The organism is Clostridium sp. CS1-1, from assembly GCF_056135525.1.
Genome location: NZ_CM148680.1, coordinates 3,633,305 through 4,556,050 on the forward strand (window position 1 = coordinate 3,633,305; position 922,746 = coordinate 4,556,050).

The 922,746-nt window shown below is 31.4% G+C and carries 866 protein-coding genes, 30 tRNA genes, 3 other RNA genes, 10 pseudogenes, 5 riboswitches and 5 other annotated features (2 of these 919 only partly in view); of the genes and pseudogenes, 134 read left to right on the forward strand and 775 right to left on the reverse strand.

Going from position 1 to position 922,746, the window contains the following annotated elements; translation table 11 throughout:
- From smc to pta, 10 genes are all read right to left on the reverse strand, one after another.
- Positions 1–3,365: the 5' portion of a chromosome segregation protein SMC gene (gene smc / locus AC0N0V_RS17085; protein WP_474459583.1), read on the reverse strand. Its footprint begins 202 nt before the window's first position; the window shows 3,365 of its 3,567 coding nt (coding positions 1–3,365); its start codon is at positions 3,363–3,365; its stop codon lies off the left edge, out of view.
- 313 nt (positions 3,366–3,678) lie between these two features.
- On the reverse strand, positions 3,679–3,939 hold the full coding sequence (locus AC0N0V_RS17090; protein WP_474459585.1) for a stage V sporulation protein S: 261 nt from the start codon (positions 3,937–3,939) through the stop codon (positions 3,679–3,681).
- Positions 3,940–3,986: 47 nt separating this feature from the next.
- The gene (locus AC0N0V_RS17095; protein ID WP_474459587.1) at positions 3,987–5,075 is read right to left on the reverse strand and encodes an elongator complex protein 3; all 1,089 of its coding nucleotides are present in this window, start codon (positions 5,073–5,075) and stop codon (positions 3,987–3,989) included.
- Entirely contained in the window at positions 5,068–5,772 is a 705-nt protein-coding gene (gene rnc, locus AC0N0V_RS17100; protein WP_474459589.1) for a ribonuclease III, read from the reverse strand. Before rnc ends, AC0N0V_RS17095 begins: the two co-directional genes overlap by 8 nt.
- A gap of 122 nt (positions 5,773–5,894) precedes the next feature.
- Positions 5,895–6,128, reverse strand: coding sequence for an acyl carrier protein (acpP, locus tag AC0N0V_RS17105; protein ID WP_474459591.1), 234 nt, complete (start codon positions 6,126–6,128; stop codon positions 5,895–5,897).
- Between the two features lie 108 nt (positions 6,129–6,236).
- Complete coding sequence (gene plsX, locus AC0N0V_RS17110; RefSeq protein ID WP_474459593.1) at positions 6,237–7,235, reverse strand: phosphate acyltransferase PlsX; 999 nt, start codon at positions 7,233–7,235, stop codon at positions 6,237–6,239.
- A 240-nt stretch (positions 7,236–7,475) separates the two neighbouring features.
- Positions 7,476–7,658 carry a 50S ribosomal protein L32 gene (gene rpmF, locus AC0N0V_RS17115; RefSeq protein WP_261671566.1) on the reverse strand — a complete coding sequence of 61 codons (183 nt, stop codon included), beginning with the start codon at positions 7,656–7,658 and terminating at the stop codon, positions 7,476–7,478.
- Positions 7,659–7,672: 14 nt separating this feature from the next.
- Positions 7,673–8,176 carry a YceD family protein gene (locus AC0N0V_RS17120; RefSeq protein ID WP_474459595.1) on the reverse strand — a complete coding sequence of 168 codons (504 nt, stop codon included), beginning with the start codon at positions 8,174–8,176 and terminating at the stop codon, positions 7,673–7,675.
- Positions 8,177–8,273: 97 nt separating this feature from the next.
- The gene (locus AC0N0V_RS17125; protein WP_474459597.1) at positions 8,274–9,473 is read right to left on the reverse strand and encodes an acetate kinase; all 1,200 of its coding nucleotides are present in this window, start codon (positions 9,471–9,473) and stop codon (positions 8,274–8,276) included.
- 45 nt (positions 9,474–9,518) lie between these two features.
- Positions 9,519–10,520, reverse strand: coding sequence for a phosphate acetyltransferase (gene pta, locus AC0N0V_RS17130; protein ID WP_474459599.1), 1,002 nt, complete (start codon positions 10,518–10,520; stop codon positions 9,519–9,521).
- 284 nt (positions 10,521–10,804) lie between these two features.
- Here pta and AC0N0V_RS17135 point away from each other — a divergent pair, with 284 nt between their 5' ends.
- Entirely contained in the window at positions 10,805–12,034 is a 1,230-nt protein-coding gene (locus AC0N0V_RS17135) for a nucleotidyltransferase (protein WP_474459601.1), read from the forward strand.
- Positions 12,035–12,204: 170 nt separating this feature from the next.
- The gene (gene ylbJ / locus AC0N0V_RS17140; protein ID WP_474459604.1) at positions 12,205–13,374 is read left to right on the forward strand and encodes a sporulation integral membrane protein YlbJ; all 1,170 of its coding nucleotides are present in this window, start codon (positions 12,205–12,207) and stop codon (positions 13,372–13,374) included.
- 215 nt (positions 13,375–13,589) lie between these two features.
- On the opposite strand, the gene AC0N0V_RS17145 is transcribed toward ylbJ, so the two are convergent.
- The 6 genes from AC0N0V_RS17145 to AC0N0V_RS17170 form a co-directional block, all read right to left on the reverse strand.
- Positions 13,590–14,114 carry an ATPase gene (locus AC0N0V_RS17145; RefSeq protein ID WP_474459606.1) on the reverse strand — a complete coding sequence of 175 codons (525 nt, stop codon included), beginning with the start codon at positions 14,112–14,114 and terminating at the stop codon, positions 13,590–13,592.
- A gap of 11 nt (positions 14,115–14,125) precedes the next feature.
- Positions 14,126–14,608, reverse strand: coding sequence for a pantetheine-phosphate adenylyltransferase (coaD, locus tag AC0N0V_RS17150; protein WP_474459608.1), 483 nt, complete (start codon positions 14,606–14,608; stop codon positions 14,126–14,128).
- 5 nt (positions 14,609–14,613) lie between these two features.
- Positions 14,614–15,174 (reverse strand): 16S rRNA (guanine(966)-N(2))-methyltransferase RsmD, encoded by a 561-nt coding sequence (gene rsmD, locus AC0N0V_RS17155; RefSeq protein ID WP_474459610.1) that lies wholly within the window; start codon positions 15,172–15,174, stop codon positions 14,614–14,616.
- 256 nt (positions 15,175–15,430) lie between these two features.
- Complete coding sequence (gene recG / locus AC0N0V_RS17160; RefSeq protein ID WP_474459612.1) at positions 15,431–17,473, reverse strand: ATP-dependent DNA helicase RecG; 2,043 nt, start codon at positions 17,471–17,473, stop codon at positions 15,431–15,433.
- 109 nt (positions 17,474–17,582) lie between these two features.
- Complete coding sequence (locus tag AC0N0V_RS17165) at positions 17,583–19,247, reverse strand: DAK2 domain-containing protein (protein ID WP_474459614.1); 1,665 nt, start codon at positions 19,245–19,247, stop codon at positions 17,583–17,585.
- A gap of 17 nt (positions 19,248–19,264) precedes the next feature.
- Positions 19,265–19,615: an Asp23/Gls24 family envelope stress response protein gene (locus tag AC0N0V_RS17170; protein WP_474459616.1), complete on the reverse strand. Its 351-nt coding sequence runs from the start codon at positions 19,613–19,615 to the stop codon at positions 19,265–19,267.
- Between the two features lie 204 nt (positions 19,616–19,819).
- Between AC0N0V_RS17170 and rpmB the strand changes: the two genes are divergently transcribed.
- On the forward strand, positions 19,820–20,011 hold the full coding sequence (gene rpmB / locus AC0N0V_RS17175; protein ID WP_474459618.1) for a 50S ribosomal protein L28: 192 nt from the start codon (positions 19,820–19,822) through the stop codon (positions 20,009–20,011).
- A 196-nt stretch (positions 20,012–20,207) separates the two neighbouring features.
- Here rpmB and AC0N0V_RS17180 read toward each other — a convergent pair whose 3' ends face one another.
- From AC0N0V_RS17180 to AC0N0V_RS17395, 44 genes are all read right to left on the reverse strand, one after another.
- Entirely contained in the window at positions 20,208–20,375 is a 168-nt protein-coding gene (locus AC0N0V_RS17180) for a hypothetical protein (protein WP_474464630.1), read from the reverse strand.
- Positions 20,376–20,643: 268 nt separating this feature from the next.
- On the reverse strand, positions 20,644–21,621 hold the full coding sequence (locus tag AC0N0V_RS17185) for an N-acetylmuramoyl-L-alanine amidase (RefSeq protein ID WP_474459620.1): 978 nt from the start codon (positions 21,619–21,621) through the stop codon (positions 20,644–20,646).
- Between the two features lie 159 nt (positions 21,622–21,780).
- Positions 21,781–21,909, reverse strand: a complete 129-nt coding sequence (locus AC0N0V_RS17190; RefSeq protein ID WP_474459622.1) for a hypothetical protein — start codon at positions 21,907–21,909, stop codon at positions 21,781–21,783.
- Between the two features lie 161 nt (positions 21,910–22,070).
- Entirely contained in the window at positions 22,071–22,286 is a 216-nt protein-coding gene (locus AC0N0V_RS17195; protein ID WP_474459625.1) for a hypothetical protein, read from the reverse strand.
- A 368-nt stretch (positions 22,287–22,654) separates the two neighbouring features.
- On the reverse strand, positions 22,655–23,293 hold the full coding sequence (locus tag AC0N0V_RS17200; protein WP_474459627.1) for a thiamine diphosphokinase: 639 nt from the start codon (positions 23,291–23,293) through the stop codon (positions 22,655–22,657).
- Between the two features lies 1 nt (position 23,294).
- A complete protein-coding gene (gene rpe, locus AC0N0V_RS17205; protein ID WP_474459629.1) occupies positions 23,295–23,945 on the reverse strand; it encodes a ribulose-phosphate 3-epimerase in 651 nt (216 codons plus the stop codon).
- A gap of 190 nt (positions 23,946–24,135) precedes the next feature.
- Positions 24,136–25,008: a ribosome small subunit-dependent GTPase A gene (rsgA, locus tag AC0N0V_RS17210; RefSeq protein ID WP_474459631.1), complete on the reverse strand. Its 873-nt coding sequence runs from the start codon at positions 25,006–25,008 to the stop codon at positions 24,136–24,138.
- A gap of 174 nt (positions 25,009–25,182) precedes the next feature.
- On the reverse strand, positions 25,183–27,090 hold the full coding sequence (gene pknB / locus AC0N0V_RS17215) for a Stk1 family PASTA domain-containing Ser/Thr kinase (RefSeq protein WP_474464562.1): 1,908 nt from the start codon (positions 27,088–27,090) through the stop codon (positions 25,183–25,185).
- The gene (locus AC0N0V_RS17220) at positions 27,065–27,808 is read right to left on the reverse strand and encodes a Stp1/IreP family PP2C-type Ser/Thr phosphatase (RefSeq protein ID WP_474459633.1); all 744 of its coding nucleotides are present in this window, start codon (positions 27,806–27,808) and stop codon (positions 27,065–27,067) included. The genes pknB and AC0N0V_RS17220 overlap by 26 nt, the downstream gene beginning before the upstream one ends.
- A 3-nt stretch (positions 27,809–27,811) precedes the next feature.
- Complete coding sequence (gene rlmN / locus AC0N0V_RS17225) at positions 27,812–28,861, reverse strand: dual-specificity RNA methyltransferase RlmN (protein WP_474459636.1); 1,050 nt, start codon at positions 28,859–28,861, stop codon at positions 27,812–27,814.
- Between the two features lie 9 nt (positions 28,862–28,870).
- Entirely contained in the window at positions 28,871–30,199 is a 1,329-nt protein-coding gene (rsmB, locus tag AC0N0V_RS17230) for a 16S rRNA (cytosine(967)-C(5))-methyltransferase RsmB (protein WP_474459638.1), read from the reverse strand.
- A gap of 80 nt (positions 30,200–30,279) precedes the next feature.
- A complete protein-coding gene (locus tag AC0N0V_RS17235) occupies positions 30,280–30,960 on the reverse strand; it encodes a zinc metallopeptidase (protein WP_474459640.1) in 681 nt (226 codons plus the stop codon).
- Positions 30,961–30,998: 38 nt separating this feature from the next.
- Positions 30,999–31,931, reverse strand: coding sequence for a methionyl-tRNA formyltransferase (fmt, locus tag AC0N0V_RS17240; protein ID WP_474459642.1), 933 nt, complete (start codon positions 31,929–31,931; stop codon positions 30,999–31,001).
- Between the two features lie 3 nt (positions 31,932–31,934).
- Positions 31,935–32,390 (reverse strand): peptide deformylase, encoded by a 456-nt coding sequence (gene def / locus AC0N0V_RS17245; protein WP_474459644.1) that lies wholly within the window; start codon positions 32,388–32,390, stop codon positions 31,935–31,937.
- A 166-nt stretch (positions 32,391–32,556) separates the two neighbouring features.
- Entirely contained in the window at positions 32,557–34,758 is a 2,202-nt protein-coding gene (gene priA, locus AC0N0V_RS17250; RefSeq protein ID WP_474459646.1) for a primosomal protein N', read from the reverse strand.
- Between the two features lie 363 nt (positions 34,759–35,121).
- Positions 35,122–36,309, reverse strand: a complete 1,188-nt coding sequence (coaBC, locus tag AC0N0V_RS17255) for a bifunctional phosphopantothenoylcysteine decarboxylase/phosphopantothenate--cysteine ligase CoaBC (protein ID WP_474459648.1) — start codon at positions 36,307–36,309, stop codon at positions 35,122–35,124.
- Between the two features lie 2 nt (positions 36,310–36,311).
- Positions 36,312–36,530, reverse strand: a complete 219-nt coding sequence (rpoZ, locus tag AC0N0V_RS17260) for a DNA-directed RNA polymerase subunit omega (RefSeq protein ID WP_474459649.1) — start codon at positions 36,528–36,530, stop codon at positions 36,312–36,314.
- Positions 36,511–37,140: a guanylate kinase gene (gene gmk, locus AC0N0V_RS17265; protein ID WP_474459651.1), complete on the reverse strand. Its 630-nt coding sequence runs from the start codon at positions 37,138–37,140 to the stop codon at positions 36,511–36,513. The genes rpoZ and gmk overlap by 20 nt, the downstream gene beginning before the upstream one ends.
- Positions 37,140–37,412, reverse strand: coding sequence for an extracellular matrix/biofilm regulator RemA (gene remA, locus AC0N0V_RS17270; RefSeq protein WP_474459653.1), 273 nt, complete (start codon positions 37,410–37,412; stop codon positions 37,140–37,142). Before remA ends, gmk begins: the two co-directional genes overlap by 1 nt.
- A gap of 17 nt (positions 37,413–37,429) precedes the next feature.
- Positions 37,430–38,308: a YicC/YloC family endoribonuclease gene (locus tag AC0N0V_RS17275; protein ID WP_474459655.1), complete on the reverse strand. Its 879-nt coding sequence runs from the start codon at positions 38,306–38,308 to the stop codon at positions 37,430–37,432.
- A 225-nt stretch (positions 38,309–38,533) separates the two neighbouring features.
- Positions 38,534–39,523: an asparaginase gene (locus AC0N0V_RS17280; protein ID WP_474459657.1), complete on the reverse strand. Its 990-nt coding sequence runs from the start codon at positions 39,521–39,523 to the stop codon at positions 38,534–38,536.
- 186 nt (positions 39,524–39,709) lie between these two features.
- Complete coding sequence (gene spoIVA / locus AC0N0V_RS17285) at positions 39,710–41,188, reverse strand: stage IV sporulation protein A (RefSeq protein WP_474459659.1); 1,479 nt, start codon at positions 41,186–41,188, stop codon at positions 39,710–39,712.
- A 146-nt stretch (positions 41,189–41,334) separates the two neighbouring features.
- On the reverse strand, positions 41,335–42,333 hold the full coding sequence (locus AC0N0V_RS17290; RefSeq protein ID WP_474459661.1) for an NAD(P)H-dependent glycerol-3-phosphate dehydrogenase: 999 nt from the start codon (positions 42,331–42,333) through the stop codon (positions 41,335–41,337).
- Between the two features lie 2 nt (positions 42,334–42,335).
- Positions 42,336–43,652, reverse strand: a complete 1,317-nt coding sequence (gene der, locus AC0N0V_RS17295; RefSeq protein WP_474459663.1) for a ribosome biogenesis GTPase Der — start codon at positions 43,650–43,652, stop codon at positions 42,336–42,338.
- A gap of 3 nt (positions 43,653–43,655) precedes the next feature.
- Positions 43,656–44,990, reverse strand: coding sequence for a DUF512 domain-containing protein (locus AC0N0V_RS17300; protein ID WP_474459665.1), 1,335 nt, complete (start codon positions 44,988–44,990; stop codon positions 43,656–43,658).
- 186 nt (positions 44,991–45,176) lie between these two features.
- Positions 45,177–46,175, reverse strand: coding sequence for an inorganic phosphate transporter (locus AC0N0V_RS17305; RefSeq protein ID WP_474459667.1), 999 nt, complete (start codon positions 46,173–46,175; stop codon positions 45,177–45,179).
- Complete coding sequence (locus AC0N0V_RS17310) at positions 46,168–46,791, reverse strand: DUF47 domain-containing protein (protein ID WP_474459669.1); 624 nt, start codon at positions 46,789–46,791, stop codon at positions 46,168–46,170. The genes AC0N0V_RS17305 and AC0N0V_RS17310 overlap by 8 nt, the downstream gene beginning before the upstream one ends.
- A gap of 436 nt (positions 46,792–47,227) precedes the next feature.
- Positions 47,228–47,884 carry a phosphate signaling complex protein PhoU gene (gene phoU / locus AC0N0V_RS17315; protein WP_474459671.1) on the reverse strand — a complete coding sequence of 219 codons (657 nt, stop codon included), beginning with the start codon at positions 47,882–47,884 and terminating at the stop codon, positions 47,228–47,230.
- A 179-nt stretch (positions 47,885–48,063) separates the two neighbouring features.
- Positions 48,064–48,813 (reverse strand): phosphate ABC transporter ATP-binding protein PstB, encoded by a 750-nt coding sequence (pstB, locus tag AC0N0V_RS17320; RefSeq protein WP_474459673.1) that lies wholly within the window; start codon positions 48,811–48,813, stop codon positions 48,064–48,066.
- Positions 48,814–48,825: 12 nt separating this feature from the next.
- Positions 48,826–49,713, reverse strand: a complete 888-nt coding sequence (gene pstA / locus AC0N0V_RS17325) for a phosphate ABC transporter permease PstA (protein WP_474459675.1) — start codon at positions 49,711–49,713, stop codon at positions 48,826–48,828.
- On the reverse strand, positions 49,713–50,603 hold the full coding sequence (pstC, locus tag AC0N0V_RS17330; RefSeq protein WP_474459678.1) for a phosphate ABC transporter permease subunit PstC: 891 nt from the start codon (positions 50,601–50,603) through the stop codon (positions 49,713–49,715). The genes pstA and pstC overlap by 1 nt, the downstream gene beginning before the upstream one ends.
- Positions 50,604–50,784: 181 nt before the next feature.
- Positions 50,785–51,678, reverse strand: coding sequence for a phosphate ABC transporter substrate-binding protein (locus AC0N0V_RS17335; RefSeq protein ID WP_474459680.1), 894 nt, complete (start codon positions 51,676–51,678; stop codon positions 50,785–50,787).
- 265 nt (positions 51,679–51,943) lie between these two features.
- A complete protein-coding gene (pnpS, locus tag AC0N0V_RS17340) occupies positions 51,944–53,656 on the reverse strand; it encodes a two-component system histidine kinase PnpS (RefSeq protein WP_474459682.1) in 1,713 nt (570 codons plus the stop codon).
- 12 nt (positions 53,657–53,668) lie between these two features.
- Entirely contained in the window at positions 53,669–54,364 is a 696-nt protein-coding gene (locus AC0N0V_RS17345; RefSeq protein ID WP_474459684.1) for a response regulator transcription factor, read from the reverse strand.
- Between the two features lie 50 nt (positions 54,365–54,414).
- The gene (pgeF, locus tag AC0N0V_RS17350; RefSeq protein WP_474459686.1) at positions 54,415–55,125 is read right to left on the reverse strand and encodes a peptidoglycan editing factor PgeF; all 711 of its coding nucleotides are present in this window, start codon (positions 55,123–55,125) and stop codon (positions 54,415–54,417) included.
- A 289-nt stretch (positions 55,126–55,414) separates the two neighbouring features.
- Positions 55,415–57,553: a methyl-accepting chemotaxis protein gene (locus AC0N0V_RS17355; RefSeq protein ID WP_474459688.1), complete on the reverse strand. Its 2,139-nt coding sequence runs from the start codon at positions 57,551–57,553 to the stop codon at positions 55,415–55,417.
- A gap of 505 nt (positions 57,554–58,058) precedes the next feature.
- Positions 58,059–58,514, reverse strand: coding sequence for a transcriptional regulator NrdR (gene nrdR / locus AC0N0V_RS17360; protein ID WP_474459690.1), 456 nt, complete (start codon positions 58,512–58,514; stop codon positions 58,059–58,061).
- Positions 58,515–58,739: 225 nt separating this feature from the next.
- Positions 58,740–59,003, reverse strand: a complete 264-nt coding sequence (locus tag AC0N0V_RS17365; protein ID WP_474459692.1) for a YlmC/YmxH family sporulation protein — start codon at positions 59,001–59,003, stop codon at positions 58,740–58,742.
- Between the two features lie 181 nt (positions 59,004–59,184).
- Entirely contained in the window at positions 59,185–59,958 is a 774-nt protein-coding gene (gene sigG / locus AC0N0V_RS17370; protein WP_474459694.1) for an RNA polymerase sporulation sigma factor SigG, read from the reverse strand.
- A gap of 76 nt (positions 59,959–60,034) precedes the next feature.
- Positions 60,035–60,742 (reverse strand): RNA polymerase sporulation sigma factor SigE, encoded by a 708-nt coding sequence (gene sigE, locus AC0N0V_RS17375; RefSeq protein ID WP_474459696.1) that lies wholly within the window; start codon positions 60,740–60,742, stop codon positions 60,035–60,037.
- A gap of 111 nt (positions 60,743–60,853) precedes the next feature.
- Entirely contained in the window at positions 60,854–61,651 is a 798-nt protein-coding gene (gene spoIIGA / locus AC0N0V_RS17380) for a sigma-E processing peptidase SpoIIGA (protein WP_474459698.1), read from the reverse strand.
- A gap of 443 nt (positions 61,652–62,094) precedes the next feature.
- Positions 62,095–63,225 (reverse strand): cell division protein FtsZ, encoded by a 1,131-nt coding sequence (gene ftsZ / locus AC0N0V_RS17385; RefSeq protein WP_474459700.1) that lies wholly within the window; start codon positions 63,223–63,225, stop codon positions 62,095–62,097.
- 16 nt (positions 63,226–63,241) lie between these two features.
- On the reverse strand, positions 63,242–64,513 hold the full coding sequence (ftsA, locus tag AC0N0V_RS17390; RefSeq protein WP_474459702.1) for a cell division protein FtsA: 1,272 nt from the start codon (positions 64,511–64,513) through the stop codon (positions 63,242–63,244).
- 176 nt (positions 64,514–64,689) lie between these two features.
- Positions 64,690–65,964 (reverse strand): glycosyltransferase family 2 protein, encoded by a 1,275-nt coding sequence (locus AC0N0V_RS17395; RefSeq protein ID WP_474459704.1) that lies wholly within the window; start codon positions 65,962–65,964, stop codon positions 64,690–64,692.
- Positions 65,965–66,385: 421 nt separating this feature from the next.
- On the opposite strand from AC0N0V_RS17395, the gene AC0N0V_RS17400 reads away from it, so the two are divergent.
- Positions 66,386–66,526 (forward strand): hypothetical protein, encoded by a 141-nt coding sequence (locus AC0N0V_RS17400; RefSeq protein WP_474459706.1) that lies wholly within the window; start codon positions 66,386–66,388, stop codon positions 66,524–66,526.
- A 122-nt stretch (positions 66,527–66,648) separates the two neighbouring features.
- Here the strand turns inward: AC0N0V_RS17400 and AC0N0V_RS17405 are convergent, their stop codons facing one another.
- The 24 genes from AC0N0V_RS17405 to AC0N0V_RS17520 all read right to left on the reverse strand — a co-directional run bounded on the left by AC0N0V_RS17405 (position 66,649) and on the right by AC0N0V_RS17520 (position 91,403).
- Positions 66,649–67,704, reverse strand: a complete 1,056-nt coding sequence (locus tag AC0N0V_RS17405; protein WP_474459708.1) for a type IV pilus twitching motility protein PilT — start codon at positions 67,702–67,704, stop codon at positions 66,649–66,651.
- A gap of 255 nt (positions 67,705–67,959) precedes the next feature.
- The gene (sigK, locus tag AC0N0V_RS17410) at positions 67,960–68,664 is read right to left on the reverse strand and encodes an RNA polymerase sporulation sigma factor SigK (RefSeq protein ID WP_474459711.1); all 705 of its coding nucleotides are present in this window, start codon (positions 68,662–68,664) and stop codon (positions 67,960–67,962) included.
- A 72-nt stretch (positions 68,665–68,736) separates the two neighbouring features.
- Positions 68,737–70,404 (reverse strand): penicillin-binding transpeptidase domain-containing protein, encoded by a 1,668-nt coding sequence (locus AC0N0V_RS17415; protein WP_474459713.1) that lies wholly within the window; start codon positions 70,402–70,404, stop codon positions 68,737–68,739.
- A gap of 61 nt (positions 70,405–70,465) precedes the next feature.
- Complete coding sequence (gene udk / locus AC0N0V_RS17420; protein WP_474459715.1) at positions 70,466–71,089, reverse strand: uridine kinase; 624 nt, start codon at positions 71,087–71,089, stop codon at positions 70,466–70,468.
- 195 nt (positions 71,090–71,284) lie between these two features.
- Positions 71,285–72,508: a peptidase U32 family protein gene (locus AC0N0V_RS17425; RefSeq protein WP_474459717.1), complete on the reverse strand. Its 1,224-nt coding sequence runs from the start codon at positions 72,506–72,508 to the stop codon at positions 71,285–71,287.
- Between the two features lies 1 nt (position 72,509).
- Positions 72,510–73,157, reverse strand: coding sequence for an O-methyltransferase (locus AC0N0V_RS17430; RefSeq protein WP_474459719.1), 648 nt, complete (start codon positions 73,155–73,157; stop codon positions 72,510–72,512).
- 347 nt (positions 73,158–73,504) lie between these two features.
- Positions 73,505–75,328 (reverse strand): translational GTPase TypA, encoded by a 1,824-nt coding sequence (typA, locus tag AC0N0V_RS17435; protein WP_474459721.1) that lies wholly within the window; start codon positions 75,326–75,328, stop codon positions 73,505–73,507.
- Between the two features lie 353 nt (positions 75,329–75,681).
- Complete coding sequence (locus AC0N0V_RS17440) at positions 75,682–76,032, reverse strand: YlbF/YmcA family competence regulator (RefSeq protein WP_474459723.1); 351 nt, start codon at positions 76,030–76,032, stop codon at positions 75,682–75,684.
- A gap of 152 nt (positions 76,033–76,184) precedes the next feature.
- Positions 76,185–77,852, reverse strand: a complete 1,668-nt coding sequence (locus AC0N0V_RS17445) for a ribonuclease J (RefSeq protein ID WP_474459725.1) — start codon at positions 77,850–77,852, stop codon at positions 76,185–76,187.
- Between the two features lie 40 nt (positions 77,853–77,892).
- Entirely contained in the window at positions 77,893–78,354 is a 462-nt protein-coding gene (locus AC0N0V_RS17450; protein WP_474459727.1) for a Fur family transcriptional regulator, read from the reverse strand.
- Positions 78,355–78,488: 134 nt separating this feature from the next.
- Positions 78,489–78,758, reverse strand: coding sequence for a DUF1292 domain-containing protein (locus AC0N0V_RS17455; RefSeq protein ID WP_474459730.1), 270 nt, complete (start codon positions 78,756–78,758; stop codon positions 78,489–78,491).
- Between the two features lie 20 nt (positions 78,759–78,778).
- Entirely contained in the window at positions 78,779–79,192 is a 414-nt protein-coding gene (ruvX, locus tag AC0N0V_RS17460; protein WP_474459732.1) for a Holliday junction resolvase RuvX, read from the reverse strand.
- A 58-nt stretch (positions 79,193–79,250) separates the two neighbouring features.
- Positions 79,251–79,502, reverse strand: coding sequence for an IreB family regulatory phosphoprotein (locus AC0N0V_RS17465; RefSeq protein ID WP_474459734.1), 252 nt, complete (start codon positions 79,500–79,502; stop codon positions 79,251–79,253).
- A 63-nt stretch (positions 79,503–79,565) separates the two neighbouring features.
- A complete protein-coding gene (alaS, locus tag AC0N0V_RS17470; RefSeq protein WP_474459736.1) occupies positions 79,566–82,205 on the reverse strand; it encodes an alanine--tRNA ligase in 2,640 nt (879 codons plus the stop codon).
- A 50-nt stretch (positions 82,206–82,255) separates the two neighbouring features.
- Positions 82,256–82,531, reverse strand: a binding site (T-box leader).
- 53 nt (positions 82,532–82,584) lie between these two features.
- Entirely contained in the window at positions 82,585–83,613 is a 1,029-nt protein-coding gene (locus AC0N0V_RS17475) for an AI-2E family transporter (RefSeq protein WP_474459738.1), read from the reverse strand.
- Complete coding sequence (locus AC0N0V_RS17480; protein ID WP_474459741.1) at positions 83,582–84,106, reverse strand: PRC-barrel domain-containing protein; 525 nt, start codon at positions 84,104–84,106, stop codon at positions 83,582–83,584. Before AC0N0V_RS17480 ends, AC0N0V_RS17475 begins: the two co-directional genes overlap by 32 nt.
- A 292-nt stretch (positions 84,107–84,398) precedes the next feature.
- Complete coding sequence (nifU, locus tag AC0N0V_RS17485) at positions 84,399–84,833, reverse strand: Fe-S cluster assembly scaffold protein NifU (RefSeq protein WP_474464564.1); 435 nt, start codon at positions 84,831–84,833, stop codon at positions 84,399–84,401.
- 5 nt (positions 84,834–84,838) lie between these two features.
- Complete coding sequence (gene nifS / locus AC0N0V_RS17490; protein WP_474459743.1) at positions 84,839–86,041, reverse strand: cysteine desulfurase NifS; 1,203 nt, start codon at positions 86,039–86,041, stop codon at positions 84,839–84,841.
- Complete coding sequence (locus AC0N0V_RS17495; protein ID WP_474459746.1) at positions 86,034–86,489, reverse strand: RrF2 family transcriptional regulator; 456 nt, start codon at positions 86,487–86,489, stop codon at positions 86,034–86,036. The genes nifS and AC0N0V_RS17495 overlap by 8 nt, the downstream gene beginning before the upstream one ends.
- A gap of 233 nt (positions 86,490–86,722) precedes the next feature.
- The gene (locus AC0N0V_RS17500; RefSeq protein WP_474459748.1) at positions 86,723–87,997 is read right to left on the reverse strand and encodes a replication-associated recombination protein A; all 1,275 of its coding nucleotides are present in this window, start codon (positions 87,995–87,997) and stop codon (positions 86,723–86,725) included.
- 108 nt (positions 87,998–88,105) lie between these two features.
- Positions 88,106–88,900: a hypothetical protein gene (locus AC0N0V_RS17505; RefSeq protein ID WP_474459750.1), complete on the reverse strand. Its 795-nt coding sequence runs from the start codon at positions 88,898–88,900 to the stop codon at positions 88,106–88,108.
- 189 nt (positions 88,901–89,089) lie between these two features.
- On the reverse strand, positions 89,090–89,584 hold the full coding sequence (locus tag AC0N0V_RS17510) for a flavin reductase family protein (RefSeq protein ID WP_474459752.1): 495 nt from the start codon (positions 89,582–89,584) through the stop codon (positions 89,090–89,092).
- 130 nt (positions 89,585–89,714) lie between these two features.
- Positions 89,715–90,485: a histidinol phosphate phosphatase gene (locus tag AC0N0V_RS17515; RefSeq protein ID WP_474459754.1), complete on the reverse strand. Its 771-nt coding sequence runs from the start codon at positions 90,483–90,485 to the stop codon at positions 89,715–89,717.
- 12 nt (positions 90,486–90,497) lie between these two features.
- A complete protein-coding gene (locus AC0N0V_RS17520; RefSeq protein ID WP_474459756.1) occupies positions 90,498–91,403 on the reverse strand; it encodes an AEC family transporter in 906 nt (301 codons plus the stop codon).
- A gap of 256 nt (positions 91,404–91,659) precedes the next feature.
- Here AC0N0V_RS17520 and AC0N0V_RS17525 point away from each other — a divergent pair, with 256 nt between their 5' ends.
- Complete coding sequence (locus AC0N0V_RS17525; protein WP_474459758.1) at positions 91,660–92,124, forward strand: cytochrome b5 domain-containing protein; 465 nt, start codon at positions 91,660–91,662, stop codon at positions 92,122–92,124.
- Positions 92,125–92,267: 143 nt separating this feature from the next.
- Here the strand turns inward: AC0N0V_RS17525 and AC0N0V_RS17530 are convergent, their stop codons facing one another.
- The 6 genes from AC0N0V_RS17530 to AC0N0V_RS17555 all read right to left on the reverse strand — a co-directional run bounded on the left by AC0N0V_RS17530 (position 92,268) and on the right by AC0N0V_RS17555 (position 98,773).
- On the reverse strand, positions 92,268–93,605 hold the full coding sequence (locus AC0N0V_RS17530; RefSeq protein ID WP_474459760.1) for a D-glucuronyl C5-epimerase family protein: 1,338 nt from the start codon (positions 93,603–93,605) through the stop codon (positions 92,268–92,270).
- Positions 93,606–93,793: 188 nt separating this feature from the next.
- Positions 93,794–94,402, reverse strand: a complete 609-nt coding sequence (locus AC0N0V_RS17535; RefSeq protein WP_474459762.1) for a hypothetical protein — start codon at positions 94,400–94,402, stop codon at positions 93,794–93,796.
- A 178-nt stretch (positions 94,403–94,580) separates the two neighbouring features.
- Positions 94,581–95,981, reverse strand: coding sequence for a sensor histidine kinase (locus AC0N0V_RS17540; protein ID WP_474464566.1), 1,401 nt, complete (start codon positions 95,979–95,981; stop codon positions 94,581–94,583).
- Positions 95,982–96,081: 100 nt separating this feature from the next.
- Complete coding sequence (locus AC0N0V_RS17545; RefSeq protein ID WP_474459764.1) at positions 96,082–96,783, reverse strand: response regulator transcription factor; 702 nt, start codon at positions 96,781–96,783, stop codon at positions 96,082–96,084.
- A 45-nt stretch (positions 96,784–96,828) separates the two neighbouring features.
- On the reverse strand, positions 96,829–97,557 hold the full coding sequence (locus AC0N0V_RS17550; RefSeq protein ID WP_474459767.1) for a phosphatase PAP2 family protein: 729 nt from the start codon (positions 97,555–97,557) through the stop codon (positions 96,829–96,831).
- A 22-nt stretch (positions 97,558–97,579) separates the two neighbouring features.
- The gene (locus AC0N0V_RS17555; RefSeq protein WP_474459769.1) at positions 97,580–98,773 is read right to left on the reverse strand and encodes a glycosyltransferase family 4 protein; all 1,194 of its coding nucleotides are present in this window, start codon (positions 98,771–98,773) and stop codon (positions 97,580–97,582) included.
- Between the two features lie 439 nt (positions 98,774–99,212).
- Between AC0N0V_RS17555 and AC0N0V_RS17560 the strand changes: the two genes are divergently transcribed.
- Entirely contained in the window at positions 99,213–100,412 is a 1,200-nt protein-coding gene (locus AC0N0V_RS17560) for a nucleotidyl transferase AbiEii/AbiGii toxin family protein (protein WP_474459771.1), read from the forward strand.
- A 189-nt stretch (positions 100,413–100,601) separates the two neighbouring features.
- On the opposite strand, the gene hisE is transcribed toward AC0N0V_RS17560, so the two are convergent.
- The 10 genes from hisE to AC0N0V_RS17610 form a co-directional block, all read right to left on the reverse strand.
- The gene (gene hisE / locus AC0N0V_RS17565; protein ID WP_474459773.1) at positions 100,602–100,937 is read right to left on the reverse strand and encodes a phosphoribosyl-ATP diphosphatase; all 336 of its coding nucleotides are present in this window, start codon (positions 100,935–100,937) and stop codon (positions 100,602–100,604) included.
- Positions 100,938–101,083: 146 nt separating this feature from the next.
- Positions 101,084–101,440, reverse strand: coding sequence for a phosphoribosyl-AMP cyclohydrolase (hisI, locus tag AC0N0V_RS17570; RefSeq protein ID WP_474459776.1), 357 nt, complete (start codon positions 101,438–101,440; stop codon positions 101,084–101,086).
- A gap of 138 nt (positions 101,441–101,578) precedes the next feature.
- Entirely contained in the window at positions 101,579–102,340 is a 762-nt protein-coding gene (gene hisF, locus AC0N0V_RS17575; RefSeq protein WP_474459779.1) for an imidazole glycerol phosphate synthase subunit HisF, read from the reverse strand.
- A 2-nt stretch (positions 102,341–102,342) separates the two neighbouring features.
- On the reverse strand, positions 102,343–103,059 hold the full coding sequence (hisA, locus tag AC0N0V_RS17580; protein ID WP_474459781.1) for a 1-(5-phosphoribosyl)-5-[(5-phosphoribosylamino)methylideneamino]imidazole-4-carboxamide isomerase: 717 nt from the start codon (positions 103,057–103,059) through the stop codon (positions 102,343–102,345).
- A gap of 277 nt (positions 103,060–103,336) precedes the next feature.
- The gene (gene hisH / locus AC0N0V_RS17585) at positions 103,337–103,942 is read right to left on the reverse strand and encodes an imidazole glycerol phosphate synthase subunit HisH (RefSeq protein WP_474464568.1); all 606 of its coding nucleotides are present in this window, start codon (positions 103,940–103,942) and stop codon (positions 103,337–103,339) included.
- A gap of 18 nt (positions 103,943–103,960) precedes the next feature.
- Entirely contained in the window at positions 103,961–104,554 is a 594-nt protein-coding gene (hisB, locus tag AC0N0V_RS17590) for an imidazoleglycerol-phosphate dehydratase HisB (RefSeq protein WP_474464570.1), read from the reverse strand.
- A gap of 111 nt (positions 104,555–104,665) precedes the next feature.
- Positions 104,666–105,721: a histidinol-phosphate transaminase gene (gene hisC, locus AC0N0V_RS17595; protein WP_474459783.1), complete on the reverse strand. Its 1,056-nt coding sequence runs from the start codon at positions 105,719–105,721 to the stop codon at positions 104,666–104,668.
- Positions 105,722–105,851: 130 nt separating this feature from the next.
- On the reverse strand, positions 105,852–107,162 hold the full coding sequence (hisD, locus tag AC0N0V_RS17600) for a histidinol dehydrogenase (protein ID WP_474459786.1): 1,311 nt from the start codon (positions 107,160–107,162) through the stop codon (positions 105,852–105,854).
- Between the two features lie 63 nt (positions 107,163–107,225).
- Positions 107,226–107,879, reverse strand: a complete 654-nt coding sequence (gene hisG / locus AC0N0V_RS17605) for an ATP phosphoribosyltransferase (RefSeq protein WP_474459788.1) — start codon at positions 107,877–107,879, stop codon at positions 107,226–107,228.
- A 24-nt stretch (positions 107,880–107,903) separates the two neighbouring features.
- Positions 107,904–109,085 carry an ATP phosphoribosyltransferase regulatory subunit gene (locus tag AC0N0V_RS17610; protein ID WP_474459790.1) on the reverse strand — a complete coding sequence of 394 codons (1,182 nt, stop codon included), beginning with the start codon at positions 109,083–109,085 and terminating at the stop codon, positions 107,904–107,906.
- 189 nt (positions 109,086–109,274) lie between these two features.
- Between AC0N0V_RS17610 and AC0N0V_RS17615 the strand changes: the two genes are divergently transcribed.
- Positions 109,275–109,730, forward strand: coding sequence for a hypothetical protein (locus AC0N0V_RS17615; protein ID WP_474459792.1), 456 nt, complete (start codon positions 109,275–109,277; stop codon positions 109,728–109,730).
- A gap of 116 nt (positions 109,731–109,846) precedes the next feature.
- Here AC0N0V_RS17615 and AC0N0V_RS17620 read toward each other — a convergent pair whose 3' ends face one another.
- Positions 109,847–110,014, reverse strand: coding sequence for a hypothetical protein (locus tag AC0N0V_RS17620; RefSeq protein ID WP_474459794.1), 168 nt, complete (start codon positions 110,012–110,014; stop codon positions 109,847–109,849).
- 150 nt (positions 110,015–110,164) lie between these two features.
- Between AC0N0V_RS17620 and AC0N0V_RS17625 the strand changes: the two genes are divergently transcribed.
- Positions 110,165–110,638 (forward strand): ferritin family protein, encoded by a 474-nt coding sequence (locus AC0N0V_RS17625; protein WP_474459796.1) that lies wholly within the window; start codon positions 110,165–110,167, stop codon positions 110,636–110,638.
- 77 nt (positions 110,639–110,715) lie between these two features.
- Here AC0N0V_RS17625 and AC0N0V_RS17630 read toward each other — a convergent pair.
- From AC0N0V_RS17630 to glyA, 13 genes and pseudogenes are all read right to left on the reverse strand, one after another.
- Positions 110,716–110,820: pseudogene (locus AC0N0V_RS17630) on the reverse strand (sulfide/dihydroorotate dehydrogenase-like FAD/NAD-binding protein); the annotation flags it as partial.
- Positions 110,821–110,881: 61 nt separating this feature from the next.
- Entirely contained in the window at positions 110,882–112,048 is a 1,167-nt protein-coding gene (locus AC0N0V_RS17635; protein ID WP_474459799.1) for an iron-containing alcohol dehydrogenase, read from the reverse strand.
- A gap of 187 nt (positions 112,049–112,235) precedes the next feature.
- Complete coding sequence (locus AC0N0V_RS17640; RefSeq protein WP_474459801.1) at positions 112,236–114,164, reverse strand: sigma-54-dependent Fis family transcriptional regulator; 1,929 nt, start codon at positions 114,162–114,164, stop codon at positions 112,236–112,238.
- A 535-nt stretch (positions 114,165–114,699) separates the two neighbouring features.
- On the reverse strand, positions 114,700–116,097 hold the full coding sequence (locus AC0N0V_RS17645; protein ID WP_474459804.1) for an amino acid permease: 1,398 nt from the start codon (positions 116,095–116,097) through the stop codon (positions 114,700–114,702).
- A 725-nt stretch (positions 116,098–116,822) separates the two neighbouring features.
- Positions 116,823–118,190: a SpoVR family protein gene (locus AC0N0V_RS17650; RefSeq protein ID WP_474459806.1), complete on the reverse strand. Its 1,368-nt coding sequence runs from the start codon at positions 118,188–118,190 to the stop codon at positions 116,823–116,825.
- A 17-nt stretch (positions 118,191–118,207) separates the two neighbouring features.
- Entirely contained in the window at positions 118,208–119,428 is a 1,221-nt protein-coding gene (gene yhbH, locus AC0N0V_RS17655; protein WP_474459808.1) for a sporulation protein YhbH, read from the reverse strand.
- 4 nt (positions 119,429–119,432) lie between these two features.
- Positions 119,433–121,355, reverse strand: coding sequence for a serine protein kinase (locus AC0N0V_RS17660; protein WP_474459810.1), 1,923 nt, complete (start codon positions 121,353–121,355; stop codon positions 119,433–119,435).
- A 403-nt stretch (positions 121,356–121,758) separates the two neighbouring features.
- Positions 121,759–122,745: an ornithine cyclodeaminase family protein gene (locus AC0N0V_RS17665; protein WP_474459812.1), complete on the reverse strand. Its 987-nt coding sequence runs from the start codon at positions 122,743–122,745 to the stop codon at positions 121,759–121,761.
- Positions 122,746–122,917: 172 nt separating this feature from the next.
- Positions 122,918–123,415: a preQ(1) synthase gene (gene queF / locus AC0N0V_RS17670; protein ID WP_474459814.1), complete on the reverse strand. Its 498-nt coding sequence runs from the start codon at positions 123,413–123,415 to the stop codon at positions 122,918–122,920.
- A 450-nt stretch (positions 123,416–123,865) separates the two neighbouring features.
- Positions 123,866–125,656: an ATP-binding protein gene (locus AC0N0V_RS17675; protein WP_474459816.1), complete on the reverse strand. Its 1,791-nt coding sequence runs from the start codon at positions 125,654–125,656 to the stop codon at positions 123,866–123,868.
- A gap of 351 nt (positions 125,657–126,007) precedes the next feature.
- Entirely contained in the window at positions 126,008–129,826 is a 3,819-nt protein-coding gene (locus tag AC0N0V_RS17680; protein WP_474459818.1) for a phosphoribosylformylglycinamidine synthase, read from the reverse strand.
- Between the two features lie 278 nt (positions 129,827–130,104).
- Complete coding sequence (locus AC0N0V_RS17685; RefSeq protein ID WP_474459821.1) at positions 130,105–130,353, reverse strand: hypothetical protein; 249 nt, start codon at positions 130,351–130,353, stop codon at positions 130,105–130,107.
- Between the two features lie 191 nt (positions 130,354–130,544).
- On the reverse strand, positions 130,545–131,780 hold the full coding sequence (glyA, locus tag AC0N0V_RS17690) for a serine hydroxymethyltransferase (protein ID WP_474459823.1): 1,236 nt from the start codon (positions 131,778–131,780) through the stop codon (positions 130,545–130,547).
- A 407-nt stretch (positions 131,781–132,187) separates the two neighbouring features.
- On the opposite strand from glyA, the gene AC0N0V_RS17695 reads away from it, so the two are divergent.
- The 4 genes from AC0N0V_RS17695 (at position 132,188) to AC0N0V_RS17710 (ending at position 136,973) form a co-directional block, all read left to right on the forward strand.
- A complete protein-coding gene (locus AC0N0V_RS17695; RefSeq protein ID WP_474459825.1) occupies positions 132,188–132,952 on the forward strand; it encodes a threonine/serine exporter family protein in 765 nt (254 codons plus the stop codon).
- A gap of 3 nt (positions 132,953–132,955) precedes the next feature.
- Positions 132,956–133,420, forward strand: coding sequence for a threonine/serine exporter family protein (locus tag AC0N0V_RS17700; protein ID WP_474459827.1), 465 nt, complete (start codon positions 132,956–132,958; stop codon positions 133,418–133,420).
- Positions 133,421–133,761: 341 nt separating this feature from the next.
- Positions 133,762–135,561: an aminopeptidase P family protein gene (locus AC0N0V_RS17705; protein WP_474459829.1), complete on the forward strand. Its 1,800-nt coding sequence runs from the start codon at positions 133,762–133,764 to the stop codon at positions 135,559–135,561.
- Positions 135,562–135,593: 32 nt separating this feature from the next.
- Entirely contained in the window at positions 135,594–136,973 is a 1,380-nt protein-coding gene (locus tag AC0N0V_RS17710) for a peptide MFS transporter (RefSeq protein ID WP_474464573.1), read from the forward strand.
- Between the two features lie 177 nt (positions 136,974–137,150).
- Here AC0N0V_RS17710 and AC0N0V_RS17715 read toward each other — a convergent pair whose 3' ends face one another.
- Together AC0N0V_RS17715 and AC0N0V_RS17720 are read right to left on the reverse strand one after the other, a co-directional pair.
- Positions 137,151–137,426 carry a metal-sensitive transcriptional regulator gene (locus tag AC0N0V_RS17715; protein ID WP_474459831.1) on the reverse strand — a complete coding sequence of 92 codons (276 nt, stop codon included), beginning with the start codon at positions 137,424–137,426 and terminating at the stop codon, positions 137,151–137,153.
- A 180-nt stretch (positions 137,427–137,606) separates the two neighbouring features.
- The gene (locus AC0N0V_RS17720; protein WP_474459833.1) at positions 137,607–138,443 is read right to left on the reverse strand and encodes a Cof-type HAD-IIB family hydrolase; all 837 of its coding nucleotides are present in this window, start codon (positions 138,441–138,443) and stop codon (positions 137,607–137,609) included.
- 154 nt (positions 138,444–138,597) lie between these two features.
- On the opposite strand from AC0N0V_RS17720, the gene AC0N0V_RS17725 reads away from it, so the two are divergent.
- Both AC0N0V_RS17725 and AC0N0V_RS17730 read left to right on the forward strand, forming a co-directional pair.
- Positions 138,598–139,077 (forward strand): DUF4883 family protein, encoded by a 480-nt coding sequence (locus AC0N0V_RS17725; protein WP_474464575.1) that lies wholly within the window; start codon positions 138,598–138,600, stop codon positions 139,075–139,077.
- 125 nt (positions 139,078–139,202) lie between these two features.
- Positions 139,203–139,868 (forward strand): DUF4397 domain-containing protein, encoded by a 666-nt coding sequence (locus AC0N0V_RS17730; protein WP_474459835.1) that lies wholly within the window; start codon positions 139,203–139,205, stop codon positions 139,866–139,868.
- A gap of 82 nt (positions 139,869–139,950) precedes the next feature.
- Here the strand turns inward: AC0N0V_RS17730 and AC0N0V_RS17735 are convergent, their stop codons facing one another.
- The 3 genes from AC0N0V_RS17735 to cax form a co-directional block, all read right to left on the reverse strand.
- On the reverse strand, positions 139,951–140,592 hold the full coding sequence (locus AC0N0V_RS17735) for a lactate utilization protein (protein ID WP_474459837.1): 642 nt from the start codon (positions 140,590–140,592) through the stop codon (positions 139,951–139,953).
- A 302-nt stretch (positions 140,593–140,894) separates the two neighbouring features.
- Positions 140,895–141,098 (reverse strand): cold-shock protein, encoded by a 204-nt coding sequence (locus AC0N0V_RS17740; RefSeq protein ID WP_474459839.1) that lies wholly within the window; start codon positions 141,096–141,098, stop codon positions 140,895–140,897.
- Between the two features lie 124 nt (positions 141,099–141,222).
- Positions 141,223–142,263, reverse strand: coding sequence for a calcium/proton exchanger (cax, locus tag AC0N0V_RS17745; RefSeq protein WP_474459841.1), 1,041 nt, complete (start codon positions 142,261–142,263; stop codon positions 141,223–141,225).
- 394 nt (positions 142,264–142,657) lie between these two features.
- Between cax and AC0N0V_RS17750 the strand changes: the two genes are divergently transcribed.
- From AC0N0V_RS17750 to AC0N0V_RS17770, 5 genes are all read left to right on the forward strand, one after another.
- On the forward strand, positions 142,658–143,473 hold the full coding sequence (locus tag AC0N0V_RS17750; protein WP_474459844.1) for a class I SAM-dependent methyltransferase: 816 nt from the start codon (positions 142,658–142,660) through the stop codon (positions 143,471–143,473).
- A gap of 134 nt (positions 143,474–143,607) precedes the next feature.
- On the forward strand, positions 143,608–143,991 hold the full coding sequence (locus AC0N0V_RS17755) for a NusG domain II-containing protein (RefSeq protein WP_474459846.1): 384 nt from the start codon (positions 143,608–143,610) through the stop codon (positions 143,989–143,991).
- A 142-nt stretch (positions 143,992–144,133) separates the two neighbouring features.
- Positions 144,134–144,652 (forward strand): Gx transporter family protein, encoded by a 519-nt coding sequence (locus AC0N0V_RS17760; RefSeq protein WP_474459848.1) that lies wholly within the window; start codon positions 144,134–144,136, stop codon positions 144,650–144,652.
- 501 nt (positions 144,653–145,153) lie between these two features.
- Positions 145,154–147,019 (forward strand): APC family permease, encoded by a 1,866-nt coding sequence (locus tag AC0N0V_RS17765; protein WP_474459850.1) that lies wholly within the window; start codon positions 145,154–145,156, stop codon positions 147,017–147,019.
- 674 nt (positions 147,020–147,693) lie between these two features.
- Positions 147,694–148,215, forward strand: coding sequence for a GNAT family N-acetyltransferase (locus AC0N0V_RS17770; protein ID WP_474459852.1), 522 nt, complete (start codon positions 147,694–147,696; stop codon positions 148,213–148,215).
- Between the two features lie 482 nt (positions 148,216–148,697).
- Here AC0N0V_RS17770 and AC0N0V_RS17775 read toward each other — a convergent pair whose 3' ends face one another.
- From AC0N0V_RS17775 to AC0N0V_RS17840, 14 genes are all read right to left on the reverse strand, one after another.
- Positions 148,698–149,936 carry a cation:proton antiporter gene (locus AC0N0V_RS17775; protein ID WP_474459855.1) on the reverse strand — a complete coding sequence of 413 codons (1,239 nt, stop codon included), beginning with the start codon at positions 149,934–149,936 and terminating at the stop codon, positions 148,698–148,700.
- A 318-nt stretch (positions 149,937–150,254) separates the two neighbouring features.
- Entirely contained in the window at positions 150,255–151,076 is an 822-nt protein-coding gene (locus tag AC0N0V_RS17780; RefSeq protein ID WP_474464578.1) for an RnfABCDGE type electron transport complex subunit B, read from the reverse strand.
- Positions 151,077–151,094: 18 nt separating this feature from the next.
- Positions 151,095–151,673, reverse strand: coding sequence for an electron transport complex subunit RsxA (gene rsxA / locus AC0N0V_RS17785; RefSeq protein WP_474459857.1), 579 nt, complete (start codon positions 151,671–151,673; stop codon positions 151,095–151,097).
- 48 nt (positions 151,674–151,721) lie between these two features.
- Positions 151,722–152,342, reverse strand: a complete 621-nt coding sequence (locus AC0N0V_RS17790) for an RnfABCDGE type electron transport complex subunit E (RefSeq protein ID WP_474464579.1) — start codon at positions 152,340–152,342, stop codon at positions 151,722–151,724.
- On the reverse strand, positions 152,339–152,902 hold the full coding sequence (locus AC0N0V_RS17795) for an RnfABCDGE type electron transport complex subunit G (protein WP_474459859.1): 564 nt from the start codon (positions 152,900–152,902) through the stop codon (positions 152,339–152,341). Before AC0N0V_RS17795 ends, AC0N0V_RS17790 begins: the two co-directional genes overlap by 4 nt.
- Positions 152,902–153,903 carry an RnfABCDGE type electron transport complex subunit D gene (locus AC0N0V_RS17800; protein WP_474459861.1) on the reverse strand — a complete coding sequence of 334 codons (1,002 nt, stop codon included), beginning with the start codon at positions 153,901–153,903 and terminating at the stop codon, positions 152,902–152,904. Before AC0N0V_RS17800 ends, AC0N0V_RS17795 begins: the two co-directional genes overlap by 1 nt.
- 16 nt (positions 153,904–153,919) lie before the next feature.
- Entirely contained in the window at positions 153,920–155,245 is a 1,326-nt protein-coding gene (gene rsxC / locus AC0N0V_RS17805) for an electron transport complex subunit RsxC (RefSeq protein WP_474459863.1), read from the reverse strand.
- A 784-nt stretch (positions 155,246–156,029) separates the two neighbouring features.
- Positions 156,030–156,890, reverse strand: coding sequence for an RnfABCDGE type electron transport complex subunit B (gene rnfB / locus AC0N0V_RS17810; RefSeq protein WP_474459865.1), 861 nt, complete (start codon positions 156,888–156,890; stop codon positions 156,030–156,032).
- A gap of 15 nt (positions 156,891–156,905) precedes the next feature.
- Positions 156,906–157,487: an electron transport complex protein RnfA gene (locus AC0N0V_RS17815; protein ID WP_474459867.1), complete on the reverse strand. Its 582-nt coding sequence runs from the start codon at positions 157,485–157,487 to the stop codon at positions 156,906–156,908.
- On the reverse strand, positions 157,487–158,110 hold the full coding sequence (gene rsxE / locus AC0N0V_RS17820; RefSeq protein WP_474459869.1) for an electron transport complex subunit RsxE: 624 nt from the start codon (positions 158,108–158,110) through the stop codon (positions 157,487–157,489). Before rsxE ends, AC0N0V_RS17815 begins: the two co-directional genes overlap by 1 nt.
- Position 158,111: 1 nt before the next feature.
- Positions 158,112–158,675, reverse strand: coding sequence for an RnfABCDGE type electron transport complex subunit G (locus AC0N0V_RS17825; RefSeq protein ID WP_474459871.1), 564 nt, complete (start codon positions 158,673–158,675; stop codon positions 158,112–158,114).
- Positions 158,676–158,681: 6 nt separating this feature from the next.
- Positions 158,682–159,671 carry an RnfABCDGE type electron transport complex subunit D gene (locus AC0N0V_RS17830; RefSeq protein WP_474459874.1) on the reverse strand — a complete coding sequence of 330 codons (990 nt, stop codon included), beginning with the start codon at positions 159,669–159,671 and terminating at the stop codon, positions 158,682–158,684.
- A 14-nt stretch (positions 159,672–159,685) separates the two neighbouring features.
- Positions 159,686–161,008 carry an electron transport complex subunit RsxC gene (gene rsxC / locus AC0N0V_RS17835; RefSeq protein WP_474459876.1) on the reverse strand — a complete coding sequence of 441 codons (1,323 nt, stop codon included), beginning with the start codon at positions 161,006–161,008 and terminating at the stop codon, positions 159,686–159,688.
- 65 nt (positions 161,009–161,073) lie between these two features.
- Positions 161,074–161,487, reverse strand: coding sequence for a SoxR reducing system RseC family protein (locus AC0N0V_RS17840; protein WP_474459878.1), 414 nt, complete (start codon positions 161,485–161,487; stop codon positions 161,074–161,076).
- A gap of 1,494 nt (positions 161,488–162,981) precedes the next feature.
- Between AC0N0V_RS17840 and AC0N0V_RS17845 the strand changes: the two are divergent.
- Positions 162,982–164,585: pseudogene (locus tag AC0N0V_RS17845) on the forward strand (sodium/proton-translocating pyrophosphatase).
- 202 nt (positions 164,586–164,787) lie between these two features.
- On the opposite strand, the gene AC0N0V_RS17850 reads toward AC0N0V_RS17845, so the two are convergent.
- The gene (locus AC0N0V_RS17850) at positions 164,788–165,921 is read right to left on the reverse strand and encodes a D-alanyl-D-alanine carboxypeptidase family protein (protein WP_474459880.1); all 1,134 of its coding nucleotides are present in this window, start codon (positions 165,919–165,921) and stop codon (positions 164,788–164,790) included.
- 145 nt (positions 165,922–166,066) lie between these two features.
- Here AC0N0V_RS17850 and AC0N0V_RS17855 point away from each other — a divergent pair, with 145 nt between their 5' ends.
- Both AC0N0V_RS17855 and ytfJ read left to right on the forward strand, forming a co-directional pair.
- Positions 166,067–166,603 carry a DUF2953 domain-containing protein gene (locus tag AC0N0V_RS17855; protein WP_474459882.1) on the forward strand — a complete coding sequence of 179 codons (537 nt, stop codon included), beginning with the start codon at positions 166,067–166,069 and terminating at the stop codon, positions 166,601–166,603.
- Positions 166,604–166,621: 18 nt separating this feature from the next.
- Entirely contained in the window at positions 166,622–167,095 is a 474-nt protein-coding gene (ytfJ, locus tag AC0N0V_RS17860; RefSeq protein WP_474459884.1) for a GerW family sporulation protein, read from the forward strand.
- A 121-nt stretch (positions 167,096–167,216) separates the two neighbouring features.
- Here ytfJ and scpB read toward each other — a convergent pair whose 3' ends face one another.
- The 57 genes from scpB to dapF form a co-directional block, all read right to left on the reverse strand.
- Positions 167,217–167,810, reverse strand: a complete 594-nt coding sequence (gene scpB, locus AC0N0V_RS17865) for an SMC-Scp complex subunit ScpB (RefSeq protein WP_474459886.1) — start codon at positions 167,808–167,810, stop codon at positions 167,217–167,219.
- On the reverse strand, positions 167,791–168,558 hold the full coding sequence (locus AC0N0V_RS17870) for a segregation/condensation protein A (protein WP_474459888.1): 768 nt from the start codon (positions 168,556–168,558) through the stop codon (positions 167,791–167,793). Before AC0N0V_RS17870 ends, scpB begins: the two co-directional genes overlap by 20 nt.
- A gap of 311 nt (positions 168,559–168,869) precedes the next feature.
- Positions 168,870–170,060: a D-alanyl-D-alanine carboxypeptidase family protein gene (locus AC0N0V_RS17875; RefSeq protein ID WP_474459890.1), complete on the reverse strand. Its 1,191-nt coding sequence runs from the start codon at positions 170,058–170,060 to the stop codon at positions 168,870–168,872.
- A gap of 434 nt (positions 170,061–170,494) precedes the next feature.
- Positions 170,495–171,667 carry a phosphopentomutase gene (locus AC0N0V_RS17880; protein ID WP_474459892.1) on the reverse strand — a complete coding sequence of 391 codons (1,173 nt, stop codon included), beginning with the start codon at positions 171,665–171,667 and terminating at the stop codon, positions 170,495–170,497.
- A gap of 123 nt (positions 171,668–171,790) precedes the next feature.
- The gene (xerD, locus tag AC0N0V_RS17885) at positions 171,791–172,669 is read right to left on the reverse strand and encodes a site-specific tyrosine recombinase XerD (protein WP_474459894.1); all 879 of its coding nucleotides are present in this window, start codon (positions 172,667–172,669) and stop codon (positions 171,791–171,793) included.
- Positions 172,670–172,695: 26 nt separating this feature from the next.
- The gene (locus tag AC0N0V_RS17890) at positions 172,696–172,926 is read right to left on the reverse strand and encodes an endonuclease III (protein WP_474459897.1); all 231 of its coding nucleotides are present in this window, start codon (positions 172,924–172,926) and stop codon (positions 172,696–172,698) included.
- Positions 172,923–173,573 (reverse strand): stage II sporulation protein M, encoded by a 651-nt coding sequence (spoIIM, locus tag AC0N0V_RS17895; RefSeq protein WP_474459898.1) that lies wholly within the window; start codon positions 173,571–173,573, stop codon positions 172,923–172,925. Before spoIIM ends, AC0N0V_RS17890 begins: the two co-directional genes overlap by 4 nt.
- A 120-nt stretch (positions 173,574–173,693) precedes the next feature.
- Complete coding sequence (locus AC0N0V_RS17900; RefSeq protein WP_474459900.1) at positions 173,694–174,215, reverse strand: NUDIX hydrolase; 522 nt, start codon at positions 174,213–174,215, stop codon at positions 173,694–173,696.
- 362 nt (positions 174,216–174,577) lie between these two features.
- Positions 174,578–174,769: a hypothetical protein gene (locus AC0N0V_RS17905; protein ID WP_474459902.1), complete on the reverse strand. Its 192-nt coding sequence runs from the start codon at positions 174,767–174,769 to the stop codon at positions 174,578–174,580.
- Between the two features lie 276 nt (positions 174,770–175,045).
- A complete protein-coding gene (spo0A, locus tag AC0N0V_RS17910; RefSeq protein WP_474459904.1) occupies positions 175,046–175,861 on the reverse strand; it encodes a sporulation transcription factor Spo0A in 816 nt (271 codons plus the stop codon).
- 241 nt (positions 175,862–176,102) lie between these two features.
- Positions 176,103–177,317 carry a SpoIVB peptidase gene (spoIVB, locus tag AC0N0V_RS17915; protein WP_474459906.1) on the reverse strand — a complete coding sequence of 405 codons (1,215 nt, stop codon included), beginning with the start codon at positions 177,315–177,317 and terminating at the stop codon, positions 176,103–176,105.
- Between the two features lie 192 nt (positions 177,318–177,509).
- Positions 177,510–179,216, reverse strand: a complete 1,707-nt coding sequence (gene recN / locus AC0N0V_RS17920) for a DNA repair protein RecN (RefSeq protein WP_474459908.1) — start codon at positions 179,214–179,216, stop codon at positions 177,510–177,512.
- A 16-nt stretch (positions 179,217–179,232) separates the two neighbouring features.
- Positions 179,233–179,682: an arginine repressor gene (locus tag AC0N0V_RS17925; protein WP_474459910.1), complete on the reverse strand. Its 450-nt coding sequence runs from the start codon at positions 179,680–179,682 to the stop codon at positions 179,233–179,235.
- Positions 179,669–180,532, reverse strand: a complete 864-nt coding sequence (locus AC0N0V_RS17930) for an NAD(+)/NADH kinase (RefSeq protein ID WP_474459912.1) — start codon at positions 180,530–180,532, stop codon at positions 179,669–179,671. The genes AC0N0V_RS17925 and AC0N0V_RS17930 overlap by 14 nt, the downstream gene beginning before the upstream one ends.
- The gene (locus AC0N0V_RS17935; RefSeq protein WP_474459914.1) at positions 180,529–181,368 is read right to left on the reverse strand and encodes a TlyA family RNA methyltransferase; all 840 of its coding nucleotides are present in this window, start codon (positions 181,366–181,368) and stop codon (positions 180,529–180,531) included. The genes AC0N0V_RS17930 and AC0N0V_RS17935 overlap by 4 nt, the downstream gene beginning before the upstream one ends.
- 2 nt (positions 181,369–181,370) lie before the next feature.
- Positions 181,371–183,233: a 1-deoxy-D-xylulose-5-phosphate synthase gene (gene dxs, locus AC0N0V_RS17940; RefSeq protein WP_474459917.1), complete on the reverse strand. Its 1,863-nt coding sequence runs from the start codon at positions 183,231–183,233 to the stop codon at positions 181,371–181,373.
- A gap of 111 nt (positions 183,234–183,344) precedes the next feature.
- A complete protein-coding gene (locus AC0N0V_RS17945; RefSeq protein WP_474459919.1) occupies positions 183,345–184,232 on the reverse strand; it encodes a polyprenyl synthetase family protein in 888 nt (295 codons plus the stop codon).
- A gap of 104 nt (positions 184,233–184,336) precedes the next feature.
- On the reverse strand, positions 184,337–184,555 hold the full coding sequence (locus AC0N0V_RS17950) for an exodeoxyribonuclease VII small subunit (protein WP_474459921.1): 219 nt from the start codon (positions 184,553–184,555) through the stop codon (positions 184,337–184,339).
- Positions 184,556–184,666: 111 nt separating this feature from the next.
- Positions 184,667–185,887: an exodeoxyribonuclease VII large subunit gene (gene xseA, locus AC0N0V_RS17955; RefSeq protein ID WP_474459923.1), complete on the reverse strand. Its 1,221-nt coding sequence runs from the start codon at positions 185,885–185,887 to the stop codon at positions 184,667–184,669.
- Positions 185,888–185,993: 106 nt separating this feature from the next.
- Positions 185,994–186,464, reverse strand: coding sequence for a transcription antitermination factor NusB (gene nusB, locus AC0N0V_RS17960; protein ID WP_474459926.1), 471 nt, complete (start codon positions 186,462–186,464; stop codon positions 185,994–185,996).
- A gap of 139 nt (positions 186,465–186,603) precedes the next feature.
- Complete coding sequence (locus AC0N0V_RS17965) at positions 186,604–186,996, reverse strand: Asp23/Gls24 family envelope stress response protein (RefSeq protein WP_474459929.1); 393 nt, start codon at positions 186,994–186,996, stop codon at positions 186,604–186,606.
- Between the two features lie 258 nt (positions 186,997–187,254).
- On the reverse strand, positions 187,255–187,764 hold the full coding sequence (locus AC0N0V_RS17970) for a SpoIIIAH-like family protein (RefSeq protein ID WP_474459931.1): 510 nt from the start codon (positions 187,762–187,764) through the stop codon (positions 187,255–187,257).
- Positions 187,765–187,823: 59 nt separating this feature from the next.
- Complete coding sequence (spoIIIAG, locus tag AC0N0V_RS17975) at positions 187,824–188,456, reverse strand: stage III sporulation protein AG (RefSeq protein ID WP_474459934.1); 633 nt, start codon at positions 188,454–188,456, stop codon at positions 187,824–187,826.
- Positions 188,457–188,628: 172 nt separating this feature from the next.
- The gene (gene spoIIIAF, locus AC0N0V_RS17980; RefSeq protein ID WP_474459936.1) at positions 188,629–189,216 is read right to left on the reverse strand and encodes a stage III sporulation protein AF; all 588 of its coding nucleotides are present in this window, start codon (positions 189,214–189,216) and stop codon (positions 188,629–188,631) included.
- Positions 189,217–189,605: 389 nt separating this feature from the next.
- Positions 189,606–190,787 carry a stage III sporulation protein AE gene (gene spoIIIAE / locus AC0N0V_RS17985; protein WP_474459938.1) on the reverse strand — a complete coding sequence of 394 codons (1,182 nt, stop codon included), beginning with the start codon at positions 190,785–190,787 and terminating at the stop codon, positions 189,606–189,608.
- Between the two features lie 8 nt (positions 190,788–190,795).
- Positions 190,796–191,179, reverse strand: a complete 384-nt coding sequence (gene spoIIIAD, locus AC0N0V_RS17990) for a stage III sporulation protein AD (protein WP_474459940.1) — start codon at positions 191,177–191,179, stop codon at positions 190,796–190,798.
- 9 nt (positions 191,180–191,188) lie between these two features.
- Positions 191,189–191,386 (reverse strand): stage III sporulation protein AC, encoded by a 198-nt coding sequence (gene spoIIIAC / locus AC0N0V_RS17995; RefSeq protein WP_474459943.1) that lies wholly within the window; start codon positions 191,384–191,386, stop codon positions 191,189–191,191.
- 100 nt (positions 191,387–191,486) lie between these two features.
- Entirely contained in the window at positions 191,487–192,005 is a 519-nt protein-coding gene (spoIIIAB, locus tag AC0N0V_RS18000) for a stage III sporulation protein SpoIIIAB (protein ID WP_474459945.1), read from the reverse strand.
- A gap of 1 nt (position 192,006) precedes the next feature.
- Positions 192,007–192,933: a stage III sporulation protein AA gene (gene spoIIIAA / locus AC0N0V_RS18005; RefSeq protein WP_474459947.1), complete on the reverse strand. Its 927-nt coding sequence runs from the start codon at positions 192,931–192,933 to the stop codon at positions 192,007–192,009.
- A gap of 227 nt (positions 192,934–193,160) precedes the next feature.
- Entirely contained in the window at positions 193,161–193,559 is a 399-nt protein-coding gene (locus AC0N0V_RS18010; RefSeq protein ID WP_474459949.1) for a CD1247 N-terminal domain-containing protein, read from the reverse strand.
- Positions 193,560–193,598: 39 nt separating this feature from the next.
- On the reverse strand, positions 193,599–194,156 hold the full coding sequence (gene efp / locus AC0N0V_RS18015) for an elongation factor P (protein WP_474459951.1): 558 nt from the start codon (positions 194,154–194,156) through the stop codon (positions 193,599–193,601).
- Between the two features lie 226 nt (positions 194,157–194,382).
- Positions 194,383–195,462: a M24 family metallopeptidase gene (locus tag AC0N0V_RS18020; protein WP_474459953.1), complete on the reverse strand. Its 1,080-nt coding sequence runs from the start codon at positions 195,460–195,462 to the stop codon at positions 194,383–194,385.
- 181 nt (positions 195,463–195,643) lie between these two features.
- Complete coding sequence (locus AC0N0V_RS18025) at positions 195,644–196,054, reverse strand: hypothetical protein (RefSeq protein ID WP_474459956.1); 411 nt, start codon at positions 196,052–196,054, stop codon at positions 195,644–195,646.
- 12 nt (positions 196,055–196,066) lie between these two features.
- Entirely contained in the window at positions 196,067–196,528 is a 462-nt protein-coding gene (locus AC0N0V_RS18030) for a hypothetical protein (protein ID WP_474459958.1), read from the reverse strand.
- A gap of 73 nt (positions 196,529–196,601) precedes the next feature.
- Complete coding sequence (locus AC0N0V_RS18035) at positions 196,602–197,375, reverse strand: hypothetical protein (RefSeq protein WP_474459960.1); 774 nt, start codon at positions 197,373–197,375, stop codon at positions 196,602–196,604.
- Positions 197,372–197,725, reverse strand: a complete 354-nt coding sequence (locus tag AC0N0V_RS18040; RefSeq protein WP_474459962.1) for a hypothetical protein — start codon at positions 197,723–197,725, stop codon at positions 197,372–197,374. Before AC0N0V_RS18040 ends, AC0N0V_RS18035 begins: the two co-directional genes overlap by 4 nt.
- Positions 197,726–197,781: 56 nt before the next feature.
- Complete coding sequence (locus AC0N0V_RS18045) at positions 197,782–198,276, reverse strand: competence type IV pilus minor pilin ComGF (protein WP_474459964.1); 495 nt, start codon at positions 198,274–198,276, stop codon at positions 197,782–197,784.
- Positions 198,245–198,688 (reverse strand): type IV pilus modification PilV family protein, encoded by a 444-nt coding sequence (locus tag AC0N0V_RS18050; protein WP_474459966.1) that lies wholly within the window; start codon positions 198,686–198,688, stop codon positions 198,245–198,247. The genes AC0N0V_RS18045 and AC0N0V_RS18050 overlap by 32 nt, the downstream gene beginning before the upstream one ends.
- Positions 198,672–199,124, reverse strand: coding sequence for a prepilin-type N-terminal cleavage/methylation domain-containing protein (locus AC0N0V_RS18055; RefSeq protein ID WP_474459968.1), 453 nt, complete (start codon positions 199,122–199,124; stop codon positions 198,672–198,674). The genes AC0N0V_RS18050 and AC0N0V_RS18055 overlap by 17 nt, the downstream gene beginning before the upstream one ends.
- Positions 199,125–199,236: 112 nt before the next feature.
- Positions 199,237–199,647 carry a type II secretion system protein gene (locus tag AC0N0V_RS18060; protein ID WP_474459970.1) on the reverse strand — a complete coding sequence of 137 codons (411 nt, stop codon included), beginning with the start codon at positions 199,645–199,647 and terminating at the stop codon, positions 199,237–199,239.
- Positions 199,648–199,796: 149 nt separating this feature from the next.
- Entirely contained in the window at positions 199,797–200,003 is a 207-nt protein-coding gene (locus AC0N0V_RS18065) for a type II secretion system F family protein (RefSeq protein WP_474464580.1), read from the reverse strand.
- Positions 200,004–200,198: 195 nt separating this feature from the next.
- Positions 200,199–200,621 (reverse strand): hypothetical protein, encoded by a 423-nt coding sequence (locus tag AC0N0V_RS18070; protein WP_474459972.1) that lies wholly within the window; start codon positions 200,619–200,621, stop codon positions 200,199–200,201.
- Positions 200,608–201,054, reverse strand: coding sequence for a YbjN domain-containing protein (locus AC0N0V_RS18075; RefSeq protein ID WP_474459974.1), 447 nt, complete (start codon positions 201,052–201,054; stop codon positions 200,608–200,610). The genes AC0N0V_RS18070 and AC0N0V_RS18075 overlap by 14 nt, the downstream gene beginning before the upstream one ends.
- 30 nt (positions 201,055–201,084) lie before the next feature.
- The gene (locus AC0N0V_RS18080; protein ID WP_474459976.1) at positions 201,085–201,321 is read right to left on the reverse strand and encodes a hypothetical protein; all 237 of its coding nucleotides are present in this window, start codon (positions 201,319–201,321) and stop codon (positions 201,085–201,087) included.
- Positions 201,322–201,325: 4 nt separating this feature from the next.
- The gene (locus tag AC0N0V_RS18085) at positions 201,326–201,649 is read right to left on the reverse strand and encodes a hypothetical protein (protein WP_474459979.1); all 324 of its coding nucleotides are present in this window, start codon (positions 201,647–201,649) and stop codon (positions 201,326–201,328) included.
- 1,076 nt (positions 201,650–202,725) lie between these two features.
- Positions 202,726–203,343 carry a hypothetical protein gene (locus AC0N0V_RS18090; RefSeq protein WP_474459981.1) on the reverse strand — a complete coding sequence of 206 codons (618 nt, stop codon included), beginning with the start codon at positions 203,341–203,343 and terminating at the stop codon, positions 202,726–202,728.
- A 418-nt stretch (positions 203,344–203,761) separates the two neighbouring features.
- A complete protein-coding gene (locus AC0N0V_RS18095; RefSeq protein ID WP_474459983.1) occupies positions 203,762–204,610 on the reverse strand; it encodes a DUF3800 domain-containing protein in 849 nt (282 codons plus the stop codon).
- A gap of 229 nt (positions 204,611–204,839) precedes the next feature.
- Positions 204,840–205,691 (reverse strand): P63C domain-containing protein, encoded by an 852-nt coding sequence (locus AC0N0V_RS18100; RefSeq protein ID WP_474459985.1) that lies wholly within the window; start codon positions 205,689–205,691, stop codon positions 204,840–204,842.
- A gap of 109 nt (positions 205,692–205,800) precedes the next feature.
- Positions 205,801–206,757, reverse strand: coding sequence for a restriction endonuclease subunit S (locus AC0N0V_RS18105; RefSeq protein WP_474459987.1), 957 nt, complete (start codon positions 206,755–206,757; stop codon positions 205,801–205,803).
- On the reverse strand, positions 206,747–208,630 hold the full coding sequence (locus AC0N0V_RS18110; protein WP_474459989.1) for an N-6 DNA methylase: 1,884 nt from the start codon (positions 208,628–208,630) through the stop codon (positions 206,747–206,749). Before AC0N0V_RS18110 ends, AC0N0V_RS18105 begins: the two co-directional genes overlap by 11 nt.
- 199 nt (positions 208,631–208,829) lie before the next feature.
- The gene (locus AC0N0V_RS18115) at positions 208,830–209,204 is read right to left on the reverse strand and encodes a DUF6262 family protein (RefSeq protein WP_474459991.1); all 375 of its coding nucleotides are present in this window, start codon (positions 209,202–209,204) and stop codon (positions 208,830–208,832) included.
- Positions 209,204–211,174, reverse strand: coding sequence for a tyrosine-type recombinase/integrase (locus AC0N0V_RS18120; protein ID WP_474459993.1), 1,971 nt, complete (start codon positions 211,172–211,174; stop codon positions 209,204–209,206). The genes AC0N0V_RS18115 and AC0N0V_RS18120 overlap by 1 nt, the downstream gene beginning before the upstream one ends.
- On the reverse strand, positions 211,171–212,301 hold the full coding sequence (locus tag AC0N0V_RS18125; protein WP_474459995.1) for a tyrosine-type recombinase/integrase: 1,131 nt from the start codon (positions 212,299–212,301) through the stop codon (positions 211,171–211,173). The genes AC0N0V_RS18120 and AC0N0V_RS18125 overlap by 4 nt, the downstream gene beginning before the upstream one ends.
- Positions 212,302–212,460: 159 nt before the next feature.
- Positions 212,461–213,390, reverse strand: a complete 930-nt coding sequence (locus AC0N0V_RS18130; RefSeq protein WP_474459997.1) for a type II secretion system F family protein — start codon at positions 213,388–213,390, stop codon at positions 212,461–212,463.
- An 87-nt stretch (positions 213,391–213,477) separates the two neighbouring features.
- Positions 213,478–214,986, reverse strand: coding sequence for a GspE/PulE family protein (locus AC0N0V_RS18135; protein ID WP_474464581.1), 1,509 nt, complete (start codon positions 214,984–214,986; stop codon positions 213,478–213,480).
- A 427-nt stretch (positions 214,987–215,413) separates the two neighbouring features.
- Entirely contained in the window at positions 215,414–216,496 is a 1,083-nt protein-coding gene (locus AC0N0V_RS18140) for a hypothetical protein (protein WP_474459999.1), read from the reverse strand.
- A 19-nt stretch (positions 216,497–216,515) separates the two neighbouring features.
- Positions 216,516–217,337: a diaminopimelate epimerase gene (dapF, locus tag AC0N0V_RS18145; protein WP_474460001.1), complete on the reverse strand. Its 822-nt coding sequence runs from the start codon at positions 217,335–217,337 to the stop codon at positions 216,516–216,518.
- A 472-nt stretch (positions 217,338–217,809) separates the two neighbouring features.
- Here dapF and AC0N0V_RS18150 point away from each other — a divergent pair, with 472 nt between their 5' ends.
- A complete protein-coding gene (locus tag AC0N0V_RS18150) occupies positions 217,810–219,543 on the forward strand; it encodes an Rqc2 family fibronectin-binding protein (RefSeq protein ID WP_474460003.1) in 1,734 nt (577 codons plus the stop codon).
- Between the two features lie 576 nt (positions 219,544–220,119).
- Positions 220,120–221,433, forward strand: a complete 1,314-nt coding sequence (gene brnQ, locus AC0N0V_RS18155) for a branched-chain amino acid transport system II carrier protein (protein WP_474460005.1) — start codon at positions 220,120–220,122, stop codon at positions 221,431–221,433.
- A 173-nt stretch (positions 221,434–221,606) separates the two neighbouring features.
- Here the strand turns inward: brnQ and AC0N0V_RS18160 are convergent, their stop codons facing one another.
- The 25 genes from AC0N0V_RS18160 to mraZ all read right to left on the reverse strand — a co-directional run bounded on the left by AC0N0V_RS18160 (position 221,607) and on the right by mraZ (position 244,956).
- On the reverse strand, positions 221,607–222,749 hold the full coding sequence (locus tag AC0N0V_RS18160) for a THUMP domain-containing class I SAM-dependent RNA methyltransferase (RefSeq protein WP_474460007.1): 1,143 nt from the start codon (positions 222,747–222,749) through the stop codon (positions 221,607–221,609).
- A 151-nt stretch (positions 222,750–222,900) separates the two neighbouring features.
- Positions 222,901–224,235 (reverse strand): uracil permease, encoded by a 1,335-nt coding sequence (gene uraA, locus AC0N0V_RS18165; protein WP_474460010.1) that lies wholly within the window; start codon positions 224,233–224,235, stop codon positions 222,901–222,903.
- Positions 224,236–224,328: 93 nt separating this feature from the next.
- Positions 224,329–224,865, reverse strand: coding sequence for a bifunctional pyr operon transcriptional regulator/uracil phosphoribosyltransferase PyrR (gene pyrR / locus AC0N0V_RS18170; protein WP_474460012.1), 537 nt, complete (start codon positions 224,863–224,865; stop codon positions 224,329–224,331).
- Positions 224,866–225,081: 216 nt separating this feature from the next.
- Positions 225,082–225,999 carry an RluA family pseudouridine synthase gene (locus AC0N0V_RS18175; RefSeq protein WP_474460014.1) on the reverse strand — a complete coding sequence of 306 codons (918 nt, stop codon included), beginning with the start codon at positions 225,997–225,999 and terminating at the stop codon, positions 225,082–225,084.
- The gene (lspA, locus tag AC0N0V_RS18180; protein WP_474460017.1) at positions 225,989–226,444 is read right to left on the reverse strand and encodes a signal peptidase II; all 456 of its coding nucleotides are present in this window, start codon (positions 226,442–226,444) and stop codon (positions 225,989–225,991) included. The genes AC0N0V_RS18175 and lspA overlap by 11 nt, the downstream gene beginning before the upstream one ends.
- A gap of 307 nt (positions 226,445–226,751) precedes the next feature.
- A complete protein-coding gene (locus tag AC0N0V_RS18185) occupies positions 226,752–227,366 on the reverse strand; it encodes a TraR/DksA C4-type zinc finger protein (RefSeq protein ID WP_474460019.1) in 615 nt (204 codons plus the stop codon).
- 314 nt (positions 227,367–227,680) lie between these two features.
- Positions 227,681–228,481 carry a 3-deoxy-7-phosphoheptulonate synthase gene (gene aroF / locus AC0N0V_RS18190; protein WP_474460021.1) on the reverse strand — a complete coding sequence of 267 codons (801 nt, stop codon included), beginning with the start codon at positions 228,479–228,481 and terminating at the stop codon, positions 227,681–227,683.
- A gap of 277 nt (positions 228,482–228,758) precedes the next feature.
- Positions 228,759–229,451, reverse strand: coding sequence for a 5'-methylthioadenosine/adenosylhomocysteine nucleosidase (locus tag AC0N0V_RS18195; protein ID WP_474460023.1), 693 nt, complete (start codon positions 229,449–229,451; stop codon positions 228,759–228,761).
- A 354-nt stretch (positions 229,452–229,805) separates the two neighbouring features.
- Positions 229,806–230,465, reverse strand: a complete 660-nt coding sequence (locus tag AC0N0V_RS18200; RefSeq protein ID WP_474460025.1) for a DivIVA domain-containing protein — start codon at positions 230,463–230,465, stop codon at positions 229,806–229,808.
- A gap of 15 nt (positions 230,466–230,480) precedes the next feature.
- Positions 230,481–231,251, reverse strand: a complete 771-nt coding sequence (locus AC0N0V_RS18205; protein ID WP_474460027.1) for a YlmH family RNA-binding protein — start codon at positions 231,249–231,251, stop codon at positions 230,481–230,483.
- Positions 231,252–231,259: 8 nt separating this feature from the next.
- Positions 231,260–231,526, reverse strand: coding sequence for a YggT family protein (locus AC0N0V_RS18210; protein ID WP_474460029.1), 267 nt, complete (start codon positions 231,524–231,526; stop codon positions 231,260–231,262).
- Between the two features lie 15 nt (positions 231,527–231,541).
- Complete coding sequence (locus tag AC0N0V_RS18215) at positions 231,542–232,000, reverse strand: cell division protein SepF (RefSeq protein WP_474460031.1); 459 nt, start codon at positions 231,998–232,000, stop codon at positions 231,542–231,544.
- A gap of 12 nt (positions 232,001–232,012) precedes the next feature.
- Entirely contained in the window at positions 232,013–232,678 is a 666-nt protein-coding gene (locus AC0N0V_RS18220; RefSeq protein ID WP_474460034.1) for a YggS family pyridoxal phosphate-dependent enzyme, read from the reverse strand.
- Between the two features lie 169 nt (positions 232,679–232,847).
- Positions 232,848–233,564 carry a DUF881 domain-containing protein gene (locus tag AC0N0V_RS18225; RefSeq protein WP_474460037.1) on the reverse strand — a complete coding sequence of 239 codons (717 nt, stop codon included), beginning with the start codon at positions 233,562–233,564 and terminating at the stop codon, positions 232,848–232,850.
- 13 nt (positions 233,565–233,577) lie between these two features.
- A complete protein-coding gene (locus AC0N0V_RS18230; protein WP_474460039.1) occupies positions 233,578–233,916 on the reverse strand; it encodes a small basic family protein in 339 nt (112 codons plus the stop codon).
- Positions 233,917–233,944: 28 nt separating this feature from the next.
- Entirely contained in the window at positions 233,945–234,655 is a 711-nt protein-coding gene (locus AC0N0V_RS18235) for a DUF881 domain-containing protein (RefSeq protein ID WP_474464582.1), read from the reverse strand.
- Between the two features lie 22 nt (positions 234,656–234,677).
- Positions 234,678–235,445, reverse strand: a complete 768-nt coding sequence (locus AC0N0V_RS18240; RefSeq protein WP_474460042.1) for a cell division protein FtsQ/DivIB — start codon at positions 235,443–235,445, stop codon at positions 234,678–234,680.
- A gap of 163 nt (positions 235,446–235,608) precedes the next feature.
- Complete coding sequence (gene spoVE, locus AC0N0V_RS18245) at positions 235,609–236,712, reverse strand: stage V sporulation protein E (RefSeq protein WP_474464584.1); 1,104 nt, start codon at positions 236,710–236,712, stop codon at positions 235,609–235,611.
- A 37-nt stretch (positions 236,713–236,749) separates the two neighbouring features.
- On the reverse strand, positions 236,750–237,703 hold the full coding sequence (gene mraY, locus AC0N0V_RS18250) for a phospho-N-acetylmuramoyl-pentapeptide-transferase (protein WP_474460045.1): 954 nt from the start codon (positions 237,701–237,703) through the stop codon (positions 236,750–236,752).
- Positions 237,704–237,744: 41 nt separating this feature from the next.
- Positions 237,745–239,139, reverse strand: coding sequence for a UDP-N-acetylmuramoyl-tripeptide--D-alanyl-D-alanine ligase (locus tag AC0N0V_RS18255; protein ID WP_474460047.1), 1,395 nt, complete (start codon positions 239,137–239,139; stop codon positions 237,745–237,747).
- A gap of 6 nt (positions 239,140–239,145) precedes the next feature.
- The gene (locus AC0N0V_RS18260; protein ID WP_474460050.1) at positions 239,146–240,603 is read right to left on the reverse strand and encodes a UDP-N-acetylmuramoyl-L-alanyl-D-glutamate--2,6-diaminopimelate ligase; all 1,458 of its coding nucleotides are present in this window, start codon (positions 240,601–240,603) and stop codon (positions 239,146–239,148) included.
- A gap of 123 nt (positions 240,604–240,726) precedes the next feature.
- Entirely contained in the window at positions 240,727–242,871 is a 2,145-nt protein-coding gene (locus AC0N0V_RS18265; protein ID WP_474464585.1) for a stage V sporulation protein D, read from the reverse strand.
- 144 nt (positions 242,872–243,015) lie between these two features.
- The gene (locus AC0N0V_RS18270) at positions 243,016–243,516 is read right to left on the reverse strand and encodes a hypothetical protein (RefSeq protein WP_474460053.1); all 501 of its coding nucleotides are present in this window, start codon (positions 243,514–243,516) and stop codon (positions 243,016–243,018) included.
- A gap of 18 nt (positions 243,517–243,534) precedes the next feature.
- Entirely contained in the window at positions 243,535–244,464 is a 930-nt protein-coding gene (rsmH, locus tag AC0N0V_RS18275; RefSeq protein WP_474460055.1) for a 16S rRNA (cytosine(1402)-N(4))-methyltransferase RsmH, read from the reverse strand.
- 63 nt (positions 244,465–244,527) lie between these two features.
- Positions 244,528–244,956 carry a division/cell wall cluster transcriptional repressor MraZ gene (gene mraZ, locus AC0N0V_RS18280; protein ID WP_474460057.1) on the reverse strand — a complete coding sequence of 143 codons (429 nt, stop codon included), beginning with the start codon at positions 244,954–244,956 and terminating at the stop codon, positions 244,528–244,530.
- Between the two features lie 427 nt (positions 244,957–245,383).
- Here mraZ and AC0N0V_RS18285 point away from each other — a divergent pair, with 427 nt between their 5' ends.
- From AC0N0V_RS18285 to ychF, 3 genes are all read left to right on the forward strand, one after another.
- The gene (locus AC0N0V_RS18285; RefSeq protein ID WP_474460059.1) at positions 245,384–245,527 is read left to right on the forward strand and encodes a hypothetical protein; all 144 of its coding nucleotides are present in this window, start codon (positions 245,384–245,386) and stop codon (positions 245,525–245,527) included.
- A 224-nt stretch (positions 245,528–245,751) separates the two neighbouring features.
- The gene (locus AC0N0V_RS18290) at positions 245,752–246,177 is read left to right on the forward strand and encodes a YgaP family membrane protein (RefSeq protein ID WP_474460062.1); all 426 of its coding nucleotides are present in this window, start codon (positions 245,752–245,754) and stop codon (positions 246,175–246,177) included.
- A gap of 274 nt (positions 246,178–246,451) precedes the next feature.
- Positions 246,452–247,549 carry a redox-regulated ATPase YchF gene (gene ychF / locus AC0N0V_RS18295; protein WP_474460064.1) on the forward strand — a complete coding sequence of 366 codons (1,098 nt, stop codon included), beginning with the start codon at positions 246,452–246,454 and terminating at the stop codon, positions 247,547–247,549.
- A 22-nt stretch (positions 247,550–247,571) separates the two neighbouring features.
- On the opposite strand, the gene AC0N0V_RS18300 is transcribed toward ychF, so the two are convergent.
- From AC0N0V_RS18300 to AC0N0V_RS18325, 6 genes are all read right to left on the reverse strand, one after another.
- On the reverse strand, positions 247,572–249,920 hold the full coding sequence (locus AC0N0V_RS18300) for an AAA family ATPase (protein ID WP_474460066.1): 2,349 nt from the start codon (positions 249,918–249,920) through the stop codon (positions 247,572–247,574).
- A 228-nt stretch (positions 249,921–250,148) separates the two neighbouring features.
- Positions 250,149–250,802, reverse strand: a complete 654-nt coding sequence (hypB, locus tag AC0N0V_RS18305; RefSeq protein ID WP_474460068.1) for a hydrogenase nickel incorporation protein HypB — start codon at positions 250,800–250,802, stop codon at positions 250,149–250,151.
- A 1-nt stretch (position 250,803) separates the two neighbouring features.
- On the reverse strand, positions 250,804–251,145 hold the full coding sequence (gene hypA, locus AC0N0V_RS18310) for a hydrogenase maturation nickel metallochaperone HypA (protein ID WP_474460070.1): 342 nt from the start codon (positions 251,143–251,145) through the stop codon (positions 250,804–250,806).
- 122 nt (positions 251,146–251,267) lie between these two features.
- Complete coding sequence (hypE, locus tag AC0N0V_RS18315; protein WP_474460072.1) at positions 251,268–252,269, reverse strand: hydrogenase expression/formation protein HypE; 1,002 nt, start codon at positions 252,267–252,269, stop codon at positions 251,268–251,270.
- Between the two features lie 19 nt (positions 252,270–252,288).
- The gene (gene hypD, locus AC0N0V_RS18320; RefSeq protein WP_474460075.1) at positions 252,289–253,359 is read right to left on the reverse strand and encodes a hydrogenase formation protein HypD; all 1,071 of its coding nucleotides are present in this window, start codon (positions 253,357–253,359) and stop codon (positions 252,289–252,291) included.
- Between the two features lie 94 nt (positions 253,360–253,453).
- The gene (locus AC0N0V_RS18325; protein ID WP_474460077.1) at positions 253,454–253,672 is read right to left on the reverse strand and encodes a HypC/HybG/HupF family hydrogenase formation chaperone; all 219 of its coding nucleotides are present in this window, start codon (positions 253,670–253,672) and stop codon (positions 253,454–253,456) included.
- Between the two features lie 292 nt (positions 253,673–253,964).
- Here AC0N0V_RS18325 and AC0N0V_RS18330 point away from each other — a divergent pair, with 292 nt between their 5' ends.
- On the forward strand, positions 253,965–254,369 hold the full coding sequence (locus AC0N0V_RS18330; protein ID WP_474460079.1) for a hypothetical protein: 405 nt from the start codon (positions 253,965–253,967) through the stop codon (positions 254,367–254,369).
- A gap of 173 nt (positions 254,370–254,542) precedes the next feature.
- Positions 254,543–256,384 carry an asparagine synthase (glutamine-hydrolyzing) gene (asnB, locus tag AC0N0V_RS18335; protein ID WP_474460082.1) on the forward strand — a complete coding sequence of 614 codons (1,842 nt, stop codon included), beginning with the start codon at positions 254,543–254,545 and terminating at the stop codon, positions 256,382–256,384.
- Positions 256,385–256,499: 115 nt separating this feature from the next.
- Here asnB and AC0N0V_RS18340 read toward each other — a convergent pair whose 3' ends face one another.
- On the reverse strand, positions 256,500–257,141 hold the full coding sequence (locus AC0N0V_RS18340) for a TetR/AcrR family transcriptional regulator (protein ID WP_474460084.1): 642 nt from the start codon (positions 257,139–257,141) through the stop codon (positions 256,500–256,502).
- A gap of 139 nt (positions 257,142–257,280) precedes the next feature.
- On the opposite strand from AC0N0V_RS18340, the gene AC0N0V_RS18345 reads away from it, so the two are divergent.
- A complete protein-coding gene (locus AC0N0V_RS18345; RefSeq protein ID WP_474460087.1) occupies positions 257,281–259,203 on the forward strand; it encodes an oxidoreductase in 1,923 nt (640 codons plus the stop codon).
- Between the two features lie 147 nt (positions 259,204–259,350).
- Positions 259,351–259,722: a pyridoxamine 5'-phosphate oxidase family protein gene (locus AC0N0V_RS18350; protein ID WP_474460089.1), complete on the forward strand. Its 372-nt coding sequence runs from the start codon at positions 259,351–259,353 to the stop codon at positions 259,720–259,722.
- Positions 259,723–259,988: 266 nt separating this feature from the next.
- Here the strand turns inward: AC0N0V_RS18350 and AC0N0V_RS18355 are convergent, their stop codons facing one another.
- Complete coding sequence (locus AC0N0V_RS18355; protein ID WP_474464472.1) at positions 259,989–261,215, reverse strand: IS256 family transposase; 1,227 nt, start codon at positions 261,213–261,215, stop codon at positions 259,989–259,991.
- Positions 261,216–261,371: 156 nt separating this feature from the next.
- Here AC0N0V_RS18355 and AC0N0V_RS18360 point away from each other — a divergent pair, with 156 nt between their 5' ends.
- A complete protein-coding gene (locus tag AC0N0V_RS18360) occupies positions 261,372–261,626 on the forward strand; it encodes a hypothetical protein (protein ID WP_474460091.1) in 255 nt (84 codons plus the stop codon).
- Positions 261,627–261,823: 197 nt separating this feature from the next.
- On the opposite strand, the gene AC0N0V_RS18365 is transcribed toward AC0N0V_RS18360, so the two are convergent.
- The 4 genes from AC0N0V_RS18365 to AC0N0V_RS18380 all read right to left on the reverse strand — a co-directional run bounded on the left by AC0N0V_RS18365 (position 261,824) and on the right by AC0N0V_RS18380 (position 268,032).
- Entirely contained in the window at positions 261,824–262,171 is a 348-nt protein-coding gene (locus tag AC0N0V_RS18365; protein WP_474460093.1) for a hypothetical protein, read from the reverse strand.
- A gap of 28 nt (positions 262,172–262,199) precedes the next feature.
- Positions 262,200–263,201, reverse strand: coding sequence for a 3-oxoacyl-[acyl-carrier-protein] synthase III C-terminal domain-containing protein (locus AC0N0V_RS18370; RefSeq protein WP_474460095.1), 1,002 nt, complete (start codon positions 263,199–263,201; stop codon positions 262,200–262,202).
- A gap of 319 nt (positions 263,202–263,520) precedes the next feature.
- A complete protein-coding gene (locus AC0N0V_RS18375; protein ID WP_474460097.1) occupies positions 263,521–266,079 on the reverse strand; it encodes a calcium-translocating P-type ATPase, PMCA-type in 2,559 nt (852 codons plus the stop codon).
- 636 nt (positions 266,080–266,715) lie between these two features.
- Positions 266,716–268,032: a cell wall-binding repeat-containing protein gene (locus AC0N0V_RS18380; RefSeq protein WP_474460099.1), complete on the reverse strand. Its 1,317-nt coding sequence runs from the start codon at positions 268,030–268,032 to the stop codon at positions 266,716–266,718.
- A gap of 483 nt (positions 268,033–268,515) precedes the next feature.
- Here AC0N0V_RS18380 and AC0N0V_RS18385 point away from each other — a divergent pair, with 483 nt between their 5' ends.
- The gene (locus tag AC0N0V_RS18385) at positions 268,516–270,156 is read left to right on the forward strand and encodes a putative manganese-dependent inorganic diphosphatase (RefSeq protein WP_474460101.1); all 1,641 of its coding nucleotides are present in this window, start codon (positions 268,516–268,518) and stop codon (positions 270,154–270,156) included.
- Between the two features lie 211 nt (positions 270,157–270,367).
- Here the strand turns inward: AC0N0V_RS18385 and AC0N0V_RS18390 are convergent, their stop codons facing one another.
- From AC0N0V_RS18390 to AC0N0V_RS18580, 39 genes are all read right to left on the reverse strand, one after another.
- Positions 270,368–272,080, reverse strand: coding sequence for a methyl-accepting chemotaxis protein (locus AC0N0V_RS18390; RefSeq protein ID WP_474460103.1), 1,713 nt, complete (start codon positions 272,078–272,080; stop codon positions 270,368–270,370).
- A gap of 787 nt (positions 272,081–272,867) precedes the next feature.
- A complete protein-coding gene (locus AC0N0V_RS18395) occupies positions 272,868–273,761 on the reverse strand; it encodes a hypothetical protein (RefSeq protein WP_474460105.1) in 894 nt (297 codons plus the stop codon).
- A gap of 90 nt (positions 273,762–273,851) precedes the next feature.
- Complete coding sequence (locus AC0N0V_RS18400) at positions 273,852–274,655, reverse strand: flagellar basal-body rod protein FlgG (protein ID WP_474460108.1); 804 nt, start codon at positions 274,653–274,655, stop codon at positions 273,852–273,854.
- A gap of 17 nt (positions 274,656–274,672) precedes the next feature.
- Positions 274,673–275,452: a flagellar basal-body rod protein FlgG gene (locus AC0N0V_RS18405; RefSeq protein WP_474460111.1), complete on the reverse strand. Its 780-nt coding sequence runs from the start codon at positions 275,450–275,452 to the stop codon at positions 274,673–274,675.
- Positions 275,449–275,586, reverse strand: a complete 138-nt coding sequence (locus tag AC0N0V_RS18410) for a hypothetical protein (RefSeq protein WP_474464632.1) — start codon at positions 275,584–275,586, stop codon at positions 275,449–275,451. Before AC0N0V_RS18410 ends, AC0N0V_RS18405 begins: the two co-directional genes overlap by 4 nt.
- Before the next feature lie 62 nt (positions 275,587–275,648).
- Positions 275,649–276,371, reverse strand: a complete 723-nt coding sequence (locus AC0N0V_RS18415; RefSeq protein WP_474460114.1) for a DUF6115 domain-containing protein — start codon at positions 276,369–276,371, stop codon at positions 275,649–275,651.
- A 47-nt stretch (positions 276,372–276,418) separates the two neighbouring features.
- Positions 276,419–277,153, reverse strand: a complete 735-nt coding sequence (locus AC0N0V_RS18420; RefSeq protein ID WP_474460117.1) for a FliA/WhiG family RNA polymerase sigma factor — start codon at positions 277,151–277,153, stop codon at positions 276,419–276,421.
- Between the two features lie 3 nt (positions 277,154–277,156).
- The gene (locus AC0N0V_RS18425) at positions 277,157–277,831 is read right to left on the reverse strand and encodes a flagellar brake protein (protein WP_474460120.1); all 675 of its coding nucleotides are present in this window, start codon (positions 277,829–277,831) and stop codon (positions 277,157–277,159) included.
- Between the two features lie 13 nt (positions 277,832–277,844).
- The gene (locus tag AC0N0V_RS18430; RefSeq protein WP_474460122.1) at positions 277,845–278,723 is read right to left on the reverse strand and encodes a MinD/ParA family protein; all 879 of its coding nucleotides are present in this window, start codon (positions 278,721–278,723) and stop codon (positions 277,845–277,847) included.
- Positions 278,717–279,928: a flagellar biosynthesis protein FlhF gene (gene flhF / locus AC0N0V_RS18435; RefSeq protein ID WP_474460125.1), complete on the reverse strand. Its 1,212-nt coding sequence runs from the start codon at positions 279,926–279,928 to the stop codon at positions 278,717–278,719. Before flhF ends, AC0N0V_RS18430 begins: the two co-directional genes overlap by 7 nt.
- The gene (gene flhA / locus AC0N0V_RS18440) at positions 279,928–281,967 is read right to left on the reverse strand and encodes a flagellar biosynthesis protein FlhA (protein ID WP_474460127.1); all 2,040 of its coding nucleotides are present in this window, start codon (positions 281,965–281,967) and stop codon (positions 279,928–279,930) included. The genes flhF and flhA overlap by 1 nt, the downstream gene beginning before the upstream one ends.
- 124 nt (positions 281,968–282,091) lie before the next feature.
- Positions 282,092–283,918 carry a fused FliR family export protein/FlhB family type III secretion system protein gene (locus AC0N0V_RS18445; protein WP_474460130.1) on the reverse strand — a complete coding sequence of 609 codons (1,827 nt, stop codon included), beginning with the start codon at positions 283,916–283,918 and terminating at the stop codon, positions 282,092–282,094.
- Positions 283,919–283,983: 65 nt separating this feature from the next.
- Positions 283,984–284,253 carry a flagellar biosynthesis protein FliQ gene (fliQ, locus tag AC0N0V_RS18450; RefSeq protein ID WP_474460132.1) on the reverse strand — a complete coding sequence of 90 codons (270 nt, stop codon included), beginning with the start codon at positions 284,251–284,253 and terminating at the stop codon, positions 283,984–283,986.
- Between the two features lie 10 nt (positions 284,254–284,263).
- A complete protein-coding gene (fliP, locus tag AC0N0V_RS18455; protein WP_474464587.1) occupies positions 284,264–284,995 on the reverse strand; it encodes a flagellar type III secretion system pore protein FliP in 732 nt (243 codons plus the stop codon).
- A 37-nt stretch (positions 284,996–285,032) separates the two neighbouring features.
- Positions 285,033–285,443: a flagellar biosynthetic protein FliO gene (gene fliO / locus AC0N0V_RS18460; protein ID WP_474460134.1), complete on the reverse strand. Its 411-nt coding sequence runs from the start codon at positions 285,441–285,443 to the stop codon at positions 285,033–285,035.
- A 28-nt stretch (positions 285,444–285,471) separates the two neighbouring features.
- A complete protein-coding gene (locus tag AC0N0V_RS18465; RefSeq protein ID WP_474460136.1) occupies positions 285,472–285,993 on the reverse strand; it encodes a flagellar basal body-associated FliL family protein in 522 nt (173 codons plus the stop codon).
- Between the two features lie 289 nt (positions 285,994–286,282).
- Positions 286,283–286,471 carry a flagellar FlbD family protein gene (locus tag AC0N0V_RS18470; RefSeq protein WP_474460138.1) on the reverse strand — a complete coding sequence of 63 codons (189 nt, stop codon included), beginning with the start codon at positions 286,469–286,471 and terminating at the stop codon, positions 286,283–286,285.
- 97 nt (positions 286,472–286,568) lie between these two features.
- Entirely contained in the window at positions 286,569–287,582 is a 1,014-nt protein-coding gene (locus AC0N0V_RS18475) for a flagellar hook-basal body complex protein (protein WP_474460140.1), read from the reverse strand.
- 95 nt (positions 287,583–287,677) lie between these two features.
- A complete protein-coding gene (locus tag AC0N0V_RS18480; RefSeq protein WP_474460142.1) occupies positions 287,678–288,067 on the reverse strand; it encodes a TIGR02530 family flagellar biosynthesis protein in 390 nt (129 codons plus the stop codon).
- Positions 288,068–288,098: 31 nt separating this feature from the next.
- Positions 288,099–288,641: a flagellar hook capping FlgD N-terminal domain-containing protein gene (locus tag AC0N0V_RS18485; RefSeq protein WP_474460145.1), complete on the reverse strand. Its 543-nt coding sequence runs from the start codon at positions 288,639–288,641 to the stop codon at positions 288,099–288,101.
- A 102-nt stretch (positions 288,642–288,743) separates the two neighbouring features.
- On the reverse strand, positions 288,744–290,093 hold the full coding sequence (locus tag AC0N0V_RS18490; RefSeq protein WP_474460148.1) for a flagellar hook-length control protein FliK: 1,350 nt from the start codon (positions 290,091–290,093) through the stop codon (positions 288,744–288,746).
- Between the two features lie 23 nt (positions 290,094–290,116).
- The gene (gene fliJ / locus AC0N0V_RS18495; protein ID WP_474460150.1) at positions 290,117–290,554 is read right to left on the reverse strand and encodes a flagellar export protein FliJ; all 438 of its coding nucleotides are present in this window, start codon (positions 290,552–290,554) and stop codon (positions 290,117–290,119) included.
- Between the two features lie 65 nt (positions 290,555–290,619).
- A complete protein-coding gene (fliI, locus tag AC0N0V_RS18500) occupies positions 290,620–291,927 on the reverse strand; it encodes a flagellar protein export ATPase FliI (RefSeq protein ID WP_474460152.1) in 1,308 nt (435 codons plus the stop codon).
- Positions 291,928–292,512: 585 nt separating this feature from the next.
- Complete coding sequence (locus AC0N0V_RS18505) at positions 292,513–293,292, reverse strand: FliH/SctL family protein (RefSeq protein ID WP_474460154.1); 780 nt, start codon at positions 293,290–293,292, stop codon at positions 292,513–292,515.
- Positions 293,276–294,292: a flagellar motor switch protein FliG gene (gene fliG, locus AC0N0V_RS18510; RefSeq protein ID WP_474460156.1), complete on the reverse strand. Its 1,017-nt coding sequence runs from the start codon at positions 294,290–294,292 to the stop codon at positions 293,276–293,278. The genes AC0N0V_RS18505 and fliG overlap by 17 nt, the downstream gene beginning before the upstream one ends.
- 6 nt (positions 294,293–294,298) lie before the next feature.
- Positions 294,299–295,897: a flagellar basal-body MS-ring/collar protein FliF gene (gene fliF / locus AC0N0V_RS18515; protein ID WP_474460158.1), complete on the reverse strand. Its 1,599-nt coding sequence runs from the start codon at positions 295,895–295,897 to the stop codon at positions 294,299–294,301.
- Between the two features lie 18 nt (positions 295,898–295,915).
- Positions 295,916–296,221 (reverse strand): flagellar hook-basal body complex protein FliE, encoded by a 306-nt coding sequence (fliE, locus tag AC0N0V_RS18520; protein ID WP_474460160.1) that lies wholly within the window; start codon positions 296,219–296,221, stop codon positions 295,916–295,918.
- Between the two features lie 13 nt (positions 296,222–296,234).
- Positions 296,235–296,669 (reverse strand): flagellar basal body rod protein FlgC, encoded by a 435-nt coding sequence (gene flgC / locus AC0N0V_RS18525; RefSeq protein ID WP_474460162.1) that lies wholly within the window; start codon positions 296,667–296,669, stop codon positions 296,235–296,237.
- Positions 296,670–296,692: 23 nt separating this feature from the next.
- Positions 296,693–297,094: a flagellar basal body rod protein FlgB gene (flgB, locus tag AC0N0V_RS18530; protein WP_474460164.1), complete on the reverse strand. Its 402-nt coding sequence runs from the start codon at positions 297,092–297,094 to the stop codon at positions 296,693–296,695.
- A 754-nt stretch (positions 297,095–297,848) separates the two neighbouring features.
- A complete protein-coding gene (locus AC0N0V_RS18535) occupies positions 297,849–298,697 on the reverse strand; it encodes a flagellin N-terminal helical domain-containing protein (protein ID WP_474460166.1) in 849 nt (282 codons plus the stop codon).
- Between the two features lie 386 nt (positions 298,698–299,083).
- Positions 299,084–299,761: a hypothetical protein gene (locus AC0N0V_RS18540; RefSeq protein WP_474460168.1), complete on the reverse strand. Its 678-nt coding sequence runs from the start codon at positions 299,759–299,761 to the stop codon at positions 299,084–299,086.
- Positions 299,762–299,838: 77 nt separating this feature from the next.
- Positions 299,839–303,708 (reverse strand): DUF5050 domain-containing protein, encoded by a 3,870-nt coding sequence (locus AC0N0V_RS18545; protein ID WP_474460170.1) that lies wholly within the window; start codon positions 303,706–303,708, stop codon positions 299,839–299,841.
- A 251-nt stretch (positions 303,709–303,959) separates the two neighbouring features.
- Positions 303,960–304,640, reverse strand: a complete 681-nt coding sequence (locus AC0N0V_RS18550) for a hypothetical protein (RefSeq protein ID WP_474460172.1) — start codon at positions 304,638–304,640, stop codon at positions 303,960–303,962.
- A 73-nt stretch (positions 304,641–304,713) separates the two neighbouring features.
- Positions 304,714–308,280 carry a DUF5050 domain-containing protein gene (locus AC0N0V_RS18555; protein ID WP_474460175.1) on the reverse strand — a complete coding sequence of 1,189 codons (3,567 nt, stop codon included), beginning with the start codon at positions 308,278–308,280 and terminating at the stop codon, positions 304,714–304,716.
- 27 nt (positions 308,281–308,307) lie between these two features.
- Positions 308,308–310,512, reverse strand: coding sequence for an Ig-like domain-containing protein (locus AC0N0V_RS18560; protein WP_474460177.1), 2,205 nt, complete (start codon positions 310,510–310,512; stop codon positions 308,308–308,310).
- A 34-nt stretch (positions 310,513–310,546) separates the two neighbouring features.
- Positions 310,547–313,222, reverse strand: a complete 2,676-nt coding sequence (locus AC0N0V_RS18565; RefSeq protein WP_474460179.1) for a cell wall-binding repeat-containing protein — start codon at positions 313,220–313,222, stop codon at positions 310,547–310,549.
- A gap of 884 nt (positions 313,223–314,106) precedes the next feature.
- Positions 314,107–314,442, reverse strand: a complete 336-nt coding sequence (locus AC0N0V_RS18570; protein WP_474460181.1) for a hypothetical protein — start codon at positions 314,440–314,442, stop codon at positions 314,107–314,109.
- Positions 314,443–314,643: 201 nt separating this feature from the next.
- Positions 314,644–314,979: a single-stranded DNA-binding protein gene (locus tag AC0N0V_RS18575; RefSeq protein WP_474460183.1), complete on the reverse strand. Its 336-nt coding sequence runs from the start codon at positions 314,977–314,979 to the stop codon at positions 314,644–314,646.
- Positions 314,980–315,036: 57 nt separating this feature from the next.
- Positions 315,037–315,411, reverse strand: a complete 375-nt coding sequence (locus AC0N0V_RS18580; protein WP_474460186.1) for a zinc ribbon domain-containing protein — start codon at positions 315,409–315,411, stop codon at positions 315,037–315,039.
- 399 nt (positions 315,412–315,810) lie between these two features.
- Between AC0N0V_RS18580 and AC0N0V_RS18585 the strand changes: the two genes are divergently transcribed.
- Positions 315,811–316,437 (forward strand): hypothetical protein, encoded by a 627-nt coding sequence (locus AC0N0V_RS18585; RefSeq protein ID WP_474460188.1) that lies wholly within the window; start codon positions 315,811–315,813, stop codon positions 316,435–316,437.
- A gap of 151 nt (positions 316,438–316,588) precedes the next feature.
- On the opposite strand, the gene AC0N0V_RS18590 is transcribed toward AC0N0V_RS18585, so the two are convergent.
- The gene (locus AC0N0V_RS18590; protein ID WP_474460190.1) at positions 316,589–316,966 is read right to left on the reverse strand and encodes a VOC family protein; all 378 of its coding nucleotides are present in this window, start codon (positions 316,964–316,966) and stop codon (positions 316,589–316,591) included.
- 352 nt (positions 316,967–317,318) lie between these two features.
- Between AC0N0V_RS18590 and AC0N0V_RS18595 the strand changes: the two genes are divergently transcribed.
- The gene (locus tag AC0N0V_RS18595) at positions 317,319–318,074 is read left to right on the forward strand and encodes an MBL fold metallo-hydrolase (RefSeq protein ID WP_474460192.1); all 756 of its coding nucleotides are present in this window, start codon (positions 317,319–317,321) and stop codon (positions 318,072–318,074) included.
- A 67-nt stretch (positions 318,075–318,141) separates the two neighbouring features.
- Here AC0N0V_RS18595 and AC0N0V_RS18600 read toward each other — a convergent pair whose 3' ends face one another.
- The 3 genes and pseudogenes from AC0N0V_RS18600 to AC0N0V_RS18610 form a co-directional block, all read right to left on the reverse strand.
- The gene (locus AC0N0V_RS18600; RefSeq protein WP_474460194.1) at positions 318,142–319,206 is read right to left on the reverse strand and encodes an HD-GYP domain-containing protein; all 1,065 of its coding nucleotides are present in this window, start codon (positions 319,204–319,206) and stop codon (positions 318,142–318,144) included.
- Positions 319,207–319,705: 499 nt separating this feature from the next.
- A pseudogene (locus AC0N0V_RS18605) lies at positions 319,706–319,975 on the reverse strand (flagellin); the annotation flags it as partial.
- Between the two features lie 2,159 nt (positions 319,976–322,134).
- Positions 322,135–322,555: pseudogene (locus AC0N0V_RS18610) on the reverse strand (flagellin N-terminal helical domain-containing protein); the annotation flags it as partial.
- 320 nt (positions 322,556–322,875) lie between these two features.
- Between AC0N0V_RS18610 and AC0N0V_RS18615 the strand changes: the two are divergent.
- Together AC0N0V_RS18615 and AC0N0V_RS18620 are read left to right on the forward strand one after the other, a co-directional pair.
- Positions 322,876–323,199: a nucleotidyltransferase domain-containing protein gene (locus tag AC0N0V_RS18615; RefSeq protein WP_474460196.1), complete on the forward strand. Its 324-nt coding sequence runs from the start codon at positions 322,876–322,878 to the stop codon at positions 323,197–323,199.
- Positions 323,180–323,575 (forward strand): nucleotidyltransferase substrate binding protein, encoded by a 396-nt coding sequence (locus AC0N0V_RS18620; protein ID WP_474460198.1) that lies wholly within the window; start codon positions 323,180–323,182, stop codon positions 323,573–323,575. The genes AC0N0V_RS18615 and AC0N0V_RS18620 overlap by 20 nt, the downstream gene beginning before the upstream one ends.
- A gap of 84 nt (positions 323,576–323,659) precedes the next feature.
- On the opposite strand, the gene AC0N0V_RS18625 is transcribed toward AC0N0V_RS18620, so the two are convergent.
- From AC0N0V_RS18625 to AC0N0V_RS18645, 5 genes are all read right to left on the reverse strand, one after another.
- Positions 323,660–324,568 (reverse strand): hypothetical protein, encoded by a 909-nt coding sequence (locus AC0N0V_RS18625; RefSeq protein WP_474460201.1) that lies wholly within the window; start codon positions 324,566–324,568, stop codon positions 323,660–323,662.
- Between the two features lie 197 nt (positions 324,569–324,765).
- A complete protein-coding gene (locus AC0N0V_RS18630) occupies positions 324,766–325,623 on the reverse strand; it encodes a tyrosine-type recombinase/integrase (RefSeq protein ID WP_474460203.1) in 858 nt (285 codons plus the stop codon).
- Between the two features lie 557 nt (positions 325,624–326,180).
- The gene (locus AC0N0V_RS18635; protein ID WP_474460205.1) at positions 326,181–326,519 is read right to left on the reverse strand and encodes a hypothetical protein; all 339 of its coding nucleotides are present in this window, start codon (positions 326,517–326,519) and stop codon (positions 326,181–326,183) included.
- A gap of 97 nt (positions 326,520–326,616) precedes the next feature.
- Positions 326,617–330,084, reverse strand: a complete 3,468-nt coding sequence (locus AC0N0V_RS18640; RefSeq protein ID WP_474460207.1) for an SNF2 helicase associated domain-containing protein — start codon at positions 330,082–330,084, stop codon at positions 326,617–326,619.
- A gap of 395 nt (positions 330,085–330,479) precedes the next feature.
- Positions 330,480–331,097 (reverse strand): acetate uptake transporter, encoded by a 618-nt coding sequence (locus AC0N0V_RS18645; RefSeq protein WP_474460209.1) that lies wholly within the window; start codon positions 331,095–331,097, stop codon positions 330,480–330,482.
- 281 nt (positions 331,098–331,378) lie between these two features.
- Between AC0N0V_RS18645 and pdxS the strand changes: the two genes are divergently transcribed.
- Together pdxS and pdxT are read left to right on the forward strand one after the other, a co-directional pair.
- Entirely contained in the window at positions 331,379–332,248 is an 870-nt protein-coding gene (gene pdxS, locus AC0N0V_RS18650) for a pyridoxal 5'-phosphate synthase lyase subunit PdxS (RefSeq protein WP_474460211.1), read from the forward strand.
- Between the two features lies 1 nt (position 332,249).
- Entirely contained in the window at positions 332,250–332,834 is a 585-nt protein-coding gene (gene pdxT, locus AC0N0V_RS18655; protein WP_474460213.1) for a pyridoxal 5'-phosphate synthase glutaminase subunit PdxT, read from the forward strand.
- 149 nt (positions 332,835–332,983) lie between these two features.
- Here pdxT and AC0N0V_RS18660 read toward each other — a convergent pair whose 3' ends face one another.
- From AC0N0V_RS18660 to AC0N0V_RS19030, 75 genes and pseudogenes are all read right to left on the reverse strand, one after another.
- A complete protein-coding gene (locus tag AC0N0V_RS18660) occupies positions 332,984–333,193 on the reverse strand; it encodes a hypothetical protein (protein ID WP_474460216.1) in 210 nt (69 codons plus the stop codon).
- Between the two features lie 332 nt (positions 333,194–333,525).
- Complete coding sequence (locus AC0N0V_RS18665) at positions 333,526–333,708, reverse strand: hypothetical protein (RefSeq protein ID WP_474460219.1); 183 nt, start codon at positions 333,706–333,708, stop codon at positions 333,526–333,528.
- Positions 333,709–333,907: 199 nt separating this feature from the next.
- On the reverse strand, positions 333,908–334,585 hold the full coding sequence (locus AC0N0V_RS18670; RefSeq protein ID WP_474460221.1) for an MBL fold metallo-hydrolase RNA specificity domain-containing protein: 678 nt from the start codon (positions 334,583–334,585) through the stop codon (positions 333,908–333,910).
- 122 nt (positions 334,586–334,707) lie between these two features.
- Positions 334,708–335,283 (reverse strand): MBL fold metallo-hydrolase, encoded by a 576-nt coding sequence (locus AC0N0V_RS18675; protein WP_474460223.1) that lies wholly within the window; start codon positions 335,281–335,283, stop codon positions 334,708–334,710.
- Positions 335,280–335,417, reverse strand: a complete 138-nt coding sequence (locus AC0N0V_RS18680; RefSeq protein ID WP_474460225.1) for a hypothetical protein — start codon at positions 335,415–335,417, stop codon at positions 335,280–335,282. The genes AC0N0V_RS18675 and AC0N0V_RS18680 overlap by 4 nt, the downstream gene beginning before the upstream one ends.
- The gene (locus AC0N0V_RS18685) at positions 335,401–335,625 is read right to left on the reverse strand and encodes a nucleotidyltransferase family protein (RefSeq protein ID WP_474460228.1); all 225 of its coding nucleotides are present in this window, start codon (positions 335,623–335,625) and stop codon (positions 335,401–335,403) included. Before AC0N0V_RS18685 ends, AC0N0V_RS18680 begins: the two co-directional genes overlap by 17 nt.
- 247 nt (positions 335,626–335,872) lie before the next feature.
- Positions 335,873–336,013, reverse strand: a complete 141-nt coding sequence (locus tag AC0N0V_RS18690) for a nucleotidyltransferase domain-containing protein (protein WP_474460230.1) — start codon at positions 336,011–336,013, stop codon at positions 335,873–335,875.
- Positions 336,014–336,256: 243 nt separating this feature from the next.
- On the reverse strand, positions 336,257–337,276 hold the full coding sequence (locus tag AC0N0V_RS18695; RefSeq protein ID WP_474460232.1) for a dTDP-glucose 4,6-dehydratase: 1,020 nt from the start codon (positions 337,274–337,276) through the stop codon (positions 336,257–336,259).
- A 114-nt stretch (positions 337,277–337,390) separates the two neighbouring features.
- The gene (pseG, locus tag AC0N0V_RS18700) at positions 337,391–338,491 is read right to left on the reverse strand and encodes a UDP-2,4-diacetamido-2,4,6-trideoxy-beta-L-altropyranose hydrolase (RefSeq protein WP_474460234.1); all 1,101 of its coding nucleotides are present in this window, start codon (positions 338,489–338,491) and stop codon (positions 337,391–337,393) included.
- A 147-nt stretch (positions 338,492–338,638) separates the two neighbouring features.
- Positions 338,639–339,886, reverse strand: a complete 1,248-nt coding sequence (locus AC0N0V_RS18705) for a motility associated factor glycosyltransferase family protein (RefSeq protein WP_474460236.1) — start codon at positions 339,884–339,886, stop codon at positions 338,639–338,641.
- Between the two features lie 12 nt (positions 339,887–339,898).
- Entirely contained in the window at positions 339,899–340,897 is a 999-nt protein-coding gene (locus tag AC0N0V_RS18710; protein ID WP_474460238.1) for an SGNH/GDSL hydrolase family protein, read from the reverse strand.
- Between the two features lie 87 nt (positions 340,898–340,984).
- Positions 340,985–342,085, reverse strand: coding sequence for a chemotaxis protein (locus tag AC0N0V_RS18715; RefSeq protein ID WP_474460240.1), 1,101 nt, complete (start codon positions 342,083–342,085; stop codon positions 340,985–340,987).
- 101 nt (positions 342,086–342,186) lie between these two features.
- A complete protein-coding gene (locus tag AC0N0V_RS18720; protein ID WP_474460243.1) occupies positions 342,187–343,236 on the reverse strand; it encodes an alcohol dehydrogenase catalytic domain-containing protein in 1,050 nt (349 codons plus the stop codon).
- Entirely contained in the window at positions 343,236–343,946 is a 711-nt protein-coding gene (ispD, locus tag AC0N0V_RS18725) for a 2-C-methyl-D-erythritol 4-phosphate cytidylyltransferase (protein ID WP_474460246.1), read from the reverse strand. The genes AC0N0V_RS18720 and ispD overlap by 1 nt, the downstream gene beginning before the upstream one ends.
- Positions 343,947–343,962: 16 nt before the next feature.
- Positions 343,963–344,625 (reverse strand): CDP-alcohol phosphatidyltransferase family protein, encoded by a 663-nt coding sequence (locus AC0N0V_RS18730; protein ID WP_474460248.1) that lies wholly within the window; start codon positions 344,623–344,625, stop codon positions 343,963–343,965.
- Positions 344,626–344,642: 17 nt separating this feature from the next.
- Positions 344,643–347,024, reverse strand: a complete 2,382-nt coding sequence (locus tag AC0N0V_RS18735; RefSeq protein WP_474460250.1) for an HAD family hydrolase — start codon at positions 347,022–347,024, stop codon at positions 344,643–344,645.
- Between the two features lie 184 nt (positions 347,025–347,208).
- The gene (locus AC0N0V_RS18740; RefSeq protein WP_474460252.1) at positions 347,209–348,903 is read right to left on the reverse strand and encodes a glycosyltransferase; all 1,695 of its coding nucleotides are present in this window, start codon (positions 348,901–348,903) and stop codon (positions 347,209–347,211) included.
- A 154-nt stretch (positions 348,904–349,057) separates the two neighbouring features.
- On the reverse strand, positions 349,058–350,389 hold the full coding sequence (locus AC0N0V_RS18745) for a glycosyltransferase (RefSeq protein WP_474460254.1): 1,332 nt from the start codon (positions 350,387–350,389) through the stop codon (positions 349,058–349,060).
- Between the two features lie 42 nt (positions 350,390–350,431).
- A complete protein-coding gene (locus tag AC0N0V_RS18750) occupies positions 350,432–350,947 on the reverse strand; it encodes a hypothetical protein (RefSeq protein ID WP_474460256.1) in 516 nt (171 codons plus the stop codon).
- A 12-nt stretch (positions 350,948–350,959) separates the two neighbouring features.
- Positions 350,960–352,393 carry a polysaccharide deacetylase family protein gene (locus AC0N0V_RS18755; protein ID WP_474460258.1) on the reverse strand — a complete coding sequence of 478 codons (1,434 nt, stop codon included), beginning with the start codon at positions 352,391–352,393 and terminating at the stop codon, positions 350,960–350,962.
- Positions 352,394–352,407: 14 nt separating this feature from the next.
- On the reverse strand, positions 352,408–353,277 hold the full coding sequence (locus AC0N0V_RS18760; RefSeq protein WP_474460260.1) for a nucleoside-diphosphate sugar epimerase/dehydratase: 870 nt from the start codon (positions 353,275–353,277) through the stop codon (positions 352,408–352,410).
- Positions 353,278–353,594: 317 nt separating this feature from the next.
- A pseudogene (locus AC0N0V_RS18765) lies at positions 353,595–353,733 on the reverse strand (IS982 family transposase); the annotation flags it as partial.
- 167 nt (positions 353,734–353,900) lie between these two features.
- A complete protein-coding gene (locus AC0N0V_RS18770) occupies positions 353,901–355,220 on the reverse strand; it encodes a GNAT family N-acetyltransferase (RefSeq protein WP_474460263.1) in 1,320 nt (439 codons plus the stop codon).
- Positions 355,221–355,261: 41 nt separating this feature from the next.
- Positions 355,262–356,440 (reverse strand): glycosyltransferase family 4 protein, encoded by a 1,179-nt coding sequence (locus AC0N0V_RS18775; RefSeq protein WP_474460266.1) that lies wholly within the window; start codon positions 356,438–356,440, stop codon positions 355,262–355,264.
- Positions 356,441–356,480: 40 nt separating this feature from the next.
- Entirely contained in the window at positions 356,481–357,494 is a 1,014-nt protein-coding gene (locus tag AC0N0V_RS18780; RefSeq protein ID WP_474460269.1) for a class I SAM-dependent methyltransferase, read from the reverse strand.
- Between the two features lie 215 nt (positions 357,495–357,709).
- Positions 357,710–359,749: an asparagine synthase-related protein gene (locus tag AC0N0V_RS18785; RefSeq protein ID WP_474460271.1), complete on the reverse strand. Its 2,040-nt coding sequence runs from the start codon at positions 359,747–359,749 to the stop codon at positions 357,710–357,712.
- 35 nt (positions 359,750–359,784) lie between these two features.
- Positions 359,785–360,996, reverse strand: a complete 1,212-nt coding sequence (locus AC0N0V_RS18790) for a class I SAM-dependent methyltransferase (protein WP_474460273.1) — start codon at positions 360,994–360,996, stop codon at positions 359,785–359,787.
- Positions 360,997–361,127: 131 nt separating this feature from the next.
- Positions 361,128–362,429 (reverse strand): nucleotide sugar dehydrogenase, encoded by a 1,302-nt coding sequence (locus AC0N0V_RS18795; protein WP_474460275.1) that lies wholly within the window; start codon positions 362,427–362,429, stop codon positions 361,128–361,130.
- Positions 362,430–362,600: 171 nt separating this feature from the next.
- Positions 362,601–363,656 carry a pseudaminic acid synthase gene (gene pseI / locus AC0N0V_RS18800; RefSeq protein WP_474460277.1) on the reverse strand — a complete coding sequence of 352 codons (1,056 nt, stop codon included), beginning with the start codon at positions 363,654–363,656 and terminating at the stop codon, positions 362,601–362,603.
- A gap of 88 nt (positions 363,657–363,744) precedes the next feature.
- Entirely contained in the window at positions 363,745–364,515 is a 771-nt protein-coding gene (locus AC0N0V_RS18805) for a cytidylyltransferase domain-containing protein (RefSeq protein WP_474460279.1), read from the reverse strand.
- 142 nt (positions 364,516–364,657) lie between these two features.
- Positions 364,658–365,326 carry an HAD family hydrolase gene (locus AC0N0V_RS18810; protein WP_474460281.1) on the reverse strand — a complete coding sequence of 223 codons (669 nt, stop codon included), beginning with the start codon at positions 365,324–365,326 and terminating at the stop codon, positions 364,658–364,660.
- Positions 365,327–365,401: 75 nt separating this feature from the next.
- Positions 365,402–366,379, reverse strand: a complete 978-nt coding sequence (locus tag AC0N0V_RS18815) for an ATP-grasp domain-containing protein (RefSeq protein ID WP_474460283.1) — start codon at positions 366,377–366,379, stop codon at positions 365,402–365,404.
- A gap of 76 nt (positions 366,380–366,455) precedes the next feature.
- A complete protein-coding gene (locus tag AC0N0V_RS18820) occupies positions 366,456–366,812 on the reverse strand; it encodes a DUF8042 domain-containing protein (RefSeq protein ID WP_474460285.1) in 357 nt (118 codons plus the stop codon).
- Between the two features lie 14 nt (positions 366,813–366,826).
- Complete coding sequence (locus AC0N0V_RS18825; RefSeq protein ID WP_474460287.1) at positions 366,827–367,852, reverse strand: SDR family NAD(P)-dependent oxidoreductase; 1,026 nt, start codon at positions 367,850–367,852, stop codon at positions 366,827–366,829.
- Positions 367,853–367,866: 14 nt separating this feature from the next.
- Entirely contained in the window at positions 367,867–369,636 is a 1,770-nt protein-coding gene (locus AC0N0V_RS18830) for a motility associated factor glycosyltransferase family protein (RefSeq protein WP_474460289.1), read from the reverse strand.
- A 127-nt stretch (positions 369,637–369,763) separates the two neighbouring features.
- Entirely contained in the window at positions 369,764–370,588 is an 825-nt protein-coding gene (locus AC0N0V_RS18835; protein ID WP_474460291.1) for a flagellin N-terminal helical domain-containing protein, read from the reverse strand.
- 204 nt (positions 370,589–370,792) lie between these two features.
- Positions 370,793–370,969 (reverse strand): carbon storage regulator, encoded by a 177-nt coding sequence (locus tag AC0N0V_RS18840; RefSeq protein ID WP_474460293.1) that lies wholly within the window; start codon positions 370,967–370,969, stop codon positions 370,793–370,795.
- Positions 370,970–371,240: 271 nt separating this feature from the next.
- Positions 371,241–371,411: a carbon storage regulator gene (locus tag AC0N0V_RS18845; RefSeq protein ID WP_474460295.1), complete on the reverse strand. Its 171-nt coding sequence runs from the start codon at positions 371,409–371,411 to the stop codon at positions 371,241–371,243.
- Between the two features lie 81 nt (positions 371,412–371,492).
- A riboswitch (cyclic di-GMP riboswitch) is annotated at positions 371,493–371,576 on the reverse strand.
- 114 nt (positions 371,577–371,690) lie between these two features.
- Entirely contained in the window at positions 371,691–372,215 is a 525-nt protein-coding gene (locus AC0N0V_RS18850) for an acyltransferase (RefSeq protein ID WP_474460297.1), read from the reverse strand.
- 17 nt (positions 372,216–372,232) lie between these two features.
- Entirely contained in the window at positions 372,233–373,351 is a 1,119-nt protein-coding gene (locus AC0N0V_RS18855) for a DegT/DnrJ/EryC1/StrS family aminotransferase (RefSeq protein ID WP_474460299.1), read from the reverse strand.
- A complete protein-coding gene (locus AC0N0V_RS18860; protein WP_474460302.1) occupies positions 373,344–374,312 on the reverse strand; it encodes an NAD-dependent epimerase/dehydratase family protein in 969 nt (322 codons plus the stop codon). The genes AC0N0V_RS18855 and AC0N0V_RS18860 overlap by 8 nt, the downstream gene beginning before the upstream one ends.
- A 23-nt stretch (positions 374,313–374,335) precedes the next feature.
- On the reverse strand, positions 374,336–377,647 hold the full coding sequence (locus AC0N0V_RS18865; RefSeq protein ID WP_474460305.1) for a glycosyltransferase: 3,312 nt from the start codon (positions 377,645–377,647) through the stop codon (positions 374,336–374,338).
- A gap of 81 nt (positions 377,648–377,728) precedes the next feature.
- On the reverse strand, positions 377,729–378,562 hold the full coding sequence (locus AC0N0V_RS18870) for a flagellin N-terminal helical domain-containing protein (protein WP_474460307.1): 834 nt from the start codon (positions 378,560–378,562) through the stop codon (positions 377,729–377,731).
- A gap of 944 nt (positions 378,563–379,506) precedes the next feature.
- Complete coding sequence (gene fliT / locus AC0N0V_RS18875) at positions 379,507–379,851, reverse strand: flagellar protein FliT (protein WP_474460309.1); 345 nt, start codon at positions 379,849–379,851, stop codon at positions 379,507–379,509.
- A 17-nt stretch (positions 379,852–379,868) separates the two neighbouring features.
- The gene (fliD, locus tag AC0N0V_RS18880) at positions 379,869–381,785 is read right to left on the reverse strand and encodes a flagellar filament capping protein FliD (RefSeq protein ID WP_474460311.1); all 1,917 of its coding nucleotides are present in this window, start codon (positions 381,783–381,785) and stop codon (positions 379,869–379,871) included.
- Between the two features lie 85 nt (positions 381,786–381,870).
- Positions 381,871–382,257, reverse strand: coding sequence for a flagellar export chaperone FliS (fliS, locus tag AC0N0V_RS18885; RefSeq protein ID WP_474460313.1), 387 nt, complete (start codon positions 382,255–382,257; stop codon positions 381,871–381,873).
- A gap of 380 nt (positions 382,258–382,637) precedes the next feature.
- The gene (locus tag AC0N0V_RS18890; protein WP_474460315.1) at positions 382,638–382,940 is read right to left on the reverse strand and encodes a hypothetical protein; all 303 of its coding nucleotides are present in this window, start codon (positions 382,938–382,940) and stop codon (positions 382,638–382,640) included.
- A 20-nt stretch (positions 382,941–382,960) separates the two neighbouring features.
- Positions 382,961–383,362 carry a flagellar protein FlaG gene (locus tag AC0N0V_RS18895; RefSeq protein WP_474460316.1) on the reverse strand — a complete coding sequence of 134 codons (402 nt, stop codon included), beginning with the start codon at positions 383,360–383,362 and terminating at the stop codon, positions 382,961–382,963.
- A 319-nt stretch (positions 383,363–383,681) separates the two neighbouring features.
- A complete protein-coding gene (gene csrA / locus AC0N0V_RS18900) occupies positions 383,682–383,894 on the reverse strand; it encodes a carbon storage regulator CsrA (RefSeq protein WP_474460317.1) in 213 nt (70 codons plus the stop codon).
- A 102-nt stretch (positions 383,895–383,996) separates the two neighbouring features.
- On the reverse strand, positions 383,997–384,419 hold the full coding sequence (fliW, locus tag AC0N0V_RS18905; protein ID WP_474464588.1) for a flagellar assembly protein FliW: 423 nt from the start codon (positions 384,417–384,419) through the stop codon (positions 383,997–383,999).
- A gap of 127 nt (positions 384,420–384,546) precedes the next feature.
- Entirely contained in the window at positions 384,547–385,872 is a 1,326-nt protein-coding gene (gene flgL, locus AC0N0V_RS18910) for a flagellar hook-associated protein FlgL (RefSeq protein WP_474460318.1), read from the reverse strand.
- A gap of 15 nt (positions 385,873–385,887) precedes the next feature.
- A complete protein-coding gene (flgK, locus tag AC0N0V_RS18915) occupies positions 385,888–387,795 on the reverse strand; it encodes a flagellar hook-associated protein FlgK (RefSeq protein WP_474460319.1) in 1,908 nt (635 codons plus the stop codon).
- A 94-nt stretch (positions 387,796–387,889) separates the two neighbouring features.
- A complete protein-coding gene (locus tag AC0N0V_RS18920) occupies positions 387,890–388,297 on the reverse strand; it encodes a flagellar protein FlgN (protein WP_474460320.1) in 408 nt (135 codons plus the stop codon).
- Positions 388,298–388,310: 13 nt separating this feature from the next.
- Positions 388,311–388,580, reverse strand: coding sequence for a flagellar biosynthesis anti-sigma factor FlgM (gene flgM / locus AC0N0V_RS18925; protein ID WP_474460321.1), 270 nt, complete (start codon positions 388,578–388,580; stop codon positions 388,311–388,313).
- A gap of 169 nt (positions 388,581–388,749) precedes the next feature.
- Positions 388,750–389,937 carry a flagellar motor switch phosphatase FliY gene (fliY, locus tag AC0N0V_RS18930; RefSeq protein WP_474460323.1) on the reverse strand — a complete coding sequence of 396 codons (1,188 nt, stop codon included), beginning with the start codon at positions 389,935–389,937 and terminating at the stop codon, positions 388,750–388,752.
- Entirely contained in the window at positions 389,930–390,925 is a 996-nt protein-coding gene (fliM, locus tag AC0N0V_RS18935; RefSeq protein ID WP_474460325.1) for a flagellar motor switch protein FliM, read from the reverse strand. Before fliM ends, fliY begins: the two co-directional genes overlap by 8 nt.
- Before the next feature lie 66 nt (positions 390,926–390,991).
- A complete protein-coding gene (locus AC0N0V_RS18940) occupies positions 390,992–391,393 on the reverse strand; it encodes a chemotaxis protein CheW (RefSeq protein ID WP_474460326.1) in 402 nt (133 codons plus the stop codon).
- 1,021 nt (positions 391,394–392,414) lie between these two features.
- The gene (locus tag AC0N0V_RS18945; RefSeq protein WP_474460328.1) at positions 392,415–392,774 is read right to left on the reverse strand and encodes a response regulator; all 360 of its coding nucleotides are present in this window, start codon (positions 392,772–392,774) and stop codon (positions 392,415–392,417) included.
- A gap of 35 nt (positions 392,775–392,809) precedes the next feature.
- Positions 392,810–393,409 (reverse strand): chemotaxis protein CheC, encoded by a 600-nt coding sequence (locus AC0N0V_RS18950; protein WP_474460329.1) that lies wholly within the window; start codon positions 393,407–393,409, stop codon positions 392,810–392,812.
- A gap of 17 nt (positions 393,410–393,426) precedes the next feature.
- Positions 393,427–395,469 carry a chemotaxis protein CheW gene (locus tag AC0N0V_RS18955; protein ID WP_474460330.1) on the reverse strand — a complete coding sequence of 681 codons (2,043 nt, stop codon included), beginning with the start codon at positions 395,467–395,469 and terminating at the stop codon, positions 393,427–393,429.
- A gap of 64 nt (positions 395,470–395,533) precedes the next feature.
- Entirely contained in the window at positions 395,534–396,301 is a 768-nt protein-coding gene (locus AC0N0V_RS18960) for a CheR family methyltransferase (protein WP_474460331.1), read from the reverse strand.
- A gap of 5 nt (positions 396,302–396,306) precedes the next feature.
- A complete protein-coding gene (locus AC0N0V_RS18965; protein WP_474460332.1) occupies positions 396,307–397,371 on the reverse strand; it encodes a protein-glutamate methylesterase/protein-glutamine glutaminase in 1,065 nt (354 codons plus the stop codon).
- A gap of 51 nt (positions 397,372–397,422) precedes the next feature.
- Positions 397,423–397,911 carry a chemotaxis protein CheD gene (locus AC0N0V_RS18970; RefSeq protein WP_474460333.1) on the reverse strand — a complete coding sequence of 163 codons (489 nt, stop codon included), beginning with the start codon at positions 397,909–397,911 and terminating at the stop codon, positions 397,423–397,425.
- 23 nt (positions 397,912–397,934) lie between these two features.
- Positions 397,935–398,381 (reverse strand): chemotaxis protein CheW, encoded by a 447-nt coding sequence (locus AC0N0V_RS18975; RefSeq protein ID WP_474460334.1) that lies wholly within the window; start codon positions 398,379–398,381, stop codon positions 397,935–397,937.
- 146 nt (positions 398,382–398,527) lie between these two features.
- A complete protein-coding gene (locus tag AC0N0V_RS18980; RefSeq protein ID WP_474460336.1) occupies positions 398,528–400,552 on the reverse strand; it encodes a flagellar assembly protein A in 2,025 nt (674 codons plus the stop codon).
- Between the two features lie 187 nt (positions 400,553–400,739).
- On the reverse strand, positions 400,740–402,674 hold the full coding sequence (locus AC0N0V_RS18985; protein ID WP_474460337.1) for a glucose PTS transporter subunit IIA: 1,935 nt from the start codon (positions 402,672–402,674) through the stop codon (positions 400,740–400,742).
- Between the two features lie 13 nt (positions 402,675–402,687).
- Complete coding sequence (locus AC0N0V_RS18990; protein ID WP_474460338.1) at positions 402,688–403,512, reverse strand: PRD domain-containing protein; 825 nt, start codon at positions 403,510–403,512, stop codon at positions 402,688–402,690.
- A 413-nt stretch (positions 403,513–403,925) separates the two neighbouring features.
- The gene (locus AC0N0V_RS18995; protein WP_474460339.1) at positions 403,926–404,741 is read right to left on the reverse strand and encodes an aminotransferase class IV; all 816 of its coding nucleotides are present in this window, start codon (positions 404,739–404,741) and stop codon (positions 403,926–403,928) included.
- A 15-nt stretch (positions 404,742–404,756) separates the two neighbouring features.
- Positions 404,757–405,398: an HAD family hydrolase gene (locus AC0N0V_RS19000; protein ID WP_474460340.1), complete on the reverse strand. Its 642-nt coding sequence runs from the start codon at positions 405,396–405,398 to the stop codon at positions 404,757–404,759.
- A gap of 103 nt (positions 405,399–405,501) precedes the next feature.
- Positions 405,502–405,876, reverse strand: coding sequence for a DUF1292 domain-containing protein (locus tag AC0N0V_RS19005; protein WP_474460341.1), 375 nt, complete (start codon positions 405,874–405,876; stop codon positions 405,502–405,504).
- Positions 405,877–406,271: 395 nt separating this feature from the next.
- Positions 406,272–406,604 (reverse strand): GNAT family N-acetyltransferase, encoded by a 333-nt coding sequence (locus AC0N0V_RS19010; protein WP_474460342.1) that lies wholly within the window; start codon positions 406,602–406,604, stop codon positions 406,272–406,274.
- A gap of 466 nt (positions 406,605–407,070) precedes the next feature.
- Positions 407,071–407,322 carry a winged helix-turn-helix domain-containing protein gene (locus AC0N0V_RS19015; RefSeq protein WP_474460343.1) on the reverse strand — a complete coding sequence of 84 codons (252 nt, stop codon included), beginning with the start codon at positions 407,320–407,322 and terminating at the stop codon, positions 407,071–407,073.
- Between the two features lie 18 nt (positions 407,323–407,340).
- The gene (locus AC0N0V_RS19020) at positions 407,341–407,802 is read right to left on the reverse strand and encodes a hypothetical protein (RefSeq protein ID WP_474460344.1); all 462 of its coding nucleotides are present in this window, start codon (positions 407,800–407,802) and stop codon (positions 407,341–407,343) included.
- Between the two features lie 701 nt (positions 407,803–408,503).
- On the reverse strand, positions 408,504–412,007 hold the full coding sequence (gene nifJ / locus AC0N0V_RS19025; protein ID WP_474460345.1) for a pyruvate:ferredoxin (flavodoxin) oxidoreductase: 3,504 nt from the start codon (positions 412,005–412,007) through the stop codon (positions 408,504–408,506).
- Between the two features lie 1,421 nt (positions 412,008–413,428).
- Positions 413,429–414,493 (reverse strand): undecaprenyldiphospho-muramoylpentapeptide beta-N-acetylglucosaminyltransferase, encoded by a 1,065-nt coding sequence (locus AC0N0V_RS19030; RefSeq protein ID WP_474460346.1) that lies wholly within the window; start codon positions 414,491–414,493, stop codon positions 413,429–413,431.
- 269 nt (positions 414,494–414,762) lie between these two features.
- Between AC0N0V_RS19030 and AC0N0V_RS19035 the strand changes: the two genes are divergently transcribed.
- Complete coding sequence (locus AC0N0V_RS19035; RefSeq protein ID WP_474460347.1) at positions 414,763–414,945, forward strand: small, acid-soluble spore protein, alpha/beta type; 183 nt, start codon at positions 414,763–414,765, stop codon at positions 414,943–414,945.
- Positions 414,946–415,020: 75 nt separating this feature from the next.
- On the opposite strand, the gene AC0N0V_RS19040 is transcribed toward AC0N0V_RS19035, so the two are convergent.
- The 8 genes from AC0N0V_RS19040 to AC0N0V_RS19075 form a co-directional block, all read right to left on the reverse strand.
- Entirely contained in the window at positions 415,021–417,069 is a 2,049-nt protein-coding gene (locus AC0N0V_RS19040) for a PAS domain-containing sensor histidine kinase (protein WP_474460348.1), read from the reverse strand.
- 179 nt (positions 417,070–417,248) lie between these two features.
- Positions 417,249–418,919 carry a ribonuclease J gene (locus AC0N0V_RS19045; RefSeq protein ID WP_474460350.1) on the reverse strand — a complete coding sequence of 557 codons (1,671 nt, stop codon included), beginning with the start codon at positions 418,917–418,919 and terminating at the stop codon, positions 417,249–417,251.
- 537 nt (positions 418,920–419,456) lie between these two features.
- Positions 419,457–421,232 carry a single-stranded-DNA-specific exonuclease RecJ gene (gene recJ, locus AC0N0V_RS19050; protein WP_474460351.1) on the reverse strand — a complete coding sequence of 592 codons (1,776 nt, stop codon included), beginning with the start codon at positions 421,230–421,232 and terminating at the stop codon, positions 419,457–419,459.
- Between the two features lie 130 nt (positions 421,233–421,362).
- Positions 421,363–421,581: a heavy-metal-associated domain-containing protein gene (locus tag AC0N0V_RS19055; protein WP_474460352.1), complete on the reverse strand. Its 219-nt coding sequence runs from the start codon at positions 421,579–421,581 to the stop codon at positions 421,363–421,365.
- A 169-nt stretch (positions 421,582–421,750) separates the two neighbouring features.
- The gene (locus tag AC0N0V_RS19060; RefSeq protein ID WP_474460354.1) at positions 421,751–423,070 is read right to left on the reverse strand and encodes a M16 family metallopeptidase; all 1,320 of its coding nucleotides are present in this window, start codon (positions 423,068–423,070) and stop codon (positions 421,751–421,753) included.
- 313 nt (positions 423,071–423,383) lie between these two features.
- Positions 423,384–425,222: an APC family permease gene (locus AC0N0V_RS19065; RefSeq protein ID WP_474460355.1), complete on the reverse strand. Its 1,839-nt coding sequence runs from the start codon at positions 425,220–425,222 to the stop codon at positions 423,384–423,386.
- A gap of 410 nt (positions 425,223–425,632) precedes the next feature.
- Positions 425,633–426,202: a DJ-1 family glyoxalase III gene (locus tag AC0N0V_RS19070; RefSeq protein WP_474460357.1), complete on the reverse strand. Its 570-nt coding sequence runs from the start codon at positions 426,200–426,202 to the stop codon at positions 425,633–425,635.
- Between the two features lie 15 nt (positions 426,203–426,217).
- Complete coding sequence (locus AC0N0V_RS19075) at positions 426,218–426,394, reverse strand: hypothetical protein (protein ID WP_474460358.1); 177 nt, start codon at positions 426,392–426,394, stop codon at positions 426,218–426,220.
- 199 nt (positions 426,395–426,593) lie between these two features.
- On the opposite strand from AC0N0V_RS19075, the gene AC0N0V_RS19080 reads away from it, so the two are divergent.
- Entirely contained in the window at positions 426,594–427,913 is a 1,320-nt protein-coding gene (locus tag AC0N0V_RS19080; protein WP_474460359.1) for a transglutaminase domain-containing protein, read from the forward strand.
- A gap of 262 nt (positions 427,914–428,175) precedes the next feature.
- On the opposite strand, the gene AC0N0V_RS19085 is transcribed toward AC0N0V_RS19080, so the two are convergent.
- Positions 428,176–428,391 carry a hypothetical protein gene (locus AC0N0V_RS19085; protein WP_474460361.1) on the reverse strand — a complete coding sequence of 72 codons (216 nt, stop codon included), beginning with the start codon at positions 428,389–428,391 and terminating at the stop codon, positions 428,176–428,178.
- Positions 428,392–428,695: 304 nt separating this feature from the next.
- On the opposite strand from AC0N0V_RS19085, the gene AC0N0V_RS19090 reads away from it, so the two are divergent.
- A complete protein-coding gene (locus AC0N0V_RS19090; protein WP_474460362.1) occupies positions 428,696–429,190 on the forward strand; it encodes a hypothetical protein in 495 nt (164 codons plus the stop codon).
- 293 nt (positions 429,191–429,483) lie between these two features.
- Here AC0N0V_RS19090 and AC0N0V_RS19095 read toward each other — a convergent pair whose 3' ends face one another.
- Complete coding sequence (locus AC0N0V_RS19095; RefSeq protein ID WP_474460363.1) at positions 429,484–430,386, reverse strand: DMT family transporter; 903 nt, start codon at positions 430,384–430,386, stop codon at positions 429,484–429,486.
- A gap of 170 nt (positions 430,387–430,556) precedes the next feature.
- On the opposite strand from AC0N0V_RS19095, the gene AC0N0V_RS19100 reads away from it, so the two are divergent.
- The gene (locus tag AC0N0V_RS19100) at positions 430,557–431,114 is read left to right on the forward strand and encodes a cupin domain-containing protein (RefSeq protein WP_474460364.1); all 558 of its coding nucleotides are present in this window, start codon (positions 430,557–430,559) and stop codon (positions 431,112–431,114) included.
- A 558-nt stretch (positions 431,115–431,672) separates the two neighbouring features.
- Here the strand turns inward: AC0N0V_RS19100 and AC0N0V_RS19105 are convergent.
- The 19 genes and pseudogenes from AC0N0V_RS19105 to AC0N0V_RS19195 form a co-directional block, all read right to left on the reverse strand.
- Positions 431,673–431,927: a DUF3781 domain-containing protein gene (locus AC0N0V_RS19105; protein ID WP_474464589.1), complete on the reverse strand. Its 255-nt coding sequence runs from the start codon at positions 431,925–431,927 to the stop codon at positions 431,673–431,675.
- A 64-nt stretch (positions 431,928–431,991) separates the two neighbouring features.
- Complete coding sequence (locus AC0N0V_RS19110) at positions 431,992–432,372, reverse strand: hypothetical protein (protein WP_474460365.1); 381 nt, start codon at positions 432,370–432,372, stop codon at positions 431,992–431,994.
- A 51-nt stretch (positions 432,373–432,423) separates the two neighbouring features.
- The gene (locus AC0N0V_RS19115) at positions 432,424–432,666 is read right to left on the reverse strand and encodes a hypothetical protein (protein ID WP_474460366.1); all 243 of its coding nucleotides are present in this window, start codon (positions 432,664–432,666) and stop codon (positions 432,424–432,426) included.
- Positions 432,667–433,415: 749 nt separating this feature from the next.
- Positions 433,416–434,906, reverse strand: a complete 1,491-nt coding sequence (gene glpK, locus AC0N0V_RS19120; protein ID WP_474460368.1) for a glycerol kinase GlpK — start codon at positions 434,904–434,906, stop codon at positions 433,416–433,418.
- A gap of 123 nt (positions 434,907–435,029) precedes the next feature.
- Complete coding sequence (locus tag AC0N0V_RS19125; RefSeq protein WP_474460369.1) at positions 435,030–435,593, reverse strand: glycerol-3-phosphate responsive antiterminator; 564 nt, start codon at positions 435,591–435,593, stop codon at positions 435,030–435,032.
- A 235-nt stretch (positions 435,594–435,828) separates the two neighbouring features.
- Positions 435,829–436,533, reverse strand: coding sequence for an MIP/aquaporin family protein (locus AC0N0V_RS19130; protein ID WP_474460370.1), 705 nt, complete (start codon positions 436,531–436,533; stop codon positions 435,829–435,831).
- A 345-nt stretch (positions 436,534–436,878) separates the two neighbouring features.
- Complete coding sequence (locus AC0N0V_RS19135) at positions 436,879–439,761, reverse strand: DNA topoisomerase IV subunit A (protein WP_474460371.1); 2,883 nt, start codon at positions 439,759–439,761, stop codon at positions 436,879–436,881.
- A 17-nt stretch (positions 439,762–439,778) separates the two neighbouring features.
- Positions 439,779–440,174 (reverse strand): annotated as a pseudogene (locus tag AC0N0V_RS19140) (DNA topoisomerase IV subunit B); the annotation flags it as partial.
- An 11-nt stretch (positions 440,175–440,185) separates the two neighbouring features.
- A complete protein-coding gene (locus AC0N0V_RS19145) occupies positions 440,186–441,019 on the reverse strand; it encodes a hypothetical protein (RefSeq protein WP_474460372.1) in 834 nt (277 codons plus the stop codon).
- A 347-nt stretch (positions 441,020–441,366) separates the two neighbouring features.
- Positions 441,367–442,926, reverse strand: a pseudogene (locus AC0N0V_RS19150) (DNA gyrase/topoisomerase IV subunit B); the annotation flags it as partial.
- 442 nt (positions 442,927–443,368) lie between these two features.
- The gene (locus AC0N0V_RS19155; protein WP_474460373.1) at positions 443,369–443,749 is read right to left on the reverse strand and encodes a hypothetical protein; all 381 of its coding nucleotides are present in this window, start codon (positions 443,747–443,749) and stop codon (positions 443,369–443,371) included.
- 277 nt (positions 443,750–444,026) lie between these two features.
- Complete coding sequence (gene mnmH / locus AC0N0V_RS19160) at positions 444,027–445,097, reverse strand: tRNA 2-selenouridine(34) synthase MnmH (RefSeq protein WP_474460374.1); 1,071 nt, start codon at positions 445,095–445,097, stop codon at positions 444,027–444,029.
- 172 nt (positions 445,098–445,269) lie between these two features.
- On the reverse strand, positions 445,270–446,622 hold the full coding sequence (locus tag AC0N0V_RS19165; protein WP_474460375.1) for an APC family permease: 1,353 nt from the start codon (positions 446,620–446,622) through the stop codon (positions 445,270–445,272).
- Positions 446,623–446,802: 180 nt separating this feature from the next.
- Positions 446,803–448,164 (reverse strand): sigma-54-dependent transcriptional regulator, encoded by a 1,362-nt coding sequence (locus tag AC0N0V_RS19170; RefSeq protein WP_474460377.1) that lies wholly within the window; start codon positions 448,162–448,164, stop codon positions 446,803–446,805.
- A gap of 234 nt (positions 448,165–448,398) precedes the next feature.
- On the reverse strand, positions 448,399–449,247 hold the full coding sequence (locus AC0N0V_RS19175) for an APC family permease (RefSeq protein ID WP_474460378.1): 849 nt from the start codon (positions 449,245–449,247) through the stop codon (positions 448,399–448,401).
- A 215-nt stretch (positions 449,248–449,462) separates the two neighbouring features.
- The gene (locus AC0N0V_RS19180; protein ID WP_474460379.1) at positions 449,463–451,664 is read right to left on the reverse strand and encodes a diguanylate cyclase; all 2,202 of its coding nucleotides are present in this window, start codon (positions 451,662–451,664) and stop codon (positions 449,463–449,465) included.
- A 471-nt stretch (positions 451,665–452,135) separates the two neighbouring features.
- Positions 452,136–452,774: a helix-turn-helix domain-containing protein gene (locus AC0N0V_RS19185; protein WP_474460380.1), complete on the reverse strand. Its 639-nt coding sequence runs from the start codon at positions 452,772–452,774 to the stop codon at positions 452,136–452,138.
- A complete protein-coding gene (locus tag AC0N0V_RS19190) occupies positions 452,746–453,006 on the reverse strand; it encodes a MerR family transcriptional regulator (protein ID WP_474460381.1) in 261 nt (86 codons plus the stop codon). The genes AC0N0V_RS19185 and AC0N0V_RS19190 overlap by 29 nt, the downstream gene beginning before the upstream one ends.
- Before the next feature lie 297 nt (positions 453,007–453,303).
- Complete coding sequence (locus tag AC0N0V_RS19195) at positions 453,304–453,474, reverse strand: hypothetical protein (protein ID WP_474460383.1); 171 nt, start codon at positions 453,472–453,474, stop codon at positions 453,304–453,306.
- Positions 453,475–453,636: 162 nt separating this feature from the next.
- On the opposite strand from AC0N0V_RS19195, the gene AC0N0V_RS19200 reads away from it, so the two are divergent.
- Entirely contained in the window at positions 453,637–454,011 is a 375-nt protein-coding gene (locus tag AC0N0V_RS19200) for a hypothetical protein (protein ID WP_474460384.1), read from the forward strand.
- A gap of 276 nt (positions 454,012–454,287) precedes the next feature.
- Here the strand turns inward: AC0N0V_RS19200 and AC0N0V_RS19205 are convergent, their stop codons facing one another.
- The 4 genes from AC0N0V_RS19205 to AC0N0V_RS19220 form a co-directional block, all read right to left on the reverse strand.
- The gene (locus tag AC0N0V_RS19205) at positions 454,288–454,809 is read right to left on the reverse strand and encodes a PadR family transcriptional regulator (RefSeq protein ID WP_474460385.1); all 522 of its coding nucleotides are present in this window, start codon (positions 454,807–454,809) and stop codon (positions 454,288–454,290) included.
- A 78-nt stretch (positions 454,810–454,887) separates the two neighbouring features.
- The gene (locus tag AC0N0V_RS19210) at positions 454,888–455,721 is read right to left on the reverse strand and encodes a sialate O-acetylesterase (RefSeq protein WP_474464591.1); all 834 of its coding nucleotides are present in this window, start codon (positions 455,719–455,721) and stop codon (positions 454,888–454,890) included.
- A gap of 527 nt (positions 455,722–456,248) precedes the next feature.
- The gene (gene rlmD, locus AC0N0V_RS19215; protein ID WP_474460386.1) at positions 456,249–457,604 is read right to left on the reverse strand and encodes a 23S rRNA (uracil(1939)-C(5))-methyltransferase RlmD; all 1,356 of its coding nucleotides are present in this window, start codon (positions 457,602–457,604) and stop codon (positions 456,249–456,251) included.
- A gap of 24 nt (positions 457,605–457,628) precedes the next feature.
- Positions 457,629–458,078: a hypothetical protein gene (locus AC0N0V_RS19220; protein WP_474460387.1), complete on the reverse strand. Its 450-nt coding sequence runs from the start codon at positions 458,076–458,078 to the stop codon at positions 457,629–457,631.
- Between the two features lie 458 nt (positions 458,079–458,536).
- Here AC0N0V_RS19220 and AC0N0V_RS19225 point away from each other — a divergent pair, with 458 nt between their 5' ends.
- The 6 genes from AC0N0V_RS19225 to AC0N0V_RS19250 all read left to right on the forward strand — a co-directional run bounded on the left by AC0N0V_RS19225 (position 458,537) and on the right by AC0N0V_RS19250 (position 463,600).
- Positions 458,537–460,462 (forward strand): LTA synthase family protein, encoded by a 1,926-nt coding sequence (locus tag AC0N0V_RS19225; protein WP_474460388.1) that lies wholly within the window; start codon positions 458,537–458,539, stop codon positions 460,460–460,462.
- A gap of 146 nt (positions 460,463–460,608) precedes the next feature.
- Positions 460,609–461,364 (forward strand): TSUP family transporter, encoded by a 756-nt coding sequence (locus tag AC0N0V_RS19230; RefSeq protein ID WP_474460389.1) that lies wholly within the window; start codon positions 460,609–460,611, stop codon positions 461,362–461,364.
- Positions 461,365–461,450: 86 nt separating this feature from the next.
- Complete coding sequence (locus tag AC0N0V_RS19235; RefSeq protein WP_474460390.1) at positions 461,451–461,984, forward strand: TDE2712 family protein; 534 nt, start codon at positions 461,451–461,453, stop codon at positions 461,982–461,984.
- 91 nt (positions 461,985–462,075) lie between these two features.
- Complete coding sequence (locus tag AC0N0V_RS19240) at positions 462,076–462,711, forward strand: 5-methyltetrahydrofolate--homocysteine methyltransferase (RefSeq protein WP_474460391.1); 636 nt, start codon at positions 462,076–462,078, stop codon at positions 462,709–462,711.
- Between the two features lie 15 nt (positions 462,712–462,726).
- Positions 462,727–463,011: an aspartate-alanine antiporter-like transporter gene (locus AC0N0V_RS19245; RefSeq protein WP_474460392.1), complete on the forward strand. Its 285-nt coding sequence runs from the start codon at positions 462,727–462,729 to the stop codon at positions 463,009–463,011.
- Positions 463,004–463,600, forward strand: coding sequence for a LysO family transporter (locus tag AC0N0V_RS19250; protein ID WP_474460393.1), 597 nt, complete (start codon positions 463,004–463,006; stop codon positions 463,598–463,600). The genes AC0N0V_RS19245 and AC0N0V_RS19250 overlap by 8 nt, the downstream gene beginning before the upstream one ends.
- A gap of 322 nt (positions 463,601–463,922) precedes the next feature.
- Here AC0N0V_RS19250 and yjeM read toward each other — a convergent pair whose 3' ends face one another.
- On the reverse strand, positions 463,923–465,437 hold the full coding sequence (yjeM, locus tag AC0N0V_RS19255) for a glutamate/gamma-aminobutyrate family transporter YjeM (protein ID WP_474460394.1): 1,515 nt from the start codon (positions 465,435–465,437) through the stop codon (positions 463,923–463,925).
- 212 nt (positions 465,438–465,649) lie between these two features.
- The gene (locus AC0N0V_RS19260) at positions 465,650–465,985 is read right to left on the reverse strand and encodes a hypothetical protein (RefSeq protein ID WP_474460395.1); all 336 of its coding nucleotides are present in this window, start codon (positions 465,983–465,985) and stop codon (positions 465,650–465,652) included.
- 227 nt (positions 465,986–466,212) lie between these two features.
- Here AC0N0V_RS19260 and AC0N0V_RS19265 point away from each other — a divergent pair, with 227 nt between their 5' ends.
- Complete coding sequence (locus AC0N0V_RS19265) at positions 466,213–467,109, forward strand: MBL fold metallo-hydrolase (protein WP_474460396.1); 897 nt, start codon at positions 466,213–466,215, stop codon at positions 467,107–467,109.
- 125 nt (positions 467,110–467,234) lie between these two features.
- On the opposite strand, the gene AC0N0V_RS19270 is transcribed toward AC0N0V_RS19265, so the two are convergent.
- From AC0N0V_RS19270 to purE, 10 genes are all read right to left on the reverse strand, one after another.
- Positions 467,235–468,659: an amino acid permease gene (locus tag AC0N0V_RS19270; protein WP_474460397.1), complete on the reverse strand. Its 1,425-nt coding sequence runs from the start codon at positions 468,657–468,659 to the stop codon at positions 467,235–467,237.
- Positions 468,660–469,175: 516 nt separating this feature from the next.
- On the reverse strand, positions 469,176–470,225 hold the full coding sequence (locus tag AC0N0V_RS19275) for a hypothetical protein (RefSeq protein ID WP_474460398.1): 1,050 nt from the start codon (positions 470,223–470,225) through the stop codon (positions 469,176–469,178).
- A gap of 13 nt (positions 470,226–470,238) precedes the next feature.
- Complete coding sequence (locus AC0N0V_RS19280; RefSeq protein WP_474460399.1) at positions 470,239–471,258, reverse strand: phosphodiester glycosidase family protein; 1,020 nt, start codon at positions 471,256–471,258, stop codon at positions 470,239–470,241.
- Between the two features lie 520 nt (positions 471,259–471,778).
- Positions 471,779–473,026 (reverse strand): phosphoribosylamine--glycine ligase, encoded by a 1,248-nt coding sequence (gene purD, locus AC0N0V_RS19285; protein ID WP_474460400.1) that lies wholly within the window; start codon positions 473,024–473,026, stop codon positions 471,779–471,781.
- Between the two features lie 44 nt (positions 473,027–473,070).
- Complete coding sequence (purH, locus tag AC0N0V_RS19290; RefSeq protein WP_474460401.1) at positions 473,071–474,570, reverse strand: bifunctional phosphoribosylaminoimidazolecarboxamide formyltransferase/IMP cyclohydrolase; 1,500 nt, start codon at positions 474,568–474,570, stop codon at positions 473,071–473,073.
- A gap of 75 nt (positions 474,571–474,645) precedes the next feature.
- Positions 474,646–475,257 (reverse strand): phosphoribosylglycinamide formyltransferase, encoded by a 612-nt coding sequence (purN, locus tag AC0N0V_RS19295; RefSeq protein ID WP_474460402.1) that lies wholly within the window; start codon positions 475,255–475,257, stop codon positions 474,646–474,648.
- Positions 475,258–475,405: 148 nt separating this feature from the next.
- Positions 475,406–476,401, reverse strand: a complete 996-nt coding sequence (purM, locus tag AC0N0V_RS19300; protein WP_474460404.1) for a phosphoribosylformylglycinamidine cyclo-ligase — start codon at positions 476,399–476,401, stop codon at positions 475,406–475,408.
- Positions 476,402–476,436: 35 nt separating this feature from the next.
- On the reverse strand, positions 476,437–477,864 hold the full coding sequence (gene purF / locus AC0N0V_RS19305) for an amidophosphoribosyltransferase (protein WP_474460405.1): 1,428 nt from the start codon (positions 477,862–477,864) through the stop codon (positions 476,437–476,439).
- Between the two features lie 36 nt (positions 477,865–477,900).
- Entirely contained in the window at positions 477,901–478,602 is a 702-nt protein-coding gene (gene purC, locus AC0N0V_RS19310) for a phosphoribosylaminoimidazolesuccinocarboxamide synthase (protein WP_474460406.1), read from the reverse strand.
- Position 478,603: 1 nt separating this feature from the next.
- Entirely contained in the window at positions 478,604–479,083 is a 480-nt protein-coding gene (gene purE / locus AC0N0V_RS19315) for a 5-(carboxyamino)imidazole ribonucleotide mutase (protein ID WP_474460407.1), read from the reverse strand.
- A gap of 129 nt (positions 479,084–479,212) precedes the next feature.
- A riboswitch (purine riboswitch) is annotated at positions 479,213–479,314 on the reverse strand.
- A 250-nt stretch (positions 479,315–479,564) separates the two neighbouring features.
- Between purE and AC0N0V_RS19320 the strand changes: the two genes are divergently transcribed.
- The 3 genes from AC0N0V_RS19320 to AC0N0V_RS19330 all read left to right on the forward strand — a co-directional run bounded on the left by AC0N0V_RS19320 (position 479,565) and on the right by AC0N0V_RS19330 (position 481,148).
- Complete coding sequence (locus tag AC0N0V_RS19320; protein ID WP_474460408.1) at positions 479,565–479,879, forward strand: hypothetical protein; 315 nt, start codon at positions 479,565–479,567, stop codon at positions 479,877–479,879.
- Between the two features lie 119 nt (positions 479,880–479,998).
- The gene (locus AC0N0V_RS19325) at positions 479,999–480,589 is read left to right on the forward strand and encodes a GDSL-type esterase/lipase family protein (RefSeq protein ID WP_474460410.1); all 591 of its coding nucleotides are present in this window, start codon (positions 479,999–480,001) and stop codon (positions 480,587–480,589) included.
- Between the two features lie 373 nt (positions 480,590–480,962).
- Complete coding sequence (locus AC0N0V_RS19330; protein ID WP_474460411.1) at positions 480,963–481,148, forward strand: hydrolase; 186 nt, start codon at positions 480,963–480,965, stop codon at positions 481,146–481,148.
- A gap of 63 nt (positions 481,149–481,211) precedes the next feature.
- Here AC0N0V_RS19330 and AC0N0V_RS19335 read toward each other — a convergent pair whose 3' ends face one another.
- From AC0N0V_RS19335 to AC0N0V_RS19370, 8 genes are all read right to left on the reverse strand, one after another.
- Positions 481,212–481,457, reverse strand: coding sequence for a hypothetical protein (locus AC0N0V_RS19335; protein ID WP_474460412.1), 246 nt, complete (start codon positions 481,455–481,457; stop codon positions 481,212–481,214).
- Positions 481,458–481,706: 249 nt separating this feature from the next.
- Entirely contained in the window at positions 481,707–482,300 is a 594-nt protein-coding gene (locus AC0N0V_RS19340) for a YdcF family protein (protein WP_474460413.1), read from the reverse strand.
- A gap of 193 nt (positions 482,301–482,493) precedes the next feature.
- Positions 482,494–483,183 carry a radical SAM protein gene (locus tag AC0N0V_RS19345; protein WP_474460414.1) on the reverse strand — a complete coding sequence of 230 codons (690 nt, stop codon included), beginning with the start codon at positions 483,181–483,183 and terminating at the stop codon, positions 482,494–482,496.
- 18 nt (positions 483,184–483,201) lie between these two features.
- A complete protein-coding gene (locus tag AC0N0V_RS19350) occupies positions 483,202–483,909 on the reverse strand; it encodes a B3/B4 domain-containing protein (protein WP_474460415.1) in 708 nt (235 codons plus the stop codon).
- A 107-nt stretch (positions 483,910–484,016) separates the two neighbouring features.
- Entirely contained in the window at positions 484,017–484,340 is a 324-nt protein-coding gene (locus tag AC0N0V_RS19355) for a DMT family transporter (RefSeq protein WP_474460417.1), read from the reverse strand.
- Positions 484,341–484,446: 106 nt separating this feature from the next.
- Positions 484,447–484,542, reverse strand: a riboswitch (guanidine-I (ykkC/yxkD leader).
- Positions 484,543–485,236: 694 nt separating this feature from the next.
- The gene (locus AC0N0V_RS19360; protein ID WP_474460418.1) at positions 485,237–486,676 is read right to left on the reverse strand and encodes an NCS2 family permease; all 1,440 of its coding nucleotides are present in this window, start codon (positions 486,674–486,676) and stop codon (positions 485,237–485,239) included.
- 81 nt (positions 486,677–486,757) lie between these two features.
- Positions 486,758–486,858, reverse strand: a riboswitch (purine riboswitch).
- 171 nt (positions 486,859–487,029) lie between these two features.
- Positions 487,030–488,814 carry a TaqI-like C-terminal specificity domain-containing protein gene (locus AC0N0V_RS19365; protein WP_474460419.1) on the reverse strand — a complete coding sequence of 595 codons (1,785 nt, stop codon included), beginning with the start codon at positions 488,812–488,814 and terminating at the stop codon, positions 487,030–487,032.
- A 58-nt stretch (positions 488,815–488,872) separates the two neighbouring features.
- The gene (locus AC0N0V_RS19370) at positions 488,873–490,024 is read right to left on the reverse strand and encodes a metallophosphoesterase (RefSeq protein WP_474460420.1); all 1,152 of its coding nucleotides are present in this window, start codon (positions 490,022–490,024) and stop codon (positions 488,873–488,875) included.
- A gap of 183 nt (positions 490,025–490,207) precedes the next feature.
- Between AC0N0V_RS19370 and AC0N0V_RS19375 the strand changes: the two genes are divergently transcribed.
- Positions 490,208–490,348 carry a hypothetical protein gene (locus AC0N0V_RS19375; RefSeq protein ID WP_474460421.1) on the forward strand — a complete coding sequence of 47 codons (141 nt, stop codon included), beginning with the start codon at positions 490,208–490,210 and terminating at the stop codon, positions 490,346–490,348.
- A 52-nt stretch (positions 490,349–490,400) separates the two neighbouring features.
- Here the strand turns inward: AC0N0V_RS19375 and AC0N0V_RS19380 are convergent, their stop codons facing one another.
- Complete coding sequence (locus AC0N0V_RS19380) at positions 490,401–491,786, reverse strand: MATE family efflux transporter (RefSeq protein WP_474460422.1); 1,386 nt, start codon at positions 491,784–491,786, stop codon at positions 490,401–490,403.
- Between the two features lie 279 nt (positions 491,787–492,065).
- Between AC0N0V_RS19380 and AC0N0V_RS19385 the strand changes: the two genes are divergently transcribed.
- Positions 492,066–493,313 (forward strand): S1C family serine protease, encoded by a 1,248-nt coding sequence (locus AC0N0V_RS19385; protein ID WP_474460423.1) that lies wholly within the window; start codon positions 492,066–492,068, stop codon positions 493,311–493,313.
- 162 nt (positions 493,314–493,475) lie between these two features.
- On the opposite strand, the gene AC0N0V_RS19390 is transcribed toward AC0N0V_RS19385, so the two are convergent.
- The 10 genes from AC0N0V_RS19390 to AC0N0V_RS19435 all read right to left on the reverse strand — a co-directional run bounded on the left by AC0N0V_RS19390 (position 493,476) and on the right by AC0N0V_RS19435 (position 504,876).
- On the reverse strand, positions 493,476–495,758 hold the full coding sequence (locus AC0N0V_RS19390) for an N-6 DNA methylase family protein (protein ID WP_474460424.1): 2,283 nt from the start codon (positions 495,756–495,758) through the stop codon (positions 493,476–493,478).
- A gap of 28 nt (positions 495,759–495,786) precedes the next feature.
- On the reverse strand, positions 495,787–496,557 hold the full coding sequence (lgt, locus tag AC0N0V_RS19395; RefSeq protein ID WP_474460425.1) for a prolipoprotein diacylglyceryl transferase: 771 nt from the start codon (positions 496,555–496,557) through the stop codon (positions 495,787–495,789).
- 122 nt (positions 496,558–496,679) lie between these two features.
- The gene (locus AC0N0V_RS19400; RefSeq protein WP_474460426.1) at positions 496,680–497,573 is read right to left on the reverse strand and encodes a TSUP family transporter; all 894 of its coding nucleotides are present in this window, start codon (positions 497,571–497,573) and stop codon (positions 496,680–496,682) included.
- A gap of 220 nt (positions 497,574–497,793) precedes the next feature.
- An RNA gene (gene rnpB / locus AC0N0V_RS19405) (RNase P RNA component class A) lies at positions 497,794–498,137 on the reverse strand.
- A gap of 61 nt (positions 498,138–498,198) precedes the next feature.
- A complete protein-coding gene (locus AC0N0V_RS19410) occupies positions 498,199–499,014 on the reverse strand; it encodes a Nif3-like dinuclear metal center hexameric protein (protein ID WP_474460427.1) in 816 nt (271 codons plus the stop codon).
- On the reverse strand, positions 499,005–499,694 hold the full coding sequence (locus tag AC0N0V_RS19415) for a tRNA (adenine(22)-N(1))-methyltransferase (RefSeq protein WP_474460428.1): 690 nt from the start codon (positions 499,692–499,694) through the stop codon (positions 499,005–499,007). The genes AC0N0V_RS19410 and AC0N0V_RS19415 overlap by 10 nt, the downstream gene beginning before the upstream one ends.
- 22 nt (positions 499,695–499,716) lie before the next feature.
- Positions 499,717–500,604: a PH domain-containing protein gene (locus AC0N0V_RS19420; RefSeq protein WP_474460429.1), complete on the reverse strand. Its 888-nt coding sequence runs from the start codon at positions 500,602–500,604 to the stop codon at positions 499,717–499,719.
- Between the two features lie 108 nt (positions 500,605–500,712).
- Positions 500,713–501,801 (reverse strand): RNA polymerase sigma factor RpoD, encoded by a 1,089-nt coding sequence (rpoD, locus tag AC0N0V_RS19425; RefSeq protein WP_474460430.1) that lies wholly within the window; start codon positions 501,799–501,801, stop codon positions 500,713–500,715.
- Positions 501,801–503,573, reverse strand: a complete 1,773-nt coding sequence (gene dnaG, locus AC0N0V_RS19430; protein ID WP_474460431.1) for a DNA primase — start codon at positions 503,571–503,573, stop codon at positions 501,801–501,803. The genes rpoD and dnaG overlap by 1 nt, the downstream gene beginning before the upstream one ends.
- A gap of 274 nt (positions 503,574–503,847) precedes the next feature.
- Positions 503,848–504,876: a deoxyguanosinetriphosphate triphosphohydrolase gene (locus AC0N0V_RS19435; protein ID WP_474460432.1), complete on the reverse strand. Its 1,029-nt coding sequence runs from the start codon at positions 504,874–504,876 to the stop codon at positions 503,848–503,850.
- A 123-nt stretch (positions 504,877–504,999) separates the two neighbouring features.
- Here AC0N0V_RS19435 and AC0N0V_RS19440 point away from each other — a divergent pair, with 123 nt between their 5' ends.
- Positions 505,000–506,067: a CotS family spore coat protein gene (locus AC0N0V_RS19440; protein WP_474460433.1), complete on the forward strand. Its 1,068-nt coding sequence runs from the start codon at positions 505,000–505,002 to the stop codon at positions 506,065–506,067.
- 190 nt (positions 506,068–506,257) lie between these two features.
- Here AC0N0V_RS19440 and ppdK read toward each other — a convergent pair whose 3' ends face one another.
- The 26 genes and pseudogenes from ppdK to gpr all read right to left on the reverse strand — a co-directional run bounded on the left by ppdK (position 506,258) and on the right by gpr (position 534,190).
- Positions 506,258–508,891, reverse strand: a complete 2,634-nt coding sequence (gene ppdK, locus AC0N0V_RS19445) for a pyruvate, phosphate dikinase (RefSeq protein ID WP_474460434.1) — start codon at positions 508,889–508,891, stop codon at positions 506,258–506,260.
- Positions 508,892–508,950: 59 nt separating this feature from the next.
- Positions 508,951–509,601 carry a transcriptional regulator CcpN gene (gene ccpN, locus AC0N0V_RS19450; protein ID WP_474460435.1) on the reverse strand — a complete coding sequence of 217 codons (651 nt, stop codon included), beginning with the start codon at positions 509,599–509,601 and terminating at the stop codon, positions 508,951–508,953.
- A 471-nt stretch (positions 509,602–510,072) separates the two neighbouring features.
- Positions 510,073–510,696 carry a DUF4342 domain-containing protein gene (locus AC0N0V_RS19455; protein ID WP_474460436.1) on the reverse strand — a complete coding sequence of 208 codons (624 nt, stop codon included), beginning with the start codon at positions 510,694–510,696 and terminating at the stop codon, positions 510,073–510,075.
- A 60-nt stretch (positions 510,697–510,756) separates the two neighbouring features.
- Positions 510,757–511,530, reverse strand: coding sequence for a DNA repair protein RecO (gene recO, locus AC0N0V_RS19460; RefSeq protein WP_474460438.1), 774 nt, complete (start codon positions 511,528–511,530; stop codon positions 510,757–510,759).
- A gap of 189 nt (positions 511,531–511,719) precedes the next feature.
- Entirely contained in the window at positions 511,720–512,601 is an 882-nt protein-coding gene (gene era, locus AC0N0V_RS19465; protein ID WP_474460440.1) for a GTPase Era, read from the reverse strand.
- An 11-nt stretch (positions 512,602–512,612) separates the two neighbouring features.
- Entirely contained in the window at positions 512,613–513,011 is a 399-nt protein-coding gene (locus tag AC0N0V_RS19470) for a cytidine deaminase (protein ID WP_474460442.1), read from the reverse strand.
- 103 nt (positions 513,012–513,114) lie between these two features.
- Positions 513,115–513,813, reverse strand: coding sequence for a diacylglycerol kinase (locus tag AC0N0V_RS19475; RefSeq protein ID WP_474460444.1), 699 nt, complete (start codon positions 513,811–513,813; stop codon positions 513,115–513,117).
- A gap of 72 nt (positions 513,814–513,885) precedes the next feature.
- Positions 513,886–514,386 (reverse strand): rRNA maturation RNase YbeY, encoded by a 501-nt coding sequence (gene ybeY / locus AC0N0V_RS19480; RefSeq protein ID WP_474460446.1) that lies wholly within the window; start codon positions 514,384–514,386, stop codon positions 513,886–513,888.
- A 24-nt stretch (positions 514,387–514,410) separates the two neighbouring features.
- Positions 514,411–516,495 carry an HD family phosphohydrolase gene (locus AC0N0V_RS19485; RefSeq protein WP_474460448.1) on the reverse strand — a complete coding sequence of 695 codons (2,085 nt, stop codon included), beginning with the start codon at positions 516,493–516,495 and terminating at the stop codon, positions 514,411–514,413.
- A gap of 38 nt (positions 516,496–516,533) precedes the next feature.
- Positions 516,534–517,718: a sporulation protein YqfD gene (gene yqfD / locus AC0N0V_RS19490; protein WP_474460449.1), complete on the reverse strand. Its 1,185-nt coding sequence runs from the start codon at positions 517,716–517,718 to the stop codon at positions 516,534–516,536.
- Positions 517,711–517,995: a sporulation protein YqfC gene (gene yqfC, locus AC0N0V_RS19495; protein ID WP_474460450.1), complete on the reverse strand. Its 285-nt coding sequence runs from the start codon at positions 517,993–517,995 to the stop codon at positions 517,711–517,713. Before yqfC ends, yqfD begins: the two co-directional genes overlap by 8 nt.
- 91 nt (positions 517,996–518,086) lie before the next feature.
- Positions 518,087–518,533 (reverse strand): annotated as a pseudogene (locus AC0N0V_RS19500) (GatB/YqeY domain-containing protein).
- Between the two features lie 26 nt (positions 518,534–518,559).
- Positions 518,560–518,736: a 30S ribosomal protein S21 gene (gene rpsU / locus AC0N0V_RS19505; RefSeq protein ID WP_021801013.1), complete on the reverse strand. Its 177-nt coding sequence runs from the start codon at positions 518,734–518,736 to the stop codon at positions 518,560–518,562.
- A gap of 127 nt (positions 518,737–518,863) precedes the next feature.
- Complete coding sequence (locus tag AC0N0V_RS19510; RefSeq protein ID WP_474460452.1) at positions 518,864–519,208, reverse strand: histidine triad nucleotide-binding protein; 345 nt, start codon at positions 519,206–519,208, stop codon at positions 518,864–518,866.
- A 112-nt stretch (positions 519,209–519,320) separates the two neighbouring features.
- A complete protein-coding gene (gene mtaB / locus AC0N0V_RS19515) occupies positions 519,321–520,622 on the reverse strand; it encodes a tRNA (N(6)-L-threonylcarbamoyladenosine(37)-C(2))-methylthiotransferase MtaB (RefSeq protein WP_474460453.1) in 1,302 nt (433 codons plus the stop codon).
- Complete coding sequence (locus AC0N0V_RS19520; protein ID WP_474460454.1) at positions 520,622–521,374, reverse strand: 16S rRNA (uracil(1498)-N(3))-methyltransferase; 753 nt, start codon at positions 521,372–521,374, stop codon at positions 520,622–520,624. The genes mtaB and AC0N0V_RS19520 overlap by 1 nt, the downstream gene beginning before the upstream one ends.
- 305 nt (positions 521,375–521,679) lie before the next feature.
- Entirely contained in the window at positions 521,680–522,621 is a 942-nt protein-coding gene (prmA, locus tag AC0N0V_RS19525) for a 50S ribosomal protein L11 methyltransferase (protein WP_474460456.1), read from the reverse strand.
- Between the two features lie 123 nt (positions 522,622–522,744).
- Positions 522,745–523,911, reverse strand: a complete 1,167-nt coding sequence (gene dnaJ / locus AC0N0V_RS19530; RefSeq protein ID WP_474460457.1) for a molecular chaperone DnaJ — start codon at positions 523,909–523,911, stop codon at positions 522,745–522,747.
- A gap of 301 nt (positions 523,912–524,212) precedes the next feature.
- A complete protein-coding gene (gene dnaK, locus AC0N0V_RS19535; RefSeq protein WP_474460458.1) occupies positions 524,213–526,066 on the reverse strand; it encodes a molecular chaperone DnaK in 1,854 nt (617 codons plus the stop codon).
- 171 nt (positions 526,067–526,237) lie between these two features.
- Positions 526,238–526,879 (reverse strand): nucleotide exchange factor GrpE, encoded by a 642-nt coding sequence (gene grpE, locus AC0N0V_RS19540; RefSeq protein WP_474460459.1) that lies wholly within the window; start codon positions 526,877–526,879, stop codon positions 526,238–526,240.
- 57 nt (positions 526,880–526,936) lie between these two features.
- Entirely contained in the window at positions 526,937–527,974 is a 1,038-nt protein-coding gene (gene hrcA / locus AC0N0V_RS19545; RefSeq protein ID WP_474460460.1) for a heat-inducible transcriptional repressor HrcA, read from the reverse strand.
- A gap of 193 nt (positions 527,975–528,167) precedes the next feature.
- Positions 528,168–529,325 (reverse strand): radical SAM family heme chaperone HemW, encoded by a 1,158-nt coding sequence (gene hemW / locus AC0N0V_RS19550; RefSeq protein WP_474460461.1) that lies wholly within the window; start codon positions 529,323–529,325, stop codon positions 528,168–528,170.
- Between the two features lie 114 nt (positions 529,326–529,439).
- The gene (gene lepA, locus AC0N0V_RS19555; RefSeq protein WP_474460462.1) at positions 529,440–531,248 is read right to left on the reverse strand and encodes a translation elongation factor 4; all 1,809 of its coding nucleotides are present in this window, start codon (positions 531,246–531,248) and stop codon (positions 529,440–529,442) included.
- Positions 531,249–531,397: 149 nt separating this feature from the next.
- Positions 531,398–531,742, reverse strand: a complete 345-nt coding sequence (locus tag AC0N0V_RS19560; protein WP_474460463.1) for a hypothetical protein — start codon at positions 531,740–531,742, stop codon at positions 531,398–531,400.
- Between the two features lie 284 nt (positions 531,743–532,026).
- Complete coding sequence (locus AC0N0V_RS19565; RefSeq protein WP_474460464.1) at positions 532,027–533,106, reverse strand: stage II sporulation protein P; 1,080 nt, start codon at positions 533,104–533,106, stop codon at positions 532,027–532,029.
- A 112-nt stretch (positions 533,107–533,218) separates the two neighbouring features.
- On the reverse strand, positions 533,219–534,190 hold the full coding sequence (gene gpr, locus AC0N0V_RS19570) for a GPR endopeptidase (protein WP_474460465.1): 972 nt from the start codon (positions 534,188–534,190) through the stop codon (positions 533,219–533,221).
- Positions 534,191–534,446: 256 nt separating this feature from the next.
- Between gpr and rpsT the strand changes: the two genes are divergently transcribed.
- Positions 534,447–534,713, forward strand: a complete 267-nt coding sequence (rpsT, locus tag AC0N0V_RS19575) for a 30S ribosomal protein S20 (RefSeq protein ID WP_474460466.1) — start codon at positions 534,447–534,449, stop codon at positions 534,711–534,713.
- 39 nt (positions 534,714–534,752) lie between these two features.
- Here rpsT and holA read toward each other — a convergent pair whose 3' ends face one another.
- The 4 genes from holA to AC0N0V_RS19595 form a co-directional block, all read right to left on the reverse strand.
- The gene (holA, locus tag AC0N0V_RS19580; RefSeq protein ID WP_474460467.1) at positions 534,753–535,796 is read right to left on the reverse strand and encodes a DNA polymerase III subunit delta; all 1,044 of its coding nucleotides are present in this window, start codon (positions 535,794–535,796) and stop codon (positions 534,753–534,755) included.
- Positions 535,797–535,909: 113 nt separating this feature from the next.
- The gene (locus AC0N0V_RS19585; protein ID WP_474460468.1) at positions 535,910–537,691 is read right to left on the reverse strand and encodes a ComEC/Rec2 family competence protein; all 1,782 of its coding nucleotides are present in this window, start codon (positions 537,689–537,691) and stop codon (positions 535,910–535,912) included.
- A 24-nt stretch (positions 537,692–537,715) separates the two neighbouring features.
- Positions 537,716–537,949 carry a hypothetical protein gene (locus AC0N0V_RS19590; RefSeq protein WP_474460469.1) on the reverse strand — a complete coding sequence of 78 codons (234 nt, stop codon included), beginning with the start codon at positions 537,947–537,949 and terminating at the stop codon, positions 537,716–537,718.
- Between the two features lie 45 nt (positions 537,950–537,994).
- Entirely contained in the window at positions 537,995–540,592 is a 2,598-nt protein-coding gene (locus tag AC0N0V_RS19595) for an HAD-IC family P-type ATPase (protein WP_474460470.1), read from the reverse strand.
- A 494-nt stretch (positions 540,593–541,086) separates the two neighbouring features.
- On the opposite strand from AC0N0V_RS19595, the gene AC0N0V_RS19600 reads away from it, so the two are divergent.
- From AC0N0V_RS19600 to AC0N0V_RS19620, 5 genes are all read left to right on the forward strand, one after another.
- Positions 541,087–542,010, forward strand: a complete 924-nt coding sequence (locus AC0N0V_RS19600; protein ID WP_474460471.1) for an ABC transporter permease — start codon at positions 541,087–541,089, stop codon at positions 542,008–542,010.
- Between the two features lie 12 nt (positions 542,011–542,022).
- Positions 542,023–542,979, forward strand: a complete 957-nt coding sequence (locus AC0N0V_RS19605; protein WP_474460472.1) for an ABC transporter permease — start codon at positions 542,023–542,025, stop codon at positions 542,977–542,979.
- Between the two features lie 14 nt (positions 542,980–542,993).
- Entirely contained in the window at positions 542,994–544,004 is a 1,011-nt protein-coding gene (locus AC0N0V_RS19610; protein ID WP_474460474.1) for an ABC transporter ATP-binding protein, read from the forward strand.
- Positions 544,004–544,984, forward strand: a complete 981-nt coding sequence (locus AC0N0V_RS19615; protein WP_474460475.1) for an ABC transporter ATP-binding protein — start codon at positions 544,004–544,006, stop codon at positions 544,982–544,984. Before AC0N0V_RS19610 ends, AC0N0V_RS19615 begins: the two co-directional genes overlap by 1 nt.
- A gap of 92 nt (positions 544,985–545,076) precedes the next feature.
- A complete protein-coding gene (locus tag AC0N0V_RS19620) occupies positions 545,077–546,753 on the forward strand; it encodes a peptide ABC transporter substrate-binding protein (RefSeq protein ID WP_474460476.1) in 1,677 nt (558 codons plus the stop codon).
- A 90-nt stretch (positions 546,754–546,843) separates the two neighbouring features.
- Here AC0N0V_RS19620 and AC0N0V_RS19625 read toward each other — a convergent pair whose 3' ends face one another.
- The 8 genes from AC0N0V_RS19625 to AC0N0V_RS19660 all read right to left on the reverse strand — a co-directional run bounded on the left by AC0N0V_RS19625 (position 546,844) and on the right by AC0N0V_RS19660 (position 554,631).
- A complete protein-coding gene (locus AC0N0V_RS19625) occupies positions 546,844–547,155 on the reverse strand; it encodes a hypothetical protein (RefSeq protein ID WP_474460478.1) in 312 nt (103 codons plus the stop codon).
- 41 nt (positions 547,156–547,196) lie between these two features.
- Positions 547,197–547,391 carry an asparagine synthase gene (locus tag AC0N0V_RS19630; protein WP_474460480.1) on the reverse strand — a complete coding sequence of 65 codons (195 nt, stop codon included), beginning with the start codon at positions 547,389–547,391 and terminating at the stop codon, positions 547,197–547,199.
- A gap of 161 nt (positions 547,392–547,552) precedes the next feature.
- On the reverse strand, positions 547,553–548,899 hold the full coding sequence (locus AC0N0V_RS19635; protein ID WP_474460481.1) for an MFS transporter: 1,347 nt from the start codon (positions 548,897–548,899) through the stop codon (positions 547,553–547,555).
- Positions 548,900–549,104: 205 nt separating this feature from the next.
- A tRNA-Sec gene (locus AC0N0V_RS19640) sits at positions 549,105–549,201 on the reverse strand.
- A 143-nt stretch (positions 549,202–549,344) separates the two neighbouring features.
- Positions 549,345–551,252 (reverse strand): selenocysteine-specific translation elongation factor, encoded by a 1,908-nt coding sequence (selB, locus tag AC0N0V_RS19645; protein WP_474460482.1) that lies wholly within the window; start codon positions 551,250–551,252, stop codon positions 549,345–549,347.
- Between the two features lie 131 nt (positions 551,253–551,383).
- A complete protein-coding gene (gene selA / locus AC0N0V_RS19650) occupies positions 551,384–552,775 on the reverse strand; it encodes an L-seryl-tRNA(Sec) selenium transferase (protein ID WP_474460484.1) in 1,392 nt (463 codons plus the stop codon).
- Positions 552,776–552,932: 157 nt separating this feature from the next.
- Positions 552,933–553,967: a selenide, water dikinase SelD gene (gene selD / locus AC0N0V_RS19655; protein ID WP_474460485.1), complete on the reverse strand. Its 1,035-nt coding sequence runs from the start codon at positions 553,965–553,967 to the stop codon at positions 552,933–552,935.
- A gap of 70 nt (positions 553,968–554,037) precedes the next feature.
- Entirely contained in the window at positions 554,038–554,631 is a 594-nt protein-coding gene (locus AC0N0V_RS19660; protein WP_474460486.1) for a helix-hairpin-helix domain-containing protein, read from the reverse strand.
- A gap of 126 nt (positions 554,632–554,757) precedes the next feature.
- Here AC0N0V_RS19660 and AC0N0V_RS19665 point away from each other — a divergent pair, with 126 nt between their 5' ends.
- Complete coding sequence (locus AC0N0V_RS19665; RefSeq protein ID WP_474460487.1) at positions 554,758–555,984, forward strand: serine hydrolase; 1,227 nt, start codon at positions 554,758–554,760, stop codon at positions 555,982–555,984.
- An 88-nt stretch (positions 555,985–556,072) separates the two neighbouring features.
- Here AC0N0V_RS19665 and AC0N0V_RS19670 read toward each other — a convergent pair whose 3' ends face one another.
- From AC0N0V_RS19670 to AC0N0V_RS19815, 30 genes are all read right to left on the reverse strand, one after another.
- Positions 556,073–556,975 carry an RluA family pseudouridine synthase gene (locus AC0N0V_RS19670; RefSeq protein WP_474460488.1) on the reverse strand — a complete coding sequence of 301 codons (903 nt, stop codon included), beginning with the start codon at positions 556,973–556,975 and terminating at the stop codon, positions 556,073–556,075.
- Positions 556,976–557,275: 300 nt separating this feature from the next.
- A complete protein-coding gene (locus AC0N0V_RS19675) occupies positions 557,276–557,653 on the reverse strand; it encodes a RidA family protein (protein WP_474460489.1) in 378 nt (125 codons plus the stop codon).
- Positions 557,654–557,864: 211 nt separating this feature from the next.
- Positions 557,865–558,836, reverse strand: a complete 972-nt coding sequence (locus AC0N0V_RS19680) for an LCP family protein (protein WP_474460491.1) — start codon at positions 558,834–558,836, stop codon at positions 557,865–557,867.
- A gap of 7 nt (positions 558,837–558,843) precedes the next feature.
- Positions 558,844–559,416, reverse strand: a complete 573-nt coding sequence (gene yqeK, locus AC0N0V_RS19685) for a bis(5'-nucleosyl)-tetraphosphatase (symmetrical) YqeK (protein WP_474460492.1) — start codon at positions 559,414–559,416, stop codon at positions 558,844–558,846.
- 35 nt (positions 559,417–559,451) lie between these two features.
- The gene (gene nadD, locus AC0N0V_RS19690; protein ID WP_474460493.1) at positions 559,452–560,054 is read right to left on the reverse strand and encodes a nicotinate-nucleotide adenylyltransferase; all 603 of its coding nucleotides are present in this window, start codon (positions 560,052–560,054) and stop codon (positions 559,452–559,454) included.
- A gap of 239 nt (positions 560,055–560,293) precedes the next feature.
- Positions 560,294–560,587: a ribosome assembly RNA-binding protein YhbY gene (yhbY, locus tag AC0N0V_RS19695; RefSeq protein WP_474460494.1), complete on the reverse strand. Its 294-nt coding sequence runs from the start codon at positions 560,585–560,587 to the stop codon at positions 560,294–560,296.
- A gap of 17 nt (positions 560,588–560,604) precedes the next feature.
- Entirely contained in the window at positions 560,605–561,879 is a 1,275-nt protein-coding gene (gene obgE / locus AC0N0V_RS19700) for a GTPase ObgE (protein WP_474460495.1), read from the reverse strand.
- Positions 561,880–561,961: 82 nt separating this feature from the next.
- Positions 561,962–562,264: a 50S ribosomal protein L27 gene (gene rpmA / locus AC0N0V_RS19705; protein ID WP_474460496.1), complete on the reverse strand. Its 303-nt coding sequence runs from the start codon at positions 562,262–562,264 to the stop codon at positions 561,962–561,964.
- A 4-nt stretch (positions 562,265–562,268) separates the two neighbouring features.
- Positions 562,269–562,595 (reverse strand): ribosomal-processing cysteine protease Prp, encoded by a 327-nt coding sequence (locus AC0N0V_RS19710; RefSeq protein ID WP_474460498.1) that lies wholly within the window; start codon positions 562,593–562,595, stop codon positions 562,269–562,271.
- 2 nt (positions 562,596–562,597) lie between these two features.
- The gene (gene rplU / locus AC0N0V_RS19715) at positions 562,598–562,912 is read right to left on the reverse strand and encodes a 50S ribosomal protein L21 (RefSeq protein ID WP_474460499.1); all 315 of its coding nucleotides are present in this window, start codon (positions 562,910–562,912) and stop codon (positions 562,598–562,600) included.
- 149 nt (positions 562,913–563,061) lie between these two features.
- The gene (locus tag AC0N0V_RS19720; protein WP_474460500.1) at positions 563,062–564,516 is read right to left on the reverse strand and encodes an Rne/Rng family ribonuclease; all 1,455 of its coding nucleotides are present in this window, start codon (positions 564,514–564,516) and stop codon (positions 563,062–563,064) included.
- 212 nt (positions 564,517–564,728) lie between these two features.
- Positions 564,729–565,442: a TIGR03936 family radical SAM-associated protein gene (locus AC0N0V_RS19725; protein ID WP_474460502.1), complete on the reverse strand. Its 714-nt coding sequence runs from the start codon at positions 565,440–565,442 to the stop codon at positions 564,729–564,731.
- Entirely contained in the window at positions 565,411–567,270 is a 1,860-nt protein-coding gene (locus tag AC0N0V_RS19730) for a TIGR03960 family B12-binding radical SAM protein (protein WP_474460504.1), read from the reverse strand. Before AC0N0V_RS19730 ends, AC0N0V_RS19725 begins: the two co-directional genes overlap by 32 nt.
- A 230-nt stretch (positions 567,271–567,500) precedes the next feature.
- Positions 567,501–568,355: a M50 family metallopeptidase gene (locus tag AC0N0V_RS19735; protein WP_474460505.1), complete on the reverse strand. Its 855-nt coding sequence runs from the start codon at positions 568,353–568,355 to the stop codon at positions 567,501–567,503.
- Between the two features lie 17 nt (positions 568,356–568,372).
- Positions 568,373–569,161 carry a M23 family metallopeptidase gene (locus AC0N0V_RS19740; RefSeq protein ID WP_474460507.1) on the reverse strand — a complete coding sequence of 263 codons (789 nt, stop codon included), beginning with the start codon at positions 569,159–569,161 and terminating at the stop codon, positions 568,373–568,375.
- A gap of 166 nt (positions 569,162–569,327) precedes the next feature.
- The gene (mgsA, locus tag AC0N0V_RS19745) at positions 569,328–569,711 is read right to left on the reverse strand and encodes a methylglyoxal synthase (RefSeq protein ID WP_474460508.1); all 384 of its coding nucleotides are present in this window, start codon (positions 569,709–569,711) and stop codon (positions 569,328–569,330) included.
- Positions 569,712–569,723: 12 nt separating this feature from the next.
- Entirely contained in the window at positions 569,724–570,842 is a 1,119-nt protein-coding gene (gene rodA / locus AC0N0V_RS19750; RefSeq protein WP_474460509.1) for a rod shape-determining protein RodA, read from the reverse strand.
- A 135-nt stretch (positions 570,843–570,977) separates the two neighbouring features.
- A complete protein-coding gene (minE, locus tag AC0N0V_RS19755) occupies positions 570,978–571,247 on the reverse strand; it encodes a cell division topological specificity factor MinE (protein WP_474460510.1) in 270 nt (89 codons plus the stop codon).
- 12 nt (positions 571,248–571,259) lie between these two features.
- Positions 571,260–572,060 carry a septum site-determining protein MinD gene (gene minD / locus AC0N0V_RS19760; RefSeq protein WP_474460511.1) on the reverse strand — a complete coding sequence of 267 codons (801 nt, stop codon included), beginning with the start codon at positions 572,058–572,060 and terminating at the stop codon, positions 571,260–571,262.
- Positions 572,061–572,074: 14 nt separating this feature from the next.
- Positions 572,075–572,707, reverse strand: coding sequence for a septum site-determining protein MinC (minC, locus tag AC0N0V_RS19765; protein WP_474460512.1), 633 nt, complete (start codon positions 572,705–572,707; stop codon positions 572,075–572,077).
- Positions 572,708–572,903: 196 nt separating this feature from the next.
- Positions 572,904–575,633 (reverse strand): penicillin-binding transpeptidase domain-containing protein, encoded by a 2,730-nt coding sequence (locus AC0N0V_RS19770; RefSeq protein WP_474460513.1) that lies wholly within the window; start codon positions 575,631–575,633, stop codon positions 572,904–572,906.
- 15 nt (positions 575,634–575,648) lie between these two features.
- Entirely contained in the window at positions 575,649–576,140 is a 492-nt protein-coding gene (gene mreD / locus AC0N0V_RS19775; RefSeq protein WP_474460514.1) for a rod shape-determining protein MreD, read from the reverse strand.
- An 11-nt stretch (positions 576,141–576,151) separates the two neighbouring features.
- Complete coding sequence (mreC, locus tag AC0N0V_RS19780; RefSeq protein ID WP_474460515.1) at positions 576,152–576,997, reverse strand: rod shape-determining protein MreC; 846 nt, start codon at positions 576,995–576,997, stop codon at positions 576,152–576,154.
- A 9-nt stretch (positions 576,998–577,006) separates the two neighbouring features.
- Positions 577,007–578,017, reverse strand: a complete 1,011-nt coding sequence (locus AC0N0V_RS19785; protein WP_474460516.1) for a rod shape-determining protein — start codon at positions 578,015–578,017, stop codon at positions 577,007–577,009.
- A 24-nt stretch (positions 578,018–578,041) separates the two neighbouring features.
- Positions 578,042–578,728 (reverse strand): RadC family protein, encoded by a 687-nt coding sequence (radC, locus tag AC0N0V_RS19790; protein WP_474460518.1) that lies wholly within the window; start codon positions 578,726–578,728, stop codon positions 578,042–578,044.
- Between the two features lie 14 nt (positions 578,729–578,742).
- On the reverse strand, positions 578,743–579,318 hold the full coding sequence (locus tag AC0N0V_RS19795) for a Maf-like protein (protein WP_474460519.1): 576 nt from the start codon (positions 579,316–579,318) through the stop codon (positions 578,743–578,745).
- Between the two features lie 11 nt (positions 579,319–579,329).
- A complete protein-coding gene (locus tag AC0N0V_RS19800; RefSeq protein WP_474460520.1) occupies positions 579,330–579,590 on the reverse strand; it encodes a DUF4321 domain-containing protein in 261 nt (86 codons plus the stop codon).
- 190 nt (positions 579,591–579,780) lie between these two features.
- Positions 579,781–580,503: a hypothetical protein gene (locus tag AC0N0V_RS19805; protein ID WP_474460521.1), complete on the reverse strand. Its 723-nt coding sequence runs from the start codon at positions 580,501–580,503 to the stop codon at positions 579,781–579,783.
- A 64-nt stretch (positions 580,504–580,567) separates the two neighbouring features.
- On the reverse strand, positions 580,568–581,083 hold the full coding sequence (locus tag AC0N0V_RS19810) for a GNAT family N-acetyltransferase (RefSeq protein ID WP_474460523.1): 516 nt from the start codon (positions 581,081–581,083) through the stop codon (positions 580,568–580,570).
- A 295-nt stretch (positions 581,084–581,378) separates the two neighbouring features.
- On the reverse strand, positions 581,379–581,846 hold the full coding sequence (locus AC0N0V_RS19815; RefSeq protein ID WP_474460525.1) for a chemotaxis protein CheX: 468 nt from the start codon (positions 581,844–581,846) through the stop codon (positions 581,379–581,381).
- A gap of 389 nt (positions 581,847–582,235) precedes the next feature.
- On the opposite strand from AC0N0V_RS19815, the gene AC0N0V_RS19820 reads away from it, so the two are divergent.
- The gene (locus AC0N0V_RS19820) at positions 582,236–583,678 is read left to right on the forward strand and encodes a sigma-54 interaction domain-containing protein (RefSeq protein WP_474460526.1); all 1,443 of its coding nucleotides are present in this window, start codon (positions 582,236–582,238) and stop codon (positions 583,676–583,678) included.
- 82 nt (positions 583,679–583,760) lie between these two features.
- Here the strand turns inward: AC0N0V_RS19820 and AC0N0V_RS19825 are convergent, their stop codons facing one another.
- The 7 genes from AC0N0V_RS19825 to fdhF form a co-directional block, all read right to left on the reverse strand.
- Positions 583,761–585,143 (reverse strand): [FeFe] hydrogenase, group A, encoded by a 1,383-nt coding sequence (locus AC0N0V_RS19825; RefSeq protein WP_474460527.1) that lies wholly within the window; start codon positions 585,141–585,143, stop codon positions 583,761–583,763.
- Positions 585,144–585,170: 27 nt separating this feature from the next.
- Positions 585,171–585,725: a 4Fe-4S dicluster domain-containing protein gene (locus AC0N0V_RS19830; RefSeq protein WP_474460528.1), complete on the reverse strand. Its 555-nt coding sequence runs from the start codon at positions 585,723–585,725 to the stop codon at positions 585,171–585,173.
- A gap of 46 nt (positions 585,726–585,771) precedes the next feature.
- The gene (locus AC0N0V_RS19835; RefSeq protein ID WP_474460530.1) at positions 585,772–586,530 is read right to left on the reverse strand and encodes a 2Fe-2S iron-sulfur cluster-binding protein; all 759 of its coding nucleotides are present in this window, start codon (positions 586,528–586,530) and stop codon (positions 585,772–585,774) included.
- A gap of 12 nt (positions 586,531–586,542) precedes the next feature.
- Complete coding sequence (locus AC0N0V_RS19840; protein ID WP_474460531.1) at positions 586,543–588,348, reverse strand: NADH-ubiquinone oxidoreductase-F iron-sulfur binding region domain-containing protein; 1,806 nt, start codon at positions 588,346–588,348, stop codon at positions 586,543–586,545.
- A 1-nt stretch (position 588,349) separates the two neighbouring features.
- On the reverse strand, positions 588,350–588,838 hold the full coding sequence (gene nuoE, locus AC0N0V_RS19845; protein WP_474460532.1) for an NADH-quinone oxidoreductase subunit NuoE: 489 nt from the start codon (positions 588,836–588,838) through the stop codon (positions 588,350–588,352).
- A 189-nt stretch (positions 588,839–589,027) separates the two neighbouring features.
- Entirely contained in the window at positions 589,028–590,239 is a 1,212-nt protein-coding gene (locus AC0N0V_RS19850) for a molybdopterin molybdotransferase MoeA (RefSeq protein WP_474460533.1), read from the reverse strand.
- Positions 590,240–590,336: 97 nt separating this feature from the next.
- Positions 590,337–592,472, reverse strand: coding sequence for a formate dehydrogenase subunit alpha (gene fdhF, locus AC0N0V_RS19855; protein ID WP_474460534.1), 2,136 nt, complete (start codon positions 592,470–592,472; stop codon positions 590,337–590,339).
- A 486-nt stretch (positions 592,473–592,958) separates the two neighbouring features.
- Between fdhF and AC0N0V_RS19860 the strand changes: the two genes are divergently transcribed.
- Complete coding sequence (locus AC0N0V_RS19860; RefSeq protein ID WP_474460536.1) at positions 592,959–593,345, forward strand: hypothetical protein; 387 nt, start codon at positions 592,959–592,961, stop codon at positions 593,343–593,345.
- A gap of 282 nt (positions 593,346–593,627) precedes the next feature.
- On the opposite strand, the gene AC0N0V_RS19865 is transcribed toward AC0N0V_RS19860, so the two are convergent.
- A complete protein-coding gene (locus AC0N0V_RS19865) occupies positions 593,628–594,788 on the reverse strand; it encodes an amidohydrolase (RefSeq protein ID WP_474460537.1) in 1,161 nt (386 codons plus the stop codon).
- A gap of 195 nt (positions 594,789–594,983) precedes the next feature.
- Here AC0N0V_RS19865 and AC0N0V_RS19870 point away from each other — a divergent pair, with 195 nt between their 5' ends.
- On the forward strand, positions 594,984–595,241 hold the full coding sequence (locus AC0N0V_RS19870; protein ID WP_474460538.1) for a hypothetical protein: 258 nt from the start codon (positions 594,984–594,986) through the stop codon (positions 595,239–595,241).
- A gap of 68 nt (positions 595,242–595,309) precedes the next feature.
- Here AC0N0V_RS19870 and ssrS (AC0N0V_RS19875) read toward each other — a convergent pair.
- From ssrS (AC0N0V_RS19875) to AC0N0V_RS19920, 10 genes are all read right to left on the reverse strand, one after another.
- A non-coding RNA gene (gene ssrS / locus AC0N0V_RS19875) (6S RNA) lies at positions 595,310–595,488 on the reverse strand.
- Between the two features lie 10 nt (positions 595,489–595,498).
- A tRNA-Leu gene (locus tag AC0N0V_RS19880) sits at positions 595,499–595,580 on the reverse strand.
- A gap of 92 nt (positions 595,581–595,672) precedes the next feature.
- Positions 595,673–596,257: a lytic transglycosylase domain-containing protein gene (locus AC0N0V_RS19885; RefSeq protein ID WP_474460539.1), complete on the reverse strand. Its 585-nt coding sequence runs from the start codon at positions 596,255–596,257 to the stop codon at positions 595,673–595,675.
- Between the two features lie 21 nt (positions 596,258–596,278).
- A complete protein-coding gene (coaE, locus tag AC0N0V_RS19890; protein ID WP_474460541.1) occupies positions 596,279–596,902 on the reverse strand; it encodes a dephospho-CoA kinase in 624 nt (207 codons plus the stop codon).
- Positions 596,903–597,125: 223 nt separating this feature from the next.
- Positions 597,126–599,780: a DNA polymerase I gene (polA, locus tag AC0N0V_RS19895; protein WP_474460542.1), complete on the reverse strand. Its 2,655-nt coding sequence runs from the start codon at positions 599,778–599,780 to the stop codon at positions 597,126–597,128.
- Positions 599,781–600,392: 612 nt separating this feature from the next.
- Positions 600,393–601,310, reverse strand: coding sequence for a glutaminase A (glsA, locus tag AC0N0V_RS19900; RefSeq protein WP_474460543.1), 918 nt, complete (start codon positions 601,308–601,310; stop codon positions 600,393–600,395).
- Between the two features lie 212 nt (positions 601,311–601,522).
- Complete coding sequence (locus tag AC0N0V_RS19905; protein WP_474460544.1) at positions 601,523–601,651, reverse strand: hypothetical protein; 129 nt, start codon at positions 601,649–601,651, stop codon at positions 601,523–601,525.
- A 215-nt stretch (positions 601,652–601,866) separates the two neighbouring features.
- Entirely contained in the window at positions 601,867–602,868 is a 1,002-nt protein-coding gene (locus AC0N0V_RS19910; protein WP_474460546.1) for a GGGtGRT protein, read from the reverse strand.
- A 21-nt stretch (positions 602,869–602,889) separates the two neighbouring features.
- Positions 602,890–603,582: an iron-sulfur cluster assembly scaffold protein gene (locus AC0N0V_RS19915; RefSeq protein WP_474460547.1), complete on the reverse strand. Its 693-nt coding sequence runs from the start codon at positions 603,580–603,582 to the stop codon at positions 602,890–602,892.
- A gap of 366 nt (positions 603,583–603,948) precedes the next feature.
- Positions 603,949–604,239, reverse strand: coding sequence for a hypothetical protein (locus AC0N0V_RS19920; protein ID WP_474460548.1), 291 nt, complete (start codon positions 604,237–604,239; stop codon positions 603,949–603,951).
- Positions 604,240–604,359: 120 nt separating this feature from the next.
- Here AC0N0V_RS19920 and AC0N0V_RS19925 point away from each other — a divergent pair.
- A tRNA-Leu gene (locus tag AC0N0V_RS19925) sits at positions 604,360–604,446 on the forward strand.
- A gap of 221 nt (positions 604,447–604,667) precedes the next feature.
- Here the strand turns inward: AC0N0V_RS19925 and AC0N0V_RS19930 are convergent.
- The 5 genes from AC0N0V_RS19930 to AC0N0V_RS19950 form a co-directional block, all read right to left on the reverse strand.
- Positions 604,668–607,073 carry a type IV secretory system conjugative DNA transfer family protein gene (locus tag AC0N0V_RS19930; RefSeq protein ID WP_474460550.1) on the reverse strand — a complete coding sequence of 802 codons (2,406 nt, stop codon included), beginning with the start codon at positions 607,071–607,073 and terminating at the stop codon, positions 604,668–604,670.
- The gene (locus tag AC0N0V_RS19935) at positions 607,064–607,294 is read right to left on the reverse strand and encodes a hypothetical protein (protein WP_474460551.1); all 231 of its coding nucleotides are present in this window, start codon (positions 607,292–607,294) and stop codon (positions 607,064–607,066) included. The genes AC0N0V_RS19930 and AC0N0V_RS19935 overlap by 10 nt, the downstream gene beginning before the upstream one ends.
- A gap of 11 nt (positions 607,295–607,305) precedes the next feature.
- The gene (locus AC0N0V_RS19940; RefSeq protein WP_474460552.1) at positions 607,306–607,656 is read right to left on the reverse strand and encodes a hypothetical protein; all 351 of its coding nucleotides are present in this window, start codon (positions 607,654–607,656) and stop codon (positions 607,306–607,308) included.
- A 334-nt stretch (positions 607,657–607,990) separates the two neighbouring features.
- Positions 607,991–608,161: a hypothetical protein gene (locus tag AC0N0V_RS19945; RefSeq protein WP_474460553.1), complete on the reverse strand. Its 171-nt coding sequence runs from the start codon at positions 608,159–608,161 to the stop codon at positions 607,991–607,993.
- A gap of 125 nt (positions 608,162–608,286) precedes the next feature.
- Complete coding sequence (locus tag AC0N0V_RS19950) at positions 608,287–608,490, reverse strand: helix-turn-helix transcriptional regulator (RefSeq protein WP_474460554.1); 204 nt, start codon at positions 608,488–608,490, stop codon at positions 608,287–608,289.
- A gap of 293 nt (positions 608,491–608,783) precedes the next feature.
- Here AC0N0V_RS19950 and AC0N0V_RS19955 point away from each other — a divergent pair, with 293 nt between their 5' ends.
- The gene (locus AC0N0V_RS19955; RefSeq protein WP_474460555.1) at positions 608,784–609,608 is read left to right on the forward strand and encodes an FxLYD domain-containing protein; all 825 of its coding nucleotides are present in this window, start codon (positions 608,784–608,786) and stop codon (positions 609,606–609,608) included.
- A gap of 147 nt (positions 609,609–609,755) precedes the next feature.
- On the opposite strand, the gene AC0N0V_RS19960 is transcribed toward AC0N0V_RS19955, so the two are convergent.
- From AC0N0V_RS19960 to AC0N0V_RS20220, 53 genes are all read right to left on the reverse strand, one after another.
- Positions 609,756–609,992 carry a hypothetical protein gene (locus AC0N0V_RS19960; RefSeq protein ID WP_474460557.1) on the reverse strand — a complete coding sequence of 79 codons (237 nt, stop codon included), beginning with the start codon at positions 609,990–609,992 and terminating at the stop codon, positions 609,756–609,758.
- 11 nt (positions 609,993–610,003) lie between these two features.
- Positions 610,004–610,663, reverse strand: a complete 660-nt coding sequence (locus AC0N0V_RS19965; protein WP_474460558.1) for an N-acetylmuramoyl-L-alanine amidase — start codon at positions 610,661–610,663, stop codon at positions 610,004–610,006.
- Between the two features lie 13 nt (positions 610,664–610,676).
- Positions 610,677–611,099, reverse strand: a complete 423-nt coding sequence (locus tag AC0N0V_RS19970) for a hypothetical protein (RefSeq protein WP_474460559.1) — start codon at positions 611,097–611,099, stop codon at positions 610,677–610,679.
- Positions 611,100–611,270: 171 nt separating this feature from the next.
- Positions 611,271–612,089 (reverse strand): hypothetical protein, encoded by an 819-nt coding sequence (locus AC0N0V_RS19975; protein ID WP_474460560.1) that lies wholly within the window; start codon positions 612,087–612,089, stop codon positions 611,271–611,273.
- A gap of 86 nt (positions 612,090–612,175) precedes the next feature.
- Positions 612,176–612,313 carry a hypothetical protein gene (locus AC0N0V_RS19980; protein ID WP_474460561.1) on the reverse strand — a complete coding sequence of 46 codons (138 nt, stop codon included), beginning with the start codon at positions 612,311–612,313 and terminating at the stop codon, positions 612,176–612,178.
- A 3-nt stretch (positions 612,314–612,316) separates the two neighbouring features.
- Positions 612,317–612,613, reverse strand: a complete 297-nt coding sequence (locus AC0N0V_RS19985; RefSeq protein ID WP_474460562.1) for a hypothetical protein — start codon at positions 612,611–612,613, stop codon at positions 612,317–612,319.
- 2 nt (positions 612,614–612,615) lie between these two features.
- A complete protein-coding gene (locus AC0N0V_RS19990) occupies positions 612,616–613,593 on the reverse strand; it encodes a hypothetical protein (RefSeq protein ID WP_474460564.1) in 978 nt (325 codons plus the stop codon).
- Positions 613,593–613,910 carry a hypothetical protein gene (locus AC0N0V_RS19995; RefSeq protein WP_474460565.1) on the reverse strand — a complete coding sequence of 106 codons (318 nt, stop codon included), beginning with the start codon at positions 613,908–613,910 and terminating at the stop codon, positions 613,593–613,595. Before AC0N0V_RS19995 ends, AC0N0V_RS19990 begins: the two co-directional genes overlap by 1 nt.
- Positions 613,903–614,103 (reverse strand): hypothetical protein, encoded by a 201-nt coding sequence (locus tag AC0N0V_RS20000; protein ID WP_474460566.1) that lies wholly within the window; start codon positions 614,101–614,103, stop codon positions 613,903–613,905. Before AC0N0V_RS20000 ends, AC0N0V_RS19995 begins: the two co-directional genes overlap by 8 nt.
- 15 nt (positions 614,104–614,118) lie before the next feature.
- Complete coding sequence (locus tag AC0N0V_RS20005; RefSeq protein ID WP_474460567.1) at positions 614,119–614,670, reverse strand: putative phage tail protein; 552 nt, start codon at positions 614,668–614,670, stop codon at positions 614,119–614,121.
- Complete coding sequence (locus tag AC0N0V_RS20010; protein ID WP_474460568.1) at positions 614,663–615,727, reverse strand: baseplate J/gp47 family protein; 1,065 nt, start codon at positions 615,725–615,727, stop codon at positions 614,663–614,665. Before AC0N0V_RS20010 ends, AC0N0V_RS20005 begins: the two co-directional genes overlap by 8 nt.
- Entirely contained in the window at positions 615,728–616,168 is a 441-nt protein-coding gene (locus tag AC0N0V_RS20015) for a DUF2634 domain-containing protein (RefSeq protein ID WP_474460569.1), read from the reverse strand.
- Position 616,169: 1 nt separating this feature from the next.
- On the reverse strand, positions 616,170–616,472 hold the full coding sequence (locus AC0N0V_RS20020) for a DUF2577 family protein (protein ID WP_474460570.1): 303 nt from the start codon (positions 616,470–616,472) through the stop codon (positions 616,170–616,172).
- A gap of 15 nt (positions 616,473–616,487) precedes the next feature.
- A complete protein-coding gene (locus AC0N0V_RS20025) occupies positions 616,488–617,417 on the reverse strand; it encodes an XkdQ/YqbQ family protein (protein WP_474460572.1) in 930 nt (309 codons plus the stop codon).
- Positions 617,414–617,860, reverse strand: coding sequence for a hypothetical protein (locus tag AC0N0V_RS20030; protein WP_474460573.1), 447 nt, complete (start codon positions 617,858–617,860; stop codon positions 617,414–617,416). Before AC0N0V_RS20030 ends, AC0N0V_RS20025 begins: the two co-directional genes overlap by 4 nt.
- Positions 617,861–617,879: 19 nt before the next feature.
- Positions 617,880–619,586, reverse strand: coding sequence for a phage tail tape measure protein (locus AC0N0V_RS20035; RefSeq protein ID WP_474460575.1), 1,707 nt, complete (start codon positions 619,584–619,586; stop codon positions 617,880–617,882).
- 201 nt (positions 619,587–619,787) lie between these two features.
- Positions 619,788–620,228 carry a hypothetical protein gene (locus tag AC0N0V_RS20040; protein ID WP_474460577.1) on the reverse strand — a complete coding sequence of 147 codons (441 nt, stop codon included), beginning with the start codon at positions 620,226–620,228 and terminating at the stop codon, positions 619,788–619,790.
- An 11-nt stretch (positions 620,229–620,239) separates the two neighbouring features.
- Complete coding sequence (locus tag AC0N0V_RS20045) at positions 620,240–620,674, reverse strand: phage tail tube protein (protein ID WP_474460578.1); 435 nt, start codon at positions 620,672–620,674, stop codon at positions 620,240–620,242.
- Positions 620,675–620,687: 13 nt separating this feature from the next.
- Positions 620,688–621,770 (reverse strand): phage tail sheath C-terminal domain-containing protein, encoded by a 1,083-nt coding sequence (locus AC0N0V_RS20050; RefSeq protein ID WP_474460579.1) that lies wholly within the window; start codon positions 621,768–621,770, stop codon positions 620,688–620,690.
- Positions 621,771–621,810: 40 nt separating this feature from the next.
- Positions 621,811–622,302 (reverse strand): phage tail terminator family protein, encoded by a 492-nt coding sequence (locus AC0N0V_RS20055; RefSeq protein ID WP_474460580.1) that lies wholly within the window; start codon positions 622,300–622,302, stop codon positions 621,811–621,813.
- Between the two features lie 49 nt (positions 622,303–622,351).
- Positions 622,352–622,774 carry an HK97 gp10 family phage protein gene (locus AC0N0V_RS20060; RefSeq protein ID WP_474460581.1) on the reverse strand — a complete coding sequence of 141 codons (423 nt, stop codon included), beginning with the start codon at positions 622,772–622,774 and terminating at the stop codon, positions 622,352–622,354.
- Between the two features lie 8 nt (positions 622,775–622,782).
- A complete protein-coding gene (locus tag AC0N0V_RS20065) occupies positions 622,783–623,112 on the reverse strand; it encodes a head-tail adaptor protein (protein ID WP_474460582.1) in 330 nt (109 codons plus the stop codon).
- An 8-nt stretch (positions 623,113–623,120) separates the two neighbouring features.
- Positions 623,121–623,405 carry a head-tail connector protein gene (locus tag AC0N0V_RS20070; protein ID WP_474460583.1) on the reverse strand — a complete coding sequence of 95 codons (285 nt, stop codon included), beginning with the start codon at positions 623,403–623,405 and terminating at the stop codon, positions 623,121–623,123.
- Positions 623,406–623,449: 44 nt separating this feature from the next.
- Positions 623,450–624,610, reverse strand: coding sequence for a phage major capsid protein (locus AC0N0V_RS20075; protein WP_474460585.1), 1,161 nt, complete (start codon positions 624,608–624,610; stop codon positions 623,450–623,452).
- A 34-nt stretch (positions 624,611–624,644) separates the two neighbouring features.
- Positions 624,645–625,265, reverse strand: a complete 621-nt coding sequence (locus AC0N0V_RS20080; protein WP_474460586.1) for an HK97 family phage prohead protease — start codon at positions 625,263–625,265, stop codon at positions 624,645–624,647.
- A complete protein-coding gene (locus tag AC0N0V_RS20085; protein ID WP_474460587.1) occupies positions 625,249–626,475 on the reverse strand; it encodes a phage portal protein in 1,227 nt (408 codons plus the stop codon). The genes AC0N0V_RS20080 and AC0N0V_RS20085 overlap by 17 nt, the downstream gene beginning before the upstream one ends.
- A 16-nt stretch (positions 626,476–626,491) precedes the next feature.
- Positions 626,492–628,159: a terminase TerL endonuclease subunit gene (locus AC0N0V_RS20090; RefSeq protein ID WP_474460588.1), complete on the reverse strand. Its 1,668-nt coding sequence runs from the start codon at positions 628,157–628,159 to the stop codon at positions 626,492–626,494.
- The gene (locus AC0N0V_RS20095) at positions 628,159–628,620 is read right to left on the reverse strand and encodes a phage terminase small subunit P27 family (protein WP_474460589.1); all 462 of its coding nucleotides are present in this window, start codon (positions 628,618–628,620) and stop codon (positions 628,159–628,161) included. The genes AC0N0V_RS20090 and AC0N0V_RS20095 overlap by 1 nt, the downstream gene beginning before the upstream one ends.
- 119 nt (positions 628,621–628,739) lie before the next feature.
- Entirely contained in the window at positions 628,740–629,153 is a 414-nt protein-coding gene (locus tag AC0N0V_RS20100; protein WP_474460590.1) for a hypothetical protein, read from the reverse strand.
- On the reverse strand, positions 629,150–629,629 hold the full coding sequence (locus AC0N0V_RS20105) for a Xaa-His dipeptidase (protein WP_474460591.1): 480 nt from the start codon (positions 629,627–629,629) through the stop codon (positions 629,150–629,152). Before AC0N0V_RS20105 ends, AC0N0V_RS20100 begins: the two co-directional genes overlap by 4 nt.
- A gap of 264 nt (positions 629,630–629,893) precedes the next feature.
- Positions 629,894–630,544 (reverse strand): tyrosine-type recombinase/integrase, encoded by a 651-nt coding sequence (locus tag AC0N0V_RS20110; protein ID WP_474464592.1) that lies wholly within the window; start codon positions 630,542–630,544, stop codon positions 629,894–629,896.
- Entirely contained in the window at positions 630,544–630,762 is a 219-nt protein-coding gene (locus AC0N0V_RS20115; RefSeq protein ID WP_474460592.1) for a hypothetical protein, read from the reverse strand. Before AC0N0V_RS20115 ends, AC0N0V_RS20110 begins: the two co-directional genes overlap by 1 nt.
- A gap of 149 nt (positions 630,763–630,911) precedes the next feature.
- A complete protein-coding gene (locus AC0N0V_RS20120; protein WP_474460594.1) occupies positions 630,912–631,373 on the reverse strand; it encodes a hypothetical protein in 462 nt (153 codons plus the stop codon).
- A 2-nt stretch (positions 631,374–631,375) separates the two neighbouring features.
- A complete protein-coding gene (locus AC0N0V_RS20125) occupies positions 631,376–631,519 on the reverse strand; it encodes a hypothetical protein (RefSeq protein ID WP_474460595.1) in 144 nt (47 codons plus the stop codon).
- The gene (locus AC0N0V_RS20130; protein WP_474460596.1) at positions 631,513–631,653 is read right to left on the reverse strand and encodes a hypothetical protein; all 141 of its coding nucleotides are present in this window, start codon (positions 631,651–631,653) and stop codon (positions 631,513–631,515) included. Before AC0N0V_RS20130 ends, AC0N0V_RS20125 begins: the two co-directional genes overlap by 7 nt.
- Before the next feature lie 73 nt (positions 631,654–631,726).
- The gene (dut, locus tag AC0N0V_RS20135) at positions 631,727–632,152 is read right to left on the reverse strand and encodes a dUTP diphosphatase (protein ID WP_474460597.1); all 426 of its coding nucleotides are present in this window, start codon (positions 632,150–632,152) and stop codon (positions 631,727–631,729) included.
- Positions 632,142–632,270, reverse strand: a complete 129-nt coding sequence (locus AC0N0V_RS20140; RefSeq protein ID WP_474460598.1) for a hypothetical protein — start codon at positions 632,268–632,270, stop codon at positions 632,142–632,144. Before AC0N0V_RS20140 ends, dut begins: the two co-directional genes overlap by 11 nt.
- Complete coding sequence (locus AC0N0V_RS20145) at positions 632,267–632,701, reverse strand: hypothetical protein (RefSeq protein ID WP_474460599.1); 435 nt, start codon at positions 632,699–632,701, stop codon at positions 632,267–632,269. Before AC0N0V_RS20145 ends, AC0N0V_RS20140 begins: the two co-directional genes overlap by 4 nt.
- Positions 632,702–632,713: 12 nt before the next feature.
- Entirely contained in the window at positions 632,714–632,878 is a 165-nt protein-coding gene (locus AC0N0V_RS20150; protein ID WP_474460600.1) for a hypothetical protein, read from the reverse strand.
- An 11-nt stretch (positions 632,879–632,889) separates the two neighbouring features.
- Positions 632,890–633,087 (reverse strand): hypothetical protein, encoded by a 198-nt coding sequence (locus AC0N0V_RS20155; protein ID WP_474460601.1) that lies wholly within the window; start codon positions 633,085–633,087, stop codon positions 632,890–632,892.
- Positions 633,088–633,120: 33 nt separating this feature from the next.
- The gene (locus AC0N0V_RS20160) at positions 633,121–634,116 is read right to left on the reverse strand and encodes a tyrosine-type recombinase/integrase (RefSeq protein WP_474460602.1); all 996 of its coding nucleotides are present in this window, start codon (positions 634,114–634,116) and stop codon (positions 633,121–633,123) included.
- A 145-nt stretch (positions 634,117–634,261) separates the two neighbouring features.
- On the reverse strand, positions 634,262–634,546 hold the full coding sequence (locus tag AC0N0V_RS20165; protein WP_474460603.1) for a DUF4406 domain-containing protein: 285 nt from the start codon (positions 634,544–634,546) through the stop codon (positions 634,262–634,264).
- A 61-nt stretch (positions 634,547–634,607) separates the two neighbouring features.
- Positions 634,608–634,853: a hypothetical protein gene (locus AC0N0V_RS20170; RefSeq protein ID WP_474460604.1), complete on the reverse strand. Its 246-nt coding sequence runs from the start codon at positions 634,851–634,853 to the stop codon at positions 634,608–634,610.
- A 154-nt stretch (positions 634,854–635,007) separates the two neighbouring features.
- Complete coding sequence (locus tag AC0N0V_RS20175) at positions 635,008–635,505, reverse strand: hypothetical protein (RefSeq protein ID WP_474460605.1); 498 nt, start codon at positions 635,503–635,505, stop codon at positions 635,008–635,010.
- A 100-nt stretch (positions 635,506–635,605) separates the two neighbouring features.
- Positions 635,606–635,770, reverse strand: coding sequence for a hypothetical protein (locus AC0N0V_RS20180; RefSeq protein ID WP_474460606.1), 165 nt, complete (start codon positions 635,768–635,770; stop codon positions 635,606–635,608).
- A 218-nt stretch (positions 635,771–635,988) separates the two neighbouring features.
- Complete coding sequence (locus AC0N0V_RS20185) at positions 635,989–636,321, reverse strand: hypothetical protein (protein WP_474460607.1); 333 nt, start codon at positions 636,319–636,321, stop codon at positions 635,989–635,991.
- Positions 636,322–636,338: 17 nt separating this feature from the next.
- Positions 636,339–637,160 (reverse strand): ATP-binding protein, encoded by an 822-nt coding sequence (locus AC0N0V_RS20190; protein WP_474460608.1) that lies wholly within the window; start codon positions 637,158–637,160, stop codon positions 636,339–636,341.
- The gene (locus AC0N0V_RS20195; protein ID WP_474460609.1) at positions 637,102–637,995 is read right to left on the reverse strand and encodes a phage replisome organizer N-terminal domain-containing protein; all 894 of its coding nucleotides are present in this window, start codon (positions 637,993–637,995) and stop codon (positions 637,102–637,104) included. The genes AC0N0V_RS20190 and AC0N0V_RS20195 overlap by 59 nt, the downstream gene beginning before the upstream one ends.
- A 418-nt stretch (positions 637,996–638,413) precedes the next feature.
- Entirely contained in the window at positions 638,414–638,680 is a 267-nt protein-coding gene (locus AC0N0V_RS20200; RefSeq protein WP_474460610.1) for a hypothetical protein, read from the reverse strand.
- 11 nt (positions 638,681–638,691) lie between these two features.
- Entirely contained in the window at positions 638,692–638,901 is a 210-nt protein-coding gene (locus AC0N0V_RS20205) for a helix-turn-helix domain-containing protein (protein ID WP_474460611.1), read from the reverse strand.
- A complete protein-coding gene (locus AC0N0V_RS20210; protein ID WP_474460612.1) occupies positions 638,901–639,113 on the reverse strand; it encodes a helix-turn-helix domain-containing protein in 213 nt (70 codons plus the stop codon). Before AC0N0V_RS20210 ends, AC0N0V_RS20205 begins: the two co-directional genes overlap by 1 nt.
- Positions 639,114–639,152: 39 nt before the next feature.
- Entirely contained in the window at positions 639,153–639,866 is a 714-nt protein-coding gene (locus AC0N0V_RS20215) for a Rha family transcriptional regulator (protein WP_474460613.1), read from the reverse strand.
- Positions 639,867–639,919: 53 nt separating this feature from the next.
- Positions 639,920–640,144 carry a helix-turn-helix transcriptional regulator gene (locus AC0N0V_RS20220; protein ID WP_474460614.1) on the reverse strand — a complete coding sequence of 75 codons (225 nt, stop codon included), beginning with the start codon at positions 640,142–640,144 and terminating at the stop codon, positions 639,920–639,922.
- Positions 640,145–640,318: 174 nt separating this feature from the next.
- Here AC0N0V_RS20220 and AC0N0V_RS20225 point away from each other — a divergent pair, with 174 nt between their 5' ends.
- From AC0N0V_RS20225 to AC0N0V_RS20235, 3 genes are all read left to right on the forward strand, one after another.
- Entirely contained in the window at positions 640,319–640,699 is a 381-nt protein-coding gene (locus AC0N0V_RS20225; protein WP_474460615.1) for a helix-turn-helix domain-containing protein, read from the forward strand.
- A gap of 390 nt (positions 640,700–641,089) precedes the next feature.
- On the forward strand, positions 641,090–641,275 hold the full coding sequence (locus AC0N0V_RS20230; RefSeq protein WP_474460616.1) for a hypothetical protein: 186 nt from the start codon (positions 641,090–641,092) through the stop codon (positions 641,273–641,275).
- Positions 641,244–642,362 (forward strand): site-specific integrase, encoded by a 1,119-nt coding sequence (locus AC0N0V_RS20235; protein WP_474460617.1) that lies wholly within the window; start codon positions 641,244–641,246, stop codon positions 642,360–642,362. Before AC0N0V_RS20230 ends, AC0N0V_RS20235 begins: the two co-directional genes overlap by 32 nt.
- A gap of 1,170 nt (positions 642,363–643,532) precedes the next feature.
- Here AC0N0V_RS20235 and AC0N0V_RS20240 read toward each other — a convergent pair.
- Both AC0N0V_RS20240 and AC0N0V_RS20245 read right to left on the reverse strand, forming a co-directional pair.
- A complete protein-coding gene (locus AC0N0V_RS20240) occupies positions 643,533–643,685 on the reverse strand; it encodes an aspartyl-phosphate phosphatase Spo0E family protein (protein ID WP_474460619.1) in 153 nt (50 codons plus the stop codon).
- A gap of 802 nt (positions 643,686–644,487) precedes the next feature.
- Entirely contained in the window at positions 644,488–644,664 is a 177-nt protein-coding gene (locus tag AC0N0V_RS20245; protein WP_474460620.1) for an H-type small acid-soluble spore protein, read from the reverse strand.
- Positions 644,665–644,812: 148 nt separating this feature from the next.
- Here AC0N0V_RS20245 and AC0N0V_RS20250 point away from each other — a divergent pair, with 148 nt between their 5' ends.
- The gene (locus AC0N0V_RS20250; RefSeq protein ID WP_474460621.1) at positions 644,813–645,244 is read left to right on the forward strand and encodes a hypothetical protein; all 432 of its coding nucleotides are present in this window, start codon (positions 644,813–644,815) and stop codon (positions 645,242–645,244) included.
- A 133-nt stretch (positions 645,245–645,377) separates the two neighbouring features.
- Entirely contained in the window at positions 645,378–645,731 is a 354-nt protein-coding gene (locus AC0N0V_RS20255; RefSeq protein ID WP_474460622.1) for a DUF2512 family protein, read from the forward strand.
- 47 nt (positions 645,732–645,778) lie between these two features.
- Here AC0N0V_RS20255 and AC0N0V_RS20260 read toward each other — a convergent pair whose 3' ends face one another.
- The 6 genes from AC0N0V_RS20260 to AC0N0V_RS20285 form a co-directional block, all read right to left on the reverse strand.
- On the reverse strand, positions 645,779–646,060 hold the full coding sequence (locus tag AC0N0V_RS20260; protein ID WP_474460623.1) for a hypothetical protein: 282 nt from the start codon (positions 646,058–646,060) through the stop codon (positions 645,779–645,781).
- A 168-nt stretch (positions 646,061–646,228) separates the two neighbouring features.
- On the reverse strand, positions 646,229–646,363 hold the full coding sequence (locus tag AC0N0V_RS20265) for a hypothetical protein (protein ID WP_474460624.1): 135 nt from the start codon (positions 646,361–646,363) through the stop codon (positions 646,229–646,231).
- Positions 646,364–646,403: 40 nt separating this feature from the next.
- Positions 646,404–646,547 (reverse strand): hypothetical protein, encoded by a 144-nt coding sequence (locus AC0N0V_RS20270; protein WP_474460625.1) that lies wholly within the window; start codon positions 646,545–646,547, stop codon positions 646,404–646,406.
- Between the two features lie 14 nt (positions 646,548–646,561).
- Entirely contained in the window at positions 646,562–646,720 is a 159-nt protein-coding gene (locus tag AC0N0V_RS20275) for a hypothetical protein (protein WP_474460626.1), read from the reverse strand.
- 131 nt (positions 646,721–646,851) lie between these two features.
- Entirely contained in the window at positions 646,852–646,983 is a 132-nt protein-coding gene (locus tag AC0N0V_RS20280) for a hypothetical protein (protein WP_474460627.1), read from the reverse strand.
- A gap of 89 nt (positions 646,984–647,072) precedes the next feature.
- Positions 647,073–647,210 carry a CPC_1213 family protein gene (locus AC0N0V_RS20285; RefSeq protein WP_474460628.1) on the reverse strand — a complete coding sequence of 46 codons (138 nt, stop codon included), beginning with the start codon at positions 647,208–647,210 and terminating at the stop codon, positions 647,073–647,075.
- 276 nt (positions 647,211–647,486) lie between these two features.
- Here AC0N0V_RS20285 and AC0N0V_RS20290 point away from each other — a divergent pair, with 276 nt between their 5' ends.
- From AC0N0V_RS20290 to AC0N0V_RS20300, 3 genes and pseudogenes are all read left to right on the forward strand, one after another.
- Entirely contained in the window at positions 647,487–648,575 is a 1,089-nt protein-coding gene (locus AC0N0V_RS20290) for a putative NPN-dependent ornithine cyclodeaminase (protein WP_474460629.1), read from the forward strand.
- Positions 648,576–648,731: 156 nt separating this feature from the next.
- Positions 648,732–649,391: a DUF6483 family protein gene (locus tag AC0N0V_RS20295; protein WP_474460630.1), complete on the forward strand. Its 660-nt coding sequence runs from the start codon at positions 648,732–648,734 to the stop codon at positions 649,389–649,391.
- A gap of 115 nt (positions 649,392–649,506) precedes the next feature.
- Positions 649,507–649,839, forward strand: a pseudogene (locus tag AC0N0V_RS20300) (SoxR reducing system RseC family protein); the annotation flags it as partial.
- Positions 649,840–649,940: 101 nt separating this feature from the next.
- Here the strand turns inward: AC0N0V_RS20300 and AC0N0V_RS20305 are convergent.
- From AC0N0V_RS20305 to hflX, 29 genes are all read right to left on the reverse strand, one after another.
- Complete coding sequence (locus AC0N0V_RS20305; RefSeq protein WP_474460631.1) at positions 649,941–650,903, reverse strand: DMT family transporter; 963 nt, start codon at positions 650,901–650,903, stop codon at positions 649,941–649,943.
- 100 nt (positions 650,904–651,003) lie between these two features.
- Positions 651,004–651,184: non-coding RNA, 6S RNA (ssrS, locus tag AC0N0V_RS20310), on the reverse strand.
- A 171-nt stretch (positions 651,185–651,355) separates the two neighbouring features.
- The gene (gene aspS, locus AC0N0V_RS20315) at positions 651,356–653,137 is read right to left on the reverse strand and encodes an aspartate--tRNA ligase (RefSeq protein ID WP_474460633.1); all 1,782 of its coding nucleotides are present in this window, start codon (positions 653,135–653,137) and stop codon (positions 651,356–651,358) included.
- Between the two features lie 163 nt (positions 653,138–653,300).
- Positions 653,301–654,554, reverse strand: coding sequence for a histidine--tRNA ligase (hisS, locus tag AC0N0V_RS20320; protein WP_474460634.1), 1,254 nt, complete (start codon positions 654,552–654,554; stop codon positions 653,301–653,303).
- A 158-nt stretch (positions 654,555–654,712) separates the two neighbouring features.
- Entirely contained in the window at positions 654,713–656,143 is a 1,431-nt protein-coding gene (locus AC0N0V_RS20325; protein WP_474460635.1) for a coproporphyrinogen III oxidase, read from the reverse strand.
- 114 nt (positions 656,144–656,257) lie between these two features.
- Positions 656,258–656,857 (reverse strand): MBL fold metallo-hydrolase, encoded by a 600-nt coding sequence (locus AC0N0V_RS20330; protein ID WP_474460636.1) that lies wholly within the window; start codon positions 656,855–656,857, stop codon positions 656,258–656,260.
- 85 nt (positions 656,858–656,942) lie between these two features.
- Complete coding sequence (gene dtd / locus AC0N0V_RS20335; protein ID WP_474460638.1) at positions 656,943–657,392, reverse strand: D-aminoacyl-tRNA deacylase; 450 nt, start codon at positions 657,390–657,392, stop codon at positions 656,943–656,945.
- A gap of 97 nt (positions 657,393–657,489) precedes the next feature.
- A complete protein-coding gene (locus AC0N0V_RS20340; RefSeq protein ID WP_474460639.1) occupies positions 657,490–659,673 on the reverse strand; it encodes a RelA/SpoT family protein in 2,184 nt (727 codons plus the stop codon).
- 101 nt (positions 659,674–659,774) lie between these two features.
- A complete protein-coding gene (locus tag AC0N0V_RS20345; protein ID WP_474460641.1) occupies positions 659,775–660,293 on the reverse strand; it encodes an adenine phosphoribosyltransferase in 519 nt (172 codons plus the stop codon).
- Between the two features lie 110 nt (positions 660,294–660,403).
- Positions 660,404–661,276 (reverse strand): DHH family phosphoesterase, encoded by an 873-nt coding sequence (locus AC0N0V_RS20350; protein ID WP_474460643.1) that lies wholly within the window; start codon positions 661,274–661,276, stop codon positions 660,404–660,406.
- A gap of 162 nt (positions 661,277–661,438) precedes the next feature.
- The gene (gene secF, locus AC0N0V_RS20355; protein WP_474460644.1) at positions 661,439–662,308 is read right to left on the reverse strand and encodes a protein translocase subunit SecF; all 870 of its coding nucleotides are present in this window, start codon (positions 662,306–662,308) and stop codon (positions 661,439–661,441) included.
- Between the two features lies 1 nt (position 662,309).
- Entirely contained in the window at positions 662,310–663,578 is a 1,269-nt protein-coding gene (gene secD / locus AC0N0V_RS20360) for a protein translocase subunit SecD (protein ID WP_474460645.1), read from the reverse strand.
- Positions 663,579–663,716: 138 nt separating this feature from the next.
- Positions 663,717–665,084 carry a thioether cross-link-forming SCIFF peptide maturase gene (scfB, locus tag AC0N0V_RS20365; RefSeq protein ID WP_474460646.1) on the reverse strand — a complete coding sequence of 456 codons (1,368 nt, stop codon included), beginning with the start codon at positions 665,082–665,084 and terminating at the stop codon, positions 663,717–663,719.
- A 250-nt stretch (positions 665,085–665,334) separates the two neighbouring features.
- Positions 665,335–665,472, reverse strand: a complete 138-nt coding sequence (gene scfA / locus AC0N0V_RS20370; protein WP_261671890.1) for a six-cysteine ranthipeptide SCIFF — start codon at positions 665,470–665,472, stop codon at positions 665,335–665,337.
- 106 nt (positions 665,473–665,578) lie between these two features.
- On the reverse strand, positions 665,579–665,947 hold the full coding sequence (locus tag AC0N0V_RS20375) for a TIGR04086 family membrane protein (RefSeq protein ID WP_474464594.1): 369 nt from the start codon (positions 665,945–665,947) through the stop codon (positions 665,579–665,581).
- A 110-nt stretch (positions 665,948–666,057) separates the two neighbouring features.
- Entirely contained in the window at positions 666,058–666,375 is a 318-nt protein-coding gene (gene yajC, locus AC0N0V_RS20380) for a preprotein translocase subunit YajC (protein WP_474460647.1), read from the reverse strand.
- Between the two features lie 212 nt (positions 666,376–666,587).
- The gene (gene tgt, locus AC0N0V_RS20385; protein WP_474460648.1) at positions 666,588–667,718 is read right to left on the reverse strand and encodes a tRNA guanosine(34) transglycosylase Tgt; all 1,131 of its coding nucleotides are present in this window, start codon (positions 667,716–667,718) and stop codon (positions 666,588–666,590) included.
- Positions 667,719–667,990: 272 nt separating this feature from the next.
- Positions 667,991–669,016, reverse strand: a complete 1,026-nt coding sequence (queA, locus tag AC0N0V_RS20390) for a tRNA preQ1(34) S-adenosylmethionine ribosyltransferase-isomerase QueA (protein ID WP_474460649.1) — start codon at positions 669,014–669,016, stop codon at positions 667,991–667,993.
- A 44-nt stretch (positions 669,017–669,060) separates the two neighbouring features.
- A complete protein-coding gene (ruvB, locus tag AC0N0V_RS20395) occupies positions 669,061–670,092 on the reverse strand; it encodes a Holliday junction branch migration DNA helicase RuvB (protein ID WP_474460650.1) in 1,032 nt (343 codons plus the stop codon).
- A gap of 18 nt (positions 670,093–670,110) precedes the next feature.
- Positions 670,111–670,704 carry a Holliday junction branch migration protein RuvA gene (gene ruvA, locus AC0N0V_RS20400; RefSeq protein ID WP_474464597.1) on the reverse strand — a complete coding sequence of 198 codons (594 nt, stop codon included), beginning with the start codon at positions 670,702–670,704 and terminating at the stop codon, positions 670,111–670,113.
- A 271-nt stretch (positions 670,705–670,975) separates the two neighbouring features.
- Positions 670,976–671,584 carry a hypothetical protein gene (locus tag AC0N0V_RS20405; RefSeq protein WP_474460651.1) on the reverse strand — a complete coding sequence of 203 codons (609 nt, stop codon included), beginning with the start codon at positions 671,582–671,584 and terminating at the stop codon, positions 670,976–670,978.
- Between the two features lie 132 nt (positions 671,585–671,716).
- Positions 671,717–672,457 carry a YebC/PmpR family DNA-binding transcriptional regulator gene (locus AC0N0V_RS20410; RefSeq protein ID WP_474460653.1) on the reverse strand — a complete coding sequence of 247 codons (741 nt, stop codon included), beginning with the start codon at positions 672,455–672,457 and terminating at the stop codon, positions 671,717–671,719.
- A gap of 174 nt (positions 672,458–672,631) precedes the next feature.
- Positions 672,632–673,294 (reverse strand): YigZ family protein, encoded by a 663-nt coding sequence (locus AC0N0V_RS20415; protein WP_474460654.1) that lies wholly within the window; start codon positions 673,292–673,294, stop codon positions 672,632–672,634.
- Positions 673,295–673,508: 214 nt separating this feature from the next.
- A complete protein-coding gene (locus AC0N0V_RS20420; protein ID WP_474460656.1) occupies positions 673,509–674,183 on the reverse strand; it encodes a HEAT repeat domain-containing protein in 675 nt (224 codons plus the stop codon).
- A 7-nt stretch (positions 674,184–674,190) separates the two neighbouring features.
- Positions 674,191–675,600: a MocR-like pyridoxine biosynthesis transcription factor PdxR gene (gene pdxR / locus AC0N0V_RS20425; protein ID WP_474460657.1), complete on the reverse strand. Its 1,410-nt coding sequence runs from the start codon at positions 675,598–675,600 to the stop codon at positions 674,191–674,193.
- A 103-nt stretch (positions 675,601–675,703) separates the two neighbouring features.
- Complete coding sequence (locus AC0N0V_RS20430) at positions 675,704–676,600, reverse strand: nucleotidyltransferase domain-containing protein (RefSeq protein ID WP_474460658.1); 897 nt, start codon at positions 676,598–676,600, stop codon at positions 675,704–675,706.
- 126 nt (positions 676,601–676,726) lie between these two features.
- Positions 676,727–676,948, reverse strand: a complete 222-nt coding sequence (locus tag AC0N0V_RS20435) for a hypothetical protein (RefSeq protein WP_474460660.1) — start codon at positions 676,946–676,948, stop codon at positions 676,727–676,729.
- Positions 676,949–677,323: 375 nt separating this feature from the next.
- On the reverse strand, positions 677,324–677,485 hold the full coding sequence (gene rd, locus AC0N0V_RS20440) for a rubredoxin (RefSeq protein WP_474460661.1): 162 nt from the start codon (positions 677,483–677,485) through the stop codon (positions 677,324–677,326).
- A 104-nt stretch (positions 677,486–677,589) separates the two neighbouring features.
- Positions 677,590–679,371, reverse strand: coding sequence for a GTPase HflX (gene hflX, locus AC0N0V_RS20445; protein ID WP_474460662.1), 1,782 nt, complete (start codon positions 679,369–679,371; stop codon positions 677,590–677,592).
- Positions 679,372–679,556: 185 nt separating this feature from the next.
- Here hflX and hpt point away from each other — a divergent pair, with 185 nt between their 5' ends.
- On the forward strand, positions 679,557–680,084 hold the full coding sequence (gene hpt, locus AC0N0V_RS20450; RefSeq protein WP_474460664.1) for a hypoxanthine phosphoribosyltransferase: 528 nt from the start codon (positions 679,557–679,559) through the stop codon (positions 680,082–680,084).
- A 48-nt stretch (positions 680,085–680,132) separates the two neighbouring features.
- On the opposite strand, the gene yunB is transcribed toward hpt, so the two are convergent.
- A complete protein-coding gene (gene yunB / locus AC0N0V_RS20455; protein WP_474460665.1) occupies positions 680,133–680,810 on the reverse strand; it encodes a sporulation protein YunB in 678 nt (225 codons plus the stop codon).
- 144 nt (positions 680,811–680,954) lie between these two features.
- Between yunB and AC0N0V_RS20460 the strand changes: the two genes are divergently transcribed.
- Entirely contained in the window at positions 680,955–683,336 is a 2,382-nt protein-coding gene (locus tag AC0N0V_RS20460; protein WP_474460666.1) for a transglycosylase domain-containing protein, read from the forward strand.
- Positions 683,337–683,411: 75 nt separating this feature from the next.
- Here the strand turns inward: AC0N0V_RS20460 and spoVAE are convergent, their stop codons facing one another.
- From spoVAE to spoIIAA, 6 genes are all read right to left on the reverse strand, one after another.
- A complete protein-coding gene (gene spoVAE / locus AC0N0V_RS20465; RefSeq protein WP_474460667.1) occupies positions 683,412–683,771 on the reverse strand; it encodes a stage V sporulation protein AE in 360 nt (119 codons plus the stop codon).
- Between the two features lie 2 nt (positions 683,772–683,773).
- On the reverse strand, positions 683,774–684,796 hold the full coding sequence (spoVAD, locus tag AC0N0V_RS20470) for a stage V sporulation protein AD (RefSeq protein WP_474460669.1): 1,023 nt from the start codon (positions 684,794–684,796) through the stop codon (positions 683,774–683,776).
- Between the two features lie 124 nt (positions 684,797–684,920).
- The gene (gene spoVAC / locus AC0N0V_RS20475; protein ID WP_474460670.1) at positions 684,921–685,376 is read right to left on the reverse strand and encodes a stage V sporulation protein AC; all 456 of its coding nucleotides are present in this window, start codon (positions 685,374–685,376) and stop codon (positions 684,921–684,923) included.
- A 96-nt stretch (positions 685,377–685,472) separates the two neighbouring features.
- Entirely contained in the window at positions 685,473–686,228 is a 756-nt protein-coding gene (sigF, locus tag AC0N0V_RS20480; RefSeq protein WP_474460672.1) for an RNA polymerase sporulation sigma factor SigF, read from the reverse strand.
- Between the two features lie 9 nt (positions 686,229–686,237).
- Complete coding sequence (spoIIAB, locus tag AC0N0V_RS20485; protein ID WP_474460673.1) at positions 686,238–686,669, reverse strand: anti-sigma F factor; 432 nt, start codon at positions 686,667–686,669, stop codon at positions 686,238–686,240.
- Between the two features lie 14 nt (positions 686,670–686,683).
- Positions 686,684–687,019, reverse strand: a complete 336-nt coding sequence (spoIIAA, locus tag AC0N0V_RS20490) for an anti-sigma F factor antagonist (RefSeq protein ID WP_474460675.1) — start codon at positions 687,017–687,019, stop codon at positions 686,684–686,686.
- 579 nt (positions 687,020–687,598) lie between these two features.
- On the opposite strand from spoIIAA, the gene speE reads away from it, so the two are divergent.
- On the forward strand, positions 687,599–688,426 hold the full coding sequence (speE, locus tag AC0N0V_RS20495; protein WP_474460676.1) for a polyamine aminopropyltransferase: 828 nt from the start codon (positions 687,599–687,601) through the stop codon (positions 688,424–688,426).
- Positions 688,427–688,520: 94 nt separating this feature from the next.
- Here the strand turns inward: speE and AC0N0V_RS20500 are convergent, their stop codons facing one another.
- Together AC0N0V_RS20500 and AC0N0V_RS20505 are read right to left on the reverse strand one after the other, a co-directional pair.
- Positions 688,521–690,602: a two-component system response regulator gene (locus tag AC0N0V_RS20500; RefSeq protein WP_474460677.1), complete on the reverse strand. Its 2,082-nt coding sequence runs from the start codon at positions 690,600–690,602 to the stop codon at positions 688,521–688,523.
- Between the two features lie 43 nt (positions 690,603–690,645).
- Positions 690,646–692,400 carry an Eco57I restriction-modification methylase domain-containing protein gene (locus tag AC0N0V_RS20505; RefSeq protein ID WP_474460679.1) on the reverse strand — a complete coding sequence of 585 codons (1,755 nt, stop codon included), beginning with the start codon at positions 692,398–692,400 and terminating at the stop codon, positions 690,646–690,648.
- A gap of 142 nt (positions 692,401–692,542) precedes the next feature.
- Here AC0N0V_RS20505 and pdaA point away from each other — a divergent pair, with 142 nt between their 5' ends.
- From pdaA to cooS, 3 genes are all read left to right on the forward strand, one after another.
- A complete protein-coding gene (pdaA, locus tag AC0N0V_RS20510) occupies positions 692,543–693,487 on the forward strand; it encodes a delta-lactam-biosynthetic de-N-acetylase (protein ID WP_474460680.1) in 945 nt (314 codons plus the stop codon).
- 176 nt (positions 693,488–693,663) lie between these two features.
- Positions 693,664–694,077: an RrF2 family transcriptional regulator gene (locus AC0N0V_RS20515; protein ID WP_474460681.1), complete on the forward strand. Its 414-nt coding sequence runs from the start codon at positions 693,664–693,666 to the stop codon at positions 694,075–694,077.
- Positions 694,078–694,162: 85 nt separating this feature from the next.
- Positions 694,163–696,049 (forward strand): anaerobic carbon-monoxide dehydrogenase catalytic subunit, encoded by a 1,887-nt coding sequence (gene cooS, locus AC0N0V_RS20520; RefSeq protein WP_474460683.1) that lies wholly within the window; start codon positions 694,163–694,165, stop codon positions 696,047–696,049.
- A gap of 191 nt (positions 696,050–696,240) precedes the next feature.
- Here cooS and AC0N0V_RS20525 read toward each other — a convergent pair whose 3' ends face one another.
- The 4 genes from AC0N0V_RS20525 to AC0N0V_RS20540 form a co-directional block, all read right to left on the reverse strand.
- Positions 696,241–696,966, reverse strand: coding sequence for a WecB/TagA/CpsF family glycosyltransferase (locus tag AC0N0V_RS20525; protein ID WP_474460684.1), 726 nt, complete (start codon positions 696,964–696,966; stop codon positions 696,241–696,243).
- A 72-nt stretch (positions 696,967–697,038) separates the two neighbouring features.
- Positions 697,039–697,692, reverse strand: coding sequence for a sugar transferase (locus tag AC0N0V_RS20530; RefSeq protein ID WP_474460685.1), 654 nt, complete (start codon positions 697,690–697,692; stop codon positions 697,039–697,041).
- 189 nt (positions 697,693–697,881) lie between these two features.
- Entirely contained in the window at positions 697,882–698,925 is a 1,044-nt protein-coding gene (locus AC0N0V_RS20535; protein ID WP_474460686.1) for a DNA polymerase IV, read from the reverse strand.
- Between the two features lie 327 nt (positions 698,926–699,252).
- Positions 699,253–699,675, reverse strand: a complete 423-nt coding sequence (locus AC0N0V_RS20540) for a pyridoxamine 5'-phosphate oxidase family protein (protein ID WP_474460687.1) — start codon at positions 699,673–699,675, stop codon at positions 699,253–699,255.
- A gap of 142 nt (positions 699,676–699,817) precedes the next feature.
- Here AC0N0V_RS20540 and AC0N0V_RS20545 point away from each other — a divergent pair, with 142 nt between their 5' ends.
- Complete coding sequence (locus AC0N0V_RS20545; protein WP_474460688.1) at positions 699,818–700,747, forward strand: helix-turn-helix transcriptional regulator; 930 nt, start codon at positions 699,818–699,820, stop codon at positions 700,745–700,747.
- A 46-nt stretch (positions 700,748–700,793) separates the two neighbouring features.
- Here AC0N0V_RS20545 and AC0N0V_RS20550 read toward each other — a convergent pair whose 3' ends face one another.
- From AC0N0V_RS20550 to AC0N0V_RS20655, 22 genes are all read right to left on the reverse strand, one after another.
- The gene (locus AC0N0V_RS20550) at positions 700,794–701,768 is read right to left on the reverse strand and encodes an acyltransferase (protein ID WP_474460689.1); all 975 of its coding nucleotides are present in this window, start codon (positions 701,766–701,768) and stop codon (positions 700,794–700,796) included.
- A gap of 55 nt (positions 701,769–701,823) precedes the next feature.
- Positions 701,824–703,377, reverse strand: coding sequence for a murein biosynthesis integral membrane protein MurJ (gene murJ / locus AC0N0V_RS20555; RefSeq protein WP_474460690.1), 1,554 nt, complete (start codon positions 703,375–703,377; stop codon positions 701,824–701,826).
- A 14-nt stretch (positions 703,378–703,391) separates the two neighbouring features.
- Positions 703,392–704,504: a glycosyltransferase family 4 protein gene (locus tag AC0N0V_RS20560; protein WP_474464598.1), complete on the reverse strand. Its 1,113-nt coding sequence runs from the start codon at positions 704,502–704,504 to the stop codon at positions 703,392–703,394.
- Positions 704,491–705,744, reverse strand: a complete 1,254-nt coding sequence (locus AC0N0V_RS20565; protein ID WP_474460691.1) for an O-antigen ligase family protein — start codon at positions 705,742–705,744, stop codon at positions 704,491–704,493. The genes AC0N0V_RS20560 and AC0N0V_RS20565 overlap by 14 nt, the downstream gene beginning before the upstream one ends.
- A 193-nt stretch (positions 705,745–705,937) precedes the next feature.
- Entirely contained in the window at positions 705,938–706,996 is a 1,059-nt protein-coding gene (wecB, locus tag AC0N0V_RS20570) for a non-hydrolyzing UDP-N-acetylglucosamine 2-epimerase (RefSeq protein WP_474460692.1), read from the reverse strand.
- Positions 706,997–707,093: 97 nt separating this feature from the next.
- A complete protein-coding gene (locus AC0N0V_RS20575) occupies positions 707,094–707,840 on the reverse strand; it encodes an acyltransferase (RefSeq protein WP_474460693.1) in 747 nt (248 codons plus the stop codon).
- 40 nt (positions 707,841–707,880) lie between these two features.
- Positions 707,881–708,984: a Gfo/Idh/MocA family protein gene (locus tag AC0N0V_RS20580; protein ID WP_474460694.1), complete on the reverse strand. Its 1,104-nt coding sequence runs from the start codon at positions 708,982–708,984 to the stop codon at positions 707,881–707,883.
- A gap of 338 nt (positions 708,985–709,322) precedes the next feature.
- Positions 709,323–710,639, reverse strand: a complete 1,317-nt coding sequence (locus AC0N0V_RS20585) for a nucleotide sugar dehydrogenase (RefSeq protein WP_474460695.1) — start codon at positions 710,637–710,639, stop codon at positions 709,323–709,325.
- A 117-nt stretch (positions 710,640–710,756) separates the two neighbouring features.
- Positions 710,757–711,959 carry a sugar ABC transporter substrate-binding protein gene (locus AC0N0V_RS20590; protein WP_474460696.1) on the reverse strand — a complete coding sequence of 401 codons (1,203 nt, stop codon included), beginning with the start codon at positions 711,957–711,959 and terminating at the stop codon, positions 710,757–710,759.
- Positions 711,960–712,037: 78 nt separating this feature from the next.
- Positions 712,038–713,579 (reverse strand): murein biosynthesis integral membrane protein MurJ, encoded by a 1,542-nt coding sequence (murJ, locus tag AC0N0V_RS20595; RefSeq protein ID WP_474460697.1) that lies wholly within the window; start codon positions 713,577–713,579, stop codon positions 712,038–712,040.
- Positions 713,580–713,609: 30 nt separating this feature from the next.
- On the reverse strand, positions 713,610–714,590 hold the full coding sequence (locus tag AC0N0V_RS20600; RefSeq protein WP_474460698.1) for an acyltransferase family protein: 981 nt from the start codon (positions 714,588–714,590) through the stop codon (positions 713,610–713,612).
- Positions 714,591–714,697: 107 nt separating this feature from the next.
- Complete coding sequence (locus AC0N0V_RS20605) at positions 714,698–715,978, reverse strand: O-antigen polymerase (RefSeq protein ID WP_474460699.1); 1,281 nt, start codon at positions 715,976–715,978, stop codon at positions 714,698–714,700.
- Between the two features lie 82 nt (positions 715,979–716,060).
- Complete coding sequence (locus AC0N0V_RS20610) at positions 716,061–717,071, reverse strand: glycosyltransferase family 2 protein (RefSeq protein WP_474460701.1); 1,011 nt, start codon at positions 717,069–717,071, stop codon at positions 716,061–716,063.
- 148 nt (positions 717,072–717,219) lie between these two features.
- Positions 717,220–718,332, reverse strand: a complete 1,113-nt coding sequence (locus AC0N0V_RS20615; RefSeq protein ID WP_474460702.1) for a glycosyltransferase — start codon at positions 718,330–718,332, stop codon at positions 717,220–717,222.
- A gap of 24 nt (positions 718,333–718,356) precedes the next feature.
- Positions 718,357–719,547: a glycosyltransferase gene (locus AC0N0V_RS20620; RefSeq protein ID WP_474460703.1), complete on the reverse strand. Its 1,191-nt coding sequence runs from the start codon at positions 719,545–719,547 to the stop codon at positions 718,357–718,359.
- Positions 719,548–719,583: 36 nt separating this feature from the next.
- Complete coding sequence (locus AC0N0V_RS20625; protein ID WP_474460704.1) at positions 719,584–721,422, reverse strand: polysaccharide biosynthesis protein; 1,839 nt, start codon at positions 721,420–721,422, stop codon at positions 719,584–719,586.
- 163 nt (positions 721,423–721,585) lie between these two features.
- Positions 721,586–722,503: a UTP--glucose-1-phosphate uridylyltransferase GalU gene (gene galU, locus AC0N0V_RS20630; protein WP_474460705.1), complete on the reverse strand. Its 918-nt coding sequence runs from the start codon at positions 722,501–722,503 to the stop codon at positions 721,586–721,588.
- Between the two features lie 182 nt (positions 722,504–722,685).
- Positions 722,686–723,759 carry a tetratricopeptide repeat protein gene (locus AC0N0V_RS20635; protein WP_474460706.1) on the reverse strand — a complete coding sequence of 358 codons (1,074 nt, stop codon included), beginning with the start codon at positions 723,757–723,759 and terminating at the stop codon, positions 722,686–722,688.
- Between the two features lie 141 nt (positions 723,760–723,900).
- A complete protein-coding gene (locus tag AC0N0V_RS20640; RefSeq protein WP_474464600.1) occupies positions 723,901–725,631 on the reverse strand; it encodes a phospho-sugar mutase in 1,731 nt (576 codons plus the stop codon).
- Positions 725,632–725,770: 139 nt separating this feature from the next.
- Positions 725,771–726,751, reverse strand: a complete 981-nt coding sequence (gene galE, locus AC0N0V_RS20645) for a UDP-glucose 4-epimerase GalE (protein WP_474460707.1) — start codon at positions 726,749–726,751, stop codon at positions 725,771–725,773.
- Between the two features lie 38 nt (positions 726,752–726,789).
- Entirely contained in the window at positions 726,790–727,950 is a 1,161-nt protein-coding gene (locus AC0N0V_RS20650; RefSeq protein ID WP_474460708.1) for a galactokinase, read from the reverse strand.
- Positions 727,951–728,303: 353 nt separating this feature from the next.
- A complete protein-coding gene (locus AC0N0V_RS20655; RefSeq protein WP_474460709.1) occupies positions 728,304–728,888 on the reverse strand; it encodes a 50S ribosomal protein L25 in 585 nt (194 codons plus the stop codon).
- Between the two features lie 230 nt (positions 728,889–729,118).
- Here AC0N0V_RS20655 and AC0N0V_RS20660 point away from each other — a divergent pair, with 230 nt between their 5' ends.
- Complete coding sequence (locus tag AC0N0V_RS20660) at positions 729,119–730,579, forward strand: aminotransferase class I/II-fold pyridoxal phosphate-dependent enzyme (protein ID WP_474460711.1); 1,461 nt, start codon at positions 729,119–729,121, stop codon at positions 730,577–730,579.
- A gap of 56 nt (positions 730,580–730,635) precedes the next feature.
- Here AC0N0V_RS20660 and AC0N0V_RS20665 read toward each other — a convergent pair whose 3' ends face one another.
- Complete coding sequence (locus tag AC0N0V_RS20665) at positions 730,636–731,532, reverse strand: phosphate butyryltransferase (RefSeq protein WP_474460712.1); 897 nt, start codon at positions 731,530–731,532, stop codon at positions 730,636–730,638.
- 224 nt (positions 731,533–731,756) lie between these two features.
- On the reverse strand, positions 731,757–732,770 hold the full coding sequence (locus AC0N0V_RS20670) for an alpha-hydroxy-acid oxidizing protein (protein ID WP_474460713.1): 1,014 nt from the start codon (positions 732,768–732,770) through the stop codon (positions 731,757–731,759).
- 311 nt (positions 732,771–733,081) lie between these two features.
- Between AC0N0V_RS20670 and AC0N0V_RS20675 the strand changes: the two genes are divergently transcribed.
- The 9 genes from AC0N0V_RS20675 (at position 733,082) to AC0N0V_RS20715 (ending at position 743,027) form a co-directional block, all read left to right on the forward strand.
- Complete coding sequence (locus tag AC0N0V_RS20675) at positions 733,082–733,630, forward strand: glycosyltransferase family 32 protein (RefSeq protein WP_474460714.1); 549 nt, start codon at positions 733,082–733,084, stop codon at positions 733,628–733,630.
- Between the two features lie 161 nt (positions 733,631–733,791).
- Positions 733,792–734,634: a hypothetical protein gene (locus AC0N0V_RS20680; protein WP_474460716.1), complete on the forward strand. Its 843-nt coding sequence runs from the start codon at positions 733,792–733,794 to the stop codon at positions 734,632–734,634.
- A 2-nt stretch (positions 734,635–734,636) separates the two neighbouring features.
- Positions 734,637–735,368, forward strand: coding sequence for a hypothetical protein (locus AC0N0V_RS20685; protein ID WP_474460718.1), 732 nt, complete (start codon positions 734,637–734,639; stop codon positions 735,366–735,368).
- A gap of 229 nt (positions 735,369–735,597) precedes the next feature.
- Complete coding sequence (locus AC0N0V_RS20690; protein WP_474460719.1) at positions 735,598–736,638, forward strand: hypothetical protein; 1,041 nt, start codon at positions 735,598–735,600, stop codon at positions 736,636–736,638.
- A gap of 161 nt (positions 736,639–736,799) precedes the next feature.
- Positions 736,800–737,321, forward strand: a complete 522-nt coding sequence (locus tag AC0N0V_RS20695) for a hypothetical protein (RefSeq protein WP_474460721.1) — start codon at positions 736,800–736,802, stop codon at positions 737,319–737,321.
- 117 nt (positions 737,322–737,438) lie between these two features.
- Positions 737,439–738,428, forward strand: a complete 990-nt coding sequence (locus AC0N0V_RS20700) for a glycosyltransferase family 2 protein (protein ID WP_474460723.1) — start codon at positions 737,439–737,441, stop codon at positions 738,426–738,428.
- Between the two features lie 130 nt (positions 738,429–738,558).
- Positions 738,559–739,530: a glycosyltransferase family 2 protein gene (locus AC0N0V_RS20705; RefSeq protein WP_474460725.1), complete on the forward strand. Its 972-nt coding sequence runs from the start codon at positions 738,559–738,561 to the stop codon at positions 739,528–739,530.
- A 166-nt stretch (positions 739,531–739,696) separates the two neighbouring features.
- Positions 739,697–740,293, forward strand: a complete 597-nt coding sequence (locus AC0N0V_RS20710) for a hypothetical protein (protein ID WP_474460726.1) — start codon at positions 739,697–739,699, stop codon at positions 740,291–740,293.
- Between the two features lie 361 nt (positions 740,294–740,654).
- Positions 740,655–743,027, forward strand: a complete 2,373-nt coding sequence (locus AC0N0V_RS20715) for a sialidase family protein (RefSeq protein WP_474460728.1) — start codon at positions 740,655–740,657, stop codon at positions 743,025–743,027.
- 612 nt (positions 743,028–743,639) lie between these two features.
- Here AC0N0V_RS20715 and AC0N0V_RS20720 read toward each other — a convergent pair.
- Together AC0N0V_RS20720 and AC0N0V_RS20725 are read right to left on the reverse strand one after the other, a co-directional pair.
- Complete coding sequence (locus tag AC0N0V_RS20720) at positions 743,640–744,374, reverse strand: hypothetical protein (protein ID WP_474460729.1); 735 nt, start codon at positions 744,372–744,374, stop codon at positions 743,640–743,642.
- Positions 744,375–744,449: 75 nt separating this feature from the next.
- Positions 744,450–744,593: a hypothetical protein gene (locus AC0N0V_RS20725; protein ID WP_474460731.1), complete on the reverse strand. Its 144-nt coding sequence runs from the start codon at positions 744,591–744,593 to the stop codon at positions 744,450–744,452.
- Positions 744,594–744,774: 181 nt separating this feature from the next.
- On the opposite strand from AC0N0V_RS20725, the gene AC0N0V_RS20730 reads away from it, so the two are divergent.
- The gene (locus tag AC0N0V_RS20730) at positions 744,775–745,578 is read left to right on the forward strand and encodes a DUF6492 family protein (RefSeq protein WP_474460733.1); all 804 of its coding nucleotides are present in this window, start codon (positions 744,775–744,777) and stop codon (positions 745,576–745,578) included.
- 441 nt (positions 745,579–746,019) lie between these two features.
- Here the strand turns inward: AC0N0V_RS20730 and AC0N0V_RS20735 are convergent, their stop codons facing one another.
- The 19 genes from AC0N0V_RS20735 to ytxC all read right to left on the reverse strand — a co-directional run bounded on the left by AC0N0V_RS20735 (position 746,020) and on the right by ytxC (position 769,619).
- Complete coding sequence (locus tag AC0N0V_RS20735) at positions 746,020–746,475, reverse strand: 2-thiouracil desulfurase family protein (RefSeq protein ID WP_474460735.1); 456 nt, start codon at positions 746,473–746,475, stop codon at positions 746,020–746,022.
- Between the two features lie 54 nt (positions 746,476–746,529).
- Positions 746,530–748,890 (reverse strand): endonuclease MutS2, encoded by a 2,361-nt coding sequence (locus AC0N0V_RS20740; protein WP_474460737.1) that lies wholly within the window; start codon positions 748,888–748,890, stop codon positions 746,530–746,532.
- The gene (locus AC0N0V_RS20745; RefSeq protein ID WP_474460740.1) at positions 748,891–751,383 is read right to left on the reverse strand and encodes a U32 family peptidase; all 2,493 of its coding nucleotides are present in this window, start codon (positions 751,381–751,383) and stop codon (positions 748,891–748,893) included.
- A gap of 393 nt (positions 751,384–751,776) precedes the next feature.
- A complete protein-coding gene (locus AC0N0V_RS20750) occupies positions 751,777–752,769 on the reverse strand; it encodes a glycosyltransferase (protein WP_474460742.1) in 993 nt (330 codons plus the stop codon).
- Between the two features lie 169 nt (positions 752,770–752,938).
- On the reverse strand, positions 752,939–753,592 hold the full coding sequence (locus AC0N0V_RS20755; RefSeq protein ID WP_474460744.1) for a glycosyltransferase family 2 protein: 654 nt from the start codon (positions 753,590–753,592) through the stop codon (positions 752,939–752,941).
- Positions 753,593–753,726: 134 nt separating this feature from the next.
- Positions 753,727–754,587, reverse strand: coding sequence for an alpha-1,2-fucosyltransferase (locus tag AC0N0V_RS20760; protein WP_474460746.1), 861 nt, complete (start codon positions 754,585–754,587; stop codon positions 753,727–753,729).
- On the reverse strand, positions 754,562–755,488 hold the full coding sequence (fcl, locus tag AC0N0V_RS20765) for a GDP-L-fucose synthase (protein WP_474460747.1): 927 nt from the start codon (positions 755,486–755,488) through the stop codon (positions 754,562–754,564). The genes AC0N0V_RS20760 and fcl overlap by 26 nt, the downstream gene beginning before the upstream one ends.
- Positions 755,489–755,627: 139 nt before the next feature.
- On the reverse strand, positions 755,628–756,692 hold the full coding sequence (gmd, locus tag AC0N0V_RS20770) for a GDP-mannose 4,6-dehydratase (RefSeq protein WP_474460749.1): 1,065 nt from the start codon (positions 756,690–756,692) through the stop codon (positions 755,628–755,630).
- 294 nt (positions 756,693–756,986) lie between these two features.
- Positions 756,987–757,586, reverse strand: coding sequence for a cell division protein ZapA (locus tag AC0N0V_RS20775; RefSeq protein ID WP_474460751.1), 600 nt, complete (start codon positions 757,584–757,586; stop codon positions 756,987–756,989).
- Positions 757,587–758,044: 458 nt separating this feature from the next.
- On the reverse strand, positions 758,045–760,423 hold the full coding sequence (gene pheT, locus AC0N0V_RS20780; RefSeq protein ID WP_474460753.1) for a phenylalanine--tRNA ligase subunit beta: 2,379 nt from the start codon (positions 760,421–760,423) through the stop codon (positions 758,045–758,047).
- Between the two features lie 26 nt (positions 760,424–760,449).
- A complete protein-coding gene (pheS, locus tag AC0N0V_RS20785) occupies positions 760,450–761,469 on the reverse strand; it encodes a phenylalanine--tRNA ligase subunit alpha (RefSeq protein ID WP_474460754.1) in 1,020 nt (339 codons plus the stop codon).
- A 59-nt stretch (positions 761,470–761,528) separates the two neighbouring features.
- Positions 761,529–761,748 (reverse strand) — a binding site (T-box leader).
- A gap of 300 nt (positions 761,749–762,048) precedes the next feature.
- Positions 762,049–762,831: a TrmH family RNA methyltransferase gene (locus AC0N0V_RS20790; protein ID WP_474460756.1), complete on the reverse strand. Its 783-nt coding sequence runs from the start codon at positions 762,829–762,831 to the stop codon at positions 762,049–762,051.
- Positions 762,832–762,844: 13 nt separating this feature from the next.
- Complete coding sequence (locus AC0N0V_RS20795; RefSeq protein ID WP_474460758.1) at positions 762,845–763,504, reverse strand: potassium channel family protein; 660 nt, start codon at positions 763,502–763,504, stop codon at positions 762,845–762,847.
- Between the two features lie 11 nt (positions 763,505–763,515).
- On the reverse strand, positions 763,516–764,859 hold the full coding sequence (locus AC0N0V_RS20800; RefSeq protein ID WP_474460760.1) for a TrkH family potassium uptake protein: 1,344 nt from the start codon (positions 764,857–764,859) through the stop codon (positions 763,516–763,518).
- Between the two features lie 140 nt (positions 764,860–764,999).
- Positions 765,000–765,359 carry a 50S ribosomal protein L20 gene (rplT, locus tag AC0N0V_RS20805; RefSeq protein ID WP_474460762.1) on the reverse strand — a complete coding sequence of 120 codons (360 nt, stop codon included), beginning with the start codon at positions 765,357–765,359 and terminating at the stop codon, positions 765,000–765,002.
- A gap of 28 nt (positions 765,360–765,387) precedes the next feature.
- Positions 765,388–765,585 (reverse strand): 50S ribosomal protein L35, encoded by a 198-nt coding sequence (rpmI, locus tag AC0N0V_RS20810; protein ID WP_474460765.1) that lies wholly within the window; start codon positions 765,583–765,585, stop codon positions 765,388–765,390.
- A 19-nt stretch (positions 765,586–765,604) separates the two neighbouring features.
- Positions 765,605–766,126 carry a translation initiation factor IF-3 gene (gene infC / locus AC0N0V_RS20815; protein ID WP_474460767.1) on the reverse strand — a complete coding sequence of 174 codons (522 nt, stop codon included), beginning with the start codon at positions 766,124–766,126 and terminating at the stop codon, positions 765,605–765,607.
- A 33-nt stretch (positions 766,127–766,159) separates the two neighbouring features.
- Positions 766,160–766,272, reverse strand: a sequence feature (ribosomal protein L20 leader region).
- A gap of 49 nt (positions 766,273–766,321) precedes the next feature.
- Positions 766,322–768,238 (reverse strand): threonine--tRNA ligase, encoded by a 1,917-nt coding sequence (gene thrS / locus AC0N0V_RS20820; RefSeq protein ID WP_474460770.1) that lies wholly within the window; start codon positions 768,236–768,238, stop codon positions 766,322–766,324.
- 69 nt (positions 768,239–768,307) lie between these two features.
- Positions 768,308–768,584, reverse strand: a binding site (T-box leader).
- Positions 768,585–768,719: 135 nt separating this feature from the next.
- On the reverse strand, positions 768,720–769,619 hold the full coding sequence (gene ytxC / locus AC0N0V_RS20825) for a putative sporulation protein YtxC (RefSeq protein WP_474460772.1): 900 nt from the start codon (positions 769,617–769,619) through the stop codon (positions 768,720–768,722).
- Between the two features lie 204 nt (positions 769,620–769,823).
- Here ytxC and AC0N0V_RS20830 point away from each other — a divergent pair, with 204 nt between their 5' ends.
- The gene (locus AC0N0V_RS20830; RefSeq protein ID WP_474460773.1) at positions 769,824–770,528 is read left to right on the forward strand and encodes a DUF6873 family GME fold protein; all 705 of its coding nucleotides are present in this window, start codon (positions 769,824–769,826) and stop codon (positions 770,526–770,528) included.
- A gap of 262 nt (positions 770,529–770,790) precedes the next feature.
- Here the strand turns inward: AC0N0V_RS20830 and AC0N0V_RS20835 are convergent.
- From AC0N0V_RS20835 to AC0N0V_RS20875, 9 genes are all read right to left on the reverse strand, one after another.
- Positions 770,791–770,865 (reverse strand) — tRNA-Cys (locus tag AC0N0V_RS20835).
- Positions 770,866–770,869: 4 nt separating this feature from the next.
- A tRNA-Gly gene (locus tag AC0N0V_RS20840) sits at positions 770,870–770,944 on the reverse strand.
- Positions 770,945–770,948: 4 nt separating this feature from the next.
- A tRNA-Phe gene (locus tag AC0N0V_RS20845) sits at positions 770,949–771,024 on the reverse strand.
- Between the two features lie 5 nt (positions 771,025–771,029).
- Positions 771,030–771,106, reverse strand: a tRNA-Asp gene (locus tag AC0N0V_RS20850).
- A 5-nt stretch (positions 771,107–771,111) separates the two neighbouring features.
- Positions 771,112–771,187 (reverse strand) — tRNA-Val (locus tag AC0N0V_RS20855).
- Between the two features lie 746 nt (positions 771,188–771,933).
- Positions 771,934–772,818 carry an Hsp33 family molecular chaperone HslO gene (gene hslO / locus AC0N0V_RS20860; RefSeq protein WP_474460774.1) on the reverse strand — a complete coding sequence of 295 codons (885 nt, stop codon included), beginning with the start codon at positions 772,816–772,818 and terminating at the stop codon, positions 771,934–771,936.
- A gap of 43 nt (positions 772,819–772,861) precedes the next feature.
- Positions 772,862–773,605, reverse strand: a complete 744-nt coding sequence (locus AC0N0V_RS20865; RefSeq protein ID WP_474460775.1) for a class I SAM-dependent DNA methyltransferase — start codon at positions 773,603–773,605, stop codon at positions 772,862–772,864.
- A 161-nt stretch (positions 773,606–773,766) separates the two neighbouring features.
- On the reverse strand, positions 773,767–774,030 hold the full coding sequence (locus tag AC0N0V_RS20870) for a small, acid-soluble spore protein, alpha/beta type (RefSeq protein WP_474460776.1): 264 nt from the start codon (positions 774,028–774,030) through the stop codon (positions 773,767–773,769).
- A gap of 74 nt (positions 774,031–774,104) precedes the next feature.
- Positions 774,105–775,808 (reverse strand): peptide ABC transporter substrate-binding protein, encoded by a 1,704-nt coding sequence (locus AC0N0V_RS20875; protein WP_474460777.1) that lies wholly within the window; start codon positions 775,806–775,808, stop codon positions 774,105–774,107.
- A gap of 628 nt (positions 775,809–776,436) precedes the next feature.
- Here AC0N0V_RS20875 and AC0N0V_RS20880 point away from each other — a divergent pair.
- From AC0N0V_RS20880 to dapB, 3 genes are all read left to right on the forward strand, one after another.
- A complete protein-coding gene (locus AC0N0V_RS20880; protein WP_474460778.1) occupies positions 776,437–777,432 on the forward strand; it encodes an aspartate-semialdehyde dehydrogenase in 996 nt (331 codons plus the stop codon).
- A 64-nt stretch (positions 777,433–777,496) separates the two neighbouring features.
- Entirely contained in the window at positions 777,497–778,378 is an 882-nt protein-coding gene (dapA, locus tag AC0N0V_RS20885) for a 4-hydroxy-tetrahydrodipicolinate synthase (protein ID WP_474460780.1), read from the forward strand.
- 101 nt (positions 778,379–778,479) lie between these two features.
- Entirely contained in the window at positions 778,480–779,226 is a 747-nt protein-coding gene (dapB, locus tag AC0N0V_RS20890) for a 4-hydroxy-tetrahydrodipicolinate reductase (RefSeq protein WP_474460783.1), read from the forward strand.
- Positions 779,227–779,242: 16 nt separating this feature from the next.
- Here the strand turns inward: dapB and AC0N0V_RS20895 are convergent, their stop codons facing one another.
- The 3 genes from AC0N0V_RS20895 to AC0N0V_RS20905 form a co-directional block, all read right to left on the reverse strand.
- Positions 779,243–780,397: a pyridoxal phosphate-dependent aminotransferase gene (locus AC0N0V_RS20895; RefSeq protein WP_474464602.1), complete on the reverse strand. Its 1,155-nt coding sequence runs from the start codon at positions 780,395–780,397 to the stop codon at positions 779,243–779,245.
- A gap of 164 nt (positions 780,398–780,561) precedes the next feature.
- Positions 780,562–781,839: an FAD-dependent oxidoreductase gene (locus AC0N0V_RS20900; protein ID WP_474460784.1), complete on the reverse strand. Its 1,278-nt coding sequence runs from the start codon at positions 781,837–781,839 to the stop codon at positions 780,562–780,564.
- A gap of 157 nt (positions 781,840–781,996) precedes the next feature.
- Positions 781,997–782,980 carry a sulfide/dihydroorotate dehydrogenase-like FAD/NAD-binding protein gene (locus tag AC0N0V_RS20905; RefSeq protein WP_474460785.1) on the reverse strand — a complete coding sequence of 328 codons (984 nt, stop codon included), beginning with the start codon at positions 782,978–782,980 and terminating at the stop codon, positions 781,997–781,999.
- A 149-nt stretch (positions 782,981–783,129) separates the two neighbouring features.
- On the opposite strand from AC0N0V_RS20905, the gene dapD reads away from it, so the two are divergent.
- Positions 783,130–783,840 (forward strand): 2,3,4,5-tetrahydropyridine-2,6-dicarboxylate N-acetyltransferase, encoded by a 711-nt coding sequence (gene dapD / locus AC0N0V_RS20910; RefSeq protein ID WP_474460787.1) that lies wholly within the window; start codon positions 783,130–783,132, stop codon positions 783,838–783,840.
- Positions 783,841–784,016: 176 nt separating this feature from the next.
- Here dapD and AC0N0V_RS20915 read toward each other — a convergent pair whose 3' ends face one another.
- From AC0N0V_RS20915 to pdaB, 3 genes are all read right to left on the reverse strand, one after another.
- The gene (locus AC0N0V_RS20915) at positions 784,017–784,748 is read right to left on the reverse strand and encodes a single-stranded DNA-binding protein (RefSeq protein ID WP_474460788.1); all 732 of its coding nucleotides are present in this window, start codon (positions 784,746–784,748) and stop codon (positions 784,017–784,019) included.
- Positions 784,749–784,844: 96 nt separating this feature from the next.
- Entirely contained in the window at positions 784,845–785,351 is a 507-nt protein-coding gene (locus AC0N0V_RS20920) for a hypothetical protein (RefSeq protein ID WP_474460790.1), read from the reverse strand.
- Between the two features lie 237 nt (positions 785,352–785,588).
- Positions 785,589–786,341 carry a polysaccharide deacetylase family sporulation protein PdaB gene (pdaB, locus tag AC0N0V_RS20925; protein ID WP_474460791.1) on the reverse strand — a complete coding sequence of 251 codons (753 nt, stop codon included), beginning with the start codon at positions 786,339–786,341 and terminating at the stop codon, positions 785,589–785,591.
- A gap of 399 nt (positions 786,342–786,740) precedes the next feature.
- Between pdaB and AC0N0V_RS20930 the strand changes: the two genes are divergently transcribed.
- Positions 786,741–787,268 (forward strand): DUF4364 family protein, encoded by a 528-nt coding sequence (locus AC0N0V_RS20930; RefSeq protein WP_474460792.1) that lies wholly within the window; start codon positions 786,741–786,743, stop codon positions 787,266–787,268.
- 1 nt (position 787,269) lies between these two features.
- On the opposite strand, the gene AC0N0V_RS20935 is transcribed toward AC0N0V_RS20930, so the two are convergent.
- The gene (locus AC0N0V_RS20935) at positions 787,270–788,157 is read right to left on the reverse strand and encodes a YncE family protein (RefSeq protein ID WP_474464603.1); all 888 of its coding nucleotides are present in this window, start codon (positions 788,155–788,157) and stop codon (positions 787,270–787,272) included.
- A gap of 266 nt (positions 788,158–788,423) precedes the next feature.
- On the opposite strand from AC0N0V_RS20935, the gene AC0N0V_RS20940 reads away from it, so the two are divergent.
- A complete protein-coding gene (locus AC0N0V_RS20940) occupies positions 788,424–788,675 on the forward strand; it encodes a TIGR03905 family TSCPD domain-containing protein (RefSeq protein WP_474460793.1) in 252 nt (83 codons plus the stop codon).
- A 97-nt stretch (positions 788,676–788,772) separates the two neighbouring features.
- Here the strand turns inward: AC0N0V_RS20940 and AC0N0V_RS20945 are convergent, their stop codons facing one another.
- The 3 genes from AC0N0V_RS20945 to AC0N0V_RS20955 form a co-directional block, all read right to left on the reverse strand.
- Complete coding sequence (locus tag AC0N0V_RS20945) at positions 788,773–790,113, reverse strand: bifunctional folylpolyglutamate synthase/dihydrofolate synthase (RefSeq protein WP_474460794.1); 1,341 nt, start codon at positions 790,111–790,113, stop codon at positions 788,773–788,775.
- A 116-nt stretch (positions 790,114–790,229) separates the two neighbouring features.
- Positions 790,230–792,878 carry a valine--tRNA ligase gene (locus AC0N0V_RS20950; protein ID WP_474460795.1) on the reverse strand — a complete coding sequence of 883 codons (2,649 nt, stop codon included), beginning with the start codon at positions 792,876–792,878 and terminating at the stop codon, positions 790,230–790,232.
- 22 nt (positions 792,879–792,900) lie between these two features.
- Positions 792,901–793,407 carry a GNAT family N-acetyltransferase gene (locus AC0N0V_RS20955; protein ID WP_474460796.1) on the reverse strand — a complete coding sequence of 169 codons (507 nt, stop codon included), beginning with the start codon at positions 793,405–793,407 and terminating at the stop codon, positions 792,901–792,903.
- Between the two features lie 53 nt (positions 793,408–793,460).
- Positions 793,461–793,677: a binding site (T-box leader), on the reverse strand.
- Between the two features lie 1,413 nt (positions 793,678–795,090).
- On the opposite strand from AC0N0V_RS20955, the gene AC0N0V_RS20960 reads away from it, so the two are divergent.
- The 3 genes from AC0N0V_RS20960 to AC0N0V_RS20970 all read left to right on the forward strand — a co-directional run bounded on the left by AC0N0V_RS20960 (position 795,091) and on the right by AC0N0V_RS20970 (position 798,400).
- Positions 795,091–795,768, forward strand: coding sequence for a hypothetical protein (locus tag AC0N0V_RS20960; protein ID WP_474460797.1), 678 nt, complete (start codon positions 795,091–795,093; stop codon positions 795,766–795,768).
- A gap of 121 nt (positions 795,769–795,889) precedes the next feature.
- Positions 795,890–797,029, forward strand: a complete 1,140-nt coding sequence (locus AC0N0V_RS20965; RefSeq protein ID WP_474460798.1) for a S53 family peptidase — start codon at positions 795,890–795,892, stop codon at positions 797,027–797,029.
- 345 nt (positions 797,030–797,374) lie between these two features.
- Positions 797,375–798,400 (forward strand): ABC transporter substrate-binding protein, encoded by a 1,026-nt coding sequence (locus AC0N0V_RS20970; protein ID WP_474460799.1) that lies wholly within the window; start codon positions 797,375–797,377, stop codon positions 798,398–798,400.
- Between the two features lie 268 nt (positions 798,401–798,668).
- Here the strand turns inward: AC0N0V_RS20970 and AC0N0V_RS20975 are convergent, their stop codons facing one another.
- Together AC0N0V_RS20975 and AC0N0V_RS20980 are read right to left on the reverse strand one after the other, a co-directional pair.
- The gene (locus AC0N0V_RS20975; protein WP_474460800.1) at positions 798,669–799,487 is read right to left on the reverse strand and encodes a TIM barrel protein; all 819 of its coding nucleotides are present in this window, start codon (positions 799,485–799,487) and stop codon (positions 798,669–798,671) included.
- Between the two features lie 346 nt (positions 799,488–799,833).
- Complete coding sequence (locus AC0N0V_RS20980) at positions 799,834–800,889, reverse strand: FtsZ/tubulin family protein (RefSeq protein ID WP_474460801.1); 1,056 nt, start codon at positions 800,887–800,889, stop codon at positions 799,834–799,836.
- Between the two features lie 150 nt (positions 800,890–801,039).
- Here AC0N0V_RS20980 and AC0N0V_RS20985 point away from each other — a divergent pair, with 150 nt between their 5' ends.
- The gene (locus tag AC0N0V_RS20985; protein ID WP_474460802.1) at positions 801,040–801,876 is read left to right on the forward strand and encodes a MerR family transcriptional regulator; all 837 of its coding nucleotides are present in this window, start codon (positions 801,040–801,042) and stop codon (positions 801,874–801,876) included.
- A 202-nt stretch (positions 801,877–802,078) separates the two neighbouring features.
- Here the strand turns inward: AC0N0V_RS20985 and AC0N0V_RS20990 are convergent, their stop codons facing one another.
- Positions 802,079–802,813, reverse strand: coding sequence for a class I SAM-dependent methyltransferase (locus AC0N0V_RS20990; protein WP_474460803.1), 735 nt, complete (start codon positions 802,811–802,813; stop codon positions 802,079–802,081).
- A 392-nt stretch (positions 802,814–803,205) separates the two neighbouring features.
- Positions 803,206–807,492, reverse strand: coding sequence for an acyl-CoA dehydratase activase-related protein (locus tag AC0N0V_RS20995; protein ID WP_474460804.1), 4,287 nt, complete (start codon positions 807,490–807,492; stop codon positions 803,206–803,208).
- Between the two features lie 613 nt (positions 807,493–808,105).
- Between AC0N0V_RS20995 and AC0N0V_RS21000 the strand changes: the two genes are divergently transcribed.
- From AC0N0V_RS21000 to AC0N0V_RS21010, 3 genes are all read left to right on the forward strand, one after another.
- Positions 808,106–808,864 (forward strand): ABC transporter ATP-binding protein, encoded by a 759-nt coding sequence (locus AC0N0V_RS21000; protein ID WP_474460805.1) that lies wholly within the window; start codon positions 808,106–808,108, stop codon positions 808,862–808,864.
- Complete coding sequence (locus tag AC0N0V_RS21005) at positions 808,864–809,667, forward strand: ABC transporter permease (RefSeq protein WP_474460807.1); 804 nt, start codon at positions 808,864–808,866, stop codon at positions 809,665–809,667. The genes AC0N0V_RS21000 and AC0N0V_RS21005 overlap by 1 nt, the downstream gene beginning before the upstream one ends.
- A 155-nt stretch (positions 809,668–809,822) precedes the next feature.
- Complete coding sequence (locus AC0N0V_RS21010) at positions 809,823–810,179, forward strand: tetratricopeptide repeat protein (RefSeq protein WP_474460808.1); 357 nt, start codon at positions 809,823–809,825, stop codon at positions 810,177–810,179.
- A gap of 48 nt (positions 810,180–810,227) precedes the next feature.
- On the opposite strand, the gene AC0N0V_RS21015 is transcribed toward AC0N0V_RS21010, so the two are convergent.
- From AC0N0V_RS21015 to AC0N0V_RS21025, 3 genes are all read right to left on the reverse strand, one after another.
- The gene (locus tag AC0N0V_RS21015) at positions 810,228–811,424 is read right to left on the reverse strand and encodes a transglutaminase-like domain-containing protein (protein ID WP_474460809.1); all 1,197 of its coding nucleotides are present in this window, start codon (positions 811,422–811,424) and stop codon (positions 810,228–810,230) included.
- A 71-nt stretch (positions 811,425–811,495) separates the two neighbouring features.
- On the reverse strand, positions 811,496–812,359 hold the full coding sequence (gene recX / locus AC0N0V_RS21020; RefSeq protein ID WP_474460810.1) for a recombination regulator RecX: 864 nt from the start codon (positions 812,357–812,359) through the stop codon (positions 811,496–811,498).
- A gap of 138 nt (positions 812,360–812,497) precedes the next feature.
- Positions 812,498–813,730, reverse strand: coding sequence for a M16 family metallopeptidase (locus AC0N0V_RS21025; protein WP_474460812.1), 1,233 nt, complete (start codon positions 813,728–813,730; stop codon positions 812,498–812,500).
- A gap of 298 nt (positions 813,731–814,028) precedes the next feature.
- Here AC0N0V_RS21025 and AC0N0V_RS21030 point away from each other — a divergent pair, with 298 nt between their 5' ends.
- Positions 814,029–815,594 carry a DEAD/DEAH box helicase gene (locus tag AC0N0V_RS21030; RefSeq protein ID WP_474460813.1) on the forward strand — a complete coding sequence of 522 codons (1,566 nt, stop codon included), beginning with the start codon at positions 814,029–814,031 and terminating at the stop codon, positions 815,592–815,594.
- A 151-nt stretch (positions 815,595–815,745) separates the two neighbouring features.
- On the opposite strand, the gene AC0N0V_RS21035 is transcribed toward AC0N0V_RS21030, so the two are convergent.
- Together AC0N0V_RS21035 and AC0N0V_RS21040 are read right to left on the reverse strand one after the other, a co-directional pair.
- Complete coding sequence (locus AC0N0V_RS21035; RefSeq protein WP_474460815.1) at positions 815,746–817,335, reverse strand: glycoside hydrolase family 57 protein; 1,590 nt, start codon at positions 817,333–817,335, stop codon at positions 815,746–815,748.
- A gap of 157 nt (positions 817,336–817,492) precedes the next feature.
- On the reverse strand, positions 817,493–818,002 hold the full coding sequence (locus AC0N0V_RS21040) for a DUF4912 domain-containing protein (protein WP_474460817.1): 510 nt from the start codon (positions 818,000–818,002) through the stop codon (positions 817,493–817,495).
- A 274-nt stretch (positions 818,003–818,276) separates the two neighbouring features.
- On the opposite strand from AC0N0V_RS21040, the gene AC0N0V_RS21045 reads away from it, so the two are divergent.
- The 3 genes from AC0N0V_RS21045 to greA all read left to right on the forward strand — a co-directional run bounded on the left by AC0N0V_RS21045 (position 818,277) and on the right by greA (position 821,507).
- A complete protein-coding gene (locus AC0N0V_RS21045) occupies positions 818,277–818,870 on the forward strand; it encodes a flavin reductase family protein (protein ID WP_474460818.1) in 594 nt (197 codons plus the stop codon).
- 622 nt (positions 818,871–819,492) lie between these two features.
- A complete protein-coding gene (locus AC0N0V_RS21050; protein WP_474464604.1) occupies positions 819,493–820,599 on the forward strand; it encodes a PLL family lectin in 1,107 nt (368 codons plus the stop codon).
- A 440-nt stretch (positions 820,600–821,039) separates the two neighbouring features.
- The gene (gene greA, locus AC0N0V_RS21055; RefSeq protein WP_474460819.1) at positions 821,040–821,507 is read left to right on the forward strand and encodes a transcription elongation factor GreA; all 468 of its coding nucleotides are present in this window, start codon (positions 821,040–821,042) and stop codon (positions 821,505–821,507) included.
- Between the two features lie 133 nt (positions 821,508–821,640).
- Here greA and AC0N0V_RS21060 read toward each other — a convergent pair whose 3' ends face one another.
- The 4 genes from AC0N0V_RS21060 to AC0N0V_RS21075 form a co-directional block, all read right to left on the reverse strand.
- Positions 821,641–822,774, reverse strand: a complete 1,134-nt coding sequence (locus tag AC0N0V_RS21060) for an ABC transporter permease (protein ID WP_474460821.1) — start codon at positions 822,772–822,774, stop codon at positions 821,641–821,643.
- A 12-nt stretch (positions 822,775–822,786) separates the two neighbouring features.
- Positions 822,787–823,563, reverse strand: coding sequence for an ABC transporter ATP-binding protein (locus AC0N0V_RS21065; RefSeq protein ID WP_474460822.1), 777 nt, complete (start codon positions 823,561–823,563; stop codon positions 822,787–822,789).
- Between the two features lie 12 nt (positions 823,564–823,575).
- Positions 823,576–824,691 (reverse strand): HlyD family secretion protein, encoded by a 1,116-nt coding sequence (locus AC0N0V_RS21070; RefSeq protein ID WP_474460824.1) that lies wholly within the window; start codon positions 824,689–824,691, stop codon positions 823,576–823,578.
- 90 nt (positions 824,692–824,781) lie between these two features.
- Positions 824,782–825,495: a TetR/AcrR family transcriptional regulator gene (locus tag AC0N0V_RS21075; RefSeq protein ID WP_474460825.1), complete on the reverse strand. Its 714-nt coding sequence runs from the start codon at positions 825,493–825,495 to the stop codon at positions 824,782–824,784.
- A gap of 450 nt (positions 825,496–825,945) precedes the next feature.
- Here AC0N0V_RS21075 and AC0N0V_RS21080 point away from each other — a divergent pair, with 450 nt between their 5' ends.
- Positions 825,946–826,794, forward strand: coding sequence for a YitT family protein (locus AC0N0V_RS21080; RefSeq protein WP_474460826.1), 849 nt, complete (start codon positions 825,946–825,948; stop codon positions 826,792–826,794).
- Positions 826,795–827,005: 211 nt separating this feature from the next.
- On the opposite strand, the pseudogene AC0N0V_RS21085 reads toward AC0N0V_RS21080, so the two are convergent.
- Together AC0N0V_RS21085 and AC0N0V_RS21090 are read right to left on the reverse strand one after the other, a co-directional pair.
- Positions 827,006–827,216 (reverse strand): annotated as a pseudogene (locus tag AC0N0V_RS21085) (hydroxylamine reductase); the annotation flags it as partial.
- A 33-nt stretch (positions 827,217–827,249) separates the two neighbouring features.
- The gene (locus tag AC0N0V_RS21090) at positions 827,250–827,456 is read right to left on the reverse strand and encodes a DUF1858 domain-containing protein (protein ID WP_474460828.1); all 207 of its coding nucleotides are present in this window, start codon (positions 827,454–827,456) and stop codon (positions 827,250–827,252) included.
- A gap of 320 nt (positions 827,457–827,776) precedes the next feature.
- Between AC0N0V_RS21090 and AC0N0V_RS21095 the strand changes: the two genes are divergently transcribed.
- A complete protein-coding gene (locus AC0N0V_RS21095) occupies positions 827,777–828,421 on the forward strand; it encodes a hypothetical protein (RefSeq protein ID WP_474460830.1) in 645 nt (214 codons plus the stop codon).
- 90 nt (positions 828,422–828,511) lie between these two features.
- Here AC0N0V_RS21095 and AC0N0V_RS21100 read toward each other — a convergent pair whose 3' ends face one another.
- Positions 828,512–829,066: a hemerythrin domain-containing protein gene (locus AC0N0V_RS21100; RefSeq protein ID WP_474460831.1), complete on the reverse strand. Its 555-nt coding sequence runs from the start codon at positions 829,064–829,066 to the stop codon at positions 828,512–828,514.
- Between the two features lie 179 nt (positions 829,067–829,245).
- Here AC0N0V_RS21100 and AC0N0V_RS21105 point away from each other — a divergent pair, with 179 nt between their 5' ends.
- Positions 829,246–830,166, forward strand: coding sequence for an alpha/beta fold hydrolase (locus AC0N0V_RS21105; protein WP_474460833.1), 921 nt, complete (start codon positions 829,246–829,248; stop codon positions 830,164–830,166).
- A gap of 185 nt (positions 830,167–830,351) precedes the next feature.
- On the opposite strand, the gene rd (AC0N0V_RS21110) is transcribed toward AC0N0V_RS21105, so the two are convergent.
- A complete protein-coding gene (gene rd / locus AC0N0V_RS21110) occupies positions 830,352–830,513 on the reverse strand; it encodes a rubredoxin (protein ID WP_474460835.1) in 162 nt (53 codons plus the stop codon).
- A gap of 310 nt (positions 830,514–830,823) precedes the next feature.
- On the reverse strand, positions 830,824–831,942 hold the full coding sequence (locus AC0N0V_RS21115) for a cell wall-binding repeat-containing protein (protein ID WP_474460836.1): 1,119 nt from the start codon (positions 831,940–831,942) through the stop codon (positions 830,824–830,826).
- A 391-nt stretch (positions 831,943–832,333) separates the two neighbouring features.
- Here AC0N0V_RS21115 and AC0N0V_RS21120 point away from each other — a divergent pair, with 391 nt between their 5' ends.
- Complete coding sequence (locus tag AC0N0V_RS21120) at positions 832,334–832,978, forward strand: undecaprenyl diphosphate synthase family protein (protein WP_474460838.1); 645 nt, start codon at positions 832,334–832,336, stop codon at positions 832,976–832,978.
- Between the two features lie 113 nt (positions 832,979–833,091).
- Here the strand turns inward: AC0N0V_RS21120 and AC0N0V_RS21125 are convergent, their stop codons facing one another.
- Together AC0N0V_RS21125 and AC0N0V_RS21130 are read right to left on the reverse strand one after the other, a co-directional pair.
- A complete protein-coding gene (locus AC0N0V_RS21125; protein ID WP_474460840.1) occupies positions 833,092–833,445 on the reverse strand; it encodes a cupin domain-containing protein in 354 nt (117 codons plus the stop codon).
- 19 nt (positions 833,446–833,464) lie between these two features.
- On the reverse strand, positions 833,465–833,941 hold the full coding sequence (locus AC0N0V_RS21130; RefSeq protein ID WP_474460842.1) for a DUF3189 family protein: 477 nt from the start codon (positions 833,939–833,941) through the stop codon (positions 833,465–833,467).
- A gap of 270 nt (positions 833,942–834,211) precedes the next feature.
- Here AC0N0V_RS21130 and AC0N0V_RS21135 point away from each other — a divergent pair, with 270 nt between their 5' ends.
- Positions 834,212–834,379 carry a CDIF630_02480 family spore surface protein gene (locus AC0N0V_RS21135; RefSeq protein WP_474460843.1) on the forward strand — a complete coding sequence of 56 codons (168 nt, stop codon included), beginning with the start codon at positions 834,212–834,214 and terminating at the stop codon, positions 834,377–834,379.
- Positions 834,380–834,486: 107 nt separating this feature from the next.
- Here the strand turns inward: AC0N0V_RS21135 and nifJ (AC0N0V_RS21140) are convergent, their stop codons facing one another.
- Positions 834,487–838,020: a pyruvate:ferredoxin (flavodoxin) oxidoreductase gene (nifJ, locus tag AC0N0V_RS21140; RefSeq protein ID WP_474460846.1), complete on the reverse strand. Its 3,534-nt coding sequence runs from the start codon at positions 838,018–838,020 to the stop codon at positions 834,487–834,489.
- A gap of 321 nt (positions 838,021–838,341) precedes the next feature.
- Between nifJ (AC0N0V_RS21140) and AC0N0V_RS21145 the strand changes: the two genes are divergently transcribed.
- Entirely contained in the window at positions 838,342–839,250 is a 909-nt protein-coding gene (locus AC0N0V_RS21145; RefSeq protein WP_474460848.1) for a cation diffusion facilitator family transporter, read from the forward strand.
- Between the two features lie 50 nt (positions 839,251–839,300).
- On the opposite strand, the gene AC0N0V_RS21150 is transcribed toward AC0N0V_RS21145, so the two are convergent.
- Complete coding sequence (locus tag AC0N0V_RS21150) at positions 839,301–839,492, reverse strand: DUF1858 domain-containing protein (RefSeq protein ID WP_474460850.1); 192 nt, start codon at positions 839,490–839,492, stop codon at positions 839,301–839,303.
- A 188-nt stretch (positions 839,493–839,680) separates the two neighbouring features.
- Complete coding sequence (locus AC0N0V_RS21155) at positions 839,681–839,872, reverse strand: DUF1858 domain-containing protein (protein WP_474460851.1); 192 nt, start codon at positions 839,870–839,872, stop codon at positions 839,681–839,683.
- Between the two features lie 377 nt (positions 839,873–840,249).
- Positions 840,250–840,431, forward strand: a riboswitch (cobalamin riboswitch).
- 112 nt (positions 840,432–840,543) lie between these two features.
- Here AC0N0V_RS21155 and AC0N0V_RS21160 point away from each other — a divergent pair.
- Genes AC0N0V_RS21160 through AC0N0V_RS21170 form a run of 3 tightly spaced genes read left to right on the forward strand, consistent with a single transcriptional unit; the run spans position 840,544 to position 843,388 of the window.
- On the forward strand, positions 840,544–841,485 hold the full coding sequence (locus AC0N0V_RS21160) for an ABC transporter substrate-binding protein (RefSeq protein ID WP_474460853.1): 942 nt from the start codon (positions 840,544–840,546) through the stop codon (positions 841,483–841,485).
- 22 nt (positions 841,486–841,507) lie between these two features.
- Positions 841,508–842,554 carry a FecCD family ABC transporter permease gene (locus AC0N0V_RS21165; protein ID WP_474460854.1) on the forward strand — a complete coding sequence of 349 codons (1,047 nt, stop codon included), beginning with the start codon at positions 841,508–841,510 and terminating at the stop codon, positions 842,552–842,554.
- Positions 842,555–842,557: 3 nt separating this feature from the next.
- Complete coding sequence (locus tag AC0N0V_RS21170; RefSeq protein ID WP_474460856.1) at positions 842,558–843,388, forward strand: ABC transporter ATP-binding protein; 831 nt, start codon at positions 842,558–842,560, stop codon at positions 843,386–843,388.
- Positions 843,389–843,405: 17 nt separating this feature from the next.
- Here AC0N0V_RS21170 and cobU read toward each other — a convergent pair whose 3' ends face one another.
- The 16 genes from cobU to AC0N0V_RS21250 form a co-directional block, all read right to left on the reverse strand.
- Positions 843,406–843,954 carry a bifunctional adenosylcobinamide kinase/adenosylcobinamide-phosphate guanylyltransferase gene (cobU, locus tag AC0N0V_RS21175; RefSeq protein WP_474460858.1) on the reverse strand — a complete coding sequence of 183 codons (549 nt, stop codon included), beginning with the start codon at positions 843,952–843,954 and terminating at the stop codon, positions 843,406–843,408.
- A gap of 115 nt (positions 843,955–844,069) precedes the next feature.
- Positions 844,070–844,819, reverse strand: coding sequence for an adenosylcobinamide-GDP ribazoletransferase (gene cobS, locus AC0N0V_RS21180; RefSeq protein WP_474460861.1), 750 nt, complete (start codon positions 844,817–844,819; stop codon positions 844,070–844,072).
- Between the two features lie 53 nt (positions 844,820–844,872).
- On the reverse strand, positions 844,873–845,460 hold the full coding sequence (cobC, locus tag AC0N0V_RS21185; RefSeq protein ID WP_474460863.1) for an alpha-ribazole phosphatase: 588 nt from the start codon (positions 845,458–845,460) through the stop codon (positions 844,873–844,875).
- A gap of 233 nt (positions 845,461–845,693) precedes the next feature.
- Positions 845,694–846,941, reverse strand: a complete 1,248-nt coding sequence (gene larAH6, locus AC0N0V_RS21190; protein ID WP_474460864.1) for a nickel-dependent malate racemase, LarAH6 family — start codon at positions 846,939–846,941, stop codon at positions 845,694–845,696.
- 96 nt (positions 846,942–847,037) lie between these two features.
- Complete coding sequence (gene iolG, locus AC0N0V_RS21195) at positions 847,038–848,048, reverse strand: inositol 2-dehydrogenase (RefSeq protein ID WP_474460866.1); 1,011 nt, start codon at positions 848,046–848,048, stop codon at positions 847,038–847,040.
- Positions 848,049–848,089: 41 nt separating this feature from the next.
- On the reverse strand, positions 848,090–848,986 hold the full coding sequence (gene iolE / locus AC0N0V_RS21200; RefSeq protein WP_474460868.1) for a myo-inosose-2 dehydratase: 897 nt from the start codon (positions 848,984–848,986) through the stop codon (positions 848,090–848,092).
- Between the two features lie 97 nt (positions 848,987–849,083).
- On the reverse strand, positions 849,084–851,018 hold the full coding sequence (gene iolD / locus AC0N0V_RS21205) for a 3D-(3,5/4)-trihydroxycyclohexane-1,2-dione acylhydrolase (decyclizing) (RefSeq protein WP_474460870.1): 1,935 nt from the start codon (positions 851,016–851,018) through the stop codon (positions 849,084–849,086).
- Positions 851,019–851,047: 29 nt separating this feature from the next.
- Entirely contained in the window at positions 851,048–851,842 is a 795-nt protein-coding gene (locus AC0N0V_RS21210) for a 5-deoxy-glucuronate isomerase (RefSeq protein ID WP_474460871.1), read from the reverse strand.
- A gap of 177 nt (positions 851,843–852,019) precedes the next feature.
- A complete protein-coding gene (locus tag AC0N0V_RS21215) occupies positions 852,020–852,991 on the reverse strand; it encodes a transketolase family protein (RefSeq protein ID WP_474460873.1) in 972 nt (323 codons plus the stop codon).
- Complete coding sequence (locus AC0N0V_RS21220) at positions 852,991–853,836, reverse strand: transketolase (RefSeq protein WP_474460874.1); 846 nt, start codon at positions 853,834–853,836, stop codon at positions 852,991–852,993. The genes AC0N0V_RS21215 and AC0N0V_RS21220 overlap by 1 nt, the downstream gene beginning before the upstream one ends.
- Positions 853,837–854,166: 330 nt before the next feature.
- Positions 854,167–855,426, reverse strand: coding sequence for a phosphoglycerate kinase (locus AC0N0V_RS21225; RefSeq protein WP_474460876.1), 1,260 nt, complete (start codon positions 855,424–855,426; stop codon positions 854,167–854,169).
- Positions 855,411–856,439 carry a type II glyceraldehyde-3-phosphate dehydrogenase gene (locus AC0N0V_RS21230; protein ID WP_474460877.1) on the reverse strand — a complete coding sequence of 343 codons (1,029 nt, stop codon included), beginning with the start codon at positions 856,437–856,439 and terminating at the stop codon, positions 855,411–855,413. Before AC0N0V_RS21230 ends, AC0N0V_RS21225 begins: the two co-directional genes overlap by 16 nt.
- 209 nt (positions 856,440–856,648) lie before the next feature.
- On the reverse strand, positions 856,649–857,875 hold the full coding sequence (locus tag AC0N0V_RS21235) for an NAD(P)-dependent malic enzyme (protein WP_474460879.1): 1,227 nt from the start codon (positions 857,873–857,875) through the stop codon (positions 856,649–856,651).
- Positions 857,876–857,965: 90 nt separating this feature from the next.
- Entirely contained in the window at positions 857,966–859,033 is a 1,068-nt protein-coding gene (locus AC0N0V_RS21240) for an ABC transporter permease (RefSeq protein WP_474460880.1), read from the reverse strand.
- Entirely contained in the window at positions 859,034–860,530 is a 1,497-nt protein-coding gene (locus AC0N0V_RS21245) for a sugar ABC transporter ATP-binding protein (RefSeq protein ID WP_474460881.1), read from the reverse strand.
- Positions 860,531–860,731: 201 nt separating this feature from the next.
- Positions 860,732–861,721, reverse strand: coding sequence for a sugar ABC transporter substrate-binding protein (locus tag AC0N0V_RS21250; RefSeq protein ID WP_474460882.1), 990 nt, complete (start codon positions 861,719–861,721; stop codon positions 860,732–860,734).
- Positions 861,722–862,266: 545 nt separating this feature from the next.
- Here AC0N0V_RS21250 and AC0N0V_RS21255 point away from each other — a divergent pair.
- Together AC0N0V_RS21255 and pfkA are read left to right on the forward strand one after the other, a co-directional pair.
- A complete protein-coding gene (locus AC0N0V_RS21255; RefSeq protein ID WP_474460884.1) occupies positions 862,267–864,615 on the forward strand; it encodes a helix-turn-helix domain-containing protein in 2,349 nt (782 codons plus the stop codon).
- Between the two features lie 120 nt (positions 864,616–864,735).
- On the forward strand, positions 864,736–865,698 hold the full coding sequence (pfkA, locus tag AC0N0V_RS21260) for a 6-phosphofructokinase (protein ID WP_474460886.1): 963 nt from the start codon (positions 864,736–864,738) through the stop codon (positions 865,696–865,698).
- Positions 865,699–865,784: 86 nt separating this feature from the next.
- Here the strand turns inward: pfkA and AC0N0V_RS21265 are convergent, their stop codons facing one another.
- Positions 865,785–867,122, reverse strand: a complete 1,338-nt coding sequence (locus AC0N0V_RS21265) for an APC family permease (protein ID WP_474460888.1) — start codon at positions 867,120–867,122, stop codon at positions 865,785–865,787.
- Positions 867,123–867,840: 718 nt separating this feature from the next.
- Positions 867,841–868,800: a YbgA family protein gene (locus AC0N0V_RS21270; RefSeq protein ID WP_474460890.1), complete on the reverse strand. Its 960-nt coding sequence runs from the start codon at positions 868,798–868,800 to the stop codon at positions 867,841–867,843.
- A gap of 194 nt (positions 868,801–868,994) precedes the next feature.
- Between AC0N0V_RS21270 and perR the strand changes: the two genes are divergently transcribed.
- On the forward strand, positions 868,995–869,420 hold the full coding sequence (perR, locus tag AC0N0V_RS21275) for a transcriptional regulator PerR (protein ID WP_474460892.1): 426 nt from the start codon (positions 868,995–868,997) through the stop codon (positions 869,418–869,420).
- Between the two features lie 136 nt (positions 869,421–869,556).
- Here perR and AC0N0V_RS21280 read toward each other — a convergent pair whose 3' ends face one another.
- Entirely contained in the window at positions 869,557–870,786 is a 1,230-nt protein-coding gene (locus tag AC0N0V_RS21280) for an ABC transporter substrate-binding protein (RefSeq protein WP_474460894.1), read from the reverse strand.
- Positions 870,787–870,923: 137 nt separating this feature from the next.
- Between AC0N0V_RS21280 and AC0N0V_RS21285 the strand changes: the two genes are divergently transcribed.
- The gene (locus tag AC0N0V_RS21285) at positions 870,924–871,862 is read left to right on the forward strand and encodes an FG-GAP repeat domain-containing protein (protein ID WP_474460895.1); all 939 of its coding nucleotides are present in this window, start codon (positions 870,924–870,926) and stop codon (positions 871,860–871,862) included.
- 159 nt (positions 871,863–872,021) lie between these two features.
- On the opposite strand, the gene AC0N0V_RS21290 is transcribed toward AC0N0V_RS21285, so the two are convergent.
- Positions 872,022–872,975, reverse strand: coding sequence for a helix-turn-helix transcriptional regulator (locus AC0N0V_RS21290; protein ID WP_474460896.1), 954 nt, complete (start codon positions 872,973–872,975; stop codon positions 872,022–872,024).
- A gap of 412 nt (positions 872,976–873,387) precedes the next feature.
- Here AC0N0V_RS21290 and AC0N0V_RS21295 point away from each other — a divergent pair, with 412 nt between their 5' ends.
- From AC0N0V_RS21295 to AC0N0V_RS21305, 3 genes are all read left to right on the forward strand, one after another.
- Positions 873,388–873,531 carry a hypothetical protein gene (locus AC0N0V_RS21295; RefSeq protein WP_474460898.1) on the forward strand — a complete coding sequence of 48 codons (144 nt, stop codon included), beginning with the start codon at positions 873,388–873,390 and terminating at the stop codon, positions 873,529–873,531.
- Between the two features lie 210 nt (positions 873,532–873,741).
- Positions 873,742–873,900, forward strand: a complete 159-nt coding sequence (locus AC0N0V_RS21300; RefSeq protein WP_474460900.1) for a hypothetical protein — start codon at positions 873,742–873,744, stop codon at positions 873,898–873,900.
- Positions 873,901–873,962: 62 nt separating this feature from the next.
- A complete protein-coding gene (locus AC0N0V_RS21305; RefSeq protein WP_474460902.1) occupies positions 873,963–874,382 on the forward strand; it encodes a hypothetical protein in 420 nt (139 codons plus the stop codon).
- Positions 874,383–874,454: 72 nt separating this feature from the next.
- On the opposite strand, the gene AC0N0V_RS21310 is transcribed toward AC0N0V_RS21305, so the two are convergent.
- From AC0N0V_RS21310 to AC0N0V_RS21540, 47 genes are all read right to left on the reverse strand, one after another.
- Complete coding sequence (locus tag AC0N0V_RS21310; protein ID WP_474460903.1) at positions 874,455–875,255, reverse strand: lysostaphin resistance A-like protein; 801 nt, start codon at positions 875,253–875,255, stop codon at positions 874,455–874,457.
- 60 nt (positions 875,256–875,315) lie between these two features.
- Positions 875,316–875,924 (reverse strand): ribosome biogenesis GTP-binding protein YihA/YsxC, encoded by a 609-nt coding sequence (yihA, locus tag AC0N0V_RS21315; RefSeq protein WP_474460904.1) that lies wholly within the window; start codon positions 875,922–875,924, stop codon positions 875,316–875,318.
- 58 nt (positions 875,925–875,982) lie between these two features.
- Positions 875,983–878,304 carry an endopeptidase La gene (gene lon / locus AC0N0V_RS21320; protein ID WP_474460906.1) on the reverse strand — a complete coding sequence of 774 codons (2,322 nt, stop codon included), beginning with the start codon at positions 878,302–878,304 and terminating at the stop codon, positions 875,983–875,985.
- A 155-nt stretch (positions 878,305–878,459) separates the two neighbouring features.
- A complete protein-coding gene (gene lonB / locus AC0N0V_RS21325; RefSeq protein ID WP_474460909.1) occupies positions 878,460–880,133 on the reverse strand; it encodes an ATP-dependent protease LonB in 1,674 nt (557 codons plus the stop codon).
- A gap of 247 nt (positions 880,134–880,380) precedes the next feature.
- The gene (gene clpX, locus AC0N0V_RS21330) at positions 880,381–881,670 is read right to left on the reverse strand and encodes an ATP-dependent Clp protease ATP-binding subunit ClpX (RefSeq protein ID WP_474460910.1); all 1,290 of its coding nucleotides are present in this window, start codon (positions 881,668–881,670) and stop codon (positions 880,381–880,383) included.
- 20 nt (positions 881,671–881,690) lie between these two features.
- Positions 881,691–882,275, reverse strand: coding sequence for an ATP-dependent Clp endopeptidase proteolytic subunit ClpP (clpP, locus tag AC0N0V_RS21335; RefSeq protein WP_474460911.1), 585 nt, complete (start codon positions 882,273–882,275; stop codon positions 881,691–881,693).
- A gap of 150 nt (positions 882,276–882,425) precedes the next feature.
- Entirely contained in the window at positions 882,426–883,718 is a 1,293-nt protein-coding gene (gene tig / locus AC0N0V_RS21340) for a trigger factor (RefSeq protein WP_474460913.1), read from the reverse strand.
- Positions 883,719–883,905: 187 nt separating this feature from the next.
- Positions 883,906–884,694 (reverse strand): sugar phosphate isomerase/epimerase family protein, encoded by a 789-nt coding sequence (locus AC0N0V_RS21345; protein ID WP_474460914.1) that lies wholly within the window; start codon positions 884,692–884,694, stop codon positions 883,906–883,908.
- A 32-nt stretch (positions 884,695–884,726) separates the two neighbouring features.
- Positions 884,727–885,527: a hypothetical protein gene (locus AC0N0V_RS21350; protein ID WP_474460915.1), complete on the reverse strand. Its 801-nt coding sequence runs from the start codon at positions 885,525–885,527 to the stop codon at positions 884,727–884,729.
- A gap of 356 nt (positions 885,528–885,883) precedes the next feature.
- The gene (gene pyrE / locus AC0N0V_RS21355) at positions 885,884–886,465 is read right to left on the reverse strand and encodes an orotate phosphoribosyltransferase (RefSeq protein ID WP_474460916.1); all 582 of its coding nucleotides are present in this window, start codon (positions 886,463–886,465) and stop codon (positions 885,884–885,886) included.
- 50 nt (positions 886,466–886,515) lie between these two features.
- Positions 886,516–887,412 carry a dihydroorotate dehydrogenase gene (locus AC0N0V_RS21360; protein WP_474460917.1) on the reverse strand — a complete coding sequence of 299 codons (897 nt, stop codon included), beginning with the start codon at positions 887,410–887,412 and terminating at the stop codon, positions 886,516–886,518.
- A gap of 75 nt (positions 887,413–887,487) precedes the next feature.
- On the reverse strand, positions 887,488–888,225 hold the full coding sequence (locus AC0N0V_RS21365; RefSeq protein WP_474464606.1) for a dihydroorotate dehydrogenase electron transfer subunit: 738 nt from the start codon (positions 888,223–888,225) through the stop codon (positions 887,488–887,490).
- 223 nt (positions 888,226–888,448) lie between these two features.
- On the reverse strand, positions 888,449–889,318 hold the full coding sequence (gene pyrF, locus AC0N0V_RS21370) for an orotidine-5'-phosphate decarboxylase (protein WP_474464607.1): 870 nt from the start codon (positions 889,316–889,318) through the stop codon (positions 888,449–888,451).
- 24 nt (positions 889,319–889,342) lie between these two features.
- Positions 889,343–890,521, reverse strand: coding sequence for a dihydroorotase (locus tag AC0N0V_RS21375; RefSeq protein WP_474460919.1), 1,179 nt, complete (start codon positions 890,519–890,521; stop codon positions 889,343–889,345).
- 54 nt (positions 890,522–890,575) lie between these two features.
- Positions 890,576–891,019, reverse strand: coding sequence for an aspartate carbamoyltransferase regulatory subunit (locus AC0N0V_RS21380; RefSeq protein ID WP_474460920.1), 444 nt, complete (start codon positions 891,017–891,019; stop codon positions 890,576–890,578).
- A 24-nt stretch (positions 891,020–891,043) separates the two neighbouring features.
- The gene (gene pyrB / locus AC0N0V_RS21385; protein ID WP_474460921.1) at positions 891,044–891,964 is read right to left on the reverse strand and encodes an aspartate carbamoyltransferase; all 921 of its coding nucleotides are present in this window, start codon (positions 891,962–891,964) and stop codon (positions 891,044–891,046) included.
- A gap of 218 nt (positions 891,965–892,182) precedes the next feature.
- A complete protein-coding gene (locus tag AC0N0V_RS21390) occupies positions 892,183–892,941 on the reverse strand; it encodes an acyl-CoA dehydratase activase (protein ID WP_474460922.1) in 759 nt (252 codons plus the stop codon).
- Between the two features lie 13 nt (positions 892,942–892,954).
- Complete coding sequence (locus tag AC0N0V_RS21395) at positions 892,955–893,212, reverse strand: putative Se/S carrier protein (RefSeq protein ID WP_474460923.1); 258 nt, start codon at positions 893,210–893,212, stop codon at positions 892,955–892,957.
- Between the two features lie 274 nt (positions 893,213–893,486).
- Positions 893,487–894,746 (reverse strand): double-cubane-cluster-containing anaerobic reductase, encoded by a 1,260-nt coding sequence (locus tag AC0N0V_RS21400; RefSeq protein ID WP_474460924.1) that lies wholly within the window; start codon positions 894,744–894,746, stop codon positions 893,487–893,489.
- A 207-nt stretch (positions 894,747–894,953) separates the two neighbouring features.
- Positions 894,954–896,168 (reverse strand): threonine ammonia-lyase, encoded by a 1,215-nt coding sequence (gene ilvA, locus AC0N0V_RS21405; protein ID WP_474460925.1) that lies wholly within the window; start codon positions 896,166–896,168, stop codon positions 894,954–894,956.
- Between the two features lie 470 nt (positions 896,169–896,638).
- Positions 896,639–897,586: a flavodoxin domain-containing protein gene (locus AC0N0V_RS21410; RefSeq protein ID WP_474460926.1), complete on the reverse strand. Its 948-nt coding sequence runs from the start codon at positions 897,584–897,586 to the stop codon at positions 896,639–896,641.
- 230 nt (positions 897,587–897,816) lie between these two features.
- Positions 897,817–897,893 (reverse strand) — tRNA-Arg (locus tag AC0N0V_RS21415).
- A gap of 76 nt (positions 897,894–897,969) precedes the next feature.
- Positions 897,970–898,043 (reverse strand) — tRNA-Gly (locus AC0N0V_RS21420).
- A gap of 72 nt (positions 898,044–898,115) precedes the next feature.
- Positions 898,116–898,190, reverse strand: a tRNA-Gly gene (locus AC0N0V_RS21425).
- A 75-nt stretch (positions 898,191–898,265) separates the two neighbouring features.
- Positions 898,266–898,349 (reverse strand) — tRNA-Leu (locus tag AC0N0V_RS21430).
- A gap of 8 nt (positions 898,350–898,357) precedes the next feature.
- Positions 898,358–898,433: transfer RNA gene (locus AC0N0V_RS21435), tRNA-Lys, on the reverse strand.
- A 17-nt stretch (positions 898,434–898,450) separates the two neighbouring features.
- Positions 898,451–898,526 (reverse strand) — tRNA-His (locus AC0N0V_RS21440).
- 5 nt (positions 898,527–898,531) lie between these two features.
- Positions 898,532–898,607 (reverse strand) — tRNA-Lys (locus AC0N0V_RS21445).
- Between the two features lie 11 nt (positions 898,608–898,618).
- A tRNA-Arg gene (locus AC0N0V_RS21450) sits at positions 898,619–898,695 on the reverse strand.
- A 6-nt stretch (positions 898,696–898,701) separates the two neighbouring features.
- A tRNA-Gly gene (locus AC0N0V_RS21455) sits at positions 898,702–898,775 on the reverse strand.
- A gap of 8 nt (positions 898,776–898,783) precedes the next feature.
- Positions 898,784–898,859: transfer RNA gene (locus tag AC0N0V_RS21460), tRNA-Pro, on the reverse strand.
- A 5-nt stretch (positions 898,860–898,864) separates the two neighbouring features.
- Positions 898,865–898,940, reverse strand: a tRNA-Lys gene (locus tag AC0N0V_RS21465).
- A gap of 10 nt (positions 898,941–898,950) precedes the next feature.
- Positions 898,951–899,027: transfer RNA gene (locus AC0N0V_RS21470), tRNA-Arg, on the reverse strand.
- 6 nt (positions 899,028–899,033) lie between these two features.
- Positions 899,034–899,107: transfer RNA gene (locus AC0N0V_RS21475), tRNA-Gly, on the reverse strand.
- 7 nt (positions 899,108–899,114) lie between these two features.
- Positions 899,115–899,189: transfer RNA gene (locus AC0N0V_RS21480), tRNA-Gly, on the reverse strand.
- A 75-nt stretch (positions 899,190–899,264) separates the two neighbouring features.
- Positions 899,265–899,348, reverse strand: a tRNA-Leu gene (locus AC0N0V_RS21485).
- 8 nt (positions 899,349–899,356) lie between these two features.
- Positions 899,357–899,432: transfer RNA gene (locus AC0N0V_RS21490), tRNA-Lys, on the reverse strand.
- Between the two features lie 4 nt (positions 899,433–899,436).
- Positions 899,437–899,511 (reverse strand) — tRNA-Gln (locus tag AC0N0V_RS21495).
- 5 nt (positions 899,512–899,516) lie between these two features.
- A tRNA-His gene (locus AC0N0V_RS21500) sits at positions 899,517–899,592 on the reverse strand.
- A 6-nt stretch (positions 899,593–899,598) separates the two neighbouring features.
- Positions 899,599–899,675, reverse strand: a tRNA-Arg gene (locus AC0N0V_RS21505).
- 6 nt (positions 899,676–899,681) lie between these two features.
- Positions 899,682–899,755 (reverse strand) — tRNA-Gly (locus AC0N0V_RS21510).
- A gap of 8 nt (positions 899,756–899,763) precedes the next feature.
- Positions 899,764–899,839 (reverse strand) — tRNA-Pro (locus AC0N0V_RS21515).
- Positions 899,840–899,873: 34 nt separating this feature from the next.
- A tRNA-Pro gene (locus AC0N0V_RS21520) sits at positions 899,874–899,949 on the reverse strand.
- A gap of 122 nt (positions 899,950–900,071) precedes the next feature.
- Entirely contained in the window at positions 900,072–900,542 is a 471-nt protein-coding gene (locus AC0N0V_RS21525) for a metallophosphoesterase (protein WP_474460927.1), read from the reverse strand.
- 45 nt (positions 900,543–900,587) lie between these two features.
- Entirely contained in the window at positions 900,588–901,187 is a 600-nt protein-coding gene (locus tag AC0N0V_RS21530) for an XTP/dITP diphosphatase (protein ID WP_474460928.1), read from the reverse strand.
- Positions 901,184–901,933, reverse strand: a complete 750-nt coding sequence (rph, locus tag AC0N0V_RS21535) for a ribonuclease PH (RefSeq protein WP_474460930.1) — start codon at positions 901,931–901,933, stop codon at positions 901,184–901,186. The genes AC0N0V_RS21530 and rph overlap by 4 nt, the downstream gene beginning before the upstream one ends.
- 83 nt (positions 901,934–902,016) lie before the next feature.
- Positions 902,017–903,018: an AIR synthase family protein gene (locus AC0N0V_RS21540; RefSeq protein ID WP_474460931.1), complete on the reverse strand. Its 1,002-nt coding sequence runs from the start codon at positions 903,016–903,018 to the stop codon at positions 902,017–902,019.
- 93 nt (positions 903,019–903,111) lie between these two features.
- On the opposite strand from AC0N0V_RS21540, the gene AC0N0V_RS21545 reads away from it, so the two are divergent.
- Positions 903,112–904,533, forward strand: coding sequence for a hypothetical protein (locus AC0N0V_RS21545; protein ID WP_474460932.1), 1,422 nt, complete (start codon positions 903,112–903,114; stop codon positions 904,531–904,533).
- A 102-nt stretch (positions 904,534–904,635) separates the two neighbouring features.
- Positions 904,636–904,794, forward strand: a complete 159-nt coding sequence (locus tag AC0N0V_RS21550; protein WP_474460933.1) for a hydroxymyristoyl-ACP dehydratase — start codon at positions 904,636–904,638, stop codon at positions 904,792–904,794.
- A 13-nt stretch (positions 904,795–904,807) separates the two neighbouring features.
- Here the strand turns inward: AC0N0V_RS21550 and AC0N0V_RS21555 are convergent, their stop codons facing one another.
- Both AC0N0V_RS21555 and AC0N0V_RS21560 read right to left on the reverse strand, forming a co-directional pair.
- Entirely contained in the window at positions 904,808–906,409 is a 1,602-nt protein-coding gene (locus tag AC0N0V_RS21555) for a peptide ABC transporter substrate-binding protein (RefSeq protein ID WP_474460935.1), read from the reverse strand.
- A gap of 143 nt (positions 906,410–906,552) precedes the next feature.
- Positions 906,553–906,993: a hypothetical protein gene (locus AC0N0V_RS21560; protein WP_474460936.1), complete on the reverse strand. Its 441-nt coding sequence runs from the start codon at positions 906,991–906,993 to the stop codon at positions 906,553–906,555.
- A gap of 179 nt (positions 906,994–907,172) precedes the next feature.
- Between AC0N0V_RS21560 and AC0N0V_RS21565 the strand changes: the two genes are divergently transcribed.
- Positions 907,173–907,370: a hypothetical protein gene (locus tag AC0N0V_RS21565; RefSeq protein ID WP_474460937.1), complete on the forward strand. Its 198-nt coding sequence runs from the start codon at positions 907,173–907,175 to the stop codon at positions 907,368–907,370.
- A gap of 107 nt (positions 907,371–907,477) precedes the next feature.
- Here the strand turns inward: AC0N0V_RS21565 and AC0N0V_RS21570 are convergent, their stop codons facing one another.
- The 7 genes from AC0N0V_RS21570 to AC0N0V_RS21600 all read right to left on the reverse strand — a co-directional run bounded on the left by AC0N0V_RS21570 (position 907,478) and on the right by AC0N0V_RS21600 (position 916,608).
- A complete protein-coding gene (locus tag AC0N0V_RS21570) occupies positions 907,478–907,747 on the reverse strand; it encodes a hypothetical protein (RefSeq protein WP_474460938.1) in 270 nt (89 codons plus the stop codon).
- 114 nt (positions 907,748–907,861) lie between these two features.
- On the reverse strand, positions 907,862–909,871 hold the full coding sequence (ligA, locus tag AC0N0V_RS21575; protein ID WP_474460939.1) for an NAD-dependent DNA ligase LigA: 2,010 nt from the start codon (positions 909,869–909,871) through the stop codon (positions 907,862–907,864).
- Between the two features lie 11 nt (positions 909,872–909,882).
- Positions 909,883–912,171 carry a DNA helicase PcrA gene (pcrA, locus tag AC0N0V_RS21580; RefSeq protein WP_474460940.1) on the reverse strand — a complete coding sequence of 763 codons (2,289 nt, stop codon included), beginning with the start codon at positions 912,169–912,171 and terminating at the stop codon, positions 909,883–909,885.
- A 190-nt stretch (positions 912,172–912,361) separates the two neighbouring features.
- Positions 912,362–912,661: a YerC/YecD family TrpR-related protein gene (locus tag AC0N0V_RS21585; protein ID WP_474460941.1), complete on the reverse strand. Its 300-nt coding sequence runs from the start codon at positions 912,659–912,661 to the stop codon at positions 912,362–912,364.
- A gap of 404 nt (positions 912,662–913,065) precedes the next feature.
- Positions 913,066–913,782 carry a pseudouridine synthase gene (locus AC0N0V_RS21590; RefSeq protein ID WP_474460942.1) on the reverse strand — a complete coding sequence of 239 codons (717 nt, stop codon included), beginning with the start codon at positions 913,780–913,782 and terminating at the stop codon, positions 913,066–913,068.
- 85 nt (positions 913,783–913,867) lie between these two features.
- Positions 913,868–914,524 carry a lytic transglycosylase domain-containing protein gene (locus AC0N0V_RS21595; RefSeq protein ID WP_474460943.1) on the reverse strand — a complete coding sequence of 219 codons (657 nt, stop codon included), beginning with the start codon at positions 914,522–914,524 and terminating at the stop codon, positions 913,868–913,870.
- An 80-nt stretch (positions 914,525–914,604) separates the two neighbouring features.
- Positions 914,605–916,608 carry a triple tyrosine motif-containing protein gene (locus tag AC0N0V_RS21600; RefSeq protein ID WP_474460944.1) on the reverse strand — a complete coding sequence of 668 codons (2,004 nt, stop codon included), beginning with the start codon at positions 916,606–916,608 and terminating at the stop codon, positions 914,605–914,607.
- 146 nt (positions 916,609–916,754) lie between these two features.
- On the opposite strand from AC0N0V_RS21600, the gene pulA reads away from it, so the two are divergent.
- Entirely contained in the window at positions 916,755–918,860 is a 2,106-nt protein-coding gene (gene pulA, locus AC0N0V_RS21605) for a type I pullulanase (protein ID WP_474460945.1), read from the forward strand.
- A gap of 84 nt (positions 918,861–918,944) precedes the next feature.
- Positions 918,945–919,124 (forward strand): hypothetical protein, encoded by a 180-nt coding sequence (locus AC0N0V_RS21610; protein WP_474460946.1) that lies wholly within the window; start codon positions 918,945–918,947, stop codon positions 919,122–919,124.
- Between the two features lie 71 nt (positions 919,125–919,195).
- Here the strand turns inward: AC0N0V_RS21610 and AC0N0V_RS21615 are convergent, their stop codons facing one another.
- From AC0N0V_RS21615 to AC0N0V_RS21625, 3 genes are all read right to left on the reverse strand, one after another.
- Positions 919,196–919,651 (reverse strand): YaiI/YqxD family protein, encoded by a 456-nt coding sequence (locus AC0N0V_RS21615; RefSeq protein WP_474460947.1) that lies wholly within the window; start codon positions 919,649–919,651, stop codon positions 919,196–919,198.
- 284 nt (positions 919,652–919,935) lie between these two features.
- The gene (locus AC0N0V_RS21620) at positions 919,936–921,291 is read right to left on the reverse strand and encodes a glucose-6-phosphate isomerase (protein ID WP_474460948.1); all 1,356 of its coding nucleotides are present in this window, start codon (positions 921,289–921,291) and stop codon (positions 919,936–919,938) included.
- Between the two features lie 442 nt (positions 921,292–921,733).
- Positions 921,734–922,746: the 3' portion of an acyl-CoA dehydrogenase gene (locus AC0N0V_RS21625; protein WP_474460950.1), read on the reverse strand. The gene runs 130 nt beyond the window's last position; 1,013 of the gene's 1,143 nt are visible here — the last part of the coding sequence; the start codon falls outside the window, past its right edge; it ends in the stop codon at positions 921,734–921,736.

A 922,746-nucleotide genomic window follows, 5' to 3' on the forward strand; every position in this document is an offset into this window, starting at 1 on the left:
TCTAAAATGCAAAATGGTGTAGGCTTCATCTTCAAGATAGCGAACAATAAAGCAATTGCTGATAATCCTTTTTCTCCACCGGACATTAGATTTATATTTTGAAGTTTTTTTCCTGGCGGTTGAACTGTTATGTCTATATTTCCTGTCAATTCATCTCCATCAGCTAATATTAGATCTGCACTTCCCCCTTTGAATAGTTCTTTAAAAGTTTCATCAAAGTTTTTTCTCAGTTTGTTAAAGTTTTCGTTAAACACTACTTTCATTTTATCCGTCATTTCATTTATAAGCCCCACCAACTCTTCCTTTGCATTAGTTAAATCCTCTCTCTGCGTGCTTATAAAGTTAACCTTTTCCGTTAACTCCTTAAATTCATCTATAGCTCCAAGATTTACAACTCCTAAGGAAGATATATTGCTTTTCAAATTTAAGATATCTCTTTTATAGACTTCAATGTTCTCAATTTCAGTTTTATAACTTAAAGCCTCTGCATATGTAATTTCTAGCTCATCATTAATCTTTGAATATAAGGATTCTTTTTCAGCAATATGTCTTTCTAATGAAAGCTGAATTTTATGAATCTCATCTTCCTTCTTATGAATTACTAATTGAAGATCCTCTGCTTTTTTACTATGCACTTTTATTTTTTCTTTTGCTTTTATCAATTCAATATCCTGATCCTTGAGTTTCTGTTCCATTTCTAAAATATAATTTTCTATATTTTTTCCTTCTTCGACATTCATTCTAATTTGCTCTTTGCATTTATATATACTATCCTGCGACTTTTTGTTTTCATGTTTCATACTATCTCGTTTTAACTTGAGCTCATTTATGTCAGTATTTAATCTTTCCAAAATGCTAACTTTATTTAAAACATTCTCATCTATTTGTGCCTTTCGTATCTTAAACCCTGTGAGTTTTTCTCTGTCAATTAAAACTTTAGAGTTTTTGCCGCTAAGTCCCTTTTCTAATTCAATAATCAAGATATCATTTTCATTTTGTTTAATTTTAATCTCTTCTAATTCTTTGTCTTTTACCTCTAATTCATTCAAGTTTTCCTTTAATTTTTCATTTAATAATTCTATTTCCCTATTAGAAACTACCAAACTTTCCTTAAGTTTCCCACTTTCATTATCTATAGCATTTATCTTACCCTTCAGCTTAGTGATTTCAATGTTTTGAGAATAAATAGTGTCTCTTAAATTTAAACTTTCTTCATCCAGTAGTTTTATATCATTTCTATACTTTTGTATTACATTATTTAGATAACTTATATTTTCTGCAGCACTTTTAATTTTTAACTTTATGTCCTCTATTTCTCTCTTTCTTCCTATGATGTTGCTAACTTTATGGTGCAAACTTCCTCCAGTAAGAGATCCCCCTGGATTTACAACTTCTCCTGTAAGCGTAACAATTTTAAAACTATAATTACTAGCTTTGGCTATTTTAAGGGCGCTATCCATATCACTAGAAATTATAGTTCTTCCTAATATGTATTGTATGGCGTTTGTGAACAACTTGTCGTATTTTATTAGCTCACTTGCTATACCTATATATCCGTTTACTTTTTGAAATTCTGTTTCAATTGATATCTTTTTCCCCTTAATAATACTAAGCGGTAAAAATGTTGCTCTACCTATATTGTTATCTTTTAAATACTTTATAAGCTTTTTAGCTATCTCCTCATTCTTAGTTATTACGTCAGAAATAGCTCCACCTAATGCTATTTCTATTGCGGTTTCAAATTTCTTATCCACCTCAATTATCTCGCCTAAAACAAAACAGCTATTATTTTCAACATCTAACTTTCCTTTGTTAACGTCTCCCATTAAAACCTTAACAGCTCTATTATACCCTTCATACTGTTTGTCCAAATTAACAAGCATATTATGATTTGCTTCTAACTTACTGTGTAAATTATTTAGTTCCCTAAATTCTTTTTCCTTCGAAAAAACAATAGAATTTAATCTAGAAATTTGATTTCTATTGTTTTTTATACTGCTTTCAAATTCATTTATTTTTATGCTTAGTTCATCTACTTGTTTTGTGAACATCTCCTTAGTACTTGAGTTGATTTTTATGGAATGCAAATAACTTTCACAAGAATTCTTTATACTATGGATTTTTTCTTTAAGAGTTTCAGTATCATTTTTTAAAATAAGTATGGTATTTTTAAGGTTTGATAAATCACTTAAATATTCTATTTGATCATCCTTTAACTTTTTTATCATGCTATTTTCATTTAAAATAGAGTCCTCTATGGATGCTATTTTATTCTCGTAATCACCGATTTGTAAACCTATCTCACTCTGCGTTTCTTTTAAAACTTTCAATTCACTACTTTGCTCTTCTTCATTAGCTAGTAAAACAGTTATCTTATCTTGAGTTTCATTAAGCTCTCTTTCATTTTTCTCTATTAAGCTATATAGGTTCTCTAACCTTTCACCTAATATCTGAGTATCAGCTTCTATGTTTTGTTTTTTCGACTTATCATCATAATACCTTTTCCTGTAGTCAGAGCTTTCTTCATTTATAACTTCAACTTTTTCATTCCATTTCTCAATATCTAACTTAAGTTTCAAAAGTTCAGAATTTAATTCTTCTGTATTTGTGTTCATATTATTAATGTTACCTTGAATTTCCTCTATTTTACTCTGGACTTTATCGATAGCGTAGATGGTCACGTTTATTTCTTTCTTTTTTAGCTCTGCAGATAATTTTATAAATTTTTTAGCTTTTTCATTTTCAATTTGTAACGGTTCCAACCTTTCTGAATAAGTACCTAAAATATCATCTATTCTAACTAAGTTTGCTTCTGTATTTTCTAGTTTTTTTTCTGCTTCTTCTTTTCTCCACTTAAACTTTACTATACCAGCAGCTTCCTCCAAAAGACTTCTTCTTTCTTCTGGTTTTCCACTAAGCACCGCTTCAATCTTTCCCTGACCAATTATAGAATATCCTTCTTTTCCAATACCAGTATCCATGAAAAGTTCGTGGATATCCTTTAACCTGCATTGAGTGTTGTTTATGTAGTATTCACTTTCCCCAGAACGATAAAGCCTTCTAGATATTGTAACATCAGAGTAATCTAGCGATAGTCTTTTATCTTCATTATCTAAAGTTAATGAAACCTGACAAAGTCCAACAGGTTTTCTAAACTGGGTTCCAGCAAATATAACATCTTCCATTTTACCTCCTCTGAGGCTTTTTACACTTTGTTCTCCAAGCACCCATCTTACTGCATCAGAAATGTTACTCTTTCCGCTTCCATTGGGTCCAACTATAGCTGTGACTCCATTTTTAAATATTAACTCTGTCTTATCTGCGAATGATTTAAATCCTCTTATTTCAATAGATTTGAGAAACATAAAAAGTACACTCCTTATCTTCCAAATAACATTGGAAGCAAGCTAACTAAAAACATAAGTACTACAAGGGAAACTAATAACTTTTTCATTTTCTCCCTAGTCTTCTTTTTCATAAAATAACACTCCCTTTATTCTAATATAATAACTATAATAGCTAGTCATCCCTAAGCTCCCATACATGTTTAGCTATAAATTATATTAACCGTAAAACATAGTTGTTTCAAGTTTCATCTCATAGTTTATATTATAATTATCTAAATATCAATTGTAAAATAAAAAACCCTGTATTCCACAGGGTTTTATATCAATTAAGTTATCTTGGTTCAACAATAAATTTTATTGCTGTTCTTTCCTCACCTTCAATAGTTATCTCCGAAAAAGCTGGAACAACAACTAGATCTATACCATTTGGTGCTACAAATCCTCTAGTAATTGCTATCGCCTTCACTGCCTGGTTAACTGCCCCTGCACCTACTGCTTGAACTTCCGCTGAATTGTTATCTCTTAATACTGCTGCTAGTGCCCCTGCTACTGATTTTGGTTGAGATTGAGCTGATACCCTTAATACTTCCATGTGTAATTCCTCCCTACAAATATTGTTATATTCACAGGGATATAATTCTATAAAACACCGAAATTTCCTTCTTTGTACTTTTTAGCCATATATTCATTTATTGACAAACTTTTTTCTTTTTCTTCTGTAATTAAAATTATTTCTCCTCTACATACAAGATTATCTTGTATAACTTCGACATTTGATGTCTTTAATTGTTTCTTCATGTCATTAAAAAATTTCTTCTTATAAGAATATAACTTTGACAAATCCTTGTTGTTAATTTTTATAATGAGCTTATCATTAGGTTTTCCATCAAATTCATCTAGTATAAGTTCATTATAAATACTTCCTTCTACCAATTCCCTAAAAGCTGGATGGAATGGACCAGCAATCAAATCTTTGCCAGTATTTATTTCTTCAGTAGGCTGTAATCCAATTCTTATAACTTTTATATTATTTGCAGTAAGCATAATATAAACTACCTTCGCGATTTCAACTGCTTCATAAAGTTCATAAGGATTATATAGACCATTTTTAAAGAGCCTCTCCATAGGAGTATCCTTTATTACTAGAGCAGGATAAATTCTACATATTTCTGGTTTCATTTTAATTATTTTCTTCGTTGTCTCTACATCCTTTTCAAATGTATCACCAGGCAGTCCTAACATAATTTGATGCCCTAGTACAAATCCTAATTCTTTTATTAGCTTTGAAGCCCTTAACACATCTTCCTCAGAATGACCTCTTCCTGACTTTAGAAGAACTTCCTTATCTAAAGATTGAACTCCAAGTTCAATAACATCTACTGAATAGTCCTTTAAATTCAACAATATCTTCTCATCTATATAATCTGGTCTTGTAGATAAATGTATGAAATTTATTTCACCTTTGTCTTTAAACTCCTTTGCTACAGCTAAAAGCTCTTTCTGTCTATTTATATCTATAGCTGTGAAAGTTCCGCCATAGAATGACACCTCTATAGTGGCATTTTCTTTATGAATTGTTTCTAAATATTGCTCTATAGTGTTTCTCACAAAATTAGCATCTACCCGCTCTTCAATTCCTGTAATAGTATTTTGATTGCAAAATACACAATTATGCGGGCAACCTTCGTGAGATACAAATATAGGTATTATATAGTGACCCTTACCCATTATCTTCCTCCAATTTTTTAAGTGCCTCCTGTGCTGCGTTTTGTTCTGATTCTTTTTTACTATACCCAACCCCATTTCCTAAAATTTTATCATCTACTGATACCTGAGTATAAAATTTTCTTCTATGAGGTGGTCCTTCATGTTTGGTTAGCAAATAACCTATATTAACATCTCCATTTTGTTGCATTATTTCTTGAAGTTTAGTTTTATAATCTAAAATAATCTTATTTTTTATTGCTTTTTCTATAGTGTCCTTAAAATTTTCTATAATAAATTCTTTTGCCTTTTCAAATCCGCTGTCAATATATACTGCTGCGATTATAGCTTCCACACAATCAGCTAATATAGAAATTCTTTCTCTTCCACCTGTAATCTCTTCACCCTTACTCATTTTTATATAATTCCCAATTTCCCATCTTTTAGCTATTTCATATAGGGAATTTTCACATACTATTAGAGCTCTCCTCTTTGTGAGTTCTCCTTCAGATTTATTTTTATAAGTTAGAAAAAGATATTCAGAAATAGAAATCTGTAATACTGAGTCTCCAAGAAACTCTAATCTCTCATTAAACTTTATATTTTTCTTACCATTAGCATAGGAACTGTGTGTTAAAGCAGTCCTTAATAGTTCTTTATCTTTAAAATTAACATTTAACTTTTCTTCTAACGCTTGAAAGGCATTCCCTTCATTTACCATTATTATCTTAACTCCTTTTAGAAGTTTATTCTTCAGCTTGCTTCTTGATTAAACAAACTCAAGAATAAACTACATTTTTGTAAATTTATAAAGCCCCGTATATAACGGGACTTTTAAAGAAATTATTCCTCAGTATGAGCCTTTATGTACTCAACTACATCTGTAACTGTAGCTATCTTTTCAGCATCCTCATCTGGTATTTCTAGATCGAACTCTGTTTCTAGAGCCATTATTAATTCAACAATATCAAGTGAATCAGCACCTAAATCATCTACGAAAGATGCTTCCATAGTTACCTCTTCTACACCAATACCAAGTTGCTCAGATACTATATTTTGAACTTTTTCAAATATCATTGTCTCACCTCCTAAAAGCTTTCTACATAAATAATATTACATAACTGGTATACCGTCAATACAAATACTACTAAATTTATTATTCTTAATTATTAAATATCAATACACCTAATCAAAATGTATTTTTTCTAATTCTATTTTAATCTTGTCTATGATCTTATTATCATAGCAGTTTATGGCTTGTTTTATAGCATTTTTAAACGCTTTACTATCAGAGCTTCCATGAGCCTTTATACAGATTCCTTTAGATCCTAGGAATGCCGAGCCGCCATACTCTGAATAATCAAACTTATTCTTTAACCCTTTAAATACAGGCTTCAATAAATAAGCACCCAATTTAGTTGTAAAGGATTTCATTATTTCTTCTTTTAACATGCTAAATATATTCAGCGCCACACCTTCATACATTTTTAATATTGTATTTCCTACGAAGCCATCACATACCAATACATTTACATCTCCATTTGATGCTTCCCTTGGCTCCACATTCCCTACAAAATTAAAATCTTTTTCTTTTAGCAGCTTATATGCACTCTTTGTTAGTTCATTTCCCTTTTCTTCTTCCGACCCAATATTTACCAAGCCTATGGTTGGATTATTTATTCCTAAAATATTTTCAAAATATATTTTACCCATTAATGCAAATTGAATTAAATACTGAGGTTTGCAGTCAACATTTGCTCCAGCATCAACAACCATAAATGCCCCCTTTTTTCCTGGCATTATAGGTGCTAGCGCTACCCTTTCAATTCCTTTTATTCTCCCAACTATAAGCGTTGCACCAGTCATAAGGGCCCCTGTACTTCCAGCAGAGATAACTGCATCAGCCTCTCCATCTTTAACTAGCTGAAGTGCCTTGACTAAACTTGAGTTTTTCTTTTTCCTTACAGCCATAACTGGCGGTTCATTCGTGCTTATCACTTCTTCAGCATTTAATATACTTATTTTATCCTTAGGATATGTATACTTATCTAACTCTTTCTTTATTAGTTCTTCAACTCCAGTAATGACTATGTTAACATTGTGTTCTTTTACAGCTTGAACACATCCATCTACTACAGCAGCCGGCGCAAAATCTCCACCCATACCATCCACTGCAATTATCATGCTTTCACATCCTTTTTTGTTATATAGCAATTATAAATATCTAACTTTTAAACATTACTTTGTCATAGAAGAAAAATCAAATTATTAACTATATCAAAGTAGAAACAGTTTCTAAATATAATATTGTATATCTATAGGTATTAATTTTCACTTAATTATAAAAGGTTATATATCCTTAGATCTTGGATTGGTTTCATCTTACAAATTACAAAAAAAGAAAGTCAAATGACTTTCTTTAAATTATTTTTCAGTTGAAACAACTTCCTTGCCCTTATAATATCCACAACTCTTGCATACTCTATGAGCAAGCTTCATTTCATGACATTGAGGACACTCAACTATTCCTGGTAAACTTAATTTAAAAGTTTGTGCTCTTCTTGAATCTCTTCTAGCTTTTGAAAATCTTCTCGCTGGATTTCCCACAGTAAAACACCTCCTTAATCAGTCAAAAACAAATCTTTCAACTTTGCCAACCTTGGATCAATATCGTCATCGTTACAGTGACATGTAGAAAAATTTAGGTTGGTACCACATTTATGGCACAATCCCTTGCAATCTTCTTTACAAAGCCTTTTGATTGGCAGTGTTAATATAATGTTATTTTCTATTATTTCTGTGATATCTAAAGTATCACTATTTATAAAGATGAGGTCATCATCTTTATTAGCTTTGTCATTTGTTGTAAACTTTTCCTCAATAGTCATTTCTATAGGATAGCTAAACCTTTCGAGACATCTAGAACAACTTAATTCTAAAACAGTATGTATAACACTATTTAATGTCAGAACGTCTCCTACTTTACTTAGAGTTCCATCTAACTTAATATTTTCTAATAAGCCGATGTATTCACTTCCATCATAAAGTTTTTTTTCATTAATTTCAAGATGTAATTCCTGAGCAGCTCTTTCTTTTTTTAATAACTCTGTTAAATCCAATTTCATAATGCTCACCTCTACATATTAGCCACAATTTATTATATAGAGATGAGCATAAAAAGTCAAGATTTATTTATTTTTTGTCAGTTATTGAAATTTTTTATTATTTTCTGTTTGTAACTATTTCTTGAGTATCTCTTGCTATCATAAGTTCTTCATCTGTTGGTACAACAAACACTTTAACTTTCGAATCTGGAGTTGTTATCTCCATTGCTTTACCTCTCATGCCATTCTTATCAGCATCAATATTAATTCCTAAGTATGATAATCTTTCACAAATAGCTGCTCTGCTTGTTGATGAGTTTTCTCCAAGACCTGCTGTAAATACTATGCAATCAACTCCATTTAGTGCTGCAGTATATGCTCCAATAACGGATGTAACTCTGTAGTGGAATACATCTAAAGCAAGTTGAGCTCTTTTGTTTCCGTCCTTTGCAGCATTTTCTATATCTCTAAAGTCACTGCTTACTCCAGATAAACCAAGAACACCTGATTTCTTGTTCATTAGATTATCTACCTCTTCAACAGCCATACCAGCTTCTTTTACTAAGAAAGGTACTATTGCTGGATCTATATCTCCACATCTTGTTCCCATAACAACACCTGCAAGAGGAGTGAATCCCATTGATGTATCAATTGATTTTCCACCCTTTATTGCTGATAGACTTGCTCCGTTTCCTAAGTGGCAAGTGATGATTTTTAAATCTTCTATTTTTTTGCCCATAAGCTCGGCTGCTGTCATTGAAACGAATCTATGTGAAGTCCCATGGAATCCATATTTTCTTATACCGAAATCACTATATAATTCATATGGTAGTGCATACATATATGCTTCTTCAGGTAATGTTTGATGGAACGCTGTATCAAACACTCCAACCATTGGTGTATTTGGCATTAACTCTTTACAAGCATTTATTCCAATTATGTTAGGTGGATTATGTAATGGAGCTAGTTTTACACATTCTTGTAATGCTTCCATAACATTTTCATCAATTAGTACTGATGAAGCATATTTTTCTCCACCATGAACAACTCTGTGTCCTACTGCTGATATTTCTGACATATCACTGATTACACCGTGCTCTTTGCTAATTAAAGCATCAAGTACTAATCCAATAGCTACTTTGTGATCCTTCATTGGTTGTTCTATAACAACTTTTTCATCATTAACTTTATGAGTTAAAACTGAACCCTCTATTCCTATTCTTTCTACAAGACCTTTTGCAAGAACGCTCTCATTTTCCATGTTCATCAATTGATATTTTAAAGATGAACTTCCGCAGTTTATTACTAATACTTTCATTTTTATTCTCCCTTCAATATACAAAAAACTAATTTTTCTTTATTATTATTCTTGAGCTTGTGCTTGAACTGCAGTTATAGCTACTACGTTTACTATATCATCATCGCTACAACCTCTTGATAAGTCATTAATTGGTTTAGCAAAGCCTTGGCAAACTGGTCCTATAGCATCAGCATTTGCAAATCTTTGAACTAGCTTATATCCGATATTACCTGCTTGAAGATCTGGGAATACTAAAACATTTGCCTTGCCAGCAACTTTACTATTTGGAGCTTTTAAATCGGCTACTTTCTTAACTATAGCAGCATCTAATTGTAATTCTCCATCTATGTCTAGATCAGGTCTCATGGCTTTTGCTAATTCTGTCGCTTTTCTAACCTTTTCAACTAATTCGTGCTGTGCACTACCCATAGTTGAGAATGATAACATTGCAACTTTTGGTTCTATTCCGCATAGAGCCTTTGCTGTTTCTGCTGTACTTACTGCAATTGAAGCTAACTCCTCTGCTGTTGGGTTTGGATTAACTGCACAGTCTGCAAAAAGAAGTAATCCTTCCTCTCCATACTGGCTGTTTGGTACATTCATAACAAATGTACTAGAAACTACTGACATCCCAGGTGCAGTTTTTATTATTTGAAGACCTGGTCTTAGTAAATCCCCAGTAGTATGTATTGCTCCGGAAACTAATCCATCTGCATCCCCTACTTTAACCATCATAGTTCCAAAATATAGTGGATCCCTTACAATTTTATCTGCTTTTTCAAGAGTCATTCCTTTATTTTTTCTTATCTCGTAAAATCCATTTGCATATTCAGCTGTTTTTTCTGAAGTCTCTGGGTCTAATACTTCAACTCCATCTAGTTTTACACCAAGACTTGCTGCTTTTTCTCTTATCACATTCTCATTTCCAACTAATACAACATTAGCAAGCCCATTTTCCATTATTTTTCCACAAGCTTGAAGATTTCTTTCTTCTTCGCCTTCAGGTAAGACAATTCTCTTTTTATTAGATTTTGCCTTTTCCCAAATTTGTTTCATTAATTCCATTTTTGTTTCTCCCTTCGAAATATAAAATTAAATTAAAATTGCATACAACTATAATATAATCCTTTTTTTGTGTATTTTTCAATAAAAATATGAAGATTTTAAAATTATTCTTAAAAATTTTTTTAAATTTAGGAATAATTATTAAATCTTTTTAATTTTGTATATTTATCCACAATACTGATTATAAACATTTTATATGTGTATAATGTAGATAATAAATCAAAAAACACATATAATTTATCTATATATTAATTTCCATTATTTTTAATCAAGGAGGCAATAAATTGAACATTACAGGTATTGTAGTAGAGTACAACCCCTTTCACAGAGGCCACTTATATCATATACAGAAAACAAGAGAAATAACAAATTGTGACGGTATCGTAGCTGTAATGAGCGGAAACTTTGTTCAAAGAGGCGTTCCTGCAATAATTGATAAGTGGAACAGAACAAAAGCTGCATTAATGAATGGAGTTGATTTAGTAATTGAATTACCTATGATTTATAGCATATCCTCTGCTGAGTTCTTCGCGTTCGGTGCAGTTAGCCTTTTAGATAGCTTAGGCATAGCTAATAACATCTGCTTTGGCAGCGAACAAGGAAACGCAGACGAATTATCACATATAGCTAATATACTTTCCGAAGAACCCTTAGAATTTAAACAACTACTGAAGAAAAACTTGGATTTGGGTTTTGCCTATCCGCTTGCAAGAAGCAAGGCTTTAATGCAATATTTTCAAGCTTTTGATGATAAAAAATTATTAGATTTAGACATAGAGAATATCTTATCTAGCTCTAACAATATTTTAGGAATAGAATACTGTAAGAGCCTTAAAAGGTTGAAAAGTAATATACAGCCTTTTTCTGTAAAAAGGGAAGGTGGTACATATAACAGCACCTCTTTAAACGAGAAATTTTCTAGTGCATCTTCTATACGGAAATTTATTAAGGATAATGGAAATATAGATGGTGTAAAATGTCATTTGCCAGAAAACGTATATAATTCACTTTTGTCCTTAAGTAAAAATAATTATAATTTTGTTTTTGAAGATTCTATGCTCCCTTTTATAAAATATAAAGCTATTACGAATAAAAACTTAATTGAAAATCTTCCAGATGTATCAGAAGGCATCCATAATAGAATACTGAAGGCATTGGAACATTCTAGAAGTTATGATGAACTTATAAGCTCTATTAAAACCAAAAGGTATACTTATACTCGTATAAGTAGAATTTTGTGTCAATTCTTTAATGGATTTGAAAACCTTAATACAAGTGATTTAAGAAAGAAACCATGCCCTTATGCTAGAGTTTTAGGTTTTAACAATGTTGGACTAAAAATATTAAAAGAAGCAAAATCAAAATCTACGATTCCAATTTACACTAAGTTACCTAAAAATCCAGATAAAGTTTTATTCTTAGATATATCAGGTACTAGGATGTATAGTTTATTGAACAATAGCATTAATTCTAATTCTGATTATTTAATTAGCCCAATTATAATAGATAAATAAGCTGAACTTTAATCACTCAGAATAATGTTAAGTTATTCCTTATATTGTAAAATTAAATTAGAATAAGTGTTGTATTTAAACAATATAATTTTAATAAATCAAATTTTACGTATTTGCAGGATTGAGTATTTAGTCTCAATTCTCAATTCTCAAAAGTGGGTGATTGGCGTTTGAAATTTATATTTTACCTTTTGATAATAATTATTATCTTACTTCTTGCTTATTTGCTTAAAAACAAAAATATCCTTATTACTATAGTATGCTCCCTACTTATTCTACAAATATTGGCTGCACCAAAAGTATGTATAGACGCTGCAATTTCTGGAGCCTTACTTTTTTTCTATAAGGTATTTCCCTCCTTATTTTCATTTTTAGTGGTGTCTAATATAATACTAGCTTATGATGGAGTTTACATATATTCTAAAGTCTTAGGGAGTGCTATATGCAAGCCTTTTAGACTTCCGAAAAGCTGTAGCTTTGTTCTAATCATCAGCGTTTTATGTGGGTATCCATTAGGAGCAAAATATGCCTGTGATCTATACGAGAGAAATATAATAGACCTAACAACTTGCGAACGGCTGCTTAATATAGCCTCAAATGCAAGTCCTTTATTTATGTTAGGTTCCGTAGGTATATCCATGTTAAAGAGTTCTCATATAGGCTATATATTACTTCTATCAAATCTACTATCATGTATTGTGATGGGGCTCATTCTTCCTTCTAAAAAGGTAAGTAAAAAAGATATTCATGTAAAAAACCATACCTTAATGGATATGAATATTGGAAATGTGCTTAAAAATAGTGTTGAGAATTCAATTAAGACTTGTTTATCTATAGGCGGCTTTGTTACTGCTTATTCAGTTGTAAACAGTATGATAAAAATAAATTATCTATTTAGCTTTATATCAACTCAAATTTCGAATATATTTCATATTTCTAAGGATATAGTTGAAGGCCTCATACTAGGCTTAATTGAGATGACTAATGGTTGTAGCTTAATTTCATCTTCTAATGCACCTATACTTGTAAAAATAGCTGTTGTAAGTTTTCTTTTTACTTTTAGTGGTCTATCCATAATTTCTCAAGTTTATTCTTTTACTTATAAGCTTGATATATCCATGAAAAAATATACTGTTAGGAAGATTGCTCAAGGGCTTCTATGTTCGTTAATCAGCGTATTATTGTATAATCTCTCTTCTATGCATTTAGTAAAGACGACATTTGCATACAACTATATTCAAATCAATAATATGAATAGCATTTTTTTAACAACTTTGATTATCGTAATTTTACCTTGGATACTTTTTAGGGTAAAAGTGTTACTTCAGTCTACCAGATAATAAACTATTACTTTAAACTAAATAAATGGTTAACTTAATAAAAAGCACTATCAATATTGATAGTGCTTTTTATTAAGTATGAAAGTTCATTAATAACGCCCTAAATAGGAGTACATTTTTTTAAATCCTTACTAAATGTGTTAATCAACTATGAAACCTTTGTTAACTTTACCTATTTTATAATATTAGCGAATAAGCTTTAAAAAATATTAACTTTACTTCATATCTCTTAATTCTTTAATATTTTGTTTAATTTGATCTGCCCTTAAATCAATATTAGACTCTAAATGAATCACAAACTCCTGCATGTCATTTTTAAGTTCTGAAAGCATTAATTTGCTTTTGTCTGCTATTTCCTTATCTAGTTGATTTAAGATCTCGTTAGCATAATCTCTAGCCCCTAACCTAATGTCTTTTGCATTTCGTTGAGCAGAAGCTATTATTTCTTCAGCCCTCATATTAGCCTCTTTTGTTATATCGTGATTTTCAATTTGCCTTTTCAAAAGACTTAAACTTTCCTTTTTTAAATTTTCAGCTTCCTGAATGGCTTCACTCAAAATTCTTTCCTTTTCTTCTACTACCCATTGAGCCTTTTTCATTTCGTCAGGAAGATATGTTATAATCTTTTCAACTATTTCTAATGTTTCTTTTTTATCTATTACAACCTTTGCCGTCATCGGAACTTTCGAAGATGTTTCTATAATTTCTCTTAGATATTCTAGTAGTTTAATAGCATCCATAGCATTTCCCCCTAAAGGCTATTAACCTTTTTAATAATATCAGGTATTACCTCATCTGGAACTAAGTCCTTAATACATCCCCCAAACATAGCGACTTGTTTAACAGAAGAAGAACTCAAATAAGAATTTTTAGCACTAGTCATCATAAATACAGTTTCCACATCAGGATCTAATTTCTTGTTCATTAGTGACATTTGAAGTTCATATTCAAAATCGGCTACTGCTCTAAGTCCTTTTAATATAACCTTTGCATTTTGTTGTTTCATAAAATCAATCAAGAGTCCACTGAAACTTTGCACCTTTATATTGGGAAGTTTCTTGGTGACTTTCTGAATTAACTCAACTCTTTCTTCAATGGAAAAAAGTCCTTTTTTTTCAGGATTTATAAGGACTGCTACTATCACTTCATCAAATATCCTAGAAGCCCTCTCTATTATATCTAGGTGACCATTAGTTACAGGGTCAAAGCTTCCTGGATATACAGCTTTTCTCATTGTAACTACTCCTCCCTATACTTGTAAAAACACACAGTTGTGTTGCCATATCTTCTATGATCCAAAAGAATTATTTCATCTGTACCTTCATATAATTCTTCTTGAGAATCAATTTTAGTTACGATAATGCCATCTCTATCTAGCAAACCTTCTTTTTCCACAATTTCAACAGCTGGTGGAATCATATTTTTTAAGTATGGGGGGTCAAGGAATATTATATCAAAAACCAATTTTCTCCTTCCGAACTCCTCAAGTGCTTTATAGGAATCCATATTAAAACACTTACATATTTCTCCGAACTTTAGGTTTTCAATATTTTTAGCTAAGAAAGGAAATGTTTCCGGACTTTTATCCACTAGATAACACTCCTTTGCTCCTCTGCTTGCTGCTTCTAATCCTAAACTTCCTGTACCTGCAAAAACATCAACAACTCTTGAATCGTATAATCTATTTTGTATAATACTAAACATCGATTCTTTAATTCTATCTAAAGTAGGCCTCGTAGTACCCATCCCGATTGGTGACAGAAGTTTTCTTCCTTTAGCAAGACCTGCAATAATTCTCATAATTTTTCCTCCTTGCATTCCTTATTAGCAAATATTCATTTAATAATATTTACAGTTCTGATATTCTTAATTTAAATCACAATAATTATTTCTTCTTATAATTTAAAAAATTATTACTAATATCGACATTATACCTCTATATAATATTGACATTCATACCATATTTCTATATTATAGTCATTTTTCCTTAATATTTTAACATATATATCTTTATTATACAAAGTTATTTTATTCATAAAGATTATAGAAGAATCATTTAGTTGAAACAAATAAGTCTTGAACTTAATTCAATCTTTTTCATGATTTCCTCTTTTACTTTTATATCTTTATCTTCTGTACTTTCTATAAGGCTTTTCGCTTCCCTATTTGCAAACTTTAACAATTCCATATCTTCAACCACATCTGACAATATCAATCCATTTTCACCATGTTGTCTAACACCAAACACCTCACCAGCCCCTCTAATTTTCAAATCTTGTTCAGCAATAAAAAACCCATCATTACTACTTGTCATTATCTCCATTCTTCTTCTTATTATATCGTTCTTAACTTCTGCTATTAAAATACAGTAAGACTTATGAGCCCCCCTTCCAACTCTACCTCTTAATTGGTGAAGCTGGGCTAATCCAAATCTCTCAGCATTTTCGATTATCATAAGAGTGGCATTAGGGACATTTATTCCTACTTCTATTACTGTTGTAGAAACTATTACTTTTGTTTCACCGCTTTTAAACCTATTCATAATTTCATCCTTAAGTTTTGGAGCCATTTTCCCATGCAGTATTTCAATAGATATATCCTTAAAGTATTTTTCTTTTAATTCAGTGTGCAGATTTTCTACTGAGCTAAGTTTTAGCTCTTCATTTTCTTCAACCAAAGGACAAACCACATAAACTTGTCTTCCCTTTTTTATTTCATCTAGTGCAAATTTATAAGCTTTATCTTTCCCTGATTTACTCATATAATGAGTTTCAATTTTCTGTCTTCCTGGTGGAAGTTCATCTATTATGGATACATCTAAATCACCATAAAGATATAAACTTAAGGTTCTTGGTATTGGAGTTGCTGTCATAACAAGAGTGTCTACATTTTTCCCCTTATTACTTATCTTACTTCTCTGAGCAACCCCAAATCTGTGCTGCTCATCAGTAACAACCATTCCCAGATTCTTAAATTGAACATCTTCTTCAATAAGAGCATGAGTGCCTATTACTAAGTCTATTTCACCTTCTCTCAAAGCTCTTTTTATTTCTTCCTTATTTTTTTGAGTAGTGCTTCCACTTAACAGTTTAATAGTAATACCAAATTCTTTTAGAAGCTTTTCTGCCTCTAAATAATGCTGAGCGGCTAATATTTCTGTCGGTGCCATCAACACCCCTTGGTATCCATTCTTAATCACATTAAATATAGCTATAAGCGCTACAACCGTTTTCCCGCTACCTACATCTCCTTGAACTAGTCTATTCATAGGTGATTCTTTCTTTTGATCCATTAGAATCTCTCTCACTACCCTACTTTGAGCCTTTGTTAAGCTATAAGGAAGCTTTTCCTTCAATGTTTTAAGCTCCTCATCCATCTTAAAGGCAATTCCATTTTTATTATTATTGAAATAGTCCCTAAGCATCAATATTTTTAATGAATATGTAAAAAGTTCTTGAAACTTAAGTCTCTTACTCGCCTCATAAAGCTCCTGTGAGTTTTGTGGATTGTGTATCACTCTTATCGCTCTATCTAAACTACATAATTTATGCTTATCTAAAAGCCACTTTGGTAGATTTTCTTCGATAATAACATCTTGGAGTACTTGATTAATTAATTTTACTACTAAGTTATTAGTAACTCCTGACTTTAAGGGATATTTAGGTATTATTTTTTCTTCAGTTGAAACATTAACATTATCCTTTACTAGAGAAGGATTAGTAATAGTAAGCTCTCCCCTAAATTCCTGTAATTTCCCCATTATAGTATATTCATTATTTATTCTAAATGAATTTTTTACATAAGGTTGATTAAACCACTTTCCTTTAAATGTATTATTACCATCATTAAAAACTATAGTAGTAAGCACTTTTCCTGTTTTAGTCTTTATATCTCTTTCTATGCCTACCACTTTGCATTTAATTATAATCTTACCGAAATTTTTAGTTCCCGGTAAAGTATTGCAAGCCGAAATCATTTCGTAATCTCTCGGGAAGTATAATAATAAATCTAATATATTAAAAATGCAGCATTTCTCTAAAGCCTCTGCTGTCTTTGGCCCTACGCCCTTTACACCCCTTATACTGCTATATATGTCCATTTAATCACCTCGTATAATAATATACAACACATTAGTTCGGTTTTGCAACAACCCTAAATATCTATGATAAAAGTTTTACCATAAAATAAAAAAAGCCTAATAGGCTTTTTTATTCAACAGAAACTATGAAATAATATAAAGGCTGCTCTCCATTATAGAACTGCACATCTGTATTTGGATACTTATCCTCAAGTTTAGCTACAAAATTCTGCACCTTTTCTTCTTCACAATCTTTACCATAAAATATTGTAACCAATTCGCTGTCTTCATTTGCCATATAATCAATAATATTCTCACATACAGCAAACATATCATTGCCAACCTCTTGTATTTTACCTTCTACAAGACCAAGAATATCTCCTTCTTTTATATTATTACCATCCATTTCAGTATCTCTTACAGCATATGTTACTGAGCCACTGCTTACAGTACTTATTCCATGTTCCATAGTTTGTATATTATGTTCTAACTCTAAATCTGGATTAAACACAGTTACTGCAGTAATTCCCTGAGGTATCGTCTTCGTAGCTATTACCTTTACGTTTTTATCTGATAACTCAGCTGCTTGATTTGCTGCCATAATTATATTTTTGTTATTTGGAAGCACAAATATATTCTCTGCATTTATTTTATTTATACACTCTAATATATCTTGAGTGCTTGGATTCATCGTCTGTCCGCCCTCAATTACAAAATCTACACCTAGATCTTCAAATATATTCTTTATTCCATCTCCCATGGCTACTGAAATAAAGGCATATTTCTTTAATTCATCATTTGATTTGAAACTTTCCTGTGAATTTTCATTTTCCTCTGTTTTAACTGATGAATATGCGGTGTCATCCATATTCAATACATGTCTATGCTGTTCTCTCATATTATCAATTTTTATTTTTGAAAGTTCACCAAGCTTTATTGCTTGTGATAGAACTGAGCCTGGATCATCTGTATGAATGTGAACTTTTATAATATCTTCATCGCTTACAACCACCATGGAATCACCCATAGTTTCTAGCTTAAGCTTAAACTTATTTATATCATGACTGCTTGAGCGGATAAAGAATTCGGTACAGTAACCATAGGTTATATTTTGTTCCCCTAAAGTTTTAGCAGCTGATTGTACTAAGGTGTCTTTAATTTCCTTTATTTCTACTGCTTTTATATCATCCTTTAATGCTTCATACATGCCTTGCAGTATAATAAAAAGCCCCATTCCACCAGCATCTACTACCTTTGCCTTTTTTAGTACAGGAAGCATATCTGGAGTTTTATTCAATACTATCTTGCTATACTCACATACCTCTTCTAAAAGTTTAACAACATCTGTCTGCTTTGATTTAATTGCACTTTCTCCCGCTGCTCTTACAATAGTTAGTATAGTACCTTCTGTTGGTCTCATTACAGCTTTGTAAGCCGATTTTGAACCCTCCATTATGCTACCCGCAAGTTCTAAAGAGTCAACTTCTTTCTTGCCTTCTAATCCTTTTGATATTCCTCTAAAGATCTGTGAAAGTATTACTCCGGAGTTACCCCTTGCTCCCATAAGAGCACCTTTAGCCAACTTTCTTGCAATTTCCCCAATCGTTGCTTCCTGCATACCCTCAATTTCAGATACTGCCGTTCTAAATGTCATAGACATATTAGTTCCCGTGTCTCCATCTGGAACTGGAAAAACATTCAATGAGTTTACATACTCCTTCTGTTCTTCTAGTTTATTGCTGGCATTTACAATCATGTTGTAAAAATTATGCCCACCTATCTTTAAGTATTCCATTTTTTTGTATTACCTCCCTAGACTCTAACACCTTGAACGTTTACTGTGATGCTTGAAACCTTAAGTCCTGTATAGTTTTCTACATTATATCTTATTTTTTGGATTATATTATTTGCAATAACAGATATCTTTGTTCCATATTCTACCATTATATATATTTCTATAAATAGCTCATTATCTTTAGAACGAACCTTTACACCTTTACTTAAGCTCTCGCCTTTTATTAATTCCCATAATCCGTCTTTGGCGTTTTTAGATGCCATTCCCACAACACCATAACACTCCATAGTTGAAACACCTACAATATTAGCAACTACTTCCTCCGAAAAATTAATATTACCATTTTCATTGGTGATATTACCTATCATTTGAAACCCTCCTTATAATGAACACCATATAACATATTTTATATTAAATAACCCATTAATTCAAGGAAATATATTATTTATAATGTTATTTTTGCTATTTTATTTCATTTATATACTTGCGCGAATTATGTATTCTGTGGTAAAATAATAAATGTTTGAATTGAGAAGATATTATCTTCACAATTTGGTAAGGAGGTGTTTTTAGTGTCAAGAAAGTGCGAAGTATGTAATAAAGGTGTTGTATTTGGCGTTCAATACAGCCACTCACACCGTCAATCAAAAAGAACATGGGCTCCAAACTTAAGAAAAGTTAAGGCTATAGTTGAAGGAACACCTAAAACTATACACGTTTGTACAAGATGCCTACGTTCCGGTAAGGTTCAACGTGCTATATAATAAAAAGAAATAAAAAATGCAGTTGCCAAACAATTGCATTTTTATTTCTTTTTATGCTTGATAATCCACAGCTATTTAGATTAATAGCTGTGGATTATTTTCTTTTATATGTTACTTCTTTTTCCTGAACAATTTTATAAAAGAAGATAAGAATCCTGGAAGCTTAAAGGCAATAATTTTCATTGTAGTCCCCCCTTTATTTATTATGTCCTATTAAATACCATCCGCAATAGATCAATGCTCCGCCTACAGTTATTATCCATCCCCATACAGGGATAATAACCGTTATTACTATTCCTACCCCAATAGATGCAGTCATTAGTCCAAACCTTCTTGCTCTTCTTTTACTGCCTCGCCTTGACACATTATTATCCCCCAAAATTGCTTTATAATATTATATGATTCATCCTCCAATTATGTTACAAAAAAGTGAAGTCAGATAGAAAGATTTCTAAGATTTAGACTAAGCCCCAGAAATCGTTACCCAGATGCGTACCTACTCGCCACGTACGCTTTGTGAGAAAACAATGGACTCCAATCTCTGATTTGGCAGGAATCACTTTCACAGAGTGAATTGGAGTATTAGAACAGGTAAGCATCGGATAAATTATTATCTGACTTCACCTACTATATTATCTAAACATCTGATTCCATGTTAAATCTCCAACTATTCCATCAGGGGTGAGACCATTTGAAGATTGAAATCTTTGTACTTTTACTTTCGTATCATTACCAAATATACCGTCTATAGCAGCTCCCACACGCCATTGTATCCATCTTACTGCGTAACCTTTACTACCATTTTTAGAAAGTGGTTTCGCAAGTATAGCATTTATTGCACTCCATGTATTAGCTCCGGCGATACTATCTTCAGTAATTCCCATAAGCCTCTGAAATTTCTTAACCGTCTGTATTGTAGCCAGTCCGTATATTCCATCTACATCGAGTCCTGCATTGATTAATCCATTAAGCTTTATTTGAAGATTTTTTATATTGGGATCTACAGATTTAGATGAAGTTTGTGAGTTGTTTTCATCTACCGTACTAGTAGAAGCTGGCTTTTGTGAATTTTGTTCCGTACTTACTCCAGCTATTGTTTGACCTGCTATACCTGCGACTATAGCATTTGCCATATCTTCAGCATTAAACCTATTCATATCCTCTTGTGAATCTACAAAACATCCTTCTACCAGAATAGCGGGCATAGTAGTGTGATTAAGCACATATAACCTTGATCCATCCACACCTTGAACTTTTACTCCTCTATTTCTAAAACCTAACTTAACTATATTATTAAGAATTTGTTCAGCAACTTTTCTACTTCTCTCACTTCCAATCCATACCTCTGTTCCTTTTCCTCCTCCGGCATTCTCATGTAGACTAACATACAACTGAACCTCCGAACTATTAGCTTTATTAACCCTTTGCCAAAGGCTATCTGAAACACTGGAACAAGTTGTAGGTGTTACAACAATCACTGTATGTCCTAATGCTTGAAGCTTTGATATAACTCTTTTTCCTACCTCCATAACCATAATGTTTTCATTTCCGATTTCGATTGCTCCTGAATCTGGATAGCAATTATGTCCTATATCTATAGCTATTTTCATATTACTAACCTCCTTCCCTCTAAAATTATAATATGAATGTCTTTATATTTAGTGAATATCTTTATTGACATATACTCTAACTCCACTAACCTTTGGTAAAAACTTCAGTTTATTTAAAACAAAAAGAGCTTTTCAGCTCTCTTATGCAATGAATCTCTATTAAACTTCCGGAAGACCTCTAACTGGTTTTCTCATATTAGGATCAACATCATGAGTGATTGGGTTCGAAGTTTTAGAATTGCTAGTTTTATTATCATTTCTCTTTTTTCTTGCAGCCTTATTCACCATATTAATCACCTCTTTTCACACTATATTTTTCACCATATTGATAATTTCATTCTTCTTATAAGTTAAATTTATCTGGTGTTATTTGTAAAAATACATTTATAAAATTTAACCCCATACTTTTTAAAAAGTACGGGGTTTTAAAAAAATTAAATAAATTCATATTAGTTAATACCTTGACTATGCTTTGCATCCGCATAATTATAGTCTGTACATTGAATACACTTCCACAATCCTTTACTATATGCCATTTGACCACCACAGAGAATGCACCTATTTTCATTTTTTAGTATATCTCTCAATTGATCTGCTTTATTTGTGTTTCCATCATTTTCTAAATCATTTGCATATTCTGCAATCCTCTTATAATAATTAAACATTTCAATATCCCCCCACAAAATCCCCTTGTTAATATTAATGATAAAATCATTACTCCATTTGATTCTTCAAATTACTTTTGTAAACGTTATCTTGCATGTATGTAGTATACCACATACTTATTAAACAGTAAAATAATAAAATATTAGTTATAAAGCTAACTGATTTTAACTATCCACTATTATAATATGACAATAATATAAATTTGGTGCATAAAATTAATTAACTTAACATAAATGTAAAAGATATTAAGATTTGTTAATAATTACAATTCTTAATATCTTCTTATTTACAATTTTCTGCTGGTTACTTATTAAGTAAGGTAGCTTCCTAAATTACATTATAACAGCTAGATATTCTCATATAATCATTAGTCTCTAGTATAAAATATTAGTACTACTCCACTTTTAAAATTAATTTCTACATCACTATCTAAAAATTCATTTGAAATTGTACGTGGGTCTCCTAACGTTAGATCATAATTATCCAACCTATACTTTGCTCCTATTATATTTACAGAGTGAACTATTTCACTGTAAGCCTGTAGTGAAAAAGTATCTCCTTTTTTACCCTTAACTCTTATTGATTTATCTGTTATATATATATGGTTATATTCATCTTTTATTGATGCTTTTATATTCATATGCAAACATCTTAAAAGCATTCCTACATTACCCATTAAGTGATCTATTCTTGTACCAGTGCATCCCAATAGCACTATTTCAGTTGCCCCAAGTTCTACTGCTTTATTCAAAACAAGTTCCGTATCAGTAAAGTCTTTATCCTGCGGATATGTTTCGATAGAACACCTTTTTTCAGCTTTAAAAAAGTGTAGTGCTTCTGAACTTATTGAATCAAAGTCTCCCATTATGTAATCAGGTACTATATTATATTTATATAGACAGTTTCCCCCACTATCTGCACAAATTAAAAATGCACTATCCTCTAATTCCTCTTTTACTAAATCATAAGACGGAGGAGTACCACCGGATACAATTACTATTTTCATGTTAGATTTCCCTTCTTAACTCCTCAATATTTTCTTGTATTCTTCCGTCCTTAAAAACTGCTGATCCAGCAACAATTACATTTGCACCGCACTCCACTACCTCTTTTATATTATCTTTCCCTACTCCACCATCTACTTGAATAAGAAGATTTTTATTTAATTCATCACTAAGTTTTTTTACTTCTTTTATCTTTTCAGAGCAATAGTTAATATATTTCTGTCCACCGAATCCAGGATTTACAGACATAATTAAAACCATATCTAAGTTTGGTATTAAATGCTTTATGCTCTCCACATTAGTAGCAGGGTTTAAAGCTATAGCAGCTTTAACTCCAAAACTTTTAATGTAATTTATAGTCCTATCTATATGTCTATCCGCCTCATAATGTACAGTAATAATATCGGCTCCAGCTTTTACAAAACCTTCTATGTATCTTGATGGTTCTTCTATCATCAGATGAACATCGAAAACTAAATTTGTTATTTTTCTTATGCTTTTTATTATAGGCAATCCAAAAGATATATTTGGTACAAACATCCCATCCATAACATCAATATGTATAAAATCTGCACCGTATTTTTCTAAGTTCTTAACCTCTTCTCCTAATTTACAAAAATCTGCTGACAATATTGATGGTGCTATTCTTATCATAATTTGACTCCTCCTTAATTTAATCATCACATTATAAACAGAATTCTTGGCATCATACGGAGTTTTAACTCAATCTGATGCTTAGAACTTGTTATCCTAAAACACATCCACTCTTTACCTTTACTTTAAATTAGTAGATGTAAAGAGCTACTAGTAATCGGATAAAAACATGATGACCATTATATAATTTTTATTTCCATTTATTATTTTCGTTAATAATAATTTCCTCTAAAGTCTTTACATAGAATTCATATCGTTTTGAGTTTATGTTTCCATCTTCTACAGCCTTTTTCACACTGCACTGAGGCTCCTTATTATGAAGACATCCCCTAAACTTGCACGTATCTATATACTCATCAAATTCAGGAAAACAATGCTGAAGCTCCTCTTTGGATATAAAATCGATATCAAAAGAAGAAAATCCAGGAGTATCCACTACAAATCCATCACCTACGTCAATAAGTTCGCTATGTCTAGTAGTATGTTTTCCTCTCTTTAATTTTTCACTAATTTCTCCTGTTTCCATAAGCTCTCTTCCAGCAATTGAATTTAGTATTGTTGACTTCCCAACCCCTGATGGTCCACAAAATACTGTAACATTGTTTTTAAGCTTTTCTTTAATCAACTCAATTCCGCAACCTTCTTTAGCTTTTAGAAACAATATTTCATAGCCTGATGTTCTAATAATATCTACAATTTCACTTTTCTCTTCCTCAGAAACCAAATCTAGTTTATTAAAACACACTATAGCCTTAAGATTATTAAATTCACAGTTTATTAAAAACTTATTAAGCAAATCCAAATTTACATCAGGATTCCTTAAAGCAAACACAACTAAAGCTTGAGTAACGTTTGCAACTGCCGGTCTAATCATCTTGTTAATTCTTGGATAAATCTTATCAACTGTACCTTTTCCGTTCTTTACTGTAATCTCTACCTTGTCACCTACCATAGGCGTAAGTTCATCAAGTCTAAACTTTCCTCTTGCTTTACACTCAATAATTCCTTCATCTGTCTTTATATAATAAAATCCAGCGATACCTTTTATTATTGTTCCTTGCATATTTCCTCCTTACTACTACCAAATTTCGTATAATGTCAAATACATAAAAATTTTAAAACTTACTAATTTATACTTATTATGATTTGCAATATATGTACTATAATTCATTATAATTTTAAAATTTCAGGTGAGTAAAACTTCACCTGAAATTTTAAGAAAATAGTATTAAATTCATTATTGTCCGCTAGTTGTTTTCTGAGTTGTATTATTAGCTTCTCCACTGGTTTGCTGTTTATCACCACTAGTAGTGCCTGTGCCACTTGTTGTACCTGCATCTGTACCTGTGCTATTTTGTCCTTTACCAGCCTGTTCGTTGCCTTTTCCTGTATTATCAGTATTGTTCTCTTCTGTATTCTTTCCATTACCCTCTTGGTTTTCTGGAACATCTGGCTTTTTCACCGGCTCAGTAAATTTATAATAACTCAATGAAATTGTTGTTCCTTCTTTAACTTGCTGTCCTGCTGCAATGCTTTGTACAGTTACCTTACCATCTAACGCTTTATCAGTGGTATTGACAGGATTCTTTGCTACTTTTAATCCAGCTCCAGACATTACTGCTGATGCTTCATCTATATTTTTTCCACTAATGTCTGGTACATTTACATATTTAACCTCTGGTCCCTTACTTATCACCAAGCTAACCTTTGTATCTGCATCTGCATTTGCATCTGGTTCAGGACTCTGGCTTATTACAGAGTTTATTGAAACAGTATCGCTATACTTATATGATACATTTCCAAGCTTTAATTCTCCTCTAACTATCATATCCTTAGCTGATTCTAAATCTACCCCTATCAGATTAGGAACTCCTAACTTATCCTGTCCGCCACTTATGCTAACTCTAACCTCTGAGTTAATTTTTACTTTTGTTCCTTCTACTGGATAAGTCCTTAGAACAGTACCTTCTGGCTTATCACTTTTTTCTTTACCGATGGATACAAATTTTAGTTTTTTTTCTTCTACTAGCGCCTTCGCATCTTCTTGTTTCATCCCCACTATGCTAGGTACCGTGGTTTCTCCTCCACTTCCCCCTACCATTCTATTGTAGGCAAAATATCCTGAAACTGAACCTATTACTATTATAAGTACGGCAATAGCTATTCCCATTATGGTATTTCTCTTTTTTGAATCAATACCCTTTCCATTTCTTCTAGGTTCTTCCTTGTCTTCTGAATCATACTTTGTGTAATTATCATCAACTACCACTGGGTCCATTATTCTAGTCATATCATCATCAAAGTCACTAGTTGCTATCTTAAATGCTTGATTATTTTCTATCTTCTTTAGGTCCATAAGCATATCTTTTATAGTTTGATACCTTTTAATAGGCTCTTTTTCCACTGCCTTTAGTATAAGTTTATTTACACTTTCTGGAATACTCCCATTTAGTTGTTTTGGAGGTACTACAGGTTCTTGTATATGCTTTAGTGCCACTGAAACTGGACTTTCAGCATCATAAGGTACTCTACCTGTTACCATTTCGTATATTACTATACCTAAGGAATATATGTCAGTTCTACAGTCAACGAAACTTCCTTTTGCTTGCTCTGGTGAAAAATAGTGAGCTGATCCCATTACCTTACTTGAATTTGTTATAGTTACAGAATTAGACGCTTTTGCTATACCGAAATCCGTCACCTTAATCAATCCCTCATCTGTTACAAGTATGTTATGAGGCTTTATATCCCTGTGTATAATATTATTCTTATGTGCACACTCAAGAGCTTTTGCTATTTGAATTGCAAATTTTACTGCATTACCTGTGCTTAATTTGCCTTCTTCTCTTATTAATTGTTTTAAGGTTTTCCCCCTAACATATTCCATTACTATATAGTTAATATCTCCTTGAGTTCCTACATCATAAATATTTACTATATTGTTATCTGAAAGGCTAGCTGCGGCGGTAGCTTCTCTTTGAAATTTTTCAACAAATTCTTTGTCATCAGTATATTGCTCTTTTAGTACTTTCACGGCAACATAACGGTTCAATAAATGACATTTAGCTTTATATACTAAAGCCATCCCCCCTTCTCCGATCCTCTCTAAAAGCTCATACCTATTTCCTAGCATAGTTCCTATCATCATTACACTCTCCTTCAAATACAATAACTGAGATATTATCCCTACCACCTTTTATTTTACTGAGCTCTACCAATCTTCTACATGCATCATCGTTATTATTATTTAGCATTATATCATACATTTCACTTACACTTACTCCATTAGATAAACCATCAGTGCATAATATAACTTTTTTAACATCTGATAAATCAACCTTAAATGTATCTATTTCTACAGAAAGATTTGTACCTAACGCTCTAGTAATAATGTTCCTATTTGGATGAATAGCTGCCTCTTCTTCAGTTATGCTACCTTCATCAATTAATTGTTGCACAAGAGAATGGTCTTTTGTTACTTTTGTTATACCGTTATATTTCATAATGTAACAACTACTGTCACCAACATTCGCTACTACCATTTCCTTTTCCTTTACCAAACTAGCTGTTATAGTTGTCCCCATTCCTCCTAAACTTTCGCTACTTTTAGCTAATTCAAAGATTTTACTATTAGCATCCTTTATGCTTACATTTAAAGTAGCTTCCAAATCTGAAATATCCTTTAGGGACTTTATACGGGAGATGGTAGTCTCTACCGCCAACTTACTAGCAACCTCTCCTGCATTATGTCCTCCCATTCCATCTGCTACAACATAGATTCGAAAAGTATCATTTTCATAAAAATCCACAAAGTCCTCATTGATTTTTCTAACATTTCCTATATCTGATAGGATCCCCACCATTTTCTACACCCCTTCTGAATCATTTCTTGATTTTAAATAACTTCTTCTTAATTGCCCACAAGCAGCGCTTATATCTGAACCCATCTCTCTTCTTATAGTGGTCTCTATACCATTTTCAGTTAAAATATTATGAAATCTTTTTATGTTATCGCCAGATGATTTTTTAAAATTATTCTCTTTTACTTCGTTTACTGGTATTAAATTAACATGACACAACATACCTTTTAATAACTTTATTAATTCTAATGCATGTTCCTTGCTATCATTTACATCTCGCACTAAAGCATATTCAAATGTTATTCTTCTTTTAGTTTTATCTATATAATACTTACATGCTTCAATCACTTCACTAATGGAATACTTATAAGCTATAGGCATCATGGTTTTTCTAAGTTCATCATTTGGAGCATGAAGAGAAATTGCCAACGTAATTTGAAGATTTTTATCTGCTAATTCTTTTATTTTTGGGACTATCCCGCAAGTTGATAAAGTTATGTGTCTCTGCCCTATATTAACACTATACTCAGCATTTATTAAACTTAAAAATTCCATTACATTGTCATAGTTATCTAGTGGTTCACCACTACCCATCAATACTATATTTGATATTCTTTCCCCAATTTCTTGTTGTGCTTTTAAAACCTGAGCCACTATTTCTCCACTTGTTAAGTTCCTTACCATCCCACCTAGTGTAGACGCGCAAAATTTACATCCCATTTTACAACCTATCTGTGTAGAAACACAGATAGAATTCCCATGATTATACTTCATCACTACAGATTCAATAATGTTTCCATCTCTATATTTAAAAAGAAACTTAAAGGTATTATCTAGGTTTGATTTAAATACTTCCACAACTTCTGGTATCTCTATATAAAATGACTTTTTAAGTTTTTCTCTTGTACTTTTGGGAATGTTATTCATATTCTCGAAATCCCAAGTACTTTTTTTGTATATCCAATCAAAAACTTGTTTTCCCCTAAACTCACTTTCTTTGTTTTCCTTCATCCATAACTTTAGTTTTTCAAGACTTAAATCTAAGATATTGTTCATCTATTCCACCTACCCGTGCTTTATCATTTTTGCTATAAAAAATCCATCCATATTTTTATTCGGAAGAATAGTTACAACTCCTTCTTTATGGTAAATTAAATTATCTAAATTTCCAAAATAAAGAGGTTCAACTTTAAAATCTGGACATTTCTTTAAAAACCACCTTATGTTTTCTTCATTTTCATCTTTACTTAATGTACAAGTAGAATAAATAAGTTTTCCACCCTTTTTAACATACTTAGCGGCATTTAACATAATATCTCTTTGAATCTTAACTAACCCTTTTATAGACTCTCTATCTTTAGTCCATTTAATTTCCGGCTTTTTTCTTATTATTCCAATACCTGAACAAGGCACATCTATAAGAACTCTATCAGCTATTTCTTTATAGTTGCCTGAGTATCTTGCAGCGTCTAGCACACTACACTTAACATTTTTTATGCCTAACCTATCGGAATTATCTTTAATTAAAGACAACTTATTTTCATGAATATCAAAAGCCAATATCTTCCCAGTATTATTCATTATTTCTGCGGCATGACAAGCCTTTCCGCCTGGAGCACTACACAAATCTAATATTGTCATATTTTCTTCTAAATCCATTGAAGGTGCTACCATCATTGCACTTTCATCTTGAACGGTTATTAACCCATCCTTAAATAAAGGATTATCTTCTATATTTCTTCCTTTTATTATTTGGATTGCCTCTGGACAAACTTTTCCTTCTTCTATGTCATATCCAGCATCCATTAGACTCTTCCAAGCTTCTTCATAATCTATTCTTAAAGAATTCACCCTAACAGTAACAGCTGGAACCATATTTAATCCACTAAGAATTTTTTCAGCTTCATCTAAACTATAACTTTCTAGGAATAACTTAACCATCCATTTAGGAAATGAATACTTATAACTTAGTTCCTCAAGCTTACTATCTTTATTATAATAAATTATATCTTTGTTTCTTAAATAATTTCTTAAAACTCCGTTTACAAGCTTAGCAGCCTTAGGAGACTTCCTTTTAGTGAGTTCAACAGCTTCATTCACTACTGCAAACTCTGGAATCTTATCTAAATATAACATTTGGTATACAGATATTCTAAGTATATTTAGAATATCTACCTCTAGTTTTTGCAGATTACTCTTTATAAAATAATTTAATATAGTATCTATAGTATACTTATACTTTATTGTTCCATATACTATTTCTGTAACTAAACCTTTATCTTTATCATTTAATTCAGATTTATTCAGTTCCCTGCCTAATACTATATTTGAGTATGCATTTTTATTAAATACTTCACCCAGTATCTTTACTGCGGTTTTTCTCGCATTGTTCATTATATTACCTCATCTTTAAATTAATTTCCCCTAGGACATCTTAGATATAATATATTGACTAGTTGTTCTTTTGAAGATGCCTAATCATCACTTCTACTTATCAGTACTAATCTTACTAGTTGAGCTACAGCTGTCAGAGCTGCTGCAACATAAGTCATTGCTGCCGCACTTAATACTGATTTAGCTCCTCTTAGTTCATTTCCATAAAGTATCCCTTTGGATTCAAGTATTTTAAGAGCCCTATTTGATGCATTAAATTCAACTGGAAGGGTTACAATTTGAAAAACTACCGCTGCTGTAAAGAGAAGTATCCCTATACTAACAAGTCCTCTTAATCCAAAAACCATTCCAAGTAAAAATAGTACCCATGACGCACTAGAACCAAAGTTTGCAACTGGAACCATTGAATTTCTTATAACTAAAGGAGCATAACGCTCTTTATGTTGAATTGCATGACCTGTTTCATGTGCTGCAACTCCAATAGAAGCTACTGAATTTCCATAGTACACTTCTTGTGAAAGTCTCATGACTCTTCTAGTAGGATCATAATGGTCTGAAAGTCTACCAGGTGTCAGTTCTACAGGTATGTCATATAACCCATTACTATCTAGTAATATTCTTGCCACTTGTGCACCGGTATATCCACCACTACTTCCATATTTAGAATACTTTTCAAAAGTCGAGGATACCTTAAATTGAGCCCAAGCTGCAATAATTAGCGCTGGAATCAATATAATAAAACTACTATCGAAAAAAAACATAGCTATCCCTCCAATTGCAAACCGCTTATTATTTAAATCTACTCTCCAAGCACAATACCTTTTTTAATTTCGTGCCCCTTAATGTACTCACTAACAGCCATTGGTTTTCCTCCAGGAAACTGTACATTTTTTAATAATAGTATTCCATCTCCACAAGAAACTTTTATTCCTTCTTTAGATACATCTAATATAGTACCTGGATCCTGAGAAGATTTTTCATCCAAAGCTTTTGCTTCATATATCTTCATACTTTGTCCTTCGAATTGTGTATGAGCGATTGGCCATGGATTTAAGCCCCTTATTAAATTCTTTATTTTAATACAACTTAACTTCCAATCTATTTTTGCCATGTCTTTATCTAACATTTTAGCATAATCAGTAGGCGTTTCTCCCTGTTTTTCTCTTTGAATGCTACCATAATTTAATCCTCTCAGTGTTTTTACCAATAATTCTGCCCCATCCTCCATCAAAATATCATGAAGTTCTCCTGCAGTCATATCATCAGTAATTTGTACTCTGCTTTTTAAAAGCATATCCCCTGTATCTAGACCTATATCCATAAACATGGTTGTATTTCCGCTTTCCTTTTCTCCATTTATAATCGCCCAATTTACTGGAGCTGCTCCTCTATACTTAGGAAGTACCGAACCATGTACGTTGATACATCCAAACTTAGGAATATCTAATACTTCTTTTGTAAGTATTTGCCCATAGGCTACGACAACAATAAAATCTGGATTCATATCCTTCAATTGCTGCAGTGCTTCACTATCATTTTTCAATTTTTCAGGTTGAAATGTAGGAATATTATATTCTAGTGCTACTTCTTTAACAGGGGAAATAGATATTTTCTTTCCCCTTCCCTTAGGCCTATCTGGTTGAGTAAATACAGCCTTCACATTAAACTCTCTAATAAGACTTTTTAAAGAAGGCACCGCAAAATCAGGAGTACCCATAAATACTATATCCATACTTTATTTACCTCTCTCATTCTCTATTATTTTGTCAACAAATAATACACCATCTAAATGGTCTATTTCATGACAAAATGCTCTTGCAAGCAATCCTTCCCCTTCGAGAACTATTTCCTCACCCTTTTCATTTAATGCTTTTACTTTAACTCTATAAGGTCTTTCTACCTCACCTTGTTCACCTGGAACACTTAAACATCCCTCTGTATCTCTTTCACTACCTTCTGTTTCGATAATTTCTGGATTTATAAGCTTTATTATACCTTCACCAACATCTATTACTACAACCCTTTTAAGTATACCTACCTGTGGCGCTGCAAGTCCTACACCATCTGCAGCATACATTGTTTCTTCCATATCCTTAAGTAAGGTTACAATCCTCTCATCTATTACATCAACTTTTCTACTCTTCTTTCTGAGTAATTCATCTCCATATTTTCTTATAGTTCTTAACGCCATTATTATATACCTCCTGATGTTTTTAAATTATTAAAACTTCATTTTATCCAATAACTACTCGACCTCTTCCCCACATACTCTGTTAAGGAAAAGATTGCTTATGTTCTTGGATTCGTTTAATTAAGAATCGGGTATGTCTATACCTCTATCTGAATCTTAATTTACTTTATAGCATGCTGTTGGGATTAACATCAATACTCACTCTTATATCATTATAAACATCTTTTAGCAATTCATAAACTATTTTTCTTACTTTCTCACCAAATTTTCTTTCTATCCCACCCTTTAATATAATTTGCCACCTATATAATTCCTTTATCTTTGAAATTTCACAAGGGCAAGGGCCTAGCATTTTAATTTTATCATCTTTTTCTAATTCATTTCTTAAATATATACCAACATTTTGTATACTTTTTATTAATAGATTTTCATTTTTACTACTCATATTAATAAGCAGTATATCAGAGAAAGGTGGATACTCCATAGTATCTCTTAATTCTATTTCTTCTTTATAGAAGCTTTCGTAATCACTCGTTGCAGCGTATCTAATACTATAACTTTCAGGATTGTAAGTTTGAACTATTACTTCTCCCCTTTTTTCTCCTCTTCCAGCTCTTCCTGAAACTTGTGTAATTAATTGAAATGTTCTTTCAGTTGATCTAAAATCCGGAAGATTTAATGATAAGTCTGCAGCAATGACTCCTACTAAAGTAACATTTTTAAAATCAAGTCCTTTAGCTACCATTTGAGTTCCTATTAGTATATCAGCTCTTTCCTCTTTAAAGGTTTTATATATTTCCTCATAAGAATTTTTTCCTCTAGTAGTATCGAAATCCATTCTCAAGGTCTTTGCTGTTGGAAAATGCTTTTTAGTTTCCTGTTCTATTTTTTCTGTACCTACTCCAAAATACTTTACGTATTTACTGCCACACTGTGGACACTGATGTGGTACTGATTGTTTACTGCCACAGTAGTGGCACATTAATTTGCTTCCTTCATTGTGATATGTTAAGGATATATCGCAATTATTGCATTTAAAAACATATCCGCATTTTCTACAGGAAACAAAAGTTGAAAATCCTCTTCTATTTAGAAAAAGTATTATTTGCTCCTTTTTATTTAGCCTATCTTCAATAGACTCATATAACCTTTTACTAAACATAGACCTATTGTTATTTAACAATTCTTCTCTCATATCAACAATTTCTACCTCTGGTAAAATTGCTCCATCAGCTCTCTTTTTTATAGTTATTAATTCTATCTCATCTTTTTTACTTCTATAGTAAGTGTCTATTGATGGTGTTGCCGATCCCAAAATCATTTTACAATTTTCCAAAGAGCATTTTAATTCTCCTATTTCCCTAGCATTGTATTTAGGATTACTATCTGATTTGTAACTACCCTCGTGCTCCTCGTCTATGACTATTAATCCCAAATTTTTAAATGGTAGGAATATTGCAGATCTAGCACCTATGGCTACCTTTACTTTTCCCATCTTTACACGGAGCCACTCATCATATCTTTCTCCATCAGAAAGCTTACTATGAAACACGCTTATATCCTTGCCAAATCTGCCTTTAAATCTCTCTACCATTTGGGGTGTGAGAGCTATTTCAGGTACCAATATAATTGCTTCTCTATTCTGCTCTATCATTTTACTTACCAAGTGCATATATATTTCAGTTTTACCACTACCAGTGATCCCATGTATTAAAAAAGCTCTTTTTTCTGATTTTAATATTCTATCTACCGCAGCCTGCTGTTCTTCATTCAACTTTTTCTCCGAATACTCGGCATATCTTCTTTCATTGTATCTATTAATAACTTGCTCTTGTACTACAAGTAATTCATTCTTAATCATAGTATTTATTGACGAAAGAGATAAATTAAATTCTTTACTAAGCCCATTCTTAGTAAAAACTCCTTCGTTATTTCTCACAATTTCATAAATAGTTTTATAAGGCTCTTTATCAAACTTACCATCAGGCACTCTACCACAATATATGAGAGTCTCTCTTTTATTTCTCATTCCCTTGAAAACTCCAGTAGGAATAAAAACCTTTATACAATCAAGATAAGTACACAAATACCTCTCTCTCATCTCTCTAATAAGAATCAAATCCTTCTCAGTAAATAATTGAAAATCCTCGCATAGCTCTGCGATTTCTTTAATTCTTCCTCCACCGTTATATTCCTCATAAAGCTCTACTACAAAGCCATCTATCTTCTTATTACCCATTCCAAAAGGTACCTTTACTCTATAACCCACTTCTATTTTATCATATAAGCTTTCAGGTATCTTATACGTGAAAGGCTTATCTAGTTGTATAGACGTATTATTTACTATAATGCCAGCGTATTTGTACACTTAATCACCCTTTTATAATCTAAAGTTACTTTTGCTATTTTCATATTGTACGTTCACGACTAAATTTTAAAAAGGTAGCTATAGTTGATTCCGAAGATACATTTAACTGTCTTCTTAGTACTCTTAGCTTACAAATTAAGAAAATCTTAGAACTTTTATTTGTTTGAGCATCAAGCGAGTCAATGAAAGTTCTTGGATTTTTTCAATTTATAGGCTTTAAAGCACTTGAAGACAGTTAACAGTATTGGGGGAATTAACTATAGCTGCCTGGCCCAAAGTTAGACTATGAACCTACAACTCCATGCTAAATAAGAGAGGCATTCTCTTACAAATACCGTAAGTTTCAGCCCCTCTCAGTGAAATCTACTTTTCATTTATTAAATCAAATAATTCTCTTGCTACCTGTCTTTTTGACATCTTTTCTAAAGGAATAGTTCTGCCATCTTTGCAAAGTATAGTTACTTTATTGTCCTCAGAAGCAAAACCAGTATCTGAAGCAGTAATATCATTTGCTACAATGTAATCAAGATTTTTAGCATTTAGCTTCTTTTGAGCATTTTCCAATAAATCATTGCTCTCTGCTGCAAAACCTACAAGTACTTGCTTATCTTTTAATTCTCCTAGCTTTTTAAGTATATCTTTGTCTTTCATCAAAGATAACTCAAATTCATCATTTGACTTTTTAATCTTTTTATTAGAGTATTCTTTTGGCTTGTAATCTGCTACTGCCGCAGCTTTAATTACTACATCTTGACTTTTATAGTTATCTAAAACCTCTTTAAACATATCTTCATTAGTTCTAACATTTACTACTTTAATTCCAAAAGGTGCCTCTAGGTTTGATGCACCTGATACAAGAGTTACCTCTGCACCTCTATCTCTTGCTTCTTCTGCTATAGCATATCCCATTCTTCCTGAGGACCTATTAGTTATATACCTAACTGGATCTATCTCTGCTATTGTAGGCCCTGCCGTTACAAGAATCTTCTTACCCTGTAAGTCCTTTAAATCATAAAGCATACTTTCTGTGTACTCAGCAATAAGTTCCGTATCTGCAAGCTTTCCTTCACCTTCATCTCCACAAGCTAATCTTCCACTTATAGGGCTAATGAAACTATATCCATATCTGATAAGCTTACTAATATTGTCCTGAACTATAGGGTTATTGTACATATTTGTATTCATAGCAGGAGCAAAAACAACCTTAGCCTTAGTTGCCATAATTGTTGTAGAAAGTAAATCATCTGATATACCATTTGCAACTTTACCTATAATATTCGCTGTAGCTGGAACCACTATTACTAAATCAGCTTTTTTGGCAAGTGAAATGTGTTGAATTTCCCAAGCTCTTGGCTCAGCAAACATATCCGAATTTACAATATTTTGACTTAGACTTTGAAAACTTAGAGGAGTAACAAACTCCTTTGCCGACTCCGTCATTATTACGTGTATTTCAAAGCCTTTCTTTTTCAGTCTACTTATTACATCTAGTGCTTTATAGACTGCAATTCCCCCTGTTACACCAACAACAATAGTCTTTTTTTGTTTCATAATTACTTAATGCCTGCTTTGATAGTTTCGTAAGTAATTGCTCCTTCATTAATTTCATTTGTTGCTATTGTAACAGGTTTTGTTGAAGTTACTCTTACCAAAGGTTCTCCACCTTCTATTAATTGTCTTGCTCTTTTAGCAGTCATTGTAACCAATGTATATCTGTTATCTACCTTTGTTAATAGTTCTACGATAGATGGATTAATCATAGAGTTGTTCATGAATAATGCCCTCCTTTGAATCTAGTATTTTGTCCTTTACTCTATCAACTCTGCATCTCTCAGCAACGATTATACTTTGTATTTTTTTTACTGCTTCTTCGACAGTATCATTAACAACTGCATAATTGTACTTTGACACGTAATTTATTTCTTTGTAAGCTGATTTAAATCTTGTCATCAGGGACTCGGGGGTTTCACTTCCCCTATTTATAATTCTCTTTTTAAGCTCTTCCATTGAAGGAGGAAGTATAAAGATGAATACTCCTTCTGGATAAGCCTCTTTAACTTTTAATGCTCCTTGAATATCTATTTCTAGTATAACATCTTGGCCATCAGCTATAGCCTCTAAAGCTTTTGATTTTGGAGTACCATAATAGTTTCCATATACCTCTGCATACTCTAAAAAGTCATCTTTAGCTATTCTATCCTGAAACTCTTCTCTACTTAAAAAGTGATAGTTTGTTCCATTTATTTCTCCTTTTCTCGGTTGTCTTGTAGTAGCTGATACGGAAAGCCAAAAAACATTTTGTTCAAGCAAAGACTTACATATTGTTCCCTTTCCAGCTCCGGAAGGTCCTGATATAACTACTAAAAGACCTTTTTTTTCCATTATTCATCTACCTCTACTTCATCTTCAACTTCTTTAGAAGACAATCTATGTGCTACAGTTTCAGGTTGAACAGCTGAAAGTATTACATGATCACTATCTGTAATAATAACTGCCCTTGTTCTCCTACCATATGTTGCATCTATAAGCATACCCCTATCTCTTGCCTCCTGAATTATCCTTTTTATTGGAGCTGACTCAGGACTAACTATAGCTACTAATCTATTTGCTGAAACTATGTTTCCAAAACCTATGTTTATTAATTTTATACTCATATGTTGCCTCCTAGCTATTACTCAATGTTTTGTATTTGCTCTCTTATCTTTTCAATCTCATTTTTTATATTTAAAACAAGGTTTGTTATTTCTAAGTTATTGGCCTTTGACCCAATTGTGTTAACTTCTCTATTCATTTCTTGTATTATAAAGTCGAGTTTTCTTCCTACAGGCTCATTTAGGGTAAATGTTTCTTTTAGTTGCACTAAGTGACTATTAAGTCTAACTATTTCTTCATCTATGCAACTTTTATCAGCAAATAAAGCAATTTCCATAGCAACTCTACCTTCATCTATCTGATAATCTCCTAGTAACTCCTGAAGTCTTTCTTCAAGTCTTTCCTTATGTACTTTTACAACTAATGGTGACTTTTCTTCTATTGTATCCAACAAACCCTTTATATAGTCACACTTTGAGAGTATATTTTTTTCAAGTTTTATTCCTTCTCTTCCTCTCATATCTACAAGAAAATTTATAGATTCTTGTAGTGGTCCTAAAAGAACCTTCCAAATTTCCTCTATATCATCATCTTCCTGTCTTAATGTTATTACATCTGGAAACTTTGCTATAAGCGCAGTGGATAAACTTTCCTTTATATCATACCTATCTTTTATTCTATTTAGACACGCTACATAACTATCAGCAAGCTTTTCATCTAATGTTACTTTAACCCCTTGCTTCTCATAGTTATTCTGAATAATGAATACGTCAACCTTACCTCTATTGACTTTCTCTTGGATTGTTTTTCTTATTCTATCTTCGAGAGACATTAAGCCTTTGGGCATTTTAATATTTAAATCACAGTATCTATGGTTAACACTTTTTATTTCTACTGTAAAACTACGGCCATTTTGCTCTATACTTCCCCTTCCAAAACCAGTCATGCTTTTTATCATTATTATTTCATCCTTCCGTCTTGCCTTGTCAATTCATACTAATTATACATAAATACTAATAATAATTTCAAGACAAATTTACAACTATCAAATGTAGAATTAAATTTAGAACTAAAATTTTAAAAATTATATCATAAAATATTTATTATAAACATATTTATAGAAATATTGTAAATTTACTTTTAATTTTTAACTCTAAAAAGTTTATATAATAATGTTATCCACTTACACCAAATATAATCCTTTTTCAAAAATTTCTCTTATTTCATCTATGTTGCTTCCTTTTCCAAGAGCAAGCATTAACTTAATTCTAGCTTTTTGTCCAGGTAAGTTATCTCCAAATATGACACCTAAATTTCTTAACTCTTTTCCACCACCATTGTATCCATACGTATCTAAAACTCTACCTTCGTAACATCTTGAAACTAATACAATTGCTATTCCTTTTCCTATAGCCTTCTTTATGCCATCTACCATAGCTGGTGGTACGTTTCCTCTTCCCATTCCTTCAATAACTATTCCCTTGTCACCTTCATTTACACAAAAGTCTAGTAATTTCGAGTCCATTCCAGAAACACACTTTATAAGTTCCACTTTCGTTTCTATATTTGTAGTATCTATGTACTGCCTATTTAAACTTTCTCTATAGAATATAACTTGATTATTGTCCACAATACCTACTGGTCCAAAAGAAGGACTTTGAAAAGCACTTAGACTCATTGAATTAGTTTTTGTAACTTCAGAAGCTGAATTTAATTCACCATTCATGCATATTAAAACACCTTTTCCACAGGCTTCATCTGATATAGCTGTACAAATTGCAGCTGATAGGTTGGCCGGACCGTCATATCCCAATTCTGAGCTGCTTCTCATTGCACCCGTAACTACAACTGGCTTTTCAGTCTTTATAGTTAAATCTAGAAGATACGCTGTTTCCTCTAGTGAATCTGTACCATGTGTCACTACAACACCTACTATGTCGTCCCTACTTAATAGTTCTTTTATGTATTTAGATAGATTCATCATATCCTCTGGTTTAACATGAGGACTTGGAACATTAGAAAAATTATGCGATTCTATTTCTGCATATTTTTCTATTCCAGTGACCATCGCCATTATCTCTTCCCCACTTAAACTTGGTACAGCTGCCTGAACTCTTGGATCTACTTTCATAGATATAGTTCCACCATTAAAAACCACAGCAACTTTTTTCATGAAAACTCCTCCTTAACTTCTTACTATTCTATTATAATCTAATATCTATCATTTTTCATAGTTTTTATCAAATTTATTCTTATTTTCTCCATGAATTATTATTTTTCAAAACTTCACACTATAAAGCCTGCGAACCAGATGGTCCACAGGCTTTATAGTAATTATATCTTTTTAATAACTACTGTCTTATAATATAATGCAGATTAAGCCACCGTTACCTTCATTAATTATTTTTTGAAGAGTCTTTTGAATCTTTACTTGCACATCTTCTGGCATTTTGTACAATTTATTTTGCAACCCTTCTTTTACAAGTATTTCTAGGGATTTCCCAAACATATTACTTTGCCATATTTTTGAAGGGTCGTTTTCAAACTGCTCTAACAAAGATTTAACCATTTCTTCACTCTCTTTTTCTGTTCCCATTATAGGAGAAACTTCAGTTTGTATGTCAGCTCTTATTAAGTGAAGTGATGGTGCACTAGCTTTAAGTTTAACACCGAATCTATTTCCTTGCTTAACAATCTCTGGTTCCTCTAGCTTCATTTCTGAAAGTTGAGGGGCTACTAAACCATATCCTGTTTCTTTCACATCTCTTAAGGCAACAGCTACCTTGTCATATTCGATCTTAGCTTTATACATTTCTTTAACTATGTTCAATAAATCACTTTCACCAGACAGCTCAGCACCACATACCTCGCTTAATATCTTATAGAATAAATCTTCTTTAGGTTTTAAATTAATTCTCGAAGTACCTTCTCCCATATTAATTTCATTAATATTAGATGATCCAACGAATTCTACTTCTTTAAAACCATTTAAAGATTTGCCTATATCTCTAACCTTATATACATTATTGCACATCTCTTTGACAAGATTGATAAAATCCAATTTTAACCAGTGAGACGGTTCCAATTTCTCTATCCATTCAGGCATATCAATATTTATTTCTTTAATAGGAAACTCCTTAAGTACTCTGCCAAACACATTTGTAATATCGTCTTCTTTCATGTTAAGTACATCCATTTCCTGAACAGGAACATCGTATTTTTCCTCTAGTTCTTTTTTTAGTGCAACTGTTTCTGAACTATTCGGATTTTGTGAGTTTAACACAATCAGAAAAGGTTTATTTATAGATTTTAATTCATTTACTACTCTCTCTTCAGCTTCGATATACTCTTCTCTATTTATGTCTGTTACAGATCCATCTGTAGTCACTAATATTCCTATAGTTGAATGCTCATTTATAACCTTTTTAGTTCCTATTTCTGCAGCTTGTTCAAAAGGTATCTCATGCTCATACCAAGGTGTGGTAACCATTTTAGCTACTTCACCTTCCATATGCCCTAATGCAGCCTTAACAATATACCCAACGCAATCTACCAACCTTACTTTAAATTTGGTATTTTCCTTTAAATTTATCTCTATAGCCTCATTTGGCACAAACTTAGGCTCAGTTGTATGAATAGATTTTCCTGATGAGCTTTGTGGTAATTCATCTTGTGCTCTCTTCTTTTTGTAGGAGTTCTCAATATTAGGTATTACCATAAGCTCCATGAATCTCTTTATAAAAGTAGACTTTCCTGTTCTTACCGGACCTACAACCCCTACGTATATATCTCCCTGAGTTCTCTCTGCTATATCTTTGTATATATCAAAGTTCTCCAAAATATTCCCCCCAATAATCTAAATGTTAACAGTATATATATATTTTATATTGGGGTGATTTATTACTATTAAGAAAAAAAAGTTAATATTAGTGGATTAAGGCTTGAGTTGTTCAGTGTCGTAAATTCTAAATCTCAATACTTAGGCTAATAAACTTCATCTTTCTTATCTCTTGTCATAAGTTCATATACTCCGTATTTAGGGTCCTTATCTTGGAAAAGTACTTTATAAAGTACATCTGTTATTGGCATTGATATTGATACTTTTTCCTTTAGTTCGTAAAAAGCTTTACAAGCCTTTATCCCTTCAACAACCATTCCTATTTCTTTAGTAGCTTCTTCTAAAGTTGCGCCTTTCCCTATTAATATTCCAGCTCTTCTGTTTCTACTATGCATGCTTGTGCAAGTAACAATTAAGTCACCTATTCCTGTAAGTCCCGCGAAGGTTTCTATCTTTGCTCCCAGTCTTGTTCCTATTCTCGCTATTTCACTTATCCCTCTAGTCATAAGCGCGGCCTTTGTGTTATCACCATAGCCTATACCATCAGAAATTCCGGCAGCTAGTGCGATAATATTTTTCACTGCTCCTCCAATTTCAACGCCAATCAAATCTTCATTTGTATATACTCTGAATTTGTTTGTCATAAATAGATCTTGAACTTTTTCAGCATACTCCATTTTTTCAGAAGCAACAGCAACTGTAGTCGGTAAATCTTGAGCTACTTCTTCTGCATGGCTAGGGCCAGACAATATAACTATAGGATTTAATGGCAATTCATCTTTTATTACCTCAGACAGCCTCTTTCCTGTTTCCTGCTCGATTCCTTTAGCAATACTAACTACTATTTGGTCATTATTTGTAAAACTACTAATGCTACTACACATTTGTCTTATCACATGTGAAGGAACTGCTAAAACTATATACTCACTACCTTTAATTACTTCCTCTATATTAGTAGATGCTTTAACCCCTGATGGAATAACAACTCCATGAAGATATTTTATATTTTCCCTTTTTATATTGATATCATCTACTACTTCTTGTTTCCTATCCCATATTTCAACTTCTACGCCTTTTTTAGCAAGCATTATTGATAAAGCTGTTCCAAAACTTCCACCACCTAGAAAGGCTATTTTAGAACACATAACTACTCCTTCCTTTCTCTAAACTCCAATTTAATACCAGTTCCAGCAAAATCAAAGTTCTCTCTTAATTGATTCTGTAGATATCTTTCATAAGAAAAATGAAGGTTTTGAGGGTCATTAACAAAGAATAAAAATGTAGGAGGTTTTACACCAGTTTGAGTAACATAGTATATCTTTAATCTTCTATTTGCAACAACAGGTGGCTCCTTCATCATTACAGCCTTGCTAATAACATCGTTTAATACACCCGTTTTTATTCGTTTTGTATAATTTTCATTACACTGTTTTACCATTTCAAGAACCTTATGTATTCTTTGACCTGTTTTAGCTGAAATAAATAAGTATGGAGCATAAGACATAAAGTTTAAACATGATTGAAGATTTTTTGTAAATTCATTCATTGTCTTAGTATCTTTTTCAATCAAATCCCACTTATTTACTATAACAAAAATAGCTTTATTCATTTCGTGAGCATAACCAATTATTTTTTCATCTTGATCAGTTATGCCTTGAGTTGCATCTAACATTAATATACATACGTCTGCTCTTTCTATTGCTGCATAAGTTCTGATAACACTATATCTTTCTATTTCCTCTTTAACCTTACTCTTTCTTCTAAGACCAGCAGTATCTATTAATAAAAACTTTCCTTCTTCTGTTTCTAAGTAACTATCAATAGCATCCCTTGTAGTACCAGGTATATCACTTACTATTACTCTCTCTTCGCCTAATAGCTTATTTATTAGAGAAGACTTACCTACATTAGGCTTTCCAACAAATGCTATCTTAGTATATTCGTCATCTTCGTTATCATTAATAATTTGATCGAAATGAGATACTACTCTATCTAGCATATCTCCGAGCCCTAATGCTTGTGAAGCTGAAATTGTAATTGGGTCACCTATCCCCAAGTTATAGAATTCATAAGCGTTATCTTCATCTTTAAAGTTATCAATTTTATTAACTACTAATACCACAGGTTTTTTGCTTTTTCTAAGCATTTGAGCTACTTCTCTATCAGCACCTGTAAGTCCTTCCTTACCATCAACTATGAATATTATTACACTTGCAGTTTCTATAGCAATTTGTGCCTGTCTGCGCATTTGTGATATTATTACATCCTCACTCTCAGGCTCGATGCCACCTGTATCTATTATAGTAAAGTTATACTTTAGCCATTCAGCCTCTGCATATACTCTATCTCTTGTTACCCCTGGAGTATCTTCTACTATAGATATTCTTCTTCCTGCCAATTTATTAAATAATGTAGATTTTCCTACATTTGGTCTTCCTACTATTGCTACTATCGGTTTTCCCATTATTTATTCCTCCTTACAATGTTCATTGATTATATGGACTAAGTCTTCACCTGTGTAATCACACACTAATATTTCTCTATTTAAAGCTTTGGATAAGCCCTCTATTGTAATATCATCTAGAAAAATCTTATCGTTATTTGAAGCTAATTCATAGCCTTTTCTAAGCATGCAATCTGGTATCATAACATAGTTACTTAGTTCCTCATCCTTTAATTGCTCGATGATATCTTTAGCTGTAGTTAGCCCTGCTACAGTTATAGTTTCACCAAAAAACTTATTAATTATATTTTTTACCTTTATTTTTATTCTAGGATTTGCTTTCATTATGTCTTCGGCAGCTTTTAGAATTTCACTATAAGCTAAGCTACCTGTTATAATAGTAAATGAACCACTCGCATTTTTACTTAAATTAGAAATAGTTTCATCTATATAACTTCTAAAAATTCTTATCATTCCCACACCATCTTCTAACTGCTTGAATCCATTGTAAAACTCAGAAGACGGTATTTCTTTTTGAGCTACAACATAAAATTCATCTGATAACCTAACAAAAGGCTTACCTATCTCTTTAATAAACCTTTCTTGCAACCCACTTACTAAATCTAATTGTTTTGCTGCCGTATCTTTACTATATAAATGTAGTTCAAATAATCCCTGTCTAAACTTAGTAACCCCTACAGGTACTACTGCAAGATTTTCTACTTGTGGATATAATGCATATAAGTCTTCAATAGTTTTTCTGAGCTCATCTCCATCATTTATCCCTGGACATAAGACAATTTGACAGTTCAGCTTTATGCCCGCTTCAGCCATCCTTTTAATTCTATCGTAAACATTTCCAGCAAATCTATTGTTGGTCATTTTTACTCTTAGCTCAGGATTTGTAGTGTGGACAGATACATTTATAGGACTTATTTTGTATTTTATTATTCTTTCTATATCTTCTTCACTCATATTTGTTAGGGTTACAAAGTTTCCTTGAAGAAAAGCAAGTCTAGAATCATCATCCTTAAAATAAAGAGTTTCTCTCATACCTTGAGGTAATTGATCTATAAAACAGAATATACATTTGTTGTGACAGCTTCTTGGCCTATCTAAAATAGCTTCTTTAAACTGAACACCTAAATCCTCATCATACTCTTTTTCTATCTCTAACTCCCAAACTTCTCCATCTTTCTTTTCAATTTCTATATTAACAAATTCATCAGATATAAGAAATTTATAGTCTATAATATCCTTAACAGGTTCTCCATTTATACTCAATAAACGATCGCCTACTTCAATTTCCATTTCTTCTGCTATACTTCCTGGTTTTACTACTGCAATTTCACTTTTCATATGTTCAACCCCTTTTTCACCTGACTAACTTGGAGTAAGTCTCCCACGCACTCTGTGAAAGCGATTCACACAAAATCAAAGATTTTGCTTCAACAGCTATACCTCTAGTAATATTACCCTAATCCTATTATTTAGTCAATGTAATAATAAAAACCCTTCATATAATAAGAAGGGTTTTTTATTAGACTATATTAAGTTTACCAAAAATAAAGTCAATGCTGATATTAAAGCAGATGCCGGAATTGTTATTATCCAAGCTGTAAGAATTTCTTTTGCTACAGCCCATCTTACTGCAGAAAGTCTTCTTGATGCACCAACCCCCATTATTGATCCTGTGATTATGTGTGTTGTACTAACCGGAGCATTAAGCATAGTAGCAGTAAATATAACTGAAGATGCTCCTATCTCTGCTGCAAAACCATTAACTGGTGCAATCTTTGACATTCTAGAGCCCATAGTCTTTATAATCTTTTTACCACCCATACTTGTTCCTAGTGCCATCGCAATAGCACATGATATTTTAACCCAATCTGGAACAGCAAATTCATGTAAAAAACCAGCACTCATTAGTGCCATTGTGATAATTCCCATGGATTTTTGAGCGTCGTTACCTCCATGGTTCAAAGCTATAAGTGCAGCTGAACCTATCTGAAGCTTTGAGAACACTTTAGTCACTGTTGCAGGTCTTGTCTTACTTAATATCATGTTTATAATATTCATAAGTATAAAACCTATAAAAAATCCTATTACCGGTGATAATATGAGCCATAGTATAACCTTTGAGAAAAGACTAGCCCAATTAACTATAACAAAGGATTTTTGATACATCATTGCTGATCCAACTAATCCCCCTATAAGGGCATGTGATGAACTACTTGGAATTCCAAAATACCAAGTTATTAGATTCCACACAATAGCTCCAACTAATGCTGCGATTATAACCTGTTGAGTTATGCTACTTGGATTTACGATACCACTTCCAATTGTCTTTGCAACCTTTACGTTCATAAAAGCACCTACGAAGTTCAGAGTTGCTGACATGATTACTGCTTGTTTTAAAGTTAGAACCCTCGTAGATACAGAGCATGCTATGGCGTTAGCACTATCATGAAAACCATTAATTACATCAAATATCAGAGCAATAATAACTATAGCAACTGTTAAAGCAATAGTACCACTAAGCATTTTTCATTACTACTCCTTCAATAACATTTGCTAAGTCTTCACAAGCATCTAGTGTATCCTCAAGATATTGATAAATCTCTCTCCACTTTATGATTTCAATAACTTCCATATTACCTCTGAAAATATCTTTAATGGCGTTTCTTGAAACTTTGTCGCCTTCCTCTTCTATTCTATTAACTTCAATTATCTTCTTTGATAGTTCTTTACTTGTCTTCATGTTCTTTAATTCCTGCATAAGAGTAATGATTTCCTCACAGCATTTTACGATCATTCTGCTTAACATCTCAGCCTCTTCTGTGCAGTGATTTACATTAAGCATTACAAATCTACTTGCCGTAGACTCTATGTAATCAATAATATCATCTGTATCCTTTGCTATCATATAAATATCTTCTCTGTCAAATGGTGTTATAAAAGTTTTATTCAGCTGTTCAAGTATTTCATGCTGTTTTTTATCGCCTTCGTGTTCCACCTCTTTAATCTTTTTTAAATTTTCCTCTGCATTGTCAAGGTCTTTTAGAAACTCTACTAGCAGATTTGAAGCCTTATAGGCAATATTTGCAGTTTCAATAAAAAGTTCAAAAAATTTGTCTTCTTTTGGAGTCAAGCTAAACATTTTATCCCTCCTGATAATTTGAAAGTATTCATTTTCGACCTTATAAAGTATAACATAAATTTAATAAAAATAAAACATTTAATTAACACTTCTCTCATATGAAAACGTTTGTCAACAGGTTTTTCGTTAGACTTTTTTGTCGTATATTCCCCTTTAAATGAATTTTTTTGTTTTTTACCACCTAATATCATTAAAATATTTACAATAAAATAAATATATTTTTTATTATTTTTAATATAATTTAATATTGCGTTCCAAACATTGTATGCAATTTCAGATACCATCTCTTATTCTTTAGTATATTAAAATACTAGAAATCAAAAGAAATAATAAAGAAAAAAACTTAACCCTGCACCTTTAAAAAAGCACAGGGTTTATTAAATGATGTAAGATATTTGAAAATACCTATTTATTTTGATGATTACAGTAAATTCATTTATTCATTTAAATCTATTTGTTCTCCAGTCACTAAGTACACAGTCCATTCGCAAATATTAGTTACATGGTCTCCTACTCTCTCAAGGTATTTAGAAACAAATAGTAATTGAGTTATCTGCGGAACATTTTCTTGTCCTTTAGACATTAAGGTTAACATTTCTGTAAATATATTTCTATATAAATGGTCTACTTCATCATCCATCTTGCAAGCTGCATAAGCTCCCTCTACATCTCCTGCTACATGGGCATCCAATGCTTTTCTTATCATAACTTTTACTATTTCAGCCATCTTAGGAATATCAATTAATTCTTTTATATACTTTTCATTTTTTAATCTTATTGTTATTTTAGCTATATCCACTGCATAGTCTGCCATTCTCTCTAAATCAGTGACTAATTTTGAAGTAGTAATTATAGTTCTTAAATCTATAGCAAGAGGTTGTTCCTTAGCTATCAATTTAATACATTTATCCTCTATTTCTCTTTGAAGCTTATCAACCAAATCATCGTTTTTTATTATCTGTTCTGCTAAAGCCTCATCCTGTTTAACTAAAGCTTCTATGCACTGATGAATTTGCTTTTCCACTATACTTCCCATTCTTAACAAATCATTATGAAGTTCCTCTAAAGCAGAATCAAATCCGGTTCTTGACATTATACTCACCTCTCTTAAATAATTGCTCTTTTCATTATTATTACACATTTTCAACTATTTTAGAATATGTTCACTAGTGATTTACTTTATATTACTATATAAAAAGCCTTTATGCTTATTTATAAGACTCCTACTATCATTGAGTAGGAGTCTTATAATCAAATTACAATTCAAAAACCTTATCCAAATCTTCCTGTAATGTAATCTTCTGTTCTTTTATCCTTCGGCTTGTAAAAAATGCTTTCAGTTTTTTCAAACTCAACTACTTCTCCTGTTAAAAAGAAAGCCGTATGATCTGATATTCTACCAGCCTGCTGCATGTTATGAGTAACTATCACTATTGTATATTTTTTCTTAAGCTCATCCATTAACTCTTCTACCTTTAAAGTAGATATAGGGTCTAGTGCTGAAGTTGGTTCATCCATAAGTAATACCTCTGGTTCTACTGCAAGAGTTCTTGCAATACATAATCTTTGCTGCTGGCCACCAGACATTCCTAATGCATTCTTATTTAATCTATCCTTTACTTCATCCCAAAGAGCAGCCCCTCTTAAACTATTCTCTACCAACTCATCTAGCTTATTCTTATCTTTTATACCATGTATTCTTGGTCCATAGGCTATGTTATCGTATATAGACATCGGAAACGGGTTAGGTTTTTGAAACACCATTCCTACTCTTTTTCTAAGTTCTATTTCATCATAATCATGATAAATATTTTTACCTTCAAACAGAACCTCACCTTCTATTTTAACACCTTCAATTAAGTCATTCATTCTGTTTAAGGTTCTTAAAAAAGTAGACTTACCGCAACCAGAAGGCCCTATTAATGCCGTAACTGCATTCTTTTGTATATCCAAGTTTATTTGCTTTAAAGCTTGTGTGGTTCCGTAATACAAATCGAGGTTCTTAGTTTGTATTATACCCATTTAGTATCCTCCTTACTTCTTACCTGTATAAGATTCATATATTTTTTTGCCTAATATTCTAGCTGAAATATTAAATATTAATACCATTACTATAAGAACTGCTGAAGCTCTACTTGCTATTAATGAAGCATCTGGTACCATTCTTTCTGCATTCAACTTCCATATATATACTGACAACGTTTCAGCTGGTCTCATTAAGCTGAAAGGTGATGATTTTTCTATTAAACTAAAATTATTAAACTTTAGTATAGGAGCACTCATTCCTGCAGTGTACAATAGTGCTGCTGCTTCTCCAAATATCCTTCCCGCTGCTAGTATTACACCAGTTAAAATTTGTGGGATTGCAGAAGGTAAAATAACCCTTTTTATTGTCTGCCATTGCGTAGCACCTAGACCTAAGCTTGCTTCTTTTACAGGCTTAGCAGCTGCTCTTATTGCATTTTCACTTACACGTGTTAACGCTGGTAAGTTTAGTACTGATATTGCTAATGCCCCAGATAACAATGTAAATCCCCATTTGGTCATATTAACAAAAACAAGAAGACCAAATAGTCCTACCACTATAGATGGTAGCGATGCCATAGTTTCAATACTTAATCTTATTATATTTAGCAGTTTTCCTTCTTTTGCATATTCAGCTAGATATATACCAGCTCCCACTCCAAAAGGAACTGAAATTATAAGTGAAACAATTAGCATGTAGAAAGAGTTGAAGAGCTGAGGTCCAATACCTCCTCCAGCTTCACCGGCTTTAGGATTACCAAATAAGAAGGATGGTTTTAGAAAATCTCTTCCTGAAATTAATATATATCCAATTAAAGCCACTAAAAGAATTACAACTAAACCTGATATAGCATATAAAACACCAGTCCAAATTCTATCTTTTAATTTCTCACTCATTAATTAATGTCACCTCTTTTTCCAATGACTCTTAGTATTAAGATAAATGCAAATGAAATAATTAGTAATAGCAACGCTAGTGACCATAAAGCATCATTCCAAACTGTTCCTGACACAGTATTTCCCATATCCATTGTAAGAATACTTGTTAAAGTTGCTGTGGGACTTAATAGATTTTCAGGAAGCTTTATTGTATTACCAATAACCATCTGAACCGCTAATGCTTCACCAAAAGCTCTTGCAAGTCCTAATACTACCCCTGTCAATATTCCACCTTTAGCAGAGGGTACTATGACCTTACTTATAGTTTGCCATCTAGTCGCCCCTAAACCATAGGAAGCTTCTAAATAACTTTTAGGAACTATTTTTACTGCATCAGATGAAATACTAGCTATTGTAGGTAAAATCATAATACTTAATACTAAAATACCTGCAATTAGACTGAAGCCTATTCCACCAAAACCTTTAATAAATGGAAGCAAAACAGTAAAACCAATCCAACCATATACAACTGATGGTATACCTACAAATAATTCTAAAGCTGGTTGTAGCACTTTCTCTCCCAAAGTAGGCGATATATAATTCATAAAAATAGCTAGCGCTATACCAATAGGTGCACTTATAATTACTGCTCCTATAGATACAAAAGTAGAACCAGCTATAAAAATTAAAGCTCCTAACTTAGGCGTCTCACTGTCAGGACTCCATTGTGTTGAAAACAAAAAATCTGTCAAAGAATATCCATGCTTTATAAAGATGTTTAATCCCTTTGAAGCTACAAATCCTAAAATACTTAGAGTTAGCACCACAATCAGTAGTCCACAAAAGATTGCAAAGCTTCTGCCTAAATACTCGCTTTTTAATTTTTGCAATAATGTCCTTTTTTCCATATTATCAACCTCAACAATAAATTTTTATATACAATTTATTAATAAAATCCATTAGCTATCGCTCGCAACACTTAGATTTATTGTAGGAAGTGTATTGCGACTGATGGCTAATGGTCCTTGATGCACATTTTAATTTTTATCATACAAATAGCTGGTTACTTGAGCAACCAGCTAAAATGTATTATTTAACTTTCATATCGCTCGCTGGAATATATCCTGATTTCTCTACTAGTGGCTTGTTTTCATCACTCTTCATATAATCAATAAATGCTTTTGCTAAATCTTTTGGCTCTCCTTTAGTATACATATGCTCATAAGACCAGAATACATATTTTCCTGCAGTTATATTTTCTTTATTTGCTTCAATTCCATCTAATTTTAATACTTTTACATTTTTCTTACTTTCTTCATTTGTTAAAGCTGATAAAGCTAAGTAACTTACTGCGCCATCTGTTGTCTCTAGCGATTTTTCAACTGCTCCATTTGAATCTTGTGTTGTTCCCAAACCTTCTTTTTCTGACTTCTTATCCATTACTGTATCAATAAATGTTGCTCTAGTACCCGAAGCTTTTGATCTGTTTATTACATTAATTGGCTTATCATCTCCACCAAGCTGTTTCCAATTTGTATACTCACCAGTAAATATTTTTTGCACTTGGTCTTTTGTTAAGTTATCAACTTTTACATTTTTATTAACTACTATTGCAAAACCAATAGCACACACTTTATTATCAACTAATTCTTTTGCTTTTTCTTTATCCAATTTAGTTTCAGCTAATACATCAGAGTTTCCTATATCTGCTGTTCCTTCTGAAACTAATTTTAATCCAGTACCACTACCGCCACCTTGAACGTTAACTGTTGCATTAGGATTCTTTTCTGTAAATTTCTTTCCTGCTTGTTCTGCTAATGGTTGAAGTGCAGTTGAACCTGCTAATGTTATTGAACCTGTTACACCTTTGTTATTTTCCCCAGTGTTTCCTGCCTCTTGCTTATTTCCACAACCCACAAAAGCTCCTGCTACAACTGTTATTGCAAGTGCAGCTATCATGGCTCTTAAACTCTTCTTCTTCATTAAGTGAACCCTCCTCATAATTTAAAGTGTTAGCATTCATCTCACAAGTATTATAATACTACAGCAAAGTTAACCACTTATTATAAGCATGTTAAAATAAGTTAACATTAATAATTTATTTTACTATATACTTATTTCTGCTAATAAAAATAAAAATATCCCTAGTTATAGTTCTCTAGGGATATTTTTCTCAATTTTTATATAATTATTACAACTATTTCACTTAACATAAAATTAACATAAGTATACTAACGTTAAAGCTAAACTATGTTTTTTGTTTTTCTACTGGTATACTAACTATAAATTTGCTTCCTTTTCCTAGCTCACTCTCCACCTTAATTACTCCATTAAAGCCCATAACTATATGTTTTACTATTGCAAGCCCTAGTCCAGTACCACCTTGTGCTCGAGATCTTGCCTTATCTACCCTATAAAATCTTTCAAATAATCTTTCAATATGCTCTCTTGGTATACCAACGCCCTTGTCTTCAATACATATTACACATTTTTCGTCTACATGTTTAGCACCTATCTTAACAGTTCCATTATTATCGGAATACTTTATGGCGTTATCTACTAAATTAATGAGCATCTGCTTGAACCTATCACCATCCCCCGTAAGATTTGGCACTTCCTCTTCTTCCATTATAAGTTTAATATTTTTCTTTTCTGCTGTGTTTTTCATTAAGCAATAAACATCTTTAATAACATCCTTCACACTAATGACTTCTTTTTTCCGTTCTATACTGCTTTCAATATGAGAAAGAGTTAGAATATCATTAATTAATCTTGTCAATCTATCCGCTTCATCATTAATTATATTTAAGAATTTTTCTTTATTCACAGGGTCTTCTACATATCTAAGCGTTTCTGCAAAACCTTTTATGGAGGTTAGTGGGGTTTTCAGTTCATGAGAAACATTTGCCACAAATTGTGATCTCATACTCTCTAGCTTTTTAATATCTGTTATATCCTGCACTACTGCAACAGTGCCAATCTTTTTACTATCATTGATTATATCAGCAGTTCTTATTCTTAATTCCTTTTCTTTTGGCCACAATATTCTAATTTCCCTATAATCTTCTTTCGTTTCCTTAAATATCTCTTCTAATTCAAAGTCTCGTATGTTATCCATTAGATTCTCGCCTATAATATCTCTGTATATGCCAAATATTTTCTTTGTATATGGATTTATCATTATAATCTTGTGATTTTTATCTACAGCAATAACTCCACTATCCATGCTTTTCAATATAGCTTCCAACTTATTTTGTTTATCTAGAGAATCGCTTAAAGTATCCTGAAGTTTTCCAGCCATTTTATTAAAAGTTATTCCTAGCCTTCCTATTTCATCGGCTGAGTTTATATTAACCCTTCTACTCAACTCTCCCTTAGAAATTCTATCTGTAATAAATTGCAAATCTTTAATAGGGTTAACTATTGATTCTGATAATTTCGAGGCAAATATTAAAGAAAGTAATATAGAAACCGCCATAATTAACATATAATATTTAAGATAGCTAATTTCAATTCCCTTTATAGTCTGCATAGTTACAGCGCTTCTCACTACATACCCACTATCAAAGGAAGTTGCAAAATATAAAGTGCTACTACCTGTGGTGATACTATGTCTTATACTATACCCAGTTCCATACTTTATGGCATCCTGTACTTCCTTCCTCGCACTATGATTATCCATTTCTTTAGCATCCGCAATAGAGTCACTCAGTACTGTACCATCCTTATCAACATATGTTTGTCTTATCATTTCATTTTTAAAGTTATCCTTAAAAAAAGCTTTCCTATTTTCTAAACTTTCATTTCTCATAACATTTATTATAATCTCATTATTTGTTTTTAAAGTCTGTCTCATATTTCCTATATATTGATAGTTTTCAATGACAATAAACAAAATTGCCATAATGGCCAAACTAAAGCAAATATTACTAAGCATAGAGGACATTATTTTTTTCTTCATATAGCACCACCACTACTCTCCATAATTGAATCTATATCCAATTCCACGAATAGTTTCTATATATTTTGGTTTCTTATCATCATCTTCTATCTTCTGTCTTAAATGTCTTATATGAACATCTACAGTTCTGGTTTCTCCCATATACTCATATCCCCATATTTTATCTAGTAAAAAATCCCTTGTCATTACTCTTCCTTTGTTTTTAATTAAAATTTCAAGAAGTTCAAATTCTTTTAAGGTCAAGTCCACCCTGACCCCCTCTTTAGTAACCTCATGCTTTTCAAAATCAATGTTAACTTTCTCAAAACTGTAGGAATTATCTATAGGCTTAATTGCAGTTCTTCTAAGTATAGCTTTAACCCTTGCAGTAAGCTCACGGACAGAAAATGGTTTTGTAATATAGTCATCTGCACCAAGCTCTAGTCCAAGTACTTTGTCAAACTCCTCACCTTTAGCTGTAATCATAATTATTGGAGTTGAGGATATAGAGTTATCTCTTCTTATTTCCTTACATACATCATATCCATCCATTCCCGGAAGCATAACATCTAGAAGTATTAACTGTGGATTCTCTGTTTTAGCCATACTTAATGCATCCAAACCATTATCTGCAGAAATAGTTTTATAACCATTTTGTTCAAGATTAAATTTAATCAATTCTCTTATATGTTCTTCATCGTCAACAATTAGTATTTTATCTTCTAACATAATTTTTCCTCTCTAAAAAACCTTAATTTTAGCTTTAATTATATAATTATCTATTTTACATAAATAAATGAAAACATTCTACCATATTTATTGGTGCTTTTTCTGTATGAATGTAAGTCATATTCATTATTACAAAAAGTACATATATCTAAATCATTAATATTTTCTTTTTTTACCCCTTTAATTGTTAACTGATGAATAATACAATTAGTCATACTAAGCATTCTCCCGTTAGATAAGTCTACTTCTTTATATGCCTCAGAATTTTTAAATTCTTCTATTATCTCCTCACTAACCTCATAACAACATTGATGCATATGAGGCCCAATATACGCAATTAAATCCTCAGCTTTTGTGTTGTAGTATTTACCCATGTTTTCAATAGTTTTAGATAAAACACAAGAAAAAGTTCCTCTCCATCCACTATGAATAGCTGAAACAGCGTTGTTTTTTCTATCATATAGCAAAATAGGAACACAATCAGCAGTGAAAACTCCGACTGCAGTATTCTTTTTATTTGTTATTAATGCGTCCCCCTCCTTTACCTCTCCGTCATAAATGATAACATAATCACTGTGTATTTGATTCATGTATCCTACTTCATCTACCCCAAACCAAGTTCTTAGCTTTTCAATATTTTGTCTTCCCTCTTCTGTATTTTTATTAAAATCCAATCCGTTTTTTCCAGTAGAAAATGCTGCAGCCGCCGCGCCTAAATCAATCTTTACAAATTCATACCCATCAACTAAATATCTTTCCATATTTACCCTCCACAACTTATTCTATTAGCTATATTTTATCATACTTACTTATATAATCCAAAATTCATGCATTTAAACTATATGAAAAACCCTCTATCACTATTTATATCCTAATCCTATTTTATTAACTGAATAATTTTGATCCTTCCTCCAAATAATTATCTAAAGCTATCCTAAAACTCTTATTTAAGTAACGAATTTTCAGGTCCTCCTGTCAGAGTTTCATATCCAATTATATTACCATCTACTAAAGAAACTATAGGTTGAAAAACAGTAATTATGTCTTCAATTATAATATAGTACTGTTTATTCTAAATTCACTCACAAGCATAAGCAGAGACTCTGCGCTTTCTGCATTTTTCTCAGATTTATTTGTTATAACCCCATTTTCTTTATTTACATCACTTATGTTATCTGCTATGTCTCTAGAAGATTCTGCACAACTATTTATTACCAAGTTTAAATCCTTCATATTTTCTGAAATTTCTTCCATGGACATATTCATATGATAAGATAAGTCAGAAAATCTTTGTATTACATTTTGGAAGGTTTCACCGTCTTTTTTATATTCTTCACTTACCTTTATAACTTTTTCGTAATCCTTTAGCACCTCATTTTCCATAACTTTTAATATAAATTCTGCAGAGTCTGCAAGCTCTCCTACAGATGCTAAAACTCCTCTTACATTATTTTGTATATCTGATACAGCAATAGATGATTGTTCTGCAAGCTTTCTAACTTCTGTAGCAACTACTGTGAATCCTTTACCATGCTCACCAGCCCTTGCGGCTTCAATAGTAGCATTTAGAGCTAAAATTTTTGTCTTTTTCGCTATATCACGTATACCTTCTGCTAAAACAGAAATTTTTCTTACAACCTTCGCATCCTGTAAAGCCTTGTTTACCTTACTTCTAGACATTAAATATGCTTCTTTTACCCTTATTCTTGACTCTTCAGTTTCTATTTTTATCAAAGCCGCTTTATCTTTTATATCGTTTGCTAGCTCTAACCCCTGTTTAGCTTCTTCTACTGTAGTATCTATTTCCTCTTTAACCTCTAAGGCTTTTAAAGTCCCTTCTTGTACTGATGCTGAAGCTTCCTGCATAGTAGCTGAAATTTCTTCTGATGTTTCTGATATCCTTTTTACTCCCCTATGTACTTTTGCAAATAAATTATTAATATCATTAGTAGAGTTAAGAGTGTTGCTACTTTCTTCTTTTACACAGCATATAATTTTTTCCACACTATCTATAGCAGTATTTAAAGCGCTACCAGTCTGTCCAAATTCATCTTTTCTTCTAATTTCAATTCTATGAGACAAGTTACAATGTGAAAGCTCCTCAGCATATTTTTTCATTTTAAGTAAAGGCTCTTTTATAGATTTAGATATTAGCACCCCTACCACTATTCCAACTAAGATAAATATAATTGTAATTATAATAGATTGATATTTAAGTTTATCTGCTGCATATAATATTTCACTTTTAGGTATAGTTACTGCTAGTGACCACTCCATATTAGGTATTGGTGCATAAGCCATAAATCTTTGTTCACCATTTTTTATATAGTAACCTGAACCACTCTCACCTTTTATCATTTTATTTTCTAATTCTGCTAATTCTTTAAGTGATGAATCTTTCTTTACAGTTTTAAGAGTGCTATCCTTATTTAAAACTAATTTCAAATCCTTATGAACAACCTTTACGCCCTCTTTATTGATTATAAAGCAATATCCACTATCTCCAACCTTGGTTCTCTGAACTATTTCATTTAGTTTTCTCATAGACATATTAGATTGCAAAACCCCTATAACACTCTCTTCATTATTCTTTATGGGTACTGCTATGGCTATAATTTGTTCCCCATCGATGTTCGTTACAGGATCCGATATAGCTGGTATTCCTGATATGGCTTTCTTTAGATATTTTATATCATTTGATTCACTTGAAAGGTCTATCTGGGATTTAGAATTATCCGGAAAATGCATCATACCATTAGTCTCTAATATATTTAAACTTATGTATTGTAAGCTTTTACTTTGAGATATTAATACAGGTATTTGAGTTTGAATGTTCATGGACTGTATTTCAGGTCTTGCCGCAATTTCTGTCATAGCCTTAATATCTTGCTCTAAAATGGAGTTTATTAATTTCCCTGATTCAATAGCTCTTGATTGGAGTGAAGAATCAATAGTATTTTCTAAGGCATTCGAAGAACTTCGATAAGAAACAAATCCTAATGTGCCACATACAACAATAAGTAAAAGTGCAATTTGAAGGGTTATCTTTGTTCCTACACTATTCATGAAACTTAAATTATTTATTTTCCAATACTGTAAATTATCTCTTTTAATTTTACTGGCAATATAATTAGGTATATGTAACAACTTTTTCGTACAGCTTAAGTTTATGTTTAAAATTTTTTTCACTTTTACTCCTCCTAAAGATAATAATATTACAAATTTTCATGTATTTTACAAATAAATAGAGTACGGAGTATCTTAATTAACTTTTATACCATTAAAAACCTTAGTTTAATAGTTAATATATCCAAAATATTATTTAAACTAATTAAGCTTACTTAGTTTTAGAATCATATATATTAAATTAACATTTACATTTTTAAATATTAATTTTCAATATTTTCTAATCAACATTATACCATTATATTTTTTACATAGTATTGAACACTCAAGCTTTTAACCAACATTTAACTTATGTTAAATATTAGTTAAAAACTCATAACTTAACTTTAACATAAACTAAATTTTGTCTATAATATGGCGAAGTATTTATTCGATAAAAAACAACTAAGAATTAATAAGGTTCATTACATATAAAGATAAAATGTCTATAACTTATTCTTTTATATAAGTTATAGACATTTTATTTAAAATCTTATAGTAATTATTTAGTTTCAAATATAGATTAAATCTACTTATTTCCCAGTAAACTTTTAATTTCTTCCATAAAGGTATTTATATCTTTAAATTGCCTATAAACAGATGCGAACCTAACATATGATACTTCATCTAGATCCTTTAGATTCTCCATTATCATTTCACCAATAGATTCTGACTGAACCTCTGTCATCATGTTATTATTAATCTTTTTTTCTACGTTATCTGCTATATTTTCAATTTGCCTCCTTGATACCGGTCTTTTTTGGCAAGCTTTAATTAATCCATTTATTATTTTGGTTCTATCAAAATACTCTCTATTCATGTTTTTCTTTATAACTAATATAGGTACATTTTCAACTTTTTCATATGTAGTGTACCTTTTAGTACATTTCAAACATTCTCTTCTTCTTCTAATTGACATATCGTCTTCAGTAGATCTTGAATCAACTACCTTGCTTTCTACATAGCCACAGTAAGGGCACTTCACTTCTATTCACGTCCTTTAAACTTTATTATCATTTTGTTATTAAACATTGTCTCCAATAATCACCACTTTAGAAGTAGTGTCTTCATAAATATTATACACATTTCCTCAGAAATTTCTATACAATCGTTTAAAAATTTTGTACATATGAGCGTTACAGTCATTAAAAACAGTTAATAATACAGAATATATTAGCAAACAAAAACCTTATCTAATTTACAAACTTCTCTACTCTTTAAGTATGTACTCTCCTCCATCTACAAGTACAACATCAACACCTACCTTCTTTACGTTCTCCCATGGGATCTCAATATCATCAGTCTTGCCAAACCAAGACATCTTATGTGATGGTAATATTATAGAAATAATTTTATAGTCATCACAATCTATTTTTAAATCTTTAATAAATCCTAATTTTGTTCCTGTATTTATATCTATAATTTCCATAGATCTTAAATTTCCTAGAGAATATAAAGCCTTTTCCTCATCCATTTTTATCCCTCCAAGTTTTAGATATCATATATTTAACAAACATAGTACACTTAATTAATAATATGAATAATAATTATAAAAAATTACAAAAATAAAAACTGAGGATATGCTAGCGTTCCGATACTAGCATATTCTCAGTTTAAATTAAAACTAATTATAATAAGTACAATAATTACCAAATTTATACATACTTTCTCATATGTCTTAAAGCAGTTTTTTCTAATCTAGAAACCTGTGCTTGGGATATACCTATTTCATCTGCTACCTCCATTTGTGTTCTACCATCAAAAAATCGCAAATTAAGTATAAGCTTTTCCCTATCATTTAATTTTTTCATGGCTTCTTTTATAGCTATATTCTCAAGCCAACTGTCATCTAAATTTTTATTATCACTTATTTGATCCATAACATAAATTGCATCTCCGCCATCGTGATAAATTGGCTCAAATAGAGATACTGGGTCCTGAATGGCATCTAAAGCAAAAACTACTTCCTCTCTTGGCACTTTTAACTCTTTAGCAATTTGGGATATAGTAGGCTCCTTATTATTTTCACCTATAAGTTTATCTCTAACTTGCAGAGCTCTATAGGCAATATCTCTCAAAGATCTACTTACTCTTATGGAGTTGTTATCCCTAAGGTATCTTCTTATTTCTCCTATAATCATAGGAACAGCATAGGTAGAAAACTTTACATTTTGGTTTAAATCAAAGTTATCTATAGCTTTAATTAATCCTATGCAACCAACTTGAAATAAATCATCAACATTTTCTCCTCTGTTATTGAATCTCTGAATTACACTTAATACGAGTCTTAAGTTACCTTTTATAAACTTTTCTCTAGATGAGTTATCTCCATCTCTCATTTGCATTAATAATGCTCTCATCTCATTTTCTTTTAAAACGGGTAACTTAGCCGTATTAACTCCACAAATTTCCACCTTATTAATTATCATGAAGTCATCAGCCCCTTTAGATTATATCGCATTTTAATTATTTCCTAAGAAGCCGTATTTTATACTAAAGACAACCTTATAACATTTTATTTATTTCCTTTTTCAATCTCTTTATTATTCTTTTTTCCAATCTAGAAATATAAGATTGTGATATACCAAGCATATCAGCTACTTCTTTTTGTGTCTTTTCTGCTTTTCCACCTAATCCAAATCTTAAGTTAACTATTTCTTTTTCTCGTTCACTAAGTTTTTTCATGGCTACCATTAAAAGTTGTTTATCTACTTCATCTTCTATTAAATTATACACAACATCGTTTTCCGTACCCAAAATATCCGATAAAAGCAGCTCATTTCCATCCCAATCAATATTTAATGGTTCATAAAATGATATCTCTGCCTTTACTTTGCTATTCCTTCTCAAATACATAAGTATTTCATTTTCAATGCACCTAGATGCATATGTAGCAAGTTTTATTTTTTTCTCAGGATCAAAGGTATTTACAGCTTTGATTAGACCTATGGTTCCCACAGAAACTAAATCCTCTACATTCACTCCAGTATTCTCAAACTTTCTTGCAATATAAACTACAAGTCTAAGGTTTCTTTCTATTAAAGTAGACCTTACCCCCTCTTCCCCGGTTACAAGCTTAGATACTAGATCATCCTCTTCTTTTTTACTAAGTGGTGGAGGGAGCACATCATTTCCACCTATGTAGTACACATTCTTAACAAAAATCTTAAATTTGATTAGTATTCTATTTAATAATATTTTTAACTTTATCATAATCATCCTCCAAATCGATTGATTTATTACCATTCATAATTAAAACCTACTAATATCTATTCTGATTCATGCTAGTTTACCAATTACATTACAATTCCGCAATCTAAGTAACTATATAACCCCTCTTGATAAAAGAGCTTCATAGTCATTATAATCACTTAATCTTTCTTCACAAAATACAACTATTACTTCTCTTTTCTCAGCCCCATTTCTCTGATGTATTCTTATGCACTCAGGTTTGAATCCTTGTAGATTTCCACCTTGTCCACTTACCACTCTATAAGGAACATAAAACTTGTCATATAACCCTAAGTCTATATCTTTAAATACTGACTTTTCCACTATAACTACAGGCAAATTTGTAGCAGGTTCTCTCAATTCATTACCAGTGTCTAAAAATGCATTAATATTTTTCTCTGAATCCTTTAATACAATATCTATGTTATATACTAAACTCTTTAAATCTTTTCTGTCTTTAACATAAATTATTAATCTGTCAATAAGTATAAATATTATCATCATTGAAATCATAAGCTTTTTATAAGAAAAATTTACAAAAGCAAAGTTGCTCATATCGTATTCTTCGTTATACTGAAAAAACATACATGCTCCTGCAAGAAGCATAGAATATAGAACAAATATAGCTAATGCCTTTAAGTTGAACATAATCTTTCTTTTTCTAAAACTAATTAATACTAATGTTATTGCTACAATAATCTTAAACCAGATTGCTGTAAAAATTTTTAGCTCTGGATAAAGCAAAGTTATTACATACATACTTCCAATGGCTGCCGCAAGTAAAATATATTTTAGTTCTACTTTGACTCTCAGTGTTCTTGCTGTTATATATAGAAGAAATAAGTTAACTATGAAATTTTCAAACAGCAAAACATCCAGATATATAACCAAATATTATGTTCACCTCCATTATACTTTTATTCCAATTTCTTACTTTTATTATATACTTATTTTTTTTAAAATTTTGTCATTTTTTATAAACAATAAATATTTTTATTTGCTAAATTATGGCAATTTATATAATTGATATGCTATTACCATTTAAGTATGGAATTTATCCGCTGACTACCCACCCTAATACCCCCACACACAGTGTGAAAGCGACTATCACCAAATCGGAGATTTGGGATATCTGCTTTTCTCAAAGTCGGGGTAAATGGCGGTTACGTCCCTGGATAACGTTTTCTAAGATTTAGAGGGAGTTAAAAATCCCCCTAAATCTTAGAAATCTGTTTATCATTCTGATGTTAATAATAGGCTTCTGGTAATTAAACTAAATATAAAAAAACCCACGTATAACTTAAATGTGTTACACGTGGGTTTTTTATAAAAAATTACTTTCTTTGTCTTCTTAAGAATGCAGGTATCTCAAGATTATTTTCATCATAGCTATGATGTTCTACTGTAGCTGCTGCTTCATCCCTAGTGTTTGCAAAACTTACAGTCTGTTGTTGCTTTGGAACTGCAGCAACCTTTGCTATATTCTGCTCAGGTTGTTTTCTATGCATTTTTTCGGATTCGAATCCTGTAGCTATTACTGTAATTCTTATTTCGTCTTTTATATTTTCATCGATTACTGCACCAAATATAATATTAGCATCTGGATCTGCAGCATCTTGAACTATTTCAGCAGCCTCATTAATTTCTAGAAGACCTAAGTCAGGTCCACCAGTTATGTTTAATAAAACTCCAGTTGCTCCAACTATTGAAGTTTCAAGCATTGGGCTTGATATAGCTTGCTTGGCAGCCTCCTGTGCTCTATTATCTCCTGTACCTCTACCTACACCCATATGTGCAAGTCCCCTATCTATCATGATAGTTCTAACATCTGCAAAATCAAGATTTACAAGACCTGGTATTGTAATTAAGTCAGATATACCTTGTACACCCTGTCTTAAAACATCATCTGCATATTTAAAAGATTCCATAAGTGTAGTCTTTTTATCAACTACTGTTAGTAACCTTTCATTTGGAATCGTAACTAAAGTATCTACTCTTTCCTTTAGATTTTTCATTCCCATCTCTGCATGAAGCATTCTCTTTCTTCCTTCAAAAGGAAATGGTTTCGTAACAACACCAACTGTTAAGATGCCCATAGATTTTGCAATTTCAGCAATTACTGGTGCTGCCCCAGTACCTGTTCCGCCGCCCATACCAGCAGTTATAAATACCATATCAGCGCCTTTTATAGCCTGAGATATTTCTTCTTTGCTTTCTTCAGCTGCCTTAGTTCCGATCTCAGGATTTGCACCTGCTCCAAGTCCCTTTGTAAGTTTATCACCTATTTGTATTTTCTGTGATGCCTGTGAAAGCATTAAAGCCTGCTTATCAGTATTAACAGATATAAATTCAACATTCTTTAATCCTTCCCTAATCATTCTATTTACAGCATTGTTTCCACCGCCACCACAGCCTATTACTTTTATATTGGCAAATTGTTGAACATCAACATCAAAATCTAGCACAATACTTACCTCCCTATTAGAAAAAATCTGTGAAAAATTCTTTTATTTTTGATACGAATCCACTACTATTATCTCTTCTGTCTTCATTCTTAGTTTTTTCTTTAATCCATTCCTTCTGCACTTTGTCAGTTTCTTTTTCAGTTTTAGTCATGTAATTTTTATCTTTTATAGAATCTACAGCATCCTTAACTACTCCAACGGCAGCTGCATATAATGGACTTGCCGCGCCAATATACTCAGGGGTACCAATTCTCACAGGTTTCTGCAGTATATCCTTACTAAAGTCCTCAATACCTTTAATTAGAGATAGTCCACCTCCAACTATTACAATACCAGAGATTTTTTCAAAATGTTCACTGGCTCTTAATTCTCCACTTATTATATGTAATAGTTCCTCAACTCTAGCCTCAATCACTTGCTTAAGAATATAGTAGTCTACAGATATTTTATTGTTGTAATCTGCATTGACTTCTATTTTAAAATCAATATTACTCTTATCTTCACCAACACTACCATACTTAATTTTTAATTTTTCCGCCTCGGAAAAAGGTAACTTTAAACACACTGCAATATCATTTGTTATAGTGTTACCACCAAATGATATTGTACTAATGCTTACTAAGTTTCCTCCTTCAAAAGTATAAATATTAATAGACTCTGAGCCAACATCTACTAATACAACTCCTCGATCAATCTCTTCTTTCTTAAGTGCTACTTCTGACAAAGCCAAAGGTTGGAAAACTACACCTAAAACCTTAATTCCTGTCTTTTCTACACTTTTAAAAAGATTATTTACTACAGTACTTTGCGCTAATATAATTTGAGCATCTACTTCTAGTCTTAAACCACTCATACCAATAGGATCTTTTATTTTATCATACCCGTCTATTATGTACTGCTGAGGTATTACACCTATAATTTCTTTATCAGATGGAATTGTAATAATTTTAGATGCTTTTAAAACTCTTTTAACATCGTTCTCTTTTATTTCTCTATCTTCTGACGCTACTGCTACAACACCCTTGTTCCAGACAAGTTCACTTATACCTCCTGGCAAAGATATGTACGCTTCCGTAATTCTAATATCAACCATTCTTTCAAGACCGTCAATACATTGTCTTACAGACTCAGAAGTACTATCTATATCAACAACAATTCCTTTTTTAACACCATTACAATTTGCAGATGTAATTCCCATTATTTGCATTCTACCGTACTTGTCTACCTTTCCGGCAGCAGCACATATCTTCGATGATCCAACGTCTATCCCAATTACATATTCATTCATGAAGTTTTTCCCCCCCTGTAAGAGAACCATCAAAGTATATATTCAACAAAAATTCTAATTTTCCTCTTATATTTTATCATATTTTAATAAAATCTCAAATATAGTTAAATAATCTAACTTTTTGTTTACTAGATATAACAAAAGGGAAAGACTGGAAGTCTTTCCCTTGATACATTCTAGTTAGCTTTTTCCAAATCATTAATTTTTACACTTCTGGTGTGTACTGTATGACTCCATTCCTTATTATTTCTATCCATGATTCCCTGAACAGAGATTGGAAACCATGTAATAGCATAGATAGGATATATTATATAATACCAGAATATTTTAAAATTAAGTTTTTTTTCTAAAATGAGTATAAAAGGTGTGTATACAAACTGTAGTATACCAAAGATTCCAACTGCTATTGTAAATAAATCAAAATTAATAGAATATATAAAGGTATTAAAATTAGATATTAAATTAAATGCTTTCATAATATACTGAATCAAACCGGTTATAGCAGAAATACCTATCAAAATTGCAACTATAGGCTGAACACTATATAGTGCGCAATCTAAAGCTACAAAACTAAACTTACTTATTGCTCTTTTCATTAATCTTAAAAAGTATCTACTTGCCACATCCGCAAACCCTTGCATCCATCTTTTTCTTTGCCACCAAGATTGAGCAAGTGTAAGAGGCTTTTCATCGTATATTATAGCATCATGTGCCCATCCTACCTTATATCCATGTAATACAAGCTTGCAGGTGAATTCTAAATCCTCCGTCAAACATGTAGCTCCCCAGCCAAGTTTTTTAAGTATTTCTGTATCAATACAAAAACCAGTTCCACCTAACTGGCTTGATAAGCCCACATTACTTCTAGCTAATTGAAATATTCTGTTATTAGTCCAAAATGATATTGAGTAGCTTCCAGTAATCCAAGTATCTTCTGGATTTTTACTATCTAAATACCCCTGTACCACCTTGTATCCTTCACAAAGCTTTTTATTCATTTCTCGTAGGAAAGCCTTATGTGCAAGATTATCTGCATCAAATATTGCAACAGCATCATACTTTTTATCCATGTTAAAGATTTTATCAAACATCCATTCTAGTGCATAGCCTTTTCCTCTTTTGTCTTTATTCATTCTTTCATAAACTATTGCACCTTTTTGTTTAGCTTTCAATGCAGTTTTGTCTGTACAGTTATCTGCAATTACAAAAATATCATAAAGATGTTTAGGGTAATCAAGCCTTTTTAAACTCTCTATAATGTCTCCAATAACAACTTCTTCATTATGTGCGGCAACAATTAATGCAAAACTTTTCTTTGGTTCAACCTCTTCCTTATCTTTTCTCCTCCATATACCAAAAAAAGATATACATAAATAATATATGGTTATAATGTATACTATATAAGTTAAAATACGAGAGGTATCATGGATTATTTCCTTTAAAAAGATCACTATCACTCCCCCCTAATTCAAGGTTATTTTAGCATAAATAAAAATTAATTACTATAGAATTTTTAATAATTATGGAAAATATTTTAGAGATAATCGTAAAAGAGCCTAACTATAAGCTATTTATAGGAAAACACACCTAAATAGACTTAATTACAATTTTCACAACTCTATTGAATTTTAGTTTAGTTTAACCTTGTAAAGCTCATTTGTTATTGTTTCTATTATATGGTATTATATAATTAAGACATATAAATTCTGCTGTTATAGTACAGCACTAAGAAAAGGGGGTAGAGCCTTATGAGGCACTACGAACTGATCTTCTATATCGATTTAAGAAGGCTTCATAAAAAAGACGAATCTTTTGGATAGATCCTCTTTAAAAGTCAGAAACCAAAATGAGAAAATTTAAGGAGGATTTATTATGAATGCTACAGTAGAAAAGGTTACCATTAATACTGAAAGTATAACTGATAATAAAATAGAAAAAACTAAGGAAGTTGAAAAGAAAACATCATTAAATGATCAGTTTTGTTTAAAAGCTTTAGATTATTATGTATTCTAAAAGAAAAGTAGGACCTAAAAGGTCCTACTTTTCTTTTAATATCATGTTAAAGTCACATCAAGTACAACTTAAACGCAACTCATATTTATATTTTTCCAAAATACTATTCTTAGCATAACACACTATAATGACATTATTCTACCTAACATATCTCTATCTATAGCATAGCTTAAAGCAGTCTCATAAGATATTATTCCCTTTTTATAAAGTTCGGAAAGTGACATATCCATAGTCTTCATACCATACTTAGCTCCTGTTTGTATAGATGATTCAACCTGATGAGTTTTTCCCTCCCTAATCATATTTTGAATTGCACTAGTGGCCATCATTATCTCTAACGCCGCAGTTCTTCCCTTCCCATCAACTTTTGGTAAAAGTTGTTGTGATACTATTCCTTTAAGTACTGCTGCTAACTGTATTTTTATCTGCTGCTGTTGATAAGGTGGGAATACATCTACAATTCTGTCAATAGTCTTTGCAGCACCTATCGTATGTAATGTTGATAAAACTAAATGTCCTGTTTCTGCTGCAGTTAGAGCTACCGATATAGTTTCTAGATCTCTCATTTCTCCTACAAGGATAACATCTGGATCTTCTCTTAATACTGATCTTAAGGCATTTGCGTAGCTTGTAGTGTCTTTTCCAATTTCCCTTTGATTAATTATTGAATTATTATGTTTATGTAAATACTCAATTGGATCCTCAAGTGTAATTATGTGTGCTGCTCTGTTAGCGTTTATTTCATTTATCATAGCTGCCAAGGTTGTACTCTTACCAGATCCAGTTGGTCCTGTAACAAGTACGAGTCCTCTCTTGTTTACTGTAAGGTCTTTTATAACAGGTGGAAATTGCAAATCATTTAGTGTAGGTACTTTAGACCCCACCACCCTAATTGCAATGGCACTACTTCCTCTTTGTTTAAATACATTAACTCTAAATCTTCCAACTCCTGCCACAGAAAATGAAGTATCTAAATCACCTATTTTTACATACTCTTCATAGATTTCGCCTAGTATTTCTTTAGCATAATTTTCTGTATCATTAGGCTGTAATTTTTCGGTTTTAATTTGTCTTAATTCTCCATTCACCCTTATAACCGGTGGAACTCCTACAGTTAAATGCAAGTCTGATGCATTTTCTTTCATTGTCGTTTCTAATAAGTTCTTTAATAGTATCAATTTTTGGTCTCCTTTCAGAAATATTAAATATATATCCTAAATCTATCATGTATTTACAGTCAATTATGCTTTCAATACTCCTGTAACATTTAGAGAATGGATTCTTTATAAATATGATATTAATAACAACTTTATACTCAATCAAGCAAATTACTTATTATTACTTTATTATTCTACAGATTTTTTCAAATTCCTTCTTTTATTTAAACTTACTAAATAATAAATTAAAATAAAACTGAGAATTAACTCTCAGTCTTATTTATTCTTACCAAAATTTAATTCTTTATTTAATTTCTTAAGTGCCCTCTTCTCTATCCTAGATACATAGGATCTAGAAATCCCCAAAATTTTAGCTATTTCTCTCTGAGTCTTTGGTTTTCCTTCTATAAGTCCATATCTCATCTCAACAACATTTTTTTCTCTTTCAGAAAGACATGTATTTATTTTGGAATACAGTTTTTTAATTTGTATTTTACTTTCAACAATTTCAATTATAGAATCTTCGTCACTACTTAACACATCCATAAGAGATATCTCATTTCCTTCTTTATCAACCCCGATAGGGTCTTGCAAATATACTTCACTCTTCGTTTTCTTATTGTTTCTTATGAGCATAAGTATTTCATTTTCAATACACTTCGCTGCATATGTTGCAAGTCTAGTACCTTTTGAAGAGTCAAAAGAATCTATAGCTTTAATCAATCCGACTGTCCCAATAGATATTAAATCATCTACCTCTTTACCAGGATATGAATATTTCTTTACAATATGCGCCACCAATCTTAAGTTCCTCTCAACTAAAACATTTTTAGCCAGCATATCGCCTTCTTTAAACTTTTTTAAGTATAGCTCCTCTTCCTGATCATTTAAAGGTTGCGGAAACGAACTACTATTCGTAACGTAAGCCGTTAAAAAAACCATGTTACCTACAATATCTAATAAGCAATTTGTTAAAAACACAGGCTGCTCCTCCTAATAGTGCTTATTAATATATTATGAGGTAACTCTAAAAAAAGTGCATTGAAAATAAAATTATTTCAAGTATTGACCTACGTTGTTTACAATATCCTTAAATATTGGAGCTGCAGTGGTACCTCCCTCTTCATTATCTTTGTTTATATCTTGAACAAAAACAATCATTGAATAATATTTTCCATTCTCCTTAAAAAACCCTACAAACCACCCATCCGAATGCTCTTCTGCTTTTTTGCTTTCACCTGAAATTTCAATTCTCTGCGTGGTTCCCGTCTTTCCTCCTATTTCCATATCATCTGTTCTAATTATTCGTGCAGTTCCCTCTTTTACTACTTTAATCATTTGATTTTTCATTATACTTGCAGTATTCTTTTCAATGGCTGGACGCTGCTCGGTGGTTACAGTTTCAATTTCATTGTTATTATCATCTACATAAGAGTCTATAATGTATGGTTTCACATAAATACCATTATTTACAATTGTATTAGATATACTAATTGCTTCTAATGGAGTTATTCTAATACTTTGACCAATCGAGGCAATTCCTAAACTACCATCACTATATTTAGCACCCTTCACCTCAAATTCACCACTTTTTTCACTATCTAACCCTAATACCTTTTGGAAAAGCCCCTGTGATTTGGCATTATCGTAAAAATTATTAAATCCTACTTTGTTTCCTATTTGTGCGAAAATATCGTTACATGAAACTACAAAAGCTTGTTCTGGAGTTAAAGTTCCATGTCTATCGTGACTTTCGTTCTCGTACAAACCTCTACAGGTAAATTTATCATTTAAACTTATACTTCCCCTGTCTAACCCTGCTTCTTCCACTATCGCTTTAAATATGGATCCGGGATAAAATCCGTGATTAGTTGCTACTCCTATATTTACATTAGGCTTAGTATCATCCTTTTGCACTAACGCTTTAATTTTTCCTGTATTAGCTTCCATTAGTACAACACCTATTTGCTTCAGACTTTTGTTCTTACTTTCATTTAAAATTTCCTTTACCTTATCTTCTATGTTTTTATCTACAGTTAACCTTACATTTATATTATTTTTAGGAATCTCTGTTCTTTCATCTATTATTGCTCCATTAACATCCCTATCAAAAACAACTTGTGGTTTCTTATTTTCTTTAGTTCTATTATATATCTTCATTTCTAAGGAATCACTGGATTTCAAAGCATTATTATCAGTTCTTCTCGTGTTTACTAATAAGTTCTCAATTTTCCATACTCCATCTTTATTTGATGTAGAATATTCATATGCATAAAAGCCCTTAACTTCTTTGATAGATTTTAACTTATTGTAAGTATTCTCATCTATTTCATAATAAAGTTTTTGACTATTACTCAAAGCTCCAATATTAGATAAGTCATATTCACTATTATAATTTCTGAGTACATACATTAAAGTTAGTATTTGGTCTGAATTTGTATCTAGGTTATTTCTTTTAAATATATCTGGTGAAATTACAGCAAAATATTTCTTATTATAATTAATTAACTGTTTTCCATTAGAATCAAATAACAAATAATTTGTATCTGTAATGTCCTCTTTATAAGAATATTGAGAATCGGCCATTACACTTAACTTATCTGCTCCAAGGTACTGAAATTTAACGATTCTATAATACAATATTCCTAGTATAATTAAAAAAATCCCAAAAACAACATGTTGTCTTTTTGTTATCTTGGCTCGACTCACTTTTATTACCATAAAAAAACACCCCACTCAGACTAATTTTTGTCAAAAGTGGAGTATTTTATTCATATTTTTATTAATCTCTTTGTAAAATTTGCTTTATATTTGCAACCATGATATCTATAGCTACCTTATTTTGGCCACCTTCAGGTATTATAATATCTGCATATCTTTTGGTAGGCTCTATAAATTGCAGATGCATAGGTCTTACTACATTCAAATATTGATTTATAACTGAGTCAACAGTTCTGCCTCTTTCATTTATATCTCTTAAAATTCTTCTTATTATTCTTACGTCAGCGTCAGTATCTACGTATATTTTTATGTCTAAAAGATCTCTTACTTCCTTTTCTTGAAGGATAAGTATTCCTTCTACGATTACTATATCTCTAGGTTCAACCCTTACAGTTTCTGCTTTTCTATTGTGAAGCTCAAAATCATAAATTGGCTTTTCTATTGCCTTGCCCTTTAATAAAGCTTTTAAATGATCTATAAGAAGCATTGTGTCAAAAGCATCAGGGTGATCATAATTTGTCTTTATTCTTTCTTCCATTGAAAGATGACTTTGATCCTTATAATAAGAATCTTGTTCAATCATTGCAATACAATCCTTATTAAACTTCTTATATATCTCTTTTGCAATTGTACTCTTACCCGAACCAGTTCCTCCAGTAATCCCAATTAAAATTGGACGCCTCATTAGTTCCCCCCCTTTTTCGCAATCTAAGGCATCTGAAAAGAAATAACAGGTCAAAGATGCTAGTCTATTTTGATCAGATAAGGCCATAGGTTCTGTTGATAGTTGCCCTATCAACGGGTTCTGTCAACGCAGTATAATGCAAAATAGACTAACATACTGACTACTTATTTCTTTGAAGTTGCCTGAATAAAACCTCTATTTATTCTTACCTTTTATAAGCATATCTCCCTCGTACAATTCCACACTAGAGTTAATTGTAAATATCATCTGAGCTGAAGGAGCTGACGGTATTTTTTCACCTTTTTTATTCTTCATATCTTTTAATAATATTTCTAAGCTGTCCTCTTCTGGTCTTAAAATTTCTACAATATCTCCATCTAACACCTTATTTCTCTGTTCTATTGTAGCAACACCAGTTTCTTTGTCGTAACCTTTAACTATCCCCACAATATCATAGTCTCTTATATATGAAGAAGACTCGTAAGTTTGTTTATTAGGATCCCCAAAGTAAAAACCAGTAAAATATTCTCTATGACTTGCCTTCTCAAGGTTAGCTGACCACTCTTCGTTAAACTTATATTCCTTAGGATTTTCACAATAAGCATCTATTGCCTTTCTATAAGATTTAACAACTGATGCAACATAGAATACACTTTTCATTCTTCCTTCTATTTTAAATGAAGCTATACCTGCCTCCATTAGTTCCGGAATATGCTTAATCATACATAGGTCCTTTGAATTTAATATGTAAGCTCCTTTTTCATCCTCAAAAACAGGGAAGTATTCTCCAGGTCTTTTTTCTTCTACTAAATAATACTTATATCTACATGGTTGTGCACATTGCCCTCTATTAGAATCTCTTCCAGTCATATAGTTGGAAATTACACATCTTCCTGAATATGCCATACACATTGAGCCATGAACAAAGGCTTCAATTTCACAGGTTTCAGTAAGACCTTCTCTTAGTTCTTTTATTTCATTTAGAGACAATTCTCTTGCAAGAACTATCCTTTTTATCCCTTGCTTATGCCAAAATATAGCTGATTTCCAGTTTACATTGTTTGCTTGAGTGCTTAAATGTAATTCAAGGTTAGGAACAACTTCCCTTGCAGTCATAATTATTCCAGGATCTGATACAATTATCGCATCTACTCCTATTTCATATAGATTTATTAGGTACTCTTCTAGTCCCATTAAATCTTCATTATGTGGAAACACATTTATAGTAACATATACTTTCTTTCCTCTTACATGTGCATACTGAATTCCTTCTTTTAATTCCTCATCTGTAAAGTTATCAGCAAAAGCTCTCAAGTTCAGCTTGCTGCCTCCAAGGTAAACTGCATCTGCACCGAAATTTATGGCAGTTTTTAACTTTTCAAGATTTCCAGCTGGTGCGAGTAACTCTGGTTTTTTCATATTAATCTCTCCTTTTGGTAACTGCAATTCCATCTCCCATAGGGATAACTGAAGTTATAAATTTTTCATTATCAGACACCATTTCTAAATACATTCTCATTCTCTTGACAATTGTTATCTTTCTTCTTTCAACAAGTTCATTTGTTGCAACCATTCCCCTAAATAAAACATTATCTGCGACTATTACTCCATCTTTACTAAGAAGTCTAAGGCAATGAGGTAAAAATTCATTGTAGTGTCCTTTTCCCGCGTCCATGAAAATTAAATCATATTTATCATCTAATTTTTCTAGAACCTCTAAGCAGTCTCCTTGTATTATGTTAATCTTATCTTTAAATCCATACTTTTCTATATTCCCTTGAGCAAGCTCTAACATTTTACTATCTCTTTCAATAGTTGTTATGTCGCTTCTCCCTCTAGAGCTTATACTCATTAGTATTGCTGAATATCCAATTGCAGTACCTAACTCTAATATTTTTAGAGGTTCCTTCATATGAATCATAAACTCAAGGAATTTGGCCACTTCCTTTTGAATTATTGGGACAGAATTCTCATGCCCATAATCCTCAAGTTCTTTTAATATGCCATCATGATTTTCTATAAGACTTCTTATATACTGTTCCATATAGTCATGTGTAATACCGCTCATTTTTTCCTCCAAAATAATAAAAATTGATAGCTGTGGATGAATTATTATATAAACAGAGTTCTTGACATTAGATCAAGTTTTAACTCCACCTGATTCTTAAAACTCGTTATCCAAGAACATACTCGCTCTTTCCTATATAAATCCTATTAAAGTTATTCACGGAGTTTCTGGAAGGATTAGAGCGAATAGTCATCAGATAAAACTGTAGCACAATATTGCAGCCTCATTTCTTACTCCAGTTATAGTAAAATATAGAAGCAGCTTTTAAAAATATCTTTATAAATTCATCCAAAGGTATATTCCTTATAATAGAATATACCTTTGGATTTACATTTACAATATTAAATTTATTTTTTTCTTTGAGCTCTTTTTCTCATCTCTGGATTTAATAGTTTCTTTCTCATTCTTATATTTTTAGGGGTTATTTCTACAAGTTCATCTGATGCTATAAACTCAAGACTTTGCTCTAGAGACATTTGAGTCACAGGTACTAATTTTAAAGCATCATCTGCTCCTGAAGATCTTGTATTTGATAACTGTTTTTTCTTACATACATTAACATCGATATCTTCTGCTCTTGAAGATTCTCCAGCTATCATTCCTTGATAAACATCTACCCCTGCTGGTATAAACAATGTTCCTCTTTCTTGCGCATTGAATAATCCATAAGTAATTGATGTTCCAGTTTCAAATACTACAATTGATCCCCTAGTTCTTTCTGGAATTTCACCTCTATAATCTTCGTATCCGTGAAGAACATGATTCATTATACCATTACCCTTAGTATCAGTCATAAATTCATTTCTGAATCCTATAAGACCTCTTGCTGGAACTTTAAACTCAAGTCTTGTATATCCATTAACGGCTGATGTCATATTTACCATTTCAGCTTTTCTAGGTCCGAGCTTCTCCATAACAGGTCCCATAAACTCTTCTGGCACGTCTATTGTAAGGTATTCTATCGGTTCTTGTTTTTTTCCATTTTCTTCTTTAAATATAACAGAAGGCTTAGAAACCTGGAATTCATACCCTTCTCTTCTCATTGTTTCAATTAAAACTGAAAGATGAAGTTCTCCTCTACCACTTACTTTAAAGCAATCTGCAGATTCTGTTTCTTCAACTCTTAAAGATACATTTGTTTCTAGTTCCTTTATTAATCTATCTCTAAGATGTCTTGATGTAACAAAATCTCCATCTTGACCAGCAAAAGGTGAATCATTAACCATGAAGTTCATGCTTAATGTAGGTTCATCTATTTCTACAAAAGGAAGTGCTTCAGGATTATTTATATCAGTCAATGTTTCTCCTATATTTATGTCCGGAATACCCGAAACAGCTACTATATCTCCAAGGCTTGCTTCGTTTGTTTCTTCCTTTTTAAGTCCATTATAAACATAAAGATTTGAAACTTTAACATTATCTACTTTTCCATCTTTTCTTATTAGTGCTACAGATTGGTTCTTCTTAATACTTCCTCTTTCTATTTTTCCTATTCCTATCTTACCAACATACTCATTATAATCTATAGTTGTAACTAGCATTTGGAAAGGCATATCTAAGTGTCCTGAAGGAGCTGGAACATTTTTTATAATAGTATCAAATAAAGGTTCCATAGTTGTTGATTCATCTTCCAACTCTCTCTTTGCAAAACCAGCTCTAGCAGAACAATAAACTACTGAGAAATCTAATTGATCATCATTTGCTCCAAGTTCTACAAATAGGTCAAATACTTCATCTAAAACATCTGCTGCTCTTTCATCTGGTCTGTCTATTTTGTTTATAACAACTATTGGTTGTAAATTTAGTTCTAAAGCTTTCTTTAAAACGAATTTAGTTTGAGGCATAGGCCCTTCATAAGCATCTACAACTAGAAGAACGCAATCTACCATCTTAAGAACACGTTCAACTTCTCCACCGAAGTCAGCATGTCCCGGTGTGTCTACAATGTTTATCTTTACTCCTGCATGCATAACTGCAGTATTTTTAGAAAGTATCGTTATACCTCTTTCTTTTTCAAGATCATTTGAATCCATAACTCTTTCTTCAACTTTTTCATTTTCTCTATACACATGACTTTGTTTAAGTAGTGCATCTACTAGTGTAGTCTTACCATGATCAACGTGTGCTATTATAGCTACATTTCTTATATCGTTTCTTGTAAATAATTCCATTATTATTCCTCCAATTTTGTTTGAATACAAATTATATTGCAAAACTTATATAATATCAAAAACCGCTGCTCTCTAAATAAAACATAAGTAGATAACCTATAATTTCTTAGTTAGAGTTCCCATAGAATCATTTAGAAATCTAACTAAGAAATCATGGCAGAACATTATATTATTTAAATCACATTTTAAAATAATATCCAAATTAATACTATTTTAAACAAGGCCTTTATAAGTAGATTATAGTTTTGCAATCCAAACACCCAAAAAAATTGGATACTATTAAGTACCCAACTCAATTCGTGCTTACTTATCTATTGTAGTATCATAGACGTAAAAAGTCAACTTTTGTAGAATTATTTCCTCATACCAAAGGTAAAATCCACACCAATTCCGTTATTTAGTATCTTTAGTACGTCATCCCACATAACACTAAATCTTTGTTCAGCCTGGAGATATTCAGTTACAGCCGGGTTCATTGATATAATTGAACCTATGTTGTTGAGCTTTTCTTTAATTTCATCAGATAAATTACCAGTTTGCATCTGCTCACTATATGCTTCAAATTGAAGCTTTCTAAAATCATCAAGCATTTTTCTATTACTTTCATTTTCTCCAATTTTTTTGCTAACCTCTCGTAACTGAACAACTTCCGGGCAATTTTTCAGCTCTCTTGCGAACTCATGAGCTTTATCATAAATATTCATAACGCTAATCCCCTTTCTGTTAATTAATTTTAAATGGAACAAGTTTCATCAAAGATGAAACTTGCCTTTATAGTAAATTTAAGATTTTTCGATGTTAAAAGAAAAAGTTTTCACTTATTCTCAATCTTTCACTTTAAATTTCCAATCAAGTATTATATCTCCATAATAATTGGTAATATCATAGGCTTTCTCTTAGTTTTTTCATATAAGAACATTCTAAGCACTTCTTTTATATTTGATTTTATACTCGCCCACTCTGTTATATGATTTTCCTCACATTCTCTTAGAGCACTTCTTACTAATTCCCTAGCTTCACCCATTAAATCCTCAGATTCTCTTACATAAACAAATCCTCTTGAAATAATATCTGGCCCAGCAATTACACTTCCTGTTTCCTTTTCGATTGTAACTACCACGGTAAGTATTCCATCCTGTGAAAGATGTTTTCTATCCCTTAACACTATGTTTCCAACATCGCCTACTCCAAGTCCATCTACAAACACTTGACCTGACGCAACTGTTCCATTTTTTCTTATAGAGTCCCTTGTTACTTCTATTACTTCTCCATTGTCACTGATAACAACGTTGCTTGGTGGAAGACCAAGCTTAATAGCCAATTCTGCATGTTGTTTTAAGTGTCTATATTCACCATGAACTGGTATAAAAAACTTAGGCTTTACAAGAGTATGCATAAGCTTCAGTTCTTCTTGGCATGCGTGTCCTGAAACGTGCACATCAGCCAGTGCCTCATATATTACTTCTGCACCTTTTTTGAATAATTGATTTATAACTCTTGTAATGAACTTTTCATTTCCTGGAATCGGCGTTGCTGATATTATTACCATGTCTCCTGGAACTATATTTACCTTTTTATGTTCTGATGCAGCCATTCTTGAAAGTGCTGACATAGGCTCTCCTTGACTACCGGTAGTAATAATAACTACTCTATTTTCAGGATATTTATTGATACTATCAACATTTATAAATACATCTTTATCAGCATGTATATATCCAAGTTCCATAGCAACTTCCATTATGTTTTCCATACTTCTTCCTGAAACAGCAACTTTTCTATCATATTTTACAGCAGAAGCAATTATCTGTTGTATTCTATGAATATTGGAAGCAAAAGTGGCTACAATTATTCTTCCCTTTGCACTGTTAAAAAACTCTTCAAAGGTTTCTCCAACAATGCTTTCTGACATGGTATAACCTGGTCTTTCTACATTCGTACTATCAGCAAGCATCACAGCTACACCTTTTTTACCTAACTCGGCGAATCTTCCTAAGTCTGACACACATCCATCAATAGGTGTATAGTCAATTTTAAAGTCTCCTGTATGAAGCACTACCCCAACTGGCGTATGTATTGCAATAGCTACTGAGTCAGCTATGCTATGACTTTGTCTTATAAACTCTACTGATACATTTTCAAGTTTAACTATATCCTTTGCTTTTATACAGTTTAATTCTACTACACTAAGAAGATTATGCTCTTTAAGCTTTGTCTGCACAATGCCTAGCGTTAACTTCGTTCCATATACTGGTACATTTATTTGTTTCAATACATACGGTAACGCTCCTATATGATCTTCATGACCGTGAGTCAAAAATATTCCCTTTACTTTTTCTATGTTTCTTTGAAGATAGCTGATATCAGGAATAACAATATCTATACCAAGCATTTCTTCATCCGGGAATTTAAGTCCACAATCTATTACTACAATATCATTTTTATATTCTATGGCTGTAAGATTTTTTCCTATTTCATTTAACCCACCTAACGGAATAATTCTTACTTTGTCTTTTTCCCTACGCAAAAATTCTCCCCTCCTTATTCATTTATTAATTTTTGCAAATTTATTTATTGGAATTTTTAGTACATTCGTTACATAAACCAAAAAATTTAACACTATGATTAGTTATTCTGAAATTGTACTTGCCTTCAATTTCACTTTCCAGCACTTCAAGTAAATCATCTTGGACTTCAATTACATTTCCACAATTAGTGCATACAAGATGATGATGCTGGTGATTTTCATCTTCATGTACTAGCTCATATCTACTACATCCATCATTAAGATCAAGCTTACAAATAAATCCCAATTCTTCTAATAGTTGAACTGTTCTGTAAACTGTAGCTAACCCTATTTCAGGGCACTCTTTTTTTACAAGATCGTATAACTCTTCTGTAGTAAGGTGATTTCCTTCATTTCTTATTATCATATCTACTATTGCTCGTCTTTGTGGTGTAAGTTTATACCCTTTTTCTTTTAGATTAATTTTTAGCTTTTCGATCTCTTCAGGCGAAAGCTTTGACATTTGACTACCTCGTTTCCACCATTATTTTTAATATTATTTTAAATTCAGTTTAATACCTATTTTATATATTGTCAATTGAAAATCAATTAACAAATGAAAAGCTATGTGATATACATAGCTTTCTAAATAGAAAATTAATTAAGTTCGCCATCATCTCCGAATAAAGTTTCATACGCTTCTGCAACAATTGCAAACTCATTATCATCTTCCACTGTTACTAATATATCATTTCCTTCTTTATCAGTATCAATTCTTAGAACTATAGCTTCATCCGTTTCTTCCTCATCCTTAGGAACTACCACTACATATTCCTTATCTTCTATATCAAGTTTTGTTATTACATCAAATTCAATTTCATTTCCATCTTCATCATTTAAAATTATGCTTGTTACATCATTTTCCATATTTGCTCCACCTCTTCTATTTATTTACTTAAGCTATCTAGATATCCTTGTAATATATAACTAGCTGCCATTTTATCCACAATCTTTTTTCTTTTTTCCCTTGATAAATCTGCTTCTAGCATAGCCCTATGAGCTGCCACAGTAGTCAATCTTTCATCCCACATTTTTATTGGCAATGAAATTCTTTCTTCGATTATCTCACAAAACTTTAATACCTTCTCACTTTGTGGTCCTAATGTACCGTTCATATTTTTAGGAAGACCTGCAACTATAGTTTCAACTTTATATTCTTCACAAATTTTTTGTAATTCTGCTATGTCTTTTTCTTTGCCGATTCTTTTTATAGTTTTTACTCCTTGAGCTGTAAAACCAAGAGGATCACTTATTGCAACACCAATTGTTTTATCTCCTATATCTAATCCTAGTACTCTCATATATTCTCTCCTATTTATTATGTTCAGATTTAAAATAAAAATGCCCGTAAGGGCATTTTTATTTTATATCTAGGTATGCCTTTAAAACTTCTTCTAATATCTCGTCTCTTTCAAGTTTTCTTACTAGTGCTCTTGCACCATTATAGTTGGTAATATATGTAGGGTCACCTGATATTAAATATCCAACTAATTGGTTTACTGGATTATACCCTTTCTCAATAAGAGAGTTGTAAACCTCTGTTAATATTTCCTTAGTTAAATCCTTTTTACTCTTAGAAATATCAAACTGAATTGTATTATCGTTACCCATTCATCTCACCCCGCTGTTAATTCTAATTAAATATATTATAGAACATATTTAATAAAAAGTATACTATTTAACCAGTTTTTCCATAACAGCAGAACAACTACCAATTGCTTCCTCAAGCTTTTCTGGTAATTTACCTCCTGCTTGCGCCATGTCTGGTCTTCCACCACCGCCGCCTCCAGCGATAGCAGCTACCTCTTTTATTATCTTTCCACAGTGAGCTCCTTTTGCTATCACGCCCTTTGTTGCCATAGCCACAAACTGTGCCTTTCCTTCAGCTTCACTTCCGAGAACAACTACACATTCTCCGCCTTTGCTTCTGATTTTGTCAGCTAAATCTCTAAGTGCATTACCATCAATATCTTTTAGCACTCCTGTAAATAATTTTACTCCATTTATTTCTCTTGCACTATTTAATATCTCATCCTCTGCACCACCTGCAAGTTTTGATTTCAATTCTGCAATCTCTTTCTCTCTTTCTTTTAATTCAGCTGCCTGAAGCTCTAATTTATGTAGTATCTCCTTTTCTGAACATTTTAATTTACCAGCAACTTCTTTTAATAATTCATTTTTTCCTTCTACATAACTGATTGCTTTTGGCCCTGTTACTGCTTCGATTCTTCTTACACCTGCAGCCACTCCAGCCTCTGAAATTATCTTGAATAGTCCAATTTCACCTGAATTTTTCACATGGGTTCCACCACATAGCTCTTTGCTAAAGTCCCCAACTGAAACCACTCTAACTTCATCTTTGTACTTATCATCGAATAAGGCAACAGCTCCGCTTTCTTTTGCTTCTTGTATACTCATAATTGTAGTACTAGTTTTTAAAACCTTCATTATATTTTGATTTACTATGCTTTCTATTTTTTTAAGTTCTTCAGCGCTTACAGCTTCAAAATGATTGAAATCAAATCTTAATCTTTCATCATCAACGTAAGAACCAGATTGGTGAACATGCTCTCCTAAAACTTTTCTTAAGGCTTCATTTAGAATGTGTGTTGCTGTATGATTTCTTCTTATGTTATTTCTTCTTTCCTCATCCACACTTAAAGTAACCTCACCATCAACACTTAAACTTCCAGACAAAACATTTATAAAGTGAAGTGTCTTTCCAGCTACATTCTTTTTACAATCTAAAACTTCAGCTTTAAAAGAACTGTTAAAGACTACTCCTTTATCTCCTACTTGGCCCCCCATTTCAGCATAGAAAGGAGTATTTTCTGTAATAACTACAGCTTTATCCCCCCCGGAGATACTAGAAACAAACTCTTCATCTTTAATTATCACTGTAACTTTTGAAGTAGATGCTGTTGTTTCGTAACCTTCAAAAACTGTTTCTATATCTAAAGGAATCTTATTGAGTACAGTATCTTCTGCCCCCATATAGTTTGTTTCCTCTCTGGCAGCTCTTGCTCTCTCTCTTTGGCTTTTCATTTCTTTTTCAAAACCCTCAGTGTCTATAGTCATGCCTTTTTCTTCAAGTATTTCTAGAGTAAGTTCTACTGGGAACCCATACGTATCATACAACTTAAATGCTCTCTCTCCTGATAACACAAATGCACTGTTATTTTGTAGATCTTCAATATATTCATTTAATATTTGCATTCCACTGTCTATAGTTTCATCAAATCTTTCTTCTTCTAGCTTAATAACTTTTTTAATATATTCTCTTTTTTCTTTAAGTTCAGGATAATTTCCACTGGAATTTTCTATAACTACGTCTGTCAATTTATATAAAAATGGTTCGTTTATACCTAGAGACTTTCCATGTTTTGCTGCTCTTCTTAGTAATCTTCTGAGTACATATCCCCTACCTTCATTAGAAGGTAGTATTCCATCACTAATCATGAAAGTTACGCTTCTTATATGATCGGTTATTACTCTCATAGATATATCAATTTTTTCATCTTTTCCGTACTCCATACCAGAAGTCCTGCCAACTTCATCTAGGATTGCCCTAATAGTGTCAACTTCGAATATACTCTCTACTCCCTGTATGATACTAGCTATTCTTTCTAGCCCCATACCTGTATCTATATTAGGATTTGCCAATCTATTATAATTTCCTTGATCATCTTTATCAAACTGAGTAAATACGAGATTCCAGAACTCCATTACCCTGTCTTCATCAGCAGCTTTTACAAACTCTTCTGCTGAACTTATCTTTCCTTCACCTTTATCAAAATGAATCTCAGAACAAGGTCCACAAGGTCCTATTCCAAGCTCCCAAAAGTTATCATCTTTTCCCAATCTAAATATTCTTGATGGATCTATATCTGTTGTTCTAGTCCATAGCTCAAAAGATTCATCGTCTTCTAAGTAAATGGTTACATATAGCTTATCTTTCGGAAGCTTTAATACTATTGTAGAAAATTCCCATGCCCAAGCAATAGCCTCCTCTTTAAAATAATCTCCAAAAGAAAAGTTTCCAAGCATTTCAAAAAATGTTCCGTGTCTTGAAGTCTTACCTACATTATCTATATCGCCAGTTCTAATACACTTTTGGGATGTAGCAACTCTCTTACTTGGCGGAACTTGTAATCCTGTAAAATAAGGCTTCAAAGGTGCCATACCCGCGTTTATTAATAATAAGCTTTTGTCAGCCTTTGGCACTAACGAAAAACTTGGCAGTCTTAAATGATTCTTACTTTCGAAAAAACTTAAGTACATTTCTCTTAGTTGGTTTAAACCTAATTTTTCCACAGTTTATCTCTCCTTTAATTTTGTAATTTAATAAAAAAACTTCCATCCCGGAAAGGGACGAAAGTATGTTTCGTGGTACCACCCTAATTACACAGTTAGTTAGTCAGTGAGTAAAAGCTATATATTACGATGGTTAATAACTAGTAGTTTTAAAAAATTAGTAGAATCCTTCAAAATACTAACTCACTTCTTTGAAAATGCAACACTGTGCCTCTTTAATTCTTATGACTCATGGACTGCTTCAATATATTCTACAAGAAGTTTACACCATACACTTCCTCTCTAAATGTTAAAATATATTTACTCCTTCCAATCATTGCCTACATATCTAATTATGCTACAAATTATAAATAAAAATAATAACTCTGTCAATATGTCTCTAAAACAAATAGTAATTTAAATCTTCATAGATCACTTTAATAACAACTCCTATTGGGATTGCTATTATCATCCCGACGAATCCTGCAATCTCTCCCCCTATTATAAGAAGTAATATAACAATAAGAGGATGCATACTTACGCTATCTCCTGTAATCTTGGGTGAAAGTATGTTTCCTTCCACCTGTTGAAGTGCATATAACCAAAATGCTGTCCATAAAGCTTTTTGTGGTGAATCTATTAAAGCAATAAAGATTGCTGGTACTGCTCCAAAAATTGGACCGAAGTATGGCACTATATTAAAAAAAGCATTCAATATTGATAGGATAACTGGAAAATCAACCTTTAAAAATAATAGAATTACAAAAGTTGCCGCTCCTATAAGTCCACATAAAAATAGTTGACTAACTATATATCTACCTAATATCTTATCTATATGCGAGCTTATTTTCTTTACTATGTTCCTACTTTTTACAGGCAAAAAATTTAAAAGCTTATTTGAAATGTAGTCACCATCAGATAAAAAATAGTAAGATATTATCGGAATAACTGCTATGGTTACTATATTTTGCCCTATTTTTAATACTGTATCAAACATTTTGTTGAACATTCCCAAAACATGACTGTTTATTTTTGTATACACATTATCCATCGCTATATACATAGTTTTATTATTGGTAATTGGTTTCAATCTAGAATATATAGTGCCAATGAACTTTTCGATATTTCCTAATGTATGACTTATATTTAAACTTTCTTTAAATATTGAAGGTATTAAAAGAGTAAAAATAACTGCTACTGAAAGTATTACTACACATATTAATATCAAAGCAGATGTCCTTCTTCCAAATTTACCTTGCTCCATTCTCTTTTGAAGGGGTCGTAGAGTATAGGAAATAGCAAATGAAATAAGTAGCAAGTTCATAACTTCTCTTATTATGGAGCTTCTAACCGCAAAAAATAATACCAAAAATATAATAATAATTAATATTATATTTTTATAAATCCATTTTATTTTTATCTTTTTCATCTACATCATCTTCCATAAACAATTTATGTGGCATACTTGAAAAACTAAGACTCCCATTTCTTTCACTTAATAAAATATTTTTCTCTCCAACCATAAGATCTTTAATTAAAACTATCTTTTTACCTTGAGTAAAATTCGTAATAAGTCCAGCAGACACTACTACTGCACTTATTGTAAAGTTCCTTTCATCAAACAACATATCTTCTATCATACCTACAATATTGTCTTTTCTATCCCTAATATCCATCCCTTTTATATCATCAAATTGTAGAAAAGTTCCCTTAATAGTTTCTGTTACAACCATAGTAGAATTATAGCTTACTATATTATTTAGCATTATATTTGAATTTTTTCTTAAAAAGCTTGTAGAGGCTAAATTAAACCCTATTACCTTTCCTTTATTAAAGTCTAATAATACATCCTTAATATATCCTAACCTCTTCCCATTGACATCTATAACGTCCATAAGGGTAAAATCTCTAGTTCTATACAACCTACCACCACCATAACTTTAAAAAGTTAAGAGCTGAGAATCAAAAGTTTGTTAATATCTATTTTTGATATAAAACTTTTACATTATACTATAAACTCATCTATTAATATTAATTCATCAAAATTAATATTAATAAATAAACAGAGTTGTTAACATGGCATAGATCTTATATATAATATTTTTGCCTGTTATGTAAAAAATATAACTTATATTTATAGTTATATAATTATTTTACAAAAAATAGTTGGGCGACCAGTAAAATAAAAATTTCACTGATCGCCCAAGTAATTAATTATTCCTCATCTCCATGAACATGCTCATGAATATGTTCTGAATGATTCTTAGTTTCCCAAGGTTCAAGTCCTTGTGATATTCTATAATCGTTTATTGCCTTATGAATTGCTTCTTCAGCAAGCACTGAACAGTGCATTTTAACTGGTGGAAGCCCGTCAAGTGCTTCTGCTACAGCTTTATTGCTTAACTGCCAAGCTTCTTCCAATGTTTTTCCCTTTATAAGCTCTGTAGCCATACTTGATGAAGCTATTGCAGAACCACATCCAAAAGTCTTAAATGTTACATCTTTAATTATATTATCTTCAACTTTTAGGTAAATTTTCATTATATCTCCACATTTTGCGTTTCCAACTTCTCCTACACCGTTAGCATCTTCAAGCTCTCCAACGTTTCTAGGGTTTCTAAAGTGATCCATAACTTTTTCGCTATACATCTCCATTACCTACCTTCCTTTTTTGCATTTTCTTCTTTTATAAAATCTTCCCAGAATGGTGACATTTCTCTTCTTCTAGCAACTATTCTTGGAACTACCTCTAAAGCATAATCAACATGTTCTTCTGTAGTACCCGATCCAAGACTCAATCTTAGTGAACCATGTGCCACTCCATGTGATAATCCTAATGATAAAAGAACATGTGATGGATCTAATGAACCTGAAGCACAAGCGCTTCCTGTTGATGCAAATATACCTTCGTCATTTAAATCTAGTAATAGAGTTTCTCCTTCTATTCCTATAAAACTTAAATTAACACTTCCTGGTAATCTCTTATCACCTATAGGTCCATTAACTTTAGTATAAGGTACCTTTTCAACAAGACCATTTAAAAGTCTGTCTCTTAGTCCTCTTAGTCTATTAGCTTCTACTTCCAACTCTTCTGTAGCAAGCTCTATAGCTTTTCCAAGACCAACAATTCCTGGAACATTTTCAGTCGAAGCTCTTTTACCTTTTTCCTGTCCACCACCATGTATTAAATTCTCTATTTTTACTCCCTTTCTTAAGTACATTGCCCCTACACCTTTAGGTCCGTAGAACTTATGTCCTGCCATTGAAAGTGCATCTATGTTCATTTCTTTAACATCTATATCTATATGACCTATAGCCTGAACAGCATCTGTATGGAAGTAAACATTTCTCTCCTTGCAAACTTTACCTATTTCAGCTATAGGCTGAATTGTTCCAACTTCATTGTTAGCAAACATAATTGATACAAGTATTGTTTTATCAGTAATAGCATTTTTTAAATCCTCTAAGCTTATGAAACCGAATTCATCAACTGGAAGATATGTTACCTCAAATCCACTCTTTTCAAGGAATTTACATGCATGTAATATAGCGTGATGCTCTATTTTAGTAGTTATAATATGATTTCCTTTGCTCTTGTTAGCAAAAGCTATACCCTTTAGTATCCAGTTATCACTTTCCGAGCCACCTGCTGTAAAGAATATTTCATCCTTTCCGGCATTTATGGCTTTAGCAACTCTCTCTCTAGCTGTATTTATTGCCTTTCTAGGAACATCTGACATTGAATATAATGATGATGGATTTCCAAAATGCTCTGTAAAATACGGAAGCATCTCTTCCAATACCTCTGGTTTTGTGTAAGTAGTAGCTGAATAATCCATGTAAACTTTTTTATTCATTAACATTATCCCCTTTCTGTCTGTTGTACTTCATATTATTATAATCATCTACCATATCTTGTAATGTAGTGGACTCCATGACACTGTCCATGCTTTCTTTTATCCTAGACCATAAAAGTCTTGTAGCACAGCAATCAATATTGCTGCACGAATTTTCTCTTTCTCCATCTATACAATCTGATATTTCAATTGGTCCCTCCAGGACCGTCATTATCTCCGCAACAGTTATTTCTTTAGGATCTCTATTTAATATATATCCTCCCTGAGCTCCTCTAATACTTTTTATCAAATTAGCCTTTCTTAAAGGAGAGAATAATTGCTCAAGGTAATATTCTGAAATATGTTGTCTCTCTGATATGTTCTTTATGGATGATGGTTCTTCTCCATAATGAATAGCCAAGTCAACCATTGCTTTTACGCCATATCTTCCTTTAGTTGATAGCTTCATCAAACCACCTCCTTTAATGTTGAGCATTTTACTATGCTTTCAGATTTATAATAGCAAACCAGAGTAAAATTGTCAACAATGAAGTTAACAAAAAGATACAAAATTAATCTTATTTATATCCTAATTTGTTACAGCCTGCCAGTAATCATATTTATTATAATTCTAAAGTCGAAATTTTATCCAAACAAAAACAAAGCTTTTCACTATAGCGAAAGGCTTTGTTAAATATAGAATCACTTTGCCCATTCTTTAATTTGTTTCATATAAGTTCTAATAGCATTCTCCATTTTGTTATCACAAGGCTCGTAATAAACTACATCCTTTATATTATCTGGTAAATACTGCTGCTTAATATAATGATTTTTGAAGTTATGTGGATACTTATACCCAGTTCCCCTATCTAACTTTGAAGCCCCACCATAGTGAGCATCCTTAATATCACTTGGTATATCTCCTACATGTCTGCTATCTAAATCGCTAAGTGCTGCACTAATTGCAAGACAAGCAGAGTTAGATTTTGGAGATGTAGCTAAAAGTATCACCGCTTCTGCTAGTGGAATTCTAGCCTCTGGAAATCCTAGCTGCATTGCAGAATCTACGCACGCTTTAACTATAGGCATAGCATTAGGATATGCCAATCCTATGTCCTCAGCTGCTATTACCATTAATCTTCTGCATATGGATATCAAATCACCTGCCTTTACCAGTCTTGCTAAGTAATGAATAGCTGCGTCAGGATCACTCCCCCTAATCGATTTTTGAAAAGCACTTAACACATCATAGTGATTATCACCTAATTTATCATAATTTAAGGCTTTTTTTCCTGCGCACTCCTTAGCTATCTCTAAAGTTACATATATGTTTCCCTCACTATTTTTAGGAGTGGTATATATACATAATTGAAGATTGTTTATAGACTTTCTTAAATCCCCTCCACTATTTTCAGCTAAAAATTCTAGCACTTTTAAATCGCAAATGATCTTTGTGTCCTTTAAGTCCTCTTGTGCTATTTGTATAGCCCTTTCTAGTGCAAAAATGATATCTTCCATATTTAGATTTTTAAACTCAAGTACTGAAGATCTGCTTAAAAGGGCGTTGTATACATAAAAGTAAGGATTTTCAGTAGTACTGGCAATAAGAGTTATCTTCCCATTTTCAGTATATTCTAGTAGTGATTGCTGCTGCTTCTTATTAAAATTCTGTATTTCATCTAAATATAAAAGCACACCATTCATAGTTAGAAGACTATCAAGTTCATCTATTATGCTTTTTATATCGCTTACTGAAGCATTAGTTGCATTTAGCTTATAAAACTTTTTATTCGTGGTGCTTGCAATTAAGTTAGCCACTGTTGTCTTTCCGACGCCTGGCGGTCCATAAAATATCATATTGGGTATCTGCTTACTTTCTACAATTCTTCTTAGTATTTTATTTTTTCCAAGTATATGCTGTTGACCAACTATTTCCTCTAACTTTGTTGGTCTAATTTTATCTGCTAAGGGTTTCATGATTTAGCTCCTTTTAATAACGATTATCGATAAGTAATATTTTACTATATTAGCTTCGATTATGCCAATACAAAGTTATATTTTTAACTTTAGTATATTTTTTGACCACTACTCTTTTTTCTTATCTTCTAGCAGCTTATCCACAGTAAAATCTAGAATTCTCTCACTGGTTTTTAATAGTTTCTTGCTCTGTTTATAAACCATATGACCTGTACCTCTTACCGCTGCACCTATTATATTTTTCTTATAGCTTTCACTAAATTGTTTTATTTGTTTTTCCGTAGCTCCAAGCTTCCTTGCTTGCTCTAAAGCTCTTTCATAAGTCCATTTATCTTTATCCAATGCACTTTCTATAGAACCAAAAGCAATCTCTGTACTTATATCAATCGTACTTCCTATTGGATCAATAGGTGCTTTTATTCCATTTAAAGCTATAAATGCTTTTCTATAAACTCTTAAAGCTTCAGCCAATTCTAGCCAAGAGTAGATGTCTTCTGGAGAATCCTTAACTCGCTTCTGAGCCTTTTCTATTTCTGACAAACCTTCTGCTAAGTCATTTACAATTGTAGTTATAGGAATTTCACCAAGTTCCTTTTTAGCCTTCTGTATAATATTTAAATCTTCATTTTCTTTCTTTCGCTCTTGTATAGATGCGTTAACTTCTTGTTTTAATTCAGATTTGGCATCTTCTCTTTCTTTTTGTTCCTTTAGTTTTTCCAATTCCAGTTGCTTTTTCAAATTTTCTTTTTTTATTATCAAGTGAGCTCCTTCTTTATCGTTCATATCCTCAAGTTTTTTATCAATACTCTTAATTTTACTTTCCGTCAACTTGCTTTTAACATTTTCTTCAATAGAGCTAACTGCTATTTTTCCTAACTTTGCAAATTTATTTATTAATCCCATAAAACTTTCTCTCCTCAGAATTAGATTAACTAATATTATATACTAATTCACAATTCCTCAAAAGAATATTTAACGCTAAAAAAAGCTTATTCATACTTAATATTAAAAAAGTACCAAAATTTCACAGACAGCAATAAAAAAAGGCAACACATTTCAAGTAAAATTATCTTAAAACGTGTCGCCTTTTTGTTACTCCTCGTAACAGTCTACTATTTCTCCAAAATAAATTGTGTGATAGTCTTTATTTCCATAAGAATTATTATCAACTCTTTCATCTAAAAGGTTTGGACTCATAGGCTGTTTGTATAAAACCTTACATTCAAAATGTACTCCACAACCCTTTATCACAGGAGTTGAAACAATTTTTCCTTCACCTAATTGTAAATTACACTCTTTAAGCTTATTAATATCTCTTCCTGACTTTGTTCCACATAGGGCTAATTCTTTCTTCATACTATCACTTAGTGGTATACTTACAGTAAATTCTCCAGCTTTTTCAAGAAGGTTATAAGTATGTCTTGATTTTCTAACTAATGCAGTAAACATCGGCTTCCCCCATATAAATCCAATGCTCCCCCAGCTTATTGTCATAGTATTAATCTCATCTCCAACTTTTGTGGTTAAGAAAGCTCCCTTTTTATGTAGATATTCCATGTTTTTTTCTAAGTTTTGTGTGAAATCCATTCCAAAATCCTCCTTAAATTTTACGTTTTCTTTATTAAAATAATCTATACTGCTCCTTCATACTAGCCAATTTTCTATACAGAAACTACTAGCCTTATAGTTTAATTTTCAGTTAACCTATTATATTGAGCTATAGTTTATCGTATTCCTTTTTTCTATTCTTGAAATAAACAACATCTAAATCTGTTAAATTCACTATCTCCCTAGCTATATCAAAATTACTTCCTATGGCTATCGGGTTATGTGCATCAGAACCTAGTGTTATTTCTTTACCACCAAGTTCTCTAAATCTTTTATAAATAGATATAAGATTCTTTACCGCTTCTTTGCTATCTAATCTCCTGGTATTTAGCTCCATACATTTATCTTTATCTACAAGTGTCTTTAATATTTCATCTATTATGTCTGAGAATTCTTCATAATAGATTTCTTTATCCTCAAACCTTGCATATCTTGAAATATAATCAATATGTCCCATACTATCTATAAAATCGTATTGATTTATACAATTAAACATAGCTAATAGATACTTCTCATAAGCTTTCTTCTTATTATTCCCTTGGTAATAATCAGGATAATAAATGTCCACATTATCAACTAAATGGATTGACCCTATAACGTAATCAAAAGGATAACTTTTTATCAGTTCTCTACTCTCCTCAGGACAGTCATCCTTCATCCCAACTTCCACTCCTAATAATAAGTTGTTACTCTTGTATTTACTATATTCTTTAAAATAATTATCCACATCAAAACAAAATAAACCTTCCTTTGGAAACTTTAAGTCCATGTGCTCAGTGATTATTAATGAAAGGTTCTTGTCTTTTGCAGATTTAATAGCATCTTCTATTTCCATTTTAGAATCAGTAGAAATCTTCGTGTGAATGTGAGTATCAAACATTTTTTACCCTCCTTATATAAACATTACTACAATTGGAATAGTAATCATAGAGATTATTGTAGTAATAAATACGCTTCTAGAAGCAAGTGCAGTGTCTGCTCCATATCTTTCAGCAAGTATTGAACCTAATACTGCTGCTGGCATTGCCTCAATAACTACACTTACCTGTAGTAATAACCTATCTGCATGAAGTAGCTTTAGAATAAACAAAGTAAGAAATGGTACTACCATAAGTCTTAAAAAAGAAGCATAGTACACCATTGACCCCTTAAAAATTTCTTCGAATTTAACTTCAGCAAGCATAGCACCTACAATAATCATAGACAATGGTGTGGTCATTGAACCTACCACACTTAACGTAGTATATACCGGATATGGTAGCTTTATTTGAAAAATAAACATTATAAGACCACATACTGTTGCAATTATACCCGGATGTACTAAAACATCTTTTAAAGTCTTTAAATCCTTTTTTCCTGTATAAATCATAACACCAGCACTTAACATAAATATATTAAATGGTATGTTATATATAGCTCCATAAAAAATACCTATTTTTCCAAATAACCCCTCTAAAACTGGATACCCCATAAACCCACAATTCGAAAAAATAGTTACAAATCTTAAAACTTTTTGAGAATTCTCAGGATATCTAAAAGCTAAAACCTTACTTATAAGTATTAGTACTATGTGAATGATTATAGAGTAAACAAAAATAGTTCTAGCATTTATAATCATATCTTTAGAATAGTTAAAATTGAATGAAGCTATAAGTAAAAAAGGAAGTGTTATGTTCATAAGCAATTCAGAAAGACTTTTTTTAGTTTCACTAGTAATTATATTCTTTTTTCTTGCATACACTCCAACAACCATAACTAATGATAATATTATTACTTGACTTATTACATTATTATTCAAACTCTTCCCTCCAAACTTGTCTCCATTTAAAATTTTACACTTTTATAGAAGAAAAATAAAGGATTTGTTTTGATTATATAAATAAGCTTTTCAGTAACTACAAAAGCATAAATATTTAAATATAAAATTCAACTTATTATTTAAAGTAATTAATTATAGGATTATATTAACCTTTTATAAAATGTTAATCGATTTTAGGAGATTTTCTTTCTAAGTTTCATATATTTAGTATTAGAATTCTTAGGAGGCGTTCAATTTGTATATATATGATAATACAGAAAAAATACTGGCATACTTAAGGTTCAAAATAAGTTACTATAAGACTCTGTTATTAACTACGTCATGTCCCTATAAAAAACTCTACTATTCCAAACAAATAATCATTAATATGGAGAATCTACTGAGGCTAACCGAAGATAATAACAAAAATATTTCAATGAAATCATACGATGAAAAATCGGTAAATGCAAATTATATGTCCAATAGACTAGACAAAACTTTTACTTTAGCTGAACTTTCTAAGTATAATGGCTCTAACAATAATCCATCCTATATAGCAGTCAATGGAAAAGTATATGATATAAGCCTAGAAGCTACCTGGGGAGGAGCTAGCCACTTTGGGCTGACTGCTGGAAAAGATCTGACTGATCAGTTTAATAGCTGTCATGGAAATCCTGCCATACTAGATAAACTGCCTACAGTAGGAACTTTAGCAAGATAGTGTACCCACTAAAATAAGTTAGCATTAGTGCTTGATAGTTTTATTTAATTTTAAATATTAGTGTCAGAATTATTAAATAAAGCTTTAAATAATCTTCAATCTAAAAAGCTGTTGATAATATGTTATCAACAGCTTTTTCCCTACTAATATTTCACTATGTAAGAAGTCCACAAATTTCTATAATATTGCAGTTCCTTGTCTTTTGTTACTCTATATAGAGCATCTAATAAAGTTAAATGTATTCCATAGTAGCCTAGATTTACAGTCGGTTTTATTCCAGGCTTAGTTAAATATCCCAAATCATAGGATACCATTCCACCTATATCATAATAAGGTAAAACATATTTTAGTGTTTCTAAGCCTTCCTTAAAATACTTCTCAGCCTCGTCACTAATTTTTCCATTGTACTTTATATTTGACCAATCATACAATCCTATTAGTGTGAACATGTGTCCATTTAAAGTATATGAAGGAGGATTTGTTACATATAATTGAAAGAATAGATGTCCTCTAAGAGAATCATTTAACCTTCTTAAGTCATCAGTTGCTCCACCTTCATAAGTTTTCTTTGTTAGGAATTCAAACACCTTATTTCCTGTTTGAACATATTTTCTATTATTAGTTAAGTGATAAGCTCTTGTAAACACACTCAATGCTTGTCCTTGTGCCATTGCTGACACCCAACCTTCTCTAAATTCAGTATCATCAAGATAGTGTTTATACCTAAATGAATATCTTAGAGCTCCATATCTATCAACATCATCTGCAAGCCAACTAGCTACCTTTAGAAATTCATTTTTCAAAGACTGATTCTTTGAATAGTCCGCTTTTAGATATTTATCGTAGAGAGTTAGTGCATATTGAGCTATAGTAACTGGGTTGTAATAAAAATCACCTGAATAATTCGTCATTGGAATTCCATTGCTATCAAATTTAATATTGTCCGTATCCGTAAAGCTGTAAGAATTCTCAATAAATAAATAATTTCCAAAGGAATCATAGGACACTAGGCTTGGATATTCATAGCCTGAGTTTATATACTCTTGTTGATATTTTTCTATTGAATCAAAGTCATTTGATAAACTAATCCTACCTATTGCCCCTTCTTCTCTTCTATTTGCAAGTATTAAGCAAATGTTTGCTTCATCTTTTATGTACTGTGATACTCCATCAGTTTTTAATATTATATTATATCCATCTATTGCACTCCCATAACTTCCCTTTAAATGGCTGCCCTTACTCCAACTTAATATTGTTTTTGCTCTATCATTTAGCCCATCAATGAATCTTTTGTCATCCGGATAGAGCTTATGAGCTTCAACAAGAATATTTAATGCCTCATAAGGCTGTAAATATCCAAATTGTGATATTGTGTTGTAGTAATTGTCCGCTGAAGTTTCCATAGCTTGTACATTGTTAATATTCCACAAAAAACCCAGAATAAAACAACTAGCAAATATTAGTCTTTTTAAATGCTTCATGTCATCACTCCTTGTAAAAAACCAATAGAAAATTTTTCTTATTTACCTAATCAAGTATAATACAAAATATAAATTATAACAAATTATATTTATGTTAATAAAAAATAACACTTACCATTTAGAGAACCTAATTATTTACAAAAAAAATGAACAATGAATATTTACATTCATTGTTCACTGTTAGTTATCTAAATACTTTCTATCTGTTCAAACATACAAACATCGGCCACACCTGAAACTAAATCAGCAATTCTTTGCGTAGTTCCCTTCGAGTCCTCTTTAAATAAGTCTAAAATCAACTCTCTATTTTCAGAAAGGAATTGATAAATATTTAAAATAATATAATCCCTAATTCTAAGATATATGTAATCCTCTTCTAAGGCTCTAATTCTTTCTTTTATGTCTGGAATGGCAATATATCTCTCAATAAACTGCAAGTCATTTTTATTTAAACCTTTTCCATTCTTAAACACAATTCTTCCATCAAACACATTAGTCTCACACTCATTTTCCATTTGGGCAATTATCTCATTAACTTGTTCTACTACTGGAATTTCTCCTTTTTGTCCCCATTCACATATAACATCTAATTCTCTATTCCACAGTTTTCTCATATAAAGAAGTTCAGATTTTAATATAGTTGCATATTCTTCTTCCGTTTTTGTGCGTTCAACCTTTCCCCTGAGTATATTATAGATACTTTCATACCAATAACTTTTTGCACTCATTATTGGCTTTGCAGATACTTCCACAAGTTCCAATATTAAATCATTCTTCTTTTTGATTTCCATGTTCATGATTATCCCCTCCATAGTTTGTCCATTTGAATACTAATAAATGAGATTTATTTAAAAGAATTTAATTTTATACTGCCCACTAAATTATACCATACTTTTCTTTTTATGGCTTTCTGTTTTTATAGATATATCATTTAAATTTATTGTATCTAACGTAATAAGGACTAGAATATAATTTCTAGTCCTTTGACAATTTAAATCTTACGTTAAAACTTATATACTCATTTTCATACTGTACATCAATAGTTCCATCCTGGAGCTCTACAATATTTTTTGCTATAGCAAGGCCAAGACCACTACCACCTGTATCCGATGATCTTGATTTTTCTACTCTATAAAATCTATCAAATATTTTTTCTAAATCTTCTTCTGTTAGATTGTCACATCTATTTTGCACTTTCACTACTGCAAACTCTTCCTCTTTAGTAAGAATTACTTTAATTTCTCCTGGCTTTAGGCTGTATCTTATAGCATTCATCAGTAAGTTTTCAAATACTCTAACAGTTTTGTTTGGATCAATGTTAATCGTTAACTTTTCATTTATAAATTCTTCAGCTATAGTCACATCATTTTCTTCGCTAATAGGGACTAATTCATCTATTAATTGTTCAAGCAATCCATTTAATACTATTCTCTGCTTATCCAAATTCACACCATTGTTGCTAAGCTTTGTGTATTCAAACAAGTCATTAATTAAAGCTTCCAGTTTCTCTGACTTGTTATAAGCTATATTTACATACTGTTCTAATTGGCTCTCTTCAGTATACTTTTTATCTTGAATCAGTGCTAAATATCCTTTAATTGAAGTCAAAGGTGTTCTTAGATCATGAGAAACATTTGTTATAAGTTCACTTTTTGTCCGCTCTACTTTTCTTTCATTTTCTATTTTATTTTTAAGTTCTTCTGTCATAACATTTATGTTGTTTGCTAAAGAGGCGATTTCATCATCTCCATACATTTCAATTCTATAGTCTAAATTTCCTTTTGATATTTCAACAAGCCCCTTTGAAACAACTTCTATATACTTCATCTTTTTATTAGTTATGAAATAAAAGGATAAAAGAAAGGTAGCAAGAACTGCAATTGTTCCTGGAAGATAGTTATTGTTCTTATAATAAACAATCTGCCCCTCTGGCATACCACTTACTATTACATAACCTCTTCCGTCTGTAAAGCTTACTGGGTAAAAGCTTACATATTCCTTATTTCTATACGCTGATAGATTATTTCCATACGCTGCATCCCTGTTAGTGTCCATTGCACTTTTTATTGTATTATATATATCTATCTGTGTTTCATTAGCATTATCCGATTTATATAAGACCTTACCATCTAAATCAGATATTACTATCTTATAATTATCACTTTGTTTTGAGTGCTGCAGTATGTTTTGTATTTTTTCTTTTTCATTTATGCTTAAATTAGCTTCTCTCAAAGAGTATACAACATCATTGGCTTGATTCGATATTCTTTGTATGCCCACACTGTAATCTATCTTAGCATTCTTTACCGTTTCTTGAAACAAGTCACTTACTATACTTCCCACTAGCATAGAAGCAAACAGACATATTCCGAACACCAAAATCAACTCAAGTCTTATACTCTTTTTGACTCTACTCCATATTATCCTATACAACTTTGTGACTGGGCTAAAAAATTTTTTTACTAATCTAGGGACTCTAATTTTCAATTTTATAACCGACCCCCCATACAGTTTTTATAAATCTAGGTTTTCGTGGGCTTTCCTCTAGCTTTTCTCTTATTTTTCTTATATGAACCATTACTGTATTGTCTGATTCGAAGAAATCTTCCTTCCATACGGTTTCATATATCTTTTCTATACTAAAAACTATTCCCTTATTTCTTGCTAATAATAACAATATGTCAAATTCCCTGGGCGTAAGCTTTATATCTCTCTCCCTTACTTTAACCTCGTGAGTATCTATATTTATTAAAAGATCATCTATTTCAATTATAGTTTCATTTTTTTCAGTCACTGGTACTGTATTTAATCTTTTATACCTTCTTAGCTGAGACTTAACTCTTGCTATCAACTCAAGTGGATTAAAGGGTTTTGTTACATAATCATCTGCGCCTGTAGTAAGACCCATAATTTTATCTATATCTTCACTCTTAGCTGAAAGCATTATGATTGGCATATTCTTGTCTTCTCGTATTTTCATACAAGCTTCCATACCATCCATATTAGGCATCATAATATCTAATATAATTAAATCTACCTCTTCTTTATTAAGAGAACTTAATGCTTCTGATCCGCTGCCTGCTTTTAGAACCTTATAGCCCTCGTTCACTAAATAAATTCCTATTAAGTCTCTAATTTCTTTTTCATCATCCACAATTAGTATTGTCTCTTTATCCAAAGTAAACACCTCTCTACACTTAAATTATATTATAGTTTACTAATCCTACACAGTAGGAACATTATAATTCTTTTGCTTTGGTAAACTAGAATTCTTATTAATATCTAAGTCAAAATTTCCCTTCATACTTTTCCAATTAAGTTTCAGATGTGGTTTGAAAATTCCATTTGAAGTAAGTCTTACTTTATCTACAACCGCATAAATCCCATCTGCTAGAATAATGGCAAAAACCAAATCTAATATAACATGTTGTTTAACAAATTGAGTTGATAAAATTATAAGTATTCCTGTTAAGTAAATAGTCATATTAATAATTAGATTTCTACAACCACTGTTTCTTATCCCCTTTATCATAGCATAACTGGTTAAAACGTGTATACTTGGAAAACAGTTGAAAGGATTATCTGTGCTATATACAAATTTTACAAGTGTAGTAAGGAGATCATCTCCAATAAGCTGTGGTCTTTGAACAGTAGTTTGAAAGAAGAAGTACGCTACATAACTTAGAAGTATGCCTATAACCAATGTGCTTATGGTTTTATAATAGGTTTTTCTATGATGAATACATAAATATACTAGAGTTAATATTATAAATGGATACCATATTAAATAGGGAATTATAAATACTTTTAAAAATGGTACAGCCTTATCTAAATCTGTTATCAAACTGTGTACTCCACGGGAAGAATTATTTATATAGCCATAAAAAATATTCACTATTGGTATTAATAACATAAGCATTAAAGGAAGTAGATTGTCCTTTATCCTTTTCATTTTATCATCAACCTCTCTTAAGTTAATACTGCACACCCGAAGTTCTAGCTTCTGTATGAACAAGTGGTAAATAGTTAACAGTTTTATTATAAGCGTTAAGAACTCTATTTCCAAAAGTTTCACTCGAGTATTGATTAGCCTTTAGTTCTGCCATTTTGCTCATTTTATTCCTTATGTCTTCATTTAATAAAATTTCGCTAATATATTTACTAAACTCCCAATCCATTCTATATGAAAATCCGTTTTCCCCTTGAATAACAACACCTTCAACACACTGATCCCATTTACAAACTATAGGACATCCACTGCTTAATGCCTCTAAATAAGTTAATCCCTGAGTTTCACTATTAGAGGCAGTAACAAAGACATCTGCCATTTTATAATACTTATATACTTCTTTAGGGTCTATCATATCAGTAAAAACTACATGGCTATCTAAACTCATCCCTGCAACCTGTTTTTTTAGTTCTTCTAATTGAGGTCCTCCCCCGACAATTAAAAGCTTTATATTTTTAACCTTTTTTATTACACTAGGAAAAAGTTTTATTATTTCGTTAATATTTTTTTCCTCAGCTATTCTCCCTACATAAACTATTATTTTATCCTCTTTACTAATTCCAAATTTCAAGAGAAATTCACTTTCTTCATCCTCAGTGATGTTTTTTTGAAATTTATTTAAATCTATTCCTGTAGGTATTACATAAATAGATTTGTTTACACCGTAATCTGTAAGTGCCTTTTCAGTCTTATCCGTTGGAGCAATTACTGCATCAAAAGAATTCAAAAGTAATTTAGTCATTTTTGCTATTACATTTCTTTTAAGTATCTTTCCTCCACATATATAACTAGTATAATCCTCATACATGGTATGATAAGTGTGTATTTGAGGAATATTTAGCTTTCTTGCAATATATTTAGCTGTCAGCATCGTAGAAAATTCAGTTTGTGAATGAATTATATCAGGGTGCCAGTCTAATATTTCCTTTACAAGTTTGTTGCGAAAAGGAGTCTTTATTCTCGCATCTGGATAAACATTAATCTTCATAGACTTCAGATAATACACATCACCTTCAACTTTCTCTTCTTCTTCGTGTGATAGTGTCATAATTTTAACCTCATGCCCATTTCTTTTTAATTCTTTATATAAATTATTTGTAGAAGTTACTACTCCATTTATCATTGGAAAATATGTGTCCGTTGTAATTAATACTTTCATTTGATGTACCCCCATAAGTAAAATTTAAAAATAATCTTATAAATTATTCATTTTTCATTATAGATGCTTCCAATTAAGGTAATATTAATGAACCATTAGAATTAGATTAGAATAAATTCTATATAAGAATTTGCCTCTAATAACTAAAATTCAATTAATCTATCTACAATTATAGGAGTCACATCTTAAGTATTTGTAATAAAAAATCTTAAGTATTTCTTAATAATATCATCATGTTTCTAACATAAATTTTCTCATAATAAAGAATATAACTTCTTATTCCTATATCTTGTATAAATTAAAACACATTAATAACACTGTTATCGTCTTACAAAAGATATGATATAATTTAGTTAATTTGCAATAATAATTATAAAAGGTTGGTTATGAAATAATCTTAAATCACTATAGTTAAATTGCTGAAAATGAGGTGAACACTTTGGCAAGAAAGAATAGTTCTGTACTCTGTCATCCATTTAATAATTTTACAAAAGGATATATCAAATCAAAATCAAAAGAACTTGGTATATTAAATAAATACGCTTTAGAAGATCATATTTGGATATATGAGATACATGCGCAAATACAAAAAAGAACTAAAAACAGATGCGTTCTAAAGGGCGGCGCTTCTACTCAGCTACATCTTCCATTAGAATTCCAAAGACTAACTGCTGATATAGATTGTGTAACAGATTTATCGAGAAAAGAGTTAGAGAAAGTAATACGCTCTATAAAAGAGGACTTCAACAGAAATGGAATTCATTGTAGTTACAGAGAGTACATACCTAAAGAAGTAATACTTCACGGTAGAACTATACCAATGATGACCTTCATATTCGACATACCCTTTGTATTTAACTCTTGGAAGAGGCAAAGATATCCTGGGCTTAAAATAGACTTTTTGTTCTCAGACATAGAAAAACTTCATATTACTAGACTCTCTAAATGTAAGACCTTAGGACTTGAACTTTCTTACAAACCTATCGTTATTGATAAATACTCAACTATAAGTGATAAATTTCTAACGTTAGCACCTAACCTTTCAGGATTAGAAAAAAATCAACTAGATAGAATTTATAAGAATATATACGATTTATACTGTCTTATAAATTCCAGTAATGATTTGGAAAGCTTTAAAATAATATCTGAGAGAATAAAGGAAAGCCTGGAACACGAGATAAAAATGAAGAATGCTAATTCCATTAGTATAGAGACACTTTTAAATGATATTTTATATAGTACCTATGATATTGGTACTTTCAGCTTAATAGAAAATCGTTCTGAATTACCAATACAAATTGTCAGATTTCAAGAAGCTTCAATGTTAGAAGAGAACAGATCCATCCTTTATACAGATATGTGGAGCGTGATGTCTCTATATTTATACATATGGATATTTTCTCTTAAAACTTATATACTTGAAGAAAATTACTATAGATTAGAAGGTATAAATATTGTAATTGATGAATACGAGTACTATAAATCTTTAGGTAAAAAAGAAAGACGTGCATTTAAAAGATCATTAAAGTCTAGGATTAATTCAAAAGACCCTTTGCTTAATTTAGAAGGGACAGGACATCCGTTAAGACTTATATGTTTAGATTATATTTTAAGTAATATGACACCAAGCGTACTGTGAATTTTCTATATTTATTATTTACTAACCAAAAACTTATATTAATTTAGTCTACTATAATTGGATATAAGTATAATACATTAAAACTCTTGGTTTATTTATTTAACTTCTTTATAGTAATATGAGAAAGCACTACGCTTTCTCATATTACTTTTCAAATCTGTTTATTACTAAGGTAATTTACTATCTTTACTAGTGTATACCCTCTACCAGTTTTCTCTCAGCCTTTTTATTACATATTTTTTGTCTTCTTTTTTCCAATTCTTTTACTAAGTCCTCAATAACGATTCCTTGTTGTACCATCAAAACTAGTAGATGATAAATTAAATCACAGGTTTCATATACAACTTCCTCTTTGCTATTATTTTTAGCTCCTATAATAACCTCAGAAGCTTCTTCCCCAATCTTCTTTAGTATTTTATCTATACCCTCATCGAACAAATAACTTGTATAAGAACCTTCTACTGAATTTTCTCTTCTTTCTTCTATTACCTCATAAAGTTGTTCAATTATATTTCTTACTTCCATAATTAACCCTCCTATTTCAATATTTAACTGTATAATAAATATATATGATTTACCATGATAAATTATTAAAGTGTTTTGACTAAATTTAGCTTACTAGCTTACCTTGTAATACTTTCGCTATTTATTAATTCTAATACCTAACTGTGCTATTCTACTGAAGTAATCTTCCTATAAAAACAAGTTTTATTTCCTGTATGACAAGCTGCTCCTATCTGTTTCACTCTTATAAGTAATGTATCTCCATCGCAGTCTACACTGATACTCCTTACATATTGAAAATGACCAGAAGTGGCTCCTTTGTTCCAAAACTCTTCTCTTGATCTACTCCAAAACCAGGTAGTTCCAGTTTCTAGTGTTCTCTTTAATGACTCTTCACTCATATATGCTAGCATCAAAACTTCATTGCTTAAGTGATCTTGTACAATAGTTGGAATTAACCCATTTTTAAAATCTATATCTTTTAAATTCTTTTGATTTACGTTCTTTAATCCTATATTCTCCATTTCAACTACCTTCTTTAGCAAATATTTTACGCTTCTACGTCTATATTCTAAGTTGCTGTAATTTTATTCAAAATATTTTTAATACTAATCAATTTTAGTTTATTTAATTCAATTTTAAGAAATATAAACTTATCAAACCTATAATCTAATTTCTATTGATTGTTCTCTCAAATACGACTTTACTCCACCAATGCTTAGCTCCCTATAATGAAAAAGTGAAGCTGCCAGCGCTGCATCTGCCCCCGATTGTGCAAATATATTATAGAAATGTTCTAGATTTCCACAGCCACCTGAGGCTATTACTGGAATATTTACTGAATCGGTTATCGCCTTTGTCAGGCTTATATCATAACCAGCTTTAGTTCCATCAGCATCCATACTTGTTAAAAGTATTTCTCCTGCACCTAAACTTTCAGCTTTTTTTGCCCACTCTATCACATCTAAACCTGTATCTATTCTTCCACCATTAATAACCACATTCCATCCAGACTTATCCTCTCTCATCCTTCCATCTATAGCTACTACAACGCATTGACTTCCAAACCTGTCTGCAGCTTGGCTGATAAGCTGCGGATTTCTTATAGCTGCTGAGTTAACAGAAATCTTATCTGCCCCAGCTCTTAATATATTTTTAAAATCTTCTATATTACTTATTCCTCCCCCAACAGTAAGTGGTATAAATACTTTTTCTGCTGTTCTCTCAACAACATCAATCATAGTTTTTCTGCCTTCGTGGGTAGCAGTGATATCTAGGAAAACTAACTCATCTGCACCCTCTTTATTATAAAACTCTGCTATTTCTACTGGATCTCCAACATCCCTCAAATTAACAAAGTTTACTCCCTTTACTACTCTCCCCATGTTTACATCTAAGCAAGGAATTATTCTTTTACCAAGCACCTTTAATCCCTCCCAACTCTTATTGCTTCTTCTAGATTTATAGTCCCTGAATATGCAGCTTTCCCAACTATTGTTCCATATACATCTATTTCTTTAAGGTCTTTTATATCTTTAATATTTTTCACTCCGCCAGAAGCTATTATATTACAAGAAATCTCTGAATTTATCTTAGAAAGTTGTTCTAAATTAGGTCCTGTTAATGTCCCGTCTCTACTTATATCTGTATATATAATAGTTTGTACTCCTATATCCTCCATCTTTTTAGCAAAGTCGATATAGTTTACTTTACTAACATTTAACCAACCATCTACCGCCACTAATCCGTTCTTAGCATCTATTCCTACAGCTATTCTATCTTTATATTTTTTAACTGCTTCCTTTACCATTTCAGGATTATTTAAGGCCGCCGTTCCCAGTATCACTCTGCTAATACCTTTATCTACAAGTATATCAATAGTTTCTAAATCCCTTATACCTCCACCTAGTTCCACAGGTATGTTAACTTCCTTAATAACATCCAATACTATATTTATATTTTGAAGATATCCCTTAACGGCACCATCTAAATCTACCATATGAAGATATTTCGCTCCTGAATTTTTAAAACTTAAAGCTGTTTTTATAGCATCCTCACCAACAATCTCTGAAGATGACATTTTTCCCTGATACAATCTCACGCACTTACCATCCTTCAAATCTATAGCTGGAAATATTATCATTATACTTACCTCCTAATTCTATTATAACTTTCCGCAGTACTTACAAATTATATAATAAGGCCATAGTTTAAGTTATATTTATCCGATGACTACCCGCTCTAATACCCCCTCGCACGGTGTGAAAGCGACTATCACCAAATCAGAGATTTGGGATATCTGCTTTTCTCCAAGAGTACGTTGCGAGAGACTACGTCCCTGGATTCGTTCAACTAAGAATCAGGTGGGGTTAAAACCCCCTCTGATTCAAGTTTCACTTTATATATACACCTATCTAAACTTATTTTGTAAGCCCCACAAAATTCTTTAGCATCTGAATTCCAACCTCCCCACTTTTCTCAGGGTGAAATTGAACTCCAAATAGATTTCTGACACTAACAACCGCCGGCACATCTATTCCATAAAAACTAGATGCATTGAGATTTTCTTTACTCTTCATCTCTGCATAAAAGGAATGAACAAAATATACATAACTATCTTCCTTTATGTCTTTCAAAATAGCACAATCTTTTGCTACCTTCAAGCTATTCCAACCCATATGGGGTATTTTAATATCACCATAAAGCTTTTTAACCTTACCTTTTATGAATCCTAAACCAGAATTTAATGAAACTTCTTCGCTTTCATCAAATAAAAGTTGCATTCCTAAACATATGCCTAGTATTGGTTTTTCTCTCTCTACTTCTCTTTTCAAAATTATATCTAATTCTTTATCGCTTAAACTTGCCATAGCATCCGGAAAAGCTCCAACACCTGGTAAAATTATTCCACTGCTTTTCTCTATTTGGTCTCTGTCCGAAGTTATAACTGCCTTTTCACCTATAAATTCTAACGCCTTCTGCACACTTCTTAAGTTTCCCATACCATAATCTATAATAGAAATCATCATTTACACCTCCAACTTTTACAGACTTCCTTTTGTTGACATAACTCCTTTTATTCTCTCGTCCTTACTTACCGCTTCCCTTAATGCTCTCCCAAAAGCCTTGAAGATGGCCTCTATCATGTGATGAGTATTTTTACCATACATAACTTTTATATGAAGTGTTATGCCTGCATGAACGGCAACAGCCCTAAAAAATTCCTCTACTAACTCTGAATCTAGTTCTCCGACCTTCTCTGAATTAAACTGAGCTTCAAACATCAAAAATGGTCTTCTGCTTATATCCATAGAAACCATTGCTAAAGCTTCATCCATAGGAACAAATGAAGTTCCATATCTTTTTATACCGCTTTTATCTCCTAAAGCTTTTTCTAAACATTTTCCAATAGTTATTCCTACATCTTCTACCGTATGATGTCCGTCAACATATAAATCACCTTTAGCTTTTATGTTTAAATCTGTTATACTATGTTTTGACATAAGACATAACATGTGATCAAAAAATCCTATTCCTGTATTGATGTTATAAATACCTTCACCATCCAAATTAACTTCCACGACAACATCTGTTTCACCGGTTTTTCTATAAAACTCAGCCTTTCTAACACTATCCATACTTATCTCGACCTTTCTAATCTTCATTACTAATAAAATAGCTTTTATAGGTATCTATGTAGACTTATCTTTATAAAAGATTCACTTATAGGATACTGTCCATATTAAATTTTAAAATTTAATATTCTTAAGACAATTTAAAACCAACTTATTTTCTTCTCTACTTCCAACCGTTATTCTTAAGCAATTCTTTAATCTTCCATCTTTAAACTTTCTTACTATTACTCCATTCTCAAGAAGATTATTATAAACTTTATTTGCATCCTCAAGTTCTATAAGTAAAAAGTTTGCATAGGTTGGATATAGCTTTATTTTTCCTATATTACTTAACCCTCTGAAGATAAACTTTCTTTCTTCTACTATTTTTTCAATAGATTCTTTTATCTTTTCAGTATTTTCTAAAACTACTTCTCCAACTATTTGTGTAATAGAATTTACATTAAAAGGAGGTTTAACCTTTTTAACTTCATTTAAAAGAAGTTCGTTTGTTATTAAAAATCCTAATCTTATACCAGCTACTGCTATAGCCTTTGAGCAAGTTCTCAACACTATGAGATTTTCATAATCATTAATTTCATCAGCTACCGATTCCCCGTAAAACTCAAAATATGCCTCATCTATTACTACTATACAATTACATCTTGCTACTATTCTCAAAATATCTTTCTTTTCTACAATCTTTCCTACGGGATTATTAGGGTTTGATAAAAATAATACTTTAACTTCTTCATCCTTAACTTTTTGTATTAAACTATCCACATCTAGATTAAATTCTTCATCTAACTCAAACTGTACAGCTCTACCTCCAGCTAGTTCTACGTAATTTTTATACATTGAAAAATCAGGATTTAGAGCCATAACTTTTTCATTTTTATCCACAAAGGCTCCTGCAATAATTTGTATTAATTCATCTGAACCATTTCCAGCAATTATATTTTTAGGATCTACTCCCGAATACTCTCCGTATAATCTGCAAACATTCTTTGAAGTTGCATCTGGATATCTATTGAGAGTAGTTTCTTTTAATCTGTTTATTATTCTTTCAAAAATCTCCTCTTCTAAAGGTAAAAAACTTTCATTTGCGTCTAATTTCACTTTATAATCAATTTTTGGTACCTCATATGATTTAAAGCCTTTTAAATTTTCCTTAAATAATTCTTTTATCATAGCCCCGCCCCTTCTCACAAAGAACATTTGATTCATTTTTCTCTTTTAATTTAATTTAATTTATTGTAATTTAAATTTATTTAGCTTGAGTTCAAAAATTATCCATAAGCTCTTATCATTTCATTAAATCTTAATTATTCTTCATTCTAATACTTATAGAATTTGCATGTGCAGTTAGCCCCTCAGTTTCTGCGAGCTTCACTATCTTATTTCCAACATCTAATAATGCTTCTTTGGAATAGTGGATAAAGCTTGATTTCTTTATAAAATCATCTACAGATAGTGGTGAAAAAAATCTTGCTGTTCCACTAGTTGGAAGAACGTGATTAGGACCTGCCAAATAGTCTCCTAACGGTTCTGGTGCATAATCCCCTAGAAAAATTGAACCAGCATTTTTAATATCTCCAAGTGTTTTAAATGGGTCTTGAACACAAAGTTCTAAGTGCTCTGGTGCTATTTTATTAGACATTTTTACAGCTTCCTCAATGTTATCAACAACTATAATTACTCCATAATTTTTAAGGGAATCTAGTATTATATCCTTACGGATTAGATTTTTCACCTGTATCTTCAATTCTTTTTTAACTTCTTCTGCTAACTTCGCTGAGGTAGTAACCAAAACTGAAGAAGCCAGTTTATCATGTTCGGCCTGAGACATCAAATCTGCTGCAATATACTCTGCTTTTCCACTTTCATCAGCGATAACTAAAATTTCGCTTGGACCAGCTATCATATCTATATCTACGTACCCATACACACTTTTTTTAGCCATCGCAACATATATATTTCCCGGCCCAACTATCTTATCTACCTTTTCTATATTTTCAGTTCCAAAAGCAAGAGCTCCGACAGCCTGTGCGCCTCCAACCTTATAAATTTTATCTACTCCAGCTATATCTGCTGCAACAAGTATATTTGGATTAATAGTTCCATCCTTTGAAGGAGGTGTAACCATATATATTTTTTCTACCCCAGCTACCTGCGCTGGAATTGCATTCATTAAAACTGATGATGGATACGCTGCCGTACCTCCTGGCACATAAATTCCTACTTTTTCTATAGCCCTAACATTTTGTCCTAATATTACCCCTTTATCTTTTGTTACTATCCAGGAATTTTTCTTCTGTTTCTCGTGGAAAAATCTTATATTCTCTGCCGCAAGCTCAATAGCCTCTAGAAACTCCTCATCCACTAACTTATAAGCCTCTTCTATTTCTATTCTTGTTACGCAAAGATTTTCTTTGGCAACATTCTCACTATCAAATTTATTTGTATATCTTACTACAGCTTCATCACCATTTTCTTTTATATTCTTCAATATCTCCTCTACTCCTAAAACAACCTCCTTCTGAACATTTTCTTCTCTATCTCTAAGAGTTCTTAGATAACGAACACCTTCATCTGTATTTCCATATATTACTTTTATAATTTCCTCTTTCATAAATCTACCTCCGTAAATATTTCATTGATATCATGATTTTACTAGCTTTCTTAGCGCTATTGTCTACACTGCTTCCCTTTTATTAACCTCATTCTCAACCTTAAGTATTATTTCTTCTATTTCCTCTTTCTTCATTTTAATACTAGCAATATTTACTATCATTCTTGCACTTATATCACATATATCCTCGTAAATCACCAGTCCATTTTCTTTCAAGGTATTTCCAGTTTCTACTATATCTACTATTGCATCAGATAATCCTAAAATAGGACCTAGTTCCACAGATCCCTCTATTTTAATGATTTCAACATCCTGTCCAATATTTCTAAAGTAGCTCCTTGCTACATTGGGATATTTAGTGACAATTTTTTTTCTGTTATATCCTTCATAGAAATTCGAATTTTGGGGACCTGCAACAGAAAACTTACAACATCCAAATTTTAAATCTAGAACTTCGTAAAAACTTTTATTATATTCCATTAATGTATCTTTTCCAACTATCCCCATATCAACGACACCATGTTCAACATAAGTTATAACATCAGCTGCTTTCACAAGAACAAATTCTATATTACTATCTTCATTTTTAAATATAAGCTTTCTTCCTTTATCTAAGAGCTGACTGCAATCTATATCAGCATTCTGGAATATATCTATAGCACCTTTTTCAATTCTTCCCTTTGTTAAAGCTATTCTAACAACTTTTTTATTTTCCATACCAAAGCCCCCAATATTCTAAATTCAATTGCCAATTATAATGACCCTGTCTATTCCCTTCTTCTTAGCATATTCAATAGTTTTTTCTTCTGAGTCCAAAAGACTAATTTCTGTAATAACATCCATGCTTCTTAGTTCTGCCGCCTTATCGTAAGCCCTCTTAGCAAATCCATCCTTATAATAAATTATTACTTTTTCTCTTCGTTCTTCGTTATTTTCAATATTCTGTAATGCAAACATAATACTATCTACATCAATTGCCAGCCCTGTTGCTCCTTGGTCATTTCCAAATTGGCAAGTCAAATTATCATATCTTCCTCCACTTAAGATATTACCTCCTACCCCATGAGCGAAGCCTCTAAAAATTATTCCTGTATAATAATCTAAATACTGAACCATTCCTAAATCTACTGATACATATTTTCCAAATCCTGCACCTTCTATTATTTTATAAACTTGCCTTATGTTTTCTAACGCTCCTAGCGATACGGGATTATCTGTCATCGATTCTGCTTTGTCTAGTATTTTAATTTCTCCAAATAGTTTTGGAAGTTCTCTCAGGATATGAAGTGTCTTTTCATCTATACTATTTCTTTTATTGTCCAAAAGTTCTGAAAGAGCAGTAAAATTCTTATTTTCTATATATATTCTAAGTTGTTCCTTTTCACCATCTTCAAGCCCAACCTTATCAATTATCCCTTTAAAAAACTGCGCTTGACCTAACTCAATTTTAAAATTACTTAAACCACAACTTAGTAATGCCGTTATAGCTGTAATTATAATCTCAGCATCTGCATTTAAGCCCTTAACACCAATAATTTCAATACCAGATTGAGTAATTTCACTATTCTTACCATTTAAACTTTCGTTTACTCTATATACGTTTGATGTATAACAAAGCTTAAGTGGATACGCCGTTTCTTTCAACTTAGTAGCCGCTATTCTAGCAATTGGAGTGGTCATGTCTGGCCTTAGAACTAATATTCTGCCTTGATTGTCAAAAAGTTTATACATCTTTTCCTGTGGTAGTGTAGAATTTTCCACGTTAAAAACATCGTAAAATTCTAAAGTTGGCGATATTACTTCTAGGAATCCGCTATCTAAATAACTTTTCCTTAATATATTCTCTACCCTTATTTTCTTACTACATTCTTCAAATAATATATCTCTTGTTCCTTCCGGTATATATCTTTTTAAGCTTACCATCTATTTCACTTCCTCATTTCACCGCATTATTGATTTACTATGATAAAGTTGTAAATTAATATAGTGACATTTTAACAGTTTATCACCAAAATTGCAATAGGATAATTTTTTAGTAACAAATTTTTATTAAATTACATAGGATATAGTGAAGTGCCTTTGCTTAGTATTAATTTTGAGGAGGAACATAATTTGTATAATGAAATGAACGGAAATAACTATGACTCCATGGATATGAGCCGTAGATCTAAAAACGTGCTTGACTTAATTGCTGAAGCTATGAAAGATGAAAGACATGATAGAATAAAATATAAGAGAATGATGGAACTTGCTAAGAGTGATAAGGTTCGCAAACAAATAGAATTTGCTTACAAAGATGAAGGTAAGCATTACCAGATGTTTAAACACATCTATTGCATGTTAACCGGAAAAGATATTGATATCCCCGTTCCTAAGGTTGAAAAAATAGACTATTTATTGCCTGCAATAGAAACTAGTATAAATGGAGAATTAGGAGCTGTTGAGCTCTATAGGCAAATCAAATCAATGCTTCCTACAATTCAAATGAGAGATATGCTTTATGAAATTATTACTGACGAGCAAGAGCACGCAACTAGATTCGTCTATTTGTATAGTATGCTTAAATAGTGAAATAATAAGAAAAAGGCTACATACTTTAAAATATGTGTAGCCTTCTCCTTGCGCTTGGCATGATATAAACTTTAAATCCTAAACCTACTACTTGTCATGTGGTGACCCTTATTTTATTCTATAAATTTTATTAACCTCGTCATACTTGCTAAACCATTATATCCGCAGTTTTTAAGCATTCCTCCACTTTTACCTAAAACTAAAAAATCAGTTTTATTAAGAGAATTACTAAGATATCTTAGAACTTTACTTTGTAAGTCATGATTGAAATAAATAAGCACATTCCTACAAAGTGTTAAGTGAAACTCATTAATCTTAGCATTCTAAACTTGTACTTATTCTATAAGATATGGTATATTATTCATATCAATGTTAATATTTCAAATCTTTAAAATTTAATGATAGTTCGTAGAGAAAGGCAGGTTATAAAAATGAATACATTCAATGGACTTGAAATGATTAAAATTGCTATTTTAATGGAAGAGGAAGGTATAAACTTCTATACAAATGGTGCCAAATACACAACTGGGGATTTAAAGGACTTTTTATTAACTGCTGCTGGTCAAGAATTTATTCATAAGGATAAATTCACAAAATTGTATAATGATTTATCTAACAATAAAGGAACTGACTACGATTATTTATTTGATATAGAGGTAACTGCTTATTTAAAATTACTAATAGAAAATCAAGTTTTTAATAAAAAAGAGCAGCCTGAAGATGCATTTAAAGATTTAAAATCTGCATTAGGATATGCTATAAAGTCTGAAAAACTTACAGTTGAAGTTTACACTAAAATGTATTCAGGAATTAACAATACTGAAGTTAAAACAGTGCTAGCTACTTTAATAGAAGAAGAAAAATCTCATGTGGATTATTTTGAAAAATTATTTAATGAACTGTAATAAAGGAATGGGGTACACCCCATTCCTTTTATTTTTCTTACCTTAAGAATTTATCTATAGCTGCAGCAGCTTTTTTTTACTACGTGTCCATCAAATTCTGGACCATCTATCATTATTGGATTTAAACTTACTATAGTGTGTATTCCATATTCTTTTGTAAGTTTAGCCACAAACCTCATCATATTTCTTGCCTTCATTGTCTATAAGTTCCTTGTTCTACATTAACTTCTATGTTCTTATGCTTTAGAAATCAACCTCTTCTCCTGTAAATGCACATTCAAATACTTTCTTCATTTCCTCTACAGTTATCGCTCTTGGGTTTGAACCTGTACATGCATCTTGAATTGCATTCTCTGATATAAAGTCGACATTAGCTTTGAAATCATCCTCAGTAATACCGTATTCTTTTAATGTTAGAGGAATATCCATCTTTTTGTTCATTTCTTGAATCATAGCTATTAATGAACTTACTAATTCATCTTCAGTATTACCAGCTAGCCCTAAAGTTCTAGCTATTGTGGCATATCTATCTCCACAAGCTTTCTTGTTAAATCCAATTACATATGGAAGATATATTGCATTTGCACATCCATGTGGAATATGGAATACCGCACCAGTCTTATGCGCCATACTATGCGTAATTCCAAGTAATGCATTTGAGAATGCCATTCCTGCCAAACACTGAGCAATATGCATTTCATCTCTAGCTGTCTTATCTCCATTATAGGACTTAATCAATTGTTCTTTTACCATAACTATTGCTTGCATTGCAAGAGGATCTGAAAAATATGATCTTGCGCTTGCAACATAAGCTTCTATAGCGTGAGTTAATGCATCCATTCCTGTGTGAGCAGTTAGCTTAGCTGGCATTGTTTGAGCTAGTGCTGGGTCTATTATAGCTACATCTGGAGTTAAGTTAAAGTCAGCTAAAGGATACTTTATCTTTGCCTTATAATCAGTTATTACTGAGAAAGCTGTAACTTCTGTAGCAGTTCCGCTTGTAGAAGGTATAGCTACGAATCTAGCTTTTTGTCTTAGTTCTGGTAATCCGAAAGGAACTACTGCCTGTTCGAAAGTGAACTCTGGGTATTCATAGAATATCCACATTGCTTTAGCAGCATCTATTGGTGAACCTCCTCCTATTGAAACTATCCAATCAGGTTCAAACTCTCTCATCACTTTTGCACCATTCATAACAGTTTCAACTGATGGATCTGGCTCTACGCCTTCTATTAATCTAACTTCCATACCAGCCTCTCTTAAGTAGTTTTCTACTTTATCAAGGAAGCCAAACCTCCTCATCGAACCTCCGCCAACAACGACTACAGCCTTTTTACCTTTTAATTCTTTTAATACCTCTAAAGTGTTTTCTCCAAAATAAATATCTCTTGGTAATGTAAATCTTGCCATTTTTATTCCCCCTAATATTATAATAACTTTGTTAGACAACTACTTATATAGCAAGAGTTATGCCGAAGATAGAATTACTATTTTCCGTGTTAAATAAGTAACAAAATCTCAAATTGAGATGACTATATGTCTCAACTTGAGATTTATTGATTATTTTTTCACAATGTGAGATACATTATTTTACAATTCACTTTATTCCATATTTCTTTACTTTTCTATATATTGTAGCCCTGCTTATGTTAAGAACTTGAGCCGCCTTCAGCAGATCTCCTCCATTTTGATAGATAGCTTTTTTTATACTATTTATCTCTAATTCTTCTATAGTTAAAACTCTTTCCTCCTTTTTATCTCTTGTATCTACACCTTTTCTGTTAACTATATAACCGTGCAAGTATTCCTCTGTTATATTATTGCCCTCACATAAATAGTAAGAACGTTCAACTACATTTCTTAATTCTCTTACATTTCCATGCCAATCATGGTTTTTAATAGCATCTATATAACCTTCATCTAAAGTCTTTAAGCCATTTAAATTCTCAGAATTTAGCTTGTGAACAAAATAGCTTGCTAAAGCTTCTATATCTTCTCTTCTTTCTTTTAAAGATATTGTTTTTATACTCATTACATTAAGTCTATAATATAGGTCTTCTCTAAAATTTTTATTCTCTATTTCCTCTAAAAGATTTCTATTAGTAGCTGTGATAACCCTAACATTAAGTGACTTTTCATAAGTTCCACCAACTCTAGTTATTTTATTGTTATCTAAAACTCTTAAAAGCTTAGATTGCATATCTAAAGGCATCTCTCCAATTTCATCTAAAAATATAGTCCCACCATTAGCAAGTTCGAACTTACCAGGATGCCCTTCTTTTGATGCTCCAGTAAAAGCTCCCTTTTCATATCCAAAAAGTTCACTTTCAATAAGCTCCTTTGGAAGCGATGCACAATTCACTGCCACAAAAGGACCGCTTCCTCTATTGCTATAATTATGTATAGATTGAGCAAATAACTCTTTACCAGTGCCACTAGGCCCCTCAATTAGAACATTACAGCTAGTTAAAGCTGCTTTTTTTGCAAATTCTATAGTCTGTTTCATTCTTTCACTTTTAGTAACTATATTTTCAAATTTATATGTAGCATTAAATCCAGCCATTGTATTTACTACTTTATGAACAAAACTCTCATCCTTAAAAGTTATTACTGTTCCGTGTAGTTTATCATTTATAATAATCGGAAAAGCATTCAGACTACATCTTATTCTTTTATTCTTTATAAAGAAGATGGAATCAGAACTATTATAATTCTCCTCTTCACTTAATTTTTTCTTAATAAAATCAATATCTCTAAGAAAGTCCTTAATATTAACATTTAATATTTGTGTTTCAGAAATATCAAGCATTTTCGTTGCTATTTTATTAATTCTTTTAACTTTCAAATCCTCACCCACTAAAATCATACCTTCCGACATAGAAGCAAAAATTATATTTAAGAGCTTATTAGATTTAATTAAGGCTAATTGCTTTTCTATTGAATATGCTCCTGAAACTACAATTCCAGTAGTATGGGAACTTGCTTTCGAGTAATTTCCAGACATATTTATACAACCTATAATTTCTCCTTCCTCATTATGAATTACAGCAGCTGAACAAGTAAGACAGTGATTTTTTGAATAGTAATGCTCTGCTCCAATTATTTGAACAGGGTTGTCTAAATAAATTGCAGTACCTATAGCATTAGTTCCTACTGATTCCTCAGTCCAAAATGCTCCTATCTCGAAATTCAGCTCTTCAACCTTCATCATTTCAGCATCGCCTAATATATCAATAATGCACCCATCTTTATCTGTAAGTATTATAACAAATCCAGAACCAGAAACTATACTATAAAGATTCTCCATTATTGGGTGAGCAATTAAAATAAGCTCTTCATTTTCTTTAAGTTTTAAGTTTAATTCTTCTTTTGAGGCCTTTTTTATTTCTGTTCTTAGGTAGTTAACTCCATGATTTTTGGATCTTGTCCAAGAGTCTTTTATTATAGGATTTAATTCCTCGTTAAGTTCATTACCTTTAATAAAATCTAACCAATTTTTCTTTATACCCTGCGTAATTTTAAACATATAACCACCTCAACTCGTAGTATCTTACCTTACCCAATGACTATCCTCTCTAATACTTTCTCTTTCCTAAGGAGCAAGTAAAGAGCGGCTATATACCTTGATAATTATTTCTCCTAAAGGATAACGATTTATAAGTGTCAAAGACACTAAGAAATCTGATTATTACACAATAAAATAAAGTTCAATGAAACAGAGATATTTTAGAACGCTCCCTAATATTTCATTGAACTAATTTTGCTTTTTAATATTTCACTACTCTTGTTAATATTCGATATGTCGTCATGTTCCAACTATTAAAGAGTAATTACTTAAGAGCGAGATTTGAAATAAAATATACTCTTTTGCGTCATTATATCATACTTTAGGATTAAATGTAATAAAAACAAAGTGATATTGTTAATCACAATTAAAAGGAGTAGTTATATAGGATAACTACTCCTTTTAACATTAAGCTCGTTTTTTACATCTTCAATATTTAGTATCACATCATTCGAAATAATTTTTATTTAATCCAGTTGCATATTACCCCTACAACTTAACCAATTAGCTGTTTAGTAGCTTTCTTTTTACTTAATCCAGTTCCATACCAAGTAGCAAGTAAGGCCACTATCCATATAACTCCAACTATAGCTGGAATTCTTGTATCTTCACCCATGAGCATGGAAACAAATACGCCAATTAGGAATATCATAGTTATGATGCCTGAAGCTGGATAAAGTACTGTTTTGAACTTCAAATCCTCAACCTGCTTAGGTGTAAGACTCTTTCTGAATTTAATCTGAGTGTAAACAATCATGAACCAAGCAAATATTCCTGCAAATGTTCCTACGCTTGTAACATAAGTGAAGGCTTTACCAGGAGCAACATAGTTTAATATAACTCCGATTAACATAAATCCTACTGAAGTAAGTATTCCGTTCTTAGGAACGTTAGTTTTGCTAAGCTTTCCGAATGCCTTAGGCGCTTGTCCTTGTAGGGAAAGGTTATAAACCATACGGCCAGTTGTGAATATTCCTGAGTTACATGATGATAACGCTGCTGTCAATACAACGAAGTTTATAATACCAGCTGCTGCACCTATGCCTAGTTTAGCGAATGTAAGAACAAATGGACTTCCTGTTGTTCCTATGCTGTTCCATGCATAAAGTGACATTATTACAAACAATGCACCTATGTAGAATATCATTATTCTCATGAAAACACTGTTTATAGCTTTTGGTATTACTTTTTCAGGATTTTTTGCTTCTCCAGCTGTAACACCGATAAGCTCAACTCCTACGAAAGCAAAGGAAACCATAGTCAATGTTGATATAGGACCCATTATTCCTTTAGGGAAGAATCCGCCGTGAGCAGTCAAGTTTGAAATACCAATTGGTACTCCGTGATTTCCCAAACCAAATGTTATCATAGCTAAACCAATTATTATCATAGCAATTATTGTAACAACTTTTATAAGTGCAAACCAGAATTCGATTTCTCCGAATGCCGATGCTGCAGTTAAGTTTACCAAAGTAAGTATACAAACGGCAACCAGTGCTGATACCCACTGTGGTATGCTTGGAAACCAGAAGTTGATGTAAATACCTACTGCTGTAACTTCTGCCATACAAGTTACAACCCACATTATCCAGTAGGTCCAACCTGTTAGGTATCCTGCAAGAGGACTTACATAATCGTTTGCATATGCACTGAAAGAACCTGCAACGGGATGTTCAACTGCCATTTCACCAAGGGCACGCATGATAAAAAATATAATTATTCCTGCAATCGCATAGGTCATTAATATAGCTGGACCTGCAGCCTTGATAGCTGTGGCTGATCCCAAGAACAAACCAACTCCAATAGCTCCCCCTATTGCCATCATATTAATGTGTCTTTCTTCAAGACCACGTTCTAGGCCTTCGCCTGTTTGAGATTGAACTTCTTTACTCATTTTAATACCTCCTTTATTTCTTTTGTAACACTCTCTGTAGTATGTCCATGAAGTATGTCAATTATGCTACCAGTAGGTTAATTATAAATAACTGTTAGATAATTATGTCCGTTAAGTACAGCTATATTATCTATCCCAAGATATGTAGGTAAACTTTTTCCCTACTATAAATAGCTTAGTTATTATGATTGTTAAATATAGCTTAAATTTTATTATGACTCAAATTTGTAAGATTAGGCGCATTAGGTAGAAACCTCCTGTATACCTCCTTTGGCTATTTGTTGTGCAAGATAAATACTAAAGGGATACCAGATTTTTTCTATCGTTTTGTTGTGGTTTCACCAATGTAAATAACGATATATTTATTGAACCACAAAATTTACAAATGAACTTTTTATTTCATTAAGTTGCATTTTTAAAAACATTAAGAATTTATGAATTTATTATACTATTTTTTTGAAGCTTGTACAATCGTTTTTTAACTTGAAATAAGCTGTTAATGATACAAAAACTTCAAATTTTATAAATTTTCTCAACAATACTATTAATTTTATTAATTTGTTAATTATATATCTATTTTATATTCAAATAATCGAATTCACCCTATATTTAGACATATATTCACAATAGAATAATACTAATAAGGCTCATTACTAAGATTAATCCTAATAATGAACCTTATTAATATTTAAAATTAGATAACATGTAGCTTTATTCCATTACTTCTATTCATAGGTTACTTTTTTATTCTGATCGCAAATAATTTTAACAACTTTGCCGTCTAAGCTAGTATAGAGCACCACTTTATGCCTCCATAGGTCCACAATATGCTTAACAGTCTCAACAGCGTATTGCATAAGAAGTTCCCTACCATCAAAAACATGTTCCAAAGTCATTGTTCTATCTAGTTGTGACATATCTACAACTCTTATATTAGGGATAGAATTCATACCACAACTTCCGCTTAAGGTATTTCTAATCTCTCTCCACCCCTCCTCATCAGAAATCTCATCAACTACATAGTTTTTATCTTTCTTAGCATACTGAAATAAATTGATTTTTTCACAGAGTTCTTGAGTAATATACCTTCTTAGAAAAGACTCATCCCTTTCTAGATATCTTACTTCAAATATCTTTTCTATTCCATGTTTCTCAACTAGATCCTTGTAAATCTCAAAGCCTAAGAAATATGGATTTATACTTCCTTGAAGAGGAACAATTACATCATTATGCCTCTTTATAAATTCTAAGTATAGTTTTTGTGGTAAATCCAAAGATTTTAAAATATTATAATGCCAATAGCTAGCCCAACCTTCATTCATAATTTTAGTTTCTATTTGAGGAATAAAATATTTTGTCTCATCTCTAACTATTTCAATAACATTTTTCTGCCATTCATCAAGATCTCCGTATTTGGATATAAAGCCCAGTATATCCTCCACTGGTTCCTGAGGAATCTTTGATACATCTGGTGCTTTTGGTTTCACTCTAGGAACTATTGGACTATTATAATTTTCTGTATTCTTGTAGTCTTCCATCTTTTTCTTTCTTACTTCTTCATCACTTAGGTAAGTTACTCCAATAGTCCTATTAGTTTGAAACTTTAATGCATGGGCTGCATTCAGCATCTTTTCTACTTCTTCATAACCTATACTTGGATCATTTATATAAGACCTTATAATATCTGCATGGTTTTTAAACATTTCTACAGTATATTTTGCATCAGTAGCTTGCCTGAACAATCTATTATTCTTAAAAAAGTCATTATGCCCATATACATGGGCTATAGTTAATATTTGAAGTAACAAAGTATTATCTTTCATTAAATAAGCAATACATGGATCTGAATTTATTACCATTTCATATGGCAATCCTGTAAGATTATAATTATAGAGAGTTCTTAGCTTTTCATAAGACTTACCAAAGCTCCAATGAGGATACATGGAGGGCATACCTACATAAACTTCATAAGCAAGCATATCATTATAGTTTATAATCTCAAAATCTTGAGGATAGTAGTCAAGCCCCATCTCTTTCGCTTTCTCTTCTATAATATCATTCCAATATTCTAAATCCGAAATTGTGTACTCCAAAGCCTCACCCCCCTCAGCTACTCAAGATCATTTTTTATATCAACCGTAAGCATATCTCTAAGTGCATCCCACATATCTTCCTTCTTCTTCATTGCAACAGGAACAAAGTTATCTCTTTTAACCTCAGCTGCATATCTCTTTTTTATAGCACTAGTATAACCATATGCCATAATTTCTGCATATCCAAATAGATTGCATACATCACAGAGTTTATTAGCTGCCTTTACAGCTCTATCATTATCTTCACTCCAATTGTCACCATCACTTACGTGGAAAGCATATATATTCCATATATCTGGATTAAATTTTTCACTTATAATTTCCAATGCTTTATCATATCCACTAGATATATAAGTTCCTCCAGACTCCACTTTGTGGAAAAACTCCTGCTCTGTAACAACCTTAGCAGTAGTAGAATGAGCTATAAAAACTACCTCTACACTGCTATATTTCATTTTAACGAACTGATAAAGCATAAAAAAGAAGGATCTTGCTAAATACTTTTTATTTTGATCCATAGATGCAGAGGTATCCATAATACACATAATTACTGCATTATATTCCCTCTTTTTAGTAGGCTTTACTCTATAATATCTTAAATCATCATCCTTAAAAGGAAATCTACCTACAAGCTCATCTCCGTCAAGTTCATATTGTTCTAATAAATCTTCATTTAATCCAGCATCATTTGAGCCCTCTCTAAGCGCCTTTTTCATTCCCTGTTTTCTTTTAAGCTTCTCAACTACTGTCTTTTTCTTTGCCAGTCTAGGAGGTATACCCTTTTTCTGATAACCACATTTCTTTTTTGACCCCTCAGATAGTATTTCTGAAAACCTCTTTTTTGTTAAATTTGGTAAATCTAGATCCTGAAAGATATACTCCATAATATCTTCAATTGTTATCTCAGTTTCATAGATGTCGTCTCCCTCTTCATTGCCAGCCCCTTTGTTTCCTTTACCCTTAGCATCTTTTTCTGTACCTACTACATCTCCCCTTTTTTCTGTTCCGTCTCCGCTTCCAACACCAGGGACATTTTTTCCATATACAAATTGATATTCCTTTAATCCTCTAATTGGAATCTTAATTTTCTTATTTTTGGTCTGTCCAATTATACTTTCCTCTGATAAAATATCCACCAAATTTTTCTTTATAGAATCCTCTACAAGTTCTTTATGTCTCCTTCTGTCTTCTGCCGCTCTATCATGTCCTATTGGATTAAACTCCCTGAATACTGCCATAGTATCAATCCTTCCATAGATTATTAGCAGCATACTTCAAGATTACATTACAGCAATGGTCACAGTATCCATTTCTCTTCATTTCCTCTACCATTGAACTGTACTTTTTATCTTGCTCCTTATCTCTAACCTTAGATTTAGTAACTATTCGCGACATTTCTCTCACAGAAGAAGTTATTTTCTTTTCTATTGCTTCTTTAAGTGGCTCATAAGATGTATAATCTATTGCTCCACCTTTTCTTATTAGATAGAACATATATGAAGTTACATCTGATCTAAATCCCTTAGCAGATCCTTCTGATATTCCTATTTGCTCCTCTATTGAACGCATGAATTTTTCATCTGGGTCAAGCTGTTCACCTGTAGATCTATCTTTGATTTTTGATTTATTTACATATGCTTCTGCATGGTCCAAATAATTATTGAATAAACTATCAGCCTGCTCTTTAAAGCTTTGAATAAACGCCTTTGTTATTTCCTTTTCAAGAACCTTATTGTATTCTTTTCTCATTGTATCTTGAATAAACCCAAGATATTTCTTTCTTATATCATCAGCTACATCCAAGTCTTTTACTGATTTTATAATACTTTCCATAACACTAAGTGGATTTATACAATTATAATCGGAATTTGAAAGAGCGTTATCTATTGCTTTAATTATAAATCTTGTAGAAATACCATCCATACCCTCTCTAAGCCCAGCCTCTTCTTTTAACTCTGTAAGATCTACTCTCTTAGTAGTTCCTTTTTCAACTATTTCCTCTCCATTATAAATCTTAAGCTTAGTTAAAAGATCCACTTTATTAGATGGCATTAATCTAGTGAGTATAGCAAACATAGATGCTATTTCAATAGTATGAGGCGCAATATGAGGTTTAAAGTTACTCTTGTTTAAGATTTTTTCATATATCTTAGTTTCTTCATTGAGCTCCATGCAATAAGGTACTTCAACCTTAACAATTCTATCTAGTATCGCTTCATTAGTATGATCTGATTTGAATTTATTCCATTCAGCCTCATTTGAATGAGCAACAATAACTCCATCAAAGTATATCATTGAACCTTTTCCTGGAGATGGTATAGATTTCTCCTGAGTAGCAGTTATTACAGTATGAAGATACTCAACATCATTTTTGAATACTTCTATAAATTCAACTAGACCTCTATTTCCTACATCAAAAGCTCCATTTAATGAGAATATACGCGGATCGTCTTCCGCATATAAATCCATTTTGGATATATCAACAGAACCTACGAGAACTGATGTATCCTGGTTGTTAGGATCAACTGGCGGAACTACTCCTATCCCTTTTCTTGATCTTATTGAAAAACCTGTTTTAACAACTGGAAACCTTTCATATTCTCCTTCGAATTCTTCTTTTAACCTATGCCTACATACCGGGCACAAATCTCCCTCGATTTTTACTCCTAGTGTTTCTTCGAATTGTTTTCTGAGATGTTTTGGAACTAAGTGAAGTGGTTCTTCTCTCATAGGGCAGCCTTTCAATCCATATATAGGCTCTGCTGATTCTAAGGCTTTTTTAAGCGACTCAACTAGAGAAGATTTTCCTGATCCTACTGGACCTACTAAATAAAGAACTTGCCTTGATTCTTCACCCTGCATTGCAGCTGAATAGAAGTAGTTAACTAATTTCATTAAGGTTTTTTCTATTCCAAAGAAATCATTCTTAAAAAAGTTATAGCTCTTAATTGTCTCATTACCATATATTTTTCTTATCCTTAAGTTTTCTTCTGGCTTTAGAATTTCTAAACCTTGTTCTGTTAGTATATTATACATTCTTTTATGGGAAAGTTTTGCTACATCTGGATTTTCTTTAACTATTTGAAGGTAATCTAGAAAAGTTCCTTCAAAGTTGTCTTTTATCCTACTTTCTCTATCCTTCTCAATTAACTTTTTAAAATCCATTCTCCAACCTCCATTTAAAGTGATACAAAAGAAAAGAACTGTTTTATTGATATATCTTGAAGGATACATCTTTGTAGTATTTATATTAGCTTTTTTGTAATTTTAGAACAGAGGAAATTTAGTGGACAAGTAAAATGTCACACTGTAGGTAAAATAATTTTGATATATTGGGAGATTTTTTAAATCTTTGTGAAGATGATTTAACTTTAAAAAGAAAAAGAACTAGATTAATTAAAATGCTAGTTCTTTTAATATAATATGAGTAAAAAAGATACAGTTGTATTATTGACGAATTTTTAAGGTATTATACTGCTTTATGCATACATTTCTCTTAATGTAATTTATTAAGATTACAGTTCAAGGATGCTTTTTCTGCACTGTCAATTGTGAGCTGTCCACTAACTTAAATCTCAACAACTCTTCCAATTCCTTTTTCTAAGGCCTTTTTATAAATCCGACTAGCCGTTACAACATCCTGCACCGCTATTCCTACAGTTTTGAATAAGGTAATCTGTCCCTCGTCTTCTCTCCCCTTTACTTTTCCTATGATAACTTCTCCCAGTTCTGCATTTATTCTATTTTCATCTATGATTCCTTTCTCCATAGGCTGCAGGAAATCTCCTGCCTCGGAAAGTACTGCATCTCTTGAATCTACAAATACTTTATCTGCAGATTTTACTATGTACTCATCTAACTCCTGCATCTCTCTTGTATAAGAGCCTACTCCATTTATATGTGTACCTTTTTTGACTAAATTACCAGGAAATACTGGTTTTTTTGAAGTAGTAACTGCAGTAATTATATCTGCATCCTGAATTGCTTCTTCTGGACTATTAACAGCAACTATCTCTGCTCCATATTCGCTTAATTCATTTCCTGCTATTTCTACAAACTTTTTAGCCTCATCGCCTAAGGCGTAAACATTTACACGCTGTAATTTTCTAACAGTAAGCATAGCTTCCAATTGGCATAACGCCTGACCTCCAGCTCCGAAAATGGCTCCTATTTTTGCATCTTTTAGAGCCAATACATCTGTAGCCGCTCCTGAGGCTGCCCCAGTTCTAAGCTGAGTTACATAAGTACCGTCCATAATACAGCAAACTTGGCCTGTAGTCCCATCTAACAATATAACCTGAGCTGGTACCGAAGGTATTCCTTTCTCTGCATTCTTAGGGAACACAGACACTATTTTAATTCCTATTGCATCTAAATCTGGAACGTATCCAGGCATAAACAAACTTTGTCCTTGGTGCTTAGGTACATTAATATTAACCCTTAAAGGTACTACGCTTTTCCCTTTTGAATAGACTGCAAATGCCTCTTTTACAGAATCAACAGCATCTTTCATATTAAATACACTTCTAATGTCTTGCTTAGATAAAATCAACATAATATTTACCTCCATTCAAACTTTACATTTTAGACATAGCTAATTAGTAAGTAGTAAAATATGTTACCATTAGCAATATTATAACATATATCTATTTAAGGATATATAAAGTAGCAAAGGCTGTAATTTAACTTATATTAAATATAAATTAAATTACAGCCTTTACTATATATTATCTATTATCTATTTTCTCAGGATACATATCGTGGTAGAACATCCTTTTTTCAGCAACTTCTTTCCACTTCGTTTCTTCTTTTCCGTAATTACAGTATGGATCTATAGAAATGCCTCCCCTTGGAGTAAACTTTCCCCACACTTCTATATATTTGGGTTCTAAAAGCTTTATTAAATCCTTCATAATTATATTCATGCAATCTTCATGAAAATCACCATGATTTCTAAAGCTTAGTAAGTATAATTTCAGGGATTTACTTTCTACCATAAGCTTATCTGGTACATATGATATATAAATAGTTGCAAAGTCTGGCTGACCAGTTTTAGGACATAAACTTGTAAATTCAGGACAATTGAATTTTACAAAGTAATCATTCTCCTGATGTTTATTTACAAACTTCTCCAAAACCGACGGATTATAATCGTAATTGTATTTTGTCCCTTGATTCCCAAGGAGACTTACTCCTTCTAATTCTTTTTCAGTTCTTCCACTCATTTTTATTCCTCCTAGTTTCTTAAGATGATAGCTTTATAATTGCTATTTTAATTTATTCCTTAGTTGTTTCACCAAAATCACTCCTACTATTCTTAGAAATAACTGTCCAATACAAAGACTTGTTGCAAGAACTTTATACGGAACATGAATTAAATAAGATAACCACATAGGTATAAGTAATCCCTGTAAACACTCACTATATATTCTAATATGACTGCGCCTGATAAATAAATACAAAATAAAAAGGGCATACCTGCCCTATTGAATACAAAAATAGCTTAAATTAAATAAACAGCTACACCCAATAGTTTTATTTATAGACAGGATGGTTCCGAACTGTCTTATTAAATTTTACGATTTATGATAACACACAAAAATTAAAAATGCAAATAGTAATTTTATATCTACACTTTACAATTTTGATTATATTAAAATAAATTTTCTACTTATTTAAATATCATAAATATCAGAGAATTCTATGTTAATTCTCTCAACTTTATTTTCATATAGCGAATATTCTCTTCCACCATTTTCTTCGACTAATCTTACTGGTAGACTTATTATAAATTCGCTACCCTCACCATACTTGCTCTTAACACTTATTGTTCCATTGTGCATATTTACAAGTGATTTTACAAGTGATAAACCTATTCCACTACCTTCGTGATTTCTCGATAGAGTTTTATCTACCTGACCAAATCGTTGAAATATTAGTTGTAATTTATCATTTGGAATTCCTATTCCTGTATCTTTCACAGAAATAATCACATTTTCACCACAATCATTAATATTTACTGCTATTTGTCCACCTTTTGAAGTAAACTTTATTGAATTTGATAATAGGTTTAATATAATTCTTTCAATTTTATCATCATCAAAAGCCATTATTTTTTCCTCAGTATCAGTATCAAATATAAGTCCTATACCTCTATACTCTATATAATCCACGACAGATAACGTAATATTTTCAACGATACTTACAATGTTACGATTTTCCATATTCGGCTTCAAATACCCTGAATCAAATTTTGACAAATCTATTAAATTATTTACCAATCTTAATAATCTGTAGGAATTCTGCTTCATTGATTTTAAATATTTACTAAGCTTATTAGCAAACGAACTAGGTAAATTCGAATTTTCCGTTGATTCTAAAACTTGAATAGCAGCAAAGATAACATTTAAAGGTGTTTTAAGTTCATGAGAAATATTAGAGAAGAATTCCGCTATACGTTTATTAAATTCTCTCGCTTCATAAAGACTTTTCTCACTCTCTTTCATCTTATTCTCCAGTCTTACAATCTGTTTCCGTGAACTTATATCTCTAAGCATAGTCATAACCGCATGCTTACCCTCATATAGTAGAAAACTACTAGATAACTCTACATCCAGTTCTCTTCCACTTAATCTAATAATTCTTGACTCCACGAAAGATTCCCTGCTTTCCTCTAAATACATGTAATCAATCTGCTTACTCATAACTGACTCTTGATCTTTAGGAATAAATTTCGCTATTTCCATTCCTAGTAAGTCGTCTGATTTATTCACACCAAAAACATTTGCCGCCTCTTCATTAGCAAAGATAAATTTACCCTCACAATGTACAATAATTGCACTTTTAGTCTTACTTAAGATAATTTGATTCATTATATTAAGTTTACGATTTTGTTTTATAAGTAGTAATTCACGTTCTATTGCATCAACTACAGTTGTTAATGTTGTTAGGAAAAATGGATTATGAAGAATCACTCCGGTCATGAGGCATATACTTCCCAAAAGATTGTTATCATCTCTATAATGAAATGGAACTCCATAGCAAGCACAATTGTGTAAAAACGTATGGAAATGGTTATCTCCTATTAGTTGCACTGGATGATTTTGTTTCAGCGCTAAACTAATAACATTTGTCCCCATAGTATCTTGAGTAAATTGAATACCTGATCTAATATTTAATTGAGCTATCATAGATTTCATATTTTCATCCCCAATAACCTCTAAGCAATAACCGTTTTCATCTGATACAAGCATCAACATTGGGGTACCTTCTAATGAATTTATTATCTTTTTACCGAAAAACTTTACAACATCTAAAATTTCTTTATATATTTCTCTTTTTTCGGCTAATTCTAATTCTGACATAATATTTTTGGGTGTAATAGAGTCATTAGGACTCATGCCTAATTCCGCACATTTTTTTTTAGACTCTATAATATAGCTTGCTTCATCTTTTTGTTGCCACATAACTTACATCCCCCTAAGAAACAAAAGTAATTAAACCCAAATAAATTTAGTATACAACTTACCAGTATGATATAGTACTACATTCAACAAATATCACATCTTAAATTTACATTAGCTTTTATTCGAACTAGCTTCTTTACACTAACCTATTCATACTAACTGCGTAACTTTGCACGTTTTTATATCAACCTTGTAATAATGAAAATTGTAGCATACCTTTCTTTATCATACAACATGTATCAAGATGAACCTCTTATTAAAAATGTTATCTTCTTTATTCTAACTCATAATTTTCCCACTAAAAAAGCTCTCGATTTCTCAAGAGCTTTTTATCTTTTGTATAATAAGGTTTTACTTAAAATACTGAACCCCAGCTTCAAATATCCTTTGGTCTTTATCACCAGGAATATTTTTAAGTACATTATCTCCAATTCTCTCTGAATGAGCCATTTTTCCAAGTACTTTTCCATCTGGACTTGTTATTCCTTCAACTGCATAAATGGATCCATTAGGATTAAATCTTATATCATCAGTTGGATTCCCATTGAAGTCCACATATTGCGTAGCAATTTGTCTACCTTCTATAAGCCTTTTTAAAACATCATCATTTGCAATAAATCGTCCTTCACCATGTGATACAGCTACCGTATGAATATCTCCAACCTTGACATTATTAAACCAAGGCGAAAGATTCGATACAACCTTAGTGTTTACTACAGAAGAAACGTGTCTTCCTATTTGATTATAGGTAAGGGTTGGGCACTCTTCATCTATATCTCTTATTTCTCCAAAAGGGACTAACCCTAGCTTGATAAGTGCCTGAAAGCCGTTGCATATACCGAGCATTAATCCGTCTCTATTCTTTAAAAGTTCCATAACAGCTTCCTTTACCTTTGGATTCCTTAATACAGTAGCTATAAACTTACCTGATCCATCTGGCTCATCTCCTGCACTAAACCCTCCGGGTAACATTATTATTTGCGATGAACTTATTTCTTTAACCATATGATCTATAGAATCTTCTATATGCTTTCCAGTTAAATTCTTTAAAACCATAACCTCTACCTCTGCCCCAGCTTTTAAAAAGGCTCTTTCCGAATCGTACTCACAATTTGTACCTGGAAAAACTGGTATAAACACCTTTGGTTTAGCCAATTTAATTATCGGAGAAGTAAGTTTCTCTCTACTACTAGTTGTAGGTGAATCTATACAGCTAATGTTATTATTCTCCTTTATATATAGGGCATCATCACTAATAGTCTTAATTTTAGTAGGAAAAACATTCTCCAAAGTATTCTCCCAAGTTTCAATCATATCATCAACACTTAATTCTACTCCATTTATCTCTATTGCGGCCTTGCTTTGAGTTTTTCCTAAGACTTTATATTCTACTCCACTCAACTTTTCTAAATCTACATTATTATCTACTTCAACAATTATGGAACCATATTGAGGCGCAAATAATTCCTGTTCACTTATGTGGTCTGTGAATTTCATTCCTATCTTATTTCCAAAACTCATTTTGCTTATCGTTTCACATATACCACCTCTTTTGATTGTAGCGGCCGATAAAATTTCTCCATTATTAACCATAGAAGTTATTGCGGCAAAGTTTTTCTTTAGAACGTCAAAGTTAGGCAACTCATATTCGTCTCTTATTACTGGAATGATTATGATTTTACTATCTTGTTTTTTAAATTCAGGTGAAATCACCTTATCTACATTAACTACGTTAACCGCAAATGAAACTAGAGTTGGAGGCACATTCATATCTTTAAAACTTCCACTCATACTGTCTTTTCCTCCAATTGCTGCAATCCCAAGTTCCTTTTGCGTATGCAATGCACCTAATAATGCTGAAAAAGGTTTTCCCCATCTTGAAGAGTCTTTTCCTAATTTTTCAAAATATTCTTGAAAAGTTAACCTTACCTTACTAGCATCTCCACCACAGGCAACAACTTTTGCTACTGACTCTATTACAGCATAGACTGCTCCGTGGAACGGACTCCATTTTGCTATATCTGGATTATACCCATAAGTCATTATAGTTCCAGTTTTTGTTTCCCCATTAAGAACTGGAAGCTTGGCTACCATTCCTTCTGCTGGTGTTAACTGATATTTTCCTCCAAACGGCATAAGCACAGTCCCTGTTCCAATTGTACTATCAAATCTTTCTACAAGCCCTTTTTGGCTGCACACATTTAAGTCCTTTAAGGTATACTTCCACTTTTCTTTAAGATTTTCTAATGCTGCAGTGTTCTCATTTATTGCATTAAATTCAAAATAACTCTTATTTTCTTCTGGAGCCTTAACTATTATGTCTGCTTTTCCACGTACCCCATTTGTATCTAAAAAATCTCTGCTTAAATCTACAATATCAGTTTCTCTCCACTTCATTTTTAGTCTTCTATTCTCTGTTACTACTGCCACAGTAGTAGCCTCAAGATTTTCTTCTTCCGCATATTTAATAAATTTTTCTTCGTCTTCTTCTGATACGACTACCGCCATACGCTCCTGTGATTCAGATATAGCGAGTTCTGTTCCATCTAATCCTTCATACTTTTTAGGCACTAAGTCTAAATTTATATCTAAGCTATCTGCAAGTTCTCCAATAGCAACAGACACTCCACCAGCACCAAAATCATTACATCTCTTTATTAAACTGCTTACTTTTTCTTTTCTAAAAAGTCTCTGTATTTTTCTCTCCACAACGGGATTTCCCTTTTGTACTTCCGCTCCACAATTTAAAATTGATGCTTCCGTATGCTTTTTAGAAGAACCTGTCGCTCCACCGCAACCATCTCTTCCAGTTCTTCCACCTACTAATATTACAACATCTCCTGCTATTGGTGTACTCCTTACAACATTTTTCATAGGTGCAGCTCCAATAACTGCGCCAATTTCCATTCTTTTTGCTACATAACCCTCATCATATATCTCTGTAACTTGTCCAGTAGCTAACCCAATCTGATTCCCATAAGAACTATATCCATGAGCTGCTTCAGTTGTTATTTTCTTTTGAGGAAGCTTTCCTTGAAGTGTGCTTTCAATACTAACTCTTGGATCTCCGCTACCAGTGACTCTCATTGCCTGATACACATAAGATCTTCCTGAAAGTGGATCCCTTATAGCACCTCCAAGACAAGTAGCGGCTCCACCAAAAGGTTCAATTTCAGTTGGATGGTTATGTGTTTCATTTTTAAACATAACAAGCCACTTCTCCAATTCGTTACCTACCTCAGCATCTACAACTATGCTACAAGCATTTATTTCTTCTGATTGATCCAAGTCAGCTAACTTACCGTTTTTTCTTAACTCTTTCATACCTATTGTAGCTATATCCATTAAAGTTATTGGTCTTTCTTTACCTGTATACAAATATTTCCTAGAATTTAAATATTCTTCATAAGCCATTCTAATAGGAATAGATAGATTTCCTTCCTCTATATGTATATTATCTAATTCTGTCATGAAAGTTGTGTGTCTGCAGTGATCTGACCAATAAGTATCTATTACTTTAACTTCTGTAATTGTTGGATTTCTTTTTTCTGTATTCCTAAAATATTCCTGGCAAAATTTTAAGTCCTCAAGACTCATAGCAAGTTGCCTATCTTCCATAAATATTTTTAGTTCTATATCATTCATTTCTGTGAATCCATTTAGAATTTCTATACCATTTGGTATTTCTGTTTTCAAATTCAAATTTTCTAAAATACCTAAAGAGGCTTCTCTTGAATCAACCTTATTTATACAATAATTCTTTATCTTATCGAACTGTTCTTCAGATATATCTCCTTTTATTATATATACCTTTGCTGATAAAATGTTTGGCTTTTCATTTTGGGTAAGTATTTGAATACATTGAGATGCAGAATCAGCTCTCTGATCATACTGACCTGGTAAATATTCTACTGCGAAAACTTTATCATTTTCTCCTTTTTCTATGTCCCTCTCATATACGTTGTCCACCGTGCTCTCCGAGAATATTGTATACTTAGATTTTTCATATTCCTCTTCACTTATATCGAATATATCGTACCTGTTAATTACTCTTATAGCTTCTAACTCTTTAATACTAAGACTTTCCTTTAAGTCTTTAAATATATTTTGAGATTCTACATCCATACCATATTTCTTCTCTACAAATAATCTTCTAACAATATTTTTCATGCGCCTTTCCCCTTTCTCTTACTATATACGAACATTATTATATATTTCATATTATTTATTCGCTTATATTATAACACATATCCATAATTTAAAAAATATCAAATGTAAATTTTTTTAAAGTTTATATTTTTTCTTCAAATAACGAACATTGCAATTAAATCCCACTATGATTTAATTGCAAATAAAAACAATATTAACCCTAAAAGTCACTCTATTTTCTAACACTTAGTGATTTTTAGTAATTAATATTGTTTTATATAAATTATTTAAATGTAATTTTAATTTTTACTCCTAGTAATCATCAAAACTTCCTTACTATTTTTCCCTAGACTAGCAACATTATTATAGAGGGGTTTATCTTTAACAACAGTTCCCCTTGTTATATGTCCAGTTATAGTTTTAATTTCAGCTTCTTCACCAACATCGCAATCACTTAAACAGTTCCCCCTAATGAAAATCTTAACAGGTAAATCTTTATAGGCATAAACTAACTGTTCAACCTCAATCCAACTACCCATTCTTATCATATATTCATCCCCACCTTTTATCTAGTCTTGTTTAAATACACTCCTTTAATTATATGATTAGTGCTTATGAAATATTAATAAACATACTAGATGTTTGAATGAGTATATTATCAGTGTTATCACTTAAACTTCTGTCTGTATAATTTTTGCCATATGTTTACTTGCTATCCAAGCATAAGTTTATTGGTTTCCTATTTATAAATAGGAAATCTTCCACATAGTTCACTTACTTCTTTTGCTACTTTCTCTAAATCCTTATCCCTATTTTCAATTACATAATTTATAAAATAGGCAATCTTCTTCATTTCCTCTTCCTTAAAACCTCTACTAGTTACAGCAGCCGTACCAAGCCTTATCCCGCTAGTAACGTTTGCTCCTAGTTTATCAAAAGGTATAGCATTCTTATTAGTAGTAATTTGAACTGAATCCAAAAGTTCTTCAGCTTCTTTTCCAGTTATATTCTTATTAGTTAAGTCTAATAAGATTAGATGATTATCTGTTCCCCCAGTTACTAACCTAAACCCACACCTTATTAACTCATCAGCTAAAACTTTACAATTTTTAACCACTTGATCAATGTAACCCTTATATTCATCTGTTAAAGCTTCCCCAAAGCACACAGCCTTAGCTGCAATAATGTGCATTAAAGGTCCCCCTTGTATTCCTGGGAAAATAGTCTTATCTAAATCCTTGCCATACTTTTCCTTGCAAAGAATTGCACCACCTCTTGGCCCACGTAAAGTTTTGTGAGTAGTAGTAGTAACAAAGTCAGCATATGGTACAGGAGATATATGCTTTTCCACAGCAACAAGCCCAGCGATATGCGCCATATCTACCATCATATACGCTCCAACCTCATCGCAAATATCTTTAATTTTTTTAAAGTCTATTTCCCTAGGATAAGCACTTGCACCTGATACTATCATCTTTGGTTTATGTTTTAAAGCTAAGTTTCTCATTTCATCATAGTCTATTAGTTCTGTTTTCTCATTTACTCCATAGGATATAAAATTATATAATTTTCCTGAAAAACTGACACCACTACCATGCGTTAAATGCCCACCATGAGCTAAGTTCATCCCTAAAACTGTGTCTCCCGGCTGAAGTACGGTCATATATACAGCCATATTTGCACTAGATCCAGAATGTGGTTGAACGTTAACGTACTCGGCTTTAAATAAATTTTTCATTCTCTCTCTCGCTAAGTTCTCTGCCATATCTACAACATCACATCCACCATAGTACCTTTTTCCAGGATAACCTTCTGCATATTTATTTGTCAAAAATGAACCCATAGCTTCCATTACAGCCTTACTTGTAAAGTTTTCTGAAGCAATTAGTTCTATACCATTTTCTTGTCTTAGTCTTTCCTTTTCAATAATCTCAAAAATATCTCTGTCAGTGGTCATTAAATTCTCAAAATTCATTATATCTACTCCTTTTTTCTAATATAAACTAAAACTTGAATTGAATAAATTAAGTCCTTAACTAATTAGTAGTTGAAAAAATGCAATAGACTGAACTCTTCCAAGCTACTTGGATAAAACTATTAAATATTCTTTAGCTTAAAAGAGTAAAATATACCTCAATTCTATTATAGAACTTTTTTACATATTATTCAATTAATACCACATAATTGTTTTATCTATTTAAATTACTAATGATATTGTACAGTTAGTTATGGCTATTAATACATAAAACTTATTAAACTCGTAACCATATGCAGTTAAAACTCTATCCTATTCTTCTTTCTCTTTATGTTAATTTTATGGTATAATACAGCGTGATTATACACGAAACATGATTTAACCTTATGTGTAGTTGGAGGTAGTATATGGATATAAATAGAGTTTTAAATATTGCTGTGTACGCTGGCAAAATAATATTAGAAAATGGAGGAGAAATTTATAGAGTTGAGGAGACAATTATAAGAATATGTGATGCTTATAGAATAAAAAACGTAGAACCTTTTGCTACACCTACAGCAATAATGGTATCAGCTGCTAATGAATATGGTCAGACTATCTCTCTTATAAAAAGAATAAAAAGAAGGGGTTTAAACTTAGAAAGAATATCCTTAGTAAATGATATATCTAGAAATATAAAAAATAGAGGTCTCACTTTGGAGTATATTGAAAGTGAGCTTTTCAAAGTTGAACAAACAGAGCCTTATAGTCCTAAACTAAACATCATTTTTGCTGGAATAGCTACTGCATTCTTCGCTTTGGTTTTTGGTGGTAATCTAAGAGATTTCGCGGTTTCGTTTGTTATCGGTTGTTTGATAAAATCAATCTCAACTTTACTTGGTTTGTTACAAGTGAATGATTTCTTTATAAATACATTATGTGGTGCTGTAGTTGCTTCTCTTGCCTTGTTTAGTGTTCATGTTAATATTGGTGCTCATGCAGATAAGATAATAATAGGTTCAATAATGATCCTTGTTCCGGGACTTGCCATAACCAATGCTATAAGAGATACCATAGCTGGAGACTTAATTGCTGGCATAACAAGAGCCGTTGAAGCTTTTTTAATTGCTATTGCAATTGCTGTAGGAACAGGTGTTATAATGAAATTATGGTTAATGTTAGGAGGGCAATAATTTATGATTTTAAATACTTTGTATACTTTTATTGCTACTTTTTGTTTTAGTATTTTAGCTAATATTAGGGGTAAAAACCTATTATTTGCATCTATAGGTGGTGGAGTTACATGGTTTATCTATCTATTAACCTCTACTTACTTTCATATACCTAATCTTTTTTCTTTTTTTATAGCATCTGTTTTTGCAGCTGCATATTCAGAAACTATGGCTCGAGTTCTAAGAGCTCCTGTAACAACCTTTGTTATTTCTGCAGTTATACCTCTAGTTCCCGGTGGCGGAATGTATTATACAATGTTTGAATCTGTTCAGGGTAACGTAAATTCCTCCTTAAATTTAGGGATTCAAACAATCTCAATTGCAGGAATAATAGCCGTAAGTGTTTTTCTAGTCTCTTCGATATCAAAGGCATTAGTCCTATTTAGGATAAAATTATTAGAAAAATATAAGGGCTTAAAGACTAAATAATCCCAAAGGCTCCAACTTTTTTTAATGTGTTTGTACAGAGAACATTGAAAAAAGTTGGGGCCTTTAAATTCCATTGCTTTACACTGGTCTAAGCCTTGGAGTTACGACCAACCATTAGGCCTCGGTTATCGAAATACACTACTCGAAGATTAACTTGACAAAATAATGCCAAGGAATATAATTACATTGTGGGCTGAATATTCCAATATTTCAGAACACAATCACCGTAAGAGCATAAGTTAAATTGTTAGCATCAAGAAACAAATTAGATTAATATTGACTGCAACACAAGTGCCGCTATAGTAACTTAGCTGTCAATTTTATGAAAGCGAGGAACAAAGATGAGTGAAAGTGTAAAAGAAGGGATTTCAAAACTGAGAGAGCTTATGGACGAAAAAGGGTTAGACGCCTATGTTGTTCCATCCTCAGACAATCACCAAAGCGAATATGTTGGAGAATTTTTCAAGTCTAGGACCTATGTAACCGGTTTCACAGGTTCTTCTGGAACAGCGATCATTACAAAAAGCGAAGCAGGGCTTTGGACAGACGGACGGTATTTCCTTCAAGCCGAGCATCAGCTTGAAGGAACTGAGGTCAAGCTCTTCAAGATGGGCAACCCTGGTGTCCCTACAGTGTTGGAATACTTAGAAGCCAATATTCCAAGTGATGGAAAAGTCGGATTTGATGGACGCCTTATACCAATGCAAGATGGTAAAGATTTTGTTCAGCGACTTGCACATAAGAACGTAACCATAGAATACGCTTACGACCTCGTTGATATGGTGTGGGAAGGTCGTCCAAAGCTAGCAAATGAGCCCGTTTTTCTTCTTAAGGAAAAGTATTCCGGTGAAAGCACGTCGTCCAAGCTGTGTAGAGTAAGAAATGTCATGAAAGAGGTAGGTACCAACTATCATGTCATCACAACTTTAGATGACATCGCATGGTTGCTCAATATACGCGGAAATGATGTTCTGTACTCACCGCTGGTACTCTGTTATGCGGTTGTTTCCATGGAAAATGTAGACCTGTTCATTGAAGAAAGTCGACTTGATGCGAATGTCAAAGAAGCTTTAGTCAAAGAAGGTGTTAATTTTAGGCCTTACAACGACATTTATGAATATGTCAAGAACTTCAATACTGAAGATATTATACTAATAGACCCTGCCCGTATCAATTATGCACTATATAAGAACATTCCTGCTCAAACAAAAAAAATTGAAGCAGACAATCCTACTACCTTATTCAAGGCCATTAAAAACTCTATAGAACTTGCCAATATTGAAAAAGCTCATATTAAAGATGGCGTTGCCATTACTAAATTCATATATTGGCTAAAAACAAATGTTGGAAAAACCAAAGTTACAGAAATCAGTGCTTCTGAAAAACTAGAAGCATTCAGAAAACTCCAAGATGGCTACTTATGGCAAAGCTTCGCACCAATCTGTGCTTTCAAGGAGCATGCAGCCATGATGCATTATTCTGCTACTCCTGAAACAAATGTGGAGCTCGAAAAAGGCTTCTTCTTCTTAATGGATACTGGCGGAAACTACCTTGAAGGTACAACTGATATCACCAGAACAATTGCTCTTGGCGAAGTAAGCAAAGAACTTAAACATCACTTCACAGCTGTAGTAAGAGGTATGATGAATCTAGCCCGTGCCAAATTCCTATATGGATGTAAAGGATATAATCTAGATATATTAGCTAGAGAACCCATGTGGAATCTTGACATCGATTATAAATGCGGATCTGGTCATGGAGTCGGCTATTTGCTTAATATTCATGAAGGACCAAGCGGCTTCAGATGGTATATCGTACCATCCAAGCATGAAACCCACACCCTAGAAGAAGGCATGGTCATAACAGATGAACCAGGTATTTATATCGATGGATCCCATGGAATTCGTTTAGAGAATGAATTAATCGTCAGGAAAGGTGTTGAAAACAATTTTGGACAATTCATGTACTTTGATGCTGTAACCTATGCTCCTATCGATTTGGATGCCATAGTAACAGAAGATCTTAGCCGTGATGAGAAACTGTACTTAAATAATTATCATAAGCTTGTATACGATAAATTAGCCAACCACCTAAGCGATGAAGAGCGAGTGTGGTTAAAGTCGTATACAAGAGAGGTTTAAAATTAATATTTGGAGGAGAAGTTATGAGTGAAATGGTAGTAAAAAATAAACGTCCCTTTGGCTTTTACGTTTGTTGTGTCGCGTTTATGTTCGAAAGAATGGCCTATTATTCTGCTAAGTATCTGATATTTGTCTTTGTTACTGCTACGCTGGTAACAGGGGGATTGGGTCTTACAAAGATTGAAGCCGCACTTATTCAATCAAATCTTGTTGCATTTACCTATCTCGCACCTATTGTTGGTGGATACCTTTCAGATAGGTACATAGGGGCCAGATATTGCGTTCCTGTTGGGTTGATTCTAATGGCAGGCGGGTATTTAGTGGGTGGATCTGCAACGAATGTAACAACCATGAATATAATGGTTACCCTTGTAGCCATCGGTACAGGCCTTTTCAAAGGCAACGTTTCTGCAATCAATGGCTCTTTGTTTGAAGATGAAAACCAGTTAGATTCGGCATTTTCAGTTCAATACTCCTTCGTTAATATCGGATCGCTTATTGGGACAACGGCAGTAGGTATTCTTGTAGCCACTACTTTTGCTCACGGTAATGTTCAGGGATTCAGACCTGCGTTTCAACTGTGCGGTATCATTTGTGTAATTGATGCTCTGTGGTTCCTGTTCGGTATGAAATTCCTTGGAGATGTAGGCAAAAAACCATTCAAAGCGGGCAAACACATCGAAAAGAAAGTCGAAACCGAAATTAAACCATTGACGAGAGTTGAAAAAAGAAAAGTCTTTGCTATTGTTTTAGTATCAATATTCTCAATTGTATTCTGGGTGTTTTGGTATCTAACTTATTTAGCTGTTTATGATTACGGTGGGCAGTTTATCAACATGAATGTTGGCGGATTCGAAGTGCCGCTTTCATGGTTCGACTCTTTGAATGCCTTTATGTGTATTGCTCTTGGGCCAGTCTTGGCTTCACTGTGGTTTAAGATGTCTAAGAGTCCTAAAGGTGATTTGAGCTTGTTCAAAAAATTAGCTCTAGGTCTTGGTTTTCTTGGTATGTCCTTCTTAATGCTTGTATTTGCAGAGCTTTCAAGAGGCGTAGGTGCAGCCGCTACATCAAAGGCGAGTATCATTTGGATCATTGCATTCGGTGTTCTACTCAGCATGGGCGAAATGTTATTTTCCCCACTTGGTAACTCCTTTGTTACTAAATATGCACCTAACAAGATTTACTCGGTACTAATGGGGGTTTGGATTTTCGCTACATTTGTTGCAGGCAAATCATACGGTTACCTATATGCTATTGCTTCAAAATACCCAATTATGCAATCGTATGTTGTCATCCCTATCATTCTGTTCGTATGTGCAGTATTGCTGTTCCTCTTTGACAAGAAACTTGTAAAACTGCTCGAAGATGAAGAAACAGAAAAAAACGTTAATGAATCCGTGGGAACCCTATAAATAGCAAACAGCTGATACTTTGTATAATAGGTTATTTTTTAAACAAAAAAGACGGCTTCTGTCTTGTACAGGAGTCATCTTTTTTTCTGTTGTTTTCCCTATACTCCTACTATCTTCAAACATTCTACTATTTTAGGGTTAAATCATCTTTTCGTTTATTCTACATCCTTATATTTACTATTTTAAAAACATTGTAAGAGTTGATACTAATTCTTCTATTTTTTCTTCTGGTGTTTTATCGGAATCTCCACAAATTAAACAAGTCTTAGCATAGTTTTCTAAAACAAGGGCCCCTACCTTATTAATTGCCGCTCTTGCTGCAGCAACTTGAATTAACACATCTTTACAGCATGAATCTCCTTCAACCATTTTCTCAATACCTTTTATCTGTCCCTCTATCCTTCTTAACCTAGTTTGAATATCTTTTTTTGATACGACCTTTGACTCCTCCATACTTAAATCACTCCTAAATTTAATTTAAAACATCATACCCATACCCCGTATTTTATTTATTATACCATTATTATCATCAACCATCAATAGGATTGGTTATAGATAGTTTTATTATTAACTAAGTAAAAACCCCTCCAGTTTTTAAACCGGAAGAGTCATAATCTATGCACATATAAAATACTACTCTTGTTCATTTAATATGAATCTTTCTATAATCTCACCTATTGCGCCATTATTATTATCTCTTTCTGTGACAAAATCAGCAACTTCTTTTATACGACTCCTAGCATTTTGTACTGCAATTCCTAGTCCTGCGCATTGAATCATGCTTATATCATTCTCATCATTACCAATTGCTATACATTCTTCTAAAGAAACATTATAATGATCTGCTAAAATCTTTAAAGCAGTTCCTTTAGTTATTCCTTTACTGTTTATTTCAACATTATCTATGCCCGATTTCGTGGTTTCAACACCTTCGATTGTTTCCACTCTTTTTCTTAAATTATCTAAGTAATCTAAATTATTATCTATAACAACAACCTTGCTTACTTCTATCTCATTAGCTTCAATATATTTTTTTGCATCTGGTATTAATCTTATCTCCATTCTATATTTTCTATCTAAATTACTATTAAATTTATAAAATTTTTCAACTGCGTGACCAAAATGTTCACTATAAATAATATCGTCACCATAGAAGTGATAATAAGTATCTTTGTCTTCTCTAAAAATATCTATAATTTTCAAAAGACACTCTTTATCTAGAAAATTTGAGTAAATAGTTTTCTTATGTTCGTCTAATATTATTGCACCATTGCAGCAAATCATAGGCTGATTTTTTGCTACGGTATCTTCATAAAACTTTAAGCCAGCAGGTATTCTCCCTGAAGTTATTACAACTTTTACCCCTAAGCTAGCAGCTTTCTTTATCATGGCTAAATTATAATCCGATACATGCTTATCATCATTTAAAAGCGTTCCATCCATATCTACTGCAATAATTTTATATTTCAAAATTCTATACCTCCTGAATCTATAACATATATAATATGCCAAACAATTTATATCTTACATCTCATCATATGTAGTCTTTATCAAATATAATTAAACAGTAATAAAAATCAAACTAAAAACATAATGTTATTTAGAATTAATTTATAGTAAGGTGATGGGATTGAAAAAAATATTATTTTTTATAGCTATTTTATTAAGTGTAATAATTATGTTTATGGGATGTAATTACAACATAAACAATATTAGTTTTACCAAAACAAAGCCAAATAACTTCTACTATACAAATATTTTGGCTAAAAATCTTACCTTGGAATCGGAATGCAAAGCAATAATACTTGACACTAATTTTTATAATGAGAAAGAATTACAAAAAGAAAATATTGACACAATTAAATCAATGGTTAAATCCCTTAATAAAAATAATTTTATATCAAAGCCAAATGATCTTCCAGAAAAACCAAGTTATAAGATTTTTCTTAAATTCAACAAAGATAAGGTTGTAATTAATGTCTATAGTGAAAAATACTTATCAATCTATCCATGGGATGGAAACTACCCAATGGATTATATTGACATGACTAGTACCCCTGCATCTTTAAACATATTTAGCCTAGCAAAATATATTTTCAGTTAAATTAGAAATACGAATATTGCAGAATTATTCTGCTTTACTTCGTATTTTTATTTTATATCTGTGTCATACACACAATAATAACATATATTATTATTGTGATAATTATTGTGAAGGGTGACACATTAATGTTTATTTGTCCTTACATTTCAAATCATAAAAATTACTTTAGAAATCCTGATCCTGAATCCTACATTAGAATACTTCATGCGAGTCCAAATTCCCCTGCTATAGATGTTTACGTAAATAACATTCCACAATTTAGAAATATATCCTATAGAGGCTTCTCTCAGTATATAAAATTGCCTGGTGGTGGATTGTATAATATAAAAGTGTTTCCTGCAGGGATTAAAGTAAATCCAATTATAAATACTAATATATTTATACCTGATGGTAAAATTTATACCGTTGCAGCTATAGGAGAACTTTCTAATATTAGTCTTTTACCAGTAGAGGACCCTCGTATACCAATGACTCCTGGCAAAGCCTCTATTAGATCTGTCAACTTATCTCCAGATGCATCAAACCTAGATATAACTTTACCTAATGGAGCAAAATTGTTCAGCGATGTAGGTTATAAGGAAATCGAAAAATATATTAACGTAAATCCAGGCACATACACTCTTCAAGCTAGAGTTGCTGATACTAACAAAGTTGTGTTAAATGTTCCTAACATTAGGTTAACACCTAATAGATTTTATACGATATATGTAGTAGGATTTGCTTCTAAATCACCTGGACTTCAAGCCTTGATTCCTTTAGATGGTAATAGTTATTTAGAGTTCTCAGTTTAATCTATGTTTCAATTATGAAATAAAGTTAAAGAAAACTACCATAAGCTTGGTAGTTTTCTTTAACTTCTAAGTAAGCTCTTTACTAATAACCTAACTCTTTTCCCACTATTATAACCTTTACTCTTCCCTTTTGCGTCTGCCTTCTCATAAGTACATAATCATTACAGATTCTCTCATTACTATTACACTCAACACAATAACCAACTTTTGTACAAGGTGTATCTCTATTTAAACGTTTTGTATTAGCTGGTGCTGCACATCCTTTAACTCTAGTAATAGCATCTTGAACATCTTTAACAATTTTGTTTACGCCTACAATTACTACTACCTTATCTGGTCCATAAAGCATAGCTCCAACCCTATTTCCGTTTCCATCTACATTATATAGCTCACCTTTTTCTGTTACGGCATTACTACTAACAAAATAAGTATCGGCTAAAAAGGTTTTTCTAAAGATATCTTTCATATCTTCAGCTTTTAATCCTTCTTTGTATCTATCTAAAAAGTTAAACTTACCACTTCTTAGGTAGTCTATAACTCCGGTTTCAAAAAGAGTCATAGAACCTCCTACAGATACGGTATCTCCATCTTTAACAAATTTACTTATTGTATTTAATAACTCTTTTTCATCTTCCACATAGTATGCTTCCATATTATTTTTTTCTAGGTTTTCCATAGTTCTTTTTATTTTTTGTTCCATTACCCAACCAATGTTCTTATCCATCTATATTCCCCCCAATTTTCATACTATATATAGTATAAAAAATCTTAAATATAATATCAATTTAATATACATTCATTTAGTCATAATTTAACTATTTAAATGTATAATTACTATTATTTTCTTTAATTTTATAAGAACAACTAAAAATCCAGTAAATAGTTTATCTCATAAACAGGGTTCTTAGTAGCTTTCACAGAGTGCGCGGGGGTATTAGAGCGGTTAGTCATCGGATAAAAATAAAGGTACTTATAGACAGTTCTATTTATAAGTACCTTTATTATATTAAATTTATTTAATTTTTATTATAATTTTTGAACATTCGATGCTTGTAGTCCTTTTGGTCCCTGTACTATATCATACTGAACCTGTTCACCCTCGCTTAAATTTTTTCTCTTTCCTTCTTCTTTGATAGCAGAGTAATGAACAAATACATCGTTTCCATCCTCTCCAGAAATAAACCCATAACCTTTTTCATCATTAAACCATTTTACTACACCTGTTAACATCAACATAAACCTCCAAATACTTTATTCAATTACTATTTAAAAATTAATTTAAAAGCTATCAAATTCATTTTTAAATAATTATATTAGTATTATTTACAGAATATCTTAAATAATACATAAAACCTTATATTAAAAATGAAATGGCAACTATTACATATACTGCTATTAGTTGAATTCCTTCAAGCCAATTTGATTCTCCATCACTAGCCACCCTATTTGCTATTAAAACAGATACTATTAATGCTACTAATTCAAACTCATTAAATACTATACTCATCGGCTTAAAGAAAAGACTTAAAAACACAAGTATTGGTGCGACAAATAAAATTATTTGGAGGCTCGAACCTATTGCTATTTCAACAGCTACGTCCATTTTGTTTTTCATAGCCATAATAATTGCGGTACTATGCTCTGCTGCATTACCTATAATAGGAATAACAATTATACCTACAAAAAACTCACTTAATCCAATAGCTTTCGTCATCGGTTCTACTGAACTAACTAAAATTTCACTTTCAAATGCAATTGCTACAGTTGCTAATATTAAAACTATAATAGATTTTTTAAGGCTCCACTTTGTCTCCCCAGTTTCTTCATGCTCAGAACCATATAAATCTTTATGTGTATAAAATGAGAAAACTAAACCTAGTATATAAATTATAAACATAGCAACAGCTATACCAACACTTAGCCATTCATATTTTTGAGTAAGTAATTCTTTGTTTATAGTATGAGTAAAAATAGCTGGTATACTAAGGCCTATAACTGCAAAAAGCAGCATACTAGAAGATACCTCTACCACGTTTTTATTAAACTTTTGCACCTTATATTTAACTCCTCCTAGCAACATACTAGCTCCAAGCACAAGAAGTATGTTCCCTATAACTGAACCAGCGATAGAAGCTTTAACAACATCAAAAAGTCCAGCCTTTAAAGCAAAAAATGCTATTATAAGTTCTGTTGCATTTCCAAAAGTAGCATTTAAGAACCCTCCAATTCTTGGACCTGAATAAGCAGATATCTCTTCTGTAGCTTCTCCCATTAGCCCTGCTAAAGGTATTATAGCTAAAGCTGATAAAATAAATAGCATCATAGGATTTATGTGCATAAATTCAGCTATTATACTTACTGGTACAAATATTAAAAATAACTTTAAAATTTTCATTTTATTACTCCCTTCATTTATACTTTTATTACTTATCTTCCTTTATTGTTATATATTATCATTATCTTTCTAAAAAATTAATATTAATTTACGATCCTTAGTTTTAATCTCATAAAGTTACCATTAATAATTTATCCAAAACCTAACTATTGTTCAATGTATTTTAGCCATCAGCAGTTAAGTAATCTTAAATCTAGACCTTTCCTCTTAACGTTGTAAATATATTTATAATATAGTAAAATCTTATAGTAACTGTTTATTTACATAAATTTATTTATATTCTATAATGTAGTCTTGTTCTACTAACACAATTTTATTTATAGAATATACACGTTTTCAATAATATAATCAACAAAACTACTATTTTAAGTTAAAATATAAGGAGAGATTTATAATGCAAGAAGAGCATACTAAAATAAATGAAATTGCTTGGAACCAGATGGCTTATGAAGCATGGGTCTCCCGTTTCGGCACGCCACTAGAAGCTTCAAAGAAGATCATTAATGATCCATCTTCAAAACTTGGGATGTTAAATAAATACTTTAATGATGTTAACAATAAAAAAATAGCTAACTTACTCGGATCTAATGGTACTAAAGCGGTTTCCCTAGCTTTAAAGGGAGCAGATGTTACAGTAATGGACTTTTCCTATGAAAACTCACGATATGCAATGGATCTAGCTAGAGAATGTGGAGTTAACATAAAATATGTTGTTTCTGATGTATTAAATCTACCAGATGAAGAGTTTACTGGTGATTATGATATCGTATTTTGTGAACTTGGCATCCTTCATTATTTTACAGACTTAAATCCATTTTTTAATGTTGCATCAAAACTTCTTAAAAAAGGTGGTATTTTCTTACTAGAAGATTTTCATCCTATCTCAACAAAGCTTATAACCACAAAAGGTAAAAAACATAAAATTACTGGAGATTACTTTAGTGAAGAAACAGAAGATACAGACGTAGCTTATTTAAAGTTTGTACCTGGTATGGAGAACTTAACCGAAGAAGAAAAAAGAGCTTTTCAAAAAGCTCGATTAAGGAAATGGACTATTGGTGAGATTGTGACCTCTATAGCTAATAATGGATTATATATAAAAACATTAGAAGAGAGTGAAAGCCCTAAGCCAGAGGATAAAGGCATTCCTAAGTTATTTACTATACTCGCAGAAAAGATATATAATTGTAATCAAAATAATCTAACCTAGCTAAATTATTTTGATTTATAATCCATAATTTAAACCTTTTCTTTAGTAAACACTAAATGATATAATGATAGATATAAAAGTTTATCATATTAGCTAGTAACTAAGTAATGAAATAACTTAAAAGGAGCACCAAAATGAAAAAAGGAGATAAAATTGCTGCTATATTAATAGTAGGATTGATTATAATAAGTGCTGCTGGAGTATTTGGATATAAACAGTATGTGAAAAGTTCTCATAAAATAGCAGTAATAAAACAGGATGGTAAAGTTGTGAAAACTATTGATTTAGATGCATCAAAAGCAAAACAGCAGATTAATATTTCATATAAAATTAACAACTTCAATCTAGTAGAGGTGGAGTCTGGAAAAATTCGTTTTGTAGATGCTGATTGTCCTGATAAAGTTTGTGTTAAGACCGGGTGGATATCTGAGCCTGGTGAAAGTGCTGTATGCCTTCCACATAAAACTATTATTACTATAGAGGGAAAAAACTCAAACTATGATCAGATATCAAACTAATTCATTGTAAGCAAATTTATGACAATTCATTTATCAAATGACAATAAAAAATCAGTAGGGTATATGATTAGGAATTATTAGATAAATGGTTTTGCATTCATGAAAACATTCCCTATTTCTAATTCCTTAGGGGGGCATTGTTATGAATAAAACAAAAAAAATGGTATTCTTAAGTTTTTTAGTAAGCATAGCTCTAGTAATATACATAGTTGAGGCTCAAATTCCTGTTTTATTTCCAGGAATAAAACTAGGCCTAGCAAACATAATTTCTCTTGCTGCTTTGCTTATGCTTGGGTGGAAAGAAGCTCTCTTAATTATGTTTTTAAGAACTATACTTGGTTCAATATTTGGAGGCAGCATGTCTGCATTTATGTTCAGCATAGCTGGTGGACTTCTGAGTAACATAGTTATGATTATTCTGTACAAATCCTTTAAAGACTCCATGAGTTTATGGACAATAAGCATATGTGGAGCAATTTTTCATAATATTGGACAACTTTTTGTGGCATCCTTTGTAGTACAAGACTTTAGAGTTTATGTTTATCTGCCTATACTTTTAGTGTCTGCAGTAATTACCGGGTATTTTATAGGGTTATGTACTAAATTTTTAAACTCTCATCTTAATAGAATAGGAATGTTTAAAGATATTATTTACAAATAGATTAAAGATTCTTTGTCGCAAAATTCGTTTAAATGGAGGTAGCCTTTATGCCGTCTTATATAGTCGATGGAATGTTAGTACTTGGCATTATCCTGACAGTTTATTCTTTTTGGCCAAGTAGAAGAAAGAAATAATTTATAATACCAACTCATATCCAAAGGCTTCAATTTTTTATAGTTTTCTTATAGAAAAACTATAAAAGATTGGAAGCCTTTAAGTTCGTTAACAACCAATAAACAGTTCTTTGGTTCATACTTCAATTAATAAAAGGAATAGTTACATTACCTTCTATAACCTTCATCTGGACAACTTCCTATGATTTTGATTTTATTGTCAAATCAGTGATGAAAATCACCTATGCAGATGCATAAAAACACTATAGAAACAGTAATACTAATTTTATGCAAGGTGATAATTTAAAAGAAAATTCGATTATAATATTACTTTTAAAGCCATTATTACTATACAATACTTTCGTTGGATAAGACAGGAGGATTACTAATGCTAAAAAAATTTTTAGATGTTTTACTAGGAGAACCTTTAGCAAATGAAAAGGGTAGTAACGAAAAATATAATGTTCCTTTTGGACTTGCAATCATGGCTAGTGATGCAATATCATCCGTAGCCTATGCGGCTCAGGAAATTCTTTTTGTCCTAATAGTTCTTGGCACGCTAGCTTACCAGTGGTTAACATGGACTTCTTTCATGATTATTGGCTTATTAATAATATTAACAATTTCATATATTCAAATTATTAGGGCTTATCCTCAAGGAGGAGGTGCCTACAAGGTAGCTAAAGAAAACATAGGTACTAAGGCCGGTTTATCCGCTGGTGCAGGACTAATTATAAGTTACATACTTACAGTTGCCGTTAGTGCCAGCGCCGGTGCGGATGCTGTCATTTCTGCTTTTAGTAGCTTAACAGAATACAAAGTTACCTTTGTTATAATTATAATTTTAGTTTTGACAATCTTAAATTTAAGAGGTATAAGTGAGTCTTCAAAAATTTTTGCTATACCTACCTATATTTTTATTTTCAGTATGATTTTTATGATTATCTACGGTTTATTTAAGTATTTCGTGTTAAATATACATCCAGAACCTATGTTTTCTATTCCTGAAAGAGCTACACAAAATATATCAATATTTCTTATTTTAAGAGCTTTTTCTTCTGGTTGCTCCGCTTTAACTGGCGTAGAAGCAGTAAGCAACTCTGTTCCAAACTTTCAGGAACCAAGTCAGAAGAATGCAAAGATTGTTATGATTTTATTAGCAGCTTTAATATTATTCATATTTGGAGGTACTTCAGTGCTTGCCATATTCTATACGGCTGTACCGATCGCAAATGGTCCTACAGTTGTTTCACAGATTGCCTTTGGTGTTTTCCATAAGGGAATAATGTATTATATAATACAGTTTAGCACTGCTGTAATTTTGCTCATGGCATGTAACACAGCCTACACAGGTTTTCCAATGCTTATGTACATAGTTGGAAGGGATGGTTTTGCTCCTAGGCAATTTACAATTAGAGGTAAACGACTTAGTTTTTCTTTTGGAATAACTGCTTTATCATTTATAGCTTGCCTTCTAGTTATTGTATTCAAAGCAGATACTCATAGATTAATTCCGCTCTATGCAATCGGAGTATTTATATCCTTTACTTTAGGTCAATTTGGTATGGTAAATCATTGGAGAAAAGAACGAGGTAAAAACTGGGTAAAACGTGCTATTATTAATGGCTTTGGTGCTTTGGTTACTTTATTGACAACACTAATAGTTTTAATTGAGAAATTTAGTGAAGGTGCATTTATAGTTGCAATTTTAATTCCAATTATAATCTTAATTCAAATGAGAATTAAGGCTCACTACGATAAAGTTGCTTGTGGTTTAAGTATTAGTCAGTTAAATTTAAAGAAGGTAGACTTAAAATCAAAATACACTCATATTGTAGTAGTTCCAATTGCCAGCTTAAATAAGGCAACTATAGGTGCCCTCCAATATGCTCAGAGTATAAGTGAAAATGTTATTGCTCTTAATATCTCAACAGATATAGAATCAATGGAGAAGCTTAAACGTAGATGGAGTGAATTAGATACAGATATACTACTTGTTGCAAAGTATTCACCCTTTAGAGCTGTGGTTACTCCTCTTCTAGAAAATATAGTACTAATTGCAAATGCGGCAGGTGAAAATGAAAAGGTAACAGTAATTGTACCACAATTTGTTACACATGAACATTGGGGAGAGGTTTTACATAACCATACAAGTTTCTTTATTAGGGAAACCTTATTAAGAAATCATGATGTCGTCGTAGCTACTTTTCCATATCACTTAATAGATGAGGATGATTGTGAGTTAGATAACTAGTTTATTCTACGTTTATTAATCATAACTCTACAATATTTGAATAATTGCAGTATATGGCGACTTAATCGTAAGTTTAGTGCGCTGTTATAAGGTTAGGTTTATAGTGTTTCGTAAGCCCTCATTTCGAGGACAGAATCTAATACTAACTCGTTTTTAAAGGCTCCAATATTTTTCAATGTTTTCTTACAGAAAACTGTGAAAAATATTGAGAGTCTTTAAACTCGTCAGTATAAGATTCTATAACCTCTTACTCGAAGCTTACTTCACACCATAAACCTAACCTTATAACAGTTGTAAATTTTTATTTTAATTCTAGCCTTTTTATTATGTGTTTGTAAATTCTCCAAACTTAAAGGCATGCTAATGCCTTATGCCGAAGGCTTCAAAAAAATATTTTTTCTAGATTAGTCTGATTATAAGATATTTCACAATAATTACCCGAAAGGGCGCTAATATAAAGAAAGTATATATTCTTAGTAAAAACTTGGTACTAGAAATTCACTTAATCTATAATAGATATAGAAAGTTATAATTACGGAATATTAACTTTAGTATTATCCTAGTAAAGCATAGGTTATACTTAGAATATATAACTTGATACTGTTGTTAAGCATATGAATATTATAATTAGTTGTATCAGAACAGTAACTTACTACGAGGTTAAGGAGGCTTTTATGTCAGATATTATAATCAATTTACTTGAGGAGTCAGATGCACAGGAACTTTTTACATTCGAACTTAAAAATAGGGCTTTTTTTGAGAGAGTAGGTTTCCCAAGAGGAAATAACTATTATGAATTAAATAATTTCAATACAATAATAAAGGAGTCAATGGAGGAACAAGAGAAAGGATTAGTATACATGTATTTAATAAAGAATCATACTGGAATGATTCTTGGCAGAATAAATTTATTATCAATAGTAAGAGAAATCTTTAATAAGGCTGAACTCGGTTATAGAATTGGTGAGGAGCATCAGGGAAAGGGGTATGCAACAAGTGCAGTAAAACTTATTTTAGATGAAGCCGCCAATATTCATAAACTTCATAGAATAGAAGCAGGAACATCACCTTATAACATAGGTTCTCAAATAGTATTAATAAAGAATGGTTTTCAGTTTACTGGACGTGATAGTAAATACATTTATAAGAATGGAGAATGGTGTGACAGTATATTTTTTGAAAAAATACTTGATTGAATATAAGCTGTTAAATACAGTTAAGACTCATTTTTCTTATTAAGTAAATCTATCTAATTATCTAGATTTTTGAATATTATGGTGCTAACGCACTGAGGAATTGTTTAAATTTAAATATTTTTTCACTATATTATTTTTAAAGCTAAACCACTTTCATGCTAGCGCATAATGGATTGGGTAATCCAAAATTGAAACACTTGATTTATTTAATAGATTTAAAACTCATAAAAAACTTACAGTTGTTAGAAGTAGAGGTTTATAGTGTGGAGTCAGCTTCGAACAAAGGATTACAAAATCTTATACTAATAAACTTAAAAGCTCACAATATTTTTCACAGTTTTCTGTAAGAAAACATTGAAAAATATTGGAGCTTTTAAAGGTTTATTGGTATTAGATTCTGTTCCTGAAGAGAGGGCTGACGCAACACTATAGACCTCTACTTCTAACAGTTCTCTAACCTAATTTTAGGTCGCACTCTCTTATTATTTTTCTTCAATCTCTAACTTTAAAACCTTTGCAAAGTACTTTGCTGTACTAGCTTGGAATGTCAAGGTAATTATTATTGCCATTGAAGTTACAGCAGATATTATATCTGCATTCTCAATTTTCATAGATATAAGCATACCAGCAAGAGCAGCAGGTATAACTCCTGTTTCTCTCGTCCACATCAGATAAGCTATTTCTCTAAAATTCCACTTTGCTTTTCTATCAAATATAACTGAGAAAAGCACAGATACCGGTCTGGCTATAAATACAAATCCAAGAACTACTATTAATGCACCTACCCAGTACTTTCCTAATATAGCAAAGTTCATTTGAACTCCTAATAAAACAAATATCATTATTCTGAGTATAGAAATTGTGACCTCTTTAAACTTTAAATGTAATTCATAAGATTCCTCACCTATAGCTGAAAGTTTAAACATTCCTTTATTACCACATACTATTCCTACTATAAACACCGCCATGAATCCACTAAATGCAAAATGAGTTGCAGTTACATAACTTCCAAGTACTGCTGCTACGGCTATTTCAGCTGCATAACCTTTTAGCAAACCAGACTTAGCTTCAGATACAAGAAATGTTGCTATAAATCCAAATATAGCACCCACTAAGGTTCCACCGCCAGCTTCTTTTAATAATTCAATTAAGCTGTGGCCTAGTGAAAAAGCTCCCCCTGATATAATACCAATTGTTGCAAAAGTCATAATTGCTCCTACCGCATCATTAAATGCAGACTCTGAAATTATTGTTTGTTTTAACTTAGGACTTATATTCATATTCTTGAACAATGGAACCAGCACAGATGGATCTGTTGACGCAATAACGGATCCTAAAAGCAATGCATACATAAAATCCAAATGTAATACCTTAAAAGCAAAGAATCCTGTTATAAACGCAGATATTATTACCCCTAAAGTAGCCAGTACTCCAACAGACACCTTTACTTCGTTTAATACTTTTAATTGAATCTCCCTACCACCATCATACAATATGTAAGCAGCTCCAAAGGATAATATGAGCTGATTTGCTACTGGATAACTCTCAAAGTTAACTAAGTTTAATACCGATGGTCCAACAATTATACCAGCTATTATAAATAATACTACATCTGGCATATGTACCTTTTTACCTATTTTAGCAAATATAACACCTGATAAAATTATTATTGCTAAAAGCTTCATTAAATTTTCTGTTAATAATACCGTATTTCCTTCCATCTAATTCATCTCCCTTAATAACTAATTTTGTATAATTTCTATAATACTTGTATAATTGTGTATACATTTACAAATTATATAATAATACTACAACATAATCCTGTCAACCTTCTACCCTTATTATTTGAATACTTATACTATTTCATTTAAAATATAAACACCAATCTTTTGATAAAATTTCATTTATTAAAAACATCATTACTAAACTAATAGAATGAAAAACATTAGAACCAGTAAACTAATATATTGTATAAATAATTTTAGATTAAAAATAATGTGAGGAAAACTCTTTTAGAACTTTCCCCACATCATTTCATCTTATTTAGCTTCTTCTAGCTTTACTTCTTTACCATAAGCTATTAATGCTTTTGTAGGGCATTTTAATACACATGCAAAACACTGATCACATTTAGCTTTATCTACTACCGGTAAATTATTTTCAAAAGTTATAGCACCGTGTGGACATGCTTTTTCACATAGTCTACAAGTGATACAACCTGTTTGACATACTTCTTTAACTTCTTTCAGCTTGTTTTTTGAATTACAAGCAACACGCACAACTGCTGAAAGAGGTTTCAATTCTATTAATGTTTTTGGACATGCTTTTACACAAGCTCCACAGGCAACACAGTTATCTGGATTCACTACTGCTATTCCATCTACGATATCTATAGCATCAAACTGACAAGCCTTAACACAGCTTCCGTATCCCATACAACCAAATTCACAAGACTTAGCTCCAGCTCCTGGAACTACCATGGCATCTCTACAATCCATAGTACCATAGTAATTACCTTTTTGTTTTGCTTGGCTGTTACAGCCTCCACATCTTATAAAAGCCTTTAAAGGTTCTGAGTCACTAACCTCTACTCCCATTATTTGGGCAATTTGTTCAGTAACCTTAGCACCTCCAACTGTACAAGCATTTGCTGGCGCCCCGCTTTCAACAACTGCTGCAGCATAAGCATCACATCCTGCATATCCACAGCCTCCACAGTTAGCACTAGGAAGACATTCTCTTATTAGTGGAACTCTTTCATCAACTTCTACGGCAAATTTTTTGGATGCATATCCTAAAACCACGCCAAATGTAACTCCAAGTCCTCCAATACTCGCTAAAGGAAGAACCAATTGATTTATTTCCATTTACTGTACCTCCTACTTTATTAATCCTGAGAAGCCTAGGAATGCTATTGACATTATTCCTGCAGTAATTAATGTTATTGGCAATCCTTCCATTGATTTTGGCATACTCTCGTTTGCATCTAACCTTTCTCTTATACCTGCAAGTAAAACTATAGCAAGCATATATCCAAGTCCTGCACTTACTCCGAAAACTAAAGATTCAATTAAAGTGTAGTTATTTTGCATATTTAATATAACCGCACCCAGAACTGCGCAGTTTGTAGTTATTAGCGGAAGAAAAATTCCTAATGACTTATATAGTCCAGGGCTTTTCTTTTTTATAACCATTTCAACAAACTGCACTAAAGATGCTATAACTAATATAAAGGCTATATTGTACAAGTAAGTAATGTGTAATGGTATAAGTATAGCTTTATATACCACATAGGATATTAATGAGGATAACGCCATAACAAACGTAACTGCAAAGCCCATACCTGTTGCAGTCTCAACTTTTTTAGAAACTCCTAAAAAGGAACATATTCCCAAGAACCTAGATAGTAGAAAGTTGTTAACTAGGAGTCCCGAAAGTACTAACATGAATAAATTCATCGCTTTTCACCCTTCTTTCTTAGTTTTAGTAAAAATCAGCTAATATTTTTAAACAGCTACTTCTTTATTTCCTTTTTTCTTAAGCTTACGATTATTTAAAAGAGCCATTAATATTCCTAGTGTGAAAAACGCACCTGGAGCCAATATCATTATAAGTGCTGGCTGAAATGATGCTGGCATAATTTGATTACCGAACAACTTCCCAGTACCAAATAATTCTCTAATCATACCTATAATAACTAGTGAAACTGTAAATCCTAAACCTTGTCCAAGACCATCAAATAAGGATGGAACTGGGCTGTTTTTACTTGCATAAGCTTCTGCTCTTCCTAGTATAACGCAGTTAACAACTATTAGAGGAATAAATATTCCAAGTGATTTATATAACGCTGGAACGAATCCTTGCATCAAGAAGTCAATTAAAGTAACGAATCCTGCAATAACAACTATAAAGGCTGGTAATCTAACTTCATCTGGAATAAACTTTCTAAGTAATGATATAGCTAAGTTTGAACCCATTAAAACAACAGTACTTGCAAGCCCCATACCTATACCATTTATAGCACTTGTTGTTACTGCTAGTGTAGGACACATAGCAAGAACCTGAACAAATATTACGTTCTCAGTTATTATACCATTTTTTAATCTTTCCCATAAAACGCCCACTATTTTTGTCCTCCCTTCAACTCGCTCTTATAATAATCAACAGCTTCATTAACCCCTTTTGTTACAGCCTTTGATGTAATTGTTGACCCAGTAATTGCTTGAATTTCATTTTCACTTGCTACTGGTCTTTTTACAACCTCAAGCGGTTTATCTGTAGCCTTGTCTTTATACTGATCTGAAAAAGCTGGTTCAGTAGCATTTGCTCCTAGACCTGGTGTTTCTGAGTGAGCTAAAATCTTTATTCCCTGTACTTCTCCCTCTGTAGATACCCCAACCATTAAGGTAATCGCTCCTGCATATCCCTTTGGAGTTACTTTTATGGCATAGCCTTCTGTTTTTCCTGAGCTTTTTCCTTCATTTACTTCTATAACATCACCCTTTGGTGAAATTTCTAACTTACTAAACTCTTGTGCCTTAGGTAAAATCAATTTCATAGCTTCGGAATTTGCCTTCTTTTGCTGCTCTGCAATTGGTTTTTCTGTGACAGCATGAGCTGCTCCAAGTATAACCCCAGCCATTCCTGCTACTATAAATAATCTTAATGCTAATTTAAATATTTTCATTATTTCGCACCTCCAATACCGAATACACGTGGAGCTGTATATTTATCAATTAGTGGTACTGCTAAATTCATTATTAATATTGAGTAAGATACTCCTTCTGGATATCCTCCAAATATACGAATTACAGTTGATAAAAGACCACATCCAAATCCAAATATGATTTGTCCCTTTGGAGTCATTGGAGATGTTGTGTAGTCTGTTGCCATAAAGAATGCACCAAGCATTAAACCACCAGCAAATATTTCATATAAACCATTTCCAGTCATAAATCCGTTTCTTCCGATTAAAGTAGTTAAAATTAAAACTGTACCTATATAAGTAGCTGGTATATGCCAAGTAATTATACGTCTATAGAACAGATATGCTGCTCCAAGTAATATTGCTATTGCTGATGTTTCTCCGATAGAACCACCTACATGTCCTAAAAATATTGATGCAAGGCTTGGCAATGTTCCTGGTTCATTCTTTAACATTCCAAGCGGAGTAGCTCCAGTTACTCCATCTAAAGTCCATGTAGTCATAGCTACAGGCCAAGATGCAAGTAAAAACGCTCTTGCAGCAAGTGCTGGGTTTACAATGTTTTGTCCAAGACCACCGAATAATTGCTTAACAACTATTATTCCGAAGAATGCACCTATTGCAGTCATCCATAACGGAAGTGATGGCGGTACGTTAAAGGCAATAAGCAAACCTGTTACCACTGCACTATAATCACCAACAGTTATCTTTCTACCAGTAGACTTCTGCCATACATACTCCGCTGCAACACAGGATAAAATTGAAGTTAATATTACTAAAAATGCCTGTAGTTTAAAGAAGTATATTCCTGCTAAAGTTGCAGGTGCTAAAGCAATAGCCACATCTCTCATTATAGACTTTATTGTTACATTGTCACGAATATGAGGAGATGATGACAGTGTAAATATTGTATTCTTTTTTACGGAAGTTTCAGCTTCTTTGCTTTTTAACTCCGTCTTCTCTACATTTGTTACTTGAGCCATTAAAGTCACCCCTTATCTATTTTCTCTTACTTGCTAAAACTGTACGTTTTGCATTACGTATTGTTTGAATCAAATGACGCTTTGCTGGACATGAGAACGTACAGCATCCACATTCTATACAATCTAATCCGTGTTCTGCTTCAAAAGCATCAAGATTAGTTCTTCTAGCTGAAGAATCCAAGAAAGATGGAATCAAATTCATTGGGCATGCTTGTACGCATTTTCCACATCTTATACATGGTGATTCTTCTGGAAGCACTGCTTGCTTATCAGTAAGACATAGTATACCTGACGTTCCCTTAACTACTGGTAAATCAAATGTCGAAACTGTCATTCCCATCATTGGTCCACCAGCTATAACCTTATTAGGTTCTTCTTTAAATCCACCACAAGCTTCAATAAGTTCCTGCCAGTTAGTCCCAAGCTTTACTCTTAAATTCTTAGGTTCTTTTACCGCTTCTCCCGTTACAGTAACAACTCTAGTCATTAGAGGTCTTCCAAGTACAATAGCATTGTAAATCTCTCTAACTGTATCTACGTTTTGCACAATACATCCAGCATCTGCTGGCAATTTCCCTGAAGGTACTTCTCTATTTGTAACCGCATAAATTAATTGCTTTTCAGCCCCTTGAGGATATTTTGTCTTTAGAACTTTAACTTCAATGTTGGAAGCATCCTTTGAGTTTTTCACAGCTTTTTGCATGATATCAACTGCATCCATCTTATTATTTTCTATAGCAATGTATCCTTTTGCTTCTGGAAAAAGTTTAAGAATTATCTTTAGACCTTCTACTATATATTCGCTTTCCTCTAGCATCATTCTATGGTCACAAGTTAAGTAAGGCTCACACTCTGCACCATTCACAATAATACTATCAATTTTTTTATCAGGTGGAGGCGATAACTTAACGTGAGTTGGGAAACCTGCTCCTCCCATACCAACTATACCAGCTTCTTGAACTAATTTTATTATTTCTTCTTTTGACAATTCTGAGTAGCTCTGTGGTTTAACAAATTCAACCTCTTCATAGTTTCCATCATTTTCAATAATTATAGAGTTAACTCTTGTTCCGCCTGAAGTAAGTACAGGAATAACGTTTTTAACGGTTCCTGAAACGCTACTATAAATAGGTGACGATACAAAACCCTTTGCTTCACCTATTTTTTGACCAACTAGTACTTTGTCTCCTTTTTTAACCAAAGGTTCACATGGAGCACCTATATGTTGGGACATAGGAAATACCAGATCACCTTTTGGTAATAATTCTTCAATTGGCTTACTTTCTGTGAAATGTTTACCATGAGGTGGATGTACACCTTTTTTGAAAGTCAATAAACTCATTTTAATCCCCCTATCCTTACTATCGACAAAGTTTTAACTTTTCTAAACTTTGCAACAAATATATTACAAATAATGCAATAAATACACGTAACTGCTGTACTATCTGTACCACACAATAGTTGAAACACGTATTAATGCATTTAGTATTGCCTATAAAAAATTCACTTTAATACGTCCTTGTTTTATTTTTCTTAGCATCTGTTTCAATTTAATTAGATGTTTACTGCTTAACGTTATCAACAAAACTATTATACTGTGCTAAATATAAATTTTATACTGTAGTAATTTGCAAAAATAACTCTGTACTAATTATTATATTAAATTACGATGCACTGTTATACTTTTTTAAGTTGATAAGAACATTCTTAATTTTAATTATACTTGTTAAAAATTTAATTACAATACCTTTTGAAAACGCTTTCGTTAAAATTAGATAAATTTTCTCAAACTTACCCACAATTTCACTGGTTTTATGCAATTTTCAGAATTCATTTTTAATTTTATCCAAACTTATCAAATATTCTATACACTTTAAGCAAAATACTATACTCTCAACAACTTTACATAATGCAAATTTTAAAAAACACTTATGAGTGATGCTAGACCAAACTTTTAATATTTTTTCACTTTCAGCTGGCTTAAATCTCATCTTGTAATATTTCACAACAGCTTATAACTTCTTATTTTTTATAAAAAAACTTTACACTTTAACTAAGTAAAAAAAGAACTTCTGAACAATTATATTTCCTCCCACATAATTGTCCAGAAGTTCTCATTATTAATTTTATATAGTTTTGTTTGCAGCAATTTCCTGCTGACTTTCAATTACAATTTTTACTCCACCATTAGCTGCAATAGCTCCTGTTGGACATTTAGCTAAACAAGTAGGATTACTACATTTTTCAAGACAAATGCTTGAATCTACAATAGCTAAACTATTTTCTACTTTTATAGCACCATGTGGGCAGTTCTTAGAACAAAGTCCGCAACCTATACATGCTACAGTACAAAGCTTTCTTGCAACAGCGCCTTTATCCTTTGAATTACAACTAACCAATACTGGTGATCCTATCGGCGCCATATGCATAACCCTTTTAGGACAGACAGTTTCACATTTACCGCAACCTGTACATTTCTTTTCATCAACTATAGGGAGTCCATTTTCACCCATTGTCATCGCATCAAATGGACAGTTTTTTACGCAAGTACCGTAACCAACACATCCATACTGACATCCCTTTGGTCCCCCCTGCAATAAACTTGCAGCAAGACAATCTTGTACACCTTCATAGTTATAATTTCTGATTGCGTTAGTATGTGTTCCACTACAACCTACCTTAGCAACTCTTGGTGCCATTTCCGGAGCAACTTTACCAGTTAACTCTGCAACCATATTCGCAACTGGCTTTTTACCAGGTATACAAAGGTTAGGAGCTACATTTGGGTCTATAACTACTGCTTCAGCATATGCTTGACATCCTGCGTAGCCACAAGCACCGCATTGCCCCTTTGGTAGTATATCCTCAACTATATGAATAAGCGGATTAACTTCAACAGCAAATCTTTTATTTGCATACGCTAGGATAAGACCAAATATTAAACCAACCATTGTCATTACAATTAAAACCATAATAGAAGTATTCATATCCCGAGCTCCTTTCTATAAAGCAATCATGCCTGAAAAACCAAGGAAAGCTAGTGCGAGCATTCCTGCTAGAATAAACGCAATACCAAGTCCCTGTAATGATTTAGGTACATCTGCTAATCTTAATTTCTCTCTTAAACTTGCCATTAATATTATTGCTAGTGCAAATCCTAATCCAGAACCAAGAGCATGTACAACACTCAATGAGAATGAATAACCATTATCAGCATTTAGTAGTGGTACTCCTAGTACAACGCAGTTTGTAGCAATTAGTAGTAGGTAAATCCCCCACATATTGTACAAAGCTGGAGCTTGCTTCTTTATAATCATTTCTAGAAGTTGAACAAAGCTTGCGATTAAAAGTACAAATACAGCTGTAGTCAAAAATTGTAACCCAAATGGAACTAATACAAAGTGATGAACAAGCCATGCAAGCATCGAACTTAACGTCATAACTGATGTAACAGCCATACCCATACCAACAGAGGCATTTAGGTTCTTAGAAACTCCAAAGAAAATACATAATCCTAGGAATCTTGTTAAAACGAAGTTATTTACAACTACTGCACTTATAAAAATAGTAAAATACTGTTCCATTAAGCTTCACTCCTTTCAACTTGACGCTTTGCCATATTCTCTAACATCATCTTATAACCAGCAACCATATAACCAATCAGTATAAAACCACCTGCAGGTAAAATCATAATTAAAGCCGGGTTATACCATGATCCTAATATTTGAAAACCAAATATTGATCCCATTCCTAAAAGCTCACGTACTACCCCTATTGATACCATAGCAAGCGCAAAACCAGCACCCATTCCTAGACCATCGAACATTGATGGTATTATAGGGTTTTTCGCAGCAAATACTTCTGCACGAGCTAGAATTATTGCAAAAACAACTATTAGTGCTAAATAAATTCCTAAAGCTTTATAAAGAAGAGGAGCGAATGCCTGTAGAAGTAATTGCACTAATGTAACAATAGTTGCAATTGATGTAATATAAACAGGTACACGAACCTTTGGATTTACGACTTTTCTAGTTAGAGATACTATACAGTTATTAGTAGTTATAACAAACATAACTGAAAGTCCCATAGTCAAAGCATTTATTGCTGTTGAAGTTACCGCTAGTGCTGGACAAAGACTAAGTGCAAGAACAAAAATTGGATTTTCTGCAATTATACCTTTTTTAAATATATTCCATAACTCTCTCATCCTACTTACCTCCTGCAAATTCTACAACTTGCTCTACAGCTTCTTTAACGCCCTTTGTTACTGCTCTGGAGGAAATTGTAGCACCTGTCATAGCTTGTATGTTATCAGTTTTTGAAGGGTCCTTTGTAACCTCTAATTTATCAGCTGTCTTGCCTTTAAACATTCCTCTAAAAGCTGGTTTATTTGCGTTATCTCCAAGTCCTGGAGTTTCGTTATGAACTAATATATCATAATCAATAACTTTACCATCTGGAGTAACAGCTACAAGCATCTTTATTGCTCCACCAAACCCTTTGCTTTCTGATGGAATTACGTAGGCTACTGTTTTTCCACCTTTCTGAGCCGCAAACCAATCCTTTTTACCATCCACAGGTTTAAAGCTTTCTGCATCCTTAACTAACGCTTTCATAGCATCATTTTTAAGCACAATAGCCTTTTGAGCTGCAATTGGCGCTGTAACAAAATAAGTTCCAGCGATGATTGCTCCCGATACAAAACAAGCTGCAGTTAAATTCATAGCTATTTGAAAAATACTATAGTGTTTTTCTACATGTTCTGCTGACATATCCCATTACCTCCTTGCCCCAAATTTTACTGGAGGACATAAACGATCAATTAAAGGTGTAAGACTATTCATTAATAATATAGAATAACAAACTCCTTCTGGATAACCGCCTTTTAGTCTTATTAGTGCAGTAAGCGCTCCTGCACCTAACGCAAAAATAATTTGTCCTTTACGTGTTATAGGAATTGTAACCATATCTGTAGCCATGAAGAATGCTCCGATTATAAGTCCACCAGCCATCATATGAAAAATAGGATCTCCTGTAAATAACCCTGCTGGTCCAAATGCCCAAGTTAAAATTCCTACTGTAGCAACCATAATAACAGGCACTTCCCAGTTAACATATTTCTTATAAATTAAATAAATTCCACCAAGTACTAATAATATTGTAGATGTTTCTCCAATACTACCGTTACGAGTACCTAAAAATAATGCTTTGTAAAGATTTGGAGTGCCTCCAAAAGTTTCAACTAGTTTAGCATAACCTTGTTGTTTTAGTATATTTAAAGGTGTTGCAGAACTTACCACATCAACACTAGTAGTAATTTTAGTCCAAGTCGTCATTGCAACTGGCCATGAAACCATTATAGCTGCTCTTCCAATATGAGCCGGATTGAAGATATTCCATCCTAATCCTCCCATTGAGTGTTTACATATTATAATTGCGATAAATGAACCGATAGCAGCCATATAAGGTGGAAGAGTTGGTGGTAAACACATTGCTAGAAGTAATCCAGTTAAAAATGCACTTCCATCATTAATAGTTATTTCCTTACCCCTTACTTTTTGTACAAAATATTCACCGGCCATAGCAGCCAGTATACTAACAACAGTTACAGTTAAAGCTTTGATACCAAAATTATATATTCCAAAAAGGGCTGCTGGAGCTAATGCTATGTTAACACTCCACATAATCTTCGATATAGATTCTTCTGCTCTAATATGCGGTGACGTAGAAACCGTTAGCATATTATCATTTAATTTTATTTCAGCCATTTAGAAACCACCTCCTACTTTTTTGCAGCTTGTGCTGCTGCATTTTGCGCCTTACAATATCTGATGTACTGCACAATATTACGTTTAGCTGGACAACCAAAAACACAACTTCCACATTCTACACAGTCTAAGAGATTGAAATCTTCCTTTGCTTCCTCGAAAAGATTACGTTCTCCTAGTATACTAAGCATGCTTGGGTTTAATCCCATTGGACATGCATCTACACACTTACCACAACGAATACATGCCTTCTCCTTACCAGAGTTAACATCTTCTTTGCTTAGTACTAAAATTCCAGATACTCCCTTTATAATTGTTATATCTAAATTTGATTGAGCAAATCCCATCATAGGTCCACCACATACAATCTTTACAGGAGCTTTTTCCAAACCTCCACAACACTCAATCGCTTCTGCAAATGAAGTACCTACTCTTAATAACAAGTTCTTTGGATCTTTTACTGCTCCACCACTAACAGTTGTTACTCTTTCAATTAATGGGATTCCTTTTAGAACCGCATCATTGATTGCAACTACCGTACCTACATTTTGAACCACTACGCCCACTTCCATTGGTAACCCACCAGATGGTACTTCTTTACCAGTCAACATTTTAATAAGCATCTTTTCAGCACCTTGGGGATACTTTGTTGGCAGTCCTACAACTTCCACTCCAGTTCCCTCAAAAGCTTTTTGCATAGCACTTATTGCGTCTGGTTTGTTATCTTCAATGCCTACATAACCTTTAGTTACATCTAATACTTTCATTACTATTTTAACACCTGTAACTATACGATCTGTATACTCAAGCATCATTCTGTGATCAGCTGTTAAATAAGGTTCACATTCAGCTGCATTTAATATGAAAGTATCTATTTTTTTATCTTTTGGTGGTGCAAGCTTAACATGGGTTGGGAATGTAGCTCCACCCATTCCAACTATACCAGCTTCACGAATAATGCTACGTATTTCATCTGCACTTAAAGTCTGCCAATCGCGTTCAACTAGAACTCCATCTTCCCATTCATCTAATCCATCGTTTTCAATAACAATAGATAGACACTTCCCAAATACTGAATGCGGATAATCAGCAACATCTATAACTTTTCCTGAAATAGATGCATGGACATTACTTGAGACAAAGGCATCATTTTTCGCAATAACTTGTCCCTTCTTAACTAGGTCACCTTTCTTTACTATCGGTGAGCAAGGGGCACCAATATGTTGTCTTGTAGGAATAACAACTTTACTTGGTAAAGGTGCTACTTCAATACTCTTACCAGACGTATAACTTTTATGGCCACTTGGGTGCACTCCTCCACGAAAACTTTTTAGCATGTTTTTAAACACCTCTTTCAACATATTTAAATAAATTTTTGTACTTCTTAAATTTAAAAGCTACTTTATAAGATACGTATGATTACTGGCCTCATTTTACTATCATTGCCCGTTGATTTGTCAAAAACCTTTACATAAGCTATTGATACTATAAATCCTAGCACGGCACCTACTATTTGAAATATCTTAATAGGTTGGCCTATTTTTTGTGCTAACCACAGTCCGCCTATAGAGCCTAAAAATATAGCAATCAAAGGTAATATATAAACAACAAAAGCTGCTTTTAACATATTAGTTTCTTTCATTTCAAAGACTACTCTTTGTCCGGGTTTTGCACCAAGTGAATTTTCAACATCTAAAACAGTAGCATTATCACCAGGACAAGCACCGCAATTTTTGCAATCCCCGTGTCTATTTGCTTTTACTTTAGCTATAGCTCCATCGACTTGGATAACTACTCCCTCATTCTCCTTTTTCATATTTATCCTCCTTAAAAATCATTGATAATTTTTCTTATATTTCATTCTGTATCATTCATCGTATAAACACTGTACTAATATAAAAAAACAAATTCCCCAAAACCTGTTATAGTAAAACTTTTGTTTCTTTTAACAAATACTTAACATTATATTATATATTTCTTAAATGTTTTTATGCAGACTAAAGGTTATATTCTTTCATTTTTATAATCTGAAATACAACACTCAGACATCTTCTGTAACTTTCATCTCTTATAATTGTAATTATACTTGTTAAAAGTTTAATTACAACATATACCAGCGATACCTTTATGCTAACACTTCTAAAAATTCGACTAACATTCATTAATATGATAAATATTTTTTATAATTTCTATATTGAGAATTCCTAGAACAGATCCTTTCCATAATTTCAGAATATTCTTTATATAGGGTATTTCTTTATTTTATTATTCCTTTTAATTGAAATTTTAAAAAATGTTTTCTTGAACTTATGAATTTTGTGTAAATTCGAAAGTACCTTTTTCTGAATATTGAGTGATTATCATTATCATTATTCTCCATTTTTATTTTTGTTTATAAATTTATCTTTGTTTTACTCATTCAATAAATAATATCAAAAATAACATTGTTATATTCGTGTCAAACTTTGCCATATACTCATCACTATTTGTCTTTCAAAGAACTTCTTGTTATTTTTTTAACATTTATCAGTAAGATGATTTATTTTACTTATACTTATTTCATTTTTCCATATATATACTATATTGAAGTATATACAAAATTTCCTTTATCAGTGTTTTTTCAAAGGTGTTCTATTACTATTTTGCAATTTTAAATAATATTTAAACTTAAAATTACAGCTTATTATAATAAATATTAAGTAATTGTTATACTATTTTTTATCCATTTATGAAACATATTTATTTCTATTAATAACTATCAAAATTAGTTTTAATAGTTATTTTTTTATTTATTATTTATTTTTAATTTTTCACTTATTGTTTCACTTATTGATATAGTATTTATTTTACTTATAAATATCGTAGCAATAAATATGCCACAACTTTAAAATATTACATAAGTTCATTCCTTTAAAATTACTTCTAAAACAATAAATATATAAAAATTCAGATTACTAAGAATGATATTCCTTTAAAAAACTATATCTAATGTTTTTTCACCCTCCAAGAACAAACTTATAATTTAAATTTAGCTTGCTGATTTATCAAAGCGATAAATAATTATCATTTTGATAGTATAATTTAGTAGAAAACAAATTAATATATAAGTTTTTTATCATTTTGATAATTTGATATTAGATTTTAATAGTTAACTATTCGTGATTATTTTTAGTTTCCTCACTTCTCAAATTCAATAAGTGTTACTTTATTTATATAATTATGTGTATTTTTATCCACTACAGCATATTTATATATTGTACAATATAACTTTCTTAGTTATATGTTACTAATAATAAAGGAGTTGTTTGTATTGAGTTCTTACCTTTTTATTATCTTTTCATCTATCCTCATCTCACTTGTAGTAATACTATTTTTGATCAAATTTATATTTTCCCAAGATAAAGGTTCAAATCAAATGCAAAGTATTTCAGATGCAATTAGAGAAGGTGCCATGGCTTTTATGAAAAGGCAATACAAAACTATATTATACCTAGCTATTATAACAGCCGCCCTGATTATCATAGCTAATTATTATGGCAACTTATCCAAAGGTTCAGCTATAGCAGTCAAATATTCATGGCATATTGGTATAGCCTTTATAACTGGTGCTTTATGTTCAGGAATCTCCGGTTATATCGGAATGTATATGGCTGTTAACTCAAACATAAGAGCTGCTGCTGGTGCTAAAAAAGGGTTAAATTCAGCTTTAACTATTGCTCTCAGAGGTGGCGCTGTTACTGGACTTGCCGTTACATCTCTTTCGCTGCTAGGAGTAACAGTATTATTTCTACTTTTTGGTGGTATGTCGAGTAGCGATGTTTTGATTAAGGAGTCTCCGTCCTTATTAGTTGGTTTTGGATTTGGAGCATCTTTTGTTGCTCTTTTTGCACAGCTAGGTGGAGGGATTTACACTAAGGCAGCAGATGTTGGAGCTGACTTAGTAGGAAAAGTAGAAGCCGGAATTCCTGAAGATGACCCAAGAAACCCTGCCGTTATAGCAGACCTTGTAGGTGATAATGTTGGTGATTGTGCCGGAAGAGGTGCAGACCTTTTCGAATCCACTGCCGCTGAGAACATCGGCGCTATGATTTTAGGAGTTGCATTATATCCAATCTTCGGATGGAAGGTATGGATACCTTTGGTCCAATTACAGACAATGCTGGTGGTATTGTAGAAATGTCAGGTGCGCCAGAAGAAATAAGACTTATTACAGATAAATTAGACGCTTGCGGAAATACAACAAAAGCTCTAACCAAAGGGTATGCAATCGGCTCTGCCGCTCTCGCTACATTTTTATTATTCTTTGCATATTTAGAACAAGTTAAGAATATACTTGGTAGGCCTCTAGATTCTTGGTTTGCTGTAGACATTGGAAAAACTGAAGTATTCATAGGTGCTTTTCTTGGAGCAATGGTAGTATATCTTTTTGCTTCTACAGCTATTCGTGCTGTAGGAAAAGCTGCTCAGTATGTAATATTAGAAGTAAGAAGACAACTGAAAGAGATACCAGGTATATTAGAAGGTACTTCAAAACCTGATTATGCCAATTGTGTTGATATAGTTACAAAAGGTGCTTTAAAAGAGATGATTTTGCCAGGTATTATTCCCATAGCAGCTCCAATTATTGTTGGAATGTTGTTAGGCAAAGAAGCAGCTGCTGGTTTCTTACTAGTATGTACTATAACCGGTGTTATAATGGCCCTTTTCCTAAACAATGGTGGTGGGGCTTGGGATAATGCTAAAAAATTTATTGAACTCGGAAACCTTGGAGGGAAAAAATCAGATACTCATAAAGGAGCAGTTGTGGGCGACACTGTAGGTGACCCATTTAAGGATACTGCTGGTCCATCACTACATGTTTTAATAAAGCTCATTACTACGCTTACCTTAGTTCTGGTAGCGTTATTTAGGTAGGATTAAGGTTCTAAGAGTTAAGAGTTCAAAATTGAAGTTGATAATTGACAGTTAAGGAAGCTTTTCCTCCTACGTAGGAAAAAATTTAATTTCTTTAGAGCTCGTTTTACCTACAGCAAAATATGGCTCTAATTTTATCTTAGATAAAATTAGAGCCATATCAACCTTAACTATCTACTGTCAATTGTCAACTAATTAAAGACTATTTCATAAAAAATATTTTAGGAAACTTTCTAACCTTATAGCTATTGACCGCTTGCAAATGATTGCTGTATATCATTTGGCCATCAGCACATATACCTATCTTTCCTATTTTATCACCTTTATTGACTGAAGAAGTTACTTTTTCTGGTTTTATAATTTTCACAGTATACTCAACCCCATTTTTAGCTGGTATAACTACATCATCAGCACATTGTAACTTTATAGTGCCTTTACTCAAAACCACTTCTCCCACATTATCTCCTTTTGCAAACATTTTTTTAAATTCATAGTTTTTTCCTACGTAATCATAAATTCTTTTCGTTTCCTTCCACCTAGGTGTACAATTAAGAACTACTACTATAACGTCATTTCCTTGTACTTTAGCAGAGGTTACTAAACACTTTCCTGCTTTGCCTGTATAACCAGTTTTAACTCCAGTAGCCTCTGGTAATTCCCATAATATTTTATTTATGTTATGATAGCTTCTTGTGAATCCATATGTTTTTGCATCTACATCTTTTGCACTTACTATCTCATTGAATAATTTATTCTCTTGTGCCTTTGCAGTAACAAGAGCTAAATCATATGCTGTAGAATAATGTTCATCATTATCTAATCCATGAGGTGTTTGGAAATGAGTATTAATAATACCTATTTCACCAGCATACTCATTCATAAGCTTAGCAAATTCTTCTACACTTCCGCTAATCCCTTCTGCAATTGCTATAGCCGCATCATTTCCTGATCTTAACATTAATCCAAATAATAATTCTTTTAAAGTAATCTTATCTCCCTTCTTATATCCTACAATAGAACCTCTTATTCCTGCTGATTTTGATGATATATCAAATTCTTTATCTAAGTCTCCATATTTTAAAGCAACTAGTGTGGTCATAATTTTAGTGGTACTAGCCATCGGAACTAATTCATATGAGTTTTTTTCATATAGCACTACCTTAGATTTGCTATCTAATGCTATAGCACACCTAGCATCTACAACCAAATTCTTATTATTATTTTCCTTTACTGGTTTATTATTAGGGTTTTTAGCATTTACATTAGAAGGTATGGAAAAGACTATTATGACTACAGCTATAATTAAGGACCGTAAGAGTTTCATCCTTCTTTTCATTAATCATCATCCTCCAAACTTTATAATTCCTATAATATATTTTTTCTTAAAACTTATAAATTAATCTTTAAATTTCTTCCATATTGTTATATAAATACCGTATATGGTTATAATTATAAATGGATATAAAAATGGAGGATATGACATGCTTTTTATTATAATTTTAATTGTTTTAATTACTTTAATCTTTATTCCAATTCCAATTAAGATTAAAGTAAGCTACATTGATAATAAATTTAATTTCTATGTTTATAATATGAATTTAACTGATAAAATATTTCTTGCTAGAAAAAAAGTTAATCGTACTATTGATAAAAAAGAAGATGAGGTTCCTAAAATTAAGAATACATTAAAAATTGCATTAGATATCATGGATGACATTAAGTATAAGCCTTCACTTAAAATTAAATTAGACGCTATCTATGGCCTTGATAATGCCGCCTATACCGCCTTATTTCATGGTTTTGTTACTTCCTTTTATCCTATAATAATTCAGTTAATAAACGCATTATTTAAGGTAAAAGAAAGCGATATAAATGTACATCCTGAATTTAACAAGTTTGTTTTAGCACTAGAAATTAATAGTATAATTATTGTTAATTTGGCTAAAGTTATTTATATATCATATATAATAATAAAACATCTTCATGAAGCTAAAAAAACGAATCTAGCTAATACATAATTAAGGGAGGAATTTTTCATGGATAATCATCCTATTGACAATTTATTAAAAAATACTATGGAAAATCTTAAGGAAATGATAGATGTCAACACTATAGTTGGCGATGCTGTTGAGTCTAAAGATGGATCTTTAATTATTCCAATATCAAAGGTTTCTTTCGGATTTGTTTCTGGTGGAAGTGAATTCAATGCTTCTAATACAGACGCGACCGATTCAAAATTTCCTTTTGGTGGTGGATCTGGTGCAGGAGTAACTGTTAGACCTATAGCTTTTCTTGTTACGAAAGGTGATTCCACTAAACTTCTCTCCTTAGATCATCAAAACACCTATGATAAAATAGTTGATTCAATCCCTCAAGTGATGGATTATATTAAAGGAATGATGTGTTCTAAGGACAGAAAAGATAATAACGATAGTGCAAATAAAGAATCTAAAGAAGATTCCTGCTGTAGTGAGACTGATGAACAAAAACTAACAACAGACGCTGAATAAAGTTATTACATATCTACAATAAGTTAATTACTAACTCCTAACTTATTGTAGATATAACAAATAGGATATTACCTAAACTAACTTTTTAACTTTAAGTTCTTCTAATCATTAGGTTTCTCTTCTAATCATTAAGTTTTTCTTCATCTATGTTGAATTCTCCAATAAGCTCTTCAAGCCCTGGCATTTCACCAATGGTTTGTAATCCAAAATATTTCAAAAACTCTTCTGTAGTACCATATAGTATAGGTCTACCGGGAACATCAAGCCTACCTGACTCTTTTATTAATCCTTTTTCTACAAGAGTTGAAATAGCTTTCTCACTTTTTACTCCTCTTATTTCGTCTACATCTATTCTTGTTATAGGCTGCTTGTAAGCTATAATTGCTAATGTTTCCAGGGCGGCCTGCGATAAAGACTGTCTTGAATTCGTTTCTAAAAGTCTTTCAATATACTCGCTATTTTGAGGCTTAGTAACAAAACTATACCTATCATTTGTATTTACTATTTTTATACCTCTATTTTCAACTTCATATATTTCTATCATTTGCTTTAACAGCTCTTTTGTAAAGTTTACACTTGATTCTATCACTGATGCTATTTGTTTTATTTCGAGTGGTTCTCCAGATACAAACAATAGTGATTCTATTATTGAAAAATATATATTTGTAGATGAAGCCTCTTCTATTTCTATTTGATTAATATTTTTCTTCTTCATTCTCATTTGTCCTTTCTACATAAATTTCATTAAAATTACTCTCTTGTACTACTGTGACAAATCTAAGTTTCATTAACTCCAATAACGCAAGAAAAGTTACTACTATTTCTATTCTTGAAGAACATTTATTTGCAATATTTGAAAATGGAATCTTTCTACCAATCTCTATACTTTGTCTTAGATACTCCATTTTATCCTCAATTTTATACCTATCTACAGAAATTTCTTTATTGATTACATTAACCGTATTTAATTTATTTCCATAAAGTAGTATAAGATTATTATATAACTCGTACAATTGAAGCATAGTAACCCCTTTCAAAAAATCTTTTGGTTCTATACTTTTCTTTTTCTCTTCTATTATTTCAGGCTTTTTACTAAACATCCTCCCCGTACCCTGTTCCCTATCCTTTAAAAATAGAGCCGCTGATTTAAACTTTCGATACTGGATAAGCTTGTCTATTAATTCTTTTCTTGGGTCTTGCTCATCTACATCTACAGCATTCTCATCATTCTTAGGCTTTGGAAGTAATAACTTGGACTTTATCTCAATAAGAGTTGCTGCAATAACTATAAACTCCGATGTAACTTCAAGGTCCATATCTTCCATAGTATGTATATACTCTAAATATTGGTTTGTAATTTCATATATTTTTATATCATAAATGTCCATCTTATTTTTCTTAATAAGATGAAGTAATAGATCAAAAGGGCCCTGAAAATTCGTTATTTTTATATTCAAAGACATTTGGTAATCTCTCCTAAACTAATCGTTTAATATTCCCTTTATAAATTGATTATGTACTATCTAGTAATTGATATATATAATAATTATCCATAGTATTGACAAGTTAGTCAACTATTTTACACTTTTTGTCGAAATATCTCTTTTATATTTAAAACCATTATAATAGTATTGAAGAGTTACCCTTGGAATAAAAATAAATGGTTCACTAATAATGCTAAAATAATTACTTATAACTATCTAGCATTTTTATGAACCATTTTTTAGTTTCTATTATTAATAGTAAAGTAAATAATACTGATATAAATTAGTTCTTAGACTCCTCTATCAAGGATTCTTACAAAATTATCCTTTAGATTACCAAAGATACCAGCCTTTTTAACATCTCTATCACTATAAAGTTTAACTTTTCCAGCTACCTCTCCATTTATACAAATCTCACAATATCCAACTATTTCATTAGCCTTAAATTCTTTTTTATCTTTTTCTATAACAGTTTTTTTAGTTATTTTGTTATCCTGCCCTTTCTCCATTACTATGTTAAAATCTTCTGCAGACTTAGCTATGAAGAATCTATCTCCTTGCTTGTTTAGAGCTACTTTTTCTACGTCTGTACCTTTTACAAATAACTTTTTAGCTTCAAATTTTGAAAAACCATAATTCATAAGCATACTAGCATCTTTATTTCTGACCTTATAGCTAGGAGATCCCATTATTACTGCTAGCATTCTCACTCCATCTCTAGTGGCAGTTGCTGATATACAGTATTTCGCCTCATCTGTAAATCCTGTTTTTAAACCATCACAGCCTTTAAAAAACCTTACTAATTTGTTATGGTTTACTAGTCCTATAGGACTTCTTCTTCCTTCAGATATAGTTTCCATATATGTTCCTGTGTACTTTAAAATAGTAGGGTGTTTTAATAACTCCCTAGACATTATTGCTATGTCATAAGCTGTAGTTACATGACCTGGAGCACTTAATCCTGTGCAATTTTTAAATGTCGTATCCTTCATTCCAAGTTGCTCAGCTCTTTCATTCATAAGCTTTACGAAGGCCTCTTCACTTCCACCAAGATACTCAGCCATTGCCATTGCTGCATCATTTCCAGATGCAATTCCTATTCCTTTTATTAAATCTTCTACAGTTCTAACTTCTCCAGTATCCAGAAGCATAGAACTTCCACCCATCTTTTTTGCATTTTCACTACAAGTTACCTTATCAGACATTTTTATTCTTCCAGAATCCACTGCTTCCATAGTTAATAACATGGTCATAACTTTTGTAACAGAAGCTGGTGGAAGCTTTTCATGTGCCCCTTTGTCAAATAACACCTTACCGGTTGTAGGTTCCATAAGAAGCGCAGACCTTGCATCAACATTTATTCCGCTCTCCTGAGATTTTGAGTCCTGCACTGGAGCACCCTTCACTGGTTTTACAAAAATACCCATTACAAAAACTAAAGTTAATAATAAGCTAACTAAAGGCTTTCTACTTTTTTTCATTTTCTATTTCCTCCTTCCTTCAATTGTATTTTCTCCCGAATTTAATAATATTATGACAATTATTTAAAACATATGAAGGTAGTTTGCAAGAGTATCTAGGTGCGACTTAATCTTAAATTACGGCATGTTATATAGAAACTTCTTATGATATAGTACTAAATTAAAATAAACTAGGGTCCTAACGCGCTGAGTTATTGTTTCAATTTAAATAGCTTGTCCTTGTATTAATTTGCAAGGGTAATACCATATCTAATACTAATTGACTTAAAAGCTCCAATATTTTTCACAGTTTTCTGTAAGAAAACATTGAAAAATATTGGAGCTTTTAAAGGTGAATTAGTATTAGAGTCTTTTCCTGAAGTGAGGGCTGACGTAACACTATAAACCTACTCTTCAAACAGGTTTCCAAATCTAGATTAAGTCGCACTCTCCTTTTATTTTAATATTTCCTTCGCAAAACTTTCTCCATAAAGACTATTCTCTACATTTAATAAATCTAACACAGTTTTTCCTATATCGGAAAAAGACTTTCTTATTCCAATATTTACACTACTCTTAATTTGTTTACCATATGTGATAACAGGAACATACTCTCTTGAGTGATCTGTGCTTTCAGTAGTAGGATCACAGCCATGGTCAGCAGTCAGTATTAAAATATCCTCGTCATTCATACTAGAGATAATTTCAGGAACTCTATTATCAAAATCTACCAATGCTTTAGCATAGCCTTTAAAGTCATTTCTATGACCATATTGCATATCAAAATCCACAAGATTTGTAAATATGAGCCCTGCCTTATTCTCTTTCATATACTCTAAAGTTTTATCAACGCCATCCATATTGCCATTGATATGAATAGCATCTGTTATTCCCTTTTTATTATAAATATCTTCTATCTTGCCTACAGCCATTACACTAAGACCTTTTTCCTTTACGTAGTCTAACATTGTTTTATCAAACGGATCTAGTGCAAAATCCCGTCTGTTTGCTGTTCTTGTAAATTGACCTTTTCCACCAACGAAAGGTCTTGCTATTATTCTTCCTATTGCCTTCTCTCCAACAAACATTTCTCTAGCTATTCTACACATTTTATATAGTTCTTCTAAGGAAATTACTTCTTCGTGAGCGGCTATTTGGAATACACTATCAGCTGATGTATAGACTATTGGATATCCTGTCTTTATATGCTCTTCTCCTAATTCTTTAATTATCTCTGTACCTGATGCTACTTTATTTCCAATAATTTTTCTTCCAATCTTTTCTTCAAATTCTTTTATTATATCCTCTGAAAAACCATTAGGATATGTGTTAAGAGGTTCTCTTAGTATAACACCAGCAATTTCCCAGTGTCCTGTTACAGTATCTTTCCCTATAGACAGTTCAGCGCATTTACCAAATGCTCCAGTTGGGTTTTCAGTTCTATTAATGTTTTTTATACCTGTTATATTACCTAGTCCCATATGCTCCATATTAGGTAATTTTATGCCTCCAATAGCTTTTGAAATGTTACCTAAAGTATCACTTCCTAAATCTCCGTAATTTGATGCATCTGGAAGTGCTCCTATTCCTACACTATCAAGAACAATTAATATTACTCTTTTTACCATATCTATCTTCCTTTCCTTTACTATTAAAACAGTTAAATTTATAGTATTTTCTTATAATTAGTATTGCTAATAGTGGTATAAATATTAATAAAGTAAAAATAAGGTTCAGCAAAGCTGAACCATTTACGCTCTAGGATGAGAATTTTTATAAACTTCTGCTATCTTACTCTTCCTTGAAATGTTAGAGTATATTTGGGTAGCGGATAAGCCTTTATGTCCTAACAATTCCTGTACCGATTTAATATCCGCTCCATTTTCAAGTAGATGTACTGCAAATGAATGTCTAAGAGTAAATGAATTAATTGTTTTATCTATAGAAGCTTCATTAGCATAATATTTAACTATTTTCCAAAACCCTTGTCTTGTCATTTGTACACCTTTTAAGTTTAAAAAAAGTAAATCTAAATTATAGGTATTTATTTCAGGCCTTATTTTCAAATAATTTTCTAAACATCTCACAGCATAAGTTCCTATAGGGATTATCCTTTCTTGCTCTTTGGAGCCCTTGCACTTAATATAAGATAACTTTAAATTAACATCATAAATAGTTAAATTTAAGAGTTCTGACACCTTAATTCCTGTAGCATACATAACCTCAAGCATAGCCTTATCCCGTATTCCTTTATTTATGGTTAAGTCTGGTTCTGAAAGTAACTTGTCTACCTCATCTACCGTTAAGGTTTTAGGAATATTATGCTTAATTTTGGGTATTTGATAATTAACTACAGGGTTGTCATTCACGATCCCCTTCTTCATTAAATATTTATAAAAATTTCTTAATGAAACAATATTTCTTACAATAGATGAAACTGCTTTTCCATCCTTTTGTAAGTACTGAACATATGCCATTACTGTTACTACTTCAATTTCTTCTATCTTTTCTTTTCTTTCTTTTGTAAAACCAATAAATCTAGTTATATCTCTAACATAGGCATCTAATGTATTTTTACTTACGTGCTTCCTCTCCAAATCTTCTATGTATTTTAATAAAAAGTTACTCATAGCATTCTCCTACTCTTGAAGCTTTTTTAAAATCTTAAAAACTCTTTAAAAACTGTAATATAATTATAAATTATATCAAGGTTTTTATTTACTATGTTATGAACAAGTATGCTGTTATCATAAACATTGGGTTTACATATATAATAATACAAGACAAAATCTAATATCTTTGGTAAAAGTAGTCCAAAAAATATTAAAATAAAAAAACACTTTAAAACTACTACTATAAAATCATAAAACTCTTTATTAATACTCATATTATAGCACTTCCCATACCAGCTATTATAAACTTAACCATGTTTGGAGTAATATAGGATTCCATAAAAAATCCTAAAAACATAACAATAGTAACTAATAGAAATGAAATTGAATATGATGTAACTCTAACCCATATATTAGATGTCCATTGTCTGTTGGTTCTATCCTTAAGTATGGTTAAGGAAAATTCCATAGCAAGTACAGATGCAAATATTATACATGGAACATAAATGATATTTTGAGGTAATACACCTAGAAGTGAAAACCACATTCCCTCTATACCCATTCCATTTATTACAAAGCTTATAGTAAAGCCTATAGTAAAGCCCTTTATTACATCTATAATTAATATAACAGGTATCCCTATCATAGTAAGCCCAAGGAACCATACGGCCATTAAAATTGGTATATTGCTTCTCATGGTTTCAACAAAAATATTTTTGTAGTTTAATCCATCCGAATTAACAGTGGTACTGAAATTTTTAAGATAACTTAAAAGATCACTTTTTTCAAAGCCTCCCATATATCTAACACTGTATATCCCTAGAACTACACCAATACATACACATAAGAGACTTACAACGTAAAGCCAAAAATTATTCTGTACATGTTTGTTTATAACACCTAAAAATTTGTTCTCTGACATTATTTTATCCCCCTTTTGTTTAATCACCTTTTTAATATTTATGACAAACAAAGGAGTTATATGATATCAAATAATGTTCACACTTACAAAAATATTGAAGCAATAAGTAAAATATTTTTGCTATAATAACATAAATGCACTTACTGTTTTAGCATCTATAATTTCACCGCTTTTTATCATTTCTTTTATTTTGTATACTTTTTCCTCTCTTAAATTTATAAATTCATCTTCATCTCCTAAATTTTCTTGACCTTTATATAACCCCTCAGCTTTATAGATGTATATATACTCGTCACAAAATCCTGGACTGGTAACTACTTTACCAAGAAACCTAAACTCACTAGCTTTATACCCCGTTTCCTCTTCAAGTTCTCTTATACCACATAACTCTATGTCTTCACCCTTTTCAATCTTACCTGCAGGTATTTCTAAAAGATTTCTTTCTATTGGTTTCCTAAACTGTTCCACTAACAATACAGTATCTTTATCCTTGAAAGCAATTACGGCTACTCCACCAGAATGATTTACAATTTCTCTTGTTGCTTCTTTTCCATTTGGAAGCTTAACAGTATGTATGTTTACATCGATGACCTTACCTTTGAATATATTTTTACTTTCTATCGTTCTTTCAGTGAAATCCATTGTAAATACCTCCAAAATATTAAATCTTTTAAGTTTAATCTATTGTAATTAATTTAATTTATTTCTCTTAATTTAATATATTAATTTTATACTTTCAACCTATAATTGTCAATTAAAGGAACATCAATAACTTCATTCAAAATAAAACCTTCCTAATATTAAAGTCAACATTTTACACTCTAAAATTAGAATACCCTTAGGACTTACCTAAGGGCTTGCTAGTAAAACATTTTTCAACACCTATTCCTTATCTATATTATAATCAAGTTTTTGATTACTATTATAATTCATATTAATGTATGCTTTAAAAGGCTAAAACTTTACACTAAAGTTTAACATTTATATAATGATATTTTTTCATTTCAATTAATTCTATTATTCAGCTGCGTTTGATTATCTATTTTTTTTATAAGTTTTTTATAATATCTTATTATTTCTCTTAGCTCATCTTCTTTATCAGCATCATCTATAAGCCTTTCTCTAAGGTCATTGATTCTACTTATAATTAAATTTTCTATATTTCTAATTTCCTCTACTTCTAATTCAATTCTCATCTTATCACCTTCCTTGTTAAATAGTATGTTCTTAAATAGTATTTTAGAATTTTAATAAGATCTTTATTATAAAAAATAGTAAGACGAAATTATATATCTATGATAATCTACCCTTTTTTCATATTTATTATTTAGTTATAAAGTAAAACATCTTTATTCATTAGTTAATGAACAAAGATGTTTTATAGCTTATAAGCAATATATCATTAAATTTAAAAGATCTTTATAGATTTATTTATAGGAAAATATAAGATTTAAATATATATAATTTATTTTTTAACTTACTTTATTTTTTAGTCTTAATTTATCAGCAACCATTGCTATGAACTCTGAATTTGTTGGCTTGCCTTTATCATTATGTATAGTATACCCAAATATTTTATTAATTGTTTCAACTTGACCTCTGGACCATGCAACTTCAATAGCATGTCTTATAGCTCTCTCTACCCTACTCGCAGTAGTATTATATTTTTTCGCTATATTAGGATATAGTTCCTTTGTAACCGCCGATAAAAGTTCCATATTATTTACTACCATAGTTATAGCTTCCCTTAAATACATATATCCTTTAATGTGAGCTGGCACACCTATTTCATGAATAATATTTGTTATTTCCTGTTCTAAGTTTGTTGGCTCGTTCTTAGTGAACTTAATTTCAGTTGTATCTATTATTGAAATAGTCTTTTTTGTTTCTTCCCCACTGCTTATAGTATTGTTAAACATTTGTCTAATTCTTTTAGTAAATACATCCATATCAAATGGCTTTACAACATAATAATCTGCTCCAAGGGTAATAGCTCTCTGAGTAATCTTGTCCTGTCCAACTGCTGATAGAACTATTATTCTTGGCATAGGGCTTATGTTCATACTATTTAATCTTTCTAAAACTCCAAGACCATCAAGATGTGGCATAATTATGTCTAACACAACTAAATCAGGTTTTCTTTCTTCGATAAGTTTTAAAGCTTCCACCCCATCTTTCGCTATGCCAGTAACAACAATGTCTCTCTGATTTAACAGATAATCGTTAAGAATATTACAAAACTCTTTATTATCATCTGCAATAATTACACTTATTTTTGATTCTTCCATATTTATTACTCCCCTTTATCTTATTAATTTCCATATCCTTACAAATAATACATTCGACAAAAGAATTTTAAATCCTTCTTATAAGCAGAACTTTTTACTAAAATCCCATTTTAAAAGATAGCACAATATTGTGCTATCTTATTATACAATGATTTACTTTTATTTTACCATACTTTTTACTTATATTTTAACTTTTTATTAATATTTTTTCTATTTTTGATATAAAAACTTTTTTATTACTTTATTTTGATAAAATATTAGCATCTTTAAGCATCCATTCTATATATATTCCATATCCAACATCAGGTTTATTTATAAGAACGTGAGTTACTGCACCTACTATCTTGTTGTCTTGTATAATCGGACTTCCGCTCATCCCTTGAACAATCCCACCTGTTTTTTCTAATAGTTTTGGATCTGTAACTCTTATTACCATGCTCTTTGGTCCTGGTTCATCTTGAGATAAGAGTTTTTCTATTTGTATATCATATAACTTAGGATCATCGCCGTCTACTGTGGTTAATATTTTAGCTGGCCCTACTTTAATCTCATTCCTTAATGCAACCTTCATAGGCTTACAGTTCTTTCCTACCAATTTAGTATTGCTTTTTCCAAAAACGCCACATTCAGTATTTTTATGAATTTTTCCTAAAACCGAATCTTCATTAATAAATACTCCTTTAAGCTCTCCAGGATTTCCTCTCAATCCTTTTTTAACAGAAATAATAGAAGATGAAACTATTTCTCCGGAATTTATACTTAGAATAGTTCCTGTATCAACATCTGTTATAGGGTGGCCTAACGCAGCGAACATACCACTTTTTTCATCGTAAAAAGTCAGGGTTCCAACTCCAGCTGTAGAGTCTCTTATCCATAGCCCTACTTTGTAATTTTTATCTTCATCACTTTTGATCGGCTTTATGATTTTTTCTGATTGCTGTCCTTTTCTTTCTATTAAAACCTTTAATTCTTTTCCATCGGAATTATTTATTTCTTTCTGTGTTTGTTCTGCATTTTTTATATCTACACCATTTATCTTTATTAAATTGTCACCTACCTGTATTCCTGCTACTGCTGCAGGGCTGGATATCTTTCCACTTTCAGTTTTGATATCTGATAATGCTACCACTAAAACTCCTTTTGTATTTAATTTAACGCCTAATGGCTGACCTCCCGGATATAAAACTATGTCATTACTGACAGCTTTAATAGAGACAGATTTTACTGGAAAAAAACCAAGAATATTAACACTAGCACTTCTATCTTTTTCAACTATATTTTTAAATCCCCTACTATTTTTTTCACATACCTTAACTAAAGTATCCGACTTTACATTTTGACCTTCTCTTATAAATATAGTTGTAGGTATATTTTGAATCTTATAATAGGCAATAAATGTTATAAGCAGGATAGGAACTATCACCCAGAACAATATACTCTTTACTTTTTTGCCCATGCTTTAACCTCCTGTCTTAATAGCATTTTTTATATTTTTAAGTTGCCCTTTTGAATATTTTATTATGCTACTATAAACTTTCATTTATAGTTAATACTTTGATTTTTAGACATAAATAGTTTGCTTCTTATTTTAAAAATTAATTACAATATTTTTCAAAAAATAAAAAAAAGACTGCAAATAATTGCAGTCTTAGGAAGCTTCAAATCTTAATTCATGTTTTTTAGAATCCGCCATTTTAATTAGTTCTTTAGCATGCTCAAGGGTAAGTTTTGTAACTTCGGATCCCCCTATCATTTTAGCTATTTCATATTCTTTTTCTTCTTTATTCATTTTCCTTACTCTAGTGTAAGTTTTTTCCTCTTTAACTTCTTTTGATACCCAGTAATGAGTATCAGATATGCAAGCGATTTGAGGAAGATGTGTTACACAAAACACTTGATGTTTGTTAGATATTGAATACATCTTTTCTGCTACACATTGAGCAATCCTTCCACTAATTCCAGTATCAATTTCATCAAATATAACAGAAGGTATTCTATCCTTATCTACAAATACTGTTTTAAGCGCAAGCATTATTCTCGAAAGCTCTCCTCCAGATACAACCTTTTCCAACGGTTTTAAAGGTTCACCAGGATTTGTAGATATGCAAAATTGGACTTTATCCATACCACTAGAAGTAAACTTATCCTCAAATTCCACATTTATTTTAAATACACTTTTCTCTAGACCAACAAAATTTAGCTCGCCTTTTATCTTTACTTCTAAACTTTCCGCTATCTTACATCTCTCATCATGTAACCTTTGACCTATAATATTTAGTTCTTCTACTAATTTATTCTTTTGTTTCTTTAAACTTTCTATAATTTCGCTACTATTTATAAATTCTTCATATTGAGTATTAATTTTATCTCTATACTGAAGAATTTCCTTTACATCTTTTCCATACTTCTTCTTAAAGCCATTTATCTGATATATTCTACTATTTATGTACTCTAACTCATTTTCATCATAATAAATATCTTCTTTTATACTCCTGATCTGTTCTATACTTCCTTCTATATTATAGTATGCATCCTGGAGTAAACTACATATGTCTTTAATCTTAGGTAAATTATTTTCTAAAGAAGCTAACTCTCTTATTATTCCGCCTAAGTTATCATAAATAGAAAGTGAATCTTCTGTTCCATTGTAAAGATTTTGATAGCCTGAATTTAAAGTTTTATTTATTTTTTCTGCATTAGAGAGAAGTCTATATTTTTCTTCCAATTCTTCTTCTTCATTTTCTTTTAAGTTAGCAGAATTTATCTCATCTATTTGATATTTTAGAAAATCTATTAGTTTCTCTCTGTCTCCGTCTTTGCCTAAAAGCTCGGATATTTTATTTCCTACAGCATTTAACTCCGTATATTTATCTTTATAGTTATCCAATATACTTTTAATATTACGTTCTCCATAGTAATCTACATAAACAATATGATTCTCTGCCGCCAATAAGTTCTGATTCTCATGCTGACCATGAATGTCTAACAATGTACTAGATACGAGTTTTAGTGTAGATAGCAGAATCGATTTTCCGTTAACCTTTGCGATGCTTTTGCCTGTTTGAAAAGTTTCCCTGCTTATTATAACTAAATCATCTATCTCTACATCTAATTCTTTAAGTAGTTCAATCGTTTTAGGGTTTTCTATAGTAAAAACAGCTTCAACAAAAGTCTTATTTTCTCCTGTTCTGATTAAGTCCTTATTAAACTTACTCCCAAGAACAAAGTTAACTGCATCTATTAATATAGATTTTCCTGATCCAGTTTCACCTGAAAGTACATTAAATCCTTTATCAAAGGATATAGTTAAATTCTCTATTAGTGCAAAGTTTTTTATATTTAATTGAAGAAGCATAAATAAAAGCCTCCTGCTATGTAATCATTTTTTTCATCTTAGAAGTTATTGTATATGCTTTTTCAGCATCTCTTGCAAGCACAAATATAGTATTGTCACCAGCAAGGCTTCCTGCTATTCCATCAAAATTTAATGAGTCAATAGCTTCTGCAGCTGCAGAGGCTGAACCGGATATCGTTTTTATTATTACAAAATTGTCAACGTTCTCAACACTAATCACCGTTTGAGTAAAAATAGTAACCAACTTGTTTGATAAAAAATTTTCAGTATGCATTATAGTAGCATACTTATACCTGCCTTTATCTGATAAAACTTTTATCAATTTTAATTCCTTTATATCTCTTGAAACTGTAGCCTGAGTGACGTCCATCCCACTTTTTCTAAGCTCTTCTGCAAGTTCTTCTTGGGTTTCAATGTCCTTTGAATTTATAATTTCTAGTATCTTTGAGTGTCTAGTTACCTTCATATACTTCACCTTCACATTCCTTCGCCCTATACGTAATTTTTTTTCTTAACGTAGTAAAATAGTCATTATTACAAAGCCTTAAAAGCCTACATTTATGTTTTGACCTTGTTATATTTATTGTCTTAGTACTATCAGTTTCTATCCATTCCTGACCATCAACTGATAAAAATATACTTTCATTATCCCTTCTAACCCTAACTGATATATTACTATTACCATCTATTACAATAGTCCTTGAAGCAAGAGATTGAGAATACATCGGAGTTAAAGCTAAAGTATCAAGCTCTGGATGTATTATAGGTCCTCCTGCAGATAGATTGTATGCAGTTGAACCGGTTGAAGTGCATATAATAAACCCATCTGCATTGAAAGTATTATAATATTTATCATTTATAAGCACTTCATACTTCTGTATTCTTGATGAAAGAGCTTTGTATAAAACTACATCATTTAACCCACTATATTTTTTTTGAGTTCCATTTTCATCATAGCTACACTCAATCATTGTTCTCTCTTCAATTTCATAGTTATTTTCAAATAGATTCCTAATAGCAGAATCTATATCTAATCCATCAACCTGTGCCAAGAATCCTAGATGTCCTATGTTAATTCCTAAAATAGGAATGCTATATTTGTGCATTTGCTTTAAAGTACTTAATATAGTTCCATCCCCACCAAGAACTATAATTACATCCAAATTGGAACTTTCAGTTTTATCTAATCCATTACCATCATTATAAACTTTAATATTAACGTTTTTATCTTCTCTTTTAATAGCATCCATAATTAAGTGTAACGTATCCCTATTCGGATCCTTTGTCGTATTCACATTAATACCTATATTCTTCATAGTGCCTCCCCATTAAGCTCCTTATGCGCTAAGTTAACTATATTTTCAACATCCTCATTTTTAAAGATTTCATCATAGTCATTTTCCTTAGTAAAATATATTAAGTATTCCATGTTTCCTTCTGGTCCTTTTATCGGTGAGAAATCTAATGCGATTACCTTTAGATTATTCTCTTTAATAAAATCTACTATTCCATATATAACTTCTTTATGAGTTGATTTTTCTCTTACAACTCCTTTTTTTCCAACTTTCTCTCTTCCTGCTTCAAACTGAGGCTTGATTAAGGCCATTATTCTTCCACTCTCATTAAGCAAATTTATAACAGTAGGAACTACTTTTTTTAAAGATATAAAAGATACGTCTATACTCGCAAAATCTGCATGTTCACCTAAGTTCTCTAACGTCACATATCTTATATTTGTTCTTTCCATACAAACAACCCTTGGGTCAATTCTAAGCTTCCATGCAAACTGACCATAGCCAACATCTATAGAAAAAACTTTTTTTGCTCCATTTTGAAGCATACAGTCTGTAAAACCTCCAGTAGATGCTCCAATATCTAAACAAACCTTATCATTTAAATCTATATTGAAATTTTGGACAGCTTTTTGGAGTTTTAATCCCCCGCGACTTACAAATGGTAATTCTTCCCCTTTAAACTCAATATTTGAACTCTCCTTAATCTTTTCTCCACACTTATCAACCCTTTGACCATCAACAAATATTTGCCCAGCCATAATACTAGCACGAGCTCTCTCTCTTGAAGAAAAAATCCCTCTTGTAACTAATAATACGTCTATTCTCTCTTTTGTTTCCGACATAGCAAACTCCTTCACCTTTAAACTATTTTCAAGATACTTTTTATAATTCCATCTGGGTCTAACCCGTATAATTTATACAAGATATCAGTTTTCCCATGTGGAATAAAATCATCTTTAAATCCGAGGTTTAAAACTTTTACTTTTTTATCTAAAGTATTTACATACTCTAGTATATATGATCCTAATCCACCTCGTACTACATTATCTTCTACAGTTACTATGTTGACTCCTTCTTCCACCAAGTCTTCAAGCACTCTTTTATCCAAAGGTTTTATAAAACAAGCATTTATAATCCTAACACTAATTCCATCACCCTTTAGTTTTTCTCTCACTTTAACTGCATGTTGAACCATCTTACCCTGTGCAATTATTGCTATTTTTCCTTCGTTATATATAGTTTCCCAAGCTCCATGTCTAAAACTCTTTAAAGGCTCCAATGTTAGTTTATCATTGTCTCCTCCTCTTGGGTACCTAATAGCTATAGGATAGCTTTGATTAACTGCCCATTTTAGCATGTTTTTAAGTTCAGGTATACATTTAGGAGACATAACTGTCATATTAGGCATCTGAGTTAAATATGACAAATCAAATACACCTTGATGAGTCTCCCCATCGTCCCCAACGATACCAGCTCTATCGATAGCAAATATAACTGGAAGTTTTTGAATGCACACATCATGCAATAATTGATCATATGCTCTTTGAAGAAAGGTGGAATACACTGCAAATACAGGCTTTAATCCTTGTTTTGACATACCAGCTGCTAATGTTACTGCATGCTGCTCTGCAATTCCAACATCAAAAAACCTATTTGGAAACCTTTCTGAAAACTCTTTAAGGCCCGTACCATCTCTCATAGCTGCAGTTATTGCCACTATATCTTTGTTATCTTTAGCAAGATCAACTAATTCACTACCAAAGGCTTTTGAATAGTTTTCACTAGAAGTAACACATAGTTCCCCACTATCGCAGTGGAAAGGTCCTATACCATGAAATTTTCCTGGGTTCTTTTCTGCGAACTCGTACCCTTTTCCTTTTTTAGTTATTACATGTATAATAACTGGTTCATTTATATTTTTTGCTTTAGATAATACCTCTGTTAACTCTTTAATATTATGCCCATCTATAGGTCCTAAATACTTTATTCCCATCTCTTCAAAGAACATTCCAGGCACTACCATTTGCTTTATACCATTTTTTATTCTCTCTAAGTACTTTGCCATACCTTTTCCTATATTAGGTATTTTCTTTATTGCATATTCTACTTCTTCTTTTAGTTTGTTATATTTAGGATCAAGCCTTATCTTACTTAGATAACTAGATACTCCTCCTACATTTTTAGCTATAGACATCTGATTATCATTTAATATTATAATTAACTTTGTTTTTCTGTAACCTACATCATTTAATGCTTCTAATGCCATGCCTCCAGTTAAAGCACCATCCCCTATAACTGCAACTACATCATGTTTCTCTTTTCTCAAATCTCTAGCCCTGGCCATTCCAAGTGAAGCAGAAATAGATGTACTACTATGTCCTGTTTCAAAAAAGTCGTATATACTTTCACTACTCTTTGGAAAACCGCTTAATCCTCCAAACTGTCTTAATGTATCAAACTTATCCTTTCTCCCAGTGAGTACTTTATGTACATAAGCTTGATGCCCTACATCCCAAATAAGTTTATCCTTATTTAAATCAAATACATCAAATAAACTTAAAGTTAACTCTACAACTCCAAGATTGGATGCAAGATGACCTCCTGTCTTCGAAACAGTATCCGTTAAAAATAGTCTTATTTCATCGGCAAGTTGCACCTTCTGCTTTAGAGACAAACTCTTGATGTCATTAATATCCTTATAATTTTCAAGTAAATTAGGCATTTTTCATCTATCCTTTTTTTAAATATGTTTAACTCTATACCACATCTATTATTAAAATATGAATTTAAACTTGCGCTAAAAGTATTAATTTAACACAAGTTATAAACTCAATTACTTTTCTCTATTTAACAAAAATAGTGTTAATTCTTTTAATTTAGAAGTATCGCCTTTTAGGTTTTCTAATACCTCTATGCATTCACCTGTAAGTGAATTACACATTTCTATACATTTATTTAATCCATAAGCTGTAATAAAAGTAGTCTTATTATTGTCAATATCAATTTTAGCTGTTTTTCCTAAAATTTCAGTATCTCCTACTCTATCTAGGATATCGTCTTTTATCTGGAATGCTAAGCCTAGTTTTTGTCCAAAATAATCTAGACTTTTCAATTCTACCTCACTGGCACCACCAAGAATTGCACCTGCCAATATAGAAGCTTTTATTAATGCACCAGTCTTCTTACTGTGCATATAATAAAGCTGGTCTATAGGTATCTTAATATTTTCACTTAGAATGTCAACAGTTTGACCTCCTATCATTCCATCTGCTCCAGAGCTCTCTGATATTATGCTACAAGCTCTTAACTCATTCTTATCTTTATCCATGCAATATTTAAACATAATATTCATCGCTTCGTTTAAAAGTCCATCTCCTGCAAGCACCGCTATAGCATCACCAAAAACCTTATGGTTTGTTGGTCTTCCTCTTCTTAAATCATCATTATCCATACAAGGTAAATCATCATGAATTAAAGAATAAGTATGAATCATCTCGATGGATGCAGCAACTGGTAAAACCTTTTTATAATCCTCTTTATACAACATATAAGTTAGTGTGAAAAGTAAAGGTCTTATCCTTTTACCACCAGCATTTATACTATATGCCATAGCCTCATAAACCTTTTTATTATGGGAGCCCTTCCCGTGAAAATACTCTCCGAGCCAAGTTTCAATTTCATTCTTTAAAGTTTCAATTGTGACTTGCTTTTCATTACTCATATCACATTTCTCCATTCATGCTTATTACTAAAATAATGAGTTGTTCTTGATATATCAAATCTTTTTATAGGAGGTCTTTAAGTACTAATCTCTACTTAGTTTAATTAGCTCTCTACCTCAAAATCCTTTTCACCATCTTCAGTAAGTATTTTTATCTTTCCTTCAGCTTCGCTTAAGGTCTTATAAAGCTTATTACATAACTTTATACCCTCTTCATACTTTTTCATGCTGTCCTCTAAAGAAAGTTCCTTACTATCCATTATGCCAACAATCTCTTCAAGCTTTGTTATCATACTCTCATAACTTTCAGTTTTTCTTGCCACAATACCACTCCCTGTTTTCAAAATTAAGAGTTAGTTATTTGCAAATGACAATTTTTAAGTATGTATAGATATTTAACCTTAGAATTATTAGTTATAACCAACCTTTAATAGCTAATTTTTAGTTATATTTATTTTACTTTTGTCTGCTAAATGTAACTCAGCACTACCATCTCTTAGTATTATTCTAATATCCTCGGAATGTTCAAGCTTATTTACTTCACTTATTACATTTTTATTCTTATCTTCAATAATTGCATAACCTTTATTTAGTACATTTAGTGGATTATGTGCTGAAAGCAACGCATTGACTTTACTAAGTTTTTCTTTTTCTTTTTCTATTCTTCCTTTTATTTTCAAGTTTATTAACTCTTTTAATCTGTCAATATTTTTATATTCATTTACAATATAAACTGCAGGATTTTGTCTATCCAGACTATTTTTTAGTAAATTTAGCCTAGTTTTCTTTTGAGATAAATTTATATTCAATAAATTATTTATAACACCTTTATGTGATGAAACTCTATCTTTAACTTCATCTATGCTAAATACTGCAATTTCTGCAGCCGCAGAAGGTGTAGGGGCTCTGAAATCACTTACGAAATCTACTATAGTAAAATCTATTTCGTGTCCAACACCTGTTATAATTGGTTTCTTAGATTTATAAACTGCATGAGCTAATGCTTCGTCATTAAAAGACCAAAGCTCTTCAATAGAGCCTCCACCTCTTGCAATTATAATAAGTTCAATATCCTTTATTCCATTTAGAGTCTCTATTCCTTTTATTATATTGTTGCTAGCATTAACCCCTTGTACTAATGCAGGATATATTACGATTTCTATATTTTTATTTCTTCTCTTTGCAACATTAATTATGTCTCTTATAGCGGCACCAGTAGGAGATGTTATAACGCCTATTTTTTCTGCATACTTGGGTATAGGTCTTTTTCGGCCTTCATCAAACAACCCTTGACTTTCAAGCTTACTTTTAAGCTTTTCAAAGGCTACGTAAAGTTCTCCTACCCCATCTAATTTCATTTCGTCGCAGTAAAACTGATATGCTCCATCCTTCTCGTAAACAGAAACCCTTCCTTTAAGTATAACCTTCATCCCACTTTTTGGGAGGAAGGTTAAGTTTTTTGCTGCGCTCTTAAACATTATACAGTTTATCTTGCTTTGCTCATCTTTTAAGGAAAAATACATATGCCCACTACTGTGAAGTTTAAAATTTGATATTTCCCCTTTTATACTAGAGTTAGACAATATAAAATCATTGTCTAATACCTTCTTAATATACTTATTTAACTCAGATACAGTTAAGGTTTTAATATACATATTAATTCTACCTTCTTAATTTAATAGATACTCATAAATCACTTTAATCAAAATATACCCTATTAAACCTAAAAACTTTATCTAATTATAACTCTTCATCTTTAGGTTATTTATTCTTAATCATATTTCCAAGAACTCCATTTATAAACGAAGCTGATTTATCCGCAGAATATTTCTTAGCTAATTCGATTGCTTCATTCACAGATACATTTTCTGGAATATCCTCTTCATACAGGAATTCATATGTACATATTCTTAATATTGTAATATCAATTTTAGATACTCTATTAAGTTTCCAATTTTTAAGATGCTTTTCAATTTCTGTATCTATATTATCTGTTTTCTCTTGAACTCCTTTAAGAATTCTTATTACATATTCCATATCTACATCTTTTAAATCCACATCTTCAGGACTAGTTTCTTTTTTTAAAGGTAGTCCAGTTAATTCATCTATCTCTTCTCTTTCGGTCTCAATAGCCTCCTTTAAGTTAGCGATAGCCTCCTTAAAGTCCTCCTTATTTATTGTCATTTGAAATAATAATTTCATAGCAAGTTCTCTTGATTTTCTTCTGTTCATTTTTTCCTCCTAATTTAGCTAAGTATTCTTCTACAATTAATTATTGTCATTTAAAGTATAATTATACTTTAAACCCTTACATCAGTTCAAGTTTAAGTTCGAACATACAAACACCCTCTGAATTCAGAGGGTGTAAATATTATTCTTCAGTTTCTTCTAAAATATCTTCCATTTTAGGAATCATAACATTTTGAACATGGATGTTTACTGCCGAAACATTAAGTCCAGTCATTGACTCAACAGCTTTCTTTACATTTTCTTGAACTTCTACGGCTACATCTGGAATTCTTACTCCATACTCTACAACAACATATAAATCAATAGCAGCGCTATTCTCACCAACGCTCACTTTAACGCCCTTTGATAAGTTCTTCTTTCCGCTTAATATTTGAGTTATACCTCCAACGAGGCTAGCGCTCATTCCTACTATACCCTTAACTTCTGTAGTAGCAAGACCAGCAATCACGCCTACTACTTCATCTGATATTTTTACAATGCCCATATCAATTTCATTTTTAATATTTTCTTCCATATATCGTACCCCCTAGGTTTTTCACATCATTCAAAAGGTAGTCTTGTTTATATTATACCAAATACAAATTTCTTTTACAAATAAAATGTCGTTATTATTAACCTTATTATAGAATATTGCCATGTTTATATCGTAATATACATTATTGTTAATTAAATTAATTCTCCATATAAAATAATGAGTCCTTCGAGTCTTAAAATTTCATTCTATTTTAAGGTTCGAAGGACTTCACAAATATGTTCAGTCTAGTTGTATATTTTATTTTTTAGTTTCGATTTCTACATCTTGTATTTTAGCTATTCCAACAACAATATTTTTTATTTCTCTTGTCTCTTTATCTGTGAGCTTGTCCTTACCTTTAACTGATACTCTTACTTTATTTTCTTCAATTGAGCAAATTACATCTTCGTATCCTTTGCTTTTTAAAGTAGTTTCTATCTTGGATTCATAGTTAGTATTCATTGCTAGTTCAGTATACTTCTTAGCTGCCTCTTCCCTATTTTCTTTAGAAACGTTCTTGTCATCAATTAAAGTCTTTAAAGTTTGTAGAGTTTGTGCATTCCTTTGATCACGAGTTAACTTAGCTTCTGCAAAAGCTTCAGTTTTGTTACTTGTCTTATTATTATTATTAAAAGATATTTGGCTTTTCTCTCCTGCTGAATCTCCGCCATTTACATATAACGGATTATTTAGCTTTGTTGCAAGCACCCCCGCACAAACAATAAGAGCTAAAAGTGTACCAATGATTATACCTTGTTTTTTATTCATTTTTATTCCCCCTATCTACCTTTCTAAAAAAATTATATGCTTAAAAATTTATTTATATGCTATTTTTTCATAGGATATACAGTAACCTTATTCTCTGGAATATTGAATAGATTTATTACAGCTCTTGATATTCTAATCTCAGTAACCTTATTTTCCGCTCCTTCTGCTACAACAACAACTCCAGAAACTTTTGGTTTAAACTTTTTAACTATAAGAGGCTCAGACTTGTCTCCATCATTAGTAATAACCACAGTACTTCCATTATTTTTCTGTGTAGTACTTCTAGTTCCACCTTCATTATCCTTTTCCTCAGTTGTACTTGTGGAGTCATTTATATTTACTGCTGGTATTTGTTCTTCCCCTGTTTCAAAACTTACCATTACTTGAACCTTACCAACACCATCAATCTGCTCCAGTGTATCCCTTAACTTATCTTGCAGTACAGCTTCGTAGCTTTCTGCGTTTTTATCAGAAGTGGAAGCTTGATCAATCTTATTGTTGCTTCCTTTTTCAACGTTAGGGCTTAAAGTTTGGATATTGGGTGAACTTGAAGTTTTGTAGAAACCTACTGTTAAAACTACTAGTACCCCTACCAAAAGTAATATAAGTAGATTGGCTATATTCTTTTTGTCTGAAGAGTTTTTGTCATTTTCATTCTTGATAAGTTTTTCTAACCACTTTTTAAAATCCATACTTTTCTCTCCTTTTTATCTTTTTTATCCTACTTTATATGTTTTGTTAAAATATTAAGTCCAAAATATTACAATAGGCAGTTATTAGTTAATAATTGTCCACGTAAATTATTTGTATTGTTCCTAAGAAAGTCTTAATTATTAGTGTAAATATAAACTTAGATTTCAACATCTAAAGTTTAGATACCTGTATTATTTCGCTGGAGACATTTAATTCGTTACTCAAGTATTTTTTAATCTCAGTAACTTTTTCGACATCTACATTATCTGTATTATTTACATACTTACTGTCTCCTCCTACACTTACCTTTTTGATTTTTTCAATTGTTCCATCTTTAACTCCAACCTTAATATCCTTTATTGCAAGCTTGTCATCTTCATTATTGTAAACTGCTTCTACCTGTACCTTATAGTTACTTTGTGGATACTTTTCCTTCAACTTCTTTTCACAATTAACTTGTAAATTCAGTTCAAATACCTCAACAGTAGAGTTTATGTTGTTTTCCTTATACTGTTTGAAATTATTTACAGTTTTCTTCTTATCAAAATTTTCAATGGTATTGCTTGTATATGCACTTAAATCGAAATCTCTATCAAATAACTTTATTATAGGATTAATAAATACCGTAATTAGAATTAATCCTAATACAAACTTTGCATATTTTTTCAAGCCATTATCCGGTAAAATCATCTCTACTGCAGTAATAAAAAATACTGCTGTACAAATTGTTATAAGCCATTCTCTGAGTGTTTGTAACAATGTTTACCACCCTCCTTCATATGTTCATACAGATCTCCTATGCCTTTATTTTTTAATCTTATCTAGCAACAACTTATTGTCTTTGAAAGATCTAATTTAATTTAAATATTGATTATAGATAAATCAACTGCATACTTGACTTATACATAGGGATATATTAGTGATTCTGAAGTACATTTAAATACTTTTTCATGAGTCTTAGCGAAGGATTTGAGAAAAGTTTAGAAGATTTGATTGTCTGAGCGTAAGCGAGTTATCAAATATTCTTAGCTTTTCTTGAATTCGAGCTTTAGACGAATTAAAAGTATTTATGGTGCTGAAGAATCACTAATATATCCCGGGATGTAAGTCTAGCTTTGTGTTGATTTATCTATACTTACTAGTTATCTTCATGCTCCAATCATTACTTTACCAGCAGTTGCTATTATAGCTATCATTAAGAAAAACATGACTGATACACATATTAAACAGGATGCAACTAACACTATTGATCCTCCTGCAGCATTTATACAGTTTACTAATCTGCTATCACTTATAGGCTCTATTAAAGCTGCTGTAAGCTTATACAAAAATGACATAATGAACAACTTGATTATAGGGAAAATCATAATCACTATAAGAGCTATAAGTCCAAAACTACTTAAGGCATTTTTAAGTAGGATAGAGTATCCTGCTACTGTGGCTATAGCGTCTGAAAGACTTTTACCTACAATTGGTATAAAGTTATCCACTGCAAACTTGGCGGTTTTAACTGTAACCTGATCTATTGTTTTTGAGGTAATACCTCTTATCGTAATTATTCCAATAAATACTGTCATTATTATCCCCTGTACCCAGAGTGCTACTTGATTTAAAAGTTTTGTAAGCTTGTCTATTTTATATTCCGAAGATAGATTATTTACAAATTGAAGTACAAAAGCCATGCATATTATTGGAATTATTACGTCCATAAATATTTTTGCACTTATAGTTATGGATCCTATGATAATTGGGTCCATAACAGCTGCTTCCACAAAACCGCCAACACTTGCAACAAGCATTATCAAAATAGGAACTAGTGCGGTCATAAATTCTGACATATCTTTTATGGTTGATCTGGCAGTGTCTACGCCTATATAAAAACTTCTCGCCATTATTACTATTAGCAAGGAATAACAGGCAAAATATGCAATATTAGATAAGCTCTCGCTGCTAAACGCCTTTTGTAAGTTAGTAAGTAATGAACAGGTAAGGGCTATAATAACTAAAAGAGCTAATAATTTTAATGATGCAGCCAATTCTCTAACAGTATACATTCCAATTGCATTAACTAATTTTTTAGTTGATAGCTTTCCATCTCCTGTTTTCATAAAATCTTTTACATAGGTCTTTACATCTATGTCTTCGAGAAGTTCATGTTTCGTCTTCATATTCGTGATATAATCATAAAAACGTTCTATTTCCTTACTTTCTACTTGTTGAATATTGCTAGGTAAAGAGCTACTACCTTGCAAAGGACTATTGCCCTCCATAGCTTGTACCTTGAAGGATGTTATAAGAACCATAAGTAAAATTAATATAATCCTTTTCATATTAACACCTACATTATCTTTAGAATTGACTGTAGTACAGCCATTAGTATAGGGATCGCAAGTACTAAAATTAAAATTTTCCCTGCAAACTCAACCTTAGCACCAATGCTACCTTGTCCAGCATCCCTACATATTTCACTACAAAAGGATGCTAGATACGCTATTGCGAGTATTTTAAAAACAGTAGTAAGATATATAAAATCTATATTTGCTTTAGCAGCCAATTGTTGAATAAATTGTAGTACTGCAGTAATTTTAGTTATCATAAACAGGAATATAAGTATTCCAAACACAATGCTTATGTAAACTGCAAGATCATCCCTTCGACCTTTGAAAACTAAAACAATAAATAATGCCAAAAATCCAAAGGCAACTATTTTTACAATCTCCATAATTTCCTCCTAAAGTTGAAACATTGTTCTTACTGAGTGAAATAACTCATTTACTTTACCTATTACCATCATAAGTATAATAATTATACCTGTTATATTACTTACAACAGCAAAGTCATCCTTCCCTGCACTTTTAAGTATCTTATCCAAAACTATTACAAGAAGTGAAACCCCCGCTATCTTAAATAACAAAGTCGGATCTAACATTTTATTTGCCCCCTTTTTTAAATTCAAACTTAGGAATTTAAGCTAAAGTAACTAATCATATATTAAATCTCTGACTAGTACTTCTTAAGCAATCTCATTTTTAGATTAGAATTATAACAAGCATTGCTCCTAGAGAAAAACCAAGATATCTATACATTTTCAGATTTTTATACATTAAGGATTCAGATTCTTCAATCTGTTTTTTAAAGCTTTCTGAGGTCAATGAGAACATTCTTAATTGCCCCTCTATATCTGATTCTCCAAGACTTTTAGCTAAATCAAGTACTACCCTTACATCCTCTTTTTTAAGATTTAAATTCTCTTTTTCTTTTAATAACACTTTGTTGAAGGCCTCATATACGTTGTCCACATCATTTGAAAACAATAAACCTGCAATTTCTTCAAATATTCTTTTAATTGGATTAATACTCTTTTTTGCCACATCCATAATCGCCTCAGGTAAAGTAGTATGTGTATAAACAATTTCGTTTTGAAGCTGATGAATGCACCTTTGAACTTCATTTAACTGCATTGTTCTCTTTTTAAACTTTTCGGCATACGTAAATCCGATTCCAGTGGAGGCACCCAGTATCATCAAACATCCTATAAGCTTTAACATTCTACCCCCTCCATATTACTGATTTATCATCAAAATCATAAATATATTCTACAGTTCCCACGCCTTTTCTATTACTAAGTACAATTGCCCTTTTAAAAACGTTATTTTCAATAATATCTTTAAAGACAGGCCTATTATACAAATCTTCAATGTCGTAACCATGTATTGTTGTAATTAAATTCACCCCAGAATTTAAAGCTGTTAAAATACTATCCATATCCTTATACGTGCCTATTTCATCACAGACAATAACATCTGGTGACATACTTCTAATAGCCATCATTATACCTTCACTCTTAGGACACCCATCCAAAATATCAGTTCTTAATCCAATTTGAAGTTGAGGTGATCCACTATAGCATGCTCCAATTTCACTTCTTTCATCAATTACACAAACCTTCTTACCAGAAAAGCTTATCCTATCCATCCCATCTGATACATTTCTTGTTATATCCCTTATTAATGTGGTTTTTCCACACTTAGGTGGTGAAATAATTATTGTGTTAATTACTTCATTTCCTTTTAAAATAAATTTCATAATGTTATCAGAGCAAGATAAAACCTCTCTACATATTCTGATGTTAACAGATGCTATATTCTTTATTGTCTTTACCTCACTTTTTTCTATCACACATCTGCCGCATATACCTACTCTATGCCCACCTCTAATAGTTATATACCCTTGTCTTATTTCTTCTTCAAAAGCGTAAATAGAGTAGTTACTCATCCTCTGTATAATATTCTTTAAATCTTCTAGATTAGGAATGTACTTATTAACAATCTCTCTATTACCAACTTGAAAAATCAATGGCTTGTCTGCTCTTATTCTTATTTCTTCAAGTTCTTTTGAAGTAATTATATCTCCAAGAGCAGTTTTAACGTTTTGCGGTAAAATGTTTATAATTTCTTTTGTATCTATCTTTCTCATCTCCTTTCTTTATATTAATTTCTATTTTCATTTATCAAAAAATATTCCAATAAAATAAAAAAAGTTAGAGTAATAATATTACTCTAACCTTTATAATTAAGCTGAGAGCTAAGTATTGATGGGCAAAAAACTTTTTACCTCTCAATATTTAACTCTCAACTAATAAAAATACCACACAAATGGATTGCTCCATTAGTGTGGTATTGCAATTTAATATATTTTAAGTATTATTTGTCACATTCACAATGACAGTTTTCCATAGATATTTTATTATGGCAATTTGGACATGTTATTTCTTCTCTCTGATTTAGTAACTCTTTATCAACGTATATATCATCATTACAAGCTTGACACTTTAATTGAACAAAGTTATCGCCTTCATCTTCATATGCTTCATAATCACTATCATATGTACCGTCCTGCAATTCACATAAATCTTCATCTATGGCATCAATATATTCTTCCATATCTCTTTGAGCTTCGGATATATCCGATATTTCCTCTGCCATATCTCTAAGTACATTGACAATTTCTACTAAAACCTTTCCTTCCTTAGTATTTTGGTCAATAGCTAACCCGTCTACTAATCCACTAAGATAAGAAACTTTTGAGATAATAGAATTCATTCAATCACATCCTTATATTTATTTTGCCATTAGTATGTCTTAAACTCTTGACATATATTCTCCTGTTCTTGTATCTACTTTTATAACTTCGCCTTCATTTACAAATATTGGAACATTAACAACAGCTCCAGTTTCAAGAGTAGCTGGCTTTAAAACGTTTGTTGCAGTATTTCCCTTAACACCTGGATCAGTTTCAGTTATCATTAATTCAACAAAGTTTGGAGCTTCTACTGAGAAAGCTTCTCCTTTATAGAACTTTATTATAGCGAACATGTTCTCTTTCAAGAATTTTATAGCATCTTCAACTTTTTCATAGTTTAGTGGAATTTGCTCAAAAGTTTCTTGATCCATGAAATAGTATAATTCGCCATCTGAATAAAGGTATTGCATTTCTTTTCTTTCTATAACTGCTTCTTGAAGTTTCGCAGTTGGGTTAAAAGTTGTGTCAGTTACTCCTCCTGTTATTACATTTCTAAGCTTTGTTCTAACGAAAGCTGCTCCTTTACCTGGTTTAACGTGAAGAAACTCTATTACTGTAAACACTTGTCCATTATCTTCAAAAGTAGTACCTTTTCTTATTTCTCCTGCTGATATCATTTATGTATCCCTCCAAAAATATTATCATTTTTATATTTTAACCTTTATAGGTAATTATATACAATCTATACAAAAAATTTATCTAGATATTATTGGTATCATTAAGCATGAACTGTTATTATATTATGCTTATAAATTATGATTGTTAGACATAAATAAACAATCTTAGATTAACTTATAAGATTTCAGATATAACTTCAAAAATCCATGTGAAGCAAGTTTTACTTTATTTTATACATATAAGTTCTTTAGGTGATTTAGATAGAATTTCAATACCATCTTCTTTTATTACTAATAAGTCTTCTATTCTAACGCCACCAAAACCTGGTATATAAATTCCCGGTTCATCTGTAACTACCATTCCTGCTTGTAATTCCTTAGCATTTCTATATCCAACCATTGGCGCCTCGTGAATTTGTCTTCCTACACCATGGCCAAGACCATGTCCAAAGTAATCTCCATATCCCTTATCTTTTATATAATCTCTAGCAACTTTATCTACATCAATAGCAGGTGTACCTGGTTTAAAGGCCCTTAGCGCTCTTTGTTGTGCTTCTAAAACAACATTATATATTTCTACCATCTTATCTGAAGGCTCTCCTATAACAAGTGTTCTAGTCATATCAGAACAATATCCTTCATAAACACAACCATAATCAAGCGTTAAAAACTCACCATTGTTTATTACTTTATCGGTAGCAACACCGTGTGGTAAACTTGATCTAGCTCCAGACGCAACAATAGAAGGAAATGATAACGCTGTAGCACCTAATTTTTTCATATAAAATTCAATTTCTAATCCAATTTCTCTTTCTGTCATACCAGGTTTTATAAATTTAACGATATGTTCAAAAGCTTTGTCAGCAATATCTGCCGCTTTTCTTATAATTTCCAATTCACTTTCATCTTTTATAATTCTGATTTCCTCAACCATTCCTTCCATAGGTATAAGTTCAGAACTAACTTTACTTTTATAAAGACTATATGTGTTAAATGAAACTACATCTTCTTCAAAACCAAGCTTTGAAATTCCATTTTTATTAACTAAATCTGCTAGAAAATCTGCAAAAGTAGTATTTTTACTATATTCAATAACTTCATATTCTTTTACGACTTGTTCCTTAGCCTGTTCTGTAAATCTAGAATCTGTAATAAAAAATGCCTTATCAGAAGTTATTACTGAAAAACTTTCATCTCCAGTAAAACCACTCAAATAATTTCTATTAGCGTCTCCAACTAAAAGTACTGCATCAAGACCTTTATTGTTCATTTTTTCTCTTAATTTTGATATTCTTTTTTGAAACATTCTTAACTCCCCCAATATTCACTTAGGTATAATACTGTTAATAGTTTTTCTTATTTTTATAACAATTATTCCTAATGAGATTAAGTCTTTAAATTATGGCCTAAAATTGTACTATATTACTACAATTCTAGATGAACAATGTTATTTTATCAAAACTTGTGATTATTTGCAAATATTAATATTATCTATTGTTAATAAAACTCATATTTATTGTACTAGTTACACTACTATCACTTTTTTCTAACAATAAACTATTCATTTTTTGAAAATTCCTCTTGTCTTTCAGACACTTTAATTCCTTTTCAACAGTATATATATCGCCCAATAATTCAACTTGCACTATTGCTACATTATTTTCTTTATCCTTATCAATCTTTTTGATTTTCATATTATCTATCTTATCCAAAGCTTCTATAATATCAGCATATCCATATTTGTTCAAAGCCACAGTTTTATTTGTCTTATCTTTTTCTGTTAATTCTGCGTTTTTTATAACTTGTGATAATCTTTGACCTGACCTATAATTTTGTAAAGCTAAAATAATAAATATAGTTAGGCTTAAATACAACGCTATTTCATACTTTCTATGCATCTACATTCCCTTTCACTTTAACTCTAAATTAACTTTAAACTTACCATTTTCCTTTTCATATGGTAGTTCTAAGCTTCTTATTATAAACTTATTTTCTTTCTCAATTGCTTTAATAAACAAGCTATAATCAAAATCTAAACTGTTTATTTGTAAATCAACACTTCTATTTTCAATATTTATCCTGTGAAAATTAGTATTGGCTATAGTACTATTTATAACTCCAAAAAAGCTCTCTAGTGTTTTATCACTATTTATCAACTTTTCATTTTTCTTTAGATATTCGCTCTTCTGTAAAATAGCGTTTTGTTTAGCATTATCCTCTAAAATTTTAATTTTATTCATTCTTAGCAACAAAATATCTAAAAAAATTAAATCTAACATAAAAATAACTACCGAACAAAACCCTATTATTCTTCTTCTCTTCTCTATTTTGCTTTCTTGATACCAGTATGGTAAAAAAAATATCCTTTTCATCTAACATTTACTCCTACATCTTTATAAGACTTCAATATTATATAAATTTTAAGTTTTTGTTAAAGTCCAAATCCTATACTAAACTTTTAAAAATCTCTATTTTGTCTTCTTCATTTATTTCACCTAAATCTCTACATCCATATGTTTTTGATATTAATTTTATAGTTTTCTTGCTTGAAAAATTCAGGAATAATATGATTGGCATGAATTCAATGCTTCTGATAAGATTACACTTAACTATAAACTTTTCTATTTCATCTTGAAATTTTTCAAAATCAAATGTTTTTATAACAGCATTTCCGATTATTTTGTCATTAGAACATCCAAGTAAATAAGTAGTATTTTCTATCATAGAGATTAATACGAAATTCTCTTCTTTTATTTGATGTTTATATTTATTGTAAATACAAAACTGTATAGGAAATATACCCTTTATCTCACCACCACTTTGTACACATTTATTTATTAACTCCGATTTATTCCAGTTCATACAGAAAACAATGACATCTAAATTTTTTCCATTATCCTTGAAAATATCATAAGTAAACATTATATTATCTAAATTTTTAAAACGATATCTTAATTCCTCTCTAATGACAAAGCGCATTTTTTCTTTTCCTACCTTTGGTAACGTCATAAGCTTTACATATATTTCCTCACCATGTACAATTATAAATAGATTTTTATTTTTTAGCTCTATTTTAATGTCTTGGATACAATTGGCATTAATTTTAAAACTTCCTGTCCTTCTTCTATTGCATATCCTTTCTATAAGACTTTTTCCAAGTAAGTCATTGTAACTCAAATGCTTATCAAATATCTCTAATATACCATTTTTAGATATCATTTTAGCTCTCCCTTTACAAACGAATAATCTATGCATCCATAAATTATTGATGTATCCTTCACCTTATATTCATAGAGTTCTTCTTTTAAAAACACATTATTTACATTATATTGAACTAAGAAACAATCATTATTTTTATCGTACTTTATATATGACCCTTCATAATATATCTCCATATTATCTAAAGAATATAGAAATTTGCTTATCTCTTCTTCATTGATATCTATTACATTTTTATAAATATACACATCCAGCTTTGTAAATAGATATTCTTTTATCTTTTGTAATTTATCTATCTTAGCTGAATTCTTCTCCATCCTATTTGCATTTTTATTTACTAAAAACTCCATTCTATAACATCCCATAGCTATAAAAAGACTAACACTACATATAACCAAAGTATATATCATGACGTATCCTTTACTTTTACTCTTTCTAATCCTATACATCTTTCATAAACATGTCCTTCCCTCATTTCTATTGATATGTTTAACGTTTGATTAGATCTTTCAACCTTGAAATTCTTAGTATTTTTTAGTATATTATTGGAACCGGATGAGTTAATCGCTCCATATGAAATTATAATGTCTGAGTCCCTGTCTTTTCGAATATAATCAAACCTTGGTTCATTAAACCTCTTCAGAATAATTCTGTTATCCTTAACGTCTACATATTCAGCACTACGAATTTGATATTCAATTATAATAAACGCCTGATCAATATAGAAGCTTTCTCTACTTTCATTTATTTCTTTGCTATGAAGCTTCATATATCTAGAAATTATGATAACTTGGCTAGCAACTAAAATACCTATTAAAGATGTTGCTATAATGAGTTCTAATAATGAAAAACCTCTTCTTTTACAAACTTTATCTTTTATATTTCCCTTTATAAAATTCACACTCCATAACTCTAGTATTATTAAATTGCTTTATAAAAAGCTTCAAATTTACTTTTAGTACATCTCCCTCTTGAATGTTAATTACTAGATAAGGCTCTTTTTGTGGTTTTACATCAGTGAACAAATTAATTATTCCTTTATCATTTATGTCATAGAATAAAATTTTATCTTCCGGTATGTAATATCTACTCTTCAAGTTAAGTTCTTGTAATTCACCATAAGTAGTATTGTAAATCATATTATTTTTAATACTTTCAAAAAAAGTAGAGTAGTGTACTGACTGTTTACTATAGTTTTTTAACTTTAAAGAATCTAATTGTATAGTTAACGCTGCAATAAATAACATAGAGAAAATAGCCATACTGCAAAGCAGTTCAATTAAAGTAACTCCCTTCTTAATCCCTGATCTCAATATGCGCCGTTCCAACCATCATACTCATAGAATGTGTTGTTCCTTCCCTATCAAAAAAATTTATAGTACAGGCATCAGTGCTCATCCCTCTGTTATCAATTTGTATTTTATTGTCATCTCTTACCTTATTCATTTTAAATCCTTCAGGAATAGGTAACTTGTAAATCTGTTTTATACCGCTATTGAAAGTTATCATATTTTTGTCAGAATTAAAATAAATATAGCCTCCCGCTCCTTTGTCTCTACAATATTCCTTTGAATTATTAATAAAGTTCAATAGGCTATTACTAAATATTTCTGAATCTACCTTATTAGTTAACCTTCTATATGCTCCTACATTTATTATGCTAAAACTTAAAAATATTGCTATTATTCCAATTACTAAGACTATCTCTATTAAAGTGAATCCTTTATTTTTATTACCGATACTACACATAAATTCTCCTTAATTTTAACTAATTTATATTCAAAATTAATCTATTGTTAATGATGTAAACATACAACTACCTTATACCAACCTTGTTTTTCTTATTCTAATTCTGAGTTATTTAGGATTTAGGATATATTTTATTTTTAGTATTTCCGACTACTTCTTCTAGTATAACTTCACTTGTGCCAGCATTAATTGTTAGATTATATGCTTTTGCGTCACTAGTATAACCTATTACTATACTCTGATTATTTGACTGGACTGTTGCATCAGCTCCCGCCAATGAAGTCAATTTACTTATATTTGTTTCTACATCACCTTCAAGAAACCTACCATCATTGTACCCATAACTAGCCATAGCTGCAGTTTCTATTTGTTTTGCTATACTTATTGCTTTCGTTTCCTTTACTTTTTCACGATAACTAGAGAACTTTGGAACCATGAATCCCATTAATGCTAATATAATTGAAGTTACTAGCATTAGCTCTATTAACGTAAATCCTTTCTTTTTTACAGTTAACTTTCTCATTTATACATTCTTCTGACTATAAAAATCGTAACAAAACATAATCATACTCTCCTTTTGTGCTAAATTTTTATATACTACGATTTTCCAAAATAGACATCAAATTTTCCGAAAGCTGATTTAATAAAGACTCTCTAATAAAAATTGCTATTCTATTCCATAGAATCCATAATGCTAAATGCAGGCATGAACGCTGCCATAACAAATAACCCAATAAAAAAAGTTAAAAATATCATTATCATAGGCTCTATAAATGTTATAATTTTTTTCAAACTCTCCTCAACTTCACCTATAAGTATTCTACCTATTTTAGTTAACATATAATCCAAATTACCTGTTTCTTCACCAGTGTTTAATATCTAGTCCACTATTCCACCAACCCCATACATTTCAACACCTCCAACATAGACTACATATAATTAATGTAAGTATTCCAAATTAAGCCTTGTCTATACTATTAATTATTGACAATAACTTTATTAATTTATACAAGGGGATTGATTTTAGGCAAAATAAAAAAGACTCTAAATTAGAATCTTTAATAATTCATAAAGTTAATAATAACTGTAACTCATAAGACACAACTTTTTAGAAAACACATCGTCTTCAATTGATAGTATTAATGCCAATATTGTCAATATATCGTTGATGACACCATTCCCTCCCCACATGACATACAATATTGTCATAATTAATAGTATCAGTCCTAATCCTATTATTACTTTTTCAAATTTCTTTATATGTCTATTAATTGGAACATGGTTTGGCTTATCTTTCCCTATTTTATTATGTAAATCCTTCATTTCTTTGTAAGCTTTCTCATAAATTGTATACAATACATAATTAAAAGCAATGATATTTATTGATGACATAACTCTCAAAGAAATAATTTCTGGTGCATTTATAACTGTAATTCTTATAATAATTAGTGAAGATGCAATTAATAAAGATATAAAAAATCTCCTATTTTGATTCATCTTCATCACCTTCATCTAAATAAATGATTTCACCTAAACTCTTTGCACATTCTATCATTGTTGAAATCATAACTGTAATATAATCATCAACTTGTTGTTCGTTTATAAAATTTCTCTTCCCTTCAAGTGAAGCTCCTATATAATATGTAAGTTCATCATCTGTATCAATATAAAGTAGACCATAGATAAGTTCTATATTAATGGTATTAATCAATTCCAAAACTTGTGCTCTCATTTTTTTAGTAACCTTCAAAATACAAGATGAAAATAAACTAAATGTCCTGATTTCTTTATCAATTATAATTTTAAAAGGTATTTTTGTTTTGTAATCATAATTATAAGTACATATATATGATACTTTTATTTCCTCATCTTCTGCTATTGTCTTATACTCGATATTTAACTCATCCAATATTTTATTAAACTTAATCATATGTTCCCCCACCCATTTATCTTTTAGCATTTAGCATTTATAGAAATAATCTTTTATCTTTCTAATTTCATTTATATTTTTATCATCATATATTAAAATTTCAGCAAATTTCGGCTCAAATTTAACAATCATACTTGTATTTTCTAAAATATAAACTTTATTTGATTGTTCAATCGTATTTAAGTTAAATTCCATAATAAAATTATTTATAAAATTTTTATATGTTCCAATTGTATATTTAGGTTTGAAAAATAATGATTTATACATAACTTTACCCCTCCAAACCATATTTCTTTTTCTCTATCTCTTCTGGCATCTTTTCTCCATAAACATGGTGCATTAAATTAAACACACTTACGTCTTCCCCCGTTAAATCTCCCGAGTGATATTTTATACAAAATTCATTAAACACTTGCTTTTGTTTTTCATTACCATAGGCATCTACTGTTTTTTTTAAACTTTCAATAACCTCTTTATCAACGAAACATCTAAACTTTGTGTTAATTTCATCATTTATTTTTTGCAATTTTGCAGTCATCTTTTTGGATTGTTTTACTTTATTATTAAAACTCCAATTAAAAAAATCCTTAGCCATTTTTCCCCCACGTAATTTAAAATTGCTTATTTTTGTTTGATATTTATAAAATGCATAAGCCAATAATCAATTATATACTAAAATTCACATAACCAAATTTTAAAAAGAGAATTTCATATACTAATATTTTATAACTTTTCTTTAGATCAAATTGTTTTAATTTATATTGTCTTAAATTCTTTGATATTGAGATATATTCTATAAAACTTATCCTTCTATCTAATATATATTTGGATTACATTTCCATTATAACACATATAAGGAAGTAACCCTATAATAATACATTTCCTTTATATAGTCATTATAACAAAAAAATACACACATTCCTACATAAAACACCAATTTAATTGCATTTTTTATTAATTTTATATCAATACCAAAGAAAAATTATCATTTTATACTGTTTAATGATTAATACATAATATTTTTATATTATGTATTAATGGTTTGTGTTTTTTAAGTTATACAAATCCCTCCTCTAATCAAGCCATTCGATAACAACAAATAAGACCGTTTTAACTTATAATAAAGTAATATGTTATTCGTTTCAAACCTATACTTTTTCTAATTAAATCTTTTATAATATATATTTTGATTTTTATATACTAATTATATTTATTATAGTAAAAAGACATTATAAAAAATATTACATAATTTTTTACAGGAAACGTAATTAATAATTGTTTACTAATTAAAATAACATCTACAATATCTTATTTTAATACATTGTAGATTAGAATTGATATTACTAAAATGTTTGAAATGCCTTTTACCAAAAATAAAAAGGCCTCTTAATATCTACTTAAGAAGTCTTTTTTATAAACGCTTAATGCTAATGCATTTTACTATATTATTTTTGATTTTCTAATACTAGTATTCTTTATAGCATAGCCACATAAAGAGATTTTAACATCTTCTTTGTTTCAAATGGTATTTTATTCGACTGGCCAAGTCTATTGTTACTCATATCTCTTGTAGTAAATCTTCCTTCAATTCAAGAACGATATTCCCACTCAGAAGATAACCCTTCTGTTCCGTTTAGACGTTCTCATCTGTTAATATAAGAATATGACCAATTACTTTTTTCTTTCAATATTTGTTATAGATATAATATTTATTAATCCTTTTATACCTTTATTGCCTTTGACCCTAGCATCAAACTTCTCTTCATCTCTATCATTATTAATAGTAGCTGCTACCTCATCAAAAGAGGAGTTATTCATTGGTTGTGTTTTCTTTTCTTTAACTTCTTTTTCCATATCATCTAAAACTTTTAAAGCTACAAACTGCATTAAATCTCTCGGGCGTTGTTTATCAGAATCCTTCCCCATATTATATATTACACCTACTATAATAATCATCATAAAAATCAAGCTTAATATAGGTTTATTGATTCCAATCGCTTTTAAAAATTCTGGTAGTACAAGTTGAAGCATTATCCCAAACATACCAATTAAAAGGTTAAGGTTACTTTTACGTAAAGCACCTTGATATTTACCAATATTTCTTTCTAAATTCATTTTCTCAATTTTAATTTTCATTTCATTATCTTTAAATTCAAGTTCATATGATTCTCTTATATGATTATATAGTTTTTGTATTTCTTCATGTTCTTTTTCTTGACATGATTTAAAATACTTATCAAATTCTTTAATACTTTTTTCTTCCTCGGTTTCTATTATTTTTTTAGACATAAATAAACCTCCCATCAAATACTATTGATATTCGACAGAAGGTTAAATTTTCCTTTTAACAATATATAGTCAAAAGATTAATATGAAATTATACATTATATTTTAAACACTTAACTTAAACCCTATATATTTATTCAATTTTATAAAACATAAAGCTCATGTTTTATAAAACATGAGCTTCTTCTGGCAGTCGATCAACTAACTCCCAGTAATATGTAACCGTCTATAGCGGTCGTTCAACAACCCCTACACTGATTTGATGTATACTATTTTATCATCATATATTTATTCTGTCAAGAATTAAATTTTAGAAATTTCAAAGGCGGTCGTTCAACAACCCCCTCAGAAAGGTTACTAAAATTTAATCCTTAGTATAGTATATGATAATATTTTTTTAATATTACCGACAGTTAAATTATCATGATTTTTTAGGTGGGTTATCAATCCAAGGTCTAGAATGTTTAAGAACAGGAATCTTCTTGAACCCCCAATTCCTAAAGTCTTCCAAACTTGTTGCAGTAAAAATTTTATCTTTTATCGAAGAAAAGATTTTATTATTGTTTCCATATTCTCCACGTTTCATACATTTTGGATCAGCTTCAATTAGCCCTCTTCTTACTCTATTTAATGGATTACATAATATATCTGCTATTTCTAGTCCAGATTGATAAGCTAAATCCCCCTTTTTAGCTATTATAAATCCTTTAATTTTATCTCTTAAGTCAGTTGCAACATTTAAATGAGTTGTACCATTATTAAAAACATCAAAAAAAGCTTTCTGAACTTTAAGATTTGATAAATCATCTCTAGATTCAATAACTATTCTAGCAGATTCAACATTTTTCTTGCTTATGAATGAATAGAAATTTTGAAGTACATGTGTAAATGCAACTATATAAGGGTCTTTTGAAGGCTCGTAGTACGTCTTAAGTTTTTCTTTATCAATTGTTACAGAAATGATATTAAACTTTAAACCTGGTAAAAAAAATGGTAATTCATTATAAAAAACTTTTCTTTGATCATCAGTAAAAGAAGAATATTCGTTCTGACCCTTTGAAATATCTAGAAGGTGAAGCAACAAGTCTGAACGTCCAAAGCATTTTATTTTAAATTGGTCAAGAGCCTGTTTTAAAGTAGAATCTTTATGCTCGTCATTTATTGAATATTTATGTTCAAATATAATCCCTGTTAGAGAAAATGGTTGATCCTTAACATCTAAACTTGGACTTCCAGTTTCATCGATAAACATTGTATACTTTTTAGCCATACAAATTCCCATCCTTTATTATGTAAAAATATGAAATAATTATACCATGTTTAGCTAATTTTGTTGAGTAATTTAGGAATAAAAGTGTATACAAACTAAGTTTAAATTTTATACTATAATATTCTTTATATAATTCTATAACTTCTCTATATTTGGTATAGATATTTAATCAAAACTTTCTTTTGGATTTTTACAAATAAAATAAATAGACCTTCTAAAAATAAAGTCCTTATAGATCAATTTCTTTATTAAATTTTTCACTGGCCAATAATTTTAGTTCCCTCATATCTCTACAAGTCTTGGCCATACCTATTACTTGCCATATGTGTTGAGTTAATTCTTTAACTCCATACTGCTCACTTAACCATTGAAAATATTTTTTATGACCATTATATTTTGGTATTTTATTTTTCCTTAAATATTGAGCAATATCCTTATCTAAGCAATCATAAATCAGAACATTTACCAACTTACCCCAATATTTTGGCCGTAATTTTAAACTACCTTTCCATCCAGTAAGTCTGCCAAACTCATACCACAATTCATCTGGAAATGTTCTTTCCCATTCTCTCGCTTTATCGTCTTCGGTTAAAAAGTATTTCATTTTTAATTGTAATTCTTTAGAATTTCTTTCGGCCTGATAACCTGTAGCTTCGTCTATTAAAGCCACAATACCTATTTTGGCCGTAGCTAAAATAAACTTATTTGCATTCTTAACCATCTCTTTTTGAGCTTCAGACAACTTCTCATTATTTAAATTGGCCGTTACAAAAGCACTGCAAACATCCATAAAGTCTTCTGAATTATATCCCTTTTCAGTCTTATCATCATACTCAAATTCCATAACCCCTTGAGGAGCCCTGTCATGAGTTTCATCTGTTAATGGCCTAAGTCTCTCGGGTAGATATTTTACTATATTAGATGCAGCCAAATAATTACCGAACTTTCCATGTTCCTTATCTCTTAAAGCTTTTGTTAGGTTACTTAAGAGAAAAACTCTTTGACCATCATCTAAAACATAACACGGTAAATCATTAAATAATTCTAATACTCCAGATTTTATTACTTTTGGTGTTTTCATTTTTATTAATCCTTTTCGCCTGTTTTAGACATATTATAACATATTTCCTAAATTACTTGTATTTTTTTATCTCTCTTTATTAAAATAATAAATTAGCTTTTAATATTAATTACATAAAGTTTGAGAAGGGTAACTGTTTGATATACTTCTCAATAAAAATCCAGTTAGGCTTCCCCTCTTTGTCAATTGGTAATTTTATTCTAGCATTATTTAATCTTGATATATTGCACTTTCTCCCATAATTAAATCTATATCTTTCTTTTCGTATCAATGTTATTAAGAATATTGCTATATAAAAATTTAAATGAAACTTTGGATTTAATATTATTATTTTTTCATTTGCACAAAAATCTTTTTCTTGGTAAAAGGCTTCCCCCACACTACCATCTCTATTTAACGTTATTACATTACCTATATAATCTGGTTTTTTATTTATATAACAAGATACACCGTTATTAGAGTTTATTGTTGTTATAAGTGGAGTACTCCCTGGATTCTCCTTTGCCCATTCTAAGTTAAGTTCCTTGCAGCTCTGAAATTCAAATATATCTGAAAGGTTAAAGTACTTCCACTTATTTGTATCTAAGTTGTATTCTTTAACAAAATTAATTGGTTTACTAAATTCAGAAAAATTAAATTCATCAATATGAAATATCCACTCTGGAATTTGGTTTGGAATTTCAATATCTTTTAAGGTTTTATTTGCCTCACGACCAAAGGCACTATATCTAAATCTATTTTCTGCTATACACATACAGTAGTATAATTTTTCTTGCAATGAAATTTCTACTTTTGGCACTAACACTGCTACATTTTGTGCTGTATAAAACGGGAGAATTTGTACAAATGAGGATAACACAAATGTTCCTCCAAGAGCTACAGTAATAAGTCCTCCATCGTATGGTTTAATATCATTAATCTTTTCAACTATTCCGATAACACCATTGTTTTTGGAGGTACGGGATACAAAATTAACTGAATTATTACTCCACTCTTCCAATTCTTTCATTTTATTAAAATCTAATTTATTTCCGTAAGACACTTCAAATAAATCTCTAATTTTCATTAATGGAAGCCACCTCTCTTTCTGCTTGAGAAATTTCTTCTGAAATGAGTTTAAAAATAGCATACTTTTTCATTTCTTTTATAAAGTCTTTTTTAGTTATCGTTGAATAATCAGTTTCCATGTATGCTTCAGCACACCATTCGTCACACTCTGTTACTTTCATTTGTATACTACTTCCTGGTTCTTCTTTTTTACTAAAGTATGCATTAAGCCATGCTTTTTTTATTTGTTCCCATTTTTTATGCTTATCTATTCTTCCTTCTATTTTATCTTTTACAAAACCATCATTTTTCCAATATCCAAACCAAGTTGGAATATTAGAATCATGTGGTTTATGTGCAGTAAATACCATAATACACGTTACTACTCCTACGGGATAAAATAAATCATCAGGCATTGACATTACTGCTTCTAGAGTATGATTCTCTAGTATTTTTCTTTTAATAGAAAGTTGATCTTTATTATATAAAGCACAATTCATAGGAACAATAGCAATTCCTTTCCCATTTTCTTTTAGCATATTTAGCATATTATTTACAAATTCAAGTTCATTTAACTTATCCTTATTGACTATTAGCCTTGAATTTTTTCTTTTTTTACCCCTGTCTTGACTATAGGGTGGGTTTATAAAACCAATATCAGGATTATGAGCTTTCTTAATTTCTTCAGTTAGTGTAAAACAATCGGCATTATGTATATTTGACTTTCCATCACCTCTTAATATCATATTTGCACAGGCAAGTGTATAAATTTCAGGCAATCGTTCTATTCCTATTAAACTATTCCTACTTATTTCATCTCTTTTTTTAAAATCATTATCTACTAAGCTAAACATTTTGCACATCGCAGAAATTAAAAATGAAGCTGTTCCACAGCATGGATCAACAACCTTACTTTTTGCGTTAACTTGTCCCAAATCAACAAAAAGTTCTGTAATATGTCTAGGAGTTAGTACTACACCTAGTCCATTTGTATCATCACTTCCATACTTAAGGAATTCACTATAAAAACTTCCTAAATAATCTATATTGTTAGATGCATTTACATGAGGATTTAACGTATCTTCAATATCAAATATTAAATTAAGTAAAGTTTCTCCTTCTATAAGTGATGGTGTTGTAGTTATGAAACCATATCTTTGCATCATTATATTTCTTTTCTCCTCTGGTACTTTTGCATTCTTTAACATGATCTCGATCTTTCCAAGTAAATCTCTTGCTAATTCTTCTCCAGTTTCACAGTCCTGATAACTCTTATAGAAAGATTTATTTGTTAAGGCTATCAAAATACCACTTAATAGTAAAGGTCTGTTCGCACTTATTATTCCAACACTTCTAAAATCTTCACTTAATTTATTAGCATACTTTATTAATTCAGAATGGGTTAATACAGTGTTTTTATTTTTGTTAAACATTTTAATATAATCTTCATAATGCAAAATAGTTTTATTTTTTTTAAGTTCCATTACTTTATCTTTACCATGTTCAATAATAAAATTAGATATTAGAATATCATCTTCTTCTTCCCCACTAACTGCTATGGCTACTACATTAAAGTTTTTTGATAAAAACCTTGCATAATGTAATACTCCATCTACTGCATATTCAACTGGTTTATCTTGATTTTTACTCTCGTGAAATTTTATATCTTTTTTACATTCAATAACTATAATAATTCTCTTTTCATTATCAAATGATATTATAAATTCTGGCCTACCTTGGTTTCCAGTATTTCTTTTACTTGCTTCACGTAATAATTGAGAAATCCTAAATTTTTCACTTTCCTGCAATTCGATGCTGATTTTTTCGTTATTATAATATCCTAATTCCTTTAGGATATTTTCAACTATTGATTCAGTATACCTTTCACTCATTAAATTCACTCCTGTCAATAATAATTATTACTTTATGTTAATTTTGTTTTAATGAATTCAATACATATTTATGTGAACAATAATTAACATATACGTAGGATTATGATTAAATTCAGGCAAATAAAAAAAGACATTTTAAAAAATGCCTTTAATTTTCTTATATTTTAAGGATCACAATCAGATTTTAATAAATATTTTGTTATAACTTTTCGTATAACTTTCCTCTAAGAGCCTCTAGCTGTTCCTTTAACTTCTTATTTTCTTCTTCAAGTTCTCTGATCTTTTTATCTTTGGCCATTATAATAACATCTTTGCTCTTAGCTGTTTTATCATATTTAGCTCTTTGATTCATTTCTCTACTTACCTGTTGTTGTCTTAATTCCTCAATTCTCTTTTTAACATCCTCGTTATTATATAAAAATGTCTTAGATACCCCACTGGCTGTCGCCACACTGTTAAAATTAACTTTTTCTCCATTAAAGGAGAGTTCTCTAATGGCTTTATCAACCTTTTCTAAAGTAATCTTTGTTTTCTCTTCTGCATGTTTCTTTAATCCTTTTGTACTTCCAGCCATTATAAAACTTCCTCTCTTGAACTTCCATTCTTATGAACTAATTTATGTTCTTTAATCTTCTCTAATGTCTCTTCTAATAATTCTAAGTATTTTCTATTCTTTTCAGCCCATAATTCTCGGCCACATCTTTCACTAATCACAATCTGATTTTTAACCAGTTCTATTTCTTCCTCATATTCAGCTATATTTTCGATTGTAGTGCAGAAACTAGCACAAGTTAAGCAATGATTCATTTGTTGCTTACAAGGGAGCTTAGAGGCTTTAAAGCATACTCCAAAGGGTACTTTTACTGCATCCAAGTTTTTCTTAACATATTCATACCTAACTAGATTCTCTCCATCTTCTGAATTTAAATCTACCTGTTCAAGATTATGTGTTTCAGTATTCACTTTAAACAATTCTAAGTCCTCCGTAGTTTTCCATCTTTCATACAACACATTTTCACTAACAGTAGCATAATGAACAGTCATTTGTAAGCTTGCATGTCCTAATATTTGCTGTATAATACTTATACCCATACCTTGCTCTACATATTCTTTAGCTCTTGTATGGCGAAGCGAATGAGTTTTGAAATGGAACAACTCACCGTTAGCGTCTCTAATATCCTTTTCTTTGATTAACTTCTGAATAGCATACATTAAAACTGACTTAGACATGGGTTGCCCCTTTATCTTACCTTTATATGTATTGAACAAATATCTTTTAGGATTATTTTCTTCTGTACTCTTATATTTTGCTTTTTCAATACATTTCTCAACCATTTCAGCAACCTTATCCCTTATCGGGATCTTAAGCTGTGCTATTCCCGTCTTAGTTATTTCACCACAAAGATAGTAATTATACTTCTCTTCTTTGTTATTCCAAATCTGTTCTAAACAATTATTATATCTAAGATTTAATATGTCTGTACCACGCCATCCTGTTTCTCTAAGAAGAATATAAATAGGTATACACTCTGTATTAGATAAATCCTTAATGTTATTGTCTAATTGCTTTAGAATTGGTTCTGGAATAAACTTAACACTTTTATAACTGTTTTGTTTTGACTCTCTTTTTGGCAAATCATCTTGAAATATCAATAACGAAGCTTCTTTCTTAGGAGCTTTATCATATTGAGCTATTTGTATATATTCTAAAAATATTCTTAAGGAAGATATATACAATGCTGTTTGATTTCTATTTTTACCTTTTCTATCATTATGAAGCTGCAATATATACTTCTCAATATCTTCTCTATTTAAGTTCTCAACAAACCCATTCTTATATCCTCTTGAATAAAATGATTTAAAGAAGTAATTAAGATAAACTAAAAAATTGCCACAAGCACTAAAAGATTTCTTAGTTACAATTGTTCTAAAATATCTTTTTACTGTCTCTCTATAATATTCAGGTATACTTGTAAAATTTAAACGTGTATATCCTGTATTTTGTGTTGCTCTCACAAGCACACCTTTAATATTCTTTGCATACCATATATCTTTTTCAGTTTCTTCCCTGTTGTCATAAAAATTACTAATAAATTTAATCAATAACAATATATTAACAATCGAATATCTATCGTCTTTTCGTTTAACCTTTAAACCTATTTCTGATAAATAAAAGATCCATCTTTTATGAATTTCGTCATAATCTATGTCATTAAAACTATTGATATTAAAATAATATTTATTTAGAAATATGCTGAAGCTTCTAAAGTTATTTGCTGATGAAAGGATATATCTATTAGTTAAAACTTTATTCTTAAAATTATGTAAGATATAATACTTTATCTCATTCTTTAGAAAAACGTTACTAAAACATGAAAAATCAATGTACTTAGAATTATGTACTACCTCATTCATAAAAAATTCTTTGGTTAAATCCCATTTATCATTATCAAGCCAATATCCGTTATCTTGTTTTAAATACTTAACTATTTCATCATATTTATTTAATTGGCCAGACTTTATCCTTTGTAAATTATTCTTCATTTCTCTGCCCCCTCATTGTAGATGTCTAAATCTAGATTTGGCCGAGTCTTCTCAAACTCTCTTGTTATATCCTCATCTGAAGGGTGTATGTAAGTGTTCATAGTTGTATAGATATTTTTATGGCCAGCCCTTATTCTAAGTAATTCTGGTTGCCATCCTGCCATTCTAAGCACTGTTAGAGAACTATGCCTAAACATATGTGGATTTACTTGAACTCCACTTTTCTTTTTAAGACTCCTAAATAAGTTATCTACATCAACATAATTCATAGCTTTATTTTTATTTTGGCCACTGATTTTTATAAAGACGTGATTGGTTTCAACTTCTTCATTATGGTATTCAGCTATATACTCCATAAACATGTCGGCCAAATTTTGAGATATATCTATTTTTCTTGGACTTGATACTGTTTTGATCTCTGCATTATTTTCTAATTGGCCTCTATCTTTTAAGTCAATAATCATATCACTTATATCAAAATCCTCTATCCACAATGATAAGGCTTCGCCTATTCTCATTCCTGTTTCATAGAGTAGTGTTAGTAGAAACTTATCTCTTAAATTACTACAAGCTCTAACGAGTATCTCTATTTCGCCTTTGGCCAATGTTTTTGGCCTACTTTTAGGTACTCTCAATTTAAGTATATTACTATTCACCTTTTTCTTTTCATAAGCTATTCCATATAAAAATCCTTTGAAATTTCTATTAGAAGCCGTCATAAGCTTCCTAAGTCTCTCTGAAACATTATTGCTATATTCTTCATGTCTCAATATATAATCATAAAAAACTAATACAGTATCAACTATTATATTTACAGTTCTCGGACTTCTTGCTATTTCTGCTGAAGTTGTAGATACCACTTTAAGGCTTTTATAAGGATTTTGTAACCAATTCACAAATAATGATAAATCATCTATGGTCACTTTCTTAAAGTCTAGCTTTCTTTGCTCTAGATATTCAAAATATAACTTTAAATGCTGACAGTACATTCTTAAAGTATTTCTTGCATAGTTAGTATTATCCTTAAACCTAATAAACTTCAATATAGGTTCTACTGGCAGTCCATCATTATCTGCCACATAGTATCTCTCTTTTCCTTCTTCTGTTTTAACTTTTACTACTTCCATTTCGTAATCGTACCTCTATACCCTTATATTTCTATTACATTCTACATATAGTTTACTATAATTACTATAATTATTCAAACTGTATATGTATTAATCATAGTTATATTTAGACATAAAAATATAACATAGAATACTATGAGTACTATGTTATTAACTACACTATATTATGCGTACTAAAGATAAAAATAAATTATTACCTATATTATTCTTCTTAAAAGATTGATAGATACTTTCTCCTATTTTTATATCTTCTATACAGTTATTAATTCTATTTTCCATTATTTTGTTTTCCAATAAGCTGCCGGTTATCTCCAAGGCTTTTACTATACCAAAACCTGAACTCATTAGAATACCCAAAGCTGAGGAAAATCTCCCAATTATAAACTTAGTATATATTTTGCCTAGTAAAGGGGCTTTCATTTTAATTTTATCCAGATATAATCTTCCATTAACTGATCTACTAAATCTGAAGCCAAGATAAATAAGAAAAAATAATATTATACTTATGGTAGTAAGATTTGATTTAAAGAAGTTACAAGTAGATAAAAGCATTTGCGTTGTAAAGGGAATTTCTCCTCCAGTAGATATTAAACCATCAATAAATTGAGGGATTATCCTTATTATTAGAAAAGCTATCATAAAAATTGAAACAATTAATACTATGAAAGGATATGTTAACGCTGTTTTTATTTTAGTGAGAGTGGCTTGCTGATTTGCGTAATACTCCGACATCCTATCTAATATGGCGTCTAATTTACCGCCTTCTTCCCCAACCCTAATCATTTCTAATAAAAACAAGGGATATACATGTGGGAACTTTTTCATACTTTCATATATAGATTCACCTTTGTTTATGCTTTTTTTAATCTCAAACAAGCTGTACTTTATCAAATGCTTATTTTGAGTTTGAATCAATATATTAAATATTTCAGAAATTTGGATTCCAGCAGCTATCATTGTACTTAAAGTGTTACATAATATACTTAAATCTTGGAAACTGGGTCTTTTATAAAATACTTCTGTAAGCTTTTTTGTTGTTACTCTACATTCATATAAGAAATACCCCTTATTTCTTAATACTCTCCTCAACTCATCAATATCATCAGTATTATATTTTCCTTTTACCCTTTTCCCATCAATGTCTATGGCATAGTACTTAAATATAATTTCTCCCCCTTATAAATTTATTCTTATAATTTCTTCATAGGTAGTCACTCCGTCCCTCACTAACTTTCTGAAATTATCATTTATAGAACTTATATTCCTTAATAAGCTTTGCTGTCTTAATTCATCTGCTAATTCTTCAAGCTTAAATCCGTTTTTATTCAATTCTTTAAAATTCATTATTTCGTATACTACTGTTCTTCCGCTGTATCCTGTACCATAACACATACTACAACCTTGACCTTTAAATATCTTATCATTTTGTCCTAAATCCAAATATAGGCTTTCATGTTCAGGAGGAAAATACTCTTTTTTGCAATGATTACATATCTTTCTTACTAGTCTTTGAGCTATAATCCCGATTATAGCATCCTTTATAAAATATAATGGAACTCCCATGTCCCTAAGTCTTATGACAGTTTCAGCAGCACCATTGGTATGAAGTGTACTGATAACTAAATGTCCGGTTACTGCAGACCTGATTGCAATTTTTGCAGTCTCTTCATCCCTAATTTCTCCTACCATTATTACATCTGGATCTTGCCTAAGTATGCTCCTTAACCCCTCTGCAAAGTTAAATCCTATTTTACTATTAACATTGACTTGATTAATATTATCCAAAGTATACTCCACAGGATCTTCTATACTTGTAATATTTTTTTCTTTTTTATTTAAACAATTAAGCATTGTATATAAAGTAGTAGTTTTTCCGCTACCAGTTGGTCCTGTTACAAGAACAATTCCATGTGAACTTGATAACATAGATCTTATGTTATCTTCATCTTTACTACAAAACCCAAGTGAATATAAAGAATTAATCTCCTCAGCTTTATATAATATTCTTATAGCTAATTTCTCCCCATACACTGTTGGAAGAGTTGAAACCCTGAGATCAAAACTTTTATCTTCATAGATATATTTTATTTTTCCATCTTGAGGCACTCTTTTTTCTGCAATATCCATTGAGGACATTATTTTTATTCTAGTACAAATATGAGAATATATGCTTTTGGGTATAGAAATAAATTCTTTGATAATGCCATCTACCCTAAATCTAACTAAGACATGATTTTGGAATGGTTCTAAATGAATATCACTTGATTTCTTAAATATTGCACTATTGATTATATAGTTGGTAAGCTTAACTATTGGAAACTGCTGTAATTTTTCTTCTTCTATAATTTCGAATTTGTCATGATTTACGTAAAGATTATTTTCAGTTTCCATACTCTTTACAACATTTTCAACACTACTCTTACAATAATACATATTTATAGAATTTATTATATCGTCTTTTTTAGCATAGAAAAATTTTATAGTCTTTCCGATTATGAATTTTAGTTCTTCATGAAGCAAAATGCTAGGTTGTGCATTAACTGCAACGTATAAACTATCTTCGGCTTCCTTAAAGGCTATTAAGCAATTATTAACGGCAATTTCTTCAGGTATTAGCTTTACAATTGATGTGTCTATAATATCATTGTCTAAACTTATTTTTTCTAAATAATAATCCTTTGAAATATTTCTTCTCCTCCTCTAATTCAAAAATTTTCAAATATAACAATGAATTATACCTAAATTATGTCCAGTATTTTGTCCTCTAAACATATTTGCTAATAATTTCATCGCTTATTAAATTGAAACTATTATTAAATTATTTTAACCCTAAGCAAATTTTATATAAGGCAGATTTTTGCACTAATCTATGTTTAACTAGGTTAAGTGAATCCTTAATTAGGTATGCCTTCATCCACGCCTAATTCTTAGTTAAAGGAGAAAGGTTATCATCCTTTACTACTCCTTTGAGAAAAGTGATTTAGAGAGTGCTATAAAGTATAGTCATCAAATAAAAAACGTTAGATATGTTGATGAGTTTAAACTCATCAACATATCTAACGTCTTATTAAGTCATATTTAATTTATTAATATATTGTGCAAAATCTAATTGCTAAAGAGACTTCTTGCTGCCAAAAACACTATACTTCCCTTCATGTGTAGATATCAAGTTTACAGACTTTTCTGTTCTATTATACATAAATACATCTCTTTTGTCCTTTTCTTCTTCATTCTGTTCCCCTGTAAAATAAACATTTCCTAAATCGTCTAAAGCTATACCAGATAGTACATCAATCTCTTTTGGAAAGTCATATGTGATTCTATTTAACTTAAGGTCTTTAGATGAAAATTTATAGAGGGCTGGGGATTGATTATCTTCAATTCCAAACAAGAAAATGTCTCCATTTTTTACATCATCTATAGAATCATACACTCCTTCTATGTTACTTTCAATACTTTTAATTTGTTTATTCTCACTATTGTAGTAATATAAGTTATCCTGGTCACCTTGTCTTGCAATAAAAAGAATATCCTTATTTAAAGGAATAAAATACATGCAGTATCCATTAATGCCTCCTAAATAAATCTCTTCTTTTTTATTTGCAAAATCATAAACATATATATTGTTAGAATTCTTCTTACCTTCAATGCTACCATAATAAATAATTCTATTTTCATCTATCCACTCATAAAGGTCACCAGATATCAACACATTTGAATTCAATTTTATATATTTTTTACTATTTATATCATAAACCCTTAATCCTTCAGCACTCTCTAATGAATCACTTTTAAATGTTCTAAAGGCTAATTTATCACCTGCCGGATTAATTTTCAAATCTATTGCAGCATAAAAATCTTTTAATTCTTTCACTTTATTATCTTTAATTACTTCTATTTTATTATTATCAAATTTTTTTCCTCTAGCAATATTTATAGAATATACATATACTGAGTTTTTTATATTATATACAAAACCTGATATATCTTCTAAAGTTGCTATTTTATATAATCCGTCTTTCTCAACTTTATATACATTAGATTCGCTGCCATTACTTTCTAATGCAGTAATTGGAGAGTAATGAGGCAGATTATTTACTTGTGGCAATTGCTCTTCCTTCTGATTACAAGCAGTAAGACTTAATGCTATTAAAAAAAAGGTTATGAAAAATGTAGTTTTAGCAAAAATCTTCATTTAACCTTAATATTCCCCTTTATAGATTATATTCCCCTTTAAAAGAAACCACTGCTGGTCCTGTCATAAAAACTCCATTTTCATTTATTTCTATCAAAAGCTTTCCACCAGGAACATGTACCTCTACCTTTTTATCTGTAAATCCCAATTTACTAGACGCTACTACACAAGCACAGCTCCCTGTTCCACAAGCGAGTGTAGGACCTGCACCTCTTTCCCATGTCTTGACTTCAATCTTATCCTTTTGTACAACTTCACAGAAATTTACATTAGTTCCCTCAGGAAAAATATCACATTTTTCTATACTCTTCCCTTCTTCTACATTAAATTCATCAAGTTTTCCAAATATAACTGTATGTGGCACCCCCATCAACATACTTGTTATATTATATTCTTTATTGTTTATTTTTATTTGTTCGTTTATAATTTCTTCATTAAATTTTGCTGGAATATCTTTTGGATTGAAAGAAGGTTCTCCCATATATATTTTTACCTCTTTAACCTCACCATTTTCTATATTTAAAAAAGCTTCCTTTAAGCCATCCCCAGTCTCAATTTTTATGCAATCCCCTTCTACTATTTTTTCATCCCATACATATTTAGCAAAGCATCTAATTCCATTACCGCACATAGACGCGTAGGAACCATCTGCGTTCATTATAATCATTTGAGTTTGAGCAATATTACTTTCTCGTACAATTAATATTCCATCTCCACCAATACCAAAGTTTCTGTTGCAAACTTTTTTAGCTAATTCTCCTTCTCTGCCTAAGAAATTATTATTTCTGTCATCTATAACAACGAAATCATTTCCATTACCATGCATTTTACTAAATTTCATTAAACTTCTCCACCCTTTCCGACACAAACTTCACTTAAATTTGAAAACTTCAAAATAAGTGTACTACTCTCATAGTCTTTTATCAATAAGATTATTAACTTTATTTTAAAAATTTATAATGATATAATTTTTACTATAAGTCTCTTATATATTTTTATTATTAGCTTAAACTATAAACATATATAATATAGTTTTAATGTATATCCAAATTAATTCTAAGAATACATTTAACTGACTTCGTGACATTCTTAGCTTATAAATCCAGAAGAGCTTAGAACTTTTACTTATAACTCTGTTTATGCCGATGTTATTATGGGGTGCTATCAAGTGCGAAAAGTTCTTAGATTTTCCGAATTTATAGGCTTTAGAATGTTTAAAGATAGTTAATAGTATCGAAAAATAATTATATATACATTGAGGTAACCATTTATTTTACTCAAGTACTTAACATAAATAGGAAAGGATGATATCCATGGCGTTAGATGGGATTTTTATACATAGTATTGTAGAAGAATTAAAAAGCTACCTACTAAATGGTAGAGTTGATAAGGTAAATCAACCAGAAAAAGACGAAATAGTTTTATCAATTAAAAATGAAAGAAAGACTTATAAACTTTTGATTAGTGCTAGTTCAGTTTTTCCTAAAATACATCTTTCAAAACAAAGCAAACAAAATCCAATGCAACCTCCTTTGTTCTGTATGGTATTGAGGAAACATCTTAATACGGGGAAAATTATCAATATAAGACAGTTAGATACTGATAGGGTTATATTTATAGATTTTGAAAGTTCGGATGAATTAGGATTTAACAGTGTATACACTTTAGTAGTAGAAATAATGGGAAGACATAGCAATGTTACATTGATCCGTCAAAGAGATAGTATTATCATGGACAGCATAAAGCACATAACTCCAGAAATAAATTCTGTTAGGAGTCTTTACCCCGGAATCAAATACATCTTCCCTCCTGATTCTACTAAACTAAATCCCTTCGAATGCACCTATGAAAGCTTTAAATCTTATATTATAAAAAATAATCTTGAACTAGATACCAATATTTTTTCTAAAGTTTTTACTGGTGTAGGACCTCAGTTTTCTAAAGAAATCCTATATAGATTTAACAAAACATACAAAGACTTATCATTAGAAAACATTGATTGCATATATACGTTTTCTAATCAAATCTTTAATAGGATAAAAAATAACGAGTTTTATTTTGCTTCATATTCTACAGATAACTCTATAAAAGATTTCTACTGCGAAAAACTCAGTTACTTAAATGAATATGATCACAAAGTATACTCTTCACCTTCTGAGTTACTTGAAGAATTTTATCTAGAAAAAGATAAAGCAGATAGATTAAATAACAAGAGCTCAGATTTACAGAAATTAATAAATATTAATTTAGAAAGATGTTATAAGAAAATTCAAATATTAAAAAATAGTCTTGAGGACTGTGAGAACAGAGATACCTATAAAATTTATGGAGAAATATTGACATCTAATATTTACAGTTTGAAAAAAGGCGACACTTTAGCAAGGCTGCAAAACTATTATAGTGAAGGCTTAGAGTATATTGATATTAAGCTTGATGAAAACAAAACTCCTACTGAAAACATTCAACACTATTTTAAAAAATATAATAAACTAAAAAAGACAGAAGAAGCAGCCAAGTTGCAGATGTCAATGACTGAGGAAGAGATAGAATACCTGCAGTCAGTTTTAACTAATATAAAGAATGCTGAGGACTATGAAAGCATAGAAGAAATTAAGAGAGAACTCATGGAAACTGGATATATTAAATTTAAAAAAATATCCAATAAAAAACCAAAAGCTTCAAAGCCTATGAAATTTATTTCTAGTGATGGTATTGAAATATATGTAGGAAAAAATAATTTTCAAAATGATTATTTGACTTTAAAGTTTGCTGATAAAAGAGATATATGGATGCATACTAAAAATATACCTGGTTCTCATGTTATAATTAAAAACTTTGGAAATATTCCTGACAAAACGCTGGAGGAAGGTGCTCTATTAGCTGCTTTTTATAGTAAAGGAAAAGACTCTACAAAGGTTCCTGTGGATTATACAGAGATAAGAAATGTTCATAAACCAAATGGCTCAAAGCCAGGTATGGTTATTTACTATACCAATAAGACTATATATGTAGACCCTAAAAAACCTGAATTAGAGCAACTATCCTAATCTTAAGGCAAAATACCATTACTAAATTTTAAGAATTAAAATAAGCAATATCAAATTTATTAATTTCAATAAATTTGATATTGCTTTTATTATGCTTATAATTATAATGTAAATCTGCAAGTAGTCATATGTAATATATAGACATTTATCCCATCATATGCATTTATTATTATTATTTTTATGTTGCAACTTAAACTAGATTTTGGTACAATAAATTCAAATATTAATAAATTACCGAATATTAAGTTAATTGTTCTTATATCATTACGTCGTGTTAAACTTTTAACTTTCAATATTTGACAATAACCAACTTTTTTCAGGTCTCCTTGATTCTGTTTTATTGAGTCTTTTATTAATTTCATTAAAATTACATATAAAAATTATTAATTTATTCATTAATACTATCAATATATTAAAGTTTGTTATTTTTTATTTTTTTAGAAGGAATTTATTCATATTTACAGAATATTATTTAAAGATAATAAATTAAATAATTCATATTTATTAATTTCTTATTCACATTTTATCAATTAAACTTTATAGTTTAAAAATTAATTTATTTGGAGGTAACCAAACATGAAAAATTCAACAAAAAATGCACTCATCATCGGATTCGCACTCTTTGCAATGTTCTTTGGTGCGGGAAACCTCATCTTCCCACCATACTTAGGTAAAGCCGTTGGTTCAAGCTTCGGCATAGCTATCATAGGTTTTTTAATCACTGGAGTTGGACTACCACTTAGTGGAGTAATTGCTTGTGCAATGATTAATGGTTCATTTGAAGACATGGCAAACAGAGTAGGTAAGAAATTTGCAGTACTTGCTACTGTAGCATTAATATTAGCTATAGGACCAATGCTTGCTATACCTAGAACTGCTGCAACAACTTTTGAATTAGGGGTACATCCTATATTTCCTTCAGTATCACCTATTGTTTCTGTTATAGTTTACTTTGGTATTACATTATTCTTCGTACTTAGACCATCATCACTTATAGATGATATAGGTAAAATTCTTACACCAGCACTTTTAGTTATGTTAGCTATCATAATTTTTAAAGGAATTATAAATCCTATTGGACCAGTTGTAGCTACAAATTACCAAAATGTATTTTCAAGCTCACTATTAGAAGGTTATCAAACAATGGATGCTATGGCATCAGTTATATTTGCATCTATGATCCTTACATCTGTAAGATCAAAGGGTTATAGCACTCCAAAAGATGTAATGATGATGACCATAAAATCAGCAGGTGTTGCAGTTGCTGGACTTGCATTTGTATATGGCGGACTTATGTATCTTGGAAGTCAGACAAGCACTATACTACCAGCAGATATAGCTAGAACTACTCTTGTTACTGAAATCGTTAAGCTAGACTTAGGAAGTATTGGAAGTGTTGTTCTTGGTCTTGCAGTAGGTCTCGCTTGTTTAACTACAGCAATCGGACTAGTTTCTACTGGAGCAGAATTCTTCGCTAAACTTTTCAAAGGAAAAGTTTCTTACAATGTTTTAGCAATAACTATATCACTAATAAGTGCAGTAATAGCTACACAAAATGTTGATAAAATAGTTGCTCTTGCTGTTCCTGTATTATTAGTACTATACCCTATAGTAATAGTTCTAATAGTAATGACATTACTTGGCAAAAAAGTTAAAAGTGATAAAGTTGTTGCAATTACAACTTATGCTACTTTAATAGTTAGTTTACTAGATACTATAAATATTCTATCTTCAGGAAAAGTTGGTTTCATAAAATCAGTTATTGATATCATTCCTTTATCAAGCTCTGGATTTACATGGCTTTTACCAGCTGTAGCTGCATTCATTATAGCTTCAGTAGTTGTAAAATCAGATTCAAGCAATAAACAATTAGATAAAAACGCTGCTTAATATAAACAGAGTTCTTGTTGTCAGATGAAGTTTTAATTCCATCTGATACTTAGAACTCGTTATCCAGGGACGTACCCGCTCTTTACTCCATCTTTGGAAAAGATCGAGTATTAGAGCGGGTGGTCATCGGGTAAAAATAAAGTCTATATGGAAATTCCATATAGACTTTATTTTTATTCTTCATAAAATTTTTTCTCTGGCTTAGGTCCAAGATACTGATAATAATAACACTTCAATCTTCCATTATAAAGCTTTCTGTTCTTTGTTGCATCTTTACCAAAATGCTTTTGAAACTCTGGGTGAGCTGTAATTACAAAATAAGACCAATCTTTAAGCTTTTCAAAAACTTCTCCCATATCTTTATATAAAGCCTCTACCTGTTTAGCTTCTCCAAGTCTCTCTCCATAAGGAGGATTAGTGATTATATAACCATATCTTTTTCTTGAACTAAACTCCTGCATAGGTATTCTTTGAAAATTTATATACTCTTCTACGCCAGCCTTTTTTGCATTTTCCATTGCTGTTCTAATTACTCTACTATCTATGTCTGAGGCCATTATTTTAAATTCCTTATTATTTACAGCATTTTTTGCAAACTTTCTGCTTTCATCCCATATATTCTTGGATATGATATCCCACTGCTCTGAAACAAAATTCCTATTTAAGCCAGGGGCAATGTTCTTACCTATAAGAGCTGCTTCGATAGCAATTGTACCTGAACCGCACATAGGGTCCGCTAGAAGTCTTGATGGCTCCCATTTACTTAAAAGTACTAGTGCAGCTGCTAAAGTTTCTTTTATAGGGGCTCCACCAGCATTCTCTCGGTATCCTCTTTTATGTAGTCCTGTGCCAGATGTATCTAACGTTAAGGTTACTATATCCTTTAAAAGAGCTACTTCTACCCTGTATCTAGGTCCTTCTTCGCTAAACCACTCTCTTTTGTATTTTCTTTTCATAGCTTCAATCATAGCTTTTTTCACTATAGACTGACAATCTGGAACACTAAACAAAGTAGACTTAATTGATTTTCCTTCTACATGCATAAATGCATCTACAGGCATTATATTCCCCCAATCTACGGCTAGCGTTCCTTGAAATAACTCTTCAAACGTCTTGGCTTCAAATTCTGCCATTTTTATTAATACTCTATCTGCAGTTCTAAGCCACATATTACATGTAACTATATCTCTTTCATCACCTTCAAAAGTTACTTTACCATTTTCTATTTTTAGGTCATCATATCCAAGCTCTTTAAGTTCACTTGCTACTACAGATTCTAGTCCGAAAGTTGCTGTTGCAATTAATGTATAATTCATTTGTATATCTCCTTTTTACCGTTAATTTCTATCCTAACTGGATAACGCTCTCATTACATCTTATTATAACCATAGTAAGATAATTTTTAAAGGATAAATAAAAAAGTCTCTAAAACTATTATTTGAAGTTTTAGAGACTTTTAATCAATGTTTATGCTACTTGTGTTTCTGCTATATTCTCCATAGTTTCATCTATCTTAGTATCTGTTCTTTCAGAAACACTCTTATCTGGTAATATCAGATTTAATATAATTCCTACTATAGTAGCCAGTGCAACTCCTGCTATTTCCACATCTGAACCATTAACAGTAAATCTCACAGCAGCCCCTCCGATTCCAACTACTATTATAACTGAGGCAAGTATTAAATTTTTCTTCTTCCCAAAGTCTATCTTGTCTTCTACAAATATTCTAAATCCCGATGAAGCTATTATACCGAAAAGTAGTATACTAACTCCACCCATAACCGGCATTGGCATATTTTCAATTATAGCTGCCACCGGACCTATGAAGGAAAGTAATATTGCTATAACTCCTGCTCCTCCTATTACCCATACACTATATACCCTTGTTATTGCCATAACTCCTATGTTTTCTCCATAGGTTGTATTCGGAGGACCTCCAACTAACCCTGCAAACATAGTAGCTACACCATCACCTAATATTGATCTGTGTAAACCTGGTTCCTTAGTGAAGTCTCTTCCCACTATATTATTTGTAACATAAACATGGCCTATATGTTCTGCTAGTGTTACAAATGATATCGGTGCCATGAGCATTATAGCATTTAGATTAAACTTAGGTGTTACAAAAGGTGGAAGTCTTAATAAGTCCGCACTCATGATAGAGTTCATAGCTTCGTGAGGTATAACACCAAGAACTAATGCTGTTACATACCCTGTAATCATTGATATTAGTATTGGTATCACTCCTAAGAACCCCTTAAAATACATACTTCCAAGTATGCCTACTCCTAGCGTAACCATAGATACGGTTATCCACGCCCACCTTGGTACACTTTCCATTGCTGGTGTAGTATAAGCTGAATTTAATCCTGCCCAGTTTATTGCAACTCCAGCAAGACCTAATCCAATAACTATAACTATTGAACCCACTACAACTGGTGGTAAAGCTTTGTTTAACCAGTTTGTGCCACAAAACTTAATAATAATTGCAACTATAATATAAACCATACCTGCAGCAATAACTCCTGAAAGCATAGCGCTTGGCCCATAACTTTTAGAAGCAACTAGCATTGGTCCTATAAATGCAAAGGATGAACCAATAAATGCTGGAAGTTTTGCTTTTGTACAAAATATATATAGTAATGTTCCAACACCACTACAGAAAAGTGCTATAGAAGGACTCATTCCTGTAATCATTGGAACCAATATTGTAGCACCTACCATAGCAAAAAGGTGCTGCAAGCTTAAGGGAATAGTCACTCCAATGGGTAATCTTTCTTCGACGTCTACAAAGTTTTTCATTTTACTTTTCCTCCTTTTATAGCCTCACAGGACTATTTTAAAAGTTTTATTATATATACTTATTAAATAAATATAAGCATATTAAATACGTTATTATAATTCATAAATTTTTACTGAGTCACACTCATCAAATTCTTCAATTTCAACAGATACAAGTTCACTTTTTGATGTAGGAATATTTTTACCCACATAATCCGGTCTTAGCGGAAGTTCTCTATGTCCTCTATCTACTAAAACCGCTAGTTGAATCATCATAGGTCTTCCAGAGTGTATAACTGCATCAATCGCTGCTCTTACTGTTCTTCCTGTATAAATTACATCATCTACTAATATAATCTTCTTGTTCTGAACATTAATCAAATCTACATTCTTTACTATTGGCTGCTCTCCGAGTTTGCTTAGGTCATCTCTATATAGTGTTATATCTACGCTTTCTACAGGAACTTTTACGCCTTCAATCTCTTCAATTATTGTTGAAATTCTTTCAGCTATCGGATATCCTCTCCTCTTAATTCCTACAAGAACTATATCTTCTACACCTTTGTTTTTTTCAATTATTTCATGAGATATTCTTGTTAAAGTTCTTTTAACACCTTTTTCATCTAGTATTACAGCTTTAAGATTTGTCATGTGTACCCCCTCCTTTTAAACTATGACTTAGAATTAAAGTTTAATTTTGCCCCTAATAGTAAAAAACCCATACTCAGTGAGTAAGGGCGTAATAATTCTGTTAAAAGTTCAACTCTCGCCTTATGACCTCACTGGATCACTTAAAGGATTTATTCTATTATTATGTTGTATTATTCTATAACTTTATGTTATAGAAATTCTATCACACAATTCTTCTTATTTCAACTCATTTCTTAATATACCTAAAACTTTTTGAAAGTAATTTGGAAGTACAGTTTCAAATTCCAGATACTTTTCCGTAGTTGGATGGATGAATCCCAGCTTTTTAGCATGAAGCATTTGTCCATTTAGATTAAATCTTTGCTTTTTATAACCATAAACTGGATCCCCAACTACTGGATGTCCAATATAAGCCATGTGCACTCTAATTTGATGTGTTCTACCTGTTTCCAATACACATTCTACAAGCGTATTGTTTTTAAGTCTCTCTAACACCCTATAATGAGTAACAGCTCTTCTACCATCCTTTACCACTGCAATTTTTATTCTATCTACTGGGTGTCTTGCAAGCGGAGCATCCACAGTACCCTCATCCGTCTTGATTACTCCCTCCACCAATGCAACATATGCTCTTGTCATAGAGTGATCCTTGAATTGCTCTGCAAGCTTATTGTGAGCATTATCATGTTTTGCGACCACCAACACCCCTGAAGTATCTTTATCTATTCTGTGAACTATACCTGGCCTCATAACACCATTTATACCTGATAAATCCTTACAGTGCCCTAAAAGAGCATTTACTAAGGTTCCACTATAAACTCCTGCGGCAGGATGGACAACCATACCTTGAGGTTTGTTTATTACAATAACATCGCTATCCTCGTAAACTATATCTATAGGTATGTTTTCAGCCTCAACATTTAAGTGGGTAATATCTGGTATTATAACATCTACTTTATCTCCCACCTTTAGTTTATAATTACTCTTTTTCAAGACATCATTTATTGTTACATTACCTTCTTCTATCAAATTTTGAAGATAGGACCTTGACTTATCTTCAAAGCATTTAGATAAAAATACATCTAATCTTAGATTCTTTAAGTCATCTTCTACTACAAATTGGTTATTTTTCATAATTCTCTTCCTTTATTAAATAAATTGCAAGCAATGCAGTACCAGTTACTACTAAAATATCGGCTACGTTAAAAGTAGGGAAATAATATACATCCTTGTAGTGAAACATAATAAAGTCAACTACATATTTATAACCCATTCTATCAATTAAGTTTCCCATAGCTCCGCTTACTATAAGTGCTAAACTTACCCTCATTAATCTTGATACGGGTTTGTACCTAAACAGGTAATACATGATTGATAGCATTATAACTAAAGTTATAATTGAAAGAAAGCTTACTTTATTTTGTAAAATTCCAAAAGCAGCCCCTCTATTCTCTAAATAAGCCAGGCTGAAGAAATCTTTTATCACAACTATCTCTGAAACTTTAGATAAACTATTAAGTGCCCATATTTTTGTTGCTCTATCTAGAACTACCCCCAAAATGATTATTAGTATTTCCACTTACATCCCCCCATTTTTTAAGTATACAGTTGACAATTGACAGTGGACAGTTATGGAGGATTTTTCTCCGCTACGCTGCGAAAAACTATAATTCACTTAATTTACCTTAGGTAAATTAGGTTTAAATTAAAGTTTCCTTTAATTTAAACCTATAATGTTTTCCCACAAGCAAAACGAGCCTTCAAGAAACCAATTATTTTTCTGACGCAAGTAGGAAAACTTCCTTAACTGTCAACTATAAACTACTCATTATCGAATCATTCTTACATAGCTTAATTAAATAACCTAATAAACTCCATCAACCAATTTAATCTGGTAGTTGACTCTTATACTGCTGGTTACTTATTCTCTCTATAGGATCCACATAAGAATCATCGGTATCGGTATACCACTCCAACTGATCATCTAATCTATTAAATCTATCAACAGCTTGATAACTGTCCTCTGCATCGAATATTACCTTTTCATCTTTATCATAGTCATTAAATCCATAACCAAAAGGATAATCAATAACATACTCTTCTATAGGTCTATTATGTTTGTCTTCTGGTCTAGAGTCAGTAACCTCATTTTGACAACCTACACAAAATTGAGCATAAGGAATAAATTCCAATCTTTCATCCATTATCTTTCTACCACACATTTTGCATTTTCCATAAGTACCATCATCTATGCTTGCCAAAGCATCATCTATCTTTTTTATTATAGATAGTTCATTTTCTTTGAAAGCTAGCCCTCTTTCCTTATCAAACATCTCAGTAGCAGTATCTGCAGGGTGGTTATCATAGGCTGATAACTCTCTAGACATTGCTGAATTTGAGTTAATAGTTTCATTTTCTTCCATCTGATCTAAGAGTTCATACACCCTATTTTTTTCTTTCTTTAACCTTTTTCTAAAATATTCAAGTCTCTGATTATCCATAACTACAGAAGCTCCTTTCATAACATTTTAATTAATAATAAAGTATTATATTAAAATGTTTTTAAAGATATTTTTGACTATAGTTCTCCATACTAGTTTTATTTTTTACTTATCGACTATTCTTATTTTAACTAGATTTTTTTTATTTATTCTGTAATTATGGAATTTGTTTCATTTTACAAATACAAATTTTGTACAAAATAACTATATAATAATAAATATCATATAGGTTATTAAAAAGACAGTTGAAAAACAATTATTATTAACAGCTAAGTTTACAGAAGAAGCCTTCACCGTTGTTTTTAAATAACTGTCTAAATTATATCTTCTAGTTTTTTAATTCTATTGATTATATTTTCAAGAGTTTTCATAGATATAGTCTGTCTCGCATCGGACACAGAATTATCGGGACTTATATGACTTTCAATCATCAGCCCGTCAGCACCTGCTGCAATAGAGGCGAAACTCATTGTTCCAACCAATTCCCTTAGTCCTGTACCATGACTAGGATCAACTATAACTGGTAATCTGTACTTTTCTTTTATCACTGAAACACTATTTAAATCTAAAGTATTTCTTGTATAACTCTCAAAAGTTCTTATTCCTCTTTCACACAATACTACATCTAGATTTCCTGCTGCCATTATGTACTCCGCTGCATATACCCACTCACTAATAGTAGCGCTAAGACCTCTTTTAAGTAGCACCGGTGCTTTAGTCTTTCCAACTTCCTTTAAGAGAGTGTAATTATACATATTTCTAGATCCTATTTGAAGCATATCTGCATATTTAAGCACTTCATTTATATCTCTCGCATCCATAACTTCTGTTACTACTGGAAGATTCATTTCTTTTGAAACAGTACTTAAAATTCTAAGACCATCATCCTTAAGCCCCTGAAAATCATAAGGTGAAGTTCGCGGCTTAAAAGCTCCTCCCCTTAAAATATGCACTCCTAGCTGTTTAAGCTGACTTCCTATTTCCATCATAATGTCTAAGCTCTCCACAGAGCATGGTCCTGATATTGTAACCTTTTCTTTTCCACCTATAACTACATCTCTAACCCGAACCTTTATAGCTTCACCACTATTTTTATCTGCTAATAAATTTTTCATTTAATAATCACCTACATAAGTTGACTTTTAGCAATTGAATAATCCGTATGCTAAGTCTAATTCAATATAAACAAAATTCTTGGATAAACAGAATTCTTGGCTTCAGGTGGAGTTTTAACTCCATCTGAAGCTTAGAAGTCGTTATCCAGGGACGTAGCCGCTCTTTACTCCCCCTTGCAGAAAAGCAGATATCCCAAATCTCTGATTTGGTGATAGTCGCTTTCACAAAGTGCGGGGGAGTATTAGAGCGGGTAGTCATCGGATAAATCGATATAAATTAAATGCTCATAAGCATATTCTTAAGTATCTGTGTAGAATTTTTAATAGCAATTGGTGCAAATTTTTCATAATCCATATGAGCACCATTATTTGCATTATCAGATATAGATCTTATGACTACAAAATCTACTTTATTTAAGTAACAAACTTGAGCTATACTTCCGCCTTCCATTTCACAGGCAAGCGCTTCAAATTTCTCATTTAACCACTTTATTTTTTCTGTATTTGAAATAAATTGATCTCCTGTTACTATTCTTCCTACAAAGCTTTTATGCTCCTTAATATTTTCACAAGCAGATTTTGCTTTGTTTACAAGCTCATTATCACACTTAAAATCATATGTATCTAATCTTGGAACTTGACCTATTTCATCCCCAAAAGCCGATGTATCTATATCATGTTGTACTAAATTATCAGCTATAACAACATCCCCAGGATATACATCCTTTCCAATTCCTCCTGCTATCCCTACATTGATTACCTTATCTACATTAAAATCATCAATAAGGATCTGAGTACAAATAGCAGCATTCACCTTGCCAATTCCACTTCTTACCACTACTAAATCTTTGTCGTACAGTTTTCCAAAGTTAAAACGCATATTTGCTTTTATCTCTGTTTTTTCTAACTTCATTTCCTTTAATAGCATCTCTATCTCTTCATCCATAGCTCCAATAATTCCAACTACCATTTTATTTCCTCCTATTAATAATTTGAAGCTTCTTTTACAGAAACTTCTACTTTAATTTTCACCTATCAAAACTCTCTAACAAGTCAAATCCTATTTTGTCACCATGAGTTCTGTCATGATTAAAAGCATACATAAATGATGAATAATTGTCAACTTTATATTTTGTAGACACTCATTCTCAATCTACTCGCTTGTTTTAAGTATATTATACCATATTGACTATACTAACATTTTAAAAACACTTAATTTTGCATCAATCAGTTTTTATGTTATTGTTTACATTGCGTAATCGTCTCTAAAGTGCTATACAATGCTAAACTAAAAAAATCTCACTCGATTGAGTGGGATTTTTTCTTAATCATTTACAAAAAAGTTTTTAATTTCTTCAAGTTCATTACTATCAACAAAAATTTCTTCCTTCATCTCAAACTTATCTTTTTTCTGTTCACTAGATTCTACTGAGTTTAAAACTTCTGATGGAAGAACTTCAATTTCTTTACCTTTGAGTTTTATATCTTTATTTAAATTTTCATTAACTTCAAAACCTATATTATAGTATTTTACAAAATCCTTCTCCATATCATCAAACATTTCAAGCTGTGATTCCATGAAGCTTCTATACTTAGTTCTAAATTTGCAAAACTCTTGCTTTGTCCTTTCGAACTCATCAGTAATTTGTAAAACATCCCCGTGTGCTTTGTCAATTATTCTTTGAGCAGTTTCATTAGCATTCTTAACAATTAGCTCACTTTCTTTTTTAGCGTTTTCTCTAGCTTGTTCAGAAGCATTTTGTGCTAGTAATAATGTATTTTGTATAGTGGTTTCCATTTTATTATAATGATTTATTTTCTCTTCAATATTCAGGAGCTTTTCTTTTACAGATGAATTTTCTTTATATAGCGCTTCGTAACTTTCAGCTATTCTATCTAAAAACTCATCAACTTCTTCAGGACTATACCCTCTTATAACTTTTTTAAACTCCTTATTAGTTATATCCATAGCTGTGATTTTCATCGTGCTCACCCCAAATTAAATAAATTTTTTAACAAGAATTTTTGCTCTTCCCCTTCCTGTCAATCCAGCTTCTTCTACTATTTTAAATTTACCATATCCTCTTATGGTTACTATACAATCTCCACTTAAAGTTTTATCCTTTTTTAAAGCCTCGGAATAATCTACAAGTACCTTCCCATGCTTAATTAATTCTTCAGCCTTACTTCTTGATATATTGCACAAAGCACCGACAATGCAATCAATTCTTAAGGAGGAAACATTTACAACTATACTTTGAAAGTCATATACAGGAGTCTCTGCAGTGCTTGTATCTAAAACGTCTACAGTACACGAATATCTTCCTATACTAGTTAAATTCATTTGTATATAATTACTTATCTCTTCCTGTACAGCCAAATAACATTCGTCATTCTTTAAGATCAAATCTCCAAACTTTTCTCTTTTTATTCCAAGTGACATAACTGCTCCTAAATAATCCTTGTGTTGAAGCTTAGTAAACTTTGAATTATATGTAATTTTAATAAGATTAACTGGATATTGCCATACCTCATCTTGAGAAAATGCAATCATCCTTCTTTCTGCATCTGCAAATATTCCATAAACATAGACTCCAATACCTAATTCTCCTGAAATATTCTCTATTGTTTTCCATATATTAGGTGTATGAAATTCTCCGCTGTAAATCGTCTTGCTAGTTTTTTCTGCTAAAACTAGCTTATCATATATACTAGAAGCAATACTGCCATCTATAAAGTTAATCTTACCTAAAAAACTTTTTTTATCCATTGTTCTCATCACAAAATACTGTAAACAATCCTCTGTAATAAATCTAAGATAAATAAAGCTATAATAGGTGAAAAATCAATCATAAAATTTGGCATAAGTTTCTCTTGAATTTTTCTCCCTGGTATCATGAAAGGATCTGTAAATATTCTTAAAAGATCCCTAAATGCATTACTCCTTCCAGGCATAATCCAAGAGAGAACAACTTCTAGTAATATGGCACCTTCAAGAAATCTAAACAGTAAGGATACTGCAACTGCTAAAGTACTATTTATCATTATTAACCTCCACTGTTATTTATTCCAACTAAAAATCCCCTTACCTGACAATTCACTCTTTAAGTCATTACTTACTTCGACAGTAGCTGGCGATAATATATATATACCTCTTTCAACCTCTTCTAAATCGCCACCTAATGCATAGCTTGCACCTCCCATAAAATCTAAGAGCCTTTGTGCAGTTCTTGATTCTAATCCCGTAGTATTAATAACCACAATTTTCCTACTCTTTAATTCATCACAAATATCGGCTGCTTCTTCGTATGTAGTAGGCTTAACTATTTTGACTTTTGCCGAAATGTTATTATGTATACTTACAATTTTATTTTGTCTCTTAGAATTTGATACAAACGGCTCTACTTCACTTATATCGTTTACTGCTTTTTTCTCTTCTCTTTCTTCTTCTAGTTCTTCTTCAAGATCATCTTCTAGTCCTAAAAATCCCATCATCTTATTGATAACTTTACCTGCCATTGTATTTACCTCCTACTTATTATTATAATTTCTTTTACCAAATATACCTTCTCCTACCCTTACCATGGTAGAACCAACTTCAATTGCAATTTTATAATCACCAGTCATTCCCATAGATAAAATTTCCATACTAATATTAGTAAACTTTCTTTCTCTTAAATCATCAAATACATTCTTAAATTGTTTAAAATAATCTCGACAACTCAGATCATCTTCTCGAGGAATAATTGTCATTAGGCCCTTTACTCTTACATTATTACACTTTTCGCATGCTTGTAATAATTCCTCTAAATCCTCAAAATAAATTCCAGTTTTACTCTTCTCTCTTCCTATGTTTATCTGAATCAAAACTTGAGCTACTAAGTCCTGGGATTTATAATGTCTTTCCAATTCCTCAAGGAGCCTTACACTATCCAAAGAGTGAATAAGATGAACCTTACCAACTATATACTTAACCTTATTTCGCTGTAAGTGTCCTATTAAATGCCATCTGATATCACTAGGAAGTTTATCATATTTATCTATGAGCTCCTGAACTTTATTTTCACCAAAATCTCTAACGCCAGTATTATATGCTTCTTCTAAATCTGCAACAGGCCTAGTTTTGGAAACTGCTATCAAAGTAACATTTTCTGGTATAGTTTTTCTAATAATATTAATGTTTTCTTTTATTGACAACTTTATCGTCTCCTTTTAGCGCTAAATAGTAAATTTCCATTTTCCCAATTTACCATCTACTATTAATACTATTCTTCATAAAAATAAAAATTCCTTCAAAAATTAATTATTTTTTTAATTAATTTAAATATATATAGGGGTTATATTGGGGTAAAATGTAATTTTTTCATCATTTTACCTCAATGAACTCTTTCTTTTGATCACCAGTGTATGCAGCTATCTTAATCTCATCTGATTTCTCTACCTCTACTCTAATTTTTCTTGTCATTAGTGTTTTTAAGTAATTTTCATTTGACATCATATAATTATATAACACTTCATTATTTCCAATAGCTTGAATGGTGAATGTTGCTGCTATTTTCACTCCGTTAACTCTTAAAAATGGACCACTACAGTAAATCTCAGTACTCCCAATTATTCTTTGACCATTTATTGAAATTGCTTCTGCTCCAGCATTTCTTAAATCATTGATTACTTGTATTATATCAGTGTTATGCACAAGCCTAAGCTCATAATCAAAAGAATTCTCAATATCTTCATTAGTTGCATCGTTCAAATTTATTATAATTCCTTCACCTTCCACTGGAACCTTCCCAAGTACAATTTTATTCTCCTCTAATTCCTCTGTTATTGCACCAGTGACCTGATCTTCACTTTTCTCATTACTTTTATATTTCTCAAGCTTTATATAATACTTGTCATATTGTTCTATAAGTCCTGTTATATCATTAAATAATTTATTTTTGTAATTATATGCGTCTTGATATTGTTTTGCACTCAGGAATACTGTCCCCGAGTCTCTTGTAAAGCTGATATTCATCGATATTAGTATTCCAATAATTATAGAAGCTATGAATACAAAAGTGTTAGCCTCATTATTTTTCATCTAATTCACCTCATTAACGAGATCTTGCTTTTTCAATTAATACTCTTCTTATAACTGCAAAGTTATCAAAAACTCTTCCTCCAAATACAATTACCGCTGCGAGATATATAGGTACACCTAACTTATCCCCTAGATATGCAAGCCCTGCTGCAAGTACTGCATTTCCAAAAAAACCTGATATAAAGATATCTGGCTGAAAGTTCTTAGAAAGACTTCCCTTGATAGCACCGAAAACTGAATCTAAGCAAGCGAGTATCGCTACGGACATGTACGGAGAAAACTTTTCAGGAATATTAATATTCCAAACAATACCTATTATAACACCTATTATAAGTCCAAAAAAACCGACCATACGACCTAACACCCCTTTATTTTAAACTTTATTCCTTAACTGGTTTTGCATACTCAAATTTATATGTCTTATTATATTTTTTCATAGTAATGCTATCAGACTTCTCAAACTTAACGTCAGTTAGAGCCTTAAAATCTGAAAACACTTCCGGAAAACTCATGGCGCTATATAGCAAGTTCTTATCTCCTATTGCTTGTATTACAATTCTTCTTGAAGGAGAAATTTTTTCATCATTTATAAGAATATAATTCCCAGCATTTCTTATACCTGTTCTAGAAACTACTCTTATATCGTTTATTGATATAGCTTCAGCACCCGCAAATCTCAATTCGTTTACTAAGTACACAAGATGCTTATCTGTAATGTGATCTTCCGTATTACCAAAAATCTTACTATCTGGTGTAAGATATATAACTATACCTTGTCCCTTCACATCAGTGACACCTGTAAGCAATCTAGTTTCATCTAACTCTTTTAGTAAATTTTTTGTAGTATCACTTTTCCCAGCTGCTGCTTTTTCGTAGTCTTTTACCTGATTCTGTAAATCATCTACTTTTTCTTCTAGTTGTTGCTTTTGTTTCTTATATTGTTCAATTTCAACAGTAACATCTGTACTATTTTTATTGTTAAGATTTAAGGTTTTATCTTGTTTCATAAGTACTTTAAACTGATATGCCAGCATAAAACCAAGTATTCCACATACTATCGCTATACTAACTTGAGCTTTAACTTTACCCATCTTACTCATTTAATATATCCTCCTAATTTTCTATGAAAAACACAGGATTTCCATCAAAACTTACATCAATGTATCCTTTAGCTCCTTTAAATTCTTTTCTTGCAAGTATATTTAAGGCCTTGTTTACTTTTTTGTCAAATCCACTCGCGTTTCCAAGCTTTATTAAAATATTATCACTATATAATTTAATATCTATAGAATTGCTTAAATCAACTGATGTTATATTTGATATTTTATTGTTTTGCATTAGTTCACCCAGGGATTTTACTGCATCGATTTTTCTCTTATCGTTATCTTCTGGTAACTTACCAACTTCTGCAGTTCCGTAATCAATACCATCTAATTTCGTCAGCTTCATGCCCTTTATGTCATCTCTTTGTTGAAGCAATATTCCACTTTTATCTACTACAAAATATTTCTTATCTTTTTCATTATAAAACACAGCTTCTCTTTCTTTTACAGTTATTTGTATGGTAGAAGGAAGTTTCTGTTTTATCTCGACACTGGCTATATAAGGGTTACTTAAAATATTATTCTTACTATTTTTCAAATCAATATAAAATATATTATTTCCTGTGCTAATGCCTGAAAGTAAAGTAATTTCTCTTTGCGGAATATTTTTATCCCCAACTATTACAATATTTTTCACATTAAAGTAAGGAAGCTTTAAGCAAAGAATAACAAACAGTGACATCATCAGTAGAAATAACATAATTGTTTTTTTCAGCCTAACCTTTTTTCTTCTTTTTATTATTAATTCATTATCGGTTTTGTTTATAATTTGACCCATATTCCACCAACCCACCTTAGTTAACTATGTAAGATATATATATAATAACACTTAGTAAAATTAATTTCATTAAATTATAAATTAAATTTTTAAATCTTTTTAGTCAATCAGAATTTTTCCAAAAATAATAGCATTGCTGAACGCAATGCTATTGTTTTTACACTTATTCTTTTTGTCTTGATATATTTAAGAGAACCCCCATGGCGACTAAGTTAAATACCATAGCTGACCCCCCATAGCTTATGAAAGGCAGAGGTACTCCTGTTACCGGCATTGATCCTGTAACAACAGCAATATTAATAATTGCTTGAATTGCTATAACTGATGTAATTCCTGAAGCTAAAAGAGTTCCGTAAGTATCCTTTGCTCTTATCGCTGTAACAATTCCCCTCCATATAAATATAACAAATAGTAAAACAATTATTGTGCATCCTATAAGGCCTAATTCTTCACCAATTATTGAGAATATGAAATCATTATGTGGTTCTGGTATGTAGTAAGCTTTTTGCCTTGATCTACCGAGTCCCATACCCCATATTCCACCTGATCCTAGAGCCAATAAAGATTGAATCAATTGATATCCCGCACCCTTTGGATCTGCCCAAGGATTTAAGAAACTAGTGAATCTTGTCATTCTGTATGGTTCAAGTATTATACCTGCTACTCCTGCTAGCCCCACTAATCCAATTAAACCAAGCATATGAGAAGTTCTTGCTCCAGCTACATAAAGTACTATAAGAGTAACAGCCATTATTACTGTTGCTATACTTAAGTTTTTTTCTGCCAGCACCATTCCTGCATAGAAACCAGAAACTAGAAGATAAGGTATGACTCCATAAACCAAGCTTTTAATTTTTTCACCTTTTATTTCAATACTCTTAGCCATATATAAAACTACTATATATTTAGCCATATCTGAAGGCTGAAACGAAGCAGGTCCAAGCCTTATCCATCTTCTAGCACCATTTACTGCTGGAAATGCAAATACTGCTGCTAAAAATACTACTGTCATAATCATTAGTATTTTAGTATACTTCCTTATCTTATGATAATCAATTTTTATAGCTAGAAACATAAAAAATATTCCTATCAAAGCCCATAAACCTTGCTTCTTCAAGAAGAACATACTATCATGTATTTCTGGATTAAAAAATGCACTATAAGAACTAGCACTATAAACCATAACTACACCGATAGCTACTAAAAGCATTATAGTTGAAAATAATACAAAATCTATAGGTCCCATATTATTGCCAGGCTTCTTCATCATTACATCCTCCTACCTGATTACTCCTATCAAGCCATTAAAGCGACAAAAATGCCAATAAGCACAATACAACTGTAACAATGCAGAAAATCGAAACAACCTTTGTCTCATGCCAGCCTGATAGCTCAAAATGATGATGTAACGGACTCATTTTAAAGATTCTTTTTCCTGTAAGTTTAAAAGATGCTACTTGAAGTATTACAGATAATGTCTCCGCCACATATATACCACCTACTATTATAACCAATAATGGAAATTTTAGTATCATCGCTACAGCTGCTATTGCCCCACCAAGTGCTAGTGATCCCGTATCACCCATAAATATCTGTGCAGGAAATGCATTATATCTTAAAAATCCTAATAGTGCTCCAGCCACTACTGCACAAAATATTGTTAAAGTATAATGTCCTGTAGCATAACTCACCAATGAAAAGAAAGTCATAACTAGCAAAGTAACAGAAGTTGCAAGTCCATCAAGCCCATCTGTTAAATTAACTGCATTAGTTGTAGCAGCAAAATAAATTATAATGAATGGAATATAGAATACACCCAAATTTATAGTTTTATGTGCAAATGGTATTATTATAGATGTACCTATATTAGGATTATTTGCTGCATAGTAGGCAAAACTTCCTGATACAATGAGCAGCAATAACATTTTTTGATAAGCTCTTAGTCCAAGATTTTTCTTGCGAATAATTTTCAATCCATCATCTAGCGCACCAATCACTCCAAATGCTATAAAAGCATATAAGGCTACCATAGCCTCATCGCCAGGTTTTCTTATCATAATTGCCATAGTTATAAAGGAAGAAACTATAAATATTATTCCTCCCATTGTGGGTGTACCTGCCTTTTTTTGATGACTCTTTGGCCCTTCTTCTCTTATACTTTGCCCAAACTTTAACTTATGTAATAGTGGAATTATAACGGGTCCTGCTAAAATTGATATAAAAAATCCAACCAATACCGAATAAATAAGTCTATCCATTTTATATTCTCGCTCTTAATACAGAGCGTCTTCACCTCCTTCTATGAGTTACTCTTCTTTAGTTTTTCTACAATAGTTTCAAATTTTGCAGATCTTGATGCCTTTACAAGTACTGTATCTCCTCCTTGAAGATATTCACTCACCAGATATTTTACCGCCTTATCATAATCATTAAAAGCTATGTGCTTTTGAGTACAAGTACTTGCTAAGCAGAATCCTTCTTTATAAGCGTCACTGAACTCTCCAAGAGTTATTAGCAAATCCACCCCACTTTGCGCTGCATATTCACCTACTGTCTTATGAGTTTCATAAGCCTTATCGCCAAGTTCTCCCATAGTTCCTAACACTGCAATTTTTCTGTTGGAGTTAAAGTTTTCAAGTACCTCTATAGCCACCTTCATAGCTTCTGAGTTGGCGTTATAGCAATCATTTATTATATTAAACTTCTTACCTTTAGTTATTTCCATTCTGTTTGCAGTGGTTTGTAGCTTCTTTAAACCTTGTCTTATTTCCTCATACTTCATATTTAGTAATCTTCCACAAGCTATTGCTAATAGTGTATTTGATACAGTGTGTTTACCTGGAACATCCACATGAAACCTTTCCGCAGTCTCTACATTTTTCTCCCTTACAGAAAATTCCACATAATCCTCTCCAAGATCTATATTCTCTCCTATAAACTCTGCATCACCATCTATGCATACTTGAGCTATTTTAAATCTCCCACTTTTAACTGTTGATAGCAAATCATTATCCCCGTTTATAATAAGGGTGTTTTTATCATCAAAAAAATCAGTGATTTCAAGCTTTGCTTTCAGTATATTTTCTCTACTTCCAAGCATACCTATATGGGCTGTTCCAACATTTGTAATTAAAGCAATGTCTGGCCTTGCTGCTTTTGCCATTGAACTAATTTCACCCAAACTGTTCATCCCCATCTCTAAAACTGCAATATCATAGCTGCGATCAAGCTTAAATATCATTAGAGGCAGCCCTACTTGATTATTAAAATTCCCTTGAGTTTTAAAAACCTTATAGTTAGAGCTTAAAGCTGATGCTACTAAGTCCTTAGTAGAGGTTTTTCCTGCAGATCCAGTAATGCCAACTACTTTTATGTCTAACTTGCTTCTATAGAACCCCGCTAAGTCTAGCAATGCTTTTCCGGTATCTTTAACTTTAATAACTGTTGTATATTTTTGTATATCTTCATCCTTATATTTAATCTCGTCCACTATGCAAATGACAGCGCCCTTATCACTAGCTTCCTTTATATATTCATTTGCATTAAACTTTTCCCCTTTAAGTGCAATGAAAATATTACCACTTTCTATCTTTCTTGTGTCTGTATTTACTTCAGTAAAACCATTGTAGTCACCCTTTAAAATGATTTCTCCTTGTACTGCGTTTACTATTTCATCAAAGGTCATCTGCTCCACGCTTAATCATCTCCTTTCCTTCAGCTCTTCAACGATTTCTGCAATAACTTCTCTTTCATCAAAATGTATTGTTTTATCCTTTAATATCTGATAATCTTCATGACCTTTTCCAGCCACTACTATGACATCATCTTTACCAGCCATCTCCATGGCTTTTTTTATAGCTTCTCTTCTGTTTTCTACTACAATATAGTTATCCTTATCTATTCCTGCTACTACCTCTTTTATTATAGACACAGGATCTTCCGTTCTTGGATTGTCTGAAGTAATTACTGCCAAATCACTTAAATCTGTACCTATTTTCCCCATAATAGGCCTTTTAGTATTATCTCTGTCCCCTCCACATCCAAACACACTTATAAGCTTTCCTTTTGTGAACTCCCTAGCTGTTTTTAATATGTTTTCTAGCCCATCAGGAGTATGTGCATAATCAACTATAACTTCATATCCTAAATTATAATCCTTAGTTACTATTTCACATCTACCTGGCACACAAAGCATGTCCTCTAGGCCTCTTTTTATTGTCTTTAGCGATATTCCTTCTCCTAAACACGCCCCTATACTACCAAGAGCATTCATTACATTGTATTTTCCAGGTATATTTAGATTTATATGCTGAACTTCATTTTCATATGTTACATTAAACTCCACACCTCTTGAATGCATACAAATATCACTTGCATGAATATTAGATGTTTTGTCTATCGAGTAAGTATTCTTATTACCTTCGACATCATTGCATACTCTTTCTCCATACTCATCATCTATGTTAATAATTGAATTTAAAGCATTTTTAAACAGAATAAGCTTTGCATCATAGTAATTTTCAAAAGTCTTATGGAAATCCAAATGATCTCTAGTTAAGTTTGTGAATATTGCCTGGGAAAACTTCACACCATAAACTCTATCTAAATATAAAGAATGGGAAGAAACTTCCATTACACAGTATTCAACTCCACTATCTAACATATCTTTAAATAGTTTTTGTAACTCTAAAGATTCAGGCGTAGTTCTCTCAGTGTGAAGCTTTTTGTCTCCAATATAGTTTGCTATAGTTCCAATAATGCCAACCTTATATCCTGCTGCTTCTAAAATTGATTTCATCATAAAGGTAGAAGTAGTTTTTCCATTAGTCCCAGTGACCCCTATAACCTTTAATTTATCTGCAGGATGTCCATAGTAATTAGCACCAGCTAAAGCCAAAGCCTTCCTACTATCAGAAACCTTTATAACAGTGCAATCAGGAAGGTTTTCAACATCCTTACCAACAATAATTGCAGTGGCTCCACTTTTGTAAGCATTATCTATATATTTATGTCCATCTGTAGCATAACCTTCAATACATACAAATAAGTCTCCATTTTTTACAGCTCTTGAATCATACTGTATGTCTCCAATCTTTAAATCTTCAGAGCCTTTAATCACTTCGTAATCTATGCCTTCTAAAATCTCTATTAATTTCACAACATCAACCCCTTATAATTACATTCTCCTTAAATTCTTTACACAAATCACTTAACTTAAACATAGCATTAGCATGCAGTCACATAGAATTCACCTATCTGTACTGCATGCCTAATAATTTCTCTAATCCCCTAGTGGCTCTGTCTCAAGATTTATAAGTGTGCCCTTTTGCACTTCCCGTCCCGGTTCAATGCTTTGGCCTGATACCATTCCATTCTCATGGAAATCAGCCCTCAAGCCTACACTATTAAATACTGATACAGCTCTCTCAGGACTTAGCCCTGTAACATCTGGAACTATTACTACTTTATTATAGTTTGGTGTGTTTCCTGTGTAAAGGATAACTTTGGTACCTTCCTTAACAGTATAGCCTGGTTTAGGGTTCATATCTGTAATATATTCGCCATTTTCATCTGTATCCACATCTAGATGTGCTTCTTTTAATGCTTTTTGAGCATCCGACTTTTTCATTCCTCTTACATCTGGTATAACTACGTCTTTTAGCATGCTTTTAGCAATTTCTTCGCTACTAGCATCACTCTTCATAGCTAGATAGTTAAATATATCATTAAATATCTGTTGTGCTACTGGTGCTGCTATTTGTCCAGCATAATAATTAGATGGGTCTGGTTCGTCTATAGACACGAATACAGTTACTCTTGGGTCGTTTGCTGGCGCCATACCTGCAAATGATGCTATATATTTACCTGGTTGATACCCACCAGGACCTGCTTTCTGTGCAGTTCCTGTTTTCCCAGCTATGTGATAGCCTTCTATAAATGCTTTCTTTCCGCCACCTTCAGAAATAACTCTCTCTAAATATCCTCTAAGTTGAGTCATTTTATCCGAATTTAGTATTTTTTTACTATTATTTTCTGATGCGTCAAACTTTTTATCAGTTATTTCAACGTTATTCTCTTCATCATAATGCGCTATTTCTTTCATTACATGAGGTTTTATCAAAGTTCCACTATTAGCTACAGCATTAAATGCTGTAAGGTATTGGATAGCTGAAACAGTGTTAGTTTGACCAAAGGATATTGTAGCTAAATCTATTTCACTAATATTTTCTGGCTTTTTAATAATTCCATTAGCTTCTCCCGGTAAATCTATCCCTGTTTTTTGTCCCAAGCCAAACTTTTGTTCATATTTATACAAATTTTCTTTTCCTACTTTTTTTCCGACAGCTGCAAATCCAGGATTGCAGGAATTTTTAAGTATGTCCACAAAAGTTTGTTCACCATGTCCAGATGTTTTCCAACAGTGTATTATTTTCTTACCTACTGTAAAACTTCCTGTACATGTATACTTATCACTATCACTTACTACATTTTCTTCAAGCGCTGATGAAGCTGTTATAACCTTAAATATAGACCCTGGTTCATAAGTATCACTGACTGCTCTGTTTCTCCACACCTTTTGAAGTTCATCAAAAGATTTATCCTTTACCCAAGGATCATTAGGATTATAGTCTGGTTTATTAGCCATACCAAGAACCTCTCCAGTCTTTGGATCCATTACAATGATACTGACTGCACTGGCCTTATTATCTTTCATAGCTTGATCTGCTGCCTTTTCAGCAAAATGTTGAATCATCTCATCTACTGTTAGAATTATATCCTTACCATCAACTGGTTTTGTATACTCTGATATAGTATATGGCAGTTCTTTACTTTTTCTATCAGTTTCTGCAATTCTGACCCCTGGAGTACCAGATAACTCTGAATTGTATGTGAGCTCAACTCCTGTAAGACCATTTCCATCCGAGTTAGTATGTCCAAGTACATGAGCTAAGAAATTGTTATTTGGATAGTATCTTTTAGTATCTGCCGATACTAAAACCCCCCTTAAATTTAAGTTTCTAACCTTATCTGCTTCATCTTTTTCAATTCTTCTTTTTAATGTAGCTGAACCAATTGGAAGTCCACCAGGAAGTGTCTTTCCAAGTATTTTTGATACCTCTGCATTATCCATAGCTAAAGCCCCCGAAAGCTTACTAGCTACCTCAGCTTGGGTTAGGTTTTTCTCCTTCATGGTATCTTTTAGAGTATTCATATCTAAATCTACTCTATATACATTTGCACTTACAGCTAGTTCATGTCCATTTCTATCAAGGATTCTTCCTCTTTTAGCTGAAATCTTTACTTCGCTTGTCCATTGGTCGATTGCAAGAGATTTGAGTTTATGTGATTGATATACCATTATGTATAACATTCTGCCAACTAACAATGTGAACAACACGAAAAGAAAACTGAAAACAACTACCATTCTTTTTCTAATGATAACTTTATCCCTGTATTCTTTTTTAGCCAAACTATTTACCTCCGTTAAACATTGCTATCAATAACTAAATCGAAATAATTAATTGTAGTTCATTTCATATTTTATCCTAGTGTATATTCAGCACTTAACTTAAAACAATATCTTTTTAAGCTTATTCCAGATATTTTGTTGTTCCTCAGTTTCCTTCTTCTTTTCTGTTGATTGTACTATCTCTTTATCTAAATCCGTATATATCGCCAAGCTTTTATCTGGTCGTACCATGTGAAGTTTATTTATTGCTGTGTCTTCTATAAATTGAATATTATTAAACTTCACAAGTTCTACTTTTAAATTTTCATTTTCCCTATTAATAGTATTTATATTTGATTTAATAGAATTTAATTCCTTTTGCATGTTGTAAATAATTGAATATCTACCTACAAGTACCAATCCTACAATAAAAGTTAAAGCAATATTTCTTATAATTTTAACCTTACCCTTTAGTCTCCCATTCCTTTGTCTTTTTCTTGCTTTTCTATTTCTTTCTTCTTCCCTATCCTTTTCATTGTTTCTATATGGACTGTATTTAGGCTTTAGTACCGTATTCCCACTTATAAGGTTATCTTCATTTACCACTATCACTTTATTCACCCCACACAAATTTTAGAACTAAATTCTTTCAGCTACTCTAAGCTTTGCACTTCTACTCCTTGAGTTTATCTCTATTTCCTCTTTACTTGGTTCTATTGGTTTTCTACTTATTACTTTTATTAAAGATTTCTTTTCACATATACAAATTGGAAAATCCGAGGGACAGGTACATGGATTTTCTAATTCTTTAAATTTAACCTTTATTTTTCTATCTTCTAAGGAGTGGAAAGTTATAATCGCAATTCTACCCTCATCACTTAAATGATTTATACTATCCTCTACAGCCCTATCTAGTATTTCAAGTTCTTTATTTACTTCTATTCTTATAGCTTGAAAAGTCCTTTTAGCAGGATGGCCTTCTTTTTGAAACTTTGCCGGTATCGCTGCTCTTGTTATGTCTACTAACTCTCCTGTAGTCTTTATATTTTCCTTCTGTCTTCTTTCCACAATGAATTTAGCAATTCTTTTAGCAAATCTATCCTCACCGTAGTCTTTTATTATTTTAAAAAGCTGTTCTTCACTATAATTATTTATAACATCATAGGCTGAAATATCATCATCTCTATTCATTCTCATATCAAGTGGTGCATCCTTCATATAACTAAAGCCTCTCTCAGCTGTATCCAATTGATATGAGGATACTCCTAGGTCCATAAGTATTCCATCAACTTTTTCTATATCTAACTCAGTTAATATGGAATCTATATTATAAAAATTATTATGTACATATGTAACATTACTAAATTCCTTTAATCTCTCCTTAGCCGCAGTCAAAGCAGTAGTATCTTGGTCTATCCCTATTAACCTTCCTTTAGAAGATAACCTCTTAGCAATTTCGTAAGAATGTCCTCCACCACCTAAAGTACAGTCAACGTATATTCCATCTTCCTTTATATTCAAAGCTTCTATACATTCATTTAATAAAACTGATACATGTTTAAACTCCATCTCTTACTTCCTCCATTTTTCAATTAAGCTTTATTTTTAAATAATATTAGTTTGTCTATGGACTTATATTCCAAGCTCACTCATTTGTTCCGCAATATCATCGTAATCTATGTTTGAACTATTATATTCTTCCCATTTCTCTTTACTCCAAATCTCAACTCTATTAGAAACACCTATACTTACTATTTCCTTTTTTATCTCACCATATTCTAAAAGACTTTGTGGAATTAAAGCTCTTGCCTGTTTGTCTAGTTCCATCTCATTTGCACCTGAGAAAAAGAATCTAGCAAAGGCCCTTGCATTTTTATTAGTTAAAGGGAGTTTTTTTAGTTTTTCCTCTAAAATCGCCCATTCACTTAGGGGATAAGCATATAGACAACCGTCCAAGCCTTTAGTGAGGATGAACTTGTTTCCTAGCTCTTCTCTAAACTTAGAAGGAACTATCATTCTGTTTTTACTGTCTAAAGCATGTTCATATTCCCCTATAAACATATTTACACCCCAATTTTGTTATTTCACTCCACTTTACCCCACTTTTACCCACTGAATCTACATATTCTATAATATCATAAAAATTCCTCTTTTTAAAAAGCTTTTTTAATTTTTTTTTTAAGTGGATTAAAAAAGCTTTTTCTACTCTAATCGACTCTGGGTTTTTCATGCATAATATATAGATTGCTTAAATATTATCATTTAATGTAAAATTCCCTCTAAAACCTTGATGAAAAGTTAAAGTTTACTGAAAAATATACATATAAACCTAAAGTTTTCCTCATGTAAACATTTTCTCCACACTGTTATTTCCTTAATTTAACTTCTAACTTTTCTTATAAAAAACAAACAAAACTAAAATAATAATTGCATAACAAGTTTTATCTAATTAGTTACTTTATCTATAGTTTAGGAGGAATAAAGTTTTATGAGACATAGAATAATGCATCATATGTTTAAATCTCACCATATACATCGCTTAAACATGTGCGAAAAAATGTGTATTGTAACTATAATAGGTTGCAGCTTTTTAAAAGGCGTTTTTGTAGGAATGTATTTAAGTGAAAAATAATAACTGTAGGTGGAAATTAATTTCCACCTACAGTTATTATTTTTTATTTACCAAATTAAAGAATCTAACACACTAGAAAACAATATGTGTAAATTTTATTTTCAAAGGGAATACTTAACTCATGTAGCAATATAACCAGGTAATGTTAATTGTGACGTTAAAATAGAAGAAACTGAAGTATTTAGATTATTTATAAAAATTCTAAAAAAAAGGAGATGATTTAAATGTTAAATAAATTAGTACCTCCAACAGCTTTTAGAGTAAAGCTTCACACCAGCAACAAGGTAAATGAAAGAATCAAAGAAAAAACTTTAAGCAATATGAGTAAATGTAGTGAAAAAGGGGAAGAAGAAATATCCAAACGAATCGATGAGCTAAATAGAGAGTGGGATACTGAAAGAATATTAGAAACTAGTGCAGCAGGTTTAATGTTACTTGGCTCAACCTTAGCACTTGTCACTGGTAAAAAACGATTTGCAGTATTTACTGGAACAATAGGAGCCTTTTTGTTTCAACATGCAATCCAAGGTTGGTGTCCTCCGCTGCCAGTAATCAGAAGACTGGGCATTAGAACTTCTAGTGAAATCCATGGCGAAAAGTATTATCTTAAGTATATAAGAGGAGATTTTGATAAATGGGGGGGTAAGTAAGGCTAACTTTTCTTAATTAAATATAAAAGACTCTTAACTAATATAACCCTGTGCATATTTATTGTACAGGGTTTAGCTATATTATTACACATTTCTTGAAATGACTAACTTTATAGAGTATAATTTAATAGGTATTTCTCAGAAAATATTATATAAGAGCTTTAAATTCCAATTACTTTGATGAATGATCATCTAACTTCTTGTCAAAGCTAGGATAACCAAATGTTTATACTTGAAATTATTTATAATACCATTTAAGAAAGGATGTACATAAATGAAATTAGGAATCGTAGGTTTACCTAATGTAGGTAAAAGTACCTTATTTAATGCTATAACACAAGCAGGAGCAGAATCTGCTAACTATCCATTCTGTACAATAGAACCAAATGTAGGAGTAGTTAGTGTTCCAGATAAAAGACTAGATGTACTTGCAGAAATGTATGGTTCAAAAAAGAAAATACATACAGCTATTGAATTTTATGATATAGCAGGACTAGTTAGAGGTGCAAGTAAAGGGGAAGGACTTGGAAATAAGTTCTTATCTCACATAAGAGAAGTTGAATCAATAGTTCACGTTGTAAGATGCTTCGATGACCCTAACATAGTTCACGTAGACGCTTCTATTGATCCTATACGTGATATTGAAACTATAAGCCTTGAACTTATTTTCTCTGATATGGAAGTTATGGATAGAAGAATTGAAAAAGTAGTTAAGCTTGCAAGAAGCGGAAACAAGGAAGCAAAAGCTGAATATGATCTAATGGTAAGAGTTAAGAATCATCTTGAAGAAGGAAAGCCAGTTAGAACTTTAGAACTAACTGATGATGAAGCAGAAATTGTTAATGGATTCTTCTTGCTTACAACAAAGCCAGTTCTATATGCAGCAAATATTTCTGAAGACGACCTAGTATCAGGTAACTTAGAAAATGACTATGTAAAAAGAGTTAAAGAATTTGCAATGAATGAAAGTTCTGGAGTAGTAGTTATTTCTGCTAAAATTGAAGAAGAACTTTCTACTTTAGATGATGAAGAAAAGAAAGAAATGCTTGAAGAGTATGGACTAGAGGAATCTGGTCTTGATAAATTAATTCATGCAAGTTATGACCTTCTAGGTCTTATGAGTTTCCTAACAGTTGGACCACAGGAAGCAAGAGCTTGGACTATTGTAAAAGGAACAAAAGCACCTCAAGCAGCTGGAAAAATCCACTCTGATATAGAAAAGGGATTCATTAGAGCTGAAGTTATCTCCTATGCTAACTTAGTAGAGGCTGGCTCTGAATCTGCTGCTAAAGAAAAAGGTTACTTCAGACTTGAAGGTAAAGAATATATTATGCAAGATGGAGACGTAGTTCATTTTAGATTTAATGTATAAAAGGTTGACAATTGTCAACCTTTTATTCTTCCTTCTTTTTTCTTCTAGTACTAGAACTTCTACTGCTAGAAGAACTTCTCTTTCCTGAATACTTTTTACTTTCCCTTTCCATGGCCTCCATTACTTGGTCATAGTCTAAAGAAATATCTCCCATCATAACTTCAATTGCATCTCTTATATTAGACATTGAGTAAATGTGAAAATTTCCTTTTCTAACTTCCTCTTCAACTTCTTTATTTAATACAAGACTAGAAACATTAGATTCAGGTATTAATACCCCTTTTCCATTTATATTGTCTACTAATTTACATATCTTGAAGAAGCCTTCTATTTTCTCGTTGACACCACCAATTGGTTGCACTTCTCCAAACTGATTTATAGATCCAGTAACTGCTATATTTTGTCTTACTCCTATCTTACTAAATGAGGATATCATAGATATAACTTCTGCCACTGAAGCACTATCTCCATCTATTTTTCCATATAACTGTTCAAAGCTCAAATGAAAATCTACTGGTAATTTTTCATATCCTCCCATTAAGGTATTCATAAATCCCCTAAGTGTACTTATGGCCTTATTATGAATTTTCCCACTTAAATCACTTTCCTTTTGTACATCTATTATATTTCCTGTTCCTTTATAACAGGAGCAAGTTATCCTTATTGGTTTTCCAAAACTAAAATATCCTGTATCTATAACAGATAAGCCATTTATTTGACCTACAAGTCTACCTTTCACATTTATAAGCATCTTATTTTCTTTGTAGCTCTCATCTATTTCTTTCTCAATTAACTCTTCTTCATAAACTGTATCTATTATGTCATATCCTTCTATAAACCCTCTTTTATCTCTTTCAACCTTATTATTTGCGAGCATCAGCACTCTTCCAAGTTCGTATTCATCAATATATAATTTATTTTTATTCTCAGCTTTCCTAGATAAAAACTTAGCTAATTCCTTTATCCCTTCATCTGTGAGTGTGTTTAGATTATTCTCTTTACATATACTCGATACTTTTTCAAGAAAAGCCTTTTTTGTACCTTTAGTGATTTCTAGCATTGGCTTATATTCTGCTCTTATTTTAAATATCTTTTTAAAATCTTCATCGTAAGAGTAAAGTAAATCATAGCTTTGATAATCTCCTATAAGTATAACTTTCACATCAAAATTTACTGGTTCTGGTTTAAGACCACTTAGAGAAAGAAGTTCTAAGTAACCTCTATTATAGTCTAGATCAACCTTTCCACTTATAAGTGATTTCTTGAGATAATAATAAGCTGTTCCATTGGTTAAGAGACTACTTAATCTTAAGATTAAACAACCTCCATTAGCTTTTAAAAAGGACCCTCCCTTTATTAAACTTACATCTGTTGTATAAACTCCATTTTTATTTTCATACTCTATGCTTCCAAGTAAGTTGTTAACATTAGGATCTTCCTCAAAAATGACTGGCGGCTTTTCATTTTCACTATTATCTACTAAAACATTAACAACATATTTATATATAATTTGACTTATATCTTCCTCATCATCTTCGTAGCTAATTGAGTATATTTCCATAACATCTCTTTCTATGTTATCGCAAATATCATTTAAAAAGTCTACTACTTCTTTATTTTCCTCAAACTCTTCTAAGAATTCTTCTCTTATGCCCTTAGTTTTCTCGTAATAATATCTTTCCAAAAGCTTTTTTATTTTTTCAATTTCTGATAATTCAATATCCCTTAACTCATCTAATACTTCTTGAGCATTGTTTTTTAAATTGCTAACCTTACTTATTATATCTTCTTGTTCTTCAGCCCCCAAGGAGTCATAGTCATTTTCATTCATAACTTCTCCTTCTTCTTTCAGTGGAATAAAAGTAAAACCATTTTGAGTTGGCTTCATAGTAAACCCATCATTTTCAGCCAATTTTACTAGCTTATTTATTAAATCACTTCTCTTCTTTTGAAGATTATCAACAATTTCTTCTTTTTCCTTATCTGAAGATGTATTGTAAAATTCATAGGTGCATTCCGCATATAATGCCTGTATGTTCTCAACCGTTTCCTTAAGCCTCACTCCCTTGCCACCAGGTAAAAACAGCGCTTTTGGAACCTTTTCATCGTTATGAACAACATAGCATATATCTTGGGGTTTATCCTTTGCCTCAAAAGTTTTTCTTGTGAACTCTATAATTTTTTCTAATTTATCTTTGGAATAATCATCTATAAGATAAACATTATATCCCTCTTTATTTATTTCTAAAGCAGTTTTTATTTTTTCATATACCTGATCATATTCAGGCATACTATTAAACTCTCCTCTTAAATTAATATTATCTACTTTAAAGTCATAAATGACCTCTTGAGGTATCAATTCTCTGTTCATATCTCATCCCCCTTTTTACCGCTTACTATAATAATATTCTTAAAAATAATATTTAGGCACAAAAATACAAAAAAATAAGATTTAACTTTTAGAAACCTAAAAAGTTAAATCTTATTTTTATATTAATCTGCTCTCTGAATATTATTATATTCTGCCTTTGAATCGATAGGTTATTTCCAAAACATTTATCTCTTACGCTTATTCAAATGTGCATGCTTTAGCCTTATTCTAATGATAATACTTAAGATGTTCTTCCATCCAACTTACAAACTTGTCTATTCCCTCCCCACTTTGTGAATCTATATTAAAAATATCTATATCTTTATTCAAATTTCTCATATTGCTTAATACTTTATTCTCGTTAAAATTAAAATATTCCTTCATATCATATTTGCTTAAAACCAGCCCGTCTGATTTCGTAAACATCAAAGGATACTTTTCTACTTTATCATCACCTTCTGGAATGCTCAAAATTACAATTTTTAAATCTTCCCCTAACTCAAATTCAGCTGGGCATACTAGATTTCCTACGTTTTCTATAAATAAAATATCTAAATTATCTAAAGAAAACTCTGGTAAAATGTTTTTTATAGACATGGCCTCTACATGACACGCTCCATCTGTGTTAAGCTGAACAACAGGAACATTCATCGATGCAATTTGCTCAGCATCAATTTTTCCTACTATATCTGCTTCAATTACCCCAACTTTATATTTATAAGATATGCTTTTTATAACACTTTTTATAAAAGTAGTTTTTCCCGCTCCTGGCGATCCCATTACATTTATCATAAGAATCTTTTTTTCTTTTAAGATGTTCCTAATTTCATTACTACAATCTTCATTCCACTCTAAGATCTGTCTAACAACCTTTATTTCCAAATTATTCTCCCTCCATGCTATAGATAAAAAATTCATTCCCCTCTATAATTTCTATGTCTATACTTTTGCATTTAGGACAAAATAACTTTTCTAGTTCTATGTTATTTTTCTCACCACAATCACTACACTGTATTTTTATAGGGACTCTATCGATGTTTAGGGCTGCTCCTTGTACCTTAGTACCACTACTTAATATGTCGAAATAATATTGAATACATATAGGAACGAAGTTTGAAAGTTCACCAACTTTTAGATTTATCTTAGTAATATTAATAAGATTGTTTTTATCAGCTTCCTCACAACTTATTTTAATTATACTTTCGGTTACAGAAAGCTCGTGCACATTAGACACCACCTCGTATAATATAGTTGTAGCCACCAATAGAGATTAGATCACTTCTTAAGTAGTTTATTAAGTTAACAATGGACAATTGAAAGTTAATATTGTCAACTGTCCACTAACTTTCAGCATATTCTTGGCAGCATATCGTGACTTGGCTTATCTAAAATCCTCCTTCCACCAAATTCTGTTTTTAAGATAACTTTTGAAGACATATAATCCACTACCTCTCCAATAATCTCAGCTTTTTCACAACCTTCTATTTTTCTGATATCCTTTAATATAATATCAGCAATATTTGGTGCTACCACCGCTACTACCTTTCCTTCATTTGCACTATATAACGGCTCTAAGCCAAGCAGGTCGCAAGCAGCTTTAACATCTGCATCCACTGGTATCAGCTCTTCATTTAACTCTATTGAAAAATTCATATGTTCTACAAACTCGTTTAAGGTAGTTACTACTCCTCCTCTTGTTGGATCACGAAGTATTTTAACCTCATTACCATGTTTAAGTATTGTATAAACTACGTTATTTAGTTCAGTGCAATCTGATTTAATATTACTATTAAATAAGTTGCCTCTGGCACATAACACTGAAATCCCATGATTTCCACAACTTCCTGATACAATAACCTTATCTCCAACCCTTATTCTGTTTCTAGAAAGACTTATATCCTCAATTTTTTCTCCAATTCCAGTAGTGTTTATATATATTCCATGACCATGACCTCTATCAACAACCTTAGTATCTCCTGTTACTATCTTCACCCCTGCTTTTTCAGCAGAAATTTTTATAGATTCTATTATCGTTCTTAGCTCATCTACTTTAAACCCCTCTTCTATAATAAGTGAAAGGCTTAAGAATTTAGGTTTGCTTCCACACATAAGCAAATCATTCACAGTGCCACATACACTAAGCTTACCTATATCTCCGCCTGGAAAAAAACAAGGAAAAATTACAAAACTATCTGTAGAAAATGTAATTTTTCCTGAAGTGTCCAAAGTTGCACCATCACCTAATATATTAAGTTTCTCATTTCCAAGCATAGGTAATATAATTTCATCTATTAGCTTAGAAGTCTTTTTTCCTCCGTTACCATAAGATAATGAAATTATTTCATCCATGATTTATTTCCTTCCTTAATTAAAAGTTATTATATCTATAATAAATACCACAACTTCCCTCTGTCGAAACCATACATGGACCTACTGGGTTTTCTGGAGTACATACTTTTCTAAAAAGCTTACATTTAGGAGGCTTTATAACTCCTTTTAATACCTCTCCACACTGACAGTCATTATTAAGTGATTTATTCTTAAGGATTATAGGATAAAAACTTTGTAAATCAAAGCTTTTAAACTCATCTCTTAATCTGAATCCACTATTTTTTATCATTCCTATCCCTCTCCAGTTGCTATCAGTTAAATAAAATACTTCCTCTAATATCTTGACTGCCTGCTTATTTCCTTCTTTAGTAACTAATCTTCTATACAAATTTTGAACTTTCTTATCTTTATTTAAAACACTACTAACAATGCTATGCACACCATCTATTATCTCTTCAACGGTGAAGCCTGTTATAGTTCCATAACAATCATATTCCTTTAGAAACTCAAACCCCTTTTCTCCTATTATAGCTGCAACGTTACCTGGACATAAAAAAGCATCAATGAGAATACTTTTGTCTTTTAGTAGCATCCTCATGACTGGCTCAATTTTTTTATGAAGAGATAATACATAATAATTACTTATCCCTTTGATACTAGCTTCTTTTACTGCAACTGCAGTATGAGCACATGTAGTCTCAAAACCAACTGCTAAAAATACAACTTTTTTGCTAGGATTTTCTTCAGCTATAGTAATTGAATCTATACTAGAGTAAACTATTCTAACATCTCCACCTAATGCCTTAGCGTTCTCTAAAGTTTTAGATGGGACTGTACCTGGCACTCTTATCATGTCACCATAAGTTGTTATAATAAAGTTATTATCAAGAGCTATATCACACAAATAATCTATATACTCCGCTGCAGTTACACACACAGGGCAACCTGGCCCTGAAATAAAGTTAATATTTTTATTTATTATATCTCTTAATCCGTACCTACTTATGGCTGAGGTATGAGTGCCGCATACTTCCATTATATTTATATTTCCTTTATACTGATTAATCACCTCCAGCTTTTTTTTATATCCGTTCTGATTATTCCCCATAATTACTTTCCTTTTTTCTATATCTTATATATTACATTCAACACTTTTCAGAAAATTCCTTCTTATTTATTTTCTTTTATTATTTAAATAAAAACTAACTATTCTTAGTAAGCTTTTCTAGTAGATCTATAGTCTCCTCTGCGACTTCTTCACATAAAGTATTTAACCCAAACCCAGCATGTACCATTATATACTGTCCAATTTTTAAATTCTCTATAAAATCAATTCTTATATTCCTAGTTATTCCATTAAACTCACACAGAGCTTCTAAACCATTTATCTCTAGCACCTTCATAGGTATACCTATACACAAGAATTCCACCCCTAACTTTCTTTCTCTATTTATCTTTATTGAAATAAATCCAATTATAGAACTTTATGATTTTTTATACATCTATTTATGAATAAATGGAAAAACTATAATGAATAAGAATCTCGGAAGTATATAAACTATCAATTGTCATAAACCTACGAAAATAACCATTCGACAGGGTTGTTTTGATATGATATAATATTTCCAAAACATTATTTAGTAATTAAATATGATTGGAAAGTTCTGCTGAAACCTCAGCATACAAATATTTAAGCGTAAAGGAGTTATTAATATGAGTTTTAAAGAGAAAATTGCTCAGTATTACACAAAATCCTATTTAAAAAAGTATGGTGATAGACTTACTCAAGTACAAGGTACTGTAGTATCTGTTAAGGTTACTGAGAAAACTATCTTATGGATATTTAATAAGTTAACTGTTACACTACTTGTAAGACCTGAAAGAAGTAAAAACGTAACAAAATGTACTTATGCAAGAAATAGATGGTTTAAAAAACCCGAGTTCATACCAGTAAATCAAGGAAATCTTGTTCTAGTTCAAGGATTAAAAGGCAAAAAAGGAAAAGGTGCCGGTGAACAAATCGAAATGATGAATATTAGAAATATGACTACAAAGAAGGATTTAGTTCCTATGGAAGGCAAGATGCAAAAAGTTCAAAGAGTTCAAAGAATGAGATAAAAAAGTTAGAATTGCATTAGCAATTCTAACTTTTTTCGTTTTATCCGATGACTACCCGCTCTAATACCCCCATGCACTCTTTTTGCGTCTAATTTGTTGTAACACATACTACCCCTCTTCCATATACTAAGGTTAAAATATTAATTTAAAGAAATAAATTGGAGGCGGCTTCTATGTGTGGAATTGCAGGATGGGTTAATTTAAAATCAAATATTTCCAAATCATCTAGTATAATTGAAAAAATGACAAAAACCTTAAGTAAAAGAGGACCTGATGATGAAAATTATTATGTCTCAAGAAACGTACTATTTGGACACAGAAGACTAACAGTTGTAGACCCTTCAGGCGGTGCTCAACCAATGACTAAAGTAATTAGAAGGAATAAATATGTCATTATATATAACGGAGAGCTCTATAATACAGAAGATCTAAGGAAAATACTTGTAGAGAATGGTTATTCTTTCGAATCATATTCTGATACTGAGGTTCTTTTAACCTCATACATTCACTGGGGAATAGATTGTGTAAAATATATAAATGGGATCTATGCTTTTGCTGTGTGGAGCGAAAGTGATAAGAAACTATTTATGGCAAGAGACCCATTAGGCGTTAAGCCTTTATTTTATACTATAAAGGGAGATTCTCTTATCTTTGGTTCTGAACTAAAAACTATACTTGCACATCCTTTCGTAAGACCTATAGTTGATAAAGATGGATTAACTGAAATCTTCGCACTAGGCCCTGCAAGAGCTCTAGGAAGTGGAGTATTTAAAGGAATTAATGAAGTTCCACCTGCTCATTACTTAACCTATGATCGTGATGGAATAAATTTAAAAGAATATTGGGATATAAAAGCTGAGTCTCATGATGAAGATGAAGAAACTACGGCAGAACATGTCAGAAGCCTACTTGTAGATGCTATAAAAAGACAACTTGTGGCAGACGTTCCCGTTTGCACATTCCTTTCTGGTGGATTAGATTCCAGTGTTATTTCCGCTATTGCTGCCAAAGAATTTAGTAACGAAGGTAGAATACTAGATACCTATGCTATTGATTATGAAGATAATGATTTATATTTTAAAGCAAATTCCTTTGAACCTACTTCTGATAAGTTTTGGGCATTAAGAATGTCTGAATATATTGGAAGTAATCATAATAATATTGTAAACAGTAGTGAAGATTTAGCTAAAGCCCTAGTTGATGCTATAAAAGCTAATGACTTACCTGGAATGGCTGATATAGATTCTTCGCTTTACCTCTTCTGTAATGAAATAAGAAAAAATGCTGTTGTTGCACTATCAGGTGAGTGTGCAGATGAAATCTTTGGTGGCTATCCTTGGTTTACTAGACCTGAAGATATTAACGCTAATACCTTCCCTTGGTCTAAATCTGTTGGTACAAGAAAACAACTACTTTCAAACGATCTTAAATCTTTAGATTTAGAGGGCTATTTAAATAATCAATATGAACAAACCTTAAAGAAAGTTCCTCGCCTAGAGGGGGAATCTAAGCATGAAAATCGTATGCGTGAATTGTTCTATCTAAATATTAAATGGTTTATGATTACTCTTTTGAATAGAAAAGACCGTATGAGTATGTCTAACAGTCTAGAAGTAAGAGTTCCATTTGCAGACTATAGACTAGTCCAGTATGCCTTTAACATTCCATCTAATATAAAACTATGTGGAAACAGAGAAAAAGGAATACTCAGAAAAGCATTAAGAGGAATTCTCCCTGATGATGTTATTGATAGAAAGAAGAGCCCTTATCCTAAGACTCACAATCCTAAGTATACTAAAATTGTTGAGCAGTGGATGACTGATATTTTAGAAGATAAGACTTCCCCTATTTTAGGATTAATAGATAAAGAAGCTGTAAGAACATTAATACAAACTGGTGGTTCCTCCTTTAAAGAACCTTGGTATGGTCAACTTATGAGGGGTCCTCAGTTGCTAGCTTATTTGATTCAGGTTAATGAATGGCTGAAGGAATATAAGGTTAGTATAGAGTTATAATAAAAATAAAGCATGTAGCATTTATAATATTTAATTATAATCTACATGCTTTTTTAATATTGTTTCTAAAATATACTCTATTCGATTGTAACCACCTTTGAATATACAAACATTCTTACCTTTTTAGCAAACTACTTAAATAAGCCCTAAAAACTCTATCAATTAAACCTTCAAGATCTAATTCACCTTCAGAAACACACCAATTATACAAAAAGCCATGGCATAGTATGCATAAATCATAGGATATTTTCGTGGTATCTGCATCTTCAATCAGTAAATTCTCTTGCTTACCTTGATTTAAAATTTCCACGGATTGATGAAAAAATGGAGAAAACACGGTAATATTCATATAATTCTCCTTAGGTGAAGGTATCAATCCCTTATTTTTTACTGACTGAAAACTCGAAACAAACTCATAACCTCTTTCATTGCAATGTACTGCAATAGATTTAAAAATTTCTATTATTTTGTCAATAAGATCATATTCGTCCAAATTCTTTTCTTTTGTAAAATATTCCTTTGAGAATTCTAAGTAATCCTCTGCTAGATATATTGAAAGCAAATTCTCTTTTGTCTGGAAATGATGATAAAAAGAACCAATAGATACATTTGCCATATCACATATATTTCTAACAGTAATAGAATCATATGTATACTGTTTTATTAATTTATCTACAGCTTTTAAAAGCTTCTCTCGTGTCGCATTAGACTTAATTTGTTGTCTGCTTAGAATTGACTTAGAGTAAATTGTAATCACTCCTTTTTTTATTTTGATTTTTATTATACCACACTTTTTATAAATTGAAAGCTTGACAATTAGTTTAATAGAAAATATAATTAGAACATGTACTAAAACAAGTTCTAATCGATGTTCTAAATTAAAAGGAGTGAGCCAAATGTATGAAAAAATATTTGAATCTGCAAAAATTGGAAACTTAGAGCTAAAAAATCGAATAATTGTTACGCCCATATCTACAGTAATGGCAAATGAAGATGGATCTCCATCAGAAAAATATATTCGTTATGTAGAAGAAAAGGCAAAAGGCAACTTTGGTTTAATTGTAACTGAATATTATGTCGTACAGCCAAAAGCTGGTCTTTTTACTAGATGCTTTAACATTTCCTCAGAAGAACTGATAGAAAAGCACAGTGAAATAACCAAACGAGTGCATGCATCTGGTGGGAAGATTTCTGCTCAAATAAATCATGGAGGCCGTCAAATACGCAGCAAAATCTTTGGTAAAGAGCTAATAGCACCTTCTTCAGTGAGAGATTTTGCTATTCAGGAATTACCAAGAGAGTTAACTATAGAAGAAATTCATGATCTTATTGAAGCTTATGGAAATACTGCATTAAACCTTAAGAAGGCCGGTTTTGATGCAGTAGAGATTTATGGCTGCCATGGCTTCCTCGTAAGTCAATTTTTATCTCGTGCTTCAAATAAGCGTACAGATGAATATGGTGGTTCATTACAGGGGCGATGCCGTTTTGTCGTGGAAATCATTCAAAATATCCGTAAAAAAGTAGGTAATGATTTCCCTGTTACAATAAGAATCTCCACGGAGGAATTCATTCCAGGCGGTCTTACCTTAGAAGAAAATAAAGCTATTGCTATTATTTTAGAAAATGCAGGAGTTGACGCTATAAGCTGCTCAAAGGGAGTATATATTACCGGAGAAAACATTTCTCCTCCAAATACGCTTGAGCATGCGGGTTACTTAAATAATGCATCAGAAATCAAAAAGGCTGTTAATATACCAGTTATTTTTGCCGGAAGAGTCAATGACCCAGCCATTGCAGAAAGCATTCTTCGTTCTGGAAAAGCAGATTTTGTCAGTATGGCTAGAGCCTCACTTGCCGATCCTCAACTTTTGAATAAGGTAAAAGAAGGACGTCTTGATGATATTCAATATTGTATCGGTTGTAATCAAGGTTGTATAGGCAGTATCTTCAACGGCATGCATTTGCGTTGTCTCGTTAATCCTTTCACTGGTAGAGAGGATGAGATTGAGGTAAAACCTGCCGATATTAAGAAAAAAGTAATTGTAGCCGGTGGTGGTGTTGCCGGTTGTGAAGCAGCATTAATGGCAGCTAAACGAGGACATGATGTAACCCTTTATGAAAGCCAATCAAAATTAGGAGGACAGTGGAATTTAGCCGGAATGCCTCCAGGAAAAACTGAATTATTATCTTTACTTACATGGCAAAAGCGTAGGTTAAATAAATACGGCGTAAAAGTAGTTCTAAATACTCCTATGACTATAGATATGGTTCAAGCGGAAAAACCGGATGAAGTTATTGTTGCAACTGGAGGTATTCCTTTTATACCACCAATTAATGGTATAAATCAATCTCATGTTGTGTCAGCTAATGACGTTTTGTCCGGAAAAGAGTTCTTTGGCAAAAATGTAGTTGTTATCGGCGGAGGCCTAGTTGCTGCAGAAACAGCGGAATTTATTGCATCCTACCACTCAAAAGTAACAATGATTGAATTAGCAGATGAAATTTTAAAAGGCATGGACCATCACAATAGAAATGTGCTTATGAAAAACTTAAAGCACTATGAAGTTAAAATGCACACTAGTTCATCTGTAACAGAAATCCAATCTGATGCGGTTTTATATGAATATAAAAGAAACCAATATAAAGTTGAAGATGTTAATACCGTTGTTGTTGCTATCGGTTCTAGATCACTGAATGAATTAGAAAGTTCCTTGAAATCTGCAGGTATTTCTACTAAAGTTATTGGAGATGCAGCAAAAGTCAGAAACGGTCTTCATGCAGTTTATGAAGGCTTTATGGCTGGTATTACTGTTTAATATAAATTGGATCATTTAAAAATCAACTAACCATAATACATCCTTTTGGCAATGCTTAGATACTGAATTGGTAACTTGTTTTTGTATATGAAAGTTTTAGTTTACACATATTATTGATGATTTAATTATTTTAAGGGAGGAATTTAAATGTTAAATGAAAAATTACTTGAAGTTATATCCCATGAAGGAGTAGTGAATATAGTATCCTGGACAAATAACGAACCACACGTAGCATGTACTTGGAACTCATATGTTAATGTAACACCTGATGACAGGATATTAATACCTGCAGGAGGAATGCAAGGAACACAAAAAAACGTTGAGCAAAATAATAATGTAAAAATCACTTTAGGTAGCAAAGAAGTTATGGGCTTTCAATACCCGGGAACAGGTTTCTTAGTTGAAGGAACTGCAAAATTTCTTGAATCAGGTTCAGATTTTGACATGATGAAAGGAAAATTTCCATGGTTATCTAGAGTGTTAGAGATAACTGTTGCATCTGCAAAACAAATGATTTAGTTATTAAATGAATTAAAAAGTGTCGTCATTATTAATAAGACGACACTTTTTCTTATAAAATTTTGAGAACGTTCATAGGTTTGTGTAAAATTATATAGATGAGGTCTAACTTAATTGGAAATTACTATAGGAAAAAATTCCTGTAGTAATTTTTACTTTTTGTGGTAATACTAGATAATGTCGTAGTATAGCTTTTATCTGTTAGTATTGTTTGTAATTTTTTCATTATTATTCTCTTTTATTCAAAAAAGTACAAGCGTAGCTTTTTAGATATATTGTTCAAGCCTATCTTCAAACATTATACTAAGTTGAGCTAATGTTAAGAACCAGTTCTGACTCGGCGAAGTCCATTTTCTCATAATCTGCTCTGTAGCTAAATATAGAGCTTTCATCAATGAATCATCCGTAGGGAATGATGTTCTAATCTTAGTAAATTTTCTTAGCTGCCTGTTGAATCCCTCTAAAGCATTTGTAGTATATATTATTCTTCTAATCTCTGGTGGAAAAGCAAAATATGTAGATAAGTTCTCCCAGTTATTCTTCCAAGACTGTATAACTATTGAATACTTTTCTCCCCAAGTGTCTTCCAAAGTTTGAAGGGAATTTAGAGCTATTTGCTCACTTGTTGCTTGATATACAGATTTTAAATCCTTCATAAAAGCCTTACTGTCCTTTGAAGCTACATATCTTATAGAATTTCTAATCTGGTGTATTATGCAGTTTTGTATACTTACATTAGGGAACACAGCTTTTATAGCATCAGGCAAACCTTTAAGACCATCCATACAGGCAATTAGTATATCCCTTACCCCTCTATTTTTAAGGTCGTTACAAACTGATAACCAGAACTTAGCTCCTTCCTGTTCTCCAATCCAAATACCAAGTATATCCTTATAACCCTTAGTATCTAAAGCCATACAAATGTATGCAGCCTTACTTACAATCCTATGTTCTTCTTTAACCTTAAAATGAATAGCATCCATATAAACTATAGGGTATACAAGGTCTAACGACCTATTTTGCCAGGCGATAGCCGTTTCGATAACCTTATCTGTTATTTTTGAAATCATCGTAGGAGATATATCAACTCCATAAAGTTCATCAATTTCTGATTTAATATCGTCCACAGACATGCCTCTTGCATATAGACCTATAACCTTTTTATCAAGCTCATTACAAACTGTTTCATATTTCTTCACAATCCTAGGCTCAAATTCTGATTTTCGGTCTCTTGGCACACTTACATCAACTTCTCCGAAGCTGGTTCTAATATTCTTCTTACTATAGCCATTTCTGTAGTTCTTATTATCATTGTTCTCTCTCTCATACTTCTCTCTACCGAGATGTTCTTCCATCTCAGCCTCTAAGAATTGCTGAATTATGTTGCCAAATAACCGTTGCATTAGCCCATTCTTTCCAACTAAATCCTCCATACTCTTACATTTATTTAGTTCTTTATTTAAATCTATATCTGGTATTTGTAATTGTTTCATTTCTTTTTCTCCCTTCATAAATCATTGTGGTTATTATTCCCATAAATACCAGCTATACATACATAAAAAAAGCATACATAGATTTGATTTACACAAATCTATGTATGCTCCCAAAATTTTAAATTTATACTCTAATTAGCAGGAGGCGGTAAATAAATGTCTATTATGTCTGTTATCTATGAAGATTTACATAAATTTAGTTCTTACGTACCACCTATAGATCTTGCCTTTCATCAGTACCTTTTATTAGCTGATAAATCCGTATTGATTCATACAGGCAGTATACAGCAGGCAGAAGCTTTGATTTCTCAGCTGAAAGATGATCTTGCTGATAGAACACTAAAATATATTTTCATTTCACACTTTGAATCAGATGAATGTGGAGATCTATCACTAATATTAAAGCAATAAGTCTTGTGCATTTTTAACATTAAGTAAACTTATCTGTAGTCAAAGAAAACCCCTAGTTTTTTATTTGCTCCCTAAAGACCATTACAAAAACTAGAGGCTTTATCCTATAAATACTACATATTTTAATCTTATGATTTATTTTTATTCTATTCATTCGAAAAATTTCTAATTTATACTAAAGTACTTTTAGTATAGATTTAGATAGCATCTGAAATATCTTTAACGAATTTACCTGTAAAATTAGTTTGTTTTGCTATTTTTTTAAGCTGCATATCCGAAATAGCAGATTTAGGACTAATCATATAAATCTTCTTAAAGCCATCCCTCATATAAAATTTAAAGCACCCCTGAAGTATTGGAAGCATTTCTTGTCTACTAGTTACTAAATCTGTAGGATCTACAATTAAAATATAATCCTTAGGTTTAATTAATAAAATCTCCTTATTATATGCTTCTATAAAATCTTTTGCAATTTTTTCAGTATAAAATCCCCAGACAGTAACAATAAGCTTTTTATTCATTAAATCTTTTTCGAACTTAAACATAATTACACCTGCCTTATAACTAAAATACCTAAAATTGATATAAAATAGCACACATAGTAAAGCCTATACCAACAGAACAAAATATTACCTTCATATCTTTCTTTATTGCATTTGTCTTTAGTGCTTCATCTAAGGCAAAAATTGGGCTTGTTGCTCCCGTATATCCATATTTATATCCTACAAAGGTATACTTGTTTAAGTTTACGTTTAACTTTACTAAAGTTTCTTCAATCTCAGATTTGTTAAACTGAGAAAAAATATAATGATCTATTTCATTTATATCTACCTTATTCCTACTTAATAACGACTTTATCATATCCTTCCATATATCCGAAAAATAACTTACATCATGAGGTATAAACCTTAATTTCTTATCATACTCTGAAATATTAACGTCAAATATATGGGAATAACCTACAGCTGGGTAGTTGACTTTATTATATAATGATGAATCAGTGTAGTAATTTGCGTCAATAAATCCTACTCTATCTTCAGATATTTCATTTTTTAAAATAATCGCCGCCCCACCGTCCGAAAAGTTTGGGTAAGTTACAGGATCATCTTTTCTTACTATACTGCTTATCATTACTCCACTTGTTACCAATGCATATTTAATAGATGGATTGGCCTGTAGATACCTACTTACATTATCTAATGCAGAAAGCATACCTATACAGTTACTGTTCATATCAAATACTACATGTGCATTTTTAGCCCCTAACTCATTTTGAATTATTAAAGCATTACTGGGATAGGTATATTCAGGAGTATCCGATACAAAAACTAACATACCTATGCTTTCAGCATCTAAACTACTCTTTTTTAATACTTCTTTAGCCGCACCCACTGCCATTGTAATAGAACTTTCAGTACCGTCCTTGGCTAAATATCTTATTTCTCTTCCAAGTATATTCATAAGCATGTCCACTTTCATATTAATTTTATTAAAGTGCTCTATAAAGAAGCTATTATGAATAGCATTATTTGGGTAATAGATACCTGTATTAACAATACTTATATTATGAAACAATGCTTTCAGCCCCTTATCAATTGTATATTTTGCTATTTGTTACTTCCTTGAGTAAGGAAATATTATAATATAGGGTTTGTTCACTGTTAATATATGAACTGATTCCTGTTTTGTGATATATTAGTTTCAAATTAATAGTAATGGATTTTGGTATTAACAATTCATAAGTGGACTCAATTGCTGACTTATCTAACCCATGTTACTTATTGATTAAAGGAGTATACGATTAGTATAGAATTATAATAAAAGAAAGCATATAGTCTATAATTTATAATTATAAGCCACATGCTTTCCAAAGTATTAAAGAAACCTACATATATTATTTAAAATATAAATATAGACTGTTTATTAGCGCAATTATTCCAGAGAAAAATAGCACTATCCCCCATTGTCCTATGCTAAGCGCTGATGTATGGAACACGGCTTGCATAAATGGAATGTATAATACGCATAACACCATAGTTATAGAAACGGCAACAGCGGCTACAAGATACGGATTTGTAAATAACTTTATTTCAAATATAGAATGTCTTTCTGACCTACACTCAAAAACGTGTATTAACTGGGACATTACCAAAGTTGTAAGTGCAAGTGTTCTACTGGTTGTTAAATCATATCCATAATATTTTCCAGCCATGAATGCAAGCACTGTACATATTCCAATTAGGGAACCCCTAACTAGAATCTTTTCACTTAAGCCCCTGGCAAATATACTTTCATTTTTAGGTCTTGGTTTACCGCTCATTATATCTCCATCTGGCGGGTCTACTCCAAGTGCCATAGCTGGAAGTCCATCTGTAGCTAAGTTAACCAATAAAATTTGTATAGGCAACAATGGTGTATCTAAATAGAATAGTGATGCTAAAAACATAGTTAGAACTTCTCCTAAGTTACATGAGAGAAGATATCTAATGAATTTTCTTATATTATCATAAATTACCCTTCCTTCTTCTACCGCTGATACTATAGTTGCAAAGTTATCATCTAAAAGTATCATAGATGAAGACTCTTTAGTTACATCAGTACCAGATATACCCATTGATATACCTATATCTGCTTCTTTAACTGCAGGAGCATCATTAACTCCGTCTCCAGTCATTGCTACAATTTTATTTTTAGATTTAAAAGCTTTAACAATTCTAAGCTTATGATTTGGACTTACTCTGGCAAAAATTGATATATTATCAACTTTAGAAGCAAGCTGTTTATCACTTAACCCATCTAATTCTTCACCTGTAATAACCTGTGATTGATCTCTACAGATATCTAGTTGTTTACCTATCGCAAAAGCTGTGTTTTTATGGTCTCCAGTTATCATTACAGCTCTAATACCTGCCATTTTGCACTTTAGTACTGCATCCTTAGCTTCTCTCCTTGGAGGATCAATAATTCCTGCAATACCTACAAAAACTAGACTGTCCTCTAGTCCTCTGCCCCTTGTAATTCCTTGATCCTTATAAGCTCCTGCAATACACCTTAGGGCATTGAAAGACATACTTTCAACTGCTTTTAATACTCTTTCTCTTTGGTCTGATGTAAATAACTTTACTTCTCCTCTATCTAATATATATTTACATCTATTGACTATTCTTTCTGGTGCTCCCTTTACGTAACAGGTTTCCTTAGTTCCTTCTTTCATTATTACTGACATCATTTTTCTATCTGAATCAAATGGAATATCATATACTCTTCTAGCTTTATCTAGGAAGGATTTTAGCTCCTTGTTTTCTCTGAAAAATCCCTTTATTAGGGCAGTCTCTGTAGGATCACCAAATAAGCTTTTTGAAATACTGCTTTCGTTGAAGTCAAAATTACAGTCATTACAATATGTAAAAGCTTTTTTCAGCATTACATTTTCTGGAATCGACTCCTTGTCTGCATTATAAACCCTACCATCGAAAAACATAGCTTTTACAGTCATCTTATTCTCTGTTAAAGTACCAGTTTTATCACTACATATTATAGAGGTACATCCTAAGGTTTCTACTGCAGGTAATTTTCTAACCAATGCATTTCTTTTTAGCATTCTTGAAACTCCAAGCGCTAGTGCTACAGTAACTATAGCTGCAAGACCTTCAGGAATAGCTGCTACTGCTAAACTAACTCCAAGTAGGAACATTTCGTACTTATCTTGTCCTCTCCATATACCTGTAAGTGTAACAATTACACATATAGCCAAGCAAAGTACAACTAATATTTTTCCAAGAGAATCTAACCTCTTTTTAAGAGGTGATTTTTCACCTTCTATGCTATTTAGCATTCCAGCAATTTTGCCCATTTCTGTTTTCATACCAGTTTGTATAACTCTAGCTTTTCCTTTACCAGTAAGAACTATAGTACCCATGAATACAGAACTATTTTTATCTCTAGAGCTTTTCTCAACTCCAATAGATTCACCAGTCAAAAGAGATTCATCTACCATAAAATTACTATCTTCTAGAAGCATGCAATCTGCAGGAATTCTATCTCCACTTTCAAGTACTACCAAGTCCCCTGCAACAAGTTCTTCCGTATTTATTACTTTTATATTACCATCTCTTATTACTTTAGCAGTAGGAGCCGATAACTCTTTTAGGGCTTCCAGTGACTTTTCGGTTTTATACTCTTGTATGAAGCCTAATATTGCATTCATTATAATGATTATTAATATGGTAATTGCATCAGCTTTTTCTCCCATCATTCCTGATATAATTGTAGCCACTATAAGAACCCATACTATAAAATCATTAAATTGAGAAAGAAATATCTTTATAGGAGATATTTTTTTCTTTTTTTCTAGTCTATTTGGCCCATAGGTTTTAAGCCTTCTTGCGGCTTCTGCCTGCGTTAGCCCATTTTGTAATTCCCTTTCGTTTAGCAACTTTATCCCCCCAACCATAATATTTTACCTTGTTCTTCACTAACTAAATATATGAAGGTGTATGTTAAAATATTATGATTAATAAATAGGAATATGAATAAAGCTATCAGTATAGATACCCAAATTAGAAAGTCGACTTATTCGGAGAGACGTAATACCAATTTGAGGATAGATTTAAATATTTTTTAGTAGTCTTAGCGAAGGATTTATGAAAAACTTAGAATCTTAGATTGTCTGAGCGTCGGCGAGTTATCGAAGATTCTTAGTTTTTCGTAAATCCTGAGCTTTAGACTTCTTAAAAATATTTAACGTACCGAAAATTGGTATTATTTCTCGGAGGATAAGTCTACTTTCGGTGTTGCTTATCTATATAGATACCCAAATCCAAAGCTAGACTAACACACTGGGATATATTAGTAATTCTTCTGCACTATAAATACTTTTAATTCGTCTAAAGCTCGGCTAAAAGAAAAAGCTAAGAACTTCGGCAAACTCGCTGTCGCTCAGACAGTGTCGAAGTTCTAAGCTTTTCCTTCTAACCTCGCTAAGACTCACATAAAAGTATTTAAATGTGCTTCAGAATTACTAATATATCCCTCCGTATAAGTCTAGCTTTGTGTTATTTTATCAATAAACTGACAGCTTTATTTTATGTTATTGTATGTCATTTAAATCTACACCAGATTGCTCCATAAGCTGAAGAAATTTTTGGACATCTATTTCTAAACTTAACTTGGTAAATAAATCTTCTTTTTCGGTATCAGTAAGCTTATCTAAAAGTGGATAAATTTCCTCTAAATCTTTAGTAGGATCATAGTTTAAGTCATTTAAAGCTTTTTTCATAGCATCAGAAAACTTTTGAACTATAATTTTTTCGTTATCTGTAGACAACTTTGGTATAACAACATCCAGTTTCTCTACTATATTACCTAATTCCTTCATTATTTCTTCTTGTAATTTAATCATTTCAGTGATGCTTGTCTCAATCTTAGTTACAACGGTTTCAGGAACTGCAGCTTCTCCACCCAGTGCTGTAACACTTGTACCTTTAGTATAGTGTAGCTTTAAAAAATTATCTGTTGCTTCAGGCACTTCTTTATTAGTTAATATTATAGGTGAATAGGTCTTTGCTGCTAATGCTGAACCAGATAAAGCATCTGCAAACTCTCTTCCTGTTGGGCCCTGTCCTTGGACTACATATAGATTATTAAAATTTAACTTATCCCTAAACTGTGTCATTACATTAACATTTGTTTCAAATCTATTATTTCCACTAAGTCTTATAGCATTTCCACCTACCTGTGAGGCTGCATTCTCACTTATTACTCCAGTTCCACCTACAACATAAGATTCCTTTATAGAACTTTTTATACTCTCTAAGTAATTCTTAACGCCTTGAGGAAGTTCCTTGTCGCCAGTTAATAATATTGGCATGCTTTCTTTAGCGGCTATAGGGGCTATAGATAGCGCATCTGCAAACCCGGCTCCAGATGTCACTACTACCTTATCTACATCCCCAAGCTCTTTTGCCACAGCTACTGAAGTTTCGTATCTATTATCTCCACCTAGACGTTTTACATCATTTACTAAACCCTTTAAATCATCTTCAGCAACTTTAGAAACTGAACCTTCTTTTCCAATTATGAATGCATGTTTTGCGCCTAATCTAGCTATTTCCTTTTTTATATTAGAATCCAACACTCCACCCGATGTTAATAATATTGGTGCCTCATATTTTTTTGCCAGAGGTGCTGCACATAAAGCATCTGGGTAGTTTTCGCCACTTGCAATAACCACATAATCTGATTTATCCCATCCACTTTTTGAAATTGACGCAGATGTTTCATATCTATTTTGACCCCAAATTCTTGCAGATGCTGCACTAACTGAATTTGACATTATTCCACCTAAGGAAGCTGTTACAAGTGCCGACAATATTAACGTTTTTATACTCTTCTTTCTTTTTAACATAAATCAATCTCCTTATATTTAAATTTTATAACTAATATACATATTAGGAAAACACTTAAGATAGTTAGATTTGCAAAGACATGTAAAAACTTGTGCGATAGATTTTTTTGGTTCCATTAACTCGATGTACTTATTGTATCTAGTATTTGTCCTACTTTCAACACCAAAATTATGCTAGTTACTCAATATATAACCATTTAATACTATATCATAGCAAAAATATTACTGTTTTAGTCATATAATCTACTGCATCTCCCCTTAATAGAATGTTAATAAAATCAATATTATCTTCTCTATTTTGGAATCCTATTAAAAATAATAGATAGATATACAAATTTTATGTTAAAATATGTTTGATAAAATCTAATGATTGTATATAATATATATGTACTTTATTAAAAATGATTATTGTTCACTAATATTATTAAAATACATAAGATAGTATATTCTATCAATTTTATATACGACTAGGAGGCCAAATAAATGAATGACATAGTATACATAACAGGACATAAAAATCCAGATACAGACTCTATTTGTTCAGCTATCTCTTATGCTGAATTTAAAAACAAAATGGGAGTAAACGCCGTTCCTATAAGACTCGGTGAAGTTAGCAGAGAGACTCAATTTGCACTTGACTACTTTGGAGTTAAAGCACCGAAGCTAGTAGAAACTGTAAAGACTCAAATTGCAGACCTTGATATCGATACTGTTACGCCAATTGCTCCAGAAACTTCATTAAAAACAGCTTGGTCAATGATACGAAAAAATGATGTAAAAACTGTTCCCGTTGTTGATGATGAGGATAGACTAGTTGGTCTTGCTTCTCAATCAAATCTAACTTCATCATACATGGACATATGGGACACTAATGTAATCGAAAAAAGTAATACAAAACTTGAGAATATATTAGATACTCTATCAGCTAAATGCATTTATGCCTCTGAAAAAGATCCTAAGTTTGCAGGAAAAGTAGTAGTTGCAGCAATGGATCCTGAAAGTGCTGAGGAATTCATAGACTCAGGTGATATGGTTATTTGCGGTAATAGAGAAGATGCTCAAAATGTTGCGCTTAACCAAAGCGCTTCACTAATGATAATAACAGGTAATCATTTAGTAAGTGATGAAATATTAGCTAGAGCTAAGGAGATTGGATGCTCAGTAATTGTAACCCCTTATGACACATTTACTTCAGCAAGATTAATACCTCAAAGTATTCCAGTAAGTCATGTAATGGCTAAAGATAACCTTGTATCTTTTAAAACTGATGACTTAATTGATGATGTAAGAGAAGTAATGCTTCAAACTAGATACAGAAGTTATCCAGTTGTAAACTCTGATAATAAAGTTGTTGGAAGTATTTCAAGATACCACTTAATTTCTAAAAATAAAAAGAAAGTAATTCTTGTAGACCATAACGAGAAAGCTCAATCAGTTCATGGTATAGAGGATGCTGAGATATTAGAAATAATTGATCACCACAGAATCGGAGGCGTTCAAACAGGATCACCTATATACTTTAGAAATGAACCTGTAGGATGTACTGCTACAATAGTTGCTTCTAGATTCTTTGAAAATGGTATAAGACCATCTAAAAAAGTTGCAGGCCTTTTATGTGCTGCTATTATTTCAGACACATTACTATTTAAGTCACCTACTGCAACTGCTACCGATAAACTTATAATAGATAGGCTTGCAAGTATAGCTGATATTGACCCTGAAAAGTTTGCTAAACAAATGTTTAAGGCTGGTTCATCCTTAGAGGGAAAAACACCAGCTCAGATACTTAATCAAGACTTTAAACCTTTTACTATGGGCGATATTAAAGTTGGAGTAGGTCAAATTTCAACTATGGATACTGAGGGTTTTGAAGCCGTAAGAAAAGATGTTGTTGAATTAATGGAAAAAACAGCAGCTACTGATAATTATGGATTAGTTCTTCTTATGGTAACAGATATATTAAAGGGTGGTTCAGAAATTATAGCTATTGGAGATCATAAAGATGTAGTTTCAAGAGCCTTTAACGTCACTCTTGATGGCAACAGTGCTTATGCACCAGGACTTCTTTCAAGAAAGAAACAAGTTATTCCACCACTAACAGCAGCAATGACTTCACAAAAGTAGGAAAGTGTACATTAATCTAGGTTTATCAAACTATTTGAAGGTTAGGTTCACAGTATTTCGTCTAAGTATAAAGTTAGATGACAGCTAACGTTTAGGATAATAAGACAAAGATTAAGAGAGTGCTTTTTTAGAAGTACTCTCTTAATCTTTAAAATTAATTCATAAATATCTCTTATCTATACCTATTTTTATAGGTTCAATCTATTATTTACTATATCTTAAATTTCTGAACCATTGTATTAAGCTTTTCCGCAAGTATTGCTTGGTCTTGTGCTGATTCTGCTAGCTCTGCTACAGCCATAGTTGTTTCGCTTATAATGCTTGTTATTTCTTCCGATCCTGAAGCAGATTCCTGAGCTGTTGAAGCTACATTTTGTACAGCACCACTCACTTCCTCTATAACTTCTAGCATTACCTGAGTTGCAGAATCAATGTCCTGTGCCATATCTTTTACAAATTCCGCATCTTTTTCATACTGATTTCCAGCTTGTGCAAAAGCTTCATAGTCATCCTTAATATCTTTACCTATAAAGCTTATAACATCATCTGCATTTTTAGAAAGATTATTGAATGCTACTTGAACTTGTGTCACAATAGCTTGTATACCTGATACAGTTTCAGCTGATTGTTCTGCAAGTTTACGAACTTCATCAGCAACAACTGCAAATCCACGTCCTTGTTCACCCGCTCTTGCTGCCTCTATTGCTGCATTTAAGGCAAGAAGATTTGTTTGTTCAGCTATGGTTGCAATCGAATTTGCCATAACTTTAACTTCATCCACAACCTTTCCCTCTTCAATAGCTTTAAATATATTAGCCTGCTTTTCGTGATAAATTGTGTTCACCATTTCTATAGCTTTATTACTTTTTTCTTTAACAGAAATAGCACGCAGACGTATCTCCATCGAAGAGTTATTTAACTCACCAGCCTTTCTTGTGAGTTCACTTGTTGTTGCTCCAATTTCTTCTGTAGCAGCACTAACCTCCTCTGTTGTAGAACTTAAATCCTGAGCACCCCCAGAGATTTGTTCTATGGATTGTTCTACAGTTTCCATTTGTGATGCAATTTCTTCTGTTGTTGCAGATAACTCCTCACTAGTAGTACTAATATTTTCTGCGCTATTTACTATTTCTGCAATTAGTCCTCTCATATTTTCTCCTGCTTTATTTAATGCTTTAGCCATACCGCCAATTTCGTCCTTAGTATCAATTTGTATTACAGTAGTTAAATCTCCGTCTCCCATTGTTTCAGCATAATTTAATATTTTCTTTACATTTCCTGAGAGCATAAAAGATATTATTAAACCTAGTGCTATTGCAATAATTAATCCTAGTGCTATTATCATTACTATAAGGTTAAGGGAAGCTTTATATGTGGATACACTATTTTTATAGTTATTACTAGCTAGCGTCATATTTAAATCCACTTCTTTATCAAGAATTGCAAACATACTATTCCTAATTTCAGAAACCTTTTGTAAAATTTCTGTTGCATCTGAATACTTATTATCCTTCACAAGTTTTATAAGTTCTGCTCGAGCAATTCTGTATTCTTCAAGAAGCTTTTCAAATTCAGCAAACTGTTCCTTATCTTCAGCCGTAGTAATGGTTTTCTTATATTCCTCTACAAGTTTTACATTTTCGTCTTTCAGCTGATTTATTTCACTTTCTATCTTCTCTAGGTCTCCCCTATTTTGGGGATCAAGAATAAGTAGCACATCGGCCCTAATTTCTACTAGATTAGTCTTAATCCTATTTATATCGTTTACCCCGATTAAATCTGTATTATACATGGAAACTACATTTGAGTTTATTTTTCTCATGTTTAGAACACCAATAATACCAACTACACCTATAAGCAACGCTACTAATAAAAAACATGATATTAGCTTTTGAGCTATTTTTAGATTTTTAAACCAAGACATATGATTCCCCCTACTTATTTTTTAGTTGTTTGTTAAGCAATTTAATTATCATTATAGATATACAATGTAAAAGTTTAATTTACACTTGTTGCAAACCACTAATTCCACATATTACTGAAAAATTTAAAATTTGAACTTGTATATCCATATTCATATTTGAATTTCACTACATTGAATTACAAATATGTGTATATTATATCATAACTATAGTTCAAAATAAGGAGGATTTTTGTATAAAATCAAAAAAATTTAAGGTATTTTGTATAATAATAAAATAAAATCACTAATATTTAGCATTCTGCCGTAGTAATTCTTAATTTGTTATTTTCTAACAAGTGATTTGTTTTATCAGCCAATAGGACATATTGTATTAAAATAAAAAACATATAAAATTGTGTCTTATTATTCTTAACATATGATAATAAAACACAATTTTATATGCAAACTCTTATAGACATTATATTATTAAATTTTGCTATATATGTTCTCTACGCGACATAAGGTATATCTATACCCTATGATAAAAATTTATCCACCATCCACGCGTAATTTAAGAAAAAGATAGAATTAAAATAAAAATTTACAACTGTAACTAGTGTTCGGTTTATAGTGTAGCGTCAACCTCAAGTAAAAGAATACAGACTTTTATACTAACGAAATTGAAAAAATCTATTTTTAAATTTGAGTTAGCGCTAGATTCTGTTCTTGAAGCAAGGGCCGACGTACCACTATAAGCCAGACTTTCAAACCTGCTATATTTTACAATTAAGATACTTTGTTTTGCTACCTAGTCTTCTATTTCACTTACATCTACTTTCTTCATTTGAGTATAATTAATATCAAAATTCTTCATCATACCTGGTAGCTCTACTTCTTCCATACTTTCCATAGGAGTCATCATACCCATCCTCTGATCTTGCATTCCCATTCCAATTGGTGGACAGCACGGATTATTCATCATAGGCTTTTGCATTTCCGTTTCCATAACTTGTGGCTGCATCCCTTGCATTGGATATGGCATTCCCATCATTGGATTTTGCATTTGAGTTCCCATTACCTGTGGCTGCATTTCTGGCATTGATGGTTGCATATGCATCATTGGGTTTTGCATCTGAGTTCCCATTACTTGTGGCTGCATTTCTGGCATTGATGGCTGCATATGCATCATTGGATATGGCATTCCCATCATTGGGTTTTGCATTTGAGATCCCATTACTTGTGGTTGCATTTCTGGCATTGGTGGCTGCATATGCATCATTGGACATGGCATTCCCATCATTGGGTTTTGCATCTGAGCTCCCATCACTTGTGGCTGCATTTCTGGCATTGGTGGTTGCATATGCATGTGCATCATTGGACATGGCATTCCCATCATTGGATTTTGCATTTGAGCTCCCATTACCTGTGGTTGCATTTCCATCATAGGGTGCATCATGTCTTCCATCATAGGAGATACCATATCATCCATATCAGTCTGTTTTTTATCCTCCTGCTCCATCATAGGAGATATCATATGCATGTGTTCCATATCATGCATACCACAACCACACATTGGCATATGTTGATGCATCATCATAGGGCACATAGGCATATGATGCATACCCATCATTGGACATCCATGCATAGGCTGCATCATATGCATATGCATTTTGTCATCACTTCCACAACATTTATTTCCCATTAATTACTCCTCCTAAAACATAACATACAATACATTATATGTATGCATAGGCCATATGTTTACAAAAATAAAAAATAGGAAGATAATCTCTTATCTTCCCTTCATACCATTTATAAGGCCCCACATTTCATCAGCTGTTTTAAGACCTCTTGACCCAAGCTCAAAAGCTCTTTGGGTTACTATCATATCAGTCATTTCCTTTGCAATATCAACATTTGACTCTTCTAAGAAACCTTGTCGTATATCTGCCTTTATAGTTCCATTCATCTGCACCCCTTGATTAGGTACATATAAGTTTTCACCTATAGAGCTTAAGGAATTTTGCCCTACTGTATTATAAATGTTTATCTTTCCAACAAGTACACTTTTTTGATCTAAATTATTATCTATTCTTAAATATACTTCTCCATTTTCGTTAATGGAAAAGTTATCCTGACTAAAAGTTACTCCAGAATCAAATAGCTGTGTTCCCTCTTCTGTAAATTCTATGTCTAGTTTATTTCCATTCTTATCAACAATACTACCGCCAGCATCTACATTAAAACTTCCAGCTCTCTCATATGCTTTGCTTCCATCTGCTAAAGTAACTCTAAAAAATCCCTCTCCATCTATAGCAAGATCAGTTTTAACTCCCGTATCTCTTAGAACTCCTTGACTATTATCTCTAATCCAATCACCAGCTTTAACGCCACTACCGGTTAAAGGCTCATTAGGATTATTCCCACTGTTTGGATAGCCCTTTCTATTTAAAGTTTCATAAACTAAATCTTGAAAATTTACATCCTCTCTTTTATAACCAATAGTATTTGTATTGGCAAGATTGTTTGAAATACTATCCAACTTACTTTGTTGTGCATTCATAGCACTTCTACTATTCCATAAAGCTCTAAGCAATCCTAATCACCCCTTTTTTATCTTACGCTTCCTACTTCATTTATTAACTTTCCTAAAGTTTCATCTAGGGATTGTACAATTTTTTGATTTGTTTCAAAAGTTCTCATAGTAGTTATCATATTGGTCATTTCATTTATAACATTTACATTCGATTTTTCTAATGAATTTTGTTTTATTACAGCATTATTCTCCATTGGATTCTCTCCTTGATAAAGGTTATCTCCAATCTTCCTTAAGCCACCGTAATCATTAAAATCTACGGTATAGATCTTATAAGCCTTGGTTCCATTAACAGTTATATTTCCATTGATATCAGTAGCTATCTTTGCATCACTAACGTTAATTGGTCCCAATTCACCTGTTCCTAAATTTCTGCCAAGTACCCTATCACCTGAATCATTTACCAGGAACCCCTCTGTACTTATATGAAAATGTCCATCTCTAGTATAATATTGTTCATTATTAGTTCCATTGTTTTTCTGTACAACAAAGAATCCTTTTCCTTCAATAGCAAAGTCTGTAGGTTTATCCGTTGCTTCAATAATTCCTTGAGTAAACTCAGTATTTACAGAGCCTATCTTACTTCCAAGACTTATGGACCCTATCTCATTTTTAACATTTTTTCCACCTACTACTTTATCGTAATTTTGTAATAGAACATCATTAAACTTCTTTACGGTTAAGTTGTCGCTTTTAAACCCAACAGTATTTGCATTAGCCAAGTTATTTGTTATTATATCTTGTCTTGCTTCCTGAGTTATCATTCCTGAAACTGAAGTATAAAGACTTCTTATCATTTGCTCACACCCTTATCATTTATTACTTTAACTTCTTCCGGGTACACCATACCCATACCTCTAGCTTTATCCTCAATTTGACTTTTACTCATCTGATAGTCGATTTTCACTCCAGCCATGATAAGTGTAGACATAATCATACCAATCCCTATGCCTATTAGTATCTTTCTATCGCTTAAAAAATCCAGTAGAGTCTTTACTTTACGTATAAATCCTTTATTAATAGTACTTCCCCCTTACCTATACCGATCTTTTCAGCAATTTCTTCTATACTTAGTCCTCTGTCTAACAAGTTTCTAATTTCATCTACTTTAGAAGTATTCACTTTATTATTCTCGTCCACTTTCTCATCGCTATTTAGCTCATTATACACATTTTTATTTTCATAACTATCTACTGTTACTTCTTTTCTTTCTAAAACTTCCTCTTGCTTCAAAATCTCTTCAGCATATTTAATATTTACTTCATAAGAATCCATACTATGAACCTGTTCTTTATTCACTTTGTCAGTATCTTGTTTAACATCTTTATTTATAAAATTACGCTTTAATTTGTTAGCTTTTCTAGAAAGTTCCTCTGTATCTGAGTTCTTGTGTATAAGCTCTATTAACTCTTTATTACCAAAACTGTCATTTATATCAAGTAAATTATTTTCATATTTATTTTTTTCTTGTTTAAAAACTTCTTCAGCTTTAATATCTACTTCTTCTTTATTTTTTAAGCTTTCAATCTCCTGCTGAAGCTCCAGTACAGTTTCAGAAAACTCTCTTCTAAATTTCCCAATCTCAATCTGAAAATCTGCCATATTCTCTTCTTCATTCTTTAACGCACTATTAAATGATCTCTTTTCTTTCTTAATTGCATTAACATTCAACACTATTAAAAGTGTCCCAATTAAAATAAGTGCAATTACAGTCATATCATTTCTCCTCGCCTTATTATTAATATGCTTTAGAGCAGCACCAATTACTGCTCAATATACTTAAGCTTCCCCATTGCCTTTCTTAAATTCATTATTGCTCTACTATGAAGCTGACAAACCCTTGATTCAGAAACACTCAAAACCTTCCCTATCTCCTTCAAGGTTAACCCTTCATAGTAATACAAAGACAATACTGTTTTATCCTTCTCGTTCAACAGTTCTAAAGCTTTTGCCAAATATTCTAACTCTTCTTTTTCTTCTAAGCTCTTTTCTGGGCTTGGACTTTTATCATCCTTTATAGTACCTATTAAAGGAATATCATCATCTTCCGAAAATATTAAGTCCTCTAAAGAGATTACTGCTATATAATTTATATAATTTTCTATCTCCATCATTTCCTTAATAGAAATCTGAAGTGATTCTGCTATTTCTGAATCAATAGGTTCCCTTCCAAGCTTTTTCTGAAGCTTATCAACTGCCTCATTATACTTATTAAGTTTGTCCATAGCACCTTTAGAAATAGGGCTGTTTCTTCTTAGTTCATCTATCATTGACCCTTTTATTCTTATGGATGCGTAAGTTGAGAATTTCATACCTTTTGTATCATCAAACTTACTCATGGCATCCATAAGACCAATCATTCCATAGCTAACTAAATCTTCGAATTCTATATATTTAGTTTTACCAATTATCACCCTTGAAGCTATATACTTAACTAATGGTATATACTTTTTAACAACCTCTTCTTTTATATCAAAGGCACCACCCGCTATTGCCATATACTAATCCCCCTTTGCCCCTTTTCTCATTTGGTCTCTCATTATTTCAAAAACTACTTTTACTATAATTTCTCTTGTTTTTCTATCTAGATCTATAAATGTTAAACCGCAAATAATCTTTGGATTCTTTCTATCATTTTCAACTCTTGCAACCTTTGCTTCCACAGTTATATTATCATTTTCAACAGGAATTGTTACCATTAAGATATTTCCCCGTTGTATTTTCTTCTCTAGCTTTCTATCAACAGCAACTCTCATTCCACCACCACTTATATCTAAGGTATATGCATCGAAAAAATCAATCTGATTATCGGTAATAGTTTCTATATTTTTTTCATTACGAACTAGTGCACAATAAACATTTAACATAAAAGGAACTCTGGCAAAATTCCTTCTCTGTATCATTGTTACCTTTTCAGGTCTTTTAAGCATTATCATCAAGATTCTGTCTATCTTTCTCCCTGTTACCACCGTATCAAACTTGTATATATCCTTGCCATAATAATACAATGCTGTAACGCTTTCACCTTTAGCTAAAGGCAAGTATTTTCCGTCATGTACTGGTATACTAATAGCTATATATTCGTCTGTTACGTCTTGAATATTACTTTTATATGACTCATCTTTGTAGTCTATTTCTATTTTACTATTGACCAAAAACTCTATCTTGACATCCATATGCTTTTACTCCTTATGCAAAAATATTAAATATCTTTTTAAATAAGTCCTGAACACTGCTTCCTTTTTTATTTGAATCTAACCCTAAAATTTTTTCTGCTATATACTCAATATCCTTTGCTGCATCTGATTTAGGATATTTTATTACAAAAGGTTCTTGTTTTCTTACTGCTTGAACAAGTTTTTTATCTTCAGATATTTTTCCTAAATAGTCTAACTTTATATTTAAAAACTTGGTTGCTGCATTGTTAAATTTATTAAAGGTGTATTCTCCTTCACTATCATCTATAGTTCTATTAATCACAACTTTTGCAGAATCTTTTATCTTAAAATAATTTACGGCTTTGAGAAGACTATAGGCATCAGTAAGAGATGTAGGCTCTGGTGTTGTAATAATTATTAGATCTTGACAACATGCTACAAATCCAAGTACTGTTCTATTTACTCCTGCACCTGTATCCATTATTATATAGTCAAGGTCATTTAAACTAGATAACTTTTCGATAAATTCATCTCTTTTCTCTTGAGAAACCTCTTCAAGCCTAGTCGTTCCAGTTCCACCTGGAAGAAGCTTTACCCCGTGAGGACCTTCAATTACTACTTCCTCTATCTTCTTATTCCCAAAGATTACATCATAAACATTATATTTAGGTAGAAACCCCATTAACACGTCATCGTTCCCCATTCCCATATCAGCATCAAATATAAATACTTTTTTATTCATTTTTTGAAGAGATATAGCTAAGTTTACTACAAAATTACTTTTCCCTACTCCACCTTTTCCAGAGGTTACAGTAATAATTCTAGGTCTTGATATATTAGAATTATGCTTATTCTCCTTTGCTTTTTCATTTTCTGCCAATTGTCTTAATCTTTGTGCCTGATCTAGCATATAATATCCTCTCCCAGTATAAGATTAGTTAATTCTGCTGAAGACATCACCTTTATATCATCTGGAACGTTTTGACCTGTAGTAGCAAAGCTTATTGGTTTTTGTGCACATTCTAATATATTTAATATAGAGCCGTAAGTGGAGGTTTCATCTAATTTAGTAATTATTACACTATTATAATTCAGCTCTTTATATCCATTAACTATTACTTCTATATCCTTATTCTTTGTAGTACAACTTATCACCAAATGAATATTATCTGTGTTTACTTTATCAACAAAAGCTCTTAGTTCTGAAATTTGCATCGTATTTTTACTGCTTCTTCCCGTTGTATCAATTAAAATCACATCGCAATCACTCATGCTTTCTACCGCTGTTTCCATATCCTTCATTGTAAATACTACCCTAAATGGTATATTCATAATATCAGCGTAGGTTCTTAACTGTTCTACTGCGCCAATTCTATAAGTGTCTATAGTAATTAGACCAACCTTCTTCTTCTCAATAAGTGCAAGTCTGCCAGCTAGTTTTGCAATAGTTGTAGTTTTTCCTACGCCGGTCGGCCCAACAAGTACTACTGCATTGTCCAGCTTAGCAGGGACTACCTGAATCATATCCGCCACTATTTCTTTGAGCCTTTCTTCTTCTGGTCTGCTACTCTCAGACTGACTCAGTTTGTTCAATATTTTCTTAATAGATTTATAATCTATGTCACAACTCTCTAGCCTTACTTCCGTTTTGCTTTTGCTTAAATCACCCTTTGCAGACATTGTGATCATTTCACTTAACATAGTTCTCATTTCTTGCATTTCTTTAATAACATCTTCATTTTTACTTTGAAAGTTACTCTCATTATCGATAGCTTTACTTTCCTTAACTTCAACTTTCTTGTCTTCGATTTTTATTTTATTGCTATATTTATTTTGTATCTCGTTTACTGTTTTATCTAAACTTACATCCTCTGTAAGCTTATTACTCATTAATCTTTTAATTGCCTCGATGCTTTCTTGCATATTTTCATTGCTCTCATCTTTATTATTGTCTACAGCGGCTGTAACTTCAAGTATTTTTTTAGAGAAAAATCCCCAAAATCCACCTTTTCTTACTTTTCTTTGACTTACAATAACTGCATCTTTCCCAAGTTCATATCTTATACGAGTCATTGCCTCATTCATACTAGTAACTCTATACTTTTTTATAATCATTATATTGAAATCACCCCTTCAGTTCTTATCTCAATATCATTTGGTATTTCATTTAACGACAGTACATTTACACTTGGAAATACCATTTCAATAAGTTTTCTAAATGCCGGTCTTACTTTCGGCGATACTAAAACTATTGGTTGATTTTCGTAGAAGTACACAGAGTCAAGCATATTTTTTATTGAATTCAATATTCTTCCTGTGGTATCTGGGTCTATAGCTGGGAAAGACCCCTGCATAGATTTTTGTATATTATTCGCTATTAAATCCTCTATTTGTGGATCTAGCGTAACTACAGTCACCGCACCATTCTCATCCACTAGAGGATTACATATGCTTCTTCCAAGGGCAAATCTCACATACTCTGTAAGTATCTCAATGTCTTTTGTAGTTCTAGAGTTATCTGCAAGTGATTCCATTATAGTTACCATGTCCTTTACTGGAACTCTCTCTTTCAATAAATTCTGGAGTACTTTTTGAAGCTCACCTATAGTTAAAAGATCTGGTATAAGTTCTTCAACTACTGCACTATATTTTTCTTTAACAGAATCAACAATTAGTTTTACTTCCTGTCTTCCTAATAATTCATAAGAATGATTTTTTATAGTTTCTGTTAAGTGCGTAACCATAACTGTAGTAGGATCAACTACTGTTAGTCCCTTTATTTCTGCCTCTTCTCTTTGATCTTTATTTATCCATAGTGCAGGAAGTCCAAAGGATGGCTCTACCGTTCTAATTCCTTGTATTTCTACTTCTCCGTTTGTTGGATCCATACATAAAAGCATACTTGGCATAACTTCTGATTTTGCTATTACTGTTCCTCTTATTTTTAACACATATTCATTAGTTTTTAACTGAAGATTATCTCTTATTCTAATAGGTTGAACTACTATCCCCATTTCTATTGCACATTGACGTCTAACAGAAGTTATTCTTTGGAGTAAATCTCCTCCTGTAGTTTCATCTGCTAGCGGGATAAGCCCATAGCCAATTTCTACTTCCATTGGCTCTACGGATATAAGACTCATTACATTTTCAGGTTCTTTACTTTCTATTTCAGTTATTTCTTGTTGTTCTATCTCAATTTGCTCTATAATCTTTTCCTTTTCTTCTCTATAAAGAAGGAAGGCCGCTATTCCACAAGCAGTTGATAGAATTGCAAAGGCTAAGTGTGGTAATCCAGGTATGATAGCCATGAACATAAGAACTACTGAAGCTATCCCTATAACCTTTGGAAAACCTGTCAACTGCTTTACTACTAATGTACCAAAGTTCTCATCACTTCCTGAACGGGTAACAAGTATACCTGACGCTGTTGATATTAAGAGTGCCGGTACTTGTGTTACAAGACCGTCGCCTATAGTAAGTCTTGTATACGTCTGTGCTGCTGTTCCTATATCCATCTTTAACATAACAACACCTAAAACTATACCCGCTAAAATATTGATTGCTGTAATTATAAGACCTGCTATAGCATCTCCTTTTATGAACTTAGAAGCTCCATCCATAGCTCCATAGAAGTCTGCTTCCTGTTGAAGCTTCTTTCTTCTTTCTCTAGCTCCAACCTCATCAATCATACCAGCATTTAAATCTGCATCAATACTCATCTGCTTACCTGGCATAGCATCTAGTGTGAATCTTGCCGATACTTCAGATACTCTACCAGCACCGTTTGTGATAACTATGAACTGTATTATTACTATGATTAAGAAAATAATTATTCCAACTATATAGTTACCACCAACAACGAATCCACCAAATGCCTCAATTACCTCTCCAGCAAAACCATCCTTAAGTATTAATCTTGAAGATGATATATTAAGTGCTAGTCTAAATAGTGTGGTAATTAAGAGCAAGGTTGGAAACACTGAAAACTGTAGCACTTCTGTGGTAAACAAGGTTAAAAGTATGATTACTACGGATATTGTTATATTAAAAGCTAGTAGTACATCTAATAACTTTGAGGGCAATGGTATTATAATCATAAGAACTATTGCTATAACCACAAAAGCCATTATTATATCAATGTTATTTTTCATACTAAACCTTTTTTTGCTACTTTCCAAAATATCACCCCTTTTTGAGTTAAGGGCTACAGAAGAGTACTTCATCAACCCTCAATTCAATTTTTTCCATATCCATACGTAAGATCCAAATTCAACACTACTTCTTCTTAAGCTTATAAACCAGCGCTAATATCTCCGCCACCGCCTGATACATATCCACAGGGATTTCCTCATTAATCTCCACCTGTGCATACATCATTCTCGCGAGAGGCTTGTTTTCAATAATTGGCACATCATTTTCTTTAGCCATTTCTTTTATCTTTAACGCTATGCTGTCAGCTCCCTTTGCTACAACTTTTGGTGCTTCTTGCCCCTCTGCATATCTAAGCGCCACTGATATATGAGTTGGGTTTGTTACTACAACAGTAGCTTTTGGGATTTCTTGCATCATTCTTCTCATTGCCATTTCTCTTTGTTTCTGCTTAATCTTACCTTTGATTTCAGGGTTTCCTTCTTGTTGTTTAAACTCTTCTTTTACTTCCTGTTTAGTCATTTTTAAGTCCTTATTATGCTGATATCTTTGATAAACATAGTCAATTAAAGCTATAGTTACCATTATCATAGTTATTTTAAAGAAAATGCTTACTGTAAGACTTCCTACTGCAGATACTACTGCTGCTGGTTTCAAGTCTCCTAATTTTAAAATAGTTACATAATTGTCTAATACGAATTTATAACCAACATATCCAACGATACCTATGATGATCACATTCTTTATTACTTCTACTACCGATCTCATAGAGAACATTCTCTTAAATCCATTTATAGGATTTAGCTTAGCAAAATCTGGTTTCAATGGTTCAAATGTAAAGAGCACACCTGTTTGAAGAAAGCTTGCAAGTACTCCCATAGCCATTATTGGGACTACTATTGGCAAGAATATTATTAATAATCTCCATATCACTATGAAAGATATTTTCTGTACACTGTTATAATCTAGTGACATGGTCAAATAATTATTTAAAAAAGTAATTAATGTACTTTTTAATGCATTTCCTGCATAACCACCTAAAGTTAATAACACAATAGTCGAAGATAATAGTGTAAGTGCTAAACCTACTTCTTTACTTTTAGCTACTTGACCTTTTTTCCTTGCTTCACTCTTTTTCTTTGGAGTAGCCTCTTCTGTTTTATCATCAGATGCAAATATTATAAGTAAGGGTATGGTTTTATAAAATCCCTTTATTGCATCTGGTAGTTCATGAAAAGAGTTTTCTATAACCTTTAAAAATATAGGAAGAGCAAAGGCAAAAGCTGAAAGTCCTACAAGTAGTTTTACTGGTAATCCAAGTATCATTACATTTATCTGTGGAACTGTTCTTGCAATAAGTCCCATAGTTAAATCTGTTATAAATATTATCAATACTATAGGTATTGCTATTTTCAACGCTATGCCAAAGTATTCAGCAAAAATTTTAAATATAAGTTCTATAGAACTTTGGCTTAAAAAAAAGTTTCCAAGTTTAATAACATTAAAGCTTTCCATTAATGCTTTTATAAGCATGTGGTGACCATCTACTATAAAAAAAACTACTAAACTAAACCAATACAATAACTGTTCTAGTAGTGTACTATTACTGTTTGAGGTTGGATCAAACATAGTCATCATCGAAAATCCAATTTGCATATCTATAAGGCTACCTGCTATTTTGACTGCTGTAAAACATAGGTTAACTATAAATCCTAATGTAAGTCCTGCAACTACTTCATTCATAACATTTATAAAAAAAGGTAAGTTATTATTTATAGTGGAAACATTAGAATAATCGATTCCTGGTAGTAAAACATAGCCCATAATTAAAGTTAGTCCTACTTTTACAATGTTTGGAGTACCGTTTGGGAAAAATACTGGAACTACTATGAAAAAAGCAAACATTCTTATTGTTACAAGTATTAGTGCTGTAAAATACAACGTATCTATCAATATTTTTCACCTCCGGATTTTAGAAAGCTATTGGCTAAAAGCTAGCCTCACATTTCATAAACAATCTATTGGGTTATGTGTGCTATATAACCAAAAATTCGCTCAGTAAAACTAACCAGCTGATGAAGCATCCAGTTTCCTGCTATAAGTCCTACCAATGCCACTGCAATAAGCTTGGGCACAAAAGTTAGAGTTTGCTCTTGTATCTGAGTAGTTGCTTGAAATATACTTACAATAAGCCCAACAATTATAGATATTAAGAGTATAGGTGCTGCTACTAAAATTCCCGTCTGAAGTGCATCTTTTATTATACCTATTACTAAATTCTCGCTCACTTAATTCACCTCACGAAAAACTCATAATTAACGATTTTACCATCAAGTACCATCCATCTACCATAACAAATAATAAAAGCTTAAAAGGCAGCGACACCATAACTGGCGGAAGCATCATCATTCCCATCGACATAAGCACACTACCAACAACTAGGTCTATTATTAAAAATGGTATAAATATTAGAAATCCAATTTGAAAAGCTGTTTTTAATTCACTTATCATATAAGCTGGCACAACAACATTAAGTGGAGCATTATCTTTAGTGACTTTATAATCTAACTTTGCTGCATCTATAAATAACTGAAAATCTTTTTGTCTTGTTTGCTTTAGCATAAACTCTCTCAGAGGCCTTGCTGCTTCGGCTATAGCTACGTCTTGGGTTATTTGATTATTCATATAAGGTTCTATCGCATTATGATTAATTCTATTATAAACAGGAGACATAATAAACACTGTTAAGAACAATGCTAGTCCAATTAAAACCTGATTAGGAGGTGCTTGTTGTGTTCCAAGTGCACTCCTTAAAAAGCCGAAAACCACTACAATCCTCACAAAGCTTGTCATCATCATAATGAAGGATGGTAGTAAAGAAAGAATTGTCAGCATTATAAGTAATCTTATATTTCCTACATACTGCTGTGGTGTAGTTGCATTATCTACTGAGATATTAATTTTAGGAATAGGAAGGGTCTCTGGTGCCGCATGAACTTTAGTTGCTAGAAATACTATTGATACAAACATAAAAGCTAATATTGTTATTAAGATTGTACTATTTTTCTTATTCATCTACACCATCCTTTTTTAACTTAAGTTTTTTACAAATATTCTCTAAGTTAGATGACGCACAAATACTTTTCATACCTGACTTCTGATAAAAATCTTTTAAGTTGTCATATTGCGGTATAGCTCTTAAAGCTTCAACCTTTAGCAACTCTTCCTTTTCTAATTCGGAAAGTATTTCAAGCTTGCCATTAGTAGAAGCCATTATATATCCTTTTTCACCTATCTTAACTACTAAAATGCTATTTTCTTTTGATATAGCTGCTCTCTCAAGAACTCTTATATATCTTCCATTTTGAATATCCTGAAGCTTACTTCCTCCAAATTTTACAGAGGCGTATATAAGTAAAAGTATAAACGGTAAAAATATTGCTATCTTTAAAAGCATCCACCAAAATTGTAAATCCATTTACACTCCTCCTTCTTTATTTGAAAAGCTATTGAACTAAAATATCGTAGAAATAAACGTTGTTTAATTGACCTTCTTTAAACATTAAATTTACCCTTTGAATAATTTCTAACTTAATATTATTCATGTTCTTAGGGGTTATATCTGCTGCTTTCTTAGTTCTTAAAATAGAGATGACTGCATCTCTTATAACTGGCTTTTTAGCTTCCAACTCTTCATCTAATTTTTTTTCGTTATGCCCAAGATAAATTTTTACCTTTAAATATCTCTTTCCATCTTCGTCGGCTAAGTTAACTAAAAATTCACCAAGTTCAAAAGTCTTTTCTGAAACTACTTGATCTAAATAGTTAGCATTCATTGCTGCCTGGGGTATTTGTTGTACTGCAATTTGTTGAGTAGTATGTGTAGTCTGCTTCGAGGTTTCTCCCCTGTCTTTTAGAAACATTGTGTATCCAAAATATCCACCAACACCAACTACAATAAGCGCTATCACTATTATTGCAATAATTTTGATTTTACTGCCGCCTTTTTTCTCCTTTTTATTTTCCATGCCACTTATCTCCTTTTATTGTAAAAAATAAATAATTATACCACAGTTATAATATATCCCCTATAGAATATGTAGCTTAATTCTATAAGGTTAAAAAATATTATACTTAGATTACACATTATTTTATATAAATTCTACTTAACCGCCGTCGTATCCATATCATATAATAATTATAATCAATTTATTTGTCTTTTTATAGATATCATTCATTGGACTATATTACATAAATAAACTTTGAATCTAAATACATACAATAAATTTACTGTTTTATTTTAAAAAGAGTACTTATTTATGGTCCACTGTAAATTTTTCTCTTATATTCTATAACTTTTCTAATTATTTCTTCATTAGATTCTTTCACTAAGTACTTCTTCCCATTAGTCAAAGTAATTACACTTTCAGGAATTTGTTCTAATTTTTCTATATGATCCGCATTTAATATATATTCTTTGCTGTCTAAACCTGTGAGTTTTATCATTAATATCCCACCTTTTTTTAGTTAAGACTTGAGAGCGAAGAGTTAAGGAAGATTAAAAATTTCCTTAACTCTTCATTCCTAACTCTTAGCCATAATATTATCTCTTCAAGTTAACCAAATCCTGTAGTATCTCGTCTCCAGTTGTTATTATCTTTCCATTCGCTTGGAAAGCTCTACTTGCAACTATCATATCAGTAAATTGTTCTGCTAAATCTACGTTAGACATTTCAAGCATACCTTGAAGCATATCTCCATACCCCTTGCTATTGTCAGTATCTGCCCCTATTCCACTTCTTACCACTGCTTCTCCAGAGTTTGCTGAGTTTTGGTATAGATTCTTTCCAAGCTTTTTAAGTCCAGCATCATTCTTAAAAGATGCCATTGCTACTTGTCCAAGTACCGAAACTGAACCATCAGATAAAACTGCTTTTACTAATCCATCTTTTTCTATAGAGAAAGATTGTACCCTTTTTGCATCTTCCCCTTCTCCAACAACATCTGGTATTACAAGTGGCACTAAACCTTTATCCGTATTTGCAGTAAGGCCTGCCGCATTAGCATTTTGGAAAGTTATAGTCGCTTGCGATGTAGGATCATCAACCTTATAATCTATTGTGGCCTCGCCTACAGTGTATCCTAAAACTCTGTATCCATCTGCAGTTAGCAAACTACCTTTACTATCTAAAGTGAATGAACCATCCCTAGTAAAAAATGTGCTTAAACTTGTCTCTTGTTCTGCATCAATACCGTTAGTATCTGTTAACGCTAAAGCTGCAGTATCACCTAATTGTCCTTTCGCTACCATGAAATATCCTGGTCCATCAATAGCAGCATCTAAATTTCTGCTAGTAGGCTGCATATTTCCCGTTTGTGTGCTAGTATCTATACCAGCTATTTGAACTCCAAGACCAATCTGTCTCCCGTTAACTCCACCAGTATTAATCCCTGGGCCTAATGCTTCTGAAACACTCTGGCTCACCATATCTTGAAATCTTATTCTCTGTGATTTATATGCTGTAGTACTTGAGTTAGCTATATTATTTCCAATTACGTCTAATTTCTTTTGATTAGCTTTAAGTCCACTAATTCCTGAGTACATCGATGGTAACATAATTTTTACCTCCAAATTTTTTTATTTTTACATCATTTGTTCTGCTTTGTTTCATTCGGTCCACAAAGCCAGCCTCCAAGTATCGGTCCAGCTGCTTATAAAATAACTACACTATCAATGTTAGTAAAGACATTCCCGGTACTATCATCCTTAGCCATTGCAGTAATAATAGTTCTGTTCTTTATTGAAGTAACTAGTGCAGTATCTTTGTAAAGAATCAAAGATTCTTTACAGTCTTTTTCTTCCGCTTTATTTATCCCATCATTTATATTCTTCATATCATCTTCATTAAAGTTTATATTTCTTTGCTTTAATCTTTCAGCTGCATGATTCGATATAACAAAGCTTTCTTTTTTATTAATCTGTTTATCTAATATATCCTTAAAAGAGTTTACAGAATTTTTTGTTTCTGCTCTATCAGTATTCTTATATGGCTGCAAATCAGTAGTTGAATGCAATTTACCATTAATAACTCTATATCCCATACAATCACTTCTCTCTGCTGCTCATACTACTTTATTTACCTTCTGTTGTCTGTGATGGTTCAGTTGTTGTGACACCATTAGTCGATGCCCAATAACTCATATCCTCAATACTAACCACATCATCCATACTAAAGTCGTGGAATATATCAACTAAATTGCCATCTTTATCTTTTTCTTGTCCAGTTAGCACACCTAGTTTAATGTCATCACCATTTTTAGATACATTCACTACCTGACCAACATACTGATTGCCCTTCTCATCAAGCTTTCTTAAACTTACCATTTTCCCAATAAGCCCATTTGCACTCGAAAGCTTCATACTTCCGTTTAAGTTAGCCATTTGCTCAAGTCCGGCAAACTGTGCCATTTGAGCTACATACTCGGTACCATCCTTTGCATTTGTAGGATCTTGATTTCCTAGTTCAGCTGATAATATTCTAAGAAATGCATTCTTGTCCATCTCCTGTCCTGGTTTTACAATTCTAGTACCTCTTGAAGTCTTAGTTGCATTAGCTTCATTGATCTTATCTAATAAACTTTTAGTATCTTGTGTGCTTCCAATAGTTCCTGCCATATTTTTACCTCCATTTAGAATAAAACTAAATTATTTATTTCCCCTAAGCCATTCTTAATATACGTTGAATACTCACTAATTGTTAAAATGAAATCATAAGAGTTATGCTAACATATCTACATTACTGTCCACTTCACTTAGGTTGTCTACTTCATTCATATCTTCACCTATAGCACCTATTTCACTTGTCTTTCTTTCTCTCTGGTCACCATTACTACTTCTTTCCCTACCATTGCCATTTTTAAAGAAAGTAGTATCTTCATTATAAATATTAAGTGTAAGATTTTGAATTTTTATATCATTATTCTGAAGTTTATTAGTTATATCTTGTAAATTTGAATTTAATAGATTATATGCTTCCTTATTGGCAGCAGTTATAGTTGCCTTCATAGCCCCACCATCCATGGTAAGGTTTATTATTACTTCTCCTAGTTCCCTAGGCATTATCTTAACTGTCAATTCCTTCATATCATTTGTCTGCATAAACTTTAAAGTTTTTATCATATCTGCATTAAATGTGTTCTTGTTTATAATTACTTTTTCTAAATCTGCTGCAACAGCCCCATTATCTACTTTCATGTTATTTAAATGGGACATAAAGCTAGTAACTCTAGATATTTTATCATTATCATTTGATAAAAGGTTTTTTAAGAAGCCATCCTCAGTTTTTGAATTACTACTAAACTTTGTGGAATCATCTTCGCTGTTCTCACCAACTTTACTTTTGCTAATTGCCGTTGTTGCTTCCTGAGAACTAAGATTCTTCGATACAAGCTTTAAATCTGATAATGCATCTTTTTGATCTTTTTCAGTCCCTTTTACATCTTTTAAGCTCTCTTTTAACGCTGCTGCAAGTTCTACTTGTATCTTTGCTAATAGATTTTCATTTTGCTTACTGCCTACAAATCCTTGATTAGATATTTTTTCAAACAATCCATCTATTAGCTTATTCTTTAGCTGTGCCTGGTCTTGAATATTTACAAATTCTTGTGGATTAGAATTTAAAATTTCTTTAATTTCATCTCCAATTTGAGATTTTAAATTGGAAAAATCCAAGCTATCTCCACTAAGATTCATAAAAGATAAAAGTATACTGATAAGCTTATCTGGTTCTACTTTTTCTTTTAAATCTTTTAAAGAATTTATCTTATCAACTTCTTCATCAGACATTCCAGACTTTTTTAATTCATCCTTTATTTCTTTTGGAACTGGTTTTGTACTATCATCATCTAACTTACTACTTGCTCTATTTTCTTGATTATAATTATCAACACTTCTTCTACTTTCACTTGAAGGATTTGCTACACTTTTAAAATCATTATTAATATTTTTCTTATCATTTCCATAAGATGCTCTAGCAAACAATTTGTTAAAAGAATCATAGTCTTTAGAAGTTTTAATATTGCTTTTTTGTGTAATTGCAGTGTTTATATTCATAATATCTACCTTCAACTGTTTCACCTCCTTTCAAAGTTTTATACACTTTCATGATTTCTAATAAAAGCATATAGTGCAAATTCATCATTCATTTTTTGTTCTATTAAATTTTGTTCCTTTATAAACTCTGACTCTTGTTTCTCCTTTAAGGACTGTACAGTTTTTCTATCAATTTGTTTTTCTTTAAGTTCTTCTCTCTTCTCCTGTAAAACTTTTTCCTTCTTCTTTAGTTCCTCCGTAGTTTCTGCTATACTGTAGTTTACAGCATTCAGATAAACATGTTTAATCTTACGTTCTATAGCTGATTCGGAACCACTAATTTCTCTATATCTATTATAATTGTCTTTAAGACTATTTAATTTTTCCTCTACTTTTAATTTTTCATTTTGAGCATCTTTAAAATTTCTTTTACTCTCTTCTTCTTTATCTATTCTTATATCAAGAAGTTTTTGGAGTCGGAATTTGTACTGTTCCATTTATTAACCCCCATTTTTTCGGTTAAGAGTTATTGACAGCTTTTCAACTATTAACTATTAACTATTTACATAAACATATTTTTCAATCTATTAATACTTTCGTTAAAACTTAAGTGTTCCTTCATACCCTGCCTTAAATAATTTATTATTTCATCATTATACTGTATAGCAAGGTCTATTTTCTTATTGCTTCCTTTCACATAGGCTCCTATATTAATTAAATCTTCTGAGTTTTTATAAGTTGCCATGAGATCTCTTGCAAAAGAAGCTGCACTTTTATGGTCATCCTCTGCTATTTCTGACATAAGTCTGCTTATACTATTTAATACATCTATTGCTGGATAATGATTCTTTCCAGCTAGTGTACGGGATAGCACAATGTGTCCATCAAGTATACCTCTTACAGCATCCGCAATTGGTTCATTAAAATCGTCACCATCTACTAATACTGTGTAAAAGGCAGTTATTGAGCCTTTATCTGACATACCGGCTCTCTCCATAAGCCTTGGCAGTTTTGCAAAAACAGAAGGAGTATACCCTTTTGTCGCCGGTGGCTCTCCGATAGCAAGTCCAATCTCTCTTTGTGCCATAGCAAATCTGGTTACGGAGTCCATCATTAAAATTACTTTTTTTCCTTTATCTCTAAAGTACTCTGCTATAGCTGTTGCTGTAAAGGCCCCTTTAAGCCTTACTAAAGCAGGCTTGTCCGATGTTGCGCAGACGATTATAGACTTCCGCATACCTTCTTCCCCTAAATCTTTTTCAAGAAAGTCTCTAACTTCTCTACCTCTCTCTCCTATAAGAGCAATTACGTTAACATCAGCTTCAGCATATCTTGCAATCATACCAAGTGTTGTACTTTTACCAACGCCACTACCAGCAAATATACCAATTCTCTGCCCTTCACCGCAAGTAATGAAACCGTCTATAGCTCGTACACCTGTAGGTATAACATCCTTAATTCTTCTTCTTTTCATTGGGTCAGGCGGCTCAGTATCTAAAGGATATAGGGTTCCACCAGTAAGCTCTTCACTGTCTAAAGGATTTCCTAGACCATCAAGCACTCTTCCAAATAAATCATCAGAACACCTTACACTCATAGGCTTACCCTCAGGAACTACCCTACAACCCGGAGCAATACCAATAAGCTCTCCAAGCGGCATCAATATAACGTTATTCTCCCTAAATCCAACAACTTCACAGGTAATAGGTTCATTTTTCTCATTATATATAGTACACACTTCACCAACGAAGGACTTTATTCCCTCAACCTCCACTGTAAGCCCAATAACCTTCTTAACTACCCCCTCGGAGTAAGTGAAAGTGGCTTGTTCAATTTTTTTATTTAAAACATCGAAGTTTAAACCAATCATAAAGCACCTCTCTGTTCGAATTTAGATTTAACAATTAAAAACTAAAAATATCCTTAGTTCTTAATTCTTAAATCTAAAAATCTTTACTTTTGTGTAAGTATTAAATAATTCAACTTTCAAATATGTATATATCTATTTAAATTTATATTAAGTTATATGTATGTGATTTGAGGCACATTAAACTGAGTTCTTAGTAATCTTAGCTTTGTATGAAGGTATATCTAATTGATTCTGAATATACATTAAACTGAGTTCTTAGCACTCTTAGATTGTATATCGTGAAAATTCAGCAAATTATACTTCTTTCCTCTTCGGAGATTTTTCACTTATAAGTTTAAGAGGTATGGGGTTCAATTTTGGTAGAGGTATCTATGTGTGATGCTGAGATACATTTAACTGGTTTTTCTAGTACTCTTAGCTTGTAAATTAAATTGTGAGAACCTTAGAACTTTTCACTTTCTGAGCGTCAGCGAGTTTGAAACGTTCTTAGGTTCTCGCAATTTACGAGCTGTAGAGTACTTAAAATCAGTTAACAGTATTGAAGCATTACACATGGATACCAGAACCTTATTTAACCACTTCACCCTACTCCACACTGTAAAGAATCTCCCTCACCTTATCCATTGCAATGTCTACGCTTACTACAACTTTCCCATTATCTCTCTCAATAACGACACTTCCCTCTTCAATGGATTCATCCGGTATTATAAATATATCACCTCTAAAAGGAAGTTGTTCTCTCCATGTTTCAACTTGTTCTCTAAACTCTTCACAATATAAAGCTCTACTTTTAATTATAAAGGTCCTAGTGTTCTTTGCCTTTGATAAGGCCTCAAAAACTATAGTATTTAAACCACCTTTATCTTTTACTTCTCTTTTCAGTATACTTTCTACTGTATTAATTATTAGATCTTTTAGTTCATTTTCTTTTTCTAATACATATCTCTCTTTTTCAGCTATGCAGGTTTTTAGAATATTATCTGCATTATTCTTTATGGCCTCTCCTTCCTGCATAGCCCTGTCAAAGTTACTTTGATAGCCTTCTTCGTACGCCTTATTAAACCCATCATTGTATCCATTTTCATTGCCTTCATTGTAACCTCTTTGATAAGCATTTTCATAAGCTTCTTTTTCAATTTGCTCCGCATCTGCATAGGCCTGAGATAGTATTGCATCCCTCTGTTTTCGTGCATCCTCAACCATAGTTCTTGCTAAGTTCTCATAACTATCTATGAAAGTCTTGGCATTAATTTCGCCAAGCTCTTTCTGATGTGATTCGTGCTTATCCTCAAAGGAAGTTACAATTGGTTTATTTCCTTCATTTACTACGCTGGTATTCTTAATAACTCTATACGATGATTGCATCTTCTCCACCTCTTGATAGTACTATTTCTCCAGCTTCATCTAATCTTCTTATAATACTTACAACCCTCTGCTGAGATTTTTCTACATCCATAAGTCTTACTGGACCTAAGAATTCTATATCTTCCTTCAACGCTGCAGCAGCTCTCTTTGATTGATTTCTGAAAATACAATTTGCAACTTCTTCTGAACATCCCTTGAGAGCAAGCGCAAGTTCCTTAGTTTCAACCTCTCTAAGAACTCTTTGTATAGAAACATCATCAAGAGTAATAATATCCTCGAATACAAACATAGACTCTTTGACTTTTTCTGCAAGTTCTGCATCTTCCTTTTCCAAGCCCTCTGTAATATTCTTCTCTGTAGTTCTGTCTACTTGGTTTAAGATATCAACAATAGTTTGAACTCCACCTATTACCTTCATATCAGATTTAACCACTGAAGATAATTTTTCATCTAATACTTTCTCTATTTCCTTTACGACTAGCGGTGAAGTATTACTCATATTAGCAATTCTGTATGCAACTTCTGTTTGGACATCTTCCGGAAGTGCAGATAATATTTGAGCTGACTTATCTGCTTGAAGATAGCAAAGTATTAAAGCTATGGTTTGGGGATGCTCATTAGATATAATATTTAAAAGTTGATGAGCATCTGCTTTTCTAGCTATAGCAAAAGGCCTAAACTGCTGAGTTGCTTCCGTAACCTTATCTAATATTTCCATAGCTCTTTGACTTCCTAAAGCCTTTCCAAGAAGTGTTCTAGCATACTCTATTCCACCTTCGGTCAAATAATCTTTCGCCTTATTCATCGCCATAAATTCTTGTAATATCTCTTGCTTTTGTTCCGATTTAACTGCCGTAATATTTGCTATTTCATAAGTTATTTTCTGTATCTCAGATTCTGGAAGCTTCTTTATTATACCGGAAGAAGCTTCCGGACCTAGTGTTATAAATAATATAGCAGCTTTCTGCACTCCTGTTAGCTTCTGAGCTTCTTTAGCCAAATTTTATCACCTCTCATCCTCTGCAAGCCATGATTTGATAATATCTGCAACTTGGTCCGGTTTTTCCTTTGCATAATTCTTAATTTCATTTTCTACGTGAGTTCTTTCATTTTCTTCATCAAGTTCTATAGGTTTAAACTTAGTATGCTGTTTTGCAGTCTCATCCATATCATCACCTATAAGCACATCAATTCCTTTGGATTTCAACTCACTTTGCATTAATTCTTCTTCCTCCGAATTCTTCTTTCTTCTCCATAATATAAATGCTATTATAGCCCCAAGAAGAATTGCAGCTCCAATGCCTATCATTGTATACATTTTAGTCTTTTGAGATTGTACCTCCGCCTTATTCATTGCATCTAAATCTTTCTTAACGTCATCCTTTATTGAAGTATCAAAAGGTATACCTTCAACACTTATAGTATCTCCTCTTTTATCATCATACCCTATAGCTGACACTGCAAGATTTCTTATAGAAGTTTTAGTTACATCATCCACATTACCATCTAAAGCCACCGATGCAGTTAATCTTTTTACAGCTCCTGGTGCTTTAATAGTTGTTTGCTCTACTTTAGAAACGTCATAGTTTTTAGTGGTTTCTTCGTGTGTTGATGTTCCGTTGTTAGTAGTATTTGTTGCAGTTGTATTGGACATATTATTATCAACAGGACTGCTCGTAGCTTGACTTCCTGGCACTGTAGAACTATCCTTTATCCCATGTTCACTAACCACAACACTTTTAGGGTCATAAGTTACCGAATCTTGTTTTACTGCATCAAAATCTAAATCTGCATTTACATTTACTTTAACTTTACCTTTTCCATAAATTGCTTCTAACATATTTAAAAGTCTTTTTTCTACATCTTTTTCATACTGCGATTTTAATTGTTGTTGTTTGTCTGCTGGTGTTGTAGCGTCTGTTATATCCTTTTTATTAGCATTGTATAAGTCCCTCGATAATAATGTCATCTTATCGTCAATAACCTGTACATTTTCCTTTGGTATATTTTTCACTGCCCCTGTTACTAATGCTATTATTGCTTTTACCTGATCATCATTTAGTTTTTGTCCTGGTTTTACCTTAAGAGTTACAGAAGCACTACCTGGCTCTGTATCTTTTACGAATGCGGTATCATCAGGCATTACAAGATGAACTCTCGCATTGTCTACCTCAGGAAAGCTCTTTATTGTTCTTTCTAATTCCCCTTGAAGCGCTCTTTGGTAATTAATCTTCATTTCAGCATCTGTCGATCCAAATTGACTTTTATCTAAAAGTTCAAATCCTTGACTACCATTCGTCATTGGTACTTCAGCAAGCATTTGCATTCTCAGTTTATCTACCTGTCCCTTAGGAACCAGTATAGAGTTGCCTTCTACCTTTGCCACTATTTTTTGATCTTGAAGTTTTTTATAGACCGCGGCTGAATCAGCTGGGTCCATATTAGAAAAAAGCACATCATATTTTGTTGAACCTAAAGATACCCCCAAAAACACTAAAGATGCTATAATTCCTGCAAAAATTACACCAAAAGCTATCTTCTTCGTTTTACTTAAACTGTTCCATTTACCAAATAAATTCTTAACCCCTTCTGATAGCTTACCCATCTAATTTAGCACTCCTTACTATATCTGCGTTCTATTTAATTCCTGATATGCCTCTACAAACCTATTTCTAATTTGAACTGCAAGTTCTAATGATATTTTGGCTTCTTCTGAATCAAGCATGACCTTGTGAATGTCATTCTCTTCTCCTTTGATAAACTTTTCTGTTGTATCTTCCGCTTTAAGCTGCTTATCATTAGTCTCATCTAGCTTTCCTTTTAAAAAGTCGCCGAATCCTATTGATCCTTTTTCTTTTTCTACCTTATTTTCCTTCCCAGCTATTTTCTCGAAAACTCTACTATCTGGTACAAATTGATTCACCTTCATATATTATTTCCCCCTATCTTCCTATTTCTAATGCTTTTTGAAACATAGCTTTTTCCGAATTTATTGCATTGATATTTGCTTCATATGCTCTTGTAGCTACCATCATATCTGCCATTTCATTTAATACATTTACATTTGGCATGTTGACATATCCATCGGCATCAGCATCTGGATTTGAGGGATCATATACTCTTCTAAGAGGTGAGTTATCATCTTCAATAGCTACTGCTTTTACCCCCATCGGCTTGTCTTCAAATTTCCCTGTCTCTTTATTTAATTCCTTATTTAAATTCTCTTGAAATACAGCGATTTTTCTTTTATAAGGTTGTCCGTTAGCACCCTTAGTAGTATTAACATTTGCTATATTTGAAGCTATTGTATCCATCCTAAGCCTTTCAGCAGAAAGTCCACTAGCACTAATTCTTAGCGTATTAAAAGTCTTAATCATAGAGCCTTATCTCCTTTCAAAAATTATCTTCCGTTAATTACAACTCTCTCCATTGCTATTCTATTATTAACCTGGCTTATTAGTGCATTATACATCAATGTATTTGCAGCTTGATTTACGGTTTCATTATCTATATCTACATTGTTACCATCTTCTCTCATATCTGAAGATTTATCTGTTTCCATCTTTATTTCCCCAGGCTTGTTCACGTCTTGTATATGCTTATCATCTGTCTCTTTCATTTCTAGATTATTCTGGTTTTCCTTTAGAGTTTCTTCGAAAGTGACATATTGTCTTTTATATCCCTTAGTATTTATATTTGCAATATTATTTGCAATGGCCTTACTTCTAAGAGTGCTGGCATCCAACCCCTTTTTTAACAAATCATAAACCTGTTGATCTTTCGACATGTTTTTTATATTCAAAATTATCAACCTCCACTACTAATACTGTTTGAATATTTAAATAAATTCTCCTCGTATTTTACATGATTCTGTAATTTGTCCTTAATTATTGCTAAATTTTTATTCTCCAAAAATATTTTATCATAAAACAACACAGTTGTGTCATTTTTATATAAAGTTGTTACTAAAATATTAAATTTCATTATAATCTAAATTAAAATAACAAATGAATACCTAGAATCACTTGTAAATATTTGTAAATACAGCACTAAAATTAATAATCTCATTTTATCCCTATTATTATACAATACAGAGGTATAATTTGCTACTTTTTTAGGTATAATTTGCTAGTATTGTTAAATAGATTTTTTATTTTAATTAAACAAACAAATACTTAAATCATATTGCTATATTTAAACTTTATACTACTCTATAATCTAAGATACCATCTATATAAAGTAATTGTAAATAAGAAAGTGCTACCACTTTTATATACTTTTTAGCACAGGATATGCTAAAGCCTTGTATTTCAAAGTCTCTATTTTTTTTATCATATACTAGGGAATTTTAGGGATTAATTTATTTTTGTGGTATATGCTAAAATTCAATATAAACTCATAAGCAACTAAGTCATAGAAAGTTGCAATTTCATAGCTCTTATATATTTTGTAGAAATAAAAACAGTAGTGACTTTTTAGCTTTCCTAAATAGTTACTACTGTTCCTTATTCCCCTATATGCATAAGATTATTATATTGTCGCTAATACTTTAAGTATTAGCGGCTTTTCACATTCTCAAGTATTCTTAAAACATCCTGTGGAAACTTATTTGTTTGTACCATCATTGCATTTCCAGCTTCTGCAAGCAAGTTGCTTTTTGTGAGCTCCATCATTTCCTGAGCTATATCAGCATCCCTCAAATTGCTATCTGCTCCTTGTATTTTATCTGAGATTTCATTTAGGTCTTGAAAACTACTTTCAAATCTATTTTCTAAAGCTCCATATTTACTTCTTATTGAGCCTATTTTGTCTATTGCATTATCTACAATTTGTAATGCTGTATCTATCGGTTTATTTACTATATCTATCGATTTTAAATTATTTGTATCATTCTCATCTTTTTTTCCTAACTCATCTACTGCTAAATTACTCAATGGAATATCAATGTTCTCTCCAGCATTTGCACCTATTGGCATTCCTAATTTCTTATTTTCTGCTAACAGTTTTACTCCATTAAATTCAGTATTTTTAGCTATACTATCAATTCCACCTACCATTTGATTTATTTCATTCTGAATGGTTTGTTTGTCCTCAGGATTATTAATTCCACTACCAGCCTGCACTGTAAGTTCCCTTATCCTTTGAAGCATTGATGTAATTCCATCTAACCCACCTTCTGCTGATTGAAGCATACTTACTCCATCCTGTGCATTTCTTCCCGCCATTTGAAGCCCTCTTATCTGCATTCTCATTCTTTCACTTTGAGCTATAACGCTAGGATCATCCTTTGCATTATTTATTTTATATCCAGTAGATATTTTTTCTAGAGCAGAACTTTGCTTATCAAGTGCTTTTGAATAGCTCCTATATACATTTAATGAGGCTATGTTGTGACTTAATCTCATAAATACTCACTCCGTATCTTTATTTATATTAACCTGTAAAAATAAAATCTTAGTATCCTTCAAATATCTTACTTCCCATTATCTATATTAGAATCATATCTCTATAAAAATTCGAAATTCCAACTAGACTTCAGATGTTTAAACCTTTTTATTATATTCTAACTATAATTCCTATAATGAAGTTAAGACTTGAGTCAGGTATGGTTTCAACCCAATCTGATTCTTAGTCGGATAAATTAGAACTCCCTATCTGAAGATAACTTGCCTTAAACCTATTATCGATAAGGCATTTTATATCTTTAGTTTTTTTTACATAAGTATACTAAGTAGATTTAATTAAAAAAAGTTATAAGCTAGACTCAAATGTCTAACTTATAACTTTAATTTTAGTTTATAGTAACATTTACTTTATCGTTTGATTTGCTGATATCTAGAGTTCCTGATCCAACTAAAGTTGAACCGTCTCCTTCATAGAAGTATATTTTAGTGCCATTTCCGCTTAGTATAAAAACTCCTGTTTCATTTAAGTTATAGAGTTTATCCGTTCCTTCTATTTTAAACTTTTTAATATCCGTATTAGATGCAGACACTAGCGTTATTCTCTTAAAGGCAGATAGTGCCTGAACTGCTGGAACCTCAACTTTTACGATAGCATCTTTAAGACTTCCACTTGTAACAGTAAAATCCATTAAAGTTGATCTTTTTAAATTCTCTCCTTTTTTAGACTTCGCAGTAGATTTATCAATTTTTATTTCATAAGTATGTCCTATTGTATAACCCTGTGAAGGCGCGCTGATAACTATAGAATTTTCACTTTTACCTTGCATAATAGTCACGCCCATAACTATATTTAGATTTTTATCCCTAACCTTTATACTATTTTTTATTGAACTAAAATCAGCCGGTGACTTAAAGTCTATAGTCCAAGTTTTATTAACATTATTAGTTATCTTAGTTTCTATCCTTTTATCAGCTTCATCTGCTAAAGCTGTAGTAAAAGAAAAAGAAAAACTAATTAGAAATATTATAAATGTTAATAATGCTTTTTTTCTTAAATTTTTCAAAAGTATTCCTCCTAACTAAACTCTAATATAGTTTCAAACTCTAAATTAAACTTTCGTTTATTCCTATAATCTATTAGTTATTTTACTTGTAATTGGATAGTTCCAGCTAGATTAATCCCTGCTTTGTCATCTACATAGGTAACACTTATATAGGTAGTCCCCTGAATTAATCCATTTAAATATGCTTGACTTAAGATAATTGTACTTCCACTTATAGAGTAATCTCTATCTTTTACTAAAGTACTAGTTCCCTTCTTAAGTTGAAGATTACTTAACACATCATTATTTGGTGTAACTTCTTTATTATTTTTATCAAGCTGATGAATCTGGAATGTTAAATCATTTAAGCTACCCTTTGTAAATTCAGATGTTCCAGCAAACTCAAAACGTGCCGCTGAGAGTACAGGTATAACTAACTTTCCTGTTAAGTAGCTTCCCGAACCACTGGAACCACTTATTTGTCCTGTTATAGTAAGCTCGTTATTATCACTATGTAGTTCATTCAGGAATATAGTTTCTAATTCCAAAGCCTTTCCGCCATCTAATAACTTGTATCTTTGTGAAGAATCATTACTGATTTCAGTTCCTTCATAATTAATGGTAATATCGTCTGTGAATACAACAGCATTTCCTGAAGTATCCTTTGCATTAAGAAGTACTTTTACAGGTAGCAGTGGAGCATGTCCAGCTATAAATGGCGTAAAGCCGTCAACAGTAGGGGTTAAATTAGCCTGACTTTCAACTACACTTAAAGTAAATCCATCAGATAGCCCTATGCTGCTATTTGTAACTTTTACAGTATAATCACCTGCATTTAAACGTCCTAGATAATCACTATTTAGAATAACCATAGGATTGCTATTTTCAACATTCTTAATGGTATAATTAGTAATAGGTTCTCCATTTACTGATACGATTACATCTTGCAGCTTAGTCACTGAATTTCCATTTATATCTGTTGGAATTTTATTTACAGTTCCAGTTATTCCAATATTGATACCTTCATTGTTGCCGTTATCAGGGGCATACCCTTTCGTAAATTTAGTCTGACTTGGAACTAATTTAAAGTCAGCTGCAGAATTTACTACTACTGTGAATTTTGTATCAATGCTAACTCCAGCCTTATCTATTAATGTCAAAACAAACTCATTATTACCAACTGGCAAAGTAGCTAAATAACCTTTATTCAATATTATTACGTTGTTTACAGTATCAACAGTATAATCTGAAATTGCCAGTCCATTCTTAGTTATAGTGATACCATAGTTATCACCAATATTCCCAATAGGTAATCCACTTGCAGCTTTACCAGTAATTCTGACATTAACAGTTGAGATAGGGTTTTTCGCACTAAACTTATCACCTGCTACAGTAGCTTGTATACCTGAAACAGACATTTCAGAATTTAATAATACTTTTCCTGCTTCGCTGGAGTATTTGTTACCATCATTATCTTCTCCTACTAGGTAAATATCGTACCATCCTGTATTAAGAGCAATTCCTAAACTATCAGTTTTAATATTTTCCGTTCCTGTGTAAGTATCTTCACTAGCTGACCAGTAGTTTGTATTAGCTAAATCATATTTTATTGAAGGAAGTGAGTTTAAATCAAAAGCTCTACCTTTTTGTAAAACATATATACTCCTTTTAGTAATGTCAACTGGTAATGAACCACATGTAACACTTAAATCTCTTCCATCTGAACCATTATATCTACTATCATTATCAGTTGCAGAGATAATTCTTGGTGCATATACACTTGCCTTTACTGAAACCTTTGCTCCACTTTCTGTTTTTCCTTTTTCTTTTCTTGTTATTCCTAAATCGGCATCTTTTATACTATTAAGGTTTGTGTAATCAATCAGTGTACTTACATCAACATTACTGATCACTACTAGACCATCCTGCTGAGCTATACCTTGTCCTAATAGAGCTTCTGTAGCTGTACCACTGTATAGTTTTATAGCGTCCCCTGATTTTACACTATATTGTTTTCCTGAAGCTGGCTGCTCTTTTATAGTAATTGTATCTCTATTCCCTGGGTTATTTATCAAGGTAACTGTATAGGTGCTATCAGTATTAGAATTTAGCTCACCAGAAGCAGCCGATTGAGTATACTTTATAGGATACCCTCCAAGAAGAACTCCGTTATAAACAATTGAGTCATTGTTGTAAACAGGTCTATTCATATCCCAATAAATAGGAATGTTGGAACCTGTAGTGTTATCTGCATAAGTTACTGTATCTATTTTTTGTGGTGGTAATCCTGTACCTGATAAATTACCTGTATATTGAATAATCTTCTTTGCGTTCTCTTTTTGTGGTTGAGTAACTGCATATGTAGCTTTACCAAACTTATCTACAGTTATATCTAATCTACTTAGCTTACCAGCTTGACTATAATATAACGTATTAGAATTTACTATATATATGTTATCTACTGTTGATGAAACAACAAGCTCAGCATTTCCACCAGATTTATTTACTCTGTACAACTTACCACCATCAACTAGACTTTTATAATAAATATAATCTCCTATTACATTTATGTTAGCAGCTTTATCTACTTTTGAAGTACGAGTACTGCTATTATAAAGGTTAATTGAAATCTTAGTATTTCCGTTATACACATATCCGTCCGTAGTACAGTATATTAAATCACTATCACTAGTACCTGTTATTTCTTCTACGCTACTTTGCGAAACTTTAGTTGTCTTACCATCCGAGGAAGTATACTTGTATAATGTATTTAAATCATTCATATTAGTATAATATATGTCATCCCCCATAACATTTAAAGTTTTTGCTTTTAATGCTCCTCCGTTTACAGGCGCTATATTTCCTAATGTATCTAATCCGTAAATTAAATTATCTAAAGTATTTATAAAGTATATAATATTATTAGTTCCATTTGACGGTGCGATATAGCTTACAACATAATCCGTTCCATCTAAAGATTTTACTTTCTCTCTGGATGTAATATCATTGCTCTTCATTCTATATAATTTACTACCATCTGATAAATTACTGTAGTATATCCATGTGTCAGTACCAATCTTTTTTATACATAAATACTTAGCACTATCTTCACTTATTTCGATATTTGTAGCTCCTGTTAAATCTCTTTTATAAAGTTTTCCTCTGTCTGAACTATTAATATAGTATATATATTGACCATCATAAGCTACTTCACCTGTATTCTGTATATTTCCTGATGGATTATCACTTGGATCCACCGGCGCCGCAGCATCTTGAACTTTATTAAGTGTACATGTTAAGGCAACTGTTTGCCCTGTTTTCACATTGGATAAATCTAACTGACCTTCTGCAATTTCATCGCCACTTGTATTTAATCCATAAACTGTAATTTTTTTAGAGTTTGTAATATAATATATAGATTGATCTGCAGCACCTTTTTCAAAAGGAGTTAGTCCATCAATTTTAATCTTTGCTAGACTAGTATCTATCTGGTTCGCCGAAATATCTGAGTCATAGAACTCTTTATCATACTTTAGAGTTACCACATAACTATTTTGAATAAAACTATTTAATGTTACATTAAATTTTAAAACTGGCTTCTCGTTGAATGAAAGTTCACCATTTCTTAGAGAATACTGTACCCCTTCACCAGGATAACTAGCTGAATTATAAGTAATATATGATTTTCCTCCTGACGTAGTAAGCGGTAAATCCTTTTCTTGAATTTTAGTACCAGTAAATATATCACTGATGCTTTGATCACTACCAACAAAATAAATTCCAAGATTACTACTAGAACTTAATGCTCCGTTTATTTTGTTTAAAAAGCTCGTATCAAATAAACAGTTTACATCATAGGCATTACTATTAATAATAACTGTATTTGCCGGCAATTTGGCATGAACTATAGAAGCTTTTCCAGCCACAAATACCAATGTAGCTAATATAAGCATTTTTGTTTTCTTCATTTCTTCTTCCTCCTTAGAAAAATATTTTCTGCAACGTAATTCCTTATTAATATTTTTATCTCCTAATATGTAAAAGAATTCTACTATGTTAAGTTTATACCAAATATGTATAAATTTCAACCTATGGCCTATTATAGGAATATGAAAATAAAAAAGCCAGAAAAGATTTTCTCTTCTCTGACTTTTTATATAATATACTTTTATCCGATGACTACCCGCTCAAAAACTCCATCTGATGCCAAGGGCTCTATTTATTTTATAATTTGCAATGTCATATTATTTGATGATTTATCTACACTTAATGCAGCTTCCCCTAATTTAGTTCCGTTTCCATCATAAAAATACACTGTAGTCACATTTCCAGCTACACCTACAACCATTGGAGAACCAATATTAAACATATTAGGATTTTCATCTATTCTATATTTTGTTGCATTTGGTAATGTAGTTGAATTTATAGTTATCTGTTTTAATACTGGAAGAGCTGCAGCCACAGATACACTAGCTGAAGCAGTATAACTAGAACTGCTGCTTTCTGTAATCTTGAAATTCATTAAAATACTCTTCTTCAGTTTCCCTTTATTCTTCGACTTAGCTATACTATTATCAATTTTTATTTCATAAGTATGTGATTTTGTATAACCATTTGGGGGAGGGACAATTTTTACAGAGGAGTATTCATTTCCCTCAGTAACATTTACATTAACTATACTACCATTTGTTTTATCCTTAACCTGTATACTATTTTTAATTGCGTCAATGTCAACATCGGAATTAAATTTTATCGTCCATACCTTATTTATATTGCTAGTGCTTTTATCGCTTATTTGGTTCACATCCGTATCGCTAGCAAATACCATGGTTGATACCAAAAGTATACATAATCCTAGTACAGCAACTATTGCCTTACTTTTTTTCCTTATGCTGTTCACTATGTTTTCCTCCTTTAGAAACAAAGGTTAAAGAATTTTAACCTTTGTTTTATTTTTAAAAATAAGTTTAACCTTATGGAGTTGGTCCTATATCCTGTATTACTGAAGGTGGAACAGTAGCTGTACCCTTCACTCTTATATGAACATATTGATTTGTTGTAGCAGATATATTATCTAACTCGCCAGCTAATGATGCTGACGCAGATTTTACATTACTGCTCCACTCTGTTGAATCTTGACTTAGTGTACTAGAGCTATTTACTACATATTCATAAGTTACACCAAAAGTTAATCCAGTTATCTTTATAGTACCAGTATTGGTTCCTGGCTCTAAAGTTCCAGCTGGTGCTGCCTTTCTAACTACTAGTGATTTTCCAGCTGGATGGAATTGACTAGGCTTTGTTTCTGGATCGGTAATACCTTTCCACTCATAGGAAGTTACAATTGAATAGATACCTGAGTTAGAAGGCTTATTTATATCAAGAGATATAATATCTCCCTTAACGCCACTTATTCCTGTTATATCTATAATTCCATTTACTATATTTGCTGAGCCAATTCCACTATATATTACGTCAGTTAAAGGATAATTTACCGCTATTTTTACTTCACCATTAGCAAAATTATCTCCTAATGTATATTTTACATTTATATAACTTCCATCTACAATTGTATCTACAGGATCAATGTCTAGTGCCCCCTGAACAGTATCATCAACTGCATTAATAGCTTGTCTATAACTTGCATTTAATACTTTGATATCACCACTATAGTTGTAAGTTTTTGTTACATAGATATAATCGCTACTGCTAGCTGGAATTATATCACCTTTTGTATACAACTTCCATCCGTTAGTTGCATCAGTGTATTCCGAAACATCAGTCTTGTCTACAATAGATATGCTATCTTTATACTTTAACAGTGCAGTAGGTTGTGAATGTACTACTTTATAATAGTATGCATAGTTAGTATCGCCTTGTGGTAAATCCTTTAATGATAGAGATACTGATTTTCCTGTAACATCCTTAATAGAAGTTGTTGAATATTCATCTACCTCAGGAGCTAAACCAGCATCGTATGTCATCTCAAGCGGCTCACTTTCCTTACCAGTAATACTTGTCCTTGTAATATATATTGTTCCACCAGCCTCATCTAGAGAGTTTAATCCTGATAAAACAAAGTCACAAGTATATTTCTTATAATCCTCAATTGGAGTATTATCTGCTTTTACAGTTTGTGCCTGTAAAAGCACTTTAACACCATTTTTCATTGCATATACTTTTATCAAATCATCCTTTTTAAGTAATGCATTTCCAGAACCTGAGCCTATGTGTATAGTATCATTCACCCCTTGAGCATAGTTAGTTATTACAATACCATTTGTATCGTCTAATGGCTTAGAAATTTCAGTAGTTGCTGTTCCGTTCGCCTCTGTTACATCACTTTCTGCTATACCTGGTGTTGTTACTGTTACATATACTAAAGAGCTATCATTTGGAAGCACCTTATCTCCTGTTAATGTTACAGTAGCTACTCCTGTTGAATCTGCAACTGCAGTTCCAATTCTCTGAGTTTTATTTGAATCTCTATATATTGTTACTGCATCATTAGGATTTAAGCCTTTAACTATTATATAATCATCCTGTGTATTTGCGTGGTTAATTACACTAATGTTATCCACAAGTGGTGCTTTACTCTTATTAATAGATTGGAATGTAATCGCATTACCATATCCAACTATTACACCTTTATAAGTAAGACTGCCATTTTTATTATTCGAACCACTCTTCATATCCCAATCTACAACCAGCTGCTGTTGGCTGTTATCACTCATGATTGCAGTAACCTTGTCTGGCATATAATCCTCAATATTATTCACCTTTCCAATTATAGGAACAGCTGAAGAAACAATCTTATCATAACTAACTACTTTTAAGTCTAATTTTGGTTTAGCTATTGCTTGTGTATAATATTTTACGGTCTTTTTGCCTTTTGAATCAACAGACTCTAAAGGTTTATCTGTAGCCACATAAAGCTTTCCAGCCTTAGTATAGTAAACTAAATCACTACCATTATCATTTACAACATTAATGGAATCAACTGTAGCATCGTCTGCATATTTGCTAGCCTTTATTGTATAGTTATTTAGCCCAGGAGCTAAATACAACTTTTTACTGTCCACATTACTAACATAATAAATATTATCTCCTATTATATTAAAATCAGAAATTTTATCATTAACTGTTGTAGTTGTTCCACTCTTATCTGTAACATCTACTTTAATGTTAATCCATTGCGGAGTTCCCTGGCCAACTTTATCAATTCTATATAGTTTATTTTGGTCTGTACTATAAAAAATATCAGAATCAGTCACTGTAATATAATTAGCATTATCATCACTTATTTTTGATCTATAGTTACCATCTGTATGAATAGAGTATAGTTTATTTTTATCGGAACGATTGCTGTAATATATTACATCTCCTCTTAGATTCAAAAACTGCGCTTCATCATCTGATACCTTAGTAGAGGCAGCGGAAGTTAAGTTAACTGCATCTACAGGTACTTTATATATTTTTCCTTTATCATTTTGATTAGAATAGTAAATGTATCCGCCTCCTACATTTATATAGGATGCTCTATCATCACTTACTTTTCTTCTGACAGTACCATCAGTTTTAACTTTATATATCTTTTGTCCATCGGAGTAATTTGAATAGTATATCCAATCCCCTACTACATTAATATACTTTGCGTTATCTTCTGCTATCTTATAATCTTGTACTCCAACAGTATTTTTTCTATAAAGCTTTCCACTATCAGCCGTATTGCTATAATAAAGCCATCTATCGTCTACTTTGTCGCTGCCAGAAGAATATTGGTCTACATTATTATTTTTTGCAACCAATCCCCCGTTATTTATATTAGAATATAGATTACCATTGTTGTTATAATCTGGTTCCTTATAATCAGTTGGTGTAAAACTAATAGAGGCTAAACCAGTTTTTGATACATCCACATCTCCATAGGCTATGACATTATAATCTGCCGATAGCACAGAAAGTCTTTCAACATTAGCTGCTGCTATTAATGTAATTTGATAATCGGTATTATTAATATTAGTTGTGTCTATCGGCAATATTTTTTTAACAGTATCACTATCTTGAACCTTAAAATATTTCGCACTTGGATAAATGGCACTTACATTCTTTAATTTTATATTAATAGCCTTTAAGGTTCCAACCATAGGAGTAGTTTGAACCTCTGCATACCCAAATGGACTTGACTCAACATAAGTTATTCCATTAAAACTTAGGGTATGTCTTACACTAGCATCATCAATATAGGTAATATTACTATTATTATTGTAACTTTTCTTTATGTTCTCACTTAAAGCACCTTCTCCTATAGGGTTCCCTGTAAAAAGAGATGTTATAGTAGATCCATCAAAGTAATATATATCACCTACAGTACCAGAACTTAATAAGTCATTTAGCTCTTTTACATGTTTAGTTAAATAATTGATGTCATATCCTTTATTTCCAACGTATATAGCTTGCGGATAAAGCTGTGCATGTGCTTTTCCACCAACGCCTAATGCAATAATCGTCGCTATTACAATAGCTCTAGTCTTTTTCATTAGTACTACCTCCATATATACTTTAGTTTATTGCGTTACATTCAAAGTAATCTTAACCTGTTGACTATAATTTTTTATAGTTCCATTTACATAGTAAATTTGTGGATTTCCTAAGTCTGCATAAGGAGGATCCCATTTTAATACCTTTGCATGCTTCACACTTCCGTCGGATGTTATTACTCTTATAGTATCAGGCATCTTATAGGTCTTTCCTATATATTCACTCTTTGTTATAGTTATTCGAGTATCATCTGGATATATTGAATCAATTTTCGGTTTAATGATTACATTAATTTTAACCTTATTAGTAGAACCTGTAAGAGTTCCCATAAGGGTTATAGTTGATATAGAGCATTTCTCTAAATCATCTGACTCAACACCATTTGTATCTACATTAGTAGTTGTCCAAGTCACCGGTAGTGATTTTCCTGTGTCTGGGTCCGTAGCTTTAGTCGGCAACTTATATGGAACTCCTTGTGGTACTTCTATAGGATCTAAAGTAGTAATAATGGTATTTGAGTTGTCATCATAATCAGGATCATTTGGATCTACTCCACCTTCATCCTTAATAATTAGAATTAATTTCGCAACTCCAGTGTAACCACTTACAGTTCCATCGTAGGTATAAACTCCTGGGAAGTTAGGATATGGTTTTTCTTCTCCCCAAACTACACTTACATTCCTTGTAGTATTATCGCCCATATTTGCTACAACTGTACTAGGTAATTCAAATTCAGATCTCGAATTAACAGTTATTTTTATATTGTTTAGGCCTTTAATATTAGAATCGGCCTTTATACTCATGGTGAGCTTAACTTTTTTACTATATTTTTCTACTGTACCATAAAATACATAAGTTCCTGGTTTATTTCCGTCTTGTGTTCCATAGTCCCAATTCACTGGCACATTACTAAAAGTTCCATCTGTCATCTGAGCAACAACAGTAGAAGGTGGTGTATAAATTGCTTTACTACTTGAAGTTGTCACTATATCACTAATCTTATAAGGTAGTGGCTTTACTACAAGTGTAGTAACTACATTAGTGCCAGTTCCATTTATCTTACCATTAAAAGTGTAGATTCCAGGTTTTGTAGTATTTACTTTTGTAAGACTCCAAGTTACAGGAACTTCTTTCTTATTGCCATCACTAGCTGTTACTACCATAGTAGGTCTTGGAGTATATTTTTCATTCTGCCATATTGTGTCAGTTATGTTTTCTGTTTGTGAAACTCCTAATGGTAAAGTCTTTGCAATCTGTTCTGCTTCATAACTTACAGCAGATGGCCCTCCTAAAACCTTAATATTATTTATTATATGAGATTTTAGAAATTTTTCTGTAGACTCCGACATTGGACTATCTACAAATAGAACTGGTGATGAAGTTTGAGGTGCTATTGCGGAAGCTCCTAATGAATCGGGAAAATCCTTAGCAGAAGCAATATATAATGTTCCTGTACTTATTTCATTTTTAAATGCTTCTATAACACTTGTGTTTACTTCATATTTATCGGTACCTTGCCCAACTCTTTTAATATTAGGTAAATCTTTAACGATATTATCACTTATTTTATCTGTTCCACCAACTACATAAATCTGATTGGCCTTTTTGTTTGCCTGCAAATATTTATCTACAGAAGCAGGTGCCGAATCTTTACCTGTTAAAATTATAGGCATTCCTTTAAGTGCAGCTATTGACGCTATTGATATTCCATCATGATAGTCATCACCATTTACCAATACAATCTCATTTGCTTTTCCAAGTTTACCAGCCACTTGCAATGCAGTTTCGTACCTATTCGCTCCTCCAAATCTTGTAACCTTTATACCTCTGGCAGTAAGGGCGTCCTCTATAGTTTGATGAACTACTCCTTTTCCACCAATTATAAAAATATTTTTCACATGTAATCTATTTATTTCTGAAGATGTATAAGGACTTAATGTATCCGCACCGGTAAGTAGAATTGGCGCATTATATTTTCTTGCTAAAGGTGCTGCCGATAAAGAATCCGGAAAATTCTCTCCATTTACCAGTATAGCATATGCTGTATCCTCTTTCCATCCATCCATGCTTACTTTAGCTGCAGTTTCATATCGGTTCATTCCATTATATCTATTTACTATATCAGCTGCATGAACTTTGGTGAATGATGAGGAAAGCATAATTGATACAGCTGAAACTAATATCGCAATCTTTTTACTCTTAAGAACTCGTCCCAATTTAATATTTTCCATTAATATTAAAACTCTCCTTTCTAGGTTTCTCTAGCTAATCTACACTTGATTCAAACAATACATCAATTGCATTAAAGAAATCTTTATATTTATCATAAATATCTATCTTCTCCTTTGCAAAATCCCTATCCTTTTGCACGTTATCAAGTTTATATTCAAGATATTCTAAGCTGTTACTTCCTTCATAGTTTGGACTTTGTAAATTAATCTCTAGCATTTGCTCTTTTATTATTTCTATGTCTTGATTGTATCTATCTACCGCTTTCCTGTAATAGTCATATCTATAATCGGAATACACATAGTTTATTTTATTTATTATCTTTTCTCTTTGTATTGGTTTGGTATTTGATAAAAGCTGTGATTCTAAGTCCTTGATCTTATTGTTCATATCTTCTTTTCTAACTATATCCGCTATCTGATTACTAATATTCTCTAGATCATAGTTTAAGTTTCTTAATTCACTTTGAGAGAATCCTCCTGCAGATATCCTGTAATTAATCCATTCTCTCTCATTATTAAGATTTCTTAGTTCATCATCATAGGCACCACTATCATAAGAATGATAAAGAATTCTATATTTTAATAGATTATAATTGGTATACCCATAAGCTACCTCAAAGTCATTAAGCTGACTTTTTATTTGCTTATTTAGTTCTTCATCAGAAGAATAGATAGAATCTGTATCTAAGTTTAGTAAAGTAAAATCTCTATAATATAGTGAATTGTAATAACCTAGCAAAGCAGTGTAATCTTTTATAGGATTATCCGCTAAATAAAGCGTTTTTAAATTTTTTAAATTTCTTAATACGGATATATCATCTATATCATTATTTCTGGCATTTAAATACCTTAGGCTAGATAAATCTCTTATAGCTTTTATATCACTATCATCTAGCCCGTTATCACTTATATCAAGCTGACTTAGACTTTTTAAGTCTTTGATAAAATCTAGATTTGACACATTTGTATCGCTTATATTCAAAGTCTCCAATTTAGTTAATTCTTCTAAATCGCTCAAACTTGATGCATTTGTCCCCTTTAAATTTAGATTTCTTAGGTTAGTAAGAACTTCTAAATCACTTACACTTCCAAATGTATTTTCGTTATAACTACTATTGCCATTGGAATTGCTTAAGTCTAAGGATTCTAAGGCAGTTAGCTTTTTAAATACATTTTCCGATATTTTATCGTATTCATCATCATTGTCATCTTTATACAATCTTCTAGAATAACCAAAAGTATTTACCTTATCGTTGCTTAAATCTAAATGCTTAAGTTTAGAAAGATTCGAGATAAATGATACATCCTGTATACTGTTATAACTTAAATTTAAATCTTGAAGTTCAGTTAAACGAGTGATTGGGCTTATATCATCTATATTATTGTAGCTTAAATTTAAACTTTTTAGATTAACACAATTTTCAATACCTGATATATCACTTATACCTTGATTAGTTAAATCTAAATCTGTTATTTGTTTTAAATCAGAATAGTATAGTTCTCTATCATGAATTCCTAGTTTATCTCTCATTACCTTTTCAAGATTGCTATCACTAAATTTCACAGTATTATTAGAAGTTGTGTATCCAAATATTTCACTAGCTCTACTAGATGGCATCACCATCTCTCCACCTAGAAAAGTTAAATATTCAGGCGTTACACTACTACCTGCGTTAGGATTTTTGGTTAAAATAAAATCTCTTACCATACTAGAGTTAGAAGGTCCTGATAAAATAATTGGTGATTTAGTTTTAGCAGCTAAAGCAGCACCCGATAATGCATCTGCAAATCCTTCTCCTGAAGCAATGTATATATTGTTTAAGCTAAACAAATCATATTTAGTTGAGTATTGTGTTGCAGAATCATCATCATTATTTATATCATCTACAGATTTTCCTCCCGATTTTTCAATAAATCTCCCTATTATATTTATGTTTCTTGTATATTTATTGTCACCTACAATTCTCTCAACACTCGGAAATTGTTCAACATTTGAACTTCCGCTTCCTATTTGCTCAAATTCTCGAACCACATTATCACTTACAACATCACTATCGCCAGCTACAAATACTTTGTAATTTTTATATTTGCTATCATCCATAGTTCTGTTTAAATTTTTTATATAGTTTTTAACTGAGTCAGGCATTACATTTTTAGGTACTAAGACAACTGGTACTCCCATTGCAGCCGCAGCTGTACCCATAGAAATAGCGTCTGCATAATCTTCTCCCGTAGCAGTAGTTAGAGTATTTACATTCCCGAATTTCTCTGCTATTTTTACAGAAGTTTCATATCTATCTGCACCACCTAATCTTTCCGTCTCTATACTTATAGAATTCAGCTGATGTACAATACTATCATCAATAGATGCTTTTCCACCTATTATAAAAACCTTTCCTACGTTAAGCTGAATCAATTCGTTTAATATAGAAGAATCTATATATGATCTATGAGTTAATAAAATAGGTGCATCATACTTTTTAGCTAAAGGTATAGAGCTTAAAGCATCTGGGTAGTCTTCTCCACAAGCCAAAACTGCATAGTAGGATGTGCTCCACCCCTCTTTAGCTACATTTAAGGATGTTAAGTACCTATCTTGTCCAGAGATTCTCTTTATAGTTGGATATGCAGCATTTACTTTGTGCGATAAACTAAGGCTTAATGAAGCTATTAATATTAATGATAATATATTCTTTTTTCTCTTAATCACTTTCTTACCTCCAAAATTGCTAGTAAGTATAAACAGAATTCTTGGCATCAGATGGAGTTCTAACTCCACCTGATGCTTAGAAGTCGTTATCCAGGGACGTACCCGCCCTTTACTCCCTCTTGGAGAAAAACAGAGAGCCCAAATCTCCGATTTGGTGCGAATCGCTTTCACAGAGTACGAGGGAGTATTAGCGCGGGTAGTCATCGGATAAATTGTAAAAAATATTCTATACTATATAAATATCTTTAAGCCTTATGTGTATCTAGTGTTAACCTATGTTAAAAGTATTCTTTTTTATTATCGTACAAGTTTATGTAATAATTAATATATAAATTATATTAAAAGTTCTGTTTTAAATTATTATAGATACCCAAATTAGAAAGTCGACTTATTCGGAGAGACGTAATACCAATTTGAGGATAGATTTAAATATTTTTTAGTAGTCTTAGCGAAGGATTTATGAAAAACTTAGAATCTTAGATTGTCTGAGCGTCGGCGAGTTATCGAAGATTCTTAGTTTTTCGTAAATCCTGAGCTTTAGACTTCTTAAAAATATTTAACGTACCGAAAATTGGTATTATTTCTCGGAGGATAAGTCTACTTTCGGTGTTGCTTATCTATATTGTAAAATTTAATCTTTTACTTATACATCATGAAACTTTGAAATAACTAGATACATTTTGGCATTATTCATCCTTATTATATAATAAATAGTCGAAAAATAAAAATAAACCTTAAATCTGTTGATAATACAATTTATTCCATTAATTAATCATGTCATCTCTGGCAAAATCAATAATGAAAGTAAAATTTACATAAAATCTTCTAATCAACTTTAAGGTTTATTTTATCTTTTTACTGTACTTTTTATAAGTTTTTAAATTCTAATATAACCCATTAAAAAAATCTGTTTTAACATAAGACTGAAACAAATCTAATGCTTGCTGTTCACTTATTTGTCCATTAACTAACTTACGGTGGAGTATATAAAGGTTAGCATTCATTTCAGGATCTACACTTTTTGTTTCTTTCATCTTTTGGAGTATTTTTTCTTCCAAAGATAATCCACCTAAGCTTGTTTCGTCCTCTAAGAGCTTTACAAGTGTTTCTGCTTCTTTTTTAATACTTTTATCTTTAGTAGTTAATCTTATAGTATGCAATCCGGACTTAATTTTATCTATAATTTCTTTTTTAACAAGTATTTTTTCATCATTTCCCAAATCTAATTACCACCTTTTGTTATTAAATATGCTCATGTTTATTTAAACTCAACACATTACATGCTTTCATTTTATCAGTGGAATTAGTTTTATGTCAATGAAGTATAAAAAATTAACACATGAAAAAGCTACCACTAAACGCTACCTTTATTACGCTTCAAAATCTACTTAAATGAGCAAATTTATTTTAAATTCTTAAAACTAAACTACATTTTCCTTTTTACTATCTAAAAATTTAAAGCTATCTGCTTCTACTTCCGTAACATACTTTTTAACACCTTCTGAATTAGTGTAGCTTCTGGTAGCAATTCTTCCACTTACACCAATGAGTTTTCCTTTGGTTAAATACGGATGAACTTTATCTCCATGATTACTCCAATATGATACAGAAATAAAATCTACTTCTTTTTCTCCATCTTTGCTTGAAAACCTTCTGTCTACTGCCAAAGTTAATTTAACCAATCCTCTTGCGCTACTTTCTGGTTGTATAAGTTCTGAATCTCTTGTAAGTCTTCCTATAAGAACTACTTTATTCAAGTTTTCGCCCTCCTAAACAACATTTTCTATAATTATGTCCAAGTTAGGAAAGTTTAATCACTGTCTACATCCACACTTATCACAAAATTGTGCCCTTTTATCTATCATCTTCCCACAGTTTTTACATTCTTTTTTATCCTTTAGTTTTAAAATCTTCTTCTTTATTTTCTTGACCTCTTTTTCAATTTCTTTTATTTCTTCACAATATTTTAGTATTTCCTTAGCATTATTGATATGAAGGTCTCCATCTTTGTAGTTATTATATACTTTCTCGCCAATCTTTAAGTATATTTCATCTATATTTTTTTTACAGGATGCCATTTCTAAGGATAGTTCTGAGTATTCAATAAGACTTTGCGACTTCTTAGCAGCAGCCTCCGCCCCTTCCCCCAGTGAAATTTTAAAGATCTTCATTTTATCTCCTAGTGACATATGCTTCGCTCCCTAATTTTGTTTATATTTAAATATATTCAAGTTATTAGTGAAGTGTTATACATATTTTATATATCCGAAAAGAAGTAACAAGTTAAATATGCTAATCAATTTCTTCGATTATGTTGAAAGTATTTATGTATATCAGAAAAGCCCTAATAGCTAGGTAAATATACTAAATTCTCATAATAACCGGCATAAATTAGCTAGTTTAATAAATCTAGTGTCTTCATAATAATTGAAAACTTAAAAAATTTGGCATACAATGTTAATATATGATGATTTTATACTTGTTTAGAATACTGTGTCTTGAATGGATATTTAGATTAAGTTTGACGTTAACATAGAAAGGTGGGTATGTGCATTAAGTATTAATTATTATCTTAGTGTATGGATATTATGAAAATAAAAAACTTCCTATATCTTTTTATAGTTATTACACTTTCACTGTTATTAATATCTTGTGATTTTAAACCTAGTGATACTGCAACAAATATCTCCACAACTGAAGTAGAAGGAGCTATGTTAAGTTTTATTAATTCATTAAAAGAAGGAGATTTTAAAGCTGCTTCTGAATACTTAGATAAAAGCAATGATATTTACAATAGTGAGTTAACTTTTAATAGTTCCTTACAAGAAACTATTCTTAAAAAAGAATTTTCTAGAATAGAATGTAAGATACTGTCGATTTCTAATAGTAATAATACCCCAAAATTAGTATTAGAAATTACTTCACCTGATCTTTTGGCTATTTATAATGGAGTTATGTCAAAATCCCTAGAGGGATTGATAGAAAAATACTTAAACAGCAATAATGACGAAAAACATACAGCTAAAAATGAACTAAAAAAAGTAGCAATTGATTCCGTAAATAGTGCATTAAATAAGGATTATTTTCCTAAGGTAACTAAGATTGTAAAGGTTAATTTATCTGAAGTGAATGGAAGGTGGATTATTAAACCTAATGATGATTTTTTATACGTTTTGACAGGGAGAATGCCTCAGCTACTTAAGAGCATAAGGTAAAATGAGCTATTTACATGAATTAACTTTTAGATTAATAAAATATAACTACATTTGCTAAGACCTCCACCTAGAACTTAATAGGTGGAGATCAATTTTTTTGCAACATATTAACTGGTTATTAATGAAATTTCAGCTTACTTTTTATAACAAACTATACTACATTTCTGTTAGGTAAAATTTCAGTCCAGTATCCATCTGGGTCAGCTATAAAGTAGAGTCCCATTCCCTTATTTTCATAACAGATGCATCCCATTTTCTTATGGTGCTCATAAGCACCATCAAAATCATCTGTATGTACAGCCATATGTATTTCATTATCTCCTAAGTTATAAGGCTCTTTTCTATCACAAAGCCATGTTAGTTCTAATTGATACTCTTTAACTCCATCTCCCATAAATACAAGTGTAAAACTCTTATCCTCTGGTTGATATCTTCTTATTTCTTGAAAACCTAGTGCTTCCTTATAAAAGGCTACGCTCTTTTCAAGGTCAAATACATTTATATTATTGTGTCCAAAAGTAAATTTCATTGTTTGTTTCCCCTTTCATCCATTTTCTTTTTATTATATACTAAGGCATCTCAAGAAAATTAACAAGTAAAAGATGCGACGTTTATTTTATATTAGACAAGGTCACCTGTCAATGCATTAAACTAGAATACTTGCTAGTTATTCCTTTAAAGAAGCCTTAAACTCAATATTTTAAAACTCACTACTTTACAACAATCTACTGGATGAATAATGTAAAGTTCATCAATACATAGTTCTTAAACTACCTTGCTTTGGAAATAAAATGCTAAACAACTATTGTAAACTTATCGACATTATACCATAATAATATATAAACAGATAAATTCCCAATAAAAAATAGAGGTGACTAATTATGGGTAAATCAAAAATAAAAATACACTACATATATCACAGTGGCTTTGCTGTAGAAACCCTAAATTACTTTTTAATATTTGATTATTACATAAATCCTAAGAAAGATGATGGCTTAACCACCTGTAAGCGGTTTGAATTAGAAGAATTTATCAAAAACAAAAACAATATTCTAGTTTTTTCTTCTCATAGTCACGGAGATCATTTTAACCCTGAAATACTTGAATGGCAGTCTATTAATCCAAATATAAAATATATCTTAAGCAGTGATATTTCCATTCAAAACTGGAAGGAAAACTATTATAAGCTTTCACAATACGAAGAGTTAGTTTTGGCAGATAAAGCTACTGCCCTAGAGAAAATCTATATAAAAGCCTATGGTTCAACCGACCTCGGAATCTCATTTTTAGTGAATGTAGATGGAGTAAGTCTTTTCCACGCTGGCGATCTAAACTGGTGGCATTGGAAGGATGATCCTAATGAAGAACAAAACTTAATGGAGAAAAACTTTAAAGAAGAGGTATCTAAAATAAAAGGAGAGAAAATAGATGTATCTTTCTTTCCTGTAGACCCAAGGCTAGAAGAATATTACAGTTTAGGTGCAGAATATTTTATTAATGCACTAACCCCTCAAATATTAGTCCCTATGCATTTTGGAGATAATACTTATATTTCTAGAGATTTCGCTGAAAAGTTAAAGAATTCTTCAACTAAGACTGTCGTGATAAATTATTCAGGAGAAGAGCTACTATTATAGACTTATGTTAAGGGTTAGGGGAGGCAATTAACTCCCCTAACTCAAATTTTGTATTTAATACTTCAACTTATATTATTTGAGTTATTACTAAATTTGTGCTTTTTACTAAATCTATTTCGTATGGAGCTACATTTTGTTTCGTAATAGAATCATGTATAATTCTTATCATAGGTCTATCTGGGAAGTTTTCATTTTGTTTTACTACATATCCCTCTATTCCATTTGAAAGTTTAACACAGCAACCTAATGGATATACATAAAAGGCCTTTCTAAAGTTTTGAACTACTTCGGCATCAAACATTGTGCTGCTTCCGCCTAGTATTAACTCATATGCATCATTAGGGCTAAAAGCTTTTTTGTAATCTTTAATATTTGTTACACCATCATAAACATTGCTAACAGAAATTATACGAGCATATTTATTTATTCCCTTACCTTCTAAACCATAAGGATATCCTTTTCCATCTACTCTTTCATGATGCTGTTGAACCGCCTTAATTACATTTTCTGGTATTCTGACATTTTTCTTAAGTATCATTGCACCTAAATATGGATGTTCCTTATATTGCTTTAAATCTTCACCTTGAAGCTGATTCTTTGGTTTTTCAATCAAATGTCTTGGTAATGCATTTTTTCCTATGTCATGAAGGATTGCAGCTAATCCTAATTCCTTTATTGAAGAACTGTCAAATCTCATAGCATGACCAATAATAGCGGACATAACACAAACATCTATACTGTGTACATATGTGCTGTTACTGTGTGTTTGAATATCATATAAACTTTTGTTTACATCTGGATTTTCAGCAACATAGCTTACTAAATCTTCTATAATCTTTATATAATCATTCATAGCTCTTTTATCTGAAACTACTGAAGTATTCTTAACTATTTTTGACATACTTTCTAACGTAGTCTGCTTCAATCTACTAATAGTTTCATCTTCTACTTCTACATCTTCTAGCCTTTCATCCTCTACATATACATAAAACACTCCCATATCTTTCATTTTATTGATATAGCCTAAAGTTAGTTGCGTTCCAGCTTTTAGGAGTATTCTACCATCATTTGTGAATATATTTTTACCTAGTACTTCATTTCCCTTTAACCTATTTATTAGTTCAAGTTTCATAATTCACCTCTAAAATTTTAATTTTATATGAATATAATATACCATATACTGATTAATTTCAATTTAGTTATATTTTTTTTAAAATTTATAACTGCTATTTAGAAAATATTGTACCAATCGACAAATCACTACATTAAAACCTTACCTTACCTTACCATATGGTTATGTAAATGAGATTAATATCTGCTTTGTATAAAATATTGTCCTAATTAACTTTATTTAGCCATTACAGTTATAATTTCTTTCAATTTTCAGTTATGATACTATTATATTGAAGGGAACCTAAAATTAGGTTCCCTGAATATTTCACTATATAAACAGAGTTCTTGGCATCAGATGGAGTTTTAACTCCACCTGATGCTTAGAAATCGTTATCCAGGGACGTAGCCGCTCTTTACTCCCTCTTGGAGCAGAGGGAGTATTAGAGCGGGTAGTCATCGGATAAAAAGTTAACAGCATATTTCAATCTCGTTCAGTAGTTAACTAATTCCAGAACCAGTTATCTTAATAATTGTAGAACTCCTTGTGGTTGCTGATTAGCTTGAGCAAGCATAGCTTGAGCTGCCTGTGCTAAGATATTATTTTTACTGAAGTTCATCATTTCCTTAGCCATGTCAACATCTCTAATTCTTGATTCAGATGATGTTAAGTTTTCTGATGATGTTCCAAGATTAGCTATGGTATGCTCTAATCTATTTTGAAATGCACCAAGTTTCGCTCTTTCATCTGATACTGTTTCTATAGCATTATTTATAACGGTTATTGCAGTTTCAGCCCCTGTTTGGCTGGAAACATTAATAGTATCAAGTCTTAAGGATTTAGTAGACATTTCATTAATATCTATATTCATTGTTTGCCCCTGATTTGCACCAATATGGGATACTAACGAACTATCACTCACAGCATCCTGCGCTTCTTGGGTTACATTAAAACCACCAAAAACCTTATTAAAGCCAGCAACAGTTGCAGTATCTGTAGCAGATTTCTGTGCTGTAAACTTTAAGTTTGAGATATCTTTTGTTGATCCTTCTGTACCTTGAATGCTTACTTTACCATTTGTAACATCTAATGAAACTGTTGCTCCCTTGAAGGCATCTAGATTCCTTAGTGAATTTTCAAGATCTGCTAAGGTACTACTATCACCTACAGTTAACGTTGTTTCGAAAGTAGTTCCATCTTGAGTACCAGTAATCTTTATTATATTTCCTGACTGAAGCCCTAAATTATTTCCATCTGCATCTGCAAGGTCACTTAGTAATGTGGAATTCGATATTATATTATCAACTGCATCTACACCTGATGATTCTACATTTACTCCTGCAGCACTTACATTAGCAGTTACTGGATTAGCATCACTTACAAACAATGCATCTTTGCCAGCACCATCAGCGATTGAGAATGCAGTTCCTCTAGCGTTACTTGTTATCAATAGTGTGTCTACACCTGAAGCAGTGGTTGAAGTGTTAACAGTAATTGCTCCAGTTCCAAAAGCAGTATCAAGCCTACTCTGAAGTGCCTTAATAACAGCATCTCTTGAACTTTCTGTAGTTGTTAATGCACTGTTTGTGTTAATACCATCTGCTCCTGCCAAATCAATTGCTGCAGTTTTATTGCCAAGTGTTACACTTAGTTTTGTTGCTCCAGCTGCTGTTAAATCTACGCCTGCTGCTAGATTAACTGATCCTGTCAATTGACCTGCATAGCCAGTGTAACCTAACACACCTAAAGCACTTTCGTTAGCAGAGGTTGGATTAGTAATTTTAACTGAAGATGAGCTTCCAGTTGAATTAGAAACAAATTCTATCTTGCCACTTCCGTCATCGGATAGTTTAGCTGTAACTTTTCCAACTAAATTATTATTAGAATTAATTTGATTATTAACTTCAGTAACAAGCGCATCTCTTGTAGAGTAATTTCCAGCTGATAAAACTATAGTCTGATTATCTCCTCCATCTACTGAAATATTGAACTCATCATTAGCTCCTGATGATATAAATGTCCCAGCATTAGTTCCGTTAACAGTATTTGTACCCTTTGTATTCACATTTGCTGCATGGGCGTCGTCTGAAGCTGTTAAGCTAGTCCCAAATAAATTTGCGGAACCATCATTTGCAGCAGTAGTTGCAGCTGCAACTTTAAATTGACCAGTACCAATATTAGATGTCAGCTTAAGATGTCCATTTCCATCATCTCCAACTTTTACAGCTCCTTCTCCTACTCTCTTATCTAATGCTGTTTGTAGTGCTGTTTTTAACTCGGTAAAACTATAGGTGTTAGTAGCTGTGAGCCCGCCGTCTGCAATAAGAGATATATCTGCAAAGGTACCATTTGTAGCATCATCACCTATAACTAAATTAAACATAGAATCTGTTGTTGCAACTGTTATTCCACCTGATAAATCCACATTCCCTGTAACTGTAGTTTGTTTACTATCAAAGCCCATTGCCTCTACAGCACCTTTATTTCCAGTTGCTGTAGTTGGAGCAGATATACTAACATCTAAAGTTGAGCTACTTCCAGTAGTTGCCGTAGTAAACTTTAAATGATTATCAGAAGTTAGTGTAGCTATTGCCTGATTAAATTGGTTAGGCCAATCAGTACCAACTTTGGTTTTTACAGCAGAATTAATTGCATCTACAAATTGCTGTCTAGTATAACCCTCAGTTGTACTAGCCGCTATTGTTACGTCTGAATAATTAACACCATTAATACTAATATCAAAAGTATCATTTATTCCAGTTTGTATTATAGTCCTTTCTGCTAAAGCATCCCCAGCAGTAGAAGAATATCCCTTACCAGTAACTGCTGCTGTCGCACCGCTTAAAGCCATTGTTAATCCGGCTTTTGAAGTCCCTGCTATTGCAGCTGTAGTTGCAGAATCAAATTTTGCAGAGGAGGACACTGTTCCTTGGGCAGATTTAGCAGCACTCAAGCTTCCATTTAATAGTTTTTTAGTATTGAACTCCGTATTTTCAGCAATTCTATTTATTTCAGATTTCAACTGAGAAACTTCTTTTTGCATCTGTGATCTATCAGCATCTGTTGCAGTATCATTAGATGACTGAACAGCTAATTCTCTCATTCTTTGAAGTATTGAGTGGGTTTCGTTTAAAGCACCTTCTGCTGTCTGAATTAATGAAATACCATCCTGAGCATTTCTCCCTGCCTGGTCAAGCCCTCTTATTTGAGCTCTCATTTTTTCAGATATAGCTAGTCCAGCTGCATCGTCACCTGCTCTATTTATTCTAAGACCTGAAGAAAGCTTTTCCATTGACTTTCCTGCAGATTGAGTATTTCCTGTCATATACCTGTGTGCATTCATAGCATTCATATTGTGGTTTATAATCATAAGTTTACCTCCCTGAATTTTTGGCAGTACACTTCCTTGTGAACTGTGATTTAAGCAGCAATAGTTTTGATTTTGCTGCTATGTAGAGGTAACTTAAAACTTTCTGCCTCAAGGTTGCCTTTTATAATTTGTTGAAAGTTTTGTTTGAGAGATTAGATTTGTAAAGGATTCTTTGTATTTAGAAAGGCTATTATTTGATGAAAAAAGTAATTTGAAAAAGAGATGTTGAAAAGGAAATGATGAAAAAATGAGATTAGATTGATGTAATGTTGTATGCAATCATATCCTTGTGATATACTAATTTTCAAGGAGTGATTATTTTGGAGCTTCATGAAAAATTAGGAATTAAAAGAGATTTATTGATACAAATTGAAAATATAATTTCAAAATGTACTAATGTAGAAAAGGCATTTGTTTTTGGCTCAAGGGCTCGAGGGGACTATAAAGAAACATCTGATATAGATATAGCTATATCAGGAAATAACATTACCTCTAAAGAACTAAATATCATAGAGGATAATATGAATATGATTAATACTTCGTTAGATTTTGATATTATTTATTTTGAGAAAATATCTAAGAAAGAACTTATAGATAATATAAAACGTGAAGGAGTTGAAATTTATGCTAATAGACAGAGTTAAATATAGATTTAATGATTTTCAAAATGCCCTTAATAGGCTAACAGAAGCTGTTAAGTTAGATGGTAAAAGCGATATAGTTGTAGATGCTGTAATTCAAAGATTTGAGTTTACCTTTGAACTAGGCTGGAAGCTTATGAAGGCTTATTTAGAATTTGAGGGAGTAGAGGATGCACAGACCCCTAGAAGCACCATTAAGTCTGCTTTTAAGTATAACCTTATTGAAAATGGTGATGGGTGGATTGATATGATGATTGACAGAAATAAGACCTCTCATGTTTATGATGAAACTTTAGCTTTAGATATTTATAATAATATAAAATCTCACCATGTGATTTTACTAGAGAAACTTGCAAAAAAATTTCACGAAATTATATAATTATAGACTTAGAATAATTTCATTCTAAGTCTATAATTATAATGTATTACATTTTTCTCCCAGTGCATTATTTAGCAGTTCTTTTCAATCATAAAATAAAGTTTCAACTTCCTTGCCATAGCCATGCTTTTCAAAAAATTCTATAAGAGCAATCTCAAATATTTCCCTCTGAGAAATATTATTTTCTTCACTATACTCCCTAATCATTTGATTTAGTAAGTTAGACATATGAACTGACTTAGTGATAAAAGTTCCTTTAACTCTGTATCTTGGCAACCCTTTTTCTGATGAATTTCCTACTTGTAGAAAGTCAAATAACCTTTCTTTATTTTGTTCTAATGTCTTCAAAAGCGATAAATATCTTTTTAACAAAATCATATCCGCATTTATATTATCATTATTTTCAGAGCTACAAACATCCGATTTTTCACTATCTTGTAAATCATTATTTGTACTTTGCTGTTGCACATAATTAATATTAAAGCCTATATTAGTATCTAATGGGTAATTGGAAAAACTATCTTTGTTAACAACCTCAGTTAACCGATAGTTATTAATTATATCATCCCAAATATAACCCATAGATTTCATGTATATAGCCATTTCTTTATAATCACTAAATTTTGCAATACTAGCAACAGTTTTAAAGTCATACTTTTCTTTAGAAAATAAATGCATGATCTGCTCAGCCTTACCTCTATTTTTATCACTATAGTTTACGTTATCCATTATTTCTTTCTTAACACAATCTTTAAATCCATTGTTACCTGATTGAGAATAATCCTCGCTTTTATCCTCATCTTCTTTAAAGTAACTTTTTAAAAATTTATTCCATTTGTATCCCTGTCTTTTTAAGAAAATGTCCATACTTTTATATGTCGAGTAACCAAGCTCTTTGGCTATTTCATCCCTACTTTTATTTTTTTCTAAACTTTCAATAATAAATCTTATTTTTTCTTCATTTGCTATATGCCTAAAAGATGATACTTCCATATACTTATCATTCCTTTAATATTATTAAACTTATATTTGACAAATCACTAAAATTATTTATCTTTAATGAAACTAAATTTCTCAAAGCAAAATTTAACTTAACCTTTTCATCAGCTCTAATACATAAGTATTACAATAGAAAATCGCTGTAATTTAGCTGTTGTACATCCATCCCCCCAATAGAAAGCTGACTACAACTATATATTATTTACAGCATCCTGTAATTGTGAAAAATCTGTATGCGTGTAAATTTGAGTAGTTTTTAGGTTTGAATGTCCAAGTAACTTTGATATGTTTACTATATTTACATTTTTAGCAACCAACAAACTAGCAAAAGAGTGCCTAAAGGTATGGGGTGTAACCTTTTTACTCCAGCTTAACTCTTTTCTAGTTTTACTTATGGCATGTTCAAGAGTTACTAGAGATAACTTTCCTGTTTTTGAAGTAGCAAAAAAATAATGGGATTCTACTTTCCAATTACTTATATAGTCTAAGAATAGTTCATAAAGTTTATCACAAATAGGTATTATTCTTGACTTTGCACCTTTTCCTAAGTAGATGTGAATTACTCTTTTTTGTAAGTCTACATGTTCTACTTTTAGATTTGTTAGTTCAGATATTCTCATTCCAGTGTAAAACATAGTAAGAACTGCAAGTTTGTATAGATTATTCCCTAATGATTCCCCAAATTTTATTACTTCTTCTTCAGTTAAATACTGAACTTCTCTATGTGGAATTTTTATTTTCTGAAGCTTTGGACCTATATCTTCTGATATGAGGCTTTTTTTATAGACATAACTAAAGAAAGCTTTAAAGCTTATTTGTATTTTATTTCTACTTGTTGCTTGATAGTTTTTCTCTAGTTTAAGCATTAGTAGATATTCTTCTACTTGCAGAAGAGTAAGATCTTCTACATACAGAGGATAATTATACTTTTTTATAAACCATTCATTAAAGCAATTCAGGTCGTACAGGTATCCTTTAATGGTTTTAGCGCTGAGTTCTTTGTTTATCAAAAAATTTTTAAAGTCAGGAAGAGAGTTCTTTAGAAGCATTTTATCACTCTCCTTATAGTAAGTTGAAAAACAACTTTCTTAAATTCATTATTAATCTTTAAGTTTTATTTTATCCGATGACTCCCCACTCTAATACCCCCTCGCACGGTGTGAAAGTGACTCACACAAAACCAAAGATTTTGGTTCGCTACTTGCACGCTGTGAAAGTGACTCACATAAAATCAAAGATTTTGGTTCGCTACTTGCACGCTGTGAAAGTGACTCACATAAAATCAAAGATTTTGGTTCGCTACTTTTCTCCAAGAGTGGGTAAAGGGCGGCTATGTCCCTAGATAACGATTTCTGAGTGTCAAAGACACTAGTAACTCTATTTATCTCTGCTTATTATTCTATGCTTAATATTAACTATTTGTTTATGTATTCTTAGTCATAAAGTTTCTCTACTGATTTATTTATTATTAAAAAACAAAGGGCTTATCAACTGAAATCAATTTTATTTTCAGTGATAAACCCTATTTTGTATGTATTTCTAAATTACTCGATATTAATTTTTATTTTATAACAACGTCTTAAAATTACTCTAGTGAAGCTTTAATCTATTTTACAATCTTTAAGGTTGCTATATTTTCCATATTTCTAGCAGTTACAATCTCCACTGCTGCTAGGTCTTTTCTCATTTCTTCAACTTTTTCTGAAAGATGTATAATATCATTACTTAATTTATCATGCTCAGCTTTATTTACAGTTGCCTTATCCTCAAGAATTCTAAGAATTATACCATGCTCTTGTTGCTGAGTTTTTATTAAATCTATATCGCTTTTCATGTTAGTTATATCGCTTTTTATATCTGAAATATCTCTTTTTATTGGATCTAACTTTTTATCAAGTTTTTCATCAAGCATATCGCTAAGTGCTTTTAAAAGTTCGTTATCCATTTTTTCACCACCATTTATAGTTTAGTGTGTAAGCAAATTGTATCATTTACTTCTTCCAAATTCAACCTACAAAATATTACAGACTATCGCTGCTTCTCTAGGAATTAAAACCGAAAAGTTCCTCTATTTCCTTCTCTCCCATATTAGAAAGAAGTACTTCCTCTCCATTATTCTCATTTATAACATTATTGATAATCTCTTTTTTTCTCTGCTGTATCTTATGAATTTTTTCTTCTATAGTTCCCTTAGCTATAAGTCTTATCACTTCAACCGTCTTTTTCTGTCCAATTCTATGTGCTCTATCAGAAGCTTGCTCCTCTACAGCAGGGTTCCACCACGGGTCGAAGTGAATAACCATATCTGCTGAGGTTAAGTTAAGCCCAGTACCACCAGCTTTGAGGGATATTAAGAATATAGGAATTTCACCAGCGTTAAAGTCTTTAACCATTTCTCCTCTAAATTCAGCTTTAGTACTTCCATCTAAGTACATGTACTTTATGCCTTCTTCTTGAAATCTTTCTCCAATATTTTTTAATACCGAAGTAAACTGTGAAAATAAAAGTATTTTGTGGCCTTGACTTATGTTGTTACCCACTATATCCATAAGTGCCTCCATTTTGCCATTGTCCGCACTATAATTCTCTATAAAAGTAGATGGGTCACAGCATATTTGCCTCAACCTTGTAAGGATAGATAGTATCTTTATCTTACTTTTATTTAAACCTTTATCTCTTATTTCCTCATCTACTTCTTCCTTAGCCTGCTCTAGATAAGCTGCGTATACTTTTTTCTGTTCATCAGTCATATCTACTACGATATTATGTTCAATTTTAGGTGGCAATTCTTTTATAACATCCTTTTTAAGTCTTCTTAAAATAAAAGGTTTAATATGCTTATTTAATTCTTCTAAGGCCTTTGTATTTCCATTTTTAACAATGGGCATTTCATATTTTTGAACAAACTTTCTATGATTCAAAAGATATCCTGGCATTATAAAATCAAAAATTGACCAAAGCTCTGTAAGTGAATTCTCAATAGGAGTACCAGTTAATGCAAAATACCCTTTTGCTTTTATACTTTTTACACTTTGAGCATTTAACGAATCAGGGTTTTTGATATTTTGGGCCTCGTCTAAAAAGCAATATTTAAACTTTATATCTTTATACTCTTCTATATCTCTTTTAATAAGTGCATAGGATGTTATTACTATATCCGCTTCTTCTATTTTCTTTCTCTGTTCTTCTCTTACTTCTTTATTACCTGAAACTACTACACAGTTTAGATTAGATTGGAATTTGTTTACTTCATCTTCCCAGTTATAAACTAAGGATGTGGGACATACTACTAAGCATGGTAATTTTATTTCTCCAGCATCACCTTTTGATATGTTATTATTTAAATTCACATTAGAAGTTAACTCTTCATTTAAAGCTTGTTTTGCCGTTCTTTGCTTGTTTATGTTGGTCTCCTTCAGAGTCTTAGCTTGTGATTTACTTTCTGAATCTATAGCAACTTCTAGTGTTGAAGCCAATTCTGAGCTTTGTTTCCTATCTTGTTCAATCTCTGATGCTATAAAAGCTATAGTTTGCAGCGTTTTTCCAAGTCCCATTTCATCAGCTAGTATCCCTCCAAAACCGCAGTTTGATAGAGTTTTAAACCACTTAAAACCAAATTTTTGATATCCTCTCATAATGTTGTCTAAGTTTTCTGGAATAATATAATCCATTTCTCCTATGTCTTTTATGTTATTTACGAGCTCCCTAAACCTTTTGTTTCTTTCCACAAAAGTAATGTTGTTGTCCTTTAAACTTGCATCTATATAAGCAGTATTATACTTAGAAAGCACTACTTTATCCTTTTCAAGGTCTGAAGTCTTTATATTCAAGTAGTCTATCATAGCTCCCATATGCTGAAGTTCGCTTGATTGAAGAGGTATGAATCCTCCACTTTTTAATCTATAATACTTTCTTTTCTGCTTTAATGCATCAAAAATATTCTTTAATTCCTGTTTATCTACTCCCTCAATATTAAAGCTAAATTCTAGGAGATCATCTTCATTAAGTCTTATTTTAGACTTATAACTTTTTGAATTATAGACTCTTATATCTTTAAAGGAATCAGAATAATATACCTCAGCTATTTCTTGCAACTTGTCTATTCCATTAGCAGCAAAGTCTAGAATCCTCTCTTCATCCTCTAAAATAAAATTATTTTTACTTTTTCCAAAATACCAAGCACCTAAGGTAGCTACAATGTTTGCTTCACCTTCAATATCTCTTACCAAAACTTTTTCATTTTGTCTATCCTTATTCTCTTTTAAAGCATTTATTTCTACATCCCCATACCTAAATAATATTGTTGCTGCTACCGTTTCATCTTGTTTATCAAAGTAAATTTGAGCCTTTAAAGGTTCTTCATAAAACTTATCTTTAATACTTTCATCTACCTCTACTTTTTCACTTATCTTTTTTAAAGCAGGAATTACAAAAGAAGCCAGCTCCTCACTTTCACTCTCATGAAAGGTTATTTTCGTCTTTTTTTCTGATAAAAATGTATTATAAAAAGGTGTATATATTTTTACTTGTTCTTCACTTGGTATATATAGATAATTATTATATAGAAAATATTTTCCTGCTTGAGTTAGCGGGTTTGGCTTAACTGACGTTTGTTCTAATATTATTTCATCTTTATTAGTGTTAAGCTTAAATTCCAGTGGAAAGTTATCTCTTAATATCTTTACCTCAGTATAACTATTGTTATCTATAACTAAATTTATACTTCTATCACCTAATAGATTGAAGAACTTATCCACATTTCCTTCCGTAAGATATGCTTTCTTTCCTGAAAAAAACCTAATAGGTCTTTCCCCATACCTAGTTAAGTCTTCTGCTGCCCTATCTATTTCATATATAGACCGTAGAATATCTACTATACCTTTATCTTCATCTCTAAATTTATGGATAGCTGGATAATATGTAAAGTTCTTACCAAACTGCAATTCTTCTTTAAATTCAATTGCTTCAACAAACTCCCTCATATTTTTTACAACATAAAGTTTTTCTTCTCCTACCTTTAACTCAAGAAATACTGAGCTGCTGTAGTTTCCTCTTTCAACTTCAAGCTTGAACTCTAAATTTAAATCACTGCTTTGAACCTTAGTTTGCGAACTTGTAAGATTGCTTCTTAGCTGGTTGATTAATTTATTATTTCTTCTTATAATTTTATCTCTTAGCATTTTATCTTTCTCTAATACATATTTAATAAGCACTGCAGCTATATGTTTGCAAGGACTATTATAGTTATTGTAGGATGAGAAAGCTCTGCAATTACAAAAACTACTTATGGTTTTGCTGTGGTTTGTAAAGCCAACTCTTACATCATATTTCATCAAAGGATTGGAAGTTGATTTTACCTTCGCTGATATAAAGGTCTTTTTTAAGCCTGTATCTTCATCTGTTTTTACATCAATATCATCTACCTGTCTATTTTGATAATACCGAAGTCCTTTTTCATATGCTCCAATGGGACAGATAGTTTTTACTACTTTTTCATCTATATTAAACAAGTTTTTTCACTCCTGTTTTTGTTTATTTCGTAGATGTTCTTCTACAAATTCTAAATTTCTTTAACTAAGAATTAGATAGAATTGAAGATACATCTACTCCACTATTTATTTTTTATGTTAAATTTATAATTCGTTCTCTATTATATCATTATTGACAATCCGCTTATAGTAAAACAGATTAAAATTAAATTTTATAAGTTTTAGGCTTCCAACATAGTACTGCTAATAATTTAAAGGCACATTTCGGATATATAAATGGCAAAGTACAATATAGACACCTTAATCAATTAAAGATTTATATTCATAACCCCTTATTAATAGGACTTTTACAGACAATGTTTATAATAAAAAATCTCAGAATAAACTTATCTATTCTGAGATTAAAACTAAATTTATTACTTTTTAAATATACCAAAAGGCTTTCCTATAGGTAAAAACACTCTTCCAAAGTGTGGATTTAAAACTGTTGCAGCTGACCCATAAAAAGAAGCCATAGATATTAAAAATTCTGCAACTGCTGCCATTTTATGTGGAAACTCCCCCATGATTCCAAAAGAATCAAGAGTTAATCCTAGGAATAAAAAGTTTATAAGGAAAAATATTATAAATAATACCTTATTAGCTTCCATAGCACCTATTGTCATGAAAATAGTGAATATTAAGTATCCTAAAAATGCAAAACCAAGTTGTTTTGGATCTACTGATTTTGCAAGACTTTGTCCAAATACTCCTGCTTTAATCATCCATGAAGCTGCTACTGCAAACCAGAAAAATGCATAAGCACCAAAAGCAGTTGTTCCAAAAGTATTCTGTCTTTTAGAATCATTAATACATGCAAATAGTTGAGCAAATCCACCTAAAAATATTGCCCAGGGAATAACAAAAGAAACTCCCTCTGTAAATCCAAGTTTTTGAGATGATGCTACAAGTGTTACCATAGCTAGTCCAAATAATCCTAAGGCTGATGGATCACAATTAGCAATTTTAACGTTTTGTGTTTGATTAGTATTCATATGAATCCTCCTAAAAATAATTACTATAAGAAGTTATCAAAATTTATGGTCATTGTCAACGATATTTCGACAAATAGTTACCTTCCAAAATCTTCACAAGAAAACATATCCAATACTATCTAAACATTTTATTTTATAGATTCCAAACTTTTGTCATATACATAAGCTTGTGTGTAAATGTATGCATACACTTTAAATAAATATAAAGTTATTGTACCATAATATATGAAAAAGGTGATAATTCCTTTTCTAAAAATTATATATTATGGGGGGGATATCTAATGCAAAAGTATGAATTAAATAAAAATCTTGCTCAAATGCTTAAAGGTGGCGTAATAATGGATGTTGTAAATCCAAAAGAAGCTGAAATAGCTGAAAAAGCAGGCGCTTGCGCTGTTATGGCCTTAGAAAGAGTACCATCTGATATAAGAAAACAAGGTGGAGTGGCAAGAATGTCAGATCCAAAAATGATCAAGGAAATTAAAGCCGCAGTTTCAATCCCGGTCATGGCCAAAGTGAGAATAGGTCATTTTGTAGAAGCTCAAATACTTGAAAGCTTAGGAATTGATTACATTGATGAAAGTGAAGTTTTGACACCTGCTGATGAAGCTTTCCACATTAATAAATGGGATTTTAAAGTACCTTTTGTATGTGGCGCTAAAAATCTTGGAGAGGCTTTAAGAAGAATAGGTGAAGGCGCTTCGATGATAAGAACTAAAGGCGAAGCTGGTACTGGTAATGTAGTGGAAGCTGTTCGTCATATGAGATGCATGATGGATGAAATTAGAAAGGTAAAAAATGCTTCAGAACAAGAGCTCATGACTATCGCTAAGGAAATGTCAGCTCCATATGATCTTGTAAAATATGTTTGGAAAGAAGGAAAGCTACCAGTAGTTAACTTTGCAGCTGGCGGTGTAGCAACTCCAGCAGATGCAGCACTTATGATGCAATTAGGTTCAGAAGGCGTATTTGTAGGCTCAGGAATATTTAAATCATCTGACCCAGAAAGAAGAGCAAAAGCTATTGTGCTTGCAACAACTTACTACAATGATCCTAAAGTATTAGCAGAGGTTTCAGAAGACTTAGGCGAATCTATGGCTGGTATTGATTTAAGAGACTTAAGTAACAGGTATGCTGAAAGGGGTTGGTAGGATGAAGATAGGAATCCTATCCCTTCAAGGCGGAGTTAAGGAACACATGCATCATGTTTCTGCCTTAGGAGCTGAACCTATTGAAGTTAAAAGCTTAGATCACCTAGAAGGTATCGATGGACTAATACTTCCTGGTGGAGAGAGCACTGCAATAAGCAAGATTTTGACAGAAAGAAATATGACTAATGTACTAAGTGAGAAAATTCTTTCTGGCTTACCAGTTTGGGGAACTTGTGCAGGAATGATACTAATGGCGAAGGAAATTGAAAATGAAGATACTCATCATCTCTCGGTGATGGATATAAAAGTAAAAAGAAATGCTTATGGAAGTCAAATAGATAGTTTCTTAGCAGAAGATATTATTCCAGTAGTTTCAAATGGAACAATTCCACTTGTATTTATACGTGCACCGTATATCTTAAGTGTATGCGAAAAAGTAAGAATTTTGCATAAACTGAACGGAAATATCGTTGCTGCCAAGCAAGATAACATGCTTGTTACATCATTTCATCCTGAATTAACTAATAATCTTAAGTTTCATGAATACTTCTTGTCAATGTGTAATAAGTATATGACTACTAATTAATACTAAAAAATAATCAAACTTAAAAGTATATTATCCAATTTGTAGTGATGATAGCTGAGCTACATAAACATATTTCTTGACATCAGATGGAGTTTCAACTCCATCTGATGCTTATAAACAGAGTTCTTCTTTTGATGATTTCTTATTAATTAAAACCTAAGTCTACAACCAGTTATATGTTCAAACTCCTTTTTTACTCTATCCATAATTTCTAAATTTACATTTTCAATCTTTAATTCTACACTTAGTTCGGATAAATTAAAGGATGGATTTTTCCTTAAGTTTATATTTTCCTTATTGCAAAGCATTAAAGTAATTCTAATAATTTCATGTTGATTTACAGTATCAGATATTTTCATGCCCCAGCCAATCTTTTCTACTATGGCATTTATCTTTCCTTCATATTTTTTTCCTATATTAGGTGATATAAAAGATAGTTCTATGTATTTTCCATCACTGTTATTCTTAATACTCTTTTTATAAGGTTTAAACTCTTCTTCTACGAATTCCTCATCAATTATTCTTAATGCTTCATTCTGCTCTAAAACCTTACTATAATTACTTCTAATAATTTCACTAGAAGTAGTATTTATATTTTCACCTGGGTTTTGTATAAGAAGCTCTAGCCCAGTGCTTTCTTTGAACCTTTCTAATTGTGATTTTTCTAATGCAGCTTCTGAATTTAAAGTAACTATGACCTTTTTATCATCAAGCTTATAGGATATTTTTTTATATTTGCTTCAAATAAAAGCTCTCTTACTAACTCCTCAACAGCATTTATGTTAACTTTATCACTTATTTCTAGCTTCCAGCCTGTTTTTCTTTCAAACTCTTCTGCAGCATTAAATATACTACATCTGGTACCATTGTTCAAATCATTACTTTCTTTTGATATGCTGTAGGCCTCTTTATATGATCTATTGCATTTCTCAGATAGATTAAGGTCGCCTTTCTTTAGTGCATGTAGAAAATTAAAACTTAACGATACTTTTTATCGTTATATAATAAGCTAGCTTTCTTAAAATCACATATGCTAAAATATTGATTAATAAGATCATTCAACTCATTAGGCTTTAATTCTCTTTCTTTAGTATCTTCTTGTACTTGCTCTCTAGTTTTGGCCTTAAACAAAAATAAACAGATTCCACTATAAGTTTTTGAATGTAATTCGAATCTGATTGCTTTGCCTTATTATTTCCTGTCCATATGTATATCAAATCTTCTATTATAAAAAATCTTTCTCCATAATTATCTAACAAGAAACTCCACAGCTTTTCTAAGTTAACTTCGCTTAGTTCCTCTGAAGTTCCAATCACCTGTGGCATTTGCTTTTCCCACTGCTTTCTAGGGTTTCTTATATTAACTTCATAGGTTTCACCACACTTAGGAGCGTATATTCTGCCCCTTACCTCAGAGGATATTTCCCGGGCAAAATTTTCTATTATTTCTCCATCACCATGAACTAAAAATACGTTATTTGGGGTTAACAAGTTTATAAGGGATTTTATTTCTCCCTTGTCACCATGTGCAGAAAGACCTACCTTTTCAACTCTGCATTTTACAGGAATACTTCTTCCGTTTATCTCTAATATTCTCTCATTCTCTTCACTTTCTAATAAATTTAGAAGCTTTCTTCCTGGAGATTCCTCATCTTGATATCCTGTTATAACAATGTATCCATTCTCCATTGAAGCTATTTTTTCTGCGTAATATTGACTTGGCCCACCTGTAATCATTCCTGAACTAGACACTATTATACAGGGTTCTTTATCTTCAACGATCTTTTCCCTAAGTTCCTTTTTATCAACTGAATTATGTTATCATCATAAAAAGGCTCAATACCTCTTAATATCTTTTTAGCTAAAGAGTTTTTTTAGTATAATGGGTTAAACTTATAAACTCTGTTAATATCCTTAATCATTCCATCTACATATATTTTAATATTTTTTATTACCTTTTTATTTATAGCCTTTTTCAGAATCAATAAAACTTCCTGGGCTCTTCCTAGTGCGAAGGCAGGAATAATCATCTTTCCCTTATTCAATTCACATTCTCGCACAAGCTCTAAAAGTCTTTCCTCTTCTACTTCTCTATTTGAATGAAGTCTATCCCCATAAGTAGTTTCAAAAATAGCTGCATCCGGTCTTAGTTTAGGTACCTTCATACCTTCCACTGACCTCTGAGAAAATACAGAAAAATCTCCTGAGTAAAATAAAGACCCTTCAGGAGTTGTAATATAAACACAAGAAGCACCGGCTATATGACCAGTTATGTAAAATGTTATAGTTATATCTTCGAATATAGGAAAATCCACCATATAATTTATAGTAAAAATCCTATTTAGCATGTTTTCTACATCCTGCTCTGCATAAAGAGGAATTTCCGTTTCTCTATTATTCATAATCTTTAAGCTGTCGTATAAAAGTACCTTCATTAAATCCTTTGTCATATTGTTAGCATATATTCTTGCATTTGGGTAATACCATCTATTATTATATCATCTGTAATATCCTTTTCTAGGGCTTCTCTTAATCTACTCAATGCATTTGTGAAATCACATATTCTTTCATCTAACCTTTTCATATGTAACAACACCTTCTCTTGATATATTATCCATATTTATTTTTGCTAATGTTAAATGATTTAAGCCTTTGCCAAATATGCATAAATCTACATCTGAATTATACTTGTTATCTCCTCTAGCCCGCGATCCAAACAATAAAACCTTTTCGACCTCTATATATCTACTAAAAATTGCTTCTAATTCGTTTCTTAACTTATCGTCTATCATTTTCAATCACCTATAATTAAGAATATCTTTTTATTATATCATACTTATCTATATTATTTATATCTTATCCCTCCAATATTTTATGAACTTCCACTTTTTACACTCCTGAAGTCCTTGCGAAAGACCAATAGGATTGAGCTTGCCATTTTTCTGATGCTTAAAACTTATGTAACGTTAATTGAACAAATTCTTTTAGATCTGGCAAATGCTTTTCAATTATTTGTTTTACTATTTTTAAACTTACAGCTTAATAATCATAAACTGCTAATTCTTGTGATAGCATAAACACTTCATAATTACTTATTTCCTTATCACTTATAAAAGCGACATCTATATCACTATCTTCTCTAAAAATTCCATTTACACTTGATCTAAATAAATATATCAAATAGGGTTCTATAGACTTAATGAGAAATTTAGTTATTTATATATGTTATTTCTATCCAAATCCACTTAATTTACCTCATCCTGTATTATAGCAACAATAGCAATAGTTCTTTATATTAACTATTTTACCATATTGTATTATATTTAAACATAAAGAAAAACATAAGCAACCATTCAAGTAGTTGCTTATGCTCCTTCATCTATATTACCGTATTTAATTCGTCTGCTTTCTTCTAATCACTTACTACTTTTCCCAAGTCACAGTTACGTTTGCTTCGTTACAAATCCACTGTTCTGTTTCCTCTATACCTTGCTCCAAAGTAAATTGAGGTTCCCATCCCATAAGTTCTTTTGCCTTTGAATAATTACACTTAAGCTTCATAATCTCACTTTGAGGATGAATATGCTTAACATGATTAACTTTAACTCTATCTTTAGTTATAATCTCTGCTAGTTCATTTACAGTTACATCCCTACCAGTACCTGCGTTAACTATCTCACCATTAATTCTATCAGAATATCCAGCCATAACTACAAATCTTGCACAGTCCTTAACATAGAGTAAATCTCTTGTCTGCTCGCCACTTCCAAATATATTAACATCTTTTCCTTGAAGTGAGTTGTTTATAAAAATAGCTACAACTCCACCTTCTCCATTAGTCTTTTGAAATGGTCCGTATGTATTGAAAGGTCTTATAACCACAGTCGGTAATTTATATGTATTATAATAAGAAAGAACCATATTCTCCGCTGCTATTTTACTACCACCATAAGGTGACACAGGCTTTGCTGGATGATTTTCATCTATTCCTTCTTCCCCTGCTCTGTCGTAAACCATACAGGTACTCATAAATACAACTTTACAAGGGTATGTATCTTCTTCTGGGTCAACAACCCATTCATCTCCATCCATTCTGCTGTTTTTTCCAAACATCTGTATTCTAGTTTTTTCTAATATGTTAAAGGTTCCAGCAGTGTCGTTAAAGAAAGTTGTTCTTGGATCATCAATGCTATCTTGTACGTTTATAGATGCAGCCAAGTGATATACTATATCAAACTTTTCTTTAAAAACTTCATCTAAAATCTTTTCATCCTTTATGTCACCTACAATAAATTTAAAGTTTTCATTTTTAATTTCTTCTATATTTTCAATTCTTCCATTTGATAGGTTGTCTAATGCTACTACACTATGTCCATCATCTAACAATCTTTTTACAACCCAGCGACCTATAAATCCTGCTCCACCTGTTACTAGTATGTTCATATATATCATCTCCCTTTAGCATGTTGTGTGAATATTTTTCTTAATTATTATCCAATACTTTTGTTTAATCTTGTATTAATAATGTCTTTTTTTCATAGTTAACCTATTCAACACTCAAATCTTATAAAGCAACTGGTCACTTAACCTTTCAGCCCCCTTACCATCTACAACTTTTGAAGCCTTTTCACTCATAACTTTTCTTAAATCATAGTCCTGTGAAATACTCATTATGGTAGTTATAAACTCTTCTTTTTTAATATCATTAATTAGACCTACATTTTTTATTATACTTAATTCATCCATCTTTTGAGCTAAGCACTTTTGATTATCTGCAAGTATAACACCAATAGTAGGTACACCACAAACTGCTAATTCATATAGTGTACTACCACAAGCAGCAATAGCCATATCACATTTTTGCATTAATTCATACATATTTGCATTATAGTATAGTTGTATTTTAGCGCACTGAAACTCTTTTATTTTATTATCTTCCTTAAAAGATGGCCCTATTACCACATGAAAATTATAATCCAAATCCTTTATCCATTCTAATATTTTTTCTGTATTATATTGTGGATCTGACCCACCTATAGTAATCATTATATCCTTTACTTTTTCATTTATAATTTTACAAGATACCTTTGTAAACTCTTCCCTAAGCATTGCATAGCTAGGGCCAAGCAATAGCTTGGTATCAGTGTTTACTCTGTAGTTTAAATCTTCTGCATTCATATTCTGATTTATTATGAAATCTACATCAAAATAATGTAGATTCATATCATCTATATAAGCAGTTTTTTCAAACATAGTTTTTGTTTCCTTAAAATACTGTTCCTTTACTTCGTAACTATCTGTAATTAGAAGTTCTGCTTTTACAAATTTTAAATCTTCTACTATATGATTTTGTCTAATTACTTGAACTTTAAAGCCTTCTTTAATTACCTTTTCTATACCTTTTTTATATTTAGATATTATAGCTTTAAATGCCCTGGATTCCTCTAATTCTATATTAAAATTTGCAATTTCAATATAGTTTGTACGATTATTTAGCACTTCAAAATCATTCTTCAAAATTTCATAAACTTCCTCATTTACTCTACAAACATAAAAAACTTCACTTTTTTTAGCAAGTTCCTTTGCCAAAGTAAGAGTACGCATTATGTGCCCCATTCCAAATTCAGAACCACCATCAGCACGAATTGCTATTTTCATAATATCACCTAGCCTAGTATTATATATTATAGATTTATTTTAACTTGTTATAGTAATCACTTTTATCCTATAACTACTCAATCTAATACTTCCATCTGATTCAAGCTTCAATTCATAGATACTATTTTATAATTAAAATTTAAAAATCTACAACTTACTAAAGATAACATCCTGTAATTTCTTTTCTACAGTACCATTTATCCTAGCGCCTCTACTACAATTTATAAATTCTACTTTTGGATTATCTTCTATTTCCTTTTCTATGCAATACTTAAAGTATAAAAAGCCAGCAGTAGTATTAAGAAGCTTTCCTTCTACACCCATAACCTTTTCATATACAGTATCTTCCTTAGGTGCTGAATTACTCATATTATAGGTTTCTTTAAAGGATTCAGTATGACTTTTGTTATCTACAAAAGCTAAATCTTGACCTACCAATATAATCTTATTAGCACCACCTTTTACTGCTATGTCAATAGTGGCTACTGCTACAGTTTTTCCTGTATTTATTATTATATCATCACTTTTATCATTTTCATTAAAAAACATATACTTAGGTCCATTATAACCAGAAACTGCCCATCTTGAAGCAGTACTTAAAAAACATAAGGGTATATCTTCATTTTCAAAGCCTCTAAGTTGATTTTTTACTATTTCCTGTGAATCAATTATGACAACCACATCTGGCTTTATACCATTATTCATAAGCGTTCTGAAAGCACTTCCCACTGTGAAAATCTTAACTTTACCATTAGCTGCTTTTAAATATTCTATATTTTCATCTAATGATGGACCAGAAGCAACTATAATCACTGGTTTGTTTTTACAATCATAAAGTTCATAAAATCTCTTTAGTGTTGAACTATTTGCTTTTAAATTCTCCTCATAGTTCTCTCTCATAAGCTGTCCAAACCTTTCAATACCTATCTTGGCCATATCATAGCCTTCTAATATTGACTTAAGCTTCTTAAAGCTTTCAGGTAAAACCTTCACAGAAGGCTTATATATTAAAATATCTTCTACTAAAGCAAGTTTTTCTTGAAAATTTTCAAAAAAGTTTATCGAATATCCTTTAAAAAATGTAACTCTTTTATCTGCTTTTATCTTGTCATATAGTCTTAATTCTTCGCCTTTTGCTAAAATATCATCATCTGCATCAAAAAGATAAATTTTACAGTTTTCCTTTGCTCTTTTTAAAAGTTCTATTATATGATAACCAAAAGCTACGCCATAAACTACAATCGTGTCTTTATTTAAATATATGTGTTCAGTGTTATCTAAGAGCTTTTCAGCCTCTTTTGAAGGGTAGTATTTACTGTGAAGCAAAATTTTATTTGATGAAATAGTTTGCGTTCCTTCTTTTGTATCGATTATATTTATATCTCTATAACTCAAAATAATCCTCTCCTAATTGCTATCGATTAAAAACTCTCCTAATATTATTTTATTTCCATGACTAGCAGAATTCTTTTTTTCACTTACTCTAATTGTAGCTCTATGACTTCCCTCTGATAAATTAGTTACATTTAAAGCACAAGTAAAATAAGGTTCTGTATTAGAGTATAAATCTATAATTCCTGTAGAACCATCTATGTCAATCTCCAGCATACCTGCATCCTTAGACAATAAAGTGGAAATTGCAAAATATTTACCAGTAAAATCAAATTGAATACAATCCCCAACTATATCACTTACAGCTGCTAAAGACATTTTACCCTTCATATTTATCTCTTCTTCTCTCCAATGCCCATAAAAAGTAGCTTTTTCATAGCTTATAAGCTCAGGATTTTTAAATTCATACCCTGAAATTAAATTATTGTTCATTACAGGTTTATTAAATAAGGCTCCAGTATTTTCTCCTAAAAACTTCATTATGCATTCTGAATAAATATGATGCCCTTTATCATTTGGATGAAGATTATCAATAGATATTTCACTCCAGCTATATTTGTTTAATACTATATTGTTCCAAACATAATTCTGAATATCAATTGAGGATATGTTATGGTAGTATCCTATTCTTTTATGTAAATCACCACACGAATCTGCTAAACCTGTTGGAGTAATTAAAAGTATTATAGACGGAACTTTGGGAAGTTTTAAAAGCTGTCTTATTATTCCTTCCATTGTAATTGAAACAGAGTTTCCATCCACAATTCTATCATTTACTGCAAACTCAATAAAAACTAAGTCAGGGTCTTTTTCAATTACATCTCTTTTCAATCTAAAGAGACCAAATTGAGAACCAGTTCCTCCAATACCTGCATTGAAGATATTTACTTTTTTATTATTAAGTTTGTTTGTTATGTATTTCCCTATTTTATGTGCAAAGGAGTTGCTATAACTAGATGCTCCTGTCCCCTCTGTTATAGAACCACCTAAAAAAACAATGTTGAAGCTTTCCATAATAGTCCTCCTAGAATTTAATTAATAGTTTTTAATATACTTAAAAGGTCAGAGGGTATGTCCGACCTTTTCTAATAGCAAAATAGATTACCATTCTATTATTTCATTTAATATTTTTGTAAATTTTTCAGCTCCCTGATGGTTTAAATGAGATACATCTTTAAAATCTTCATCGTTAAATAATTCTGACCTAAAATAATCTATATATTGAAAATCATATTGTTTTTTCACTTCACTAATTATACTATGGAATTCCTCTTCAATTATTTTAGAAAAATGTTTTGTATAATATTTGGTAGCAGGATACACTACAACTATTGGCTTTATGTTATTATCCCTTAAAAATTGAAGATACTCTTTAAAAATTTCAATGTTTTCTTTTACCGTTTTGGGATAATCTTTGTTACTATCTGTTTCAGCTTGTCTTTTACCTATTAATTCTTTATCTCCATAGTCTTTTAAGATAGGAACATCCCATTTAAAATCATAATTTCCACTTTTATTTTTTCTAAATATATTATCTGCTATACTTTTATTTGTTTCAAATTCTTTATATATTCTATCTATACCCTTAAAATGATGCGCTGTTTTTAAAACAGGATAATAAAGCACAGTTTTATTTCTCATAGCTGATAAAGACATATCATACTGAAAACTATAGTAACAAAGTCCTATAAGAATATACTTAATGTTTGAACACTTTTCAGGTGCATTTTTAAAAAGATATTTAATTGTCCCATAATCATAAAAAAGATCCTGACTAGCAAATGCAAATTTATAGGATTTTTTGCAACAAACATCTTCTCTAAAGCCTGCAAAAGCATATGATATCCCTGTAATTAAAACCTCTACATCTTCATTTGTATTTATTAAAAATTTATCAACATAACACTTGTAATAGTTCCAATAATTGTCAAAAAACTTATGATACTGAAATATTTTATCACTTTTTATTCCCATTGATATAAGTTGATTATATATTTCTTCATTGTATTGACTTGCTATTATTATATAATCATATTTATAGTCTTTTATTTTATCCGGTCTTGTAACCATAACATCCCTTACTTTTTTGCCCCATCTACTAGCATCATTATCTATATAGGCTAAGATTGTTACTTCATCACTTAATACATTTTCAACTAAAACAGAAGACTTTCCTGTTCCAAACATTAATACTTTGTACAAACAAATCACCTTTTTACAACAGATTTAATACTAAATTCGTTAACAAACAACCTCACTTACTGTAAAACTATATAAAATAATTATATGTATAATGATCTATTTTAAAATGAAAATTTCATTATGTTTTTGCCTAATTGCTTGTTGTTACACTCCATTTGAAAGACTTTATAAAAATCAACAATATTTGTAATCCTATTCTCACTTAAAACTAATTTTTTTATATTATTATAAAATACTTCATTCTTAAATAAATCTACAGCAAGTTTAAAATCATCAATATTACTTCTAGTAACTCCATAAAAACTTAATCCCTTTTCTAATATTTTTCTTGTGTTTATTTCAGGTTCATTTTCCGATACCCCTGTTAAAATAATTTTTCCTCCAACTTTAATGCTGTGGATAATTTCATTTATAGCAGAACCTGCAAAACTTCCTCCCACACACTCAAATCCAACATCTATAAGACTCTCCCTAATCTCAGCATCTTCTGATAAAAATGTTTTATAACATGGAAATTTTAATAATTTATCTTTATGTTTACCAACTACTATTATCTTACCCTTAGGATGAAGCAAGTTCAAAACTACACTCAGTATATATCCAAAAGTGCCATCACCCCATATGCCTATAGTTTCATCTCCTTTTAAATCTACTCTCCTATAAGCAGAACATGCCACAGATACAAGTTCTGAAAAAACCATAACAGATAAATCTAAGCCTTTGGGAATCTCAATTATGTTTTTTACTGGGTAACTTATAAATTCCTTTGAAAAACCATTATAATTGCTAGAAGCAAACTTAGCATGTGGACAATAATTCTCTCCAAGTTCCTCCAAATTACAAACCTTATGTTTGCATTCTTCATCACATTTATTTAGTATAAGATTTGGCACAAGAGTTACCTTATCACCTACTGCAAATTTTCTACTTTTATCTTGAATGATTGTACCAACCGCTTCATGTAAAAGATTCATTGGATATTTTAAACCTAATGTTTTTTCATCTCTTTTACCTAAATAATACCTAATGTCAGCTTTACAAACCGCAGCATTTTCAATTTTAACAATTGCTTCGTTATAACTACAACTAATCTCTTCAATATATAAGTCGAATCTTTTAGGTTCTACTATTTTAAAACTTTTAGTAAACACTAAATCATCTCCATTTTTCCCATTTTTATTATAGCTTTTAATAATAATAAATCATCAAAAGAAGTAATTTTAAAATTAAGCTTTTCTCCCATAACTAAATTCACTGTATGTCCAAGTCTTAAAACAAGTTGACAGTCATCTGTAGAATTTTCTATATTATTTTTTCTAGCAACTTCATGAGCTTTCTTTATTAAATGAAACTTAAAACTCTGAGGAGTCTGCCCTAAATACAACTCACTTCTTTTTGGTATTTCGCTTATTGTACTATTAGTAACACTTTTAACTATTGTATCAGCTGTTGGAATAACAGTATCTACTGCTCCATGATTAATAGTTTCGTTAATATTATCAGTAATAATCCTGTGTGAAACTAATGGTCTCACTGAATCATGTATAACTAAAATATCTTCATCAGTACAATGCTCTTTGAGTTTTTCAACTGCATTACATACAGATTCTTGTCTTGTAGTCCCACCTTCCATTATCCATTTCACTTTATTAAGTTCATATTTTCTTATGAAAATCTTTATATCTTCTACCCATTCTTTAAGACATACAATAGCTATATAATCAATATCAGGATGGTTATCAAAAGTTTCAAGTGTATGAATTATTATAGGCTTTCCATATACATCTATAAATTGCTTAGGCTTGTCTATTATACCCATTCTGCTACCTATTCCACCTGCAAGTATTACTCCTATATTCATTTTAATTCCTCCTAAACTAATTTAATTTGTTTATAGGCAATTTTTCATTTCTTTTTAACTCGATTATTCTATATATTATATCAAAAATATATCCAAATATTAAAACAATATATAGAGTTTTCACAAGTCCAAATATCAGCATAATTGAACTTATAATATCCAATGTACCTAAATCCATACCTATTATATAACCCCTATCCATAAAATATTTTTTAATGCCTTTCCTTTCTACAACTTTAAGTTTTCTAAGTCTAGGCACAATATAGTATGTAGGAATTATACGATAAGCACTTATTAGAATAACGACTGCAATTATATAGTACCATTCTATAGAATTAATACCTAACGCTATAAAAATACCGTTATAAAATATACTATCATTTATATTATCCAGTTTTGCACCTAACTTACTTTTCATATCTTTATATCTCGCTAAGTTTCCATCAAGTATATCTAAAAATAAATATACTTGTATTAATAAAGAGACCATTACATAATATTTTCTATAGGCTAAATAAAATATTACAAATGAAAGCATTATATTTAAAATCGTAACCATATTAGGCGTTATAAATGTTTTTGATATATATGGTAGTATCGGTTCCACAACTTTTTTCGTATAGAAGTATTCTGCTATATGCATTGTTTTATCTGAACGTTTAAATTGCTGTTCTTTCAAAGCATTCACCTTCTTAATTAAATTTTATCTATAGAGTATATATTAGGTTTTATAATTTTATCTTTATATGTTTTTTGTATAGTTGCAGCTATCTCATCTACAAATGCAAATGAACCTACCGCATAACAATTTATATTATAATTTATAGCTTCATCTAATGAAATTACCTCAATACCTTCAAAAACTTTTCCCCAGAGTTTTTCATTTTTATCTACTAAACACTTAACATTAATATCAAACATCTTAAGTGATCTTAATAAATTTTCTCCTGCTTCACCAGCCCCATATACAATAACATTATTTATATTGTCATTTTTTATTCTCATAGCTATTCTACTCGTTACACTCAAATAATTTGTTGAATTAGAATATAGCAATTCCTTTTTAAATAGTAGTAAAGGTTCTTTTATTGATATTACAGCTTCAGGCCATGGAACTTTATAATAATTGCTTAATAGTAAAAATTTATTACATCCTACTTCGTCCAATAAATTAAAATCTTTTTTTCTACATATTTTATTAACAGCATAACTTCCAAAGTTATCTTCATAATGTAAGTTCCCAAGATAATAAGCTTCATCATAGTTAGGTAAAGTTATAAACCTAGATATTAATTGACAAATCTCTCTTTTCCTTTTTAGAACATCACTTTTTAAAAATTTCTTGTCTTTTATTAATTTAATGAAATATTTTTGAAACAAAATTATGCCTTCATGACAAAGTTTCTTATTATTAATTTCATCAACAGGTATTCTATTGTTATCTAATATTGGTGTTAACTTTTCATTCTCTTTATAATACCCTAATGTACTACCTTCATCAGTCATTAGTATTTCATCAATAACCTCGGTATTTCTAGTTATAGTTTTGATTAGATCATTATTTTCTCCTGCGTTTCCAACTAATCCTCTCACATCATATCCCTTAAGTAAATTTTGTTTATTAGCCTCATCGCCTATAGCAAGTAAATGAACCGATTTAATTTTAATTCCACTATTCTCAAAAGCTTCTTGAAAAAAGCATTGTATTTTTCCTCTATATCCAATATCTACAGTAATAAATTTGTCGTCTAAGTTAAAGTTATCACTCATATACCTTATAAATAACTCTCTTTTTTTCTCCAACATTTCATTAACTTTAAATTTTATTTTATCGCTTAAAATTAATAGATATAATTCTTCTTCCAACGTCTTTCCATTACTCATAATTACTTTTTTAGCTTCGCTTAACAATACTAACTTATAATTTTCAAACTTAGATATTTGTTGCTTTATTTCAAACATATTAAACAGATTTTCCACATTAAAATTTCTTCTTTGAAATACACTATCTAAAACTTTTTCATTTATTTCTTTTAATGATGGCATCCAGACTGCTTGTCTTGAAATATACATAGGTTTTACATTAATATCTAAATTTCTATGTCTAATAGAATTTTTAATTATTCTCGATAAAAGTGTACCTTCTCTCATAAATGGATATATATTTTTAATATTTTCTTTTTCTGCTATATCTACAATCCATTCAGAAAATATTGATAGAAACGGTCCTAATACACTACAACCAAACTCAAACCAAAATTTTTCATCATTTTTAAAATTAACACTATAAGAACTACATAGCTTTCTTAAGGATAGTAATTCTGGAAGTATTGATTCATATTTTATCTTTTCAAGTTCAAATATAGTATCATTTTCTTTAGGTATTAAATTATAATGAACTGTTTTAATATTAAATTTTTCAGCACTTATTATGTCAGCATTTTTATTATCTCCTATATGTAATATATTTTTTGATTCTATATTATGAAATCTACCTAAAACAATGTCAAATAGCTTACCATTTTTCTTTGAAGCTTTATATTCATTTGAAACAAAAATATCTGTTATACTTCCTAAATTAAAATTATTAAATTCTAATATTTCTCTAATGCTCTCTTTATTAAGATACATATCAGATACAAGAATTACAGGTATTCTATTATTATTAAAATACTGAATAAGTGATTTAATATTAGGATTAATATAACAATATCTCTTTTCCGTTTCTAATTCTATTTTTTTAATTTTATTGATATTTCCAATAGAATCTGGAATAAATGAATATATATCATCCAAATTAGCCGCATCCTTTTTACATTTAACAGCCTCTTTTTCTGCTAAAACCCTTACTTGCTTAAATTCAAATGGTGTTATTCCATCTCTAATTAAACCTTCATTTATTGCTTCTTCACCAACTTTTAAAAATAAATCAGATGGCTTATCTACCATTCTTAAAATTAATGTATCAAAAATATCAAGACTTAATAATTTAATGTTTTTTAGTTTGCTTTGTATTTTATGTAAAAACTTATCTTTTTTCCATAATTCAATGAAAGCCTCTTCATACAAATGCTGCATTTTATTTCTCCATTTCCTTATTAATATGGTACAATTTATATATCGACAAAAACATAAAAAAATTAAGGGCCTATCTATAATAGTCCCTTTTTCACATAAAATAAAGATAATATTAAAATAACTAATATATATATATATTTAAAACCCTAATATATACTACAAAGCAAATTTATAAAACCTTACTCTATATACCATAACCAAGCATATAATCACAAATTATATTTAATCCTAACTTATCCATCATTTCCTTGGCTTCTTTTTTTCCTGGAGTGGTTGAAATAAAAAGATATTGAAATTTTATATTTTCAAGTTCGTTAATATTATATATTTTTACATCTTCAACTTTCCCACTTTTGTATTTATCTATAAAACCAATTAATTTAAAATTAGGCAAAACCTCATCTATAATTTTTTTTGTTGTGAAACCTGAATTACTTGCCCCCCAAATAATATAATTTATATTTTCACCTTCAAACTTGTCCTTAAGATAGCTTAATTTCAACCTAAAAACATTCATGAAATTAGAATTTAAATTATCCATATAGTTAAGTTTATCTAAATAATTATTCCAACTTATATTGTCTATAATATTTTTATATTTTAATTCATATGTTTTATTGACAAATTCCCAATTGTTTTTTTTCATTAAACTCTTTTCTGAATATAAATTATTATTAGTACTAGATTTATAAATTCTTAAATATCTACTAACTTCATTTTCTATTGATCTATCCGAAACATCTATATTTCTCTTAAGATAATTTAATATTTTTGGATTTTCAGCCAACATTCTCAATATACTTGCTAACTGTTCAGAATTACCTGACTCAAATGTAAACCCATTTACACCATTTTTAACAAACTCAACCATAGCACCTATATTGCTACATATAACTGGTATATTTCTTTCTAAAGCTTCACCAATTACAAAAGAATAACTTTCATAACACAGTGAAGGACATACTAAAACATCTAACGATTGATAAACATCATTTAATTTTTCTTTTTTAAATTCTCCGCATATTTCAATATTATTATTATCCTTTAACAAATATAGTAAATCTTCCGATCCCATACCATACACTTTTAATTTTACGTTTGTGTATTCCTTTAATTTGTTAAAAGCATCTATTAAAACATAAACTCCTTTTATGTATGAAGTAACACTAGTATAACCAAAAGTTATATCACTATTTTCCTTATATATTCTATTTTTACTTTCTACTTTATCATCGCTTAATCCATGATTTATAACCTCTATTTTTATATTACCAAATTCTTTAATATACATCTTTTTCAAAAATTCAGAAGGTGTAATTACCATTTTGGAATTTTTTATCAATTCCATAGCTTCAGCTAATCTAGCCTTAAAATCAACATCCAAATCATTGCATTTTTTTAGGCATTCATTACCACAATAACTACTTTCACAAATATCACCTTTTAAATTTATTAAAAACAACTTCGGGCAGAATAAAAAACAATCTGTTAAAGTCATAATATATGGTATATTTAACTCGATAGCTGAATATATTAATTCTGCTATCTTTCTTGTATGACAAACATGAATCATATCTGGCTTTTCATCTATAAGTAATTGTTTACATTCTATTAATTCTACATTTCTTAGTTCATAAGAACTATTTTTATTTTCATTAATACTCTTAATTGCAATTACATTTATATTATCATATTTAAATCTTTTCACCAATATATTTCCAATTTTTTCAGTATATTCACTATTTCTGTATGAACTATAAGTCAATATAGTTACATCATTTCCTTTTTTATGAACATTTTTTGCAACATTATATATAAATTTTGTTGTTCCTGTAGATACTTGAGGCAGAAATTGATCTGCCAAATATAAAATTTTCACAACTCAGCCCACCTATTATAACAATATCACTATGTTATAGTTTCACATTTTATTGCATTAGTAACTGTATTTTATCTCAATTATAATTAAAATACAGTTACCAATATTTCTTAATTCCCTTTATGTATATTTATGCTCTAATCCTGTAAAAAGGTTAACTAAACTGATCAAATACTTCACATAACCTTTTAGTCAAATTCTTTCTATCATATTTTTTTACTTTGTCCTTATTTACTATAATACTATTATCATCATTTAACCATTTAACATAATTAGAATACACAAATTCCTCTATCCCCCTTATATTAGAATATGAAAAATTTTGTCCACATCCTGTTTCATTAAGCAAACCTTCTACTAAACCTCCTTCAGGCGACAATGCTAATACCGGTTTCTCTAAACGGAGATATTCAAAAATCTTCCCTGTATAACAACTTTTAAAGCCTTCTGATTCTCCCAAAATCAATAATAACATATCTGAATTATTGGCTTGTTTTAATGAATCTATATGATTTAAATACCCATACCATTTAATAACATCTTTAAATTCATAATCTAACATCTTTTCTTTTATTTCACGTAATATATGCTCCTTAGGAAACATTATTTGTATTTTATCTTCTGATATTTTCTTATTTTTAATTAAATTTTTTACAGCTTCAAATAAAGAAAAGGGATGTCTCTCTTTATAATTTATTGTACCATTATACAAAACAGTAAACTTACTATTTGAATTTTTCTTTTTTCTTAGCTTTATAAAGTCTTCTTCATCATAACCATTAGTTATAGTTGTAATCTTATCTTTCGAAATTCCGAATAATTTCGTGTAGTTTTCACTAATAATAGGACTGACTGTTATTATTTTATCCGCATAATTAACATATTTCGTTTCCATGTCTAATGCCATTCTATAGTTAAAGCTATTCTTATCAAAATTAACAAATGGAGCATTTGTCCACTCATCACGAAAATCAACAACCCATGGTATATTATATTTACTTTTTAGGTAGTATCCGATCAAACCTGTAGACTCTGGCCCTATTGTTGTATATACTAATTTTATTTCTGTCATATCAACATATTTATTTATATTGCTTATTACCTTATTAACCCAAAGAGAATATCTATCCGGAATTACAAATAAGGATCTTAGTTCTTCTAGCTTGCATTCTATGTCCATAATTCTTTCTTTTTTCAAATCTTCTGTTAAAATTTCAAAAGAATATTTAAACCTTTCCAATATATCATCCAAAAATATGTCCGTATAATTTTTTAATTTTTCATCATCTATTCTAATTACTTGAATATCTTTAGGTATTTCTGATAAAAGTGACTCATCTGAAATATTAAATAAGGATTGTCCGCATGTCACAACTATAGGCTCATATCCAAATTCCCTTAAATATTTTACAAACTTTAAGCTTCTTTGAACTGCAGGACCAGATAGTGGTGGAAAAACATATGCGACAAATAAAACTTTTTTCATTATAAACTCCTCCAAAGCTATTAGCATTAAATAATTTAAGGATTATTTACTCCTGTTTTTAACAAAATAATACGGATATGTTATTACATAAATGCATGCAATGCCTAAAAATGAAAATAAAACTTTTATAAAATAAATTATGTTGCCAAAGTATTTATCAAACCATATTGAATAAAAATTAATTTTCTGCTCATAGGTTTCCTCGTAACAATTGAAGAATATGTTTTTACAACTCTTTATTTTGGAAACTATCATAAGTGTTTCCTCAAAGTTATCAAAATGTACTGTTGATGATGGAATATATATTTCATCAAAATAAATGTTATCTAGCTTATTTCTTAATTCTTGATTATTTTTAAAATTTTTATAAATAAAAAAACCATCTTCTTTTTCAATATAATTTATGTAGGGATACATCTCTTTAAATGAGGAAACGGAACTTTTTTGAATTAAACAGAATAAACTGTACTCAATATCTTTATTTTTAGTACTTATATGTTTTATAAGCTTATCCATAGTAGGCATATTAGCACATCTTATAATTAGTATATTTTTCATTCAATCACCTTTTCATTTGAAATTTAATTTATCAATAATTTGCTTCCCTGAAAAACCAACTGCACTATTTTTATATAAATATTTCATAGTATATTCATATGCCTCTTTCCAACCATTCCAATGTTCCTTGTCAAAAGATGAGTTATGCCATAACATAGTAAAAACTCCATTATACCTTTTTACTATATCTATCTTATTTTTAATTTCATCAATTGCATCTTCTATATTTAAACCCATATACTTTTTGTCTTTTAAAGTTCCTTCCATAACAATAAGAGGTATTTCCCAAATATTTAGCTCCCTGTTTTGCATAACATCAAATGGTTTAAATGGCATGCATATGCCACACCTAAAGCCATCATAATCCGCATAGCTTAAAGTAGTGTCATATAATAACCCTAATTGTTCCGATATACTCCAGCTTTCTGGAGCCTTGAATCGCAAATAATGATTTCTTCCACCATATTCTTTGTCTATTACATATTTATCTAATAGACTCTTTTCTTTTTTTCTTTGTTCAAAATCATTATATGAATTAAAACTATAATGATATCCTACTTCACATTGTTCATTATGAAGTTCATTAATTAATTTTATAATTCTTTCATCTGATATATCATAATAATTTTCAAAAGATGATGTTCCACCACACATAAAGTAAAAAGACGATTTAAAGTTATATTGTTTTTCAATTTTCCTCATGTAATCAAATGTATAAAAGGAATCGTTTTTATAATCCAAATTACTTAAAGTATGCAAAAAAATATCCCTATACGCTAAAAAAGTATTTTTATTTTTTAAGTTTTTTATATCCTTTTTTAATGGATATATATATTTAAACGGCATGTCTACATCATGAGTTAAACAAGCTGCAAAGTCATATTCACCCCATATGTTTCTTCTTTTATATCCTAAATTAAAAGAATCAATCCAGTTCCATAACCATTCTATATATTCATTAACTATAGGAATATCTAAAAAACCTTCTTTGTAAGCAAGGCTCTCTGATGCTGGAAATCTATCATATAAATCTCTTTTTATCTTGTCCCACAATAAAACTTCCTCATATCTTGTAAGCATAAAAAAAGAAGATTGGATTATATCCATATTAGTAATTAAATAGTTATCTTTCTCTATTATATAACACTCTTTTCTATCTTCCTTTGATAAATATATTACTGGAAACCCATTATATCTCTTAATATGATGTTGAGGCATACTTTCTAATTTAAGATAACAATCTGAAAATAAATAGGAAGGTTTTATATTTATTACATTTTTCCTATGAAAAACTTCATCACTATAATTAATAATTAATGTATCGTAATTATATGCTACTAAACTTTGTATGAAACCTATATCAATATTCAACATATTGAATATTGTAGAAAATACATATTCTATTTGATTTTTGAATAAATTATTTTTATAGTATACATAAATCATATTTTATTCCTCTATTACAAAATTTTGCTTAACTTTAAAACTAGATTATAAGAAAAGCACCTTTTCACATTAAAATACCACTCTAAATTGTATCCATTAGAATTAGATATACTTTCATATATTTTAACCATATGTTCTATATCAACATCTTCTGGATTATGTACATTATAAAAAAGCTTTCTGTAAAAATTATGTTCTTTAGTAAAACACTTAATAAATTTATAATTATCAGTTTCCTGTGTACGTTTGGGAACCACATTTAAGATTAAAATAACCTCATCATTAAAAATTCTATATATTTGAGGGAATAGATCAAAATGTTCGCAATGGTTTGCATAAGGTCCTGGTGAATTATCTACTACTACCATATCATATCTTTTTTCTACATACTTTAACTCTTCAAACGAATCAGTTATTTTTACATTTGCGCACGGTAAATTCTTTCTCAAATCATATTCATATTCGTTATTAAATTCCCAAACATCTAAAGAATATACTGTGCCATAATAATCTATAGTATGTACTTCTCCATTTCCGCCAAAAACCTCTAATGCTCTAATTTTGCTTAAGTTTATGTTTCTATTTAATAACTCACCTATAACTTTCATCATCGGTGTACCTATACCCGGAAAACACATATATTTTTTTATATTCATTTTATTTAACTGCCTAGCTATTTCTAGATAGTATGTACTGGTTATCATAATAGTATATTCTTGTAATTTTTTTAGTTTTTCAGGACTTATTATTTCTATATTATTTATCTTTTTACCAATTTTATTTTTATCATTATCACAAAAATACTTAATATCATATTTTTCTTTCAGCTCTTTGAAAGCCTTTTTTCCTAATTCACTCGCTCCAAACAAAATAATCTTTTCCATCATTATTCTCCTTATTCATGTATATATATATTTCCCAAAAAACTTTTTTATCTATAATATTTTTTAAAAATTGATTTCGATTTTAAAAATTCCGGTACAGAAAAAAGTATATAATACAGCTGAAGCAAAGTATTATATTAGGAGCAATTTACTTTTAGATATTAATCTATAAATGAGAAAAGAAAATTAATATTAATTAATAAAGTTAAGTTAACTCTTTATACTAGATAAAACTAATTTCATTAATTTTCACATTTAAGTTTAATCTACTAACAAAATATTGATTAACGTTCTTGTAAATACTCCTGCTAAACTATTTATAATTTTTCTCCAAAAATTATTTCTTTAATTTTTAAAGTATCTATACTTTTTCTTAAATTTTTATTTATAAAACAACAGGATATTGTGATCTAATATTTTAGTTTCAATTCTAGCTATTAATTCCAAGCGTGATTTATTGAAATTATTTTAATCATTGGTATAAAAACTTAATTACTATATTTGTATTTTAAAATATCATAAACATATTAGTCCTAATCTAGATGCATCAAATATAATTACATTTCCATATAAAACTCCTACATTTTAATCATAGTTTCTTAAAAATAATATAAATTCTATTTTTATAAATATTGTTTTTTCCATATGTTGAAATACATTTTTTGTGTACCTCCAAATGCTCTGAAAAATTCTTCTATATTTTTTATACATGAACCTTCAAAATCAAACTTTTGGGTCACTTCAGACGAAAATTTTATAGCTTCCCATAAAGCTAATGAAGTAGCTCCACTATTTCTTAAATTAGGGTCTCCCCCTCCCATAAGATAGTATGCACTTTTGTTATCAAAAACTATATAATTAGCTGCATGTACTCTATCATTTTCATCAATTGCAAAAAAACTCTTTTTTGCATTATGTTTATTCATAATTTCATCAAACTTCTTTAAAAAGTCTATGGTGTATGGAGTTTTAATATTTTGCCGCTCAAATGTTTTTCTATTAATATCATATAATTCTTCTATAGGTAAATCCTGAATTATTTTTATATTATTTTTCATAGCCTTGTTAATATCATATTTTATGTTGTATTTAAAATTATTTTTTACCTGTTCTATATTTGATAAATCTTCTATAACATAAGTATATCTGCAATACTGGTTGTATCCTTTCCACATAAAAGGAAGCCAATTAGTAAATTTGTAATTAAAATTAATAGAATAATTCTTAATTTTAGGCATTTTATTAACTAAACTTTCTATTACATCTTTTTCTTTTGATATTTTATTAGCATATTTTAAGTCTCTAAAATCTTTTAACAATATACCAAGAGTTTGAGTAAGCATAGGCATAGTAAAACATGATTTTTGAGTTTCAGGTAAAATCATCCCCCCTAAATATTCACCTGTCTTATCTACACAAACATAGATTTTAAAATCAGCTTGTACCCCTTCCATATACCATGTTTTATTAAAAATTGAACCTTGTGGTGACTTATCAACAAACTCATTCCATTTTTCATACTCTTTTTCTTCTAGTATTCTTATGTTATATTTTGATTTTATTTCATCATAAACTATGTTCCCTGATGTCGGCAAAAAAAACTCTTCATTATAAATCTTTATTATATCTATTCCTTCTTCTTTTAAGTAAGCAATTCTTTCATAAATAGTCTGTTGATATACATCTGATGAAATTATGATAGCATCTATTTGATTTTTTATGTCATCTAATAAATACACTTTATATCCAAAAATACTTTTTCCTATTTTCTGTTTTTCTTTATCAACTAGTCCTATTATTTTTTCTTTATTATTTTCTTCTAAATAACTAAGTAAAAGCTCTGTATGTCCCCCAGTACCATATACAGCAATATGCTTTTTTTCATAGTTTTTTATCTTATTATTTAATTTTTCCAACATTATTTTTCTTGAATTAATACTCATATTGCTCTCCTCTTTTTTTGAATATATTGCCATTGGTAATACTAACTATTTTTATAAGTTTCTAATAAATTCTTCTCCATATTGCTCCAGTTATATTTTTTTCTTACAGCATTTATACCATTCTTGCTATAAACTTCATACAATCCTCTATCACTCAATATTTTATAAACTGCATTCCAAATATCTTTAGGTTCTAAAGGATTTACAACTATACCTGTATTAGCTTCCTTTATATATTTTTCTATATTACCAAAATTACTTCCAACCATAGGCAATCCAAATGTCATATATTCAAAAGTTTTTATTTGAACAGTTTTTTTAAATGTTAGTGATGGTTTAAAAATAGCCAATCCTACTTTACTTTTTAGATAATATTTCTCTACTTCCGGATATGGAACCCATTCTTTCAATATTACATTATTACTCAAATTGTTAATTTTTATAAATTCATTCATTTCAATTTTTAAAGTTGAATCTGATATAGCACCTAAAAATAATAATTTAAAATCAGGTTTATATTTGCTACCTATTTTAACCATTTGCAAGATTTCCATAGCACATCTCATTCTATTTATACCACCACAATATATTGCATCAAACTCTTTTTCTTCATATTTTTTATATTGATTAATTTTGAAATTTGTATAATTATAGATTATTTCTGCTTTATCTTTTCCAACAGCATTAATAAATTTTTTATTTACTGATGCTTCTGTGGTTATAATATAATCGTAATTTCTAGCACAACTCAATTCCCAAAACTTCACATAATAAGAATATATATAGTTTGAAATTTTCTTTAATCCTGATAGCTTTTTATATTCTCTTATTTGCTCAGGGTAACATTCATGAACATCGTAAATAACCTTTGGTCTAAAAGGTAGTGATTTTAACTTTTTACCTATTATATTTATATACAAATCATGAAAATGATATATATCACATTTTAAACTTTTGGCAATTTCATATATTTTATCATATGTACTTAAACTTAAGGTTTCATTGTAGAATAAATTTCTTTTTAATATACTTTCATATTTTTTCAATCGTGGCTTTATAGTATAATATTTTATTCCTTCCTCACTTATACCATAATCATCTTTATCTGATATACCTATACAAAAAACTTCGTATCCATTTTTTTTTAATGAAAGTGCTTCTTTCCAGTAAATTCTGTCGTCAAAAATACCATGGTTAGTAGATATCATACAAATATTCATATATTTACCTCACAAATTCTCAGTTATCAATCCATATATTCTAATACTTTCTTAATAATAAACATGTAATGTGATGTTTTTTATTTTTATCTGATTTCATTGGTGGAAATATTTTTTTTCCTTGATCCCAAAATTGACCTTCAAATAATTCATAGTATTCTTGTTCAACTATCTCTAATTTATTTTCTTCTATCCACTTGTTTAATTCATTTCTAGAATATATTTGGCATATATAATTAGGTTTTTCTTTAACACATGAATTTTCTAAATCATATGCATTATATACATACTTTTTCTCATTATAAGGAAATGTAAGAATAAGATATCCATTTTCATTTAATAAATTGCTGCATTGCTTTATTGCTTCGTCACTTTTCTCTATATGTTCTAATACACTTATGCATGTAATAGCATCAAATTTTTTGCCTACCTTAGATTTAGTAATATCATCATTTATTATATTATAGTGATAATTTTGGAATGAATCCCCCCAATAATACTCTATCTGATCAATAGCCGTTACATTAAAGCCGCAATCACTCATTACGCTTGGCCATGCTGTTGTACCTGAACCAACATCTAAAATTTGCTTAGGATATATCATTGATAGAGATTTAAAAGAAAAGCTATATTCTATAGGTCTTTCATTTATAGTGTTTCTTTTTAATTTATTGCATTCGTTTAATAAAAATGGTCTAAAAATTTTTCGTATTCTTCTATATATATCTTTATTTACTTTATCAAATAACTTTGTAAAATCCTCATAATATTCCAAATCGTAAATTGATTCAATTTTTATATTTTTAAGTTTATTTTTCAATTCATTTTTCAATTCATCCGCTATAGATTTAGTCCCTACCGCTATTAATACATTGTCAGTATTTTCTGAAATTTCATTTATACTTTTATAAATACATTGGTCGCTTAAGACTGGATCAATAATACCTCCAGTTTTATCTATAAATCCGGTAACATTACAATCACTCTTTGTTTTAATCAAATAATATGCTGTAACTCCAGACACATTCGCACCAAATATTACATAATTTTTCATATAGGCACTTCCTTACTTTATAATTTTAATTTTATAGAAAAACAATTGTTAGTTTTATAAAAAATACTTAACTACACAAGATATAAAAAATAATCTCTTTATCTATATAAAATACTCTTTGAAAGTAACATTTTTATTATTTAATCGTATCAATAATTTATATATAAAATTTTTTTCAAATTTACATATTACAAAAATTAACATTGAACATCGTTTTATTTATTAAAAATATTATCAATAATTATTTTTAAAGAGTTGACAATTAAAAAATCTTCATATCTCCCTTCCCCACCTTGAGTATATTTATCTAGCTTGCGAAGATAACATTCAATATCAATATACTTATTTATAAGCATATAATTATTACTTAGCTGTTTCTTTAAATTATTATATATATTTTCACCTTTAATCCACTCCCCAAAGTCTGTATAACTTTTTATATTTTCTTCATTCAACCCTATAAATGTATAATCCTGTAAGTTCAATTCAGATAATTGAACTAATATTTGTTTATAGTACATACTGGCAACAACTACTGAAACATCATTAAAGTTAGTTAGTTGTTTCGGAGAAATAATTTTTATTCCATTCAATGTTTTCCCCCACTTATTCTTATCATTATCACAATAATACATAATATTAAAATCTTTATTTAATATTTTATATGCTTTTTCCCCTAGCGTAGAAGCTCCAAATATAATAATATCCTTAAACTTAATATTTAAATAATCTTTATTGATATTGCTTGAATATTTGTCGATGTCATCTATATCCAAATTAAAAATTATAGGTAATTTACTTCTCTCCCACGGTATTCCATCGTAAAACTCAGGAAAATACTTTAAAGCCATTTGTATATATATTTTATGAGATTTTCTCCATTCATCAGGTAATGAATATAAATAATCAAAGAAATTATTTTCCACAAACGGCGATAAACAATTATACTTGTCTCCCATCATATCAAATAAAATGGAACTTCTATTTTTAATTAAAAATTTATCAAAAATATAAAAATCACTAGACGGATATCTCTCCTCAACTGTCGTATTAATATCATATTTTATTTGATTTTTATTAACTAAAAAATCTTTATCTTTAATGCCATATGTATTTGATTCATTTTCATATAGATATGTTTTTATCTGTTCTATATTTTCTTTATTTTCAAGTTCTTTAAATAAAAAGTCCCCACCTACTGTTTCTCCACCCAAATAACCTACTAATAGTGGATATTCGTATATTTCTTCTTTATCTTTTATATTTAAACAAGCATAATCTGCAATTATTGGACATAGGGTATTCTTTAGTGACTCACTTGAATTTATCCAATATTGTCTATTGTCTATTTCATAAAATTTATATTTTAAATTTGCTCTCTCTGCAACCATTTTGGCAATTTTTCCATCTAAACAATTTTCCAATCCAATTGTGTATGTAAAGTTAATTTTATTATTAAGATTAAGATAATCTATTGCTGCAACTACAAGCCTGGAGTCCATTCCCCCTGTAATTGTTATATTAAATTTATCATGTTTTGCTAATACCTTATCAACTGCTTCAATCCATAGTTTACCTAACCTATCCACAGCTTCTTCAAAAGTATCAACACATTTTTTTTCAATATCCCATTTCCAATATTTACGACTTTCTATGTTACTATCTTTTATTTTTATTATAGTAGATGAATCCATTCTTTTTATATTTTCTAATAATGTTTTATTATTTAAAATACAACCATATTTAAGATACTCTTTTATACTGTCATCATCAATTACTTTGTCATCAAAAGAATTTAACATAATATCTGGATAATTGGTAAACATATATGAGTCTTCATTTGTAGCATAATAAAAAGTCTTAGATCCATATCTATCATTTATAATAAATATTGTATTTTTTATGATATCTACTAAACATATAATAAACTTACCATTTAGCTTTTCTAAAGCTTTTTCTCCATATTGTTCATATAAATGAACTATAAATTCAATATCATTTGTTGTTTTAAACTTGTGTCCTAATTTCTTTAATCTTTCTATATCGACATCATAGATTTCCCCCATCATGAATCCATATATTGATTTATTTTCATTACCTATTAATTCATTGTTAGTACATAAAACTTTATCGTTAGCAAATTCTATATTTATATCATTAAATTTATATGATAAATACTCATAATTCCTATCTTCGGCATATCTCTTTAAATAATTTGGTTCTTTAATATTCTTACTTATTACCAAATATGACATAATAACCTCTTTCCTGCTTTCTATAAAGTTTAAATCTATATATAAAAACAATTATTATTTCTATAAAAAATACTAGTTTGATTTGATTCTATTCTACATGGTCCTATACCTAAAAATTGTAGTTCTTTAAATCCATTATCCTTTAGAAAATTATATCCTTCCCTATACTCTTCACGTAATGTATCATCCCATATAATAATTCCATCATCTTTTAATGCTTTTATACAATTTTTACAACAGTTAACCCTATCTCTTCCATCAATAACTATTACATCAAATTTCTTATTATAGTTAAGTATTTCTTTTGAATATTCTTTTCCATATTCAAGCTCTACATGTTTTATAATCACGTTTTGGGGTACTTTCTTTTCTACTTTCTTATACCATTCATGATCATGCTCAACTGAATAAACTTGTGACACTTTATCAGCCCACCATAATGTGCTATTCCCTGACCCATATTCAAAAATACACATTTTTTCATGTATTTTTTTTGATATAAAACTAATTACATTATAAGGTAACCACGGTAATTCGTTTCCATGAAAATCAACCAATTTATTTTCTAAAATACTCTTTAACCATCCACTTTTATACAATTCACTTTGTTTATCAAATACATTTAATAATAAATTTGTTATACTATTAAAACTTAGCTTGTTATCTAAAATATTTTCTGCAATCGATGCTTGAAACTCATCATTAATAGAAAATTTAAATGGTATAAAATTATACGAAACACTTAATACCTTGAATTTTTCCTTATTCTCTATAAAAAATTTATAATATCTATTATAATTTAAAACACTTATTCTATTTATGATTAATTTTTCCGTTTTAACAATATCTGTTAACATACCATTTGAGCATTCTGGCATATAAAAATCGTAATTTTCAGTAACCATTTTTACTAATATTTTTTCCATAAAGTCTTTATCCAAAAATATTTGTTCTGCCCCAATTCTTAATATAAAATCAGACTTAATTGTTCCTGTAACCTCTAATAATCTTTCATTTACATCATCCTTACTCGAATAGTTTACTATTATTTTGTTTGAAATACTTTGTAAATAACTCAAAGCAATATTTTCTTTACAATCATATAAATTTAATACAACTTTATCAATCTGTTTAATTTCTAATAATTTATTTATTGTATAATCTATTACTGCTTTTCCTTTTAATTTTTTTAATAAATATGTATTATATCGTAAGTCTGCTTGAACATATGCAATTATATTTGCCATCAATTTACCCTCCAAAGTTTTAGTATGTTGATTATTAAATATTGAATCAAAGTTTATATTCTATAACAATTTAATTTATTAACATCATATACCTTATTTGTTTTCACGTTTTTAAAATTAGTTTTTGACCATTAAATTTTCCAATAGTTTTTTAATTCATTTTTATTTAAATTATGATAAACGTTTTTAGTATCAATAATAAAAATCTCTTTAAAAATTGCAATCTTTTTTATTTCTTCAAAATCTATATTGTTCTGCCTTGCTAGTATTAATACTACATCACAATTATCTAATGCATTACTTAAGCTACCTGCTATATAATCCTTTTTTACTTTAACCTCTGGATCAAAAGCTTTTACACAAGATCCTTTTTCAATAAGTAAATCTATAATTTTTTCTGCAGGACTCAATCTAAAATCATTTGAATAGTCTTTCATAGCTATCCCAATAACCGCTACATTTGAGTCTTTTAGATCTTTACCAATTGAATTTAATATCTCGTCCACTTTGCCTACTATAAATTCTGGAATTTGCTCATTTTTTCTTCTAGCTATTTTCAGTAATTCTAGATCTAAATCTAATTCTTCTGCTTTAGGATTTAAATAATAGTATGCATTTGGAATACAGTATCCTCCAACACCTGGTCCAGGAGTTAGAAGATTAACTCTTTTATGTGTGTTTGCTACCTCTATAACTTCAAATATATCAACACCTAATTTTTCTGTAAATCTTGCAAACTCTTGAGCCATAGCAATATTTACATCTCTTTGAACATTCTCCATAACTTTAGATGTTTCAACTACCTTTATACTACTAGCTTTTATTATATCTGATCTACAAATTATTTTTAATAATTCACAAGCCTTTTGTAAACTTTTATCATTTATTGCAGCTACAACAGTTGGCATATCTCTAAATTCTTCAAAAGCTTTTCCTTCAGCAATTCTTTCTGAAGAATAAGCAAGATAAAAATCTTCTCCACATATAAGTCCTGAGTATTTTTCTAGAAGAGGTATTATTATATCTTCTGTAGTACCAGGTACAACTGTACTTCTTACAATAACCAAGTCTCCCACTTTTAAATTTCTTCCTACTTCAATTATGGCGTTTTCTAAGCTTTTTATATCGGTTGTTTTATTATTAATTGGAATACCAACAGTTATGATTATATTATTACATACTGACATTGCATCTCCAATACTAGTAATTGCTCTATAAACATTTTTACTTAATTCATCTTTTAAAACTTCTTGTATGGTTTTATTTTCATATTTCTCTGTATGGTAAGTTATTCCTTCGTTTAACTCATCTACTAACGTTTTATTTATATCTACTCCAAAAACATTGCATTTATTTAAAGCGTAGCTTAAAGCCAACGGTAATCCTACAAATCCTTGTCCAATTACGCATATATTGGTATTTATATTACTCATTTTTAATCATCCTCTCAAAACAAAGATAAAACATATGATAATCTTCTACAAATATTTCTATTTATGCACAATTATTTTATCGTATGTACTTTTATGAAACTTAAGAAAAATCCCCCAACATACTTGAAATATTGCCATATAAATATTAACAAAAAAGAGGAACCCTCTTTTTTAGCTTTCTAAAAGCTTAAAATCCATCGGAGTTCCCTTTACTATATCTACTCTTGCCTTCTTACCCAAAACATCCTTAAAATACTTAGTTTCCATACCAAAACCCGGTCTTATACTTTTCACATTCTCCTCAGTAAATTCCTCTCCTGCTTTAATATCTTTTACTACAAACAATGATCTAGAATGTTCTCTACTTCTCTTTTGTTTTTTAGTAAGTTCATAACTTACCTTTCCTATAGCTTTTTCAACTTTTCTTATATCATCTACCATTTTCTTAAACTCTTCTGGCTCCATAGAAAAAGCCGAATCTGGCCCACCCTCTTCTCTACTTAGCGTAAAGTGCTTTTCTATTACCTTTGCCCCTAAGGCTATTGCACCTACTGATACTACTGTTCCTAAAGTATGATCTGAAAGTCCTGTTAACACATCAAAGGTTTCTTTCATATTAATCATAGTTTTAAGGTTAACTGATTCCACTGGTGCTGGGTAACTGCTTGTACATTTTAAAAGAACTATCTGCTCATTTCCCATTCTTTTGCAAGCATTTATTGCTTCTTCTATGTCCGCTAAAGTTGCTATACCTGTAGACATTATTACTGGCTTTCCTTTGGATGCTATATATTCTATAAACGGAATATCTGTTATTTCAAATGAAGCTATTTTATAAGCTGGCACATCCATTTCTTCTAAAAAATCTACTGCGGTTTTATCAAAAGGAGAGGAAAAACATATAAGCCCCATATCTTCTGCTATTTTTTTAAGCTTAGGCTGCCAATCCCAGGGAGTATAGGCTTCTTGATAAAGTTTATGTAGGGTTGTCCCATCCCAAATTGTTCCCTGCTTTATTTGAAAATACTCATTATCACAATCTAAAGTTATTGTATCTGGTGTATAGGTTTGAAGCTTTATAGCATCTGCACCTGCTTCCTTAGCTGCCTTTATTATATCTACTGCCTTATTAAAATCTTGTTGATGATTAGCAGACATCTCCGCAATTATAAAAGCAGGCTGGTTTTCACCAATTAAACTATCACCGATTTTTATATAATCACTCATGCTTTTCACTCCTTAGTCAAATCCATTCCTTTTCAAACTTTAAGGGTTTGTATATTTTGTATATTGGTTAAGTATAAACTATCCATCATTAACTACTTTTCTGTTTTACATCCATGTTTATTCTTGCTATCTTTGGATTTTCATCTAAATATTTGACTACTTGTTTTGCTGATACAAATTCATCTTGAAAATGCTCATATATTGTTTCCACTAACTGAAAATCCTCTTTTGTGTCCACACATAATCTATAATCTCTATTATAGATTCCCTGACCTTTTACATAACCTATGTTAAATTCCTCAGGATGTTTGTACATATAATATGTAACATGCTCCCCATACATATGTATTTGAGCTTTTTCTTCTTTTGATTTTTCATTTATATTTTCAATAAGACTATTATAAGAATTATAAGCTTTGTCTAAAGCTTGTCTTGAAAATATTTCTACATCAAAACCTCTTATAAAAGTGTCTGGTACATCTAATCTTACGTAGTCATAATTGTACATTTTAAAATAACTCACTACATTATCTACTATAAATGGGTCTATTAAAGGACAGTCTCCTGTAACCCTTATTATTATATCCCCACCGAAGTTATCTACTGTATCTTTATATCTTTTAAGAACGTTATCTTCATCCCCTCTAAATACATAATACCCTGCTTTTTCGACGATTTCTACTAAGAATTTTTCCTTATTTTCTATGGATGTAGCAAGAATTGTTTGATCTATATATTTACTTTTTCTTAATCTATCTAAAGTATGTAATATCATGGGCTTTCCTAAAATAGGCTTTATAACTTTTCCTGGTAATCTTTCAGATCCCGTTCTCGCCTGAACTACACAAAGAACTTTCATACTATATATCTCCTTTGACTCCATATATACCCTTTATCGTATATATTTATGATAATTTAATACCTGAATACAAAAACAAGTAGAAATCCTTCTACTTATTCTTTAATAAATATAAGTTTAACGGTTCTAAAATTTCTTCTTTTTATATTATACTAGTTTTTAATTCTCTTAAGTCTTTTATAATAAAATCAGCCTCATATTCTTTATCTAAGGATGTTTTCATGTGGTCTCCCGCTTCCCTTATTATCCTAGCAGTATGTATTCCTAATTTTCTAGCACCTATAAAGTCTTTATTAGGATTATCACCTACATAAATACACTCTTCTGGCTCGCATTTAAAATGTTTAATCATTTTAATATAAGTAAATTCATGAGGTTTCCAAAAATCTAAGCCAAATTCATCTGAAACTATTATTTTATCTATCTTTTCACTTAAACCTAAACAGCTTATTTTGTTCCACTGAACAGATGCTTTTCCATCTGTAATCATTCCTACGTTAAATTTATTTTCTTTTAAATATTTTAAAATCCACTTTGAATCTTCATATAATTCAATATTAGGTTTTGCATTTCTATATATATCAACAAGCTTTTTTATATCCTCTAGTATATTATGTCTTTCACAGAGGATATTAAATATCTCCCCTCTACCAAACTTATCCAATATATATAGTGTATCCTTATATAATTCTTCTTCATTTTTATTGTGTTTATCCGCCAAATACTTGCACACTTCTTTAAATGCACCTTGTACAAAATCTCTTTCCTTATAAAGCGTGTCATCTAAATCAAATATAATTGTCTTTAACATGGTGTTCTATTTCCTCATTTCTATAAAAAAAGCAACATTTCACTTACATTGAAAAGCTGCTTTTTATTTTAAAGTTTAATCAATAAACACTGCTTCATCATATCTAAGCATTATGGTTTCTTTAAAGTTACCGATTATAGGTTCTATTTTTTCACCATTTCTCATCATGTTAAAATACATACCATAATCTATGCCTGCTTCAAAAGTAAGAGGAACTCCTCCACCGAAACGAGGATTTATTTCTATAAACTTTATTTTGTTACCACAGGTTAATCTACACTGAACAGTGTATGGTCCCATAACCGTTAAATTTTCCTCTTTCGTACGTTCCCCTACGAGACACTCCATAAGCCTATAGGTTTCTTTTATTATTTCCTCATGCTTGACTACTCTACTTTTGCTTACTTCGCCAGAGCGAATTTCTATTCTTTCTCTGGGAACTATGGATATTATATTTCCCTTTAAATCACACAACACATCTATAGTGTATTCATTTCCTTCAATAAATTCCTGAACTATAGGATTATCTACATAATCTATAAAAAACTCTAATTCTTTTAAATTGTTTACTTTAAATACTCCCATACTTCCCATACCAACTATGGGTTTTACTATCATGGGAAACTTCAGTGCTTCTATATTGTTTGTTAATATATCTTTAATCTGTTCCTTTGAATAAGTTACTGGAGTATCTATACACTTCTCAAGAAAGAAGTCATAAGTTTTTAATTTATTTCCGCATATATTTACTATATCCTTATGGCTTAATAAAAGAGTAGTCCCAATACTTTTAAAGCTTTCCCTATTGTCGCAAAGTATATTAAATTCAGGTTCATAAAGAGGAATCAAAAAATCCACCTTTTCATTTTTACATATATGAATAAGACTTTCTATATAACCTTCCTTATTATATTTAGGTATTTTGTAAAATTTATCCACAAAGCTTATTCCTGGAGCCAACTCACCTGCATCAACTCCTATAACTTTACAATGTTTTTTTAGGTGTTTTATAAGCTGCACTCTTTTTCCTATAGCTGTAATAAGTATATTCATTTTAAGGCTCCCCTTCTTTAACGTTACTCTAAATTCTAAGCTACAATTATAAGCCACTGTAGCATAAATTTTTATGCTAGTTATCTCTACTAGCTATAGAGATATTTATTTTACTTTCCATATCCTCAAGTATAGGTAAAAGTTCATATTCAAATAAGTCTCCAATAAGAATAAAGTCCTCATTCTCAAAGGCTTGTACTATTTCATTAAGCTTTCCATTCATAGTTTCTAACTCTATTTCTTCTTTTTGGGCATCTTTAGTAAGAAAAATAACATCACTTAACCATTTAATCCCTTCTGCTATAAGTGGTATTAGGTCACATCCTTTTCTTTCTTCTCCAACTTGAAAATATTCTACTGCTTGTTTAATTCCAGTCTTAAGGCTTATTATGTATTCACTGGCAGTTTTTAGTGCTTCTATTTTTTCATTCATTCTTATTCCCTCCGTTATATAAGGTTCTCACTTAAAATTAGTTTTCGCACTTCTTCTCTATCAATTGGAGGTTGAATGTGAGATGTGTAACTTCCAATTGTACTGTGCTTATAATCTTTATAATAATTATCATATTGATCCTTTGAAAAGGTTGTTGGTACTACTGCATACATATTTTCTAAGTCATAAGCAAAATGAGACTCCTCTTCTGTCATAAGCTCTTCATAAATTTTTTCACCGGCTCTTAAACCTATCTTTTCTATTTCAATATTTGAAGAATCTAAATTGTATTTTTTACTTACTTCTTCTATTATTACCTGTGACAAATCACTTAACTTTATAACAGGCATTTTTAGTACAAAAACTTCTCCTCCTAAGGATCTTTCCGCAGCACTCATTGTAAGTTTAACCGCATCTGTTAAAGTCATCATAAATCTACTCATAGTATATTCCGTAATGGTTATTTTCCCCTTATCCAACACTTGCTTTTTAAATAGTGGTATAACGGAACCTCTAGAACCCATTACATTGCCAAATCTAACAGCAACAAATTTAGTTTTTATCGGCCCCTTACTATAGTTAGCAGCCTGCACAAGTTTTTCAGCTAAAAGCTTTGTTGCACCATATGAGTTTGTGGGATTTATTGCTTTATCAGAACTTGTAAAAACCACAGCTTCTACTTTATGATAAGTTGCTGCTTTTATAACATTTTCCATACCATCCACATTTGTTTTAATAGCTTCTCCAGGATTATACTCACAAGCTGGTACATGCTTCATAGCTGCTAAATTAAAAACTATATCTATACCATTCATAGCCCTTTCAACTCTATCATAATCCCTTACATCACCAATTAAATATCTGAAGTTTTTATAATTCCAATCTCTCGTTTCATTTTCCATTAAAAATTGTTTATATTCATCTCTGCTAAATATTCTTATTACCTTTGGCTTTTGTTTTATTAATTCTTTAACCAAGCCTTTTCCTATAGTGCCTGTACCACCTATAATCAAAATAGCCTTGTTGCTATAATATCCCATAGCATTACTCCTCCTTAGTTAAAAGACTGTAGCTTGGATAGAGCTTTTTCTATACTCGGTATAGATTTTTGCACAGTTTTTAAAATACCTTCATATAATTTATTTGTTTTAACTGCTAATCTTTCTCCCTTTTTTAACTCAGTTTCTTTTATTTTTCCTTTATATTTTAAATCCATAGTAACTTTCAATATCTCAGGTGTTAACAGAGTTTTAATTATATAAGTCTTGTCTACATTTAAATTTATATATTCATCTATTTTTGATAGTTCTCTATTAATAACATTAATATTATGCTGTTTTTTCCCGGTATAGTGTTCTATAATCTTTCTGGAATACTCTACTGCTGCTTTGCTTTTTTCTTCTATTGTTTTCAAATCTTCTACTGCTTTTTCTAAATTTATTTTTAGATTTTCCATAGATAAGCCATTTTCCCTATTTAAAAGATCTTTTATATCTTTGTCTATGATATCTTTATAATTACTTATTGTTTCTTTTAAACTCTTTACTTCAGTTCCTATTATATTGGCACCACCTTCAGTACTATTGATAAATTTTATTTGTGGATTTCCCTGTATAAATTTTTCTAAAAGTTCTTTATAGAATAAAAATACCTTACTAGTTAAAACCTGTTCTCCATTAATATCCTCTGTTGATATTTCACTTTGTTTATATTCTACAAGATTAAGATTTCTATCAATATCCTTTGTAGCTGCATCTGCATGATATTTATTGTTTGTATATGCAAAATCTTGTCCTATAAAGATTATAGGATTACACCCTAAATAACCAGCAAAGGATGTGCATATATGTGCTACAGACCCTCCTTGATATAGTCCATCGACTCTTTTACCTATTACCTTTTCTGTAACTTCTTTCATAAGCAAATCACTAAAAAATATTTTTTTTCCTTTATATTCATCCACTACCTTATGATTGCTGAGTTCATTGAAAACCATGGGAATCTCCCTATCTAAGGAATCTTCCATAACTTTATAGGACGGCTCTCCAGGATCTAATACACATACAAAGTCTGGATTAACCCCCATATCTAATACAGACTTTAGAGTTCTACCTCCTGTTATTATAAGAAACTTTTCGTGACATTCTCTTAATAGTTCTATATTCTTTTGCAAGGATGGTCCTGCAGAAACAACTATAGCTGGCTTATTTTTAAAGCTATTCTTTAAATTGTTTATAAAAGTACTTTTAGCCATAGTTGATATATTTTCTATGAAACAAGTAAAATACTGCTCTGCAAAGGCAATCGTTGTATTTAATCCAAAAATTAAGCTATTTACACGGTTTCTTATTAAGTTAGTTAACTGAGTATATTCATTACCGTATATTTTATTATAATTGGCAAAGTCTAAAATTTCTACATTGTTCATATTATTAATATTTATATACTGATCTATTAAATCATTTAAGTTGTTTTCGTTTTTATTTAAGATTAATATCCTTTTATCATTTTTTATAATGTTTTTATAGGATAATTCCTGAAAAATTCCAAGTATATTTTTATCTGGTTCTATTATTAGAATTTTATTATTACTGGTAGTTATTTTTAAAAGTTCTAGTATATGTTCTCCTGTTCCCAGTCCAAAAACTACTAAAATTGTTTCTTCATTTAATTCATTAATTTTATTTTTAAAGAAGTCTATATCTCTCTGTACAGAATATTTGCTTCCTATATATAAAGATTTTCCTTCTGCATTTATATTAATTATATTTTTCTCGTCCTTACTTTTTTCTACATAATATTTTGTATTACAATCTATCTTCATATATCAACTCTCCAAAATAGTTATTAATATTACATTTATCGTAAATTATTAAATACCCTTTAGGAAAAAAGTTCAGTATAAGGAAAAGACATACCAAAAATAAATTTGGTATGTCTAAAATCCAAAACTATCTTAATAATTGTAGAACACCTTGAGGCGCTTGATTTGCTTGTGCAAGCATAGCTTGAGCAGCCTGTTGTAAAATATTATTTTTACTGAAGCTCATCATTTCCTTTGCCATGTCTACGTCTCTTACTCTTGATTCTGATGCTTGTAGGTTTTCTGAAGCTGTGTTTAAGTTATTGATTGTATGCTCTAATCTGTTTTGGATTGAACCAAGGTTAGCTCTTTCCTTTGAAACGGCAGCTATAGCACTATTTACAGAAGTAATTGCTGTTTGTGCATTTGTTGAAGTAGAGATAGATGAAGCTGATAAACCTAATGTAGTACCTGAAGCTCTCATATCATTTATTTTTAATGTTATGGTTTGATTTGCATTTGCTCCAACCTGGAAATCCAATCCAGTTGTTGCAAATGAACCTGACATAAGAGTTTTAGTGTTAAATTGTGTCTGAGTTGCTATTCTAGAGATTTCTGATTTTAATTGAGTAAATTCAGAATTTAAAGCTGCTCTATCTGCTGATGTATTTGTTGCAGTTGATGATTGAACTGATAATTCTCTCATTCTTTGAAGAATTGAGTGAGTTTCATTTAAAGCACCTTCTGCAGTTTGTATTAATGAAATACCATCTTGAGCATTTCTTGATCCTTGATCTAAACCTCTGATTTGTCCTCTCATTTTTTCAGAAATAGCTAGTCCAGCTGCGTCATCTCCAGCTCTGTTAATTCTTAAACCTGAGCTTAACTTTTCCATTGACTTTCCTGCTGCACCAATGTTAACTCCCATATTTCTGTGAGCATCCATAGCATTAAGATTGTGATTAATTATCATAATATTTTCCCTCCTTGAATTTTAAAGTGGACTTCCTTTTCCACTGTTTTATTTATAGTTAAGCTATTTAAGCTTACTAACTAAATTTATTGATTTTTTCTTTTGACTTATCATTTAACTAAAAAAGGAGTTAACTATCCTGCCCTTCCAGCATCCTGCTGAATTACGAGAATAGTTAACTCCTCCTGAGTTCTTAATATTAAATTATTTGCTTATAGCCACTTTCTGCTGCTCTTCCCAAACTTCGCCCCTAACAATCTTAATATCCCTAGGTGCATCAACAGCTAGTCTTAAATCACCATTGTCACTCTTTACAACTTTAACTTTTATGTTATCTCCAATTACTATGTATTCTCCCGGCTTCCTGCCTACTACTAACATAATTCTCATCCTCCTTGAATCGAAAAAATGGACGATTAATAAGCCTATCTCTTATTTGCCTCCTGCAAATTTAGATAAGTTTATTAATCGTCCATGATTATTTCATAATTTAATTTTCTTACTTTTATTTTCGTTTCTCTTAATAAAAACTTTATAGTAATTTTTAAGTTTTTTACTTAACTTTTCTATTACTTATATTTATCCTATCGATATGTTTACTTTAAACTTTATAGTTTTTTTAAATTAAATATTTTTTATTAATAGAATATTTTTAAAAATTCGAATTATTTTCCTTATCAAGAATTTCTCCTCTTACTATCTTAACATCATTAGGCGCCTCTATAGCTAACCTCAGTCCTCCTACTTCATTTTTTATAACTTTTACTTTAATATTTTCGTTTATTACAACATATTCTCCTGGCTTCCTGCCTAAAACTAACATATTTTCTCCTCCTTGAAATAAAGAATACCTAAAATAAATAAAGGCCAATTAAAGTTATTAAATTTCTAAATAAATTTAATAACTTTAATTGGCCGGTTGCACTAATAACTCCAAATTTCTAAAGTGACCAAATACAAGAAATCTTTCATAGTTTCCAAAACAATAATATTATATCATCAAAATTATGGAACTTCAACAAGGTATTGGTTAATTTCAATTGAGGAATTTCTTTGTATAATATTTTACTAATTATATGATTATGAATATTCATAGTATACTTCATTTTCTTTCTTTTATTACTTTAGCTGGTACACCTACAGCTATTGAATATTCCTGAATACTTTTATTGACAACTGCATTTGCACCAATTTTACATCTCTTACCAATAGTTACTCCTGGTAAAATTACTGCACCTATTCCTATATTACAATCATCGCAGATGGTTATCGGAAAAAATTCTAAGCCTGAAAATAATATTGGCGTATCTATTCCTAGTTCTTTATGTCTTGCGCCATGAATCTTTACCATAGGTCCTATCCCTACATTTTCACCTATAGTTACGCCACCAGCTCCATGTATAAAGCAATTCTGACCAATCCATGTATTAGAGCCTATAATTAGCTTAGAATTATAATATCCCTTTAATATTGTATTGTGTCCTATATATACGTTATCTCCTATTTCAATATTTTCAGGATGAAATATCCTAACGCCGTCTTCAATTATTACATTGGTTCCGCACTTACTTAGGCTTTCTTTATTAGGTAATCCATTCCCTTCACTCTTCCATTGTTTGTATGCCATACTTTCACCTCTTTAAACTAAATTTCTTTATTGAATTGATACAAAACCTTCTCCAGTTCCGACACAATATATGTTATAGTCTCATGTGTAAGTTCACTATGTAACGGTAATGCCAATCCTTGTTCATATGCATAAATTGAATTATTAAAATCACTACCATTATAATTATATTTGTCTTTATAATATGGCTGCTCATGCACAGCATAGGCTCCAAAGTTTGTTTCTATTCCTCTATCTTTTAGTTTTTTGATAACCAAGTTTCTATCAAACTTCTTGTTTAAAAGTACATGATACGTTTGCCACACATGTTTACCATAGTCCTTTTCAACCGGAAGAGATATTCCAGAAATAGAGCTTAATAATTCATTATACCTGCTAGCTACTTTTGCTCTTACTTCATTAATCTTATCTAATTTTCTCATCTGTACTGTACCAATGGCTCCTTGAATGTTTGTCAGCCTATAATTAAAACCGGCATCGACAAACTGTGGTTTTCCATTTATGTAAGTTAAACCATGGTTTCTAAGTATTCTTAGCTTATCAGCAATCTCATCATTGTTAGTAACAATAATTCCACCTTCACCAGTAGTTATAGCTTTCCTTGGATGAAGACTGAAACATCCTATATCTCCTATAGTTCCAGCCTTTTTATTTTTGTATTCCGCACCTAGAGCACATGCTGCATCCTCTATTACTTTTAAATTATATTTTTGCGCTACTTTCATTATTCCATCCATATCTGCACACTGTCCAAACTCATGAACAGGGATTATTGCCTTTGTTTTTTCCGTAATACTACTTTCTATTTTATTTGCATCCATACCTAAAGAATCTAATTCAATATCTACAAATCTAGTTGTAGCTCCTAAAAGTTCTACTACATTTGATGTAGCAGGAAAGGTGAAGTTAGGTACTATAACTTCATCTCCTGACTTTATATTTAGAGAAGCTAGTGCTAGATGCAATGCTGCTGTTCCACTACTTACTGCTATAACATGTTTTGCACCAATATATTTCTTTAATAGATCTTCTAGCTCCTCCACCTTATCACCATGAACTAAATACTTGGAGTCAAAGACTTTTTTCACTTCTTCTAATTCCTCTTCTCCTATATCTGGCACTGCAAGTTTAATCATTTTTAACACCCCTATACCATTCTATGGTCTTTTCAAGTCCTTTGCTCAAATCATACTTTGGCTCATATCCTAACATTCTTCGTGCCTTATCAATGCTCGGAATTCTTAACTCCACATCTACGTAATTTTTAGGTACATATACAATTTCTGATTTTGATTTAGATATTGTTCTTATAAGCTGTGAAAGCATTGAAATTGTAACAGTACCTCTTGGATTTCCTATGTTAAATGTGTTTCCTATTGCCTCTTCTTTCTCTAAGCAAAGCATAATACCTTTTACAAAATCTTCTACGTAGCACCAAGACCTTATCTGATCACCATCTCCATGAACTTGAATTTGTTCATTTCTTATAGCTCTAGTTACAAACTGATGTATGGCACCTTCTCCTACTTGACCTGGTCCATATATATTGAATGGTCTAACTGATACAATTGGAAGCCCATATTCTTTATAATAACTATGTGCTAAGTGCTCTCCCGCTAATTTACTTACAGAATAAGTCCATCTCGCTTCGCCTACCGGTGCAAGATTCGTCGTACTAATTTCCTCTACTTTATAAGCGTAAGAACCAAACACCTCTGATGTTGAGAAGTCAATAAATCTATCTATATTATTAATATAATCTTTTAATGCCTCCAAAAGGTTATAGGTTCCTATCATATTTACCTGCATAGTTTTTACAGGGTTTTTTATTACAGTATCTATGCCTGCAACTGCAGCTAGATGTATAACAATATTTGGCTTAAATTTATCTATAGTTGACTTTAAGAAAGAAAAATCTAGTATATCTCCTTGCACTAATTCTATATTTTCCTCGCTTAATAAATTTGTATTTTTAATAGAGTTCCTATTTAGATTATCGTAAATTAGAATTTTATTGTTTTTATAAAGTAAATCACAAATTTTTGTGCCGATAAATCCAGCTCCACCAGTTAATAATATCTTTTTATCCTTAATCATTTTTATCCTCCGTTAATCTGTTGTTAGACTGACTTGTATAAATCTAATAACTGTTTTGATATTAGATTCATATCGTGATATTTTTCAACATATGCTCTTCCTTTTGTACCAATAGTATTTAACATTTCTTTGTTATTTATCATGTATTCAATCTTTTCTTTAATGTTATCTGGATTTGCAGATACTATTGGAAGTTCCTTAGGATATTTTTCTTTCATATAATCACTTATCCAACAGATCACCGGTTTTCCCATCGCCATAGACTCTATAGCAAATAATCCATAAGCTCCTCCATGTAATTGATCAATTATTAAATCCGCTTTCTGATAAACTTTCTTTGCTTCTTCATGAGGCATACCCTGAACTAACTTAAACTCAAAATCATACTTTTCCTTTAGCTCTTCAATAGCTCTTAAAACATATTTTGTTCCCTTAATTTCCGGAGCTGAAGGTGCATGAACTATAAGTAATTTATTCTTGTTAAAATTCCTTACAGTGTATTTTTCTAAATCTATGGCCTGACTTACTAAATGAATATTTTCGTAAAAATCCTTTACATATTCGTAAAGTTCTAAATCAGCAACTATACAGTGTGAGATATGCTTTGATAAAAACTCTAGCCTCTTTTTAATGCTATATTCATCTTCATTTTTAACTTTTATATAAGGGTTAATCTTTACCGCCCTAGAATACATTCTTACATCCGATCCCCAATGATTCATAAAAACCTTTTTTCCTAATTCATTTAATAAAGGTAAATCAGAGTTATCTAACGCTAAGGTACTGCCAAAGTGAAAATGAAAAATATCATTTTCTGAAATCATTTTACAAGCAAACTTCTTAGTTTCAAAATTACCAGTCTGAAGATCCTTAAATGAACTTATATCTAATATGTAATCAGACCTATAGCCTAAATAACTTTCGTAATAGTTGACAGACTTAGCATCAACCCCCAAAGCTTTAAGTCCTGATGTAATTGTATTCATTTGATTAGCTATTTCCATCGTCCCGTTTAATACTTTTAAGTTATTATTATCGATAGGCTTTAAGTCAGCTATTATATCATTAACATTTATACTACTATCAGGATTAAATAATTTAGCTTTACTATATAGTTCTACAGCTCTTTTCTGATCATTCTTCATATTTGTAACATAACTTAGATTGTATAGTAAATCTCCATTTTGTGGTTCTATCTCTAGTCCCTCTTTTAATATAATCTCAGCTTCATCAAGGTTATTCTGCAGTACTGCTATAACAGCCTTCATTGAATATATTTCAAAATCTTGATTAACGATTTCTTCATACTGATTAATAAGCTGTTTGGCATTATCTATATTTCCTTCGTCAATCAAAGTCTTTATGCTTTCTTTTACTTGTTTTTTATAATTTTCAAAGCTTTCCCTTGATGCCTTATCAGTTTTTACATTAAATAACTCATTTTTATATATATCAATATACTTGGCTAATGCCTCGTAAGTATTTACAGCTTCAATCATATATTCTACTGCTGATTTTTTATCCTTCTCTTTAAGAAGTTTATGTATCATGTAAATTATAATGAAAAATCTATCCTGTTGATTACTTATACTTTTGTAAATTCTCTCTGCTTTTTCAACCTGATATATTTGAGATACAAAGTTAACTCCTAAATTAATAAAATTATTAAAAATAATTTCGTACTTACTATCTACTTCCTCCTTATCGTTTATATTAATTAGCAACAGCATAGTTGTCATAGAAATAAGTACTTTTAAATCTTCTAAATCGGTTAAATCTTTATTTATGTTTACAATATGATTCTCAAATATATCCATAAACTCACTGTGTTTTTCTATTAAATATTTAATTATGTTTCTTAAATTTACTTCTTCTACAGGTTTTAATAAATCAACTATATTGTTTACATCATTTTTCAAGTTTATAAATGCTTCTGCATAAAATACAGGTTCTTTATTAAAATCTATTTTTTTAAATAATAATTTTGTTAAATTTATTTTTTCGGCCTTTTTATCACTCAATCTTTCCTTATTAAGAATACTATATATATCATCACCTGAACTAAATTTTCTATAGATTTCTAACTTCTCTTCTTCATCAAAATTCTTCATTTTTTCTTCTAAGGTCAATAAAAAGGTATCCTTATCTTTTTTATCTACTAAATCCACATATACATTTTTTAATTCAGAATAACTATTTAATTTTGTTAATATGCCAATACTAGAATATATTTTTTGATTTATATTAGTTATATGTTTATATTTATCATAAGCTTGAATATATTGTTCATTTTGTAGATAATACTGAGCTGCTTCAAAATAAATAGTAGATTTAGAATCATTATCTATATGATACATTATTATTGTTAAGTCTTTTGATATCTCTAATTCATTATACTTATCAACTAGCTTAATATATTGTTCAAAATACCTTATAGAATCTTCTTTGTTTCCTAGCTGCTTTTCTGCTAATCCTAAAAGATAATACATATCAATATACTCGTCATTAAATTTTATAGTGTTTTGACCTATCTTTACCGTTTCTTGAAATTCTCTGTTTTCAAAAGCAATTCTAGCATATGATGCATAGATATATTTATACACTTTCCGTTCATTTAAAGATTTATTTTTTAATATTTTATGTGCTTTCCTGAATTCCTTTAATGACTCTTTTTTCTCACCATGCATATCATAAGTTATGCCTAACTGATAAATATAATATAAATTTTCAGGATTCTTTTCTAATTCTATTTTTAATAGTTCTGAAGTTCTCACGAATTTTTTTTCCATTAACTCTTTATCGGTACTAACATACCCAAAATGAGTTAGACTTATATCAATATTTAAATTTGGTCCTTTAAAAACAGGTTGATTATGAACTGCACCTTCGTATCTAAACTCACTGTCATTTTTAAATATTCTAGGTGACAATATTAGATTATACTTATTTTCATCTTTATAGTTGTACAGATTCTTTACTTGCAGCATAATAGTGTTATATTTATTCATTTCATCTGAATTCAATAAGTAAATTAACTTTTCAGTATCATCTAATCTTTCATCTGCATCTATTATAAAAATCCATTTTCCTCTTGCATAGGAAATAGAAATATTCCTCATTTCCGAAAAATTCTTATCCCATTTATGAAAGTAAACTTTATCGGTGTACTCTCTTGCTATATCTACAGTATTGTCTTGTGACCCAGTATCAACAACTATAAGTTCAGCTAATCCTGATTGTACTATTGGCTTTAGTTTTTCTAAACATCTTCTCAAGTTCTTTTCTTCGTCTTTAACCATCATGCATATACTTAATCTATATTCGTATTTCACCATAAGCACCCCTATATTCCAAACTTTATTTAATATTAATATAAACAAAAGCCCTGTATAATATAACAGGACTTTTGTTTAATATTATCTTAATAACTGAAGAACTCCTTGAGGCTGTTGGTTAGCTTGTGAAATCATAGCTTGAGCAGCTTGTGATAGAATATTTTCTTTAGAGAATTCCATCATTTCTTTAGCCATGTCAACGTCTCTAATTCTTGATTCAGCAGCAGTTAAGTTTTCTGAAGATGTATTTAAGTTTGCAATAGTGTGCTCTAATCTATTCTGATATGCACCAAGTTTTGCTCTTTCTGTTGATACTTTATTAATTGCATTATTAATAGTTGATATTGCTTTTGATATTGTAGTTGCTGTAGTTGTATTATCAATCTTAACACTTGCAGTAGATACTCCTAATGATGCAGCAGTCATATTTCCAATATCTAAAGTTATTGATTGAGACTTGTTAGCTCCAACTTGGAATACTATTGTACCAGCACCACTATTAGTGTTCAATAATTTTTTAGTATTAAACTCTGTATTGTTAGCTATTCTATCTATTTCCGCTTGTAGCTGTCCTACTTCTTTTCCAACCTGATCTCTATCAGTTCCAACATTTGTATCGTTTGATGCTTGTACCGCTAATTCTCTCATTCTTTGAAGAATTGATTGAGTTTCGTTTAATCCACCCTCTGCTGTTTGTATTAAAGAAATACCATCTTGAGAGTTTCTTGAAGCTTGATCTAATCCTCTTATTTGTCCTCTCATCTTTTCTGATATTGCAAGACCTGCAGCGTCATCTCCAGCTCTATTTATTCTTTGACCTGAAGAAAGCTTTTCCATAGACTTTCCAGCGTTAGTAGTGTTTATTGACATGTTTCTGTGTGCATTTAATGCATTCATATTGTGGTTGATTATCATAATAAATTCCTCCTTGAATTTTAAATAGGCATCCTTGCCCTTTATTTATAGTTAAGCTCTTTGAGCTTACTAACTGAGTTAGTTGTATTACCACTTTTTAGTAACTTATATAATCTTTACATTTCTGCATACCTCCTGTTGAAATATTCATCCTGCTTATTTCAACTTTTCATCGGCATTTTCAACACTATGTTGAATTTCAACAACTTAGGCAACTTTCTGCCTCAACTTTGTGTATTATAAAGCTTTTAAGAAGTTTTATAATATAGCTTGTACTCTAGTGGCCACTAGATTTTTTTCTTTTATTATACTATATTTATCGATATACTTCTTGTTCACTTTATATTTTTTTCAATTTTTTTATTTTGCTTTTTTCTTTTGTTTTATACTTTGTTTATCGTAGTTAGCTTTATTAACTTGACTACTTTTTCAAAACTTTTGTAACCTTATTTTCGGTTACACATTATTTATCGTAGTTTTGTCTATTAGCTTTAATGGTATTTTAGGGTTTCTATAGATATACTTTTCCAGTCATTCAACATCTGCTTATCTCAACAAAATCAGAAAATATACTTATCTGCATATCTATTATTTTATCTCTTGTAATAATTATATCGATTAATTATTATAGAACTTTATATGTTTATTATCTCATCCTTTAATTGTCATTTTCATAAAAGATGACAAGATTATTTAAACATTTTTACAAAGTAAAAAACGGATAATTTTCGTGCTAGTTTTATATTACTGACATATTATTATTCTTTAAGTATTCAATATTCTTATTATTTATAGCTAGAAGAATTTCTATAACGTGGATATTTTTAAATTATATATAAAAATTAGGTATCTATTTAAAAGTAATAGATACCTAATTTGTTCTATTATTTTGTTATTAAACACTATATTTTGCCGTTACATGGATGATCTATGGTTTAGGACTGCTACATTTTTTTACTAAAAAACATGGAGTCGGAATAAAATTTCTTATTATATTTTTTATTAGCCTTCTTACCCTCAATAATTTTATCTAGCTCTGCCCTCGTATTACTTCTTTTCTCATTCATCAAATCAGAAAGTTTCTTTTGGAGAACTAATAGTTCTAGCTCTTCAACTATAGTTTTGAACTCTTCCTTTGTATAGTCCATATTATTTACACTATCTATTACAAGCTGCCTTTTACTTAAAATGTTATCTAATGAATCAAAATCTTCCTTTTCTAGGCTATATATCAAGTCCAATGTATAGTTTTTATATTGAATTAAGGCATTTTTTAAATTTTCATCCATATTTCTCCCCCGCTCTATTAGCTTCCTCCTAATTGCGAAGCAAGCCATGACTGTTGAGAATTCAATTGATTCATAGCAGATTCTAACTTCGCAAACTGATTATAATATTGATCTTCCTTAGTAGATATTTTTGTTTGCATATCACTTATAAGTTTATCTCTTTCTTTTAAGTTATCGTAATATAAGTTATTTATTTCTGATAAGTCTCCCTTTATTCCCGACTTTTCGATTAAATAACCTTTCTTACCACTGTTATCTCTATACATAGTGGAAGTATAATCTTCTAAGACATCTTTTACCCTTTGGAATATTCCTTCCTCGCTCATTCTAGTCTTTTTATCTGCACTGGTCATGGTTCTATTATAAGTTGGTTGACTTTCCGACGTTTTAGTGAAAAGTCTCATTATTTGTTCACCATTATTTTGAAGAGCAGTTTTTAACTTCTCTTCATCAATAACAAGTTGTCCTCTTTTTGTCGTATCTGGTGTAGTACCAAATCCCAGACTATCAGTTAGATAAATTCCTGCACCTTTTACTCCATCGTATAAAGAACCCCTCAAATCTTGAAGTAACCCAGAAAGTAAATTATCATTTCTTAAAAGTCCTTCTTTGGCTTTGTCTTCCCATTTTGTTATCTCATCTGATTTCATTGATGATTTCTGATCATCTGTTAAAGGTGAGTAACCTGATTTCTTTTCTTCAATTTTAGATTGTATTTTATCAAGAATTTCGTTGTACTTAGAAACAAATGCCTTGATCTTGTCTACTGCTTTTTGAGTATTCATAGTTAGACTGACGCTTGATGCGGTTGTATTGGTATTTAATAAACTGTAGGTAACACCATCAATACTAAAGTTGTTAGTAGATTTAGAAACCGTTGTTGCAGTTCCCCCCGGTGGAGTTATTGTTACCAAAGCATCCTTTCCAGTTGCACTTGTACTAGTCATACCTAAAGCTGTATTGAATTTAGTTAAATCTATTGGATTTGAACTTGCTGCTGCTATTTGCAATGTATTGCTACTTCCAGTTTGAGCTGTTTTAATAGTAAAAACACCTGATAATTCACTATATTTAGCTGAAAAAGCTCCCCCGGATGCTGTATTTATAGAATTAATTAAATCTCCTATAGTTTTCGTACTATCTACTGAAACAGTAACGGGTGTACCATTATTAGCTGTTATTTGCATATCACCATTTGTTATACCTAAGTCTGATAATTTTGTAGTCAACTTTGGAGTTACAACCTTGTCAACATTAGTTATTTCACTAGCAGTGGTAGTACCTGATGATATTTTTATCCTATTACCTGATAGAACATTAAACTGTAGAGCATTATTTGTTCCGTCTTGAGTAACTGAAATTTTTCCTTTTAAATTAGCATTAGCGTTTATTTGATTGTTAATATCTGCTATCAAAGTTGTCATACTTACTGAACCACTATAAGTTGGCAGTGTAATATCATTGCCAGTTGTAACTCCATCTATACTAAATCCTATTTTTGCGCCACTCCAATTGGTGTTATTAATATATCCGCTAGTAATAGCTACATTACTCTTATTATTCAAGATAGGAGTGTCTCCCAATGTAGCTGCAGTTGCTAACTGATCCACCTTAACACTATAACTTCCTGATACAGCTCCCGCTCCTGCAGCTAAACTCACTGAATTTGAGGCATCTGTAGAAGCATCTAAAATCGAAAAGTTATTTTGGTTAACCACACTAGTACTTGGATTAGTTAATGAATCAAAATAAGTAGATTTTAAAGTATTTATATCTCCTATCAATTCTCTGTACACATCCTGTTGCCATTGAACTACTTGTCTATCTTGCTTCATTTTATCTAGTCTCATAGTATACGGCTTCATTAATTGTTTTACCGTTGAATCCGTATCCATTCCTGTTGCCATACCAGTTATTCTAAGCATATTACTCATATCTTTTCCCACCTTTACTATCTCCACCTATATGGCTTCAATAAATTACTATATAATACTTATCAAGTTAAGGATTGATGTGAATCTATTTCGCCCCTCTAGCTATCCTATCTGCTTCATGCCAGGTGTCTCTAACATCTTGAATTAGAGGAATAACCTCATCCAATATTTTAATGTCTTTCTTTATATTAGCCTCTACAAGTCTTCTTACTATAAAATCATAAATATTCATTAGATTTTGAGCCCAATTTCCACCCTTATTAACATCCAAAGTAGCCATTAGTTCGTAAAATATATCTTGAGTTTTAACTATATTTGTATGTGCTTTTTTAATATCCTTATCAATAATTGCTTGTCTACTTATTTTAGCAAATTTAACTGCTCCATCAACTAACATTAATAATAATTGACCCTTAGAAGCGTAATTTACACTATTATTTTTATATGCGTTATATGCGTTTGTTGCATACATATTAAAACACCCCTCTTTAAAAATCCTATATTAAAATCCATTATATCTAATAAATTAAATTAATATTTTTTTATCATATCTACATTTTCATTGTCTTATACTTAATTATCGTAAAGATACATATGAAGTTTAACTAAAAATTGAGAATTAATATTTATTTTTGTATATGTATTTAAGATTAGAAATCCTTATTTTAAAACAAATTTCTAGAAACTCTTTGATATCTAAAAATAGGTTAAGGTTACTATTGCTCAAAACACAGCTAAACACTTTGCAACGAATCCTAGCTCCTGTCCACACTGGAACTTTAAATTATTACAGGTATTTATAGTGCTCTATGAATAGTAACCTATATCCAGATAATTAATTAAGTTTTAAATTTACTTTCTCACATCTAATATATTGCCCCTAGTTTCATCCTTTGAAAGTTCTACTTCTTTATAAGCTTGTATCTCTACTTGTTTGATTTCAATAGCTTCCACCACAATCTTCTTTTTATCCTTGTCCTTATCTTCATTTTGTTTTTCCAATTCATTGCTAAAATCTTTACTACCATCCCTCTTATTTGGGTTTCCATCCTTATTTACAGATAGCCTAGCCTTAGCATGAATCTTTCCTGATATTGTAGTTTCTCTTATTCTCTGCCTAAGTTCCGGATCGATTTTATTGAGCCTATATTCCATAAAACCACCATCCCCTAACTTTATGCTTTTTTATCAACAAATATCCCTGCCAATTCACAGAGTTTGTTTATCATATCGATTAACTTTTTAGGTGGAATTTCTTTTATAATCTCTTTTGTTTTGTCATTTATTATTCTTATAGTTAAATCCCTCGATTTGCCGTATATCTCATATTCAGCATGAGTTGATTTATCTTCTAACAGTTTATTAAACTTATCTACTGCTTTCCCTATATCTTTTTCAGAAAAGCCCTTCTTATTCTCTAAAGTCATATTATTGCTTCCATTATTACTTCCACTATTATTTTCATAATTATAGTTTTCATAACCTGTCCCCTGTATGTTTTGTCCACCATTATTTACTGAACTTGTACCTAAGTCCGAAGATATCTGTCCTCCTTGACCAATATTTCTCACTTCCATGCTTTACACCTCACCTTTATAATTAAGAAATTAGAAGCAGAGGACTAAGTATTAATTATTATATCCTCACTTCTCACAGCATAGTTAACTTTTCTATAATCATAGTTAACTGCCACTAATAATTACGTTACTATAAGTAAGCTGCATCAAATATGTCTATTTATTAATTAATATATTTCTAATGTACCCTAGTTTACAATAGCTGGCAAGCTTATTATGACTTTAAACATTTAAAATTTCCACTATAATACTAAATAATATAGATGCTTCCTGCTATTAGAAGAGTAAAACATCTGATAAATAAAATCTAATGTATATTTTACTTTATGTTTTTTAAGATACTTATATCAGAAGCTGCTGCGTTTTTGTTTTCTTGCCCTACTTCTTTATATAATTCTTTCCTCAATATTGTTACACTCTTAGGTGCTGATATAGAAAGTTTTACAGAATTATCATCTACCTTAACTATGGTTATTTCAATATCATCACCTATTAGAATTGACTCACCTTTCCTTCTACTTATGACTAACACACAATCATCTCCTTGACAGCTCTAGAGCCTCTTAAAGTTTATGATGATTTCCTTATCATCACTAATAAAGCTTTAAGTTTATTAAAACACTTATCCACGATACTACCTACATAGCGGATGCCTTATAGCATAATCAGGATTTTCTAGTATTATTTGTTCCCCTAAGTTATTATTTATATTTATTATTATTGGAGCCTTTAAGTTTACAGTTATATTCTCTACTTTTGAACTTAGGGTAACAGTATTAAGAACTAAAACATCTTCAGATCTGTCGATTTTAAGTTCACTTATCTTTTCTTCATCAAGATTAAGTTCATAATCCTCAATTAAATAAAAAGGTGATACCACTACAAGTCCTATACTCTCATCTTCTATTGAATGAAGTATACTGAATAATTCATTATCCTCTATAGGAAAAATGATAAACTTTTTCAAGTTTTCAAAACCTGGAAGTCCTTTTCTAAAATTGATAATATCTTTTTCTTCAAATTCCCTTACACCATGATATTTTGTATTTAGTTTCATCATTAACACCTCTTTTTAGGTCCCATCAAAATTTATTTAATGTCGTAGCTTAATTTTCACTGGCATTCATATAAATATAAAAAAGATATATTTATATGAATACCATAAGTTAACTAACTACTAGGAACTACCTCATATAATCCATTAGTGTTGGTTGAAGTACCTTTGCACTTGTTTGAAGCGATGCTAGATAAACTGTTTGCATCATTGCATATTCCATAGTCTTTTCTGTTATATCAATGTCCTCTGTTTTTGATAGTATATCTGTCATATCAAGATTCGCTTGTTCATTTTGATCTTTTGCACTTTCCATTCTATTTTGCTTTGCACCTACTTCTGAACGAACCTTTAAAATTTGCGACATAACTTGATCTAAATTGTGTAAATCCTCATTTGTGAGTTTACTTGTATCATCAGGATTATCTAAGTGTGAAATTATATCTGATAATACTTTTTTTGAATCAAATTCTACTTCATTTCCATTTATATCTTTTCCTTTAAAGTTAAACATTTCTGTCACAGTAACATTATATTCAATCATTACCCCTTGTGATATCTCAGTTTGTCTTTTACTGCCCAAATTATCAAGCTGAAAATTTGGTAAAGTACTGCCAGCCACTGTGCTCGCATTTGGAATATCTGTTCCACTCGCCGATATTGTTATATTACTATCATTATTTAAACTCGTAAATTTAATTTGTCCATTGTCTGATTTACTTATACTTACTTGCCCCTTTAAAGGATAAGTTTTTCCGCTATCGGGAGAGAAATTGTTGATTTTATCATTAATATTTGAAATTAAGGTATCTATTGATGCATTAGCGTCTAGTGTATCTAATTGTATTTGGTAGGATTGTGTCTGCTGTCCATCTGGAGTTACATCAAAAGTTATGCTCTTACTTGACCAATCGGATATCGTACCCACCTGCATTTTTACATCACTTACCACTTGAAGCTCTTTGCCATTTTTATCACTATATAATAGCTTTGTATTACCATTTGCATCTGTTTCAGTTTTTACCGGCTTTGAGGCACCTTGAGTTCCACCGAAAATATACTCTCCATCAAAGCTTGTGTTTAATATCTGAGCTAATTGACCAACTCTCTGGTTTATTTCATCTTTTATCTTTGCTCTCTCATCAGAACCATAAGCTGCATTTCCTGCTGATACCAATTTTTCTCTTACTGATTGAAAAACGTTTCCCATCTGACTTAGGGCAGTATCCGTAGTATCTTGCCAGTTTATAACATTAGTTATATTCTTATTATATTGTGTATTAGTGTTAATTTGTGTATGCATCTGCATAGCTCTTGCTACGTTAAATGGATCATCAGATGGTCTTCTAAAGTTTTTACCTGAAGACATTTGCTGTTGAAGATCTTTCATCTTATTTAAGTTTGTAGTCATGTCACTCAGGTAGTTGTTAGCAAGCATTTTATTTGTTACTCTCAAGATATATTCACCTCACTATTTCTTAAGTCCGTTTATAACAACATCTAACAGCTGGTCTACTGTTGAAATAATCTTAGCATTTGCCTGATAACAGTGCTGGAACTGGACTAGATTAGCCATTTCTTCATCAAGTGAGACTCCTGAAACAGAGTCTCTTGACTCTACGAAACCTGAAAGAAGCTTTGCCTGATTTTCTACCATTCTTCTAGCTTCCTGTTCCTGTATTCCTAGCCTGTCCACAGTATCCTTAAAATAACTATCTAAAGTCATACCACCAATATCATTTGTTACTGTATACAAATTATTGTAGTTAGAGTCTGGCTTAAATATATTAGAATTTAAAAAGTCAGCTCTAGTTGTATTTTCATCTACATTCTGAATAGACATTAACTTGTCTCTTAATGTTCCTAAAATTAATGCTCTTGTGCCATCACTCTCTCCGCTAATTGGATTTCCATCTGCATCATACTTGCTTGCAGTTTTTATTTTCATAGGATTGTCTACTATAGCCTGATTAACTTTGATATTTGCAGCAGTTATATTGACCTCATCAGCATTGTAATTATTAGGATCCTTCGTATCTCCATTTACAAAGAAGTTACTTACTCCACCTTCAGATGTAGTACCATCAGCACTTTGATCAATTATTCCGTTTACAGCAAAAGCTAAAGCTTTAGCAAAACTATTTAATTGACTTTCATAGGTGTCTATATCTTGTTGAACAGACATATACCCTTTTAATTCACCAGTTGGTGCTTTGAATAAAGCTAAATTTTCAAAGCTAATTTCCATAGGAGGATCTGAGTTAACTAAATTATTCTTTCCATCTAAACTAGCAACCTTACCGCCATCAACCTTAAATGCAGTTCCATCATTAGCTGCCCAAAGTACTCTTGTTTGATCTAACTGTTTAAATTTATCCGCTGCACTAACATACCCTGAATCACCAGGTTTTCCAGTATCCTGTATGTCAACTGTTAGGGTAACCTTATTACTATCATTAGTCATATCTCCATTTTTATAGTAGGTAACTGTATATTTGCCAGGTCCGCTAAATTCTTCTTTTCCATCTTTTGTTATGCTACTTATATATGAGAATTTAGCTGGATTATTGGGATTTACAGATTGAACTATATTTATTGCTTTACCATCTGGTCCAATAGGAGCATTACCATTATCACCTAAGCCTGCATACTTTGAATCGTTTGACGTAGTTACATCAATTGCATCAAAGTCTTTTTTATCAATTTTTATTCCAAATTTAGTACTAAGTTGATCTAATAACAAATCACGTTTATCCATTAAGTCGTTTGGAGTATTTCCTGAAACTTTAACCTGCTTTATCTGCTGATTTAATTGACTTAACTGCCCAAGCATACTGTTTATATCAAACACAGTATCCTTTATCATAATTTGAGTATTATCTTTTAAACTCTCAAGCTCTGAATAGGTATGGTTCAATTCATTTGCAAGTGCTACTGATTGTTGAGCAACTATAGATCTTGCGTTTGATTCCTTTGGAGACGTACCAAGTGTATGCCATGCGTCGAAGAACTTACCTATTAGTGTAGACATACCTGTATCAGTAGGTTCATTAAAAATATTTTCTATTTCACTTAAAAACTTGTCACGACCCTGAAACTGCCCGTCAACTCCTTTCTCAACTCTTACCTGATAGTCAAGAAAGCTGTCTCTTACTCTGTTTACAGCAGAAACAGTTACTCCTGTGCCAATTTGACCAGGCTCTGCAGCATTATTCATGCTTGGCATAGGATAAGGTCTTGAAGTCTCAAGTTGTACCCTTTGTCTTGAATAACCTTCCGTATTGGCGTTTGCAATATTATGAGATGTTGTATCTATAGCCTTCTGCTGCGCATAAAGTCCTCTTGTTGCTATATTAAAAGTTCCAAATAAACCTGACATTCCCTCAACCCCTTTTTACTTTTGATTAAGCTATTTATTCTAATACAAAATTATAGTGGACAGCTGACAATTGCCACTATCAACTGTCCACTACTTACCTTCTCTTACCATAAGGATTATAAGTCTTAGGTCCCTTATCAGGATTTAATACATTAAGCATTTGAGTCGTAAATCCTAGACCTTGTCTTATTAAAAGTTCATTAGTATCCTTTTGAAACTTTATCTCTTCTAGTAGCTTCTTAATATTTCTATAATTGTTTTCTAACTCTTCATTATTTAATCTACTTATTATTTCTCTCATTGATTCGCCCTGTGTGAGCTCTCTTCGTTCCACCTCAAAATGGGCTACCTGTCTAGCACACAATTCTATCTTATGGGCAATTTTATCTAATGCAAAAACCTCTCTTTTTGTTAGATGTTCAAACTGCTCATCTAGTGCTTTTAGAAGGTCTTGAAGTGCTACATACTCATCAATCATTATTTTATTTAAGTTATCGACCATAGCTTACCCTCCACTATTTTTGCTTCATCGCCTCTAACATCTTTTCTGCTACTAATTTTGAGTCTCTATTATAAGTACCATTTTGTATCTCTTTTCTCAAGCTTTCAATTTTTTCATTTGAACTAATAAATTTATCATCTAACGAATATGCACTTAAGTTTCTACCAACAGCTGATATCTGTATAGAATCCTTTTGTGATACCTCTGTTTTCTTCTCTATACTTTTTTTATTGTTAGAATAAAGATTTACTATCTTATTTGGATTAATCCCATTAATCTTCATCTCTTACACTCCTATCATCCAATTAAAACTTGTTCTCTCCCTGTTACTAGTATTATCGAACATGTTAGTATAATATTTATACTTTATATAAAAGTAATTATCTTATTTTAAGCTTAAGTTGTTCTTATTTATTTGCAAGTAAAAACAGCCCTTATAAAAAGGCTGCTTCCTATCTTCCAAGTGATTTGATTCTCTCTTCATTACTTACTATACTTGTAATTCTAACACCAAAATTCTCGTCAACTACTACAACTTCCCCATATGCTACTTTTTTGCCATTTACTAATATTTCTACTGGTTCTTCTGCAAGCTTGTCTAACTCAATAAGTGAACCTGTTCCAAGGTTTAAAATATCTTTAATATTTTTCTTTGTTCTGCCAAGAACTACTGATATTTCTAATGGCACGTCCAATATCAAATCTATATTTTTAGGCATAGTTTGACTTGGAGATGGACCACCTAAAGGTTGGAACGCAGCCTGGTGTACCTCAACTTGTGGCTGTCTACGGGTTTCAACTGGTTGTTCATATGCTTGTTGTGGATAGTTTCCGTATTGTGCTGCCTGTTGGTATCCATATTGAGGTTCTGGCTGTGAATGCTGCTGTCTTTGCTGCACTTGCGGCTCTGGTTCAGAATAAACCGGCTGCTCTACTTGCTTTGGCTGCACTTCAGCATCTTCTTGTCCCATCATTATAGAGACTATCTTTTTCGCAGTTCCCATTGGTAATAGCTGCATCATGTAACTATCTACTAATGTTCCTATTGTCAATGAAAAAGATACCTTTACTAGTGCCTCATCATCTAATATACCTTCTGCTAATGGCTCTGTTAAATCACTCCATATTTTTGATAGAGGCGGAGATATATTAACTTCCCTCATAAACATTGTTGCCATAGATGTTGCTGCAGAACCAACCATCTGATTCATTGCTTCTGATACTGCACTTAATTCGATTTCTGTAAGCTCTGTAACCCCAGGAGAAACAACTCCATCTCCGCCCATCATAAGATTAGCGATTACAGCTGCATCTGTAATTTTCATTACTAGCAGATTTTCTCCCATTATACCGCTCGTATATCTAACTTCCAAAGCGATGTTTGGAACTTCAAATTCACCTTTTAGATTTTCTAACGTAGTAACACTAACTACTGGAGTAGTTATATTAACTGGTTGATTTATAATTTGTGAAAGTGCTGTGGAGGCAGAACCCATAGATATATTACCGATTTCTCCGAGTAAGTCTTTCTCTAGATCTGATAAATCTGGTAAATCTACTGCAGATGGCTCAGGTTTCAAGTCGGCTCCTCCATTTAAAAGTGCATCTATTTCTTCCTGTGAAAGAAATCCATTACCCATAATTTTCCACATCCTTATCTATAATATCTAGTATCTGAACCCCCATATTTTTACCTAGTATACCGGGTTTACCGTAACAATATGGCCTAGCGTCCACCATCATCTGAACAGGACTGCTAGTCTTTTCATTTAAAGTTATAACGTCGCCTACGTTTAAATTTAAGAAATCATTCACAGTTATATCTGCTGTTCCAAGCACAGCAGTTAAATCCATGCTTACTATATTTAATCGTTCCCTTAGCTTTTCCCTTGAGTCCTTTAATACATCTTCGTCATTTTCCTGGAACCAGTACTGAACAACTAGTTTGTCTAAAACCTTCTCAATGCTTAAATAAGGTATACATACATTTATAAATGTACTTCCCTTGCCAAGCTCTACTGAAAAAGTTATTAAAGCTACAGGCTCATTAGGCGCTAGTGTCTGGTTTAAAGCTGGGTTCGTTTCAATTCCTTCTATTTCTGTTTGAATCTCTAGCACATCTTCCCAAGCAAGTTTCAGATTAGATATAAGCCCTGTATTTACAACCTTTATAATATTTTTATCAATATCAGTAAACTCTCTTAACTTATGTCTTGATCCCCCACGTCCACCTAACAGTACATCTATTATCTCAAAAACAAATTGTGGATTTGTCTCAAATAATACAGAACCACTTAAAGGAGGCATTTTAAATATTGTTAAGATAGTTGGATTTGGTACTGAGTGTATAAATTCCTCATAAGTTATCTGTTGAACAGACTCTATTTTAACTTTTACATTCATTCTCATTTGGGCAGTTAGGTAGTTTGAAATTATTCTGGCATAATTATCATGAATAAGCTCAAGAGTCCTTATGTGATCCTTAGAGAACTTCTGAGGACTTCTGAAGTCATAAGGCTTTACTTTTTGTTTTTCTTCTTCCTTTGGCACCTCGTCTGGAGTTAGTTCTCCGGTGGATAACGCAGCTAAAAGGGCGTCTATTTCGCTCTGTGATAACACATCTGCCATTCTCTTCCCTCATTTCTAATTACAGTTTTATATATCGACGATTGACCACTATCGACTTTTTAAATTCTAAGCTGAAAGAAGCTTATCTATATCTATAAGTGTTACTATTCTATCTTTAAAATTTATAATTCCTTCGATATAAGCCTTCTTTCTATCGTCACTTATCTTTTCTATAATCTCTTCCTCTACATCTAAAACTTCATCCACTTGGTCAACTGTTATTCCTACAAGTTCATCTTCCATTTCTAGTATGATGATATTATTTTGTTTTTCTTCATCCTTTGGAACATCAAGTAAAAGATTTATATCTAAAAGTGATATTACATTACCCCTTAGATTAATAAGACCCTTTATATGCGCTGGTGCCTTTGGAACTCTTGTTATTTCCATAGCATCATTTATACTTTGCACCTTTGCAGTTTCTACTGCAAACTGCTCACTATTCAATTTAAATATAACAACCTGCATGGCTGCACCTCCATATATTAACTATTAACCGATATTTTCAATTATATCCTCAATCTTTTGAAATTCTATAATTGAGAACTGAGAATTAAGAACGAACGAGACTCTTTCAAGACTTATAATATGGAGAGATTGTCATATACGCTTCTAAGATTTAATACAACGTAAAATATCATTCGACAAACTTCGACTTTATATTGATATTATACTTAATTTAAAACTTAAAATCCAAATGAAATTCATTCCACCTTTAAGTATTAGTTATATTAATGGCTAATTTTTTTATTTTTAGCAAACTCATTCTCAATTCTCAATCTTCAATTTTACTTCTAACTATTCAAAATCTAACTACTTGAAGTTGTATTAAGCATAAATATATTCTCTCCCTAACTTATACCTAATTTTTCTATATCACTATTATCGGATTATATGAATCAGACTAAAGATAGTTTTATAAATATATATAAATAATTCTAAGAATACATTTAACTTATTTCTTAGAATTATTAGTTTGTGAATTAAAAAATCTTAGAACTTTCTACTTATCTGAGTTACACTTTTCACACTCACAAAAGTTTAAATATACTTTGATATGCATTATATAGGGATTACATGAAATTATGTTGTTAAGGGGGACTATATAAGTGATTCTGAAGATACATTTAACTGACTTTCCTAGCACTCTTAGCGTGTAATTTTAGAAAATCTTAGAATTTTTTTCTTGTCTGATCATCACTTTATGCCATTCCCAAATGTTTCAATGTACTTTTATACAAAGACTTAGTAATGTTATGTTTTGTAAAGGAATATATAAGTTGTTCTGAGATACATTTAACTGATTTCTTAGCACTCTTAGCTTCTAAATTCAGAAAATCTTAGAACTTTTTGCTTGTCTGAGCGTCAGCGAGTTAGCAAAAATTCTTAGAATTTCTGAATTTACGAGCCTTAGAGTGCTTGAAGTCAGTTAACAGTATCGAAGAATAGCTTATATATTCCTGGTACTGAGACCTAACTCCTAAGTCCTCTACCCCACAACTTTTCTTATAGCTTCAAGAACTCTGTCTGGTTGGAATGGTTTTACTATAAAGTCTCTTGCTCCTGCTTTAATAGCATCCATAACCATTGTCTGCTGTCCCATCGCTGAACACATTATAATCTTTGCTGCTGGGTCAAAAGCTTTTATTGCCTTTACTGCCTCTATACCATCCATATCTGGCATGGTTATGTCCATTGTAACTATATCTGGTTTTTCTTTTTTATATAGTTCTACAGCTTTTATTCCATTGTTAGCTTCTCCAACTACTTCAAATCCATTTTTCTCTAATATGTCTTTTATCATCATTCTCATAAAAGCAGCATCATCAACAATCAATATTTTTGCCATTTTATTCCCTCCAAAATCATTTACATCTATTGTTATTAACCAATTCCTAAAGTACTCAATATCTTTTCAAGTGAACCAGGCATTGGCACATAGTAAAAATGCCCGCTTATTGCTGAATTATTTTGTTCGAAAACAGTTTCTATATCAAGAACATAATCATCAAACTGCCCTGATTCTATAAAAGTTGTGGATAATATTGCACCAAGCATATCATACGTCACAGCAGGTACAGATGGCATTATGCTAAGCCCAGTGAATTTTGATATTGCATTCATATAGGAACTGGATATTATATTTCCTATTTCACATATTACGGAGTTACCCATTTCACTTAAATAATCTTCTTTTTCACCTGTTAGAATTTCTACCAAATTCAAAGCTGTATTCTTCTCAAACACGAATAATATGTTACCAGGAGTATCTCCTAGCACCCTCACAATTACCCCTACAACAATTTCATCTCCACCAATACTTGAAAATATATCATCAAAAGGTACTATATTTATATTAGGTACAGTCATATCAACCTTCTTATTAATAAGCTGCGATAATGCAGTAGCTGCATTTCCTGTACCTATATTTCCTACTTCCCTAAGTGCATCAAGCTGTAGTGGATTTAGGTTTTCATAGCTCATATATGGTTTTTACCTCCTTAAATTAAAGCAGCAACATCAAGTATCAGTGTTACCAATCCATCTCCAAGTATTGTTGCTCCTATATATTGTTTTAATCCTTGAAGTGTTTTTCCAAGTGGTTTTATAACAATTTCTTTTTGGCCAAGTAATCCATCTACCATAAGCCCTACTGTCTTCTCTCCAACTTTAACTATTACTATATAATTTTTAATATTATTGGATTTTTCAACATCAAGCTTTCTGTTTAGTCTTATAAGTGGAGTTACATTACCATTGTAGATTATAACCTCTTTATTATTAGTCATCTTAACCAAATCATCACTATAGTCTATTACTCTATCAATATATCCTAAGGATATAGCCATAGTTTCATTACCTACGTTTACAAGTAATGCCTGAATTATTTGCAGTGTTAACGGAAGTCTTATAATAAATGTAGATCCTTTGTCTTTTTCACTTATAACATCCACAGTTCCACCAAGGGCTGATATTTTTGTCTTAACTACATCCATACCAACTCCTCTTCCAGATATATCTGTGACTTGTTCATTAGTGCTAAAGCCTTGCATAAATATTAAGTTTCTTATGTCATTATCTGTCATTCCATCAGTATTTATGCCAAGTCTTTCTGCTTTTGCTTTTACCTTATCTACTGGTATTCCTGCACCATCGTCTTCTACCTTTATTACAGCTTTTGTACCTTCTTGATAAGCTATGAGCTTTATCTTGCCAACTGCCTCTTTACCTTTTGCAGCTCTAACTTCTGCTGATTCTATTCCGTGGTCTGCAGCATTTCTTATTAGGTGGATAAGCGGCTCACCTATCTCATCTATTACTGTTCTGTCGAGCTCGGTATCTGCACCTTGAATAATCAATTCCATTTCTTTTCCAAGTTCTACTGAAAGATCTCTTATCATTCTTGGGAATCGATTGAACACTGTATCAAGTGGAAGCATTCTAATCTTCATAACTAAATCTTGAAGATCCGAAGTAGTTCTAGCAACTTGTTCTAAGGTTTCATTTAAGTCAGTTAACCTATGATTACTACTTATTTGCTCAAGTCTTGTTCTGTGAATAACAAGTTCTGACACCATATTCATGAATTTATCTAATCTCTCAAGATCAACTCTTACAGATTGATGAGTTTTCTTATGAACTTCCTTCTGAGCAGGCTTTGCTATATTACTTTGAGCTGCCACTGCAGCAGGTTTTGGTTCTATTTGATTATTGGCCTGTTCTTGAACTTTAGACTTTATTTCTTCAATATTTATTTGTTCTTGTTCAATTTTTTTAGCTTTTTCAGCCTTTACATCAACAGCATCAATTAAGACTTTATCTACTTCTGATACATTCATTAACATTTCATAAATTTCATTTTTCTCTTTTGTAGATAGGAAGATTAAGTCTATTTCAAAATCAAAATTTTCATTTTCTATATCTTCTGCATTTGGTATAGATTTTATTATTTCTCCATGCTCTTCTAAACTTTTAAATATTAAAAATGCTCTAGCTGATTTTAAAAGAGTATTTTCGCTTAAAAATATTTTTACTTGATAAGAATGGTATCCTCTATCTTCTGCCTGTTTTACAACATTTATATCATATTCATTTAATTCTACTTTAGTGTTATCACTTTTTTCTTCCACAACTGTATTTATTGACTGTTGTACCTCTTCAACTTTATCATCTGCAACAGATTCTAATTCTTTCATTATCTCCTCAATAGGAACATCCTCTTGTATTCCATCAGAAATATTGTTGACCATTTGTTCTAATGTATCTAGACACTTGAAAAGTACTGTAACAACTTTCTGGGTAACCTTTAACTGTCCATCTCTAAACTCTGAAAGCACATCTTCCATTTTATGAGTAAGTTCTGCCATCTCATTGAAGCCCATTGTAGCTGCCATTCCTTTGATTGTATGAGCTACTCTAAAAATTTCATTTAATTTATCTATATCATTTGGTTCCTGTTCAAGTTGAAGCAGTGAATCATTTAGTGTCTGTAGGTTGTCCATTGATTCTTCTAAAAACATCGACATATACTGTGATGTATCCATTATATTTCCTCCTTACAGCTTCCTATACCTAAATGGGGAAGTTAAATTTATTTTTCCATAACTACTAAATCTTTCTGTATATGAAAGTAGAAGCTTTTTCAAAACTGTAATCTCTATAATTATATATACTTTCCGTTGCCCCTACAAACAATAGCCCGCCTTTTTTTAGTGATTGACTGAATTTCTTATATATTTGATCTTTTACATCCTGATTAAAATATATTACCACATTTCTGCATACAATTAAATCAAAATCTCTTTCATAATTTTCTAATATAAGATCATGTTTTTTAAATGTAACCATACTCTTTATTTTTGGACTTATAGTATATTTATCGTTCTTTAATGAAAAATATTTACTTAAATATTCTTTTTTTACATTTTTAATTTCAGAAGAAACATATTCACCTTTTTTAGCTTTTTCAAGTATCGTATTGTCTATATCCGTAGCTATTATTTTATGCCTTCCTATAGGTGAAAGTTCATCTAAATACATTGCTATAGAGTATGGCTCTGCTCCAATTGAGCATGCTGCGCTCCATATCTTCAGTGAGTTACTGTTTCTTAAAAGTTCATTTTTAAATTTATCTCTTAAATCTTCAAATATCTCAGGGTTTCTAAAAAATTCAGAAACATTTATAGTTATAAAGTCTAAGAATTTTTGTCTTTGAGCAGGATCTTTCTTTAATAATGCTATATATTCCTCTATAGTTTTTACACCTACTCTTGACATTAGACTCAATATTCTTCTATGCAGTTGATTTGATTTATAAGCAGATAAATTTATATTAAATTCTCTAAGAACCCACTGCTCAAAATAAGCCATATCCATAAAAACTACCTCCCATTCCCTGATACTGCTTTTACTATTTCTGGAGCTATATTGTTAATTGGAAGTACAACATCAACCATTCCTGTTTCAAAAGCTGCTTTAGGCATACCATATATTGTACAGGTAGATTTATCTTCAGCAAAGGTTATCCCTCCACCTTTTTTAATTTCTACAGTTCCTTGTGCTCCATCTTTTCCCATGCCTGTGAGCACTGCACTTAAAATATGGGAGCCATATAATTTAGAAGCAGATATAAATAATTTATCTACTGCTGGCCTAACGCCCCATATGGTTGGCTCTGTATTTAAGTGTATCTTTTTATCAGAATGAACCTCCATATGAAATCCACCGGGTGCTATATAAACTGTATTCTTCTCTACAATCATTCCATCCTCAGCTTCTACAACCTTTATTTTACTATTTAAATTTAGTCGTTCAGAAAAAGCCTTTGTAAAACCCACTGGCATATGCTGAACAACAAATACCGGTACTCCGATATCCTCTGGAAAGGAAGTTATAACAGTATATAAAGCCTTAGGTCCTCCAGTTGATGCACCTATAACCACTGCTTCAATTTTATCTACCTTATTTCGTCTAAAGGTTTTATTAGTAACTACTTTAGTTTCATTTTGCGTAGGCTCGGTAATATTTTTGTGTTGTGCTGCTCCTTTTCCAAAAGCAAGTCTTATCTTTTCCACTAAATCATTTTTAACCTTATTAATATCGAGAGATATTGCTCCTGACGGTTTCGGTAGAAAGTCAAATGCTCCTGCCTCCAAACACTCCATTGTCATATGAGGCCCTTTTTGAGAAACACTACTTAAAACTATTACCGGTATATGAATATTCATTTTTTTCAATTCTTTAAGAGCTGTGATTCCATCCATTTTAGGCATTTCTACATCTAGTGTTACTATATCTGGCACAGCACTTGATAATTTAGTTAACAGGTCTTCTCCATTTCTTGCTATACCTATAACTTCCATATCCGTTTCTTCATTTATCATATCGGATATAATTTTTCTCATTAAAGCGGAATCGTCTACTACTAAAACTTTTATTTTCTTCAAGTTAGTATCACTCCATTTTCGTTTTAATGGACAATTGATAATATCAATTGACTAAAGCTCTCTTACTCCCATTCCTACAGTCTTTATCAAAACTATTCCATCTGTTGTGTCTAATATCATTGTTCTTCCCTTATTCCCACCTACATCTTCGGCAATTATTGGAATAGAATGTTTCTTAAGAGCAGTTTTTACTGCTACTCCATTTCTATTTCCTATATCCATAATCATGCTTTTATCAGAGAAATTAAACATGGATGCTCCACCGGCTATTTTAGCCTTCATGTTTCGCTTTGATGATCCCATCTTCTCTAATCTATCTATAAGCATTGGAACTGCCAAATCTGCAAACTTTAATGGATTTGTAACATTATTAAATTGACTACTATCTGGCAACATTATATGTGCCAAGCCCCCTACACCTTTAGTTTTGTCGTATATAACTATTCCAATACATGAACCTAGTCCTACGGTCATTATCTTATCAGGAGAGGAAGCCGTATTCATGTCTGCAATTCCTACTTTTATTTCTTTTACTTCCATAAATATGCACCTTTCAATTAATACTATATAAGCTTTTTCTCTTCCTCTGTTAATATTGTACCAAGGTTTAAAAATATTATTATTTTTCCATCTATCTTGATTAAACCTTTTATATATCTCTTTGAAATACCGGCAGCAATTTCTGGTGCTGCTTCGATATTTCTTATACTAACATCCCTAACTTCTGATACAACATCAACTATTATACCAACCTTACTATCAGATTGCTTTGCTACTATTATTTTCAACTCATCTTTTTTACTGTTTGAATGGAGATTAAATTTCTTTGTAAGAGATATTACTGGTAAAATATTTCCTTCATAGTTTATAACACCTTCAACAAATTCTGGTGAATCTGGAAGAGTAGTTGGCTCTTCATAGCCTAGTATTCTTTCCACTTCCATAATATCTGTAGCATAATGTTCTCCATTTATACTAAATATCAAAACCTTAACTTCCTTATTCTCCATGATATTCCTCCTACTTAACCCTATATACACAGAGTTATAATTTCATTATATAACAAAGTATCGTATATGATAATAATTTTTTCAAGATAACCTTAGTTACTTAGTAACAAGCGGTTAAGCATCTATTAATTCATCAATAAAACACTCTATAATCTTAACTTATCTACAACTATATCATCCATGCTATCCAAGTAGGCATGTACATTTTTACTTGGAACATCCAGTGCAAATTCTCTTGTGCCCACTACGAATATTGTGTTTTGATAAGCAACATCTACCCATATATGCCCTTCTTTTTCAACCTGAAGTTTTGTAGATACACCTGCTGTACTTCCCACAGTTCTGCATCTAATCTCTTCCTTAGCCTTTAATACTCCACCTCTGGCTACACTTTTATCCTGAGTAAAGCATATACTCCCGTTAGCAGTTAGATCTGATATATATTCTCCCCTTCCTGTTATTATAATGTCTCCAGAACTATGCAAACTAGAGTCTTGGCAATATGATATTTTCATATCTACTGGTATTGATAATGTTGTGCTAAGTACCGTAATTATTTCATCTATAGAATTTATTATTAAGTCTAACTCTGAATAATGCTTTATAGTTATTGGTGATATGCCTAATAACTTACCTGTTATTAGATTAGATAAGTTTTCACTTATATCTTCTTCTATGCACTCATTAAGTATTTTTAGGTCAGTAATTACATTTAAACAAAATCTTGGCATAACCTTGTATTTATTTTCCAACAATAATTTTATTACTTCTCCATCTTTTCTATCTTGTCCAAGAAGATTAAACTTTTTAACTTCTTCAACAGCCTTAATTAAGGATGTTAGATTTTCCTTAAGGCTTTTTAAGTCTTTAAGCGCTTTGATTTTTTTTACATCTTCGCCACCACCAAATATTTTGGAGGCAATTGCGTTCCCTTTTATATGAATATTTCCATTTGCTCTTATTTTTGCTCTCTCTACATCTTTTTCTACATCTAAAGAGTTACCACATTCTACTTCCATTCCTTCGCTAACGCTACCGTATACTATTACATCTCCAATAAATTTTATATTTCCAGTCTTCAGATCCACATCTCCTCTAACCTCGTGAACTTGGTAGACATAAAAAGTGTTATTCTTAATACAGGGCTTTCCATCTATATCTGCTACTATGGTATTTTCATCAGAAAGAGCACAACCATTTCCTGCCTTTAACTTTATCGTTTTGCCAGGCTTACACTTTGTTACTTTTCCAGTAATATTATAGCCATCTTTTCCTTCTTCCCCTAAATTCCTGACTGCTATAATATCTCCTTTGTGAACTCCCGCAACTGAACCTATGCTTTTAAAATCTATATTCCCTCTCTTATCTTCCTTCAAATTTTTAAGATCAACTTCAGTTTTAAATCTTATATCTAAAGTATCATTTTGCCCGTCTTTGACTTTTTGCCCTTTAGCTACTAAAAACTTCTCAGAGCTATTTTCTACACATTTCTTCAAGTTTTCTTCTATTATACCATAAATCACATTATTATTGACTAATTCCTTCTTAACTTCCTCTATATTATATTTAGGCGGATTTACTTGTGACACTACTTCCGTCTCTATTATCACCATATTTTTTTCTTCTTTACTCTTTATCTTATATATATTCTTAGACCTATATGTAATCGTTGCATAAGCCTCCATGTAATTTTCAGATAAGGCTATTTTTAACTCTCTTGATGGTTCATCTTCATCTAACCCATCCAAAGACACATCAATATGAGTTTCTTCAAAAACCTCTTTTTTACCTTTAAACTCAACCCCATCAATAAGAACTTTTACATTGTTCCCTACTAAAATAGATGCAGGTTTTCCACCTTCTTTAGGATTCTTCACAATTATTTTCTCATCAATTATCTTTACTGTTCCATCATTTTCGTTGATAACTAAATCTTTTTCTACTTTGTCATTACTTTTCGTATTGTTATTAATCTCTAAACAATTTTCATTTTCTTCTGTTTCAATTGTATTCTCGTCTGGTATGTCTACTTCGATTACGATCTTTTTTCTAAATAGTGATTTTTTCTCTTCTACAATTTCAAAGCTTAAGCTTTCCTTAGATACACCGTACTCTTCGCAAGCTTTTTGCAAGCACTTTTCTAATGTAGATGCCTCATATACCTTTTTCATAACCTTCTCCCCCCGTTTTTTAAAGTTTTACTGTCTGTATAAACCTAAAAACTCCCCCATGCTGCCGTAAATATAAGTTACTTATATAATATATTATTCGAACAATTTATATTTTTCATAAAGATATTATATCATGTATGTATTGAGTTAGGAAACGAAAAAAACCACCACTTAGTAAGCAGTAGTTTTAATCCCTATCCTTTAATGTCACTCTTGCAACTTTTTCTCCCTTTGCCATCTTGCCATACTTTATATCTATACTTTCAACAGAGTCCATATTAGTTATAATTATAGGAGATAATAAACTCTTAGCTTTTTGATGAAGTAGTTTTTTATCAAAGGTTATTAATAAATCCCCCTCTTTAACCTCATCTCCCTGTTTTACATGGGCTATAAAACCTTCTCCACCTAATGCTACAGTTTCTATACCTACATGAATAAGTACCTCAATTCCTTCTTTAGTTTGTATTGCTATCGCATGCTTAGTTGGAAACAAAACCTTTATAGTACCACTACAAACAGCATATACATTACTTTCCTTCGGTTTTATTGCAAATCCATCTCCAAGCATCTTTTCTGCAAATACCTCATCTGGTACTTCTTCAAGCTTAATAATTTCACCCTTTATGGGATTTGTTAACTCTATGCTACAGGGGAAAGTATTTAATAAATCACTATCTTGAGATGTATACTCTATTCCCATATCATCATTACATCGCCTACTTTTTGAAACTACAGATTTTAACTCATCTTTAATTCTTTCAGCATCGGTACCATATATTATCTGTATACTATTTCCTGCAATTAAAGTTCCTGCTGAACCAGTCTTTTTTAGTAAGGATTTATTCACAGCCTTTATATTCTTTAAAGTAAGCCTAAGTCTTGTGATGCAGGAATCTACTACTTCTATGTTGTCTATACCTCCAATAGCCTGTAAAATCATATCTGCTCTTTCATATCCAAACTCTTTCAAATCTACAACTAAGTCCTCATCATCTTCTCTACCGGTTGTTTTTATATCTAATTTAACGATAGTAAGATAGAACACTGCAAAATAAAGAAAAAAATACACCATTCCAACTACCCATATAAGCAATGGATGGGATGCGAATTTATACCCAAGTACATAATCGATTGCCGATGCTGAGAAAGTATATCCTAATCTTATATGCAAGAGACTTGTAATAATCCCTGAAAAGAATGCCGCAATTACATGAAAAACAAATAATATAGGCGCCACAAACATAAAGGAAAATTCGATTGGTTCTGTTATTCCCGTAAAAAATGATACGAAAGCTGCCGAGATTAGCATACCAGACACCTTTTTTCTATTCTCTGTCTTTGAGGCTGCAATCATGGCTAATGCTGCTGCAGGTAATCCAAACATAAGTATTGGATACTCTGATGCCATAAATATACCTGCGGTAGGATCTCCATGAAAATATCTTGCTGTCTCTCCATAGTATACTGTTCCATCTGGTGTCATAAATGATCCAAATTGATACAAAAAAACTGGATAGTACATATGATGTAATCCCACTGGTATCAAAAGTCTCTTACCCGCTGCATAGAATGCTGGTCCAAAAATTGATGTGGAAGCCCATTTTGCAAATATATCTATGACCTGCTGAACAGGAAGCCAAATATGTATTGCTATAACAGCAAAAACCAACGCTGCTACAGAAGTTATTATAGGAACGAACCTCTTACCACCAAAAAAGCCTAGAACTTTTGGAAGCCTTATGTCATGATACCTATTATATAACACTCCCGAGATTAATCCAATCGAGATCCCACCAAATACCCCCATATTTATAGACATACCTGCATTTCTACCTGTTGCATTTAGAATTGATTCTAGAATTATCTGACCTACTACTGCTGCAAGTGCTGCAACTGCCTCTCCACCCGAAAAACCTGCAGCCACTCCCACTGCAAAAATTAACGGAAGGTTAGTAAAGATTGCATCTCCTGCAGTAGCTAAGTATCTGAACCAAGCTCCATACCCGCCAAGCAAATCTTCTTGCCCCAGTCTAAATAGCAATCCTGCAGCAGGCAAAACCGACACAGGAAGCATTAAAGATTTTCCTATTTTCTGAAGTGTTGAAAATAACTTTTTCATACGTTCCACCTTGCTATTCTACTAGTCTTTTTATATGAAGGGCTATATATCCTATCTCGTCCTCAGGTATTTTTACAGAAAATAAATCTTCTATTTTCATTGCGATTTTAATTCCAACGCTGTATTCTGCAGCCAATCCACTTTTTATACTCTCTAGCAAATCATTTTTGATAGGTTTATTATTTTCAACTCTTTCTATCATAAAGTTAACATGACTCATTGTTCTTATGTATGCTAAAGAATTTTTCTCTAATTTTTTCCTAGTAAGCTTTTGAATGAGCTCCATCACTTGACCTATTTTTTTCGTATATGCTAGAGATTCTGAAACATCTTTCTCCGTAAGCGCAGCTCTTATATGAAGACATATAAATCCTGCTTCATCCTCTGGGAAATTTACATTGAAATTCTCATTTATAGCTTCTAATGCTTTTAGGGCTATTTTATATTCCTCGGGATAAAGTGCATTAAGTTCACTTATAAAAGGGTTTTCTATATTTACTCCTTTATCAATTCTCTTTAATGCAAAACTAATATGATCTGGTAATGATATGTGTATTGCTTCACTTAATTTCACTTTGAGTTCTTTTTCTGCATAATTAATAATTTCCTCTGAAATACCCACTATGCTGCTTTCAATGCTTTGCAATACTTTCTGATAATTTTCTCCAATTTTTGATGTTTGCTTTATAAATACGTTTTCTACTCTTTCTTCAGGTATAACTCCATTTTTTCCAAAATCAAATCCAATTCCCTTACCAACTAATATTAACTGCTCTTTTTCCTTTTCTGCAATTACAACGTTGTTGTTTAGAACCTTCCTAATGTTATAACCTTCCATCCTATTCAACTCCAAACCTTTCTTTGAGTGGGTAGTTGACAGTTATGGATAATTTTTCTCCGCATCTCTTCCAAAAATCTTCTAACTTAGTTTTTATTTTACCTACAGTAAAACAAGGTTTAATTTAAAACTTCTTTTAAATTAAACTGGCAGTGTTTTGCTATGGGCAAAACCAGCCTCCAAGAAATCACTTTTTTACGATGTAAGGAGGAAAACCTTCCTTAACTGTCAATTCCCCACTATCAACTGTCAACTATTTATCCGATGACTACCCGCTCTAATACTCCCTGTTCTTTAAACAAGGGGTAAAGAGCGGCTACGTCCCTGGATTGGTTCAACTAAGAATCAGGTGGGGTTAAAACCACATCTGATTCAAGTTTCACTTTATCTAAATCCTTTGTAACTCCTAACTCTTAACTCAAAATATCCTTCTTCGTCTCTTCCTCATATCTCTTCATAATTTCTAAAACCACTTTATTCTTTGAAGATTCAAACTTCATACCATCTACTTCTCTTATAGGCAGGACCTTAGGGGAAGTTCCAGATATGAATAGTGCATCTAAATCCTTAACAGTCTTATAGTCTATCTTTGATTCTGCAACTTCAAATCCTATATTTCGACATATATTTATTATAACATTTCTTGTGATTCCTGGTAAGACATCTTCTAAAGGTGAAGTTATTACTTTTGTTCCCTTAATCATAAATATATTAGATTTACTTCCCTCTGTTATGTATCCATTTCTATCTACTAATATAGCTTCATAAGCATCCTTTTCTTTTATTTCTTTATCAACTGCAGTTCTAAACCCCATGTTTATAATCTTTGCATTAGGATTTTTTCTCTCTCCATGATAAAGAATAGCCCGTACTCCGTTTTTATAATCTTCCTCTGAAGGATAATGATGCTTTACGAAATAAGCAGCAAAATTATTTTTTTCATCAAAGTTAAAAATAAATTTTATATTGCCAATTTTTGTATCATTTACTTTTATAAGTTCAGTTATTTTTTCTTTCAATTCATCTTCTGATAGCCATATATTTAAATTAGTTATACCTGCTGAGTTTTCTAGTCTTTTTAGATGTTTTTGTAAAAATAAAGGTTTTCCATCTACTATTCTTATAACCTCATAAAGAGACTTCCCTTTATTTAAAAGACCATCATCAAATTTATCAGAGCTTTTAACTTCATTGTTATATAAAAAGTAATTATTAATACACTCACTCATCCGAGTTACCCCTCCCTATTTCCAGTTTAACACTTCTATCTTATCATGCCCTTTTTTATAATTTATAAGATAAGGTTTTCCTACTAAATTAAAAAGAGGTAAATCTGCAAGCGAATCCGAAAACATATAGGAGTTCTCAAAATCTACTTCTATATTTTCTTTTTTTAAAACCTCCATAAGTCTCCTTACTTTCTCTTCACCCTTACAATTCTTACCTGCAATCTTTCTACTATATTTGCCTCCAACTTGCGTAAATCTAGTACCTATAACTTTGTCTACTTCTTTTATTTTATACAGTTCGTATAAATAAAATTCTGCTGAAGCAGATATTAAATATACTTTATATCCTTCTGATTTTAGTTTTCTAATAGTGTCTATAGCATCTTTATAAAGTATCCTGCTTAATCTTTTCTCATAAAATTCTTCTACTAACTTTTGCATATCCTTTTCATGAACCCCATCTATAAAGGCTATAAAGTTCTCCTTTGCTGTTTGAGAATCTAGTACTTTAATACCATACAAAAGTGCTGAAATAACACCTCTAGGTGCATGAAATATAAGTTTAGGATACTTTTTTATCATAAATAAATAGAATTCTGCAAGAGTTTCCCTTTTAGTTAGCGTGTAGTCTACATCGAAGATTGCCAGTTTTTCCATTACGAACACCCCTTTTTAGAATTGACGATTAATATTATCTCTATCACAAAGAAAGCCGCTGCATTTCTGCATCGACTTTCTTATAATTTTCTTTTTTTAATTTTTATTCTTCGTCTTCAGCCATTAACTGCTCATAGTAAGCTGAAACTTCTTCGAACTCTTCATCCTCAGGAATTACAAGTTCTCCTTCTTCGCCTTCGCCTACAACTTTAAATAAGTATACAGCACCATTTTCTGGGTTTTGCACTATAGCATATTCGTTTTCTTTATATTCGAATCCATCGATTACTTCACATGGAACAACGTTTCCGTTCTCATCTTCTAAATCAACTATTAATGATTCATGCTCGTGTTCTCCACAGCCGCAACCACATTCATGGTCATCACCGTGATCATGTCCATGATCGTGTCCGCCACAACCACAACCTTCGTTATTTTCTCCGCAGCCACAACCGCCATTTAATTTATCTTTATCCATAATATATCCCTGGAATCAATCTAGTATAAGTGCATAGGCTTTATAACCTTCCTAAACCCTAAGATAGTAAATTTAACTACCATCTTCTAGCCTATCCAGGTTTTACACCTCCTTTTAGTATTATGTTCTAATTTTACCCTTAATTTTAAAATAAAGAAAGAGTTTTTTAAGAAATTTATTATTTAAATTTCATTATTACATAAAATTTAATATTATAGCATATATGTATATTGAATTTTATTATAACAAATTTTACTTCTTATATTATAGACAAATTTTATATTTATAAACATAAATATAAAATTTTTTTATAAAAATTGAAAACCATATTTGACACTATGTACCACTTCAATTAATTTTAAAAAACTTTAATGTATAAAAAGACATACCTTTATCTATTCTGGTAATCTTGTCATACATTCTTCTAACTTAAAACTAAACTTCTCATAAAACTTATGATCATCCTTGGTTGCAAGCCTTTGCTTAGTCTCTTTAACATCCTCATGTGACAAAATACATTCCACAAGCCACTTACCCAAACCCTTACCTCTAAATTCATCATCTATTATTACATCCATTATATAAGAAAAAACTACTTTATCAGTAACAACTCTAGCAAAGCCAACTTGTCTGTTTTTATAATAAACTCCAAAACACAGAGAATTCTTTATAGTCTTAATAACCTTCTCCTTAGGTCGACCAAAAGCCCAATACGACCCTGTTATCATCTGAAATACTTTTTATACATCAATTAACCCCTTATTATCACTTACTAAATACTCATCTTTTCTCCACTCCATAAAACTTCATCCCCTTAAATAATTATATATTTTGTTACGAAACTATCTAAAACCTTTAGATAAATAAATACTTAACTGTTAAGGTATATTAACATTTTACCACAACCAAGATAAAAAAATTAAACTTAAGTTTTATGTATACTCTAAATTAGAAATTTAATCTGTTCGGCGTATCAAGCTTCCGATGACGAAGTAGCTTTAAATGATCTTTAGAATAAGGTTTCCAATTGAAATAAATCTCATCTATATAATATTACACAGACCTATGGACATTCTTTATAAATCATGGATCGAATACAATTTTAAATTAAGAAATAGGTCATACTGATATATGGCCTATTCTCTTAAAATCAAGAAGGATTTCAATTATTATAAGTATACTTATTGTATTCCACTAGTGTTTTTTAATATGACCACGTGATACCTGGTCGATTTTATTTTGTTTTTTCAATATTTCTCTTGCCCATCTAACATCATTTCTCCATTTCGATTCTCCTGTACTTGTCTTCATATTTCTTTCATTTACGCTTAAGTTAAAATTGTTGGCTAGTATTCTATAAAATTGTGAAATATGAAATATTGTATTTGGATGTTGAGATAATTCTCTAAACATTTCATTAGCTATTTGATTTTGACTTGGATACATTCTAATTCCCCCTTTTAATTAATAGTCTAATATTTTTAGTTTTTTTGTAAGAGCTTCTTTAATTTGTGGCGTAATTACCTCCAGCCCTTTTTGAAGGATTAGAGTTATAGTTTCATCCGGTGAATCACATATTTTAGCTTCTATAGCAAGATCTAGCTTTTCCTTAATTTCTTTGGTAACAACTATGCTTACATGAAAGTTTTCTCTTGCCTTAAGTTCATCTCCAGAACTTGTATTATCAATATCGATTAGTCTCTTTCCTTGTTCATCATATACAAATTTTAGTCTTTGCTTGTTATAGACATTTTGCTTTATATTTTTTTCAATAGTGGCTGCAAGAGAGGCGACTGGATTAGCAGCGTTACTGAATGTCAGCCTTCGATTTAAGGATTCTGTAGCAATAAACTTAGAAGATAGAGGTCTTTTATGTTCTTCTATTAGGTCTTTAGCAATCTCTTGAATGGTTTTCTTTCCTGTCAAAGCTTTCATCCCCTTTTTTGTTGTTTAGTTTATAATATGCAACTGGTTTGTAAAGTGTTCATAATTTTTTCTAGAAATACACTTTTTCTGATGGCAAAAAAGAAAACTATATAGATTGTTTTGATTTGTCTTCTTCTTGCTGTTTAGCTCACAATATTCTTTTTAGATAAACCTATCTGTATATTTAGATTTTTAAATACCAAAGTGCTGATGTACTATTTAATTGAATTTAATAATTTACTTTTTTAAACTCTATACAGTGCTGACGCACTTAGATATTGTTTTAACTTAAAATTTTCTCACCATATTAATTTAAAAATCTATTCCCTTTTATGCTGTCGCATAATCAATCAAGAAATAGACAATTAGAAGATTTAATTAAAAGCTTAAGGCTAACACCAAAATTTACAACTGTTAGAAGAGTGGGATTATAGTGTGGAGACAGCTTTGAACGAGGCTTACCAAATCTTATGCTAACGAATTTAAAGACTCTCAATTTTTTCACAGTTTTCTGTAAGAAAACATTGAAAAAAATTGGAGTCTTTAAAAATGAGTTAGTATTAGATTCTGTTGCCGAAGTGAAGGCTGTCACAACACTGTAAACCCACCCTTCTAACAGCGTTATAACTTACGGTTAAGTCATAACATCCTGCAAAGCAAAAAGGCGAAGTGCAAAGCACTTCACCCTCTCTTATTATATCCTATTGATTAGCAAGTTTCTTGTAGCCTTCAATTCTTTCCATTGCATCTCTTTGAGTTTTCTCAAATAATGCTTCTGCTGCTTCTGGGAATTGCTTAGCAAGTGAAGCATATCTTACTTCTCCCATTAAGAATTCTCTGAAGTCTGCTGTTGGCTCTTTTGAATCTAATGTAAATGGATTCTTTCCTTGCTCTTTTAATGCAGGGTTGAATCTGTACATTGCCCAGTATCCGCACTCAACAGCTCTCTTACCTTCTGCTTGGCTCTTACCCATACCAACTTTTAATCCGTGGTTAATACATGGTGAGTAACCAATGATTAATGATGGTCCTGGATAAGCTTCAGCTTCAGCTATAGCCTTTAATGTTTGAGCTTTGTCAGCACCCATAGATACTTGTGCTACGTAAACATATCCGTAAGTCATAGCCATCATACCAAGGTCTTTCTTCTTAGTTTGCTTTCCGCTAGCTGCGAATTTAGCTATAGCAGCTGTTGGAGTAGCTTTTGAAGATTGTCCACCAGTGTTTGAGTAAACTTCTGTATCAAATACAAATACATTTATATCTTCTCCTGATGCAAGAACGTGGTCTAATCCGCCGTATCCGATGTCATAAGCCCATCCGTCTCCACCGAAGATCCAGTTTGATCTCTTAGCTAAGAAATCTCTGTTTTCATATATTTCTTTTAATGTAGGACAGTCACAGTTAGCAGCCTCGATTGCAGCTATTACTCTATCAGCTCTTTCTCTTGTTCCTTCTCCAACATTCTTATTATCTAACCAATCTTGAAGAGCAGCTTTTACTTCTCCTTCTGGAGCATTAGCTAGAGCTTCTGTTACAGTCATAGCTAATTGGTCTCTTAATTGTTGAACTCCAAGGTACATTCCCATACCGAACTCAGCATTATCTTCGAATAATGAGTTAGCCCATGATGGACCGTGTCCTCTTTGGTTCTTAGTGTATGGTGTTGCTGGTGCTGATGCTCCCCAGATTGATGAACATCCAGTAGCATTAGCAATCATCATTCTGTCACCAAATAATTGAGTTACAAGCTTAGCGTATGAAGTTTCCATACATCCAGCACAAGCTCCTGAGAACTCAAGTAATGGTTGCTCAAACTGACTTCCTTTTACGCTGAATTTGTTCATTGGGTTTTTCTTAGTTTTTACTGTCATAGCAAAATCCCAAGCTTCTGCTTTGTCTAATTGAGTGTCAAGAGGCTTCATAACAAGAGCTTTTTCTTTAGCTGGACAGATGTCAGCACAGTTTCCACAACCTGTACAGTCAAGTGGTGATACTGCTATTGTGAACTTAAGTCCTTTTGCTCCTGTAGCATCTTTAGCTTCAAATGAAGCTGGAGCTTTAGCCATTTCTTCTTCATTTGTAAGTATTGGTCTTATAGCAGCATGTGGACATACGAATGAACATTGGTTACATTGTATACATTTGTCCATTTCCCACTCTGGAACACTTATAGCTGTTCCTCTCTTTTCGTAAGCAGCTGTACCGTGAGGGAATGTACCGTCTTCCATTCCTATGAATGCACTTACAGGAAGTTTATTTCCTTCTTGTCTGTTCATTGGGTTAACAATTTTGCTTATGAATTCTGGTATTTCTTTAGTTGCAGCAGCTTCTTCTACAGCATCTGACCATGAAGCTGGAACTTCTATCTTAACTATTGATTCAACGCCCTTATCTATAGCAGCATTGTTCATATCAACAACTTTTTGTCCCTTCTTGCCGTACGAAGTTACAACTGCACCTTTTAAGTATTCTATAGCATCTTCAACTGGAATAACGTTAGAAATCTTAAAGAATGCTGATTGCATTATCATGTTGATTCTTCCGCCTAGTCCAATTTCTTGAGCTATTTTAACAGCATTTAATGTATAGAACTCAATGTTATTTTCAGCTATAAATTTCTTATATGAAGCTGGTAAATTAGCATCTAATTCTTCTGGAGTCCAGATAGTATTTAATAAGAATTTACCGCCTTTTTTCAATCCTTCTAATACGTTATATTTGTATACGTAGGATTGGTTATGACAAGCAACGAAATCAGCTTTATCTATTAAGTATGGTGACTTGATTGGAGTCTTACCAAATCTTAAGTGTGAAACTGTTATTCCACCTGATTTCTTTGAATCATAATCAAAGTATCCTTGCGCATACATGTCTGTTTTGTCTCCGATGATCTTTATAGCACTCTTATTTGCTCCAACAGTACCATCTGATCCAAGACCCCAGAACTTACAAGCTGTAGTTCCTGCTGGTGTTGCATCTACATCTTTTCCAACTGGTAATGAAGTATTAGTTACATCATCAACTATACCAATTGTAAATCTGTCTTTTGGAGTAGCTGATTTTAAGTTTTCAAATACTGGAAGAATGTGAGCTGGAACAGTATCTTTTGAACCTAATCCATATCTTCCTCCAACTATTACTGGCTCAAATTCTCTTCCGTAGAATGCATTCTTAATATCTAAGTATAATGGCTCTCCAATTGAACCTGGTTCTTTAGTTCTGTCAAGAACAGCTATGCTCTTAACTGTTTCTGGTATAGCTTTGAAGAAATGCTCTAATGAGAATGGTCTATATAAATGAACATTTAATAAACCAACTTTTTCTCCCTTAGCCATTAAGTAATCTATTGTTTCTTCTATAGTATCAGTTATTGATCCCATAGCTACTATTATTCTTTCAGCATCTGGTGCTCCATAGTAGTTAAATAAGTGATATTCTCTTCCTGTTATTTTAGTTAGTTCAGCCATGTAGCCTTCAACTATTTCTGGAAGTGCATCGTAGTATCTGTTTGAAACTTCTCTTTCTTGGAAGTATATATCTGGGTTTTGAGCAGTACCACGAGTTACTGGGTGATCTGGGTTTAATGCTGCTCTTCTGAATGCTTTTACAGCATCCATATCAACTAAACCTTTTAACTCATCGTATTCTAAAACTTCAATTTTTTGTATTTCGTGTGAAGTTCTAAATCCGTCAAAAAAGTTTACGAAAGGAACTTTTCCTTTTATTGCTGCTAAGTGAGCTACTGCTGATAAATCCATAACTTGTTGTACTGAACTTTCTGCAAGTAATGCAAAACCAGTTTGTCTTGCAGCCATAACGTCTTGGTGGTCACCAAAGATGCTAAGTGAGTTTGCAGCTAGCGCTCTTGCTGATACGTGGAATACTCCTGGTAGAAGTTCTCCAGCAATCTTGTACATATTAGGTATCATAAGTAAAAGACCTTGTGATGCAGTATATGTAGTAGTTAATGCACCAGCTTGTAATGAACCGTGCACAGCACCAGCTGCTCCACCTTCAGATTGCATCTCCATAACCTTTACAGGTTGTCCGAAAATATTCTTTCTTCCTTGTGCCACCCACTCATCAACGTGTTCAGCCATAGGTGATGATGGAGTTATAGGAAATATAGCAGCTACGTCAGTAAATGCGTAAGAAATATGAGCTGCAGCTGTATTTCCGTCCATAGTCTTCATTTTTCTCATAAAAAAATTCCCTTCTTTCTTCAATATTTCATCTATAAATAAGATTATGCGACATATGCAAAATGATGAAGTCTCTCATTAATCTGAAAGCTTCACTTGAAATGTCACATATTCATTATAGGCATTTAGGTGAAATTAAAAATTGCTTTTTAATATTTATCCTATCATCCTACCACTTTAGCTTGTACAGTAAAAACCAATACATAAAAAAAATACCTTAAGTAATTTTTCAACTAAAGCTATATTTTTACTATACAATAAATTTCAAAGTATGTAAAATTTAAATTCAGTAATTTTTGTGCCTAAAAACTAATTTAGTACCATTTAAATTTATAATACTTTAAAAGCCGCTTTAATTTGATAAATTACGATCCTGATTTTAATATCTGTTTAACTTAACTTCAAAGACTGTTTAGTCTGTCACGCCGCTAATTAGCTATATCCTTGTTAACTGTTTAACTCATCTTGAATGGCTGTTTGATATTTTTGAAGCAATATTACATTAAGTACATTTAAAAATTTGCAAATATATTTATCAAGTACATATATCCTATCGCTCATTTCCTTTAGTATAATTATACCTTTTTTACTTAATAATTCAAGGATTATTTGTAAAACTCTTCCTGAACATTAATTATTATATTTCTAAATTTCATATTTATTACAATTAAATAATTCAAAAATCTTTTTAACTTAGAAATATATCCATCACAGCAATTTGATTACAGAAAGATACATTTCAAAATATATGAAAGAGGCGACACATCTTAAGGCACTGTTCCTTAAAATGTGTCGCTTCTATATACTGTTCTGTCAAAACTAATTATAATATTCACATGCTTAACAACATTATCAAGTTATATATTCTAAGCATAACCTATGTTTTACTAGCATAATACTGAAGTTAATATCTCATAATTGTAAATTTCTGTATTTATTATACATTGAGTGAATTTATAATGCTAAATTTTTACTAACAATGTATACTTTGTTTATATTAGAGCCCTAACGGGCAATTATTGTGTAATATCTTATAATTAGCCTAAACTGAAAAAAAGGTACTTTTCTAAGACTTCGTCATAAGGCATTAGCATGCCTATAGGATGGAGAATTTATAAACACATAATAAAAAGGTTAGAATTAAAATAAAAATTTACAACTGTTATAAGGTTAGATTTATGGTGTGGAGTAAGCTTCGAGTGAGAGGTTACAGAATCTTATACTGACGAGTTTAAAGACTCACAATTTTTTCACAGTTTTCTACAAGAAAACATTGAAAAAAATTGGAGCCTTTAAAAACGAGTTAGTATTAGATTCTGTCCTCGAAACGAGGGCTTACGAAGCACCATGAATCTAACCTTATAACAGCACTTTAAACTTAGATTTAAGTCGCCCTTTTTTGCTATTTTGAAACTCCCAACCTACAAAGAATACTTTTCTATAAGAGCAACTATTCCATTTACTCCATTTTGTATAGGACTTGCTATCATATTATTTATATACTTATCTTTGTCCTTATAAAGTTCCTCTAACTTATTCTGAAGTAAGTTTTCATCCAGATTCTCCTCTTGAATTACAATACTATATCCGCTTTTTTCAAAAGAAGCCGCATTTAGAATTTGATCACCTCTACTGGATTTCCTTGACAAAGGGATTAATAAATTAGGCTTCTTTAAAGCCAATAATTCAAATATAACATTAGCCCCTGCTCTTGAGATTACAATATCTGCCGCATTCATTACATGAGGTAGTTCTTCGCTTATATATTCAAATTGCTTATAACCTTTCATATGTTTTAAGCTTTCATCTACATTGTCTTTACCACATATGTGGATAACATTATATTTTAAAAGTAAGTTATTTATTATATTTCTTACTGTGTCATTTATATATTTTGAACCTAAACTTCCACCAATTATAAGTAATGCAGGTTTTCCATCTTCAAATTCACATATTTTTCTTCCAATTACTCTGCTTCCATTTAACAACTCTTCTCTTATTGGAGTACCAGTAAGTACCGCTTTATTGTCTTTTATATTTTTTACAGACTCAGGAAAGGTAACACAGACTTTTGTACAATATGGAGCAGTTAGCCTATTTGCAAGCCCTGGTGTTATATCTGATTCGTGAGAAATAACAGGAATCTTACATAAATGGGCTGCTATAACAACTGGAACAGACACAAAACCTCCCTTTGAAAATACTATGTTAGGCTTTACTTTTTTCATTATTAATATTGCCTGAAATATTCCTCTTACTACCTTAAAAGGATCAGTAAAATTTTTTATATCAAAATATCTTCTAAGTTTTCCACTTGATATTATATGGTATTTAATTTTTTCTTCCTCTATAATTTTTCTTTCTATACCTTCCTCAGTTCCTATATATTCTATTTCATACCCTAACTGTTTAAGTCTTGGTACAAGTGCAAGATTAGGCGTAACATGGCCTGCGGAACCTCCACCAGTCATTATTATCTTTTTCAATGCTTTTCCTCCTAGCCTATTGAACAGAGAATTTTAAAAGAATTCTGTTCTTTATTATCATTCATTATTTTATCTCACACTTATATGATACTATATTTTTTTTCTATAAACAATTATGGTAAGATACAACAATGCTTTTATATCATATAAAAGTTTAAAATTTAGATATTTGGTTATACTAATAAGCAATAAATTAACTTTATTTATTCTCATGATTATTACTTGATATATCCTCTCTTAAATAAATTTAATTTTCAGGAGGTGCCTACATGGAAAATATAAAAGTAGTATCAAAAGCTAGAGAAGGCTTAAATAAAGCTCAAATTGAAGCTGCTTCTGAACTAGGTACAACCATCAATGATAAATATGAGAAAAAGATGATTTCAAACCAGAACAGTTCCATAGTGAAAAGGTTAATTCAGGAGTATGAGAGAAATTTAATCGGCAAGTAGCTTTTTAAAGTTAAAAATTAGGAGTTATAAGTTAAGAGTCTATGTTTTTTTCCACTACTCTTAACTTTATAACTCCTAATTTATATCAGAAAACTCTATATTTATTCTATCATTAATATTTTCCGTTAAAATAGCATAATTGTTCAGATGACTAGTTTCTACACTTACCTTTTTGAACTTAACATTAAATTCTGTTCCCTTTCCAATTTGGCTATTTACCTTTATGTTACCTTCCATAAGTTCCACAAATTTTTTTACAAGAGCTAGGCCTATACCAGTGCCTTCCGCTCTCCTTGAAAGAGAGCTATCTACCTGCGCAAATCTATCAAATATAGCATCTATCTTATCTTCTGGTATTCCGACTCCAGAGTCTTGTACACTAAGACTAACATTGTTATCATCTATCATTAAAGACACAATAATTTGATTCCCTTCCGGAGTAAATTTCACTGCATTAGATAAGAAGTTTAGTAGTACTTTTTCATACTTATCTTTGTCTAACCTTACATTGCATTCTTCTTCGTTTGTGTCAAATATCAATTCTATTCCCTTGCTTATAGCATAAGAATTAGCAGAATTTACAACAGCCTCACTCATGTGTACTATATCAAACTCTGTATTATTTAAGCTTAAAAACCCGGCTTCTGCCTTAGAAATGTCTAGTATGTTGTTAATAAGCTTTAACAATCTACTACAATTTTGATTAATTCTTGACAAAGTTTTATCCATATTAGGGGTTATTTCTTTACTATATATGTCACGCGCTAACTGAAGAGAAGAATATATTATGGTTAATGGAGTTCTAAGTTCATGAGATATTATTGTAAAAAATTCATCCTTCAACTTAGTTATCTTTTCAAGTTCAATATTGTGATTTACTTCTTCTGTAATATCTGAGCCATGAATATGTATTCTTATAGTATTATCTTTATTTTTATAGGGGATAAAGTTTATCTTATAAAATCTTTCATCACCTTTGTTATTCATCACTTTATAAGGACTTATAGTAAATGATTGATTTTTTTCTCCTACATAAGCTATTGTCTTGTATAAATCTTCTTTTAAGTACAACCCTGCTGCGCCTTCTATTTTACCTATATTGTCTTTACCGTTATTTTGCACAATTTCCTCATACTTTTTATTGGTAAGCCTATATGCTATACTCGGATAATCTACTACCGCAATAGGTACACTTACTGTATTAACAACATCACTTATAAATTCAGCTTGTTCCTCTGCTTTTATTTGATGAAGTTTAATTTCAGTTATATCCTTTATTGTTATTATTGTGTGAAGCAATTCATCATTCTTATTAATTATAGGTGCACTATTTATTTCCATATACTTTATTTCAAGAGAATTTTTTTCTATTAATTTAAAAATTGCATTTTTCATTGGTTTTTTGCTTTTAATATAAAATTTAAATATTTTAGATAAATCTTTTTCTTCCTGTTCAACTGGTATTATTTGATATTTCTCTAGAACCTTATTTGGATTTACTATATCTATAGGCTTTAAATCTAAGATATTAAAAACAGATTTATTACATATACTCATCTTTTGATTTTTATCAAAAACCATAATTCCTTCTGAAATATTATTTATTACATCCTTCAAATGCATAAGATGCTCTTTTTCTCTATTTCTTAATATCTCTATAATATCGCACTTTGCTTTTAACTCGGTTGAAAGCTGAAGAAACTTTTGTCTTTCATTCTTTATTTTTGTCTTATATAAATAATCTTCTGTTACATCTCTTAATGTTATAACAGCACCTACTACCTTATCTTCTTCTAGTAAAGGGAAACTAGATATTGAAAGATATATATCACTTTTAAAGCTAAATCTATAAGTTTCATTTTTGATTTCTGCCTTATATTTTAGCGTTTTGTAAAGTGGAAACTCTTCTAATTCTAATTTTCTCCCATTTTCCAAATAACTGTTATAATTATAGTAAAAGTCATATACATTTTTGATGTCTGAAATTCCGATTTCCTTAGACATCTGTATTCCTTTTTTATTCAAATAAATTATATTTCCATCCTCATCTGTTATATATACAAAAAACGGTAAAGATTCTATTATGTTTTCCGATAAATTACTACTTTTTAGTACTTTATTCATAGATTCTCGCATTAATAACTTCCCCCAAAATGTAATAATAGTGAATAAATTCTATTTCTAATAGAAGAATTCCTTCTATTTTCTTATTTTACTACAAATTAATATTTTTTACATTAATAAAACCTCATAATTTCAAAAATTATGAGGCTCATTATATATGATGTTAGCTAATATTAAATTTATATTTCCATAATTATAGGAAGAATAATCGGTCTTCTTTTTGTTTTTCTATATAAAAACTCAGCTAATGCGCTTCTAACATTTGACTTCATTACAACCCACTCTGCAACTTTATTATCCAAACATTTTTCTAATTCAATTCTTACGATTTGTTTTGCTTGGCTGATTAGATCCTCTGATTCTTTTACGTAGATAAATCCTCTGGTTATAATATCAGGCCCTGCTAAGATGCTATAAGATTCTTTTTCTATGGTAACAACTACTGTAAAAATACCATCTTGAGCTAAATGCTTTCTGTCCCTCAGTACTATGTTACCGACATCTCCAACACCGAGCCCATCTACCATTACTCCACCAGAAGGAACTTTACCAGCTATTCTAGCTTCTGTACTTGATACCTCTAGCACCTGTCCTGTTTCCATAACAAAAATATTACCAGGTTCCATTCCCAGCTTCTGAGCCAATATACTATGATGTCTAAGGTGTCTATACTCACCATGAACTGGCATGAAAAACTTAGGCCTTACTAAAGTATGTATCAATTTCAGTTCCTCTTCACGGGCGTGACCTGATACATGGACATCCTCTAATGCATCATGTATTACATCCGCTCCTTTTCTAAATAATTCATTAATAACTCTAGATATAAACTTTTGGTTTCCTGGAATAGGAGAACTAGACACAATAACTAAATCACCAGGTACTATCCTGATTGTTCTATGAGTAGCAGATGCCATCCTTGCTAAAGCAGACATCGGTTCACCTTGGCTTCCAGTGGTAATTACTGTTACTTTTTCATTTGGATAATTGTGAATTGTATCTAAATCTATAATAGTATTATCCGGTATATCTAAATATCCAAGTTCCATTGCTACCTGTGATATATTCTCCATGCTTCTTCCACTAAAAGCAACTTTTCTACCATATTCATGTGATGCATTTATGATTTGTTGCATTCTATGAATATTTGATGCAAAGGTAGCTACTATTATTCTTCCTCTTGCTCTTGCAAAGATTCTATTAAAAGTGTTACCTATAGATTTTTCCGATATAGTATGCCCTGGGCGCTCAACATTCGTACTATCAGCTAGCATCAAAAGTACGCCTTCTCCTCCAAGCCTTGCAAAGCGTTCTAAATCCATGATTTCTCTATCAACAGGGGTATAATCTATCTTAAAGTCCCCTGTATGCACAATCTTTCCAGCAGGAGTATGAATCACTATAGAGCATGAATCTGCTATACTATGACTATTTCTTACAAATTCTACTCCTAGGTACTGGTATTCAATAATATCCTTAGGACGTACAACATTAAGTTCACAATCTGATAGTATATTATGTTCCTTAAGCTTAAGTTCTACTAAGCCTAATGTTAATTTAGTTCCATAAACGGGTACATTTAACTGTTTTAAAATATAAGGTAGTCCCCCTATATGGTCCTCATGACCATGTGTCAAAAATATCCCTTTAACTTTTTCTTTATTGTTAATTAGATATGTAATATCAGGAATTATTAAATCTATTCCATGCATATCTGCATCTGGAAAGGACATCCCACAATCAATTACAATTATTTCATCATTGTATTCAAAAGCAGTAATATTACCACCAATCTCCCCGAGTCCTCCTAGGGGAATTACCCTTACTTTGTCTTTATCTTTTGCCTTCACTAAATCTCCTCCTTATTTTTTATAATCGCTAACTGCAATTAATAATCAGATAGACTTAAAACTTTATATAAATCAAGTTTTACTTCATTTCAAATACTATTAGTGCCTTTTGTTATGTAAACATAAATTTAACTTTAACTCAAATTCTATCTGAGAAAAGTTTTCCTTATATTTTATTACTTCATATTTATTACTTATTTTGATACATTACTTTTTGTTTTATTCTCCATATAGACTTAAATTAAATAAACAAATTAAGTTTATTTCAAATGTAATTTTTATTATCTCATTAAGAATCATTATAATCAATAGTAAATAGCAAATGTCTCCACATAAACAGAGTTCTTGGTATTAGATGGAGTTTTCACTGCACCTGATGCTTATTAATAGAGTTCTTAGTGCCTTTGACACTTAGAAACCGTTGCCACCTTATGGATTTTAACGTGGTATCCATTAAAATAATAAAGCAGTTAGAGCAATTTTATTAGCTCTAACTGCTTAAATCACAGCCTTAATTCAAATTTAACTTTGAACTGTCTATCTTGATAATCTAAAATCTTTAACAACTAACTGCAGATTCACATTTCCATTATACTCATTGACAGATGGCGAGAATATTAAATCCATCTTAATATTTGTAGGAGTTCCATTTATGATCTCCATAAGCTTATCCTCACCATAAACTTCTTCTATAATTTTCTTGAACTTTTCTGCGCCATCAAAAGATATAGCATCTATTTTTTCCATACTTCCTCTAGGTCTTACAAAAAGCTTTAAGACATTTTTCTCCTTACCAATTAGATATGCTCTAAATACAGTTACACCTTTTTCAGCAAAAACAGGCGATGAATTTCCTTTTCCGAATGGCTCTAACTTTTCTATATCCTCTATAAGCTTAAAGGATAGTTGATCCAGTGAGATTTGTTTATCTATCTTTATTTTTGGTGTTACCTCTTCATCTGTAAGAGTGCAGTTATCATTTAAAGTTTTTCTGAGCTTATCTATATTTTCCTCTTTTATGGATAAACCTGCTGCCAGTGGATGTCCTCCGAACTTCTCCATTAAACTCTTACATTTAATAAGCTCTTCAAACATATTATACTCCTCTATAGATCTCCCTGAACCTTTAGGCGTTTTTTCGCCTTGAGTAAGAACTATAGCTGGCACACTATATTTCTCCTTTAGTCTTCCAGCAACTATACCTGCTATACTTTCATGCACATCTGACTTATAGACCACTAGAACCTTATCGTTTTTCATGTTAGAATTTTCTACTATATCTATAATTGCATTTAAGCTGTCTACAGTCATGTTCTGTCTTTCTATATTTAATTCACGAAGCCTTTTTGCGAGCTCCTGTGCCTCTTTTTCATCTTTAGATAATAATAGTTTTAATGCCAAGGCCGCACTATCTAGTCTACCTGTGGCGTTTATACAAGGTCCTATAACAAAACCTATATGATAAGAAACTATCTTTTTTCCTTCCAACGAGTTTTCTTTTATAAGTGCTTTTATTCCAACATTACTGGTAGAATTTATTAACTTTAATCCATTTTTTGCAATAATTCTATTTTCTCCAATCAAATCAACTACATCACAAATAGTACCTATAGCAGCATATTCTATAAACTTATATGATTCCTCTTTAGGTATATCCATTTTATTATATAAAACTTGCGAGAATTTAAATGCAACTCCAGCTCCGCAGAGTACCTCAAAAGGATAGCTGCAGTCTTCCTGTTTAGGATTAATTACTGCATCCGCTTCTGGTGTAACAAATTCTCTTTCACCATTATCCTTTGTTACAAAAGGAATATCATGGTGATCCGTAATTACTATAGTCATGCCTAATTCTTTGGCAAATTTAATTTGCTCTATAGCAGATATACCATTATCACAAGTAATAACTACTTCATAGCCTTCTTCTTTTAAGGTTCTTATGCTATCAATATTTATACCATATCCCTCTGTAATTCTATCTGGTATATGATATTTCACTTCAGCTCCACATCTTAAAAGAGCTGAGTATAAAATATATGTACTTATAATTCCATCTGCATCGTAATCTCCGTAAACAACTATTTTCTTCCTTTTTTCTATAGCATCTTTTATAATGTCTGTACCTTTGTCCATATCCTTCATCAATAATGGGTTATGTAAGTTTTCTATATTAGGATTCATAAATTTTATTATTTCTTCTTCAGTTCTTATTTCTCTATTTGCCAAAATAGTTACCAATGTTTCGCTTACTCCAGTAGCTTCAGAAAGTTTTTTAACATCAACAGCCCTTTGCCTTAACATCCATCTTGTCATTTAATGCACCACCTCTTTCCATAAATATTATAACATGCAAATGGCAAATGAGTTGAATATTTACCTTTTTAAAGTCTAGTAATTTTTTACTCACATGCCATAGTACAAATATAATATTTACTACTCATTCTTAGCACACTCTCTCTATATCTACAACCTCATAACCAGTCTTATCCACAACTGACTTAATATCACTATCCTCAATTCTTTCTTTACTTTCTAAAAATGCTGTTTCTGTTTTTAGGTCTATGCTTACAGAAGTTACTCCTGGAATTTCTGTAAGAACATTGTGGACCTGTTTTACACAATTCATACATTCCATTCCTTTAATTGTTAATAACTTTTTCATTCTTTCGCCACTCCTTTAATTGTTTTTATAAATAATAATTCTATCCAATTTGCTATTTTATATAACTATTTAAAGTGTATTATTATAGTAGCGTTAACTTAGAAATTTGTTCCCATAAACCATTTAAAAAATATAAAATATACTAAATTCCCTTCCTTGAGACTCATCCTTACAAAACGCCCTCATCGGAATTCATTATAATTTGTATTGTTGGATTTTTTAGCACTTTGCAAACAGCTCCTAATATCTCTTCTTCACTAATACTTTCTAGATTTTCAACTTCTTCATAAACCTTTTCGCCTCTTCCATACATAAGCTCATAGGTTGTCAACTCTTTGCATAACTGAATTGACCTTTCAAGTTTAAGTTGTCTTTTTAACTTAATACTTTTACTGAGTTCCTTGATTTTATTTTCACTAAAGCATCCTTTTGATACTTTTAATTCTTCAATTCTACTATTTATAATATTAATGGCCTTTTCCACATTTTCACTTGAAGTAGCTAAATTAATAGTAAAAAACTTAATTCCTCTTTCATTTTTTATTGTGCTTCCAACATCATAGGCAAGTGCATTTTTAGTTCTAATTTCTTCAAATAATATACTACTTGTGCCCTCACCAAAAGTAGCATTAAATAAGGTTAAGGCTCTGACTTCCTCTTCTTTTAGTTTATCAATATTAAATAAATATTGAATTTTAGCTCCTTTTATATTAGGTATCTTTTCAATAAATGTATCAGCGATATTTATCTCTTTAATATCTTCTTTCAATGGCAAACTATAGTTATTAATTTTCTTATCACTATTTTCAAGCCTATTTGAAAAATAGTATTTTTCATTATAGCTATTTATCTCCTTAAATTTCCTTTGCCAACTACCGAAGTATTCTTTTACAACAGCTAGTACTTCCTTGAAACCTAAAGAAGAGCATACACTTATTACACAATTTTCAGGAGCATAATATGTTTTATAAAACCTTTTCACCTCATCTAAAGTAATAGCTTTTACACTCTCTGACCTACCAATTATTAAATTCCTAATTCTTTTATTGTTAAAAGCATTGTAAAGAAGACTATCTTCACAATGTTGGTATACGTCATCCTTCCATTCTTTGAGCTCTTCTAATATAATGTTCATCTCCTCTTTAAATCCCTCTTCTCTAAATGCAGGATTCAAAACTATATCTGAATAGAGTTCAAAACCACTCTTAAAATCTTCTGATAAAGAGGTTCCGTAGTAAACTACGTAAGGAAAATTAGTCATTGCATTTTCAAAACCAAAGATTTTATCGCAAAGACTGTTTATTTCTCTTTCACTTTTAGTGTTTGTCCCCTTTGATACCATATGTTCCACCGCATGGGCAGTACCAAGATTAAATCCAGTTATTTCTTCTAATGCACCAGCATTAAATCCTATACAAAAGGAAGTTATATCTGCTGGTCGAAACTCATATATTAGTTTTACTCCGTTATTCAATATATACTTATTCAAATTTACATCAACCTTTCTAGTAGAAGGATGTTCTTATTTACATATTAATGAACAACCTTTCAATTGCAGTTTATTATATTGTTTGAAATTATATCATATTCAGTTAGCTATTTATACAAAAAAGTAAGTACTAGTATCTCTACTAGTACTTACTATCTCTATATAACAAGGGGATTTATTATATACATATTTCCTCTAAGCTTTTATTGCTTAGGACACTTATAATTATAAGTGTCAATTGTTACATTCATGTGTCATAAATGTTAAGAATTTATTTATTTTTCCAGTTAATGTTATGAAGTCAGACCATCAATTACTCCTCGATAATATATGGTATTGTTATTAAAGCAATATTTCTTCTTCTCGAAAGTAATGTCTTGATAAATAATGAAGTGTGATTATGGAGTATATTCCCCCACCACTTTGTAACTATAAATTGAGGAAGTACAACAGTTACTGTGTCCATTGGCCCTGCTGTATATTCTTCTGACTCAATATATTTAACTAAAGGTCCTACTATATGTCTATACGGTGATTTTTTAACCACTATGGAAATTCCTACATTATATTCATCCCATTTATTAAGGAGTTTTTCTGTAGCCTCATCATCAACAGACACGTGAAACACTATTATATTATCCGATATTGTTCTAGCATAATTTAAGGCTTTTAAAAAAGATTTGTTTAAAGTATCTATAGGCACAATAACATATCTTTTTTGTTCTGCTAAATCTATTGCCTTCGGTCTTTCGTAAACAGTTAGCCTCAACTGTTCTGCTACCATGTTGTAGTGTCTTTTGATCTTTAACATAGTAATTACAACTATAGGTATTAATATACAAACTATCCATGCCCCGTGGAAGAATTTGGTTACTCCAATTATTATTACCGTTACAAAAGTTACTAATGCTCCTAAGCCATTTATAAATGCCTTATGCCTCCAACCATTCTGCTTTTCCCTAATCCACTTAGTAAACATTCCTGTTTGTGATAAAGTGAATGATATAAATACACCTACAGCATATAGAGGCATAAGAAGGTGAGTATCTCCTCTAAATAGTATTACCAAAATACCAGCTAAAACTGATAAAACTATAATACCATTGGAGAATCCTAATCTTTTTCCTCTTTTAGTGAATTGTCTTGGCACAAAGCCATCTTTAGCCATAAGAGCTAAAAGTAAAGGAAGTCCTGCAAAAGCAGTATTTGCCGCCATAATTAATATTATTGCAGTAGTTGCTTGTATTACATAAAACATGAAGCCTGTACCAAAAACTTGAGTAGCAATCTGAGCTATTACCGTAACATCTTCCCTTGGTACTGCATGGTATAGTGTTGCTAAATAAGATAATCCTCCGAATATTAGTAGAACAATAGACGCAAGTAATCCTAAAACTATTTTTGCATTCTTCTGTGCTGGTTCTCTAAAACTTGGAATACCATTGCTTACAGCTTCTATACCTGTTAAAGCCGTACATCCAGAGGCAAAAGCTTTAAGGAATAATATTATTGTTATATCCCCTGCCATCTTTGGCACTGCATATAGTGCATGTGGAGTATAACCAAATACGTATACTTTGACAATTCCTACAATTATCATAGCCAAAACAGAAATCATAAAAAAGTAAGTAGGAATACCAAATATTTTAGACGATTCCCTAATCCCTCTAAGGTTTCCTATAGTCATTAGCAATATAAGCCCTAAAGTTATAGATATCTTATGTGTCAATAATGACGGAAAAGCTGATGTTATAGCCGCTGTTCCTGCACTGGTACTAACAGCTACCGTTAATATATAATCTATTGTAAGTGCTCCACCAGCTATGAGCCCTGGAACTGTTCCTAGGTTGTCCTTAGCAACTATATATGCTCCCCCTCCATTTGGATAGCTGTCTATAGTTTGTCTATAAGAAAATACTAAAAGAAACATAAGAAACACAATGCAAAGTGCAGCATAAAACATGTACTTATAAGACATTAGTCCTATGATTGGTACAAGCACCCATAGAATTTCTTCTCCCGCATAAGCTACTGACGATATAGCATCACTAGATAAAATAGGCAGTCCCCAAAACTTATTAAACTTTTCATCCTTAAGTTCATCCGTTTTTAAAGTTCTACCTATCAGTAATTGACCTAATTTTAATTCCATTTTTAGCACCTCAAAATATTAATTTTTTATAAACTTTTCAGGTATGGAATGATTATATATCATCGTATGACTTTATCCTAGTTCTAAATTCTTAAGTTTTAAATCATTTTAGCTTAATTTTACTCAGTTAATCGTATCTATCTTTTACTTTATTTGTTTATTTCAATAATTCTAATGATACATTTAATGTCAGTATATTTAAAACTTTAATATTTTTCCAGTTAAGATTATTATTATTACTTAATTAAAATTACAATATAAAATCAATAAATATATTGCTCCTCTACTAAATTGTAAAATAGTCGTATAGTAACTAAGCAACTTATTTTATCTAAATTACTGTATTATCTTAATAAAAATTAGATGAGATTTATTCCCTCATCTAATTTAAAATTCATATTATTTTACTTTTAAAACTTCTTACTCTCAACAAATTTCACTAGCATAGCCTCTTTTAACTTTTCAACAGTTTCTTTATCCGTTAAATTTTCTAGTATTTTAAAAGAAAAATACATGGCAGTAGCTGGTCCCCTGCTAGTTATTATGTTGTCATCTTGAACTACAACTTCTTCACAGTAAGTAACATCGCCTAAATCTCCTTCATAGCCTGGATATGATGTAGCTTTCTTACCATTAAGAATTCCGGCTCTTCCAAGTACTATCGGTCCAGCACATATTGCTGAAATAAGCTTATTTTCATTATTAAATTTCTTTACAAGTTCGATAACTTTTTCACTATCTCTTAAGTTTGCAGCACCTGGCATTCCCCCTGGTATAACTAGCACATCATATTTATCTATATCAACTTTATCTAATATGTTATTGGCTTTCATATGAATCATATGAGACCCAATAACCTCCTCTTCATCGTCTATAGAGCAAGTAATGCAATGCACTCCCCCTCTTCTTAACACATCTACTACTGTAAGGGCTTCTACTTCTTCGAAGCCCTTTGCAAGTAAAACTATTACTTTTTTCATTCAAGTACCCTCCTTTTATTTTTTATCCTTTTCCAATATCTCTAATATTCCTCCTAGTGTTCTTTCTATATTTTTATTAGATGCAGATATACTTGTTATAGATTTAACTACTTTTACAACAACTAATATTATCCCTATTAATACACAAAAGTTGAATATTGTTGCAATAGCCATCCCAAATTCAAACTCCACGAATAACTCCCCCATTAGTTTCAATAATATATTTGCCTGTTTCCCCATTAGTTAAATTTATCCAACAAGAGTATTATACCACAGTACCGTAATTTACTTTTCCTTTAGCCCATTTAAAATATTCATCAAATTCCTCTCAACATAATTCTTCTATATACGATATTTATAATATTAATATTTTCAGAAAAGGAGGTTCTTTATGAGGAAATATTTTAGTACTATTAAAATGTTTATGTTGATTTTTCTTATTGCAATGTTCTTTTCTCCAATCAATGTATTAGCTGAAGCAAATTATAAATTATTTGATACTAAAACTAATGTATCTGTGAATAAGTCATGGAAGATAAACTTAAACATCCCGATAGACACCAGCACAATCAATAAAGAAAGTGTAAAAATACTTGATGAAAATCAAAATGAGTTTGGTGTCGACTTGTCCTACGATAGTGCTGCTAAAGCTATTATGGTAAAGCCATTATCTAATTACTCACCTGATACTACTTACACTTTAATTGTTTCAAGTATAAAATCAGAGAATGGTACAACCCTAAGTTTACCTGGAAAAGTGAGTTTCACAACTGCTAAAGAGCCCATAGAAAACCAACCTATAGCTTCTAACGCTTATACTTTGATAGATAAGCATACTTACGAAATTACAGATACCTTCACTGTAACAACCTCTGGAAGTTCTGATTATGACTTAAGTTTTAATATAGGATCATTAAGCAAGTCTCTCTATCAAACGGAAAAGGACTTGAAGGTTTCAGGCCCAGATGCAAATGTTACTACAACAGGTGATGGCAATAAAGTATTAACTGCTAGTTCAACAATTGAAAGTGGTAATAAAATTACTTATCAAGTAGTAAGGACTATAGAAAATAGCGGAATCAAATTTAAAGCTGATCTTTCCAAGACCTCCGGTGACTACAGTGGCTTTAGTGACTATAAAAAATACACCTCACCAGAAGAAAAGATTGAGAGTAATGACCCAGCTATAGTAGACAAAGCATCTGAACTTTTTACTGGTATAACAAATCCATATCTTAAGGCAAAAAAAGCCTTTGAATTTGTAAACTCGTATATGACCTATGATTTATCCAGTGGTAATAAAAGTGCTTTAAATGCTTTACAAACTGGAAGAGGCGTATGTGAAGACTACTCTGAGTTATACGCTGCATTACTTAGAGCCTCTGGCGTTCCTGTTAGAATTGCTACAGGTTATAGAGTAGAAAGTTCTGAATTTACTAGTAGTATTATAAATGGCGGTTATTATAGACATGCTTGGCCAGAATTTTACCTTCCTGAATACGGATGGATTATAGCAGAGCCAACTTTTACTTACATTTATAGTGGTAAAAAGATGATAGACTACGAGAATTTTGCCAACTTAAATGAATCGAGTCACTTTATATCCGGATATGATGTAGATGGAGACTATAGAGATGGAACCTTAAAATTAAAGTATTCTGGAGATAAATTATATGTAGACCATCAGTCGTATATTAAAATATTAAACTAAATCTCCTACACTGGGCAAGTGACAAGTTATCAAATAACTAAAAGAATAGTGTGAAGTACTTATAGTTTATACGTGACCTGAATTATGTTTAATACTTGGAAGTTTAAAACTTAATTATAGTTAAGAATTGACACTGAATAAGTTTTTCCTCTTACGCAGAAAAAGCAATTAAGTATGATAAGCTAGCTTCAACTTTAATGAGGCTAGCTTATCTATTATTTAGTTATTACCATACCTTTCAAGTTACTAAAATTATAATAATTTAGCTCAAATTCGAAAATACTATAACAAATATTTCTTTTAAGGAGATGTTTAACTTGCTTTTAGCTTTATTTACACTTATAGCATGGATAATCATTATTATCTTTTTTCTTATAGAAAAAAACTTAAGCAGAATTGAAAATATAGTTATCTTCTTTTTCCTTAATATAGTTGTAATAAATTTATTTACTATTATTACCTTAAATATGAAACTCATTCAAAATACCACTATACCAGAGTTAAATTTTTGCATCCTACTTCAAAAAAACATAATTATACCTTTAAGTTTGTTGACGTATGTAAACTTATCTATTTCTAAAGCAAAATTGAGGAAAACCCTTGCGATTGTTAGTACATTTTCATCTTTGTTTTTTGTTGAATTACTGCTAAAATGGCTTGGTATAAAAACATATACTAGTTGGAGTATTCTCTACTCTGTGGTTATGATATTGGTATTAATCACTTTTTCTAACCTATTAACAAAATTAATAAGAAAAATCTCTTGAGAGGATGTTTAGACAATGTATACTAGTTATGATAATCACTTTAACCAAAATGAATGGTATAATATTATTACATTAGTAATAGGATTTTTTTTAATCTTTAAACTAAAAAAAAGATTCCCTTTGAAGGAGTCCTTAGCTTATTTCTTATACAGCGTTTTTATTGGAATGCTTATGGATCATTCAATTGGTAAGCCTCCTTTCAATTTTTACGATATTAATGATTCCTCAAGCTATGAATTTTTTGATTTTTTAACTTATATAATGTTTGGTGCATATGGATATTTGTATGTTTATCTTCACGATCATTTTAAAATCAAATCTTCATATGCACCTATATATGTTTTTTTATGGTCTTTAAGTTCCATGGTAATGGAGTTAGTAGCAACCTATCTTGGAGTATTTCACTACAAAAATGGATATAAAATATATTACTCATTCCCTATTTATCTATTAACTTTGAGCCTTCAGTTATACTTATACAAAGTGCTAAATTCAAAAAATAATAACTAGTAATTACAATTAAATTAAACTTATTATTTAATTCTGTAAAGCATTAAATATTCACACTTATAAATAATAACTAATATGAATACCAATTATTTAATTTATTTGATGATTCTCCTCTATAGTCCTCTCATCTGATTTAAGCTTAATTTTATCCGATGACTACCCGCTCTAATACTCCTTCGCACTCTGTGAAAGTGATTCACACAAAATCAAAGATTTTGGTTCTCTACTTTTCTACAAGAGGGAGTAAAGAGCGGCTACGTCCCTGGATAACGATTTCTAAGATTCAGAGGAAGTTAAAACTTCCCCTGAATCTTAGAAATCTGTTTATAAAAATTAATATTTGCTTTAGATAAAATTACCGCAATAAAAATTAATATAGATCCAATAATCATCTTATTAGTAAATACTTCTCCCATTAGAATTATAGATAAAAAACAGCCAAACACCGATTCGAGAGATATTATTATTGAAGTATGGGTATCTGTAGTGTACTTTTGTGCAATATTTTGTACTAAAAATGCAATAGTTGTATTAAATATTATAAGGTACAATATGCCTATTAAACTTTGATAATTTATAGATTTAATATTTGGTTCAAATATTAATGCACTGAGGAACGTAAGTGTGCCAGCTGTTAACAGCTGAATTGTAGTTAGATGTATAGGATTAATATCTCTTACATAAATACCTATAAACACTATTTGAAAAGCAAATACAACAGCAAATACTAATGATAAACTATCTCCATAACCTATTGATAAATTTTGCTGTAAACTCAATAAACCTATGCCAATTAACGTTAGAAAACCTGCTAATACTGATGTAACTGTAGGTTTCTTTTTTGTTAATGCCCATGAAATGAAAGGGACTAATATAGTATAGGCTGCCACTAAAAATGCTTGTTTTCCAGCAGTGGTATATTTTAGTCCTATTGTTTGAACTGTTTGCCCAATAAATAAAAATGTCCCTAAAATAACTCCTGATACTATACTTTTCTTATCTATTTTTTTCATCTTATTAAGGAATATTATAGCCATAAGTATTCCAGAACATAAAAATCTAAATGACAGTAGATAAAATGGCGTTACACTAAACAATGCTACTTTTGCTGCTATAAAACCTCCACCCCATATAATAGCAACTATTAAAAGGGAGATATCTGCAATTAAAGCCTTATTTTCTGTTATATTCTTCATCGATTGAACCTCCTGTTTAATATATTGAAAAATGTCTATTATATTAAATTCAATAGGTTTATTATAGCAAAGTTTGTGTTTTTATTCAATATATAAAACATTGTTTATTATATTAAACAAAACTATGGTATAATAATAACAAATTAACTTTACATAATAGGAGAAAACTTATGGGAGATATAAAAATAGGTAAAAAAATTATAGAATATAGAAGAGCTAATAGTTTAACTATAAGAGATTTTGCTGAACTAACAGGCCTCAGTGCTTCCTTATTAAGTCAGTTAGAAAGAGATATGGGAAATCCTAGCTTAAGTGCATTAAAAGCTATTGCATCGGCATTAGAGATACCTTTATTTTCACTATTTATGGAGGAAATAGACAATGCCTCTTTAATACTTAGAAAAGAAGATAGAAAAAAAATATATGATCCGGATAAGAAACATGTTATATACGATGTTCTTACTCCGAGTCCTTTAAAATCAAATGTTGAACTGCTGTTGATGAATCTAAGAGCTAATAGTGAAACCTATGGAGGATTTTCTGAACATGAAGGAGAAGAAATAGCCTTTGTATTAGATGGGGAAACATACATCGTATTTGAAGACGAAGAATTTCTTCTATCTGAGGGTGATACTGCAAGAATACTTCCAAGTAGAAAACATAAGTTTAAAAACACTACAGATGCGGATGTTAAGGTATTATTTATAAAAAGCAAAGCAATGTACTAAATAATTTAGTTTATACTGAAAGGATGTTGCGACTTAACTCCAAGATAACGCGCTGTTAGAAGAGCAGGCCTATAGTGTTACGACAGCCTTCACTTCGGCAACAGAATCTAATGCCAGCTCATATTTAAAGACTCCAATATTTTTCAATGTTTTTCTACGAAAAACTGTGAAAAATATTGTGAGTCTTTAAATGAGCTAGCATAAGATTCTGTAAGCCTCGTTCAAAGCTGTCTCCACACTATAAGCCTACTCTTCTAACAGTTGTAAATTTCCTATCGGTTTTAAGTCTACTAAATAAACTAATTTTTTAATCTTTGCCTCACTAATCCATTATGCGATAGCATAAAAAGGGAATAGCTTCAAAAGTAATATAGTGATGAAACATTTAAATTTAAACAATTTCCCAGTGCGTAAGCACTCAAGTATCTAAAAATCTAGATAAACAGATATTCTCGCCTAATAAGAAAAGAACGAATCAACTTAACTTTATGCTATGCTCATTTTACTCAACTATACAAATTGGAATTTATTTGTTTAATCTTTTATAAGAATTCCAATCTATTTTTTTATCTTATGAGCGGTAATAATGGTATAACTATATGCATTAACTGTTATTTCACAATTATCTATGTCTATATACCAGTTTTTACCCTTTCTAACTATTATAGCATTAGAATTTAGTATTTTGTCGCTACACCATTTTACTACATCGTCCACATCTAAAAAAAGATTCTTTTTAATTCTTCCAACTCCCAACTCGGTTGTGTGTAGCTTATCTAAGTTTTGTATTAATTCACATTTATTATCATTCATTTTTGTCACCATGTATTTTCCTTCACAAAATTGGAATTTAATGCTCTTATAAATATTTAATCATTCACTTCTTTTTCAATTTCATTGATACTTTATTTGAAATCATAAAATGTTGAATCTCCTTAGAAGATAACCCTCGCATTTTCAAAAATAACTTTAGTTCCTTGAATAGAGCTTGATTTTTTTCGTGAAAAAGGCTGTCTATTGCCTCATCTCCACATATTCCCCAATATTTATTCAAGAGATTATAAATTTCTTCATCTTCAACTTTCAATTCGTAAAGTGTTGCTACTGTATTTTCAATACCTATTTCTATTGCCTCTGCAAAAGCTCTATTACCTGCCTCATTTATACTTTCTTCGTAGATGTCTCTTGCGAAACGTAATGCTACTTTCCCGCCTTTTACTAAATGCCCTTTAACTACTTCTCTATCAATCTGTGACATATTTCTCTCTCCTTACAAATATGAGTCTCGATAATACTATTCTACAAATTACTATTTACCAAGTGCTTTCATTAGCTCCTCATCTGTGTAGCCAAACGAATAATCCTCATCAAAACCTCGTGATAAATAGATATCTGCTGCATCCCATACGCTAAGAGTTTCTCCGTTATCATCGTCTTCTTCATCGGGCTCTCCAAAAGCAATAACACGACCACATGTAGGACATTTCCAATCTTCGTCACCTATGTACTCCATGTCAACCCCACAACGGTTACCACACCCAAAAGGTACCATGTTATTTCCTCCTTAATTACCATTATGAATAAACTATGGCATATTTCGTAAATATAACATTATTCAATTTCAAAGAACATTTTCATATTTAGAACTACGTCAGATTTACAAATTACTATTTATATGTTATACAAATAATTTTACTTCGCCATAATTTACTGGTGTGAAGCATTTATTAGTAATAGAAAGTTCTGCATTATAAATTATATCCTATGTTTTATTAGTATAACATTGAGATTAGAATTCTAAAACTATTACCAAATCATCAGGCTTGCCAGGTTATAAATTAGGTAAATATCTGTTATTAAGTTTTATCTAAGTAAGAATGTACTCTAAATTTATACTAGAGTCCTTGTAGACAATTATTTGTTATATTTTATGATATCAGTCTAATCTAGGAAAAAATACTCTTCAAAGACTCCGTCATAAGGCATTAGCATACCTTGTACTAATGGAGAACTTACATCATATAATTTAAAGAGTTAAATTAAAAACTAAAATTTACAACTGTTATAAGATTAGGTTTATGATGTGGAATTAGCTTCGAACGAGAGACTACAGAATCTTATACAGAAGCACTTAAAAGCTCTCAATTATTTTTACAGTTTTCTAAAAGAAAACATTAAAAATAATTGGAGCTTTTAAAGGTGCTTTTGTATTAGATTCTGTTCTCGAAGTGAGGGCTGATGAAACACCGTAAACCTAATCTTATAACATGACGTAACTTACGATTTAGTCGCCCTTTTTTGCTACTTCGCCCAGCCCATAGATCTCTTAACTGCTTCATGCCATCCTTTTAATAATTCCGCTCTTCTTTCCTCAACCATGTTAGGCTCGAAGTTTCTAGAGATAGCCCAGTTTTTAGCTACTTCATCTCTGTCCTTCCAATATCCTACTGCAAGTCCAGCAAGATAAGCAGCACCCAATGCAGTTGTTTCAATAACTTCTGGTCTATCAACTTGAACGTCTAATACGTCAGATTGGAATTGCATTAAGAAGTTATTCGCACATGCTCCTCCATCTACCTTTAATGCTTGAAGCTCTATTCCTGAATCATCCTGCATAGCTTTGAGTACATCATAAGTTTGATATGCTAAAGATTCTACTGTGGCTCTTATAAAATGCTCTTTTTTAGTTCCTCTAGTTAAACCAACGATGGTTCCTCTTGCGTACTGATCCCAGTAAGGAGCTCCTATTCCAACAAAAGCTGGAACCATATAAACTCCATTAGTATCTTCTACTGCTGTACAATATCTTTCTGATTCTGAAGCTGATTTTATCATTCTAAGTTCATCTCTTAACCATTGTATAGATGCTCCACCTATAAATATACTACCTTCCAGAGCATATTCAACCTTACCATCTATCCCAACTGCTATAGTTGTTAAAAGTCCATTTTTAGATTCAACGGCTTTTTCTCCTGTATTCATTAGTAGGAAGCATCCTGTTCCGTAAGTGTTTTTAGCTGTACCTGGTTTAAAGCATGTTTGTCCAAATAATGCAGCTTGTTGATCTCCTGCATCCCCTGCTATTGGAATTGATACGTTAAATAAAGCCTTATTAGTTTCTCCATAAACACAACTTGATGGTTTTACTTCTGGAAGCATTGATTCTGGTATATCAAAAATTTCTAATAATTCCTTATCCCATTTTAATTCATGTATATTAAAGAGCATTGTTCTTGATGCATTTGTATAATCTGTAATGTGAACCTTTCCTTTTGTTAAATTCCAGATAAGCCAAGTATCTACATTACCAAAAACTAAGTTACCTTTTTCGGCTTCTCTTCTTGCACCTGGAACATTGTCAAGTATCCATTTTATTTTTGTTGCAGAGAAATATGCATCTAAAATCAATCCTGTTTTATTCTTAATAACTTTATCTAAGCCTTTTTCTCTTAATTCATCACATGTTTCTGATGTTCTTCTGCACTGCCAAACTATTGCATTATAAACTGGAAGCCCTGTTCTTCTATCCCATACTATTGTTGTTTCTCTTTGGTTTGTTATACCTATCGCTGAAATATCCTCAGCACTTATACTAGCTTTAAATAGAGCTTCTGTCGCTACACTAAACTGAGTTGCCCATATTTCCATAGGATCATGCTCTACAAATCCAGCTTCTGGGTATATTTGTTTAAATTCTTTTTGTGCTGAACTAACAACTAGTCCTCTCTCATTGAATAGAATACATCTTGAACTTGTTGTACCTTGATCTAATGCCATAATATACTTTGCCATGTTTTACTCCTCCTACTTTTTACAGCTATTTTCAAACTATTTTCTGAGTGCCTTAAACCTACATAAAATTTATTAATTTTAATATATACCTTTTTAAAATGGATTTTAACTTAGATATTCAATTTATGAATTCCATAACACAGCTTCAGTTGTAGATATAGCAATAGCTCCTGCTGCAAGAGATTCCATAACATCTTTCTTATTTTTTATAAGTCCACCTGCTATGATATCCGTATTAATTTCCTTCTCTAAGAAACTTATAATTTTACTTGCAACTCCAGGCATTACTTCCACTGCATTAGGCCTTATATCTAAAATATTTTTAATTCCTGTTTTTAGCGATAGTGAGTCAATTACAAAAATCCTTTGAATTGTATACATTCCGAGTTGATTACCATGCTTAATGTTTGATGTCTTTGTACTTATTATTCCATCGGGCTTAGCGTATTCTTTTATATATTTTATTCCTGCTGAATCGCCTCTTAACCCTTCAATAAGATCTACATGTATAAAAACAGTTTTTCCAGCTTCTTTAAGGCGTGTACATACTTTTGGTACACTTAAAATATCGCCATACAATACAAATACTATGGCAGCCTTACTTTTAATAACTTTTTCTAATTCTTTGTTATCCCTTATGGCTGCAATGATTGGATTTTCTAATAGCATTTCTCTTAATAAATTCATTTTCTGAACCCCTTTTAGTAAATTTTATAATTTTACACTTTATATCATATAATTTTACCACTATTAGATCATCTTTCAAGTAAATATGTTAAATTTAGTAAATTTATCTAAATACTTCAAGAGAAATATTATCTATATAAAATATAACTTTTATGAATCAATATAAGATCTCATCATTTAAAATAATTATCAGTATAATTACTAAATCATTAATCTAAAAATAATTATCTTTATGCTAGAAAACTGATATAAATATTAATCCTGCTAAAACTGCACCAACTATTGGTCCAAAAACAGGTATCCATGAATATCCCCAGTCTGAATCACCTTTTCCCGCAATTGGTAATATTGCATGAGCTATTCTTGGTCCTAAATCTCTAGCTGGATTTAAGGCATATCCTGTAGGTCCACCAAGAGAAAGACCTAGTGCCCAAATTAACCCACCTACCGCAAAAGTCGGAAGACCATCTGCTACCTTTGGTATACCTATTCCAAGTATTGCAAATACCAATAGCCAAGTTGCAATTACTTCTGTTAAAAAGTTTGATCCATAACTTCTAATTGCAGGGCCTGTACAAAATATTCCTAGTTTTGCTCCTTTATCTTCAGTTTCTTTCCAGTGTGGAAGATAAGTTAACCATACTAAAGTAGCTCCTGCAATTCCTCCAAGCATCTGTGCAATTATATACCCTGGAACTTGAGCCCATGCAAATTTCCCTATAACTGCTAGTGCTATTGTAAGTGCTGGGTTAAAGTGAGCTCCACTTATGCCTCCAAATATAAACGCAGGAATCATAACAGCTAAAGCCCAACCTGTAGTTATTACTATCCACCCACCGTTTTCTCCTTTACTTTTCTTTAATAGAACGTTCGCAACAACTCCATCTCCTAGAAGTATTAAAATCATTGTTCCTAAGAATTCAGCCGTTAAACTTGACATTTCAGTCCCCCCTAAAAATATTAATGAATTATTCTTTAACTCGGCTTTCGGTAACCGATTACAATAGACATTTAAATATAATTATGGCTGCAATTTATGCAAAAAGCCGCACCTAAGAAAGTATACTTAAATACCTTTTTAAATGCGGCTCTCATAATCTCTGCCATCTTTATAATTAAACTCTATAAATTAATTATAATTAATTTTTCTAAAACTTGCAACAGCTTTTATTGTAAAATTCAGTTAACTTTTTAACAATCCTTTAATGTCATTATAATTTTAGCTACAACATTAGAATATGCCTTCTTGCTACTATTATTTGTTTCAAATCTCTAAATAGCCAAATTAAATAAGTTTAACCTCTTTTATAAAATCATCCATAACTACAAGAGTTAGATTTTTTCCTCTTCCAGCTCTATTTTGAGGCTTAAAGCTATCAATCCTTACTGTCATAGTAATGCCTTTTAATGACCTTAATTCTATTCTTCTACTGACGTCTTCTTTACTTTTAAATAAAGATGCGTATATTACCTCGTCATCATCCTTAAGGCTTATTCCAGTAACACCAGATGCTATTTTCCCCATATAACTTACACTATCTTCACTAAATCTTATACCCATTGCTTTCTTAGTTATTAACATAATCTCATCTTTATTCTCTCTGCTATATTGTACATTTATTAAAACATCTTTATCACTTTTAAATTTATACCCAATAGCTTTCAGATACTCTCCTTCAAATTCACTTAAAGACGTCTTCTTTACCATACCCTTTTTGGTAAAGAAATATATACTTCCTTCTTCTTGAAAATTATTTATAGATATAATACTTAGAATTTTATCCTTATCAATGCTGTCCCAAAGCTCCTTTATGTTTATTCCTTTTTTGTCTAGATTTTGAAGCATAACAGCAGGTATAGCAAATATGTTACCGTCATTTGAAAAAATTAAAACTTTGCTAGACGAGTCTGTAAAAGTGCTTAATTCCTTATTAGAATACTTTTTATCAGATATCTTAATTGTTCCTGTCTTATCAATAACTACACTAAATGTTTTATCCAAGAATTCCTCTGTAAACTCTACAGCAACAACCTTATCACTAGAAGGTAAATTAAACAACTGAGTACTAATTATATTTCTATCTGCTGATTCTATTGCTGGCTCTTTTATAGTAAAATCTAAACCCTTTTCTGTAGTTGTTTTTAGGAATTTCACTTCTCTTTCTCGATCAAATACCCTGACATCTATTAGACTTTCTTCTCCCTTAAGCTTTATCGCCATTATTTTAGTATAGTTTGTGATAAACTTATCTAAACCTGTTTTTTTCATGCAACCATTACTTGTGAAAAATATAAAATCTTTCTCAGCAGTGAAATTGTCTATATCATACACTTCTACAATCTTTTCCTCAGACAAATCTAATCCTCTTATTAATGTATCTAATTTTTCCCCTTTTTCCTTCCACTTAAACTCTGGAATATTTACTCCTTTTAATTGATACATATTTCCTTTATCAGTAAAGAAAGCTAAAACATTCTTTGTGTTAGAATTGATAAGGAACCTATTAAAATCACCTTCTCTATATTCTATGTCACCTGTCTCTGCATTAGAGCGATTGTAAGTTTTTAGAGAAATTCTCTTAATAAACCCTTCATTTGACATAGTTATTACTATATCCTCTTCTACTATAAGCTCCTCTATATCTATCTTAGCTTCCTCATCATTTTCAACAATAGCTGTTTTTCTGCTATCTGCATACTTTTCCCTTACTTCTAAAAGCTCTTTCTTTATAACCTTTAAAAGTTCTTTTTCACTTCCAAGTATCTTACTAAGCCTTTTTATTTCTTTTTCAAGTTCCTTATATTCCTTTTCAAAAGCCACAATTTCAAGGCCAGTAAGCCTATAAAGCATAAGTTCAAGTATTGCTTCTGCTTGAACTTCAGTAAATTCAAATCTCTCAATAAGGTTTTTACTTGCATCTTTTTTAGATTTGGATGCCCTTATAGTTTCTATAATTTGATCCATTATACCTATAGCTTTTATAAACCCTTCAACTACATGAAATCTTTTTTCAGCTATTTGAAGTTCCCTTTCTGATCTTTTAGTAACTACTTCTTTTTGATGGTTTATGTAATGATATAATATCGCTTTTAGTCCCAATGTCTGTGGCTTTCCATCTGCTATAGCCACCATATTAAAGGAGATATTACACTGCAAGTCCGTTCTTTTAAACAAGTACTTAAGAACTTTGTCTGCTGTATCTTCATCTGCAGATTTTTTAAATTCTATTACCGCTCTAATTCCAGTTCTGTCTGATTCATCCCTAATATCGGATATAGCTTCTAAAGATTTTGAGTGTTTTTTATCTGCTGTCATCTCTGAAATAATCTGAAGGAGTTTTGCCTTACTTCTTCTAAAAGGAAATTCTGTTATAACAATTCCTAGTCTTCCGTTTTCTAATTTTTCAATAGAAGTTTTTGCTCTTGAGGTTACCCTACCTTCTCCAGTTTCGTAGGCAGAAATCAAAGAATTCTTACCTATCAAAATACCTCCTGTAGGAAGGTCTGGTCCCTTTATATACTCCATAAGCTCTTTTGTATTTAATTCTGGGTTATCAATAGTTGCAACTGTCGCATCTATTACTTCACCTAAGTTATGAGGTGGTATGTTAGTGGCAAGTCCTACTGCTATTCCAAATGCTCCATTTACAAGTAAGTTTGGATATCTTGCTGGCAAGACCTCTGGTTCTTTTTCTGAATTAGAGTAGTTATCCACCATGTTAACTACTCCCTTGTCTATATCTCTTATCATTTCCATGGCAATTGGAGTAAGTCTAGCTTCAGTGTAACGCATTGCCGCAGCGTTATCTCCATCCTGTGAACCCCAGTTTCCTTGTCCATCTATTAATGGTTTTCTAGTTGTAAAGTCCTGTGCTAATATTACCATGGCATCATAAACTGATGTATCCCCATGTGGGTGATATTTACCTAAAATATCCCCTACTATTCTAGCTGATTTATAATAAGGTTTATCTGGAAAAGCTCTTAACATATATGAACCATATACTATTCTTCTGTGTACCGGCTTTAACCCATCACGAACATCAGGAAGTGCCCTATCTTTTGCTACTTCCACAGCATAAGGAAGATAGTTATCTGGCATAGCTTCTTCAATTGAAACTTTAATTATATTTTTGTCACTTGGAATCATTGTCGGTCTCTTCGCCATTCCCTAATTCCTCCTCTCTAAAATTCTGCGTACTTATACATGTAGCTTTTTCTTGGTGCTACTACATCACCCATCAAAAGCGATACCATCTTTTCCGCCTTTGCTGCATCTTCTATGGTGATTTGATGAAGAGTCCTTGTTTCTGGATTTAGTGTAGTTTGCCAAAGCTGTTCCGGATTCATTTCTCCAAGTCCTTTATATCTTTGTAAAAGTGCACCTTTTCCTACCTCTTTTATTGCCTTTTGTAGTTCATCATCACTATAAGCATACTTTACTATGTCTTTACCTTTACCTTGCTTGTATACTTTGTATAAAGGTGGTTGTGCTAAATAAAGATGTCCATTTGCAATTAGTGATCTCATATATCTGTATATGTATGTCATCCATAGTGTTCTAATATGGTACCCGTCTACCTGTTACTACCCTATCTTTCAATATATTTACATAAGTCTAGATATTTAACATACTTTCGTTCTAAATACACTGAGGAATTTGTATATAAAATATCCAACAAGTTTTTAACCTGAGGATTTCCTCCTATATTCATATAAAAAGCATTATGCCTTGTATTAATAGCAAGGTCTTTTTTAAAAAACTTTCTAATACCAACTATGATTTCTTCTGTACCTGTAAAACTTATTTGATAATTAAAATAATCGTATTTCTTATCTTTCCAACGATAAATAGTTCCATCACCATCAAAATATCCTCTTATAAAATGCCTAACTAGTATGGTAGGTACCACTTTACAATCTGGGAAAGTTAGCGTCATGGTCTTATTTTCCTTAACACCTAATTGTTTTAAATCATCCACCGTTTTTTGACTTGTTAAAAGTATCTTAGCAAATTTGCCACTAGCATTATAGCCGCTTCCAATATAGTTTTTGATTGGATTATTTGCTTCTATATGACTTCTGAATTTATATAAATGATTTTCATCAGTGGCATTTAACGTTATTCCAAGTTTTTGATTGTTCATTTTACGCTTTGATTCCACAAAACCATCAGCATATATAAATCCAAGCCAATATGCTTTAAACTCATTATCTATCTTTTCGAAGAAATTCTCATTATGGCTATACTTTCTACTATTTAAAGTATTACCTCTAATATACACTCCATTTTCCTTTAAAATTTTAGATAAATATGCCTTACAGTGTAAAGATTCTTTTTCCATCTGTCTTAGTGTTTTCCCGGATAAATAATCATTAATTATTTTATTAAGTTCTTCTGTAGATAGTTGATATTTTCCTCCCATTTGCACACCTCCATGTTAATGGTAGTTTTTAGCTGATTGCTAAATTTTATGCAAATGCTTTCTAGACTTAAAGGGCATAGATCATATCATCATCTTCAATAAATACTGAAGAGCCTTGCGCTTCGGATTTCTCCTACTCCCATGCCTGGGATGATCGTTGAACGTTCTTCTATATCTAAGAAGCTTCGCTGCGTGGTTACCCAATCTTTAATCTTTTTACTATACCTCGGTAATTACTCCTCGCCATCAATATGTCGCCATATGATTTAGTAATTAAAGCTCTAAGGGATTTCCCGCAATTCACAAAGTTATCACTATACAATTGCTTGCATAGGGGACAATAGTTTATCCGCATCTGACATTATTATTATCTTATCATACTTCAAATCTGCTTCATTATAGTTATCTAGCACCCCTGTACCTACAGCAGTGTTAAATATCTTAAGCTCCTCACTACCAAGTACATTCTCAAGCTTCTGCTTTTCCGTATTCATAATCTTACCTTTAGAAGGCATTATGGTTTGGAATCTTCTATCTCTTGCTTGTTTTGCTGAACCTCCTGCTGAATCTCCCTCAACTACAATAAATTCACAAACAGAAGGATCCTTTAAGGTGCATACCGCAACTTTACCTGCTAGCGGTGCAGCACCTTTTCCTATTTTTTTCTTCTCTGCTTCATTTATTTTCTTTATCTTTTCACGTCTTGCTGCTGCATCTACTGCATTATTTATTATGCCGGCTGCAGTATCTTTGTTATCCTCTATCCACTCTGAGAATTTAGTATAAGCTAAATCATTCATCATAGTGTAAGCTTCCGTATTACCTAGTTTAGTTTTAGTTTGACCTTCGAAGATAGGGTTGCTTATCTTTATTCTAACTATGGCAGTCATACCTTCTCTTAAGTCGTCACCTTCAAACTCTTTATCTTTTTCTTTTACTAAGTTAAGCTTTTTAGCCCATTCCTTAAAGGCTCTAGTCATTCCTGTTTTGAAGCCACTTTCATGGGTTCCTGACTCGGTAGTAGGAATATTATTTACATAACTTGCTATGTACTCTGTAGTAGAATCAGTAAACTGAATACATACCTCTCCATACATATTGAGTCCATTTACTTCTCTTTCCCCTTCAAAGAGAATAGGTGGATTATGAATAACCGTTTTACTTTCATTTAGATAGTCTATAAAGTCTAGTAACCCTCGCTCTGAATGATACTCTTTTTCTACTATCTCATCTTTTCTATTATCAATAAGCTTTAACCTTATTCCTTTATTTTGAAAAGCTAACTCCTGAAGCCTTTCATCTATTACCTCAAACTTAAATTCCGTAGCTCCGAAAACTTCTTTATCTGGCATAAAGGTTATTTTAGTACCTGTTTCTTTAGTATCTCCAACTACTTTCAATGCAGTCACTGCAGTTCCTGGCATTTCTCTTTTAACAGTTTTATCGTAAGCATATTCAAATCTTTGTTTATGCACGTGACCATTTTGCTTTATTTCAACCTCAAGCCATTTTGACAAAGCATTAACTACCGCTGCTCCAACACCATGGAGGCCTCCTGAGGTTTTATAAATATCATTATTAAACTTTCCACCAGTATGAAGTTCTGTAAAAACCATCTCCACACCAGACTTTTTCTTTGTAGGATGTATTCCAGTAGGTATACCTCTACCATTATCTATAATTGTCACACTTTTATCATTATTTAATATAATTGTAGCTTTATCTCCAAAACCATTTGATATTTCATCAATTGCATTATCTAGTATCTCCCATATACAGTGATGAAGACCTTTAATCCCTGTAGAACCTATATACATACCTGGCCTAATTCGGACAGGTTCTAATTTTTCCAAGGAGGTTAAGGCTGTGACATCATAAACTTGTACTTGCTCTTCCTTACTTTCCATGACTCTCCTCCAAAATCTTATTATAAATATATCTTAACTTTAAATCTAAACATTAGCGTTACCATTATAGCAAAAAATAATAATAAAAACAAATGTTCTTTAATTATTCTTGAATAATTATTATATTCCCTCTCATACTTTGACTTATTATACAACACCGTTTCTATTTTAACAACTTCTTATAGTTGTCATTTAATTATTTATAAAATTGTAATAGCCTGTTATTCTATTCAGCGAATTTAATAAAATAAGACTAAATCCATAATAACTACGGAGTTAGCCTTATCCCCTATCATAAATTTGTAATCTTAAAATCAACATTACCTCTTACCCCTTAAATAATAAAACTAATCCGTGAAATCATAAAGAGCAATTAATTTTCTCTTTACAACTTTACTAAATCAAATATATTTTTGTACAAGCATATAAAATATTACTTTGCTCAGTCCTTACCCGTTGGGGGAAGCACTGCAGCCGATAACCTTATAATGTATCTTATACTATTATCATCAATACTCCTTCTAAGGTTCAAATTTCTAAGTTCCCCTTTTGCAAGTTGCAGAGCTTTATCTTCTTTTATTTTATTATCTTCATTTCTATAATTGTCTTCAATGTAAATTACAACTTTTGAAACTTCTCTCAATATCTTTTTTATGTTCTCAGGCGTTTGATTTACATGTCCTAGAGAACTTAATATGCTATAGGCTATTTCAAGATAGTCCTCTTTATACACCGTCTCTTTTTCTTTTAACAAATACAAAAGGTATCCTACACCAATCACTAAAAGTACAATAGAAATATATTGGATAACAATTATAGTCATAATCCCCCTCCCTTCAATTACTGCAAATAATCTTGTTACTATCTTTATATGCAGAATTTTGGAAAGAGGGACTAGTTTTGTGATTCGTATTTATGAATTTTTAATGCATTACTACAATCCACTTAACATATCAGTTAAAGTTGACATTAAAGGAAGCTTTTCCTTAGAACTCGTTTTACCTATGGTAAAGCATTGCCGATTATACTACAGGCAAAACAATTTAAAAGATTTCTCATAGCACAGCGGAGAAAAATCCTCCTCAACTGTCCACTGTCAATTACTCCACCGTAAATGCTGCCTCATTGGTATATATCTCAATAAAATCCCTACTCCATTCAATTATACTGTTGCACGGTTCCTCTATACTACTTATATTTAAGATTAAATCCCAATCATATTTATTATTTTCATACATCGGATCATAATATTTCACCATTAATTCTTTAATTACCCACTGAAAGTTTGAAGCTTTGATTTCACTTATATATTTATCGATATTTTTATCGCTGATGTACTTTCTTAATTTATTTAAAGCTTCTATAAGCTCTAAGTCATTATCTTGCACGTAATCTTCTGTTATATTTTTTGCTCTAAAATCTATATCTCCTATTACTTTTATGTGCTTACCATCTACCATTGATCCAAAAATAAAATCAGGTATTATTATTTTACCTATTCTTTTACTTTCACCTTCAACGAAAACTAAATTGCCATTTCTTTTCTTCAGGCTATCATATACAAGACTTTCAAACTGCTTTTGACTATATTGATCACCAAGTCCCACGCTCCCCAAAAGTGATCCCCTATGATTTGCGCAGCCTTCTAAATCTAAAGTATCGTATCCTCTTTCGGATAATTCTTTTAACATCTTTGTTTTTCCCGTTCCCGTATTACCATGAATTACAACGAACCTTATATCTTTCATTACTTCTGGCAATTTTTTATTAATATAAGCTCTGTAGCCTTTATACCCACCATCCAACTTGTAAACTCTTAATCCAAGTGCAGTTAAAAGTGAAACTATTGAACTACTTCTCATACCACCTCTAGCACAAAAAAATACAAGTGAGCTATACTTTTTTTGGAGTTCGCTTATCTTTTCATATATAGATGGTAAGTTCTTAGAGATTTCTTCTATTCCTATTCTTTTCGCTTTTTCTACACTTTCCTGCATATAAGCAGTACCTATAACTTTTCTCTGCTCATCATCAAAAAGAGGGATGTTGACTGCACCTGGAATAGTTGAACTTTTAAATTCTCCTGGACTCCTTACATCTATCAATACATATTTACCCTCATTATTATTTTCATCAATTTTGGAGTATTCTATAGTTTTCATCAATAACATTCTACATCACCTACAATTTCACTTTCTATTCTGAAGTTCTGAATCTATTATAATTAAAGTTGGCAATAACACGCTAAAAAACACCCTCCTCAACTGGAGGGTGTTTTGTCAAATAACACCTTAGTCTATAATTATTATATTAGGAATAAATAAAATATGCAAATTTTATTTCCTATGCACCCCTAGAAATCCTCTCACTAACTTCAGACTTCTTGATGTATGCATAAATAGGTAATCCTATTAAAGTAAGCCCAATTCCAAACAATGCATTCATTGTTCCAGTTAACAAGGTACTTATAACAACATATAACGCTCCAACTACGCCTATTAAAGGAATTATTGGATACAATGGAACCTTATATGAATTCTCTGTTATTAAATGTTTGAATTTTGTTCTTAACACAAATACTCCAGCTATACCAAGTATGAAAAATAACCACATAGCAAATGTAGCTAAATTAGTTAAAGTTTCAAAAGATCCAGATAGAGCGTATAGAGCAGCAAGTGTACTTTGGAATATAACTGCATTTGCAGGTGTAGCTGACTTTTCGCTTAGCTTTCCAAAGAAACCTTTAAATACAAATAAGTTATCTACAGCCATTGCATAAGGCATTCTTCCACCAGTCATTATAAATGCACTTAAGCATCCAGTGATAGAGATCAAAATTCCAGCTGCAATAAGCTTTGCACCTATTGGTCCAAATAATATAACTGAAGCGTCAGTAGCTGCTTTTGCTGAGGCAGCAACTTGAGCTACTGGCATTGTATTTATTATAGCTAAGTTAACACCTAAGTATGCTACAGTAATAATTATTAATCCAAATATTATTGCTTTAGGTAAGTCTTTAGCAGGATTTCTCATCTCTCCTGCCATATTAGCTACAGCAACCCATCCTTCATAAGCAAATAAAACTCCAAGTAACGCAGCTCCAAATCCTGATCCAGTACTAGCTGATGTTGTAAGTGGAGTAAAGTCATGAACCTTTCCCATTGAAAGGCCAGCAATGATGATTACAGCTATTGGTACTAGTTTTCCTATAGTAAATAAAGATGCAAATTTAGCACTAAACTTTGTAGAAACAATATTAACAGCTGTTAGAAATATGATAATTCCCACAGCCACTACTTTTTGTGCCATTGGTGATAAATCAATAAAACTTGTACATTGTGTTGCAAAAACTACTGCTAGTGCAGCACTCATTCCTGGATAATATATAACAGTCTGCATCCATCCAAGTAAGAATGCCCACTTCTCTCCATATAGTTCCTTTAAATAAGCAAATAATCCACCTGCTTTTGGTATAGCTGAACCTATTTCTGCAATGGTGAGCGCCCCTGTTACCGTTATAATACATCCAACTACCCAAGCAAGTATTCCGAGTCCTGGTGCCCCTGCATTTTTAAAAACTGCTGCTGGTTTAAAAAACACACCGCTACCTATAACTATACCAACTACAAGCAATGTTGCCTGCATCACATTGATATCCCTTTTTAATGTAGTTGTGTTTTCATTTGTTTTTCCCATGATTTTTCCCCCTTTTAATTAAGAATGTATATTAAAATTATTCCTAATTAGATTAAGAGCAATTTCTATGCCATTATATTTCAATATAAAAAAAGCCATAGAACCTTAATTTTGCATTGTAATTTTATTTAACATAAAAATAAAAGTGAACTTTTTTTCACTTTTATCATGAAAAAAAATTCACTTTATATCATACTCAGCAATTTTATTAAATAGTTGCCTTTTACTTATTTCAAGACATTCCGCTGCCTTTGTTACGTTTCCTTCATATTTATTGAGAACCCTAGTAATATATTCTCTTTCTATTTCTTTCCTAAATTCTCTTAGTGGAGTAAGCTCATCGAGATTATTAACTTCATTTAAGTGAAGCTTTTTTCTTTCTGGTAGGTCTTCGAATCTAACAACCCCATTTTCAGATAAAACAACAAGCCTTTCTATTATATTTCTAAGTTCTCTTATGTTTCCTGGATAATTATAAGAAAGTAAAAAATCCATTACTTCATCTTCCACTTTAATTATTTTCTTTTTTTGCTCTTTTTCACATTTCTTAAGAAAAAATTCTATAAGCATATTTAAGTCTTCTTTTCTTTCTCTTAAAGGAGGTATGTCTAGTATTATAGTATTAATTCTATAAAATAAATCCTCTCTAAATATCTCCTCGCGAATTGCCTTTTCCAGTTCTCTATTAGTAGCAGATATAAGCCTTAAATCTACATTTATACTTTTGTTACTTCCAATCATTTCAATAGATCTTGCTTCTAAAACTCTTAAAAGTTTTATCTGAACACTCACTGGCATTTCCCCGATTTCATCAAGAAATAAAGTTCCCCCATCTGCCTGTTGAAACCTCCCAACTCTTCTTTCTATAGCCCCTGTAAAAGAGCCCTTCTCATGTCCAAAAAGTTCTGACTCCAACAAATTCTCTGATAACGCCTGACAGTTTACTGCTACAAAATGCTGCTGCCTTCTATCACTAAGCTCGTGTATATATCTGGCCAATACTTCTTTGCCTACACCAGACTCTCCAGTGATAAGTATATTAACATTACTTTGTGCTGCTTTTTTGACTATATTAATAATACTTTGATACTTTATATTGTTTGTTTGCAATATATAATTATTATTATTTTGTTGATCTCTCAAAAATTCATTATCATTTTTAAGTGTCCAAAACTTCCTTATCTTTTCTATCTCCATTAATAATTCTTCTGGCCCACTATCTCTAACAAAGTAACTAAATGCTCCCTTCTTCATCGCTTGTACCGCTGTTTCAATTGACCCATAAAGGGTTAAGATTATAACCTCTATGTGAGAAAAATCCTTTTTTATTTTCTCTGTAAGTTCAATTCCATCCATTCCTGCCATTTTGAGCCCAGTTATTACTAATTTATAGTTTTCTTGTTTAAGCTTTTTTACCGCCTCGATGCCTGACATAACTATATCTGCATTATACCCCTTCTCATCCAATAACTTTTTCATAGAATGTAAGTAATCTACTTCATCATCTACAATTAGAATTTTAAAACTACCTTTAAGCCCCAAAATTTACCCCCCTCTTTAATTCAGACATTACTTCATCAAATCTTTGTAAACATATATATTTATTACATCTTGTATTAATTATGCCATACTTACTAAAGGATTTCACTTATTTTTTATCTGCATATTTCCCTTTTATATGAAATTTATTTCATTAATAGATAAGACAAAAAATCCTAGGCTATCGATAAGAGACATCAACAACCTAGGAATTTAACTCTATAATCTTATTTAGATTTAAGAAACGCTTTGAATAAGCTTAACATACAAGTATACAGGTATTCCCATAATAACAATAACAATTGTAAACAAAGCACTAATGTTTCCATTAAGAATATTGCTCAAAGCAAAATATATTACTCCTATTAAAGCTATTGTAAGAACTATTGAACATAATATAATACTTTTGTAATTTTGCCTCGACCTTAACACACTAGTTGTGAAAATTATAAAGAATAACCATGCAATAAATAAAGATAATTCAGCTAAAGTATTGAAGGATGCGCATAAAACATATAAATATGAAATCATACATTCAAATACAATAGCTTTAACGGTGATTTTTGCTTTACCTTCTAGTCTTCCGAAGAAACCTTTGAATATAAATAAGTTATCTACGGCCATAGAATGAGGTATCCTTGCCCCAATCATAAGGAATGCACTTAGCGCTATAGCAATTATAATCAATGTTCCAGCTAGAACAAGACTTTTACTAATAATGCCAAATGCCACTACTACTGTACTCAAACCCACTATAATTGCTATTGTAAGTTTTCTTCCAACCTTGTTACAAAGGATATTTATAATAGATATGAATATTATTAAACCTACCGCTAATGATTTTTGCTCTGATTCGGATAACCACATAAAGCTTGTGAATTGAACCGCAAACATTAAAGCTAATATAGCATTTATTACTGGAAATAATATAAATGTAGTTATCCATCCAAATAAAAATTCATATTTTTCTCCCAGTAATTTCTTTATATAAATACCAACTCCACTAGTCATAGGAGTCGAATCCCCTATTTTTCTCCTTAAGGTAATTATTCTTTTCTCAGTTTGTTTAATAATTCTTTGTTGCATAGAATGCTCCTCCTTTATTCAAAATGAATATACTTTATTTTAAAGCAAATACTATGCCAACAGATTTTAATATACCATAACCTTTAATGCTATAGTAGTACTAATAGTTTCCTTATATAGCTTCATAGTAAAAGTGAAAATTTTTTCATTCTTACTATGAAAAAACTAACCTTTATTAAAATCTAAGCCTTATATAAAGCTAAATACTAAAAACTTTAATTTGCCACCAATCTATTACGTCCTTCTCTCTTAGCCTGATAAAGAGCATTATCCGCTTTTGATATTAAAATTTCAAAGGTTTCTTGACTATTAGGTATTAAAGTTGCAATTCCAATACTACAGGTAACCATTGATAAAGTTTTAGAGTCTTCAAGTGGAACTGACACTTTCTCTATAGCAGAGCGAAGTTGTTCCCCAACAATTAAGGCTTTCTCTTTACTAGTTGCAGGTAAGATTACAGAGAATTCTTCTCCTCCATATCTTGCAACAATTTCTCCTTCTCTTTTAATTACCATAGATAATACCTTTGCTACAGTTTTTAGGCATTCATCTCCTGCCTGGTGCCCATAATTATCGTTATATTTTTTAAAGTAATCGATATCAAGCATAATTAATGAAAGCGGAGTCAAATTATCTGTAGCTTGCAGCCACTCTTTTTCTAAAATTTCATCAAAATGACGACGATTTGCAACACTTGTTAAACTATCAGTTTTGGAAAGCCTCTGCCATTCCTGCACAATCTTTTTACTTTCAGTTATATCTATAATATTCAATAAAACCTCAGAAATACTTCCTTCCTTATTAAATATAGGTGTGGCATTTATAGACAAAATACTCTGCCTATCTTTTAAATCTTTAAATATAAATTCAATATCTCTTACTGATTGCTTCTTCTTCATTACTTGCACAAAAGGTAATTCCTTACTCGGAAACAATTCTCCATCTAGTGTATAGATATGCCTTCTATATTCATAAAAGTTACTTTTTATGATGTTCTCTCTTTTAAGCCCAAACAGCTCCTCGATTCTCGCATTAGCAAGTGTGATTTCTCCTTTATTATTAAGCAAGATAATACCACTTGGAGTTGTTTCAATAAGCAGTGCTAGTTGTTCTTTCTTTGACCTTACCTCTTCTTCCAGTTGTATTCGCTCTGTAATGTCAAGAATGTAGGCTGTGATTCCATCCTTTGTAGGATATATTCTAATTTCATACCAAGCCTGAAGAAATGGGTAGTATTCTTTTATTGTAATAGGTATACACTCATTTACCGCCCGGTAATATTCATGGTAGGTTTTTGTCCCTACTATCCGAGGAAATTCATTCCATATAACTTTACCCATTACATCTTGTTTATTTTTTCCTAATACTTTTTCTGCCGTTTCATTTAAATAGGTAAATCTCCACTCCTTGTCTAAAGCAAAAAAAGCATCTCTTATACTTTCTAAAACATCAATATTTTTCTGATTAGATTCTATCAACTTTTCGTTTACTTCTTTACGTGCTGTAATGTCACGAGAAACACATATTATCTCCTTTACTCTCCCACCTTTATCCATAATACTCTTAAAAGATGATTCAATCCAAATGTAACCTCCATCTTTTAGCTTAAATCTATATTCTTTTCTCTTACTGCTTGGTAATTGAGTTAAAGTAAGATATAAAAAATAAAGTTTTTGAAAATCCTCTTCATGAACAAACTCATAAATTTTTCTCCCAATTAATTCCTCTTTACTGTAACCTAGTAACCCCACAACTGAAGCAGATACATATAAAAAGGCACCATCTGTTTTATGTGTTGTAATAATATCTGTTAGATTGCTCGTCATCATTTTGTAATATTCCATTCCTCTGTAGTTTCTGTGATAAGTATTCATAAATTGATAAACATGAAAACTAACAATTCCACCAAGAAATGATGTAACCCAAAAGTTAAGATAAGTGTTTTGTAATACATCAAAACTATGAATCAAGATAGATAAATTTATAGATGTTAAAACAACACCAAATATATTCATAACAGTATACTTTTTTCCAATAGATATTTTCACATTGCAAATATAGGCACAAAAGACTCCTGTAGCTAATGCTGCAATATAAGCCAACAATGATGCCTCATTAAGTTCAAACAAAGCAATTCTAAAAGTCCCAATAATAAAAGCGGATATTATGGCCGATAATGGTCCTCCATAAATAGCTGATAAAGATATTACAATATATCGCAAATCCATTACTATAATGTCAAATGTCTTATAAGAATAGACCATTAAAACCACACCTAACACTCCAAATAATATGCCTAAAATCATTTGTGTAATTGCAGTTTTACTGTCTTCCATTCGGTATTTTAAGGAAACCTGTTCAACTAAAAATATAAAAGATACAACAATAACTATATTTACAAAAAGACTGCTAATCATTAAATCCTCCATAAGTAATAGAATACTTTAATCTCTTCAGTTAAAATATCATTTATTAGATTATAAACTACAGAATTCGACATTTCAAGCACAAGTAGTACTTGCATGAGCTTACATTATAAGTAACATTAAGTATGGAAAGATTAAACGCTATAAACATTAAAATTCAAGTAACTTTTTCAGACTATGATATTAGAAATTCCTGTAGATTTCCTGAAGCAGATTATAATTTTGCTTTATGGACATTTACCTCCTATCCTTGAATATAAGCAAGCAAAAAATTCCCCCAAACCTATAAGTCTGAGGGACCATAAAAAATTCTTAACCAGCTCTATTAACACCACCGTATCAGCTATAAACTTCTAACAATCAACCTTCGACCCATTCTCGTTTCCTTGGAAACCATATACTAGATTTACGGCAAGCACTGAAAGCATCACTTATCCATCCCATTTATGAGCCATCATGCTTTTATAATACAAGGTTAATTTTTAGCGCAGGGCGTACGCCGTCACGGGCTAGACTGACATTCGCATAGCTGCGAATACTGCAACTTGGACCGACAAAAAACGCACGGGTCGCCTTGTTTCCTTGTGTTCGCAGCCACCACCAGGAACAGCCAACTTCTTCGCCGTTTCTGATTAAATCACTTATATAATTAATCAATTCCTTTACATCACACTCAGCTTCAGACAGGTTAGACAACAGCCAGTCCTCCGAATCCTCTGTTTCTTCGGATAAAAGCATATCATTTCCCTTACTTTTAGTTTTCACCTTTTTAAGCATCCTGCATATACACTGTGTACTGTAGTTTTCCTGCCTCAAGGCTTTAATGATTCTAAGCAGCTTTATTTCATACTCCCCGTAAACGCGATAGCCATTTTTACTTCTTGGGACTTCAAGAAATCCATATCTCTCCCAATTTACAATAACATTAATTGACACCTCAAGCAGTTTTGCAGTTGCTTTCCTATTTAATGAAATATTCTTTTCTTCCAGTGAATTACTGTTAAATACCTCCTGAATTACTTTCATAATCTTAAGTTCATTATCCTTTTCATTTTGTATATGTGTTAAATACTCACAGCTTAGCTCTAAAGCATTCTTCAAATCTCCTTGAGCTGCTATTTTGAACTTCAAACTTCATATAGCATTTAATCAATTCGCTTCTTAATGCAATTCTTACCAATTTCATCTGCTCCAGGTGTGTTTTGGTGTAAACCCTGTAGCCATTTTCTTTTCTTTCAACAGGAGCTATGTAGCCCCATTTCTCGTATGACATGATAGTGTTTGGATGTTTTCCCATTATTTTAGCAATTTCAGAAGTACTATAGGTTCTCATTGAACACCTCCCTCTTTGGTTACCCAAATTGCATCTCTCATTATAGCATACAACCAAAACTCTGGTGGGATAGTGGAGGGTTTTAATATTTTGACTTCAAGAACCCTCATCATCACTACTGACTAAAAACATTTACCATCTGTAAGTGTAATATTTTTAACGGCAATTATCATATTCTAATGTTCTTGCAGTTATTCCTGTTATCTGAACAATAGCCCGAAACACCTGTTACGCAGGTAAGCACTCCTAAAGGAAATTTAACCTCAATATTTTTAAGGTTGTGCTCACAAGCTACTGCTAATGCTGCCTTTTTGCATGCAATTCTTCCAGCACACTGCTTTCTACCTTTGGATTCACTGCCCTTAGAAATTTCTCAAAGGTATCGGGATAGAGAAATATTTTGCTTCCAATTCCATCCTGGAACTGAAATTTTATTAGTGTCTTCTTCTGTAACCACTCCAAGGCCATAACTGATATGCTCTACTCTTTCATTTTATCCTCTTCCTTATAATAAGTAATATAAAAAATATTGACGCGTATAATTGTTCAGCGTGAAATCAAGTAATTGGTTTCACGCTTTATTTTTTGCGTAAGATGTTTTAATTTATTAGGAAAAGAGGGAAATATAGTATGGAATTTTACATGAAATTACCAAGAAACAAGAGGGAGTTTGCATTATTTTTGTTAATTATTTCAGTTATATCACTGAATATAATTGCACCATTGATTACTTGTTTTGAAGTTGGGTTTCATATGTATGTATGGGCAGATGTGTTAAAAATAATTCCTTTTATTTGGATTTGCGTGATTGCCTTAGTTTTAATCACATATAAGCCTGCTGAATGGTTAACAGCAAGAATAGTAGAGAAAGAAGATAGTTTTAATTCACATATCGTTATAAATACTTTATGTACAGTATTTTTAATGTCAATATTTTTGACTGTAATAGGTTCATGGATAGGAAATAGACAAATGAGCATGGAGCCAATTCGAATGTTCTTTTAATATTGCAATTTCCTTTGCAGTAGAGGTATTCATTGCGCAGCCAATAGCAAGGTTAGTTATGCTGAAAATGCATCAAATTAAAGATAAAAAAAGTATATTAGAACATAAAAAGACTGCTTAGTCAGTCTTTTTATGTATGACAAATTATTTTCAACGAATTTCCTTAAATTATATAATATATCATCACTATTCTTTAACAAAGATGTAATTAAATTTTTGCACATACTCACTTCAACTTATCCTTGCGTATTTCTAAATAACAGATTCGCCCTTAAATTAATTTTCATTTCCTACATCTTTTAACAGTCCTTCAAACCATTGAACATTTACTAAATGGTGAGAAAGTGAATTTTCCAACATTCTTCTGAAATAGATAGGTATAGTTTCGTTATGCTCGAGAGATTGCTCTAATAAAGAAATTTTCTTTTTGGTTTGTTCGATTTGTATTTCTATTAGGCTTGTTAGCTCCTCGCTTTTATATTCATTAGCAAATAGCATTGCTGCATAAAAAGATAAATTTATATAATCTGTCTTAGAGCCATACTTATACATCAATTTTTCAAATTCTTTCTCCCCTAGTTCAGTGATGATATAATTACGCGTCTCTCTAGTATTGTCTAGTTGATCAACTTTTTCAATATATTGCTTTTCTTCTAATTGTTGAAGATTATAGTAGAATGACCCTTTAGTGAAATTTACTATATATTTATAGTGTCTCTCTTCCATTAAGGCTAATAATTCGTATCCGTAAGAACCTGGGTTTTGTTTTAATAAACCTAAAATTAGTAATGGTATCAAGAAAACACCTCCTTTATATTCTTTATCAAAATTATAATAGTAGTTATTTCATAATTGTAAATTTTAACCATTATTGATTTATATAAGTTGAGACTCGAATTCATCATATGATATTTTTCCTAATGCCAAATCCATACTTTTTATATATATCTTTTCTGCTTTGGTATGTGCTCTAGCATGAATAAGATTTATCAACTCATTTTCATTAATCAATGGCTTTAGTACATGTTGCTTATTAGAAAAAGCTTTAAAATATCTTAAACCAAATTTTCTTTGAGAAATTGCATCAATATGAATACCATCAGGGTTAGATGTTAAATCTGATGCTGTGACAAAGTAACAATTATCTTGTTCAAAAGTAAATTTTTGTAACTCTTGATTAACAAAGTTATATTCAGTACAGTATTTTCCAAACCCTTCTTTGCCTAAAAAATCTCCTAGACCACCAATAATGAGAGGAGTATCTGGAGCATTCAACTCCTTCCTTAGAGTCTGAATAATTAAAAGTAACTTTTTGTAATAGACTTTGTAGTTACCATTCATACAATCACTTTCTCCCTGATGCCATAGAATTCCTGTTAACTCGCTATTCTGCATAGCAAATTTAGCTTCAGTTATTGCGTGTCTAAAAAGTGCTTGATCTACAGCCCATTCATCCAGTGAGCTTCCACCTTCAGCACAAGGAATTAAGCCAATAATATCTTCTTGATTTTGACGACACCATGCATCTGCAAATGAACCGGCCAGACTTATTCCTGAAACAGGACGGTCATAATTGATGGGCTCAGTCATCATTTGCCATCTACCATTACGCAACATTTGTATTCTTTCATTATAAATCGGGGTTACTTCATGAATAAACCCTCGTCCAGCCATATTCGATTGTCCTAACATTAAAAACGATTTAACCATTTTTTTCATCCTTTCTTTCTATTTAATATTTATGAAGAACTGTTTCTCGTTCTCAATAAATATTAAGTAGTTACTTATTTATTTAATTCATTGCTTCATTAAATTTTCCCAGATATAAAACTACCAAATTCACAATTAGTCTAATTAGACTAATCACACTTAAATATTATAGTCTAATTAGACTAATTGTCAATTATATTTTTTCAGAAGTAAAGCCAAAATATAGTTTAGACGATTTAGAGAAATATTCTTTAATTGATTCACAAAAATATTTCCCCTTATTTGTTAACCGATTGATTTTATATCCAAGCCTTCCAACCGCCTCTAGAGCTACTCAATAACAAAAAATAGTCGACTAGGGTAAATACTTTTACTTCACCCCAGACGACATAAATTTTTAGTACCCTATAATTTAATTTATTTCTTGGCATTTATACTCTTACGCAAACCCGTAAAACTCTTAGTCCATGGATACATAAAACACACATGAAAAAAGGGTTAAATCTCTCTAACCCTTTGATTCCATACTATCTCTTCTCCATCCTAACAACTGTCTCCACGTGAGGTGTGTGAGGAAACATATCCATAAGCTTAACCATCTCAACCTTGTATCCAGCTTCCTGAAGCACCTTCAAATCCGTAACCAAAGTCTTTGGATTACAAGATACATAAACAATGTTTGGTGAATTAAACTTAATAACATAATCCAAAGCCACAGGATGTACTCCTGGTCTTGGTGGATCTAAAATTATAACATCAGGCTTATCTTTTATCGTCTTAATAACCTCAGTAACATCACCAGCTATAAAGTGACAATTATTTAGTCCATTTAATTCTGCATTTTCGTTAGCTGACTTCACAGCTTCCTCTATAAGTTCAACTCCCAAAACTTTTTTAGCCTTAGGTGCCACAATCTGTCCAATCGTTCCTGTACCGCAGTACAAGTCAAAAACTACTTTAGATGAGGCATCTCCTAAAAAGTCCTTTACAATGCTGTATAGTTTCTCTGCCCCTCTAGAATTAGTTTGAAAGAACGATTCTGGAGAAATCTTAAACTTAAGCCCTAAAAGTTCTTCAATTATGTAATCCCTTCCATAAAGAACCTCTACGCTGTCAGCTTGAACTACATCGGAGAAGCTGTCATTTATGGTATGTAATATTCCTTTTAGTTCTCCTTCATAACTCAGCCCTTTAAGAATCTCTGTAATTTCTTCAAAATTAAACTCTATTTGTGAGGTAGTCACTATGTTTATCAATACTTCCCCTGTATTTCTTCCTTTTCTCACAACAAGATTTCGTAAAAAACCCTCACGTTTCATTACCCTATAGTAAGGAAGCTCTTTTCCTCTGAAGTAGTTTACTACTGTATCTAGAATAACTCTAAAATCAGTATCAACTATTTGGCATCCATGAACATTCACTATGCCAAAGCTTTTTCCTTTAATATGCATGCCTAAGGTAAGTTCTCCCCCTTTTTCTTCATCACCAAAGGTGAACTCCATTTTATTTCTATATTCAAGTTCATCTGGGCTTTTTTCGATACCTAGAAATTCAAAATCTTTAATGCCAGCATCACTAAATAGCTCTAAAACCTGTTCAACTTTTAACTCTAATTGTTTATCATATGGTAAGAACTGAGAAGTACACCCTCCACATAAATTAAAATGCGGACAAGTTGGTTCTACTGCATAATTTACGTTATCTATTACTTCTGTTATCTTTGCTTCTGCATATTCTTTTCTCTTTTTTGTGACTCTTGCTCTAACCTTCTGACCTGGCACTGCGTTTTTTATAAAAACTTTAAGTCCATCCATTTCTGCTATTCCTGTACCAGGAAATTGAGTTTTTTCTATATTAAATTCATATTCATTACCTTTTCTCAACTTTTGATCTTCTCCTTCTTATGCTTATCTTTTGCCAAACTTTTGTCCTATTGTTTTACCATGCTTTGATATGTTCATTATAGGTGTGTATAAAACTAGTATTATTAAGAATATTATTATGTATACGCCTTTTTTATCTGCAACATAATATCCAAATATTAATCTTAGAATAAGATCAAATAAAAACAATACTGCAACAGATAAAACTGCTGTTACTGCTGTGTCTAATAGCGATGCTCTTAATTCCTTCATAAGAAGGTTTACTTTTACATTTTTATTACCATCTTTTTCGTTTTCAATACTATCTATAGTTATTACCTCTGACCCATTATTATTTAATGCTGCCAAAATTTTAGCTCTTTCTATCGCTTGAGTTTCTTCAAGATTTTTTGTTTTTAACTCTTCTAAAAATTGTTTTTTAGCTTCCTCTTCATCCACAATAATTTCTTCTTTAATCTCATCCTTTTCTTCCATATTTTGACCCTCCTATATTTTTCTTCTTATCTCGCATTTCTTGTAACTAGTCTTATCAAATTTATAAATATGTATCAATAAACAAAGTTCTTAACACTAGAGTGGTTTTGACTCCACTTTGTGCTTAGAACTCGTTATCCGATGACTACCCGCTCTTTACTCCCTCTTGGTATTAGAGGGGGTAATTATCAGATAAAACCTTTTAGTTTAAATTTTAACTCATAACAAATATATTATGCTACACTATTCCCTATATGTAAATAGTTATGAAAAAATACTTTATCCAGTAAACTGTAAACTTTGCCTATGCTATTGCACTATAATTACGAATTTGGTATAATACACAAATCCTTAACTTAAAAGCAGAAACATTTTTTTTACACTTTGTTTTTAAATTGTACATATATAAAATCTATAATTTAAAATAGTTAATTACATATATATTTGGAGGATTTCAAATGAAAAAGATAACTCTCATTATGAGTCACTATATAGACTTATTTTTATTTATTGTATTAGTGACAACAAAAACTATAATTTATGGTAAGCAACTGCAACCTGAATATTTTTCATACACTTCACTATTTCCACCTGTACTTGCTTCTATCTTGACACTAGCAGCCATATCCCTTTTTTTTAATAGTAAAACTCATATAAAATTTTTATATATGTGTAATTTATTTATTACTATCTTTATAATAAGTGACCTAACATATTTTAGATACTTCAAGGATGTAATATCCATACCCGTATTGATAAATGGACTTGAACTTGGGGCTGTTAAATCTAGTGTAGCTACTCTAGTTAAGGTAGATGATTTTCTTTATGCCTTAGACATTATAATTTTATTTCCACTAATTAAGCTTTTTAAACGCAAAACTAGTATAAGAATCCCCTTATGTTCTTGTAATATAAATCTAGAATCACTTAACTGTAAGTTTAATGATACAACTAAAGTTCCTGTAATTATGAAATTTTCTCTTTTATTAATACTACTATTATTTAGTCTAAGTGTTAACATTAAAAGCTTTTACTCTTTATCAAAAGAACAACCAAGACTTTTAAGCACAATGTACAATAAAGTATATATAGTAAAAAAACTCGGAACGGTTAATTATCACTTTCTTGACTTTTATAACTCAATGTATGCTAGTGTAGGTAGAAAAACTCCAGTTTCCAAGATAAAGGAAAAAGAGATAAAAACTTTCCTTCATACTAACTCTTCTGCCAGTACTAATTTAAGAGGAATTGCAAAAGGTAAAAACTTGATTATGATTCAGGTAGAGGCTCTTCAAGGATTCACCATAAATAGTAAAGTAGAAGGTCAGGAAGTAACCCCAAACCTAAATAAATGGGTGAGTCGCAGTGTATATTTTGACAATCTATTCTATCAAACTGCTGCTGGTGGAACATCAGATGCAGAGTTTATGACTAATAATTCCTTATATCCTGCCCCTTCTGGTGCTGCCTACTTTTTATATGCAGGAAACAAATTTAATTCAATGCCTGAAAGTTTTAAAAAGGCTGGATACGATACTGCTGCATTGCACGGTTTTAGGGAAACCTTCTGGAATAGAAATATAATGTACAAAAAACTAGGTTTTAACAACTTCTACGGAGAAAAAAGTTATAATATTGATGAAAATGTAGGTCTCGGTCTAAGTGATAAGTCATTCTTAAGTCAATCTATTGATAAGATAAAAAACTTAAATAAACCTTACTTTGGATTTTTAATAACTTTAAGCAGCCACTTTCCTTATGATGACCCTACAAAATATGGAACTTTTAATGTTGGACCATATGAGGGAACTCTTCTAGGAAATTACCTTAAAGCTATTCATTATACAGATACACAGCTAGGAATATTTCTTGAACAGCTAGAAAAAGAAGGTATTTTAAAGGATTCAATAATTGTTCTATATGGTGATCACTATGCTATTCCAAAAGATAACCAAAATGAACTATCAAAATTTCTAGATAAGCCTACTATATCAGATTTAGATTGGATTAAACTTCAAAAAGTACCTATGATGATTCATTTCCCAGATGAGTCCCAAAAAGGTGTGAATAACATTTATGCAGGACAAATGGATGTCTACCCAACTATCTGCAACCTATTTGAGTTACCTAATAAGAATCTCATGGGTAAAGACTTGTTTAATTCTAAAGATGGAAAAGTAATTTTTAGAGATGGCTCTTTTACGGATGGAACTTATTATTACATGGCTCAGTCTAATACCTATTATGATATTTCTACTGGTGAAAAGGCAAGTGAGACTGAAGTTCTTAAAAATAAAAAGGACGATGCTATAAGTCAGTTGGATTATTCTGACGATATCTTAAAGCATGATCTATTTAAAAAATTCCAATTAGAAGAAAAATAACCAAAAGGATTGCATCTTGAAGTGATGCAATCCTTTTGGTTATTTTTTATTTACTACTTTTTTACATTTCTTTCTGTAGTGTACATGCGTATTTTATGATAAAATTAAACTTGGACAAATAACTTAATATAATAGGAGATGTTTTTATGACAATGAGTCTAATATTTTTATGCATAGCTGGATTCTTCGCTGCTTTTATTGACTCTATTGCTGGAGGTGGCGGTATTATAAGCGTTCCCGCATTTTTACTTGCTGGTGTTCCGCCTCATTTAGCTTTAGGAACCAATAAATTTTCCTCTTCCTGTGCATCCTTCACTAGTTCGATTAAATTTGCACAATCTGGAAAGGTAGACTTAAATATTTTGAAATATCTTATTCCATTTACTCTAGTTGGAGCTGTACTCGGTGTTAATACCGTTTTAAGTATTGATGCAAAATATTTAAACACTATAGTACTTATGCTATTATTATGTGTTGGAGCATATAGCCTTTTTTCCAAAAGTGTAGGAATGGAAGATAAATTTGAATCTCTAAATAAAAAGAACATAATTCTAGGGATACTTCTTGCATTGTCAATGGGATTTTATGATGGCTTTTTTGGACCTGGAACGGGATCTTTTTTAATTTTTGGGCTTATATCTATATACGGATTTGATTTTGTACGTTCTGGAGGTAATGGAAAGGTACTAAACTTTGCAAGTAATATTGCTTCTTTAGTTATGTTCGCTATAAAAGGATCAATCAACTATAAGATAGGCATCCCAGTAGCTATCTTTATGATCATTGGCGCAAGATTTGGAACTAGGGTTGCTCTTTCAAAGGGTGCCAAGCTTATGAAACCTATATTTGTCGCTATGTCTTTAGCAGTGGCCGTTAAAATGCTTTACGGAATGGTTAAATAAAAAAGGATTTATTGGATTAATGAAGAATTAACCTTAAGAAGATAAAAACTTTAATAAAGTTGATTAGACTGAGGGGGATTTTTACAATGCTAAAAAGAATCAAACTAAACATGGACTTAATTGAAGCTATGCTTTACTACTGGCAAGCTACTAACGACAAAGAAAAAGTATCTGAAAAATATTTAAATGATTTAGCTTCTATGTCTGGACTTACGCTTATTTATGATAATGAGTTTAATGCTGAGTCTGTTCGTAAAGTATTAAGTGCTATTACAAATAGGGAACCTTTTTCTTCTCCTATAAAAAAGGAAGGAAGATTCTGGAATAATAATATGTGGATGATAGAAGACTTAGGCTATACTAATTTAATGATTCAACCTTTAAAAAAGTTAAATCTCGACATACTTTTAGAAGGACTACAGAATACATCCGTTGGTGAAAAATTTGAAGAATTAGAAGTTATAATATCACCAATGCACTTAGATGAGTATAAACTAATAGATAACAAGTTAATTATAAACTTCTTTAGAGTAAAACCTAGCGACATTGATGATAGTATTTCTATAGATGGAAAAGAAATTAAAGAATACATCGAAGAAAAATTAAAAGAATTGATTTAAATATTTGCGGAAAGTGGACAGTTTTTAATTGTCCACTTTCTACTATTAACTAACAGATGTATCTTAATGATTAAGTTAAAGGGGAATTGCTATGGATATAATATTAGACTTTGATTTTAAATTAGATAAGAATATTGTAATTAACACATTAAAATCTTACTGCGAATTTATAACCGAGAGCGATATAAATTCTATCTATGATTCACTACTTCCTACCCTCTACGAATCCGTTCAACCAGTTGCTGTTTTTGCCATAGATGAAAAAGATGAAGATTTTCAATTTGATGTAATTCACGATTGCAATTATGTGATTTATTGTGTAATTACCATGGGTGATAAATGTACTGAGAAAGTTAATGAACTTTTTTCATACGGAAAAATGAAAGAGGCTATGGTATTAGATGCTATGGCTACTTCTTATCTATTTGAAATTAGCTCTCAGTTATTTACTCACATTTATAATAAAACTAATAGACAAGGCATGGGGCTTAGTTGCAGGATTGCACCCGGGGATGGTGAAATACCTTTATGGTATCAAAAAAATATATTAGGTAAGTTAGATGCAGAAACCTTTTTAGGTATTCATATGATTGACGACTGTATGTTATCTTCTTTACGAAGTATGGCATATATTTACGGGGCAGATAAGAAAAGAGAGCTTAATAAAAAAGACCATGATTGCAGTAGATGTAATAACCGTGACTACTGCAGTATTAAAAAATTATAGAAAGGATGGCTTGTTATGTGGACTATTCTTATTTCATTATTAGTAGGTGTACTGATAGGTTATTTTATTACTTTATCAGATAAACAACAAAAAATTAATGGAAAGATACAACAAATAGGTGTAGTTTTTATGTTATTTTGCATGGGTGCTTCTGCCGGAGCAAATAAATCAATTGTAAGTAATTTAAAAAACATAGGTCAAATATCCATTACCTTTGCTGTATTAACTTCATTCTTTAGTATTATCCTAGTTTTCTTTATAACTTCACGATTTATGAAAGCGAGGGAAAGCAATGACTAAAATAATATTATCAGCAGTTATAGTCGGTATGCTTTGCGGATATTTTATAATGCCTGAGAATTTAGTTAACAATTTAGGCACACTATCCACTATAGCACTAAATTTCTTAATATTATCTGTCGGAATAGATGTGGGCTCGAATAAAAACTTGCTCAGAGATTTAAAAAAGAATGGATTTAGAATTATTTTAATTCCTCTATGTATTATAGTAGGAAGTTTAATAGGAGGCCTATCTACAGCTATAATTTATGGACTGCCATTAAGGTCAAGCTTATCTATAGCTTCAGGCTTTGGTTGGTACAGTCTTTCTGGAATTATGCTTACAAACTTAGACAATGCACAAGTTGGAACTATAGCTTTTCTCACAAATGTATTTAGAGAACTTATAGCTGTTATACTAATTCCTATACTGGCTTCAAAACTTAACCACTATACTTCCATAGCACCTGCTGGCGCAACCTCTATGGATACCACACTACCACTAATCGCAAAAGCAACAACTCCAGAGATTGCGGTAATATCATTCTTAAATGGAGCCATACTAACTTCTTTAGTCCCTATTTTTATAACTTTCTTCTATACTCTTTAATTAAACTGTTGTTTAGCTTTGTGAAGTTGTGCATACCTGACTTATCATCACTCTTAATTATAACACGCTATATAAGTAGCTTAAATCCAAAACTTTCAAGTAATAATATACCTATATCAGTAGCACATTTAACTATTTTTCTATAACTCTTAGCGAAAGAAATAAAGAAAGACTAAGAACTTTTGATTGTCTGAGCGTTAGCGAGTTTCAAAAGTTTTTAGTCTTTCTTTACTTTTAGCTTTAGAGTTATTAAAAACAGCTAATAATGTGGAAGATATAGGTACATTATTACTTTGCTCTATTTTAATTTTAATTCTATCCTCTATGCTACTTTATCTTTTCTTTGCCCTTTAATTTTATTCTCATATCTACTATACATAACTACTGCAACTATAGTAAAGAATATTGGTCCAGCTACCATCCATATTGTATCAGACATTTGTCCATGCATAGCTGGCTCTATTATAGTAAAGAAGTTAGCAAAACCTACAGTAAATGTAACTACAATTGAAGCTATTAAAGCACTAGTATGGCTTTTATAAACTTCAAATGGCTTTTTAATTTCTTTTTTCTTCTTAAATGAGGCAAATGCTCCTGATAAAAATAGGTAAGGTAGTGTCATTGCTACGTTAGTCATTAGTACTAATTTTGAGAAGAATTGAGCTGCTCCTTCTCCACCAAATGATACTAATAAAACAAATATTATAACAGTTATACACTGAATCCACATAGCATTTTTAGGCATACCATCTTCAACTACTCCCATTTTGCCAGGCCATAATTCAGCTGGAGTCCCTTCTATTAATTGCTTTAGTGGAGCATATGATAGTGTAAAGAATGCTCCTGTTAACGCTAAGAACATTGATAACCCAACGAATCTAGCAACCCAAGCACCTACTGTTAACGCACTTGCTTCTGCCATGCCAAGACCTAGTCCCAATTGATATCCTAAATTTTGCATTACTACGTATGCAACATTACCCATGTGTACTCCTTTTCCAGATAACACTTGAGTCCAGTTAGTGAATATACCACACAGAAATATACCTAATGAATATCCTATTGAAATAACTATAGCAGCAATTGTAACACCCTTAGGGAATGTCTTTTCTGGATTCTCAGTTTGATCAACCAATCCACCAACAACTTCAATTCCACCGTAGGCAAATATTGCGAAAACTAAGAATGATAAAACTGAAAGTGGGTTTCCATACTTAGGATTTGGCGACTGCACAAATGCTTGTGAAGTAACAGCTTCTGCCAAATGACCGCCATTAGCTATTAAAACAACCACTGCACCAACTAATAGTACGATATTTAATAATGCAACTGCAGTACCACCTACAGATGTTACTTTAGTTATTTTTTCTAGTCCTCTAGATGCTATATAAGTTACAAAGATAATCCATAGAACACCTAGTAATCCTAATGTTTGAGTTGAATTTAAACCTAGTATCATCCAAGTAGCCGTTGTATCCTTTCCAAATATAGCATTTGATAAAGGAATCCATATTGAAGAACATATGTTAACCATCCAAATTACGTAAGATGCAAACCACATGAATGTTCCTATGAACGCATATTTGGGTCCAACAGACTTTTCCATCCATGAGTAAATACCACCTTTTTCACTTTTAAATGCCGCACCGTATTCTGCCATCATAAATGCATAAGGTATAAAAAATGTTATTCCAGATGCAATGTACCAAGGAATGGCACTATATCCCATTAGATAAAAAGATCTAGGCATGTTCGCAAATCCAAATACTGAAGTAAAAATCATTAAAACCAATGATACCAACGTTAACTTTTTGCTAGCGTTTACATTTCCTGACATGTATTTTCCCTCTCTTTCAGTGTACTTTATTTAAAAATTAACAAATAAGCGAATCCTATTATAAACTATTATAGCTGCTTTTACAACATATTATGCCATTTTTTTATTTTTTATGACATTTCAAAGTGATAATCCAACATCTAAAAAGAAGTGCTTTTAATTTAAAAAGAAAATCTCTTGAGATAACTTCTCAAGAGATTTTGGCTAATTTCCTACTTATAATTTAATTTTGATGATTTCCTTTTCCTAGTCTTTTTATATACCATGTCTGATGTTATTGCAAGAAGTAAAAATGCTGATAGCAATATTTGCAATTTCTCTCCTATTATAGGGTTAAAATAAGTAGCTACCTGAATCAACAATAAAATGCTGCCTGTAATAATAAGAAAATTCACCTTGAAGTTTATATACTTTTTATCTATGCCTTCTGCATCAAGCATCAGCTTCTTTCTAACCGCTTTACTATATTTCATTCCTAAGCCTTGAATAACACCTGTAAACCCAAGAAGTGTCATTAAACTAGTCATCATGCTGCTATTTGGATCCATTCCTAATACCTCCAATTTACTAATTTAATTAGTATAATAAAATAATACCTTAATAAAAATTATACCATGTACATACTCAAATTTCAAAATCTTTCGTAAAATTAACTGCTAGCAAATTAATGACAAAATGTCGTAGAATTTTTGATCTCTTCTAGTATTTGAATTTAATATTGGATAATGATATCATTTAATTATAATTTTACCATAAATTAAAAGGAGTGACTTTTTTGAAACTAAATAAAATTAAAGGAAATACTTATTACATTAATGCTGCTGTTAATTCTGGTATTTTCATATTTAAAAATAAAAATTGCCTTATAATTGATACCGCTATAAACAATACAGAGGCAAAAAAACTAGAACAGGTCCTTTTAGAAAATAACCTTCATCCCAAGTACATAATAAATACTCATAACCATTTGGATCATTGTGGTGGTAACCTCTATTTTCAGAAAAACTATCCTGGTTGCCTAGTCTATACTTCTTTAAAAGAAAAATTATTTATGGAAAATCAAGAAATTCAAGCTTCTATACTTTCATCTTCTACACCTATTAAAGGAATAGATAAAAATAATAAACCAATCAGCGTAGATTTTGTACTTGAATATGGTACAAATAAAATAAACGATGAAAAATTTGAAGTCATTTCACTAAAAGGTCATTCAATAGATCAAATCGGAATAATAACTCCTGAAAAAGTTTGTTTTCTTGGAGATTCAATATTTAGCAGTGAAATCCTGCAAAAATATTCTTTTCCTTATCTTTATGATATAGAAGAAAGTATCAATTCACTAAATAAAATAAAAGAAATAGATGCAGATTACTTTATTATAAGCCATAGTGATAAGGTATTAAATAAAGAAGAAATCATAGATCTTTCAGATAAAAATTTGGAGAATATTGAAAATTACAAAAAACAAATTTTAGATTTGCTCGATCAACCTTTAACTCGCGAAAATCTACTAGAAAATATCACTGTTTTAAACGATTTATCTCTTAACTTTTACCAATATCACTTAAACTTTGGCGGGATTTCAGCATTTATAACTTATTTATATTCCAAAGGGCTAATTGACTATTCAATAGAAGATGGTAATTTATATTACTTTAAAAAGGCCGAATAATTCTAAGCAACACTTTCCCATTAACAGCGTAATATTGTAAATATATTCTATTATTAAAATTAATGTAATCAAAAGCACCTCTGCATTTTATTGCGGAAGTGCTCTTAAAAATGTTATTTTATTATTTAGCCTTTAATACTTGGGCCATCTTCAAAGTTCATTATGCTGTGACTCTTACCATAAGCAAAGTATACAACGAATCCTATAGCTATCCAAATTACAAATACACCTTTAGTGAAATTAGGTAGGCAATATATTAAATATAAACAGAATATTATCGCTATAACCGGAGTAACAGGAACTCCTGGACATTTAAATGGTCTTTCAAAGTCCGGCATTTTCTTTCTAAGAACTATAACAGATGCTGAAACTACGCAGAATGCTGCAAGTGTTCCTATATTTGTCATCTCTGCTAGTCTTCCAATTTGAACAAAACCTGAAAGTCCCATTGTCATAACACCAACAAGTATAGTACTTTTTATAGGTGTTCCAAACTTTGGATGAACTTCTGCAAATACAGTTGGTAATAATCCGTCTCTTGATAGTGAGAATAATAGACGAGTTGAACCATATGTCATAACAAGCAATACTGAGGATATACCACAAACTGCTCCAACTGATACTAATGCTGATCCCCAATTTATTCCTACTTGTGCTAATGCAAAAGCAACCGGAGCTGCATTATTATGATAGTTTTGATAAGGAACCATACCAGTTAATATAGCTGAAACTATTATATATAAAACTGTACATACTAAAAGTGAACCAACTATACCTATAGGCAAGTCTCTTTGTGGATTTTTAACTTCTTCTGCTGCAGTTGAAACTGCATCGAATCCGATATATGCAAAGAATATGATTGCTGCTCCCTTAAATACACCGTTAACCCCGTATGGGAAGAATGGATTCCAGTTAGCTACTTGAACATGTCCTACACCAAGAGCTATAAATACAATAACTACTGCTAATTTAATTATAACTAGTATGTTATTAAGTTTAGCACTTTCACTAACCCCTTTAACCAATAGACATGAAATAACTAGTAGTACTAATACTGCTGGAAGATTTACTATACCACCATTTTGTCCTGGAGGATTTGTAAGTGCTGCAGGTATATGAATTCCTGCTGCTGATAGAAGATTTACTATATATCCTGACCAACCAACTGCAACTGCTGCAACTGCTACTACATACTCTAGTACTAAGTCCCAGCCAATAATCCAGGCCCATATTTCCCCTAGTCCAACATACCCGAATGTATAAGCACTACCGGCTACTGGAATCATAGCTGCAAGTTCAGCATAACATAAAGCAGCAAAGGAACAAGCAATACCTGAAAATATGAATGATAAAATAAGTGCTGGTCCTGCATAATCTGCTGCAGCAACCCCTGTAAGTACGAATATACCTGTACCAATGATTGCGCCGATTCCAAGCATTGTAAGTTCAAATGCTCCAAGAACCTTTTTTAGCCCTTTCTTGCCTGATGTTTGTGCCAGCAAAGACTGGATGTTCTTCGTTCTGAAGATCGATTTGTTGTTACTTGCCATATTTTACACTCCTTTCAAAATAAAAAAACTAGTTAAAGAACTTATTGAATTTTTTAACTATTTTAATTATAGCACACAATTTGGACAAACTTCTTATTTTTTTAATATTCAAAATATTCTCATTATTTTTCCGATCAACTATGCCAAAATATAGTAACTTCAATGGATTGTAACGATTTCAACGCTTACAAAGACTTGCATTTACAAGAAAAAAGTTTTATTTTTTGTTTTTTGATGTTTTATATGCATATTTTTTGATAACAAATCATATATTACATTCTTATTTTAAAATCATCTTTATTTTCTAAAAATTCTAATTAGAAGGATTGGTATTTAATTTGATTTTATTCCTCTATAAATAGAAAAGTAAGAGCATGAGTTTCATACTCTTACTTTTCTATTTATAAATATGCAAAGTTAATTTCCCCTTAATATTGCACCATAACTAAAACTTTTTCATAGTAAAAAGGGAATTTCGAAATTAAGTATTCACGGTAATTACAAAATTACATACTTTTAAAATGGAGAACCAATAATCTTCCCATCATTCCTTGATATAACTCCAAAGCTACATACTTGAACAATATCACCTTCGTATTTTGTTTCTTTACTAGTCTCTATATCAGTTACTACACCTTTTAAAGGATTATTAATGTACATCTTACCTTCTTCAGTTACATATATATCGCTTTTATTAACTTTTTCATTTAAGGTTAATATTTTCCACTCATTTCTAGATTTTTTCAAGCTTGCTACAAATATCTTTTTAATTTTATTATTTTCTCCGTTTCCTATATATATATTATCCTCATTATCGGATGCTAAAAGATAATGTGTTGCATTTTCCCCTGTAGCTACTGGGTCCTTCAATCCAGCTACTCTTATTCTATTATAAGTTTTATCTTCATATATTAATCTATCTTCTTTATTTATTGCAGTAATTTCACCCAATTTGCCATTATAATATTTTGTTTCTTCCACTTGTGCCATTACATTAATACGATACAACTTGCTCCTTACTCCTTCTTTTCCAACCTTTACATAAGTTACATTCGTAGCTGTGGAAAGAGCAATATCCATTACTTCATACTTATCATCAGCTAAAGTTATTTTTAGTTCTTTGTTTTTTTCATTACTTAATACATTTTTCTCATCTTTTTTTGAATTATATGATTGAAATTTTAAATAACTTGAACCATTATTATCCTTGTATTTTTCTGCAATAAGCATTATATCTCTATCAGGTAGCCACTTATATGATGAAAGCTTTGCATTTGCATCAAACTCTATTTCTTTCTTCTTATTATTGGAAGTATCTACAACTTTGATTACTCCTTCTTCATAATAAGAAATATAATTACCATCATATGAAACTCCAATATTTTTTGCATCACTTGGAACTTTAACATTAATTTTATTTGGCTCTTTTTTAGCTGCTACATCTATCTTTTTGGTATTAAAACTAGTTTCATCATTTAGATAAAATTGGTCTACATAAAGTAAGCCTATTATTTCCAAAGTTATAGGTATTAGAGTCCATATAAGTATCTTTTTTAGTTTTCTCATTATCACACCTCCTCTAAGGTTTTACATATAAAGCTGTTGCTACAGTTCTTTCTCCATTCCAGTCACAAGGGTTATTTATAATTTCTCCATTAAAATACATCGTAGAAGATGAACCTCCGTCAAGATTACTTGCATTTACAGCTCCTTGTTGAAGAAGTATGTTCTGAACTTCTTTTAATGTAGCACCTGGTTTCAAACCCGTTCTTCCGTCAATAACTAGCATTATAATAGTCCCATCTTGTTTTTGTCCTATAGCCGTTCTTGGATTTAAACCTTCGTCCTCAACCGAAACAGTTTTACCATTTATTATTAAGGTATTCCGAAAAGATACAGACTCTACTACACCTTCCTTTTTCAAATCATTAAGTGTTTTATCTCCAACAATTAATTTACCATCTTGAGTAAATGCTGTGACGTTTACCTTTTCATTTGATTTAACATCACTATAAACAACTTTACCATCAGATATTACAATACCTTCTGGATAAGCACCAGTTCCAGCCCATAGCTTTCCATTTGAAGACCTATCTGTAAAGCCTCCTCCGTTTATGGCGGCTACAGCTCTATTCTCTTTAGCTATTTCACTAGTCCTCTGACCAACTTCTCCTATTTTTTTAGTATATCCTATCTTTACCCTTGTAGGGTCCTTAATCTCTAAAATATAACCATCAAACTTTTTAGTATTCAAATCATATCTATCGATTCCTTTATCTGCTACATGCGCTATCTGAACTTTACCTAAGTTTTCAGCTTCGCTACTAGTTGTTTCACCATTTTTAGAACTTTTTAGAATTTTACTTATTTCATCATCAGATAAAAAAGTAGTAGCTATATATTGGTGAGTAAATGTTGCCATAGCAGTACCTACCAATGTCCTTTTTACATTTTCAAAGGGACCGTAAAATACAATTAAAGGACCTGCAATAGCTGCTACTATAAATTCATAAATTATAAATATTATTATTTTTCTAAACAAAGACTTCTTTTTTCTTTTAACTAAATTCTTTTCCTTATTCTTTTCCACTTCCTTCATAATTACCTCCACGTTAAATTAGGCATTTTACATAAACAGAATTCTTGGCATCAGATGGAGTTTTAACTCCACCTGATGCTTAGAAGTCGTTATCCAGGGACATATCCGCTCTTTACTCCCCCTTGGAGAAAAGTAGAGAACCAAAATCTTCGATTTTGTGTGAATCACTTTCACATCGTGCAAGCAGAGAACCCAAATCTCCGATTTGGTGTGAATCGCTTTCACACCGTGCGGAGGAGTATTAGAGCGGGTAGTCATCGGATAAAGTAATAGAACTTTACATAACACATTTTACTATTATCTTAACATTTTTTCTAGAAATATTAGTAAAATACTCAACAAAAAGACAAGATACATAGTTAAACTATCATACCTTGTCCTCTTATCCAATATTTAAACCGAAAATAATAGTACATTTCTTCCATCAATTTGGTATTAACAATAATAATTATTAATCTATAACACATCCATTTTTCGTCCTAATTTCTCCCCTTATTCTATGGAATATTTAAATTTCAAATTAATCAATAAGTCCTATGTCACTCCTGTAGTACATTCCCTTAAAATCTATATACTTTAAATTATCATATGCTATTCTTCTAGACTCTTCTATAGTACTTCCATTCCCTTGACTACACAAAACTCGCCCTCCACTAGTTCTTAAAATACCATCTTCATATTTTACACCTGCAGCGAAAATTCTACTTACATCGTTTAAGCCTTTAATTTCATATCCTGTTTCGTACTTATTCGGATACCCTTCAGAGGCTACCACGACACAACATGAATATTCATTACTCCACTCCATTTGATATTCAGAAAGCCTTTTATCTATGGCTGACAATACAAGTTCTACAAAATCGCTTTTCATCAATGGTAAAACTGCCTGCGTTTCAGGATCTCCCATTCTAACATTGTACTCTAAAAGGTAAACTCCTTTTTTGGTAATCATAACTCCAAAGAATATTATTCCTATATAATCTAATTCTTCAGTCTTTATACCATTCAATGTAGGTTCCATTATTCTATTCTTAAATTCTTGCAAAACTTCTTCAGTAAAATAAGGATTTGGACATATAACACCCATTCCTCCTGTATTTGGCCCTTTACCCCCGTCGTAGATTTGTTTATGGTCCTTTGCAGATATGAACGGAATTATATTTTCCCCATCTGTTATTGAAAGAATAGATGCTTCTACTCCCTCTAAAAACTCCTCAACTACCACTCTCTTTCCCGCACCCTTGAAAACATCTGCTACCATAAAATCTAGTATAGTTTTTTCTGCCTGTTCATAGTCCTCACATATAACAACACCTTTTCCTGCAGCTAATCCATCAGCTTTAACTACTATCGGATATTCACAATTTTTAAGATATATTAATGCGCTATTCTTATCTTCAAACACTTCATAAGTTGCTGTTTTAATACCATACTTTTTCATGAACTCTTTTGAATAAGCCTTGCTACCTTCAAGCATAGCAGCACTATCAGATGGCCCAAAAATCTTAAGACCTCTACTTCTAAACTTACCTACTATTCCATTTATTAAAGGTTCTTCAGGTCCAACTATGGTTAAATTCACACTCTTTTTTACAGCAAAATCAGCAAGCTTATCAATATCTGTTACATCTATATTTTCACACTTATCTTCAAGAGCAGTACCACCATTTCCAGGAGCACAGTATATTTTATCAACTAACGGACTTTGAGCAACCTTGCGCGCAATTGCATGCTCACGACCTCCGCCACCAACAATTAATATATTCACAGCTTTAACCTCCTAAACTTTGTATGTTTTTTAACTAATATCCTTTAGTGTTTAAAGTGTCTCATTCCTGTGAACACCATGGATATTCCATTTTTATTACATTCCTCTATAGACTGCCCATCTCTTATAGATCCACCTGGCTGAATTATAGCCTTAATTCCATACTTTGCTGCTTCCTGCACTACATCTTCAAACGGGAAGAAAGCATCAGAGGCAAGAACTACGCCTTCACCTGCTCTTTGAAGAGCTTCTGAGGCTGCCCATATTCTGTTAACCTGTCCACCGCCGATTCCTTTTGCCATTCCATCCTTAACTACAACAATTGCATTTGATTTTACATATTTACATACTTTCATTCCAAATAACAAATCCTGTAGCTCTTTTTCTGATGGTTTTATGTCAGTCACAACTTTTATTTCATCTACTAATTTATCATCAGCTGACTGAACTAGTATGCCACCATCTACCTTTGCTATCTCCATTTTACTTTCTGGACTAACACCACATCTTATTACTCTTAAATTTTTCTTTCCTTTTAGAACCTCTAATGCATCCTCATCAAAATCTGGTGCAATAACGATTTCTAAGAATATCTTCACTAATTCTTCTGCTGTCTTTTTATTTACTTTTCTATTCAAGGCTACGATACCACCGAAAATTGAAGTAGTATCACATTCATATGCTTTCATATATGCACTATATACATCATCACTAATAGCAACCCCACAAGGAGTATTATGTTTTACTGCACAACAGGCAGGATCCTCAAACTCACTAGATACCTTCCAAGCTACATCCATATCCTTTATATTGTTATAGGAAAGTTCTTTTCCATTTAACTGTTCAAAGTCTTTCATTGCTCCCTTTTCTACAGTAGCAGTATAGTATGCAGCACTTTGATGAGGATTTTCACCATATCTTAAATTTTGATATTTTTTATATGAAACAGTTAAGTATTCAGGATACTCCTCTTCTAATAAAAAATTGCTAATTGCTGCATCATAAGCTGAAACGAGGTTAAAAACCTTTCCTGCAAGCTTTTTCCTAGTATTAAAGTTTACATCTCCTTCTACTTCTATCTGTTGCATAATATCACTATAGTCATTAGTATCTGTTAGAACTACAACATCCTTAAAGTTCTTAGCAGCAGCTCTTATCATTGTTGGGCCACCGATATCTATAAATTCCACTTTTTCTTCAAAATTTAAATCCTCATTAACCTTATCAAAGAAAGGATATAAGTTAACCACTATGATATCAATTGGCCTTATCCCTTTTCTTTCTATTGTTTTCATATGTTCATCGTTATCCCTTATAGCTAAAATTCCACCGTGTATAACTGGATGTAAAGTTTTAACTCTTCCATCTAGTATTTCTTCAAAACCTGTTACCTCCGAAACTTCAGTTACAGGAATGTGATTGTTTTGTAAATATTTATACGTTCCACCTGTGGATAAAATCTCTACTTCTTCTTTAACTAAGAATTTAGCTAGGTCTAATATTCCTTCCTTATTAAAAACGCTTATCAACGCACGCTTTAGCATTCTTATTCCCCCTTTTTCCTAATAAGTTCATTATTTTAAAATTCAAACTGTAACATTTTCACCAATTTTCAAACGCTAACTTATTATTACTCTTCTTCCCTGCACCTCAACTCTTCCTTCAGAGATAAGTCTAATCGCTTCAGGAAGTGCTTTATGTTCTTCTTCAAGTACTCTCTTTTGTAAGCTTTCAGCAGTATCATCATGGTAAACTGGTACAGTTTTCTGAATAATAATAGGCCCAGTATCTGTCCCCTTGTCTACAAAATGCACAGTACAACCAGACACCTTTATCCCGGATTCTACTGCCTTTTCATGCACTTTAATTCCATACATACCATCTCCACAAAAGGCTGGTATTAAAGCTGGATGAATATTGATTATTTTATTTTCAAACTTTGAAATTAACTTTCCCTTTAAAATAGAAAGCCAACCAGCACATACTATTAAATCTACTTCACCTTCGAGTATGTCTAAAATCATATCAGAAACCTTGTCTTTATAGATACGTTTATCTACAATATAGGTTTTTATATTATTTTTTCTGCATCTTTCTAGTGCATATACATTTTCTCTGTCACTTATCACAGCTTTAATACTGCATTTTGTTAAATATCCATTGTTAACAGAATCTATTATCGATTGAAGATTTGTACCTCCTCCCGATACCAATACAGCTACATTAAACATATTCTTATCCTCCAAAAGTGATTAAAAATACTATATTTATAGAATTCATAAACAGCTAACTTAATTACTTATCCTTTGGATAACCATCACTAGGAATAAGATAGGTTATCCTATCTTATTCCATTTTCATTATTATATCCTAAAAATTCTACTTTAGAATAACTTCTTTTGTTCCTTTTCCAACATATCCAATGTGATATGCCTTTTCCCCAAGCTCGCTTAACTCATTAATTATATTTGATACATCTTCTTGATTTACACATAATACGAACCCAATTCCCATATTAAAGGTATTAAACATATGGCTTTCTTCCACACCTAGGTTCATCATATGCTTAAATATCATAGGAACTTCAAAGCTATCTTTGTTTATAATAGCTGAATACTCTCCCTTAAACATTCTTGGTATGTTTTCATAAAAGCCACCGCCAGTAATATGTGCCATTCCTCTAATTTCAAACTTTTCTAACATCTTTAATACAGGTTTAACATATATTTTAGTGGGAGTCAATAGTTCATCTCCCATTTTCTTTCCATTAAACTCTTCATCTAAGTTACTTATAAGTTTTCTTATAAGTGAATATCCATTACTATGAGGGCCGCTTGAGGCTATGCCAATCAATGCGTTTCCTTCTTCAATCTTACTTCCATCTATTATACTCTCTTTTTCAACTACTCCTACAGCAAACCCTGCTATATCATACTCTCCATCAGAATAAAAACCAGGCATCTCAGCTGTTTCCCCTCCAATTAAAGCACACCCTGCCTCAACACATCCATCAGAAACACCTTTAACTAAATCAGCCGCAACCTCCGCTTTTAATCTACCACATGCTAGGTAATCTAGAAAAAATATTGGCTTAGCTCCATGACATAGGATATCATTTACACACATAGCTACGCAATCAATACCAACAGTGTCATATTTTTGGGTTTTAAAAGCAATTTGCAATTTTGTCCCTACTCCATCAGTACCAGATACAAGAACAGGGTTTTTATAATTTCCTAATTCAAACATCCCTGCGAAGCTTCCCAAACTATTTAAAACTCCAGGAATAAATGTTTTTCTCACTTGTTCTTTCATAAGTTCTACAGACTTATATCCTTCTTCTATATTAACTCCAGAATCTTTATATGTTACCATGCAATCACCCCATATTCTAAAAATTAATTTAACTCTTACTCCAAATGTTCCTTTGGTAATTCCATCGGTGCTGAAACTGGGTAAATCCCATTAAAACATCCAAGACAAAAACCTCTATCTTCTCCTAAAGACTCTAGAAGACCGTCCATACTTATATAACCAAGACTATCAGCACCTATTTTTTCTCTTATATCTTCTACCGAATTACTACTTCCTATTAGCTCACTTCTATAAGGTGTATCTATTCCAAAGTAGCATGGATACTTTACCATCGGAGATGAAACTCTAAAATGTACTTCACTGGCTCCAGCTCTTCTTAATATCTCTACAAGCCTTCTACTTGTAGTCCCTCTAACTATAGAATCATCAATAATGACAACTCTCTTACCATTTACATTTACCTTTAATGGATTGAGCTTAACAGCCACAGCTCTTTCTCTCATTTCTTGTGATGGAGTTATAAAAGTTCTTCCAACATACTTATTTTTTATAAACCCTATACCATAAGGAATTCCTGATGATTCTGCATACCCTACAGCCGCTGCTATTCCTGAGTCTGGAACTCCTATAACTATATCTGCCTCCACCGGACTTTCTTCATATAATTTCCTGCCTGCTCTTACTCTTGAATCATATACATTTATACCATCTATACAGCTATCTGGTCTAGCAAAATATATATATTCAAAAGCACAAGTTTCACACTTAGTCTTCTCCGATAGCTTTAATGACCTAATCCCATCTTTGTCTATTACAACAATTTCTCCTGGTTCTACATCACGTATAAAATCAGCACCGATAGAATCTAAGGCACAGCTTTCAGAGGATAGTATGTAACTCTCATTCATTTTTCCAATACATAAAGGTCTTATCCCATTAGGATCTCTTACACCAATAAGCTTATCTTGAGTAAGAAGTACAATTGCAAAGGACCCTTTTATTGCTTGCACAGTATCTACAACTGCTTTTTCTATCCCTTTTTTGGCTCCTCTGGCAATAAGATTTAAGATAACCTCAGAATCTATTGATGTCTGAAATACACATCCACATTCCTCCAAAAGTTCTCTAACTACATCTGCATTTACTAGATTTCCATTATGAGCAATGGCAATAGAACCTAGCTTATATTGTCCAACTATTGGTTGAGCATTATTTACATTACTAGAACCTGTTGTTGAATATCTAACATGACCTATAGCTGAGATTCCCCTTAGCTCTTTTAATGTATTTTCATCAAACACATCACATACTAACCCCATATCCTTATAAGTTTTTAATTCTTGTCCATCCGATACAGTTATACCAGAGCTTTCTTCTCCTCTATGTTGAAGAGCATAGAGGCCGTAATAAGTTAGAGATGCTACATCTAGATTTTCTGTTCCAAAGATTCCAAATACGCCACACTCATCTTTAAATTTATCTTCCTCAAAATCACATATAACATTGTTATTTAAATCATCCATTTTTAAATCCTCCATGTTTATAATTTGGAGTAGTAATTAACTTATTCTCCTTAAAATCTCCTCGTATGCTTCTTTAACATTTCCAAGATCTCTTCTAAATCTATCTTTGTCAAGTTTTTCGTTTGTTTTTGCATCCCAAAATCTACAAGTATCTGGTGATATCTCATCTGCTAAAAGTACCTCTCCATTAAACCTTCCTACTTCAATCTTAAAATCTATTAATTTTATTCCTTCCTCTAAGAAGAATTCTTTTAATATACTGTTAACTTTTGCTGCTATTTCATATATACATTTTAATTCATCAAAATTAGTAAGTCCCATTGCTACTGCATGATAATCATTTATAAGCGGATCTCCTAGATCATCATTTTTGTAACTTAATTCAAAAACTGTAGTTTTAAGCTCTGTTCCTTCTACAATTCCATATCTTTTGGCCATACTTCCAGCAGCTACATTTCTTACGATAACTTCTAAAGGAATTATCTCTACTTTTTTACAAAGTTGTTCTCTATCACTTAACTTTTTCTCAAAATGCGTTTTTACACCTTTTGCTTCTAATAAGCCAAATAGAGCTGATGTAATTGCATTATTCATAACACCTTTATCTTCTATTTGACCTTTCTTTTCCCCATTAAAGGCTGTAGCATCATCTTTATAATAAACAATCACTCTATCCTTATCATCTGTAGAATAAATTTTCTTTGCCTTTCCTTCATACAACATTTCTCTTGTTTCCATGTTATAACTCAACCCCTTCTTCATTTTCATCTATAAATTTTTCTTTCATTGTCACTCTAAACTCTTTAAGCTTTTCTTTAATTTCTGGATATTTTAAAGATAATATTTGAACAGCTAACATCCCTGCATTGTAGCTGTTATTTATTCCTACAGTAGCTACTGGGATAGACTTTGGCATCTGAACTATTGATAGAAGTGAATCTATTCCAGAAACAGCAGCATTAATAGGAACTCCTATAACTGGAAGAATTGTATGAGATGCTATAACACCTGGTAAGTGTGCTGCAAGACCTGCTCCTGCAATAATACATTCCATACCTTCATTTTCCATAACTTTAATAGTTGCTAGAAGTTTTTCCGGAACTCTGTGTGCAGAAAGTATGTATGCTTTATAATCTATATCAAATTCCTTTAATGCATCAGCGGCACCCTTCATTTTTTCTATGTCTGATTTACTGCCAAATATAATAGCAACCTTCACTGAAACTCCCCCTTTTTTATTACTAAAATAAAAATTTCGCTACAGAACTCCATGGGGAATCCTGTAGCGAAATTTTCATAACATATAGTATATTAATAAGTCACCATTAATATATTATATTTAATATTCTGCTAACATCGATTCACCCATAGACAGAAAATTTACGGCTTTCTCGTAGAGACTCCTGATCCTTATTATCAGGATTATATGGATGGCTAAAATATTTAATTTATACATTTATGTTAACATATATCCTCTTATAATTCAATACATTATTTATTAAATATGTTTTATTGTTCGTATTATATAATAACTATTAAGTGTATATGATAATTATAGTTCGTAATTATTAAATTTTGCAGATTTTAGTTTCCAGTAGTTGTGTGTCTAAAAACAAAGATAATGTTATAATTGACAGATAGAAATAAATTTTACATAATGATTAATATTTAAATAATAAGTCAGAAAGGTATTTAATATAATGGGTATTTTAATTTTTTTAGCAATTGTTATCTTCGCAATATTTACTTCTCGAAATAATCTAAAGAAAAGAACAGAAGATTTAGGAAATAATCTTCAAAGATTTAATGTAGAAATAAAACATAGCTTTATCAACATGACTGACGATAAGCAGCAAGAATTTTTTAATTTACTAACTTCAAAATATAAAAACAACTTAAAAAATATACTAAACGATAACTTTAAATATTCTAATAATCATTGGGCTATACAACAACAAATACTTGAGCAACAAGAGCTTTTTTTAGAATTAAGTAAATTTAAAGGAATTAGATAAATCTGTTAGTGTTATAACAATTTTTAATCGATGATTACAATTCTATATTACAGCTCAATTAGCAGCCCAATCTATTTATAAAAAAGTGGAGTTATAATTTATAGTTAGGAAGTGATAATATGAAATTGGTTTGTATTGGTGATAGCTTAACCACTGGATATGGTGTTTTCAGAAACGAGTGTTGGGTTGATCTTATTAAGAATAAGTTATGTATTGAGATTATAAACAAAGGGGTTAATGGTGATACTACTGCTGGCATGCTTTCAAGATCATACATAGACATTGTCCAAAATAATCCTACTCATGTCATTGCTATGGCTGGTTGTAATGACTTTATAAGTGGACGTTCCTTAAATATGGTAACAGCAAATCTAAAAGAACTGATAGATGAATCTTTAGAATACAATATAATTCCTATAGTCGGCATAGAACCTCCTATTCATAAAGAATTAGCAGAAAGAAAATGGAGCCAAAGTGTAGATTACGATAAAATAAATAATATACAAGTTCAATACAGACAATGGATTCTTGAATTTACTAGGAATAATAATATAAATAACATAGATTTTTATCGATGCTTTGAACAAGTTTTAAAAACAAAAAACCCAAGAGAATTATATATTGATGGTCTACATCCCACAGCTCTAGGCCATATACAAATGGCTGATTGTGTAATTAATTTTCTTCAGACTATAAAATTAACTTCTTGATAAATCTAGAGGAGCATCTGGCAATGCATATATATACATTGCCAGATGCTCCTTTTCCATAATACACTTAAAACTGCAGCTTTATTATCCAAAAACACTATATTAAACTACTCTTCTTAGATAATATAATTCTATATCAAAACTTTTTTGTATACTGTATCCGTTTGGAGACATTCTTTTTTAGTTTTATATAGCTATGTTTTTTATCATAATATATTATTATATGCGTATTTAAACACGAAATAAGTTATACTTATTGAATCTCATTTAATTATGTGATATACTATTAGTATATTAGCAAACGTTTTCAAAGGCTATTTGAATAATATACTTCACTAACGTTTAATTTGTATAAATTTAAGGGGGAAACCACATGAATACTAAATGTTGTTTTGTAGGGACTGTATCTGATTTAAAAAGCCAAACTGGGGAATTAATGCCTAAATCAGAAATGTTATCTAAAGATTTAACAAATGATTACAGATTAAAAGAATTTGATGAAAGCTTAATTCCAGGAGCGATAGACTATACAAATTATTGGAATAGCTTTATAGATTAATAAAAATAACAACCTCTTTTGTAATTAATCATTACCAAAGAGGTTGTTACTATTTTAGCTTTATTATAATACCTTTTTTAACTGATCCGAATTATACTCTTTTATCATTTTATTATTTGATTGATCCTTAACTATAAGGTTTACCTTTCCATTATTAATTTTAAATACATTGCCCTTAATTTTAGTACCGATAACATTTACAGGAGCTTTAATTTGAAGTTGCTTTATGTCCTCGCACTTGCAGTAGTCACATATCCCTTCACTTGCTATTACTCTTTTGCATCCACAGCAATAATAAAGTCTTTCCATTACATTACCTCCCCAAATTGTTTTTTCTGGTAACCCTAATTCAACATATGTTAATCACTTGTCTTTGCTAAAACTACTAATCTAAAATATAAGTTTTCGTTGAAAAATAAACTCAAGTTTAATTGTATTAGACCCCTACTTAATTCTTAGTTAACCGAATTTAGAATAAATAGTCATCAGACAAATTAACACCTGTTAACACTTACATATATTATATATTCTGCTACCATGAAAACCTTTCCTAATTTATTAAAAATATTTCAAATAAATTTTGGTGAGATAATACTTTGCTAACGCTGGTATTTCTCTTGCATATCCTATAAACTCATGACGTTTATAAGGTTCTACAAAAACCCCAGAGTAACTCCCTTCTATTCCTTGTTGCTTTGCCATTAAAGATGCTCTCTTCAAATGATATTTATTAGAGACAATTATAGCTGTCTTTAATCCTTTCTCCTTCATTATAACTTGAGAATTTATTAAATTAGCCATAGTTGAAGCTGATTTATCTTCCATAAGTATTTTAGAAGTCTCTACTCCCTTTGAAGATAAGTACCTCTTCATAGCCTCTGCTTCTGTTATATTTTCTCCTGGTCCCTGTCCTCCTGACACTATAATATACTTTCCATAACCTTCATTATACAGCTTTAGTGCATGTTCTGTTCTCCATACTAAAAAAGGACTAGGTGTTGAACCATAAACCTGACATCCCAGCACTATTATACAATCAGATTTTTCAGGCTTTGCTGATTCCCCAAAATAAATTATCTGAAAAAAAGTAATTATTAAATATATAAAAATTATCAAGGTTATACCAAAGATAACTTTCATGATTCTTACCATAGCTCCCTCCTTACATTGCTTTCGATTAAACTTTACTATACAATATTAATTCATTTTATGCTATTATGCAATATTTGTAAACCCTGGTTACATATTGTTAACTTATTACAAATTAAAAGGTGGTTACTCAACAATATGTAACCACCTTAAAGGATGTTATAACGTTAAAATAGAATATTATGTATTAGCATTACTAAATATCTAGTAATGCATTTGAAATTTCCTCAAATCTTTCATTGGTTATACCAAGTTTTTTCTTAAATCTTTGATCTTCCATTCTTGCAATAATTATCTTATCAGGAGATATTTCCTTAATAATATTTTTCAACTTCTGAATCGATTCTTCATCATCGTTATACCCCTTAACTATAGTAATTTCAAATATAAATTTCCCTTTGTATTGTTTATTAAAGGAAACCATGTTTGAAATGTATTCTTCTATTGTATAACCATCAACTGGTCTTTGGATTCTTTGGAAATCTTCTTCCGTTATTGTTTTTATCTCTCCAATAACTTCATCACATCTATTGGCTATTTCTATATATTCATCTCTACCTAGTAAATATCCATTAGAAAGCAGTCTTACGGGTAACCTTTTGTCTTTAATAAGGTCAATAATATCCCCAATTTTATCGTTAACAAATGCTTCTCCTTTTGAGTTAATAAATATTAATTCTGCTTTAGTATCTTCTATCATGCTTTCCAGTTCTTTTAATGAACTATCCATTTCATCGAATGACTTTTGGGTATCTACCTTATTTTGCGACCTTCCAATAGGACAAAATATACAGTCAAAGTTACAATGCTTTTCAGGAAGTATGTTTACCTCCAGTACTCTTTTTCCCTCTTCAATATAAATATCTTTATAACTGAAACCACCCATCGCCTTATCCTCCTAAAATTATTCTATTGTTATTTCTTTATTGTTAATATCAAGAATTGAAATCTTACATGTTCCGCCTAAATTATCCTGTACTGTTTTTGCTAAATCTTTTAAAGCATTCTCAAACTCTTCTATTCTTTTTTCATCAACTAATTCAATGCACAAAAAAGCATTCTTTGTATTTTCAGTGAGCATCGTTCTTACTGATTCACGCCAATTCCAGCACCTGCAGATTACTCCCTCATTATCTTTATATATTATCTCACCTTCATATGGTGGTTCACTTTTATCCGTTCCTAATGTAACAAAATTTTCATTTCCAACTGCCTTAGTCAATCTTATATCGCCATCAAATGTATCAATATCCTCACCACCGCATGGCATTGCATATCTTAATGAAATACAGTTATAAATATCAACTAATGGATTAATAGTCCCTAAGTGGTTTCCATTATTCACTCGCTTTAGCAATGCCTCAATAGATGACCTCGCACCCTTCTTTGTTTTAAACTTTCGAAATGCTTCTCTCCATACTTTTATTACTTCGTTACTGCTAAATTCTTCATTCTGCAAATATTTTAAGACTTCCTTTTCTGCCTCTAAAAGCGTTTCTTTATATTTTTCTTCATCTTTTATAGAGTTATCTATGTCATTACAAATAATAACCCCAATCCTTGCATTAGGGAATAAGCTCCAAAAATTATCCTCAATCACGAAATTTTTCATTAAAATACCTCCTTCATATCAAAACGAGATAGCTACATATTTTATCCTTAGCACTTCTCTTTCGGTAATATTATACTTATTTTTTATTATTTCTAAACTATATATGATTATTGGTTTATTGATACTAATTTTAGGCCAATGATTCCAAGAACTATAAATACAATACAAATCATACGCATTACATTAATGGGTTCTTCAAATAAAATAATACCTAGGACTACAGTACCGATAGTCCCTATACCTGTCCAAATTGCATATACATTTCCTAGTGGTAAGCTTTTTAAAGACAATGATAAAAAATAGAAACTTGCAATCATTCCTATAACTGTTAATATGCTAGGTAATATTTTTGTAAATCCTTGTGAATACTTCAGCCCCATTGCCCAGCCTACTTCGAAAAAACCTGCTATAACTAAATAAATCCATTGCATAAACTTTACCTCCCTAAATTAGTAGTTAAGATTAGTATAGTAATACCTCATGGCTTATTTAAAAGAAGATAAAAATAAAAAAAGCCTAAGGAAATATTATAAAAATATCTCCCAGGCTTTTATCCTTCCGTGTACACAGTTACCTGTGCGTCTTCTCTCGGACCAGCCAGTTATAAACTGCGGAACCCTAGAAAACTAAACTATATAAACTTTTTGGTAATTTACAAGTTGCAACTTATAAGTCCAGTCTAGCATAGTAGTAGATTTTAGTCAATTTAATATTTTTTCTTCGCAAAATTTTGCTGGTGTGAAGCATTTATTAGTAATAGAAAGTTCTACATTATAAATTATATCCTATGCTTTATTAGTATAACATTGAGATTAGAATCCTAAAACTATTACCAAATCATCAGGCTTGCCAGGTTATAAATTAGGTAAATATCTATTATTAAGTTTTATCTAAGTAAGAATGTACTCTAAATTTATACTAGAGTCCTTGCGGGCAATTATTTGTTATATTTTACGATATCAGTCTAATCTAGGAAAAAATACTCTTCAAAGACTCCGTCATAAGGCATTAACATGCCTTGTACTAATGGAGAACTTACATCACATAATTTAAAGAGTTAAATTAAAAACTAAAATTTACAACTGTTATAAGATTAGGTTTATGATGTGGAATCAGCTTCGAACGAGAGACTACAGAATCTTATACAGAAGCACTTAAAAGCTCTCAATTATTTTTACAGTTTTCTAAAAGAAAACATTAAAAATAATTGGAGCTTTTAAAGGTGCTTTTGTATTAGATTCTGTTCTCGAAGTAAGGGCTAATGAAACACCGTAAACCTAATCTTATAACATGACGTAACTTACGATTTAGTCGCCCTTTTTTGCTGTTATGCACCTGGTAAAATTGTGAATCTTAATATAAATAACGCTGCTAATATATATACTATTGGATGAACTTCTTTAGCTCTTCCTGTTACTATTTTTACTATTGGATAGAATATTATTCCTGCTGCTATTCCATTTGCTATGCTATAGCTGAATGGCATAATAGCTATTGTAAAGAATGCAGGTAATGCTTCTGTAAAATCATCAAAATTTATTTTTGTAACTGCTCCTATCATAAGAACTCCAACAATTACAAGTGCTGGTGCTGTGGCTTCTGCTGGTACTATTCCAACTAGTCCACCAAAGAACATTGCTAGTATGAATAAAACTCCAGTTGTAAAAGCCGTAAGACCAGTTCTTCCACCTTCAGATATACCTGATGTAGATTCTACATAAGTTACTACAGTACTAGTTCCAAGCATTGAGCCAAATGTAGTTGCCAAAGCATCTGATAAAAGAGCCTTGTTCATATTTTTAACTCTTCCGTCTTTATCAAGCATTTTAGCTTTTTGGGCTGTTCCAACTAACGTGCCAATAGTGTCAAATAAATCTACTAAACTAAATGTTATAACAACCATTACTAAGCTTGTGAAAGCTCCTACCATACTGGCTTTTCCAAGTCCTAAAAGCCCTTTAAAATCAAAAGCGAAGAAAGTTGGGGCAAGTGATGGTGGAGAACTTATAATTTTTATTCCTTCAAGATGAGTGATTCCGAAAGGAATTCCAATAACAGTTGTAATTATTATTCCTAGAAGTATAGAACCCTTAACGCCTCTTGACATCAAAATTCCAGTAACAGTTATACCTATAAGAGTCACTAATGCATGTGGACTTGTAAAGCTTCCAAAACCAACTAAAGTTGCAGGATTTGCTACAATTACGCCACCACTTTTAAGCCCTATAAGAGCTATAAAAAGTCCTATACCACCTGATATTGCTAATTTTAGATTATGTGGAAGTGCATCCACGATTTTTTCTCTAATTGAAGTTAGTGTAATTATTATAAAAAGCACTCCTGATATAAATACTGCTGCTAATGCTTGTTGCCAAGTATACCCTAAAGTTAAACATACGCTGTAAGTAAAGAATGCATTAAGCCCCATTCCTGGTGCTTGCGCAAAAGGTAAATTAGCATAAAGTGCCATTACAAATGTACCAATCGCTGCCGCAATACAAGTGGCACCAAATACTGAAGCCACAACAGGATCATTTATTGCTGATAACCCAGCTTTAACCGCTGCATCACCTACAAGTCCTTGTGAATTCATACCTGCTTGCATTAAAATACTTGGGTTTACAAATATTATGTATGCCATTGTAATAAATGTCGTAATTCCAGCGATTATCTCTGTCTTTACAGTTGTTTTATTTTCTGATAGTTTAAAAAATGAATCTAAAAATGATTTCTTTTTATCTACCGGTTTATCTTTTTCCATATACATATTTGGTTCCTCCTTAAAAATAAAAAATTTCCGCTTCGGATTATGAGTAAACCCGAAGCAGAAACCTAAATACAAAGGAACTACTTTTACGGATTCACCCATAGTCAGAGATTTAAGGTACTCTGGTAGAAACTCTTGAACCATATTTTCAAGATTATACGGATGATTCTTTAATTTTTCAACTTTTTATTCATATTATATTTATATATTAACATCATTTCACTATACAGTCAACATGATTTTATATAAATTTATCACAATGTTCTATCCGTATATACTCTTTATAATCATATCTACCCTCATCGTTCGTACCATTGCGAATATTGATTGTAATCATATATTTCATACAATGGCTATGCTAAAATCCTCTCTATCTCTTCCAAATTCAGTCCATACAATTTAAATATTTCATTATCAAGTTGACTTCTAAGACTATTCAACTTTTCACTATCTTTAGTATGAACTAATTCTTTATTTTTTAGTTCTTCACTCTCTAAAAAAATCTCATTTACTAAATTCTCTATTACATTTTGTTTTTTCTTACTGCAACACTTAATAGGAATCCTATTAAGACTATACTTTTTTAATTGAGGAGTTGAATTAATATTTGTAACTAGAAAATTTAAATAATACCATTTTATTAGTGTTGAGTTTAGTATTCCCAATACATATTTACAAGAAAAATCATTATCTAAATGTATTATTCCATAAAGCGATTGTTCAATTATGTATCCTTCAGTATCTAAAGCAGCAATTATTTTATTTCCAGTTTTTCTTACAACTATTTTTAGAGGATATGCTAATTTAGTTATATCTTTTGTACCTCCCTTTAAATTTTCAGGAGTGAATTCATAATAATAATTATTTAAAATAGTAAATCTTTTTATATTCTCCCCTTTTAATACTTTAACTTGAGAGCTACTTATAACTTCATTTGTTATTTTTTTAGTATCGCCAATAAATCCTGTGAAGGTAGTACTTATATCACCAAGAAACTTACTTTTACTTTCAATTTTATTTTTAATAGTTCCATAATCACTTTTCTCCTCATAGACAAATTCATAATTTGGGTTTTTTAAGTATTCGCTTTGGGAAATTAAATATTTTCTTCTATTAAATACATTTATGTTTATTTTACTGCCTTCCTTATAACTTTTTTCTATTATAAAGATCATTGAATCCGTATTTATATGTGGAAAATCTATCTCAAATGCCAAGCCTAGTATATTGTAATTACTTAGTATCTCTTTCCTCAAAGACTTATACTGAAGGTTTTTAGCAAATCTATCTGGTACAATAAACCCTACTATGCCATTACTTTTCAATGATGTTAAAGCTCTTCCAATAAAATATTCATATAAGTTAGGAAGATATTTATTCCCCTTATATCTATTTATATAGTAACTCATCAGTTTATCTTCAATACTTCTCTTGTATTTTCTATTTAGTGAAACCCAAGGAGGATTACCAACCACATAATCATATTTTTGCTTCCAAAAACTGCATATATTATTTAATATCTTTAATTCACTTCCATTTAACTTTTTTTCTAGTTCAACTCCATCTAAATCTCTATATTTACATGCGAAGCTTTCTTCATCAATTTTCACAATACTATCTAAGCTATAATCTTCTTCCCATTTTATTAAACTGTCACAGCAAACTATATTTGAACTTAGATCTATGCAATAATCTGTCTTAAGTTTAAGATTTAATTTAGTAATTTCTACTGCTTCACTATCAATATCTGCGCCATAGATGCAGTTCTTTAAAACATGATAATTTAAATTCTCTTTTTTCCAATATTCCTTGCCTTTTAGCTTTATTAAATCTCCATCTAATTCAATGTTATATTCTTCCTCTATATATTTGTCTCTTATATAATCAATATTTACTTTAAACTTATTAATTAAGAAATTATAAGCTTTTATTAAAAAGTACCCTGCCCCACAGGAAGGATCTAGAACTTTAACAAAAGGATTTTCTACTATATCTAAATTACTTAAAGAATTTTCTATTATATAATCTATAATAAAATCAGGAGTATAAAAGCTTCCATAAGTCTTACGTTTTGTTCTATCCATGTTGCTCTCATACTCTCTTCCAAGCACTGCTGAAACTTCTTCTATCTCTTCCATAACTATTACCTCTCTAGAAAATTATTTCTAATATTGGGTTTTATTTTAACTAAATCCTTTATTTCATAAATTTCACTTTAGTCTGCACAATTTCAGAATTAGTACCTATTCTTATAGGTGGCCCCCAAGTTCCATATCCTGAAGACACAATGACATTAAAATTATCTTCCTTTAAGTACCCCCAGTCTAGCTGAAACACCCTTTTTGTAATTAGCCCTGCCGGAAAAAATTGTCCTTTATGTGTATGACCAGAAAACTGTAAATCTACTCCTGCTTGTTTTGTGTAATTTAACTTTACTGGTTGATGATCCAATACAAATATAGGCACTGATTTATCATTATCTTTAATTATTTCTGATACATCCTTTCTCTTCTTCTTTATTATTCTCTCTGAGGAGGCATCCTCTCTACCTACTACATAGAAAGAATTACCTACCTTAGTTATCTCGTCTCTTAATAGATTTATATTTGCGGCTTTATAGGCTGCTTCAACCTTATTAACATCACCACCGAAATAATCATGATTTCCAAGTACTCCGTAAACTCCGTACTTTGACTTTATGTTTCTAAATGATTCTCCCATATTCTCATTTATAAAAGGCTCAATATCACTATCTATTATATCTCCTGACAAAAACACTATATCTGGATTAAGTTCATTAATTTCTTTTACCATCTTATTTAGTCTTTCTTTTCCGATCAGACTCCCTAAATGAATGTCTGAAACCATAACTACATTTAATTCCTTTACATTACCTGCTCTCTTATCTATATTTATCTCATAATTGATAACCTTTGCATGACTGGCATTGTAACTGCCATAAGCAAGAAGAATAAGTATTATAAATATTACTACCATATCAAAAAATAAAACGGTATTCATTCCACCTCTATAATATGATTTCAGTTTAAATACCTTAAATACAAGATTAGCTATCCCAAAAAGCATGAACGAAATTAGAAAATAGGTTAGAGATGCAAGCCAATAACCGCCCAATAAATTGAAGGTCTTCTCTAAGAAAGCAGGTACATAATTCTTTGCAACTCTTCCTATAAACATCGATAATACTATTATTGCAAATAGTCCCCAATATAGATATGCACTTATTGATGGCATAAAGTGCCTAAAAACGTTTAATCCTCTTATTCCTACGTATATATTTGCTGCTGCAAAAATTGACAAAAAGAGAATTCCTATTAAATAAATCATATCACATCACCCTTAACACATAGTTTCATTTTTACTACTGAATTACTTAGTTATTATATTTTAGCACATATACTGAAAAAGTATAAAATTTTTTTAAAAAGGATATTCTATTAAATGAAGCTTAGATAGAATTATTTCACGGAACTTTTATCTATAACTTATGACTGGGAAGGAGATTTAATTATGCATAGAGAAAGTAAGAAAGAAACAAAACATTCCAGTAATAAACCTAAAAAACCAGAAGTTATTTACGAAGAAGAAATGATGAAACAGCCCCCACAAAGCGCTTTAGATGTTGATAGAGTTAGTAATAGAGGTCATTAATTCATATGAAAAGAGGTACCCGTTTTATGGTACCTCTTCTTTATTAATCTATTTACTTAGAATATTCTACTGACATTTTAGAACTGCCCGTAGTTATATTTTTAGTGGTTAATTTTTTAATTTCAATCAATAAAAATATACCAGTTAAAATTGATGATAAAAAGTCAGAAATTGGTGCTGCCATCCATACTCCATCCAGTTTAAACATATTAGGTAAAATTAAAAGCATAGGTATCAAAACAATTACCTGCCTTAATAATGCTAAGAACATTGAAACCTTAGCTTTACCAATCGCCTGAAAGAAGTTTGAACTAACAATTTGGAATCCTATTACAGGAAACATTATCATAAATATTTTCATTCCGTGTACAGTTATAGCTGTCAAATTCGCATCTGATTTATTAAACATATTTACTAAAAGATTAGGGAACATATGGACAGATATTGTACCTATTGTTGATATTGCTGTAGCTGATAAAGCTGCTAGTATTAAAGCCTTTTTCACACGCTCATGCAATTTAGCACCATAGTTAAATCCTATGATAGGCTGTGATCCTTGATTTATTCCGAATATCGGCATTAAGAATATTGTAGCTATACTATTTATTATTCCAAAAGCACCTATAGCAAGGTCTCCACCATAAGCAGCAAGGCTATTATTTAAAATAATATTAACTGCACTTGCCGCAATTTGCATGGCAAAAGGTGACATTCCTATTGCAAATATGCTTAATACTATTTCTTTCTCAAGCTTAAAATTTTCTACTTTAAGCTTCAATAAACTATTTTTACCTCTAAAATACGAAACTACCCATACAGTATTTATAGCTTGTGAAATGACTGTCGCTGTAGCCGCTCCTCTGATACCAAAATGGAAAACATAAATAAAAATATAATCTAAAACAATATTTACTATACAACCGATGAGCATAGTCATCATAGCTTTTTTAGGATTTCCCTCTGAACGAATAATATTATTCAACCCAAAACCAACATTTTGCAGCACAGCTCCTGCTAATATTATCGTAATAAACTCCTTAGCATAAACTAAGGTGTTGTCACTAGCTCCAAATAATCTTAACATAGGATTTAAAAATACTAATCCTAAAACTGAAACAAGCAAGGAAACTATAATAAGTAAAATAAATGCATTACCAAGTATTTTTTCAGCCTCCTCTTGCTTATGTTGTCCTAACTTTATAGATATACGTGCTGCTGCTCCTATACCTACAAGCATTCCAAAGCCCATAATTATAATGCCTATAGGGAAAGTAAGACTCACCCCCGAAATAGCCATCGCCCCTACAACTCTTCCTATAAACACTCTATCTATTACTATATATAGAGAGTTAACCAACATTCCAACAATAGCTGGAATAGAGAATTCAACTAGTAATTTCCCAATACTTTGTTCTGCTAATTTTTGTGAACGATTCATAAAACTCCTCCTCGAATCTATAAAATAAACATTTTTCACTTTGGATAATTTCTAATTCATATTCAAGCATCTCACCAATTTACTTAGCCACCTAAATAATCACTCGCATTATTTTATACTAGTAGATTCAAATTGTCAACCTAATCAAAATTCTAAACTTGTAACAATAATTAAATAAATTTGTAATAAATCTTTCATATTTTTGTCATCAAATTGTCACAAAATAAACTTATTATAAAAGCAGTAGCTTTAAACAAATCAAATTCAGGAGGAATATTTATGGATAATTTTAATAATGACAATTTTGACAAAGTAAATATAAATAGTAACAATCAAGAAACAACGGAAATACTTTATACAAATCCAGTTATAACTACAGATTATGTTAATGTTAAAAATTCAGTTCCAGGCAAAAAAGGTGGAAGAAAAAGACTTTTATCTTACGTAGTTGTAGGACTACTTTGCAGCGTAGTTGGGGGAGCAGCTTCAACAGCAGCTTCATTATATTTACTACCTAAGTCTGATCTCTTTAAAAGTACACCTCTATATCAAAGTATGTCAGAAAATAGAAGTGAATCAACATATTTCAAGGCTTCACCAATGTCAACAGTGTCTGGTTCCCTTTCCGTCTCCGAAATAGCTAAAAAAGTAGGTCCAGCAGTTGTCGGCGTATCTGTTACAAGCCAAAATAGTTCCAACTATTTTGGGGGATCTCAAAATCAAGAAGGTATGGGTTCTGGAATAATAATTAGCGATGAAGGTTATATACTTACAAACTATCATGTTATAGAAGGTGCAAATAAAATAAGTATTATCTTAAACAATAAAAAAGAGATTCAAGCTAAGGTTATAAACTATGATGCTGATTTAGATTTAGCTGTAGTTAAGGTAACTGAAAATGTTAAGATGCCTGCAGTGGCTGAACTCGGTAGTTCTAAAGATATGCAAGTCGGAGATCCTGTAGTAGCCATAGGAAATCCTTTAGGTAAGGAACTCTTAGGTTCTGTAACTACTGGTGTAGTAAGTGCTACAAATAGAGAAATTAAAGTAGGTAATGTAACTCAGACACTACTTCAAACTGATGCTGCCATAAACCCTGGAAATAGTGGTGGAGCTTTAGTTAACTCTGCTGGTCAAGTAATTGGTATAAATAGCGCGAAAATGGGTGGAGATGGCGTTGAAGGGCTCGGATTTGCAATACCTATGGATATTGTAAAACCCAAAATTGATAGTCTTCTAAAACCAATTCTAAAAATTGGAATTGCAGGAAGAGACATAACCTCAGATATGGCGAAACGTTACAACATACCAGTAGGAGTTTATGTTGCTCAGGTAGAAGAATTTAGTGCTGCTGAGAAATCTGGCCATCAAACTGGTGATATAATACAAAAGTTTGATGGCAAACCAGTTGAATCCGTTAACGATATAAATAAAATAAAAGCTAATCATAAATCTGGTGATGAAATAAAGGTTGATATATTTAGAGATGGAAAAAGCAAAACACTAACTCTAAAGTTGTCAGATTAATGAGTCTTTAAAGCGTAATTACTAATAGTAATAGTAAAATTCAATTGACCGTCTCTCCCCTATAATTATTATAAAAATAGAGAAAAAAGCCTCAAATTTCAAAAGGGCTTTTTTCTCTATTTTCACATACTTAAAACCAATATCTATGTTGTTTTAAAATATCTATGAAGGCAATCCATATTCATCTCTACTATATTTAACTAATTCTTTTCCTTGTTTTTTTAGCTCCTTATTTCTTAAGTACCTATTGTAACTATCAGAATAAGTATTTAAAACATCTCTTATTATCCCACTATCTCTCTTACTAAATTTATATTCTCTAAGTATCTTCATAAGATCATAGAAATTTTCAATTTTGTTGCTTAGACCTCCCTCAAAGTCCCTGATTGACAAAACATTTTCGCTTCTCTTAAGTAGCTTTACAATCTCATCTTTTAAAATTAAACAGATTTCGTTAATTAGTGATAGGTAGTATTTACTCTGTGGTTCTATCTTATCTCCAGATATTTGATAAGGTTTACTACTCTCATTGAAAATAGGCTTTTCATCTCCACTTTGAATTAAGCCTCTTTCCTCTTCCGTCAATCTGTAAACTTCAAATAAAATGTGGTTACTTTTCTCTATGCAAATACGCAACTCTTCTTCTAACTTTTCTTGTTCATTTTTAACTTTTTTATACTCTTCTAAAATCTTCGTATAATTATTATGTTTAATTACCTTACCAAACTCAATATTCTTTATTTGATTTTTTAAATATATTACTTTTTTAATAAGTTTTGCGTATTGTTCACTATTTAAGATGTCATTATTTATAGGTATTTTTTCTACATCGTAGTGCTGTATATATGGATATGCATATGGGTTAGTTATTAGAGAATTTTTAAAATAAAAGTTTGATATAACCGATTGTATCTGTCCTAATAAACTATATACCTGACTTTCACTAAACGGTATAATCATATACACTGATTGTTCCGCTAAAAAACCTTTTTCATCTATACTAGCGACAATATTATTACCAGTTTTTCTTAATAGGATTTTAGGAAACATGTTGTGTTTTTGAAGATTTTTAGTCCCACCAAATATCTCTAAACCATCAAGAAAGCAAACTCTATCTTCATTTCCAATTATATATTCATCTAAATCTCTTCCTACAACTATCCCGTTTTTAAATTCATTAGTATTAGCTAATTTAAAATTACTATTTTTATCTTTTATCATCATTCCTACATGAATATTACAAAAGTTTTTCAACTCCAAGGAATTGCTTTTTATTTTTTGAACTATACTTTTATAATCATTTTTTGTAAGAATATTTAAAACGGATTTTTCATCTCTTGCTATATCCTTTTGCAATATCTCACTATGACAAAAGTTATTCTCATTAATATAATCCAATTTTAAATCTATTCTATGATCTTCTTTACATTTATTATTTTCTACAATATATACCGCTGTCCCTACAATTGCTTCTTCAAATATTTTACTTGAAAATTGAGTAACACTTAGTATCGTAGTATTTTTAAATAAGTTAACCCTAGATTTAACATAGCTACTAGTAAGAAAATATCTATCCGGAATTATGAATCCATGCATTCCTCCAGGTTTCAGCTTTTCTAAACTTCTCTCCATAAGCATATAAAATGTATTTTTTTTATACCCTAAGGTTTTATAGTTGTCTAATATATACTGCCAGTAATATTCCTCCATACCTGACTTAAGTAACATAACATAGGGTGGATTTCCTATTATATAATCAAATTTATTGCTCCAAAATCTACTTAAGTTAAATATTCTACTGCAGATATTTTCTTCGTTTGAGTTAAGATTTGGATTGTAATGATGATATTTTTTCAACATGTTATTTAAAACTATAGATTTATCACAAAAGTCAGCCTCTTCCCACCTTATAAGACTATCACACTGTACTATGTTTTTACTTAAATCTATTTTTTTACTATGTTTTCCTAGAAGGCTTTTCTTAGTGATATTTACTGCCATAGGATCTAGGTCAGCACCATATAAACAATTTGTTAAAATATGATATTGTAGGTTTTCTTCGACCCAATAATCTATTCCTTTTATTTCCTTGGAATTATAATTCCTGTTTTCATTATTTACAATATATTCTTCATTAACATCTTCAATATAATAAACTTCATCTGCATATTCTTTTCTAAGTATATGTAAATTATTTTTAAACTTATCCTTTAGTAGATTATAAGCCTTAGTTAAAAAATATCCAGCCCCACAGGCTGGATCAAGTACCTTTACAAATGGATTCTTCAATACATCTGCTTTAGAAACTGTGTTTTTTAATATGTAATCTACTATAAAGTCCGGAGTGTAAAACATTCCAATAGACTTTCTAATTTCTTTATCTGTTATTTTTTCATACTCCGCCCCTAGAATATCTTCATCTTTAATTAAGTTTTCTTCAGCCATAAAATCTGTCCTCCAAAAGCTATAATTACTAATTCCGATTAACTGCTTTATTTTTATAAGCATATATATAAAATGCTAGACATAACAGTACCCCAGATAAACTAATTAGTTGAGCAACTCTTATACTTCCTAACATTAAACTATCAGTTCTTAGTCCTTCTATGAAAAATCTACCTATAGAGTATAAACCAATGTATGCAAATATAACAGTTCCCTTTTTCGCTGTCCTTCTTAGTAAATAAACAAGTATTAAGCAAACGCAAAGATTCCATATTGACTCATATAGGAAAGTGGGGTGATAAAACTCTCCATTTATAAACATTCCTTTTTGTATGAACAACGGAAATTTTTGCATAAACTCATATGATACGGGGCCTCCGTGTGCCTCACCATTGAAAAAGTTTCCCCATCTTCCTATCGCCTGACCTAATATTAAAGAAGGAGCTGCTATATCAGCCATATATAAAAAGTCAAGTTTCTTACGCCTTGTATAAATATAAGCTGCTGCTAACCCAAATAAAACTCCCCCGTGAATTGCAAGTCCTCCTTGTCTTATATTAAACATATCAATAAGGTTATCTCTATAATCATTAAATTGAAATATAACATAGTATGCTCTTGCCCCTAGAATGGAAAAAGGAAAAGCTATTAAAAATGTATCTAAAAGTTTATCAAAATCAAAATTCTTAACTTTAGAATTATAACTAGCTAATAAAAGTGCTGCAATAACTCCTAGCGCAATAATTATTCCATACCATCTAATATCAAATCCACCTATTGAAAAAGCTATTGGATTCATTTAATTCACATCCTTCCTTTATTTTCATATAATAACCATTATACCATTAAGTAATATTATTTAAAATAAAAAAGACTTTCAGTTTTAACTAGTTAACTGAAAGTCTTTTTATTTAGAATATATTATGCTGCCTCTAGTAACTCTTCATCTTTGCTAGTGCTTTTTTTAGCAGATTTAAACATTAAAACTGAAGTATAAAGTATTACTAGTACAACTATCCACTTTAGGGTACCAAGAGGTAATGATTTAACAAGATAAGCTGCAATTAACACACCTACAGACCCTAATATAGTTATAGCTATTGATCCTTTAGATGAATACGCTCCACTCTTAATAAATTTATAAGAAGAGAAAGGTAGTAATACTGCACAGGATCCCATCATTATAGGAAATGCTGCTGTAGGTCCCATTCCTAAAGCAAATATAAGTGCCATACATGGCGCATATAAACCTATACCTACTGTCATTATTGCTCCAAAAACAAAATTTCCTATTATTCCAACTATGAGTTTAGTTCCTGTAAGCCCTAAAGCCTCTCCCCCTACAGGGAAAAGTTTTAATTGTCCTGCAACCATAATTGCTGCTACAGCAAGAAGGGCCATCCCCATAACAAGCTGAATTGTTTTTTCTTTAAATTTTGAAACAACTTCTGCTCCGACTAAAGCTCCAACAACCGCAGCTGCAAGCATGCTGAAAAGTGTAACAGGGTCAACTTCAATTACAGTCATAAATATTAGTGCTTCAATTATTGTTGGAATTGTACATCCAACATTTAAGGTTCCAGGAATCTTCCTATCTTCTACAACATTAAAAGTTTTAAAAAGTGAAGTTTCAATTGCGAAGCTTCCTATTCCTAACGTATCAAAAAAATTAGCTATCATTCCTATAATACCTAGCTTAGCAAAGCTATCTTTCTCAAGGGTGTTATTACTCTTTCTTTTCATATAATCTTTAACAAGTAAGAATAAGAACCAAGCACCACTTAGAACCATAAATCCTAATACAACTTTTAGCATAATATTACTCCATTCTCCATAATATATTATATTTCATGTTATCCTTTACAACGCTATATCATTTTATAACATAGATTGGACTTTTTCAATGTAAATTAAAATATTATCAAACTTTATCACCGATTTACTACAATAAACTAGTGACAAAGTTTGATAGTATTCTTTATTATTAGATAAAAACAAAACCATCAGGCGTTTACCTGATGGTTTTGATGGTATATATGCGACTAAGTCTATAAGCCGAGTTCTGTATTTGACAATCATCTATCTAGGCCTAACGTTACCATTAGGCTCAAGCGATACACCCGGAAGCGGGACGGGCAGCCCCATAATGCTTCCCTATTCGATCTTGCTCCAAGTGGGGTTTACATAGCCGCAAAGTCGCCAATGCGCTGGTGAGCTCTTACCTCGCCTTTCCACCCTTACCGAAACCAGTTTCGGCGGTATATCTCTGTTGCACTTTCCTTCAGGTCACCCTGACTGGGTATTACCCAGCACCCTGCCCTACGGAGCTCGGACTTTCCTCTCCTGTGTCTCCACAGCAGCGATTGTCTGGCTTACTCGCAGATACTATAATATCACAGTGCATGTAAAAATGCAAATAAAATATTTTCCAAAAATAGTTTTATTTGAACTTGTAAGGATTTCTACTAACTCCCGATACTAATACAGAATTGTTAAATCCCTTAGATTTGAGAGTATCTTCTAACCATTTGCCCACTAGTTTCATTGCAGGCCATTCAGTATCAAAATGACCTGCGTCGATAACTGCGATACCTTCTTCATTAAAATCACTTACATAGTGGTATGTAGTATCTCCAGTTATTATACAGTCCGCTCCTAACCGTCTAGCTTCGTTAAAGTAATCCTGACCGCTACCATTAATAACAGCAACTTTTTTTACTTTCATAGAATCGTTGCCGGAATACCTAAGAAAAGGTATGTTTAACTTTTCCTTAACCTTTTCACACATTTCTCCTAAGGTTACAGCCTCATCCAATTCAGCAATTCTCCCTATTCCAGTAGAACTGTCATTGTCTCTTCTCTTTTCTGAAAGTTCTATGGTTGAATACTTATTAAACCCTATAAGTTCCATAATAATTTCATTTATTCCGCCTTTTACAGAATCAAGATTAGTATGACTAGAATAAACATTAATGCTATTTTTAATAAGGTCTATAATTTTCTTTCCAAGAAGAGTATCTGTGGTTATATTACTAGGCTTTCTAAATAGCAATGGATGATGAGTTAAAATAAGATTACACTTCTTTTGTTTTGCTTCCTCTATTACATCTAACGTACAGTCTAATGCAATTAGTATTGAAGTTATCTCACACTTTTTATCTCCCACCATAAGTCCAACGTTATCATAACTCTCTTTAAATCTTGCTGGAGCATGTTGTTCCATAATTTTATCAATATCTTTTACCATTAAAGGCATTGCTTTAATTCCTCCAACCTCTTAATTTTATCTTTAAGTTCATTCTTTCTTCTCTCAGCTGACTCAGTATTATCTCTTATATTATTATGTATTTCCGAATAACGTCTGATCTTATATTCTATAAATTCTTTTATAAGAGGATGCTTTTCGTCTAATAGCTTCTTTCCTATTTCATAATATATGCCATCAACCTCTTTAACTTCGCTTCCATACCTTACTTTTAATATTTCATAGAACCTACTATCATCAATACATAATTCCTCATCTACTATTGTGTATCCATTCTTATAAATATATTCTCTTAAAACCTCTGGATTTTGAACTGGTTGAAGTATAACAAACTCTGCTTCTTTAAATATATTCAACCTTTCCTCTATAATATCTCTTATAAGATTACCACCCATACCGGCAATAACTATACCCTGCACTTCCCCTTGGTTTACAGTAGTAAGCCCTCCCCCTAACCTACAATCTATCTTATCTTCTAAATCTTCAATTCTAATATTAAATCTTGCTTTTTCAACTGGCCCTTTATTAATATCCGAAGCAATCGCTCTATTACAAACATTGTTTTTAATTAAATATATAGGAATATACCCATGGTCCGTTCCTATATCCGCTACACATTCACACTTATCAACCATTTCAGCAATAGTCTTAAGTCTTAAACTAAGTTCCATATCTCATTCTCCATTCTATTCACTATCTAAATGTTAGTAAAATCCTAAATTGAATAAACAAAAAAGTTATGGATATAATTAATGCTACATACATAAACTTATAGGATGACTTTTTATCGTATTTTGCACAAAAATAGGCGGCATAATACATACAGAATATAATCCCCATATTTAGTAATCCATAAACCATTTGTTTAAATGCAAATTGCTTCCCAGTTCCAAACTGCATAGCAACGAAGTTAGAGTTAAAATTCAAAGGCATCATAGCTGGAAGTCTATCGTATAAGTATAATATTATTGGGTTCAATGTAATTATTAAGGAAATTATACCCACGCAAATAAGTGGAATAAAAAACTTTCTATCTTTATACAGATTAATATCCTTGTTTACTTTATACTCCCAATTTAAAGGATTTATACTTTTCTCATTTAACTCTTTTTCGAATGCTTCAAATTCTTCTGGCGACAAGCCATAATTAATATCATCTGTCTTTATATAAATAATATTCTCTGTAGAAGTTACAAACATATATGCGCTTCCTATCTTTTCAATAACAGCCCTTCCAATAGCAAAATGATTCTTACCATAACCGGATAACTTCACGCCCCTTATATGACCTTCAGCCTTCTTATATCCTTGTATACTGCTAAATGGTATTATTATATTCTTAACTCCAAAACTACTCTTAATATATATATTATTATTATCCATAGAATAGCTTAAAGAGGTAGCAATAATTACATAATAAAGCTGATATATATTAAAAACAACAATTACTATTTTTAAGATACTTGAAATTTCATAAGAATCTACCATAAATGATAGGACTACAAATAAAATATTATATAATACGCTTACACCTACTATAGAGTAGATTGCTTGCCCTTTTATTGACTTATACTTTTTCACATCATCACCTTCCTCTATACATTATAGCATAATTTACATCAATTATTAATCACAATGAAAATATGATGGAAAATTTTACATATAATAAAAGCACCATGTATAGGTGCTTTAGTCTAAGTAATCTTTTAATTTTTTACTTCTGCTTGGATGTCTAAGTTTTCTTAAAGCCTTCGCCTCGATTTGTCTTATTCTTTCTCTTGTAACATTAAACTCTTTACCTACTTCTTCAAGAGTTCTAGCTCTTCCATCATCTAATCCAAATCTTAGTCTAAGAACTTTCTCTTCTCTTGGAGTTAATGTGTCTAAAACATTTATAAGTTGTTCTTTCAACATAGTGAAAGCCGCAGCTTCTGCTGGAGCTGGTGCATCATCATCTGGAATAAAGTCTCCAAGATGACTATCCTCTTCTTCCCCTATTGGTGTTTCTAATGACACAGGTTCCTGAGCTATTTTCATTATTTCTCTTACCTTATCAACTGGCATTTCCATAATCTTAGCAACTTCTTCTGGCTGAGGTTCTCTTCCTAGTTCTTGTAGAAGCTGTCTTGAAACTCTTATTAACTTATTTATAGTTTCAACCATATGTACTGGTATTCTTATTGTCCTTGCCTGGTCTGCAATTGCTCTAGTAATTGCCTGCCTTATCCACCATGTAGCATAAGTACTAAACTTAAATCCTTTACGATAGTCAAATTTTTCTACCGCTTTGATAAGTCCAAGGTTACCTTCTTGAATTAAGTCAAGAAATAGCATTCCTCTTCCAACATATCTTTTTGCTATACTTACTACAAGTCTTAAATTAGCTTCTGCAAGCTTCTTTTTAGCTGCTTGGTCTCCCTCTTCAATTCTCAAAGCCAATTTAGTTTCTTCATCTGATGATAGTAGTGGCACTTTACCAATTTCTTTTAGATACATTCTTACAGGGTCATCTATAGCAATTCCTTCAGGAATACTTAAATCTAAATCTCTTTCATCAGTTTCTACTTCTTGCATATCTCCAATAACTTCAATTCCCATAGACTCAAGTACTTCATATATCTTTTCTATTTGCTCTGGACTTAAATCTATCTCATCTAATTCATCCATTATTTCTTTATAAGTCAAAGTGCTGCTTTTTTTACCTTTTTCAATTAGCTTTTTAACTATCTGCATTTTCGCACTTTTATCTTTCATTTTGTTACCTCCTTCAACCGCCATTACTGTATCCCACCAATCTTTTTTTGTATTTCTATAAGCTGCTGTGCTAACTTTGAAAATTCTTCAAGGTTTCCTTCGGATTCACACTTTTTTATTCTATTCATAATATCTTTTTTAGACTCCTCTAATTTATACTTTTTTATACCTTTTATATACCCATTTACTATAGATTTAAAATCATTATTATCATAAATCAAATCAGTATCTAAAATACTAACCCATTCTTTTGAGACATCTATATTATCACATCTTGATTCTATATGTTTTTTTCTCTCGTCTTCTTCACAATCCATATTTTGAACAATATAATCATATATTTTTTTATGACTTTCTAAAACTAACTCATCTCTATCTATATTATGTACAGCATATTTAAGTGCTTCTGTATGTTCTATCATAACCTTCAAAAGACCTCTCTCTGCCTTTAAATATGCAGGTTCTAAATATAATTTTTGTCCAAAACCCCTATCTATATTCACATTTTCATCTTTTTTTACATTTTTTTGAATTTTATTGTTTATTATATCATATAGTGCCTGATCTCTTATTCCAGTTTCCTCTGATAATTTCTTTATGTAAAGTTCTTTCTCAATAGGATCGAGGTCAACTATTATTTCTAAGGCACCTTCGGCATACTTCACTACTTCATTAGCATTTTTTAAGTCGATTCCTTCTCTAGTCATTTTAATTTTATAATCTATAAGTGGAATAGCATCATTAATAAGTTTAACAAAGGCTTCTTTTCCATTATTTCTTATAAATTCATCAGGGTCTTTTCCTTGTGGAACGCTTAAAACCCTTACATCTAATCCAACCTGCTTAAGTACGTCTAACCCTCTTAGCGTAGCCATTTGGCCAGCAGTATCAGCATCATAGGATATAATAACTTTGTCTGCATATCTTTTCATTAGCTTAGCTTGATTTATTGTAAGAGCAGTTCCAAGTGAAGCAACGGCATTAGTAATACCATGTTGATGAAGTGATATACAATCCATATAACCTTCTACAATAATGAACATTCTAGAGTTATTGCTTTTAATAGCAAAATTTAAGCCATAAAGATTTGTTCCTTTTTTAAATATAGAGGTTTCTGGTGAATTTAGATACTTGGGTTTTGAATCATCTAAAACCCTTCCTCCAAATCCAATGACCTTACCTCTATAGTCAAACACTGGAAATATAATTCTATTTCTAAACCTGTCATAGTAAGAATCTTTTTGGCTTTTAATTATTAAACCACCTGTAATCATATCTAATTCAGTATAGCCTTTTCTTTTTAAATGCTTTAGTATACTATCCCAGCTAGCTACTGAATATCCAAGCCCGAATCTTCTTATAGTTGTTTCTGTTATTCCTCTATTTAACAAGTATTTTTTTGCAGTAACATTCTGTTGTAAACAGTTAAAAAAGTATCTAGCCGCCTCAACATTTAATGTATATAATTTCTCAAAACTGTTATTGCCATCCCTACCTTTATTATCATCTAATTCTAAATCAATATTAGCTTTATCTGCTAAAACCTTTAAAGCCTCAGGAAAAGTCAAATTTCGGGTTTTCATAACAAAGGTTATAACGTTACCCGCTTCTCCACAGCCAAAACATTTATAGATTTGCTTATCTGCAGATACACTAAAAGATGGTGTTTTCTCATGATGGAATGGACATAATCCTGAGTAATTTCTACCTGCTCTTTTTAATTTTACACTTTCAGATATAATATCCACTATATCACTTTCTTCTTTTACCTTTTGAATGACATCTTCCGATATCAATAACTACTCCCACCTATCCTTATTTATATTTATTACACTTAATTTATTAAACTTAATATTATACTAGAACTTAATATATTCGACATAAATTACTATATTCCTTCTTTAAATCTGAATATATTTCTTTTTTATGATATTTTCTTAACCTAATATATATATTCTTTACAAACATAAAATATCCTTCAAAAATATTTTTTTTACTCATTTGTTTTAATTATGGATTCTAAAAGAATGCACATTGACTATTTTACCCATTTACTATGAAAAATTATTCCTAATAAATCACTATTTTAGGAACATATATACTATTAAATTGTAATAAGCAATAGTCATCACTCATTCCAGATATATAATCTGCAACACCTCTATATAGACCTTCCTCTTCTACAATGCCTAAATATAACTCTGGCATTTTTTTAGGATTTTTAACAAAGTAATTAAAAACTTGCTCTAATATAAATTTCGCTTTATCTCTTTCTATTTTAAGTACTGTGCCCATGTATATATTTTTAAACATAAAATCTCTTAATTCTGCAAGGGAGCTTCCTATTTGATCACTGAGTAAGACTTTAATAATTCCTTTACTTATATTGTCCAAAGTGTTATAAATACAATCCCTAACCAATGTATCCACTCTATCACTATGGTTTTTTCCTAGTATCTCCATCGACTTTATCGGTAGCTGATCCTCTTTTAGAAGGCCAGCCCTAATAGAATCATCTATATCATGGTTCACATATGCAATCTTATCGCTATATCTTACAACCTGGCCCTCTAGCGTAGAAGCCTTAGAGCAATCATTAGAAAAACCACTATGATGTAATATACCGTCTAAGACTTCCTTCGTAAGATTCAAACCTTTCCCTTGTTTTTCTATTTTAGTCAAAACTCTAATACTATTTTCATTATGCCTGAACCCCCCAGGTAGAAGTTTATCTAGAACTTCTTCTCCATTATGTGCGAAGGCTACATGCCCTATGTCGTGTCCCATAGCTATTGCCTCTATCAAATCTTCATTAAGTCCTATTCCTCTTCCTATGGTTTTTGCTATTTGAGCTACTTCCAGAGTATGTGTAAGCCTTGTTCTATAATGATCCCCCCAAGTTTTTATATAAACTTGCGTTTTATGTTTTAGTCTTCTAAATGACTTGCTGTGTATTACCCTATCTCTATCTACCATAAAAGCTGTTCTTACTTCATCTGCTTCTTCTTCAATTCGCCTTCCTCTTGAATTTGAAACAAATGTCGCTTGCTGTATTAATATTGACTTTTCTCTTTGTTCTATTTTTTCTCTAATAATCATATATATCACCTTTTAAAATTATTCTATAAAGATATTTAAAACTCCTTTTTTTATCTATAATGTATATTATAAAAACTTATTTAATATTATTATATGGAAATAGCTTTTTAGGGAGTGTTGATGTTGCCTTATCCCGCTAAGGAATATAATCTAGACCTATTATCTGAAGAAAATGTAAAAAAATACGTACTTCCAGAATATAGCCTTGAACAAGCAGAAATAAGCAGAGTTAAGTTCAAGGATACTGATAAACAAAGAGCCGTGTATAAAGTAGATTACTTAGGAGAAACTTATTGTTTAAAAAAGGTCTATTTTTCAAAGCAAGATCTTCTATTTGTTTATTCTGCTGTAGAGTGGTTATTTAGAAGTATGATAAATACTCCTAAGATCCTCCCTACAAACCAAAGAGGAAGATTTGTAGAATATAATAATATGCTATTTATATTAACTCCTTGGATAGATGGGAAAAAGTGTAGTTACGATAATAGAGAGCATGTTATTAATTCTATTACCAATTTAGCGCGTATGCATAATTCAGGAGAAAATTTTATACCTATATCAGGAAGTAGCATACGTAAAAGCTATGATAATTTATCTAATTCTATAAACAAGCACTTTGAGCAGCTTCTTTCTTGTTCAAATTTAGCTTTTAAACACGGTGACAAATTTTCAAAGACGTTTTTACAACACTTTGATACTAACTCACTATTGGCTCAAGTTTCTGCACAGGTGTGTTCTACCGTAAATATGAAAAATTTAAGCTCTTCTTTATGTCACTTAGATTATGTAAATAAAAATATAATTTTTGATGAGAGTGACAATCTATGGGTAATAGATTTTGATAAGTGCAGTATGGATTATTGTACCCACGACATATCTTATTTCTTAAGAAGACTTTTAAAAAGAGAAACTACTAATTGGGATTTACAACTTACTTTAGATTGTTTAAACGCATATGAAAAAATTCATCCTTTAAATTTAGATGAATATAAGTATATTCTTGCTTATCTCTCTTTCCCTCAAAAGTTCTGGAAAATATCAAGAGACTATTATAATAACATCAAAAAGTGTAATCATAATTCATTCTTGTACTTATTAAAAAAAGCAGTAGATAAAGATATATATCATTTAAATTTTGTACTCCAACTTGGAAAACATATTGAGGATAAATTTGATTGTATAATAACCTAATAATCAAGAAGTAAGTGATGAGGCTAACTCTCCCTTTAACATAGGAGAGATCAGCCTCATTTTCTGTCGATATAATTACCTAAGTATACCTTCGAGATTATCTAAAATACCCCATATAAAATATTCATACGGCTTTGTAAATGAACCAAAAGTTAAAACAGTCGGTTATCTCCCGACTGTTTTAACTTTATTATTTTCGTGGATTTTTAATCTGAGCTTGAGCAGCAGCAAGTCTCGCAACTGGAACTCTAAATGGCGAACAAGATACATAGTCTAGTCCAACATTATGACAGAATTCGACCGAAGACGGATCTCCACCATGCTCTCCGCATATTCCAAGATGAATATCTGGCCTTGTCTGTTTTCCAAGTTCAGCAGCCATTTTAACAAGCTTCCCTACTCCTACTTGGTCTAGTTTTTGGAATGGATCAAATTCGTATATCTTATTATCATAGTAATCTTTCAAGAACTTACCTGCATCATCTCTTGAGAAGCCAAAAGTCATCTGTGTTAAATCATTTGTTCCAAAGGAGAAGAATTCGGCCTCCTTAGCTATCTCATCAGCTGTAAGAGCTGCCCTTGGTATTTCTATCATTGTTCCTACTAGATATTTTAATTCTAATCCTTCTTTTCCTATTACTTCTTCTGCTGTTGAAACAACTATATCTTTAACAAATTTCAACTCTTTCAACTCACCAACAAGCGGTATCATTATCTCAGGAACTATATCATATCCCGTTCTTCTCTTAACATCTATAGCAGCTTCTATGATGGCTCTAGTTTGCATTTCAGCTATCTCTGGATACGATACAGGCAGACGACATCCTCTATGCCCCATCATTGGGTTAAATTCGTGTAAGGACTCAACAGTCCCCTTTAAATCTTCAAAAGTTAATCCCATCTCCTTAGCTAAGTCCTTGATATCTTCATCTACTTGTGGTAAAAACTCATGTAGTGGTGGATCTAATAATCTTATAGTTACTGGCCTGTCTTCCATAGCCTCATAAATTCCAATAAAGTCTTCCCTTTGCATTGGTAGTAACTTATTTAATGCTCTTCTTCTCTGCTCTTCTGTCTTTGAAACAATCATTTCTCTAACTGCTGGAATTCTTTCTTCATCAAAGAACATATGCTCAGTTCTACATAGTCCAATACCTTCAGCTCCAAACTTAATGGCATGTTCAGAATCTCTTGGTGTATCAGCATTAGTTCTAACTTTTAATGCTCTTATCTCATCAGCCCAAGCCATAAATGTTCCAAAGTGTCCACTTATTTCAGGTTCAACAGTTTTAATTGCATGACCGTAGACATTCCCAGTACTTCCATCAAGTGAAATGTAGTCGCCCTCATGATATACTTTGCCACCTGCTTCAAATGTGCCAGCATCCTCGTTAACTCTTATATCTCCGCACCCTGCAACACAACAGGTCCCCATACCTCTAGACACAACTGCTGCATGAGAAGTCATACCACCTCGAGCTGTAAGTATCCCTTCTGCTGCCACCATTCCTTCTATGTCCTCAGGAGATGTTTCACGCCTTACTAGTATTACCTTTTCACCTTGTTCATGATGTTCCTTTGCTGATTCCGCAGTAAAGTAAACCTTGCCACAAGCTGCCCCAGGTGATGCAGGAAGACCTTTAGCTATAACTTGAGCATTTCTCAGCTCTTTTTGATCAAAATTTGGGTGCAAAAGTGAGTCTAATTGTTTTGGATCGACCTTTAGTACAGCTTCTTTCTTTGTAAGAAGTCCTTCTTCAACTAAATCAACAGCAATTTTCAATGCGGCCTGAGCCGTTCTTTTTCCGTTTCTTGTTTGCAAGAAATATAATTTGCCCTGTTCTATAGTAAATTCCATGTCTTGCATATCTCTATAGTGAGTTTCTAATCTCTGTGCTATTTCCATAAATTCTTTATAGCATTCTGGTAAGTCCTGTTGCAATCTGGATATTGGATGAGGTGTTCTTATTCCGGCAACAACATCTTCACCTTGAGCATTTATTAAATATTCACCGAATATAAGTTTTTCTCCAGTAGCAGGATTTCTGGTAAATGCAACCCCTGTTCCTGATGTTTCTCCCATATTACCAAATACCATTGATTGAACGTTAACAGCTGTTCCCCAATCTCCCGGAATGTCATTTAGTCTTCTGTAGACTATAGCCCTTGGGTTATCCCATGATCTAAATACAGCTGTTACAGCTTCTAACAGTTGTTCTTTTGGATCTAGTGGAAAGTTCCTCCCCATTTCTTTTTGATAAAGAGCTTTGTATTTTATAACAATATCTTTTAAATCTGATGCAGCTAAATCTGTGTCAAACTTAACTCCTTTAAGCTCCTTTGCTCCATCTAGAATATCTTCAAATTTTCTCTTTTCTATTCCCATTACAACATCTGAAAACATTTGAATAAATCTTCTATAAGAGTCATAGGCAAATCTCTCATTATTTGTTAGCTTACTTAAAGCCTCTACAGTATCATCATTTAAGCCTAAATTTAATATAGTATCCATCATCCCAGGCATAGAAACTCTTGCCCCTGATCTAACAGAAACAAGTAGAGGGTTATCTACACTACCAAACCTTTTTCCAGTCATGTGCTCTATGTTTGCTAGAGATTCATAAACTTGATTTACAATCTCATCTCCTAGTTTTTTTCCATCTTCATAATATTTTGTACAAGCTTCAGTGCTCACTGTAAATCCTTGTGGAACAGGTATGCCTAAGTTTGTCATCTCTGCTAGGTTTGCTCCTTTTCCCCCAAGCAAGTTTTTCATAGAAGCATTGCCCTCGCTAAAAAGATAAACATACTTTTTACTCACCATAAATAAACATCCCCTTTTTACTTTACAGATTTTGTTTATGTTAACGGATATTGATCCGTTTACCTAACCTGGTTATTTTCCCCCATTTTAACAAATAATCTTGTAATGTTAGTTTTAGAGACCTTTCCTACTATTTTTAAAGCTTCCTTATTACCATTAAATCCTTTTTCAACCACTGGAAGACTATCAACTTCATGCTCCATAATTCTTTGTGCTGCCAAATATGCAGTATCTTCTTTTTCTACATATACTATATTAGGCATCCTAGTCATTATTATGCCTACAGGAACTTTATGCATGTCAGTTCCACCCATCGCCATCTTTAAAAAGTCTTTTCTCGAAACAGCTCCAGTAAGTATTCCATTACTTTCTATGAATAGAGTACCTACATCATTTAAAAATAGGTGTACTATAGCATCATATACTGTAGTATTTTCATCTACCATAACCGGTTTAGACATTATATCTTCTACCCTGATATTTCTTATATAATCATAAATTAAGCTGTAAGAGGGCTTTTGTGAATATATATATCCTACCTTCGGTTTTGCTTCTAATATACCTGTCATTGTTAAGATAGCTAAATCTGGTCTTAAGGCGGCCCTAGTAACACCTAATTTTGTAGCTAATTGCTCACTTGTTATTGGCTCATGCTCCTGTACGAATCTAATTATTTGCTCTTGTCTTGGTGATAATTTAATAGTGTTCACCCTCCCTCTTTATCTATAGTAAAGCTGTATAGCACTTTTTCACATCCTATATCTAGCTTAACGTTATTATACCATTATATATTAATATATAGTATAGCATTTTCCTATAATTTTCTTTAAGCTTTGATGAAAATAACCATAATATTAAATACTTATAATTTTATATTTAGTTTTTTCGACCAAGAAAATTACAAGATAGTTTATATGACCTGAAAACTATTCAATAAATTCTTCACTTGTATTATATATTCTATTTTTAATATTTATAATTATGTTATTTACTTATATTTAGCACAAAATTTCAAGTAATATATAAGCCAAATTTATTCATCTAAATTAAAACAAGTTTTGTTGTAAAACATCGTTGAATTAATACTCTAATTGAATCTTGAATAGGGTCATTATTAGAAAACACAGAAAAGCCAGCACTTAATTATTATATGCTGACTTTAAGATAAAAATTACACTTTACTATTCATTACCATCATTGCTCTTATTTTTATCATCCCTATCGTCCATGTCAATGTCTTCAAATTTAACTGTGTATTGATATGTGTTTTGTTCTTCTTTTCTATCATCTTTATTAACAAACTTATCTTTAACAGAAGATGCAGCATCAAAAACCTTTTCTTTTACATCTTTCATAGTTTCTTTTACATCATTAACACCATCTTTTACACCAGTTCTTATTATTTTGTTTACAACTTCAACAGTTCCATCATTCTTAGTGATTTCAATAGTAACATTAGTTACTACTGCTGTCAAAATACCAATAGCAATAAGAGGTGGCCATATTAATGCTGTTAAGGTTGCTGCAATACCAGCGTTTACAGGTATGTCAACTATAACTTTATCTTCTTTCTTTATTCTTATTCTATTTACATTCCCTTTATTCACTAAATCCTTAAGCCAAGTAAAAAACTCTTCTTTTGAGGTGTACATATTATTCATGGTTGATTTTTGATTTTGTTCAATGTGTATTAATGCATCTACTACATTTCCGTCACAAGCCTCTAATGCCTCTTTTGCTTCTGTATAACTAGCACCAGTTCTCTCTCTTATAATATCAATTTTTTCTAATGTAATTTCATTCATTTTCTTCACTCCTTTTTATTAATATGTGTAGAACTTGATTTTATTTTCTTTTGAGTTAACCTAAACATTATTTTCTGTAAACGTTGTTAAGCAATTAAGTGTATCTAGGCTTTTGGGTTTTCTAAAATAGTTTTGTTCGATGAATAAAGATAGCGCTTTATAGAGTTCCTTCTTAATCTCCTTTGATAGTGTAACTCTATATACATTTTCTAAAGGTACTTTAGATAGATATTTAAGTGCATTATACGCTGAATAATTTATGTATACCCCATTTATCCTTTGGCAGTCATTACATACGCCTCCTAGATATTGGATACTTATATAATTAGATGTATTTATCTTCTTTCTACAGCTAGAACAGTACTCTAAATTTAAATCATAACCTGTAGATTTCAGAACTTTTATTTCAAAAGCCCGTGCCAAGGTCTCTATATCCACAGCATTATTTTTCATAAGATAAAATGCTGTAACTAAATATCTAAAAAGATCTCTATTACTTTCTTCATCCTGCATAGCTATATCCACTAGTTCACAAAAATATGATGCATAAGTTAATAAATCTAAATCACTTATTAAATCTTGAAATGAATCAATTATAGTACTTTCATTTATTATATAAAGACTTTTACCCTTAAATACTACATAATCACCGTAACAAAATTGCAATGTCGTAGAAAAAAGATTACTTCTATTTTTTTTTGCACCTTTAGCGATAGTAGATATTTTCCCTAACTTTTCACTAAAGAGCCAAACAAGTTTGTCTGATTCTTTTATGTCTTGAGTTTTAATTACTACAGCTCTAGTTTTAAATGTAGACAGAAAAACACCCCCCAATGAAGTGAAACTCGAATCAAAGAGACTTTATCCCAACTGACTCTTATTAATGACTAGCTCTCGGGGAAAATTGGCAATGGAGAATGGAACTCTCAATTACCACTCCCCATTACATTCATAGTATGCCCTGATTCTGAAATATGTTTCTATAAACTTTTATTTTTAATAAGTTTTTTAGTTCTATAAATACTATTTATATCCTAACTCTTTTAAAAGGTTAGGACTATCTCTCCATTCCTTTTTAACCTTGACCCAAAGTTCTAAGTAAACTCTAGCATTTAAAAACTTCTCGATATCCTGTCTTGAATAAGTAGAAATCTTTTTAAGCATAGCTCCATTTTTGCCTATTATTATTCCTTTGTGAGAGTCCTTTTCACATAAAAGAGTGGCATCTATATGGTAAATACCCTTTTCATCTTTTTTCATTCCTAGTATTTCAACTGCAATACCATGAGGCACTTCTTGTGATAAAAGTCTAAGGGCTTTTTCTCTTATTGTCTCTGCCACAATAAATCTTTCTTGTTGATCTGTAATCATATCTTCTGGATAATATTTTGGTCCTTCTGGAATATACCTTATCATAAGATTTTTAAGTTCATCTAAGTTCTTTCCATTAATAGCAGATATAGGTATAATCTCTGCAAAGTCAAATACCTCTGAGTAGTTTTTTAGTGTTTCAGCTACCTTCTCTGCTGGATTTTCATCAATTTTATTTAAAACTAAGAATACAGGAACACCACACTCTTTTAATTGTTCAAGAATGTACATATCCCCTTTTCCAACTTCCACTTCTGGTGTAGTTAAAAAAAGTACTACATCCACTTCCTTAATTGAATCCTGTGCCACCTTAACCATATACTCTCCTAGTCTATGTTTAGGCTTGTGAATTCCTGGTGTATCTACAAACACCATCTGGTATTCCTCTTCAGTAAGTATAGTTTGTATATTATTTCTTGTGGTTTGAGGCTTACAAGATACTATTGATAACTTTTCTCCCATTATTGCATTTAATAGGGTTGACTTTCCGACATTAGGCCTTCCTATAATTGTCACAAATCCTGATTTAAACATAAATTCTCTCCTTACTTTTGTAAATCTTTTTTTGTAAAAGCTCCTGGTAAAATTTCTTCTAATGTGTATACTTTATATTCATCTTCGCTTTTAGCAATTATTATTTTTATATCTTCTGCAGCAAACTCTGCTATTACCTGTCTACAAATACCACATGGGTATGTATAATCATTTTCTATACCGACCACTGCAATAGCTTTTATATTCTTATGTCCTTCTGATACTGCTTTAAATATAGCAGTTCTTTCAGCACAATTTGTAGCTCCATAGGATGCATTTTCTATATTGCAGCCTTCATATATGCTTCCATCTTCAGTTAAAATGGCCGCTCCTACTTTAAAGTTAGAATAGGGTACATATGCAGTTTTTCTACCTTCTAAAGCTCTAGAAACTAATAATTTATAATCCATTCTAATTCCTCCACAAACAATTATTAACCTGCCTAAAGTAATTATATCCTAAGCTACGTAAATAAATTATAGCACTATTTGCATGTATTTCAATATTTTTATTCTATCCAAATATTCTGAATAATAAAACTGTAACTAAAGTTCCAAAAACACTTCCCGCAATAACCTCAAGTATGGAGTGAACTTCAGAGTCAACTCTGCTCTGAGCTACGATAAAAGCTAATAAATAACTTAAAATAACTATAGTAAGCTGTCCAGTACTTAATGCTATAGTAGTTGCTATTGAAAATGATATTGCACTATGACCACTAGGCATTCCACCCTTAAGAGGTGTACCTTCCCCAAAAATAGCCTTTATTACTATTGTAGTTATAGTTACAATTGCTAATATAATAAATATAGTATATGGATTGGTAGTTTTCACTTTTCTAATCAATATAAAATTTATATATTTTAGTTTATCCCAAAATATAATATATCCCACAAGAACCGCATTTATTGCAGTTACCAATACTCCACCGGCTGCTACATTTTTAGCAAGTTTTACTAAAGGGTGGTAATAATTAGTTGTAGCATCTACTGCAAATTCTATAGCGGTATTAATAAGTTCAGCCATAATAACAATTGTTATTGTTATTGTTATTGATAAAATTTCTGCCTTGCTTAAATCATAAAAAAAACATGCAGTCAAAACAACCAGAGCTGCAATCATATGTATTCTCATATTTCTCTGAGTTCTAACTGCATATATAATGCCTTCTATTGCATGATTAAAACTATCCAATAACTTTTTAACCTTCAAAACACTCACCACACTTTTTGTATAGTTTAGAGTTATGAGTTGGGAGCTAAAGGGAGATTGTTGACCTTTCTCCTACCTGACAAGCCCAAACTTATTCAAAATCTCCTCTTCTCTCTCCCTCATAACCGCTTTTTCATTTTCCTCCATATGGTCATATCCTAACAAGTGAAGAATAGAATGCACTGTAAGATACGCAGCCTCTCTCAAAAATGAATGGCCATACTCCTCACTTTGCTCTTCTGCTTTCTCTAGAGAAAGTGCAATATCTCCTAAAACTAAGTTTCCCTCATTCAAATCAATTTCTTCAAATTGATAATTTAAATATGCCTCTTTGAATACCTTTTCCGCAGGGTAATCAAGCATCGGAAATGAGAGTACATCTGTAACCTTATCAATTTCTCTATTTTCTCTATTTATATCTCTGATTTCTTCATTATCAATAAATATTACACTAACCTCACAAGGAACATCTACACGCTCTTCCCTTAATGCGTGTTCTATCACACTTCTTATAGTTCTCTCAAGTTCTTCATTTACTTCTATTTTATTTTGTCTATTGTCTATAAAAATCATTCTTTCATCCTCCAAGTTCACAACTTAGCCTTTAAGCTTACTTGCACTCCTATCTTCAGGATACTCTATTCTCTGGTGATAAATTCCCATTAAAACCTTTAGGAAAGCTTCCCTAATTTTATTCAAGTCTTTTAATGTTAAATCGCAGTTATCAAGTTGCCCTTCATTCAATCTGTCCTTAATGATATTATTTACCATCTCTTCAATTTTACCCCTTGTAGGTTCACTTATTGACCTTACAGCTGCCTCGACACTATCTGCAAGCATTATTATAGCAGCTTCTTTTGTCTCTGGTATAGGTCCTGGATATCTAAAATCTTCTTCCTTTATTTCCTCTGGCCTTTCACTTGAATTTTTCATTGTGATATAAAAGTATTTTACAAGTGACGTTCCATGGTGTTGTTCTATTACATCTATTATGGCTTTAGGTACTTTATACTCTTTTGCGAGCTCTACTCCATCTTTCACATGCGAAGTTATTATAAGTGTGCTTAAATTTGGAGTTATTTTATTGTGAGGATTATCTTTCCCAATCTGATTCTCTTTAAAAAAATAAGGTCTTTTTATTTTTCCAACATCGTGATAATAGGCCGATACTCTGGCAAGCACTGGGTTTCCTCCTACTGTTTCTGCTGCTACCTCTGCAAGATTACCAACCAAAATACTATGATGATAACTTCCTGGGGCTTCCATAAGCAGTCTCTTTAGCAGTGGATGATTTGGATTAGATATTTCTAGTAACTTTATTGTAGTTACTATATCAAAAGTGCTTTCAAAGAACGGAAGCAATCCTATTGTTACTACACCAGAAACTATACTTGCAACTCCTGTAAACAAAGTCTTCCTACCTACATCTATCATATTGTTACTTAGTAAGAATCCTAGTGAAAAAGTTAGTGTAATGTTAATGGCAAGTATGTATAGTGCAGAGTATAGTATGTCATTTCTCTGTTGCATTTTCTTTAAAATTATAGATCCAACTATTGCATTTACTATAGCTAATATAGTTATTTCAATGTTAAATTCAACCGCGCTACTTATCAATATGCAATTAAGTACGCTTGTTGTTAAGGATACCTTATTATTTACTAATAGTGTAAAAGTCATTGGCACACAGGCTAACGGTATTAAAAATGGCGAAACCATAGAAAGCGTCCTTGCCAAAAGTATAGCTATGCAGTTCAAAATATTAATCATTATGAGCTTATTAGTATCGTCATATATCTCTTTATGATACTTAAAAATGTAATACCATTGTAAGAACATTACTATAAGTATCAATATACTTAAACAAATATATATATACCACTGGAAGTGGGAATTATCGTTTAATAATCCAAGTTCTTTAAGTAATTCTACCTGATACTTTGTTATAGGCTCTCCTTCTTTTATGATTGTCTGATCTTTCTTAATCATAATAGGAGAAACCTTTTTAATAACATCTCTTTTTAACTCTTCAGTTTTTTGCTTATCATAAAAGAAATTAGGAGTAATTAATGAATAACCCAACGTTGAAGATATTTCCTTTAAAGACTTTGGCAATTTCGATCCGTTTACTTTAAGTAGTATACTTTCCTGTGCCTTTTTAATATCCTCTTGATTATCCTTTTGGCTATTATCACTTATATTATTATTGTCATAAATATCGGACATAGTTTTAATTAAAAAATCTTCCAGTATCTTTAGTTCATCTTTGTTTAATCTTAAGAGAGTTAGATAGTCATCATCAGACAGAATAATTTCTGTGTTAGCCTTTAATTTTTCAACTTTATAGCTGTCATCTTCTGTCATTTCATCTATCTTAGATAACCTTGAAAAAAATGAGTTAATCTTATTTATAGTTTCCGTTTTAACTTCCGTTTTTTTATTATATTGAATTGGAACAGAGTTTATAGCTTGTTGAATCTTAGCCTCTGTAGATAACTCATCCTTTATTTCTCTTGAAGCCTTTATGTCAGCCTTAGCTATATCTCCTTCTTTTAAACTGTACCTTTTAGTTACTAAAGATGTTACAAGTACAGAATAAATAAACATAAATGTGAGAACAAAAACCAAGACTCTATTGGTTTTTTCTCCTGTAAATAAGTTTTTTAACGATAGTTCTTTCATCTTAAACCACCCTTTTATTCATCCTCATATGTTTTGTCCTATTGTTTCTTAACCTCTTGTTGTTCATTCTGTGCCTGCTGAGGAACAATTGCTTCCTGAGTAGCAACATTTTCTTCCGATACAACTAACACTCTAACTTTATATACATCGCCTGCTTCATAGCTTACTATTTTATCTATTATTTTAACAGACTTATCTAAGTTTGAACATATTTTTGAATAAAGTTCATTTGCAGTATCCTCTACAACTTTTTGTGGATCTCTTTTAATAGCAGTTTCTTTTACTTCATAATACTGTTCTCTCTTTATAAAGGACTTCTTCTCTTCTATTTTATCATATTTGTCAAACTCATTATTAGATTTCTTCAAATACAATTTCTTTCCACTTATTTCTATATATATATTTTCCGATTTCTTGCCAGTTCTTTCTTTCTTCAATTCATTAATTTTAACTTCCTTAGATTCCTCATAAAATGTTCTGCAAAATACATCTCCAATGGCATGAACATTATAGGTTTCACCTTCCCGTCCTTGTTCTCCTTTAACCAAAACTTGACCTTTTCTAATCATCTCTCCCTTTTTTACTACAGGGGTTCCTGCTTGGGTATATATTCTAACAACCTCACCATCTCGTCTAGCTACTAAATTACAAGGAGTATTTTCCGAAACTATTTTAGGAGGAGCCTGCCTTTCTGCCGTATATATTTTTAACTTAGCTCCTTCTATTCTAGCTTTAACCCACATTATGTCAGCATTGTTTTTTATCAGCTTTTCTTCTATATCATAAACATTTATACTACTCTTATTAATTCCTGGCTTAACTCCATAAGAATTTAACTGCTGCCTAATTTCATAAGGAGATAAATTTTGATCTGAAACTATTTCAATATTCCATATAAATGTAGATAAATAATATATTATTCCTATAAACAATGCTATTCCAACTACGAAGGTTCCTCTTCTTTTAATTTTCAACAGAAAAAATGCAAAACCTCTTCTGTCTAATATAATAATTTTTGTTTTTGTTCTTCTAGCTACATCTTCTATTTTTTCATAATCTCTAAGATTTATTTCCATCGTCATAGTAGTGATACTTTTCTTCTTAATATTTCTAATTTGAACACCATTTTTCCACATCAGGTTAACGAATTTTTCAGGTATAAGAGATTGAATTTCTATGGTAATTACTCCACTTTTATATTTTTCAAAATTAAACTTACTCATTACCCTCGTAAGCTATAGATTTGAACTTACCGCCTATGGTTATGGTTCTTCCACCCATAAACAATATTTCAAACCTACTTCCATGTATTGAAATCAATCCCACACCTGAATTTATCTTAACCTGATCTTCCCCAAATAAAATAACACCTCTATGGTTTTCTATTATTATTTCATTATCACCTGTAACCGTAATTTGTGGCATATTTAAAACTATATCTCTAGGTAAATCTAATGTATTTACAATTTTTTGTTTTGTTCTATACAGCTTAGCTCTCACTCTATCACCTCTAAAAATTCTTTCATACTAATCTATGAGAAATAAACTTAATAAATGACAAAATAAAAAAGGTTGAGGCAACCTCAACCTTTTATTTATTTAAATATTGTTTTACAATTTGATTTACAAGTCTGCCATCTGCTATTCCCTTTGTTTTAGGAACAACTATAGCCATAACTTTTCCCATATCTTTCATGCTACTTATACCCAATTCATTAACTGCCTGACGAACAATTTCGGAAATTTCCTCTTCGCTTAACTGCTGAGGAAGGTAACCTAACAAGATTGCTATTTCGGCATTCGCCGCATCTATCAAATCCTGCCTATTTCCTTTTTCAAATTCTAATATAGCCTCACGTCTTTGCTTGACTTCTCTAGCTAGAACTTCGTAAACTTGTTCATCGTCAAGTTGCTTTCCATCAGTTTTTTCGACTAATAGAATAGCCGCTTTAGCCATGCTTATAATATTTGTTCTAAATTTATCTTTCGTCTTTAAGGACTGTTTTCAGTCTTCCTGCAGTGTTTCTCTAAGAGACATTATTTAGTACCTTCTTAAAAAAGATTCTATTTAAACTTTCTCTTTCTTGCAGCTTCAGATTTCTTTTTTCTCTTTACACTTGGTTTTTCATAGTGTTCTCTTTTTCTAACTTCTGAAAGAACCCCAGCTCTAGCACATTTTCTCTTAAATCTTCTTAATGCACTTTCTAAAGTTTCATTCTCTCCAACTCTTATTTCTGACATATCTTATCCCTCCCTCCGCTAGCTCAATTTAATTTTTAAAAATTAAACGCAGCTTATCTGGGTCGCATAGCACATTGAATATTATACAATATACAATAATACGCTGTCAACAATTTCATTTCATGTTTTAACCTGGTGGCCACTGAAGTGTTCTACCGCCTAATAGGTGAAAATGAATGTGATGAACTGTCTGTCCTCCATCTTCTCCACAATTTGAAACTATTCTATAGCCAGTTTTATCTATACCTAATTTTTTAGCTATTTCTTTAGCAACTATGTAAATATGCGCTATTATATTAGAATCTTCCTCAGTAACCTCATTTAGATTACTAATATGTTGTTTTGGTATTATTAAAACATGTTCAGGAGCAGCTGGACTTATATCTCTAAAACTAAGTACTATATCATCTTCATAGACCTTAGTAGCTGGTATATCCCCTTTTATTATTTTACAAAAGATACAATCTTCCATAATTTCACCTCCTTTGAATTTATAGTATTCAATATTAAATAAAAATATCCTTCTAATGGTAAAATATTTTTTTTAGAATTCTTTAAATTTATACAACTATGTGGGAAAAATTTTATATAATAATCCCTTCAATAAGTTCATTTTTTACTTCTATTAGTTTTGTGCTTACAATTTTGCCTTCTATATTTTCACTACTCTTTGCTATTACCTTTACATAGTTAGGTGTATATCCTTCATAAACATTTTCCGAACCATGATGTCTTTGTTCGTACAATATATCCATAGTTTGCCCTATAAATCTACTCATAAACTCTTTTTCTTGAATTTTATCTAGTTCTATGAGCTTACTACTTCTTTCATCTTTACTCTTACTATCTACTTGGTTTTTCATTTCGGCTGCTTTCGTTCCCTGTCTTGGGCTATATTTAAAGATATGCATTTTGGAAAGTTTTATTTCTTTCAAAAATTCATATGTATCGCTAAATTCTTCTTCTGTTTCTCCAGGGAAACCAGCAATAATATCAGTTGTAATAGACACATTTTTTATATTCTCTCTTAAATAATCTACTATCTTTTTATATTCTTCAGTAGTATACCTTCTGTTCATTCTTTTTAAAGTTTCATCACATCCACTTTGAAGTGAAAGATGAAAATGAGGACATAGCTTTCTAAGCGAACTAATTCTTTCTATTACACCATCAGTAAAAAATGTAGGATCTATTGAACCAATCCTTACTCTCTCTATGCCATCTATTTTATCTATCTCTTCTAGGATAGTTACTAGGTTTACATCTCCACTTAAATCCGCACCATAAGAAGCTATATGTATTCCAGACAAGATTATCTCTTTAAAATTATTAGCTGCAAGTTCCTTAACTTCATTTATAATCTTTTCTGGCTCTTTGCTACATACAGCTCCTCTTGCAAAGGGAATTAAACAGTAAGAACAAAATCTATTACAGCCATCTTGGATTTTTATAAAAGCTCTTGTTCTATCTTGATACTCATCTATTTTTAAGTCCTCAAATATATCGTTTCTTAGTACATCACTAACCTCGATTACTTGTTCTCTTTCTTCTCTAGCTCTATTAACCCAGTAGACTATCTCCCCTTTATTTTTAGTTCCTAGTACTACATCAACACCTTCAATTTTTGCTACCTCTTCCGGAGCAATTTGAGAATAACATCCTACTACTGCAATTACAGCACCTTCATTTAATCTTCTTGCCCTATTTATCATCTGTCTGGACTTTTTATCACTCATATTTGTTACAGTACATGTATTTATAACATATACATCTGCATACTCTTCATAAGGCACTATTTTGTAGCCTTCTTTTATAAACTTTTCAGTCATAGCTTCAGTTTCGTATTGATTAACTCTACAACCTAAAGTAGTAAAAGCAACTTTCATTAAATTATTCCTCCTAAATCTCCTAGTTCATATAATATCAATGATGCACAAATAAATCCTGCTGTTTCTGTTCTAAGTATTCTTGGTCCAAGTGTTACTATATGTGCTCCTAACTCTTTTAATATGTTTATTTCTTCTTCTTCAAAACCGCCTTCAGGTCCTATTACTATAGCAACCTTTTTAACACTATTATTATCTATAGTGCTTATCATTTTCCTTATCCCATATCCTTCTTCATTCTCATAAGGAACAACCACTAAATCCATACCCTTCAACACGCCCAATAATTGTTCAAACTCTAAGGGAGTATTAACCTTTGGTATTATGCTTCTCTTAGACTGCTTGCAAGCTTCTAATACTATTCTATTCCATCTATCTAACTTTTTAAATTCTCCAAGTTCGCTTTTAACTACAACTCTTTCCGTAATCACAGGCGTTATTTCTCTAACTCCTAGTTCAGTAGCCTTCTGAGCAATTAAATCCATCTTACTTGATTTTGGTAATCCTTGAAAAAGATAGATTTCTATTGCACTTTCATTGTTAAGCTCTAATCTTTCCAAAATCTTTACCGTAACCTGCTTTTTATTTATGTCTTCTATTTGCCCTAAGAACTCTTCTCCATTGCAGTTATTTATACTAACCTTATCCCCAACTTCAAGCCTTAAAACCTTGTATATATGCTTTACATCGTCACCCTCGATTACTGCAACATTATTATCTATACTGTTTATAGATACAAAAAACTTATGCATAAAATCACCTTCTAATACTCAAGAATTAAGGCTTTAATTACCATCTCTTAATCCTCAACTTATTTTTTATAGATACTCAAATTTCTAGCTTGACTTACACAGAGGGATATATTAGTAATTCTGAAGCACATTTAAATACTTTTTTATGAGTCTTAGTGAGGTTAGAAGGAAAAGCTTAGAACTTCGACATGTCTGAGCGATAGCGAGTTTGTCGAAGGTCTTAGCTTTTTCTTCTAACCGAGCTTTAGACGAATTAAAAGTATTTATAGTGCAGAAGAATTACTAATATATCCCGGGGTGTTAGTCTAGCTTTGTATTTGAGCAACTATACAAACCCATTCTCCGTCTGTATTTACTTCTTCAACTACAAATCCTGACTCCTCAAGCTTTTTCACCACATCATCTTTTCTATCTTTTATTATTCCTGATGATATGAAACGTCCTCCAGGAGCTATAAATTCTTTAACCCCTTCAACTAAAAATATTATTACATCAGCAATAATATTTGCAATAACAATATCTGCCTTTCCTTCCACAACTTCCATTAGATTTCCATAAAGTATTTTTATATTATCAATATTATTGTATTTAACATTCTCTGTCGCAGACTTTACTGCAACCGGATCTAAATCTACACCAATTACTTTTTTTGACTTTAGCTTAGCAGCAGTTATAGCTAATATTCCTGAACCTGTTCCTATATCAAAAACAGTAGATTCAGGCCTAACATATTTTTCTAAAGCCTTAATACACATTCTAGTAGTTTCATGAGTTCCTGTACCAAAAGCCATACCAGGATCAAGCTCTACAACTATTTCCTCTTGTTTAGGCTCATAAATTTCCCATATTGGTTTTACTACTACCATTTCCCCTATCTTAGTTGGCTTATAATACTTCTTCCAATTATTTTCCCAATCTTCTTCATTTACCTTGGTTACAGTAATTAACCCCTTGCCCTTATCAATACCAAACTGTTCTAAATTATTAATACCATCTTTTATGTATCTTAAATATTCGTCAAGATGCTCATCTTGTTTATAATATCCTTTTACAATTGCTCCATCCTTAACTAACAGCAAAGTTTCATCAAAATAGTCCCAATCACCAGGATTCTTTTTCTTGTATTCTATGTCTTCAGGATCTTCTATTGAAACCCCTTTTACATTTGTATTATAAAATATTCCTGAGACTGCCTCTACAGCTTCACTACTAGTTGCTACCGCTACCTCTATCCATTCCTTATCCATTCCTTACCTCCATAAAATATAATTATTATCAATAAATCTACTTTATAATTATAGCCCAGCGCTGTCAATACATATTCATTATAAAAAAACTTTGTTTCTCTATAAAAGAGAAACAAAGTTTTTTTATTTAAAAGTATCTTCTATCTTATCTTTTAACTTATTCACAAAAGATTTTTTAGAACCTTCTCCATCTACAGCTACTTTTTCTTGAACCTCACCACTTGCTTCCATATACATAATAAGAGCTTCTTTTTGCTTTGAATTTAGATTCTTAGGAATGTCTACTATTACATTAACATACTGATCTCCTCGACCATGACCGTTAACTCTCGGTACACCTTTTCCTTTTAATCTAAATACAGTTCCTGGTTGAGTTCCTGTTGGCACATCATACTTAACATCACCATCTATAGTAGGAACCTTAAGTTCAGTTCCTAGTGTTGCCTTTCCAAAGCTTATATGTGTGTCTATATATATATCAAAGCCCCTTCTCTTGAAGGTAGGGTGTGCTGCAACTCTAAGACTTACATATAAGTCTCCTGGAGGGCCTCCATTTACTCCGTGCTCTCCTTGTCCTCTTATAGGTATTACATTTCCAGTATCAACACCTGCAGGTACGTTTATTTTTATCTTTCTTTGCTTTCTTTGCTTACCTTTTCCCTTACACTCTGAACAAGGTTCTGTAATTATTGTTCCCTTACCACCGCACTTATCACAAGCACTCATACTTACAAAACTTCCAAGTGGTGTGTTTCTTTGTACTCTTATCTGACCTGCTCCACCACACTTGTCACAAGTCTTTGGATGAGTTCCTTCTTTAGCGCCAGTTCCATGACACTTCTCACAATTCTCACTTCTTGTTATTGTAATTTGTTTTTCAGTTCCGAAAACCGCTTCCTCAAAAGTTAAATTTAGTGCATATTCAAGGTCTTCTCCTTGTTGAGGGCTATTTCTTCTGCTACTTCCTCCACTAAATCCACCACCAAAGAATGAATCAAATATATCTCCAAATCCACCAAACCCTGAGAAGTCGAAACCACCAGCTCCTCCTCCAAATCCACTTCCATCAAAATCAGCTGTTCCAAATTGGTCATATCTAGATCTCTTTTCAGGATCTGAAAGTACCTGATAAGCTTCATTTAGCTCTTTAAACTTTTCCTCTGCTTCTTTATCGCCTGGGTTTCTATCTGGATGGTATTTAAGTGCAGACTTCCTAAATGCCTTTTTTATTTCTTCATCACTTGCGCCTTTTTCTAGTCCAAGTAGTTCATAGTAATCCTTTTTTGCCACCCTTTTTCACCACCTATTTATTATTAGTTGACAATTGACAGTTGACAATTGACAGTTAACTCAGAACCTTATCCTAAGAATTCTTTTTTCAATAGCTAAGTTCCTGTATTTGTTCAACTAAGAATCAGGTGGAGTTAAAATCCTATCTGATTCATGTTTAACTTCATTTCAAATGTCTATAAATATTCAGTAATATTTTTCTATTACTTGAATTAAGGGAAGAGTAAAACCCATCCCTTAATTATCACAAGTATATATTATACACTACGAATACACCAATAGTGAATAATTATTTTACAAATTATTTATCATCTTCAACCTTGTAGTCAGCATCAACTACATTGTCATCTTGTTTAGCTCCTGCATTGGCTCCCCCCATATTATTTGGGTCAAAACCTGCACCTGCTGCTCCTTCTGGATTAGCTGCTTGATATATTTTTGATGAAATTCCATAGAATGTTTGAGTTAAATCTTCTGTTGCTTTCTTAATAGCTTCAAGATCATCTCCATCTTTAACAGCGTTAACAGCCTTAATCTTTTCTTCTACTGCCGCTTTATCTTCTGCTGACACTTTATCTCCAAGATCTTTTAATGTCTTTTCAGTTTGATAAACAACTTGATCAGCATTATTCTTAACTTCTATAGATTCTTTTCTCTTTTTATCTTCTTCGGCAAACTTCTCAGCTTCCTTTACTGCCTTATCGATTTCTTCATCTGACAAGTTAGTTGAAGCAGTAATTGTTATATTCGCTTCTTTTCCAGTTCCTTTATCCTTAGCTGATACGTTAACTATACCGTTAGCATCTAAATCAAAAGTAACTTCTATTTGAGGAATTCCTCTTGGAGCTGGTGCTATACCTGAAAGTGTAAATCTTCCAAGTGTCTTATTGTCTCCAGCCATTGGTCTTTCACCCTGTACAACGTGAATTTCAACAGATGTCTGACCGTCTGCTGCAGTTGAGAACACCTGACTCTTTCTAGTTGGTATTGTTGTATTTCTTTGGATTAATGCTGTTGCAACTCCGCCGTATGTTTCAATACCAAGTGTTAATGGAGTAACATCAAGAAGTAATACATCCTTAACATCTCCTGTTAAAACTCCTGCTTGAATGGCTGCTCCTACTGCAACACACTCATCTGGGTTAACTCCCTTTGAAGGATCTTTTCCTGTAAATTCTTTAACCGCATCTTGTACTGCAGGTATTCTTGTAGAACCACCAACAAGTACAACCTTATCTATTTGATTAATTGAAAGTCCAGCATCATTTAATGCCTTTCTCATTGGCTCAATTGTTCTTTGAACTAAATCATGAGTTAACTCATTAAACTTAGCTCTAGTTAAGTTCATATCTATATGTTTTGGACCTGTTGCATCAGCTGTAATAAATGGAAGATTTATATTAGTTTGAGTTGATGATGATAACTCAATTTTTGCTTTTTCAGCTGCTTCTTTTAATCTTTGAAGTGCCATCTTATCATTTCTTAAATCAATTCCATATTCAGCTTTAAATGTTTCAGCTATATGATCCATAACCTTTTGGTCAAAGTCATCTCCACCAAGTTTTGTATCTCCGTTAGTAGATTTAACCTCAAATACTCCATCACCAAGTTCTAGTATTGATACGTCGAAAGTACCACCACCTAGGTCATAAACAAATATTTTTTGATTAGTATCCATCTTATCAAGACCGTAAGCAAGTGATGCAGCTGTTGGCTCGTTTATTATTCTTAACACTTCAAGTCCTGCAATTTTTCCAGCATCTTTTGTTGCCTGTCTTTCACTATCATTAAAATAAGCTGGAACTGTTATAACCGCTTGAGTTACAGTTTCTCCAAGATATGCTTCTGCATCTGCTTTAATCTTTTGAAGTACCATAGCTGATATTTCTTGTGGAGTATAATCTTTTCCGTCTATAGTTGTCTTATGGTTTGTTCCCATATGTCTCTTTATAGAAATTATTGTTTTATCTGGATTTGTGATCGATTGTCTTTTTGCCACCTGTCCTACTAGTCTTTCACCATTAGCTTGGAAGGATACTACTGATGGAGTTGTTCTTGCTCCTTCAGCGTTTGGAATAACAACTGGGTCTCCACCTTCCATTACTGCTACACAAGAGTTAGTTGTTCCTAAGTCAATACCTATTACCTTTGCCATTATAATTACCTCCTAAATTTACTCAATTAAAATACTATATTTTAGCGTTGTCGCTATATTTCTTAACAATTCAGAACTTAAAAGTCTATCTTAATAACAAATAGTTAAAATCTGTTATATCAAAATAAATCTTTATTATAAACTATTAATAATTTTAAATTACCTTATTTACTAATTTGCAACCTTAACCATACTATATCTTAAAACCTTATCTCCTTTTTTGTATCCCTTTTGGAATACTTCAACTATTTGATTATTACCATATTGTTCATCATCTATATGCATAACTGCATTGTGGAGATGAGGATCAAACTCATTGTCAGTTGAAATTTCTTGAACATTTAGTTTTTCTAAAGCATTGTTAAACTGCTTTACTGTCATTTCTATACCCTTCTTTAAGTCATCCACGTTTCCATCCACTGACATCGCTCTTTCAAGGTTATCTAGTACCGGAAGCATTTCTTTTAATACATCCTCACAGGCATCTGTATAAATACCTTCTTTTTCCTTAGCTGTTCTTTTTCTAAAGTTATCATACTCTGCCACTGTTCTTGCAAGTCTATCCTTTAATGTCTCAAGTTCATTTTGAATTTTATTATTTTCTTCTTCTAACTTTTTGTTTTCTTCTTTTATTGCTTGAACTAAAGTTTCTAATAATTCTGAGCTATCCTCATCATTAGTCTCCATTGTTTCCTCAGCTTGTTCTGAATCTTCACTTGCTTCTGCTGAGCTAGTATTATCTACTTCCTCCTCACAAGCACCTTTTTTAACATCTTTCTGCTCTTCTACTTTCTTATCACGGCTGTTGAACATTTAGACGCTTCCTCCCATCTAGTATTTTTATATTGCTGTTATATTATTAATTAAAGCTTATTTGTCGTCAAAGTAACCATGTGTCAGGATGAAATTAAGTTCTCTAACCACATTAGTTAATAACGAAATAACCTTTGAATAAGGCATTCTAGTAGGTCCGATTACTCCAATCTCTCCAATTGGTCTATTATTAAGACTATATATTGCAGAGACAACACTACAATCAGCAGCTCCTTCTACGAAGTTTTCATTCCCTATCTTTACAGATACATTTGAATTATTGTTAAGTAAGTCAAATACTTTGTCTTTATTGCTTAACAGAGCTAAAAACTCTCTTGCCTTCTCGATATCTTTATACTCAGGATAATTAAATATGTTTGTAGTTCCCTCAGTATAAATTTCTGTAACATTGCCATCATTTAAGCTTTCATGCAAAACTGGAATAATAGCATTAAATATATCATCATACCCCTGCAAGTCTATTCTTAAGTTATTAATAACCTCAAGATTTATCTGTTCACAATTTAAATTTCTTAATCTAGCATTTAGTATATTATTTAACTTAGCTAATGTATCTGAACTTACGTTGTTTCCTACTCTTATAACATTATTTTTAATTATGCCACTATCAGTAATTATAACTAATAAAACATTATTAAGATCAATATTTACAAGCTGTATATGCTTAATATAACTTTTACTCACAGATGGTGTCTTAACTATACAAGTTAAATTAGTAAGTTCAGATAAAAGAGACGTTGCTTGCTTTATTATTCTGTCAACTTCATACAAAGCTGTATCTAATATTTGAGTTTTTATTAGATATTGTTCTTCCGGAGTAATCATTGGTATTTGCATTAATTTATCAACATATAACCTATACCCCTTATTTGAAGGTTTTCTCCCTGATGAACTATGAAGTTGTTCTAAATATCCCATTTCCTCGAGGTCTGCCATTTCATTTCTTATTGTAGCTGAACTTATTCCCAGTTCATATTTTTTAGCTATGGTTCTGGATCCAACAGGCTCAGCTGTGATTATATAATCATTTATTATTGCCTGAAGTATTCTTATTTTTCTTTCATCCATTTCCATAATATCACCTCTTTATTAGCACTCACTCATGTTGAGTGCTAATCACTATGATTAAAAAATATCACTCATCATTTTATTTGTCAATATAGACTGCACTATCTTTTTTGACTATTAAAAATAATTTTCATGGCTTTAAAATACTAATTGTTTGGATTTCTTTAAATTTCTCACGATATCTAACTAACCTGATGTGCTACCTCAATAGAAAGTCACACATTATGCTGTTAGATAGCTCTATTCCTCTATAACTTAAAGATATTTTATTTTTATTTTCAATCAACATATTGTTGCATATATATTTCTGTATAGTCTCTCCATATATAGAATAAATATCTTTGTTAAACTTTTTATTAAATTCATCAATAGATATTCCCTCAGTTTTCCTAAGTCCCATAAACATAAACTCTTCCATATCATCTTCTATAGAATTTTTATGAATATCAAGTCTTAAATTATTTCCTTCCCTTATTTCCCTAATATATTCTTCTATATTTTCAGTTTTTCTATACCTAAAACCATCCATATACGAGTGTGACCCTACTCCACAACCAATATATTCTTCTAAATTCCAATATACTAAATTATGCTTGCATTCTTTTCCACTCTTTGCAAAGTTGGATATTTCGTATCTATTGTAACCTTTTCTTTCTAATAAACTTACAGCAAGGCTGTACATTTTTCTCTCTAATTCTTCTTCTGGAAGTTCTAATTCATCATTATTATACATTTTATAAAAAGGTGTACCCTCTTCAATTATAAGACTATAGCAGGAAATATGCTCTGGATTTAACTTAACTATATTTTCTAAAGTCTGCTTCCAATCCTCTAAACTTTGATTAGGAAGTCCAAACATTAAATCAACATTTATATTATTAAATCCAATGCTTCTTGCCATTTTGTAACTTTCAACAAATTCCTCAACTGAGTGTATTCTACCAAGCTTTTTTAAAGCAGAATTCTGCCACGCTTGTAGCCCTATACTCAATCTGTTAACACCCATATTCTTTAAAAACAAAAGTTTTTCTCCTGTAAAGGTACCTGGATTTGCTTCTACTGTGAACTCTAAATCCTTAGATTTATCCAATTTATCAATTGCACCCTTAATGTTATTCCATGCCTCTAAAGATAAATAGGTGGGAGTTCCCCCACCTATGAATATAGTCTTTATCTTTCTTCCAAAAGCACTTTCCTCTATATCCTTTGCTAGTACTTTCGAATATTCTAGCATAGAATCCTCTTTTCCACAGAAGGATGGAAAATCACAGTACAAACACTTTTGCTTACAGAATGGAATATGAATGTATAACGCAAATTCTTTAGAAATTTTGATTATATCTTCTCTTAATTGCATAAATACATCCTTCCTTTTGTTCTACAAACCAAACTTAATTTTTTAATTTCTAATATACAGAATATATTAGAAATTAAAATCCTTGCTCTGAGGTAACTTCTTACGTTGAAACCTTTACTCCTCTGTCTTTAGAACTGCCATAAATGCTTCTTGTGGAACTTCTACACTTCCAACCTGACGCATTCTCTTCTTTCCTTCTTTTTGCTTCTCTAAAAGTTTTCTCTTTCTTGATATATCTCCACCGTAGCATTTTGCTAATACGTCTTTTCTCATAGCTTTAACCGTTTCTCTAGCTATAACTTTTGCACCAACTGCTGCTTGAATAGGTATTTCAAACATTTGTCTTGGAATAATTTCCTTTAGCTTTTCTGCTATACCTCTTCCTTTAGCGTAAGCTCTTTCCTGCGGAACTATCATTGATAAGGCGTCTACCACATCACCGTTTAGCATTATATCTAATTTAACTAGTTCAGCTGCTCTATATCCTGATAATTCATAATCTAAAGACGCATATCCTTTAGATCTAGACTTTAATACATCAAAAAAGTCATAAATTATTTCATTTAATGGAATTTCATAGTTTAAAGTTACCCTTGTTGTATCTATATATTGCATATCCTTAAATACACCACGTCTATTTTGCGCCAAGTCCATAACTGGCCCAACATAGTCAGATGGAGTGATTATAGATGCTTTTACTATAGGCTCCTCCATGTATTTTATTTCCGTAGTTTCTGGAAGATTGGTTGGATTAGTAAGTTCTATAACTGTACCATCAGTTTTTCCTATCTTGTATATAACAGAAGGTGCCGTAGTTATAATATCCAAATTGAATTCTCTTTCTATTCTCTCCTGGATTACATCCATATGCAAGAGACCTAAAAATCCACATCTAAATCCAAATCCTAATGCTATAGAAGTTTCTGGTTCAAAGGATAATGCAGCATCATTTATCTGAAGTTTTTCTAAAGCATCCTTCAACTCACCATATTTTGCTCCATCTACTGGATAAATACCACTGTATACCATAGGAACTGCAGGTCTATATCCTAATAGAGCCTCTTTTGCTGGTCTTTTGGATTCTGTTACCGTATCACCAACTCGTGCATCTCTAACATTCTTTATTGAAGCAGTAAAATACCCAACATCTCCTGCTTTTAATTCTGTCACTGGAAGATATGTTGGTACAAATATCCCCGTTTCTGTAACTTCATAAACTTTACCTGTAACCATTAGCTTTATTTCAGTTCCTGGTTTTATAGTACCTTCTTTAACTCTAATATGAGATACTACACCTTTATAGTTATCGTAATAAGAATCAAAAATAAGTGCTTTTAAAGGAGCTTCTTCATCGCCAGTTGGCGCAGGAACTTTTTCTACTATAGCCTCTAATACATCTTCTATATTAATCCCTGTTTTTGCTGAAACTAGCGGCGCATCATGAGCTTCAATACCTATTATGTCCTCTATCTCTTGCTTTACTTCCTCTGGTCTTGCACTTGGCAAATCAATTTTATTTATCACTGGAACAACCTCTAGGTCATGGTCTAACGCTAAGTAACAGTTAGCTAAAGTTTGAGCTTGTATGCCCTGAGTAGCATCTACTACTAATATGGCACCCTCACAAGCAGCCAAACTTCTAGAAACTTCATAGTTAAAGTCCACGTGTCCTGGAGTATCTATAAGATTTAAAATATACTCTTCACCATTTGGTCTTTTATAGACAAGTCTTACTGCCTGTGACTTGATAGTTATCCCTCTTTCCTTTTCAAGTTCCATATTATCAAGTACCTGTTCATCCATTTCTCTTTCAGTAAGGGTACCTGTCTTTTGAATCAATCTATCTGCAAGTGTTGACTTACCGTGATCTATATGAGCAACAATTGAAAAATTTCTTATGTACTTTTGTCTTTCGCTCTGCATAATCTCTTAACCTCCATTATTAGTTCACAACTTAAAAAATTTGCAAGTTACTGCAAATCTTTCCTTTACCCTAAATATTATAAATAGTCATAGTAAATTATAACACAAGAGTACTACAGTGAAAAGTATATTATAAAAATCCCTAGGCTTTATCTAATTTTGTTTTGTATAACATCTCCGACCTTACTTTCTATATTTTTAAATACATTTGAAGTTTTATTTAAAAAATTAGAGGTATTATCGTATAACCTACTTTCCACATTATTAAACAATTTAACAGAATTATTTCTTATGTTTATAGCTACTTTTCTGTTTACATATAATGAGTACTCACCCAGTTCCACTCTAAAATCAAGTGGGACAAAAGTATAATTTATCTTAAGAGAAGACCTATTCTTTATAAAACTCGGTAAGTTACTGCTTACAGCTATAAATCCACATATTACTATAAAAAAGCTCATTATTATAACTAATGCTATTCCTTTCTTCTTCATAGGAAAAACACCCCCAGTAATAATCAAAAATTGAAAATCAAGAATGATTTTAACAAACTCAATTGTCATTATTTCCTATTACTAAAGGATGTACATTTAAAATATTTTTATTCACATCTACAATAATTTTATGTATTAGTTGTATTAGTAGATCTAGTTGCATCTAGTATCATAAATAAACTTCAATCGAGGTAGATTTTGATAAACAGAGTTTTTAGCATCAAATAAATAAAAACATAGCCCTTTAGTTTAAAAAAACTAAAGGGCTATTAAAGAATACTTTATTACCTATTTAACGCCTCCGCAATTAACCTAGCAAGATATTTTGCCGAAGCTTTTGTTTCATCAATAGTATTTATATCTGCTCCAACTTCAACCAAAATTGCATTATTGCTCTTGTCTTGATTAAAATATCTGGTACCATAGTTATAATATATTACCCCTCTACAGAACCCTGGAAACAACTTATCAGAGGTCTGTATAATTTTATTTGCAAGTGCCATATTTTTATCAAAATGAGGATTTTTTTTTGCCATAACCAGTGAAATTTTAGCTACATTCTCGCCATTCATTTTTGTTGTGATAGCCCTCTTATCCTCAACAGAATCCCTATGCAGATCTATTATAAGCTTGAAATCTTTATACTTCTTTAAGTTCTTATCTACTGTCACTGCTGATCTAGCATAACTTTGAGTATAGGCTTCCGCATCATGTACTGTTTTATCATCTATTGCTGAAATGCCGTAATTAGATTGAAGTTCATTCACTAATGCTTCACCAACAGCTACAACGTTTTGAGTATTATCAGAATTTATAGGATTGCCAGGTTTATATCCTTCAGTAGTATGAGTATGATATATTAAAACTTCTGGCTTGCTAGTATCTAGAGCCTTTTTAAGTTTCGGATCATATACTGTCACCGATTTATTCTCTAAATTAAGAGTATCATTATTGCTTGGTGCTGGTGTTTCAGTGTCTTTTGATACTTGCTTATCATCAAGCTTAAAATGATTAAAGTCTACATTAGTGTTTTCTTTCAAGTTCTGATTATCCCTTCCTACGAAAGCTATCTCCCTACTTAAAACAGATATAGGATTCTTTAAGTTTAATCCAATCATCTCTAATGCGGTTTGCCCAATTGAAAAACGATTCTCCGCCATATCATCTTCATTAAAGGATGTAGCTTTTACTACAGGCATTGTGTAATTCAAAACCTGAACATAAAACATATTCCTTTTAATATTACTGCTATAGTTATTTGCTCGCACCACACAGGGTAAAATAATGACTAAAAGTACAGTCAACATTAAAACAAAGGCCTTTAGTCTAAAATCATTTTTTGTGTTTATCCTTTTGTAATTCAATCATGTCACCGCTATGAATCCATTCAAAGCAGTTTCCCCCCCTCTCATGTAAATATAGACATAGTTTTGCTATGTTAATTTATATGAGTAGGAAGTTTAACATATTACCATTTTAACTAAGAAACCTGTTTATATCATCTAAATCTAAAGCTGGTTGAAGAGCTATGTTTATTCCATTGGCTATTACCTTTGATATTGAATCTATAACTACATCCACTTCTTTTGGTGTTACCATGAGGTTTCCTACATAAGGATTTAAAATATCTTGAATCATTCTTTGCTTTTCATTTTTATCGATAGATTTTAACATATTATAAAATTCTGCACCTTTTGTAGATTGACTTATCATTTGATCTAATACCATGTCTATTGTATCATTAGCCATAGTCGCCGCATCAACAACTGTTGGTACTCCTATTGCTATAACTGGTATCCCTAAGGTTTTTTCACTAATTTCCATTCTTTTGTTTCCAACTCCAGAACCTGGTGAAATACCTGTGTTACCAATTTGAATTGTAGTATTTACTCTCTCCATCCTTCTTGAAGCAAGCGCATCTATACATACTATTAAATTGGGTTTAACCTTATCTACGACACCCTTAATAATTTCACCAGTTTCCATTCCTGTTAGTCCTAGTACTCCTGGAGCTATAGCACATACTGGTCTTATACCTTCATCAATTTGATCTGGTATAAGTTGTTTTAAGTGTCTTGTTACCATTAGTTTTGAAACAACCTTAGGACCTAAAGCATCTGGAGTTATATTCCAGTTTCCTAACCCTACTACTAATGCTGTCATGCTGTCCTCAAGATTAATCATTTCAGATAAAGTTTTTCCTAGTGCCTCGCTTACTTCATCCATAGTATCTGCATCATAATGAGTAAATTTCGGCATATCTATGGTTACATATGTACCCTTTGGTTTCCCCATTGACCTTGCACCAACATCATTTAGAACTCTAACTATTGTAGTTTTTATATCACCTTCATTTTTCTCTTCAGCCTCAACTCCAGGTATATCACTATTTTGCTTTTGGTATATCTCCTTAGCTTCAACAGCTAAATCTGTTCTTACACTAAACATAATTAAGCTCCCTTCAAATTAAAATATCTTTTATAGACCATAAATATTTGTTATTAGGTTTTCCTACTTTATTCTACATATTCAAGCTTTATAAATCTAAATCTACACAATAATCTATTTCTTTACTCTTAACGCAAAAAAACACTTGATGATGGCGTATTTTAATGCTATAATAACATCTGTTGAATAAACGAGACTCACTAGCGAATTTCCCCAAAGCTGTTGAGACCCTATAAAAATATAAGGGGGTGAAACTATGGCAAATATTAAATCTGCAAAGAAAAGAATAAAAGTTACAGAAACTAAAACTCTTAGAAACAGAATGATAAAGTCAGCATTAAAGACTACTGTTAAAAAGTTTTTAGTTGCTGTTGAAGGTGGTAACGCTGAAGAAGCTAAAACTACTTTTGTAGCTGCTGTTAAAGCATTAGATATGGCTGCATCAAAAGGGGTACTACATAAAAACAAATCAGCTAGAACTAAGTCAAGATTAGCTGCAAAGTTAAACAGCTTAACTGCTTAATAAATAAACCGGTTTTTTATAAACCGGTTATTTATTTTACTATCCTGAAATAGTATTTATTATTAATAATTCCATCTCCGTCTTCTCATCAACAGTAGAACTCTTCATTTTACGTTCTGCAATTAAACAAAGTTCTATTGCTCTCTTTAGCTGTTTTAATGTGAATTTTTTACTCTGACCTATAATCATATCACATGCATAATCAGATCTAATTTTTAATTCTTTCATAATATCTTGTTTTGTTTTTTTATTCTCTAAGCATAACTTCACTCTAAATAATTGATTGAACTGTCTTTCTATCATATTTAGAATATATGGTATTTTTTCACCTTTATAAATTAGTTCATTTAAAACTTCTAGAGCTTCTTTTAATTTTTTGTTAGCTATTGGGTTTACCAAATCAAATATATCATCATCATTACTTTTTAAAAACAAGCTTTTAATATCTTCTTTAGTTATATCTCTGTCATAAACATAACAACAAAGTTTTTCAACTTCATTTTCAATTATACTTAGATTATTTTCATCCATTAGACTACAAAAAACTCTCAATTCTATCTTACCTATCTTTTTATTTCTCCCATCAAAAAAGCTCTTTACCTTTGCCTCTAGCTGTTGTCCTTTTATTTTATCCGCCTTTACTACACAAGCCTTTTTATCTAGTTTTTGTATTCTCTTACCAGGCTTATCGCGCTTGCTTTTAAACACATCGTACAATATGAGTATACAATGAGGCGGTACTTGATCTAAGTATTCAACAACGCTATTAAAGGCTTTATCACTAGAAAATCTACTGTTTTCGCCCTTATCATCTTCAATAAAGGATGCTCTATATACAAGTACAACTTTTTTATCACTCATAAAAGGCACTGTCTGACACGCATTAATTACTACATCAAAGTTTTCAAGTGAGTTTCCATCAAATTTAATATAATTTAAATCTAAAAAACTCTTATCTATAACTTTATTTACTATAGAACTAATTCCTTCTTTAATGAGCTGCTCATCCCCACCACAAAATATATAGCAATTTTCCATATTATTTTTTTTAATATTTTCATTAAAAGTAATTATATCTATCATTATTATTCACCTCAGACTTTTACGATTAATATTGTGCATAAAACTTAAAATATATGAGCTACTTTATACACATAAAACTCTCTTATATTTGATAAAACTTTCTATTAAAGCTTCTAATATAACCTAATTATCCTGTTAAACATTATAACATATAAATGCATATTGTCTTTATAATCGATGTACATATTTTCAGAAGGATTATTTGACAGCCTGTTTTTGGTAACTCTAACTATGCTATAGGAATTAAACACACTTATATCTTCTTTTTTAACACTATCACTTATGAGCAAACTCTTATTATTTTTACTATTAACTTCAACACTTAAAGACTCATCTCTATAATAGGGGGTTATTTTTACATGTAAGACTTTACTTAGCTCTATAAAAAAACTCTCTTTAGGGTTAGTGATTACCTTATTTATTCCTATATCCTCTTTTAAATTCATAACCTTTTTTGCAGAAGACTGTTCATAATTACAAATTAAAATCTTATTTAGCTTGTAATCCATAACCACAGCCTCTCCACCTAGAAAGTTTATATAATAAAGCTTAGGAATAAAACTATAATTCTGAAATAGCATTACAATAACCACCATAGCAGGTAAGTACTTGTAACTTTTGTACCCGTACCTGTAAAGAACAAAACTTACATAAATTACGATAATTCCAATCCCATCTAAATATCCAAAATAACTTATAGGTGGACATAATTTCAATATTAAATAGTTTGCACCCTGAACAGCCGTCAACATTAAATTTAGACCCATACTTAAGAAATTAAACACAGGTTTTATATAGCATGCTAAAAGAGCTGCATTTCCTAAAATAACTATTATTGAATACATAGGAAGTAGTATTAAATTCCCTATAATAAAGCCACTACTAAAATTCTGAATAGTAAACGCAGTATATGGTACAGAAAAAACTTGGGAACTTAATGTTATACTTAAACTTTCATTTATCTTCTTTGGCAACTTATACATAATACGTAAAAGCTTTTTATAGTATAGCAATATTCCTAAAGTAGCTGAAAATGATAACATAAATCCAATATCCATTATATAATAAGGCTTTATCAAAAGTATAATTAATGCTGCAAAGCTTAAAGAAGATATACTATCATAATTTTTAAATACTATCTTAGCTGATTTAAATATAAATATCATTATAAATGCTCTTATAGTTGATGCTTGTATGCCTGTAAAAAGTATGTACACGAATGATAACAATATAGAAAACCTTATTCCAAATAAATTTTCTAAAACTTTATATATGATTGCCATATGAAATCCCGACACACTAATAGCATGAAATACCCCCATTTCTTTAAATTCATTTTTTTGAGTCTTAGACAAATAACTGGCATCTCCATAGCAAAGAGACATTACTAAGGCAGCTTTCTCTTCTCCTAGAGCCTCCTTATACCTGATATACATATTTCTCTTTATCTCATATAAATAATAAATAAAATCTTTTTTACTTTCAGTTAAATTCTCAACCTTATATTGGCCTATGATTCCCCTTGCAAAATCTTTTTCACTTTTGAATTTTCCATATATAGTAAGCTTTTCTCCTTCTTTAAGTTTTGATACCTTTCCACTCAATACCATTCGTCTTCCCTTATACTCTACTAAGCAATAATACCCTCTATTTTGAGTTACTCTAACCTCCAGGTCGCTTGGAACTTGTATATTAAAATACATCGTAAAACTAATCATTCCTACAAAGAAAAAAAGGATATTTATTATGTAGAAACCCTTATCTAGTGTAAATAAAAATATAGCAAAAAAAGATGCAGCAATAACTGCACCTGCTAAAGCATTTTGAAATAATGCAAAGGCGGAAAGACAACCAATAAATATGGAGATAGCATAATATAAAAGAGGTCTTTTCATCTTATAATACCGTTCCTTATTAGTTTAATTATCGTGGACTTGAAGTAAAAGCTTCACTCTATGAGTTGATGAATCTATTTCCATTTCTTTTACGTGAAGAATAGTTTCCTTCCCCTTTGTAACAAAATATCTCTGTGCTATATCTTCGGCTGATTCCTTAGTCAGACTATCATACATTGAAAAATAATCACTTTCAGGAATATTTAAAAACATTTTATTACTTCCCTTTATTACAGTATGTGAAACATTTTGGAGCATTTTTAGTCCACCTCCTATTAACTATTCTATCCAATAGCAACAGGTTTAATCATAATACTCATCTTTATTAAATTTATGGAATATCGATATTAAGATCCAAGCTCCAACAACTATCCCAACATTTCTCCAATAAATAATATCGGAAAATACTTTTATACCACCAAGTAACATTAAAACTCCAAACTGAATAATTAAATTCAATAAAACAGTTAAATTAGCTAATTTGCTTTTAAAAATCATTTCTCTTGAAAAACTATAATTCAAAAATACAGTATTTAAGTTTAATACAGTAAAGGCAGATATCTGAGCAAATTCTATCCCTTTCCCATAAGTATACATAAGCACTCCAAAAGCCATTACTCCAATCAATATTCCGTTAGATAATATAAAGGAAATACTATTTTTTATGGTATTTTTACCTATACTTGAATTTAAATAAGAAGTTCCTTCATATTTATACTCACAAATTAAAGCTAAAGAAGATAAAAGCATAATTATACTATTGAACCAAAATGTTTCCTGTGCAATAAGCGGCAACTCATATTTCCACAAGATACTTAACATCAAAAATGAAAATACTGCAGCACTACAGCTGGTAATATAAATAATTATTTTTTTAATCGTAGTCATTATTTTTCTAGAGTCTTCTAATACATCTAACAGTTTTGTAAAATCTATTGTAGTTAATACTATATCTGAAAGTCTCCTTACGATATTGCTACTTGAAGTCGTAATTCCAACATCAGAACTCCTAAGTGCAGGCAAATCAATTAGCTTAGATCCTGTTATAGCAGTAATATATCCATATCCCTTTAATGATTTTATTATTTTAACTTTATGTTTTGAGTTGATTTTTGAAAAAATACCTATTTTATCACCAATACGTTCAAACTCTTCATCTACCATATTATCGATTTCTATACCAGACAAAACCTCTTTAAGTTTCGAAGTCACACCAAGTTTTTTACCAATTGCAAGAGCCGTTAGTTTATTATCTTCTGTTATTATGATAGGCTTTACTGATAATAACTTACTTTTTTTAATTGACTCTATCGCTTCATCCTTTAATGTGTTTTCAAAACCAACTAACCCTACAAATACCAAATTACTTTCAATATTCTCTTTAAGACTAGGTTCATAGCTAAAATTTCTATAAGCTAATCCTATAACAGATAGACATCCATTTGACATAATTATATCAGCTCTTTTTATAGCAGTAATATCTTCATCTGTAATTTCCGCTTCTACACCATTTTTCATAATATGGGTACATCTATTTAAAAGTGAGTCAACAGCCCCTTTTACACTTGCCCTGTAATTTTCATCTATAACATTTATAGCAGTCATCATTCTTCTTTCACTATCAAAGGGAATGTTAAGAATCCTTCTATGCTCAGTTTCTAGCTTCCTCTTATCTATTCCATTTTCTATCCCCAATTGTACAAGCGCTGTTTCTATCAAGTCATTTTTAATGTTTGTTTCTTTCATTGTGTTCGTTTTTGTATCGTTACAAAGTAAACCTATACTTATTATTCTGTATAGATTTTGATTCTTGTCTTCATCCGCACTGTCAATTAGTTGACCTCCGCGAGTCTCTATAATTGCTCCACTTGTATATATTTTTACAGCCTTTACTTTTTCCTTAGAAAAAGCCCCAACTTTATCAGTACAAAGTGCAGATATTGTGGAGAACTTTTCTATTGTAGATAAGTTCTTGAAAGTTACAGCATCCTTTTTTAGTTTTCTAAAAATAATTGAAGAAATAATTGATATGGTAAAGATTATACTTTGTGGGACTGCACTTGCTAAAAGTAATGCTGTTGTCTTAGCTGCATAATCTAAATTTCCTTTTAAAATCATTTGACTCACGATACTAATAACTATACACAAAATTACTAATATACTGCAGTAATTAAGTATTTTGTGTAACCTTTTATTGAAGTAGAACATTTCGTTTTTTTCCCCAAAAAGTAAACTAACCACATTTGCTATCTGAGTATTCATTCCAGCAGCAATAACTATCCCGGTTCCACTTCCTCCTACTACAGTGGAAGATTTGAAAAGAATATTCTTCATGTCAGATAATGTTATTTCCTTTTCTTCTATTTTAGTTTCATATTTCTCCGCTATAAAACTTTCTCCTGTAATAGACGATTCCCTTACCTTTAAATCTTCTCCCTCTATCACTCTGAGATCCGCTGGTACACCTTCTCCCTTTCCAACAATTACAATGTCACCTACTACTAACTCTATAGATGGTATCTTAAGAGTTCTCCCCTCACGCACAACTCTCGCATATCCGTTATTTAACTTTTCTAGTTCCTTTATACTTTTCTCCTCATTATATTCGCTAAAAGCTATACATAAAATATTTATTATTAAGATAGTTAACTCCATTCCCGCAAACAAAAATTGTCTATAATATAAAAATATTAGTATAGAAATTATGATAGCTACAACCCATAACTCCTTTAACTGCCTCAAAATTAGCTTATCTAAACCTTTTGTTTTTGGTATATATATTTTATTTCCACCGTACTGTTCTCTATGAGGTTTTATTTGATCTTCGTCAAGCCCAGCATATATATTACTTCCTAATTTTTTAACCACTTCACTCCATGGGCTTCTATACCATTGAATCATACACTTCACCTTTCTATAAGTAATCTATGTTTTTTATTAACGTTATCATTCATATGAACTGGATAAACATTATTATACTGGATTTATATCCCTTTATAATACTCGTGATTATAAAGAAATACTTTAATACAAATTCCCTCTTATGTAAGTACCAAAACAGATCCAAATCAAATTAGTATAGCGATTTACTTAAATGATATTTTTTTATAAATTTCATTCATTTTACATTATTTATCAAATATTTCTTATTTCACTGTATAAATACCATTTCATCTTGCAAACCCAATTGACATAAGCATCATTCTATGTTAATATCATGTAAAAATAACCATTAAATTCCATAGACATTTATACTAATGGATTTTCTACCGAATGCATTCAGTCATATTTCTAAAAATTCAGTACACATAACGAATTATTTATAGCATATAAATAATTTGTAAGGATAAAATGTATAGCCTACTACGAAAATCTATAAATTTGGGGGGAAAAAAATGCTTAAGTACATTTTAAAGAGGCTAGTTTCTAGTGCATTAACTATCTTTGTAGTAATTACATTAACTTTCTTTTTGATGCATAAGATACCTGGCGGACCTTTTGATTCAGAAAAAAAGCTGCCTGATCAAGTAAAAGCAAACCTAGAACAAAAATTCGGTCTTAATAAACCTCTTGGAGAACAATATACCATTTACTTGAAAAATGTTGTTTCACATGGATATTTAGGCCCTTCAATGAGATATGAAGGAAAATCAGTAAATGATGTAATAAGTTACTCATTCCCTGCATCAGCGAAACTTGGATTATGTGCTATTATTATTGCCCTTATTGCAGGAACTTATATGGGTGTTACAGCTGCTCTTCACCAAGGAAAATGGCAGGACAACCTATGCATGGTTATTGCTACTTTAGGCGTCACTGTTCCAAGTTTTGTAATGGCTACTTTCTTTATTTACTTTTTTGCGGTTAAACTAGGTTGGCTACCTGCTGTCGGTTTCGATGAACCAAAAAATCTAATATTACCATCTATAGCTCTTGGAGGTTACGCTATGGCCTTCATTGCTAGACTTTCAAGGTCAAGCCTTTTAGAAGTTATAAGGCAAGACTATATAAAGGTTGCTAAGGCTAAGGGACTACCAAAAATAAAAATAATTTACAAGCATGCATTAAAGAATTCACTAATACCTATAGTAACCTACTTAGGTCCACTTTTAGCTGGAATCCTTACAGGAAGCTTTGTTATAGAAACATTATTTGGTATTCCTGGTCTCGGAAGAGAATTCGTTCAAAGCATAGGAAACAGAGACTATACTACTACATTAGGTGTAACGATTTTCTTTAGTACCTTCTTAGTACTCTGTAACCTAATAGTGGACTTACTATATGTAGTCATAGATCCAAGAATAAAACTAGAAGGTTAAGGAGGTAATGAAATGCAGCTAACTAAAAACTTACTGGAAGATGTTAATATACCTAAAAATATCTCCACAGATATGTTTGAAAAAGTTTCTCCAGATGAAAAAAATGCTGAAGCCATAGTTAGACCTAGTCTTACATATTGGCAGGATGTTTGGAGGAGATTAAAGGAAAATAAACTTGCTATGATTGGTTTATCCTTTGTTATATTTATCACCATTGTAGCAATTATAGGCCCAATGGTTTCCAAATATAATTACTTTTCACAAAACTTAGAACTGGCAAATCAGCCACCCAGCGGAGAGAATTGGTTCGGAACTGATAAGTTTGGAAGAGATATTTTTGTAAGAATACTTTATGGAGCTAGAATATCCCTAACAGTTGGATATGCTGCCAGTATATTAAATATCGTTATAGGCATTTTATATGGTGGAATAGCTGGCTATTTCGGTGGAAAAGTAGACAACATTATGATGAGAATAGTAGACATACTCTATTCAGTACCTATGATGATATACGTAATACTACTCATGGTTATTTTAGGTGCTGGTTTAAAAAGTATTATAGTTGCCCTCTCTATAGCCTTCTGGCTAACCATGGCTAGAATAGTCAGAGGACAAATTATGTCTTTAAAAAATCAAGAATTTGTATTAGCAGCAAAAACGCTAGGCGCTTCACCTATACGAATACTTTTAAGACATCTTATTCCTAACTGTATGGGCCCAATTATTATAACACTTACATTATCAGTGCCAGAGGCCATATTTACCGAATCATTCTTAAGCTTTATAGGCCTTGGAGTTTCTGCACCACAAGCATCTTGGGGAACACTTGCATCAGAAGCCCTTGACGGATTTCAGTTATATCCAACACAACTCTTTTTCCCTGCTTTAGCTATCTGCTTAACAATGCTTGCATTTAATTTACTTGGGGATGGCTTAAGAGATGCTCTAGATCCTAAGATGAGAAAGTAATAGGAGGCTTTACTATGGAGAATTTACTACAAATCGATAGTTTGCATACATCATTTTATACTCATGTTGGAGAAGTAAAATCAGTAAGAGGGGTTTCTCTTAAGGTTGACAAGGGAGAAGCCATTGGGATTGTCGGAGAATCTGGTAGTGGTAAAAGCATTACTATGATGTCTACCATGAGACTTCTGGCTGATAACGGAAGAATAAAAGAAGGACAAATTATTTTTAATGGAAGAGATTTATCAAAAACACCAGAAAAGGAAATGGAAAAAATAAGAGGTAATGAAATAGGAATGATTTTTCAAGACCCTATGACCTCACTTAATCCTGTGTTTACCATAGGAGAACAGTTAATTGAACCTCTTATTAAGCATAAAAAGATGAGCAGAGCTGATGCATTTAATAAAGCAGTAGAAATGTTAAAACTGGTTGGTATACCTAGTCCTGAAAAAAGAATGAAACAATACCCTCATGAATTTTCTGGTGGTATGAGGCAAAGAGCTATGATTGCCATGTCCCTTGTATGCGCTCCAAAACTTTTAATAGCAGACGAGCCAACTACCGCATTAGATGTTACAATACAAGCTCAAATTCTTGAACTTATGAAGGATTTAAAAGCAAAAATAGATATGTCTATAATCCTAATAACACATGATTTAGGAGTTGTTGCAGATGTATGTAATAGAATATACGTAATGTATGGTGGTACTATTGTAGAAAGCGGAAACTCAAGAGATATTTTTTATAATCCAAAGCATCCTTATACCTGGGGGCTATTAAGAAGTATACCAAACCCAAAAGAAGATATAAAGGAAAGATTAAAACCAATTGAAGGTACACCGCCAGATCTTTTGAAACCACCTGCAGGTTGCCCCTTTGCACCTCGCTGCGAATATACAATGAAAATCTGCTTAACAGAACGACCAATTCAATTTGAAATAGGCGAAGGTCATTGCTCTGCTTGTTGGCTGAATCACCCCGATGCTCCAAAAGCAGAACCTAGTATAGAAGGGGGAAATGCATAATGGCTGATAAAAAAATCTTAATAGAAATTAAAAATTTAAAAAAGCATTTTGAAATAAAAAAAGGACTATTCGCTAATAAAAAAAGTTTTGTAAAGGCTGTTGATGACATTTCCTTTACTATAAATAAAGGAGAGACCTTAGGCCTAGTTGGTGAATCTGGTTGCGGTAAAACTACTACTGGAAGAACTATAATAAAATTATATGAACCTACAGCCGGCCAAATAATTTACGATGGAAAAGACATCGCTAAGCTATCTCCAAATCAAATGTTATCTTACAGAAGAAGAATGCAAATGATATTTCAAGACCCTTACGCATCGCTAGATGCGAGAATGACTGTTGGAGATATTATAGGTGAAGCTATCGACATACATAAGCTTATGGCAGGAAAAGAGAGAAACGAAAGAGTACAATACCTTCTAAGTAAAGTTGGCTTAAATAAAGATCATGCCAGCAGATACCCTCATGAGTTTTCCGGCGGGCAAAGGCAAAGAATTGGTATTGCCAGGGCGTTAGCTGTTGAGCCTGATTTTATAGTATGTGATGAACCCATATCTGCTCTTGACGTATCTATTCAAGCTCAGGTAGTTAACATGCTTGAAGATCTCCAGAAAGACTTAGGGCTTACCTATTTATTTATAGCCCATGACTTGTCAATGGTTAAGCATATTTCTACAAGAATTGGTGTTATGTATCTTGGAAAAATGGTAGAAATAGGTTATAGCAATGAATTATACAAAAAACCATTTCACCCATACACAAAAGCCTTATTGTCAGCTATACCTGTTCCAGACCCTGATATGAGTGCATCTAATCAAAGAATTATGCTTGATGGAGAGATTCCATCTCCAATTGATCCACCACCTGGTTGCAGATTTAAAGGAAGGTGTAGTTATGCTAAACCTATATGTTCCGAAGTAGAACCTACATTAAAAGATTTAGGTGACAACCATTCTGTTGCATGTCACTTATTTGAATAACATTCTTAAGTGTGAGTATTTGGTATAAGTTTTAAATAAAACTTAAACTTTTTACTATATAAACAAAATAATTATAAAAGGGGGACTTATTAATGCTAAAGAACAGAAAATCCAAGCTTTTAGCAGTAATTATGACTGTAGCCTTAGCTGGTTCAATACTCGCTGGCTGCGGCGGTAGTACTGCGACCAATAATCAAGCATCCGGAAGTAAAGTAATAAAAGTTAACCTTGGTGCTGATCCTAAAACAATCGATCCAGGTTTAAACAACTCTGTAGAGGGTTCTAAGGTAATAGTTAACGCTTTTGAAGGTTTAACTAACCTTGACAAGAATGAAAAAGTTATTCCTGGAGTAGCTGAAAAATGGGAGGTTTCAAGTGATGGTTTACATTATACTTTCCATTTGAGAAAGGATGCCAAATGGTCAGATGGTCAACCTGTTAAAGCCCAAGATTTCGAATATGCTTGGAAAAGAGCTTTAAATCCTGATACAGCTTCCGAATACGCTTTCCAACTTTTTTACTTAAAAAATGGTGAGGCATATAACCAAAGCAAAGATCCAAAGGCAACTAAAAAAGCAACTGCCGACGAGGTTGGAGTTAAAGCTAAAGATGACTCTACTCTAGAAGTTACACTTGAAGGAGCTACAGAATATTTCCTATCCCTAATGTCTTTTCCAACCTATATGCCTATAAGAAAAGATATAATCGAAAAAAATCCAACAGATTGGACAACAAAGCCAGAGACGTATGTATCCAACGGCCCTTTCATAATGAAGGAACACAAAATGAAAGACAGTATAAATTTTGTAAAAAATCTTAACTACTGGAGTTCTAAAACTGTTAAATTAGATCGAATAGAATTTAAAGTTTTAGAACAAGAAAGCAGCTATTTTGCAGCCTTTAAAACAGGTCAGCTTGATATGATTGATAAACCACCTACACAAGAAATCCCTAATTTATTAAAAGATGGTACAGCTAAAAACTATCCTTATATAGGGACATATTACTATGACTTTAATTTATCACCAAATGCTATAAATGTTAATCCAGAAGCAGCCAAGGCAGTAAAAGATGTTAGAGTTAGAAAAGCCTTATCGCTTGCCATAGATAGAGAGGCTATAACTAAAAATATTTCAAAAGGTGGCGAAAAACCAGCTACATCCTTTGTTCCAAGTTCTGTAACTGATAAAAACGGTACTCAATTTAAAAATAAAGAGTACTATAAAACTACTTCTGATGTAGAGCAGGCTAAAAAACTTTTAGCTGAAGCTGGCTACCCAGATGGCAAAGGTTTCCCTAAACTAGAACTGATATATAATACATTACAAGCTCATCAAAGCGTAGCTGCAGCTGTTCAAGATATGTGGAAGAAAAATCTAGGTATTGATATTACATTAAGAAACCTTGAGAGGAAAGTTCAGTTAGCTGAAGCAAACAAGCATAATTTCGTTCTTAACAGAGATGGTTGGATAGCTGACTATAATGACCCAATGACATTCCTTGATATTCCTACTACTACTAATGGTAATAACTACGCTGGATATAATAATCCTAAATATGATCAACTAATTACTGCAGCGAAAGTTGAAGCAAATGCTGAAAAAAGAGTTAGCATGCTTCATGAAGCTGAAGATATGTTGATGTCTGATATGCCACTGATACCAATATACGAATATACTGAAGTAATTTGTATGAATAAAAAATTAAAAGATGTTCACGTATCTAATCTTGGATTCTACTTCTTTAGGGATGCTGATTTAGAAAAATAATACTTGTAAACTTATAAAATCAATAAAGCAGTTAGTATATGCTAACTGCTTTATTGATGATTAAATACTTTCTAAAATAATGTTTTACAGCTATTTTTTCTCTTCCTTCATAACCATAAAATAAAAATCTGTACCGAACTCTTCATTAAATTGTCTTTCCAGTTCTCTCATTCTCTTTTCTTGTTTATCTCCTAAGTCAGCATAGTCCAAATTTTTAAAAGTTCGCAAAACTTCAGCATTAGAACTTAGAAATTCACTACTTACTTCCATATTATAATCATTTCTTTGATGTCTCGTTGAGCTGTTATTATTTTTTAGGATATAATCATGAGCAAATCCTCTTTCTATTCTTTCATCGGAACGATCTAAATCTTTGTATTCATTAACATATTCCTCATTCATATAAAAACCTCCAGTACAAGAAATCATATTTTCTTGAATTATTATCTTCTATGTTCTACTAAATCTATTGCACCAAGTACTATATGAGCTAATCCAAAGCCTAAAACTGCTGTTTCTACCATTGGCACAATATCTCTTTTTCTCATTCCTCTTTTTCTAATATCCATTGCTCTTAAGGCTACTGCACCTGCTGTTACTACAGTTCCCAAAGCTGTCGGAATTGTTCCTTCTCTCATAAAATTCCCCTCCTTATTTTTAATACGATATTATTGTTTCTTATTCAATGTCTGTTTATTCTTTTACAAATAAATTAAATGATAATATTTCCTATTTTTTATAATAGATTGAGTTTTGAAGATAAAAAGAAAAATAAAAAAAGCCCCTAAGGGCTGCTATATTATGATTTAGTTTCATTGATTTCCTCTAGAGTCCTGCCTTTAGTTTCAATACCTACGATAGCAATCACCACTGCTACCACTGCAAACACCATAGTAAGCATAAGAAACACATAGGTGAAACCAGCCTGTTTGCCGTTAGTCTCATACACCAATCCAACTATATAGGGAGCGGCAATAGCACCAATACGACCAACCGCAGCCGCCCAACCAGTTCCGCTTCCCCTAGCCCGAGTTGGATAAACTTCTGGCGTATAAGCATACACCGCACCCCAAGCTCCAAGGCTAAAAAAGTAAAGTAGGCAACCAAAAACAAGCACATTAATTACGGATGCCGCTTGCCCAAATAAGTATGATGATAATGCAGTACCTGCTAGGTACACTACTAAAACCGCTTTACGACCAATCCTTTCTATTAGATAAGCTGCACTGTAATATCCTGGTAACTGAGCAAAGCACATAATTAATGTGAATTCGAAACCTTTTACCAAACTATACCCTTTGCCGACAAGGAGAGTAGGAATCCATAAAACAAACCCATAATATCCAAAATTAATACCTAACCATAGAATCCATAGTAAAAAAGTGCGTCTACGATAAGTTTGAGACCATAAATCTAAAAGCGTGATATTATTAGCTTTATTCTCCTCTGGCTGGTTAAATACAGTTTCTATATCATTTTTAACTCCGGCTTGTTGTTCCATTTTACTTACGATTTTGTCAGCTTCTTGAAAATACCCTTTTTGCTCCAAGTATCGAGGAGACTCTGGAATATTTTTTCTCAGATACGCTGCATATAACGCTGGAATTCCTCCTAAGAAGAACCCAATGCGCCAGCCATAAATCGGGATCAAAAGATAAGCTATTAAAGCAGCAATAATCCATCCCCATGCCCAAAAGCTCTCCAACAAAACAACCATTCGTCCTCGGGCTATAGCAGGTGAGAATTCGCTAACCAAAGTAGATGCCGCAGGCAACTCCCCACCCAAGCCTAATCCCGTTAAAAATCGAAATAGCAATAATAAGCTAAAGTTAGGCGCTATCCCTGACAGGGCACTAGCTACTCCATATAACACAAGAGTAAACGTAACTACTGTTCTTCTCCCCCATCTATCAGAAACCATCCCAGCAATAGCGGCGCCAATAGCCATTCCAACTGCAGATGCACTGCCCAATAAACCTAAATCAGCAGGAGTAAGCTTCCATTCCTTTCCGATTGAAGCCATCACGCCAGCGACCATGCCTTGGTCCATGGCATCAAACATCCAACCGATACCTGTTAAAAACAATACTCTCCAAAGCATGGGTGTAACTGGCAACCTTTCAATCCTTTGCGAAATACTACTCATCTAATTTATTCCACCTTCTCTCTCAATCTGTTCCTTCTCTAAATTTTGCCCAGCTAGCAACTTTTTATGCTTTTCGTAGAATGTCTAAACACTTCAACACCTGACGGTACATTTTTTGAGCAAAAAAATTTTAATTTCCTAATAAACAAAAAAGACGCCTAACTATTATTTTATAAATAGTTAAACGCCTTAAAATTTCTAAATTTGGCGGGAATATGTGAGAATCGAACTCACCCGTCGTGGTCTTAGCACGGCAACACGGTTTTGAAGACCGGCAGGCACACCAGCACCTATCTACTCCCAAGATTGATTACATAGAGTATTATAAAACATTAAATACTCTATGTCAACAAAATCAAACATTATAACCTATAATTTTTTTAAATTACCCAAATTATAATTCTTAATAGCAATATGAAAAACATATTTTTTCATAACTTAAATTTTAATAAAGGATTCTCTTATCTTCTAGTCTTTTAGTCAATTTTATATTGTCGAAATGTTCCATTACAGACATAGCGTACTTCCTACTTGTATTCAACTCATCTCTTAATTGAGCTAGAGTCATGCTTCCATTGCTATTTATGAAGTTTCTTACTAATTCTTTTGCCTTATCATAATCCTCTGATAAAAGGCAACAGTCTTCTGATACTTTTATTAAAGCACCTTCATCTACAATTGACTCAAATACCATCTTAAAATTCTTTTTATCCTGATTAATAGTTTCTAAATCAGCATACCTAGGTGGTGAGAACTTAGCAAGCTTAAATTCTTTTAAAATTCTATCCCTAATAATATTTTGCTCTTTATTATATTTAATAGTGAAACCAACTATAGATATAAAACTACCATGTATGCTTATTGTTTCTTTTTGAACAAGTAAGTTTAATATTTCGTCGTATATCTTCTGTTTAATATTCTTACCCAATACCCTATTTTTTATTTCTTCTTTAGATATACCCCATTTCAGCGGATTCTGCTCATGAAACTTTTCTAGTATATCTGTCATTTGATTAACTTTTTGCTGCAAAAATCCCGAGTGAATATATACAGCTTTATCACCACTGTCAAGTCTTAACACTTTACCTTCAGTAACTAAAGTATTAAGCTTATCTTGAATATTCTCTTCATTCTTTCCTAAAGCCTTCAAAATATCTACAGCCCTTGGATAAGTATCGCTTAAGTTTTTAATGTTGTTTTCTAATATATTTTCAGTTTTTCCACTTTCTTTAATTTTTAGTTCCTCAATATACTTATCATCAAACCTCTTTGCTTTTTTTGCTAATGGTTCAATTATAGAACCACCACCTATAGTGTACATAGGCGAATAACTTCTTATTACTAATCTATCATTTCTTTGGGCAGTTAGAGGTTTTTCTAATCTTAACTGTACATAAGCTTCTTCTCCAGGCTTTATTTCTTCCTTATCAAGTATTATAACTCTACACAAAATCTCATTAGTACCATGGTAAAGCCTTACCCTTTGTCTATTTTCTAAAGGCCTTGAAGCACTTTTTAAATAGTAAAGATTACAATCCACCATTAGAGATGGCTCCATTATATTCTCTACTGAAACTACATCTCCTCTATCTACATCACTAGTTTTAACATTTGCTATATTTATAGCACACCTTTGACCTGCCTCTGCAACCTTTACAGATTGGTCATGTACTTGTATGCCTCTTACCTTGGATACAACTTTAGAAGGATATATTTCTACAGTTTGACCTTCTTTAATAGACCCACTTATTACAGTTCCTGTTACCACTGTTCCAAATCCACTTACTGAAAAAACTCTATCTACAGGAAGTCTGAAATGTCCATGTGTATCTTTAGCATCTACTTCTTCTGTTAACGTATCTATTTCCTTCACCAGTTGGTCCAAACCTAATCTTGTTTTAGAAGAAACAGCATGAATTGGAGCATTTTCTAGGAAAGTATCTTTAAACTCTCTTCTTATATCATCCTTAATCATTTCAGTCCAATCTTCGTCAACTAAGTCGGCCTTAGTAAGCACAATTATACCTTTTTTTACATTAAGTAATTGAAGTATTTCAAAGTGCTCCCTAGTTTGAGGCATTATTCCCTCATCTGCAGCAATTACTAAAAGAACTATATCTACACTACTTACACCAGCTAGCATATTTTTAACAAACTTTTCATGTCCTGGTACATCTATAATTCCTGCTCTTCTTCCTGAAGGCAAGTCAAAAAATGTGAATCCAAGATTTATAGATATTCCTCTCTGTTTTTCTTCTGCTAAGGTATCAGTTTCTCTTCCCGTCAAAGCCTTTACAAGTGTTGTTTTTCCATGGTCTATGTGTCCAGCAGTACCAATTATAATATGCTTCATAAATATCACCTACTCTTCTTATTGTTGTCTATAGACAGAGTTCTTAGCACCAGCTTCTAATCCTTAAACCCTATTATCTAGGGATATTCCACTCTTTACTCTCACTTTAGAGAAAAGGAATATTGGAGTAGCTAGTTATCAGATAAGTTTTCAAATGCCTCTACAATAATGTCAAAATCACTATCAAAAAGGGTTCTTAAATCCATAATAACTTCATCATTAGACACTCTTATAACTATAGGTACTTTATTTCCTCTTAGCTTTTTCTCTAATTCCTGTGGTGAGAACTTGCTATTTTTAACCTTTATTACATAGGTCTCAATCCTCTCAACAGGCATGGAACCTCCCCCAACCATAGAATAATCCTCTTCAATACCAAAACTAAATCCCTTTGCTTTACTTTGTAATCTTCTCTTAAGCCTTTGCGCTCTCTTTTTATGTTCGTCCTTGTGACTTAATATCATGTACAGTGTAGGGATATTCTCTACAGCTTCTTTTTCGTCCAAATAATATTTAAGAGTTCCCTCTAATGCAGCAAGAGTCATCTTATCTATTCTAAGTGCCCTTGTTAGCTGATTTTTTTTCATCTTATCTATGTATTGCTTCTTTCCTATAATGATACCAGCTTGTGGTCCTCCAAGCATTTTATCTCCACTAAAAGTTACCACATCAACACCTTTTTTTATACTTTCCTGAACTGTAGGCTCATATGTAAAACCATACTTTGAAAAATCAACTAAAGTTCCACTACCTATGTCCTCGATAAAAGGAATATTATTTTTCTTTCCGAGTTCCACTAATTCTTCTACTGATACCTCTTCTGTAAATCCAAGAATTTTAAAATTAGATGTATGTACTTTGAGTAGTACTCCTGTATTATCATTTATATTGTTTTCATAATCATAAAGGTGAGTCCTATTTGTTGTTCCCACTTCTACAAGCTTAGCTCCACTAAAGGTCATAACATCAGGTACTCTAAACGAACCTCCAATCTCAACAAGCTGTCCACGTGATACAATTGCCTCTTTATCCTTGCATAATGTATTTAAAGCTAACATTACCGCTGCCGCATTGTTATTTACAACTATTGCAGCCTCAGCACCCGTAACCTTTTTAATCAGTTCTTCCACATGACTATATCTTGAGCCTCTTTGCCCTTTCTTTAAATCATATTCAAGATTATTATAGCTATCTGCAACATTTATAACGTTTTCTAATGCCTTTTTAGCAAGTAGAGATCTTCCTAGATTAGTGTGTATAACTACACCAGTTGCATTTATAACCTTCTTAAAATTAGATCCAATACTTTCTTCTAAAATTTCTGCAAAGTTATTTAAAATGTCTTCCTTCGTAAAATCTTCAATTTGATCCTTTAATATTAGTTCCCTATAGTTATCTATTGATTGTCTTAGTGAATCTACAACTAATAGCCTCATAGCTCCCTCAGATTTTATTTGCACCATTTCTTCCTTTAGAAGCTCATCTATTTTAGGAAGCTTTCTTAACAATTGTTTTTTTTCCATATAATATCCCACCCTCTTTTTCAGTTAAAAGTTAAGAGTGAGGAGTGGAGAGTTATCTGATTTAATTCTCAACTCCTAAATTTTCAAAACTAATTTACGTATTTATAAAAATACAATTTAATTCGTAATCTCAACCTATTAACTCTAAAATCTATATCTATTCCACAATTATATACGTTTCACCTTGCTGTGGTATAACTTCACCTACTATAGCTGAAGACATATCAAGCTTTGAAAGTTCATTCATGATTTTTTCTCCATCTTCCTTTGAACAAGTAACTAAAAGTCCTCCAGATGTTTGAGGATCAAACAAAACATCTTGCATCCATTCAGGCGTATTCATAAATTCATATTTTCCTGATAAATACTCTTTATTTCTATATGCTCCTCCAGGTACAAGCCCCATTCCTGCATATTCCTTAGCTTCTTCTATGTAAGGTATCCTATCCGCAAATAATTTTAGTGTAACTTTTGAAGCTGATGCCATTTCATATCCATGACCCATAAGTCCAAAGCCTGTTATATCTGTACATGCACTAACATTATATTTAGTTATAATTTCTCCTGCATACTTGTTTAACGTAGACATAACTTTAACAACTTTTTCATAAGCATCTTTAGAAGCCACTTCTCCCTTTACTGCAGTGTTTATTATTCCACTACCTAGAGGCTTAGTTATTATGGCTACCTCCCCTACATTGGAACCATAGTTTTTAAGTATGTTATCTGGATGAACAGTTCCCATAACTGACAATCCGTACTTAGGCTCATCATCATCTACAGTGTGGCCACCTATAACTACTGCCCCTGCTTCTATTACTTTATCTGCTCCACCTCTTAAAATCTCTCCTAAAACATCTATAGATAGGCACGATGGAAAACAAACTATATTTAATGCTACTGTAGGTTTGCCTCCCATAGCATAGACATCGCTTAATGAATTAGCTGCTGCAATTTGACCAAAGCTATAAGGATCATCTACTACAGGTGTGAAAAAATCTAAAGTTTGAATTACAGCCAATTCATCATTTAATTTATATACAGCTGCATCATCAGAAGTCTCTATACCAACTAATAAATTTTTATCTTCCATTTTCGGTAATTTACTTAATATTTTCGAAAGGGTTCCCGGCCCTATTTTAGCTGCTCATCCTGCTGTTCTTGATAATTCAGTAAGTCTTTTCTCTGTCATAACGACACCTCCAGTCAAATTTTTTCAATTTTTATTATATACTACTTTGCTCAAATTTAAAACAATTAAACTATCTTGCTTCAATTTTATCTTTCATTTTATCTAAAGTTTTATCACCTATACCCCCTAATTTTTTCAAATCCTCTATTGATGAAAATCTACCATTTTTATCTCTATAGTCTAATATTTTTTGTGCTGTTACATCCCCTACCCCTGGAATAGTCTTTAGTTCTTCTTTTGAAGCTGTATTTATATTTATCTTACCGTTTTGTCCAATTCCATTACCTATATTACCTTGTGATATTAGCTGATTGTTTTTAACTTCGCTTTTCTTATCTACATATATATAATCCTCATCTCTTAGTTTTTTAGCTAGATTTAATTTATCTTTATCTGCATCTTCAGTGAATCCACCTGCTATCTTTATCAACTCTTCCGTTCTACTATCCGTTTCTAATTTATATACTCCAGGTTTTTTTACCTCTCCATTTATATATACTGTCATATCCTTGACATCCTTACTCTCTACCACTGCATTTTCATTGAATACATCTTTACTGGTAAATTCTTTGCTAGGTCTTGAAATTAAATAGCCTATTACTAAAAATACCGAAAATATAATTACTATACTAATAGACCCTATAATTTTTTTCCTATTCTTCATTATAACCTCCAAAAAGTAATAATTTTTTCTTTATATTTTAGATTATTGACAGCTTTATTAAAATTCTGTCGCAAAAGAAAAGTTTTTTTGATATAATTATTAGTAGCAATACTTTAGGAGGCAAAAATGCGAAAGTTTATAATATTAGTAACGTCATTTGTATTTATATTTTTAAATATTACATATATCGTTAAGGCAAAAGATGCCCCACCGTCAGTATCTGCAGACAGCGTGGTTCTGATGGATGCTTCAACAGGAGAAATTTTATACGAAAAAAATCCTGATACTGCCTATCCCCCCGCTTCTACGACTAAACTCATGACAGCGCTTTTAACTTTAGAAAGATTAAAATTAGATGATACTGTGAGGATTGGTAAAAACCCACCTTTGGCTGATGGAAGTAAAATATACTTGTTTGAAGATGAAGAAATAAAAGTAAGGGATTTACTTTATGGACTATTATTGGTTTCTGGTAACGATTGTGCTGAAGCACTTGCAGAACGCATAAGCGGCTCAGTAGATAATTTTGCAATAGAAATGAATAAAAGAGCACTAGAGCTTGGCGCTAAAAACACTAATTTTGTTAATCCAAGTGGATTATTTAATGATAGCCATAAAACTTCAGCAAGAGACTTAGCTCTCATAATGAGAGAGTTGTCCAAAAACCCAGAATATACAAAAATGGCTACTACTAGCTTTTATAAAATACAACCTACAAATAAATCCTCAGCAGAGAGACCTTTATGGAATGAAAATAAACTAGTACAAAAATCATCAAAGCTTTATTATGATGGTTGTGAAGGGGGAAAGACTGGATACACAGTTCAATCTCAACACTCATATGTTTCTACAGCTACGAAAAACGGTCAAAAGCTTATTGTAGCTTTAATACACGATAAAAATAAAACTTTTTTTCCTGACGCCATATCGCTATTTGATTATGGATTTAACAATTTCAAACTTGTTCACTTGTTTTCAAAGGGTGATTTAGTTACTAATTATACCAATGATGATATGGTTATTCCATTAGTTGCTGCTTCTGATTTTTATTATATCAAAGAAAAAGATAATACAACTGTACCTAAATGTACCTTAAACACTGACAGTCTAACATCAAAGTTTTTTAAAAAAGGTGATATAATTGCTAACGCTACAATCTACTTAGATAATAAAAGTATAGGTACATTAAAATTGATGAGTGATAGTAATCATGAAGTTAAACAACTATTGAAAAACAACTTTTTAAAAGACGGCAACTTAAAAATACAATATTTAGTTCCAATATCTGCAGTTGTTCTAATTTTGATATTTTTAATCTTTAAAAAGCTTACTTTCAATAGTAAACAATCTTAGATAACACTTAATAGAAAATTTAAATTTATGATTTAAATCTAACTTATAGAAAAGCTTAAGAGATGATGACCTTATAAAAATATAGTCATCATCTCTTTAATTTTTCAACTAACTCTTTCATATCTTTAGGTATATCTACTTCTAGTTCAACTACCTTCCCTGTTCGGGGATGAATAAACTTAAGCCTATAAGCATGTAAAGCCTGCCTTGATATATACTGTCCATTCTCTTCTACCCCATATAAGACATCTCCGAATAACGGATGGCCTAAATGCGTCAAATGTACTCTTATCTGATGCGTTCTTCCAGTTTCAAGTGTAAGCTTAACTAAATCTCCACCTTTAAAGCTTTGTAAAACCTTAAAATGAGTTATGCTTTCTTGGCCCCTTTCATCAACAATTCTTTTTATACTCCCCTCACCAGTTCTAAAAATTGGAAGATTAATTGTTCCTTGTCTTTCTTTTAAATTACCATGTACAATAGCTAAGTAACTTTTCTCAAAGCTATCCTTGCTCATTTCCCTTGCTAAAGCCATATGTGAAAATTGATTTTTGGCTATGATTATAAGCCCAGAAGTATCCATATCTAACCTACTTACAAGCCTAACTATACAATTTTCGCCTTTTTCTTTAAAATAGTATAAAAGACCGTTTGCTAGCGTTCCTGTAGGATAACTTTTAGTCGGATGTACTACTATTCCAGGTTGTTTATTTACTATTATTAAGTCGCTATCCTCATATACTATCTCTATATCAATTTTCTCTGGTTCTATATTCTGACTCTCTTCCTTAACTACATCTAAAGCGATCTCATCGCTATTTTTAAGCACATGATTAAGCTTAGCTCTTTTACCATTAATGGATATTCTTCCATCCATCGCTGCACCTTTTATAAGTCTCCCTGAAAGCTGTTGAACTACTCTTAGGTATTCTCTTAGCTTCATACCCTCTTCATTGGGTCCTACTTTAAATATAAGCTTATTATCTTTCATAATGAACTCCTTTTTACAATAGTTAAACTTTTTGTAGGTATATATAATTCATTTCGAAGATACATTTAACTGGCTTTTTAGTACTCTTAGCTTATGAATTCACGGAAACTTAGAATTTTTCCTTGTCTTAGCGTTAGCTAGTTAGATAAAATTCTAAGTTTTTTTAAATTTATAAGCTTTAGAGTACTTAAAGTCAGTTAACAGTATTGAGAAATAAATTATATATACCTAGATCTGTAAAGTTAAGTATAAAAGAGTGAACCTATTTAAAGCTCACTCTTTTATACCTATGTTTAACTATTATGCTAGTGCAATTACTTCTATTTCAACTAAAGCGTCCTTTGGAAGAACAACTTGCACGCATGATCTTGCAGGCATGTCTTTATCAAAGTATTTTGCATAAACTTCATTTACAGCAGCAAAGTCACTCATATTCTTTACAAATACAGTTGTTTTAATAACTTTATCAAGTGATGTACCAGCTTCTTCAAGTATTGCTTTAACATTCTCTAAAGATCTCTCAGTAGCCTTCTTTACATCTCCACCAATTAACTCACCAGTTGCTGGATCTAGTGGAATTTGTCCTGATGTAAATACAAGATTTCCAACCTTAACTCCTTGTGAATAAGGTCCTACTGCTCCTGGTGCTTTTGTTGTACTTATTATTTGCTTTTCCATAAATTAAAAACCTCCTACAAATTTAAACAGTAAACGATTTACTATTATTTATTAAAATTTCATTTTCCTATAACATTATATCAAATAATTTTGTTTTTTGTCTAATTAATTGTAAATTTTAAATCTTGAATTAATAACTTCTAACTTTACTATATTATTCATAAAATAAGCATACTATTAATTGTTATTTACCTTATAAAATGACATAATATTATCTAATAACTTTTTTCTCATTATTTTGTGTATAAATAATATTACTTCCTAATATATTTAGTAATTCTTTGTTTTTATTTGGTTCATAAATAAAATATGAAACTCCATTTAAATAATCTGCATCTCCTTGCAAAGTTACTATCTTTATATTTGATTTATCTATTTTAACAAACTTATATCCATATTTAATAATATCATCAAGTCTCATATTTGTTTTTGTATACCTGTGAACAGTATCGAATATATAAGGTATCTTCGGAATTATTTCAGGACTCTTAAACTTAGCAATAACCTTATTAACAAACTCGTGTTGATTTTGTATCCTATCTAGGTCTCCCAGTGCTAGTCCTGTTCCATCATTATTTTTTCTCCATCTAAAAAACTTTTCCGCTTTTTCACCATCTAGATGTACCAATTGCCCCTTTTTAAAATGAATATGTAGATTTTGAGATGAATCATCATAATCCATTTTATTTTTTATCTTCATGTCTATTCCACCAATTACATCTATAATTTCTCTAAACCCTCTATAGTCCAGCTGAGCATAGTAATTTATATTTACTCCTAATAGCTTTTCTACACACTCTATTAGATATTTCTCTCCACCTAGGGCATTAAGCGAATTTATTTTATGATTTTTTCCACCTATCTTAACTAAAGTATCTCTTGGGATAGAAATTACATTTATGTTATCATTTTTAGGATTATAGTTCATAAGCATTATAGTATCAGTTCTTTTGGGCCCGTTTGCTACTTTGCACTTAGGATTTCCAACATCCACACCAGTAATAAGAATATTTACTAGCTCATCTTCTATTATAGGCTTTTGTTGCATTGGTTCTTCTTGTACCGCTTCTGGTGGCACAGCTCCTAAGTAGTTGCTATATCTTGAACTTCCAATAAAGAAAATTGCTGACATAAATAAAATTATTATAATTACACTTCTAAACTTCTTTCTTTGTTTTATCACAACATTTTCACCTGCGATTTTTAGAAAGTATATAATTCCTCCCTTTGATTGTATCTATATGCAAGAACTGTCCTTTATCAATAACAAATTTAATAGTATTATCAAAAGCTTTTATCAAAGCCATATCTAAATCTTCAAAGGCCAATTTTCTTAAATCATCAACCCCTGGAAAATTTCTTGAAGGTTCAATATAATCTGCTATATATACTATTTTTTCAAGTATACTCATATTCTCCCTTCCCGTTGTATGATATGTTACTGCGTTTAATACATCTTCATCTACAATTCCCATATCTTTCTTAGCAATCTCAGCAGCAATAGCTCCATGCATTAGTTGAGGACTTTTCTTAAATATTTCATCCATCGTCAACTTATGTTTTTCTGACATGCTTACAATTTGTTCATCACTCATATTCTTACAATAATCATGTATAAGTGCTGCAAATTTAGCCTTTTCTAAATCTTCATTATATAGTTTTGCTAACTTTACTGCCGTATCTCTTACTCCAATGACATGTTCATATCTTTTAGGCTTAAGATTTTCTTTTAACTTTTCTTTTATTTGCTCTTCGCTCCACATCCCAAATCACCCCAAAACAATAAATATTACTAGTTTTATTTATAAAGGTTGAGTTCTTCAATAATATTATAAACACTTTCAGGTAAAAGATAACTCACATTTTTTTCTTGTCTTATGCTATTTCTTATACTAGTTGAAGAAATATCCAGTAGCGGAATATCTAGAAAATCAATTTTATTTAAATACATTTTTTCCAGCTTTTTCTTTTGATCTTCTATAGTCTTCATATCAAAGCCTGGTCTATTAAAGACAATAAGCCTAGATAATTCTAAAATCTTATCTGTATTTTTCCATCCTTCTATATCCATAAGACAATCAACACCTGTTAAAAAATACCACTGAGTATCCTTCTCTAGATTATTAAAATATTCTAATGTTTGATAAGTATAACTTAAATCTGATTTGTTTATTTCATAATCACTTACATTAAAGCACTTTTCTGCTCTAGTAGCCATCTTCACCATTTCGTATCTTAAAAGTGCACTTGTTATATTTTTATTTAGTTTATGTGGCGGAGTTCCTGATGGCACAAAAATTATCTGATTTAATTGTAATTTGTAAAGCGCTTCATAGGCTATGTGTAAGTGACCATTATGTATAGGATCAAAGGTTCCACCAAAAATAGCTTTTCTAATCATCCCTCTCTCCCCACCTTCATTTTTAGTTCAGAGTTAATAGTAAGAATTTAATAAATATTTTTCTCCTTAATTAGAAAAATATTTATTTTTTATTTATATTAAAGTAAGGTTAGCAACTTATTTTCTAACAAGTTACTAACCAACTATAATTCACAACATATGCAAAAATAAATTAATTTTTCACCTGAAGGTGAGAAATATCATTAACTTATCGCTTTAATGCACGAACACTTTGAATTCTATTTTGGCAATTCAATTTTAGAGTTTTTCTTAGACTTTCTGTAAAGTACAATTTTACTTCCTATAGACTGAATGCCTTCACATCCTAATTCTTCACATATCTCATCTGAAGCCTCTCTAGCTTCGTAATCACTATTATTTAACACTGAAATCTTTATTAGCTCTCTAGCCTCTAAAGCATCGTCTACTTGTTTTAAAAAATTTTCTTCTATTCCTTCTTTGCCTATCTGAAATATAGGGCTCATTGTATTTGCAAGCCCTCTTAAATAACTTCTCTGCTTACTTGTAATCATGCAGTCAAACCTCCAAATTATAATAAGTATTCAAACTCAAAATCGTTAAGTCTTACCATATCACCGTCTTCAATTCCCATTTCCCTTAATTCTTCAAGTACACCTTTATTTTTTAGTACCTTATGGAAATATCTAAGAGCATCTGGATCATTTACATTTACGCTAGCTAGTAATCTATCAACAAAACTTCCCTCAACAATATATACATTTTCTTCTTTTCTTATTGTATAGGTAAATCTCTTTTCTTCTGGTACAAATTTTTCTTCTTCACTTATTTCCATATCTGTAACAGGAATCGTACTTAGCATCCTAGCAGCTTCCTTCATCAATTCCTCTATGCCTTGTCTTGTAGCTGCAGATATCTTAAATATATTTTTATATCCAAGTTCTTCAACCTTTTTCTTAAAATCTTCAAAAATTTCTTCATCATATAGCATATCACTTTTATTTGCAGCGATTATTTGAGGTCTATCCCAAAGTTTTATACTATATTTTTTTAATTCCTCATTTATTTTTATAAAATCTTCAAAAGGATCTCTTCCTTCTAATCCTGATATATCAACCACATGAATTAGTACTCTAGTTCTTTCTATATGTCTTAAGAACTTTAAACCAAGCCCTACACCTTCAGATGCCCCTTCTATTATTCCAGGAACATCTGCCATTACAAAGCTTTGTACTCCTGGTACAGCTACTACACCTAGGTTAGGATTTAAAGTTGTAAAATGATAGTTAGCAATCTTAGGCTTTGCCTTTGATACTACTGACAGTAAAGTTGATTTACCTACATTTGGAAAACCTAGTAATCCAACATCTGCTAGAACCTTAAGTTCTAAAGAAATCCATCTTTCTTCACCAGGCATTCCTGGCTCTGCAAAATCTGGTGCCTGTCTTGTAGCATTGGCAAATCTTACATTTCCTTTGCCTCCTCTACCACCTCTTGCAACGGTATAAGTATCTCCTGGGTGAGCCAAATCTGCCATGATTTTTTCTGTTTCTACGTCTTTTATTACAGTTCCCATAGGAACCTTTATGTACAACGTTTCTCCATCCTTACCAAAACACTTTGATCCTGCACCATTACCACCAGCTTCTGCTTTATATTTTCTCTTATATGAAAAATCTAAAAGCGTAGTCATATTTGGATCCGATACTAGAATTATATCTCCACCTTTTCCACCGTCTCCACCATCTGGACCTCCAAGTGGTATATATTTTTCTCTTCTAAAGGAGATAGATCCATTTCCACCATCTCCAGACTTAATAAAAATTTTAGCTGTATCTAAAAACATGATATTTCCCTCCTTTTCTTTTATTATATTTTACCCATATTTTAAGGTTTTAAAAAAGCACCCTATAGAAGGGTGCTTTTTACTATTCTGCTACTACTTGCTCTACATCTACAGGATATACGCTAGCTTTCTTCTTGTCTCTTCCAACTCTTTCGTATTTAACAACTCCGTCAACTTTAGCGAAAAGAGTATCGTCAGATCCTTTACCAACGTTAGCACCTGGATGTATTTTTGTTCCTCTTTGTCTAACTAATATGTTTCCAGCTAAAACAAATTGTCCATCAGCACATTTAGTTCCAAGTCTTTTAGCTTCACTATCTCTACCGTTTCTTGAGCTACCTACCCCTTTTTTATGAGCAAATAACTGAAGGTTCATAACTAACATCGTATTACACCTCCTCTACTTTTACATTTATATGTTCACCGTAACTCATTTCTACACTATTTAAACCAAGCAACATAGTTTTCATAAGCACTTGGCACTCTTTTATACTATCTTCTGGTAATTCCTCTAATGAAAAACTTAAAAAACCATCCTCTATAGAATAATCAACTTTAAGTTTTAAAACATCAAGTATACCAATTAATATAGTTTGAGATATAGCAGAAACAGCACTACATACTAAGTCATATCCTTCATCTACTGATTCCGCATGTCCGTTTAGACTAACAGAAACTAAATTAAAGGATTTTTTACCAAATAATACATTAACCATGATTATGCGTTAATTGCTTCTATTTGAATCTTAGTGTATGGTTGTCTGTGTCCTTGCTTCTTTCTGTAGTCTTTCTTTCTCTTGTACTTGAATACTATAACTTTCTTATTCTTTCCTTGAGCTAGAACTTTAGCAGTAACTTTAGCTCCTTCAACTACAGGCTTTCCAACAACTAACTCTCCGTTATCCTTGCTTACTACAAGAACGTTATCAAGTTCAACTGTTGAATCAACTTCAGCATTTAGTTTTTCAACGTATACTACGTCTCCTTGTGCAACTTTGTATTGCTTTCCTCCAGTAACTACAACTGCGTACATTAAAATACACCTCCTCTATATACGGTCTCGCCATCCAAGGCACATAAAAATAAATTTATCTTTATGATTTTAGAAACCTCTTCTGTGCGGTCTACAAAAGCCATTTTAACATATATTTATATGTTTGTAAAGTTTTTTATCCTGTAAATTTAAACTTTGTCAGCTATGGGATAAACCTTGAAATCTTCCAAGTTTTCTATCTGGCTCATAAAAATTAAAGGTTCTACTTTAAAATACTCATTATTTACATATGTAACATAAATTCTTTTCTCCAGAGAATCTATATTTGCAATAAAGTTTAATATATCTCCCTCTATGTCTTTTTTATAAGACTCATCAATTTCTATATGTATATCCTTTATATCTCTTTGCTCATCTATTCTTATGATTTCATTTCTTATAAGCATAGATATATAAGATAACTTCACTCGCTTTCCTCTACCAGAGCAGCTTCCACAGTCTTCTTCTATATATTCATATATAGATTTTCCTGACCTTCTTCTAGCAATTTGAACTAAGTTTAATTCCGTAAATGGATATATTACAGTCTTATTTTTATCATCCTCAAAACCTTCTTTTAATTTATCCATTATTTTTTTCTTGTTTTCATCATTATCCATGTCTATAAAATCTATAACTATAATGCCACTTAAATTTCTCAGTCTTATCTGTCTCACAATTTCCTCTGCTGCCTGATAATTTGTTATATAGGCTGTTTTTTGAATTGAATTACTTTTTATATTCTTACCAGAGTTAACATCTATAACATACATAGCTTCTGTTTTATCAACAACTATGTACCCTCCACAACTCAAAGTAACTTTATTGTTTCTTAAACTTAATATTTCTCTTTCGATACCATAATAATTAAATAGACTTCTTGATTCATCATGAAGCTTTATATTTACTTTTACTTCTGAGATACCCTCTGAAAATTCTTTTACATAATCATAATCTTCCTGTGTATCTACATATATTTTATTATTAGCTTCATTTATCTTATCTCTTAAAACCCTACCAAGAATCCCCCCATCATTAAATAGAAGTATAGGCTTTATAGAATATGCTGCTCTTCTACACATATCCATATATAAATTATAAAGATTACTAATTTCATCATTTATGACATCAATAGAGACATTTACAGCATTAGTTCTTATCATAATTCCTACATCTTTAGGCTTCTTTATATTCCTACTTATAAACTCTTTTTGTAATTTGTCTTCTATCTTTTTTGAAAAACTTATATCTTTATTAAGAGTTAACAGAACACAATATCTTCCTGGTATACTTATAGCATTAGTGACTTTTGCACCTTTGCTTCCTAAATCTTCTTTAACTACCTGTATTAGTACTTCTTCACCTTTTTTTATGTTAGTATTTTTGAACTTGTTATCTAAATACATATATGCATTTTTTTTGTGCCCTATATCTATAAAAGCCGACTTTATAGCTGGCACAATATTTTTTACAATTCCTTTGTATATTTCACCAGGATACGGCTCTATTGATTCCTCTTCTATTAAACATTCCTTAAGTCTTTCATTTTCTTTTATAGCAATTCTTAGTAGTTCTTTTTGTCTTTCTATAAATATCTCCCTCAAATTTTCACCCTCTTTTTTAGAGTTAATCCTTAAAAACTAAAAATTACAAGCTAAGTATAAATTTTTTCGTGCATTACAAAATCTTATTCTGATTTATTTTTTATTTAGTAAAATAAAGCTTATAATTTAACCTTAGCTAAATTATAAGCCCAGTAATTTTTCAACCTAGGTAAAAGATTTATTAACCCTTAATTCCTATTTTTAACTCTAGACTATATCATTTCTGCATATTTATAAAGCGGAACTAATTTTTTGCCTACTTCTGTATACATCTCTTCTCTTTTAATATCGACAAACGCATCTTTATTTGCTGTCTTTGTGTTTTCTTGAATAAACTTAGCTAGAAGTTCTGCCGATAAATTCTCTTTACTACCACAAGACACTACAGTATTGATAACTAAGTAATTGTCTTCAATATCACAATTGAACTCTTTAACCATAGGTTTAATGTTAACCTCAGCTTCGCCGCTCTTGCTCTTCTTTAATATTACCCACTCTTGCTTACTTAATAACTTTTCTATCTCTTCATTAATCAAATCTAGTTTACTATACTTTAATTTTATTCTATATTTTGCAGCATCAATCACTGCCATAGACTTAAACACTTTTTTATTTTGCTCATCTTTTATCTTTTTGACCTCAAAAACTTTGATTCCCATAGGAGCACTAGCATTTAACTTCTCTCTTATCATATCTTCATCTATTTCCTCTTCGAAATAGGCATCTACATAATCACCAGATGAATAAACTCCTACTGCTAACGGTTGAGCTAAAGATAAATTTATATGCGGGTTAAACCCTTTAGAGTATTCTACAGGAAGGCCTGATCTTTTCATCATTCTTTGTATTGTTCTCATCAGGTCTAGATGAGCTACAAACTTTATGTCGCTTTCCTTACTGAACTTGATTAAATAATGCACCTTCAAAGCACTTCCCTTCCAACTTAACATTTATTCCGCATCTTTCACAGCCTAATCTACAATCAGGAGTTATATCCGCTCTCTTTGCTCTCTCATTTTCTCTTATTAAATACTCTTTAGTTACACCTACTTCTATAAAATCCCAAGGAAGTATTTCATCATAACTTCTTTCCCTATATGAATAAAAGTCTCCATCTACATCGCATTCTTGTAATGCTTCCATCCATATATCGAAATTAAAGTATTCTGACCATCCATCAAACTTAGCACCCTTTTCAAAGGCTTTAATAAGCACCTCTGAAAGTCTTCTATCTCCTCTAGCAAACATAGCTTCCAAGTAACTCACAGGTGTTTCATGCCAATTGTAGTTAATACTTCTGCTCTTTATAGCCCCTCTTAATGCCTTTATTTCTTCTCTTACATCCTCCATCTTTATCTGTGGTATCCACTGGAATGGAGTAAATGGTTTAGGAACAAAAATAGAGGTGCTTACTGTAACTTTTAACCCTTTCTTTCTCTTATCCTTCGGAACTTTAAAATATTGGTCTACAACTTTTTCAGCTAAATCTGCTATACCAACTACGTCTTCCATTGTTTCGTAAGGAAGCCCTATCATGAAGTATAGCTTAATAGTAGACCATCCTGATTCAAATGCACTCCTTACAGAATCCATTAAGTTCTGTTCTGTTACACCTTTATTTATAACATCTCTCATTCTCTGTGTTCCAGCTTCTGGTGCAAAGGTTAATCCGGTCTTTCTAACTTTTTGTATTTCGTTTATTAAATCTACAGAGAAAGAGTCTATTCTTAATGAAGGAAGTGAAACTCCTACCTTATCTTTTTCATGTTTTTCCATTAACTTATATATTAGATTCTTTAAATCTGAATAATCACATATACTTAATGAAGTTAAAGAAACCTCTGAATATCCTGTACTTTGTATTAATTGTTCAGCCATTTCTAATATCTTATCTGTTTTCTTTTCTCTAACAGGTCTATATATTATTCCTGCCTGACAGAATCTACATCCTCTAGTACATCCTCTAAAGGTTTCCAAAACTATTCTATCATGGACTATTTCTGTATAAGGAACAATAAGTCTATCTGGATAAGCCACTTCATTGAAATTCTTTATTATTCTCTTTGTAACCTTTGCTGGTACATCATCATACAAAGGCTTAAACCCTTTAATTGTACCATCTTCATTGTAATCTACACTATAAAGTGATGGTACATAAATACCTTGCATATGACTTAACTCTCTTAAGAATTCCTTCTTCTTGCCTTGACCCTTATATTTCTTATAAAGATCCATAATTTCATTAACCTGCTCTTCGCTTTCACCTATAACAAAAAAGTCTGCTATAGCATGAAGAGGTTCAGGATTATATGCACAAGGTCCCCCACACATGATTATTGGGTCATCTTCTCCTCTTTCAGAGGCTCTTATAGGTATACCTGCCAAATCCAACATATTTAATATGTTTGTATAACTCATTTCATACTGAAGAGTGAATCCAAGAAAATCAAAATTTCTTATTGAATCCTTACTCTCTAAACCATAAAGAGGCACATCATTTTCTCTCATTAGCTTTTCCATATCAGGCCATGGTGCAAAAACTCTCTCACAAAATGTATCTTCTCTTTGATTCAAAACATAATAAAGGATTCTTGTACCTAAATGAGACATTCCAACTTCATAAACATCCGGAAAACAAAATGCATATCTAATATCTACTTTATCTGTATCTTTATTATAAGAATTAATTTCTCCACCTATATATCGTGCTGGTTTTTCAACTTTAAATAATATATCATCAGTAACCTTATTCATCAAAATCCTCCTCTTGTGTTTATCACATCTTAATATTCTAACACAATATATAAGAAATTTAAAATGTAAATTTTTATTAGCTTAACATTCAATTATTGTAAAGTTATGTCTAGTAAGTTCTGTTACATGCCATATTTAAACATGATGTTTTTAATATAACTTAAAATCACAATAGGTCTTTAAATTACCAAGCTTAATTGATATATTACTTTGCAACTGTGAAATTTTAGTTACTTTTCCTCGTCTTCAATTTTTAAAAATTCTTCTATAGTTATATTTCCATATACTTTAAGCGCCGTTATAACCTCGTCTTCATAAATTATATCCATAACTTTCATTTCTGTATCTAAAATAGTAAATATATTATATTTATTTTTATCAAATAAACTCATTAAATTAAGCATATCACCTTTATAATAAACAGAAGTACTCTTATTCTCAATATATCCATTTTTTATAAATTTATATTTCTTCTTTATAATATCTCCCATGATTATATACGATATCCTTTCATTTTCTCGAAGTGATGACATTATTATAAACAATCCTATTATTCCAATATTAAAATTATTTCTTCCCTTTAGGTAAAGTAGAACATAACAAAACATAAGAAGAACTCCAATAGTAATACTTGTAACTATCATTATTTTATTAGCTTTTTTATAAGTTAATTTAAAATTCAGAGAATCTCTTAATATCCTTCCACCATCCAATGGAAATGCAGGTATTAAATTAAAAATCCCTATAGCTAGATTTCCTGCAAACAACACATAGAATCTATCTACCGGCAAACTTTTGTATAAAAAATAAAAAATCACAGCTAAAGCTATGTTAAGCATAGGCCCCGCTATAGATATAATTAAATCTTCTTTTGGAGTCGCCTCGTCTAAATCCTTAAATTTCAGCACCGCACCAACTGCCAAAAACTCTATATCAAATCCTGAAAACCCATAATATCTAGCAGCAATATAGTGAGCCATCTCATGTAAAATTACAATTAAAAATGAATAAAAAAGTTGACCTTTGTAACCTATAAGAATCAGAAATATTACATACGGAATAAAATATCTACTAACCTTTATCACATGACTACCCCTACACATTATTTTTTAATCACATTAAAGTATTCTTCTGGATTTTTATTCTCTCCCATATATAAAAGCTCAAAATGAAGATGCGGTCCAGTAGATTTGCCTGTATTACCACTTTTGGCTATAACCTGACTTTTTTTCACCGCATCTTCCTTATTTACGAGTATTTCATTCAAATGTCCATATTTAGTTTCTATCCCTTCTCCATGATCCATTACAATATACTTTCCAAGTTGTTCATCTTCTCCGCAAGCTTTTATTTTACCATCAAAGCTTGCTTTTACATCTGTATTCTCTTTAGCATCGATATCTATGCCTTCATGAAGTTTTTTTTCCCTAGTCACTGGATCTGCTCTATAACCAAAGGTCGATGTTTCTATTCCTTCTAAAGGTAAAATAAAATTATTTTTTATTTTACTCTCCACCGTCTCCTTTCCAGTAATTCTAACTCTAATTTGTTCGATTATATTCGTTATCTTATCCTGTAATTTTGTTAAATTAATATTTTTACTTTTTTCTTTTATATTTTGATAATCATAACTCTGCTCCAAGATATCCTTAGAATAATTATACACAGCTTGAGTTTGTGGTATACTTACTAACTTACAACCTATTACAAATACGAATAGTATAAGTACTCCAATTAAATCTCTTGTAATTCTTCTAATTAAATAATTTCCTTTAGTTTTTTCTGATCTATTAAAGACAGTACCATTATTATAATTAGGAGAATATCTCCCCTTATTTCTTTTTTTTAATGAACTATAATAATCTTCATATTCAGAATTATATTGACCCATAAAAATTGCCTCCCACTTTATTAATTTATTTGTTTTGTATTAAAAACTTTTCATAAGCACGTTATATATATATTAAAAAATCAGTTTTTTTATGACTTTAAATGATAAAGTGAAAGACAAATAAAGCCCTAACATTAAACTGTTAGAGCTTGTACTTAATTTGTTTTTATTGATTTTGCTGCTGATGTTCTTTAAGAGCTTTCACAAAAATCTCTGCTGAACCAAGATTTGTAGCTAGGGGGACACAATGAACATCGCATATTCTTAAAAGTGCTGAAATATCTGGTTCGTGTGGTTGTGAAGTCAGTGGATCTCTTAAAAAGATTACGAAATCCATATCTCCCTGAGCTACTCTTGCCCCTATTTGCTGATCTCCACCTAATGGTCCTGAAAGAAATCTGTATACTTCTACTCCCACTATCTCGGTTATAAGTCTTCCTGTTGTTCCTGTGGCAAATAACTGATGCTCCTTAAAAACCTCTTTGTATCTTTTTACAAAGTCCACCATATCATCTTTCTTCTTATCGTGTGCTATTAAAGCGATTCTCATAGTGAATTCCCCCTAAAAATTTATTTTCTTTCTTCTCATTCCTATATTTAAAACAAGACCCAAACCCATAAAACTTGTTAACATAGAACTACCGCCATAACTCATAAATGGCAATGTAATACCTGTTATAGGCATTATACCTATCGTCATACCTATGTTTTGTAATGTGGAAAATAATAAAGTAGATATAACCCCCACACATATAACAGACCCAAAAATATCTTTCGAGTTTTTAGCTATATTAATTAATCTATATATAACTATTCCATACAAAAATAATAAGACAATTGCACCAATGAGCCCCCATTCTTCACCAACTACAGAAAATATGAAATCTGTATGTGATTCTGGTATAAAACCTCCTGCTATTTGAGTTCCCTTTAAGAATCCCTTACCTAATATTCCTCCAGATCCAATACCAATTTGCGACTGTATAAGCTGAAGGCCAGATCCCAACTCGTCCGCTTCTGGATTTAAAAAAGACGTTAGTCTTACTTTCCAATAATCCTCCATAAGTGGTGAATTCCACACTACAGCTATGAGTGCTACAAGTCCTAAAATACCTCCACCAATTACTTTTAAATCTAAACCAGCCGTAAAAAATATTCCAAGTACTATAAAAAAGCATACCATAGTCATTCCCATATCTGGTTGAATTATTATTAAAACCATAGGTAATGCAGCATAGCCCGCTAACTTGAAGAAATTTTTCAATTCATTAATTTTGCCTTCCATTTTACTTAATTCCTTTGCAAGCATTATTATCATGCCAAGCTTGGCAAATTCAGAAGGCTGCATCGAAAAAGATCCTATTTTCATCCAAGATGAAGCACCATTAACTGTGGATTTAAATACAAAGTCATTTAATATAAGCAAAAATATACCAAACCAATAAATTATGTTAGCATATCCTTGAATAATAGAGTAATCAAATATTAAAATAAAATAAGTTAAAGCGAGTCCTCCGACTAACCAAATAAGCTGAGTTTTTAAGTAGTGATTTCCAAACTTCATGTGAGTAGCGCTATGAATATTTAATGTTCCAAATATAACAATAAGAATTATTGTAAATATAATAGTATAATCTAATTCTCTTAAAAGCTTTTTTCCAATCTTGAATTTTTCAAGCATATTTTTATCCCTCCACACAAAGATTATATCATATAGAAAAAAAAATACTATGTATAAATTATACATAGCTTAGGCATCTTAAAGGAAACAACTAGCATATTAACTAGTTGTTTCTTTTCAGATGCTTTAATACCATTACTTGTTAACTTTCATCTTTTTTATGGGTATGCTAGCAATTAAAGCAGGTGACTCTCCTTCTATTTCTTCCATTGTAGTCATCTTTACATCCACTTCTTCATTATCAATTTCAACATATTTGGAAAGCACCTTAAGTATGTCTTCTTTTATACACTCCAACAGCTCCGGTGAAACTCTGGATCTATCATGAATTAATATTAATTTCAATCTTTCCTTTGCCATATCCTTAGAGGAGGCCTTGGGAGAGAATATTCTAAATATATCCATTTCCCTACCTCCTTATTTAATGCCAAACAGCTTTTTTATGGATGAAAATAGTCCTTCTTGATTACCAATACTTAAATCCATAAAAGGTACTGTTTCTCCAGTTATTCTTCTTGCTATGTTTCTAAAAGCTTGACCAGAAGCTGCCTTGTCATCTAGCACTATTGGCTCCCCTTTATTAGTTGAAACTGTAATAGTTCTATCGTCAGGAACTACTCCTATTAATTTTATCGCTAAACTATCCAATATGTCGTTTACATCAAGCATATCACCATTTTGAGTCATTTTGTAATTTATTCTATTAACTATAAGTTGATGGTTTTCTAATCCTCTTGCATCCAATTTACCAATAACTCTATCCGAGTCTCTAACAGAGGTTACTTCAGGATTTACTACAACTAGTGCTCTGTCTGCACCAATAATTGCATTTTCAAATCCCTGTTCTATTCCTGCTGGGCAATCAATGATAACATAATCGAATTCTTTCTTTAGTTCACATACTAAATTTAGCATTTGATCTGAATTCACATCATCCTTATCTCTCGTTTGAGCTGTAGGAAGTAAAAAAAGATTAGGTAATCTTTTATCCTTTATCAAAGCTTGTTTTAATCTACAGTTTCCTTCTATCACATCTATTAAAGTAAACACAATTCTATTCTCTAACCCCATTAATACATCAAGGTTTCTAAGTCCAGTATCACCATCTATAACCACAACACTTTTCCCAAGTGCTGCTAATGCTGTTCCGATATTAGCTGTGGTAGTAGTTTTTCCAACTCCACCTTTGCCTGACGTAACTACTATAGCTTCTCCCATTAATACTACCTCCATTAAATAAATTTATTAGGCAAATATGGCTCTACAATTATTGTATCACCTTTTACTCTAGCGACTTCTGGATATTGTGGCTTAACATTATCCTCAGGGGATCTCGTCATAATATCTGCAATTCTTAATATCTCTGGTTGAAGATAAAATGCCGCGACTATAGCCTTAGAATTCCCTCCAAAACCAGCATGAATATATCCTCTTAAGGCTCCTAAAACTATTACATTCCCGCCAGCATATATTTCAGCCCCTGCATTTACATCTCCAACTATTACCACATTTCCTAAGTAATTTATTACTTGTCCACTTCTTATTGTTCTTCTCAAGAATTTTGTACGCCCTTCATAAATTCCTGAAAATGCCTTGCTACCTTTTTCTTCTTTATCTTCCATAATACAGTCTTTAATTAAAAACTGCTCAAATAAAATATCCTTTAACTTGCGAAATTGTTTTTCATTTATATGTTTAAGTTCAGTGGTTATTTTAAGAGTACATCCTTTATAAAATGACTTTCCTACCGATAACCTTTTTATTAAGGCTTCTAGCATCTCGTCAAAATCCTTAAACTTATTCATATTAATAACTGCATTTATTCCATCTCTATTACCTTTAATTACAATATTTTCATCCACCATCTCAGACCTCCAAGAAACCACCATATCTAATATTTCAACACAACACTCCTAAATCCTTCTAAATTTTAGTTTTATTTTTAAAAAATACACAAAACTCCTTTTTATAAAATAAAAATGGAGAATTAAGAAATGTAGAGATTTTTCTTCTTTCATTGAAAAGTCTCCATATTTCCCAATTCTCCTAAATCCCCAATAATTATTGTTGAACTTTATTCTGTTCAGTACTGGTCCCACCATTATTTTGTTCAATTTCTTGGGCATTATTAGTTGTTGTTCCATTTTGTGTAGTACTTTGATTATCAGTCTTAAAATACGCATCATATATATCTCTTGCAATATAAGCAGCTTGAGCTCCTTGACCACCGTCAAACATAATAACATATACAGCTATTTTAGGGTCTTCCAAAGGTGCAAATCCAACATATTCAGCATAGTCCGTTCTACCATATTTCTCTTGATCCGCTAAACTTGCAGTACCAGTTTTTCCTGCTGTTTTTTTAGGGAAGTTACTAAATGCACCTGCAGCCGTACCCTTTTCGTTAACCGCAGCCATACCAGCCTTTACAGCTGCTATATTTTCAGCTTTAACTCCTGTTTGTTCTATTACTTCCGGCTTAACTTCTTCTATAACTTTACCATTTGCATCTAAAAACTTATCTACAAGATGTAACTTATATCTTGTTCCACCGTTTGCAAGAGTTGCAATATAATTTGCTATCTGAAGAGGAGTAAATTGATCCATCCCTTGCCCTATGGAAGCATCGTACATATTGAATCCGCCTCTTAGCTGACTATTTGCATCTGAAACAGTAATATAGTAAATAGCATCAATGATAGTTTTTATTTCTTTTGAACTAATATCTTTTCCTTTATACTGAGGATCAGATGCTAATAGATCTGTTAATAATTTCTCATAACTTGATTTATCAAAAGCACTGCTTCCTTCTTTTATAGAACTTTGTATCATTTTTTTGATATCACTTTTTAAACCTTTTACCTTCTCGGGATCATTATTGTTATCATATAAATCAATTGAAGTAAACTGTCTTCCTCTATCATCAGCTCCATTTTTAAGTGTAGCCATAGTTTGCCACAAATAAGTACTAGAAGCTAAATTTTTCGCAGAGTTAGTATTATATACCTGCCCAAATCTTTCAGGTATTTCTATTCCTGTAGATGGCTTTACATTTGAATTAGATGGAACACCTAAGCCAAACTTCCATGCATATTTTGCTAGACTGTCATCTCCAAAGGTAGTTCTAAGGAGTTTACCTACTGTCATAAAATACGGGTTACTTGATTTTTCAATAGCTTTTACTAAGTCCACCCATCCATTGGCTCCATCTAGTTTAAACTCAAATACCTTTCCATCTTTATCAAATGTTCCATTATCATACATACCAAAGTAAGGCGTTATTACCCCACTTTCAAGACCAGCTATTGCAGTAAGTGGCTTAAATGTTGATCCTGGAGGTACCACCGATTGAGTCGCATAATTGAAAAAGGGTTTTGGATATATATCCTTGACATCCTGCCTTATAGTTGTATTATTTTTTATACTTTTATCTAGTGGAAATAATATATTTAATACGTCATCTTCAGTTTTTCCTGGATAATTCGATGTTAGGTTTCCACGGCGAATAAATTCTCTCCCAAACTGCTCTAGATCAGGGTTAAAAAACTTATTATATAGGTCTTGAGATAATCTTCCTGGAGCTGCAAATAAATTTGGATCATATCCAGGTCTACTAGCCAATGCTAATATAGCACCTGTATTTACATCAATAGCCACAGCCGCTCCTCTAGTTGCATTTGCTGTATTAGAACGATACTGACTATTGGGATTAGCTCTTAACTCTTCCATTTTTGCATCCAAAGATTTTTCCGCTGCTGCTTGAACCTCCTTGTCAATAGTAAGCTGAATAGTTTGACCTGGATAAGGATCTCTTCTTCCAAGTTCTTCTAATATTCTTCCTTGTTTATTCAGTTTTACTATTCTTCCACCCTTAGACCCTTTGAGTCTATCTTCAAACACGCTTTCAATTCCTGCTGCTCCTACATAATCGGCACTTGTATCATAGCCTTTTTCTTGGTACTTATCTTGATCCGAGCTTATCTTTGATATATACCCAAGAAAGGCAGCCCCTAACTCTCCATTAGGATATGTTCTTATAGGCTGTGTATTTACATCTATACCTGGAAGCTCATTTAACATTTGCAGGAAATTAAATCCAGTTTCTTTTTTTATATTACTTGCTACAATTACCGGTTTATAGCCCGAGAAACTTTGCATCTTTAAAGCATCTTTTACTATCATAAATCTTATTTGCTTTTCTATAGGATACTTATTTTCATCTATCTTATATTGCTTAATTAGCTTCTCAAAAGTTTCTTCTGCTGTAATTTTAAGGAGTTCTTCATCAATTTTGTCCTTCTCCTCTTTTGTTAGTTCACCCTTCTTATTCTTAAATAATTTTCTTTGAATTTCCTCATCGAGACCCCTATCTTTTTTGAATCTCAATTCTAAATTTCTTTTAACCTCGGGATTATCACTTCTAAATTCAAATCTAAAAGGATTTATCTTAAGTTCAAAGTCATCCTGTTGAGTCTCTCCATTTTCATCTAGTATTTTAAAGACCTTGTCCATTGTATCGAAGAAAGTTTTATCACTCTCATCTGTTTGATTATATACAAGCACATAACTTTGAGTATTTACAGCTAAAGGAACTCCATTCCTATCCATAATATTTCCCCTTGGTGCAGCATCAGGAATTTCTCTTATGGACCTATTATTAGCTTTTTCTTTATACTCTTCAGCCTTTAACACCTGAAGAGTAAATAGTTTTGAGGTAATAGCAGTAAATATAATTATCATAATAACTACTAACGCAGTGTATCTAGTAAACTCCTTTTTATCAATCTTCATGCAATCACCATTCCTCTAAAACTTCCATCTTCTCTGCATATATTCTTTTTCACAGAGTTTGTATATTTTTTTATAAATAACTATACATACAACGCCATTATAAATACTTATAAAGAATATATCACCCAAGGCCATATACACTCTACTTAAGTATAATATTAGTAATAGTAAAATACCTTTTAGGAAGCTAAGCAGAAAGCATGATGTTACAGGTATAAGCCTTTTTTCCTTAAATATGTTTTCCCCTATAATACCTGCTATCAAGCATATAATCATATTTACAAGCGCATTTAATCCAAATGCACTTGTAAAATATACATCCTGAAGCAATCCACAAAACACTCCAAGCCATAATCCTTCCCACTTGCCATTAATAATAGAGTAACAGATTATGAAAACCGAAATCAAACTGGGATATATGGTTTTAATGGCTATAAAAGGCATAAATACATTATCTAGTATAAAAAATAAAATTGATAAAAGAGACAAAACCAGTATCTTTTTCATTTCATATCACCTTAGTACTTTACATCTATTTTATTCTTAGGCACAACAATAAATAATTCTTCGAGTTTGTTAAAGTCAACATAAGGTTTGATTATAGCATTTTTCATAACCTTTCCCTTATCTTCCTCTACATCCGTTACAGAACCTATTCTTATTCCTTTAGGATAAAGCCCACCAAGTCCCGAAGTTAAAATTATATCACCTTTTTTAATATTAGAATCTAGTGGAAGATAGTATAACTTTGCAAGCAACTTATTATCACTACTCTTATACCCCTTAACTATTCCACTATTATCATTTGTACTCTCAATTGTTCCACTAACTGCTAAGTTCTCATTAGCTAAAGTCTGAACTATGGACCAGTTACTACCAACAGTTGTAACTTGACCAACTAACCCTTGAGCAGTAATAGCAATCATTTGTTTTTCTATACCGTCTTTACTTCCTTTGTTTATTACAAATTGATCTAGTAATCCACTACCACTTTTTCCTATTATGTCACAACCAATGTAATTATATTCTAATCTTTGATTCTTAAAATTAAGCATTTCTCTTAATCTTTCATTTTCACTTTTAAGAGAACCATAATCAAGTGCCTTACTTTCAAGTTCATCATTTTTCTTTCTTAATTCTTCATTTTCATTTTTTACTTTTGAAAAATTAAAAATAAAACTTACGGAATCCTTAATACTACTATTTAATTTATACAAGCTCCCCTGTATAGGATTAAAAGTTAATCCTATGCCATTTCCTATAAAAGAAACCTTATCTCCCTTGATACTTCGTGATATTAAAACTAAAAATGTAACTGACAGTACTACAATAGTGACTGCCAGTTTATTTTTTAAAAATCTCATGTTTATTCGCTATTTTCTGCTAGCTACTATTTTATCAATAGTATCTAATGCCTTTCCTGCACCTAATGCAACACAATCAAGAGGAGATTCTGCTATATGAACAGGCATATGTGTTTCTTTATTTATAAGTTGATCTAGTCCTCTAAGCATTGCACCTCCACCTGCCAGCATAATTCCTTTGTCCATAATATCTGATGCAAGTTCTGGTGGTGTCTTTTCAAGGGTTGTTTTTATAGCTTCTATTATTGCTGAAACTGGCTCTTTTAAAGCTTCTCTTATTTCACTTGATGTAATATTTATAACTTTAGGAAGCCCTGATATTAAATCTCTTCCTCTTATCTCCATAGAATTTTCTTCACCAGTATCGTAAGCTGAACCTAATTCTATTTTAACATTTTCTGCTGTTCTCTCACCTATAGCAAGACTATATTCTTTCTTTATAAAACTTATAATCGCATGTTCTAGTTCGTCTCCAGCAACTCTTAACGATTTACTTGTAACAATACCTCCAAGAGAAATTACAGCTACTTCAGTAGTTCCTCCTCCAATATCTACAATCATGCTTCCTGTTGGTTCATTTACTGGTAGCCCTGCTCCTATTGCAGCAGCCATAGGCTCTTCCATAAGTAATACATCTCTAGCGCCTGCTTGTTTTGTAGCTTCATCTATAGCTCTTTTTTCAACCTCAGTTACGCCTGACGGAAAACAAACAACTATTCTAGGACTAGTAAAAGCAGACTTTGGACTTACTTTTTCAATAAACTTTCTAAGCATTGTCTGAGTGACATCGAAGTCAGCTATAACTCCATCTTTAAGTGGTCGAATAGCCACTATATTACCTGGAGTTCTTCCTATCATTTGTTTCGCTTCATCTCCTACAGCAAGAACCTTCTTTACGTCACTATTTATAGCAACAACTGATGGCTCTCTAAGCATAATTCCTTTTCCTTTTACGTATATTAAAGTGTTAGCAGTCCCCAAATCAATTCCCATATCTCTAGATATTCCAAAAAATCCCATTAAATTTTTTCTCCTTTCAATCCCTTACAATATTCCTTTTTCCTTTAGACTTATGTACTTTCCGTTACCTATAATCAAGTGGTCTAATAACTCAATACCTAAGAGCTTTCCACATTCTTTCAATCTAAATGTAACATTTATATCCTCATTACTGGGTGATGGATCTCCCGAAGGATGATTATGGCACACGACTATGGAAGCACTATTTTTTCTAATAGCATCACAAAACACTTCCCTTGGATGCACTATAGATGAATTTAGGCTTCCAACGGAAACATCCCTGATAAAAATGACTACGTTTTTTGTATTTAGCATAATTATCTTTAAATGTTCCTGTTTTAGATTTCGCATTTCTTCCATAACAAGCTCTGCAGCATCCTTAGGTGAAGATATCTTGTATTCATCGCCAGCTTTATAGGATTTAAATCTTTTAGAAATTTCTACCAGAGCCATGAGTTGTGTAGCTTTTGCTTTACCAATCCCATGAAGACTCGTGAAATCCTCCAATGTTAAATTTAAAATCCCGTTTAAGCCCCCATTTTCCTTAATAATCCTATTACTCAGATTTATTATATTCTCTTTTTTACTCCCAGACCTTAAGATTATCGCCAAAAGTTCAGCATTTGATAAAGACTGAACACCGTATCTTAACAGTCTCTCTCGGGGTCTCTCACTTTCAGGCAAATCCATAATTTTCAAAGTTTCTTCCATTAAATTATACTCCTTTATAGATTTACCCCCATCACCTTTAACATCTTCGACAATTTATTTAAAGGAAGCCCAACAACATTATAATAGCAACCGTGAATTTCTTCAACAAAAATCCCACCGTAACCTTGAATGCCATAAGCTCCTGCTTTGTCCTTGTATTCATCCTTTTCTATGTACTTTATTATCTGCTCATCTGATAAGTTGTCAAATTTTACATCTGTGCAAACAAAATCTTTCATTACTTTGCCAGTGGCTTTATTTAAAACAGCTATTCCAGAATATACTTGATGAATATTTCCACTTAAAAACTTGAGCATGGAAAAAGCTTCTTCTTTATCTTTAGGCTTACCTAATATTTTATCTTGAAAAGACACTATAGTATCACACCCTATTATGATAGCATCTTCTTTCATCCTACTACATACCTCTGAAGCTTTTCCTTCTGATAACTTCATAACATAAGAACCACAATTACTTTCAAACTCAACAGAATTTTCATCAAAATCACTTACAATTATCTCGAAATTTTCTATTAATCTCACTAGTAACTCTTGTCTTCTGCTAGAAGCCGAAGCTAAAATAATTTTCATAATCTCACTTCCTAATATCTTCTGTATAATATTATTGCCACAATTATACCAATTATAGTCATAATATTAATATTAAAATTCAACCCTAAAGTTAGAGTCATAACTTTAAGATTTAATATAATTGGTGTTGACGTACCTATTGCATAAGAATCCTTAAGGAAATGTAATATACTTAAGCTAGTTCCTAATATGTCGCCTATAAGGCTACCACAGACTGCACCTAAAAATATTATAAACCACAAAAAACTTATGCCCTTTTCAACCCCTCTCACACACATCCCCTACCTTAATAATATATCTAATATAGTTTATCATTTAATAAAATCATAAACAAGTGTATATAGAATTGTTTAAAAAATTTTTTAAAATAATTTACACTTTTTTGCAGATAATTGGCTTAAACTAAAAAATAAGTTTTAAGCAAGTAGCTACTTACTTAAAACTTATTTTCTTTAACCTATTTTATTTTCCATTCATCTTTTTTAGAACATCATATATGTAAGCATAATTTTCAGCAGCCTTATCCTTGGAAATCTCCTTTGGCATTTTATTTACATGCTCCTTTAGGGTATTGAGAATCTCTATGTTTTTACTATCATTGTCAACTTTTTTCAATGACGAACACCACTTCTTTAGTTCATCAGTCTGTATTGCCTTGACATCTTTTTCTGAAAGCTTGTTTAATATTTGTATATTAGCACTTATTATTTCACCTATCTCAGCATTGCATAAGTCAGTTTTATTTATAGAAAAGATCATCTTAGAATTATCTATTTTTTGCCCCAACAGTGATTTCATAATCTGCTCTCCCTGACTCTCAGCATATATTCCGAGGAACACTCTGGTTCTGCCCTCTTCAACTATAGTAAATGGTGTTCCATATTGAGCTAATATATTTTTCTCAGACTCTACATTTTCTTTATTTTGGTATACTCCTCCTTGTACGGCTATAAATTTCACAAACTTATCATTAGCAGCGGTATTATTCTCAGATTTACCTACACTTTTACTATTAGAACTATTACTACTATTCGAAGTAGCATTACTTGAAGTGCTTGTATTTTTCATTAACAACTTGAAAATTCCGGTACCAATTAAAAAGGCTAAAATAAATATTAAAAGCATTATCACAATAAAAGCTTTGTTATCATTTTTTCTCTTTATGTCATATCGCGTGTATTTCATATTTTCACCTCCAGTTATAAAAGAATCCTATAACATTAATATTTATAACTCTTAAAATTTATTACTATCTTTTATGATTCTTTGTATTTTTCATAATCAACATATCCATGCACTTTCCATCAATTCGATAAAAATTCTTTACCATCCTAATAACTTTAAATCCAAGAGTCTTCCACAGATCAACATTTTCAAAATCGCTTTTTACTATTCTGGTAAAAAAAGCCTCAATTCCATATTCCTCTTCAAAATAGCTTATTAATTTTTCAACAATTTCAGTGTCCAGACTAGTTTCTCTGTAACTATTACTAATACAAAAGAACCATATCCATACTTCGTTTGGTCTTTTTAGTTCTAATCTTCCCTTTAAAATACCTATTATTTCATCTGCCTTATTTATTTTTAAGAAAAACTCACATTCACTTATGTAGCTTTCTAAGAACCTTTCTGTTAATTCATCTATGTCGTTTTTGACGCTCAAAAACTTTTTCTCATTTTCCATCCATTTCTGTACTTGTGGCAAGTCTTCTCTTTCTATACTTAGTACACTAATATCGCTAAAACTTATTTCCACATCTAACATAACCTCACCTCTTTTGGCACTTAAAATACACTATTTTTTAAATTCTACATAGTTTCTCAAATTCCTTTTATTTATATAAAACCTATAATTACTTATCTTTCACTTTAATATTACACCTATATATTTAATAAAATTATATTTAGTTTTAAATAGTCTCTATTTTGTAAATAACTCCTTATTAAAACACTAATAAATCTGTAAATTAATAAGGATACCTGAATCAAATTTTGTTTCAGATACCCTTCTATTTAGTATAATTTCTATATTTCTAAAAGCCTTTTACAACCATCATTACCTAATTCTCTGCAAGCGAAACATTTATTTCAAAACTATTACCATTACCCATAATCAATGGAACACATATAGAATTAGACTTTGTCGTAGAGATTTGAATATTATTTCCTATCATTACTGTAGGTGGGGTTATATCTAACTCCATATTTTTTGATGAAAATATTGTAGCTGCATTTCCTGAAATCATATTGGCAAGTTCTCCAATGGCAGACTTAGCCATCTCATCAAGCTGAGAAACAGGCATTCCAAACATCATGCGAGATGCTATGTTACATGCAGCCTCAGTGCTTAGATTAAAAATCACCTGACCTTTTAGTTTTCCAGCAATACCTACTATTATTATGACATTATCACCACTAAATGATGAATTTCTCAGGAACAATTTTCCCAAAGTGGTCTTTTCATTGGCAACCTGCATCAGTATTTCTTGACTAGCCTGAATAAACGGATTTATAGATTCTACATTCATTATGTTACCTCCAATAACTTTTCATCATTACGTATATCTATTAATACTAACTATTACATAAGCATAACTTAAATTATATAACTTTATTTTAGTTTATTTTTATTAAGTATTCAACAAATAAGAAAAAAAATACCTATTTATAATTGCAAATAACTTTTTTCTCATTTTGATACTGCAAAACAAAGTACATTTATCTCATTATGAACTTTTTTTACTTTCTTATCATTATGAAACCACTTACTATTTATTCCATAATCGGAACATGTTATAATAATTTCATAAAAACATTTCAAATTTATAATTATAAAATTAATTATTTGAAAAATTTCACTTATTATTTAAATTAACTATTATTTTTTAACACACTCTTATAATGGAGGTATAACTTTATGAATGATTTAGATTATTGGTCAGATGTAAGTGATATGTGTAGAATAGATATTGATAGTATCCTTGAATATGATATATCGTCTTACATACTTGAAGCTATTTTTGATTCTTCAAACGAAGGTTTAATTGTTACAGATGAAAACTTATTGATAAAAAAAGTAAATGTCGCTGCAGTTAAAATACTTAAAATTAAAGAAGAAACTTTGTACGAAACTTTTTTACATGATATTTTAAAGGAAGACATTCTAAATACGATTTTACTAACAGGAGAAAAGCACTTTGATGAGGACTTTAGTTTTTATACAAATGGAATCAGAATTAGATGCGTTACCAACATCATTCCTATAAAACTAAGAGGAAAAAATATAGGGTTAGTATTGTCCTTGAGAGATACAAAAAATTTGCATAGCATGGTAAGCAATGTTGTAGGATACAAGGCATCTTTTTCATTTGACGATATAATTACAAAAAATGAAAAAATGAAAACTATTATTGAATTTGCAAAAAAAGCTGCTAGAACTAACTGCAATATACTGATAGAGGGACAAAGTGGTACAGGAAAAGAGGTCTTTGCTCAATCAATCCATAATTACAGTTCTCGCTCTAGAGGACCATTTGTTGCAGTTAATTGTGCTGCAATTCCAAGAGAACTTGTAGAAAGTGAGCTATTTGGTTATGAAAAGGGGGCATTTACTGGAGCATCAAAAGGAGGTAATCCTGGGAAATTCGAACTGGCTGACGGCGGAACAATTTTTTTGGATGAGATAGGAGAACTCCCACTAGATATTCAATCGAAGCTATTACGAGTGCTGGACAACCTGAAAATTGTAAGAGTTGGAGGTACTTATGAAAAATCTATCGATGTGAGAGTCATAGCAGCTACAAATAGAACTTTAACAGATGAAATAGATAGTAAAAACTTTAGAAGTGATCTTTACTATAGATTAAGTGTGATGAACCTGAATTTAATCCCCTTAAAAGAGAGGAAAGAGGACATAGAGCTTTTCGCTCAATATTTCATAAATAAACTAAACGCCAAAAACCCTTGCGAGCTAAAGTATCCAGAACCCTCATATATAGATAAGTTAAAAGTTTATCCTTTTGATGGAAATATACGTGAACTTAGAAATTTAGTAGAAAGATCTTATTATCTCTGCGAGGATTCGTTAATTACCGAAAACCTTCTTAATAAAATAAAGACCGTAGTAACTCATACCCATATATTTTCCCCACATCATGATCATGACCACAATCATGATCATCAGCATCAACATTTAATACTTCCTCTAGAGGAAGTTGAAGGAAACTGTATAAAGGAAGCTCTTAAACATTGTAATGGAAATGCGATAAAAGCTGCTGAACTACTTAAAATAGGTAAAGCTACAATATATAGAAAAATAAACAAACTTGGAATTAATTTAGATAATTTCAGCAAAGGTTAATTAATAAAGGTTAATTAATAAAGGTTAAAAAGTAAACCTTACTTTTTAACCTTATAAGTTGATTAAGATATTTTTATACTAACTATTTTTTTCTAGATGTGTAATGAGTGTGTAAAAGTTCGTGTGATTTATGACCTAATGGTTCTCCTAAAAACTCTTCATATAAAACCCTTACGCCATGGTTTTCATGTGATTTTCTAACCTCTAAACTTGCATCATGCTTATATAGTCCAGCTTTTCTATTATTATAAGCTAAACTTTTATCTTCTTCAAAAAGCAGCTTTGGCTGTCCACCTCCACTAATACATCCTTCTGGACATGTCATTACCTCAATAAAGTGTAAATCACATTCACCAGACTTTATTTTCTCCATAAGTGGCGCTACGTGCTTTAGTCCTGAAACTATGCCCACCTTTAACTTCATATCTCCAACTTCTACTTCAGCAGTTCTAAAGCCTTCCCCACCTCTTACAGAAGTTAAATCAATTGTCGGAATAGACCTCTTAGTTAGCAGTTCATATCCTGTTCTAATAGCAGCCTCCATAACCCCACCAGTTAAACCAAATATAGTACCTGCACCTGAATAACTGCCTAGTGGATTGTCAAATTCTTCTTCTGGTAAACTATTGAATTCAATATCTTTATCTTTCAGTAATTGAGCCAACTCCCTTGTTGTAATAACAGAATCTATATCCCTGTATCCACTGTCATCCATTTCTTCTCTACTAGCCTCAAATGGCTTACATGTACACGGCATAACAGACACACTAAATACTCTTGCCGGATTTACATCGTTTATTTTAGCTCCGTAAGTTTTAAAAATTGCTCCACCCATTTGTTGTGGTGATTTACAAGTTGAAAGATTCGGAGTAAGTTCAGGGTATGTCTGCTCTACATATTTTACCCATGCAGGGCAACATGAAGTAAACATAGGCAAAGTTCCACCCTCAGTTAATCTTTTTATTAGCTCAGTTCCCTCTTCCATTATAGTTAAATCTGCGGCAAAGTTTGTATCATATACTCTATCAAATCCTAATCTACGAAGTGCTGCTGCAAGTTTACCCGGTGTAAGAGTTCCCAGTTCTAACCCGAAATCTTCACCTAAAGCCACTCTTACCGCAGGTGCACATTGCACAACCTTAAACATATACCTATCTTCTAACAAATCTCTGACATCTCTTACTTGTCCTTTGTTATATGCAGCAAAAATAGGTTCCCTAACACTCTTTAACATTCCTCTATCGTGAAGCTTTTTACTCTTAGGTGTTGGAATCTCTTCATAAATTGGGGCATATCCCTTACAAGTTTGAATACATTGTCCACACATAACACATTTATCTGAATTTATTTGTTGTGGTTCATTTTCTTTCCCCTCTATAGCATCAACAGGACAAACCTCTGAACAACGTCTACATCCTGTGCATAATTCCTTATCTATGTTAATTATAGTAGTATTAGTTGGCATCTCAAACATCCCTCTCTTTACGGATTTTTATAAGTTTTGATTAAGTTCAAGTAGTCCAAGAACCGCTTTAATATTACGATCTCTTTTATCTTCTTTTGGAGTTGCAACTTTTAAAGCATCTTTCGGGCATGCCTTAACACAGTTAGGCATTCCACCTTCCTCTTTGCACAAGTCACACTTATATGCCATTATCCTTAACTTTCTGTCGATGCCTCCATTTTCTTCTTCATGTTCAAACTTCGGAAGTAAATTTATAGCTCCAACTGGACATACGAGATTACAAGTTTTACATCCTATGCAAGCTTTATCATTTATAACTATGCTTCCATCTACTTGAGCAATAGCTCCTACAGGACATGCATTAGCGCAAGGTGCATCTTCACAATGTCTGCATTGGATTCTCATAGCTGCATCCTTAGACTTTATAAAGAATAACCTTGGAGTTATAGGGGTATCCATATTTCCTACCGTTCTTCCTGCATGATCTCCTCTATGAACTGCTGCACACGCTACTTCACAGGATCTACACCCAATACATTTATTTGGATCTCCTATTACAAAGGAGTTAAGATCTTGTTTCATTTAACCTACCACCCTTCCTTAACTTAAAATGAGATTACCAACTATCTTATAACTCTAAGCCTTCAAATATATTTTTGATATCTTTTAAACTAGATTTTCTTTTACACTTTTCACAAAGAATTTTTTCCAATTTTCTCCCAGCCCTATCAAATGCAAATTTTATATGATCTTCCGTTGCAAAATGTGTACCACACTCTTGACATTTTGCTAATTTGAACTTCTTACCCCATATCTCTCTTTCTCCATCCTTATCTACCATCTTAATTGCATTAGTTGGGCATACATTTACACAAGCGGCACAACCAATACATTGTGGAGAAGGATCATCAAAAGGTGTAGATACTTTTTTAAAAATACCTCTATCTACAGTAGATATTGCCCCAGTTCCCATTTCTTCACAGGCTTTTGTACAAAGTCCACAAATTACGCAATTTTCCGTTCTATCTAGCTTAAACCTATTTACTCTATCTTCTTCAACTTTAAATGCTTTTGCCATTTTTTTAATTTCCTCATTTTCAGGGCATCTAGCTTGAAGAAGCATAATCAAATCTTTTCTTATATTTTGTATTTTCTTAGAATTAGTTACAATCTCCACTTCTTTAGTAATTGGAAATATACACGAAGTTACAACCTTTGACCATCCTCTATCTATTACCTCAACTACACATAGTCTACAACTCCCAAGACCAGCAAGTGCATCACTGTGACATAGTGTAGGTATATATATATGATTTCTTCTTGCTACTTCCAAAATATATTCTCCACGCTCTGCTTCACATGCTTTTCCATCAATAATAATCTCCATTGTAGTCCCCCCCTATTTAACCTTAACTGCATTAAACTTACAGATGTTCATACAGTTACCGCATCTTACACACTTTTCAGTATCAATAACATGAGGTTTCTTAATATCTCCTGTTATAACATCTACAGGACAATTCTTCTTACATATATCACAACCAATACATTTTTCTTCATCTATTTCAAATGTCGTTAGTTCTTTGCACACGCCTGCACGACATCTTTTATTTTTTATATGCTCTTCAAATTCATCTCTAAAATACCTAATAGCTGCAACAACTGGGTTAGGAGCACTCTTACCAAGACCACATAAAGCTGCGAGTCCAACGGTCTTACAAATTCTATTTAATTCTTCTATATCTCCTTCTTGTCCTCTGCCTTCGCATATATCTGTTAATATTTCAAGCATTCTCTTTACGCCTTCTCTACATGGAACACACTTTCCACAAGATTCTTCAGCAAGAAAATTCAGATAATACTTTACAACGTCTACCATACATGTTCTGTCATCCATAACAATCATACCGCCAGACCCCATCATGGAATCAGCTTTTATAAGAGTATCATAATCTACAGGTAAGTCTAAGTAATCTTCAGGCAAACATCCACCAGAAGGTCCCCCTATCTGTACAGCCTTAAACTTTCTGTCATTTAGTACTCCTCCACCAATATCAAATATTATTTCTCTAAGTGTCGTTCCCATTGGGACTTCTACTAGACCAGTATTTTTTACTTTACCTACTAACGAAAATGCTTTTGTTCCTTTGCTGTCCTTCATAGTACCTATTGAACTATACCAATCTCCACCTTTGTTAATTATAATAGGTATATTAGCCCAAGTTTCTACATTATTTAAAACAGTAGGTTGCCCCCATAAACCTTTTTCAGTAGTGTGAATATATTTAGCTTTTGGTTCTCCAACTTTACCTTCAATTGATGCTAAAAGTGCAGTAGATTCTCCACATACGAAAGCACCACCACCTCTTACTATGTTAATATCAAAGTCAAAGCCGCTATTCATTATATTTTTCCCAAGATATCCTCTTTCTCTTGCTTGTTCTATTGCTAATCTCATATTATCAATAGCTAGTCCATATTCATCTCTTATATATGCAAAACCTTGGCTTGCTCCTACTGAATAGGCACAAATTGCCATACCTTCTATAACACTATGAGGATCACCTTCCATTATACTTCTATCCATAAATGCACCTGGATCTCCTTCATCACCATTACATACCACATATTTAGGAGCAGTATCTATATTAAATGCGGTTTTCCACTTACGCCCTGTTGGGAAACCTGCTCCACCTCTTCCTCTAAGTCCAGACTTAGTTATTTCCTCTATAATGCTCCATCTATCCATATGAAATAATACTTTTTCAAGAGCTTTGTATCCATCCTTTTCTATATAATCCTCAAAAACGGTAGGATTTATTTCACCTACATTTCTAAGTGCTATTTTCATTTGCCTTCTACAGAATTCACTTTCCTTATGATTTCTAAGCCTTTTTTTTGTCAGAGCTTCAAAGTACAGTAACCTATCAATTATTTCACCATTCATTATTGTCTTTTTTACTATTTCTTCAGCATCTTCGAGTTTTACTCTGAAGTAAGCTATATCGTCTGGTTGAATTTTTACCACTGGCCCTTTTTCACACAGACCATCACAACCGGTAGCTTTGAATTCATACTGAGCTTCTATTGTAGCCTCTGCACCTAACTCAGTTACCCTTTTTTTCAGCTCTTCATATAATTCCATGCTGTTTCTTGCTAAGCAACCTGTCCCACAACATACATAAATAGTCTTATTTACACTCATCTTATTCACCCCTATATTCATCAAGAATTTCTTTTATCATTTTAGGTGTCAAGTTGCCGTAGTATCTTTCATTGATCATCATAACAGGTGCTATTGCACAACAGCCTATACAGTTAACTGTATTTATTGAAAACTTAAAATCCTTTGTTGTTTGTCCAGCTTTAATATCTAGCATTTTTTCTAACTCGTCAAGCACTACCATTGATCCCGCAACATGGCAAGCAGTTCCATCACAAACAGTAATTATATGTTTTCCTTTCGGAGTCAAACTCAATGCTTTATAAAAAGTTGCCATACCGTATAATCTGCTTACAGGTGTACCTAAATATTCTGCAAGAGTCTCAAGCGCTTCCCTTGGTATATACTTATACTTTCTTTGTATATCCTGCAGTATAGCCAGTGTAAACCTTTGCTCTTTCGGATACTTTTCTATTACGTCTCTTGCACATAAGGAATCATTGTCTAGAATTTCTTTTTGTGCCATATCCATGAATTAATCCCCCTCTTATTGATAATTTATATAAACAAGATAGCTAAAACTATCTTGTTTATTCCCTAAAACTTATTTAAACCCCTAAACCTTTTGTTATAACTTAGTACAACTAAAATTCCGATACTGTTATTCAGAATTAAAGTTGTACTGTTCATTATTCCAAGGCCCTAAACTTGGAATAATGTATTAATTAAATATGAATCTGCCCTTTAAAATATCTCCAACCTTTGCACTTGATGCATTTTTATCAACAATTACAATACCATTGGATTTACTTACAGTAATAAGTTGATTGGAGCCTTGTGCTCCAATTTTATGAGCATAATAGTTGTTATTTTCCTTTCTTATATCCACATATACATAATTTGTTCTTCCTTTTGTAATCTTAAAATCATCAGCTAAAATAACTGGAAATTCTTCTGCCTCTATCTCAAGATTCCCCATCATCTTTTTGATGGTTGGTTTTACAAATTGTTCAAATGAATTTATTACTGATAAAGGATTCCCCGGAAGACCAAAGAATAGTTTATCTTTATATTTGGCAAAGGTAATTGGCTTACCTGGCTTAATAGCAACCGATGTAAATTTAATGTCTGCTCCTAATTTTTCTAAACAACTTTCCACAAAGTCATAATCACCTACAGATGCACCACCTGTACTTATAACTATGTCGCCTTCTTCAAATGCCTGTTTCATCCTATTAAATAATGTATCCATATTATCCTCAATAACTCCATAGGACTCCACTGAAGCACCAAGATTCTTGATAAGTGCCAAAAGAGAATACTCATTGCAATTTCTTATTTTGCCTGGCGTTATCTTTTCACCAATACCTATTAGCTCATCGCCCGTAGTCAATATAATTATTTTAGGTAATCTATAAGTCCTCACACTACTGTATCCTAGAGAAGCTAATAATCCTATTTCAGCTGGTCTTATTTTCTTATTTTTTAGAATAGCAAGGCCTCCCTCCCTAATTTCCTCTCCCATCCTTAGTATATTTTTACCTTTTTCCATATCTTCAAATATAATTACTTCATCTCCACTTACTTCAACTTTTTCTATCTGGATGACAGTATCTGCTCCATTTGGTACTGGAGCTCCAGTCATAATCTTAATTGCTTCGCCTTGCTTTAGCTCCTCTAAATAATAGTCCCCTGCTTTTATAATTCCTTTTATTTTGAGTTTGATAGGATTGTTACTTGAACAGTTTTTAATATCTTCCTTTCTAATTGCATATCCATCCATAGCTGATTTGTCGAAAGGTGGTAAATTGTCTTTGGAGTAAATATTTTCTGCTAATACCTTATTTAGAGATAATAGTAGATCTACAGTTTCTGAATTTAAGGCTTTTGCTTCTTCAATTATAATATCTAGAGCTTCTTCAATTTGAATCACTTCAATTCCTCCTCAATAATTCATAGGTGGAGCAAAACTCCACCTTTGATTAATAACTTTATCTTTTTACTATATCTCTTATATTTTACTATATTTTTTAAACTTTGATATTCATTTTTTTTCTTATTCTTGCATATTCATCTTTTATAAATTGTTCTGCTTCATTTTGATTTGTAATAGCCTCTATCTTCACAGCACAATATTTATATTCTGGTGTTTTAGATATAGGATCTAAGTTATCTAATGTAAGCTCATTGCAAGCGCCTACCCACCATTGATAAGTCATATAAACAGCCCCTTTATTAGCCCTATCCGTTACCAACGCTCGTGCTATTACAGACCCTCTCCTCGAACTTATCTTAACTAATTCTTGATCCTCTACATTTAATTTTTCTGCATCTCTTGAATTTATTTGTACATACCCTGGCTCGTCAGCGAGTTGCTGAAGTGCACGACAGTTTCCTGTCATAGTTCTTACAGAATAATGCCCTACTTCCCTTACTGTAGATAGGCTGAGTGGATACTCCTCATCTGGGTTCTCCATAGGAGGTCTCCATTCTGCTGCAAATAATTTTCCTTTTCCACTTGGAGTGTTAAATTTGTTATCCTTATAAAGGTACGAAGTTCCTGGATGTTCCTCTGTTGGACACGGCCATTGAATACCTCCTAACTTCTCTAAACGTTCATAACTTACTCCTGCAAAATTTGGACACAAACTTCTAAGTTCATCCCATATTTCTTCTGTGTTATTATAGTTCATTGTATATCCCATAGCTGTTGCTATTTCCGAAATTATTTTCCAATCAGGTTTTACATTTCCATTTGGCTCTACCGCCTTACGAAATCTTTGAAATCCACGATCAGCGCAACTAAATACACCTTCATGTTCTCCCCATGATGTAGCTGGAAGTATTACATCTGCATGCAATGCTGTTTTATTCATAAATATATCTTGTACAATCACAAGTTCCATTTTATCTAAAGCTGCTCTAACTTCTGCTGAATTAGGATCACTTTGAACTGGATCCTCTCCCATAATGTAATAAGCCTTAATCTTATCTTCTTCTAATGTAAGTTTTGGTACTTCTGTTAAATGGTATCCATTTTTACTCGAAAGCTTTATCCCCCAAGCTTTTTCAAACTTTTCTCTTATGTTATCGTCCTCAACCTTCTGATACCCTGGATAAACATTAGGTAGTGCCCCCATATCACAAGCGCCTTGAACATTATTTTGTCCTCTTACCGGACCTATTCCAACACTTGGTCTTCCGAAATTTCCAGTTAAAAGCACAAGTGAAGCTAGCCCTTTAACTACATCTACTGCTTGTCCAAATTGGCAAACACCCATTCCATAAAGTACCATAGCATTCTTAGCTTTAGCATACATTCTCATGGCTTTTCTTATATCTTTAGCTGGCACACTTGTCATCTTTTCAGCATATTCCGGAGTGTATTTTTCGATCAAAGACTTATATTCTTCGAAGCCCTCAACATACTTTTCCACGTAATCTTTATCATAGAGCTCCTCATTTATTAAAACATTTGCAAAAGCATTGACTAATATCATATTAGTTCCATTTTTTATTGGAAGCCACAAATCAGATATCCTAGCTGACTCTGTTATACGTGGATCTGTTACAATAATTTTTGCTCCATTTTCTTTTGCTTTAACTATTCTCTTTGCAACTATAGGATGAGAATCTGCTCCATTATATCCAAAAATAAACAACAAATCTGTCTTGTCTATCTCGTGAATTCCATTTGACATAGCCCCATTACCAAGTACATAAGCCAGACCGGCTACAGAAGGTGCATGTCAAACTCTAGCGCAATGATCTATATTATTAGTTCCAATAACCGCTCTCATAAACTTTTGCATTATGTAATTCGCTTCATTACCTGATCCTCTTGCACACCCTGTTCCCATAATAGAATCTGAGCCATACTTTTCCTTGATTTGTTTTAACTTAGAAGCAGTAAAATTAATTGCCTCATCCCAAGAAACTTCTTTTAGCTGTCCATTCTTCCTAATCATCGGACTCTTTAAACGAGCAGTTAAAATTTGTGGATCATTTAAAAAATCCCATCCATAATACCCTTTAAGACATAGACTTTCTTCATTTGTCCTACCATTAGCAGGTTCTGCTCTTACTATCTTACCATCCTCTACAACTAAATAAAGATTGCATCCTGCTCCACAGTAAGGACATACCGTTAATACCTTATTCTCCATTTTTTCCCTCCAATTTTATAATTGAATCACCTTTAGTTTTATATGACATACTATCATCAATTATTCTTTTACTCTAAACAAACTTATTATAAGTACACTTTACCATCAATTATATCATATGGAAAGTTATGTAATATGATTATATTTTAAAATATTCTGAATTCAAAGTCAAGTTTACTTTGTTAAAATAGTCAATAGCACTATACGTATAAAATCATCTAAATATCACTAATTAATATCTATAAATATGCATATTTACGCCTATTTTTAATAGGGTTAAATTAAATTTCAAAAACATATTAATTATATTCCAATATAAACAATCCAAAATTTAGCTTTTTTTGTTAATATATTGTCAACGTTTTTTGTTATCATCCCTTTTTTTGGTACTATTTCTCAGGATACTATTATATAATGCGGGAATGATATTAATGGCTTCAAAAAGCCAGAGTTAAAATAAATGTTTTATCGAAGGGAGATAAATTCATGGATAAAAACTATTTAGAAGAAACAAAACAACTTAATTCACAATCTAGACAAAAGTCTTCTGGTGCTGGAATGACTAGTAATGTAGGTTCTAGTATATCTAGCGGACTAGATAGCAGTGATTTACAAGAGGCAAAACAACTTAATGAGCAATCTAGACAAAATGCTCCAGGGCTTGGAATGAGCAGTATGGTTTCTAGCATGACTAGTGACGTAAATAATTCCTACTTAGAAGAAACAAAACAACTTAATGCGCAATCTAAACAAAATTCTTCTGGTGCTAACATGAGTAACAGCGTAGGTTCTGGTATTACTAGTGGATTCAGTGATTCTTCACTAGAAGAAACTAAACAGCTTAATGAAAAATCTAGACAAAGCAAAAGATAGTATTTAGTATTCATTAGCAAATCTGAATATAATCGCGGTTTGAAAACATGAAATTTTAATAATTTGAAGGCATTACTAAAATATCAGTTATTTAGTAATGCCTTTGTTATCTTATATAAATATTTATTTCACATTGTGACCATTTTAGTAATAATATTATTATAAAATTTAAAAGAAAAACTAATATTTTGTCTTTAATATTATTCTCGCTCATCTGTTAAATTACAAAAGTTAGATTAATAGAAATTAATCTAACCGAAGCTTTATTTATTGATTTTATTTTTAATCTCTTTTATGAACAACCTCACCATTTATAATAGTCATTATTACCTTGGTTTTGACTACATCTAAAGGATCTCCATTTAAAACTACAATATCTGCATCGTAACCTTCTTCTAGCTTTCCTATTCTATGGTCACATTCTAATAATTCTGCGGCATTAATAGTTATGGATTTAATAGCATCTGTGGGGTTCAATCCTTCAGACACCGCTAGTGCAGCAACTGATCTTAATTGATCTATAGCATTGTAAGGATGATCTGTCATCAATGCTATCTTGACACCAGCTTCAACTAGCATTACAGCTGAACCATAATTTCTTTTTGTAAGTTCCATCTTTATTCTAGGTGTTAGCATTGGTCCAAATGCAATTGGTATATTCTTTTCCTTTAAATACTCCTTAACTAAGTGAGCCTCTGTACCATGTTCTATAACAAGTTTTTTAATATTAAATTCATCTGCTATTCTTATAGCAGTAACTATATCATCAGCTCTATGTGCATGTGCCCTTAGAATAATTTCTCCTTTTAATAATGGTATTACAGCCTCTAGTTTTATATCCCTTTCCACAACTTTTCCCGAATCTTTACGTTCCATATAATCTTGTGCTCTCATGAACAATTCTCTTATTAAAGAAGCGGTTCCCATTCTTGTCACTGGACACTTATGCTTAGTACCATATGTACTTATAGGATCTTCCCCTAAGGCAATCTTAAGTCCTGATGGATTCTTTACCACCATTTTATCTATTATATCACCGTAGGTTTTAATTACAATATTGTTGCCACCTACTGCATTATTACTTCCCGGCCCACTCATAACAGCTGTAACTCCTGAAACCACTGCATCATTAAACGCAATATCTAATGGATTTATGCCGTCAATTGCTCTCAAATGTGGCGTTAGTGGATTTGAGGTTTCGTTATTATCTATTCCAAGCTTACCTGTTCCTTCTTCGAGAATTCCCATATGTGTATGACAGTCCACAAACCCTGGCAAAGCATAATTTTCTTTTATATCAATAACTTCTAAATTTGTATTTTCACAATAGATATTTTCAGCAATCTCCTTTATTTTTCCATCTTCTATTTGTATATCTCTTTTTATAACATCACCTTTAACATTTTCCATCAACAAGCAGTTCTTTAACAATGTTGATTTCATCCAAGTCATCTCCCCCTATGAGCTAAGTTTATAAGTATATACTATATTCCTAGCATTAAATGCTCATATGTATAATAACCTAAAACTTTTTTTTTATTCTATTATGAAATTAAATTAATTTATATATAAGTTATAAAAAAGCTTAATAGTGAAACAATAGAATATGTATAGAATTATTGATGGAGGTTTAATAATATGACAAAAAAGTTTTCAGTAATACTAATGGCTGATGAGAATAATTGCGCCGTTAAACAGGTGAGTCAAAATACTTATAGTCAGATAAACGATATGAAGCACGCTGGCGAAGACGACGAAAAAATTGTAAAAAGTTTAGTTGAGTTAGCCACTACAGAAACTAATATAGTTACAAATGGTGTTAGCAGAAGTGAAGCTATTGAATATGCTCTAGATACTGGAGAGAAGTATGTTATTCTAAAAGCATTTCATACTTAATGAAAAAAGTTATCCTCAAAATTAAATAAGAGAGGTATTTCTACCTCTCTTAAAATACATTTCATTATAAATGCTCCAAAATACCGCTACTCTAATTTTGACACCTATCTCTCGATAGGTGGGTGTTCGCACAGTTGCTGCAATCTTCCTTCATAAAATGAAGGCCTGAACTTCACATCTCGATATAGAACTCCCTTGTAAGTAATGTAGGTTCAAAATAAGAGCTCCACGAATACCTCAGAAATCATTTATTTTTATGGTGCGAAAGATGGGACTTGAACCCACACGGTCTCCCACACGCCCCTCAAACGTGCGCGTCTGCCATTCCGCCACTCTCGCATATCTTATTTTTATTATACTATATTTTTATAGATTGTCAACTATGGCATTTATAATATGTAAATTGTATACTTCTATGGAGTATAAACTTATTACTTATCATAATCCATAGAAGTATTTAATTTACTGCTACTTTCTCCGTATAAATACTTATAAATCCTATAGTTTACCTTTACTTTCTTGACATACTTGTCCGTTTCTTTGAATGGTATATAGTGTAGATTTTTTCCATCTGCAGAATGCTCTGAATTTTTTAACCATTTCTGAACGTTTCCTCGTCCTCCATTATAAGCGGCTAATACAACTTCTATATTATTATCAAATTCATCTCGTAAATTATCTAAATACCAGCATCCCATCCTTATGTTAAATTCAGGTTCATATAGCATTTCAGTATTATAATGCACTATTTCCATTTTCTCAGCAGCCCACTCCGCAGTATCTCCAGTTATCTGCATAAGTCCATATGCATTCTTATTAGACTTAGCCTTTTCTTGAAAATTACTTTCAGTTTTTATTACTGCCGCTACTAAGTATGGATCTAAATCATATCTCTTCGAATATTTTACAATATGATCCGTGTATTTTATCGAAAAAAAATGTCTTGCAATATTTTTTACATTCATTAGTAATAAGACCAAAAATATAATTACAAATACTCGTTTAATAACTTTCAACTTAATATGTGTCTTAAAAAGTTATATCCTAAGACACTCCACCTCCCTATACTTGCTCCCAATATCTTTAAGAATATTTTCTACTTCCTCCTTTGTTTTTTTCATTGTGCCTGTATTATCGATTATATAGTCTACTATATTCTTTTTCTCATCTAAGGACATTTGAGAATCTATCCTATTTTTTGCCTGTTGCTCTGAAAAATTATCTCTATCTATTACTCTTTTTATTTGAGTTTTTAAATCTACCCAAACAAGTATATTTATGTCCATATACTTATGCATTCCATTTTCTATTAAAGTTGGAGCATCTAAAACACATAGTGATTCTTTTTTCTGTTCTAGTTTATTAATTCTACTAGAAATCTCTTTGTAAATATATGGTATTATTATATCTTCATAGATTTTTCTTTTAGCTTCATCTTTAAAAATGAAGTTTCCAAATTCTTTTCTTTTAAGTTCACCATTTTCATTAAAGAATTTTTGCCCAAAACATACTTTTACTTTTCCCAGTATTTCAGGATATAGTTTCAGCACCTCTCTAGCTACTATATCTGCATCTATTATAGCCAATCCTCTTTCTTTAAACAAATTTGATACTGTGCTTTTACCGCTTCCAATACCACCTGTGAGCCCTATTTTTAACATTATATCACCACCATGCATAAGCAATTTTAAAATCTATTTTTATCCAACTAATACCTGACTCGATTCGCACCAAATCGGAGATTTGGGCTCTCTGCCTTCACTCTGTAAAAGCTTGGTAGCTGTTAGATTCGTTTAACTAGAAATCAAGTAGTGATGGAACCTCTACCTGATCGCTAGTTTAACTTTAAATAAATTCCTTGTTAAACTTTTACTTAAAGACTTTTTACTTTGCTTCGTACCAGTTTTCTCCTATATTCATATCTACTTCAAGAGGAACACTTAATTGAAGAACTTCTTCCATTTCCTTTTTAACTATCTCTTTAACTTCCTCAATCTCATTTCTATATACATTAACAAGTAGTTCATCATGAACTTGAAGTATAACTTTACTGTTAAGGTTCCTTTTTCTCAATTCATTATATACGTTAACCATAGCCAATTTAATGATATCTGCCGCACTTCCTTGGATTGGTGCATTCATCGCTAACCTTTCCCCAAAAGCTTTTACCATCTTATTCGAAGCATTTATTTCCGGTATAAATCTTCTTCTATTCATTATTGTAGTAACGTAGTCTTTTTCTTTCGCATGTTTTATTATATCATCCATGTACTTTTTTACACCTGGATATCTTTCAAAATATGTACCTATATAGTTTTTAGCTTCTTTTCTTGATATCTTTAAATCCTTCGCTAAACTAAAATCTCCTATACCATAAACTATACCAAAGTTTACTGCCTTAGCATTACTTCTTTGTAATGATGTAACTTCATCAATTGGCACTCTAAAGACTTCTGACGCAGTTTTGGTATGTATATCGCTATGATTTAAAAAAGCTCCTATTAAATTTTCATCCTCAGCTATGTGAGCAAGTACTCTAAGCTCTATTTGAGAATAGTCAGCTGAAAGAATAACGCTATCTTCATTATCGGGTACAAAAATCTTTCTTATTTCTCTTCCCATTTCATATTTAATAGGTATATTTTGAAGATTAGGTTCTGTACTTGAAAGTCTTCCAGTGGTTGTTACAGTCTGGTTAAAATTAGAGTGAATCTTCCCATCCTCATCAATTACAGCTCTTAACCCTTCGATATAGGTTGAGTATAATTTAGTAAGCTGTCTATAGTAAGTTATCTTTTCTATTATTGGATGTTTATCTGAAAGTTCGTCTAAAACCTCTGCATTAGTGGAATACCCCGTTTTAGTCTTTTTAATCACAGGTAAATCTAACTTTTCAAATAATATCTTTCCTAGTTGTTTAGGAGAATTTATATTAAACTCTTCCTCTGCTAAATTATAAACTTCTTTCTGGATTGAGTCTATCTCTGATTTAAATTTCTCCCCAAGTTCATTTAACTTGCCTTTATCTACCCTAAATCCCTCATTTTCCATAGATGCTAAAACATCCGTTAATGGCTGTTCTACATTATATAAAAGTTCCTCCATTCCACCCTCTCTTATACGAGATTCTAAAACTTCATAAACTTCTTCCAAAAGAGACGTTCCTTTAATTTGAATATACTCTTCGTCGCCTTGCACATTCCTCTTTAAATATTGTTCTATTATATCATTTAATTCATATTTCCCTCTTGAAGAATCTACTAGATAAGCAGCAATTTTAGTATCAAATTTCACTCCTACAAAATCTACACCCATCTTATGTAATATTGTATGAGGCACTTTAACATCATGGCTTATTTTTTTAATATCTTCACTTTCAAATATATTTTTGAGTAATTTTACAGCTTCTTCTTTATTTTCATTAATAATTCCGCTTAATTCTATTAAATAATTATTTTCCTTGAAATTTATGAATATCTTTTCTATAAAGCTCTTAGAATATATATTCGCTTCAGTGACTTTAAATGTTAAATATAGTAACTCGCCATCTTTATAATTATCGTTTATATTCTCCATAATTTCTTTAAATCGCTCTATTGTAAAGATTTTATTATATACTACTTGAACTTCCTCCTGTAAATTTTGTCCTTCACTTTCGTCAATATTTTCTCCACCAGGTATTTTATCTAAAAGAGATTTAAATTGAAGTCTAACAAATAATTCTCTTACTCCTTTAGCATCATAACTTTCTTTTGATTTTATCGAATCTAAATCTATCTCAATAGGAACATTCGTCATTATAGTTGCAAGCTTTTTACTAAATATCGCTTGTTCGCTATACTGCATTAAGTTCTCCTTTATCTTTTTACCACTTATATTATCTATATTCCCAAGTACACTTTCTATGCTGCCATATTCTTTTATAAGCTTATATGCAGTTTTTTCGCCTATCCCTGGAACCCCTGGTATATTATCAGATGCATCCCCCATAAGTCCTTTGACATCAATAAACTGAGTAGGGGTTACACCAAGTTCCTCAATCATTCTGGTTTTATCATAAAGTTCTTTTTCTGTAATTCCTTTTTTTGTTATAATTACATTTACATTATCTGATGCTAACTGAAGAGCATCTCTATCTCCAGTGACTATATAAACTTCTATATCCTTATTTTCAGCAAATACTGAAAGAGTACCTATTAAATCATCTGCTTCAAATCCATCTATTTCAAATATATCGATAGCCAAAAGCTCTAAAAGCTGCTTAACAACAGGGAACTGCTCTCTTAGTTCATCGGGCATTCTCTTTCTTCCTGCTTTATATTCTTTGTATTCATTATGTCTAAACGTTGGTGCACTTTTATCAAAAGTACATACAATATAATCTGGATCAATTTCTTCCTTCATTTTAAAAAGCATGTTTGTAAATCCGTATATACCATTAGTATGCAATCCCTCTGCATTCGTCAAAGGGGGTAATGCATAAAAGGCTCTATTCATTAAACTATTTCCGTCTAATATTAATAACTTTTCCTTAGACATATGTTACCTCCATCATTATGGAACAATTAAATTTACATTAATATTCCTATTTAAAATATAACTATTTTCTATACTTACCTATTCATATCTTAAGATTTACTATATTTATCAATAACATTAGCCTTATTTATTAAATCTAGTAAATCAATACTATTTCTTATTACGAAATAGATTTCTCTATCTCAACTTCTTTATTATAACACCTAACTGAGCTATTCTCTATTTTTTGATAACTTTTTTCATAAGACTCACTATTATCTAAAAATCTTAACATATGGTAACCTAGGTTGCAAATTTTATACGCAGTCATTATAAAGCTTGATGCTGTATATATTTAATCTATTCATTTCATTAACTTTATAATAGTAAATTATACATATAGTAACAATATAATAAAAGACTTAATGTCGTAAATGTAGAAATTCACTATATGTATACCTATAAAATTTCAATTATATGAGTCATAGCATTCCCATACTAAACTATATGTCAAAAAATTAAAAATCTAAGCTAAAACGATTGCAGAATAAATAAAACCCCTCTTACTATTACCTAAGAGAAGTTTTATTTCAAATTACTTAATATGCATTTTATAATAATTAATAGATATAACTAGAATATACTTAAATCGAGTTCTTTAGAAACCTCTTCTAGAAGCTTAATTCCACCAATACTGTTTCCCTTTTCATCTAATGCCGGCCCAAATACTCCTATTCCCATTCGCCCTGGTGCCGCTGCAAGTATGCCTCCACCTACACCACTCTTACAAGGTATTCCTATTTTTACGGCTGCATCTCCTGATGCATCGTACATTCCACAAGTTAACATTATAGTCTTGACAATCCTAGCAACATAAGCTGGCACTATCCTTTCCCCACTCCATGGAAGTATGCCATTATTTGCTAATACTGCACCTACTCTTGCTATATCCTTACAGGTAGCTTCTATAGAGCATTGTCTGAAATATACGTCTAAAACATCCTCTACATCATTTTCTATAATACCAGTACTTTTCATAAAATACGCCAAAGACCTGTTTCTATCTCCAGTTATCCTTTCAGAATTATACACATTCTCATTAATATCTATCTCTGGATTGCCGGTTATCTTTCTTGTAAACTTTAGTATTCTTTCAAATGTGTTATCTCTTCCTTCTCCTGCAACCAATGAGACTGTCGCAATAGCACCAGAATTTATCATTGGGTTCAAGGGCCTTTGAGGGTTTTTAGTTTCCAAATTAATTATAGAATTAAAAGCATCCGCTGTTGCCTCCATTCCAACCTTTTTGAAAACATAATCCTTTCCATTATCTAATATGGCAAGCATTAGAGTTATTACCTTAGAAATACTTTGAATTGTAAACTTATCTTCATAGTCTCCCGCATAATACTCTTCTCCATCTAAAGTTGTAATGCATATACCAAGACAATCTCCATTCGCCTTAGTTAATTCTGGTATATAGGAAGCCACTTTTCCTTCTACTGTGTACCTTTTGTTATTTTCTACTAAGCCTTCTAATAATCTTCTCATTTGTCCACCATCCATCCTAAATATAAGTTATCTATTCAAGTATTTAGCAACTACCTGAAATTTAAATGTATTACGTCAAATAATTACTATTATGAATTAAATCCATGCATATATATTATATATATTTTTTAACATTTTGTAATGCTTTTTATAAATTTTCATTAAAAAAGTAGCAGAGTAATCTGCTACTTTTTACTGATTGCAATTAATATCTATTTTGAAAATACTCTTCCTATCATATCAAACAGGAATTTACAACTTTCTTTTTTCTCTTCTTTTTCTTTTTTAGTATTTTCTAATTTATCCTTAATTTTCTTAATATTCGTTGTCTTATCCTGCATTAAAAATCCACTCCTTTTTATTTATTTTATGATATATATAATTATTAAATTAAAAATCTATAAAAACATAGTATCTATATTATTAATTATTATAATATTTATCTAAGTAAATGTCACTACTAAAATGCAAATCTTCTAAATATTTTTTAAATTCTAATAACAAAGAACTCTATACAGAAAGTATAGAGTTCTTAAAAGCACATACTAAAGTTCTACTATTTACACATAGACTCTTCTATAGCAACTGCCACTGCAACAGAAGCTCCAACCATTGGATTGTTACCCATTCCAATAAGCCCCATCATTTCAACGTGAGCTGGAACAGATGATGATCCTGCAAACTGAGCGTCTGAGTGCATTCTCCCCATAGTATCAGTCATACCATAAGAAGCTGGACCTGCTGCCATATTATCTGGGTGAAGAGTTCTTCCAGTACCACCACCAGAAGCAACTGAGAAGTATTTTTTACCCATTTCTACACACTCTTTTTTATAAGTTCCTGCAACTGGATGTTGGAATCTAGTTGGATTAGTTGAATTACCAGTTATTGATACATCAACTCCCTCATGATGCATTATAGCAACACCTTCCCTAACATCATCTGAGCCATAACATTTAACTTTAGCTCTTGGTCCGCTTGAGTAAGCTTTTTCTTTAACTATTTCTAACTTTCCAGTATAGTAGTCAAACTTAGTTTGAACATAAGTAAATCCATTTATTCTTGAAATTATGTAAGCAGCATCTTTTCCAAGACCGTTTAATATAACTCTTAGTGGCTCTTTTCTAACCCTGTTAGCCTTTTCAGCTATTTTTATAGCTCCTTCAGCAGCAGCAAAAGATTCATGTCCTGCTAGGAATGCAAAACATTTAGTTTCTTCTCTTAAAAGCATAGCTGCTAAATTTCCGTGACCTATGCCAACCTTTCTGTCATCAGCAACAGAACCTGGTATACAGAATGCTTGTAATCCTTCTCCTAAAGCTTCAGCAGCCTCAGCAGCCTTTGTACATCCTTTTTTTATAGCAATTGCAGCTCCTAATATGTAAGCCCAACAAGCGTTTTCAAAGCATATTGTTTGAGTTGACTTTACTATATTGTAAACATCTATTCCCTTTTCATCACAAACAGCTTTAGCTTCTTCTAAAGTTTTCATATCATACTTTTCAAGCACTGGTGTGATTTGATCAATTCTTCTTTCATAACTTTCAAATAATGCCATTTTCCACGTCCTCCTTATAAATTATTCGTGTCTTGGATCGATAACTTTTACAGCTTCATCGAATCTACCATATTGTCCAGTAGCCTTTTCCATAGCTTCGTTAGCGTCCATACCTTTTCCTATAAACTCCATCATTTTTCCAAGGTGGACGAATTTGTATCCTATTACTTCATTATCATCGTCTAAAGCTAGTTTTGTAACATAACCTTCGGCCATTTCTAGATATCTTGTTCCTTTTGCCTTTGTTCCGTACATAGTACCAACTTGGCTTCTTAAGCCTTTCCCCAAGTCTTCAAGACCTGCTCCAATAGGTAGTCCACCTTCTGAGAAAGCTGTTTGACTTCTTCCATAAACTATTTGTAAAAACAGTTCTCTCATAGCTGTATTTATAGCATCACAAACTAAATCTGTGTTTAACGCCTCAAGTATTGTTTTTCCTGGAAGTATTTCTGAAGCCATAGCTGCAGAGTGAGTCATTCCAGAACATCCTATAGTTTCAACTAGTGCTTCTTCTATAATACCATCTTTAACATTTAAAGTAAGTTTTGTAGCTCCTTGTTGTGGTGCACACCATCCAATTCCATGTGTTAAACCTGATATATCCTTTATTTCTTTAGCTTGCACCCATTTTCCTTCTTGTGGAATTGGCGCTGCTCCATGGTTTGGACCTTTAGTTACACAACACATTCTGTCTACTTCTGTTGAATAAATCATATTTTATTCTCCTTCCTATCTGGTAAATATCATCTAAATTAGAGTATAAAACATTCAGTTCTACAGTCACTATTTTATACTCTAGTATTAGTCTTTATTATTACGGGTACATTTTATACCCACTGGGACATAAACTGACTAATTAATGAACAATTACATTTTAACAAATCTAACCTTTTATCACAAGAGATTTTAGGAAGAATTTGAAACAAAATCTATATACACAATATTATAACATTTAATAATTATTTTTACATAATACACATTCTGTAAATATCTTATATAAGTTAAATATCAATTAAATTTCAGTAACTATAGTATTTAATTATGCTACAAATAAAAAGAGCTCACTAAAGAGCTCTATCATCACTTAATATATTCTAATTTATTCTTCAATTCGATAGCTTGTTTTGCTTCATTCAAGGCATTATTAATCTCCTCATTAAATCTAATTTTCTCTTCTTCATTACAAGTCATACTACTTGTCAAGTCTTCCAGTATATTTATTTTTTCTAGTTGTATAGTATAGAAATTATATCGCTCTTTACAATCATTTATTATTTTAGTTTGTGCTTCAATCAGTTCATCAATAGCCATTTTTCTGAGGTCTTCTTTTCCTAATTCTTTAAATAAATCCATACTAATTACCACCTCCATATTTCTTTATATTCTTTCTCTAAAAAATTTATTCTACTTATTTTTACTATCTTTTAGTTAAAAAACATTCCCAAAACCTTGACTCGATAAAATATATATGTTAATATAAATGTATGATTTGCCGAAGTGGTGGAACTGGCAGACGCGCCGGACTCAAAATCCGGTGGTAGCGATACCGTGCGGGTTCGATTCCCGCCTCCGGCACCAACTAATATCAACGTTTAAAGGGTTTTGGATAGTAATTCCAAAACCCTTTTTCATTTCAAAATGTCACCTTTTTGTCACCAGTCTAATTAAAACCTATAAAAACTTATGAAGATTTATCAAAACACTTCATTAATATATCCACATTATTTTAAAAAAACATCTAAGTTTTCCACACTTAAATCACATATACTAAGATAGATTCTACTGATAAACTTAGCCTTCTATACTTCTGGTAGTTCTGTAATAAATCTAGCATACTGATTCCCATAGTTTACGATGTTTAAACTAGTATGAGTTTTTAACGATAGCCCTTCTTCTACAGTAAAAGGTGATAACTCTTCTTTTAATGCTTCTAAATTCTCTTTCTCTGTTCCAGCTATTAATACATAACTTGCTCCGCTGCTTTTTAAAGCTGTAAGTAAATCCTTTAATTGTTTTAAGAAGTGACAACTCAATATTAACCCTAACCTATGCCTCCTAAATTCTGTGATGTGATTACTTAAAAATCTCGCTGTGGTTGGTACTTGGTGAACCTCATCAAATATCACATTGCATAATCTAGCGTCCTTATTATTTTCTCTCATTTGCACGGTTAACCAAATTCTACTTATAAAAAAGGTTGTTAGTATATCTCTCACCATAGCATTAGGAAACAAATATTGAGGTATCATAATAAATACGCTTTTGCCTTCTTCGATGTATCGTGTAAAGTCTTGATCCTCATCTATCCCTGCCTTAAGCATTGCCTTTAAGTATGGATTCTTCTGAAGTAAAGTTATTCTATTTAATATGCCAACTATTAAATCTTCTCTAGTTCCTATTATTTTATCTTTACTATCTCTTTTATGAAGTTCATTTAAATCAAAGAATATATCATCATCCTCGTCAAAACATTTACTATACTTAGCATACCTAATAGCTTCATTCCTTTTATCCCATCTTCTAAGTATGTCAAATACATCTGATATTTTGGCCATGGGTTTAATGAATGTTACCATGCAAGCACTGTGAAGATATCTGAGCATTGGAGCTGTTAACTCCCCTGTGCTAGAATCTGTCACAGCATTTATAAGATATTCAACTTGCTCGGATAACAAGTTAGCTAACCTTACTCTATCCCAAGCATCTAAATCCTCAGTAATCAGTTTAGTGACTTCATTATAAGCTAACGCAGGTATTAAGTCCCTTTCCCCTAACTTAATTACTACTTTTTCATTATCTTGTATTGCTTCTGCTACCTCTCTGGCAGTTTCACATGTTTCTATAAAGTCTATAACTATATTTGAGTATCCGGCCTTATGACAATCTTTAGCAGTACGTTTAATTGCTGTAGTTTTACCCGCATTTTGAGGTCCTACGAATACCTTTGATAGAGCCATGATATTTTTATCTTTACTCCAAGTAGCTATAATATTTCTACCTACCTTAGATGCTATACCTATTCTAACTTTTCCGTCCTGCAGTTCCTTTGGAATATCTACCTCTCTTGTATCTATGTTCTGTATTTGATATTCATTTTGTAAATCTCTTTGTGGCAACTGGATCAATTTAGCTACTTCCTTATCTGACATTATACATTTATTACTTGTAGATACATCGAACTTCATAACTTGCTTAAAGGTCATTTCCTGTTCTGCTCTACTTAACGGGTGGATAACTAGCTCATTGTCTAATGATAGATCTTTATAACTGTTAGCGACCGATAGCATATTTAACTTAGATCTATTACTATCTTCACTCTGAGATATAATTGTCATCTTAACTTTGAAAGCCTCAGAGGTCATCTTATAAGTTGTTGGTGGATGCAGACCTATATACTTTTGCTCCTCAATTGTTCTTTCCAAACTGTCTATTTTAAGTTCAAACTTAGGTAGATCCTCTTCTTTTTTCTCGGGCAAGAGTATTCCGAAAACACTTTCAAATAACAATAGTTTATATTCTATAAAGATTTGTAATGCAGCTTCTGCGCTACTAAACCCTAGCTTAGCCACCTTCTCTTTTGTCGTCATTTCATTGTTTCTTACTTTGCCTTTCTGATACATCTTAAATTCATCCTTAGCCACACTAATCCAGTTATGTCTACTAGTTGGCTCTATAGCTATGTTTATTCTGATCTGTTCACCCTCATTTAACATTCTAAGTATTCCCATCATGTTTGTTAAGGGGTAAAGGTTTCCTCTATCAGTCGATAAACTCTTAAAGCTATAGTCTTTTAGCACCACTTCACATATCTCACAATTTTTCTGTTTAAACTGTGGCATACTTATAGCTGGAATTTTACTAATCTCCGATTTATTCCATGCAGTTTTCATCTTACCTTCTATAAGCTCCATATAATCACTGTTTATCGTTAGATAGAAGTTTGCCTGACATTTACCTTCAATCTTTCTAAAAATAATGTCAAAGTGTATTTGTCTTGGAGTTTTATAATTGCCTTTTATCATATTTAACCTTTGACGCGGTGTAAGATACATACATGCTAAAGAATGTGCTATTATATCGTTATTCGAATTGTCAATTGTATAGTCTGGTATGATTTTATATGTCACCATATCCTCAGGTATAAAATTTATAAATGGTATTATGGTTTTAGTGCCTTCCTCTGTTTTTCTTCTCGTTACTTGCACGATGCTAACACCGCCCTTAAAATAGTGTAGGTTAGTAATGATAGACTAGTGAACTTGGTGCCAAGCTTTTTATTACCTACCATCATCAAAAACACACCAACTATAGCTATTATTATAAAAACATCTTCAAACTGTAATATAAAATACACCACGCCTTTTGTCATTGACATATTTAAGCTATGAGCCTTTGTATATATAAAGTCATCTAGCCACTTCAACATATAATTTCCCCCTAAAACTTAATGCCACTTATGATTTTAAAAATATAAGGTATCCATTGAATGCCTATGAATCCACCTATTGCACCTTTAATAGTTTTCATACCCTCATTTTCTTCACCGGCCATAATCTTCATAAATCCTTTAACCATGAAGCCGTATGCTACTGGTTCTGCTAAATCCTTCAGTACATCTATAAGAGGTTGCAAACTCTGCGTTACAGCTCCCGCATGAGCAACTCCTCCATTTAAGCCTTCAATCACGATAAAAGCAACAGTTCCAGACTTAACAAGTAACTTATTTACATCTATATCAAAACTCTGCACTTTTCCATTTGATTTAACTCTATACCCTACTATTTGCATACATAGTCCCCCTATTCATTTTTACTGTCTAATATTTTCTTTATCTGCTTATGACTTAAAGCCAAACCTATCAAAATTCCTAAAGCTAACTTAGTAAAAAAACTCATTTTTATCCTCCAAATATGAATTGTTTGTTAAGTTGTTTTTTAAAGTAGCAACTTTTCCAACATCCCTGCATAAGCTGTAGTAAAGCGTTACTTACAGCGACTTAGGATACCTATGCCCCCATGCATAAAGGCTTAAATTATGAGCAAAATACTACTATAAACATGTGAGGAGTTGGTATTATGGAATGGATTATAGCAGGCATTATTTTATATATATGGTCACAATCTTAGCCGGCATCTGAAGCTGGCTTTTTATTTTTCTGTAAATACTCTAAATAATGTTCTATAGCATCTTTAACAAAGTCGCTCTTTTCTTCCATTCCATTAACTGTTGTATATAACTTTATATCTCTGCTAGTTTGCTTAAAACTTACAGTTATTCTTAGCAACTCTTTCATCTCCTTTTCGCTCTCTTTACTAACAATATATGCAAGTGTTTCATAAATGTTTCCTAATTTTAGTATTAAATTCAACAATTCATTTTTAATCCTATTTTTAGTATTTATTTATATAAAAAAAGCACCTAATCTTCTAGGTACCATATATCCTCTACCTTTCGATTAAGTGCTTTAGCTATTGTTAATAAAGTTTCCGCGTTTCCTTGAACCTTATTAAGTTCAATTGTATTGTAAGTACTCTTTTTTATGCCTAACATTTCTGCAAAACCTTTTTGGTCCATCATGTATTCTCTCATCCTTATGGACTTGAGATTATTTTTCACCCCCATGTATGCCACCTCTTTTAATATCTACTATATTTACATATTCTATAGAATGTTTATATTTTCCTTTTTATGTTAATAATTTAATGAGGTGATATTTTGAAAAGTTATATAAGATTAGAGACATGTATTACTGGAGGATTTGTTTTCATACTTGGAATAATCTTTGGAGTTATTATCTAATTTTCTTTTCTATAACTAATTCCCCAGATGGTTTATATTTTATTATATATACTTATTTTACATAATGTACATTATATGGTAAAATTGTTGCAATGACTTTATTTAGGAGGGATTTTATGAAAAAAAGGGGGATGCTATCATTTTTAATTCTAGCATTATTTTCTGTAATGTTAGCTGGATGTAGTTCATCTAGTGCAACTAATGCAAAAAATGATACTAAACAAAAATATGTAGATAAAGACTTCATGGCTAGTTTATCAAAAGTCCTAGAAGCTAGATGGGATTTAGTCGACAAGCAAGAAGCACAGGAAAAGACAAGTGGTAAGACGGTTGTACCGGCGAGTGAAGAGGAAAAAAAGAATTTGACGACATTTGTAGATACTGAAATCTCAGAACTTAAAAAATACAAAGATGGGAAATTTGAAGATAGTAAGTTACAGGAAAAAGCAATACAATACATAAATACACTTGATGACCAAAAAGCAGCACTAGATTATATTAAAGTTGATTATAATAAATTCAAAGAGTTATATGGCAAAGCTTATAATAAAAGAACTCAATTAATCGTTGATTTTGTAAATAGCTATGGATTAAAGGCAAGTGAAAAGCATACTGAAACATTAAAGTCACTTGTACTTAATGCGCAAGAAGTTACCAAAGCTGAAAATAATGAAGCTTCAATTAAAACAATGACCAATTCAATTAAGTTTGAACAAATAGAAGATTCGTATGGATATAAGAAATATCGAGCAATTGTTGAAAACACTACTAGTAATGACTTTGAATATTTTAGCTTAAGTATAAATTTATTAGATAAAGATGGTGTAATCTTAGGCACTGAACATGCAAGTGTATCAAATTGGCAAAAGGGTCAAAAGGCTAAGTTTGAGTTCAGCACTAAAGAAAGCTTTACTTCAATGTCAATAATTGCACAACATTAATAAGATATAATATGCATCCCCAGATGGATGCTTCTCTTATAAAAATTAGTATTGCTGGCTCAGTGCCAGCTTATTTTTTTACATAAAAAAGAACCCTAGGCTTTTAACCTAGGGTTCGGTCCAGTACGCTTTAAAGAGGAGTCAAATCTATTTCATATCATTTGTTATATTTACAGGATCAATAACTTTTGGAACTTCTAGTGTATGAACAGTACTTTCCTTAACCGCCTGTCTTGCTGTAGATTGCCCAAAATAGAAGGCAATAACTAAGCTGAAGACTGTAAGGTACTGCTCTGAAGTTACCTTACTGGTAATGGCCAAGTAGCAAAATACTACTGTAAGTAGCAAAGCTATAATCTTTTTAATTTGAAAAAACTCTTTCATCTAATCATCTCCTATTTTAAAATATTTGCATCTACAATATAAGCTGTAGTACCCTGTGCTTTTAACTTGTCTGCAAAATTACTAGCATCCTGTTTATTATTAAAGGCTCCTGTGATAACTCTGTAAGCCTTGTTATCAACTACTGGTATTTGTCCAGTTATTCCAGTTACTATCGCATTGGCCATGCTTTCCGCGTTAAATCCAGCCATGTCTGAGGAACTATCTACAAAGCATTGCTCTATTAAAAGTGCTGGCATTCTCGTATTTTGTAATACATAAAGGTGTCCATTTCCATCCTGACCTTGGACCTTAACCCCTCTATTGGTATAACCTAAGCCAGCTATGTTATTAACTATTCTAGTAGCTATGTCCTTAGATGAATTGCTGCCGATCCATACCTCAGTACCATGTCCTCCACCTGCATTAGCATGAATAGAAACATATAGATCTGCCCCATAATTATTAGCTATAGAAACTCTCTGAGATAAGCTTTGATTAACCGTAACATCATTGCTTATCTGATTTATAACATCTAACACTTCATGACCTGCAGCTTTTAATTTAGCTATAACTTTATCACCAGTAGTAATATTCATAGTGTTTTCATTTCCTATAGCTACTGCTCCTTGATCCTGACCTCTATTATGTCCTTTATCTACTGCTATTTTCATAAAATCATCTCCTTTATTTTTTTAGAAAATATCCGACTAAACCACCTACTACAGCTGATATAAGAGTATTTATTAAGTTGTCCCATCTCTTAGCAGGCTTTTGTTCTAATTCTGATACTTTTGCTTCTAGCTGCTTAACTTTTTCGCTGTTCACTGAGTTATCTAATACTTTATTCTCTAACTGCTTTATTTTTTCATTACTCACTGAATTCTTTTCTAATCCTTCAAGCTTATCAGCTACTTTATCAATACTGGCCTTAATCTCACCTAGCACTTTAAATATCATCTTAATCTGCTCCGTACCGGATGCAGAAAACTTTTCTACTTCTCCAAGTCTTTCATAAATATCTTTTATATCATTTTTCAATCTCACGACATCTCTATCTAAATTTTGTACATAGGGACAATCTTTACAATCATTGCAACTTCCATTCATATAGCACCTCCATTTTTATAAAGCAAAAGAGCTTGGACTTCATCCAAACTCTTAATTAAAATCTTATATTTTGTTTTATAGATTAAGTCGTCTAATTTTTCAAATACGCCTAAAAAGTTATATCTTTTAAATATAACTTTTTACTACATCCTCTTATTATACTTATTATACTTAAATATTTAATTTCTTAATTTCATCAATTTCAACATTTACTTCTTTTAAAATTGAATCTGTCATTACCAAGTAATTTTCTTTTAACAATTCTCCCCATAATATTTTCTTATTTTCAGAGATAAACATTATTCTTGAACCTAACTTTATACTTTCTATCTTCAAATCCTCAATTTCAAATAATTCTTTTTCACTAGGATTCTTTCTTGTTCCTAAATACTTCAATTTATTATTTATCTTATTTAATTGAAGCTGATTTGATGAAATATCACTTGCAACTATTTCATCAAATCCTACATAAAAATTTGTAAGTTTAATAAGTTTTATTTGTAAGTCAATTGATATAATAGACTCTATAGCTAATATATATTCTTTATTTATAGACTGTAATTGTAATGGCATTTCTTCAATTTTCATACTAATATTATTAATTTCGTCTAAAACTATATTACCTTTTTTAGCCAATGCTGTAGCTGTAGTTAAATTTGATTTTATTTGTTCCAATAAAAATTTGACTTTAATCAGTGCAGGTAATTGATTATATCTCCTAATGTTTTTTTCTTTTGATTGTAGGTTATACTTCTCTTTTTTAGCAACTTTTTCTTGTTTTTCTATTTGATATTTAGCGACACCAAAAGCAACAAGTCCTCCAAGCAAACCTCCTGAGTAATTTCCGAAAAATCCTATCCAAGCACTAGCATCTCCTACTGCTAATTTCTTGGGAGATGGAATTATCATTAAAAAATTTACCATGATTGGTGCGATTACTACTAATATAATAATTGTTACGATTTTCCAATTAATTTCAATTTTCTTCATTTTATCTTACCCCCTATTAAAATTATAAGGTAATTTGAAGAAAATATAAACATTTTTAATTATTTATGTTAGTTTTCCTACGCGGCTTAACTTATAATTAAATCCTGTCTGTTTTCTGCTGTTAAATAAGCATCTATGCCTGCTTTTAAAGTAGGTTTTTTAGTAATAACCTCTATATAAGTAAATCGGCCATCTATTATTCTCTGTGCTAAATAATCAGCCATAAATTACACCCCCATTGCTAAATCATCTAAAGCTTTTTGCATTAATACAATTTTTTTACTTAATAATTCTTCTGTTGTTAGTTCCCTATCTTTATATTCATAATAAAGCTCTTGGGTATCTGATTTCACTTTTAAAATAGCCATTTTACCTACTTGTTCAATTTGCTCTGGTATACTGTCAACAAGCAACCCTTCCTGCTCTAGTTGCTCTTTTGTCTTATTTAACCCATTAACGCTATCAAATGGCTGATAATGTATAAAATTTACCTCGTTATTATTATTCACTCTTGTAAAAATCATCGTTAAACCATCCCTCCTGTATTTATAAATATAATATTAAACACTCCAACGTTTCCATTATTCATAGCCCCTATAGATAAAATATTATTCAATCCTACTGATGCATTTGTAACCATCGCAGAAACCGAAGTGGATTGTGTGTTGCCATTTGCTTTTATAACCCAACCAGTATTGCCATTAAACATAAATATATAATCTTGTATAGGTAATGCTGCGTTATAGCTTTGAACTAATTCAAATATTTTAGTGCAATCTTTTTTAAATCCATAGACACCGCTTGAAGCGAAAATTAAAAAGTTCTCTTTATTATTAAACAAAACTAAATCAAGTTTGTTTAATGTATTCGTATAGTTATTTGTGTATAATCCTGCACCTGTTATAAGATTATAGGCTGTTACTACTCCATTATCCGCACTTATATAAAGTACATTGTTCAAATTATCTATATCCATAACAGGAAAACCTGAACTACTAGAGTAATACTGTGTTATAAGACTTCCATCATTTATATTATAAACATATACATATGAAGCACCCGAGGAGGGCATTTGACAAGAATATATTTTATTATTATGGATTATTATTTTACGGTTATAACATGGGTTTACAGGGAATGATTTTTCAATAATTCCAGTTATCAAATTTATTTTCTTTATAAACGCATAAGAGGAATTAGGGTGGTTAGCACCTAAATACGCATAGTCGCCATCTATTACTCCTACAGGGTTATATAATCCTATACCCGAAATGGTTTTTAATATATTACAATTTTTATCATAAATTGTTAGGCTAGACCCATCTGTTTTTACGTAATTACTGCCATACTGTAATCCGATTTCTGAAATTGAAGTAGATGCTCTTGTTGCTATAAGTTTAGAAGGCAACCCGTTAAACCCACTTTTTATAAAATCAATATCTTTACGTCCACTTCCAAATAAACTAGAATTGCTTAGTAATTCATTGCTTAATAATCCCTGCATTAACTTGTCACCTCATTTACACCCCAAATATAATAGTCCATATCAGAAGCAACTGCACCAGTAAGTTTGATTGTTTTTCCAGTAGTAATAGCTATATTTAAATCACTTCTAATAAGAGTGTCTTTAGTAGGTATAGCTTTAGTAGGAATCAAACGTTTATCATCTATTTTCATTGTAACATTTTGGTCTGCAGCATTAGCATTACTTATCCAAAAACCTTTCATAACAAAAGTTGTACTAGCTGTTATTGTAGCTACAGTAGTTTCAGTAGTAGTTAGAGTTCCCGAATAAACTTGGTCTGAATATGTTTTAGCCATTATATCTACACCCCCTTACATTTAAAAATTGTTGTATCGCTTGTTCAGCCAAATGCGACGTAATTGCGTTAGCATTTTCTTTTATTTTTGTGTCTATAATTGTGTTATCTGAATTAAAATCATCTCTTTTTACTAGATCAGTTCCTACCCATTGGTTCAAACCATAATTAGGTGTTTTATTTGTACTTGACACTTCTTCACATCCTTTCTAGTTTACTTTGGATTCTAAGCCATCCCAGGTTAAATTTTGTATTTCCAAGTTACTCCAAGTTAAGTTCCAACTTTCAAGCATATTCCAATATAGGTATAGAAATATATAATCTATTGGTAAATGTGCTGGTTTAACATCATCTACAGCACTTTTTAATGCATCTATACCTGTTGGCACTCCGCCTAATCCAGTAAATTGTATAGTTATTTTCCCATTCACAAAGCTAACATTTATTACACCGTTTTTCCAACTGTTACATACTGCTTGTATTAATTTAATATCACTTTTACCATCTGATTTCCACTTTGCCTCAATAGCTGCCCTCCTATCCTCTATAGAATCCGTAGGGTTAGTTTTGATGTTTAATACTCTTTCATACAAAGTTAAAAATTCTAAATCTATGCTATCAAACCAATAATTCTTTTCTAATTCTATTAGTTCATTTTCTAATTCATCTAAACTAAATCCTGCTGATTTACATAATTCTTGAATCCATTCATCTTGTCTATAATCTTTATGTAAATTATTAATTAAATAATCCTTATACAACTGTAACAACCCCCAGTACTGCAACCGAGTTAGTAGGTATGGTAATATTAGAAGTGCCCCCATTTACAGTTAAATTGGTAAAATCCTTAACTCCTGTGGTACTTAAAATCACACTAGATATTTTTGCATAAGACACGAAGTCTTGCTGAAATGCTATATCTTTTAAGTATTGAGTTACACTTTGTTGTATATTACTTGTAATCTCCGATATTGTAAAATTCGGTAGTTCCTGTGCATCTACAGATATATTTATATTTAAAGCTGTAGCACTTACTACTGTACAATATGCACCAATTGGAGCAACTCCAGCACCAGTTCCAGTTATTCCAGGATCTATATAGTTTTGTACATTTGCAATTAAATCTGTACTTGCTGGCTGTTTATTACTATCTATAATTATTACCTTTACTGTATTAGCACCATTCCAAAGTGGTATTATTTTAGCATCTCCTACACCTGTTACCTCTTTTGCCCATTGTAAGTAGTGATATTTATTTCCGCTTGTTGCTGGAATCTGTAATGCTTCATAATATCTCTCTCTTAGGGAATCGTCAGTTTCGGCATCATATCCATCTGTAGTGGCACTAAGATTATTTACACCCGTTATTCCTTGAAGAGTAACTGGCATCTGAGTTATACTATTCGCTCCTACCATACCAATAATTCCAGCAACTATAGCTTCTATATGCACGTTGGCTGTATTCAGTACTGTGACATTTTCTATAGCTTGAAACTGCACATTATTTTCAGTAGAAAACAAATCACCTATTTTTACATTGCCGTTTCCTGTAACAGTAGCCACACCTTTTGCTTTTGTATTTCCTTTTCTTATAATGCCTTTTCTCTGTTTTACATACTTAGTTAGATCTTCACCAGTTAACAAATCCACATCCAATTTATTAAATAAAGCTTGTAGTCCTCCCCACAAATTACTGGACTCTATAGCAAAAGACTTTATAATGTCTGCAGTAGGATAGCCTGTACTTTTCTCATAAGTATCGTCAATAGTATCAAGCATTTCTTTATTGATATTATCTACTGTCTTATCTTCATACACCTATATCACCACACTTTCTTTTAGTAATTCCTTATTTACTAGTTCAATGTCCATGTCTACTGTAAAAGTTCTTTTGTCCTGAGCTATTACTATATTTCTTACATCTGATATATTATTATTTTTAATAAGAGCTTCTCTTATTTCTCTTTGTAACTCTGCATAGTTATAAGCATTAAGTCTACTCCCAAGTAAATCTTCTATCTTACACCCAAACTCTGTATCTTTATATACTTTATATTTTTTAGCAAAAGTATTAAGACATAATCTTATCCATTGCTCTAAAGCTTGTATTCCTGTTATTTCAACCATTTTCCCATCTTTAAATACAAACTCATTTTTATCAAAATCAAATAAAAAACTCCTACCTATTTCTAATGTAGAAGTTTGGGTTTCTGTATTAAATTGTTCTTCTATATCTGGTAATAAAGGTATTGTATTCATACTACACCACCTTATCTATTAAAAAAAATCTTTGCCCTGATTCTGTAGATATGAGCATTACATTGTCACCCTCTTTTACTCCTTCATGTCTAGCTGTACCTGTTGCATTAGAGAAAGTTACTTGCAAATCATAATCTGTAGCATCTTTACATACAAATAAATGACTAGAATCCAACATAACAGTTCCACCTAAAATAGAAACTTTTAAAGGGTTTTTACTCACTACTTTACCAACTATTGCTCCTATTTTTTCTACATTATTTCTTTCTTTAAGAGCTTGTGCAAAAGCAATGCTATAATCCATATTTATCACCTTTTTTTAAAAATTTATAGTAATGTTAACCTTATGATTTTTGTTGTTAAGTGTGTGATTACATGATTTAATTTCGTAAATTCCATCTAAACCATACTTTTCTATAGTTATTGGAATACGTCTATTACACTTTATTAATTCAGCATCTTCTAACCCTAGCAATGGAATCGTTGCTTCTCTTTCGGTCCCAGAATTTTTATTAAGCAAAATTTGTCCCATATTTCTAGCTTGGCTTTCATCCTTTTCTTCAACCTCAAGAACATCCGTAAATGCACCATATGTTTTTATAGAGTTTTGATTTTCTAAAGTATCTAGTATTCTATAATCATTCTCTTTGTTACTCATTACAATTACTCTGTTTTTCATATTTTCCATACTTCTATCAATAGAAAAATCTGAGCCTATCTTGAATTTAGATGTTAGAACCGGTATGTCTTTTAGAGCATTTACATATAAATATAAGCCTCTCATTTCTCTTATAAATTCAACACCTAATTCCAATGTTGCAAAGTCTAGCATATCGTCTATTATTTCTATAAGTGTTTTATTTTTATATATTTTATTTACATTAGTTACAAAAGCTACTACATCATGTTTTAGCCCCCAGACATCACAAAGATGACTTATAGCTAAATGTGTATTTATATTGTTAAACTGTTTTACACTCATTTTGTTTTTAGTATAGTACATTCCGTAATCTAAACAGTTATAACTAGAAGTTGTTTTTCTATTATTTTTCTTTACAATTAATCCACGCCATACCGGTCTTTTATCTTTATACAAACTTACATGAGTATTTTCAGCTAAATCATATATACTACCAAAACCCATTTCTGAAACAAAGGTGTTTTTATCATAGCTCCAACTTACATTATTGCATCTGTTAAGTATATCTACCCACTTGTTTTTATATAGAGCATATAAATACCACATCATGTAATCTCCCTATACTCTTTAAAATCGACTTTATACTGTACATCACCAAAACGATCCTCATTCCATTTCAAACTCTCTACTGTAACCAGCATATTAACTATTTCAACTGGCAGCTTTAAGTTTGCATTTCTATTAGCTATATACCTAACTGGCTTTGATTCATTCATAGCTTCGTTTAACATATTTATCAAGTCATATGGATTTATTTTGCTCTTAGCGAAATTATAATTTTTATCCATACCTGGTAGCCAACATTCTAAGCTAAAAGTTATTGGATCTACATTTCCTATAAGTGTATAAGTTCCATCTCCATAAGTTTCAAAACTTTCATTCTTAGATGACCGATTAAACTCTGGAAATACTTGTGGTAATATAGGCAATTGATAAACTGTCTTTCTATCTTTATCACTAATAAAAATATCTGCTATAGTAATCACCTCCATTAAAAAACAGAGGTAAAAACTACCTCTGCAATGCTAAACTTACTTTACTCCAAACATGATTTCCAACTTGATCTGCAAATTCCTCGTTTCCTATTACATTACCTTGTACAATTACATTTACTATAAGTTCTTTATTATTCGATGCTAACATATCTTTTGTTTGATTTTTAGTATAAATCTTACTTCCAGTAGGTAACTGAACCATTTCATCCTGATGAACCATAGCCAAACCACCTGGTGCAAATGGTGTCCCTGTTGCATATGCTGGTATGCCTCCAACCTTTGCTCCGACATAACTAGTTGTTACACTTGCACTTTTACTATCCATAGAAGTATTATTCCATGTAGTAAGCCAGTTCCAGGCTTTTTCTACCCATTCACAAATATCTTTCCAATGCTTAACTACTTCTACTATTGCTAATGCTAATAGTCCAAGTAATGTAATTACAGTTGCAATTGGATTTGTTTCCATTGCTAAGTTAAATAAATCTTGTGCAATTGCTGCTGCTCCAACTCCCATTGTATAACCATCCCAAATTATAGTTGCTATGGTTAGTAAACCAGATAAACTTTCTATTATCATTGCCCCTTTAACTGCTAATTCGAAAGCAACAAAAGCACCAGCAGCAGTATAAACAACTGGAGCTATTTCTCCCCAATGATTTGTTACGAAGCTCACGACTGCAGTTGAATTGTCTAACACATCTTTCAAAATCCATTTCAATGTATCTAAATTACCTGTTGCTATATCTGTTTTTATGTTATTTATAAATGTTGTAAGTCCAGTAGCATTGCCAAATTTAACTATCCAATCCCATAAATTTTGAAAACTAGGAGTTATATAATTAATTACACCAGATATAGAATCTTTAACTTTAAGTATCTTTTGGTCCAACCCACCTTCATTTATTTTGTTTAAAACTTTATTTATTGAAGGAAGGAATTGTGCAGCTATAGATGCTCCTGCCTGTTCTGCAGAAGTCTTTGCGATCCTTAATTGGTTTGCAAACGATTGGCTAGTCTTTGCGAAATCACCTTGTGCATCCTTAGATTTAGCTAATAAGTAATTATATCTAACAGTTGTTTTCTCTGCCATATTCATTTGTTCCCATGATTTTTTCATCCCCTGTGACATTGCAAAAGCTTTTAACTGTGCATCTTGCATATTAATACCTAGCGAGAGCAAAGGTTCCGAACTCCCTACCATTCCCGCTTTTATTTTTTCAAATGCTTCCGCTGGATCAAGGTTATAAAAACTTGCAAAATCCCCGGCAAGTCCAGTTAAATCTGTACTCATTTTATTTAAAGCTTCACCACTTATTCCGCTACTTTTAAACATAGCACCCAGCGTTCCCGCAAATTGCTTTGCTTGTAACTCACTTTCTCCAAACCCTTTTAAAGCTGACTTGGAAAAAGTATTTATAGTATTAGAACTAGCCCCAAATGTAGTGTCAACCACGTTTTGAACTTCACTCAAGTCACTTGCTAACATTATGCTTTTTCTTGCGGTTTCTTCTAGTGCAACCCCTATTCCTAATCCGGCTAAAGTACTAGCGATATGACTTCCAGCTTTCGATACTGTTCCGCTCATTCCACTAATAGCTGATTGAGATTTTTTAGCTTGATCTTGAAACTTTTTGACATTATTAGTGGTTTTATTTAATACTGTAGAAAAATTATCTTTAAGATTTAGTATTGTACTAATTACTTTCCCGATAATTATCACCTCTCTTCATCATAGCAGCCAGTAGCATATTAATTTTACCCTTTTCTTTTTTCAATTCTATTTCCTGCTCAAACATCATACTCTCAATATAAAACTGTTTTTCTATGGAAGACAAATTGAGGTAATAATCTAAAGGAAGGGAAGTTCTATTGATATAATAACTAATCCAATATAGTTCTCCACCTTCGTCACTATTACCTCTTATAAGTTTTTTATTGTTTCACCTATATCCCCATTTTGGAAAGCTTTATACAAATCTGATGCTAGTTCAACAACTTCTTTTTGGTCAAAGATCTCATCTACAACGTCCCAAGGTTCACTAGGTTTTAATTCCTCTTGAAGTTCTTTTTCTTTTAGAAAGCCACAACAACTATATACTAAAGGCTTACTAGCCTTATACATTCTTCTAAAATCCTGTCCTGTAACTTTATTTTCCATAGGTTTTCCGTTTTCATCTCTTACAATTTCTATTGTTACACTGTTAGCCATATTAGTACTAAAATCTAATAATTCATCATCAGAAGGTCTTGTAAATGTTAAAGAGCACCCTAAACTTTTAACTTCCAAATCTATTACTTTTATCTTGCTTTCCTGTTTTTGCTTAACTTTATTTAAAAAATCTTGAAATGTAACTTTACTCATAATTTATCCTCCTAATCTGTTATTGTATCGCCTAAATTAGCTTCTACAAACGTAAATGGCAACTCTTGTGTTATTAATTTACCACTTTCCATATCGAAAAGAGTCAACTCATTAAATATTACACCAGTTACTTCCCATCTTTCAGCCTTTCCATCTACTCTACCCTGCTTAGATATAATTTTTACATCTGGAAAATTACCGCTTTTTAATCCTTCAAATACTAACTCAGAAGCTTTGGAGTTAGTTTTATTTAACGTAAGTGAACCTTCACCTTCGTACCCTTGGTATCTTTGATAAGTTTTTGCATCTCCTACAAAGTTTACTTTTTCAAAATTTGCTTTTACCTTTGCGGTAGCCTTTGCTATATCGCTCCACAACTCATTGTTAACCCATATACTGCACTCATTTGCCGATAGTACCTTATTGCCTTTATTTGCATCTGCCATATATCAACACCTCCTACATCATATTTATATTGAATTTTAGATCTGTTAAACTGAATAAAATCTTAACTTGACCAGCTAATGACATTTGTCTTTTAAATGCCATATTTTTAACTTTTACATCTGTCCAAGTTGCAGCATCTGTTTGTCCTACACTAATCCAAGCCTGCCTTTGCGCTTCAATATCTACATCCGATTTATTTTCATATTCATCATCTAAAATATCTAATTTAGATAGGTCTTTTAGATAAGAATTTACAGCACTAATAAAAATAACTTGATTATCATATTTGTTTTTATACTTGCTTATAAAGTTATTTTTAAAAGTTGACCTTATATCATCAAACATTAAATCTTGCGCTTCTACTATCTCAATATAAGCAAGATCTTCTGTCTTTTCAGTATCAAATGTAGTTAACGAATTTATACCTAAAGCAATCTTAACTACACCTTCATCATTTATAAGGACCATTTTCCCTTTAGCAATTTCAGTATCTACATTAGATGGTTCTACAACACTTTTTAAGTTAGGTACTTCCAAATATGTAGTACCTTTAGTTACATTAGCACCTGCTAAAAGTCCAAGAATTGTTGGTATTATTTTTTCGGAATCCTGTTCTCCTCTATCATCCTTAAATGTAACCTTAGTTTTATATAAGTCAACCACACCTTCACAGTTCGGTGCTGTTGTAGTATCGCTTATAGTAGATTTAAAAGTTTTCTTATTTGTTCTTATCTGTTTAGTCCAAGTTGAAATTGTATCATAATCTGTTTTTTGTCCTACTATAGACATCCAACCAGTTCCTAAAGTAGCTACAATACTTAAAGCATCTGTTACAGTTTTGGTTGTATCTACTCTAACTATAGTTACTTTACTAGAACCGCCTAACATTGCATCCTTTATATACTGCAAATTATCCGCTGTATATTTAGTGCTATCCGCTTCAACCTCTGTAATTAACTTATATTCTTTAGTCGAGAATGTTTTATCGGTATCATCTTTTAATATCAATATAACATTACCCCTAGCGCTTCTTTCTACAAAAGTATAAGCTTTCTGTTTAAACACTATATCTATTGTCGGTTGTTTAATTGCCATATAATTACCTCCTTAAAAATTGTAATAAAAAAGAACTTCCTTAGAAGTCCTCTTTTATATTTGTATTTATTTTTAATTCTAATTCATCTAACATTTCACCACTTCCACTTGTATTGTCTTCTGGTAACAATTCAAGTGTGTATAACTCAATTGTAGCTACTAAATAGCCATCTTTTTTCACTACATCAAATTCTATATTATTAATTATAATGTAAAAATCATCATTTACTTTTAGATATTTTAAAAAAATACCTTCTAACTGCTCTTGTATATCCATTAATTCTAACTTATTATTTTCTCTTGTCTTAGCAAAATAATATAATTTAAGTTCTATATTTCTTTCTTTATTAAAAGCATTCATTAAGCCAGTTTTATTATTTTCAAAACTTATAAAAAAAGATGGTCTAGTGATATTTTCTGTTATATCTGTTGATGTGAACTTAGTATCCTTAAATGAAGTATTAGATAAACCTAAGGTTACTTGTGTTACTACAGCTTTATTAATATCCTTTATAGTTAGAATTAAAACCACCCTCTTTCTGTTAAAAAATAAAATTTTAAAATTAATTAAGTCTTATATTTTATAAACCATTTTCTATAATTTCTTCTAAAAATTCCTCTGCATCTGTATAGTATCCACTTTCAAAAGATTGTTTTGCATCTTCCATAAAATTAAATCCTGGTATAAATTTTTCGTTTCCATTACTAGCTTTATGAATCCAACCTTTATCAATTAGATGTGCATGTGGACTTGTATTCATTGCTCTTACACTCCAAGCACCTTCATATTTGTAAACTTTACCTCTCTTAAATCCTTTTACTAAGTTTCCAGTTACTTCTCCAATGCCTTTAGAATTATAAGTAGATTTATTCATTTTATTGAGTTTAGCGCCTTCTTTTCTCAGAAACTTTTTAGCAAAAGTGCCTTCTTTCATATTGCTAGAAGTGTTTTCTAATGTTTTTGTATACTCCATAAGTTCAGATAAATCAAATCCATCTGCCATATAATCACCTACTCTGTAATTACCTCTGTGAATATTTCTATAAATTGACTATTTTTAAAATCCTGTTGGAAATATTTAATGTCATATCTTATTTCCTTATAAATTATCCAGTTATCATATTTTAATCCTGGATATGCATTAGCTCTTATTTTGAATTTATGACTTGTCTTCGCAACCAGTGTGTTAAGTTGATCAGTTTGAATTGTGCCACTTAAAGGAGCTATAGAGGCCCATACTTCTTTTATTTTATATGGAGATATATCAACTTCACTAAGCTCATTCTCAGCTTGTACATTCCCCCATATTTCAATCCTATGTTTTAAATCTCCAATATTCATAACATCACCTACAGTAAATTAATACAGTGCTTATCTAATATAGATTTAATCACTACATTAACTTTATCATTTTGAACGGTATATTGCCTATTCTCATACATTTCATTCGCAAGAACGAATAAAACCATAGTTAAATCTTCTTTTAAATCAGCACTTTCACTACTTAAACCAGTATAGCTTAGTATATGTGCTTTAACCGCTGATAAAATAACACTAAAAAGAATATCTTCATCAGTATAGTCAACTTTTGCATAATCCTTTAGATTTTGTACTGTAACCTCACTAATTTTCAAGTATTATCACTCCCTAAAAAGGAGAGTGGAAAAACCACTCTCGATTAAGACCCGGCTTTCATTGTTAATACTGCTAATTTCTGTGGCTCTACTATCTTGCTATCAGCTTCAACATATCCTACTACACCAACTGCATGTTGAGTCGCATATTTCTCCATTAGCACTTGTATTTCAACGTTTTGTGCTAACTTAACATATAACCCACTCATATCTCCATATGCTATTGCTTTGTTATTAGCAGCCATAACAGGGCAATTTTCAGATACATATACTGGTTTACCAAGTAATGTATATCCAAAAGCACTTGTTATGTCTTTATTTAATAGATAGTTGCCATCATTATCTTTTAATTTTCTTATAGCTCTTCTAGTTGCTTTATTCATTATCCAAACTGCATTAGCTTGGTATACATCTGGAAGTACATCTTGTAAATCGATTAATTCATCAGCAGTTACATTAGTAGAACTTGCAGCAATAATACCATTAGTAGAAGATAACACACCAGTCATTTTACCAGAAGTACCTACTAAACATTCTTTTTCTAAAAGCTCTGCTATAGCTTGAGCAACTTTATTTACTACAAAACTAACTAAGTCAAAGTCACTTCTATTCATTAAGGACTTAGATACTTTAGCTAAAGCACCAACGATAAAGTTTTGTAATTTAACAGTAGTAAATTTACCTGTTTGTTCTGTAAGCTCTGTTAGATCATCAACGTAAGATGCTTGAATTGGCGTAGTTTCATCATAAACTGGAAACACTAAGTCTCCGCCAACATTGTATACTGTGGCCATTCTGTATATTGGTGATAACTCTTTTACTTTTTCGATTATCTTATTAGCAATGGTAGTAGGAATAATTCCGCCATTGTTAGCAACATCTAATGCTCTTTTCTCACCTTTAATAAATTTTAGGAACTTTTCTTCATCTAATGCTCTTTGTTCCTTTTCAGGTTCTTTTTTACTTGGTGTTTTATCCTGCAATGCTCTTTGTTCTTCGATTGCTTTTAAAGTATTGTCTATTGCTTCAATCTCTGTTCTAATCTCACCAAATCTTTTATTTTCATCTTCTGTTAATGCCCTAGTTTCAACTTTTGATTTATTGATTATAGCTTCCATTTCAAGCATTAAATCAGTTCTCTTTTCTACTAATCCTTTCTCATTTGTTGGTAATGTTCTGTATTCTGCTATTCTTCTTTTTATCATAACTAGTCCTCCTCAAATTTAAATAAAAAAAGACTTATTTATAAGCCTTTAATTTTAATAGTTCTATTTCTTTTTCATAAATTGAGTAATCTATTGTTTTTTCTTCTGTTCTCTTCTCTTCTTTAGTACTTTCATCAATGGTTATAGCTTTAAAATCATTACATCTATTCTCTGTAATGATTTCTTTATCCGCTCTTTTCTCTATACTAGTAGCAATATAAGCTGGTGTTTTAGTGTTATCTACTATAGATACTTCAAACAGATCCAAATCTTCAATATATCTGCGTTGTATTCCATCTGTTGTATCTTCCCATCTATCTTTATTGGCATAGAACCCAAAACTCCACCCTCTTAACTGATTATTTTTAGCTTTTTCAATTACATCTGTATCTGATATAGTACATATTGCTCTTAAACCAATATTATCCTCAAAGAGTTGCAAGTTTCCTTCCTTTATTGAGCCTAGCTTTCTGTTTTTATCATGATTTAAAAGTAAATCTACATTATCACTTTTCCCTAAAGCTCTTTCAAATGCTCTAGGCTCTATTTGCTCAACAAATTTTCCCTTAACACTTGGAATAGGTCTGCTATCTCTAGCTACTGCATTTACATAACCATCTAAAATAACACTATCATTTCTAATTTCTATCCTCATTTGTAACCTCACCCCCTTTCATGTCGCTTACCTTGTTAGTATTAGGTGTGTAAACTGATCCGTTTTTAATGTTATATAGTACATCGTTAAGCCCTAACACTAAAACATCATTAAACGCTTCTATTGGCGGTTTATCCTCCTCATATCTAACCTCATTTATGCCTAAGATTTTGTTTCTTATAGCAATTTCATAGGCTTGGAATCTCTTTAACATATCACCCTTCATTAATTCTTTAATATCGAATGCAAAATAAAAAGACTTCTTCTCTTTTTCTAGAAGTAAGTCTCTGTTTAAAGCTGTTAGTATAACTTTTAAAACTGGCAATATTGCCAACTTAACAAATTTTTCATGATCATTTTCATTGGCTTTACCATCGCCAGTTATTATGGATGGTGGTACATTTAATATCTTGCATATTTCATTTCCATTGGTAACTTTATTTTCATTTATCTGCATTTCTGTAGGCGTTGCACTACTTTCTTGAAATTCTAAACCATTATTAAGAACTACACAGTTCTCGCTATTCTTAGAATACATTTTATTCCACTGTTCTTTTAATAAGTCAATAGCATCTTGAGTAAGTTTTGATGCTGCTTTAATAAAACCTTTCTTATTTCCACCAGTCTTAGCAAGTATATTCTCATAATCTAGTGAATTATAAGCTACTACAAGTATTTTATTATTGCTTTCTACAATTCCAGTTCCAGTAGCCCCATCTCTACTATTCCTTAAAATCTTGATAAAATCATATGGTTTATAAGTCTGACCATTAACAAGTATATCGTAAGTTTTAAAAATCGGGTCTGTCCCCATGTTAATGCTTACATTTTCTTCTTTAACGTAATTTAAACTTACTACTTGTCCTCTTTGCTTATTAATATAAGCATATCCATTACCATTTAAAAGATAATCCTCTACCAACGCTTTCTTGAACTGAAACCCATCTAAAGTATCACCAGTATCATCATTAAGCAAAATAACTCTGTTATCTTCTTCAATTTCTGTAACTTGACCATTTGCAGCCTTACATAACTTTATAGGCAACATGGCAACAGTATTACTTATTAGCTCAACACAACCACTTAGAGTTGGTATATTTACTGCCATTTCTCTTGTAATAGTATCTTCTGCTAACCCAGCCTGTAAAAGCAAATCTTCTAAAGTAGTACTTTCATCTACTCTAAGTTCTTTTTTTCTAAAGGGCCACATCGTTATCACCTCTTTTCTAAATTACTTGAATGCTACAATCTTTACCTGATAATTGCTCTTGTTGTAATAAATAAATAGCATTAATAAGTGATACAACCATATCAACTTTACCACTTGATCTCTTCTTATTTACATATCTATTTTCATTAGTATCATATGTACATCTAGCATTTTGAAAATTAATTTCTAGTAGTCTATTACTTTCATACTTAAACTTTTTACCCAAAATACTTTCTAAGAGTAATTTTGTAGGCATATGCAATACTGAGCTATGTTGCTTTATCTCAACCATTTCATAGCCTTCTGCTTCGAGTTTTTGAGCACTTGATAATGCATTCCACCTATCATAGCCTATTTGAAGCACATTCACTCCATATTTTTTTTCAATACTCATTATATGTGATTCTATAAATCCATAATCAATTACTTCATCACCACAATTAAGACATATGCCTTCTCTAATCATTTTCTTATAATCTACTTTTTCTTTATTGGATTTGTAATCTATTTTTTCAGTAGGCACAAAACCCCATACTTTAGCATAAATATAACCTTCATATTCAGTAATCATTGCATTAGCTGTATTATCATCTGAAGCTGATAAATCTAATCCTAAATATACATTCTTGCCTTTCCAAAACTCTATATCTTCTTTAATTCTACATTCTTTAACTTTATTAATATCAACAAAGCCTTCTGTTCCTAATCCTTTATACATGATGTTATTGTGTTTACATAAATAGTTTTCTCTTTTATTCTCATAAAGAATAGCCATTGTTCTACTATCTTTTAAACCTTCAAACATTAATTCGTTATCGACTGCAACCGGATTACTCTGATATATAACTAAGTCATTACTTTCCCAATCTTTAATAAGCTTATCATCAGGTTCATATAGTAATGCAAAATATCTTTTATTTTCAACCAATTTATCTAGAATTTTTTTAGCATAATCAATTTCATCTAGGAAAACATTATTGTCATTAGGATACTGAGTTGAAATAATAATACCCTGCTTATTCCATAAGTTTATTTGTGATGACCTCATGGCTTCAACTGGATATGCATCTAAATTGCCAGCCTCATCTGCAAGCCACAATCTAGCAAGTTTACCATCCATATTATCTTTTGAATATGCTAGTGCTATATATTCAGCTTCATTTAGCTTACATTTAGTATAATCTCTTGTAACCTTAAAATGTTTAGCAATCAATGGACTTGATTTGATTATCTTTTCCATTGCCCTTTTTAATTCTTTTGATAACTGCAAATCAGGAGCTACACTAAAGTATCTATCAAATCTACTTTCTAATAACATTTCAAGAATAAATGTTATTGCTGCAGTAAATGATTTATAGTTTTTTCTGCTTATTTCTAATAAACCAGTTAAATATAATTTACTGTCATCTTTATATTTAGTGCATAGAGTAGCATATATAAATAATTCTTGATAATCTTCTAAGCATGTATTTAAAGGTAAATGTAAATCTGGATGAACCATTAACCCTAATAGCTTATATATTCTTTTGTATGTTTTGTTACAAAAATAGGCTTCACTGTCTTTGCCTTCTACAATATCAAGCCATTCTTTACATTGTTTCTTAACATAAGTTCCTACTTTATCATTATCTTCTTCAATACACCAACTAGCATATTTATAAGCTCTACTATCTTTTATATCCATTACTCATCATCTCTAAGTGCTTTTAAGATAGGATCTTCTTTCTCTTGTTGTGCCATTGAATTAATATTTGCAAGTTTAGCTCTTGACTGTGGAGATAGACTTAATTCGTTGCAGCATCTATAAAAGTCTTTATCATATTTATCTTTAGCACTCATAAACTGACTTTGTATTAGTAACTTAGGATTTTTATTAATTTTATCTTCAATGACTTGGAGCCTATCAATTGCTATAACACACTTGGCCAGTATGTAAACATCTAAATTGCTTAATAGCTTACTCTCTTCAAGTTGACTTTTTATATAATTAAATAAATCCACTTGCTTATCATTCAAATAATCAGGTGGATTTATTTTATCAGCTTTACCTTTTAACTTTTCTTCATTTTCAATTCTCTCCTGGATTTCATCTTTTGTTTGTGAACATTCTGTAAGTACTTTTGCACTCTTACATGGTCTTACCAAATTTTAAACCTCCTTTTCTTTTAACTTTTAAATCTTTCATTTTACAGATTTCGTGTGAATGACTGTGCCCATGTGGTCTTGGAGGAATCCCTTCCAAAATCTCAACAAGTAGGGGGGGACTATATAAAGCATCTTGAATATTTACCTATCGTTCTGTCACCCTTCTCATAGTCATTAATCATTAATCTTAAGGTGTCTTGTACTTTATTCTTATCCTTCTTATAGAGTTCATGCACTAGCACGTGATTGTAATACTCTAGTGGTATTAGATTGCTATACTCATACGCTAAGTCCTCACGCTCTAACACTTCTTCTATATGATGAACTATGTTAGCTGCTTTAATCTTTCCATCTACATATAAACTCCATAAGCATATTTCATTATAATCATCTAATACTTCTTGCCTTACCCTTGTCCATTCTTTATTCTTATATATCTTCTTATCTACTCTAGTATTATCTGTGCGCCTTTTAATATGTGGACATCTATGTGGCTTATCTACTATGCCACATACCATGCACGTTATCTTCATACTTCAATAACCTTAGCATTAACTTCTTTTTCTTTAAGTTTAGTGAGCTTCTTATCATTCTCAACTTTATAAGGATCTTCTTTCCAATGCACTTTATCCTTATTGTTCAACCAATACTTCTGTGCTGCTAAGTCAGGTCCTTTATACTTCTTAACATTACTTATCTTTACATCTTCCTGAGTCAATACTGTTTGACCATCTTCAGCTAATACTTCTGTTTTAACCTTAGTAACAACTTCCTCATAATAAGAGTAGCCAACACAGCAATTATATAATGCTTGCTCAACTGATTGGTTTTTCTTATCCTTACCTTCTGCAATAACTGCTTTTAATTCATTATTTGTGGCTTTATATCTCTTATAAGTTGAATATCCAACTCCTATTTTAGCTGCTATTTCTTTATCTGTTGCATTGCCTTCTACCATTGAAGCTATGAGGCTTAAATTGCTTTCTACGATCTCTTCAATTGACTTCATTTTTCACCTCCAACATTGAGCCATGGCTCTATACCCTAGTCTCAGTGTATAAAATAATTAATTTTTAATATTTCTTAATTTAATTACCTTGTATGCATTGTAATTACTAGCTTTGAAGTACTTTTTATTTAAGACTATTCAATCGGTAATAACATGGAGAATTACTTATTCTCTTTTTAATGCTCTTATATTAGTAATATTTTTTTATACCTATCTCAAATAGGTACCATTTTATTTATTACCTTTAATAGGCTAAAAAAATATTTAAATACCCTCATCTGCTATTAGTGCTGCATTAATTTGCATCTTTTGTTTTATACCTAAATATCTTTTAGTTTCCTCTATACTTTGATGATTCAATGCAACTCTTACCTGTTCTAAATCTTTACCTGATTCTTCATATATCTTTGTAGCATATGTCTTTCTAAGACTATGACCACTAATATTAGTAAGTCCAACACTTTTACCAACTTCCGATAGTATTGAGCTAAATGACTTTTGACTTATATATGCTTTTCCTCCTGCTTTATTAGATGGAAAAGCATATTCAGATCTCTTTTTGCCCTTGCAATATTCCTGGAGATATTTTTCTAAGTTTCTCCCTATTGAGGCTTTCCTTTTTTCAGGTTTTTTCTTATTAGGATTTTTAGGCAAATTAGTTTTCCATTGTTCATACTGCTTGCTCTCTTGTATATTAAAATATCCATACTCTATAGCATCTTTTAATTCACCTATTGTAAGATGCACTAAATCGCCTAAACGGTATCCAGTTGACCTGCCTAATACAAATAGCATTAAATTTCTTTCTTTATTATGTTCACTATATTCTACTAACTTTTCCTTGAACTTTTCATATTTCAATGGTGGAATAGGATTTGATGTACCTTTTTCCCAATCTCTAATTTTTTGATCCATCATTTCAACTGTCTTATAGCTCCATGTACCTTTCTATAGGTTCTTTCCTTCATGCACTCTTTAAGACTATCATTAACCTTTTCCTTCCCCACCCTTTTACTCGAACAATAAGGACATACTAAATACATACCCTTTTCCATGTTGTCTACATCTTCAGATAGCAGTACAAATTCTCGCTTACACGTTCTGCATTTATAACTTGTATAGATACTTAGCATGCTCTCACTTCCTTTTCTAAAATAAAATAAGCACCTGGAGTTAACCAAGTGCTTCACTGTGCCACCAGTTTGTAATCCCTACTGACACAACCTTAAAATTTCAACTATATACATATTATCATGTAATATACCCTTATTACTGCAGACTTTTAGGAAACTTTTTTAATTCTTAATCCCCTTTGGTATGCAAACAACTCTCTAGCTTGCTTCAACCAAGTATATATACTTCTTTCTGACGCTGGTATTTCCAAACTAGCCTTAGCTACTCTATTTTTTATATCACCTGATTCTAATTCTTTATCTGCATCAGTGAAATATACAATTTCTATAGCCTTATTTATTACTTTACGTCTTACATCAAATTCTGCTAATACCTTGTCCACTGCTTCCATATCCAAAATTTCAGATATTCTTTGACTTACAGCCTCTTCTGCTGCAATAATTGCCTTTTCTGTAGGTTTAGAAATCCCATCTTTAACTGTAGTTTCCCTTTTCTTTATTTCATCTAGTGCTTCAATATATATTTTCTGCTTGAACTTTTCTGCTGATTTACCATTCATAGCATAAAATCTAAATGCCTCTGTAGAATAATCTCGTATATGATCTTTCATTATTACTTATCCCCCTTTAATGCTATTCTCTCTGGATGCTGTAATGCCTCATCTGCCTCTTTTGCCACCTTGCATAATGCTAATGTTATGATTGGAGTTATTATTATAAGAGTTATAAGTGTAACCATAACTATTGTACCTAACATACTTCATCCTCCATCCTCTGTATATATAAATATCCATTACATACCTCGATATAAGCTTTTCCTGTATATTTTTTAACCAATTGAAGTCTCTCTTTAAATGTCCTATATGGTATGACTTCAACGATAGTGAGCATCACTTTACCTCCATAAGTTTTTATTTAATCTTTCTTAATTAGTAAACTATTACACTAGTACATAGGGATAAAATTATAGCTTTCCAGTACTTCCAAATCCCTTTTCTCCTCTATCAGTTTCCGATAAGTTGTCCACTATTGTTATATTTTTTGCACTCTTATTTAAATTAATAACAAGTAGCTGTGCTATACGCTGATATGGTTGAATCTCTACAGGATCTATTCCTACATTCACTAATGTAACTGCTAATTCTCCTCTATAGCCTTCATCAACAACACCTTCCATAACTAAAATACCTGCTTTCGCTATGCTGCTTCTGCCTTTAATAATTCCTGTAGTTCCTTCTGGGAGCTCTATGGCTATGCCAACTGGTATTGTTGTTCTACACATGCTATGTAGTCTTATACTATCTTGTAATTTAGCCTTTAAATCCATCCCTGCATCACTTACATATCCTTTTTGTGGAAAACAATTTTCATCTAATAACTTAATTTTCACTTCTTTTTACCTTCCTATTTTCAAATTCAGTTCTAGCCCATTCTCCAAGCTTAACTGATTGCTTAACCTTCCCTTGTCCAGCAAACCTAACCTCTATATCCAAGTAATTTATAATCATATAATTTCCGCCCTTCCTGTTAAAAAATCTGTATATCTGAAGCTTTCGTTGTAGTTCCCAAAGTTTATTACTATAAAGCTATCGTTCTTTTGTATTACAACTCCGTTTACAAATCGTATAGATGCTCTTTTGTTATCATTTTTCACTTTAAGTTTTAGGTTCTCTTTACATTTTAGCAACTCTTTAATCCTGTTTATCTGTATTGTTTTAATTCTTCCTTGCATTTCGATTTGTGATTCTCTATTGATAGAGCTGTTTCTGTCATGGTCCCTTTTAGTAGGTAAACCTAACTTATTTATTTTGCAATTCACAGAAGCTTTACTTCTTTTTGTATTAAATTCTTTATTTAATGCTTCTGCTAATTCGGGAACATTCATATTTGGCCAGTTTACTTTTAAAAAGTTTTCTTCTTGTTTAGTCCATGTCTTCACTTTTCTCACTCCTTATATAAACATTCTTATGAATTCCTTTCTGCCTATCCCTAACCTTAAACAAGCTTCATCCAATGCTTCACTAATGCACTTTATATATTCTTTCCCAGTTCTTTCACTCTCCTGTAATGCTAAACTCGTAGCAAGAGCTATAACGTTTCTCCTTATGTTTTTCACACTATCATCTCCTAACAATTAAACTCAGAATCCATAGCTACCTCATACTCCCTTTGTATGCAGTCAGGCTCATTCAACTGTTTTTTCATTTTATCTACTAACTTTTCAGCATCCTCATACTCCATATCTAAAATAAAAGCTAGTTTAGCTATTCCAGTTACTCTTTCACTTTCAGACTGCTCAAGCATTAGCAATTTATCTATATTCATTTTCTTATCCCCCTGGTTTCTTTAAATTACTTTTTAGGAAATTCTTTTATACTCATGTCTTATATTTTCTTCACTTACTTTCGCATATATTTGAGTTGTTGCAGGTGTTTCATGACCCATAAGATGTTGGATTATGTGTAGTGGCATACCTGCATTAATATTGCGTGTAGCAAAACTGTGTCTAAATAAGTGTGGGTAAATAGATTTATCAAATCCTGCACGTTCTGCGATCTTATTTACCTCTCTTTCTATACTCCTGCCACCTATTCTATTATGCGGGTACTTACTTGCTACAAATAAAGCAGGATTGTTATCTTTTCTTGTCTCTAAATATTTCAATAAAAGAATCTTAGCTTTTACATTAAAGTATACTTTCCTCTCCTTATTTCCTTTTCCAATTACAAATAAGCTCATTTCATGCCAGTTTATATGATCTTTATTTATTCCAACGACCTCAGAAAGTCTACAACCTGTAGTCACTAAAAATTCGGCTAATGCTAACTCTCGTTTTGTTTTACAAGCTTGTCTTAAAAATTCAATCTCTTCGTCACTAAGAGCATGTCTCAATCTCTTTGGTTCCTTAGTTTGCTTTAATTTTGCTGCAGGATTTTTAGGTATATACTCTTCTTCACTCAGCCAACCAAAGAATGATTTTAATATTGATATTTGTCCATTCAAACTACTTGGTTTCATATTCTTACATCTAGCAGCTAAATACATTCTTAAGTCCATTGTAGTTATAGTTGATAAAGGCTTAATTAAATGACTAGCGAATATCAATAATTGATAATTATAGTTTTTTAATGTTCTTTCACTTAATCCATCAAGTCTTTTAGTTGCAAGATATATTTGTAACTTTTCCTCTATATCTGAAGCTACAAGAGCTGTCTCGGTTGATGTAATCTCATACTTGTACAATACTTCCTCTATTACATTTCTAACTTTAAGCTGATCCATCTCTGGAAACTCCAAAGATAACTTCCCTACTAACTTTATAACTACTTCATCTTTACTACTTGCACTATACATTGTATTTCCTCCTTAGTTGATACACTGAGACAACTATGTTATAATACAAGTGTCTCAAGTGAGATTTTAGAGAGCTGATAGGTTGTCCAGACTTGCAGCTCTCTATTTTATTTGTAAACTTAATCCTACTGAATATCTACATTTTTTAATCTTGCAAAAACTTTATTTCTTTTTTTATGCCTTTGGCATACCCCATCTCTAAGTGTGACCCCTTGCTATCTGTCCATGTTGGTAAAAAATATACTGTATCACAAACATCTATCATAGCCATACAAACGTGAAGATATTCCATTTGTTCAAATCCTTCATTCAAGACTGAAGGATTCATAATAGCATGTCCTTCTTCTCTGAGTTTATCTTCAGCTTTTTTAAATTCATCTTTATAGGCACCATTTCCGGTTATTTTACCTGCTATATATGCTTTTTTCATTTTTACCCCTCCATTTAATTCTTAGTATTTTTATCAATTTCTTTGACTTAATTTTGTTGTTTTACCTACTGCTTTGACTTAACTTATATGCAGCCATAACAACGTCTTTAAGCTCCTGTATATTTTCATTGCCAACTATATTATTTCTAGCTTCGCAAAGAAGTTCGGATATAAGCATTAGTCTAAATTTAGTTATTTCAAGTTCCTCTTCAACTTTTTTAATTTTTAAAATACCTTCTTTGGCTGCTCTTAACTCAATTAAATTTCTATCATAAATTCTTTCAGCTTCTTCAGTTAAATTATCCATAATTACCTCCCAATTTATTTGAAATGCGACGCAAAAACACCCCAAAATTCAACTCTGAATAATGCGGTGTTTTAATAAAATATTCGGTTTTATAGTTATGACGTTAGATAAGAACATTACGAACTGAATAATTACTATTACAATTATTTTTAGCTTAGCTAACGTTTATTTTAAAGATGTTTGCTGTATTATGAGTTTCATCCCATTCTCCATCTATTTCATAAATATAAATTCCATTTTCTGCAGGAAGTTTGAGTATCCTGTCTTCTTTTTTAGCACTGTAAAATCTAAAATACCTATCTACTAATTTCCACTGTGAGCCATCCCACTTAGTTATAGTTATTAAGATAATCCTTGGTGGTTTTTTTGGAAAGCTATATTCAAGTGAATCCCCACGCCCAACGTCAACTGGTTTATAATCTTTTAATGTTTCAGCTGAGTCTCCAAAAATATTACTGTTTCCTCCATTATCTTTATCAAACCAGTTAAAATCTGCATTTTTCAAAACAATTGCTTTATTTTTGTACATAATTTTAGGTGTTGGTGCACTTATTGGTATATAATTGTAATACTGTTTTAATCCATACCACTCGAAAATCATAATGAAAACTACTATCAAAATTAGTTTAGTGTTTTTCTTAAAAGTATTCATATTTATATCCCCCAAAATTTTATGCTTTAGTTCATAATAAATTACCATTGTTCAATTATTTCTAATTTATGATTAATGAACACTATAAGAATATTCCGTATTACTTTGTCTTTCTCACTTCTTTATATACTTGTTCCAAAACATATAACCCAGGACTTAAAAATCCTACAATTCCGAATAAATACATAAACATTTCTGCCCCAAACATAGTTCCTATACTAAGACCTAAATATCCCAGTGCTATTGAAGCCATAATTAAAATCATAATTCTCCCCCAAAACTCGACTAATTAATAAGTCTCATAAATTTACTATTTTTACTTAAACTAATAACAATTATATCATACTTACACGGTTTCAGAAGATCACTATTGCAATAAATGTAAGTTCCTTTTGTTTTTTACACCGCATTATTCAATTTTCAAAGATCATTATTCGGATTTTCATTTTTAATGATTCTGCCGCATTTTCTTCACTTTGCGTATTAACTATTTAACCTTTGGATATCTTCAATAATCTCTATATCAAGATATTCTTTTGGTATATTAATTTCTTGTATTTCAATTCCTGGTAAATCATCATTCTTAAGCTGTAGATCACTTTTGGGTATTGCCATTGTTTGTTCACCTAGTGTTAAAGCATTAATTAATTCCAGACCATCGTCTGAACTTGGAAGAGCTTTATAACAATCAGCATACCCTTCAACCATTTTTTCACCAATTATTATAAATTCATTGTGTAGTTTGGCTTTTTTAACTAGCATGTCATGTGTCCTGGTTCCTTCTTTTAATTGATAAGTTTTAAATTCTAATTTCATATTTATACCCCCATCCTTCATATTAATAACTCACTTAATAATTTTGTTTTCTCTTTGGCCTTTTCTACTCTTATGCTCTTTCCATCATTCCTTACAGGAGTGCACATCTCTAGTAACCTATCATAAGTCCTCTCATGGTATTTTTCCTTAAGATCTTCTAGTGGAAAATTTGTTGTAACTATAAGAGGCAATCCATTTCTATATCTACTATCTAAGATGTTATATACCTTTGTTCTAGTCCAATCAGTATCTTGCTCTGTTCCCAAATCATCTATAATAAGTAAATCTGCGTTAGAAAGACTTCTAATGATTGTTTCTTCCCCTTCCTTGCCCCAAGTATTAAATGTCTGTTTAATTCTGTCTAAGAGTCCATTTACGCTTATGCATATTACTGGAATTAATTTATCAATAAGCTCATTTGCTATACAACTACTTACATATGTTTTTCCATTCCCCGGATCTCCATATATTAAAAGACCTATACCTTCATTTTTCATATTTGCAAAACTAGAAGCATACTTAGTTCCGATATTAAATATCTTTTCCGAACCTCTCTTATGATCCCAATTTTCAAATCTGCATTGTTTAAACTTAGCATCCATTAAACTATTTTTAATAATCTGCTTTAGCCTTAACTGTTTTTCTTTATTCATCTCTTCAATCTCTTTTACTTCAATCTCTTTTTTCTTACAACTGCACATTACAGGTCCCTTAATGTATCTATTAAATCCTGAAAGATATTTTACTATTTCAATCGGCTCTCCACAGTTTTTACAAACTCTACAATCCGATTCCTTGCTCTCTAAGTTCGTCTTCAGCACTTGGTCTATTGTCTCCACCTTTTTTAGCTCCTTTCTTTTTAGCATTTATGTTATTCCAAAGCTTTAGCACTACAGGTTTACAGTAATTAAAAGAACTTATCTTTTCTCCTCTAAAACCTGGTTTGTAGTCATTAAAAGCTGAATCTATTCCTTTTTTGATTACATCTACAGGGATTTTACTAACTAATAATTCTTTTACAGTTTCAAATTCTTTAGGTTTAAAGTTAACAGATAATATCCCAGCCTTTGAACAATAAAAATCTACTATTTCTTCTAGATAAAGAAGATAATTATCTTCTTCTATTTCTTCTTCTCTATCTTCTTCTAGATGCGTTAATTTAGTGTTACCTAACGTTTCTTGTAACGTTTCTGTAACGTTACATCCACTAGAACAGGTTTCTTCTTGAGCTGCTTCAATAAGTGCTTTTTTCTTTTCCCTATGCCTCTTAACCCTTTCATTTGTAAGCTGTTTGGCCCTTTCCATGCCTTCTATATTTTGATATTCAGCCCATCCTGCTATTGTAATAGTCTCTTGTCTAATTGTTATCATATTAAATTTACTGAAGATCTCTAGAGCCATTTTTACTGTATTAAGTTCAAAATCACATTCAGTTGCTAACATCTCAGGAGTATATGGGATGTTTTCTGTAAAAAGGATGTATCCTTGAGAGTTGCTTCTGCCGGCTAGAGTTAAAAGCATTACCCAGAATAAAACCATGTCATTGCCGCCTGGTAATTTTCTAATCTGCTTAATTTTCCTATTATCAAACATATCTAAATTTAACTTAATCCACTTAAGTTCTGCCATAATTACTGCTTCATCTCCCTTTTTATCTAAAAGTTCTTCCCACAAGCTACTAGTATTTTGGAGAATTTAGCATCCTTCTTTGCTACTTTAGCTATCTTCTTAATAAATTCTTTTTTCATTTTTACATCCCCCATGTATAAAATATTAACTTTGTCCATATACTAATATTGAATTTATGCGTAAGCATGTTATATAATGGGGACAAGAGCTTGCTGGCTCTTATCCAAGATGTTTTTCTGAGTATGCACCCTTTGCAGAGGGTGTATTTTATTTTTCTTTTAAAAAATCTATCTGTGCATTAATACCTATGATTGGATCCTCAACAGCGTTATCCACATTTTTCCGCCTCCCTAGTTCTTTTTTTTAGTTATCAGCATAGAATATATTGAGAAGTGTTTACATTTTTAAATAAAATAGTTTTTTATAAAAGGCCTTATTTAGCCTTCTACAAAATTACCTATTTTCAAGTTATGAATTTTTGTAATTGAACTACATCATAACTACTTAAAAAAACTTTGCTTATTGAACCTAATTTATTAGTTTTTATAAAGTAAATGCATTGTAAGATTTTGAAACAATTCGATTCAGTTCTAACAACCACATGTACCATTACTAATGTCCCTTGTACACTCAAATCCTTTACCACAACTTCTTCCTCAGTATTTATTTCAGCCTTTTCACAGACCATATTGAAAACTCTTTCTAAGTCAGCCATTTGAGTAACTTCCATACGATTACCTCCTAAACACATTGATAATAAGCTGTATTAGTCTTAATCCATTCTAAAAGTCTATCTTTGGGTATTCTTATTTTTCTTTCACCTAAACGTAGAACTGGAAAATTCTTTTGATATATAAGCTCATATGCTGCATTTTTACCTATATTTAAAATTTTTTGTACATCTGGTACTGTTAACATCATTGGTAAATTTTTAAATTCTTCTTCTGTCATTACCACCACCTCCATAGCTCCTGGTCTATTAATTCATTAGGTGTAACCTTCATTGCTTTAGATATTTTACATATAGTCTGCAACCCCGGATTCTCATACTTTCCTGATTCTAATTCTGTTATATAACCTCTAGCCACTTTACTTTTGTAGCTTAATTTACTGATCGATAAATTTCTCATTTTTCTGATTTCTTTAGTTTTTAATACAGCCACGGGAACGCCTCCTATGGATTTATTCCCACCATCTCCCCTTTATTTAGTACAAGCTACTTCGTCTAATGCTGTTTGTCTGTTAGTTACTGCAATTTCATCTTCTAAAACTAAAGGTACTTTATACCCTTCTACGATTTTTCTAGCAGTCTCTAGTTGACTTCTTTTTATAGCTTCATACCTATTTACTCCAAATTCTCTTTTAAGTTGATGCTGTATATCCGCATAAATCTTGCCTCTTAAAGAATTGTCTTTATAGGCTAGGCTCCTATAACCTCCCAGTGCTTTTATACCAATTCTTCTAACTAATGATTGAAGCTCTTTACAGTCCACATTAAAAAGTGGCATATTTGATTCTAAGTTATCAACCCTGTCTTCTATCTCCTGAGTTTTCTTATCTAAAATAAAAACTGCTTGCAGCTCTTTAGATAAGTTTTGGTATGGGTTTTTAAGTTGTTCTTCCATTTTATTAAACGCAGCAATGTATTTAAGTTTCCATTCAAGTGCCTTAGTTCCAGTAAACCCCATAACTAAAAGCGAAAATCCATCTCTAGTTAATAGGTACTCTGGATATTGCTTACCTCTATTTTCATAAAAGCTTTCAATAAACATGTTTTTCACTGCGGAATTTTCCGCCACCAAATTTCTTATTTTTTCTAGAACATCTTTATGTTCTTTTTCAAAATCCTCTGTTATCTGCCTACTAGTTACTACCAGTTGTCCGCCTTGATTTAAAATTTTTATTAAGTTACTCATTTTACCATCCCCTTTGTTTCCCAGTATTCATTTTGTAAATGTGCATAAGATAATTAAGCAGATATATAAATTTTCATTTTGCTAATCTCGGAAGTAAAAAAAATTTCATCTATCGGTTTACCGAAAAGCTCTGAGATTCTCTTTGCCTCCTTAATGGTAAAGTCAGATCTACCATTAAGTTTGAAATTTAAAGTTGACACTGTCATATCTAGTATTTCTGCTAGTTCAGTTTGTGTTATATGATTCTCTTTCATTAGACCTTTTAGTCTATCATACATAATAATACCTCGCTTTCTATTTTCATTTTGCTAATTACCATAGTTTTATTATATATTAGCAAAATGAAAATTACAATAGTATTTTATGATATTTTATAAAAAAATATTCATTTAGCTAATTTTTATTTTTAAATTTTCAAATTGTTTATAATGTATTTATGGGGGTGTTTTTTATTGAGTAAGTTTGGAGAAAGACTGAGAATAGTTTTAGAGGATAAAGAATTGCAAGGAAAAGAATTTGCTAAAATATTAAATGTAGAACCTCCTACAGTAAGTAATTGGTTGAATGGTAATAGGTTCCCAAAAGATGATATGCTTATTAAAATAGCTGACTTCTTTGATTGTTCTGTAGACTATCTCCTTGGAAGGACAGATGATAGAGATACAATAATTGTTAGAGGTAATGTTGACGGAAATGATATTGAACTGGGCATTGATCGTAAGGAATATCCAAACGGACTAACCCATGAACAAGTCGTTGAAGTTTTTAAAGAGCTTGAATCTATTGGCTTTGATGTAAATAAATTAATAGATAAAATTAAAAGTAGTAAATAAACTTAAAACTTAAGATAGAATTAATTGAAGACTGATATATATTAAAAAAAAATGCTTTTACGTATATTGCGACGTAACTCCATTTTTTCAATATATATCAGTCTTTTATTTACGTCATAATATGAAGGGTGGTGTTATAAACTTTGTCAAAACAAAACTATATTTGTAATATATAGTACTTTATTGACTAGCGATTCTGTATACAGACAGTTACATATTTGCGATAACTATGTAATAATTTACAGAGAATTGAAAAAAAATTTAACAATTATATATAGTTGTGATATAATTTAGTAAATTACTCAGAACAAACGTTCCTATTAGGTATATTGAAATCTAAAATAGTTTTAATTGATATATAAAAAATACAAATAAGGGTGGGGGAAACTTATGATAAATAATATTTTAAATGGTTTAAAATACATTCAAATTAATGGACAAGTTATTTATGTTAAAGAACAGCTCTGTAAACTGAAAGGGGAAGATACTTCCTGTAAAAAATCCGTTGCTGATAGCTTAGAATTAAAGCAAGGAGATGATATAGATGCAGAGTGTATTTATTCGGGAAAGAGGTAAAAAATTTATTATTTATCTTAAATATAGAGATACAGATGGTAAAGTAAAACAAAAAAGCATTAGGAGCTTTGAAAAAGTTTCTGAAGCTAAAAAGGCTTTAGTAGAGGAAAAACACAAAATTAACAATGATAATTTTATTATGCCGCAAAAAACAACCTTTAATCAATATATTACTAATTGGTTACAACAACATAAAAACAATCTATCTCCTACAACCTATAATAGATATAAGGGAATAATAGACCAAGATATTATTCCTAGTCTTGGAGATATAGAGCTTCAAAAGCTTAATGCTATTCATATCCAAAACTTTTACAATAAAATGTTAGAAAGACTTAGTGGCAAAACAGTTATGCAATATCATAGAATAATTCATAAGTCACTCAGTATAGCCTATAAAATGCAAATTATACCTAAAAACCCTGCTGAGTTTGTAGAGGCACCAAAGGTTAAAAAATATAAAGCTGCTGTATATGATAAGAAAGAAGTTAGACAATTATTAGAATCTGTTAAGAATTCAAGATTAGAAGCACCTATACACTTAGCTCTAGCATTAGGTCTAAGAGCTGGAGAAGTATTAGGGCTTAGATGGTCTGATATAGATTTTAATAAGGGAATTATAAATATAGCTCAAACTGCTGTTAGGGGCGAAAAAAGTGGTGAAGTTATATTTAAGGATCCTAAAAGTGAAACCTCAATTAGAACACTTACAGCTCCTGAAGATTTATTAAAAATTTTAAAGGAGAATAAACTGAAGCAAATGCAGTTGCAACTTGAAAGTTATGGAGCCTTTAACAATGAATATAATTTAGTATTTACTCAAATTACTGGTAAGCCAATGTCATCTGCTAGTTTTAGTAGAATGTTTAGGGATTTTCTAAAACGAAAGAATCTGCCATTAATTCGCTTCCACGATTTAAGACATACTAATGCTACTCTTATGCTTGCTTCTGGAACAAGTGCCAAAGTAGCCAGTAGTAGATTAGGTCATAGCTCTATAGGAATCACTATGGATTTATATACTCATGTGCTGCAAGAACTAGAACAAGATGCTGCTGAAAAATTAAATGATGTCATATACAAGTAATATCAATATGTTTAATACTTTTTGAACGTCACCTTTTTGTCACCTACTTGTCACCAAACTCGTTAAAACTTATTAAAACATATTGATATGCATTTTAAAAAAACAAACCTAAAACCATTGATTTTACTTACTTGTAAAACCTAGCTAAAACTTACTAAAACTTATTAAAATCTAAAAATACGGACTCAAAATCCGGTGGTAGCGATACCGTGCGGGTTCGATTCCCGCCTCCGGCACCATAGTTATCCACACTATTTAAATAGTGTGGATTTTTTTATTTTTTGATTTTCTACTTTTATAGTTCAAACTAATTTTTCTTCATTCTCATTTATATCCACAACCACTGCCTTTATTATGTCAAAGATTTCACCAGAACTTTAAACATGTTGCTGCAATAACTTTTTCTATCGCCTTGCTGTGTTTAACTTTACTTTTCCATTCATATTCTTTTCTCATCTACTCTACAACCATAATTACCCCCTTTGTTTTATCTACATATTTATTATACTGTTCATCTCATAACTGCTACTTTAAAGCTTCCTTTCGTTTTTCTATAAGCGCCTGTTTACTATCTATGATATTCCAAAAGCTATAGCATTAGCCACCGTTAATGATTTCGAAGTGCGACACAAAAATATCGTACGATTCAGATTTGAATAATATAATATTCTAAATAGCATGGAGTCAAAAGTATTTATAGAATAATTCCACATCAAGCCACGATCCTAACGTTACTTTTGCTTTACGAAATCAATAACACCATAATATATTCATATTCTGAACAAACCTTTTTATAAGGATACTATATTACTAACACTGAAATATCTAAATTTAAATCAAAATTCTTTCAATCCTATATCTTCTATTCTATATAACATTCATATACTCACTCCACTTATCCTTAAGAACAACATACCCATTAATCAAAGAAATTGTTCTATATATTTAAGAACTTTATTAACTTTAAATTATATGTTAAGAGAGCTTCTAACTTGAAGATCTCTTAGATTCATGAAAATATAAAAAGTATTGATAATGTCATAATTTATCATAGGTTTTCAGCATCTTTTTTAAACATAGCCTATCATTCCCCCTCCTTTTCCACAAAAATAGAGCTCATATTCTGAGCTCTATTAGATAATAATTATTTTATTTATGTGTATTAAATTTCTAGCAAAATAACCTGTTATACTCATTTAATTCAGTATCCAACATCTGACTTGCCGATACCACCTCTGGATCAGTCAAACTTCCTTTTTGGTTTATCAAGTCATGCATATAGTCTCGTACTTTGTCTATTTTTTTAATTAATTCTTCTTTCACTATAAGCACCCCCTATTTTCATATGTATATTTTATAGTATTAAATACTATAAAATTATAACTACTGCAAACTTATTATTATTTGCTAGTTATAATTAAATTATACAACATTTAACACAAAACTTCAATTATATCTTATAAAATTTTGAATATATTCAAAATATATGAAAAAATATATTAGATAATATAATTGGGTAATAAAAAAGCACTTGAATTTAACCAAGTGCTTGCTGTGCCACTAATATGTAATCCCTAGTGTCACACATTCATTCTTATTTATTTCCATGATAACATTATACTACTATGTAATGCATATTAAACGGCCACTATATAGAGATATCTCTCCACTATGTACTTAATAAAACCTTAATTAAGGTAAAATAATTCATTTCTAGCTATGTAGATTCTGTTATGGTTTATGAAGATGATATAGAAGTTAATTTAAAATATGATTCCAAGACTCTTTTTTTCTTCAAATTCCCACCCGTTATCGCCCTAATTGAAACCTATAAAAATTATTTCATTAATCTATTCACAGTATCTTAAATAACACCCTAACTTTTCCACAATTACATAACATATAAGTTAATAACTTTGTGATCTTCCTTATTGTATATTAGTTGTTCCATAACTTGCTTAAAATTATAAGTTAAAACGGATATTTATATGCATAAAAGCAATAAAATTGGTTAGACTTTATAATAGTTAAAGTTTCTATAATAAATTTCCTTTAATAATTCCATAATTTAAACTCAAGGGCGCCTTTAATCATTTTAAGGTGCCCTTAGGTTTTATATAGATATTTACTCTTCCTTTAGTTCTGCAATTGGAACCTCTTTTAACTCATCTGTTTTCAAGTCTCTAATATGAGCAGCTTTACTATCTTTTTGAATATCTTCAATCCATATCGGATTATCTTTGTAGGTTACGTTTATCACACCTTTTGAATTATATATCTCTTCTGCTTTTTCAAGATTCATATTCACACCTCCTTTCTAGATATTATTAATAAAAACTCTTTACTGTATTCTTTTAAAATAAATTATTATTAATTTTCCCTTCACAATTTTCAGTGTAAAATCATATACTACTATAGTGTGAGTTAAATTTATGGAGGTAGTTTTATAAATGTATGATCAAAATTCAATGTACAATATGCCTTTTAGCGGAGTGCTTCCTTGCTGTCCTTTTATGAATTCTATGTACATGATGCCTAACATGATGCGTTCAGAGGATATAAACTATGAATCAGATGCATCTTTAACTGAAGACATAGCAAATAATGAAGATTTAGATTTAAGGGAAGATGCTGATGAAAATATTGAAGATGAATCTACACAAGAAGTAGACTCATCAAGAGATGATGTAGATTCTTCTTCTAAAATTGAATTTGATGCTAATCAATTTAGATCACCTAATGATGTAGATCAGATTCTAAGAAAGATAGAAAGAAATAATCCTATGCTAATTAGAAGATTAGTAATGTATGGTATTCCTTATCCAGTGGCAGTAAGAATAATCAGAAGGACTATTTACTTAACACTACAATATGAAAGATAACTAAAAACAACTTATACTTTTATTTTTAAATACCTTAACACGTTAGTTTACGCTAACGTGTTTTCTCTTTACAAATGAATAATACTATAATAGCTGGTAATCATAGTACTAAACAGGAAAGGAGACATTTAACATGACTGACTTGATAACTAAAATTATAGTTTGTCCTTTAACATTAATAATTTCAGACTACTTATTTAGGGATGTTTACTACCCATATACCTACCAACCTATTTTTATTGGTGCAGTTATTGCTCTAGTAGGGTATTTTATGGAGCTTCTTTTACTTAGACCTGGAACCGTTATAATAAGTACAATAGCAGATTTTCTAGCATCTTTTGTGTTAGTTTACTTTAGCCAATTTATTTTGCCTGGAGCAGCTATTACCCTTATAGGTGCTGTAATAACTGCAACTATATTTGCCGTTATTGAATATTTTGAGCATATCTATTTAGTTCGTAGTTACAAAATGAAAAAATCGGAGTAGTTTTCCTAGCTACTCTGATTTTTTTATAAGACTATTATTCCTATCTGTTATTTATCCTTTACACCATTTAATTCATACATCTGTGCTTCTACTTTTTCTTCTTTTATTGTCCCATCACTATTGTATCCTGTTTGCATTGTTGCAGAATTTTCTAAAGTTCTTCTTCTATCTGGAAATCTATAAACAGCTTTTAACTCTTTTAACTCTTCTAAATGTTCTTTACTTATTTCTCTACCAACTATATGCCTTCTCATTAGAAACAACTCCTTTCTTAAGATTAGCTTTTCCATCGAAGTAGCTTTTATTACTAATAAAATTTTTCTAATCATAAAATAAATAGCCACGTATAAATATTTAATTTTAGGTTATACTTTATAATACCTTGGTAATGTAATAACTCCTATAAATTTGGTGACTTCTATTTTAAAAAACTTTTAAACAGATTAAAATAACTCTGGTTAATCCCAGAGTTATTTTAATCTGTTTAAATTTAAATGTTATCTTGGTACTACATTATCATTTTTTCTTTGTCTTTCTTTTCTATCTTCCTCAAACATATTCTTTCCGTTATCCGTTCTTTCAAGCCCCATTGACTTACTTTGTTTATGTGTTAGTTTATTCTTTCCCTTCATCCATCTAACCTCTCTTCTCTTATCATCTTAAATTGCACATTTAAAAATGTTTTGTTATTTCTTTTTGTATTCTTCGAACATCCTTTTGTCTTAACCTAGTATTATCCTTAATTTCATCTAAAGTTTCTCCATCAAGAAGCATTTCTTTGGCTTTCTTATTTGCCTTTTCTCTATCAAAACTCATACTATTTTCCTCCTTTATCTTCTCCCCTGCATTTTTTCTTTAGCTTTTTCAACATCATGTTCATTTAGCCCTGTTTTTTCCTTTATTTCTACTAAACCGACCCCTCTATCTAATAAATCTTTAGCAATTTCCATAGCTTGTTCGTGATGACCTTTATCTGACCACTTTCCCATATACTAACACCCCTTATCTTCATAATATAATCTTCTGATGACTTTTCTTTTATAGAATAACTCCATACTTTAAATTAGTCTTTTAAATCATATTACTTTTAAAAGGTTAAATATATTGGTTTAATGTTAAATTATACAGTCCAATTCTCTTTAGAATTTTTATGATTTTTCTGTTTTGCTTTATATTCAGCACTTCTTGAATCGTATTTAGCACTAGTTTTGCTGCTATGCAATCTTGAAAATTGATTATTCTTTTCTGCCATAAATATTCTCCCCTTCCTAATAATCTTTTTTCAAATTCTATAAATATATATCAATTAAAATTATAAAAATATATACACATACTATTGGGCTAATCTAAATGTTTTTCGGAGTAAGTTCCAAACTTAGCTCTTGAACTTTCATCTTGAGGACTATGATCTATATGCTTCTTTCTAAATCTGCCATCTGCTTTTTTATTATTATTTGTATATTTCATTTTATTTGACATAGTCATCTCTCCTTTCTAGTACTAGCTTTTCCCGACAGAGAGTTTTTATGTTAAACAAAAATAGCCTATTAAGGCATTAAATTTTCTATTAAAAACTTTTTTCTATTTTAACTTCCTTTTACTCATATTTCCTACAAATTTATTAATAAATTTTGTTTAAAAATCGTGTTTAAGCATAAGTTATACATATATTAGCATTAAGTTTTAGTTTTTGATATAATAAAATCAATATTCCAAAAATAATGTAACTATTATAATCTATATGGAGGTATTTTTATGAGTTTTAAATTACCTAAATATCAAGCACCAGATTTTTCAAAAGAGCATTTTATTTCTGCACCTAACGTTACTACTGAATGTGTGAAATTAAAAGGTGTGGCTCCAGATAATTATCATGCAACATCAATATACCCAGAATATTTTAAAATAAATGGCCAATGGGTGTTAGCTTCCGAAAGCCGCATGGATTGTCTTGTAGTCATGAATGATGATAAAAAATTAGAAGTAAAAGAGTTTAGAAACTTAAATGTAGGTGACAATGTAATACTAGGCAGAAGCGAGAATGCTGAGGATGGAATTTATGTTCATGTAGGCGGATTTGTGCATGAAGAATCGGAAGAGCAACAATCTTTTGTGTTTAGAACCGGAAGGACAAGGGAAAGTTCTTATTCAAAAGATTATGATAGCCTTTACGAATTACTAAAATACGAAAGAGATAATGGATACATACTATGGGTACTGGGTCCAGCTGTAGTTTTTGATCACGACTCTAAAAAGGCTATGTCCGCATTAATAGAAAATGGTTATGTGGATACAATCTTTGCCGGTAATGCTTTAGCTACCCATGATTTAGAAGGTTCAATACTGAAAACAGCACTTGGTCAAGACATATATACCCAGTATTCTGTTTTTAATGGTCACTATAACCATATTGATATTTTAAATAGGGCTAGACGGGCTGGTTCACTAGAAAAGTTTATACAACAAGAAAATATTCAAGACGGAGTAGTTTATTCCTGTATAAAGAATAATGTGCCTCTTATACTAGCTGGTTCCATAAGAGATGATGGCCCGCTTCCTCCTGTTATTCCAAATGTTTATGATGCTCAGGACGCTATGAGAGTCCATTGTAAAAAAGCTACTACAGTCATATGTCTAGCAACTCAACTTCATACCATAGCTACTGGAAACATGACTCCTATGTATAAAGTTGAAGGAGATTCTGTAAGACCTGTTTACATCTATACGGTTGATATATCAGAATTTGGAGTAAATAAGCTTAGAGATAGAGGTAGTCTTGAGGTTACCTCCATAGTTACGAATGTTCAAGATTTTATTGTTAATATAGAAAATAACTTAGTTTAGTAATCAATATCTTAAGATGAAACTTTCACTTTCGAAAGTTTCATTTTATTTTCAAATTTTACTTATGTAATTTCTTTTAATTTTATTATATAATATAGTTAAAATCATATAATGATTGTCATAATTTGAGCTTTTTAAGCTTATGGAGGTAATACTATGCTAAAACGTAACCTTACGTCGGAATTAATAACAAAATTTAACGAAGCTCTTGATAAAATACTAAAGTGTAAAAGTGAAGGCAACTATGAAATGGCCTTGACTGTAATCGATAGCACACTGAAAGAAATTTTCAGATTAGGAATGAAGTTTTTTAATACATTGTCTGATGATAACTTAATTGAACTTATAAAAACTGATGGAACTATAAATACAGATAAGTGTATAATGATGGCTAAATTATTAGAAGAAGAAGCAACTATCCTAGAATGTCAAGGATATTCAAATGAAGCCTTTTATATAAACTTAAAGTCTTTAAATTTATTTATACAAGCTTATTTGGACAATATTGAAGACTGCGACCTTAAAAAGCATTTCGTAGATATAGATATTATTATAGATAAAGTATCTGATTATAAGCTACCTCTTAATCTACAAAGTAATATAACTGATTACTATATTAAAATAAAAAAATATGACAAGGCAGAAGATATTTTTTTCGATATTCTAGAAGAAAATAAGTTTAATAAAGAGACCTTAGAAAAAGGAATTACTTTTTACAGTAACCTTTTAAATTACAATGATGATGATTTACAAATAGGTAATCTTTCTAGAGAGGAAATAGAAGAATCTTTAAGTGCTTTAAGAAAAAAATTATAATTTTTATAGGAGTTGATTTAATATGTTAGAAGTAGGATATGTAACTGCAGTAAAAGATGATTACGCACTAATATCTTTTAGACGAAAAAGTGGATGAGGTGATAATTGCGCTAGTTGTGGCGCTGGTTGCACTCCTCCAAGTTCGGTTGTAGATGTGAAAAATACTCTGAATGCATCCATTGGAGATGAAGTACAAGTTGGTATTGAAACAAAGTCCTTTATGCAAATGACATTATTAGCCTATGGTTTTCCTCTAGTTATGCTGTTTATCGGAATATTTACTGGAAATTACTTCTTTCAAAAGTTAGGTTTTGAAAGCTACGAAATTTTATCTTTCCTTTTAGGTGTTGTTTTATTGGCTGCATCTTATAGTTTATTAGGTCTAATCGATAAGAAAGCCTCTAAAAATGATAGATATGATCTTAAAATGATAAAAATAGTTAAATAGCATATAAAAAAATCCCATGTACTTATATCATGGGATTTTTTTATATGTTAATTAGTAAAAACTATTCAATATACTTCTGTTTATTATAATAATTAACTAAATCAAATCTCTATATTATTAATTTCATCTAATTGTTTGCTCTTCTCATTTGCTTTTCCTTTAAAAGTTATATATGAACCTATTAAAATAAATACTATTCCAAGAACAGTATTAAAAGGTATGTTTTCTCGTAATATTATTAATGATAATATTGGTGCTAATGCTGGTTTTATAAAAAATACTATAGAAGCTGTGGTTGCTGAAGTCTCATCCATTGCAAAGAAGTAAAATAAATAGCCTAAACCCGTTACAACTATTCCTAAATAAATTAAAACAAGTATATTAGATTTATTTACCCCGTATGCTATAGGTATATTTGACAGAATTGACACACCTAATAATCTGTTGAACTTAGCCATAGATGGCAAATTCGAAAAAAATATCAGTATCAACATTAGAATGTCCCCTGCTAGAAATGTAAAGCAATTCATTACTATGCTTCCATATCTTTCTGAACGCATTTTCCCAATTACACTATATAACGAAAAAGTTACGGCTGCTAGCGCTGCTAACACTATTCCTTTAATATCACTATTTATTTTTAAAGGATTTAAAATGCATACTACTCCAACTAGACTGACTCCTAAAGATAAAATAGTGCTCTTTTTCAATTGTTCCTTTAATAAAAAGTACGCAAATGGAATTGTAAAGACTGGATTTGCACTAAATACAATGGCAACTGTAGAAGCCTTTGTATGTACTATAGCAAGTTGAAAAAATGACATGCTTATAACTACGCATAAGAAACCAGTAAGAAAAAAGTATGTTAAATCATTCTTACTAAATGTTATATCTCTTTTTTTATAATCCTTTACCGCCAGCGGCAATAGTATCAAAGCTCCTATAAAAAACCTTATAAAATTTAATTGAAAAGCATTAATTTTATCCGAAATCATTTTACCTGCTATCTCCATGGTGCTGAACATAATAGCAGATAGAATAATATATACGTACCCCTTCTTCACTGGTTTTCCCCCTTAATTAAATATATATTTATTTACTTCATAATAATATCCTATTTAATTAAAGTCTAAATAATTCCCTTATAAATTCTGTATATAAAAATAAAACCCCACCACGCCGTATTATGAGCTATTCTTGAACCCGCTCCTCGCAGGTGGGCATCTCCTTTTTGTTTCTTGTTCTCGAAAAACGATTTCGAGTATCATTCCACAAAAAGAGTCCGATTCCCATTCAAAAACTGTTGGGTCAATATGAACCCACTCTACGTACATGGTAGGAATATTTATTTTTAATGGTTCTTTATTAATATTATACTATAATTTACACAAATTCAACATATCATTTTCAGAATTAAGCAAAAATTCTTTTGTCGATAATTAGATTATATCTTCCTTTATATAATGTTTTATTTCTATTACAATTCGAATTCTTGAAGTCTTGAATTATTCACTTATTATTCTGTCTTATTTATTGAAATACCGAGATCTTTTAGTTGCGCATCATCTACTTTGCTTGGAGCTTCTGTTAATGGACAGAAAGCATTTTGATTTTTAGGGAATGCAACAACATCCTTTATATTCTCAGTTCCCGCAAGGAACATAACCATTCTATCAAATCCAAAAGCAAGCCCGCCATGTGGTGGTGGTCCAAACTTAAATGCTTCTAATAAGAAACCAAAGCTTTCCCAAGCTCTTTCTTCAGTGAAACCTAACACCTGGAACATTCTTTGTTGAAGTTTTGTGTCATGTATTCTAATACTTCCTCCGCCAAGTTCTTCACCATTTAATACTATATCATAGGCTTTAGCTCTAACTCTTCCTGGATCACTCTCTAAGTATTGGATATCTTCATCCATAGGCATTGTGAATGGATGATGTTCCGCCTGGAATCTTCCCTCTTCTTCATTATATGAAACAAGTGGGAATTCTGTTATCCATACAAATCTATATTCATTATTATTTTCTAAAATTCCAAGTTCCTTTGCTAGATGAAGTCTTAAAGCCCCAAGACTTTGAAATACAACACTATTTTTGTCTGCTACAATTAGAATTAAGTCTCCAACCTTAGCTTCCACTTTATCTAATATAGCTCTTGTTTGTTCTTCAGTTAAAAACTTACCAATTGATGATTTAATTCCATCCTCTTTATAAGCTATCCAAGCTAATCCTTTTGCACCATAAGTTTTAACATACTCAACTAACTTATCTATTTGCTTTCTTCCCATATCCGCATTATTTTCAGCCTTTATAGCTCTAACTGACCCACCATTGGAAAGTGCATCTTGGAACACTTTGAAATCCACATCTTTAACTGTTTCAGTTAAATCATTTATTTCCATACCAAATCTTAAATCCGGCTTATCTGATCCGTACTTTTCCATAGCTATTTTATATGGCATTCTTTCGATAGGTAGCTTAACATCTACTCCAATAACCTCTTTAAACACCCTTTGTATAAGATTTTCATTTAGTGCCATAACATCATCTGCCTCTACAAATGATAACTCCATATCTATCTGTGTAAATTCTGGTTGTCTATTTGCTCTTAAATCCTCATCTCTAAAACACTTTGCTATTTGGAAGTATCTATCATAGCCTGATACCATTAATAGCTGTTTAAATAGCTGTGGCGATTGAGGCAGTGCATAAAACATCCCTGGATAGTTTCTGCTTGGTACAAGATAATCTCTTGCTCCCTCTGGACTACTGTTTGCAAGTATAGGTGTTTCAACCTCTAAAAATCCATTTTCATCCATAAAGTCTCTAACTATCTTAGCTGTCTTATGTCTTGTGATAAAAATTTTCTGCATATCTGGTCTTCTTAAGTCTAAGTACCTATATTTTAATCTTATGCTTTCAGCTGCATCTAAGTTTTCTTTTATGTATATAGGTGGAGTTTCTGATTCAGATAGTATCTTTATACTTTCACCTTTTAATTCCACCATTCCTGTTGCCATATCTGGATTTGGTGATTGTCTTTTAACTAAAGTTCCTGTAATCGCTATACAATATTCCGATCTGACATCATCAGCTTTTTCGAAAGCTTCTTTATTTATTTCCTCACCAAATACCACTTGAAGTATACCTGTTCTATCTCTTAAATCAACAAATATAAGTCCTCCAAGATTTCTTTTTCTTTGAACCCATCCCATAACAGTAACGTTGTTATCAATATGAGATTCCCTTAGCTCACCACACATTATGGTTCTTTTAAGTCCTCTTAATGCTTCTCCCATGTTTTCTTCCTCCAACTTTAGATCAATTGACAATTGACAACTGACAACGGAAAATTAAATCCATGCACTACACCAATCATCTAAAATCTCTACTATATTAAAATAATTTTTGTTATACTAATTATATAATTACTTAATAAGATAGTTTTATCGCTTAGTAATTTTATAAAATACTTACCAAGTTAACTATGCTATCTAAATCTTTTAAACTCAAATCAAACTGTTCTCCATCACTCATTCTTTTAAATTTAGCAGTGCCAGCTTGTAGTTCATTATCTCCCAATATAACTGTAAATCTTGCATCTATTTTATTAGCATACTTCATTCCAGCTTTTACGCTTCTGTTCATGTGGTCACTATCGCATCTAATGTTTTTTTCTCTTAAGGCATTAACTAATTTAAATGCTTCGACTTTTGCATCTTCTCCCATAGCACCTATATATAAATCTATGTAACTTTCTTTAGGAATCTGTATTCCATTCTCTTCTAAAGTCAAAATGGTTCTCTCTATTCCCATTCCAAAGCCCATAGCTGGCATTGATGGCCCACCAACTTCTTCTATAAGATAGTCATATCTTCCACCGCCACAAATAGTTATACCGTTATTTATTATCTCGAATACAGTTTTACTATAATAGTCTAAACCTCTTACTATTAACGGATCAACCTTATAGTCAATTCCCAATGCAGTTAGATATTTTTTTAAGTTATCAAAGTGCTCACTGCATTCATCACATAGATAATCAAGTATTACAGGAGCACCTGAAACTATTTCCTTACAGTGAGGAACCTTACAATCAAGGGTTCTCATAGGGTTTTTTTCAAATCTTGTTTTACAAGTTTCACAGAACTCCTCATAGTTAGTAGCTAAAAAACCTTTTAGTGCTTCATTATAATTTTTTCTACAATGTGGACAACCTATGCTGTTTATGTTAAGCTCAATTCCTCTTACATCAAGTTCTTTGTATACCCTCATTGCAAGGCTGATAATCTCAGCATCTACCGAAGCTTCTTGTGCTCCAAATACCTCTATACCAAACTGATGATGTTCTCTTAATCTTCCCTTTTGAACATTTTCATATCTTAATACGGGTGTGAAGTAATATAATTTTGTTGGTTGTGCTTCGTTGTAAAGGCTACTCTCCACGAAAGCTCTAACTGCTGGAGAAGTTCCTTCAGGTTTAAGTGTTATACTTCTTCCTGCTTTATCATTAAAAGTATACATTTCTTTTTGAACTACGTCGGTAGTTTCTCCAACTCCTCTTTCAAAAAGTTCTGTGTATTCAAAAACAGGAGTTCTAATTTCTCTACACCCATAAGATGCAGCTATCTTTCTAAACTTATCCTCTAGATATTGCCACTTATAAACATCTCCTGGCAACACGTCTTTAGTACCCTTTGGTGCTTGTATAGCCATTTTATATCCTCCCTCTTTTCCAGTGGTCAGTTGAGAGTGCACAATCGACATTTAATGATATTTTTCTAAACGAAAAAATTAAAATATATTTTAAGATTCTTATGTCTCCAACATAAAAACCACCAATAACTGTCAACCGTCAATTATCAACTGTTAACTTACTTATAAAGTGTATTTAAAAGCTTTATTTTCTTTTGTACCATTTCATCTACTCTTTTTATGTACTCTCTAACATCTTTGACATTTCCATGTCTTTCAATTCTGTTTTCTTCTAAAAACACAACTTTTGTAGATGCATCGGCTCCGCAGGCTATTATAGTCTGTCTTTCTTCAATTATTTGAATATTATATAATCCTACATTACCTTTTATAGTATACCCTATATTCTCCATATTTCCTACCATATTTTTTTGTCTATACATATAATAAGGCTTCATTTTTAAACCTTTTGCTAAATTTACAGTTTCCTCATACATTAAGTTTAATTCATCTTGTTCTGGAGTAGCAAATTCAAGCTTATTAACTATATTTTCATGAAGCTTAGAGGCTCTTTTAACAGACATCCCATGTACAGTTACACTTTCTGGATGAAGCCTATGAATTTCCTCACAGGTTTTCTTTACTTCTGCCAAGCCTTCTCCAGGAAGTCCTACAATAATATCCATATTTATATGTTCAAATCCACATTGTCTTGCAATGTTAAATTTTTCTACAACATCTTCAACACTATGTCTTCTTCCAATTCGTTTTAAAGTATCATTATTCATAGTTTGCGGATTTATACTTATCCTGTCTACCTTATATTTTTTCATACTTTGCAACTTGCTTAAGGTTATACTATCTGGCCTTCCACATTCTACAGTAAATTCTTTAACATTATTTCCTTTAACAAAGTTATTAAATATGTGTCCTAGTGTAGTTTCGAACTGAATATCATTAACTGCTGTAGGTGTTCCTCCGCCAAAATAAACACATTGAATATTTAAGTTATTTTGTTTTATGTATTCTGACATTTTATCTATCTCATAATATAAACTTTCAAGATAAGGATCAACTATGCTTTTACATCCTTCAATTGGATTCGATGTAAAAGAGCAATAAAGACACCTTGTAGGACAGAAAGGCATACCAATGTAAATACTTATTGTATTTTTATCCTTGTTAACAAATTGTTCTTCTACCTTAGCTACATTTATACATAGTTCTGCCTTATCTCGTCTTGTATTAAAATGCTCATTGAAATAATTTACAATATATTCCTCATCTTTACCTTCATTTATCAATGACATTGCTATTTTGCTCGGCCTAATTCCTACTAGGTTTCCCCAAGGCAACTCTTTTTTAGTTTTCTCAATAAAATACTGAAAGATTGATTTTTTGATACCTTCTTTATATGTTAGTTCCTTATTTAGAGTAATTTCCCTGTAACTTTCCTTGCTCCAAATGTTAACTTTATTTTCCTCTAATTCTATTTTATATTCCCAATCTTCATCTATAAATTCTATATCTGAAAACCCATAAAATATATTTATTATATGATATACATCATACCGATAACTCATATCATTTAATTTTACTTTTATACTCATTATTTTATCTTTTGTATACCTCCACTTTAAATTAGAGGCGTGAAACTGAAAGTTTCTATCCTCTTTATAATTCTCACGCCTATGTTTATAAATTAATAATTTATGTTAACTATATTATAGAAATGGATTGTGTACTCTCTCCCTACCTACAGTACTTTGGCCTCCATGCCCTGGAAAAACCATAATTTCATCTGATAATATCATTAGCTTTTCTCTAATACTTTTTATAATAGTATCAAAGTCTCCACCACCTAAATCAGTTCTACCTATCGAACTAGCAAATAGCGTATCTCCTGTAAATAGCATGTTATTTACAAGAAAGCAAACTCCTCCTGGTGTATGCCCTGGAGTATAGATAACCTTTATCTCCTTATCTCCAAGCCTTAAAATATCACCATCATTAATAAAATTATCAACTTTCCCATTAATATCTCCGTATATGTACTCCCCACTCTTAATCATTGCATAATCTTCTTCGTTAATATATACGGGAGCCTTAAATTCTTCTTTTAAATCTAACACTCCTCCAGTATGATCTGTATGGCCATGTGTCAGCAGTATATACTTAACATCTGCATTCATAGCATTTATTGCTTTAATTATGTCATCAGCATCTCCACCTGGATCGATAACCGCAGACTCCCTCGTCTCATCATCCATTAAAATATAACAATTAGCTGCATAAACCCCCGCAGGCACTCTTTTAATTTTCATACTCCAAACCTCCCAATATAATCCTTATAACTAATTATCTTTAAACTTAAAATAATAGTTATTAATCCCATAGCACTCAACTTTCTTAGAAGTTCTTCTTACTATCTATCATAATAGTAACAGGTCCATCATTTTCTATAGTTACCATCATATCGGCTCCAAACTTTCCTGTTTCTACCTTAGGAACTATATCTCTACATTGACTTACAAACTCTTCATACATCTTCTCTGCCTCATCGCCACCTAACGCCTCAATAAAACTTGGTCTTCTCCCTCTCCTACAATCTCCGTATAAAGTAAACTGGGAAACTACTAGAAGATCTCCCTGTACATCCAGAAGTGACTTGTTTAGCTTTCCATTTTCATCTTCAAATATTCTTAGGTTAAGTATCTTATCCTTTATGTAAGCTAAGTCTTCTAAAGAATCTTCTTTTGAAATACCAAGTAGAACATTTAAGCCTTTATTAATCTCTCCAATAACTTCTCCATCTACTTCTACTTTTGAATATTTAACCCTTTGTACCACAGCACGCATTAAAAACACCCCTTGAAATTTTATTAATAAATAGAAAGAAACTCCTCTTGTTGTTATCTGAGGAGTATGTTATCTATATTAATTGTTATATAAAAAATTAATTTTTTGTCCTATAAACGTCGATTACTCCCCTAATCTTTCTTATTTTCTTTATTACATCTTTTAAATCTTCAATGTCTGATATCTTAAGTTGAATATTTATAAATGCAATACCACTTTTAGCTGGTTTTGCATTTACTGCATATAATGAAGTTTTACTACTACTTATTATTTCCATAGCATCCGCTAATAATCCTTCTCTATCATCTGCTCTAATTTGAATTTCTGTAATGTATTCAGCGCCTTTTGGCTTTCCCCAACTTACTTCTATAAGTTTATTGTCTTCATTTTGCAGTAAAAATCCTACATTCTTGCAGTCTTCTCTATGAATAGAAACCCCTCTTCCCTTTGTTATATATCCTATTATTTCATCACCAGGAACGGGATTGCAGCACTTTGCAAATCTTACAAGTACATTGGTTTCACCTTTAACAATTATGCCTGGCGACTTCCCCTTTATCTTATTAGACTTGTTATTATTATTGTTCTTAGTTAACTGCTCCTGAATAACTCTCCAATCATTTGTCTCATTCTTTATCGTTTTGGAGTACATATCCTTTATTTTAATTACCATAGTTGATGGGACTACAGCACCTACTCCTACCGCTGCATATATATCATCAACTGAATTCATATTATATTTCTTTAATACATTATCTAGCAATTCACCTTTTGCAATTTCTCCAAAGTTGTATCCCTGTTTTTTAGCCTCTTTTTCAAGAAGATCTTTTCCTTTGACAATATTCTCTTCCCTTTTAGCCTTTTTAAACCAAGCTCTTATTTTACTCTTTGCCTGATTACTTTTAACTACATTAAGCCAATCAATACTTGGGCCCTTTGGTGTACTAGATGCAAGCACTTCAACTATTTCACCAGTTTTCAAATTATAATCCAACGGAACCATCTTGCCATTTACCTTAGCTCCTATACACCTATTTCCTATATCCGTATGTATTTTATACGCAAAATCTATAGGGGTAGCTTCACTTGGCAAATTGATTACATTACCTTTTGGAGTGAAAACAAATACCTCGTCAGAAAATAAATCAATCTTAAAGCCTTCCATAAATTCTTCTGCATCAGAAGTCTCTCCCTGCCACTCCAAAATTTCCCTAAGCCATGAGAGTTTCTTATCTATGTCATCAGCATTGTCAACGCCTTCTTTATATTTCCAATGCGCAGCTATACCATATTCAGCAGTCTTATGCATTTCAAAAGTTCTTATTTGTATCTCAAAGGGCTTTCCTTGTGGCCCTATTACAGTAGAGTGAAGTGATTGATACATATTAGGCTTCGGCATTGCAATATAATCTTTAAATCTACCTGGTATAGGTTTGAATATAGTATGCACTATTCCCAGTGCTGCGTAACAATCCTTAACAGTTTCTACAAGTATTCTAATTGCAGTCAAATCAAATATCTGCTCTATAGTCCTGTTTTTCTTAACCATCTTTCTATATATACTATAAAAATGTTTAGGTCTTCCTTCTATATCAGAAATAATACTTGACTTGTTAAGGTTGTTTTCAAGTTGTTTCACTATTTCTTCTATGTAATTTTCTCTTTCAACTCTTTTTTCTGCTATCTTTCTAACTATAAAATAATACTCATTTGGATTCATATATCTAAAAGCCAAATCTTCAAGTTCCCATTTGATTTTAGACATACCTAATCTATGTGCAAGAGGAGCAAATATATCAAAAGTTTCCTTGGCTTTTTCCTTTTGTTTTTCGACAGACATATACTTTAAAGTTCTCATATTATGTAGTCTATCAGCTAACTTTATAAGGATTACTCTAATATCCTTTGCCATAGCAAGTAACATCTTTCTTACATTATCTGCTTGCTGCTCTTCTTTTGTTTTATACTTAATCTTGCCTAGCTTAGTCACACCCTCAACTAAATTAGCAACTTCTGTGCTAAATTCCGTACTTAATTCTTCATAAGTATACTGGGTATCTTCTATTACGTCATGAAGTAGTCCTGCTGTTATTGTACCAGTATCCATACCCATATCTGCCAAGATATAAGCTACTTCTACGGGGTGTACTATATAAGGCTCACCTGATTCTCTTCTCTGATCCTTATGTGCTTCATAGGCAAGATTATATGCTTTTTTTACCATATCCTTATCTACATTACTACAATTATTGTCGATTTTTTCCATTAATTTTTCCAGCATACTACTACTCCCCTAAAATCAATGGCTGGTTAACAAAACCAGCCATTACCTTTTATTACTATTATATTATATACTGTAGAAACTTGCAATTTAATTTAAGACTAAATGTCATATTGCGTTAAAGACATTATATCGTAACCTTCTAGTTTTTGTCTACCATTTAATTCTTTTAATTCTATTACGAAATCTAGAGTTACAACTACTCCTCCAACCTGCTCCACAAGTTTAGCAACAGTGCTTATAGTACCTCCAGTTGCTAGTAAGTCATCTACTATGGCAACTCTTTGACCTGGTTTTATGGCATCTTTATGTATTTCTAACTCATCACTACCATATTCTAAATCATAATTTATACTTATAGTTTCATATGGCAATTTTCCTTTTTTTCTTACTGGAACAAATCCTGCTCCTAAAGCATAGGCTACTGGTACTCCGAATAAGAAACCTCTAGCTTCTGGACCTACTACTATATCTATGTTTTTATCCTTTAAGTTATCTACTATTCTGTCTATTGTATATTTAAATGAATCCTTATCCTGTAAAAGAGTTGTTACATCTTTAAAACTTATTCCTTCCTTTGGAAATCCATCTATTATTCTTATTTTATCCTTTAAATTCATTTGTATTCCCCCTAAACTTATCATCGGTAGAATTTAAGAAATACTCAAATTTCATACCCACTAATTATATATTAATTATCGACAGATATTCAAGCTTTTATAACACATTTTTAAAGCACATACAATTCGGTTCCTCTTATCTCATTTTTTAGATATTTTGCTATTTGTTCTGCTCTGTCCATATTTGTAGTAGTAAAAAGTTCTACTGCTATCCTAGCGTTATCGACGCACCTTCGATTCTTTACTGAAGGTATTATATTATATGCAAGTCTATATATACCTTCTTTATTGATATTAATAATCTTATGAATCTTTATCAATGCCTTAAATCCATAATTATTTGTATAATTTAAATGATGAATACCGTCATTTACTATAAGTTTATTTTCTCCAGTTGTATTAAAGCTTTTCGACAAAGTTCCAAGCATAGCTAAATCTAAGTATTTACTTATGCTTTTCACTTGATAATACATAGATATAGCTTGGGCTAGCTTAAAAGCAATTCCCACTGCAGTTAGATCCTTAAATGGATAACTACACTCTTTTTGATTCGGATTAACAATAACAGTATCTGGTAATTCACCTTTACACTTGTGATAATCAGTTATAATGACATCTATTCCTAGTTCTTTACATAATTCTACCTGTGAAACTGAGTTAACGCCGCATCCAACAGTTATCATCAGTTTAGCCCCTAAAAACTTAATATGATTTTTTGCCACTTCAGAGTTTATTCCAAAACCTTCATCTATATCATCTGAAACAAAATACTCTACATCAGCATTCAAATATTTTAAAACAAGCAGCAATAGAGATACAGCAGTAATCCCATCTAAGTCATAATAACCGTAAATCACAATTTTTTCTCTTTCATTTACTGCTTTTATTATTCTCGTTAATGCCTCTTTCATCCCTTTTAGTAGGAATGGGTCTTGCATACCTGTAGATCTCGAATAATGCATTTTACTGTTCTGTCTCTCCATAATAAAAATCCTCCAAATTTATCGAAAGCATATATATTATAAGCGATATTGTCGTTTTTTACAAACACTTTGTTGTGGAATTATTTGCAATAAAAAAGAATCTAGAGTTTCATATCCTCTAGATTCTTTAAAATATCATATTATGCTGACATTTTAACCATTTTATTGTCTTGCAGGTTGCAATTTTTTCTTACCTAGACGCTTTTTAAATATTACCCAGAATGGAGTCGCTATAAATATTGATGAATAGCAACCTGAAATTATACCTACTAAAAGCGGTTCTGAAAAATTTCTTATAGAAGGCACGTATGCATATACAGATGCCAATGTAATTACAACTGTTAAAACTGTATTTATTGATCTTGCTATAGTTTGAGTTATACTTGCATTTGCAAGTTCTACTGAGCTTGCTCTTCTCATGTACTTTTGATTTTCTCTAATTCTATCAAAAACAACAATAGTATCATTTATAGAATAACCTATAACTGTAAGCACAGCTGCTATAAAACTTGAATCTACAGGAATTCTAAATATAGAATATACTGCAAGCATCACAAGTACATCATGCACTAATGATAAGATTGCTGCTAAAGCAAAACTTAACTCAAATCTTATAACTATATAAATAAGCATAGCTATAGTAGCTAAAATTACAGCTTGAATTGCCTTAGTTCTAGTTTCTTGACCTATAGCCGCACCTATATTCTCTTGATTTGACAAACTACTTTCTGGATATTTAGCTTTAACATCCTTAACAATATTACTTATTTGGTCATTAGCTAAGTTGGCACTTTTTATTTCAATAAAAGTATTGTTAACCTTATTTGATTGAAAATCCTTATCATACTTTTTCACTATAGTATCAATATCGTCCTTGTTGAAATCTTTTCCTATATTTAATTGAACTACCGTACCACCTTTAAAATCCAATCCATACTCTAGGCCCCTAGTTGCCATTGAACCAATACCTATAAGAATTATTATTGAAGATATTATAAACCATATTTTTGTTTTTTCTATGATTTTATACATCTTACTTTACCCCCCTTCTGAAATCATGAACTCCGAAGGTTCCTATAGACCATTTATGTTTAAACCATCCCATACCTGCTGCAAGTTTTATGAGCCATCTTGTTACAGTTATAGCAGTAAACATACTTAAGGCAACACCCACAATAAGTGTAAGTGCAAATCCCTTTACAGAACCAGAACCTAAACCGTAAAGAACCACACCTGCAATAATTGTAGTTATATTAGCATCTAAAACTGATGACATAGCTCTGCTGAACCCTGCATCTATTGCAGATTTCACTGATTTACCACTCTTCAACTCTTCCTTCATTCTCTCAAATATCAATATGCTAGCATCCACTGCCATACCTACTGTTAGAAGGAATCCCGCAATACCCGCTAACGTTAGAGTTACACTCATTGCTGAAAACGCTAAAAGTACTATATATATGTATAGCACTAATGCTATACATGCTAATATCCCTGGAACTCTATAGTAAATAATCATAAATATCATTACTATTGCGATACCAACCTCACCTGCAAGAATGCTCAATGGAAGAGCATTAGCACCTAGTGATGCTCCTATTGTCTTAACCTCTACAGGCTTAACAGTAACAGGCAATGCCCCTGAATTTATGATGTTAGCTTGCTTTTTAGCTTCATCAAGACTTTTACTTCCTGTAATAACTGCCTTACCAGTAGTTATATGTGCTTGAACAGTTGGACTCGTGAGTACCTCTTCATCCATAGTAATTGATATAGGTTGACCCATAAATTTTTGTGTAGCATCTGCAAATTTCTTAGTTCCTTCATCATTTAACTCAAGACTTATAGTAGGTTTATTGTCTTGAGCCTCAACATATGCAGTAGCTTTTTTTACGTCCTTACCTGTAAGAATAACCTGTTTATCAGGGCCTACAAATTTAAGTTCACCAGTCTTAGCTATACCTTGAATTACTTCTTGTGCATCATATTTTCCTGGTATTTCTATTCTGATTCTTTTTTGACCTTCTCTTGCTACAACAGTTTCACTTACACCAAGCTTGTTAGTTCTCATAGATAAAAGTTCTATAGTCTTATTCATAGTTTCCTGATCCACTTTATCCGCTTGAATCTCTTCTAAAACTGAAACTCCACCTTGAAGATCAAGTCCTCTGTTTATAACTTGACTAAATGGTTTAAGTCTATAGCCTCCAGCATTGATTCCATAAACACCAGAATAAGCTAGAAATCCTATAATAAGTACACATAGAATAAACAGTACGGTACTCTTCCCTCTATTTTTCATTTTTCTCCTCCTTTGTATATAATAAGTTCCTTATATTTACAAACATATACAATAGCCATTATATTACTTATAAAAAATCTCGTCAACAAAAAAAGTTAGTCATTATATATAAGATTTAATCACTTTGTCAATCTTATGTTATTCTTCCATTGCCTTTGCTTTTAATGCTATAGCACATTCTATTCTTTTCTTCTGCATCTTACAGCCTAATTGGTACGGTATGTTCATATCTCCATTGAAATTAAAATTGTTTGCCTGGCATCCACCACTGCAATAAAACCTTGCCCAACACTTTTTACATTCTGGTTTGTTATATATATGAGCTGTCTTAAATTTATTAGCTATTTCTTTATCTAATTCCTTACTTTCATATATACTTCCAATTTTAAAATCTTCATTTCCTACAAATTGATGACATGGATATACATCTCCATCAGGAGTTATAGCCACGTATTCATGACCAGCCCCACATCCTGAGATTCTCTTATAAACACAAGGTCCCCCCTGTAAATCTATATTGAAATGATAGAACTTAAATTCATTACCTTCTTTGTGACGTTTAATCATTTCTTCATAAAGCTTATCATACTGCTCAAATATTTTTGGAAGATCTTCTTCTCTTAATGAGAGAGGATGTTCATCTGGTAAAACTACAGGTTCCACAGATATTTCATCAAATCCCTCTTCTGCTAGAAACTTAACATCTTCAAAAAAGTCTGTATTTTCTCTAGTGAAAGTTCCTCTTGCGTAGTATTGCTTTGATTTATCTCTTCTTTCAACCATCTTTTTTATCTTAGAAAGTATAACATCATGACAACCGCTTCCATCAGCCCTTACTCTAACTTTGTCATTTACTTCCTTTCTTCCATCTATGCTCAATACTATATTACCCATATTTTCATCCAAATAATCCATGATTTCATCATTAAGTAATGTAGCATTAGTTGTCATTGTAAATCTTATATTCTTGTTATGTATTTTTTCCCTTTCTTTTGCATATTCTACGATTTCTTTTATATTATTAAAGGCCATTAGTGGCTCTCCACCAAACAAATCTATCTCAATATTTTTTCTAGGACCTGACTTTTCTATAACAAAATCTATAGATTTTTTTCCTACTTCAGGAGACATCATTTTTCTACAGCCTTTATATTCCCCTTCATCCGCAAAGCAATACTTACATCTTAAGTTGCAATCATGAACAATATTTAAGCATAATGCCTTTATAAAAGATTCTGAGTTATCACCAGCTAAAGCTATCCCTTCATACAAATCCTTAGAATACAATATTTCCTCTTTAGTTAACTCTTCAATTTCACTATAGGCCTCTTTAATTTCATCCTCAGTATACTTGTCCTTTAACTCAGCTAGTAGCTCGTCCAGTTCTTTTAGTCCCTCATCTTCCAATAAGTCATATACTAACTCATCAACTACATGTACCGCCCCTGAATTTATATCAATTATATAATAATCTTCGCCTTGTTTAAATTTATGTATATCTGCCACCTCTGTGTCCTCCTTTTTATTATTATTTACCAATTAAATAGACTAAAAACTTAATTTGGTTAGTTATCTATGTTATTAATCCTAAAAGCATATTTAAGTACTTTTATGAGCCTTAGACTCATTAAAAGTACTTAACAATGCGGAAGAACTTATAACATAACTAGCAGTTCAGGTTAAGTTTTAAGCTATATCCATGAGAATGTCTATTTAAAGTTAAAGCAGTAACATGATGTTACTGCTTAAATGTATATTAATTCTCGCAAGCTAAGTTAGCAACTGTACAAGAAGTTTTGCATGCTGACTGACATGAGTTAGCACATTCCTTGCAGCCTGGCTTCTTTAAGCTATCCTTTAAGTTAGTTCTGTTTATTGTTCTGATATGTTTCATATAAAATTCCTCCATTATTAAAGTTTTCCGTTTGATTATAACATAAACCATCCATAAAATAAAGTTTTAATAATGGACAAATTCCTTAATCAGCTTTTGTAAAATTCTACAAGTTAATACCAATTATTCCCGAAAGTGCTCCTACTATCAATGCAAGTAATAATCTCATAATCCTATCTGTGCCGATGACAGATGAATTTCCTGATATTATTGAAACTACATATAATATTAATAAGTATAATAGGGTAACTATAACCCCTATGAGCCACCCTCTTCTTTTTATCTTTCTAACCGCATATATTGATCCATACATTATACTTAAAAGAGTAGTAACAAGATAAAATATGGAACTCACACTCTCGTCAATATCAACAAAAGTCATAACAACAGCAAAAATTAAAAGTAAAACTACTGTTATTATAAACCCCCTAAGTACCCCTTCCGCTGCAGGAAGATAGCTATTATTTTTTTCCATCATAAAACACCTCCTATCTAATAGTATCTATGTAGATAGAAGGCGTTTTATGATTAAAATTTATTCTACGATTAACTACCACTAATTCCTAAACTAATCCAAGTTTCATTTTAAGCTTCTTTTTTACTTTCAACTTTTTTGTCACTGCTCTCATGTGCTTCTACTTCATTTAACAAGTTTAAAACTCCAGTTTTATCAACCTTTATTCTAACTCTATCCGGACCTGTTTGTACTATAATAAATCTGTCCTGAATGTTTACTATCTTTCCTATTATACCACCCTTAGTCATAATTTCATCATTAACCTTAAGGTTATCTAGCATAGATTTATACTTCTTCTTTCTTTTATTTTCTGGTATAAAGATTATTAAGTAAAAGAATATCACCATAAATAATATTGGCGATAATTGTATTAGAAACTTAGTCATTAACTTCACCTCCTTTGTTTTAATTTTGCTCAATCGTTATTAAGTTAACAGTCAACAGTTAATGTTGATTTTTCTCCTTAAGCAGAAAATCTTTAAACTTACTATATATAAATTTAACTATTCAATGTTTAGCATAAGCCGAAACAATGTCTCCTTAACTGTCAACTGTCAATTGTCCACTAGTTTATTAATAGTAGCCTCTTGCCTTCACGCTATGCTCTGCCGCCCCATTGCTCCAACTTTTCTCTCTTATATTCCTTAAAGTAATCGCCATCAATTGCATCTCTAATTTCTTTCATCATATTATTATAGAAATATAAATTATGGAGAACACAAAGCCTCATTGCAAGCAGTTCTTTAGCTTTGAACAAATGTCTTATGTAGGCTCTTGAGTAGTTCTTACAAGCAGGGCATTGACAGCCCTCATCTATAGGATTAGCATCTAATTCAAATTTTGCATTCATTAAGTTTATTTTACCATATTTAGTAAAGACATGTCCATGCCTTCCATTTCTTGCTGGAAGTACACAATCAAAAAAATCTACGCCTCTATCTACAGCTTCCAGTATATTACTTGGAATACCAACTCCCATAAGGTAAATTGGTTTATCTTGTGGAAGATATGGAGCTACCGCATCTATTGTTCTATACATTTCTTCATGAGTTTCTCCAACAGCTAAACCTCCTATAGCATAGCCATCAAGATCCAGTTTACTTATTGTTTTAGCATGCTCAATTCTAATGTCCTCATAAACTCCCCCTTGATTTATTCCAAACAACATTTGTTTTTTATTTATTGTGTCAGGTAATGAATTTAGTCTATCTAATTCTTCCTTACATCTATAAAGCCATCTAGTTGTTCTTTCTACAGATGCAATAACATATTCCCTAGGTGAAGGATTCGGTATGCACTCATCAAAAGCCATAGCTATTGTAGACGCTAGGTTACTCTGAATTCTCATACTTTCTTCAGGTCCCATAAATATCTTTCTTCCATCTATATGAGAACTAAAGTATACCCCTTCTTCCTTAATTTTTCTCATCTGTGAAAGTGAAAATACTTGAAACCCACCTGAATCAGTTAAAATAGGTTTATCCCAATTCATAAACTTGTGTAATCCGCCCATTTTTCTTACTACTTCATCTCCTGGTCTTAGATGAAGGTGATATGTATTTGAAAGCTCAACTTGGCATCCTATCTCCTTTAAGTCCATGCTAGAAACAGCTCCCTTTATAGCTGCTAAAGTTCCTACATTCATAAAAACTGGAGTCTGAATTACACCATGAGGCGTAGTAAACTCACCTCTTCTAGCATTTCCGTTTCTCTTAAGTAATTTATACATTTAAACATTTCTCCTTTATCATCATGTTTATATTAATTATATAATGTGTAAATCGTATATTCTAGGTGATTGTTTACTAATAGCTGAAAGTACATTTAATTATTTTTTATGGCTGTTAGCGAAGTATATGTTTAAAAACTTAGAACTTCTCTTTGTCTGAGCGATAGCGAGTTAAGAGAAGTTCTTAGTTTTTAAACATGTGCAAGCTTTACAGCCATTAAAAATAATTGACAGTACAGAAGCTATTAGTAAATAATCACCAGGGATTTATGTTACTTTATAAACATAGCGTCTCCAAAACTAAAAAATCTATATTTTTCTTTAACTGCTAATTCATAAGCCTTCATCACACTTTCTTTTCCAGCAAGAGCGCTTACAAGCATTATCAATGTAGACTGTGGAAGGTGAAAGTTGGTTATTAATCTATCCACAATTTTATACCTATATCCCGGATAAATAAAAATATCCGTCCAACCTGATTGCTCCCTTACAGTTCCATTTTCATCACCTATAGTTTCTAATGTTCTACATGAAGTTGTTCCAACAGCAATTATTTTTTTCCCATTTTGTTTAGTTTTATTTATTATATCAGCAGTTTCCTTTGTCATACAATAATACTCTGAGTGCATGTTATGTTCTAGTATATTTTCAACCTTTACTGGTCTAAAGGTACCAAGCCCAACATGTAAAGTTAGAAAGGCTATATTTACCCCTTTATCCTTAATTTTTTTCAAGAGCTCTTCTGTAAAGTGAAGTCCTGCTGTCGGTGCTGCTGCTGACCCCTGCTCCCTAGAATAAACAGTTTGATACATCTCCTTATCCTCTAGTTTTTCAGTAATATATGGAGGTAATGGCATCTGCCCTAATCTATCCAATACTTCTTCAAATATGCCTTCATAATTAAACTTAACTATTCGACTTCCTTCTTCACCCATACCTATAACTTCAGCCTTAAGTTCACCATCACCAAAAGAAAATCTTGTTCCTATTTGAGCTCTTTTACCCGGCTTAACTAATGTTTCCCACGTATCTTTATCTGTTCTCTTTAAAAGAAGAAACTCCATCTTTCCACCAGTATCTTCTTTTGATCCTATAAGTCTTGCAGGTAAAACTCTTGTATCATTTAAAACAAGACAGTCTCCGGATTCTAAGAAGTCTATTGTATCCTTAAATACTTTATGTTCAATTTCACCTGTTTCTTTATCTAGTAGCATTAATCTTGCCTCATCTCTTTTCTCTAAAGGATATTGTGCAATTAATTCCTCTGGCAAGTAAAAATCAAAATCTGTAACCTTCAAAATATTCCACGCTCCGTTTCTTTCCTCTTCTGTTACTATATATCTTATTTCTCAAATATTGAGGATTGTTCTCCTATGTGTCTATCCGATTTTCTAACTCTATTAAGATGAACATAAGCACTATCTGATGCAACTCTTCCCCTTGGTGTTCTAATAATAAATCCCTTCTGCAGCAAATAAGGCTCGTAAACATCCTGAATAGTATCCAACTCTTCTCCAACAAAGTATGCTAGAGTTTCAAGTCCAACTGGGCCTCCATTAAAGTTATCTATAATAGCTGTTAATATTTTATTATCTATGCTATCAAAACCTTCTTTATCAACATCCAAAAGTTCTAATGCTACCTTCGTTGTTTGTATATCAATATTACCCGTTCCTCTAACCTCTGCATAATCCCTAACTCTTTTTAAAAGCCTATTGGCTATTCTGGGAGTTCCTCTAGATCTTCTACCTATCTCAAAGGCTGCATCTTTTTCTATTTTTACATTTAGTATTTTAGCAGATCTAATTATAATTTCCTTAAGTTCATCATCTTCGTAAAATTCCATTGGACAAAGAACTCCAAATCTATCTCTTAAGGGAGATGTTAAAAGCCCTACTCTAGTAGTTGCACCTATAAGAGTAAATTTAGGTAAATCAAGCCTTATTGATTTAGCTGAAGCTCCTTTTCCAATTACAATGTCTAGTGCATAATCCTCCATAGCCGGATATAATATTTCTTCGACACTTCTATTTAATCGGTGGGTCTCATCTATAAACAAAACATCGTAATCATTAAGACTTGTTAAAATTGCGGCCAAATCCCCTGCTCTTTCTATTGCTGGCCCTGATGTTACTTTTAAAGTCCCCCCCATTTCTAAAGCTATTATATTAGCTAAAGTTGTTTTACCAAGACCTGGTGGGCCATACAAAAGTACATGGTCCAATGCTTCTCTTCTTTTTTTAGCCGCTTCAATAAAAATTTTCAGCTTATCTTTTACCTTTTTTTGACCAATATATTCATTTATTTTCTTAGGTCTCAAACTATACTCGTTATCTTCGTCAATATTTAAAGGTGTAACTATTCTATTCTCCATAACTATTGCCACCTACTTCTAACTCATTAAAAATCTTAAAGAATTTTTAATTATATTTTCCAAAGAATCATCTTTATTTACAGAAGCTAAGGCTTTATTACCTTCTTTTTCTGTATACCCTAATGCAATTAGAGCTTCTAGCGCCTCTGAAATATTTTCTGTATTTTCTTCCACTTGTATAGCTTCTCCTTCAACACCTACAAGCTCATCAGGTTTTATCTTATCCTTAAGCTCCAATATAATCCTCATAGCCATCTTTTTTCCTATTCCAGGAGCTCTAACAATTGTCTTTTCATCACCGGATAAAATTGCATATTTTAAATTATTTACATTACTTATAGATAGGAGAGACAAAGAAGCCTTTGCACCTACACCACTTATGGTTAGAAGCAAATTAAACATACTTAACTCTTCTTTAGTTAAAAAGCCATATAGACCAATAAAATCTTCTCTCACAATTTGTTGTAAATAAAGCAAAATCTCTTCTCCTACTTTAGGTGTATTAGCTAAAGTACTCCCTGAAGTATATATTTTATATCCTATACCATTATTTTCAACCACTATATAATCTTTATTCATTCCGGAATAAATTCCTCTTATATATTCATACATAATACCATCCTCTCCAATTACAAAATTCCCCAATGCCATACACTCTAATACTCATATTTTAGGGTGTGAAAGCTATCCACATCGAATGAGAGACCTGGGATTTTTACTTTTATGTAAAGTGTATGTTATAAGTGTCTAAGTCTCTGAATTGTTCAATTAAGTATATAAATTTCTTATCCCCAATCAACTTTATAGTCCAACTTCATAACACATACTACTTTACCATTTTGGCAAACTTAATTCAAGTAAAGCAAAAACACCTTGAAGGCTATTATTCATAGTCTTCAAGGTGTGATTCTGCTTCTTCTCTTGTATCTGTTTGAAAATATTTATTTCCATTAGTTAAAAGCTTAATATCTGCTTCCTTAAGCTTAGAAATCTTTATGTCAGTTACATCTCTCTTTTCATTTTCAATAAACATGTTCCCATCCTTATCGGTTTTATATATAGCAATACGATCATCTTTTATTCCCAATACATACTTATTAGGAGCATATTTATCTAGCTCTCTTACTAAGGATACTTCTGATGAACTAATATTTTCTACTTTATATCCTTCATCTTTATAAAATTCTTCGATTTCACTTTTCTTTTTTCCAACTAGCTCATCATCGGCATTCTCTTCTTTTTCAACTACAATTTCATCACTTTTAGTGTATTTTGTTTTAAATATTACCCTAGAGCCCTTTGATACAGTACTATCTGAAGTTGAATGTACAGCTAATGAATCTGGTGATCCTTTCCTAACGTTATTAACCTCATACATACCATTCTTCATATTCGTATTTTTTAATCTATTTATACATACATAATAGCTTAAACCAAAAATTGCAATGGTTAATACTACTAATAAAACTGTTTTAAATTTTCTTCTATCCATAATATCCCTCCTCAGAAATATTATGGACAATTTTCTTTAACCTTATTCATATTCTATATTTATTTTTCTAATTAAAAACACCTATAATTATAATATAAATCAACTATAATTATAGGTGTCTAATTTTCATTATTATCCTTCAAATCCTTCTGGGAACTCAGCGTTATGATAAACATCTTGAACGTCATCGTCATCTTCAAGTTTATCAATAAGTTTTTGAACCTTAACAGCTGTTTCTGTATCTACATCTGCAGTAGTATCTGGTATCATTGTTACTTCAGCTGATAGAAATTCAATCCCTGCAGCCTCTAATGTTTCTCTTACTGTACCAAAGTCTGCTTCTGTAGTAGTTATTTCAAATACCTCTTCTGAAGCCTCAAAATCTTCAGCACCAGCATCTAGTGCTTGCATCATTATTTCGTCTTCATCCATGCCATCTTGTCTTTCAATAATAATTTGACCTTTAGTTTGGAACATGAAAGAAACGCAGCCTGTTGAGCCTAAATTTCCACCTTGCTTTGTGAAAGCAGCTCTAACATTACCAGCCGTTCTATTTTTGTTATCAGTTAAAGTTTTTACTATAACTGCAACTCCACTTGGACCATATCCCTCGTAAACTATTTCTTCATAGTTTACTCCTTCCATTTCTCCAGCACCTTTTTTAATCGCTCTTGTTATTGTGTCTTGAGGCATATTACTAGCTTTTGCTTTAGCTATAACGTCTCTTAATTTACTATTTGTGTCTGGATTTGAACCGCCAGTTTTAGATGCGATAGCTAATTCTTTACCTATTTTAGTAAAAACCTTACCTTTTCTAGCATCCATTTTACCTTTTTTAGCCTGTATATTATGCCATTTTGAGTGTCCTGACATATTGCTTCCCCCTAACTTATGGTTTATATATTATTTTTGCTAATTGTTAAAATTTGCATAATACTAATTATAAGTGATTTTTTATATGTAAATTCAATGCCCTTATTAATCTTGCTGGGCAAAATACTTAAATATTATATCATACAAGAGCTTGTAAACACAAATATTAATACTCTAGATTTTTATAACCTGACTATCTTTAAATAATCTATTTTCTAGCTTAAAGTAATAATCCTCATCTCCAACAATAATTTCACATTTTCCGTTAGTTGTTTCAATTATAGAATTTTGTGCTAACTCTAATATGTCCACAGGACAGTACATAATAACATTAACTTTATCTGTATAATCGGTATTTTCTATATGCCATAAATTTTGCTCAAATAGATACTGAATTTTTCCTAACATATCATAATCCAATATGATATCTAATACAACTCCTTTGACCTTTTCTACTAGTCCACCTTCACTAACAGCCATGGCAGCACCCTTAGAATAAGCTCTTACAAGTCCACCTTTTCCAAGCAGAATCCCCCCAAAATACCTAGTAACAACAATTACAACATCTGTTATATCGTTCTTCTTTATTACATCTAAAACTGGTATTCCACCAGTACCCTGAGGTTCGCCATCATCACTATACCTTTGTATACCTCTATTCTCTCCAATAACATATGCATAAACATTATGCCTTGCTTCTTTTTGTTCACTTTTTATCTTATTTACAAATTCCTTTGCTTCCTCTTCGGAGTAAACCCGTTTGACGTGGCCAATAAAAATAGACTTTTTCTCCTCAAACTGAGTACTTACTTCATCTTTTATTGTAAAGTAACCCACCTAATTTCACACCCTTTCACATAAACAGAGTTCTTGGCATCAAACAGAGTTTTAACTCCACCTGATGCTTAAAAATCGTTATCCAGTGACGTATCCGCTGTTTACTCCCCTTGGATAAGGAGGAGTATTAGATCGGGTATTCATCGGATAAATTTGCGATTTAAAATATCAGACTTAAAATAAATGTATTTTTTAAAGAAGTCTTTCATTTATTTCAAACACTTTCTATTGTACTAAAATATTCTTCTGCTGTCCTTTTTATATAATCTTTATCAGTTTTACTATAAATCTCTTTTACCTTATTAATTGCATTCTCACTTTTAACTTTTATTAAAGCCTTTATAGCATACATAACTACTTGTGGATTATCATCTTCTAAAGCTTTTATAGCCACAATTTCCATGCTCTTATCCCCGATTTTACCAACAGCAGAAACTGCCATACGCCTTACATTAACATGATTATGTACACACGCCTTCATTAGAACATTTGATATATCTTTATCTCCGATTTCTCCTAGTATCCAAACCGCATTTTCTTTTTCTTTAGTTTTCATATCTGCATAGTTAGCTCTAATGAACTGTATTAGCTTACTTTTACTATTCTCATCTAGACATTTTAATGCTTCAATCTTATCTAACTTTCCTGCCTTAGATATAGTTTCGAAAAGTTCTTTTTCATTACTACTCTTAGCTAAAATTCCATATTTTATTTTACCATCAAGTATATGCTTTTGAACAATTTCTCTATTTAAGTTTCTTATTTTACAGAGGCAATCTATAGATTTTCCTTCCAAGAATAAAAAGTAGGTTATGTCTTCATCCGTATAACTATTAATTTCACCCCAACTTATATTGAGCATTCCTCCACCACTCAGAACATTCACCATCCTTTTCTTAATACTTTAATAAATTATCCAATATCTTTATGCCTTTCTTTATATCGCTTTCATCCATCTTAGAAAATCCAACTCTAAAATAAGAACTTCCTTCCAACGGCGTTTTATAAAATAATATCCCTGGAGTAATTAATAACTTTTCATCCTTGGCCTTTCTAAATAATTCGATACAGTTAACGTTAACACTATCACTTATCTTTAAGTAGAAGTGTAATCCTCCACCAGGACTTAAAAACTGTACCTTTTCTCCTAAATATTCCTTTAGGTATTTTTCCATCATCAAATATCTATCCATATACACCTTATTTAAGTTATTTATATAACTCTTCCAAAATCCTTCTCTTATATATAAATCTAAAGCCCTTTGCATAAGGCTTGATGTAGATATGTCTGTATTTACTTTTGAATTTTGAATACTCTCTTTAAATTTTAAAGGTGCGATCAAATATCCTATTCTGATTCCTGGAAGGAATATCTTCGAAAAACTCTTTATATATATTACCCTATCATTTTCATCAAGACTTCTGAAGCTTCTATATTCAATGTTTTTATCATAAATAAGTTCTGAAAGGTAATCATCTTCTATTATATAAAAATCATAAATTTCTGCCAATCTTAAAATTTGCTTCTTTTTTTCTAGGCTATAAGTAATTCCTGTTGGATTTTGAAAATAACTCATAGTGTAGAAACATTTGATTTTATTTTTTTTAAGTATCTTTTCGAATTTTTCAACATTTACCCCATCTTTTTCAACTGGCAACTCAAGAACATCAGCCCTTCTCCATTTAAAAACTGATAAAGCACCACTATATGTGGGCTTTTCCACAACAACTGTATCATTTGTGTTTATAAGTGCTTTAGATATTATATCTATTCCTTGTTGTGCTCCTGATACTATTAGAATATCGTCATGCTCCACCTTACCATTCCAAAAGACCTCACTTATACTTTTTCTAAGACCTTCATAGCCTAGAGCTTCTTGGTATATAAGGGCTTCCGCACCATCCCTATCAAGCACTTCATTTAGTACATTCTTGAATGAACTTACAGGGAAAAAGTGACTACAGGGGGTTTCTCCCGTGAAATCTATATATTCTCCTAATGCTTCGATGGATGCTTTTTTTAAAACATCAGAATACTCCTTTTTAAAACTCTTGCTTATATCTTTTCTTTTAGCATAAGTTCCGCTACCTATTTTTTGAACTGCATATCCTTCAAGTTGTAACTTTTTATAAGCATTCACTATCGTTACATTATTTACAGACAAAAGTTCTGCAAGACTTCTTATTGATGGCAATCTCTCTCCGTCTTCCACCTTATTTCCATCAATTAATTTCTTAATATGTCTGGTAATTATTATATACTTAGGAGTATCAACATCTTCAAAATTTACGTAGTATTTATTCATAATAATTAATTCCCCCAACAAAATCTTTTAAATTTAAAAATAGACGAACTTAAATTTATCTTTCCTAAAATTTAAGTTCGTCAAATTTAATTATATTATTATTTTAGATAAAATAAACATTTTCCTTAAATAAAACTTTACCATCTTCACCTTTATAATCTCTTGTTTCTCTTTTTATCAGGTTCTTTTCCCATAACTTATTCAGTATATCCTCCATATTTATATCATAATTAAAGAATATCTTGTCTTTTTTTATGTCTTCTGCACTCAAAAATTTATCTTTTTCTCTCATGTAGCTAATTAAAATATCAGTTAAATTTCTTATAGATGTATCTATATTTTTTTGTAAATAATCTAAAGTATTATTTATTGCTTCTTCAATATCTTTCTTATTAAAAAACAATTCATCTACACATTTCCTAAAGCTATCATTTAAATTCATAGCCATTGTCATCGCATCCTTGCTAATCATGTATCCTGAGGAATTGATGTATAATTTCGAATATTCTTGAACTGATTTAACAGCAGCTGTATATGATGTATGTAATCCATTATTGTATAGATATTTTTTGCTTAGACCTATACTTTTTAATAACTTTCCAAGGTAAACCATATTCCATCTTTCTCTATCTAAATCAGGATAATATCTACAGTTGTCATACCTAGTGGTCGTTTCCATATCCTTTGAAAAAACAAGTCTTGAGGATGCAAATATTCTATGAAGAAATCCCCCTCTTAAATCTTCATCATGAAGCTGTAAAAATTTATTTTTGCTCATAAGTTTTATATGAACCGGTATACCTTTTTCTTCAGTATATATGTTTTCTATTTGTGGATTTTTCTTGTCTAATATAACAAATAAGTCTATATCAGATTCTTCCCACAAGTCCCCAGTAACCATACTGCCAAATACCATAACTGCTAAAACAGAATTATTTGACTTCATTCTTTCTACTATACTATTAAAAGCTTTTTGATATTGCAAGATAGTCCTCTCCATATTGTTATTAGCCCCCCTTTTTAAACAAATACGAATAAAATGAACATTGAATTTTTTTATATTATATACTATTTTTAACTATTATTACAATACTAAAATTGCATTAATGAATCTTTTCTTTCAATTTTAAATAATTATTTTGGAAATCTCTCTCCTTTCTTTGTTATCACAATTCTTACACTTGAATAGATGAATACAATAAGTATCAGCGTCATTTATTGGATCTTGAGGCCCATAAGGATCTGAATAATCCTGGACTCTTCCTATATTCTCCATATCTCTTCCACATCCTTCACATTTGAAAGTTATATCATTTATCTTATTACATAAAGGACATATTTTTCCCATTTTTCCACTTCCTTTGCACTAAATATTTTCCACTTCATTAATCGTATAAACAGAGTTCTTAGTATCTTTGACACTTAGAATCGTTATCCAGGGACGTAGACACTCTTTACCCCCTCTTAAGAAAAAGGAAGTATTTGAGCGTGTAGTCATCGAATAAAATTATTTTTACCTATTATTATAAATTTAATAACTTATATTTTATCCCTACTATTATTGATCTCTATATATAGTTTCTAATATTTATTATCTCACATTAATATATTATGGATAATTAGCTGATACTTATTAATTTAATATAATTCCAAACAAAAAAATGATGTACTGTGAAAGACTCACATTACATCATTTAATAAATACTAAAGAAATAATATTTAACTAATCTACTTTTTCAAACTCTTCCTTTGAAACTCCACATAAAGGACAAACCCATTCACTTGGTAAGTTATCAAAAGTTGTTCCAGCGCTAATCCCAGCATCGATATCTCCTAATGCAGGATCATAAATGTATCCGCATACCTTACAAATATAGCTATTCATAGTAAATTCCTCCCATAAATATTAATCTATATATTAATACTATTACAAATTTCTATAAATAGCAATAATTATTATTAATTAGTTTTAATTATCGCAAAATCACTTTACTTTATCATGTACTTTTCGCACTTATTAAACACTTCATCGTCCACTAAAGCACTAATATAAGTTCCTTCATCTCTATAATCTTCCTCTTTTACTTTTGCATTTCTATGAAGGAATGCAGCTGTAGCTTGTTCTGTATAAGGAATAATATACTCTACATTTCTTAATTTATATGGTAAAGCTTTTGCTACTTCTTCCAATAACAAATCTAAATTCGTTCCATTTACTGCTGAGATTTTAATTGTTTTTATTTTATCATTTTCTTCTTGAATGCTTATTATACGCTCTTCTGTTGCTTTATCTATTTTGTTTAAAACCAGTATAATAGGTTTATCTTTTACTCCAAGCTGCATTAACACATCGTTAACTGCCTCTATTTGTTCCTCTGCTGTACTAGATGCAGAATCAACTACATGTAAAAGCAAATCAGAGTACACTACTTCTTCTAGGGTAGATTTAAAGGCTTCTACTAAGTCATGAGGCAGCTTTTTTATAAATCCTACTGTATCTGTTAAAGTAATTATCCTACCATCCTCAAGCTCAATAGCTCTTGTTGTTATATCTAAGGTAGCAAAAAGCATATCTGCTTCAAATACTTTTTCTTTTTCAATTGCTTCTTTTGGCATAGCTACTTGGCATAGCTTATTTCTAAGTGTTGACTTACCTGCATTAGTATATCCAACTAGCGAAACCTTAGGTATATTAGTTCTTCTCTCCCTTTGAGTTTCTCTAACCTGTCTTATTTTCTTTAATTCCCTCATTAAATCGTATATTTTTTCTCTTATATGTCTCTTATCTACTTCAAGTTTTTTTTCTCCTGGTCCCCTAGTTCCTATTCCGCCACCAGTTCTAGAAAGTACTGTTCCTAAGCCTGAAAGCCTTGGAAGTCTGTATTTTAACTGAGCAAGCTCTACCTGTATCTTAGCTTCCCTACTTCTTGCTCTTGTTGCGAATATTTCGAGTATTAAGGTAGTTCTATCTATAACCTTTGCACCTAAATTTTCTTCCAAATTCCTTACCTGTGAAGCAGAAAGTTCATCATCAAAAATAATAACATTAGCGTTTGTAGATTGCCTTAAAAGTGCTATTTCTTCAACTTTTCCTTTTCCTACATAAAAAGCACTATCAATTGTTGACCTTTTTTGAAGAACTTTTTGTACTACTTTTACATTGCAGGCCTTAGCAAGTTCTGCTAATTCATCTAAGCTCTCTTCATCTTCCACTCCAACTAAAACGGCTCTTTCACTATTATCATCGATAATTTCATTGTTTTTCATTAAGCCTTGTATATGATTTATCCTGTCTAAAATATTAAATTGAAGAGCCTGTTGAACTCTAAAGGATTCTGTCATTTCTCCTATGAGTAAATCGTCTTCTATATTACAGAATCCTAAAGTTATATCTGTAATACCGCTTTCACATACCCCTATTGCTGCTATACAGTCTAATCTTAATTTTACTAAAGCAGACATATCAATTGCTGAAAGCTTTGAGTTTCCATTAGGATGTGTATGTATTATTCTAATTCCGCATAAACTTTTTTCTTTCACATCGATTTCAGGAAGTTCAACAGTAGTACTATCGCCTATTGCTACAGCAACTACTCCACCTTTTCTATTGATAGCAACACTGACCTCCCTATTCAAATAGATTGTAGCTTCACAAATAATTTGTATTAGTTCCTCATTACAAATACTATCTTTAGGAAACCTAATTTCATAGATTTGTTCAAGTTTTTCCAGCATAAAATTTTTTACGCCTTCTGTATTTCCATATATCATAAAATCATCTCCGTTTTAAAGTTTTACTGTTAAATATTATAAGCATAATTATAGTTATACTTATAATTTAAAAATTTATACCGTATATCCCCATAACTTCCTAATAAATCTGTATACTTGACAACTTTCATATTATTTTATACTATAAAATCATTATTGTAAATATGTATGGTTGGAGGATTACTATGGAGGATAAAGCAAGAAATATATTAATAACAAAGGAACAGATTGCTAAAAGAGTAAATGAATTAGGAAAAGAAATTAGTAAATCATATGAGGGAAAAAATCTATATGTACTTTCACTTTTAAGAGGAAGCTTTGTATTTGCTGCTGATTTAGTAAGAGAAATAGATGTTCCTGTGAAAATTGGTTTTATGACAACTTCAAGTTACGGTCACTCTGAGGAATCTTCTGGTACTGTAAAAGTTGTAAATGATATACCTGATGATATCAATGGATACGATGTTCTTGTGGTAGATGATATAATAGATACAGGTATTACTATGGATTTTGTAATGAAACATGTAATGAAACTTGGTGCGACTAGTGTTCAATGCTGTGTTCTTTTAGATAAGCCTGAGAGAAGAAAAGTAGATATGAAACCTGATTTCTGTTGCTTCCAAATTCCTGATGTGTTTGTTGTAGGTTACGGATTAAACTACGGCGATTATTATAGAAACGTACCATATGTTTTCAATTGGGAAGATAAATAGCAACTACTATATTAAATAAAAACTGTGTTCAAAGATTGAACACAGTTTTTATTTTCCACTTGGAATCTTAAATCCCGCATTGTCCAAGCCTAAATTTATAGCTGTATCCGGAACCTTCCCTACTATAATTGTCTCTGATATAGGTACTTGATTTTTTATTTCTATTTCCTTTCCATTAAAAGGAACTATAACTTTCATACTGGTCTTTACTTCTACATATATTTTATGTCTAGTTTGATTTATTCCCGCACTTTCAAAATCAGATAAATACCTAGTTTCTATATAACCTATAGGAAACATCTTTACTGTAATACTAGGGCCAATAAAGGCTAAAAGATTATTTTTCAGTATATAGCCTAACGGAATCTTTAAACCAGTTTCACCAATCTTCTTTAATTCATTTTGACATTCTACAGCTACATCAGAAGAAATCTTAGTCATTTTCAGTGTATCAGCTTTAATCATAACAACATTGCCATCTTTGTCCTTTTCTACATCAATAATACTACCATAATCAAATTCCTTTGAATATTTATCCACTATAACTTTATTTACAACTTCAGTAACTTTTGACCTGGCTTCTATGTCGCTTGCACTAATTATAGCTGGCTCCATAATAGCATCTATAATGTAAATTGATATGCTCAAAAGAGTAATTACTAAAAATACTATGATAAAAAATCTTATCTTCGTCTTTTCCACTCTAAATCTTCTTATATTATTCACATCCTTAAAATTCAACTCTTTATATTTATATGAGCAACATCATTCATTATTTACTCAAATATATATATCTTTTATTAATTATTTAATTTATGTTATAATAACTTTATATCAGTAAAATACTGTATAAAAATAAGGAGGACAATTATGGTTAAAAAGAGCAAAAAAAAGAGCAAAAAAGCTCCTTTTAAAGCTTTAAAAATTACGCTTATAACTATATTTAGTTTATTTATATTGTCACTTGTAGCGTCTGCTGGAGCAGTTTTAGCTATAATAAAAAATGCCCCCACTTTAGACGTAAACCAGATTTTAACCTTAAATGAGGCATCTGTTCTATACAACGACAAAGATGAATTCATGGATAAAGTTATCATAACAGAACAACGAGAAGTAATCCCATTTAATGACATGCCGCAAGACCTTAAAAATGCTTTCGTAAGTATTGAAGATGAACGATTTTATAAGCATGGTGGCATAGATTTAAGAAGAATAACTGGTTCAATGTATGCAAATATCAAAAATAAATTAAGGGGTAGATCCACACTCCAAGGTGCTTCTACTATAACCCAGCAGCTTTTAAAGAATACAATTTTATCTTCTGAGGTATCTTGGAAAAGAAAGATTCAAGAAGGCTACTTAGCTGTTCAACTAGAAAAGCAGTTATCTAAAGATCAAATATTAGAGGCATATATGAATACCATAGCTTTGGGTGGTAGTGCCTATGGAGTTGAAGCAGCTTCGGAACAATATTTCAACAAAAAAGCTAATGAATTAAATTTAATTCAATGTGCGTTTATTGCAGGAGTACCACAGAGTCCATCTGTTTACTATCCTTTTTCAGCAGCGGCTAAGAAGAATCCTTCACTATATTTGAATAGAACACAAAGTGTGCTTATGAAGATGCACGAGAATGGATATATTTCAGATCAGCAATATAATAGTGCATTAAGTGATTTAACAAATAATAAGCTAGTTTTTCAACCACCTGCTCCACCTAAAAACAAGCTTAACTATGAATGGTTTGCCCTACCTGCCATAGATGATGTAAAAAAGGACTTAAAGTCTGAGTATCATTATACTGATACGGAGATTCAGCATCTTATTATGTATGGTGGATTAAAAATTTATACTACTATGAACAAAGATATTCAAGACAATACTCAAAAAACATTAGATTCAGATAGCACATTTGGTGTTAGTTCTAGAAAAGATAAAAATGGTATAATTCAGCCACAGGCTTCTGCTGTAATAATGGATTATCATACAGGAGAAGTAAAAGCTCTTGTAGGCGGAAGAGGTAAACAACCTCCTTTATCTTATAATAGGGCTGCCTCACAAGCATACTTAAGAAGACCTGGATCTACAATAAAACCTCTAACAGTATATAGTGCATCTATAGATTCAAAGCAAATGTCAGCAGCTACTTCAATAAATGATTCTCCATGGCCAGATAACCTTGTTAAGCAGTATGGATTTAGTCCTAAAAATGATAGTCAGGCTTTCGGTCAGTATGGCGGTAATGTTACTTTAAGAACAGCTTTAATGCATTCTTTAAATGTGCCAGCCTCAAACATAGAAAATCAAATCGGTCTAAAAACCGGCGCTGAATATGCAGAAAAATTTGGTTTAAAATTAGATCCTTCTGATAAATCAAGTATATCTGCATTAGCACTTGGGCAGATGACTTATGGTACAAATCCTTTAACAATGGCTTCAGCCTATGGAGTATTTGGTAATAACGGAACTTATAGCTATCCAAAATTATACAGAAAAGTTGTAGACAGAAGTGGAAGAACTATTTTAGAAAATAAACATGAAACGAAAAAAGTTCTCTCTCCAGAGAGTGCATATATAACCTATGATTTATTAAAAGGTCCCGTAAGCTCTGGTGGCACAGGTCCTAGAGCTAATTTTGGTAATATGCCAGTAAGAGGAAAAACTGGTACTTCTGGTGAAAACAAAGACCTATGGTTTACTGGTCTTACTCCATATTATTCAGCCTCAGTATGGATTGGTAATGATGATCACGCTGTAGTTAATGGCATTAGTAGTAATACTGCTGCCGGGGTATGGTCGGCTATAATGCAACCTGCCCATGAAAATCTAGTGGCAAAAGATATTGAAATGCCTTCTGGCGTAGTAAGTGCAGCTGTTTGTTCGGAGTCAGGTAAACTCCCTACCTCTGCTTGTTATAGTGACCCTACAGGTAACAAAGTATACAACGAATTATTCTTAGAAGACTCTGTTCCGTCTGACTATTGTAACTTATCACATTCTCCTATATATAATAATTCAATTTGGGATAATCCTTTTAAGGATAAGAATACCAAGTCAGATGATAACACTACAGATACCAATGTTGAAGATGAAAATACTGATAAAAAAAATACTGATAATGATAAATCCAATTCTAATACTGAGAATAATAAAAATCAAGATAATCAAAAGACTACTCAAGATGAGGAAAGTGTTCCAGTTACTAGAAATAAGGGGTATACAGATAAGAATCTGCACCTAAAAAAGAATTAAAATTAAACATATTAATTTATCTTTATTTTATACATTTATGATACCCCAGTAGGAATACTGGGGTATTAATTTTGCTTACTCTTTAGTTTTTGGATTAAATAAAAGAGCCATTGTATATCCAAATACTATAGCTGCTGTTATCCCTCCAGCTGTCCCTTTGATTCCACCAGTAAATGCTCCTAGAATCCCTTTGCTATCTACTTCTTTTATAGTTGCTTTAGCAAGAGAATATCCAAATCCAGGTAACGGTATTGTAGCGCCAGCCATGCCAATCTTCACTACATAGTCATATATATTTAAAGCTCCTAATATTACTCCTAAGGTTACAAAGCTTACTAGTATTCTAGCTGGTGTAAGTTTTGTTTTGTCCATAAGTACTTGAGCTATTACACATATTATTCCTCCTACTAAAAATGCCATTAAATAATCCTTCATTGTCATTCTCCCATCTTTCCATATTCTACAGCTACAGCATGTGCAATACCTGGTATACTTTCTCCTTGTAGTGAAGATGTAGTACTTAAAAGTGCACCAGTAGAAACTAATAGTACTCTTTTAAACTTTCCACTCAACATATTTTTATATATATATCCAGAGTAAACTACCGCTGAGCAACCACATCCACTTCCTCCAGCATTTGTTCCCTGCCTGCCACTATCAAATATTTCTTCTCCGCAGTCTATATAGTTATCTGTTATATCATATCCATATTCCTTTATTAAACTTTGAGTAATTTCCTTACCATACTTACCCAAATCTCCTGTAACTATCAAATCATAATATTTAGGACTCCTTTTTGTGTCATTAAAATGCTGGTATATAGTTGAAACTGCTGCCGGTGCCATTGCAGCTCCCATATTATTAGCATCATTTATTCCATAATCCTTAACCTTTCCTATGGTGACATGAGTTACATAAGGAAAATTTCCTTCCTTTCCTAAAACCATTGCTCCAGCTCCAGTTACGGTCCATTGCGCTGTTGGCGGTCTCTGATTTCCAAATTCTAATGGATATCTGAATTGTCTTTCTGCAGCTGCAAAATGTGATGATGTAGCAGCAACTACATAATTAGCAAAGTTACCATCCATAATCATAGCTGCCACACCTAAAGATTCCGTCATTGTAGAGCAAGCTCCATATAACCCTAAAAAAGGTATATTCATACCTCTAGCAGCAAAGCTTGAAGAAGTTAACTGATTTAGTAGGTCACCAGCCAATAAGAAATCTACTTGTTCTTCTTTAATTTTTGCTTTTTCTATTGAGCTCATAACCGCATTATACAACATATCACTTTCAGCTTTTTCATAACTATCCTTACCATTTAAATCATCTCCTAAAATTATATCAAAATAATTTTTGAGATTGCCATCACCTTCTTTAGGCCCCACTATACTTGTTGTAGCAATTATTTTTGGCTTACTTTCTAATCTAACGGTATGTTTACCAATTTTTTTATTCAAGTAAATCACCCCTTATTTTCAGTTGACAGTTGGTTGTTATTTGTAAAATTAAATGTGGCATTTTTCTACTTTTAGATTTTATATTTGAACATAAAAATCATCCTTAACTGTCCACTAAATTAAGTTATAGTTTAGTCATAATAAAGTAAATAATTCCTACTATCACAGAGGAACCTATACCATATACCAATACTGGACCTGCTATGGTAAACATCTTAGCTGCTACACCAAAAATGTATCCTTCTTTCTTAAATTCCATAGCTGGAGAAACTATAGAATTTGCGAATCCAGTTATAGGAACTACTGTCCCAGCTCCAGCATGGGTAGCTATTTTATCATAAACACCTATTCCAGTAAGCAATGCTCCTATAAATACCATAATTATAGATACATATGTACCTAAATCATCCTTAGGTATTCCTCTATTTAAAAGAAAATTGCTAAAGAATTGTCCTATATCACATATTAATCCACCAACTATAAAAGCACTAATACAGTTTTTTAGTAAATTAGGTTTAGGCTGAGTTTGTGCAGATATCTTTTTAAACTTTTCTTTTACTTTTTGTTCTTTAATTGACACACAAAACACATCCTTTATAATAAATATAGTTAAGTTTATTGTGTGCATTAATTTTATTTTTAAACAAAATAAAATAGGATACAATTTTAATGTATCCTATTCACCCAATCTTTCCCGCATGATTTTTAAAACTTTTTTTTCAATCCTAGAAACCTGAACCTGGCTTATTCCAAGCATTTTTGCTACTTGAATCTGAGTTTTGTCTTTAAAATATCTAAGCATGATTATTTGTCTAGACTTAACATCTAAGCTCTTTAAAGCCTCTTTTAATGCTAATCTGTCTATCATATCACTATCTTCTTCAGGATTTTCGCTTATTTTGTCTATTAAAAGAACTGGTGCACCATCATCCTGATGTATTGTATCATATAAGTAGTGAAGACTATTAGCAGATTCCATTGCAAATACAATATCTTCAGTGTTTACTCCTGAGTATTCAGACAACTCCTGAATTGTTGGATCTCTATTAAGCTTTTTAGTTAAAGCTTCTTTATCATAATGAATTTTCTTAGCAGTGTTTTTTACGCTTCTGCTTACCTTTATCATACCATCATCTCTGATGAACCTCTTTATTTCTCCAAGTATCATAGGAACAGCATATGTAGAAAATTTTACATTATATTTTTCGTCAAAATTATTTACAGCCTTAACTAATCCCATGCAACCTATTTGAAATATATCTTCATATTCATAACCTCTATTTAAAAACTTTTTACTTATTGCAGATACTAATGGTAAGTTAACCTCTATTAGCTTATTTAAGGCATCTTTATCTCCATTTCTAGCATATTTAATGAGTTCTAGGTTATCTTGATAATCATAACTCAGTTTTTTTACAGCTTCTTCACTCATATTATTCACCTAACATAAAGATTTGAAAACTTTTTTCATTATCAATCTTGTCCCTTTATTTTTCTCAGATTCTACATTTAAACTATCCATAAAGGTCTCCATAACAGTAAAGCCCATTCCTGATCGCTCTAAATCTGGCCTTGAAGTATAAAGTGGCTGCATAGCGAGTTCTAAATTTTCAATTCCAATTCCTTCATCTTCAATTATAATAGTAAGTTCCTTATCCTCAATGCAAGCTTGAATTTTTACTGTAGAATCTCTCTTATTTTCATATCCGTGTATAATAGCATTTGTTACCGCCTCAGAGACAGCAGTTTTAATATCTGTTAACTCCTCCACAGTAGGATCAAGTTGAGAAACAAAAGCTGCTACTGCAACTCTTGCAAAACTTTCATTTTCTGATTTGCTGAGAAACTCTATTTTCATCATATTATTGCTCATTTATAATCCCCCCACTAAATATTCTGAGCTGCTTCTTCAGTGCTGTTATAAAGCTTAATTATTTTAAACATACCTGATAACTCAAAAACTCTCTTTACAGAATCTCTCACATTAGTAATGCATATAGTTCCTTTTTTTAGACTTAACTTTTTATATCTTCCTATAACAACTCCAATACCTGAGCTGTCCATAAAGGTTATTCCAGAAAAATCTAATATTAACTTACTTATATTCTCCCTATCTAACCTATCATCAACCTTATTTCTAACCTCTTCTGCACTATGATGATCTAGTTCTCCAACCATATAGGCTATAAGTTTATCATCTCTGTTTTCAAATTCTACGTACATTCTCTCAACGCTCTACTAAAACTATCTAAAAATTTTCACCACATAGCTTTAGCGTTAAAGCTTCTCCTTTAACTTTAATTTATCATACTACAGCTCTTTGGTAAGGCTGAGGTATGTCTGTAGTTTAATATTAGAATATCAACCTACAGTATATGCAGAAGTAATCTGCATAGTCCGAGCCAGACACTCTTACCCCCCTTCTTTTAATTAATTTTTATGTATATTTTTGTAACTAATAGCATAAAATAGTGTACTTAATTATTATTCTATGTATGGTATTATTTTCCTTCCTTTAACAAAATATTTTTATCTTTTATTTTTACCACAATTTGTTCTTTTTATACATAAGATATAATTATTTTTCTATAATTCAACATATCGTTCTAAAATAGTCCCCAATTATTGGTTCATAAACAATACTTCTCCATAAGTCCTATATTTTATTGTCATTTAATAAAATCATTGTTATAATATTATTTGTTTCATTATAGAAATCTAAAATATAAAAAGTAAGTAAAATCAGTACTTGCATACCCTGCAGGTAAACAAATAAAAACTTACATTAGGAGGTATTCACTTATGGATATGTGGTTAAAAGAAGGTCAAATAGCAGACGCTGCTATGACTTACAGAATAAAAGAGACACTTGTAACAAAAAAAACCGAATTTCAGGATTTAGCTATACTTGATACATATGAATTTGGAAGAATGTTAGTTCTTGATGGGATAGTTCAAACTACCATTAAAGATGAATATGTTTATCATGAAATGATTGCACACATTCCTCTATTCACTCATCCAAATCCTAAAAAAGTACTTGTAGTTGGCGGTGGAGATGGTGGAGCTATAAGAGAAGTTCTTAAGCATCCTTCTGTAGAAAAAGCTGTTTTATGTGAAATAGATGCGGATGTTGTTAATGAATGTAAAAAATTCTTACCTGAAATAAGCTGTGCTTTAGGTGATACTAGATGTGAGGTTTTCATAGGTGACGGAATAAAATATGTTCATGAACATAAAAATGAATTTGATGTAATTATAGTTGATTCAACAGATCCATTTGGTGCTGCTGAAGGCTTATTTGGAGGAAGCTTCTATAAAGAAATATATGAATGTTTAACAGAAGATGGAATATTCATAGCTCAAACAGAAACTCCTTTCTATTTGCCTGAGGTAGTAAAGCGTGTATTCGATGATGCGAAAGCTGTTTTCCCTGTAACAAAACTATTTATGGCGGCTATACCTACATATCCTAGTGGTTTTTGGAGCTTTACTGTAGGTTCTAAGAAACATGATCCTAAGTCAATTGACTTATCAAACACTATTGATATAGACACTAAATACTATACTAAAGAATTACATTCAGCTTGCTTTGTACTTCCAAAGTTTGTTGAAGATATAATAAAGTAGTTAAGAGTTAAGAGTTTTTCTTAACTCTTAACTCTTTTATCATCAAAAATTTCACTTATTTATTAATTTATAACATTTTTCTATTAAACCTATGTTATTCAACATTTTTGAGTTTTTCGCCATAAAATTTATAAAATTGCTCATTAGTCATAGGTCTTCCGAAGAAATATCCTTGCATCTCATCACAATCGTTTTCCTTAAAGAAATTAACCTGCTCTTGATTTTCTACTCCTTCAGCAACTACCCCTAATTCGAGGCTTTTTCCCAGGGCTAAAACCGTTGATGCAATTACTGAGTTGCTTTTATGTCCATCAACCTTTTCTACGAAAGATTTATCAATCTTCAACTTATTTACAGCAAAATTATTTAGCTGACTTAACGAGGAATAACCAGTTCCGAAATCATCTATTGAGAACTTTACACCCATTTCTCTTAATTGACTTATTGTCTTTAAGGTATGTTCAATGCTTTGCATAGCAATACTTTCTGTAATCTCTAGTTCTAAATACTTAGGTTCTAATCCTGTTTCCTCTAATATTTTAGATACTATGCTTGTTAAATCTTGCAATTCAAATTGACGGGAGGAAAGATTAACAGCAACAGTTAAAGGTGGCAACCCTGCATTCTGTAATGACTTATTATGAGCACAAGCTGTACGTAGCACCCATTCCCCAATTGGGACAATCAATCCAGTTTCTTCAGCTACAGGAATAAATCTTAATGGAGAAACAAGGCCCCACTTAGGATGCTGCCAGCGTATTAAAGCTTCCATACCAACTATCTGTTCCGTTTTAGCATCTACCTTTGGCTGGTAATGAACTATAAATTCTTTATACTCAATAGCCCTACGCAGACTATTTTCTAGTGACAATCGTTCTAAAGCCTTAGCATTTAGAGCAGGCGTATAAAGTTGAAATTTATTTTTCCCCTCTTCTTTTGCTCGATACATAGCAACATCAGAATTTGTAAGTAAACTTTCATCATCATCACCATCATCAGGATATATAGCAATTCCAATACTAATAGTGATATAAAGCTCATGATTTTCAACCATAATCGGCTTCCTTATATTTTCGAGTATTCTATTAGCAATTTGACCTACGCTCTCCTCATGGACCAAACCTGGTAACAAAATTACAAACTCATCCCCACCTATCCGAGCAATAGTATTATTTTCGCTAGCGGAGTCTTTTAATCTTATAGCCACTTCCTTTAACAACTTATCTCCTATATCATGCCCTAGCGTATCATTAATAAGCTTGAATCTATCTAAATCAAGAAACATTATAGCAAACTTTTTACTATTCTGCTTGCAGTTAGCAATCTCAGTAGCAATACGATCTTTTAACAAAATACGATTTGGAAGTCCAGTTAAAGAATCATAAAAGGCTTGATATTTAATTGTTTCCTCATAACGTTTTCGTTCTGTAATATCACGCATTATTATGGTGAAATATAACTTTTCATCTACGTTAAACTTACTTATTGTAATCTCAATTGGCAATGTAGAATTATTCTTCCTTCTTCCTATCATTTCCTTATTGTTATGAACAAATTTAACTTCACTATTACTGAAATTAAAGTCACTATAGCTTAACCTCGGAAAAATCATAGTAATATTCTTACCAATTACTTCCTCAGGCATATAATCAAAAATTTGTTCTGCTGCTGGATTAATATACTTTATTATACCTTCCATATCCATTGTCAAGATACCTTCAACAGCATGGTCAATTATCGATCTAGCGAAAGCCTCGCTTTGATTAAGCGTTTTTTCTGTATTCCTTGCTTGGATTAGTCTACTTAACCTTTGTCGTAGAACCGCCCAATTAATAGGCTTACTAATATAATCAGTAGCTCCCGCTTCAAAGGCTAGATTTACCGAATTTTCATCCTCCAAAGAAGTAACCATAATTACAGGAGTTTCTTTACCATTATTTAAACTTTTCAATTTAGCGCAGGTGGTAACACCACTAAGTCCCGGCATTACGTAATCCATTAAGACAATATCTGGCTTTACCTTTTCAAACAAATTAATGGCTTCCATTCCATTCTCAGCTTCAACAATCTCATAACCTTCCTCTTCTAAAAAGTTTCGGAATGTGGTTCTCATAAATGCCGAATCATCTACAACAAGTATTAGAGGCTTTCTATTCTCAAATATTTTTTTAATCATAAGCTTTATATTCTCCCTTCTTCAAGTGCTACCAATACGAAACTTATACCGTCCTAACGATCTCTATTTCCTCTTTTGTAAGTTCAAAGAATTTATATAAATATTCCTCATCTTCTTCTCCGCAATAATTCTCTATATAAGGAATACATAACTCAATAATCTTATTTGGATAATATTCAAATAAATTCTCTCCTAATTTTTTACCGAATGTTTTGAAATAAAATTCATATAATTTACTGTTCAATATATATAATAAATAATCATATGTAAAGATTGTATTTTCCTTTAATACTAATGAATAAACATCTGCACTAAAGTAACTTCCTTTATCTAAAGCAAATCTATTACTGCTTGCTTTGTATGGAAATATTATCTTTTCTTTATCAAATATTTCTTTTTTTCTTCCCCATTGAAGTTCATACCATTTTCTTAGCCCTTTTCTACACTCTCTTCTACTAGATAACTTTTCTCTATATTCCGAAATATACTTAATAGAATTAGGATATTGTTCCTCATCCACTATCAAATTTGAATATATTAGAAACTTATTTTCTCCTTCTATTTTGTTTTTTTGAATAAAACTACTTTTTATCCATGGCTTTATAATGTCTATTTCTATATTTTCTTTTACTACTATTTCAGCATCTATTACGAAAGCTTTATCGCATCCTGTTATTATTCCTTGATAACTATCGCAAATATTACCTAAAATATCATAACTTTTTTTCTGAATTTTTTTTATTATATTCATTTCATTTTCGTTAACTAATATCCAACCTTTATCCTGTAATTGACATTCTGATACAAAAAAACTTTTATATCTCTCACTTTTATCTATAAAGAGAGACTGATAAAAATCATTTTTGCTTTTTCCTTTAATAGTTAGAGGCTTTATTATCTCTATTTTGTTTTTCTCTATTTTTTCATCAGATAAAAAAATAATTGCTGGATCTATTCCAACCTTTTTAAAAGGCCTTACTCCATAAAAATCTACTACTTTCTTTATTGTGCTCTTCTCCTTTAGCATTTTTCTCAATTCTTCGCCGCTTTGAGATTCTAAAAAGTATCTAGAGGTAATAAACGAAAGCTTACCTCTGCTATTACTGCAATCTAACGCTCTCTTGAAGAAGCAATATGATATATCTCCTTTATCCTTATAAATTCCTTTATACCTTTCTTTTAGCAATTTAGAATACTCCCTATCTACTACTTTATGGCCAACGTAAGGTGGGTTTCCTATAAAAATATCAAAGCTTTCTTGCATCCCATCAACCAAGAAGTCTTTGTTCATAAAGTTGTTTCTATTTACATATCCACTTTCACTAAATAGGTCTAATAATAATATTTTTAAAGCATTGTTATCTATATCAATTCCATATATATTGTTATCTATTATATGTTTCGTTATCTCTTCTTCTTTTAATGTCATATTATTTTCGTAGTTTATTTCTCTCAAATTTTTTCCGAATAGCTCCCTTAAATGCCTAAAACAAGGAATTATCAAATTTCCACATCCACAGGCTGGGTCCAAAACCTTTAAGTAAGGATTACTAATTACATCCTCAGGTTTTATTAGATTTTCTATCATAAACTCTGCAATTTCAATAGGAGTATATACTACTCCATTTTCTTTATTTAATTTACTAAATTTATAATATTCCTCTGAAAAACTATCATTATGTTCAATACCCAGCATATTCTTATAGTTATCTATAATTATAAGCTTGTTCATACTATTTAATGGTTGCAAGATTGTATTAAAAAGTTCATTTGTTTTTTCTACAAAATTTTTATACATATTTCCTCTCTCCATCATAAATTAGGCATATAAAGCAAAATAAGCTATGAGTTGATTAGTCATTTTGAAGATGCCTTAGGTATAAACTCTTAAATTAAGTACAATATAAAGTATATCATATAATAGGTAGGTGATAACTAAAATGCATAAAAAATTAATCAGTTTATGTCTAATTAGCGCAATAACATTATGTTCTTGCAGTTCTCGACCTTTAAATGTATCTAATAATACTACTGGTATACCAACTTCAGAGTTAAATAAAGCTGTTAATAATACTCCTAGCGATAGTAAAGATGCTCAAACAAAAAATAACTCTAATAATGACAATTCTGATTTAAATAAAGGATCAAACACTAAAATAGATTTAAAAAGTTTAGATACATCTAATCTGAATAAAACAGAAAAAAATTGGTTCTACCAACCTAAAAAGGATGGAACTCCTTCAGGTGAGCCACAGGATGTATTAAACCTCTTAAATAAATACTCAAGTTATTATCTCGGAGATACCTCTAAAAAAGTGATATATTTAACCTTTGATGAAGGCTATGAAAACGGCTATACTGCCCAGATATTAGATGTGTTAAAAGCCAATAACGTGAAGGCTGCCTTTTTCGTAGTAACACCTTATATTAAATCTAATCCAGATTTAATAAAAAGGATGGCAGATGAAGGGCATTTAGTATGTAATCATTCCGTAAATCACCCTTCTATGGCTGAAGCTGCAAAAGATCCAGTTAAATTTGAAAATGAGTTTTCAGGAGTGGAAAAGGCTTATGAAGAAGCCACTGGTAAGCAAATGCCTAAGTTTTTTAGACCACCTATGGGCAAATATAGCGAAACTTCTCTATTCTATACTCAAAAACTAGGATATAAAACAGTATTTTGGAGCTTTGCTTATGCTGATTGGGAGCCTAAAAAACAACCTTCTCACGATTATGCTAAAAAAATAATAAATGAAAGGACTCATAACGGTGCTATAGTTCTTCTACATGCTGTTTCTAAAACAAATGCAGAAATACTCGATTCAGTAATAAAAGATTGGAAGAGCAAAGGATATGAACTACAGAGCTTAGATAAGCTCCCATAGACTATTGATTGTCTATTTAAATTTAAGTTTATTTATGGAGTTTCAATTATAATAATTAGTAGTTCTTATAAATAATAACAACTATTAATTATTATAATTTTTTCTTGACACATGAAATTATTAGTAGTATATTAAATCTGTACCAAATAAGTATACTTTTGATTTGGAGAGATATAATGAGAATTACGCAAGAAGCTGATTATGGATTTAGAGTAATACTTTATTTATCTAGATTAGGTTATGGAGAAAAAATTGGAGCTAAGACTATCTCTGAAGAAGAAAATATTCCACTTAGATTTCTTCTTAAGCTTTTAAGGAAGCTTACTCAAGCAAATATTATAAGATCTTATAGAGGAGTCAACGGCGGCTATGCTCTTAATCAACTACCCGAAAATATAACTTTGAAAGATGTTATCGAAGCTATTGATGGACCTATTTATATAAATAGATGTCTTTATGATCCTGCACACTGTAATTTAAACAGAATGAATAAATGCAGTATACATGGCGCACTAGCTAAGGTTCAAAGTAAATTAGTTAGCGAACTTAAAAATATGAATTTTAAAGACATTTTAGATGGAAAAATTTAATTAAGATTTTTTGGGGAAGAAACTTCCCCTTATATTATAAATAAAACTATACTAAATTAGTATACATTTTAGGAGGATTATTACTATGTCAAGTTGTTCAAATTGTACATTATGTGAATCAGCAGATAAAGCTCTTATTAATTTTATATCAGAATTAGATGTAGAGACTTCTCATCACAGAGTAGAAAGTCAGAAAGTAAAATGTAAGTTCGGGTCAGAAGGTATATGCTGCAGAATTTGTGCTAATGGCCCATGCAAAATTACTCCAAAATCTCCTAGGGGAATATGTGGTGCTACAGCTGATACTATAGTTGCTAGAAACTTCTTAAGATCTGTCTCAGCAGGTTCAGGCTGCTATATCCATGTTGTTGAAAATACAGCTCTGAATTTAAAGGCATTTGGAGAAAACAAGGAAGAAATAAAGGGTGTACAAACATTAAATAGACTTGCCGAAATATTTAATATTAAAGAAGACGATATCCATAAAAAAGCTGTAATACTTGCTGATAAGGTTATAGCTGATTTATATAAACCTAGATATGAAAAAATGGAATTAGTACAGCAATTTGGTTATAAACCTAGATTAGATAAATGGGCAGAATTAAATATTCTTCCTGGTGGTGCAAAGTCAGAAGTTTTTGATGGAGTTGTAAAAACTTCCACAAACTTAAATAGTGATCCTGTGGATATGTTATTAAGTTGTCTAAGACTTGGAATATCTACTGGAATATACGGATTAACACTTACTAATTTATTAAATGACATAATGCTTGGAGAGCCAAAGATAAGACCTGCTAAAGTTGGCTTTAAGGTTGTAGATAAAGATTATATAAATATAATGATCACAGGACACCAACACTCAATAATAGCTCATCTACAAGATAGATTAATAGATGAAGATATAGTTCAAAAGGCTAAGGCTATTGGTGCTAAAGGCTTTAAGTTGGTAGGCTGTACTTGTGTTGGACAAGACTTACAGCTTAGAGGGGAACATTATGATAAAGTTTTCTCTGGTCATGCTGGAAATAACTTTACAAGCGAAGCACTTATTGCAACAGGTGCTATAGATGTAATCCTTTCAGAGTTTAACTGTACCCTACCAGGAATAGAGCCTATTTCAGATAAATATATGGTAAAACAAATATGTTTAGATAGCATAGCTAAAAAAGCAACAGCTGAACATGTGGCTTACTCCTTTGAAGAAAGAGAGAACATAACAGATCATATTATTCAAGAATCCTTAAAAACTTATAATGAGAGAAGATCTCATGTTAGAATTAACATTCCAGAGAATCATGGAAATGACACTACAATAACTGGAGTTAGCGAAACTTCTTTAAGAGAATTCTTAGGTGGCACATGGAAACCTCTTATAGACTTAATTGCTGCGGGCAAAATTAAAGGGGTTGCTGGTGTTGTTGGATGTTCTAACCTTATGGCAAAAGGACATGACGTGTTTACTGTAGAACTAACTAAGGAACTAATAAAGAGAGATATCATAGTATTATCAGCTGGTTGCTCAAGTGGTGGACTTGAAAATGTAGGACTTATGTCACCAGAGGCCGCTGACCTTGCTGGAGATAACTTAAAAGAAGTTTGCAAGAGTCTTGGTATACCTCCTGTATTAAACTTTGGTCCATGTCTTGCTATAGGAAGACTTGAAATTGTTGCAACAGAGCTTGCTGAATTCTTAGGAATAGACATTCCTCAATTACCATTAGTACTATCTGCTCCACAATGGCTTGAAGAACAAGCATTGGCAGATGGCGCCTTTGGACTAGCATTAGGTTTACCTCTTCACTTAGCTATTCCACCATTTATTACAGGTAGTGAGCTTGTAACTAAGGTTTTAACTGAAGACCTTAAGAATTTAACTGGTGGACAACTTATATTAGAAGATGATATTATGAAGACTGCAGATAGGCTTGAAGCTATAGTTTTAGAAAAGAGACAGGGATTAGGATTAAAATAATAGAATTATGAATTAGCACTTCTATAAATAGAAGTGCTAATTTAAATTTCTATATAGCTTATTGCATAATTACTGATTGATAAATTATGTTAGACCCATTACTTCAATTTTCACTTATCCAACTCTATATATGGCTCATTGTGCATTAAGCTTCATATTTTGTAAAGGTATGAGACTGTAAACTCATTTAGCTATTTAGCGTAATTAAATTTATTATACTTAATTACTTTTAATAGAAATTTAGGTATAGAAGATAGTCTTCTAATTCTCCAAGGTTCCTTAGAAACTCTATACAACCATTCAAGTCCTAATCTAATCATCCAATTTGGGGCTCTATTAATCTTGCCTGAAAACACATCAAAGCTTCCCCCTACTCCCATAAATACTTTACAAGGTAATATATCAATATTATTAATAATAAATAAATCTTGCCTTGGTGAACCCATAGCTACGAATAAAGCATAAGGCTTTTTACTCTGAATATCTTCGATTATATTCTCACAACTCTCTAGATTAAAATATCCATCGTGACTTCCAGATATATTTAATTTAGGATACTTGTCTTTAAGTTTCTCTATACAAGCATCTAATATATCCTGTTTAGCACCAACAAGATATATACCTCTATTTTCTCTTTCACACTTTTTTATTATTTCTTCCATAACCTCTATACCTGCTATCTTTTCCTTTACAGGCTTTTTTACTATTTTAGATGCAAGTACTGTACCTATTCCATCTGGGATAATTATAGCCCTATCCCCAGTGAAATTTGAGAATAACAGTTCATTATTTAATCCATTATATAAAACTTCAGGGTTTCCTGATATTATATTTATCTTTTCAAATTTCTCTATGTAATTTACAAGCTCTTCTTTATTTCCATTAAAGACATTATACTTTAGTATTTTAGTAAACATCTTCTTCCTCCAATTTTATTAAAAAAATTGAGAATCAAGAATTACAAATTCCCAATTCTCACTTCTCTATTTTTAAAAAGCTCCCTCTTCCTTAACGACTGAAAATACTGTTCTAAATAATATTTTTATATCAAACCATACGGAAAACTCTTTAATATAAGTTAAATCATAGAATACAGTCTTTCCTAATTCTATTTCCCCTCTTCCACTTATTTGAGCTAGGCCAGTTATTCCTGGAGGGACTAAAAGTCTTTGTCTATAAGCTTCAGGATAGTATTTAACTACATCTGGTATTTCCGGTCTTGGTCCAACTAAACTCATGTTTCCAATAAGTACGTTAAATAACTGTGGAATTTCATCTAAGCTAGTCTTTCTTAAGAAGGCTCCTGATTTAGTTATTCTGTTGTCACTCTTGCTTTGAAATACAAAATTACTTAAATCGCTAGGGTCTATCTCTAACTCTCTTTTCTTTTCAGCATCTACAATCATGGTTCTAAATTTATAAATAGTAAAGTCTTTTCCATCTTTTCCAACTCTAATTTGCTTAAAAACCGCAGGTCCTTTTGAGTCCATTTTAATCCACGTAGCAAGTACTATAAAAACCGGGGATAATATAATTATTCCTATAAGTGATAGTACTATGTCCATTAATCTTTTAATAAAGAATTGAATTGATTTCCATCTTATATCCCTTTCAATATCAATCTTTATATTTTCTGCATTCATGAGTTAAAGCCTCCTATATTTAATAAAATAATCTACAATTATACAATATACCAAATGTCAGATGAGTTTACAATACATTTATAAAAAATACCTCTCTTCATTGCAGAAGCCCCTTGTTAAGTAGCTGTATTCTAGTGTTATACAATTTAATTGCAATTCTTTCCTTTAAAAGCTAGAATACTTAACTTATCAAAAAAAGGATAACTGTTCTAATTCATCTTCTCTAAAAGATGAAACCGATACTCCTATTAGTCTTATTTCTTCTTCTAGTTCTAATTCATCTAAGATGCTACAGGCTTCTTTGTATATGTCTTCTTCATTAAATATATAATATGCCAAGGTTTTACTCTTAGTATGAGAAACAAAAGATATAGTTTTTATTTTTATTGTTAGGCTTTTTGCTTTTACATTTTTATTTTGCATTGTACTAGCAATAGACTTTGAAAAAGCTTCTATATATAATTTAAGTTGATTTTTGTCATTTGTATCCTCACTTAAAGTAGTTTCCCTTCCAATTGATTTTCTCTCTCTTAATACCTTAACTTCCCTCTTGTCTATTCCTCTAATCCTATCATATATCTCAACTCCAAATTTACCAAAAAAATCCACCAATAGATCTTGGGGTAAATTATATAATTGCTCTATTGTAAATATACCAATATTATTGAGCCTCTTTACTGATTTTTGTCCTAAACCGTAAACTTTATCTATTGACAGTGGAAACAAAAGTTTTTGTATTTCATTCTTTTCTATTATTTTTAGACCATTAGGTTTATTCCAATCAGAAGCTAATTTAGCAAGAAACTTGTTATAGGATAGTCCTACGGAAATGGTAAGTCCTGTTTCTTTTACTACTCTGTTTTTAATAAGCCCTGCTATATCTAACGGATTCTTATTTACGCCTGTTAGATCTAAGTAAGCTTCATCTATACTCAAAGGTTCTACATAAGGTGTTATTTCATAAAAGATATTAAATATTTTATTTGATATCTCTTTATATCTTCCATATCTAACAGGAAGAATAATAGCATTAGGGCACTTTTCTTTAGCCATATATATAGGCATAGCACTCCTCACACCGTAAGTTCTCGCTTCATAGGAACAGGTTGCAACCACCCCTCTATTAGAGTTGCCTCCAATTATAACTGGCTTTCCTCTTAAATCTTTATTATCTGCTATTTCAACTGATGCAAAAAATGCATCCATATCAACATGCATTATAACCTTATCCACTTAATATCCTCCATATGTTTCTTGGGTACTATCTGCTTTACTTAAAGAATATCAAAAATGATATACTTGAGTCAATTTAAATACTATGTTTTGGGATTTATAAAATAATAAAATAAGGACTAAAAAGTATATTACTTATTTAGTCCCCAAAAAAAACAGCTCTTTAAAGTATTTTCATATCTTAAGATAATGTTAATATAATTTTTAAAAGAATCATAAATACAAGCCTATCTTACGTATATAACTTTCCTCATATATCAACAAAAACTGTATATATAGATTGAGTTATACTTCTAAAATTCTATACTTTTTTAAAGCAAAAATGTATTATAAAGTTATTTTACCAGATTGATTAATTCCCAAAATCACATTTGCTTCTTTAAAGTGAATCTCATAAACCTCTAACATACTTCCAGCCTGTTCTATTGTCATTTCATAACTTGGAAATTTTTTAATAAATACATCTTTTAAATCATATATTGTTAAATCACTTTTTTCAATTGTTGCATTATTGACCCTAACATGTTCACTGCTTACAACAGTTATTGTTGTAAATGCTACCTTATTATTCTGCGAAAACTCCAATGTTTTAGGATTACCTTTAAAAGACGCAAAATATGCTATACCTTTTTTTTCGGGATTATAATAAAAATTTACCATTCTAACATTTGGTACATCCTTCACAGATGTAGCTAACGCAATGTTATTAGTGTCTTTCATTATTCTATTAAACTCTTGTAAAAAATCCATTTTTATTCTCCTTTTATTGATTATTTTAAATCATATTTATTGGTCTTTCTTAATACAATTCTATTCTAGCACATAACCTTGACAACTGTATGTCATGGTTATATTATAAAATAATCAAAATAATAATTAAGGAATGATAAAAATGAAAATAGATAGATTAATTTCTATTATTATGGTATTGCTTGAACATAAAAAGATAAGTGCATCAAAGCTTGCTGAGATGTTTGAAGTAACTCCACGGACTATATATAGAGATATAGAAACTATAAACTTAGCTGGCATTCCTATTGTTACTTATCCTGGAGTTAATGGCGGCATTGGAATTATGAAAGAATATAAAATAGACAAGAAACTTTTTACTACCTCAGACATTACAACACTCCTAATTGGTCTTGGGAGTATCTCTTCAACATTATCAAGCGAAAAAATCGTTACTACGCTTGCAAAAGTAAAAGGCTTAATTCCATCGGAACAAATCAAAGATATTGAATTAAGATCAAGCCAAATTGCTATAGACCTAACCTCTTGGGCTGGTAATAAACACTTACAGCCCAACCTTGAAAAAATTAAAAACGCACTGAATGAGAGAAAATTTTTATCTTTTAAATATTCTGATCGTGTTAATAAAAAAAGCACTCGAAAAGTTGAACCTTATCGATTAGTGCTAAAAGAAACTAATTGGTATTTACAAGGTTACTGTACTTCTAGACAAGATTTCCGTGTTTTTAAACTTTCGCGTATTTCAGCCCTTGAAATCTTAGACGACACATTTACCCCTCGGGAACTTAACGCACAATCATTGGGCGCCTCAGATTGGATAGAAAAAAGAATTATTACACTTAAACTATTGGTTCACGAATCTCTCAGAGAACGAATGATTGAACATTGTGGAGAAGAAAACATCGAAGTTTACGAAAATAATCAATATATTGTTCACTTTCCATTTGTAGAAGACGACTTTGGATATAGTATTTTACTTAGTTTTGGTGATAAATGTGAATGCTTGGAACCTACAAATGTGAGAGATGAACTTGTCCGCCGAATTAAAAGCTTATCAGATATATATAATTAATATTATAGCCATTTCTTATTTGTAAATAAGAAATGGCTATAATAGTCTATAGGAAGTTTTTAGCTTCATTTATTAATATCGGACCTATAAAAGATACTGCAAAAGCCTTGATTCCAAAACTAATATTATTTAGTACTAGAGAATTATTTACATAGTACTGAGTAAAGTAATACAATATAATCGCATGAGATAGATATATAGAGTATGAATTTTTAGCAATATAGCTTATTGATTTAATAAGTACATTTTCTTTCCATTGTATACAAAATATAAAGAGTACTATAAATACACTATATATGAGCACTGTAGGCCTTAAAAAGGTTGTAGCATAATCAATATCCTTACCTAGTCTAATACTAGTGAAAGCTTCCTGTATTAATGCATAAATTGAAAAGAAGAAAATAATACAAATTATTCCTCTATATTTTCTCACCTTTTCTAAAAACTTATCTAAATTTTCACCTATAAATGCACCAGCAGAAAAATAAAAGATCCAGTCTAACAGGTTTTTTCTTTCTAGAAACCATTTCATATCCTCAGACATTACATAATAATGACTATATATTAAAATTCCTAATGTAATTAAAAAGCTTGTTAATAGCCACCACTTCTTTCCTATAAATCTATATACAAAAGGATATATAAGATAAAATTCTACAATCAAAGGAACATAGTAAAAATGATAAAAAACCCTTCCATAAACCATATCATATATTACATTATAAGGCTGAAAATATCTTGTAGTTAAGTATATGTATATTAAACACCAAAGAATATATTGTGGAATTATTCTACTAAATCTGCGACCAATAAATGCAAAATATCCTAATTCTTTTCTATTACTTAAGGTCAATCCCATTCCAGATATTAATATGAATGCTGGTACAGAAAATCTAGAAAGCTGATTAGCTATAATAGCTATTTTGTATACATATGAGTTAATATCACTTCTATATAGTAATGTTGCTGAAACATGAATAAATACTACTGCAATAATAGCTATTGCCCTAATTATATCCATTCCTAAAACACGATTCCTACTAATTTTCCATCCTCCTCTCCACCCTATTAGTTGTTTATTTACGAACAAATCTACTTTTAAAATGTTCTATCAAATATTTATATTCTTCAATTTCCGCAAAATATAAACATATAGAATAAGTAGCTATTCCTACTATAAAACAAACTAAAATTGATATCAAACTCCCAGTAAGTCCTAATCCAATTGTTAGGGAGACTATTTTATTTATAAAATATATAGCAACTCCCATTATACCTGAACAAAGAGATATCTTAAAAAAACTATTTGTAGTCTTCTTCAATTCAATTACATTAGATCTTTTATTTAAATAAGAAGCCATGAAAAATGTAGTTATTATAGCTGATACACTAGTAGCTAAGGTCAGTCCAGATACTTTCATATATCTTACTAAAAGAAAGTTTATAACTATATTTATTAGTATTCCTATAAAGCTATTTATCATTGGGGTTTTTGTATCCTTAATTGAATAAAATGCCTTATTTAAAATATCTCTTACCCCATATGCAACCATTGCAGGGGAATAGAAAAGTAATGCATTAGCAGTTAAGTTAGCCGCTTCGTTATCGAAAGCCCCTCTTTTAAAAATTATATTTATGAGAGGAATTCTGAGAACTGCTATTGCAACAGCTGCAGGAATCATTATAAGCATTATTGTATTTATAGCGCTGCTTAATGCTTTTTTATATTGATCCTTATCATTCTTCGCTGCCAGTTCTGATAGAGTTGGATAAACAATCATAGCTATGCCAATTGCAAAAACCTCATATGCGAGAGTGTTTATTTTATTAGCATAATCTAAAATTGCAGCTGCTCCAGGAAATATATTTGTTGCAAAAGACCTATTTACAAAAACATTTAATTGTATTACAGAAGTACTTATAACTACAGGAATCATTAACTTAAATATGTTAAGCATTTTTTCATCCTTAAAGTCCATAATAGATTCATACTTGTACCCAAGTTTCCTATACTTAGGAACGTTAACTAAAAGTTGAACAAAGAATCCTATAACCGTTGCAACTGCAAAACCTTTTATTCCATACTTTGTAGTTAAAAATACTAAATATATTATATATACTACATTAGAAGCTGCAGCCATAGCTGCTGGTTCGAAAAATTGCTTATGTGATTGAAGCACGCCTGTTATAACGCTCTGTATACTTACAAATATTAAAGATAATAGCATTATTCTGGTTACTTGTACAGATAATGAAAATACATTAGGATTATTTACAAAACCATGTGCAAATATATATATTATGTACTTGCTAAATATTATAAGTAAGATTGTCAAAAGTAATGTAAATAAGGAAGTTATATTTATAACATTATTTACAAATTTATCTCTGACTCTTTTTGTACTTTTTTGAAGATGCTCTGCATGTAGCGGTATAAATGTTGTTGTTAACCCATAACTTATCGTAATTAAAAGATATACCATTCCCAAAGCAAAAGTATATATATCTGTGATATAGCTTGCGCCAAATTTTGCCGCTATTAAAGCATCTCTTAAAAGTGCTAATATTTTACCTAATATTATAAATACCATTACTACAATTGAACTTTTTAATACTTTTTTATCAGACATTATTTTCACTCCACTTATTTATCTACCAATATTTCTTTATAAGCCTCATAATATTTACTGCAAAAACTCTCCATGGAATACCTTTCCTTAACAATCTTGTACAAGGTTTCTCCCATGTAATTTAGATTCTCTCTTTCATTATAAGCTTCTAGCATTTTTACATATATACTATCTGCAGTAGTAGAGTTAACTAAAAATGCTATTTCATCACCAATTGTTTCTTCTACATCCCCTACTTTTGTGCATATAAAGGCCTTTTTTAATGCTGCACTTTCAAGCAATACTAAAGGTGGTGAGCCACCTTCACTAAAGGAAGTTAAGATACTTATATCTGCTGCATTTACTATGTTCAGAGGGTTATCCATAAAACCAGTCAGTATTATATCTTTCTCTAAACCTAAAGCATGTATTTTTTCTTTAATGCTTTCTTCTAGTTCTCCATCTCCCACTAAAATAAGTTTACTATTCTTCTTTTCACTATTTAGTTTTTTAAAGGCTTCTATAAGCTCTAAATGGTTTTTAATTGGATGCATCCTAGCTACATTTACATATACAAAATCTTTATTCTCTATACTATATAATTCTCGAATATCTTCTCTAGTTTTAATTACTTTCACTGAATTATAATCTATACCATTATTTACTACATACTTAGTTCCTTTAAAGTTGTCTTCTACAAGTAACTTCCTTATATAGTTTGATACACATATGTAATATTTAAAACTTTTTAGTCCTATTATACTTAATGGTGTGAAAAGTATCTGCTTAATCCTATTATTTAAAAAGTCTTTTTTGTAATCGCTATGTATAGTAGCTACAGATGGTACTCTAAGTTTACCTTTTAAGAAAATATGCATAAAAAAAGCTTTTGCGCCATGGAAATCTACTATATCTATACTGTTCTCTTCAACATACTTTAATAAGTTTCCATCATATGCAGCCTTACTACCAAATTGAACTGTTTCTATACCAGATGCCTTTGCCTTCTCATATAGAGGCCCTCCCCCTATTGCCCCTATAACGCTGTGGAACTTATCCTTAGAGTGAATAGTTAAGTTTAAAACATGATTTCCTCCACCGCCATTATCATTTCCAGATATTATTTGCAGAACTTTAATAAAAATCAGCTCCTCTACGACTCATCTTAAACATACTTGCTTGTGATATAGCAAGTAAAATCCAAAAATATGCAGTTGTTTTTGGAACAAAAAATAGATTATCGAATAAATTCATAACATAAAACGCAACCATAGAAGCTAAAAAACCAGTATAGAAGAATTTTAAAAACTTATCTTCAGTAGTTGAAACAAATTTCTTCACTTTTATTAGGGAAGATATAAGTATCGCTATAAATGATATTCCACCTATTATTCCCAATTCGCTCTCCACCTTCAAATAAGAATTGTGGGTTGCTTTTACAGGTTTATAAAACTTAAATTGAGGATATATTTCTATATACTTATCATATAAACTTGCATAGTTACCATTTCCAATACCAAATAAAGGATGATCCTTTATCATTCTCTTTGCAATCTCCCATAAATACACTCTTGATTGATTTTGTGTTGGATCATTTATAGCTAATACCCTCTCTTTAATCTCTGGTACAAATAGTGAGATAACGCCTAATATGGCTAAAAGAATAAATAATCTAAAGTTATATAGCAAGGCTAATACAATTAGACCAACACCAATACCAATTATTGCATTACGTGAGCCAGTTAAAATCATATTTAGTAAAATTAATAAACTTAATGCTGAATAAAAAAGCTTTTTTACCAATTTCTTTTCATATATAGCTAACATAATTATTGGAAATATGGCTAGTATTAAAAATGCGCCTAGATTATTGGGATTTTCCATAGTAGATGCTATTTTAAACCTGGTGTACCCATAGTTTTTAAAGCTATTATCCAAACCAAATCCAGTAAAATATTGATAAATACCAAATAGAGATAGTAATAATGTTGTGAATATATAAGAGTTAATCATTCCTTTTATATTTATTTTACTATTTTTATCATATTTAATTATAAAATAAATTACAATATACACAACGAATCTTATACTTTCACTTAACGCTAACTTCTTCTCCACAGCATAGCTTACTGACACAAACATCATCAACGCTAGTACTGTCATAAATATGCTTAAATAGTCTGTGAAGAAGTCCTTTATTCCATCTATAAACTTATCTCTACTTTCACAGGAGAGAACTAATTTAGATAAGTAAACTAGTATTGCTAATCCTAAAAGCATATCTGCTAGTGGAAGATTCTTACCCATGAAATTAACCTTGCTACGTAATAAAGGTAGCAATACTATATATAAACAAATTAACAATTGTAGAATTTTATCTAAAACCACAATACCACTCCTTTACCAATCTAGAGACACATCACACTTATAACTCATACTCATTATGAAAATAGAGAACCTAAATCTCTAATTTCTTTCCCAGAATGTATTGTTGTTTTAGAGTGAATAGTCATTGGATAAAAATAAACACAAAAACAAAACTAAAATATTTTATTTAAAGTTCTGCTTTTGTGATGTTATATTATATATTCTCGTTTATAAGCTGAAGTATTTTTTCTGCTGCATGACCATCACCAAATATGTTTTCCTGTTCTCTTTCTGGAGTAAAGTTTATTATATAATCTAGGATTTTTCCCTTATCAGTACCAACAACCATATTCCATCCATTATGAACAGTTTCAACCCATTCTGTTTCATCTCTCATAGTTATACAAGGCTTCTTCATAAAGAAAGCTTCTTTTTGAACTCCGCCACTATCAGTAACTATTTTTTCTGAGTTCATTTCAAGGTTTATCATTTCTAAATAACCTACTGGATCTATAATTTTTACATTTTCATTAAAAGCTAACCCATAATCACTCATATATTTCTTTGTTCTAGGGTGTAATGGTAATATGACGTCTTTTCCACATTCATTTAAAGCCTCAATAATATTCTTAAGTCTACTTATATCATTAGTATTTTCGGCTCTATGTATAGTGGTCAAAATAAACTTACCAGGTTCTACCCCTAGTTCTTTTATAATATAATCTTTTTCTTCTGCTAACTTCTTAAAGTTAAGTATAGCATCGAACATTACATCTCCTACATTATGTACCCCAGCCCTAACTCCTTCATTACTTAGGTTGTTTAAGGCTGAAACTGTAGGAACAAGTAATAACTTTGATAAGTGATCTGTTAAGATTCTATTTTGTTCTTCTGGCATGTTCTTATTAAAACTTCTAAGTCCTGCTTCTACATGAGCAACTGGAATTAAAAGCTTACTTGCACATAAAGCTCCTGCCAGTGTTGAATTAGTATCACCATAGACTAACACTAAATCTGGTTTCTCTTTTAAATATATTTCTTCTAGCTTAATAAGCATTGTACCAGTTTGATGACCGTGATTACCTGATCCAACTTCTAGATTATAGTCTGGCTTTGGTATTTTAAGTTCATCAAAAAACACCTTAGACATATTCTCATCATAATGTTGTCCTGTGTGAACAAGTATTTCTTGATGTTCTTTTCTTATAATATTTGAAACTGCAGCAGCCTTTATAAACTGTGGTCTTGCACCAATAACAGTTAAGATCTTCACCGGATTTCCAACTCCATTTCTACGTTAACTCTTTAGATTCATATATGATTTTATAAATCTATCTACTAAATAATAAGCTTTGCCATCTATACCTTGTTTATTGATTTTTAAGAAGCTGATCATCTGGAACCTTTCTCAATTCTTTAGCTGGATTTCCAGCAACTATAACTTCTTTTTCAACATCCTTTGTTACTACGCTTCCAGCTGCAACAAATCCATCTTCATGTATGATCTTTCCTGGAAGTATTGTTGCTTGCGCTCCTATTCTTCCACCTTTTTTTATAGTTACACCCTTAAAATGGTTATATCTTTCTTTAGAACGTGCTGCAAAATTATCATTGGAAGTTACAACTCCTGGAGCTATAAACACGTTATCTTCCACTTCTGAATAAGCCGTTAAATAAACATTAGTTTCAACCTTACAATTTGAACCAACCTTGCAGAAGTTTTCAATCGCAGCTCCTCTTCCTACTATAGTTTTGCTTCCAACAGTAACATTCTCTCTAATTGTAGCTAAATCGGCTACAAGAGTTTTTTCTCCTATTTCACATCCGCAGTATATTATAACTCCCGCTCCTATCAGACATCCTTCTGAAATAACAGCAGGCGGAAACTCCTTCTCATCCTTAAATATACTATTAACAGATCTCATAGGCTGTTTTCCAATAACAGTATTATCATCTATTCTGACATTATTACCGATTTTACTGCCTTTGCGTATAACAACGTTGTGACCTATTAAACAATTCTCTCCAATTGTTACGTCATCTTCTATTACTACAAACTTACCCATAGTAACATTGTTACCTACGCTAGCCTTTTCCGATACAAAACAGTCAACCATATTTATTTCTCCCATCTATGCAATTTAAATCTTTTTAATTCTAAGCTTGTTTCTTTACCCCTACCATATCCATAGTTGAAAAATTCTCTAATGGAAACTTTACTGGCATTCCTGTAAGTCTTGACTTATAAGCTGCAAGAATTATAGCCATACCTTTTTTACCTTGTTCTCCATTTATAAGTGGTTCTCTATTTTCATTTATAGCATCAATTACATCCTTATATAAAGGTGTATGACCAAATCCATAAACTGAATCTGGATCTCCCTCTTGTGCTCTTAATATCTCATCCTCATTATCTTTATTATCTGCAAATCTCCAGGTTTCTATTTTGTTAACTGCAAGTCCTCCAATAGCCACTGTTCCTGTTTCACCAAATATACTTAGTGTTTCTTCTAAGTTCTTTGGATATACACAGGCACTACCCTCTATTATACCAATAGCTCCATTTTTAAATCTTATAACTATTGCTCCAAAATCCTCTGCTTCTATATCTCTTAAAAAAGTATCACATTGAGCATAAACTGTATCTACTTCTCCGCCCATCATCCATTGAAGTAAATCTATATTGTGTATACATTGATTCATTAAAGTACCACCGTCTTGCTGCCATGTACCCCTCCATGGTGCTTGAGTGTAGTATCCCATATTCCTATTCCATAGGATTCTTGCTGTTCCATTTACAAGTCTTCCAAATCTATTTTCTTCAATAGCAGCTCTAAGCTGTTGAATCGGTTTATTGAATCTATTTTGATGACTTACACATAATTTAACATTATTTTCTTTAGCACATTTAATCATTCTATCAGCATCTTCTATTGATAAAGCCATTGGCTTTTCAACTATTGCATGCTTCTTCTTTTCCATACAATAAATAGCAATCTCAGGATGATATCCACTTTCAGTAGCAATAGCTACAACATCAATATCTTCCTTTTCTAGCATGTCCTTGTAATCAGTGTATACCCCCACTGCAGCCTCTTCACCTAGTTTAGTTATATATTCTTGTTTCTTAGCTTCAGCATTCTCAACAACTACATCACAAGTAGCAACTAAAACCGATTCTTCTTTGTTAGCAATTATAGCTTCTACATGCTTGTAGGAAATTCTTCCACAACCAATTATAGCAACTCTTAATTTACTCATAATAACACTCCTTTATCTTATTAGACAAACTTATAAACCTAACTTACATATGTCTAAAAACTTTTTCTATAGGTACTCAAACTAGAAAGTAGGCTTATTCGGAGAGACATGATGCCAATTTGAGGGTAGATTTAAATATTTTTTAGTAGTCTTAGCGAAGGACTTATTAAAGACTTAGAATCTTAGATTGTCTGAGCGTCAGCGAGTTTTCTAAGATTCTTAGTCTTTAATAAATCCTGAGCTTTAGACTACTAAAAAACATTTAACGTACCGAAAATTAGTATTATGTCTAGGAGGATAAGCCTAATTTCGGTGTTGCTTATCTATATCTTGCCTAATTATAGCTTGTGAATCTTTTCTCTGTTATTTTTAACATCTTTCGTTGCATTTCTTGTATCATATACTATTTTTGCTCTAGATACTATTTCCTCGTACTCATAACAGCTGTGGTCCGTAGTAATTATAACTATATCAGTCTCATCAATTACTTCTTTCCAATCTACTGTGTAATATTTCTTACCATTGTGTTTGAATTCAGGAATAAACGGATCGTTTATTATAAGTTCCGCACCATTCTTTTCTAAATGTTCCATTACTTTTAAGGTTGGAGATTCTCTAGGGTCATCAATATCTTTCTTGTATGCAACTCCTAAAAGAAGCACTTTAGCACCATTCATTGCTTTTTTATGTTCATTTAAAAGCTTCATCGCATTATCTACTACAAATTCCGGCATAACATCATTTATTTCCCCGGAAATCTCTATAAGTCTTGTATGATAGTCATACTCTCTTGCCTTCCAAGCTAGATAGAATGGATCTAGTGGTATGCAGTGTCCACCAAGTCCTGGACCTGGGTAAAATGCCATAAATCCATAAGGTTTAGTTTTAGCTGCATCTATAACCTCCCAAACGTCTATACCCATTCTCTTACAAAGTATAGCCATTTCATTTGCTAAGCCTATATTTATGTTTCTAAAAGTATTTTCAAGTATCTTTTCCATCTCCGCTACTGCTGGAGATGATACTGTATATATTTCTCCTTCAAGAACATTTCTATAAAGTGTAGCTGCTACTTCAGTACACTCTGCTGTACATCCTCCAACTACCTTTGGAGTGTTTTTAGTCTTAAATTCTTTATTACCTGGATCAACTCTCTCTGGTGAAAATGCTAGGAAAAAGTCTTCTCCACATTTTAATCCTGTCTCTTCAAGAATTGGTTTTAAAACCTCCTCTGTAGTTCCAGGATAAGTAGTACTTTCAAGGACTACAAGCATTCCTCTATGTAAATACTTTGCCACACTTTTTGTAGAATTTACCACATAAGATATATCTGGTTGCTTATATAAGTCAAGTGGTGTAGGAACGCATATACATACTGTATCTACATCTTTAACGAAACTAAAATCTGTAGTTGCTCTTAACTTTCCTTCTTTAACAAGTTCTTCTAAATCTTCATTAACTACATCACCGATATAATTATGTCCTTCATTTACCATTTGAACTTTTTGGTCTTGAACATCAAATCCAATAACCTCATAACCTGCTTTAGCTTTCTCAACAGCAAGTGGAAGACCTACATATCCAAGTCCTACTACACCAAGCTTAGATGTTTTATTTTCTAGTTTCTTTATTAATTCATCTTTTAATTGTGACATTTTTTTCCCTCCTGAATTTCTTGTAGCGCATTCGAGATGTCTGATTATCTGTATGCTTTACATTATAATACAACCTGTTTTTTTTGTCATGTTTTTACTAAAATAGACTAAAATATTTTATTTCTCTTTTTGTTTTTCCTTTTTAATAAACTCTATTATTTTATTTTCTATTATTTCTCCACATTCTTTTGGAGTCATCTTACCAGCAGTAAGAAGCATCATAGTCTTACCCGTATCCTGAAGCGCTTGAATTTCCGAAACATTAGGTAAAACATCTCCATACTCAGCTTGCTTTGCAAAAGTTCTTACCTTTTCATTGCTCTTAACTTGTTCAATATTATAATCAAGCTTAAGTGGTGGAATTCTTCCACTTATTTTAAATAAAACATCTGGTGATTTATTTACTAAGTATTTTACTAAATCCCATGCTTGATCTTTATGCTCGGACTTGGAACTTACATATACCATTTGCGACATAACGAAGGTTGACATTTGTTTACCATTATATTTAGGTAATGGAGCAACTGAATAGCTCTTAGTATATTTATCTAATTCTTGTATATCCCAAGAACCACTGATATAGAAAGCAGTATTTCCTTTTTCAAAGTTCTTTCTTGCGGATATGTTATCAATGTTTTCAGGCATAAGTTTTTGTTTTTGTACCATATCCTGAATTATTGTATACCCCTTTATAGCACCTTCATTGTTTAATCCTACATCCATTACATTATATTTTCCATTTTGTTTATTAAATATATAGGCACCGTTCACCTGTAAGAATGGGAAACTTAAATAAAAATTATTTATATCGTATTGAAAACCTAATTTTTTTCCTTGTTCAAATAACTCTTCTAAAGTTTCTGGAGGATTTTTCACCTTATCTTTATTATAGTATAAAGCATAAGTTTCTATTGATATAGGTACTCCATAAACTTTATTATCAAAGGTTGCTGTTTCTATAGCTGATGGTATGTACTTAGATTTATCTATAACTCCCTTCGGCACTTCTGCTAGTAATTTCTCACTATTTAATTTCTCCATTCTGTCATGAGAAACCCCGAATTCTATGTCTGGCTCCATATTATTTTTTGCCGCTTCTATGTATGCTCTATTATCTCCTCTGTCAGAATGAACTCTAACTTTGTTACCTGTCTCCTTTGCCCATTCGTCTGCTATTTTTCTAACTTCCGTAATTTCTTCATCTGTTAAGTGAGACCAAATTACTATTTCATTTGACTTTTTAGAAAAACTCTGAGAACATCCTGTGGAAAACATTATAGTTGCTAAAATCACCGATAAAACCTTACAAAACTTTTTCATTAGAACATTCTTCTCCCTTTAAATTTATCTATTTACTGTTTAAGCTTAAATTTTCTATAACATAGTCTTTTTTAATATCTACCTTCTAACCCTAGACTTTATCATATCTAAAACTATTGCAAACTCCTTAACTCTAAGTAATATAAGCATTGATGCATATACTACTACTGCAACTACTATGCAAATAGCAAGTATTATTAGCTGTCCTTTAAGTCCGATTAAAATATTAGACAAATAGTCATCTATAAAATAAATAACAAAGCCCATGACTGCTGCTGATGTTACTATTTTAAAACCACTCTTAAACATTTCCATTCCATTGATATTTCCAACCTTTTTCCTTAAATCTTTAGCTAGTAATATACAGCTTACCAATGCAGAGATAGTGGTTGCTAATGTTAGTCCTCCTATGCCCATCTTTTTAACTAAAATTATACTAAATACGATATTCGCTCCAACTCCAACAACACCATTTATCATAGGCGTTGTTGTATCTTGAATAGCATAAAAGGCTCTGTTAAATACGTCTCTTATTCCCCAGAAGATCATTCCTGATACTAGATAAAATAAGGCAATTGAGGTCATACGTACTGCTCTTTCATCAAAGGCACCATGCATAAACAATACACTTATAATTTGAACCCTTAAAACTAGTAAGCCGAAGGAAGCTGGAACCATTATTAAATTTATATTATTTACTGCGGTACTAATGTGTTGTTTAAAGTTATCATAATTTTCTTCAGTTCCACTTCTTGATAGTGAAGGATAAATTACTGTTACTATGGCTGCCGCAAAGGTAAAATAAATCATACCATTTAGTTTATTCGCATAATCTAATGCAGCTATACTTCCCGCTGGAAGACCTGATGCCATATTATTCTGTACAACAGTGTTTATCTGATTAACACCAGTGCCTATAATAACAGGAGCTATAAGTGTAAGCATTCTTTTTATTCTTGGATCTCTAAAATCAATCTTAAAGCTATACTTATACTTACTCTTTATAAGCCATGGAAGTTGGATTAATATTTGAAGTCCATCTCCAATTATAGTTGCGATTGTAAGACCTAATACTCCATATTGATTTAAAAACAATATGTATATAATTATAGGTATATTCATTACTATACCTACTAAAGAAGGTGCCGTAAACTCATCTAAGGTTTGAAGAATAGCAGTATATCCGCTATTTAAACTTAGAAAAAGTATATTTATCATACTTAATTTAGTTAAATTCACTGTTAAGTAGTATGTTTCACCTTTAAAATTCGTAGCTATAACTTTTACAAGCTCTGGCGTAAATATCCATCCTAATGCACAAAGAATTAATGATACAATCATTAAAATATTCATTATAGAATTAGCAAACTTAAACATTTCTTCTTTTCCATGCTTACTATAGCTCTCACTAAGTATAGGAATGAAAGTGGTTGTAATTGCTAATCCAAATAATCCAAATAAAAGATTAGGTATTGTCAGTGACATTATATAAGCATCTGTTTGATATGTTGCACCAAAAGCACTGGCTATTAATGCATCTCTTAGGAATCCTATAACTCTACTTACAAGAGATACAATCATAACTATCCCAGCTGCTTTAGCAAGTTTATTTTTACTCATCTTTTCCTCCAAAATCCTGTATACGTATAACTACTTATTACCTAGCAGTACTTTGTTCAATATAGGTACTTTATTTAAAAACAACTTAGATAAAGCTATAGGCATAAAACCTACTAAACACATTATTATGGTAACTAAAGTATAATCTAAGTGAAGCATCTGAAAAAGTATAACTCTAGTTCCGGTCTGAAAAAACCATGAAAATAAATATATGTCATAACTAAATTTACCAATAGCCTTGAAAAACTCTCCTACTCTATTATTAACTAGTAAATAGGAGATATTTACAAAAAGCATACTACCAGTAACCGCCGTTAGGAAATTCCAATATGTATACATCTGTGGTTTAACATTAAGCAAGTTCAACAAAACAAGAATTATTAAAAGTACTATTATTAATGGTCTTCTGTTCTTTATAACACTATATTTTTCATATATCTTATTCATATATATTCCTAAGAAAAAGAAAAATAGATAGTGGATTATTCCATAAATATATAAGAATCTAATTTGCTTAATCGGCATCACAGTTATTATTGCAGTTATTACCAATACAATTCTTATAGGTATTCTATTTAGTAGTGGCGCTACTACAAATATAAAAAACAACGTATAAATAAACCAAAAATACTGTATTGGTATATCTAGTGGGTAAAATAAAATATTAGTAACTAATCCATTCAAGCTCATCGGTCTTGCAGCGTATTTATTCATGTATAGCTTTATTGGGACAGCTATCATAGAGATTGCAAAATAAGGTATCATTAATCGTTTAAACTTACTATAAATGAATTTAAAGTACTGAGACACACTTAGTATAGAATATATTTTATATGCAAAAAATCCTGACATCATAAAAAACAATGGCATATGGAAGGAATATATAAACTTATATATGTACTCATAAAAAGCATTATTGTTAAATTTATCATCGGGAAATGAATGTCCTAATACAACTAAAAATATTCCGATTCCTCTTACTATATCCATATCCTTATAGTACTTTTTCATTATTTTCACCTCCGTAATGCACTAAAAGGGGAAGCTTAGTCTTTAAGTCCTCCCCCTATAAGTCTCAATAATTATAGACTACTCAATTATCAAATTATTTAATTATACTAAATTTTTTCTGGCAGCAAATATGCGAGCAATAATCCCACACCTAACCCATTCGTGAGTATTGTAGTTAGAATTGGCCCATTAAATAATGCCATTATTCCCCCAAATAAAAGGGCAGATACTAAGTAAACATTCTTCTTCTCCACTGTTCTTATAACGATCATTATAAAATATAAGAGTAACGCAAATAATAATACGCCGCCAATTCCAAAGTTCATATAGGCATCTCCATACCAAGTTACGTTTAATCTCATATCTGGTTTTCCATAGTATACTCTTGCCATGTAAAAAGTAGGATCCATATTATATACATTTCTGAAAAAGTGTCCTAATATGCTGTGTGATAAATAAACTTTAGGATACATCCAGAAAAAGTCATAATACTCTAAAGCAATTAAAGATGGCCATAGAAAAATTCTTAAAATTACAAGTAAATAAATAGACAGCTTTCCTAAGTATCCTGCGATCAGTCCCGCAAAGATAGCTAAAGTCATCATTACTTCTAAAAAGCTCTTCTTTAATCCATAGCTTAGTACTGCACCAAAGAAAGGTGCTAGTAAAAGTGCTGCAAATAAGCTCTTATATGCAGTATATCCATAAAGCACAACCTCTAAAAGAATAGGTATGAAAATTAACTTATATCTTTTCTTATAGATAAGGTAAGATAGTACAAATGGATTCACTATATTTCCTAACCACTGTACAAAATAATCATCAAATCTTCCTGCTGCACTTCTGTAATTAAGTCGTACTGCATATACATCTTTAAATGCAAGTAGTATTTTTGTAGGTAAGCCTAAAGTATATATTAAATATGAATACCCTACCACAATAAACGCTATAATAAATATCCAAAAACTTTTCTCACTTATTTTTAATGAAGGAATGTCAAAGTCTATCTTATTTATTAGATAAACTCCAAAAATTCCTATGAAAGCAACGATATAAATAAAAATAAATACATTTTTACTGTCTGCTATTCCATTCATTATGTATACTATTGTAAGAGGGACTATACTTAAGACCAAAAACAGATACCAGTAAATATTAGATAGCCTCTTAATTTCTGAAGGTATAGTAAATATCAAAGTATAAATTAGAGCAATTATTAATGGAACCATAATTAAAACTCTTTTAGAAATACCTTCGTTAATTGCAAAGTTAAAGGATTTATAATATTCCAAAGAAAATATGTAACCTAATACTAAACCAATTATCATAATCGCGTATAAAACTGCCGATAAAGGTTTACTATCCTTAAACCATAATTTTTTTATCATTAAATAACCTCCAAAATCATGCAGGGAATTTTATCGAATTACTTCCTACCGATCTCCCTCATGATAAGTGTTGCTAAGTCTTTTACTTCTTAGCTTCACGTCCCTCTTTTGTATTTGCTTTTAAAACACCCCTTATTGTTCCTAAACCATAAGCTATATGAAGTAGGAAAAATAGTACAAACATTAGCGGAACATACTTAATACCTTTTTTAAAACCTATTTTTAAAGATTCTATCATATCTACTAGAAAATAGCTTCCAAGAGCCAAAGTTTCTATTATCCTACTGAAAAAAGATAGTTTCCAAGTAGCACCGAATAAAACAATGGTTAATAAAAAAAGTAACGGCACTAAATGCCTTATCCTAATTATTTCTCTATTATTTATAATTGAATCCCCTATTGCTATTCCATTAGCATAGTTTTGATTCAAAACTTTTTTTACACTAGTTCTTGGCTTGTAGTATGCAATTATATCTTTGTTTTGATATATTTTATGTTCACTTTTGATTATTCTGTTGTTCATATCATTGTCTTCACTTCTATGCAACTCTTCATTATAGAATCCTACCTTATCGAATATCCATTTCCAGAATGCTCCATTCCATACTGTATCTACAAAACCCTCATAATCTTTTTGTCTAAATTTAGCTACTCCTATTCCAAATTTACTCTCATGTAGGAAAACAATACAGTTCTCAACGTAGTCATCAGATGTAACTAAATATGTGGGTCCTCCAACATTGACTACATTTTCGCTTTTAAGTTTGTTTAGTGTGTAAACACATTCACTTACATAATTTTCATCATATACTGCATGAGCATCAATTCTTACAATTATTTCTCCTACAGCCATCTTAATACCTTCATTTAAACCTGCTGATTGCACTCTTCTAGTGTTATCAACTAAATTTATTCTTTTATCATTGATTCTTCTAATTATTTCTCTTGTGTTGTCAGTTGACATTCCATCCATAATTAAAATCTCAGTAATATTGCCATAAGTTTGTTTAAGAATAGAATCTAGGCAAGCTTCTATATATTTTTCTTCATTGTAAACTGGAATGATTATTGAAACTGTATTATCATAATCCATAATATATCTCCCTTTATCCGATGACTACCCGCTCTAATACTCCCTATTCTACAAACAGGGAGCAAAGAGCGGCTACGTCCCTGGATTCGTTCAACTAGGAATCAGGTGGGGTTGAAACCCCATCTGATTCAAGTTTATACTTCATAAACTACTCACCATAGATGCTCTGTAGCTTAGATTCATTAGACTCCCAAAAGCAACTTTCTTTCATTTCTCTCATATTGTCTATAATATTTTTCTTTTCATTCTTATTATTTACTAGTTTTCCTATTATATCTTCAAGTTCCTTTGCTAAGTTTTCTCCTGTAATGCCATAACCTAACTTGTTTTTATATACTTCATATCCGAACTCAGTATTCTTGTTTGCTATAACCGGTGTTTCAGTTATTACACTTTCATAAAACTTATTAGGCATGGAAATAGTAGCTGTATTTCCTGGGTAAAATGCATATGTAATATCTATATTCTTATATAGTTCTTCCAACTGACTTATATTGTAAGCGCCTTGAATATTGATATTTGTTAAGTTCTTTGAATACTCAGCTAACTTCTCAGAATGTATTCCTCTTCCGCATATAACTATCTCTACATCATCCTTATACTTTTGTGATGCATCTATCAAGGCTTTCATTTCATCATAATATCTAACTGAACCTATAAATCCTATCCTTAACTTGCCACTAGGAGTTTTTTCAATATCCTTGAATAAGTCCCTATAAGGAGCATTATTAATAACAATAACTTTATTGCTTATCTTTTCATAAATTTCAGCCATTTTAGGTGTTACGACAATATGGGTATCCACACCTTTTAACATTTGCTTTTCTCTAATTATAATAAAGTTATATATAAGTCTATTTAAAATCCCTGCTCTGTCAAAGAAGTACATATAAAACAAATCATGTTCATCATAAACTAGTTTCAACCTTAACTTTTTATTTATAGAATAACCTATAAATAATCCATCAAAATCATGACAGTGTATAGCTTGAAAGTTTTTACTTCTTATATACTCATATACATCATCTTTAAATTTTAAAAACTTAAGCCCCTGCTTATATCCTGAGCCATATTGGGCATTTCCAAAAAACCTAACTATATTTATTCCATCTATAGTTTCAATTGGTTTACTGGTATATTCTCCTGATCTATCCCAACATAAAATTGTAACATTATGACCTAGTTTAGTTAATGACTTAGCTTCTTTGTACACTCTTGGATCTGGATCAAATCCATTCGTTAAAATCATTGCTATATTCAAATTTCCATCACCTCATAATCTATATTAAAGTTGCTTTTTATCTATAATAGAATCATATATCTCGATTGTCTTCTGTGCATTTCTAAGCCAAGTGTATTCCTTGAATACTGTTTTTCGTCCTTCTTCACCAATACTTATAGCTTCTGCCTTGTTTTCTATTAAATATTCTATAGTTTCAACTATATCCTCTATACTGTGTGGCTGAACCAAAAATCCATTCTCTCTATCGATAATTACATCTTCAATTCCCTGTCCCTTTACTCCTATGACAGGAATTCCATTCATCATAGCTTCTATATAAACTATACCGAAGCCTTCTTGCCAACTCGGTAAACTAAAAATATTACATTTAGCCATATACTTAATCGCCTTAGCATTAGGTATTCTCCCTAAAAAAACAACATTATTGTTTAATGATAAATCATTAACAAGTTTTTTTAAATTTCTCTCTTCTTCTCCAGCACCAATTATATAATACTTTATATTAGGATACTTTTTAACTAATATAGACATTGCTCTGATGTTAAGATCTATTCCTTTAGTTTTTATTAAAGCCGATACACTTAAGATAACGTAATCACCAATTAATTCAACTTGCTCATCATTCTCATACTCTTCTGGGTTAATTCCATTATTTATAACTGAAATTTTCTCTAAAATCTTTTTATCTTCCACTATATTTTTTAGCTTTGTACTTACAGTTATAACCTTATCTGTTTCTTCAAGCACACGAAATACATTTCTTCTACACTTCCTATTTTTATTTATAGTATATTGAAAATCCTGACCATGTATTGTAACAACAAAAGGATATCTATATTTTTTACTTAATAGCATGGTAGAAAAACCCACTGGTATCGCAGTATGTGCATGTATAATATCAAACTTAAAATCCTTATATATACTTTGTATCAGTTTCTTAATGCCAAGATACATAAAATATCCTGAATACTGTAGAAATATGCCCCTCGGAAACTCTATATATCTTGGGTAAAATACCTCTATACCATCAATCACTGCTGTTTTCGGAATCGAAACATATCCTTTGAACTTTTTAATTATCCCTAAAAATTTTGGGACATAAGGTACAGGACATACAACCTTTACCTTACATCCTTCTTTAACTAATTTTTGAACTTGTTTATGAACAAATATACCCAAAACACCGTTAGCCGATGAAGGATACATGTGGGATATAACTAGTACATTCTTCATTAATCTATTCATCCTTTTGATATTTTTATGAATTAACTACTTTTTTCTTTTATATGTTGGTACCTTATCCTCCATAAGCTTAAATATTTCTTCTTTATCCATTTGTGATACTTTTTCAAATTCTTTTATAGACTTTTCTACAAAATCAATATCAATTTTATTAGGCTTCTCTACAAATATTTTTCTATGCTCTGTAGAAGTTAGCGCTACTTCATCCATTAACAACTCTTCATATAGCTTTTCCCCTGGTCTTAAACCGGTGTACTCAATCTTAATATCCACATCAGGTTTATATCCTGATAAAGTTATTAAATCTCTAGCTAAATCAACTATCTTAACAGGCTTACCCATATCAAGCACGAATATTTCCCCACCACGAGCAATTGCTCCTGCTTGAATCACCAGCTGTGCAGCTTCTGGTATAGTCATAAAGAATCTATTTATTTCTGGATGGGTGACAGTTACTGGTCCACCATGCGCTATCTGCTTCTTAAATAATGGAATAACAGACCCATTACTTCCTAAAACATTTCCAAATCTAACAGCAACATATTCGGTGTTACTAACCTTATCAAAAGCTTGAACCATAATTTCGCAAAATCTTTTAGTTGCACCCATAATGTTAGTTGGATTAACAGCTTTATCTGTACTTATTTGAACAAATTTTTTAACTTTAAACTCATCAGCACATCTAAGTACATTATAAGTTCCAATAACATTATTTTTTATTGCTTCAGACGGATTCTCTTCCATCAATGGCACATGCTTATGAGCAGCCGCATGGAATACTACATCTGGTTTGTATTTTTGGAATACATCTTTCATACGATTTAATTCTCTAATAGAGGCAATTATAACCTCTTTCTGTAACTCTGGATAGCTGCGATTCAACTCCATTTGAACATCATAAACATTATTTTCATATATATCTAATATAAGCAACTTTGATGGACTAAATTTTGCTATTTGTCTGCATAATTCTGATCCAATAGATCCTCCTCCACCTGTTACAAGAATTATTTTATCTTTTATATACTTATTTATGTTTTCACTATCAAGTTTTATCTGCTCTCTTCCCAATAAATCTTCAATATTTACTTCTCTAAGCTTACTTATATTTACTTTCCCACCTATTATTTCATATATTCCTGGAAGAGTCTTAAGCTTACATTTTGTATCCTTACATATATTAATTATTTCTCTTTTAGTTTGTAAATCAGCAGATGGAATTGCAAGAATTATTTCTTTAACACCTTTTCTTTCACAGGTTGTAAGTATTTTATTTCTTCCGCCTAAAACTTCTATTCCGTTTATTAATTTTCCAATTTTAGATGTGTCATCATCAATAAGTCCCACAATATCATAGTTAAAAGTTTTATGTCTTCTTATCTCCTTTATCAATACCGCTGAAGCATCTCCTGCTCCAATTATAAGAAGCTTTTTCTTTTCATCTATTGATTCCTTTTCTCCTTCTTTACCTTCAACAACTCTAAACATAAACCTACTTCCACCTAAAGCAACTACTGATAAAATCCAGAATATTATATGAACCGAAAAAGGAAATCTGTAGAGTCTATTTTCTAAAAACTTATAGTTAACAAAATAACTGTATATTATCAAAATCACATTAGACAAAGAAACAGAATATACAATAGACATCAATTCTTCTACAGAAGCATACTTCCAAATACTGCTGTATAAACTGAAAAATTTGTTAGATACTAATGTTATAACTACTACAGGAATAATTGATAATTTCAAAAACACCGTATATTCTTGTGGTATATTAAACTCGAATCTTAGTAATAGTGAAAAATATAATGAAATTATAAGAAAAACTATATCATATCCAATGAGTTTTTTATCTTTCTGCATGTTAACACTTCCTCATAGAATTTTGTAAAAGTTTTGATTAAAAACTCTCTTTTTCTATTTTACATCATAGAAAAAATTATTCAATACATTTTTTTCATTAAGAACCACAAATGCTGTAAAATACAAAAGGGATGTAGATTTCTACATCCCTTATATATTTTAATTATTTTTCCATATGTTCTGAAATTAATTTGTCTTGAACCTGCTTAAATAACGCCGTATTTTTTAGTGTTAGAAGATATTCCATAAAAGGTTCTTTTAGTTCCTCCCTTTTTAACGCATACTCTACTGTAGCTTGAAGAAATCCAAGTTTATCTCCCACATCAAATCTTCTTCCCTCAAATTTATAAGCATACATAGCTTCACAAGTAATTAATCTTTTAAGTGCATCTGTAAGTTGTATTTCTCCACCTTTTCCTGGATCAGTCATTTCCAGCATTTCAAATATTGAAGGAGTTATTATATATCTACCAAGAATTGCAACATTTGAAGGAGCCTCTTCTACTTTGGGTTTCTCAATTAAATCCTTTACTTTGTAAACCCTATCTTCTATATGCATTCCCTTAACTATACCATACTTATATACTTGATCATCAGGAACTTCTTGAACGCCTATAATAGATGTCTTATATTCGTTGAAACAGTCTATGAGCTGTTTTAAGCATGGAACTCTACTGTCAACTACATCATCTCCTAGCATTACCGCAAAAGGCTCATTTCCTACAAAAGTCCTTGCACAACTTATAGCGTGCCCAAGTCCTCTTGGCTCTTTTTGTCTTATATAGTAAATATCCGCCATGTTTGATATATCTTTGACTAATGTTAGTAATTCTTCTTTTCCATGACTTTCAAGTTCTTTTTCAAGCTCAACCGATTTATCAAAGTGGTCTTCTATTGCTCTTTTATTTCTTCCCGTTATTATTAATATCTGCTCTATTCCAGAAGCCACAGCTTCTTCTATAATATATTGTATTGTAGGTTTATCAACTATAGGAAGCATTTCTTTCGGTTGAGCTTTAGTTGCAGGCAAAAATCTAGTCCCCAGACCTGCCGCTGGTATTATCGCTTTTTTTACTCTCATAATAAAATATCCCCTTTCAAAACAATCATAAAGAGTTTCATCGCAATATATCATTCTAAGATTTGGACTTAACTTATATATTGTCTTTACCCCGGTAAAATCAACAGTGATTTCAACAAACAAGTTGAAATTCCACTTTAAACTCCTATAAAGTATCTGAGATGTAAACTAAATTCAAGTATTTACACGTTATTTATTATACTATCAAGTTGAATTACTATTTCATCATTTGGGTCTAATTTTTTTGCAATATCCAAGTGATTTTTAGCACCTTCAGCATCCCCACTATTTAAATAGCACATAATAAGATTGGTACATATTTCAACAGATTTAGTAACCTCAAAAGCTTTTCTTAAATATGCAATAGCACTCTTAAAATCTCCAAGTGAAGCATAATTTATCCCTAGTTCATTTACGACCTCGACTAAATCACTATCAATATTTAATGCTTCATTTAAATAATATATAGCTTTTTCATAATTCTCCAATATTCTGTAACCTACTGCTATATAATAATATAGACTTGCGTTATCTCCAAATTCATCAAGTAACGATAAAAATAACTTTAAGGCTTCCTTAGGAGCTTCAAAAAGCAGCTCCTTACCTTTTTCATAACTTAGTATTGATTTTAACGACTCCTTTAGCTCAGTAACCTCCAAGGTTTCTTTTCCACCCTTAGAAATATAGTTATTTATACAAAACAGAGCTTTGTCATAGTCTCCTTCTTCTTTCCTTATAGTAGCCTCATAGAAATAAGGCGTTGGGTAATTTTCCTTACTTTTAGCTCTCTCTATAACTTCTAACTCTTCTGATTTATAGGCTTTATCGCTCGCCCTCAGCTCATCAGCTATAACTATAGCTTTATCATATACTTCTATACTATCATCTAAACTTAGCAGTCCTTTTAGTAAGATATATGCGTCTTCATAATTTTTTTCTTTTACAGTCTGTGCTACTCTACTTTTAACAAAGGTTACACTACTTTCAATATTAGAAAGCATTTTTTTATACTGGGTATTAAATCTAAAGCTTTCATCTGCCCCTAACACATAAGCCATACCTTCAATAAAAAAGCTTAAAGGAATTTGTTCCATATCCTTTTGTGACTTAACATTTTCTACTATATTAGAAGACTTTACTGGTAAATAAATATCTTCTGAAACCTCTGTATTAAATACATTCTTAATCTTTTCTTTTTTCACCTCTAAAAATAATAACTTTGTTAACTTATCCGCAAAACGTGACTTTATATCCATAAGCTTACCACCCAATCTATATTTTCATTTTTCCAATACTATGAATTTTACTACAAACCGTGTACAGAATCAAATTTTTTAAAGACGTATGAAAAACAGGGAATCCTCCAATTTTACTAATCAGGTTCCCTGTTCTATAACTTAACAGTTGCAAGCTCTATCTATAATTCCTTTAACCTCTTGTTCAAAAGCATTCATCTTTTCATCTGCATTCTCTAAACTATTTCCAGTCACAGATAAGTAAATCTTCATTTTAGGCTCAGTTCCAGAAGGTCTTACTACAAACCAAGAGTTATCCTCTAATATAAATTTAAGAACATTAGATTTAGGTAAATCAATTTTATTTTCCTTTATATTCACCAAATCTTTTTCAATCCCTAATTTATAGTCTGCTTTTTTAACTATCTTACTATTTCCTATAGTGAAGCTCATGGAGTGTCTTAAATATTCAAGGGATTGTTGTATCTTCTCTTGACCCTCTTTTCCTGCTAATTCTATTGATAATAGTTTTTCCTTGTAGAATCCATATTTATTGTAAAGGTTCATTAAAGCCTCATATAAACTCATACCCTTACTTTTATAATAAAGAGTCATCTCACATATTAACATAGCAGAACTAACTGCATCCTTATCTCTTACAAAATCGCCTGCAAGATATCCGTAGCTTTCCTCAAACCCAAATAAATATGTTCTATCTCTACTTTCTTCAAATTCTTTTATCTTCTCACCTATATATTTAAAGCCAGTTAAAACATCTATAAGCTCTATTCCATAATCCTTAGCTATAGCTGCTGCCAATTCAGTAGTAACTATAGTTTTTATTACAACACCATTTTGATCTAATTTATTTAATTCTTTTGATGATGATAACATGTAATGAGTTAAAAGAGCCCCTGTTTGGTTACCAGTGAGAACCTTATATTCTCCTGTACTATCTTTTACTACAACACCTATTCTATCACAATCCGGATCTGTTCCAAATATTATATCTGGCTGAATATTTTTTGCCATATCTAACGCAATACTAAACACCTTAGGTTCTTCTGGATTTGGATAGGCTGCCGTAGGAAAAGTTCCGTCTGGCTTCTCTTGTTCCTTAACAATACTTAAGTTAGTATATCCTAATTCTTCGAGAACTCTTCTAATAGGAATATTTCCTGTTCCATGTATAGGAGTGTAAATTATCTTTAAATCTTGTGCATGCTTATTAACAAGTTCTTCTCTTATAGTTAAACCTTTAACCTTTTCAATGTAAGCCCTATCTATTTCTTCGCCTATTATATTAAGTAGTAACTTTTCTCTTGCATCTTCCATACCCATTGTCTTAATCTCAGAGTAATCTATGTCTTGTATATGCGATAAAATTTCTTTTGCGGAAGCATCTGTAACCTGTCCACCATCTTCCCCATATACTTTATATCCATTATACTGCTTTGGATTATGTGATGCCGTGATCACTATACCGGCCTTACACTTTAAATGTCTGACAGTATAAGAAAGCATAGGTGTAGGTCTCAAGTCCTCGAACAAATATACCTTTATGTTATTTGCACATAGATTACAAGCAGCAGCCTCTGCAAATTCCTTTGACATTATTCTAGAATCGTAAGCAATAGCTACTGAAGCATTTCCATCATATTTGTGTAATAAATATTCTGATAATCCCTGAGTTGCTTTTCCAACAGTATGTATATTCATTCTATTTGTTCCGACTCCTATGACCCCTCTAAGTCCACCAGTTCCAAACTCTAGGTCCTTATAAAATCTATCTTCTATTTCTTTCTCATCTACTATATTTCTTAATTCCTCTTTCGCCGCATTATCTAGGAACTCTGAATTTATCCATAACTCGTACTCTTCTCTATACAATATTTCCTACCTCCCAAATTATGTAATAATTGTCACCAATTATTATACTATAGATTATAAAATAAAACACTAATATTTTCACTAAATTGTAACACATTATATAAACTAAGAAGTGAGGTGCCCACCTCACTTTACCTTAATCTTAATACCCATTTGGATTACTTTTGTGCCAATTCCAAGCTGTTTCTATAATAGTTTCAAGGGAATTATACCTTGGCTTCCAAGCTAATTCGTTTGTAGCTTTATCTGATGAGGCTATAAGAACAGCTGGGTCTCCTGCTCTTCTTGGTGCTACTTCTGCTTTTATATCTTCTTTGGTTACTCTTCTAGAAGTTTCAATCACCTCTTTTACAGAAAAGCCTCTTCCATTCCCTAAGTTATAAATTCTACTTTCTCCACCACTTTTTAATCTATCTAAAGCTAGTAGATGCGCATTGGCTAAATCAGTTACATGTATATAATCTCTTATACATGTTCCATCCTCTGTATTATAGTCATCTCCAAATATCATAATTTTATCTCTTTTTCCTAAAGCAACTTGTAATATTAGTGGAATTAAATGTGTTTCAGGACTATGATCTTCACCAATTTTTCCACTTACGTGAGCACCTGCAGCATTAAAATATCTTAAAACAGTATATTTTATTCCGTAAGCTTCATCACACCATCTTAACATCTTTTCAACCATAAGTTTTGATTCTCCATACGGGTTAACAGGTATAGTTTTATCCTCTTCGAGTATTGGTATGTTTTCTGGTTCACCGTAAGTAGCCGCAGTTGATGAAAATACTATATATTTCACATTATGCTCCTGCATAGCTTTTAGTAAACTTATGGTGGATCCTACGTTATTTTCAAAATACTTTAATGGCTGAGTTGTACTTTCTCCCACTAAAGAATCTGCTGCAAAATCTATAACTGAATCAATTTTATTTTCAGTAAATATCTTATCCAATATACTTCTATCTCTTAAATCACCATCATATAATTTTCCACCTAAAACCGCTCCCCTATGACCTTTTTGAAAGTTATCTAAAACTATAACTTCCTCACCTTTTTCAATAAGCTCTGCAACCATATGGCTTCCTATATATCCTGCTCCCCCACAAACTAAAACCGCCATGTTATAAACCTCCTAATTTCTTCTTGACTTAATTCATCTTAATTTAATTGCCCTGTGCCTTCCCCAATATCAGTTAGGTAAAAGCTAGGTGCATATCCAATCTTCTTTATGTAATTTTCTGATACCTTACTCATAAGTGCGTTCACATTAGACTTCCTTACTAAAGCTATTGCACATCCAGCAAAACCTGCTCCTGTCATTCTAGCTCCGATACACCCATCTACCCTTAGTGCTTCTTCTACTATAGTATCCAATTCAACCCCTGTCACTTGATATAAATCTCTTAAAGAATTATGAGACTGTATTAACAGACCAGCAAATTGCTCAATCTCTCCTTTTTCAAGGTGATTAAATGCTGCCTTAACTCTTTCATTTTCATAAACAACATGTTTAGCTCTGTTTCTAACATTTTCCTTCTCTATTAAACCTTCTAAGGAATCGAATTCTTCAATAGTAAGTTCACATAAAGCATTTATATCTTTTTCTTCTTTTATTATAGTTAGAGCTTCTTCACACTCATTTCTTCTTTCATTATATTTAGATTCATTTAAAGCTCTTCTTTTATTGGTATTCATTATAACTAAGGCATACTCTCTAAAATTAACATCTACATATCTATATAATATATTATTACAATCCAAAAGAATAGCCTTATTCTTTTTTCCCATACCAACTGCAAATTGATCCATTATACCGCAGTTTACTCCAACGAAGTTATTTTCTGCTTCTTGGCCCATTTTCACTAAGTCTACTCTATCTATCACACCTTCATTAAATAAATTATTTAGTATCACAGCTATTAAAACTTCTAACGAAGCTGAAGAAGATAATCCAGATCCATTAGGTATATTTCCACCTACAATAACATCCATCCCTTCGACATTGTACCCATGCTTCTGCATTACACTTACAACACCTTTAGGATAATTAGCCCAATCATCCTCTTCTTTATAAATTACATTATCTAAATTCACAGTTACCTTTAAATCAAAGTTTTTTGAGGCTAGGTTGAGTATTCTGTCATGTCTCTTTCTAACACATGCATATGTTCCTAGCTCTATAGCACAAGGAAACACACATCCTCCATTGTAATCAATATGTTCTCCAATAAGATTAATTCTTCCTGGCGAATAAAAAGATATAATTTCACCTTCTCCATAAAGAGATAAAAATTCTTTTTTTAATTCTTCTATATCCATATAAATCTCCCCTTTATAAAGTACTTCAACAATCGATGTTTAAAGTACTTTCAATAAGCTATACTATCTTTTCTTTTATATTTAAACTGTAATCTAATAAAATAAACTAAATCAACCTTGGTTTTACTATCATCTTAATATATGTAATAATTATCCTGTGTTACATTTATATTCAAGATATTTTAAATTAATATTTAAAACTTAAAAAGTCAGAGAAATAATAATGAAATTATTCCTCTGACTTTTTAAATTCTATCTGTTACTTATTAAATTGTATATGAACTAATCTTGGGCTTCATTAATATGAAGAAACCCTAATAATTTAATTTCTTATTATATTATAGTTGCAACAGCTAAGGTAACTTATGTTCTTCAGTATCCATTTCTGATGGTCTCTTGTTCATAGTAATAGCTGCAATTATTGTATCTAAATCTTCAACAAAAGTTATATCTTGTGCCATCTCTACATCACTTAATCTATATGAATCACCTATTTCCAATGATGCTAAGTTAACATTAACGTACTTAGGGATACTATCGCTGTTGCATATTACTTTTACATTACTTTTTTCTTTCTGAACAGCTCCCCCTTTTTTCATTATTAAATCCTCACCACTAAATAAAATTGGTATTTCCGCATTAACTTTTTGATTTGCAGATAACTCTTCTAAATCTAAATGAACTATTTTATTATGTACTGGATCTCTTTGAATTTCTTTAATTAAAGTCTTATGGTTTTGTCCATCCAAATTAACATTTAGTACTCCATGCTCACCACTTCTAGCAATTTCTTTATTTAGTTCCAATTCACTGATTTCAAACAACATATTATTTATATTTTTACCGTACATAACTCCAGGTATCTTACCTGACCTTCTTCCTTTTTTAGCGTCATGTACTTTTTTCTTTTCTCTCTTATGTAATACAATATTTTCCACACTAACTCCTCCATATCTTATGTTTTATCACATTATTAATTATTTACAATGTTTGCTATATTATTCACCTAGTTTTAATTAAAATATTTATTTTATAAAATTAATTCATATTGTTGCATTTACAATACATTTAACATATAATTATATTGGTTTAAGAGAAAACGTAGGCCAACCCTTTAACCATCAGTGTTTAAAGGGTATATTTTTATGAAAGAAGGTGCTCTATCAAGGTGTATAAGTTAGATCAAAATGAAACTCCTTTATTTGATGCATTAATGGAGTATGTAAATAGAGAAACAATTCCTTTCCATGTTCCTGGTCACAAAAAAGGAATCGGCATAGATGAGGAATTTAAAAACTTTATTGGGCAAAATCCATTTAAAATTGATGTTACTGTTTTTAAATTAGTAGATAGTCTTCATCATCCTACTGGTCCAATAAGAAAAGCTCAGAAGTTAGCTGCTGATGCATATGGTTCAGATGCTGCTTTCTTCTCGATTCACGGTACTTCGGGGGCAATACAGACCATGATTATGTCCGTGGTATCTGCTGGAGAAAAAATAATAATTCCAAGAAATGTGCACAAGTCTGTTACTGCTGGAATAATCTTAAGTGGTGCAGTACCAGTTTATATGCAGCCTGCACTTGATAAAAATGTAGGTATAGCTCATGGAGTTACTCCTGAAACTGTAGAGAAAACTCTGAAGGAAAATCCGGATGCCAAAGCTGTTTTGGTGATAAATCCGACTTACTATGGAGTGGCTACAGATTTAAAGAAGATAGCAGATATAGTTCACAGCTATGATATTCCTTTAATTGTAGATGAGGCTCATGGGCCACACCTTGGTTTCAATGATAAATTGCCAGTATCAGCAATGAAATGCGGAGCTGATATTTGCGCTCAAAGCACTCATAAAATAATTGGTGCCTTAACTCAATGTTCTCTATTACAAGTTCGTTCTGAAAGAGTTGATGTAAATAGAGTTCAACAGATCTTATCATTATTACAAACAACTTCGCCTTCATATATATTAATGGCTTCTTTAGATTGTGCTAGAAGACAAATTGCTCTTAACGGTAAAGAGCTTTTAGAGAAGACTATTGAACTAGCAACTTATGCTAGAAATGAAATAAACAAAATTCCTGGTTTCTATTGCTTTGGTGAAGAAATCCTTGGAAATGAAGGTGTTTATGCACTTGATCCTACTAAAATCACAATAACATGTAGGGAACTAGGCATAACAGGTTATGATTTAGATATGATATTGTCTAATAAATATCATATACAAATGGAACTTTCAGATTTGTATAATGTTTTAGCTGTTGGATCTTTTGGAGATACACCGGAAAGTATAGATGCATTATTAAATGCTTTAAGAGAAATAAGCGAAGAGTATTATGGAAAAGGAAACCAAAAATCTGACTTTATCGATATGCCTGCTATTCCAAAGCTGCTTAAATTACCTAGAGAAGCCTTTAACAGTGCTAAAACTCGTGTAGCATTAAAGGATAGTATTGGTCAAGTAAGTGGTGAGTTCTTAATGGCATATCCTCCTGGAATACCAGTACTATGTCCTGGTGAGGAAATTACTCAAGAAATAGTAGATTATGTTCAAAAGCTTAAAGAAACTGGATTATATGTTCAGGGAACAGAGGATCCAGAGGTTGAAAATATTAAAGTTGTAAAGTAAAAGTTTGTTTTGGATGGTATTTTAGATTCTCTAAAATACCATCTTTTAACTTATAATTAAGAAATCACTGATCCAAGTGCAATTGAGTAGAGTTTTGATTGAGCAGTATCTGCTCTTGAAACAAGAACTACAGGGCACTTAGCTCCCATAATAACTCCTGCACTCTCTGCGTTTGCAAAATAAGTCATAGATTTTCCAAGGAAGTTTCCTGACTCTATATTTGGAACTAGGAGTATGTCTGTGTCTCCAGCTACGTCACTAACAATTCCTTTATGCTCTGCTGCCAATTTTGATACAGCGTTATCTAATCCAAGTGGTCCATCTATTATACATCCCTTTATTTGTCCCCTCTTGTTCATTTGACTGAGAACTGATGCATCTATTGTGGCCTGCATTGAAGGATTCACTACCTCAACTGCACAGATTGGTGCAACCTTAGGTGTTCCTATTTCTAGCTTGTGAGCTACTTTAACTGCATTGTTTACTATTCCAACTTTCTCCTCAAGAGTAGGATATGGAACCATTCCGCCATCAGTTAGCAATATAAGCTTATGGTAAGCAGGTACATCATATACCATAACATGGGATAACAAACCATTTCCTCTAAGCCCAGCTTCTTTATTTAATACAGCTCTTAATAAATCTGCAGTTCCTAGCATTCCTTTCATAATAAAATGAGCCTGTCCATTTGATACAAACTCTACAGCTTTTGCTGCAGCTTTTATAATATTCTTCTCATCAACTATTTTAATATTGTCCATATGTAGGTTATCTTCTTCTGCAATTTTCTTTATTTCAGCTTCATCTCCAACTAAAATTGCATTAACTATCCCTAACCTAACAGCTTCAGTAACTGCAGTTAAAACTTCCTTATCCTGAGCGACTGCTACCGATAAAGTCTTTCTTTCTTTTTCTCCTGCTAGGTTCAATAATTCATCAAGCTTTTTTATCATAAAACATCTCCCCCTTTTATATTGTAACCGTTTTAATTCAATATAATTATATCATTTGCACACCATCTTAGCAAATGCAGCAACAACTATGTTATAAGTATCAAGTCATGGGGAAACTGCGACTTAATCTAAGTTCAGTTTGAATTATAGTTTCAATACACTTTAAATCTAATATTGTAACATTCTGTGTTAAGATTAAGACGCACTTTTTTAGTGTTAAAATTTTAGTATATAATTCTGTCTGTAATATCCTTTACTGTTTTACATCCAGTAAGCACCATTGCTGATTTTAATTCACTCTTTAAGTTTTCCATATATACTTTGACACCTTCTCTTTGTCCACCAAAGGAAGCAGTTACAAAAGGTCTTCCGATTAGTACTGCGTCAGCACCTAATGCTAACATTTTAAGTACATCTACTCCATTTCTAACTCCACCATCTGCTAATATAGTAACTTTTCCCTTAACAGCTTGTGCAATTTCAGGAAGAACATCTGCTACTCCTGGAGTTTGATCTAGTACCCTTCCTCCATGATTTGAAACAACTATAGCATCAACACCTGCTTGTACTGCTAATTCAGCTTCATCAGCAGTCATTATGCCTTTTAGTATAAATGGTAACTTTGTGCTTTCTACAATTTCCTTTATATCTTCTACTGTCTTAGGTCCAACTGGTTTGCCATGAAGTGCAAGAGTTATAAGTCCTGCTGCATCTATATCCATACCAACAGCAAAAGCACCAGCTTCTTCTGCAAGCTTTATTTTCTTTATAACATTGCTATTTTCCCAAGGCTTTATAAAAGCAATTCCTTCTCCATTAAATTTCTTTAATTGTTCTAGGTTTGTAATTAGGAATGAGTCTACAGCAGTATCTCCTACCATAGGATAGATTCCAGAATCTAGAGAACCACCAATGACCCAAGAAATATATTCTTCTTCTGTAAACTTTCCACCCATATTTAAAGTTGTACCAGAAACAGGTGCTGCAAATACTGGAACCTCCATTTTCTTACCAAATAGTTCTATTGAAGTATCTGGGTCTTTAGCATCATGTATTACTCTCATGTTTAACTTATATGAATTTAGTGCTTCTATGTTGCCTAAAAAAGCATCTCCTGTACCTTTCCCACCCATACCTGGAACTTCACCTGCACAAGCTTTTCCATTACATACTGGACAAACCCTACAGCTTCCATTTAAATTTTGACGAGCATTTTTTAATACCTCTTTGTAATCCATTGATAAATACCTCCCCATTCTACTGATTACCAGCTCCAAGGCTTCACGTCTAGAGTTAGTAATACCAAATATTATGTAGTTCTTAAATAGTAACTTACGCTAAATATTTACATATAAATTTATTTTAGATCTACGTTTTCATTATAATTTATTTAGTAATTTACTGCAATAAAATGGGGGCAATGAGATTTATTTCACTCCCAAACTACATTCTGCATATAATAAAGATTATCAACTTTATCGGAGGCTAAAATATGTCTCATCAACTAATACCTAAAACATTTCACCGTATATGGCTCGGAGATACTCCTATGCCTGTAGAATTCATAAACTCCGGAAGAAACTGGTGTCATAAGCACCCAAGCTGGGGGATAAAATTATGGACTGATGGAAATATGATAAAACTAAAGAATCAAAAATCATATGACTACGAACTTTCTCCTGTATTAAAAGCAGATATTGCTAAACTTGAGATCCTGTATAATTTTGGTGGCGTCTATATAGATTGTGATTTTGAATGTTTAAAGAATATTGAACCTTTGCTTGATAATATCAGGATTTTTGCTTCATATGAAAGCCCTGATATAGTTTCTACAGCAATTATGGGCTCCGTTCCTAGAAGTTCTGTTTTAAAATCTCTGATTGACGGTGTTCCTGAAGCACTTAAGATTAAAAGGCACAATACTATAAATTACAGGTTGGGTCAAATCTATGCTACTGAAAAGTTCATTGGTAGAAATGACATAAAGATTTTTGACGCTGAGTTATTTTATCCCTATCTATATAATGAAAAACATAAGAAAAACCAAAAATTCCCTAATGCTTACGCTGTCCATCATTGGACTGGTAGCTGGCTATGAGCCGAATATAGTTATAAACGTATTACTTTGGAACTTAATATAACTACTTCTCATATATTAAAATATGCACATACCTTTTAAAACTTAAATTTCATATAATCCACCTGATACCTTAGATAGAAATTTATGTTTTAATGCTAAGTGAGGTGTTTTTATTATTCATGATAAAAATTAAATTTCATGCAAACTGGTGCTCTGATTACCAAATTAGAGAACATTTTAATAGATGTACTATAAATAATAATTATATATGGAAGGATCTATTTATAACCTTAGATGATGATTATGATTTTTTTATAATTATGAATTATCCTCAGCATAATGATTTTCCTCCGTCTAAAACAATAGTATTTCAATGTGAACCTGAGTCCACTAGAATATGCTGGGGTGATTTTTATAAACCAGACTCCAAGGCCTTTTTTAGGGTTTATGATACTGAGCATAACCATAATGTTGACAAATGGTTTATAGGTCTGAACTACCAGCAACTTCTAAACGATAATTTTTCAAAAACCAAGGTGATGTCCGGAATAGTATCTAGTATATATAATTTAGAAGGACACATAGATAGATTTAATTTTCTTAAATACTTAGATACTCTTCCATTCTATGATCACTTTGGCATAGGAGATTTAAATTTTTTAAAATCATTTAAAGGATATTTACCTTGCAAAGAAGATGGGTTAATTTCATATAAATATCATTTTAATGCAGAAAATGTTTATGAAAAAAATTATTTTACAGAAAAAATAATAGATCCTATACTTTGTGAGTGCTTATGCTTTTATGATGGTTGCCCAAACATTGAAGAATTTATTGATCCAAGAGCCTATATAAAAGTTAATTTAAAAGACCCTTACGAAGCCCTTGATATTATAAAATGGAGTATTGAAACTAATGAGTATGATAAAAGATTTCCTTTTATAAAGAAGGAAAAAGAAAAGTTAATGAATGAAATGAATCCACTAAATATTATTTATAAAATAATTAGAGGTGAACTATAACAATGAATGTTTTAGCAACTGCCTGTAATTCTCTATATTTTGATGCTTGTTTAACTCTAATAGCAAGTATTCACCGATTAAGTTTCGATGATGTTGATAAAATACTTGTGTACAACTTAGGACTTACCAACGAAGAAAAAGGACACTTAAATAGTTTGCAAAAAGTGCAACTTATAGATTTTAATTTAGATGAATCTTTTTTCCCTGAATTTTTAACTCCAAATCAATATGCTTGGAAAGCTTATGTTATTAAAGACGCTGGAAACTATGGAGATTTAGTTTTATATCTTGACTCTGGAATAACAACAGTTAAAAATATTAAGTGTATGTATGAAATTATTGAAAAGGATGATATTTTAGTTGTAGGTGATTATCACAGAAATTACACCTATACCCATGAAAAATGCTTTCAAATAATGAATGCAACTGATGAAGAAAGATGTTATTTCCAAATATGTTCAGGAATACAAGGCTACAAAGTTAACGGAAAATACCAAACTTCCTATATAGATGAAGCTCTTAAGTTTTCTAAAATAAAGGATGCTATTTTTGGCAATCATTCGAATCACAGATTCGACCAAAGCATATATTCCATCCTATGTTGTAGAAATAAAGTTTCAAGGCAAGATCTTTATATATACGGTGAATGGAGAAATATTGAAATGAGACCAGACCAGGTTATATATGTCCACAGAAGGTGTTATCATAATTGGGATGGATTAAAATACAAGTAGTCTAATATTGACTAGTTTAACAACTGACTAAATCTTTAGTCAGTTGTTTTTATATCTATGTAACTCATAATTATTCGAAAATCTCCTTCTAATATTTTCATTATAATTAAAGGTATAATTTTTACAAATCTCCGAAAATTATACCATCCAGTAACTTAATATAGTATATCATCATATATTATAATTATGAGTTCTTTTGTTTTAAGCGATTTTTAAGGGAGATTTGTCCATGAAAAATAAGATAGAAGTTAATAAAAAGAAAAGCGGATGTAATGAATACCAAATTAGGTTTAACTCTTGCGAAGAGCGGAAGGAATTAAATTTAGATGTAAATATGTGCTGTTATCTTCCAGAATCTAATGATTATATTGTTTCATTTTCTTCCTGTGAGTTAGATAAATCAATATCTATAAATGCTGAAATTAACCCAAATATTTCTAATTGTAGTATCCTTAATTCCTTGCTTATATCTCCAGCTTGTTGTATCTATGATGAAAATTTCTGTGATTGTAATTTACCTACTGCTCCACCTAAACTTGAACATAAACCTCATCCTAAACCAAAATCTCATCCTGAACCTGAACTTAGGCCTCACTACATGCCAAGGCCAGTGGATGAATCTGATTCCACACAAGACTGTAACGATAGTAAAACCTCTAGTGAATATAATAATATAGATAACAATACAATAATAATTCCAGATGACTGCATTTATGAAATAGTCTTAGATCCTCCTGATGCCATAACTGATGATAACTCGGCTAAACCTCCACAAAAATATGATAATAGATTGGTTGAAAATACCGTTAACAATCACTCTAAAGATAACTTGGTTAACAAAAACTCTACTAACTATAATACTAAGAAACCTTTTGTTAGGGATAACTTAATGAATGAACCTATGCTCTCAAATGATTTTAATGATATTCAAGATAACAAAAAACTAAAAGAGGATAGGGATGTATCAAATAACATATTAACAGGATTAAATCTGTGTAATGGCATTTCAGACTGTAAGGAAGACGTCAGTGCTTTAGATACTACTCTAATTCTGCCACTGTTAAGTACTTTCTTAGATTCCTTCTTAAAATATTATGATAACAACAATACTGATCAAGATAATAAACTTCACAAAGGTCACAATCGTAGTAAACATCATAAAAATAATAAGCATCACAAACACAATAAACTCATTTGCAATGAAACTTTTAATATTCCTAATCTATTAGTTGCATTAATAATAGCAAAGATACTAAAAAAATTTAAATAATATCTCTAAAAACTAATCTATCTTATGTCAGCACTTATATAAAGTAAAAGTAACATTCATTCTAATTTCGCTCAAAAGTATGAACCAAAAATAGCTCACTTTAATAATATATTATTAGGCAAGACAAAAGCCTAAAAATATATTATTGAAGGATAGTGAAGATGGTGGACGAAAGCAAAAAAGTAATAAACGTTAACTCACCTTTATACGAGGAATTCGCTGCTGATGGAGATATTTTAGAAGTTGTTCCTACCGCTGATCCAACTACTGCGGCTCCGACAACAGCTGCTCCTACTACTGCTACCCCAACTACTATAGCTCCAACACCAACACCGTGCCCATGTTGTTTCTCAACAGAAAAACAAGTTAACTTTGCTAAATGCCAACTTGAAGCTAAGGAAACCCTTGAAACAAGAATAACTTGTGTTGGAAGACTTTTAGATGTTACTGTTATTTTAAAAAATGTTTGCCCAAATAAAAATGTTGCCGTAGGAGTATTAGTTTATGATACCCAAAATAGACTTCTATCTTTAAAGGTTTGTAAATTATTTACTGGTGATGGGCCTAACTGTATACCAAGTCTAATTGCTGGAAGGTTCTGTTTTGTATTTGATGAAAATGATTCTTGTCCTGCTCCTCGTACTTTTAATGTAAGAATTGTATCTAATTACCTAGAAAGATAATTATTATTTATGCTTAATATGATATTTGGAAGTCTGAGGCTTAAGGCTTCAGACTTTTAATAAGTTGCTCTTTAAATTCACAATACAAGCTTATTATGATAGGAGGTAAATAGCCTAATGTTCTCAAAACTCTTTTCTCTAAACTATAAAAAAAACTCAACCTCACGTGAGATTAGTAAGGACCATAAGTTAGAAGATACAAATAGTTCATCTAAAGAAGATTCCCCTTCTCCTGACGTTTCGATAATAATCGTTTTAAGAAATGAAGTTAATAACTTAGAAAAAACAATACAATCTATGATTGATTCAAAAAATGAACTTACATTTGAAATAATTGTAATAGATAATGGCTCAAATGATGGAAGTTGTGATTTTTTAAAACAAAATAAAGAGCTTTACAAAAATGTAACTATTATATATTCAGATACTATAGGTGTCGCAAATTGTAAAAACTTAGGTGCCATGAATGCAAAAGGACAATATTTATTTTTTTGTGATGCTCATATTGAAGTTCAGGATAACTGGCTTGACACCCTTGTAAGAACTCTAAATGAAAAGGAAGCTCATGCCATAGTTCCTGCAATAAAGGCTATGGGTAGTGAGCATAAAGGTTATGGTGGTACTTGGAACAATGAGCTTAACTTTATTTGGCTTGATAAGCCATCAGAAAATGTTTCGGAGATACCTCTGGCCCCTGGATGTACCTTTGGAATAAGAAAAGATGTTTTCGAATCCGTACAAGGCTTTGATACTAATTTACAAATTTACGGTGTTGAGGATCAGGAACTTTCATTAAAATTATGGCTATTTGGTTACAAAATTATCGTAGATTCCACAGTGGAAGTTAGCCATCTTTTCAAAGTTAACAATTCTTATAAAGTCACATATGCAGATATTATGTATAACTATTTGTGCCTTTGCTATTCCCACTTCAATGACGCCAACTTCTCTAAAGCTATTGTTGCATTAAGCAAAAATAAACTTTTTACTACAGCAGCTGCTAGAGCATTAACCAATGAGAATTTAACAATTCAAAGAAAAGAGTATCTTAGCAAAAGAAAATATGATGAAGATTGGTTCTTTAATAAATTTAATATTAAATTTTGATTCTCTCTATTTAACGAGATGCACAATCAATTATGAAAATAAAACTCACATTCTATTTACTAATATACACCCAAATAATATATCTTCTACATTGAGATTTTAAAAAATATAACTGGAGGAGTTTATTTTTATGAGTTCAGAAATATTTTATGACAATGAATTTGATACAACTAGTGTTTTAAATAAAGTAAATATACCCTCAAATAGCACTGAAGATAACTATACTTATGATGTTTCCATAGTAATCCCCTGCAGGGATGAGTCAAGTAACTTAAAAAGTACAGTGGAGTCTCTAATACATTCAAAAAATGAGATTTCTTTTGAGATTATTGTAGTTGATGATGGATCAACAGATGGAAGTTGTGACTTTATAACGCTTAATAGAAATTCTTACCCAAACTTAAGACTTTTCACATCAAAAAATTTAGGTCCATCGGCAGCACGAAATCTAGGTGGAGATAACGCCCTCGGTAAATATGTTTTTTTCTGTGATGCCCATGTAACTGTTCCTGATCATTGGCTTGATAAGCTTATAAAAACTCTTGAAGAAAACAACGCAGATGTTGTAGTTCCTGCAATTAAAGACAACGTAGGTGGTGGAATAGGCTATGCGGAAACTTGGCGTGAAAAGCTTCAAGTTACTTGGCTAGATAAACCTAAATATGACGGTGAAGAAGTTGCCCTAGCTCCTGGTGGTGCCTTCGGATTACGAAAAACTGCTTTTGATACTATTGGTGGCTTTGAAAGGCATTTTGAAGTTTGGGGGAAAGAAGATGAAGAAATTTCCCTAAAGTTATGGCTATTTGGATATAAAATTGTTGTTGATTCCTCTGTTGAGATAATTCACTTATTTAAACTGACCAACAACTATGGTGTAACCCACATAGATTTCATGCATAATTTCTTATGTATGGCCTTTTCCCACTTTGGCCTTGAAAATCTAATTAAAGCTTTTAATATGGTAAAAGATACCCCAGGATTTCCTGAAGCCTTAGCACGAGTAATGCTAAATGAAGATTTATTGAGACAACGCAAAGACTATTTTAGTAGACGAAAATTCGATGAAAACTACTTTTTTAATAAATTTAATATCAAGCTATAATGTTAAATAATTTTAAAACAAACCCTAAACCTTTAATATTTTGCAAGCTAAACTCTAAAACTTTGTATAACTTATGAACACTAATAAAACTTATCCATATCATAGTATTAGGCAATTTTTATTGTCTAATACATTATTATAAAGCTAAAGGAAGGGATAATTAATTATGAATGAAGATGATAAGATAATAAGCCTTAATTCTCCTTTGTATGAAGACTTTAATGACGAAGACATTTCTCTAGACTGCCACTGTCCAACCACTGCTAGACCAACAACCTACAGACCAACTACTCCTAAACCAACAACTTCAATTCCAACTACCGCTAAACCGACTACTGCTACACCAACTACTGCTAGACCGACGACTCTACCTCCAACAACGGCTACTCCAACTACCGCTGCTCCTACATCAGCACCTTGCCAATGTTGCTTCGTGGACCAAAAACCTGTTGTATATGATAAATGTGAATTAGAAAAAATAGAAAACTTCAATAATATAACCTTAAACTGCACAGGTAGATTATTGGATGTAAATGTTACCTTAAGAAATGTTTGTCCAAATAAGCATATTAGCGTCGGAGTACTAGTTTACGAAGGCAATAACCTACTATCCTTAAAAGTTTGCAAATTATTTACTGGTGATGGTCCTAACTGTATACCAATTTTGAATGCAGGTAAGTTCTGCTTTGTATTTGATGATGACTCTTGTCCTCCAGCTCGTACTCTTACTGTTAGAATTGTTGCTAACTACTTAGAAAGATAAATAGAATCTTAACTTATGACATGATCTTAATTTCATCTAAAGATTAGAAATACTTATTTTGGATTAATAGACTAAGGCTTGATACATATGAATTATAATTCTTGTGCACCAAGCTTTAGTTTTTCATCTATTAACTTAAATAAACATTACATAGATATTATTTTCGTAATTAACAATTCTCTGCGACAATACATATATTATACTATGTGCGTCAGCTAAGTCTCAAAGAAAATGTCCTGATAGATGAATAATTGATCTACATTCTATCCGCTAATGACGTGCATTTTAAAGAACTAAAAGTATTATTGCGGATAATCAAGGATAAAAAATGGTTATACCCAGTAAAAAAGGAGTGAACAAATTGTTAGATATTATTGCTAACCCCCAAAAACTTTCTGGTAAACTTCTAGGTAAAGTTATCGTTCATAACTCACGTGCCATTAAAACAACGGCTTTAAGCGAGAAAAAAACTATCTTGGAAATATCCCCTAACGCTGTAGGATGCGGAAATGGAAATTCTGGATCTGGTCTGCCTGGTGAAAGGCAGGTCAATTCATCGCTGCCAGATATTAATAATTACCCGCATATAACTCAAAGTGAATCAAGCTTAGCCTACTTTGGTGATTATATTCTTTTGGGATTTAATGATTCCAATGATTCTCTTACTCTTGGACAATTTTCGGGCTATGCATTTTCAAGTGATAATGGAACTACTTGGAGTGACTGCGGTTCCGTGCCTAAAGGACCAAATTTATCTGATAATGGTGGTGACCCAGTTATAGCTGTAGATAGTGATGGCACTTTCTATTATGGACACCTTGGAACAACTACAGAAGGTGAATCTGTAATAATTGTCAATACAGCCCAAGTTGATAATACTAATAGAACTCTTCAATTCAATAATCCTATTGTAGTAGGAACAGGACAGAACCGCCCAGATGGATTTCAAGATAAGGAATGGATAACAGTTGGTGTTAATAAAAGTCAATCTGGGTCACAGGCACTATATATTACTTGGACTGATATCTTACCTGATTATATACCCGAACTTAGCACAATCAACTTTTCTAAATTTACTACTGGCGCAAGCCCAACGCCATTAATCGAAAGCAAGGCAATTGCACACACCACATTGGATCCTTTATCTACCTATGTTCATGGTTCCTTCCCGGTAGTGGACAGTAATGGTAATATATATGTGTTTTATGAACAAGTTGATTTTAATAATTTTAATAGATATATTTATATGGTCAAATCAACAGATGGCGGAGCTAACTTTACTTCTCCTATATTAGTTTCCGGCCCTTTCTTTGTAGCAGCTAATAATGTATCTTGTGATCAATATGCTATTTCAGTTGACCCCGATGGACAAAGATCTATTAGAATGAATGATTTTCCTCATGCTACTGTAGCATCAGATAACACACTTTACGTGGTTTGGAATTCCGGTACTACTCAAGTAAATCCAAATATTAATATATCTTTGGCTTACAGTACGGATGGTGGCAATAATTGGACTACAATTCCGGTTACTAACTCTACTACCCATGAGTTTTTTCCATCAGTGGCCTTTCAATGTGATAGAGCTCATATACACTACAGTCGCTTTATTGATCCATCCAATGTAGGTGGAGTTGGTAATGGAAACTTTGCCTTATTTAAGAAGAGCTTTTCTATTACAGATGGCCTAAGCGCAGAAAGTCAAGTAAGTACAGTATCTTCACCAGTACCAATTACTAATCCTAACTTCGATACAATTGTTGCAGGTTGTTATATGGGTGACTATAATCAGCTGATCGCTGGCCCTGGAAATGCATTATACCATGGTTGGGGAGATAATCGCAGTGTTTTGAATGGAAATCAAAATCCAGATGTATTCTTTATTCAAACAGAATGTGTACCTACTCCAACTACAGCGGCTCCGACTACTGCAGCTCCAACTACCGCTGCTCCAACTACTGCGGCTCCGACCACTGCAGCTCCAACTACCGCTGCTCCAACGACTGCAGCTCCGACTACTGCGGCTCCGACTACTGCGGTTCCAACTACTGCAGCTCCGACTACTGCGGCTCCAACTACTGCAGCACCGACCACTGCAGCTCCGACTACTGCAGCACCAACTACTGCAGCTCCAACTACTGCGGCTCCAACTACTGCAGCTCCAACTACTGCGGCACCAACAACAGCTGCTCCAACTACTGCTGCTCCGACTACTGCTGCACCAACGACTACGGCTCCAACTACTGCTGCACCAACGACTGCGGCTCCAACTACTGCTGCACCGACTACTGCTGCACCGACTACTGCTGCACCAACTACTGCTGCACCAACTACTGCTGCACCAACTACTGCTGCACCAACGACTGCGGCTCCAACCCCAACACCTTGCCCTTGCTGCTTTGTAGATGAAAAGGCCGTAGTATATGCTAAGTGTGAATTAGAAAAAACAGAAAACTTCAATAATATAACCTTAAACTGCACAGGTAGATTCTTAGATGTAAATATTGCCTTAAGAAATGTTTGTCCAAACAAGCTAGTTAGTGTAGGAGCATTAGTTTATGATACACAAAATAGACTTCTTTCTATAAAAGCTTGTAGATTATTTACTGGTGATGGTCCAAATTGTATACCAAATCTAAATGCTGGTAGATTCTGCTTTGTATTTGATGATGAACCTTGTCCTCTAGCTCGTACTCTTACTGTAAGGATTGTTGCTAATTATCTAGAAAGATAAACATTTAAAATTAATATAATATTTGAGGGTCTGAGGCTTAATGCCTCAGACTTTTATCTACATCTTTGTAACACCTAACTACCTTTAGAATATTATATACTGTAGATATTCAACACAACACCCCCGGGGTATTTATAATTCAATATTAATACCCCCGGCAAGATTATATTTAAAAGTACGATATATAATTAATAAAACTTTGAGAAACTTTTATAGAGGAGATGTTTATATGGCAAATAGTGTTACACTTGCTGGATATACAATAACTTTTATTGGTAAGGATTGTAATTCAGATAATACTCAAACTTGGACTTACAGTGTTGCTATATCCGACCCTAAACGTAATATAAGCAGTTGGTCCCTTGAACTTTGTCCTAACCATGTAGTATCTACTACTACTCCACCTACTTCACCTAGTGATGATATCGAAATATTTACTGGACAAGGCAGCCTTAACCCGTGTTTAGATAATCTTGGAGCCCTAAACGGAATTAAGTGGCATTACCCTGATACTCCTCCTGCTAATATTGTTGAAGGGCTTTACACCTTCACCTTAGTGGGATGTTTTGAACAAGCTGATAGTGTCAATGTAGCTGTACACGCTGGTGGAGGTCAAACTTGTGCTAATGGACTTATAACAGGGCCAAGCTGTACTCCAGTAACAACACCTACTACTGCTGCACCAACAACAGCTGCTCCGACTACTGCTGCTCCAACTACAGCAGCTCCAACTACTGCCGCACCAACTACCGCTGCTCCAACTACTGCTGCACCAACAACTGCAGCTCCGACTACTGCTGCTCCAACTACTGCCGCACCAACTACTGCTGCTCCAACTACAGCAGCACCAACTACAGCAGCACCAACTACAGCAGCACCAACTACAGCAGCACCAACTACAGCAGCACCAACTACTGCTGCTCCGACTACTGCTGCTCCAACGACAGCTGCTCCGACTACTGCTGCACCAACAACAGCTGCACCAACTACTGCTGCTCCAACTACTGCTGCACCAACAACTGCTGCACCAACAACTGCAGCTCCGACTACTGCGGCTCCAACTACCGCTGCTCCAACTACTGCCGCACCAACTACCGCTGCTCCAACTACTGCTGCACCAACAACTGCAGCTCCGACTACTGCGGCTCCAACTACCGCTGCTCCAACTACTGCTGCTCCAACTACTGCAGCTCCGACTACTGCGGCTCCAACTACCGCTGCTCCAACTACTGCCGCACCGACTCCAACACCTTGTCCTTGCTGCTTTGTAGATGAAAAGCCTGTAGTATATGCTAAATGTGAATTAGAAAAATCAGAAACCTTCGATAATATAACTTTAAACTGCACAGGTAGGTTCTTAGATGTAAATGTTACTCTAAGAAATGTTTGTCCAAATAAAGGTGTTAGCGTTGGAGTATTAGTTTATGATTCACAAAACAGACTTCTCTCTATCAAGGCTTGCAGATTATTTACTGGTGATGGTCCAAATTGTATTCCTAGCTTAAATGCTGGTAGATTCTGCTTTGTATTTGATGATAATCCTTGTCCTCCTGCTCGAACTTTCACTGTGAGAATTGTTGCTAACTATTTAGAGAGATAGAATTAATTTTTAAATTGGGTGCTTTAGTTTTACTAAAGTACCCTTTTACAAATCCATAACAAAACTCCAATACATAGAATATAATAAAGCGTAACTATACAAATCATGAAGATTTGCTATATTAGACTTAAGTGGAGGTAAAATATAATGGATAATGATAAATCATTTGATGTAGTTATACCAGTGGCTAAAGAAGATCTGTCTTTAGCAATAAAAAATATACCATATATCTTTAAAATGCTCTCACCTAAAAAGATTATTTTTATTGGTTGTAAAGACTTAAAAAGTTCATTTCCACTTAATGAGAAACTAGAGTTTATTAATGAAGATGAAATTTATCAAGATATGAAATTAAATACTATTCAATCTATTATGTATAATATTGCAGGAAGCACTAACCGAAGTGGTTGGTATCTTCAACAATTTCTTAAGATGTCTTACTCAACAATATGTAAGAAAGATCATTATGTTATATGGGATGCTGATACAATACCGCTTAATGCTATTTCATTTTTTGATGGTAAGAGCAGTAAATATTTATTTACGATGAAGACTGAGTATCATTTACCTTATTTTATAACTATTGAAAAGCTCTTCAACAATGAAATTAAAAAGTATAACAATCAGTCCTTTATAGCAGAGCATATGATAATAGATACAAAAACAATGACTGAATTAATCAAAAAAATTGAAAGTAATGAAAACTTAAAGGGTAAGTATTTTTATGAAAAAATAATGTATTCTATTGACAAAAAAGATATTCAAGGAGCAGGCTTTAGTGAATTTGAAACCTATGGTAACTATGTTATGAAATATCACTCTGATAAATACATTATGAGGGAATTAAGGTCACTAAGAGAAGGAAGTATATATTTGGGAATGTCTCCAACAGACGATGAATTATTGAGGGCTTCAAAAAATTTCGATTTAATTTCAATAGAAAATTGGTAATTGTACTCCTTCATAACATTAATTTTACTAATAGAAAATTTGCTTTTGTATTGACTAGACCTCTTTCTGGTTCAACAGGTCCCTTTTATGTATTAGTTTTTGATATAACAGGTGCCACTCCTATTTTTTAAAACAGTGTATCAGTTCCTTATACTCCTATTGGAAACTACCCTAATATCACAGCAAATGGAGGTGTAGTTGCTAAATATTATTGTCCTACGCCTAATACTGCGGCACCAACAACTGCTGCTCCAACTACCGCTGCACCTTGTCCTTGCTGCTTTGTAGATGAGAAGCCTGTAGTTTATGATAATCAAAACAGGCTTCTTTCATTGAAGGTTTGCAGATTATTTACTGTTAGACTTGTTGCTAACTATCTAGAGAGATAAGCATAAAAAATTAGGCGCTTCAGCTCATGAAGCACCTTTTCAATATGAAAAACTAAAGTTTTTCTAAACTATCTTCCTCAGTATAAACCTTAATACCATTTCTCTCTAAAAGCTCAGCAGTAACACCATTCCCCTCTATTTTAGTTCCACTAAAACTTCCATCATAAATCCTTCCATGACCACAAGAAGGACTTTTCGCTTTAAGTATAGCAATTTTAGCACCACAACTTTGAGCTATTTTAAGAGTTTCATAAGCACCTTTTAAAAACTGCTCTGTACCATCTTTACCTTCTTTCGTTAAAACCTTTGCTTTACCGTCAAGTACTTCAGCTCCCGTACCTCCGCAAATTTCATGAGGCGGCCTAGGGGTAGGCATCCCTCCTAGCTGCTCCGGACAAACTGGTATCGCCTTGCCTTCTTTTATGAGCTTTAATACTTTTTCATTCAGATTGTTGCTACCATCATATCTTGTATCCATTCCACACAAACAAGCACTTACTATTATCATAACATAACTCCTCCCCTGTAATTCTGCAATGATACCTTAACTTATGGTTCTTATTTATTTAAGCTCTACCACAGTAACCCCAGATCCACCTTCGCCATACTCTCCAAGCCTGTATCTCTTTACATGAGCGTGTCTCTTTAACATATCATTAATAGTATTTCTAAGTACTCCAGTTCCTTTTCCATGAATTACACTAACTTCTCCAAGTCCTGCCATATATGCATCATCTAAATACTTATCTACAGTATAAACAGCTTCCACAGCGTCCATTCCTCTTAAGTCCACAGAACTTGAAACAGATCTTAAGTTTAGTTTTGCCTCTCTTTTTGTTATCTTCTTCTCTTCTTTTGAGAGCCCCTTTGAAGCTCTTAAGTCTTTAAGCTTAACATTTATTTTCATAATTCCAGCCTGAACCTGTACTTCACCTTTGTTATCAGGCTTAGATAGAACAATAACCTTTTGATTTAAAGAAGGTAAAAAAACTTCCTGACCTTCACTAACTTTCTTAAGTTCCTCGCCATCATCTTCCTTAATTCTATTTGCTTTTTCTTCTGCATTTTCAAGCTTATCTTTAAGTCTTCTTCTTTGCTCCTCTAGCTTTTGTCTTGCATCAGAACCATAACCCATCTTTTCTAATTCTCTCATGTCTTTAATTATTTTATCTGCATCTTCTTTTGCTTCTTTTAGTATTCTCTTTGCATCTCTTTGTGATTCAATTATAGCCTTTTCTCTAGCATTGTTAAGGCTATACATTTTTTCTTCATACTTTTCTTTAAGCTTTGCTGCTTCAAGCTTTAGAACTTCCGTTTCCCTAGCATAGTTTTCTGCCTTAATGCTCTTATCCTGTAAACTTTGAATTAAGTCTTCAAATTTAAGAGTTTCACTTGCTATACTTTCCTTCGCATCCTTGATTACAAAATCGGGTAGTCCTAGTCTTCTTGATATTTCAAAAGCGTTAGATTTACCCGGAACTCCAATTAATAGCCTATAAGTAGGTCTAAGGGTTTCAACATCAAATTCTACAGATGCATTCTCCACTTCTTCTGTTTTTAATGCATAAGCCTTAAGCTCACTATAGTGAGTTGTAGCTACTATTCTACACCCCCTTTTTCTCAAATGTTCAAGAATCGATACTGCTAATGCTGCTCCTTCTGTAGGGTCAGTTCCTGCTCCAAGTTCATCAAATAATATCAAAGACTTCTTATCTGCCTTTTCTATTATATTTACTATATTAGTCATATGAGATGAGAATGTTGATAGACTCTGTTCAATACTCTGTTCATCTCCAATATCTGCGAATACCTCCTTGAAGAAGCTTACAGTAGAGTGTTCCCTAGCTGGAATCATAAGTCCACTTAAGGCCATAATATGAAGTAATCCTACAGTTTTTAATGTAACAGTTTTTCCTCCTGTATTAGGTCCTGTTATAACTAACGAAGTAAACTCTCTTCCTAAGTACATACTCATTGGTACCGCTATTTTTCTATCTATAAGTGGATGCTTTGCCTCTATGATGTCTATTATACCTTCATCATTTATTACTGGAGCTGTACAATTTGTATCACTTGCATACTTAGCCTTCGCAAAGACAAAATCTAATTCCCATATGATATTTCCATTATTTCTAACTGCTACTCTGTTCTCATGAACCTTACTTGAAAGTTCAGCAAGTATTCTTTCTATCTCAGCTTTTTCTTTAAGCATAAGCTCCTTTATCTCATTATTTAGGTTAACAAGGCTCATTGGTTCTATATATAATGTGGCTCCACTAGAACTTTGATCATGTACAAGTCCTGGCACTGCACCTTTATGTTCCGCTCTTACTGGAAGCACATATCTATCTCCCCTCATAGTGTATAAGGCATCTTGAAGATAAGCTGAATAACTCCTTATAAGTGAATTGACCTTGTCTCTTACAGATGAATTTTTATCCTTTAATGATCTTCTTATGTTGTATAGTGTTGAACTTGCCCTATCAGAAATTTCCTCTTCACCTTCTATAGCTAAAAATATTTCATCCTCTAGCTTCTTTAAAGGTACAATTCCTTCACATATATCTTCAATGACTCTATATGCTTCCTCTTCTTCCTTATGACTTACGTATTCCTTAAATCTTCTTGCTGAACTAAGCATTGCTGCTATTTTTAAAAGCTGACCAGGCATAAGTGAAGAGCTTTTTTCAGCTCTACTTATACCTTCTCTAATATCATAAACTCCCTCAAAAGGAGGTGCCCCTTTTGTAACAAGTAATCTTAAGGCTTCCTTTGTCTCTTCTAAGTGTTCCCTTGCTTCATATAGATTTTCATAAGGTCTTAATTCGTCAATTAAATCTTTTCCCGCAGCTGTAACTGTATATCTTTTTAGTTCTTCCTTAATCTTACCGAACTCTAAAATTTTCAAAGATTTTTCGTTCATTTATTCCACTCCTCTTTTGTAATGTCCTCTCGTAAACTTGCTAAAATCATCTTTCCACTCTTCATTCCTTAGTGCCTGTAAAATTTTCTTTGTCTCCTCATAATTTTCATCTATAAAATCAACTCTAAAAGAATTTATATTCATATCTCTAAATTCATTTATATTATCTATTAAGTTAATAGGTACACTATTATAGATGTAGCTTCTACAGAATTTGTCAGTCTGCAATATAAATTCCTCTCCCTTTCTGTCTCTTAGCACGAAATCTCCTCTTTTACAAGCATTATTACAACTACTAGTGGCACATTTGCCTCCAAAAGTACTTCCTATTGGACAATACTCACTAACCATTAGTTCAATTTTGCCATAAACTAATGTTTGTATAGGTAATTTTGTATTTTTAACAATATTTCTTATCTCCTTTTTATTTAGCTCTACGCTTAAGCAGTTTCCACTTAAAAAGTCTTTATAAAAATCCAAAGCCTGACTGTTAAATATATTTAGTTTATAATCACCTATTATATCTGTCTTCCCTATAAGTTTACTTATAGCACCTAAATTAGCTGTAATTATTCCTTCTATCTTTTGTAAGTTTTCTTCAACCTGATTAATTAAATATTCAAACTCAGTTCTTATTATATTAGGTATTTTTATAAATACCTTTTTATCCTTTAATTTATCTAAGTAACTAAAATCTAAAAGTCCAAATGGATTTATTGTAACGGTTCTGAACTCTGATTCTATAAATGCTTTTAATTGTTCTTCATTATGTACATAAACAATAGTTTCTGGTAATGGCCTTTCATTTACCTTTGCTGTATTATTGATATTGCTAGTATATTGACCCATAATTTTTTCATCACTAAGTTTATTGCTTTCCCCGGACTTGTATTTTGAACTTTCATTCTTATTTCTTTTAAATAATATATGATTAGTTAACTTTTCTACTAAATTTCTTCTCACTTCATTTAAAGCAGATATAGGTAAAAATCCTTCTTCAAACTCTTCAAAATTAATATCTGTAAACTTAAAAGGAGTATCTCCAGCCTTTCCTAAGCTTTCTATAATTCTCTCTTTGTCTAAAGGCTTTTTTAATGCCTTTTGTACAATATCTCCTTTAACTTTCAGTACTTCACCCTCATAGGCACATATCAAAACTATTGATTCATCTACTTTAAACTCTACTGATAACTTTAGTTCAATTTTTCTTTCAAAAGGCTTTTTGTAAACACTTTCTAATTCATTTAACAACTTTACATCAGATGTCTTATAAAGCATGTCACCACTTTTATATTGTGCTGGCAATAGCTTTACTTTATCTCCACCAAAAGCCTCTTCTACTTCTTTTCCATTTTTTATTATCTTAGATACAGTAAAGCCATTTTCCCCATTTCTTATCCCATCTTTTACAGATATATTTTCCTTTAATGCTATGGTTAAATCCTTCTGTACCTTACCCAGTTCTACTCCTGTATTTTTAGGAAAGCTATATGCCATCATATCTCTTCCTACGTTACCATAAAGATATGCCTTAGAAAAGCCTTCCCTATTAAATAGCTGGAGAAGTTTTTTCTTTTCCTTTTCTACACTAAAATCATTATCTTTATTTAGTTTATTGTTTTTATTTATTTTGCTTATTTTACTTAATAAGTTCTCTCGGTTTTCATTCTTATTTAATTCTCCTAGAACCTGAATATTTAAAGCATTGTCTATTGCCTTTCTATAAGACTCTACAACTCCTGCCACATATTCTGGTCTTTTCATTCTACCTTCTATTTTTAAGGAAGAAGTGCCGCTCTCCACTATATCTTTTACATTTTCAATAGTGCAAATATCTTTAGGACTTAATAAATAGCCTTTTCTTTCAGTCATAGTTTTTTTATCTATAATTGTATTAGGAAGTCTACATGACTGTGCACATCTTCCTCTATTTCCACTTCTTCCACCAATCATACTGCTCATCAGACACTGGCCTGAATAACAAACACAGAGTGCTCCATGAACAAATATCTCTGTCTCTACCCCTAAGTCCTTAGATATATGTGCTATTTCTTTTAAAGCTAGTTCCCTAGAAAGGACTATTCTCTTAAAACCTATCTCTCTTAAAAATAAAGCTCCCTCAGCATTATGTATAGTCATCTGAGTGGAGGCATGTAACTCAAAGTTAGGTAGATTTTTTCTTATTAAATTTGCGAATCCCAAATCTTGAATTATAAGCGCATCTACACCTATTTTATATAAAAACTTAGCATATTCTAATGCTTCTTTTATCTCATCTTCTTTCAAAATCGTATTTATAGTAACATAGATTTTTACATTATATAAATGACAATATTCCACTGCCTTACTCATGTTTTCATTATCAAAGTTTGATGCATATGCTCTAGCTGAAAACTTATTTCCTCCTAGATATACTGCATCTGCTCCAGCCTGCACTGCTGCATATAAGCTTTCCATACTACCTGCTGGTGCTAAAAGTTCTATTTTTTTCATTATTTATCTCTCCTAATTTTAGTCATATGTTTCTATTATACTAAATTTTTATAAAATCTATAATCCTTCTTACCTTCAAATGTTTGATGATACGTTCTTTATTATACATTATATTATTAGCTTTTAAAACTGATTTTAAAACTAAGTATAATTGATGCTTCTACTATCTTTAACTTCTTTTCACTCTTCTTGTGGAAATACATTTTATATAAAAACTTATAGTAAAAACATGAATGTTTACAAATAATTAACCAGTTATCACCTTGTCTATGAGCATTTCCTAAAGTAAAAAGAACAATGATTCCGCTTAATAGAATTATTGTTCTTTTTAAAGTATAATTTTATCTTAAATGTATTTTCTTCTTGGAAGTAAAGTATTGCACAAAGATAAAATTAATTTTTCCCTATTTTCAAATAACTTTCACAAAGTACTTTGATACACTTATCCCAGTTATACTTCTCTATAACGTAAGACTTCAGTTTGGAATCTTTATTTTGCTTCATTCCAAGTTTAACTGATTCATAGACACTGTCTATATCATAAGGATTACAGTACAAAGACATTTTATTAAAATATTCTTCAGCACATCCTTCACTTGTTGATACTATATTACATCCACTTGCTGCAGCTTCTAGCGATGATAAACCTGGGGCTTCTATAAATGAAGGTAATACATGTAGCTTAGCAAACCTGTAGGCATTATACACATTATAGCTATCCATAAATCCAAGATATACTACATTCTTAAATTTCATACACTCGTCGAAATATTTTTTATCCCCTATATTTCCAATTAGGACTAATTGGGTTCCCAAGTCATTGCACACTTTAGATAAAAGTAATTGATTTTTTCTTCTATCTATTGTACCAACGCATAGTATATAATTATTCAAATTATATCTATTTTTAAAATTATAAAGCGGCACATCATCATTTTCTACTTCTACACCATTATAAATTACAGTATAAGGAACCCAACTTCCAAATTCTTTTTGTATTAGTTCTCCTTCGGCTTTACTGCTAGGATATATAGTCTTGCACCCCTTCAATATTTCTGTTCTGTATATCTTACACCTATCCCATAACTTAATACTTTCTAAATCATTAATATGATTATAATACTTCTTTAAATTCCAATACACAGAAGATAACACTATATTTTTTTTATAAGACTTAGCTATTTTAAAATACTTATAAGTTTCTCCTACCATTGCCAAATTAAATAAATGTATTATATCGTAACTAGAGTAGTCTGTTATATCACCATTATTTATATCTACACTTAATCCCATTTTTTTCAGATGCTCTTCTGTTTTTAGGATCTGCATAGAATCTCCCGCAAAGTTCCTATAATAATCTCCTCTTACGCAAAGTAGTATCTTCATAAGCGAATCCCCCTAAAAGTTTACATATTACTATAGTCTTAAAATATTATTATGCAGTACCTCAAACTAATATCACGAATTATCGGAATATTCTTTTTACAATGGTAGGTTCTGAAAAATTCATGGATTACTTGTATCTTTCAATATTCTATTATTCTTTGTTTATAAACTAACTTAAATAAAAATTTTTCAAAATATCTAAGTTATTTCCGTAATTATCCATTGATGCATGAGGATGATGTAAATGCCATACGCTAAATCCATCTAGTCGTGCATTTACACCACAGTGCTTATACATAGCCATTGAAAATGCATCATCTTCACATCCCCATCCTTTAAAACGCTCATCAAATCCTCCAACTTTTTCGAAGCATTGCCTAGGAACTATAACTATTTGACTATTTATACCAGTACAAATATGACATCCATCAAAATCGACATCAGACATAGTAAGAGATGGCTCTTGATTTAATAGCCATGTTGTTTGATCTGGTGTTAAAAACTTCGAATAAGTGAATGGCAATACCCAAACATAATTTTTTAGTGTTTCAATTCCTAGCTCCATTTGTTTTACATCAAATGATATATCTGCATCAGCAATCATAAATATCTCTCTAGTGGCTCTCTTTGCAGCATTATTTATAGCTGCTGACCTGCAAAATGGATCTATATCTGAATCACCTATACATATTTCGGCATTAGGTAACAAAGCACTATATCTTCTTTTTATCCACTGCCAGTTTTTCTCACGGCACCCCCCATCAGATTTAAAAGGTATGAGTACTGAAATTCTTTCATCAAGCATAGTAAGGCATCCTTTCATATTTTTATTTCAATATATTCACATTCATTAAAAATGTGTTTTAAACTTCTTATAAAAAGAGAATTGTTAAATTGTAAAGTATGGATAAAAATCTCTTTCCAGTAAATCACTGATAACTTCAGTGACTTATTACATTAAATTCTTATCCATGATTCTGGTATTAAGTCTGAAGTATTCGTATTTTTATTATTAAACCAATTTTTAGGTGCAATTATAATCCTACTACTATTTTTTCCAAGCCATGCTCCCCACCAGCTAAAAGTGCTATTAGCTATTATATGATGTTTACATAAACTCATTAAATTCAAATCTTCATAGTTCTTATCAGTATCATTAATGTCAACAAAGATTACTTTGTATTTTAGTTTAAGATTTCGTTTTGCCCACTCTATGTCATCAGAAAAAATAAAGAACTGGGGCTGCTCTATCAAACTTGAAATTTTATTTACAGCGTTATGATAATATTCTAAAGAATAAAGTTCCCTGATTATAGAGTTTGGTATATTTAAATAATCTCCTCGTCTAATGTGTAAGCTTACAGAGTTACAGCTTTGAATTTTATTAACCATTTCCATATTTAATGCATCTGATTTATTTTTCAGTGTAAATTCTTGTCTTATAACATTTTCAATATCCTTAAAATATTTCTCACTTTGCCAGTAACCTTGCAAATACACATCTCCTTGTAGATCTAATATATCTTTATCAAAATGAAAATGTTTTTCATATACGTAAAAATTTCTTTTTACTCTATCTATTTCTTTCTCATCTGCTATATTTTCTATTATATTAAAATATTTTAGACAGTACTTTCTATGATTTTGGGGAACATATGAAGAACCATCTAACTTGACAGGTATTTGACTTGCTATAGATAATTTTCTTCCTAGGGCATATTGAAAAAGCTGATTTCCTAATCCCCCTACTAATGACACTATAATCATTTGTATTTCTCTCCTTACCAATTTTTTAATAATTTTGAGTAAACCATTCATACACTTGCTTTATTCCTTCTTCCAAATCTATTTTGTATTTCCACCCAAGATTACTTAATTTATTAACATCTAGCAATTTTCTAGGTGTCCCATCTGGTTTACTTTCATCAAATCTTAATTCCCCTTCATATCCAACTATATTTGCAATTACTTCTGCCAGTTCTTTTATTGTAACTTCTCTTCCTGTTCCAATATTTACATGTTCCTCGCCATTGTAATTCTCCATGAGATAAACACAAGCATCAGCCATATCGTATACGTGTAAAAATTCTCGAAGAGGCTTACCTGTACCCCATATCTCTACATAAGGTTTATTATCTTTCTTAGCTTCATGAAATTTTCTTATAAGAGCTGGCATTACATGAGATGTTTGCAAGTCAAAGTTGTCATTAGGGCCATAAAGGTTGGTTGGCATAACACTTATAAAATTGTCTCCATATTGTCTCTTAAAAAACTGACACATTTTCAATCCTGATATTTTGGCAAGTGCATAGCCCTCATTTGTCTGTTCAAGATATCCAGATAGCAAATATTCTTCCTTTATTGGCTGCGGACACATCTTAGGGTATATACATGAACTTCCTAAAAACATAATCTTTTTAACTTTAAAATCATGCGCTGCCTTTATTACATTGCACTCTATCATTAGATTTTCATAAATAAAATCTGCTGGAGACTTATTATTAGCATTAATACCGCCAACCTTGGCTGCTGCTAAAAAAATATATTCAGGTTTTTCTTTTCTAAAAAACTCTCTTACCTCCTCAGCATTTGTTAGGTCTAATTCATTGTGACCTTTCCCAATTATACTTTCATATCCTTTAGCCTTTAAACTTCTAACTATAGCTGAACCTACAAGTCCTCTATGTCCTGCAACGTAGATTTTACTATCTTTCTCCATTAACATACTCCTCTTTAATAATTGCTTACTTGTCACTTTTATATTCTAAAATATAACCTTTAATGGTCAGCAAACGGATAACTTAATTTATCACTGCTAATCTATAAAAACTTTGAAAAACTTTACCCTATAAAGTTATCTAATGACGTGATAAATACTCACTTAAGTTTATTCCTGCTATCTCTTTTAAATCTGATTCTATCATCATATTCACCAATGATTTAAAATCTACTTTTCTTTTCCACCCCAGTTCCTTTTCTGCTTTAGATGGATCTCCAAGCAGAAGATCGACCTCAGTAGGTCTGAAGTATCTTTGATCTATATCAATAAGAATTTTTCCTGTTTTCTTATCAATTCCCTTTTCATCTATACCATTTTCTTTCCACTCTATTTCTACTCCAACTTCTTTAAAGGCTAATTCCACAAATTCCCTCACTGTATGGGCTTCACCTGTAGCAATTACATAATCTCTAGGTTTAATTTGCTGAAGCATTAACCACATAGCTTCAACATAATCTCCTGCATATCCCCAATCCCTTTTAGCATCAATATTTCCTAAAGAAAGCTTTTCTTGTTTTCCTATTACTATATTAGCTATTGCCCTCGTAATTTTTCTTGTAACAAAGGTTTCTCCTCTTCTTGGTGATTCATGGTTAAATAGAATACCATTACATGCGAATAGGTCATAAGCCTCTCTATAGTTAACTGTAATCCAATAAGCATATTGTTTTGCTACCGAATAAGGGCTTCGGGGATAAAATGGTGTTTTTTCATTTTGTGGTGCAGTGTCCACCAAGCCACCAAAAAGTTCAGAGGTAGATGCCTGATAAAACTTACAATATAAACCACTTTCTTTTATAGCATCAAGTATTCTAAGCGTTCCAATAGCATTTGTGTCCGCTGTATATTCTGGAACTTCAAAGGATACTTGAACATGACTTTGTGCTGCTAAATTATATATTTCATCTGGTTGAATTTTTTCTAATATCCTGTTCAAATTGCTTGAATCTATTAAATCTCCGTAATGAAGAAATAATTTTTTATTTCCTATTTCAGGATTTTCAAATAAATGATCTATTCTTTTAGTATTAAAACTACTTGTTCTCCTTATAATCCCATGAATCTCATAATTCTTACTCAACAAAAACTCAGTTAAATAAGAGCCATCTTGTCCAGTTATACCTGTTATTAATGCTTTTTTCATATTTAATCACACTCTCTATACAAGTTTTCCATAACTTTCAAAATACGCTTATAACTAGTTAGATACTTTTGGTATTAGTAATTCAGGCATATTTTTTCTCCAATAAGATATAAATTTTATACTAAATACTACAAAGTATATTCATTAAATTTACATAATATATACTATTATCAACTTAACATAAGTGTTCATATTTTAAATAAATATAGATATCTTAGAGCTACCTTTATTTAATACTGCAATTATTTCAATAGAATAAAACCCGAACTAATTGAATCACAATTAGTTCGGGTTTTATCTTATATTTTCACTTAAAAGAGGATTGTTTTGCTTTTTTTGCGTTGCCAGGTTTACCTGGTTTTCTATTAACTTATGCTGTAAATCTATCACTTTATACTTAGCAGATTGAAGTTGAAACTTAAGCTCTTTATTTTGAGATTTAATTTCTGTATTCTCTTCTATATATTTCTGAGCTGTTTCTTTCATTAACTCCATTTCCTTGGTAATACTCTTAATCTCTTGGTCCTTTTGCTCAAGCTCTTGCGCACTCGTGCTATTCTTTAATTTTAATTGTAACTCCGAGTTATACTCTTGCATATGCTCAAGCTGTTTCTTCAAGGATTCTATTTCCGTTTGATATTCTTTATGTTTTTTTTCTACCTGATGAACATTCTCTAAAAACTTTTCATACTCTTTCTGTCTTTTAAACATTTCATCTACCACATTTACGGCAGAAAGAACAGCTGCTGAGGAAGTACTCAACTTTTTATTATTTTCTAATATGCTTTTTATTTTCTTATCTACATAACTTGCTACAGTATGTAAGTACTCATCGTTTTCTTGACCCTTTAAATTATACTCAATGCCATTTATCTTAACTGTTACTATATTCATGTGAACACCCTCTTAGATAATTACTCTTTATTCCAGATTACCTACCATTATTCTACCATAAAACTTGTATATATTAAACAATTTTATAACAAGTTATCAAATATAAACAGATTTCTAAGCATCAGATAGTATTTAATTACGTCTGATGCTTAAAAATCCTTATCAAGGACGTAGTCACTCTAATAAAAAAGACAGTAGGATGATTGCTCTTCTCTACTGCCCTTTTTATCCGATGACTTCCCGCTCTAATACTCCAATCACACTCTGTGAAAGCAATTCATACAAAATTAGAGATTTGGGCTCTCTACTTAGCTATGCATAAGTGATTCCCACCAAATCAGAGATTTGGGCTCTCTACTTAACTATGCATAAGTGATTCCCACTAAATCAGAGATTTGGGCTCTCTACTTAGCTGTGCATAAGTGATTCCCACCAAATCAGAGATTTGGGCTCTCTACTTATCTAAGCTGTGCTCCCAACTTATTTTCTAAAGTTCTTACTATCTTATCATGAACTTTGTTTACATCTGCATCTGTTAAAGTTCTATTTTCTACTCTATAAACTATAGAGTAAGCTATGCTCTTCTTACCTTCTGGTACTTGTTCTCCTTTATACACGTCAAATAATTTTATGCTTTCTACCATGTTTCCACCTTGTTTCCACATGATATCTTCTATCTCTTGCACAAGTACACTATCATCTATTAATATTGCCATATCCCTTGTTACTGCAGGGTATTTAGGAAGAGCTTTATATTTTCTATCTAAGTTTGCATTACTATAAAGTACATCTAAGTTTAATTCTGCTATATAACATCTTCCATCTATACCATAGTTATCAGCAGCGTCAGGATGAACTTCTCCCAGAATACCTACTAAATCTTTCTTTATGTAAAGAGCAGCAGTTTTTCCTGGATGGAAGGTAACATTTTCGCTTTCTCTCTTAAATGAAAATTTTTGAACTCCCAATGTGTCCAATATATTTTCTACTATTCCTTTTAGATTAAAGTAATCTACTCCACCATATAATCCTATTGTTACTATGTTTCTCTCCTCTGGCAGTTTAGTTTGATCTTCATTTGGTATATAAACTTTACCCATTTCAAATAATCTTGCGTATTCATTATTTCTTGAGTAATTTCTAGCAAGTGATTCTAGCATAGATGGTATAGTAGTTGTTCTCATTATGCTATAATCCTCTCCTAAAGGATTTCTTATAGCTACAGCATTTCTTAAGCTACTATCTTCAGGTAAAAGCACTTTATCAAAAACTTTACGACTTACAAAAGAATAGCTTATTGATTGGTTAAGTCCGCTTCCTATTAAAGCTTCTATAACTTTATCATCTAAGTGCTGCTTTGTATTTTTTCCACCTCTAGTACTAGCAGTTTTTACAAGAGTTGTAGGAATATTATTATATCCGTAAATTCTTGCTATCTCTTCTGCTACGTCCTCCTTTATATTTACATCACATCTAAATGTAGGTACATTTATAACTAAAGTGTCTCCCTTTATCTCAGTGATTAAATCTAATCTATTTAGATAACCTCTCATGTCTTCCTTAGAGATTTCTGTTCCAAGGAATTTATTGATCCAGTTATATTCTACTTCTACAGTATGAGGTTGAAGTTTTTCAGGATATATATCAATAGTGCCTTCCATAACTTCTCCTGCCCCTATTTCTTCAACTAGATGGCAAGCTCTATTCATAGCAATTTCAACTAAATTTGGATCTAAATCTTTCTCAAATCTTGATGAAGCTTCAGTTCTAAGGCCTAGTTTTTGAGAGGACACTCTTATGTTAGTTCCATTAAAGTTAGCGCTCTCAAAAACAACATATGTAGTATCTTCCTTTACCTCTGAATTAAGCCCTCCCATGATTCCTGCAAGACCTATCGTTTTTTCTCCATCTTTTATATTAAGCACATCTGAGTTTAAAGTTCTCTCTTCACCGTCTAATGTAGTAAATTTTTCTCCTTCTTTTGCCCTTTCTACTACTATAGTTCTAGTTGATATCTCTCTAACATCGAATGCATGCAGCGGTTGACCAAGCTCTAACATAACGAAGTTTGTTATATCTACCATGTTATTTATCGGTCTAACACCTGCTTCTAAAAGTCTATCCTGCATCCAACCTGGTGATGGTTCTATTTTTATATTTTTTACACCTCTTGCCATGTATCGTCTGCATAATTGATCTCTTATCTCCACTTTTATTTCATTTTCTATATCATCGCTGCATACTGTGTTATATAGTAGCGATGGAACTTGATAAGTTGTATTTAAAGTAGCTGCAGTTTCTCTAGCCATACCTACTATACTTAAGCAATCAGGTCTATTAGAAGTTATTTCTAAATCTATTATTGCACTTGTCATATTTAAAACTTCTTTTATATCTTTGCCAATTGGCGTATCTTGAGGAAGTATCATAAGTCCATGCACAGGCTCATCTCCTGCTATTCCGAGCTCTTCTTCTGAGCAAAACATACCATTTGAAACTACTCCTCTAAGCTTACCTTTTTTTATCTTTACTCCATTATGTATTGTGGAGCCGTGAAGAGCTGCAGGTACTATATCTCCTTCTTTCATATTAGTAGCACCTGTAACAATTTGTATCGGCTCAGCTTCTCCTATATCTGCAAAACAAACAGATAACTTATCTGCATCTGGGTGTTGTTCTATTTTTGCTAATTTAGCTGTAACAACATTTTGTATTTCGTCACCGGTAGTTACAACTTCTTCTACCTTAGAACCACTTAAAGTTAGTCTATCCCCTAACTCCTTTGGTGAAATATCTACATCAACATAGTCTTTTAACCATTTAACAGGAACTTTCATTTCAATATCCTCCTTATTTATCCTAATTAAAATTGATTTAAGAATCTCATATCACTTTCATATAACTGTCTTATATCATCAATTCCATACTTAAGCATAACCATTCTATCTACTCCAAATCCAAAAGCAAATCCGCTGTATACTTCAGGATCTATCCCACAATTTCTTAAAACCTGTGGATGTACCATACCGCAACCTAAAAGCTCCATCCAGCCCTCGCCTTTACATACTCTACAACCTTCTCCGTCACATACAAAGCATGTAGCATCCATTTCTGCTGAAGGTTCTGTGAATGGGAAATGGTGTGGTCTAAACTTAGTCTTTAAATCATCTCCAAACATCTTTTTAGCAAATACCTCAAGCGTTCCCTTTAAATCTGCAAAGGTTATTCCCTTATCTACTACTAGCCCTTCCATTTGATAGAATATTGGTGAGTGTGTGGCGTCCACTGCATCAGAACGATAAACCTTTCCTGGAGCTATCATCTTTATAGGTGGCTTTTGTTCCTCCATTGTTCTAACCTGTAGTGGTGAGGTTTGAGTTCTTAAAACCAAGTTATCATTTATATAAAATGTATCCTGTTCACCTCTTGCAGGGTGATTCTTAGGTATATTTAATGCTTCAAAATTATAATAATCAAGCTCTACCTCTGGACCTTCCTCTATCGTAAAGCCCATTGATATGAATATTTCCTTCATATCGTTTAAAGTTTGCTCAAGTGGATGTCTTTTTCCCAGGCTCTGTTTTATTCCAGGCATGGAAATATCGATTATTTCACTCTGTAATCTTATATTTTTTTCTTTATTCTTTACTTCTTTTGCGTATTCTTCTAAAGAAGTTTCAATTGAAGCTCTTACCTCATTAGCAATCTTTCCAACTAAAGGTCTCTCTTCTGCAGAAAGCGCACCCATACCTCTAAGTATTTGTGTTAACTCTCCCTTTTTGCCAAGGTATTTAACTCTTATGTTTTCAAGCTCAGAACTATTTACAGCACTCTTTAACTCTTCAAGAGCACTATTACCTATAGATTGTAATTTTTCTTTCATTTGTTCTTCTCCTTTCTACATTACCTAATTTACTACAAAATAAAAAAGTCCATCCCTAGTTAAGGGACGAACTTAAATCCGCGTTACCACCCAAATTGATACTGAAATAAACAATATCCTCTTTGTAAATTTATCGGTTATCCCGCCAACTGCTACTCTTCTTTCACAGCAAGAACTCCAGAGTGAACTTCAATATATAATCTTCTAAGAAGGTTTCCACCCAAGCCCTTCTCTCTCTTAAAGAAACTATATATTTACTCTCTCCATCATAGTTAATATATGTAATTTTACTTTCTAATTTTACAGATACATTTCACTATTGTCAATAGAAATTTAATATCTTTCATCAGAAACAAAACCATTAGCTACATAGCTAGTTTATTATTATAACTCAAGAATGAATGCATTTAAATTATTTATTATGTTTCTTGATAAACTTATCCTTAGGATCTTAGAACTTTTGATTGTCTGAGCGATAGCGAGTTATCAAAAGTTCTTGGATTATAGGGATAAGTGAATCTTAGAAGCATAGTAAATAATTTAACGCATGAATGTTGAGTTATAATAATAAACTAGCGTTTAACTAAGGTTTTGTCTCACCACTTCAAACATCATAACTGACGCTGCTACAGATACATTTAGGGATTCTGCTCCGCCAGGCATTGGTATCTTGATTTTTATATCTGATAAATCAAATAGTTCTTTACTTATACCATTTCCTTCATTTCCGACAGCTATTATTACTTTATCTTTTAAGTCTACATCATAAAAATTATTCACCGTATCTAGTGAGCTTACAACTAATTTAAATCCATTAAATCTTAAAAGCTCCAGTTGTGCCAAGTTATCATCTTGTATTATTGGTATGTGAAAAACAGATCCCATTGTAGACCTCAAGGTTTTTTCGTTATAAATGTCAACGGTACCCTTCGTCATTAATACTCCTAAGGCTCCTGCTGCATGAGCTGTTCTTATTATTGTGCCCATATTTCCTGGGTCTTGAACTTTATCAGCCAATATGTAAAATCCTTGCTTATTCTCAAGGGCAATATTTTTATTATTAACAACAGCTACAATTCCTTGAGGAGTATCTGTGCTACTTATGATTTTTAAAATCTGCTCTGTAACACTATAAACTTTTGTGTTTTTTTGTAATTTAGATTCAACATCGAAATTATTCCACCTATCCTTGGCACTTTCACTTATAAAAACTAAAGGAACCTCAAAATCAGATTCTAAAGCTTCACATGCAAATCTAAATCCTTCAACTAAAAATTTGCCACTTTCATTTCTATACTTTTTTTCCTTCAGTTTTTTTATATCTTTGATTAATAGGTTATCTTTACTTTGAATAGTTTCCAATTATGTTTCACCCTTATCCCTTAATAATCTCTAGCTTATTTAAACATTTATACTTACCTATTGCTACAATTACATCCCCTTTTGCAATTGTATAATCTGAGCTAGGAGATATATCAATATCATCTTTTCTTTTAACCGCTACTACATTTATACCATACTTCGCTCTCATGTCTAGTTCTCCTAGTGTTTTATTATGCCATTCTTCAGAAGACATAATTTCAGCAATACTGTATTCGGAAGAAAGCTCGATGTAATCTAATACATTATCCCCAACAAGGTCATGAGCAACTCTCACACCAGTATCTCTTTCAGGGAAAACCACCTTATCGGCACCTATCTTATATAAAATCTTTGCATGAAGTTCAGTATTTGCCTTGGCAATTACATATTTGATTCCAATTTCTTTGGCTAAAAGAGTTATCATTACACTGTCTTGTATATCTACTCCTATTCCAACTATTGCCACATCAAAATTATTTATACCTAATGATTTTAAATTTTCTTCATCTGTAGCATCTGTGTGAATCGCATGTGTTACATCTTCAGATATATTTTGAACTCTTTCCTCATTCGCATCTACCGCTAAAACATCATGACCTAATTGATATAATGTTTTTGCAACTGATGTTCCAAATCTTCCTAAACCTATTACGAGAAATTGTTTCTTTTCCATAAACTCCACCCCTATCCAATTATAATCTTATCTTCAGGATATTTAATAGAACCAGGCATACTTTTTTGTGCAAGAGCTAGCGCAACAGTCAATGGACCTAATCTTCCACAATACATAATAAATGCTATTAATAATTTTCCTCCCGTGCTTAAATTTGGTGTTAAACCAAGTGTTAGTCCTACAGTTCCAAAAGCAGATACAACTTCATAAATAATATAATCTAGAGATGCTTTTTCGGTTATACAAAGTATAGTTGTTGCTACCAAAACAATACCCATTCCTAATGTAGCTACTACAAGCGCTCTATACACAATTTCCTTACCTATTCTTCTTTCATACACTTCAGCATCTTCTCTACCCTTTATAACAGATATAACGGTAATAATAAGTAGAGCAGCTGTTGTTGTCTTTATTCCGCCTGCAGTTGAACCTGGTGATCCTCCAATGAACATAAGTGCTATAGTTAAAAACTTTCCACCCTCAGTCATATCAGCAGTAGGCACAGAATTAAATCCAGCGGTTCTAGGTGTGATCGATGCAAATATAGAATTCACTATCTTATCTTTTAGTGTCATATTAGCTATAGTTTTAACATTGTTCATTTCAAATAGAAACATTAAAATTGCTCCACCTATAATTAATACCGCAGTAGATATTATTACTATCTTTGAATGTAAGGATAGTTTTTTTGTAGTTCTATAAGTGTATATCTCCTGCCATACAAAGAACCCGAGTCCTCCTGTCACAATTAAAGCTCCTATAGTTAATAATATTACTGGATTATCTGTATATGGAGTCACGCTTCTAAAATCACCTATTAAATCTATTCCTGCATTACAATAGGCAGATACAGAATGAAAAATCCCATAATATATACCTTTAGCAACTCCAAATTCAGGTATAAATTGAGTTGCCAAAAGAGTTGCTCCAATAACCTCTACTAAAATAGTAAATTTCAATAGATATTTTGACATTTTTACAAGCCCTTGTATAGAAAAAGAATTAAGAGACTGCTGTATAACAAGTCTTTCTTTTAAAGTAATTCTTTTACCCATAAGTAATGCAAATAATGTAGCTATGGACATAAATCCTAGGCCACCAATCTGTATTAAAAATAAAATTACGAATTGCCCAAAATGACTCCAATGGGTTCCTGTATCTAATGTTACTAGTCCTGTTACACAGGTTGCTGACGTTGCTATGAAAAGACAATCAATGAAATTAGTATACTGACCACTTCGTGATGATATTGGTAAAGATAATAAAATTGCTCCAATAAAAATTACTATGGCAAAGCCTAAAACTAATATCTGAATTTCATTAACTTTAAACCATCTGCTGATTGCTACCTTCATTTTAGATTCCTTCCTTATTAAATGAAAATTTTGTTTAGCTTTATTATATATTATCTGTAGTTCCTCACTAATTATTTATACACCTTGTCCAATAATAAATATAAAAAATGCAGCGTAATCGCTGCATTTTTTATGTAATATTAAGCGTTAATTTGCTTTTTAGCTATTTCAACTAATTCAGTGAATGCTTTTGGATCATTTATTGCTATTTCAGAAAGCATCTTTCTGTTTATATCAATACCTGCATTTTTTATTCCATTCATGAATCTAGAATATGAAAGACCATTCATTCTTGTAGCAGCATTTATTCTTGCTATCCAAAGTTTTCTGAAATCTCTCTTCTTTAATCTTCTTCCAACATAAGCATTTCTTAATGCTCTTATAACTGTTTCATTAGCTGTTTTAAATAACTTGCTTTTTCCACCATAGTAACCTTTTGCAAGCTTTAATATTTTTTTATGATATTTACGAGCATTGACAGCTCTTTTTACTCTTGCCATTTAAAAATCCTCCTTCTTGAACCTGCCATTATGCGTAAGGCATTAATGTCTTCATTGTTTTTTCTTGAGTTTCTGAAACATATGCAGTCTGTCTAAGATTTCTCTTAGTCTTTGTGCTCTTCTTTGTTAATATATGGCTCTTGAAAGCTTTTGCTCTTTTAAGCTTACCTGATCCTGTAACTTTAAATCTCTTTGCTACGCTTTTCTTTGTTTTCATTTTTGGCATAATAAGTTCCTCCTCTCGATTACGCTTTCTTTGATGATAGAATCATTATCATGTTTCTACCTTCTAGCTTTGCTTCTTTTTCTATTATGCATACATCCTCAACTTTAGCGTAAAAAGTTTCTAATATCTTTTTACCTAGATGTGAGTAATCAGCCTCTCTACCTCTAAATCTAACAGTTACTTTAACTTTATCACCTACAAGTAAGAACTTTCTTGCATTGTTAGCTTTAATAGTAATATCATGTTCTTCGATAGTTGGGCTTAGCCTAACTTCTTTGACATTGATAACTTTTTGCTTCTTTTTGGCTTCTTTATCCTTCTTAGATTGCTCATAAACAAACTTGCCATAATCCATTATCTTGCAAACTGGTGGATTAGCATTTGGTGATATCATAACCAAATCTAACTCTTTTTCTTCTGCGATTTTAAGAGCTTCTCTAGATGATAAAATGCCAAGTTGAGATCCATCATCTCCAATAACACGTATCTCTTTTTCTCTTATTTCTTCATTTAAAAGAACATCTTTACTAATAACTTTCACCTCCTAGTTAACTTAAAACAGTTCTTCTATATTCAATATAAAAAAGGACGGCAAAAGCCGTCCTTAGAATGCATCAGTAAAAAATGAATTCTTTAACCTTACTAGCCTTGCCGTAAGGTGAGAAACGGCTGTTTCTTCTTAACAAATAGTATTATACTATCTTATTTTACATCTGTCAACAAGTTTATTAATAAACTAATCAATTGAACTTATTTTTTTATCTATCTCTTCTTTTATCTTTGAAATAAATGCCTCTACGCTCATAACTCCGATATCACCTTGTTTTCTATTCCTAACAGCTGCAGTTCCATCGTTCATTTCCTTATCTCCTATAACAAGCATATAAGGAACTTTTTGAAGTTGTGCCTCTCTAATCTTGTATCCAATCTTTTCATTTCTTAAGTCTATTTCAACCCTTATATCACTTTTCTTTAATTCACTAGCAATTTTCTTTACATAATCAGCTTGTGCATCTGTTATATTCATAATCTTAACCTGTACTGGTGCAAGCCATGTAGGGAATGCTCCAGCATATTGTTCAGTTAATATTCCTATAAATCTTTCGATTGAACCAAATACAACCCTATGAATCATAACCGGTCTGTATTTTTCCCCGCCTGCTCCAACGTAAGTTAAATCAAATCTTTCTGGCATTTGGAAGTCAAGTTGGACAGTTCCACACTGCCATGTTCTACCTATGCAGTCTTTTAGATGGAAGTCTATCTTCGGTCCATAGAATGCTCCATCTCCTTCATTAACTCTATATTTAAGTCCTATGTCTTCTAAAGCATCTCTTAATCCATTAGTTGCTGCTTCCCAATCTTCATCACTTCCCATAGAGTCTTCAGGTCTTGTTGAAAGCTCAACAAAATATTCAAATCCAAATACTTTATAGAAGCTATCTATAAGTCTTATAACACCAAGTACTTCTTCCCTTATTTGTTCTTTAGTGATAAACATATGAGCATCATCTTGAGTAAAGCATCTAACTCTCATCAATCCGTGTAATGCTCCTGACTTTTCATGTCTGTGAACAACTCCCATTTCAGCATATCTTAATGGTAGATCTCTGTAAGAGTGTTTATTGTTTTTGTAAACAAGTATTGAACCAGGACAGTTCATTGGCTTTATAGCATAATCTCCCTCATCAATCTTTGTAAAATACATATTGTCTTTATAGTGATCCCAGTGTCCTGATTGATGCCATAATGCTTCATTTAAGATTATAGGAGTCATTATTTCATCATAGTCAGCTTTTCTATGAGTTTCTCTCCAGAAATTCTGAAGTGTATTTCTAACTACCATTCCCTTTGGATGGAAGAATGGGAATCCTGGACCTTCTTCATGAATACTGAACAAATCTAATTCTCTACCTATTTTTCTATGGTCTCTCTTTTTTGCTTCCTCAAGCATATTTAAGTGAGCATCGAGATCAGCTTTCTTTTCAAATACTGTTCCATAGATTCTTTGAAGCATCTTATTCTTTTCGTCTCCTCTCCAATAAGCTCCTGCTATTGAAAGAAGTTTCACTGCCTTTGCTTTTCCAGTTGATGGTATATGTGGTCCTGCACATAAATCAGTAAAATCGCCATCCTTATAGAAAGAAATTACTGCATCCTCTGGTAAATCATTTATTAATTCAACTTTGTAAGTTTCTCCTTTTTCCTCCATAAGCTTTATAGCTTCTGCTCTTGGAAGTTCAAATCTTTCAAGCTTATAATCCTCTTTAGCTATTTTGTTCATTTCAGCTTCTACTTTTTCTAGCATTTCAGGAGTAAATGAAAAGTCTGCATCGAAGTCATAATAGAATCCATTATCTATTGCTGGTCCTATAGCTAATTTAACGTCTGGGTATAATCTCTTTATAGCCTGTGCAAGCATATGAGAAGCTGTATGTCTTAATATCTTCCTTCCTTCTTCATCTTCAAAAGTTAGTATTTCAAGCTTACAATCCTCATTAATTTCTGTCATTAGCTCAGCTACTTCCCCATTTACTTTTGCGCCTAATGCTTTTTTCGCTAATGATGTACTTAGTTTAGCAGCTACTTCTACTACCTTTGTTCCCTTTTCCACTTCAATTAAATTTCCATCTTTTAAAGTGATCTTTACCATGATTATTCCTCCCTTTGTAACAATTATTATAAATTGAATTTTCTACAAAATAAAACACTCATCCCATATACATGGGACGAGTGTTGAACGCGGTTCCACCCAAATTTAATAGTACCTATATTGCTAGGTTAAAGAATAACTTGGAAATTGCTTATTCTATAACATCTAATCAATTAATAACTATCATCTCTAGACCTTTAACGCAGGTTAACGATATTACTTACTATAATTCAGTATACAGCTCAAAGGTGGTTTTCAATAAACCTTGCTCAAAGAATCTTTCAGCCATTGGATTCTTCTCTCTTGGAGTAGTGTATTATTTACTCTTCCTCGTCATTGCTTTTAATTTTATTTTATTAAATTATATTATTTAAATTTTACGATGTCAATACCTGTAAACTAAAAATAATGAATATTTCTTAATTCATTATTTTATCAAATATTATACTTCTTAATATTATTACCTGATTTAAACTTCATCTTATATTCTATGAACGCTTCTCTTTATTTCCTTGCAATTCTCACAATCATTACAGAACTCTACTCGATTTGTAAATACCTTTTTTATTGTATCTATTAACTCATCATTTCTACAATTTTCTACACAATGAATTATTATCTTCTCAGGTGAATTAGTAATTAAAACACTTATTATCAAATCTTCTACATTAGTATTTTCCCTATATCTTATATCATTTAAATCACTAAATAAACTTTCAGTAATATCTTCATCATTTTTATCTCTTACTACGTATTTCCCTTCAATGTCAATTTCTATATTGACTAGGTCAATTTTACTCTCCTGTATTTCTACAAAATATTTTAGTAGTTTTATAAACTCATTATATTCTTTTTCAACCATATATCTTTCAACTACTTTATCTATTATACCTTCTAAATCATCTTTTAATTCCTTCATCCTAAATCTCATAAAACCATTTATATTTATTTCATTATTTTCATCAATACATTCAACAATTTTATCTATTATTGCATTTCTCTTATTCATACAATAAATAGAATTCTCATCTATTATGCTTCCCTCTCCCTTTAGCGTTTCTAGGCTACTATCTTTAATTTCTTTAAGCTCATCATATTTCAGAAAAAAGTATGTATCCGATAAAAAATTCATCATATCTTTCTTATAAAACTGATCTATAACAGCATTATATAATATATTAGCTATATGTATATTAAACATATTATGAAGCTTGCTGTTCATTTCTTCTTCACAGAATATCTTTACGAAGTGAGTATTTGACTCTATGCTTTCCGAAATACCTATAACTATGTTCTTATTTTTAAAATACTCTTTTATATAATTTATTCCGTCTATTATATCTTCTCTATCATTATCATACACTATTGTAAGTAATAGCATTCCTCACACTCCCTTCTTAAAAATAGTATGCGTTTAAACAAAATCCCTATTCAAAATCTTTTTGTCAAATACCGACATTGTTAATTTAGATTGAAAGTCAGAATCAAAAGATATAAAATTAAATATAATCTTTACTTACGAAATTTCAACTAAGTTATTCACTAGCTACTTAGTTAAATCATTGTTTACAAGGAAGGTTTTTGTATGAAATATGCTATTGTAGATTTTAGAATAAGTGATGAGGAAAAATACAACCTTATCAATTTAGGATTTAATATTTTAATTTGCCCTCCCTCAAGATTATTATACCAAGCAGTTTGCGGTCATCCTGATATGCTTTTACATATTATTGATAAAAATAATATTATAGTCCATCGAGATATTGATAAGGGTTTTGTCGTTTTTTTAAAGAATTTAGGTTTTAATATAATACTGTCGAAAAATAATTTAAAGAGTACTTATCCTGAGGATATTGCTTTAAATAGTATAAGTTTATCTAACTTATTTATTCATAACATTAAATATACAGATGAAGAACTTCTTCATCGGATGAGTAATAAGAAACTGATAAATGTAAAACAAGGATACACCAAATGCTCAACAGCTGTAGTAAATAAACATGCAATCATGACTAGTGACAAAACTATAGCTAAAGCATTAATTCAAGAAAATATAGATGTGTTATCACTTCCACCAGGAGATATTTTACTGCCTGGTTTAAGTTACGGATTCATTGGAGGGTGTTGTGGACTTATTTCTAATGATACTTTAGCCTTTTATGGCGACTTAGAATTCTATACACATAGAAAGATGGTATTAGAATTTTTAGAGAAGCATAACGTAAAGCCTGTATATTTAAGAAAAGGAAAGTTAATAGATAGAGGAAGCCTTTTTGTAATTTACAGTTAAAGATTTTTTCCTAGTAACCTTACAAAAATAGATAATTTATTATTGTTGTCTTTTACCTTTTGTAAAATATTGATTATTCAGATTAAAACGAGCCTTAATCCAAATCTTTTATTATCAGATATCAAAAGTTCAAGTTTACAAAATAAATTAAAATTTTATAACGAAATAAAAAAACTCTATAATTAACCGTTTATTAGATACTAATATTTAAGTTAATACAAAAACAAAAGAACTATCTAAAAATTAGATAGTTCTTTCAGTTTGGAGGCGCCACCCAGATTTGAACTGGGGGATAAAGGTTTTGCAGACCTCTGCCTTACCACTTGGCTATGGCGCCGTATTGGAGCGGAAGATGGGATTCGAACCCACGACGTTCACCTTGGCAAGGTGACGCTCTACCACTGAGCCACTCCCGCAAACTGGTGGCCAGACCAGGAATCGAACCAGGGACACGAGGATTTTCAGTCCTCTGCTCTACCGACTGAGCTATCTGGCCTAATTTGGCGACCCAGAAGGGACTCGAACCCTCGACCTCCGGCGTGACAGGCCGGCACTCTAACCAACTGAGCCACTGGGCCGCGTATGGTGGGCACAACAGGGATCGAACCTGTGACCCCCTGCTTGTAAGGCAGGTGCTCTCCCAGCTGAGCTATGCGCCCATACGCTATGTCTTTAAGACATTTATTATTATATAACCAGTTTTGAATATTGTCAACATATTTTTTACTTTTCTCATTCGACGTTACCATCGCGCTGCTGACATGTATTATAATACAAAAATAATTGAATACTGTCAATGCTACATTTTGACTTTATTTAGAATTAGACTCATATTCCTTCATTTTTGTATCTAATTCTCTACTTTCCTACATAATGTATCTTTTAAATTAGTTGAAAATATAGACTTTCAACATGATACAAACTTGGTACACCATAAAATCATTTTAAATTTATCATTATTATAAACAGACTTCTAAGCATCAGATGGAGTTTTAACTCCACCTGATGCTTATAAACAGAGTTCTTAGTGGCTTTGACACTTAGAACTCGTTATCCTTTAGGGGAAGTCGTTATCCAGGGGCGTAGCCGCTCTTTACTCCCCCTCGGAGAAAAGCAGATATCCCAAATCTCTGATTTGGTGATAGTCGCTTTCACACCGTGCGGCAAGTATTATAGCGGGTAGTCATCGGATAAAGTAGCATATAATAAGTTCTTAGAATACATTTAAGTAAGTGCTTTTTAGTATCCTTAGCTTCTAAAATTATGAAAATCTTGGAATTTTTAATTGTTTGAGTGCTAATCGAGTTGTCAGAATTCTTATTCTAGACGCTTTAGAATACTTAAGAGCAATTAATAGTATCAAATAACTTTTTATACACCACTTTTCGTTTGCTAAATAATAAAATTACTTTCCTACTTCTTCAAGTATCTCCCCTATCTGTTCATTTGTAAATTTATAAGATTTATTACAGAAATGACACTTAAGCTCTTCTGTCTTACCTTCATTATACAGTTCTTCTAAATCCTTTTTTCCTATACTTATAAATGCTCTCTCCACTCTTTCTCTCGAGCAATCACATTTATAAACTGGAGTTATACTCTCATGTATTTTTAAATCCATACCCTCGAAGATATAGTTAAGTATATCCTCTATAGACATTCCCTTTATTATCATCTCTGTTATTGATGGTATTTCTTCAAGTCTATAAGTTACTAAATCAGCAGCTAACTCATTTGCGCCAGGCATCATCTGTATTATAAATCCACCTGCTGCTTTTATACTTAAATCAGTATTTACAAGAACACCTAGTCCTACAGCTGATGGTGTTTGCTCAGACACTGTAAAGTAGTACGCTAAGTCGTCTCCTATTTCACCTGAATAAATAGGTACTTGACCAACATAAGGCTCTTTTAGTCCCATATCTCTTATAATAACTAAATTACCATTCTTTCCTATAGCCCCGCCAACATCTAGCTTTCCCTTACTATTAGCAGGTAAATCTACAGATGGATTGCCTATATACCCTTTTACACTAGCATCTACATATGAAGTTACTACTAACCCTTTGGCCTCTCCCCCTCCTGACATTTGGATGGTTAAAGTATCCTTTTCTGATTTTAGCATTGATCCCATGAGACTTCCTGCAGTTAACATCCTTCCAAGAGCTGCTGATGCGGTTGGAGCACAATTATGAATTTTGACTCCCTCATTTACAAGTTCCGTAGTTATTGCTGCAATTATTCTAATATCCCCATTACTAGCAGTAGCTTTAACTAATTTATCTGACATAATTATAAATCCTCCTTAGTTACAAATAATTTATTAAAAACCTTTAGTTCTTCTTACTTACTACGTATACTATCCTCTCTGTACTGTCAGTTATATTGTTATGTTCATAGTTATCCATTATTCTTATAATTTTAAAATTTACTTTCTCTAATAACTGCTCAATCTCTTCACATGTATATGCTCTCTCCGAGTGATGCTCATCAAACCTTCTATACAACTCGTCTTCTTTTACAAAAAACGTTAGATACATGTCCACAATTTCGTTTTCAAGGGAGTTTTCCCATATATAAGTTACACTTTCATCATCATAATTATATACGTTATTTCCCAATACATTAGTAAGCTTATAATGCGAATTTATATCAAATATAAATATTCCATCATCATTTAAATGGTTAAACACGCTGGTTAAGTACTTTTTTATATCATTTATATCCAATATATAGTTTGTAGAATCTAAACAGCAGGTTATAAGATCAAATTTTCTATTCAAGTTCAGTTCTACTATGTCCTGGCATACAAATTTAACTTTTAGTCCTTTAGACCTCATCTTTGTTTCTGCTTTTGTTAACATATCCCCTGATAAATCTACAGCCCAGGTACTATTAAATTTAGGGGCTATTTTCTCTGTTATATTTCCAGTTCCACAACCTAAATCAAGATACTCTCTCTTATCTAAATTGAGTTCTTCACATATTTCTATAACCACATTTGCCCATCTTTCATAATCTATATCATTGTTTATAAGCTCATCGTAAATCTGAGCAAACTCCTTATAACAATCCATAATAGCATCCTTTCAAAAAACATAAAGTAAAATCTATAAAATTATTCATCAATTAATATTATAAATTTTTAATTAATTAGTCAATAATTTTAGGTTATTAATTAAGCAAATTGCCTAATTCGCAATTTGCTTAATCCTATTTCATTTAAACTATTATCCTATTATTTATTTTGTTTTAAGTTGTTTAGAATAACTTCATTCTTAGGAATATTTAATTCCTTTTTTCTTCGTGTCATCATCCCCCCTATCCGTCCAGTCTCTTCTGCTGTAAGTCCACTCCAACCATACTTATCTACCTTATCGCTAAGTCCTAACTCGTCAGCTATTTCATATTTTAGCTTTTCTCTCAATTTCTCAACTTCACTAAGTTCTCTATGAGATTTCAATTTAGCTTTTATAACTTTCTTTAATGGAGTATTCGCCATGTTGTACCACCCTCCCATTATTTCTGTTTATTATTTTTTACAATAAGAGGATTATTTATACATGATTATATTGTTTACTCCCACCGCCCTTGAGTATAAGCGTATTTAAATTCTACTTCCGGACCAACTGTAGGAAATATCAAATTTTTTATATATTTTTGTTTATATATATACTTATTTCTATAAGCCGTAGGTGATATCACTGCATCATTTAAAATTAAAATCTTCTCAGCTTCTTTGAAACAATTGAATCTTTCCTCATTTTTATCACTCCCAAGCAACGCGGCCTTTGTGATTAACTTATCATAATTGATATTAGACCATCCTGTTTTAATTATATTTGTACCTGAATGCCATAAATATAACTCTGACATAGGGTCATTATAATCAGAACTCCAAATCATGCTAGCAATTTGATAATTACCTTCCCCTATCTTTTTTTGAAAAGCCTCCCAATCAACATATTCAATTTTAATGTTTATACCAAGGTTCCTTATATACATTTCCTTAAAGAATTCCGCTATTTCCTTCTGACTTTTATCCAGTCCAGGTTGTAGATATGTAACTGTAATTTTACTTGGATCCTTGCCTAATCCCAATTCTTCTAATCCACTAATTAGTAGTTCCTTAGGGTTTGGTGAAATTTCCTTTAATTCCTTAACTAAATCTGAGCTTGATCTTTGCCTAAAATCATCATTTCCAATATTTATTGAAGGTGGTATCCAGCTATATGCTGGTGTATAAACTCCTCCCCACAGTTTTTTCGAAATTTCTTCTCTATCTATCGCTAAAGTAAATGCTTTTCTCACCTTATCATTACTAAAGAGTCTATTCTTTTGATTAAAAACCTCATAGTTTGTGGACAGCATAGGAACTAAGAATTCATCAAATTCAGAAGTTTTATTAAGACTTTCCTTCCATTTCGCATTAGCGACCTTTATTAAATCTATTGATTTATTGTCGAATTCATTTAATAAATCCTCATCAGATTTTGTTAATTGTATAGTTACCCTTTGTAGTTTAACAGACTTAGCATCCCAATAACTCTCATTTTTAACTAATTCAATTTTATTACCATGAGTCCACTGTTTTATTGTAAATGGGCCGCAGTATACCATCGTATCTGCTTCCATACCATACTTATCTTTATATTTATCTACAATATCTTTTCTTTGTGGTTGCATTCCTACTAAGCTTGTTAAACTTAAAAAATATGCACAAGGTGATTCAAGTGTTATTTCCAAAGTTTTATCATCTATAGCTTTAACCCCTACTATATCCGAAGATAATCTATTTCCTTTATGTTTTTCTACATCATTGTATGTTCTAGCCCCTTTAATGTGATACAATAAAAAAGCATATTGAGAATCTATTTTCGGATCTAAACTTCGCTTAATTCCATATTCATAGTCTTTTGCTGTAACTTTTTGCCCATCAGACCATTGATTATCCCTTAAATGAAAAATCCACTTTAACCCATCTGATGATATATCCCAGCTTAATGCTCCAGCTGGCTTGACTACACTCTTTCCGTTTTCATCTTTCTCAATTCTTGTTAGTCCTTCATTAGTTTCAATAAGAACCTGTGAAGAATATACATCTCCAGCTTTGGCCTGATCTAAAACTTGTGGTTCTTCACCTAAAACTATATTTAAAAATTGCCCCTTATCATTTTGCAGCGCCACAGTTTCAACGACTTTGTTCTTACATCCTGATAACACTACAGACGCAATAATAAGAGATATGCATAATCTAACTATAAACTTACTATCTTTCAAAACAATCTCTCCTTAAATAAACATAATAAATCTTCATGTAATCTATCTAAATAAAATACTTTATATTATCCCCTGCACATCCTATAGATTCTAACCCTTGTATTCCAAAACTATACACACTTTTAATTTTTTATATAAAGCTCTTATATTTTATCCAAACTTTATTCAATAAAAGTAGAACTTTTATATGAAATATTTATAAAATATAACATAGGGTAAAATATTCAATGTTCAATATAATGAAATTCTAAACATGTTTAACTTTTAAAAATAACACCTAATTAAATTTATTTAAATATCTGTAACACATATAAAGTTTTATCTCGTTTATCTATATAAAAATAAATATCATAATTTGTTTTATAATTTTAATACATTATTATATAAAGTTCTCATGTATAAAACACTAATAATACTAATGTGAGATACAATTCGTAATTTTATGAACTTAGAATTAATATTTTCTAAAATTACATCCATTTTAACATTCGTCAATGATTACGATTACACAATTAAAATAATAACAAACTAATATATATTCACAAACATTGTATTAATAAAAAGGTATATATTTTTACTTTAACCAGATATATAATATAATAAAAGTGAAAATCAGGAGGTATTAAAAATGAAATATAACGTAGCAGTTGTTGGTTCAACTGGAATGGTTGGCAGAAAATTTATTGATGTATTAGCTGAAAGAAATTTCCCAATAGATACTATCTATTTTTTTGCTTCAGCAAAATCAGCAGGTAAGGCATTAAAGTTTAAGGACAATGATGTAATGGTTGAAGAATTAAAAGAAGACAATATAAAAAATAAAAAAATAGATTTCGCATTATTTTCTGCTGGTGGAGATGTAAGTAAAGAGTATGCCCCTATATTTGCAAGATATGGCGCTACAGTTATAGATAACAGTAGTGCTTGGAGAATGGATCCTAATGTACCTTTAGTAGTCCCAGAAGTAAATCCAGAAGACATTAAGTGGAATAAAGGTATTATTGCTAATCCAAACTGTTCTACAATACAAGCAGTAGTTGCATTAAAGCCACTTCAGGATAAATACGGAATAAATAGAATTATTTACTCTACTTATCAAGCAGTCTCTGGTGCTGGGCTTGGCGGATATAATGATCTTTTCGAAGGTTATAAAAATATCCCACCAAAAAAATTTCCTTATCCAATAGCAGGTAATGTTTTGCCTCATATAGATGTCTTCCTAGACAACGGCTATACAAAGGAAGAGATGAAAATGATTGACGAAACTAAAAAAATCTTACATGACGATAGCCTAAGGATTACAGCAACTACAGTTAGAGTACCTGTAGTATATGGTCATAGCGAAAGCATAAACGTAGAATTAAAAAACAGTTTTGAACTAAGTGATATTTTTGAGATATATCAGAATGCAAATGGAATTATTCTAAAGGATGATGTGCAAAATTTAGTTTATCCAATGCCTATAGATGCTGCTGGACGCGATGAAGTTTTCGTCGGAAGAATAAGAAAAGATTTTAGTTCTGATAACGGACTAAATCTATGGGTTGTAGCAGATAACATAAGAAAAGGCGCTGCTTCCAATGCAGTTCAAATTGCCGAGTATATAATTAGCGAGAATAAGTAATTTATCTAATTATCTTAGTATAAATTATTTATAAATAAAAATATTAAAAACGAGGTGTTTTTATATGAGTTTGTTTAAAGGTTCAGGTGTTGCCATAGTTACTCCATTTAATGATCAAGGTGTAGATTTTAAAAAGCTAGAAGAATTGCTTGAATGGCACATAAAGTCTGGTACAGATGCAATTGTAGTATGTGGAACTACCGGTGAAGCTTCAACTATGAGTGAACAAGAAAGAAAAGAAACAATCAAATTTACAGTGGATGTAGTAAAGAAGAGAATTCCCGTAATAGCAGGTACTGGTACTAACAATACTGCTGCATCCATAAATATGAGTAAGTGGGCTGAAAGCATAGGTGTAGATGGACTTTTGGTTATAACTCCTTACTATAACAAAACTACACAAAAAGGTCTTGTTGAGCACTTTAAAGCTATAGCTACAAGTGTTAAGACTCCTATAATTATATACAATGTTCCTGGAAGAACAGGTATGAATATTGCCCCTAAAACTCTAAAGCAATTATGTGACTTCGATAATATAATAGCGATTAAAGAGGCTAGCGGTAATATAAGTCAAATTGCAGAATTTAAAGCTTTATGCGGTGACAGAATGGATATATACTCTGGAAATGATGATCAGATAATCCCTATCATGTCATTAGGTGGCGCTGGAGTTATCTCTGTACTTGCAAATATAATTCCAAAAGATGTTCATGACATGTGTGAGTTATATCTTTCTGGTAAAGTTAAAGAAGCCTTAAAAATACAATTGGATTCACTAGCTTTAACCAATGCATTATTCATTGAAACAAATCCTATACCTGTAAAAACTTCTATGAATTTATTAGGTATGAATGTAGGTAATTTAAGACTTCCATTATGTGATATGACTGATGCAAACTTAGAGGCTCTCAAGAAAGAAATGAAGAACTATGGACTTTTAAAGTAGCAGTCTAAAATATTAAAGTTGAGAATTAAGAATAAAATTGAGAATTAAGCTTAAATTTTATTTTCAATTCTCAATTTATTTAATTAATAGGAGGAATTTTAATGGTTAAAATTATATTAAGTGGATGCAATGGAAAAATGGGGAAAGTTATATCAGGATTAGTACCCAACTTTCCTGATTTAACCATAGTAGCTGGAATAGATAAAAACACTGTAACATCTAGTTTCCCTGTATTTTCAAATATATCTGAGTGTACAATTAATGCAGATGTAATTCTTGATTTTTCGAGACCAGATGCAGTTGAAGGTCTTATTAAATATGCTAAAGAGAAAAATATAGGAGTTGTTTTATGTACAACTGGATTTACCGATGATCAGTTACTAAAAATCACTGAGGCCTCTAAAGAGATACCAGTATTCCGCTCAGCTAATATGTCAATTGGTGTTAACGTCGTAAACAAAGTACTAAGAAATATTAGCGCATTATTGTATAGTAATTTCGACATAGAAATTATAGAAAAACATCATAATCAAAAAGTTGATGCCCCAAGTGGAACAGCTCTACTTCTTGCTAATACTATAAAGGATTCTATTCCAGAAGAGACTGAATTCGTTTATGGCAGAGAAGGTATTGCTAAAAGAAATCATAAAGAAATAGGAATCCATGCTATTAGAGGTGGAAGTATCGTTGGTGACCACGATGTTATCTTTGCTGGTCAAGGTGAAGTTATTGAAATTAGTCACAAAGCTATTTCTAGGGAAGTATTTGCTGTTGGTGCTCTAAAGGCTTGCCAATTTATGCATGGGAAAGAAAAAGGATTCTATTCAATGGATGACGTGGTTAAATAGATAAAAAAGTGGGAGTTTACATTCCCACTTTTTTTATCCAACTTTCCATTCTGTCAGCTGCTTCTCTTAACTGTTCCATACTATAAGCATAGGATATTCTCATATATCCTTCTCCACCTGCTCCAAAAGCAGAACCTGGAACTGCTGCAACTCTGGCTTCTTTTAGGAGTCTTTCACAGAATTCTTCGCTTTCCATGTTAAATTTCTTTATAGAAGGAAAAATATAAAAGGCTCCCATTGGTAGATTTGTTTCTAAGCCCATACTTATAAGTCTCTCGTATAAATAGTCTCTTCTCTTGATAAATTCTCTTTTCATATATTCTACATCTTCCATACAATTTTTAAGTCCCTCATAAGCTCCCCATTGAACGATGGAGGGTGCACAGGATACATTGTACTGATGAACCTTCATTATAGACTCCATGAGCCTATAATCGGCACATACGTAACCCAATCTAAGCCCAGTCATTGAGAACATCTTGGAAAATCCGCTTACAACTATTACTCTTTCTCTTATGTCCTCAAATTGTGCTATTGAGTAATAATTATCTACAAAGCAAAGAGCACTATATATTTCATCACTTATAACAATAATGTTGTTATCCTTGAGTATTCTATGTAATTTATTATTGTCTTCTTTGGATAAAATAGCTCCTGTAGGATTGCACGGATATGACACTACCATTACCTTAGGATTTTCTTCTTTGATTAATAATTCTAATTGCTCGAAATCAATAGAGAAATCCTCTTTTAAATTATAATTTACGATTTTACCTCCTAATAGCTTTACACAACTTTCATAAGCTGGGTAAGCTGGTGTAGGTATTAAAACCTTATCATTAGGGTTTAAGAGTGCTATAAAAACATCCATTAAACCTTCACTTCCACCTATTGTAAGACACACTTCATCTTCATGGTAGTTTATTTGTTGGTTCTTTAAGTATGTTGATATTTCTCTTCTAAGTTCCACAATTCCTGCATTTGAGGTATATGTAGTTTTATCACAGTTTATAGCATCTACCATTGCCTTTTTTATCTTATCAGGTACACTAAAATCTGGTTGACCTAATGTTAGGGAAATCGCATCTGGATATTTAATAACTTTATTAAAGAACTTTCTTATTCCTGAAATCTCTATACCCTGAACATTTTCGGAAACTATACTTTCCATATTATCTATCAATTTAATCTCACTCCTTATATAGTTCTTAAACTTATTATAGTAAAAATTAATTATTTTAATTATATATTTTTTCACTTTAAAGCGCTAGTATTTGAAAAGATAAAAAGGAGAGTTGAAGCTTTTCAATTCAACTCTCTTTTTCCTATATCAATTTAAACAAGTTTCTGATTCATTATATCTAGCAAATTCAATTTTTCAATTCTTGATTTTATCTCTTCCTTATCTATAGAATACGCTCCATTCTCCTGCATTCTCTTAAAATACTCTGAACCAGCAAAAGTATACCTATTTCTCCTTCCTTCCTTAGTCATCATTTTGTAATTTGCATAAGCTATAAGATCCCCAATAACTGTAGTCTTTGGTAAAACTAGAGGTGGCATTCCTAAAAGATATCTTACAGCATTATGCCCTGCTAAACTTCCTGTGCAGATAGCTTCTGTGTGTCCTACAAAAAGACCACCTTTTTCTCCACCACAGAATAAATTACTTATACCTTTTACTTTCATGTCATCTGTTCTTGGGGCTACTGAAAGGTATCTTATTGAGTTTCCTTTTCCTCCTGCATAAGGGTCAACATATTTTGCACCTTCTAGTCCTTTTATCTTTCTTAATTTGTCTAGAGGATAATAAGAAGTCATCAGCTTTACATGTCCTGTATCAAGCAATATTACATTCTCAGCAAATTCTTTTAAGGCATATTGTTGACAAACCTTTGCTTTTAATTTATCCATATTTACATCTTCTGGTGGAACCTTTAAAACTACAACTCCCTTTTCATTAAGTTCCTTTAACAACTCTTCATCTAAACTCTCCTTACATAATTTGCAAGAGCCACTCATTGCACCATATATATCATCTTCTCTTTCCCCCTGAAGATCATCAACCCCTGCTCTCATGCTTATGCTTACTCTTGGTCCAAAAGCTGGGCATCTTAGTACACACATGGAGCATCCATTGCCATACCTTAAACAGTTACCCATTGGCCCAGTTGATCCTGTTGTCTCTATAAATACATCCCCTTCTTGGTAAGTTCCATCAGCCATGTATAGACCTTTTATTGTGTCTCCTTCCCTTTTGATATCTATTACTCTAGCTATCATATTAATTTCAATTCCAATGCTCTTTAAGTATGCCTTAACCGCTGGCTCTATTTTATTTACATCATAAAGCCAAGCATGTTTATGCCCCGGAAAGTCTATATCCTTATGTCTTGAATTATTATCAGTAATATTTATTAAGTCTCCTGCCCCAAGTGCTATAAGTTCCTCGGCAGCAGTATATCTTCCGTTATTTCTCATTATGCCACCTACGTTTCCAAGACCCAATAACATATCAGTTTTCTCGAAAAGAGTTACTTGTGCTCCAGCCTTTTTAGCAGATATAGCTGCCGCACAACCGGCCCATCCACCACCTATTACTATTACCTTCATTTAATATCCTCCTTAATAAAATATTTATAAGAAACACTTACTTATTTATCAATCTTTTAGTAAAACCCTTAGTTTTCATTCAAATTAATCAACCGTCTATTATTAAAAAGTTTCCTACTCTAGTAGAAAACTTAACGTTAACAATTAATTGTATAGTCTAAATAAGTCTTCTCTCTTTAAATACATGTTTAGGATCTATTTGTACCTTACATAATTTTTTAACTACACGATTTTTGTATCTGGTACTACACGTTCCACATACACCTTCACCACAACACATCTTAGAATTATTACAGCATGAGAAGTTAATAGAATCTCCCACAAAATCCAGTAATTTGTAAATTAATATATCTGGTCCATCACAATGAACTAAATTTACACTTTCTACCTTCATAATTTGTTCTAACACTGTCTTAAATTCCTCTGCAAGCTCTCCTGAATCCAACATTTTACACTGTACCATTTCTGAATTGCACATATCAAAATATTCTTTTCCAAAAACGTTTTTAAAAGGCGTCTTATCTACTATGGAGATTACTTTGTTTCCGTTAGCGTACAATTTTTTTAATACTGGAATAGCTGGTGCAACACCTATTCCTCTTGATACAAGAATTGAAACTCCCTCCTTAGCTTTGTAAACATTTTTTAAACCTAAAACTCCATTCCAAAATGGTCCCCTTATTAACATTCTTTCATCTTCATTAAGCTTACATATAGACTTTGTTTTCGCTCCTCTTAACTCTATGGCTACTTTTAAGGTGTTTTCATCAGTATCGGCTTCCATTATTGAGATTGGGGTATCGAAATATGATGAGGTTTGTGGGTTTCTAATAAATATGAAGCTTCCTGGGTATATAAGTTCATGAACTAAGCTACGAGGGGCATTTATTGTAAAAACATATAATTTATCATCATAAACTTCTTTTTTCATTATCTTGCACAAATAATTTGCTCTACCACCTTTGGCTTTCTTGTTATTTAACATGTATTCCTGATACATGCAAACACCTTTCCAGTTAACGCAGTCACAAAAGGTCTTTCCAGAAAGTTGAGAACACAATATACAATCACCAGTTTCAGCCAAATGACAAGGACAGTAAGCACTTCCTCCATCAATACAATCCTTTATTTCATAGTCCATTTAACTACCTCCTTAAGCACTCTACTATTAGATTATTTTTTTATACATGATTTTGTTACTAAAATATATACTTTACCTCTTTAATTCACAAAATTTATTTATTATAATGTTATTATTAATTAAAATACTTAACTGAGGAGGTTCTATAAATGAACTACAATTTAACTGACCCATATGAAATTGCAAGATACATAAAAGAAGCTCAAAAATCTACTCCTGTTAAGGTATATCTTAAAGGTGATATATCAGAATGTGATTTAGGAAATATAGAAAGTTACGAAGGAGCTAATTTCTATATACTTTTTGGCGAATCAGATGAGATGTCAAAATTCTTAGATGATAATAAAGATAAAATCAGACATTTTAGAATTGAATATGATAGAAGAAATTCTGCAATTCCACTTGTTGATGTAACAAAGATAGATGCAAGAATTGAACCAGGTGCTATTATAAGAGATAAAGTTAAGATAGGAAAAAATGCTGTTATCATGATGGGTGCTGTTGTAAATATCGGTGCTGAGATTGGCGAAGGTACTATGGTAGATATGAATGCTGTTGTTGGTGCAAGAGGTATACTTGGTAAGAGAGTTCACCTTGGAGCTGGTGCAGTAGTCGCTGGAGTTTTAGAACCACCAAGCAAATCTCCTTGTGAAATTGGAGATGATGTTTTAATAGGTGCAAATGCAGTTATCCTCGAGGGTGTGAAGGTTGGTAGAGGATCTGTTGTAGCAGCGGGTTCTGTTGTAGTAACAGATGTGCCTGATGACGTAGTAGTTGCTGGAACTCCTGCTAAGATAATAAAAAAGGTAGATGATAAGACAAAGGATAAAACTCAGATACTAGATGATCTAAGAAAATAATATAATTATAGGAGTCTATCTTAAAAGTAAAACAAATGCAGCAAATTGTTTATTAATAATATAGTTATATTCAATGAAAGCACTATCAATATTGTCGAAACTCAATAATATTGATAGTGCTAGTTATTGATTATAAGAGTTTAGTACTAAAATCTTAATTAAATTTTATTTTATAACTAAGATATTTGCTTATCCTCAACGCTTTCTTGGTTTGCTAACATATTATTCTCTTCTGTTATCTCAGAGAAGTCATCATAATAACTATCTTCTTCTGGGCATTCATTTTTATCTCCACTAACTCTTTCCATTTTAGAAATTGAAACTTCATAAGCAACCTTTTTAATTACATCTGTATCTGAAACCTTTTTTTGATATTCCCTACTTTGTAATCTTCCCCATACTCTAATATTGTCACCAACTTTTAAGTCCTTACAAAACCTTGAGTTTCTTCCCCAAGCAATAGTTGGTATGTAGTCTGATTTATTATACGCTCTGTTTACCGCAAGGAGCATATCTGAAATTTCCCTTCCAAAAGGGGTTGTCCTATAAACAGGTTCTTTACATATAAAACCATCTAAAAATATTTGATTTGGATTTTTACTTCTCTCCTCACAAACACTTATATTACGTGCAAAGACTGTTAATATTAATCTGTTAGCTCCTTCTACAAACTTGTTATAAGACCTTAATTGGCCCTCTACTACAACCTGAGAACCAATTTTAATATCCATTCCGCCAATTAACCTCTCTGAAATTGTAACAAAAAGGGCATCTTTAGCGTCACTTAGTCTTGGCACCTCAATATAAAAATTATAAAATCCCTCTCCATACATTTCATGGCTAAATTGTAATTCCGATAATATTTCCCCCTCAAGATAAATCTTATTATTTAGCATTAAATTATCCATCGTAACCCCTCTTTCCCTTAGTTTTTAAATTATCTTATCACCATATAATTATTCGAAGAATACTGAAAATATACTAATAAAACTAAATTAAAATATTTAACTAAAAATTGTTAACTTTCTATCTTTACCAATGATGCTTATGTTTTTTCTTTCTATCAACCCTATTGTGACTGCAACCATAGCTGCGTATATCTCATCGTTACCATTAAATCTCATGTTAACTGGAAGTTCTTGCGCCTCAAGTACACCTGAAGAATTACTGTTAATATCTCTCTGTAAACAATATACAAAGCTATTATTATCCTCCATACTTGAAACTGTAACTGTATTTTTACTTCCCAACCCGTAAGTAATTAGGTTTCCATATATATTAATATTGTTATTTCTAAAATTCACTAAATCCATGTTAACTAAGCAATAGTCTCCATTTATTAATATATCCTTTATACTACTATTAGAGTTAAATACTACATAATCATAATTATTTTCGTTTTTTACAGCATACTTTGTAAAAAATTTAACTTCAACATCTACTAATCTAAGAGTTTTTAACAAATATGAACAAAAAGCTTTATTCCCACCAATAACTGCTATTTTTATCATCTTTTTTACCTCCTGAAAAAGTAATTTATTAAAATTATTTTAAGCAAGAGATAGTTTTTTATACCACATCATTTGTTATCAAGTAATATATGCAATTTAAACCCATTCTATTTCCATTATAATACAAATCGTCTATATGTTTCAATAACTCTTCTTATTACATCTAATTAAATAATAAATAAATTATAATATTAACAAAATTAAACTTATTTTATAAGCTAAAAGCTCACTGCATATCTAATTAGAAATTTGCTTCCCTGAAGGATCAATATGATAATTATCTTTGTAAATTAGATCACCTGTTTTTACAAATTGGTAGCCTGCATTTTGGAACTTCTCTATAATTCTAGGAAGGTTTTCAGGTGTATACTTTGCATTATTGTGAAATAGTAAAATTGATCCAGGTTTTGTATTCTTTATGATTCTGTTGTACTCTATATCTGCCCCTTGCTCTTTCCAATCTATACTGTCCACATCCCATTGTACGCAGTAGTGACCAGTTTCATTGACTGTTTGTACTACTAGGTCGTTATATGAACCTTCAGGGCATCTAAAAAGCTTTGTCCCCTCACCTGTTATTTGTCTAATTTTTGCATCATTAATATCTATATCCTGAATAATTTTTTCTCTACTTAACTTCGTCATATCCGGATGCTTATTAGAATGATTTCCTATTTCATGACCCCTATTATAGATTTCCTTTAATCTATCAGGATATTGATCTATCCATCCACCTACAATAAAAAATGTGGCCTTAACATTATATTTATCAAGTGTCTCTAAAATTTTTTCAGTATTATCGTTTCCCCAACTTACGTCAAAACTTAGTGAAATTTTCTTATCTTTTGTATCTACATTATAAATAGGCAGCTTTCTATCTACTCTCAAGAATGCACTGGTGTCCCTATAATTCATAAAAATAGATGCAGCAACACCTATAAAAAGGAAAATGCATACTAATAAAACTTTTTTTTGTATTCTTAGTTTCAAGTTCTTCCCCCCAAAATATATTTCTTCCCATAAACTTATATAGTATTTTTTATCAATAAATATTACATAATTTAAATAATTTTCAGGTAATATTTTACTTACAATTCTTACTTAGTTTCATTTTAATAATTATATAATAATCTCTTTATATAATTGCTAAGTACTAAAATTAAAAATAATAGGCCAAATAAAAAAATTTCTCCTTTTTCTGCTTTATTTATTTTAATGTATTTTATGTTATAATATAAAATATAATTAATATAAATCACTTAACCTCATATTTAGAAATTTCTTATATGAAGTTAAGTAATTTATAATTAATACATAACAACTATTGATTACTTTAATAGGTGCTTATACTTATAAATTTAGTAGTTTATTGTAGGGGGAGGATATATAATGTTTGAAGATACACTGGAATTAGCAGAAAATAAATTGTTGCTTCTTTACATATTTGATAAAATCAAGTTTCCTGTTTCGAATAACCAAGTAACAGAAATTATTTTAGAGAATAACTTTATAAATTACTTTACTCTTCAGCAATATTTAAACGAGTTAATTTCCTCTAATTTCTTAAAACATATAAGTGAATCAGGCACTCACAGATTTTTAATAACAGACAAAGGTATTAAAGTTCTATCTTTATTTAAAAATAGAATCTCTAATACTAAAATTGAGACAGTAGATACCTATTTGCAAAAGAAAATAAACAATATAAAAAAAGAAGTTACTGTAATAGCTGACTATACTATAGAGCAAAATAATAATTTCATTGTTAACTTAAAAGCTGTTGAAAATGATTCAATGCTTATAGATATTAAGATAAATGTAGGTTCCAACAAACAAGCAAAAAACTTATGTGAGAAATGGAGAAATAATTGTTCTGACTTATACGGCAAAATTATCCAATTATTAATAAATGAATAAATTAGATTAAAACCATACCTGTAGGTTCTCCTCCTATAGGTATATATTTTTTATCTTCATTTTTGATATTTACTTTTATTAGTAAGTTATTATAGTTATCTCCTACATAAATATTTTCACCAAATTTCATTACTCCTCTTGGCATCCCACCAACAATTATTTTTTTATTCTCCTTATAATTGTTTATATCTAATATACTGATTGTTCCATCACCAAAGTTAGATACAAAACAATACCGTTCATTACAACACATATCTATAGGCGAGTTCCCCGCAGCTATTCTATTAATAACCTTAAAGCTTTTTAATGATACTATAGCTATACTGCCTCTAAAGTCTGACCCTATATTACTTTCGCACACCAAGGCATGCTGCCCGTCTACTGCAAAAAGTGCTTTAGTAGGATATGCTCCTACTCTTATAGTCTTAATATTTTCATTATTAATGCAATCAATTAATGTTATACTATCCTCTTCCATGTTTGATACCATTAAAAGCTTCTTTTCTTTGTTTAAACATATACTATGTGGTAAATTTCCACATGGTATCTCTTCGATAACTTTATTTTCTACAATATCAAAAACCACCAAACTATTGAGATCCCCACATATTATATATGCATTATTTTCCCAAACTACCACATCATTACAATGTACGCCTATATAATAGCTGCTCTCTTCTACTTGTTTTAATATATCTACTACAGATATACTATTGCTATAATTATTAGCTACTATTATCTTATTATTATTTACACATACACCATGGGGTCCTACTCTATCATTCATATTATTTGATTTTAAAAAAATTCTATTTTCTTCAACAAAATTGCTTAGCTTGACCTTCGAGATAAAGTCAGACGAAGTGTTGCATACATACAAGTAGCTCAACATTATCACCCCCTTACAAATATAATATGAATATCTTTTAAAATGGGTAATAATAATTATCAAAGAATTTTTAGGTTTTATGTGGCGTAAATTATTTATCCGATAATACCTATTGAAAATTAATCATTATTATTTATTATTTGAATTTCACGTAAAAATTTTTAATAAGTGCTTTTAGAAATATATTTAGTAAACTTGAGTAATTACAACATATTTTATATAATATTTATGTTCACCCAAAAATTACACATAAGGTAGGTGTTTTTATGTATATTTACTCAACTAACGGTGTTTGTTCTAAGGAAATAAACTTTGACATTATTGATAATAAAATCTCTAATGTTAAATTTATTGGAGGTTGTGAGGGTAATCTTAATGGATTATCACAACTTCTTGAAGGTATGGAAGTAGATGATGCCATAAAAAAATTAAAAGGTATAGATTGTGATGGGAAAGGTACTTCTTGTCCAGATCAATTTGTAACTGCTCTAGAAGACTTAGTTGTAAATGATAAGTAAAGCTGAATATACTCTTATTGGACATGCTATTATTTAATACAGGACTTTTGTAAAAATTAAAGGGTATAATTCGTATCGAGAATTACACCCTTTAGAATTATGAATTTTTTATAATCTTCCTCATATCTCCAATCATATATAAAGAACCAGATATCAATAAAAGATCCTCCTCAGTACAGTATGAATGTGCTAATTTATATGCGTCCTCATAGCTATTCATTGCCTTGCACTTCCCACCATACCTTTCTATTTCATTCTTAAGCTCTTCAGCACTTTCTGCCCTATAGCTATTAGGGGTTACTGCAATCACTCTATCAGCTAAAGGAATAATTGTGGATATCATTTTATCTACTTCCTTGTCTGCTAGTATCCCAAGTATCAAAATCATCTTATTATACCTAAAATATTCTTCTACGTTTTCCTTTAACTTTTTAATACCATCTATATTATGTGCACCATCTATTACAACTAGTGGATTGTTTTTCATTACTTCAAGTCTTCCAATCCATTTTACTTTCTTTAAAGCATCTAATATATGCTCTTTTTCTATTTTTATACCTTGTTTTATTAATTCTTCTACTGTAATAACTGCCGTAGCGCAATTTAAAAGTTGATGCTTTCCTAAAAGCGATAGTTTTATATCGTAATTGTTTTTATCTGTTTTTAGACTAAAGTTTTGTGTGTAGTCTAAAGTATTTCTATGTATCTTATCATTAGGAAACTCTTTACGTTCTACTGAGTTGCTTGTTACCTTTATTAATTTGCATCCTCTTTCAAAGCATACTTCTTCTATAACCTTTTCCGCTTCAGCCTCTTGAGGATACACAATTACAGGAACTCCACTCTTTATTATACCTGCCTTTTCATGTGAGATCTTTTCTAAAGAATCACCTAAAATCTGCATGTGATCATAACTTATAGAAGTAATTACGCTTGCAACTACTCCACCACCTAATTCTCTAGAATAAGGCTCCATTACATTAGTAGAATCAAGCTTTCCCCCTAACCCTACTTCAACCACTGCAAAATCGACATTGTTCTTGTGAAAATAACAAAACATTGTACATGTTATTATCTCAAACTCTGTTGGATGGTCGTATCCTAATTCTATAACTTTATCTACAGCCTTAGACACCTCTGTAACAGCATCGCTTAAGTCATTCTTAGAAATATTTTCTCCATTTATTTGAATCCTCTCTTCGAATACCTCAAGGAAAGGTGAAGTGTACATACCAACTTTAAAACCAGCCTCCATTAGTATCCTTGTAATCATAGCTGTAGTCGATCCTTTACCATTAGTGCCAGCTATATGTATAGACTTAATTTTTTTATGTGGATCATCTAAAAGTTCTAATATTTTTTTAGTTCTCTCTAACCCAAAATTCATTCCAAACTTAGCTGTATTTGTTATATAATCAATAGCTTGTTCATAATTCACAAATCCCACATCCCCGCTTTTTTCCTTTATTCTACCAAAAATCAAGTATTAAATCAAATTAGAAAGAATAAAAATAGCCCTAAGAATTTACTCAACTCTTAGGGCCATCTTATTATTTATTTTAAACTTTCTAATCTTACAAGAACTGCTTGAAGCATTTCTTTATACTTCTCACCTTTTGCTTTTTCTTCTTCAACAACTTCTTTAGGTGCTTTAGCTACAAATCTTTCATTTGCTAGCTTTTTCTCCACTCTATCTATTTCTTTTTCCAATTTTTCTTTTTCTTTATTTAATCTTTCTAGTTCTTTCTCTAAATCTACCAAGTCAAGTAATGGCATGAACATTTCTGCTCCTCTTGTAACTACGGAAACAACATTTTCTGGCGTACTTTCTTTATTACTTAGGAATTCTACTTCACTTGCTGATGCAAGTTTTTGGAAGTAAGTTACTCCATTTTTAAATGCTTCTAATGCTTCGCTTTCAGTTACGTAAGCTAATACCTTAGCCTTTCTTGAAGGAGGTACATTCATTTCTATTCTTACATTTCTTAGAGATTTGATAGCCTCTATTACATAATCCATATCCTTTTCTGACTTTTCATCATGTAGAGTTTCTTCATATTCAGGCCATTTTGATATAGCGATATATTCATACTCAGTATATAAATGAGTATATATTTCTTCTGTTATAAATGGCATTATTGGATGTAATAATTGTAAGCTTGTAGTTAAAACTTTATTTAGTACATTAAAGGCAACTCCCTTAGCTTCTTCGTCTTCTCCATACATAACTGGCTTAACTAGCTCAATATACCAGTCACAGAATTCTCCCCATATAAAGTCATATACTTTTTGTGATGCGATTCCTAATTCAAACTTTTCTATATTGTCCGTTACTTCTTTTACAAGAGTGTTCATTCTAGATAAAATCCACTTATCTGCACCACTGTAGTTTTTACAATCCTTATACTTATTCATTACTTCTTCATCTAAATTCATAAGAACAAATCTTGATGCATTCCATATTTTATTTGCAAAGTTTCTAGCAGATTCAACTCTTTCAGGATAATATCTTATGTCATTTCCTGGAGCGTTTCCTGTTATAAGAGTAAATCTTAATGCATCTGCTCCATATTGTTCTATTACATCAAGCGGGTCAACACCATTACCTAATGATTTTGACATCTTTCTTCCTTCAGAGTCTCTTACTATTCCATGAATTAGTACATTTTCAAATGGTATTTCATCTGTACAATAAAGTCCTGAGAATATCATTCTTGCAACCCAGAAGAATATTATATCGTATCCAGTAACTAATGTACTGTTAGGATAAAAATACTTAAAGTCTGGTGTTTTATCTGGCCAACCAAGAGTTGAGAAAGGCCATAATGCTGAGCTAAACCAAGTATCTAATACATCCTTATCTTGCACTAATTTATCGCCGCTACACTTACCACAGCTAGTTGGTTCATCAACAGATACTATAACTTCTCCACAATCCTTACAGTACCAAACCGGAATTCTATGTCCCCACCATAGCTGTCTTGAAATACACCAATCTTGGATATTTTCCATCCAGTTAAAATATGTTTTTTCAAATCTCTCAGGTACAAACTTAACTTTCTTACTTCTAACAACTTCCAAAGCTGGTTCTGCTAAAGGCTGCATCTTTACAAACCATTGCTTTGATATAATAGGCTCAATAGTTGTGTTACATCTATCATGGCATCCTACATTGTGAGTATGATCTTTAGTCTTTACTAGGGAGCCTTCATTTTCTAAATCCTTAACTATAAGTTTTCTTGCGTCATATCTATCTAATCCGTCATACTTAGTTCCTGGGAAGTTCATTCTTCCATCTTCATGCATAACATTAAGCTCTGGTAGATTGTGTCTCTTACCTACTAGATAATCATTAGGATCATGAGCTGGAGTTATTTTAACTGCTCCTGTTCCAAATTCTACGTCTACATAGTCATCTGCTATTATTGGAATTTCCCTATTAACAAGTGGAAGCATTATAGTCTTTCCAACTAAATGAGCATATCTTTCATCACTTGGGTTAACCGCAACGGCAGTATCTCCAAGCATTGTTTCTGGTCTAGTAGTAGCTATTTCTAAATGTTCATCAGTTCCTACTACTGGATATTTAATATGCCAGAAGTGCCCTGCTTGCTCACTATATTCAATTTCAGCATCTGATAGAGCTGTTTGGCATTTTGGGCACCAATTTATTATTCTGTTTCCTTGATAAATTAACCCGTCATTATATAATCTTACAAAGAATTCCCTAACGGCTCTGTTAGCCTTTTCTTCCATAGTAAAACACTCTCTTGTTGAATCTACTGAACAACCTAGTTGTTTTACTTGATCCATTATTCTTCCTCTATATTCATCAGCCCATTCCCAAACCTTTTCTAGGAATGCTTCTCTTCCCATTTCCTTCTTCTTAAGACCTTGTTTTAAAAGCTCATTTTCAACCTTAACTTCTGTAGCTATACTTGCATGGTCCTGTCCTGGAAGCCATAAAGTGCTGTATCCCTGCATTCTTTTTGTTCTTATAATTACATCTTGAATAGTATCATCAAGTGCATGACCTAGATGAAGTTTTCCAGTGATATTTGGTGGAGGTAATACTATTGTATATGGAGTCTTATTTTCATCTACCTCTGGAGTAAAGTAACCTTTTCCCTCCCAAGTCTTATAAATTCTACTTTCAAATTCTTTTGGACTGTACGTAGTAGCCATTTCTTTTTTTTCTGACATTATGATTCCTCCTTAGATTTTGTTATATATTTTTGTATCTTGCCATTATATATTCATCTGCATACTTACCATTTCTGATAGCAGCATATTTTCTAGTTCCCTCAACTTCAAATCCAAAACTTTTATAAAGGTTTATAGCTTTTTCATTATCTGTAAATACTCCTAATTCAACCCTAACAAGCATGAGCCAGTTATCAGCTAGATCAAGAATTTTACTCATTAAGGACTTACCTACTCCTTTTCCTTGGTAATCCTTATGTACCATAATTCCAAGAGATGCCGTGTGCCTTGTTCTAGGATTTCTATTTATATTAAGTCCTATAACCCCTATGACTTTCTTACCGTCATGATCACTTATCTCAGCTACAAGCAAATGATCATGTTCACTTAAACTGTTTATAAATGCTTCAGATTGTGATATTCTTTCACTAACTATTCCTAGAATATTTTCCTTTACCCCATCTGATCTTCTTAATTCATTTACCTCTCTAGCATCTCTTAATTCTATTGGTCTTACAATGATTTCCATTTAGCTCTCCCCCTTTATGCATATCATAGAAAGCAAAAAGAGCCTTCATCCTATAAAAGGACGAAGACCCGCGTTACCACCTTTTTTCCTGCAAGACTACAGGCTCTTAATACAATTAACGGTTAAGAAAACCGTCTTTACTTACTAAAATTTTCAGCAAAGAAGCTCCAAAGCTACCTTCGAAGTGGTCCATATAGAAAGTCTCTCAGCTAATAAACTTTCCTCTCTTAATACTTTACTACTTCTACTCCTCTTTTTCACAGCTATTATAATAATATTTAACTATTAAATATTATTATAACGTTAATTGTTAAACTGTCAAGATATTTAATGAAGATTTTATTTTGAAAAATAAGATTATTATTGCTATTAATCGTATTAAAAATCGTCTTTAAAATCACCTTCCAGTTATTAATTCTATAAGATTTTTTTAATAAAATAAATACAAATTAATTTTTTAAGTAGGCTTTATTTTAAAGAGTTGATATTATAATAAAACCACCGACTAATCTGGTGATTTTGTACAATATAAGAATGTATCTAAATATTATTTTTTATAAGCTTCAGTTTGATAAAGAAGATACAACTAGGAATAATCAAGATAGATAACATTAAAATATACGCATTTATTAATAAATCACCTTTAATTAAGATAGTAATTACTAATAATACTATACAGCTTATTAATCTATATATGCAAAACATATGATATATCTTTTTAAAATACATTGGATTATTATTATAGCTCTCTCTAAAATACATACTGGGCTTAAAAGACGGCTTATTAATAAAATAGTACTTATAAAAGCTTCGGATTATCATTAAAAAGAATAAAATTGACAATATACCTTTGCCCCCTATATACATAAAACACCTCCTATTACATTTTGATTATTTAATTAGCTTTTTAATATTATAAACAAGCAAGTCGCTTAGACTAGTAAAAAAGTGGTGACACGTTATGACCGAGAATAAAATACTTAGATTCCATTCAGGAAACATTACTTTGGTAGTGAGTTTAATAAAAATCTTTTAGATAAATAGACAGCCTTGTGAAGAAAACTCAAAACTAAAGGAATGAGGTCAATCATTAGTAAGTTAAATTGATACTATAACAACTATGACAGTAAGCTTTATTGTTAGATGAATTTTGCAAAAAATTCAAATAGCTAAAAATCTGTTTTTATAAGAGATTTTATTGAATCTACAGTAATTTTAGATTTTTAGCTATTGATTTTTTACTAAATATATACTCTTGGTTCATCTACAATTCAGTGATACTACCAGAATGAGTAAATATTCTTTGTAATTAATTATTTGATAATTTTTATGTGCGAAACATAGATTCTAATATAGAAATATCATACATAAGTCAAATAGTAAATAATTATTGCATGAAAGCGGAATAATTAAGCATAAAATATTTTTTAAGCAAAAATATTCCTTTCATGCTTACTTATTCAGCTTTCATGCATTTGAGATTGAATTTACTTTTTTATCATATAAAATAGATGTTGTAGCGATTACATAATCTTGAATTCAAGGAAATAATCTTTAGTTGTAAGATTTAATAGTGCAGCTATTTTATAATTATGTAATTATTAAGCCTTCGTATAAGTGTATCTGCAAACAACTAACATTATATAATAACTTTAAAAATATTTGTAAAGTGGGGGATTTAAAATGAACAAAAGAACTCGTATTTTTAGCGTATCTTTATTAGGGCTAACATTGGTTACAGCTTCAATTTCATCTAGCTCAATAACAGTTCGTGCAGCTTCCTTAGGAACTGAAAACATAGCTATTCAGCAAAATGAAAAAGGAAAGAAAATTACAGAACATGTACAAGCTATTCAATTAATTGAACAAAATTATTTAGTACAAAGCAATGATGGAACAACCGTTATAAGTAAAGAAGCTAGCAATTATATTGATTCTAAGCTTCTAGACCAAATAAAGGCTGGTGCAGCTCAAGTTAACAAGAAAATAAAATCTGGTGATTTAAAATTTGATAAAAAGACTAAAAATTTAAGTGAAATTAAACATGTATCACCAGCTGGTATAAATGTTAGCGGCTCTTATATTTGGCATTGGTATGGTTTTGATTTCGTAATGGATGCTACTAATTCAGGATACGCTGCAACTGAATTAAATCAAATGGCAAATCAACTGCTTGCAGGTGCTGCTGTAACAGCTGTATTGGGGCAAGTCGAGTTCACTGTTGCGGCTGGTGTTACTGCATACTTAGTTTTTGGATATGCTGGTGATTGTACACTAGGACAACAAACCGGACGTGGAGCAATATTATATTTCTATGGTGATCCATCGTGGGCACAGATTTATCATTCAAGTGTGAGATAAATCAAAGCATAAGAAGTAATTAAGCGAAGTACCAGTATATGATTTTTAAATACTGGTACTTTCTTTATGTAAAATAAACATAAATTTTAAAATTAAATTTGAAATTTTAGGGTGAAATTATATGATAAGAAAAATAATATTATTAGCAATTTTATCAATGCACATATTTACGTCTTCTCCAGTTCTAGGTAATCAGGAGATTTTAAATCAGCCAAATAAAAAAAATCAAATATATATCGCTAATCATCTATTTGATAACTCTATAGACGCATATAATCCGCTTCAGATAAGGCATGCTTATGGTTTAGATTTAATAAATTCAAAAGGTGAAAAACAAAACATTGCAATTATAGTACCATATGGAAGTCCAACAATTAAAAATGATGTTGAAATATTTAATAAGCAATTTAATTTAGAGGATACTAACATGGAGATTTTTTATCCAGGAGGAATTCCGGATAAACAGGATAGAAGCTGGGCTTTAGAGACTTCTTTGGATGTGGAGTGGGCACATGCGCTAGCTCCTAAATCTTCAATTTCACTAATTGTTGCAAAATCAGATTCTATTGATGATTTAATTAAAGCTGTTGATTATAGTGTAAGTATTGGAGCCAATATAGTTTCTATGAGTTGGTCAATAGAAGAATTTGAAGACGAATTATCTTACGAAAGTCATTTTCAGAATAAAAATATTATCTTTATTGCTTCATCAGGAGATAACGGAAAAGTTAACTGGCCAGCAGTTTCTCCTAATGTCCTAGCCGTTGGAGGTACTACTTTTTCATTAGATTCAAGTGGAAACTTAACTAATCTTGAAGTTGCATGGGATGGATCTGGCGGAGGTATAAGTAATTATATACCTACACCTAAATATCAAATAGACTATAATCTTAATAGCAATGGGTATAGGGCTGTACCAGATGTATCATTTTATGCAGATATCTCGAAAGGCGTTTTGATTTATTGTAGTGCTATGCTTAATAACAAGAAGATTGGATGGACCACTTCAGCAGGAACAAGTTTAGGTGCGCCAGCTTGGGCTGCATTTATATCTTTAGTCAACGAAAATAAGAAATTTCCTATTAATAATATTCATGATACTCTATATGAAATATCTAAAAACAAAACCTACCCACTAAATTTCAAAAATATAGTTAACAAAACAACTTTAAGTAGCAATATAGATAATTATGACTTTTCTACAGGTTTAGGAAGTCCAATAACAAACAATCTTTATAAGACGTTAATAACGAAAAATTAAGTTGTTTAAATGTCGTAATTTGGCTACATTTATAATGCAATTTACAGTAACATATGAATATGTTTTATAATCCAATGTGATACTGTCTGTTAAAAATAACTATTAAAACATACCATTTTTTACAAATGTACCTACGTCCATTATTTTTCTTCTAGATGTCTTCTTTTTATATACAAGCAAATATAGAACTTATTATAGTATCTTAATTTTACTAAGAACTTTATTGCTATTATTAATACAGTACATGTTAGAAAATCTATAAAAACTAAAAATGCTAAAAAGCATTAACATAAATACCTCCTAACTCATAATATAAATTAATCTAAAATTTTATGGAGGTATATTATGAAAAAAGGTAAGTTTTATCCTTTGTCAATTTTATCTATTTTGATTTTTATTGTTTCAATTTTTGCTGGTTGTGGACAAAAACAAGATACTAAAACTATGGTAACAGTTAAATTAAATGAGGTTACACGTTCAGTTTTTTATGCACCAATGTATGCCGCAATAAGTCAAGGTTTCTTTAAAGAAGAAGGAATAAATATTGACTTAACTACTGGTCAAGGTGCAGATAAAACTATGCAACAAGTATTAAGCGGAAGTGTAGATATAGGATTTTGTGGGCCTGAGCAAGTAATTTATATATACAATCAACAAAAGGAAGACTACCCTGTACTATTTGCACAATTAACTCAAAAAGATGGTTCCTTTATCGTTTCAAGAAAAGATGAAAAAGACTTTAAATGGGAATCTCTAAAGGGAAAAAATCTGCTTGGTGGAAGACCAGGTGGTGTACCTGAAATGGCTCTTGAATATGTACTTAGAAATCATGGACTTCAACCTGGAAAAGACTTAAATGTTATAACCAATATTGCATTTGCCGCTACTACTGGTGCATTTAAAGGCGGTACTGGTGATTATGGTGCTTTATTTGAACCTGGTGCAAGTATGCTTAAAAAGGATAACTCCGGATACGTTGTAGCCTCCGTAGGAAAAGAAGCTGGGAATATTCCTTATACTTGCTTCTTCTCGACTAAATCTTATATGGATAAAAATCCACAAGTTATAGAAAAATTTACTAGAGCTATTTATAAAGGTCAGCTATGGGTTCAAAAGCATAGTGACGAAGAAGTAGCTAAGTCAATTAAATCCTTCTTCCCAGGAACTGATGAGGATATTCTTGTATCCGTAACAAAGAACTATAGAGCTATTGACGCTTTTGCTACAACACCTATTTTGAAGGAAGAGAACTTAGGTAGACTTATGGATATAATTCAATCTTACAAAGCAGAGTTAATTCCTCAAAGACCACCTTTTGATAAGATTGTAAACAACACATTTGGCGAAAAAGCAATGAAAGATATTAAATAAACTAAATGATGTCAAAATAGCACAATGAATTCCTATAGGACGCTCAAAACTTTAAAATCACATATTAATTTACATTAAAAACCAAGCATGTTATTATGCTTGGTTACTTCGTTTCTTATAAAAATTATAGTATAACGTCTACATTTCCTATATTGACCAAATTAATCTTACTCTTTCCTTAAGTCGAACAATAAGTTTTGATCATTATTTTAACATTATCTATAACTGTGAGATTGCATTTTGCAACAATACTTCTCCTTAATAGAACTTATAATTTTTTATAGGTATTTTTCAATAACAGTGCATCTTTCTCTACCAGAGGACCTTCTAAAATTACACATCCTTTCACGTTAAAATCTTTTATGGCTTTTAAGCATTCTACATAATTGAAATCGCTTTCTAATAAAGGAAGATGATTTTTCTCACCTTTTTCATTATAATTTATTCCGCCCATATGAATATGCAAATCGTCTAGAGCAGACCTCCCCAATTCATTAAGTACATATTGCAGTATTTTTGCAAAGTCATCATAGCTTTTTAAGCTGCCATTTTCCCTTGCATGTATATGTGAAAAGTCAATACATAGCTTACAAGACCTTACCTCTTTACAGATAGAAACCAATTCTTCAAGTGTGCCAAACTGAGTTCTTTTTCCAGTAGTCTCAAGCCTATAATCAATATCTTTATATGGAAGCCTTAATAAGTTTTCTTTTATAGTTTTATATGCTTCCTCCTTTGAGTCTTTTAAATAAAACCCCGGATGAAATATTAAACTCTTTCCCTTAACTTTCGACAATCCTTCCATTGCTTTTATAATTCTATCTATTGACTGTTCTTGCTTTTCAGGTTCATCTGCATTTAGATTTATATAATGTGATCCATGAGCTGACAGATAAAAATCATTATCCAACTTAGTTTTTAGTATTATATCTTTGTTTTTATCTGTTACATTTACATTTCTCACAAAAAGAAGCTCCATCGCATCCAATCCTATTGATTTTACATAATCAATCCCAGCGGCATAGTTAATTTTTTTTAATTCACTGCCTATTGGCAGTCCTGAAATTCCAAATAATAATTTGTCCATTTTTATTACCCTTGCACTTTCAAATAATAATTATAAGTATACATAGCTATACCTTTTAACATATTTTATTAAAATACAGCTTAATATTAGTGTACTTAAAAGGCCTATTCTATAAATTAAGAACAACAACCTTATTTCTTGGTATACATCTAAAGTATATGTAGCCTTTAATGGTTTTATAATATAAAAACTATGAAACGATTTTGATGTTCCTATAGTTGCATTAATGACAATTCTATATAGCAGAGTTAATTCCTTAAAGACCATCTTTTAATAAGATTGTAAACAATAAATTTGGCGAAAAAGTAATGAAAGATATTAAATAAAATAAGAAATAATAATAGAACTAAAAAGAATAACTATCTTCAAATAAATCATTAAATTCACTATTATTAAGTTCGTCTAATTCTTCTTTCTTTTCTTCACCGTCTGTATTTAAATCAATAATAACACTTCTTTTTCTATTTCTTGATAATTTTCTTTTATTCTTATCTTCTAAAGCCATCTTTATTAAATTTATTGATTCTGTAGGAGTTTCACATCCTCCAAGAACTACTATATTGTTCTTATTATTATATGTTATATATGTACTCTTATAAACTTCAAATAATTTGGACACTTCATATGGGTCATACCCACCAATTTTCAGATTAATCCCCAAATAATCACAATCATATACATCTGGTTGAACAAACACACTATTTTGTATAGCTAAATCTACAGCAGTTTTAGCATCCTTTAAACCATCATATAATTTTAAAATAAGACCTGATCCTTCTGCTGTATTTATTCTGAAGGAATCTTTATTGTCAATGCTTCCATCAGCATGAATACCTATTATGTTGTATGCTAAATCTAAACTTTCAATTACTTCATTGTTAATTTCTTTGTACGTGTTTCTCTTATTATTATCTACAAATTTAACGTCATTTATTAAATCCATTATACTATTTACATCATTCCAACATTCCATAGTATTTTTAAAGGCTAACTCATCTTCCTTTAAACTAGGTAAAATAGCTACCACATTTACTTTAGCATTTGGTATTACTTTTTTTACTATTTGTATAAAGGTTTTTATTGCACCAGAACCTGTTCCTCCAGCCATAGTTGTAAATACTACAACTACTTCTGTTAAAGGATATTTGCTTAATAATGTTCCTATAGCGTTAACATTATCTTTTATCATTTCTTTAGATTTATTTCTATCTCTTCCTGAACCATCTGTTCCTGGATAAAGGTATACATTCTTGGCCATATCTACATTTTTTAATGGCTTAATATCAAATAAACTACTATTTAAAAATAACCCATTATATCTCGGATTTCTACTTAATAGTCCATCCACTATATTTCCAGCACCTTGTCCTAATGAAACTAATAACATTTTGCCTTTTTCCATAGTTACTCTCCCTTGCTATATTTTATACATATATTATCGAAGAAATTTATGATAACCTTACACTTTTAATCTTTTTTTTAAAATAATTGTAACTTTCACTTAAGTTTACCTTTTGTTTGCTCGAAAAGGAAAAGGGAGGGATTAATTATTATGGATAATAATGATAAATATATAGATACCCAAAAATTTAATTATAAAATTCAAAACAAAAAAAGAGGCGAAATATTGTACTATTCTATTGATCAAGTTGCTGATTTATTAAATGAAAATATTGGTAACGTAAAATACTATACAAACATATTTGACGATATTCTAAAAATTGAAATCGTAAATAAAGAATTACGCTATACTAACAATGACGTTGATAAATTAGAATTCTTAATAAAATTAAAAAATAGAGGTATGTCTCTTAAAGAAATTCAAGATTATTATAATAAATTGCCTTTAAATGATACTGAAATCCAACATTCAGAAAGTAATTTATTATCTGTTGAAGAGCTTATTGATTCAATTAAAAAAGAACAACAACTTCAGTTTGAAAATTTTAAAGTTCAGTTAATTAATGATATACAAAATGCTAATTCATTATATCTTCAAAATATCAGTTCAACAATTATTGAGGCTCAAGGTAAAAGTCTTAATAAATTTAAACAGGATTTATCTAAAGAAATTAAAGAACACCTAAATTCCAAATTTGATAGCGTTAATGAAATTAACATAAATTCACATGACAAACTCATTACCAATATCACGGAATTTATGTCAGAAAAAATTAATAGTGAAAATAACGAATTAAAACTTAATTTACTAAATAATTTTGATACATTTGCTCAATCATCTTTAACTAATAATGAACGTTTAATAAAAGAAGTTAAAGATTTTAAGAGAGTGATACAAGATGCTTATTATACTCAATACGAAATAGAAAGAGATAATGCTAACGCAGGTTTTTTAGGTAAATTACTTCAAATAATTAAACTTAAATAATATTTGAAGATATAACTTTGTACTCTTGTTTTAAACTATATAGCATTATTAGAGTAAGAACTTACCCCTATAATATAATAATATAAAACCAAGCATGTTATTTATGCTTGGTTGTTTCGTCTATTAAGAAAAAATCGTTTTAATCATAAAAATAGGAATACCAAATCTAATTTTATAAATATATTATTCAAATTACTAAGATCTATTTCTTTTTAGCAGAAATAAGCAACATCATTGGTCTTCTTAACTCATCCTGCATTTCGGAATTATTTTTTAACATAGACTCCTCTGGCTCAGGTTCTATAATACCTGTTACTTCAAAGCCTGACTCTACTAGGCTTTTTATATAAGTTGTTAACGTTTTATGATATTTTATAACTTCCTTACCTAAGAAATTAGCTTTGCGAATACCTTCTGTAAAATATCTATCTACAGGCCAGTGGACGCGATTACCTTTTTCATCATAATGCCAGTCTTGTGATCCATAAGCTGTAAACACAGGATGCTCAACCGAAAACACAAATTCTCCACCACTTGAAAGACAGTTGCTTACTTTCTTAGAAATATCACCAAAAGACTCAACATAATGAAAAACCAAAGAACTTATTACAACATCAAAAGTATTAGGAGCATAATCTATGTCTTCGATAGGCTTTTGGATGTACTCAATTAATGGAGATTCAGTCATCTTCTGCGCCTCTTTTAGCATTCTCTCTGATATATCAATACCGGTTACTGATTTTGCCCCTTGCTCAATAGCATATCGGCAATGCCACCCAAATCCACAACCTAAGTCTAAAACACGCTTTCCAGTAAAATTAGGCAACATCTTTTGAAGTTCATGCCATTCTCCAGCTGCTTTTAATCCACTAACTGAACGTGCCATTCGTTTATATTGATTAAAAAAGCTCGCATCATCATATTTGTTTTCTTTCATTACACCTTCTCCTTTGAACCGTAGTATTTTATAAAAAACATACTATAAAACTTCTGTTAATATTATAGCATGTGTAAACATACTAAAGACGTACAAGAACTTATCTGTATTATTTTTTCACATTGCTATAGAATTTATGTTCTTATAATTTTACGAGCATTAGATTGCCATAAATAATATTCTTTCGCCAACTTATCTATGTAATATCTTTAATTATACCTATCTTTTATAACCATATTTGTTTTTGTAATCTTACCAGTTAAACTTTCATTCTAAAGTTTTCTCTTTTAGTCTAAAATGCTCATTTATCCATAAACTTAAACAAAAAGACCGTAGTAAAGTTTAAACTCTCTTACTTAAACTTACTACAGTCTTTTAATGTTCCAATTATCTTACTTTTTTCTCTTTTCCGCCGCAATTTGCGCTATAGCTTCTATCTGAATTTTATTTACTTCATCTTCCATTGCTTTAAATGCAACTGAAAGCATAAGCTTTATTCTGTTTAGTTGGTTAACTTCACTAGCTCCTGGATCGTAATCAATAGCAGCTATATTAGCACCTGGGTATCTTCTTCTAAGTTCCTTTATCATTCCCTTACCTGTTACATGATTAGGCAAGCAAGCAAAGGGCTGCATGCAAACAATATTTTTAGCTCCTTGTTCAATAAGTTCTACCATCTCTGCAGTTAAAAACCAGCCTTCGCCAGTTTGATTTCCTAGAGATACTATAGGTGATGCGCCTTCTGCCAATTTCTCTATATCAACAGGTGGTGTAAACCTTTTGCTTTTTTCTAGAGCATTCTTCATATGTCGTCTATAGAACTCAATAACCTTTATAAAAGCAGTTCGTGTAACCTTACTAATTCTATCCCCTGACAAATATTCATGTTTAAACTTTGCATCATAAGCACAGTATAAAACAAAATCCATTAAATCAGGAACAACAGCTTCAGCGCCTTCATCCTCAATTATATCTACGATGTTATTATTAGCTGTTGGATGAAACTTAACGAGTATCTCACCTACTATACCTACTCTTGGCTTTTCCACGTTGTTTAGTTCCAGATTATCAAACTCTTCTACTATTGTGTAAATATTTTCTTTAAACTGCTTATGGTCTCCATTTCTTACATTTTGTTTGCACTTATCAATCCACTTCTCGTATAGAATATTTGCTGATCCAGGAATCTTTTCATAAGGTCTTATTCTGTAAAGTACCCTCATGAATAAATCGCCATATAACACACCAATGATAGCCTTATTTAAAAGCGAAGGTGTTATTTTAAAACCTGGATTTTTTTCCATGCCAACTAGATTTAAGGATATTACAGGTATTTGAGACATACCTGCTTCTTTTAATGCTTTTCTTAAAAACCCTATATAATTGGTAGCTCTACACCCTCCCCCAGTTTGAGTTATCATAACTGAGGTATTATTTATGTCATACTTATTAGATTTAAGGGCTTCAATTAGCTGCCCCACAACTATTATTGAAGGATAGCAAGCATCATTATTTACATACTTTAATCCCTCTTCTACTGCCTTCTTATCCACAGATGGGAGTACTTCTAAATTATATCCTGAGGCTTTAAAGGCCTCTTGTAAAAATTGAAAATGTAGAGGAGACATTTGAGGACATAAAATCGTATGTTTCTTTTTCATCTCTTTCGTAAACGGTACTCTTTCTTCCATTGAAAGAATCTTATGAGGCTTAAATCCTATAGTCTCTCTTTCCTGTAAAGCAGCCTTCAAGGAACGTATTCTTATTTTTACAGCACCTAAGTTACTTCCTTCATCTATTTTTAACACAGTATATATTTTCTCATACGAATTTAATATTTCTTGAACTTGATCTGTCGTTACTGCGTCTAGACCGCACCCAAAGGAGTTCAATTGTATAAGTTCTAAGTTTTCCTTAGTGGCTATAAAGCTAGCTGCAGCGTATAACCTTGAGTGATAGACCCATTGATCCACTACCTTTAAAGGTCTTTCTACCTTCCCTAAATGTGCTATTGAATCTTCTGTAAGGACAGCCATTCCATAAGATGTAATTATATTAGGTATACCATGATTTATCTCTGGGTCTATGTGGTATGGCCTTCCTGCAAGCACTATACCCTTATTTCCAGTCTCTTCAAGGTACGCTAGTACCTCTTCTCCCTTTTTTCTTATATCCTGTTTTACTGTCTTATCCTCTTCATAAGCCTTTTCCACCGCTTGAGCAATTTCATTATAGGATATATTAAATTCTTTAAATTCATCACAAAGTCTTTTTATTAATCTACTTTTACTATCCAAAGGTAAAAATGGATTCATAAACTTTATACCTTCATCCTTTAAAATATCCATATTGTTTTTTATAACCTCAGGATAAGATGTAACTATTGGGCAATTATAATGGTTATCTGCTTCTATTTGTTCCTTCTGCTCATATGGAATACATGGATAAAAAATAAACTTTATTCCTCTTTTTACTAAACTCGTTATGTGTCCATGCACTATTTTTGCAGGATAACAAGCTGATTCCGATGGTATGGTCTCAATTCCAAGTTCGTATACCTTTTTAGATGATCGTGGAGATAGTTCTACTCTAAATCCTAGCTCTGTAAAAAAACTAAACCAGAATGGGTAGTTCTCATACATATTTAAGACTCTTGGTATACCCACCACTCCTCTTTTCGCTTCTTCCTTTTTTAATGGAATGTAATCAAAAATTTTCTTATATTTGTATTCATATAGATTAGGTATATCTACATCCTTTTTCTCTATGCCAACGCCTCTTTCACACCTGTTGCCAGAAATAAATGCTCTATCGTTAGAAAATTTATTTATAGTTAATAGACAGTTATTAGCGCATTTTCCACATCTCTTCATATCTATATCAGCAGTAAACTTATCTAAGTCATCAGAAGTGACTATTGTACTTTTACTTCCTTCCACGTATCTTTCTCTAGCAATCAGGCTTGCTCCAAAAGCTCCCATAATCCCTGCTATATCAGGCCTTACGACCTCTCTTTCAGATATTAATTCAAATGCCCTTAAAACAGCATTATTATAGAAAGTTCCACCCTGTACAATTACTTTGTTACCTAAGTCTTTTGGATTTCTTATTTTTATTACTTTAAAAAGAGCATTTTTAATTACCGAATAGGATAATCCTGCAGAAATATCTCCTACATTTGCTCCTTCCTTTTGCGCCTGTTTAACCTTTGAATTCATGAAAACTGTACACCTGGAACCCAAGTCTACAGGTTTTTGTGAATGTACTGCAGCTTCTGCAAAATCTCTTACGTTCATGTTTAATGAATGTGCAAATGTTTCTATAAATGACCCACACCCAGAAGAACAAGCTTCATTTAACATTATACTATCAATAACCCCGTTCTTTATTTTTAGACATTTCATATCCTGTCCACCAATGTCTAAGATAAAATCTACTCCAGGATTAAAAAACTCTGCAGCTTTGTAATGTGCCACAGTTTCAACTTCTCCTATATCCACTAAAAGTCCAGCCTTTATAAGCCCCTCTCCATATCCTGTTACAGCTGAATTCACTATATTAGCTTTTGGAGGCAACTTGCTATACAGGTCACTTAGTATATTTATAGCAGACTTTAATGGACTACCCTCATTACTTCCATAATATGAATAAATTAAATTCCCATTCTCATCAATAAGAGCAGCTTTAGTGGTTGTTGATCCTGCATCTATACCCAAGTAACAGTTTCCTTCTACACTTGCAAGATCCTTCTTCTTAACAACATACCTATTATGTCGTTCTTTAAATCTATCTAGTTCGTTGTCATCTCTAAAAAGAGGCCTAATCACTTGAACTTCTTCACTCGAAACTCCCTGTAATTTAGGCAATTGTTCCATTAGAGAACTAAATGATGTAATAGATTGTTTCTTAGAAGCAAGGGCCGCCCCCATAGCTACAAACAATTGAGAATTCCTTGGAAATATAATTTGTTTTTCAGCTAAACTCAATGTTTCAACAAATCTTTTCCTAAGTTCTGATAAAAAGTAAAGCGGTCCTCCTAAAAATGCTACATTTCCCTTTATCGATTTACCACAGGCAAGTCCACTTATAGTTTGATTAGCTACCGCTTGGAATATTGAAGCTGCTATATCTTCCTTAGCAGCTCCTTCATTTAATAATGGTTGAACATCGGTTTTAGCAAAAACCCCACACCTCGCTGCAATAGGATAAATAACTTTATATCCTTTCGCAAGCTCATTTAATCCTTGTGCATCTGTTTGAAGAAGAGATGCCATTTGGTCTATAAATGCTCCTGTACCTCCTGCACAAGTACCATTCATTCTTTGATCAATCCCATCATCAAAGAAGGTTATCTTAGCATCTTCGCCACCAAGCTCTATTGCTACATCAGTGCTTGGAATAAATCTTTCTATCGTATTTGTACACGCTATTACCTCTTGTATAAATGGTATGCTTAACCACTTTGATACAGATAATCCACCTGACCCTGTTACCATTATTGTAATGCTTGCATCTTTAAAATACTCGAACGCTTCTTTTATAATACTAATTATAGTACTTTTTATATCCGAAAAATGTCTTTGATATTTGCTATATACTATACTGTCCTTATTATCTGAAACAACAATTTTTACTGTGGTTGAACCAACATCAAGACCTATATGGAATAATTTTCTCATAACTTCTATCACCTTTTTACAAATTAATAATTTCTACTTACATGGATGTTTTCCAAATAAACAGAATTCTTAGCATTAGATGGAGTGTACACTCCATTTGATACTTAGAATTCGTTATCCAGAGACGTATCCGCTCTTTATCCCAATTTTAAAAAATGGTGATATTAGAGCGGATAGTCATTGGATAAACTTTTAATTCTAATTTTGTAATAAGTAGCATTAAGTCCTCATTAAAAGGAACTGGTAGTATATAGTGGGTAATTTTATATAATCACGACTTTTTATTAAAATCTTTATTTACTATTAAATATATAATTAATAGTCAAAAAAATAACCATACTTATTAAATATACGGTTATCATACTACTTTACAAATTTAGTTAAAATTTCATTAAGCCTTAATTAAGTTTTAATGAAGTTTTAGTTAAACTTATACTAATTTTTAGACTACTTCACTTTCAAACATTCCATATACTAATATTATAACATATCTTCATTCTTGTCCATTTTTATTTGTATATAATATCCATACTCACAATAAATTTAACACTATCTCCTACTAACACATATAATAAACTAAATTGCTAAATAAATATTGATAGGGGTTGATCTTTTGAGTAAGGTATCTGTTAATAGCATCCACATGAACTACCACTCCTTAAAAACTTGGACTAAAGCCTTAGATGACATAAGCTTTCAAGTAGAAGAAGGTGAATTCTTGACTATTGCCGGTCCCTCAGGATGCGGTAAATCCACACTGCTTAATATAATAGCTGGGCTTTTAAAGCCATCTTTTGGTGATATTCATATAGATGGTGAAAAGTTAACCTCTGTTTCTACAAAAATGGGATATATGTTTCAACGAGACCAATTATTTGAATGGCTTACCGTTTGGGATAATATAATACTAGGACTTAAAATTCAACGTAAACCTATTAATGATTATAAAGATAAAATTAATAATCTGCTTAAAGACTATGGTTTATGGGATTTCAAATCTCATTATCCTGATGAACTCTCTGGTGGAATGAGGCAAAAAGTAGCCTTAATCAGAACTCTTGCATTGAATCCTGAAGTATTACTATTAGATGAACCTTTTTCCGCCCTAGATTATCAAACTCGTCTTAACATAGGTGATGAAATTTTTAAAATAATAAAAAAAGAAGGTAAAACTGCAATAATGGTTACTCATGATATTTCAGAAGCGGTAGCCATGTCGAATAGAATAATTGTTTTATCAAAACGACCAGCTTCCATAAGAAAAATATTTAATATTGAATTTAAAAATCCTCACGAGTCACCTTTAAAATCTAGAGAAGAACCAGAGTTTAGAATCTACTTCAATGATATATGGAAGGAGTTGAATACTTGATGAAAGATGAAATTAGAGAGCATGAATTATATATTAAGAACGTAGTAAAAAGAAAAAGATTAATTGTGACTACTAGAATTTTAATACTAATAAGCTTTTTCGCCCTTTGGGAGATAGCTGGAGACCTAAGATGGGTAGATCCATTCCTTACAAGCACTCCTTCTCGAATGTGGAAAACACTTCTTAAGCTATATACAGAAGGAAATTTATTTAGACATATTTGGATAACTTGCTGGGAAACTATACTTGGTTTCTCAATCGGAACTATACTTGGTACATTAGTTGCTATTATACTATGGTGGTCAGATTTCGTTTCAAAAGTTTTAGATCCGTATATTGTAGTGCTTAATGCCCTTCCCAAAGTAGCCCTTGCACCTATTATAATATTTTGGATGGGAAACGGAGCCCCTGCAATAATTTTAGTGGCACTATTAATCTCTATAGTAGTAACCATATTAACAGTACTAAATGGATTTAACGAGGTTGATATAGACAAAATAAGACTTCTTAAAACATTTGGTGCATCTAAGCCACAGATATTAAATTATCTTATTCTTCCTTCATCAATTCCAACACTTGTTTCAGCCTTAAAAATAAATGTAGGTCTTTCCTGGGTCGGAGTTATAATGGGAGAATTTTTAGTTGCTAAGGACGGTCTGGGATTCCTAATAATATTTGGTGGACAAATTTCACAATTAGATATGGTTATGCTAAGTATAATAATTCTATCTATCCTAGCTTATTTAATGTATGAAGGAGTAGAATTCATAGAAAAAAGGCTTAGAATAAAATCACAACACTAGTTTTAATATTTACTAGTTCTTCTTAAGTAAAATTTCGGACCTACATCTTAATGTTGAATAAAAAAAACTAATTATGGCTAATATTTCTAATAAGAAAGTTACTAAAATTTATATTTAGTACAGTACCATAAAAAAGTTACTTAAGGAGGATTTCCATGAATTACTTTCAAAAAGCTAATGAATACTATAATACTCAGGATTATAAAAAGGCTATAGACTTATATGAAAAAGCTATTAAGTTTAAAGATAATGAAGCCTCTTCGTTTTATAATTCTGCAGTATGTTTCATAAAACTTAAAGAATATAAAAAGGCTATACCTTTATTAAAATCTGCTATTAGCTTAAAAATGGAGAGTAAGTACTTTTTTAACCTCGCATACTGTTACACTATGTTGAAGGATAATAGAAAAGCCTTAGTATATTTTAATACTGCTTGGTGTTTAGATAATAATGACACGGATTGTGAAAAGGCTATAAACATTATACTTAAAAATCACATATTAAGATCATAATAAATAGCAGCTTAGGATCTACTCCTTAAGCTGCTATTTACTTATTATCTACCATTCTCCGGCTATCTGTGCATCTTTGTGATCTAAATCAAATCTTTTACTATTAAAATAGTTTCCACCCTTATAAAATGTGGTATCTACATTAATCCACTTCCCTACTTCAGGTATATAGACCTGATTCCAAGCATGGCTTACCCAACTTACCCCATTAAAACCTTCGCCAGTTATAAGCCTTACCTTCATATTATTTGCCCTAGCCATCGCAACATATAAACATGAATAATCAAAGCAAATTCCTTTTTTTGAATTAAAAGTAGTAATTGAACCAGACTTAACATCAAAGTCATTATTTAAGACTTTATTAGCTTTATCATGATCATAAGATATGTTATTTCCTATCCAATCATACAATATTTTTGCTTTTACCTTAGTATCACTTTCACCTTCAACAAGCTTTCTTGCAAACTTATCTATCTCCAAATTTGATTTTATGCCCTCATCTAGAGTAACCCCGTTATAATAAACTATAGTCTTTCCTTTGCTTATAGCTCTGCCTGGGATTGTTTCCTTAGTTTCAGAAGTTTCAGACTCCCTAGTTACTATTTTAAATGAGTTATTAATTATATTCGGTAATTGTTTAGCTATATTTGAATTAGTAACCGGTATAATTACTTCCTTGCAAATGGAGTTATATGGTTTTGAATCTTCTAAATATCTATTCAACTTACCATTTGGGCTAAATATAGATAATATATTTAGCATAAACGTAACCATAAGAAGATAACTTATAGCTTTAGGCAGCTGAAATAATAATCCTGTTATTCTTTTAAACAAATTGCTCTTGGATCCTAAAAAATTCTCAATACTGTCTAAAATAGGATAAAAAGTTACGTAATTGATAAGATCAAAAATAAGCTTAATAATCTTATAAAACATCAAAACTAATAATGGTATTACAACTGCATAAATTATAAACGTATTATTTTCTATATACTGAATAATATCTGTTGGCAATAACTTATATACTTTTGAAAATATGTTGTTTTCGTGCAATATAAAAGTTTTTTTACCATAGTAAACTCCTAAAAATATAGCTATAATAAAAGATATACTTCTATTCATCTCATCAATATCAGATTTTAAACCATGAGAAGAGAATTTAAATAAAAAACCCTTTAACAGAGGATATGATAATATTAAAACTAACGCTAATGTCACTGGATTAATATTAGTACTTATCTTCATCACCTCTTATCTTAATGGAGAACTTACTAGACAATGTTAACCACTTGTTTAAAGAGCAAATCCTTTTACAGTTAGTCAACGTCACTATTGACAAGTTCATTCAAAATTGACTTTATACTACTCCATGAATATCCCCTTCGTAGTAGATAGTCACCTAATTTCTTGTAGATTTTTCTACTATCACTTTCTGACTTAATTATAGTTCTAAATCTCTTTTCTGCAAGTTCTCTTAGATGATCTATATCCTGATTACTATTATCTTGATCAGAATCTTTAGTTTCAGGTAGAACACTTAAGTTTTCTTTTACCACATTATTTAAGATTTTTTGTACTATATCTAGATTATAACCATTTCTAACCAAATATTCTCCTAATTTTTTGTAAATTTTTCTCCAATCTGATTCATTCTTAATTAATAATCTATATTTTTTTTCCGCTAATTTAAAAGCTATATTTTCTTCAGCTTTTTTATCTATATTTTCTAGCTTTTCACTTAATAATGCTTCATCAATTCCCTTTTTCAATAGTTCGTATTTTATTTTATTTTTACCATGAGAGTTGAGCTTATCATTTATATACATACTAACAAACTTTTCATCATCAATAAATTTATACTGATTCAAAAATTCAATAGTCCTCTTTATAACTTTATCATCATATCCTTTTTGAGTAAGCTTATCGAATACTTGTTTCTCTGTTTTATAAGACCTTTCAATACTTCTTAATGCGTCATTTTTGCACTTGGCATAGTTGTCTTCACGTATTATTTCTTCTAATTGTTCTATATCTACAAGCTTACCTTTTGAAAGATTATGAATATAAACTAGCTCTGCACTACAAGCAAAGGCAAATTCTTCGTTAATATATATATTTACTCTTTCCTTATTTCTCTTTTGAACTTCAACTTTTGTAATAACTCTTTTTTCTATGGTCATATCAAAAATCTCCAATTATCTATATTTATCCGATGACTACCAGCTCTAATGCCCCCCCAGTTCCCAAAGAGAGAGAGTAAAGAGCAGCTACGTCCCTGGATAATGCTTTCTAAGTGCCAAATACACTAAGAACTCTGTTTATCTCTGCGACTTGAGTACGTGTATAGTAGGATCCTTAAATACTAATCTTGCTACATTATATATATCTTCTTTTTTTATATTTTCTATATTTTTCATATCAGTTACAAATTTATATACATCTTCTTCGTCTATAATTTGATGAAGTACATAATTACCAATGTCTGTAGAATCCTCTAATGTAAATGTCACTGCAGTTTTTAAAATCTTTCGCATAAGCCTTATTGTACTGTCATCAAAAATAATCTCTTCATTTTTTATTTTATTAATGCAATCATCAATAACTTGAAGCGTTTCATTTATATTCTCCTCGCCTACTGCAGTATAAATATATAAAGTTTTAACTCTGTTAGTTAAATCTAAGTCAGTATATACGTCATAAGCAAGTCCCCTTTCTTCTCTTAACTCCCTAAATAATATTGAATTAGCACTTTCCCCAAACTTATGATTTAGTATTCTAAGTGCTAACTCCTCTTCCTTATTTACGTTATGGAATGTAAAAAGATAAATGACTGTACTTTGCTCTATATCTTTCTTATAAGAAACCTTTTTAACAGGTATATTATTTTCAATGATTACCTCGTTCCTTTTGAATTCTTTCCAAATCCAGTCTTTAAAGTGCTTCCAAAGCATATTAAAGACATCTTCATGTTCAAAAGGTGAAACTACAGATATATAGCAATTGTTAGGAACATAATATTTATCATAAAATTTCAAAAGTGTATCCTTACTAAATTTTTTTACCGTCTTTTCATCTCCAATAGTCTCATACCTTAAAGGACTTTTATCAAATGCTATTTCATTTACTTTTTTAAAACTATAGTCCTCAACGTCATCTCTACTTGTCCTTATTTCTGCAAGTATTACATCTCTTTCTTTTTCAATCTCTTCATTAGGAAACGTAGAATTCATAAGCATATCTGATAATAACTCAAATATATTATCTAATTCTTCAGATAGAGTTGTTACACTAAATACTGTGCTAGTATTATCTGTATATGCATTATACTCTCCCCCAAGCTCCTCAAGCTCCATGTTAAGCCTCTCATTACTTCTAGTTTTAGTTCCCTTAAAAAGCATATGTTCAATAAAATGGGAAACTCCCTTTTCTGACGAACTTTCGTAAATTGATCCTATCTTTATACCAGCATGCACTGCTGCTACTCCTGTGTCTTTTTTTATTGTAATTAGTTTTATACCATTAGGCAAAACCTTTTGTTTAGCATCAAACATACTACTATCTCCTTTATATATCACTTAATCTTATATTTAGCTTACCATAGTTTAATTAATTTTTTTATAATAAAGAAAAAAATCATTATAAATTCTCAATTTTAAAAACCATATGTAGTAAATTATATTATAATTTATATTAATTGAAATAAAAAGATACTTGAAAATAAAAAGGCAGCTAAATAATAAAAATTTTTTAAAGTTTCTTATAAGTTTTCTAAATAAAATTTGCTAAACTATACATACTATGTTATGATATAGTTTGTTTTCGTATTATAAGAAAGAAAGAGGAGTTTTAATGGAAAATATAAAATTTAATGAACTAAAACTTGATACTAAAGTACTACAAGCTATCGATGCTATGGGTTTTGAGGAACCTTCACAAATACAGGCTGAAGCAATACCAGTAATTTTGGAAGGCTTTGACATGATAGGTCAGGCACAGACTGGTACCGGAAAAACTTTAGCTTTTGGTGCTCCAGTAATAAGTGGAGTAGAAGGTAACAATAAAACATCAGCTTTAGTACTTACTCCAACTCGTGAACTTGCAATTCAAGTAAGTGACGAATTAACTCGTATTGCAAAATTCAAACGAATCCAATTGCTTCCTGTTTATGGTGGTCAGCCAATCGATAGACAAATCAAATCTTTAAGAAGAGGCGTAGGTATAGTTGTAGGAACACCTGGAAGAATTCTGGACCACATCAAAAGAAATACTATAGACTTATCTGAAATAAAGTATTTAATACTTGATGAAGCAGATGAAATGCTTAATATGGGATTTATAGATGATATAGAAGAAATTATTAAAGCATCAAATAGTGAAAGACAAACTTTACTTTTCTCCGCTACTATGCCAGATCAAATAAAAAGACTAGCATCTAAATACATGAAGAAAGATGTAAAGCATATAAAAATAGTAAAAAGTGCCTTAACTGTTGAAAAAATAAAACAACATTATTACGAAATAAAAGCTAAAGACAGATTTGAATCTTTATGTAGAATTTTAGATGTTGATGAACCATCTAGTGCTATAATTTTCTGTAAAACTAAAAAAGGTGTAGATGAGTTAGTAGAGTCTATGCAATCTAGAGGTTATAATGTTGAAGGTATGCATGGAGATATGAACCAAAATCAAAGACTTAATACCCTTAGAAAGTTTAAAGAAAGCACTCTAGACTATTTAGTAGCTACAGACGTTGCTGCAAGGGGTATTGATGTAGATGATGTAACTCATGTAATTAACTATGAATTACCTCAAGATATAGAGTCTTATGTTCATAGAATCGGAAGAACTGGTAGGGCAAATAAAGAAGGTACAGCTTACTCCCTTGTTACGCCTAGAGAATATATGTTCTTAAAACAAATAGAAAAAGCTACTAAAAGTAAAATAAAAAGAAAAGAAATACCAACAGTAGATGAAATCTTTGAAATTAAATATAAAAATATAATAAAAGATATAAAGAAAACTTTAGAGCAAGAAGACTATAAAAACTTTATTCCTGTAGCTACAGAATTAGATGAAGAATATAATCTGGTAGATGTAGCAGCTGCTCTTATGAAAATGACTTTTGAAAAAGAACTTAGCTTTGACTATAGTGAAAATTCAATTGCTTCAGAAGGAAATGTTAGATTATTTTTATCTGTAGGAAGAATGGATAGAGTTAATCCTAAAATTTTGCTACAGTTTATAGCAAACAACTGTGATATAAACGCTGGTGAAATAGGCGACATAGACATATTTGATAAGTTTACATTCATGGATGTACCTAACAAATTTGTAACTCCTATTTTAGAAAGTGTTAGCGGCAAAAAGCTTCAAGGTAGAAGATTAAATATAGAGGTTGCTAAAAGCAAGAAATAACAGTTGTAATCTTCTTGATTGAATGGCTAATGATTTAATAGGTATTAAATCATCAAAGCACACAAATATATGGCTTGTGTGCTTTTTAATATTTTTAAGTTTCCAATCAGTTCAATTATTTTGCCAGTCACAAAATAATTGAAATAAAATCTTAGTAACTATTTTTTCTATAAAGTCCATAATCTATATTCCTGAAAATGTTATCTAACTCTTCTATTCTAGAAAGATATTTCAAATCAATAGTATCCTTGGTTATATCCTCATATAATTTATTAAATCTTTCTACATGAGTGTTAACCCTTCTCACTGCATATTCAACAGTTGTATTATTTTTAATTATAAATGGCCAATCTGAACATTCTGCTAGCATTAATTCTCTTGCAGCTTGATTTAATACTCTTCTCTGAATATCTGAAGGGTTTGAATAAGTATTAGAGAGTCTAATCATAGCCTCAGCACATTGATGAAGTTCCTTATATATCCAATGATTCGATGGGTTTATCCATACTGAAAAATCTCCATTTTCTCCCCAAGTTGAAGGGCTTGGGCTACAACATTGTACTATATTATATTTCTCCAAATATTGAGATGGAGTTGTTAATTCATAATTTGTCCACTCTTCAGCAGATTTCCTAATAAATGAATCAATAAAATCTGGCCCTTCAAACCACCAATGCCCAAATAACTCCGTATCATATGGACAAGTAATTATAGGAGGTTGCTCCATGTGTTTACTAATAGAGTCTATTTGATTATACCTACAAGATGCAAAATGATCTGCATGCGCTTTTACCTTATTCATAGCATTTTCTCTATTGTAGTATTCTTTATAATCAGTTTTCCCTGTAATTCTATAATACTTTATTCCAGTATCAAGTCTAAAACCATCCTTATTTATATATGGTTTTATATAATCCATTGGAAGTTCATAGCCTATGTCTCTATAAAACTCTCTATACTCATAATCTCCTGGATATCCTATAAAATCGCTCCATACCTGATGAGATGATTCCATGTCTCTTCCAAAAGCACAAACTCCATTTGGCGTAGAAATAGGAGTATACGTTCCGTATCTAGGCTTTGGAGATGCATTTAATACAGCTTTATTTTCTGAAATAAAATATTGTATCCCAAATTCTTTAAGTATTGAATCTAGAGAATATGTATACGCACACTCTGGTAACCATATTCCTTTAGGGGCATGTCCTACACATTCTGTGTAAGACTGTACTGCTGTAGCAATTTGCGCTTTAACAGTTTCAGGATTAATCATAAGTAAAGGTAGTATACCATGAGTTGCAGAACAAGTTATTATTTCTAAACAACCTAACTTATCGAACTTTCTAAATGCATTCATTAATTTACAGTCATAATTTTTGTATGTATACAAAAGTCCATTGAATCTTTCATTATAAAATATAGCTACTTTATTTAATTCTTTATCATATTTTGTTCTTTCTATCTCTTTTTCCGAAAGTTCTATAGAATTATTTAAATACTCTAAGTATCTCTTCTGTAGATATTTATCTTCTAACATAGCCATAAGTGTTGGAGTTATAGACATTGTAATTTTAAACTTAATCTTATCCTCTATTAAGTTATCATAAACATTTATTAAAGGTATATAACACTCACTCATTGCTTCTAAAAGCCATCTCTCCTCCATAGCATCCTCCATCTCAGGATGTCTTATGAAAGGCATATGACTGTGAAGTACTATTGAGACATAACCATTGATCATTTTCTAACCCCCATATTACAAATTTTTATGAGATTTATTTTATATTCAATCAACATAATAGTCTACTTTACTTTAGATGAGTTCATTTTATAGTTACTTACCATTTTATCAATGTATTCGTCAATGAACTTATTACTGTAATAACTTTGTCCAATTATTATCTGTGGGTAACTTTCAAGTTTTTTTTTACATTGATGAACGGATATGGTTTAGGCTCTTTATAAACATTATTCTCTCGATACTCATTACATTTTGGAAGATCTGCTTCTGAGTTTAAAACAGAATTTTGAGAAACATCTACGAAATAAACAGCCGTATCTCCTGATTCATGGGCCCTTGGTGTTGTAACAGTATTAGATATTGCGAATGCCACAAATGTGTTATCTGGAAGCACTCTTCCGAGTTTTACAAACACATCCATATCGTCTCTATCCATATCTATATACCAGTTATTAGCAAAAGCATCTATAAAAATTGTTTTTATCTCCACCGCAATGCCATTCTGTACTGAATACACTTTTATGACTGGTTTTGAATTTTGCCAAGAATTTTCTCCATACCTATCTTTGAATTCCTTCACTGTCATAGGTGATATATTAAAATAGCAAAATACCTTACACGAACTTTGAACCATCAAAACTAAATCAGATTTTTCGTTAACTAACATAATTTCACCTCTCAAAATACATAATAAGCATATTATACCTTAAAATCCCATAAGTGTCACTTATTTATATTGTAAAATTTTAGTATAACACATTGTATACTTCTTTGATATAATATGTATACGCCTTAGAGGAAAAGATAACTGAAGATGACATACGCATATCTTATACTTATGTCATATATACTGCATATTGTTAATTATGAAATTAGATCTATTAACTACATATTCATGTAAATCCATATATGAAAGAAAATATTAGAAAGGAAGAAGATAAATGACAAAAGTAAACTTTAAAGGCAGCGCTATGTTAAATCCTGTGCCTGCTGTTCTTATAACTTCTAAAAATAAGGAAGGTAAAGTAAATGTTTTTACTGTTGGATGGGTAGGCACTGCTTGTACAAGACCACCTATGCTGACCGTAGCCATTAGGCCAGAGAGATTATCATATCAATATATAAAGGAAACTGGTGAGTTTGTAATAAATCTACCTCCTCAAAGTTTAGTTCGTGCTGTTGATTTCTGTGGTGTAAGATCTGGTAAAAATATAGATAAAATAAAAGAGTGCAATTTAGTATTAGAAGAAAGTGAAATCGTTGATGTACCAGGCATAAAACAATGTCCTGTAACAATAGAATGTAAACTTAAAAACATAACTCCACTTGGAAGCCACGATCTTTTTCTAGCAGAAGTTTTAGCTGTTAATGTAGAAAAAGACTTAATAGCTGAAAACGGTAAAATTCATTTAGAAAAAGCAGACCTAATATGTTATTCTCATGGTGAGTATTTCTCAATCCCCTCTAAACCTATAGGAAAATTTGGTTACTCCGTTCAAAAAAAGAAAAATATTAAAAATAAATTCAAAAAATAATGATGTAACCTGTCCCTTCTACATAAAATTATTGTAGGGGGGATATTTAATGTCAATGTTTAAAAAGCTATTATTAACATTATTACTCATATTAATTATTGAAATTATTTTAATATGCATAAGATATAGAATAACCCCAGATAGAAATACATTTACTATTAGCGAGTCTAGGAGTAATTACGTAACTATGTTAGATACATCATAGACTATTCTTATTTAAAAATTGTAATTTCATCCTAGTTTTGAATCCACTTAATAGACAAGAGAGTCTAGCTAGCACACTAGGCTCTTCAACACTATTTAGAATTTATTAATCAATAAAGTAACATTTCCTAATTACCAGAATAAAATGTAAGTATCAATGTCTGGAGGTATATTAATGCTATGTAAGGAATGCTACTACTGTCGCTTCTCCAATCAATGCTATATGTGTAAATTCCCTAACCCTATAAACTCCTTTGCAGGTCAATATAGGGAATATAACCCATTCCCTACTTATAATATTATGTCAGATGATTTCCTAGTAGATGATGACGAAGAAGATTATTACTTAGAAGGTGTCAGAGCTCCCCAGGGAGAAATAAATAGAATCGTTGGATTGATAGCTACTCGTGAACCTAATATATTTAGCGAGTTAAGTAACTATGGTATAAATAGAAGAACTTCTATCTACTTATTTAGGCTAATTATAGGTTATGTAATTGATAATGAAAAAAAATATTCTGGAAATCAAACTCAAAAAATAAGTGCTATTTTGAAAGATTTTGAGAACACTTATAGATTTGTCTTACAAACCTTCTTAACAAGTGGTGTACCTCAAAACAAGTTAAATGATATTATAAGGAGTGTTATTAGATTTACGCTAAACAATTTAAGACGACCTCCAGCTCCCGCTCCTACTCCACCTCCTACTGGTAATTGGAGCAACTGGGAGAACTTAGGCGGAACCTTAAATTCTGGACCTGCCGTTTCGTCATGGCAGACTAATAGATTAGATGTTTTCTCTAGCGGAGCTGGTAATGCCTTATATCATAAATGGTGGGATGGTTCTAAATGGAGTAATTTTGAAAATCTAGGCGGAGTTCTAACTTCATCACCTGGTGCTGTATCTTGGGGAAGGGACAGAATAGATGTATTTGTTCGTGGAACTGATAATGCTATGTATCACAAATGGTGGAATGGTTCTAGATGGAGTGATTGGGAAAGCCTTGGTGGAGTTTTAACTTCTGCTCCCGCTGTATCCTCTTGGGCAAAAAATAGATTGGATACATTCGTTCGCGGAACTGATAATCAGCTTTATCATAAATGGTGGGATGGTTCTAAATGGAGTGATTGGGAAGCACTTGGCGGAGTTTTGACTTCTGGTCCAGCAGCAGTATCTTGGGGACCTAATAGAATTGACGTATTTGCTAGAGGCCAAAATAATTCAATGTGGCATATTTGGTGGGATGGCTCTAAGTGGAGTAACTGGGAAGACCTTGGTGGCAATCTAACTTCAGACCCTGCTGCATCTTCTAGGGGAGTAAATAGGATTGATTGCTTTGCAAGGGGACGAAATAACCAATTAATATATAAATCTTGGAATGGGACTAGGTGGAGCGATTGGCAGAACCTTGGTGGAGTTTTAACTTCTGAGCCAGCAGCAGTATCATGGAGCGCAAATAGGATAGATGTATTTGCCAGAGGTGAAAATAATCATCTGTGGCACATTTGGAGAAATTTCAGATAAATTTCTTAAAAGAAAGTTTAGACAAGGGTATATATAGTCAATTTCTCGGTACTGTTAACTGATTTTAAGTATTCTAAAGCCTGAAAAATTAGTTAAATGTGTCTTCAAAATTGACTATATATGCCCTTCTAAAATTAACTCTATAATTTGTTTACCTGGTAAGTCATAGTATTTATAACTCACTTTCGCTCAAATAAGCGAATTTTATAATACTAGTCAAATAATTTATTTACTTACATAAATTGAAGTATTAATTCACCGTAAATTGTCTATAATTTATCTGTAATACCAATATCAGTGTTTCTAAAAGGTATAATTTTTTTCAATATCATTGTGTTATTGGATTAGTAATATTATAATAGTATAGTGGCGAAATGTGACGTTTAAAGTAAACTTGTATACTACAAAGGTTTAAAATATAGAATAGTAGGTGATTGTATATGAAAAATGTGATGTTAACAGAAGCAGGTAAGAAAAAGTTAGAAGAAGAGTTAGAGTATTTAAAAACAGTTAAAAGAGTAGAGATTAAAGCTGCTTTAAAACATGCTCGTTCTCAAGGTGATTTAAGCGAGAATGCTGATTATTCTGCAGCTAAGGATGATCAATCAATGAATGAAACTAGAATAATGGAGTTAGAAGAACAGTTAAAAAATTCAGTTATAATAGAGGACTCAGAAGAAGATGATGTATTTGGTATCAATAAGACTGCAGTGGTTAAGTTTTATGATATTGAAGAAGAAGAGGAAGTTACCTTAGTAAGTTCCGTTGAAGCAGATGTTAAAAACATGAAAATAAGCATTGAATCTCCTTTAGGAAGTGCGTTATATAAACTAAAGATAGGTCAAAAGACAACTGTTTCTTCACCAGATGGAGACTATGATGTTGAAGTTATAAAGTTATTAAATTAATTAATAGACCATAATGTCTATTGTAATTACAGCATTATTGCTAAATTTAGGTGATAAGCAATTTATTGCTCTTGCTATCTTAAAATGAGCATAAAACCTATCCTTAATGGATTGTGGTTTTATGCTCATTTTTTTAATCTAGTGTCTTATTAAACTTTTTCATAGTAGCTACTACAATTATAAAAATTAATATAAGTAGTGAAACTATTGGTTTAGTTAAGTAGGCTATTCCTACTCCCTTAACAATTATTCCTCTTAGTATTTGTAAAAAATAAGTAAGGGGTAAAATACTACTTAGATAGTAAATCAGTTTAGGCATGGCCTCTCTTGGGAATATAAATCCTGAAAGAAGCACGCTTGGTAAAAGGAGTGCAATAGAGGCCTGCATAGCTTGAAGTTGAGTTTTCGCAATAGTTGATATTAGCATTCCCATTGCTAATGAACATATTAAAAACAAAGTTCCTAAGAATATCAGTAAGACTACACTTCCTTTTATAGCTACTCCAAATATTATATATCCTAGCAATAAGCTTATTATCATATCTAAAAATCCTATAATTGTATATGGAATCAATTTTCCTACTATTAATTCAAAAGGTGTAACTGGTGTCATAATAAGCTGCTCAATTGTTCCTTTCTCTCGTTCTCTTACCATGGCAAAAGAGGTTAGTATAACTGTAATATTTTGAAGAATTAATCCGATAACTCCAGGTATATTAAATTTACTACTTTCAAGTGTAGGATTGTACAATACAAGTGGTTTTAGATTTATTCCTATATTAGATTGACCATTCAATGAAGATTTATCGAGCTGTATTTGCTTAAGCTTTACCGAGTAATTATTTCCTATAAGTAAGGAATATGACATAGCAGTTCTAGCAATTGTAGGATCTGATCCATCTACTAGAACTTGAACTTCAGTAGTACTATTTCTTCTTAAATCTTTTGCATAATTAGGCGGTATAACTAACCCAACCTTTACATTCCCAGAGTCTATATATTTCTCCACTTCTTCTTGAGAATCTACAGCACCATATATCTTAAAGTAATAGGAATTGACGAACTTACTTACCAACTCTCTGCTTTCCGATGTCTTGCTTCCATCATAAATTACTAAATCTACATTGTTTACATCTGTATTTACCGCAAATCCAAAAAGTAAAAGCATCATTATAGGCATCATTATCGCTATAGCAAGGCTAGCCCTATCTCTTCTTATATGTATAAACTCTTTTCTAGTGATTGTGAGTAACCTTTTCCACTTCATCTTGTCACCCCTTTATTCTTTTGATAACTTTAGGTCATCAAAGGAAGATATAACTTCTCTATTGGATAATTCCTTAACATAATTTATAAATATTTCTTCTAGATTATTTGTCCTATGGTTTTTATATAGTGATTCAGGTGTATCAATAGTTATAAGTCTACTATTATATATAAACCCTATAATGTCACAAATAGACGCTTCATCCATATAGTGAGTAGTAACTAACACTGTTATTCCACCTCTGACTAATTCAGTAATAGCATGCCAAAACTCTCTTCTCGATACTGGATCTACCCCAGCTGTTGGTTCATCTAATATGAGCAGACTTGGGCTATGAATAAGAGAGCACCCTAATGCTAATCTCTGCTTCCATCCTCCTGATAGAGTTCCGGCTAAGCTTTTTTCTTTTCCCACTAAATTCGCCATTTTAATTAATTCTTTTTTTCTTTGTTCTAATTTATCTTTTGGAAGCATATATATACTTCCGTAAAAATCCAAATTTTCTTCTACAGTTAAATCTTCATATAAACTAAACTTTTGTGACATATATCCTATATTTTGTTTAATTTTTTCGGATTCCTTTACAAGGTCATACCCCAGTACTTCTCCAGACCCTGAAGTTGGTCTTAGAACTCCACAGATCATTCTTATTGTTGTAGATTTTCCAGAACCATTTGGCCCTAAAAAACCAAATATTTTTCCCTTAGGTATATCAAAAGATAAATTATTAACTGCAATAAAGTTACCAAATTGTTTTGTCAGATTTTTTATAGAAATGGCATATTCCATATTACACCTCCATTATTTTAAGTCTACATCCATAAGCATACCTGGTTTTATAGCATCCAAATTGTCTAGGATTTTTACTTTAACTCCATATACAAGCTTCATTCTATCTTTTTTGGTAACAATATTCATTGGAGTAAATTCTGCCTCTGGTGAAATATAGCTAATTTTACCTTTTATAACTTTGCCTTTTATAAAATCGCTTTTAAGCGTTACTTCTTTATTCAATTGAATAGAAGCCAGTATGCTTTCTGGTACATAAACTTTTACCCACATATTCTTGCTATCTAATAAAGTTGCTATCGCACTTCCTGGTGTAATATACTCACCTTGTTTAAAGTTAACTGTTTCTATAACTCCATCTTGAGCAGATATTATATTACTTTTATCTAATGCAACTTTAGATAACTCATAGCTTTTTTTTGCCTTATCTAAATTATACTCAGCATTATTTTTATCTCTTGCAGTTGCACCATTAACCAATAAATTTAACTTTTCACTAGAAGCATCTAGCTGTGCTTTATAACTATTTAATTGTGCTTGTGTGTTGTCCAAAGAGCTCCTTGCATTATCTAGAGAAGTTTCTGCATTATCTAACTCATTCTTTGCTGCATCCATCGTGTATTTTGATGCAGCGCCATTTTGATATAATGCCGCTGCATCATCATATCTCTTCTTTTTATAATCAAAGTTTGTTTGTGCAGAAGCAACATTATTTTCTGCTGATTTTACCGCAGCATCTCCTTGCTGAATCAAAGCTTGAGCTTGTCTTACTAATGCTTCCTGAGATTTTATTTCTTCTACTCTATTTCCATCCTCTATTTTTCCTAATTCATTTTCTGCATTTTTAATGGATATTTCTGCATCCTGTAACTTTAAAGAATTTTCATCTGACCCGATAGTTGCAATTAGCCCTCCACTCTTAACCTTATTTCCTTCTTGAACCTTTATCTCTCTGACTTTTCCCGCTAATTCAGAAGATATGTTTATTTTATCTGCTTCTACGTTCCCATAGTAAATGAATCCGCTGGCTTTATCATCATTTGCTGATTTAATTATAAAAAAAGCTGAAGTTATAAATCCAATTCCTAACAACACCGCCATAATTTTTTTGTTTTTCTTCAAATTCACCACTCCCCAAAATTTAATTTAACTATACTTAAGTAATTGCATAATTGTGTTTTACAGAAGTAAAACACATTACTAATAAAATATATTTAGTTAAAATTCTTGAATTTCACTATTCTTATTCTCAACCCCCCGTAAAAATATATCTATAATTTTTTTAATTTCTTCTTCATCATTCCCAACTTTAAAAAACTCTGGAAATATATTAGTAAGGACTAAGTATCCCATTAGTAAACTCATTAAAGTTCTCGTTATGATTATAGGTTCTATTTCTTTAAAGTTGCCACTTTTTACATTTGCTTCAATAAACTTATTTATAAAAGGTATAACATTAGGACCTATGTCATCCTGAAGTATACTTAAAAGTTCTGGATGATGTGAGGATTCTATAAATACTGTTTTTATTAACGGTAAATTATGTTTTACAAGTTCCAATCTATCTATTAATAAACTTTGTAATACCTTCTCTAATGGTTTATTATCCTCATTCGCCACAATTTCCTCGGCAGATTTTAAAATTAACGGTCTAAAAAACTTTACTATTAAAGGAATCACAAGCCCCATTAATATGTCTTTTTTTGTTTTATAGTATCTAAATATTGTTCCTTCAGCTACCTCAGCTTCCTTTGCAATCTCACTAGTTCTAGCACCATCAAATCCTTTTTCAGCAAAAATTTTTATTGCAGCATTTAATATTTGCCACTGTCTTTTTGTAATCTCTTCCTCTGAAAATTTTTCATCAAAGAATAGTCTTTCTAATGGTGTTTTGTCTTCATATGTTTTGTCTTCATATGTTTTATAATCCATGTTTACCTCCTAAATTATTGTCTATAATATTATATGAGTAATTACTTCACTAAAATGAGTAGTCACTCATTTTAAATTTATTATATTATTAGAATCTTGTCAATTATTATTTTAATTTCTTTTAGTTGCAATTCAGTTTATTTTATACAATTTCACCTGCTCGTTATCTAATATGTATTAGTGTAAACTTTAATAAATCTTCAGATTTTAAATTATTGTTAAATAAATTCAAATATATTGACATAAAAGCACTTCTCATGGTAAAATTTTGTTAGGTTTAAATTTATACCTAAATTAATAAAAGACGTTCGCACAAAAGCTTATTTTTATGTGTGTAATGAGAGCATATCAATCTAAGGGAAGTATTTACTTGGATTTATATGCTCTTTTTTAATGAATAAAATGAACCTTGGAACTCAGCATTATTAATTGAAAAGGAGGCATATTGCTATGAAGAAAAATTTAATGAGCTATTTCTTAATTTTACTAGGTGGATTATTGGTTGCAATGGGGACCTACTTCTTTCTTGCTCCAAACCATATAGCTGCTGGTGGAATAAGTGGAGCTGCTATAATCATAAATAGTATTTTCCCAAGTCTACCTATAGGGGGCTTAATGATGGTCATGGAAGTAATATTATTTACAATCGGAATTATAATAATTGGCCCTGTTTTTGGTGGAAGAACTATTTTGTGCAGTTTTTCAATTTCTGGTATGGTATTATTGCTAGAAAAACTATATCCTAACGTTAAACCTTTAGGCAACGATGTCCTAGTACAACTTATCTTTGGTATTTTAATCTGTGGGCTTGGAATGGGTATAGTATTTAATCAAAATGCTTCGACCGGTGGAACTGATATTATCGCAAAGATTATAAATAAATATTTTAGAATTAGTATAGGTAAATCTCTTCTCGCTGCAGATATTATCATTACTATGGCTGCTACACTAGTATTTGGAATTGATAAAGGATTATACGCAATACTTGGCGTTATAATAACATCAACTGTTATAGATAAAGTTATTGCTAGCCTTAATACCTATAAACAGGTTGCGATAATAAGCAGTGAAGGCGATGAAATAAAAAATTATATAATGGACGAACTTGAAAGAAGTGCAACTATATACTATGCTAAAGGTGCCTACAACAATAACGAGAGAGAAGTAATAACAACAGTTGTTGACAGAAGACAGTTTTTAAGACTAAAGGACTATATAAAAAATATTGATAATAGAGCCTTTATCACTGTAAATGAAATAAATGAAGTACTAGGCGAAGGTTTTGCTGAATTAGTATAATTCCTCTCTTATCAAAGTTGAAGGTCTAGAGTTTGGACTGAAATATATAGATATAGAATAGTTTTGATTATAACTATTCTATATCTTTTTTAATTTTATAGCGCATAACTAGTTGCATAAATCAACAATTGAATTTAGAAAGACCCTGTTAGAAGATTGAAAACATTATTCATTCTCCTAGCAGGGCTTTTATCTAAGCTTTATTTTAATATTATCCTAATATAGCCTTTAAATCTTCTTCCGGGGTAGTTATTGGGGCAAGCCCAAAGTTTTCAACTAATACATTAACTACATTTGAAGATAAGAATGCTGGTAGTGATGGTCCTATTTTAATATTTTTAATTCCAAGTGATAGTAATATTAAAAGTATGCATACTGCCTTTTGCTCATACCGAAAGTATTAATGATAATGGCAAATCATTTCTTAACAGCTTCAATTATTTTTCCTGCGTTACTTATACTTTTTCGCCAATGATTTCTTTATTTAAGTCTGCTAACAAAGTATCTAAATTTATTCCGTGAATTGCCACAGCCTGCTCTATTGATTCTGCTTGTGAAGATGGGCATCCTACACAACCCATTCCATGATTCATTAATATTTGAGCAGCCTTATCGCTCATTCTTAAAACTTCGCCTATTAAAGTACTACCTGTTATTTTCATTAATAACCCTCCTTATATTTATACCTATTTTTATATCTAAATTAAATTTTTCTCAATTTTAACTTGCAAGCTCATTTTACCAAAGTTATCTATTACTCTCGGTAACTTATGTTACGAATATAAAATATTTTTTAATAACTTTATATACCAAAATAAACTTTACAAGATTTAGTTTGATAAAGTAATCTTAGTAAAAATAAATTCAATTATCGGTAACTTTTGTTACAGAAAAAATAAATGTTTAATAGTATAATAAAGTTCATAAAATATGAATTGAGTAATACTTATATTTAAGTATCAATATGAGAGGAGAATTTATTATGAGCAGATTTCTAGCACCAATTCACACGTGGTTATTTAACAAAATAAAATTATACGAGGGTTTAGAAGCTAATCTAGTGAAAGCTTATAAAGAAAAATATGGCGAGGAAGTAGAAAATATATATAATAAGATACAAGAAAATCATGGTCATCCTATAGAAGATAGACCTGTTGAAGATTTAATTGATGTTTCAAATATTCATGGATGGCTTCAAAATAAAATATCTATAGCTGAAACAAGACAGGCGGCATTACTTACTGAATTACTAGGCAAACATGGTGAGGAAGTAAAAACTCTAGCTGTTAATCTTTATTCTGAACAGGGCAGTGAATGTGGAAAAGATGCAAAAGAAAAATATGAAATTAATGGTGCTTCTGAAATATATCAAGCACTAAATAATTATATATTAGAAGGCATGCCATGTGACAGAGTAAATGTTATTACAGTAAATACTGAAGATAAATTAGAATGGCAAAACGAAATGTGTTTGCATAGAGGATATTGGGATGCAGCACGCGGAGACGTAAACTTTTTCTATGCGCTAAGAGATGCTTGGATAAAAGCTTTTGTTGAAAATATAAATGAAAACTTCGTTTATATTCCTAATCGTAGCTCATCTACTTTTGAGATTACAAGAAAATAAGTTTAAAAGCCGAAAGAAGTCTATCTTTCGGCTTTTAATTTCTAAAATATTAAGCTCTGTTTAACTCTAATATTTAATCAACTGATAATACTAGTTATTCCATTTATTCTCTAATTCTTTCAAAGTTCTTAGATAAGTTTCTTGAGTATTATGCTGCTCGCCTATTCGTTCTGCTTCATTAGCCCTTTCATTCACTTCTTCAAGCATTTCTGGACTTAATGCTCTTTTAGCAAAGGAATATATAGCCCTATCCTCTTTATCTATATGCCTATTGAGTAAATCTGCATAACCAATAGCATTTGCTATAACATCAACTCTTGAATCCTTATCTCCATCCTTAGTTCTCTGTAAAGCAGCTTCTAAGTTAGATGTAAACAGTCTTCCTAAATCGTGTTCTACAAGCATACCTGCAAGGGGTGCCTTGACCATTTCTCCTATAACTTCCTCCATTTTCTTAAAAAGAATAGCTTCTTCTTTATTATGATGGTGTTTATCCGCATAATTCCTTATAAAATCAATAATTTTATAAAAATTATCATAATCTACCTGACCATTTTCTAGAATAGATAAACACATTTTCCTAATAACACCTAATCCTCTTTTAATATATTGATGTTCTTCTTTCATTAAATCAATAGCATCCATCTTTTATCCCTCCTATAGTTAGTCTTACCTTAGTCTTTACTTATATTCTACAAAACTTGTTGATTAAATTCAACATTTCTTCCTCAAGTTAGCGCTCTAAAACATGGCAGATTAATTTATAGAACAATGAATAATTCTTCTCAGTTATGGGTGAACTAAGTTTACAGGTGGTGATGTATTTGATTAAATATAAAATATTAGTTTTTGTATTAACTATGATAGTAATTATATATACTTTTATTAATGCATGTATAAACAATTATTTCCTTAAAAAGACTAATAATCAGATTCAAGATATCAATTATATTTACATTAATGGCGTAAGAATAAATTATATAAAAAAAGGTACTGGTCCCACTTTGTTAATTGTACATGGATTTATTAGTTCAATTTTAATGTTTGATAAGTTAATCCTTACGTTGTCAAAGTATTATACAGTCTATGCCTTAGACTTAATTGGATTTGGATTTTCAGATAAACGCTCAAATTTAGTATATACACGAAAGAATATGGCAGATTTAGCTGTTAAATTCATGCTTTCGCAAGGCGTAGATAAATTTATTGTAATTGGCCACTCTATGGGTGGAGAAGTTGCATTAAATATGGCGTGCTATCATTCTAAAAGCATAAACAAACTAGTTTTGATAGATAGCACTGGTTATAAAAATATACTTAAGCTCCCAAACTTGATGAAAAAACTTATTCCGATATCAAGAATTATTATAAGACTTTCTTTTAGAAATTATTACTTTCAAAAGTTTTCTTTTAAACTTGGTTTTTATGACAAAATAAAGTTTGATGAGAGTTTATTTAATAGAACATATTCCATTATTGTTCGATTGCCAATAGATACACTTTATAAATTTGGTCTACAAGGTGATAACATACCAATAAAAAATAAACTTGACTCTATAACTGTAGAAACTCTTATTATTTGGGGACGAGATGATATAATAGTGCCGCTAAAGCATGGTGAAAAGTTAAATAAGTCCTTAAAAAATAGTAAACTAATAGTAATTGAAAATTGTGGTCATATACCTTTTGTTGAGCAATACGATTTGTTTATTGATATACTACTACGACATTTATACAATAGCTAACTATATATTAATGTTATTAAACTTGAAATAACATATATCTTTACTTATCTAAAATTTCAACTTCAACATAATTAATATAAATTTTGTACCATATTAAATTAACCTCCCTAAAATTTACATCTTAGGGAGGTTAGTTTAATTTCATATCTACTTCATTTTAAATAAGGCTTTTCGGCATATCGTATTTAATCAGTTTCTTCAAATTGGTCTTTTCCAACTCCACATAGAGGGCATACCCAATCATCTGGAACATCTGCAAAAGCTGTTCCTGGCTCTACTCCATTATCTGGGTCACCTAACTCTGGATCATAAATATAACCACATGCTAGACATAAATATTTTTGCATTATACTCTCTCCTTACATTCTTAAAATTTTTTCTATAAAACCTACTTTAATAATTTTACTTTAAATTTATGTAAACTGTATTACATAATAAGTATGTGTATTAATTATATATCTTATTCATTATATATTATTTTAACTTCTTCTTGTTTCTGCAAAACTAGGTGGTGTTGGATTAAGACTATCGAAGAATCTACCTGGAGTAGATAAAGCAAAGTATAATCTTGGTAAGCGCATTACCACCAGTCTTTTAATTTTTATATTACTAACTTAATCTATAACTTAAGTGTCTTTTTACAGTTTCCTCAAGTAATTACTCAATTGTAATGCTACTTGGTGTTGTAGTATCTGCTTTTGGAATAGCTTTAGTTATTGTAGTAAGAAGAGTTTCAGGAATAACTCCTATTCCACCTATAACTTGAACGTCAGTAGTTGGTTTAAGGTTTGCTTTTAAATAGTCAATAGCATCCTTTGTAGCTTTCTCGTTTTCTGTGCCAACTAATACCAATGGAGCTCCGTATTTACCAGCAAGTGCTGATGCAACTAAAGCGTCTGCAAATCCTTTTTCACCACTTGCATTTGCAATATATGCCTTGTTCCAATCAAGTTCCTTCTCAAATTGCTCTAGCACTTTTCTATTTGTTTCAAATCTGTCAGCTCCACCACCTACTCTTGTTGCTCCTGTTGGAAGAGATTCAAGAGTAGTTTTATCAATTACGGCTTCTGTCGCTACTACAGTTGCTTTCGATTTATTTAAATCAAGAAAATCTTTTACAGGCTTCATTATAGCTGGATCATTTGATCCTAGTAATAATATCTGTCCTTTTGCAGCTGCCACAGGCGCTACAGAAAGAGCATCAGCAAATCCGCCTCCGCCAACCATCATAACATCACTAGCTGAAACTCCAAGCTGACCTACTAATTCCTTAGCAACAGCTAGGTTAGTTTCATATCTATTAGTTCCACTTAGTTCTTTAAGGGTTATATTGCTGCTATTAGAAGCTGTAGTAATTGAACTGCTAGTAGTAGTCTCTGTATAAGTTATTGTTTTTAACTCATCTCTAATAGCTTTAGATACTGAGGCTTCTCCCCCAATAACATACACATTCTCTACTTTTAGGTCTTGAATAGCTGCTTTAGCATCTGGATCAAGTGTACCAGGTGTAGTTAAAAGTATCGGAACTCCTAATTTTTTAGCTAACGCTGACCCGCTTACTGCATCTGCATATCCCTCACCTGATACTAAAACTACATCCTTTGAGGTAGTCCAGTTTTTTGTAGCTAACTCCGCTGCTGTCTTATATCTGGTTGTTCCACTTGTTCTAGTAGCTGTGCCAGCTTGAGCTTTAACAGTTACTGGATTAAGTACTGTTGTTAAAACTAAGCTAAGAAGAGTAGCACTTACTAAGCCAACTTTACTTGTTCTTTTCATTATGAAATCCTCCTCATTTAGTTAAATTGTTATTTTTAAATGCACATAAACAGATTTCTTAGAATCAAGATGAATTCTTGTTATATTTGAAGCTTAGAAACTATTCTCTGAGGGTGTATCTCTCTTTTTCGATCATTCAATAATATAACAACATTATAGTTAATAAATTCTAAAATAGATTTGTGCATATAAATAAATCTTTATATGATTAATTTAACCAGTTACAGTATTATTATTTATAATATTGAAAAGTTTACTACATGATATATTTGGTAAACGTAGAATCATATTTTAAGATAAACATAAAGTATATATTATGAATTTATTGGGAATAATATTTCTAGCTAATGGTATTAATTACATTAGTATGTAGCACAGAGGAGGTAATTATATGAGAATTCCAACTCATATTGGAATTATACCTGATGGAAATAGAAGATGGGCTGTAAGAGAAGGTCTAAATAAAGAACAAGGTTATGGACCCGGATTAAGACCAGGCTTAGAACTGTTTAAAATTTGTAAAGAACTAGGTGTTAAAGAGTTAACCTATTATGGATTCACTACCGATAATACTAAGCGACCATCAGTACAAACTAGGGCCTTTACTATAGCGTGTATAGAAGCAGTCAAAATGCTTTCAAAAGAAGATTCCTCTCTTTTAGTAGTTGGAAATACTAAATCTCCTATGTTCCCCAAAGAATTATTACCTTTCACCGAAAGAAAAATCTTTGGCAGTGGTGATATGAAAGTTAATTTTTTAGTAAATTATGGCTGGGAATGGGATTTAAGTGATGTACTTAATATAGAGACTACTAATAGAAAGTATATCATGAGTAGTTTAAAATCATCAGATATAACTAGAGTAGACTTGATTATAAGATGGGGTGGCAGAAGAAGGCTTAGTGGATTCCTTCCAGTTCAATCTGTGTATTCCGATTTTTACATAATAGATGATTATTGGCCAGATTTTAAACCTTCACACATCCACGATGCACTTAAGTGGTATGAAGAGCAAGATATAACTTTAGGTGGCTAATCTAAAATTATACTTATTATCAAATCTAATTATAATTTTACCTAATATTAGTATTAGTAGCCTTATGTTATTCGATTGAGAAGAACATAAGGCTACAGTTCTCTTCATATAACTTAAGAATTACCAAACTCACTTGCGTAAGCTTTTGGTGATGGTCTTGGAGCTATAACTACAAAACAAGACATATTTTCACTACCATTATTTTTTATACTAAACAATTCTTCGCCAATGCAATGCACTACATCGCCTGTAGAAATATTACTTATTTTTCCATCTACAGTGAGCTCTCCTTTGCCTGCAATTACATAAAGTACTAAGTCACTATCTTCATGTTGGTGTGGAGGAAGTTCTTGACCAGTTTTAAGATTCAAAACGAATGTTAAAACCTTTTCCTCATTAAATAAAATTCTTTTTGTAAATGTACTATCTAAGTAAACCATTTTATCAGCTATTTTCTCAAGTTTCATAAATCTACCCTCCTATAAACTAATTATTTTTAGAATATCCATTTTTCCGTATTATATCCTTTACTTCTCTTACTATTTCTACAATACTATTGTAAGCCTTTAATGTTCCATAGGTCACAATAGGTCTTCCTATACTTACTACCCCTAGGCCTCTTGACGTAAATCCTCCAATTTTCATCCATATATTTACTGTCGGATGAGTATCAACTATACATAGCTCTTCTTCCGAGCCCGATATATTAAAAATATCTTTTATAGCTGATAACACTATATTAGGACTATACTTACGCCCAATAGTATATACCTTCGCTCCAAACTCATCTTCGCCAATATATAGGATATGCCCTAGTTGATTTTTATGTATTTTATCAAACGTTGGTAATGATAGTAATTCACTCTTATCGGGTACTCTATCCATAGGAAGGTTATTAATATGAATATTAGCCGCAGTTGCCGTAGAATGAGCTCCTCCGACATCATGGTAAATTATTATCAAAGAATCACCACCTCATAATAAAAATTAATTGTAAATGAATAACATTATAGCTAATTTAAATTTATGGTTTATACATATAACTATGCTAAAATCATCATTCAAATATAGTATTTAAACTTATTGTTCTACATAAGCATCTGATATATTCCTGTAACCTTTGCATGTAACTACTAAATTTTATTAATTATTCTACTTATAGCTTTTATAAACTTTGAAGATACTAATATATGAAGTGGTACTAAAATAATAATTTATTAAGGAGTGATATGAATGACAAAAGAAACAATTAAAAGCTGTTCTTTTGAGACACCTATTGAAAAACACGAAACTGCCTCTTGGGCAAATATTCAAGAAACAAAACCCGTTTCTAATGTTTCAATTCCTAGCGATGATGAAGTTAGAAACGCTAAAGATTACGTTGATAGTAATGAAAAATAAAAATCTTTTTTATTTATCCGACTAAGAATCAGATGGGGTTATCCCCTCACCTGATTCGAGTCTTAACTTCATCAGAAAAAGTCCCCTATTTACAGGGGACTTTTTTATTAATACTTCATATCTGCTAATCTTCTGTACATTTGATACTTATCTTTTGCATGTAGTTCTGCTGTTGCAAATAATTCTTCAGCGATATCTGGGAATGTGGTTGCTAATGAGCTATATCTTATTTCTCCATTAATAAATTCTCTAAAGGAAGCAGTTGGCTCCTTAGAATCAAGTACAAATGGATTTTTCCCTTCCTCTTTTAACAATGGGTTATATCTATATAAGTGCCAATATCCTGCCTCAACAGCTTTCTTTTGTTCCTTTTGACTAGTACCCATACCTGTTTTAATACCCTGGCTTATACATGGAGAGTATCCTATTATTAATGATGGTCCTTTATATTTTTCAGCCTCAACTATTGCTTTCATTGTATGGTTCATATTTGCTCCCATAGCAATTTGAGCAACATATACATAACCATAACTCATAGCCATTAATCCAAGATCTTTCTTTCTTACCTTTTTACCTGACGCTGCAAATTTTGCAACTGCAGCAGTTGGAGTTGCTTTAGAAGATTGACCACCAGTGTTTGAATATATTTCTGTATCCATTACAAATATATTTACATCTTCTCCAGATGCAAGAACGTGATCTAAACCACCATATCCAATATCATAAGCCCAACCGTCACCACCTATTAACCAGTGAGACTTCTTAATTAAGAAATATTTTTTCTCCATTATTTCCTGCAATATTGGATTAGCATTACAATCTTCAGTTTTTAAGGCTTCTAAAACTCTGGCAGATGCAGCCTTAGATGCTTCTCCATCCTCCTTGCACTTAAGCCATTCATCAAAAGCTTCCCTAATATTATCTTTTGCCTGACCATTCATGTACTGGTTCATTAAATCTGCTATTCTATTTCGCATTTGACCAACTGCTAAATGCATTCCATATCCGAACTCTGCATTATCTTCAAATAATGAGTTACCCCAAGATGGACCTTTTCCTTCAGCATTTACTGTGTATGCTATTGATGGTGAACTTGCACCCCAAATAGAAGAACAACCAGTAGCATTAGCTATCATCATTCTATCACCAAATAATTGAGTAAGAAGTCTTATATATGGAGTTTCTCCACATCCTGGACATGCTCCATTAAACTCTAATAAAGGTCTAGCAAATTGACTTCCTTTTAAAGTCTTCTTATCCATCAAGTGATCTTTATTTGTAACTTTGCTGATTACGTATTCCCAATTATCAGCTTGTGCTTCAATTTCTTGCTCAGCATTCTGCATAACAAGAGCTTTTCCTGGAGCAGGACATACATCCGCACAATTTCCGCACCCTGTACAATCTAATGGAGTTACTTGAATACGGAAGCCTAATCCTTCTAATCCTCTTCCTACAGCTTTCTTAGTTATAAATCCTTCTGGTGCATTTTTCATTTCTTCTTCATCTAATAAGAATGCTCTTATAGTAGCATGAGGACACACATAAGCACATTGATTACATTGTATACACTTTTCAGGTTGCCACTGAGGTACCATTACTGCAATACCTCTCTTTTCATAGGCAGTAGTTCCCATTGGATGTCTTCCATCTTCCCTTCCTTTGAAGGCACTTACTGGAAGTTCATCTCCTTCAGCTCTAGCCATAGGTCTTTGTATACTTTGAACGAAGTCATCATTGCATCCACAATCAGTATTCGATTCTTCAACTTTCATATCCTTCCAAGTATCTGGAACTTTTACTTTTACAAGGGCATCTATTGCTCTATCTACTGCAGCTTTATTCATATCTACTATTTTTTGACCTTTTTTACCGTAGGTCTTTTCAATAGATTCCTTCAAATATCTAATAGCATCCTCAATAGGAATTACCTTAGCTAGCTTGAAGAAGGCAGTTTGCATAATCATATTTATTCTTCCGCCTAATCCTATTTCACTGGCAATTTTTACAGCATCTACAGTGTAGAAGTCAATATTATTCTCAGCAATATACTTCTTAAAAACTCCTGGAAGCTTTTCTTCTAGCTCTTTTTCGTCCCATGGACAGTTCAATACAAATGTACCACCCTTTTTAAGTCCTTTTACAAGGTCGAACTGAAATACAAATGATCTATTATGACATGCAACATAATCTGCATCATAAACTAAATAAGGTGATTTTATTGCTTGCTTTCCAAATCTTAAGTGCGAAACAGTACTTCCTCCTGATTTTTTACTATCATAAGAAAAATATGCCTGAGCATAAAGATCTGTATTATCCCCAATTATCTTAATAGCGGATTTATTAGCTCCTACTGTTCCGTCGGAACCTAGGCCCCAGAATCTACAGCTTATTGTTCCTTCTGGTGTAGTATCTATAATTTCTTCTTCTGGTAGTGAAGTGTTAGTAACATCATCTACTATTCCAATTGTAAATCCATTCTTAGGACTATCTTTCTTTAAATTATTATATACTGAAAGTATTTGTGATGGTCTTGTATCTTTAGAACCTAAACCATATCTTCCACCTACAATTACAGGCTTATCTTCCTTTGTATAGAATAGGCTAGTAACATCAAGGTATAGCGGCTCGCCTAATGAGCCAGGTTCCTTTGTTCTATCTAAAACTGCTATTTTCTTTACACTCTTAGGTAAAACGTCAAAGAAGTATTTTGATGAGAAAGGTCTATATAAGTGTACTTTTATACGTCCTACCTTTTCTCCTTTACTCATAAGATAATCAATTGTTTCATCTATAGTATCACAGACAGACCCCATAGCAACAATTATGTATTCTGCATCACCTGCTCCATAATAGTCAAATGGATGATATACTCTTCCTGTAACTTTTTCTATTTCTCTCATGTAGTTTTCCACTACATCTGGAACAGCTTCAAAAAATCTATTTGAAGCTTCTCTTTGTTGGAAGTATATATCTGGATTTTGCGCAGTTCCTGCTACTGAAGGATGTTCTGGATTTAGTGCTCTATCCCTAAACTCCTTTATAGCTTGGTGATCTACTAGCTTTGCCAAATCTTCATATTCTATAACCTCTATTTTTTGATATTCATGTGAGGTTCTAAATCCATCAAAAAAATGTAAAAATGGCACTCTTGATTTGATAGCAGCAAGATGCGCTACAGGGGCGATATCCATAACTTCTTGCACACTTGAAGAAGCTAAAAGTGCAAATCCAGTTTGTCTAGTAGCCATTACATCTTGGTGATCTCCAAATATAGATAGTGCATGGGTAGCAATCGCACGGGCAGTTACATGGAAAACTGCTGGAAGAAGTTCCCCTGCCATCTTATACATATTAGGTATCATTAGTAACAAACCTTGAGATGCAGTGTAAGTAGTAGTTAAAGCTCCTGCTATAATAGAACCGTGAACTGCTCCAGCAGCTCCTGCTTCTGATTGTAATTCTGAAACTCTAACAGTCTGACCAAATAAATTCTTTTTGCCATGGGCAGCCCAATCATCAGCTATTTCTCCCATTGGTGTTGATGGCGTAATTGGGAATATAGCTGCAACATCTGTAAATGCATATGATGCATGTGTTGCAGCCTGATTCCCATCCATAGTTTTCATAATTTTAGCCATAAGACTAATCCTCCTAACGCTTAGTAAATTTCAGATAATAATTTTTCTCTAACTTATTATTTGAAATAGAAAAATTATCATACATACAAATTAAAAATTTTACTATTTTTATTCGCCAAATTTCTTATACCATTTTAGAACAAATATAATTAAGATTTAAGTACATACTAGTGCTGATCTATTTATTAATAAAATTCTTTATCAATTGATAATCCATATCAAGTTATGACTATTGACTTCATAAGGCTTTTGAGTTATTATATGTTTTGTAATTAATTATCAAATGATAATGTGACAATTCTTTAGGAGGAAATAATAAGTATGGGTGTGAAAACAAAAGCAGCAAGACTTTCAATCTTTTCAAATATAGCTCTTATTATTATGAAGTTATTTGTAGGTATTTTTACTGGTTCCGTAAGCATAATATCTGAAGCGATTCATTCAGCCATGGATTTAGCAGCTGCAATCGTAGCCTTCTTTTCAGTAAGAATATCTGATAAACCTGCTGATGAGAATCATCCTTATGGACATGGTAAGGTTGAAAATATATCTGGCGTTATTGAGGCATTACTTATTTTTGCAGCATCTATATGGATAATAGTAGAAGCAGTTAAAAAGATTATTCATCCCGAAGCTGTGGGTTCTGTAGGACTCGGCTTTATTGTTATGTTTATTTCTGCTGGTGTAAACACTATTGTTTCTAAAAAGTTATATAAAATTGCTAAACAAGAGGATTCAATAGCTTTGGAAGCCGATGCCCTCCATTTAAAAGCTGATGTATATACATCCCTTGGTGTTGGGACCGGTTTATTGCTAATTTGGCTTACAAAATTAAGCTTTTTAGATCCCGTAGTTGCCATATTAGTTGCCATATTTATTCTAAGGGAAGCTTTTCATCTTTTAAAAACAGCTTTTGAACCCCTAATGGATGTAAAGTTGTCTGACAATGAGATAAATATAATAACTAATACTATTTCTAAATATAAATCTCTTTACTGTGACTTTCATGATTTAAGAACAAGGAAAGCCGGGTCTTACAAATATATTGATTTACATATAGTGTTTCCGGAAAATATGACTATAAAGGCTGCTCACGATATATGTGATGAAATAGAACTTGAGCTTGAACAGTCTTTAAAAAACACTAACATTATGATACACATAGAATCCTGTACTCATCGTTGTACATGTTGTAAAGAGGGTTTAATAATACAACCAAAAAAAAGTTAAAAAAGGCTTTTGCAGAGAATCTGCAAAAGCCTTTTAAAATTCACAAATTATTATACTGAATTTAATGCTTTTAATAAGTCATCGAGTTCTAACCCATGGACCTGAGCAGCCTGCTCAAGGGTTTCCGCTTGTGAAGCTGGTCATCCAACGCATCCCATACCAAATGTCATTAAAACTTCAGCATATTTAGGATTTAATCTAACTACTTCTCCAATAGACATATCCTTATTTAGTTTCTCCATATCATGTACCTCTCTTTATTTTTTATATGATGATTATATTAATATTAGTTTCAAAATTATCTTGCCCTAAAGATAAATTATAATACTTTAAACAGGCTTATTTAAAATTACTCAAACTCCTATAAATAAAAACTCCACCTTACTAAAAGGTGGAGTTTAAACTTAATTATACTTTTATTTAGATTATATTATAGTGTATTTAAAGCTCTTAGTAAATTGTCAAGTTCCAATCCGTGAACTTGAGCTGCCTGCTCAAGTGTCTCTGCTTGAGAAGCTGGGCATCCAATACATCCCATACCAAAAGTCATTAATATTTCACCTGCTCTAGGATGTAGTCTAACTATTTCCCCAATTGTCATGTCTTTAGTTACTTTTTCCATATCATTTACCTCTCTTCATTTTATTTGTTATACTAACTTAACATATATTTTCTATTATACATTTATTATATTCTCATTTCATAATAAATTCAATATAGCACTTTAGAGTTCATTAGTTACATTATAGTTACTATGCTCTATTGCCAAGTTTAATATTACTCTCCATATATACCAAGTTTGACAAATGCTAAAAATCCACTTATAGCTTCTACTTATATACTGTATGAAATTAAACGCAAACTTATATTATTATAAATTGATGAGTATAATAAATGTAATGCTATTACACTATTATATTTACATGCTTATACATAAACCTATGGTTAAGTTAACGAATTATTGATAACTTTTTTAGTAAATGCTATAATTAATTAAAATTAAATTATTTAAGTTTAGGTACTCATAAAATATGAGTTGAAAAGGGAAACGAGTTAGAGTCTCGTGCGGTCCCGCCACTGTAATGATGAGTATATTGATATATCATGTCACTTGATATCAGGGAAGACGTCAATATGCAATGAATCAGAGCCAGGAGACCTGCCTAAGCTTTACACTTTTAAAGCTTACGTGGATAAGCTGGTGAACAAATAATATGTTTGTAAACCGTTATCTATTAGATAACGGTTTAATTTATATTTGATTTAAGACTAAAAAACTAAGGAGGAAACTAAATGCCCAAACTAAAAAAATTACTTGCACTATTATTATTCTCTATTTTTATATTGTCTTTATCTGCATGTTCTAATAATAATTCTATAGATAAAAATAATACAAATGAAACTTCACAAGGTACTTCATATCCTTTAAATTTTAAGGATTCCTATAGTAGAGATATTATAATCGATAAAGAACCTCAAAGAATAATATCCGCTGCTCCTAATATAACTGAAATAGTATATGCGCTGGGAAAAGGAGACAAATTAATTGGTAGAACTGATTTCTGTAACTTTCCAGAGGAAGCTAAAAAGGTTCAGTCTATAGGCGGAATTCAAGATGCAAGCATTGAGAAAATAGTTGAATTAAAGCCAGATATAGTTATCGCTTCGTCAATTATTACAAAAGATATTGTTCAAAAACTAGAATCATTAAATATAAAAGTTGTGGTTATAAGTAAAGATGACAGCCTTGAAGGTACTTATGATGTTATAAATCAGGTGGGAGTGGTTTTAAATGCAAATACTAAGTCAATTGAAGTAGTATCTAACATGAAAAAAAGGATTGACACAATTACTCAAAAGGTTAAAGGTGAGGACACTCCGAGTGTGTACTATGCCTTATCCTATGGCAAAGAGGGAGATTTTACTGCTGGTAGAAACACTTTTATTGGTAAGCTTATTGTTATGGCTGGTGGTAGAAATGCTGCAGATGATGCTGATGGTTGGGCTTACAGCCTTGAAAGGCTTATTGAAAAGAATCCTGATATTTTAATATGCTCAAATACAAATAATACTAAATCTGGCATAAAAAACACCAATGGTTACAAGGACTTGACTGCAGTAAAAAATGATAAAATATATGAAATTAATATGGATATCTTAAATAGACAGGGACCTAGACTTGCGGATGGTTTAGAGTCATTAGCTAAAATAATACATCCTGAGGTATTTAAGTAGTTAACCGAAAAGAGGTTTAATTATGTTTTCAATAAGTAAAAAGCATTATAAATTTAAATTTATTACTATATTTATTATACTAATTTCTTTAGTAGTTCTTTGCAGCACCTTAGGTACTGCAAATATATCGTTTTTAGAGTCCTTAAAAATTATATTAAGTCAGCTTCCACTTATAGGACATTTATTTCATATAGAAGCTTATCCATCTACTCATAACTTAATAATACTTAATATAAGATTACCTCGTATTATTCTTTCTGCTATAGTGGGAATGGGCCTATCTATAGTAGGGGCATCTTTTCAAGCAATGTTTAAGAATCCAATGGCAGACCCCTACGTTCTCGGCGTATCTTCTGGTGCAGCACTTGGTGCCGCGATAGCAATTTCGATAGGATTAGAAAACTTCTTTGGCGGGTTAGGATTAGTTACTCTTTCAGCCTTCATTGGAGCTATTCTTACAACTATTATAGTGTATAGTACTGCAAGAGTGGGAAGTAAGGTTCCAACAAATACTCTTCTTCTTGCTGGTATATCCATAAGCTTTCTTTTATCCTCAATGATATCTCTATTGATGGCATTTAATAGACAAAATGTTGAAAAGATAGTATTTTGGATTATGGGAAGTATAACTACTGCTAATTGGGAACAGGTTATTATACTGTTTCCCATTGTATTTATAGGATTTATAGTTCTATTGGCTTTTTCTAGAGATTTAAATATAATGCTTACAGGAGATGACAGCGCAAAAAGTTTAGGTATTGAAGTTGAAACCTTAAAGAGAATAATTTTAATTGTTTCTTCTGTAGTGGTAGCTGCTTGTGTTTCCGTTAGTGGTGTTATTGGCTTCGTAGGGTTAATAATTCCTCACATCATTAGAATGATGATTAGCCCTGACCATAGAATATTAATTCCGTTCTCTGCCATAGGCGGCTCCATTTTTATGATTCTTTCAGACACCCTAGCGAGAACCCTAGTATCTCCTGCTGAAATCCCTGTTGGAGCAATTACTTCATTAATTGGCGCTCCTTACTTTATGTACCTTTTAATAAAAAATAAAAAGAAGGTGTAATAGTTGAAAAGGTCTGAAGTTTACTCAATAGAAGTAAAGAACTTTCATTATAAATATGAAGACAAAACTATTCTTCAGAACATAAGCATTAACTTTGAAAAGAATAAGTTCTATAGTATAATTGGTCCAAATGGCTCAGGTAAAACAACTTTTTTAAAAAATTTATCTAAAGTTCTTGAACCTGAAAAAAATTGTATATTGATAGAAGGTATAGATATTTTAGACTTCAAAAATAAAGATTTAGCTAGAAAAATTTCTACCGTTCCTCAAAATACTATTTTAGACTTTGAATTTTCTGTTTTAGATATAGTCTTAATGGGACGTTCACCATATCTGTCTAGGTTTCAATCTGAAGGAAGTAAAGATTTAGAAATAGCTAAAAATGCTATGGAGATGACAAATACATGGCATCTAAGGGGGAAAAATATATCTTCATTAAGTGGTGGAGAACAGCAACGAGTTCTAATAGCAAGAGCTATTGCACAAGATACTAACATTTTGCTATTAGATGAACCAATCTCCCACTTAGACCTATACCACCAAGTAGAATTACTTGACACAATCAAATTATTGAATAAAAATATTACGGTTGTAGCTGTGCTTCATGATTTAAACTTAGCCGCTCAATATAGTGACCATGTAATATTGCTAAGCCAAGGCGAAATTATAGCAAATGGAACTCCCGAAGAAGTTATAAATAAAAAGAATATCAAAGATATTTATAATATGGATGTATACTTATTAAAACATCCTGAAAATAGTAGACCCCATATTATTCCTGTGAGCAAGTATTCAAAGTTGTCTCAAAATAAAAACGAGTTATACTCAACTTAATGTATAACTCGTTTCTACTATTTTAGTTTTAAAGGAAATCCACAAGCCACTAAATATGCTTCATCACTAAAGCTTCCTATATATTGATTTAAATGTCCTAAAATATCACTAAATATTCTTCCCATTCTATATTCAGGAACTAAACTCCACCCTACTTCATTTGTAACAATAATTATCTTCTTATTATTCTCCTTTGCTGCAATAAGCAGTTTTTCTACTTCTATCTTTATTTTTTTACTTAGTTTCGATATCTCTTCTTGTGATATAGTATCAAAATCATACTCTTCATCAAACATAAAATTGGTAATCATTGTACCTATACACTCTAACATTATATATTCATGATTATCTTCTTTAATTACTTTGTCCAATTCCTTAAATCCCTCATAAGTTCCCCAGTTTGAATTCCTACGCTTCCTGTGATTTTCAATTCTCTTTTCCATTTCTATATCTGTTACTACTGCTGTGGCAATATAAAGTACATCTTCTTTATCCTCTAATAACTTTTCTGCAAAAGTACTTTTACCACTTCTACTTCCTCCAGTAACTAATATTATCTTACCCATATAATCCTCTCCTTAACTATTCACTACTTGAAGCTTAAAAATATAAATATAAATATAACTTAATTAAACTATATATGTATAATATTTAATTTAGTTTCTTATATCTTGTTTCATACTATCTTAAAATTACTGCAATAATAATTAAAGTTAATATTTCTACTAATTCATTATTTGCACCGAGCCCATCTCCACTAATTCCTCCTATTTTACTCTTACAGAAGCTATAGAATACAAAAGTTAATGCTATCGCAAAAACTAATAGAATAATTACATACTTTGGGTTCATAATTAAGGATAAAACTCCAACTGTTATTAATAAACTAATGAATAATTGCAATTTTCCTATATTCCCCACAAATAAGTTTCCCGTTCCATTACTCTTTGCATTTTTACCTATAAGAAATAAAAATACCATAGAAAACCTAGATAAAATCGGCGCAGCCATTATTGCTACTGAAAACCTAGGAACTACAGATGTTAACAATGTATACTTGAATAAAAAATCAAATATAATAGCTATACAAGCATAAGTCCCTATTCTGCTATCCTTCATTATTTCAATTATTTTATCATTACCCTTGAAAGCAAAGAAACCGTCGCAGGTATCGCCTAATCCATCTATATGAAGTGCTCCTGTTATTATTATTCCAACTAGCAATACTACAACAATAGTTGTATTTAGAGGCATGATACTTATGAGAAGTTTATAAGTGCCCCATTGTATTGAGCCTACTATTAGCCCCACAATTGGTAAAAATACAGCCCCTCTTCTAAAGTTCTCTTTTTCACAAGGCAAGTTCATATTAATGGGAATCCTTGTTAAGAATTGAATCATAAGCAATAAGTTTAATATTACATTCTTCACCACAATTTCCTCCTTAATTTCTTTTAATTATGCAGTTAAAATTTAGAGTTGCTTTATACATGAGATATACTGTCTATGTATAAATTTCCGTATTCATATTTTATAATAGTTACATCTCCATTTTTTGAACCAAAGTTCCAAAAAAAATCTAGGTTTCCACCTAGTACATAACAGTACATTGACCTGATAACTCCACTATGAGTTACTATAAGAATATCCTCTTCTTCGCTCTTAAGAATATCATCCATAAAGCCTTTAACTCTACTATAAAATTGTACGTAGCTTTCTCCCTCTGGCGGACAAAAATTCTTCCAATCATCACACCACGCTTTCCATTCTATTGGATAGGTTTCTTTTATTTGCTCATAACCTTTTCCTTCAAACTTTCCAAAGCTTGTCTCATTGATTCTTTTATCTTCGATAATTTCATACTCTTTATTCTCTAACAAAATGGTAACTGTTTGCCTTGCTCTCTTAGCTTCACTTACATAAACTTTCCTAAAGCTGATATCCCTTAACAATTGTCCTACTCCTTCAGCTTGAGACTTTCCTTTACTTGTAAGTTCTACATCTAAACTCCCATAATAAAATTTATTCTTATTATGCTCAGTCTCTCCATGTCTTACAAAATATAAATTCACCAAACTCCCCCCAATCAACTGAGTATTAAATCCTACAATTTTGCCATTTCCTCCTTTTACATTATAATACAATCACCAAAACTTTTCACTTAATAAATAGCTTTAAAAAACATAGACTATACTTGCTTTAATCTATAATCTTCACTCATTACTTTTATATTTTAAATTCATTTAAACAAAAAATACTATAGATAAATTAGATTATACTAAACTTACCTACAGTATTTTTCCTTTTAACTCAAACTCGGTAAAGTTGATCCGCCAAAAGGCATAAGTATTACTTTTGAATCATTTCCAAGTTCCTTGAAAGCAGATTCCACAGCACTCTGCAAATCTCTAAACGGCTCCATAAATATCCTCTTTACAAACTCTGGCTGAAGTTCTGAAACTAAGTAAATCTTAGCTTTTTGTAATATCATTGCAATTGCCGCAGCTTTATGTCCACCTAATTGAAAATTCTTTTTTATTTCTTCAATCATATCTTCAGACTTTTCTGCACTCAACATCCAATTTTCAAAAATTTTTTCCCCTAATCCTTCCTTACAAGAAGCAACTAGTATAATTATTCCCCCTTCTTTTACTGCATGTTTGGAGTTATCTAATGCCTTTTGTGCTTGGTATAAATTTATATCCTTTGGATACCCACCAGGAGTTGTGATAACAATGTCAGCTTTTTCTTTTATTTGTATCCTATAAAAACTATCTAAAAACTCACAACCTGCTCTATGTGCTTTTATATAGTGACCTGCTACAGCTTTAATTATTTGTTTACTACTATCTAATACTACGTTTAATATAAAATCTATAGGTACAAATTTTTCAACTGCATCTATATCTAGTCTCACAGGATTTGTTTTTAGGTTTCCTGTCCTTGCTTCTTCCTCTACCATTTTGCTATGATTTGCTTGAATAGCAGCCCTCGTTGAAACTCCAGGCATTATTGCTTTTGCGCCACCACTATATCCTGCAAAATAATGATATTCAATATTACCTAAGCAGATTCTTCTATCAGCCTCTGCAACTACTTTATTTATGTCTACAGGAGTTCCATTTGCAGTTACCCCAAGATGTACAAATTCTGTTGAATTGCTATCTATACAACTTATTTTGCCATAAACTTCTTCTCCAACAAGGTATTTCTTTTCATCTTCTGTATGTGCTCTATGGCTTCCAAGCGCAAATACTATTGTAATGTCTTCATCTTTAATTCCAGCCTCATTTAATTCTTCTATAACTGTTGGTAGAACTACTTTACTTGGCATAGGTCTTGTTATATCACTAGTAACTATTACTATTTTCTCCCCACTCTTAACTATACCTCTTAATCTTTCTGAAGCAATAGGATTTTCCATAGCCCTCCTTACTTCTTCTACACCTGTCAATTCTAGTTCAACCTCATTAGGTTTCAAAACCTCTAGCAAATTGCCATCACTTATATTAAAATTCATTTTTCCTTTTGCAAAGCCAAGACTATACTCCATTATTATTCTCTCCCCTATATTTATTTAAAAATAAACAGTAGAGTCAGACTTAAATTTTGTCTAATTCTACTGTTTTAATTTAGTTTTTAGATTCTCCTACTCAACTATCTTTATTGGTTTGCCTTCTTCATAAGACTTTTTAGCAGCCATAGCAATTATTACTGGTTTTAGACCATCTATTCCTTCGATAGGAGTTGGAGTATCATTTTTTACTGCATTAAAGAACTGTCTTAATTCTTCTACAAATGAGTCCTTGTATCTTTCTAAGAAGAAATACTTAGGTTTATCGGAAAATACCCCTTCTGCAGTGCTAAGTACTGCTGAGGATGGAGTATCATTACTTACAGTTACTCCTCCCTTTGATCCAAATACTTCAACTCTTTGATCATATCCATAAACTGCTTTTCTGCTGTTATCTATAACTCCTATAGCACCATTTGCAAATTTTAAGTTTATTAGAGCCGTATCCACATCTCCTGCTTCTCCAATGGCCGGATCAACAAGTACTGCTGCATTTGTGTAAACTTCAACTACCTCACTTCCAGCTAGATATCTTACCATGTCAAAATCATGAATAGTCATATCAAGGAACATTCCACCTGAAGTCTTAACATACTCTGCTGATGGTGGTTCAGGATCTCTTGATGTAACTTTGATAATTTGAGGTTCCCCAATCTTTCCCTCATTAATTAATTCACGTACTTTTAAGAAATTATGGTCAAATCTTCTATTAAATCCTACCTGGAACTTAACTCCTGCCTTTTTCACAGCCTCTAAGGTAGAACCTATTCTCTCTAAATCATAATCAACAGGTTTTTCACAGAAAATATTCTTTCCAGCGTTAGCTGCTTCTATTGAGATAATGGAATGTGTATTAGTAGATGAACATACAAGAACTGCATTTATTTCATCATCCTTTAATATATCGTGATAATCTGTATATACATTTTCAATTCCTAAGTTATTAGCCCATTCTTTAATATTATCTACATATACGTCTGCAATTGATTTTACCTTTACATCCACAAAATTATTAACTACATTTTCTGCATGTAACTTTCCTATTCTTCCAGCACCTATAATTCCTAAAACAATTTTATTTGACATAATTAATCTCCCCTATCTTCACTTTAAATTAGTTCATTTTTCTATAAATCTGTCTTTTCTCTTATGAATCTTCTTGCTTTAATTGCGTACTCTAATGGATTTGCTTTGGCAGGGTCTTGCTCTGCTTCAACTACAAACCAACCTTCATATTTGTTATCATCTAAAATCTTAAATAATGAATCATAATTTATCATTCCATCACCTGGAACAGTAAACACTCCCGATTTAACTGCATTTAAGAAACTCAGTTCTTCAATTTTTACTCTATCTAAAATATCTTTTCTTATATCTTTTAAATGTACATGCTTTATTCTATTTATATATTTTCTCAATACTACTTCTGGATCTACTTCTGAGAAAGTAAGATGTCCTGTATCGAAAAGAAGATATACTAAACTGTCATCTGTCATCTCCATTAATCTATCTATTTCTTCTAAGGTTTGTACCCCTGTTCCCATATGATGATGATAAACTATCTTCATATTCTTTTCCGCTGCAAGTCTTCCAAGCTCCTCCAATCCTCTTGCAAGCTTACTCCATTCTTCATCAGTAAAGTATGGTTTCTTACTTAAAACAGGGGTATCCATCAAACCTTGTACACTATGTCCTTGTTCTGCTACAACTATTACCTCTGCTCCCATCGCATGTAGAAAATCTCTATGTTCTATAAAAGCTTTTGCAGTTTCTTCAAAAGGCTTAGTAGTTAAAAATGAACTAAACCAAGCACTTGCAATTCTTATTCCTCTTAGTTCTAAAGCTCTTTTTAGAACTTCAATAGTTCTAGGATATTTATTCCCTACTTCACTTCCTGTAAAGCCAGCAAGAGCCATTTCACTTACACATTGTTCAAAAGTATTTTCACCTCCAAGCTCCGGCATATCATCATTAGTCCAAGCTATTGGAGCTATTCCAAGTTTCACTTTATTTTTATCTAACATAATTATTCCTCCATAATGATCTATTAATGTTTAACCCTATTAATCCATCAAATTTATTATTAAAGAAGCTAATTCCTCATGCATAATCTATTAAAATTTAATACTGTCTAGCCTTTTTTATATTCTCTTCTAATTCCTTACGAGCTTCTTTTATACTTTCTTTATTTGATACTTCTGCAACACCTGCTCGCCACCAAGAATCATAATCATGTGTCATGGTCTTTGGTAGAACCTTAATGTCAATTAAAGTAGAAACTGTTTGTTTCTTAGAATCTTCTATAGCCGCTCTTAGTTCCTCCACTGTTTTAACAGTATATGTCTTGCACCCATATGCAGCAGCACTCATGGCAAAGTCTATTGGAACTAAGCCTCCATCTAGCTTACCTGTTTCCTCATTTCTAAATCTGAACTCAGTACCAAAGCTTCCCATGCCCTTACCCATCTGCAAATTATTTATGCACCCGAAAGCCATATTATCAAATACTATAACATTTATTTTCTTTCTTTCTTGTATAGATGTTGGTATCTCTGAATGAAGCATCATATAAGAACCGTCACCTAGTAACGTATATACTTCTCTATGTGGAGCTGCAAATTTAGCCCCTAGTGATGCATTTACTTCATACCCCATGCAAGAATATCCGTATTCCATATGATATGTGTTTGGTTCTTTTGCTCTCCAAACCCTTTGTAAATCTCCTGGTAAACTTCCTGACGATCCAACAACTATTGCATTATCATCTAACATTTCATCAAGAACTCCTAATACTCTTGTTTGAGTTAAGCATGCTCCTGTTTGCTTTGTAAATTCATCTAATACATGATCTAGATGTCCAGCTACCTCTGGTTTAAATCCTTCTCCTGCATATTCTAAATTAAATAACCTATCTAGTTCTTTTTCCCATTTATCTTTAGCATTCCTTATTTCTTCTTTATATGACGACTTATACTCTACTTTTTTTAACTCCTCGGCTACAGCTTCTAAAGCAACTTTAGCATCTGCTGTAACATTAACCGCATCTAACTTATAAGAATCAAATTCAGCTACATTTATGTTTAGAAATTGTACTTCTGGATTTTGGAATAGCCATTTAGATGATGTTGTAAAGTCTGTATATCTAGTTCCTACTCCAATTACAAGATCTGCATCTTTAGCGATAGTATTTGCTGCTAAGTTTCCTGTTGCTCCTATTCCACCTAAATTTAATTGATGATTCCAAACTATTGCACTTTTACCCGCTTGCGTTTCTCCAAATGGAATATTGAATCTTTCAGCAAAATTTCTAAGTGCTTCCGCTGCTTCAGAGTATCTAACCCCTCCTCCGCATATCAGTATAGGCTTTTTCTTCTTAGAAATTAAATCTACTGCCTCTCTAATCATTTCTCTAGTCGCAGGTCTTCTTTCTATTCTGTGAATCCTCTTTTTAAAAAAATATTCTGGATAATCATAAGCTTCCCCCTGAACATCTTGAGGTAATGCTAATGTAACAGCCCCTGTATCCGCAGGATCGGTTAATACTCTCATAGCATTTATAGCTGCTGCCATTAATTGCTCTGGTCTACTTATTCTATCCCAATACTTGCTTACAGCTTTAAAAGCATCATTTGTGCTTATAGTTAAATCATGAAAATGTTCTACTTGCTGAAGCACTGGATCTGGTTGCCTCGTTGCATATACATCTCCTGGGAGGAATAATACGGGAATTCTATTTGCTGTTGCAGTAGCTGCTGCTGTTACCATATTTGCGGCTCCTGGTCCTACAGAAGATGTGCAAGCATATATTTGTTTTCTATGCATTTGTTTAGCAAACCCCATGGCTACATGTCCTATCCCTTGCTCATTTCTTCCTTGATGAACTACTAATTCTCCAGAATCTTGCTCTAGTGCCTGACCTAACCCAAGCACATTTCCATGTCCAAAGATTGTAAGTACCCCTTTAACAAACTTATTTACGCTGCCATCAAACTCTATATATTGGTTATCCAAAAACTTAATGAGAGCTTGAGCCATTGTAAGTCTTATGGTTTTCATGCTTTCACCCCTATCCGAATTTATATTTTTTATCTGTCCGGCCAAATCTTGGCGTCTTTTTCTGTAACCCATAAGTGTTCTGGAACAAAAGTTGGTGTTATATATGGATCTCCATCTATATGCCTTATAACCCAGATGTAATACATTGCATATCCTGGTGCTGTTGTTTGAGGATGTGTTGCATTATTTAATATTTTTACTGTATCATTATTTCTTAGTTTAACAACATCTTCTCCTAGTTCACAAAATCCGTATCCCTGTTCAGGATTGAATTTATAAAAATATATTTCTGGCTGTGGGTGATAATGTGGTGGATAGCTTGACCATTTACCTGGATAATCTATAACTTCACCTATAACTAAATTTGAATATTTAGCATTTGAGTAATCAAATACAGTTCTTACAATTCTTGTAGAAGCCTCTTTCATGGTTCCAGCTCCACGGTTCTCACTTGCACACTCCTTATTTGTATATAGTTTTGACTCAAATACAGTGTTATTTGTTGTCTTTGTAACGCTGATTTCTGTATCTACAGAAATCCCAGTAATTTTTACTTCTACATCCTTTGGTACATGTAGTACCCATGGCTCTTCATCAAAACATGAATTTCTTAAAGCGGTTTCCTTTTTACCTTCATATTCAAAAACTACTTCACCCTTTATTAAAAGAAATGCTCTTTCCTTGCTGTCTTTATCTATTCCAACCTGACCTTCAGCAAGTCTTAATATGCCAAAGTCCATCATGGTATTATCTTCTACTTCATTCATTGTTGTTATAGCATTGTAGCCATATTTAAAAGACTCATCTTGTCTTATTCTTAACATTTTTAGTCACCTCTCCATAACCATTTAAATTTATTTATAGATATACAACCTCAAAATACTAATTCTTCCTACAAGCAAAAACTTGTTTGTTTTAACCTACGCTAAAATCTATTAAATTTAGCTATAGTTTTCAATATCTATGTATCCTTTGTTATAGCCACTAAAACCCTTAATAGATTACTTAACTTTTCTCTCTAATACTCTCTTAACCTTTGATATTATGTTATCAACAGTTAAACCATACTGTTCCTTTAAATAATCTACTGGGCCGACTTGACCAAATCTATCCTCTACCCCTACTCTTTCAAGTGGTACAAGTTCATTTTCAGCTATAATTTCTGCTACTGATGATCCCAAACCATTCAAAATACTGTGATTTTCAACTGTTACAATAGCACCAGTTTCTTTTGCACATTTTATTATTGCCTCTTTATCTATAGGCTTAAGAGTGAACATATTCTGAACTCTAACTGAGATACCTTCTGTTTCCAGCTGTTCTGCAGCTTTTAATGACTCATCCACCATTATTCCCGTAGCAAAAATTGTTACATCTTTTCCATCTTTTAATGGTATAGCTTTTCCTATTTCAAATTTAGAGCCTTCTTCATAAACCTTTACTGCATTCTTTCTTAAAAGCCTTGTATAAAAAACTCCATATTTATCTGATATTTGTTCTATAACATCTTTTAGCATTACACTATCTACAGGTTCAATGATTGTTATATTAGGTATATTTCTAAGAATTCCCATGTCTTCAAAAGGCATATGAGTTCCGCCATTGAATGCAGCCGTAACTCCAGGGTCACTACCTGTAATTTTTACGTTTAATTTTGAATATCCACAAGATAAAAATATCTGGTCATAGCATCTTCTTGTAGCAAATGGTCCAAAGCTGTGAGCAAAAGGAATTAGTCCTACTGCAGACATTCCCGCTGCTGTCCCTATCATGTTTGCTTCTTGAATACCCACATTAAAGGTTCTTTCAGGATAAGCCTTTCCAAAAGGTGCCATTCCCATAGAACTCATTAAATCTGCATCAAGTACAACTATATTTTCATTTTTATCTGCAAGTTCCATTAAAGTCTTACAATACATATCTCTCATTGCAATTTTTTCAGTTTCTCTTTTCTCAGTTAATTTTATACTCATTATTTCACCACCTCTTCAAGTTTCTTTTGAAGTACCTCTAAAGCTTTATTCATTTGCTCTTCACTTACTGTAATGTGGTGATTATTTGGTACTCCCTCTGCAAGACAATACCCTTTCCCTTTAACAGTATTAAGTACTATAACTGAAGGCTTTCCTTTATTTTCTTTAGCCTTTAATACTGCCTCATATATTTCCTCAACATTGTGACCATCTATTCCCTGACTGAACCACCCAAAGCTTTCAAACTTCGATTTTATATCTCCCATATCATTAATATCCTTTGTAAACCCATCAAGCTGCTGCTTATTATAGTCTACAAAAGCTATAAGGTGATCAACTTTCTGATGTGCAGCACACATTACTGCTTCCCAAACTTGTCCCTCCTGAAGTTCTCCATCTCCAAGTATTAAATAAGTATAATTGTCCTTGCCCTTTAACCTGTTTCCTATAGCTACCCCTAATGCTGTTGATGCCCCCTGTCCAAGTGAACCTGTTGTCATATCAATTCCTGTAGTAAGATTTCTATCGCAATGGCTTGGAAAATGGGTTCCTGGCTTATTTAATGTAAGTAAATCTTCCTTTGGAAAATACCCTTTTAAAGCCAGTGCAGAATATATTGCTGGTCCAGCATGTCCCTTAGAACATACAAGCCAATCCCTATCTTCCCATCCTGGATTATTAGGATCTATCTTCATCACCTCACCATAAAGCACTGCAACAGTATCTGCTACTGACATAGCTCCCCCCATATGTCCAAACCCCAAAGTACCAATTGCCCTTACAGTCTCAATTCTTATATCAAGAGCCAGTTTCTCAAGCTCTCTTTTCCTATCTATGCTTAACATAACGCACCTCCAACTTCCTTTACACCCACAAGATTGTAAAACTTTACTAACTAGCTACGTATGTTAGTTAAGTTCAAAATCATATTTAAGTACTCATTTATAAGATTGTAAAAACTAACTTATTTTGCTATCTGTATTACCAATTACGGAGATACATTTAAATAGTTTTTAATGAGTCTTGGCGAATTGTTTAGAAAAAGCTTAGAATTCTTCATTGTCTGAGTGACAGCGAGTTATGAAGAATTCTTACTTTTCTTTAAACAAGAACCCTAGACTCATAAAAAATATTTAACAGTGTCGAGGAATTGGTAATACAGATAGAGGCTCAAGCTAAGTTTTACTATACGCACTCTTCATTGCTTCAATTAGTGGTAATTTTACTCCAGAAAGGAATCTTACCATTGCCCCACCAGCTGTACATACATAATTAATTTTTGATGTATCAATGAAACGCTGCGCTGCACTTACTGTATCTCCTCCACCAATAACAGAGTATCCTTTAGCCTCTGCTATTGAAGTCCATATAGCCTTTGTTCCATCTTCAAATGTTTTATTTTCATATACTCCAGCAGGCCCATTAACAAATATAGTACCTGCTTTTGAAAGTTCTTCTTCAAATATTCTGATAGTTTTATGCCCTATATCCATGCACATTTCTTTCAAAGGCAAATTCTCTATAGAAATTTCTCCTCTAACCCCCGATTGCTCATATGCTAAATCTATTGGGTATACTATTTTTTCACCGTATTTTTCAAGATACTCCTTTGCAGGCTTTATGAATACATCAAGCTTTCTGTCTTTAATAAACTTTTCATTAGCCTGCCCTATATCATATCCCTTTGCCACAAGCATAATATGGCCTGTTATACCGCAACATAATATTTTGTCTGCAGTACCATTTTCTAATACTTGTTTCATCATCCCAAAAGCGTCTGATATCTTAAGCCCACCAAGTACAAATACTGAAGGTTTATCTGGGCATTCCATAACCTTTGTAAGTGCACTTAGTTCTTTAAACATAAGAGAACCTGCCGCGGTTGGAAGTAATTCTTGAAATGCTACCATAGAAGGAGCATTTCTATGGGCTGCAGCAAAAGCATCATTCACATAGCAATCTACTATTGGAGCAAGACTTCTTACTAAGTAAGTATTTAACATTTCCTTAGCTTCAAGCTTTACTGCATCCTCAAAGGTTGATATCTCTTCTGATAAATATCTAAGATTACCTAAAAGTATCAATTCACCTGTTTTTAAATTCTTAACCGCATCTTGTGCTGCTGGACCACAAACATCATCTATATACTTAACTTCTCTACCCAATCTTTGTGATAGCTTTTCTGCATGCTCTTTCATTGGTATTAGATTATGGTAGTCAAGTGTATCTCCTTGATGAGCTATTATGGCAATCTTAGCCCCCTGCTCTATGAGATATGTTAATGTAGGTATACTTTTATTTATTCTATTCTCACTTACTATCTTCTTAGTTTCAGGATCGATTGGGGAATTTACATCAAGTCTTAGTAATACCGTCTTGTTTCTATAGTCGAATTCTTCCATTGACCTTATCCCGGTTCCTATTTTTCCATCCATTTTCCCAACCCCAAATATTTATTTGTTTCTGCAACTCCTTCAAATCTATCAACTTGCATTTCCATTGCTGCTCTTATAGCATCTATATTTTCAGGAATAACTACTGATTCTTGTGGAATATTTATAGCAAACATTATATCTTTGCCAGACTTAACAACAGACTCTTCAAATAATGCTATTTCGTACATATCTCCTCTTGGATTTCCAAGATCTCTTGCGTATCTGAATAATGAAGCATTTCCTTTGAATCCATCAGCAAGTCTTACAACTCTTATTCTTGGGTGTTTACTAAACAATCCTATTAATTGCTCTTTGGATATATCTTTTTTAGGTGTAGCTAGAACAGTGATTATATGTCCATGAGTTACTGGTGTATGAACCAGTATTCCAGTTGCATCTACATGTGGCATTATTGTCATAAGATCTACTGCTTGATGACTTGGTGCCTCATCAACTTGTAATGCATTTGTAAGTCCTCTATGATAATCACCTGGGTCAGCAACACGTCTTATTATTGTAATTGCAACCTTTTCAACACCAACCTCCCTATCTAAGCAATCAACAGCCCTGATTAATCCAGTAGTATTACATGAAGTTAACTTTAAAAATTGCTGTCCAATACCTCTCTCATAATTTGCATAGCCATGGAAGAACACATCCGCAACATCATTGCTTTCTCCCCCTTGGAATATTGCTTTCTTATTATATTTTTCATAGAGCACTTTGTTCTTTGCTCCTATTCCACCAGGGCTTGCATCAAGCATAATATCTACTTTCTGTATCAAATCTTCAAGTGTTCCACTTACAGGTATTTCTGCCTCATCAAATAATTTTTGGTTATCTGGCAGAGAGTTATATAAATCGTAAGGCATTCCTTTTTCTTTTAACGCTCTTACTGAAAGCGTAGGCGCAACATCTGCAACTCCTACTAATTCCATGTCTTTTTGAAGAGCAACTCCATCAGCTAATCTTTGTCCTATAACACCATATCCGGCAACCCCTACTTTTATCATCACTAATTCCTCCTAAATTCATTTAGTTGAAACAAAATTATTTATCAATTAAACTCACTAAGTTTTTATTTAACTTGATTATTAAAATTTCTCTCAATTTACCTATCTCTAAAACTAGATATAGGCTGATTTCACATCATAAAACTCTATACGCTTTCTAACTTTATAACTATTGATTTTTAACGCAACAAAGTTAAAATATTGTAAATTTACCTAAGCAATTCTTTTGTATGCTCTTCAACCATTTCTGGAGTAACATCCTTCCTTCTAGCAACTCCTGTTTCTATAGCTGCCTTAGCTACATATGCTGCAACCTTTGGTGCTATTCTTAGATCAAATGCTTCTGGAATAACATAATCCTCTCTTAATTTGTCCTCTTCTATAAGCTCTGCTATTGCATAAGCAGCTGCAATTTTCATTTCATCATTAATTTCACTAGCTCGAACATCTAGTGCCCCTCTAAATATTCCTGGGAACGCTAGTACATTGTTAACTTGATTTGGATAATCAGAACGACCTGTGCATACTACTCTAGCACCTGCTTCTTTTGCTAAGTTTGGCAATATTTCAGGATTTGGATTTGCCATTGCCATAATTATTGAATCACTATTCATTGACTTAACCATTTCAGGTGTTACACAATTTGCTGCTGAAACTCCTACGAATACATCTGCTTCTTTTAATACCTCTGAAAGACTACCTTGCTCTAAATTAGGATTTGTTATTTCAGCAATTTCATCTTTGTATTTATTCATTCCAACTGTTCTACCTTTATATATAGAACCTTTAGTATCACAAAGTATTACATTCTTTGTTCCCATCTTTAATAAAAGTTTGGTTATAGCAGTTCCTGCTGCTCCTGCACCATTAATAACAACTTTTAAATCTTCAAATTTTTTATTGGTAATCTTTAAAGCATTAATTAAACAAGCTGAAGATACCACTGCTGTTCCATGTTGATCATCGTGAAATATTGGAATATTACATATTTCCTTTAATCTATCTTCTATTTCGAAGCACTCTGGTGCTTTAATATCCTCTAGGTTAACGCCTCCAAAGGTAGGTTCCATAAGCTTAACTGTCTCAACAATTTTGTTTATATCCTTGGTTTCTAAGCATATAGGAAAAGCATCTACTCCAGCAAATGACTTAAATAATACTGATTTACCTTCCATAACCGGCAGCCCTGCTCCAGCTCCGATATCTCCTAATCCTAGTACAGCTGTACCATTAGTTACTACTGCAACCCAATTTCCTTTTGCAGTGTAATCATATATACAATCATAGTTTTTATTGATTTCAAGACATGGTTCTGCTACCCCTGGTGTATAAGCTAGTGTCAAATCCTCTTTATTTTTTACTGGCACCTTACATCTTAATGCAATCTTCCCCTCATTATCTATGTGAAACTTTAATGCTCTCTCTCTTAATTCCATTCTACTTTTCTCCTATCTATACTTTTTATTAAAAACATATTTTTAAAGTAATAGTTTAACGATCTAGTCCTATAAGGATTAAGTATATATCTATGCACTTACATTTGTTGTGCTTACATTTGTGTTATCATTTGCACTTATTTTAGCCTTCTTTGCCGCTTGAGTTCTTAAAACATCAACGTAAACTGCTGCAATTATAACTAATCCTATGGCTACTGTTTGTAAATCTGCTGACACACCTAAAAGATTTAGTCCATTTCTTAAAACAGCCATAATCATAGCTCCTATTAATGTTCCCCATACTGTACCAGAACCACCCATAAAAGATGCTCCTCCTATAATACAAGCTGCAATAGCATCTGCATCATAATCTAAACCAGCAAGTGGGAATGCTGCGTTAACTCTTCCCACTAGAACTATCCCGCATAAAGCTGCCATAAATCCACATAGTGAATAAACTAGTATTAATGTTCTTTGTACGTTAACACCTGATAACTTTGCTGCTTCTAAATTACCTCCAACTGCATATATATATCTACCTTGTGCTGTTCTATTTAAAAACACATGAAATATCGCAAATACAGCTATAACTAGTATAAAGCTTACTGGTAATGAGCCTATTTTCTCTGAGCCCAAAAACTGGATTGACTTAGGGAATCCTGATATAGGAGAAGCCGCTGTAACAATAAGAGCTAATCCTCTTGCTACATTTTTCATAGCTAATGTCGATATGAACGGGTGTGGTAGTTTTAGTTTTGTAAGCATAATTCCATTAAGAAATCCTAGAAAAGAACCCACTGCCAAACATATTAAGATTGCTATAATAGGGTTAACATGCCAATTCATTATTGCTATCCCCATTATACAGGATGATAGTGCCAACATAGATCCAACTGATAGATCAATACCAGCAGTCAAAATAGTTAACAACATTCCAACAGAAATTAAGCTATTTAATGCGGACTGATTAGCTATATTCATTATATTTGTAAGTGTTAAAAACTGATCTGATGCAAAACTTAAGATGGCACAGAGTATTAGTAAACCTAGCACAGATCCAAATTTATTTAATGTACCCTTAAAGGACTTTTTTTCTGACAACTGAAATCTATCTTTTTTTCTACTATCTAAAATCTCTTTGTTATTTATCTCTCCCATTTAAACCCCCCCTGTAGCTGCTAACATAATATTTTCTTGGTTAGCATCTTTCCTACTTATTTCTCCAGTGATTTTACCTTCATGCATAACAAGAATTCTATCACTCATTCCTAAAATTTCGGGCAATTCAGAGGATATCATAATTACAGCTGCTCCATTTGATACTAAGTCATTTATAACATTATATACCTCAACCTTTGCACCTACGTCTATTCCTCTTGTAGGCTCATCAAAAATAAATATGTCCGCCTCAGTATTTAGCCATTTTGCTATAACAACTTTTTGCTGGTTTCCTCCACTTAATTGTCTTACAACAAACTTATCTGATGGAGGATTAATATTTAATTTTTTAATATTTTCTATACATCTTTTTTTAGATTTACTTAAACTCAACAATAGTCCAGATTTTATTTTGTTAAAAGATGAAATATTCATATTAAATGCAACAGTGTTATCAAGTATTAAGCCTTGCCCCTTTCTATCTTCTGTTAAAAACGCTATTCCTTTTTTCATTGCATCCCCTGGGGATTTTACCTTTGACTTTTTACCATGAATATATATTTCTCCTGAATCTATAGAATCCGCTCCAAATATAGCTCTTGCAACTTCTGTTCTGCCTGCACCTACCAATCCTGCTAGTCCAACTATTTCTCCTCTTCTAACACTAAAAGTTACATCCTTAAATACTCCAGTTCGTGTTAAATGTTCAACTTTTAAAATTTCTTCTCCAACTTTTGTCTCCACTTTTGGAAATTGTTGCTCTAGGTTCCTTCCAACCATCAATCTTATCAAATCTTCCGTAGTTACCTCTGTTATTGGAAGAGTCTTTACTTTTTCACCATCCCTCATAATTGTGACTCTATCACATATATCCATTATTTCATCTAGTCTATGTGATATAAATATTATAGCTATTCCTTTCCTCTTTAGATCTCTTACAGTTTTTAGTAATTCCTTTACTTCTCTACCACTTAAGCTAGATGTAGGCTCATCCATTATTAAAAGTTTTGTTTTTACGGACAATGCTTTAGCAATTTCAACCATCTGTTGTTGCCCCATTCCTAATCTATCTATACCTATTTTAGGATCGATTTCTTGGCCTAATTCTTTTAATAATTCAGAAGACTTTTCTCTCATTTCTTTGATATTAAGAAATCCATACTTTCCACTTGTTTTAATTTCTCTCCCTAAAAAAACATTCTCTGCAACAGTGAGCTGTTTAACAATATTCAATTCTTGATATATAGCTGTTATTCCTAACTCCATGGCCTGTTTCGGCCCATTAATAACAATTTCTTTACCTTCAATATATATCTTTCCCTCATCATTTTTGTGAGCACCAGTTAGTATTTTAATTAATGTAGACTTACCAGCACCGTTTTCCCCAAGTAATCCTAACACTTCTCCTGGATATACGTCTAAATCTATTGAATTTAACGCCCTAACTCCAGGAAAGACTTTTGAGACACCTTTTAACTCAATAAAGGGCTGCTTCATTATCTAAATCACCTCGATTTTAATAAACTGCTGTTCTTATAATAGTCATCTTGTTTGATAAGCCCAACGAATAGTAAATTAATATATTTATAGTTGGGCTTATCTTTTTAAAGTTAATTCACCTAGGCTATGTTCTTATAATACTTCGCTCTTAAAATTAATGAATTTTAGAAGTATTACTTTATATATATCTTATCTTCACTATTTTTTAAGTATTTTATCTAGTTCAGTTTGAGCTTGATCTACATTTTCTTTAGTTATCATTTTTGTACCGGTATCAATTCTCTTGTCAACGTTTTCCCCTTTAGCAACTTTTACAGCAGCTTCTACTCCCATCTTTCCAATATTATATGGACTTTGTGCTACTGATGCTGTAAGTTCACCTGCTTTTATCGATTTTAATGCATCTGGGGAACCATCAAATCCTACAACTACTACATCTTTTTTATTACCTTGCTTTAATGCTCTTTCTGCTCCTAGTGCCATTTCGTCATTTCCGCAGAAAACACCCTTTATATTTGGATTTGTTTGTAATAAATTCTCCATTACAGACATTGCTTTATTTCTATCACTATTAGCTGGTTGTATTGCAATAACCTTAACTCCAGCTGCTTCTAACTCCTCTTTCGCTCCATTTACGCGCTCATCTGCAGCAGCATCCCCTAGTTGTCCTCTTATAATAACAACTTCTGCTCCTTTTCCAACTTTTTCAGATAAGTATTTACCACCAAGTTTACCTCCCGCTAAGTTTCCAGTTCCAACAAATGATGCTTTTTTATCCCATTTAGCATCTGTATCTATAAGTATTACTGGAATTTTTGCTTCATTTGCTTTATCAAAAGTTGATAAAGCAGCACTAGGTTGTGATGGTGCTACTACCATAACAGATACTTTTTTTACTATTTGATCTTCCATTAATGATGTTTGTCCAGCTATATCTGTTTCATCATTAGGTCCGAGGACTTTTACATCTACCCCTAACTCTTTTGCAGCATCTAATGCTCCAGCTTGAACTATCTTCCAATAGTCACTGTTCACAGCCTTTAGTACAACTGCTACATTAGTCTTTCCTTCTTTTTGTCCTGATGCTTGCTGGCTATTATCAGCTGCTTTATTTCCGCACCCAACAAAAGCTGATGATAATACCGCTGCAATAGCAAGTATTCCTAGAATCTTTCCATACCTTTTCATTAATATTCCCCCTCTGAAAGTAAATTTAAAATTATTATAAGTTATGATTATTATAAGTACAAATTCGTAAGTTATCTTACCCTCCTTCTATTAAATAATATTTGAACTAATTTATGTAAAAAATATTTAGCACTACCTTTGTTCTAAAAAATGTGATATTATTAAACATCATACACATTTTCCAGAATATTTAATAATTTAAATTCAAATTTATAGATTAAATTAGCTTTTTATTCTAAGTTGATTAAATATAAATTTTTATTATTTTGACCTGTATATTCATGGTAATTTATTTTAACGAATATTCAAACTATTATTTTTTATTTTTTATTTGTTTTTTAAGTAATTTTATAGTATAAATATTGTTCCATTATTTAACCCATTTGGTATAATTATCTTGTTATTGTATCACATTTATAATTATTACTTTTGTTTTTAAGAGTAACACACTAAAATTTTATACATATTCTCTAATTACAATAAAATAAATAGCTTTTATTTCTGACTTTTTATTTAAATTAACACTAATGAAAGGAAGGAAGATAATGAAGAAAACCATAACAAATAGAAAGATTAACTTTAATAGTACATTTACAAAACTAATTCTATCTTACATAATACTTACCTCTGTAATACTTTCTATAGCAACAACGGTACTATATAACGGCTATAAAAATCAGGTAATCGAGAACTCAATAAATAATTCACAAAAAATATTAAATCAAGCTAGTTATTATACGGATTATACTTTGAATTGGTCCAAGCTATTTTTGTATCAATTGTACCTAAATGAAGACATATATAACTTAATGTATTACGGGAAAAACAAATACTATAATTCTAATGAAAACTCTAAAATAGTCCAGCTAAGTTCCCCATTACCATCTATTCATTCAATTTATATCTATAACAACAATAACTACAAGGTATATAGTTCTATAAGTGAAACTGTAACTATCAATAACTTTTATGATCACGATCTTTTAACTCTTTTAAATAACTCATCAGAGGGATTTAGTACAAAATTAATTCCAAGAAAAATTAACTTTACATCAAAAGATAACTTAAAATATGATCAAAATATTCTTTCCATAACATTTTCTAATACTAAAAATTCTAAAAATAATTTACCAGATGGAGCTATAGTTTTAAATTTATCTATAAATGAGATTGAAAAATACTTTAAAACTATTTCAAAAGACGAATGTGATATATTCGCTATTAATAAGACTGGTAATATAGTTTTTCACTCAAATTCAGATATGTTTCTAAAAAATATTTCTTCACTCGAATATATAAAGACTATACTTAATTCACAAAATTCAAAGGGTAGTTTTTTATCTAACATAGATGATAAGCCATGTGTAATTTCCTACAACTCTTCAGACAAACTTGGTTTAAAACTCATAGCAATAACTCCGTATAAAACATTATTAGGTAGCATTAACCAAATGAATCGTTTAATGATGTTAATATTTTTGATACTATTTCTAATTGGAATAATATCTTCTTATTTTATTTCTAAAAGAATATATTCCCCTATTGGAAAAATTATAAAAGATGTTGAAAGTAAGTTTAGCAATCATAAATTACCAAGTAAAAACAACTCAAATGAATTTGATTTTTTATCCTTAGCTATAGATACAATGTTTAACGAAAGTACCTCTCTAAAAAAACTTTCTTTTGAGGATACAAACTTTGTAAGAAACCGATTACTCGAAAGCCTTTTAGTAAATAATTTAGCAAATTTCAAAGACATCAAAATAAAGTTAGATGAATTAAATATTAAAGTATCAGAAGGAGTTAGTTTAGTTGTTTTATTTAAAATAGATGATATTGCAAAATTTTATGCTAATTCTTCGCATGAAGATAGGAAGACCTTAAGATTTGGAATATGTAATATATGTCAAGATATATTTTCAAAGGATTATAATGCTGAGTGCATTCCTATTGGCAAGAAATATATAGCACTCATTATAAATACATTAGATAAATCCAAAAGTGAAAATTTAGATTCAATTGAACTCCTTATATCAGAAATTCAAAAACATGTATTGATGTATTATAATTTATCTCTTTCTTCAGCAATTGGATGCTACGCTTATAACCTATATGAAATACCGGCCTCATATGAAGTTGCTATGAACTGCCTAAACTATACATTGAAATTTGGTCCCGGCTCTCTATTAAGTTATGATAAAATAATTCCACATATAAAAAATGATTATCGCTATTGGGATGATATTGAAACTTCCCTATTTAATGCTGTTAAATTAGGAAACCTAAAAAATGTAGAAAGTGAATTAGATAGAATACTTGAAAGAATAAGTTCCTACTCATATAGCAATATGCTCCTTGGTATATCTCAGTTAGCATTACATTCTAAAAAATTAATTGATAACTTATACAGTATTAATAATGAAGATTCAAGTATCGATCTTAAGAGCTTCTTAGATAACTTAGATAAATTAGAAACCTTTGATGAGGTGAAAAATTGGTTTATGAATCTATATGCAGACTTTATTATTCAATTAAATGAAAAGAAACTAAGTAAAAAAAATGATATTATAAAGAGTATAATAAGCTTTATTAATGAAAACTACAATAACCCAAATTTATCTATTGATACTATATCAGATTATGCAAATATTTCATCTAGTTATCTAAGATCAATATTTAAGAGTACCGAAAATAAATCACTATCTACTTATATATCAGAGTTAAGATTTAATAAAGCAAAATTTCTATTAGAAACAACTAACTTTACAGTCTCTGAAATATCTTCAGCAGTTGGCTTTACAAATAGTAACTATTTCTATACTGCATTTAAAAAAAACTATGGTATTTCTCCTAACCAATACAGAAATACCTGTAAAACAGTTTCTTCAAAATAAGCTTTTATTTATGACACTAATCAATATATTTAGTGATATATTAAAAATTCATAATTTATATTGTATAATAGTTTAATAGTGTACATTTACCCAAATTTTCATACTACGGAGGGATAACAATTGAAAACTATAGGAGTTTTAACAAGTGGTGGAGATGCACCTGGAATGAATGCTGCAATACGAGCTGTCGTAAAGTCTGCAGCTTATAATAATATTAAAGTTATAGGTATTGAAAGAGGCTATAAAGGGTTAATTGATGGAGAAATTAAACATTTAGAGGTTTCAACAGTTGAAAATATTATTGATAAAGGAGGAACTATTTTAAAAACAGCAAGATCAAAAGAATTTATGACAGAAGAAGGTCAAAAGAAAGCTCTAAATATTTTAGATGTGTTTGGGGTCGAAGGACTAGTAGTTATAGGAGGAGAGGGTTCTTTCAAGGGTGCACAAAAACTAAGCACGTCAGGTATTAAAGTTGTAGGCATACCTGCGACTATCGACAACGATTTAGGATATACAGATTATTCGATTGGTTTTGATACGACATTAAATATAGTTATAGATTGTATAAGTAAAGTACGTGATACCACCATCTCCCATGAAAAAGCTACAATTATTGAGGTTATGGGAAGATATTGTGGAGATATAGCCTTATATTCAGGAATAGCAGGTGGATCTAAAATTACTCTTATTCCAGAAAAAGGTATAGAAATTAATGCAGTCTGCCAAAAATTGATTGAAGATAAGTCTAAAGGAAACCTTAATAATATTATTATATTAGCTGAAAATATGTATGATCCATTACAACTAAAAAAAGAGATAGAAGAAAAAACTGGGATAGATACAAGGGTTACTATGCTTGGTTTTATACAAAGAGGTGGTAGTCCATCTGCTTTTGATAGAGTTCTTGCTAGTAGGATGGGTGCTAGAGCCGTTGATTTATTGATAAAACAAGACTCCTCTAAAGCAATTGGCATTAAGGGTAATTCAATTATTGATGTAGATATAGAAGAAGCTATTTGTACTAAAAAAGAGTTACATAGTGAGTGTTATGACTTATTAGAAAAGTTTTCTTTATACTAGTTTGTTTCTATAACTGTTTCATTTAAAAAAGCTGTAAGAAAAAACTTATTAAAGTTATTTTCTTACAGCCTTAAATTATTTTAAAATTAAGCTATATTATCATCAGCTTTTTTAAATTTATCTTTTCTTGATAAATATACAGGATATCCTATTAATGTAGCTATTAATCCTAGTCCTGCGTTCATAGGTTGTGTAAATAGAGTATTTAATATTATATATAAACCTCCAATAATAGCTATAGCTGGTACTATAGGATATAAAGGAACTTTATATGGTCTGTGTAAGTTTGGTTGATTCTTTCTAAGAGTAAATAAAGCAAAGAATGTCATAACATAGAATATCCAAATTACGAATATTAATAAGTCTGTTAACTGGTCAAACTTACCTGAGAATATTAATAGTATTGATATTATACCTATTAATATACCGCTGTTTATAGGTGTTTTAAAAGTTGGGTGTAATTTTGCTAACCAATTACTTCCTGGTAACTTGTTTTCAACTGCTAATGAATATGGAATTCTCATTCCTGTTAATATATATCCATTTAGAGCTCCAAAAATTGAAACTAGAATACCTACAGTAATAATTTTTCCACCTGATGGTCCAAAAATTATTTTAGCTACTTCAGCAGCTGGTGTTTTAGTTGCAGCAAGAGCACTTGCAGGTAATACGAATAAATAAGCTACGTTTATTAATAAATAAACTGCCATAACTAGTGATAAACCACCAATAATTGCTTTTGGTAAATCTCTAGCAGGATTTTTCATTTCTCCAGCTATCGCTCCAACGTTTATCCATCCATCATAGGCAAACATCGTAGCTACAAGAGCTGATCCAAGACTTGTACCGATTGGGTGATTAGCAGCTGTCACTGGGAATAATCTTACTACTCCACCATCACCTTTCATTAGACCAACTATTATTATTGCAAATAGCGGAACTAACTTACCTAGAGTTGCAACAGTTTGTATAGCTCCACCTGTCTTTGATCCTAGTGAATTCATACATATTAAGAATATAGTAGTTATAATTGCTATTGGAACTATCATTCCATCAGTAAGGCCTAATAATGAAACAACCTGTGTTCCAAATATTATTGCTATCGCAGCTATATTAGCTGGGAAATATATTACTGTTTGAGCCCATCCTAAAAGATAACCCCAAAGGTCTCCATAAGTTTCAGTTAAGTATGCTATCATACCACCTGTTTTAGGAATCGCTGCAGCTACTTCAGCAGCTGTAAGACCACCTGCTACAGATATAATTCCACCTAGAACCCAAGCAATCATACCTAATCCTGGCGCACCTGTTGCAGTAAATACAGCCGTAGGTTTAAAGAAAACTCCTGAACCTATAACCATACCTATAACGATTGCAAGGGCGGGTACGAGACCAATCTCTTTTTTTAATTCATCTTTACTCATTTTTTGACTTACCTCCCTACAAAATTTAATAATAATACATATTTTCATTCCGATAAAATATTAACATGATTTACATGTTAAATCAAGTACAATTTTCGCAATAATTTTATTTTTATCTGAAAATTTACATTAATTTTCATAATAAGTATAATTTAGTTATAAAACTAGTGTCTAAAAGTTGTTTTTTGCAATATGTTGTTTGCAAAACTGCTATTTACTCAATTAATCGACTAATTATTTTAATTTGAATAGTTTAACCTTTAAAACATGTGAATCAAAACATTCACATTCTTTTTTATATTGTATGAAATTTTACAAAATTCTTGCTATGTTTCTTTTATGAATTAACAATTATGTTCATAATAAAAATTAACTTTAACAAAATTATCTCAAGTAAATTGCCAAACAGTTAAATATAACTTTAGTTTTAAACGTTGAATATATTCTATTTGTGAAAGATGAATCTATACTTTTTACCTTTTTCAACTATACAAGTGAACAGAAAAGTTTGTCATATTCAAGAGATTTTTGTAACATATTTTCATTTCATTCATTTTAGTAAACCTATATTTTTCATCCACAAATTTAAGAGTATTATAAATAAATTTTCACATAATATCTCTCCTCTTATTAAACAACTACTAAGCAGTTTTTACGATTTATATTTTAATAACAGTATTATATCCACCTCACTTTTGTAATTATTTAAACTTACTACCTAAGTTAAAACTTTACCTGAATCTCGCATTTCAACAAGTTCATGAGGATAAGGCTCGAAAAAACTTTGATTAATAGTAGCTTTATCATTAAACCTTATTACATAACTCTTTAATAAATACAAAGGAACAGTAAATGGTATATTTCCCTTTCTATACTTTTCAATAGTGTCTAGCATAAACTTTTTTTCTTTTTCACTGAGCTCATTTATATATTCTCCTAAAACATTTATCATTATACTAATGTTTGAGGTATACCTTGGTACTCTAGTTAAAATTAAAGATAAACTATATTCGTAATTGCTAAAAAGCTCTTCAACATTAGTTGCTTTGATATTCTTTAATATAGCATCAAGTTTTTTAAACTCTTTTTTATTATAACAGGCAAATAACAATCTATTATTATCATGAAAATTCATCAATGCTTTAATAGACTTTAAGTTTTTAATATTTCTAAACTTTGACATAGTATATAGCTTAGTTAGAAAATGCTCTCTAATTTTATAATTCTTAAGTCTTCCCTCATCCTCTACGGCTAAGTAAGAATACTTATTTAGAACTTCTCCTCCAAATACCCCCATACCCTTTATTGATCTCGCTTCTTTGCTCATGTTATTATAGATTCTTACATCTTTAATTCCACAAGATGGCGATCTAGATTTCAATATAAATCCATCAACTTCATTGAGATTATCTAGAAAGCTTCTTGAAAAACTATACATTTCTTTTGATAATTCTCTTCCTGTTTTAGGTTGAATAATTCTATTATGTTCGTTTACATTAACTATCCTTATAGATTCTCTAGGTATCTGTAAGCCAATTTCAACCTCAGGACATACTGTTATAAAATTTACGAAATCTTTAAGCCTTTGGACAAAGTCATCTTTCTGCATTTGCCCATTATATCTGCAAGCATCAAATCCCAGACACTTACTCACTACCACAGTAGGTTTTATATTCATCAAAGTCAACCCCTTATTTTTTATTGACACCTGCTAATACTAATCCTAAGTTATATTCTCTGCAATATTTTTTTTTATATTACTTAAAATTTCAATATAAGCACCTAACTAAAATCAGATTCCATAAAATAACTTTTGACAATTGATAATTTTTATTATATAGTATAACTAATTATATAGTAAGGATGGTGTATATGGATAACCTCGCAAGTATCTTTAGAGAAAAAAAATTAAAACTTACTCCTCAGCGTATTGCTGTTTATAAATATCTACAATCTACGAACGAACACCCATCTGCTGAAACAATATACAAGGCTTTACAACCAGAATATCCTACAATGAGCTTAGCTACAGTTTATAAGGCTTTGAAAACATTGGTTGAAGTAGATTTAGTTCAAGAGCTAAATGTAGGTGAAGGTAATTTTAGGTATGATGGAAAGATATGTCCTCACTCCCATATTCAATGTCTAAACTGTGGTAAAGTTGATGATGTTGAAGGAATTTGCTTTACAGATTTAAATGATAAAGTAAAGAATCTTACTGATTACGATATAGTAACCAATCAGATTTATTTTTACGGTGTATGTAAATCTTGCAAACAGGATTCCGAAGAGATTTAGGTCAATCTAAACAACTTTTTATAATTAAGTTGTTTAGATTAATCGCCTAACCAATATGTTTAAATATCCTAAATGAAGAATCAGGTATATTAAATTTATACCTGATTTTTTATTTATATTTAAGTTTACTCAATATCTAATAAGTCTCATCTACGGCTTCTTGCCATTCTTTTTTACTCTGCTTTCCTGAAAGCAATTCATCTATTTTTGAGGATATGCTACTCTTTAACTTTTCAGGTATGTTATATACATATGCTACACTATCTTCTGTACTATTTTCAAGATGTTGTATAATACTACCTTTAACTCCAGTATCTTTAGAATTATTAAGTTTTTTGTTTCCTGTAATAAATCCCTTATCTGATAATTTTTTCTGACCTTCATCACCTAGCGCAAACTTAATAAAACTAGTTACCTCTTCACCATTTTTATGATTTATAGGTATGCACATAATAGAGCTCGAAATTACTGGAACATTTAATTTTACTGAAGAATCACCTAGGTTATCACCTAACACTTTTATATTATCATCTTTAAGACTACTAGCATAATAAGATGAACAAATCAACAATGGTATGTCTCCTTTAACGAACTTATTTACAGTGCTTTCATTACCAAGTTCAAATGTATTTTTATTTATTCCTCCTGATTTTGTTAACTCTCCTAGTGTATCAAAAGCTTGCTGCATCTCAGTTAACGATTTGTAAGCAGTAGCACCACTATCATATACACTTTCTAATTTTCTCATGCTAACATTATTGTTGACAATAATAGAGAATAAAGTACTATTTATATCTAAATCTTCTGTTATTGCAACTGGTATCCTTTTACCTGCATCATTTAGTTTCTTTAATATATCTTTTAAATCATTAATAGTAGCCGGAGGTTTAATATTCAACTTATCAATGGCGTTCTTATTGTATAGAACTTCTATTGTATAAGGTATTAATGGTATACCATAATATTTATCATTAAATCTTCCGTAAGCTTTAACAACTGTATAGTACCTCTCATTTACCTTATTTTCGTCGAAATAGTTTCCCATATCACTTAAAAGTCCTTTTTTACTTAATTTAATCATATTATTTCTAGACGTAAAGATAATATCTCCTTCTCCTCCCTTACTTATATCTTCTTCTATTTTTCCTCCAATGGCATTATTAATATTAACCTTAACTTTAGAATTGGACTTTTTATATTCTTCTGATATTAATTTAAGTATGTTCAAAGATTCATTATCTTTGCTATCTACATATATATTTAGCTGTCTTTCTTTAGATGATTCTTGTTTTTTATTACATCCCGCCAACCCCATTGCAAATGTTATTATCAAAAATATTAGTAGGATTCTTTTTTTACAAATCATATTTTCCTCCTTTCATCACTTTAGTATTAATGGAATACTTAGTCACTCATACTAAACAAGAGATGTATTGTAAATTTATTTTGTGCATAATAATTAAATATATAATAACTTCATATAATTAAATGGAGGTGAAATATATGAAACTAAGGGTAATATTTCTAAAGAAAAAACTTATCTACTTTTTAATTTTGACATTGATACTATTTATATTACTAATGATTCTACTTTTTTCAAAAAACTACTCTTCTACTTCTAACAAGGTTTTTAATGGTAAGTCAATAAAAGCAGACTTAAACGGTGATGGAAAGGAGGACATACTGTCTGTGAAAAAAGACGGAGTAAAATATACTCTTGAGGTAAAAACAAAAGATGAAAGCTTCTCTATTAAACCAGATAAAAATTCTCCACCAATTGGTTATTATTCTACTTACTGGCCAATGCGTGTAACTCTCATGGATGTATCTCGCGATAAAATTCCCGAGATCTTTGTTCAGGCCTCTAATAAAGATAATCCAGTACAACATATTTTTATTTGGAATAATGGTAAATTCGAAAACATATTTTCAAATTCAAATAACATATTAGGGTTTGTAGATTGTAAAAACAATAAAACTCCAAAGGTTATTTCTGGAGTTTTACAAGATGATAATATCTCCTTATCTAATTATATATTTTTAAACTATAAGTTTAAAAATTATAATTATGATAGTATTAATACATTCATGGGGAAGGATACCATTTGTTCATTTATTAAATTTGTACAAGGGCTTCCGTACAACGAAGCTTATAGACCGCAAGAAATATTCATTCCAACTCTAGATAAATCAAGTTTATCTGTAATAGATAGGCTAGCTGGTGAAAATAATACTTATGTTTTTCAGGATGGTTTTTTTACCGAAAATAAATGTAATAAAGATGGTAGCGTATCTGAAGCACTCTGGACTCTTAATTTTAGAGGAACTTCAAATATAAATAAAAACACTATAAAAAATTATTCTGTTAATATATTACTAACCACTGATGTAAATAGTAAGGAGACCTTTTATTTTAAAATTAGTTCTATGTACTTTAAATAACTACAACAAAAAGGGACCGTTTTGCGGTCCCAAGGGGGATGGGGGGTTATTACATCAAATGAAGATTAAATCATCTGATGTTTATGGAGATTTTATCTCCGTATTACATTTATTATAATACCCCATTTCCTAAAGTTTATTCACTGTAATATGAAATTTTTAATATCTTTTTTGCATTTCTTCTAATTCATTTTTCATCTCTTCTCTAAGCTCTTGTGGTTCAAGAACTTCAGCATTTTTACCGAATCCCATTACCCACCTTTTTATCTCGTCAGTTTCGTCTAAATATATGGTAAACATTAATGATCCATCATCCAAGCATTCTAGTTCCTGACTAATATGCCATTTTCCATCCTTTATAAATGAAGCAACTTCTGCTCCAAATTTTATAGTAACTTTAGTTTTGTTTCCTTTAAATAATCCCCAATTATTTTTCAAATAATCTTTTAGAGAAAAGTCGTGAGGTCGCATATATATTTCATCTGTTATTTTAATATCTTTAATTCCTAATATCTTAAAGGTTTCTACGTTATCTTTTCTGTGGCAATATCCTATTACGTACCACGCACCTTCTTTAAATATTAGGTTATAAGCATCCAATTTTTCAAGATTAACACTATTCTTATTTATAGAAAAATAATTTATACTTAGCGCTCTCCCTCTACTCATTGCATAATTAATCTTTGAAATTTTATCTTCAAGGCTTTGTAAGTTTCCAATTTCATTTATTTTAAAAGTATTATTATCATTCAAATCTTTCAACTCATTATCGCTATTAATGCATAAACTCTTTACTTTTTCTACAGCACTCTGCAAGTCCTTTTCATGCATAAATCCATTTTCCAATGTTAAAATTTGAGATGCCATTAATAATGATTGTAATTCTTCCTCTCTAAGCTTTGATGGCTTCATATAGAATTCTTCATCTATATAAAAGCCGCCATATCTACCCTTTTTGGTATGAACAGGTATACTAGCCATATTTAGGCTATTTATATATCTATATATAGTTTTTTTATCAACTTCTAAAGTTTCCGCTAATTCTGATGCAGTCGTTAGACCTTTATATTGTAGTGTAATTAACATTTCAAGCAAGTGAGATATTTTCGACATATTTTTTACCCCCATAATAATTTTTATACTAATCTTTACTTATATCGTCCTTTTTTCTATTTTTTTGAGACTATTTTTGTATAAATTTAAAGTAAATTATTGTAATCATTCATTATTATGGGCTATAAGTTACAATATGATTTCATTTAGCCATGTAGTTTTATTAGCTACTTACAATTATCTTGTTCACTATATTACTAACTGTTGTCATCTAACATATAGCTTAGTATACTATCTTCAAAAATATACTTTTATTTTTTTGTGTCAAATCTTCCAAAAATGAATAGTATATACTATGAAACATTTAAAAGACAAATAAAGTTTATAAACACAAGATTAAATAAAGTTAAAACAAAAGATATAAAGTGAAAAATCAAAAATAAAACCACAGCCCAGAAAGGGGGGTTAGAGTATGCATGATAAACAATTACTAGCATTAGCAGCTCTAATAGGATTATTTCTATTAATATTTAATAGAAGAAAAGGTGCTTTCCTTGCTATCCTAGCTGTACTTGCTATATTAATCATCTGCGGTTGCAATTCTGGAAGACGCTAGTAGTCTAAATGCAACTTTCAGTAAAATGAATTCTGTCCATTAGCTTAAGATAAAAGTACTCATGTACCTGTGAATCAGGTTGTAGTTATTTGCTACAACCTATTATGAACCTTAGGCTAATTAGTAACTTAAGAACTAAAGTAATATAAACTAAGGATATAAAGTGAAAAGACTAAAATAAAACCACAGCCCAGAAAGGGGGGTTAGAGTATGCATAACGGAGGAGCAGTATCATTGGCAGCTATAATAGCATTAATTCTATTAGGATGCGGCAACAAGAGAAAAAGTGCTATGTTAGCTATTCTAGTTGTACTTGCGGTTATAATAGTTTGCGGATGCGGATTTAGTCATCATCATCACCGTTGCTAACTTAAGTTTAAATTTCCATAGGAGAGCTTAAAAAGCTCTCCTTAATATAAAGGAGTGATATAATGGGAAAACATCGCAAAAAAAGCTTTGTTGATAATATTAATATAGGCGAATTGTTAAAAAACTTAGATTTAAACCAAATTATTTCCCTACTTTCCTCATTTGTAGGCGCTAACAACATGACTACAGATCAATTAAGTTCAATGCTTCGCAACTTTGACTTAAATGATATAAATAAAGGTAATAATTCTGGTTCGGTGGATCTAGATAAATTAAGAACTCAATTATCAGCTATCGCAGATAAACTAGATGAAGTAGAAAAAGGTCAAAACAGAAATGTTCAAGACGAATTACTAAACGCTATAAAGACTATCCAACAGTCTCCTGAAGATAAGAATGAGTTAATGGGATTTTTAAAGTCAAGTTTGGGATCTGATGATAGTAGAGGAGACAGAAAAGATAAGAGAGGCAAAAATAGATAACATCATCTTATTTACACATAAAATAAAGACATGTGGATTTTATAGAAACATGTCTTTATTATTTATTATATTTTAAATTTTAATTGTTCCTAACTTCTCCAATAATAACATCATTGTAGTAATAAAATTAAACATAAAATGATTAAATACCGAATACCAGTATCCCCTTTTTTGTATTAAGTAGCAGTTATATATTCCAATCCACACCAGCAAGGGAAATGCTCTTACATTAAAGTGAATAAATCCAAATATTATACTGCTTAATATAGCCGCGAGATATATACCAATCCTTGGTCTAAATACTTTTTCAAATATCAACCATCTAAATACGAATTCTTCAAGAACTGGGGCAAATATTATAACCACCGGAACAATTATTAGAAATTTGTTTAAAGGCATATTTGACATCCAAGTAACTACTTCTTGTTGTTCCACCTGTACCTTATATTTCGAAAGAATAATTGTTTCGAGTATTGATATTAAAATTGTCACTAAGTAAGAAACTATTGTTAACTTTATAGCTAAAAACAAGTTGAATTTTTTTATACTAAACTTAAATCTTTCGTAATCTTCTCTAACTCTAGTACTTATGGTTGGTTTATCATAATTCATATCATATGATGTTGAATATTGATTTCTAAAAGTATCGTAGTTGCTATTAGTAGATTTTAAATATCTAATGTTAAATAGTACAAGAATAAAGGGAAGCAGATTCTGAGTAAAAAATGAAAATACAATGTATAAGATACTTATTAATACCAGTAGTATTTTCCCTCTATGCTTTTCTCTCCAAAATCTTATGAATAAAATAAGTGGAGGAATATAAACAAATATAAATACAAGGGCATCTTTCATCAAATCGATATTAGTCATCTTATTTTCTCCCTATTTACTTCTTGCTAACAATATTAATAAGATTTTCTCAAACTAAAGCTATTCCTCAATTTTACTTTCGTTATCTGCCAATGTCCTTTCTATAACCTCTAAAAGCTCCTCTTTTCCTAGTCTTTTAAGGGAGGAGAAGGTTACCAGTTCATCAGTTTTTTTCAATTGCAGCGTATCTTTAATCATCTTTAAATTCTTCTGAAGTTCATTCTTAGTTAGCTTATCGATTTTTGTGGCAACAATAACAGCATCATAGTTGTAATGCTTAATCCACTCATACATGATTATATCATCTTCAGATGGTTTATGCCTACAATCCACGAGAAGTGCTATCTTTTTTAACTGGTGTCTTTTCAGTAGGTATGTTTCAATTACCTTTCCCCAGCCTTTTTTCTCCTCTTTTGAAACCTTTGCATAACCGTATCCTGGCAAATCAACAAAGTAAAATTCATTATTAATTAAAAAGAAATTTACTAACCTTGTCTTTCCTGGTGTACCACTAACTTTAACTAGTTTCCTTCTATTTGTTAAGGTATTTATAAGGGATGATTTCCCAACATTTGATCTTCCAACAAAGGCTATTTCAACCCTTTCATCTGTAGGATATTGGGATTCCAATACTGCTGAAGTTATAAATTCAGATTGTTTTATTTCCATAAACTCATCTCCGTCTAAAAGTTTTTACTTTACTATCATATTATTTAAATTAGTAGTCCTACTCGGTTTTAACTAATGCATTATCTAATACTATATCAATATTATCTGCTGCAATATACTTTAGTTTACTCTTAACAGTCTTAGGTAATTTAAATAAATCTTTTTCATTATCTTTAGGTATTATTATTGTATCAATCCCAGCTCTAAAAGCAGCAAGGCTCTTTTCCTTAAGCCCTCCAATGGCTAATACTCTACCTGTCAATGTTATTTCTCCAGTCATAGCTACATTATGTTTAACCTTTCTACCACTTAATGCAGATACCATTGCTGTAATCATAGTTACTCCGGCAGATGGTCCATCTTTAGGCACAGCTCCCTCTGGAACATGTATATGTACATCTTTATTTTTATAGAACTCTTCTTCGGCACCGTATTTTTTTGCATTGGCCCTTACATAACTATATCCAGCTTTTGCTGACTCCTTCATTACATCACCAAGCTGACCAGTTAATTCTAGTCTTCCTGTACCAGGCATAACAGTTACTTCTACAGGCAAAGTATCTCCTCCATATCCTGTCCATGCCATTCCCATTACAACACCTATTTTATCCTCAGCATCTGCTTTATCATAAGTGTACACCTCTGGACCGAGATAACTTTTAACTTTATTAGTAGTAAGAATTATACTATCCTTATCTTTTTCCAAAAGTTCAGCTATAGATTTTCTTATTACTGCAGAACATTTTCTTTCTAAATTTCTAACTCCTGATTCCCTTGTATAGTGATCAATTATGTATTGTATGGATGAATCAGAGAACTTAACTTTATTTTCATCAATTTCATGTTCTTTCAGTTTCTTTGGTACTAAGTGATTTTTACAAATATGGAATTTTTCTTCACCTGTATACCCCGAAACATCTATAACTTCCATTCTATCAAGTAAAGGTCTAGGTATAGTTTCCAAGCTATTTGCAGTTGTAATAAACATTACATTAGATAAATTAAAATCTAACTCAAGATAATGATCTCTAAATGTACTATTTTGTTCTGCGTCAAGCACCTCTAAAAGCGCATCTGCTGGATCCCCTCTAAAATCATTACTCATCTTGTCTATTTCATCTAATAGAAATAAAGGATTCTTTGATTTTGCTTGCTTCATTCCATAAATTACTCTTCCCGGTATGGCTCCTACATAAGTCTTTCTATGGCCTCTTATCTCCGCCTCATCTCGAACTCCACCTAATGACATTCTTACGAAGTTTCTATTTAATGCATTTGCAATAGATTTAGCTATAGATGTTTTACCTACTCCTGGAGGTCCAACTAAGCAAAGTATAGGACCTCTTAATGAATTACTCATTTTTTTAACTGCCAGATACTCAATTATCCTATCTTTTACATCCTCAAGGCCGTAATGTTCATTTTCTAACACTTGTCTAGCCGCTTTTATATCTAGGTTGTCTTTAGTTTCAGTATTCCAAGGTAAATCAAGAATCCAATCTAAATAAGTCCTTATTGTTCCACCTTCAGCGGAATAAGTTCCACTGTTTTTTAGTCTGTCTAACTCATACAAAGCTTTTTCTTTAACAGCCTTTGGAAGTTTCGCCTTGTTAATTCGAGTTTTATATTTATTTATTTCCTTTTTATCTTCGTCTTCCTCTCCAAGCTCTTCCTGTATAGCCTTAAGTTGTTCTCTTAAATAATATTCTTTCTGAACTTTATCAATTTTACCCTTTACCTTTAGTCCTATTTTTCTTTCCAGTTTTAAAATATCTACTTCATTTCTTAATATACCAAGCAATTTTTGAAGTCTTTCTTCTATATTGTAACATTCTAATAATTCCTGCTTACTCTGTTGTTTTAGCATTAAGTGGGAACTTATAGTATCGGAAAGTCTTCCTGGTTCCTCTAACTCTTCCAACATTAATATAGCTTCCATTGGTATATTGGATACTAAATTCACATACTCATCAAAACTCTTTCTAACAGAACGAATAAGTGCTTCACATTTTTTATCTTCAGCACACTCCTTGTCTTCTAGAATTTCAACCTTTGCCTTAAAAAAAGGCTCTTGTTCAATATATTCTTTCAGAATTCCTCTAGTTTCACCTTCAACTAATACCCGTACGGTATCTCCAGGAAGTTTAAGTATTTGTCTTATATTACAAACTGTTCCTATAGTAAAAATATCATCTTCAGTAGGTTCTTCAATTTTCGCTTCCTTCTGCGCAACTAAAAACACCTTTTGATCCACAAGCATTGCTTCTTCAAGTGCAAGTATTGATTTCTCTCTACCGACGTCAAAATGCAAAACCATGTATGGAAATATAGTAATACCTCTTAAAGGAATTAGAGGAAGAACTTTTTCATTTTTATCCATATTTCTCCCCTCACTTTGATAAATTAAATTTGTTAAATAAATAAGTATATAGTTTGACTAATATATTATAACCATAAAATAGCTTTTTTTCAACGTTTCTTCTAATATAGTTATCTCCTGCCTTTCATCAGACAGGAGATAACCTCTACTAAGATCTATATTTCTAAAGATTCTGCTGCTAAAACATCAATATTGCTATCTATCTGTAGAGTTGAACTATTTTCATTTATTATGGCAATTTCCAATACTTCCTTTATATTTTTAACTTGTATAACCTCTACTCCTTCTAATCTTGAAAAACTATCTTGCCAATTTTCACTTGGTATTATTACAGTTTTAGCTCCAGCTTTTTTTGCAGCTTGAACTTTTGCATTTACACCACCTATTGGTTTAACTTCTCCATGTATTGATAGCTCACCAGTCATTGCAACTTCATTGTTAACAGGAATATTTTTTATGGCACTGTAGACTGCTGTAGCTATACTTATTCCAGCAGAAGGTCCATCTACTGGAGCACCTCCAGAAAAGTTTATATGTATATCATAATCATCGCAGTTTAAATTAAATAACTTTTCGATTACAGTTATTACATTTTCCACAGAACACCTTGCCGTACTTTTTCTTATCATTTTCCTATTTTGATTGCTAATTTCTTCTTCATCTATTATTCCTGTTATTCTTATATTCCCTTTCCTTAATGTAACCTTTTTAGCTGTAGCCTCAACTTCCATTACTGCTCCCATATTTGCTCCATAAACAGCTAAACCATTAACATATCCAACTGTTGGTTTTTCGTTAATCATTTTTTCTGGCCTTGGAGAATATTGCCCATTTTCAATTACCCACTCCACATCACTTACAGTTATTTCACTTCTCTCCTCATTTAATGCTATCCCAGCCGCAAGTTGAATTAGGTTTACCACGTCCCTCCCATTTTGTGAATATCTTCCAACTAATTCACATGCCTTTTCACCTATTGTAAATTCTATTTTTTCTACTGCATTTCTAGCTATTATCTGGATTTCTTCTGGAAGAAGGGTTCTAAAAAATATCTCTACACATCTTGATCTTAAAGCAGGAGTAATTTCTTCTGGATTCCTTGTTGTTGCTCCTACTAACCTAAAATCAGCAGGAAGACCATTATCGAAAATATCTTTTATGTATGTAGGCATATTATCATCAGATGAATTGTAGTAAGAACTATCTAAAAAAACCTTTCTATCTTCCAGTACCTTTAATAGTTTATTCATTTCAATAGGATGAAGCTCCCCTATTTCATCAATAAATAGTACACCACCATGGGCCTTAGTAACAGCCCCTGCTTTAGGCTGTGGTATTCCTGCAACTCCTAGTTGACCTGCACCCTGATATATAGGGTCATGTACTGAACCGATAAGTGGATCTGCTATTCCTCTATCATCAAACCTTATTGTAGTAGCATCAATTTCTATAAACTTTGAGTTATCATTAAAAGGTGAATGCTCTCTTTTCTTAGCATATTCTAATACTAGTCTAGCGGCTGCCGTTTTACCAATTCCAGGTGGTCCATATATTATTACATGCTGAGGATTAGGTCCACATAAAGCGGCCTGAAGGGCTTTTATTCCTTTCTCTTGACCTATTATTTCATCAAAGGCCGCTGGTCTACTCTTTTCTGTAAGAGGTTCCGTTAATTTTATCTCTCTTAGCTTTTTAAGCTTCTCCATTTCTTTTCTATTTTCTTTATCTATTACTATTCTTCTTGATTGCTGACCTTTCAATGCATTAAAAAAATATAACCCCATAAAAACAGTTACAACAAATTGAATAATCATCCAAGTATACATCATATTCTAAAACCTCCCTCCAAAGTTCCCTGTAACACGTATATTTTATTACTGTATTATTATGTACATCTTTTATTGATGATATTCTAATTATTAACATCCATACAGAAAATAAGAAAATTATACTAAAAAATCAAAAGTTGAGAACCAAGGATTAACTCTTAACACTTTAAAATATTCTTATAAAATTTTATATTAATTAGCATAAAGCAAAAAAGGGTACTGCTATAATAGCAGTACCCTTTTTACTTTATGCTGATTCTGAACCTTTTCTAGTCCTAGACTTTTTAACCTTTAACGGTGTTCTCTTTTCACCTTCAGCTTTAATAAGTTCTGGTTCCTTAGTAGTAATAGTGTCTTTATTTACAATTACCTTCGCTATTTCTTCTCTAGAAGGGATATCAAACATGATATTCTTCATAGCATCTTCTATAATTGCTCTAAGACCTCTTGCACCTGTGTTTCTCTTCAACGCCTCATCAGCAATACCTTCCAACGCTTCATCAGTAAATTCCAATTCAACATTATCAATTTCAAAAAGTTTTTTGTATTGTTTTACGAGAGCATTTTTAGGTTCCTTTAATATACTTATAAGTGCTTTTCTATCTAGCGCCTCAAGAGTTACAACTATAGGAAGTCTTCCAACAAACTCAGGAATAAGTCCAAATTTTAGAAGATCTCCTGGCATTATGTCTTTTAGAAGTACCCCAACATCTTTCTCTTTTTTCGATTGTATTTCGGCGCCGAATCCCAGTGTACTTATTCTTGTTCTATTTTCAATTATTCTATCTATACCATCAAAAGCACCACCGCAAATAAATAAAATATTAGTTGTATTTATTTGTATAAACTCTTGATGCGGATGTTTCCTTCCACCTTGTGGTGGAACTGAGGCAACAGTACCCTCAAGTATTTTTAACAATGCTTGCTGAACCCCTTCTCCAGACACATCTCTTGTTATAGAAGGATTTTCTGACTTTCTGGCTATTTTATCTATTTCATCAATATAAACTATTCCTCTTTCAGCTCTTTCAATATCATAGTCAGCATTTTGAATAAGCTTTAAAAGTATATTCTCAACATCTTCTCCAACATAACCAGCTTCAGTTAAAGTTGTTGCGTCGGCAATAGCAAACGGAACATTTAAGAACTTAGCTAAGGTTTGAGCTAGAAGAGTCTTTCCAGACCCTGTAGGTCCTAATAAAAGAATATTACTTTTCTGTAGTTCTACATCATCACTATTAGCATTTGAATTTATTCTCTTATAATGATTATAAACTGCTACTGCTAAGGATTTTTTCGCATCATCTTGCCCAATTACATATTGATCAAGATAACCCTTTATATCCATAGGTTTTGGAAGTGAACTCATATCTACTTGAACATCTTCTTCAAATTCATCAGTTATTATTTCAGAGCAAAGTTCTATACATTCATCACAAATATATACTCCTGGCCCTGCTATCAATCTCCTAACTTGATCTTGAGTTTTGCCGCAGAATGAACATTTTAGTTGTTTTTTTTCATCTATTTTGGCCATCTCTACACCTCTCTAAAGGGTTATTTCTTTTTTATGACAACTTCATCAATTAAACCATAGTTTTTAGCTTCCTCTGCTGACATAAAGTTATCTCTATCTGTATCTTTCTCAATCCTATCTAATGGTTGACCTGTTCTCTCACTTAATATAGTATTTAAGTTTTTCTTTATTTTTAGTATTCTTTCTGCATGGATTCCTATATCAGTTGCCTGACCTTTAAATCCACCAAGTGGTTGATGTATCATTATTTCTGCATTCGGAAGTGCAAGTCTCTTTCCTTTTGCACCTGCAGCAAGTAAGAATGCCCCCATAGAAGCAGCCATTCCTATACATATAGTTGATACATCTGGTTTAATATACTGCATTGTATCATAAATCGCCATTCCGGCTGTTATTGATCCTCCTGGGCTATTTATGTATAGATATATATCTTTATCAGGATCCTCTGCCTCTAGGAACAATAATTGAGCCACTACAAGACTAGCAGTAACATCGTTAACCTCTTCACCTAACATTACTATTCTATCTTTTAAAAGTCTAGAATAGATATCATAGGATCTTTCCCCTCTGTTAGTTTGTTCAACGACTACTGGTACTAAACTCATAAATCTCTCCTCCTTTTTTATAATCACATAAGTGATTTTACCCATTTAAGAATTTTTTATATCAACCTATATAAGGATGAAACCCCAATATTCTCTAATTTTAAAATTAATTGCCAGAATAGCTTCTGGCAATTAACCTCTTTATATATTCTATGCTGTTGCTTTGCTGTTATCCACTAACATTTTAATTACTTTTTCATTTACCACATCTAATTTTAAGTAATTATTTTGAGATTGAGCAATTAGTTTAGCAGTGTTCTCAAGATCTTTAGTTCCATATTGCTTTGCCATTTCTGTAGCTCTAGCTAAAATTTCTTCTTCTGTAGCTTCTATATTTTCTACTTTTGCTATTTCTTCAACTACTAAATCTGTTTTTACTCTCTTCTCAGCTGTTTCTCTCATATATTCTCTAACTTTTTCTTCAGTATTATTTGTGTACTGATAGTATGTTTGAAGATCTAAGCCTTGGTATTGTAGTCTCATTTCTAAGTCTTTAAGCATAGTGTCTATTTCTTTATCAATCATTACTGATGGAATTTCCATTTTTGCATTTCCACAAACTATATCGAGAACTGCTTCTTCATATTCTCTTTTTGCTCTCAACTCATTTGCTTCTTCCATTTTCTTTCTTATGTCTGCTTTTAATTCTTCTATAGTATCAAATTCTGAAACTTCTTTTGCAAATTCATCATCTAATGCTGGTAACTCTTTTTTCTTTATGTCTTTAACAGTAACTTTGAAAAGAGCTTCCTTACCATTTAAATCTTCTCTACCATATTCTTCCGGGAATGTTACAACAACATCCTTTTCATCATCTTTGTTTAAACCTATCAATTGATCTTCAAAGTTACCTATGAAAGTACCTGATCCAATTTCTAATTGATAATCTTTTCCTTCTCCACCTTCAAAAGCAACATCGCCTACAAATCCTTTGAAGTCTATTACAGCGATATTTCCTTTTTCTATAGCTCCATCTTCTTTACTTTCAACTCTTGCATTTTTCTCTTGCATTGACTTTAGTTCATTTTCAATTTCTTCATTTTTAACTTCATATACAGGTTTTTTTACTTCTAATCCTTTGTACTCTCCAAGTTGTACTTCTGGAACAACAGTAACTGTTGCTGTATATATGAATTCCTTACCATTTCCTACTTGAACTATATCAATTGCAGGATAATCAACTGGCTTTATGTTATATTCCTTTAGAGCCTCTGGATATGTATCATCACAACAGAAATTTATAGCATCTTCATAAAATACGCCTTCTCCATAATGCTTCTTTATTATATTCATTGGAGCCTTGCCTTTTCTGAAGCCTGGTATGTTAAATTGCTTTGCATTCTTAGCAAATGCCTTTTTCATAGCCTCTGTAAATTTCTCTGCCTCAACTGTTATTTCTAACTTCACTACATTAGTTTCTATTTTTTCCATTTTTGCGTTCATTATTCTATTCCTCCTAATCAACCGTGCTTATGTTAACCATATTATTATAACATATATTTTAAGCTATTAACATATGTTACTTAATCTTATATAATTTTTACAATACACTAAAATTTTTATCAATATAGATTAAAATTTCTGTATTAATAATTATATACCAGAAAATATAACTTTTACAATTACTTTTTCATTTCTCAATGCAACTATGCAAAAAATTCTTTGAAGCTATTAATTCATTATAATCTAAATAATTATCTCTATAAACTTCAATAATTCCAACTTTATTATAACCTATTTCCTTTAATTTACAAGATATTTTTTTATAATCTACATCACCTTTTCCTGGTAATAAACAAATATTATCTTTATCTCTATCATTTATATGAAAATTGACTATACTTCCACCCATACAATCTATATATATCTCTGGGTCTATTCCTGCCTTATATGCTTGTTTTATATCTAATGTAAAATAAATAGGATACTGACAATTTTCCTTTAGCATACTTAGAAAATTAATTTCTGCAGACATACACCATGAAACATTTTCCTGGGCAAGCTTTATCCCTTCTTCTTCTGCAGTATATGTTAATCTATTATATACATCAGTCACGAATTTCTTAGATATAGCGTTTAAAGCTTGGTATCTCATTCCATGAAAAGTGTAGCAATCTGCCCCTAACATTTTTGCAGCCTTACAAATTCTTTTGAAGTACACATACATATCATCTCTTCTTCTTTCATAACTATCAAAAAGAAAAGGTTCAAAAGAGGAAGAGAAACCATGCACAGAATGAATATGAAAGTTGTGCTTATTTTTTTCTTCTAAAAGCACTTTTATAAAATCTTCTTCATATTCACTAGGACTGTTTAAAAATATCTCTCCGCTTTCAAACCCTAAATTTTTCATTAAAGCTATACTCTCTTCGGTTTTAACATTTGGATAAAAACTAGCTGATGATAAACCTATTTTCATTAAATCCTCCTAAATCAAAATAGTAAAATACCCTATTCGCTGATGCTGCCATCAGCAGTTAGAAAAACAGTTCTTCCATCTACATTTATAGTAAGTCCTCTATCAGTTAAATTATCTAACTTCAATTCTTCTCCCTCTATCCCCTGTACAAAGGTATGAGTTTTTTCTTTTAAATTTTCAATCCAAATATACTTGGTAGTTTTTCCAATCCAAGGTAATTGACTTATGTATGCAATATTATCTTCATTTATAAATTTCGGGGACGAACACCAAATATATTTAGAGTCTGCTGATAACTGATCATTCTTGGTTATAACAGTACCGCTTGTTGATGTATACTGAGGGTTAGTCATATCTTGTTTGTTTCCACTTATATCTAATAGGATTATGCTTTGTACTTTATCGTCGTATATAACTATACTCTTACCTGAAGGGCTAACATTATATACTATCTTTTTCTCCATAGGAATTACTTCTTTAAATACTTTGTCATTATTTTTAACTTCATATACTGCAGTTACAGTTTCCCCATTGCTTAGCTGAATGTCATACCCTTGTTTATTCTGCTCCTTTTTTTGTTGACTATCTTCTACCTTTTTAGAACTTTCCATACTCGGACTCTTTACTTCAGTACTTTTAACATTCTCCTTGTCTGCCGCAATATTACTCTTTAATTTATCCATATCCTTACTTAAATTCTTAAACGTTCCTTTCATGGAAATTGCCACAAACATGATTATAATAAGTGATATGCAAACTCCGAAAATAATCCTATTTCTCCTTTTTCTCATTTGCTTTTCATAATCTCTGCTAAATATACTTGGCTTTACCAACGCTTACTCCTCCTATACAAGTACTTAAATATACGTATTAAAATAGTTCTATATAGTTCCTTTATATCAATAAATCCTTTAATAAATAACTTATTTCCATTAATTCATTATTTATTATAACTCAAAAGCATAAAAAATAGTAATATTTTTTAGAAAAGATAAAATTATTATCAATTTACATTTATATAATAAATACAAGGCTTCTAGATATTAATTTTCATATTTTATAAATTTGTATTTATAAAAAAAACTCAAGTCCGTAGACTTGAGCCAAGATAAATATAAAGATAAAAATCAAATAAGTATTTCGGGAAAAATACTCAGCTATAAATCTATTTAAAAATTTGTAGCTAACACTACTTAATGTTTCTGCTGCCTGGTTTAATATAAGGCTGTCCAATTTTACAAAGAGGGCAATCTTCTTTTTCATAGCTTTGTATAGAAAGCTTAACAGCACTATACACAGGGTAGGGAAAGTTAACTTCAGCCCCTCTCCTATCAACCAAACAACATACTCCAACCACTTCTCCACCTTGAGCCTCTATAACTTTAGCAACCTCAAGAGAAGATTTTCCTGTGGTTACAACATCTTCAGATATTATAACCTTCTGTCCTTTTTTTAATTCAAAACCTCTTCTAATTGTCATGTTTCCATCTTGTCTTTCGGCAAATATGCCCGGCTTTCCAGTTTGTCTTGCTAATTCATAGGAAACCAATATCCCACCCATAGCTGGACCAACTATTATATCGAAATCTATATCATTAAGCTTTTGTGCTACTATCTTTAAAACCCTTTCTGCTTGATTAGGGTACTGTAGAAGTTTTGCACATTGGCAGTATTTATCACTATGTCTTCCTGAGGACAATAGAAAGTGTCCCTCTAATAATGCACCTGTTTCTTTTAAGATATCTATAATAAAATCATCTGTATTTTCCATATCATTTACCTCCATAGCTTTTTTAATTGGAGATGTTCTCCTTAATTAATCTATATAATTCCTCTAATTTCACTTAAATCTTTAATACCTTCTTGTTTCATGTACCTTTCTATTCCATCTATAATATTTAAACAAATATCTGGTTTAATAAAGTTTGCTGTACCTATCTGAACCGCATAAGCACCTGCCATTATAAATTCTATAGCATCCTCAAAGGAGCATATTCCACCTAATCCTATCACTGGAATATCAACTGTCCTCGATACTTCATATACCATTCTGAGGGCCATAGGTTTTATAGCAGGACCAGACAATCCAGCTACTACATTGTTAAATACAGGCTGTCTTCTTTTTATATCTATTGCCATACCTTTAAAAGTATTTACGAGAGACAAAGCGTTGGCTCCTGCCTCACAGCATTTGTATGCCATATCAACAATATCTTCTGCATTGGGTGAAAGCTTTACTATCAATGGCTTATTGCATACCATTCTTACTTCTTTAACTACCTCATAAGCTACTTCTGACTTTATACCAAATGCTACTCCTCCTGATTTTACATTAGGACAGGATATATTAAGTTCTAGCATGTCAATTTCCGATTTATCTAACTTTTCAACAGCTTTTATATATTCTTCAATAGTTCCTCCACCTAAGTTAGCTATAACCACTGTATTAAGCTTCTTCATTTTAGGAAGTTCATTATTTATAAAGCAATCTACTCCAGGATTTTGGAGGCCAACACTGTTTAACATGCCACTCTTAGTTTCATGAACTCTTATACCGTCGTTCCCTTCCTTTGGGTTCAACGTAAGACCTTTTGAACTTATCCCTCCAAGTTTAGATACATCATAAAAATCACCATACTCCTCACCAAAACCAAATGTTCCCGATGCAGCAATAATCGGATTTTTAAACTTAACTCCACATATATTAACTTCAAGCATTGATTGTATCCTCCTTGTATGTGATAACTATCACCTTGTCTTTGTCTTTAATATCTAACATATAAATTTTATATATTAACCTAATATTATATCTTCCCCCAAAAATACTGGTCCGTTTTTGCAGGTTCGTTTATTACCATACTTTGTTTTGCAAGTACAAACAAGACATGCACCAACCCCACAAGCCATATGCTTTTCCATGGAAACATATAAAGGTATTTTTTTATCATTACACATCTTAATTACTTTATTCATCATAATTTCCGGTCCGCAACATAGCACCACATCATAAAGCGCAGGATTAAACAAATCTGTTACATACCCTTTATGACCTTCAACTCCACTTTCTGTTGATATCTTTATATCCTTAACAAACTCTTTAAATTTATCTAAAGTATATGTTTTATCTCTAAAGCCAGTATAAACAGTAATATCACAATGTTTTAAGTTCTTTACAGTGTATAGCATTGGCGCTATCCCAATTCCTCCTGCCACTATTGCAACTTTCCCATTTATACTCTCTGTATCAAAGCCATTTCCTAATGGTCCCATAATACTAAGTTCATCTCCGTATTTTAACTTGCTTAAAGCCTTAGTACCTTCTCCGCTTATCTGATATAAAAAACTTATCCTCTCATCATCTAAGTAATGTATACTTATAGGTCTTGGTAAAATAAGCTCTCTATTTAAAGATTTCAGCATATAAAACTGTCCTGGATTTCCAATAAATTTACCTTTTATATTTAACATAAATAGCCCATCAGCTATTTGGATATTTTCATAAACTATTTCAGTTCTGTAACTTGGCCTCATATTGTTCATAAGTATTAATCCATCCTTATAATAGGTATTTTTATAAACAGAGTTCTTAGTGTCTTTGACACTTAGAAATCGTTATCCAGGGACGTAGCCGCTCTTTACCCCACTTTCACAGAGTGCGTGGAGTATTAGAGCGGGTAGTCATCGGATAAGTTTCTATTTCAACCACAGATCTATATCTAAATTCATGTCTTTATCTATAATATAGAGGTGAAATCTACAATACTTTTACTTCTCTAAGTATTTCTTCTTTCATTCTTAGAGCTTCTTCTCTTGCGTAATCTCCGTATCGTTTTTCAGCCTCTTCTTTTCCTTTGTATGCTAGGAGAATACCTCTGGATGAGTTAACTACTCCACCATTACCATCCTTTAAATACATCGCAACATCTTTAGCTGTTCCTCCCTGTGCACCATAGCCAGGTATTAAGAAGAACGTCTTATCTAAACTATTTCTAAGTTTTTTTCCTTCATCAACATGAGTACATCCAACGACGCCACCTAAAGAACTGTAACCATAACTTCCTAGATACTTTTCACCTAGTTGACATATTTTTTTACCCACTACCTCGTAAACCTTCTCCTTATTTTCTGTACCTATATATTGTATGTCTTTCGCACCTTTATTCGAAGTTCTTATTAGTATGAATATTCCTTTTTCATTATTCTTAACATAGGTTAAGTATGGATCTATCCCATCTAATCCCATATAAGGACTTAAAGTAACAAAATCACTTTCAAAGTCACCTTCAAAATGCGCTTTTGCATACATTTCAGCAGTCTTAGATATGTCTCCTCTTTTTATATCTGCAATAACTATATGTTTCAAATCCCTTATATACTTAAGAGTTCTCTTATAAGCATTAAGGCCTTTAAGTCCTAAAGCTTCATAATATGCTATTTGTACTTTATAACAAGAAACAATATCTATTGTAGAATCTATTATTGTTTTATTGTATTGAAAAATGGCATCTTCAACTGAATTATACTTATCTAATATTGCCTTTGGCAAATATTCAACTGCAGTATCTAATCCAATACATACATGTCCATTTTTTTGAACACTTTCATATAATCTATCTATTATCAACTTAAGCACCTCACTCGTTACTACTTATTCAAATACAATTCTTCCACCTTTTATTGTCTTCAAAACCATTCCATAAACCTTCATTCCATCAAACGGGGTATTCTTCCCCTTAGATTTGAAACTTTCTGAAGATATTTCATACTGCTTATCTGTATCTAAAAGTACTAAATCACCATCATATCCTATTTTTATTTCTCCTTTTTTAACTCTCATAATTTGCGCAGGATTCTTGGACATTATTTCAGAAAGCTTATTTAAGCTTATATATCCATCCTTAACTAATTTTGTATAACAGATTGAGAAAGAGGTTTCTATACCCGATATTCCCGGCGCTTTATTCTTTTTATCTTCAAGAGTATGTGGTGCGTGGTCTGTACCTATAGCATCAACCCAACCATCTTTAATAGCATTAATTATAAAATCCACATCTTCTTTTGTTCTAATAGGTGGGTTAACAGCATAATCATTATCTATAAGTGATAAGTGATGCGGTGCTACTTCACAGGTTATACTTTCGCCTTCTTTCTTAGCTTTTATCACATATTCCATTGACTCTTTAGTACTAACATGTGCCATATGAGCCTGACACCCAGTAAATTGAGCCAAAGTAATATTTCTCCATGTCATAATGTTTTCTGCTAATCTTGTGTCAGTATCTGATAGCGAATGCTCTTCACAATGACACATTACTGTAATTCCTTTTTCTTTTGCCTTTAACATAGCATTAATCATAACCTTGCTGTCAGTTACATCTTTTCCATCTTCAGATATCATTGTCACCTTTGAATCTAATTTATCTAAGTGACTTATACTATTTCCATCAAAGTTGTTAGTAATAGATACAACCTGATGTATGTCTATAAGGCCCACTTCTTTTCCTCTATCTAATACATAGTTTACTGTTTCCATGCTGCTACATACCGGATTTGTATTTGCCATAAGATTTACCATAGTGTATCCGCCTCTTACAGCAGCACAACTTCCACTTTGAACATCTTCCTTATAAGTAAATCCTGGTTCTCTAAAATGTGCATGTAAATCTATAAATGAAGGCATAACTGTCAATCCTTTTGCTGTTATAGTTTTACAGTCTTTGTTTAAACTTTTTCCTATTTCATAAATTACACCATTACATATATAGATGTCTCCAATAAAGTCTTGTGACCAATCGATTATTCTTGCTTTTTTTATTAGTAACTCCATATCCATCACCCTTTCACTTAAGCTGTAAATTCTAAATAAATATATATTCTTAGTTTAGGGTTCATCAGATATATCTAAAGCCTTATATAACTCATCACAATACTTACACTTATATTCTCTACTTTCTTCCTCTATAAGATTAAATACATGCGGTATATTTCTCTCTATTGAAGTGATACATCTTGGATTTTTACACTCTATTACATTTTCTACTTTTTCTGGCAGCCTCAGGTTGATTTTTTCCCTTATAGCTCCATTTTCTATAATATCTATTGTTATGTTAGGGTCAATAAATCCTAATACAGTGAAATCTAACTCCAATTCATTTTCTATTTTTATTATATCTTTTCTACCGAGCTTTGGACTCTCAGCATTCATTATTAGTGCTACTGAGTAATTCACTTTATCTAACCCTAGGTAATTGAATATCTTTAGCCCATGTCCAGCTTTTATATGATCAATTACAATTCCATTTTTTATACTATTTATTGTTAACATAGTTTCTTCCCCCTTCAATATCTACTATTTAGCCCCCAAAAGTTTAGCTATTAGTGCCATTCTTACATACATACCATATTGTACTTGCTTAAAGTAACATGCTCTTGGATCTGTATCTAAATCGTAAGATATCTCATTTACCCTTGGGAGAGGGTGAAGAACTATCATATTTTTTGATGCTTTTTCCATCTTATGTTTATCTAATACATAAATATCCTTAAGTCTTACATAGTCATCTTCATTAAAAAATCTTTCCCTTTGAACTCTTGTCATGTAAAGTACATCTAATTCCCCAATAATATCCTCTAATCTTTCTACCTGCCTAAATTCGACATTTTCAGCCTTTAACTCTTTACTTATATACTCAGGAATTCTTAATTCGTTCGGAGATATTAGTATGAACCTATTATTTTTATATCTTGTCATAGATTTTATTAAAGAATGAACAGTTCTTCCGAATTTTAAATCTCCACAACATCCTATGACTAGGTTTTCTAGGGTGCCTTTCAAGGACTTTATGGTTAGAAGATCCGCAAGCGTTTGCGTTGGATGTTGATGACTTCCATCGCCAGCATTTATTATCGGCTTTTCCGAATGCATTGCTGCAACTCTTGGTGCACCTTCTTTCGGATGTCTCATTGCTATAATATCAGCATAACAAGCCACTGTTCTTATAGTATCTGCCACACTTTCCCCTTTAGTAACTGAACTTGAATTAGGTTCTGAAAAGCCTATAACTTTTCCACCAAGTCTTAACATTGCAGACTCAAAACTAAGTCTTGTCCTAGTACTAGGTTCATAAAATAGTGTAGCCAGTATCTTGTTCTCACAAATATGTGAAAACTCTCCTGGATTCATAATAATTTGATTTGATAACTCGAATATTTCATCAAGTTCTTCTATGGAGAAATCCATAGGTTCTATTAAATGCCTTCCTTCTAGCATTATACATTCCTCCTTCTTAGCATCTCAGTGCTAAATTTAAAGGTATAAAAAAAGCCTTCCCTTTAGGGAAGGCATGAATATACTAATACACTGCATAACAAATAGAACTCACATTCACAGCCTTCCTAGTCTCACAGGACTAGTTTAAAGGTTTCGATATAAAACTTATTCAATTTTGTTGTTTTAATAATATCATAAAGCTGCAGTAAAGTCAACGACTATTTTACTGTTTTTGACATCAATGCTGCTCCTATAGCTCCTGCATACCTGCCTAACCTATTAGTTTCTACTGATTCACCTAGCTTTTCTGATAACTTTTTAACTATATATTTGTTTTCACTCAAACCACCAGTTAGAAAATAAACAAAGTTATCTGAGTGCTTTTGACATAAACTTTTAACTTTACTTACGATTGAATCTACTACACCATAAGCTATATCTTCTCTTTTCTTACCATTTCCAATTAAGCTTATTACTTCTGATTCAGCAAACACAGTACACATAGAACTTATACTAACCGCAGTCCCTTCTTGTGCTTTTTCACATAACTCTACAATATCAAAACCTAAAGTATTTGCCATTAGTTCTAAAAATCGACCTGTTCCTGCGGCACATTTATCATTCATTGTAAAGTTTGTCACATTTCCACCTTGCACAGTTATTACCTTAGTATCTTGTCCGCCTATATCTATTACTGTACATTCCTTGCCCAAAAGATAATATGCTCCTTTTCCATGACAAGTTATCTCTGTTAGGGTTTTATCCGCATAAGGAACAGATACTCTGCCATACCCCGTAGCAACTATTCTAGAATTATCCTTATTTATTCCTAATTCACTCAGCCTTTCTTTTATCTCTCCCGCAGTCTTAACACTACTCCATCCAGTAGGAAGAACAAATGTATTTATAATCTCTTCCTCTTTAAAAATACAAACTTTCGATGCAGTTGAACCTATATCAATTCCTACATAAAACATTGTCATTTCACCTCTAATAATCTAAATAAGGATTTAACACTTTTTTATTCACAGAATGGAATCCTAAACTATTCACATTGTGATTATTAATTATGCCCTCTATTCTCTCTTCATCCTCTTTGTTATACATTATGGATATTCCACAGCATACCGAAAGCTCTCTCGGAGTAGGCACAATTGTATACTTTATTTTCTCATCCTTCAGCAATGATTCTAACTTTATCCCCTCTGTATGAGATGGAAAAAGTATGTAATGTCTTATTTGTTCCATGTTATCACCCTTGTTTCACTTTTTATAAACACCCTGAAAATTAGGCTGCACGCCAAGTATAACTTAATAATTGCAGCCTTTGTAGGACTCCAATCTTAAAAATTACTTTACATAAAAGAAGATACTACCAATTATAAAGCACATTTAAATACTTTTATTAGTCTTAGCTTTTTCCTGTAGTCGGCTTTAGACGAATTAAAAAATATTTATGGCGCAGAAGAATCAGTAATATCTCCGGAGGTAAGACTAGTTTCTAAATTGGATTCCTAAAATTCTAAATCATTTCTAAAAACGCTTCTACTCTTGTCTTGATTTGTCCTGAATCTTCAGTAGAGTAATCTGTTTCTATATGAATAATAGGTATATTATTTTCTTTTAAGCTCTTTTCCACTGAACCATGTTCAACAGCATAAGTATGACAGAAAGATAGGTTGCAATCTATTACTCCGTCAACACCGTACTCTTTTGAGTATCTGATAATATCATCTATTCTTCCATGATTTGGCGTAAAGCAAGCACAGTTTATATTTAGGTATCTATCTGCAAGATTTTTAATTAATTCATCTATAGTTTCGCCTTCTTCAGATACCTCATTCTCAAAATATCTTGTTCCTGTACATGTTTCCTCAACAACTACCTCTGCGTTTAAGCTCTCAATTATTGAATGAAGCTTCCAGTTAGGTACTGCCATCGGTGTTCCTGTTATTAGAATTCTTTTTTTATTACTATCTTTAATGTTTTTTACTTTTTCATCAAGTTCATCACAAAGCTCATTTAATTTTTCTACAAATCTATGTGGATCATCATAAAATGCAATTTGTGATATTAAAAGGGCATCTAATCCGCTTATTGGTGATGGCTTGTGCTTTCTAAAGTTATATAATCTTTTTAGAGCTTTTCTCTTAGCATTAGCAAGCTTAATCGCATCTTTAAGGCTTCCTACAGTAATCTTATTACCTGTAAGTTCCTCCATCTTAGCTATAACATCTTTAATTTCTTCTCCCCATGCTTTATAATCTTTTTCCCTCTTCATTTGAGGTAAATCCATGACATGCACAGGAACATATTCATCTAATAATTCCCAAGCTTTTTTCTTTCCATCGCAGGTAGTCTCTCCAATTACCATATCACAAGATTGGAAATAAGGGCATGTCCCTCCTACCTTAGCACCCATAAAAGCTTTTATAAGAGGACACATATTTCTTGGAAGAACCTTTTCTCCATCTTCAATCCAAAATTGTGAACCAGCGCAAAGGCCTACTCCAATGGCTTTTGATGCAAGTATTACTTCATCTGGTACAAAAACACAAAATGTACCTACAACTTTTCCCCCATTTTGCTTATGTTCATCTAATTCTTGTATTCTAAGTCCATGTACTTCTGATATAACAAAGTTGAAGTAATTCATACCTTCTGGTCTATCTTCTTGATTTAAATATGTTGCACCATAAAGTTCTGGCAACACAGCGCACAACTTATCATGCTTTTCTAAATCCATTCCTAAGTCTGTCCATAGCTTTCTATAATCTCCCATTGTTATCCCTCCATTTTTTTCATACAGTATAATTTTAACATAACAATGGTTTAAAACGTTATTCGGATCTATTATGGTACAATATACATCTATTACTTAAACAAATAGTTATGCATAAAGATAAATGCCAGTACAAAAGTACTGGCATTTATCCAAAAATCTTATTAATATAATTTATTTAATTTTTATGAGAAACCTATTTAAATATTATATATGTACCTCTAATACATAACCTTTATCTCTTAAGCTTTTAACTATTTGCTCACCATGTTCTTGAGATTGAGCTGTAACTTCTAAACATACATCTGCAAAGTCAAGTCCTTTTTCATTCCAGTTATTATTTTGTCTTACTGTAACAACGTTTCCACCCATTGAACCAACTTCTGATATTAAAGCACCTAATGTTCCTGCTTTATCTTGAAGTTCAACAGTAAGTCTTATTCTTCTCTTTAAAAGAACTAATTCTCTTTCTATTATTTTAGCAGCTGTAGCTATATCTACATTTCCACCACTAACTAATGCTACTACGTTTTTACCTTCGATTCCACTTATTTTACCAGCTAATAGAGCAGCTGTTGGTGTAGCTCCTGCGCCTTCAGTTACTAACTTATTTCTTTCCATTAGTGAGAACATACCAAACGCTATATCATCTTCACTAACAGTAACAACTTCATCTACATATTTTTGTATATACTTGAAGCACTGATCTCCTGGTGTGCTAACAGAAATACCATCTGCAAGAGACTTAGCACCCGGTAAAGTCACAACTTCACCTTTTTCTAATGAAGGTATAATTGGAGCTACTATTTCTGGTTGAACTCCGATTATTCTTATTGAAGGTTTTATAGTCTTAGCAGCTGTTGCAATACCAGCTATTAGTCCACCACCACCGATTGGAAGTACAATTACATCAGCATCTGGTAATTCTTCTAGTATTTCAAGACCGATTGTTCCTTGTCCTGCCATTACATCTACGTCATTAAATGGATGTAGGAATGTTGCTCCTGTTTCTTTTTGTACTTCTACAGCTTTAGCATAACACTCATCGTATACTTGTCCAGCTTGAATAACTTCAGCACCGTAACCTCTAGTAGCGTTAACCTTAGCTTGTGGAGCAGTTGCAGGCATAACAATTGTTGCCTTAACACCAAATGATGTTGCTGCATAAGCAACTCCTTGAGCATGATTTCCCGCTGAAGAAGCTATAACTCCTCTTTGTTTCTCTTCTTCTGTTAAACTAACAACTTTATTATAAGCTCCTCTTAATTTAAAAGATCCAGTTTTTTGCTTATTTTCACACTTTAAATATAAGTTACAACCGCATTGTTTTGAAAAAGTGCTTGTATAAAATAACGGAGTTTTTCTTGCTACACCTTTAATATTCTCTTGTGCTTTTTTGATTCTTTCTAAATTTAATTCCATAACCAGTTCCCCCTAATTCACTAATAATATATGCATTATCTGAAAAAGATAATTACTTTCAAAACTCAATATGTTATGAATTAAACCCTTCAAAGTTCTTAATTCATAAACAAGGTAACCAAAACTTGATCAAACCTACAATATTTTACAATAAACCTATTCAATAAACGTTTACAAGTATACATCAAATACCAATATATGATAAATTATGTACAAATTGATTAGGTTTTTAACCGATAAAATATCTATAGGAAATTTTATGATATTTTATTTAAATTAGCTAACTAACTTTCGATATTATTTTAACACATTTATATAATTTGTACAATTTATATTTATCTTAAATTCGCCGCTTTTTTCAAGGATTCTATATAAATATTAAGTTTTATTATCATTATTATGCAATTATTATTTCATAATAGAAAAATCATGGAACATTACTTCCATGATTCTACAATATACACTATTCACTATTTAAATATATATATTTGTCTAGGCTCATACCCCATATTTTTAAACTTTGAATATAAAAACTCCACTTTGTTAATCCTTACCTTTATCACATTTATCATAGCAGGAAAAAAATTCAATTGATCATTGCTAATACCACTAATATTCAAGATATCAGCATATTCGCTGCTATTATAATCAACAATAGACGCAACTCCTTTTATTTGCATTCCTGCAAGTTTCATCATATTTTCATATTTATCATATATTGATATAGAAACCTTATTATTTAGAAGTATGTTTGCAAATTTCTCTCCACCCTCCGTAATAATATATATATATCCCCTTTCATAATTATATTCAATTGGTGTACCTCTTACTTCTCCGGCTGCTGAAGTACACAGAGTACATGTATTATGGCAGTACAAAAACTCCTCTATAGTCTTAAATAGTAACCTTGTAGGAATAGTCCTAATAAAGTTCTCCTTTATTCTTTTCACTTCTAATGAAAAATCTATAACCTCTCGTATATTCCCCATATCTATATTAATTAGTGGAATGTTATTCTTTTGGTAAAAACGTTCTATTACGGAATAGTCTTGTTTTGTTAATGTATCTAATTCAAGTTTTCCACCTAATACCTTGGAGCAGATAGAATTATTTCCTAATATATTGGTCATTTGTTTTATATAATCTTCTCCCCTATTTATAGAAAGGCAGTTACAAAATACTGCAACAAGTTTGTTTTTTAACCAACCGGAGTTATCTATTAAAAACTGCAAAATTTTATCGTTGACCTTTTCTTCATATATAGGTGAACCTATAACAAAACACTCAAAATCTTTATAAGCATCTTTAAAATCATCTATCTTGCAGCATCTTGCTGGACCTAATATCAATGCCATATTTTTCACTATATTCTCTGTCGACCCATACCTACTTTCATAAAGTATAAGCGTCCTTTGCATTTTATATCCTCCACCCAAACAATATTACTTTATATATTATATAAACGCTATGTTGAATAAATGTTTATATAATATATTTATTTAAATTAATATAAAATCTCTCATTCTTATTTGGAAACAAGAATACAAAGAAGCTAAATTCTTTATAATAAAAAAAGACATTGCAGTTTATAACTACAATGTCATATATATCATTTTAATTTATATAATGCTTCTATTAATTCTAATACTGGCACGCCCAGCAGGATTCGAACCTGCGACCTCTGGATTCGAAGTCCATCACTCTATCCAACTGAGCTATGGGCGCTCATAGGATACCAGTGTATTTACTTCAGCTAATTATGCTTAATCTATACTATATGTAATATCGCTTAAAATACAAATGGAGCGGGTGAAGGGAATCGAACCCTCGTAACTAGCTTGGAAGGCTAGCACTCTACCATTGAGTTACACCCGCAGATATAAAACATCAAAATCTATGATTTTGTTATGTTTTAATCCTCCTCAAGCATTGAGGAGTTTCATTAATTGGAGCGGAAGATGGGATTCGAACCCACGACGTTCACCTTGGCAAGGTGACGCTCTACCACTGAGCCACTCCCGCAGATATAAAACATCAAAATCTACGATTTTGTTATGTTTTAGTTCTTCTCAATAAATTGAGAAATGTCATTTTAATTGGTGCAGGTGAAGGGAGTCGAACCCCCATGCCTAAGGCGCTAGATCCTAAGTCTAGTGCGTCTGCCAATTCCGCCACACCTGCAAATTAATTGGTGGCTTACCGGGGAATCGAACCCCGGACACCATGATTAAAAGTCATGTGCTCTACCGACTGAGCTAGTAAACCGTATGTTATGTAATAACTGGGGTGAACGATGGGATTCGAACCCACGACAACCAGAATCACAATCTGGCGCTCTACCAACTGAACTACGTCCACCATGTTGGTGGGTCATCGGGGACTCGAACCCCGGGCACCCTGATTAAGAGTCAGGTGCTCTACCAACTGAGCTAATAACCCACATTTTTTATTGGTGCGTCTTAAGGGATTCGAACCCCTGGCACACGCCTTAGAAGGGCGTTGCTCTATCCAACTGAGCTAAAGACGCATATAATGGAGCGGGTGAAGGGAATCGAACCCTCGTAACTAGCTTGGAAGGCTAGCACTCTACCATTGAGTTACACCCGCATATTTGCTGGTCGGGGTGACAGGGATTGAACCTGCGACCTCATGGTCCCAAACCACGCGCGCTCCCATCTGCGCCACACCCCGTTATTTGGTGGGTCATCGGGGACTCGAACCCCGGGCACCCTGATTAAGAGTCAGGTGCTCTACCAACTGAGCTAATAACCCACATTTTTATTGGTGCGTCTTAAGGGATTCGAACCCCTGGCACACGCCTTAGAAGGGCGTTGCTCTATCCAACTGAGCTAAAGACGCATATAATGGAGCGGGTGAAGGGAATCGAACCCTCGTAACTAGCTTGGAAGGCTAGCACTCTACCATTGAGTTACACCCGCATGTTATTGGAGCGGAAGATGGGATTCGAACCCACGACGTTCACCTTGGCAAGGTGACGCTCTACCACTGAGCCACTCCCGCAGATATAAAACATCAAAATCTACGATTTTGTTATGTTTTAGTTCTTCTCAATAAATTGAGAAATGTCATTTTAATTGGTGCAGGTGAAGGGAGTCGAACCCCCATGCCTAAGGCGCTAGATCCTAAGTCTAGTGCGTCTGCCAATTCCGCCACACCTGCAAATTAATTGGTGGCTTACCGGGGAATCGAACCCCGGACACCATGATTAAAAGTCATGTGCTCTACCGACTGAGCTAGTAAACCAAAATGGCTGGGATAGCAGGATTCGAACCTACGAATACCAGAGTCAAAGTCTGGTGCCTTACCGCTTGGCGATATCCCAATATGTGGGGTGAACGATGGGATTTGAACCCACGACAACCAGAATCACAATCTGGCGCTCTGCCAACTGAACTACGTCCACCATGTATGGTGCGTCTTAAGGGATTCGAACCCCTGGCACACGCCTTAGAAGGGCGTTGCTCTATCCAACTGAGCTAAAGACGCATATGTTGGAGCGGGTGAAGGGAATCGAACCCTCGTAACTAGCTTGGAAGGCTAGCACTCTACCATTGAGTTACACCCGCATATTTGCTGGTCGGGGTGACAGGGATTGAACCTGCGACCTCATGGTCCCAAACCACGCGCGCTCCCATCTGCGCCACACCCCGGCATTATATCCAACATTTTCACTTTTACAAACAATGGTCGGGGTGACAGGGATTGAACCTGCGACCTCATGGTCCCAAACCACGCGCGCTCCCATCTGCGCCACACCCCGATATTCAGGAATTATCCTGAATTCATTTCGTCGTTGTTACTAACTCCTGACGACATAGATTATTTTACACGATATATTTATATTCGTCAACACTTATTTTATTTTTTTTTTGTTTTTTTATTCTAAATCCCCTTAATGCTTGGATTTATCTTGCCATCTTGTATTTTAATAGTGGCAACACTATTGAACCCATCCCTTGATAAAGCTGGACTTCCTGGATTTACGAACCATATCCCATCCTCGTAGGCAATTTTAGATACATGCGTGTGCCCAAACAGAACTATGTCAGCTTCTAACTCTAATGCCTTATATCTCAATCTAGATAAATCATACTTTACATCATATCTATGTCCATGAGTCATAAACACTTTCTTCCCAGCTATGGTTTCAAGTCTTTCTCCAGGTGCATCTACAGCAAAATCACAATTGCCTTTAATACTTATAATCTCACCTTTGTAATACTTGGCAATCTCTTTAACATCTTGAACATTATCTCCCAAATGGATAATAATACTTGACTCTTCTAATTTCTTTAATGCGTTTTCAATAACCCATGTATATCTATGTGTATCACTTATTACCCCTATTAACAACTTTACCCCTCCATCATAAGTTATCCAATTCCTCTTATTACTTTACTAAATCATAAGTTCTCTAATTTTTTCTTCTACTTTCTTTAAAGCTTTCGCTCTATGACTAATAGTGTTCTTTAGTTTAGAATCCATTTCTGCAAAGGTAGTTTTATACTCTGGAACATAAAATAACGGATCATATCCAAATCCATTTTCTCCTCTTTCTTTATCCAGAATTAGCCCTTCAATCGACCCTTCAACCTTTATAACATTATCTGAATCTAATATTAACACCATCGCACATATGAACTTTCCAGTTCTTTCTGCAATACTTTTACCCTCTAATAGGCTTAATAACTTTTCATTATTCTTTTTATCATTTCCATGCTCTCCAGCAAACCTCGCTGAGTAAACTCCTGGTGCTCCTCCTAGGCAATCAACAGTTAATCCCGAATCATCAGCTAGCACCATAGAGTTATCAAGCATCTTGTATATTTCATTAGCCTTTATAAAAGCATTTTCAATAAATGTATCTCCATTTTCTTCTACATCTACATCTATTCCCGCTTCTTTTAGGGATACTATTTCTATTGGGTATTTAGAAAGTATTTCTTTTATTTCTTTTATTTTTTTAAAATTATTACTCGCTACAATTAACCTTTTCATTTTCTATCTCCTGTTCCAATCCAAAGTGAATCCATTTTCAAACTTTCTTTCTGAACTTGAATCATATGCTTTGCGCCTTTTTCTGCTAAGTTTAACAAATCGTTTAAATCTGCCCTTGAGAAAGGACTTTGTTCACCAGTTCCTTGTACTTCTATGAATTCTCCTGAACTTGTCATAACTACGTTCATATCTACCTTTGCGCGAGAATCCTCTTCATAACATAAATCTAACATTTTTATATTATCTACAATACCTACACTTACAGCACTTACAAAATCTCTAATAGGATATATTGTAAAAGGAGATTTCTTGTGTAACTTGTTAACAGCATCTACTAATGCAACAAATGCGCCAGAAATAGATGCAGTTCTAGTTCCTCCATCAGCTTGTATTACATCACAATCTATCCATATAGTTTTTTCTCCAACAGCTTTCAAATCAACTACGGATCTTAGTGCTCTACCTATTAACCTCTGAATCTCCATGGTCCTTCCATCCATTTTACCTTTAGTTATATCCCTAACCTTTCTTACTTGTGTAGCTCTAGGTATCATATTATATTCACAGGTTATCCAGCCTTCCCCCTTTCCTTTCAAGAAAGGTGGCACCTTTTCTTCTATAGATGCGGTGCAGATTACCTTAGTATCCCCAGTTTCTATCAAAACTGATCCTTCTGCATACTTAGTATAATTTCTTGTTATTCTTATACTCCTATTTTGATCATTTTTTCTACCATTACTTCTCATCTTCTACCTCCAAAAGAAATCAAATCATAATATTTCTTACTTTTATATAATTATTGTACAATATTGTTTTAGCATTTTGTGTTCTATTTTAGCCCACTATTTATTTTCTCTTCTAATACGAATAGTTCATCTCTCTCTGGTGGAAACACTTCCTCTTCACCCTTATCACTTACTAGAATACCATTACCTTTAATAATCTTACCTATTATGGTCGCTTTGATACCTTCTTTTTGTAGCGTTTTTACTAACTCATCTCCATTTGATGTTGTTATAAGCATGCTGCCTGAGGATATAAGTCTTAATGGTTCTATAGAATATTTTTTACATATCTTCGCCGTTATTTCACTTATTGGCATATTATCTCTATATACCTTAAACCCTAGTTCACCAGCCTTTGCCACTTCCCATAAAGCCCCCAGCACTCCACCTTCTGTTATATCGTGCATGCAATTGACTCTAAATTTACCTGCTATAACGCCCTCTCTCACTACACTAATATCTTCTATGTACTTCTTCGCTTCACTTATTTCATCATCCGTGAGGATGTCCCTAACCCCGTCTAGATAATCATTTACTATTATACTTGTGCCTTCAATACACAACAATTTAGTAACTACTATATCATCACCTTCTTTTGCCCCAGAAGTTGAAATAGCTATGCCTTTTTTCCCTTTGCCAATAACAGTACAAGATATAATCATTTTAGTAACTGCCCTTGTTATTTCAGTATGTCCGCCTAAAATTTCAACGTTTAATTTTTTAGTTTCTTCTCCTATTTCATTCATAACCCTCTTTATATCTTCTAAAGTAGTACTCTCCGGTGCTAATATTGTTACAAGTATTCCCATTGGTTCAACACCGCTAGATGCTATATCATTGCAGTTTATATGCACCGCTAACCTTCCACTATTAACATCTGCTCCTGTTATTGGATCTGTTGAAACAACACAATCGTAGTCTCCGAAACTTATTATGCTACAATCTTCTCCAACTGCACTCCTAACTATCACATCTTCTCTTGTAACCCTCCTACTGCTATCTATTATGCTTTTTAAGTCATCTGGATTTAATTTTCCTACTTTCATAAAATTCTCTCCTTCTTCAAAATAATTTAGCACTATTTTGTAACCTACTTCATATTATTTATATAAGGATTAATTTATGGTAGGTGTGTGCTTTTGAAATATATTGGACCCTTTTTAAGAATTAATAAATTAAAAAAAGAAAATATTAGAAATCAACTTTTCTATTTAGCAAAGGAATCTTTAACTCAAATTTTACTACATTCTAAATGTGGAGTATATACCTCACTTAAAGAACTAAAAATTAAAGACATTTCTAGTTCTGATATTAACACATTTAAAGATCTTTCTCCACTTTTATGTGTATATAGAAAAGCTAATCCAAAGCTTATAAATACTGATGATAGGTTAACTTGGAATAATGATAAGTTTAAAATGGAAGTAAACATAGACAGTACCACACTAATGACATTATGTCTCGTAGAAATTTGCAATTTTTATGATAGTTTTAAAAACATAGATACGCATAAATACAGTTTAGGAAAAATTTATCGTTCTCTTTGCAAAAATCAATTAGAATTTTATGCTACTTACTTAAGAAATGATGAAGGAGTTTTTGTTGATAAAGTAGTTCAAAGTAGTATATATGACGATGAACTAAAATTCGAAGAAAAAAACAAGAAGTTTAGCTTTTCATCTCAAGCTTTACTAATGGCAGCTTTCTATAAATGTTCTACCCTCATAGAGGGTGAAGACAAAGAAAACTACGTAAACTTTTCGTTAGATATTTTAAATATGCTTATTCAATTTAAAGATGACTTATATGAACTTACTTCTGAAGAGCTTACAAAACTTTGCTTAGCTTTAAATATTTTTTACAAGTATTCAAGAAATAAAGATTGTAAGCTTTTATTATTGGATTTATCTGAACTGTTAAGCGAGGACTTATCTTACAATGAATCCTCATTGCTTCCAGAAGACTTGGAGCATACCTGTATGAAATATATAAATTATGACTTATTTTATAAGAATACAGGAATTATAAAATTTAAAGATAAGGCTGATACTATATTTAATAAGCTTCTCAATTTATATGACCCCGAAAAAGGAATATTTCTGAAAGCAACTGAAGACAAGGATATTACCTTCTCTTGTTCGGAGATTATGTCTTACCTTCTAGTTTGTTTGATTCATCCTGGCAGTGACAATACAGAATCAATTGCTACTGATATATTTAAACGACAAGTATTGGATTCTGGAATAATATTAAGTTGGCCTGAAGCACCTGATTTAAGCGATGTAGAAAGATATAAAAACTTCTCTTTAAGACCTGAGGATTTAATTGAAGAGCAAAATTTCAGAATGCCATCTGTACCTACTCCTGAAAGCTCCGAATTAGCTGCAGTGTTTGCTAAAAATGTGACTTACAGTAAAAAGAAAGAAGAATTTAAAAACGCTAAACTTTCTTTCGATGCATATAGAAATATGCTAATATTTTTCTATATTATTCAACTTTTAAACCCTAAGTATAATCAAGTTGATAATGATAACAATGTAGAATATGACTGTAAAGATTAACTAAAATAAAACTTAGAATTTTGGGACATAATAATATAACCACCCGTACAAGCATCTTATAACTAATTAAAATTACCCGCTTTATAAGGAGGTATGTAACTTATGATGAACATAAACTGTTCTGAGAACTGCATACACGAAAAAAACGGTAAATGTAATTTAAATCATGTGACTCCTCTCTCAAGTGTTTTTAGTATGGATGCAGATTGTGCTTACTTTACATCAAAACAGTCTATAAAAAAAGCTCCCCCTATCAAGTAACAGGGGGACTTTTTTATGGCTTTACTTCTATATAAACCCTGTCAAGTTTTATATTCCCTCTTTTAGTAGTATATATTCCTTCTATATTACCCTTTTTACATAATACACCTTTGTTAACATACAACGGTATAACTGGCATATCATCCATTAAAATATTTTCTGCTTCTTTTAAAAATTGTATCCTCTTATTTTTATCCTTATCCATTTTTGCCTTTATGACTTTAGTATCAAATTCTAAGTTTTTATATCCATATAGGTTAACCTCTGAAAGTGATACCCATCTTTCTAAAAAAGCTAAGGGATAATCATAATTACCTTCATAATCAATTTTAGCTATATCATATTCTTTATTCCTTATAGCATCACCAAATTGCTCTATTCCATAGCCTTCACATTCTACTTTTACCTTCAGGTTCTGATTCAAATTTTTTGCTATGTTATCACAAACTTTTTTATTTTCTACAGTATCTATGTAAATTAACTTTAATACGTCCTTACGATTCTCATAATTACTCTTCTTTAATAGTTCTAAAGATTTCTCTTTTTCTACTTGATTTGGTAAAAATACTTTATTTATGTATTGGCCACCTATACCGTCACTAATACTTGATGGTACATAGGATGTAGCTGCTTTCGCAGTATCGTTTAGTATTTCCTTAGCTATATTATCTCTATCTATTGCCATGGCAATAGACTTTCTAAAGTTTACATCCTTAATTATATTTTCCTTCTTTAAATTAAACACTAATGCTCCAGCACTATAGAATGGTATTTCTTGAATTTTTTCTGCATTAGAAAGATTCCTAAACTCACTAATCGGTGGATTTAAAAACATATCTATTTTCGAGTTTTGAAAGGCTGCAAGGGATGCCTCACTTCCATCTATACATGTAACAATTATTTCATCATTACTAACTAAATCTCTATTCCAATACTCAGTATTTTTTCTTAAAGTTATTTCATTACTTTCTGAAATATTTTCAATTCTAAAGCTCCCAGAGTAATTTATACTCTTATAGTCTTTATTCCACTTAACTAAGTTATCATTTATTTTCCTTAAAGAATATATTGGTTCGGCTAATATGCTTAGCAAATAGTTACATGGGTAATTTAGTCTTATTTCCAATGTTTTTCTGTCCACTGCTCTAATTGCTACATTACTAAAATTAACTTTTCCCTTTCTATAATCCTCTGCACCAAATATGTAGTATAGCTGTTCAGCATATACATTCTCCATATCTTTACTTAGAATTTCGGAAAAAAAGGTAACAAAATCATCAGCAGTAATATCTGTACCATCACTCCATCGGGCTTTTTCTCTTAATTTAAATGTATAACAAGTTTCATCTTTATTTAGGCTCCAACTTTCTGCCAAAGCAGGTAATATCCTTCCTTTATCATCTAGATTAACTAGCCCTTCAAATAGATTAACTAATAAGTCTTGTTGTCTGATGCCATAACTTTTAAGCATAATTAAATCATCTGGCATTTTTCCAATGTTATAAACAACACTAGTTCTTAATTCCTCACTTTTTGTTCCTTGCACACTTTTTTCTACGCACCCACTAAAAAATAAATTACTTATAATTAATATATAACAAATAAATTTCTTCATAATGTATCTTTTATCTCCCTTATTTTAATAAGATACTTAAATTATTAACATCTAAAGAAAAAAATAAACAAAACTTTCAAAAGTTTCGTTTATCAAAATTATATATATTAAAATATAAGATACATTAATGATTACATAAGTTCCTATTGAGGAAGATATTCTAGGAAACTCAATTGATCTAATTTTGATTGTCTCTTAATCAATCTGATTCCATCAATCTTTTTAATTCTTCTACTAAGATTACTATCTTTATTTATACTATCTTCAAAAATCCCAGTAGTAACATATACTCCTCTTTCTATACTATATAAATCTAAATAATTAATAAAATTCTCATAATCTCTTAATACTACTCTATCTTTTTTATGGTACTTAAATAAAATGGTATTTTCACGCCCTATAAGTTTTATAATTAGTAGATTGGATGTTTTTAAAAATACCTCATATTGTATATTATAATTCCAGCAATTTTTAGTTATATTTTCTTTTATCACTTCTATTTTTATCTTTTTTAAAGCTACTTTTTCTCGATGTAGTTCAGCTCCTCTAATCTTTTGATATGCTTTATCTATTATGCTACCCATCCAACCCCCTCCTGAAAAAATAATAACGTTATTTCATTATATGAATAGGAATTATGTTTTGGTACAATTTATCTTATTATATATACTTTTTATTCACAAACCATATTTAGTCCTGAATATTTGTGATATAATATCTTAATAATTTTAAATTTACAAAATAATAATGCGGAGGAGTTAGGATGATACTTACCATAGAAATATTAGGTATACTTACAATGTGTACTATAATGTTTTTTCTGATATGGGGCTTTGTAATTCTTAATCAGATATTAAATCAATTAAGATACAAAAACTACTTAATGGAAAAGTTAACCCAACATATGTATACTCTCGCTCAAAAAGACGATGAGTTAATAGGCGATTCCCATGCTGACTAGGATTTGAAATTCTTATGAACCAATAATTTTTACCAGGTCTAATTTAATAAATTAAAAATGTGAAAAGGCAGCTCAAAAGAGCTGCCTTAATAATTCTTATAATGTTTCTAGTATACTTTCATAAATATAAAAAATATTGTCCCGACCGCTATTACTACACATGTTATGGGATATATTTTACTTCTAAGACTAGCCTTTAGATCGAACATTTTAATAGCCCAGGCCATCATAGTAAAAAACATACACCATTGAAGAGTGTAGTAGCTATCAAAATATCTCACATAAATAAATTGATATGTAGTAAGGAGTGTCAATATTAATGAAAGAATGGTTAAAGAAACTCCTATCCATCCTAGAAAATTAATAGCCTTTCTCATTTTTCTCCTCCACATGTTACCCTTATAATTTTCATATGAATTAAATCATTTTTATAATAAACCTTTTTTTTACATTTGTAAATACTCTATAAACTTATTAACCACTATTATCGCTTATTCTTTTAACATATTCTCAAATTCCTGCTCATTTATTATTCTTACCTCTAACTCTACAGCCTTATCATATTTTGATCCTGCTGATTCTCCAGCTAAAAGATAATCTGTCTTCTTACTTACACTTCCTGATACTTTTGCTCCAAGGGATTCTAACTTTTCTTTTATGCCAGTCCTTGAGTAATTTTCTAGACTTCCAGTTACTACTACAATTTTTCCATTAAACTGATTCTCTACTGCAGCCTTCTCTTCTTCATGACGGGGGGATACACCTAATCCTAAAAGCTCATCTATACTATTCATTATTTTCTCTTCTTTAAAAAACTCCAATATACTTTTTGCAACGATATCTCCTATATCTTGGACTAAAGTAAGCTCCTCTACAGTAGCTTTTTGTATATTTTCTAATGTTCTAAAATTCTTAACAAGATCTGTTGCTGTTTTTTTACCTACATTTGGTATCCCTAAGGCATATATGAATGATGCTAAATCACAATCTTTACTCTTTTCTATAGCATCCAAAAGGTTTTGAGCCTTCTTTTCACCGAACTTCTCCAAAGTTAATAACTCATCCTTTTTTAATCTATATAAATCTGCAATTGATTTTATTTGAAGTTTTTCAAATAGCTGCTCAGCTGTCTTTTCACTAAAACCAGCTATATTCATAGCCTCCCTGCTTCCAAAATGAACAATACTCTTCACCATTTGTGGTTTACATGATAGTGTGTTATCACAGAAATAGTGGACACCATCTTGCATTAAGTCACTGCCACAATACGGACATGATTTAGGAGCTTCTATCTCTTCGCTAGTTTCTAAGTTATCCTGAGCTGCCCCCATTATTTCTGGAATTACATCGTTTGAACGACGTACAAACACTTCACATCCAATTCTAACACCTTTTCTATGTATATCATCCATATTGTTTAATGTAGCTCTCTTAACAGTAACCCCAGCTAGTTCAACTGGTTCTAGAACAGCCGTAGGCGTTACCCTACCACTTCTACCTACATTCCACTCAACATCTAAGAGTTTTGTAGTAGCTTCCTCAGCCTCAAACTTATATGCTATAGCCCATTTAGGAAACTTAACTGTATAGCCCAGAGCTTCTCTAGTCTTTATGTCATCAATTACAATTACTATGCCGTCTATATCATAATCAAGATTTTCTCTAATATTTTGAGAAGATTTTAGTTCTTCTTCAACCTCTTCTATATTATTGCATACCTTCATATAATCATCTTGTGGGAATCCCATCTCTTTAATGAAATTCATCATTTGAACATAGGTTTTAAATGGTGTTCCTTCGCTATAACCTACATCATAGAAAAATGCAGATAAGTTTCTTCTTGCTGTTTCCTTCACATTTAAGTTTCTTAAAGCACCGGCTGCACCATTTCTTAGATTCTTAAGAGGGGTTTCTGCCATCTTGTTATACTCCTCAAAGGCTCTACGAGTCATAATAGCTTCTCCATGAACTTCAATAACATAATTATTACTTATCTTCAAAGGCACAGATTTAATAGTTTTTGCTTGTGTCGTTATATCTTCACCAATTAACCCTGTACCTCTAGTAGCAGCCTTTATTAGGAGTCCTCCCTTATCATAAGTACAATTTATTGTAAGACCATCAAATTTTTTAGTTAATACATATTTGAGTTCTGGAAGTTTATCTTCATAGTTTAAATTATACTCTTCAACTAATTTTTTATTTCGCAAATGCCACTCTCTTATTCCTTTAATTGTTTGTGATTTGTCTAAACTCCATAATTTTGCTTTATGAGTATATTTTTGAAACTCAGACAATACCACATCTCCTACTCTTTGAGTAGGAGAATAAGGCAGTATTATTCCTGTTTCTTTTTCTAGGCTATATAGTTCATCATATTTTGTATCATAGTCTTTGTCAGAAATACTTGGATTATCTAATACATAGTATTCATAGGCGTATCTATTTAATTCGTCACTTAGTTCTTTAATCCTATTTAGCTTATCGTTATTATCGTCCATAAACATCCTCCTTATACAGCTTCTAGTGGTACAACTCCATACATTAAATTTTTGATTCCCATCTTATCAAATGCTATTGTCATTCTTACATCGCTACCACTTTTGGAAATGCTTACTATTGTTCCTATTCCAAACTTACTGTGCCTTACCTTAACCCCTGTTTTTATATCCTCAATCTTTAAATCCTTACCTGTTACTTCCTTATTTATGCCACCCATAGCAGCGTAAGAGGTCACACCTGAAGAGTTTAGTGGTGAACTCCCTGGAGAATTAAAACTACTTCTACTGATATTATCATTTATTCCTCTATTCATTCCATTTATTCTAGTATTTGTACTATTACCACCAAAGCTATTAAAGCTTCTTCTTGAAATACCTTCATATTCTTTTAAATCGCTTGCTATTTCATTTATAAAATCTGATTGAGAATAGGATACTGTCTTTCCAAAAACCCTTCTACTCTCAGCCGAAGTCATATACAATTTTTCTCTTGCTCTAGTTATTCCAACATAACAAAGCCTTCTTGACTCTTCCATTTCACTATAATCATTTAAAGATTGAGTTCCAGGAAAAATTCCATTCTCCATACCTACCATGAATACTACTGGAAACTCTAGACCTTTAGCACTATGTACTGTCATCATTACAACAGTATCTGCTTCCTCATCAAAGTTATCTATGTCTGAAACCAAAGTAACCTTCTCTAAAAATGCAGATAAAGATTTATCCTCTGATGCACTCTCAAATTCTGCCGCTGCTGACACAAGTTCTTTCAAGTTTTCTATTCTACTTACATCATCTGGATCTTTAGAATTTTTGAGCTCATCTAGATATCCTGTTGTATCTAAAATTTCTTTTATTAACGTAGAAACAGTTACCTGATCCCTAGTTCTTATAAAACTATTTATAAGGCTTATAAATTTCTTTATTGAAGATGTGCTTCTGGCTGGCAGACTCATAACTTCATCAACATCTAACAGCACACTATACATGCATTCATCCATTGAAGCCGCAAATTCTTGAACTTTTTGTACTGTTGCATCTCCTATACTTCTTTTAGGAACATTAATTATTCTTCTTAAACTTACATCATCAAGAGGATTATTTATAAACTTCAAATAAGCCATTATATCTTTTATTTCTTTTCTATCATAGAACTTTAACCCACCAATTATTCTATAAGGTATGTTGGATTTCATAAATACATCTTCAAATACACGGGATTGTGCATTAGTTCTATAAAGTATTGCAAAATCCTTAAAGAATTTATTCTCTCCTTGCTTTAGTCCTTTAATTTGAGACGCAACATACATACCTTCATCTATGTCTGAATTAGCCCTATATACTTTTATCTTTTCTCCCTTTTCATCTTCTGTTCTAAGAACCTTATTTTTTCTATTTGTATTGTTTCTTATAACTTCATTTGCCGCTTTTAGTATATTAGCTTTTGACCTGTAATTTTGTTCCAACTTTATTACCTTTGCTTCTGGATAATCTTTTTCAAAATCTAATATGTTTCTTATATCTGCACCTCTCCATGCATAAATACATTGATCATCATCACCTACAACACATATATTCTTATGTGCTGCTGCAAGAAGTCTAACTAATTCATACTGAGACTTATTAGTATCCTGATATTCATCAACCATTATATACTGAAATTTTCTTTGATAAAATTCCAATACATCTGGATTTTTCTTAAATAACTCTACAGTTTTATAAATCAGATCATCGAAATCCAATGCATTATTGCTCTTTAATTTCTTTTGGTATAAAAGATATAGATCTGCTATCTTATTTAACCTAAAATTTTGCTCGCTCTCTCTCTTAAACTGCTCTGGTGTTACCAAATTATCCTTTTGCTCACCTATTTTATTTATTATTTCTCTATCAGTTATATCTTTTTCATTTATATTTAATTCTTGCATACATTGCTTAACTAAAACCTTTTGATCATAACTGTCATATATAGCAAAATTCTTGTTATACCCGAGCTTATCTATTTCTCTTCTTAAAATTCTTACACAACTGGAGTGGAATGTAGAAACCCACATATGATCAACTTCATCACCAACTAATCCTCTTATTCTCTCTCTCATTTCTCCAGATGCTTTATTTGTAAATGTTATAGCTAAGATTTTAGAAGGATATATCTCCAAATCTTCAATCATGTGAGCTATTCTATATGTTAAAACTCTTGTCTTACCTGATCCTGCTCCTGCCAAAATTAATAATGGTCCTTTTATTGTGACAGCTGCTTCATACTGTTCCTTGTTCAAAAGCTTTTTTAAATCCATAGTGTTCACTCCCTAGTTTTTTACTTTTTTCATATTTGCATGTTTACTATTATAACATTTTAATGTTAGTTTAATCATTAAAAAAACACAAAAAAATGCGTACACGTCACTGGTTATCAGTGGTATGTACACATAATTTAGGAATTACTAAGTAAAGGTTTTATTATATCGTTTTCTTTTTAGCAACTTTTTATTTATTACTCAATCTCTCTAGTGTTATATTATATCCATCACTACCATAATTTAAACATCTGTTAACTCTACTTATAGTAGCAGTACTGGCTCCAGTAGCTGCTGCAATTTCCACATAAGTTTTTTTATCTCTTAACATCTTGGCTACTTGAAGTCTTTGCTCTAGCGCTTTTATTTCATTTATAGTGCATATATCATCAAAAAACCTATAGCACTCTTCCTTATTTTTTAAAGATAATATAGCTTCACACAAAAAATCCATCTCTTCACTTTGTAACTTGGATTTATATTCTTCCATGAGCTCAACTCCTTATTTAATATATACATCTAAAGTATTACCTTTTTCAATTCAATTCTATCATGTATTAAAGTATTAATCTATAAAATTATAGTAATTTATTCTCAATCCGCATAAAGCAACTTTACCCCCTGTTGAATTGCAAGTTATATTGCAATAAATTTTTTTATCGCATAAAATTTAGATAAAATAAAAAAACAGCCCATTGGGGCATAGGCTGTTTTAAAATAAATAAAAAGGGGGCTATTTATTCCTTTTATTTATCCTTGCAAGATTATTATATTATAATATAGTACAAAAATTCAAGTTTTTTTGCAAATTTAATTGTAAAGAATATATTAAAGTGATTGAATTTAATTCATATTTTATTAATATAAAATATTTCTATAGACCTATTAATAAAATTAAATGCCTTTTAAAATATCAACCTCTTCTTCAGTTAACTCTCTATATTCTCCTTCTAATAAATTTTCTTCTAACTTAAGAGGGCCAAACTGTATTCTCCTTAGGTATATTACGTTTTTATCTCTACTATTAAACATCCTTTTAACCTGATGGAACTTTCCTTCTTGTATAGTTACATTAATCTTAGAACCATGCTCATCTGATTCTAAAATTTCTAGTTTCGCTGGCATACACTTATATCCATCATCTAAAATTATACCATCCTTAAAGGCTTTAACATCCTTCACATCTACAGCTTTATCTATTTCTGCATAATAAACCTTATCTACATGCCATTTTGGTGATAATACCCTGTGATTTAATTCTCCATCATTGGTTATTAGCAATAATCCAACTGTATCTTTGTCCAGCCTTCCTACTGGAAAAGGCTTAAATACTTGATGGTCTGGCTCCAATAAATCTATTACTGTTTCATCATAATTATCAAATGTTGCTGAAACTACTCCATCTGGCTTATTCATTAAAAGATAAACATATTCTCTGTAATTTACCACTTCACCAGACACCTTTATTTTGCTCTTCTCTGGATCTATTTTCATACCACTATCACTTACAATAACATTATCTACTTCTACCATTCCATCTTTTACAAGTGTTTTTACTTCTTTTCTTGTTCCATATCCAAGATTGGACAAAACTTTATCTAACCTTTCCATGTCAAATCCTCCTAGCGCTTTTATTCTATTATGTATTATAACCTTTTAAATATAAAATAAAAACAGTCTAGATGAAAGACTGTTTTTATTTTCCGTAATATTTCATAACTTTTTGTACATAGTTTCTTGTTTCATTAGGTAGCCTAGAAATACCACCTACGTCCTTTACCCCTCTATTCTGGAGAGTTCCAGGTCCTGCATTATATGCAGCCAGTGCCAATTCTTTAGAGTTGCCATACATATCAAGTAACCCTTTTAAGTATTTAGTACCACCTTCCACGTTTTGCTGCACATCATATGCGTCTGAAACTCCTAAAGACCTTGCCGTTCCAGGCATAAGCTGCATCAACCCCATTGCACCTGCATGTGATGTTGCTTTAGGATCAAAGCTAGACTCCTGTTTAATCACTGCCATTATAAGATCTTTATCTACACCGTACTTTCTGGAGGCTTTATTTACAGCATCATCAATGCTTATATTTCCACTTTTGATGTCATTATTTATATCTTTATATAGAGAATTTAATCTCTGCCCTGCACCATAACCTAATTTACTAAGATTTTCTTCTCCTAAGCCCAAACTACTTAAATCTATATTTCCATTGCTATCTGACATAGCTTTAGTTAAACTTTCCATAACAAGCGAAAAGGAATTGGAGTCTTTTGTAACTTCTCTAAGCATTTGAGTCATTAACTGAAACTGTAAAAGTTGTTCAGCATTTTTACTAGTATCTACTTTCATTATCTCACCAACCCTCATTTTCTTTATACTTATATGTTATCGTGTCCTTTTCAGAGAACTTTATATGGAAAATATTGAACTTACTCTACCACAAAACTAAAAGTATCATAATCTTCATAGGAAACCTTACTATACTGACTCCTTGCTAGTACTAATACTCTGTACTCATCTCTGCTAAATGGCATAAAAGTATAGTAGTTCTTTTTGCTATAATTTTGGACTAAATTCCAGTCCCCTTTTTCCATAAGGTAAAATTCATACATTACATCTTTTCCACCTTCACTGTGAACAGTAAAACTTATAGATTCATTACATAAAAACTTAACTTTATCACAAGACACCTTTGTATTAGTAACTGGAAGAGATTCATGAACTTCTATTTTTACTTCTCTCTTAGAATCAAAAGGTTTATCGCTATCAATATTTTTAGCAAAAATTTCAACGCTATAAGTTCCACTACACTTAGGATTAAAAATATATGCTTTTTCTTTTACAAAATCAGTTTCTTCAACCTTATGATTATTTATTTTAAGCACATAGTTGATAAGCACATTTTTAGAATTCTGTGTTATTATATTAAGGGCCACTTTATCACCTATTATGTAATATTCTCTTAGTGGAAATACCACATGTTCTATTTGAGCAGGAATATAGCTTAGTGCATCTATATTTATTAATTCATGGCAATCATATTCTCTGTCTGAATACTTGTCCTTTACTCTTACCTCTAATCTATACTCACCCTGTTCTTTTGGAATAAAATTTATCCAATTGCAAGTTCCATAGTCTACCTTTTCTAATTCTATACCATTTCTCGATATTATAAAACAATACCTTAATTCCGTCCCTCCAGTAGCATTGACCACAGTTTGTATTTTTTCATCTACTAAAACTCTACTTTTTTTATCAATTAGTATTTCATTAATAGTTACTGGTTCTTCGCTATGTTCATCAATTTCAAACTTAAGATATTCCTTAGCCTCATAATCTCCTTCAAAGGATTTGTCTTTAATCCATAATGTTATTTTATATTCTCCTGGAACTTTACTTTTCCATATGTAGGTGTTACTTCTCATGTATCCCGTATCTTCAGTATAGTCCCCATCAATTATGTATCTATACAATACCTCTCTTCCACCAATTACATCAGCCTTCAATGTTATTGGTGTATCCGTTAACTGAGGAGAACTTAAATCTGCTGTAAAGTTTTTTATGACCAATTCCTTGTACGGCTTTACTTTGAAATTGATTACAGCTCTTGTATCAAATCTCTTAGTAGAATACATATCCTTCACTAAACACAAAAGTTTATATTCTCCACTTTCAGTTTCCAAATAACTAACTACCTTTTTAGTTGAATAATCTTGAACGCAAGTGACTTCACCATTACTACTTATTTTTATAAATTTATATAATATAGTCCTTCCCTCTTCATAAGTTCCATCCACCTTAAATATTAATTCAGAGTCTCTTACCAAATCTGAAGTCAAACACTTGAAGCTATTAATTTCAATATCTTTTAAAGGTAACACCTCAAGGCTTACTATCTCAAAATCATCATAGTTATTTCTAGACTCTATATTTTTGCACTCCACTAGTATCTCTGCCTTACCTTCAAACTTAACAACCCATGATAATGTATTATCTACAGAGTAATCCTTTATAATTTCCCACTCATCCTTTACTCTAAGCCAGTATCTAAACATTAATGGACTTTTATTTGTGTCCACAACTAGACTTAATTTATCACCAACATTTAGATTATACTGTTGCACATCAACAGAATTAATGAGCTTTTCTTCGACCTTTCCTATTATATAGTCAATTCTTGATACATAATCAAAGCTTTTAATGCCGTCCTTCTTCTTTGCCTGTACCATTATTATGTACTTTCCATCTTCTTTTGGAACCCATTCTATACTATCCTCTTCACTAAATTCCCTAAGAGTACTCCAGGTTCCGTTACACCCTATCATATACTTATATAGTAAGTTTTCTTCTAAGTTGTTCTCTATGTTAACTACTATTTTCGTATTCTTTTCTTGTGGACTTTCCAAATTACAACTTATAGTTAACTCATTCATATCTGTTACACATCCCCTGTTTATAATATATCTAGATTACATTATACTATAGTTCCATATTTTGTAATAGGTTTTTATTAACATTTATATTATAATTTTATAATATAGTTATTATATAACTTAAAAATTTAATGGAGGCCATTCTAATGAAGATTTTTAACGCCATTCTTCAAACGTTTAATAAAATAAAAATTATTGTAGATGACTTTACAGAATTTAGGTCTTATAAATTTACAATACAAAATGGAAATTCACAGTTATCTATAAGCAAATATTCAGTAATTGAAAATGACGTAAGTCTTACATTGAGTGAAAGTGTTAACATTAAATGTGAGTGTTATATAATACACGAATCTGTGATTGAAAAAGTATTATTTTTTCCGTTATTTTCAACACCTGAATTTCATAATAAGTTTTATCATGACTTAGCTTTAGGTGCTATCTATAATAAATATCATACAATATTCAGGGTGTGGTCACCTGCTGCATCTAGTATCAGCTTACTTCTATACGATAAGGCTGAGCACTCTGATTTAGAAAATAAAAGAAAGATATCAATGAAAGAAACAAATGGCTTATGGTCAACCCTAGTAAAGGAGGATTTACATGGATATTACTATAATTATGAGGTTGAAGTTTATGGAACCGTAAACGAAGTGGTTGACCCTTATGCAAAAGCTGTAGGCATTAATGGTATACGAGGTTCTATACTAGATTTATCAAAAACTAATCCTGAAAATTGGGAATACGATACCTCGCCAAAACTTCAAAACTATACAGATGCCATAATTTATGAAACTAGTATACGCGATATATCCATTCACCCCGAAAGTGGGGCTAAAAATAAAGGCAAGTTTCTTGCTTTAACAGAAAGTACTAAGTTAACTAGCAAAAACATATCTACCTGTTTAAATCACATAAAAGAATTAGGAGTTACCCATATACAGTTTATGCCGATTTTCGATTTCAGTTACAAAAGCGTAGATGAAAAAGAGCCTTATAAATATAATTGGGGCTACGACCCTCAAAATTATAATGTTCCTGAAGGAATTTATTCTACTAATCCTTATGACCCATCGTGTAGAATAACGGAGCTAAAAATGATGATTAAGCACTTACATGAAAATAGTATTTCTATAAATATGGATGTAGTATATAATCACATTTCAGATACTAAAAGCAGTAATTTCGAAAAAATCTTTCCAGGATATTATTTTAGACATTCTAATGATGGGAACTTATCAAACGGAAGTGGCTGCGGTAATGATACTGCTTCTGAAAATTCTATGATGAGAAAGTTCATTATAGACTCAGTTATTTTTTGGGCGGAAGAATATCACATAGATGGCTTCAGATTTGACCTAATGGGATTGCACGACATAATCACTATGAACCAAATTCGTAAAAAGCTTAGCGAACTGAATAGACCTATAATGCTATATGGCGAAGGCTGGGATTTGAATACACCCTTAGATAAAAGTTTAAAAGCTATCACTTCTAATCATGAAAAATTGCCTCACATTGGCTTTTTTAATGATAAAATAAGAGATCTTATTAAAGGTAATGTATTTAATCTAAAAGAGAAAGGTTTCGCTACTGGTAAACCTTTAATAGAGGAAAAGCTTAAAGAATGTATATCAGGGGAATCTTTAATGCCAGAGCAATCAATAAATTATGTATCTTGCCATGATAATTTTACATTATGGGATAAAATAGATTTAAGTTGCAGTGATGATAGCTTCGATGATAAAAAAGAGATGGTAAAATTATGTGCTGCAATAATATTAACCTCTCCTGGAATTCCATTTTTATATTCTGGAGAGGAGTTTTGTAGAACTAAGAATGGTGAACACGACAGTTACAATAAACCTGACAATGTAAACTGGATAGATTGGAATAGAAAATGCCAATTTATCGATGTTATTGATTATTATAGAGAACTTATAGACATAAGAAAAGAGCATCCTGCTTTTAGAATGCTTGATGCCGAAGAAATAAAAAAGCATTTCATCTTCATGGAGAACACCCCAAATAACACTATTGGATTTATTATAAAAAATCACGCTAATGGTGATGTATGGAAAGATATACTTGTTATTTTCAATGCTAATAGGGAAGTAATTGATATAACCCTTCCCCAAGGCCAATGGCATGTGTGTTTAAATGGTAATTTAATCAAAAATAATAAATCTATTTTAGAAAACTCCATAAAGATAGACGGAATATCCACCTATATACTATATAAATTGTAAGTATATTTCTTCGTATACAAATTAACTTTATACTTATAAAAAGTATATCTTTAGGAAAATCTATTCTTAAGGAAGGTGATATTTGTGTCAAAGGAAATTGATAGATATGATCCAGAATATCCATACAAAAAAGAAGGATTAGATACAGGCTTCTCTGCAGAAGGATATCCTATAATTGAAAGAAAAACTAATGGATTACTATATCCTGAAGGTCCTAAAAATTACGTAGATGTAGACATGAATGATGAAAAAACAATACATTAAAATTAATTTATCTTATTTTTAATATACGAACGGTATTTATAAATTTAAACTAGATCCTAACTGTAACTCCGTTACTGGCTAGGTTCTAGTTCTTTTGTTTGCTTTATTAATTTTAATAAATTGTAATATAACCTTTCGTCATCTTCTTTATTTCTTTTTTTGTGGCTTGATGTCTTTCCACCGCTGCGTCTTACTTTCGCTGAAATATGTCTCTCAAATAGAAGCTTATCTATATTGCTATCATTATAGATATACCCTTTTGGACTTATAGCATAAGCTTTCTTCCCTAAAGCCATAGCCGCTACACCATAATCCTGACTAACTACTATGTCCCCTTTTTTCGCCTCGTTAACCACTGCCATATCTACACTTTGAAAGCCTTTGTCCATATATTTGATTGTACTATAGCTGCTTGTTATAATATGACTTATATCACAAAACATAATAATATCTATATTATTCTCCTTAGCAGCCTTTTCTATTAGGTCTTTTCCTGGACAGGCGTCTGCATCAACTATTATCTTCATATTACTTTCCTCCTTTCAACTTAATGTCAGCTTGATAAATAAGCTGATTTATAGTAGGTATTAATGTAATTATATATTATATAATATATTTAATTGTTTTTGTATAATTCCTAGAAGACTATGTATAAAAAACTAAGAACTTTTGACTTAATGAACAATAACAAGTTTGTCAAAAATTCTTAGTTTTTATATGTAGAAGCTTAGAATTATTAAAAACAATTATAATACAAACGATATAACTGCATTAATACTTACACTAATTAACTTAACTAGCTCCTAACCACCTATTTAAGCCTTGCCTCTAATTCAGCCTTCATTTCTTCAAATCCTGGCTTTCCAAGTAGAGCGAACATGTTCTTTTTATAAGCCTCAACACCTGGTTGGTCAAATGGGTTTAACCCCATTAGATATCCACTTATTCCACAAGCCTTTTCAAAGAAATATACTGTATATCCAAAATAATATGCAGTTAACTCTGGTATATTAACAATGAAAGCTGGAACATTTCCGTCGCTGTGAGCTAAAACTGTTCCTCTTAAAGCCTGATGATTTACAAAATCCATGCTTTTCTCTGCTAAGAAATTTAGTCCATCTAAATTATCTTCATTCTTGTCTATAGTTACATTTTTTCTTGAATTCTCAACATTTATAAATGTTTCAAATAAGATTCTCATACCCTCTTGTATATATTGTCCCATAGAGTGTAGGTCTGTTGAGAAATCCGCTGCTGCTGGGAATATTCCCTTATTATCCTTTCCCTCACTTTCTCCAAACAATTGCTTCCACCATTCACCGAAGTAATGTAAACAAGGTTCAAAGTTAACTAACATTTCAGTTGTTTTACCTTTTCTATATAATGCATTTCTTGCTACAGCATATTTATAAGCATCATTATTATTAACATCAGGGTTACTATAAGCTTCTCTTGCGTCAGCCGCACCCTGCATCATTTCTTCAATATCAACCCCTGCTGCAGCTATCGGTAAAAGCCCAACTGGTGTTAAAACAGAGTATCTTCCTCCTACGTCATCAGGAATTACAAAAGTTTCATAGCCTTCTGTATCAGCTAAAGTTTTCAATGCTCCTCTAGCTTTATCAGTTGTAGCATATATTCTTTCCTTTGCTCCTTCTCTTCCATATTTCTTTTCCATTAAATCCTTAAAGATTCTAAATGCAATAGCAGGTTCTGTAGTAGTACCAGACTTTGATATAACATTAACTGATATGTCCATTCCTTCAATAGCTTCTAATAAATCTGCCATATATGTAGAACTTATGTTGTTCCCTACGTAGAATATAGCTGGACCTTTTCTCTTATCTTTTGATAAACTACCATAGAATGTATGTGTAAGCATTTCTATTGCTGCTCTCGCTCCTAGATATGAACCACCTATTCCTATAACTATAAGAGCATCAGAGTTACTTCTAATTTTTTCAGCTGCTTTTTTTATTCTAACAAACTCATCCATATCATAATTTACAGGTAAGTCCACCCATCCTAAAAAGTCATTTCCCGCACCTGTTCCTTCATGGAGCATTGTGTGAGCTACGTTAACAAGTGGTTGTAAATTTGTTACTTCATGTTCTTGTAAATAAGGCATTGCATTACTTAATTCTAGTGTTAAACCTTTCTTTGACATCCCTTTACCTCCGCATTTCATTTTAAGACTTACATTGGATTAATATACCTTTTTGAACTTAGCCTACATTAAATTAGTCCTAATAAAAATTTTATTCTAATACTATTTATAAATCAAGATATATAAATACAATTTTTACAATTAATGTCTAATGTAACCATTTACAATTATACTAATCTCAAATTTATAAATAAAGTTATAAATATCAAATTTATTATTCACTTAGATAAAGATTTTAAAACATTTTAAATGGATATTTTTCAAACTATTTTGTAGTTCAATTAATGTCTTATCGAATGGAAATTCATTGATTTATCAGCCATTGATGCAAGCCCTTTTGAACGTTTCTTTTTAAATAATTTTAATTTTAATGCGTTAAAAACAGATGATCAGGAAAACATTTTCCTGATCATCTGTTTTTTTATTTAATCTTAATTATTTATTATTTAACACCCATCCATCCAGAGATAACCATCATTTGAACTTCTGATGTTCCTTCATAAATTTCTGTTATTTTTGCATCACGCATCATTCTTTCAATTGGATAATCGCTTGAGAATCCATAGCCACCAAATAATTGTAAACAACGTCTTGTTACATCGCTGGCATTTCTAGAAGCAACTAATTTTGCCATAGCAGCTAAATGTGTATACCTTTCGTGATCATCCTTTGCACATGCAGCTTGATATACTAAAAGTTTTGCAGCTTCTGTATTTGCACGCATTTGAGCAAGTTCAAATTGTGTATTTTGGAATTTTGAAATAGAACGACCAAATTGAACACGTTCATTAACATATTTTATAGTTTCTTCTATTGCACCTTCTGCAATACCAAGAGCTTGTGCAGCAATACCAATACGGCCTCCATCGAGAGTTGCCATTGCAATGCCAAATCCTCTACCTTCTTCTCCTAAAAGATTTTCCTTTGGAACTATACAATTATCAAAGAATAATTCACATGTAGAAGATCCTCTTATTCCCATCTTTATCTCGTGGCTTCCAACAGAAAAGCCTGGAAAATCTTTTTCAACGATAAATGCTGAAATACCCTTTGTTCCCTTACTCTTATCTGTCATAGCAAGAATAATATATATGTCTGCATATCCTGCATTGGTAATAAATATTTTGCTACCATTTAATACATAATGATCTCCTTTCAATATAGCTGTTGTCTTTTGCATAGAAGCATCAGTTCCAGCAGCAGGTTCTGTTAATCCAAAGGCACCTAATTTTTCGCCTGAAGCAAGTGGTTTTAGGTATTTCTCTTTTTGCTCATCTGTACCATATGTGTAAATTGGTGTTGCACAAAGACTTGTATGTGCTGAAACAATAACCCCTGTTGTTGCACAACATTTAGATAACTCTTCTACACATTGTATATAACTCAATGTATCCATTCCAGCTCCACCGTATTCTTCAGGGAATGGAATTCCAAGTAAGCCCATTTCAGCCATTT

What these genes read in the sequence shown, in the direction of transcription:
- pdxR (WP_474460657.1), bottom strand. Translation starts at nt 675,600, where the DNA reads ATGAATAAATACTACGTAAATTTTGAAGATGTTGATACTCCTAAGTAT.
- rpsT (WP_474460466.1), top strand. Translation starts at nt 534,447, where the DNA reads ATGGCAAATATTAAATCTGCAAAGAAAAGAATAAAAGTTACAGAAACT.
- perR (WP_474460892.1), top strand. Translation starts at nt 868,995, where the DNA reads ATGGATAACCTCGCAAGTATCTTTAGAGAAAAAAAATTAAAACTTACT.
- AC0N0V_RS21285 (WP_474460895.1), top strand. Translation starts at nt 870,924, where the DNA reads ATGAAACTAAGGGTAATATTTCTAAAGAAAAAACTTATCTACTTTTTA.
- secF (WP_474460644.1), bottom strand. Translation starts at nt 662,308, where the DNA reads ATGTATAAAATCATAGAAAAAACAAAAATATGGTTTATAATATCTTCA.
- AC0N0V_RS19995 (WP_474460565.1), bottom strand. Translation starts at nt 613,910, where the DNA reads ATGGCTAAAACATATTCAGACCAAGTTTATTCGGGAACTCTAACTACT.
- AC0N0V_RS21065 (WP_474460822.1), bottom strand. Translation starts at nt 823,563, where the DNA reads ATGGAATATGCCATTTCTATAAAAAATCTGACAAAACAATTTGGTAAC.
- AC0N0V_RS17145 (WP_474459606.1), bottom strand. Translation starts at nt 14,114, where the DNA reads ATGGATGCTATTAAACTACTAGAATATCTAAGAGAAATTATAGAAACA.
- AC0N0V_RS18480 (WP_474460142.1), bottom strand. Translation starts at nt 288,067, where the DNA reads ATGGGATATAGAGTTATTAATGGTAAATTGCATTCAACTACTGATTTG.
- AC0N0V_RS19955 (WP_474460555.1), top strand. Translation starts at nt 608,784, where the DNA reads ATGAAAAAAAGGGGGATGCTATCATTTTTAATTCTAGCATTATTTTCT.
- AC0N0V_RS21225 (WP_474460876.1), bottom strand. Translation starts at nt 855,426, where the DNA reads ATGGATGGAAAAATAGGAACCGGGATAAGGTCAATGGAAGAATTCGAC.
- AC0N0V_RS18425 (WP_474460120.1), bottom strand. Translation starts at nt 277,831, where the DNA reads ATGGATGTCAAGATAGAGTTTTTGGTCAATAGTAAAATAGAAATAGAC.
- AC0N0V_RS18625 (WP_474460201.1), bottom strand. Translation starts at nt 324,568, where the DNA reads ATGGAAGTATCATCTTTTAGGCATATAGCAAATGAAGAAAAAATAAGA.
- purF (WP_474460405.1), bottom strand. Translation starts at nt 477,864, where the DNA reads ATGGATGATTTAAATAACAATGTTATATGTGATTTTGAGGAAGATAAA.
- AC0N0V_RS17125 (WP_474459597.1), bottom strand. Translation starts at nt 9,473, where the DNA reads ATGAAAGTATTAGTAATAAACTGCGGAAGTTCATCTTTAAAATATCAA.
- AC0N0V_RS18430 (WP_474460122.1), bottom strand. Translation starts at nt 278,723, where the DNA reads ATGCTAGATCAGGCACAAAGATTAAGACAATTGGCAGAAAATGAAAAA.
- brnQ (WP_474460005.1), top strand. Translation starts at nt 220,120, where the DNA reads ATGAAAAATTCAACAAAAAATGCACTCATCATCGGATTCGCACTCTTT.
- AC0N0V_RS21215 (WP_474460873.1), bottom strand. Translation starts at nt 852,991, where the DNA reads ATGAGTATAAAATTAACTGAGAAAAGAGAAACTGAAAAAATTGCAATG.
- AC0N0V_RS19275 (WP_474460398.1), bottom strand. Translation starts at nt 470,225, where the DNA reads ATGAGAAAACTAAAAAAGATACTTATATGGACTCTAATACCTATAACT.
- AC0N0V_RS19080 (WP_474460359.1), top strand. Translation starts at nt 426,594, where the DNA reads ATGAGGAAATATTTTAGTACTATTAAAATGTTTATGTTGATTTTTCTT.
- AC0N0V_RS18795 (WP_474460275.1), bottom strand. Translation starts at nt 362,429, where the DNA reads ATGAGTAATATAAATACCAATATATGCGTAATTGGACAAGGATTTGTA.
- pta (WP_474459599.1), bottom strand. Translation starts at nt 10,520, where the DNA reads ATGGAATTAATGAAACAAATTTGGGAAAAGGCAAAATCTAATAAAAAG.
- AC0N0V_RS20740 (WP_474460737.1), bottom strand. Translation starts at nt 748,890, where the DNA reads ATGAACGAAAAATCTTTGAAAATTTTAGAGTTCGGTAAGATTAAGGAA.
- AC0N0V_RS20575 (WP_474460693.1), bottom strand. Translation starts at nt 707,840, where the DNA reads ATGGTTGACTGTTTTGTATCGGAAAAGGCTAGCGTAGGTAACAATGTT.
- rlmN (WP_474459636.1), bottom strand. Translation starts at nt 28,861, where the DNA reads ATGAACAATATCTTAGATTTAAGTCTTGAAAAACTAAAGTTATGGATG.
- AC0N0V_RS19785 (WP_474460516.1), bottom strand. Translation starts at nt 578,017, where the DNA reads ATGGGATTTTTTGGAATATCTAGAGATATGGGAATTGATTTGGGGACT.
- rpsU (WP_021801013.1), bottom strand. Translation starts at nt 518,736, where the DNA reads ATGTCAGAAATAAGAGTTGGAGAGAATGAAACTTTAGAAAGTGCATTA.
- AC0N0V_RS18645 (WP_474460209.1), bottom strand. Translation starts at nt 331,097, where the DNA reads ATGAATACTAATCAAACACAAAACGTTAAAATTGCTAATTGTGATCCA.
- AC0N0V_RS18750 (WP_474460256.1), bottom strand. Translation starts at nt 350,947, where the DNA reads ATGAAAAATATACTAATTATAAGATGTGCTAATATGCCTACTATGGAT.
- AC0N0V_RS20255 (WP_474460622.1), top strand. Translation starts at nt 645,378, where the DNA reads ATGACTGACTTGATAACTAAAATTATAGTTTGTCCTTTAACATTAATA.
- AC0N0V_RS20650 (WP_474460708.1), bottom strand. Translation starts at nt 727,950, where the DNA reads ATGGATATAGAAGAATTAAAAAAAGAATTTTTATCTCTTTATGGAGAA.
- AC0N0V_RS19710 (WP_474460498.1), bottom strand. Translation starts at nt 562,595, where the DNA reads ATGGTTAATGTATTATTTGGTAAAAAATCCTTTAATTTAGTTTCTGTT.
- AC0N0V_RS20045 (WP_474460578.1), bottom strand. Translation starts at nt 620,674, where the DNA reads ATGGCAGATGCAAATAAAGGCAATAAGGTACTATCGGCAAATGAGTGC.
- AC0N0V_RS20700 (WP_474460723.1), top strand. Translation starts at nt 737,439, where the DNA reads ATGTTCTCAAAACTCTTTTCTCTAAACTATAAAAAAAACTCAACCTCA.
- AC0N0V_RS18475 (WP_474460140.1), bottom strand. Translation starts at nt 287,582, where the DNA reads ATGTTACCATCGATGTACTCAGGAATTAGTGGACTTAAAGCTAATCAA.
- AC0N0V_RS21060 (WP_474460821.1), bottom strand. Translation starts at nt 822,774, where the DNA reads ATGAAGTGGAAAAGGTTACTCACAATCACTAGAAAAGAGTTTATACAT.
- ybeY (WP_474460446.1), bottom strand. Translation starts at nt 514,386, where the DNA reads ATGATTTTTATAGACAATAGACAAAATAAAATAGAAGTAAATGAAGAA.
- AC0N0V_RS17440 (WP_474459723.1), bottom strand. Translation starts at nt 76,032, where the DNA reads ATGAATATTTATGATAAAGCTCATGAGTTCGCAAGAGAGCTGAAAAAT.
- AC0N0V_RS19520 (WP_474460454.1), bottom strand. Translation starts at nt 521,374, where the DNA reads ATGCATAAGTTTTTTGTATCTATAAACAGTATAGATAATAATGTTGCA.
- aroF (WP_474460021.1), bottom strand. Translation starts at nt 228,481, where the DNA reads ATGAAAAATTTATTAGCAGATAAAAATAGTGGTGAAGCTATAAAGGTT.
- AC0N0V_RS18950 (WP_474460329.1), bottom strand. Translation starts at nt 393,409, where the DNA reads ATGAGCTATGAAAACCTAAATCCACTACAGCTTGATGCACTTAGGGAA.
- AC0N0V_RS18030 (WP_474459958.1), bottom strand. Translation starts at nt 196,528, where the DNA reads ATGAAAAGGATATTTTTTTTACCATACTGGTATCAAGAAAGCAAAATA.
- AC0N0V_RS19585 (WP_474460468.1), bottom strand. Translation starts at nt 537,691, where the DNA reads ATGAAAAGACCTCTTTTATATTATGCTATCTCCATATTTATTGGTTGT.
- AC0N0V_RS20230 (WP_474460616.1), top strand. Translation starts at nt 641,090, where the DNA reads ATGATAAATAATATTTTAAATGGTTTAAAATACATTCAAATTAATGGA.
- AC0N0V_RS18595 (WP_474460192.1), top strand. Translation starts at nt 317,319, where the DNA reads ATGGGTAAATCAAAAATAAAAATACACTACATATATCACAGTGGCTTT.
- AC0N0V_RS19360 (WP_474460418.1), bottom strand. Translation starts at nt 486,676, where the DNA reads ATGTATATGGAAAAAGATAAACCGGTAGATAAAAAGAAATCATTTTTA.
- AC0N0V_RS20420 (WP_474460656.1), bottom strand. Translation starts at nt 674,183, where the DNA reads ATGGTGAATGTTCTGAGTGGTGGAGGAATGCTCAATATAAGTTGGGGT.
- AC0N0V_RS19195 (WP_474460383.1), bottom strand. Translation starts at nt 453,474, where the DNA reads ATGGCCTTGGAGTGGTTACAGAAGAAGACACTAATAAAATTTCAGTTC.
- hisB (WP_474464570.1), bottom strand. Translation starts at nt 104,554, where the DNA reads ATGGATAGTGTTAGAAAGGCTGAGTTTTATAGAAAAACCGGTGAAACA.
- AC0N0V_RS18630 (WP_474460203.1), bottom strand. Translation starts at nt 325,623, where the DNA reads ATGCTTCTAAAGAACTCTCTTCCTGACTTTAAAAATTTTTTGATAAAC.
- AC0N0V_RS20215 (WP_474460613.1), bottom strand. Translation starts at nt 639,866, where the DNA reads ATGAGTAACTTAATAAAAATTTTAAATCAAGGCGGACAACTGGTAGTA.
- AC0N0V_RS19325 (WP_474460410.1), top strand. Translation starts at nt 479,999, where the DNA reads ATGAAATTGGTTTGTATTGGTGATAGCTTAACCACTGGATATGGTGTT.
- AC0N0V_RS21035 (WP_474460815.1), bottom strand. Translation starts at nt 817,335, where the DNA reads ATGATCAATGGTTATGTCTCAATAGTACTTCACAGTCATATGCCTTTC.
- greA (WP_474460819.1), top strand. Translation starts at nt 821,040, where the DNA reads ATGAAAAATGTGATGTTAACAGAAGCAGGTAAGAAAAAGTTAGAAGAA.
- AC0N0V_RS18890 (WP_474460315.1), bottom strand. Translation starts at nt 382,940, where the DNA reads ATGGAATATAGGCTCAATAAAATCGATCCGGAACTTAGGCAGAGAATA.
- AC0N0V_RS18710 (WP_474460238.1), bottom strand. Translation starts at nt 340,897, where the DNA reads ATGGAAAGCTTCAACATTGTTTTTTTAGGTGGTTCTATAACAGAGGGG.
- AC0N0V_RS17195 (WP_474459625.1), bottom strand. Translation starts at nt 22,286, where the DNA reads ATGTTTAATTATTATAAGAGGATTGCAGAATATGCAAATGATTTAGAA.
- AC0N0V_RS19805 (WP_474460521.1), bottom strand. Translation starts at nt 580,503, where the DNA reads ATGAAATACACGCGATATGACATAAAGAGAAAAAATGATAACAAAGCT.
- AC0N0V_RS17645 (WP_474459804.1), bottom strand. Translation starts at nt 116,097, where the DNA reads ATGAGTAAAGAAGTTCAATCTCAAACAGGCGAAGGCCTAGAACGTGGT.
- AC0N0V_RS18230 (WP_474460039.1), bottom strand. Translation starts at nt 233,916, where the DNA reads ATGGTCGGTTTTTTTGGACTTATAATAGGTGTTATAATAGGTATTGTT.
- hisI (WP_474459776.1), bottom strand. Translation starts at nt 101,440, where the DNA reads ATGGAGAATATAGGATTAAAGAACGTAAATCAAAAGAATTTAAAAGAT.
- AC0N0V_RS21220 (WP_474460874.1), bottom strand. Translation starts at nt 853,836, where the DNA reads ATGTTAAGCATAGATAGGAAAAGAGAGCTTGAGAAACTGGCTCTTGAT.
- tig (WP_474460913.1), bottom strand. Translation starts at nt 883,718, where the DNA reads ATGAACGCAAAAATGGAAAAAATAGAAACTAATGTAGTGAAGTTAGAA.
- fliP (WP_474464587.1), bottom strand. Translation starts at nt 284,995, where the DNA reads ATGTTTGTATCAATAGTATTTCTAGCAACTAAAGTTCATGCGGCACCA.
- AC0N0V_RS20970 (WP_474460799.1), top strand. Translation starts at nt 797,375, where the DNA reads ATGAAAAAAGGTAAGTTTTATCCTTTGTCAATTTTATCTATTTTGATT.
- AC0N0V_RS19015 (WP_474460343.1), bottom strand. Translation starts at nt 407,322, where the DNA reads ATGTATCCAAGTCAAAATCAAATAGCTAATGAAATGTTTAGAGAATTA.
- rsmD (WP_474459610.1), bottom strand. Translation starts at nt 15,174, where the DNA reads ATGAGAATTATTGCAGGTCTTGCTAAAGGAAGAAAACTTCTGTCACCA.
- AC0N0V_RS18940 (WP_474460326.1), bottom strand. Translation starts at nt 391,393, where the DNA reads ATGCAGGTTGTTATATTTAAATTGAATAGTGAGCAGTTTGCAGTAGAA.
- scfA (WP_261671890.1), bottom strand. Translation starts at nt 665,472, where the DNA reads ATGAAACATATCAGAACAATAAACAGAACTAACTTAAAGGATAGCTTA.
- AC0N0V_RS20020 (WP_474460570.1), bottom strand. Translation starts at nt 616,472, where the DNA reads ATGGATTATAGCATTGCTTTTGCACAAGCTCTTAAAGAAAGAAATAAT.
- spoIIM (WP_474459898.1), bottom strand. Translation starts at nt 173,573, where the DNA reads ATGTCAGAGAACAAATTTTTAGGTGTTATAAACAAACATGTACAGAAT.
- AC0N0V_RS21040 (WP_474460817.1), bottom strand. Translation starts at nt 818,002, where the DNA reads ATGTTAGTTAACGAAAAATCTGATTTAGTTTTGATGGTTCAAAGTTCG.
- hrcA (WP_474460460.1), bottom strand. Translation starts at nt 527,974, where the DNA reads ATGGAAATGGATGAAAGAAAAATAAGAATACTTCAGGCAATAATAAAT.
- AC0N0V_RS17750 (WP_474459844.1), top strand. Translation starts at nt 142,658, where the DNA reads ATGCAAGAAGAGCATACTAAAATAAATGAAATTGCTTGGAACCAGATG.
- AC0N0V_RS21230 (WP_474460877.1), bottom strand. Translation starts at nt 856,439, where the DNA reads ATGATAAAAGTAGGGGTTGCCGGATATGGTGTTATAGGACAAAGATTA.
- AC0N0V_RS17740 (WP_474459839.1), bottom strand. Translation starts at nt 141,098, where the DNA reads ATGTTAACAGGTGTAGTAAAATGGTTTAATGATGAAAAAGGTTATGGG.
- hflX (WP_474460662.1), bottom strand. Translation starts at nt 679,371, where the DNA reads ATGATATATGGAAATACAGAAGGCGTAAAAAATTTTATGCTGGAAAAA.
- AC0N0V_RS18160 (WP_474460007.1), bottom strand. Translation starts at nt 222,749, where the DNA reads ATGAATTATACATTAATTGCAACAGCAACTTTCGGACTAGAATCTGTA.
- AC0N0V_RS18985 (WP_474460337.1), bottom strand. Translation starts at nt 402,674, where the DNA reads ATGAAAAAGTTATTTTCAACACTTCAGAAAATAGGAAAATCTTTAATG.
- AC0N0V_RS20460 (WP_474460666.1), top strand. Translation starts at nt 680,955, where the DNA reads ATGGTTAAAAAGAGCAAAAAAAAGAGCAAAAAAGCTCCTTTTAAAGCT.
- AC0N0V_RS19000 (WP_474460340.1), bottom strand. Translation starts at nt 405,398, where the DNA reads ATGGAAAAACTGGCAATCTTCGATGTAGACTACACGCTAACTAAAAGG.
- AC0N0V_RS18675 (WP_474460223.1), bottom strand. Translation starts at nt 335,283, where the DNA reads ATGACAAAGGATTTAATGAAGGTACTTTTATACGACAGCTTAAAGATT.
- rpoD (WP_474460430.1), bottom strand. Translation starts at nt 501,801, where the DNA reads ATGGCGGTTGAAGGAGGTAACAAAATGAAAGATAAAAGTGCGAAAATG.
- AC0N0V_RS20710 (WP_474460726.1), top strand. Translation starts at nt 739,697, where the DNA reads ATGAATGAAGATGATAAGATAATAAGCCTTAATTCTCCTTTGTATGAA.
- AC0N0V_RS17095 (WP_474459587.1), bottom strand. Translation starts at nt 5,075, where the DNA reads ATGGGTAAGGGTCACTATATAATACCTATATTTGTATCTCACGAAGGT.
- lonB (WP_474460909.1), bottom strand. Translation starts at nt 880,133, where the DNA reads ATGATGTATACTTGGATGATTATTCAATTTGTTGTAACTGTTTTTATG.
- AC0N0V_RS19920 (WP_474460548.1), bottom strand. Translation starts at nt 604,239, where the DNA reads ATGGAGGTGGTAATTAGTATGGATTTATTTAAAGAATTAGGAAAAGAA.
- AC0N0V_RS18240 (WP_474460042.1), bottom strand. Translation starts at nt 235,445, where the DNA reads ATGGGTCAAATTATAAACAAAACCGATAATGAATTAATAATAAAAAGA.
- polA (WP_474460542.1), bottom strand. Translation starts at nt 599,780, where the DNA reads ATGTCTAAGGAAAAGTTATTAATATTAGACGGAAATAGTTTAATGAAT.
- AC0N0V_RS19340 (WP_474460413.1), bottom strand. Translation starts at nt 482,300, where the DNA reads ATGGTAAGAATCATGAAAGTTATCTTTGGTATAACCTTGATAATTTTT.
- AC0N0V_RS19155 (WP_474460373.1), bottom strand. Translation starts at nt 443,749, where the DNA reads ATGACTATAATTGTTATCCAATATATTTCTATTGTACTTTTAGTGATT.
- AC0N0V_RS20800 (WP_474460760.1), bottom strand. Translation starts at nt 764,859, where the DNA reads ATGAAGGTAGCAATCAGCAGATGGTTTAAAGTTAATGAAATTCAGATA.
- fliO (WP_474460134.1), bottom strand. Translation starts at nt 285,443, where the DNA reads ATGGATTTACAATTTTGGTGGATGCTTTTAAAGATAGCAATATTTTTA.
- pdaA (WP_474460680.1), top strand. Translation starts at nt 692,543, where the DNA reads ATGCATAAAAAATTAATCAGTTTATGTCTAATTAGCGCAATAACATTA.
- hisS (WP_474460634.1), bottom strand. Translation starts at nt 654,554, where the DNA reads ATGGCTATACAAGCACCAAAGGGTACTAAAGACGTGTTGCCAGGAGAT.
- AC0N0V_RS17715 (WP_474459831.1), bottom strand. Translation starts at nt 137,426, where the DNA reads ATGGAGGAGTCAAAGGTCGTATCAAAAAAAGATATTCAAACTAGGTTA.
- AC0N0V_RS19225 (WP_474460388.1), top strand. Translation starts at nt 458,537, where the DNA reads ATGAAAAAGATAACTCTCATTATGAGTCACTATATAGACTTATTTTTA.
- pstB (WP_474459673.1), bottom strand. Translation starts at nt 48,813, where the DNA reads ATGGGTATAATACAAACTAAGAACCTCGATTTGTATTACGGAACCACA.
- AC0N0V_RS18105 (WP_474459987.1), bottom strand. Translation starts at nt 206,757, where the DNA reads ATGAAAATTAGAGATTTATTTGAAGTGTCTTACGGAAATAAATTAGAT.
- AC0N0V_RS20755 (WP_474460744.1), bottom strand. Translation starts at nt 753,592, where the DNA reads ATGAAAGGATGCCTTACTATGCTTGATGAAAGAATTTCAGTACTCATA.
- AC0N0V_RS20290 (WP_474460629.1), top strand. Translation starts at nt 647,487, where the DNA reads ATGAGTTTTAAATTACCTAAATATCAAGCACCAGATTTTTCAAAAGAG.
- flgK (WP_474460319.1), bottom strand. Translation starts at nt 387,795, where the DNA reads ATGTCAGGTTTATTTGGAACTTTTAATATAGCAACAAGAGGACTTTAT.
- spoIVB (WP_474459906.1), bottom strand. Translation starts at nt 177,317, where the DNA reads ATGGGCAAAAAAGTAAAGAGTATATTGTTCTGGGTGATAGTTCCTATC.
- AC0N0V_RS20040 (WP_474460577.1), bottom strand. Translation starts at nt 620,228, where the DNA reads ATGAGTAAAGTTACATTTCAAGATTTTTTAAATAAAGTTAAGCAAAAA.
- AC0N0V_RS19010 (WP_474460342.1), bottom strand. Translation starts at nt 406,604, where the DNA reads ATGATAACAGGGTCGTATTGGGCTTTTGGTCGACCTAAGGAGAAGGTT.
- AC0N0V_RS18195 (WP_474460023.1), bottom strand. Translation starts at nt 229,451, where the DNA reads ATGGTAGTTGGAATTATTGGAGCTATGGATGAAGAGATAGAGATGCTA.
- spoIIIAG (WP_474459934.1), bottom strand. Translation starts at nt 188,456, where the DNA reads ATGGATTTTAAAAAGTGGTTAGAAAAACTTATCAAGAATGAAAATGAC.
- AC0N0V_RS18215 (WP_474460031.1), bottom strand. Translation starts at nt 232,000, where the DNA reads ATGGCAGGTAAAGTTATCAATAAGATGATGGGATTTTTAGGACTAGAA.
- AC0N0V_RS18175 (WP_474460014.1), bottom strand. Translation starts at nt 225,999, where the DNA reads ATGAAAAATAACCAATTTGTAGTAGAAGATGACTTAAAGAATCTAAGA.
- AC0N0V_RS20690 (WP_474460719.1), top strand. Translation starts at nt 735,598, where the DNA reads ATGAAAAATAAGATAGAAGTTAATAAAAAGAAAAGCGGATGTAATGAA.
- nadD (WP_474460493.1), bottom strand. Translation starts at nt 560,054, where the DNA reads ATGATTAGAAAAGCTATTTTTGGTGGAACCTTTGATCCTATACATAAT.
- AC0N0V_RS21135 (WP_474460843.1), top strand. Translation starts at nt 834,212, where the DNA reads ATGACAAAAGAAACAATTAAAAGCTGTTCTTTTGAGACACCTATTGAA.
- AC0N0V_RS20675 (WP_474460714.1), top strand. Translation starts at nt 733,082, where the DNA reads ATGCCTGTAGAATTCATAAACTCCGGAAGAAACTGGTGTCATAAGCAC.
- AC0N0V_RS20050 (WP_474460579.1), bottom strand. Translation starts at nt 621,770, where the DNA reads ATGGCAATTAAACAACCGACAATAGATATAGTGTTTAAACAGAAAGCT.
- AC0N0V_RS19385 (WP_474460423.1), top strand. Translation starts at nt 492,066, where the DNA reads ATGGATAATTTTAATAATGACAATTTTGACAAAGTAAATATAAATAGT.
- AC0N0V_RS20965 (WP_474460798.1), top strand. Translation starts at nt 795,890, where the DNA reads ATGATAAGAAAAATAATATTATTAGCAATTTTATCAATGCACATATTT.
- AC0N0V_RS17535 (WP_474459762.1), bottom strand. Translation starts at nt 94,402, where the DNA reads ATGAACATGGAAATCAAAAAGAAGAATGATTTAATATTGGAACTTGTG.
- AC0N0V_RS18375 (WP_474460097.1), bottom strand. Translation starts at nt 266,079, where the DNA reads ATGGTTGGGGGGATAAAGTTGCTAAACGAAAGGGAATTACAAAATGGG.
- AC0N0V_RS20610 (WP_474460701.1), bottom strand. Translation starts at nt 717,071, where the DNA reads ATGGATTATGATAATACAGTTTCAATAATCATTCCAGTTTACAATGAA.
- AC0N0V_RS18505 (WP_474460154.1), bottom strand. Translation starts at nt 293,292, where the DNA reads ATGCAATCATCGTATAGAGTTATTAAGAATACCAGCGTAGTAAATGAA.
- mreC (WP_474460515.1), bottom strand. Translation starts at nt 576,997, where the DNA reads ATGAGATTTTTAAAAAATAAACTGGCAGTCACTATTGTAGTACTGTCA.
- nifJ (WP_474460846.1), bottom strand. Translation starts at nt 838,020, where the DNA reads ATGGCTAAAATTATGAAAACTATGGATGGGAATCAGGCTGCAACACAT.
- purC (WP_474460406.1), bottom strand. Translation starts at nt 478,602, where the DNA reads ATGGAAACAAGAGAAATGTTGTATGAAGGAAAGGCAAAGAAAATTTAT.
- AC0N0V_RS20175 (WP_474460605.1), bottom strand. Translation starts at nt 635,505, where the DNA reads ATGAATACTTTTAAGAAAAACACTAAACTAATTTTGATAGTAGTTTTC.
- AC0N0V_RS18380 (WP_474460099.1), bottom strand. Translation starts at nt 268,032, where the DNA reads ATGTTAAAAAGAAAGAAGAGTATAAAAACGTTAATATTGTCGGCACTT.
- coaD (WP_474459608.1), bottom strand. Translation starts at nt 14,608, where the DNA reads ATGAGAAAAGCTGTATATCCAGGAAGCTTTGACCCTGTAACTAATGGT.
- AC0N0V_RS20920 (WP_474460790.1), bottom strand. Translation starts at nt 785,351, where the DNA reads ATGATAAAAATAGCAGTTATTGGTGGGAATAAAGCTTTTTGTTCATAT.
- selB (WP_474460482.1), bottom strand. Translation starts at nt 551,252, where the DNA reads ATGAAGCATATTATAATTGGTACTGCTGGACACATAGACCATGGAAAA.
- AC0N0V_RS20980 (WP_474460801.1), bottom strand. Translation starts at nt 800,889, where the DNA reads ATGGAAAAAGGCAAAATGTTATTAGTTTCATTAGGACAAGGTGCTGGA.
- AC0N0V_RS17640 (WP_474459801.1), bottom strand. Translation starts at nt 114,164, where the DNA reads ATGTTTAAAATTACGCAGGGTATAAAGAAAAATTGGTTAGATTTTATT.
- AC0N0V_RS19860 (WP_474460536.1), top strand. Translation starts at nt 592,959, where the DNA reads ATGGATAAAAACTATTTAGAAGAAACAAAACAACTTAATTCACAATCT.
- AC0N0V_RS20985 (WP_474460802.1), top strand. Translation starts at nt 801,040, where the DNA reads ATGGATAATAATGATAAATATATAGATACCCAAAAATTTAATTATAAA.
- AC0N0V_RS19825 (WP_474460527.1), bottom strand. Translation starts at nt 585,143, where the DNA reads ATGCCAACTAATACTACTATAATTAACATAGATAAGGAATTATGCACA.
- AC0N0V_RS20205 (WP_474460611.1), bottom strand. Translation starts at nt 638,901, where the DNA reads ATGACAGAAGAAGAATTTAAAAATTTACCAATGATGTTAACAGTACCA.
- AC0N0V_RS17185 (WP_474459620.1), bottom strand. Translation starts at nt 21,621, where the DNA reads ATGAAAATAGCTATAGATATAGGACATAATTGCTATCCAGATTCAGGA.
- AC0N0V_RS18100 (WP_474459985.1), bottom strand. Translation starts at nt 205,691, where the DNA reads ATGAAAACACCAAAAGTAATAAAATCTGGAGTATTAGAATTATTTAAT.
- lgt (WP_474460425.1), bottom strand. Translation starts at nt 496,557, where the DNA reads ATGAATCCAATAGCTTTTTCAATAGGTGGATTTGATATTAGATGGTAT.
- dapB (WP_474460783.1), top strand. Translation starts at nt 778,480, where the DNA reads ATGGTTAAAATTATATTAAGTGGATGCAATGGAAAAATGGGGAAAGTT.
- AC0N0V_RS17775 (WP_474459855.1), bottom strand. Translation starts at nt 149,936, where the DNA reads ATGGAAGGAAATACGGTATTATTAACAGAAAATTTAATGAAGCTTTTA.
- AC0N0V_RS20375 (WP_474464594.1), bottom strand. Translation starts at nt 665,947, where the DNA reads ATGGAAAAAAATAATAGCTATCTTCCTGCAGCGGAAGGGGTACTTAGG.
- fliY (WP_474460323.1), bottom strand. Translation starts at nt 389,937, where the DNA reads ATGGGTAATGGATTTCTTTCACAGGAAGAAATAGATGCACTTTTAAAT.
- hemW (WP_474460461.1), bottom strand. Translation starts at nt 529,325, where the DNA reads ATGCAATTAAGAGAAGATATAATCAAAATTTCTAAAGAATTTGCGTTA.
- AC0N0V_RS19135 (WP_474460371.1), bottom strand. Translation starts at nt 439,761, where the DNA reads ATGGCGAAGAGACCGACAATGATTCCAAGTGACAAAAATATAATTAAA.
- AC0N0V_RS19380 (WP_474460422.1), bottom strand. Translation starts at nt 491,786, where the DNA reads ATGAATCGTTCACAAAAATTAGCAGAACAAAGTATTGGGAAATTACTA.
- AC0N0V_RS18210 (WP_474460029.1), bottom strand. Translation starts at nt 231,526, where the DNA reads ATGATAAATAGTACTTTAGCAGTTGCAGTATCCTTACTGTTTAGATTT.
- pknB (WP_474464562.1), bottom strand. Translation starts at nt 27,090, where the DNA reads ATGATAGGAACTATGCTAGGAAATAGGTATGAGCTTTTAGAGAGGATC.
- AC0N0V_RS18535 (WP_474460166.1), bottom strand. Translation starts at nt 298,697, where the DNA reads ATGAGATTAAGTCACAACATAGCCTCATTAAATGTATATAGGAGCTAT.
- AC0N0V_RS18205 (WP_474460027.1), bottom strand. Translation starts at nt 231,251, where the DNA reads ATGGATAAAAAAAGTTTTTTAGGTAAGATTAACTTTATAGATGGCAGT.
- AC0N0V_RS18830 (WP_474460289.1), bottom strand. Translation starts at nt 369,636, where the DNA reads ATGAAGATAGATTGTAATACAAAATATTATGTAGAAAAAAGTAAGGAC.
- AC0N0V_RS19670 (WP_474460488.1), bottom strand. Translation starts at nt 556,975, where the DNA reads ATGAAAGATAATAAGCTTATATTTAAAGTAGGACCCAATGAAGAGGGT.
- AC0N0V_RS19180 (WP_474460379.1), bottom strand. Translation starts at nt 451,664, where the DNA reads ATGATTAGCAGTCTTTTTGTAAATATAGTTATTGTTGTATCTTTTATA.
- AC0N0V_RS19485 (WP_474460448.1), bottom strand. Translation starts at nt 516,495, where the DNA reads ATGAAAGAACTATCGTTAAAAAACTTATTTACAGGAGAAAAAACCAAT.
- AC0N0V_RS19610 (WP_474460474.1), top strand. Translation starts at nt 542,994, where the DNA reads ATGGAGAATTTACTACAAATCGATAGTTTGCATACATCATTTTATACT.
- selA (WP_474460484.1), bottom strand. Translation starts at nt 552,775, where the DNA reads ATGGAAAAAAAACAATTGTTAAGAAAGCTTCCTAAAATAGATGAGCTT.
- AC0N0V_RS20140 (WP_474460598.1), bottom strand. Translation starts at nt 632,270, where the DNA reads ATGATTATAAATTACTTGGATATAGAGGTTAGGTTTGCTGGACAAGGG.
- AC0N0V_RS19175 (WP_474460378.1), bottom strand. Translation starts at nt 449,247, where the DNA reads ATGCAACAAAGAATTATTAAACAAACTGAGAAAAGAATAATTACCTTA.
- flgC (WP_474460162.1), bottom strand. Translation starts at nt 296,669, where the DNA reads ATGATTAAGACTTTTAATACGCTAAGAATTAGTGCTAGTGGACTTTCT.
- AC0N0V_RS20430 (WP_474460658.1), bottom strand. Translation starts at nt 676,600, where the DNA reads ATGGAGAGGACTATCTTGCAATATCAAAAAGCTTTTAATAGTATAGTA.
- AC0N0V_RS17730 (WP_474459835.1), top strand. Translation starts at nt 139,203, where the DNA reads ATGTTTATTTGTCCTTACATTTCAAATCATAAAAATTACTTTAGAAAT.
- radC (WP_474460518.1), bottom strand. Translation starts at nt 578,728, where the DNA reads ATGGAAGAAACTTTGAAAATTATGGATTTGCCTGAAAGTGAGAGACCC.
- AC0N0V_RS18860 (WP_474460302.1), bottom strand. Translation starts at nt 374,312, where the DNA reads ATGATTAAGGATAAAAAGATATTATTAACTGGTGGAGCTGGATTTATC.
- mraZ (WP_474460057.1), bottom strand. Translation starts at nt 244,956, where the DNA reads ATGTTTATAGGGGAATATGAACATGCTTTAGACAGTAAAAACAGAATG.
- AC0N0V_RS18660 (WP_474460216.1), bottom strand. Translation starts at nt 333,193, where the DNA reads ATGAAAATATCTGATACTGTAAATCAACATGAAATTATTAGAATTACT.
- AC0N0V_RS18835 (WP_474460291.1), bottom strand. Translation starts at nt 370,588, where the DNA reads ATGATAATTAATCACAATCTTAATGCTATGGATGCTCACAGAAATATG.
- AC0N0V_RS19795 (WP_474460519.1), bottom strand. Translation starts at nt 579,318, where the DNA reads ATGAAAATTATTTTAGCTTCGGCTTCTAGCAGAAGACAAGAGTTACTA.
- ruvA (WP_474464597.1), bottom strand. Translation starts at nt 670,704, where the DNA reads ATGTATGAATATATAAGAGGAATTTATTCCGGAATGAATAAAGATTAT.
- AC0N0V_RS19770 (WP_474460513.1), bottom strand. Translation starts at nt 575,633, where the DNA reads ATGAAGATTGATAAAAAGGAGTTTACTAGATACACTGCGTTAGTAGTT.
- ligA (WP_474460939.1), bottom strand. Translation starts at nt 909,871, where the DNA reads ATGGACGATAATAACGATAAGCTAAATAGGATTAAAGAACTAAGTGAC.
- yihA (WP_474460904.1), bottom strand. Translation starts at nt 875,924, where the DNA reads ATGGAAATAAAACAATCTGAATTTATAACTTCAGCAGTATTGGAATCC.
- AC0N0V_RS17555 (WP_474459769.1), bottom strand. Translation starts at nt 98,773, where the DNA reads ATGAAAGTATTAATTACAACGGACACATATTTTCCAATGATAAATGGA.
- AC0N0V_RS17200 (WP_474459627.1), bottom strand. Translation starts at nt 23,293, where the DNA reads ATGAAAATAGTAATTGTATCCGGTGGTACTCCTCCGTCTTATGATTTA.
- AC0N0V_RS20085 (WP_474460587.1), bottom strand. Translation starts at nt 626,475, where the DNA reads ATGTGGCCCTTTAGAAAAAAAGAACTTAGAGTAGATGAAAGTACTACT.
- AC0N0V_RS18590 (WP_474460190.1), bottom strand. Translation starts at nt 316,966, where the DNA reads ATGAAATTTACTTTTGGACACAATAATATAAATGTATTTGACCTTGAA.
- AC0N0V_RS20775 (WP_474460751.1), bottom strand. Translation starts at nt 757,586, where the DNA reads ATGAATATAGTAACAGTTAAGATAAATGGCATTGAGTATAATTTAAAG.
- AC0N0V_RS17680 (WP_474459818.1), bottom strand. Translation starts at nt 129,826, where the DNA reads ATGAAAAATATTGTTAGAAGATTATTTGTAGAGAAGAAATATGGTATG.
- AC0N0V_RS19980 (WP_474460561.1), bottom strand. Translation starts at nt 612,313, where the DNA reads ATGGCTGATTATTTAGCACAGAGAATAATAGATGGCCGATTTACTTAT.
- AC0N0V_RS18865 (WP_474460305.1), bottom strand. Translation starts at nt 377,647, where the DNA reads ATGGTGAAATACGAATATAGATTAAGTATATGCATGATGGTTAAAGAC.
- AC0N0V_RS18545 (WP_474460170.1), bottom strand. Translation starts at nt 303,708, where the DNA reads ATGAAGAAAACAAAAATGCTTATATTAGCTACATTGGTATTTGTGGCT.
- murJ (WP_474460690.1), bottom strand. Translation starts at nt 703,377, where the DNA reads ATGTCTGATAAAAAAGTATTAAAAAGTTCAATTGTAGTAATGGTATTT.
- AC0N0V_RS18360 (WP_474460091.1), top strand. Translation starts at nt 261,372, where the DNA reads ATGTCTATTATGTCTGTTATCTATGAAGATTTACATAAATTTAGTTCT.
- AC0N0V_RS18825 (WP_474460287.1), bottom strand. Translation starts at nt 367,852, where the DNA reads ATGGGATATTATAGCAACAAGGCTATTTTGATTATAGGTGGTACAGGC.
- hisG (WP_474459788.1), bottom strand. Translation starts at nt 107,879, where the DNA reads ATGGAAAATAAAAAAGTTGTTAGAATAGCTTTAACAAAGGGAAGAATT.
- AC0N0V_RS18580 (WP_474460186.1), bottom strand. Translation starts at nt 315,411, where the DNA reads ATGTCACTAGGAGATAAAATGAAGATCTTTAAAATTTCACTGGGGGAA.
- AC0N0V_RS20730 (WP_474460733.1), top strand. Translation starts at nt 744,775, where the DNA reads ATGGATAATGATAAATCATTTGATGTAGTTATACCAGTGGCTAAAGAA.
- AC0N0V_RS17665 (WP_474459812.1), bottom strand. Translation starts at nt 122,745, where the DNA reads ATGTTGATTTTATCTAAGCAAGACATTAGAAGTGTATTTAATATGAAA.
- AC0N0V_RS20015 (WP_474460569.1), bottom strand. Translation starts at nt 616,168, where the DNA reads ATGAATACAATACCTTTATTACCAGATATAGAAGAACAATTTAATACA.
- AC0N0V_RS18350 (WP_474460089.1), top strand. Translation starts at nt 259,351, where the DNA reads ATGTTAAATGAAAAATTACTTGAAGTTATATCCCATGAAGGAGTAGTG.
- AC0N0V_RS18095 (WP_474459983.1), bottom strand. Translation starts at nt 204,610, where the DNA reads ATGGCTAAAAAGTATACAATGTTTATCGATGAAACTGGAAGTCCAAGT.
- AC0N0V_RS18390 (WP_474460103.1), bottom strand. Translation starts at nt 272,080, where the DNA reads ATGTCTTGGTTTAAAAATCTAAAAATAGCTCAAAAGCTAATATCATGT.
- AC0N0V_RS17465 (WP_474459734.1), bottom strand. Translation starts at nt 79,502, where the DNA reads ATGGGTAACGATAATACAATTCAGTTTGATATTTCTAAGAGTAAAAAG.
- AC0N0V_RS18780 (WP_474460269.1), bottom strand. Translation starts at nt 357,494, where the DNA reads ATGAAAAATTATGTAATATTTGGTGCGAATGTGTCTGGAGTTACAGCA.
- AC0N0V_RS17310 (WP_474459669.1), bottom strand. Translation starts at nt 46,791, where the DNA reads ATGTTTAGCTTGACTCCAAAAGAAGACAAATTTTTTGAACTTTTTATT.
- AC0N0V_RS19190 (WP_474460381.1), bottom strand. Translation starts at nt 453,006, where the DNA reads ATGAGAACCTATAGTACTTCTGAAATTGCTAAAATAATGGGAAAACAT.
- AC0N0V_RS17190 (WP_474459622.1), bottom strand. Translation starts at nt 21,909, where the DNA reads ATGGTGAATAAGGCTGCAAGAAAAAAGAGAAATGATAATAAAACTAGC.
- pstC (WP_474459678.1), bottom strand. Translation starts at nt 50,603, where the DNA reads ATGGAAAAAAGGACATTATTGCAAAAATTAAAAAGCGAGTATTTAGGC.
- AC0N0V_RS17475 (WP_474459738.1), bottom strand. Translation starts at nt 83,613, where the DNA reads ATGAAAAAGATAAAAATAAAATGGATTTATAAAAATATAATATTAATT.
- AC0N0V_RS21400 (WP_474460924.1), bottom strand. Translation starts at nt 894,746, where the DNA reads ATGGGAGATTATAGAAAGCTATGGACAGACTTAGGAATGGATTTAGAA.
- AC0N0V_RS21095 (WP_474460830.1), top strand. Translation starts at nt 827,777, where the DNA reads ATGAGCAGATTTCTAGCACCAATTCACACGTGGTTATTTAACAAAATA.
- AC0N0V_RS18090 (WP_474459981.1), bottom strand. Translation starts at nt 203,343, where the DNA reads ATGTCTAAAAAAATAATAGAAACCGAGGAAGAAAAAAGTATTAAAGAA.
- rplU (WP_474460499.1), bottom strand. Translation starts at nt 562,912, where the DNA reads ATGTACGCAGTTGTAGTTACTGGAGGAAAGCAATACAAAGTTGCACAA.
- AC0N0V_RS19350 (WP_474460415.1), bottom strand. Translation starts at nt 483,909, where the DNA reads ATGAAAAATTTCGTGATTGAGGATAATTTTTGGAGCTTATTCCCTAAT.
- AC0N0V_RS18265 (WP_474464585.1), bottom strand. Translation starts at nt 242,871, where the DNA reads ATGGTAGTTGTTTTCAGTTTTCTTTTCGTGTTGTTCACATTGTTAGTT.
- lepA (WP_474460462.1), bottom strand. Translation starts at nt 531,248, where the DNA reads ATGCAGAGCGAAAGACAAAAGTACATAAGAAATTTTTCAATTGTTGCT.
- dapD (WP_474460787.1), top strand. Translation starts at nt 783,130, where the DNA reads ATGAACTACAATTTAACTGACCCATATGAAATTGCAAGATACATAAAA.
- AC0N0V_RS19620 (WP_474460476.1), top strand. Translation starts at nt 545,077, where the DNA reads ATGCTAAAGAACAGAAAATCCAAGCTTTTAGCAGTAATTATGACTGTA.
- AC0N0V_RS18585 (WP_474460188.1), top strand. Translation starts at nt 315,811, where the DNA reads ATGAAAATAAAAAACTTCCTATATCTTTTTATAGTTATTACACTTTCA.
- hslO (WP_474460774.1), bottom strand. Translation starts at nt 772,818, where the DNA reads ATGTCAGATAAATTAGTTAAAGCTACTGCTAGTAATGGGGATATTAGA.
- AC0N0V_RS19345 (WP_474460414.1), bottom strand. Translation starts at nt 483,183, where the DNA reads ATGGGTGGTTTCAGTTATAAAGATATTTATATTGAAGAGGGAAAAAGA.
- AC0N0V_RS20760 (WP_474460746.1), bottom strand. Translation starts at nt 754,587, where the DNA reads ATGAATGGTTTACTCAAAATTATTAAAAAATTGGTAAGGAGAGAAATA.
- hypE (WP_474460072.1), bottom strand. Translation starts at nt 252,269, where the DNA reads ATGGATGAAATAATTTCATTATCTTATGGTAACGGAGGAAAAAAGACT.
- obgE (WP_474460495.1), bottom strand. Translation starts at nt 561,879, where the DNA reads ATGTTTTTAGATACAGCTAAAATTTTTATTAAGTCTGGAGATGGTGGA.
- AC0N0V_RS18235 (WP_474464582.1), bottom strand. Translation starts at nt 234,655, where the DNA reads ATGGGTAAAGTTAAAGCTCAAGTTAGTATAGCGATAGTATGTGGAATA.
- AC0N0V_RS20545 (WP_474460688.1), top strand. Translation starts at nt 699,818, where the DNA reads ATGAAAATAGATAGATTAATTTCTATTATTATGGTATTGCTTGAACAT.
- AC0N0V_RS21235 (WP_474460879.1), bottom strand. Translation starts at nt 857,875, where the DNA reads ATGGAATTAAGAGAGAGAGCATTAAAGTTTCACATAGATAATGAGGGG.
- AC0N0V_RS20330 (WP_474460636.1), bottom strand. Translation starts at nt 656,857, where the DNA reads ATGAAAATTAAAAGAGTGCCTGCGGGGGTTTATGCAGCTAATTGTTAT.
- AC0N0V_RS19260 (WP_474460395.1), bottom strand. Translation starts at nt 465,985, where the DNA reads ATGGATCCAAATAGCAGCATGATGACTAGTTTAATGACACTTCTTGGG.
- AC0N0V_RS20735 (WP_474460735.1), bottom strand. Translation starts at nt 746,475, where the DNA reads ATGATAATAGTAAGTGCTTGTTTGTGTGGAATGGATACAAGATATGAT.
- AC0N0V_RS20930 (WP_474460792.1), top strand. Translation starts at nt 786,741, where the DNA reads ATGTTTGAAGATACACTGGAATTAGCAGAAAATAAATTGTTGCTTCTT.
- yajC (WP_474460647.1), bottom strand. Translation starts at nt 666,375, where the DNA reads ATGACTAAGTTTCTAATACAATTATCGCCAATATTATTTATGGTGATA.
- AC0N0V_RS17700 (WP_474459827.1), top strand. Translation starts at nt 132,956, where the DNA reads ATGATTTTAAATACTTTGTATACTTTTATTGCTACTTTTTGTTTTAGT.
- prmA (WP_474460456.1), bottom strand. Translation starts at nt 522,621, where the DNA reads ATGGATAAGGAATGGATAGAGGTAGCGGTAGCAACTAGTAGTGAAGCT.
- pdxS (WP_474460211.1), top strand. Translation starts at nt 331,379, where the DNA reads ATGCAAAAGTATGAATTAAATAAAAATCTTGCTCAAATGCTTAAAGGT.
- spoIIIAD (WP_474459940.1), bottom strand. Translation starts at nt 191,179, where the DNA reads ATGGAGATTGTAAAAATAGTTGCCTTTGGATTTTTGGCATTATTTATT.
- AC0N0V_RS18225 (WP_474460037.1), bottom strand. Translation starts at nt 233,564, where the DNA reads ATGAAAAATAATGAGGCTAACACTTTTGTATTCATAGCTTCTATAATT.
- AC0N0V_RS19240 (WP_474460391.1), top strand. Translation starts at nt 462,076, where the DNA reads ATGGATATAATATTAGACTTTGATTTTAAATTAGATAAGAATATTGTA.
- pyrR (WP_474460012.1), bottom strand. Translation starts at nt 224,865, where the DNA reads ATGACAAATCTTAAAGCTGTAATACTAGATGAAAAAGGTGTTAAAAGA.
- AC0N0V_RS17505 (WP_474459750.1), bottom strand. Translation starts at nt 88,900, where the DNA reads ATGGGATTAATAAATAAATTTGCAAAGTTAGGAAAAATAGCAGTTAGC.
- AC0N0V_RS21560 (WP_474460936.1), bottom strand. Translation starts at nt 906,993, where the DNA reads ATGGGTAGCATAATAGATAAAGCATATCAAAAGATTAGAGGAGCTGAA.
- AC0N0V_RS20410 (WP_474460653.1), bottom strand. Translation starts at nt 672,457, where the DNA reads ATGTCAGGACACTCAAAATGGCATAATATACAGGCTAAAAAAGGTAAA.
- rsxE (WP_474459869.1), bottom strand. Translation starts at nt 158,110, where the DNA reads ATGAGAGAGTTATGGAATATATTTAAAAAAGGTATAATTGCAGAAAAT.
- AC0N0V_RS20670 (WP_474460713.1), bottom strand. Translation starts at nt 732,770, where the DNA reads ATGGATTACAAAGAGGTATTAAAAAATGCTCGTCAAAATTTAAATGGA.
- uraA (WP_474460010.1), bottom strand. Translation starts at nt 224,235, where the DNA reads ATGAAAAACTTTGTAGACGTCGAAGAAAGATTACCCATTGGAGTGACT.
- AC0N0V_RS21410 (WP_474460926.1), bottom strand. Translation starts at nt 897,586, where the DNA reads ATGCAAAGGACGCTTATACTTTATGAAAGTAGGTATGGGTCGACAGAG.
- AC0N0V_RS17305 (WP_474459667.1), bottom strand. Translation starts at nt 46,175, where the DNA reads ATGCTTAGTGGTACTATTGCTTTAACAGTTGCTATAGTTATTATTGCT.
- AC0N0V_RS20745 (WP_474460740.1), bottom strand. Translation starts at nt 751,383, where the DNA reads ATGAAAAAAATAGAACTTTTAGCACCAGCAGGTAGTATGGAAAGCTTA.
- pseI (WP_474460277.1), bottom strand. Translation starts at nt 363,656, where the DNA reads ATGAGTGATTATATAAAAATCGGTGATAGTTTAATTGGTGAAAACCAG.
- AC0N0V_RS19810 (WP_474460523.1), bottom strand. Translation starts at nt 581,083, where the DNA reads ATGTTAGATGTGGAAATAAGTTTTAGCGATATTAGTGTACTAAGTATA.
- AC0N0V_RS19245 (WP_474460392.1), top strand. Translation starts at nt 462,727, where the DNA reads ATGTGGACTATTCTTATTTCATTATTAGTAGGTGTACTGATAGGTTAT.
- AC0N0V_RS21595 (WP_474460943.1), bottom strand. Translation starts at nt 914,524, where the DNA reads ATGAAAGTAGATACTAGTAAAAATGCTGAACAACTTTTACAGTTTCAG.
- nusB (WP_474459926.1), bottom strand. Translation starts at nt 186,464, where the DNA reads ATGAACAGAAGAAAATCAAGAGAACTTGCTATGAAATTATTATTTCAA.
- AC0N0V_RS18110 (WP_474459989.1), bottom strand. Translation starts at nt 208,630, where the DNA reads ATGAGTGAAAGGTATACTGAATCAATAGTTGAAAATATCCTAAAGGAA.
- AC0N0V_RS20870 (WP_474460776.1), bottom strand. Translation starts at nt 774,030, where the DNA reads ATGGCGAATACTCCATTAAAGAAAGTTATAAAAGCTAAATTGAAATCT.
- AC0N0V_RS21380 (WP_474460920.1), bottom strand. Translation starts at nt 891,019, where the DNA reads ATGTTAACAATAAATAGTATAAAAAATGGAATTGTAATTGATCATATA.
- AC0N0V_RS21540 (WP_474460931.1), bottom strand. Translation starts at nt 903,018, where the DNA reads ATGAAAGTAGGAAAATTAAATCCAGATGACTTAAAAAGCATAATAGAT.
- AC0N0V_RS19145 (WP_474460372.1), bottom strand. Translation starts at nt 441,019, where the DNA reads ATGGGAGGAAAATATCAACTATCTACAGAAGAACTTAATAAAATAATT.
- AC0N0V_RS21245 (WP_474460881.1), bottom strand. Translation starts at nt 860,530, where the DNA reads ATGAAGCAGCCCTTTATTGAGTTAAAAGGTGTCTCAAAAGTCTTTCCT.
- AC0N0V_RS21345 (WP_474460914.1), bottom strand. Translation starts at nt 884,694, where the DNA reads ATGAAAATAGGTTTATCATCAGCTAGTTTTTATCCAAATGTTAAAACC.
- AC0N0V_RS18555 (WP_474460175.1), bottom strand. Translation starts at nt 308,280, where the DNA reads ATGAAAAAGACTAGAGCTATTGTAATAGCGACGATTATTGCATTAGGC.
- AC0N0V_RS19390 (WP_474460424.1), bottom strand. Translation starts at nt 495,758, where the DNA reads ATGGCTGAAGAAAACTTAATTAAAGATGAAGATATTCTAGGGGCGGAG.
- AC0N0V_RS18120 (WP_474459993.1), bottom strand. Translation starts at nt 211,174, where the DNA reads ATGAAGAATAATTTACAAAGGATAAAGTCTGGCCAATTAAATAAATAT.
- AC0N0V_RS20915 (WP_474460788.1), bottom strand. Translation starts at nt 784,748, where the DNA reads ATGGATAATTTAATGCTAAATAATAAGATTTATCTTGAGGGGGAAATA.
- hisC (WP_474459783.1), bottom strand. Translation starts at nt 105,721, where the DNA reads ATGATAAAAGAATTATTTAAGGAAAATTTAAAAGGCTTTAAATCATAT.
- AC0N0V_RS21375 (WP_474460919.1), bottom strand. Translation starts at nt 890,521, where the DNA reads ATGGAGTTACTAATAAAAAAAGCAAGAATAATCGATTGGTCACAAGAC.
- AC0N0V_RS19945 (WP_474460553.1), bottom strand. Translation starts at nt 608,161, where the DNA reads ATGAAAGAGTTGCTAAGAATAACTGTAAGTTTTAAGCAAACTAGCAGA.
- AC0N0V_RS17280 (WP_474459657.1), bottom strand. Translation starts at nt 39,523, where the DNA reads ATGAAAAAAGTTGCTGTGGTTTTTAATGGTGGAACTATATCTATGAAA.
- AC0N0V_RS20100 (WP_474460590.1), bottom strand. Translation starts at nt 629,153, where the DNA reads ATGAAGATAACGTGCATGGTATGTGGCATAGTAGATAAGCCACATAGA.
- AC0N0V_RS21570 (WP_474460938.1), bottom strand. Translation starts at nt 907,747, where the DNA reads ATGAGAAAGGCTATTAATTTTCTAGGATGGATAGGAGTTTCTTTAACC.
- AC0N0V_RS20295 (WP_474460630.1), top strand. Translation starts at nt 648,732, where the DNA reads ATGCTAAAACGTAACCTTACGTCGGAATTAATAACAAAATTTAACGAA.
- AC0N0V_RS20155 (WP_474460601.1), bottom strand. Translation starts at nt 633,087, where the DNA reads ATGAATATAGATAAATTGCTAATGCTTGAGCAGTCTGAAAGTGAAAGA.
- AC0N0V_RS19740 (WP_474460507.1), bottom strand. Translation starts at nt 569,161, where the DNA reads ATGGGTCAATATAATTCTGAATATGAAGATTATTATAGTTCATTAAAA.
- AC0N0V_RS19165 (WP_474460375.1), bottom strand. Translation starts at nt 446,622, where the DNA reads ATGGGAAAAACAAATGAAAACACAACTACATTAAAAAGGGATATCAAT.
- AC0N0V_RS21210 (WP_474460871.1), bottom strand. Translation starts at nt 851,842, where the DNA reads ATGTTAAGAATAAGACAAGATGAGTCTTTTAAATATGGCTACAATGCT.
- AC0N0V_RS19840 (WP_474460531.1), bottom strand. Translation starts at nt 588,348, where the DNA reads ATGAGTGTAAATAAGACTATTTATGTATGTTGTGGGACAGGTTGCTTA.
- AC0N0V_RS17970 (WP_474459931.1), bottom strand. Translation starts at nt 187,764, where the DNA reads ATGAATAAAAAACAAGGTATAATCATTGGTACACTTTTAGCTCTTATT.
- fmt (WP_474459642.1), bottom strand. Translation starts at nt 31,931, where the DNA reads ATGGATATAGTATTTATGGGTACTCCTGATTTTGCGGTGCCTTCTTTA.
- AC0N0V_RS19220 (WP_474460387.1), bottom strand. Translation starts at nt 458,078, where the DNA reads ATGGAAGAAAAGGATGAGATTAAAGAAGAAATTATTGTGGATGAAGAG.
- iolD (WP_474460870.1), bottom strand. Translation starts at nt 851,018, where the DNA reads ATGAAAACCATAAGACTTACAATGGCTCAAGCTCTCATTAAGTTTTTG.
- AC0N0V_RS20080 (WP_474460586.1), bottom strand. Translation starts at nt 625,265, where the DNA reads ATGAGGATAGAAATTAGAAATGATAGTGTTATTTTAGATGGTTATGTA.
- AC0N0V_RS19870 (WP_474460538.1), top strand. Translation starts at nt 594,984, where the DNA reads ATGACAAAAAAGTTTTCAGTAATACTAATGGCTGATGAGAATAATTGC.
- minE (WP_474460510.1), bottom strand. Translation starts at nt 571,247, where the DNA reads ATGGATATATTTAGAATATTCTCTCCCAAGGCCTCCTCTAAGGATATG.
- AC0N0V_RS18040 (WP_474459962.1), bottom strand. Translation starts at nt 197,725, where the DNA reads ATGGAGTTTTTAGTAAATAAAAATGCAAATAGGATGGAGAAGAATTCA.
- AC0N0V_RS19335 (WP_474460412.1), bottom strand. Translation starts at nt 481,457, where the DNA reads ATGGAAAGACTTTATTATTGCTGTGGATGCAAAAGAGTAATAGCAAGT.
- AC0N0V_RS17840 (WP_474459878.1), bottom strand. Translation starts at nt 161,487, where the DNA reads ATGAAAAAGGAGAATGAGGGAGTAGTTATCCAAGTCGATGGAGCTATA.
- fliS (WP_474460313.1), bottom strand. Translation starts at nt 382,257, where the DNA reads ATGTATGCAACAAACGCATATAACGCATATAAAAATAATAGTGTAAAT.
- AC0N0V_RS19320 (WP_474460408.1), top strand. Translation starts at nt 479,565, where the DNA reads ATGGGTATTTTAATTTTTTTAGCAATTGTTATCTTCGCAATATTTACT.
- spoIIIAE (WP_474459938.1), bottom strand. Translation starts at nt 190,787, where the DNA reads ATGAAAAGGATTATATTAATTTTACTTATGGTTCTTATAACATCCTTC.
- AC0N0V_RS20185 (WP_474460607.1), bottom strand. Translation starts at nt 636,321, where the DNA reads ATGAAATTAGAATTTAAAACTTATCAATTAAAAGAAGGAACCAGGACA.
- AC0N0V_RS17855 (WP_474459882.1), top strand. Translation starts at nt 166,067, where the DNA reads ATGCTTTTTATTATAATTTTAATTGTTTTAATTACTTTAATCTTTATT.
- AC0N0V_RS19915 (WP_474460547.1), bottom strand. Translation starts at nt 603,582, where the DNA reads ATGATTTATTCAACAGAAGTAGACAGAATGTGTTGTGTAACTAAAGGT.
- rsxA (WP_474459857.1), bottom strand. Translation starts at nt 151,673, where the DNA reads ATGAATTTATTCATGTTAGTACTTTCGGGACTCCTAGTTAACAACTTT.
- AC0N0V_RS19110 (WP_474460365.1), bottom strand. Translation starts at nt 432,372, where the DNA reads ATGTCACAGATTGATAGAGAAGTAGTTAAAGGGCATTTAGTAAAAGGC.
- def (WP_474459644.1), bottom strand. Translation starts at nt 32,390, where the DNA reads ATGGCGTTAAGAACTATAAGAAAATATGGAGATGAATTACTCAGAAAG.
- fliW (WP_474464588.1), bottom strand. Translation starts at nt 384,419, where the DNA reads ATGAAACTAAATACAAAATATCATGGTGTAAGGGAATTTGAAGAAAAA.
- AC0N0V_RS18355 (WP_474464472.1), bottom strand. Translation starts at nt 261,215, where the DNA reads ATGAAACAATTACAAATACCAGATATAGATTTAAATAAAGAACTAAAT.
- AC0N0V_RS18415 (WP_474460114.1), bottom strand. Translation starts at nt 276,371, where the DNA reads ATGACTGTAATTGCACTTATTTTAATTGGGACACTTTTAATAGTGTTG.
- fliI (WP_474460152.1), bottom strand. Translation starts at nt 291,927, where the DNA reads ATGATTGGTTTAAACTTCGATGTTTTAAATAAAAAAATTGAACAAGCC.
- AC0N0V_RS19615 (WP_474460475.1), top strand. Translation starts at nt 544,004, where the DNA reads ATGGCTGATAAAAAAATCTTAATAGAAATTAAAAATTTAAAAAAGCAT.
- spoIIAB (WP_474460673.1), bottom strand. Translation starts at nt 686,669, where the DNA reads ATGAGCAATAATATGATGAAAATAGAGTTTCTCAGCAAATCAGAAAAT.
- lon (WP_474460906.1), bottom strand. Translation starts at nt 878,304, where the DNA reads ATGGATAAAAATGAAAAAGTTCTTCCTCTAATTCCTTTAAGAGGTATT.
- AC0N0V_RS18785 (WP_474460271.1), bottom strand. Translation starts at nt 359,749, where the DNA reads ATGTCATATTTGGTAATAAGTAAGAATATTAAAGAACCAAATTATTTA.
- AC0N0V_RS20170 (WP_474460604.1), bottom strand. Translation starts at nt 634,853, where the DNA reads ATGGATAATTTAACTGAAGAAGCTGAAAGAATTTATGATAGAAATTTA.
- AC0N0V_RS18920 (WP_474460320.1), bottom strand. Translation starts at nt 388,297, where the DNA reads ATGGTCGATAACTTAAATAAAATAATGATTGATGAGTATGTAGCACTT.
- AC0N0V_RS17220 (WP_474459633.1), bottom strand. Translation starts at nt 27,808, where the DNA reads ATGGTGGGGATCCTATCAGATATAGGAAATGTTAGAAAAATCAATGAG.
- clpP (WP_474460911.1), bottom strand. Translation starts at nt 882,275, where the DNA reads ATGAGTTTAGTACCAGTAGTCGTTGAACAAACTAACAGAGGGGAAAGA.
- AC0N0V_RS18895 (WP_474460316.1), bottom strand. Translation starts at nt 383,362, where the DNA reads ATGGAAGTGAGAAATATTGGTCAAGGAGGACAGATATCTTCGGACTTA.
- AC0N0V_RS18995 (WP_474460339.1), bottom strand. Translation starts at nt 404,741, where the DNA reads ATGAGTGAGTGTATTAATAATTACTTTTTATATAACAATGAAGTTAAA.
- AC0N0V_RS19130 (WP_474460370.1), bottom strand. Translation starts at nt 436,533, where the DNA reads ATGTCAAGTTTAACGGCTGAATTCTTAGGAACAATGATTTTAATACTT.
- dxs (WP_474459917.1), bottom strand. Translation starts at nt 183,233, where the DNA reads ATGCCTAATTTACTTGAAAATTATAAGGATATTAATGACATCAAGAGT.
- AC0N0V_RS20665 (WP_474460712.1), bottom strand. Translation starts at nt 731,532, where the DNA reads ATGATAAAAAAGCTTGATGAATTATTGAACCTAGCAGGAGAAAAAGAA.
- AC0N0V_RS18770 (WP_474460263.1), bottom strand. Translation starts at nt 355,220, where the DNA reads ATGAGTATTAATTCAAGAAAAATAATGTTGGAAAAATTAAATAATAAG.
- AC0N0V_RS19865 (WP_474460537.1), bottom strand. Translation starts at nt 594,788, where the DNA reads ATGAAATCAACATTGTTAAAGAACTGCTTGTTGATGGAAAATGTTAAA.
- AC0N0V_RS20120 (WP_474460594.1), bottom strand. Translation starts at nt 631,373, where the DNA reads ATGAAAGATCATATACGAGATTATTCTACAGAGGCATTTAGATTTTAT.
- AC0N0V_RS17825 (WP_474459871.1), bottom strand. Translation starts at nt 158,675, where the DNA reads ATGTCAGCAGAACATGTAGAAAAACACTATAGTATTTTTCAAATAGCT.
- AC0N0V_RS20705 (WP_474460725.1), top strand. Translation starts at nt 738,559, where the DNA reads ATGAGTTCAGAAATATTTTATGACAATGAATTTGATACAACTAGTGTT.
- typA (WP_474459721.1), bottom strand. Translation starts at nt 75,328, where the DNA reads ATGGAATTATTTACAAGAAACGATATAAGAAATGTAGCTATAATAGCA.
- AC0N0V_RS18945 (WP_474460328.1), bottom strand. Translation starts at nt 392,774, where the DNA reads ATGGCAAAAATATTGATTGTTGATGATGCTGCTTTTATGAGAATGATG.
- AC0N0V_RS17695 (WP_474459825.1), top strand. Translation starts at nt 132,188, where the DNA reads ATGGATATAAATAGAGTTTTAAATATTGCTGTGTACGCTGGCAAAATA.
- recG (WP_474459612.1), bottom strand. Translation starts at nt 17,473, where the DNA reads ATGGACATATATAGCAGTATAAGGGGTGTAAAGGGCGTAGGGCCAAAG.
- AC0N0V_RS18405 (WP_474460111.1), bottom strand. Translation starts at nt 275,452, where the DNA reads ATGATAAGAAGTCTTTATACTTCAGTTTCAGGAATGATAACTCAGGAA.
- AC0N0V_RS21165 (WP_474460854.1), top strand. Translation starts at nt 841,508, where the DNA reads ATGTTTTCAATAAGTAAAAAGCATTATAAATTTAAATTTATTACTATA.
- AC0N0V_RS21290 (WP_474460896.1), bottom strand. Translation starts at nt 872,975, where the DNA reads ATGTCGAAAATATCTCACTTGCTTGAAATGTTAATTACACTACAATAT.
- thrS (WP_474460770.1), bottom strand. Translation starts at nt 768,238, where the DNA reads ATGGTAAAGATCACTTTAAAAGATGGAAATTTAATTGAAGTGGAAAAG.
- rodA (WP_474460509.1), bottom strand. Translation starts at nt 570,842, where the DNA reads ATGCTTGAAAAATTCAAGATTGGAAAAAAGCTTTTAAGAGAATTAGAT.
- AC0N0V_RS20340 (WP_474460639.1), bottom strand. Translation starts at nt 659,673, where the DNA reads ATGCTGGAAAAATTAATGGAAAAAATCGACAATAATTGTAGTAATGTA.
- AC0N0V_RS19630 (WP_474460480.1), bottom strand. Translation starts at nt 547,391, where the DNA reads ATGAGAGAAGGAACAATTCCGACAGCTTTGGGAACTGTAGTAACAGCA.
- AC0N0V_RS17685 (WP_474459821.1), bottom strand. Translation starts at nt 130,353, where the DNA reads ATGATAAGAATGGGTAGTTGGATTGAGGTTGAACAGTTAGTTTATGCC.
- AC0N0V_RS20530 (WP_474460685.1), bottom strand. Translation starts at nt 697,692, where the DNA reads ATGAATGCAGAAAATATAAAGATTGATATTGAAAGGGATATAAGATGG.
- AC0N0V_RS21295 (WP_474460898.1), top strand. Translation starts at nt 873,388, where the DNA reads ATGCATGATAAACAATTACTAGCATTAGCAGCTCTAATAGGATTATTT.
- nifS (WP_474459743.1), bottom strand. Translation starts at nt 86,041, where the DNA reads ATGAATAAAAAAGTTTACATGGATTATTCAGCTACTACTTACACAAAA.
- recX (WP_474460810.1), bottom strand. Translation starts at nt 812,359, where the DNA reads ATGACCATAGAAAAAAGAGTTATTACAAAAGTTGAAGTTCAAAAGAGA.
- efp (WP_474459951.1), bottom strand. Translation starts at nt 194,156, where the DNA reads ATGATATCAGCAGGAGAAATAAGAAAAGGTACTACTTTTGAAGATAAT.
- AC0N0V_RS20990 (WP_474460803.1), bottom strand. Translation starts at nt 802,813, where the DNA reads ATGAAAGAAAACAAATATGATGATGCGAGCTTTTTTAATCAATATAAA.
- ruvX (WP_474459732.1), bottom strand. Translation starts at nt 79,192, where the DNA reads ATGAGAGTACTAGGATTAGATATAGGAGATAAAACAATTGGTGTTGCA.
- AC0N0V_RS17365 (WP_474459692.1), bottom strand. Translation starts at nt 59,003, where the DNA reads ATGGATGAGGAAAAGGCTTTATATTCTCTAGGAAATTTAAGATCTATG.
- spoIIAA (WP_474460675.1), bottom strand. Translation starts at nt 687,019, where the DNA reads ATGTACGTAGAATTTGAAAACAGAGATGATAAACTTATAGCCTATATG.
- hisD (WP_474459786.1), bottom strand. Translation starts at nt 107,162, where the DNA reads ATGAAAGAGGAAATTATAAAAGTAATATATGGAAATACAGATGAAGGT.
- AC0N0V_RS21160 (WP_474460853.1), top strand. Translation starts at nt 840,544, where the DNA reads ATGCCCAAACTAAAAAAATTACTTGCACTATTATTATTCTCTATTTTT.
- yhbH (WP_474459808.1), bottom strand. Translation starts at nt 119,428, where the DNA reads ATGGCAGTATTCAGGGAGTTTAATCCAATAGGACATGATAGAGCGGCA.
- AC0N0V_RS20550 (WP_474460689.1), bottom strand. Translation starts at nt 701,768, where the DNA reads ATGGATATAATTAGGGCAATAGCTATTATTGCAGTAGTATTTATTCAT.
- AC0N0V_RS17400 (WP_474459706.1), top strand. Translation starts at nt 66,386, where the DNA reads ATGAATGCTACAGTAGAAAAGGTTACCATTAATACTGAAAGTATAACT.
- xseA (WP_474459923.1), bottom strand. Translation starts at nt 185,887, where the DNA reads ATGTATATTAAAACCTTAACTGTATCTGAGTTAAATAAGTATATTAAG.
- AC0N0V_RS21030 (WP_474460813.1), top strand. Translation starts at nt 814,029, where the DNA reads ATGGAAAATATAAAATTTAATGAACTAAAACTTGATACTAAAGTACTA.
- AC0N0V_RS20880 (WP_474460778.1), top strand. Translation starts at nt 776,437, where the DNA reads ATGAAATATAACGTAGCAGTTGTTGGTTCAACTGGAATGGTTGGCAGA.
- AC0N0V_RS20830 (WP_474460773.1), top strand. Translation starts at nt 769,824, where the DNA reads ATGAAATATGCTATTGTAGATTTTAGAATAAGTGATGAGGAAAAATAC.
- cobU (WP_474460858.1), bottom strand. Translation starts at nt 843,954, where the DNA reads ATGGGTAAGATAATATTAGTTACTGGAGGAAGTAGAAGTGGTAAAAGT.
- AC0N0V_RS17430 (WP_474459719.1), bottom strand. Translation starts at nt 73,157, where the DNA reads ATGAGCGGTATTACACATGACTATATGGAACAGTATATAAGAAGTCTT.
- sigG (WP_474459694.1), bottom strand. Translation starts at nt 59,958, where the DNA reads ATGATAATTAATAAGGTGGAAATTTGTGGAGTTAATACGGCTAAGTTA.
- AC0N0V_RS21530 (WP_474460928.1), bottom strand. Translation starts at nt 901,187, where the DNA reads ATGAAAAGGTTAATTGTAGCGAGTAATAATTTTAAAAAAATAAAAGAA.
- glpK (WP_474460368.1), bottom strand. Translation starts at nt 434,906, where the DNA reads ATGGCAAAGTATATTATGGCATTAGATCAAGGTACAACAAGTTCAAGA.
- xerD (WP_474459894.1), bottom strand. Translation starts at nt 172,669, where the DNA reads ATGAGTAACTTTTTATTAAAATACATAGAAGATTTGGAGAGGAAGCAC.
- AC0N0V_RS17725 (WP_474464575.1), top strand. Translation starts at nt 138,598, where the DNA reads ATGGGATTGAAAAAAATATTATTTTTTATAGCTATTTTATTAAGTGTA.
- AC0N0V_RS20540 (WP_474460687.1), bottom strand. Translation starts at nt 699,675, where the DNA reads ATGGATTTTTTACAAGAGTTTAATAGAATAATGAAAGACACTAATAAC.
- spo0A (WP_474459904.1), bottom strand. Translation starts at nt 175,861, where the DNA reads ATGGAAGAATCAAAAATAAGTGTAATTATTGCAGATGATAATAAAGAG.
- ispD (WP_474460246.1), bottom strand. Translation starts at nt 343,946, where the DNA reads ATGAATATAGGAGTAATACTTGCAGGTGGAATAGGTAGCAGAATGGGT.
- iolE (WP_474460868.1), bottom strand. Translation starts at nt 848,986, where the DNA reads ATGTTAGATAAAAATAAAGTGAAACTTGGAATAGCTCCAATAGCTTGG.
- AC0N0V_RS19625 (WP_474460478.1), bottom strand. Translation starts at nt 547,155, where the DNA reads ATGAATGAGGAATATGTTAATGAATACAAAGATTTAGATCGTTCCGAT.
- AC0N0V_RS18955 (WP_474460330.1), bottom strand. Translation starts at nt 395,469, where the DNA reads ATGGATACATCACAGTATATGTCGATGTTTTTAGAAGAATCAATGGAC.
- rpoZ (WP_474459649.1), bottom strand. Translation starts at nt 36,530, where the DNA reads ATGAACAACTCTATGATTAATCCATCTATCGTAGAACTATTAACAAAG.
- fliF (WP_474460158.1), bottom strand. Translation starts at nt 295,897, where the DNA reads ATGGGTAAGCTATCAGAAGGGGTTAAGAATTTATTTGGTAAATGGAAC.
- AC0N0V_RS19355 (WP_474460417.1), bottom strand. Translation starts at nt 484,340, where the DNA reads ATGCAATGGATTTATTTAGTTATAGCAGGTTTTTTCGAAGTAGGCTGG.
- ychF (WP_474460064.1), top strand. Translation starts at nt 246,452, where the DNA reads ATGAAATTAGGAATCGTAGGTTTACCTAATGTAGGTAAAAGTACCTTA.
- AC0N0V_RS18185 (WP_474460019.1), bottom strand. Translation starts at nt 227,366, where the DNA reads ATGGATAATCAGAGACTTGAATATTTTAGAAAAAGGTTAAAGAAAGAA.
- AC0N0V_RS19090 (WP_474460362.1), top strand. Translation starts at nt 428,696, where the DNA reads ATGTATACTAGTTATGATAATCACTTTAACCAAAATGAATGGTATAAT.
- AC0N0V_RS19100 (WP_474460364.1), top strand. Translation starts at nt 430,557, where the DNA reads ATGGGAGATATAAAAATAGGTAAAAAAATTATAGAATATAGAAGAGCT.
- galE (WP_474460707.1), bottom strand. Translation starts at nt 726,751, where the DNA reads ATGGCGGTTTTAGTTTGTGGGGGAGCAGGATATATAGGAAGCCATATG.
- AC0N0V_RS19905 (WP_474460544.1), bottom strand. Translation starts at nt 601,651, where the DNA reads ATGCAGGATAAGACAACGAATATTAAGAAAATTAAGGATAAATTAGAA.
- AC0N0V_RS20200 (WP_474460610.1), bottom strand. Translation starts at nt 638,680, where the DNA reads ATGGAAGTTACTCAAATGGCTGACTTAGAAAGAGTTTTCAATATGGTC.
- AC0N0V_RS19040 (WP_474460348.1), bottom strand. Translation starts at nt 417,069, where the DNA reads ATGAATAAAGTACTAAAAAGTAGTAATTTATCGGAAAACATAATAGAA.
- AC0N0V_RS19820 (WP_474460526.1), top strand. Translation starts at nt 582,236, where the DNA reads ATGAATGATTTAGATTATTGGTCAGATGTAAGTGATATGTGTAGAATA.
- AC0N0V_RS18745 (WP_474460254.1), bottom strand. Translation starts at nt 350,389, where the DNA reads ATGAAAAAAGTTTTATTTGTCGCATATGTTTTTCCACCACTATCTGGT.
- AC0N0V_RS17550 (WP_474459767.1), bottom strand. Translation starts at nt 97,557, where the DNA reads ATGAAAAGGATAAAGGACAATCTACTTCCTTTAATGCTTATGTTATTA.
- AC0N0V_RS19095 (WP_474460363.1), bottom strand. Translation starts at nt 430,386, where the DNA reads ATGAAGAATATAACAGAAAATAAGGCTTTAATTGCAGATATCTCCCTT.
- purH (WP_474460401.1), bottom strand. Translation starts at nt 474,570, where the DNA reads ATGCTAAAGCGTGCGTTGATAAGCGTTTTTAATAAGGAAGGAATATTA.
- AC0N0V_RS18850 (WP_474460297.1), bottom strand. Translation starts at nt 372,215, where the DNA reads ATGGCATACAAACAATGGAAGAGTGAAGGGAATGGATTACCTAATAAA.
- AC0N0V_RS17425 (WP_474459717.1), bottom strand. Translation starts at nt 72,508, where the DNA reads ATGAAAAAACCAGAGTTACTCGCACCAGCTGGAAATCTTGAAAAGTTA.
- AC0N0V_RS18410 (WP_474464632.1), bottom strand. Translation starts at nt 275,586, where the DNA reads ATGTCTACACTTATCATGGCTGGAGTGAAAATCGACTATCAGATGAGT.
- AC0N0V_RS18345 (WP_474460087.1), top strand. Translation starts at nt 257,281, where the DNA reads ATGTATGAAAAAATATTTGAATCTGCAAAAATTGGAAACTTAGAGCTA.
- AC0N0V_RS19455 (WP_474460436.1), bottom strand. Translation starts at nt 510,696, where the DNA reads ATGAATGAAATTACATTAGAAAAAATTGATATTATAAGAGAGAGAACT.
- AC0N0V_RS19005 (WP_474460341.1), bottom strand. Translation starts at nt 405,876, where the DNA reads ATGGATAAAGATAAATTAAATGGCGGTTGTGGCTGCGGAGAAAATAAC.
- AC0N0V_RS21555 (WP_474460935.1), bottom strand. Translation starts at nt 906,409, where the DNA reads ATGAAGAAATTTATTTGTTATATATTAATTATAAGTAATTTATTTTTT.
- AC0N0V_RS17120 (WP_474459595.1), bottom strand. Translation starts at nt 8,176, where the DNA reads ATGAAATTGGATTTAACAGAGTTATTAAAAAAAGAAAGAGCTGCTCAG.
- AC0N0V_RS21265 (WP_474460888.1), bottom strand. Translation starts at nt 867,122, where the DNA reads ATGAGTAAAGATGAATTAAAAAAAGAGATTGGTCTCGTACCCGCCCTT.
- AC0N0V_RS20975 (WP_474460800.1), bottom strand. Translation starts at nt 799,487, where the DNA reads ATGGACAAATTATTATTTGGAATTTCAGGACTGCCAATAGGCAGTGAA.
- AC0N0V_RS21615 (WP_474460947.1), bottom strand. Translation starts at nt 919,651, where the DNA reads ATGAAGATAATAGTTGATGCAGACGCCTGTCCAGGAAAAGACCTAATA.
- AC0N0V_RS19950 (WP_474460554.1), bottom strand. Translation starts at nt 608,490, where the DNA reads ATGGGGGTGAAAAATAATCTCAAGTCCATAAGGATGAGAGAATACATG.
- AC0N0V_RS21310 (WP_474460903.1), bottom strand. Translation starts at nt 875,255, where the DNA reads ATGACTAATATCGATTTGATGAAAGATGCCCTTGTATTTATATTTGTT.
- AC0N0V_RS17165 (WP_474459614.1), bottom strand. Translation starts at nt 19,247, where the DNA reads ATGGAATACTTAAAGATAGGTGGGCATAATTTTTACAACATGATTGTA.
- mnmH (WP_474460374.1), bottom strand. Translation starts at nt 445,097, where the DNA reads ATGTTATTGATGAAAACTATAGAATACTCCAAAATTGATGAAAATAAT.
- AC0N0V_RS21075 (WP_474460825.1), bottom strand. Translation starts at nt 825,495, where the DNA reads ATGGATTATAAAACATATGAAGACAAAACATATGAAGACAAAACACCA.
- AC0N0V_RS18870 (WP_474460307.1), bottom strand. Translation starts at nt 378,562, where the DNA reads ATGATAATCAACCACAATATGAATGCATTAAATGCACACAGAAACATG.
- AC0N0V_RS18695 (WP_474460232.1), bottom strand. Translation starts at nt 337,276, where the DNA reads ATGAACATACTAGTAACAGGTGGAGCAGGATTTATAGGTCGCTGGGTT.
- phoU (WP_474459671.1), bottom strand. Translation starts at nt 47,884, where the DNA reads ATGTCAAGAACCGGATTTGATTCTGCTTTAGAGGAACTTCATAATGAT.
- AC0N0V_RS21280 (WP_474460894.1), bottom strand. Translation starts at nt 870,786, where the DNA reads ATGATTTGTAAAAAAAGAATCCTACTAATATTTTTGATAATAACATTT.
- AC0N0V_RS17610 (WP_474459790.1), bottom strand. Translation starts at nt 109,085, where the DNA reads ATGGTAAGCTTAAAAAGATATATACCGGAAGGAACAAGAGATATATTA.
- dtd (WP_474460638.1), bottom strand. Translation starts at nt 657,392, where the DNA reads ATGCGTGCTGTGGTACAAAGGGTTAAATATTCAAAAGTAGAAGTAGAT.
- AC0N0V_RS18845 (WP_474460295.1), bottom strand. Translation starts at nt 371,411, where the DNA reads ATGTTAGTTTTAGGCAGGAAGCCAGGAGAATATGTTGTAATAAACGAA.
- glsA (WP_474460543.1), bottom strand. Translation starts at nt 601,310, where the DNA reads ATGAGAAGATTATTAGAAGGCTTAGTAGAAAATAACAAAAGGTACACA.
- AC0N0V_RS20280 (WP_474460627.1), bottom strand. Translation starts at nt 646,983, where the DNA reads ATGGCAGAAAAGAATAATCAATTTTCAAGATTGCATAGCAGCAAAACT.
- AC0N0V_RS17900 (WP_474459900.1), bottom strand. Translation starts at nt 174,215, where the DNA reads ATGGATTTCACTGAAAGAACGATAGAAAGTAAAAATATATTCAAAGGT.
- purN (WP_474460402.1), bottom strand. Translation starts at nt 475,257, where the DNA reads ATGTTTAATGTAGCTGTATTGGTATCGGGAGGAGGTACAAATCTTCAA.
- rsgA (WP_474459631.1), bottom strand. Translation starts at nt 25,008, where the DNA reads ATGCAAGGAACAATAATAAAAGGTATCGCTGGATTTTATTATATAAAG.
- der (WP_474459663.1), bottom strand. Translation starts at nt 43,652, where the DNA reads ATGGGAAAACCGATAGTAGCAATAGTAGGAAGACCAAATGTAGGAAAA.
- AC0N0V_RS20165 (WP_474460603.1), bottom strand. Translation starts at nt 634,546, where the DNA reads ATGAAAAAAGCATATATAGCAGGTAAAATAACCGGAAATGGTGCCTAT.
- acpP (WP_474459591.1), bottom strand. Translation starts at nt 6,128, where the DNA reads ATGATATTTGAAAAAGTTCAAAATATAGTATCTGAGCAACTTGGTATT.
- AC0N0V_RS19590 (WP_474460469.1), bottom strand. Translation starts at nt 537,949, where the DNA reads ATGCTCCAAAATGTTTCACATACTGTAATAAAGGGAAGTAATAAAATG.
- AC0N0V_RS19935 (WP_474460551.1), bottom strand. Translation starts at nt 607,294, where the DNA reads ATGTTGAAGTGGCTAGATGACTTTATATATACAAAGGCTCATAGCTTA.
- AC0N0V_RS19960 (WP_474460557.1), bottom strand. Translation starts at nt 609,992, where the DNA reads ATGAAAGAGTTTTTTCAAATTAAAAAGATTATAGCTTTGCTACTTACA.
- minC (WP_474460512.1), bottom strand. Translation starts at nt 572,707, where the DNA reads ATGGTGGATGAAAATATTGTAATTAAAGGTAATAGAGATGGAATAAAT.
- AC0N0V_RS18055 (WP_474459968.1), bottom strand. Translation starts at nt 199,124, where the DNA reads ATGTGTAGTATCGGTAATAAAAATAAAGGATTCACTTTAATAGAGATA.
- AC0N0V_RS20750 (WP_474460742.1), bottom strand. Translation starts at nt 752,769, where the DNA reads ATGAAGATACTACTTTGCGTAAGAGGAGATTATTATAGGAACTTTGCG.
- AC0N0V_RS19660 (WP_474460486.1), bottom strand. Translation starts at nt 554,631, where the DNA reads ATGAAGAATAGGAAAAAAATTATAGGGTCTATTAGTATAGTAATTATA.
- nifU (WP_474464564.1), bottom strand. Translation starts at nt 84,833, where the DNA reads ATGTATAGCGAAAAAGTTATGGATCACTTTAGAAACCCTAGAAACGTT.
- speE (WP_474460676.1), top strand. Translation starts at nt 687,599, where the DNA reads ATGGATATGTGGTTAAAAGAAGGTCAAATAGCAGACGCTGCTATGACT.
- AC0N0V_RS20345 (WP_474460641.1), bottom strand. Translation starts at nt 660,293, where the DNA reads ATGAATTTAAAGGATAAAATAAGAATAATAGATGGATTTCCAAAGGAA.
- fcl (WP_474460747.1), bottom strand. Translation starts at nt 755,488, where the DNA reads ATGGAGAAAGATAGTAAAATCTACGTTGCAGGACATAGAGGACTTGTA.
- pseG (WP_474460234.1), bottom strand. Translation starts at nt 338,491, where the DNA reads ATGAAAATAGCAATTCGTGCTGATGGTGGTTCTGAATTTGGAATGGGG.
- AC0N0V_RS20505 (WP_474460679.1), bottom strand. Translation starts at nt 692,400, where the DNA reads ATGTATAAAAATTTTGTAGAAAAAACAAATGAACTTTTTAATACAATC.
- AC0N0V_RS18960 (WP_474460331.1), bottom strand. Translation starts at nt 396,301, where the DNA reads ATGGATATGGCTTATTTTGAGCAGTGGGTTCTTAGAGAATTTAATATA.
- AC0N0V_RS17765 (WP_474459850.1), top strand. Translation starts at nt 145,154, where the DNA reads ATGCTAAAAAAATTTTTAGATGTTTTACTAGGAGAACCTTTAGCAAAT.
- AC0N0V_RS17345 (WP_474459684.1), bottom strand. Translation starts at nt 54,364, where the DNA reads ATGTTAGAAGATAAAATACTAATTGTTGACGATGAAGAACATATAAGA.
- AC0N0V_RS17705 (WP_474459829.1), top strand. Translation starts at nt 133,762, where the DNA reads ATGAGTGAAAGTGTAAAAGAAGGGATTTCAAAACTGAGAGAGCTTATG.
- glyA (WP_474459823.1), bottom strand. Translation starts at nt 131,780, where the DNA reads ATGAATTTTGAGAATTTAATGACCACTGACAGAGATATTTTTGAGATT.
- AC0N0V_RS19595 (WP_474460470.1), bottom strand. Translation starts at nt 540,592, where the DNA reads ATGATTCAATGGTATAGAAGCCCATGGAGTGAAGTGGTTAAAAAATTA.
- fliJ (WP_474460150.1), bottom strand. Translation starts at nt 290,554, where the DNA reads ATGGAACAGTACAAATTCCGACTCCAAAAACTTCTTGATATAAGAATA.
- fliD (WP_474460311.1), bottom strand. Translation starts at nt 381,785, where the DNA reads ATGAGTAATATGCTTAGAATAACTGGTATGGCAACAGGAATGGATACG.
- AC0N0V_RS19370 (WP_474460420.1), bottom strand. Translation starts at nt 490,024, where the DNA reads ATGATTTATTTAATAGGAATTCTCTTTTTGTCAATTTTTGCAGCAGCA.
- AC0N0V_RS17755 (WP_474459846.1), top strand. Translation starts at nt 143,608, where the DNA reads ATGAAAAAAGGAGATAAAATTGCTGCTATATTAATAGTAGGATTGATT.
- udk (WP_474459715.1), bottom strand. Translation starts at nt 71,089, where the DNA reads ATGAGGCGTCCAATTTTAATTGGGATTACTGGAGGAACTGGTTCGGGT.
- AC0N0V_RS19975 (WP_474460560.1), bottom strand. Translation starts at nt 612,089, where the DNA reads ATGAAGAAAATTGAAATTAATTGGAAAATCGTAACAATTATTATATTA.
- ppdK (WP_474460434.1), bottom strand. Translation starts at nt 508,891, where the DNA reads ATGGTGAGTAAAAAGTATGTTTATCTTTTTAGCGAGGGCAATGCTTCT.
- AC0N0V_RS20695 (WP_474460721.1), top strand. Translation starts at nt 736,800, where the DNA reads ATGGTGGACGAAAGCAAAAAAGTAATAAACGTTAACTCACCTTTATAC.
- AC0N0V_RS19115 (WP_474460366.1), bottom strand. Translation starts at nt 432,666, where the DNA reads ATGGTACCTTTTGGGTGTGGTAACCGTTGTGGGGTTGACATGGAGTAC.
- remA (WP_474459653.1), bottom strand. Translation starts at nt 37,412, where the DNA reads ATGAGTATAAAATTAATAAACATAGGTTTTGGAAACATAGTTTCAGCA.
- AC0N0V_RS21270 (WP_474460890.1), bottom strand. Translation starts at nt 868,800, where the DNA reads ATGAATATAAAACCTACTGTGGTAGTGAGTAAGTGTCTGGGATTTGAT.
- AC0N0V_RS19270 (WP_474460397.1), bottom strand. Translation starts at nt 468,659, where the DNA reads ATGGCAAGTAACAACAAATCGATCTTCAGAACGAAGAACATCCAGTCT.
- AC0N0V_RS21090 (WP_474460828.1), bottom strand. Translation starts at nt 827,456, where the DNA reads ATGAAAATAACAGGTAGTACTTTAATAGGCGAAGTTTTAAGAATGAGC.
- AC0N0V_RS20795 (WP_474460758.1), bottom strand. Translation starts at nt 763,504, where the DNA reads ATGGAAAAGAAACAATTTCTCGTAATAGGTTTAGGAAGATTTGGAACA.
- AC0N0V_RS18285 (WP_474460059.1), top strand. Translation starts at nt 245,384, where the DNA reads ATGAGACATAGAATAATGCATCATATGTTTAAATCTCACCATATACAT.
- AC0N0V_RS19035 (WP_474460347.1), top strand. Translation starts at nt 414,763, where the DNA reads ATGGAAAATATAAAAGTAGTATCAAAAGCTAGAGAAGGCTTAAATAAA.
- AC0N0V_RS21115 (WP_474460836.1), bottom strand. Translation starts at nt 831,942, where the DNA reads ATGAAAAGAACAAGTAAAGTTGGCTTAGTAAGTGCTACTCTTCTTAGC.
- AC0N0V_RS17300 (WP_474459665.1), bottom strand. Translation starts at nt 44,990, where the DNA reads ATGAAAAGTGAAATTGCAGTAGTAAAACCAGGAAGTATAGCAGAAGAA.
- AC0N0V_RS19600 (WP_474460471.1), top strand. Translation starts at nt 541,087, where the DNA reads ATGCTTAAGTACATTTTAAAGAGGCTAGTTTCTAGTGCATTAACTATC.
- AC0N0V_RS18020 (WP_474459953.1), bottom strand. Translation starts at nt 195,462, where the DNA reads ATGTTTCAAAAAAGAATATCAAAATTAAGAGAAAAAATGAACAATAAA.
- AC0N0V_RS18025 (WP_474459956.1), bottom strand. Translation starts at nt 196,054, where the DNA reads ATGCATAGAAAGTATGAAATAGCGTTGTATTTAAGCCTAACTATATTT.
- AC0N0V_RS19470 (WP_474460442.1), bottom strand. Translation starts at nt 513,011, where the DNA reads ATGGATTATAAATTATTAGTTTCTAGAGCTTTAGAAGGTAGAAAAACT.
- AC0N0V_RS20940 (WP_474460793.1), top strand. Translation starts at nt 788,424, where the DNA reads ATGTATATTTACTCAACTAACGGTGTTTGTTCTAAGGAAATAAACTTT.
- AC0N0V_RS20025 (WP_474460572.1), bottom strand. Translation starts at nt 617,417, where the DNA reads ATGATGTGGTATTTATATGCTCTATATAAAAACAAGTGGGTAGATATA.
- AC0N0V_RS21590 (WP_474460942.1), bottom strand. Translation starts at nt 913,782, where the DNA reads ATGGAAAGGTTAGATAAAGTTTTGTCCAATCTTGGATATGGAACAAGA.
- AC0N0V_RS18485 (WP_474460145.1), bottom strand. Translation starts at nt 288,641, where the DNA reads ATGGCAGGAACTATTGGAAGCACACAAGATACTAAAAGTTTATTAGAT.
- AC0N0V_RS20865 (WP_474460775.1), bottom strand. Translation starts at nt 773,605, where the DNA reads ATGGATTGTTATAAGGAGTTTGCTCAGATTTACGATGAGCTTATAAAC.
- AC0N0V_RS21565 (WP_474460937.1), top strand. Translation starts at nt 907,173, where the DNA reads ATGATACTTACCATAGAAATATTAGGTATACTTACAATGTGTACTATA.
- AC0N0V_RS18125 (WP_474459995.1), bottom strand. Translation starts at nt 212,301, where the DNA reads ATGGAAGTAGTAAAAGTTAAAACAGAAGAAGGAAAAGAGAGATACTAT.
- AC0N0V_RS17290 (WP_474459661.1), bottom strand. Translation starts at nt 42,333, where the DNA reads ATGTGTTCTAAAATAGCCTTTCTAGGTGGTGGAAGTTTTGGAACAGCT.
- AC0N0V_RS20900 (WP_474460784.1), bottom strand. Translation starts at nt 781,839, where the DNA reads ATGAAGGTAATAGTAATAGGTGGTGGATGGGCCGGTTGTGCGGCAGCT.
- era (WP_474460440.1), bottom strand. Translation starts at nt 512,601, where the DNA reads ATGTTTAAATCAGGATTTGTGACAATTATAGGAAGGCCTAATGTCGGA.
- yjeM (WP_474460394.1), bottom strand. Translation starts at nt 465,437, where the DNA reads ATGTCAGGAAATGTAAACGCTAGCAAAAAGTTAACGTTGGTATCATTG.
- AC0N0V_RS18070 (WP_474459972.1), bottom strand. Translation starts at nt 200,621, where the DNA reads ATGAATCAAAATAGGAGATTTTTTATATCTTTATTAATTGCATCTTCA.
- AC0N0V_RS19200 (WP_474460384.1), top strand. Translation starts at nt 453,637, where the DNA reads ATGGAATTTTACATGAAATTACCAAGAAACAAGAGGGAGTTTGCATTA.
- AC0N0V_RS17450 (WP_474459727.1), bottom strand. Translation starts at nt 78,354, where the DNA reads ATGTCAAAGCTTTCGCCTGAAGAGATCGAAAAGCTAAAAATTAATCTA.
- spoVAE (WP_474460667.1), bottom strand. Translation starts at nt 683,771, where the DNA reads ATGAAGGATTATTTAATGGCATTTTTAGTAGGAGGAATAATATGTGTA.
- iolG (WP_474460866.1), bottom strand. Translation starts at nt 848,048, where the DNA reads ATGTCAAATAAAATTGTTTTAGGAATTATAGGTGCTGGAAGAATAGGA.
- AC0N0V_RS19830 (WP_474460528.1), bottom strand. Translation starts at nt 585,725, where the DNA reads ATGAAACAAGATCTTAACTCCTTTGTAATAGGAGATCCAAATAAATGT.
- AC0N0V_RS20960 (WP_474460797.1), top strand. Translation starts at nt 795,091, where the DNA reads ATGAACAAAAGAACTCGTATTTTTAGCGTATCTTTATTAGGGCTAACA.
- holA (WP_474460467.1), bottom strand. Translation starts at nt 535,796, where the DNA reads ATGATAGATATAATTACTTTTAATGAAAATATTAAAAAAAATAATATG.
- AC0N0V_RS20160 (WP_474460602.1), bottom strand. Translation starts at nt 634,116, where the DNA reads ATGTATAGTGCAAGTAGTAAAGATGAAGTAGTTATAAAGTTAGTAGGG.
- sigE (WP_474459696.1), bottom strand. Translation starts at nt 60,742, where the DNA reads ATGATAAAGTTAAAAATATTATTAAATAGAATACTAATCAAATTTAAG.
- AC0N0V_RS21015 (WP_474460809.1), bottom strand. Translation starts at nt 811,424, where the DNA reads ATGAAGATAAGTACTAATATTAATCCAGTGACATTAGCGTTAGTTTTA.
- asnB (WP_474460082.1), top strand. Translation starts at nt 254,543, where the DNA reads ATGTGTGGAATTGCAGGATGGGTTAATTTAAAATCAAATATTTCCAAA.
- AC0N0V_RS17635 (WP_474459799.1), bottom strand. Translation starts at nt 112,048, where the DNA reads ATGGCAAGATTTACATTACCAAGAGATATTTATTTTGGAGAAAACACT.
- AC0N0V_RS19910 (WP_474460546.1), bottom strand. Translation starts at nt 602,868, where the DNA reads ATGGCATTATTTGAAAGTTATGAAAGAAGAATTGATCAAATCACACCA.
- AC0N0V_RS19410 (WP_474460427.1), bottom strand. Translation starts at nt 499,014, where the DNA reads ATGCCTTTAATGGTAAAAGATATTGATAAAATTATGGAACAACATGCT.
- AC0N0V_RS18990 (WP_474460338.1), bottom strand. Translation starts at nt 403,512, where the DNA reads ATGGAAGGTTATAACATTAGGAAGGTTCTAAACAACAACGTTGTAATT.
- AC0N0V_RS19125 (WP_474460369.1), bottom strand. Translation starts at nt 435,593, where the DNA reads ATGAATTTATTAAGAGAAATGCTATTAGAAAATCCAATCATTGCAGCC.
- hypD (WP_474460075.1), bottom strand. Translation starts at nt 253,359, where the DNA reads ATGGGGAATAATCAGAACGGATATAAAAAAAAGCTGGAGGTGATTAAT.
- AC0N0V_RS21305 (WP_474460902.1), top strand. Translation starts at nt 873,963, where the DNA reads ATGGGAAAACATCGCAAAAAAAGCTTTGTTGATAATATTAATATAGGC.
- flhA (WP_474460127.1), bottom strand. Translation starts at nt 281,967, where the DNA reads ATGAAAAATAACATTGATATAATAATGGCTTTTGTGGTTATAGCAATA.
- AC0N0V_RS19665 (WP_474460487.1), top strand. Translation starts at nt 554,758, where the DNA reads ATGCGAAAGTTTATAATATTAGTAACGTCATTTGTATTTATATTTTTA.
- AC0N0V_RS17455 (WP_474459730.1), bottom strand. Translation starts at nt 78,758, where the DNA reads ATGGAAAATGATGTAACAAGCATAATTTTAAATGATGAAGATGGAAAT.
- AC0N0V_RS18080 (WP_474459976.1), bottom strand. Translation starts at nt 201,321, where the DNA reads ATGTATAAATCATTATTTTTCAAACCTAAATATACAATTGGAACATAT.
- rpmI (WP_474460765.1), bottom strand. Translation starts at nt 765,585, where the DNA reads ATGCCAAAAATGAAAACAAAGAAAAGCGTAGCAAAGAGATTTAAAGTT.
- AC0N0V_RS18385 (WP_474460101.1), top strand. Translation starts at nt 268,516, where the DNA reads ATGAATGACATAGTATACATAACAGGACATAAAAATCCAGATACAGAC.
- AC0N0V_RS18465 (WP_474460136.1), bottom strand. Translation starts at nt 285,993, where the DNA reads ATGGAAAATAAAAAGGAGAAAAAAGGCGGCAGTAAAATCAAAATTATT.
- AC0N0V_RS20625 (WP_474460704.1), bottom strand. Translation starts at nt 721,422, where the DNA reads ATGCAGAAAGATAAAAAACTCATTGGATATGATATAGTTTTTCTTATA.
- queF (WP_474459814.1), bottom strand. Translation starts at nt 123,415, where the DNA reads ATGAGTGGAAGAACTGAAAAAGAATTAGAAGGAGTAAGTCTCCTTGGG.
- larAH6 (WP_474460864.1), bottom strand. Translation starts at nt 846,941, where the DNA reads ATGGAGTATAGTCTTGGCTTTGCAAAAGGAAAAATGAATTTTAATATA.
- AC0N0V_RS19375 (WP_474460421.1), top strand. Translation starts at nt 490,208, where the DNA reads ATGCATAGAGAAAGTAAGAAAGAAACAAAACATTCCAGTAATAAACCT.
- AC0N0V_RS21145 (WP_474460848.1), top strand. Translation starts at nt 838,342, where the DNA reads ATGGGTGTGAAAACAAAAGCAGCAAGACTTTCAATCTTTTCAAATATA.
- AC0N0V_RS20950 (WP_474460795.1), bottom strand. Translation starts at nt 792,878, where the DNA reads ATGTCAGAAAAAAAAGAAATGGCTACTACGTACAGTCCAAAAGAATTT.
- AC0N0V_RS20065 (WP_474460582.1), bottom strand. Translation starts at nt 623,112, where the DNA reads ATGAATATTGGAGATTTAAAACATAGGATTGAAATATGGGGGAATGTA.
- dapA (WP_474460780.1), top strand. Translation starts at nt 777,497, where the DNA reads ATGAGTTTGTTTAAAGGTTCAGGTGTTGCCATAGTTACTCCATTTAAT.
- AC0N0V_RS18735 (WP_474460250.1), bottom strand. Translation starts at nt 347,024, where the DNA reads ATGCAGCATTTGTATGAAGAGGCTTTCATTGAATTATGGAAAAAAGAT.
- AC0N0V_RS21005 (WP_474460807.1), top strand. Translation starts at nt 808,864, where the DNA reads ATGAAAGATGAAATTAGAGAGCATGAATTATATATTAAGAACGTAGTA.
- AC0N0V_RS18600 (WP_474460194.1), bottom strand. Translation starts at nt 319,206, where the DNA reads ATGAAACTTGAACTAATAAATAGGTTAAAGGGAAATGAAGTACTAGGT.
- AC0N0V_RS20580 (WP_474460694.1), bottom strand. Translation starts at nt 708,984, where the DNA reads ATGAGTAAATTAAGAGTTGCTATAATTGGTTGTGGAAGAATTTCCTAC.
- AC0N0V_RS20245 (WP_474460620.1), bottom strand. Translation starts at nt 644,664, where the DNA reads ATGAATCTTGAAAAAGCAGAAGAGATATATAATTCAAAAGGTGTGATA.
- mreD (WP_474460514.1), bottom strand. Translation starts at nt 576,140, where the DNA reads ATGAAAAAGATACTGGTTTTGTCTCTTTTATCAATTTTATTTTTTATA.
- rsxC (WP_474459876.1), bottom strand. Translation starts at nt 161,008, where the DNA reads ATGCTAAAAAGTTTTCGTGGAGGAGTGCACCCAAGTGGCCATAAAAGT.
- AC0N0V_RS17800 (WP_474459861.1), bottom strand. Translation starts at nt 153,903, where the DNA reads ATGGCTCAAGTAACAAATGTAGAGAAGACGGAGTTAAAAAGCAAAGAA.
- AC0N0V_RS21010 (WP_474460808.1), top strand. Translation starts at nt 809,823, where the DNA reads ATGAATTACTTTCAAAAAGCTAATGAATACTATAATACTCAGGATTAT.
- AC0N0V_RS19065 (WP_474460355.1), bottom strand. Translation starts at nt 425,222, where the DNA reads ATGGAATTAAAATTAGGTCAATTACTGATAGGTAGAACTTTAAAAACG.
- AC0N0V_RS19400 (WP_474460426.1), bottom strand. Translation starts at nt 497,573, where the DNA reads ATGCTAAAAGTTGTATTAGGATTTATGGTTCTAAGTGGTGCTTGGTTC.
- AC0N0V_RS20680 (WP_474460716.1), top strand. Translation starts at nt 733,792, where the DNA reads ATGATAAAAATTAAATTTCATGCAAACTGGTGCTCTGATTACCAAATT.
- dnaK (WP_474460458.1), bottom strand. Translation starts at nt 526,066, where the DNA reads ATGGCAAAGGTAATAGGTATTGACTTAGGAACAACTAACTCTTGTGTA.
- nifJ (WP_474460345.1), bottom strand. Translation starts at nt 412,007, where the DNA reads ATGAGAAAAATGAAGACTATGGACGGAAATACAGCTGCAGCTCATATT.
- spoIIIAB (WP_474459945.1), bottom strand. Translation starts at nt 192,005, where the DNA reads ATGTTAAAGCTTATAGGATGTTTGATGATACTGGGTGCCTCCACTGGA.
- spoIIIAA (WP_474459947.1), bottom strand. Translation starts at nt 192,933, where the DNA reads ATGAGAAAGATAGATACAAAAGAAATTATAAACATTTTACCGCAAAAC.
- AC0N0V_RS19415 (WP_474460428.1), bottom strand. Translation starts at nt 499,694, where the DNA reads ATGGAACTTAGTTTAAGACTTAAGACTATTGCTGAAATGGTTGATAAG.
- ytxC (WP_474460772.1), bottom strand. Translation starts at nt 769,619, where the DNA reads ATGCTATTACTTACAATAGTGTATGATAATGATAGAGAAGATATAATA.
- hisH (WP_474464568.1), bottom strand. Translation starts at nt 103,942, where the DNA reads ATGATTTCTATTATAGATTATGGTATGGGAAACTTAAGAAGTGTGCAG.
- AC0N0V_RS18200 (WP_474460025.1), bottom strand. Translation starts at nt 230,465, where the DNA reads ATGAAAATCACAGCTATGGATATAACTAATAAGGAGTTTAAAAAAGTT.
- pdxT (WP_474460213.1), top strand. Translation starts at nt 332,250, where the DNA reads ATGAAGATAGGAATCCTATCCCTTCAAGGCGGAGTTAAGGAACACATG.
- AC0N0V_RS20285 (WP_474460628.1), bottom strand. Translation starts at nt 647,210, where the DNA reads ATGTCAAATAAAATGAAATATACAAATAATAATAAAAAAGCAGATGGC.
- AC0N0V_RS17880 (WP_474459892.1), bottom strand. Translation starts at nt 171,667, where the DNA reads ATGGTAAAAAGAGTAATATTAATTGTTCTTGATAGTGTAGGAATAGGA.
- pheS (WP_474460754.1), bottom strand. Translation starts at nt 761,469, where the DNA reads ATGAAAGAAAAATTACAATCTATAGGTAATAGTGCTCTTGAAGAGTTA.
- AC0N0V_RS20600 (WP_474460698.1), bottom strand. Translation starts at nt 714,590, where the DNA reads ATGAAAAAGTACTATAAGGATATGGATATAGTAAGAGGAATCGGAATA.
- AC0N0V_RS18855 (WP_474460299.1), bottom strand. Translation starts at nt 373,351, where the DNA reads ATGATTAAACTTGCAGTGCCAGATATAGGAGAAGAGGAATTAGAAGAA.
- pyrB (WP_474460921.1), bottom strand. Translation starts at nt 891,964, where the DNA reads ATGCTAGAAGGAAGGCATTTAATAGAACCTATGGATTTCTCCATAGAA.
- AC0N0V_RS19055 (WP_474460352.1), bottom strand. Translation starts at nt 421,581, where the DNA reads ATGAAAAAGTTATTAACAATTAAAGGAATGGAATGTATGAATTGTGTA.
- AC0N0V_RS21155 (WP_474460851.1), bottom strand. Translation starts at nt 839,872, where the DNA reads ATGGAAAAAGTAACTAAAGACATGACAATTGGGGAAATAGTTAGACTA.
- rsxC (WP_474459863.1), bottom strand. Translation starts at nt 155,245, where the DNA reads ATGAGTTTATTGACTTTCAAAAAAGGTGTACATCCACCTCATGGTAAA.
- yqeK (WP_474460492.1), bottom strand. Translation starts at nt 559,416, where the DNA reads ATGTGGAGCGAAGAGCAAATAAAAGAAAAGTTAAAAGAAAATCTTAAG.
- spoIIIAC (WP_474459943.1), bottom strand. Translation starts at nt 191,386, where the DNA reads ATGTTAGATCCGACTTTGTTATTTAAGATAGCGGGGGTTTCACTTCTT.
- AC0N0V_RS19435 (WP_474460432.1), bottom strand. Translation starts at nt 504,876, where the DNA reads ATGATTATTAGAGAAAAAATAGAACAAAGAGAAAAGTCAATATTAATA.
- pstA (WP_474459675.1), bottom strand. Translation starts at nt 49,713, where the DNA reads ATGAGTGAGAAATTAAAAGATAGAATTTGGACTGGTGTTTTATATGCT.
- AC0N0V_RS17815 (WP_474459867.1), bottom strand. Translation starts at nt 157,487, where the DNA reads ATGGAACAGTATTTTACTATTTTTATAAGTGCAGTAGTTGTAAATAAC.
- AC0N0V_RS19560 (WP_474460463.1), bottom strand. Translation starts at nt 531,742, where the DNA reads ATGAAGAAGAAAGGAATAGCATTAGTTATAATAATGAGCTTTTTTATA.
- AC0N0V_RS20265 (WP_474460624.1), bottom strand. Translation starts at nt 646,363, where the DNA reads ATGAAGGGAAAGAATAAACTAACACATAAACAAAGTAAGTCAATGGGG.
- AC0N0V_RS20260 (WP_474460623.1), bottom strand. Translation starts at nt 646,060, where the DNA reads ATGATTAGAAAAATTTTATTAGTAATAAAAGCTACTTCGATGGAAAAG.
- AC0N0V_RS18035 (WP_474459960.1), bottom strand. Translation starts at nt 197,375, where the DNA reads ATGATATCTAAAAATGGTATATTAGAGATATTTGATAAGCATTTGAGT.
- cax (WP_474459841.1), bottom strand. Translation starts at nt 142,263, where the DNA reads ATGAAAATTTTAAAGTTATTTTTAATATTTGTACCAGTAAGTATAATA.
- AC0N0V_RS18685 (WP_474460228.1), bottom strand. Translation starts at nt 335,625, where the DNA reads ATGATAGACGATAAGTTAAGAAACGAATTAGAAGCAATTTTTAGTAGA.
- AC0N0V_RS18470 (WP_474460138.1), bottom strand. Translation starts at nt 286,471, where the DNA reads ATGATAAAACTCACAGGTTTAGACAGCAAAGAATATATATTAAATGCG.
- AC0N0V_RS20605 (WP_474460699.1), bottom strand. Translation starts at nt 715,978, where the DNA reads ATGATAAAAAAATTATGGTTTAAGGATAGTAAACCTTTATCGGCAGTT.
- AC0N0V_RS18010 (WP_474459949.1), bottom strand. Translation starts at nt 193,559, where the DNA reads ATGAATTCTATTATCTCAAAAGTTTCTTATCTTAGTGGATTAGTAGAC.
- AC0N0V_RS20620 (WP_474460703.1), bottom strand. Translation starts at nt 719,547, where the DNA reads ATGAAGAATGTACTAGTTATATCCCACATGTATCCTTCATCGGCTAAC.
- hisE (WP_474459773.1), bottom strand. Translation starts at nt 100,937, where the DNA reads ATGGAAGTAAGAAATATAATTGAACAACTTTATGAGGTAATAGAAGAA.
- AC0N0V_RS20125 (WP_474460595.1), bottom strand. Translation starts at nt 631,519, where the DNA reads ATGTTAGGTACAATAGTTATGGTTACACTTATAACTCTTATAATAATA.
- AC0N0V_RS18810 (WP_474460281.1), bottom strand. Translation starts at nt 365,326, where the DNA reads ATGTTAAAGACAATTATATTTGATTTAGATGACACGCTTTATAAGGAA.
- AC0N0V_RS20525 (WP_474460684.1), bottom strand. Translation starts at nt 696,966, where the DNA reads ATGTTTACTAAAATACTAAAGTATAATGTCTTTAATGGAAATAAAGAA.
- plsX (WP_474459593.1), bottom strand. Translation starts at nt 7,235, where the DNA reads ATGATAATTGCAGTGGATGGTATGGGTGGAGATTTTGCGCCGGCTGCT.
- rpe (WP_474459629.1), bottom strand. Translation starts at nt 23,945, where the DNA reads ATGATAAGAATAGCACCATCAATATTGTCAGCAGATTTTTGTAAATTA.
- AC0N0V_RS17675 (WP_474459816.1), bottom strand. Translation starts at nt 125,656, where the DNA reads ATGTGGCAACAAAAAGATGAAGCAAGCTATATTATAGAGTCTAAAAAA.
- AC0N0V_RS17875 (WP_474459890.1), bottom strand. Translation starts at nt 170,060, where the DNA reads ATGAAAAAAAGTAGAAAGCCTTTAGTTAGCTTATTATTAACTTTAGTT.
- rd (WP_474460835.1), bottom strand. Translation starts at nt 830,513, where the DNA reads ATGCAAAAATATTTATGTCTAGCATGTGGTTATATTTATGATCCAGAG.
- scpB (WP_474459886.1), bottom strand. Translation starts at nt 167,810, where the DNA reads ATGAAGAAGAAAAATATTAATCAAATAGAAATAGAAGAGGCTTCATCT.
- AC0N0V_RS19085 (WP_474460361.1), bottom strand. Translation starts at nt 428,391, where the DNA reads ATGAGTTTCATATTTAAGGTAATAATAGTAAATAAATTTATTACAACT.
- AC0N0V_RS20275 (WP_474460626.1), bottom strand. Translation starts at nt 646,720, where the DNA reads ATGGGAAAGTGGTCAGATAAAGGTCATCACGAACAAGCTATGGAAATT.
- gmk (WP_474459651.1), bottom strand. Translation starts at nt 37,140, where the DNA reads ATGGAAAAAAAAGGTCTTTTAGTAGTTATATCAGGACCTTCCGGAGCT.
- hisA (WP_474459781.1), bottom strand. Translation starts at nt 103,059, where the DNA reads ATGATAATATTTCCAGCTATAGATTTGAAGGATGGTAAGTGCGTGAGA.
- gpr (WP_474460465.1), bottom strand. Translation starts at nt 534,190, where the DNA reads ATGTTTAGTGTAAGAACAGATTTAGCTGTTGAAGCTAAGGAGATATAC.
- AC0N0V_RS18300 (WP_474460066.1), bottom strand. Translation starts at nt 249,920, where the DNA reads ATGAACAGAGAATTGATACCTCAAGAGGTCATTTATGACTTTAAAGTA.
- AC0N0V_RS18290 (WP_474460062.1), top strand. Translation starts at nt 245,752, where the DNA reads ATGTTAAATAAATTAGTACCTCCAACAGCTTTTAGAGTAAAGCTTCAC.
- AC0N0V_RS20130 (WP_474460596.1), bottom strand. Translation starts at nt 631,653, where the DNA reads ATGCTCACTATCGTTGAAGTCATACCATATAGGACATTTAAAGAGAGA.
- AC0N0V_RS17510 (WP_474459752.1), bottom strand. Translation starts at nt 89,584, where the DNA reads ATGGATTTCACACAAAACTTAGAAAAAAACATGGAATATCTACATAAA.
- rplT (WP_474460762.1), bottom strand. Translation starts at nt 765,359, where the DNA reads ATGGCAAGAGTAAAAAGAGCTGTCAATGCTCGTAAATATCATAAAAAA.
- rnfB (WP_474459865.1), bottom strand. Translation starts at nt 156,890, where the DNA reads ATGAATACTTCTATTATGGTTTTAATTGTAATGACAATGGTTGGTTTA.
- AC0N0V_RS17945 (WP_474459919.1), bottom strand. Translation starts at nt 184,232, where the DNA reads ATGAGTAATGAAAAGCAAGTCACAATTGAAACTTTAAAGAATGAAATT.
- AC0N0V_RS17735 (WP_474459837.1), bottom strand. Translation starts at nt 140,592, where the DNA reads ATGGATAAGAACATTGGTTGGGTAATGGAACAAAAAATAAAAAGAACT.
- AC0N0V_RS19815 (WP_474460525.1), bottom strand. Translation starts at nt 581,846, where the DNA reads ATGAATGTAGAATCTATAAATCCGTTTATTCAGGCTAGTCAAGAAATA.
- AC0N0V_RS21390 (WP_474460922.1), bottom strand. Translation starts at nt 892,941, where the DNA reads ATGTTTTATGTAGGAATTGATATAGGTTCAACTGCATCGAAAGTTTGT.
- AC0N0V_RS19280 (WP_474460399.1), bottom strand. Translation starts at nt 471,258, where the DNA reads ATGAAGGAAGTGGAAAAGAATAAGGAAAAGAATTTAGTTAAAAGAAAA.
- rpmA (WP_474460496.1), bottom strand. Translation starts at nt 562,264, where the DNA reads ATGTTAGTTATGAACCTTCAGTTATTTGCTCATAAAAAAGGGGTAGGT.
- clpX (WP_474460910.1), bottom strand. Translation starts at nt 881,670, where the DNA reads ATGGCCAAAATAGATGAAAAAAAACAACTAAAATGTTCATTCTGCGGC.
- AC0N0V_RS21300 (WP_474460900.1), top strand. Translation starts at nt 873,742, where the DNA reads ATGCATAACGGAGGAGCAGTATCATTGGCAGCTATAATAGCATTAATT.
- AC0N0V_RS17530 (WP_474459760.1), bottom strand. Translation starts at nt 93,605, where the DNA reads ATGAAGCATTTAAAAAGACTAATATTTGCTAGTTGTTTTATTCTGGGT.
- AC0N0V_RS18975 (WP_474460334.1), bottom strand. Translation starts at nt 398,381, where the DNA reads ATGGAGAATAAGGAAGTTAAGGTTTTGATATTTAGTATAAATGGAGAA.
- AC0N0V_RS17415 (WP_474459713.1), bottom strand. Translation starts at nt 70,404, where the DNA reads ATGGTAATAAAAGTGAGTCGAGCCAAGATAACAAAAAGACAACATGTT.
- AC0N0V_RS20060 (WP_474460581.1), bottom strand. Translation starts at nt 622,774, where the DNA reads ATGGCAGATGGATTTGATTTATCTGAACTTATGGAGTATACAAAAACA.
- AC0N0V_RS17710 (WP_474464573.1), top strand. Translation starts at nt 135,594, where the DNA reads ATGGTAGTAAAAAATAAACGTCCCTTTGGCTTTTACGTTTGTTGTGTC.
- AC0N0V_RS17890 (WP_474459897.1), bottom strand. Translation starts at nt 172,926, where the DNA reads ATGAGTATTAATAAAGAGTTTTATGATTTTATAGTAGTAGTTTTAAAG.
- coaBC (WP_474459648.1), bottom strand. Translation starts at nt 36,309, where the DNA reads ATGAAACAAAAAAAGACTATTGTTGTTGGTGTAACAGGGGGAATTGCA.
- ilvA (WP_474460925.1), bottom strand. Translation starts at nt 896,168, where the DNA reads ATGGAATTAAATTTAGAAAGAATCAAAAAAGCACAAGAGAATATTAAA.
- AC0N0V_RS20250 (WP_474460621.1), top strand. Translation starts at nt 644,813, where the DNA reads ATGTATGATCAAAATTCAATGTACAATATGCCTTTTAGCGGAGTGCTT.
- AC0N0V_RS20075 (WP_474460585.1), bottom strand. Translation starts at nt 624,610, where the DNA reads ATGATAAAAAGAAGAATAGCAGAATACAGAACATTACCAACAAATGAG.
- AC0N0V_RS17930 (WP_474459912.1), bottom strand. Translation starts at nt 180,532, where the DNA reads ATGAAGAATATAGGTATTAATGTGAATACGACAAAGGATCCGAATAGG.
- ftsA (WP_474459702.1), bottom strand. Translation starts at nt 64,513, where the DNA reads ATGAATGAATATGTAATTGGGATAGACGTTGGATCATCGAAGATATGT.
- AC0N0V_RS17500 (WP_474459748.1), bottom strand. Translation starts at nt 87,997, where the DNA reads ATGAAACCCTTAGCAGATAAAATTAGACCAACAAAGTTAGAGGAAATA.
- AC0N0V_RS20350 (WP_474460643.1), bottom strand. Translation starts at nt 661,276, where the DNA reads ATGGAGAGACAGAACAGTAAAATGCATTATTCGAGATCTACAGGTATG.
- AC0N0V_RS19965 (WP_474460558.1), bottom strand. Translation starts at nt 610,663, where the DNA reads ATGAAAATAGCAGTAGATAAAGGACATAATAGAGGTCAGGATCAAGGA.
- AC0N0V_RS20220 (WP_474460614.1), bottom strand. Translation starts at nt 640,144, where the DNA reads ATGTATGATAGACTAAAAGGTCTAATGAAAGAGAATCATATAACACAA.
- AC0N0V_RS21120 (WP_474460838.1), top strand. Translation starts at nt 832,334, where the DNA reads ATGAGAATTCCAACTCATATTGGAATTATACCTGATGGAAATAGAAGA.
- AC0N0V_RS17275 (WP_474459655.1), bottom strand. Translation starts at nt 38,308, where the DNA reads ATGATAAAAAGCATGACTGGTTTTGGAAGGGGAAGTATAGAGCAAAAT.
- flgM (WP_474460321.1), bottom strand. Translation starts at nt 388,580, where the DNA reads ATGAAGATTAATGGGATTAATCCAAATAAGATAGTAAATCTTTATTCT.
- grpE (WP_474460459.1), bottom strand. Translation starts at nt 526,879, where the DNA reads ATGTTCAACAGCCGTGATAAGAAAGTAGAAGAGCAGAAAGATGTTAAA.
- AC0N0V_RS21025 (WP_474460812.1), bottom strand. Translation starts at nt 813,730, where the DNA reads ATGTTTGATGCTAAACAAAAGGTTTTGCCTAATGGTATAAAACTAATT.
- AC0N0V_RS18395 (WP_474460105.1), bottom strand. Translation starts at nt 273,761, where the DNA reads ATGGGAAATAAATGTTGTGGAAGTGATGACAAAATGCATATGCATATG.
- coaE (WP_474460541.1), bottom strand. Translation starts at nt 596,902, where the DNA reads ATGTTAAAAATAGGGCTCACAGGTGGTATTGGAAGCGGTAAAAGCACA.
- AC0N0V_RS18140 (WP_474459999.1), bottom strand. Translation starts at nt 216,496, where the DNA reads ATGAAGATTTTTGCTAAAACTACATTTTTCATAACCTTTTTTTTAATA.
- AC0N0V_RS18420 (WP_474460117.1), bottom strand. Translation starts at nt 277,153, where the DNA reads ATGGCAATAGCGGGTGGTGCCTTTGATATAAAAGAAGAGGTTGTTAAA.
- fliT (WP_474460309.1), bottom strand. Translation starts at nt 379,851, where the DNA reads ATGGATGAAAATTTAAAAAATGCCTTAATTCAATATAAAAACTATACA.
- AC0N0V_RS17770 (WP_474459852.1), top strand. Translation starts at nt 147,694, where the DNA reads ATGTCAGATATTATAATCAATTTACTTGAGGAGTCAGATGCACAGGAA.
- AC0N0V_RS18620 (WP_474460198.1), top strand. Translation starts at nt 323,180, where the DNA reads ATGCTAATAGACAGAGTTAAATATAGATTTAATGATTTTCAAAATGCC.
- AC0N0V_RS19250 (WP_474460393.1), top strand. Translation starts at nt 463,004, where the DNA reads ATGACTAAAATAATATTATCAGCAGTTATAGTCGGTATGCTTTGCGGA.
- AC0N0V_RS20105 (WP_474460591.1), bottom strand. Translation starts at nt 629,629, where the DNA reads ATGAAGTCAATTGAAGAGATCGTAGAAAGCAATTTAAGCCTCATAGCT.
- AC0N0V_RS18330 (WP_474460079.1), top strand. Translation starts at nt 253,965, where the DNA reads ATGAGTTTTAAAGAGAAAATTGCTCAGTATTACACAAAATCCTATTTA.
- AC0N0V_RS19635 (WP_474460481.1), bottom strand. Translation starts at nt 548,899, where the DNA reads ATGAGTAGTATTTCGCAAAGGATTGAAAGGTTGCCAGTTACACCCATG.
- spoVE (WP_474464584.1), bottom strand. Translation starts at nt 236,712, where the DNA reads ATGAAGAAGCCTGGCAATAATATGGGACCTATAGATTTTGTATTATTT.
- AC0N0V_RS17870 (WP_474459888.1), bottom strand. Translation starts at nt 168,558, where the DNA reads ATGTCTTTGAATATAAAAATAACGAATTTTCAGGGCCCTTTTGATCTA.
- AC0N0V_RS17760 (WP_474459848.1), top strand. Translation starts at nt 144,134, where the DNA reads ATGAATAAAACAAAAAAAATGGTATTCTTAAGTTTTTTAGTAAGCATA.
- AC0N0V_RS17625 (WP_474459796.1), top strand. Translation starts at nt 110,165, where the DNA reads ATGAATACATTCAATGGACTTGAAATGATTAAAATTGCTATTTTAATG.
- AC0N0V_RS19985 (WP_474460562.1), bottom strand. Translation starts at nt 612,613, where the DNA reads ATGATTTTTACAAGAGTGAATAATAATAACGAGGTAAATTTTATACAT.
- AC0N0V_RS19070 (WP_474460357.1), bottom strand. Translation starts at nt 426,202, where the DNA reads ATGAAAAAAGTAATAGTTTTACTTGCAAAGGGCTTCGAAGAAGTAGAA.
- fliE (WP_474460160.1), bottom strand. Translation starts at nt 296,221, where the DNA reads ATGAAGGTGAATCAATTTGTACCAGATAGTAGAGTTTTCGAGAAAATA.
- AC0N0V_RS18805 (WP_474460279.1), bottom strand. Translation starts at nt 364,515, where the DNA reads ATGAAAGTTCTTTGTGTAGTTCAGGCGAGAACGGGATCTGAAAGATTA.
- AC0N0V_RS21125 (WP_474460840.1), bottom strand. Translation starts at nt 833,445, where the DNA reads ATGAAACTTGAGAAAATAGCTGATAAAATGGTTTACTTAGATAGTACA.
- tgt (WP_474460648.1), bottom strand. Translation starts at nt 667,718, where the DNA reads ATGTATAAATTACTTAAGAGAAACGGAAATGCTAGAAGAGGTGAGTTT.
- AC0N0V_RS18815 (WP_474460283.1), bottom strand. Translation starts at nt 366,379, where the DNA reads ATGAATATACTTATTACAGCTATAGGAAAAAGAGTGCAGCTTATAAAA.
- AC0N0V_RS18755 (WP_474460258.1), bottom strand. Translation starts at nt 352,393, where the DNA reads ATGATTTATGTATACTATAAAAATAATTTATTCAAAAATCAAATAGAA.
- nuoE (WP_474460532.1), bottom strand. Translation starts at nt 588,838, where the DNA reads ATGGATATGGCACAAAAAGAAATTCTAGACAATGATTCCTTATGTGCA.
- recN (WP_474459908.1), bottom strand. Translation starts at nt 179,216, where the DNA reads ATGCTTCTTCAATTAAATATAAAAAACTTTGCACTAATAGAGAATTTA.
- AC0N0V_RS19835 (WP_474460530.1), bottom strand. Translation starts at nt 586,530, where the DNA reads ATGGAGATTATTATTGATGGAAAAGCATGTGAAGCAGAGCGTGGAGAA.
- AC0N0V_RS19230 (WP_474460389.1), top strand. Translation starts at nt 460,609, where the DNA reads ATGACAATGAGTCTAATATTTTTATGCATAGCTGGATTCTTCGCTGCT.
- AC0N0V_RS19105 (WP_474464589.1), bottom strand. Translation starts at nt 431,927, where the DNA reads ATGAATGATAATAAATGTGAATTAATACAAAACTTAGATAAGCTACAC.
- AC0N0V_RS20435 (WP_474460660.1), bottom strand. Translation starts at nt 676,948, where the DNA reads ATGGGAAAAATATGTCCTTTATGTAATAAGATAAATGATATAACTTTC.
- fliM (WP_474460325.1), bottom strand. Translation starts at nt 390,925, where the DNA reads ATGGCAGATGTGTTATCACAGAGCGAAATAGACGCCCTTTTAGCTGCG.
- AC0N0V_RS20685 (WP_474460718.1), top strand. Translation starts at nt 734,637, where the DNA reads ATGAATGTTTTAGCAACTGCCTGTAATTCTCTATATTTTGATGCTTGT.
- AC0N0V_RS17170 (WP_474459616.1), bottom strand. Translation starts at nt 19,615, where the DNA reads ATGATAGGTAATATCACCAATGAAAATGGTAATATTAATTTTTCGGAG.
- mgsA (WP_474460508.1), bottom strand. Translation starts at nt 569,711, where the DNA reads ATGAGAATCGCTTTAATAGCACACGATAAGAAGAAAGATGATATGGTG.
- AC0N0V_RS18365 (WP_474460093.1), bottom strand. Translation starts at nt 262,171, where the DNA reads ATGTTTAAGTTCGAAAAAGATTTAATGAATAAAAAGCTTATTGTTACT.
- AC0N0V_RS20405 (WP_474460651.1), bottom strand. Translation starts at nt 671,584, where the DNA reads ATGGATAGAAGAAAATTTAAAACAGTTTTATTAGTAGTATTAACCATT.
- AC0N0V_RS18840 (WP_474460293.1), bottom strand. Translation starts at nt 370,969, where the DNA reads ATGTTAGTAGTAGGCAGGAAGCCGGGAGAATACATAGTAATTGGAGAT.
- galU (WP_474460705.1), bottom strand. Translation starts at nt 722,503, where the DNA reads ATGAGAGTAAAAAAAGCGATAATACCAGCGGCAGGTCTGGGGACTAGA.
- AC0N0V_RS19330 (WP_474460411.1), top strand. Translation starts at nt 480,963, where the DNA reads ATGAATACTAAATGTTGTTTTGTAGGGACTGTATCTGATTTAAAAAGC.
- AC0N0V_RS20905 (WP_474460785.1), bottom strand. Translation starts at nt 782,980, where the DNA reads ATGGACTATGAAATAAAGGATTGTATTGATGGAGGAAGTGCTTACTGT.
- AC0N0V_RS20585 (WP_474460695.1), bottom strand. Translation starts at nt 710,639, where the DNA reads ATGTCACAATTAAAAGATGAATTAATAAAGAAACTAGAAAATAAAACA.
- AC0N0V_RS17495 (WP_474459746.1), bottom strand. Translation starts at nt 86,489, where the DNA reads ATGAAGCTATCAACTAAAGGAAGATATGGCGTAAAAGCAATGGTTGAC.
- AC0N0V_RS19235 (WP_474460390.1), top strand. Translation starts at nt 461,451, where the DNA reads ATGCTAAAAAGAATCAAACTAAACATGGACTTAATTGAAGCTATGCTT.
- AC0N0V_RS21045 (WP_474460818.1), top strand. Translation starts at nt 818,277, where the DNA reads ATGACAAAAGTAAACTTTAAAGGCAGCGCTATGTTAAATCCTGTGCCT.
- ytfJ (WP_474459884.1), top strand. Translation starts at nt 166,622, where the DNA reads ATGGATAATCATCCTATTGACAATTTATTAAAAAATACTATGGAAAAT.
- AC0N0V_RS20270 (WP_474460625.1), bottom strand. Translation starts at nt 646,547, where the DNA reads ATGAGTTTTGATAGAGAAAAGGCAAATAAGAAAGCCAAAGAAATGCTT.
- AC0N0V_RS20110 (WP_474464592.1), bottom strand. Translation starts at nt 630,544, where the DNA reads ATGGATCAAAAAATTAGAGATTGGGAAAAAGGTACATCAAATCCTATT.
- AC0N0V_RS18635 (WP_474460205.1), bottom strand. Translation starts at nt 326,519, where the DNA reads ATGGATAACGAACTTTTAAAAGCACTTAGCGATATGCTTGATGAAAAA.
- rsmB (WP_474459638.1), bottom strand. Translation starts at nt 30,199, where the DNA reads ATGAACAATGCGAGAAAAACCGCAGTAAAGATACTGGGTGAAGTATTT.
- AC0N0V_RS19990 (WP_474460564.1), bottom strand. Translation starts at nt 613,593, where the DNA reads ATGCAGGGATTATTAAGCAATGAATTACTAAGCAATTCTAGTTTATTT.
- AC0N0V_RS20090 (WP_474460588.1), bottom strand. Translation starts at nt 628,159, where the DNA reads ATGGATATAAAAGATAGTAGAGCTTATAAATATGCTAGTTGGTGTATT.
- AC0N0V_RS21360 (WP_474460917.1), bottom strand. Translation starts at nt 887,412, where the DNA reads ATGCTTGAAGTTAATATATGTGGAGTTAAGTTTAAAAATCCGATTATT.
- AC0N0V_RS21395 (WP_474460923.1), bottom strand. Translation starts at nt 893,212, where the DNA reads ATGGAACAAATAAGACATTACATACTTTTTCCATCTCATACAGAGGGG.
- AC0N0V_RS19510 (WP_474460452.1), bottom strand. Translation starts at nt 519,208, where the DNA reads ATGGAAGATTGTATCTTTTGTAAAATAATAAAAGGGGATATACCAGCT.
- AC0N0V_RS21620 (WP_474460948.1), bottom strand. Translation starts at nt 921,291, where the DNA reads ATGTCAAAGAAAGGTTTAACACTAGAATTAAGTAATGCAATGCCTTAT.
- AC0N0V_RS20325 (WP_474460635.1), bottom strand. Translation starts at nt 656,143, where the DNA reads ATGAGTATAAAAGTAAAATTAAATGATATGAGTTATCGGTATGATGTA.
- gmd (WP_474460749.1), bottom strand. Translation starts at nt 756,692, where the DNA reads ATGAAAAAAGCATTAATAACAGGTATAACTGGACAAGATGGCTCTTAT.
- AC0N0V_RS18075 (WP_474459974.1), bottom strand. Translation starts at nt 201,054, where the DNA reads ATGATTAAGTTTAATAAAATATTGGATGAGTTAAATATCGAGTATAAG.
- AC0N0V_RS20590 (WP_474460696.1), bottom strand. Translation starts at nt 711,959, where the DNA reads ATGAAAAAGTTTTGTAAGGTTTTATCGGTGATTTTAGCAACTATAATG.
- AC0N0V_RS21100 (WP_474460831.1), bottom strand. Translation starts at nt 829,066, where the DNA reads ATGGATGCTATTGATTTAATGAAAGAAGAACATCAATATATTAAAAGA.
- rnc (WP_474459589.1), bottom strand. Translation starts at nt 5,772, where the DNA reads ATGGTAAATGAAGGGAATGCCTTTCAAGCGTTAGAAGAAAAGTTAAAT.
- AC0N0V_RS18980 (WP_474460336.1), bottom strand. Translation starts at nt 400,552, where the DNA reads ATGAAAAAGGTATATGAGGCATCTACATTAGAAAAGTGCTTGCAAAAA.
- AC0N0V_RS19365 (WP_474460419.1), bottom strand. Translation starts at nt 488,814, where the DNA reads ATGGAAGAGATAGAAGAAGTTTCAGCAGTGCTTGGAAGAGAGTATGAG.
- AC0N0V_RS17965 (WP_474459929.1), bottom strand. Translation starts at nt 186,996, where the DNA reads ATGGAAGAAAATATTAAAAATGAAATTGATATGGGCATTGTAAAAATA.
- AC0N0V_RS17830 (WP_474459874.1), bottom strand. Translation starts at nt 159,671, where the DNA reads ATGGCTGAAATAAAATTAAATGATAATATGCTAACGGTTTCTACGTCA.
- AC0N0V_RS20515 (WP_474460681.1), top strand. Translation starts at nt 693,664, where the DNA reads ATGAGAATTACGCAAGAAGCTGATTATGGATTTAGAGTAATACTTTAT.
- rsmH (WP_474460055.1), bottom strand. Translation starts at nt 244,464, where the DNA reads ATGGAGTTTAAACATGTATCAGTTTTATTAAATGAATGTATAGAAGCT.
- AC0N0V_RS18775 (WP_474460266.1), bottom strand. Translation starts at nt 356,440, where the DNA reads ATGAATATTTGTATGATATCTACTAACCATGGTATTTTTGACGACAGA.
- AC0N0V_RS17235 (WP_474459640.1), bottom strand. Translation starts at nt 30,960, where the DNA reads ATGTTTTTTTTCGATAGTAGTTTTATTATATTGATTCCAGCGCTAATT.
- rd (WP_474460661.1), bottom strand. Translation starts at nt 677,485, where the DNA reads ATGAATAGCTATATTTGTAAGGTATGCGGATACATTTATGATCCTGCA.
- recJ (WP_474460351.1), bottom strand. Translation starts at nt 421,232, where the DNA reads ATGACAAGATGGATGTTAAGGCAAAGGGCTGTTGATGTTAAAAAACTT.
- AC0N0V_RS17795 (WP_474459859.1), bottom strand. Translation starts at nt 152,902, where the DNA reads ATGAAAATATTTAAATTAGCATTAAGATTATTTATAGTAGCAGGAATG.
- AC0N0V_RS20115 (WP_474460592.1), bottom strand. Translation starts at nt 630,762, where the DNA reads ATGCTAAGTATCTATACAAGTTATAAATGCAGAACGTGTAAGCGAGAA.
- AC0N0V_RS19210 (WP_474464591.1), bottom strand. Translation starts at nt 455,721, where the DNA reads ATGGTTAAATCGTTTTTAATGTTAGGACAATCGAATATGGCTGGACGA.
- AC0N0V_RS18085 (WP_474459979.1), bottom strand. Translation starts at nt 201,649, where the DNA reads ATGGCTAAGGATTTTTTTAATTGGAGTTTTAATAATAAAGTAAAACAA.
- AC0N0V_RS18970 (WP_474460333.1), bottom strand. Translation starts at nt 397,911, where the DNA reads ATGGAAGTAAAAGAAATAAAAGTAGGAATTGCAGACATGAATACGGCT.
- AC0N0V_RS20030 (WP_474460573.1), bottom strand. Translation starts at nt 617,860, where the DNA reads ATGGAGGTGATTACTATAGCAGATATTTTTATTAGTGATAAAGATAGA.
- AC0N0V_RS20180 (WP_474460606.1), bottom strand. Translation starts at nt 635,770, where the DNA reads ATGATTTTAATTATGGCTTCAATAGCACTGGGATATTTAGGTCTTAGT.
- AC0N0V_RS20235 (WP_474460617.1), top strand. Translation starts at nt 641,244, where the DNA reads ATGCAGAGTGTATTTATTCGGGAAAGAGGTAAAAAATTTATTATTTAT.
- secD (WP_474460645.1), bottom strand. Translation starts at nt 663,578, where the DNA reads ATGAAAAATAGAGGGAAGAGTACCGTACTGTTTATTCTATGTGTACTT.
- AC0N0V_RS17925 (WP_474459910.1), bottom strand. Translation starts at nt 179,682, where the DNA reads ATGAAGGTAACTAGACACTCAAAGATACTAGAAATTATAAATTCAAAG.
- AC0N0V_RS21255 (WP_474460884.1), top strand. Translation starts at nt 862,267, where the DNA reads ATGAAGAAAACCATAACAAATAGAAAGATTAACTTTAATAGTACATTT.
- AC0N0V_RS17515 (WP_474459754.1), bottom strand. Translation starts at nt 90,485, where the DNA reads ATGTTTGATACTCACATTCACACGAAGATTTCTACTGATTCTAAAATG.
- AC0N0V_RS18820 (WP_474460285.1), bottom strand. Translation starts at nt 366,812, where the DNA reads ATGAATGAAAAAATAGAAGCACTAAAAACTGCCAGTGAATACATAATA.
- AC0N0V_RS19730 (WP_474460504.1), bottom strand. Translation starts at nt 567,270, where the DNA reads ATGAATAAGGTTACTGATGATATATTATTTAAAGTTGAAAAACCAGCA.
- pcrA (WP_474460940.1), bottom strand. Translation starts at nt 912,171, where the DNA reads ATGGATTTAAAAAAGCTTTTGAACAAGGAACAGTATGAAGCAGCTGTC.
- pulA (WP_474460945.1), top strand. Translation starts at nt 916,755, where the DNA reads ATGAAGATTTTTAACGCCATTCTTCAAACGTTTAATAAAATAAAAATT.
- AC0N0V_RS19940 (WP_474460552.1), bottom strand. Translation starts at nt 607,656, where the DNA reads ATGCAAATAGTAGGGTATAGAGTTAAATCAAATGGAAAAGTGCAGAGT.
- mtaB (WP_474460453.1), bottom strand. Translation starts at nt 520,622, where the DNA reads ATGAAAGTTGCTTTTACTACTTTAGGTTGTAGAGTTAATCAATACGAA.
- AC0N0V_RS21080 (WP_474460826.1), top strand. Translation starts at nt 825,946, where the DNA reads ATGAAGAAAAATTTAATGAGCTATTTCTTAATTTTACTAGGTGGATTA.
- AC0N0V_RS20955 (WP_474460796.1), bottom strand. Translation starts at nt 793,407, where the DNA reads ATGGAAATCATTGTAAGACCAATAGAATTAAGAGATGCTAGAGAGGTA.
- AC0N0V_RS17090 (WP_474459585.1), bottom strand. Translation starts at nt 3,939, where the DNA reads ATGGAAGTATTAAGGGTATCAGCTCAATCTCAACCAAAATCAGTAGCA.
- AC0N0V_RS17335 (WP_474459680.1), bottom strand. Translation starts at nt 51,678, where the DNA reads ATGAAGAAGAAGAGTTTAAGAGCCATGATAGCTGCACTTGCAATAACA.
- yhbY (WP_474460494.1), bottom strand. Translation starts at nt 560,587, where the DNA reads ATGATTACAAGTAAGCAGAGAAGTTATTTAAGAGGGCTTGCAAATACA.
- yqfD (WP_474460449.1), bottom strand. Translation starts at nt 517,718, where the DNA reads ATGAGTAAGTTTAATTTTGAAAAATATAAAAGTGGAGTAATTACCATA.
- cooS (WP_474460683.1), top strand. Translation starts at nt 694,163, where the DNA reads ATGTCAAGTTGTTCAAATTGTACATTATGTGAATCAGCAGATAAAGCT.
- minD (WP_474460511.1), bottom strand. Translation starts at nt 572,060, where the DNA reads ATGGGAGAAGCTATAGTAGTTACGTCAGGCAAAGGTGGAGTTGGAAAA.
- pyrE (WP_474460916.1), bottom strand. Translation starts at nt 886,465, where the DNA reads ATGGAAAATACAGATGATTTTATTATAGATATCTTAAAAGAAACAGGT.
- AC0N0V_RS18790 (WP_474460273.1), bottom strand. Translation starts at nt 360,996, where the DNA reads ATGGCAAATATAATTGCATATGTTCAAGCAGACTTACGATATAATACA.
- AC0N0V_RS18760 (WP_474460260.1), bottom strand. Translation starts at nt 353,277, where the DNA reads ATGGAAAAGATTATTTTGTTTGGAGCGAGTGAATTAGGAAAAAAGGCT.
- mraY (WP_474460045.1), bottom strand. Translation starts at nt 237,703, where the DNA reads ATGGATAGACTTATTTATTCGGTATTGGTTGGATTTTTTATATCAATT.
- AC0N0V_RS18680 (WP_474460225.1), bottom strand. Translation starts at nt 335,417, where the DNA reads ATGAAAAGGTTAGATGAAAGAATATGTGATTTCACAAATGCATTGAGT.
- AC0N0V_RS21240 (WP_474460880.1), bottom strand. Translation starts at nt 859,033, where the DNA reads ATGGGAGAGATAAATAACAAAGAGATTTTAGATAGTAGAAAAAAAGAT.
- AC0N0V_RS19605 (WP_474460472.1), top strand. Translation starts at nt 542,023, where the DNA reads ATGCAGCTAACTAAAAACTTACTGGAAGATGTTAATATACCTAAAAAT.
- aspS (WP_474460633.1), bottom strand. Translation starts at nt 653,137, where the DNA reads ATGGGAGAAGCATTAAGAGGACTTAAAAGAACCATAATGTGTGGTGAG.
- pheT (WP_474460753.1), bottom strand. Translation starts at nt 760,423, where the DNA reads ATGAAAGTTCCTGTTAAATGGTTAAAAGACTATGTTGATGTAGATATT.
- rph (WP_474460930.1), bottom strand. Translation starts at nt 901,933, where the DNA reads ATGAGAAGTAATGGTAGAAAAAATGATCAAAATAGGAGTATAAGAATA.
- AC0N0V_RS17905 (WP_474459902.1), bottom strand. Translation starts at nt 174,769, where the DNA reads ATGAGAATTGAATTAGAAGTAGAGGAAATTAGAAATATAGAAAATTTA.
- AC0N0V_RS18560 (WP_474460177.1), bottom strand. Translation starts at nt 310,512, where the DNA reads ATGGAAAATATTAAATTGGGACGAGTTCTTAAGAGTAAAAAGATTGCG.
- dapF (WP_474460001.1), bottom strand. Translation starts at nt 217,337, where the DNA reads ATGAAATTTAGTAAAATGCATGGTAATGGAAATGATTTCGTTGTTATA.
- AC0N0V_RS18150 (WP_474460003.1), top strand. Translation starts at nt 217,810, where the DNA reads ATGGCGTTAGATGGGATTTTTATACATAGTATTGTAGAAGAATTAAAA.
- AC0N0V_RS20500 (WP_474460677.1), bottom strand. Translation starts at nt 690,602, where the DNA reads ATGATTAAAAAAATATTTGAGAATAGAAAGCCTCTAATACTTGTTGTA.
- murJ (WP_474460697.1), bottom strand. Translation starts at nt 713,579, where the DNA reads ATGAGTAAAAATAAACTTGCTAAAGCAGCTGGGATAGTTATGATTGTA.
- pgeF (WP_474459686.1), bottom strand. Translation starts at nt 55,125, where the DNA reads ATGGAAAGATATTTAGTTGATGGGTATGAATTTGTAAAGATTGATTTA.
- AC0N0V_RS18060 (WP_474459970.1), bottom strand. Translation starts at nt 199,647, where the DNA reads ATGAGAAAGTTAACTGTAAAAAAGAAAGGATTTACGTTAATAGAGCTA.
- AC0N0V_RS21600 (WP_474460944.1), bottom strand. Translation starts at nt 916,608, where the DNA reads ATGAATGAGTTAACTATAAGTTGTAATTTGGAAAGTCCACAAGAAAAG.
- AC0N0V_RS21250 (WP_474460882.1), bottom strand. Translation starts at nt 861,721, where the DNA reads ATGAAAAGGTATGGAAAGATTCTAGGAATACTTGCTATTGCAGCGGTA.
- pnpS (WP_474459682.1), bottom strand. Translation starts at nt 53,656, where the DNA reads ATGAAGAAAAAAATAATGTCCTCTATGCTTAGTAATATTTGCTTTAGT.
- AC0N0V_RS19970 (WP_474460559.1), bottom strand. Translation starts at nt 611,099, where the DNA reads ATGAATGGAAGTTGCAATGATTGTAAAGATTGTCCCTATGTACAAAAT.
- ruvB (WP_474460650.1), bottom strand. Translation starts at nt 670,092, where the DNA reads ATGGAGAATAGAATAGTTACACCTTTAAATATTGACGAAGATAACGAG.
- purM (WP_474460404.1), bottom strand. Translation starts at nt 476,401, where the DNA reads ATGGTAACATATAAAGATTCTGGAGTTAATATAGAAGAAGGATATAAG.
- sigF (WP_474460672.1), bottom strand. Translation starts at nt 686,228, where the DNA reads ATGAGTGAAGAAGCTGTAAAAAAACTGAGTTATGATTATCAAGATAAC.
- AC0N0V_RS20895 (WP_474464602.1), bottom strand. Translation starts at nt 780,397, where the DNA reads ATGGAAAGTATAGTTTCCGAAAATGTTCAGGGTATAGAGATTTCAGGA.
- hpt (WP_474460664.1), top strand. Translation starts at nt 679,557, where the DNA reads ATGGAGGATAAAGCAAGAAATATATTAATAACAAAGGAACAGATTGCT.
- AC0N0V_RS20995 (WP_474460804.1), bottom strand. Translation starts at nt 807,492, where the DNA reads ATGAGAAAATTATTCCATATAGGTCTTGATGTTGGTTCAACCACAGTA.
- AC0N0V_RS21585 (WP_474460941.1), bottom strand. Translation starts at nt 912,661, where the DNA reads ATGGAAGAATATAAATCCAAGTTACAAAGTGAAGAGATGGATTTTTTG.
- flhF (WP_474460125.1), bottom strand. Translation starts at nt 279,928, where the DNA reads ATGATTATAAAAAAGTATAGAGTTACTAGTATGAATGAGGCAATGACT.
- AC0N0V_RS18115 (WP_474459991.1), bottom strand. Translation starts at nt 209,204, where the DNA reads ATGGCTGGAAGTACAAAAGGATTAAAGAAACATGCAGAAGAGAAAACA.
- AC0N0V_RS19675 (WP_474460489.1), bottom strand. Translation starts at nt 557,653, where the DNA reads ATGGAAAAGCAAATAATAAGTACAACAAAAGCACCAGGAGCAGTAGGA.
- AC0N0V_RS21365 (WP_474464606.1), bottom strand. Translation starts at nt 888,225, where the DNA reads ATGAGGCCAAGTTACAGAACTGAAATAGTTTATGAAAATATCCAAATA.
- AC0N0V_RS17660 (WP_474459810.1), bottom strand. Translation starts at nt 121,355, where the DNA reads ATGGATTTTAAAAAGTTAATTGAGAAGGATAGAGAAAGTAGGATAAAA.
- AC0N0V_RS20635 (WP_474460706.1), bottom strand. Translation starts at nt 723,759, where the DNA reads ATGGATATAAAGTCACGTTTTGCGGATAAGTTAACAAAGTTATTATTT.
- AC0N0V_RS21550 (WP_474460933.1), top strand. Translation starts at nt 904,636, where the DNA reads ATGATGAACATAAACTGTTCTGAGAACTGCATACACGAAAAAAACGGT.
- AC0N0V_RS17850 (WP_474459880.1), bottom strand. Translation starts at nt 165,921, where the DNA reads ATGAAAAGAAGGATGAAACTCTTACGGTCCTTAATTATAGCTGTAGTC.